Annotated in this window: 778 protein-coding genes, 2 tRNA genes, 1 pseudogene and 2 riboswitches (2 of these 783 running past the window's edge); of the genes and pseudogenes, 422 read left to right on the top strand and 359 right to left on the bottom strand. The window is 72.3% G+C overall.

The features are described from left to right. From ACQP00_RS40915 to ACQP00_RS40900, 4 genes are all read right to left on the bottom strand, one after another. Positions 1-301, bottom strand: partial view of an ABC transporter permease gene (locus tag ACQP00_RS40915; RefSeq protein ID WP_433207200.1) — the 5' portion only. Its footprint begins 476 nt before the window's first position; 301 of the gene's 777 nt are visible here — the first part of the coding sequence; its start codon is at positions 299-301; its stop codon lies off the left edge, out of view. Beyond that, positions 294-1,115: a class I SAM-dependent methyltransferase gene (locus ACQP00_RS40910; protein ID WP_433207197.1), complete on the bottom strand. Its 822-nt coding sequence runs from the start codon at positions 1,113-1,115 to the stop codon at positions 294-296. Before ACQP00_RS40910 ends, ACQP00_RS40915 begins: the two co-directional genes overlap by 8 nt. 2 nt (positions 1,116-1,117) lie before the next feature. Further along, positions 1,118-2,092, bottom strand: coding sequence for an ABC transporter substrate-binding protein (locus ACQP00_RS40905; RefSeq protein ID WP_433207194.1), 975 nt, complete (start codon positions 2,090-2,092; stop codon positions 1,118-1,120). Positions 2,093-2,171: 79 nt separating this feature from the next. Then, positions 2,172-3,299: an ABC transporter substrate-binding protein gene (locus ACQP00_RS40900; protein ID WP_433224156.1), complete on the bottom strand. Its 1,128-nt coding sequence runs from the start codon at positions 3,297-3,299 to the stop codon at positions 2,172-2,174. A 315-nt stretch (positions 3,300-3,614) separates the two neighbouring features. Between ACQP00_RS40900 and ACQP00_RS40895 the strand changes: the two genes are divergently transcribed. The 5 genes from ACQP00_RS40895 (at position 3,615) to ACQP00_RS40875 (ending at position 9,309) form a co-directional block, all read left to right on the top strand. Beyond that, the gene (locus ACQP00_RS40895; RefSeq protein ID WP_433207191.1) at positions 3,615-6,029 is read left to right on the top strand and encodes a sensor histidine kinase; all 2,415 of its coding nucleotides are present in this window, start codon (positions 3,615-3,617) and stop codon (positions 6,027-6,029) included. Then, the gene (locus ACQP00_RS40890) at positions 6,026-6,433 is read left to right on the top strand and encodes a roadblock/LC7 domain-containing protein (RefSeq protein ID WP_433207188.1); all 408 of its coding nucleotides are present in this window, start codon (positions 6,026-6,028) and stop codon (positions 6,431-6,433) included. The genes ACQP00_RS40895 and ACQP00_RS40890 overlap by 4 nt, the downstream gene beginning before the upstream one ends. Positions 6,434-6,457: 24 nt before the next feature. Next, positions 6,458-6,808 (top strand): DUF742 domain-containing protein, encoded by a 351-nt coding sequence (locus ACQP00_RS40885; protein ID WP_433207185.1) that lies wholly within the window; start codon positions 6,458-6,460, stop codon positions 6,806-6,808. Between the two features lie 240 nt (positions 6,809-7,048). After that, a complete protein-coding gene (locus ACQP00_RS40880) occupies positions 7,049-8,140 on the top strand; it encodes a HesA/MoeB/ThiF family protein (protein WP_433207182.1) in 1,092 nt (363 codons plus the stop codon). Continuing rightward, positions 8,137-9,309: a hypothetical protein gene (locus ACQP00_RS40875; protein WP_433207180.1), complete on the top strand. Its 1,173-nt coding sequence runs from the start codon at positions 8,137-8,139 to the stop codon at positions 9,307-9,309. The genes ACQP00_RS40880 and ACQP00_RS40875 overlap by 4 nt, the downstream gene beginning before the upstream one ends. Here the strand turns inward: ACQP00_RS40875 and ACQP00_RS40870 are convergent. Continuing rightward, positions 9,299-9,895 (bottom strand): RraA family protein, encoded by a 597-nt coding sequence (locus tag ACQP00_RS40870; RefSeq protein WP_433224154.1) that lies wholly within the window; start codon positions 9,893-9,895, stop codon positions 9,299-9,301. The two genes, ACQP00_RS40875 and ACQP00_RS40870, sit on opposite strands and share 11 nt — an antisense overlap. 111 nt (positions 9,896-10,006) lie before the next feature. Here ACQP00_RS40870 and mycP point away from each other — a divergent pair, with 111 nt between their 5' ends. From mycP to ACQP00_RS40815, 11 genes are all read left to right on the top strand, one after another. Continuing rightward, positions 10,007-11,245, top strand: coding sequence for a type VII secretion-associated serine protease mycosin (gene mycP, locus ACQP00_RS40865; protein WP_433207177.1), 1,239 nt, complete (start codon positions 10,007-10,009; stop codon positions 11,243-11,245). Positions 11,246-11,340: 95 nt separating this feature from the next. Continuing rightward, positions 11,341-11,805 carry a hypothetical protein gene (locus ACQP00_RS40860; protein WP_433207175.1) on the top strand — a complete coding sequence of 155 codons (465 nt, stop codon included), beginning with the start codon at positions 11,341-11,343 and terminating at the stop codon, positions 11,803-11,805. Continuing rightward, positions 11,805-13,010, top strand: coding sequence for a WXG100 family type VII secretion target (locus ACQP00_RS40855; RefSeq protein WP_433207172.1), 1,206 nt, complete (start codon positions 11,805-11,807; stop codon positions 13,008-13,010). Before ACQP00_RS40860 ends, ACQP00_RS40855 begins: the two co-directional genes overlap by 1 nt. A gap of 24 nt (positions 13,011-13,034) precedes the next feature. Next, positions 13,035-14,288, top strand: coding sequence for a S8 family serine peptidase (locus tag ACQP00_RS40850; protein WP_433207169.1), 1,254 nt, complete (start codon positions 13,035-13,037; stop codon positions 14,286-14,288). Continuing rightward, positions 14,285-15,490: a S8 family serine peptidase gene (locus ACQP00_RS40845; RefSeq protein WP_433207166.1), complete on the top strand. Its 1,206-nt coding sequence runs from the start codon at positions 14,285-14,287 to the stop codon at positions 15,488-15,490. Before ACQP00_RS40850 ends, ACQP00_RS40845 begins: the two co-directional genes overlap by 4 nt. Continuing rightward, a complete protein-coding gene (locus tag ACQP00_RS40840) occupies positions 15,480-15,911 on the top strand; it encodes a YbaB/EbfC family nucleoid-associated protein (RefSeq protein WP_433207163.1) in 432 nt (143 codons plus the stop codon). The genes ACQP00_RS40845 and ACQP00_RS40840 overlap by 11 nt, the downstream gene beginning before the upstream one ends. Positions 15,912-15,953: 42 nt before the next feature. Continuing rightward, complete coding sequence (locus ACQP00_RS40835; protein WP_433207160.1) at positions 15,954-16,259, top strand: hypothetical protein; 306 nt, start codon at positions 15,954-15,956, stop codon at positions 16,257-16,259. Further along, complete coding sequence (locus tag ACQP00_RS40830) at positions 16,256-16,939, top strand: hypothetical protein (RefSeq protein ID WP_433207157.1); 684 nt, start codon at positions 16,256-16,258, stop codon at positions 16,937-16,939. The genes ACQP00_RS40835 and ACQP00_RS40830 overlap by 4 nt, the downstream gene beginning before the upstream one ends. A gap of 37 nt (positions 16,940-16,976) precedes the next feature. Continuing rightward, positions 16,977-22,994 (top strand): hypothetical protein, encoded by a 6,018-nt coding sequence (locus ACQP00_RS40825; protein WP_433207154.1) that lies wholly within the window; start codon positions 16,977-16,979, stop codon positions 22,992-22,994. Further along, positions 22,981-23,682: a hypothetical protein gene (locus ACQP00_RS40820; RefSeq protein WP_433207151.1), complete on the top strand. Its 702-nt coding sequence runs from the start codon at positions 22,981-22,983 to the stop codon at positions 23,680-23,682. The genes ACQP00_RS40825 and ACQP00_RS40820 overlap by 14 nt, the downstream gene beginning before the upstream one ends. Beyond that, positions 23,679-24,662 (top strand): SMI1/KNR4 family protein, encoded by a 984-nt coding sequence (locus ACQP00_RS40815; RefSeq protein ID WP_433207148.1) that lies wholly within the window; start codon positions 23,679-23,681, stop codon positions 24,660-24,662. The genes ACQP00_RS40820 and ACQP00_RS40815 overlap by 4 nt, the downstream gene beginning before the upstream one ends. 61 nt (positions 24,663-24,723) lie before the next feature. On the opposite strand, the gene ACQP00_RS40810 is transcribed toward ACQP00_RS40815, so the two are convergent. The 3 genes from ACQP00_RS40810 to eccCa form a co-directional block, all read right to left on the bottom strand. After that, positions 24,724-25,017: a WXG100 family type VII secretion target gene (locus ACQP00_RS40810; RefSeq protein WP_433047839.1), complete on the bottom strand. Its 294-nt coding sequence runs from the start codon at positions 25,015-25,017 to the stop codon at positions 24,724-24,726. Positions 25,018-25,048: 31 nt separating this feature from the next. Next, positions 25,049-25,366 (bottom strand): WXG100 family type VII secretion target, encoded by a 318-nt coding sequence (locus ACQP00_RS40805; RefSeq protein ID WP_433047836.1) that lies wholly within the window; start codon positions 25,364-25,366, stop codon positions 25,049-25,051. 192 nt (positions 25,367-25,558) lie between these two features. Beyond that, positions 25,559-29,509, bottom strand: coding sequence for a type VII secretion protein EccCa (gene eccCa / locus ACQP00_RS40800; protein ID WP_433207145.1), 3,951 nt, complete (start codon positions 29,507-29,509; stop codon positions 25,559-25,561). 106 nt (positions 29,510-29,615) lie between these two features. Between eccCa and eccD the strand changes: the two genes are divergently transcribed. Continuing rightward, entirely contained in the window at positions 29,616-31,010 is a 1,395-nt protein-coding gene (gene eccD / locus ACQP00_RS40795) for a type VII secretion integral membrane protein EccD (protein WP_433207142.1), read from the top strand. 147 nt (positions 31,011-31,157) lie between these two features. Here eccD and ACQP00_RS40790 read toward each other — a convergent pair whose 3' ends face one another. Together ACQP00_RS40790 and ACQP00_RS40785 are read right to left on the bottom strand one after the other, a co-directional pair. Further along, entirely contained in the window at positions 31,158-31,817 is a 660-nt protein-coding gene (locus ACQP00_RS40790) for a hypothetical protein (RefSeq protein ID WP_433207139.1), read from the bottom strand. 14 nt (positions 31,818-31,831) lie between these two features. Continuing rightward, positions 31,832-33,001, bottom strand: coding sequence for a type VII secretion protein EccE (locus ACQP00_RS40785; protein ID WP_433207137.1), 1,170 nt, complete (start codon positions 32,999-33,001; stop codon positions 31,832-31,834). A gap of 169 nt (positions 33,002-33,170) precedes the next feature. Between ACQP00_RS40785 and eccB the strand changes: the two genes are divergently transcribed. The 4 genes from eccB (at position 33,171) to ACQP00_RS40765 (ending at position 37,075) form a co-directional block, all read left to right on the top strand. Beyond that, complete coding sequence (eccB, locus tag ACQP00_RS40780) at positions 33,171-34,652, top strand: type VII secretion protein EccB (RefSeq protein ID WP_433207134.1); 1,482 nt, start codon at positions 33,171-33,173, stop codon at positions 34,650-34,652. An 82-nt stretch (positions 34,653-34,734) separates the two neighbouring features. Further along, positions 34,735-35,112, top strand: a complete 378-nt coding sequence (locus ACQP00_RS40775) for a hypothetical protein (protein ID WP_433207131.1) — start codon at positions 34,735-34,737, stop codon at positions 35,110-35,112. After that, positions 35,109-36,281, top strand: a complete 1,173-nt coding sequence (locus ACQP00_RS40770) for a WXG100 family type VII secretion target (RefSeq protein ID WP_433207128.1) — start codon at positions 35,109-35,111, stop codon at positions 36,279-36,281. The genes ACQP00_RS40775 and ACQP00_RS40770 overlap by 4 nt, the downstream gene beginning before the upstream one ends. 23 nt (positions 36,282-36,304) lie before the next feature. Then, complete coding sequence (locus tag ACQP00_RS40765; protein ID WP_433207125.1) at positions 36,305-37,075, top strand: alpha/beta fold hydrolase; 771 nt, start codon at positions 36,305-36,307, stop codon at positions 37,073-37,075. Here ACQP00_RS40765 and ACQP00_RS40760 read toward each other — a convergent pair. Genes ACQP00_RS40760 through ACQP00_RS40740 form a run of 5 tightly spaced genes read right to left on the bottom strand, consistent with a single transcriptional unit; the run spans position 37,002 to position 42,429 of the window. Continuing rightward, the gene (locus ACQP00_RS40760; protein ID WP_433207122.1) at positions 37,002-39,068 is read right to left on the bottom strand and encodes an iron ABC transporter permease; all 2,067 of its coding nucleotides are present in this window, start codon (positions 39,066-39,068) and stop codon (positions 37,002-37,004) included. The two genes, ACQP00_RS40765 and ACQP00_RS40760, sit on opposite strands and share 74 nt — an antisense overlap. Then, positions 39,065-40,111 carry an iron-siderophore ABC transporter substrate-binding protein gene (locus ACQP00_RS40755; RefSeq protein WP_433207119.1) on the bottom strand — a complete coding sequence of 349 codons (1,047 nt, stop codon included), beginning with the start codon at positions 40,109-40,111 and terminating at the stop codon, positions 39,065-39,067. Before ACQP00_RS40755 ends, ACQP00_RS40760 begins: the two co-directional genes overlap by 4 nt. Further along, a complete protein-coding gene (locus tag ACQP00_RS40750; RefSeq protein WP_433207116.1) occupies positions 40,108-40,941 on the bottom strand; it encodes an ABC transporter ATP-binding protein in 834 nt (277 codons plus the stop codon). The genes ACQP00_RS40755 and ACQP00_RS40750 overlap by 4 nt, the downstream gene beginning before the upstream one ends. Positions 40,942-40,996: 55 nt before the next feature. Continuing rightward, complete coding sequence (locus ACQP00_RS40745; protein ID WP_433207113.1) at positions 40,997-41,854, bottom strand: helix-turn-helix domain-containing protein; 858 nt, start codon at positions 41,852-41,854, stop codon at positions 40,997-40,999. 23 nt (positions 41,855-41,877) lie between these two features. Next, positions 41,878-42,429 (bottom strand): hypothetical protein, encoded by a 552-nt coding sequence (locus tag ACQP00_RS40740; protein ID WP_433207110.1) that lies wholly within the window; start codon positions 42,427-42,429, stop codon positions 41,878-41,880. Between the two features lie 349 nt (positions 42,430-42,778). Here ACQP00_RS40740 and ACQP00_RS40735 point away from each other — a divergent pair, with 349 nt between their 5' ends. Beyond that, the gene (locus tag ACQP00_RS40735) at positions 42,779-43,690 is read left to right on the top strand and encodes a ParA family protein (RefSeq protein WP_433207108.1); all 912 of its coding nucleotides are present in this window, start codon (positions 42,779-42,781) and stop codon (positions 43,688-43,690) included. A 10-nt stretch (positions 43,691-43,700) separates the two neighbouring features. Continuing rightward, positions 43,701-44,108: a hypothetical protein gene (locus ACQP00_RS40730; protein WP_433207105.1), complete on the top strand. Its 408-nt coding sequence runs from the start codon at positions 43,701-43,703 to the stop codon at positions 44,106-44,108. A 4-nt stretch (positions 44,109-44,112) separates the two neighbouring features. On the opposite strand, the gene ACQP00_RS40725 is transcribed toward ACQP00_RS40730, so the two are convergent. The 3 genes from ACQP00_RS40725 to ACQP00_RS40715 form a co-directional block, all read right to left on the bottom strand. Continuing rightward, a complete protein-coding gene (locus ACQP00_RS40725) occupies positions 44,113-46,248 on the bottom strand; it encodes a HelD family protein (protein WP_433207102.1) in 2,136 nt (711 codons plus the stop codon). Between the two features lie 105 nt (positions 46,249-46,353). Then, positions 46,354-47,361, bottom strand: coding sequence for a hypothetical protein (locus ACQP00_RS40720; RefSeq protein WP_433207099.1), 1,008 nt, complete (start codon positions 47,359-47,361; stop codon positions 46,354-46,356). Beyond that, a complete protein-coding gene (locus ACQP00_RS40715) occupies positions 47,351-47,884 on the bottom strand; it encodes an RNA polymerase sigma factor (RefSeq protein WP_433207096.1) in 534 nt (177 codons plus the stop codon). The genes ACQP00_RS40720 and ACQP00_RS40715 overlap by 11 nt, the downstream gene beginning before the upstream one ends. A gap of 312 nt (positions 47,885-48,196) precedes the next feature. Between ACQP00_RS40715 and ACQP00_RS40710 the strand changes: the two genes are divergently transcribed. The 5 genes from ACQP00_RS40710 (at position 48,197) to ACQP00_RS40690 (ending at position 50,654) form a co-directional block, all read left to right on the top strand. Next, positions 48,197-48,718, top strand: a complete 522-nt coding sequence (locus ACQP00_RS40710; protein ID WP_433207093.1) for a hypothetical protein — start codon at positions 48,197-48,199, stop codon at positions 48,716-48,718. 124 nt (positions 48,719-48,842) lie between these two features. After that, positions 48,843-48,995 (top strand): hypothetical protein, encoded by a 153-nt coding sequence (locus tag ACQP00_RS40705; protein ID WP_433207090.1) that lies wholly within the window; start codon positions 48,843-48,845, stop codon positions 48,993-48,995. A 65-nt stretch (positions 48,996-49,060) separates the two neighbouring features. Then, a complete protein-coding gene (locus ACQP00_RS40700) occupies positions 49,061-49,501 on the top strand; it encodes a hypothetical protein (RefSeq protein WP_433207088.1) in 441 nt (146 codons plus the stop codon). 41 nt (positions 49,502-49,542) lie between these two features. Then, positions 49,543-49,911: a hypothetical protein gene (locus ACQP00_RS40695; RefSeq protein ID WP_433207085.1), complete on the top strand. Its 369-nt coding sequence runs from the start codon at positions 49,543-49,545 to the stop codon at positions 49,909-49,911. After that, a complete protein-coding gene (locus ACQP00_RS40690; RefSeq protein WP_433207082.1) occupies positions 49,908-50,654 on the top strand; it encodes a hypothetical protein in 747 nt (248 codons plus the stop codon). Before ACQP00_RS40695 ends, ACQP00_RS40690 begins: the two co-directional genes overlap by 4 nt. Here ACQP00_RS40690 and ACQP00_RS40685 read toward each other — a convergent pair. Next, complete coding sequence (locus ACQP00_RS40685) at positions 50,590-50,748, bottom strand: hypothetical protein (RefSeq protein ID WP_433224152.1); 159 nt, start codon at positions 50,746-50,748, stop codon at positions 50,590-50,592. The genes ACQP00_RS40690 and ACQP00_RS40685 overlap by 65 nt on opposite strands. On the opposite strand from ACQP00_RS40685, the gene ACQP00_RS40680 reads away from it, so the two are divergent. Both ACQP00_RS40680 and ACQP00_RS40675 read left to right on the top strand, forming a co-directional pair. Beyond that, a complete protein-coding gene (locus tag ACQP00_RS40680; protein ID WP_433224375.1) occupies positions 50,711-50,875 on the top strand; it encodes a hypothetical protein in 165 nt (54 codons plus the stop codon). The genes ACQP00_RS40685 and ACQP00_RS40680 overlap by 38 nt on opposite strands. Positions 50,876-51,151: 276 nt before the next feature. Further along, positions 51,152-53,947, top strand: a complete 2,796-nt coding sequence (locus tag ACQP00_RS40675) for a DUF4365 domain-containing protein (protein WP_433207079.1) — start codon at positions 51,152-51,154, stop codon at positions 53,945-53,947. A 309-nt stretch (positions 53,948-54,256) separates the two neighbouring features. Here the strand turns inward: ACQP00_RS40675 and ACQP00_RS40670 are convergent, their stop codons facing one another. Beyond that, on the bottom strand, positions 54,257-55,051 hold the full coding sequence (locus ACQP00_RS40670; RefSeq protein ID WP_433207076.1) for a TIGR02391 family protein: 795 nt from the start codon (positions 55,049-55,051) through the stop codon (positions 54,257-54,259). A 102-nt stretch (positions 55,052-55,153) separates the two neighbouring features. On the opposite strand from ACQP00_RS40670, the gene ACQP00_RS40665 reads away from it, so the two are divergent. Both ACQP00_RS40665 and ACQP00_RS40660 read left to right on the top strand, forming a co-directional pair. After that, positions 55,154-59,479 carry an AAA domain-containing protein gene (locus ACQP00_RS40665; protein ID WP_433207074.1) on the top strand — a complete coding sequence of 1,442 codons (4,326 nt, stop codon included), beginning with the start codon at positions 55,154-55,156 and terminating at the stop codon, positions 59,477-59,479. Positions 59,480-59,573: 94 nt separating this feature from the next. Next, positions 59,574-59,954 (top strand): hypothetical protein, encoded by a 381-nt coding sequence (locus tag ACQP00_RS40660; RefSeq protein ID WP_433207071.1) that lies wholly within the window; start codon positions 59,574-59,576, stop codon positions 59,952-59,954. Between the two features lie 276 nt (positions 59,955-60,230). Here ACQP00_RS40660 and ACQP00_RS40655 read toward each other — a convergent pair whose 3' ends face one another. Beyond that, complete coding sequence (locus tag ACQP00_RS40655) at positions 60,231-60,683, bottom strand: hypothetical protein (RefSeq protein WP_433207068.1); 453 nt, start codon at positions 60,681-60,683, stop codon at positions 60,231-60,233. A gap of 309 nt (positions 60,684-60,992) precedes the next feature. Between ACQP00_RS40655 and ACQP00_RS40650 the strand changes: the two genes are divergently transcribed. Both ACQP00_RS40650 and ACQP00_RS40645 read left to right on the top strand, forming a co-directional pair. Further along, a complete protein-coding gene (locus tag ACQP00_RS40650; RefSeq protein WP_433224150.1) occupies positions 60,993-61,160 on the top strand; it encodes a helix-turn-helix transcriptional regulator in 168 nt (55 codons plus the stop codon). Positions 61,161-61,373: 213 nt separating this feature from the next. Beyond that, a complete protein-coding gene (locus ACQP00_RS40645; protein WP_433207065.1) occupies positions 61,374-61,658 on the top strand; it encodes a tyrosine-type recombinase/integrase in 285 nt (94 codons plus the stop codon). On the opposite strand, the gene ACQP00_RS40640 is transcribed toward ACQP00_RS40645, so the two are convergent. Both ACQP00_RS40640 and ACQP00_RS40635 read right to left on the bottom strand, forming a co-directional pair. Next, complete coding sequence (locus ACQP00_RS40640; protein WP_433207062.1) at positions 61,629-62,651, bottom strand: restriction endonuclease; 1,023 nt, start codon at positions 62,649-62,651, stop codon at positions 61,629-61,631. The genes ACQP00_RS40645 and ACQP00_RS40640 overlap by 30 nt on opposite strands. 191 nt (positions 62,652-62,842) lie before the next feature. Beyond that, a tRNA-Pro gene (locus ACQP00_RS40635) sits at positions 62,843-62,916 on the bottom strand. Positions 62,917-63,010: 94 nt separating this feature from the next. Between ACQP00_RS40635 and ACQP00_RS40630 the strand changes: the two genes are divergently transcribed. From ACQP00_RS40630 to ACQP00_RS40615, 4 genes are all read left to right on the top strand, one after another. Then, positions 63,011-63,406: a VOC family protein gene (locus ACQP00_RS40630; protein WP_433207059.1), complete on the top strand. Its 396-nt coding sequence runs from the start codon at positions 63,011-63,013 to the stop codon at positions 63,404-63,406. 65 nt (positions 63,407-63,471) lie between these two features. Beyond that, positions 63,472-63,768, top strand: a complete 297-nt coding sequence (locus ACQP00_RS40625) for a hypothetical protein (protein ID WP_433207056.1) — start codon at positions 63,472-63,474, stop codon at positions 63,766-63,768. Continuing rightward, on the top strand, positions 63,765-64,559 hold the full coding sequence (locus ACQP00_RS40620) for a hypothetical protein (protein ID WP_433207053.1): 795 nt from the start codon (positions 63,765-63,767) through the stop codon (positions 64,557-64,559). Before ACQP00_RS40625 ends, ACQP00_RS40620 begins: the two co-directional genes overlap by 4 nt. Beyond that, a complete protein-coding gene (locus ACQP00_RS40615) occupies positions 64,553-64,963 on the top strand; it encodes a hypothetical protein (protein WP_433207050.1) in 411 nt (136 codons plus the stop codon). Before ACQP00_RS40620 ends, ACQP00_RS40615 begins: the two co-directional genes overlap by 7 nt. Here ACQP00_RS40615 and ACQP00_RS40610 read toward each other — a convergent pair. After that, positions 64,905-66,317: a diguanylate cyclase domain-containing protein gene (locus ACQP00_RS40610; protein ID WP_433207047.1), complete on the bottom strand. Its 1,413-nt coding sequence runs from the start codon at positions 66,315-66,317 to the stop codon at positions 64,905-64,907. The two genes, ACQP00_RS40615 and ACQP00_RS40610, sit on opposite strands and share 59 nt — an antisense overlap. Positions 66,318-66,519: 202 nt before the next feature. Between ACQP00_RS40610 and ACQP00_RS40605 the strand changes: the two genes are divergently transcribed. Both ACQP00_RS40605 and ACQP00_RS40600 read left to right on the top strand, forming a co-directional pair. Continuing rightward, the gene (locus ACQP00_RS40605; RefSeq protein ID WP_433207044.1) at positions 66,520-68,442 is read left to right on the top strand and encodes a diguanylate cyclase domain-containing protein; all 1,923 of its coding nucleotides are present in this window, start codon (positions 66,520-66,522) and stop codon (positions 68,440-68,442) included. Between the two features lie 217 nt (positions 68,443-68,659). Next, positions 68,660-71,314: a discoidin domain-containing protein gene (locus tag ACQP00_RS40600; RefSeq protein WP_433207041.1), complete on the top strand. Its 2,655-nt coding sequence runs from the start codon at positions 68,660-68,662 to the stop codon at positions 71,312-71,314. A gap of 44 nt (positions 71,315-71,358) precedes the next feature. On the opposite strand, the gene ACQP00_RS40595 is transcribed toward ACQP00_RS40600, so the two are convergent. Genes ACQP00_RS40595 through ACQP00_RS40585 form a run of 3 tightly spaced genes read right to left on the bottom strand, consistent with a single transcriptional unit; the run spans position 71,359 to position 72,993 of the window. Continuing rightward, complete coding sequence (locus ACQP00_RS40595) at positions 71,359-71,994, bottom strand: acVLRF1 family peptidyl-tRNA hydrolase (RefSeq protein ID WP_433207038.1); 636 nt, start codon at positions 71,992-71,994, stop codon at positions 71,359-71,361. Positions 71,995-72,045: 51 nt separating this feature from the next. After that, positions 72,046-72,513: a hypothetical protein gene (locus ACQP00_RS40590; RefSeq protein ID WP_433207035.1), complete on the bottom strand. Its 468-nt coding sequence runs from the start codon at positions 72,511-72,513 to the stop codon at positions 72,046-72,048. A gap of 33 nt (positions 72,514-72,546) precedes the next feature. Further along, positions 72,547-72,993, bottom strand: coding sequence for a hypothetical protein (locus ACQP00_RS40585; RefSeq protein ID WP_433207032.1), 447 nt, complete (start codon positions 72,991-72,993; stop codon positions 72,547-72,549). Between the two features lie 128 nt (positions 72,994-73,121). Here ACQP00_RS40585 and ACQP00_RS40580 point away from each other — a divergent pair, with 128 nt between their 5' ends. Beyond that, on the top strand, positions 73,122-75,404 hold the full coding sequence (locus ACQP00_RS40580) for a putative bifunctional diguanylate cyclase/phosphodiesterase (protein WP_433207029.1): 2,283 nt from the start codon (positions 73,122-73,124) through the stop codon (positions 75,402-75,404). Here ACQP00_RS40580 and ACQP00_RS40575 read toward each other — a convergent pair. The 4 genes from ACQP00_RS40575 to ACQP00_RS40560 form a co-directional block, all read right to left on the bottom strand. Continuing rightward, a complete protein-coding gene (locus ACQP00_RS40575) occupies positions 75,368-76,414 on the bottom strand; it encodes a hypothetical protein (RefSeq protein WP_433207026.1) in 1,047 nt (348 codons plus the stop codon). The two genes, ACQP00_RS40580 and ACQP00_RS40575, sit on opposite strands and share 37 nt — an antisense overlap. After that, positions 76,414-76,737 carry a PadR family transcriptional regulator gene (locus ACQP00_RS40570; RefSeq protein WP_433224148.1) on the bottom strand — a complete coding sequence of 108 codons (324 nt, stop codon included), beginning with the start codon at positions 76,735-76,737 and terminating at the stop codon, positions 76,414-76,416. Before ACQP00_RS40570 ends, ACQP00_RS40575 begins: the two co-directional genes overlap by 1 nt. Before the next feature lie 71 nt (positions 76,738-76,808). Continuing rightward, positions 76,809-77,264 (bottom strand): Rieske (2Fe-2S) protein, encoded by a 456-nt coding sequence (locus ACQP00_RS40565; protein ID WP_433207024.1) that lies wholly within the window; start codon positions 77,262-77,264, stop codon positions 76,809-76,811. Between the two features lie 111 nt (positions 77,265-77,375). Next, a complete protein-coding gene (locus ACQP00_RS40560) occupies positions 77,376-78,374 on the bottom strand; it encodes a LacI family DNA-binding transcriptional regulator (protein WP_433207021.1) in 999 nt (332 codons plus the stop codon). Positions 78,375-78,480: 106 nt separating this feature from the next. Here ACQP00_RS40560 and ACQP00_RS40555 point away from each other — a divergent pair, with 106 nt between their 5' ends. The 5 genes from ACQP00_RS40555 to ACQP00_RS40535 are packed head-to-tail and all read left to right on the top strand — an operon-like array spanning position 78,481 to position 85,829. Next, complete coding sequence (locus tag ACQP00_RS40555) at positions 78,481-79,833, top strand: extracellular solute-binding protein (RefSeq protein ID WP_433207018.1); 1,353 nt, start codon at positions 78,481-78,483, stop codon at positions 79,831-79,833. Next, entirely contained in the window at positions 79,830-80,675 is an 846-nt protein-coding gene (locus tag ACQP00_RS40550) for a carbohydrate ABC transporter permease (protein WP_433207015.1), read from the top strand. The genes ACQP00_RS40555 and ACQP00_RS40550 overlap by 4 nt, the downstream gene beginning before the upstream one ends. Further along, entirely contained in the window at positions 80,672-81,478 is an 807-nt protein-coding gene (locus ACQP00_RS40545) for a carbohydrate ABC transporter permease (protein ID WP_433207012.1), read from the top strand. Before ACQP00_RS40550 ends, ACQP00_RS40545 begins: the two co-directional genes overlap by 4 nt. Positions 81,479-81,486: 8 nt before the next feature. After that, positions 81,487-85,290, top strand: coding sequence for a glycoside hydrolase family 38 C-terminal domain-containing protein (locus ACQP00_RS40540; RefSeq protein WP_433207009.1), 3,804 nt, complete (start codon positions 81,487-81,489; stop codon positions 85,288-85,290). Then, complete coding sequence (locus tag ACQP00_RS40535; RefSeq protein ID WP_433207006.1) at positions 85,287-85,829, top strand: DUF7158 domain-containing protein; 543 nt, start codon at positions 85,287-85,289, stop codon at positions 85,827-85,829. The genes ACQP00_RS40540 and ACQP00_RS40535 overlap by 4 nt, the downstream gene beginning before the upstream one ends. 217 nt (positions 85,830-86,046) lie before the next feature. Here ACQP00_RS40535 and ACQP00_RS40530 read toward each other — a convergent pair whose 3' ends face one another. The 8 genes from ACQP00_RS40530 to mmsA form a co-directional block, all read right to left on the bottom strand. Next, a complete protein-coding gene (locus ACQP00_RS40530) occupies positions 86,047-87,051 on the bottom strand; it encodes a sensor histidine kinase (RefSeq protein ID WP_433207003.1) in 1,005 nt (334 codons plus the stop codon). Continuing rightward, a complete protein-coding gene (locus ACQP00_RS40525; RefSeq protein ID WP_433207000.1) occupies positions 87,048-87,671 on the bottom strand; it encodes a response regulator in 624 nt (207 codons plus the stop codon). Before ACQP00_RS40525 ends, ACQP00_RS40530 begins: the two co-directional genes overlap by 4 nt. Before the next feature lie 26 nt (positions 87,672-87,697). Continuing rightward, entirely contained in the window at positions 87,698-89,041 is a 1,344-nt protein-coding gene (locus ACQP00_RS40520; RefSeq protein ID WP_433206997.1) for a hypothetical protein, read from the bottom strand. Next, on the bottom strand, positions 89,038-89,520 hold the full coding sequence (locus ACQP00_RS40515; protein WP_433206994.1) for a SigE family RNA polymerase sigma factor: 483 nt from the start codon (positions 89,518-89,520) through the stop codon (positions 89,038-89,040). The genes ACQP00_RS40520 and ACQP00_RS40515 overlap by 4 nt, the downstream gene beginning before the upstream one ends. 447 nt (positions 89,521-89,967) lie before the next feature. Beyond that, positions 89,968-91,149 carry an ROK family protein gene (locus tag ACQP00_RS40510; protein WP_433206991.1) on the bottom strand — a complete coding sequence of 394 codons (1,182 nt, stop codon included), beginning with the start codon at positions 91,147-91,149 and terminating at the stop codon, positions 89,968-89,970. Between the two features lie 72 nt (positions 91,150-91,221). Next, on the bottom strand, positions 91,222-92,337 hold the full coding sequence (locus ACQP00_RS40505; RefSeq protein WP_433206988.1) for a substrate-binding domain-containing protein: 1,116 nt from the start codon (positions 92,335-92,337) through the stop codon (positions 91,222-91,224). A gap of 75 nt (positions 92,338-92,412) precedes the next feature. Beyond that, positions 92,413-93,711 (bottom strand): multiple monosaccharide ABC transporter permease, encoded by a 1,299-nt coding sequence (gene mmsB, locus ACQP00_RS40500; RefSeq protein WP_433206985.1) that lies wholly within the window; start codon positions 93,709-93,711, stop codon positions 92,413-92,415. Next, positions 93,708-95,255 (bottom strand): multiple monosaccharide ABC transporter ATP-binding protein, encoded by a 1,548-nt coding sequence (mmsA, locus tag ACQP00_RS40495; RefSeq protein WP_433206982.1) that lies wholly within the window; start codon positions 95,253-95,255, stop codon positions 93,708-93,710. Before mmsA ends, mmsB begins: the two co-directional genes overlap by 4 nt. Positions 95,256-95,574: 319 nt before the next feature. On the opposite strand from mmsA, the gene ACQP00_RS40490 reads away from it, so the two are divergent. Further along, positions 95,575-96,810, top strand: coding sequence for an ROK family transcriptional regulator (locus ACQP00_RS40490; RefSeq protein ID WP_433206979.1), 1,236 nt, complete (start codon positions 95,575-95,577; stop codon positions 96,808-96,810). An 8-nt stretch (positions 96,811-96,818) separates the two neighbouring features. Here ACQP00_RS40490 and ACQP00_RS40485 read toward each other — a convergent pair whose 3' ends face one another. Beyond that, complete coding sequence (locus ACQP00_RS40485) at positions 96,819-97,562, bottom strand: IclR family transcriptional regulator (protein ID WP_433206976.1); 744 nt, start codon at positions 97,560-97,562, stop codon at positions 96,819-96,821. A gap of 29 nt (positions 97,563-97,591) precedes the next feature. On the opposite strand from ACQP00_RS40485, the gene eda (ACQP00_RS40480) reads away from it, so the two are divergent. Together eda (ACQP00_RS40480) and ACQP00_RS40475 are read left to right on the top strand one after the other, a co-directional pair. Further along, entirely contained in the window at positions 97,592-98,236 is a 645-nt protein-coding gene (gene eda / locus ACQP00_RS40480) for a bifunctional 4-hydroxy-2-oxoglutarate aldolase/2-dehydro-3-deoxy-phosphogluconate aldolase (protein WP_433206973.1), read from the top strand. Continuing rightward, a complete protein-coding gene (locus tag ACQP00_RS40475; protein ID WP_433206970.1) occupies positions 98,233-99,327 on the top strand; it encodes a sugar kinase in 1,095 nt (364 codons plus the stop codon). Before eda (ACQP00_RS40480) ends, ACQP00_RS40475 begins: the two co-directional genes overlap by 4 nt. Here ACQP00_RS40475 and ACQP00_RS40470 read toward each other — a convergent pair. Together ACQP00_RS40470 and ACQP00_RS40465 are read right to left on the bottom strand one after the other, a co-directional pair. After that, positions 99,324-100,262 carry an LLM class flavin-dependent oxidoreductase gene (locus ACQP00_RS40470; protein WP_433206967.1) on the bottom strand — a complete coding sequence of 313 codons (939 nt, stop codon included), beginning with the start codon at positions 100,260-100,262 and terminating at the stop codon, positions 99,324-99,326. The two genes, ACQP00_RS40475 and ACQP00_RS40470, sit on opposite strands and share 4 nt — an antisense overlap. Further along, positions 100,262-101,086: an LLM class flavin-dependent oxidoreductase gene (locus ACQP00_RS40465; protein ID WP_433206965.1), complete on the bottom strand. Its 825-nt coding sequence runs from the start codon at positions 101,084-101,086 to the stop codon at positions 100,262-100,264. Before ACQP00_RS40465 ends, ACQP00_RS40470 begins: the two co-directional genes overlap by 1 nt. A gap of 169 nt (positions 101,087-101,255) precedes the next feature. Further along, positions 101,256-101,348: riboswitch (glycine riboswitch) on the top strand. Beyond that, a riboswitch (glycine riboswitch) is annotated at positions 101,349-101,447 on the top strand. It abuts the riboswitch before it with no gap. A gap of 28 nt (positions 101,448-101,475) precedes the next feature. Between ACQP00_RS40465 and ACQP00_RS40460 the strand changes: the two genes are divergently transcribed. Genes ACQP00_RS40460 through ACQP00_RS40450 form a run of 3 tightly spaced genes read left to right on the top strand, consistent with a single transcriptional unit; the run spans position 101,476 to position 106,286 of the window. Next, positions 101,476-102,816 (top strand): L-serine ammonia-lyase, encoded by a 1,341-nt coding sequence (locus tag ACQP00_RS40460; protein ID WP_433206962.1) that lies wholly within the window; start codon positions 101,476-101,478, stop codon positions 102,814-102,816. 16 nt (positions 102,817-102,832) lie between these two features. Then, positions 102,833-105,034, top strand: coding sequence for an MMPL family transporter (locus ACQP00_RS40455; protein WP_433206959.1), 2,202 nt, complete (start codon positions 102,833-102,835; stop codon positions 105,032-105,034). 10 nt (positions 105,035-105,044) lie between these two features. After that, positions 105,045-106,286 (top strand): low temperature requirement protein A, encoded by a 1,242-nt coding sequence (locus ACQP00_RS40450; RefSeq protein ID WP_433206956.1) that lies wholly within the window; start codon positions 105,045-105,047, stop codon positions 106,284-106,286. Here the strand turns inward: ACQP00_RS40450 and ACQP00_RS40445 are convergent. The 4 genes from ACQP00_RS40445 to ACQP00_RS40430 form a co-directional block, all read right to left on the bottom strand. Beyond that, positions 106,215-107,054 (bottom strand): zinc-binding dehydrogenase, encoded by an 840-nt coding sequence (locus ACQP00_RS40445; RefSeq protein WP_433206953.1) that lies wholly within the window; start codon positions 107,052-107,054, stop codon positions 106,215-106,217. The genes ACQP00_RS40450 and ACQP00_RS40445 overlap by 72 nt on opposite strands. Before the next feature lie 6 nt (positions 107,055-107,060). Continuing rightward, positions 107,061-107,930 (bottom strand): type 1 glutamine amidotransferase, encoded by an 870-nt coding sequence (locus ACQP00_RS40440; protein WP_433206950.1) that lies wholly within the window; start codon positions 107,928-107,930, stop codon positions 107,061-107,063. Between the two features lie 92 nt (positions 107,931-108,022). Continuing rightward, positions 108,023-108,433, bottom strand: a complete 411-nt coding sequence (locus ACQP00_RS40435) for an FMN-binding protein (RefSeq protein WP_433206947.1) — start codon at positions 108,431-108,433, stop codon at positions 108,023-108,025. Positions 108,434-108,449: 16 nt separating this feature from the next. Continuing rightward, complete coding sequence (locus ACQP00_RS40430; RefSeq protein ID WP_433206944.1) at positions 108,450-109,784, bottom strand: ferredoxin reductase family protein; 1,335 nt, start codon at positions 109,782-109,784, stop codon at positions 108,450-108,452. An 81-nt stretch (positions 109,785-109,865) separates the two neighbouring features. Between ACQP00_RS40430 and ACQP00_RS40425 the strand changes: the two genes are divergently transcribed. Beyond that, entirely contained in the window at positions 109,866-110,372 is a 507-nt protein-coding gene (locus ACQP00_RS40425; RefSeq protein WP_433206941.1) for a DinB family protein, read from the top strand. Here the strand turns inward: ACQP00_RS40425 and ACQP00_RS40420 are convergent. The 4 genes from ACQP00_RS40420 to ACQP00_RS40405 form a co-directional block, all read right to left on the bottom strand. Beyond that, positions 110,369-111,139 (bottom strand): SDR family NAD(P)-dependent oxidoreductase, encoded by a 771-nt coding sequence (locus ACQP00_RS40420; protein ID WP_433206938.1) that lies wholly within the window; start codon positions 111,137-111,139, stop codon positions 110,369-110,371. The genes ACQP00_RS40425 and ACQP00_RS40420 overlap by 4 nt on opposite strands. Positions 111,140-111,169: 30 nt before the next feature. Then, on the bottom strand, positions 111,170-112,513 hold the full coding sequence (locus ACQP00_RS40415; RefSeq protein WP_433206935.1) for a condensation domain-containing protein: 1,344 nt from the start codon (positions 112,511-112,513) through the stop codon (positions 111,170-111,172). A gap of 418 nt (positions 112,514-112,931) precedes the next feature. Then, positions 112,932-113,144, bottom strand: a complete 213-nt coding sequence (locus tag ACQP00_RS40410; protein WP_433047604.1) for a DUF397 domain-containing protein — start codon at positions 113,142-113,144, stop codon at positions 112,932-112,934. Between the two features lie 38 nt (positions 113,145-113,182). After that, positions 113,183-114,034 carry a helix-turn-helix domain-containing protein gene (locus ACQP00_RS40405; RefSeq protein ID WP_433206932.1) on the bottom strand — a complete coding sequence of 284 codons (852 nt, stop codon included), beginning with the start codon at positions 114,032-114,034 and terminating at the stop codon, positions 113,183-113,185. Positions 114,035-114,230: 196 nt separating this feature from the next. On the opposite strand from ACQP00_RS40405, the gene ACQP00_RS40400 reads away from it, so the two are divergent. The 3 genes from ACQP00_RS40400 to ACQP00_RS40390 all read left to right on the top strand — a co-directional run bounded on the left by ACQP00_RS40400 (position 114,231) and on the right by ACQP00_RS40390 (position 117,116). After that, positions 114,231-114,869, top strand: a complete 639-nt coding sequence (locus ACQP00_RS40400) for a GOLPH3/VPS74 family protein (protein ID WP_350624973.1) — start codon at positions 114,231-114,233, stop codon at positions 114,867-114,869. A gap of 39 nt (positions 114,870-114,908) precedes the next feature. Next, positions 114,909-116,435 (top strand): APC family permease, encoded by a 1,527-nt coding sequence (locus tag ACQP00_RS40395; RefSeq protein WP_433206929.1) that lies wholly within the window; start codon positions 114,909-114,911, stop codon positions 116,433-116,435. Between the two features lie 66 nt (positions 116,436-116,501). After that, positions 116,502-117,116: a GNAT family N-acetyltransferase gene (locus tag ACQP00_RS40390; protein ID WP_433206926.1), complete on the top strand. Its 615-nt coding sequence runs from the start codon at positions 116,502-116,504 to the stop codon at positions 117,114-117,116. A gap of 493 nt (positions 117,117-117,609) precedes the next feature. Here ACQP00_RS40390 and ACQP00_RS40385 read toward each other — a convergent pair whose 3' ends face one another. Next, on the bottom strand, positions 117,610-118,155 hold the full coding sequence (locus ACQP00_RS40385; protein WP_433206923.1) for a hypothetical protein: 546 nt from the start codon (positions 118,153-118,155) through the stop codon (positions 117,610-117,612). A 163-nt stretch (positions 118,156-118,318) separates the two neighbouring features. Here ACQP00_RS40385 and ACQP00_RS40380 point away from each other — a divergent pair, with 163 nt between their 5' ends. From ACQP00_RS40380 to ACQP00_RS40360, 5 genes are all read left to right on the top strand, one after another. Next, positions 118,319-119,458, top strand: coding sequence for a type III PLP-dependent enzyme (locus ACQP00_RS40380; protein ID WP_433206920.1), 1,140 nt, complete (start codon positions 118,319-118,321; stop codon positions 119,456-119,458). Between the two features lie 54 nt (positions 119,459-119,512). Beyond that, positions 119,513-121,924: a penicillin acylase family protein gene (locus ACQP00_RS40375; protein WP_433206917.1), complete on the top strand. Its 2,412-nt coding sequence runs from the start codon at positions 119,513-119,515 to the stop codon at positions 121,922-121,924. 568 nt (positions 121,925-122,492) lie between these two features. After that, a complete protein-coding gene (locus ACQP00_RS40370; protein WP_433206914.1) occupies positions 122,493-124,115 on the top strand; it encodes an EAL domain-containing protein in 1,623 nt (540 codons plus the stop codon). Between the two features lie 11 nt (positions 124,116-124,126). Then, entirely contained in the window at positions 124,127-124,942 is an 816-nt protein-coding gene (locus ACQP00_RS40365) for a hypothetical protein (RefSeq protein WP_433206911.1), read from the top strand. Further along, positions 124,939-125,889, top strand: a complete 951-nt coding sequence (locus tag ACQP00_RS40360) for an ARPP-1 family domain-containing protein (RefSeq protein ID WP_433206908.1) — start codon at positions 124,939-124,941, stop codon at positions 125,887-125,889. The genes ACQP00_RS40365 and ACQP00_RS40360 overlap by 4 nt, the downstream gene beginning before the upstream one ends. A gap of 159 nt (positions 125,890-126,048) precedes the next feature. Here ACQP00_RS40360 and otsB read toward each other — a convergent pair whose 3' ends face one another. Then, entirely contained in the window at positions 126,049-126,876 is an 828-nt protein-coding gene (gene otsB / locus ACQP00_RS40355) for a trehalose-phosphatase (protein WP_433206905.1), read from the bottom strand. 79 nt (positions 126,877-126,955) lie between these two features. Between otsB and ACQP00_RS40350 the strand changes: the two genes are divergently transcribed. After that, on the top strand, positions 126,956-127,558 hold the full coding sequence (locus ACQP00_RS40350) for an SAM-dependent methyltransferase (RefSeq protein ID WP_433206902.1): 603 nt from the start codon (positions 126,956-126,958) through the stop codon (positions 127,556-127,558). Here the strand turns inward: ACQP00_RS40350 and ACQP00_RS40345 are convergent. Continuing rightward, positions 127,545-128,423: a diacylglycerol/lipid kinase family protein gene (locus ACQP00_RS40345; protein WP_433206899.1), complete on the bottom strand. Its 879-nt coding sequence runs from the start codon at positions 128,421-128,423 to the stop codon at positions 127,545-127,547. The genes ACQP00_RS40350 and ACQP00_RS40345 overlap by 14 nt on opposite strands. A 75-nt stretch (positions 128,424-128,498) precedes the next feature. On the opposite strand from ACQP00_RS40345, the gene ACQP00_RS40340 reads away from it, so the two are divergent. The 5 genes from ACQP00_RS40340 (at position 128,499) to ACQP00_RS40320 (ending at position 135,193) form a co-directional block, all read left to right on the top strand. After that, positions 128,499-129,308: an SAM-dependent methyltransferase gene (locus ACQP00_RS40340; protein WP_433206896.1), complete on the top strand. Its 810-nt coding sequence runs from the start codon at positions 128,499-128,501 to the stop codon at positions 129,306-129,308. Between the two features lie 439 nt (positions 129,309-129,747). After that, positions 129,748-130,272, top strand: a complete 525-nt coding sequence (locus ACQP00_RS40335; RefSeq protein WP_433206893.1) for a PadR family transcriptional regulator — start codon at positions 129,748-129,750, stop codon at positions 130,270-130,272. Then, positions 130,269-130,955 carry an ABC transporter ATP-binding protein gene (locus ACQP00_RS40330; RefSeq protein ID WP_433206890.1) on the top strand — a complete coding sequence of 229 codons (687 nt, stop codon included), beginning with the start codon at positions 130,269-130,271 and terminating at the stop codon, positions 130,953-130,955. Before ACQP00_RS40335 ends, ACQP00_RS40330 begins: the two co-directional genes overlap by 4 nt. Further along, positions 130,952-133,105 (top strand): FtsX-like permease family protein, encoded by a 2,154-nt coding sequence (locus tag ACQP00_RS40325; protein WP_433206887.1) that lies wholly within the window; start codon positions 130,952-130,954, stop codon positions 133,103-133,105. The genes ACQP00_RS40330 and ACQP00_RS40325 overlap by 4 nt, the downstream gene beginning before the upstream one ends. Before the next feature lie 105 nt (positions 133,106-133,210). Beyond that, the gene (locus ACQP00_RS40320) at positions 133,211-135,193 is read left to right on the top strand and encodes a GmrSD restriction endonuclease domain-containing protein (RefSeq protein WP_433206884.1); all 1,983 of its coding nucleotides are present in this window, start codon (positions 133,211-133,213) and stop codon (positions 135,191-135,193) included. Here the strand turns inward: ACQP00_RS40320 and ACQP00_RS40315 are convergent. The 3 genes from ACQP00_RS40315 to ACQP00_RS40305 form a co-directional block, all read right to left on the bottom strand. Continuing rightward, positions 135,190-135,624: a hypothetical protein gene (locus ACQP00_RS40315; protein ID WP_433206882.1), complete on the bottom strand. Its 435-nt coding sequence runs from the start codon at positions 135,622-135,624 to the stop codon at positions 135,190-135,192. The two genes, ACQP00_RS40320 and ACQP00_RS40315, sit on opposite strands and share 4 nt — an antisense overlap. A 1-nt stretch (position 135,625) precedes the next feature. Continuing rightward, complete coding sequence (locus ACQP00_RS40310) at positions 135,626-136,540, bottom strand: ParA family protein (RefSeq protein ID WP_433206880.1); 915 nt, start codon at positions 136,538-136,540, stop codon at positions 135,626-135,628. Positions 136,541-136,674: 134 nt separating this feature from the next. Further along, positions 136,675-137,949: a hypothetical protein gene (locus ACQP00_RS40305; RefSeq protein WP_433206877.1), complete on the bottom strand. Its 1,275-nt coding sequence runs from the start codon at positions 137,947-137,949 to the stop codon at positions 136,675-136,677. A gap of 384 nt (positions 137,950-138,333) precedes the next feature. Between ACQP00_RS40305 and ACQP00_RS40300 the strand changes: the two genes are divergently transcribed. Together ACQP00_RS40300 and ACQP00_RS40295 are read left to right on the top strand one after the other, a co-directional pair. After that, the gene (locus ACQP00_RS40300) at positions 138,334-139,059 is read left to right on the top strand and encodes a DUF1707 domain-containing protein (protein WP_433206874.1); all 726 of its coding nucleotides are present in this window, start codon (positions 138,334-138,336) and stop codon (positions 139,057-139,059) included. Between the two features lie 256 nt (positions 139,060-139,315). Then, positions 139,316-139,960, top strand: coding sequence for an SIMPL domain-containing protein (locus tag ACQP00_RS40295; RefSeq protein WP_433206871.1), 645 nt, complete (start codon positions 139,316-139,318; stop codon positions 139,958-139,960). Between the two features lie 179 nt (positions 139,961-140,139). Here the strand turns inward: ACQP00_RS40295 and ACQP00_RS40290 are convergent, their stop codons facing one another. From ACQP00_RS40290 to ACQP00_RS40245, 10 genes are all read right to left on the bottom strand, one after another. Further along, positions 140,140-140,949 (bottom strand): siderophore-interacting protein, encoded by an 810-nt coding sequence (locus ACQP00_RS40290; protein ID WP_433224146.1) that lies wholly within the window; start codon positions 140,947-140,949, stop codon positions 140,140-140,142. Positions 140,950-141,318: 369 nt separating this feature from the next. After that, positions 141,319-141,636, bottom strand: coding sequence for a thioredoxin (gene trxA, locus ACQP00_RS40285; RefSeq protein ID WP_433206868.1), 318 nt, complete (start codon positions 141,634-141,636; stop codon positions 141,319-141,321). Further along, positions 141,633-141,998, bottom strand: coding sequence for a MerR family transcriptional regulator (locus tag ACQP00_RS40280; protein WP_433206865.1), 366 nt, complete (start codon positions 141,996-141,998; stop codon positions 141,633-141,635). Before ACQP00_RS40280 ends, trxA begins: the two co-directional genes overlap by 4 nt. A gap of 488 nt (positions 141,999-142,486) precedes the next feature. Beyond that, positions 142,487-142,900, bottom strand: a complete 414-nt coding sequence (locus ACQP00_RS40275) for an XRE family transcriptional regulator (RefSeq protein WP_433206862.1) — start codon at positions 142,898-142,900, stop codon at positions 142,487-142,489. A gap of 78 nt (positions 142,901-142,978) precedes the next feature. Continuing rightward, positions 142,979-144,052, bottom strand: coding sequence for an MAB_1171c family putative transporter (locus tag ACQP00_RS40270; RefSeq protein ID WP_433206859.1), 1,074 nt, complete (start codon positions 144,050-144,052; stop codon positions 142,979-142,981). Continuing rightward, the gene (locus ACQP00_RS40265) at positions 144,039-144,533 is read right to left on the bottom strand and encodes a hypothetical protein (RefSeq protein ID WP_433206857.1); all 495 of its coding nucleotides are present in this window, start codon (positions 144,531-144,533) and stop codon (positions 144,039-144,041) included. The genes ACQP00_RS40270 and ACQP00_RS40265 overlap by 14 nt, the downstream gene beginning before the upstream one ends. Before the next feature lie 34 nt (positions 144,534-144,567). Continuing rightward, on the bottom strand, positions 144,568-145,209 hold the full coding sequence (locus ACQP00_RS40260) for a hypothetical protein (RefSeq protein ID WP_433206854.1): 642 nt from the start codon (positions 145,207-145,209) through the stop codon (positions 144,568-144,570). 79 nt (positions 145,210-145,288) lie between these two features. After that, positions 145,289-146,818 carry an FAD-dependent monooxygenase gene (locus ACQP00_RS40255; protein ID WP_433206851.1) on the bottom strand — a complete coding sequence of 510 codons (1,530 nt, stop codon included), beginning with the start codon at positions 146,816-146,818 and terminating at the stop codon, positions 145,289-145,291. A gap of 87 nt (positions 146,819-146,905) precedes the next feature. Continuing rightward, positions 146,906-149,704 (bottom strand): helix-turn-helix transcriptional regulator, encoded by a 2,799-nt coding sequence (locus tag ACQP00_RS40250; RefSeq protein ID WP_433206848.1) that lies wholly within the window; start codon positions 149,702-149,704, stop codon positions 146,906-146,908. After that, on the bottom strand, positions 149,701-151,692 hold the full coding sequence (locus ACQP00_RS40245; protein ID WP_433206845.1) for an anthranilate synthase family protein: 1,992 nt from the start codon (positions 151,690-151,692) through the stop codon (positions 149,701-149,703). The genes ACQP00_RS40250 and ACQP00_RS40245 overlap by 4 nt, the downstream gene beginning before the upstream one ends. A gap of 89 nt (positions 151,693-151,781) precedes the next feature. On the opposite strand from ACQP00_RS40245, the gene ACQP00_RS40240 reads away from it, so the two are divergent. Genes ACQP00_RS40240 through ACQP00_RS40215 form a run of 6 tightly spaced genes read left to right on the top strand, consistent with a single transcriptional unit; the run spans position 151,782 to position 157,324 of the window. Then, a complete protein-coding gene (locus ACQP00_RS40240) occupies positions 151,782-152,573 on the top strand; it encodes a 2-amino-3,7-dideoxy-D-threo-hept-6-ulosonate synthase (protein WP_433206842.1) in 792 nt (263 codons plus the stop codon). A 16-nt stretch (positions 152,574-152,589) separates the two neighbouring features. Further along, entirely contained in the window at positions 152,590-153,690 is a 1,101-nt protein-coding gene (locus ACQP00_RS40235; protein WP_433206839.1) for a 3-dehydroquinate synthase II family protein, read from the top strand. A gap of 5 nt (positions 153,691-153,695) precedes the next feature. Continuing rightward, on the top strand, positions 153,696-154,436 hold the full coding sequence (locus tag ACQP00_RS40230; protein ID WP_433206836.1) for an amidohydrolase family protein: 741 nt from the start codon (positions 153,696-153,698) through the stop codon (positions 154,434-154,436). Further along, positions 154,433-155,686: a phenylacetate--CoA ligase family protein gene (locus ACQP00_RS40225; RefSeq protein ID WP_433206833.1), complete on the top strand. Its 1,254-nt coding sequence runs from the start codon at positions 154,433-154,435 to the stop codon at positions 155,684-155,686. Before ACQP00_RS40230 ends, ACQP00_RS40225 begins: the two co-directional genes overlap by 4 nt. Then, positions 155,667-156,659 carry an FAD-dependent oxidoreductase gene (locus ACQP00_RS40220; protein ID WP_433206830.1) on the top strand — a complete coding sequence of 331 codons (993 nt, stop codon included), beginning with the start codon at positions 155,667-155,669 and terminating at the stop codon, positions 156,657-156,659. Before ACQP00_RS40225 ends, ACQP00_RS40220 begins: the two co-directional genes overlap by 20 nt. After that, positions 156,656-157,324 carry an isochorismatase family protein gene (locus ACQP00_RS40215; protein WP_433206827.1) on the top strand — a complete coding sequence of 223 codons (669 nt, stop codon included), beginning with the start codon at positions 156,656-156,658 and terminating at the stop codon, positions 157,322-157,324. Before ACQP00_RS40220 ends, ACQP00_RS40215 begins: the two co-directional genes overlap by 4 nt. Here ACQP00_RS40215 and ACQP00_RS40210 read toward each other — a convergent pair. The 4 genes from ACQP00_RS40210 to ACQP00_RS40195 all read right to left on the bottom strand — a co-directional run bounded on the left by ACQP00_RS40210 (position 157,278) and on the right by ACQP00_RS40195 (position 159,824). Further along, on the bottom strand, positions 157,278-157,829 hold the full coding sequence (locus tag ACQP00_RS40210) for a helix-turn-helix transcriptional regulator (RefSeq protein WP_433206824.1): 552 nt from the start codon (positions 157,827-157,829) through the stop codon (positions 157,278-157,280). The two genes, ACQP00_RS40215 and ACQP00_RS40210, sit on opposite strands and share 47 nt — an antisense overlap. Positions 157,830-157,890: 61 nt before the next feature. Further along, a complete protein-coding gene (locus ACQP00_RS40205; RefSeq protein WP_433206821.1) occupies positions 157,891-158,577 on the bottom strand; it encodes a Crp/Fnr family transcriptional regulator in 687 nt (228 codons plus the stop codon). Between the two features lie 36 nt (positions 158,578-158,613). Next, complete coding sequence (locus tag ACQP00_RS40200) at positions 158,614-159,318, bottom strand: class F sortase (protein WP_433206818.1); 705 nt, start codon at positions 159,316-159,318, stop codon at positions 158,614-158,616. A 2-nt stretch (positions 159,319-159,320) separates the two neighbouring features. Continuing rightward, positions 159,321-159,824 carry a hypothetical protein gene (locus ACQP00_RS40195; protein ID WP_433206815.1) on the bottom strand — a complete coding sequence of 168 codons (504 nt, stop codon included), beginning with the start codon at positions 159,822-159,824 and terminating at the stop codon, positions 159,321-159,323. Between the two features lie 236 nt (positions 159,825-160,060). Between ACQP00_RS40195 and ACQP00_RS40190 the strand changes: the two genes are divergently transcribed. Both ACQP00_RS40190 and ACQP00_RS40185 read left to right on the top strand, forming a co-directional pair. After that, positions 160,061-163,714 carry a choice-of-anchor D domain-containing protein gene (locus ACQP00_RS40190; protein ID WP_433206812.1) on the top strand — a complete coding sequence of 1,218 codons (3,654 nt, stop codon included), beginning with the start codon at positions 160,061-160,063 and terminating at the stop codon, positions 163,712-163,714. A gap of 43 nt (positions 163,715-163,757) precedes the next feature. After that, on the top strand, positions 163,758-164,960 hold the full coding sequence (locus tag ACQP00_RS40185) for a PQQ-dependent sugar dehydrogenase (protein WP_433206810.1): 1,203 nt from the start codon (positions 163,758-163,760) through the stop codon (positions 164,958-164,960). A 2-nt stretch (positions 164,961-164,962) separates the two neighbouring features. Here the strand turns inward: ACQP00_RS40185 and ACQP00_RS40180 are convergent, their stop codons facing one another. Then, complete coding sequence (locus ACQP00_RS40180) at positions 164,963-165,391, bottom strand: hypothetical protein (protein WP_433206807.1); 429 nt, start codon at positions 165,389-165,391, stop codon at positions 164,963-164,965. Positions 165,392-165,422: 31 nt separating this feature from the next. On the opposite strand from ACQP00_RS40180, the gene ACQP00_RS40175 reads away from it, so the two are divergent. Continuing rightward, complete coding sequence (locus ACQP00_RS40175; RefSeq protein ID WP_433206804.1) at positions 165,423-165,848, top strand: DUF2716 domain-containing protein; 426 nt, start codon at positions 165,423-165,425, stop codon at positions 165,846-165,848. 23 nt (positions 165,849-165,871) lie between these two features. Here ACQP00_RS40175 and ACQP00_RS40170 read toward each other — a convergent pair whose 3' ends face one another. Further along, on the bottom strand, positions 165,872-166,177 hold the full coding sequence (locus ACQP00_RS40170) for an STAS domain-containing protein (RefSeq protein WP_433206801.1): 306 nt from the start codon (positions 166,175-166,177) through the stop codon (positions 165,872-165,874). A gap of 368 nt (positions 166,178-166,545) precedes the next feature. On the opposite strand from ACQP00_RS40170, the gene ACQP00_RS40165 reads away from it, so the two are divergent. Genes ACQP00_RS40165 through ACQP00_RS40155 form a run of 3 tightly spaced genes read left to right on the top strand, consistent with a single transcriptional unit; the run spans position 166,546 to position 169,711 of the window. Next, a complete protein-coding gene (locus tag ACQP00_RS40165; protein ID WP_433206798.1) occupies positions 166,546-167,793 on the top strand; it encodes an ABC transporter substrate-binding protein in 1,248 nt (415 codons plus the stop codon). Beyond that, entirely contained in the window at positions 167,790-168,761 is a 972-nt protein-coding gene (locus ACQP00_RS40160) for a carbohydrate ABC transporter permease (RefSeq protein WP_433206795.1), read from the top strand. The genes ACQP00_RS40165 and ACQP00_RS40160 overlap by 4 nt, the downstream gene beginning before the upstream one ends. A gap of 5 nt (positions 168,762-168,766) precedes the next feature. After that, positions 168,767-169,711, top strand: a complete 945-nt coding sequence (locus ACQP00_RS40155; RefSeq protein WP_433206792.1) for a carbohydrate ABC transporter permease — start codon at positions 168,767-168,769, stop codon at positions 169,709-169,711. Between the two features lie 167 nt (positions 169,712-169,878). Here ACQP00_RS40155 and ACQP00_RS40150 read toward each other — a convergent pair whose 3' ends face one another. Next, positions 169,879-171,054: a hypothetical protein gene (locus ACQP00_RS40150; RefSeq protein ID WP_433206789.1), complete on the bottom strand. Its 1,176-nt coding sequence runs from the start codon at positions 171,052-171,054 to the stop codon at positions 169,879-169,881. Between the two features lie 23 nt (positions 171,055-171,077). Next, positions 171,078-172,049, bottom strand: a complete 972-nt coding sequence (locus ACQP00_RS40145; protein ID WP_433206786.1) for a cation diffusion facilitator family transporter — start codon at positions 172,047-172,049, stop codon at positions 171,078-171,080. Positions 172,050-172,151: 102 nt separating this feature from the next. On the opposite strand from ACQP00_RS40145, the gene ACQP00_RS40140 reads away from it, so the two are divergent. The 4 genes from ACQP00_RS40140 to ACQP00_RS40125 all read left to right on the top strand — a co-directional run bounded on the left by ACQP00_RS40140 (position 172,152) and on the right by ACQP00_RS40125 (position 178,797). Next, positions 172,152-172,913 (top strand): SDR family NAD(P)-dependent oxidoreductase, encoded by a 762-nt coding sequence (locus tag ACQP00_RS40140; protein ID WP_433206783.1) that lies wholly within the window; start codon positions 172,152-172,154, stop codon positions 172,911-172,913. A 179-nt stretch (positions 172,914-173,092) separates the two neighbouring features. Continuing rightward, a complete protein-coding gene (locus ACQP00_RS40135; RefSeq protein WP_433206780.1) occupies positions 173,093-173,818 on the top strand; it encodes an ABC transporter ATP-binding protein in 726 nt (241 codons plus the stop codon). Positions 173,819-173,822: 4 nt separating this feature from the next. Beyond that, a complete protein-coding gene (locus tag ACQP00_RS40130; RefSeq protein ID WP_433206777.1) occupies positions 173,823-176,108 on the top strand; it encodes an FtsX-like permease family protein in 2,286 nt (761 codons plus the stop codon). 73 nt (positions 176,109-176,181) lie between these two features. Further along, positions 176,182-178,797 (top strand): putative bifunctional diguanylate cyclase/phosphodiesterase, encoded by a 2,616-nt coding sequence (locus tag ACQP00_RS40125; protein ID WP_433206774.1) that lies wholly within the window; start codon positions 176,182-176,184, stop codon positions 178,795-178,797. On the opposite strand, the gene ACQP00_RS40120 is transcribed toward ACQP00_RS40125, so the two are convergent. Beyond that, a complete protein-coding gene (locus tag ACQP00_RS40120; protein ID WP_433206771.1) occupies positions 178,794-179,861 on the bottom strand; it encodes a cellulose binding domain-containing protein in 1,068 nt (355 codons plus the stop codon). The genes ACQP00_RS40125 and ACQP00_RS40120 overlap by 4 nt on opposite strands. A gap of 168 nt (positions 179,862-180,029) precedes the next feature. Here ACQP00_RS40120 and ACQP00_RS40115 point away from each other — a divergent pair, with 168 nt between their 5' ends. Continuing rightward, a complete protein-coding gene (locus ACQP00_RS40115) occupies positions 180,030-180,830 on the top strand; it encodes a hypothetical protein (protein WP_433206768.1) in 801 nt (266 codons plus the stop codon). Positions 180,831-181,018: 188 nt separating this feature from the next. On the opposite strand, the gene ACQP00_RS40110 is transcribed toward ACQP00_RS40115, so the two are convergent. Next, entirely contained in the window at positions 181,019-181,693 is a 675-nt protein-coding gene (locus ACQP00_RS40110; RefSeq protein WP_433206765.1) for an alpha/beta fold hydrolase, read from the bottom strand. 57 nt (positions 181,694-181,750) lie between these two features. On the opposite strand from ACQP00_RS40110, the gene ACQP00_RS40105 reads away from it, so the two are divergent. Continuing rightward, entirely contained in the window at positions 181,751-182,704 is a 954-nt protein-coding gene (locus ACQP00_RS40105; protein ID WP_433206762.1) for a helix-turn-helix transcriptional regulator, read from the top strand. A gap of 101 nt (positions 182,705-182,805) precedes the next feature. On the opposite strand, the gene ACQP00_RS40100 is transcribed toward ACQP00_RS40105, so the two are convergent. After that, positions 182,806-183,558: an ROK family protein gene (locus tag ACQP00_RS40100; protein WP_433206759.1), complete on the bottom strand. Its 753-nt coding sequence runs from the start codon at positions 183,556-183,558 to the stop codon at positions 182,806-182,808. A gap of 253 nt (positions 183,559-183,811) precedes the next feature. On the opposite strand from ACQP00_RS40100, the gene ACQP00_RS40095 reads away from it, so the two are divergent. Further along, on the top strand, positions 183,812-184,912 hold the full coding sequence (locus tag ACQP00_RS40095; protein ID WP_433206756.1) for an RICIN domain-containing protein: 1,101 nt from the start codon (positions 183,812-183,814) through the stop codon (positions 184,910-184,912). Between the two features lie 108 nt (positions 184,913-185,020). Here ACQP00_RS40095 and ACQP00_RS40090 read toward each other — a convergent pair whose 3' ends face one another. Then, on the bottom strand, positions 185,021-185,680 hold the full coding sequence (locus ACQP00_RS40090; RefSeq protein ID WP_433206752.1) for a TetR/AcrR family transcriptional regulator: 660 nt from the start codon (positions 185,678-185,680) through the stop codon (positions 185,021-185,023). Positions 185,681-185,728: 48 nt separating this feature from the next. On the opposite strand from ACQP00_RS40090, the gene ACQP00_RS40085 reads away from it, so the two are divergent. After that, on the top strand, positions 185,729-186,496 hold the full coding sequence (locus tag ACQP00_RS40085) for an alpha/beta fold hydrolase (RefSeq protein ID WP_433206749.1): 768 nt from the start codon (positions 185,729-185,731) through the stop codon (positions 186,494-186,496). 3 nt (positions 186,497-186,499) lie between these two features. Here the strand turns inward: ACQP00_RS40085 and ACQP00_RS40080 are convergent, their stop codons facing one another. Next, entirely contained in the window at positions 186,500-188,854 is a 2,355-nt protein-coding gene (locus ACQP00_RS40080; protein ID WP_433206746.1) for a ricin-type beta-trefoil lectin domain protein, read from the bottom strand. A 74-nt stretch (positions 188,855-188,928) separates the two neighbouring features. Here ACQP00_RS40080 and ACQP00_RS40075 point away from each other — a divergent pair, with 74 nt between their 5' ends. Further along, positions 188,929-189,723 (top strand): ROK family protein, encoded by a 795-nt coding sequence (locus ACQP00_RS40075; RefSeq protein ID WP_433206743.1) that lies wholly within the window; start codon positions 188,929-188,931, stop codon positions 189,721-189,723. A gap of 2 nt (positions 189,724-189,725) precedes the next feature. On the opposite strand, the gene ACQP00_RS40070 is transcribed toward ACQP00_RS40075, so the two are convergent. Next, complete coding sequence (locus ACQP00_RS40070; RefSeq protein ID WP_433206740.1) at positions 189,726-190,058, bottom strand: VOC family protein; 333 nt, start codon at positions 190,056-190,058, stop codon at positions 189,726-189,728. Between the two features lie 88 nt (positions 190,059-190,146). Between ACQP00_RS40070 and ACQP00_RS40065 the strand changes: the two genes are divergently transcribed. From ACQP00_RS40065 to fxsT (ACQP00_RS40015), 11 genes are all read left to right on the top strand, one after another. After that, positions 190,147-192,180 carry an alpha/beta fold hydrolase gene (locus tag ACQP00_RS40065; RefSeq protein ID WP_433206736.1) on the top strand — a complete coding sequence of 678 codons (2,034 nt, stop codon included), beginning with the start codon at positions 190,147-190,149 and terminating at the stop codon, positions 192,178-192,180. Between the two features lies 1 nt (position 192,181). After that, complete coding sequence (locus ACQP00_RS40060; RefSeq protein ID WP_433206733.1) at positions 192,182-193,276, top strand: nucleotide disphospho-sugar-binding domain-containing protein; 1,095 nt, start codon at positions 192,182-192,184, stop codon at positions 193,274-193,276. Between the two features lie 159 nt (positions 193,277-193,435). Further along, positions 193,436-194,827 (top strand): IS1380 family transposase, encoded by a 1,392-nt coding sequence (locus tag ACQP00_RS40055; protein WP_433206730.1) that lies wholly within the window; start codon positions 193,436-193,438, stop codon positions 194,825-194,827. A 335-nt stretch (positions 194,828-195,162) separates the two neighbouring features. Beyond that, entirely contained in the window at positions 195,163-195,897 is a 735-nt protein-coding gene (locus tag ACQP00_RS40050; RefSeq protein WP_433206727.1) for an ABC transporter ATP-binding protein, read from the top strand. Between the two features lies 1 nt (position 195,898). Beyond that, complete coding sequence (locus ACQP00_RS40045; RefSeq protein WP_433206724.1) at positions 195,899-198,268, top strand: ABC transporter permease; 2,370 nt, start codon at positions 195,899-195,901, stop codon at positions 198,266-198,268. A gap of 10 nt (positions 198,269-198,278) precedes the next feature. Next, the gene (locus tag ACQP00_RS40040) at positions 198,279-199,367 is read left to right on the top strand and encodes a sensor histidine kinase (protein ID WP_433206721.1); all 1,089 of its coding nucleotides are present in this window, start codon (positions 198,279-198,281) and stop codon (positions 199,365-199,367) included. Between the two features lie 50 nt (positions 199,368-199,417). Then, a complete protein-coding gene (locus ACQP00_RS40035) occupies positions 199,418-200,023 on the top strand; it encodes a response regulator (protein WP_433224144.1) in 606 nt (201 codons plus the stop codon). Positions 200,024-200,255: 232 nt separating this feature from the next. Next, a complete protein-coding gene (locus ACQP00_RS40030; protein WP_433206718.1) occupies positions 200,256-203,804 on the top strand; it encodes a choice-of-anchor D domain-containing protein in 3,549 nt (1,182 codons plus the stop codon). A gap of 225 nt (positions 203,805-204,029) precedes the next feature. Beyond that, complete coding sequence (locus ACQP00_RS40025; protein ID WP_433206715.1) at positions 204,030-205,232, top strand: ROK family protein; 1,203 nt, start codon at positions 204,030-204,032, stop codon at positions 205,230-205,232. A gap of 136 nt (positions 205,233-205,368) precedes the next feature. Beyond that, entirely contained in the window at positions 205,369-206,541 is a 1,173-nt protein-coding gene (locus ACQP00_RS40020) for a TIR-like protein FxsC (RefSeq protein ID WP_433206712.1), read from the top strand. 8 nt (positions 206,542-206,549) lie between these two features. After that, positions 206,550-210,494, top strand: coding sequence for an FxSxx-COOH system tetratricopeptide repeat protein (gene fxsT / locus ACQP00_RS40015; protein WP_433206709.1), 3,945 nt, complete (start codon positions 206,550-206,552; stop codon positions 210,492-210,494). A gap of 94 nt (positions 210,495-210,588) precedes the next feature. Here fxsT (ACQP00_RS40015) and ACQP00_RS40010 read toward each other — a convergent pair whose 3' ends face one another. Next, complete coding sequence (locus tag ACQP00_RS40010; protein WP_433206706.1) at positions 210,589-210,765, bottom strand: hypothetical protein; 177 nt, start codon at positions 210,763-210,765, stop codon at positions 210,589-210,591. A gap of 244 nt (positions 210,766-211,009) precedes the next feature. After that, entirely contained in the window at positions 211,010-213,898 is a 2,889-nt protein-coding gene (locus ACQP00_RS40005) for an FxsB family cyclophane-forming radical SAM/SPASM peptide maturase (RefSeq protein ID WP_433206703.1), read from the bottom strand. A 199-nt stretch (positions 213,899-214,097) separates the two neighbouring features. On the opposite strand from ACQP00_RS40005, the gene ACQP00_RS40000 reads away from it, so the two are divergent. Then, entirely contained in the window at positions 214,098-214,997 is a 900-nt protein-coding gene (locus ACQP00_RS40000) for an alpha/beta fold hydrolase (RefSeq protein WP_433206700.1), read from the top strand. A gap of 11 nt (positions 214,998-215,008) precedes the next feature. On the opposite strand, the gene fxsT (ACQP00_RS39995) is transcribed toward ACQP00_RS40000, so the two are convergent. Then, complete coding sequence (gene fxsT / locus ACQP00_RS39995) at positions 215,009-218,509, bottom strand: FxSxx-COOH system tetratricopeptide repeat protein (protein WP_433206697.1); 3,501 nt, start codon at positions 218,507-218,509, stop codon at positions 215,009-215,011. A 172-nt stretch (positions 218,510-218,681) separates the two neighbouring features. On the opposite strand from fxsT (ACQP00_RS39995), the gene ACQP00_RS39990 reads away from it, so the two are divergent. The 8 genes from ACQP00_RS39990 to fxsT (ACQP00_RS39955) all read left to right on the top strand — a co-directional run bounded on the left by ACQP00_RS39990 (position 218,682) and on the right by fxsT (ACQP00_RS39955) (position 229,028). Next, entirely contained in the window at positions 218,682-220,367 is a 1,686-nt protein-coding gene (locus ACQP00_RS39990; protein WP_433206694.1) for a RyR domain-containing protein, read from the top strand. A 20-nt stretch (positions 220,368-220,387) separates the two neighbouring features. Continuing rightward, a complete protein-coding gene (locus tag ACQP00_RS39985) occupies positions 220,388-220,867 on the top strand; it encodes a hypothetical protein (RefSeq protein WP_433206691.1) in 480 nt (159 codons plus the stop codon). A 20-nt stretch (positions 220,868-220,887) separates the two neighbouring features. Then, positions 220,888-221,061, top strand: a complete 174-nt coding sequence (locus ACQP00_RS39980; RefSeq protein WP_433206688.1) for a hypothetical protein — start codon at positions 220,888-220,890, stop codon at positions 221,059-221,061. Then, a complete protein-coding gene (locus ACQP00_RS39975) occupies positions 221,018-222,490 on the top strand; it encodes an FxsB family cyclophane-forming radical SAM/SPASM peptide maturase (protein ID WP_433206685.1) in 1,473 nt (490 codons plus the stop codon). Before ACQP00_RS39980 ends, ACQP00_RS39975 begins: the two co-directional genes overlap by 44 nt. Further along, entirely contained in the window at positions 222,379-223,293 is a 915-nt protein-coding gene (locus ACQP00_RS39970) for an aKG-HExxH-type peptide beta-hydroxylase (protein WP_433206682.1), read from the top strand. The genes ACQP00_RS39975 and ACQP00_RS39970 overlap by 112 nt, the downstream gene beginning before the upstream one ends. A 94-nt stretch (positions 223,294-223,387) precedes the next feature. Then, positions 223,388-224,032, top strand: a complete 645-nt coding sequence (locus tag ACQP00_RS39965; protein ID WP_433206679.1) for a TIR-like protein FxsC — start codon at positions 223,388-223,390, stop codon at positions 224,030-224,032. Further along, positions 224,032-225,162, top strand: coding sequence for a TIR-like protein FxsC (locus ACQP00_RS39960; protein ID WP_433206676.1), 1,131 nt, complete (start codon positions 224,032-224,034; stop codon positions 225,160-225,162). Before ACQP00_RS39965 ends, ACQP00_RS39960 begins: the two co-directional genes overlap by 1 nt. Next, the gene (gene fxsT, locus ACQP00_RS39955) at positions 225,159-229,028 is read left to right on the top strand and encodes an FxSxx-COOH system tetratricopeptide repeat protein (RefSeq protein WP_433206673.1); all 3,870 of its coding nucleotides are present in this window, start codon (positions 225,159-225,161) and stop codon (positions 229,026-229,028) included. The genes ACQP00_RS39960 and fxsT (ACQP00_RS39955) overlap by 4 nt, the downstream gene beginning before the upstream one ends. Positions 229,029-229,040: 12 nt before the next feature. On the opposite strand, the gene ACQP00_RS39950 is transcribed toward fxsT (ACQP00_RS39955), so the two are convergent. The 6 genes from ACQP00_RS39950 to ACQP00_RS39925 all read right to left on the bottom strand — a co-directional run bounded on the left by ACQP00_RS39950 (position 229,041) and on the right by ACQP00_RS39925 (position 234,862). Continuing rightward, complete coding sequence (locus tag ACQP00_RS39950; RefSeq protein ID WP_433206670.1) at positions 229,041-229,961, bottom strand: alpha/beta fold hydrolase; 921 nt, start codon at positions 229,959-229,961, stop codon at positions 229,041-229,043. 141 nt (positions 229,962-230,102) lie between these two features. Beyond that, positions 230,103-230,690: a hypothetical protein gene (locus ACQP00_RS39945; RefSeq protein WP_433206667.1), complete on the bottom strand. Its 588-nt coding sequence runs from the start codon at positions 230,688-230,690 to the stop codon at positions 230,103-230,105. Between the two features lie 7 nt (positions 230,691-230,697). Then, positions 230,698-231,537, bottom strand: a complete 840-nt coding sequence (locus tag ACQP00_RS39940) for a carbohydrate ABC transporter permease (protein WP_433206664.1) — start codon at positions 231,535-231,537, stop codon at positions 230,698-230,700. Then, positions 231,534-232,505 carry a carbohydrate ABC transporter permease gene (locus ACQP00_RS39935; protein ID WP_433206661.1) on the bottom strand — a complete coding sequence of 324 codons (972 nt, stop codon included), beginning with the start codon at positions 232,503-232,505 and terminating at the stop codon, positions 231,534-231,536. The genes ACQP00_RS39940 and ACQP00_RS39935 overlap by 4 nt, the downstream gene beginning before the upstream one ends. Before the next feature lie 13 nt (positions 232,506-232,518). Beyond that, on the bottom strand, positions 232,519-233,814 hold the full coding sequence (locus ACQP00_RS39930) for an ABC transporter substrate-binding protein (protein WP_433206658.1): 1,296 nt from the start codon (positions 233,812-233,814) through the stop codon (positions 232,519-232,521). Positions 233,815-233,881: 67 nt separating this feature from the next. Continuing rightward, positions 233,882-234,862, bottom strand: coding sequence for a LacI family DNA-binding transcriptional regulator (locus tag ACQP00_RS39925; protein WP_433206655.1), 981 nt, complete (start codon positions 234,860-234,862; stop codon positions 233,882-233,884). Between the two features lie 226 nt (positions 234,863-235,088). On the opposite strand from ACQP00_RS39925, the gene ACQP00_RS39920 reads away from it, so the two are divergent. From ACQP00_RS39920 to ACQP00_RS39870, 11 genes are all read left to right on the top strand, one after another. After that, the gene (locus tag ACQP00_RS39920; RefSeq protein WP_433224142.1) at positions 235,089-236,288 is read left to right on the top strand and encodes a Gfo/Idh/MocA family protein; all 1,200 of its coding nucleotides are present in this window, start codon (positions 235,089-235,091) and stop codon (positions 236,286-236,288) included. Beyond that, on the top strand, positions 236,281-237,693 hold the full coding sequence (gene uxaC, locus ACQP00_RS39915; RefSeq protein ID WP_433206652.1) for a glucuronate isomerase: 1,413 nt from the start codon (positions 236,281-236,283) through the stop codon (positions 237,691-237,693). Before ACQP00_RS39920 ends, uxaC begins: the two co-directional genes overlap by 8 nt. Further along, positions 237,690-238,973, top strand: coding sequence for an enolase C-terminal domain-like protein (locus ACQP00_RS39910; RefSeq protein ID WP_433206649.1), 1,284 nt, complete (start codon positions 237,690-237,692; stop codon positions 238,971-238,973). The genes uxaC and ACQP00_RS39910 overlap by 4 nt, the downstream gene beginning before the upstream one ends. Continuing rightward, entirely contained in the window at positions 238,961-240,268 is a 1,308-nt protein-coding gene (locus tag ACQP00_RS39905) for a mannitol dehydrogenase family protein (protein WP_433206646.1), read from the top strand. Before ACQP00_RS39910 ends, ACQP00_RS39905 begins: the two co-directional genes overlap by 13 nt. Beyond that, a complete protein-coding gene (locus ACQP00_RS39900) occupies positions 240,265-241,266 on the top strand; it encodes a Gfo/Idh/MocA family protein (protein ID WP_433206643.1) in 1,002 nt (333 codons plus the stop codon). Before ACQP00_RS39905 ends, ACQP00_RS39900 begins: the two co-directional genes overlap by 4 nt. Then, positions 241,263-241,598 carry a cupin domain-containing protein gene (locus tag ACQP00_RS39895; RefSeq protein WP_433206640.1) on the top strand — a complete coding sequence of 112 codons (336 nt, stop codon included), beginning with the start codon at positions 241,263-241,265 and terminating at the stop codon, positions 241,596-241,598. The genes ACQP00_RS39900 and ACQP00_RS39895 overlap by 4 nt, the downstream gene beginning before the upstream one ends. A 54-nt stretch (positions 241,599-241,652) precedes the next feature. After that, a complete protein-coding gene (locus ACQP00_RS39890) occupies positions 241,653-241,826 on the top strand; it encodes a hypothetical protein (RefSeq protein ID WP_433206637.1) in 174 nt (57 codons plus the stop codon). A gap of 40 nt (positions 241,827-241,866) precedes the next feature. Beyond that, on the top strand, positions 241,867-244,329 hold the full coding sequence (locus ACQP00_RS39885; protein WP_433206634.1) for an RNA repair domain-containing protein: 2,463 nt from the start codon (positions 241,867-241,869) through the stop codon (positions 244,327-244,329). Positions 244,330-244,491: 162 nt separating this feature from the next. Continuing rightward, positions 244,492-245,061 (top strand): PadR family transcriptional regulator, encoded by a 570-nt coding sequence (locus ACQP00_RS39880; RefSeq protein ID WP_433206631.1) that lies wholly within the window; start codon positions 244,492-244,494, stop codon positions 245,059-245,061. Next, complete coding sequence (locus tag ACQP00_RS39875; RefSeq protein ID WP_433206628.1) at positions 245,048-245,767, top strand: ABC transporter ATP-binding protein; 720 nt, start codon at positions 245,048-245,050, stop codon at positions 245,765-245,767. Before ACQP00_RS39880 ends, ACQP00_RS39875 begins: the two co-directional genes overlap by 14 nt. Further along, positions 245,764-248,424, top strand: coding sequence for an ABC transporter permease (locus ACQP00_RS39870; protein WP_433206625.1), 2,661 nt, complete (start codon positions 245,764-245,766; stop codon positions 248,422-248,424). Before ACQP00_RS39875 ends, ACQP00_RS39870 begins: the two co-directional genes overlap by 4 nt. Here the strand turns inward: ACQP00_RS39870 and ACQP00_RS39865 are convergent. Beyond that, a complete protein-coding gene (locus ACQP00_RS39865) occupies positions 248,421-249,524 on the bottom strand; it encodes a cytochrome P450 (RefSeq protein WP_433206622.1) in 1,104 nt (367 codons plus the stop codon). The two genes, ACQP00_RS39870 and ACQP00_RS39865, sit on opposite strands and share 4 nt — an antisense overlap. Before the next feature lie 270 nt (positions 249,525-249,794). Between ACQP00_RS39865 and ACQP00_RS39860 the strand changes: the two genes are divergently transcribed. The 5 genes from ACQP00_RS39860 to ACQP00_RS39840 all read left to right on the top strand — a co-directional run bounded on the left by ACQP00_RS39860 (position 249,795) and on the right by ACQP00_RS39840 (position 255,271). Next, on the top strand, positions 249,795-251,786 hold the full coding sequence (locus ACQP00_RS39860; RefSeq protein WP_433206618.1) for a polysaccharide deacetylase family protein: 1,992 nt from the start codon (positions 249,795-249,797) through the stop codon (positions 251,784-251,786). A gap of 10 nt (positions 251,787-251,796) precedes the next feature. After that, positions 251,797-252,996 (top strand): sensor histidine kinase, encoded by a 1,200-nt coding sequence (locus tag ACQP00_RS39855; RefSeq protein WP_433206615.1) that lies wholly within the window; start codon positions 251,797-251,799, stop codon positions 252,994-252,996. Further along, a complete protein-coding gene (locus ACQP00_RS39850; RefSeq protein WP_433047308.1) occupies positions 252,993-253,658 on the top strand; it encodes a response regulator in 666 nt (221 codons plus the stop codon). The genes ACQP00_RS39855 and ACQP00_RS39850 overlap by 4 nt, the downstream gene beginning before the upstream one ends. Before the next feature lie 83 nt (positions 253,659-253,741). Continuing rightward, positions 253,742-254,449, top strand: a complete 708-nt coding sequence (locus tag ACQP00_RS39845) for a class I SAM-dependent methyltransferase (protein WP_433206612.1) — start codon at positions 253,742-253,744, stop codon at positions 254,447-254,449. Between the two features lie 36 nt (positions 254,450-254,485). Continuing rightward, the gene (locus ACQP00_RS39840) at positions 254,486-255,271 is read left to right on the top strand and encodes an alpha/beta hydrolase (protein ID WP_433206609.1); all 786 of its coding nucleotides are present in this window, start codon (positions 254,486-254,488) and stop codon (positions 255,269-255,271) included. On the opposite strand, the gene ACQP00_RS39835 is transcribed toward ACQP00_RS39840, so the two are convergent. Together ACQP00_RS39835 and ACQP00_RS39830 are read right to left on the bottom strand one after the other, a co-directional pair. Further along, a complete protein-coding gene (locus tag ACQP00_RS39835; protein WP_433206606.1) occupies positions 255,259-256,608 on the bottom strand; it encodes an ABC transporter substrate-binding protein in 1,350 nt (449 codons plus the stop codon). The two genes, ACQP00_RS39840 and ACQP00_RS39835, sit on opposite strands and share 13 nt — an antisense overlap. Before the next feature lie 160 nt (positions 256,609-256,768). Then, positions 256,769-258,733 (bottom strand): substrate-binding domain-containing protein, encoded by a 1,965-nt coding sequence (locus ACQP00_RS39830; protein WP_433206603.1) that lies wholly within the window; start codon positions 258,731-258,733, stop codon positions 256,769-256,771. A 49-nt stretch (positions 258,734-258,782) separates the two neighbouring features. On the opposite strand from ACQP00_RS39830, the gene ACQP00_RS39825 reads away from it, so the two are divergent. From ACQP00_RS39825 to ACQP00_RS39815, 3 genes are read left to right on the top strand one after another with little or no spacing between them, the layout of a single operon-like run. Next, entirely contained in the window at positions 258,783-259,706 is a 924-nt protein-coding gene (locus tag ACQP00_RS39825) for a carbohydrate kinase family protein (protein ID WP_433206600.1), read from the top strand. Positions 259,707-259,757: 51 nt separating this feature from the next. Continuing rightward, positions 259,758-260,423: a SanA/YdcF family protein gene (locus tag ACQP00_RS39820; RefSeq protein WP_433206597.1), complete on the top strand. Its 666-nt coding sequence runs from the start codon at positions 259,758-259,760 to the stop codon at positions 260,421-260,423. A gap of 7 nt (positions 260,424-260,430) precedes the next feature. Next, positions 260,431-261,795: a nitronate monooxygenase gene (locus ACQP00_RS39815; protein ID WP_433206594.1), complete on the top strand. Its 1,365-nt coding sequence runs from the start codon at positions 260,431-260,433 to the stop codon at positions 261,793-261,795. Between the two features lie 105 nt (positions 261,796-261,900). Here the strand turns inward: ACQP00_RS39815 and ACQP00_RS39810 are convergent, their stop codons facing one another. Genes ACQP00_RS39810 through ACQP00_RS39795 form a run of 4 tightly spaced genes read right to left on the bottom strand, consistent with a single transcriptional unit; the run spans position 261,901 to position 267,488 of the window. Beyond that, entirely contained in the window at positions 261,901-262,548 is a 648-nt protein-coding gene (locus ACQP00_RS39810) for a response regulator (protein ID WP_433206591.1), read from the bottom strand. Beyond that, positions 262,545-263,630: a sensor histidine kinase gene (locus tag ACQP00_RS39805; protein ID WP_433206588.1), complete on the bottom strand. Its 1,086-nt coding sequence runs from the start codon at positions 263,628-263,630 to the stop codon at positions 262,545-262,547. The genes ACQP00_RS39810 and ACQP00_RS39805 overlap by 4 nt, the downstream gene beginning before the upstream one ends. Positions 263,631-263,646: 16 nt before the next feature. Then, entirely contained in the window at positions 263,647-264,159 is a 513-nt protein-coding gene (locus ACQP00_RS39800; RefSeq protein WP_433206585.1) for a hypothetical protein, read from the bottom strand. A gap of 53 nt (positions 264,160-264,212) precedes the next feature. Next, positions 264,213-267,488 (bottom strand): BTAD domain-containing putative transcriptional regulator, encoded by a 3,276-nt coding sequence (locus tag ACQP00_RS39795; protein ID WP_433206582.1) that lies wholly within the window; start codon positions 267,486-267,488, stop codon positions 264,213-264,215. 25 nt (positions 267,489-267,513) lie between these two features. On the opposite strand from ACQP00_RS39795, the gene ACQP00_RS39790 reads away from it, so the two are divergent. Continuing rightward, the gene (locus ACQP00_RS39790; RefSeq protein WP_433206579.1) at positions 267,514-268,320 is read left to right on the top strand and encodes a haloalkane dehalogenase; all 807 of its coding nucleotides are present in this window, start codon (positions 267,514-267,516) and stop codon (positions 268,318-268,320) included. Next, positions 268,317-268,697 (top strand): PPOX class F420-dependent oxidoreductase, encoded by a 381-nt coding sequence (locus ACQP00_RS39785; RefSeq protein ID WP_433206576.1) that lies wholly within the window; start codon positions 268,317-268,319, stop codon positions 268,695-268,697. The genes ACQP00_RS39790 and ACQP00_RS39785 overlap by 4 nt, the downstream gene beginning before the upstream one ends. A 69-nt stretch (positions 268,698-268,766) precedes the next feature. Here ACQP00_RS39785 and ACQP00_RS39780 read toward each other — a convergent pair whose 3' ends face one another. Beyond that, complete coding sequence (locus ACQP00_RS39780; protein ID WP_433206573.1) at positions 268,767-270,827, bottom strand: M4 family metallopeptidase; 2,061 nt, start codon at positions 270,825-270,827, stop codon at positions 268,767-268,769. 328 nt (positions 270,828-271,155) lie between these two features. Between ACQP00_RS39780 and ACQP00_RS39775 the strand changes: the two genes are divergently transcribed. Both ACQP00_RS39775 and ACQP00_RS39770 read left to right on the top strand, forming a co-directional pair. Continuing rightward, positions 271,156-272,601: a bis-aminopropyl spermidine synthase family protein gene (locus ACQP00_RS39775; protein ID WP_433206570.1), complete on the top strand. Its 1,446-nt coding sequence runs from the start codon at positions 271,156-271,158 to the stop codon at positions 272,599-272,601. Next, positions 272,598-273,800 (top strand): MFS transporter, encoded by a 1,203-nt coding sequence (locus ACQP00_RS39770; RefSeq protein ID WP_433206567.1) that lies wholly within the window; start codon positions 272,598-272,600, stop codon positions 273,798-273,800. Before ACQP00_RS39775 ends, ACQP00_RS39770 begins: the two co-directional genes overlap by 4 nt. Here the strand turns inward: ACQP00_RS39770 and ACQP00_RS39765 are convergent. Then, positions 273,751-274,311, bottom strand: a complete 561-nt coding sequence (locus ACQP00_RS39765) for a TetR/AcrR family transcriptional regulator (protein WP_433206564.1) — start codon at positions 274,309-274,311, stop codon at positions 273,751-273,753. The two genes, ACQP00_RS39770 and ACQP00_RS39765, sit on opposite strands and share 50 nt — an antisense overlap. Positions 274,312-274,401: 90 nt before the next feature. Here ACQP00_RS39765 and ACQP00_RS39760 point away from each other — a divergent pair, with 90 nt between their 5' ends. Further along, positions 274,402-276,576 carry a glycoside hydrolase family 3 C-terminal domain-containing protein gene (locus tag ACQP00_RS39760; protein ID WP_433206561.1) on the top strand — a complete coding sequence of 725 codons (2,175 nt, stop codon included), beginning with the start codon at positions 274,402-274,404 and terminating at the stop codon, positions 276,574-276,576. Here the strand turns inward: ACQP00_RS39760 and ACQP00_RS39755 are convergent. Both ACQP00_RS39755 and ACQP00_RS39750 read right to left on the bottom strand, forming a co-directional pair. Further along, the gene (locus ACQP00_RS39755; RefSeq protein ID WP_433206558.1) at positions 276,560-276,958 is read right to left on the bottom strand and encodes a protein-tyrosine phosphatase family protein; all 399 of its coding nucleotides are present in this window, start codon (positions 276,956-276,958) and stop codon (positions 276,560-276,562) included. The two genes, ACQP00_RS39760 and ACQP00_RS39755, sit on opposite strands and share 17 nt — an antisense overlap. Continuing rightward, positions 276,955-279,054, bottom strand: coding sequence for a protein kinase domain-containing protein (locus ACQP00_RS39750; protein WP_433206555.1), 2,100 nt, complete (start codon positions 279,052-279,054; stop codon positions 276,955-276,957). Before ACQP00_RS39750 ends, ACQP00_RS39755 begins: the two co-directional genes overlap by 4 nt. Before the next feature lie 636 nt (positions 279,055-279,690). Here ACQP00_RS39750 and ACQP00_RS39745 point away from each other — a divergent pair. Next, positions 279,691-280,233: a hypothetical protein gene (locus tag ACQP00_RS39745; protein ID WP_433206553.1), complete on the top strand. Its 543-nt coding sequence runs from the start codon at positions 279,691-279,693 to the stop codon at positions 280,231-280,233. Between the two features lie 226 nt (positions 280,234-280,459). After that, complete coding sequence (locus ACQP00_RS39740) at positions 280,460-280,789, top strand: PadR family transcriptional regulator (RefSeq protein ID WP_433206550.1); 330 nt, start codon at positions 280,460-280,462, stop codon at positions 280,787-280,789. A 270-nt stretch (positions 280,790-281,059) separates the two neighbouring features. Here ACQP00_RS39740 and egtD read toward each other — a convergent pair whose 3' ends face one another. From egtD to ACQP00_RS39690, 10 genes are all read right to left on the bottom strand, one after another. Then, entirely contained in the window at positions 281,060-282,037 is a 978-nt protein-coding gene (gene egtD, locus ACQP00_RS39735; RefSeq protein WP_433206547.1) for an L-histidine N(alpha)-methyltransferase, read from the bottom strand. Continuing rightward, complete coding sequence (gene egtC / locus ACQP00_RS39730; RefSeq protein WP_433206544.1) at positions 282,034-282,786, bottom strand: ergothioneine biosynthesis protein EgtC; 753 nt, start codon at positions 282,784-282,786, stop codon at positions 282,034-282,036. Before egtC ends, egtD begins: the two co-directional genes overlap by 4 nt. Further along, on the bottom strand, positions 282,786-284,033 hold the full coding sequence (gene egtB / locus ACQP00_RS39725) for an ergothioneine biosynthesis protein EgtB (protein ID WP_433206541.1): 1,248 nt from the start codon (positions 284,031-284,033) through the stop codon (positions 282,786-282,788). The genes egtC and egtB overlap by 1 nt, the downstream gene beginning before the upstream one ends. After that, positions 284,026-285,228 (bottom strand): ergothioneine biosynthesis glutamate--cysteine ligase EgtA, encoded by a 1,203-nt coding sequence (gene egtA / locus ACQP00_RS39720; protein WP_433206538.1) that lies wholly within the window; start codon positions 285,226-285,228, stop codon positions 284,026-284,028. Before egtA ends, egtB begins: the two co-directional genes overlap by 8 nt. An 82-nt stretch (positions 285,229-285,310) precedes the next feature. Beyond that, positions 285,311-285,985, bottom strand: a complete 675-nt coding sequence (locus ACQP00_RS39715) for a TetR/AcrR family transcriptional regulator (protein WP_433206535.1) — start codon at positions 285,983-285,985, stop codon at positions 285,311-285,313. Beyond that, on the bottom strand, positions 285,963-286,346 hold the full coding sequence (locus ACQP00_RS39710) for a thiol-disulfide oxidoreductase DCC family protein (protein ID WP_433047227.1): 384 nt from the start codon (positions 286,344-286,346) through the stop codon (positions 285,963-285,965). Before ACQP00_RS39710 ends, ACQP00_RS39715 begins: the two co-directional genes overlap by 23 nt. After that, positions 286,343-286,840 (bottom strand): hypothetical protein, encoded by a 498-nt coding sequence (locus tag ACQP00_RS39705; protein WP_433206532.1) that lies wholly within the window; start codon positions 286,838-286,840, stop codon positions 286,343-286,345. Before ACQP00_RS39705 ends, ACQP00_RS39710 begins: the two co-directional genes overlap by 4 nt. 76 nt (positions 286,841-286,916) lie before the next feature. Further along, positions 286,917-287,939, bottom strand: coding sequence for a WD40/YVTN/BNR-like repeat-containing protein (locus ACQP00_RS39700; RefSeq protein ID WP_433206529.1), 1,023 nt, complete (start codon positions 287,937-287,939; stop codon positions 286,917-286,919). After that, the gene (locus tag ACQP00_RS39695; protein WP_433206526.1) at positions 287,932-288,420 is read right to left on the bottom strand and encodes an RNA polymerase sigma factor; all 489 of its coding nucleotides are present in this window, start codon (positions 288,418-288,420) and stop codon (positions 287,932-287,934) included. Before ACQP00_RS39695 ends, ACQP00_RS39700 begins: the two co-directional genes overlap by 8 nt. A gap of 37 nt (positions 288,421-288,457) precedes the next feature. After that, a complete protein-coding gene (locus ACQP00_RS39690; protein WP_433047215.1) occupies positions 288,458-288,895 on the bottom strand; it encodes a DUF3307 domain-containing protein in 438 nt (145 codons plus the stop codon). 151 nt (positions 288,896-289,046) lie between these two features. Between ACQP00_RS39690 and ACQP00_RS39685 the strand changes: the two genes are divergently transcribed. Together ACQP00_RS39685 and ACQP00_RS39680 are read left to right on the top strand one after the other, a co-directional pair. Further along, positions 289,047-289,997, top strand: a complete 951-nt coding sequence (locus ACQP00_RS39685) for a sulfotransferase (protein WP_433206523.1) — start codon at positions 289,047-289,049, stop codon at positions 289,995-289,997. A 31-nt stretch (positions 289,998-290,028) separates the two neighbouring features. Next, positions 290,029-291,147, top strand: a complete 1,119-nt coding sequence (locus tag ACQP00_RS39680; protein ID WP_433206519.1) for an LCP family protein — start codon at positions 290,029-290,031, stop codon at positions 291,145-291,147. On the opposite strand, the gene ACQP00_RS39675 is transcribed toward ACQP00_RS39680, so the two are convergent. Continuing rightward, positions 291,119-291,811, bottom strand: coding sequence for a GNAT family N-acetyltransferase (locus ACQP00_RS39675; protein WP_433206516.1), 693 nt, complete (start codon positions 291,809-291,811; stop codon positions 291,119-291,121). The two genes, ACQP00_RS39680 and ACQP00_RS39675, sit on opposite strands and share 29 nt — an antisense overlap. A gap of 59 nt (positions 291,812-291,870) precedes the next feature. Between ACQP00_RS39675 and ACQP00_RS39670 the strand changes: the two genes are divergently transcribed. The 3 genes from ACQP00_RS39670 (at position 291,871) to gndA (ending at position 294,252) form a co-directional block, all read left to right on the top strand. After that, on the top strand, positions 291,871-292,425 hold the full coding sequence (locus ACQP00_RS39670; protein WP_433206513.1) for a TetR/AcrR family transcriptional regulator: 555 nt from the start codon (positions 291,871-291,873) through the stop codon (positions 292,423-292,425). A 30-nt stretch (positions 292,426-292,455) separates the two neighbouring features. Beyond that, the gene (locus tag ACQP00_RS39665) at positions 292,456-292,710 is read left to right on the top strand and encodes a PRC-barrel domain-containing protein (RefSeq protein WP_433206510.1); all 255 of its coding nucleotides are present in this window, start codon (positions 292,456-292,458) and stop codon (positions 292,708-292,710) included. Positions 292,711-292,815: 105 nt separating this feature from the next. Beyond that, positions 292,816-294,252, top strand: coding sequence for an NADP-dependent phosphogluconate dehydrogenase (gene gndA, locus ACQP00_RS39660; RefSeq protein ID WP_433206507.1), 1,437 nt, complete (start codon positions 292,816-292,818; stop codon positions 294,250-294,252). An 856-nt stretch (positions 294,253-295,108) separates the two neighbouring features. Here gndA and ACQP00_RS39655 read toward each other — a convergent pair. After that, positions 295,109-296,401, bottom strand: a complete 1,293-nt coding sequence (locus ACQP00_RS39655) for an MFS transporter (protein WP_433206504.1) — start codon at positions 296,399-296,401, stop codon at positions 295,109-295,111. 30 nt (positions 296,402-296,431) lie between these two features. Here ACQP00_RS39655 and ACQP00_RS39650 point away from each other — a divergent pair, with 30 nt between their 5' ends. Continuing rightward, the gene (locus tag ACQP00_RS39650) at positions 296,432-297,346 is read left to right on the top strand and encodes a GNAT family N-acetyltransferase (protein ID WP_433206501.1); all 915 of its coding nucleotides are present in this window, start codon (positions 296,432-296,434) and stop codon (positions 297,344-297,346) included. A 146-nt stretch (positions 297,347-297,492) separates the two neighbouring features. Here ACQP00_RS39650 and ACQP00_RS39645 read toward each other — a convergent pair whose 3' ends face one another. Further along, positions 297,493-298,134 carry an FMN reductase gene (locus ACQP00_RS39645; protein ID WP_433206498.1) on the bottom strand — a complete coding sequence of 214 codons (642 nt, stop codon included), beginning with the start codon at positions 298,132-298,134 and terminating at the stop codon, positions 297,493-297,495. Positions 298,135-298,136: 2 nt separating this feature from the next. Further along, positions 298,137-299,222 (bottom strand): LLM class flavin-dependent oxidoreductase, encoded by a 1,086-nt coding sequence (locus ACQP00_RS39640; protein WP_433206495.1) that lies wholly within the window; start codon positions 299,220-299,222, stop codon positions 298,137-298,139. A gap of 201 nt (positions 299,223-299,423) precedes the next feature. Between ACQP00_RS39640 and ACQP00_RS39635 the strand changes: the two genes are divergently transcribed. Further along, entirely contained in the window at positions 299,424-299,765 is a 342-nt protein-coding gene (locus tag ACQP00_RS39635) for a hypothetical protein (protein WP_433206492.1), read from the top strand. Between the two features lie 7 nt (positions 299,766-299,772). Here the strand turns inward: ACQP00_RS39635 and ACQP00_RS39630 are convergent, their stop codons facing one another. From ACQP00_RS39630 to ACQP00_RS39610, 5 genes are all read right to left on the bottom strand, one after another. Continuing rightward, positions 299,773-299,919, bottom strand: coding sequence for a hypothetical protein (locus ACQP00_RS39630; RefSeq protein WP_433206489.1), 147 nt, complete (start codon positions 299,917-299,919; stop codon positions 299,773-299,775). A 3-nt stretch (positions 299,920-299,922) separates the two neighbouring features. Further along, positions 299,923-300,264 (bottom strand): hypothetical protein, encoded by a 342-nt coding sequence (locus ACQP00_RS39625; protein ID WP_433206486.1) that lies wholly within the window; start codon positions 300,262-300,264, stop codon positions 299,923-299,925. Positions 300,265-300,470: 206 nt separating this feature from the next. Beyond that, positions 300,471-301,256 carry an ABC transporter permease gene (locus ACQP00_RS39620; protein ID WP_433206483.1) on the bottom strand — a complete coding sequence of 262 codons (786 nt, stop codon included), beginning with the start codon at positions 301,254-301,256 and terminating at the stop codon, positions 300,471-300,473. Positions 301,257-301,258: 2 nt separating this feature from the next. Further along, positions 301,259-302,050 carry an ABC transporter permease gene (locus ACQP00_RS39615; RefSeq protein ID WP_433206480.1) on the bottom strand — a complete coding sequence of 264 codons (792 nt, stop codon included), beginning with the start codon at positions 302,048-302,050 and terminating at the stop codon, positions 301,259-301,261. Then, a complete protein-coding gene (locus ACQP00_RS39610; protein ID WP_433206477.1) occupies positions 302,047-303,054 on the bottom strand; it encodes an ABC transporter ATP-binding protein in 1,008 nt (335 codons plus the stop codon). Before ACQP00_RS39610 ends, ACQP00_RS39615 begins: the two co-directional genes overlap by 4 nt. Positions 303,055-303,176: 122 nt before the next feature. On the opposite strand from ACQP00_RS39610, the gene ACQP00_RS39605 reads away from it, so the two are divergent. The 3 genes from ACQP00_RS39605 to ACQP00_RS39595 all read left to right on the top strand — a co-directional run bounded on the left by ACQP00_RS39605 (position 303,177) and on the right by ACQP00_RS39595 (position 308,662). Continuing rightward, complete coding sequence (locus ACQP00_RS39605) at positions 303,177-305,171, top strand: substrate-binding domain-containing protein (protein ID WP_433206474.1); 1,995 nt, start codon at positions 303,177-303,179, stop codon at positions 305,169-305,171. A 176-nt stretch (positions 305,172-305,347) separates the two neighbouring features. Next, the gene (locus ACQP00_RS39600) at positions 305,348-307,537 is read left to right on the top strand and encodes a discoidin domain-containing protein (protein ID WP_433206471.1); all 2,190 of its coding nucleotides are present in this window, start codon (positions 305,348-305,350) and stop codon (positions 307,535-307,537) included. A gap of 87 nt (positions 307,538-307,624) precedes the next feature. Then, positions 307,625-308,662, top strand: coding sequence for a LacI family DNA-binding transcriptional regulator (locus ACQP00_RS39595; RefSeq protein WP_433206468.1), 1,038 nt, complete (start codon positions 307,625-307,627; stop codon positions 308,660-308,662). 261 nt (positions 308,663-308,923) lie between these two features. On the opposite strand, the gene ACQP00_RS39590 is transcribed toward ACQP00_RS39595, so the two are convergent. Then, the gene (locus tag ACQP00_RS39590; protein ID WP_433206465.1) at positions 308,924-310,945 is read right to left on the bottom strand and encodes a phosphocholine-specific phospholipase C; all 2,022 of its coding nucleotides are present in this window, start codon (positions 310,943-310,945) and stop codon (positions 308,924-308,926) included. A gap of 149 nt (positions 310,946-311,094) precedes the next feature. Here ACQP00_RS39590 and ACQP00_RS39585 point away from each other — a divergent pair, with 149 nt between their 5' ends. Further along, the gene (locus ACQP00_RS39585) at positions 311,095-312,561 is read left to right on the top strand and encodes a CehA/McbA family metallohydrolase (RefSeq protein ID WP_433206462.1); all 1,467 of its coding nucleotides are present in this window, start codon (positions 311,095-311,097) and stop codon (positions 312,559-312,561) included. A gap of 50 nt (positions 312,562-312,611) precedes the next feature. Here ACQP00_RS39585 and ACQP00_RS39580 read toward each other — a convergent pair whose 3' ends face one another. Beyond that, on the bottom strand, positions 312,612-313,247 hold the full coding sequence (locus ACQP00_RS39580; RefSeq protein ID WP_433206459.1) for a TetR/AcrR family transcriptional regulator C-terminal domain-containing protein: 636 nt from the start codon (positions 313,245-313,247) through the stop codon (positions 312,612-312,614). Positions 313,248-313,320: 73 nt separating this feature from the next. On the opposite strand from ACQP00_RS39580, the gene ACQP00_RS39575 reads away from it, so the two are divergent. Then, positions 313,321-314,271, top strand: a complete 951-nt coding sequence (locus ACQP00_RS39575; RefSeq protein WP_433206456.1) for a quinone oxidoreductase family protein — start codon at positions 313,321-313,323, stop codon at positions 314,269-314,271. Positions 314,272-314,326: 55 nt separating this feature from the next. Here the strand turns inward: ACQP00_RS39575 and ACQP00_RS39570 are convergent, their stop codons facing one another. The 3 genes from ACQP00_RS39570 to ACQP00_RS39560 all read right to left on the bottom strand — a co-directional run bounded on the left by ACQP00_RS39570 (position 314,327) and on the right by ACQP00_RS39560 (position 319,920). Then, a complete protein-coding gene (locus ACQP00_RS39570; RefSeq protein WP_433206453.1) occupies positions 314,327-316,516 on the bottom strand; it encodes a carbohydrate-binding protein in 2,190 nt (729 codons plus the stop codon). 26 nt (positions 316,517-316,542) lie between these two features. Continuing rightward, the gene (locus tag ACQP00_RS39565) at positions 316,543-318,711 is read right to left on the bottom strand and encodes a ricin-type beta-trefoil lectin domain protein (RefSeq protein ID WP_433206450.1); all 2,169 of its coding nucleotides are present in this window, start codon (positions 318,709-318,711) and stop codon (positions 316,543-316,545) included. Positions 318,712-318,867: 156 nt separating this feature from the next. After that, entirely contained in the window at positions 318,868-319,920 is a 1,053-nt protein-coding gene (locus ACQP00_RS39560) for a LacI family DNA-binding transcriptional regulator (protein WP_433206447.1), read from the bottom strand. Positions 319,921-319,978: 58 nt separating this feature from the next. On the opposite strand from ACQP00_RS39560, the gene ACQP00_RS39555 reads away from it, so the two are divergent. Further along, positions 319,979-320,839 (top strand): SAM-dependent methyltransferase, encoded by an 861-nt coding sequence (locus ACQP00_RS39555; RefSeq protein WP_433206444.1) that lies wholly within the window; start codon positions 319,979-319,981, stop codon positions 320,837-320,839. On the opposite strand, the gene ACQP00_RS39550 is transcribed toward ACQP00_RS39555, so the two are convergent. Both ACQP00_RS39550 and ACQP00_RS39545 read right to left on the bottom strand, forming a co-directional pair. After that, the gene (locus tag ACQP00_RS39550; RefSeq protein ID WP_433206442.1) at positions 320,823-321,704 is read right to left on the bottom strand and encodes a TIGR03560 family F420-dependent LLM class oxidoreductase; all 882 of its coding nucleotides are present in this window, start codon (positions 321,702-321,704) and stop codon (positions 320,823-320,825) included. The genes ACQP00_RS39555 and ACQP00_RS39550 overlap by 17 nt on opposite strands. Positions 321,705-321,749: 45 nt before the next feature. Continuing rightward, the gene (locus tag ACQP00_RS39545) at positions 321,750-322,238 is read right to left on the bottom strand and encodes a pyridoxamine 5'-phosphate oxidase family protein (protein WP_433206439.1); all 489 of its coding nucleotides are present in this window, start codon (positions 322,236-322,238) and stop codon (positions 321,750-321,752) included. Between the two features lie 39 nt (positions 322,239-322,277). Between ACQP00_RS39545 and ACQP00_RS39540 the strand changes: the two genes are divergently transcribed. Genes ACQP00_RS39540 through ACQP00_RS39530 form a run of 3 tightly spaced genes read left to right on the top strand, consistent with a single transcriptional unit; the run spans position 322,278 to position 327,647 of the window. Further along, positions 322,278-322,646, top strand: a complete 369-nt coding sequence (locus ACQP00_RS39540) for an Mth938-like domain-containing protein (RefSeq protein ID WP_433206436.1) — start codon at positions 322,278-322,280, stop codon at positions 322,644-322,646. A 37-nt stretch (positions 322,647-322,683) separates the two neighbouring features. Continuing rightward, a complete protein-coding gene (locus ACQP00_RS39535; protein WP_433206433.1) occupies positions 322,684-325,077 on the top strand; it encodes a hypothetical protein in 2,394 nt (797 codons plus the stop codon). After that, entirely contained in the window at positions 325,074-327,647 is a 2,574-nt protein-coding gene (locus ACQP00_RS39530) for a hypothetical protein (protein ID WP_433206430.1), read from the top strand. Before ACQP00_RS39535 ends, ACQP00_RS39530 begins: the two co-directional genes overlap by 4 nt. 330 nt (positions 327,648-327,977) lie before the next feature. Here ACQP00_RS39530 and ACQP00_RS39525 read toward each other — a convergent pair whose 3' ends face one another. Beyond that, positions 327,978-328,499 (bottom strand): PKD domain-containing protein, encoded by a 522-nt coding sequence (locus ACQP00_RS39525; protein ID WP_433224140.1) that lies wholly within the window; start codon positions 328,497-328,499, stop codon positions 327,978-327,980. Between the two features lie 112 nt (positions 328,500-328,611). On the opposite strand from ACQP00_RS39525, the gene ACQP00_RS39520 reads away from it, so the two are divergent. Further along, on the top strand, positions 328,612-329,346 hold the full coding sequence (locus ACQP00_RS39520) for a hypothetical protein (RefSeq protein WP_433206427.1): 735 nt from the start codon (positions 328,612-328,614) through the stop codon (positions 329,344-329,346). On the opposite strand, the gene ACQP00_RS39515 is transcribed toward ACQP00_RS39520, so the two are convergent. Genes ACQP00_RS39515 through ACQP00_RS39480 form a run of 8 tightly spaced genes read right to left on the bottom strand, consistent with a single transcriptional unit; the run spans position 329,336 to position 336,581 of the window. Beyond that, a complete protein-coding gene (locus ACQP00_RS39515; RefSeq protein ID WP_433206424.1) occupies positions 329,336-330,571 on the bottom strand; it encodes a glycosyltransferase in 1,236 nt (411 codons plus the stop codon). The genes ACQP00_RS39520 and ACQP00_RS39515 overlap by 11 nt on opposite strands. Before the next feature lie 7 nt (positions 330,572-330,578). Beyond that, positions 330,579-331,085: a flavin reductase family protein gene (locus ACQP00_RS39510; protein ID WP_433206421.1), complete on the bottom strand. Its 507-nt coding sequence runs from the start codon at positions 331,083-331,085 to the stop codon at positions 330,579-330,581. Positions 331,086-331,138: 53 nt separating this feature from the next. Next, complete coding sequence (locus tag ACQP00_RS39505; protein ID WP_433206418.1) at positions 331,139-331,528, bottom strand: hypothetical protein; 390 nt, start codon at positions 331,526-331,528, stop codon at positions 331,139-331,141. Between the two features lie 34 nt (positions 331,529-331,562). Continuing rightward, positions 331,563-332,522 (bottom strand): TY-Chap domain-containing protein, encoded by a 960-nt coding sequence (locus ACQP00_RS39500; RefSeq protein ID WP_433206415.1) that lies wholly within the window; start codon positions 332,520-332,522, stop codon positions 331,563-331,565. A gap of 8 nt (positions 332,523-332,530) precedes the next feature. Then, complete coding sequence (locus ACQP00_RS39495) at positions 332,531-333,535, bottom strand: hypothetical protein (protein ID WP_433206413.1); 1,005 nt, start codon at positions 333,533-333,535, stop codon at positions 332,531-332,533. Then, a complete protein-coding gene (locus ACQP00_RS39490) occupies positions 333,535-334,035 on the bottom strand; it encodes a SigE family RNA polymerase sigma factor (protein WP_433206410.1) in 501 nt (166 codons plus the stop codon). Before ACQP00_RS39490 ends, ACQP00_RS39495 begins: the two co-directional genes overlap by 1 nt. Before the next feature lie 42 nt (positions 334,036-334,077). Beyond that, positions 334,078-335,082 (bottom strand): cobalamin B12-binding domain-containing protein, encoded by a 1,005-nt coding sequence (locus tag ACQP00_RS39485; protein ID WP_433206408.1) that lies wholly within the window; start codon positions 335,080-335,082, stop codon positions 334,078-334,080. Further along, complete coding sequence (locus ACQP00_RS39480; protein ID WP_433206405.1) at positions 335,079-336,581, bottom strand: SpoIIE family protein phosphatase; 1,503 nt, start codon at positions 336,579-336,581, stop codon at positions 335,079-335,081. Before ACQP00_RS39480 ends, ACQP00_RS39485 begins: the two co-directional genes overlap by 4 nt. Positions 336,582-336,708: 127 nt before the next feature. Here ACQP00_RS39480 and ACQP00_RS39475 point away from each other — a divergent pair, with 127 nt between their 5' ends. The 5 genes from ACQP00_RS39475 to ACQP00_RS39455 all read left to right on the top strand — a co-directional run bounded on the left by ACQP00_RS39475 (position 336,709) and on the right by ACQP00_RS39455 (position 340,570). Continuing rightward, positions 336,709-337,065: an STAS domain-containing protein gene (locus ACQP00_RS39475; protein WP_433206402.1), complete on the top strand. Its 357-nt coding sequence runs from the start codon at positions 336,709-336,711 to the stop codon at positions 337,063-337,065. A 341-nt stretch (positions 337,066-337,406) separates the two neighbouring features. Continuing rightward, positions 337,407-338,126, top strand: coding sequence for a hypothetical protein (locus ACQP00_RS39470; RefSeq protein WP_433206399.1), 720 nt, complete (start codon positions 337,407-337,409; stop codon positions 338,124-338,126). A 49-nt stretch (positions 338,127-338,175) separates the two neighbouring features. Further along, positions 338,176-338,892 (top strand): DUF1775 domain-containing protein, encoded by a 717-nt coding sequence (locus tag ACQP00_RS39465; protein WP_433206396.1) that lies wholly within the window; start codon positions 338,176-338,178, stop codon positions 338,890-338,892. Positions 338,893-339,041: 149 nt separating this feature from the next. After that, positions 339,042-340,124, top strand: a complete 1,083-nt coding sequence (locus ACQP00_RS39460) for a Pecanex-like protein 1 (RefSeq protein WP_433206393.1) — start codon at positions 339,042-339,044, stop codon at positions 340,122-340,124. 92 nt (positions 340,125-340,216) lie between these two features. Continuing rightward, entirely contained in the window at positions 340,217-340,570 is a 354-nt protein-coding gene (locus tag ACQP00_RS39455) for a hypothetical protein (protein ID WP_433206390.1), read from the top strand. A 3-nt stretch (positions 340,571-340,573) separates the two neighbouring features. On the opposite strand, the gene ACQP00_RS39450 is transcribed toward ACQP00_RS39455, so the two are convergent. Then, positions 340,574-341,377: an SDR family oxidoreductase gene (locus ACQP00_RS39450; RefSeq protein WP_433206387.1), complete on the bottom strand. Its 804-nt coding sequence runs from the start codon at positions 341,375-341,377 to the stop codon at positions 340,574-340,576. Between the two features lie 45 nt (positions 341,378-341,422). Here ACQP00_RS39450 and ACQP00_RS39445 point away from each other — a divergent pair, with 45 nt between their 5' ends. The 3 genes from ACQP00_RS39445 (at position 341,423) to ACQP00_RS39435 (ending at position 343,514) form a co-directional block, all read left to right on the top strand. Beyond that, positions 341,423-342,478 carry a MerR family transcriptional regulator gene (locus ACQP00_RS39445; RefSeq protein ID WP_433206384.1) on the top strand — a complete coding sequence of 352 codons (1,056 nt, stop codon included), beginning with the start codon at positions 341,423-341,425 and terminating at the stop codon, positions 342,476-342,478. Further along, positions 342,475-342,900: a hypothetical protein gene (locus ACQP00_RS39440; protein ID WP_433206382.1), complete on the top strand. Its 426-nt coding sequence runs from the start codon at positions 342,475-342,477 to the stop codon at positions 342,898-342,900. The genes ACQP00_RS39445 and ACQP00_RS39440 overlap by 4 nt, the downstream gene beginning before the upstream one ends. Positions 342,901-343,100: 200 nt before the next feature. Continuing rightward, entirely contained in the window at positions 343,101-343,514 is a 414-nt protein-coding gene (locus ACQP00_RS39435) for a TrmH family RNA methyltransferase (RefSeq protein WP_433206379.1), read from the top strand. Positions 343,515-343,977: 463 nt separating this feature from the next. On the opposite strand, the gene ACQP00_RS39430 is transcribed toward ACQP00_RS39435, so the two are convergent. From ACQP00_RS39430 to ACQP00_RS39410, 5 genes are all read right to left on the bottom strand, one after another. Continuing rightward, positions 343,978-344,847 carry an alpha/beta fold hydrolase gene (locus ACQP00_RS39430; protein ID WP_433206376.1) on the bottom strand — a complete coding sequence of 290 codons (870 nt, stop codon included), beginning with the start codon at positions 344,845-344,847 and terminating at the stop codon, positions 343,978-343,980. 42 nt (positions 344,848-344,889) lie between these two features. After that, the gene (locus ACQP00_RS39425) at positions 344,890-345,906 is read right to left on the bottom strand and encodes a zinc-binding dehydrogenase (RefSeq protein ID WP_433206373.1); all 1,017 of its coding nucleotides are present in this window, start codon (positions 345,904-345,906) and stop codon (positions 344,890-344,892) included. A gap of 128 nt (positions 345,907-346,034) precedes the next feature. Next, positions 346,035-346,826, bottom strand: coding sequence for an ABC transporter ATP-binding protein (locus tag ACQP00_RS39420; RefSeq protein WP_433206370.1), 792 nt, complete (start codon positions 346,824-346,826; stop codon positions 346,035-346,037). Continuing rightward, complete coding sequence (locus ACQP00_RS39415; RefSeq protein ID WP_433206367.1) at positions 346,823-347,857, bottom strand: FecCD family ABC transporter permease; 1,035 nt, start codon at positions 347,855-347,857, stop codon at positions 346,823-346,825. The genes ACQP00_RS39420 and ACQP00_RS39415 overlap by 4 nt, the downstream gene beginning before the upstream one ends. Beyond that, positions 347,854-348,903, bottom strand: coding sequence for a FecCD family ABC transporter permease (locus tag ACQP00_RS39410; protein ID WP_433206364.1), 1,050 nt, complete (start codon positions 348,901-348,903; stop codon positions 347,854-347,856). Before ACQP00_RS39410 ends, ACQP00_RS39415 begins: the two co-directional genes overlap by 4 nt. A gap of 116 nt (positions 348,904-349,019) precedes the next feature. Between ACQP00_RS39410 and ACQP00_RS39405 the strand changes: the two genes are divergently transcribed. The 18 genes from ACQP00_RS39405 (at position 349,020) to ACQP00_RS39320 (ending at position 403,239) form a co-directional block, all read left to right on the top strand. Then, positions 349,020-350,045: an iron-siderophore ABC transporter substrate-binding protein gene (locus ACQP00_RS39405; RefSeq protein ID WP_433206361.1), complete on the top strand. Its 1,026-nt coding sequence runs from the start codon at positions 349,020-349,022 to the stop codon at positions 350,043-350,045. Positions 350,046-350,159: 114 nt separating this feature from the next. After that, positions 350,160-350,618, top strand: a complete 459-nt coding sequence (locus tag ACQP00_RS39400; protein ID WP_433206358.1) for a GNAT family N-acetyltransferase — start codon at positions 350,160-350,162, stop codon at positions 350,616-350,618. A 73-nt stretch (positions 350,619-350,691) separates the two neighbouring features. Continuing rightward, on the top strand, positions 350,692-350,922 hold the full coding sequence (locus ACQP00_RS39395) for a phosphopantetheine-binding protein (protein WP_433206355.1): 231 nt from the start codon (positions 350,692-350,694) through the stop codon (positions 350,920-350,922). Next, complete coding sequence (locus tag ACQP00_RS39390) at positions 350,919-352,409, top strand: tryptophan 7-halogenase (RefSeq protein WP_433206352.1); 1,491 nt, start codon at positions 350,919-350,921, stop codon at positions 352,407-352,409. Before ACQP00_RS39395 ends, ACQP00_RS39390 begins: the two co-directional genes overlap by 4 nt. Further along, on the top strand, positions 352,406-352,624 hold the full coding sequence (locus ACQP00_RS39385) for an MbtH family protein (RefSeq protein WP_433206349.1): 219 nt from the start codon (positions 352,406-352,408) through the stop codon (positions 352,622-352,624). Before ACQP00_RS39390 ends, ACQP00_RS39385 begins: the two co-directional genes overlap by 4 nt. Positions 352,625-352,713: 89 nt before the next feature. After that, on the top strand, positions 352,714-367,206 hold the full coding sequence (locus ACQP00_RS39380) for an amino acid adenylation domain-containing protein (RefSeq protein ID WP_433206346.1): 14,493 nt from the start codon (positions 352,714-352,716) through the stop codon (positions 367,204-367,206). Then, entirely contained in the window at positions 367,203-378,521 is an 11,319-nt protein-coding gene (locus ACQP00_RS39375; RefSeq protein WP_433206343.1) for an amino acid adenylation domain-containing protein, read from the top strand. The genes ACQP00_RS39380 and ACQP00_RS39375 overlap by 4 nt, the downstream gene beginning before the upstream one ends. After that, positions 378,518-380,176 (top strand): ABC transporter ATP-binding protein, encoded by a 1,659-nt coding sequence (locus tag ACQP00_RS39370; protein WP_433206340.1) that lies wholly within the window; start codon positions 378,518-378,520, stop codon positions 380,174-380,176. The genes ACQP00_RS39375 and ACQP00_RS39370 overlap by 4 nt, the downstream gene beginning before the upstream one ends. Further along, positions 380,169-381,926, top strand: a complete 1,758-nt coding sequence (locus tag ACQP00_RS39365) for an ABC transporter ATP-binding protein (RefSeq protein ID WP_433206337.1) — start codon at positions 380,169-380,171, stop codon at positions 381,924-381,926. The genes ACQP00_RS39370 and ACQP00_RS39365 overlap by 8 nt, the downstream gene beginning before the upstream one ends. Continuing rightward, a complete protein-coding gene (locus ACQP00_RS39360; RefSeq protein WP_433206334.1) occupies positions 381,917-382,720 on the top strand; it encodes an alpha/beta fold hydrolase in 804 nt (267 codons plus the stop codon). Before ACQP00_RS39365 ends, ACQP00_RS39360 begins: the two co-directional genes overlap by 10 nt. Next, the gene (locus tag ACQP00_RS39355) at positions 382,717-383,523 is read left to right on the top strand and encodes a siderophore-interacting protein (RefSeq protein ID WP_433206331.1); all 807 of its coding nucleotides are present in this window, start codon (positions 382,717-382,719) and stop codon (positions 383,521-383,523) included. Before ACQP00_RS39360 ends, ACQP00_RS39355 begins: the two co-directional genes overlap by 4 nt. Further along, entirely contained in the window at positions 383,516-384,853 is a 1,338-nt protein-coding gene (locus ACQP00_RS39350) for a cation:proton antiporter (RefSeq protein ID WP_433206328.1), read from the top strand. Before ACQP00_RS39355 ends, ACQP00_RS39350 begins: the two co-directional genes overlap by 8 nt. 30 nt (positions 384,854-384,883) lie before the next feature. After that, positions 384,884-385,654 carry a 2,3-dihydro-2,3-dihydroxybenzoate dehydrogenase gene (locus ACQP00_RS39345; RefSeq protein WP_433206325.1) on the top strand — a complete coding sequence of 257 codons (771 nt, stop codon included), beginning with the start codon at positions 384,884-384,886 and terminating at the stop codon, positions 385,652-385,654. A 45-nt stretch (positions 385,655-385,699) separates the two neighbouring features. Next, entirely contained in the window at positions 385,700-386,896 is a 1,197-nt protein-coding gene (locus tag ACQP00_RS39340) for an isochorismate synthase (RefSeq protein WP_433206322.1), read from the top strand. Further along, entirely contained in the window at positions 386,886-388,484 is a 1,599-nt protein-coding gene (locus ACQP00_RS39335; protein WP_433206319.1) for a (2,3-dihydroxybenzoyl)adenylate synthase, read from the top strand. The genes ACQP00_RS39340 and ACQP00_RS39335 overlap by 11 nt, the downstream gene beginning before the upstream one ends. A 3-nt stretch (positions 388,485-388,487) precedes the next feature. Next, complete coding sequence (locus ACQP00_RS39330) at positions 388,488-389,117, top strand: isochorismatase family protein (RefSeq protein ID WP_433206316.1); 630 nt, start codon at positions 388,488-388,490, stop codon at positions 389,115-389,117. A 20-nt stretch (positions 389,118-389,137) separates the two neighbouring features. After that, the gene (locus ACQP00_RS39325) at positions 389,138-390,460 is read left to right on the top strand and encodes a lysine N(6)-hydroxylase/L-ornithine N(5)-oxygenase family protein (RefSeq protein WP_433206313.1); all 1,323 of its coding nucleotides are present in this window, start codon (positions 389,138-389,140) and stop codon (positions 390,458-390,460) included. Between the two features lie 425 nt (positions 390,461-390,885). Continuing rightward, complete coding sequence (locus tag ACQP00_RS39320) at positions 390,886-403,239, top strand: fibronectin type III domain-containing protein (RefSeq protein WP_433206310.1); 12,354 nt, start codon at positions 390,886-390,888, stop codon at positions 403,237-403,239. Here the strand turns inward: ACQP00_RS39320 and ACQP00_RS39315 are convergent. Continuing rightward, on the bottom strand, positions 403,133-404,740 hold the full coding sequence (locus ACQP00_RS39315; RefSeq protein ID WP_433206307.1) for a diguanylate cyclase domain-containing protein: 1,608 nt from the start codon (positions 404,738-404,740) through the stop codon (positions 403,133-403,135). The genes ACQP00_RS39320 and ACQP00_RS39315 overlap by 107 nt on opposite strands. Before the next feature lie 188 nt (positions 404,741-404,928). On the opposite strand from ACQP00_RS39315, the gene ACQP00_RS39310 reads away from it, so the two are divergent. After that, on the top strand, positions 404,929-406,476 hold the full coding sequence (locus ACQP00_RS39310; protein ID WP_433206304.1) for a cation:proton antiporter: 1,548 nt from the start codon (positions 404,929-404,931) through the stop codon (positions 406,474-406,476). Here the strand turns inward: ACQP00_RS39310 and ACQP00_RS39305 are convergent. Next, a complete protein-coding gene (locus tag ACQP00_RS39305; protein ID WP_433206301.1) occupies positions 406,471-406,617 on the bottom strand; it encodes a hypothetical protein in 147 nt (48 codons plus the stop codon). The two genes, ACQP00_RS39310 and ACQP00_RS39305, sit on opposite strands and share 6 nt — an antisense overlap. Further along, positions 406,590-407,021: a hypothetical protein gene (locus tag ACQP00_RS39300; RefSeq protein WP_433206298.1), complete on the bottom strand. Its 432-nt coding sequence runs from the start codon at positions 407,019-407,021 to the stop codon at positions 406,590-406,592. The genes ACQP00_RS39305 and ACQP00_RS39300 overlap by 28 nt, the downstream gene beginning before the upstream one ends. Before the next feature lie 95 nt (positions 407,022-407,116). Here ACQP00_RS39300 and ACQP00_RS39295 point away from each other — a divergent pair, with 95 nt between their 5' ends. After that, positions 407,117-407,665: a dihydrofolate reductase family protein gene (locus tag ACQP00_RS39295; protein ID WP_433206295.1), complete on the top strand. Its 549-nt coding sequence runs from the start codon at positions 407,117-407,119 to the stop codon at positions 407,663-407,665. Here the strand turns inward: ACQP00_RS39295 and ACQP00_RS39290 are convergent. Further along, positions 407,576-410,623 (bottom strand): BTAD domain-containing putative transcriptional regulator, encoded by a 3,048-nt coding sequence (locus tag ACQP00_RS39290; RefSeq protein WP_433206292.1) that lies wholly within the window; start codon positions 410,621-410,623, stop codon positions 407,576-407,578. The genes ACQP00_RS39295 and ACQP00_RS39290 overlap by 90 nt on opposite strands. Positions 410,624-410,673: 50 nt before the next feature. Here ACQP00_RS39290 and ACQP00_RS39285 point away from each other — a divergent pair, with 50 nt between their 5' ends. After that, positions 410,674-411,441 carry an alpha/beta fold hydrolase gene (locus tag ACQP00_RS39285; protein WP_433206289.1) on the top strand — a complete coding sequence of 256 codons (768 nt, stop codon included), beginning with the start codon at positions 410,674-410,676 and terminating at the stop codon, positions 411,439-411,441. Positions 411,442-411,461: 20 nt separating this feature from the next. Continuing rightward, positions 411,462-412,043 carry a hypothetical protein gene (locus ACQP00_RS39280; RefSeq protein WP_433206286.1) on the top strand — a complete coding sequence of 194 codons (582 nt, stop codon included), beginning with the start codon at positions 411,462-411,464 and terminating at the stop codon, positions 412,041-412,043. Here the strand turns inward: ACQP00_RS39280 and ACQP00_RS39275 are convergent. Continuing rightward, positions 412,040-415,057: a putative Ig domain-containing protein gene (locus ACQP00_RS39275; protein WP_433206283.1), complete on the bottom strand. Its 3,018-nt coding sequence runs from the start codon at positions 415,055-415,057 to the stop codon at positions 412,040-412,042. The two genes, ACQP00_RS39280 and ACQP00_RS39275, sit on opposite strands and share 4 nt — an antisense overlap. An 86-nt stretch (positions 415,058-415,143) precedes the next feature. Between ACQP00_RS39275 and ACQP00_RS39270 the strand changes: the two genes are divergently transcribed. From ACQP00_RS39270 to ACQP00_RS39260, 3 genes are all read left to right on the top strand, one after another. Continuing rightward, a complete protein-coding gene (locus ACQP00_RS39270; protein WP_433206280.1) occupies positions 415,144-415,665 on the top strand; it encodes a SigE family RNA polymerase sigma factor in 522 nt (173 codons plus the stop codon). Position 415,666: 1 nt separating this feature from the next. Then, the gene (locus ACQP00_RS39265) at positions 415,667-416,947 is read left to right on the top strand and encodes a hypothetical protein (protein WP_433206277.1); all 1,281 of its coding nucleotides are present in this window, start codon (positions 415,667-415,669) and stop codon (positions 416,945-416,947) included. Positions 416,948-417,027: 80 nt separating this feature from the next. After that, positions 417,028-419,199, top strand: coding sequence for an ATP-binding protein (locus ACQP00_RS39260; RefSeq protein WP_433206274.1), 2,172 nt, complete (start codon positions 417,028-417,030; stop codon positions 419,197-419,199). Here the strand turns inward: ACQP00_RS39260 and ACQP00_RS39255 are convergent. Then, on the bottom strand, positions 419,176-419,589 hold the full coding sequence (locus tag ACQP00_RS39255) for a response regulator (RefSeq protein ID WP_433206271.1): 414 nt from the start codon (positions 419,587-419,589) through the stop codon (positions 419,176-419,178). The genes ACQP00_RS39260 and ACQP00_RS39255 overlap by 24 nt on opposite strands. After that, a complete protein-coding gene (locus ACQP00_RS39250) occupies positions 419,582-421,573 on the bottom strand; it encodes a PP2C family protein-serine/threonine phosphatase (RefSeq protein ID WP_433206268.1) in 1,992 nt (663 codons plus the stop codon). Before ACQP00_RS39250 ends, ACQP00_RS39255 begins: the two co-directional genes overlap by 8 nt. Positions 421,574-421,649: 76 nt before the next feature. On the opposite strand from ACQP00_RS39250, the gene ACQP00_RS39245 reads away from it, so the two are divergent. Together ACQP00_RS39245 and ACQP00_RS39240 are read left to right on the top strand one after the other, a co-directional pair. Then, positions 421,650-422,246 (top strand): class I SAM-dependent methyltransferase, encoded by a 597-nt coding sequence (locus ACQP00_RS39245; RefSeq protein WP_433206265.1) that lies wholly within the window; start codon positions 421,650-421,652, stop codon positions 422,244-422,246. Next, positions 422,243-423,304, top strand: a complete 1,062-nt coding sequence (locus tag ACQP00_RS39240) for a DUF6183 family protein (RefSeq protein WP_433206263.1) — start codon at positions 422,243-422,245, stop codon at positions 423,302-423,304. The genes ACQP00_RS39245 and ACQP00_RS39240 overlap by 4 nt, the downstream gene beginning before the upstream one ends. Here the strand turns inward: ACQP00_RS39240 and ACQP00_RS39235 are convergent. Beyond that, positions 423,301-424,176 carry an AraC family transcriptional regulator N-terminal domain-containing protein gene (locus ACQP00_RS39235; protein WP_433206261.1) on the bottom strand — a complete coding sequence of 292 codons (876 nt, stop codon included), beginning with the start codon at positions 424,174-424,176 and terminating at the stop codon, positions 423,301-423,303. The genes ACQP00_RS39240 and ACQP00_RS39235 overlap by 4 nt on opposite strands. Before the next feature lie 91 nt (positions 424,177-424,267). On the opposite strand from ACQP00_RS39235, the gene ACQP00_RS39230 reads away from it, so the two are divergent. Further along, positions 424,268-425,350 carry an aldo/keto reductase gene (locus ACQP00_RS39230; RefSeq protein WP_433206258.1) on the top strand — a complete coding sequence of 361 codons (1,083 nt, stop codon included), beginning with the start codon at positions 424,268-424,270 and terminating at the stop codon, positions 425,348-425,350. Here ACQP00_RS39230 and ACQP00_RS39225 read toward each other — a convergent pair. After that, positions 425,347-426,192, bottom strand: coding sequence for an SMP-30/gluconolactonase/LRE family protein (locus ACQP00_RS39225; RefSeq protein ID WP_433206255.1), 846 nt, complete (start codon positions 426,190-426,192; stop codon positions 425,347-425,349). The two genes, ACQP00_RS39230 and ACQP00_RS39225, sit on opposite strands and share 4 nt — an antisense overlap. Positions 426,193-426,278: 86 nt before the next feature. Here ACQP00_RS39225 and ACQP00_RS39220 point away from each other — a divergent pair, with 86 nt between their 5' ends. Further along, complete coding sequence (locus ACQP00_RS39220; protein WP_433206252.1) at positions 426,279-427,124, top strand: MBL fold metallo-hydrolase; 846 nt, start codon at positions 426,279-426,281, stop codon at positions 427,122-427,124. On the opposite strand, the gene ACQP00_RS39215 is transcribed toward ACQP00_RS39220, so the two are convergent. Beyond that, the gene (locus ACQP00_RS39215; RefSeq protein ID WP_433206249.1) at positions 427,108-427,710 is read right to left on the bottom strand and encodes a rhomboid family intramembrane serine protease; all 603 of its coding nucleotides are present in this window, start codon (positions 427,708-427,710) and stop codon (positions 427,108-427,110) included. The two genes, ACQP00_RS39220 and ACQP00_RS39215, sit on opposite strands and share 17 nt — an antisense overlap. Before the next feature lie 94 nt (positions 427,711-427,804). Here ACQP00_RS39215 and ACQP00_RS39210 point away from each other — a divergent pair, with 94 nt between their 5' ends. From ACQP00_RS39210 to ACQP00_RS39175, 8 genes are read left to right on the top strand one after another with little or no spacing between them, the layout of a single operon-like run. Then, positions 427,805-428,329, top strand: coding sequence for a chemotaxis protein CheW (locus ACQP00_RS39210; RefSeq protein ID WP_433206247.1), 525 nt, complete (start codon positions 427,805-427,807; stop codon positions 428,327-428,329). Further along, complete coding sequence (locus tag ACQP00_RS39205) at positions 428,326-429,159, top strand: CheR family methyltransferase (RefSeq protein WP_433206244.1); 834 nt, start codon at positions 428,326-428,328, stop codon at positions 429,157-429,159. Before ACQP00_RS39210 ends, ACQP00_RS39205 begins: the two co-directional genes overlap by 4 nt. Beyond that, entirely contained in the window at positions 429,152-429,598 is a 447-nt protein-coding gene (locus ACQP00_RS39200) for a chemotaxis protein CheD (RefSeq protein ID WP_433206241.1), read from the top strand. Before ACQP00_RS39205 ends, ACQP00_RS39200 begins: the two co-directional genes overlap by 8 nt. Further along, the gene (locus ACQP00_RS39195) at positions 429,595-430,620 is read left to right on the top strand and encodes a protein-glutamate methylesterase/protein-glutamine glutaminase (RefSeq protein WP_433206238.1); all 1,026 of its coding nucleotides are present in this window, start codon (positions 429,595-429,597) and stop codon (positions 430,618-430,620) included. Before ACQP00_RS39200 ends, ACQP00_RS39195 begins: the two co-directional genes overlap by 4 nt. After that, positions 430,613-431,644, top strand: coding sequence for a methyl-accepting chemotaxis protein (locus tag ACQP00_RS39190; RefSeq protein ID WP_433206235.1), 1,032 nt, complete (start codon positions 430,613-430,615; stop codon positions 431,642-431,644). Before ACQP00_RS39195 ends, ACQP00_RS39190 begins: the two co-directional genes overlap by 8 nt. A gap of 9 nt (positions 431,645-431,653) precedes the next feature. Then, positions 431,654-432,022 carry a response regulator gene (locus tag ACQP00_RS39185; RefSeq protein ID WP_433046890.1) on the top strand — a complete coding sequence of 123 codons (369 nt, stop codon included), beginning with the start codon at positions 431,654-431,656 and terminating at the stop codon, positions 432,020-432,022. After that, positions 432,019-432,297, top strand: a complete 279-nt coding sequence (locus ACQP00_RS39180; RefSeq protein ID WP_433206232.1) for an STAS domain-containing protein — start codon at positions 432,019-432,021, stop codon at positions 432,295-432,297. The genes ACQP00_RS39185 and ACQP00_RS39180 overlap by 4 nt, the downstream gene beginning before the upstream one ends. Then, on the top strand, positions 432,294-434,408 hold the full coding sequence (locus tag ACQP00_RS39175) for a chemotaxis protein CheW (RefSeq protein WP_433206229.1): 2,115 nt from the start codon (positions 432,294-432,296) through the stop codon (positions 434,406-434,408). Before ACQP00_RS39180 ends, ACQP00_RS39175 begins: the two co-directional genes overlap by 4 nt. Here the strand turns inward: ACQP00_RS39175 and ACQP00_RS39170 are convergent. The 5 genes from ACQP00_RS39170 to ACQP00_RS39150 form a co-directional block, all read right to left on the bottom strand. Beyond that, positions 434,321-436,015, bottom strand: a complete 1,695-nt coding sequence (locus ACQP00_RS39170) for a methyl-accepting chemotaxis protein (protein WP_433206226.1) — start codon at positions 436,013-436,015, stop codon at positions 434,321-434,323. The genes ACQP00_RS39175 and ACQP00_RS39170 overlap by 88 nt on opposite strands. Positions 436,016-436,090: 75 nt before the next feature. Continuing rightward, positions 436,091-436,240 carry a hypothetical protein gene (locus tag ACQP00_RS39165; protein ID WP_433206223.1) on the bottom strand — a complete coding sequence of 50 codons (150 nt, stop codon included), beginning with the start codon at positions 436,238-436,240 and terminating at the stop codon, positions 436,091-436,093. A gap of 106 nt (positions 436,241-436,346) precedes the next feature. Then, entirely contained in the window at positions 436,347-436,694 is a 348-nt protein-coding gene (locus ACQP00_RS39160; RefSeq protein ID WP_433046878.1) for an STAS domain-containing protein, read from the bottom strand. A 1-nt stretch (position 436,695) separates the two neighbouring features. Next, on the bottom strand, positions 436,696-439,143 hold the full coding sequence (locus ACQP00_RS39155) for a SpoIIE family protein phosphatase (protein WP_433206220.1): 2,448 nt from the start codon (positions 439,141-439,143) through the stop codon (positions 436,696-436,698). Positions 439,144-439,146: 3 nt separating this feature from the next. Further along, positions 439,147-439,947 carry an alpha/beta fold hydrolase gene (locus ACQP00_RS39150; protein ID WP_433206217.1) on the bottom strand — a complete coding sequence of 267 codons (801 nt, stop codon included), beginning with the start codon at positions 439,945-439,947 and terminating at the stop codon, positions 439,147-439,149. Positions 439,948-440,106: 159 nt separating this feature from the next. On the opposite strand from ACQP00_RS39150, the gene ACQP00_RS39145 reads away from it, so the two are divergent. From ACQP00_RS39145 to ACQP00_RS39130, 4 genes are all read left to right on the top strand, one after another. Next, positions 440,107-440,613 (top strand): DUF1269 domain-containing protein, encoded by a 507-nt coding sequence (locus tag ACQP00_RS39145; RefSeq protein WP_433206214.1) that lies wholly within the window; start codon positions 440,107-440,109, stop codon positions 440,611-440,613. Between the two features lie 160 nt (positions 440,614-440,773). Then, complete coding sequence (locus tag ACQP00_RS39140; RefSeq protein ID WP_433206211.1) at positions 440,774-441,247, top strand: hypothetical protein; 474 nt, start codon at positions 440,774-440,776, stop codon at positions 441,245-441,247. Then, positions 441,244-444,024: a hypothetical protein gene (locus ACQP00_RS39135; protein ID WP_433206208.1), complete on the top strand. Its 2,781-nt coding sequence runs from the start codon at positions 441,244-441,246 to the stop codon at positions 444,022-444,024. Before ACQP00_RS39140 ends, ACQP00_RS39135 begins: the two co-directional genes overlap by 4 nt. 14 nt (positions 444,025-444,038) lie before the next feature. After that, the gene (locus tag ACQP00_RS39130) at positions 444,039-444,905 is read left to right on the top strand and encodes a helix-turn-helix domain-containing protein (RefSeq protein ID WP_433206205.1); all 867 of its coding nucleotides are present in this window, start codon (positions 444,039-444,041) and stop codon (positions 444,903-444,905) included. Here ACQP00_RS39130 and ACQP00_RS39125 read toward each other — a convergent pair. Continuing rightward, positions 444,902-445,543, bottom strand: coding sequence for a class I SAM-dependent methyltransferase (locus ACQP00_RS39125; protein WP_433206202.1), 642 nt, complete (start codon positions 445,541-445,543; stop codon positions 444,902-444,904). The genes ACQP00_RS39130 and ACQP00_RS39125 overlap by 4 nt on opposite strands. A 179-nt stretch (positions 445,544-445,722) precedes the next feature. Beyond that, positions 445,723-446,457 carry an IclR family transcriptional regulator gene (locus ACQP00_RS39120; protein WP_433206199.1) on the bottom strand — a complete coding sequence of 245 codons (735 nt, stop codon included), beginning with the start codon at positions 446,455-446,457 and terminating at the stop codon, positions 445,723-445,725. Between the two features lie 54 nt (positions 446,458-446,511). Here ACQP00_RS39120 and ACQP00_RS39115 point away from each other — a divergent pair, with 54 nt between their 5' ends. Next, the gene (locus ACQP00_RS39115) at positions 446,512-447,261 is read left to right on the top strand and encodes an SDR family oxidoreductase (protein WP_433206196.1); all 750 of its coding nucleotides are present in this window, start codon (positions 446,512-446,514) and stop codon (positions 447,259-447,261) included. 3 nt (positions 447,262-447,264) lie between these two features. Here the strand turns inward: ACQP00_RS39115 and ACQP00_RS39110 are convergent, their stop codons facing one another. Next, positions 447,265-447,879, bottom strand: coding sequence for a pentapeptide repeat-containing protein (locus ACQP00_RS39110; RefSeq protein WP_433206193.1), 615 nt, complete (start codon positions 447,877-447,879; stop codon positions 447,265-447,267). 62 nt (positions 447,880-447,941) lie between these two features. On the opposite strand from ACQP00_RS39110, the gene ACQP00_RS39105 reads away from it, so the two are divergent. After that, a complete protein-coding gene (locus tag ACQP00_RS39105; RefSeq protein WP_433206190.1) occupies positions 447,942-448,814 on the top strand; it encodes a patatin-like phospholipase family protein in 873 nt (290 codons plus the stop codon). A 128-nt stretch (positions 448,815-448,942) separates the two neighbouring features. Beyond that, entirely contained in the window at positions 448,943-450,100 is a 1,158-nt protein-coding gene (locus ACQP00_RS39100; protein WP_433206187.1) for an RCC1 domain-containing protein, read from the top strand. Between the two features lie 3 nt (positions 450,101-450,103). Here ACQP00_RS39100 and ACQP00_RS39095 read toward each other — a convergent pair whose 3' ends face one another. The 12 genes from ACQP00_RS39095 to ACQP00_RS39040 form a co-directional block, all read right to left on the bottom strand. After that, positions 450,104-450,826: a hypothetical protein gene (locus ACQP00_RS39095; RefSeq protein WP_433206185.1), complete on the bottom strand. Its 723-nt coding sequence runs from the start codon at positions 450,824-450,826 to the stop codon at positions 450,104-450,106. A 56-nt stretch (positions 450,827-450,882) separates the two neighbouring features. Further along, entirely contained in the window at positions 450,883-452,523 is a 1,641-nt protein-coding gene (locus tag ACQP00_RS39090; protein WP_433206182.1) for a protein kinase domain-containing protein, read from the bottom strand. A 100-nt stretch (positions 452,524-452,623) separates the two neighbouring features. Beyond that, positions 452,624-452,929, bottom strand: coding sequence for a hypothetical protein (locus ACQP00_RS39085; RefSeq protein ID WP_433206179.1), 306 nt, complete (start codon positions 452,927-452,929; stop codon positions 452,624-452,626). Between the two features lie 18 nt (positions 452,930-452,947). Continuing rightward, on the bottom strand, positions 452,948-454,321 hold the full coding sequence (locus tag ACQP00_RS39080; RefSeq protein ID WP_433206176.1) for a glycoside hydrolase family 43 protein: 1,374 nt from the start codon (positions 454,319-454,321) through the stop codon (positions 452,948-452,950). A 70-nt stretch (positions 454,322-454,391) separates the two neighbouring features. After that, positions 454,392-455,009, bottom strand: coding sequence for a bifunctional 4-hydroxy-2-oxoglutarate aldolase/2-dehydro-3-deoxy-phosphogluconate aldolase (gene eda / locus ACQP00_RS39075; RefSeq protein WP_433206173.1), 618 nt, complete (start codon positions 455,007-455,009; stop codon positions 454,392-454,394). After that, positions 455,006-456,262 carry an FGGY family carbohydrate kinase gene (locus ACQP00_RS39070; protein WP_433206170.1) on the bottom strand — a complete coding sequence of 419 codons (1,257 nt, stop codon included), beginning with the start codon at positions 456,260-456,262 and terminating at the stop codon, positions 455,006-455,008. The genes eda (ACQP00_RS39075) and ACQP00_RS39070 overlap by 4 nt, the downstream gene beginning before the upstream one ends. After that, positions 456,259-457,215 (bottom strand): 1-phosphofructokinase family hexose kinase, encoded by a 957-nt coding sequence (locus ACQP00_RS39065; protein WP_433206167.1) that lies wholly within the window; start codon positions 457,213-457,215, stop codon positions 456,259-456,261. Before ACQP00_RS39065 ends, ACQP00_RS39070 begins: the two co-directional genes overlap by 4 nt. After that, positions 457,215-458,201 carry a sugar phosphate isomerase/epimerase family protein gene (locus ACQP00_RS39060; RefSeq protein ID WP_433206164.1) on the bottom strand — a complete coding sequence of 329 codons (987 nt, stop codon included), beginning with the start codon at positions 458,199-458,201 and terminating at the stop codon, positions 457,215-457,217. The genes ACQP00_RS39065 and ACQP00_RS39060 overlap by 1 nt, the downstream gene beginning before the upstream one ends. A 23-nt stretch (positions 458,202-458,224) precedes the next feature. Next, the gene (locus ACQP00_RS39055) at positions 458,225-459,271 is read right to left on the bottom strand and encodes an ABC transporter permease (protein WP_433206161.1); all 1,047 of its coding nucleotides are present in this window, start codon (positions 459,269-459,271) and stop codon (positions 458,225-458,227) included. Between the two features lie 2 nt (positions 459,272-459,273). Continuing rightward, positions 459,274-460,806, bottom strand: coding sequence for a sugar ABC transporter ATP-binding protein (locus tag ACQP00_RS39050; RefSeq protein ID WP_433206158.1), 1,533 nt, complete (start codon positions 460,804-460,806; stop codon positions 459,274-459,276). Positions 460,807-460,837: 31 nt separating this feature from the next. Next, complete coding sequence (locus ACQP00_RS39045) at positions 460,838-461,884, bottom strand: sugar ABC transporter substrate-binding protein (RefSeq protein WP_433206155.1); 1,047 nt, start codon at positions 461,882-461,884, stop codon at positions 460,838-460,840. Further along, positions 461,881-462,675, bottom strand: coding sequence for a DeoR/GlpR family DNA-binding transcription regulator (locus ACQP00_RS39040; protein ID WP_433206152.1), 795 nt, complete (start codon positions 462,673-462,675; stop codon positions 461,881-461,883). The genes ACQP00_RS39045 and ACQP00_RS39040 overlap by 4 nt, the downstream gene beginning before the upstream one ends. A gap of 294 nt (positions 462,676-462,969) precedes the next feature. Here ACQP00_RS39040 and ACQP00_RS39035 point away from each other — a divergent pair, with 294 nt between their 5' ends. From ACQP00_RS39035 to ACQP00_RS38995, 9 genes are read left to right on the top strand one after another with little or no spacing between them, the layout of a single operon-like run. Then, positions 462,970-463,557 (top strand): glucose-6-phosphate isomerase family protein, encoded by a 588-nt coding sequence (locus ACQP00_RS39035; RefSeq protein WP_433206149.1) that lies wholly within the window; start codon positions 462,970-462,972, stop codon positions 463,555-463,557. After that, positions 463,544-463,843, top strand: coding sequence for a hypothetical protein (locus ACQP00_RS39030; protein WP_433206146.1), 300 nt, complete (start codon positions 463,544-463,546; stop codon positions 463,841-463,843). Before ACQP00_RS39035 ends, ACQP00_RS39030 begins: the two co-directional genes overlap by 14 nt. After that, on the top strand, positions 463,831-464,229 hold the full coding sequence (locus ACQP00_RS39025) for a hypothetical protein (RefSeq protein ID WP_433206143.1): 399 nt from the start codon (positions 463,831-463,833) through the stop codon (positions 464,227-464,229). The genes ACQP00_RS39030 and ACQP00_RS39025 overlap by 13 nt, the downstream gene beginning before the upstream one ends. Further along, positions 464,229-465,179 (top strand): hypothetical protein, encoded by a 951-nt coding sequence (locus ACQP00_RS39020; protein ID WP_433206140.1) that lies wholly within the window; start codon positions 464,229-464,231, stop codon positions 465,177-465,179. The genes ACQP00_RS39025 and ACQP00_RS39020 overlap by 1 nt, the downstream gene beginning before the upstream one ends. Further along, the gene (locus tag ACQP00_RS39015; RefSeq protein WP_433206137.1) at positions 465,176-465,970 is read left to right on the top strand and encodes an MBL fold metallo-hydrolase; all 795 of its coding nucleotides are present in this window, start codon (positions 465,176-465,178) and stop codon (positions 465,968-465,970) included. The genes ACQP00_RS39020 and ACQP00_RS39015 overlap by 4 nt, the downstream gene beginning before the upstream one ends. Further along, positions 465,967-466,824 carry an SIS domain-containing protein gene (locus ACQP00_RS39010; protein WP_433206134.1) on the top strand — a complete coding sequence of 286 codons (858 nt, stop codon included), beginning with the start codon at positions 465,967-465,969 and terminating at the stop codon, positions 466,822-466,824. Before ACQP00_RS39015 ends, ACQP00_RS39010 begins: the two co-directional genes overlap by 4 nt. Next, on the top strand, positions 466,821-468,350 hold the full coding sequence (locus tag ACQP00_RS39005) for a xylulokinase (protein WP_433206131.1): 1,530 nt from the start codon (positions 466,821-466,823) through the stop codon (positions 468,348-468,350). Before ACQP00_RS39010 ends, ACQP00_RS39005 begins: the two co-directional genes overlap by 4 nt. A gap of 18 nt (positions 468,351-468,368) precedes the next feature. Next, a complete protein-coding gene (locus ACQP00_RS39000) occupies positions 468,369-469,211 on the top strand; it encodes a class II fructose-bisphosphate aldolase (protein WP_433206128.1) in 843 nt (280 codons plus the stop codon). A gap of 11 nt (positions 469,212-469,222) precedes the next feature. Then, positions 469,223-470,128: an NAD(P)-dependent oxidoreductase gene (locus ACQP00_RS38995; RefSeq protein ID WP_433206125.1), complete on the top strand. Its 906-nt coding sequence runs from the start codon at positions 469,223-469,225 to the stop codon at positions 470,126-470,128. A gap of 1 nt (position 470,129) precedes the next feature. Here the strand turns inward: ACQP00_RS38995 and ACQP00_RS38990 are convergent, their stop codons facing one another. Continuing rightward, positions 470,130-470,609: a hypothetical protein gene (locus ACQP00_RS38990; protein ID WP_433206122.1), complete on the bottom strand. Its 480-nt coding sequence runs from the start codon at positions 470,607-470,609 to the stop codon at positions 470,130-470,132. 77 nt (positions 470,610-470,686) lie between these two features. On the opposite strand from ACQP00_RS38990, the gene ACQP00_RS38985 reads away from it, so the two are divergent. Then, a complete protein-coding gene (locus tag ACQP00_RS38985) occupies positions 470,687-471,079 on the top strand; it encodes a nuclear transport factor 2 family protein (RefSeq protein WP_433206119.1) in 393 nt (130 codons plus the stop codon). Positions 471,080-471,240: 161 nt separating this feature from the next. Here the strand turns inward: ACQP00_RS38985 and ACQP00_RS38980 are convergent, their stop codons facing one another. Further along, the gene (locus tag ACQP00_RS38980) at positions 471,241-471,684 is read right to left on the bottom strand and encodes an SRPBCC family protein (RefSeq protein ID WP_433206116.1); all 444 of its coding nucleotides are present in this window, start codon (positions 471,682-471,684) and stop codon (positions 471,241-471,243) included. Positions 471,685-471,771: 87 nt separating this feature from the next. Between ACQP00_RS38980 and ACQP00_RS38975 the strand changes: the two genes are divergently transcribed. Both ACQP00_RS38975 and ACQP00_RS38970 read left to right on the top strand, forming a co-directional pair. After that, positions 471,772-472,374 carry a dihydrofolate reductase family protein gene (locus ACQP00_RS38975; protein WP_433206113.1) on the top strand — a complete coding sequence of 201 codons (603 nt, stop codon included), beginning with the start codon at positions 471,772-471,774 and terminating at the stop codon, positions 472,372-472,374. Positions 472,375-472,394: 20 nt separating this feature from the next. Continuing rightward, positions 472,395-475,283: a BTAD domain-containing putative transcriptional regulator gene (locus tag ACQP00_RS38970; RefSeq protein WP_433206111.1), complete on the top strand. Its 2,889-nt coding sequence runs from the start codon at positions 472,395-472,397 to the stop codon at positions 475,281-475,283. 108 nt (positions 475,284-475,391) lie between these two features. Here the strand turns inward: ACQP00_RS38970 and ACQP00_RS38965 are convergent, their stop codons facing one another. The 5 genes from ACQP00_RS38965 to ACQP00_RS38945 all read right to left on the bottom strand — a co-directional run bounded on the left by ACQP00_RS38965 (position 475,392) and on the right by ACQP00_RS38945 (position 479,154). After that, positions 475,392-475,988 (bottom strand): GTP cyclohydrolase II, encoded by a 597-nt coding sequence (locus ACQP00_RS38965; RefSeq protein WP_433206108.1) that lies wholly within the window; start codon positions 475,986-475,988, stop codon positions 475,392-475,394. A 66-nt stretch (positions 475,989-476,054) separates the two neighbouring features. Continuing rightward, positions 476,055-476,636 carry a TetR family transcriptional regulator gene (locus ACQP00_RS38960; RefSeq protein WP_433206105.1) on the bottom strand — a complete coding sequence of 194 codons (582 nt, stop codon included), beginning with the start codon at positions 476,634-476,636 and terminating at the stop codon, positions 476,055-476,057. Then, entirely contained in the window at positions 476,633-477,337 is a 705-nt protein-coding gene (locus tag ACQP00_RS38955; RefSeq protein WP_433206102.1) for a nucleotidyltransferase domain-containing protein, read from the bottom strand. Before ACQP00_RS38955 ends, ACQP00_RS38960 begins: the two co-directional genes overlap by 4 nt. A gap of 36 nt (positions 477,338-477,373) precedes the next feature. Then, positions 477,374-477,904, bottom strand: a complete 531-nt coding sequence (locus ACQP00_RS38950; RefSeq protein WP_433206099.1) for a TetR/AcrR family transcriptional regulator — start codon at positions 477,902-477,904, stop codon at positions 477,374-477,376. Between the two features lie 212 nt (positions 477,905-478,116). Next, positions 478,117-479,154, bottom strand: coding sequence for a LacI family DNA-binding transcriptional regulator (locus tag ACQP00_RS38945; protein WP_433206096.1), 1,038 nt, complete (start codon positions 479,152-479,154; stop codon positions 478,117-478,119). A 134-nt stretch (positions 479,155-479,288) separates the two neighbouring features. On the opposite strand from ACQP00_RS38945, the gene ACQP00_RS38940 reads away from it, so the two are divergent. Then, positions 479,289-479,864: a polysaccharide deacetylase family protein gene (locus ACQP00_RS38940; protein WP_433206093.1), complete on the top strand. Its 576-nt coding sequence runs from the start codon at positions 479,289-479,291 to the stop codon at positions 479,862-479,864. A gap of 37 nt (positions 479,865-479,901) precedes the next feature. On the opposite strand, the gene ACQP00_RS38935 is transcribed toward ACQP00_RS38940, so the two are convergent. Continuing rightward, positions 479,902-480,471: an RNA polymerase sigma factor gene (locus tag ACQP00_RS38935; RefSeq protein WP_433206090.1), complete on the bottom strand. Its 570-nt coding sequence runs from the start codon at positions 480,469-480,471 to the stop codon at positions 479,902-479,904. Between the two features lie 48 nt (positions 480,472-480,519). Here ACQP00_RS38935 and ACQP00_RS38930 point away from each other — a divergent pair, with 48 nt between their 5' ends. Beyond that, entirely contained in the window at positions 480,520-481,893 is a 1,374-nt protein-coding gene (locus ACQP00_RS38930; RefSeq protein WP_433206087.1) for a protein kinase domain-containing protein, read from the top strand. On the opposite strand, the gene ACQP00_RS38925 is transcribed toward ACQP00_RS38930, so the two are convergent. From ACQP00_RS38925 to ACQP00_RS38910, 4 genes are all read right to left on the bottom strand, one after another. Beyond that, positions 481,884-482,513, bottom strand: a complete 630-nt coding sequence (locus tag ACQP00_RS38925) for a hypothetical protein (protein ID WP_433206084.1) — start codon at positions 482,511-482,513, stop codon at positions 481,884-481,886. The two genes, ACQP00_RS38930 and ACQP00_RS38925, sit on opposite strands and share 10 nt — an antisense overlap. A 61-nt stretch (positions 482,514-482,574) precedes the next feature. After that, positions 482,575-483,687 (bottom strand): FAD-dependent oxidoreductase, encoded by a 1,113-nt coding sequence (locus ACQP00_RS38920; protein ID WP_433206082.1) that lies wholly within the window; start codon positions 483,685-483,687, stop codon positions 482,575-482,577. A gap of 87 nt (positions 483,688-483,774) precedes the next feature. Beyond that, on the bottom strand, positions 483,775-484,461 hold the full coding sequence (locus tag ACQP00_RS38915; RefSeq protein WP_433206079.1) for a TetR/AcrR family transcriptional regulator C-terminal domain-containing protein: 687 nt from the start codon (positions 484,459-484,461) through the stop codon (positions 483,775-483,777). Positions 484,462-484,505: 44 nt separating this feature from the next. Continuing rightward, positions 484,506-485,240, bottom strand: coding sequence for an IclR family transcriptional regulator (locus tag ACQP00_RS38910; RefSeq protein ID WP_433206076.1), 735 nt, complete (start codon positions 485,238-485,240; stop codon positions 484,506-484,508). A 109-nt stretch (positions 485,241-485,349) separates the two neighbouring features. Between ACQP00_RS38910 and ACQP00_RS38905 the strand changes: the two genes are divergently transcribed. Beyond that, positions 485,350-485,724 carry a hypothetical protein gene (locus tag ACQP00_RS38905; RefSeq protein WP_433206073.1) on the top strand — a complete coding sequence of 125 codons (375 nt, stop codon included), beginning with the start codon at positions 485,350-485,352 and terminating at the stop codon, positions 485,722-485,724. A gap of 4 nt (positions 485,725-485,728) precedes the next feature. Here the strand turns inward: ACQP00_RS38905 and ACQP00_RS38900 are convergent, their stop codons facing one another. Together ACQP00_RS38900 and ACQP00_RS38895 are read right to left on the bottom strand one after the other, a co-directional pair. Beyond that, entirely contained in the window at positions 485,729-487,336 is a 1,608-nt protein-coding gene (locus ACQP00_RS38900) for a restriction endonuclease (RefSeq protein ID WP_433206070.1), read from the bottom strand. 239 nt (positions 487,337-487,575) lie between these two features. Beyond that, entirely contained in the window at positions 487,576-487,920 is a 345-nt protein-coding gene (locus ACQP00_RS38895) for a DUF488 domain-containing protein (protein WP_433206067.1), read from the bottom strand. A 66-nt stretch (positions 487,921-487,986) separates the two neighbouring features. Here ACQP00_RS38895 and ACQP00_RS38890 point away from each other — a divergent pair, with 66 nt between their 5' ends. Together ACQP00_RS38890 and ACQP00_RS38885 are read left to right on the top strand one after the other, a co-directional pair. Then, the gene (locus tag ACQP00_RS38890; protein ID WP_433206064.1) at positions 487,987-488,580 is read left to right on the top strand and encodes a DUF4232 domain-containing protein; all 594 of its coding nucleotides are present in this window, start codon (positions 487,987-487,989) and stop codon (positions 488,578-488,580) included. 18 nt (positions 488,581-488,598) lie between these two features. Further along, entirely contained in the window at positions 488,599-489,795 is a 1,197-nt protein-coding gene (locus tag ACQP00_RS38885) for an MFS transporter (protein ID WP_433206061.1), read from the top strand. On the opposite strand, the gene ACQP00_RS38880 is transcribed toward ACQP00_RS38885, so the two are convergent. Continuing rightward, positions 489,779-491,041, bottom strand: coding sequence for an ammonium transporter (locus ACQP00_RS38880; protein WP_433206058.1), 1,263 nt, complete (start codon positions 491,039-491,041; stop codon positions 489,779-489,781). The genes ACQP00_RS38885 and ACQP00_RS38880 overlap by 17 nt on opposite strands. A gap of 134 nt (positions 491,042-491,175) precedes the next feature. On the opposite strand from ACQP00_RS38880, the gene asnB reads away from it, so the two are divergent. Continuing rightward, the gene (asnB, locus tag ACQP00_RS38875) at positions 491,176-493,044 is read left to right on the top strand and encodes an asparagine synthase (glutamine-hydrolyzing) (RefSeq protein WP_433206055.1); all 1,869 of its coding nucleotides are present in this window, start codon (positions 491,176-491,178) and stop codon (positions 493,042-493,044) included. A gap of 2 nt (positions 493,045-493,046) precedes the next feature. On the opposite strand, the gene def is transcribed toward asnB, so the two are convergent. After that, positions 493,047-493,598 (bottom strand): peptide deformylase, encoded by a 552-nt coding sequence (gene def, locus ACQP00_RS38870; RefSeq protein WP_433206052.1) that lies wholly within the window; start codon positions 493,596-493,598, stop codon positions 493,047-493,049. A 51-nt stretch (positions 493,599-493,649) separates the two neighbouring features. Here def and ACQP00_RS38865 point away from each other — a divergent pair, with 51 nt between their 5' ends. Beyond that, the gene (locus ACQP00_RS38865; RefSeq protein WP_433206049.1) at positions 493,650-494,102 is read left to right on the top strand and encodes a winged helix-turn-helix domain-containing protein; all 453 of its coding nucleotides are present in this window, start codon (positions 493,650-493,652) and stop codon (positions 494,100-494,102) included. Positions 494,103-494,246: 144 nt separating this feature from the next. Here ACQP00_RS38865 and ACQP00_RS38860 read toward each other — a convergent pair whose 3' ends face one another. Together ACQP00_RS38860 and ACQP00_RS38855 are read right to left on the bottom strand one after the other, a co-directional pair. After that, a complete protein-coding gene (locus ACQP00_RS38860; RefSeq protein WP_433206046.1) occupies positions 494,247-495,659 on the bottom strand; it encodes an RICIN domain-containing protein in 1,413 nt (470 codons plus the stop codon). Between the two features lie 27 nt (positions 495,660-495,686). Continuing rightward, on the bottom strand, positions 495,687-497,393 hold the full coding sequence (locus ACQP00_RS38855; protein WP_433206043.1) for a dihydroxy-acid dehydratase: 1,707 nt from the start codon (positions 497,391-497,393) through the stop codon (positions 495,687-495,689). Between the two features lie 26 nt (positions 497,394-497,419). Between ACQP00_RS38855 and ACQP00_RS38850 the strand changes: the two genes are divergently transcribed. Both ACQP00_RS38850 and ACQP00_RS38845 read left to right on the top strand, forming a co-directional pair. Beyond that, positions 497,420-498,301: an SMP-30/gluconolactonase/LRE family protein gene (locus tag ACQP00_RS38850; protein ID WP_433206040.1), complete on the top strand. Its 882-nt coding sequence runs from the start codon at positions 497,420-497,422 to the stop codon at positions 498,299-498,301. Further along, positions 498,289-499,284 carry a zinc-dependent alcohol dehydrogenase gene (locus ACQP00_RS38845; RefSeq protein ID WP_433206037.1) on the top strand — a complete coding sequence of 332 codons (996 nt, stop codon included), beginning with the start codon at positions 498,289-498,291 and terminating at the stop codon, positions 499,282-499,284. Before ACQP00_RS38850 ends, ACQP00_RS38845 begins: the two co-directional genes overlap by 13 nt. Before the next feature lie 433 nt (positions 499,285-499,717). On the opposite strand, the gene ACQP00_RS38840 is transcribed toward ACQP00_RS38845, so the two are convergent. Genes ACQP00_RS38840 through ACQP00_RS38830 form a run of 3 tightly spaced genes read right to left on the bottom strand, consistent with a single transcriptional unit; the run spans position 499,718 to position 502,961 of the window. Beyond that, on the bottom strand, positions 499,718-500,344 hold the full coding sequence (locus tag ACQP00_RS38840) for an SGNH/GDSL hydrolase family protein (protein ID WP_433206034.1): 627 nt from the start codon (positions 500,342-500,344) through the stop codon (positions 499,718-499,720). Then, positions 500,341-501,639, bottom strand: coding sequence for a histidinol dehydrogenase (hisD, locus tag ACQP00_RS38835; RefSeq protein ID WP_433206031.1), 1,299 nt, complete (start codon positions 501,637-501,639; stop codon positions 500,341-500,343). The genes ACQP00_RS38840 and hisD overlap by 4 nt, the downstream gene beginning before the upstream one ends. Continuing rightward, positions 501,639-502,961, bottom strand: coding sequence for an aspartate aminotransferase family protein (locus ACQP00_RS38830; RefSeq protein ID WP_433206028.1), 1,323 nt, complete (start codon positions 502,959-502,961; stop codon positions 501,639-501,641). The genes hisD and ACQP00_RS38830 overlap by 1 nt, the downstream gene beginning before the upstream one ends. A 129-nt stretch (positions 502,962-503,090) precedes the next feature. Here ACQP00_RS38830 and ACQP00_RS38825 point away from each other — a divergent pair, with 129 nt between their 5' ends. From ACQP00_RS38825 to ACQP00_RS38785, 9 genes are all read left to right on the top strand, one after another. After that, positions 503,091-504,086, top strand: a complete 996-nt coding sequence (locus ACQP00_RS38825) for a Gfo/Idh/MocA family protein (protein WP_433206025.1) — start codon at positions 503,091-503,093, stop codon at positions 504,084-504,086. After that, complete coding sequence (locus ACQP00_RS38820; RefSeq protein WP_433206022.1) at positions 504,083-504,967, top strand: Gfo/Idh/MocA family protein; 885 nt, start codon at positions 504,083-504,085, stop codon at positions 504,965-504,967. The genes ACQP00_RS38825 and ACQP00_RS38820 overlap by 4 nt, the downstream gene beginning before the upstream one ends. Further along, a complete protein-coding gene (locus ACQP00_RS38815) occupies positions 504,954-505,802 on the top strand; it encodes a fumarylacetoacetate hydrolase family protein (protein ID WP_433206019.1) in 849 nt (282 codons plus the stop codon). Before ACQP00_RS38820 ends, ACQP00_RS38815 begins: the two co-directional genes overlap by 14 nt. A gap of 52 nt (positions 505,803-505,854) precedes the next feature. Further along, positions 505,855-507,453: an ABC transporter substrate-binding protein gene (locus ACQP00_RS38810; protein ID WP_433206016.1), complete on the top strand. Its 1,599-nt coding sequence runs from the start codon at positions 505,855-505,857 to the stop codon at positions 507,451-507,453. A 64-nt stretch (positions 507,454-507,517) separates the two neighbouring features. Continuing rightward, positions 507,518-508,486 carry an ABC transporter permease gene (locus tag ACQP00_RS38805; protein WP_433206013.1) on the top strand — a complete coding sequence of 323 codons (969 nt, stop codon included), beginning with the start codon at positions 507,518-507,520 and terminating at the stop codon, positions 508,484-508,486. A gap of 64 nt (positions 508,487-508,550) precedes the next feature. After that, a complete protein-coding gene (locus ACQP00_RS38800) occupies positions 508,551-509,435 on the top strand; it encodes an ABC transporter permease (RefSeq protein ID WP_433206010.1) in 885 nt (294 codons plus the stop codon). Then, positions 509,432-510,424, top strand: a complete 993-nt coding sequence (locus ACQP00_RS38795; RefSeq protein WP_433206007.1) for an ABC transporter ATP-binding protein — start codon at positions 509,432-509,434, stop codon at positions 510,422-510,424. Before ACQP00_RS38800 ends, ACQP00_RS38795 begins: the two co-directional genes overlap by 4 nt. Further along, complete coding sequence (locus ACQP00_RS38790) at positions 510,421-511,419, top strand: ABC transporter ATP-binding protein (RefSeq protein WP_433206004.1); 999 nt, start codon at positions 510,421-510,423, stop codon at positions 511,417-511,419. The genes ACQP00_RS38795 and ACQP00_RS38790 overlap by 4 nt, the downstream gene beginning before the upstream one ends. Positions 511,420-511,443: 24 nt before the next feature. After that, complete coding sequence (locus ACQP00_RS38785; RefSeq protein WP_433206001.1) at positions 511,444-512,307, top strand: IclR family transcriptional regulator; 864 nt, start codon at positions 511,444-511,446, stop codon at positions 512,305-512,307. Here the strand turns inward: ACQP00_RS38785 and ACQP00_RS38780 are convergent. After that, on the bottom strand, positions 512,304-512,684 hold the full coding sequence (locus ACQP00_RS38780; protein WP_433205998.1) for a RidA family protein: 381 nt from the start codon (positions 512,682-512,684) through the stop codon (positions 512,304-512,306). The two genes, ACQP00_RS38785 and ACQP00_RS38780, sit on opposite strands and share 4 nt — an antisense overlap. Positions 512,685-512,690: 6 nt before the next feature. Between ACQP00_RS38780 and ACQP00_RS38775 the strand changes: the two genes are divergently transcribed. From ACQP00_RS38775 to ACQP00_RS38745, 7 genes are all read left to right on the top strand, one after another. After that, on the top strand, positions 512,691-514,262 hold the full coding sequence (locus tag ACQP00_RS38775; protein WP_433205995.1) for an N-acyl-D-amino-acid deacylase family protein: 1,572 nt from the start codon (positions 512,691-512,693) through the stop codon (positions 514,260-514,262). Next, on the top strand, positions 514,259-515,095 hold the full coding sequence (locus tag ACQP00_RS38770) for an amidohydrolase family protein (RefSeq protein ID WP_433205992.1): 837 nt from the start codon (positions 514,259-514,261) through the stop codon (positions 515,093-515,095). The genes ACQP00_RS38775 and ACQP00_RS38770 overlap by 4 nt, the downstream gene beginning before the upstream one ends. Next, entirely contained in the window at positions 515,092-516,168 is a 1,077-nt protein-coding gene (locus ACQP00_RS38765) for an alanine racemase (RefSeq protein WP_433205989.1), read from the top strand. The genes ACQP00_RS38770 and ACQP00_RS38765 overlap by 4 nt, the downstream gene beginning before the upstream one ends. Positions 516,169-516,209: 41 nt before the next feature. Beyond that, positions 516,210-517,055 carry a PIG-L deacetylase family protein gene (locus tag ACQP00_RS38760; protein WP_433205986.1) on the top strand — a complete coding sequence of 282 codons (846 nt, stop codon included), beginning with the start codon at positions 516,210-516,212 and terminating at the stop codon, positions 517,053-517,055. A 117-nt stretch (positions 517,056-517,172) separates the two neighbouring features. Next, positions 517,173-517,829, top strand: coding sequence for a hypothetical protein (locus ACQP00_RS38755; protein WP_433205983.1), 657 nt, complete (start codon positions 517,173-517,175; stop codon positions 517,827-517,829). Further along, entirely contained in the window at positions 517,826-522,730 is a 4,905-nt protein-coding gene (locus ACQP00_RS38750) for a carbohydrate-binding protein (RefSeq protein WP_433205980.1), read from the top strand. The genes ACQP00_RS38755 and ACQP00_RS38750 overlap by 4 nt, the downstream gene beginning before the upstream one ends. Positions 522,731-522,850: 120 nt before the next feature. Then, positions 522,851-524,581, top strand: coding sequence for an Hsp70 family protein (locus ACQP00_RS38745; protein ID WP_433205977.1), 1,731 nt, complete (start codon positions 522,851-522,853; stop codon positions 524,579-524,581). Positions 524,582-524,590: 9 nt separating this feature from the next. On the opposite strand, the gene ACQP00_RS38740 is transcribed toward ACQP00_RS38745, so the two are convergent. Beyond that, a complete protein-coding gene (locus tag ACQP00_RS38740; RefSeq protein WP_433205974.1) occupies positions 524,591-524,917 on the bottom strand; it encodes a putative quinol monooxygenase in 327 nt (108 codons plus the stop codon). Between the two features lie 176 nt (positions 524,918-525,093). On the opposite strand from ACQP00_RS38740, the gene ACQP00_RS38735 reads away from it, so the two are divergent. Next, positions 525,094-525,771, top strand: a complete 678-nt coding sequence (locus tag ACQP00_RS38735) for a Crp/Fnr family transcriptional regulator (protein ID WP_433224138.1) — start codon at positions 525,094-525,096, stop codon at positions 525,769-525,771. Positions 525,772-525,934: 163 nt separating this feature from the next. Here ACQP00_RS38735 and ACQP00_RS38730 read toward each other — a convergent pair whose 3' ends face one another. Then, the gene (locus ACQP00_RS38730) at positions 525,935-526,639 is read right to left on the bottom strand and encodes a Crp/Fnr family transcriptional regulator (protein WP_433205971.1); all 705 of its coding nucleotides are present in this window, start codon (positions 526,637-526,639) and stop codon (positions 525,935-525,937) included. A 99-nt stretch (positions 526,640-526,738) separates the two neighbouring features. Here ACQP00_RS38730 and ACQP00_RS38725 point away from each other — a divergent pair, with 99 nt between their 5' ends. The 3 genes from ACQP00_RS38725 to ACQP00_RS38715 are packed head-to-tail and all read left to right on the top strand — an operon-like array spanning position 526,739 to position 529,720. After that, positions 526,739-527,398 carry a TetR/AcrR family transcriptional regulator gene (locus tag ACQP00_RS38725; RefSeq protein WP_433205968.1) on the top strand — a complete coding sequence of 220 codons (660 nt, stop codon included), beginning with the start codon at positions 526,739-526,741 and terminating at the stop codon, positions 527,396-527,398. A 53-nt stretch (positions 527,399-527,451) separates the two neighbouring features. Continuing rightward, positions 527,452-528,945, top strand: coding sequence for an NCS1 family nucleobase:cation symporter-1 (locus tag ACQP00_RS38720; RefSeq protein ID WP_433205965.1), 1,494 nt, complete (start codon positions 527,452-527,454; stop codon positions 528,943-528,945). Between the two features lies 1 nt (position 528,946). Continuing rightward, complete coding sequence (locus tag ACQP00_RS38715; protein WP_433205962.1) at positions 528,947-529,720, top strand: aspartate/glutamate racemase family protein; 774 nt, start codon at positions 528,947-528,949, stop codon at positions 529,718-529,720. Here the strand turns inward: ACQP00_RS38715 and ACQP00_RS38710 are convergent. Then, positions 529,669-530,379 (bottom strand): GntR family transcriptional regulator, encoded by a 711-nt coding sequence (locus ACQP00_RS38710; RefSeq protein ID WP_433205959.1) that lies wholly within the window; start codon positions 530,377-530,379, stop codon positions 529,669-529,671. The two genes, ACQP00_RS38715 and ACQP00_RS38710, sit on opposite strands and share 52 nt — an antisense overlap. A gap of 142 nt (positions 530,380-530,521) precedes the next feature. Between ACQP00_RS38710 and ACQP00_RS38705 the strand changes: the two genes are divergently transcribed. Both ACQP00_RS38705 and ACQP00_RS38700 read left to right on the top strand, forming a co-directional pair. Next, entirely contained in the window at positions 530,522-530,713 is a 192-nt protein-coding gene (locus tag ACQP00_RS38705) for a hypothetical protein (protein ID WP_433046598.1), read from the top strand. A gap of 65 nt (positions 530,714-530,778) precedes the next feature. Beyond that, positions 530,779-531,297 (top strand): TlpA disulfide reductase family protein, encoded by a 519-nt coding sequence (locus tag ACQP00_RS38700; RefSeq protein ID WP_433205956.1) that lies wholly within the window; start codon positions 530,779-530,781, stop codon positions 531,295-531,297. Positions 531,298-531,367: 70 nt separating this feature from the next. Here ACQP00_RS38700 and ACQP00_RS38695 read toward each other — a convergent pair whose 3' ends face one another. Next, entirely contained in the window at positions 531,368-532,870 is a 1,503-nt protein-coding gene (locus tag ACQP00_RS38695; RefSeq protein ID WP_433205953.1) for a family 43 glycosylhydrolase, read from the bottom strand. A gap of 128 nt (positions 532,871-532,998) precedes the next feature. After that, the gene (locus ACQP00_RS38690) at positions 532,999-534,399 is read right to left on the bottom strand and encodes a cellulase family glycosylhydrolase (RefSeq protein ID WP_433205950.1); all 1,401 of its coding nucleotides are present in this window, start codon (positions 534,397-534,399) and stop codon (positions 532,999-533,001) included. A gap of 121 nt (positions 534,400-534,520) precedes the next feature. Between ACQP00_RS38690 and ACQP00_RS38685 the strand changes: the two genes are divergently transcribed. Next, positions 534,521-534,877 carry a hypothetical protein gene (locus ACQP00_RS38685; RefSeq protein WP_433205947.1) on the top strand — a complete coding sequence of 119 codons (357 nt, stop codon included), beginning with the start codon at positions 534,521-534,523 and terminating at the stop codon, positions 534,875-534,877. Here the strand turns inward: ACQP00_RS38685 and ACQP00_RS38680 are convergent. Beyond that, a complete protein-coding gene (locus ACQP00_RS38680; RefSeq protein ID WP_433205944.1) occupies positions 534,870-535,487 on the bottom strand; it encodes an AfsR/SARP family transcriptional regulator in 618 nt (205 codons plus the stop codon). The genes ACQP00_RS38685 and ACQP00_RS38680 overlap by 8 nt on opposite strands. A 191-nt stretch (positions 535,488-535,678) precedes the next feature. Here ACQP00_RS38680 and ACQP00_RS38675 point away from each other — a divergent pair, with 191 nt between their 5' ends. Both ACQP00_RS38675 and ACQP00_RS38670 read left to right on the top strand, forming a co-directional pair. Then, positions 535,679-535,840: a hypothetical protein gene (locus tag ACQP00_RS38675; protein ID WP_433205941.1), complete on the top strand. Its 162-nt coding sequence runs from the start codon at positions 535,679-535,681 to the stop codon at positions 535,838-535,840. A gap of 3 nt (positions 535,841-535,843) precedes the next feature. Further along, positions 535,844-538,633 (top strand): BTAD domain-containing putative transcriptional regulator, encoded by a 2,790-nt coding sequence (locus ACQP00_RS38670; RefSeq protein ID WP_433205938.1) that lies wholly within the window; start codon positions 535,844-535,846, stop codon positions 538,631-538,633. On the opposite strand, the gene ACQP00_RS38665 is transcribed toward ACQP00_RS38670, so the two are convergent. Next, entirely contained in the window at positions 538,611-540,731 is a 2,121-nt protein-coding gene (locus tag ACQP00_RS38665; protein WP_433205935.1) for a beta-glucosidase family protein, read from the bottom strand. The genes ACQP00_RS38670 and ACQP00_RS38665 overlap by 23 nt on opposite strands. 208 nt (positions 540,732-540,939) lie before the next feature. Here ACQP00_RS38665 and ACQP00_RS38660 point away from each other — a divergent pair, with 208 nt between their 5' ends. From ACQP00_RS38660 to ACQP00_RS38635, 6 genes are read left to right on the top strand one after another with little or no spacing between them, the layout of a single operon-like run. After that, positions 540,940-542,616, top strand: coding sequence for an extracellular solute-binding protein (locus ACQP00_RS38660; protein ID WP_433205933.1), 1,677 nt, complete (start codon positions 540,940-540,942; stop codon positions 542,614-542,616). 13 nt (positions 542,617-542,629) lie between these two features. Continuing rightward, entirely contained in the window at positions 542,630-543,616 is a 987-nt protein-coding gene (locus ACQP00_RS38655; protein ID WP_433205930.1) for an ABC transporter permease, read from the top strand. Between the two features lie 10 nt (positions 543,617-543,626). Beyond that, positions 543,627-544,556, top strand: a complete 930-nt coding sequence (locus tag ACQP00_RS38650) for a carbohydrate ABC transporter permease (RefSeq protein ID WP_433205927.1) — start codon at positions 543,627-543,629, stop codon at positions 544,554-544,556. Next, the gene (locus ACQP00_RS38645) at positions 544,553-546,385 is read left to right on the top strand and encodes a beta-galactosidase (RefSeq protein WP_433205924.1); all 1,833 of its coding nucleotides are present in this window, start codon (positions 544,553-544,555) and stop codon (positions 546,383-546,385) included. The genes ACQP00_RS38650 and ACQP00_RS38645 overlap by 4 nt, the downstream gene beginning before the upstream one ends. Continuing rightward, positions 546,382-548,718 carry a glycosyl hydrolase family 95 catalytic domain-containing protein gene (locus tag ACQP00_RS38640; protein ID WP_433205921.1) on the top strand — a complete coding sequence of 779 codons (2,337 nt, stop codon included), beginning with the start codon at positions 546,382-546,384 and terminating at the stop codon, positions 548,716-548,718. The genes ACQP00_RS38645 and ACQP00_RS38640 overlap by 4 nt, the downstream gene beginning before the upstream one ends. A 42-nt stretch (positions 548,719-548,760) precedes the next feature. Next, the gene (locus ACQP00_RS38635) at positions 548,761-550,242 is read left to right on the top strand and encodes a carboxylesterase/lipase family protein (protein ID WP_433205918.1); all 1,482 of its coding nucleotides are present in this window, start codon (positions 548,761-548,763) and stop codon (positions 550,240-550,242) included. Here the strand turns inward: ACQP00_RS38635 and ACQP00_RS38630 are convergent. The 4 genes from ACQP00_RS38630 to ACQP00_RS38615 all read right to left on the bottom strand — a co-directional run bounded on the left by ACQP00_RS38630 (position 550,124) and on the right by ACQP00_RS38615 (position 554,515). Next, a complete protein-coding gene (locus ACQP00_RS38630) occupies positions 550,124-550,645 on the bottom strand; it encodes a hypothetical protein (protein ID WP_433205915.1) in 522 nt (173 codons plus the stop codon). The two genes, ACQP00_RS38635 and ACQP00_RS38630, sit on opposite strands and share 119 nt — an antisense overlap. Positions 550,646-550,943: 298 nt before the next feature. After that, entirely contained in the window at positions 550,944-551,381 is a 438-nt protein-coding gene (locus ACQP00_RS38625) for a hypothetical protein (protein ID WP_433205912.1), read from the bottom strand. Between the two features lie 237 nt (positions 551,382-551,618). Next, on the bottom strand, positions 551,619-554,039 hold the full coding sequence (locus ACQP00_RS38620) for a tetratricopeptide repeat protein (protein ID WP_433205909.1): 2,421 nt from the start codon (positions 554,037-554,039) through the stop codon (positions 551,619-551,621). Between the two features lie 23 nt (positions 554,040-554,062). Continuing rightward, positions 554,063-554,515 carry a hypothetical protein gene (locus ACQP00_RS38615; protein ID WP_433205906.1) on the bottom strand — a complete coding sequence of 151 codons (453 nt, stop codon included), beginning with the start codon at positions 554,513-554,515 and terminating at the stop codon, positions 554,063-554,065. Between the two features lie 139 nt (positions 554,516-554,654). On the opposite strand from ACQP00_RS38615, the gene ACQP00_RS38610 reads away from it, so the two are divergent. Further along, positions 554,655-554,912, top strand: a complete 258-nt coding sequence (locus tag ACQP00_RS38610; protein WP_433205903.1) for an acyl-CoA-binding protein — start codon at positions 554,655-554,657, stop codon at positions 554,910-554,912. A gap of 105 nt (positions 554,913-555,017) precedes the next feature. On the opposite strand, the gene ACQP00_RS38605 is transcribed toward ACQP00_RS38610, so the two are convergent. Continuing rightward, complete coding sequence (locus ACQP00_RS38605) at positions 555,018-555,716, bottom strand: MerR family transcriptional regulator (protein WP_433205900.1); 699 nt, start codon at positions 555,714-555,716, stop codon at positions 555,018-555,020. Positions 555,717-555,777: 61 nt separating this feature from the next. Here ACQP00_RS38605 and ACQP00_RS38600 point away from each other — a divergent pair, with 61 nt between their 5' ends. The 6 genes from ACQP00_RS38600 (at position 555,778) to ACQP00_RS38575 (ending at position 565,670) form a co-directional block, all read left to right on the top strand. Then, the gene (locus ACQP00_RS38600) at positions 555,778-556,608 is read left to right on the top strand and encodes an alpha/beta fold hydrolase (RefSeq protein WP_433205897.1); all 831 of its coding nucleotides are present in this window, start codon (positions 555,778-555,780) and stop codon (positions 556,606-556,608) included. 9 nt (positions 556,609-556,617) lie between these two features. After that, positions 556,618-559,620, top strand: coding sequence for an FtsX-like permease family protein (locus tag ACQP00_RS38595; RefSeq protein ID WP_433205894.1), 3,003 nt, complete (start codon positions 556,618-556,620; stop codon positions 559,618-559,620). Next, positions 559,617-562,586 (top strand): hypothetical protein, encoded by a 2,970-nt coding sequence (locus ACQP00_RS38590; RefSeq protein ID WP_433205891.1) that lies wholly within the window; start codon positions 559,617-559,619, stop codon positions 562,584-562,586. The genes ACQP00_RS38595 and ACQP00_RS38590 overlap by 4 nt, the downstream gene beginning before the upstream one ends. A gap of 29 nt (positions 562,587-562,615) precedes the next feature. Next, positions 562,616-563,422 carry a S1 family peptidase gene (locus tag ACQP00_RS38585; protein ID WP_433205888.1) on the top strand — a complete coding sequence of 269 codons (807 nt, stop codon included), beginning with the start codon at positions 562,616-562,618 and terminating at the stop codon, positions 563,420-563,422. 46 nt (positions 563,423-563,468) lie between these two features. After that, positions 563,469-565,049 carry a mucoidy inhibitor MuiA family protein gene (locus ACQP00_RS38580; protein ID WP_433205885.1) on the top strand — a complete coding sequence of 527 codons (1,581 nt, stop codon included), beginning with the start codon at positions 563,469-563,471 and terminating at the stop codon, positions 565,047-565,049. 84 nt (positions 565,050-565,133) lie between these two features. Beyond that, positions 565,134-565,670: a snapalysin family zinc-dependent metalloprotease gene (locus ACQP00_RS38575; protein WP_433205882.1), complete on the top strand. Its 537-nt coding sequence runs from the start codon at positions 565,134-565,136 to the stop codon at positions 565,668-565,670. A 245-nt stretch (positions 565,671-565,915) separates the two neighbouring features. Here ACQP00_RS38575 and ACQP00_RS38570 read toward each other — a convergent pair whose 3' ends face one another. From ACQP00_RS38570 to ACQP00_RS38555, 4 genes are all read right to left on the bottom strand, one after another. Then, positions 565,916-566,749: an alpha/beta fold hydrolase gene (locus tag ACQP00_RS38570; protein WP_433205879.1), complete on the bottom strand. Its 834-nt coding sequence runs from the start codon at positions 566,747-566,749 to the stop codon at positions 565,916-565,918. Positions 566,750-566,805: 56 nt separating this feature from the next. After that, positions 566,806-567,651, bottom strand: a complete 846-nt coding sequence (locus ACQP00_RS38565; RefSeq protein WP_433205876.1) for an ABC transporter permease — start codon at positions 567,649-567,651, stop codon at positions 566,806-566,808. Further along, positions 567,648-568,613 (bottom strand): ATP-binding cassette domain-containing protein, encoded by a 966-nt coding sequence (locus tag ACQP00_RS38560; RefSeq protein ID WP_433205873.1) that lies wholly within the window; start codon positions 568,611-568,613, stop codon positions 567,648-567,650. The genes ACQP00_RS38565 and ACQP00_RS38560 overlap by 4 nt, the downstream gene beginning before the upstream one ends. A gap of 101 nt (positions 568,614-568,714) precedes the next feature. Next, a complete protein-coding gene (locus ACQP00_RS38555; protein ID WP_433205870.1) occupies positions 568,715-569,347 on the bottom strand; it encodes a PadR family transcriptional regulator in 633 nt (210 codons plus the stop codon). A 636-nt stretch (positions 569,348-569,983) separates the two neighbouring features. Here ACQP00_RS38555 and ACQP00_RS38550 point away from each other — a divergent pair. Beyond that, the gene (locus ACQP00_RS38550; RefSeq protein ID WP_433205867.1) at positions 569,984-570,460 is read left to right on the top strand and encodes a hypothetical protein; all 477 of its coding nucleotides are present in this window, start codon (positions 569,984-569,986) and stop codon (positions 570,458-570,460) included. Positions 570,461-570,763: 303 nt separating this feature from the next. Here the strand turns inward: ACQP00_RS38550 and ACQP00_RS38545 are convergent, their stop codons facing one another. From ACQP00_RS38545 to ACQP00_RS38535, 3 genes are all read right to left on the bottom strand, one after another. Beyond that, positions 570,764-571,174, bottom strand: a complete 411-nt coding sequence (locus ACQP00_RS38545) for a VOC family protein (RefSeq protein WP_433205864.1) — start codon at positions 571,172-571,174, stop codon at positions 570,764-570,766. Between the two features lie 79 nt (positions 571,175-571,253). Further along, on the bottom strand, positions 571,254-571,913 hold the full coding sequence (locus tag ACQP00_RS38540; protein ID WP_433205861.1) for a DUF4304 domain-containing protein: 660 nt from the start codon (positions 571,911-571,913) through the stop codon (positions 571,254-571,256). Further along, positions 571,891-572,310 carry a hypothetical protein gene (locus tag ACQP00_RS38535; RefSeq protein ID WP_433205858.1) on the bottom strand — a complete coding sequence of 140 codons (420 nt, stop codon included), beginning with the start codon at positions 572,308-572,310 and terminating at the stop codon, positions 571,891-571,893. The genes ACQP00_RS38540 and ACQP00_RS38535 overlap by 23 nt, the downstream gene beginning before the upstream one ends. A 160-nt stretch (positions 572,311-572,470) precedes the next feature. Here ACQP00_RS38535 and ACQP00_RS38530 point away from each other — a divergent pair, with 160 nt between their 5' ends. Further along, positions 572,471-573,034 carry a GtrA family protein gene (locus ACQP00_RS38530; RefSeq protein WP_433205855.1) on the top strand — a complete coding sequence of 188 codons (564 nt, stop codon included), beginning with the start codon at positions 572,471-572,473 and terminating at the stop codon, positions 573,032-573,034. On the opposite strand, the gene ACQP00_RS38525 is transcribed toward ACQP00_RS38530, so the two are convergent. From ACQP00_RS38525 to ACQP00_RS38495, 7 genes are all read right to left on the bottom strand, one after another. After that, positions 572,918-574,519: a thiamine pyrophosphate-binding protein gene (locus tag ACQP00_RS38525; protein ID WP_433205852.1), complete on the bottom strand. Its 1,602-nt coding sequence runs from the start codon at positions 574,517-574,519 to the stop codon at positions 572,918-572,920. The genes ACQP00_RS38530 and ACQP00_RS38525 overlap by 117 nt on opposite strands. Before the next feature lies 1 nt (position 574,520). Beyond that, positions 574,521-575,282, bottom strand: coding sequence for a cyclase family protein (locus ACQP00_RS38520; protein WP_433205849.1), 762 nt, complete (start codon positions 575,280-575,282; stop codon positions 574,521-574,523). A 38-nt stretch (positions 575,283-575,320) separates the two neighbouring features. Further along, positions 575,321-576,286, bottom strand: a complete 966-nt coding sequence (locus tag ACQP00_RS38515; protein WP_433205846.1) for an arabinan endo-1,5-alpha-L-arabinosidase — start codon at positions 576,284-576,286, stop codon at positions 575,321-575,323. Between the two features lie 75 nt (positions 576,287-576,361). Further along, positions 576,362-577,252, bottom strand: a complete 891-nt coding sequence (locus ACQP00_RS38510; protein ID WP_433205844.1) for an AIM24 family protein — start codon at positions 577,250-577,252, stop codon at positions 576,362-576,364. Positions 577,253-577,259: 7 nt separating this feature from the next. Beyond that, entirely contained in the window at positions 577,260-578,057 is a 798-nt protein-coding gene (locus tag ACQP00_RS38505) for an AIM24 family protein (protein WP_433205841.1), read from the bottom strand. Positions 578,058-578,095: 38 nt separating this feature from the next. Further along, positions 578,096-578,797 (bottom strand): hypothetical protein, encoded by a 702-nt coding sequence (locus ACQP00_RS38500; protein WP_433205838.1) that lies wholly within the window; start codon positions 578,795-578,797, stop codon positions 578,096-578,098. A gap of 79 nt (positions 578,798-578,876) precedes the next feature. Next, positions 578,877-579,548, bottom strand: a complete 672-nt coding sequence (locus ACQP00_RS38495; protein ID WP_433205835.1) for a M50 family metallopeptidase — start codon at positions 579,546-579,548, stop codon at positions 578,877-578,879. Positions 579,549-579,689: 141 nt separating this feature from the next. Here ACQP00_RS38495 and ACQP00_RS38490 point away from each other — a divergent pair, with 141 nt between their 5' ends. Beyond that, positions 579,690-580,991 carry a serine/threonine-protein kinase gene (locus ACQP00_RS38490; protein ID WP_433205832.1) on the top strand — a complete coding sequence of 434 codons (1,302 nt, stop codon included), beginning with the start codon at positions 579,690-579,692 and terminating at the stop codon, positions 580,989-580,991. Here ACQP00_RS38490 and ACQP00_RS38485 read toward each other — a convergent pair. The 6 genes from ACQP00_RS38485 to ACQP00_RS38460 all read right to left on the bottom strand — a co-directional run bounded on the left by ACQP00_RS38485 (position 580,988) and on the right by ACQP00_RS38460 (position 589,164). Beyond that, positions 580,988-581,878 (bottom strand): SRPBCC family protein, encoded by an 891-nt coding sequence (locus ACQP00_RS38485; protein WP_433205829.1) that lies wholly within the window; start codon positions 581,876-581,878, stop codon positions 580,988-580,990. The two genes, ACQP00_RS38490 and ACQP00_RS38485, sit on opposite strands and share 4 nt — an antisense overlap. After that, the gene (locus ACQP00_RS38480; RefSeq protein WP_433205826.1) at positions 581,865-582,428 is read right to left on the bottom strand and encodes a helix-turn-helix domain-containing protein; all 564 of its coding nucleotides are present in this window, start codon (positions 582,426-582,428) and stop codon (positions 581,865-581,867) included. Before ACQP00_RS38480 ends, ACQP00_RS38485 begins: the two co-directional genes overlap by 14 nt. 72 nt (positions 582,429-582,500) lie before the next feature. Further along, positions 582,501-584,531, bottom strand: a complete 2,031-nt coding sequence (locus ACQP00_RS38475; protein ID WP_433205823.1) for a DUF4129 domain-containing transglutaminase family protein — start codon at positions 584,529-584,531, stop codon at positions 582,501-582,503. Then, positions 584,528-585,598, bottom strand: coding sequence for a DUF58 domain-containing protein (locus tag ACQP00_RS38470; protein ID WP_433205820.1), 1,071 nt, complete (start codon positions 585,596-585,598; stop codon positions 584,528-584,530). The genes ACQP00_RS38475 and ACQP00_RS38470 overlap by 4 nt, the downstream gene beginning before the upstream one ends. Continuing rightward, positions 585,595-586,548, bottom strand: a complete 954-nt coding sequence (locus ACQP00_RS38465) for an AAA family ATPase (protein ID WP_433205817.1) — start codon at positions 586,546-586,548, stop codon at positions 585,595-585,597. The genes ACQP00_RS38470 and ACQP00_RS38465 overlap by 4 nt, the downstream gene beginning before the upstream one ends. Before the next feature lie 9 nt (positions 586,549-586,557). Next, a complete protein-coding gene (locus ACQP00_RS38460; protein WP_433205814.1) occupies positions 586,558-589,164 on the bottom strand; it encodes a fibronectin type III domain-containing protein in 2,607 nt (868 codons plus the stop codon). A 227-nt stretch (positions 589,165-589,391) separates the two neighbouring features. On the opposite strand from ACQP00_RS38460, the gene ACQP00_RS38455 reads away from it, so the two are divergent. Next, a complete protein-coding gene (locus ACQP00_RS38455) occupies positions 589,392-593,753 on the top strand; it encodes an FtsK/SpoIIIE domain-containing protein (protein WP_433205811.1) in 4,362 nt (1,453 codons plus the stop codon). Here ACQP00_RS38455 and ACQP00_RS38450 read toward each other — a convergent pair. The 6 genes from ACQP00_RS38450 to ACQP00_RS38425 form a co-directional block, all read right to left on the bottom strand. Next, positions 593,750-594,334, bottom strand: coding sequence for a hypothetical protein (locus ACQP00_RS38450; protein WP_433205808.1), 585 nt, complete (start codon positions 594,332-594,334; stop codon positions 593,750-593,752). The genes ACQP00_RS38455 and ACQP00_RS38450 overlap by 4 nt on opposite strands. Next, positions 594,331-595,608: a putative T7SS-secreted protein gene (locus tag ACQP00_RS38445; protein ID WP_433205805.1), complete on the bottom strand. Its 1,278-nt coding sequence runs from the start codon at positions 595,606-595,608 to the stop codon at positions 594,331-594,333. The genes ACQP00_RS38450 and ACQP00_RS38445 overlap by 4 nt, the downstream gene beginning before the upstream one ends. Continuing rightward, positions 595,605-595,886, bottom strand: coding sequence for a hypothetical protein (locus ACQP00_RS38440; RefSeq protein WP_433205802.1), 282 nt, complete (start codon positions 595,884-595,886; stop codon positions 595,605-595,607). The genes ACQP00_RS38445 and ACQP00_RS38440 overlap by 4 nt, the downstream gene beginning before the upstream one ends. Positions 595,887-595,897: 11 nt before the next feature. Continuing rightward, positions 595,898-596,188 (bottom strand): WXG100 family type VII secretion target, encoded by a 291-nt coding sequence (locus ACQP00_RS38435; protein WP_433046460.1) that lies wholly within the window; start codon positions 596,186-596,188, stop codon positions 595,898-595,900. A gap of 139 nt (positions 596,189-596,327) precedes the next feature. Beyond that, complete coding sequence (locus tag ACQP00_RS38430; RefSeq protein WP_433205799.1) at positions 596,328-597,686, bottom strand: class I adenylate-forming enzyme family protein; 1,359 nt, start codon at positions 597,684-597,686, stop codon at positions 596,328-596,330. After that, positions 597,676-599,205, bottom strand: coding sequence for an NAD(P)-binding domain-containing protein (locus ACQP00_RS38425; RefSeq protein ID WP_433205796.1), 1,530 nt, complete (start codon positions 599,203-599,205; stop codon positions 597,676-597,678). Before ACQP00_RS38425 ends, ACQP00_RS38430 begins: the two co-directional genes overlap by 11 nt. Positions 599,206-599,268: 63 nt before the next feature. Between ACQP00_RS38425 and ACQP00_RS38420 the strand changes: the two genes are divergently transcribed. The 8 genes from ACQP00_RS38420 to ACQP00_RS38385 all read left to right on the top strand — a co-directional run bounded on the left by ACQP00_RS38420 (position 599,269) and on the right by ACQP00_RS38385 (position 608,639). After that, the gene (locus ACQP00_RS38420; protein WP_433205793.1) at positions 599,269-600,741 is read left to right on the top strand and encodes an aromatic amino acid ammonia-lyase; all 1,473 of its coding nucleotides are present in this window, start codon (positions 599,269-599,271) and stop codon (positions 600,739-600,741) included. A 5-nt stretch (positions 600,742-600,746) separates the two neighbouring features. After that, positions 600,747-602,291, top strand: coding sequence for an NAD(P)-binding domain-containing protein (locus tag ACQP00_RS38415; RefSeq protein ID WP_433205790.1), 1,545 nt, complete (start codon positions 600,747-600,749; stop codon positions 602,289-602,291). Then, positions 602,281-603,306, top strand: a complete 1,026-nt coding sequence (locus tag ACQP00_RS38410) for an alpha-hydroxy acid oxidase (protein ID WP_433205787.1) — start codon at positions 602,281-602,283, stop codon at positions 603,304-603,306. The genes ACQP00_RS38415 and ACQP00_RS38410 overlap by 11 nt, the downstream gene beginning before the upstream one ends. Next, on the top strand, positions 603,303-604,622 hold the full coding sequence (locus tag ACQP00_RS38405; protein ID WP_433205784.1) for a cytochrome P450: 1,320 nt from the start codon (positions 603,303-603,305) through the stop codon (positions 604,620-604,622). Before ACQP00_RS38410 ends, ACQP00_RS38405 begins: the two co-directional genes overlap by 4 nt. Next, positions 604,619-605,899, top strand: a complete 1,281-nt coding sequence (locus ACQP00_RS38400; protein ID WP_433205781.1) for a cation:proton antiporter — start codon at positions 604,619-604,621, stop codon at positions 605,897-605,899. Before ACQP00_RS38405 ends, ACQP00_RS38400 begins: the two co-directional genes overlap by 4 nt. 27 nt (positions 605,900-605,926) lie before the next feature. Then, the gene (locus ACQP00_RS38395; RefSeq protein ID WP_433205778.1) at positions 605,927-606,589 is read left to right on the top strand and encodes a response regulator transcription factor; all 663 of its coding nucleotides are present in this window, start codon (positions 605,927-605,929) and stop codon (positions 606,587-606,589) included. Then, positions 606,586-607,866, top strand: coding sequence for a sensor histidine kinase (locus tag ACQP00_RS38390; RefSeq protein WP_433205775.1), 1,281 nt, complete (start codon positions 606,586-606,588; stop codon positions 607,864-607,866). Before ACQP00_RS38395 ends, ACQP00_RS38390 begins: the two co-directional genes overlap by 4 nt. A gap of 89 nt (positions 607,867-607,955) precedes the next feature. Further along, on the top strand, positions 607,956-608,639 hold the full coding sequence (locus ACQP00_RS38385) for a GOLPH3/VPS74 family protein (protein ID WP_433205772.1): 684 nt from the start codon (positions 607,956-607,958) through the stop codon (positions 608,637-608,639). Positions 608,640-608,666: 27 nt separating this feature from the next. Here ACQP00_RS38385 and ACQP00_RS38380 read toward each other — a convergent pair whose 3' ends face one another. From ACQP00_RS38380 to ACQP00_RS38360, 5 genes are read right to left on the bottom strand one after another with little or no spacing between them, the layout of a single operon-like run. Continuing rightward, complete coding sequence (locus ACQP00_RS38380; RefSeq protein WP_433205769.1) at positions 608,667-609,197, bottom strand: phage tail protein; 531 nt, start codon at positions 609,195-609,197, stop codon at positions 608,667-608,669. A gap of 10 nt (positions 609,198-609,207) precedes the next feature. Further along, positions 609,208-609,702 (bottom strand): phage tail protein, encoded by a 495-nt coding sequence (locus tag ACQP00_RS38375; RefSeq protein ID WP_433205766.1) that lies wholly within the window; start codon positions 609,700-609,702, stop codon positions 609,208-609,210. An 8-nt stretch (positions 609,703-609,710) separates the two neighbouring features. After that, complete coding sequence (locus ACQP00_RS38370; protein ID WP_433205763.1) at positions 609,711-610,229, bottom strand: phage tail protein; 519 nt, start codon at positions 610,227-610,229, stop codon at positions 609,711-609,713. Continuing rightward, positions 610,226-610,972 (bottom strand): N-acetyltransferase family protein, encoded by a 747-nt coding sequence (locus ACQP00_RS38365; RefSeq protein ID WP_433205760.1) that lies wholly within the window; start codon positions 610,970-610,972, stop codon positions 610,226-610,228. The genes ACQP00_RS38370 and ACQP00_RS38365 overlap by 4 nt, the downstream gene beginning before the upstream one ends. Further along, positions 610,969-611,319: a DUF6916 family protein gene (locus tag ACQP00_RS38360; protein ID WP_433205757.1), complete on the bottom strand. Its 351-nt coding sequence runs from the start codon at positions 611,317-611,319 to the stop codon at positions 610,969-610,971. Before ACQP00_RS38360 ends, ACQP00_RS38365 begins: the two co-directional genes overlap by 4 nt. Before the next feature lie 77 nt (positions 611,320-611,396). On the opposite strand from ACQP00_RS38360, the gene ACQP00_RS38355 reads away from it, so the two are divergent. Next, the gene (locus ACQP00_RS38355) at positions 611,397-615,482 is read left to right on the top strand and encodes a fibronectin type III domain-containing protein (protein WP_433205754.1); all 4,086 of its coding nucleotides are present in this window, start codon (positions 611,397-611,399) and stop codon (positions 615,480-615,482) included. Between the two features lie 279 nt (positions 615,483-615,761). Beyond that, the gene (locus ACQP00_RS38350) at positions 615,762-617,321 is read left to right on the top strand and encodes a pectate lyase family protein (RefSeq protein WP_433205751.1); all 1,560 of its coding nucleotides are present in this window, start codon (positions 615,762-615,764) and stop codon (positions 617,319-617,321) included. On the opposite strand, the gene ACQP00_RS38345 is transcribed toward ACQP00_RS38350, so the two are convergent. After that, positions 617,312-618,172, bottom strand: coding sequence for an ion transporter (locus ACQP00_RS38345; protein ID WP_433205748.1), 861 nt, complete (start codon positions 618,170-618,172; stop codon positions 617,312-617,314). The two genes, ACQP00_RS38350 and ACQP00_RS38345, sit on opposite strands and share 10 nt — an antisense overlap. A gap of 70 nt (positions 618,173-618,242) precedes the next feature. Then, positions 618,243-619,952: a S8 family serine peptidase gene (locus ACQP00_RS38340; protein WP_433205745.1), complete on the bottom strand. Its 1,710-nt coding sequence runs from the start codon at positions 619,950-619,952 to the stop codon at positions 618,243-618,245. 131 nt (positions 619,953-620,083) lie between these two features. Here ACQP00_RS38340 and ACQP00_RS38335 point away from each other — a divergent pair, with 131 nt between their 5' ends. Then, entirely contained in the window at positions 620,084-621,175 is a 1,092-nt protein-coding gene (locus tag ACQP00_RS38335) for a DUF3616 domain-containing protein (protein ID WP_433205742.1), read from the top strand. A gap of 18 nt (positions 621,176-621,193) precedes the next feature. Here the strand turns inward: ACQP00_RS38335 and ACQP00_RS38330 are convergent, their stop codons facing one another. Continuing rightward, complete coding sequence (locus ACQP00_RS38330; protein WP_433205739.1) at positions 621,194-621,820, bottom strand: hypothetical protein; 627 nt, start codon at positions 621,818-621,820, stop codon at positions 621,194-621,196. On the opposite strand from ACQP00_RS38330, the gene ACQP00_RS38325 reads away from it, so the two are divergent. Next, on the top strand, positions 621,761-622,105 hold the full coding sequence (locus ACQP00_RS38325; RefSeq protein ID WP_433205736.1) for a hypothetical protein: 345 nt from the start codon (positions 621,761-621,763) through the stop codon (positions 622,103-622,105). The two genes, ACQP00_RS38330 and ACQP00_RS38325, sit on opposite strands and share 60 nt — an antisense overlap. Before the next feature lie 2 nt (positions 622,106-622,107). Here ACQP00_RS38325 and ACQP00_RS38320 read toward each other — a convergent pair whose 3' ends face one another. Further along, the gene (locus ACQP00_RS38320) at positions 622,108-624,366 is read right to left on the bottom strand and encodes a transglycosylase domain-containing protein (protein ID WP_433205733.1); all 2,259 of its coding nucleotides are present in this window, start codon (positions 624,364-624,366) and stop codon (positions 622,108-622,110) included. A 634-nt stretch (positions 624,367-625,000) separates the two neighbouring features. Here ACQP00_RS38320 and ACQP00_RS38315 point away from each other — a divergent pair. After that, on the top strand, positions 625,001-626,092 hold the full coding sequence (locus ACQP00_RS38315; RefSeq protein ID WP_433205730.1) for a hypothetical protein: 1,092 nt from the start codon (positions 625,001-625,003) through the stop codon (positions 626,090-626,092). On the opposite strand, the gene ACQP00_RS38310 is transcribed toward ACQP00_RS38315, so the two are convergent. Beyond that, positions 626,083-626,439: a hypothetical protein gene (locus ACQP00_RS38310; protein ID WP_433205727.1), complete on the bottom strand. Its 357-nt coding sequence runs from the start codon at positions 626,437-626,439 to the stop codon at positions 626,083-626,085. The genes ACQP00_RS38315 and ACQP00_RS38310 overlap by 10 nt on opposite strands. A gap of 17 nt (positions 626,440-626,456) precedes the next feature. Here ACQP00_RS38310 and ACQP00_RS38305 point away from each other — a divergent pair, with 17 nt between their 5' ends. From ACQP00_RS38305 to ACQP00_RS38295, 3 genes are all read left to right on the top strand, one after another. Next, on the top strand, positions 626,457-626,951 hold the full coding sequence (locus ACQP00_RS38305; RefSeq protein WP_433205724.1) for a hypothetical protein: 495 nt from the start codon (positions 626,457-626,459) through the stop codon (positions 626,949-626,951). A 106-nt stretch (positions 626,952-627,057) separates the two neighbouring features. Next, entirely contained in the window at positions 627,058-628,623 is a 1,566-nt protein-coding gene (locus ACQP00_RS38300; RefSeq protein ID WP_433205721.1) for a discoidin domain-containing protein, read from the top strand. A 109-nt stretch (positions 628,624-628,732) separates the two neighbouring features. Next, the gene (locus tag ACQP00_RS38295) at positions 628,733-629,506 is read left to right on the top strand and encodes a hypothetical protein (RefSeq protein ID WP_433205718.1); all 774 of its coding nucleotides are present in this window, start codon (positions 628,733-628,735) and stop codon (positions 629,504-629,506) included. Here ACQP00_RS38295 and ACQP00_RS38290 read toward each other — a convergent pair. From ACQP00_RS38290 to ACQP00_RS38280, 3 genes are all read right to left on the bottom strand, one after another. Further along, positions 629,427-630,257, bottom strand: coding sequence for a helix-turn-helix domain-containing protein (locus ACQP00_RS38290; protein ID WP_433205715.1), 831 nt, complete (start codon positions 630,255-630,257; stop codon positions 629,427-629,429). The two genes, ACQP00_RS38295 and ACQP00_RS38290, sit on opposite strands and share 80 nt — an antisense overlap. Before the next feature lie 156 nt (positions 630,258-630,413). Beyond that, complete coding sequence (locus ACQP00_RS38285) at positions 630,414-631,514, bottom strand: hypothetical protein (RefSeq protein ID WP_433205712.1); 1,101 nt, start codon at positions 631,512-631,514, stop codon at positions 630,414-630,416. Positions 631,515-631,535: 21 nt separating this feature from the next. Then, on the bottom strand, positions 631,536-631,838 hold the full coding sequence (locus tag ACQP00_RS38280) for a hypothetical protein (RefSeq protein ID WP_433205709.1): 303 nt from the start codon (positions 631,836-631,838) through the stop codon (positions 631,536-631,538). A 200-nt stretch (positions 631,839-632,038) separates the two neighbouring features. Here ACQP00_RS38280 and ACQP00_RS38275 point away from each other — a divergent pair, with 200 nt between their 5' ends. Continuing rightward, positions 632,039-632,236: a hypothetical protein gene (locus ACQP00_RS38275; RefSeq protein ID WP_433205706.1), complete on the top strand. Its 198-nt coding sequence runs from the start codon at positions 632,039-632,041 to the stop codon at positions 632,234-632,236. 9 nt (positions 632,237-632,245) lie between these two features. On the opposite strand, the gene ACQP00_RS38270 is transcribed toward ACQP00_RS38275, so the two are convergent. From ACQP00_RS38270 to ACQP00_RS38175, 20 genes are all read right to left on the bottom strand, one after another. Further along, a complete protein-coding gene (locus ACQP00_RS38270) occupies positions 632,246-633,028 on the bottom strand; it encodes a FadR/GntR family transcriptional regulator (protein WP_433205703.1) in 783 nt (260 codons plus the stop codon). Positions 633,029-633,068: 40 nt separating this feature from the next. Beyond that, entirely contained in the window at positions 633,069-634,043 is a 975-nt protein-coding gene (locus tag ACQP00_RS38265) for a hypothetical protein (protein WP_433205700.1), read from the bottom strand. After that, a complete protein-coding gene (locus ACQP00_RS38260) occupies positions 634,040-635,149 on the bottom strand; it encodes an acyl-CoA dehydrogenase family protein (RefSeq protein ID WP_433205697.1) in 1,110 nt (369 codons plus the stop codon). The genes ACQP00_RS38265 and ACQP00_RS38260 overlap by 4 nt, the downstream gene beginning before the upstream one ends. Beyond that, on the bottom strand, positions 635,149-635,928 hold the full coding sequence (locus tag ACQP00_RS38255) for an FAS1-like dehydratase domain-containing protein (protein WP_433205694.1): 780 nt from the start codon (positions 635,926-635,928) through the stop codon (positions 635,149-635,151). The genes ACQP00_RS38260 and ACQP00_RS38255 overlap by 1 nt, the downstream gene beginning before the upstream one ends. Further along, complete coding sequence (locus ACQP00_RS38250; RefSeq protein ID WP_433205691.1) at positions 635,921-636,340, bottom strand: Zn-ribbon domain-containing OB-fold protein; 420 nt, start codon at positions 636,338-636,340, stop codon at positions 635,921-635,923. Before ACQP00_RS38250 ends, ACQP00_RS38255 begins: the two co-directional genes overlap by 8 nt. After that, complete coding sequence (locus ACQP00_RS38245) at positions 636,337-637,527, bottom strand: thiolase C-terminal domain-containing protein (RefSeq protein ID WP_433205688.1); 1,191 nt, start codon at positions 637,525-637,527, stop codon at positions 636,337-636,339. The genes ACQP00_RS38250 and ACQP00_RS38245 overlap by 4 nt, the downstream gene beginning before the upstream one ends. Continuing rightward, positions 637,527-638,423: an SDR family NAD(P)-dependent oxidoreductase gene (locus tag ACQP00_RS38240; protein WP_433205685.1), complete on the bottom strand. Its 897-nt coding sequence runs from the start codon at positions 638,421-638,423 to the stop codon at positions 637,527-637,529. Before ACQP00_RS38240 ends, ACQP00_RS38245 begins: the two co-directional genes overlap by 1 nt. Then, on the bottom strand, positions 638,420-639,604 hold the full coding sequence (locus ACQP00_RS38235) for an acetyl-CoA acetyltransferase (protein ID WP_433205682.1): 1,185 nt from the start codon (positions 639,602-639,604) through the stop codon (positions 638,420-638,422). The genes ACQP00_RS38240 and ACQP00_RS38235 overlap by 4 nt, the downstream gene beginning before the upstream one ends. Continuing rightward, on the bottom strand, positions 639,597-640,934 hold the full coding sequence (locus ACQP00_RS38230; RefSeq protein WP_433205679.1) for an OB-fold domain-containing protein: 1,338 nt from the start codon (positions 640,932-640,934) through the stop codon (positions 639,597-639,599). The genes ACQP00_RS38235 and ACQP00_RS38230 overlap by 8 nt, the downstream gene beginning before the upstream one ends. Beyond that, positions 640,931-642,100: a CaiB/BaiF CoA transferase family protein gene (locus ACQP00_RS38225; RefSeq protein ID WP_433205676.1), complete on the bottom strand. Its 1,170-nt coding sequence runs from the start codon at positions 642,098-642,100 to the stop codon at positions 640,931-640,933. Before ACQP00_RS38225 ends, ACQP00_RS38230 begins: the two co-directional genes overlap by 4 nt. Continuing rightward, the gene (locus tag ACQP00_RS38220; protein ID WP_433205673.1) at positions 642,097-642,891 is read right to left on the bottom strand and encodes an enoyl-CoA hydratase-related protein; all 795 of its coding nucleotides are present in this window, start codon (positions 642,889-642,891) and stop codon (positions 642,097-642,099) included. Before ACQP00_RS38220 ends, ACQP00_RS38225 begins: the two co-directional genes overlap by 4 nt. Next, on the bottom strand, positions 642,891-643,682 hold the full coding sequence (locus ACQP00_RS38215) for an enoyl-CoA hydratase/isomerase family protein (protein WP_433205670.1): 792 nt from the start codon (positions 643,680-643,682) through the stop codon (positions 642,891-642,893). The genes ACQP00_RS38220 and ACQP00_RS38215 overlap by 1 nt, the downstream gene beginning before the upstream one ends. Then, on the bottom strand, positions 643,679-644,545 hold the full coding sequence (locus tag ACQP00_RS38210) for a MaoC/PaaZ C-terminal domain-containing protein (protein WP_433205667.1): 867 nt from the start codon (positions 644,543-644,545) through the stop codon (positions 643,679-643,681). The genes ACQP00_RS38215 and ACQP00_RS38210 overlap by 4 nt, the downstream gene beginning before the upstream one ends. Before the next feature lie 10 nt (positions 644,546-644,555). Then, the gene (locus ACQP00_RS38205) at positions 644,556-645,458 is read right to left on the bottom strand and encodes an SDR family NAD(P)-dependent oxidoreductase (protein WP_433205664.1); all 903 of its coding nucleotides are present in this window, start codon (positions 645,456-645,458) and stop codon (positions 644,556-644,558) included. Then, a complete protein-coding gene (locus ACQP00_RS38200) occupies positions 645,455-646,630 on the bottom strand; it encodes an acyl-CoA dehydrogenase family protein (protein WP_433205661.1) in 1,176 nt (391 codons plus the stop codon). Before ACQP00_RS38200 ends, ACQP00_RS38205 begins: the two co-directional genes overlap by 4 nt. Positions 646,631-646,773: 143 nt before the next feature. Then, positions 646,774-647,868 carry an ABC transporter substrate-binding protein gene (locus ACQP00_RS38195; protein ID WP_433205658.1) on the bottom strand — a complete coding sequence of 365 codons (1,095 nt, stop codon included), beginning with the start codon at positions 647,866-647,868 and terminating at the stop codon, positions 646,774-646,776. A gap of 97 nt (positions 647,869-647,965) precedes the next feature. Continuing rightward, entirely contained in the window at positions 647,966-648,808 is an 843-nt protein-coding gene (locus ACQP00_RS38190; RefSeq protein ID WP_433205655.1) for an ABC transporter permease, read from the bottom strand. After that, complete coding sequence (locus tag ACQP00_RS38185) at positions 648,805-649,629, bottom strand: ABC transporter ATP-binding protein (RefSeq protein ID WP_433205652.1); 825 nt, start codon at positions 649,627-649,629, stop codon at positions 648,805-648,807. The genes ACQP00_RS38190 and ACQP00_RS38185 overlap by 4 nt, the downstream gene beginning before the upstream one ends. Before the next feature lie 23 nt (positions 649,630-649,652). Beyond that, complete coding sequence (locus ACQP00_RS38180) at positions 649,653-650,567, bottom strand: succinate--CoA ligase subunit alpha (protein WP_433205649.1); 915 nt, start codon at positions 650,565-650,567, stop codon at positions 649,653-649,655. Beyond that, the gene (locus tag ACQP00_RS38175; RefSeq protein WP_433205646.1) at positions 650,564-651,694 is read right to left on the bottom strand and encodes an ATP-grasp domain-containing protein; all 1,131 of its coding nucleotides are present in this window, start codon (positions 651,692-651,694) and stop codon (positions 650,564-650,566) included. Before ACQP00_RS38175 ends, ACQP00_RS38180 begins: the two co-directional genes overlap by 4 nt. 105 nt (positions 651,695-651,799) lie before the next feature. Here ACQP00_RS38175 and ACQP00_RS38170 point away from each other — a divergent pair, with 105 nt between their 5' ends. The 8 genes from ACQP00_RS38170 to ACQP00_RS38135 all read left to right on the top strand — a co-directional run bounded on the left by ACQP00_RS38170 (position 651,800) and on the right by ACQP00_RS38135 (position 658,524). Continuing rightward, a complete protein-coding gene (locus ACQP00_RS38170) occupies positions 651,800-652,282 on the top strand; it encodes an SDR family NAD(P)-dependent oxidoreductase (RefSeq protein WP_433205643.1) in 483 nt (160 codons plus the stop codon). A gap of 3 nt (positions 652,283-652,285) precedes the next feature. Further along, the gene (locus ACQP00_RS38165; protein WP_433205640.1) at positions 652,286-653,392 is read left to right on the top strand and encodes an acyl-CoA dehydrogenase family protein; all 1,107 of its coding nucleotides are present in this window, start codon (positions 652,286-652,288) and stop codon (positions 653,390-653,392) included. Positions 653,393-653,402: 10 nt separating this feature from the next. Next, positions 653,403-654,299 carry an acyl-CoA dehydrogenase family protein gene (locus ACQP00_RS38160; protein WP_433205637.1) on the top strand — a complete coding sequence of 299 codons (897 nt, stop codon included), beginning with the start codon at positions 653,403-653,405 and terminating at the stop codon, positions 654,297-654,299. Then, positions 654,296-655,075 carry an enoyl-CoA hydratase-related protein gene (locus ACQP00_RS38155; RefSeq protein WP_433205634.1) on the top strand — a complete coding sequence of 260 codons (780 nt, stop codon included), beginning with the start codon at positions 654,296-654,298 and terminating at the stop codon, positions 655,073-655,075. The genes ACQP00_RS38160 and ACQP00_RS38155 overlap by 4 nt, the downstream gene beginning before the upstream one ends. Before the next feature lie 115 nt (positions 655,076-655,190). After that, positions 655,191-655,955, top strand: a complete 765-nt coding sequence (locus tag ACQP00_RS38150; RefSeq protein ID WP_433205631.1) for a LuxR C-terminal-related transcriptional regulator — start codon at positions 655,191-655,193, stop codon at positions 655,953-655,955. Positions 655,956-656,078: 123 nt separating this feature from the next. Then, the gene (locus ACQP00_RS38145) at positions 656,079-656,798 is read left to right on the top strand and encodes a DapH/DapD/GlmU-related protein (protein WP_433205628.1); all 720 of its coding nucleotides are present in this window, start codon (positions 656,079-656,081) and stop codon (positions 656,796-656,798) included. Positions 656,799-656,803: 5 nt separating this feature from the next. After that, positions 656,804-657,748, top strand: coding sequence for an ATP-binding cassette domain-containing protein (locus ACQP00_RS38140; RefSeq protein ID WP_433205625.1), 945 nt, complete (start codon positions 656,804-656,806; stop codon positions 657,746-657,748). Next, entirely contained in the window at positions 657,745-658,524 is a 780-nt protein-coding gene (locus ACQP00_RS38135) for an ABC transporter permease (protein WP_433205622.1), read from the top strand. The genes ACQP00_RS38140 and ACQP00_RS38135 overlap by 4 nt, the downstream gene beginning before the upstream one ends. A 6-nt stretch (positions 658,525-658,530) precedes the next feature. On the opposite strand, the gene ACQP00_RS38130 is transcribed toward ACQP00_RS38135, so the two are convergent. Then, positions 658,531-659,547 carry a LacI family DNA-binding transcriptional regulator gene (locus ACQP00_RS38130; RefSeq protein ID WP_433205619.1) on the bottom strand — a complete coding sequence of 339 codons (1,017 nt, stop codon included), beginning with the start codon at positions 659,545-659,547 and terminating at the stop codon, positions 658,531-658,533. Between the two features lie 171 nt (positions 659,548-659,718). Between ACQP00_RS38130 and ACQP00_RS38125 the strand changes: the two genes are divergently transcribed. Genes ACQP00_RS38125 through ACQP00_RS38110 form a run of 4 tightly spaced genes read left to right on the top strand, consistent with a single transcriptional unit; the run spans position 659,719 to position 663,927 of the window. Further along, positions 659,719-661,077: an ABC transporter substrate-binding protein gene (locus tag ACQP00_RS38125; RefSeq protein ID WP_433205616.1), complete on the top strand. Its 1,359-nt coding sequence runs from the start codon at positions 659,719-659,721 to the stop codon at positions 661,075-661,077. A 10-nt stretch (positions 661,078-661,087) separates the two neighbouring features. Beyond that, positions 661,088-662,059 carry a carbohydrate ABC transporter permease gene (locus ACQP00_RS38120; RefSeq protein ID WP_433205613.1) on the top strand — a complete coding sequence of 324 codons (972 nt, stop codon included), beginning with the start codon at positions 661,088-661,090 and terminating at the stop codon, positions 662,057-662,059. 3 nt (positions 662,060-662,062) lie between these two features. After that, a complete protein-coding gene (locus tag ACQP00_RS38115; RefSeq protein ID WP_433205610.1) occupies positions 662,063-662,977 on the top strand; it encodes a carbohydrate ABC transporter permease in 915 nt (304 codons plus the stop codon). After that, positions 662,974-663,927: an acetylxylan esterase gene (locus ACQP00_RS38110; RefSeq protein WP_433205607.1), complete on the top strand. Its 954-nt coding sequence runs from the start codon at positions 662,974-662,976 to the stop codon at positions 663,925-663,927. The genes ACQP00_RS38115 and ACQP00_RS38110 overlap by 4 nt, the downstream gene beginning before the upstream one ends. Positions 663,928-664,048: 121 nt before the next feature. Here the strand turns inward: ACQP00_RS38110 and ACQP00_RS38105 are convergent, their stop codons facing one another. Continuing rightward, positions 664,049-664,459, bottom strand: coding sequence for a hypothetical protein (locus ACQP00_RS38105; RefSeq protein WP_433205604.1), 411 nt, complete (start codon positions 664,457-664,459; stop codon positions 664,049-664,051). Positions 664,460-664,554: 95 nt separating this feature from the next. Between ACQP00_RS38105 and ACQP00_RS38100 the strand changes: the two genes are divergently transcribed. After that, positions 664,555-665,223 (top strand): helix-turn-helix transcriptional regulator, encoded by a 669-nt coding sequence (locus ACQP00_RS38100; protein WP_433205601.1) that lies wholly within the window; start codon positions 664,555-664,557, stop codon positions 665,221-665,223. Between the two features lie 9 nt (positions 665,224-665,232). Then, positions 665,233-665,907: a pentapeptide repeat-containing protein gene (locus tag ACQP00_RS38095; protein WP_433205598.1), complete on the top strand. Its 675-nt coding sequence runs from the start codon at positions 665,233-665,235 to the stop codon at positions 665,905-665,907. 30 nt (positions 665,908-665,937) lie between these two features. On the opposite strand, the gene ACQP00_RS38090 is transcribed toward ACQP00_RS38095, so the two are convergent. Both ACQP00_RS38090 and ACQP00_RS38085 read right to left on the bottom strand, forming a co-directional pair. Beyond that, positions 665,938-667,050, bottom strand: coding sequence for a hypothetical protein (locus ACQP00_RS38090; protein WP_433205595.1), 1,113 nt, complete (start codon positions 667,048-667,050; stop codon positions 665,938-665,940). Further along, on the bottom strand, positions 667,047-667,550 hold the full coding sequence (locus tag ACQP00_RS38085) for a SigE family RNA polymerase sigma factor (protein ID WP_433205592.1): 504 nt from the start codon (positions 667,548-667,550) through the stop codon (positions 667,047-667,049). The genes ACQP00_RS38090 and ACQP00_RS38085 overlap by 4 nt, the downstream gene beginning before the upstream one ends. Before the next feature lie 232 nt (positions 667,551-667,782). Here ACQP00_RS38085 and ACQP00_RS38080 point away from each other — a divergent pair, with 232 nt between their 5' ends. The 14 genes from ACQP00_RS38080 to ACQP00_RS38015 are packed head-to-tail and all read left to right on the top strand — an operon-like array spanning position 667,783 to position 682,999. Continuing rightward, positions 667,783-668,868, top strand: a complete 1,086-nt coding sequence (locus ACQP00_RS38080; RefSeq protein ID WP_433205589.1) for a LacI family DNA-binding transcriptional regulator — start codon at positions 667,783-667,785, stop codon at positions 668,866-668,868. Then, on the top strand, positions 668,865-669,800 hold the full coding sequence (locus ACQP00_RS38075) for a ribokinase (protein ID WP_433205586.1): 936 nt from the start codon (positions 668,865-668,867) through the stop codon (positions 669,798-669,800). The genes ACQP00_RS38080 and ACQP00_RS38075 overlap by 4 nt, the downstream gene beginning before the upstream one ends. Further along, complete coding sequence (gene rbsD, locus ACQP00_RS38070; RefSeq protein ID WP_433205583.1) at positions 669,800-670,189, top strand: D-ribose pyranase; 390 nt, start codon at positions 669,800-669,802, stop codon at positions 670,187-670,189. The genes ACQP00_RS38075 and rbsD overlap by 1 nt, the downstream gene beginning before the upstream one ends. Then, on the top strand, positions 670,189-672,189 hold the full coding sequence (locus ACQP00_RS38065; RefSeq protein WP_433205580.1) for an ADP-ribosylglycohydrolase family protein: 2,001 nt from the start codon (positions 670,189-670,191) through the stop codon (positions 672,187-672,189). Before rbsD ends, ACQP00_RS38065 begins: the two co-directional genes overlap by 1 nt. Beyond that, complete coding sequence (locus ACQP00_RS38060; RefSeq protein WP_433205577.1) at positions 672,186-673,580, top strand: ABC transporter substrate-binding protein; 1,395 nt, start codon at positions 672,186-672,188, stop codon at positions 673,578-673,580. The genes ACQP00_RS38065 and ACQP00_RS38060 overlap by 4 nt, the downstream gene beginning before the upstream one ends. Next, positions 673,577-674,473, top strand: a complete 897-nt coding sequence (locus ACQP00_RS38055) for a carbohydrate ABC transporter permease (protein WP_433205574.1) — start codon at positions 673,577-673,579, stop codon at positions 674,471-674,473. Before ACQP00_RS38060 ends, ACQP00_RS38055 begins: the two co-directional genes overlap by 4 nt. Beyond that, a complete protein-coding gene (locus tag ACQP00_RS38050; RefSeq protein WP_433205571.1) occupies positions 674,470-675,357 on the top strand; it encodes a carbohydrate ABC transporter permease in 888 nt (295 codons plus the stop codon). The genes ACQP00_RS38055 and ACQP00_RS38050 overlap by 4 nt, the downstream gene beginning before the upstream one ends. After that, positions 675,354-676,748, top strand: coding sequence for a sulfatase family protein (locus ACQP00_RS38045; RefSeq protein WP_433205568.1), 1,395 nt, complete (start codon positions 675,354-675,356; stop codon positions 676,746-676,748). Before ACQP00_RS38050 ends, ACQP00_RS38045 begins: the two co-directional genes overlap by 4 nt. Further along, the gene (locus ACQP00_RS38040; RefSeq protein ID WP_433205565.1) at positions 676,748-678,361 is read left to right on the top strand and encodes a hypothetical protein; all 1,614 of its coding nucleotides are present in this window, start codon (positions 676,748-676,750) and stop codon (positions 678,359-678,361) included. The genes ACQP00_RS38045 and ACQP00_RS38040 overlap by 1 nt, the downstream gene beginning before the upstream one ends. Next, positions 678,358-679,830, top strand: a complete 1,473-nt coding sequence (locus ACQP00_RS38035) for a sulfatase family protein (RefSeq protein ID WP_433205562.1) — start codon at positions 678,358-678,360, stop codon at positions 679,828-679,830. The genes ACQP00_RS38040 and ACQP00_RS38035 overlap by 4 nt, the downstream gene beginning before the upstream one ends. Then, positions 679,827-680,780, top strand: a complete 954-nt coding sequence (locus tag ACQP00_RS38030) for a formylglycine-generating enzyme family protein (protein WP_433205559.1) — start codon at positions 679,827-679,829, stop codon at positions 680,778-680,780. Before ACQP00_RS38035 ends, ACQP00_RS38030 begins: the two co-directional genes overlap by 4 nt. Before the next feature lie 52 nt (positions 680,781-680,832). Then, entirely contained in the window at positions 680,833-681,681 is an 849-nt protein-coding gene (locus ACQP00_RS38025; RefSeq protein WP_433205556.1) for a carbohydrate binding domain-containing protein, read from the top strand. A gap of 31 nt (positions 681,682-681,712) precedes the next feature. Further along, positions 681,713-682,261 carry a signal peptidase I gene (locus tag ACQP00_RS38020; RefSeq protein ID WP_433205553.1) on the top strand — a complete coding sequence of 183 codons (549 nt, stop codon included), beginning with the start codon at positions 681,713-681,715 and terminating at the stop codon, positions 682,259-682,261. 15 nt (positions 682,262-682,276) lie between these two features. Beyond that, on the top strand, positions 682,277-682,999 hold the full coding sequence (locus tag ACQP00_RS38015) for a hypothetical protein (RefSeq protein ID WP_433205550.1): 723 nt from the start codon (positions 682,277-682,279) through the stop codon (positions 682,997-682,999). Between the two features lie 180 nt (positions 683,000-683,179). Here the strand turns inward: ACQP00_RS38015 and ACQP00_RS38010 are convergent, their stop codons facing one another. The 3 genes from ACQP00_RS38010 to ACQP00_RS38000 all read right to left on the bottom strand — a co-directional run bounded on the left by ACQP00_RS38010 (position 683,180) and on the right by ACQP00_RS38000 (position 686,645). Then, a complete protein-coding gene (locus ACQP00_RS38010) occupies positions 683,180-684,022 on the bottom strand; it encodes a hypothetical protein (protein WP_433205547.1) in 843 nt (280 codons plus the stop codon). Between the two features lie 180 nt (positions 684,023-684,202). After that, entirely contained in the window at positions 684,203-685,660 is a 1,458-nt protein-coding gene (locus ACQP00_RS38005; protein ID WP_433205544.1) for an LPXTG cell wall anchor domain-containing protein, read from the bottom strand. A 157-nt stretch (positions 685,661-685,817) separates the two neighbouring features. Beyond that, a complete protein-coding gene (locus tag ACQP00_RS38000; RefSeq protein ID WP_433205541.1) occupies positions 685,818-686,645 on the bottom strand; it encodes a chitosanase in 828 nt (275 codons plus the stop codon). A gap of 68 nt (positions 686,646-686,713) precedes the next feature. Here ACQP00_RS38000 and ACQP00_RS37995 point away from each other — a divergent pair, with 68 nt between their 5' ends. From ACQP00_RS37995 to ACQP00_RS37985, 3 genes are all read left to right on the top strand, one after another. Then, a complete protein-coding gene (locus tag ACQP00_RS37995; protein WP_433205538.1) occupies positions 686,714-687,037 on the top strand; it encodes a hypothetical protein in 324 nt (107 codons plus the stop codon). A 115-nt stretch (positions 687,038-687,152) separates the two neighbouring features. Then, on the top strand, positions 687,153-689,330 hold the full coding sequence (locus ACQP00_RS37990; protein WP_433205535.1) for a bifunctional polysaccharide deacetylase/glycosyltransferase family 2 protein: 2,178 nt from the start codon (positions 687,153-687,155) through the stop codon (positions 689,328-689,330). A 30-nt stretch (positions 689,331-689,360) separates the two neighbouring features. Continuing rightward, complete coding sequence (locus ACQP00_RS37985) at positions 689,361-690,710, top strand: serine/threonine-protein kinase (protein WP_433205532.1); 1,350 nt, start codon at positions 689,361-689,363, stop codon at positions 690,708-690,710. A 2-nt stretch (positions 690,711-690,712) separates the two neighbouring features. Here the strand turns inward: ACQP00_RS37985 and ACQP00_RS37980 are convergent, their stop codons facing one another. Continuing rightward, a complete protein-coding gene (locus tag ACQP00_RS37980) occupies positions 690,713-691,417 on the bottom strand; it encodes a hypothetical protein (protein ID WP_433205529.1) in 705 nt (234 codons plus the stop codon). Positions 691,418-691,585: 168 nt separating this feature from the next. Beyond that, positions 691,586-692,533 (bottom strand): hypothetical protein, encoded by a 948-nt coding sequence (locus ACQP00_RS37975; protein ID WP_433205526.1) that lies wholly within the window; start codon positions 692,531-692,533, stop codon positions 691,586-691,588. 165 nt (positions 692,534-692,698) lie between these two features. Between ACQP00_RS37975 and ACQP00_RS37970 the strand changes: the two genes are divergently transcribed. After that, positions 692,699-693,466: a restriction endonuclease gene (locus ACQP00_RS37970; RefSeq protein WP_433205523.1), complete on the top strand. Its 768-nt coding sequence runs from the start codon at positions 692,699-692,701 to the stop codon at positions 693,464-693,466. Between the two features lie 99 nt (positions 693,467-693,565). Here ACQP00_RS37970 and ACQP00_RS37965 read toward each other — a convergent pair whose 3' ends face one another. The 3 genes from ACQP00_RS37965 to ACQP00_RS37955 form a co-directional block, all read right to left on the bottom strand. Beyond that, a complete protein-coding gene (locus ACQP00_RS37965) occupies positions 693,566-694,507 on the bottom strand; it encodes an NmrA/HSCARG family protein (protein WP_433205520.1) in 942 nt (313 codons plus the stop codon). A gap of 8 nt (positions 694,508-694,515) precedes the next feature. Continuing rightward, positions 694,516-695,451, bottom strand: coding sequence for an NADP-dependent oxidoreductase (locus ACQP00_RS37960; RefSeq protein WP_433205518.1), 936 nt, complete (start codon positions 695,449-695,451; stop codon positions 694,516-694,518). A gap of 88 nt (positions 695,452-695,539) precedes the next feature. Beyond that, complete coding sequence (locus ACQP00_RS37955) at positions 695,540-696,040, bottom strand: MarR family winged helix-turn-helix transcriptional regulator (RefSeq protein WP_433205515.1); 501 nt, start codon at positions 696,038-696,040, stop codon at positions 695,540-695,542. A 67-nt stretch (positions 696,041-696,107) separates the two neighbouring features. On the opposite strand from ACQP00_RS37955, the gene ACQP00_RS37950 reads away from it, so the two are divergent. Next, a complete protein-coding gene (locus ACQP00_RS37950; protein ID WP_433205512.1) occupies positions 696,108-696,650 on the top strand; it encodes a carboxymuconolactone decarboxylase family protein in 543 nt (180 codons plus the stop codon). Beyond that, entirely contained in the window at positions 696,651-697,538 is an 888-nt protein-coding gene (locus ACQP00_RS37945) for a helix-turn-helix domain-containing protein (RefSeq protein WP_433205509.1), read from the top strand. It begins immediately after the preceding gene. Here the strand turns inward: ACQP00_RS37945 and ACQP00_RS37940 are convergent. The 5 genes from ACQP00_RS37940 to ACQP00_RS37920 form a co-directional block, all read right to left on the bottom strand. After that, complete coding sequence (locus tag ACQP00_RS37940; RefSeq protein WP_433205506.1) at positions 697,450-697,929, bottom strand: hypothetical protein; 480 nt, start codon at positions 697,927-697,929, stop codon at positions 697,450-697,452. The two genes, ACQP00_RS37945 and ACQP00_RS37940, sit on opposite strands and share 89 nt — an antisense overlap. Positions 697,930-698,166: 237 nt before the next feature. Further along, positions 698,167-699,627: a glutamate synthase subunit beta gene (locus ACQP00_RS37935; RefSeq protein ID WP_433205503.1), complete on the bottom strand. Its 1,461-nt coding sequence runs from the start codon at positions 699,625-699,627 to the stop codon at positions 698,167-698,169. A gap of 172 nt (positions 699,628-699,799) precedes the next feature. Beyond that, entirely contained in the window at positions 699,800-700,546 is a 747-nt protein-coding gene (locus ACQP00_RS37930; RefSeq protein WP_433205500.1) for a class I SAM-dependent DNA methyltransferase, read from the bottom strand. A gap of 20 nt (positions 700,547-700,566) precedes the next feature. Then, the gene (locus ACQP00_RS37925; protein WP_433205497.1) at positions 700,567-702,030 is read right to left on the bottom strand and encodes a glycosyltransferase family 39 protein; all 1,464 of its coding nucleotides are present in this window, start codon (positions 702,028-702,030) and stop codon (positions 700,567-700,569) included. 112 nt (positions 702,031-702,142) lie between these two features. Then, positions 702,143-702,763, bottom strand: coding sequence for a hypothetical protein (locus ACQP00_RS37920; RefSeq protein ID WP_433205494.1), 621 nt, complete (start codon positions 702,761-702,763; stop codon positions 702,143-702,145). Between the two features lie 488 nt (positions 702,764-703,251). On the opposite strand from ACQP00_RS37920, the gene ACQP00_RS37915 reads away from it, so the two are divergent. The 3 genes from ACQP00_RS37915 to ACQP00_RS37905 all read left to right on the top strand — a co-directional run bounded on the left by ACQP00_RS37915 (position 703,252) and on the right by ACQP00_RS37905 (position 709,009). Then, entirely contained in the window at positions 703,252-705,297 is a 2,046-nt protein-coding gene (locus ACQP00_RS37915) for a tetratricopeptide repeat protein (RefSeq protein ID WP_433205491.1), read from the top strand. Further along, positions 705,285-705,896: a hypothetical protein gene (locus ACQP00_RS37910; protein WP_433205488.1), complete on the top strand. Its 612-nt coding sequence runs from the start codon at positions 705,285-705,287 to the stop codon at positions 705,894-705,896. The genes ACQP00_RS37915 and ACQP00_RS37910 overlap by 13 nt, the downstream gene beginning before the upstream one ends. A 110-nt stretch (positions 705,897-706,006) precedes the next feature. Then, entirely contained in the window at positions 706,007-709,009 is a 3,003-nt protein-coding gene (locus tag ACQP00_RS37905) for an ATP-binding protein (RefSeq protein WP_433205485.1), read from the top strand. A gap of 49 nt (positions 709,010-709,058) precedes the next feature. On the opposite strand, the gene ACQP00_RS37900 is transcribed toward ACQP00_RS37905, so the two are convergent. After that, positions 709,059-714,584 (bottom strand): GH92 family glycosyl hydrolase, encoded by a 5,526-nt coding sequence (locus ACQP00_RS37900; protein WP_433205481.1) that lies wholly within the window; start codon positions 714,582-714,584, stop codon positions 709,059-709,061. A 191-nt stretch (positions 714,585-714,775) separates the two neighbouring features. Between ACQP00_RS37900 and ACQP00_RS37895 the strand changes: the two genes are divergently transcribed. From ACQP00_RS37895 to ACQP00_RS37875, 5 genes and pseudogenes are all read left to right on the top strand, one after another. Next, positions 714,776-715,750, top strand: a complete 975-nt coding sequence (locus ACQP00_RS37895; protein ID WP_433224136.1) for a LacI family DNA-binding transcriptional regulator — start codon at positions 714,776-714,778, stop codon at positions 715,748-715,750. Between the two features lie 9 nt (positions 715,751-715,759). After that, positions 715,760-716,341 carry a hypothetical protein gene (locus tag ACQP00_RS37890; protein ID WP_433205478.1) on the top strand — a complete coding sequence of 194 codons (582 nt, stop codon included), beginning with the start codon at positions 715,760-715,762 and terminating at the stop codon, positions 716,339-716,341. A 100-nt stretch (positions 716,342-716,441) separates the two neighbouring features. Next, positions 716,442-718,466, top strand: coding sequence for a TOPRIM nucleotidyl transferase/hydrolase domain-containing protein (locus tag ACQP00_RS37885; protein WP_433205475.1), 2,025 nt, complete (start codon positions 716,442-716,444; stop codon positions 718,464-718,466). A gap of 64 nt (positions 718,467-718,530) precedes the next feature. Further along, positions 718,531-718,657 (top strand): annotated as a pseudogene (locus ACQP00_RS37880) (transposase); the annotation flags it as partial. Beyond that, positions 718,641-718,772 carry a hypothetical protein gene (locus ACQP00_RS37875; protein ID WP_433224373.1) on the top strand — a complete coding sequence of 44 codons (132 nt, stop codon included), beginning with the start codon at positions 718,641-718,643 and terminating at the stop codon, positions 718,770-718,772. The pseudogene ACQP00_RS37880 and the gene ACQP00_RS37875, both read left to right, overlap by 17 nt. Here ACQP00_RS37875 and ACQP00_RS37870 read toward each other — a convergent pair. The 7 genes from ACQP00_RS37870 to ACQP00_RS37840 form a co-directional block, all read right to left on the bottom strand. Next, complete coding sequence (locus ACQP00_RS37870) at positions 718,756-718,950, bottom strand: hypothetical protein (protein WP_433224372.1); 195 nt, start codon at positions 718,948-718,950, stop codon at positions 718,756-718,758. The two genes, ACQP00_RS37875 and ACQP00_RS37870, sit on opposite strands and share 17 nt — an antisense overlap. Before the next feature lie 217 nt (positions 718,951-719,167). Then, positions 719,168-719,785 (bottom strand): hypothetical protein, encoded by a 618-nt coding sequence (locus tag ACQP00_RS37865; RefSeq protein WP_433205472.1) that lies wholly within the window; start codon positions 719,783-719,785, stop codon positions 719,168-719,170. Further along, entirely contained in the window at positions 719,782-720,522 is a 741-nt protein-coding gene (locus tag ACQP00_RS37860; RefSeq protein WP_433205469.1) for a hypothetical protein, read from the bottom strand. Before ACQP00_RS37860 ends, ACQP00_RS37865 begins: the two co-directional genes overlap by 4 nt. Continuing rightward, positions 720,519-721,358 (bottom strand): ABC transporter ATP-binding protein, encoded by an 840-nt coding sequence (locus ACQP00_RS37855; protein WP_433205466.1) that lies wholly within the window; start codon positions 721,356-721,358, stop codon positions 720,519-720,521. The genes ACQP00_RS37860 and ACQP00_RS37855 overlap by 4 nt, the downstream gene beginning before the upstream one ends. Continuing rightward, positions 721,355-722,149, bottom strand: coding sequence for a hypothetical protein (locus ACQP00_RS37850; RefSeq protein WP_433205463.1), 795 nt, complete (start codon positions 722,147-722,149; stop codon positions 721,355-721,357). The genes ACQP00_RS37855 and ACQP00_RS37850 overlap by 4 nt, the downstream gene beginning before the upstream one ends. A gap of 13 nt (positions 722,150-722,162) precedes the next feature. Then, a complete protein-coding gene (locus tag ACQP00_RS37845) occupies positions 722,163-722,690 on the bottom strand; it encodes an RNA polymerase sigma factor (RefSeq protein ID WP_433205460.1) in 528 nt (175 codons plus the stop codon). A gap of 72 nt (positions 722,691-722,762) precedes the next feature. After that, positions 722,763-724,610 (bottom strand): M14 family zinc carboxypeptidase, encoded by a 1,848-nt coding sequence (locus ACQP00_RS37840; protein ID WP_433205457.1) that lies wholly within the window; start codon positions 724,608-724,610, stop codon positions 722,763-722,765. A gap of 121 nt (positions 724,611-724,731) precedes the next feature. On the opposite strand from ACQP00_RS37840, the gene ACQP00_RS37835 reads away from it, so the two are divergent. From ACQP00_RS37835 to ACQP00_RS37820, 4 genes are all read left to right on the top strand, one after another. Next, complete coding sequence (locus ACQP00_RS37835) at positions 724,732-725,883, top strand: hypothetical protein (RefSeq protein WP_433205454.1); 1,152 nt, start codon at positions 724,732-724,734, stop codon at positions 725,881-725,883. Between the two features lie 232 nt (positions 725,884-726,115). Next, positions 726,116-731,731, top strand: coding sequence for a carboxypeptidase regulatory-like domain-containing protein (locus tag ACQP00_RS37830; protein ID WP_433205451.1), 5,616 nt, complete (start codon positions 726,116-726,118; stop codon positions 731,729-731,731). An 89-nt stretch (positions 731,732-731,820) separates the two neighbouring features. After that, on the top strand, positions 731,821-738,216 hold the full coding sequence (locus ACQP00_RS37825) for an RHS repeat-associated core domain-containing protein (RefSeq protein ID WP_433205448.1): 6,396 nt from the start codon (positions 731,821-731,823) through the stop codon (positions 738,214-738,216). Positions 738,217-738,280: 64 nt separating this feature from the next. Next, entirely contained in the window at positions 738,281-738,988 is a 708-nt protein-coding gene (locus ACQP00_RS37820) for a hypothetical protein (protein ID WP_433205445.1), read from the top strand. Here the strand turns inward: ACQP00_RS37820 and ACQP00_RS37815 are convergent. Next, positions 738,979-740,151 carry an NAD(P)/FAD-dependent oxidoreductase gene (locus ACQP00_RS37815; protein WP_433205442.1) on the bottom strand — a complete coding sequence of 391 codons (1,173 nt, stop codon included), beginning with the start codon at positions 740,149-740,151 and terminating at the stop codon, positions 738,979-738,981. The two genes, ACQP00_RS37820 and ACQP00_RS37815, sit on opposite strands and share 10 nt — an antisense overlap. Further along, positions 740,148-740,816, bottom strand: a complete 669-nt coding sequence (locus tag ACQP00_RS37810) for an HAD family hydrolase (RefSeq protein ID WP_433205439.1) — start codon at positions 740,814-740,816, stop codon at positions 740,148-740,150. The genes ACQP00_RS37815 and ACQP00_RS37810 overlap by 4 nt, the downstream gene beginning before the upstream one ends. A 56-nt stretch (positions 740,817-740,872) precedes the next feature. On the opposite strand from ACQP00_RS37810, the gene ACQP00_RS37805 reads away from it, so the two are divergent. From ACQP00_RS37805 to ACQP00_RS37795, 3 genes are read left to right on the top strand one after another with little or no spacing between them, the layout of a single operon-like run. Further along, a complete protein-coding gene (locus ACQP00_RS37805) occupies positions 740,873-741,619 on the top strand; it encodes a hypothetical protein (RefSeq protein ID WP_433205436.1) in 747 nt (248 codons plus the stop codon). Then, the gene (locus ACQP00_RS37800; RefSeq protein ID WP_433205433.1) at positions 741,601-742,041 is read left to right on the top strand and encodes a glycosyltransferase; all 441 of its coding nucleotides are present in this window, start codon (positions 741,601-741,603) and stop codon (positions 742,039-742,041) included. Before ACQP00_RS37805 ends, ACQP00_RS37800 begins: the two co-directional genes overlap by 19 nt. 25 nt (positions 742,042-742,066) lie before the next feature. Next, on the top strand, positions 742,067-743,065 hold the full coding sequence (locus ACQP00_RS37795; protein WP_433205430.1) for a hypothetical protein: 999 nt from the start codon (positions 742,067-742,069) through the stop codon (positions 743,063-743,065). Between the two features lie 47 nt (positions 743,066-743,112). Here ACQP00_RS37795 and ACQP00_RS37790 read toward each other — a convergent pair whose 3' ends face one another. The 9 genes from ACQP00_RS37790 to ACQP00_RS37750 form a co-directional block, all read right to left on the bottom strand. Further along, positions 743,113-744,108, bottom strand: coding sequence for a glycoside hydrolase family 11 protein (locus tag ACQP00_RS37790; RefSeq protein ID WP_433205427.1), 996 nt, complete (start codon positions 744,106-744,108; stop codon positions 743,113-743,115). A gap of 241 nt (positions 744,109-744,349) precedes the next feature. Continuing rightward, positions 744,350-745,276, bottom strand: coding sequence for a L,D-transpeptidase (locus tag ACQP00_RS37785; protein ID WP_433205424.1), 927 nt, complete (start codon positions 745,274-745,276; stop codon positions 744,350-744,352). Positions 745,277-745,414: 138 nt separating this feature from the next. After that, positions 745,415-746,278 (bottom strand): hypothetical protein, encoded by an 864-nt coding sequence (locus ACQP00_RS37780; RefSeq protein WP_433205421.1) that lies wholly within the window; start codon positions 746,276-746,278, stop codon positions 745,415-745,417. Positions 746,279-746,413: 135 nt separating this feature from the next. Continuing rightward, positions 746,414-747,247, bottom strand: coding sequence for a hypothetical protein (locus tag ACQP00_RS37775; RefSeq protein ID WP_433205418.1), 834 nt, complete (start codon positions 747,245-747,247; stop codon positions 746,414-746,416). Next, complete coding sequence (locus ACQP00_RS37770) at positions 747,235-747,570, bottom strand: PadR family transcriptional regulator (protein WP_433205415.1); 336 nt, start codon at positions 747,568-747,570, stop codon at positions 747,235-747,237. Before ACQP00_RS37770 ends, ACQP00_RS37775 begins: the two co-directional genes overlap by 13 nt. Positions 747,571-747,604: 34 nt before the next feature. Continuing rightward, entirely contained in the window at positions 747,605-748,498 is an 894-nt protein-coding gene (locus ACQP00_RS37765) for an ROK family protein (protein WP_433205412.1), read from the bottom strand. Beyond that, complete coding sequence (locus ACQP00_RS37760) at positions 748,495-749,634, bottom strand: sugar ABC transporter permease (RefSeq protein WP_433205409.1); 1,140 nt, start codon at positions 749,632-749,634, stop codon at positions 748,495-748,497. Before ACQP00_RS37760 ends, ACQP00_RS37765 begins: the two co-directional genes overlap by 4 nt. Continuing rightward, positions 749,631-750,350, bottom strand: a complete 720-nt coding sequence (locus ACQP00_RS37755; protein ID WP_433205406.1) for an ATP-binding cassette domain-containing protein — start codon at positions 750,348-750,350, stop codon at positions 749,631-749,633. The genes ACQP00_RS37760 and ACQP00_RS37755 overlap by 4 nt, the downstream gene beginning before the upstream one ends. Beyond that, entirely contained in the window at positions 750,350-751,426 is a 1,077-nt protein-coding gene (locus tag ACQP00_RS37750; RefSeq protein WP_433205403.1) for a sugar ABC transporter substrate-binding protein, read from the bottom strand. Before ACQP00_RS37750 ends, ACQP00_RS37755 begins: the two co-directional genes overlap by 1 nt. Positions 751,427-751,546: 120 nt before the next feature. On the opposite strand from ACQP00_RS37750, the gene ACQP00_RS37745 reads away from it, so the two are divergent. After that, a complete protein-coding gene (locus ACQP00_RS37745; RefSeq protein ID WP_433205400.1) occupies positions 751,547-752,746 on the top strand; it encodes an ROK family protein in 1,200 nt (399 codons plus the stop codon). 7 nt (positions 752,747-752,753) lie between these two features. Here the strand turns inward: ACQP00_RS37745 and ACQP00_RS37740 are convergent, their stop codons facing one another. Beyond that, entirely contained in the window at positions 752,754-753,317 is a 564-nt protein-coding gene (locus tag ACQP00_RS37740) for a TetR/AcrR family transcriptional regulator (protein WP_433205397.1), read from the bottom strand. 83 nt (positions 753,318-753,400) lie between these two features. Between ACQP00_RS37740 and ACQP00_RS37735 the strand changes: the two genes are divergently transcribed. After that, a complete protein-coding gene (locus tag ACQP00_RS37735; protein ID WP_433205394.1) occupies positions 753,401-754,288 on the top strand; it encodes an alpha/beta fold hydrolase in 888 nt (295 codons plus the stop codon). A gap of 9 nt (positions 754,289-754,297) precedes the next feature. Further along, positions 754,298-754,759, top strand: a complete 462-nt coding sequence (locus ACQP00_RS37730; protein ID WP_433205391.1) for a DUF421 domain-containing protein — start codon at positions 754,298-754,300, stop codon at positions 754,757-754,759. A gap of 79 nt (positions 754,760-754,838) precedes the next feature. Here ACQP00_RS37730 and ACQP00_RS37725 read toward each other — a convergent pair whose 3' ends face one another. After that, complete coding sequence (locus ACQP00_RS37725; protein ID WP_433205388.1) at positions 754,839-756,179, bottom strand: ricin-type beta-trefoil lectin domain protein; 1,341 nt, start codon at positions 756,177-756,179, stop codon at positions 754,839-754,841. Positions 756,180-756,643: 464 nt separating this feature from the next. Between ACQP00_RS37725 and ACQP00_RS37720 the strand changes: the two genes are divergently transcribed. The 3 genes from ACQP00_RS37720 (at position 756,644) to ACQP00_RS37710 (ending at position 761,089) form a co-directional block, all read left to right on the top strand. After that, entirely contained in the window at positions 756,644-757,213 is a 570-nt protein-coding gene (locus ACQP00_RS37720) for an ABC transporter ATP-binding protein (protein ID WP_433224134.1), read from the top strand. Between the two features lie 73 nt (positions 757,214-757,286). Further along, complete coding sequence (locus tag ACQP00_RS37715) at positions 757,287-760,055, top strand: FtsX-like permease family protein (protein ID WP_433205386.1); 2,769 nt, start codon at positions 757,287-757,289, stop codon at positions 760,053-760,055. Between the two features lie 245 nt (positions 760,056-760,300). Further along, complete coding sequence (locus ACQP00_RS37710; RefSeq protein WP_433205383.1) at positions 760,301-761,089, top strand: alpha/beta fold hydrolase; 789 nt, start codon at positions 760,301-760,303, stop codon at positions 761,087-761,089. Here the strand turns inward: ACQP00_RS37710 and ACQP00_RS37705 are convergent. After that, a complete protein-coding gene (locus ACQP00_RS37705; protein ID WP_433205380.1) occupies positions 761,058-762,200 on the bottom strand; it encodes a GDSL-type esterase/lipase family protein in 1,143 nt (380 codons plus the stop codon). The genes ACQP00_RS37710 and ACQP00_RS37705 overlap by 32 nt on opposite strands. Then, complete coding sequence (locus tag ACQP00_RS37700) at positions 762,200-762,778, bottom strand: TetR-like C-terminal domain-containing protein (RefSeq protein ID WP_433205377.1); 579 nt, start codon at positions 762,776-762,778, stop codon at positions 762,200-762,202. The genes ACQP00_RS37705 and ACQP00_RS37700 overlap by 1 nt, the downstream gene beginning before the upstream one ends. An 80-nt stretch (positions 762,779-762,858) precedes the next feature. On the opposite strand from ACQP00_RS37700, the gene ACQP00_RS37695 reads away from it, so the two are divergent. Then, entirely contained in the window at positions 762,859-763,710 is an 852-nt protein-coding gene (locus tag ACQP00_RS37695) for an alpha/beta fold hydrolase (RefSeq protein WP_433205374.1), read from the top strand. Positions 763,711-763,800: 90 nt separating this feature from the next. Here ACQP00_RS37695 and ACQP00_RS37690 read toward each other — a convergent pair whose 3' ends face one another. After that, positions 763,801-765,768: a DUF4153 domain-containing protein gene (locus ACQP00_RS37690; protein WP_433205371.1), complete on the bottom strand. Its 1,968-nt coding sequence runs from the start codon at positions 765,766-765,768 to the stop codon at positions 763,801-763,803. Positions 765,769-766,147: 379 nt separating this feature from the next. Continuing rightward, positions 766,148-767,974, bottom strand: a complete 1,827-nt coding sequence (locus tag ACQP00_RS37685; RefSeq protein ID WP_433205368.1) for a helix-turn-helix domain-containing protein — start codon at positions 767,972-767,974, stop codon at positions 766,148-766,150. 666 nt (positions 767,975-768,640) lie between these two features. Here ACQP00_RS37685 and ACQP00_RS37680 point away from each other — a divergent pair. After that, positions 768,641-769,135 carry a hypothetical protein gene (locus tag ACQP00_RS37680; protein ID WP_433205365.1) on the top strand — a complete coding sequence of 165 codons (495 nt, stop codon included), beginning with the start codon at positions 768,641-768,643 and terminating at the stop codon, positions 769,133-769,135. Positions 769,136-769,339: 204 nt separating this feature from the next. On the opposite strand, the gene ACQP00_RS37675 is transcribed toward ACQP00_RS37680, so the two are convergent. Continuing rightward, positions 769,340-769,816, bottom strand: a complete 477-nt coding sequence (locus ACQP00_RS37675; RefSeq protein WP_433205362.1) for a hypothetical protein — start codon at positions 769,814-769,816, stop codon at positions 769,340-769,342. A 472-nt stretch (positions 769,817-770,288) separates the two neighbouring features. Here ACQP00_RS37675 and ACQP00_RS37670 point away from each other — a divergent pair, with 472 nt between their 5' ends. Then, complete coding sequence (locus ACQP00_RS37670) at positions 770,289-770,846, top strand: Imm5 family immunity protein (protein WP_433205359.1); 558 nt, start codon at positions 770,289-770,291, stop codon at positions 770,844-770,846. Here ACQP00_RS37670 and ACQP00_RS37665 read toward each other — a convergent pair. Further along, positions 770,834-771,181 (bottom strand): hypothetical protein, encoded by a 348-nt coding sequence (locus ACQP00_RS37665; RefSeq protein WP_433205357.1) that lies wholly within the window; start codon positions 771,179-771,181, stop codon positions 770,834-770,836. The genes ACQP00_RS37670 and ACQP00_RS37665 overlap by 13 nt on opposite strands. After that, positions 771,178-771,645: a hypothetical protein gene (locus ACQP00_RS37660; RefSeq protein WP_433205354.1), complete on the bottom strand. Its 468-nt coding sequence runs from the start codon at positions 771,643-771,645 to the stop codon at positions 771,178-771,180. The genes ACQP00_RS37665 and ACQP00_RS37660 overlap by 4 nt, the downstream gene beginning before the upstream one ends. A 396-nt stretch (positions 771,646-772,041) precedes the next feature. Here ACQP00_RS37660 and ACQP00_RS37655 point away from each other — a divergent pair, with 396 nt between their 5' ends. The 6 genes from ACQP00_RS37655 to ACQP00_RS37630 all read left to right on the top strand — a co-directional run bounded on the left by ACQP00_RS37655 (position 772,042) and on the right by ACQP00_RS37630 (position 780,967). Further along, positions 772,042-772,242, top strand: a complete 201-nt coding sequence (locus ACQP00_RS37655; RefSeq protein WP_433205351.1) for a hypothetical protein — start codon at positions 772,042-772,044, stop codon at positions 772,240-772,242. After that, positions 772,243-772,956: a hypothetical protein gene (locus ACQP00_RS37650; RefSeq protein WP_433205348.1), complete on the top strand. Its 714-nt coding sequence runs from the start codon at positions 772,243-772,245 to the stop codon at positions 772,954-772,956. Positions 772,957-773,157: 201 nt separating this feature from the next. Next, positions 773,158-774,606 carry a hypothetical protein gene (locus ACQP00_RS37645; protein ID WP_433205345.1) on the top strand — a complete coding sequence of 483 codons (1,449 nt, stop codon included), beginning with the start codon at positions 773,158-773,160 and terminating at the stop codon, positions 774,604-774,606. A 5-nt stretch (positions 774,607-774,611) separates the two neighbouring features. After that, positions 774,612-775,397 carry a hypothetical protein gene (locus tag ACQP00_RS37640; protein WP_433205342.1) on the top strand — a complete coding sequence of 262 codons (786 nt, stop codon included), beginning with the start codon at positions 774,612-774,614 and terminating at the stop codon, positions 775,395-775,397. A gap of 12 nt (positions 775,398-775,409) precedes the next feature. Beyond that, positions 775,410-779,906: a hypothetical protein gene (locus ACQP00_RS37635; RefSeq protein WP_433205339.1), complete on the top strand. Its 4,497-nt coding sequence runs from the start codon at positions 775,410-775,412 to the stop codon at positions 779,904-779,906. Continuing rightward, positions 779,903-780,967, top strand: a complete 1,065-nt coding sequence (locus tag ACQP00_RS37630) for a Wadjet anti-phage system protein JetD domain-containing protein (protein ID WP_433205336.1) — start codon at positions 779,903-779,905, stop codon at positions 780,965-780,967. Before ACQP00_RS37635 ends, ACQP00_RS37630 begins: the two co-directional genes overlap by 4 nt. A gap of 220 nt (positions 780,968-781,187) precedes the next feature. On the opposite strand, the gene ACQP00_RS37625 is transcribed toward ACQP00_RS37630, so the two are convergent. From ACQP00_RS37625 to ACQP00_RS37615, 3 genes are read right to left on the bottom strand one after another with little or no spacing between them, the layout of a single operon-like run. Next, positions 781,188-781,799, bottom strand: coding sequence for a restriction endonuclease subunit S (locus ACQP00_RS37625; protein ID WP_433205333.1), 612 nt, complete (start codon positions 781,797-781,799; stop codon positions 781,188-781,190). Next, positions 781,796-783,193 carry an N-6 DNA methylase gene (locus ACQP00_RS37620; RefSeq protein ID WP_433205330.1) on the bottom strand — a complete coding sequence of 466 codons (1,398 nt, stop codon included), beginning with the start codon at positions 783,191-783,193 and terminating at the stop codon, positions 781,796-781,798. Before ACQP00_RS37620 ends, ACQP00_RS37625 begins: the two co-directional genes overlap by 4 nt. Then, positions 783,190-783,411, bottom strand: a complete 222-nt coding sequence (locus ACQP00_RS37615) for a hypothetical protein (RefSeq protein ID WP_433205327.1) — start codon at positions 783,409-783,411, stop codon at positions 783,190-783,192. The genes ACQP00_RS37620 and ACQP00_RS37615 overlap by 4 nt, the downstream gene beginning before the upstream one ends. Before the next feature lie 327 nt (positions 783,412-783,738). On the opposite strand from ACQP00_RS37615, the gene ACQP00_RS37610 reads away from it, so the two are divergent. The 8 genes from ACQP00_RS37610 to ACQP00_RS37575 all read left to right on the top strand — a co-directional run bounded on the left by ACQP00_RS37610 (position 783,739) and on the right by ACQP00_RS37575 (position 806,995). Further along, the gene (locus ACQP00_RS37610; protein WP_433205324.1) at positions 783,739-785,511 is read left to right on the top strand and encodes a S8 family serine peptidase; all 1,773 of its coding nucleotides are present in this window, start codon (positions 783,739-783,741) and stop codon (positions 785,509-785,511) included. A gap of 84 nt (positions 785,512-785,595) precedes the next feature. Beyond that, positions 785,596-786,609 carry a ComEC/Rec2 family competence protein gene (locus ACQP00_RS37605; protein ID WP_433205321.1) on the top strand — a complete coding sequence of 338 codons (1,014 nt, stop codon included), beginning with the start codon at positions 785,596-785,598 and terminating at the stop codon, positions 786,607-786,609. Positions 786,610-786,648: 39 nt separating this feature from the next. After that, positions 786,649-787,788, top strand: a complete 1,140-nt coding sequence (locus ACQP00_RS37600) for a serine/threonine-protein kinase (RefSeq protein ID WP_433205318.1) — start codon at positions 786,649-786,651, stop codon at positions 787,786-787,788. Between the two features lie 53 nt (positions 787,789-787,841). Next, on the top strand, positions 787,842-790,772 hold the full coding sequence (locus ACQP00_RS37595; protein WP_433205315.1) for an SNF2-related protein: 2,931 nt from the start codon (positions 787,842-787,844) through the stop codon (positions 790,770-790,772). Next, positions 790,769-796,189: a class I SAM-dependent DNA methyltransferase gene (locus ACQP00_RS37590; RefSeq protein ID WP_433205312.1), complete on the top strand. Its 5,421-nt coding sequence runs from the start codon at positions 790,769-790,771 to the stop codon at positions 796,187-796,189. The genes ACQP00_RS37595 and ACQP00_RS37590 overlap by 4 nt, the downstream gene beginning before the upstream one ends. After that, positions 796,186-802,866, top strand: coding sequence for a DEAD/DEAH box helicase (locus tag ACQP00_RS37585; protein ID WP_433205309.1), 6,681 nt, complete (start codon positions 796,186-796,188; stop codon positions 802,864-802,866). The genes ACQP00_RS37590 and ACQP00_RS37585 overlap by 4 nt, the downstream gene beginning before the upstream one ends. Beyond that, positions 802,866-805,157, top strand: coding sequence for a UvrD-helicase domain-containing protein (locus ACQP00_RS37580; protein ID WP_433205306.1), 2,292 nt, complete (start codon positions 802,866-802,868; stop codon positions 805,155-805,157). The genes ACQP00_RS37585 and ACQP00_RS37580 overlap by 1 nt, the downstream gene beginning before the upstream one ends. Positions 805,158-805,240: 83 nt before the next feature. Beyond that, positions 805,241-806,995: a DUF262 domain-containing protein gene (locus tag ACQP00_RS37575; RefSeq protein ID WP_433205303.1), complete on the top strand. Its 1,755-nt coding sequence runs from the start codon at positions 805,241-805,243 to the stop codon at positions 806,993-806,995. Between the two features lie 117 nt (positions 806,996-807,112). Here ACQP00_RS37575 and ACQP00_RS37570 read toward each other — a convergent pair whose 3' ends face one another. From ACQP00_RS37570 to ACQP00_RS37560, 3 genes are all read right to left on the bottom strand, one after another. Next, the gene (locus ACQP00_RS37570; RefSeq protein WP_433205301.1) at positions 807,113-807,997 is read right to left on the bottom strand and encodes a tyrosine-type recombinase/integrase; all 885 of its coding nucleotides are present in this window, start codon (positions 807,995-807,997) and stop codon (positions 807,113-807,115) included. A 463-nt stretch (positions 807,998-808,460) separates the two neighbouring features. Further along, positions 808,461-808,548: transfer RNA gene (locus tag ACQP00_RS37565), tRNA-Leu, on the bottom strand. 185 nt (positions 808,549-808,733) lie between these two features. After that, positions 808,734-809,306, bottom strand: a complete 573-nt coding sequence (locus tag ACQP00_RS37560; protein WP_433205298.1) for a hemerythrin domain-containing protein — start codon at positions 809,304-809,306, stop codon at positions 808,734-808,736. 93 nt (positions 809,307-809,399) lie between these two features. Between ACQP00_RS37560 and ACQP00_RS37555 the strand changes: the two genes are divergently transcribed. From ACQP00_RS37555 to ACQP00_RS37545, 3 genes are all read left to right on the top strand, one after another. Further along, positions 809,400-810,245, top strand: coding sequence for an SGNH/GDSL hydrolase family protein (locus ACQP00_RS37555; RefSeq protein WP_433205295.1), 846 nt, complete (start codon positions 809,400-809,402; stop codon positions 810,243-810,245). A gap of 85 nt (positions 810,246-810,330) precedes the next feature. Beyond that, complete coding sequence (locus tag ACQP00_RS37550) at positions 810,331-811,632, top strand: M20/M25/M40 family metallo-hydrolase (RefSeq protein ID WP_433205292.1); 1,302 nt, start codon at positions 810,331-810,333, stop codon at positions 811,630-811,632. A gap of 26 nt (positions 811,633-811,658) precedes the next feature. Further along, entirely contained in the window at positions 811,659-812,375 is a 717-nt protein-coding gene (locus tag ACQP00_RS37545) for a hypothetical protein (RefSeq protein ID WP_433205289.1), read from the top strand. A gap of 247 nt (positions 812,376-812,622) precedes the next feature. On the opposite strand, the gene ACQP00_RS37540 is transcribed toward ACQP00_RS37545, so the two are convergent. Further along, positions 812,623-813,642 (bottom strand): ADP-ribosylglycohydrolase family protein, encoded by a 1,020-nt coding sequence (locus ACQP00_RS37540; protein WP_433205286.1) that lies wholly within the window; start codon positions 813,640-813,642, stop codon positions 812,623-812,625. An 85-nt stretch (positions 813,643-813,727) separates the two neighbouring features. Here ACQP00_RS37540 and ACQP00_RS37535 point away from each other — a divergent pair, with 85 nt between their 5' ends. After that, complete coding sequence (locus tag ACQP00_RS37535; protein ID WP_433205283.1) at positions 813,728-815,047, top strand: FAD-binding oxidoreductase; 1,320 nt, start codon at positions 813,728-813,730, stop codon at positions 815,045-815,047. Here the strand turns inward: ACQP00_RS37535 and ACQP00_RS37530 are convergent. Genes ACQP00_RS37530 through ACQP00_RS37505 form a run of 6 tightly spaced genes read right to left on the bottom strand, consistent with a single transcriptional unit; the run spans position 815,022 to position 820,448 of the window. Then, complete coding sequence (locus ACQP00_RS37530; RefSeq protein WP_433205280.1) at positions 815,022-815,882, bottom strand: amidohydrolase family protein; 861 nt, start codon at positions 815,880-815,882, stop codon at positions 815,022-815,024. The genes ACQP00_RS37535 and ACQP00_RS37530 overlap by 26 nt on opposite strands. Then, positions 815,879-817,180 (bottom strand): phenylacetate--CoA ligase family protein, encoded by a 1,302-nt coding sequence (locus ACQP00_RS37525; protein WP_433205278.1) that lies wholly within the window; start codon positions 817,178-817,180, stop codon positions 815,879-815,881. The genes ACQP00_RS37530 and ACQP00_RS37525 overlap by 4 nt, the downstream gene beginning before the upstream one ends. Next, positions 817,167-817,949 carry an alpha/beta fold hydrolase gene (locus ACQP00_RS37520; protein WP_433205275.1) on the bottom strand — a complete coding sequence of 261 codons (783 nt, stop codon included), beginning with the start codon at positions 817,947-817,949 and terminating at the stop codon, positions 817,167-817,169. Before ACQP00_RS37520 ends, ACQP00_RS37525 begins: the two co-directional genes overlap by 14 nt. 23 nt (positions 817,950-817,972) lie before the next feature. After that, positions 817,973-818,761, bottom strand: coding sequence for an IclR family transcriptional regulator (locus tag ACQP00_RS37515; protein ID WP_433224132.1), 789 nt, complete (start codon positions 818,759-818,761; stop codon positions 817,973-817,975). Next, positions 818,761-819,618, bottom strand: coding sequence for an ABC transporter permease (locus tag ACQP00_RS37510; RefSeq protein WP_433205272.1), 858 nt, complete (start codon positions 819,616-819,618; stop codon positions 818,761-818,763). Before ACQP00_RS37510 ends, ACQP00_RS37515 begins: the two co-directional genes overlap by 1 nt. 11 nt (positions 819,619-819,629) lie before the next feature. Then, positions 819,630-820,448, bottom strand: coding sequence for an ABC transporter ATP-binding protein (locus ACQP00_RS37505; RefSeq protein ID WP_433205269.1), 819 nt, complete (start codon positions 820,446-820,448; stop codon positions 819,630-819,632). A 233-nt stretch (positions 820,449-820,681) separates the two neighbouring features. On the opposite strand from ACQP00_RS37505, the gene ACQP00_RS37500 reads away from it, so the two are divergent. Genes ACQP00_RS37500 through ACQP00_RS37450 form a run of 11 tightly spaced genes read left to right on the top strand, consistent with a single transcriptional unit; the run spans position 820,682 to position 832,701 of the window. After that, positions 820,682-821,491 carry an acetoacetate decarboxylase family protein gene (locus tag ACQP00_RS37500; protein WP_433205266.1) on the top strand — a complete coding sequence of 270 codons (810 nt, stop codon included), beginning with the start codon at positions 820,682-820,684 and terminating at the stop codon, positions 821,489-821,491. Next, complete coding sequence (locus tag ACQP00_RS37495) at positions 821,488-821,685, top strand: hypothetical protein (protein WP_433045778.1); 198 nt, start codon at positions 821,488-821,490, stop codon at positions 821,683-821,685. The genes ACQP00_RS37500 and ACQP00_RS37495 overlap by 4 nt, the downstream gene beginning before the upstream one ends. Further along, positions 821,682-822,824: a class I SAM-dependent methyltransferase gene (locus tag ACQP00_RS37490; RefSeq protein ID WP_433205263.1), complete on the top strand. Its 1,143-nt coding sequence runs from the start codon at positions 821,682-821,684 to the stop codon at positions 822,822-822,824. The genes ACQP00_RS37495 and ACQP00_RS37490 overlap by 4 nt, the downstream gene beginning before the upstream one ends. A gap of 25 nt (positions 822,825-822,849) precedes the next feature. Then, the gene (locus tag ACQP00_RS37485; protein WP_433205260.1) at positions 822,850-823,971 is read left to right on the top strand and encodes an ABC transporter substrate-binding protein; all 1,122 of its coding nucleotides are present in this window, start codon (positions 822,850-822,852) and stop codon (positions 823,969-823,971) included. 40 nt (positions 823,972-824,011) lie between these two features. Further along, entirely contained in the window at positions 824,012-825,436 is a 1,425-nt protein-coding gene (locus ACQP00_RS37480) for an FAD-dependent oxidoreductase (RefSeq protein WP_433205257.1), read from the top strand. Then, the gene (locus ACQP00_RS37475) at positions 825,433-826,647 is read left to right on the top strand and encodes a CaiB/BaiF CoA transferase family protein (protein WP_433205254.1); all 1,215 of its coding nucleotides are present in this window, start codon (positions 825,433-825,435) and stop codon (positions 826,645-826,647) included. The genes ACQP00_RS37480 and ACQP00_RS37475 overlap by 4 nt, the downstream gene beginning before the upstream one ends. A gap of 26 nt (positions 826,648-826,673) precedes the next feature. Next, the gene (locus tag ACQP00_RS37470; protein WP_433205251.1) at positions 826,674-827,522 is read left to right on the top strand and encodes a cyclase family protein; all 849 of its coding nucleotides are present in this window, start codon (positions 826,674-826,676) and stop codon (positions 827,520-827,522) included. After that, complete coding sequence (locus ACQP00_RS37465; protein ID WP_433205248.1) at positions 827,515-828,894, top strand: MmgE/PrpD family protein; 1,380 nt, start codon at positions 827,515-827,517, stop codon at positions 828,892-828,894. The genes ACQP00_RS37470 and ACQP00_RS37465 overlap by 8 nt, the downstream gene beginning before the upstream one ends. Positions 828,895-828,914: 20 nt before the next feature. Further along, a complete protein-coding gene (locus ACQP00_RS37460; RefSeq protein WP_433205245.1) occupies positions 828,915-830,381 on the top strand; it encodes a dihydroorotase in 1,467 nt (488 codons plus the stop codon). After that, positions 830,378-831,217 (top strand): HpcH/HpaI aldolase/citrate lyase family protein, encoded by an 840-nt coding sequence (locus tag ACQP00_RS37455; RefSeq protein ID WP_433205242.1) that lies wholly within the window; start codon positions 830,378-830,380, stop codon positions 831,215-831,217. Before ACQP00_RS37460 ends, ACQP00_RS37455 begins: the two co-directional genes overlap by 4 nt. Further along, positions 831,214-832,701 carry a CoA-acylating methylmalonate-semialdehyde dehydrogenase gene (locus ACQP00_RS37450; RefSeq protein WP_433205239.1) on the top strand — a complete coding sequence of 496 codons (1,488 nt, stop codon included), beginning with the start codon at positions 831,214-831,216 and terminating at the stop codon, positions 832,699-832,701. The genes ACQP00_RS37455 and ACQP00_RS37450 overlap by 4 nt, the downstream gene beginning before the upstream one ends. Positions 832,702-832,762: 61 nt before the next feature. On the opposite strand, the gene ACQP00_RS37445 is transcribed toward ACQP00_RS37450, so the two are convergent. Further along, positions 832,763-835,174: an ATP-binding protein gene (locus ACQP00_RS37445; protein ID WP_433205236.1), complete on the bottom strand. Its 2,412-nt coding sequence runs from the start codon at positions 835,172-835,174 to the stop codon at positions 832,763-832,765. Positions 835,175-835,661: 487 nt separating this feature from the next. Between ACQP00_RS37445 and ACQP00_RS37440 the strand changes: the two genes are divergently transcribed. Continuing rightward, entirely contained in the window at positions 835,662-836,093 is a 432-nt protein-coding gene (locus ACQP00_RS37440) for a hypothetical protein (protein ID WP_433205233.1), read from the top strand. An 83-nt stretch (positions 836,094-836,176) separates the two neighbouring features. Next, positions 836,177-836,581 carry a hypothetical protein gene (locus ACQP00_RS37435; RefSeq protein ID WP_433205230.1) on the top strand — a complete coding sequence of 135 codons (405 nt, stop codon included), beginning with the start codon at positions 836,177-836,179 and terminating at the stop codon, positions 836,579-836,581. A 61-nt stretch (positions 836,582-836,642) separates the two neighbouring features. Here the strand turns inward: ACQP00_RS37435 and ACQP00_RS37430 are convergent, their stop codons facing one another. Beyond that, positions 836,643-836,870, bottom strand: a complete 228-nt coding sequence (locus ACQP00_RS37430; RefSeq protein ID WP_433205227.1) for a DivIVA domain-containing protein — start codon at positions 836,868-836,870, stop codon at positions 836,643-836,645. Positions 836,871-836,966: 96 nt separating this feature from the next. Between ACQP00_RS37430 and ACQP00_RS37425 the strand changes: the two genes are divergently transcribed. Together ACQP00_RS37425 and ACQP00_RS37420 are read left to right on the top strand one after the other, a co-directional pair. Further along, positions 836,967-837,290 (top strand): DUF3140 domain-containing protein, encoded by a 324-nt coding sequence (locus ACQP00_RS37425; RefSeq protein ID WP_433205224.1) that lies wholly within the window; start codon positions 836,967-836,969, stop codon positions 837,288-837,290. 45 nt (positions 837,291-837,335) lie between these two features. Further along, positions 837,336-838,757, top strand: coding sequence for a PIN-like domain-containing protein (locus ACQP00_RS37420; RefSeq protein WP_433205221.1), 1,422 nt, complete (start codon positions 837,336-837,338; stop codon positions 838,755-838,757). Here ACQP00_RS37420 and ACQP00_RS37415 read toward each other — a convergent pair. From ACQP00_RS37415 to ACQP00_RS37400, 4 genes are all read right to left on the bottom strand, one after another. Further along, complete coding sequence (locus ACQP00_RS37415) at positions 838,754-841,261, bottom strand: EAL domain-containing protein (protein WP_433205218.1); 2,508 nt, start codon at positions 841,259-841,261, stop codon at positions 838,754-838,756. The two genes, ACQP00_RS37420 and ACQP00_RS37415, sit on opposite strands and share 4 nt — an antisense overlap. Positions 841,262-841,355: 94 nt before the next feature. Continuing rightward, positions 841,356-841,547 (bottom strand): DUF5703 family protein, encoded by a 192-nt coding sequence (locus tag ACQP00_RS37410; protein WP_433045732.1) that lies wholly within the window; start codon positions 841,545-841,547, stop codon positions 841,356-841,358. Between the two features lie 12 nt (positions 841,548-841,559). Beyond that, entirely contained in the window at positions 841,560-842,510 is a 951-nt protein-coding gene (locus tag ACQP00_RS37405; protein WP_433205215.1) for a hypothetical protein, read from the bottom strand. A gap of 12 nt (positions 842,511-842,522) precedes the next feature. Then, positions 842,523-843,494 (bottom strand): aldo/keto reductase, encoded by a 972-nt coding sequence (locus tag ACQP00_RS37400; RefSeq protein WP_433205212.1) that lies wholly within the window; start codon positions 843,492-843,494, stop codon positions 842,523-842,525. A gap of 115 nt (positions 843,495-843,609) precedes the next feature. Here ACQP00_RS37400 and ACQP00_RS37395 point away from each other — a divergent pair, with 115 nt between their 5' ends. The 4 genes from ACQP00_RS37395 to ACQP00_RS37380 all read left to right on the top strand — a co-directional run bounded on the left by ACQP00_RS37395 (position 843,610) and on the right by ACQP00_RS37380 (position 846,780). Continuing rightward, positions 843,610-844,656: an LLM class F420-dependent oxidoreductase gene (locus tag ACQP00_RS37395; RefSeq protein ID WP_433205209.1), complete on the top strand. Its 1,047-nt coding sequence runs from the start codon at positions 843,610-843,612 to the stop codon at positions 844,654-844,656. Continuing rightward, entirely contained in the window at positions 844,653-845,357 is a 705-nt protein-coding gene (locus tag ACQP00_RS37390; protein ID WP_433205206.1) for an MSMEG_4193 family putative phosphomutase, read from the top strand. The genes ACQP00_RS37395 and ACQP00_RS37390 overlap by 4 nt, the downstream gene beginning before the upstream one ends. 51 nt (positions 845,358-845,408) lie before the next feature. Beyond that, on the top strand, positions 845,409-845,972 hold the full coding sequence (locus ACQP00_RS37385) for a DUF3090 domain-containing protein (RefSeq protein WP_433205203.1): 564 nt from the start codon (positions 845,409-845,411) through the stop codon (positions 845,970-845,972). Between the two features lie 76 nt (positions 845,973-846,048). Next, positions 846,049-846,780 (top strand): SCO1664 family protein, encoded by a 732-nt coding sequence (locus tag ACQP00_RS37380; RefSeq protein WP_433224130.1) that lies wholly within the window; start codon positions 846,049-846,051, stop codon positions 846,778-846,780. 8 nt (positions 846,781-846,788) lie between these two features. Here the strand turns inward: ACQP00_RS37380 and ACQP00_RS37375 are convergent, their stop codons facing one another. Beyond that, positions 846,789-847,145, bottom strand: a complete 357-nt coding sequence (locus ACQP00_RS37375; RefSeq protein ID WP_433205200.1) for a VOC family protein — start codon at positions 847,143-847,145, stop codon at positions 846,789-846,791. Positions 847,146-847,162: 17 nt separating this feature from the next. Beyond that, positions 847,163-847,957 (bottom strand): MerR family transcriptional regulator, encoded by a 795-nt coding sequence (locus ACQP00_RS37370; protein WP_433205197.1) that lies wholly within the window; start codon positions 847,955-847,957, stop codon positions 847,163-847,165. 98 nt (positions 847,958-848,055) lie between these two features. Between ACQP00_RS37370 and mshC the strand changes: the two genes are divergently transcribed. After that, a complete protein-coding gene (gene mshC / locus ACQP00_RS37365; RefSeq protein ID WP_433205194.1) occupies positions 848,056-849,306 on the top strand; it encodes a cysteine--1-D-myo-inosityl 2-amino-2-deoxy-alpha-D-glucopyranoside ligase in 1,251 nt (416 codons plus the stop codon). Here the strand turns inward: mshC and ACQP00_RS37360 are convergent. From ACQP00_RS37360 to ACQP00_RS37350, 3 genes are all read right to left on the bottom strand, one after another. Next, positions 849,303-850,133 carry a DUF6999 family protein gene (locus tag ACQP00_RS37360; RefSeq protein WP_433205191.1) on the bottom strand — a complete coding sequence of 277 codons (831 nt, stop codon included), beginning with the start codon at positions 850,131-850,133 and terminating at the stop codon, positions 849,303-849,305. The two genes, mshC and ACQP00_RS37360, sit on opposite strands and share 4 nt — an antisense overlap. Continuing rightward, entirely contained in the window at positions 850,130-851,818 is a 1,689-nt protein-coding gene (locus tag ACQP00_RS37355) for a 3-oxoacyl-[acyl-carrier-protein] synthase III C-terminal domain-containing protein (RefSeq protein WP_433205188.1), read from the bottom strand. The genes ACQP00_RS37360 and ACQP00_RS37355 overlap by 4 nt, the downstream gene beginning before the upstream one ends. Before the next feature lie 151 nt (positions 851,819-851,969). Next, the gene (locus tag ACQP00_RS37350) at positions 851,970-852,830 is read right to left on the bottom strand and encodes a LysR family transcriptional regulator (protein WP_433205185.1); all 861 of its coding nucleotides are present in this window, start codon (positions 852,828-852,830) and stop codon (positions 851,970-851,972) included. Between the two features lie 74 nt (positions 852,831-852,904). Between ACQP00_RS37350 and ACQP00_RS37345 the strand changes: the two genes are divergently transcribed. From ACQP00_RS37345 to mctP, 3 genes are all read left to right on the top strand, one after another. Beyond that, positions 852,905-853,813, top strand: coding sequence for a threonine ammonia-lyase (locus ACQP00_RS37345; protein WP_433205182.1), 909 nt, complete (start codon positions 852,905-852,907; stop codon positions 853,811-853,813). 110 nt (positions 853,814-853,923) lie between these two features. Then, positions 853,924-854,142 carry a DUF3311 domain-containing protein gene (locus ACQP00_RS37340; RefSeq protein WP_433205179.1) on the top strand — a complete coding sequence of 73 codons (219 nt, stop codon included), beginning with the start codon at positions 853,924-853,926 and terminating at the stop codon, positions 854,140-854,142. Positions 854,143-854,148: 6 nt separating this feature from the next. Beyond that, positions 854,149-855,807: a monocarboxylate uptake permease MctP gene (gene mctP / locus ACQP00_RS37335; RefSeq protein ID WP_433205176.1), complete on the top strand. Its 1,659-nt coding sequence runs from the start codon at positions 854,149-854,151 to the stop codon at positions 855,805-855,807. Positions 855,808-855,812: 5 nt separating this feature from the next. On the opposite strand, the gene ACQP00_RS37330 is transcribed toward mctP, so the two are convergent. After that, a complete protein-coding gene (locus ACQP00_RS37330; RefSeq protein ID WP_433205173.1) occupies positions 855,813-856,607 on the bottom strand; it encodes a GntR family transcriptional regulator in 795 nt (264 codons plus the stop codon). A gap of 140 nt (positions 856,608-856,747) precedes the next feature. Between ACQP00_RS37330 and ACQP00_RS37325 the strand changes: the two genes are divergently transcribed. Further along, positions 856,748-858,196 carry a glycoside hydrolase family 76 protein gene (locus ACQP00_RS37325; protein ID WP_433205170.1) on the top strand — a complete coding sequence of 483 codons (1,449 nt, stop codon included), beginning with the start codon at positions 856,748-856,750 and terminating at the stop codon, positions 858,194-858,196. A 14-nt stretch (positions 858,197-858,210) separates the two neighbouring features. Here ACQP00_RS37325 and metH read toward each other — a convergent pair whose 3' ends face one another. Beyond that, positions 858,211-861,723, bottom strand: a complete 3,513-nt coding sequence (metH, locus tag ACQP00_RS37320) for a methionine synthase (protein ID WP_433205167.1) — start codon at positions 861,721-861,723, stop codon at positions 858,211-858,213. A 10-nt stretch (positions 861,724-861,733) separates the two neighbouring features. Beyond that, the gene (locus tag ACQP00_RS37315; protein WP_433205164.1) at positions 861,734-863,365 is read right to left on the bottom strand and encodes a hypothetical protein; all 1,632 of its coding nucleotides are present in this window, start codon (positions 863,363-863,365) and stop codon (positions 861,734-861,736) included. 147 nt (positions 863,366-863,512) lie between these two features. Here ACQP00_RS37315 and ACQP00_RS37310 point away from each other — a divergent pair, with 147 nt between their 5' ends. Then, positions 863,513-864,394 carry a PAC2 family protein gene (locus ACQP00_RS37310; protein ID WP_433205161.1) on the top strand — a complete coding sequence of 294 codons (882 nt, stop codon included), beginning with the start codon at positions 863,513-863,515 and terminating at the stop codon, positions 864,392-864,394. Between the two features lie 16 nt (positions 864,395-864,410). Here ACQP00_RS37310 and ACQP00_RS37305 read toward each other — a convergent pair whose 3' ends face one another. Next, a complete protein-coding gene (locus ACQP00_RS37305) occupies positions 864,411-865,625 on the bottom strand; it encodes a pyridoxal phosphate-dependent aminotransferase (protein WP_433205158.1) in 1,215 nt (404 codons plus the stop codon). Positions 865,626-865,751: 126 nt separating this feature from the next. Here ACQP00_RS37305 and ACQP00_RS37300 point away from each other — a divergent pair, with 126 nt between their 5' ends. Together ACQP00_RS37300 and ACQP00_RS37295 are read left to right on the top strand one after the other, a co-directional pair. Continuing rightward, complete coding sequence (locus tag ACQP00_RS37300; RefSeq protein ID WP_433205155.1) at positions 865,752-866,123, top strand: BlaI/MecI/CopY family transcriptional regulator; 372 nt, start codon at positions 865,752-865,754, stop codon at positions 866,121-866,123. Continuing rightward, positions 866,120-867,100, top strand: a complete 981-nt coding sequence (locus ACQP00_RS37295) for a M48 family metalloprotease (protein ID WP_433205152.1) — start codon at positions 866,120-866,122, stop codon at positions 867,098-867,100. Before ACQP00_RS37300 ends, ACQP00_RS37295 begins: the two co-directional genes overlap by 4 nt. On the opposite strand, the gene ACQP00_RS37290 is transcribed toward ACQP00_RS37295, so the two are convergent. Next, positions 867,097-867,486: a hypothetical protein gene (locus ACQP00_RS37290; RefSeq protein ID WP_433205149.1), complete on the bottom strand. Its 390-nt coding sequence runs from the start codon at positions 867,484-867,486 to the stop codon at positions 867,097-867,099. The two genes, ACQP00_RS37295 and ACQP00_RS37290, sit on opposite strands and share 4 nt — an antisense overlap. A 468-nt stretch (positions 867,487-867,954) precedes the next feature. Beyond that, the gene (locus ACQP00_RS37285; RefSeq protein ID WP_433205146.1) at positions 867,955-868,371 is read right to left on the bottom strand and encodes a hypothetical protein; all 417 of its coding nucleotides are present in this window, start codon (positions 868,369-868,371) and stop codon (positions 867,955-867,957) included. Here ACQP00_RS37285 and ACQP00_RS37280 point away from each other — a divergent pair. Both ACQP00_RS37280 and ACQP00_RS37275 read left to right on the top strand, forming a co-directional pair. Further along, positions 868,355-869,317, top strand: a complete 963-nt coding sequence (locus ACQP00_RS37280) for a ketopantoate reductase family protein (RefSeq protein WP_433205143.1) — start codon at positions 868,355-868,357, stop codon at positions 869,315-869,317. The genes ACQP00_RS37285 and ACQP00_RS37280 overlap by 17 nt on opposite strands. A 180-nt stretch (positions 869,318-869,497) precedes the next feature. Further along, positions 869,498-870,145, top strand: coding sequence for an HAD family hydrolase (locus ACQP00_RS37275; protein ID WP_433224128.1), 648 nt, complete (start codon positions 869,498-869,500; stop codon positions 870,143-870,145). A 54-nt stretch (positions 870,146-870,199) separates the two neighbouring features. Here ACQP00_RS37275 and ACQP00_RS37270 read toward each other — a convergent pair whose 3' ends face one another. The 7 genes from ACQP00_RS37270 to ACQP00_RS37240 form a co-directional block, all read right to left on the bottom strand. Beyond that, positions 870,200-872,752, bottom strand: a complete 2,553-nt coding sequence (locus ACQP00_RS37270; RefSeq protein ID WP_433205140.1) for an ABC transporter permease — start codon at positions 872,750-872,752, stop codon at positions 870,200-870,202. Between the two features lie 5 nt (positions 872,753-872,757). After that, a complete protein-coding gene (locus ACQP00_RS37265; RefSeq protein ID WP_433205137.1) occupies positions 872,758-873,513 on the bottom strand; it encodes an ABC transporter ATP-binding protein in 756 nt (251 codons plus the stop codon). Positions 873,514-873,736: 223 nt separating this feature from the next. After that, entirely contained in the window at positions 873,737-876,292 is a 2,556-nt protein-coding gene (locus tag ACQP00_RS37260; RefSeq protein WP_433205133.1) for an ABC transporter permease, read from the bottom strand. A 5-nt stretch (positions 876,293-876,297) separates the two neighbouring features. Then, on the bottom strand, positions 876,298-877,110 hold the full coding sequence (locus ACQP00_RS37255) for an ABC transporter ATP-binding protein (RefSeq protein ID WP_433205130.1): 813 nt from the start codon (positions 877,108-877,110) through the stop codon (positions 876,298-876,300). 90 nt (positions 877,111-877,200) lie between these two features. Further along, positions 877,201-877,806, bottom strand: coding sequence for a LuxR C-terminal-related transcriptional regulator (locus ACQP00_RS37250; protein WP_433224126.1), 606 nt, complete (start codon positions 877,804-877,806; stop codon positions 877,201-877,203). 65 nt (positions 877,807-877,871) lie between these two features. After that, positions 877,872-879,080 carry a sensor histidine kinase gene (locus ACQP00_RS37245; protein ID WP_433205127.1) on the bottom strand — a complete coding sequence of 403 codons (1,209 nt, stop codon included), beginning with the start codon at positions 879,078-879,080 and terminating at the stop codon, positions 877,872-877,874. Positions 879,081-879,232: 152 nt separating this feature from the next. Next, a complete protein-coding gene (locus ACQP00_RS37240; RefSeq protein WP_433205124.1) occupies positions 879,233-880,090 on the bottom strand; it encodes a RecB family exonuclease in 858 nt (285 codons plus the stop codon). 71 nt (positions 880,091-880,161) lie between these two features. Between ACQP00_RS37240 and ACQP00_RS37235 the strand changes: the two genes are divergently transcribed. Genes ACQP00_RS37235 through ACQP00_RS37225 form a run of 3 tightly spaced genes read left to right on the top strand, consistent with a single transcriptional unit; the run spans position 880,162 to position 882,876 of the window. Then, positions 880,162-881,376: a site-2 protease family protein gene (locus tag ACQP00_RS37235; protein WP_433205121.1), complete on the top strand. Its 1,215-nt coding sequence runs from the start codon at positions 880,162-880,164 to the stop codon at positions 881,374-881,376. Beyond that, positions 881,373-882,329, top strand: a complete 957-nt coding sequence (locus tag ACQP00_RS37230; RefSeq protein ID WP_433205118.1) for a tRNA (adenine-N1)-methyltransferase — start codon at positions 881,373-881,375, stop codon at positions 882,327-882,329. The genes ACQP00_RS37235 and ACQP00_RS37230 overlap by 4 nt, the downstream gene beginning before the upstream one ends. Next, on the top strand, positions 882,307-882,876 hold the full coding sequence (locus ACQP00_RS37225) for a hypothetical protein (protein ID WP_433045632.1): 570 nt from the start codon (positions 882,307-882,309) through the stop codon (positions 882,874-882,876). Before ACQP00_RS37230 ends, ACQP00_RS37225 begins: the two co-directional genes overlap by 23 nt. Positions 882,877-883,077: 201 nt before the next feature. On the opposite strand, the gene ACQP00_RS37220 is transcribed toward ACQP00_RS37225, so the two are convergent. Next, positions 883,078-883,380 (bottom strand): ferredoxin, encoded by a 303-nt coding sequence (locus ACQP00_RS37220; protein WP_433045629.1) that lies wholly within the window; start codon positions 883,378-883,380, stop codon positions 883,078-883,080. A gap of 197 nt (positions 883,381-883,577) precedes the next feature. Here ACQP00_RS37220 and arc point away from each other — a divergent pair, with 197 nt between their 5' ends. The 5 genes from arc (at position 883,578) to prcA (ending at position 889,133) form a co-directional block, all read left to right on the top strand. Further along, the gene (gene arc, locus ACQP00_RS37215; protein ID WP_433045626.1) at positions 883,578-885,344 is read left to right on the top strand and encodes a proteasome ATPase; all 1,767 of its coding nucleotides are present in this window, start codon (positions 883,578-883,580) and stop codon (positions 885,342-885,344) included. Positions 885,345-885,460: 116 nt separating this feature from the next. Beyond that, on the top strand, positions 885,461-886,978 hold the full coding sequence (gene dop / locus ACQP00_RS37210; protein WP_433205115.1) for a depupylase/deamidase Dop: 1,518 nt from the start codon (positions 885,461-885,463) through the stop codon (positions 886,976-886,978). Positions 886,979-887,026: 48 nt separating this feature from the next. Beyond that, the gene (locus ACQP00_RS37205) at positions 887,027-887,242 is read left to right on the top strand and encodes a ubiquitin-like protein Pup (RefSeq protein WP_033362892.1); all 216 of its coding nucleotides are present in this window, start codon (positions 887,027-887,029) and stop codon (positions 887,240-887,242) included. Positions 887,243-887,389: 147 nt separating this feature from the next. Further along, positions 887,390-888,229 carry a proteasome subunit beta gene (prcB, locus tag ACQP00_RS37200; RefSeq protein WP_433205112.1) on the top strand — a complete coding sequence of 280 codons (840 nt, stop codon included), beginning with the start codon at positions 887,390-887,392 and terminating at the stop codon, positions 888,227-888,229. A gap of 73 nt (positions 888,230-888,302) precedes the next feature. Continuing rightward, a complete protein-coding gene (prcA, locus tag ACQP00_RS37195; RefSeq protein WP_433205109.1) occupies positions 888,303-889,133 on the top strand; it encodes a proteasome subunit alpha in 831 nt (276 codons plus the stop codon). A gap of 173 nt (positions 889,134-889,306) precedes the next feature. Here the strand turns inward: prcA and ACQP00_RS37190 are convergent, their stop codons facing one another. Genes ACQP00_RS37190 through rfbB form a run of 4 tightly spaced genes read right to left on the bottom strand, consistent with a single transcriptional unit; the run spans position 889,307 to position 892,227 of the window. After that, entirely contained in the window at positions 889,307-890,008 is a 702-nt protein-coding gene (locus ACQP00_RS37190) for a glycosyltransferase family 2 protein (protein ID WP_433205106.1), read from the bottom strand. Next, complete coding sequence (locus ACQP00_RS37185) at positions 889,995-890,396, bottom strand: DUF2304 domain-containing protein (RefSeq protein ID WP_433205103.1); 402 nt, start codon at positions 890,394-890,396, stop codon at positions 889,995-889,997. The genes ACQP00_RS37190 and ACQP00_RS37185 overlap by 14 nt, the downstream gene beginning before the upstream one ends. After that, complete coding sequence (rfbD, locus tag ACQP00_RS37180) at positions 890,393-891,238, bottom strand: dTDP-4-dehydrorhamnose reductase (protein WP_433205100.1); 846 nt, start codon at positions 891,236-891,238, stop codon at positions 890,393-890,395. The genes ACQP00_RS37185 and rfbD overlap by 4 nt, the downstream gene beginning before the upstream one ends. Then, a complete protein-coding gene (rfbB, locus tag ACQP00_RS37175; RefSeq protein WP_433205097.1) occupies positions 891,235-892,227 on the bottom strand; it encodes a dTDP-glucose 4,6-dehydratase in 993 nt (330 codons plus the stop codon). Before rfbB ends, rfbD begins: the two co-directional genes overlap by 4 nt. 74 nt (positions 892,228-892,301) lie before the next feature. On the opposite strand from rfbB, the gene rfbA reads away from it, so the two are divergent. Genes rfbA through ACQP00_RS37150 form a run of 5 tightly spaced genes read left to right on the top strand, consistent with a single transcriptional unit; the run spans position 892,302 to position 896,065 of the window. Beyond that, positions 892,302-893,171: a glucose-1-phosphate thymidylyltransferase RfbA gene (gene rfbA / locus ACQP00_RS37170; RefSeq protein ID WP_433205094.1), complete on the top strand. Its 870-nt coding sequence runs from the start codon at positions 892,302-892,304 to the stop codon at positions 893,169-893,171. Positions 893,172-893,222: 51 nt separating this feature from the next. Next, positions 893,223-893,822, top strand: coding sequence for a dTDP-4-dehydrorhamnose 3,5-epimerase family protein (locus ACQP00_RS37165; RefSeq protein ID WP_433205091.1), 600 nt, complete (start codon positions 893,223-893,225; stop codon positions 893,820-893,822). Between the two features lie 35 nt (positions 893,823-893,857). Continuing rightward, positions 893,858-895,216: a Pup--protein ligase gene (pafA, locus tag ACQP00_RS37160; RefSeq protein WP_433205088.1), complete on the top strand. Its 1,359-nt coding sequence runs from the start codon at positions 893,858-893,860 to the stop codon at positions 895,214-895,216. A 37-nt stretch (positions 895,217-895,253) separates the two neighbouring features. Next, positions 895,254-895,475, top strand: coding sequence for a hypothetical protein (locus ACQP00_RS37155; protein WP_433205085.1), 222 nt, complete (start codon positions 895,254-895,256; stop codon positions 895,473-895,475). Next, positions 895,472-896,065 carry a hypothetical protein gene (locus ACQP00_RS37150; protein WP_433205082.1) on the top strand — a complete coding sequence of 198 codons (594 nt, stop codon included), beginning with the start codon at positions 895,472-895,474 and terminating at the stop codon, positions 896,063-896,065. The genes ACQP00_RS37155 and ACQP00_RS37150 overlap by 4 nt, the downstream gene beginning before the upstream one ends. Before the next feature lie 108 nt (positions 896,066-896,173). Here the strand turns inward: ACQP00_RS37150 and ACQP00_RS37145 are convergent, their stop codons facing one another. After that, entirely contained in the window at positions 896,174-897,256 is a 1,083-nt protein-coding gene (locus tag ACQP00_RS37145; protein ID WP_433205079.1) for a DUF3866 family protein, read from the bottom strand. A 106-nt stretch (positions 897,257-897,362) separates the two neighbouring features. On the opposite strand from ACQP00_RS37145, the gene ACQP00_RS37140 reads away from it, so the two are divergent. The 6 genes from ACQP00_RS37140 to ACQP00_RS37115 all read left to right on the top strand — a co-directional run bounded on the left by ACQP00_RS37140 (position 897,363) and on the right by ACQP00_RS37115 (position 902,339). Then, positions 897,363-898,361, top strand: coding sequence for a helix-turn-helix transcriptional regulator (locus ACQP00_RS37140; RefSeq protein ID WP_433205076.1), 999 nt, complete (start codon positions 897,363-897,365; stop codon positions 898,359-898,361). Between the two features lie 26 nt (positions 898,362-898,387). Further along, positions 898,388-899,305, top strand: a complete 918-nt coding sequence (locus ACQP00_RS37135) for a helix-turn-helix transcriptional regulator (protein ID WP_433224124.1) — start codon at positions 898,388-898,390, stop codon at positions 899,303-899,305. Positions 899,306-899,315: 10 nt separating this feature from the next. Beyond that, positions 899,316-899,567 carry a hypothetical protein gene (locus ACQP00_RS37130; protein ID WP_433205073.1) on the top strand — a complete coding sequence of 84 codons (252 nt, stop codon included), beginning with the start codon at positions 899,316-899,318 and terminating at the stop codon, positions 899,565-899,567. Positions 899,568-899,759: 192 nt separating this feature from the next. Continuing rightward, entirely contained in the window at positions 899,760-900,026 is a 267-nt protein-coding gene (gene tatA / locus ACQP00_RS37125) for a Sec-independent protein translocase subunit TatA (protein WP_433205071.1), read from the top strand. 80 nt (positions 900,027-900,106) lie between these two features. Further along, positions 900,107-901,045 carry a twin-arginine translocase subunit TatC gene (tatC, locus tag ACQP00_RS37120; RefSeq protein ID WP_433205068.1) on the top strand — a complete coding sequence of 313 codons (939 nt, stop codon included), beginning with the start codon at positions 900,107-900,109 and terminating at the stop codon, positions 901,043-901,045. Between the two features lie 418 nt (positions 901,046-901,463). Continuing rightward, positions 901,464-902,339: a diacylglycerol kinase gene (locus ACQP00_RS37115; RefSeq protein WP_433205065.1), complete on the top strand. Its 876-nt coding sequence runs from the start codon at positions 901,464-901,466 to the stop codon at positions 902,337-902,339. Positions 902,340-902,347: 8 nt separating this feature from the next. On the opposite strand, the gene ACQP00_RS37110 is transcribed toward ACQP00_RS37115, so the two are convergent. Both ACQP00_RS37110 and ACQP00_RS37105 read right to left on the bottom strand, forming a co-directional pair. Next, on the bottom strand, positions 902,348-902,722 hold the full coding sequence (locus ACQP00_RS37110) for an Hsp20 family protein (protein WP_433205062.1): 375 nt from the start codon (positions 902,720-902,722) through the stop codon (positions 902,348-902,350). A 124-nt stretch (positions 902,723-902,846) separates the two neighbouring features. After that, complete coding sequence (locus ACQP00_RS37105; protein WP_433205059.1) at positions 902,847-903,554, bottom strand: HAD family hydrolase; 708 nt, start codon at positions 903,552-903,554, stop codon at positions 902,847-902,849. A gap of 54 nt (positions 903,555-903,608) precedes the next feature. Between ACQP00_RS37105 and ACQP00_RS37100 the strand changes: the two genes are divergently transcribed. The 3 genes from ACQP00_RS37100 to ACQP00_RS37090 all read left to right on the top strand — a co-directional run bounded on the left by ACQP00_RS37100 (position 903,609) and on the right by ACQP00_RS37090 (position 910,048). Then, on the top strand, positions 903,609-906,377 hold the full coding sequence (locus ACQP00_RS37100) for a DEAD/DEAH box helicase (RefSeq protein WP_433205056.1): 2,769 nt from the start codon (positions 903,609-903,611) through the stop codon (positions 906,375-906,377). 122 nt (positions 906,378-906,499) lie between these two features. Further along, positions 906,500-907,414 carry an MHYT domain-containing protein gene (locus ACQP00_RS37095; protein ID WP_433205053.1) on the top strand — a complete coding sequence of 305 codons (915 nt, stop codon included), beginning with the start codon at positions 906,500-906,502 and terminating at the stop codon, positions 907,412-907,414. A 156-nt stretch (positions 907,415-907,570) separates the two neighbouring features. Further along, a complete protein-coding gene (locus tag ACQP00_RS37090) occupies positions 907,571-910,048 on the top strand; it encodes a glycogen/starch/alpha-glucan phosphorylase (RefSeq protein ID WP_433205050.1) in 2,478 nt (825 codons plus the stop codon). Here ACQP00_RS37090 and ACQP00_RS37085 read toward each other — a convergent pair. Both ACQP00_RS37085 and ACQP00_RS37080 read right to left on the bottom strand, forming a co-directional pair. After that, the gene (locus ACQP00_RS37085; protein WP_433205047.1) at positions 910,040-910,948 is read right to left on the bottom strand and encodes a 5'-3' exonuclease; all 909 of its coding nucleotides are present in this window, start codon (positions 910,946-910,948) and stop codon (positions 910,040-910,042) included. The genes ACQP00_RS37090 and ACQP00_RS37085 overlap by 9 nt on opposite strands. A gap of 9 nt (positions 910,949-910,957) precedes the next feature. After that, the gene (locus tag ACQP00_RS37080) at positions 910,958-911,905 is read right to left on the bottom strand and encodes an anti-sigma factor RsbA family regulatory protein (protein ID WP_433205044.1); all 948 of its coding nucleotides are present in this window, start codon (positions 911,903-911,905) and stop codon (positions 910,958-910,960) included. Between the two features lie 172 nt (positions 911,906-912,077). Here ACQP00_RS37080 and ACQP00_RS37075 point away from each other — a divergent pair, with 172 nt between their 5' ends. From ACQP00_RS37075 to ACQP00_RS37065, 3 genes are read left to right on the top strand one after another with little or no spacing between them, the layout of a single operon-like run. After that, entirely contained in the window at positions 912,078-913,181 is a 1,104-nt protein-coding gene (locus ACQP00_RS37075) for a M24 family metallopeptidase (protein ID WP_433205041.1), read from the top strand. Beyond that, the gene (locus tag ACQP00_RS37070) at positions 913,178-914,314 is read left to right on the top strand and encodes an acyl-CoA dehydrogenase family protein (protein WP_433205038.1); all 1,137 of its coding nucleotides are present in this window, start codon (positions 913,178-913,180) and stop codon (positions 914,312-914,314) included. The genes ACQP00_RS37075 and ACQP00_RS37070 overlap by 4 nt, the downstream gene beginning before the upstream one ends. Positions 914,315-914,343: 29 nt before the next feature. After that, positions 914,344-914,790 carry an Lrp/AsnC family transcriptional regulator gene (locus tag ACQP00_RS37065; RefSeq protein WP_433205034.1) on the top strand — a complete coding sequence of 149 codons (447 nt, stop codon included), beginning with the start codon at positions 914,344-914,346 and terminating at the stop codon, positions 914,788-914,790. On the opposite strand, the gene ACQP00_RS37060 is transcribed toward ACQP00_RS37065, so the two are convergent. Beyond that, positions 914,771-915,451: an HAD family hydrolase gene (locus ACQP00_RS37060; RefSeq protein WP_433205031.1), complete on the bottom strand. Its 681-nt coding sequence runs from the start codon at positions 915,449-915,451 to the stop codon at positions 914,771-914,773. The two genes, ACQP00_RS37065 and ACQP00_RS37060, sit on opposite strands and share 20 nt — an antisense overlap. Before the next feature lie 36 nt (positions 915,452-915,487). Between ACQP00_RS37060 and ACQP00_RS37055 the strand changes: the two genes are divergently transcribed. From ACQP00_RS37055 to ACQP00_RS37030, 6 genes are all read left to right on the top strand, one after another. Then, positions 915,488-916,060: a histidine phosphatase family protein gene (locus ACQP00_RS37055; RefSeq protein WP_433205028.1), complete on the top strand. Its 573-nt coding sequence runs from the start codon at positions 915,488-915,490 to the stop codon at positions 916,058-916,060. Positions 916,061-916,548: 488 nt separating this feature from the next. Further along, positions 916,549-916,683 (top strand): hypothetical protein, encoded by a 135-nt coding sequence (locus tag ACQP00_RS37050; RefSeq protein ID WP_433205025.1) that lies wholly within the window; start codon positions 916,549-916,551, stop codon positions 916,681-916,683. A gap of 56 nt (positions 916,684-916,739) precedes the next feature. Beyond that, on the top strand, positions 916,740-917,246 hold the full coding sequence (locus ACQP00_RS37045) for an SUMF1/EgtB/PvdO family nonheme iron enzyme (RefSeq protein WP_433205022.1): 507 nt from the start codon (positions 916,740-916,742) through the stop codon (positions 917,244-917,246). After that, positions 917,134-917,472 carry an SUMF1/EgtB/PvdO family nonheme iron enzyme gene (locus ACQP00_RS37040; RefSeq protein ID WP_433205019.1) on the top strand — a complete coding sequence of 113 codons (339 nt, stop codon included), beginning with the start codon at positions 917,134-917,136 and terminating at the stop codon, positions 917,470-917,472. The genes ACQP00_RS37045 and ACQP00_RS37040 overlap by 113 nt, the downstream gene beginning before the upstream one ends. A 2,151-nt stretch (positions 917,473-919,623) precedes the next feature. Continuing rightward, positions 919,624-920,574: a helix-turn-helix domain-containing protein gene (locus tag ACQP00_RS37035; RefSeq protein WP_433205016.1), complete on the top strand. Its 951-nt coding sequence runs from the start codon at positions 919,624-919,626 to the stop codon at positions 920,572-920,574. A gap of 17 nt (positions 920,575-920,591) precedes the next feature. Next, positions 920,592-921,053, top strand: coding sequence for a cupin domain-containing protein (locus tag ACQP00_RS37030; protein WP_433205013.1), 462 nt, complete (start codon positions 920,592-920,594; stop codon positions 921,051-921,053). Between the two features lie 89 nt (positions 921,054-921,142). Here ACQP00_RS37030 and ACQP00_RS37025 read toward each other — a convergent pair whose 3' ends face one another. Both ACQP00_RS37025 and ACQP00_RS37020 read right to left on the bottom strand, forming a co-directional pair. Next, complete coding sequence (locus ACQP00_RS37025) at positions 921,143-921,724, bottom strand: Uma2 family endonuclease (RefSeq protein WP_433205010.1); 582 nt, start codon at positions 921,722-921,724, stop codon at positions 921,143-921,145. Positions 921,725-921,835: 111 nt separating this feature from the next. Then, positions 921,836-922,384 carry a TetR/AcrR family transcriptional regulator gene (locus ACQP00_RS37020; protein ID WP_433205007.1) on the bottom strand — a complete coding sequence of 183 codons (549 nt, stop codon included), beginning with the start codon at positions 922,382-922,384 and terminating at the stop codon, positions 921,836-921,838. A 115-nt stretch (positions 922,385-922,499) separates the two neighbouring features. Between ACQP00_RS37020 and ACQP00_RS37015 the strand changes: the two genes are divergently transcribed. Next, positions 922,500-922,746 carry the 5' portion of an SDR family NAD(P)-dependent oxidoreductase gene (locus ACQP00_RS37015; protein WP_433205004.1) on the top strand. The gene runs 671 nt beyond the window's last position, so only the first 247 of its 918 coding nucleotides appear in the window; its start codon is at positions 922,500-922,502; its stop codon lies beyond the right edge, outside the window.

Here is a 922,746-nt window from a genome sequence, read left to right as displayed (position 1 = left end):
GCAGTGGCAGCGTGGCCCGCTCGACGGTGCTGGACATGGTCAGCAGCATCGCGATGAGCAGCCCGGCGGCCAGCGCGATCAGGAACCCCACCACCGTCTCCTGCAGCGTCGCCCAGGCCTCGGTGAGCAGGTACTCCGGCTGGGCCCGGAACGACGCCACCACGTCCGGGGGCGAGGGCAGGAAGAACGAGCGGATGCCGAACACCGCGGTCGCGCCCCACCACAGGCCGACCGCGACCGCTGCCCCGGCGAGGGGCAGGGCCGGGCCGGTCCACCGGGGCGCGGCGCGCTGTTCAGGCATGGCGGCCGATGGTGGAGTACATGAAGTGGCTGCGCACGACGAGGCGAGGGTCGCGCACAGCGGAGTACAACCGCTGGATCTTCTCCTCGGTGAACCCGGCCGCGATGAAGTCGTCGCGCAGCTGGGCCACGTTGACCGCGAGCAGGACGGCGCCGGGGCTGCCGCCGGGCCAGGAGGCGGCGTTGACCTCGGTTTCGACGTCGACCAGCCCGTGCGCCAGCATCGTCGCGTGCACCCGCGCGGCCCAGGTCGGGTCGTTGCCGCGGGCCGGCAGCACCCGGTCGACGAGGGTGTCGCGGTACTCCTCGATCAGCGCCGCCGTCGCCTCGTCCGGCGCGGCCAGGCACAGCCGGCCGAACTCGGTGGCCCAGTCCTCGATCACCAGCGCGCCGCCGGGGGCCAGCGCGGCCACCAGCCGGGCGACGATCTCCTCGCGCTGCGGGATGTGCAGCAGGACCAGCCGGGCGTGGATGACGTCCCACGGCCCGTCCGGCACCGGCTCCGTCACCAGGTCGTGGCGCAGCACCCGGAACCCGGCGTCGAGCGGCACGTGGCGCACGTTGAGGTCGGTGGCGAGCACGTCGCCGCCCGGCCCCGCGAGCTCGGCCAGTCGGCGGGCGACGCTGCCGCCGCCCGCACCCACCTCCAGGCAGCGCTTGCCGGTGAGGTCGCCGAGCGCGCCGAGCCGCGCGAACGTGAACGGGTCGAGGATGTCCGAGAGGTGGCTGTGCCGGCCGACGGACTCCGGGTCGTCGTTGTCGAAGGAGTACCGCGACGGCCCGGGTCCGGTGGGTGTGGTCGTCGATGTGGTCACGGTCAGGCCTTCGGGGTGAGCGAGAAGTCCACGACCGAGTCCGGGGTCAGCCCGGCCGGGATGAGCTCGGACGCCTGCAGCGTGGCGATGGCCCGGGCGACCCGCTCCTGCTCCATCACGCCCAGGCCGCTGCCGGAGGTGACGTACGGCTTCATCAGCGTGATCTCCCCGACGGCGGCGGTGACGTCGGCCGCCGGCTGGGCCTTCTTGAGGATCTGCGCGGCCTCGTCCGGGTGGTCGATCGTGTACTGCAGGCCCTTGAGCGCGGCGTCGCGGAACCGCTTGGCGAGCTCCGGGTTCTCCTTGGCGATCTTCGCGGTGGTGATGAGGCCGTTGCCGTACAGGTCGCCGAGGTACTTGCTGTAGGGCAGGACGACGGTCTTCTTGCCGCCGGCCGCCTTCTCGATGCCCTTGACGCCGATCAGGAACGTGCTCAGCGCCTGCACCTGCCCGCCGGCCAGCAGCGCCGGGAGCTGGGCGGGCTGCGCGTTGACCCACTGGATCTTGGTGGCGTCGATGCCGGCCAGCTTGGCGTAGCCCGGGAATAGCAGCTGGTTCACCGAGCCGGTGGCCGCGCCGAGCTTCTTGCCCTCCAGGTCCTTGGGCGCGCTGATGCCGGAGCCGTCCAGCGCGACGATCGACACGAGCGTCTGCTGGTGGATCGCGGCGATGGTGCGGAAGTCCTTGTACTCGCCCTTGCCCGCGAGAATCCACGCCCCGATGAGGTCGAGCTGGGCGAACTGGGCCTGCCCGGACGCGAGGCCCTTGAGGTTCTCGCCGGTGGCCGCGCCGAGCTGGATCGTGACGTCGATCCCGGCCTCCTTGAAGTACCCCTTCTCCTGGGCCACGAAGGCGAACGCGTCGCGGCCGACCGCGCCGAATGCCGTGAGATACGTGACCTTGTCCAGCGCCTTCTCGCCGCCGGCCGCCGCGGACTCCGGTTCGGAATCCGACGAGCACCCGGCCGCGCCGATCAAGAAAACGGTAAGTGCCGAAACGAGGAATGCGCGGTACCGTCGCACTGCCTGACCCCCAAATCAGTTGTTGAAAGCTGGTCTAGCCGAGCAGCCGCCACCGGCCGCCGCGCGCCTCGAGCATCGCCAGGGATTGCGGTGTGAGGCCGGAATGATTGTCGGGTGTAAATCGAATGGAGCCACTCAGGCCATCCACCTGTACGGTTTCCAGCCGGGCCCGCAGGGTCGCGCCGTCGATCGAGCCGGACTGGGCGACCGCATTCGCGATGAGCTGCAGGGCGTCCGCCGCGAACGAGGCGTGCCCGTGATAGGTGCCGTAGCGCGACGTGTAGTCCTGGAACCACTGCCGCCGCGCCGCCTTCGCGGGCGTCGTGGCGATCACGTCGTCGATGGCCAGCGTCGGGGTGAACACCAGCGCGGTGGCGTCGGCGCCGAACTGCTCGCCGAGGAAGAGCTCGCCCGCCGCGACCGCGTCGAGGTACACCTGGCCGTGGTAGCCGGCCGCCCGGACCGCCCCGACCGCGAGCGCCGCCTGGGCCGGGTACCCGTAGATCACCACCGCGTCCGGGCCGCCGGTCAGCGCCGCCCGGGCCGCCTTGCTCAGGTCGGCCTCGCCCGGCGCGTACTGCCCGCGGCCCACCACCTTCGCCCCGATCTTGCCGGCCTCGCGGGCCAGGGCGTCGGCGCCGTGTTTGCCGTACGCGTCGTCGGCCGCGAGCAGCCCGACCTTGCGCTGCCCGGCCCGGCCCAGCTCGCCGACCAGCACGGACGCGTCGTCGTCGGCGCCCGGGCCGAGCCGGAAGACGTAGCGGCGCTCGGCCGGCGGCGCGGTGACGTCGGCGACCGGCGTGAGCGCGATCGCCGGCACCTTCCGCTCGTCGATCACCTTGGCCGCCCCGCTCGCGCAGTCGGCACAGGTCCCGGTGATGATCGCGGTCACCGCCGGGTCCGCCGCGAAGGCGGTGATCTGGGTCAGCGCGGTCGCCGGGTCGCCCCGGTTGTCCTGCACCCGCACGCTGAGCTTCCGCCCGCCGAGCAGCCCGCTCGCGTTGATCTGCTCGGCGCGCAGTTCGAGGGCCCGTTGATAGGCGACACCGATGTCGGATGCCCCGCCGGAAAGTTCCAAACTGGCCGCCACGAGGATGTCCGGGCGGTCGTTGGCATTCGCTACCGTGCATGCACCCAGGGCCAATGCCGGCACCGCCGTCATCGCCGCGAGAAAGCGCCGGCGTCGCAAGTCGATTCCCCTCGATCGATTTGGCGGTGCATTCGGATGCACACCTTGCCAAGTCGTACGAGGGGGGTCAAGAGGGTCTTTAATACGCGCCGCGGTTGCGATTACCTACGCGCCGCGAATTGATCTACTCAGTGGCACCGAGAGGGTTCCATGGTGCTGCTTTTCGTGGTGAAATGCCGTGTCCTGCGCCTCGGATCCGCCGGGATCAACCTGCCCGACCGTCGCATCCGCCGGGACGTCCCAGGCGACGGTCATTGTCGACCCCAGAGCACGCGGAGGCATTTGCGCATGCCCGCATCGAAGAGGCCGGCCGGCGGCGGGTGGCGGTTTCGCGCGCCCCGGCTGGCCAATGCCCGCATCCGCGCCAAGCTCGGCCTGATCCTGCTCGTCCCGCTGCTGGCCATCGTCACGCTGGCCGCGCTGCGCCTGCACGACGCGAGCGCCCGGGCCGGCGACGCGGACGCGGTCGGCGCGCTGACCCGGCTCTCGGCCGACGTCTCCGCGCTCGCCCAGGAGGTGCACCTGGAGCGGATGGCCGCCGCCGCGCTGCTGGCCTCGCCCGACGCCAAGGCCGAGGCGTACAACCGGCAGATCGTGCGGACCGACGCCGCGGTCGTCGGCTACGTCAAGCGCCGCGACTCCCTCGGCGGCGTCCCGGCCGGGGTGCGGGACCGGTTGCACCGCATCGACGACCAGCTCGACGTGCTCGCGGCGATCCGCAAGGACGTCGGCGGCCGGCAGGGCGTCTCGGTGGCCGAGGTGCTGCTGCGCTACGGCGTCGTCGCCGACGACCTGGTCTCGTACCGCGAGGCCGTGGCCCAGGTCCGCACCGACCAGACGCTGGCCGACGAGCTGCGCGCGGCCGCGGCGTTCTCCAAGGCCAAGGCGCTCGTCTCGGAGCAGGAGGCGGTCAGCTTCGCCGCGCTGAAGACCGGCTCGCTCGACGCCCATCAGCTCGCCGCGCTGCTGGCCACGCTCACCGGCCAGCAGGAGGCGTTCGTCGCGTTCTCGCTGTCGGCCAGCGTGCCCCAGCGCCGCATCGTCGAGGCGGCCATCGCCGGCGACGCGACCCAGATGGCCGACGACCTGACCAGCACCCTGCAGCGCACGGTCGGCCAACCGGCCACTGTGGACGCCGAAGACGCCGTGGCCGTCTTCGGTGCCGTCAACGACCTGATGCGCTGGACCGAGGCCCGCCTCGACGAGCAGCTGGTCGGGGACGCGGCGGCGATCGGCAGCGGGGTGCGCCGGCAGGTCGTGGTGGAGTCCGTCGTGCTCTTCGCGGTGCTGGCCCTGGTGGCCGGCCTGGCCGTGGTCACCGCCCGCTCGATGGTCCGCTCGCTGCGCCGGCTGCGGCTGACCGCGCTCGGCGTGGCCGAGCACGACCTGCCCGAGCTGGTGCTGCGGCTGCGCGACGCCCGGACCATGGACGAGCGGTCCCCGCAGGAGATCGCCGACCAGGTCCGCGGCCCGGCCGGGTTCGACAGCCGCGACGAGATCGGCGAGGTGGTGCGCGCGTTCGACACCGTGCACCGCGAGGCGGTCCGGGTCGCGGCCGAGCAGGCGGTGCTGCGCAACAGCGTCTCGGCGATGTTCCTCAGCCTGGCCCGGCGCAGCCAGACCCTGGTCGACCGGATGATCGGCCAGCTCGACCGGATCGAGCGCGGCGAGGAGGACCCCAAGCGGCTGGCCCAGCTCTTCCAGCTCGACCACCTCGCCACCCGGATGCGCCGCAACGACGAGAACGTGCTGGTGCTGGCCGGGGCCGACACCGCGCCGCCGCGCCGGCAGGACGCCCCGCTGGTGGACGCGATCCGGGCGGCGCAGTCGGAGATCGAGCTGTACGAGCGGGTCGAGTTCGCCGAGGTCGACGGCGGGGTGTTCGTCGCGGCGCCGGCGGTCAACGACGTGGTGCGGCTGCTCGCCGAGCTGCTCGACAACGCGACGCGGTTCTCGCCGCCGCACGCGCCGGTCCTGGTGTCGGGGCTGCGGCTGGGCGACCGCACGATGGTGCGGATCGAGGACCGGGGGATCGGGATCGCGCCCGAGTCGCTGCCGGGGTTCAACCGGCGGCTGGCCGAGCCCGCACCGGTCGACGCGGGCGCGTTCCGGCTCATGGGCATCGCGGTGGTCGGCCGACTCGCGGCCCGCCACCAGATCGTCGTGCGGCTTTCGGAGAACCCCGGCGGCGGTACCGTCGCCGAGGTCATGCTCCCCGCCGGCGCGCTGGTCATGCGGCCCGAGGAGCGCCGGCCTGCCCTGCCGCAGCGGCCCCGGGCCGAGCCCCCGGCGCCGGCCCCGGCGGCGGACGACACCATGGAACTGCCGATCTTCCGGTCGGTCGAGGAGACCTGGTTCCACGAGCGCGGGCACAGCGTGCTGGCCGGGCCGGCGCCGGCACCCCGACCCGCGAACGGCAACCCCGGGATGTGGCGGACCAGGGCCGATGCCGGGTGGCGCGCCGCGGCGGCCGCGCAGGAGCCGCGCATCGAGGCGCGCACCGATTCCGGCCTGCCCGTCCGCTCGCCGCAGGCCCAGCTCGTGCCGGGCGGCGTGCCGGAGCGGCCGGCCAAGCTCAAGCGCCCGAGCGCGGAGGAGCTGCGGGGGCTTTTGTCGTCGTACCAACGGGGAGTCCAGCGCGGACGCCAGGCCGGCGGCGCCGTGCCCGGCCCCGCCCAGGCAACGGAGGAGAAGCGCGGATGACGGGTCCGGGGGCACTGGAGAGCCTGAGCTGGCTGCTGGACAGCTTCGCCCGGCCGCTGGAGGGGGTGGCGCACGTCATCGCCGTCTCGTCCGACGGGCTGCTGCTGGCGGCCACCGGGGACCTGCCGCCGGACCGGGCCGAGCAGCTCGCGTCGATCACGGCCGGGCTGGTCAGCCTCACCGACGGGGCCGCGCGGCACTTCGAGGGCGGGCGGGTGCAGCAGACGATCGTGCACATGGAGGCCGGGTACCTGATCCTCATGGCGATCAGCGACGGCTCCTCACTGGTGGTGCTGGCCGCGCGGGCGTGCGATGTGGGGCACGTCGGGTACGAGATGGCGTTGCTGGTCGAAAGGGTCGGCAAGTCGCTGGTCGCTCCGCCGCGCGAGAGCGTCGTCGGTTAGCGGGCGACGGCGGGGGAGGGCGGCATGGTGCACGGCGAGGAGGATCCGCGGGGGGCGCTCGTGCGTCCCTACGCGGTGACCCGCGGCCGGACGGAGCCCACGCACGAGATCGCGATCGAGGCCCTGATGCTGACCATGCGGATGGGGATCGAGGCGAGCCGGTACGCCGGGCGGGACCAGCTGCTCATCGCGAACCTCTGCACCGACCGCCCGCAGTCGCTGGCCGAGATCGCGGCGAGCCTGCGCGTGCCGCTCGGGGTGGCCCGGGTCCTCGTCGCCGACATGATCACCGCGGGCATCCTGACCCTGCACGAGCCGGTCGAGGCCGAGGACAGCCTCCTGGAGCGCGTGCTGATCGGCCTGCGCAACCTCTGAGCCGCTGAGCCTCTGACCAGGGCGCCTATCACCGCGCTACGGCCGTGGTAGGCCGATCGAAGCGTTTTCGCAGCGGCGCGGCCCACGATGGTGGTCGTCCGATCGGAGGAGGTGACGGGGATGAAGATCGAAATCCGCACGGTGGAGTCGGTGAAGTCGACCGGGAACTCGCACTGCTGATCTGACGGGAGCGGCCGTCCGGGGGCTTCCGGGCGGCCGTCCGCTTCGTGGGGGGACTTCATGCGGATCGGCCTCAAGCAGTGTGCGTGGGAACGGGCCGGCGACGGGCTGCTGCTGGTGTGCGACCCCAGCCGCGTGATCGAGCTCGGCGATCCCGAGGGGCAGGTGGAGCGCCTGCTGACCGTCCTGCGCGACCACCCCGGCACCGCCGCCGAGCTGCGCGCGACCCTGGCCGCCGGCGGCGACGAGGTCACCCTGGACGAGCTGGCGGACGCCCTGGAGGCCCTCGACGGCCTGCGGATCCTGTGCGACCCGGACCGCTCGGCCGATCGCGACCGCGCCGGGCGCGACTTCAGCAACCTCGCCTTCTTCGACCTGTTCGCGTCGCTTGAGCGCAGCGACGCCGACCTGCTGGCCCGCGTGCGGGGCGCCCACGTGCTGCAGCTCGGGGCCGGCGGCCTGGGCTCCAGCGTCCTGCAGAGCCTGGCCGGGCTCGGCGTCGGGCGGATCACCATCTTGGACGACGACGTGGTCGAGCCGCGGAACCTCGCCCGGCAGTTCCTGTACCGCGAGGCCGACCTCGGCACCCCGAAGGTCGACCGCGCCGCCGCGTGGGTCCGCGCCAACAACCCCGCCATCGACGTGCGCACCGTCCGCCGCTGGATCACCGGCCCGGCCGACCTCGCCGACCTCCTGCCCGGCGTCGACGTCGTCGTCGCCGGCATCGACCAGGGCGAGCACATCGACGCCTGGGTCAACGCGGCGTGCGTGGCCGCCGGCGTCCCGCACGTCCGCGGCGGCATGACCGGTTCCCAGCTCATCTACTACTCCGTCGACCCCGGCCGCAGCGCGTGCGTGGCGTGCCGCGTCCGCGCGTACGGCGACGGCCGCGAAGTCGCGGCGACGGCCCTGAATCCGGCGGCGGTGACGGCCCAGCGACTGAGCGCGGGCGTGCCGAGCCTCAACCGCGCCAACGGCCCGGCCGCGGCGCTGGTCGGCTCCCTGGTCGCCTTCGAGGCACTGCGGTACCTGACGGGCTACGAGCCCCCGTACGTCGCCGGCGCCGAGGTCCTGATCGACATCGCCGGCGGCTGCCAGCAGCGCCGCGAGGCGTGGCCGCGCGACCCCGGCTGCCCGGTGTGCGCGCCGTGACCGCCGTCCTGCGCCTGCGCCCGCTCTCGGTCGTCGAGGAGGGCGACGAGGTTCTGATCGGCGACCCGGAGCGCGGCACGTTCGTCGCCGTCCCGCCGGTCGGGGGCGTGGTGGTGCGCGCCCTGCTCGACGGCGCGACCCTGGACGAGGCGGCGGCCCGCGCGGCCGAGTTCGCCGGTGAGCCGGTCGACCTGGCCGACTTCGTGACCGCACTGACCGATCTGGGCTTCGTCGACACCGAACATGCCGCAGCTGTACTCCCCGCTACCGCCCCGGTCCAGCAACGCGGATGGACGGGCGGCCCGCCGCCGGCCCTCGTCCGCCCGCTGTTCTCGACCGCGGCGTGGTGCGGGTACGCCGCGGCCGCCGTCTTCGCCGTCGCCTGTTTCCTGCTCCGGCCCGACCTGTGGCCACGGCCCGGCGACGTGCTGTCGACCACCGGCGAGCTGGGCACCTCGCTGCTGATCCTGCTGCCGATCGGCTACGCCCTGGTCGCCCTGCACGAGGTGTGGCACTGGCTGGCCGCGCGCTCCCTCGGACTGCGCAGCCGCTTCGGCGTCGACCGGCGGCTGTTCTTCCTCGTCTTCGAGACCGACCTGTCGCAGCTGTGGAGCGTTCCCCGGCGGCAACGCTACGGCCCGCAGCTCGCCGGGCTGGCCGTGGACGGGGTGGTGCTGGCGATGCTGCTGGGCGTACAGCTGGCGGCGGGTCCGGTGATCCCGGTGCCGGCGATGGTGTACGCCGTGGTCGCCGGCATCCTGTGGCAGTGCATGGTGTTCCTGCGCACCGACCTGTACGGCGTGCTGGTCACCGCCACCGGCTGCCACGACCTGTGGCGGGTGTCGTCCCTGTTGCTGCGCCGCGCCGCCGGCCGCCTCGATGCCGCGCAACGGGCCGAACTGGCCGCGGCGGCCCCGCGCGACGTGCGGGTGGGATCGTGGTTCCGCTGGGTCCGCCTGGTGGGCTACCCGCTGGCCGGGGCGTACCTCGCGCTGTACTACGGGCCGCTGCTGGTGGACGTGGGCCGGTGGGCCTGGGCCGGCTTCGCAAGCGGGGCGGGCAGCTTAAGGTTCTGGTGGGGCTTGCTGGTCGCACTGCTGGCATACGCCCCGGTCGCGGCGGCGGCCTGGTTCGGCCTGTCCGCGCTGCGGCGACGGCCTACTGCTTGAGGCTGTCGGTCAGCGAGACGCCGTTGTCCAGCCGCTCGACGATCCTGGCCTCGAAGTCCATGACGGTCGCGGCGGCCTGGAGTTGCGCTTCGGCGGCGTCGGGGTCGAGCACCAGGATGCCGTCGTGGTCGGCCAGGACGAGGTCACCCGGGTCTACTTTGACGCCGCCGCAGGTGACGGGCTCGTTCACGGTGGCCGGGGTGCTTCTGGTGCCGGCCCTCGGGGTCACGTGGCGGCTGTACACGGGAAGGTCGCAGGTGCTGACGAACCGCATGTCCCGGTAGGCGGCGTCGACGATGATCCCGCCGAGCCGCTTGCCGAGGGCGGCGCGGGCGAACAGCTCACCGGCCAGGGCGATCCGCTCGCCACCACCGTCGACCACGACGACGTCACCGGGCCGCGCCTGGTCGATCGCCTGAATGACGCCGAGGAAGTCGCCCCGGCACCGGACCGTCACCGCGGGGCCGCAGATGACCGGGTTGGCGGAGCGGCAGCGCAGCTCGGGCGCCATGACCCGGACGTCGCGGTCGGCATCACAGACCGCGGTGGTGTCGACCGCGGCCGCGAGCCGCCGGATGGCTTCCATGTCCACGCCCCGCAGTCTCGCACGGGCGGGTCACGCATCGAGGGGCGTGCCGGTACGCTTTCGGGCGTGCGGCGCGCCTCTGTGTTGACGGCTGTCACTGCCATTGCCCTGGTGGTGGCCGGGACGGCGGCGCCCGCGTCCGCTCGGGTGCCGCTGTACGCGGCCAACAACTGCGGGCAGTCGCGCTCCGATCAGCTCACCGAGACGCCGTGGCCGTTGCTGCGGCTGCAGCCCGGGAACGCCTGGCAGCTCTCGCGCGGGGGCGGGGTCACCGTGGCGGTCATCGACTCCGGGGTGTCGGATCAGCATCCCAAGCTGGCCGGGAAGGTCCTCGCCGGCAAGGACTACACGCAGGGCGGGACCGATCCGACCTGCGACGCGGTCGGGCACGGGACCGTCGTGGCGGCGATCATCGCCGGGAAGGACTCGCCCGACGCGACCTTCTCCGGGATCGCGCCCGACGCGAAGATTCTGCCGTTGCGGGTGCTGGCCGGGAAGAACACCAACGATCCGCGGGAGCCGGCCATCGTGGCGCAGGCGATCCGGGACGCGATCGCGGCCAACGTGCAGGTGATCAACCTCTCGCTGCAGATTCGCAACCCCACGCAGGAGCTGGCCGACGCGGTGAAGTCGGCGATCGACCACAAGATCGTGGTGGTCGCGGCGGCCGGGAACGAGGGTGGCGGGGCGAACGACGGGCAGCCGATCTTTCCGGCCGCCTACCCGGGGGTCATCGCGGTCGCCGGGGTGGATCGGCAGGACCAGCGGGTGAGCACGTCCAGCACCGGGGAGTACGTCGACGTGGCGGCACCGGGGATGGAGATCATCGGGCCGGCGCCGCGCGGCGGGGGCTACGGGCTGCTGGAGGAGGGCGGGACGAGCTTCGCGGCCGCGTACGTTTCCGGGGTCGCGGCGCTGATCAGGGCGTACCAGCCGGATCTCAGTGCGACCGAGGTCTCCGACCGGATCCGCAGCACCGCCGACCACCCGCCGCAGGGGCACAACGAGCAGGTCGGGTACGGCGTGGTCAACCCCTACCAGGCCGTCGCCGCGGTGTTCCGCACCGTGCGCACCCCCGGGCCGGCGGCGACGGGGCAGCTGGCCGCGCCGGCGGATCGGGTCGACGCCGATGCCACGGTACGGCGCGTCGGCGGTGCCGTCGCCGCGGGCCTGCTGCTGGTCGCGGTGCTCATCCTGATCGCGGCGCCGGTGCTGCGCCGCGGGCGGGCCCGGCAGTGGCGGGCGGGGCGGTCCGCGCAGGACGCGGAGACGGCCGGGCCGGACGGCGGGTTCACCCCGGTCGTCGGCCGGACCGTGAGCATCACCAGCCGGTCGGCGCGGCCGCGATGATATTTTTCCCGGTCAATGCCAAGGGGTCGTCGATGGATGGCCCGGCTGCGTTAAGGTGCAGGGCAACCGGCTGACGGTCACGGGGGAGGGCTGCGATGAGCGGAAACGACGACGTCAAGAGGGTGCTGACCCCGATAACGCCCGATACCGGGGTGCCGACACAGGTCGACATCAAGTCGCTCGAGGGCGCCATTCCGTGGCTGGAGGGCCTGAAGCAGTACGTCCAGGATCACCTGATCATGCAGACCGGCGCGATGAGCCTCACGCAGAACCAGGGTGACCTGTACTTCGGCGGCGTCGACAGCTCGAAGCTCGTCTGGGGCAAGCACAACCGGTACGTGGACACGGTCATCGAGTCCTACCGGGACATCGCGCACGCCCTGGACGCCGCGGTCAAGGCCACCGAGTCGATCGTGAAGAACTACAAGGACGCCGAGCACAACAACACCCTCAACGTGCAGGCGGTCGAGAAGGCGTTCACCGAGGGCTCGCAGGGCAGCGGTAGCAGTGGCACCTCCACCACCGCCGTCACGAGCCCGTCGCAGGACGGGAGCTTCTGATGGCCGACTGGGAGGAAATGGTCACCAAGGTCTGCGTGGCCGGCCGGCCGGGCGCCATCGACGTGCTCGACGGGCAGTGGGGCGCGATCTACCGCAACGCCCAGACCCTGGCCGACAGCCTGCGCGACGGCATCCACGACCTCAAGCAGAGCTGGAAGGGCGAGGCGGCCGAGGACTACTTCTCCAAGCTGGAGAAGATCGCCAAGACCATCGAGGAGACCGCGTCCAAGAACAGCGGGGTCCGGCCGATGCTGCAGGCGGCCAAGGACAAGCTCCAGTGGGCGCAGGACAACATGCCGGTGCCGGAGTACATGCTGAACGAGGTCCAGGGGCGGGCCGCCGAGCTCGACGCGGCCAACGGCATCTTCGCCTACGGCGTGCTGACCGGCGGGGCCGTGTCCGGCCAGCCGTACATGAGCGTCGCCCTGCAGTCCGGCATGTTCCGCAACGGCTTCATGGACACCCTCGGCAACATCGCCCGGGAGACCCTCGGCCACGTCACCTCGCAGGTGGGGGACTGGATCTTCGGGTACACCAAGGAGGCCGAGGAGTACTACAACGGGGTCGACAACGCCTACAACCAGTCCTCGGTGACGACGGCCAACCCCGAGCCGGTGTCCACCGGTATCTCCACCGGGAAGACGGACTTCCCGGGCGGCACCAAGTTCCCGGGCGGGGGCGGCGGACCCGGCGTGTCCGGCCTCGGCAACGACCCGTTCGGCTCCAGCGCCTTCGACCCCAACGCGAACGCGGCCGACGTCGGGGCGTTCGACCCCACCGCCGGCACGGGCACCGGCTTCGACCCGGGCGGGGCCGGCGCGGGTGGCTTCGATCCGGACGCCGATCCGCTCAGCAGCCTGGCCGGCGCCGGTGGCGGCGGGCTCGGCGACCTGGGCACCGGTGGCGGAGGTCTGGGCGGGGTCGGCGGCGGCATGGGCGGCCTCGGGGCCGGAGCCGGCGCGGGGCTCGGCGGCACCACCGCGGGCCGGCCGGTCGCCGGGCCGTCGATGCCGATGGGCCTGGGCGGGATGCCCGGGGCGGCCGGGCGGGGCAACGCCGGCCGGGGCCGCGGCGGGATGATGCCCGGCGGGGCCGGCCACGGCGCGGGCGCGCACGCCCCCGAGGACGAGCGCGGCACCTGGCTGACCGAGGACGAGGACCCGTGGGGCGGCGACACCGATGCCGCGCCGACCGTGCTGGGCTGACGTGAGCGATTGCGAAGTGGACGGATGACGAGGCTGACCGTGCGCCGTGCGATCGCGGCGACCCTGGCCGTCCTGGCCGGAGTGGCCGGCACGGCGTTGGTGGCCGCACCGGCGCAGGCCGACCCGGTGCGCCAGTACCAGTGGTACCTCAACCCGCTGAAGATCGCGCAGGCCCAGCAGGTCACCAAGGGCGCCGGCGTGGTCGTGGCCGTGGTCGACTCGCCGATCTGGTCGGGCCAGCGCGACCTGGCCGGGCAGTTGCTGGAGGGCACCTCGACCAACGGCGGCCCGGCCAACGGCTGGGGCCCGGACAACGAGGACAGCGGGCACGGCACCGAGGTGGCGACCCTGATCGCCGGCAAGGGCGGCGGCGACGACCGCATGCTCGGCATCGCCCCGGCCGCGAAGATCCTGCCGGTCGCGGCGTCCACCGGCGTCACCGGCTCGCCGCGGACCATCTCCGCCGGCATCCGCTGGGCGGCCGACCACGGCGCCAAGGTCATCAACCTCTCGAACGGGCACAACGGCAAGGCCACGCCCGAGGAGCTCGAGGCGATCCGCTACGCCGTGTCCAAGGACATCGTGGTGGTGGCCGGCGTCGGCAACACCGACGAGGGCATGCGCGAGGTGATCGCCCCGGCGAACATCCCCGGCGTCATCGCGGTGTCGGGCGTCGACCAGAACGGCGACTTCTGGAACGGCTCGGCGTCCGGGCCGGAGACGGTCCTCGCCGCGCCCGGCTCGCAGATGTCGGTCGGGTCGGTGCACACGTCGTACAAGACTGGCTACGGCCTGGCCGCCGGCACCAGCCTCGCCACCGCGATCGTGTCCGGCGTGGTGGCGCTGGTCCGCTCGAAATACCCGCAGCTCGACGCGGCCAACGTGATCAACCGGCTGGTCAGGACGGCCAAGGACAACGGCGATCCGGGACGGGACAAATACTTCGGCTTCGGTACCGTACGACCGCTCGACGCCCTGACCGCCGATGTGCCCGCGGTGACCGAGAACCCGCTCGGCGCTGTGCCGGCTGCCGCGCCCGGGGCGAGCGCCGGGCCCACGCCCACCGAGGTGCCGAAGTCCAAGGCCGACATGGGCAAGGTGGCGTTGCTGGTCGCGATCCCGGTCGTCCTGCTGCTGGCGCTGGTGGTCACGCTGATCGTGATCGCCCGCTCGTCCGCGCGCCGGCGGCGGGCCGCGGCCCAGCCCTGGCCCGCACCGCCGCCGGGCTATCCACCGCCGCCACCGCCCGGAAACACCAACCAGTGGACGCGGCAGTGAGGCGCCGGCTCGTCGCCGTCGCCGCGCTGGCCGGGCTCCTGGCCGCCGCCGTCCCGCCCACGGCCGCGCACGCCGCACCGCGCAACGTGCGGGAGGCGCAGTGGTACCTCACGCCGTACAAAATCGCGCAGGTCCAACAGATCACCAAGGGTGCCGGCGTGACCGTCGCCGTGATCGACAGCCCGATCTATGCGACCCACGCCGACCTCACCGGGCAGGTCGAGCACGGCGGCACGACCGCGCCCGGCGGGCCCGAGGACGGGTGGGGGCCCGACGCCGCCGGTGTGGTCCACGGCACCGGTGTGGCCAGCATCATCGCGGCCAAGGGCGGCAGCAACGAGCACATGCTCGGCATCGCGCCGGCCGCGAGGATCCTGCCGGTGGCCAACCAGATCACCGGCGGCAAGTCCAACTCGGAGACCACCTCGCAGGCCATCCGGTGGGCGACCGACCACGGGGCCAAGGTCATCAACATCTCGCTCGGGCACACCGGCGAGAGTCACCAGTACGAGCAGGACGCGATCAAGTACGCGCTCGACCACGACGTCGTGGTGATCGCCGGCATCGGCAACACCAACCTGGGCATCACCGAGCCGCTCGTGCCGGCCGGCATTCCCGGCGTCGTCGCGGTCACCGGCGTCGGCAACGACGGCAAGGTCTGGTCGGGCTCGGTGCGCGGGGCGGCCGCGGTGATCGCCGCGCCGGCCACGCAGGTGCCGGTGGCCGTACCCCCGTCGCAGTCCTCCTCCACCTACGGCCTGGCCGACGGCACCAGCGTGTCGACCGCGTTCGTCTCCGGCGTGGCGGCGCTGATCCGGGCCAAGTACCCGCAGCTCAACGCGGCCAACGTGATCAACCGGCTGATCCGGACGGCGAAGGACGCCGGCAACCCGGGCCGCGACGCCGACTACGGCTTCGGCGTGGTCCAGCCGCTGGAGGCGCTCACCGCCGAGGTCCCCGAGGTGGCCGCCAACCCCCTCGGTGGCCCGGTGGCGGCGCCCTCGGCGAGCACGTCGGCGCAGCCCCTCGCCGCGCGGGCGCCCGCCGCGTCCAAGTCCGGCGTCCCGATGGTCGTCCTGGCCGGCGTCGCCGCCGCGGCCGGGCTGCTGCTGGTGCTGGTGCTGGTGGCCGTGATAGTGATCGTCCGCGCGCGCCGCCGGCCGGTGGCTCCCGCCTATGGAGGTTCCGACCGTGCGGGCTGAATATCAGGCACACATCGACGAGCTGATGCAGCAGTACCGGCAGGTGCGGGACAACCTCGGCCGGATGCAGCGGGAGATGGCCGAGCTGACCGCGACCGCCCAGTCCGAGGACGAGCTGGTCAAGGTGACCGTGGACCACCGGGGCGCGCTGACGGCGGTGGACATCAACCCGCGGGCGTTCCGGGCCCTGGACTCGGCGACCCTCGGCGAGACCATCGTGGCCACGGCCAAGGCCGCCACCGACGACCTGCGCCGGCGCGTGCAGGAGCTGGTCACCCCGAACATGCCCGACGTCGCCGGGCTGTCCCGGATGGGCGGCGACTTCGACTTCAGCAAGATGTTCCCGGAGGACCCCAAGGACATGCCGGGCCTGCGCGACCTGCGCCCCGGACCGGGTGCCCCGCCGCCGCGGACCGGCTGACGTGGGCCCCCTGGTAGTGACCGCTGTCGCTAGGCTGTCGGCATGAGCGGGTACTGGATCGACGGGCCGCAGGTGAAGACGGCCGCCAAGTCCTACACGGACCTGGGCAACCGCATGCAGGAGGTGCTGCAGGCGCTGGTCGACGGCATCGGCGCCGAGGGCCACTGCCAGGGCGGCGACCAGTACGGCGAGGCGTTCGACAAGAACTACTCCGACCCGAAGATCAACGCGCTCGAGTTCTTCCCGCAGATGCGCGACGGGCTCAAGGACATGGCGGCCGGCCTCGAGGAGATGGCCGACACCACCGCGCGCGGCGAGGACGCCAACGACAAGAAGTTCCAGCGGTGACCGACCCGGCCCCGCTGCGCATCGCGGCGGTCTTCGACGCGGTGGACGACGACGGCTCGCCGTACTTCTCGGCCGACCGGCGCCGGGTCGTGGACGCGGCCGAGCGGGAGTCGCTGATCCGCTACCTGGAGGCGGCCCCGATCGTGCTGCGCGCCTCCGGCTTCGAGGCCGACCCGCTCGATCCCGCTGCCGGCCGGGCGGTGCCGCTCAGTTACCGGACCGACGGGGTGTGGGTGTGGCAGGACGCGTCCGCCTACTACCTCCGCACGCGGGGTTGCGCCCCCGACGACGACCTCGTCGCGCACATCACGTCGCGACGGTTTCAGGCGCCTTCGACGGTACCGGATGAGCTTTCGGACGCCGCCGCCGAACTCGCGCTGTCGACGTCGCCCCCGCCACCGGCCACCGGACGGAAGGCCGCCACCTACTTCGCCAGCGTCAGCTATCCGAAGTACCCGGCGGAAGCGCCCAAGGGCCTGTGGCGGCAGTGGCGCAACGAGCAGGGCTGGCGCGTGGACGAGTCGCTGCCCCGGGACATGATCTGGTCGCGCACCTCGGCGTTCATCGACATCGAGCTCGGGGAGTCCGACAAGGAGTACGAGGAGATCCCGCCGCGGCTCGCGGCCCGGATCGCGGATCGCTGGTGGGCCGACTGGCGCACCGACCGACCCGGCTCCTGACCGGACCGGTTGCTGAAGGCGCGGGGGGAGGAACGCCATGGGCATGGAACTGCCGGGCGAGCTGCAGTGGCTGGAGTGGATCGTCGGCTCCGACTGGCCGGAGGGCGACGAGGACGCCCTGTGGCGGCTCAAGGACGTCTGGCTCGAGGCGGCCCAGGGTGTCCAGGGCGTGCTGGACGAGGGCAACGCGGCGTCGCTGCGCGTCCTCGGCGCGGTCGGCGGCGAGCTGGCCGACCACTTCACCCAGTACTGGGCGCGCTACAGCGAGGGCGAGGAAGCTTACCTGCCCAAGCTCATCGAGCTCTGTAGCTCCCTGGGCGAGCTGTGCGACCAGACCGCGCTGCAGATCGAGTTCGCGAAGTATCAGTTCATCATCGCGCTGATCATCCTGGCCATCCAGATCGCCTACTACCTGGCGATGGCGATCCCGTCGTTCGGCGCCTCGACCGCGGCCATCCCGGTGGCCGAGGTCGCCACCCAGTCCTTCATCCGCATCATCGCCACGAACGTCATCAAGACGATGATCTTCATGATCGTCCAGAACGTCCTCAGCGACGTCGTCATCCAGGCGATCCAGATCGGCGAGGGGCACCGTACCCACTTCGACACCTCCACCCTGGGCACCGACGTCATCAACGGCGCCATCGCGGGCGTCGCCTTCGGCGTGGCCGGCGGCGGCGTCCACATGGGCGCGTCGAAGTTCATGCCAAACTTCACCAAGAGCTTCCTGGGCCGCATGACCACCGGCGCGGCGGGGAACGCCTTCGGCGCCCTGGGCCTGGCCGCGGCGACCGGCGAGCCGCTCACCTTCGAATCGCTGGCCAAGCAGGCGACGGCGGGGGCCTTCATCGGCGGGGCCAACTTGGGCGGGCACGGCTTCGTACGGCAGGACGAGCACGGCCAGCCCCTGACGACCGGCGGCGAGCACTTCGAGACGAACTCGGAGCTCACCACGGGCCGCCCAGGGAGCGAGACTTCGACGGGCCACCCGGGCACGGAGTTCTCCTCCGGGCGTCCGAACACGGAGTTCTCCACGGGCCGCCCTGGCACGGAGTTTTCCTCGGGTCGTCCTGGCACGGAGACCGAGTTCACGGCGGGTCGTCCTGGCACGGAGACCACGAGCGGCGAGACGCATGTGGCTCAGCCGAGCCAGGACCACATTCTGAGCGTCCTCAACGGCGAAACCACGACGACTGGGCACACCTCGACCTCAACCACCACGGCCGGCCACACCTCGTCCTCGGCCCAGACCACGACGGTGGCCGCCCACCCGACGACGACCGAGCACGTCACCACGACGACCGCTGGACACCCGGCCACGACCGAGTACGTCTCGACCAGTGCCGGACATCCGGCGACGACGTCGGCGCACGTGGCGACCACCGAGGTCCCTGCTTCCACCGGCCACGCGGCCACGTCCACCGTCGCGACCGGACACGCGCCGACGACGGAACACGTCTCGACCACGTCCACCTCGACCACGTCCACCTCGACCGCGCATCCGACGACCACCGAGCACGCGGTGACGGTCGAACGCCCGGGCAGCGGCCAGGAGCCCGGCGTCACCCTGGCCGACGCGGGCACCACCTTCGCCGCGCCGGAGGGGTTCGTCACGTCGGGAGGCGCCCGCCCGGAGCCGGTACGCGCCGAGCCCGCCCGCACCGAAACCCCCGCCACCACAACGCCGTCCGTGGCCACTGGTCCCGCCGTCATGCACACCGGCTATGAGTCCGCCGCCGCCACCCGCCCCGGCGCCACCATCCCCACGCAACGCACCGGCGAGTCCGGCACCCACACCGCCCCACCGGCCGAACGCCTGGCAACCACCACCGACCGCGCGGCAACCACCACCGACCGCGCCGCAACCACCACCGACCGCGCGGCGACCACCACCGACCGCGCGGCAACCACAACTGGACGCCCGGCGACCACGACTGAACGAGCGGCGAAGACGACCGAGCGCGCTGCGACCACCACCGAGCGCCCGGGGCCCGGTCATCAGCGGCCGACGACTGAGGAGCACTCGACCCCGCCCGCGCGCCGTGAGGATGAGTTCGCCGACCGGGGCACGGAGCCGCGTGACGACACGCCGCCGCGCGACAACAACCCCCCGCGCGACGAGACCGAGACCCAGCCCCACGATGAGACTCAGCCCCACGATGAGACTCAGCCCCATGACGAGTCGCAGCCGCGCGATGAGTCGCAGCCCCATGATGAGTCGCAGCCGCACGATGAGGGGGTGGCTCGGCAGCCGGGGCTTACCGGTGATCAGGAAGTGGTGGCCGAGCGGGCGCTGGAGCATGCCAAGCAGGCCGAGAAGGTGCTCACGCCGGAGATGCACAGGCTGGCCGATGAGGTTGGCGGGCAGTTGAAGGGCGAGGACCACCGGCTCAAGGATGATGTGTCGTTCAAGCGGAAGCTCGCGGCGGACATCGCTGAGGATCCGGCTGCCTCGTTGGACGAGCATCTGGCGAACATGAAGGACACCGTCAGGTACACCGTCGGCTTCTCCGATGAGCATTACACCCAGGGCGCGCAGCGGACGCTCGACTACCTGACGAACGCGCTCGACAAGGACGGCAACCATCGGTTCGAGCCGGTGTCGTTCAAGAACTTCTGGCACCGTACCGAGGGCTACGTCGGGATCAACACTACCTGGCACGATCGGGTCACCGGGCACACGTTCGAGGTCCAGATTCACACCGAGGCCAGCTACACGGCCAAGACGGTCTCGCACGACGACTACAAGATCCTGCGGAGCACGCCGAAGGACTCGCCGGGCTACGACGAGGTCAAGGCGCGGCACGACGCGTACTACAGCGAGGCCCGGCCGCCCGAGGGTGCGCGGGGCATCAGGCTCACCGAAGAGGGTCAGCAGCGCCTGGCCGCCCAGGAGGCGTTCGAGAAGGGGCGGTTCTCGGACGGGGCAAAGGAGCGCCCCACCAGCGGCACACCCCCGCCCACCGGCGAACGCCCGCCCGCAACGACCCAGCACGAGCCGGCAACGACCCAGCACGAGCCGGGCACCACCCAGCACGAGCCCGCAACGACGCAGCACGAGCGGGCCACGACCCAGCACGAGCCCGCGACGACCCAGCACGAGCCGGCAACGACCCAGCACGAGCCCGCGACGACGCAGCACGAGCCGGGCACCACCCAGCACGAGCCCGCGACGACGCGGCACGAGCCGGGAACCACCGAGCACGAGCAGCGGGCCGGGGATCACGAGCAGGAGCCGGGCGGTGAGCACGACCAGCCCCTGGCGGAGTCCCGGTTCGTCAGCGACGAGACCGCGATGCAGCTCGTCCGCGATCACGTGCGGGAGACGCCCGGCGGGTACTCCTTCTACCCCGACGGCGACCGGATGCACCAGTTCGCCGAGGCGTACCGCGGGCGCCCCAACGAGGTCGTGCTCGACCTGCACGGCTCGCCCGAAGGGTTCAGGATCGGCGATCGGGTGCTCACCGGTGAGCAGTTCGCCCGGGCGTTCGAGCAGCTGCGCCAGGAAGGCCGCATCCGGGTCGGGGAGCACCAGCAGATCCGGCTCGCCTCCTGTGAGGTCGGGCGCGGTGAGCACTCGCCGGCCGCCGTGTTCGCCCGCGAGACCGGGTTGACCGTCGAGGCCCCGACCGAGCGGATGTGGACCAACCTGCGCGGCGAGGAGCGGGTCTCGTCCGGCGTCCTGGAGCACGGCCGCTGGCTCCCGGCCGACCCTCCCGACGGCCACTGGCGCACCTTCGGCCCCGACGGCATCGAACACGCCACAACCGAGCACGCCACACCCGAGCACTCGACAACTGAGCACCCGACGACTGAGCACACCAACGCCCAACACCATGAAGGGACCCGGTCCGAGTTCGCCGACCGAGGCGCGCACGATCCGCTCGCCGAGCCGGTGCAACGCGTCATGCGCCCGCCCGTGTTCCGGTTCCAGGACTTCTACGGTGACCCGCACTGGATCGAACGGGCCCACGCGTACGAGCGGGCCGTCGGCGCGCACCTCTACCGCCACCCCGACGTCATCGCCGCCTCGCGGCAGGCCGTCACCGATCTGCGCGCGGCCATGGTGCGGCTGGAGACGCTGCTCGACCCGACCGCGTCCGAGCGGGCCATCCAGCGCCGGGTCGACAGTACGTTCTTCCGCAGCGACAACCCCAGCAGCGCCGGCCAGGTCGGCTGGATGCTCGGCCGCGAGCCGATCCTCACCGGGCAGGAGCACGCCACCCCGCCGGCGAACGTGCGGGAGTTGATGACCGCGTACTACAACGCCGCGTTCGACAACCGGGGCAGCGGGCACACGCTCGTCGAGCTGGTCATCCGGGCGCGCGACGCCGGTGTGCTGGACCACGTGGCGGACATCGTCAACGTCGACCTGGTGCACCAGCTCGGGGCCGCGCGGCCGATGGTGCTCGAGGAGTCGCTGCCGCACCTCGTGCGGGAGTCGGACCGGGCCGCGCACAACCTCGAGGAGTTCAACGAGAGCCGCGACCGGTACTGGCGCACCCCGGCCGAGCAGCGCGCGCACGCCAGCACGCCCGCGGACTACGAGCGGCTGGGCGTGCCGCTGAGTGAGCGCGAGACGGCGTACCAGGAACGGTTCATCCGCCGCCCGATCGAGGACGACACCCGGCTGCGCATCCGCGAGGGCGGGGTCCTGCACGAGGTGCAGGGCCCGTGGGCCGTCCGGATGCGCGAGGCCGGCTTCCCGGTCGTCGACGGCGTCTCCGGCACCACCGCGCGGATGCTGATCGCCCACGAGCTGATGCGGCCCGCGTCGCACGTCACCTCGGGCGAGTTCATGGCCGGGCTGATGGGCTGGATGCTCCCGGGGCCCGACCACTCGATGCTGGAGGTCATGCGTGGCGCCGACGCGGCCGGCGTCGGGCGGATGGATCCGATCACGTCCGCGCACGACTTTTCGCCCATCGACTTGTACCGCTGGCTCCCCGTCGACGTGCACGAGTTGCGCACGTTCCTGCCGGACGGGCTGCTCCCGCACGAGTCGCTCTACCTCGAACGGGCCCGCGAGGGCGGCTTCAGCGAGGTCACGCCGGAGGTGCTGGAGCGCACGCTCGAGCGGTACCACGAGTTCCGCGGCCGGGAGGTCGAGCAGTGGCTCGAGGACAACGGCATCGACCCGCACAGCGAGGCGGCCCAGCACGCGGTGCGCGACGGGCTGACCGAGGCGCACGCGGTGGCCATGGCGGTGTACAGCCGCTACGGGTACTCCCTGCTGAACACGATGATCCGCGAGCAGCTCGACCCCGGTGCGACCGGCGGCCCGACCGAGTTCTCGAACAAGATCATGCGTACCACCTCGGACTACCTGGAGCGGATGGCGACCGGCCGGCCGATGCACGCGCCGGAGTTCGTGCGCAACCTGATGCACGAGGAGCCCGCCGACGGGGCGTCGCGGCAGTTCAACTCGCCGCCCAGCGCCCTGGCCCGGGACTGGCTCGACGCCAACCACCGGGTGAACGAGGCCACCACGGCCGGCGACGCCGCGGCGCTCGACCAGGCGATGCGCGACCGGGTGGCCGCCCGGGAGGCGATCGACGCCCAGGTGCGCGCCGGCATTCCGGACCTGCGCGCCGAGATGCGCTGGCACGCCGACATGATCCACGACGGGCTCATGCGGATGCCGGCCGTCGGCAGCCACGAGCCGGTCTACGCCTTCCGCGGCGACGGCATCAGCGAGCCGGCCAAGCGGGTGCTGTACGGCACCCCCACCGACCCGATCGGCCACACCACGCAGGTGGTGAGCCTGAGCCGGGACGTCGGCGAGGCGATGAAGTTCCTGCGCCGCGACCCCGACCCGAGCAAGGCGATGGTGGTCTACGTGCTGTCCGGCGAGTCGGCCCGCGACATCGCGCCGTTCTCCTGGTACCCGCGCCAGCAGGAGGCGGTCCTCCCGCCCGACGTGCAGACCCGCCGCGCCGACCCGGCCACGCTGCCGCCCGAGATGCTCGCGGACATCCGTGAGAGGCTACGGCGGGCGGGGCAGGACGACGCCGAGATCATCGTGATGACGGAGGTGCCGTATGGCGCCAGCTGAGGACCCGGACGTCGAGGTCCACCTGCAGTGGTGGCCCGCGGCGCGCGGCTTCGCGCCCGGCACCGGCGACGAGTACTTCGTGCAGCTGCACGAGTTGCTGCTCGCGCTGGCCGGCCGGCTCCCCGACGCCGACCTCGTGTCGCTGCGGCGCTCCGTCGTCACCGATCTGGCCGTGGTACCGGAAGCGACCGTCGTCTCCGCGCTCGACGCCGGCGTGGCCCTCACCCGGCCGGAGGTCAACGCCATCGTCGAGATCTCCCGCGCCTTCGGGGTGCCCGGCGGGGAGACGCCGAAGCTGGCCCGGCTCGCGCTCGTCGACGCCGTGCCGGACGACCCGGGCCGGTTCACCGCCCGGCCCGGCGTGGCGCAGGACTTCACCGACGTGTCCGCCGCCGCCTCGCTGAAGTACGAGCGCGGCCCGCTGCGGATCTGGCGGGCCTGGCGCGCCGACGGCGACGGGCCGCGGCGGGTCTACCTGGCCGAGGTGGCCCCGGCGACCGAGGCCTGGCTGCTGACCGACCGCTTTCAGCAGGACCTGGCCAAGGTGATCGCCGCGCGGCCCGCGGAGGCCGGCGACGTGGTGCCGACGGTCGAGATCTTCTGGGCGGGGTGGGAGCCCGGGCCGTACCATCGAAGCGCTCTGGAAACCGGCGAGCTGTTGTGGTCGCGCGACGGGGGAGCGGCGTGACGACCACCGATCCGGCCGCGCCGTCGCCGATGGAGCACGCGGGCCAGCTGCTGTTTCCCGGGCCGGATGTGCTGCGGGAGCGCTATCCGGACGGCGTGGAGATCATGCCGTACGGCGTCCCGGACTGGATCCCCTACGCCCGGCTGCTCGTCGAGGTCCCGCCGGCCCCGCGCGGCCTGGGCTGGGACGAGGCGCGGGTGCTGGGCGTGCGGACCGCCGACGAGCTCGGCCGGCGCAGCGGCGATCCACTGTGGACAACGGGCGAGGCGTTCACCCCGGCCGGGTGGACGTGGGCGTGGCTGCCGCTGAGCCGGCACCTGGGGCTCGTCCCGATCGAGTTGTACGGCTCGTTCCGCCACGTCGGCGGCGTCAGCACCAGCCGCAACGACCGCACCCGGCGGGGCCTGACCGGCACCGATGGACCCGCGCCCGGCTGCCGGGTGGAGGCGACGCTCGGCGAGGACACCCTGGCCGGGATCGAGCAGGCGCTCGGGCGGCCCCTGCCCGCCCCGTACCGGCACTACCTGGCCGCGAGCAACGGCGGCCGGCCCGAGTTTCCGGCAGTACACCCGGCGGGGGGTTTCGTGGTTGACCAGCCGCTCTTCGGCGCCGTGCCGGACGGCGGCGACGTGCTGGCCGACCTGGTGCAGCAGCACGCGGCCATGCGTGACCGGGTCGAGGAGGGGCTGCTGGCGGTCGGCTTCGTGCAGGGCGGCGCGCTCGTGCTGGACCTGGACCGCGGGCCGGTCTATCACCTGGACGACGACGACCCCCACGACCAGCAGGGTTATACGCCGGACGCGATCACCAGGAACCTGCTGCGGTACCTCGCGCCGGACTTCGAGACGTTCTGGATGAGCCTGCGCGCGGTGCCGCCGGCCCTGCGGGAGACGGCCGAGCGGCACGCCGTGGAGGGCTGGGCGCGCACCCTGACGCACCCCAGGCTGGGCCGGAGCCTGCCGGCGAGCATGAGGCCCTGAGAACGCCGATCGGGCCCGGTCGCGTCGTGCGCGGCCCGGGCCCGATGCGAACCAGCTGGGCTCAGCCTGCGTCCCACACGTGCGTGTTGTTGATCTCGTTCTGCTTGTAGTTGCCGTGCGCCGAGCCGACCAGCGCACCGGTCTTGGCCAGCACGGTGTTCAGGTCCGCGATCGCCTGGTCCCACTGGGCCTGGTAGCCCAGGTAGGCCTGCTGGTCGGAGCCTTCCCACGAGATCCGGGCGAGCCGGCTCTTGAGGTCGGCCAGCTTCTGCTCGATGCGCTGCGAGATCTGGATGATCTGCGCCTCGCCGTCCTGCAGGGCCGCGTAGTTGACGTAAACTTCGCCGTCGCTCATGTGCGTTCCTCAGCCTCTCTCGTCCGTCGGATCAGGACGGGTTGATGCCGGCGATGATGCTGTTGACGGCGGCCTGCTGGTCGGCGTCGGTCTGCTGGTGCATGCCCGCGGACTTCTCGAGCGCGTCCGCGATGCCCTCGAGGGCGAGCAGCACCCGGCCGACGTCCTGCTGCCACTGCCCGGCCAGGCCCTGGAACGCGGTGGCCGCGGAGCCGCGCCAGCCGCTGAGCATGTGGGCGACGGTTCCGTCGAAGCCGCGGACCTCGCCGTTGATCTCTTCCTTGACCGCCCTGACGTCCTTAGCAGCCTGATAGAGCGTGGTGAAATCCACGCTACTGGTACCGCTCATACCCGCGCCCTTCCTCTGCTGACTCACTTCATCGATGCGCCGGCCGGCTGACCGTCGCGGTCACCGCGGCCGTCGCCGTCCGTGAGTGGCGGTACGACCCCGTGCATCGTCTGCACAAAACGGTAGCTGATGGGGGCCGCTCCCCGCTGACCCCATTTACGGTGGTCTACCCGCGCAACCTACTGCGGACGGTCACAGCGGGTCCACCCAGGCCGTCTGGATCAGCTCCACGTTCTCGGCGTTGCGCACCAGGAACCCGCGGCCGGGCGGCTGCGGGCTCGGCTTGAGGGTGCCGAACAGCGCGCCCTCCTCGCGGTTGCCGGACATCTGCAGGCCGGGCGAGTTGATCTCGCGGAGCCGCTGGATGACCGGCTCGTACAGGGCCCGGGCGGCACCGCCGGTGCGCCGCGCGACGATCAGGTGCAGGCCCACGTCGCGGGCCTGCGGCAGCAGGTCGACCAGCGCCGAGACCGGGTTCCCGCCGACGCCCGCCACCCGGTCGTAGTCGTCGATCAGCACGAACACCTCCGGCCCCTTCCACCAGTTGCGCTTGCGCAGCTGGTCGGGGGTCACGTCGGGGCCGGGCAGCCGGTTGGTGATGGCCTGGCGGACCGAGTTGAGCGTGTCGGTGAGTGCCTGCCCCGAGGGCGCATAGGCCAGCTGGTACTCCGCCGAGAACGCGCCGAGCAGCCCCCGCCCGTAGTCGCCGACGACCAGTTTGGCCTGGTCGGGCGAGTACCGGTCCATGATCTGGCGGCCGATCAGCCGCAGCAGGTTGGTCCGGCCCGAACCCGAGTCGCCGAAGACGATCAGGTGCGGATCGACGTCGAAGTTGAGGTACACGGGAGCCAGGTGCGCCTCGTTGATCCCGATCGGGATGCCGGGCTGGGCGCGGTCCGTGACCCGGGCCAGATCCGCCGCGGGCAGCAGCCGCGGCAGCAGCCGCACCTTGGGCGAGGGCCGCCCGGTCCAGCTCTCCGCCACCCGCTTGACCAGGTCGGCCACCCCGTCGGAGACGTCGGCCGGGAGCTGGCTGCCGTCGATGCGCGGCAGGGCGGAGAGGAAGTGCCGCTTGTCGTGGGTCAGGCCGCGGCCCGGCACCCCGGCCGGCACGTTGGCCGCGGCCCGGCGGTCGATCTCCGACTCGTTGGGGTCGCCCAGGCGCAGCTCGATCCGGGTGCCGATGAGGTCGCGCAGGTTGCTGCGCACCTCGGCCCAGCGGGTGGCGCTGATCACGATGTGCACGCCGAAGCCCAGGCCGCGCGGGGCGATCTGGGTGGTGACGATCGAGACCAGCTCCTCGTACTCCTCGCGCAGCAGGCCCCAGCCGTCCACCACCAGGAACACGTCGCCGAACGGGTCCTCGGGGAAGTCGCCGGCCGCCCGCCGTGCCCGGTACGCCGCCATCGAGTCGATCGCGTTGGCGGTGAACCGCGCCTCCCGCTCGTCGAGCAGGGCGGCGACCTCGGCGACGGTACGGCGGACCGCCTCCGCGTCCCGGCGCCCGGCCACCCCGGCGGTGTGCGGCAGCCCGTCGAGCACCCGCAGCGTGCCACCGCCCAGGTCGATGCAGAAGAACTGGGCCTCGGCCGGGGTGTGGGTCAGCGCCAGGGAGCCGATCAGCGAGCGCAGCAGGGTGCTCTTGCCGGCCTGCGGGCCGCCGACCACGACCACGTGCCCGCCAGCGCCGTCGAGGCTGAGCCCCATCGGGTCACGGCGCTGCTCGAACGGCCGGTCCACGATGCCGACGGCGGCCATGAGCCGGCCGTTGCCGTTCCAGCCGACCGGGCTGAGCCCGCGCGCGGGGTCGACCGACAGGGCCGGCAGCAGCATGTCCAGCGTGGACGGTTCGGCCAGCGGCGGCAGCCAGACCTGGTGGGCCGCCGGTCCCTGGCCGCGCAGCTTGCCGATCATCACGTCGAGCATCGAGATCTGCTTGCCCTCGTGCTCCGGCTCCGGCTCGGGCGCCTTGGGCTGCTCGGGGATGGCCACCCGGTCGATGCCGTACGGCACCACCCGCTGCTGCACCCGCACCTGCGAGCCGGGCGTGGAGCTGATCTCGCGGTACGGCCCGGAGACGTACGCCGCCCGGAAGCGCAGCATCGTCGTGGTGTCGACCTTGAGATACCCGTGCCCGGGCGCGCCGGGCAGCTCGTAGGCGTCGGGCACGCCGAGCACGATGCGGCTCTCGATGGGCGAGAAGGTGCGCAGGCCGATCCGGTACGAGAGGTAGGTGTCCAGGCCCCGCAGCTTGCCCTCCTCGAGGCGCTGCGAGGCGAGCATGAGGTGCACGCCGACCGACCGGCCGATCCGCCCGATCTGGATGAACAGGTCGATGAAGTCCGACTTGTCCTGCAGCAGCTCGCTGAACTCGTCGCAGATCACCATGAGGCTCGGCAGCGGCTGCAGGGGTTCGCCCGCCCGGCGCGCCTTCTCGTACTCGTGCCGGTTCACGTAGTTGCCGGCCGAGCGCAGCAGCTCCTGGCGCCGGACCAGCTCGCCGCGGATGGCCTCCTGCATGCGGTCGACCCGGGGCAGGTCGTTCTTGAGGTTGGTGATGACGGCGCTGGTGTGCGGCAGCGCCTCCATCGAGGCGAAGGTCGCGCCGCCCTTGTAGTCGATGAGGACGAAGTTGAGGTCCTCGGAGGAGTGGTTGACGGCCAGCGCCGAGACGATGGTCCGCAGCAGCTCGCTCTTGCCGGCGCCGGTCGCGCCGACGACCAGGCCGTGCGGGCCCATGCCCTCCAGCGCCGACTCCTTGAGGTCCAGCTCGACCACCGAGCCGTCCGGGCCGGGGCCGAGCGGGATGCGCAGCTGCTCCCGCAGCGGCCGGGTGCGCCAGTTGACCCGGATGTCGATGTTCGCGGCGTCGCCGATGCCCAGCAGGTCGGGCAGGTCCATGGTCCGGGCCAGCGGCTCCTCGCCGCCGGCGTGCTGGGACAGGCGGAAGGGGGCGAGCTGGCGGGCCAGGCCCTCGGCCTGCTGGACGGTCATCGCGTCGGGCGCGCCCAGCGAGGTGGCCTTGTCGCCCTGGCTGACCTGGGCCGAGCCGGGCGCCACGGTGAGGTGCAGCAGCCACCGGCCGGCGTCGCGGGGCACCATCCCGGACAGGTCGAGCACGGTGGTGCCCTGCAGCCCGGGGCCGAGCAGCTGGCAGGTCGGGGCCACCTCGCCGCCGTCGAGGACGACCAGCACGTGCGCGGCGGTGGTCAGCGCCTTGTTCTCCGGGCGGTGCCGCTGCCGGCCGGCCAGCTCGTCGCCGAGCAGGTCCTCCATCTCGGTCAGGGTGGTGGTGACCAGCCGCACCGGCCCGGCCCCGTCGACCTGGCGCGGGCTCTGGGCGTGCGGCAGCCACTTGACCCACTCCCACTCGCGCTGCCGCTCGGGCGCGGCCACCACCGCGATGAGCAGGTCCTCGGGGGCCTGGAAGGTGGCCAACTGGCACAGCAGCGAGCGGGCCAGCGCGGTCGCGGTCGGCCGGTCGCCCTGCAGCACCACCCGCCCGAAGGCCCGCAGCGACACCGCGATCGGCAGGTTGGGCACGATGGAGTGGGCGCGCACGAAGCGGCGCAGCCCGATCGCGCTCATCGGCTCCAGGTCGGCCAGCGGCTTGGTCTCCGGGGTGACCAGCTTCACCGCGAGCTTCTGCGGGCCGACGGCCACCCGGACCTGGCCGAAGTCGTCGTCGGTGATCCGCCGCTCCCACATCCGCCGGGAGGCCGCGATCGACCACAGCGCGTCGGGCTGCGGGTACATCCAGGACAGCGCGGCCCGCTGCTGGGCCGCGGCGCGCCGGGCCTGCCGGCGGACCTGGGCCAGGTAGCGCATGTAGTCGCGGCGCTCGGCGTCGATCTCGGCCTTGCTGGTGCCGCCGCCCCCGTTGGCCATCGAGCCGACGCCCATGCCGAGCATCGAGACGGCGAAGATCGCACCCGTGACGTACGTCATCATCCCGCCGCCGCGGCCGGCGTACATGAACGCCATCGCGCCCGCGCCGGCCACCATCGGCAGCAGCATCAGCAGCCGCCCGGCGCCGCCCGGCAGGTTCTCGGGAAGCTCCGGCGGCGACTCCAGCAGCAGCTCGCCGCGGGGCAGCTGCGGACCGGACAGCCTGGCCGGCCGGCCGAAGATGACGGTACTCACGATTCCTCCCCTGGCACCCGCGGGCCCCGCCAAGGGGCTCGTTGTGGGTACGCTCTGCCCGACATCGAGAGAGCCTAATGGTCCTGACGCCGAAGGAGTGCCCCTCGTGCCGACCGTTGCCAGCGGCGGGCTCAGCAAGGTCACCATCGTGGCCCCGCAGAGCCGGGTGGACCTCGCCCTGCCGGCCGATGTTCCCATCGCCGACCTGCTGCCGACCCTGCTGCGCTACGCCCGGCCGGACCTGGCCGACGACGGCGTGAGCCACGGCGGCTGGGTGCTGTCCCGGCTGGGCGGGGTGCCGCTGGACTCCTCGCGGACCTCGGCCCAGCTGGACATCCGCGACGGCGAGATGCTCTTCTTCACCCCGCGCGCGCAGGCCGCGCCCGAGGTGGTCTTCGACGACGTGGTCGACGCGGTGGCCACCGGCACGCAGGAGCGCGGCGGACGCTGGCAGGCGGCCAACGCCCGCCGGTTCGCCCTCGGCCTCGGCGTGGCCGCGCTGCTCGCCGGGGCCCTGGTCGCGCTGGCCGCCGGGCCGCCGCAGCTGCCGGGCGCGCTGGTCGCGCTGGCCGTGGCGGTCGCGCTGGTGCTGACCGCGCTGATCGCCTCGCGGGCGTTGTCCGACAGCCGCTCCGGGGTCGCCTTCGGCCTGGTCGGCGTCGTGTACGGCGGCATCGGCGGCCTGCTCGTGCTGGCCGGCGGCCGCTCGCTGGGTGACCTCACCGCGGCCCACGTGCTGGTCGGCGGCGCGGCCGTGGCGGTGTTCGCCAGCCTGGCCGCCGTCGCGGTGGCCGACGCCACCCAGGTCTTCCTGGCCGCCGCCGCGGTCGGGGTGGCGATCTGCCTCGGTGCCGCGGTGGACCTCGTGTTCGGCGGCAGCCCCGCGGCCGGCGCCGCCGTCGTGTTCGCGCTGGCGTTCGCGCTGCTGCCGGCGACGCCGATGCTCGCGTACCGGATGGCGCGGCTGCCGATTCCGACGGTACCGAATGATCCCGAGGAACTGCGGGCCGATGCCACCACTGTGGACGGTCAGCGGGTGCTCGCCCAGAGCAAGCGGGCCGACGACTTCCTGACGGCCATGCTGGGGTGGGTGGCCGCGGTCGGGCTGGGCGCGGCGGTGATCCTCGCCATCGGGCACACCCTGGCCAGCCTGATCCTGTGCTCGGTGCTGGCGCTGCTGCTGCTGATCCGGGCCCGCTGGTTCCTCGGGCTGGGCCAGCGGCTGCCGCTGCTGATCGCCGGCTCGGCCGCGCTGGGTGCGGTCGCCCTCGCCGGGTTCCTCGAGACGTCCGCGATGCAGCGGCTCACGCTGGTGCTGGGCACCCTGATCGTGCTCGCCGTGATCAGCGTCGGCTACGGGCTGTCCGGGGCCGGGCGCCGGATCAGCCCGGTGTGGGCCCGCGTGCTGGACATCATCGAGACGGTGCTGATCGTCTCGGTGGTGCCGCTGGTGCTGTGGGTGTGCGACCTGTACGGCTGGATCCGGTCCATCGAGCCGTGACGCCGGCGGACGGTGTTCCTGGCGCTTTCGTCTACCGCTCGATGTCCTGAAGAGCGGTGGGGGAGCTTCGCTCCACCCACACCCCCTCAAAAGCAGACCGCAGCGGGGTCTACTGGCGGCAGCACGTCATGGTGCAATGCGGGCTAGTTAGCGGGATCGGTGCGGCGCGCCGAAGAAGTGCGTCTCGGCGGCGGTCGGGCTGACCCACACGTAGCGGTTGGCGCCGCCGCCGACCAGCGCGATCATGTCGTCGTGCATGGCCTGCACCAGACCCGCGGTGCGCCCGTCGAGGCGCAGCAGGGCCGCTTCCTCCGGGGCCAGGCGCTGGGCGATCAGCAGCGTCGCCGAGCCGGCCACCGCCGCGCCGGGCGGGGTCAGCCAGGGCAGCACGGTCAGCCGGGTCTGCCAGGGCGCGAGGTTGCCGCGGGCGGCCGGGGCGTACGGGCCGAAGTCGTCGATCAGCAGCACCGGGCTGGACCAGCTCGCGGTCGCCTTGATCGGCCGGTCACCGACGATGACGGCGAGCCGGTCGGTGCCGTGCGTGGCGCGGACCAGCGGCTGCCAGCGCTCGGGCGCCGTGGTGCTCACGGCCACCCACGCCCCCACCGCCAGCGCCCGGAACGCGACCAGGGACGCCAGCCACCAGCCGCCGATCAGCGCCACCCGCACCGGCTCCTCGCGGAACATCCGGACCGGCACCAGCGCCCGCTCGACGCTGCGGCCCAGGACCAGCCCGGCCGGATCGGCCCCGAACCGCAGCCAGGCCAGCTGATCGACCGCGCCGACGTGCGTACCAGTGCTGCTCATGCCTTCCCTCACGCTCATGCTCCGCCGCCCGTGGGGCAGGTGGCATACACGGCCGGGCCGTGCTCGTCGTCCAGCCGGCGCACCCGGCCCCCGCCCTGCCGGGCCAGGTCCTCCACCGCCTTGCCGGCCTGCGCGATCCCGGCCGCCGGCGCCCCGATCCGGATCAGCCCGCGCAGCCCGACCTCGCCGTCGGCCGGGCTCACCAGCACCGACACGCTCACGAGCAGGGCCGGCAGCCGGCTGAACCCGGCCAGGAAGTCCGTCGGGCGCCCGCTCGGCCACTCGGTGACCTCGTAGCAGACCTGGGCCAGACTGCTCGACTGCCAGAAACGCCCCTGTTCGGTACCGGGAGTAGCCGCGCCGCCGCTCGCCCCGCTGACGGCGTCGAGCAGTTCGAGCCCGTCCAGGATGCGATAGGGAACGTCCACCTCGGACAGTGCCTTGCCGACCCGGGCGATGCTCGTGGCCAGGGCCCGGTGCACGCCGTCCAGCCCGCCGCCCCGGCTCGCGGCGGCGTCGGCGGCATCGGCCGGGGCCAGCCGCAGGGCCACCCACAGCGCCTGGTCGGCCTGCACGGCGTCGGATCCGAGCAGTTCGCGGTACGACTGGACGAGCGGGGCGCCGGACCCGACGGCCTGGGTCGGCGCGGGCAGCACGCAGCTGACCACCTGCAGGCGGGAGACCGGGACCGAGGTCTCGGTGAACACCCGGGCCAGGCGGTCCAGCGTGAACGCGGCCCGGCGGGTGCCGTCCATGGACGAGAAGGGTGCCACGACGAGGGCGCAGTACCAGCCGTGCTCGTCCTGGCCGATGCCGATGTCACTGCCGCGGTCGTGGTGCTCGCGGATCGCCGCTCCGGGGGCCAGCGCGGCCAGCGCCACCAGCCGCGGGTCGCCGCTGCGGGTCGCGGTGGCCATCGCCCGGCGGGCGGCCAGCCGGCGCGAGCGCACCGCGGCGCGCCGGCGCAGCTGGGTCGGCCACCACCGGCCGCCGATCCGGATCGACACGACCAGCAGCAGGAGCACCGCGACCGCACCCGACACGACGCGCAGGAACGGGTCGGCGGACAGCGCGGCGACGACGATGGCGAGCAGCGCGACCTGGGCCGTCATCACCCGGCCGACCGGGAAGTCGCCCAGCGCACCGCGGCGCCGGCGGATCGCGAAGACCGCCTGTGCGCTCACCCGCTGTCGCGAAACTGTGGCCGTCGCCGCCATCCGCTGCCTCTCCCCGTCGACCACCCGGCTTCCGTGGCGATCCGGGTCCCCGCAGCCTATCGGTCGGCACCTATCCTAGGGGGGCCGCGCCGACCCCCGGTGCGAGCCGGTGGCGCCGAAATGAGGATGAATTGCCATGCGTACCCGCAGCGAGCAGGTACAGGCCCACCGATTCGTCACCCGGCGGATCGCGTCGGCCCTGCTCTCCGGGGAACCGGAGACGACCGACCTGCCGATGCGCCGGCTCGGTCTGGCCATCTTCGGCAGCGTCATGCTGGCCACCATCGTCTTCGCGGCGTTCGGCATCTACGGCCAGATCAGGCCCGGCGGCGGGACGCTCGAGGACAACTCCATCGTCATCGAGCAGGAGTCCGGCGCCCGCTTCGTCTACCTGCAGGGCCGCTTGTACCCCGTGCTGAACTACGCCTCCGCCCGGCTCATCATGGGCAGCCCGGCACCCAACGTGTCCACGGTGTCCAACCGCAAGCTGCGCGACGTCCCGCGCGGCGTGCCCGTCGGCATTCCCAACGCGCCCGACTCGCTGCCGGACCCCAACTCGCTGGTCGGCCTGCCGTGGCAGGTGTGCGAGGGGCCGCGCTCGACCTCCAGTGCGACGTTGACCACATCCCTGCTCATCGGGGCCGCGGTGCCGGACGGGACCGGCCTGGGCGACGAGGGCCTGCTGCTCACGCTGGGCGACGGCGGCACCGCCTACGTGCTGCTGCACGGCGTCCGGCTCAAGGTGGCCGGCGGCACGGCGGGCAATCCGGTCCGGGCCGCGCTCAACCTGTCCTCGGCGCGGCCGGTGGTGGTCGACGACGCGTTCCTCAACGCGCTGCCGGCCGGGCCCGACCTCGCGGTGCCGTCGATCCCCGGCAAGGGCGGCAACAGCCAGCGCAAGCTCAACGGGGCGAACGTGGCGATCGGGACGCTGTACCACACCAACGACACCTTCTACGTGATGCTCGCGCAGGGCCTGGCCACGATCGGCGAGGTGACGGCCAACCTGCTGGTGGCGGGCGGGGCCGCGCGCCCGGCCGAGCTGTCCCCGTCGGCCATCGGCACCGTGCCGATCACCGGCGACTTCGACCCGCCGGGGATGCCGCGCAACCTGTGGACCATGCACCAGGCGCCGAACGGGGCCACGGTCTGCGCCAAGTTCACCAGCCAGGCCGACCCGGCCACCCAGACCGTCGCGGTCGACCTGCACAACCAGATCCCGGGCACCCTCGCGCAGATCACCGCGGGCGACGTGAGCGCGCCGCGGGTCGGCGTCGACGGGGTGGTCAGCGCGGACCGGGTGGTCATCGCGGGCGGCCACGGCGCCCTGGTGCGGCTGCTGCCCGCGCCGGGTTCGTCGGCCGGCACCACGGTGTACCTGATCACGGACCAGGGCATCAAGTACCCGCTGGAGGCGACCCCGAGCGCCGGCGGGGCCAGTGCCGCGCCGGCCGGCCAAGGTGCGCAGAGCTCGCTGGGGTACGCGGACGTCAAGCCGGTGCCGATCGATCGGGATCTTCTGGCCCTCGTGCCCACCGGGCCCGTGCTCAGCCCCGCCGCGGCCCTGAACTTCGCGGCCGCCGCCGCGCCGACTCCGACGGTCCGCCCCTCGAGTTGAACGGGGCGGCGCGGATGGGCGTGTATCGATTACTGTAGGCAGTATTCCGTCGGGACCGATGGCTACGGGGGTGGGACTGGTCATGGCAGGCGAAAACTCCTCGATCAACATGATCTCGTTGGTCGAGTTCAACAATCGGCTCGCCGGGCGGCTCAGTGAGGCCGACTCGGTGCTCACCGCCCTGCGCCAGGACCCGGTGCTGACCGCGGGCGGCCTGGTGAAGGCGCCCAAGCTCGGCAACTTCACCGACGCGCTGGCGGCCGAGCAGGACTACACCACGCTGTACAACCAGTTCGTGGAGCGCCTGCAGCAGCTGCACAACGCGATCACGGCCGCGCAGAAGGCGACCACCACGATCGCCGCGAACTACCGCACCACCGAGTCGCTGAACACGGCCGGGGCCAAGGAGATCACCAACGCCCTCGCCGACGTGCCCACGGCCCTGGGGGAGCAGTCGTGACCGACGATTTCCACGCCAAGTACGCGGGCCTCGACCACGAGCGCCTCTACCAGCAGCTGATGGCCGGCGACCCGGACCAGATCGACGCGGTCGCCGCGAAGATCAGCTCGATGCGGGACACCCTCGGCACCCTGCGCGACACCCTGCACACCGACCTCGCCGGCCTGGCCAAGGGCTGGTCGAGCGACTCGGGCACGGAATACCAGCGCCGCCTGGGCCTGATCGGCTCCTTCTCCACCGCCCTGCACTCCGACCTGGACTCGGTGCACACCACCCTGACCAGCTGGTCGGGCCTGCTGCGGGAGGCCAAGAAGCGCGCCGAGTCGGAGGCCAACCCGGCCGACACCGACGACAACAACAGCACCGTCAAGGACGCCGCCATCGGCGCCGCGGCCGGCGCCCCGCTCGGCGTCCCCGGCATGCTGGCCGGCGGCCTGATCGGCGGCTGGATGGGCCACAACCAGGACGAGGAAGAGCGCCAGAAGGCCCACGACCGCATGATCACGCTGGTCGCCACCCTGGCCGCGAACTACACCACGAGCGACCGCATGCCGGAGACCGTGGCCATCGCCGACTCCGAGCTGCCCGTCGACTCGACGAACCCGCTGACCTTCGGCACCTCCACCGGCACGACGTCCTCCCCGCACAGCGTGCACGGCACCGGCGCCGCCGTGAACACGGCCGCCCCGGTCGTGGACGCCACCAAGACCGACGAGGTGGCAGCGCTCTCCGGCGCCGGCGACCAGGTCGGCCTGACCACCACCGGCGACTCCCTGGCCATCGGCGGCCTGCCCGGCTCGACCGGCAGCGGCTCCCTGCTGAGCAACGGCACCCTGGCCGCAACGGCCCTGGGCGCGACGGCGGCCGGGCTGGGCGTGCTGGGCGCGACGGGCAAGCTCCCGTTCGGTACGGGCGCCAACCTGGCCAACGCCGAAGCCACGGGCGGCAGCGGCGTGGGCCGCCCCGGCAACCTCTTCGCCGGCACCGGCGGCCGCGTGGCCGACGAGGGCGCGCTCGGCATCAACCGCGGCACGGGCGCGGCCGGCGCCCGCCGGGGCGCCGACGACGAGGACGAAGAGCACCGCACCTGGCTGACCGAGGACGAAATGGTGTGGGGCGACGACCAGTCCACCGCACCCCCGGTCGTCGGCGGCGACCAGGAGTCCTGATCACGGCCGGTACCATCGGACCGATGGCATACGTCCGGATCGGTGGCGTCGAGCTGTACTCCGTCGTCGCCGGTGAGGGCGAGCCCGTCCTGCTGCTGCACGGCGGGTGGTGTTCGCTCGAATACCTGCAGGCGCAGGCCGACGCGCTCGTGGCGGACTACCGGGTGTTCGCGTTCGAGCGGCCCGGGCATGGGCGGTCGGCCGACGTCGACGGTGAGTACAGCTACGCGCGCATGGTCGCCGACACGGTCGCGTATCTCGATGCCGTCGGGCTGCGGGACGTGCACGTGGTGGGGTTCAGTGACGGGGCGATCATCGGGCTGCTGCTCGCCATGGAGCATCCCGAGCGGGTGCGGTCGCTCGTCGCCATCAGTGCCAACCTCGACCCGGCCGCGTTCGATCTGTCCGATGTGGAGGCTGAGGAGAGCGGCGAGCCCGATGCCGAGCGGCTGGCCTATGAGCGGCTGTCGCCGGACGGGCCGGCGCACGCCGACGTGGTGCTCGAGAAGCTGTTCCGGCTGTGGACCGGCGAGCCGCACATCGAGCCGGATCAGCTGCGGCGGATCGCCGCGCCGGTGCTCATCATGGCGGGCGATCGGGACACGATCCGGGCCGAGCACACGCTGCTCATCGCCGCGTCCGTTCCCGGTGCGCAGCTGGCCATCGTGCCGGGCACCACGCACGGGCTGGTCAAGCAGCGGCCGGCGCTCGTCAATACGCTCATCCGCGAGTTCCTGGGGCCGATCGGCGCAGGAGCCACACGAAGTACGGGGCGCCGACCAGAGCCATCATGAGGCCGGCCGGGATCTGGGACGGGGCGATCAGCGTGCGGCCCAGGGTGTCCGCCACCGAGACGAGCAGGGCGCCCAGGACCATCGCCACCGGGACGATCCGGCCGTGCCTCGCGCCGACCAGGGCGCGGGCGATGTGCGGGGCGACCAGGCCGACGAAGCTCACCACGCCGATCGGGACGACGCTCACCGCGGCGGCGACCGCGGCGATGGTGAGCAGGATGAGGCGGGAACGTTCGCGGGGTACGCCGAAGATGCGCGGGGTGTCCTCGTCGATCGCCAGCAGGTCGAGGCGGCGGCGCATGGCCAGGACCGCGGGGGTGGCCACCAGCAGGACCACCGCGACCGGGATCACGTCGGCGGACGTGCGGCCGTAGGTGGTGCCCGAGAGCCAGGTCAGGATGCGCGGGGTGTCCCACGGGTCGGCGCGCAGGAGCAGGAACGTGCTGATGTCGCTCAGCGCGTACCCGCAGCCGATGCCGATGAGCAGGAAGCGGTCCGGGAGCAGGCCGCCGCGCCAGGCCAGCAGGGCGATCAGGGCGAAGGTGAGCAGGCCGGTGCCGACGGCGGCGATGACGAGCGCGGGGCGGCCGCCCAGGCCCGAGGTGACGATGATCACGGCGCCCAGGCCGGCGCCGGCGGTGATGCCGAGGATGCCGGGTTCGGCGAGCGGGTTGCGCACGGTGCCCTGGACGATGGTGCCGGCCAGCGCCAGGGCGGCGCCCGCGACGACGGCGGCCGCGACCCTTGGCGCCCGGTCGTCCACAGCGCGCGCGATCAGGTCCGGGGCCGTGCCCTGCAGCCACTGCGCGAGGTCGCCGGTGCGCAGCCACAGGCTGCCGGCGAGCAGGCCGGTGAGGATGGCTGCTGCCAGCAGTACCGTGGAAACCGAAACGACCGCCAGAAAACGTCCGCGCGACCGGACGGCCACGTGGGTCTGCGGTGCCTCACGGGCCGCTCCCGCGTCGCGCAGCCGGAGCGCGAGCACCACGATGACGACCGCGCCGAGCAACGACGTCGGGATGCCGGTCGGGATCGAGGCGGCGGCCTGCGCGCCCAGCACGGCCCGCAGCACCGCGTCGGCGAGCAGCACGAGCAGCGCACCGACCAGCCCGCAGGCGGGGATCAGGAACGCGTGCCGGCCGAGGACGCCGATGCGGCTCGCGGCGAGGCGCACGGCCACCGGGGCGGCGAGGCCGATGAACGCGATCGGGCCGGCGAGGGTAACCGAGATGCTCGTCAGGAGCACCGCGCCCAGCACGGCCAGGGCGCGCGTGGCGCGGATGGGCACCCCGAGCGAGGCGGCCGCGTCGTCGCCGAGGCCGAGCACGTCGAGCCGGCGGGCCAGCAGCAGCGCCGCGACCAGCACGACGATGATGACCGGGGCGGCGCGCTCGGCCGCGTCGAGGTTGAGCTGCGCGAGCGAACCGCTGCCCCACGCGAAGAGACCGGTGGTGCTCTCCTTGAACAGGATGAGCAGCAGCGCGGTGGCCGCGTCGAGCGCGAGCGCCACCGCCGAGCCGGCCAGGATCAGCCGGGTGGAGCCGATGCCCGCGGCGCTGCCGGCCAGGGCGAGCACGAGCCCGGCCGCGACCAGCCCGCCGCCGAAGGCGACCGCGCCCGAGGCCCACAGCGGCACCCCGACGCCGATCGCGGCGACCACGCACAGTGCGAAGTAGGCGCCCGCGGTCACCGCGAGCGTGTCGGGCGCGGCCAGGGCGTTGCGGGTGACCGACTGCAGCAGCGCGCCGGCCACGCCGAGGGCCACCCCGACCGCGATCCCGGCGAACATCCGCGGCAGGCGCGAACCGGTCACCAGATCCCCGATGGGGACGCCGCCGGCGGTTTCGTGGGCGCCGAAGGTGTACCGCAGCAGGCTCCAGAAACCGACGCCCGAAGTGCCCTGCGTGACGTGCCACAGCCCGGCGGACACGACCGCGGCGAGCAGGACGGCCAGGACGGCCGACCCGCTCGCGCGGCCCCGCGGTTGGCTCACGCCTTGGTGAGGATGGTGACGTACGCGTCGATCGCCTGCTCGTTGGAGAGCGGGCCGCCGGCGCCCCAGACGCCCGCCGGGAACGCGTACGCGCGGCCGTCCTTGACCGCCGGCAGCGCCGTCCAGATCGGGCTCTTCCGCAGCTCGGGCACGTAGCTCTCGGCCGTCTGGTCGTCGGAGTAGAACAGGGTCGCGCCGCCGACCGCGGTGAGGCCCTCGATGTCGGTCTGGGCGAGGCCGTAGGAGGGGTCGACGCCGCCGCTGCCGTATTTCTTGTCGATCTCGTCGGTCCACGCCGGCTTCAGGCCGAGCTGCTCGCCGAGCTCGGTGAAGAGGGCGCCCTTGCCGTACGGGCGGATGACGACGTTGCCGCCCTCGATCCAGCCGTCGAAGAACAGGAAGTCGGGGTTCTTCACCTGGGCCGCGGCGACCTTCCGCTTGGCCTCGGCCAGGTGCGCGTCGAACCGCTGGAGCACCTGGTCCGCGCGCTCGGTGCGCCCGACCGCCTGCGCGATCATCGAGAACACCTTCTTCATGTTGGCGATCTGCCCGGACGCGTCCGCGCCGAGCGTGGCGAGCACCGGGACACCGCGGGCGGCGATTTTCGTGAGCAGTTCGTCGTCCGGCTTGAACGCCTCGACGACGATCAGGTCCGGGTTCGTCGCGAACAGCGCGTCCAGGTCGGGCTCGCCGCGCTGGCCGACGTCCTTGACGCCGGCGGGGAGGGTCTCGGCCTTCACGTACGTGCCGTAGCCCGCCGGGTCGGCCGCCGCGACCGGGGTCACGCACAGCGTGAGCAGGTCCTCGGTCTGCTGCCACTCCAGCACGGCGACCCGCTGGGCCGGCTTGGCCAGCTCCACCTTGCGCCCGACGCCGTCGGTCAGCGACACGGGCGCGGTCGAGGTCTTCGTGGTGTCGTTCGCGCAGCTCGGCGAGCTCGGCGGGGCGGCGCTGGGGCCGGCCGTGTCCACGTTCGTGGTGCCGCAGGCGGTGACCGCCACGGCGACGGCGCCGAGGGCCGAGAGGCGGACTATCGACTTCATGCGGGGTTCTCTCCTGAGGGGATGCGAAGGCGAGCGGAATGCCGCCCGACGGGGTCGATGCGCAGCCGTCCGGTGCGCGCATCGACGCTCACCTCGACGCGGATGTCGTAGACCGCGCCGATGTGCTCGGCCGTGAGCACGTCGAGCGGGTCGCCGGAGGCGTGAATGTGCCCGGCGCGCAGCAACACGAGCGTGTCCGCGACGCGCGCCGCGTGATCGAGGTCGTGCAGCACGATGCCCACGGCCACGCCGTGCTCGACGGCGAGATCGCGGACAAGATCCAAGGTCTCGATCTGGTACCGCAGGTCAAGGTGGTTCGTCGGCTCGTCCAGCAGCACCACGCCGGTCTCCTGGGCCAGGCAGGCGCCGAGCCAGACGCGCTGCATCTCGCCGCCGGACAGCTCGCCGACCGCGCGCTCGCTCATGTCGCGCACGCCGGTGAGCGCCATCGCGCGATCGATCGCTTGACGGTCCATCGTGGACGGTCCGGTGAACGCCCGCCGGTGCGGATGGCGTCCGAAGGCCACGACGTCGCGGACCGTGAGCCCGTGCGGCGCCGGGCGGGACTGGGAGAACAGCGTCACCTCGCGCGCGAACCGGCGCGCGCTGAGCAGGGACACCGGTTCGTCGTTGAGCGTGACCTGGCCGCCGTCGACGCGGTGCAGCCGGGTGAGCGCGCGCAGGAGGGTCGACTTGCCGCTGCCGTTCGGCCCGACCAGCGCGGTGACGTGCCCCGGTCGCAACGTGATCGAGGCGCCGTGCACGACCGCGGTCCTGCCGTAACGCAGGACCACCTCGTCGCCACGCAGCGTGTTCGCGGGAGATGGCATGCCTGGGTGTTCCCGCCGTGGTCCGTTTAGTAAGGGTTGCCTTGCCTTACGAAGGCTAGGCGACGGACCCTCGTGTCGGCAATCCGGCATCCGGGACAGGCGATACGGGATTCCGGACATTACCCGGAGTCACCTGCATGACCCGCCGGAACGCCGCGATGAACGTGCTCGGCTGCGCGTATCCCAGCCACTCGGACACCCCGCGCACGTCCGCGCCTTCCGAGAGCAACACGAGCGCCTGGTGTACGCGCAGCGCCTGCCGCCACTGCGCGAACGACAGCCCCGTCGCACCCCGGAACGCGCGGGTGATGGTGCGATCGCTCACACCGAGCGCGGCCGCCCACTCCTGCAGCCCGCGATCGTCCGCCGGATTCGCGAGCAGCGCCTCGGCGATCGCGTCGATGCGGGGATCGCCGGGCAGCTCCAGCGCGTACTGCCGCTCGGCCGGCTCCAGCACGTCGAACACGACCGCCTCGGTCCGCGCCCGCGCGTCGTCCTCCAGGTCCTTGCGCGCGAGCCGCAGCAGCAACGACTCGAGCAGCGGCGTCATGGCCACCAGCGTCGGCCGGTCGAACGCCACGGGGCTCCGCTCGGGCGCCTTGCTGAAGAACGCGTCGAAGAAGTCCACCTTGGCCGTGAGCCGCCCGCCGTGCACCGTGCCGGCGGGCATCCACAGGCCGAACCCCGCCGGGACGGTGTAGATGCGGTTGCCGACGCGCGAGGTCAAGGTACCGCCGCGGACCCAGACCAGTTCATGCCGCGCATGCGAGTGCGGGGCCCACTCGGTCGGCACCCCGGTCGCTTCGGACTCGGCGACGATGACCGAGTCGGTGTGGACGTCCGCGGGCCCCGCAGCCGCCCGGCGCACCACGGTGCTGGGCTCGCGCCGCCAGGTGCCCAGGCCGATGTCCATGCGAGCGAGCGTACGCGCGCTGCTCAGTCCTGCCGTTCGCGCTTGTCCAGCAGTCCGCGGACCTCCCGGCCGAGGCCGAAGGAGGGGCCGCCGACGAGGTCCCACGCGCGGTACACCCCGATCAGGAAACAGGCCACGACCAGCACGGCGATGTTGCTGACGAGGTCCTCGTCCGCGGGCCGGCGACTCAGCCGCAGGCCGTCGGCCAGCTCGAACCCGAAGACCACGGCCAGCCCGACCAGAAAGACCGCCTCGTGGATGCGCCGCGACAGCAGCACCCGCAGCCTGGCCAGCGAGAGGAGCGTGGCCAGCACGAACAGCAGCCCGGCCACCGCGACCGCGACGGCCGCCCAGGGCAGCTTCTGGCCCGGGATGAGCGCGAACAGCGAGATGGTCAGGGCGTTGAGGAACGCGGTGAGCGCGGCGGCGGCGCGCACCCGATGGATCGGCGCGGCCTTCTCCTGCGCGGCGAACCGGGGCTCGGCCACGGTCAGGACCACGAACAGCAACCCGATCAGCGCCCCGGCCACCCCCGCGCTGGCCACGAAGAAATCGGTCAAACCCTCTGGCGTCATGCGAGCCCCTCGCCGGTTCTCAAGCCCATCACGTACTAGCGCTTTTCGCATGATCCCCCGGCCGGGAGCTTTTTGCATGGTCCCGAATCCGCCGGGCAGACGGTCGCCAGTGGTTGAGGCTTGCCGGGGTCTCGCGCACGGGGGGAGGTGACAGGCATGTTCGGATGGTGGGGCCCGTGGTCTTGGTTCGGCTGGGGCTACAACGGATACGACGACGGCTACTGCGATTGGTAGTCGCGGACAGATGCAGGCGTCGCGGGCAGTACGGCTGCCCGCGACGCGAGTCCGGAATGGCCTCGTGCCTTCGGGGGAGTTGAGCGCGCCCCGGATGTGGCAGGCTCCCGGCATTGTGAACGTCATTTCGGTGCTCAACTACAAGGGCGGCGTGGGCAAGACCACGGTCACGGCCAACCTGGGGGCCGACCTCGCCAACCGAGGGCGCCGGGTGCTGCTCATCGACCTCGACCCGCAGGCGAGCCTGACGTTCTCCTTCTACCCGGCCGACGAGTGGGACTCGCTGCTGCGCCCGGCCACGACGATCCTGCACTGGTACGACTCGTTCAACTGGTCGACCTCGCAGAAACCGCTGCGGGACATGGTGACCACGCCACCTCGGATCAACGCGAGGCTCGGCGGTCGCGGCGGGCGGCTCGACCTGATCGCGTCGGACCTCGGGCTGGTCGACGTCGAGCTCGATCTCGCGGCGGGGTTGGGCGGCTCGCGGTACCAGACGTGGAACCCCGGCTATCTCAAGGTGCACCGGCTGCTCGCCGACGCGCTCGCCGGTGACGACTTCGCCGAGTACGACGTGGTGCTCATCGACTGCCCGCCCAACTTCAACATGGTGACCCGGACCGCGGTCGTCGCCAGTGAGCACATCCTGGTGCCCGCGAAGGCCGACTATCTGTCGACGCTGGGGATCTCGTATCTGCGCAGCCGACTGACGGGTCTCGTCGAGCAGTACAACGGGGTGGCGGGGCCGGACCCGGCGACGAGCATCAATCCTGAAATCCTCGGCGTGGTGTTCACGATGGTGCAGTACGCCGGGCCGGGGCTGATGACGAAGCTGCGCACCTACATCGCGCGGACCGGCGAGACCGAGGTGCCGCTGTTCCAGCAGGCGGTGCGGGAAAGTAAGAATGTCTTCGCGGACACCGGCGAGCTGGGCATCCCGGCCGTGCTCGCGGCGCACACCACCGAGAACGTCCAGTACGACCTGACGCAGTTGACCAGCGAGTTCATCGCCAAGATCAGAATTTGAGGAGCGTCGGGTGACCGAGCCGGCCGATCGCACGTACGACATGTTGGTGCACATCGGGGAGTTCCTGAAGAAGCTGAAGCAGGAGGAGTACGACGCGCTCCTGGCCGGCGAGTCCCAGCTGAAGGTGGTGCCGAAGGGCGCCCGCATCAGCAGCGGTGCCGCGCGCAGCACGAAGCCGGCCGCACCGGCCGTGAATGCCGAGCAGGTTGACGCCGACCTTCGCAACATCGGCGACCGGCAGTCGGCGGTGCAGTACCTGGCCGACCTCACCTTGAAGAAGGCCGAGCTCGTGCGGCTGGCGAAGGAGCTCAACGTCCCGGTGCGGGCAAGCGGCACGGTCGCGCAGATCCGGGAGGTGATCGTCGAGCACAAGGTCGGCCACCGCCTCGCGCACGACGCGATCCTGCGGCGGCCGTAGGCGCTCAGTCGCGCAGCAGTCGTGCCGCCTCGGCCAGTACCTCGTCCCACTGTCCAGACGGGGTCTGGCGGCGGACGCGTTCGGCGATCTCGCCGGCCAGCCGGGCCACGGCCACCGGTTCCAGCGCGGGAATGGCCGGGGCCGGCGGCCGGAGGGCCGGCTCGGGTGCGACGAGGTGCATCGGCAGCGGCTCACCGACGCAGACCACGTCGAGGTGGCCGGTGGTCCGGGTGAAGGCCACGTAGAGCATCCGGTGGCCGTGCTCGTCGCCGGCCACGATGTCCGCCGGCTCGACGACCACGACGGCGTCGAACTTGAGGCCCTTCGACTCCTGCGGGCTGACCAGGTTGATCGCGTTGCCGAGCTCGCCGCGGTCGGCACTGCTCCAGGCGACGTCGTTGGCGGCCAGCGCGGCCTCGACGTCCGCGCGGCAGGTCGGCGGGCAGATGATGCCCACGAACCGCCGCTCGGCCGCGTGGGCCTGCGCGATGGCGACCGCGCGGCCGGCCCGGTCCGCCGCCTCGACCCGGTGGATGCCCGGCCGCGGCCCGTCGCGAACCACCTCGGTCGGCACGGACCGCGGCGCGGCGAGCGGCAGGAGCAGCGCGGCGAACTCGTACACCTGTCGCGGTACCCGATAGCCATAGCGCAGCTGGGTGACCGTGCGCGGGTGCGTGCCCGGCAGGTGCGCGGTCACGTCGTCCCAGCTGTCGCGGGCCCACGGACCCGTCGACTGGGCCAGGTCACCGAGCACGGTGAGAGAACCGGTGGCGCTGCGCCGCGCGATGGCGCGCAGCTGCATCGGCGACAGGTCCTGCGCCTCGTCGACGACGATGTGCCCGTACCGGTCGGCGGGCCTGCCGTTGATGAGGAAGTCGGCCTCGTCCAGCAGCGGCAGGTCGTCCCGGCTCCAGATCTGCTCCGACAGCCGGTCGGCGCTGCGACGGCGCAGCTGGGCCACCTCCGCGGCCGTGAACGCGTCGCCGGCCGCCGACCGCAGCCGGTCCAGGGAGCTGAACAGGTCGCGCACGAACGCCTGGGCGCTCAGTTGGGGCCAGAGCCGTTCGAGCAGGTTGTCGACGGACCGCTGCCGGGCCTGGGCGGCCGTGAAGCCGCGCCGCTCCAGCATCGCGGTGAGGACGTCACGCAGCTGGGCCCGGCGCTGCGCGTACGGACCCGAGCCGTCGTGCAGGTCGGCGACGGCCGCGCCGATCTCCGCGCCGGGCAGCGTGACGAACCGGCCGTCGAGCTGCAGCCGCTCCGCCGGCTCGGGCCGCCCGATGCGCTGCCGGATCGCGCGAGCGAGCAGACCGGCCATGCGCGCCTGGCCCTTGATCCGGCTGAGGGCAACGGGTTCGGGCCGGCCGCGCTTGACCGTCGGCCCGAGTTGCGTGATGTCCCGCTGCACCACGTCCTGCTCGCCGAGGTCGGGCAGGACGGTGCTGATGTACCGGGTGAACGTGGGATGCGGCCCGACGACCAGCACGCCCGCGGCACGCAACCGGTCCGCGTGGTTGACCAGCAGCCAGGAGACCCGATGCAGCGCCACCGCGGTCTTGCCGCTGCCCGGCCCGCCCTCGATGACCAGCACCGAGTCGAGCGAGGCCTGAATGACGTCGTACTGCGCGGCCTGGATGGTGGCGACGATGTCGCGCATGTTCCCGGTGCGACCCTCGGCGAGCGCGCGCAGCAGGGCGGCATCGGGCCCCGGCGGACCCTCCGGCACCGCCGCCGCGAACACGACGTCGGTGCAGTCGTCGATGGTGTTGCCCGTGCAGTGGAACGTCCGCCTGCGGGTCAGCCCGAGCGGGTCGGCGTGCGTCGCCTTGTAGTACGGCTGCGCGGCCGGGAGCGTCCAGGAGATGACCAGGACCCCGTGGTGCCCGCGGTCGCTGATCAGGTGCTTGCCGATGTAGAGCGGGTCCTCGCCGGGCAGGTCGATCCGGCCGTGTGCGACGGCGCTGCCCGTGGCGCCGAGCGCGTCCCGGTGCGCCTTCGCGTACTTGGCGAGCTGCGCGGCGGCCGAGGCGTGGGCGGCGGCGCCCGGGGCATTGCCGGCCGCGGCCTTGGCGCGCTCACGGGCCTCGGCGGCGCGGTCGAAGTACTGCTGCTCGCTCTGGATCTCCGCCGCTGAAGCCATGCCCGCCCTCGTGCCGATGACCGCCGGACCGTCCGCCCACCGTACTGATGCGGAAGCCGGTATCGGTGGGTCCAGCGGTCGGCAAAGACCGGCCGAACGGACGCTTCAGTCCAGGTGGTCGGTCCAGTCCTCGGCCAGATAGAGCACGTACGACAAAACGGTGGGGGAGCGGCGGCCGTCGGCGACCAGGGCGACGCGTTCGTAGCTCAGCAGGCGGCCGGTCTGCTCGTCGATGACGGCGATGTCGCGGACGGGGCCGTCGGTGTGGTTGGCGTCGGCGGTGTACGCGGCGCCGGTGCGGCCGTCGCGGTCGGTGACGGTGCCGCGGAAGCTGATGCCGGGGGAGTTGGCCAGGACGCTGAGGATCGCGGCGCGCTGGGCCGGATCGAGGATGTGGTATCGATGCATGTCGGCAACCGCCTGCAGTGGCGTGGAGGGCTGGTGGTCGGCGGGCTGGTAGCTGGACAGCTGCCCGGCGAGAATGGCGTCGTCGGTGACGGGTACGTCAGCGAGGTACAAAATCTGGCCTGAAATGAATCGCTCGATGGACGCGTCGGCGGGGTCCAGCGCGCCCGTCCCCACGGCCCGGAGTTGGCCGGGTGGCTGCGGTGGCAGGACGGTGATGCGCCGGCGGCCGTCGTGGTTCGGGGTCCAGCACAACTGGTCGTCCACGGCGACGACGCCGGGGCCGCGCGGGTGGTTCGGGGCCGGCCAGACCTGCGTGCGGATACAGGCGTTCGGCGCGGCCGGGGCCGGTTCGCGCAGGCCGGCGACGTGCCCGGCGAGCTGGCGCAGCTTCGGCCCGGCGGGCACCGCGGCCGCGTCGGTCAGCAGGCCGGGGAGCATGACCGGGGCCGCCGACGGTTCTTCGCGCGTCGTTTTTTGCGCCTGGTGTACGGCCAGCACGCCGAACCCGGCCGCGATGAGCGCACCGACCGCGACCGGGGTGAGCCAGCGGATCAGGGACCGCCGGTGGGAATGGGCGGGGGCGTCCACGCGGGCGCGCAGTTCGGCCGCGGTCATCCGGGGCGGCGGGATGGGCCGGCCGCGGGTGGGGTCGTTGCACTCGACGAGTTCCCGGATCGCCGGGTCAGCGGCGTCGTCAGCAGGCATTGGGGTCTCCAGTTCCAGTGGTCCGGGTCAGCAGTTCCCGCGCGCGCTTGGTGGCCCGGGACAGCCGCTGCCGGGCGGTCGTGGCCCGGACGCCGAGCGCCGCGCCGAGCTGCTCGCCGGTGAGGTCCTCGAGGTACGCGAGGGCGAGCACCTGCCGTTCGGGCGGGCGCAGCTGGCGCCAGACCCGCTGCAGCTCGTCCCGGCGGGAGGCGACGGCTTCGGTGCCGTTGGCCGGGATCGGCAGCTCGTCCATGGCGTCGGAGCCGAGGTCCTCGGGATGCCGGTGCCGCCAGCGCCGATGCTTCAGTGCGTCCTTCCGGGCCACGTTCAACAGCCACGTCTTGGGGTCGTCCGGCACGTGGTCACGCTTCTTCCAGGCGACCATGAACGTCTGCTGCGCGACGTCATGCGCATCAACGGGCCCGACCTCGCCGACCAGAAACCGGAGGACCGTTTCCCAGTACCGGTCGTGCAGCGCGTTGTGCCATTGCGCACCTCGACGTGCGTCGCTGTCCAACGTCACGGCTCCTCGACGGTTCGTTGCGATGTCGTGGATAAACTCCCGGCCGACCCGGTCGTGTGACCTTGCAGCCACAACATCACAAGATTGTGACCTGCGCCGATGTGGTCACCGTCGGTGACATCGCCGGATCGTTCGCAGCCAAACATGAGCGAACTTTGTGACATTCATTCACGGACGCCTTTGCGACATTGGCCGCCGCCAGCCGTTTCCGTTCGTACCGTGAATGCATCCAGTCCATCGCGTCCGACCGACCTCGGACCGCGAACAGCGGGGCTCGACCGCGCCCTGCTGCCCGCGTTCGGAGGCATGCACATGCTGCGCACAAGAGTCACCATCGTCCTGGCCGCCCTCGTCGCGCTCGTTTCGGCCCCCACCCCGGCATTCGCGGCCCCGAGCCCGTCCGCCGCTGCCGTCCAGTCGAAGGTCGACGCGGAACTGGCCGCGCACCCGGGCGGCAAGCAGACCGGGCCGAACCAGCTGACGTACCCCGGCGGATTGATCGTCACCGTCGTCGCGCCGACCCCCAACACCACCCAGCCCAAGCCGGACTGCCCGAGCGGATGGTTCTGCTTCTACGACTTCGTATCCTTCGGCTACCCGCGGGGCCAGCTCTCCTCCTGCGGCTGGCAGGACCTGGCCACCTGGAAATGGCAGGACCGCACCGAATCCGTGCACAACAACCTGCCGGGCGGATCGGTGGCCTACATCAACCACGCGGCGGGCACGAGCGCGCACGGCAGTGACGTACGCCTATTCGACGTGGGCGCCCGGCAATCGATCGCCGACCTGGGCGGGAACAAGAACATCGCCGATCACGTCTACCGGTACTGCTAGCCGGGTAGCTGTCCGTCGCGGCCGTCGTCCGCAGTGCGGCGGCCGCTCGGATTGCTTTTTGCCTCGTCCGTCGTGAGGGCCGCCACAGGTGGAGGGATCACCTGCGGGGTCCGCGAGGTGGAGGATGGCGGTCGTGGACCGTGAATGGTCGTCGGTTCGGAGAGTGGCGCTGGTCTCGGTGGTGGTCGCTCTGGTGGTCGCGTGCTGCCTCGGGGGCTGCGTGCTGCTTTTCATCGCGCCCGACCAGATGGCCGCGTTCAGTCCCGCGAACTGGTGACCCGCTTGCGCCGTGTGAGGTTTCAACTCGTGAATCCATCCAGCCTTGCCCGACGAAGGCTTGTCGTGGCGATCGGCATGCTGATCATTGGCGGCATCGGTTTCGCCGGCTCGGCCGTTCTCGCGGTGCCGGCCTGGCGGGCGGCGCACGGTGGCGGTCGCGCCGGTACCTTTACCTTGACCGAAGCCATGTCCTGCGACCGCAACCCGCCGCCCCGGCAACGGTGCGGATGGTTCGGTGACTTCACCGGCGACGACGGCACGGTGGTTCGCCGGCACTACGAGCTCGCCGAGGGCCTGCCGCCCGGCTCGAAGGTCGGAGACACCGTCGCGGCGCGCGACACCGGAAGCCTCACGCAGATCTACCGGGCGGGCGACACGCAGGCTTGGAAGGCGCCGGCCGGATCTCTCGCCGCGTTCGCGAGCGCGCTCGTCCTGGGGCTCCTCCTCCTGGCGCCGTGGTCCTGGCGGCTACGACGGCAGCCGCGGCAGGCCGATCGCGTTTGAGCAGAACCTTTGGTCCAGTGGCTGGGCCGCTGTGATCGGCCGTGCCTCATTCGCGTGGTCGTGGCGACGCGATCCGGCTGACCTTCGGCGAGCACGGCGCGATCGCGGGGCTCGCCCGGGAAATCAACTGGGCGGCGACGCCAACGTGTGGGAGCGCGGGGATGTGGCTAGCCTGCATGTTCACGACATCGAACGGGAGTGTTGCAGTGGCGCAGGGCGATTGGGTTCCCGACGAACTGGATCAGCGGTGGCTGCCCAACTTCGACGTGCGAACGATCGTACCGGGCCTACCACTAGGCTCGCTCGGCTCGGACGCGCCTGTCTGGAGCGTGCTGCAGGAAACGGGTTACTGCCGGCTGACGTTCGTGATGCCATTGAAGGGTTGCGTGCAAGCAGCGTTGATGGAGTGAGCGAGGCGCTCACCAGACTCCGGTGGCTGCTGTGCTTTGAAGGCAACACCAGCGCGTCGAGCGCCTTCGTCGTGCCGATGCTCGTTCGTATTGCGGCCGACACGAGGCAGCACTCGCGAGTCCAGGCGCTGCAACTCGTCGGCGACCTGGCGCGGGTCCACATCTTCCGCATGGAGACACGCGGATTAATGCTGCAGACGATGGGGTCGACTCCGGTCTACGACGCCAGCGGCTACACGGAGAACTGGGCAGTCGACGCCGTACGGATGATGGTCGGACGCGATGCCGGCCCGCTGATCGAGCTGCTGCACGACAACGATCCGCAGGTGCGCGGCCGTGCGATTTACGCATTGGTGACAGCGTTGCCGGTCGACTCGAATCTGCTGGAGCTCATGCGTCACCGGCTCACCGTCGAGGAAGACGCGGCGGTGAGACTGACGCTCGTGGTCGGCATCGCGCAGCACTTCTGGGAACTGGACCAGGTACCGGAGGCTCTCGACTGGTCTCGGGAGATCTGGTCGAATCCGGGATCGTCGGCGGGGCTTCGGCTGGGTGGTGCCATCGCCTGGCTGAACCTCACCGACCAGGAGGCGGCCCCGGAGTTGCGCAGGGTGCTGGACCAGCTGCCGCTGCCACTCGTACGCGAGCTGTCGCTGCAACTGCCCTGGATCTCGTGGCTCAGCTATCCGGCCGATGGGATCGATCTCTGGTGGCAGCAGTTGACCGACGTGGAGGGTCGCTGAGGCCGATCTCGTCCTCGTCGAGCAGCCACCGGAAGAACCGCTGCAGCCCCTTGTGCTTGTTCGACGCGGTCGAGGCGGAGCGGGTGTCGATCATCCAGGCCTGGAACGCCTCGACGGGCTTCTTAGTAACGACCGTCGGGTTTTTTGGCGGCGTCGTCAACCTGCCTGGTCAACGGGTCCAGCAGCGGCGTGCTGGACCTGGCAGTGATGCCGAGCAATGAAAACGGGGCTCCCGCAAGTCGCTGAACTGCGGAAACCCTAGCCGGTCGGGACAGTGGGATTCGAACCCACGACCCCTTGACCCCCAGTCGTCGGAGGCCCCAGCGACGTGCTCAGCAACGTTCTCCCAGGTCGCCTCCAGCATAAACCGGCCGAGTAAAGGGGTCCGCGTCGTGGCGCCTGAGTGAGCCTCCGAGCTGCACGGCAGGCCAACGAGTAGCGTCGCAGGAGTCGACCGTCTGGTTGGTCCCGTCCGGTCATTAGGAGGCACGAGTCAAATGCGGGGCGCGGTCGGGGACGAGACCGGGGAACAAGGCATCGATGCGGTCTCCCTGGACTTTCGGCGCATTCACTGGGCGCCGGTCGTGAACTCCCGTGGCGACCTTGGCACCGACTTGTTCGTGCAGGTGCGCGACGAACGTCGATTCAGCCTCGGCCTCGTGGTGGGCGTGCAGGTCAAGGCCGGTCCGTCGTGGTTCGACGATCCGGCGCTCGATGCCGGCGGTGCAGTAATCGGGTGGTGGTTCTACGAGCCGGACAAGCGGCATTTCGACGAGTGGGTCGAGCACGGGCTGCCACATTTGGTCGTTCTGCACGACCTGGACAAGCAGGTTTCGTACTGGAGCCACGTCACGGCTGCGGCCGTCCAATCGACCGGCAAGGGCAGCAAGATCCTGGTGCCGATCACGCAGACGATCGATGCTGAGCATGCGCATGCTCTGATCGAAGTTGCTGCAACGATGAGAGTCGGTGTTGCGCTCCAAGGCACCGCGTGGGCTGCCGACGGCGTGCCGATCGGTCCGGGCAGCTTGCTGCGGCACGCGATGATCGCGTCGCGACTGGTCGCGCCGCACCCGAACGCCACCGTGAAAGAGCTGACGCCGGAGCAGGCCCTCGCACTCATCGTCCAAGGCCGGCACTTCGACCTCAACCGGTACGTGAACTCCAAGGCTGCGCCGACGATGGAAGACGCCGCGAGGCCCAAGAGCGCGTGGCGATGGCGGCTCGTGGCCGCAATGTGGCAGTACACCACCACCGGCGACGACAGCGAGCTGACGCCCCTGACCAGCCTGGCGACTTCGGCGCCCGATCGAGCAGCGGGTGCCATCGTGGCGGCGTGCACCGCGATGGACGGCGAGCGGTTCGAGGACGCCATCCAGCTGCTGTCTGAAGTGGTGGAGGATGCGGAGCCAATAGATTGTGCCTGGCTGCTTGCCCAGCGGGCGCGGGTGCTTTCCGAACTCGGCCACATAGCTCAAGCCCGCCAAGATGCGGCTCGCGCCCAGCGCAGCGTCATGCACGCAAGCGAAGACCTGACCGCTGCTGCCATCGGTGCTGCCGCAGCTCAGCTACTTTTCCAGACGTCCGCATGGAGCGAGCGCACTGTCGGTTCTGTCATCGAGGCGAGTGACACCGCGGTCTCGTGGTGGCGGGGCCAGCAGATGGCCAACGGCCTCATGAAGGCGGCAGAGCGGCACTTCCGCCGATACGCCGATGATACTGCGGTCGTGATCGGCGGTACGGACGTCGCGCAGAACTCGCTGTTCGGTGTGCAGCTCGGCGCGCACCTGACCGGCGAGCACGGCACGTGGCGCAGCGCGGCAAGTTTGCTGGGCCAGCACGAGCTTATGGTTTGGCAGCCTGACCAGGGTTTTGAGCGGCACGCAGCTGCGTTGGACGACTTGCGCCGTGCTGGGGATCGCGATCAGCTCAAGCTTGCCGTGGTGAGGACGTGGCGCGTTGGCCCGGTAGCCGCGCTTGCTGATGCTGTGCGCCGGGTCCAGAACGCGCCGTGGACCCACACGACCACGGGCACGAATCTCGTGATGTGGCGCCACGGCGGCGATCTGTTGCCGCCCGCAATGGCGACGATTGCCGCAGACCGGTGTATCGAAGTTCTTGCTGATCCGGCGTCACCGGCGAGAATCGCAGCGCCGTTCCGAGTCGATGCCTACGTGCTGCAGGCGCTGGCCGGTGTTCTCCCCGCCGCTGACGACCGAGTACATCGTGAGGTAGCGGCCATGTTGGCGACTCAGCCGGCGGACGTCGGTCCGGGAGAGGTGCAGGATGAGATCGCCTGCCTCAAAGCGCTCCGGCATGAGGTGCTGACCGATGCTGATGTGGCTGGCCTTCGGGAGCGCTCAAGGAGGCTTCGAGAGTCGCATCTGTCGGCTGACTTCATCGGAGCGCTGGCAGTCTTTGACGAGGACTCACGACGAGTTCTTCTAGAACGAATCGCGGCAGGCGATCTCGGTGCGCTAGCCGCGCTTGAGGGCGACGATCTGCCGGTCGATGCGGCGGCTCAGGCGGTACGTCTTGCCGCCGAGCACACCGTAGGGATTGTGGAACAAGCAAGGCGACATGAGTACCGAGACCGTTCCTGGGATCCGGTAGCAGATTTGGCGCACTGGAACTGCCGTTTCCCCGAGATCGCGGACTGGGCGGCCTTGGTTTCAGTGCTCGCCGAGTCAGCTGTGCCAGGAGAGTACAAACGGTTCGCGTTCGTCAGGCTTGCAGCGGACATCGAGCGCGTTCCCGAGGACGTTCGGGCTGAGCTGCGATCGGTCGTGAGCAGTTTCGCCGAGCCACCGAACCCGTTCGGCATCACGCTCGGTCGGCCAGCCGGTGGCACCATCACCTACCTGGCGATGGCGCTCGGTACCCTGGACGTCAGTCAGTATGCCGAAGCGGCAAGTCGGCTGATGGCCGGTACCTCGCAGGATCGTCAGGACTTCATTCGTTTCGTTGCTGGCGGCGATCCGCTTCGATGGGCTCCGGCGTTGCTCGCATTGCTTGGCGATGGCGACGTACAGGTCCGCGCGGTGGCGGCGCATCGGGTGGCCATCGCGGCGCTCGACCACGATGACGAATTGCTTCGCGCCGCCGTGCTTCGCGCCGCCGCTGACCCCGGCGCGTTGGTGCCGATGGCCTCTGCTGCGGGATTGTGCCGCGGATCCGACCCCCATCCGGACCTCGTTGAGGCAATGCAGCGCTTTCTCAGTCACCCGTCATACAAGGTGCGGTCGGCGGCTTTAGCTGCTCTTGATGGTTGGGCTGAGACAGCAACGACCTGATCGGCGGACGTTGCCACCGGTCGACCTTGACGGTTTTGGAGAGGGTGGGTGCCCAGCGGTAGGACGGCGTTGTCGGTGTTCCCGGTAGTGCCGTCGACGCCGGCTCAGCCGCCGGTGCCGTCAGGTCAGCCTGTGCCGTGACGGATCCGATGCGCTGAGCCTCCGTCCGCCCCCAGGCACGGCCGCGGCCAGCCTCCAGCCGGAACCCGAAAAACCTGGTGATTGGCTTTCGTACGATCACCGCGACGTCGGTTGTGACGGGTACCGCCGGGCGGTCGTCCAGCGCGGTGAGCCGATCGGCCGCCCCGTTTACTCAGGCGGCAGGACGATGCGGGCGTTGTCCAGGCGTCGATGGATCAGGGCGAGCGTGGTGAACAGGTCCAGCGCGTCGTGCTCCGTCAGTGTCCAGGTGGTATGGATGCGGGTCGAGTGGGCGGGCGGATTGCGGAACATGCCGAAGATGCCGGTGAGCAGGTTCGCAAAGCCGCTCTGCTCGCTGGCGTCTGTTTCGCTGCGAAACGCGTTGATCCGCAGGAGAGGCGCGGTGCCGCAAAGCGCCTTCTCGACCACGGCTTTGCCGTCGAGCTGCAGGCCGGTCATCTCGCGGAGCCGGTCGCTGACGCCCTTGGTCGCCTCGAAGACCGCGTGGAACAGCGACTTGCGGACCAGTTCTTCGTCGCAGTAGTAGAGCGCCTTCGGGTGTACGCCCCGGCGGAGCAGTTCGATGCGTAGGTGATCGGTGATGCGGGCGACGTCTTCCAGAGTGGCGGCCACCGACTCGGCCGCGACAAGCCGGCCGCCCTCGTCCAGGTCGAGGCCGGCGACGGCCAGCGCCGGCCGCAGTTCGGCCCGTAGTGCCTCGAACCGGGCCTGCTCCCTGAGGTACCGGGCGATCGCCATGGCCTCGGCGAGGAACCGGGCGATCGGTGCCGCCGAGCCTTCCTGGTGCTGGGCCTGCTGGAGCGCGGCGGTGATCCGGTTGCGCTTGGACTTGCCTGCCGCGGGATCGGCCAGGCCGGCCTGCTCGAACAGCTCGTCGATCTCCGAGTGGCTGAGCCCGGGAGGATCGGGATTGCCCAACACCTCGGCGACGGCCTTGATCACGCTGCTCGGCCAGGCCGGCCAATCACTCATGGTGGTCACTATTGCGGATGGTAGTCGCAATACAGCATTCTGTTAAGCCGGGGCTGGTGTCGAGGGGGCGACGTGGCGGGACCGGTGAAGGGCGCAGGTCCGGAGATCCTCCGGCTCACCCGAGGGTTGGTGCGCCTGCTGCACGAACGAACCGACAAGGCTCGCCCCAAGCCGGATGAGGCCTCCGGCGACCTGCTGTGGCTCGCCGACGTCCGCGACCACCTGGCGGCCGCCGGGTCCGACGTCCTGCTAGACCTGGCGAGGCCCTCCTTCACGGCGGCGCCGCCGCTGCCGGAGATCCTGCAGGGCCGCCTGGACCCCGAGGTGGCCACTGACTCCCGCGTCGCTGCGCCGCGGCTCGCCCTGGGCGATCATCCACCGGCGGTGCGCTCGGCGTTCGACCGCTGGCTGCGCGAGCAGCGGGCCTGGGCGGCGGCCGACCGGACGGCGCAGCGGCTCCAGCCACTGTACGACCGGCTGGAGCAACTGCTTGCACAGACCAGCGGGCGGCGCGGCGGAGACACCCTGGTGCTCGGGCTGGGCCTGGTGACGGTCGTCCTGCGAGGCGCGGTCGTGCTGCACCGGCACCTGCTCAGCGTTCCGGTCGAGCTGCGCCGGGACGGTTCCGGCGCGCTGCGGCTCGTGCTCGCCGGGGACGCCCGCCTGCGGCTGGATGACCGGATGCTGCGTCAGCAGCCAGGCGGGGCGCTCGTCGGACGGTCCGACGACGAGGGTCTGGCCGGCCTGCACCCGTTCGCTGAGGCGGTCGGCGACTGGCTGACCGGGTATGTGCGAGACAGCTGGCGGGGACCCGTGCGGCTGCACCCGCAGCAATGGGAGGCTCCGCCGCCCTCGGTGCCGGATGTGCCGTCGCTCGCGCTCGCCCCCGCGCTCATCGTGCGCAGCTCGACCAGCGGGGACCAGGCCGGGTTCTACGAGCGGATGCTCGCGTCGCTGGAGGCGCCCGGCGCCACGGTGCCGCTGGGGCTGGCTCAGCTGGTGACCCCGATCGAGCCGGCTGACCGGCGGCGCTGGCTGGCGGCCGAGGGCGTGCCCCCGATCGGGCAGGAGCCGCTGTTCGCGCTGCGCACCAATCCGGAACAGCGGGCCGTGTTGTCCGCGCTGCGCGACGACAGTGTCGTGGTCGTACAGGGGCCTCCCGGCACCGGCAAAACGAACACCATTCTCAACGTGGTCACCGCCCTGCTGGCGGACGGCCAGCGGGTGCTCGTCACCAGCCTGCACGGCGCGGCCCTGAACGTCATCCGCGAGCAACTGCCGGCACCGGTGCGCCGTCTGTGCGTGGAGATGACAGAGAAGAGCACTGCGGAGAAGCAGCTCGAGCGCAGCATCAAGGCCCTCACCGACCTCGGCGCCGCCCGCTCACAGGAGTGGCTGGAGCAGCGGATCGACGAGTTGGGCCGCCACCGGGCGTTCCTGCTCGACGAGCGGGCCAGTGCGGTCACGTCGCTGCGGGAGGACCGTGAGCGCGAGCACCGCGAGGATCACACGCTTCCGGAGCCGTACCGCGGGCTGCTTCGGGATATTGCTGCTGCGGTCAGCGCCGGGCGCGAGCGGCACGGTTGGATCGGGGACCTCCCGGCTGGCGCCCCGGACGCGCCCCCACTGGCCGACACCGAGGCCACCGAGTTGCTGGAACTGCTCCGTGGTCGTACGGACGAGCGCGAGCGGCGTGGCCGGCAGCTGCTCCCGGCCGCCGGGCTGGTGCCTGCCGTGGAGTCCGTGGGCGAGGCGTTCGAGCGGCTCGCCGCGCACGAGGCGCTCGCCGGCGGCTCGCTCGACATGGCGACCATGGCCCGGTTCACCGAACTGACCGAGCCGGCCCTGGCAGAGCTGCGCGGCCGCCTAGACGCTGCGTTCGCCGCGCTGATCGAGTGCGGCCTCGGTGAGGTGGTGGCGGAGTGGCCGGCCGACGACTGGCGGCGTCCGGCGGCCGAGCAGCTGCTGGCGCACCGGGACGCGGGCTTCTGGAACGGCCTGTTCGACATCGTGGACGAAGCGGGGTTGCTCGCCGGGCAGTTGCCTGCAACCGGACGGGCCGTGTCGTTCGACCCGGCGCCGCTTGACGGCACGCTACCTGCTCTCCTCGCGCAGGCAGTGCGCCTGCGCGAGCATCTCGCCCGCGGGGGCCGAATCCGTCCCCGCTGGTGGGAGCGCCGCAGCAGGTTCGTCGCCGGTGAGCTGCTGGAGATCTGCACCATCGGTGGCGCGCCGCCCCGGACCGCTGGCGACCTGGCTGCGATCGTCGCGGTGCTGCGCTGCGAGATTGCGGTCGGCGCTGCGCTGGCCGCCTGGGCCGCGGTCGACGTTCGATCCGGCTCCGGACCGCTGGGGATGCGCTTGGCGCAGCTGCGCCACCTCGGCAAGAGTGTGCTCGGTATCCGGCGGCTGCTCTTTGCGCGCGATGCTGTCCAGCAGGTCATGATGCGCGACGGGCTGCGGTACGTGGTCAACTCCGCGGAACGCTGGGACGGCCTGGTGCGTATCGTGCGCAATGTCGAGGTGGTGCGTGCGGCGCAGCAGGCCCGTCAGATGCTCGACGCCGCCTGCGCCGGGCTGCGTCCGGCGGCGCTCGATCCCGCGGCCGCCCCCGAGACGGCGGCGCTGATCGAGGCGATCGCGTCCCGCGATCTGGCCCACTACCGGTCGGCCGCGGACGGGCTGCTGCTGGCGGCGGGACTCCAGGCCGAGCATCGCCGGGAGGCCGAGCTGCTCGATTGGCTGCGAGCGGCCCACCGGGACCTTGCCGAGCGTCTCGCGGTGGCTGCCGCCGACCCGGCCTGGGACCAGCGCCTAGCCACCTTCGATGAGACCTGGGCGTGGGGTCGTGGCCTGGGGCATTACCGCGGCCTGCGGTCGGACAGCACGCCGCACGACCAAGCCGAGCGCGTCGACGAGCTCGATGCGCAGTTGCGGGAGATCACTGCCGAGCTGGCCGGTGCCCGCGGGCTGCGGCACTACCTCCGGCGAACCAGCGAGGAGCAGCGGCAGGCCCTCCAGGACTACCGGATCGCCCGCGCCGCGCTCGGGCTCGGGTCCAGCACCCGGTACGGGCCCCGGCACGCCTCGGACGCGCGCGACGCAATGTACGCCGCCCGCGGGGCGGTGCCTGCCTGGGTGATGCCGCTCGACACGGTCGCCGAGCATGTGCAGGCCGAGCCGAACAGCTTCGACGTCATCGTCGTGGACGAAGCCAGCCAGGTCGGCGTCGACTGGCTGCTCCTGCTCTGGCTCGCGCCGCGGATCGTGATCGTCGGCGACGACCAGCAGTGCACGCCCTCCGACAGCGGCAAGTCGCAGGAGGATCTCGACGCCATCGACCACCACCTCCGTGAGATGCCGACCTTCAGAGGCGGGGCCTTGATCCCCGGGCGAAGTCTCTACGAGCTCATGTCCGCCCGAGTGCCGCAGGTCATCCGGCTCACCGAGCATTTCCGGTCCATGCCCGAGATCATCGGCTGGTCGCAGCGGTTCTACGACGGTGAGCTGATGCCGTTGCGGCAGTTCGGCGCCGACCGGCTGCCGCCGCTGGTCATGGTGCCCGTGCAGGGCGAGATGCAAGGACGGGCAGACGACGCGGTCAACCGGGCCGAGGTCGCCGCGATCGTCGAGCAGGTGGAGAAGATGGTCGCCGATCCCGCGTACCAGGATCGCACTATCGCGGTCATAGCCCTGCACAGCAAGGCTCAGGTTGCCGAGCTTGACCGCGAGTTGAAGCATCGCATCAAGCCCACCGACATCGAGCGGTTCAACATCCGGGTCGGACAGCCAGAGGCGTTCCAGGGCGATCAGCGCAGCGTGGTACTGCTCTCGATGGTGTATCACCACGTCAGGCCGGCGTTCGCGACCAGCCGGAAGTATCGGCAGCTGTACAACGTCGCCGTGAGCCGGGCGGAGGATCAGGTCTGGCTGTTCACTTCAGTGCCGCCGCTGGTCGCCGCAACGGACGTCAAGGACATGCGGGCGGCGCTGCTGGCGTACTTCCGGGACCCCCAGCCGGTATCCCGAGGCCGCCATCGTCTGCGGTTCCGGTCGCGGTTCCATCAGGACGTATGCGATACGTTGCGCCGGCGCGGCTATCGGGTCACACCGTTGTACCCGATTCGGGACGGCCACGTGGACCTACTGGTGATCGGCGAGCATGGCCAGTTGGCGGTCATCTGCGACGGGCCACGGGAGTTCACGTCGGCCGAGTCCCGGGCCGGCGACGTCGACCGCGAGCTGGAACTGCGGCGCTGCGGTTGGGCATTCGTGCGGATCCGTGAGAGCGACTACCGCTTCGACCCGCAAGCCGCGCTTGAGCCGCTGTGGCAGCGGCTGAAGGCCCGAGGTATCGAGCCGCACGACGACCCCCCGACGTCGCGGCGCGATGCGTGAACGCTCCCCGTCATCGGTGCAGATGGCCGGAGCCAGCTCAGGTACCGCACACGGACTGTCGAGATCCCGGGCAGATCGGACGATGCGCGGGCCCGTGCGCGTCTACACCGTGAACCCGAGCACGGGGGAGTCCGAATCTCCCGGTGCGGCGCTGGGATATGACCGCTCGAGCCGACCTGCCGCCATCCTGGGCGTACATGACCAGTCACCGGACTCTCGTCTGTGGCGGCGTCACGGTCCATTCGCCTGGGAAGGCATTGCGCAGGATCTGGCCGTCGGGCCGGTCGTCGATAACGCGTTCGATCGCTCGGCTACCGCTGGTGGGTGGGATGAGGACGACCTTGCCGCCTGTGCCCGTCGTTGCGCCAGCTTCGCCTTGCTCGTCGGTATGGTCGAGCGCGTGCATGCTGTTGCCGGCCTTTCGGGTCTGCCGGAGCTGACAGCGGTTCAGAACGTGTGGTTCAGCGACGCCTAGGCCTGCAGGCTGTTGACCGCGGCGACCACGACGCGCTCTCGCTTCTCGCCGGTCTGCAGAAGCAGACAGACGGTGCGGCAGAAGCTGATCGCCTGCATCAGTTCAGACTCCCCGGGTCTGGCGAGGCTGCTGCCGGGCTAGACTTCAGTCCGTAGATCGAGCGCTGAATTTGCGATGAATCTCAACGCCGCACTCGCTATGGTCGCCGCGCACGACTTCGACCCAGTCAACTGGGGTAAGCGTCCTAGCCAGGCGTACAAACACAACCGTCGATTGTCAGCTCGGGCCGAACCCGGCGATATTGCGACACCACGCCGCGATGCCGTCGGGCATCCGGTAGATCATCTCGTCGGACGAGCCTTGCCAGTTTTCGATCGGCCACCGCTTGGCGCCGAACAGTTCGCTGGCGATGCGGCTCATACGGGCATGCTCATTGCGCTGTTGCTGCTGGTCGAGCTGGGAGTGCGCAAGCAGTTCGCCAAACGTTACCTGCTCGCCTGGTCTGCTCGCGGTGATCTCGAAGAGCGCCTTGACGCCGGTAAGGTGCTTCACCCGCTCCCAGAGTGCCGCCACCTCGCCCTTTGTCCACCTCCCTTGACGTCCTAGATCGATCGTTGGCTCGCCGTCCATCGTCGCGAGAACTCCGCGCAGCCGGAGAACCAGTGCCTCCGCATCCGCGATAGCTTGCACAACTTCACTTCGCGCTGAATCCGTCATGAACATCTCCATGTGATGTCGTGTACGACTCCGCACAGTACAGAGTCGTACACGACTCCACAAGGCCTAAAGTCGAGGGCCGCCAGCCCGGTGCCGCACCATGCGGATTGACGCTATGGGAAGACATAGACATGCGTAAGATCTTGACACTACGGGCCGTACAGCGGCCCGCCAGAGCCTCTCAGCCCGAATCGGCCATGCGCCCTGCGGCCGACCGACCGATGCCCAACCGGCGCTCTCCGGCGCCCTGAAGCCGCACAACGCATCGAGCCACGAGGGGGCCACCGTGACCGCCGCCCGGCGACTGCTCAGCACTGAGACCTGGCCGAGCTGCTCGACGTCGACCCGTCAACGATCCGCCGGTGGCGCACCGCCCGCCCGGTGCAGGGACCCCCGTTCATCCAGATCTCCGAGCGGGTCACCAAGTACCGGCCCGAGGACGTCGAGCGCTGGCTCGACGGCCTGCGCGTCGTGCCCGAGGCGGCCTGATGGCCGCACCGCAGATGCCACCGATCGGCGTGGACCTGGCCGCCGACGTCGAGCACCGCCCCGACCGCGCGAAGCCTTACCGGGCAAGGGTTCGATGGGTCGACCCGCACACCGGCCAACGGCGCTCCAAGTCCGAGGCTCACGACGACACCGAGGCCGCGCAAAGCTGGATCGAGGCCATGCAACGCGCGGCGCGCGGCGGTGTCGACCCCAATGCCGCGACCATGCGCCTCGGCGGTACTGCGCGACGCCACGCACTGGGACGAGGTGGTGGAGACGCTCGGATTCGAGCACCTGCGCCGCCACGACCTACGGCACACCGGCCTAACATGGCTCGCCGACGCGGGGGTACCGGTCCACGTCCTGCGGAAGATTGCTGGGCATGGGTCGATCACTGCGACACAGTGCTACCTACACCCCGATCACCGTTCGATAGATGCTGCGGGAGAGGCATTGAGCGCGCATCTATCAGTGGGCAAACTCGCAGCATCGTCCTGAGTCGCCGGTTTGATGATCAGTCGCTCTCTGTGGAGGCGTCCGTCTCGGATGTACTTGTAGGGGCGACTGATCCGGTGCTGGGAAGCCGATAGCTAGAATTCGATCATCGTTGTTATCGGTGCGTCGGACTGTAACGTAAGCGCGCTGCCCGTCGCTCGGCGCATGTATCCCGTACTCAACCGGAATGCCACCATGGTTCGAAGTTGCTGTCGCGCTGTGGCTTAAGACGCCGTACTCGCCCGCGTACTCGTACGCCTTTTCGATTTCTATCGGAGACTGGCTCATTTTCAAAAATATGTCAGCTGAAACTCGGACTACCTCGCAAGCGCCGTGGGGCGTTTGCATGGTGTAAAAGACGGGGCCAGAAAAATCCCGAGCGGCAGAAGTCCGCCATTCGCTCTGACCTTTCGGAAAGGCCAGAGCAGCCTTGAACAGGATATCTTTGAAGAAGATGTCATTCAAGGTCCACTTTGATCCATCCGGTAGGGCAAACAGCGGAGCGTCTACTCTTTGCTCTACCTGCCATGATTCCGAGGGTATTTCAGGGGGCGCCGTCGTCGGCGCTTCGGGCGGCCTGCGCAACGCGACGTGTAGGTCCGTCCATTCGGCAGAGAAGTCGCGATTCTTGTTGAATAGAGGAAGAATCCAGCTCAGGAGGAATGAGGTTGTAACCTCTGAGAAGGTTCGAAGCTCGATGTTCTTGGCGGCTGCGAGGGACACGGCGCCGGAAGTGAAAGGCTTCGCGGACACCGCCACGACGCGGCTCGCTCCTACATCTTCCATCTTCGTGACCAGTTGCTCAATCCACCTGGAGTCCTGTCGGTCTTTCCGCTTGCGACACTCGATTATGCCGAGCATGGGGACGGTTCCGACCTTCGCGCGAACCGAAACGTCGATCTCGCGCCGCCGTCGAGTCAGTTTTCCGGTTATGTAATCCGGCGACTTGACCTCTACCGGCGCGCCGGCCAGAAGGCGCTCAAGATCGCGAACCATCTCCTCAAGGTCACGCCCGCTCCGTGGCATCCGTCCTCCAGCCCCGTCGCAACCAAGTTTGGAATGTTGAGTCTGGTCCCCAAGTGGTCCCCAGCGCTAAGCCGACGAGATCCACTGGTGGCATTTGACAAGCATCGCCAAAGGGCCGTTGACCTGGACTTTCGCCCAGCGTCAACGGCCCTTCTCGCGTGTCGGGACAGCGGGATTCGAACCCACGACCCCTTGACCCCCAGTCAAGTGCGCTACCAAGCTGCGCTATGTCCCGGTGCCACACCACTCGCGTGGGCAGCCGGTACAGCGTAGCGCATCCCCGCAGCCGCCGACCACGCAGTATCCCGCTCCCGGGTTACGCTGCGCGAATGCGGCTTGAGCTGGTCACCATCGTGGTGGACGCGTATGACCCGGCCATCGCGTTCTTCGTCGAAGTGCTCGGGTTCGAGCTGGTCGAGGACTCACCCTCGGTGACCAGTGTCGGCGCTAGGGCCAAGCGCTGGGTGGTCGTCCGGCCGCCCGGCGCGCAGACCGGCATTCTGCTCGCCCAAGCGGACGGGGAGCGCCAGCGGCAAGGGGTAGGGGAGCAGGCCGCCGGCCGGGTCGGGTTCTTCCTCCGCGTCGACGACTTCGACGCGGCCTTCGCAAAGCTGAAAGAACATCATGTGGTGATCGAAGGCTCACCCCGAGTAGAGGAGTACGGCCGAATCGTGGTGTTCCGCGACATCTCCGGAAACCGCTGGGACCTGCTCGGACCCAGATAGAAGCTGCACAAAAGGCGCGAATCGCCCGAGCGATCAAGGCTGCCGAGCGCCTAGCGTCCGCAGCCGTGTTGGGTGTGGAGTTGTTGGAATTGTGGCGGGCCGGCCGGGTGCAGCTGCCCGCGCTCGCCGGGATTTACGAGCGAGCGGCTGAGGAACTTTCGCTTGTACCGCATGACGAAGCCGAATGGACCTCGCTCCGCCGGCAACTGATCAGCGTTCTCGCCACTGCGGCCGCGCAGATAGCAGAAGCCGCCGACGGTGTGACGGCTGCCGTCGCGAGATACGAGCAGGCCGACGAAGCGGCGGCACAAGAGCTCCGGACGAGGCTGGTCAACGATCTCCCCAATGGGGCGCAGCGGTGACGTACGCGATGCTCATGCAGCACGCCGAAGACATGCGCGATCTGGCGGTCGGCGTGGCATCGGCCGGTGGGGCGGACGGCTACTACCGCATGCGCGCCATCGAGAAAGAGTTCGCCGACCTGCCCGAGGCGTTCCGTCCACTGACCGGATTCCCCGATCCGCGATCGTACGACGCCAAGTTGCATCACCTCGATTACGTCCTCAGTGGACTGTCCACTGGGGACGGCGACGCGCGAGCGAATGCCGAGCTGCGGAACCTCGGCGTGGCGCTGCGTAATTGGACCGGGGAGGCGGCCGATAAGTTCAAGCGCGGGTTCGTCGAGCCGTGGCCCGCGTTCATCAAGAATCAGTACACCGTGGGCGTGGTGCTGCGCTCCGCGCTCCAGGCTGAGCAGGAGATCTGGGCGCGGGCGCGGCAGGACGCCGATCAGATCGGCGAGCAGGGGCTGGCGGCCATGGCGGCGTGCGGTGACTGTACGCGCACCGAGTGGACGGTCACCTTCACCGTCGTCGCGGCGGTTGCCGCGGTCGCGGCGGTGCCCGTGACCGGGGGACTGTCCCTCGCGGCTGGAGGTGTCGCCGGACTCGCCCAAGTGGTGGCGGCTACCGGGCCGGCCGAGGCGCCGCAGACCACGTTCACCGCCGACGTACCGAGCGAGGTGGCTGACCGGGTACGCGAGGCGATCACCCAGCTGCGCGCACACATCCACGAGAAGCAGGACGCGGTAAGAAAAGCGCTTCGCGTGACGAACGCGGCCATGACAGACCGGCCGGAGCTGTTCGGATGGTGACCGTCCACCTGCGCGGGATGACCGCGACGCTCGATGGAATCACCATCACCATCGACGCCGCGAACCCGAACGCGCGAGACTTGGAAGCGCTCGCGCGCGCATTGTGGGCGGCGCGGACGCGCGAGACGTTGCGGCACGCTGGGCTGACCAGAGAGCCGAGGCCGATCGGATGGCGCGCCGAGGAGTACGTGCGGCGCCGCGCCGCAATCGTCGCATGTGGACAGTCCGGCACCGTCAAGATCCAAGTAACCGGCATGCGCCAGTGGCGCGTCGAGATCAACGGTGCCACCGGAAGCGATGTCGAACAGGCCGCGCGGCACCTGATACAGGACCAGGAACAACAGATCAGAGCGCTGAAACGGGAGCTATGGGGGCGGCCACGACCTTCGCCGTGCCGTCGGTGAAGACGCCCAGGCGGCCCGCACCGGCCTGCTTGGCCGCCTGCATGGCCGTGTCCGCGTCGTGCAGGAGCTGGTCGATCTCGGCGTGGTTGCGCCAGCACGCCACGCCGATGCCGGCGCTCGGGGTCAGGTCGACGCCGGCGACCTGGAGCGGGGCGCGGATCGCGGCGGAGAGGCGGGCGGCCACGTGGACCGCGTCCGCGGCCGTGCCCATGCCGTCCAGGATGACCGCGAACTCGTCGCCACCCAGGCGGGCGGCCACGTCGGCGCCGCGGATGGCCTCGCGGATGCGGTGGGCCACGGCGGCGAGGAGCTGGTCGCCGGTGGCGTGGCCGTACGTGTCGTTGACCTTGCGGAAGCCGTCCACGTCGATCAGCACGACCGCGACCGGGCTGCCGCGGCGGGCGCGGGCGATCGCGCGGGTCAGGTGTTCGCGCAGCAGCTGGCGGTTCGCGAGGCCGGTCAGGGCGTCGTGGAAGGACTGGTGGTGCAGGGCCGCCGCGCGTTCGGCGTTGGCCAGGCCCAGGGCGGACTGGGCGGCCAGCGACTCCAGGGCCGGGCGGGCCTCGGCCGGCAGGCCCCGGTCGGCGCCGGCCAGCAGGGTGCCGTACCGGACGTTCGCGACCCGCAGCGCGAAGCCCTCCGAGCGGGCACCCGGGGCGCCGGCGAAGAGGGTCGCGGGAGCCGGGCCGGCCACGGCGGTGATCTGCTCGGACGGGTCGACGGTGGCCGCCCACGCGCCCGGTGCGCCGGTCAGCAGCCCGACGGCCGCCTCGACGGTGTGCCGGCCCACGACCCGCGCGTCGGCGGTGGTGCCCAGCGACGCGCCGAGCCGGGCGAAGACCCGCTCCCGGGCGGCGGCGCGCTCCTGGCGCCGCGTGGTTTCGGCGATCACGGCGGTGAAAAGAGCCAGCGCCGGTACTCCCGGTGCCTGCATCAACATCGCCCCCACCTTGGCCGGTTCGGTCAGGGCGACCGTGCCCGTCACCGCCGCGAGGGTCGCCACGGTGTAGGCGAGGACGTGCCGCCAGGGGCCGTAGAGTCCGCGGTACGCGACGCAGACGCAGGCCAGGCCCAGGGTGCCGGTCCAGTCGTGCAGGCCGAGGCCGATGACGGCGAGGGCGGCCGCCTCCGGGAGGGCGGACCAGGCCGGAAAGCTCTCCCGCGGGTACCGGTGCAGCCACCATCCGCCGAGGGCCACCGCGGTCACGGCACTCGCGATGCGGGCGGGCAGGGCGGCGGTCTCGCCGGCGTAGGCCCGGGGCAGGACCAGAACCAGGCAGAAGACCCCGAACACGAAGAACAACCAGCGGATCCGCCCATCGAGCGCTCTCGGGGGCCCGAACACACCGGTCATGCCCGCGCTATCGGCCGTCCCGGCGGCAAACTGAGTAATGATCCACTTTTCCGGCATACTGGATCGCGTCGCGTACCGGGCGCTACCCTGTCCGCACCGCCCGCGATGGGGTGGGCGATACCGCTCATCTCGGCACTGGGTCGGCCGAAGGTATGGCGGCCGGAACTGCGCCGGCCGGGGGCGAAGGCGGTGATGACGGGCGGTGAAGACCAACCGGCTGCTCGCCGTGTACTCGCCCCTGTTCGCCGTCGCCGCCGGTTGGGCCCTCGTGCGGCTCGCCGGGTTCGACGCGCCCCTGTTCCTGGGCTGGCTGCCGGGCGCGATCGGGATCGCCATCGGCGGCGCGTACCTGCTGGCCGCGGCCGACACACCCGGGCTCGATCCGCGCGGGCGCCGGTTCTGGCGGCACCTCGCGATCGCCGCGCTGCTCATCGCGCCGTCGACCGGGCCGTTCACCGAGGCGAGCCTCGGCGGGCGAAGGTCCGGGCCGCTGCTCTACGCCGCCGTCGCCCTGCTCGCCGTGGCGCTGCTGCTGGTGCTCTGGGCCCTGCTCCGGCTGCCGACCCGGGTCCGCGGGCGCAGCCACTGGCTGCGGCTGGGACTCGACGCGTTCACGGTGCTGGTGTGCTCGGCGACGTTCCTGTGGCACTTCGTGTTGCGCCCGATCACCGACGAGCCGCTGCCGAAGGTGTTCGGGCTGCTGGTCCTGTGCGTGCTGTGCCTGCTCGCCGTGCTGGCGGTGGTGAAGCTGATCCTCGCCGGGACCGCCGCCGTCGACGGCGCCGCCCTGCGCGCGCTGGCCCTTGTGGTCCTGATCGGTTCCGTCGGTTCCGCGTTGGTACCGATCCTGCCCAATCCCCGTCTCGCCGGCCTGTCGGACCTCGTCACCATGTGCGAGGCGCTCATGGTCGCGGTAGCGGGCATCCTGCAGGCGCGGCGGGCCGGACGTGCGCAGGCGGTGACGGTCGACCGGCGGCGGCCGTACTCCGTGCTGCCCTACCTGGCCGTCGCCGCGGTCAACCTGCTGCTGGTGGCCGTGGCGGTCAACGACACCGGAAGCCTGCCGGTGCTCGTCGGGGCGGTGGTGGCCACCGGGGCCGTCGTCGCGCGCCAACTGCTCGCCTTCCGGGACAACGACGGGCTGGTGCGGTCGCTGCGCGAGCACCAGCGGCTCTTGCGCGAGCAGGCCACCCACGACGCGCTCACCGGGCTGCCGAACCGCGCGCTGTTCAACGAGTGCCTCGAGCACGCGACCGCGGCCATCCTGGTCGACCTGGACGACTTCAAGGCGGTCAACGACACCCTCGGCCACCCGGTCGGCGACGGGCTGCTGATCGAGGTCGGGCGCCGGCTGCGCGCCGCGGTCCGCCCGGCCGACCTGGTGGCCCGCCTGGGCGGCGACGAGTTCGCGGTCCTGGTGCTGAACGCCGACGATGCCCACGACCAGGACGGCCTCGACGCGATCGCGGAGCGGATTCTGGCCGAGCTCGCGCCGCCGGTGCACACCCACGGTCATGTGCTCACCGTGACGGCCAGTGTCGGGGTGGCGGCCCGCGACGGCGAGGACGGGGCTCAGGACCTGCTGCGCCACGCCGACATCGCGATGTACGCGGCGAAGCGGCGGGGGAAGGGCACGCACGCGCGGTACACGCCGGATTTGAGCGGTTTGCTCATGACGCCCCAGTCGCGTCTGGCCGATCTGCGGCGGGCGATCGCCGAGGCCCGGCCGCCGTTCACGCTGGAGGTGGGGCGGGCCGCGCTGGTGTCGCCCGGCTTCGCGGCCGAGCTGGGGGCGTTGCTCGCCGAGGCGGGGCTGGAGCCGGCGGGGCTGACGCTGGCGCTTCCGGCGGCTCAGCTGGCCGGCGACGGGGCGGTCGGGCGGGCCATGGGGGAGCTGCGGGCGGCCGGGTTCGGGCTGGCGCTGGATCAGACGGGCACCGGCACGGTACGGCTGGATCTGCTCTCGGCTCTTCCCTTCACGGCGTTGATCGTCGATCCGGTATTCGCCGGGATCGAGGGCACCCGATCGGTTGCGTTCGCCGAGGCCGTGGCCGCATTCGTGCGGGAGGCCGGGATCGACTACAGGGTTCGATCCGAGGGCTCACTGCTAGAGAGCGCTCTCTAGATTTTCAGTTCCGGAACCGTAGCCCTCTTGACACCGGGGCTGCTACGGATAACTCTCGTCCTTGGAGAGCGCTCTCCGAGCCCCACCCCGGTTCCCGGGCCGCCCGTTCCCGGTCTGGTGAGCCTGACACCCCGTCGGCCGGAACACAAGCGTCACGTCCACCGCACCCCCGCGGTGGGCCGTCCGGCTGCCGCCATGCCCTGACACAGGAGCAGTGATGCACACCGCCGCACCGCCAACGGCGAACCGCCGCCGCCGAAATCTGATCCTCGCCGCCGCCGCCACGCTCGTGGTGCTGGCGACGTACGCGATCACCACCACCCTGTCCGCCTCGGCCGCCGACACCCTCATCTCGCAGGGCAAGCCGGCCCTGTCGTCGTCCGACGAGAACGGCGGCACCCCCGCGTCCGCCGCGTTCGACGGCAACACCACCGCCACCCGCTGGGCCAGCGCGTTCTCCGACCCGCAGTGGATCCGGGTCGACCTGGGCCAGACCGCTTCGATCTCGCAGGTCAAGCTGTTCTGGGAGGCCGCCTACGGCAAGTCCTTCCAGATCCAGACCTCGGCCGACGGCAACACGTGGACGAGCGTCTACTCGACCACGACGGGCACCGGCGGCACGCAGACGCTGTCCGTGACCGGTAGCGGCCGCTACGTGCGGATGTACGGCACGACCCGCGCGACGGGCTACGGCTACTCGCTGTACGAGATGCAGGTCTTCGGCTCCTTCACCGGAACCAACCCGACCGGCGGCCCGTGCAACACGACCACCAACGCCGCCCTGGGCAAGACGGCCGACGCGTCGAGCACCGAGAACGCCGGCACCCCGGCCTCCTCGGCGGTCGACGGCAACGGCGGCACCCGCTGGTCGAGCGCCGCGAGCGACCCGCAGTGGCTGCGCGTGGACCTCGGCTCCGTGCAGTCGATCTGCCAGGTCACGATCAACTGGGAGGCCGCCTACGGCAAGGACTTCCAGATCCAGACCTCGACCGACAACGCCAACTGGACGACCATCAAGACGGTCACCGGGGGCACCGGCGGCAACCAGGTGCTCAGCGGGCTGAGCGGCTCCGGTCGCTGGGTTCGCCTGTACGGCACCGCCCGCGGCACCGGCTACGGCTACTCGGCCTGGGAGTTCATCGTGAACACCGGCGGCACGAGCCCGACCACCTCGTCGCCGACCCCGCCGACCAGCCCCACCCCGACCCCGACCGGCACCCTGCCGGGCGGCGGTGACCTGGGCTCGAACGTCATCGTGTTCGACCCGAGCCAGTCCTCCGCCACCATCCAGGCCAAGCTGGACCAGATCTTCACCCAGCAGGAGACCAACCAGTTCGGCACCCAGCGGTACCAGTTCCTGTTCAAGCCGGGCTCGTACAGCGGCCTGAACGCCCAGATCGGCTTCTACACCTCGATCAACGGCCTCGGCCAGAACCCGCAGGACGTGCAGATCCACGGCGACATCACGGTCGACGCGGGCTGGTTCCAGGGCAACGCGACCCAGAACTTCTGGCGCTCGGCCGAGAACCTGTCGGTCTACCCGGTCTCGGGCGTCGACCGCTGGGCCGTCGCGCAGGCCGCGCCGTTCCGCCGCATGGACATCCACGGCGGCATGACCCTCGCCAGCCCGAACTGTGGCTGGGCGTCCGGCGGCTACATCGCCGACTCGCGGGTCAGCGGCAACATCAACCCCTGCTCGCAGCAGCAGTGGTTCACCCGTGACTCCACCATCGGCAGCTGGAACGGCTCCGTGTGGAACATGGTGTTCTCCGGCGTGCAGGGCGCTCCGGCGAACAGCTTCCCGAACCCGCCGTACACCACGCTGGCCACCTCGCCGGTGACGCAGGAGAAGCCTTACCTGTACGCCGACTCCTCCGGCGCCTACCGCGTGTTCGTCCCGTCGCTGCGCACGAACTCGAGCGGCGCGACCTGGATCAACGGTCAGACCCCGGGCACGTCGCTGTCGATCAACCAGTTCTACGTGGCGAAGCCGGGCGTGAGCGCGGCGACGCTGAACCAGGCGGTCGCGCAGGGCCTGAACCTGCTGTTCACCCCGGGTGTGTACCACCTGAACTCCACGGTGAACATCAACCGGGCCAACACCGTGGTCCTCGGCCTCGGCTACGCCACGATCGTGGCCGACAACGGCGCGCTGCCGATGGCCGTCGGCGACGTCGACGGCGTGAAGATCGCGTCGCTGCTGTTCGACGCGGGCCCGACCAACTCCCCGGCCCTGCTGCAGGTCGGCCCGAACGGTGCCTCCGGCAACCACGCCGGTGCCCCGAACCTGATCTCCGACGTGTTCCTGCGCGTCGGCGGCGCGGGCGCGGCGAAGGTCACCAACGCCATGGTCGTCAACAACAACAACACCATCATCGACCACATCTGGTCGTGGCGGGCCGACCACGGTGACGGGGCCGGCTGGACGTCCAACCCCTCCGACACCGGTCTGATCGTCAACGGCCAGAACGTGACCGCGTACGGGTTGTTCGTCGAGCACTTCGAGAAGTACAACGTGATCTGGAACGGCAACGGCGGCAAGACCATCTTCTTCCAGAACGAGCTGCCGTACGACCCGCCGTCGGCCGCCGCCTGGTCCCACGACGGGATCACCGGCTACGCCGCCTACAAGGTCGCCAACAACGTCACCTCGCACGAGGCGTGGGGCATGGGCAGCTACTGCGTGTTCACGACGGACTCGTCCATCGCCGCGTACCACTCGTACGAGGCACCGGTGAACGCGAACGTCAAGTTCCACAACATCCTGACGGTGTCGCTGGGCAAGGGCTCCATCACCCACGTCATCAACGACACGGGGGCACCGGCGCAGGCGTCCAACGTCTCGCCGTCCAACGTGATCAACTACCCGTAACTCGCTTGCAGGAGCGGGCCGTCCTTCGGGGCGGCCCGCTTTTTTTATGGCACGAGGTGGATGCGCACCTTGCGCGCGGCGACCGCGGCCTCCTCCAGGACGGTCAGCCGCGGCTCGGCGACCTCGAGCAGGCGCGGGTGGCGCAGCGCGGCCAGGGCGGCGAGGCGCTTGTCGGCCAGGATGGCGTCGACGAGGCCGCGGTCGCCGCCGCAGACGAGGGCGTGCAGCGTCGCCACCTCGGGCAGCAGCACGCGCTCGGCGATGTCGGCGGACTTCTGGGCGACGGCGTCGGACTGGTTGTCCCGCCGCCGGGCATAGCGCTGCTGCGACCATCCGCCCGCCGCGGTGCGCCCGTGGACGTGGAAGCGCTCCACCTTCGATGCCGCGATTTCGGTACCGTCGGCGATGCCCACCGCCGTCGCGCCCTTGCGGGCCAGCAGCAGCCCGATGCGCGGCGGTTGCCGCAGGCCCGTCAGCAGGGCGTCGACGTCCGCGGCGGCGTCGAGGCCGGGCGGCGGGTGCAGGGTCGCCCGGTCGCCGTTGTTCGTGCCGGTCAGCACCAGGCCGGCCTCGTCGGCGCCCTGGTGGCGTCCGTAGAAGCCGTCGAGCCAGCCACGCAGGCGCTCGGGCGAGATCTCCACCCAGCGACCGCCGCCGGCGGCCGGTTTGGCCGTCACCATGGCTACAAACCTAGCGGCTGCCGATGAGGACGCGGAGTTCGAGTCCTTTCATCAGCCACGACGCGCCGAAGCCGAGGATGGCAGGGTTTCGCCGATGAGCGGGATCTCGCCCATCTTCTCCTGCAGCGGGGTGAGCGCGATCGTCGACCCCTCGGTCCGGTCGGTGCTGAACAGCGCCACCCCGAGCGCGGCGACCCCGGCGACGTGGCTGAGCAGGTTGTCGAGGTTGTGCTCGAACGCCTTGTACGTCAGCAGGAACAGGCCGGTCACGCACAGCGCGCCGACGAAGACGTCGCGCATGCCGGTGTAGAAGTACTCGCTGAGCGACCCTCGCGGCCTGCCACCCTCCAGCGCCAGGTCGCCGAGCACGAGCGCGAAGGGCAGCGCGAGGCCGATGAAGCCGATGACGGCGCGCATGAGCAGGTACGAGCGGAGGTACAGCACCCCGGCGTCGGGCTCGGCCAGGCGTTCCTCGCTCGGGCGCTGCGGGCCCTCGGTCTGCGGGTCCAGGTAGCCCAACGGATCCTCCCACCGGCGGTGTTTCCGCCATTTTCATCGAGGGGCGTCGCGGCCGCCATCGATCGCTCGGGCGTAGTACGTGACCCCGGCGACGTGCTCGACCACCTCGCGCAGCGACCAGGTCTCCTCGTTCGGCCTTGCGTCGAGTTGTTCCTGCTCGACGGCGGTGAGCCTTGCTCGGTAGGAGATGGCGAGCCTGGTGAGGCGGCTCCGGGCCTCGTCGAGGTCGGTCTCGGTGAAGGGGGCGAGGTCGGCGTGCGTGGTGACGGTGCGGCCGTGCCAGTGGTCGGGGAGGGTCTCGATGCCGGCGAGGCGGCACTCGATCTCGGCCAGGTGGTCGATGAGATGGTCGGTGACGCGGCGCATGGCCTTGTGCGGCGTCCAGGCATTGTTGTCGTACAGCGTGGGGGTGCCGTTCCAGGCGAGCCACCGCTGGGCGCGCTCGAGGACTTCGGCCACGGCCTCGTCGATCAGGTCCATGGGGGCGACCGTATTGGCGGGATCGTTCGGGCCCGGCCGAACGGTGCGCGTGGGGTCGGTGGGGGAGTACCTCGGGCGGGAATGTTCATGAACGGCGCGCGGATGCCGATCTCGGCGGCGTGGAGACGGTGGCGACCTGGCGTCCGACGCGGCTGCTCGTCGCGGCCGCGGGGCTTGCGCTGCTGGCCGAGGTCTGGTTCGGGGTCGGGCTGCTGCATCCGACGCCGGCTGTGGTCAGTTGGGTAGCTGTGCCGTTCGTGGTGGGGCTGGCGGTGGGGGCGTGTCTGCAGGCCGCCGGTGCCGGTGGGATGGCGGCCGGGGCGGCGCGGTTCTGGCGGCATGTCGCGCTCGGGATGGGGCTCATCGGGCTGGGGGCGGTCAGCAACGGGGTGGACATGTTCCGGGGGATCGCGCGGCCGGGGCATGTCGGGGCGCTCACCTCCGCCATCTACGTGGTGGGGCTCGCGGTGCTGCTGTGGGCGTTGTTGCGCATCCCGGGTGCCCGGCGCAGTCGCGGGGAGTGGCTGCGGTTCGGGCTGGACTCGGCCACCGTCCTCGTCACCGTGCTGACGTTCTGCTGGCATTTTCTGCTCAGCGACTGGCGTACCTGGTCGGGGGACAACGCGTCGGGGGCGCGGTCCATCCTGGCGTTGCTCGCCTGCGGGGCCGTGGTCGTGTTCGCGTTCGTGAAGATCGCGTTCACCGGGACCGGGCCGTTGGATCGGCGGGCGCTGTATCTGCTCGCCTCGGCCGGGGCCGTCGGGGCGCTCGGTGGGGCGTTGGCGCCGTTGCTCTCCTCGCGGCCCTATCTCAACGGTACGCCGACGATTCTGCCCGTCACCTGTCTCGTGCTCTGCGTTGCGGCCGATCGGCAGCGGCGGGCGGCCCGGGTGGCGCCGCTGGTTCCGGCGCGGCGGGAGCGGCCGGGGTTCGTGTCGTACGCGGCCGTGTTCGCGACCTGTGTGCTGCTGCTGGGCGACGCGGCCATGCGGGGGGCGGACATTCTCGGGGTTGCCGTCGGTACCGTCATCCTGGTCCTGCTCGTCGCCGCTCGTCAGGTGACCGCGCTGCGCGACAATGCGGGGCTGGTGCGGTCGCTGGCGTGGCAGGCCGGGCACGACTCACTCACCGATCTGGCCAACCGGCGGCTGCTCACTCAGCACATCGCCGGGGCGCTCGGGCGGGGGCACCGGGTCGCGGTCGCGCTGGTGGACATCGACGACTTCAAGGCCATCAACGACGACCTCGGGCACGCCACCGGGGATGCGCTGCTGCGTGCGGTCGCGGCGCGGCTGGAGGAGCTGATGGCCGATCAGCCGGGCGAGGTGCGGCTGGTGGCGCGGCTCGGCGGGGACGAGTACGCGCTGGTGTTCCCGGCCTTCGACGAGCCCTCGGCGCTGGTGTTCCTCGGCGCCGCCGCCGGTGAGCTGCGCCGGCCGCTCGATGCGGCGGGGCATGCGCTGGTCGTCGAGGCGAGCGTCGGCGTGGCGGTGGGTGACCAGGAGACCGGCGCCGAGGAGTTGATCCGGCGGGCCGACGTCGCCATGTACGCCGCCAAGGTGCAGGGCAAGGGCCGCCAGGTCGCGTACGACCAGGCGATGGACCAGCGTGGCGCCGAGCAGGCGCGGATCGCGGCCGAGCTGCGGGTCGCGCTCGACACCGGGCAGCTGCGCGTGTTCTACCAGCCGATCGTGCGGCTCGGCGACGGTACCCCCGTGGGCGTCGAGGCCCTCGTGCGCTGGCAGCACCCGGAGCGCGGGATGATCCGGCCCGACCTGTTCATCCCGGCGGCCGAGCGGACCGGGCTCATCGTGCCGGTCGGGCAGTGGGTGCTGGCCGAGGCGTGCCGGCAGGCGGCGAAGTGGCGGCGGGAGCTCGGGCCGGACGCGCTGCGGTACGTCTCCGTCAACGTATCCCCCCGCCAGCTGCGCGAGTCGGGGTTCGCCGGCCGGGTGCGCGACGAGCTGCGCGCGGCCGGGCTGCCGCCGGCGTGCCTGATGGTCGAGGTGACGGAGACGGCGGTCTTCGACGGCGGCTCCGCGCTCGACGAGCTGCACGAGGTGAAGCGGCTGGGAGTACAAGTGGCGTTGGATGACTTCGGCACCGGGCACTCGTCGCTCGGGCTGCTCCGCACGTGCCCGGTCGACGTGCTCAAAGTGGACAAGTCCTTTGTGGACAACGTGACCGAGGCCGGCGCCCGGTCGGTCATCGCCGAGGCGCTCATCGGCATCGCCGACGGGCTGCGGCTGCGCGCGGTCGCGGAGGGAGTCGAGACCGAGGAGCAGGCGGCCGCCCTGCGCGACCTCGGCTATCAGTTCGCGCAGGGGTACCTCTACGGCCGCCCCGCCCCGGCTGGTGACCTGACGACGCTGGGTCAGGCCTCCGTGGGACGGGTCGCGGCGCGGGGATAGCGGCGGGGCAGCGCGGCCAGCGCCAGCGCCAGCAGCCCGAGCCCGCCGCCGACCACGAAGAACAGGGAGAACGTCGGCTGGCCGAACCACTCCCACATCGGGTGCCACGACGGGTGCGGCATCTCCAGGTGGTGCTTGACCATGAGCGGGACAGCGAACAGCGTCGGCGCCCACCACAGCAACAGCGCCAGCCCGAAGCACGCCTTCACCGAGCCGCGCGCCGGGTGCTCGTCGGCGTCGGTGCGCCGGCTCGCCCAGCCGAACAGCAGGAACGCGGCCAGCCCGGCGAGCAGCCCGCCCGCGATGCCGCACGGCCAGACGGCGGCCGGGGTGGTGCGCTGGAACTCGGCGGACAGGAACGTGGTGTCCGCCGTGGAGTGACCGTACGCGTCCAGGTCGAGCACCAGGGTTCCGCGCCGGGCCACCAGCGTGAAGCCGCCGGCGCCGTCGTCGACCGCCGGGTACACCGTCCAGCCGGCGGCCTCCAGGTGGTCGCTCGCCGCGGCGATCGCGCCGGCCGGGTCGGCGCCGGGTCCGCCGGGAGCCCACGTGCCGGTGGTCGCCTGCGCGTATTCGCCGCCGTCGCCGAGCAGCAGGTCGCGCAGGGAGTGCACGCTCAGCGGCGAGCCGTAGATGAGGAAGGCGGCGGTGGGCGGCCGGCTCGCGTTGCCCCAGGGCGCGTCCGGCGCGGCCACGGCGGCCATCGCCCTGGTCTGCGCGGCGCCCGGCAGCGGCTGGACGGTCTCCCAGCCGGCCCGGGTGGCGAACGCGGCGCCGAACAACCCGCCGATCAGGGCCGTCGCGAGCGCCCAGAACACGACGGTCCGGCTGCCCGGGCGGCCGAGCCGGGCCCGCAGGCCGTGCCGGAGCAGGTTGGCGGCCTCCCGCGCGCTGGGGCCGGTGCGCCCGGGCGGTGCGGCGGCGAGGAGCGTGCCGAGCAGCTCGTCGCGCGGATAGTCGCGCGGATAGACGCGCAGGATTCGGGTGTACCCCCCGTGCCGCGACCCCATCACGCCGTCCTCGGCCCCTGCGCCAGCCGCAGCCGGTCCTCGGCCGCCGCGGTGAGCTCGCGCAGCCGGGCCGTCTCGGCGGTCAGGGCGGTCAGGCCCGCGCTCGTGAGGCGGTAGTAGCGGCGGGCCCGGCCGTCCACGATCTCCTCCCGGTCCTGCTCGACCAGCCCCTCGGCGGCGAGCCGGTCCAATGCGGTGTAGAGGGTCCCGGTGAGCAGGCTGACGCGCCCGCCGGACAGCGCCGACACCTCGTGGAGGATGCCGTAGCCGTGCCGGGGCGCGTCCGCGAGCGCGGTGAGGATGAGGAAGGTCGGCTCCCGCATCGCCTTGGCTTTCACGGCCGGAGCATAAGTAAATGATCAAGCCATCGTCAACGGGGAGCCGACCGGTTTACTCACTCGAGGCGGAGGATCTTGGTTCCATCCACTTTGGACTTGATCTCCTTCAGGCCGCTCGGCGTCGGCCCGGTGATCTTCGATCCGTCGGTGATGTTGAACTTCGACGCGTGCGCCGGGCAGACCGCCACGCCGTCCTGCGGGGGCTTCACCAGCACGCCCTTGTGCGGGCAGGCGGCGTCGAACACCTTGAAAGTTCCACTCGCCGGCTGCACGATCAGCACGCCGTTGGCGACGATCCCGCCGCCCACCGGAACCTCGGAGGTGTCGGCCACCGGCCCCGGCGCGGCGGACGAGGCCGCGGGCGGTGCGGCCGCGGGCGCCTCGGCGGCCGGCTGGCTCGTGGTGGCGTCCGCGTCGCCACAGGCGGCCAGCAGGGCGGCCGTGGAGAGCCCCCCGATCCCGGCCAGGACGGCCCTCCGGTGAGCACACGCTTGCACTCGGTCTTCGTTCATTGCCACGATGTCCCTTCGGTGTGCGGGCACGGCACAGCCCGCCACCGCTCTGTGGCGCGCTTTGATTGAGGGCTTGGCAATTCTACATAGACGTATGGAAGATTATCTACATCAGGCCGGGCCGCCGCGGGTCACGACGGTGGTCGGCAGGACCACCCGGCGCGGCGGGCCGGACTCGCCGCCGATCCGCGCGAACAGCAGCTCCGCCGCCTGGGCTCCGAGCGCCGCCGCGTCGTAGGTGACCAGCGTGACCGGGGCCGGCAGCAGGTCGGCCAGCTCCAGGTCGTCGAACGCGGCCACTCCGGCGCCGCCGCCGTGCGCGCGGACCGCGTGCAGGACGCCCACCGCCATCCGGTTGTTGTCGGCGAACACCGCGTCGGCCGCCGCCGGGCCGCGCAGCAGCTCCAGGGTCGTCGCGTGGGCCACCGCGACCGTGTGCACGCCGACGTGCACGAGGGCCGGGTCGCCCGGCACGCCCGCGGTCTTGAGCGCCTGGCGGTATCCGGCCAGCCGGCGCGCGCCCGTGCCGACCGAGGGGTCGCCGCCGATGTAGGCGATCCGGCGGTACCCGAGGCGGAGCAGTTGCGACACTGCCTCGCGGGCGCCGCCGTGGTTGTCCAGCACGACCGAGTCGGCCGCGACGCGTCCGGGCGTGCGGTCGATGAAGACCATCGGGGCCCAGCCCGCGAGCTCGGTGTGCAGAGAGCGCTGCGAGTGCGCGGTCGGCACCACGAGCAGCCCGTCGACCCGGCGCCGCAGGACCAGGTCGTGCAGCAGCTCCCGCTCCAGCTCGAAGCTCTGCCGGGTGCTGCCCACGACGAGCATGTGCCGGTGCCGCCGGGCCACGTCCTCGGCGCCGCGGGCGATGCCGGACCAGAACGGGTTGGCCACGTCCTCGATGACCAGCGCCACCGTGTGGGTGTTCTGCCCGGGGCGCAGGGTGCGGGCCGACTCGTTGCGCCGGAACCCGAGCGCGGCGATGGCCTCCTCGACGGCGGCCTTCGTCTCCGGCCGGATGTACCGCTCGTGGTTGACCACCCGCGAGACCGTCGCGACGCTCACGCCCGCCGCGCGCGCGACGTCGTGCATCGTGGGGCGGCGCAAGGACATCGAGGCTCCTCTCTTGACTTGCGTACGGTACCTGATTACGTTTTCTGAAAACGTTCACATAGACGTTGATCTTTCAAACCAGGCCCGCCACCTGGGGAGGTGCACCATGCGCAAAAACACTGCCGTTCTTGCCCTGGCCGCCCTGCTGCTCGGATCGACCGCCGCGTGCGGCAACGACAGCGGGGACGACGCGAAGACGATCACCGTCGCCTACCAGAAGTTCGGCGCCTTCATCCAGCTCGACGACCAGCTCAAGCGGGTCAAGGGCGAGTACGAGGCGGCCCACCCGGGCTACACCGTGAAGCTGCTGCCGATCGAGGCGTCCGAGAACGACTACTACACCAAGCTCTCGCTGATGAACCGCTCCCCGAAGACCGCGCCCGACGTGCTGTACGAGGACACATTCCTGGTCAACACCGACATCCAGGCCGGCTTCCTGGCCCCGCTGGACGAGTACCTGTCCGGCTGGTCCGACTGGAGCCAGTTCAGCGACGCCGCCAAGAGCGCGGCCAAGGCGCAGGACGGCAAGACCTACGGCGTGCCGATGGGCACCGACACCCGCGCCCTGTACTACAACAAGGACCTCTTCAAGCAGGCCGGACTGCCCGTACCGTGGCAGCCGAAGAGCTGGGACGACATCCTGGCCGCAGCCCGCACGCTCAAGCAGCAGCTGCCCGGCGTGACGCCGCTGAACGTCTACTCCGGCAAGGGCGCCGGCGAGGGCTCGACCATGCAGGGCTTCGAGATGCTGCTGTACGGCACGAAGGACACCCTCTACGACGCCGACGCCAAGAAGTGGATCGTCGGCAGCCCCGGCTTCAACGACTCGCTCGGCTTCATCAAGACGATCTTCGGCGAGAAGCTCGCCCCCGAGCCACAGGACGCGCTCGACCCGAACTGGGGCACCCGCGTCTCCACCGAGCTGCTGCCGACCGGCAAGCTCGCGATCGACCTCGACGGCTCGTGGCTGTCCAGCACCTGGCTCGACTCCGGCAGCAAGCCGTGGCCGCAGTGGAGCACGGTGCTCGGCGAGGCCGCGATGCCGACCCAGCACGGCGAGGCGCCCGGCACCACCAGCATGTCCGGCGGCTGGGTGCTCTCGGTCGGCGCGCACGCCAAGGACAAGAAGGCCTCGTTCGACTTCGTCACCACGATGCTGAACAAGGACAACACCCTCGCGTACGACATCGCCGCCGGGCAGATCGCCGAGCGGGCGGACGTGGCCGCCGACCCGAAGTACCTCCAGTCGAACCCGGCCCTGCAGTTCTTCACCGACCTGGTGAAGGTGACCCACTTCCGGCCCGCGTACCCGGACTACCCGCACGTGTCCGACGCGATCCAGGTCGCCATGGAGTCGGTGATGACCGGGCAGGCGGCACCCGACCAGGCCGCGAAGACCTTCGCCGACCAGGTGAGATCCGCGGTCGGCGGGGACGACAAGGTCACCACGAAGCCATGAGGGCGATGGCGGCGCGGGCGGTGGCCCTCGCGCCCGCGCTGCTGCTGCTCGGGGTGTTCTTCGCGGGGCCGCTGCTGTGGAGCGTGTACAGCGCCTTCACCAACCTGGCACTCACCGGTACCTCCGAGGTGCACTTCGTCGGCGCCGACAACTTCGTCACGATGTGGCACGACAAGCAGTTCTGGAACTCCCTGGAGCTGACCCTGATCTTCGTGGTCGGCTCGGCGGTCATCGGGCAGAACACTCTCGGGCTGCTCATCGCGCTGCTGCTCAAAAGCGCCGGGCGGGTCACCCGGGTGATCGTCACCGGCATCGTCGTGGCCGCGTGGACGGTGCCGGAGACGGTGGCCGGGTTCTGCTGGTACTCGTTCCTGCACCGCGAGGGCACGCTCAACGCCCTGGGCGCGGACCAGAACTGGCTCTACACCGCGCCGATGCTCGCGGTCATCCTGGCCAACGTGTGGCGCGGCACCGCCTTCTCGATGCTCGTGTACCAGGCGGCGCTCGACGACGTCCCGCCCGACCTGCACGAGGCCGCGTCGGTGGACGGGGCGTCGGTGTGGCAGCGGCTGCGGTACGTGACGATCCCGCTCATCCGCCGCTCGATTGTGAGCAACCTGATGCTCATCACCCTGCAGACCCTGGCGTCCTTCGGGCTCATCTACGTGATGACCAAGGGCGGGCCCGGCGACCGCAGCCAGACGACGCCGATCTACATGTACCAGGAGTCGTTCCAGTTCTACAAGCTCGGCTACGGCACCGCGATGGCGCTGGTCCTGCTGCTCATCGGGGCCATCTTCTCGCTGATCTACGTGCGGGTCATCCGGCTGGAGGAGGCGTGAAAGCGGCCGCGCGGGCCGTGCTCGCGCTCGTCGCCGTCCTGTTCCTGCTGCCGTTCGGGTGGCTGCTGATCGCCTCGATCCAGCCGGGCGCCGCGCTCTCGGCGCACATCGACTGGCACTTCACCACGCGCAACTTCGCCGATGTGCTCAATGCGGACACCGTGTTCATCCCGATGCTCAACTCGCTCATCATCTCCGGCGGCACGGCGCTGCTCACCGTGGTCGCGGCGGTGCTGGCGGCGTACCCGCTGTCCCGGCACCGCAGCCGCTCGGGCCGGGCGCTGCTGTACACCATCCTGTTCTCTACGTGCCTGCCGATCACCGCAGTGATGGTGCCGGTCTACACGCTGTACAGCCGCTTCGAGCTCACCGACTCGGTCCCGGCGCTGATCCTGTTCATGACCGCGTCGTCGCTGCCGTTCGGGATCTGGATGATGAAGAACTTCATGGACGGCGTCCCGGTCGAGCTGGAGGAAGCGGCGTGGACCGACGGGGCCGGTTGGGCGCAGTCGCTGTACCGCATCGTGCTCCCGCTCATGATCCCCGGCCTGACGGTCGTCTTCGTGTTCACGTTCGTCCTGCAGTGGGGCAACTTCTTCGTCCCGTTCATCCTGCTCCAGGCGCCGGAGAGCCAGCCGGCCTCGGTCACCATCTACACGTTCTTCTCCACCTACGGCCAGGTCGCCTACGGTCAGCTGGCGGCGTTCGCGATCCTCTACACGGCACCGGTCGTGCTGATGTACTCGGTGCTGTCGAGGGTGTTCGGCGGGGCGTTCAGCCTCACCGGTGCGGTGAAGGGGTAGGGCACAGCATGCGCATCGAGTCCACCGAGCTGTTCGTCGGCGACCGGCAGGTCGTCCGGGTGCTCGACGTCGACGGGCCGGCCACGGTCCGGGGCGACGGGGTGCGGGGTGAGGGCGTCGGCGAGGTGCCGGTCGACGTGGACGCTCCGCCCGGGACGGTCATTCCCATCACCGTCGAGGCCGGCGGGCAGATCGGGCACGGCGAGCTCGTCGTGGCCGAGCCCGGCTGGACGGTGTGGATGGTCTCGCACTTCCACTACGACCCGGTGTGGTGGACCACCCAGGCCGCGTACACCGCCACCTGGGGCGCGCCCGGCCAGACCGGCGGGGAGTTCCGCGGCGACTTTCAGCGCACCGGCTTCGAGCTGGTCCGGCTGCACCTGGAGACCGCGCGGCTGCACCCGGAGTACAAGTTCGTGCTGGCCGAGCTGGACTACCTCAAGCCCTACTGGGACGCCTGCCCGCAGGACCGCGCGTACATCCGGCGGCTGCTCGCCGAGGGCCGGCTGGAGCTCGTCGGCGGCACCTACAACGAGCCCAACACCAACCTGACGCTCGCCGAGACCACGATCCGCAACTTCCGCTACGGCATCGGCTTCCAGCGCGACATCGTCGGCGGCGACCCGCGCACCGCCTGGCAGCTCGACGCGTTCGGCCACGACCCGAACTTCCCCGGCCTGGCCGCCGCCGCGGGGCTGGACTCCTCGTCGTGGGCCCGCGGCCCGTTCCACCAGTGGGGCCCGATGCAGACCACCTACACGCCGGGCGAGCGCGGCTGGGGCGACCCGTCGACGATGCAGTTCGACGCCGAGTTCGAGTGGCTGTCCCCGAACGGGCTCGGCGTGCTCACCCACTACATGCCCGCGCACTACTCGGCGGGCTGGCACATCGACGCCCAGCCGACCCTCGAGGCCGCTTCGGACAGCATCTATCGCCTGTACCTGCTGTTGAAGAAGGTCGCCCGCACGCGCAACATCCTGCTGCCGGTCGGCACCGACTACAGCCCGCCGGCGAAGTGGGTCGTCGACATCTACCGCGACTGGAACGCCCGCTACACCTGGCCGCGCTTCGTGTGCGGGCTGCCGCGCGAGTTCTTCGCGGCGGTGCGCGCGGAGGCCGGGTCGTTCTCGCCGCAGACCCGGGACATGAACCCGATCTACACCGGCAAGGACGTCTCGTTCATCGACACCAAGCAGGCCCAGCGGCACACGGAGGCGCTGCTCACCGACGCCGAGATGTTCGCGACCCTGGCCGGGCTGCACGGCTCGCCGTTCCCGCACGAGCGGACCGACATGGCGTGGCGGCAGCTCGTCTTCGGCGCGCACCACGACGGCATCACCGGCTCCGAGTCCGACCAGGTGTACCTCGACCTGCTCACCGGCTGGCGGCAGGCGCACGATCTCGCGTCCTCCGTGCTCGATGGTGCGCTCTCCGCCTTGGTTGCCCGGCTGCCCGCGGGTGACGGGGCGCCGCGGGTGGCGGTGTTCAACCCCTCGTCGTGGGACCGCACCGACATCGTGCACTTCGGTGACGTCCCGTTTCTTGCTGCCGATGTGCCTGGCGTCGGCTACCGGACGTTTCCGCTTCCGGCGCCCGTGGTCTGGTCCACTGTGGACGGTCTGACCATTGCCAACGAGACGTTCAGTGTCACTGTCGACGCGGATCGTGGTGGTGCGGTTTCGTCCATTGTGGATCTGCGGAACGATCGCGAACTGCTCGCGGCCGGGCGGGTGGGGAACGAGCTGCTGGTCTACGAGGAGTACTCCGCGCACCCCGAGGTGCACGAGGGGCCGTGGCATCTGCTGCCGAAGGGTCCGGCGAAGCTGGGGTCCGCCCAGGCTCCGGCGCTGTCGGTGACCGTCGAGGCGAGCACCCTCGGCGAGCGGGTGACGGTGACGGGCGAGGTCGGCCCGGCGCGGTACACGCAGACCCTGACCCTGTGGCGCGGCGTGCCCCGCCTCGACGTGCAGACCCGCCTCGACGCCTTCGACGGCGCCGACCAGCTCGTCCGGGTGCGCTGGCCCGCGGCCGTCCCCGGCGCCCTGCCGGTCAGCGAGGTCGGCAACGCGGTGGTGGGCCGCGGCTTCGGGCTCATCGACGTGGACGCCGGACCGGCCCCGTGGACGCTGGACAACCCGGCCCAGCACTGGTTCGCGCTGTCCTCAACCGCCAAGGTCCGCATTGGTACCGCCTGCCGCGCCATCGGCGTCGCCGAGATCATCGGCGCCGGGCCCCTCGCGCGCGACCTGGCCCTGGCCCTGATCCGGCGCGGGGTCACGGCGACGTGCTCCACCGTGGACGGACCGCGCTACGGCAACCTCGCGGTCGACTCCAACCTGCCCGACGTTCGGATTCGGATCTCCTCCGCCGACGCGGGCCGCACCTGGATCCCGGCCGCGCGGCCGTTGACCGAGGTCTGGACGCCCAACGCGGACCTCACCGGGGCGCAGGACCTGCCGGTGCTGGTGCTCGCCCCGGGTGAGATTCCCGCGGTGTGTGCCGAGCTCGCCGCGACCGGGACCATCACGGTCGCGGGTGAGCTCGGGCCCGACCCGGCGCTGGACGACTACACGGTCGGGATCGTCAACCGGGGCATGCCCGGGTTCGCCGTCGACCCCGGCGGGGCGCTGCACCTGTCGCTGGTGCGGTCCTGCACCGGGTGGCCGTCCGGGGTGTGGATCGACCCGCCGCGGCGGACCGCGCCCGACGGCTCCAACTTCCAGCAGCAGCACTGGACGCACGTGTTCGACTACAGCATCGTGGCCGGGGCGGGGGACTGGCGGGCCGCCGGGCTGGTCGCGGCCGGCCACGCGGTGAACCACCCGCTGCACGCGCGCCTCGCACCGGCCGGGCCGCCGGTGTCCGCGCGGCTGGTCGCCGTGACACCGTCCACCGTGGTCCTGACCGCGCTGAAGCCGAGCGGCGATCCGCTCGCCTCCGGGGCGGTGCCGGGCGAGGTCTCGGCGGTGCTGGCGCGGTACTACGAGGCGACGGGTGCCCCGGTGCCGGACGTCCACATCGGACTCGACGTGCCGGTGCGCGGGCGGCGGGTCGTGGACCTGCTGGAGCGGCCGCTGCCGGACGACTTCGGCCTGGACGGTGCCGGGATCGGGCAGGTGCTGCTCGACGTGGACCGGCCGCTGCCGGCGGCCGAGCCGGTGCGGGGGCCGGCCTACGCGCGGTACTGGCTGCACAACACCGGCCCCGCGCCGATCGGCAACATGCCCCTGTCGGTGCACCTCGCGCCGGACGCGACCGTGGTGGCCGGCGAGGTGTCCGTCGACGTGACGATCTCCTCCGACCTGGTGGCCGCGGGCGCGACGGGCGAGGTCACGCTGGCCGCGTCCGCGGGGTGGACGGTGACGCCCGGGGCGCTGCCGTACGAGCTGCCGCCGGGCGGCCACGCGACCTTCACCGTCAAGGTGGCGCCGCCTCCGGGGGTGGCCGCGGGGGAGCACCGGCTGCGAGCGACCTTGCCGAACGGCGTGTACGACATCGCCCGGCTCCTCGTCGGGCCCGACGAGCCCGCGCCGGTCGCGGGGACGCTCGCGCCGGGCTCGCTGGAGCTGCGGCGGGGCGAGTCGGCGGTCGTGCGGGTGGCCGGGGCGCCCGACGACGCCGAGGTCCACCTGATCGGACCCTGGCCCACCTGGGAGCTCACCCCGGTGGCGTCCGTCCACGGTGGAGCCGCGGAATTCCCCGTGACGGTGCCGGAGGGCCATCCGCCGGGCACCTGGTGGCTGCTGGCCCGGATCGCGAGCGCCGGGCGGCTGCACTACACCGAGCCCATCACCGTGACGGTGCTGCCGTGATCGCCGCGTACGTCGGGGCCGAGCCGGTCACCGTGGCCGCGGTCGACGAGCTGGCGGCGGCGATGCGGGACGGGCCCTTCGCGGCGCGGCTGCCGCATCCGTCGTCGGCCGAGGGTCGCAACCTGCGGCGGTGGCTCGTGCAGGTGCTCACCGCGACCGCCGTCGCCGAGCAGGAGGCCCGGCGGCGCGGGCTGCCACCGGCCGGGACGGCCGCCCCGCCGACGCTCGGGCGCGCGCTCCGGCTCGGCGGGGTCGCGGCCGCCGTCGCCGCCGCCCGGCCCGACGTCTACGCGGCGGTCACCGAGGGCGTGACGGTGGGGGAGGACGCCATCCGCGACTACTGGGAGCGCAACCGCGACCGCCACCCCGAGCCGCTCGACCGGAGCCGGGCCGCCGTCGCCGCGGTGCTCGGGCAGGCGGCCCGGGACCGGCACTTCGGCCGCTGGCTCGACGAGCGGTGCGCGGCGCTGGTCCGGCTCATGCCCGGCTTCGAGCACCCCGGGGACCCGGCCCAGCCCGACTACGCCCACCACCACTGATTGCGGGAAACCCGCAATCGGCGTGCGGGACGGTACCGAGGACAGGCCCGACCCGCCCGCGCACACTGCAAATGCGGTCACGTCTCCTGGTGCACGTCGCGGCGTCGCCGGCGGCGGCCGGGTGTCCAGCCCATGGCGGCAAGGCCCGCCCAGGGGCGGCCCGGTGCTCCGGCCACGGCTTCGGCGCCGGGGGAAGGGGGGACCGGTGGACCCGGGCTCAGCGCGGCGCAGCTGGCCCGGGTCCCGCACCCCGCGGTTCCGGGTCCGGGCGCTGGTTGGGGAAGTCGAGGCGGACGACGGTGCCGCCGGATGCGCCCGCGCCCACGAACAGGTCCGCGCCGAGCAGGTCCGCGCGCTCGCGGATGCCGAGCAGCCCGTGGCCGGCCGTGAAGCCGCCCGGGGGCGGGCCGGGGCCGTCGTCGCGCACGAGCACCCGCAGGTCCGGGCCGTGCGGGCCGGCCTCGACCTGGATGTGCCGGGCGCCGGCGTGGCGGACCGCGTTGGTGAGAGCCTCCTGCACGATGCGGTACACCGCCGTCTCCGCCGGTGCCGGAAGCCGGGGGAGGCCGTGGGCGGACACCGTCACCTCGACGCCGTCGCGGTCCCGGGCGTGGCGGGCCAGGTCCTCCAGCGCCGCGGCCAGGCCCAGCGCGTCGAGGGCCAGGGGACGCATCTGGGCGATCAGCCTCCGGAGGGACTGGATCTGCCGGCCGACGATCTCGCGGGCATCGGCCAGTCCGGCGGGCGTGCCGGGTGCGAGCAGGACCTGTACCGCCGCAAGCTCTTGAAGGGTTTCGTCGTGCAGCTCGCGGGCCCAGCGGCGGCGCTCGGCCTCGGCCCCGTCGAGCCGCGAACCCGCCTCGCGCAACCGGGCCCGGCGCTGCTCGACGGCCGCCTCCCGCAGCGCCAGGCCGGCCGTCGCGAACAGCAGGGCGACCGGGATGAGCAGCAGGAGGACCTCCGGCGCCGGCTTGACCGTGCCCTGCCACAGGGCGGCGACGGCGATGAGCGCGGCGATGCCGGCCGCGGCCAGCAGGCGCGCGCGGACGGTGAAGCGGCGCGGCTCGGCGGCCGGCACCACGGCCAGGGCCAGCAGGAACACCACGCCCGCGCCGACGCCGAACCACAGCTCGGTCTGCGGGCCGAGGTTGCCCAGCTCCAGCACGATCGCGGTGCCGAGCAGCGCCACGCCGACGGTGGCGAGCGCGGCCACCTTGCTCATTGCAGCAGGCCGATGCGTTTGGCCGCCGCGACCAGCTCGGCCCGGCTCGTCGTGCCGAGGCGGGTGCGCAGGCCGGCCCGGTGCGACTCGACGGTGCGCAGGCTGAGCGACAGCCGCCGGGCGATCTCGGCGTTGGTGTGCCCGGCGGCCAGCAGGGCGAGCACCTCGCGCTCGCGCGGGCTGAGGTCGTCGGCCGGCGCCGGGCGGGTGCGGGCCATGCGGGCGCCGAGCTCGGTGTCGACGTACACGGAGCCGGCCATCACCGTCTCGACCGCCCGCAGCAGCTCGTCGGCGGCGGCCTCCTTCAGCACGTAGCCGTGCACGCCGCTCGCGAACGCCTCCCGCGCGAACGACACGTCGTCGTGCATGGTGAGCACCACGATCCGCGGCGCCGGTTCGTTGGCCAGCAGCTCGGGCAGCACGTCCAGGGCGCTGTCGGCGCCGAAGCTGAGGTCCAGCACGATCAGGTCGGGCCGCAGCCGGCGCGCGACGGTGCGCAGCTCGTCGAGGCCGGCCGCCTCGCCCTCGACCCGGCAGCGCGGATCGGCCGCGAGCAGTGCCCGCAGACCGGCCCGCACCACGAGATGGTCGTCGGCGAGCAGGATGCGCCAGGTGGTCACCCCTCGTTTCTACCTCGCCGGCCGGATCACTCCCAGTTGTGGATGATCGGTTCGCCGGCGATGACGAACTCGGCGCCGGACGGTTCGGCGACCCCGGCCGTCGCGAGCGTGGCCCCGGACGCGTCCAGCGCCTGGATGCCGAGCCTCGCGGGGAACGGGGCCTCGATCACCCCGACGCCGCCGTCGAGGGTGACCTGCTCGTCCCGCCCGCCGGTCACCCGCAGCACCGTGGCGGCGGGCGGGGCGATGACGAGGAGGCGGTTGGAGTACCCCTGCCGAACCTGATCCGGCAGGCGGACCGTCACCAGCGCGTCGGACGCGACGACGGCCGTGGTCAGCCGGCCGGTCGGGACGTCGGGCCCCCCGGCCGGCAGATCGTAGGGTGACGCATTGGCCGCCATCATCGGCCGCCCGGCCCCGGCGGCCGCGCACACCAGGGCCGCACCGCCGTCGAGCATCCCGAGCGTCACCACGACCGACCGGTTCTCGCCGGGTGGGGTGCCGCCCCACAGGACCCGCCGCTCGCGCACGTCCAGCGTCGGCACGACGGGGCACGAGTCGAACGCGCCCCCGGCGAGGGCGGCATCGGCGCTCCCGCGCTCGGCCGCCGGGATGACGTCGAGCCTTGCCCGGCTTAGGTTGCGGAAGCCGGTCTCGCGCACCACGCCGTCGCAGACCACCCGCCACAGGTGATCCGCCCGCGGCAGCACCGCGAAGTCGCCCTCGCCGACCCAGGAGTGTTCGACGGTACCGTCGGCACGCACCACACTCGCCGCCGCCACCTGCGCGTCGCACCCCGGCACCGTGAACGCGACCGTGGCGTCCTCGAGCGAGATCGCGTTGAACTCGGACAGGTCCCCGGTCTGCGTGTTGGTGTACCGGTCCGCGATGAGCTCCGCGGCGCTCTTGCCGGCGGCCCCGAACGCCCCGACGAACACCGCGGCGTCGCGGTCGTAGAACGCCGCCCCGAACCCCCACCGTTCCCCGGCCCGCGCCACGAACAGCACCTTGAGCCGATCGAACTCCGGCGCGATCCCCCACTTCGCGCGGTTGTCCCGCAATGCCTCCGCGACCACCCCCGCCTGATCCGCCCGATCCCCCCGCGTGGGCGCGTCGATGATCTGCCGCGTCCGCTCGTTGAGCACCAGCGTGGGCCGGAAGTCGTACATGGCGGTCGGCCCCGGCCCGCCGGCCGTGAGCGCCTGCCCCCCGACGAGCGCCGCGGCGACGACCGCGACCACCGCCGCGAGGCCGAACCGCCGCTTGTGGCGCTTGCGCCGCAGCAGCCGCCCGTACGGGTCGGGCGCCGGCCGCACCCCGGAAACCGCGCGGCCCATCTCCTCGCGCAGCCGCTCCTCGACCGTGCTCACCGCCCGCTCCTCTCGCCCGACTCCAGCAGCGCCCGCAGCCGCACCAGCCCCCGCGACGCCTGACTCTTCACCGACCCGACCGAACACCCGAGCACCGCCGCGGTCTCGGCCTCGCCGAGGTCCTCCCAGTACCGCAGCACGAGGACCGCCCGCATCCGCGCGGGAAGCTTCTTGAGCTCCGCGACGAGCGCCGACCGCTCCGTGAACGCCCCGGCCGGATCCCCCGCACCCAGCTCCGGCGGCGCCGAACTGAGCAACTCCCGCCGCACCGCCCGCCACCAGCTCGTCCGCTGATTGACCATGGCCCGCCGCAGATAGGGCATCGGCTCCGCCACCCGCTCGAACCGCGGCATGATCTTGAGCAGGCAGCTCTGCACAAGGTCCTCGGCCGCCGCCACCGACCCTGTGAGCAGGTACGCGGTGTGCAACAGCTCGGTGTACCGCAGCCGCACGAACTGCTCGAATCCCTCACCCGGCACGCTGAGCCGCCTCCTTGTCGGACGCCGTCACAGCATGCACGCCCCACCACCCCGAAAGGTTGAACGCCACTTTCGCGGCGGGCCGACGGAGCTGGAATCGCTCGGCGGAACGGCGAGCGCTGGACCCGTTGCCGCCGGATTCGCCGGCGCTGGTGGCCGGCCCTTCGGTTTCGGTCTCGCCCGCGGCGGCCTGTATCCGAGAGATCCTCGACGCGCTGGAACGGGCCGCCGTCGATTGGATCGCCGGCTTCCGCGTCGACGTGGGGACGCACGCGTCGACGCCGGCGCCGGTCGAGCCCGCGCGCCGGTGCCGCCGGAGGAGGTCGTGGAACGCGCCCGGCGGTCGGCGGCGCGGCTGTCGGAGGTGGCCGCCTAACCGGTCGCCGGGGCGCAGGCCGACCGGAGCGGATGCGGCTCCGAGTTCGCGCGCGTGCGTTCAGAAAGCGGTCAGGGCTTGGCGGCGTAGAGCGGGTCGGACAGCAGCGACTCGAACGCCAGCTCCGCCGCGCCGACCAAGGGGGCGTCGTCGCCCAGTTGCGGGGTGTGCAGGGCGACGTGTTCGCGGCAGGCGGGGAGGGCCATCGTGTACAGCCGATGCCGCACCTGGTCGGCGCCGGTCAGGAACAGTTCGCGCAGGGTGCCGCCGAAGACGACCACCGTCGGGTTGAAGATGTTGACCAGGTTGGCGACGCCGAAGCCGAGCCAGTCGGCGGCGTGCAGGACGGCGTCGCGGGCGAGTTCGTCGCCGTCCTGGGCGGCGTGCATCGCGGCCGTCATGGCGGCGCCCGGGGTGGCGATCGCGCGGCCGGCGAGGTGGAGCAGGGCTCGTTCGCCGATCTCGGTTTCCCAGCAGCCGCGGGAGCCGCAGCCGCACAGGCGGCCGCCGGGGTTGACGACCATGTGGCCGACCTCGCCGCCGTGGCCGCCGAAGCCGGTGATGCGGCGGCCGCCGGCGATGATGCCGGCGCTGATGCCGGCGTCGCCGTGCAGGTAGATGACGTTGTCGGCGCCCGTCGCGGCGCCGCGGGTGTGTTCGGCCAGGGCGGCCAGGTCCGCGATGCCGCCCAGGAACGGGCCCGCGGACTGGCCCAGGCGCGGCTGGAGGGCGCCGGCCAGCTCGGGTTCCAGGGTGTCGTCGGCCCAGCCGAGGTGGTGCCGGACGGAGCCGGAGACGGCCAGGCCGGAGCCGACGAGCACGGCGTCGGCGGGGGCGGTGCGCTGCATGTCGGCGACGAGCGCGGCCAGGGCGGCGATGGTGGGGGCCGGGTCGGGGCCGGGCGGGCGTTGCGCGGTGCGACCGTCCAGGACCTTGCCGCCGAGCCCGACGCGGGCGGCGCGCAGGCGGTCGAGCTCCAGGCTCAGCGCGTACCCGTACACGCGCGACGACCTGGGGCGCACCACGATGGACGGGCGGCCGGCGCGGCCGGTCTCGTGGGGGACGCCCTCGTCGACGAGGCCGGCGGTGGCGAGGTCGGCGGTGAGCGCGCCGATGGTGCTGCGGTTCAGGCCGAGCCGGCTGGTCAGCTCGGCACGCGAGGTGGCGCCGCGAACGTGGATGTAGCGGAGCAGGGCCCCGAGGTTCTGCCGGCGCACCGACTCCTGCGGGCTGCTACTGGTCGAGGAGGACACGCTGTACGCCTCCTGGAACGAGCGTGGGTCCCCGGAAAAGCGCTCCGGGGACCCACGACGCCGTTGCCGGTGTTACTTGGTGAGCGGGCTGAGCTTCGGGTCGTTCGCGTACGCCTCGGCCGCGTTCGCCTTGGTCACGATGACCGGCGGGAGGAGGTACGACGGGACGACCTTGGAGCCGTTGTTGTACGACTTGGTGTCGTTGACCTCGGGCTCGGAGCCGGCCTGCAGCTTCTTGACCATCTCGATCGTCTGGGCCACCAGCTTGCGGGTGTCCTTGTTGATCGTGGAGTACTGCTCGCCGGCCATGATGCTCTTGACCGACTCAACCTCGGAGTCCTGGCCGGTGACGACCGGGACCGGCTTGCCGGCGGCCTTCACCGAGGTGATGATCGCGCGGGCCAGGGTGTCGTTCGGGGACAGGACGCCGTCCAGCGTCTTGCCACCGGTGGCGTAGGTCGAGGTCATGATGGTGTCCATGCGGGCCTGCGCACCCTCGGCCTTCCAGCCCTGGATGGCGGTCTGCTTGACGTCGGTCTGGCCGGAGCCGACGATGACGTCACCCTTGTCGATGGCCGGCTTGAGCACGTCCATCGCGCCGTTGAAGAAGACACCGGCGTTGTTGTCGTCCGGCGAGCCGGAGAACAGCTCGATGGTCCACGGGCCGGTCGGCTTCTTGGCCTTCATGCCGTCCAGCAGGGCCTGGCCCTGGAGCTGGCCGACCTTGAAGTTGTCGAACGCGACGTAGTAGTCGAGGTCCGACGTGCCGGTGATGAGGCGGTCGTAGGCGATGACGACGGCGCCGGAGTCCTTGGCCTGCTTGACCTGGGTGCCCAGCTGCGCGGCGTCGGTGGCGCCGATGACGATGACCTTCGCGCCCTTGGTGACCATGGACGAGATCTGCGACTGCTGGTCGGCGACCGTGGTCGACGCACCGGCGTACTGCACGTCGGACTTGAAGCCCGCGTCCTTGAGGCCGTTGGTGAAGAGGTCGCCGGCGAGGACCCAGTTCTCCGAGGTCTTCGACGGCAGGGCGACGCCGATCAGCGCGTCCTTGGCGAAGCCCTTGGCGCCGCCGGACGAGCCGCTGGAGCTGTCGTCACGGTCGCTGCTGCCGCACGCGGCGGTGCTCAGCGCAACCAGCGCGACCGCGCTGACCGCGAGGCTCCTGGTGAGGAACTTGCGCATGGCTTTGAAAGCCCTTTCTTTCTGGATGTTACTGGGGATAGGGGCGTCGTGCCGCCAGGGTGCGCGGCGGGTGGGTCAGCCGCCGACCGGAGTCCTGATTGACTCCTGACCGGCTTGGTTCGGCGCAGCCGGATCGGTGTTCTCCTGCCGGCGGAAGGGACGCATGATCGATCCGATGATCGAGAAGCGGCCCTGGCTCTTGTTGTAGACGTCCAGCGCGACGGCGAGCAGCAGGAACAGGCCGCGGATGATCTGCTCGCGGTCGGTGCCGATGCCCAGCAGCTGCAGGCCGTTCTTCAGCACGGCCATGACCAGACCACCGACGATGGCGCCGGAGACGGTACCGATACCGCCGGCCACCGCCGCGCCACCGATGAAGACGGCGGCGATCGCGTCCAGCTCCCAGCTCAGACCGTCCTGCGGACCGGAGGCGCCGGAGCGGGCCACGAAGATCATGCCGGCCAGCGCGGCCAGGATCGACATGTTCATGATGACGAAGAAGTTGACCTGGCGCAGCTTGACGCCGGACAGCTCCGCGGCGCGGGCGTTGCCGCCGACGGCGTAGATGTGCCGGCCGCCCGGCGTGTTGCGGGTGTAGAACGAGTACGCGATGACCAGCGCGGCGAGGATGCAGCCCGAGATCGGGAAGCTGGTGCCGACGCGGCCGCCGGCGAAGCGCAGGGTCGCGAAGATGATCACCGCGAGCATGATGGCCATCCGCAGGACCGACACCCACATCGGGCTCTGCTCGGCGTCCATCGCGCGGCGGGTCTTGCGGGCCTGCAGCTCCCGCCACACCACGGCGAGACAGGCCACGAGCCCAAGAACCAGAGTGCTGTTGTTGTACCCCGTGTTGGGGCCCCACTCCGGCAGGTACCCGGCGCCGATCTGCGTGAAGGCCTTCGGCACCGCGATGGTCTCGGCGTTGCCGATGTATTGGTTGCCGCCTCGGAAGATCAGCATGCCGGCGAGGGTGACGATGAAGGCGGGCACGCCGATGTAGGCGACCCAGAAGCCTTGCCAGGCACCGATGACGGCACCGACCGCGAGGCCGATCAGGATGCCGACCCACCAGGGCACGCCGCCGTCGCGGATCGACTTGGCCACGATGATGCCGACGAACGCGGCCACCGAGCCGACCGAGAGGTCGATGTGGCCGGCCACGATCACCATCAGCATGCCGATGGACAGCACGGAGATGTACGCGTACTGCTGGGTCAGCGAGATCAGGTTGCCGGAGTTGAGGGTCAGCCCGTCCGTCCAGATCTGGAACAGGATGATGATCGCCACGAGCGTGAAGATCATCGTGAACTGGCGGGCGTTCGAGGTCGTGCCCCCGAACAGATTCTTCTGAAGGTCCTTGAGTCGGCTCATCGCGTCGGCATCTTCTTCGTAGAGGTCATCTGCTTCATGAGGAGTTCCGGGTTGGCCTCGGCCCGCGGGACCTCGCCGGTGATGGTGCCTTCGAACACCGTGTAGATGCGGTCACACAGGCCCAGCAGCTCGGGCAGCTCCGAGGAGATGACGATGACGCCCTTGCCCTGGTCGGCGAGCCGCTGGATGATCCCGTAGATCTCGTACTTCGCACCCACGTCGATGCCGCGGGTGGGCTCGTCGAGGATCAGCAGGTCGGGGTCGGTGAACATCCACTTCGCCAGGACGACCTTCTGCTGGTTGCCGCCGGAGAGCTTGTTGACGCCCTCGTCGACGGTAGGCGCCTTGACCCGCAGTGCCTTGCGGTACTCCTCGGCGACCTTGTGCTCCTCGACCTCGTCGATGACCCCGCGGTGCGTGATCTTCGACAGCTTGGCGGCGACCGTCGAGGTCTTGATGTCGTCGAGCAGGTTGAGCCCGATGGACTTGCGGTCCTCGCTCACGTACGCCAGGCCGTGCTGGATGGCCTCGGCGACCGAGCGGAGCTGGATCTCCTTGCCGTCCTTGAAGATCTGGCCCGACTGGTACACGCCGTAGGAGCGGCCGAACAGGCTCATCGCCAGCTCGGTGCGCCCGGCGCCCATCAGGCCGGCGAAGCCGACGATCTCGCCGCGGCGGACGTTGAAGTTGGAGTGCTTGCAGACCAGGCGGTCGGCCGAGATCGGGTGGCGGACCGTCCAGTCGCGCACCTCGAAGAACACCTCGCCGATCTTCGGCGTGTGGTCCGGGTAGCGGCTCTCCAGGTCGCGGCCGACCATGCCGCGCACGATCCGGTCCTCGTTGACACCCTCGGCGCCGACCTCGAGGGTCTCCACCGTCTTGCCGTCACGCAGGATGGTGATCGAGTCGGCGACGTCCTCGATCTCGTTGAGCTTGTGCGAGATCATGATCGAGGTGATGCCCTGCCGCTTGAACTCCCGCAGCAGATCGAGCAGGTGGGCCGAGTCGTTCTCGTTCAGCGCGGCGGTGGGCTCGTCCAGGATCAGCAGCTTGACGTCCTTGGCGAACGCCTTGGCGATCTCGACGAGCTGCTGCTTGCCGACGCCGATGTCCTTGATGAGCGTGTCCGGGTCGTCGCGCAGGCCGACCTGGGTCAGCAGCTCGTGCGCCTTGCGGTTGGCGCCGGTCCAGTCGTAGGCACCGTTCTTCCTGGGCTCGTTGCCCAGGAAGAGGTTCTCGGTGATCGACATGTGCGGCACCAGCGCGAGCTCCTGGTGGATGATCACGATGCCGGCCTTCTCGCTGGACCGGATGTCGCTGAAGCGCGTCTCCGAGCCCTGGTAGAAGATCTGGCCGTCGTACGAACCGTAGGGGTAGACGCCGCTGAGAACCTTCATCAGCGTCGACTTTCCGGCGCCGTTCTCGCCGCAGATCGCGTGGATCTCGCCCTCGCGGACCACCAGGTTGACGTCGCTGAGCGCCTTGACGCCCGGGAACTCCTTGGTGATCGACCGCATCTCGAGCAGGATCGGTGCGCTGCTCATGAGGCGAGCCGCCTTGTCACCGACATCATGTTGCCTCCGAAGGGCTTTCTGGGAACCGCTTCTCAGAACTACAGCCGCGAGCCAGGTTTGTTGTGACGACCAACTTATTCCAGTGTGGCGATCCTGCCCAGTCCCGCCGGTCGTTTCTTGGTAACAATCCGGCAATGATCTAGTGCTTGGGCGGTCATCGCAGCGGCCGGGGAAGCGCTCTCACGTGTCCAGGGCGTTAGCTGTGTGTGTCGGACTCTAAATCCAATTGCTTTACTAAGTCAACGGCGCAGGGCATCATGTAGGTAACGGTACGTAGGCAGGAGGCCGGGTGCGGCAAGTCGGGACAAATCTCCCAAAGGTCGGCCAGTACAACCGGGCGGTCGTGCTGGACCAGATCCAGCTGACCGACGGTACGAGCCGGGTGGAGATCGCGGAGCAAACCGGCCTGACGCCGCAGACGGTCTCCGGCATCGTGCGCCGGCTGATCGACGAGGGGATCGTGCGCGAGGACGGCGCGCGCTCCTCCAGCGGTGGCAAGCCGCGCACCGTGCTGCGCATCAACGCCGATGCCGGCCGCGCCGTCGGGCTGCACTTCGACCCGGTCGAGCTCGCCTGCGTGGTGGTCGACCTGCTGGGCCGGCCGCTGGTCACGGCCCGCCGCCCGACCCCGGCCGACATGGACCCGGCCAAGGTCACGGCGGCGATGGCCGGGCTCGTCGGCGAGGTGCTGGCCGAGGCGGGCGTCGAGCGGGAGCGCGTGCTGGGCGTCGGGCTGGCCGCACCCGGGCCGATCGACCAGTCGCTCGGTGAGGTCATCTCCCCGCCGCAGCTGTCGGACTGGACCCGGGTGCCGCTCAAGCAGATGGTCGCCGACGCCACCGGGCTTCCGGTGACCCTGGACAACGACGCCACGGCCGCGGCCATCGGGGAGCGGTGGGCGGGAGCCGGCCGCGGGGTGGCGAACTTCGCGTACTTCTTCCTCGGCACCGGTGTCGGCGGAGGGCTGGTGATCGGCCACCAGGTCCACCGGGGCGGCTCCATGAACGCCGCCGAGTTCGGGCACACCTCGGTTACGGAGAGTGGTCCCGACTGCTATTGCGGGAACCGAGGCTGCCTCGAAGCGCTCATCAACCCGGCGGCGCTCGTCGCGGACGCCCACCGACTTTTGGCCGCCAGCGGTGAGAGCGCTCTCACGAAGGCCTTCCGGCGGTCACCGTCCACTGTGGACCACGCGGCCCTGTGCCGGGCGGCCGCGGCGGGCGACGGGCTCGCCGCGGGAGTGATCGGGCGGGCCGCCGAACGCCTCGCCGCCGTCGCCGTCAATGTGGTCAACATCGTCGACGTCGAGCTGATCATTCTCGGCGGGCACGGCATCCGGCACGTTGAGGCCCAGTTCCGCAACGCGGTCGTGCGGGCGCTGGAGGAGCGGGCCATGGCGCGCCGCATCCGCCGGGTGAACGTGGCCCTGTCACCCCTGGGTGACGACGCCGCCGCGATCGGGGGAGCCGCCCTGGTGCTGCACTCCACGTTCTCGCCGCAGGTGTCCGCCCTGCTTGCCGGCTGACGAAGCGGTTACAGGAAGCGGCGTGCGCTCGCGGCCTTGTCCACCGCGTCGGCCAGGGCGGCCGCCACTTCGTCCACTGTGGACTCGGTGATCCGGGTGCGGGGGATCGACAGGCTGATCGCGTCGGTGGCCGGATCGCGCAGCGGTACGACCCGTGCGACGCACACGATGCCCTCGGTGTTCTCCTCGCGGTCCACGGCGTAGCCGCGGGCACGGATCGCGGCCAGTTCCGCGCGCAGGGCGCCACGGTCCGTGATCGTGTGCGGGGTCAGACCGGGGAGCGGGTCGGGCAGCAACGCGTCGAGCTCGTCCGCCGGCCGCGCCGCCAGCAGGGCCTTGCCCAGGGCCGTGGCGTGGGCGGGGAGGCGGCGGCCGATCGCGGAGTACAACCGCAACGGGTGCACCGATTCGCGCTTGGCGACGTAGGTGATGTCGGCGCCGTCCAGGCGGCCGAGGTGCGTGGTCTCGCCGAAGCGTGCGGAGAGGTCGTCCAGGATGCCGGCGAGCAGGCCGACCGAGTCGTCGGTGTCGAGGTAGGCCGCGCCGACCCGCAGCGCCTTCAGCCCGAGGCGGAACCGGGTCTCGGTCGCCTCGATCCAGCCGCGCGCGGCCATGGTGCGCAGGATGCCGTGCAGGCTGCTCTTCGGGATGTCCAGCGCGCGGGTCAGCTCCGACAGCGTCGAGGGCCCGGCCGTGGCCAGCGCTTCGAGGATGTCGAGGGTGCGGTCGGCCGACTTGACCGGAGTAGTCACCAAGCCTCCCGTGCACTATGGTCACGGATGTGACCGACGTTCAGCATACTGAACAACCCGCCGTTTCCGAAGTCATCGCGGCGAAGAAGATCGTGCCGGTCGTCGTGCTCGACGACGCCGGGGCCGCCGCCGACCTGGCCGACGCCCTGCTCGCCGGCGGGCTGGGGCTCGCCGAGGTGACGTTCCGGACCGCCGCCGCGGCCGACGCCATCACCGCCATGGCCACCCGCCCCGGCATGCTCGTCGGCGCGGGCACCGTGCTGACCGCGGCCCAGGTCGACCGGGCCGTGGACGCGGGCGCCCGGTTCGTCGTCAGCCCCGGCTTCAGCCCGGCCGTGGTGGCCCGCTGCCAGACCCGGGGCGTGCCGGTGTTCCCCGGCGTCGCCTCGCCGACCGAGATCATGCAGGCCCTCGACGCCGGCCTCGACACCGTGAAGTTCTTCCCGGCCGAGCAGCTCGGTGGGGTACCCATGGTCAAGGCCCTCGCCGCACCCTTCCGCTCGGTCAAGTTCGTGCCGACGGGCGGGGTGAACACCGGAAACCTCGCCGACTACCTGGCGATCCCGTCCGTCGTCGCGGTCGGTGGCACCTGGATGGTCGCCCCGGACCTGTTGGCCGCGCGGGACTGGGACGCCGTGACCGCCCGTACCAGAGCCGCCCTGGAGGTTTTGTGATCACGCTGCGCCCGGCCGCCGAGTGCCGGTATGACCTGGTGTCGCTGGGCGAGGTCATGCTCCGCCTCGACCCGGGCGAGGGCCGCATCCGCACCGCGCGGCAGTTCCGGGCGTGGGAGGGCGGCGGCGAATACAACGTGGCCCGCGGGCTGCGCCGCTGCTTCGGCCTGCGCACCGGCCTGGTCAGCGCGTTCGCCGACAACGAGGTGGGCCGGCTGCTGGAGGACCTGATCCTGCAGGGCGGGGTGGACACCACGTTCGTGCGCTGGGTGCCGTACGACGGGATCGGCCGCACCGTCCGCAACGGCCTCAACTTCACCGAGCGCGGCTTCGGCGTCCGCGGCGCCGTCGGCGTCTCCGACCGCGGCCACACCGCGGCCGGTCAGCTGCGCCCCGAGGACGTCGACTGGGAGCACCTCTTCGGCGAGCTCGGCGTGCGCTGGCTGCACACCGGCGGCATCTACGCGGCGCTGTCCGCGACCACCCCGGACACCATCGAGGCCTGCCTGACCGCCGCCCGCCGGCACGGCACCGTGATCTCCTACGACCTGAACTACCGCCCGAGCCTGTGGAAGGCGATCGGCGGCCAGGAGCGCGCCCGCGAGGTCAACCGCCGGCTGGCCGCCCTCGTCGACGTGATGATCGGCAACGAGGAGGACTTCACCGCCTGCCTCGGCCTGGAGGTCCCCGACACCGACATCCACACCGGCGCGCTCGACTCGGCCAACTTCCGCACGATGATCACCGCGGCGGTCAAGGCGTACCCGAACTTCCAGGTCGTCGCGACCACCCTGCGCGGCGTGCACACGGCCACGGTCAACGACTGGGGCGCGATCGCGTGGGCCGGCGGGGAGTTCGCCGAGGCCACCCACCGCCCGGCCCTGGAGATCCTGGACCGGGTCGGCGGCGGCGACAGCTTCGCCTCGGGGCTCATCTACGGGCTGATGACCTTCGGCGATGTAGCGACGGCGGTCGAGTACGGCGCCGCCCACGGCGCGCTTGCCATGACGACCCCTGGCGACACCTCGATGGCAAGCCTCAAGGAGGTAGAGGCCCTGGTCAAGGGCGCCGGCGCCCGCGTGCAGCGCTAACCCAGGACTTGCGCCAACCGGGGCAGCGCGGCGAGCGGGTCGGGCTCGGCCGGGACCATGACCACGCTCGTCGCGCCGGCGGCGTGGCGGGCGGCGATCTGGGCGCGGACCTCGTCGGGGGTGCCGGCCAGGGACAGCTCCCGCACCCAGGCGTCGGGCAGGGTGGCGGCGAACGCCTCCCGGCTCGGCGCCTCCCGGCGGTGCCGGGCCAGGTCGTCGGCGAAGGGCAGCGGGGCCAGGTGCGGGGCCCAGTCCGGCTCGCCGATCCAGACCAGCCCCGGCCGCACGAGGTCGCGCGCGGTTGCCCCGTCGTCGGCGACCACCGCGACGTCGTACGTGATGACCTGCGCCCCGGCGGTGAGGCGGGCGACGGCGCCGGCGATGTACGGGGGCGCCGCCGGTTCGGCCAGCAGCAGCCCGTCGGAGACCTCGCCCGCCACGGCGATGGACTTCGGGCCGCGGACGCCGAGGACCACAGGGGGTACCAGCGAAGGCTGTTCGATGGTGACGCCCTCGACCCGGACGTAGCGGCCGGCGGGCGGGCCCGGCTCGCCGCGCAGCAGGGTGCGCACGGCGACGGTGAACTCGCGCAGGAGGGTCAGCGGGCTTGCCGGGTGGGCGCCGACCGAGCGCATCCAGGCCGGCATGCCGTGGCCGATGCCGGCGATCAACCGGCCCGGGAACAGCTGCGCGAGGGTGGCCAGCTCCATCGCGGCGAAGGCGGCGTTGCGGGCGCCCGCGGGGAGGATGCCGATGCCGACCACGATCCTTTCGGTGGCCGCCAGCACCGCGCCGGCCTGCGCCACGCCGCCGCGGAAGCCGAGGTCCTCGACCACCCACAGCTCGTCGAAGCCGAGCTCCTCGGCCCGGCGGGCGTAGGCCAGCACCCGATCCGCGGGCAGGTCCCGCGGCAACATCACGCCGATACGCGCCATCACGACAGCTTCGCATGCCGGGCGAGGAGCTCGATCTGGCCGGGGTCGTCGCCCCAGCAGTACAGGATCAGCTCGTCGGCGCCGAACTCCCGGTAGGCGGCCACGGTCTCGGCCAGCTGCCCGGGGTCGCTGATCGGCTCGCCCCAGCCCTCGCGGCCGGTGAAGGCGTAGTACGCGGCGGCCGCCCCGCGGGCCCGATCGAGCGACGCCGGCGTGGCCGCGTTCACCTGGCAGACCAGCCGGGGCCGGCCCGCGCGACCGGCGGCCCGCCACTGCTCCTGGACCGTGTCGACCAGCTTTCCGGCCCACTGCAGCGGCGCCGCGCACAGGAAGCCGGCCTCGAAGCGGGCCACCCGGGCCAGGGCGGCCGGGGCGAAGCCGCCGATGAGCAGCGGCGGAGCGGCGGACGGGCCGATGGGCGTCGTCGGGTACGGCGCCCCGCCCCAGATCGCCCGCAGGTCGCCCAGCATCCGGTCCATCACCGCGCCGCGCTGGGAGAGTGGCACGCCCGCGGCCGCGTGGTCGTCCGCGCGCCCGCCGACGCCGACGCCGAGCCGGAACCGGCCGCCGGACATCAGCTGGAGGGTGGCCGCCTGCTTGGCCAGCAGGGCCGTGCCGCGCAGCGGGGCCAGCAGGACCTCGGTCTGCAGCCGGATGCGCGTGGTGGCCCCGGCCAGCAGGGCGAGCGCGACGAGCGGTTCGGGGTTGTCGTAGGCGAGCCGGTCCAGCAGCGCGACGCTCGCGAAACCGGCGGCTTCGGCGCGGCGGGCCCAGTCGAGCAGCCGCGGCGGGTCGCTGACGGGCAGGCCAAGACCAAGTTCCATGATTCGGTACTCCCTGAAGGTGGGCAGCAGGCATCCAGTGCTGTCGCCACCTCCTCCTCGCGACTTACGCGAGGTCCCGCCCCCATCTGCGACGTGTCTCCACGGGGGCGGAATCCGGAGTTCCGCGGATCAGTGTACCGTCGGCCTGACAACCGCATAGCACGCCGCATCACCTGCGACGGGAGAGTCCTCTGGCAACAGGGGCGCCGAAGGAGCAACTCCTCCCCGGGAATCTCTCAGGCCCACGTACCGCCGCGGGTAGGCGACTCTGAAAAGCCGGGACGCCGCGTCCCGCGCCCACGGTGCAAACCGCCCACCACGGCGGTGAAGCTCTCAGGCATTCGATGACAGAGCGGGGAGGCCCACCCTCGACACCAGGGGAGCCTTCCGTGACGCTCAGCGCCTTCGACCTGTACTCCATCGGCATCGGCCCGTCCAGCTCGCACACCGTCGGGCCGATGCGCGCCGGCCGCCGCTTCGCCGCCCGCCTGGCCGACGACGGGCTGCTGCCGCGGGTCGGGCGGGTCAAGGCCGAGCTGTTCGGGTCGCTCGGGGCGACCGGGCACGGGCACGGCTCGCCCAAGGCGGTCCTGCTCGGCCTGGAGGGCGCCGACCCGGCCACCGTGGACACCGAGGCCGAGGCGGGGCGCGACGGGCGGATCGCGCTCCTCGGCGAGCACGCCATCGCCTTCGATCCAGACGCCGATCTTGTACTGCACCGTCGCCGCAGCCTCCCCGAGCACCCCAACGGCATGCGGTTCACCGCGTGGGACGGTGCGGGGGAGGAGTTGCTGGCCCGCACGTACTTCTCGGTCGGCGGCGGTTTCGTGGTCGGACCGGACGGGGTGATCGCCGAGGCCGACGTGCCGCTGAAGTTCCCGTTCACGACCGGCGGCGAGCTGCTCGCCCACTGCGAGGGGCGCTCGATCTCGGACGTGATGCTGGCCAACGAGCTGTCCTGGCGCTCGGAGCCCGCGATCCGGGCCGAACTCCTGCACATCTGGTCGGTGATGCAGGAGTGCGTGCACAACGGCTGCACCCGCCCGGAGGGCGTCCTGCCCGGGGGTTTGCAAGTTCGCCGGCGGGCGCCTCGACTTCACGCCGACTTGTCGCACAAATCGGACATGTCCGACCCGCTGCACGTCATGGACTGGCTCAACCTGTACGCCCTGGCCGTCAACGAGGAGAACGCCTCCGGCGGCCGGGTCGTCACCGCGCCCACCAACGGCGCCGCCGGCATCATCCCGGCCGTCCTGCACTACTACACGCGGTTCGTGCCGGGCGCCGACGACGACGGCGTGGTCCGGTTCCTGCTCGCCGCCGCGGCCGTCGGGATCATCATCAAGGGCAATGCCTCGATCTCCGGCGCCGAGGTCGGCTGCCAGGGCGAGGTCGGCTCGGCCTGCGCCATGGCCGCGGCCGGGCTGTGCGAGGCCCTCGGCGGCAGCCCCGGCCAGGTCGAGAACGCGGCCGAGATCGGCCTCGAGCACAACCTCGGCCTGACCTGCGACCCGGTCGGCGGCCTGGTGCAGATCCCGTGCATCGAGCGCAACGCGATCGCCAGCGTCAAGGCGGTCAACGCGGCCCGGCTCGCCCTCAACGGCGACGGCGCCCACCACGTCACCCTCGACAAAGTGGTCAAGACCATGCGCGAGACCGGCCGCGACATGTCCGTGAAGTACAAGGAGACCGCCCGAGGAGGGCTGGCCGTCACCGTGATCGAGTGCTAGTGAGAAGCTTTCGGGCATGGCACTGGGCGTGGTGGCGCGCATCGGACGGTTCTGCTTCCGGCACCGCTGGTCGGTGATCGGCCTCTGGCTGGTCGTGGTCGTGCTCGGCGGGCTCAGCTTCGGGCCCGTGTTCTCGGCGATCGCGGACCCGAGCAACCCGAAGCACGTCGAGTCGATCGACGGCATGGATGCCATCGCCACCGGTAACGACTCCAGCGGCACGGTCATCGGGCTGCTCGACGACGTCGACCCGAAGGCGCCCGCGGTGAAGTCGGCCGTCGACGCCGCCGCGGCCGACCTGACCGGGGCGTCCGGCGTGACCTCGGTGGCCACCCCGTTCTCGGTTCCCGCGGCGCAGGCCCCGGCCTACCTGGCCACCGACGGCCACGGCCTGATCGTGGTCGTCACGCTGGACAAGCTCGAGAACAGCGAGCGCTCCGACGTCCTGGACACGCTGCGGAGCCGGCTGCACCGGATCGACGCCGATCTGGCCGCTTCCGGTGTACCGCAGGCCACCGTCGAGGTCGGCGGCAGCCCGATCCTCAACGCCGACGTGCGCGGCACGCTGCAGCAGGACATCGGCCGGGCCGAGCTGATCTCGCTGCCGCTCACCCTGGTCGTGCTCGTGTTCGTCTTCGGCGGCCTGGTCGCGGCCGGGCTGCCGGTGCTCGCCGCGGTCGTCTCGATCGCCGCTGCCATGCCGCTGCTGTGGCTGTTCAGCCGGGTCACCGACCTCGACCAGAACGTCGTCACCGTGTGTACTCTGCTCGGCCTCGGCCTGTCGATCGACTACGGCCTGCTGCTCGTGGCCCGGTACCGCGAGGAGGTCGCCGCCGGCTTCGAGCCCCCGGAGGCGATCGGGCGGGCCTGGGCGACGGCCGGGCGCACCATCTTCTTCAGCGCCCTGACCGTGGCCGCCGCCCTGACCGGCCTGATGATGTTCTCGGTCCACCAGCTCAGCGCGCTCGGCGCCGGCGGCGTGTCGATCGCCGTGGTGGCCATGCTGGCCGCGCTGACCTTCACCGCAGCCCTGATCGGCGTGCTGCACAAGCGCATCCGCCCGTCCAAGCGCGCGATCGCCCGGGCCCGGGACCGCGAGGACGCCGAGCGCGGCTTCTTCGCCGGGCTGTCGCGGATCGTGCAGCGCCGCCCGGTGCTCATCGCCCTGGGCACCACCCTGCTGCTGCTGGCGGCCGGCTCCCCGCTGCTCGGGGTCACGTTCAAGATGCCCCGCCTGGAGGGGGTGCCGCGCAGCATCGAGTCGGCCCGCGTCGCCGACGATCTCGCGGCCCGCTTCGGCCAGGGGTACAAGCCGACGGTCCGGGTGGTGGCCCGCACCGACGCCGCGTCGCTCGACGCGTACGCCGCCAGGTGGAAGTCCGACCCCGCGGTGGCCGGCGTGGCGCCCGCCAAGCCGGCCGGGACGGGCACGGCCACGGTCGACCTGATCCTGCGCGGCGGCGCCCAGGACGACGCGGCCCAGGGACTGGTGCACCGGCTGCGGGCCGACCGCCCGGCCGGCGTGCAGTCCTGGGTGGTGGGCGACGCCGCGCTGCTCATCGACCTGCTCGGGCTCATCGCCGGTGACCTGCCGGGGGCTGTGGCGGTGACGCTGGTCGCGATGATCATCCTGCTGTTCGCGATGACGGGCTCGCTGGTCGTACCGGTGAAGGCCGTTCTTGCCAACGTCGTCTCGCTCGGGGCCACGTTCGGCGTGATGGTGGCCGTGTTCGAGCACGGCTGGGGCTCGGGGGCGCTGCACACGCTTACGATCGGCGGGCTGGACCCGTTCGTCGTGGTGATCGTGTTCGCCTTCGCGTTCGGGCTGTCGATGGACTACGAGGTGTTCCTGCTCGGGCGGATCAAGGAGTACGTCGAGCGCGGCGATGACACTGACACCGCGGTACGCCACGGCCTGCAGCACACCGGCCGGATCATCACGTCGGCCGCGCTGCTCATGGTCGTGGTCTTCGCCTGCTTCGCCGCCGCCGACCTGGGCCAGATCGAGCAGGTCGGGCTCGGCCTGCTCACCGCGGTCGTGATCGACGCGACGGTGGTGCGCTGCCTGCTGGTACCGGCGACGATGACGCTGCTCGGGCGCTTCAACTGGTGGGCACCGGCCCCGCTGCGCCGGCTCCACGAGCGCATCGGCCTGCGCGAGCACGCCCTGCCGCCGCCGGCTCCCGCCGCCGACCCGGAACCGGTTTCCGTCGATTAAGGTGGCGATCATGGCCACCCCCGCATCCGCCGAGGAGCGCCACGCCACCTGGCTGGAGCTCTTCTTCGACCTCGTCATCGTCGCCGCCGTCGCGCAGCTGGCGCACCTGCTGCACGAGGACGTGACGTGGGAGAAAGTGCTCGTCTTCGGCGTCGCGTACTACGCGATGTGGAGCGTGTGGACCGCGTTCACCCTGTACGCGAACATCTCCGGCATCCGCACCCGCCAGCGCGCCATGCTCCTGGCGATGTTCGGCATCGCGCTCATGGCCGCGTCCGTGCCCCTGATGGACGAGGGCAACCCCCGGGCGTTCGTGATCGCGTACATCTGGTGCCGGTTCATGGGCATCAGCTCCTTCAAGCGCGAGAACCGCATCGTCACCGAGTGGCCCGGCGTCCAGCAGGCCGTCGGCCTGATCCCGTGGTTCGCCTCGCTGGGCAACTACGAGGACGAGCGCATCCGGTACGGCCTGTGGGTCATCGGCATCGCCGTGGACGTCTTCTTCTCGATCACCCGCTCCCGCGACCCCAAGGCCCTGCTGGAGGAGGAGCGGCGCGACCTGGAGCGCTCCCTGCGCCGGCACCACCGCGAGGCCCAGCTGGACCGGGTGGCCAAGCTCCAGGCGGCCAACCCCGACCGCCCGCACCTCGGCGAGCGCCTGGGCCTCTTCGTCATCATCGTCCTGGGCGAGGCGGTGGCCCAGCTCGTCAACGCCGCGGCGGAGAGCGGCCGCTGGCGGATGCCCCTGTTCATGGTGGTCGTCGTGGGCTTCGGCCTGCTGGTGTCCCTGTGGTGGCTGACCCTGCGCTACGGCCCGAGCTCCGCCCCCACGTACGGCGTACGCGTCTTCGCCCTCCGCCTCACCATGCCCTCGCACTACCTGACCACGGTGTCGATCGTCGTCATCGCCGCCGGGCTCGGCGCCCTGGCCGCCCACCCGGAGGGCCACGTCGAGCCGGCCACCCGCCTGGTCCTGTGCTCGGGCGCCGCCCTGTACTTCCTGACGGCGACCGTGATGGGCGCCCGGGGCGGCGCGAACTGGCGCTGGGTGCTGGGCTGGGGCGTACCGTCGGTCCTGGTCTGCGCCTTGCTGGGGGCGTTCGGCGGCCCGCTGACCGCCTGGGCCCTGCTGGCCGTGCTGCTGGCGGCGGCCTTGTGGCACATCGCGTACCGCCGCGTGTCAGGCACCGGTGCGGACGACGACCCGGCCGAGGTTGCCCCGACCGGCCACGAGCCCGAGGGCGCGGTCTAGCTCGGCCAGCGGAAACTCCGCGTACCGAGGGACGATCCGCCGCTCGGCCACCAGGTCCCACAGCTCCCGCCGCCACCCGTCGACAACGCCGGGCCGCCGCCGATGCCAGGTCCCGACCGCGAACCCGGTCACGCTCCGCCCGTCGCCGAGCAGCCTGGCGGTGTCCACCTCGCCGCCGCCGGCGCTGAACGCCACCAGCCGCCCGAACGGAGCGAGCGCGTCGACACCACGCTGGACGAGCTCCCCACCGACCCCGTCGAGCACGAGATCGACCTGTTCTCCCCAGCCGGCCTCGTCGTAGGTGACACATTCGTCCGCCCCGCACTCGCGCACGAAGCCCGCCTTGTCCCCGGACCCCACCGCGGCGACGATGCGTGCCGCGCCAAGAGCCCGCGCCAGTTGTACCGCCAGATGCCCGACCCCACTCGCCGCCGCCGTCACGAGCACCGACTGCCCGGCTCGGATCTCCCCGGCGCGAAGCGCTCCCAGGGCGACCAGCCCCCCGCGCACCACGGCGACGGCGGCGCCGGCCTCGATCCCCTCCGGGACGTGCTCGACGAGCCCGGGCATGCCGATCACGCGCTCGGCGTAGGCGCCCTTGAAGACGACGCCGCCGACGCGGTCGCCGGGCTTGAAGCCGGCGACGCCCTCGGCGACCTCCTCGACGCGGCCGACGATCTCCCCGCCGGCGTCCTCGAGGGGCGTGTCGCGCAGGGTGCGGACCAGCCCGACGCCGACGCCGACCGCCTCGGTGCGAATGACGAGCACGGCGGGTCAGGCGTGCAGGGCCGCGGCGGCCGGCGGGTTCATGGCCGGGGCCACGTAGTAGCGCAGCCAGTTGTCCAGCAGCGTCCGCATCCGGGCGCGGATGTCGAGGTCGGCCCAGTCGAGCGACTCGAGGAAGGCGGCGTAGTCGGCGTCGGAGGGCCCGAGCTGCCCCTCGGCGATGAGCTGCTTGCGCCGCGTCTGGGCCAGGGCCGCGGCGATGCCCGCGGTCATCTCCGGGTGCACCTGCAAGGTCCGGGCCGTCGTGCCGATGGCCAGGGACTCGTTGCGGTACTTGCCGAAAGCCAGCTCCGTCACCGCGCCGAACTCGGTCGTCGGGGGGACGTCGTAGACCGCGTCCACGTGGGAGGTGAAGACGTCGAAGGTGGCGGGCAGGCCGCGGAACAGCGGGTCATCGCGGCCCGCCGGGGTCAGGGTCAGCGTCTCGATGCCGAAGCGGCGGCCCAGGTGGCCGGTCTTCGACACGCCGCCGGCGACCTCGGACTTGGCCTGGTGGGAGAAGCAGATGTGCAGCTCCGGCACGCCGCGGCGCTGGGCGGTGGCCAGGAAGTCCTTGACCTGGCGGATCCACGGGAGCTCCTCGTAGGAGGAGTGCATGGAGCCGCCGCCGATGATGCCGCTGGCCTCGATGGTGTCCGGGAGCGGCTCGCCGTCGGCCACGTTGACCGTGTGGATCTGGTCGGGGGCGAGGCGGGTCACTTCGGCGATCCAGTCGCGGTACGGGGTCAGGCCCATCTCACGTACCGAAGCCTGCTCCTGCATGTTGAGGAACAGCAGGCGGCACCGCTGGCGGACGTGCAGCGGGCGGCGGGCCCCGTGCAGTCGCGCGGCTCGGTGGTCGATGGTGAAAGCCGTCATGGGCAGCTGGCGCTCCAAAGAGAGGGTCGGGGCCGATTGTGGAGCATAGCGCGACCGCCGCGCGTCGGTTCCCGCAAATATCCGTCAACCCGTCACCCGAGGTCGGCGGCGTCCAGGGCGGCCTGCAGGGACTCCTTGTAGCCCTCGCTGGTCACGGTGGCACCCGAGACCGAGTCGATGTCCGCGCTCTGGGCGGCCAGCGCCTCGGTGCGCAGCCGCGGCAGGGCGTAGGCGTTGATCTCCTGGTCGCGCCGGTTCCCCGCCGGGTACGTGAGCGCCGTGACGTCGGTGACCTTTCCACCGTCCACCGTGATGCGCACCTGCACATCACCCCAGCGGGTCGCGGCTACCGAACCGTCGAACGTCTTGCCGGTACCCGTGGCCGGCGCCACCGCCGCCGACTGCGGGGATGACGCCGCGGTGGGACCCGTCGACGTCCGGTAACTGAACAGCAGCACGAGGGCGGCGACGGTCGAGGCCAGCCAGAGGATGATTCGGCGCATCAGGTCGTCTCCCCGGTCACCAGGCGAAGCGTTCGGTGTGCAGGTGGGTGACGCCGGCGTCCCGGGCCGCGCGCACCGCGGACCCGGTCCAGTCGTCGGGGCCGCAGACGTACACGTGATGGCTGGAAACCCCCGGCACGAGCGCCGGCAGCGGGGTCCCGGCGTGCGCGCGCGGCAGCCACGAGCCCTCGGCGCGCGGACCCAGCAGGGCCACCAGCCGCACGCCCCGGTGCCGGGCCAGCCAGTCGAGCTCGTCGCGGAAGGCGAGGTCCGCCTCGGTGCGGGCGCGGTAGACGAGGGTCGCCTCGCCGTTCGCGAAGGGCAGGTCCCACAGCAGCGCGAGCAGCGGCGTGACGCCGATCCCGCAGGCGAGCATCGTGACCGGGCCGCCGCGGTACGACTCGCCGGTCAGCTTGCCGTAGGGGCCCTCGATCAGCACGCGGGTGCCGGGCCGCAGCCCCGCGACCCGGGCGCTGCCGTCGCCGAGGTTCTTCACGGTGATCCGCAGCAGCCCCGAGCGCGGCGGGCCGGAGAGGGAGTAGGGGTGGGCCCGCGACCATCCGGGTCCGTCGAGGAAGCGCCACAGGAAGAACTGCCCCGCTCGTACCGGCAGCCGGTCGAGGTTCTCGCCGCTGACGAACACGGAGATCAGCCCGGGTCCCTCGGTGCGCACCTCGGTGACCCGCAGGGCGTGCCGGCGGCTGCGCCACAGGGGGAGCGCGACACGGTAGGTCAGCACGGCGCCGGCGGCCACCGCGTACAGCGTCCACCAGTAGGCGCGCGCCGCCGCCGAGCCGATGAAGTCCGCGCCCGTCCACAGCTGGTGCGGCAGGGCCAGGCCCACGCCGAGGTAGGCGTAGAGGTGCAGGAGGTGCCAGGACTCGTACCGGAGCCGCCGCCGTGCCGCCTTGATCGACGTCACCGTCACCATGACCAGCGCCGCCGTGCCGGCCGCGGCCAGCAGCATGCCGGGGTAGTCGACGATCAGGCCCCACACCGACTCGTAGCCGATCATGATCAGGGCCACGTGCAGGACCATGAGGTTGAACGAGGTGAACCCGGTCCAGCGGTGCCAGCGGGCCAGGCGGTCCTGCCCGAACGCGCGCTCCACCGCAGGGATCCGGGCCAGCAGCAGCACCTGCAGCAGCATCAGGTCGGACGCCAGCAGCCCGAACAGGCGGCCTACGGCGGTGACCGCGGTCAGCCCGCCGGCGGCCAGGTCGCCCGCGCTGCCGCCGTTGACCCACAGGCCCACGACCACGATCAGGCTCACGCCCGCCGCGATCCCGCCGGCGTCGGCCCACCACCAGGGCGTCTCGGCGCGGCGCAACGGCACGGCGTCGGTAGTCATGCGCTCAACTCTTGGGGTGGTTGATGCCGGGCGGCTGTGCCGGGCCTGAAAGTTGGCTGTGAGCCGGGTACCGTCCTGCGCGTGGATCTCTGCGAGGAGTGCGGGTTCGGCTACGACGCCGTCGCGCCCCGTGACGTCCCCGGGCGGCTCGGCGAGTTCGCGGCCCGCTTCACCGAGGCGCTGGCCGCCGTCGTCGACATCCGCGCCCGGCCCGCGCCGGACGTGTGGTCGCCGCTGGAGTACACCTGCCACGTCCGCGACGTCCTGCGCGTCCAGGCGGAGCGGCTCGACCTCGCCCTGCACGCCGACGCGCCCGAGTTCGCGCCGATGGGGCGGGACGAGCTGGTCGTGACGGCCGCGTACAACCGGCAGGACCCCGAGGCCGTGCTCGCCGCCCTCGGGTCCGCCGCCGCCGTGCTCGGCACCGCCTTCGCCGCACTGCGCCCGGACCAGCTGGAGCGGATCGGCCTGTACCCGTGGCCGGAGCCCGTCCCGCGCACGCTGCTCTGGCTCGGCCGCCACACGGTCCACGAGGGCGAGCATCACCTCATGGACATCCGCCGTCAACTGGCCCAGGACAGGGCCTAGCTGGTGAACATGCCGGTCGCGTTGATCCAGGTGCCGGTCAGGCCGCGCGCCGCCGGCGAGGCCAGGAACACGATCGTCTCGGCGACGTCGGCCAGTCGGGGCGAACGGCCCAGCATCCTGGCCTGGTCGAGGCCGGCGTGGATGCCCGCCACCGCCTGCTCGTCGATCGCGGCGTTGACCGCCCGGAGCTTCTCGACGGTGAGCGTCTCCAGCAGGCCCGCCACCCAGATGCCCATCGCTCGTACCCCGTGCGCCCCCAACTCCAGCGCCAGGCTGCGCACGAACGTGTCGAGGGCGGCGTCGGCCGGGCACGTGCTGCCCATCATCGGGCTGGGGTGGGCCGAGCCGCTGTCCAGGGCCAGGATCAGCCCCTCGCCCTGGGCCACCATCCGGCGCGCGGCGGCGCGGGCGGTGATGTGGTTGGTGCGCAGGCCGTTGGTCACCGCCCGGGTCAGGTCCTCGGTGCTCATCTCGATCAGCGGGATGCCCTGCACATCGCCGCGCGGGACGAGGTTCAGGGAGACGTCGATCCGCCCGACGCCCGCCGCGTGCGCCTCGACCGCGGCCTCGTCGAAGGCGTCGACGACCGCCGTCTCCGCCTTGCCGCCCCGCTCCCGGAGGCGCGCGGCGAGCGCCTCGAGCGTCTCGGCCGTGCGGCCGCACAGGTGGACGGTGTCGCCCTGGGCCGCGAAGGCCTCCGCGACCGCGCTGCCGATGCCGCCGGCCGCGCCGTAGATGACCACGTTCTTCGCTGTTGTGTCGTTCATGGCCGGTCTAACGCCGGGCCGCGCCGGAACTCATCGGTGCCCGGCGGAAGTTTTTTCCAGCGCGAGCGCCTGGGTCACGACGAGGTCCTCGATGCCGTACAGCATCCGCTCCATGTCGGGGCGAGGTAGCACGGCGGCGTCGGCGGTCATGGCCAGCTCCAGGCTGCCGGGGGCGTCCTGGGCGTCGAGGGCGAACGTGGTGTTGCGCCGCGGGGCGTGCTCGACGGGCCAGCTCAGCGTGGTGCGCGCGAGGGCCTCGGTGAGCGGCCCGTCGGGCGCCTGGCCGTACCCCTCGATCGGGATGAGGCCGCGCGTGTCGTTGACGAAGCAGGAGTGGTCGGCGGGCGCGACGAGGCCGGCGAGGTCGCGGGTGAGGGCGAGCTTGTCGTAGTACGCGTGCCGCTGGGCCGACAGCGCGGCCCCGAACGTGCGCCGGACCAGACCGGGGAAGTCCTCGGCGGGATCCGGCAGGAGCAGCAGCCCCTCCTGGGCGATCGTGTTCACGGCGCCCGCCATGCCCGGCAGGAACCGGTTGTTCACCACGACCTGGAAGAGCGCCTCGGGGGCGGAGCCGAGCCGGGCCGCCGCGCCCGCCGCCGCGGCCAGCAGGACCGCGCCCTGGTTGACCTCCAGCCCGGCCGCGACCCGGGCCAGGGCCAGCGCGAGAGCGGGGGAGTTGAGCACGGCGTTGGGGAACGCCGCGGCCGGCGGGCGGCCGGCCCGGTCCGGGAACTGGCTCGCCGGGCCGCGGCCGAGCTTGTCCAGCCAGGCCCGGCGGGCGGCGGCGTCGCGCCGGCGGCCCTTGTCGGAGGCCTGGTACTCCGCCTCCTCCAGCGGCTGGGTCCGCTCGTCGGTGCTCAGCGGGCGCCCGGCGGCGAGCGCGGCGGCGTCGGCGAGGAGGTTGCGCAGGCCCCAGCCGTCGGAGGCGGTGTGGGAGAGGGACAGGATGAGGTACCCGGCGCGCCCGCCCGCCGTCACCACCCCGGCCCGCACCGGCAGCTCCCGCTCGGCGTCGAACGGGATCGCCTGCAGCTCGTGGTAGAAGGCGTACGCGGCCGCGGTGACGTCGTCCGCCGCGCGCACGTGCAGGTCGATCGCGCCGGCGGCGTGCACCACCTGGTCGAGGCGGTCGCCGTCCCAGCGCAGGGTCGTGCGCAGTGAATCGTGCCGCAGCAGCAGGGCGCGCACGAGCCCGGCGAGTTCGTCCAGGGGGAGCGGAGGGTCCAGCGGCAGCCCGCCGCTCACGTTGTACCGCGCGGCATCATCCCCGAGCCGGCGCACCACGTCCCAGATCGCGCTCTGCCCCCAGGTGGCCGGCCCCGCTGCGGAACGTCCCTCGGCGAACGCGATCTGCTCCACGCGGTGCAGTCTCACGGATCGATGTGACGGTTGTCGACGCCCGCCCCGTCGCCATATACCGTCCGTCGAGTCATCGGATCCGGTGACTCGTCGGTAGACGCGCGTGTATGTCCCGATTAGCGCAGGTCAACTGCGCTTTTCGGTGGATCGATCTGGATCGGTTGATCCGGCCCACTGTCGGCGGTTCTTACCCTGAGCGACCTGGGCGGCCCTGGTTGGGTAGAAATCGCAGATGCTGCGAAACGGCGTGGTTTGCAACCGCCAAGATAAGCAATAGCATCGAGAACGTCCGATTGCTGAGGACCGATGCTGGACGCATCGGCCCCCCGCAACGCGCCGTCAGGCGTTTCATCGGGTCGAACACGGCACGACGAAGTGCCTTTGCACAATTCAGCGACGGTGTCGGTAGCACTGGCGCTGATTTAGCACGTCGTTAGTGGGCGGAATCGAAGCGGCCTAGCTTCGTGCCGTCCACGAACGACGTCCAATCGCTGGCCGTAAATGTCAAAACGGGCCCGGCGGAATTCTTGCTGTCACGGACGCCAATACTTGTTCCGGCGACTGCGACTTCCACACAATTGGCGCCGCCATTGCCGTTGCTTCGGCTGCTTTTATGCCAGGCGGAGTGACGAAAATCATTAGCCATACATGGCACACCTCCTTTCCTCGAAGACTCCTCGGCCCTCAGAGGTCGTCGAGCAGGCTCTGGATCATGCCGGCCGACTCCTCCGGCGTGAGTGCTCTGGTGCTGAGGCGCTCGAATTCGACCCGGTAACGCTTGACCTCTGCAGGCTGCTCCTCGTAGTAGTCCCCGGCAAGTCCTTCGAGGTAAACGACGTCAAGATGGGCGACGTCTGGGAACTCCAGCAGTGCCACCGAACCGCCGAGGAACTTGTGTTCGCCCGCGGAGTACGGCAGCACCTGGAACGTCACGTTGCTACGACGGCCGGCCTCGATGAGTCGTTCCCATTGCCCGCGCATGACTTCCGGCCCGCCGATCATCCGGCGCACCACGGACTCGTCCACGATCGCCCACAGGGTCAGCGGCGAGGGCCCGGAAAGCCGCCGCTGCCTGGTGATACGCAGCTGGATGCGGCGCTCGTTGGCCGACTGCGGGTCTTGGCTGCGGCCGCTGCCGATGAGCGCGCGCATGTAGGGCTCGCTCTGCAGCAGCCCGGGCAGCACGATGGGCTCCCAGACCTTCGCCGAGGAGGCGTCGGCCTCCATCCCGACGAAGTTGCCGGGCCGCATGACGTCCTTGTAGTCGGTCCACCAGCCGCGCTGTCGGGCCAGCCGGGCCAGGGTCATGAGGGCGTCGCGGTACTCGCTGTCGGCCACGCCGTACAGCGTCAGCAGGTCGTTGACGTCCCGCGGGGTGACGGGAACCCGCGCGTTCTCGATGCGCGTGACCTTTGCACTGTGCCATTCGAACTGGCGCGAGACGGCTTCCTGGGTGAAGCCCGCCTCCTCCCGGCACTTCTTCAACTCGGCGGCGAGTCGACGACGGCGCAGCGTGGGCCCCTCGTCGACAGTCACCGAAACCTCCTCGGGCGTTCTCGCGGTGTCTGTCTCCACGGCTGTGATCCTATGCAATTTGGCGTTGACCGATACTAGGAGTCTAGTACTCGTTGCACTACGCGCAGTGCTTGGTACATGATGCTGGGGACGTCGAGGATGAACCTTTATTCATTCATGATCTCCTTTTGCCTAGTGCCGGGGAGCGTGATTCGCCGTGCTTGCCAACAGCTACTACCTCATTGCCCACGACGATCGGACCGGACGTTCCCGGCTGCACCCAAGGGCGACCGGCCTCGGGCTCGCGGCGGGGCTGCTCGGCGAGCTCATGCTCTTCGGACGCCTGCGCGCGATGACCGGGGACCTGTACGTCGTCAGCCACGAACCACCGGGTGACTCCCTCTCCCATACGCTGCTGGACCTCCTGGTGGCCCAGCCGCAGCACAAGGAGATCCGCACCTGGCTCGCCTACCTCTCCCAGGACGCCGCCGACCAGGTCGGTGAGCGGCTGCTGCGGGCCGGCGTGGTCGAGCCGGTCACCAAGCGGAAGCTGCTCAGCGCCCAGACCCTCTACATGCCCGTGAGCCCCGACCAGCGCAACGCGGCGGCGTGGGAGTCCATCCGCCTCGCCGAGGCGCTGGGCCGGCGCCGGTCGATGAACCTCTCCGACCGGGTGCTGGTCGCGCTGGTCGTGGCGACCGGGCTCACGCGGTACGTGTTCTTCAGCCCCCAGCAGCAGCGCGACTGCATGCAGGCGATGCCGGGGATCTTGAGCTCGCTCCCGGACGACCTCGTCCAGCTCGTGCAGTACACCGAGGCCGCGGTCGGCTCCGCGCTCGCCGCCGGTCGTCGCTGACCCCCCAGCGCACGTCCCGCTCAAGGAGAGACGAAGACTATGGCGCGTACCACCCTGACCGGGCCCGACATCGTCGCGCGCGGGCTGGCCAACAACCGGCTCGGCGTGCCGTCGGTGGTGTTCTTCGGCGTCGCGGGCGCCGCACCCCTGACGGTGATCCTGGGCTCGATCTCGACGATCTACGCCGTCGTCGGCAACACCGCCGTCCCCCTCGTGTACTTCGTGGCCGCCCTCATCCTGTCCCTGTTCACCGTCGGCTTCGTGGCCATGAGCCGGCACATCGTCAACTCCGGCGCCTTCTACAGCTACATCAGCCACGGCCTGGGCCGCATGATCGGGGTGGCCGCGGCGTTCATCGCGCTGCCCGCCTACGCCGCCATGCAGATCGGCCTGCTCGGCCTGTTCGGGGTGGTCGCCTCGGGCATCCTCGCGGCCAGCGGCATCCAGGCCAGCTGGTTCGTGTGCTCGCTGGTGGGCTGGTTCCTGGTGGCGATCCTCGGCGTGCTCTGGGTCGACCTCAGCGGCAAGGTCCTCGCCGTGCTGCTCACCGTCGAGATCGCGATCGTGCTGATCTACGACTTCGTGATGCTGGCCCACCCGCACGGCGGCAAGGTCGACTTCGGCCCGCTCAACCCCCAGCAGCTGGCCACCCCCGAGGTGGTCGCGATGCTGGTCCTCGCGATCGCCGGCTTCGTGGGCTTCGAGGCCACCGTCGTGCTCTCCGAGGAGGCCAAGGACCCGAAGAAGACCATCGGCCGGGCCACCCACTGGGCGGTCTTCCTGCCGGGCGTGCTCTGCGGCGTCTCGGCGTTCGCCATGTCCACCAACGCCGGCGACATCGTGGGCAAGGCCAACGAGGACACCACGAACCTGGTGTTCAACCTGGTCGCCCCCTACGTGCCCGAAGCGCTGGTCAACACCGGCTACATCCTGTTCCTCACCAGCGTGTTCGCCGCGATGCTGGCGTTCCACACGTCGGTCACCCGCTACCAGTTCGCCCTCGGCCGCGAGCGCGTCCTCCCGCGCATCTACGGCTCCGCGCACCCGCGCACCGGCGCCCCGATCGCGGGCTCGCTCACCCAGAGCACACTGGCGCTGGGCGTCCTCATCGTGTACTTCGTGACGCACACCGACCCGCTCGTCCACCTGTTCGCGTGGATGACCGTCGCGGGCGGCCTCGGCGTGCTGATCCTCATGTGGGCCACGTCGGCGGCGGTGGTCGGCTTCTTCCTGCGCGACCGGCGCCGGGAGAACGTCTGGCGGGCCCGCATCGCCCCGCTCCTCGCCTTCCTGCTGCTGAGCTTCGTGCTCCTGGCGACCGTCGTCGGCCTCGGCGACCTGCTGCAGGTGCCCGACGACTCGCCGTTCAACTGGCTCTTCTCCACCATCTACGCGCTCTGCGCCCTCTTCGGGATCGGCTGGGCCGCGATCATGCGCGGCTCCCGCCCGGACGCCTACGCCGGCATCGGCCGCGGCACCGAGGGCTTCGTGGCGGCGGAGAGCGTCTTCGGGCGGCCCACGAGGCCGCACCGGGTCACCGCCGACGTCGCACACCATGCGGCCTGAACCGGCTCCGTCCACCGGCCGTTTTCCTAGACAAGAGCCCCCGCGGCTCGTTCGGGAGAGGATCACATGACGCACGCCATTCAGGACGTTGTCCTCCGCGACATCGACCCGGTGACCCCCGAAGAGGTCACCGAGGTGCTCGTCGCCGCGATGGCCGACGGCGCGGTCGCGCGCTGGCTGATGCCCGAGGACCGGCTGCGGCGCGAGTCCAGCCCGGAGTACTTCGCCATCTTCGCCGAGCACGCCCTGCGCCACGGCGAGGTGTACGCCAGCGTCGACCCGATCGACGGCAAACTCTCCGGCGTCGCTCTATGGTTCCCACTGACCCGGGCGATCCCGGCCCCGGTGGACTACGACAGCCGGCTCAAGGACGTCACCGGCTCCGGGTTCGACCGCATCTGCGAACTCGACGCGGCCCTGGAGGCCGAGCACCCGCTCGGGCCGCACCACTACCTGGCCTTCATCGCGGTGCGGCCCGATCGGCAGAACCTCGGCATCGGCAGCTCACTGCTGGCCCGGCACCACGCCAGGCTGGACCGCGCCGGCCTCCCGGCCTACCTGGAGGCCAACGACCCGCGCAACCGCGAGCTGTACCTACGCCACGGCTACGAAAGCCGGCCCCCGGTCCTGCTGCCCGACGGCCCGCCAGTCTGGCCAATGTGGCGGGAACCCCTGCTATAGAAACCTTTGAGCGCACCAGACCACCCGGTGCCGAATAACTGCTGCACCGGTAGCCCCCGGTGCCAGGGCGCCCATACAGTGCGAAGACTTCCGGTGCATCCAAGCCACGGTGCGGTGTTGAGGGGGTGTGGGTGGAGCGAAGCTCCCCCACCGCTCTTCAGTACATCGAACGGTCAAACCCCACTGCCAAGGCGCCCATACAGTGCAAAGACTTTCCGGTGCCTGCAGACCCCGGTGCCGAGACCGTCCGGTGCATGCAAGCCCCGGTGCGGGACCGTCCGGTGCATGCAAGCCCCGGTGCTGAGACCGTCCGGTGCCTGCAAGCCACGGTGCGGTGTTGAGGGGGTGTGGGTGGAGCGAAGCTCCCCCACCGCTCTTCAGGACATCGAACGGTCAAACCCCGCCGCCAAGGCGCCCATACAGTGCTGAGACTTTCCGGTGCAAGCAAGCCCCGGTGCCAAGGCTTTCCGGTGCCTGCAGGGCACAGTGGCTCTCACACAGACGGGAACTCGTAAAGCCAATACTGCTGCTCGTCGATGCGCTGAGCTTTGACGTCACCCGAGAGGCGGTGCAGCATGAGGCGGACGACGCGGGCCATGTGCCGGACCTCGTCGGTGCGGTTGCAGAAGTCCAGGGCGATGAGGCCGTTCTGCGCCGATGCGGTCTGGTACATCGCGGTGACGAGCTCGCCGAACGCGGTGGCCGCCCGGGCGTCGGCCTGGGTGGCCACGAAGCCGCAGTACCAGATGCGCTTCTCGGCGAAGTGCACCGGCCAGCGGCGCTCGAAGTAGGGCGGCGAGATGAGCGGCACCGCCGTCAGGTCGTTGGTGTAGATCGATGCTCCGCGCACCGTGTCGTCATCGTCGAGACACAGATACTTGTGGACCCTGGGATCGTCCATCACGTCGTCGAACTCGTGCCGGTACATCAAGTGGCGCTGGACGGCCAGCGCGTTGAGCTCGGCGAAGGCCTCCGAGTAGAGTCTCCACGCCTCTTCTCGCAGCTGGCCCTGCACGAGATCGACAATCTTGACGTTCATGTCGAGCACTCCGATCGCCGTCGGCCGGGCACGTGGTTTGCCCCGTTCATCTGGTGTCGATCAACAATTTTCGATCGATGGTGCATTGAGAGTAGTCCAACTGTCACCGAGTGCAATATGGTGCTGCGTAGATACGACGCCATCTGCGATCTCGGGAGGGTCCATGGACCGCCTCGACGCCTTCCCGTCACCCCCTGAGCTGGTCATCGACCTGGATCGGGTGGCCGCCGCGTACCGTGAATTCATCTCCGCGTTGCCCGGCGTGGCCGTGCACTACGCGATGAAGTGCAACCCGCACCCGGAGATCCTCGGGCTGCTGCACGCCCTGGGTGGCCGGTTCGAGATCGCCTCCGCGACCGAGCTCGACGCGCTGGTCGCGATCGGCGCCGACCCGGGCCAGGTGCTGTCGAGCAACCCGGTCAAGCCGCTGCCGCACGTCGCCCGCCAGCACGCGGCCGGCGTGTGGCGCTTCGCCTTCGACTCCGAGGACGAGCTGGACAAGATCGCCGTCGCCGCGCCCGGTGCCGCCGTCGTGGTCCGCCTGGCCGCGCACCAGATCCGCAGCGGCGTGCCGAGCGAGGGCAAGTTCGGCGTCGACGCCGACCACGCCGTGACGCTCATGCTCGCCGCGCGCGAGCGGGGGCTGCGGCCCTTCGGCGCGGCCTTCCACGTCGGCTCCCAGATGCTGCTGCCGCACGCGTGGCGCGCGCCGCTGCGGGCCGTCGGGTACCTGATGTCCAAATTGGCGGCCGAAGATGTCTTCTTGCAAATGGTGAACCTCGGCGGCGGATTTCCCGCGCGGTACACCGGAAAAATCCCGCCGCTGGCGGACTATGGTGCGGTGATCGGCGCCGCATTGGCCGATCTTCCGTATCCCGTGGCGGCCGTCTGCGAGCCCGGGCGGGCCCTCGTGGCCGAGGCCGGAACGCTGCACACGACCGTGATCGGCACCGCCGTGCGGGGCGGCCGGCGCTGGGCGCACCTCGACGTGGGCGCCTTCAACGGCCTCATGGAGAGCCTGGAAACCGGCAATGAGCTGCGCTTTCCCGTCAGCGACAGCCGGGCCGGGGCGAGCCGCGACCGGTTCCACCTCACCGGGCCGACGTGCGACAGCCAGGACACGATCATGTTCGACGTCGAGCTCTCGGCGGACCTGCGGGCCGGCGACCGGGTGACCCTCGGCGGCACGGGAGCATATACCACAGTCTATGCATCAAGATTCAACGGCTTCGATGCGCCAATGATCCGTTGTGTGACTGGTGTGGCCATTGAAACCAGTGATGACGCTGCGTACTGTGGTTGACGCGCTCCGTTTCCATCCGTCCTGCGGTCTTTCCCCTGGTCCCACGGAGGAATAGTGTCCGGAATCCGCCGGGTCGCCACCGCGCTTGCCGCCGCGGCGCTCTTATCCACCACCGTCGTCGCCGCCACCGCCGGATCGGCCGCCGCGGCCGCCGATGCGGTCGCCGCCGGCGGATACGCCGCCGTCATCAAGCGCACCTCCTACGGGGTGCCCCACATCACCGCCTCGAACCTGGGCTCGGTCGCCTTCGGGCAGGCCTGGGCCTACGCCGAGGACCGCTTCTGCGACCTGGCCGACCAGGTCGTCAAGGTGCGCAGCGAGCGCTCCCGCTACTTCGGGCCGGGCCCGGACAACGCCAACCTCGCCACCGACTTCGCCTACGCCAACCTCGGCGTCATGGAGAAGGCCCAGGCGCAGGCGGCCACGATGACCGGCGACACCCGCGACATGGTCAACGGCTTCGTGCGCGGGTACAACGCCTTCCTGGCCACCAAGGGCGCGGCCCGCGTGCCGGGCTGGTGTGCCGGGCAGCCGTGGGTCAAGCCGATCACCGCGGTGGACCTGCTCGCGTACGACCGCGACATCGCCCTGCTGGCCAGCGGCGGCGCGCTGCTGGCCCCGATCGCGGCCGCGGCGCCCCCGTCGGCCGCCGCCCTCGCCGTGTCCAAGCAGCAGGTGAAGGACGACTTCGCCCAGCTGACCGAGCAGAGCCGGGCGGTGTCGAGCAACGGCTGGGCCCTCGGCGCCGACAAGTCGCAGACCGGCAAGGGCATGCTCATCGGCAACCCGCACTTCCCGTGGGAGGGCGAGCTGCGCTTCTGGGAGTCGCACCTGACGGTGGGCAGCAGCCTCAACGTCTACGGCGCGAGCCTCGGCGGCCTGCCCGGCGTGCAGATCGGCTTCACCGACAAGGTCGCGTGGACGCACACGGTCGCGGCCGGCGCCCGCTACACGTTCTACTCGGTGAACCTGGTGCCGGGGCAGCCCACGAAGTACACGGTGGACGGCACCCCGGAGGCGATGACCGGCAAGCCGGTGACGCTGAAGGTCAAGCAGCCCAACGGCTCGCTGGCCGACGTGACGCGCACCATGTACTCGACGCGGTACGGCCCGGTGCTCGACCTCTCGGCGATCGACCCCTCGCTGGGCTGGAACGAGTTCTCCGCGATCACCTACCGCGACGCGAACATCGACAACGACAAGCTCATCCCGACCTGGCTGGCCATGGCCCGCGCGAGCGACACCAACGGCCTGAAGAACGCCATCGCGGCCAACCAGGGCATCCCGTGGGTGAACACGATCGCCACCGACTCGGCCGGCAACGCGTTCTACACCGACTCCTCGCCGACGCCGAACCTCTCGCCGGCCTCGATCGCGGAGTGGGCGAGCAACCCGCTCGGCCTGCTCGACGGCAGCAACAGCGCCAACGCCTGGGTCGTCGCGCCCGGCGCCCGCTCGCCGGGGCTGGTGCCGTTCGCGCGGCAGCCGCAGCTGACCCGCCGCGACTACGTGTTCAACTCCAACGACAGCCACTGGGTGCCCAACGCCAACCAGTTCCTGACCGGCTTCACGCCGCTGCAGGGCCCGGAGGGCACGCCGCTGACGGTCCGCTCGCGGCAGAACGTCAAGCTCATCAACAGCCAGGCCAAGTTCGACCTGGCCGGGCTGGGCACGACGATCCTGTCCGGGGACACCTACACCGCCGCCCAGCTGGCCGCCTACACGGTCTCCTCCTGCCAGGCCCGCGGCCACACCCCGGTCGTCGTGGACGGCACCGCGGTCGACATCAGCGCCGGTTGTACGGTCCTAGCCTCCTGGGACAAGCAGTTCGAACTCGCCAGCCGGGGCGCGGTGCTCTGGCGGGAGACGGTCGGCGCCGTGGTCGCGGCCAACCCCGAGGCCGACCCGCTGAACCAGGCCGGCCCGCTGTTCGGGGTACCGTTCAACCCGGCCGACCCGACCCGCACCCCGCGCGGCGCCCCCGCCTCGCCCGACGCGCTGCTGCAGGGCCTGGCCCGGGGCATGCAGCGGATGCGGGCCGTGGGGCTGGCGCTGAACGTGCCGATGTCGCAGGTGCAGTACACCGTGAAGAACGGCCAGAAGATCCCGGTCCCCGGCTCCACGGAGAACATCGGCATCGCCAACATGGCGCAGTACCAGGCCATGCCGGGTTCCTCGCTCGAGCCCTTCATGGACCCGGGGACCTTCGTGCCGGGCAGCGACCTGACCGACAAGGGCTACGTCGTGAACTACGGGACGAGCTTCCTGCTCACGCTGGCCTACACCAGCAGTGGCCCGTCGGCCAAGTGCATCCTCACCTACTCGGAGTCCGGCGACCGCAACTCGCCGCAATACACGGACCAGACCCTGTTGTACTCCCAGAAGCGCCTCCGTGACTGCTCGTACTCGACCGCGGCCATCAACGCCGACACCAAGTCGGTCGAGGTGATCGCCGCGACCGCCTGATCCCCGCACCTCCGGCCGCGGCCCGGGCTTCGTCCCGTCGAGCCGCGGCCGGCTCGTGTGGTCGTGGCCGGCTCGTGTGGTTGCGGCCTTGGCTTCGTTTCGTCGGGTCGTGGCCGGCTTGTGTGGTCGCGGCCCGAGATTCGTCCCGTTGGGTCACGGCCGGCTTGTGTGGTCGCGGCCCGAGATTCGTCCCGTTGGGTCACGGCCGGCTTGTGCGGTCGCGGCTCGGGCTTCGTCCTGTCGGGCCGCGGTCGGCTTGTGTGGTCGCGGCCCGGGCGTCGTCTCGTCGGGTCGCGGTCGGGTCGCGGTCGGCTCGGGTGGTCGCGTGGTCGCGCTCTCTCGGGTTTTTTCGCGTTCCTTGCCGGGCGCGTGTTGCGCCGGCGCGACTTCGCTCGATGTACAAGGGTGACCCACGCCTGACCTGGGTGGCTGGTTCGGCACTGGATCAGGGACTAGGGTGTCGTGGGGAGCGGGGCACATGGCGGTGTCGAGCCGGGAGGTTGGCATGCAGGCCCAAGACCGGCCGAGCGTTCCTCCCGCGCCTACCGCCCCCTCACCCTCCGTGTCCATGCCGGCACCCACACCGCTGCGGCCGTCCTCGTTCCGCTCGCGGGTCAGCCGGTCCCTTGCCTCCCGCAACGTCCTGCGCGGCCGCGGCGCCCCAGCGCCGAGCGCCATCGGACCCGACGACGACACCGTCGAGGTCACGCCGCTGAGCCTGCTGGAGGACCAGACGGTCGCCATCGTGTCACGGGCGGCCGTCATGAAGCTCGCGGGCCTCGCGCCGGCATCGCCCCCCGACACCGACGCACCGCCCGGCGCGGATGTGCGGGCGGGTCGCGGGCTCGATGCCGGGGCCGGTGGCTGGACCATCGAGCGGGTGCTGGCCGAGCGGGCCGTCGAGCCGCTCTTCCAGCCGATCGTCGAGCTGAGCAGTCTGCGGCCGGTCGGGGTCGAGGCGCTTGCCCGTGGGCCGGTCGGGTCGGGGCTCTGGCGGGCGCGGGACCTCTTTGCCGCGGCCGTCGCTGCCGGGCGGCTGGCTGAGCTTGACACGCTGTGCGCCGAGCGGGCGCTGGAGCAGGCCCGCGCCGCTGGGTCGCCGCCGCCGCTCGTGTTTGTCAACGCTGAGCCGGCCGTGATTGACCAGCCGTTGTCGGCGCGGTTGCGGGAGCTGATGGCGGATTCGCCGTTCCGGATCGTGCTGGAGTACACCGAGCGCGCCCTGTCGGCCCATCCGGCGGGGTTGTTGCAGTTGGCGGCGGCGGTACAGGCGAAGGGGCACTGTCTTGCCCTTGACGACGTGGGCGCCGACCCGATGTCGCTGGCGTTCCTGCCGCTGCTGGAGCCGGAGGTCGTCAAGCTCGACCTGCAGCTGGTGCGCGCCCCGCACGCGCCGCGGACCGTGGAGGTGGTGGCCGCGGTGAACGCGGTGGCCGAGCGGACCGGGGCGCTGATCGTGGCCGAGGGCATCGAGACGCTGGAGGACCTCGCCAACGCGCGGGCGCTCGGGGCGCACTGGGGGCAGGGTCTGTACTTCGGAGGCCCCGGACCGCTCTCCGACGTGGCGCCGTTCGTCGCGGGGTCCGGGCGGTCGGCGCGGCCTGAGGGTGGCACCGGGTCGCTGCCCGAGGTGGCGCCGTTGGGCGCGGGGTCCGGGCGGTCGGCGTGGCCTGAGGGTGGTCCCGGGTCGCTGTCCGGCGGCGCGTCGTTCGGGGTCGTGGCTGGGCCGCATGCGCTGCGGGAGTCGCGGCCGGACGTGCATCTGCCGGTGGGGACGCCGTTCGCGGCGGCCGAGGCGCGTGGGAAGGTGCGGGCGGCGAACCCGGAGGCGTTCGCGGCGCATCTTGAGCATGTGGTGCGGCGGGCCGGGAGTGGGGCGGTGGTGCTCGCGTCCTGCACCGATGCCGTCACCGCGCGGTCGTGGCTGCCCTCGCTGACCGGGCTGGCCGATCGGGCCGCGTTCGTGGGGCTGGTGGCGCCGCTGCATCCGGCGGCGGTCGGGCCCGGGGTGCGGTTCGCGCAGGGGCCGGGGGCGGCGGTCGAGGAGTGCGCGTTCGTCGTCGTGGCGCCGCGGTACACGGCCGCTGTGTGCGGGCGCGGGTCGCACCGGGCGATGGAGTTCGCGCACACCGAGGACGGCGCACTGGTTGCCGCGATGGCCCGGATGATCCTGCAGCGCCTGCCGCGCTGAGGATCGCCGCCGTGGTCTGGAACGCCGCCGTGGTCTGGAACGCCGCCGTGGTCTGGAACGCCGCCGTGGTCTGGAACGCCGCCGTGGTCTGGAACGCCGCCGTGGTCTGGAACGCCGCCGTGGACGACTTCGAGTTGGCGGGGGAGCGGCCCGATACCGTGACCGCGACCAACCGGGGTGACCTCGCGGCCACGCTTGTGCACCTGTACCGGGGTGGGCCGGCCGCGGAGTTGCTCGCCGCCGCCGACGGGTATGCGCGGGCGATCGCTGACGGGATGCCGCGGTACGGCGGGCGGATCGCGCTCGTCATGGACCAGTCGGCGTCGATGCGGGGGTACGGCAACCGGGAGTGGGCCGTGCTCTCGCAGGTCGCGGCGCTGCGGATGGTGCTGGAGCGGGTCGCGCCCGGGCTCGTTGTCGTGGCCGCGGGTGGATCTCAGGGCCGGCCTGGTGGCGCTACCGACCTCGCTTCGGCGGTGCTCGATGCCGCCGAGACGCGGCCCGATGTCATCGCGGTGGCGTCCGACGGGTACGAGAACGTGTACCCGGGCGACCTCGCGCGTGTGGCCGCGGCGCTGCCGGGGGCCGGGATCGGTGCGCCGGTCGTGTTCTGCCAGGCCGTGTTCGGGCGGGCCGACGACCTCGCGCTGCGCCGGGCCGCCAGCGGGCTGCCGCTGCGCACGTTCTGGCACTCGGGCGACCTGGCCGGGCTGGTGCTCTGGATGCTGTCCCAGGTGGACGGTCCGGAGGCGGGCCGCTGGGTCGAGCTGGAGCTGCGGCGCCGGTTGGCCGCATTCGAAACGGCATTGGAAGGTGTACCGCGATGAGCCGGCTCGTCATGCTCCCGCGCGCGATCGACGTGGCGGGATACCGGCTGGGCACCCCGCAGAAGGCGGGCGCGCTCACCATGGTGCCCGTCTTCGGGCCCTCCTACCCGGGCATCGTGGCGCCCCGCCGCGGGTTGAAGCTCGGCCGGGTCGTCACGTACGGCCAGGTCGAGCTGGCCAACCCGGCGGCCTCGGGGGTCGCGATCGTGCCGCTGCACGTGGGCTACATCCAGGACGCGGCGCAGAACCACGCGCTGTGCCGGTCGGCGTTCATCGCGGCCGGGCAGACGCTGCGCTTCGACGACGCGTGCTGCGTGCAGGAGTCCCAGGGCGGGTACCTCGCCGGCCGCGACGACCAGTGGTTCTTCGTGCTGCCGGTGGAGCTGCGGGCGGCCGCGCTGCGGATGCGCGGCCAGAGCCGGTACAGCAAGCTCTGGAACGACATCGCCACGTTCAACCGCGGCCACGGATTGCCGGCGCGGGGCCACCTGGAGCAGGTGCTGACGCGGCAGCGGGCGGGGCTCACGCAGTACCGGAGCAGGCTTGAGCTTGTTGATGAGCAGCTCGGAGCGCTGTTCTTCGTCGGGGACCGGCTGGCCGGGGTGGAGATCGCGCCCGACCCGGAGTATTTCGAGGACGTGTGGGCCGCGCTGGTGTGCTTCGCCTATGGGCCGGCGGCGTGGTTCCGGACCGCCGCGGAGGACGACGGTGCGGCGTTGCGCGCGGACAGCGTCGCCGGGCTGCGGGCCGAGCTCGCGGCGCGGCGGGCGAGCGTGGCCGACGAGGTGAGCGCGTGGCTGGCGGCGGCGGACTGGCGGCCGGGGGAGCCGGTGGAGGAGGAGCGCTACCTCGACCTGCGGCTGTCCACCGTGGACAGTGGCGCGGTCGCGGGGCAGTTCGTCACCGACGGCTCGCGGCTGGTCTACGCCTCACTGTTCGCCGCGTAAATGCTTTGACCGCAACGGTTGCGGGGCGTTTACTGAAGACCTGCGGGACTGAGCCAGGCTCGGCGATAGCCCCTCCGATTCCACATCGGGGTACGACAGGTATCGCATATCAGCGGTTTGACTGCTTAATGTCGCCACGGCGCTGGCCGCCCACCCGCTTCATTTGAGGCGTTCGTTGAGCCCCTCGACGAACGCCAGCACGCCCGGCGGGCCGTCCACGATGAGGTCGGCCCGCTCGGCGAGGCGCGGGACCTCGTCGGAGCCGCTGCACACCTTGAGCCCGGCGACGCCCGTCTCCCGGAGCCGCTCGACCGCGTCGAAGGCGGCCAGGTCGCCGAGGTCGTCGCCGAAGTACGCCACCGCGTGCGCCCGGTGCCCGGCCACGATCGCCTCCAGCGCGTGACCCTTGTCGATGCCCGGCGGGCGCAGCTCCAGCACCATCCGGCCCGGCTCCACCGCCAGCCCGTGCCGCCCGGCCAGTTCGGCCAGGGGCTCGCCGAGGGCGGCGAACGCCTCCTGCGGCGCGTCGGCCCGGCGGGTGTGCACGGCCACCGACATCGCCTTGTCCTCGATGGACACCCCGGCGAACCCGGCCACCTCCAGCAGCGCCGGCAGCTCCGCGCGGGCCGCGGCCACGCCGGCCGGCACCGGCTCCGAGACGACCGCGCGGGTGGCCCAGTCCCAGCGCTGCATGCCGTACACGCCGAAAATCGAGAAGTGCTCGAGCGCGGCCAGATCGCCCAGGTCCCCGAGGCGCAGCACGTCGGCGACGGGCCGTCCGGTGATGATCGACACCGACCCCACCAGCTCGGCGAGGCGGCCCAGCGCGGCCACGACGCCCGGGTAGGGGCGCGACAGCCCGGGATCGGCCACGATCGGCGAGAGCACGCCGTCGAAGTCGAACGCGAGCGACGCCTCCTGCGGGCGGTCCAGGATCGCGGCGAGCCCGGCGGCGCCGGCCTCCGTTCCGGGGGTCCTCAGCACCATACTTTGCAGGCTACCGGACCACACCTGCTGGCAACCGGCCAGACGGCACACGTCACACATCACGTCGGAGGAGTTCGCGATGGGTTCAGCGGCGAGTCACTGGGTGCGCTGGCACGACGACTACGACCAGCCGGGCTCGTTCCTCGCCCAGCGGCTGCGGCTGGTGACCGGGCACGTGGCCGCCGCGATCGCCGCCCGGCCGGCCGGACCCGTCCGGCTCGTCAGCATGTGCGCTGGTCAGGGCCGGGATGTGGCCGGCGCGCTCGACGGGCATCCGCGGCGCGGGGACGTGGTCGGGCGGCTGGTCGAGCTCGATCCGGCCAACGTGGCCGACGCGCGGGAGCGGCTGGCCGGGAGCGGGCTCGAGGTCGTGGAGGGCGATGCCGGGACGGCCGCGGCGTACGCCGGGTTCCTGCCCGCCGACGTGCTGCTCGTCTGTGGCGTGTTCGGGAACGTGTCCGAGCGGGACATCCGCCGTACCGTGTCCGCGCTTCCGGGCATGTGCCTGCCCGGCGCGCGGGTCATCTGGACGCGGCACCGGCGCTCCGGCGACCTCACGCCGACGATTCGCGCCTGGTTCGCCGAGGCGGGCTTCCGGGAGGTGGCGTTCGACGCGCCCGAGCACATGGAGATCGGGGTCGGCGTGCACGAGCTGGCGGAGCCGCTGTTCACCTTTGTCTAGGCACTGCGATGGTCACCGCCTGGGGGACCGCCTCGGCCTCCAGGCGCTTGACCCGTTTGCGGGCGCCGCCGTCGAGTTCGAGCAGGACCGGTTCGGCGAACTCGGCGTACACCTTGCGGGCGTTTCCCATGCGCACGAACCGTGAGCGATCGGTGCGGCCGGTGGCCATGGTGCCGATCGTGCGCGCCCACTGCAGCGCGCCGCGGGCCGTGGTCACGCCGACCTCGAGCCGGCCGTCGAACGGGCTGGCGTCGTCGAAGGCCTTGATGCCGCCCGAGATCCGGCCGATGTTGCCCAGCAGCAGGCAGGTCGCCGGGCCCTCGAACCAGGGCTGGTCGTCCAGGTGCACGATGGTGTGCACCGGGGCGTCCCCGACGTGCCGCAGCGCGGTGCGCCAGTAGGCGAACCGCCCGGCCCGGCGCTTGAGGTGCTGGTCGGCGTCCTCGATCATCGCGGCGTCGAAGCCGGCCCCCGCCATCACGGCGAAGTGCTCGCCCTCGATCTTCCCGAGGTCGTACCGCCGGCGCTCGCCCCGCAGCCCCACGTCCACCGCCGCGCGGACGTCGCGGGGGATGCGCAGCGCGGTGGCGAACAGGTTCGCGGTGCCGGCCGGGATGATCGCGATCGTCACGCCGGTGCCCGCGACGGCGTCCACGCAGCGCTGGACCATCCCGTCGCCGCCCCACACGAACAGCAGGTCCGCGCCGGATTCGACCGCTTTGCGGGCCTTCTTGGGAGCTTTTTTGCTCTTGGGTACCTCATGCCAGCCGAACTCGCCGACGCCCGCCCGTTCCAGCTCGCGCCGCAACTGCTCCAGGCCGCCACCGAGCGTCTTCTTCCGGTGTGCCACCACCGCTACTTTCACGGCGCGAGCGTACGCGTTGCCCTGCCGATCGGCGCGTTGACGAATCTGTGGCGTCGGTGACTACGATGAGCCTTGATGGACACCACGGACGACGCCCGGACGCGCATCGACACCACGGTCGCGCATCCGGCCCGGCGGTACAACTACTGGCTGGGCGGCAAGGACCACTTCGCCGCCGACCGCGCGTCCGGCGACGCGATCGCGGCGGCCATGCCGGGCGTCAAACTCATGGCGGTGGAGAACCGCGCGTTCATGGGCCGGGCCGTGCGGTGGCTGGCCGACCAGGGCATCCGGCAATTCCTCGACATCGGCACGGGCATCCCGGCGCCGAACAACACGCACGAGATCGCGCAGGCGGTCGACCCGTCCAGCCGCGTCGTGTACGTCGACAACGACCCGATCGTCCTCACCCACGCGCGCGCGTTGCTGACCAGCGCGCCGGGCGGGCGCAACGCGTACATCGACGGGGATCTGCGCGATCCGGCCTCGATCCTGGGCAATGCCGAGCTCGCGGGGACGCTGGACCTGTCGCGGCCGGTGGCGTTGCTGCTGGTGGCGGTGCTGCACTTCATTCGCGAGGACGAGCACCCGCAGGAGATCATCGATCAGCTGACGTCGGCGTTGGCTCCTGGCAGCTTCCTGGTGGCGTCTCATGCGACCTGGGAATACCTGCCTGCTGAGGCTATTGCGGCGTTGACCGCGAACAATGCTGACGGGCGGTTTCAGGCTCGGACGGGGGCTCGGTTCGCGGAGCTGCTTGCCGGGTTTGAGCTGGTGCCGCCGGGGATTGCGTCGGTGGCGTACTGGCATGCGGAGGATGTGCCTGGGCCTCGGCCTTCGGCTGAAGAGGTTGCCTGCTTCGGGGCGGTTGCGCGCGTTCGGTAGTTCGCGGTTCGCCGTCGGCTTCTGATACGCCGGGACGCTGATTGCCGGTGCTGCTGACCCGGCGCGTGACCCGCCCGGCCGCGGGTTAGCGCGGGTTAGCGCCGCTCGTGTGACACGCCCAGCCGCCGGTTAGCGCCGCTCGGCTGGCACGCCCAGCCGCCGGTCAGCGGCGCTCCTGTGACACGCCGGGCCGCTGGTCGGCGCCGCTCGTGTGACTCGCCCAGCCGCCGGTGAGCGCCGCTCGGGTGACTACGCCCAGCCGCCGGTCAGCGCCGCTCCTGTGACACGCCCGGAAGCGGGTTAGCGGCCCTCCGGACATATCCGATTTATCGCTCGTCAGGCGAAAAATGCGATAAGTCGTGGCGCGGCAGCGCCCGACTTATCGACTATCACCCCGGGGTATATACCGGGTGTACATCCGCGGTGTATGGTCAGCGGCATGAGCGTTCCACTCACGCTGCTGGGCCTGCTCGAGCGCGAGCCCAGCCACGGCTACGACCTGAAACGCGACTACGACATGTTCTTCGGCCGCGGCCGCCCGCTGCCGTTCGGCCAGGTGTACTCGACGCTCGGCCGGCTCGCCCGCGACGGGAAGGTCGTGATCAGCGAGGTCGAGGCGGGCGAGGGGCCGGAGCGCAAGCGGTACGTGATCACCGAGCTCGGGGCGACCGAGGTCGACGCCTGGCTGGCCCAGCCCGTCGAGCCCGAGCCGCACCTGCAGACGGTGCTGTTCTCCAAGGTCATGCTGTCGCTGATGCTGGAGCGGCCGGCGGGGGAGTACCTCGACATGCAGCGCGCCGCCCACCTGGCCCGGATGCGCGAGCTGCACGAGATCAAGAAGGGCGACGACCTCATCGAGGCGATGCTGGCCGACCACGGGCTGTTCCACCTCGAGGCCGACCTGCGGTGGATCGAGCTCACCGTGGCCCGCCTCGACCACCTGGCCGGGCTGGTGCGCAGATGAGCACCCTGATCGAGGCCCGCGAGGTCGTTGTGTCCTTCGGCGAGACCCCGGCCCTGCGCGGCGCGACGTTCGAGGCGGAGCCGGGCGAGATTGTCGCCGTCATGGGGCCGTCGGGCTCGGGCAAGACGACCCTCCTGCACTGCCTGGCCGGGATTCTGGTCCCGGACGGCGGCGAGGTCCGCTTCGACGGGCAGCGCATCGATCGGCTCGGCGAGCACGAGCGCAGCACGCTGCGCCGGGAGCGCTTCGGGTTCGTGTTTCAGTTCGGTCAGCTGGTACCCGAACTCACCGTCGAGGAGAACGTCGCGCTGCCCCTGCTGCTCGGCGGCGCGCGGCGCGGCGAGGCCCTGCGCGCGGCGGGCGGCTGGCTGGAGCGGCTCGGGCTGGCCGGGATGGAGCGCCGCCGCTCGGGCGAGCTGTCCGGCGGGCAGGCCCAGCGGGTCGCGCTGGCGCGGGGCATGATCAACCGGCCCCGGGTGCTGTTCGCCGACGAGCCGACGGGAGCGTTGGACTCGCTCACCGGCGAGCAGGTCATGGACCTTCTGGTGGCGGCGGCGCGGGAGCACGGTACAACCGTCGTGCTCGTCACCCACGAGCCCCGGGTCGCCGTCTATGCCGACCGTGAGGTCATCGTCCGCGACGGGCGCGCGCACGCCCTGACCGCCGGGCGGGGGCGGTCGTGATCCGGCTCGGGCTGCGCCTCACGCTCGCCAACGGACGCGCGGCGCTGCTGCGGTTCGTGCTCATCGCGGTGGCCGTCGCGCTCGGCACCGCCCTGCTGCTGGCCACCGTGGCCGGCGTGCGGGCGGTCGACACCCAGCTCGGCCGGGGCGCCTGGATGCGCGGCCAGCAGGCGGCCGGGGTGGCCGCGGCCGACCCGGTCGTGTGGAGCAACCGCGAGGACTATTTCAACGGCGCCTCCATCTGGCGCATCGACATTGGATTCCAGGGCGACCACCCGCCCGCCGTGCCCGGCATGGCGCGGCTGCCCGGACCGGGCGAGTACTACGTCACCCAGGCGCTGCACGACCTCATCGCCGCGCACCCGGCCGACCAGCTCGGGGCGCGGTTCCCGGGGCGCGAGGCGGGGATTGTCGAGGATCGGGCGGTACCGTCGCCGGATTCTCTTGTGGCCGTCGTCGGCCGCACTCCCGCCGAGGTGCGCGCCATCCCCCGCGCGCACGAGGTCACCGCGATATCCAACGAGCCACTGCAATTGCCGGCCGCGGCGATGGATCTGGTGCTGTCCGTCATCGCCGGAGGGTTGCTCTTCCCACTGCTCGTCTTCATCGGTACCGCGACCCGCCTCGCCGCCACCCGCCGCGAACAACGATTCGCGGCGATGCGACTGGTCGGCGCCACGCCGAGGCAGGTGACCGCGCTCGCCGCCGTCGAGTCGGGCGTCGCCGCCGTGGTGGGCACCGTCGCCGGGTTCGCGCTGTTCCCGGCGCTGCGGGCGGGCCTGGCGGCGGTACCGCTGAGCACCGAACGGTTCTTCCCCGCCGACATCACGCCCGGCCCGGTCCTGGCGGTGCTCATCGCGCTCGGCGTCCCGCTCGGCGCGATCGCCGCCGCCGCGCTCGCCATGCGCCGCGTGCGCATCTCCCCGCTCGGCGTCGTCCGCCAGGTCACCCCGAAACCCCCGCGGGCGTGGCGATTGATTCCAATGGCCGTTGGATTACTCGAACTCGCGTACTTCATCGGCCGCCGCCCCGAGACCTCCAGCGGCCAGACGGCGGCGTTCCTGCCCGGCTTCCTGCTCGTCATGATCGGCCTGGTGATCGCCGGCCCGTGGCTGACCATGACCGCCGCCCGCCTGCTGGCCCGCCGCGCGCGCCGGCTGCCCACCCTGGTCGCCGCCCGCCGCCTGGCCGACAACCCGCAGGCCGCGTTCCGCGCCGTCAGCGGCGTCATGCTCGCCCTGTTCGTGGTGAGCGTCGCCACCGGCGTCATCGGCACGATGAATGACGAGCGCGGCGTGCACTACGGCCGGCTCGCCGCGGTGACCCTGGTCCAGTTCACCGGCCGCGAGGGCCTGCCCGCCGACCTGACCCTGCCGCCGGTGGAGGGCGTGACGTTCGCCGTCACTCTGCCCCGCAACCCGGACGACGGCCCGTCGAACCTCATCGCGTGCGCCGACCTGGCCCGCATCCCGCAGTACGGTGCTTGTCCGGCCGGCGCGCAGTACGCCCAGATCTGGGGCAACCTCGTCGGCTTCGACCAGGTCCGCACCGGCGTGGGCGCCGCCACCGTCTGGCCGGCGTCCCCGCTCACCGCCGCCCAGGTCGCCCAGCTGCCGCCCGACACGCTCGTCGTCGGCCTGGACGGCGACCCCGCGACGACGGAACGCGCCCGCACGGCCATGGTCCTGGCCTTCCCGGACTACGAGGTCCCCCCGATGACCGACGTCGAACGCGGCAGCAACGCCCGCACCCAGATGGCCCTGTTCCAACGCCTGGCCAACGTCATCATGCTGTTCAGCCTGCCGATCGCGGGCTGCAGCCTGGCCGTGAGCGTCGCCTCGGGCCTGGCCGACCGGCGCCGCCCGTTCAGTTTGCTGCGCCTGACCGGGGTACCGCTGCGCATGCTCCGCCGCGTGGTGGCCCTGGAGTCCGCGGTGCCCTTGCTGGCGGTGGCGGTCCTGGCCGGCGCCACGGGCTTCGGCGCGGCCCAGCTGTTCCTGCGCGCCCAGATGGGCTACACCCTGACCGCGCCGGGCTGGTCGTACTACGCGCTGACGGCCCTGGGCCTGGCGGTGTCCCTGGGCATCATCGCCTCGACCCTGCCGCTGCTGTCCCGCATGACGGGCCCGGAAACGGCCCGCAACGAGTGACGCAGAATGCAACGTCTTTCGGCCGGAAATCCCCGCCGAACCATCCCTCCCGGCCGGCGCGACCGGGCGCTACCGTGCCCGCCGCGCCCCGGCAAGGATCGTCTGATGCACATCGAGCGCTCCACGCTTCCGGTCAGCGAACTGATGGGCCAGATCACCCGGACCGAGATCCGGCTGCCGGAGCTGCAACGCAGTTACGTGTGGCGGCCGACGCAGGTCGCGAAGCTGATCGACTCCCTCTACCGAGGGTTCCCGTTCGGCTCGCTGCTGTTCTGGCAGTCCGACGAGGAGCCGGCGACCCGCGCGATGGCGGTGGAGGGTGCGACGGAGAAGCCGTTCAAGCCCCCGCTGTATCTGCTCGACGGCCAGCAGCGGCTGACCTCCCTGCACCGCGTATTCGACGACCACAAGGAGGCGCAGGTCGTCTTCCATGTGGAGAAGGAGCGTTTCCAGAACCAGAGCGCCGCCACGGCGACCGACGCGAACTGGATCAAGGTGCATTCCCTGCTGCGCGGCGGGAGTTCGCTGACGGCGATGACGCGCCGGTTGCGGGATGCGGGCTGCCAGCTCGACGAGTACGAGATCGAGCAGCGCCTGGGCCGGGTGCGCCTGCTGGGGGACCGGACCTTCCAGGTGGAGACCCTGCGCAACTGCACCTACGAGGAGGTCTCCGAGATTTTCGTGCGGGTCAACAGTGCCGGCCGCCACCTCAGCCGCGCGGACCTGGCCATGTCGACGCTCTCCGCACGGTGGAAGGGCGTGCTGGACAAGTTCGAGAAGGAGGAGGCCCACTGGCGCGCCGCCTCCTACGGCGACCTCGACGTCGACTTCCTCGTGCGGACGTTCGCGGCCGCGCTCTTCGGCGGCGGCATGTCGTCGTGGTCCGTCAACGATCTCAGCCGCGTCGGCGAGACCGACCTGGTGAAGGCCTGGGCGACCGTCCAACGTGGACTGCGTCACCTCGTTCCCCTGCTGAAGGGCAACCTCGGTGTCACCGACTCGAGCCCGCTGCCCTCGCTGACCCCGCTGATCCCCCTGGTGGTGTTCCTCGGCGAACGGCCCAAGGAGCCGCTCGCCGACCAGGCCGAGGACGCGATCATCTACTGGCTCCTCATCGCGATCATCCGGGCCCGCTACTCCACGGCGACCGACACCAACCTCGCGCGGGACGTCCAGGCCGTCCGCAAGCCCGAACCGGTCCGCGAGCTGCTGGCGAACCTCGGCGTCCTGCAGACCGTCCCGAGCATCACGGCCGACTCGCTGATGGGCCGGTCCAAGGAGAGCCCGTACTTCTTCCTGAGCCTGCTCGTGGCCCAGCGCAACGGTGCCCGCGACTGGTATCACGCGAACGGGATCATGCCGGGCGACACCGACGACCACCAGTTGCAGTTCCACCACGTGCACCCGGTGGCCACGCTCGGCGCGTACGACAAGGGCGACATCAACGACCTGTCCAACCTGGCCTTCATCTCCCGCAAGGCCAACCTGCTCATCAGCGACCGCTCACCGGCCGAGTACTTCCCGACCGTCGGCGACAAGCACCTGACCGCGCACTTCATCCCGCTCGACGAGGACCTGCGGGTCGCCGCGGCGTTCCCGAACTTCCTCAAGCGGCGCCGGGAGCTGCTGGCCAAGGCGATGACCGACCTGCTCGCCTCGTTCCGCCCGGCCTGGCTCGACCAGTTGCCGAGCGGGCCCGCGACGACCAGCGACGGGTACAAGCTCACGATGGTGTACTACGGCAGCGTCTGGAAGCCCGGCCCGCTGTTGTTCCGGGCCTCCGGGGCCGGGATCGCCTGGAGCGGCGCCACCGAGATGGAGGACTTCGAGGAGGCGATCGAGGCGGCCGCGAACTACGGCACCCCCGGCGACGTGACCATCAACGGCGAGTCCGTGCCGGTCCAGGTCGTCGAGGGCGCCATCGAGGTGCCGATCGGGCCGTTCCTGGTGTCCGGGACGGGGCCGGAGTGGCTCGACATCGTGGCGCGGGAGAAGGGTTCGATGCAGTCGCCGCTGCGGATGCCGGTGGTGGAGGAGAAGCCCTGGGCCGGCGAGCGGATTGCGCTGCCGGCCAGTAGTACCGACTAGCGGTCCCAGGCGCCCGAGAAGACGGAGGCGGGGCGGTTGAGGAGACCGGCCGTACCGGCGGCGATGTTTTTGCGCAGTTGGGCCTTTGACTTGGCGCCCTTGGACGTCACGGGTGGACCGATGCGATCGGCCAGTTCGCGCATCTGGGGCAGGGAGAGGTCCTTGTCGCGGGACTGGAGGTAGCGGTCAACTGCGTCCTCCTCGGTCAGGGCCTTGATCTCGGCGATGATCTCGTCCAGGTCGGCCTTGGGCGCCTTGGGAGTCTTGGCGCGGGCCGTCGCGGCCAGGGGGGTCGCGGTGCCGTCGGTGTCGCGGAACTCGACGTGGGCGCGGCCCTCGGCCAGGGCGGTCAGCTGGTCCTCGGTGAGGGTGCCGAGGAGCCGGCCGATCTCGTTGAGCGCGAGCGCGGCCAGCTTGGGGGATTGGGTCACGTCACAACCTCTCGAACATGGTGAGCAGCTCGTCGACGCAGTCGTTCAGGTTGGTGCGGATTTCGGGGGCGATGCCGTTGGCGAGCATGGTGGGTACGCCGAACCGGCCCGATGCCGCGTAAGCGCTGCTGCGATCCCGGAGCAGGGTGCCGAACACCGGCACGCCGAGGGCGGTCACCTCGTTGATGAACTGGGCCTGCACGTCGATCGGGCCGCCGTTGTGCCACTGCACCATGGTGAACAGCACGGCCACGCGGGGCATGCGCATCACGGGTACGCCGTCGGGGGCGGCCTCGCGGTGCTTGTTGAAGGCCCTGGTGAGCTCGAGCAGGCGCTGGCCCATGACCTGGATCGCCTCGGTGGACAGGAAGTCCGGCCGGGCCGGCATGAGGAGCATGTCGGCGGCGACGGTGGCCATCTTGGTGGTGAGCGAGAAGGCGGGCGCGCAGTCGATGAGGACCACGTCGTACTTCGAGAAGGCCGGATCAGCCAGATCCTCGGCCAGCCGGCGGTGCAGGTCCACGAACTTGGCCGCCCGGATGTTGCCGGTGTTGTCCACGGCGCCGGGGATGAGGCTCTCGGAGTTGATGATGAGCGGGTCGGACGGCACCAGCTCCAGCCAGCCGCCCTGCTTGCCGATCAGGGCGTTGCACCGCGGCGGGCTGAACACGAGGTCGGCCAGCACCTGCGCGCGGCCCCTGTCCGGGGCGCGGAACCAGGCGCCGATGGTCTGCAGCTTCGACAGGAACAGCTGCGACTCGTCGACCGTGAAGAACGACTTGGTGAGGCTCGCCTGCGGGTCGAGGTCGATCATCAGGACCTTCATGCCGCGCGCGGCCAGGCCGGCCCCGAGGTTCGCGGTGATGGTCGTCTTGCCGACGCCGCCCTTGTTGTTGACGACCGCCACGATCCTCACGCCCACCACCTCCGCGCGCTCGCACACCACGCTGGACGTTAGGGCAATCGGTACGCGTTCGGCATCGGCCCGGGGTCGGCGGGCGGCGAGCCGTGTAGGTGTTGCATTCCGGCTCGCCGCAACCTAAAGGACGATCAGGCCTGCTCGGGCGAGGGTGACTCCTCGCGGCGCGCGTCCGGGGCCGACTGGCTGTCGGGCTGAGTCGGCAGCTGCTCGGGGATCTGCCGGACCGGGGCGGGCACCTTCGGGTATTCGCCGGTGTCGCCGCCGCCCGCCGCCGCGGCCATGACCGCCGCCGCGGCCAGGTCGGCCACCCGCTTCGCCTCGCGCTGGACGCGGGCCCGGACCTCCTTGGCGTGCCGCTCGGCCGAGTCGGCGGCCTGGCGGGCGTGCTCGAGGCGGGTCAGCTCGCTGGTCAGGCTCTGCTTGGTCTCGCCCAGGCGCTGCTGCAGCTGGGTGACCTCGCGGCCGAGCGTCTGCGACTCGCTGCGCGACTCGGTCAGCTTGGTCTGGGTCGCCTCGAGCTCGGTCTGCAGCTGCGTGAGGGCCTTCTGGCGGGCCTGGATGTCCTGCTGTACGACCGTCAGCTGCTGCTGGTGCCGCGAGTTCTCCTCGTCGGCGCGCTTGCGCATGTCGGCCGCGTACTTCTGCGCGTCCGCGTGCAGCGCCGCGTTCTTCTGGTCCGCGGCCTGCTTCTGCTGGGTCAGATCGCGCTCGGTGTTCTGCCGCGCCTCGGTGAGCTCGCGCTCGGTGCCGGCCTTGAGCTCCTCGATCTCGCGCTGCGCGGTCGCCTTCCACTGGGCCAGCTCCTGCTGGGCCTGGGCGCGGCCGGCCTTGACCTCCTGCAGCACCTGCTGGCGGGCGGCCTCGGCGAGCGCGTCGGCCTCGGCCCGCGTCTTCTCCATGTGCTCGACGCTCTGCTCGTGGATCCGCTTCGCCTCGGCCTCGGACCGCTCGCGGGCGCCCTCGCCGTCGGCGATGAGCTTCTCGGCGCGCTCCTTGGCCTCGGCGAGCACCTTCTCGGCGTTGGCCTGGTGCTCGGCCGCCTTCTGCTCGGTGTTGTCGATGATCACACCGGCCTGCTTCTCGGCCAGCGCGAGGATCTGGTCGACCATCGGGCCGAGGTGGCGGAAGGAGGCGCGGTCGACCCGGGCGGGCCGCTGCCGCACCTCGTTGAGCTCCGCCTGCAGCTGCTTGAGCTGCGACGTGAGGTCCTGGATCTGGTTGGTCAGGTCCTGCGCCTGGCCCGCGGCGCGCTTGCGCTCGGCGGTGAGGCCGGAGATCTGCCGGTCGAGTTGGTTGAGGTACTGGTCGACCTGACGCTTGTCGTATCCCCTGACCTGCTGGGTGAAGTTGGGACGCGCGGAGGCGTCGTCACGCTGCGTCAACAGATCCCCGCCATGGGTCATGAATCGATCCTCCATACGATCGGGAAGCTTGTGACGCCGCCGCTCACGCACGGTGGCAAACGGTCCGCCAGCACATCCAAAACGCTACCGAGGCCCTTGCGCAAGTCTTCGGTTTGTTTCGGTCAGGATATGCGGCGAGACCGTTTTTTCCAGATTTATCAGTACGTGTCGCGACCACTGTGGACAATCGGTCACCCAAACGACACCGCGCGTCCGATCCGCTGCCCGCCCGGCCGACGGCGCCACGACCAGCGGGGCGGGACAGGTGTACCCGCCCGTCCGGGGCATTCGAGCCGGAAGATGCGCGGCGCCCGACCCCTGCCCGTCGCGCCGGATGTAACTGCCCGTCCGGGTATCGGGAACCGCCCGGTGCAAGATCTCCCGGTGGATCACGTGACGGCCGAGCGGCGGACCCGCGTGATGGCCGTCCCGCGCCCGGCTCTTGGTCGACCGGCTCCCACCGTGCTGTGCGTACGGCCTACGCTGTTCGCCATGGCCGACCTCCCCGAGCGCATGGACCCCCGCCAGATGCGCGCCTCGGACGCCGACCGCGAGCGCGTCGCCGAGGTCCTGCGCACCGCGGCCGCCGAGGGACGCCTCGACCTGGACGAGGTCGACGAGCGGTTGCACGCGGTGTACGCGGCCCGCACGTACGCCGACCTCGAACCCATCGTGCGCGACCTGCCCGCCGCGCAGTCGGCCCCGGTCCCGCTGCTGGACGGCGTGCCGCCCCGGCCGGGCGAGGCGCCCCAGACCGGCTCGGCGGTGGCGGTCATGAGCGGCTTCGTACGCCGCGGCCCGTGGATGGTGCCGAAGGTCTTCACGAGCTTCAGCTTCTGGGGCGGCGGCACCATCGACCTGCGCGAGGCCCGCATGCTCCACGGCGAGGTCACGATCCGCTGCTTCGCGCTCATGGGCGGCGTGAACGTCATCGTCCCGGAGGACGCCGAGGTCCACGTCACCGGCGTCGGCTTCATGGGCGGCTTCGCCCAGGACGCCTCCGGCCCCGGCCGCCACGGCGCCCCGCGCATCACGGTGACCGGCTTCGCCATGTGGGGCGGCGTGGGCGTCGAGCGCCGCCGCCGCAAGCAACACGAGTCCGGATCTTGAGCTCGGCGCCATGACGACGGTTGCGGTGCGCGGCGTGGGCGTCGAGTGCCGGCGTCGCAAGCAGCGCGAGTCCGGATCTTAAGGTTGGCGGCATGACGACGGTTGCGGTGCGCGGCGTGGGCGTCGAGTGCCGGCGTCGCAAGCAGCGCGAGTCCGGATCTTAAGGTTGGCGGCATGACGACGGTTGCGGTGCGCGGCGTGGGCGTCGAGTGCCGGCGTCGCAAGCAGCGCGAGTCCGGATCTTAAGGTTGGCGGCATGACGACGGTTGCGGTGCGCGGCGAGGCGGTGCGTGAGGTCGATCCGGAGCTGGCCGAGTTCACGGTGGTGGTGTCGGCCCGCGATCGCGATCGGGACGCGACCCTCGCACGCCTGCGGGAGCGGTCCGAGGCGTTCCGGCAGTTCCTGGAGCGCTTCGGCGAGGCCGTCGAAAAGCGAGAGACTTCAGGCCTTCACGTGTACCCCGAGAGCTCCGGCAAGCGCGGCGAGCGGATCACGGCGTACCACGGCAGCGTTTCGACGACGGTCACGGTGCGGGACTTCGCGGCGCTCGGGGAGCTGATGCTCGCGGTCGCGGGGCAGGAGCAGACCGAGGTGCGCGGCCCGTTCTGGTCGGTGCGCCCGGACAGCCCGGTGCACCGGGAGGCGCGGCGCGCGGCCGTGCGGGATGCGATCGCCCGGGCCCGGGAGTACGCCGAGGCGCTCGGCTCCGAACTCGTCGAACTCGTCGAACTGGCCGACCCGGGCCTGAGCCGCGCCGAAGGCATCCAGACCTTCGCGGGCGGCTACGGCGGCGGCATGATGAAGAGCCAGTCCACCCCCGAGCTCCAGCTCGACCCGCGGCGCCAGCGCATCTCGGCGGCGGTCGAGGCCCGTTTCACCATGACCGCGCCGGCGCTCTGACGGGCTGCGAGTAGGCCGGCTCCTGTTCGGCACGACCGCGCCGGCGCTCTGACGCGCTACGAGTTGGCCGGCTCCTGTTCGGCGTGACCGCGCCGGCCCTCTGACCAGCTACGAGTAGGCCGGCTCCTGTTCGGCGGTCGAGGCTTGTTTCACCATGACCGCGCCGGCCCTCTGACCGGCTACGAGAAGGCCGGCTCCTGTTCGGCCTCGATCTGGGCGTTCCAGTCGCGCTTCGACGCCTGCCAGCCGTCCTCGTCGTGGCCGAGGCGCCAGTAGCCCGACACCGACATGCGGGTGCGGGGGAGGTTGCGGTCGATCCGGAGGTACCGGCGAAGGTCTTTGACGAAACTCGCTTCTCCGTGGACGAAGGCGTGCACGGAATCCGGGTCGGCGTCGGCCGGGAACGGGTGGGACAGGACGGCGGGCACCAGCACCGAGCCGATCGGGCCGGTGCCGCGGTCCAGCCAGGTGATGCCCGGAATGTCCTGCCGGTCGGCCGGGTCGCCGATCTCGACGAAGGCCGCGAAGTCAGCGCCGGACGGGATGTGCGGCAGGGCGGCGGCGATGGCCGGCAGCGCGCTCTCGTCGCCGGCCAGCAGGTGCCACGCCGCCTTCGGGTCGGGTGCGTAGGCGCCGCCGGGCCCGCCGAACTGCAGCTCGTCGCCGGGGCGGGCGTGCACGGCCCACTGCGCGGCCAGGCCGGTGTCGCCGTGCAGGACGAAGTCCAGCGTGAGCTCGCGGGCCTGCGGGTCCCACTCGCGCACGGTGTACGTCCGGGTGACCGGCCACGCCTCGCGCGGCATGGTCGCCCGCACGTGGGCCAGGTCCAGCGGGCTCGGATAGTCGACCCCGGGGCGCGGGAACATCAGCTTGACGTAGTGGTCGGTGTACTCGCCCGCGGCGAACCGGGACAGGCCTTCACCGCCGAGCACGACGCGGTGCATGTTCGGGGTCAGGCGCTCGGCGCGCACGACCCGGCCGGTGTGCATGACGGGTGCGGGCCGCGGCCCGGGCGAAGAGACGGACACACTGGCCAGGGTAGTCTGCCCTAACCCGCAACCGCCCTCCTCCTCGAAGCTTGATCCCGCCGGCCCGACACCCCCGACCCCGGGATCGGACGGAGCGCGTCAATACCCTGTCGGGCGAAAAGTCCGATAAGTCGCGGCGCGGCAGCGCCCGACTTATCGTTCGCGGCGCAGCGCGGCAGCGCCCGACTTATCGTTCGCGGCGCAGCGCGGCAGCGCCCGACTTATCGTTCGCGGCGCAGCGCGGCAGCGCCCGACTTATCGTTCGCGGCGCAGCGCGGCAGCGCCCGACTTATCGTTCGCGGCGCAGCGCGGCAGCGCCCGACTTATCGCTCAAAGCGCAGCGTCCAGCTGCTCGCGCAGGCGGCTCTTCGGCCGTGCCCCCACCACCTGCGACACCACCGCGCCGCCGGAGAACACGGCCAGCGTCGGCATCGACATCACGCCGTAGGTGCGGGCCGTCACCGGGTTGTCGTCGGCGTTGAGCTTCACGATTCGGGCGCGGCCCGCGTACTCCGCCGCGAGTTCGTCCAGCAAGGGCGCCAGGCGGTGGCACGGCGGGCACCATTCGGCCCAGAAGTCGACGAGGACCGGCACGTCGCTGGCCAGGACCTCGGAAGCGAAAGTGGCGTCCGTCACCTCGGTTGTCATGCTTGCTCCTCCATCGCGGTGGCCTGTTCCAGTTCCTGCGAGACGACACTGCGGACCGCCAGCAGGCGCGCGATGCACCCGTCCAGGTCGGCGAGCTTGCGGCCCAGCACCTCGATCGAGCCGGGGCACTCGGCGCCGGTGGCGCGGCCCGAGCGGAGACACTCGACGAAGGGGCGGGTGTCCTCGAGGTTGAAGCCGATCTCCAGCAGCGACCGGATCTCGCGGACCAGGCGCAGGTCGGACTCGTCGTACTCGCGGTAGCCGTTGGTCGTGCGCCTCGCCGCCAACAGGCCGTGCTGCTCGTAGTAGCGCAGGGCGCGAGCGCTGGTGCCGGCCCGCTCCGCCAACTCGCCGATCCGCATACGAGCACGCTAAACCTTGACGCGGGCGTCAACGCCAGGGTCTGTGGCTGAACGCGCAGCGGAAGGTTGGCCGCTGTATGGGTGCCTTGGCGGCGGGGTTGGACCGGTCGGTGTCCTGAAAGGCGGGGTTGGACCGTTCGGTGTCCTGAAAGCGGAAGGTTGGCCGCTGTATGGGTGCCTTGGCGGCGGGGTTGGACCGTTCGGTGTCCTTGGGCAGCGTAGGTCTCTTCACTGTATGGGCGCCTTGGTGGCGGGGTTGGACCGGGCGGTGTCCTTGGGCAGCGAAGGTCTCTTCACTGTATGGGCGCCTTGGCGGCGGGGTTGGACCGTCGAATGTCCTGAAAAGCGGTGGGGGAGCTTCGCTCCACCCACACCCCCTCAAGACCGCACCGGGGTGGGAGGCGCTCGATGCGGTCGGGCGTGCTCGGTCTCAAGACCGCACCGGGGCGGGATTTGTGTCCTGGGGCCTGGGGCTTGGGTCCTGGGTCTTAGTCCGTTTCGGGGAGGCCCTCGATGCGGCGGGCGTGCTCGATCATGCCGTGGATGGCCTCCAGGCTCGGGGCGGACAAGCCGGCGGCGCGCAGGGCCACCGATCGCACGGCGCTGTCGCGGAGGGCGGCCAGCAGGTCCAGCTGTTCCTCGATGCGGCGCGAGGTGGCTGGGTCGTCGTCGAGGAAGTAGGCGGCGTTGACCCCGAAGAACTCGGCCAGGGCCTCGAGGTGGCGCTTGGTGGGGTTGTCGCGGGTGCCCTTGCGCAGCTGCCACACGTAGGTGTGCGAGATCATCACGCCGCGGTCGCGGATGGCGGCGGCGACCTCCTCGTAGGTGTACTCGCCGCGGCCGGCCGGGTGCACCGTGCGGAACAGGCGGTCCAGTTTGGCCGCGAGCGTCGGCTCAGTCATCGCATCAACCCTTGACAATCCCACCGGTCGGATGGAAATCTCCATCATAAGCTCAGATTTACGGGCACCGTGCGTCCATCAACTCACGTTTAGAGCGGGTGGCGCATCGGGCGGATCGTTGTGGCCGGGTCGCCGGGTCGGCGCCAATTCGGGGGTGGCCACAACGCTTCCAGCCCGCAGGAGGGCGCGCGCCTGCTCCGCCAGGCTCGTGTCGGCGTCCGCGGGTGCCTGCTGAGCTTGCCCCAGCTCCCACTGCGCGTCGCGGATCTCGATGATCCGGCGGTACAGCCGCAGGCCGACGCCCCGGATCGTCAGCCGGTCGGCTAGGCGGCTCGGGGGATCGCCCAGCACCACGTGCGGGACCGCCGCGACCGAGACCGCCCACAGCGGACGCAGCCGCTGCAGCGCCACATAGTGGGACAGCCAGCGCCGCACGCCGCCGATGGCCGGCAGGGCCGCGCCCGCGGCGAACAGCAGCAGCATCGTGGCCAGGATGACCCGCGACAGGCTCTCGGCGCCCGGGCCGTTCATGATGTCGCTGCCCAGCGCGTTGCTCACCTGGAACGCGACCCGGTTGGCGATGAACAGCAGGCCGACCAGTCCGGCCGCGGTCAGCAGCCGCAACCCGACCCGCAGCAGCCCGGGCTCGGCCCGCCCGGCCGCGGGGTGGAACAGCGCCAGGCAGCAGGCGAGGCCGACGAACAGGCCGAACTGGGTGAGCACGCCGTACGCGGTGACCAGGGGCGTCCCGGCGTGCTCGGCCACGAAGTCGCCGCGGGCGGGGCTGCGCGGCACCAGGAGGAACAGCACGATCATCGTCGCGCCGGCCAGCGCGAGCAGTATGTAGGCCCAGCGGCGCAGCCGGGGACGTTCGCCGACCGGGCCCGGCAGGATGCCGGCGAGGTGGATGATCGCCGCGGAGGCGGCCACGGTGGCGAGGTTCTTCAGCGGTACCGAAATGTCGGCCACGTGCAGCAGCCGGTCCGTCGCGAACGAGATCTCCCGCCGGTTGAACGTGAACGACAGCGCCGCGAGCAGGGCGACCAGCCGGATCGCCCGGCCCCGGGGCGGCTGCGGGGTCGCGAAGCGCCAGATCGTGAAGGCCCAGAACGAGCCGAGGACCAGGAACTCGAGGGTGTCAGCGAAGGCCATGCGCCGGTCCCGGGATGAACGCCTCGTGCAGGCCCTGCAGCAGCGGGTCGTCGCTGCGCGGCTCGGTGCCGCCGCGCAGGGCCCGGCCGCTGATCATCGTCGCGATCATCTCGGCCACCTGCTCCTGCGGGGCCGAGTACGTCGTGCGCATCAGCACCCGCGCCACGGTGGCCGGGTCGAGGTCGGGCAGCACCAGCCCCGGCGCCTTGTGGTCGCAGAGGATGTGGCCGATCTCGTGCAGGATGATGTGCCGGCGGTGCAGCGGGTCGGCGCCCGCCGCGTAGAAGATGTGGTCGGCCTGGTCCGTGGCGAGCCACAGCCCGCACGGCGCGCCGGCCGGTGCGGGCTGTGGATGCAGGTGCAGGTCGCGGCCGCGACGGGCGGCGATGTAGGACAGGAACACCGACAGGTCGAAGGGGTCCGGCACCTCGATGTCCGCGATCAGGCGCCGGCACTCCCGCTCAAGCCGCCGCAGTCGCACGCCGCCAGACTAGCGGCTGGAAGGCGAAATGCCTTCAGGCGGTACGCCGAAGATGATCACTGAGCAGCGTGGCCGCGCGCACCGCCGCCATCTGCCCGTCCCGGATGAGCATGAGGTCCTCGACGGCGCAGGCGGGCGGGGTGTGCCCGAGCGCGGCCGCCAGGTGCTGGTTGGCCCGCGACCACTTGGTCAGCGACGCGCACACCTCGGACTCCAGGGCGGTCGGCGACAGCGGGCCGGCCGCGTTGACCGCGTCGAGCATGCGCTCGCGGTGCTGCCAGTAGGACCAGACCTTGGCCTCGTCGATGAGCTGGGCCACGGCGTCGCTGCGGCGGTAGTACAGCGCCAGCTGGATGGAGTCCGTGCGCCCGTCGTGGATGAACGCCTCGATCAACGGGTGCCGGGCGTGCGCGCCGGCGACCTCGTAGAACGTGCTGCGGCTGCCGTTGGGTGCGGCCGCCTCGACGATGCTCTTCCAGGTCAGCGGGGCCCCGGGCGCCGCGGCGACGAGGCCCGCCACCGCGCGGAAGTAGACGGTCTTGGTGCGCCAGTGGCTGCGCTTGGCCGTCGGGTTCGCCGACAGGCGCTTGTGCCAGCGGCTCACGACGGTGTTGCCGAGTTCCCGGCCGAAGTCCGGGGAGGCCGTCAGATAAGGCGCCAGGGTCGTCATGCTCATCGGTCCTGTCCTGCCTGTCGGTGGTGGGCGGGGCGTCCTCCGAGCGTGGCCGCCGGGTTGCTCCGGGACCATCACGCGTTTACGTGGTCTTGCCGCTGACCAGGTCCAAGACCGCGTCCCAGTCGTTCGGGACCGTATCGGCACACCACGCCACATGGCGGTCGGGCCGGACCAGGGCCAGGGGGCGATCCCAGCGGGTGCGCACGCCCGCGTCGGCGACGGCCAGGTGGGTGACCGGGATGCCGCGCAGCGTGGCCGCGGCCACCAGGGGCCTCCCGTCCGCCGCCGCCGTGAGGTCGACCAGCGTGAGCTCCGGCCCGAACCGGTCGGCCAGGGTCTCGCCGCCGTCCAGGCGCAGGTCGGGGGCCCGCCCGCCGGGGCGCACGGTGCCGGCCGGGCCGCTGGGCCAGACCACGGACGACTTGGTGTGCCGGGCCGGCAGGGCGCGGGCGTCGGGCCGGTGCGCCTCCTGCCGCAACACCCCGGCCAGCAGCTCGGGCGCGGCCCCGGCGGCGCTGAGCCGGCCGAAGCGCCGGCGCGTCTCCAGGGCCCGGGCCAGCAGCTCCCGGTCGAGCAGGGCACTCGGCCGCCGCTCGGACTCGTAGCTGGCCAGCAGGGCCGGCCCGCCCCAGCCGTTGATCTCGGCGGCCAGCTTCCAGCCCAGGTCGACCGCGTCGGCCAGGCTCGTGTCGGCCAGCTCGCCGGCCGGGTGGAAGCGGTGCGCGGCCTCGCCGGCCAGGAAGACCGGGCCGCGCCGGTACGCCGAGGCCACGCCCAGCGCGTCGTCCCACTGGGCCACCCCGAGGATCTCCGGCGCCTCCAGCTCGCTGCCCAGCCGCGCGCGCAGCATCGCGACCGGGTCGGTGCTCACCGGCTCGTCGGCGCCGATCGGCAGGTGGGCCACCCAGGTGTCGCCCTCGCCGCGGGCCACGCTGGTCACCCCGCCGACGACCACGACGACCGGGGTGCCGTTCTTGGCCGGTAACCGGGGGTCGGTGCTGCGGAAGAAGACCGAGCAGTGCTGGGCCGGGCTGCCGAGGTTTTCCATCGGCACCTCCAGGCAGCGCCGGACGGTGCTCTGCGCGCCGTCGCAGCCGACCAGGTGCCGCGCCGCGACGGTGTGCCGCACGCCCGCGCGCACGTCGAGCACGGTGGCCACGGCGCCCTCGGCAGCGACCCGCAGGCCGGTGAACGTCCAGCCCTCGCGCAGGTCGACGAGCGGGTGCTCGCGCAGCTTGTCGCGCAGCCGCCGGGTCAGCTCGGCGGCCGGGATGCGGTGCTCGGGCCCGCCGTCCGGCAGCGCCTCGTCCAGCAGGAACGAGCCGGGCGCGACCAGGACGGGGTCGTCGTCCAGGCTGGTGCGCCACTCCACGTCCTCGGGGTCGGCCGGCCCGGAACCGTACCGGCGGACCAGCGCGGCCAGCCCGAGCCGGCGTAACAGCGCCATCGCGTGGCCGGTGAGCCGGTCGACGCCGGGGTGCCGGGGCGGGGCCACCGCCCGCTCCACGACCAGGCAGGGCACGTTGTGATGGGCGAGTTCCAGCGCGAGGACGGCGCCGGTCGGGCCCGCGCCGACCACCAGGACCTGCGTGCTCGTGGGCGTCGTCACCGGTGATCCCCCATCCCTCGACCTCGGCGACGCCTTCGTCGCCAATGGTCATGTTCGGGTCAGGGGGACCCCCCGCACATCACGCGTTCACGCGATATCTCCGGGATCCCGGTCCTGCGAGACGAGCGTGGCCAGCTCGACGCGGCCGCGCAGGTCCAGCTTGGTGAAGATCTTGCGTAGGTGACTGTCCACGGTGTGCCGGGACAGGTGCAGGGCGCTGGCCACCTGCCGGTTGGTCAGGCCGTCGGCGACCTGCAGGGCCACGTTCTGCTCGGCCGGGGTGAGCTGGCGCAGCGGCGAGCCGGGGCGGAAGACCGGCCGCTCGGTCGGCGCCTTGGGCCCGCCCAGGCTGAACTCCAGCCGCCGGCGGGCGCGCTCGGCCCGGCAGTCGGTGACGATCGCGATCGCCTCGGCGGCCCAGGCGCGGCCCTGCGACTCGTCGGCGCTGTTGAGCGCGGCGTCCTCGAGCGCTCCGGCCAGGGCAAGGCGTCTGGGTGTACGCCGAAAACGCTCGACCGCCCCCCGCAGCAGCCACGGGTCGCCGGTGAGGACCCCCTCGGCGTGATCGGCCGCCGCGGCGAGGGACAGGATCCCGGGGTTGCGGCCGGCCAGGGCGCGGGCGGCGGCGACCACGGTCCGGGCCCGGGGCAGGTCGCCGGCCCGCACCGCGATGTGCACGAGGGCCGGCGCGCTGGTCGGGTCCTGCGCGATCAGCACCGGCCGCTCGGGCAGCGCGTCGACCAGGCCGCAGAGCACGGTCAGGGCGGCCTCGGGACCGGCCACGGCCTCCTGCAGGACGCCCTCCGGCCAGTACATGTCCTCCGGCGCGCAGCTGATCCCGGCGGCCATCCGGCGGTGCATGTGCGCGAGGTGGGCCTGGGCCTGGGGCAGGTCGCCCTGCAGGACGGCGAGCCGGGTCAGCTGGCCCAGCAGCGGCACGGCGAGGGCGTACGCGGCCAGGTTGAGCGCGACCGCCACCCCGGCCTCGGCCTCGGCGGCGGCGTCGTCGAGCTTGCCGCGGGCGGTGAGCAGGGCGGCGTGGTAGTAGTGCCAGAGCGGGGTGGACCAGGCGGTGCCGAGCCGCTCGGACTCGCGGCGGCCGCGCGCGTAGGTCTCCTCGGCCTCGTCGAAGCGGTCGAGGGCGGCCTGCGCGTCGCCCAGCCAGATCCGCGGGTGGCGGTGGGCGGCGTCGCCCCGGACCTTGTCGGCGATGCCGGTGGCGTGCTCCGCGTGGCCGTAGGCGTCGTCGAGCCGGCCCTGGGCCTGGGCGACCAGGCTGCGCCCGGTGAGCCCGAAGACCGAGGCGGCGTACTCCCCGGTGGCCAGCCCGGCCGCCGTGGCCGCCTCGCCGTCGGCGTCGGCCCCGGGCAGGTCGCGGTGGTAGAAGCGGGCGTGGGCGCGGATCGCGTGCAGCTTGGCCCGCACCGACTCGGGCGCGCCGGCGACGGCCAGGCCCTGGTCGGCGTACTGCACCGCGGTCCCGTTGTGCCCCGCGTGCTTGAACGCCTCGGCCAGCCCGAGCTTGAGCATGGCCTCGGTGCGCGGGTCGAGCCCGGAGCGCAGCGCGGTCTCGCCGAGGTCCTGGGCCCGCTCGAGGCGGCCGGCCGAGGCGAGCAGCCCGACGGCGTCGGCGACCAGCGGCACCCGCTCCCGGTCGTGCTCGCCGATCATGCCCAGGGCCCGCTCGATCAGGTCGGCGGCGGTGCTCGGGGCGGCCGGCGCGACCTCCAGGGCGGCCTCGTGCAGGATCGTGACCGCCTCGCGCCGCCCGGACCGGCCGGTCTTGAGCAGGTGCTCGGCGACCTCGACGGGCGGGCGGCCCTCGGCCCGGGCGATCACCGCGGCCTGGCGGTGCATGAGGGTCGAGACGGCGCCGCTGAGGGTGCCGTAGACGGCCAGCCGGACCAGGTCGTGCACGAACTCCAGCTCGTCGCCGTTGTCGACCAGCACCCCGGCCGTCGTGGCCTCCTTGACCTGGGTCAGCAGCGTGGCCGGGCGCACGTCGAGCAGCTCCGCGACCGCCTCGATGCCGAACGGCCGGCCGAACACCGACGCCGCCTGCAGCAGCTCCTGGGTGTCGCCGGACAGCCCGTGCAGCATCTGGTCGACGATCGTGATGAAGCTCGACGGCAGCTCCCCGCCGACGACGGTGCCGATCCCGTCGGCGACCACCAGCTGCCCGGTCAGGTGCAGGGTCCGGACCAGCTGCTCGACCTGCAGCGGGTTGCCGTCGCAGCCGCCGGCCAGGGCGAGCACGGTGTTGTCGACGTCGGCCCCGACGACGTGCGCGCACAGCCGGCGCACCGCCTCGTCGTCGAGGGTGCCGAGGGTGATCTGCTCGTGCCCGTCGCGGATCAGCCGCTCGATGAGCTGCTGCCCGGGTGTGCCGCTGGGGGCCGGCCGGTGCGCGAAGAGCCAGCGCACGGGCGAGGAGGCCAGGGCCGGGACGAGCTCGGCGACGGCCAGCGCGGACAGCTCGTCCATCCACTGCGCGTCGTCGATGGCGATGACCAGGGGCCGCTGGGCCGCGTAGTCCTCCAGCGCGGCGCCGAGGCGCTCCAGCGTCCGGTACTGCGCGTCGTCGTCCTCCCGCAGCCAGCCGATCGCCGGCTCGGCCGGGCGCAGCTGCTGCAGCGCGGACGCCAGGGTGATCAGCGGCGCGGCCCGGTCCAGCTCGAACGCGGCGCGGGCGGCGACGGCGACCCCGCGGGCCTCCCCGCAGTGCGTCGCCGCGCGCATGAGGTGGGACTTGCCGATGCCGGCCGAGCCGGTGACGATCGTGCATCCGCCGAACCCGTCGGCGGCGCCGGACACCGCCTTCCGCAGGGCGGCGAGTTCGCGGTCGCGCCCGAATGTCCCAGCGGCCGTGCTCGTCAGCGAAATCACCCCTGATGGTCGGACGCGTTGTCGGACGTTTTACCCGAGTGCGGCTGGAAAACCGTATTCGGCTCGTGTTGATTCTCGCGTTCCGTGAAGATCCACTTGAACAGCCTTTCGGGGGAGCCGGACGAACCCGGACGGCATCCTCCGTCGGTCCGATATCGTCCTGCTCCCGGCCCGGCCGTCGGCGCGACCAGGATTTCGGCCAGCAGGCGGCGCAGAATCGCGGGGCCGTGCTCGGTCAGCACCGATTCGACGTGGAACTGTATTGACCGCGCTCTTCCGATACGCATTGCGTGCACGGCGCCGGTCGCTGCATCCCGCAATATACCGATCGGCTCGCGCACGCCGTCACGCACGGTTGTCACATGAATAGCATTCATTCGATGGTTCGGGACCCCTTCCGCGGGCCCGCAGACGGCGACGAAGGTGTTGTAGAAGCCGACCTGGCCGAATCCGGGGATCCGCCGCGGTTCGCCCTGGGCCGGGCGGGTCAGCCGGCGGATCGGCAGCCCGAGCTCGTCGGCCAGGACCTGGTGGCCGAGGCACACGGCGAGGGTCGGGGTCCGCTCCGCGAGCAGCCGCCGGGCGATCTCGTGCAGCCGGTCGATGCGCGGGTCGCTGCGGTCGCGGGGGTCGCCGGGGCCGGGGCCGAGCACGACGGCGTCGTACCCGTCGCGCAGCTTCGTGCCCAGGTCGACCCGCAGCCCGAGGACCTCGATCAGCCGGGCCAGCATGGCGGTGAAGTCGTCCTCGTTGTCGATGATCAGCACCCGCCCGGCCAGCGGCTTGAGCCGCACCGGGCGGCCGAGCCAGAACGGGGACAGGCCGGCGTTGCGGCGGCGGAGGGCTCGATCGACCCGGGGGAGCTTGGGCAGTACCGTGGCCGCGTTTTCGCCTTTGAAAGCCGCGACCAGGGCCGCCGCCTTGGCCCGGGTCTCCGCCGCCTCGGCCGCCGGGTCGCCGTGGCGCACCAGCGTCGCCCCGACCGCGATGGTCACCGCCCCGTCCGGCGCGATCTCGGCGGTGCGGATGGTCAGCGCCGAGTCCAGCGACCCGGGGGCGAGCAGGGCGACCGCCCCGCCGTAGTAGCCGCGCCCGGTCCCCTCGCGCTCGGCGATCACCCGGCACGCGGCCGCGAGCGGGCTGCCGGTCACCGTCGGCGCGGGCAGGGTCGCGCGCAGCACCGCGGCCGGTCCGAGCGCGGTCGGGCCGTCGATGATGTATTCGGTGTGCGCCAGCCGGGACATCGGCCGCAGCCAGGGCCCGCGCAGCCGGCCGCCGCCGTCGCAGATCCGGGCCATGGTCTTGAGCTCCTCGTCGGCGACCATGAACAGCTCCTCGGTCTCCTTGCGGTCGGCGAGGAAGGCGCGCAGGCCACGGGCGGTGGGGCCGCCGGGCGGGTAGCGGTAGGTGCCGCTGATCGGATTCATGGCCGCGATGCCGCTGTCCAGGCGGGCCTGCGACTCGGGGGTGGCGCCGAGCAGCGTCCGGCCCCGGCTGTGCAGCAGGAACGTCCAGTAGGCGCCGCGCTCGGCGCGCAGGAGGCCCCGGAACACCGCCGCCGCCCCCCATCGCGTGAAGTCCGCGATCCGGGCGCGCCAGGTGCGCCGGATAACGAAGTTCGAACCCGTGCCGCCGCCGATGTCCTCGGCGACGACCTGCCGGACGATCTTGGCATACTCGCCGTCGTCAAGATCGAACCCACCCTCGGTCAGGTCCGGCGCCGCGGCCGGCAGGAACGCCAGCGCCTCCTCGACCGGTAGCGAATCGACCCAGGTCACGGCGAAGGCCAGCAGCGGCGCGCCGTCGTCGACGCACGCGAGGCCGCGCTCGGCGATCGTGCGGTACGGCAGCGCGGCCATCACCTCCCCGGCCAGCGGCTCCGGGAGGGCGTCGAGCGGGGTGCCGACCCGCAGCTCGACCCGGTCGTCGCGGCACAACAGGGCGAAGGCCTCGGCATCGGCGATACGCTGCAACCACGGGTGCGTCATGCCCGCCACGGTGGCAGCGGCCCCGCGCAGGCGGCCACTACCCATTGAAGTAGTGGGAGCTGCACCGGCCGCCTTCTAGCGTTCCGGACGTGGCTCCCAACGACAGCTTCGCCCGCCGGGTCCGGCTGGACCGCCTGTACCGTAACGGATCCGGCGGCCTGCTCGTGGTGCCGCTCGATCACCCGATCAGCGGCGACCCCATCATCCACATTGGACAGAGTCTGGACCGGCTGGTCGGCGAGCTCGCCGCCGGCGGGGCCGACGCCGTGGTCCTGCACAAGGGTGCGCTGCGCCAGGTCGCGCCGCACCGCTTCCGCGACCTCGGCCTCATCGTCCACCTCTCGGCCGGCACCGGCCTGTCCGCCGACCCCGACGCCAAGGTGCTCGTCTGCTCGGTCGCCGAGGCGCTGCGGCTCGGCGCCGACGCGGTCAGCGTGCACGTCAACGCCGGCTCCCTGACCGAGCCCCGGCAACTGGCCGACCTGGCCGCGGTGGCCGGCGACTGCGCCCGCTGGGGCGTGCCGCTGCTGGCCATGGTCTACGCCCGCGGCCCGGCGATCGCCGACGGCCGCGCCCCGCACCTGGTCGCGCACGCCGCCGCGATCGCCGCCGAGCTCGGCGCCGACCTGGTCAAGACCGCGATGCCGCGGAGCCTGGCCGACCTGGCGAGCGTGGTCGGCGACTGCCCGATCCCGTTCCTGGCCGCCGGCGGCGACGCCCGGGACAGCGCCGCCGCCCTGGCCCACCTGGCCGACGCGATGCGGGCCGGGGCCGGCGGGATCGCCGCCGGCCGGCTCGTCTTCAACGCCCCCGAGCCGGCCGCGATGGTCCGCCGGCTCGCCGCCCTCGTCCACGACCGCGACCTGGCCCACAGCCGGTAGAAGGAGTACAGACCCCATGAAGCAGTGCTGGCTCGACATCCGCGCCGCCGACGAGCTCAAGTCCGCCCTGTGCCAGGAGGCGATCCACCGGGGCTTCGACGCCATCGTCGCCGACGACCCGGCCGACCTCGCCGGCCTCCCGCCCACCGTGTCCCGGGTCCTGCTGCCGGGCAAGGAGCTGCCGGACGCGTTCGGCGACGCCGACCTGGTGATCGTCGACCCGGCGATCCACGGCGAGCCGGGCCGGCTCGCCGCCAGGTACCCCGGCGTCCGCTTCGGCGGCTACGTCGACGTGACCGACGCCGACACCCTGGCCGCGGCCTGCGCGAGCGTGACCCGCGACCCGTGCACCGTGCTGCGCTTCGCCGACCCGACCAACATCCCGCTCGAGATCGTGCTGGCCGCTGCGGCCGACGCGCACGGGCTCATCATCACCACCGTCGAGCGGGCCGCCGACGCCCCGGTCTTCCTCGGCGTGCTCGAGCACGGCCCGGACGGGGTGATGCTGGCCCCGCAGGCGCCCGGCGAGGCGGGCAGGCTCAAGGACGCGGTCGAGCGCCGCTCGCCGGACCTCGAGCTCACCGAGCTGACCGTCACCGCGATCACGCACGCCGGGATGGGCGAGCGGGCCTGCGTGGACACCTGCACGTACCTGGCCCGGGACGAGGGCATCCTGGTCGGCTCGCGGGCCAAGGCGCTCGTGCTGTGCGTGAGCGAGACCCACCCGCTGCCCTACATGCCGACCCGGCCGTTCCGGGTCAACGCCGGCGCCATCATGTCCTACACGCTCGCCGACGCCGAGCACACCCGGTACCTCAGCGAGCTGCGCGCCGGCAGCACCGTCCTGGCCGTCGGGGTCGACGGGCGCACCCGCCCGGCGGTCGTCGGCCGGATCAAGATCGAGACCCGGCCGCTGCTGTCGATCGACGCCGTCGCCGACACCGGCGAGGAGGTCAACGTGATCGTCCAGGACGACTGGCACGTGCGCATCCTCGGCCCCGGCGGCGCGGTGCTGAACTCGACCGCGCTGCGGCCCGGCGACCGCATCCTCGGGTACCTCCCGCGGCGCGAGCGGCACGTCGGCTACCCCATCGACGAGCTGTGCTACGAGCAGTGATCGCGATGTTCGACTTTCACGCGCGGCTGACCCCCGGCCCCGGTGCCACCGAGGCCCTGCTCGGCGCGCTGGACGAGGCCGGGGTCGAGCGGGCCGCGGTCTGCGCCGGCGGGGTCGTCGGCCTGGACCGGCTCTCGGTGCAGATCGTCGACGGCGGGCGCAGCAAGGCCCTGGCCGACAACGCCGGGGTGCTGCGCGCCTGCCAGGCCTCCGGCGGGCGGCTGGTGCCGTTCTTCTTCGCCGACCCCTACCGCGACGCCGCCGGCTACGAGGAGGCCGCGCCGTGCTACCGGGGCCTGGAGATCTCCCCGGCCGTGCACGGCTTCCGGCTCGACGACCCGCGGGTCGACGTCCTCGTGCGCATCGCGGCCAGACACCGCCATCCCGTGTACGTCGTGTGCCTCGCCCGCCCCGGCACGCGCACCGAGGACCTGGTGGTGCTGGCCGGGCGCCACCCGGATGTCACCTTCGTCTCCGGCCACTGCGGGCACACCGGCCTCGACGCGGCCGGGCTGAACCTGGTGGCGCCGCACCCCAACATCGCCGTCGAGCTCTCCGGCTGCTTCACCGCCGTGGCCCGCCTCGCCGTGCGCCGGCTGGGCGCGCACCGGGTGCTGTTCGGCACCGAGCACCCCCTGCAGCACCCGAGCGTCGAGGTGGCCAAGCTGCGCGCGCTCGGCCTCGACCCCGACGAGCTCGCCCTGGTCTCGTCCGGCAACGCCGACCGTCTCCTGGAGTGCCGATGAAGCTGCCGCAGATCGGGGACTGGGACGGCTTCGCGGCCCTGGCCCGGTTCCAGCAGGAGCGGCTCCCCGCGGTGTACGCCGCGGCCGAGCGATCGCCGTTCTACCGCAAGAAGGGCATCGCCGCCCTGCCCGAGCAGCCGCTGACGACCAAGCAGGACCTGCGCGACGCGTACCCGTTCGGCCTGCTCGCCTGCGACCGTGCGGACCTCGCCACCTATCACGAGTCCAGCGGCAGCAGCGGCGAGCCGACGGCGTCGTACTACACCGAATCCGACTGGCTCGACCTCGCCGAACGCTTCGCCCGCAAGTGGACCGGCATCACGGCCGACGACACGCTGATGGTCCGCACCCCGTACGCGCTCATGATCACCGGGCACCTCGCCCACGCGGCCGCCCGGCTGCGCGGCGCCACCGTGGTGCCGGCCGACAACCGCTCCCTCGCGACGCCGTACTCCCGCGTGGTGCGCCTGCTGCACGACCTCGGCGTCACGATCACGTGGTCGCTGCCGACGGACACGCTGCTGTGGGCGGCGGCCGCGCGGGTCGGCGGCTACCGCGACTTCCCGCACCTGCGCGCCCTGTTCGTCGGCGGCGAGCCGGTCGGCCCGGCCCGCAAGGCCCGCATCGGGCGGGTGTGGGGCGCGCCAGTGGTGGAGGAGTACGGCGCGACCGAGACCGGCAGCCTGGCCGGCGAGTGCGAGCACGGCACCATGCACCTGTGGGCCGACCGGGCCGTGTTCGAGGTACAGGACCCGCAGACGGGGGAGCTGCGGCCCGACGGGCGCGGCCGGCTGGTCGTCACGCCGCTCTACCGCGACGCCATGCCCCTGCTGCGCTACGCCATCGAGGACGAGGTCGAGGTGTCGTACCGCGCCTGCCCCTGCGGCTGGCACCTGCCCGCCGTGCGCCTGCTGGGCCGGTTCGCCCGCGGCGGCCTGACCCAGCTGGGCCTGGAGGAGCTCGTCTTCGCCCTGCCCGACGACTTCGGCGTGTGGTTCTGGCGGGCCCGGGTCGACGGCGACCGGCTGCGCGTCGAGATCGAGGTGGCCGACCGGTGGCGGGCCGCCGCGACCGCGACCCTGGAGGGTGCCCTGCGCACCGCGTACCCGCACGTCGAGCCGCTCGTGGTGGCCGTGCCGCCGGGGGAGCTCGTGCCGCACCGGCTGCTCACCGCGACGGCCGAGGTGATGAAGCCGCGCGGCCTGTTCGGCCCGGGCGAGGACTGGGACCGTGCGCTGCGGTACTACTAGCCCGCTCATCGTCGGCGCGGGCGTCGGCGGCCTCACCGCGGCCGTCGCCCTCGCCGCGCACGGGCTCCCGTGCACCGTCGTCGAGCGCGCGCCGTCGCCGGCCGCGGAGGGCTACGGCATCCAGCTCCCGCCCAACGCCACCCGCGTCCTGCGCGAGCTCGGCGTGGACCTGGGGCCGGTGTCGCTGCGCCCGGCGGCGCGCGAAATCCGGCGCTGGTCGGACGGCGCGCTGCTGGGCCGGATTCCCTTGGGCGACGCGGTGGTTTCCCGGTATGGCGCACCCTATTTGACCCTGCGCCGGGCCGATCTTCTTCGGGCGCTCGCGGCGCGTGCCGGTGTGGTCCACTTTGGACACACGTTCGCCGCGAAAGCTGATGGGATGTTCGTGGTTGGCGCCGACGGCCTGCACTCCACGGTCCGCGGGATGCTGACGAACGACACGCCGGTCGACGTCGGCTACACCGCCTATCGCGCCGTGGTTCCGGTCGCCGCGCCCAACGTGGTGACGGTGTGGCTCGGACCGGGTGCGCACGCCGTCGCCTATCCGGTGCCCGGTGGCCTCAACCTGGTCGCCATTGCGGCTGGGGGCCTGGAAGCCTTCGACGGCTGGCACGCGCCCATCCGCGACCTGATCCAAGCGGCCAAGATGCGCGGGTTCCCGCTGCGCACCCGCCCACCGCTGCCGGCCTGGCACCGCGACGGCCTGGTCGTCATCGGCGACGCCGCCCACCCCATGCCGCCGTTCCTCGCCCAGGGCGCCGCCCAGGCCATCGAGGACGCCGCCGCCCTGCCCGAACACCTCGACGACCTCGCCGCCTTCGAGGCGCTGCGCCGGCCGCGGGCCGAGCGGGTGGCGGCGGCCAGCGCCGCCGGCGGCCACGATTACCACCTCCCGGACGGCCCCGAGCAACGACAACGAGACGAGCGCATCGCGGCCTCCGGGCTGCCCGACCAGGATTGGTTGTTCACATGAGCATCCCCGCCGTCGCCCCGTACCCGATGCCCGTGCCGTCCCGCGAGGGCCCCGCGCCCTGGAAGGCCGACCCGTCCCGCTGCGCGCTGCTGATCCACGACATGCAGCGGTACTTCGTCGACCGCTTCGACCCGCACGAGTCGCCCGGCCGCGAGCTGCGGTCCAATGTGGACAAGCTGCGGCAGGCGTGCACTGCGCTCGGGATTCCCGTCCGGTACACCGCGCAGCCCGGCCGGATGACCCGCGCCGACCGGGGCCTGCTGCACGACGTGTGGGGCGAGGGCATGACGGACGACGAGGCCAGCCGCGGTCTCGTCGTCGCGCCCGCCGACGAGGCCGAGGTCGTGACCAAGTGGCGGTACAGCGCCTTCCACCGAACCCCGCTGCTGGCCGACCTGCGCCGGCTCGGCCGCGACCAGCTCCTCGTGTGCGGGGTGTTCGCGCACCTGGGCTGCCTGCTGACCGCCTGCGACGCGTACGCGCTGGACATCGAGCCGTTCCTGGTCGCCGACGCGATGGCCGACTTCAGCGCGGCCGACCACGCGATGGCCCTGGACTACGCGGCGCGCAGCTGCGCCGCCACCCCGACGACCGCGCGGGTCCTGGAGTGGCTCGGCGTCAGCGGTGGGCCCGGGCCAGCGCGGCCAGCTCGACCCGCGAGCTGATCCCGAGCTTCCGGAACGTCCGGCGCAGGTGGTAGTTCACGGTGTGGCGGGTGCGGCCGATCCGGTGCGCGATCTGCTGGTTGGTCAGCGCCCGCCCGACCAGCTCGGCGATCCGCCGCTCCTGCTCGGTGAGCGACTCCCAGCCGGTCACCGGCGCGGGCCCGGCCCCAACCCCGGCCCCAACCCCAACCCCGGTCCCGGCCCCGGACCGCGGCAGCGCCGCCGCCTCGGCCCGCAGCGCCGCCGCGGCCGGCTTGCACAGCGTCTCCGCGACCGCCGCGTGGACGAGCTCGTCGGGGAACGTCGCCCGGTCCTCGACGTTCACGAGCAGGCCGGCGGCCAGGATCTCGTCGAGGTACGGCAGCAGCTGGGCGGTCGCGCACCGCATGAGGCGGGCCAGGTCCAGCACGCCGAAGCACGGCCCGAGCACCGAGGCCACCTGGAGGATGCGCCGGGCCGGGGCGGACAGCGCGGCCAGCCGCGCCGGAACCGAGAGCGGTTGCATGCCGATTATGGTGCGGCGACTTGTACCGCCAGATCGGCTACAAGTATGGGGTTGGCCGAAACTACGGCTCGAGTTCCGCCAGGGCCCGCAGGCCGGCCGGGTCGAGGATGGTCAGCCGGCGGTACCCGGTGCTGAGCAGGCCCCGGGAGCGCAGGTCGCGGATCGCGTTCTGGACCGTGGCCTGCGCGATCGCGATCATCGTGGCCAGCTCGGGCTGGCTGAGCGGCACCGCGATCTCGATCCCGCCGCCGGCGACCGGGCGCCCGCACAGCTCCGCGATCTCGACGAGCAGGCGGGCCAGGCGCACGTGTGCGGGGTACACCGCGAAATCCGTCCTTCGGCGGTTGGCCCAGGACAGCTGACCGGCCAGGGCGGCCGTCACGCGCGCGGCCGCGGCCGGGTGGCGGTGCAGGAAGTCCTCGAACGCGGCGCGGCTCAGCACGCCCGCCGTGACCCGCCCGCACGCCGTCACGGTCGCGTTGCGCGGCGCCCCGGTCAGCGCGCCGACCTCGCCGACGAGCTCGCCCGGGACCCGGATGCCCAGCAGCGTCTCGAACCCGTCGACCGACGTGGTCACCTTGACGAAGCCGGCGATCAGCAGCTCCACGTGGGTCTCGACGTCGCCCTCGCGCAGCACCACCCGGCCGGGCGCGAACTGCCGCACGGTGGCCCGGCCGACGAGCTCCTTCGCGGTCGCCTCGGGCAGGCTCCCGAGGAACGTGCTGGGGGACCAGTCCGGCGACGTCATGCGGCCAGTCTGAGCCCTCAACCGGAGCACTCCAAGTCAGCCGGAGCGCTCCAAGCGCGCGTACACGAGAATGTTGCCGCGGTACTCGTGCCGCAGGCGGTCGAACGTGCCCCCGCACGTGACGAGCCGCAGGGCCGGATAGCCGACCGGCCCGTAGACTTCGTCGGTGGGGAAGTCGTTCTTCGGCACCTCCACGACCCGCTCGACGACGAAGACGGCGACGCTGCCGTCCTCCCGGCGCACGCTCGCCGTGTCGCCCGGCCGCAGCTCACGCAGCCGGTAGAAGACGGCCGGCCCGTCGTGCGCGGTGTCCACGTGGCCGAGGATGACCGACGGGCCGACCTCGCCGGGGGTGCGCAGGTTGCGGTACCAGCCGGCCGGGGCGCCCTTCTTGAGCGGCGGCACCTGCACGGTGCCGTCGCCGTTGAGCCCGAGCGACATGAGCGAGGTGTCCACCCCGATCGCCGGGATCGTGAGCCGGACGGGTGCCGACGCACCCAGCCCGCGCGTCTCCACCTTCGGCGCGGGCGCGGCGGAGCTCGCGATCGGGATCGGGGACATCGACGCCGCCGGCACGCTCGCGACCGGCGCCGGTCCGCTCGCCGCCGGCGCCGGTGCGGCGGCGGCCGGGCGCTCCGGCGGCGGGGGAGCGGGCGACGCGCCGATCACGAGCAGCGTGAGCCCGCCGACGGCCAGCAGACCGGTCAGCCCGTCGATCGCGATCCGGCGGCGGGTGAGCATCGTCAGCGGCGCCCGATGGCGGGGCGCATCCGGAACACGATCAGCGCGGCCGCCACCAGCAGCAGGACGATGCCGCCGCCGGCCAGGACCGGATCGCGCATGCCGAGACCGTCGCCGCCACCGGTGTGCGGCGCGCCGCTCGGGGTCGGCCCGGCCCCGCCCACGCCGGCGTTGCCGTCGGCCGCGGCGGCAGCGGAGCGAGCCGCGGCCGCCGACCTGGACGCGGCGGCCGCGCGCTCGGCATCAGCGGCCGCGGCAGCGGAGCGAGCGGCCGCGGCGTCGGCCGACCGGCTGGCCGAGACGCTCGCCGACACCCGCGCGGACGCCGAGACGCTCGCCGAAACGCTCGCGGAGACCGCCGGATTGGCGTTGTCGTTGCCGTCATCCCCGGTGAACTGGCAGTACGCCAGCAGCGACAGCAGGATGACGATGAGCGCGGCCCCTCCGGCCGCGACGGCGGTGCGGTTGTCGCGCGGTACGGCGCGGCGGGTTCCCGTGTCGCTCATCGCTCTGTCCCCTTCCGGGAGAGACCGCGAAAGCCCTGGTCGGTTCGAGTCTTCTACCCAGGCGCCACAGCAACGTAACGATCTATGCCCCCATCGTGTGATCAGCGGCGTCGATCGGTTTTGCATCCGTGAGTGCAAGTATTTCCGGCTTTGATTGGCATCTTGCGCAGAGATGTCAGGCGGGTTACGTTGCACCTCCGATCGATGCCTCTCGACACCCCCACCCTGGAGCCGTCATGGCCGCACGCCGGCTGGTCGCTGCCCTCCTGCCACCCCTCCTCGCGCTCGGCGCCGCCACCGCCGTGCTCAGCACGCCCGCCGCCGCGGACGTCACCACCGCCTCCGTCGACACGCTGCGCACCGGCTGGGACCCCAACGAGCCCGCGCTCGGCCCGTCCGCCGTCTCCGCCGCCGACTTCGGGCAGCTCTTCGCCACCGACCTGAACGGGCAGATCTACGCCCAGCCGATCGTGGCCGGGGGCACCCTGATCGCGGCGACCGAGAACAACTGGATCTACGGGCTCAACCCGCAGACCGGCGCCATCGTCTGGTCGCGCAGCGTCGGGCCGGCCTGGCCCGCCTCGGCCATCGGCTGCGGCGACCTGGTCCCGAACATCGGCATCACCAGCACCCCGGTCTACGACCCGGCGACCGGCTCGGTCTTCTTCACCGCCAAGGTCAACGACGGGTCCGACGCCAACCACCCGCACTTCTACATGCACAAGATCGACCCGGCGACCGGCACCGAGCGGTCCGGCTGGCCGGTGACGATCCAGGGCTCGCCGAGCAACGACCCGTCCACCACGTTCAACGCCAAGACCGCGGCCCAGCGCCCCGGCCTGCTGCTGCTGGACGGCGTGGTCTACGCGGGCTTCGCCAGCCACTGCGACTACGGCCCGTACGTCGGCTACGTCGCCGGCGTCAAGACGGCCACGCCCGCCATGTCGACGCTGTGGTCCACCGAGGCCGGCCGCTCGACCGGCATGGGCGGCATCTGGCAGTCCGGCGGCGGCCTGGTCTCCGACGGGTCCGGCCGGATCATCGTGGCCACCGGCAACGGCGTCTCGCCCGCGCCCGGCCCCGGCACCAGCCCGCCCGGAACGCTCGCCGAGTCGGTGATCCGGCTGCAGGTCAACGGGGACGGCTCGCTGGCCGCCCGGGACTTCTTCAGCCCGGCCAACAACGGCAAGCTCGACCAGGACGACACCGACTTCGGCTCCGGCGGCCCGGTCGCCCTGCCGTCCTCCTTCGGCACCGCCGCCCACCCGCGCCTGCTGGTCCAGACCGGCAAGGACGGCCGGGTGTACCTGCTGGACCGGGACAACCTCGGCGGCATGGCCCAGGGCCCGGGCGGCACCGACGCCTCCCTCGTCCCGCCGGCCGGTCCGTACAACGGCGTCTGGGGCCACCCCGCGGTCTGGGGCGGCGACGGCGGCTACGTCTACCAGGTCGAGAACCAGGGCTTCCTGCGCGCGTTCAAGTACGGCGTGAACGGCAACGGCCTGCCCACGCTCACCTCGGCGGCGACCAGCCCGTCGACGTTCGGCTACACCTCCGGCTCGCCGATCGTCACCTCCAGCGGGACCACGTCCGGCTCGGCGATCGTCTGGGCCGTCTACAGCGACGGCTCGAACGGCGCCAACGGCCAGCTGCGGGCCTACGACGCCCTGCCCACCGGCGGCCAGCTGCACCTGCGCTATTCCGCCCCCATCGGTACGGCCACCAAGTTCGCGATCCCGGCCAGCGACAACGGCCGCGTGTACGTCGGCAACCGCGACGGGCGGATCTTCGGCTTCGGCCGCCCGACGACCGCCGCGCTGAGCGCCTCGCCGACCGACTTCGGCAACGTCGCCGTCGGCAGCACCGGCAACGCGACCGTCACGGTCACCGCCACCCGGGCCGTGCGGATCACCGCGATCACCGCCGCCGCGCCGTTCGGCGTCACCCCGCCGAGCCTGCCGGTCAGCCTCAACACCGGGCAGACCCTCGCGGTGCCGGTGCGCTTCACGCCGACCGCGGCCGGCGGCGCCACGGGCAGCCTCGCGTTCACCACCGACGCCGGTACGGTCGCCCTCGACCTGCACGGCACCGGCACCAAGGCGGGCCTCGGGGCCACCCCGGCGGCGCTGTCGTTCGGCACGGTGCCGACCGGCGCGGCCAAGACCCTCGGGGTCAGCATCACCAACACCGGCACGAGCGCGGTCACGGTGACCGGCTCGACCGCGCCGGCCGCCCCGTTCAGCGCGACCGGCTTCCCGGCCAACGGCACCACGATCGCGGCCGGCGCCTCGGTGTCGGTGGCGGTGAAGTACGCCCCGACGGCGGCCGGCAACCACACCGGCTCGCTGACCGTCACCAGCTCGGCCGGTCCGGTCACGGTCCCGCTCAGCGGCACGGCGGTCACGGGAGCGGCGCACCTCACCATCACCCCGAATCCGGTCGCGTTCGGTTCGGTGACGGTCGGTACCACCGCGACCCAGACCTTCGACATCGCCAACACGGGCAACATCACGCTGACCCTGACCAAGGCCGCCCCGCCCGTCGGCGCGTTCAACACCTCGACGCCGGTCTCCGAGGGCCAGCAGCTCTCGCCCGGTGACGTGATCCACCAGACGGTCACGTTCACGCCGACCGCCCAGGGCGCGCAGTCCGCGGTCTACTCCATCACCGGCGACGACGGCCAGGGCGCGGTCCTGGTCCAGCTCACCGGCACCGGTGTGGCCCCGTCGAGCACGACCAACCTGGCCGCCGGGCGCCCGGCCACCGCCCAGTCGAACCAGGGCGGCTACCCGGCGTCCAACGTCACCGACACCGACGCCAACTCCTACTGGGAGAGCGCGAACAACGCGTTCCCGCAGTGGATCCAGGTCGACCTGGGCGCGTCGGCGAGCGTGGGCAAGGTGACCCTGCGCCTGCCGCCGCAGACCGCCTGGCAGGCCCGCCGCCAGACGGCGACCGTGCTGTCCAGTGTGGACGGCTCGCAGTGGACGACCGCCGCGGCCGCCGCCGACTACCTGTACCTGTTCGACCCGGCCACCGGCAACACCGTGAGTGCCTCGTTCCCGGCGGTCACCGCCCGCTACGTCCGGCTGAGCATCTCCGCCAACACCGGATGGCCGGCCGGGCAGCTGTCCTCCTTCGAGGTGTACGGCACGAGCGCCGGCACGGCCACGCTGACGCTCAACCCGGCGTCGCTGTCGTTCGGCGACACGGACGTCAACGAGAACAGCGACTGGAAGACCGTGACGGTCACCAACACCGGCACCGCCCCGGCGACCGTCCAGTCCATCACGGCCTCCGGCGACTTCACGGTCACCACCACGTGCGGCACCGCGATCGCGCCGGGCGCCAACTGCACCGCCACGGTCACGTTCCACCCGAGCGCGGCCGGGAGCCGGACCGGGACGCTCACGGTGCGCAGTACCGCGTCCAACGGCACCGCCACCGTCGCGCTGAGCGGCACCGGGGTGGCCGCGACCGGCACCAACCTGGCCCTGCGCAAGACCGTCACCCAGTCCTCGTACACCCAGAACTACACGGGTGGCAACGCGGTCGACGGCAGCGCCGACACCTACTGGGAGAGCGCGAACAACGCCTTCCCGCAGTGGATCCAGGTCGACCTCGGCGCGACGACGTCGGTGGGCCGGGTCGTGCTGCGCCTGCCCCCGGCCACGGCGTGGGCGGCCCGCACGGAGACGGTGACGGTCACCGACTTCACCACCGGCGCCGTCCTCGTCTCGACCCGCGCCGTCGGGTTCGACCCGGCCACCGGCAACACGGCCACGCTGACCTTCCCGGCGGCGGGCGTGCGGTACCTGCGGATCACGGTCACCGGCAACACCGGCTGGCCGGCCGGGCAGCTGTCGGAGCTGGAGGTGTACGCCTCGTAGCGGGTGACGGTGCCTCACCCGGGTTCGGCGCACGGTTTGACCCGTGCGCCGAACCAGGACCGCGCTGCTGGCCGGAGTGTCCGTCTGCTTGCTGGCCGCGTGCTCGGCGGCCCCGGCCTCGGCCGAGGGCCGCCAGCTGCCCCACGTCGATCCCACGGACTTCCACCACGCCCCGGCCGACCCCTCCGCCGGCGCCGACGCCCTGGTCTCGATCACCACGATCGCCCGGCACCTGAACGTCCCGTGGGGGCTCGGTTTCCTGCCGGACGGCACCGCCCTGGTGACCGAGCGCGGCACGGGGCGCATTCTGCGGGTGACCGACAAGGGCCAGGTGACCCAGGTGGCCCACCTGAACGAGTCGACCTCCGACAACGAGGGCGGGCTGCTGGGGTTGGCGGTGTCCCCGTCGTACAAGACGGATAAAACGGTGTTCGTCTACTACACCACCAAGGACGACAACCGCATCGCCCGCCTGCACCTGGACGGCCGGTCCCGCCCCCGGCCGATCGTCACCGGCATTCCGAAGAGCGGCATCCACGACGGCGGCCGGCTCGCCTTCGGCCCGGACGGCTACCTCTACGCGACCACGGGCGAGGCCTCCCACACCGAGTCGGCCCAGAGCCTGAAGAACCTCGGCGGCAAGATCCTGCGCATGACCGTGGACGGCAAGCCGCCGAAGGGCAACCCGTTCCCGGGCTCGCTGATCTGGTCGTACGGCCACCGCAACCCCGAGGGCCTGGCCTGGGACGAGAACGGCACCATGTACTCCTCGGAGATCGGCGAGGCGGTCTGGGACGAGCTGAACATCATCCGCCCGGGCGGCAACTACGGCTGGCCGATGGTCGAGGGGATCGGCAACAAGCCGCAGTACATCGACCCGATCGTCGCCTGGCACCCGGAGGTCGGCGTCTCGGCGGGCGTGGCGATCCTGGGCACCACGGCCGTCGTGACGTGCCTGCGGGGGCAGCGGGTTTATCTGGTACCGCTGGGCAAGTCCCCGGCCCCCGCCGCCTCCGCGCCGTCGGAGCCCGCCACCCCGATGTCCGTACGCTGGCGCCCGGACGCCGGGGTGGCGGCCAAGCCGATGGAGGCGCTGACCGAGAAGTACGGCCGCCTGCGCACGGCGGTGACGGCCCCGGACGGCAGCGTCTGGATCACGACCTCGAACCGCGACGGCCGCAACCCGAACGGCCCCACCCTCGACGACGACCGCATCCTCCGCCTGACCATGCGCACCGAGCGCTGAGGTCAGGAGGCCGGATGCACCTTCCACGGGGTGGTCTTGAGGCCGCCCCGGGAGTCGATGCCGGTCTTCAGCCGCTCGCTCGTCTCGTGCGAGATGCCCGGCGACTCGTAGGTCGGCACCTCGACGGCGGTCGCGGTGAACTGGTCCTTGTCGGTGCCCGAGTAGTCGATGCGCACGACGGTGGGGCCCTGGACGGTCTCCAGCAGCAGGAACACGTGCCCCGGCCCGGAGATCGGCGGGGTCCGGCGGCCCAGGTCGATGCAGCTGCTCACCTCGCCGAACGGCGAGGTCTTGGCGAACAGCGAGCAGGCCTGCCGCTCCTGGTCGGCCAGGAACGAGGAGCGCTGGGGGAATCCCACGGCGAACGCACCGCCGCCACACACCAGCACCACCGCCGCCGCGGTCGTCACCGTCCACCCGAGTCGATTCATGCCGACATTGTTAGCAGATATCCTGCTGCCCGTGACGGCTTGGGAGGACCTCGGATTCGCGGCGTACGACGAACTGTGGGCGCGGGTGCCCGACGATCCGCGGCCGTCGGTCACGTTCGATCTGCGCGGGTTCTTCCGGAGCGACGTTCCGGCCGAGTTCACCGCGGCCGCGCGGGCGGTGGACGACCTGGTGCTGCTGGCGTTCGTCCGGGTGTTGCCGGCGGGTGCGGCGCTGCTGGTGCTGAACTGGGAGCACGCCTCGCACCGGCTGCGGCCGCACGAGCGGACCGAGCCGTTGCCGTGGTTCGCGGTGCCCAACGGCGACCACTACGTGGTGGGCACCGAGGACTTCGCGATGGGCACGCGGGGGCACCCGTGGGAGCAGACCCTGCGCGTCTGGGGCGAGCCGCTGCTGGAGACGCTGGTACCCATGCTCAACTGGCTTCCCCGCGTTTAGACCTTGTCCTAGTTTCGCGGGACTCAAGCCGCCTGTGCCAGTAGCCCGTCGGTCGGGTCGGCCGCGCCGAGCAGCACCTGCACGGGCACGTCCAGATCTTCGGCGGCCTCGATGGTGGCCAGGATGGCGCCGACCACGCGCGGGTCGAGGCGGGTCGCCCCGCGCAGGTCGATCACGATCGGGTCCGGCCGGTGGCGCAGGGCCTCGACCAGGCTGTGCTGTGCGTGGGCGGCCCAGGACGCGTCGATCTCACCCTCGAAGAGGATCGCGACGGCGGGGCTCGGGTCATGGCGGAGTGTGACGGCGACCGGTGAACTCTCGTGCGGCACGTGCTGCCTCCGAGGGCGTCGGTGAATTAGTTGCACCCGAAGCCACCGTAACGAAGTTTCCCCATCAAGGTAAACAGGTAACTTCGTACCCGTTATGGGATCGCTCCCACAGATGCCACCTGGCCAGCCGAAATCATCAGACAACACCACCAGCGACCGATACATTACACCGTGATGAAAGGTCCCCCGTTCGGCGTAAGTAAGTGACCGATCGACGCTGGGTAGCGCCCTAAGGTTCCATCGGCAACCTCTACGTACCAGCACTACCGTCCCTGGACGACATGCGTGCGCCGCCCCGCCGGATGGAGTCGCCGCGCCGCGCCCGTTCTTGGCACCGCTGGAGGGGTTTAGGCGTGTGGAAGGGCCGCTTGGCGATTCTGTCGATCGTGGTGGTCTCACTGATCTGTGGTCTGTCGATGTTCGCGGTGCGGGGCGCGAGCAACGACCAGCTCGAGGTGTACTCGTGGTGGACCGGGCCCGGTGAGGAGGAGGGGCTGGCCGCGATGGCCAAGTCCTTCGAGGGCACCAACCCCGGCGTGCGGTTCGTCAACGCCGCCGTCTCCGGAGGCGCCGGCTCCAACGCCAAGGCCATCCTGGCCAGCCGGCTGCTGGCCAACGACCCGCCGGACTCCTACCAGCGCCACGCCGGGCTCGAGCTGCTCGACGACGTGCGCTCGGGCAAGGTGCAGGACCTCACGGACCTGTACCGGCAGCAGGGCTGGGCCAAGGTCTTCCCCAAGGGCCTGATCGACAACCTGACCATCGACGACCGCATCTACGCGGTGCCGGTGAACATCCACCGGGCCAACCTCATGTGGTACCTGCCGAAGACCCTCCAGGACCTGGGCATCTCCGCCCCGCCGAAGACCTGGAAGGAGTTCCTGGCGCAGGCCGAGCAGATCAAGGCCAAGGGCAAGACCCCGCTGGCCGTCGGGCCGGAGTGGACCCAGAAGCACCTGCTGGAGACCGTGCTGCTCGGCGAGCTCGGGCCGGACAACTACGACAAGCTGTGGGCCGGTCAGCTCAGCTGGCTCTCGCCCGAGGTCAGCGGCGCCCTCGACACCTACGCCAAGGTGCTGGCGGTCTCCGACGTCAAGTCCGCCGCCGGCGACTGGCAGCCCCAGCTGGACAAGGTGGTTTCCGGTTCCGCCGTGTACGCCGTGATGGGCGACTGGTCCTCCTCGTACTTGGAGCAGACCAAGAACCTCGCGTGGCAGACCGGCTACAACGTGGTCGCCTCGCCGGGCAGCGACGGCGTCTACGACTTCCTGTCCGACTCATTCACGCTGCCGACCGGCGCCCGCCGGCCCGACCTGGCCCGCAAGTGGCTGATCGAGTGCGGCTCGACCGACGGGCAGAACCTGTTCAACCCGCTCAAGGGCTCGATCCCGGCGCGCACCGACGCCGACGCCGCCCTGTACAAGAACTACCTGAGCTGGGCGCTGCAGCAGTGGCGTGACCCCAAGACCCGCATCGTCGGGTCGCTCACCCACGGCGTGGTGGCCAACAACGCCTACAACGCGGAGATCGACTCGGCCCTGGGCCTGTTCGTCCAGGACGACGACCAGGGCAAGTTCGCGCGGACCGTCGAGCAGCAGTACCGGGAGACGCAGTGAACGCCCCAGTTGTCCATCGGGCCCGGCACTCCTCGGAGCCCGAACGCCCGGCCGTCGCGCCGAAACAGCGGCGGCCCCGCAAGCAGCGCGGGCCGCGGTGGCTGCCCGGGCTCGTGCTGGTGTCGCCGTCGCTGATCCTCATCGGCATCTTCGTCTACGGATTCCTCGGCTGGAACGTGCGCGTCTCCTTCACGAACTGGCGCGGACTCTCCCCGAACTACCACCTCGTCGGCTTCGACAACTACACCGCCCTGCTGCACGACGAGCGCTTCCGGGCCGACATGCGCAACCTGATCATCTTCACGGTGGTCTTCGTGGCCGGCGCCATGCTGCTCGGGTTCTTCATGGCGATGCTGCTGGACCGGGGCGTGCGCGGCGAGGGCTTCCTGCGCGGCGTGTTCCTGTTCCCGATGGCCATCTCGTTCATCGCCACCGCGATCGTGTGGCGCTGGCTGCTCGACAACGGCACGGGCGACGACACCGCCGGCCTCAACAAGCTCCTGGCCGACGTCGGCCTCGGGTTCCTGCGCAGCGACTGGCACAAGTCGGACTCGATCTGGGCCATCTCGGCCGTCGCGCTGCCGGCCGGGTGGGCGCTGTCGGGGTACGTGATGGCGCTCTTCCTGGCGGGTATGCGCGGCGTCAACGACACCCTGCGCGAGTCGGCCCGCATGGACGGGGCCAGCGAGACCCAGGTCTTCTGGCACGTGGTGCGGCCCGCGCTGCGCCCGGTGACGTTCAGCGCCCTGCTCATCATGATTCACATCTCGCTGAAGACGTTCGACCTGCTCTACGCGCTCGACCAGGGCAACCTGCGGATCGACACGCCGTCGCTGTACATGTGGTTCACCACGTTCGACGGCGGCTTCTACGACCGCGGCGCCACCATCGCCACGGTCCTGCTCCTCGGGGTGGCGCTGGTCGTCGGCCCCTACGTCTGGTACAGCCTGCGCACGGAACGGCGGTGACTTCGATGGTGCGTGCAACCGCCGTCGTTCCCCAGCAGACCCACCGGCCCACCCGGCTGCCCACGCCCGGTGAGACGCCGCCCGACCTGTCGACCGTCCCGCGCTGGCAGCGCCCAGGTCCGGTGCGCACGACGCTGCGGTACCTCGTGCTGTGGGCCCTGGCCGCGTTCTTCCTGATGCCGGTCTACGTGCTGATCGTGACCAGCTTCAAGAACCCGGCCGACGTGTCGGTGACCCGGATCTGGGAGCTGCCGACGAGCCTGTCGTTCGACAACTTCTCGGCCGTGCTGCCCAAGCTCTCCTCGGGCTTTCGCAACTCCCTCGCGCTGTCGATCCCGGCCAGCCTCATCTCGGCCCTGCTGGGCTGCGCGAACGGCTTCGTGCTGTCGAAGTTCCGCTTCCCGTTCTCCAACGTCGTGTTCCCGCTGATCCTGTTCGGCATCTTCGTGCCGTACCAGGCGGTCATCATCCCGGTCTCGCAGACCATGACGGCGGTCGGCCTGCGCGGCTCCGGCGACGCGACCGGCGGCCTGCTCGGCCTGATGGTCATCCACATCATCTACGGGCTGCCGATCACCACGCTGATCTTCCGCAACCACTTCGTGTCGATGCCCGACGCCCTGCTGGAGTCGGCCCGCCTGGACGGCGCCGGGGTGCTGCGGACCTGGGTGGACCTGGCGGTGCCGCTGGCCAAGCCGGCCTTCGCGGTCGCCATCATCTGGCAGTTCACCTCGTCCTGGAACGACTTCATGTTCGGCGCGATGATGACCAGCCGGGACTCGTGGCCGGTGACGATCGCGCTGAACAACGTGGCCGGCGGGCAGTCGGTGCCGTTCGGCCAGGCGATGGCCGGCGCCCTGCTGGTCAGCCTGCCGACCCTGGCCATCTACGTGCTGCTGGGCCGGTTCTTCATGCGCGGCCTGCTCGCCGGGACGTTGCAGGAGCGCTAGATCTAAGGCCTGTTTGGTAACTGGGGTAGGTGCTGCGGCGGAGTCCAGATTTCGTCTGCGTGCGCAGCGCGGAGGCCCGGCTACCGGTGTTGTAACCGGGCCTTCGCGATGTGTGCGCAGGCGGAATCTGGGCCCGCCGCAGTCCTGCCTCAGTTACCAAACAGGCCTTAGTACTCCACGTCCTCCGTCGCCTCGAACGGCCCGACCACGATCCCGCGCCGGAAGTGCCCGCCCTGGGCCGAGACGTCCAGGGAGAACTGCTGCAGCACCCGCAGCTTCCGGCCGGCGATCTGGAAGGGCCGGCGCACCTCGTACAGCGGCGCCCACGGGCACTCGAAGTAGCAACTGCTGCCGTCCCGGGTCTTGTACAGCACCACGTCGCCGTCCGCGATCGCCTCCTCGAGCTGCGTCTTGAGCGCGAGGGTGGCCGCCGGGTCCGGGTCGTTGCGCCACAGGTGGGCGATCGCCGTCTTGGCCCGCTGGTCGGTCTGCCAGCGGCGCAGCGTGACCCGGTCGGTCAGGCACCACGGGTCGAACCGGTGCCCGCCGGGCAGCGCGGCCACGTCCGGGCGGGCGGCCGGGCGCAGCGACTCGTACCGGCTCAGCAGGACGGGCATCGCCGCCAGCTGCCCGACGTGGAACCAGATCTCCAGCGCGTTCTTGAGGTTGTTCTCGATCAGCTCGTGCAGCCGCGCGTCGTGCCGGTCGGCGCGCAGCGCCTCGGCGTAGTCGGCGGCCGCGGTGGCCTCGGCGTTGAGCTGCTTGAGCCGGTTCACGGCGGTCCGCTGCTCCTCGGGCACGCCGGAGCGCTCCAGCCCGTAGACGGCCACGTCGATGTGCTGGCGCAGCGGCGGCACCGCGGCCAGCAGCGCGCTGAGGTGCTCGGGCGGGCAGGTGCGGTCCTCGGCCCACTCGGGCAGGCCGGCGGGCAGGGTCAGCTCCTGCGCGATGTCGTAGTCGGGGTTGACCCGGGCCTGCCGGGCCCGCGACACCCAGCCCTCGACCGCCGAGAGCCAGGCCGACACCTGGTCGAACGTCACCGCTGGCACGTACCCGACCGTGCGCGGGCCGGCCGCGTAGTCGGCGTCGAGGAAGCGCTCGCCGAGGGTCTGCAGGACGTACCCGTTCCAGGCCGCCACCAGCAGGCTGCCCGTCGCCCGCGGGGCGTCCCACACGCTGCGGCCGTCGGTGGCCAGCTGCTCGCGGGCCTGCTCGGCGTGCATCATCTCGTCGTAGGCGGCCTTCCCGGCGGACCGAAGGGCCTCCAGCACCATCGCGTCGCGCTCCTTGGCGAGGGAGGCGCGCATCTTCGTCATCAGCGAGGGGCGCAGCGGATCGGGCATGCGCTCACGGTAGCGATGGCCCGCTATGTCGAGCGATAGGCGACGCCGTGCGCGTCCTCGCAGTGCGCGTCCGGATCCTGTGGCCCGGCGCCCGCGTGGTCGACCTGCAGGGTGCTGTGCGTGAGCGCGTACTCCCGGCGCAGCAGCTCCTCGATCGCCGCCCGCACCGCGTGGCAGTCGCGGCCCGGGGCGACCAGCACGTGCGCCGACAGCGCCGGCTCGCCGGAGGTGATCTGCCAGACGTGCAGATCGTGTACCTCCACCACATGCGCCATCGCCGCCAGCCGCTCGCCCAGCGCCGGCGGGTCGATCCCGCTCGGGGCCGCCTCCAGGAAGATCCGCCCGGACGCCCGGACCAGCCCGAGCCCGGCGCGCACCATGAGCGCCACGACGATCAGCGTGGCGATCGGGTCGGCCCGGGTGAACCCGGTCGTGACCATGACCAGCCCGGCGATCGCCGTGGCGACGAACGCGAACAGGTCGTTGAGCACGTGCTGGAAGGCGCCCTCGACGTTCAGGCTGGTCCGGTTGGCCCGGCTCAGCGCCCAGCTGGCGAGCAGGTTGACCCCGATCCCGGCGACCGCGGTGACGAGCACCGGCAGCCCGACCACGTCCGGCGGGTGGAACAGCCGCCGCACCGCCTCGACCGCCAGCACCGCGGCGAGGATCAGCATGGTGAGCCCGTTCGCCTGGGCCGAGAGGATCTCCGCCCGTTTCAGCCCGAAGGTGTACCCCCCTTTCGGCGGCCGCGCCGCCAGCCGCATGGCCACCAGCGCGAGCACGATCGCCCCGGCGTCGGTGAGCATGTGCGCGGCGTCGGAGAGCAGGGCGAGCGACCGCACGAGCAGCCCGACGACGACCTCGCCGACCATGAACGCCCCGATCAGCGCCAGGGCGACGGCCAGCCACCGCCGGTCCGCGTCCTGGGCGACCCCATGGTCGTGCCCATGGTCGTGCGCATGGTCGTGCGCATGGTCGTGGTCGTGTCCGCTCACGGTTCCAGACTCTCCCACTCGCACAACCCTGTCGCGATGAGTTTGCGCACCCCGGCGGGTTGAGAAGAGGAATGGTCAGGTCGACGACACACGGGAGTACACATGTTGCTACAGGATCGGACGGCCGTCGTCTACGGCGGCGGCGGCAACGTCGGCGGGGCGATGGCCAGGGCGTTCGCCCGCCACGGGGCCACCGTGCACCTGGCCGGGCGGACCCGGGCCACCCTGCGGGCGGTGGCCGACGAGATCACCGAGGCCGGCGGGAAGGTCTACGCCGACGCCGTCGACGCCCTGGACGAGCGCGCCGTCGACGAGCACACGGCCCGCGTCCTGGAGCGCTCGGGCCGCCTGGACGTCTCGGTCAACGTCATCAGCGACCAGGACGTCCAGGGCACCCCGATGGCCGAGATGAGCCCCGACGACTACCTGCGCCCGATCATCACCTCGATCACCTCCAAGTTCCTGACCGCCCGCGCCGCCGCCCGGGTGATGGTGCCGCAGGGTTCGGGCCTCATCCTGTACTTCGGCGGCTCCTTCGACTGGCAGGCCGCCCGCCGCTTCAGCGTCGGCGGCATGGGCCTGACCTTCGACGCCGTCGAGTCGATGCGCAAACAGCTCGCGTGCGAACTCGGCCCGTCCGGCATCCGCGTGGTCACCCTGCGCACCAGCGGCCTGCCCGAGACGATCCCGCCGGACTTCGAGGGCCGGGACGAGCTCGTCTCCTACCTCACCGCCCAGACCCTGACCGGCCGCCTGGCCACCCTGCGCGAGGTCGGCGAGCTGGCCGCGTTCGTCGCCTCCGACAGCGCCGCCCTGCTGACCGGCGCCGAGTTCGACATGAGCGCCGGAACCTCCATCCGGTGACCACCGTGCAGTTCGCCCACCGCCGGTGGGGACACCGTCACGGCGGCCATCACGAAGGATGCGGCCGAGGACCGCGGGCTCAGACCGGTGCTCGGCGCGGTCGTGGTGGGGTAAGCCCCACCACGAGGACGCCAGCCGGCGGGCGTGAGACGGCCGGTGAATCCCGGTGAGATGGATGCATGACCGAAGACGTCGTGTCGCTCGTCGGGGTGCAGAAGCGGTTCGGCAGCGTCGTCGCGCTGGACGGCGTGACGCTGGGGTTCGCGCGCGGGACATTTACGGCGGTCATGGGGCCGTCCGGGTCGGGCAAGTCGACGCTCCTGCAGGCCGCGGCCGGGCTGGAGCGGCCCAGCGCCGGGACGGTACACGTGGCCGGGGTCGACCTCGGGTCGCTCAACGAGACCGGGCTGACGCTGCTGCGGCGGGAGCGGATCGGGTTCGTCTTCCAGGCGTTCAATCTGCTGTCGTCGCTCAGCGCCGAGCAGAACGTGGCGCTGCCGTTGCGGCTCGCCGGGAAGCGGCCGGCCAGGAAGGACGTGCGGGCCGTGCTCGGCGCCGTGGGGCTCGCCGATCGGGCGCGGCACCGGCCGGCCGAGCTGTCCGGCGGGCAGCAGCAGCGGGTCGCCATCGCGCGGGCCATCATCACGCGGCCCGACGTGCTCTTCGCCGACGAGCCGACCGGGGCGCTCGACTCGCGGACCGGCCGCGAGGTGCTCGGGCTGCTGCGGTCCATGGTGGACACCCAGGGGCAGACGGTGGTCATGGTGACCCACGACCCGTTCGCGGCCGCGCACGCCGACCGGGTGGTGTTCCTGGCCGACGGGCGGGTGGTGGCCGAGATGACCGGGCCGACGCCGCAGGCCGTGGCCGAGCGCATGACCGGCCTCGAGACGGCGGGGGTGTAGGGCCGTGCTCGGGATCTCGCTGCAGACCGTCCGGGCCCGCTGGGCCTCGTTCGCCGGCACCTTCATCGCGCTCGCGCTCGGGGTGGCGCTGCTGGCCACGACCGGGCTCACGCTCGCCTCCAGCGTCGGGGGCGGCCGCAAGCCGGTCTGGTACGACACCGCCGCCGTCGTCGTCGCCGGCCAGAACAGCATCGAGGTCGTCGTCGATCCCGGGACCGAGGACGAGTACACGGCCGGCACCTCCACCAACCGCTCCCGCCCGCTGCCCGCCGACCTCGCCCAGCGGCTGCCCGGCGCGATCGTCGACCGCTGGCTGCCCGGCAACGCCCACCCGTGGTCGGCCGCGGCCCTGCACGGGCTGCCCGCCGACGCCGGCCCGCAGCGCGACGACGAGGTGGTCGTGGCGGGGGCGCGGACGGGGGAGCTCACCATCCTCGGGCGGACCTTCCGGATCGCCGGCACCGTGCCGGGCCCGGAGGCGGTCTACCTCACCGATCGCGCGGCCGAGGAGCTCAGCGGCGGGCGCATCGACGCCATCGCCGTGCCCGGCATGAGCGCGGCCGACGTACGCAAGGCGGTCGGCGACGGCCCGCGGTTGCTCACCGGCGACGCCCGCGCCGAGGCCGAGCCGAATCCGGACGGCGACCTGCTCGCGGTGGCCGCCTCGCTCATGGGGACCACGGCCGGCGTGGCCGCGTTCGTCGCGGTGTTCGTGGTCGCCGGCACGTTCGCGTTCGCGGTGGCCCAGCGGCGGCGGGAGCTCGCGCTGCTGCGGGCGGCCGGGGCCACCCCGCGCCAGGTGCGCCGGCTCGTGCTCGGCGAGGCGATCGTGGTCGGCGTGGTGGCCGGGCTCGCCGGGTGCGCGGCCGGGCTGCTCGCCGCGCCGCCGTTCGCGCACTCCATGGCCCGCAACGGGTTCGCGCCGAGCGGGTTCACCGCCGGGTTCGTGTGGTGGCCGCTGCTGGCCGCGTTCGGGGCCGGGCTGCTCGTCGCGATCATCGGCGCGGCGGTCGCGGCGCGGCGGGCCGGGCGGGTCCGGCCGATCGAGGCGCTGCGCGAGGCCTCGGTCGAGAAGCGCGTGATGACCGCCGGGCGCTGGGTGTTCGGCCTGGCGTTCCTCGCTGGCACCGCGGCCATGCTCATCTGGGTCCCGGTCGAAGGGCCCGAAGCCATCGCTCTGGTACTGCTCGACGCCCAACTCGCCATCACCGGTATCGCCCTGTTCGCCCCGCTGCTGGCCCCCGGCGCCGCCTGGCTCACCGGCCGGCTGCTCCCCGGCGTGACGGCCGCCCTGGCCCGCGACGGCGCCCTGACCGCGGTGCGGCGCACGGCCTCGACGGTCGCCCCGATCCTGCTCACCGCCGGCATCGCGGCGAGCACCCTGGCCGCCACGGCCACCATCTGGCGGGCCGAGGCCGACGCGAGCGCCGCCCGCCTCACCGCGACCGGCGTGCTGATCGACCCGGTCACGACGCCGGCCGGTGGGGTGCCGGTCGCGCACGGCAGCGTGTACATCGACCAGGACGAGTACGCCGAGCCGTTCGACGCCCTCTTCGCCGGTCCCGGCCTCGGCCGCGTGATGCGGGTGAGCGTCGAGCCGGCCGAGGGGACCGTCGTCGTCGGGCACGCGCTCGCCGAGTCGATGCACTGGCGGGCGGGCGGCACCGCCGACTTCTGGCTCGACGACTCCACCCCGGTGCACCTGCGCGTGGCGGGCGTGCTGGAGCCGGCCTTCGACCTGGACGACTCGGTGCTGCTGCCGTGGTCGCTCGGCCCCGGCCACCCGGACGCCGTCTTCCTCACCGGCCCGGCCGCGGGGGTGGAGGGCACCGTGCTCACCGCGCCCGAGTACTTCGCCGCCCTGGAGGCCGACCAGCGCCGGATGAACGACCTGGCGCTGCTCACGGTGCTCGGGATGGCCCTGCTGTACACCACGATCGCCATCGCCAACACGCTCGTCATGGCCACCGCCGACCGGTCCCGCGACCTCGCCGTGCTGCGGCTGGCCGGCACCACGCCCCGGCAGGTCCTGGGCATGGTCGGGCTGGAGGCGCTGCTGGCCGCGGCGGCCGGGGTGCTCCTGGCCTGGCTCGTGGCCGGCGCGATGCTGCTGGCCATGGTCCCGCACCTGCACACCGCCGGCGGCGCGGATCCGGTCCTGGTCGTACCGTGGACGCCCGTGCTGACGGTGGCGGCCGTCTGCGCCGTCGTGGCCCTCGTCGCCGCGCTGATCCCGGCCGCGCTCGCCCTGCGCACCCCGGCCGCCCGGATGGCCGCCGTCCGCGAGTGACGCACCGGGCGAAACCGTAAAGCGGCGTACGAAGTGGCCGATTGGGCTCCCGGGTGACACCGGAGGGGGTCGAGTGCTGCTGCGCGCGTACGCCGCCGTCGGCGTGGTGCTGGGCGTCGTGTACTTCCTGACGCCCGACTCGCCGCTGCGCACCGTGATCTGGGTGGCCATCGCCCTGTCCTCGGCGGTGGCCATCGCGGTCGGGATCGCCGTGCACCGGCCGCCGCGGCCGCTGCCGTGGTGGCTGGCGGCGAGCGGGCTGGTGTCGTACTCGGTCGGCGAGGCGCTGTTCTACTGGCCCCAGCTCGTGCACGGCCGCGCCGCGCCCGGGCCGGGGCTGGCCGACGTGTTCTACTTCGTGCTGTACCCGTGCCTGGCCGTCGCCCTGGCCATCCTGGTGCGCCGGCAGAGCCCCGGCGGCGACCGCGCGGCGCTGATCGACGGCACCATCGTCACCGTCGGCGGGGCGCTGCTGACCTGGGTGTTCCTCATCGAGCCGTACCTGGCCAGCGCCACCAGCGGCACCGGCGAGCGGATCGTGGCGCTTTCGTACCCGTTCGGCGACGTCCTCGTCCTCGCGGTGATGGCGCGGCTGAGCGGCGGGCGCGGCACTGCTCGCGGTACACCCATGCGGCTCCTGTTTCTCGGACTGGCCTGCCTGCTCGCCGCGGATGCCGTCTTCACGTGGCAGTCGCTGCGCGGGAACTTTCACGCCGGCAGCTGGGTCGACGTGGTCTGGATCGCCTTCTACCTCAGCGCCGGGTGTTCGGCCCTGCACCCCGACATGCGCCGCGTCGACGAGCCGCTGCCGCCCGGCCCGCCCCGGCTGTCCAGCGGCCGGGTCGCGGTGCTGCTGGCGGTGGCCGCGCTGCTCATCCCGATCGTCATCACCGTCAAGTCCGCGGCCACGACCGAACTCGCCGTGTTCCTGACCGCCTCCTGCGCGCTGTTCGTGCTCGTCCTGGTGCGGCTGGCCGACGTGGTCAACGTGCTGCGGGAGGGGCAGCGCCAGCGCGCCGAGGGCCGCTTCCAGCGCCTCACCGAGCAGGTCACCGACCTGCTGTCGATCTGCCGGCCCGACGGGATCATCCAGTACGTCACGCCCTCCATCCGCTCCCTGCTCGGCGAGGAGCCGGCCGCGGTGCTCGGCCGCCCGCTCACCGACCTGGTGCACCCGGACGACCGCGACCGCGTGCGGCTCCTGCTGGCCACCCGGCAGGCGAACGGCCAGGTGGGCCCGGTCGAGTGCCGGCTGCGCCGCGCCGACGGCGGGTTCGTGCTCACCGAGACGAGCGGGCGGGCGGTCGACGACGGCGACGAGCGCGGGTACCTCTTCACCACCCGGGACATCACCGAGCGCAAGGCCCTCGAGGAGCAGCTCACGCACCAGGCGTTCCACGACGGGCTGACCGGGCTGGCGAACCGGGCCCTGCTCGCCGACCGTATCCATCACGCGCTGGAACGGCGCGGCACGCCGTACCGACACATCGCCCTTCTGATCGTCGACCTCGACGACTTCAAGACCGTCAACGACTCGCTCGGCCACGCCGCCGGCGACGCGCTGCTGCGCACCACGGCCGATCGGCTCCGCTCCTGCCTGCGCTCGGCCGACACCGCCGCGCGGCTCGGGGGCGACGAGTTCGCGATGCTGCTGGAGCACCTCGACGACGCCGCCGAGGCCGCGCGGGTGGCCGAGCGCGTGCTCACCACCATGCGCCGCCCGATCAGCGTGGGCGGCCGCGAGATCCAGCCGCAGGCCAGCGTCGGCATCGCGCTGCCCGACCCGGACCGCCCGCCGGACGCCGACGAGCTCCTGCGCAACGCCGACGTCGCGATGCACATGGCGAAGCGGCAGGGCCGCAACCGCTACGCCTACTTCGCCCCGAGCATGCAGGCCGGCCTCCTGGAGAAGCTGGACCTGGCCGAGGACCTGCGCGGCGCCATCGAGCGGCATGAGCTGCTCGTGTACTACCAGCCGTTCGTCGACCTCCGCGACGGTTCCATCACCGGGGCGGAGGCGCTGGTCCGCTGGCCGCACCCGCAGAAGGGCCTCATCCCGCCGGACCGGTTCATCCCGCTCGCCGAGGAGACCGGCCTCATCCTGCCGCTCGGCTACGAGGTGCTCGGTGCCGCCTGCCGCACCGCCGCCGGCTGGCCGGTCGACGGGGCCCGCCCGAAGATCAGCGTCAACCTGTCACCGCGGCAGGTGCAGGACCCGGCCGTCACGTTGTACGTCCAGCAGACCCTCCTGCACAGCGGCCTCGACCCGGAGCAGCTGACCCTGGAGATCACCGAGTCGCTGCTGAGCGAGGACGCCGAGGTGGCCGCGAGCCGCCTGGCCGAGCTGAAGTCCCTCGGCGTGCGGCTGGCCGTCGACGACTTCGGCACCGGGTACTCCTCGCTGTCCCGCCTGCACACCTTCCCGATCGACATCCTGAAGATCCCCAAGCCGTTCGTCGACGGCGTGGCGCGCGGGCCGGAGCACTCGGCCCTGGCCCGCGCGATCCTCGACCTGGCCCAGGCGCTCGACCTGCAGGTCGTCGCCGAGGGCATCGAGGACGCCGCCCAGGCCCGCGAGCTGGCGCGCCTGGGCTGCCCGATCGGCCAGGGCTTCCACTTCTCCCGCCCGGTGCCGGAGCGGGAATTCGCGGATCTCCTGGCCCGGGGTGGCTTCGCCCTGGTCTCCTAGCTCGCCGCGCAGGTCACCGCGGGCGTACCGCCGGTGCCGTTGCCGATGAGCCCGAACGTCGCCGAGGCGTTGGGGGCCAGGGCGCCGTTCCAGTTGACGTTGGTCGCGGTCACCGCGGCGCCGGACTGGGTCACCGTCGCGTTCCAGGCCTGGTTCACCGTCTCCCCGCCGGTGAAACTCCACCTCAGCGTCCAGCCCTTGATGGCCGCGGTGCCCGCGTTGCGCACCGTGACGTCGGCCTGGAAGCCGCCGGGCCACTGGTTCGTCACCTTGTACGTGGCGCTGCATCCACCGCTTCCGGATGACGAGCTTGATGACGAGCTTGATGACGGGCTTGCTGATGGGCTCGTGGGCGTCGTGTTGCCGAGGGCTTTGGCGAGTGCCGGATACCAGCGGGCGGCCATCTTCTGGTTGCCGGCGTCGTTGGGGTGCACGCCGTCGCCGGTGTCGGTCGCGGTGTTGAAGCCGGTCCACTGGTCCACCACGACGATCGGGGAGGCCGCCGTCGTCCGGGCGGCCGCCCAGCCCGGGATGGCCGCGTTCAGCGCCACCACCCGCTGCGCGCACTCCGGGCACGTCGACGGGTTCATCGGGATGATCTGGGCCACCAGGATGCGCATCGCGGGGTTGCTGGCGCGCATCTGGTCGACGAGCTTCGAGTACGCGGCGAGGATCGTGTCGGTGCTCCGGTTGCTCCACACGTCGTTGGTCCCGAAGTGCATGAGCACCACGTCCGGGTGGGTGGCGGCGAGCCAGCCGACGAGCTGGTTCTGGTCGGCCACCGCGGTCACCAGGGCGCCGCCGTGACCCTCGCCGTCCCCGTCGTACGGCACCGCGCAGCCCTGCGGCGCCTGCGTCCCGACGAAGTCGATGTTCGTGTACCCGCCGGCCTGCAGCTGCTGCCAGAGCAACGCCCGCCAGCAGCCGGGCGAGCCGGTGATCGAGTCGCCGAGGGGCATGATCCGCACCGGGGCCGCCGCCGCCCGGCTCGGCAGCGCGAGCGCGACCGAGGCGGCCAGCAAGGCCAGTACCGCCGATACCGTGGACATCAACCGCCACCGCATGATGCGCTCCCTCCGGCTCGTTCACCGTCGGGCGGATTGAAGCAAGCGCTTCGACACAGCTCAATGCGTCGGGCCCCGCCGGGGCGGGGACCTGCGGGCGGGCGGTGAAGCTTACATTCGCGGTTGTGACATCCTCGAACCCGGAAGAGTGACAACGGGGGAGGAATCGTGTCGCAACCGTACGAGCATTACGAGGTCTCGCCGGTCGGTGAGGAGTACACGGGGCAGTACCCGCCGCAGCAGCCGTACTCGGCCGTGCCCTACGCGCAGCCGTACTCGGCGCCGCCGCAGCAGCAGCCGTACCAGCAGCCTGCCTACCAGCCCGCGCCGTTTCAGCCGCCCCCGCCGCCCCGGCGGAGCAGCGGGCTGATCGCGCTCATCGCCAGCTTGGCCGTGCTCGCCGTGGTGGCGGTCGCCGTCGTCGTGGTGGTGGTGGTCCGCGGCAAGGGCGACGAGCCGCCGGTCGCCTCCGTCCCGGCGACCACCGCGGCGTCGCCCGCGGCCACGGCGAACGCGCAGGTCGGGCCGGTGGACTCGTGCCTGATCGGGAACTGGAAGCAGTCGCAGTACAGCGCGCTGTTCGACCTGAGTGACGTGACCATCGGCGGCAAGCCGCTGGGCCAGGTCAACCTCAGCGGCGGCGGCCGAACCTGGAAAATCACCGTGGACGGCAAGGGTGTCGAGGACTTCAGCCAGACGAAGTACTCGGGCCAGACCGCCGACGGGCACAAGGTCGACGCCACGTTCACCGGGGCCAACCAGTGGGAGCTCAAGACGGCCAACCACGAGATCCTGTTCACCTCGACCGGCAGCGACGTGCAGATGACGGTGGCCGTCGACGGGAAGGCGACGGCGCCGGAAAAGGTCGAGCCGCACAACAACCCGCAGCCGTACGAGTGCGGCTCGAACCAATGGACCGCGAAATCCCTCACGGACGCGAACGCGGGCACCGTCTACAAGCGCGTTTAGAGCGCCTTGGCGGCGGGGTTTTCACAACCCTCTGGGGCTGGACGGGCACTGGAAGGTCTCAGCACTGTATGGGCGCCTTGGCGGCGGGGTTTGACCGTCGAATGTCCTGAAAAGCGGTGGGGGAGCTTCGCTCCACCCACACCCCCTCAAAACCGCACCGGGTCCTACCAGCGGCGGCGCGGCGGGTTTTAGAGCGCGGCGAGCAGGGCGGCCAGGTCGGCTGGGCGGCTGAACATGGGCCAGTGGCCGGTCGGCAGCTCGTGGACGCGGTAGTCGCGGCGGTCGAGGCCGGCGAAGAACGGGTGGCCGGCGGCGATCATCTGCTCGGCGTCGGCCTTGGCGAAGGTGCTGACGATCAGGTCGGTCGGGGGCTGCTCGGGCTTGAGCAGGCGCAGTCGGCCGTTGACGCTGTCCTTCGGGTGGGGGGTGCTGCGGGCCCGCAGCTGCGCCACGTGCGCCTCCAGGCCGGCGAACTGGTGCGGGTCGTCGGCCGGGTCGTACGAGGGCGGCGGGACGTCCGACTCGGCCGGGCCGCTGAAGTCGGCCTGGGCGGTGCCGTCCGGGACCGGGCCGCTGTCGACGTAGACGACCCGGGTCACGCGGTCTCCGAGGCGGTCGGCGGCGCCGCGGACCGGGAGGCCGCCGTAGCTGTGGCCGACGAGTGTGAGCGCGCGCCGGTCGGCGGCCGCGGTCACGATGTCGTCGATGTGTGAGTCCAGGGTGGCCGGCTCGCCCGCCCGCTCGGCCAGGCCGCCCAGCGTCACCGCCGTCACGTCGTGGCCTGCCGCGCGCAAAGGCTCGGCCACCGCGTCCCACGCCCACGCGCCGAGCCACATGCCGGGGACCAGGATGAAGTTCGTCATGCGGGCAACGCTAGTGTTGAATCAGGGCACTTTCCGCCCTGATGAGGGTGGTGACCCGTGTCACAGTCCACCGGGCGGGTGCTCGCGCTGCTGGAAGTGCTGCAGGCGCAGCCGGGGCTCACCGGGCCGCAGCTGGCGGAGCGGCTCGGGATCGACGAGCGGACGGTGCGCCGTTATGCCGCCGCGCTGGCCGATCTGGGGTTGCCGGTGTCGGCGGAGCGCGGACGGTACGGCGGGTACCGGCTCGCGCCCGGTTTCCGCCTCCCGCCCCTGATGCTGGGCGACGACGAGGCCGTGGCCGTGGTCCTCGGGCTGGTCGCGGCCGAGCGGCTCGGGCTCGGCGTCGGCGCCTCCGCGCGGGCGTCCGCCCTGGCCAAGATCGAGCGGATGCTGCCGTCCGCCCTGCGCGACCGGGTCCAGGCGGTGCGGGCGACCCTCGGCTTCACCCAGCCCGCGAAGGCCGCGAGCCTGTTCGACGTGCGGCACCTGCTCGACGTCGGCGAAGCGGTCCGCGATCGCCGCCGCCTTTCCCTTGTGTACCGCTCGTGGCGCGGCGAGGAGACCCGGCGCGACTTCGACCCGTACGGTGTCGTCTTCCACGCCGGCCGCTGGTACGCGACGGGCCTCGACCACCGCAGCGGCGAACTGCGCACGCTGCGGCTGGACCGCATCGGGGCGGTCACGGTGGGGGAGGACCGCTTCGAGCCGCCCGAGTCGTTCGACGCCGCCGGGCACGTCGTCGGCGCCCTGGCCGCGGTGCCCTACCGGCACGAGGTCGAGGTGGTGCTGCACGCCCCGATCGAGGACGTGCGGCGGCGGGTGCCGGCCTCAGTCGGTACAACTGCGGCGGTTGAAAACGGGACCCGACTGCTGTGCCGGGCCGAGCACCTGGACGGCATGGCCCGGATGCTGGCCGGTCTGGGCTGGGATTTCACCATCGAGCACCCCGCCGAGCTGCGCACCGAGGTGACAAGGCTCGGCGAGCGCCTGCTGGACCTGAGCCGCAGCTAGGCCACGGTGCGGTTTTGAGGGGGTGTGGGTGGAGCGGAGCTCCCCCACTGCTTTTCAGGACATAACGGTGTATCCAACGGTGCCAGGGCGCCCATACAGTGCTAGGCGCCGATCAGTTTCCAGGCGCGCGCGCCGCCGGTGACGCCGGCGGTGTTGGGGACGATCGTCACGTCGTCGCCGAGGAGGGCCACCTGCTCGGCGTCGATGAGGGCCGCGTTGCCGCCGCCGATGTAGAGGCGGTCCCAGCGGAACACCGGGCGCAGCCCGTCGACGACCCGGCGGACCCGGCGCGACCAGCGTGCGTTGCCGATCTCGCGGCGCTGGAGTTCGCCGATGTACGTGTCGTAGGTCTTCTTGCGCCGGATCGGCCCGTGCGACAGCTCCAGGTGCGGGGCCAGCGCCCCGTCGTCGAAGAGCGCGTTGCCGAGCCCGGTCCCGAGCGTGATGACGAGCTCCAGGCCGGTGCCCACCACCAGGGCGGCCCCGTGCACCTCGGCGTCGTTGAGCACCAGCACCGGCTTGCCGAACGCCCGGTTCAGCGCCGCGCGGGCGTCGTAGCCGGTCCAGGCCGCGAACAGCTCGGGGTCGACCGGGGTGTGCGGGCCGGCCCGGTTCACGTAGTGCGGGGTCGCCACCACCCGGCCGTGGCGGATCATCCCGGGCAGGCCGACGGTCACCCGGTCGGCCGGCGGGAGCTGGGCCTCGATGTCGAGCATGGCGCGGATGAAGCGCTCGGGCGGGAACGGGTACGGCGTCGGCACCCGGATCGGGCCGCCGGCCAACGCGTCGGAGTCGTCGACCACGGCCGCCTTCAGGCCGCCGCCGCCACAGTCGATCGTCAGCGTGTTTCCCACCGGTGGATTGTGCGCCGAGCGGCCGCCGGCCGCCGCTTCGACGTCCAAATTGCAATGGTGATCACTGGTTTTCGAACATGGGTGACCGCTCGGCGCAGCGGCCGGGGCGCTCGTCGCGCCGTGGGTGTGCGCCGGGTCGACGAATCGTCTGACATCGCTGAGAATCAATGCGCCGAAGACCCCCTCCAGACCCCTGCACGCCGCCTCCGCCAGGGCGGCGTGCAGGCCATTCCTCCAGGGAGGACGGACAAGCATGCGACGCATTCTCACCACCATCGGGCTGGCCGCGGCGATGGTGGCCGCCGCGCTGGGCGCCGCCGCCGCGCCCGCGTACGCCGAGTCGAACGGCGGCGTGAAGATCATGCCGCTGGGTGACTCGATCACGGACGGGTACAACGTGCCCGGCGGCTATCGGATCAACCTCTGGCAGCGCCTCGCGGCCGGCGGCTTCACCACGGACTTCGTCGGCTCCGGCTTCAACGGGCCGGCGAACCTGGGCGACCACGACCACGAGGGCCACTCCGGCTGGCGGATCGACCAGCTCGACGCGAACATCGTCGGCTGGCTGCGCTCGTACGCGCCGCGCACGATCCTGCTGCACATCGGCACCAACGACATGAACCAGAACTACGACATCGCCAACGCGCCCGCGCGGCTGTCGGCGCTGATCGACAAGATCCGGGCCAACGACCCGAACGTCGAGCTGTTCGTCGCCCAGATCACCCCGGAGAGCGACGCCACGCTGGAGTCGCGGGTGCAGGCGTACAACGCGACGATCCCCGGCATCGTCGCGCAGAAGGGCGCGAAGACCCACCTGGTCGACATGCACTCGGCCATCACCACCGCCGACCTGGCCGACGGCGTGCACCCCAACGCCGGTGGCTACGACAAGATGGGCGCTCGCTGGTACTCCGCGCTGCAGGCCTTCCCGGCCAGTCTCCAGGGCGGCGGGGTGCCCCCGGTCGGCGCGGCGGGCGGCGTGACGAACCCGCAGTCCGGCCGCTGCCTCGACGCCTCCGGGGCCGGCACCGCCAACGGCACCCAGCTCATCCTCTGGGACTGCCACGGCGGCACCAACCAGTCGTGGACGCGCACGGCGGCGGGGGAGCTGCGGCTGTACGGCAACAAGTGCCTCGACATCAACGCCAACGGGACCGCCAACGGCACCAAGGTGCAGCTCTGGGACTGCAACGTCACCACCGCGCAGAAGTTCACGTTCAACACGGACGGCACGATCGTCGGCGCCGGCTCGGGCAAGTGCATCGACGTGAACGGCAGCGGCACCGCGAACGGCACCATCGTGCAGCTGTACGACTGCAACGGCACCGGCGCCCAGAAGTGGGCCCGGCGCTAACGCTCTCCACTGTATGGGCGCTTTGGCGCTATGTCATACACCGTTATGTCCGGAAAAGCGGTGGGGGAGCTTCGCTCCACCCACACCCCCTCAAAACCGCACTGGGGTCTACGTGTGGTGAAACAAGAGGCCGGTCAGCAACGAGCGCAGGGCGCGTTCGAAGAGGTCGGGTACGTCCTCCGGGGCCTTCAGGGCTCCGGAGGACGCCTCCTGGATGGCCGCGGCCAGGTTCTGGTACTTGGTGAAGTCGATCGCGGCGAAGCCGAGGCCCTCCGGCTGCGGCCGGGCGAACAGCACCACCACGCCGGTGATCATGGCGACCGCCTCGAACTTGGCCGTGACCGGGCAGCGGACCGGGGCCAGCACGCCGATGCAGTGGTCCAAGTACGCGAGGGCGTTGGGGCCGAAGCCCTTCGTCTGCTGGACCACCTCGGGCAGCCAGGCGTGTCGCTTGTAGACGGTCAGCTGCCGGCGGGCCAGGGCGACCAGCGCGTCGAGCGGCTCGTCCGCCTCCGGGTACGGCGCGATGTCGCCGATCACCGCGTCGGCCATGAGGTCGAGCAGGTCGTCGCGCGAGGAGAGGTACCGGTAGAGGGATCCGGCCCCGGTGCCCAGCTTCGCGGCGACCGCGCGCATCGACACCGCCCCGAGCCCGTCGGCGTCGGCCAGCCCGATCGCGACGGCCACGATCTCCTCGCGGCTGTGCGACGGCGTGGGCCCCCGGGTGCCCCGCGGCGGCCGCTGGAATATCGACTGGCTGTCCCCCACCTCACTACTGTAAACTGCAAACGTCGTTCGCAAATAAGAGGAGGTGGCATGGATCCGGTGGATCTGGTGGTCGTGCACGGCGGGGCGATCACCGCGAAGTACTACGAGCCGCTCGCCCGGCGCCTGGCCGGCCGGGTCACGGTGCACCTGTACAACCGGCGCGGGCGGGCGGACGCGGGGCCGCGGGCGCCGGGGTACACGGTCGACGACGAGATCGCCGACCTGGCCGCGGTGCTGGAGCGCACCGGCGCCCGCAACGTGCTCGGGCACAGCTACGGCGGCCTGGTCGTGCTGCGCGCCGCGCTGGAGCTGCCGCTGGACAACATCGTGCTGTACGACGGGGCGGTGAACGTCGACGGCACGTTCCCGACGGACTTCATCCCGCGGATGCGCGCCTACATCGACGCCGGCGACGTGCCGCGGGCGCTGGCCGTGATGAGCGGCGGCCTGAAGCTCAACGGTCTGTCGTTCGGCGTGCGGGTGGCGGTCACCAAGCTGTTCCTGAAGACGCCGGTCGGCCGGATGATGGGCGAGCTGCTGCCGGGGACGATGCTGGAGACCGAGGAGGTCGCGGCAACCGCCGGGCCCGCCACGGAGTACGCGGGGATCACGGCGCGGGCCCTGCTGGCCGCGGGCGGGCGCAGCGGGGCGTACTACCGCGAGATGAACGAGAAGCTGGCCGCGGCCATGCCGGACGCCCGCACGGCCGTCGTGCGCGGCGCCAGCCACAACGAGCCCTGCCTGGGCCGTCCGCGCTTCGCCGACCTGGTGGCCGACTTCCTGGCCCGGGCCCCCGAAGAGGCCCGGGCGCAGTAGCGGTTACCGTGACCAGCGCTGGTTGGCGCCGCCGTTGCAGGTCCAGAGCTCCACCAGCGTGCCGTTGGCGGTGTTCTGGCCGGTGACGTCCAGGCACAGGCCGGACTGGACGCCCTTGATGGTGCCGTCGGAGCCGACGGTCCACTGCTGGTTCGCCCCGCCGTTGCAGTCCCAGATGGCCACCGGCGAGCCGGGCGCCGTTGCGTTGTTCAGGACATCGAGGCACTTGTTGGAGTACACCCGAAGCGCCCCTGACACCTGGGTCCATTGCTGGTTGGCGCCACCGTTGCAGTCCCAGATCGCGACCTGGGTGCCGTTGGTCTGTGTCTGGCCGGGCACGTCGAGGCAGCGCCCGGACTGGGCGGAGACGAGCTGGCCGCTGACCGGCGGGGGCGGCCCGGACACGGCGGTGACCGACAGGTTGTCGAACTGGGCGGTCTCGCCCTGGCTGGTGCCGATGCCGACCTGGCCGGTGTACCACGACGCGTCGGTCAGCGTCGCCACCGTCGCGCCGTCGATCTGGGCGGTGAGCGTGGTGCCCGAGAAGGTCAGCGCGATGTTGTGCCAGGTGCCGGTGCCGGGCGCGGAGACGGTACCGGAGCGAAGGGTTGTCATGGCGTTGTTGACGTCGTTGCGCAGCACACTCCACGCGCCGGTGTTCGACATCCGCAGGTAGTAGGCGTTGAGCCCGGCCGGCCCGAACGCGTGCTGGGTGCCGGCCCGGCCGATGACCTCGACGTATCCGGCCTGCTCCAGCAGCACGTCGGTGGAGACCTTGTAGTTGCTCCAGCTCAGGTCGCCCAGCAGCGCGTAGGGGTCGCTGAGGTCGTCCCAGGTGATCGGGGCCCGCGGCGACATCTGCCGCACGCAGGTGGTCCCGCCGCACTGGGCGATCTCGAACGCGCCCTGCATGTCGGCCAGGTACTTGGCCTCGCGGCCGATCGCGTAGCCGTTGAAGTTGTCGGAGTACGGCAGCGCGAGGGTGCCGGCGGCCGGGGAGGTGGCGGTGCCCTTGCCCTGGCCGGTCGTGGTGCTCAGGGTGTACACCCGGCCGGGCTGGAGCGTCACCGTGTACGTCCCGCCGGACGGGGTCACGTCGCTGGTGTGCGCGAAGTAGTCGGCCTGGTTGGCGCTGGACAGCAGCGACGACCACACGTGCACCGACCCGGTGGACAGCCCGCCGGTGACGGTCGCGGTGAACGGCTGCGCGGCGGTGGCGTCCAGCGTCTCGATGACGACGCTGTAGTTGCCGCTGTTCGGGTCGCGCATGGTCACGTAGCTGCCGTTGGCGCGGTTGCCGCCCAGGTAGCCGGAGGCCGAGTCGAGGTAGCGCCAGCCCGGGGCGGTGAACTGCGTGGTGTGCGCCATCACCCAGGTGTTCTTGCCGATCGAGTAGTTGCCGGACCACGGCTGCGCGGCCAGCGCCACCCCCATCGTCGGGAACGGGATGTTCGGCGTGATCGCGGCGATCACCGGCCAGTTGAGGTAGGCGGTCATCTTCCCGTCGATGTAGCCGCGGTTGATGCCCCGCGCCAGCGCGACGGCGCCGAGGTTGTAGTCGTCGGAGCCGTTCTCGCTGGCCCAGACCTTCTTCCCGCTGTTGATCGCGTTGGTACTGCTCGGGCAGTTGGTCTGGGTGCCCCGGTACCCGCACACGTAGTGCGAGCCCAGCACGTCCACGGCGGCCGCGAAGGCGGGATCGCTGACGACGTCGTTGGCCGGGTCCCAGCTGGTGTCGTCGGCGACCACCTTGACGTTGGCGTACCCGCGGCTGTTGAGCGCGGACTTGAGCCGCTCGTACCAGCCCTTGTCGTACCCGCGCTCGTTCCAGCCCCCGATGTAGTCGAACGTCAGCCCGTGGCTGTTCTTCGCGCAGTCCAGGAAGCTGATGTAGTAATTGATCATGTCGTCGGACCAGAAGTTCCCGTTGCCGATCCAGCCCGGCGCGCCCCAGGCGAGCGCGTAGAGCTTGATCTGCGGATTGCGCGCCCGGGCCTGCTCGGCCATCCACCACTCGTAACCGCGGTTACAGTTGAGATCGCTCGCGGTGTGCTTGTGGCTGGGCTCGGCCCCGCTGGTCGAGTTGGTGTCGCCGCCGACCTCGACCTTCATCATCTGCATGGCGGCCCCGTAGCCGGGCTTGAACAGGTAGTCGAGAATCTGGCTGCGCTGGGGTTCCGGGTAGTCGAAGAGCAGCCGGCTGTTGCCGCCGCCCCCGGAGATGGCGCCGACACCGTCGAACGTCCGCCCGGCGGCGGACCCGTTGATCGTGACGGTGGTGGCAGCGGCGGCCCCGGTGCTGACGAGCTGGGCGGCCACGAGACAGGCGACGGCGAGCAGGGCAAGACGAGCCTTCATGTGCGGTCCTCCATGGCGGTGGGGTGAACCACGCCCAGATTCCCACAAATATCGACACACCTCTACAATGAATTGTGTCGATCTCCTTGGACATTGGCGGAACCTGGACCCGCGTCCTGCACGACGGCTTTGTCACCCGCTTCCCGACCGAGCCGTCCTACGACCGCGAGCTGGCCATGATCGCGGCGGCGGTGCCGCCGCTGGCGTCCCCGCTCGGCGTCTCCTTCTGCGGCCGCCTGACGCCGGACGGGGTGGTGCGGGTGGCGCTGAACCTGCGCGAGTACGAGGGCCGCCCGTTGGCGCTCGACCTCGCGACCTTGCTGGACACCCCGGTACGGGTTGCTCACGACGCCACGTGCGGCCTGCTGGGCGAGGCGCTGTCGGGCTCGCTGCAGGCGTTTTCGCGGTGCGGGTACCTGACCTTGTCCACCGGCGTGGGCGCGGCCCTGCGGCTGGGCGGCGTCTGGCTCACCACGGAGGCGGGCCACCAGCTGGTGCCGGGCAACGACGAGCCGTGCTCCTGCGGTCAGACGGGCTGCCTGCAGACCCTGACCGGCGGCGACGCCCTGGCCCGGCGCCTCGGCCGCCCGTTGGAGGAGATCGACGACACCGCGTTCTGGCGGCGCTATGCCGAGGATCTGGCCTTGGGCGTGGCCAACTTCGCGCTGAGCGCGGGGCTGGACGCGGTGGCCCTGGGCGGCGCCATAGCCCTGACCCGCCCCGCCCTCTGGCCACCGCTGCGCGCGGCCTTGCATCGGAGGCTGACGTACCAGCATGTGGAGGTGCTGCCGGCCGCCCTGGGGGAGACGGCACCCCTGACCGGCGCCGCCCTCCTGCCAACGCTGCCCGAGGACGCCGTCCTGCACTGAGGTCACTCGACGCAGAACTCGTTGCCCTCCGGGTCGGCCATCACCGTCAGGTCGTCGCCGCGTTGGAGGACACGGGCGCCGAGGGACTCCAGGCGGGCTACCTCGTCCGCCACGGGGCCGGGGGCGCGCAAGTCGAAGTGCTGGCGGTTCTTGGCCGCCTTGGGCTCCGGCACCCGCTGGAACCAGATGTTCGGGCCGCCCCAGCCGGCGGCCTCGACGAAGGCGCGGTCCGCGGTTGAGTCCTCGTCGACGTCGGAGCCCAGGGCCGCCGCCCAGAAGGTGGCCTGGGCCAGCGCGTCGGTGCAGTCGAAGGTGACGCTCTTGATGTAGGTCACCGGAGCACAGTATCGGGCGGGGTGACCTTTCGGGCGCAAGTATCGCGAGAGGCGTACAAAACGGACGATCAGGTCCTATCGTCGTATTGTGCTCACGCTCAGTGATCCCGAGATGGTGCTCGACACCGCCGTCGGGCCCGTTTCGGCGCTCGTGCGGCGGCCTGGCGGCGACCGCGAGCAGGAGGCGGCCGTGGTGCTGTGTGCGGGGGTGGTCGGGTCCAAGGAGGACTTCCTCCCCGTGCTGCCGGGCATTGCCGGCGCCGGGTACCACGCCTACGCCTACGACTACCGCGGGCACTACGCGGAGCTCGACGAGGAGTCGCCCGAGGGGCACACGATCGCCCGGCACGCGGCGGATCTCGTGGCCGTGCTCGAGAGCATCGGGCGCCCGGTGCACCTCGTCGGGCACTCGTACGGCGGGTTCGTCGCAAGGGCCGCCGCGCTGCTGAAGCCGGAGCTGCTGCGGTCCGTGGCGCTCATCGGGGCCGGGCCCGGGATGGACGGCGCCAAGCATCGCCGGCTGCTCGCCGGGTTCGACGCCACGCTCAAGCTGCAGGGCGCGGCCGTCATGTGGCCCGTCGTGCGGCGGCTGGTGCCCGAGCGGGACGTCGACCGGCGGGAGTTCTGGCGGCGGCGGCTCGACGGGATGCGGCTCGCGTTCCTGCACGGTGCGCTCCGCTCGCTCACCGCCGAGTCCGACCGGGGCGCCGACCTGCGGGCCACGCGGCTACCCGTGCTGCTCATGCACGGGCACCGCGACCAGCGGCTGTGGTCCGCGCGGGACTTCGCCGGGTACGCGGAGCGCGTCGGGGCCGCGCTCGAGATCATTCCCGACGCGTCGCACAGCCCGAACCTCGAACAGCCGGAACGCACCACCGAGGCGTTGACGCGGTTCTGGGACGAGGCGGAGCGGCGGCACGCCGAGCGGCTCTTCGTGGACCTGGTGCGGCCGCGGGCGCTCGCCGATCCGTACGCCCACTACCGCGCGCTGCGCGAGCGGACGCCCGTGCTGCGCGTGGATCTGCCCGGCAAGACGGCGGCCGTGGTGCTCAGCCGGCACGCCGACGTGTCGCGGCTGCTGCAGGACCCGATCTTCGCCAGCCCGGGGGAGGATCCCGCGCTGCTGACGCCGAACTGGCGGGACGTGCGGATCATTCGCTGCCTGTACCAGTCGTTCGGGTGGCGCGAGGGCACCGTCCACAGTGAACTGCGCGCCGCGCTCGCCCGGCGGCTCGTGCCGCGTCGGGCCGAGGAGTTGCGGGCGCACACCGTCGCCACGGCCGAATCGTGCCTGGACGCGCTGGCGGAGCGGCTGGCGGTACAGGAGACGGTGAATCTGGCCGAGGCGCTGGCGATCCCGTTCGCCTCGCTCGTCACCGGGCGGCTGCTCGACATTCCCGACGCCGAGGCGCTGCGGCTCGGGGAGGCCGCGCGGGCCGCGTCCGCGGCGTTCGAGCCGTTCATGACGCCGCGGCAGCGCAGCGAGATGGCGACCGCGGGGGACGAGATCATCGACGCGCTCGAGGTCTTCGCCGGGCAGGCGGAGACCGGGCTGCTGCCGATCGTGCGTGGGCTGCGGGCGGATCTGGGCGAACAGTACCTCGGCGATCTGGTGCTGCTGTTCGGGGCCGGCTACGACTCGCCCGCCAGCCTGGTGACCCTCGGGGCGCGGTTGCTGCTGTCGTACCCCGACGAGGCCGCCCTGGTGCGCGGGGGCGACGACGCCACGGCCGAGCGGGCCGTCGAGGAGATCCTGCGCTACGAGCCGCCGGTGCAGGTCGCGGTGCGCATCGCCACCGCGCCCGCGCGCTTCGGCGACGTCGAGGTGCGGCCGGGCATGGCCGTGCTCGGGCTGGTCGGGGCGGCCAACCGCGACCCGGCGTACGTGGAGAAGCCCGAGCGCTTCGACGTGCTGCGCCGGCCCGGGCGGGCGGCGCTGAGCTTCGGCGCCGGGCGGCACTTCTGCCCGGGTGCGGCGCTGGCCCGGCTGCACGCCCAGGTGCTCTTTCCCCGCCTGCTGCGCCGGTTCCCGGGGCTGCGCATCGCCGGGCCGGTGCGCTACCGCGCGCCCGGCACCATGCTGCGCGGCATCGAGGACCTGCCCGTGACCCTCGGAGCGTGACATGCGCGTCCTGTTCACCATGAATCCCGCCCCCGGGCACCTGTTCTCGATGGTGCCGCTGGCCTGGGCCCACCACCTGCGCGGGGATCAGGTGCTGGTGGCCGTACCGCAGCCACTGCACCAACAGGTCCGCCGGGCCGGGCTGACGGCGGCCGTGGTCGGCGGTGACGCCTCGTTCTTCGAGCTCTGGCCGGCCGGGCTCGACCTCGGCGGCAACGAGGAGCTCGACCTGGACGTGTTCGTCGCCCTCGCCGAGCGCACCCGCGACGACGTCGACGCGCTCGTGCGGGCGTGGCGGCCGGACGTGGTCGTCACCGAGCCCGTCGAATACTCCGGCCCACTCGCCGCCACCCGGGCCGGGATCCCGTGGGTGCTGCAGCACTGGGGGCTGCCGGTCCCGCCAGAGGTGCACCGGGCCGCGCTGGCCAAAGTCCACTCGCGACTGTCCATATTGTACGGCGGGATCACGGTCGATCCACCGGCGCTCACCATCGACACCTGCCCGCCGAGTCTCGGCTCCGTGCCGGGCGGGACGCCGATGCGGTACGTGCCGTACAACGCGGCCTGCACCATCCCGAATTGGCTGTTGGAGGCCCCGTCGCGCCCGCGCGTGTGCGTGTCGATGGGCACCGTGCCGATCCCGGAGGGGGTCGACGGCCTCACCGCCGCCGTGCACGGCCTGCACGGCCTCGACGTCGAGATCGTGGTGTCCGGCGCCGGCGTGCACAACCTGACCGGGCTGCCCGACGACGTGCGGCGGATCGGCTGGATCCCGCACAACCAGGTGCTGCCGGGCTGCGCGCTGTTCGTGCACCACGGCGGCTCGGGCAGCTCGATGGCGGCCCTGACCATCGGCCGGCCGCAGCTCCTGATGCCGCAGATGTGCGACCAGTTCGCCATCGCCGAACGGCTCACCGCGGCCGGCGCCGCCCGCAGCGTCCCGTTCCCGGAGCGCTGCGCGTCCGCCGTGCGCATCGAGGCGTCCAAGCTTCTCTCTGATGACGGCTACCACGTTCGCGCGGCCGAGCTGGCAGCCGAAATCGCCGCGATGCCGGCGCCGTCCACTGTGGCTGATCTGATCTCGCATACCGTGTGATGTCGTAACACCCACCGAGGCTGAGCTGATCGCGCTTAGCCTCGATCCACCGACCAACGGTCACGTTGTGAGGTGCGAGGGTATGGGAAATGCCCTCTGACCTGGAAGGATGGGAGTTCTCTACGCTTCCATCACCCTGGTCGAGAGGGCATCTCGTAGGTGCGATTGTTGCATGCTCGCCGCGCGGTCGATGCGGTGTTCGACGAGGCGAATCTGGTGTCGTGTGCCGGCCTGGTGCCGGTGATGGGTCTGGCCGAGCAGGTCGATCTGGCCGGGCTGGTCGCATCCCGGGTGCGGCCGGATCTGTCCACAGGGTCGAACGCGGGCGCCAAAGCCGCCGCGGTCGTGGCCGGGATGGCGGCTGGCGCGGACAGCATCGACGACCTGGACGTACTGCGGCACGGTGGGATGGCCATGCTGTTCGCCGGGGTGTACGCGCCCTCGACGCTGGGGTCGTTCCTGCGGTTCTTCACCTGGGGCCACGCCCTGCAGTTGGAGGCCGCTGCCCGGGACCTGCTGGCCGCCCTCGCCGCGGCGACACCGCTGCTGCCCGATGCGGGCAGGCAGACGTATGTCGACGTGGACTCGTTGCTGCGGCGGGTCTACGGTCACGCCAAGCAGGGCGCCGCGTTCGGCCACGCCAAGGTCGGTGGCTACCGCGTGCGCCTGCGCGGCCTGTCCCCGCTGGTGGCCACGATCAGCACCGCCACCGCGGCGCCGGTGATCGCGGCGACCCGGCTGCGGGGCGGCAACGCCGGCTCCGCCCGCGGCGCGGCGTCCCTCGTGCGTCAGGCGATCGCCACCGCGCGGTCGTGCGGCGCCACCGGCCGGATCCTGGTCCGGGCCGACTCGGCGTTCGGCTCCGGCCCCGTGGCCACCGCCTGCCGCAACGCCGGAGCGAACTTCTCCCTCACCCTGCAGTCCAACCCCAAACTCCGCGCCGCGATCACCGGGATCGACGAGCAGGCGTGGACGCCGGTGCGCTACCCCGGTGCCGTCTACGACGCCGACACCGGATGCTGGATCTCCGAGGCCGAGGTCGCCGAAACCGTCTACACCGCATTCGAGTCCACCCGCCACAAGATCACCGCCCGCCTCGTCGTGCGCCGGGTCAAGGAACGCAACCCCGCCCCCGAAGGCCAGGAGGCGTTGTTCCCGATGTGGCGGTATCACGCCTTCCTCACCGACACCACGGAATCCACCGTGGATGCTGATCTGACCCACCGCGGCCACGCCGTCGTCGAACAGGTCTTCGCCGACCTCATCGACGGGCCCCTCGCACATCTACCTTCGGGCCGGTTCGCCGCCAACGCCGCCTGGCTGAGCCTCGCCGCGATGACCCACAACCTGCTGCGCGCGGCCGGCTGCCTGACCAGCCCCCGCTACGCCACCGCCCGAGCCGCTACCATCCGCCGCCAGCTGATCACCGTCCCAGCCCGGCTGGCCCGCCGAGCCCGCCGCCTCATCCTGCACCTGCCCACCCACTGGCCCTGGCAGCACTCGTGGCAGACCCTCTTCGACCGAGTCCACGCACCACCCGTCCCGGCCTGACCCGGACCAACCGCCCACCCCGGGCCCACCCTCGCCACGGAGCACGCCGGCGCGCCGGCGTGTCCATCACGCCCACCGACCAACACAATCAGCACACATCGATGCAATGCTTCGCGACACGCGCACCTCAGGGCCCATCGGTGGATCCAGGCTTAGGTCTCGCGCTGTATGGGCGCCTTGGCAGCGGCGTCTACCGTTTGATGTCCTGAAAAACAGTGGGGGAGCTTCGCTCCACCCACACCCCCTCAAGACCGCACCGGGGTTGTACGTCGTGCTTAAGTAGTACGACCTTGCGTGGACGACGGCGGGCTTTGGCGTCAATAGCGTTACGGATCGTGACGAACTCTGGTGTGGCGGTGCGGGCCGCCGACGTGGTGAAGGTGTACGGGTCCGGCGACACCGCCGTGCGGGCCCTCGACGGGGTCGGGGTCGAGTTCGCGGCCGGGGAGTTCACCGCCGTGATGGGGCCGTCGGGCTCCGGCAAGTCGACGCTCATGCACTGCCTGGCCGGGCTGGACGCGGTCGACGGCGGGTCGGTGCGCATCGGCGGCACGGAGATCACCGGGCTGTCCGACCGGGCGCTGACCCGGCTGCGGCGGGAGCGGATCGGCTTCGTGTTCCAGTCGTTCAACCTGCTGCCGACGCTGACCGCCGAGCAGAACATCACGCTGCCGCTCGACCTGGCCGGGCGGAAGCCGGACCCGGTGCGGCTGCGCGAACTCGTCACCACGCTGGGGTTGGCCGACCGGCTGCGGCACCGGCCGTCCGAGCTGTCCGGCGGGCAGCAGCAGCGCGTCGCGTGCGCGCGGGCGCTGCTGAGCCGGCCCGACGTGATCTTCGCCGACGAGCCGACCGGCAACCTCGACTCGCGCTCCGGGGCCGACCTGCTGGACTTCCTGCGGCGCAGCGTGCGCGAGCTGGGCCAGACCGTCGTCATGGTGACCCACGACCCGGTCGCGGCCGGCTACGCGGACCGCGCGGTGCTGCTGGCCGACGGCCGGATCGTCGACGAGATCCAGCGCCCGGACGCTGACTCGGTGCTGGCCGGCCTGCGCAAGCTGGGCGGCTGACGTGCAGCGGCGTCTGATCCCGACCCTCATCGCCGTGGTACTGGCCGTCGCCTTCGTCGCCGGCACGCTCGTCTACCGGGACACGGCGCAGGCCGCGCTGTACGACGAGTACGCCCGCGCCGCCCGCAACGTCGGGGCCGCCCTCACCGCCCGCGGCGACGCCCGGCTCGCACCGTCCACCCTGGACACCGCCCGGGCCGACGCCGGGGTGGCCGCGGCCGACGGGCGGCGGGCCGAGCGGCTGCCGTTGCTGGACAAGCGGGGCCGGGTCGTGACCGACATCGGCGAGCCCGGCTACGGCATCAACGCCGGCACCGTCGCGCCGCTGCGCCCGTTCGACCTCCACGATGGACGGTTGCCGGCGGCGGGCGGGGAGGCGGCGCTCGACGCGCGTACCGCCGGGCGGATCGGCGTGGCCGTCGGCGACCAGCTCACCGTGGTCGACGCGGGGGAGCGGCGGCAGACCCTGCGGCTGGTCGGGATCGTCGACGTCACCGGCTTCCGCGGCGGGCGCAGCTCCACCGTGGTCGTCACCGACGCCGAGCTGACCCGGCTCACCGGCGCCGCCGGCTACCGCGAGGTCGTCGCCACCCTGAAGCCCGGCGCGTCCGCGGACGCCGTGCGGGACCGGATCGGGGCCGGTCTCGACGCGCGGGCGCGCACCGGCCGCCAGCTCCGCGACGACCTGGCCAAGGAGGCCTCCGGGCAACTCGGCGGGCTGCTCGTCGGGCTCGGCCTGTTCGCGCTGGTCGCGGTGCTCGTGGCCGGGTTCGTCATCGTGAACACGTTCACCATCCTGATGGCCCAGCGGCTGCGGGAGACGGCGCTGCTGCGCTGCGTCGGGGCGGGGCGCGGGCAGGTGTTCCGGCGGGTGCTCAGGGAGGCGGCGCTGGTCGGGCTGGTCGGCGCGGTCCTCGGCACCGGGCTCGGCGTGCTCGTCGCCTTCGGCCTGTCCCGCTTCTCGCCGCTGCTCGGGCTCCCGGCGGGTGGCGTGGTGCTCACCGTGCCGCCGCTGCTGGCCGGGCCGGCGCTCGGGCTGCTGGTCACCGTCGCAGCGGCGGTCGGACCGGCCCTGCGCGCGTCGCGGGTCCGGCCCATCGCCGCATTGCGGGCCGCCGTCGCCGAATCAGGAGCCTTCCGTCGTACCTCGCTGATCCTCGCCGTCCTCGCCGCGCTCGCGGGCACCGCGGTGACCGTGGCGGGCGTACGCGGTACCGGCGGCGCGCTCGGGGCGATGGTGCTGGTCATGCTCGGCGGGATCGGCAACTTCGCCGCCCTGCTGCTGCTCACGCCCCGGCTCGCCGGGCCGGTCGTGCGGGGCCTCGGCTGGCTGCCCGGGCGGCTGTTCGGGGTGCCGGCCCGGATGGCGACGGCGAACGCGGCGCGCAACCCGGGCCGGACCGCGGCCACCACGGCGACCCTGCTCATCGGGGTGGCCCTGATGACCGGCGGCGGGACCGTCGCCGCCACCGCCAACCGCACCGCCGACGCCCAGCTCAACCGGGCGTTCCCGGTGGACTACGTGCTCACCCCGGCGGTCCCGGGCAAGCTGCTGCCGGCCGCGGTCGCGGGCGAGGTGCGCGCCGCGGGCTTCCCGTCCGCCGAGCCGGTCCGCCTGGGCGAGGCCGGTGACGTGCTGGTCGGCACGCTCGACTCGGCCGGCGTCGCCCCCGGCACCGCGAACGTGGCCGCCGCCGGGAACGTGCACGCCGTGGTCGGGCAGCGGCTCGACCTCGTCGCCGGGGACCGCCGGCTCACGGTCACCGTGGCCGCCGTGCCGCAGAGCGCCAGCCTCGCCGGGGACGTCGTGCTCGCCGCGGCCGACTTCGCCGTGCTCTTCCCCGACGTCCACGACGACGCGCTGGTGCTGGTCAAGACGGCACCCGGGCAGCCCGCGGCGACCGCCCGGCAGCGGCTCGACGACGCCCTCGCGGCCCGCCCGCTCGTCCAGGTGGCCGACCTGCGGGAGGTGCGCGAGCAGCGCAATGCCGAGATCGACCAGATGATCGCGATCCTCGCCGCGCTGCTGGCGTTCGCCCTGGTCATCGCGGTCATCGGGATCGGCAACACGCTCGCGCTGTCGGTGCTGGAGCGGGCCCGGGAGTCGTGGCTGGTGCGGGCGCTCGGCCTGACCCGGGGCCAGCTGCGGGCCACGCTGCTGACCGAGGCGCTGCTCATGGCCCTGGCCGGGGCGCTGGGCGGGGTGGCGTTCGGCGTGCTGTACGGGTGGCTGACCACGAAGGCGGCCTTCGGTGCCATCCAGCCGCAGCTGGACGTGCCGCTCGGCCAGCTGGCCGGGTTCGTCGGCCTGGCCGCCCTGGCCGCGGTGCTGGCCGCCGTCCTTCCTGCCCGGCGGGCGGCCCGTGCCTAATCTGGAGGGCGTGCGGGCGAGGCTGTTCGATGCCGGGGTTACGGCGGGCGTGCTGGGGCTGCTGTACCTCGAGCGCGGTCTCGCCCGGCCGCCCGCGATCGCCGCCATCGGGATCGCGATGGCGCTCGCGCTGCTGTTCCGGCGGGCCTATCCGGTGCCGGTCGCGCTGGTCGTCTGCGCGCTCGGGGTCGCGCAGCTCGCGGTGCATCCGGCCGTGCGGATGTTCGACGTCGTAGCGGTGATCGCGATGTATTCCGTCGTGAAGTACCAGCAGAGGCTCTTCTGGGGTGTGCTCGCCGGTGCGGGCGCGGCGGTCGGCGTCGTGCTGGCCGCGTGGGCGGAGCAGCGCAACACGGGCAACTTCGGGATCGTGTTCACCGTCCTCGGCGCGATCACCGTGGCCGCGTGGGTGACCGCGTACTCGGTGCGCACCCGCCGCCTCTACGTCGAGACCCTGGAGGAGCGGGCCGCGACCCTGCAGCGGGAACGGGACCACCTCGCGCAGCTGACCGCGGCCGACGAGCGGGCGGTGATCGCGCGGGAGTTGCACGACGTCATCGCCCACAGCCTGTCGGTCATGATCGTCCAGGCCGACGGGGCCGCCTACACGCTGGACCCGTCGGCGGTGCAGGCCCGCCAGGCCCTGGACACCATCGCCGCGACCGGCCGGGACGCGTTGATCGACATGCGCCGGGTCCTGGCCGTGCTTCGTGGGCCGGGTGCTGAACGCCGCCGGGTTGGGATGTCTGATTTATCGGATCTCGCGGCGACTTCGGGCCTGCGGCTGCGGCTGGAAGGCGAGGCCGGGCCGTTGGGGGCGGCCGAGGAGCTGACCGCCTTCCGGATCGTGCAGGAGTCGATGACCAACACGCTGCGCCACGCCGGGCCCGGGGCCTCGCTGACCGTGCGGCTGGAGCGCTCCGGCGAGCTGCTGACCATCACGGCCACCGACGACGGCACCGGGGCCGGCGTCGTGTCCGAAGGTCACGGCCTCGTCGGCATGCGGGAGCGGGTGGCCATGCACGGGGGGAAGTTCGCCGCCGGGCCGGTCGACGGCGGCGGGTGGCGGGTGCGGGCCGAGATTCCGGTGGCCCAGTGATTCGCGTGTTCGTCGTCGACGATCAGGACCTGGTCCGGGCCGGGTTCCGGATGATCCTGTCCGCGCAGCCCGACATGACGGTGGTGGGGGAGGCCGGCGACGGGGCCCAGGCGCTCGGGCTGCTGCGCACCGTGGCCGCCGACGTGGTGGTGATGGACATCCGGATGCCGGTCATGGACGGGGTCGCCGCCACCGCCGAGCTCGCGCGCCGGCCGGACGGGCCCCGGGTGCTGGTGCTGACCACGTTCGACACCGACGAGGACGCGTTCGCCGCGCTGCAGGCCGGGGCGAGCGGGTTCCTGCTCAAGAACGCGCCGCCGGCCGACCTGCTGGCCGCGATCCGGGTGGTGGCGGCGGGGGACTCGGTGGTGGCGCCGCGGGTCACCCGGCGGCTGCTGGAGGAGTTCGTGGGGGCGGTACCGCGGCGGGCTCCGGTTTCGAACGTGCGGCTCGACGCGCTGACCGACCGGGAGCGGCAGGTGCTGCTGGTCGTGGCCGAGGGGCTGTCCAACGCGGAGATCGCGGAGCGGCTGCGGGTCGCCGAGACCACCGTGAAAACCCACGTCGGGCGGATTCTCACCAAACTCGGGCTGCGTGATCGCGTTCAGTTAGTGGTGCTCGCCTATGAAAGCGGGTTGGTGCGGCCCGGAGGATGACCGTCTTCCGTCATGGTCTTGCGAAGATGAGTCTGGATATTGCGCGGGCGTGTCGGTCGGGTTACGGTCCCTCTTGCACCGACCATCCGCCGACCGGTGTACCCCCGACCCGACCCCTCGCGCGCGCTCCCGACACCGCCAAGCCCGGCTCGATCCGCTACGCGCTGATCGACCCGGGCAAGGCGCCGCCAACGTCGGAGTCTCCGCCTGGGGCTCATCGAAAGTTGGCAATATGCGCATACTAAGAGCGCGGACCGCGGCTCTCGTCGCCGGCGCCACTCTGGCCGCCGCCGGCGTCGCCGTCTGGGTCGCGACCCCCGCCCTCGCGGCCGCGTCCGGCGGCGTCGGCGCGACCCTGCCCTACGTCGAGGTCCAGGCCGAGAACGCGGCCACCAACGGCTCCGTCATCGGGCCCAGCGCGACCTACAACACGCTGCCCGGCGAGGCCTCCTACCGCAAGGCCGTCACGCTGCAGGGCCAGGGCAAGTACGTCGAGTTCACCACGCCCGTGGCGACCAACTCGCTGGTGTTCCGCTACAGCATCCCGGACACCGGGAACGGCTCGGTCTACACGGCGCCGATCTCGCTGTACATCAACGGCACCCGCAGCACGAACTTCACCCTGACCAACGCGTACAGCTGGTACTACAGCAGCTACCCGTTCACCAACCAGCCGGGCGGCAACGCGCACCACTTCTACGACGAGGTCAACCGGCTCTTCCCGACCACCTACCCGGCCGGGACGAAGTTCAAGCTGCAGGTCGACTCCGACTCGACCGCGTCGTCGTACACGATCGACTTCGCCGACTTCGAGAACGTCGGCGCGGCGCTGTCCCAGCCGTCCGGCTCGGTCTCGATCACCAGCAAGGGTGCCGACCCGACCGGCGTGCAGGACTCCACCGCCGCCATGAACGCGGCGATCGCGCAGGCCGGCTCCGGCGGCACGGTGTGGATTCCCGAGGGCACCTTCAAGATCCTCGGCCACATCGCGGTCAACAACATCACCATCAAGGGCGCCGGCATGTGGCGCTCCCGCACCACCGGTGACCGCATCGGCTTCTACGGCAACTACGCGCCGACGCCGAGCACCAACGTGCACCTGTCGGACTTCGCGATCTTCGGCAACGTCCAGGAGCGCAACGACTCCGACCAGGTCAACGGCATCGGCGGCGCGCTGACGAACTCCACCGTGGACCGGGTGTGGATCGAGCACACCAAGGTCGGCGCCTGGATGGACGGGCCGTTCAACAACCTGGTGATGAGCGGGCTGCGGCTGCGCAACTTCACCGCGGACGGCGTGAACTTCCACAACGGCGTCACCAACTCGAAGGTCACCAACAGCGACGTGCGCAACGCCGGCGACGACGGCCTGGCCACCTGGGCCGAGCAGAACGCCGACGCGAACAACTCGTTCGACCACAACACGGTGCAGTACCCGATCCTGGCCAACGGCATCGCGATCTACGGCGGTCACGACAACTTCGTGACCGACAACCGGGTCATCGACGCCGGCCTCAGCCAGGGCGGCGGCATCCACGTGGCGCAGCGCTTCGCGTCCACCACGCTGGGCCGCACCGACGTGCTGCGCAACACCATCATCCGCTCCGGCAACCTCGACCCGAACTGGCAGTTCGGCGTGGGCGCCCTGTGGTTCGACGCCCGCGACGGCGTGATGAGCGGCCTGACCAACGTCGACAACATCCTCATCCAGCAGAGCCCGTACGAGGCCATCCAGTTCGTCTCCGGCTCGCAGATCTCCAACGTGAAGATCAACAACGCGACCATCCAGAACACCGGCACCTGGGCCATCCAGGAGCAGGTCGGCGGCGCGGCGACGATCAGCAACTCCTCCGCCACCGGCGTGCAGGCCCCGGCCGCGATCTACAACTGCGGCGTCGGCTTCACGCTCACCGACGGCGGCGGCAACAGCGGCCTGTCCACGACCGCGTGCTCGAACATCCAGAACCCGACCTTCCCGCCGTACCTGCCCGACAACGGCTCGAGCATCAACATCAGCCCGAGCGCGGTCGGCTTCGGCTCCGTCGTCACCGGTTCGACCAGCGCCGCCCAGTCGGTGACGGTCACCAACTCCGGCAGCGCCGCCGCCCCGGTCGGCACCATCTCGGTCAGCGGCGACTTCGCCCAGACCAACACCTGTGGCAGCAGCATCGCCGCGGGCGCGTCCTGCACCGTGAGCGTCACCTTCCGCCCGACGGCGGCGGGCTCGCGCACCGGCACCCTCACCGTCACCGCCTCGGGCATCACCAACACCGTGCCGCTGTCCGGCACCGGCGTCGCCCCCGGCCCGATCGTGAACGCCAACCCGGGCAGCCTGAGCTTCGGCGGTACCGTCGTCGGCTCCTCCTCGGTGGCCCAGACCGTCACACTCAACAACTCCGGCACCACCGCGGCGAGCGTCTCCGGCATCAGCACCTCCGGCGACTACAGCCAGACCAACACCTGCGGCAGCAGCATCGCCGTCGGCGCCTCCTGCACCGTGACCGTCACGTTCCGCCCGACCGCCTCCGGCTCCCGGACCGGCTCGCTGACCGTCACCAGCAGCGCCAACAACAGCCCGACCGTCGTGGGCCTGTCCGGCTCCGGCATCGGCACCGACACCAACATCGCGCTCAACAAGGCCGTCACCGCCAGCAGCTCGGTCAACGGCACGCAGGCGCCGGCCATGGCCACCGACGGCAACGCGGCGACCTACTGGGAGAGCGCCAACAACGCGTTCCCGCAGTGGATCCAGGTCGACCTGGGCGCGGCGACCAGCATCGGCAAGGTCACCCTGAAGCTGCCGCCGGACTCGGCGTGGGCCACCCGCACCGAGACGCTGTCGATCACCGGCAGCACCGACGGCACCAACTTCAGCACCCTGTCGGGCTCGGCCGGGCGCACCTTCAACCCGGCGTCGGGCAACACGGTCGCCGTCACGGTTCCGGCGACCAACGTCCGCTACGTGCGGGTCAACGTCACCGCGAACACCGGCTGGCCGGCGGCGCAGCTGTCGGAGCTGGAGGTGTACCCGAGCGGCGGCGGCACGCCCAACGCGCCCGTCCTGTCCGCCTCGCCCTCCTCGCTGACGTTCGCCTCGCAGGCCCTCAACACCACGAGTGCCTCGCAGGCGGTCACCGTCACCAACACCGGCACCGCGGCGGCCTCGGTCTCCGGCGTGACGGTCTCCGGTGACTACGCGCAGACGAACAACTGCGGCTCGATCGCGGTCGGCGGCTCGTGCGTGGTCAACGTGACCTTCCGCCCGACCGCCTCCGGCACGCGGACCGGCACGCTGACCCTGACCAGCAACGCCAACAACAGCCCGACCACGGTCGCGCTGAGCGGCACGGGCGCCGGCGGCACCTCGCCGACCAACGTGGCCGCGGGCAAGCCGACCGCGGAGTCGAGCCACAACGACGTGTACCCGTCGAGCAACGTGACCGACGCCAACCAGGCCACCTACTGGGAGAGCGCCAACAACGCCTTCCCGCAGTGGGTCCAGGTCGACCTCGGCTCGGCGCAGAGCGCGTCGCGGGTCGTGCTGCAGATCCCGGCCGGCTGGGGCGCGCGTACCGAGCGCATCCAGCTGCAGGGCAGCACGAACGGCTCGTCCTTCACCGAGCTCAAGGGGGCGACCGACTACACCTTCACGCCGGGCGCCAACAACACCGTGACGATCACCTTCACGGCGAGCACGCAGCGGTACTTCCGGCTGACCTTCACCTCGAACACGGGGTGGCCGGCCGGGCAGCTCTCCACCTTCCAGGTGTGGAACGTCTGAGAACCTTTCGCACCACCGGTGCCGCCGGGCCTTTCCTGGGCTCGGCGGCACCGCCGTGCGGGCTCGGCTTCCGGGCTCGGCGGCTTCGCCGTGTGGGCTCGGTTTCCGGGCTCGGCGGCACCGCCGTGCGGGCTCGGTTTCTGGGCTCGGCGGCCTTGCCGTGTGGGCGACCGGGTTCGGTAAGGCCTTGACATAACTATTGACGGCCATGAAGGATTACGCGCCGTGGCGGCGCAGCAGACGCATCCCCGCGACCTGTGGCGGCGCTTGAGCGGAACCGCCAGGCGGGTCGCCGAGACGCTGCGCCTGTACGGCCCCCGGACCCGTGCCGAACTCGTCACCCTCAGCGGCCTGTCCCGCCCCACCGTCTCGGCCGTCCTGACCGATCTGGGCGGCGCCGGGCTGGTGAGCGAGAAGGTCGGCGCCGCGGCCCGCCCCGTCGGCGGCCGCCCCGCCTCCGTGGTCCAGCTGACCCGCCGAGCCGGCATCGCGGTCGGCGCCGACATCGGCCGCCGGCACGTCCGCGTCGCCGTGGCCGACCTGGGGCACGCGGTGATCGCCGAGCGCGGCTCCCGCACCGACTTCGACATCGACGACCGCCCGGCCGACGCGCTGGAACTCGCGGTCAAGCTGGTCGACGCGGCCCTGGGCGACATCGGCGCCACCCGCGACGACGTGGTGGGCGTCGGCCTGGGCGTGCCGGCCCCGATCACCCGCGACTGGCGGATCGGCTCGCCGCCGATGCTGCCCGGCTGGGCCGACCTGCGCCCGGCCGACGAGCTCAACGAGCGCCTCGGCCTGCCGGTGCGGGTCGACAACGACGCCAACCTGGCCGCGCTGGGCGAGTACGTCTGGGGCGCCGGCCGGGGCTGCACCGACCTCGTCTACGTCAAGCTGGCCACCGGCATCGGGGCCGGCATCGTGCTGGACGGGCGGCTGTACCGCGGCGCGGCCGGCACCGCGGGCGAGCTCGGGCACGTCACGCTGGACGCGCGCGGGGCCGTGTGCCGGTGCGGCAACCGCGGCTGCGTGGAACTGGCCGTCGGCGGCCGCGCGCTGCTGGCCCACGCCCGGCAGAGCCACCCGGAGCTGCTCGACCTCGGGGGCCTGATCAAGTACGCCCACGCCGGCGACGCGGGCTGCCGCCGGCTGATCATCGACGCCGGGACCCAGCTCGGCTACGCCCTGGGCAACCTGGTGAACCTCATCAACCCGCAGCGGGTGCTGCTGGGCGACGAGCTGGGAGCGGCGACCGACCTGCTGCGCGAGCCGCTGCAGCGGGGACTGGCGGAGACGGCCCTCGCGGCCGCGGCCGAGGCGGTCGAGGTCGTGCAGAGCGCCCTGACCCCGCGGGCGGCGGCCCTGGGCGCGGTGGCGCTGGCGCTGGGGATCGACACGGTGCCGTTCGCCGCCGCCGACCAGGCCTGAACAGCCCGGAACGCCTCGCCGGTCAGGACGATTGTGCCCGCCCGCCCGGTGTATTGATCCGGCTGGGGCTGTTCGCACGCATATTGATCTATATACTGGTTGCTCTCGGGGGTCGGCTCGTCACCGCGGAGGGCGTGTGCTGTATTTCTTTCTCAGCTACGCGCGCGGTACGGATGACCTGTTCGTCAGGCGCTTCTACGACGATCTCTGCAACGAGGTCCGCGCGCACGCCGGAGCCCGCCAGAGCGAGGAGGTCGGCTTCTTCGACCTGCACAACATCGACCCGGGGCAGCACTGGCCGCAGGCCCTCATCGAGGCGATCGCCGAGTGCCGGTGCTTTCTGGCGCTGTATTCCCCGGCGTATTTCCTGAGCCGCCCCTGCGGCAAGGAATGGACGTTGTTCGGGCAGCGCTCGGCCGGCGAGGACAATCCGCGGGTGCAGGGGCTGGTCCCGATCGTCTGGCTCCCGCCGCGCGAACTGCCCGAGGTGGCGCGGTCCCTGCATTACGGCATCGACGTGCCGGAGGTCGAGTACCACCGGCACGGGCTGCGCCAGCTGCTGCGATTAGAGCGCCTGCACGACGCGTACAACGAGTTCCTGACCAACATCGCCGAGCACATCGTCGACATCGCGGACCGTGCGCCGCCGACGGGCCTGCTGGCGCAGAACTTCGAGCTGCTGGACAGCGCCTTCCACCAGCCGGGATCCGGCTCCGGGGCGACGCTGCACTTCGTCGTGGCCGCGCCGACCCGGCCCGAGGCCGAGGCCATCGAGCGCGACGGCGAGTGCTACGGCACCGACCCGCTGCACTGGTCGCCGTTCGGGCCCGGCCAGCCGCTGAAGGACCAGGCCCAGCGGATCGCCTCGGAGTTCGGCCTGGAGGCGTCGTTCTCCGGCCTGGACCAGCTCGCCGACCGGATCAAGGCGGCCCGGCAGCACAACCACATCGTGGTGCTGCTCGTCGACCCGTGGAGCTTCGACGTCGCCGCGCACCGGGACATGCTGCGGGAGTACGACCGCCACCGCGAGCACGTCTCCGCGGTGCTGGTCGTGATGAGCGAGACGGACGCGCAGACCCAGGCCCACGGTTCCCGCCTCGCGGACCTCATGCACGACGTGCTCACCAACAGCGAGCGCCGCCTCGGCGAGGTCATGTCCCGCCGCAGCGTCAACACCGGCCAGTCGTTCGAGGCCGATCTGACGGTCGTCCTGGCCGAGGCGCGCAACCGGCGCGTCGTCGACGGTCAGGTCTCCCGCCGCCGGCCTCCCGGCAAGTTCCCCCCGCGCCCGATGCTCGAAGGACCGTAGGAGGCACGATGACCGCGACAGAAGAGACGAAGGCGGCGTCCGGGCGGATCGTGACCTTCTATTCGTACAAGGGCGGCTCCGGCCGCACGATGACGCTGGCCAACGTGGCCTGGATCCTGGCCAGCAACGGCTACCGGGTGCTCGTCGTCGACTGGGACCTCGAGTCGCCCGGCCTGCACCGGTACTTCCACCCGTTCCTGCTCGACAAGGAGCTGCGCGACTCCACGGGCGTCATCGAGATGCTCACCGGGTTCGTCTCCGCCGCGCTGCAGCTCGAGCCCGACGACGAACTCGACTGGATCGACGCCCAGGCCCAGGTGCTCGACCACGCCGTCTCCCTGGAGTGGCACCTCTTCCCCGGCAAGGGCGGCGTCGATTTACTGCCCTCGGGCCGGCAGAACAGCGCCTATGCCGCGACGGTCGGCACGTTCGACTGGCCGCGGTTCTACGACCGGCTGCCCGGCGCGGCCTTCATCGACGCGATGGCCCGCAACATGCGCCAGCACTACGACTACATCCTCATCGACAGCCGGACCGGCCTGAGCGACGCGGCGGGCGTGTGCACCGTCCTGCTGCCCGACGTCGTGGTCAACTGCTTCACGCTGAGCATCCAGAGCGTCGACGGCGCGGTCGCGGTCAGCGAGTCGATCCGCAACCAGCGGGCCGGCCGGCCGCTGCGGTTCGTGCCGGCCCTGATGCGGGTCGAGGACGCCGAGCAGGAGAAGCTGGAGATCGGCCGCGATCACGCCCGGCGGCGGTTCCGGTCGTTCCTGGACCATCACAACCTGGACGAGGCCAACCGGTACTGGGGCGACGTCGAGGTGCCGTACAAGCCGTTCTTCGCCTATGAGGAGATCCTCGCCGCCTTCGCCGAGCGGCCCCGCCTGGAAACCTCGCTGCTGGCCGCGTTCGAGCGGCTGGTCGGCGTGCTGACCCACGGCTCGGTCCGGGAGATGCCGGCCATCGAGGAACCGGAGCGGCGGCACTGGCTGGCGAGGTTCGAACGGCCCCGCCCGAGCAGCACGTCCGACGTGCTCATCAGCTACGCCTCCGTGGACCGGATGTGGGCGGAGTGGATCCAGCAGCGGCTGCTCGACATCGACATGCAGGTGACGCTGCTGGACATCGACTCCGTCACCGGCCCGCACTTCGCGACCGAGGTGGAGCGGAGCCTGACCAAGGCCGGGCGCACGCTGGTGCTGCTCTCCAAGGACTACGTCACGTCGCCGCAGGCCGTACCGCTGTGGCAGCTGCTCGAGAGCCGCGCGGTGGGCGGGGCCGCCGCCCCGGCGGTGCCGATCCGGCTCGACGCCACCCGCATCGCGGCGCCGTTCACCGAGCGCCTGCCCGTCGACCTGGCCAACCTGCCGCGGGACCGCGCCCACGAGGCCGTGCTCAAGGCGGTCGGTTCGACCGCGGACTCCGCCGGGCGACCGGAGGCCGGCGCGGGCCCCCGCTTCCCGGGTTCGCTGCCGCCGATCTGGAACCTGCCGCAGCGCAACGCGGCCTTCACGGGCCGCCGCGACACGCTGGACCAGCTGCGGGACCGGTTGTCGGCCAACATCACCGTGGTGCTCCCGCAGGCCCTCTACGGCCTCGGCGGCGTGGGCAAGACCCAGGTCGCGATCGAGTACGCATACCGGTTCGCGGCCGACTACGACCTCGTCTGGTGGATCTCGGCCGAGCAGGTCTCGCAGGTCCGTTCGGCGCTGGGTGAGCTCGCCAAGAAGCTCTACCCGCAGGAGGCCGAGATCGGCGAGAGCGTGCGCATGGTCCGCGAGGCCCTGCGCCAGGGCAATCCCTCGCCGCGCTGGCTGCTGATCTTCGACAACGTCGGCGAGCCGGCGACCATCCGGGAGTTCCTCCCGCAGGGCTCCGGGCACGTCCTGCTCACGTCCCGCAACCAGGAATGGGCGCAGGACGCGGAGGTCGTGGAGATCGACACGTTCACCCGGGCCGAGAGCATCACGTTCCTCACCCGCCGGGTCTCCGGGCTGGCCGCCGACGAGGCCGAGGCCGTCGCCGGCCGCCTCGGCGACCTGCCGCTGGCGGTCGAGCAGGCCGCCGCCTGGCTGTCGGAGACGGGCATGCCGGTGGCGCGCTACCTCGAGCTGCTCGACACGCAACCGCTGCGCATCCTGGCCGAGAATCCGCCGGTCGGCTACGAGCGCACCACCACCGCCACCCTGCAGCTGTCCCTCGACCAGCTGCGCAAGCAGTCCCCGGCCGCGGCCAAGCTGCTGGAGATCTGCGCCTTCTTCGCGCCCGAGCCGATCCCGACGCGGCTGCTGTACGCCACCGGCTTCATCGAGCCGCTGCTCGAGTACGACCCGTCGCTGCACGACTCGATCCGGCAGGGCCAGCTGGTCCGGCGGATCGGCCGGTACGCCCTCGCGTCCGTCGACACCGGGCAGACGGTGATGCAGATCCACCGGCTCATGCAGGCCGTGATCCAGGGCAGCCTCACCGATCAGGAGCGGGAGGAGAACCGCCGGCACGTCCACCGGGTGCTGGCCACGGCCGAGCGGGCCGACCCCGACGAGGTGGCGAGCTGGCAGACGTACGCCCGGCTGCTGCCCCACGTCCGCGGCTCGGGGGCGCAGCACTCGGCCGACATGGCCGTCCGGCTGTTCGTGGCCGACGTGGTGCGGTACCTGTGGTTCCGGGGTGACTTCTCCAGCAGCCAGGAGCTGGCCGAGGAGACCGTCAGGATCTGGCGGAGCAACTCCGCGATCGGCGTGGACCCGGTCACCCTGCTGCTGGAGTTCCACCTGGGCAACGCGCTGCGCTCCCAGGCCGAGTACGACCAGGCGCTGGAGATCGACGTCCGCGCGCTGGCGCTGCTCAAGGAGCTGGTGGAGGACCAGGACGACCCGTACATCGTGATGACCGCGGGCGGGGTCGCGGCCGACCTGCGGGCCCTCGGCCGCTACGACGAGGCCTACGAGCTGGCCGAGGACACCTACGCCCGGGCCCGGCGCACCTTCGGCGACGAGCACGACAAGACGCTGCTGGCCGCCAACAACCTCGCCGTCTCGCTGCGGCTGGTCGGGGACTTCCGGGGTGCCGCCGCATACGACGAGGACACGCTCGACCGGCGCCGCCGCAACTTCGGCGAGCAGCATCCCCACACGCTGCTCGCGGCCAATAACTACGCGCACGACCTGCGGGCCCTCGGCCGCTTCCAGGAGTCCCGGCAGCTGCTGGACACCATCCTGCCGACCTACCGGACGCTGCTGGGCGAGTCCGCGGCCCCGACCCTGCGGGCGGCGAAGAACCTGGCCGTGACCCTGCGCAAGCTCGGCGACATCACCGCCGCCCAGCAGCTGACCGCCGACACCCTGCAGCGGTACCGCAACCTGCACGGCGAGGAGCACCCGGACACCTTGTCCTGCCTCATGAACGCCGCCTTCGAGGAGTCGGCCCAGCGCAACAACCGGGACGCCGAGCGCATCGCCCGGCGGGTGCTGGCCGGCTACGAGGGCAGCCTGCCGGACGAGCGGCACCCGTTCCGCTTGGCCGCGCTCAACAATCTGGCGATCTTCGTGCGGATCAACGGCCGCCTCGACGACGCCCGGCGCCTCTCCGAGCAGGCCTGCAACCTCTTCGAGCGGGCGCTGGGCGCCAACCACCCCTACACGCTGTCGAGCCGGATCAACCTCGCCAACGTCGTGTACGACGAGGGGGACCCGTACGCCGCCCGCGACATCGACGAGCACGTCTGGGCGTCGTTGGAGGCGGTGCTGGGCCCGGACAACCCGGACACCCTGGCGGCGGCGTGGAATCTGGTGATGACCCGGCGCGCGACGGGCGCCGAGGCGAGCGCCGGCGAGCTCTTCGCGATCACGCTCGCCCGCAGCGAGGGAACGCTGGGCAAGGACCATCCCAACACCGTGGCGCTCCAGGACGGGCAACGCCGGCTCAACTGCGACATCTCGCCGCCGCCGACGTAACCGCCGGGCGGCCGGCGCGGCCCGGAAACGACCGACGCCCGGCGGGGATCCGCGAAATTCGCGGTACCCGGCCGGGCGGCGAGGGTCGGAAGGGTCAGAGTGCTGAGCCGAAGGCCGAAATGGTGTGCTGCTCACGCTCGTTCGGATCGAACAAGCGTTTGACCACACGGTCCAACGTGGTCTGGGCCTCGCTGTCCGACTTGGACAGCAACGTCTTCAGCGGCACGTTCTCGAGATCCAGTAACGGTGACTGGATCGTGTCTGCCGGCATGCTTCACCTCAGGGAGAGTTGTTGACGAGTCGTGGTCTGTCGGAACCGTCGGCGTGGGCCAGGGTCGATGACGAGGTGTGAAGCCACCGTCAAGCCTGGTCGACGACCGTGCACGGCACGTCACCGTGCTGGGATGAAGGACCCCGGTTAAGGATGCTCCGGGTGTCGACATCGCCGGCTCTCCGCCAGGGCAAAATCCACGGCTGCAGTATGGCACAAGAGCGGGGTGGGTTTTGTCCCGGACTCATAACTTGTCGGCGAGTCGCACGATCTCTCGCGCCGCCCCGGCATTTCCGGCGCGTTGCCTGGTTAATACAACTTCGCGCAGCAGCTCGGGGCGAGTCTGGAGCAGGTGGATGGCCGGATCGATCGGACCCGAACGTTCTTGCCGCTCGGCCGCGAGGGCGCGGGCCACGGCGAGCCCGATCCAGGCGTCGTCGTCGGCGGCGTCCGCGTCGAGCCGGTCCAGGCAGGCCCGCTCGGCTCCGGCGGCATCGCCGTTGAGCAACATCATCCCTGCCGAGAGGGGATCAGGGCCAGACGGCCCCATCGGTTCGGTCCGGCCGTCAAGCCATCGATGCATCTCACCGAGGATGCCCGGGGCGTCGACCGGTCCGGAGCGCGATCCGGGCCGGATTTCGCCGCGCTCGGCGAACGGTCCGGGCCGGTCGCCGAAACCGGCGTACCTGAGGAATCGTTCAGTTTCTTCGGTGCTTGCATGCGCATTGATGAGCAGCCAGCGAACGTTCTGCGCGGCGACAAACAATCGCGTTCGCGATGCAATGTCGGGGACGATCTCCTCGGCTTCCCACCCGTCAAGGGTGGACCGCAGCGCTGCCACGAAACTTATACCCGATTTCGTCAGTTGACCACTATTCGCGAGGGACTCGACGGCGGTCTGGTTCATCGCCCCCCAGTAGGCGAACTGGGCGGCTGCCCGCCTTGTGTCCGCATCCCGACCGTGCCGTCGTTGCCGCCAGTAGTCGGTCACCCCGGCATGCGCGTAGATGCCCTGGAGCAGGGCGCCGGCCGGGCGGGGGTCGAGGCGCCACGGCGCGTGGAACCCGGCGCCGCCCGTGCGGTCGTACAGGTCGACCAGGTCGAGCAGGGCGCCGAGCTTGGCGTGCATGTGCTCATGGATCAGCAGCAGGGCCAGATCGGCCGCGGTGTCCGGGATCGACAGCCCGACCGAGCCGCACGCGTGGCGCGAGGCGGCGCTGATCATCGTCCCGCTGGGCGGGGTGGCCAGCGGCACGATCGAGCGAAGGCTGTGCCGGATGCCGACGGCGTGGGCGGGGTGCTCCTGCTCGATCAACTGCCAGGCCTCGGCGAGCAGCTTCTCGAGTTGCTGGGCCCGGGCCTCGCCCAGGTACGACAGCGGTGGCGAGCCGTAGCAGTGCCGGTAGGGGTCGAGATCCTCGATGGCGAGCCGCCATCCGCCGGCCAGCGAAATGGCGCGGCGCGGCTGCCAGCCCGGGCCGTCGCGCTCGACCACGGTGCCGTCCGCGCCGGTGCAGTGCAGGGCGGAGCCGGCGCCGGCGACCCGCGCCCAGCCCGGGCCGAGCCCGGTGGCGCTGCCCAGCCCCGGCAGGTTCGCCGTGCCGCGCAGCGTCGGCACCGCGATGTCGAAGGTCAGCCCGGCCGCGGTCGCCGCGGCGGCGGCGTAGGAGGCGAGGTGGCCCAGCAGGTCGGCGAGCTCGTCGGCGGTGCCGTCGGCGGCGCCGGCGAGCCGGTCCAGGCTCAGCGTGGCCCAGGCGTCGAGGTGCGGATGGGCGAGCACCCCGGCGACCGCCGCACCGGCCTGCTCCTCGGCCCGGGTGAGCAGGGCGACCGCGGTCCGCAGCGACGCCGCGTGCGCCGTGCCGGCCGCCGCCTCCAGGACCGTCGCGATCAGCGCCTTGCGCTTGGCCAGCTGGCCGGCGGCGAGCACCGCCATGGCCCCGGCGTCACCGTAGCCCGCCGCGATGCCGGCGAACTGCTCCTCGGTCAGCGTGGTCCGCGCGGGGCGCACCGGCCGGTCGGTCCGGGCCCGGTCGAGGTCGGCCCGCACCCGGCCGCCGATGTGGTTGATCAGCGTGAGCAGGTCGTCGCAGTACACCGAAGGGTTGTCGAAGCCGTTGTCGGCCGAGTAGCGGTGCGCGCGCAGCCCTCCGCCGCAGACCTTGACCACCGGGCAGGCCTGGCACTTGTCCGAGAGCCGGTAGGGCGCGGCGACGGCGAGGTGGTCCAGCACGTCGTCGAGGCTCTGGCCGCCGACCGCCAGCCCGGTCGCCGGGCCGCCCTCGGTGGTGGTCTTGAGCGCGTCGGACTGCTCGTAGGAGCCGTCGGTCTCGATGGTGACGATGCCCGGCTGCTCGCCGCCGATCGTCTCGGTGGCGCTGGGCCGGTCGAACAGCCGGGCGATGATCGACTCGAACAGCCGGATGCGGGTGTTCGTCTCGACCGGGCGGTGGTCGTACCACCGGTCGAACACCCGGATCAGCCAGTTCGCGTAGGCCAGGGGCCGGTCCCGCTTCGGCGGCGGCGTGGTCCAGTTGCCGTGCGGCAGCAGCAGGTCGATGCGCGGCGGCCGGAACGCGAGCAGCGACTCGAACACCTCGTCGGGGTCGTTGTCCACGTCGATCGTGCACAACAGGCCGCCGTAGATTGCGGCGTGCTCCGGTTCCATCAGCCGGGCGATGCCGGCCGAGATCCGATCGTACGAGCCGCGGCCGTTCGCATAGCGCCGGTGCAGGTCGGTCGCGGCCCGCCCGCCGTCCACGCTGACCCCGACCCGCACGCCGTATTCGTGGAACAGGGCCAGGAACCGGTCGTCGAGCAGGATGCCGTTGGTCTGGATCGCGAACCGGGTCGCCGGGAACGCCCCGCGCATCCTCTCCAGGGCCCCGGCCAGCACCGCGTGCCCGGCCATCAGCGGCTCGCCGCCGTGCAGGACCACCTCGAGCTCGCGAAGATCGTGCGACTTGGCATGCTCGTCAATGCGCTGGGCGACCTGGTCCAGGGTGGCGGCGGCCATGGTGTTCGGCTGCTCGCGCCAACTCTGATCAATGCTCTCGTATACGTAGCAGTAGTCGCAGCTGAGGTTGCAGCGACTGTGAATTTTCAAGATCAGTTGGCGCATCGGCGAGCCCACGGGGTGTCATCTTTCGCAGAGTTTGAAGTCTTGTCCAGGGATTGGCGAAACATCCCCCGCTGGATTGTGGTAGCCCCGGGCAAAGGGGCCCGGCCCGGGCTCCTCACCAATTCTAGTGAAGAGTCTTGGAACCCGGCCCGACGGCTTCTAACATTTATCGCCACGAACCAACTCGTCACTCGCGGGGGAGGCCGGGACGGTGCCAGAGTTCGTGACCCTGGACGGGCGGCGGCTGGAGTACGCGGTGTCGGGGCGGCCGGACGGACGCCCCGTCGTCCTGCATCACGGGATGCCCGGCAGCGCCAGTGGACCGAAGCCGCGCCCGGCCGTGCTCTACCGCGCCGGCATCCGGCTGATCTGTTATTCGCGGCCCGGCTACGGCGGTTCGACCCGCGACCCGGGCCGCAGCGTGGCCGACGCGGCCGAGGACGTCCGCGCGCTCGCCGACGAGCTCGGGCTGGACCGCTTCGCGGTGCTCGGGCGGTCCGGGGGCGGACCGCATGCCCTCGCCTGCGCGGCGCTGCTGCCCGACCGGGTGACCCGGGCGGCCGCCCTGGTGAGCTTCGCGCCGCAGGGGGCGATCGGGCTGGACTGGTACCGCGACATGGCCGCGTCCAACCAGCGCGCCTACGCCGAGGCCAGCGACCGGCGCGAGGGCGACCTGATCGAGGACCGGCTGCGGCACCGCACCGACCGGATGTACCACGACCCGGCGTTCCTGCTGGCGGAGCTGGAGCCGGACATGCCCGGCGCCGATCGGCGCGTGGTGGCCGACCCGGGCATCAAACGCCAGCTGCTCGAAACCTATGCCGACGCGGTCCGGGGCGGCGCCGACGGCTGGATCGACGACCTGACGGCGCTCAGCGGCGACTGGGGGTTCGCGTTCGGCGGCATCGAGGTGCCGGTCCGGCTCTGGCACGGCGCCGAGGACCGGTTCGCGCCGGCCAGCCACACGCGTTGGCTGGCCGAGCACATCAGCGACGCGACGGTCGAGATCGAACCGGGCCGGGCGCACTTCGACGCCCTGACGGTCATGCTCGACCTGATGTGGTGGGCCGTGGACGTGGAGGCCGACGCCCCCGAGCTCGACGCCGCCTGAAACCGGGGCCACTAGTACGGGTCGACGGTCGGTGGCCGGCCGCCCGGCAGGTCCCCGTGCAGCGCGGCCGCGTTGGCCACGGCCGCCCGGGCCAGCGGGTGGTCCGCCGGGACCGCGGCCGCCAGCGCCGCCGCCGCGGTGGTGGCGGCGCGCGCGGCGCTGCGCTCGCCGGTCGCCCACGCCGCCGCGGCCAGGTTCGCCGCGGCGATGAGGGCCAGCGGATGGTCCGGCCCGATGCCGCCGTGGTACAGCTCCACGACCTGCTGCAGCTCGGTCCGCGCGCGCCCGGGCCGGCCGGTCGCCAGCAGGCTCAGGCCCCAGCTGTGCCGGCACGCCAGCGCCTCGGGCGAGTCCTTGCCGGTCAGCTCGGCCATCCGCAGGGCGGCATCGCCCAGCAGCGGCACCGCCTCGTCCAGCCGCCCCGCCGCCCGCAGCGACACCGCGAGGTTCGCCCGGGCCGCCACGGTGGCCGGCGCGTTCGCGCCGATGATCTCCTGCGACGAGTCGGCGATCGCCCGGAGCAGGTCGACCGAGGCCTCGAACTCGCGGGCGTCGCGAAGGTCGCGTCCCAGCCCCGCGGCCGAGCGCAGCACCGCCGGGTGCGGGTTCGGGGCGGGGAAGGGCCGGTGGCGGGCCACCTGCTCGTCGCAGCGGCGGGCGTCCGGGTAGCGGCCGGCGGCCCGGTACGCCGTGGCCAGGTCGGTGAGCGCGTCGAGCGTCTGGGCGTGCTCCGCGCCGACCGTGCGGGACCAGGCGCCGTACGCCCACTGCGCGAGCGTCATCGCCTCCGCGTAGCGGCCGAGTCCGAGCAGGTCGGCCACGAGCCCGCTGCGGCTCATGAGCGTGTTGGGATGCTCCGCGCCCAGCAGGGCGGTCTGCGCCTCCGCGACCCGCTCGTCGATCTCCAGCGCGGCCGCGAAGTGTCCCTGCTCGCGCAGGACCCCGGCGTGCACGCCCCGCAGGTGCAGCAGCTGCCAGTCCGGCCCGCCGGGGTCCGCGGCCCAGGCGTTCTCGGTCCACGTGGCCAGCCGTTCGGCGCGGTCGAGCGCGCCGAGGTGCCGCAGCCGCCGGATCCGGTCGATGACGAGGGCCCGGACCGACTCGTCGCGGCAGGCCGCGGCCCGCGAGACCGGCAGGTGCGGCCAGATCAGGTCGAACTGCGGCCAGTCGCGGTGCTCGTCGATGTCGCGCCCCTTGGCCAGGCCGGCCAGGACCAGATGGGCCTGATGGCGTACCTCGGGCCGCTCGTGCTCCGGCGTCCGCTCGCGCACGAACCGCTGCAGCAACGGATGCATGTGGATGCGCTCGGCGCCGAGCTCGAGCAGGCCCAGCGAGCCGAGCCGGCGCACGACCGGGGCGAGCTCGGCCTCCAGGTCGGCCGGGGCCTTCACGTACGGCTTGAGGACCTCGGCCATCGCGGCGCTGTAGGCGGCGTGCGGCGCGGTGTCGCTGTGCAGGACCGAGAACAGCTGCAGGAGCCGGTAGTCGACCGGCGACTCCTGCTCCAGCCGCCGCAGCGGGGGCTCCCAGGCCGCGGCGACCTCCGGCATCCCGAGGTCGGCGCTCTCCAGGCGGCGCAGGTACTCCCCGGCCGGCTCGTCCGAGCCGCGCAGGTGACCCGCGGCGGCCGTCAGGGCCAGCGGCAGGTCGCCGAGCGCCCGGGCGATCCGCTCCGCGTCGGCGCCGCTCAGGCCGGGCACCTGCCGCCGCAGGAACAGCACGCTGTCCTTGGGGTTGAAGGAGTCCAGCCGCGTCCGGAAGGACACGCTGGACCAGGCGTGATTCCGCGAGGTGATCAGGATGTGCGCGCCCTGCTGGCCCAGGAACGCCTCGATCTGCGCCCGGCTGTCCGCGCCGTCGAGGACGATCAGCCGGCGGCGGAACTGCGCGCCGTCCACCGACAGCGCCGCGGCCAGCTCGCCGATGTCGTCCTCGGGCCGCTCGCAGTCGAGCCACCACACCAGGTCGTACGTGCCCCCGAAGCGCCGCACGTACTCGGCCGCGAGCGCCGTCTTGCCGACCCCGCCGATGCCGTGCACCACCACCGGCTCGACCTGGTGCCGTTCCGACTGCCCGGAGCGCAGCAACAACCGGCGCAGCTCCCGCAGCTCGGACTCGCGGCCCGCGAAGCCGGGGCGGTGCCGCGGCAGCCGGCTCATCGTGGGCGGCGTGCCGGGGTAGCGCAGGCCGATCGAGGGCCGGCTCCCGCCGGTGCCGGTCGCGAGGCGGACGAGCGCGTCGGCGGCGTCCGGTTCGGCCAGCCCGTGCAGCCGTACCGCGGGCGGCTCAGGGAAGGCCGCCAGGGCGGGGGTGGCGTCGACGTAGACGGCGAGCGGCGAGCGCACCGGCGCCGGATCGACCGGCTGGCGCGCCGCGTCCCGGGCCGCCCGCCCGGCCGAGATGATCCGCAGCTCGCGCCCGCCGTCCGGCGCGGACATGCGCTCGCCGGCGTCCTGCACCAGCAGCCCCGCCGAGGAGAGGGTGGCGATCACCCAGTCCGCCCAGGCCTGGTCGGCCGGCTCGTAGTGCACCACGATCCGCCCGTCGGGCCGGCTCGGCCGGCGCTCGAACCGGCCCGCCGCGCGCTCCCGCACGGCGTCGTCGACCGGTGGCAGGCTCCGCACGGCGCCGCTGCTCAGGTAGTAGGCGATCCGCTCGTAGGCGGCCAGCATCGAGCCGCGGCGCCCCGGCTGCTCGCTGAGCACCGCCAGCGTCTCCTCGTAGGCGTAGGCGTGGTGGTACGGCACCTCGACCGCGCCCCAGTAGGCGTTGCGTTCCCGCTCGTTCATCCCCGTCGGCAGGTCGGGCAGCTGGGCCCGGGCGGCGCGCAGCCCGGCCTCGGCCCGCTCCCGATCGGTGAGGTCGACCCGCATGGGCACCGGCAGGATGCGCTGGGGCCGCATCGTGCTGCGCATGCTCCGCCGGGCCCGGACCGCGCCCTCGATGCTCTTGCCGCCCAGCGTGAAGCAGTCCAGCACGACGTCGGGGAGGTGCGAGAGGCACACCTGCGCCATCTCGCCGAGCCCGGACGGGCTGTCGATGAGCGTGTAGTCGTAGTCGGCGGCCATGTCGTGGCGCAGCCGGTCGAAGAACGGCCCGCCGCCACCCCGATGGTAGAAGTCGTCCCAGTCCATCACCCCCAGCGACGAGGTGTAGGCCGGGTCGTGCCGCCCGGCGGGCAGGTAGTCGATCGCTCCGCCCGCCGCGAAGTGCCCCCAGGCCAGGCGGCGCGGGCGGAGCGCCTCGTGCCGGCCGCCCGCCTCGACGTGCCGGATCAGGTCGCTCACGCCGTGGCTCTCGTCGGCGCGGGCATGGTCGGGCTCGTCCGGAACCGGCAGGAAATGGTCGAAGTACCGGTGCAGGCCCGGCGACTCCAGGTCCCAGTCGACGACGAGCACGCGCCGGCCGTTCGCCGCGAGGATCCACGCGACGTTCGCCACCGCCATGGTGACGCCGACTCCGCCGGCAAACGAGTAGAACGTGACGATTCGGCCCCCGCGCGGCTGCGTCATCCATCGATCGTGCCCGAGGAATCACGCTCAGCCAACGCGGACGGGAGAGAAACATCGCAATTTATGTCTGTCAGTAACGCTGCGATTACCGCACACTGGAGATTCCATCGATGGACGGCGGTCGAGGGGGAGCGGCGTGGCGGTACCGGAGTGGGGTGGTTCGCGCGCCAGCATGACGATCATCCGAGGCGTCTTCCTGGTGATCGGGGCCGTGGCCTTCGTGCTCGGCTGGATCGGGATGTACGACCTCAAGCACGGCAGGCACCCGTCCGACGTGTTCTATTGGACGCTCCAGCTGTACGTCCTGGGCTCGGACCCGCTGCAGGAGGGCGGCCCGTACCCGTGGCCGCTCGAGGTCGCACGCATCCTCGCGCCCCTGTTCACCCTGGCGGCCGTGGTCGAGACCGGCCGGCTGCTGCTGGCCAACGAGGTGCGCCGGTTCCGCTCCCGGACCGCCCGCGGCCACGCCGTGGTCTGCGGCGACACGCCGTTCGCGCGGGCCCTCGCGCGCCAGCTGTTCAACAACGGCCAGCACGTGGTCCAGGTGCGGGCCACCCCGTTCGGCCCGCTCGAACTGCGGCACCGGCGCATGCTCGGTGTCTCCGGCGACGCCCGGTCGGCCAACGTGCTGCGGGCGGCGGGCCTGCGCCGGGCCAAGCACCTGTACGTCTGCGGCGACACCGACGAGCTCAATCACGCCATCGCGGTCGCGGCCGGCACGGAGCTGCAGATGCGCGACACGTCGCCGTGGATCTACGTACAGGTACACCGGCAGCAAACCTGTCAGCTGCTGCAGGCCCGGCGGCTGGGTGCGGCCGGCACGAACCGGTTCCGGCTGGACTATTTCCACGTCGACGACGTCGCCGCCCGCCGGCTCTACATCGACCATCCGCTGCGGCGCCCGCGCGACCGCCCGGTCCGCCTGCTGATCGCCGGCGACGGCTCGTTCCCGCGGGTCCTGCTCGCCGAGACGGCCCGGCACTGGCGCGCGATCGGCGGTGAGGCGGACGACCTGCAGATCGACATGGTCGCCTCCGACGCGCGGCAGATCGTGGCCGAGCTGGCCGCGCGCTTCCCGTTCCTGGAGCACGTGTGCCGGGTACACCCGCACAACGAGACCGTCGAGACCTGGATGCCGCGCGCGGTGCGCCCCGGCCGCTACGACCGCATCCACCTCTGCCACCACGACGAGCAGGCGATGCTGGAGCTGGCCCTGCAGAGCCCCGACCTGTGGCACGCCGTCACCGACGCCGTCTTCGTGGCCACCTACGAGAGCGCCGCCCTGGCCGACGCCTTTCACGGCGGCCAGCACAACGACCTGCTCGACGAGGTCGGCGGCCGCCTGCAGGTCTATCCCATCCTCACCCGCGCGTGCGACGCCCCGCTGATCACCGACGACCTGACCGAGCGGCTGGCGAAGGAGTTCCATCAGCGGTACCTCACCGCCAGCCACGGCCACGGCAGCAGCCCGGCCAGCGGCGTGGCCTGGGACGAGCTCTCCGAGTCGATGCGCAACGCCAACCGCGCCCAGGTGCAGGGCATCGCGGCCAAGATGCAGGTGCTGCGGTGCGTGATCGCGGTACGCAACGGCGAGGACGCGGTGATCACCGAGGACGAGGTCGAGCGCCTGGCCGAACTCGAACACGAGCGCTGGTGCGAGGAGCGCACCCGGCAGGGCTGGCGCCCCGGCGAGCGCGACGACCGCCGCAAACACCACCCCGACCTGATCCCGTGGGCCGAGTTGGGTGAGTCAAGCCGAGAAAAGGCACGCGACGCGGTGCGTTCAATGTCCGCCATGCTGGCCGACGAGGGCTTTACTATCGTGCGGCTCAACGAACCGGTGGGCGTAGCCGTATAGCGGCACGGGAGGGTGGACTCATGCGGATCGGGATCACCGGCCACACCAATCTCACCGACAGCGCTGCAGAGCTGATCTACACCGCCCTGCTGCACCACCTGCGCTCCTTCGCCGACCCCGAGATCATCGGCGTGACCTGCCTGGCCGACGGCGCCGATCAGCTCTTCGCCCGCGCCGTGACCGAGGTGGGCGGCAGCTATGAAGTCGTGCTCCCGGCTCCCGACTACCGGCGCGTGGCGGTGCCGCCGGGGCGCCGACGAGCCTTCGACTCCCTGCTGGCGGGGGCGCGGGCGGTGCTCTCGACCGGCGAGCCGCGCTCGGGCGTACGCGCGTACGTGGCGGCGAACCGGATCATGCTGGACCGCGTTGACCATTTGCTGGCGGTGTGGGACGGGCATGAGCGGGACGACCCGGGCGGCACCTCGGACGTGGTCACCCTGGCGCGGGACCGCGACCTGCCCATGACGGTGATCTGGCCGGCCGGCGCGGAACGCGCCTGACCGCCCATCCGGGGGACAGCATGGAGCATGACGAGCAACCTGACGAGCCGGTCGGCGATCCGGTCGAGGACCTGAGCCGGACGCCGCTCGGCGAGATGCCGATCGAGCTGGCCGACTACCTGGTGCGTTGGGTGGAGCGGAGGTCGGACGATGACACCGCCCTCCACATCGCCAGGTTCGGCTCGTCGATCTGAGCGCCCCGCGCTCGGCGGCGCGATCAGCCAGTACGTCCTGAAGGTCGCCGCCCGCTGCGACCTGGCGTGCGATCACTGCTACGTCTACGAGAGCGCCGACCAGACCTGGCGGGGCCGGCCGCACTGCATCGACGCGTCGACTGTGGACGCCGCCGCTCGCCGGATCTCCGAGCACGCGGACCGGCACGGCCTGGCGCGGGTGCGGGTCGTCCTGCACGGCGGGGAGCCGCTGCTGGCCGGCGCCGACCGGCTGCGGGACATCGTCGACCGGCTGCGCGGGGCGCTCGGCGACCGGCTCGAGCTCAGCCTGCAGACCAACGGGGTCCTGCTCGACGAGCGGCTGTGTGCGCTCTTCGTCGAGCAGGGCGTGCGGGTCGGAGTCTCGCTCGACGGCGACGCGACCGCCCATGACCGGCATCGGCGCCGGGCCGACGGGCGGGGGAGCCACGCCGAGGTCCGTCAAGCGCTCGCCCTGCTGCGGCGGCCCGGGTTTCGCGCCGCCTACGCCGGGCTGCTGTGCACGGTCGACCCGGCCAACGACCCCGTTGCCGTGTACGACGCGCTCGTGGCCGAGGAGCCGCCCGCCATCGACTTCCTGCTGCCGCACGCCAACTGGGAGCGCCCGCCCGTCCGCCCCGGTGGGGAGGGTGTGCCGTATGCGCGGTGGCTGCTGGCCGTACACCGGCGATGGGTCGAAACGGGAAGGCCCGTGCGCATCCGGCTGCTCGAATCGCTGCGCGCCACGATCGGCGGCGGGACGGGCGACACGGAGGCGGTCGGCCTGGGCCCGGCCGCGCTCGTCGTGATCGAGACCGACGGCGCCTTCGAGCAGGTCGACGCGCTCAAGACCGCCTTCGAGGGTGCGCCGGCGACCGGCCGGTCGGTCTTCACCGACACCGTCGACGACGTCGCGGCGCACCCGCAGATCGCGGTTCGCCAGATCGGGCTGGCCGGGCTGTGCGCGACCTGCCGCGCCTGCGCCGTCGTGCGGCACTGCGGCGGCGGGCACTTCGCGCACCGGTACCGCGACGGGCACTTCGACAACCCGTCGGTCTACTGCGCCGATCTCAAGGCCCTCATCGCCGGCCTGTTGCCCCGTCCGCCCCGCCCGCCCGGGCTGGACCAGGACTTGCTCGACGACCTCGGCACCGGCCACGGATCCTCCGCCACGCTGGCCCGGTTGACGGTTGTCCAGGACTCCATCGTCCGCGTGTACCTGGCCGTGCTCGGGCCGCGGGCCGACCGGGACCGCTCGCCGCGCCGGCCTGGACGTTGCTGCGCGAGCTCGACCGCACGCACCCGGCGGCGGTCCGGGCGGTGCTCGCCCACCCGTTCGTGCGGACCTGGGCCGCGGCCGCGAGTGGGTCCGGCCGGGATCTGGGCGGGTTCGCGGGTCTCGCCGCCGCGGCCGCGCTGCGGGCCGGCGTGACGGCCGAGCTGATGGTGCCGGTCCGGGACGGTGTGGTCGTGCTGCCATCGCTCGGGGCGATCGAGGCCGGGCCCGGCGTGCCGGCGGTGCGCCTGCGCATCGCGGACGGGACCGTGGCCGGCGATCCGGCCTGGCGGCGGGCGCGCGAGCTGGGGGCGCTGCGGCTGGACGACGTCGACCCGTACCGCGACTGCTTCACTCTGCCGGTCGCGCCGCGGCTGACGGGGGAGGAGGCCGAGGCCTGGACCGCACGTCTCGGCGCGGCGCTGCGGTGGATCACCGAGCGGGTCCCGCAGTATCGGCCGGGGCTGGAGACCGTGCTGCGGGTGGTCGTGCCGCTGCGACCCGGCCCGGGCTCCGGCCTGCGCAGTGCGGCCGCGCGCACCGCGTTCGGGGCGGTCGCGGTCGGCCTGGCGCCGGACGCGCCGAGCCTGGCGACGCTGCTCGTGCACGAGGTGCAGCACCTCAAGCTCGGCGCCGTCCTCGACGTCTGCCACCTGTTCGACCAGGCCGACCCGCGTCGGATCATGGTGCCCTGGCGGGACGATCCGCGGCCGGTCGAGGCGGCGCTGCACGGGTGTTACGCCTTCGCGGCGGTGGCCGAGGTGTGGCGGCACCAGCGCGAATCGGAGGCGGGGGAGCGGTCCGCGCGGTACCGGGGCTGGGTCGTCGCGGTCATCGGGCAGCTGCTGACCGGCGGTGGGCTCACGCCGGCCGGGTGCGGTTCGTCGAGCGCCTGCGGGGGACCCTGGACGGCTGGTGATCCAGTGACCGTTCGGCTCGGCCCGCGCTCGGTCGGATGACACAACCGTCGATCCGGTGTCGCGATGCCCGCGCACCGGCGGGGGCCGCTACGGTTGGGGTGGCAGCGATTCGTCATCGAGCCTGGAGCGGCGTGTGACGGACGAGCGACCCGAACCGGCGCCGGACGCTCCGGTGTTCTTTCTGAGCTATGCGCGGGCCGGTCACTCCCGGCCGGAGGTGGTGCAGGCGCTCCACTCCCGCCTGTCCGAGCACGTCGACGAGATGATGGCGCTGCCCGCGGGGCGCCGGCCCGGCTTCGTCGACCCGTCGCCCGCCGGTGGTCAGAAGTGGACCGAGGAGCTCGCCTTCGCCGTCGGGCACTGCCAGGTGTTCGTGCCGTTGCTGTCGGCGCGGTACTTCAGCAGCGAGTGGTGCGCCCGGGAGTGGGACGCCTTCGCTCGCCGGGACGTGAAGCCCCAGATCGCGGGGGCTGACCGGGGCACCTCGGTGATTCCCGTCGTGTGGAACGCCCTGCCGCCGGACGCGGGGCTGCCCGAAGCGGTCGCGCGGATCCAGCGGTTCACGCCGACCGGGCCGCCGCCCGATGTGGCGTCCGCGTACCGCGACGAGGGCATGTACGGGCTGTTCTGGATCGGCGACCCCGGCCGCGGCATGTTCGAGGCGGCGACCTGGCGGCTCGCCCAGCGGGTGGTCCGGGCCGTGTACGAGCGCTGGGTCGAGCCCCGGGTCACCACGGACATGGCGGCCCTGCGCGACGATTTCGGGGCGGTGGCGTGATGGGGCAGGCGGGTCGCGACACGTACTTCTTTCTCAGCTACGCCCGCCAGGCGCCGGTCGAGCCGGACACCTCCGGGATCACCGCGAACTTCTGGGAGCGCAAGTTCTTCGACGACCTCGGCACCGCGCTCGAGCGCCATCCGGGTCGCGACGGCGGGCTCGGCGCCGGCTTCTTCGACGGGCTGCTGCCGGCCGAGGTCGACGCCGGTCGCGCCGCGGCCGATGCGCTGGCCGCCGCGCAGGTGTTCGTCCCGCTGTACTCGCCGCGGTACTTCGACAACGCCTGGGCCCTGCGCGAACGGGAGTCGTTCGCGGCGCGGCTGCTTGCCGCCGGGCTCGACGCCGAGGTGGCGGCGCGGCACACCGTGCCGGTGCTGTGGACGCCGTTCCCGCCGTGGGCAACGCGGCCCGAGGCCGGCCAGGCCATCGAGGCCGTCGCCGACGCGCCGGAACTTCGGGGCCGCACGGCCGACTACGAGCAGAACGGCCTGCGGGTCATGAGCCGGCTCGACGCCTACGCCACCGTGTACGCCGACATCGTGACGGTCCTCGCCGCGCGGATCGTGTCCGCGGCCGGCACGGAGCCGCTGCCGCGCGCCGCCGGCCCGGTCGGCTCGCCCGCCCGCGGCGTGCGCTCCCGGCTGGTCATCAGTGTCCTGGCCCCGGACGCCGGGGTGGCCTGGCATCCCTACGCCGGGAGCGGGTACGTCCGGCCCGTCGCCGGATGGGTCGCCGAGACCGCCGAGCGGCTCGGCCTGCCGGCGCGGGTGGTCGAGCTCGCCGACATCGATCGGGACACCGCCGAGCCCGTCCTGGTGCTCGTCGACGGCACCGCCGACGCCACGACGGTGCGCATGCGGCTCGCGGGCCTGCCGCCCTGGGCCGTGCCGGTCGTGGTGCCCGGGGTCGACGGCGCCGCGCCGCGCCGCGACGCGATCGAGGCCGCGGCGTCCAGCCTGGCCCCGGTGTACCGCGTCGACCAGCTCGGGCGCGTCGTGCGGTTCGCCGTGTTCCAGGCCCGCAACCAGTACCTCAAGCGGCTCTCGCGCAGCTGGCCGTCCGCCGAGCGGCGGCTGAGCCTGCGCACCGATGTCGACGAACCGCGGCGGAGTACGGAAGAGGAACGATGACGCGGGACGAGGGCCAGGTCATCACGTTCTACTCGTACGCGGGCGGCACCGGCCGGACCATGGCGCTGGCGAACGTCGCGTGGATCCTGGCCGCCAACGGACACCGCGTGCTCGTCGCCGACTGGGACCTCGAGTCGCCCGGCCTGCACCGGTTCTTCACCCCGTTCCTCGACCCGATGCAGGTGGCGACCACCGGGGGCGTGGTGAACCTGCTCGGCGAATACTCGTGGGCGGTCGTGGAGGACTCGGTCGACCGGCCCGCCGGCTGGTATCGCGACTACGCCAGCGTCGCGCCGTACGCGTTCCCGTTGCACTGGGAGTTCCCCGAGGGCGGCAGCCTGGACGTCATGCTGGCCGGGCGGCACAACCTCGACTACGCCGCGCACGTCGCCGGCCTCGCCTGGGAGACGTTCTTCGACCTCGGCGGGGCGCAGTTCCTCGACGCGCTGCGCGAGGACATGAAGGCCCGCTACGACTACGTGCTGATCGACAGCCGCAACGGCCTGAGCGACGTGGCCGACATCTGCACCCTGCACCTGCCCGACGTGGTCGTCGACTGCTTCACGTCGAGCTACCAGGGCATCGACGGGGCCGCCGAGGTGGCGCGCCGCCTCAGCGAGTACGAGGGCCCGCACGTGCGGTCGCGGCGGATCCTGCCGGTGCACATGCGCGTCGACGACGGCGAGAAGGCGAAGGCGGACGCGGGCCGGTCGTACGCCCGGCGATGCTTCCCCGGGCTGCCCAAGGGGATGTCCGAGGAGGAGCGCCGCTTCTACTGGCTGACGGTCGAAGTGCCCTACCGCAAGTACTACGGCTACGAGGAGATCCTGGCGACCTTCGGCGACGAGCCGGGCTCGCGCAATACGCTGCTGTCCGCCTACGAGGCGCTCACCGGGTACATCACCGGCGGGCAAGTGACCGCCCTGCCGCCGGTGGCGGAGCCGCTGCGCGCCCAGACGCTGGCGAAGTTCAACCGCAAGCCGGCCGTGGCCGACGACGTGATCGTGCTGCAGTACGCCGCGGAGGATCAGGCCTGGGCCGAGTGGGTCGGCGGCGTGCTCGTCGCCACCGGCGTACGGGTCGCCGACCCGGCCGAGGTTCCCGAGCCGCACATCGCCTCGCGCCCCCTCGTGCTCGTCTCGCGGGCCAATCCCTGGCCGGAGCCCGACGGCACGGCCCTGGTCCTGTACCTCGACGACACGCCACGGCTGCCGGACGTCCTGTTCGAGAACTGGATGTCGATCGCCGACACCGGGCGCGCCGACGCCGCGGGGCGCCTGCTCCGGCTGATCGGGCTCGAGCCGGATGGCGCCGCCCCGAGCCCGGCCCAGTCCGTGCCGCGCTTTCCCGGTGAGGCCGCGCTGGCGTTCAACGCGCCGGGCCGCAACGTCCGGTTCACCGGCCGCGCCGAGGTGCTGCGGCGGTTGCGGGTACAGCTGCGCGACCTCGGCGGCCGCCGGGCGGTGGCGCTGCACGGCCGTGGCGGCGTCGGCAAGACCCAGCTCGCGACCGAGTACGCGCACCGGTTCCGGGGCACCTACGACGTGGTCTGGTGGGTGTCCGCGTATCCGGCCCAGTTCATCGACGTCGAGTTCAGCCGGCTCGACCAGGAGCTCGGCCTGCCCCACCAGCCGCATGTGCCCGACCGGGTCCGGGCGGTCCGGCAGTGGCTGCAGCGGGCCGAGCCGCGGCCGGACGGTGCGCCGCCGCGGTGGCTGCTGGTCTTCGACAACGTCGACGACTACCGCGACGTCGCGGACTACATCCCGGCCGGACACGGCGACGTGCTGATCACGACCCGCCGGTCCGCCCTCGACGACGCCGTCGTGCCGTTCGAGGTCGGTGCGTTCGAACCCGACGAGAGCGTCGAGCACCTGGTCGCCCGGGTCGGAGCCGACCGGATCTCGAGCGCCGAAGCCGTCCAGATCGGTGCCGCCGTCGAGCACCTGCCGATGTTCGTCGCGCTGGCCGGGGCGCTGCTCGCCGACACCGGCACGCCGGTGGCCGACTACCTCGCCGGCCTGGTCCCCAGCGATCCCGGCACGGGCCCGGCAACGGACGTCTGGGACCTGTCGCTGGACCGGTTGCGCGAGGAGTCGCCCGGCGCGTTCCGGCTGTTGCAGCTGGCGGCGGTGCTCGCCCCGGACATCTCGCTGGAGCTCGCGTACAGCGAACCGGTCGCGCGGATCGCCGCCCGGCACGACGAGCGGGTCCGGGCCCAGCTGGCCGTCCGCGGCAGCGAGCGCAGCGCCGTCATCGGTCTCGTGCAGAGGCTCAACCGCCTGGCCCTGGTGAAGCTCGATCAGGAGGGCCGGCAGCTGCAGGTGCACCAGTTGCTGCAGGCGGCGCTGCGGGCCCGGATGAGCGACGAGGAGCTGGCCGAGGTACGCGCCGAGGCGCAGCTGATCCTGGCCGGCGCGCGGCTGCCGGGCGAGGTCGACGACCCCGCTGTGCAGCAGCGGCTCCGCCTGGTGTGGCCGCACCTGGAGAACACCGATGCCATCGAGAGCGACAACCCGGACGTCCGGCAGCTGATCATCGATCATGTCCGCTACATGCTGCTCCTCGGCGGCTACCAACCGGGACTGGCGTACGCCCGGGAGGCCGACGCGGCCTGGATGGCCCAGCTCGACGCGCTGCCGGCGGACGACGCCCGGCGTGAAGAGCTCCTCGTGCAGCTGTTGCACCTGCGCTACCACCAGGCCAGCCTGCTGCGCGGCCTGGGCCGGTTCCAGGAGTCGCGCCGCCTCAGCGAGGAGACGCTGCGCGAGCAGGAGCGGCGCTTCGGCGCGCACCATCCGCAGACGCTGTGGACGGCCAACGGCTACTGCGGCGACCTGCGCGCGCTGGGCCTCTACCGGGAGGCCCTGGAGTGCGGGCTGCAGATCTACGAGGCCTCGGTCGCCGAGATCGGACCGGAGGAGTGGCAGTCGCTGGTCATCGCCGGCAACGTGGCCAAGTCGCACCGCCTCGTGGGCGACTACCGCCGCGCGCTCCAGCTCGACCGGGAGACGTACGCGACCTGGCAGCGCCGCTTCGGCCCCACCCACCCGCGCACGCTGCTCTCGGCCAACAACCTCGCCCGCGACCTGCGTGAGATGGGCGAGTACGGCGAGTCCGTGGCGATGCTGCGCACGGTGCTCGTCGGCTACTGGGAACTGCTCGGCAGCGAGTCCCGCGAGGCGCTGACCGCCCAGGTCAACCTGGCGGCGTCGCTGCGCGGTGCGGGCGAGCTGGCCGAGGCCGCGGAGCTGGTCGAGGAGGCCTGGACGCGGCTGCGGGAGCGGTTCGGCGCGGAGCATCCCGACACGGTCCTCGCCCGGCTGTCCCGGGTGGCCACGCTGCTGACCCGGCAGACCGGCCGGCGCGTGTCGGCCGAGCTGCTGGAGATCGAAGCCACGCTGATCCGCCTCTTCGGCCCGGTGCACCCGTACGTCCTGGTGGGGCGGGTCGACCTGGCGGTCGCGCGGTGGGACGAGGGCGAGCCGGTCGCGGGCCGCGCGCTGGCCGCCGAGTCCGCCGCCGCGCTGGAGGCGTCACTCGGCCCGGAGCATCCGTTCGTCCTGGCCGCGCTCAACAACGCGGCCGTCCAGGCGATCGGCGACGTCGCGACGGCCGCCGACGCGGACCGTCTGGACCGGGTGGTGCACCGGCTCGAGGCGGCGCTCGGCGCCGATCACCCCGACGCCTTGCGCAGCCGGGGCAACCTGGCGATCGCCCGGGAGGCCACCGCCCGCAGCGCCGGCCCGGAGCGCGACCGGGTGGCGGATCGGCTGGCCGACCGGGTCGGCCGGCAGCATCCCAGCGTGGTCGCCCTGCGCGCGGGACGGTACGTGCGGCTGATCCTCGATCCGCACGTCTACTGAGGCGCCCGGTGGTCAGCGCGGCGCGGTCGGCCGGCGCCCGCGGCTGAGCCGGCCGAGCATCTGCGGCAGGACCTCCATGGCGCCGAAGTGCCCGGCGTCGCGCTGCTCCTCGAACACGGCGCCCGGGATGGCGTCGGCCAGCCACCGGGCGTGGTCGACCGGGGCGAACGTGTCGTGCTTGCCGTGCCAGATCAGCACGTCGGTCCGGGCCGCGTCGACCGAGCCGAGCGGGAACTTCCAGCCGCGCCGGAGCGCGAGCACGTCGTCGATCCAGCCGTACGGGCCGTTGTCCAGGGCCTCGCGGTAGGAGTCGAGGATCTGGCGGCGCAGCCCGGACTGATTCACGACCTGCCGGTCCAGGGCGGTCATCTGCGGTTCGAGGTGGGCCATGAGCACCTGCGGGTCCCGCCGGGCGAGGGCGGCGCGGTGGCCGATCTCGGCCTCGACCGCGTCGACGTCCGGTGCCTCCCGGCCGAAGCCGCGCACGTTGTCGGCGTTCATGCCGGAGTACCAGTCGAGGTCGGGCTCGTCCGCCGGCGCGAAGCCGACCAGGACGGCCACGCTGGTGATCCGATCGCGCAGGTCCGGATCGGCGACGCAGGCCAGGGCGTGCGGTCCGCCGCCCGAGCGGCCGACCACGGCGAACCGTTCGAGGCCGAGCTGGTCGGCCACGGCCTCGACGTCGTGCGCGGCGTCGGCGACGTCGCGCCCCTCCCGCCGGTCGGACCGGCCGTAGCCGGGGCGGTCGTAACACACGAGCCGGATGCCGTGCCGGTAGAGCGAGATGCTGCGCGGGCGCGGACCGATGCGGCAGCCCGGCGTGCCGTGCATCAGGAACACCGGGAAGCCGTCCGGGGCGCCGGCGACCTGGTAGGCAACCTTCCGCCCGTCGTCGCGGAACGCGAAGAACGGAATATCGCCGTCGCCGGACATGAGGCCGCCTTCCCGGGCATCGCCCAGGGCCACGAGTGAGCGAAGCGCCCTGTCCCCGGACGGGCGCTTCTGTCACTGAGCCTAACGGCGGCGCCCGGCCGGACGCTACGCGAACCGACAAGACCCGGCGGCGATTGACGGCTACGCGATACCAGCCGACTTCACCAGGCGGGCCGTCACCGCATGCGCGGCGTACAACCCGTAGCCCACCAGCAGCGGTGCCGTCAAAGGAACCAGCAGAGCAAGCACGGCGGCGACGGCCGACACCCCGGCCACCGCCGCCGCCGTGCCCGGTTGCCGCCATGTCGTCGCCAAGGCCCACTGCACGGCGCTGCGCCAGCCTGAGGGGGTCGTGGACCTTCCCAGGTGGACGAGGGCCAGCATGGCGATTGCGAGCAGCACGGCGGCCGCGGCGCCGGTGCCGGCCAGCGCGGGTGACCCGCCCGGGACCCGGCCGGCGGCGACGGCGCCGACGTTGAAGACCAGCAGGAGGACCAGGGCCGCGGTCAGGAGGGACGCCAGGAGGCCGGGGAGCAGGGAGGCCCGGAAGAGGCGCCACATCGCGCGCGGGGAGACCTTCTCGCCGCGGGCGATCACGCAGATCGCGGCCGAACCGGTGCGCAGGGCGGCGCCGGCCGTCACCAGGGGGGCGGCGGCCACCGTCACCGCGATGCCCACCAAGGCTACGTCCGCGGCCAGGGTCACGGTCTCCTGCCAGTCGCGTTTCATTTGACGGTCAACCCTTCAGGCCCGAGGTGTTGATGCCCTCGACGAGCATGCGCTGGAAGGCCAGGAAGAACAGGAACACCGGTACGAGCGACAGGACCGACATCGCGAACATCGGGCCGACCGAGACCTGGCCCGAGGAGTCGATGAAGGACCGCAGCGCGACCGGGACCGTGTTCTTCGTGGTCTCCGAGACGTAGACCAGCTGGCGGAAGAAGTCGTTCCAGGTCCAGATGAACGAGAAGATCGCGGTGGTCACCAGGGCCGGTCTGGACAGCGGCAGGATGACGCTGCGGAAGACGCCGAACGGGGAGCAGCCGTCGATCTTCGCGGCCTCGTCCAGTTCGCGGGGGATGCCGCGCATGAACTGGACCATGAGGAAGACGAAGAACGCCTCGGTGGCCAGGAAGTGCGGCACCACCAGGGGCAGGTACGGGAACTCGCCGCCGACCAGGCCCAGCTGCTTGAACAGGATGAACTGGGGGACGATCAGGACGTGGCCGGGCAGCAGCAGGGTGCCGATCATGATGGCGAACCAGATGCGGCGGCCGCGGAAGCGCAGGCGGGCGAAGGCGTAGGCGGCCAGGAGGCAGGAGGCGGCGTTGCCGACCACGACCAGCAGGGCCACGAGCGCGCTGTTGGCGAAGAACCGGCCGAAGGCGACCGAGGCGCTCTTGAAGTGCGTCCAGCCGTCCGGGTAGTTGCCCGGGGTCCAGCTGTCCGGCCAGATGGAGACGTTGCTGAGCACCTCTTCCTGGCTCTTGAACGAGCTGCCCACCATCCACAGCAGCGGGTACAGGATGATCAGCAGGATGGCGAGGATCGCGAGGTACCGCGGAATGGCCTTCATCGCTCGTCCCCTCCGTCGGAGTAGTGCACCCAGAAGCGGCCGGTGCTGAACAGCACGACCGTCAGCAGGCCGATCGCGGCGAGGAAGACCCAGGCCAGTGCCGAGGCGTAGCCCATCTCGTAGTCGGTGAAGCCCTTGATGTACAGGTAGAGCGTGTACATCAGGGTGGAGTCGACCGGGCCGCCGGTGCCGCCGGAGATGACGAAGGCCGACGTGAAGCCCTGGAAGCCGTGGATGGTCTCCAGCACCAGGTTGAAGAAGATGACCGGCGACATCATGGGCATCGTGACCGAGCGGAATTTGCGCCAGGCCCCGGCGCCGTCGACCGCGGCCGCCTCGTAGAGCTCGACGGGCACCTGCTTGAGGCCGGCCAGGAAGATGACCATCGGCGCGCCGAACTGCCAGACGGCCAGCAGGATCAGCGTGCCGAGGGCCCAGTCGGGGTCGTTGACCCAGCCCTCGCCGTGCACGCCGAACAGGGCCAGCAGGCGGTTGAACGAGCCGTCGCGGTTGAACATCGAGTACCACACGAAGCCCAGCGCCACGCTGCCGCCGAGCAGCGACGGCAGGTAGAACAGGCCCCGGAAGAACCCGACGCCGCGCATCTCGCGGTTGAGCAGCAGGGCCACGCCGAACGCGGCCGCCAGCTTGAGCGGGACCGCGATGACGCCGAACAGCACCGTGACGGTGACCGCGTGCCAGAAGGCCGGGTCCTCGGTGAACATCCGCGTGTAGTTGTCGAAGCCGACGAAGTGCAGCTCCGACCAGTCCGACAGGATGTCGTAGTCGGTGAAGCTCAGCAGCAGCGAGCCCAGCATCGGCAGGAGCGTGAACGCCCCGAAGCCGAGCAGCCAGGGGGAGAGGAAGACGTAGCCGGCCCGGCCCTCGCGGCGGACCCCCCGCCCGGATCCCGATGGGACCCGGGCGGAGTGTCGCGGCGGTGTCCGTTCCGTGGTCGTGACAGCCACTGGAAGGGTTTCCCTACTTGGAGATGGCCGTCTTCACGGCGGCGACGAACGCGTCGGCGGCCTGCTGCGAGGACGCCTTGCCGGACTGCACCGACTCGGCGGCCTTGATCAGCTCCGAGCGCAGGGTGCTGTGGCCCTTCAGCGGGACCTGCGGCGAGGGGCCGAAGGTCTTGCCGAGCGTGTTCTCGACGTCGATCGAGGTCTTCATCGACTTGTCGGTCACGCTGCCCTCGACCGCGGTGCGCACGTCGAGGTTGGAGGGCAGGCCGCGGTCGGTGCCGAGGACCTTGCCGGCCTCGGGGTCGTTGGCCAGGAAGTTGATGACGTCGACGGCGACGTCCTTCTTGGAGCTGCCGCGGTACACCGAGAAGTACATCGACGCGCGCGCCCACTGCGCCTTCGGGTCGCCGGGGTAGGCGATCACGCCGAGCTCGTCCTTGGTGTTCTTCTGCAGCTCCGGCAGCTGGTTGACCCAGACCCAGGAGGTAAGGGCTTTCCCGGTGACCACGAGTTGCTTGGTGATGTCGGTGGCGTTGCCCTCGCGGATCACGTCCGCGGTCGGCGTCGCCTTGTTGTCGCGGGCGCCCTTCCACAGGTCGAACCAGGCGGTCACGTCCTGCGCGGTGAAGCCCAGTTCCTTGCCCTTGTACAGGTCCTTGCCCTGCTGGCGCAGCCAGACCCAGAAGGCCTTGTAGTCCGCGCTCGGGTCCTGCGTGCCGGCCGTCTTGGTGGCGGCGCCGGCGGCCTGCGCCCAGGAGATGAAGGACTCCCAGGACATCCCGGTCGTGGGAGGTTGCACGCCCGCGGCCTTGAGCCGGGTCTGGTTGTACACCAGGCCCTGCGTGTTCTCGCCGAACGCGACGCCCGCCAGCTTGCCGTCGACCTCGCCGTACTTCCACAGGCTCTCGGGGAACTTCGACGTGTCCAGCTTGCCGGACTTCTGGTACGTGCTCAGGTCCAGCGTGACGTTCCGCGACGCGTACTCGGTCAGGTAGTTGTCGTCGATCTGGAAGATGTCGGGCGCCGCGTTGCCGGCCGTGAGCGTGGCCAGCTTGTCGAAGTAGCCCTGGTTGGCCTGCCACGTCGTCTTGAACGTGACGTTGGGGTGTTTGGCCGTGTACAGCTTGAGCGCGTCCTCGGTGAGCTTGGCGCGGGCGTCGCCGCCCCACCAGAAGAAGCTCAGCTCGACCGGCTCGGTGGAGTCCGCCGAGGGGGATGACCCGGCGTCGTCACCGCAGGCGGCGAGGGGCACGAGCAGAACGGCCGCGGCGGCGATCGCGAGCAGCCGTCGGCGAGGGGTTCCGGACATGGAAGTTTCACTCCTAGGCATTGAGCGCCGTAGCGAACAACGGATTGGCCGAGCGCGCGAGTGGGGTTCAGACCGGAGCGGGGCCGGTCGAGTCGCGGACGACCAGTTGGGTCTGGAGCGTGACAAGTGCGGTGGAGCGATGGTCTTCGTCGTGGTGCAGCAACATGTCCACGGCCGCCCGGCCGGCGGCCGCGGTGGGGGTCGCCACGGTGGTGAGCTTCGGGCGCACGATGCGGCTGAGCATGATGTCATCGATGCCGATGACGCTGAGCTCCTCCGGCACGCGCACATTGCGGTCGTGCAGGGCCTCGAGCAGGCCGATCGCCATGAGGTCGTTGTAGGCCAGCACGGCGGTCGCCCCCGTTGCCAGCAGCGCCGCGCAGGCGGCGGAGCCGGCCGACTCCGTGGGCTGGAAGGGCCCCAGGACCGTGAGCGTGGCGCCCGCGACTCGCGCCGCGGCGGTGGCGGAGCGGCGGATCTCCCGGTTGGTCCACGAGCCGCGCGGCCCGCCCAGCAGGGCGATGTCGCGGTGCCCGAGGCCGACCAGGTGTTCGACCGCGGTCCGGGCGCCGCTGGCGACGTCCATCACGACCGCGGGAAGCCCCTCGACGGGCCGGTTGACCACGACCAGGGGCACCTCCTTGCGGAGCTTCTCGATCAGGTCGTTGCTCATGCGCGGGCTGCACAGCAGCACGCCGTCGACCTGCTTGGCGAGGGCCTGGACGAGTTGCTCCTCGACCACGGGATCCTCGTTGGTGTCGGCGACGAAGAGGTGGTAGTCGCGCTGGCGCGACTGCGCCTCGGCGGCCTTGATGAGCGGGGGGAAGAACGGGTTGGCGATGTCCGCGACGATCAGGCCGATGTTGTGCGTCCGGCCGGTGATCAGGGCCCGGGCGGCCCGGTTGGGCCGGTAGCCGAGGCTCTCCGCGGTTGACAGCACCCGGCTGCGCGTGTCGGGGTTGACCAGGTGGGGCGCCGAGAACGTGCGCGACACGGTGGAGACATGGACGCCGGAGGCGCGGGCGACATCTCGGATCGTGGCGGGCACGTGGGGTCCTCTCGGAGGAGCGTGACGGTGACCTGGGTCACCGCGGTGGTGCCAATTATGCAAACGTTTGCTCCCGTGTCAACGCCCCTCGATGCGATCTAGAGCGCGGTATTGACCGGAGCGAGCCGTCTTGCGCATAGTTTGCTGCAAACCTTTGCAGTCCTTCGCCGTTGGGGGTTCCTTGAAAACCCGCTATGCGATCGTCGGCACCGGGTCCCGCGCCGCCATGTTCGTCCGGGCGCTCACCGAGGAGCACCGCGACACCTGCGCGCTGGTCGCGCTGGCCGACCCGAACCCGGTCCGCATCGCCGTGCACAACGACCGGCTTCCCGCGCCGGTGCCCGCCTACCCCGCCACCGAGTTCGCCGAGATGCTGGCCCGCGAGCGGGTCGACGTGGTGATCGTGTGCACCGTGGACCGCTACCACGACGAGTACATCGTCGCCGCGCTCGAGGCCGGCTGCGACGTGCTCACCGAGAAGCCGATGACCATCGACGCGCAGCGCAGCGCGCGCATCCTCGACGCCGTGCGCCGCACCGGCCGCCGGGTCCGGGTGACCTTCAACTATCGCTACAACCCGCTGCACGAGGCGGTCAAGCGGGTCATCGCGGCCGGCGACATCGGTGCGGTCGGGTCGGTGCACTTCGAGTGGCTGCTCGACGTGCGCCACGGCGCCGACTACTTCCGCCGCTGGCACCGCGACAAGGCCGACTCCGGCGGGCTGCTCGTGCACAAGGCCGGGCACCACTTCGACCTGGTCAACTGGTGGCTGGACGACGATCCGGCATCCGTGTTCGCCGACGGCCGGCTGTTCTTCTACGGTACGGACGGTGCCGGTCACGGTGCCGGCAAGTTCGCCATCGACATGGCCGATCCCGAGCTCACCGCGCTCTACGGCGACGCCGCCGTGCGGGCCGACGGCTACCGGCGGGACCAGGACGTCTTCGCGCCCGGCGTGACCATCGAGGACGATCTCGCGGTGCTCGTGCGCTACGCTCGCGGTGCGACCCTGACGTATCACCTGACGGCCTACGCGCCCTGGGAGGGGTACCGCATCGCCTTCAACGGCAGCCGGGGACGGCTCGAACTCGACGTGACCGAGACCGACCACGTCTCGGTGGCGGCGGCCGACTCGCTCAAGGGGCACCGCGAGCCCGGCACCGCGAGCCTGCGCCTGCGCCCGTTCTTCGGACCCCCGGTGGAACTTCCCGTCGAGGGCTACCGCCGGGCGGGGCACGGCGGCGCCGACGTGCGGATGCTCGCCCAGCTGCTCGACCCGAACGCCCCCGCCGACCCCCTGGGCCGCGGCGCCGACGCCCTCGACGGGGCCCGCGCGCTGCTCATCGGGCTCGCCGCCAACGCGTCCATCGCCAGCGGTCGGCCCGTCCGCACCGCCGAACTCGAGGCTGGAATCACCCATGCATGACGACCAGTTGCTGCCGGCCGAGCCCGGGACCCGCGCCATCGCCCGCGAGCTCTACCGGCACGCCAAGGACCTGCCGCTGATCAGCCCGCACGGCCACGTCGACCCGGCCATCCTGGCCGACGACAAGCCGTTCCCGGACCCGGCCCGGCTCATCGTGGTGCCGGACCACTACGTCACGCGGATGCTGGCCAGCCAGGGCATTCCCCCCGCCTCCCTGGGCGTGCCGTCCTTGGACGGCACCGAGGTCGAGACCGACGGGCGCACGATCTGGCGGCGGCTGGCCGCGAACTGGCACCTGTTCCGCGGCACCCCGTCGCGGCTGTGGACCGAGGGCGTGCTGTCCTCGGTGTTCGGAGTCGACGGGCCGCTGAACGCCGGCACCGCCGACGACGTGTACGACGCGATCGCCGCCCGGTTGGCCGACCCCGAGTTCCGGCCCCGGGCGCTGTTCGAGCGGTTCAATCTCGAGTCGCTGGCCACCACCGAGTCGCCGCTGTCCGACCTGGGCGCGCACGCCAAGCTCGCGGCCGACGGCTGGGGCGGCCCGGGCGGGCGGGTCATCACCACGTTCCGCCCCGACGACCTGGTCGACCTGGACTGGCCCGGCTGGGGCGAGCGGGTCGCCCAGCTCGGCGCGGCCACCTACGCCGAGTTCCTCGACCGGCTGCGCGAGCGCCGGCAGGCGTTCATCGCGGCCGGCGCCACCTCCAGCGACCACGGCCACCCCAGCGCGGCCACCCTGGCGCTGTCCGCCGGGGAGGCCGCCGCCCTGTTCGACCGGGCGCTGCGCGGCCGGCCCGACGACGGCGACGCCGAGCGGTTCCGGGCCCACATGCTGGTCGAGTTCGCCCGCATGTCGGTCGAGGACGGCCTGGTGATGCAGCTGCACCCGGGCGCGGTCCGCAACCACAACGCGGCCCTGTTCGCCCGGCACGGCCGCGACGTCGGCGGCGACATCCCCGGCCCCACCGAATACGTGAACGCGCTGCGGCCCCTGCTCGACGCGTTCGGTACGGATCCCCGGTTCCGCATCGTGCTGTACACCCTGGACGAAACCGTCTTCACGCGGGAGCTGGCGCCGCTCGCGGGCGGATATCCCGCCGTGTTCCTCGGCGCGCCCTGGTGGTTCCTGGACAGCCCCGAGGGCCTGCGCCGGTTCCGGGAGGCCGTCACCGAGACCGCGGGCTTCTACAACACCTCCGGCTTCGTCGACGACACCCGCGCGTTCTGCTCGATCCCGGTCCGCCACGACGTGGCCCGCCGCATCGACGCGGGCTTCCTGGCCCGGCTCGTCGCCGAGCACCGCCTGCCGCTCGACGAGGCCGCCGAGACCATCGCCGACCTCGCCTATCACCTGCCGAAGCGCGTCTTCCAGCGCACCGTCCACACTGGAGAGTCCGCGTGACCGTCATCACCGGTCTGACCGTCCACGACGTGCGGTTCCCGACCGCCGCGGCCGGGGACGGCTCCGACGCCATCAACCGCGGCGACTACTCCGCCACCTACGTCGTGCTCGAAACGGGTGCCGCGCAGGGCTTCGGGCTCACCTTCACCAACGGGCGGGGCAACGAGATCACCTGCGCCGCCGTCGAGGCCCTCAAGCACCACGTGGTCGGGCACGAGGTCGAGGAGCTGTGCACCGCGGCCGGCGCCCGCACCCTCACCGCCGACGTGCAGGTGCGCTGGCTCGGCCCGGAGAAGGGCGTCGTGGCCATGGCCGCCGGGGCGATCCTCAACGCCGTGTGGGACCTGCGGGCGCGCCTCGCCGGCCAGCCGATGTGGCGCCTCCTGGCCGAGCTGCCCACCGCCGACCTCGTCGCCGCGGTCGACTTCAACCACATCACCGACGCCCTCACCCCGCACGAGGCTTCGGCGATCCTCGATCAGGGCCGGGAGGGCTACCGCGAGCGCCTCGAACAGGCCGAAGAGCTCGGATTCCCGTCGTACACCACGTCGGTGGGCTGGCTCGGCTACGACGACGAGAAGGTCCGCGCCCTCACCCGCCAGGCGGTCAAGGACGGCTGGACCGCGGTCAAGATGAAGGTCGGCGGCCCGATCGACGACGACGTGCGCCGGGCCGGCATCATCCGGTCCGAGCTCGGCCCCGGCGCGCTGCTCATGATGGACGCCAACCAGGTCTGGGACGTCGACGAGGCGATCGCCAACATGGAGCGGCTCGTCGCCTTCGACCCGTACTGGATCGAGGAACCCACCCACGCCGACGACGTCCTCGGCCACGCCGCCGTCCAGCGGGCCCTCGGCGAGCGGTGCAAGGTCGCCACCGGGGAGGTCGCGGCCAACCGGGTCATCTTCAAGCAGCTGCTGCAGGCCGGCGCGATCGGCATCATGCAGGTCGACGCGTGCCGGGTGGCCGGCGTCGGCGAGGTGCTGGCCGAGCTGCTGCTGGCGGCCAAGTTCGGGGTCACCGTGTGCCCGCACGCGGGCGGGGTCGGGCTGTGCGAGTACGTGCAGCACCTGTCCTTCTTCGACTACCTGCGGGTCGGGCGCTCGATGGAGGGGCGGATGGTGGAGTACGTGGACCACCTGCACGAGCACTTCACCGACCCGGTGCGCGTCGAGGGCGGCCGCTACCGGCTGCCCGACCGGCCCGGCTACAGCGTCGAGCTGCGGCCCGAGTCCGTCGCGCGGTTCAGCTTCCCGGGAGGTCCGGTATGGAGCGCCTGAGCCGGGCCACCGCCGGTGACGTGGCCAAGGCGCCGGGCACCGGGATCGTGCACCTCGGCCTCGGCGCGTTCCACCGGGCCCACCAGGCGGTGTTCACCGCGGACGCGATCGCCGCGGGCGGCGGGGACTGGGGCATCGCCGCGGTCGCGCCCCGCTCCCGGTCCGTCCTCGACCCGTTGCTGGAGCAGGACCTGCTGTACAGCGTGCTGACCCTCGACGGCGAGCGGGTCACGCCCCGGGTGCTCGGCGTGCACAGCCAGGCCCTGCACGCGGCGAGCGAGCCCGAGGCGGTCACCCGCCTGCTGGCCGATCCGGCCGTGCGGATCGTGACGCTGACCGTGACGGAGAAGGCGTACCGGCCCGACAGCGCGATCATGCGCCTGCTGCTCGACGGGCTGCGCGCGCGGGCCGCCACCCAGGCCCCGATCGCGCTGGTGAGCTGCGACAACCTGCCGTCCAACGGGCGCCGGCTGGGCGCGCTGATCCGGGCCGAGCTCGCGGACGCGGACTTCATCGGCTTCCCCAGCACGATGGTGGACCGCATCGTGCCGGCCAGCACCGAGGCCACCTACGCCACCGCGCGGGAGGTGCTCGGCCTGGACGACCGGGCCACCGTGGGCGCGGAGCCGTTCCACGCCTGGGTGCTCGAGGACGACTTCCCGGGCGGGCGGCCCGCGTGGGACCTGGCCGGCGCGGTCATCACCGACGACGTGGGCCCGTGGGAGGGGCTGAAGCTGCGGGTGGTCCTCGGGGTGCACTCGGCGCTGGCCTACCTCGGCGCGCTCGCGGGCGCGTCCACGGTCGACCGGGCCCTCGCCCTGCCGGGGATGCGCGAGGTCGTGGAGCGGTTCATCGCCACGGACATCGCGCCGACGCTGTCCCCGCCGGACGGCGTCACGGTCGAGGAGTTCGGCCGCGGCGCCCTCGCGCGCTTCGCCAACTCCGCCCTGCACCACCGCACGCTGCAGATCGCCATGGACGGCTCGCAGAAACTTCCACAGCGGCTGCTGGGCACCATCGCGGACCGGCGGGCGGCGGGGAGTGTCCCGCGGTACGCCACCCTCGTCCTCGCCGCCTGGATGCGCTTCGTGCGCGGCGTCGCCGACGACGGCACCCCGCTGCCGCTGGACGACCCGATGGCCGAGCGCCTGCGCGCGACCGGCGACCTGCTCTCGCTCGACGCGGTGTTCCCGCCCGGCTTCGCCGACGACGCCGAGCTGCGCGCGCAGCTCGACGCGTGGGGCCGCGACCTGGACCGGCACGGCGTCCTCGGCGTCCTGGAAGGACTGCGGTGACGACGACGGTCGCGCTGATCGGGGCGGCCGGGCACGGGGCGTGGCACCTGCGGGCCATCGACGCGCTCGGCGAACGGGTCCGGCTCGTCGCCACCTGCGACGTGCAGCCCGGCTACGACTACACCGACCACCGCCGGATGCTCGCCGAGCGCAAGCCCGAGGTCGTCGTGGTGTGCACCCCGCCGCACACCCACCTGCCGATCGCCCTCGACGCCCTCGATGCCGGGGCCGACCTGCTGCTGGAGAAGCCGCCGGTGCTGTCCCTGGCCGACCACCGCACGCTCGCGGAGGCGTCCCGCGGCCGGGCGGTGCAGGTCGGGTTCCAGGCCCTGGGCTCGCCGACGCTGCCGATGCTGCCCGACCGGGTCGGCGCGGTCACGTCGGCCGCGGTCGCCGGGGCGTGGTGGCGGCCCGACGCCTACTGGACCCGCTCGCCGTGGGCCGGGCGCCGCGGCCGCGACGGCGCGCTCGTCAACGCCTTCGCCCACGCCCTCATGCAGGCCCTCGCCATCACCGGCATCAGTCCACCGTGGACACTGAGCCTCGACCGGTACCGCACCCGCCCCGCCGTCGAGGTCGAGGACACGGCCACTGTGCGCCTGCGCGTCCCCGACGGCCGCGAACTGTTCGTCGCGGTCACCCTGTGCTCCGGCGAGTTCGTGCCCGGCGACATCACGGTGACCGGCACCGCGGGCACGGCCGAGGTCGGCTACACCGAGGACCGCCTCGACGGGGAGGTCCTGCCCGGCCGGATCGGGCTGCTGGAGAACCTGCTCGACCACCGCGAACACGACGCCCCGCTGCTCGTGCCGCTGGAGCGCACCGAGCCGTTCACGGTCCTGGCCGAGGCGATCCTGACCGCGGGGGAGCCGGCCCTGCTCGACCCCGCCCGCCTCAAGCCCCGCGAGGACGGCGCCGAGATCCCGGGCGCCGCCGCGCTCGTCCGCCGCGCCGCCGCCGAGCGCGCCCACTTCCGCGAGATCGGAGCCTTCCAATGAGGAAACTTTCGCTGGCCGACCTGCCCGACGGCGGCACCCCGGCCACCCTCGCCGCCCTCGGCGCGGGCTGGGGACCGGTGCAGCGCGGCGGGATCAGCCGCTACGACGCGCCCGGGCACCGGACCCACCCGGAGTCCGACGTGCACGTGCACGACGTACCCGAGATCTTCACCATCGTGCAGGGCGCCGGCGTGCTGGAGCTCAACGGCGCGGCCGACACCCGGTTCACCGCCGGCGACATCCTCATCATCGAACCCGGCGAGAACCACCACCTCGTCAGCGACGGCGCGGTGCCGCTCGTCTTCACCTGGATGCACCTCTCGCCGGCGTAACGATTGGTAACCGCGGCGTTCTCGACGAGGGCGCCGCGGCTACCATCGACCGCCATGGACCCGACCTCGACGCTCGACCCGGACGACCCCGCATACCGGGCGGGGGAGCTGCTGGGGCGCCTGGCGATCCCGTGCTGCTGCTTCATGGTCATCGTCGTGCTGGTCGCGATCTTGGTGGTGCTGTTGCGCCGCCGCAAGGACCGCAGGCAGCAGCAGTACTACCGTTAATCGATCGCGGGCCGCCCGCGCCGCGACCTACGCTCGGTGCATGAGGCCCGTGCAGGACGTCGTGTCCCGGATCCGGTACGACGCCTCGCTCGACGCCACCCGCTTCCGCGTCGGCTACGAGGACCGCGGCGCCGGCATCCGCGAGACGCCGCTGCTCGCCTTCGTCGGCGGGGGCGACGTGCCGTGGCATCGCGTACGGTACGTGAAGGCCGGCACCACCACTGTCTGGGACCGCACCGCGCGCGTGGACCTGGTCTTCGGCCCTGGCGCCGCCGATCTCGCCGCGCTGAGCGCCGCCCCGTCCGCCGCGCCCGCGAAGGCCCCGAAGCGCGCCGTCTCCGCGTTCGAAGCGGCCGGGTGCCTGCGCTTCGACGGCGGGTGGGTTCCGGCCGGCCCGGCGGCGCCGGTGCACGCCGACACGCTCCAGGTGGCCACGTTCAACGTGCTCTCCGACGCCTACGACCGCGAGCTGACCTACCCCGAACTGCGGGTGCCGGCCTGCGTCGAGCTCCTCGAAGGCCTCGGCGCCGACGTCGTCGCGCTGCACGAGGTCACCCACGAGCTGTGGGCGGCCCTGCTCGCGGCGCCGTGGGTGCGCGCCGGCTACTGCGTCTCGGCCGGCCCGGACGCCGCGATCGGGTACGGCACCACGCTGCTGTCCCGGTGGCCGCTGGCGCTGGAGGTGCAGCGGCTTTCGGCGTACAAACGGCTGGTTCTCGGCACTTTGGAACTCAACGGCCGCCGGACCGGCTTCGTCGCGGCCCATCTCACCAGCGACCACACCGAGGGCGCCGAGCAGCGCCGCGAGCACCAGCTGCGGGTCATCGCCGAACGCCTGGACCGCGGCGACCTCGAGGCCGCCGTCGTCCTCACCGACCTCAACGCCGGCGACGAGGCCGCCCCGGCGGTGCCCGGCTACGTCGACGCCTGGCGCGCCGTCCACCCGCACGACGCCGGCTTCACCTTCGACCCGGCCGTCAACCCGCTCGCCGCGATCGCCTCCCGCACCGGCCGCGCCGCCCGCCTCGACCGCATCCTCGTGCGCGGCTCCCTCACCCCCGTCGTCGCGGAACGCTTCGCCGACCGGCCCTTCGCCGACGGTTCGCGGTTCGTCTCCGACCACTTCGGCGTCACCGCGCTCCTGCAACCGGCCCAGCCCACCGTCACCGCGGCGGCGGTCCCGACATCGGCACTCGTCATCCGCCCGCCGGAGCACGTGTGGGGCCCGATCCAGGCGGTGCGGGCGGCGCACGATCCGGCGTACCGGCGCTGGATGCCGCACATCAACCTGCTCCACGGCTTCGTCCCGGAGGCCGACTTCACCGCCGCCGCCGAGGTGGTCGCGGCGGTCGTGGCCGGCACGGGCCCGATCCACATCCGCCTGGCCGAGGTGCGCCGGTTCGAGCACCGCAGTTCCACCACGGTGTGGCTGGAGCCGCAGACCTCGCCACCGGACGCACTTCGGGTGTTGCAGCGCGCCCTGGCCGCACGATTCCCCGGGTGTACCGCGGGTACGTACACACCACACCTGACGATCGCGAAGCTCACCGGCTCCGATGCGGTCCGATTCGACTGGACCCCGCTCTCGTTCACGGCGACCGCACTCGACCTCATCAGCCGCCGCGGCGACGAGCCGTTCGCGGTGCGCCGTTCGGTGCCGCTGGCGACGGGCCACGACATCGCCCGCCGCCTGGTCGACGAGGCGGGCGCGGCGGTCCGGCCCGGTTCACGGATGCACGTGGTCGGGTCGGTCCGCTTGGGCGTCGCCACCGCTTCGACGGACCTGGATCTGGTCTGGGCAACGCCGGCCCCGGACCCCGGTGACCCGCTGGCGGCGCTGGCCGAGGTCCTGCCGGGTGCCCGCCTGGCGGGCACCGTCGTACCGGTGCTGCGGGCCGTGGTCGCCGGCGTGCACGTCGACGTCCAGCACGTGACGACCGGCGACGTCGACCGCCTCACCCCGGTGTTCGACGAGGCCGGGCGGCGGGCCGCGCTGGCCGTCCACGACGCGGACGCCCTCCTGGAGGGCCTGGACCCGGCCGCGTTCCGCTCCCTGCTGACCCAGGTCCGCCGCTGGTCCCGCGAACACGAACTGGACGGCGCCGCCTGGGGCCTGGTGGGCGGCTTCACCTGGGCGGTTTTGGTCGCCGAGGCCATGCGCCACAACGTTTCGGACCTCGACGGGTTCCTGCACCACTGCGCTTCCCACCCGCGGCGGCCGCGCTCGGGCGACCGGCACGCCTACTGGCCGGTGTACTCCCCGAGCCCGCCGGGCGTGAACACCACCCGGACGATGACCCGTTCGACGGCCGACGTGGTGAGGGCCGCCTTGTCGGGGGCGCTGCCCGAACCGTGGAGCCACGACGAGCTGATCACCCTGCCGGACGACGAGGACCTCGACGGGCGCGTGCTGGGGATGATCCTGGCGCTGGAGGACGAGGGGAAGACGGTCCGCCCGTACCCCCGCCGCCGCCGGCTCGGCATCGATCTGCGTCCATGCTGAGCGGCAGGTCGAACCCTGGGGCGCCGCCGTCACCGCGCCCTGGAGGCTGAGGCCGGCGAGCGGCCCCGCGTCAGCTGGTCACGCTCACCGCGTTGCCGCCCGCGCCCGAGCGTGGAGGGTTTGGGTTGACCGATGCATACGCGGTATGCATACTCCGTATGTATGTCGATCAGGCACGGGTTGCTCGCGCTGTTGGAGCGGGGGGCCATGCATGGGTATCAGCTGCGCGGTGAGTTCGAGGAGTCGACGGGGGGGACCTGGCCGCTCAACATCGGGCAGGTCTACACGACCTTGGCGCGGCTGGAGCGGGATGGGCTCGTGCGGGCGCTGGAGGAGCACGAGGGCCAGCGGCCGTACGAGCTGACCGAGCGCGGGCGGGCCGAGCTCAAGGTCTGGTTCGCGACGCCCGTCGCCGGGAAGGATCGGCCGCGGGACGAGCTGGCGGTCAAGCTGGCGCTGGCGATCACCACGCCGGGAGTTGACGTGCCGGGCGTGGTGCAGGCGCAGCGGACGGCGACCATGCGGGCGATGCAGGAGTACACGCGGATGAAGCGCGGGGCCGAGCGGCCCGAGGATCTGCCCTGGCGGCTCGTGCTGGAGGCGCTCGTCTTCCAGGCCGAGGCCGAGCTGCGGTGGCTCGATCACTGCGAGTCGCGCCTCGTCGCGCGGGTGCCGAGGGCGATCGTCGAGGCACCGGCGGTACACCTGGAGGCGCTTGATGAGCGTGCTTGAGCTCTTCGACGTGTGCCGGACGCACGGACAGGGGGAGACGGCGGTCCATGCGCTGCGCGGGGTGTCCCTGGCTGTCGGCGCCGGTGAGCTGGTGGCCGTGATGGGGCCGTCGGGGTCGGGGAAGTCGACGCTGCTGAATCTCGCGGGCGGGCTCGACCGGCCGGACGCGGGTGGGGTGGCGGTCGAGGGGCGGCGGCTGGAGGGGATGCGGCGGCGGGAGTTGGCGGCGCTGCGGCGGCGGTCCATCGGGTACGTCTTCCAGGACCTCAACCTCCTGCCCGCCCTCACCGCGGCGGAGAACGTGGCCCTTCCGCTGGAGCTGGACGGGACCTCGCCGCGCCGGGCCCGGCGGACCGCCCTGGCCGCGCTGGCCGACGTCGAGCTGGCCGGATGTGCCGCGCGGTTCCCGGACGAGCTGTCCGGCGGGCAGCAGCAGCGGGTCGCGATCGCCCGGGCGCTCGTCGGGCAGCGGCGGCTCATCCTGGCCGACGAGCCGACCGGGGCCCTCGACTCGGTGACCGGCGAGGCGGTGCTGCGGCTCATGCGGTCCAAGGTGGACGGTGGCGCGGCCGGGGTGCTCGTCACCCACGAGTCCCGGCACGCCGCCTGGGCCGACCGGGTCGTGTTCCTGCGCGACGGGCGGATCGTCGACGCGTCCGGGCCGCTGGCCCAGCCCGAGGAGCCGCTGCCCGGGGTGGTGTCGTGATCGCGGTGCGGATCGCGCGGCGGGAGGCGGCGCGGGCCAAGGGGCGGGCCGCGCTCATCGTCGGGCTCATCATGCTGCCGGTCCTCGCGCTGTCGTTCGTCGCCGTGGTGCTGGACCAGTTCACGCTCACCCCGGCCGAGCAGGCCGACCGCGACCTCGGCCGGTTCGACGCGACCCTGCGCTGGGTCGTCGACGGGCCGGTGCGGCAGGACCGCTCCGGGGTGAGGTGGGAGCCGGTGCACGCCGACGCCCGGTTCCAGTTCGACGCGCCGGCCGCCGACGTCGAGCGGGCGCTGCTCGCGGCACTCCCGCCGGGCAGCACCCTGGTGCACACCGAGGAGGAGCGCGGGGTCGCGGTGAGCACGCCGGCCGGGCGCGGCGGCCTGCCCGCGTACCTGCTGGACCTGGCCGACCCGCGGTTCGCCGGGCACATCGACCTGGTGCGCGGCCGCGCGCCCGGCAAGGACTCCGAGGCCGCCCTGGACGCCGCGGCCATGCGCCGGCTCGGCACCGGGCTCGGCGGCACGTTCACCCTCCCCGACGACAAGCGCACGTTCACCGTCGTCGGGGAGTTCGAGCGGCCGGACAACCTGAGCGGGGCGATGGTGCTGCGCCCCGGCACCCTGCCGGCGTCCCCGGGCACCTGGTACGTCGACACCCCCGAACCACTCGGCTGGGACCAGGTCCGGCGGCTCAACGAGCGGGGCATCACCGCCGGGTCGCGGGCCGTGCTGCTCGGCGGCGACGGCAGCGGCGACGGCGAGGAGGGGATGCTCGCCCCCTTGCGGCCGGCCTCGACCCGGTTGAACCTCGCCGTGCTCGCCGTCGGGATGGCCGTCCTGGAAGTGGTACTCCTCGCCGGCCCCGCCTTCGCCGTCGGTGCCCGCCGCCGGCGCCGCGAGCTCGGCCTCGTCGCCGCGAGTGGCGGTACACCCGGGCACCTGCGCCGGATCGTGCTCGCCGACGGGCTCGTGCTCGGGCTGGCGGCCGCGGTCGCCGGGACGGTGCTCGGCATCGCCGCCGCCCTGGCCGCGCGGCCGCTGGTCGCCCAGTACGTGCTGCACGCCCGCCCCGGCGGCCTGCGCGTCCCGCCGGCCGAGCTGCTCGGGGTGGCGCTGCTGGCCGTGGTCACCGGGGTGTTCGCCGCGCTCGCCCCCGCCGTCACGGCCGGGCGGACCGACGTGCTCGCCGCGCTCACCGGCCGCCGCCCCCGGGCCCGCGCCGGCCGCCGGCTCGCCGCCGCCGGGCTGGCCGGCGTGGCGCTCGGGGCCGCGGTGGTCGCCTGGGGCATCACCGGCTCCGCCGCCACGACCGTGCTCGCCGGGCTGGTCGTGGCCGAGCTCGGGCTGGTGCTGTCCACGCCGGCGGTGCTCGGTGGCCTGGCCCGGCTCGGCGGCGGGCTGCCGCTCGCGGCCCGGATCGCGGTCCGCGACGCCGCGCGCAACCGGGCCGCCGCCTCGCCCGCCGTGTCCGCGGTGATGGCCGCCGTGATCGGCAGTACGGCCATCGCGACCTACCAGGCGAGCGTCGAGGCGCGGATGGACGCGATGTACGGCACGGCGCTGCCGATCGGGTACGCCACCGTCGTGCAGTCCCCGCCGGGCAAGGACGGCCGGCCGGAGCCGCTGCCGACCGACCGGCTGCGCGAGGCCCTCGCCCCGCTGCCGGTCGCCTCGGTGACCGAGGTGCGCGCGGTGACCTGCCTCGGGAAGGGCGCCTGCGACCTGCAGCCGGTGCGGCCGGAGGAGAACGGCTGCCCGTACCGGATGGGGGAGCTGACCCCGGCCCAGCAGCGCGCCGCCGCCGCCGACCAGCGCTGCGCCGACACCGCCTACGTCTTCGCCGGCACCACCGGCCCCGTGCACATCGTCGACGACGGCGCCGCCCTCGGCCCGATCGGCGGCCTCAGCGGCGCCGACCTGGAGCGGGCGCGGGCGGTCCTCGCGGCCGGCGGTGTCGTGGTCGGCGACCCGCTGAAGGTGTACCGCGGCCAGGCCACCCTCGTCACCCCGCAGTCGACCGGCGAGGTGCTGCGGGTCCCCGGCTACTACGCCCCGACCGCCTACTCGCGCGAGTTCTACGCCATCTCCCCGCAGGCGGTCGCGAAGGCCGGCCTCGGCAGCGGGGTCATCGGCGTCGTGGCCGCCACCACCCGCCGGCCGACGACCGCCGAGTCCGACGCGTTCGAGCAGCGCCTGGCCCAGCTCGGCCACGGCTACGGCGGCGAGATCGTCAAGCCCCGCACCCGCACCCCGGTCCTGGTGGTGCTGCTGTTCGCCCTGGCCGCGGCGGTGGTCGCCCTGGGCGCGGCCGGCATCGCGACCGGCCTGTCCGCCGTGGACAGCCGGGCCGACCACGCGACCCTGGGCGCGGTCGGCGCCTCGCCGGGGCTGCGCCGCCGCCTGGCCCTGGGCCGCGCCGGTCTGATCGCCGGCCTGGGCGCGGTCCTGGGCGTGGCGGGCGGCCTCGGCGCGGGCGCGGCGGTGCTGGCCGCGCTGAACCGCGCGAGCGTCACCACCTGGCCGTCCGAACCGGCGGCGCCGTTCACCCTGCCCTGGTCGAGCCTGGCCATCGTGCTCGTGGCGGTCCCCCTGACCGCGATGGCGGCCGGCTGGCTGCTGACCCGCTCCAGGCTGCCCGTGGAGCGCCGCCTCTAGGCGAGCTCGACCTCGAGGCCGCGCAGTTCGTAGGCGGCGATGTCCTCCTTGAAGGCGACCCGGGGCTCGGCGGCCATCCGCAGGCCGTCCAGGGCGAACAGCTTGTGCAGGAAGATGTCCGTCTCGCGCAGGGCGACGTGCTGGCCGGGGCAGCGGTGGGCGCCGTCGCCGAAGCTCAGGCCGGGACCGTCGGCCTCCGGGTCGAGGTTGGTGTTGGTGACGCTGACGTCGACCCGGGCGCCGGCCGGGATCGTCACCCCGGGCAGCGGGACGGGCGCGGTGGTGCGGCGCTTGATCAGGTACACGACGGGCTCCAGCCGCAGCAGCTCCTCCAGCAGGGCCACGCGGGCGGGCTCGTCGCCGGACGTGTAGCGCTTGCGCAGGTCGTCGTCGGTGAACAGGTGCCAGGCCACGACGTTGATGAACTCGCGGGTGGTGACCATGCCGGCCGGGGCGAAGACCAGGCACTCGCCCAGGATGTCGCCGTCGGTGCAGCCCTCGTCGATGAGGTGGGAGATGACGTCGTCGGCGCGGGTCCGGCGGCGGGCGCGGACCGCCGGGCGGACGTCGTGGAAGTAGAAGCTCAGGCTCCAGTAGTTGTTGCGCAGCAGCCAGTAGAACGCGCGCGGGCTGTGCAGGCCCGGCTCGCCGTAGTGCTCGGGAAAGAACCGCTCCAGGCGGCGCGCCAGGCCGGGGCCGCCGTCGAGGCCCATGACCGCGGCCGCCACGGCGACGGCGAGGCGGAAGCTCAGGTCGGACAGGTCGGCCCGGCCCGCGCGGCGCAGGCGGTCGAGCTGCTCGTCGGCGATGCGCTCCATCAGGTCGCGGTAGGCGGCATCGACGCGGCGGGGGGTGAAGTACCGCGCGGTCTGCCGGCGGTGCTCGCGGTGTTCCTCGCCGTCGCGGTACAGCACGGGGCGGCGGATCCGCTTGGGCATCTTCTCGACGCCCTCGATGTTCATGCCCGCCTGCACCGTGTCGGTGCTGCGCAACAACGCCCGGCCGGCGGCGTAGCCGTGCACCCGCCAGATGCCGTCGGCGTCGTGGGCGACCGGGCACCCGTCGACACGGTCATGGCGCTCGATCTTCCGGTCCGTCATGAGACGCCTCCCCGACACGCTACGGACCGGGCCTCATGAACGGCAGGGCTCTCACCACTATTGGGTGACTCGCAGTATCACCCCCGGCGCGGAGGAGTTAATCCGAACGTGCACGGTCGCCCGGGCTAATCTGCGAGTCGGCGCTGGTCAAGAGCGCGCTCTCCCGCAACTGTCGTGACCGCGTCGCCACTTTGCGTTGACGCGATATGGGGATGATTGGTCTGATACCCCGTCCGAAGTTGCTTTCTGTGACGAATGGGGTATCGACACGTGCGGCTGTACAGATTACTCATCGGCGCCGTCCTCGCGGCCGTCGTTTCGACGCTGCTGCCCGGCGTCACGGCCTACGCGGTCGGTGCGAACCTCATCGGCAATCCCTCGGCGGAGACCGCCGCCGGTTCGGGCCCGGCGAGCTGGACCTTCGACAAGTGGGGCACCAACCAGACCACGTCGAGCTGGCAGAGCGGCGGCAAGGACGGCCAGAAGAGCCTCGCCATCACGATGACGTCGCGCTCGTCCGGCGACGCCAAGTGGATGGCGGCGCCGGTGACGGTCAAGCCGGGCACGAAGTACGTCGTCTCCGACTGGTACATCGGCTCGGTCGCCACGTCGCTCGAGGTCGTCTACACCAACGCGGCCGGCAAGCAGACGTTCGTCTGGCTCGCCGACGCCCCCGTCGCCACGGCGTGGAAGCAGCTCTCGATCGAGTTCACCACGCCCGCCGACGCGGTCAAGGCCTCCGTGTACCACGTGCTGGCCAAGAAGGGCAGCCTGCAGACCGACCTGTACTTCATGGCGGAGTCCGGCGCGTCCGACCCGACCCCGACGCCGGCCTCGGTCAAGCTGACCGCCCCGGCCGAGGGCGCCACCGTCTCCGGCACCCAGCAGCTCACCGCCACCGCCAGCGCCGACGTCGTCGGGGTCAAGTTCGCGGTGGACGGCGTGGACGTGGGTGCCGAGGACACCGCGGCCCCGTTCGCGGCGAGCTGGGACACCAAGAAGGCGACGAAGGGCGTGCACACCGTCACCGCGACGGCCCGCACCGCGTCCAGCCCGACCGCGGCCACGTCCAAGGTGACCGTGACGGTCGACAACACCACGACCACGCCGCCGCCGCCGACGACCCCGGGCAACCTCATCGCCAACCCGTCGGTCGAGACCGCGAACGGCAGCGCGCCGTCGGGCTGGACGAGCTCGACGTGGGGCACGAACACCACGGCGTTCACGTACCTCAGCAGCGGCGCGCACACCGGCAGCCGGGCGGTGAAGACGCAGATCACGAAGTACACCAGCGGCGACTCGAAGTGGAGCCCGGCCGCGGTGAGCATCACGCCGGGCAAGACCTACCAGTACTCGAACTGGTACCAGTCCAACGTGGACAGTGAGCTTGACGTCGAGGTCACCATGGCCGACGGGTCGGAGCAGTACGCGTACCTCGCCACCGCCCCCGCCTCCTCGGCCTGGGCGAAGGTCAGCGGGCAGTACACCGTCCCGGTGGGCGCCACCAAGATCACCGTGTTCCAGGTGCTGGCCAAGGTCGGCTGGGTCACCGCCGACGACTTCAGCCTCGCCGAGTACACCCCGGCCCAGCTCGACCGGGCGCTGATCAGCCTCACGTTCGACGACGGCTGGAAGTCGCAGTACACCGCGGGCGTCCCGCTGCTGGACAAGTACCAGATGCCCTCGACGTTCTACCTGCTCACCGGCACGATCACGTACCCGGACTACATGACCCAGGCCGAGATGTGCCAGCTCAAGTCGCACCGGGTCGAGATCGCCTCGCACACCGTCACGCACCCGCACCTGCCGCAGCTCACCGCGGCGAAGATCGACACCGAGCTGAAGAACAGCCAGGCCGACCTCAAGAAGTGGTGCGGGTCGGACGTCGCCAAGAACTTCGCGACGCCCTACGGCGAGTACGACTCGAAGGTGCTGACCGCGACCAAGAAGTACTACCGCTCGCACCGCTCCACCGACGAGGGGTACAACACCAAGGACAGCACCGACGTGAACAACATCAAGGTGCAGAACATCCTCAACACCACCACGCCGGCCCAGGTCGGCCTGTGGATCGACCAGGCCATCCGGGACAAGTCGTGGCTGGTGCTGGTCTACCACGAGGTGGACGCCTCGGCCGAGGACCCGACCTACGCCGTCACGCCCGCCAACCTGGAGAAGGAACTGCAGCTGATCCAGAGCAAGGGCATCACGGCGCTCACCGTCGACAAGGCCCTCGACGAGGTGGTACCGCAGCTGGCATAGCATGACCGTCGTGGGGTGGATCGCGCGCGGCCTGTGGGGGCTCATCGCCGCCAGGGATCCCGCGGTCCACCCCAGGACGCGCCTCGGCCGCGCGCTGCCGCTCATCGGCGCGATCGCCGGCATGCTGGCCGGGCTGCTCGCCTTCGTCTACTACAAGGGCAACGTCTCCTCGCAGGACAACCGGCACTGGATGCAGATCATTTTCTGCTCGGTGCTCATCGGCGCCCCGATCTCGCTGGTCGCCACCCGCCCGCTGCTGGCCTGGCGCATCGCGTGGCTCGCCGCCATCTACACCAGCCTCTCGCTGCACCTCGACCAGGGCACGCCGTGGCCGTTCCAGCCGGTGCAGATCCTGAGCTTCCCGCTCGTCCTGGCCGTGGTCGCCATCCGGCACCGGCGCGCGATCCTGATCTGGGTCGGCATCAGCGCCGCCCTGCTCGTCTTCGGCTACGTCAACCCCGACAACGTCGCCCCGCTGCTGCTGCTCGTCCTGGCCATCCTGGTCATCGGCGACCAGATCCGCCGCCGCCGCGAGGTCCAGCACGAGCTCGCCGAGGAGGCCGAGCGCACCGAGCTGGCCCAGGCCCGCCGCGCGATCGCCGAGGAGCGCAACCGGATCGCCCGCGAGATGCACGACATCGTCGCCCACCACATGTCGCTCATCGCGGTGCGGGCCGAGACGGCGGTCTACCGCATCGAGGGCGTCCCGCCCGCGGTCGCCGAAGAGCTTCAGGCCATCGCCGGTACTTCACGTGAGGCCCTCACCGAGATGCGCCGCCTGCTCGGCGTGCTGCGCGACGACTCCGTGCCGCTGACCGAGCCCCAGCCCACCCTGGACGAGCTGGCCGGGCTGGTCGCCGAGGCGCGCGGGGCCGGGGTCCGGGTCGAGTACTCGCCCGCCGAGGGCATCGAGGTCCCGCCCGGCGTCGGGCTGGCCGCGTACCGCATTGTGCAGGAGGCCCTGTCCAACGCCCGCCGGCACGCGGCCGGCGCGCCGGTCGCCATCGTCATCTTCCGCGACCAGGCGGAGCTGCGGGTCTTCGTGCGCAACGAGCCGACGGGGGCCCCGCCGCCCGCCGACGGCAAGGGCGGCCACGGCCTGATGGGCATGCAGGAGCGCGCGGCCGCGATCGGCGGCACCCTGCGGGCCGGGCCCGCGGCCGACGGCGGCTACGAGGTCGTCGCGACACTGCCCCTGGGGGACGCATGATCAAGATCCTGATCGTCGACGACCAGGCGATGGTCCGCCAGGGCTTCGCCGCGCTGCTGGCCGCCCAGCCCGACTTCACCGTCGTCGGCGACGCCTCCGACGGCGAGCAGGGCGTGGCCCTGGCCCGCGAGCGCGCCCCCGACGTGGTCCTCATGGACATCCGCATGCCGGTCCTCGACGGGCTGCAGGCCACCCGGCGCCTGCTCGACGTCGGCCCCGGCCTGCACCGGCCCCGGGTCCTCATGCTCACCACGTTCGACCTCGACGACTACGTCTTCGAGGCGCTGCGCGCGGGCGCGTCCGGCTTCCTGCTCAAGGACGCCCCGGCGGCCGAGCTCGTCAACGCCGTGCGGGTGGTCGCGGCCGGCGACGGCCTGCTCGCCCCGTCGGTGACCCGCAAGCTCATCGAGGAGTTCGCCACCCGGCCCCGGGTCGCCAGCCGCCCGCCGGCCAAGCTGCGCGAGCTCACCCCGCGCGAGGTCGAGGTGCTGCGGCTGATCGCCCGCGGCCGGTCCAACGCCGAGATCGCCGAGACCCTCGTGGTGGCCGAGCAGACCGTCAAGACCCACGTGAGCCGGGTGCTGCAGAAGCTCGACCTGCGCGACCGGGCCCAGGCGGTCGTCTTCGCCTACGAGGCCGGCGTGGTCACCGCGGGGGAGTAGCACCGGGGTAGTACCGGGGTAGCACGGCCGGCTGGCTCCGCGGAGGGACGCCCGGCCCGCAGGCGCCGCCCTACCTTCGCGCCATGTACTCCGTGGACACGATCATCCAGTGGTACCGCGAGCACGCCGCCGACCTGCGCGCCGCCCGTGAGCAGCAGCGCGAACTGCTCGCCCAGCGGGACATGCACCCCAAGCTCGACGACATCGAGGCCGAGATCTCCTACCTCACCGTCCGGGCGCTGCGCCCGCACACGGTGATCGAGATCGGCTCGTACCACGGCTGGTCGACCTCGTGGCTGCTGCGGGCCCTGCGCGACAACGGCGACGGGGTGCTGCACACCTTCGACCGGGTCGACCACGCGCGGCGCACCCTGCCCGAGGAGCTGACCCGGACCCGCTGGCGCTTCGTGCGCGGCGACGTGCGCGCCGCCGAGCTGCCCGACGACCCCGGCTTCGTGCTCGTCGACGCCCGGCACACCGCCGGATTCGCCCGCTGGTACACCGCGTGCCTCCTCGACCGCCTCAAGCCCGGCGTCGCCGTGGCCGTGCACGACATCTACCACGGCCGCCGGCCCTGGCCCGGCAGCGAGGGTTCGGTGCTGCTGGACTGGCTGCGGGAGCGGCGGATCGCGCACCTGACCGCGTCCCGGCACGGCGACCCCGACCTGCACGACCATCTGGCCGGCGTGAAGCGGCGCCTGCACCTCTCGGCCCCGGTGCACAGCGGCCGGCACGATCCGATGGCGTTCTTCAGTACCGTGGAGGGATCGAAGAACGGCTCCCCGGTATGACGATCCGGGGCCGGTCGCGTTCATAGCTTGCCCGGCATGCGAACGCTGCTGATGCTTCCGATCGTCGCCGCCGCCCTCACCGTCTTCGGCCCCACCCGCACCCCGGCGGTCCCGGCCCCGCTGCCGATCCAGGACGTCCGCCTCGCCGACGGGCGGGCCCTGGAGATCGTGGGCGACCTGGGCACCGCCCGCACCGTCGTCGTCCTGGTGCCCGGCGTCGACACGACGGCGGCGAACTTCGACCGCGGCCTCGGCGGCGTGCAGCGGCGGGCCCCGGTGTGGCAGGCGCACCAGCTCGCGGACGCGGTCGCCGCGCGGGGCGGGACGGGCGTGGCGGTGGTGGCGTGGCTCGGGTACCACCCGCCGCACGGCGTGGGCCTCGACGCCGCCCGGGAGGACCTGGCCGCGGCCGGCGCGGCCGCGCTGCGCGAGTTCGTGGCCCGGCTGCCGGGGGAGCGGATCGTCGTCGTCGGGCACAGCTACGGCTCGACGGTGATGGGGCTGGCCGCGCACGGGCTCGACCCGCGGGTCACCGACCTCGTCGCGCTGGGCAGCCCCGGCCTGGGCGTCGCGCGGGCGGCGGACCTGCACACCGCCGCGCACGTGTGGGCCGGCACCGCCGCCAACGACTGGACCCGCCGCATCCCGGGCCTGCGGCTCGTGGGCGCGGGCCACGGGGCTCACCCTTACGACCCGGCGTTCGGGGCTTCTTCGGTACCGGTGGGCGGCGTCGACGGGCACGACGGGTACTTCGCGGCCGGTACCGCGAGCCTTGGCTTCCTGAGCGAGATCGTGCTCGGGGACACGGCTCAGCGCTTGTAGCCCTTCAATGCGGCTTCCAGCCGGGCCTTGGCGTCGGCCGGGAGCTGCCCGCCGTTCGCGAGGGCCTCGCGGACGACGGCCCGGAACGTCTCGGAGAACTGGGCGTAGTGCGGGGTGACCGGGCGGGTGCGGGCCGAGCGGATCGCCTCGAGCAGCGTCGGCGCGTACCGGTAGCGCTGGACGACCTCGGCGTCGCGGTACACGATCTCGCGGGTGGCGGCGAACCCGCCCCGCTCGAACAGGATCTGCTGGCTGCGCTCGCTGGTCAGGAACTCGATGAGCTGCCGGGCCGCATTCGGGTGGCGGCTGTGGGCGGAGACGGCGAGGTTCTGCCCGCCGAGCGCGCTCGGCCCGGGCAGCCGGGTCACCCCGAACCGCAGCGCGGGGCGGGTGTCGGGGCTCGCGACCGGTCCGGGGGTGGCGCCGGGCGCGGGTGCGAGGGCCGGCGGCGGGTCGAGGGTCCGGTGCGCGACCGGCCAGTTGCGCATGAACAGCACCTTGCCCTCGGCGAACGCCTGGGTCGCGGCCGCCTCGTCGAACGTCGCCGACGCGGGCAGGATCACCTGCGGGGTCGACTTCTGCAGGCCCGACGCGAGCCGGGTCAGCCCGTCCTGGGCGGCCGAGGAGTCGATGACGACGTTGCCGTCGCCGTCGACCACGTCACCGCCGGCGCCCCAGATCGCCTCCAGCGCGTTGACGGTGAGGCCCTCGTAGTCGGCGAGCTGCCCCGCGTACCCGGCGCCCGGGCGGTCGTTCTGGGGGATGGCGCCGAACCCGGTCAGCACCGACTGGGACGCCGCCACCAGCTGCGGCCAGCTCGTGGGGGCGGTGCCGACGTAGTCGTCGCGGTAGTACAGCATCCCGGCGTCGGTGTTGAACGGCAGCGCCCAGAGCTTCCCGTCGTAGCGGCACGTCCGCAACGGCGCCGGGAGGAAGCCCGCGGGGTCGCTGTCGTTCAGGGCGCGGATGTACCCCTGGGAGGCGAACTCCGCCGTCCAGGTCACGTCGAGGTTGTAGATGTCGGCGTCGCCCTTGCCGCCGCCCTGCGCCCTGGCGACCATCTCGCTGCGCTGGGCGTCCGCGACCGCCGCCAGTTCTTCGATGCGGGCCTGGTTGCGCGGGTGCAGGGCGTTCCACTGGTCGACGAGGGCCTGGCGCTGGTTGCCGTACCCGTCGTCGCGGCCGGAGAGGATGACGAGCTCGCCGTCCTCGGGGTCGTGGCTCGGCCGGAGCGCCGCGACGGCGAGGTTGACGAGGAGGGTGATCGCGACCCCGGCCGCGAACGCCAGCAGGATTTTGCCCGCCCGCTCCACTGTGGACCGCTCGTCCGCCTGCATGGCTTTTGTGGCGCTCGCTTTGTCGGCGCTCGCTTTGTCGGCGGCCGCTTTGTCGGCGGCCGCTTTGTCGGCGGCCGCTTTGTCGGCGGCCGCGTTTTTGGTGGGCGCGTTTGTGGTGGGCGTTTCGTTGGCGGGGGTTGCCGGTGGGCGCGTGGCTGGGTCATCCGTCATTCGTGGGCTCGCCTCCCCAGAGCAGGCCGAACAGGTCCGTGAGGATGTCGCCGATGTCGCCGGTGGCGGCGTCGTAGCAGGCGCCGCCGGTGTGCGCGGCGATGTCGCGCAGCGCGAACGCGCCGCAGCTGGCCTCGCCGATCGCGATGACGAAGACCCGGACGCCCTTGTCGCGGACCCGGGCGTCGACGCTCGCCGGGTCGAGGCCGCTGGTGTCGTTGCCGTCGGTCAGCACGACCAGGCCGGCGATCCGCTCGCCGAGGTCCCGGGCGGCGTCGGTCACGCCGTCGCCGACGGTCTGCAGCAGGGGCGTGTCGCCGCCCGGCTTGACCTGGGCGAGCGCGTCGGTGGCGGCCTTGGCGCGGGGTACACCGGAAATGGGCACGTCGGCTCTTCCGAGCGGCACGAGATCCCTGGCGTCCGGGCTCGCTCCGTTCGGGAAGATGCGCAGGCCGAACTCGTCGCGGCCGCTCATCAGGGCGAGGGCCTTGCCGACCCCGGCCGAGGCGACCTGGAACCGGGTCTGCCGGCCGTCGGCGAGGGTGGACATCGAGCCGGACACATCCAGGGCGAGGAGGATGCGGCCGGGGCGGCGGGCTTGGGAGTACCGCTGCAGCGTTGTCCTGATCGTCTCGGGGGACGGGGCGCGGCGCTCGAAGGCGATCCCGGCATGCGCGCCGAAGCGGTCGGACAGCGGGTCGGCCACGTCGAACAGGGGCGGCGGGCGCAGGGCCGTGCGGACCAGGGCGCGCTTGCCGTCGTCGCGGCCGAGCCAGCCCTCGAAGTCCTTCACGGCGGCGGTGGCCGCGGCCGCGGTCGTGTCCCAGCCGAGGCGCACGAGCGGGTGGTCGGCGCCGACGGTGTCGCGCGGGTAGAAGGCGACCAGGGCCTGCCCGGCGTCCGGCGGGCCGGTGCCGAGGTCGCAGCCGAGCCCCTGGTTGTACCGGACGAGGGCCTGCTCGGTGGTCAGGACCACGGCCCGGCGGGGGTCGCCGGCGCGCTTGCGGCACAACAGCTCGGTGCTGTCGCCGAGCGGGAACCCGCCGGCGTCCAGCGAGCGCTCGATGCGCTGCTCGATCGCGCGGGCGGCGGGGCCGTCGGCCTTCGTCCGGTCGTAGAGCACGGTCGTGGCCAGCGAGCCCGCCCCGGACACCGACGGGTCGGGGCGCACCACGTCCCAGCCGCGGCGGACCACCTCGTCCCACAGCTGCTTCCAGGTGAGCTCCTCGCGCCGCGCGCTGAGGTCGTCGGGCACCGCGGCGGCGGGCACCCCGAGCACCACCGGGGACGCGGCGATGACCCGCTGCCCGGCGATCGGCACCGGCACCGCGAACCGCGCGGCCGCGTCCCGCGCCGCGTCGACGTCGGCGGTCGAGTCGGGCAGCCACACGTCCGGCCGCGGCCCGATCTGGCGCAGCGCGTCGTTGGTCCAGCCGCTGCCGATCGCCTCGCGGGCGTCGTCTGGGCGGGCCGCGTACACGTACAACTCGGCGCCCGGACACCCGTGCTCGGCGGCGGCCGTGGCGGACTCGTAGGCGTCGGCGAGCTGCCGCACCGCGTCCAGCTGCTCCGGCGACGTGAGCACCCGCACCGCGGCCGGCCGGTCGCAGCCGCGCAGCCAGCGCCGGGTGAAGTCGATGGTGGGCGGCGCGAGGTACCCGATGGCCAGCCCGACCAGGCACAGCCCGCCGACGAAGCCGAGCACTTTGGGGGCGAAGAACGTGCGCAGCTTCTGCAGTACGTCGCCGGACCAGTGCAGGACCGACTCGAACAGCCCGGCCGCGAACAGCCCCCCGAGCCCGCCGATGATCGACCCGCCGATGAGCATGGCCCAGCGGGCGAACGACGCCGGTTGGCCGGTGGAGAGCTGCTGCAGGGCGATGCCGGCCCCGGTGAACAGGGCGACGAGGATGGAAACCAGCGGCCGTGCGGATTCCTTGTCCTTGTCGGCCATGGTCCTATCATGCCCCTCGATGTGCGCCCGCGCCGTCTATGCTCGCGCGATGGCGGACTTCGATGTGCTGGTGCTCGGCGGGGCCGGGGTGGACACGATCGTGCGCGTCCCGGAGCTGGCGCTGCCGGCGGGCGACTACCTGCCGGTGCCGCCGATCCGGGACTACGTCGCCCACTCGGGCAACGGCGTGGCGCTGGGCTTCCACGCGCTGGGCCTGCGCACCCGCTTCGCCGACCTGCTCGGCGACGACGCGTTCGGTGCGCTGATCCAGGCCCGGTACGCCGCGGTGGGCCTCGACCACGTCAGCATCCCGGCCCCGAACGGCACCCCGCGTAGCGTGAACCTGGTCGACGCGGCCGGTCGCCGGTTCTCCTTCTTCGACGGGCGCCACCCGGACGGGTACCGCTTCCCGGAGGACTTCTACCTCCCGCTCGTCGCCCGCGCCGCACACGTGCACGTGGCCACCGACCGCACCCCGGCCGTGTGGGCGGCGGCGCGGGAGCGGGGCATCACCACCTCGACGGACATCCACGCCTGGAACGGCGTGGACGAGTGGGCCTGGCCCATGGCGAGCGAGGCGGACATCGTGTTTCTGAGTTCCGCGTCGGCACCGTCCACGATCGACGACGTCATGCGCGCGATCGCGGGCAAGGGACGCGCGTCGGTGGTGGTGGCGACCGAGGGGGAGCGCGGCTGCCGGGTGCTGGCCGACTCGACGATCACGCGCTACCCGGTCGCCGTGCCGTCGCGTCCGGTGGTCGACTCGAACGGTGCCGGGGATGCGTTCAGTACCGCCTTCCTGAGCCGCTGGCTCGGTGGCCGCCCGTTGCCGGAGTGCGCCCTGGCGGGGGCCGTGTCGGGCGCGTTCGCGTGCGGCGCGCCGGGCACGCACGAGGAGCTGATCTCGTCCGGCGCGCTGGCCGCGGGCATGGCTGCGGCTTCGGGGACGTGGGGTCCGCGCGTGTCGGATTGACGGCGCAACGTTGTAAATTGGTGCGTGCGCGCGATCCTCGGGGGAATGCGAATGCGTGTCTGGCTCGTACGCCTGGTCCGGCTGGGCGTGGCCGCCGCGGTCGTGGGCGGCCTGCTCACGGCCGAGAGCAGCATGTGGCTTCGCACCGCCGCGAACGGTCACCTCTACACGGTCGCCACGGTCCCGGCCGCCCCGGTGGTGATGGTGCTCGGCGCGCAGGTCTACGACGACGGCACCCCGTCGCCGTTCCTGGAGGCGCGGCTGGAGTTGGCGCGGCAGCTGTTCGCGGCGGGCAAGGTCAAGGCCATCCTCGTCTCCGGCGACCACATGGACTGGGGCTACGACGAGCCGGGCAACATGTGGCTCTGGCTGAACTCCCACGGCGTGCCGGCCGGCCGCATCATCGAGGACCACGCCGGCTTCGACACCTACGACTCCTGCGCGCGGGCCAAACGCGTCTTCGGCGTGGACCGGATGATCATCGTCACCCAGGCCTTCCACCTGGAACGGGCCGTGGCCCTGTGCCGCCACCTGGGCGTGGATGCCACGGGCGTGGGCGACACGACGGTGGCCAAGTTCCGCGACCCGTGGCTGAAGGCGTCGTACCGCGAGTACGGCGCCGCGGACAAGGCCGCCTTCGATGTCCTGTCGGGCCGCGACCCGGTGTTTCTGGGCCAGCACGAGACCTCGGTACAGGACGCCCTGAACCAGGGATGATCGGTGCATGACACCGTTGCTGGGCACCGACCTTCCAGTCCTGGCCGCCCCGATGGCGGGCGGCCCGACGACGCCGGCCCTGATCCGCGCCGCTTCGGGCGTGGGCTCGATGGGCTTCCTGGCCGCGGGCTATCTGTCGGCGGCGGAGCTGGCTTCGCGGATCGCGGAGGTCGACGGCCTGTTCGGGGTGAACGTGTTCGCCCCGAACCCGGTGCCGGTGGATCCGGGCGAGTTCCGCTCCTACGCCTATCGCCTGCAGCCGGAGGCGGCGCGCTACGGCCTGGACCTGGCAAGCGCCAAGATCGTGGAGCACGACGACGACTGGTCCGCCAAGATCGACCTCTTGCTGGCCCGGCCGGTGCCGGTTGTGTCGTTCACGTTCGCTTTGCCGCCGGCCTCGGTTGTGGCCGCGCTGCGCCGGGCCGGGACCGTGGTCCTGCAGACGGTGACGTCCACTGTGGAGGCTCGCGCGGCGGCTGACCTGGGCGTCGACGGCTTGATCATCCAGTCCGCGGCCGCGGGCGCGCACTCGGGCACGTTCACACCAGGAAATATTCCGACAAATGATGATTTGCCCGATTTGGTACGTTCGATCTTGGCGGCGACGGCCCTCCCGGCGATCGCCGCAGGCGGGGTGGGCACCCCGGACGACGTGAGGGCCGCGCTGGCGGCTGGCGCGCAGGCCGTGATGGTGGGCACCGCGCTGCTGCGGACGGACGAGAGCGGCGCGTCGGCGGTGCACAAGGCGGCACTGGCGGAGGCCGCGAACTCAGCCGCGGCGCCAGCGGGCCCAGCAGCAGATTCGGGCGCGGCGCCGGCGGGCCCTGCGGCGGGTTCGGGCGCGGCGCCGGCGGGCCCTGCGGCGGGTTCGGGCGCGGCGCCGGCGGGATCGAGCGTGACGCCCGCGGGTCCCGCGGTGGGCTCGAGTGCGGCGCCGGCGGGTTCAAGCGTGACGCCCGCGGGTCCCGCGGTGGGTTCGAGTGCGGCGCCGGCCAGCCCCAGCCCTGCGGCGGGTTCAAGCGTGGCGCCCGCGAGTTCGGCTGCGGGTTCGGGCCATGCGGGTGATGCCGGGCGCGCAGAGGGCGCCACCCCTCAAGGTCAGCCGTCCACTGTAGACCGAAGCGCGACCCTCCTCACGCGAGCGTTCAGCGGCCGTCCAGCCCGGGCGTTGCGCAACGGGTTCACCGACCGGCATCACCTCGCGGCGCCATCCGGGTACCCCGCCGTGCACTATCTCACCTCGCCGCTTCGCAAAGCCGCCGCGCAAGCCGGGGACCGCGAGCGCGTGAACCTCTGGGCCGGCACCGGCTTCCGGCACGCCGCTGCCGGTCCGGCCGGGGCAGTTCTCGTTGCGCTGGCTTCGAAGGCATAGGTCCGGGCGGGGCGGCTCGTTCTATCCCTCAATCCTACCCAACCCGAAAAAGTTGGATCTCACCAGCATCACGCACAGCAAGAACCCGAAACGCGCAGTAGTCGATCACGACGTCAGCCCTCGCTCGTACGCATAGCGAACTGCCTGCGCACGGTCGCGTACGCCGATCTTTGCGAACAAGCGATTGATGTGTGACTTGACAGTGACCTCACTAACGTAAAGTCGTCCGGCTATTTCGCGGTTCGACAAGCCCGACGCGATCAAACGCAGGACCTCCGTCTCCCGGGCGGTCAAGCCGTCGACGGGAGCGGCAACAGCAGCAGTCCCGCCACCCTGCACCGCCGCGGCCAGCAAGCGTTGCTGCACCTGCGGGTCCAGCACCGACTGGCCCGCTGCCGCGGCTCGGACCGCCTGCGCGATCTGCACCCGGCCCGCGTCCTTCGTCAAATAGCCCAGCGCGCCCGCCTGCAGCGCGGACAGGATGTGGTCGTCGTCCGCGTACGTGGTCAGGACCACGACCCGCGTGTCCGGGTGTGACGCGCGGATCGCCCCCGTCGCCGACACCCCGTCGCGCCTGGGCATGCGCAGATCCATCAAAACCACATCAGGGTTGAGCTGCGCCACCAGCTCCAGGCACGCCTCGCCGTCCGCGGCCTCGCCCACCACTTCCACGTCGTCCAGCAGGCTCAGCATCAGCGCCAGGCCCTCGCGTACGGCGGTCTGGTCGTCGGCCACGACAACGCGGATCGTCACCCTGGCATCCTCACATCCACGAGCCAGCCGTCGTCCGTCGGCCCGGCGCTGAAGCTGCCGCCCGCCAGCTCGGCGCGTTCGCGTAGGCCGGTCAGGCCGTACCCGGACGACAGCCCTGTCGTCGGCGGACCCGCCGGGCCGTGGTTGCGCACCGTCAGGCGCACGTCCGCGGCGCCGTACTCCAACCGGACGGCAACAGCGCTCCCCGGAGCGTGTTTGCGCACATTGGTCAGCGCCTCCTGGGCCGTGCGGTACAGCGCCAACCCCGTCTCCGCGCTCAGCTCCCGCGCCGTCCCCACCAGCGCGAACTCGTGGTCCGCGGTGAGCTCGCGCAGGAGCTCCGGCAGCGGCACCGGGTCGCCGCGCAGGGCGCTCACCGCGCGTCTGGTCTCCGTCAGGCCGTCGCGGGCCAGGCGACCGGCGCGGTCGACGATCACCGCCGCGTCCGCCGCGCGGTCGCGTTCCAGCAGGGCGGCGGCCGTCTCCAGTTGCAGCGACAGGGCCGACAGCGAGTGGGCCAGCACGTCGTGGATCTCGCGCGCGAGGCGGGCCCGCTCGGCCAGTGCGGCCGCCTTGGCCTGCTCGTCAGCGAGGGCGGCCGCGCTGGCCGCGCGCTCGCGGCGGATCGTACCCAGCAGCAGGACCAGCAGCATCGCGCCGGCCCAGATGACGACGGTCTCCAGCGGGGCGCCGAGGATCGCGTGGGTGCCGGCCAGCAGGACGGCGCCGGTCCCGGTCATGATCGCGGCGGTGCGGAACGGCAGCGACGCCGTCGCGATCGTCACCGCGGCCAGGGCGTAGCAGCCGGCGATGCCCCCGTGCTGGGCGACGGTGAGGGCGATACCCACGACCATGCAGGCGCCCACGGTGTACGGCTGCCAGCGCGGCGCCCCCCACCGCAACGTCATCGCCACCCACGCGGCCGCGGCGAGCACGACCCCGCAGAGCAGGACGAGCCCCCGGCCGGACGGGCCGGGCCGGGGGTCGTCCTGGAACATCGCGACGGTCAGGATGACCAGGATCACCAGGCTGCGCAGCTGGCGGTACCGGAACATCCGCTGGGGCGTCACGAACTCGAACACCGCACCAGTGTCGGCGTCAGCCACGGCGGGCGGCACGGCGGGCACCCCGCGGGGCGAACGGCGCGCCGGTGGCGATCGCGCGCCGCCCGACGATCGCGGCCTCGCCGAGGAAGCTCAGCCCGAGGATCACCAGCAGGCCCGCGCTGAGCACCGCGGAGTCGGCGTCCAGGGCGCGGCCTGCGAACGTCTGGCCGACCCGCAGCACGATCAGGCCGATCCACACGGCGATGGTGACGAGCGTGTAGCGGTACCAGACATGGCCGTTCTGCACGAAGACCTTCACCGTGAGACCTCGCACGACGCCGCCCAGCACCGCGAGGACCGCGCCGGCGCCCAGCACGGCGCCGTCGACGACCGGGTGCTGGGCGGCGGTGGCGAAGTCGACCTGGGCGAGGGAGTAGCCGCCGATGAGCAGCAGCACGACCGGCACGACGATCAGGCGGCGGGCCTCGAGGGGCTCGCCCGCGAACCGGCGGATCATGACGAGGACGATGGCGGCGACGGCGATCAGCAGCGTGGTCGTGTTCATGTCCCTGAAGGTATTGATCGGCGGCCGTACGGGCCGCCACCCACGGGTGGAACTCAGGGTGGAGAAACGACTCCAACCGCCCGCGCGGTCGCCGGGACGTGGCTGAGCTCCTGGGCCCGGGCCAGGGCCGCGCAGGCCGAGTCGCGCGAGCCGGTCGCGAGCGCGTGGACGCGGCGCAGGTCGGGTTCGGCGAAGGCGCTCTGCCCGGGCAGCCCGGCCTCCAGCGCCGCCGCCGCGACCGCCGCCGCCTCCGCGCGCCGGTCGAGGGTCAGCAGCGCCTCGGCGTAGAGGGCCTCCAACCGCCCGAACCGTCGCATCGCCGCGCCCAGGTCCTCCCGCGCCGTGGCCATCCGGGCGAGCCCGGACGCATCCCCGGTGCGCACCTCCGCCCATCCAAGAACCAGCGAAGCCAGGCTCTGGTACTCCCGGTGCCCACCCCGCTCCGCCAGCGCGAGGGTCTCCCGCGACGCCGCCGCGGCCGCACCGGGATCGTCACGGTCGGCGGCCACGACGGCGGTGAAGTGCGCGACGTACATGTCCAGGAACAGCTCGCCGACCCGCCCCGCCCGGGCCCGCGCCGCCCGCAGGTGGGCCTGCGCCGAGGCGTCGTCGCCGAGCAGCCCGCACGCGATCGCGGCCGGGGCGAGGGCGCCGATCACCGGGTCCCAGTTGACGATCGGGAACACCGGAAGGTCCCCGCCGGGCAGCGCGGCGAGCGCGTTCTCGTAGTGCTTGTGGGCCCGCGGCAGGTCCGGCACCGCCAGCGCGGCGTGCCCCTCGTGCACCTCGGCGACGACCGCGGCCCACGGATCGCCGGGCCCGTGCGACGGGGCGCGGGCCACCGACACCGCGCGTTGCACGTCCCCGGCCGCGGTGTGGAACGACGCGTAGCCCCACAGCGCCGGCAGCACGTCCAGCACCGGCCGCCCGCGCAGCCGCAGCAGCAGCGGCTCCATCGCGGCGTACTGTTCCCGGGCCACCGGCGCCAGGTACCCCTCGCTCGCCTGCCGCATGTACGCCAGCCGGATCCGCAGGTCCAGCTCGGCCACGTCGCGCCGTTCGCCGGCCGGGACCCGGCCCAGCAGCTCCAGGCCCTCGTCGAGCAGCCCGGTCGCCTGTTCGTGGGCGGTCCGGTCGTACGCCTCGCGTGCCGCCTCGGCCAGGGCCGGCACCACGTCGTACGGCGACAGCACCGGCAGCGCCGCCCGCAGGTGCCCGGCCAGCTGGGCGGCGGTGCCGAGCCCGGTGTCGCGCAGCGCCTGGGCCGCGCGGGCGTGCAGCCGGGCCCGGCGCAGCGGCCCCTGGTCCTGGTACGCGGTCTGGCGCACCAGGTCGTGCGAGAACCGCAGCAGCCCCGGGTCGTCGGTGGCGGTCAGCAGCCCGGCGACGACGGCCGTGTCGAGCGTGTCGAACAGCGCCAGCTCGTCGATCTGCACCACGTCGCGCAGCACCGGCACCGCCACGTCCCGCCCGAGCACCGCGGCCACCGCCAGCACGGCGTTGACCTGCCCGGGGAGCTTCGCGAGCCGCCGCCGCACGACCTCCTGGACGCGCACGGGCACGTGCTCGGGCGACAGCGTGTGCTCGGCCACGAGGACCCGCAGCAGTTCAACCACGAAGAATGGATTGCCGCCGGTACGGTCGGCCAGCATCGCCACCGTCCCGCCCGGCACGTCCCCACCGGTGACGGACCGGGCGAGCGCCGCGATCCCGTCGGCCCCGAGCCCGTCGAGCGGCATCCGCACCGCGGCCGGATCGGCGACGAGCTCCGCGAGGACGCCGGCGAGCGGCGCCCCGGGTGCGAGCTCGGCCTCGCGGTACCCGACGGCCAGCAGCACCCGGCTCCCGCGCAACGTCTTGGCGAACATCGTCAGCAGCACGGTCGAGGGCGCGTCGAGCCAGTGCGCATCGTCGAGCACAACGACGAGCGGCGCCGTGCTCCCCAGCCGTCCCAGCCCGTCCACGATCCCGCGCAGCAGCCGCGACCGGGCCATCTCGGGGTCGGCGATCCGCTCGGCCGCGGGCAGCGCCAGCACGTCCCCGAGGGTCGGATCGAGCACGGCGGGCAGGTTCCCGTAGGGAGCGAACGCCTCGGCCAAGGCTGCGGCGCCGCCCCCGGCGAGATCTCGCAGAATCTGCGCCCAGGGCAGGAACACGGGCGGCGCCTCCCCGTCGACCCCGGCCCCGGTCCCGACCAGTCCGCCGGCCCGGGCACAGACCTCCCGCAGCAGCGCCGTCTTCCCGATCCCGGGGCTGCCGGAGACGAGCAGCATCCGCCCGTGCCCGGAAGCCGCCTCGCCGAGCAGCCGGTCGACGGTCCGCAGCTCCTCGTCCCGCCCGATGAGCGGCTCACGGTCCACCGAATCCGACACGCTGCGCGGGTCGGAAATTTCGCCCCCGGAACCAGAAACCGGAGAAATCGCAGAAATCGGAGCCGGCGGCGCTGAAGTCGGAGCGACCGAAGCCGGGCCGGACAAAGCAGGCGACTGCCGCAAAATGTCCTGCGCGAGCTGCTGCAACGCCGGCCCCGGCTCGATCCCGAGCTCCTCGGCCAGCCCCTGCCGCGCCCGCGAGAAGGCCGACAACGCGTCCGCCTGCCGCCCGCTGCGGTACAGCGCCAGCATCAACTGCCCCCACAGCCGCTCCCGGTACGGCGCCTCGGCGAGCGCGGACTCGGTCCGGTACACCACCTCGGAGGCCCGCCCCAGCGACAGCAACGCCTCGGAATGCCGCTCGATCCCGGTCAGCCGCAGCTCCACCAGCCGGCTCCGCTCGGCCCGCGCGAGCGGCGAGTCGCCGAGCTCGGGCAGCGGATCGCCCCGCCACAGTTCCAGGGCCGCGGTCAGCGACCGCAGCACGTCGGCCGGGGAGTCCAGCGGAAGCTCGACGGCGCCCGCGAACCGGACGGCGTCGACGGATTCGGGCGGCACCTGCAGCACGTACCCGGGGGAGCGGCTGACCAGCACCGCCGAGCGGTCCCGGGCCGTGCGGCCGGGCTCCAGCGCGCGGCGCAGGCGCGAGACGTAGGCCTGCAGCGACGCGATCGCCCGCTCCGGCGGCTCGTCGGCCCACAGCTCGTCGATGAGCCGCTGCACGGAGACGATCCGGCCGGGCTGGGTGGCGAGCATGGCCAGGACGGCCCGCTGCTTCGGCGTGCCGGTGTCGACCGGGCCGGCCTCGGCCGAGACCTCGAGCGGGCCCAGGATGCGGAACTGGAGGATGTCAACCCCCCGACCAGGACAGGGCCGGGAGGGCAGGCTCCACGGCGAACGTCCGCCGAGCGTACGGGCCGCGACGGTCCCGCCGGGAGCCCGCGGCGGGAAATCCAACCGAACGTCTTGCAGAATGCTAGCCGTGAAGGTGCTCGACACGACGATGCACTACCTCGACGGCGGCGGCGACGGCCCGCCGATCGTGTTCCTGCACGGCAACCCCACCTCGTCACGGCTGTGGGAGCCGGTCCTGCGCCACGCCGACCTGGGCGGGCGCCGGGCGATCGCGCCGGACCTGGTCGGCATGGGCCGCTCGGGCAAACCGGACCTGGAGTACCGGCTCGCCGATCACGTCGAGTACGTCGACGCGTTCCTCGACGCGCTCGGGATCGCCGACCCGGTGCTCGTCGCGCACGACTGGGGCGTGGCGATCGGCATGGAGCTGCTGCGCCGCCGGCCGCTGATACCCGCGTTCGCGTTCATGGAGGGCCACCTGCGCCCGCTGGCCGGCTGGGACGAGTTCGACGAGGGCGGCCGGGACGTCTTCCGCCGGCTGCGCACCCGCGGCGAGGGCGAGCGGATGGTGCTCGACGAGAACTTCCTCATCACCGAGGTCGCGCCGGGCTACGCCGAGCACTACCCGGACGCCCGCTCCCGCCGGCCGCTGCTGCAGTGGACCCGGGAGATCCCGATCGCGGGGGAGCCGGCCGACACCGCCGCGCTCATGGCGGCAGGATGGGCGCACCTGTGCAGGAGCGACACACCCAAGCTTCTCGTGTACGGCGAGCCGGGCGTGGTCGTCACCGCCGGGAAGGTCGCGCTGTGCCGGGCCGAGCTGCCGAACCTGACCGCGGTCGCGGTACCGGCGGCGGGGCACTTCCTGCCCGAGGAGGCGCCGCAGGAGGTGGCGCGGGCGTTGAGCGGGTGGCTCCGTACATTGAACGGATGAGCTCAGTCGAGGAGATCGAGCGGGCCGGCTACGTCAGCCTGACCACGTATCGCAAGGACGGCACGCCGGTCGCGACGCCGGTGTGGCACGCGGTGCACGGCGGTGAGGTGTTCATCATCTCCGTCGCCGACGCCTGGAAGGTCAAGCGCATCCGCAACAACGCACAGGTCGAGCTCACCCCGTGCAACGTGCGGGGCACGATCAAGCCGGGCGCGACGCCCGCGGCCGGCACCGCGCGGCTGCTCGACGCGGAGGGGACCGAACAGGCCCGGCGGTACATCGCCGGCAAGTACTTCCTGTCCCGGGCCGGCAACTTCTTCACCAAGGTCTTTCGGCTCAAGCGCCCGCCGGTGACGGGCATCGCCGTGACGCTGTAGCAAGGCCTGTGAACGACATGGAAAAGGCCCGGGCGACGCGCGGCCCGGGCCTTTCGCAAACCGTTGGAACTAGCCGAGCGTGACGCTCGCGTCGTCGATGACGAACGAGGTCTGCAGCGAGGAGTCCTCGGTGCCGCTGAACTTGATCGCGACCGCCGCGCCGGTACCGGTGAAGGTGTAGCTCTTCAGCTGGTACCCGGAGGCCTTGTTCAGGTTGGACAGCGTGCCCAGCGTGGTCGAGCCGGCCGTGATGGTCAGCTTGTCGTACTGGACCGACGTGGTCGTCTCGGCCGAATCGATGTGCACGTAGAACGACAGGGTCGCCCTACATCCGGACGGGACGGTCACCGACTGCTGGATCGCCTCGGTGTGGGTCGAGCCGTAGCCGTCCAGCCAGGAGCTGTACGAGCCGCCGTGCGCGGCCTGGCCCTGGCTGGCCCACTGGCCGATGGAGCCGGTGGTGCCGGTCCACGACGCCGCGCCGGACTCGAAGCCGCCGTTGGCGAGCTTCTGGCCGGAGCAGGTGCCGGTGGGCGGCGTGGTGGTCGGGCCACCGGTGGTGGGCGGCGGCGTGGTGCCGCCGGTGCAGGTCGGGTCGCCCGACTGGGCCGGCACCGACACCGCGTCCCACGCGGCCTTGACCGTGTTGAACTGGGTGCAGCTGCCCGGGAACAGGTTCTTGGCCGCGGTCAGCGTCCAGGTCCGGTACTTCAGGTACGACGACGACGAGGTCTTCATCAGCATCGCGTTGTACATGACCTTGATGGCGTTCTGGATGCCCAGCGGGTTGCTGACGGTCGAGCCGTTGCAGGTCGGGCTGGACGGCTGGCCGTTGCCGGACGAGCCCTGGGCCATCAGGTAGAACCAGTGGTTGCCGGGACCGGCGGCCGCGTGGACCTCCGAGCCGGGCGTGCTGCTGCTGTAGCAGTTCGAGTCACCCACGGCCGACGGGTTGTACATGTTGCGGATCGGGCCGCTGCCGACCAGGTTGACCTCCTCGCCGACCAGGTAGTCCGGCGGGTCGTTCGGGTTGTTCGCGAACCACTCGGTGGCCGCGCCGAACGTGTCCGCGACGAACTCCTGGGTGCCGCTCTTGGAGATGCCACCCGGCGTGGTGTCGTCGATGCCGTGACCGGCCTCGTGGCCCACGACGTCGGCGGAGGCGATCCACTGACCGGCGGTGTTCTTGCCGATCTGGATCTGGGTGCCGTCGTAGTAGGCGTTCTGGTCGTTCAGGCCGACGCGGATCGGCCAGCCGCCGCCCGAGCCGTTGAAGCCGTTGCGGCCCAGCCACGAGGACAGCATGCCGAGTTCCTTCTGCGCGACGTAGAGCGCGTCGACGCAGCCGGTCTCCCGGTTGGTGCCGGTCCCGTTGCCCCACACGTCGTCGCTGCCGGAGAACGTGGTGTTGTTCGCCGCGTCCTGGCAGGAGACGTTCGTGTAGTTCGGGTCCTTCATGCTGTACGTGCTGCCCGACTGGGTGGTGTTGATGGTCACCGAGCCGTTGATCCAGCCGGTGCCGGTGCCCGCCATGACGTGCTCGGTCTTGTCGAGCACGGCGCCGGTGGCCGCGTCGACATCGACGGTGAGGCGGCTGATGCCCTCGGCACCGATGCCGTTCACCGTGGTCTCGTACGCCAGCTTGGCCGAGCCGTCGAGCGTGTAGACGACCAGCGAGGTGCCCTCGACGTTGTTGACCGTCGTGAGCTGCTGCTTGGCAACGGACTCGGCGGCCGAGGCGGAGATGCTGGGGGTCGTCGAGATGTTGCCGATCGCCTTGGTCTGCGACACGGACGTGTACGTCGTCGCGCCCGACTTGTCTGTGGCGACGACGAAGTCACCGCCCTTGACGTGCAGGCCCTTGTAGGTGCGGTCGTACGACACGTACTTGGAGTTGCCGTACGCGGTGACCGACTTCTGCACGTACGCCTCGTCGGCGCTCGGCTGGATCACCGACGGCTTGCTCTTGACGAACGAGTCGACGGATTGGGCGGCGGCGGCATTGGAGACCTCGACGGCATCCGTGGACGCCGATGCAGTCGTGGCTTGCACGGCCGCGGCCGTGCCGGCTGTGACCAGCCCGACCGCGAACACTCCGGCCGCTGTAGCGAACCGTGGGGAGAGCTTCAAAGGGTGCCTTCTTTCAGCAACGACCCAACCTCACCGGGGAATTTGTGAGCGGGCGGGCCGGAACCAATGGAGGTCACGCGCTCGTCGAAGCGTCTGGAGGGCCTCTGTGCGCGCCGTACCCAGGCCCGGCGTCCGCATCGACTTGCAGCGATGCGAGGACGATCACACAGATGAGAAGAGTTGGACAAGGGTCGATGCCCTAGACGGACCCTCGCCCCCACCCTGTACTTCCGGCGTCGAAACATCCCAGAAATCTCGCGCTTTGTAGAGCTGGGAGCCCCTTTACCGCTACTGATCGTTAACTGTTAACAGATGGTACGGTTCTGCGGTGCAACCCGAGCCGGCCGGAGCGGTGGCCGCCCTCGTCTCGGAATCCGGGATCGCGGGCCGCCGAATCCGGGAGATGATCGCCGATCTGGCCGCCGGGCCGACGACCCTGGACGAGCTCGTCCGGGCCCACGCCGCCCCCCGCCGCACCGCCGAGGCGCTCCTGCGCGCGGCCGGTGCGGACCTGCGCACCGAGGGCGGCAAGGTCTTCCTCGACCCCGCGGTCGTCCCGGTGTACCGCGACCGCTTCGCCCTCGCCGCCCTGCCCGATGTGCCCGCGGTGCCGGGGATGGCGGCGCTGATCGCGAACGCGCCCAAGGCCGACCAGTCCCTCGACCACGTCTCCGCCACCGCCGAGACCGCCGAGCGGCGCGCGCAGTGGCTGGCCCGCACCTACGACCTGGCCGGCGCCCGGCTGGTGTGCATCGGCGACCACGACCTGACCTCGCTCGCCGTGGCCAAGGCCTGCCCGGACGCGCGGATCACCGTCGTCGACGTCGACGAGCGGCTGCTGGCCTACCTCGACGGCCGGCGCGCCGGCATCGCCTGCTACCACGCCGACCTGCGCTTCGGCCTGCCACCGGCGGTCGCGGGCAGCGCCGACGTGATCTTCACCGACCCGCCGTACACCCCGGAGGGCGTCCAGCTGTTCCTCGGCCGGGGCGCCCAGGCGCTCCGGGACCGAGCCAACGGGCGGCTCGTGATGGCCTACGGGTTCAGCCCGCTCACCCCCGCGCTCGGGCTGAAGGTGCAGCGGGCCGTGCTCGACCTGGACCTGGTGATCGAGGCGATGCTGCCGGCGTTCAACCGGTACCACGGCGCCCAGGCCGTCGGCAGCGCCAGCGATCTCTACGTGTGCCGCCCGACCGCCACCACGTGGCAGGTCCTCGACCGCCGCCTCAACGCCCTGGCCGGCTCGGCCAACATCTACACCCACGGCGAGCAGTCCCTGGAGGGCGCGGCCGCGAAGGGCCCCGCACGCATCCTCGGCGGCGGGCCGGTCAAGGCCGACGAGCTCACCGTGGACCTCACCGGCGATCCCGGCCCGTGGCTGGCCCGGGTGCTGCTCGCGCTCAACGTCGGCAAGGTCACGCTGCTGGTCCCCAACAACCACCCCGACCTGCGCGACGAGAAGGCCCAGACCGCACTCCGGGCCCTGGTGGGGGGCAAGTACGAGCTGCGCCTGCTGCGCAGTACACCCGGACCGAAACAGGCGACCGTGGAGGCGACGCTGCGCCCGGCCGGCGGCGTCGCGGGCTGGCTGCTCACGCACGTCCACGGCAAGATCGGCAATGTGCTGCGCGACGCGCTGATCCGCGCCGACCCCACGCTGAGCCGGTCCGAGGCCCAGGCGCGGGCCGCCGAGCGGATCGGCCGGGACGACCAGCTCGACGCGCGCCTGATCGACCTGCCGCGGCACACGATCCTGTCCCTGCTGCGGTCTTGACCGCGCTCTGGCGGGACCGGAACTTCGCGGTCTTCCTCGGCGTGCAGACGCTCTCCGCGTTCGGCGACGCCTGCACGTTCGCCGCCGTCCCGCTGCTCATGCGCACCGGCTCGGTCTCGATCACCGGCCTGGGTTGGATCCGCGCCCTGTCGGCGGTGGCCACGCTGGTCACCGGGGTTTTCGCCGGCGTCATCGCCGACCGGTTCGACCGCCGCCGCATCCTGCGCTGGTGCGACCTCGCCCGGTTCGCGCTGCTCGGCGTCATTCCCCTCGGCTGGCTCGCCGGTCCGCAGCCGTGGCTGCTGTACGTCGTGCTGCCGTCGGCCGCGGTGTTCTCGATGATCTTCCAGGTCACCTACGTGGCCGTGGTGCCCGCCCTCGTGCCGCCGGACCGGATCGCCGCGGCCAACGGGCTGCTGTACGGCGCGTACTCGGTCGCCTACCTGGCCGGCCCCGCGATCGCCGGCCTCGTCTCCCAGGGTGCCGGCCCGGTCTACGCCATCGGCCTCGACGCGATCTCCTTCGTGCTCTCCGCCGCCGGCATCGCGCTGGTGAAGCTGCGCGGCCCGGGCACCGCCGGCACCGAGCGCGGGCTCGGCGCCGGGGTCCGCTTCATCCGCCGGCACCCCGTCATGCTGCCCCTCACCGTCCTGCTCGCCGTGCTGATCTTCTTCACCTCGAGCCTCAACGACGTCATCGTGTACCACCTGATGGCCGGGCTCGGCCAGCCCGACGCGATCATCGGCCTGGTGCTGACGGCCGGGGTGCTCGGCAGCACGTTCGCCGCCGCCGCGGTCGCGCCGCTGCGCCGCCGGGCCGGGTTCGGGGCCACCTGGATCGGCGCGTTCTCCCTCGCCGGGCTGGTCGTGGCCGGGATCGGGCTGGCCGACAACGTCCCCCTGGTCGCCGTGCTCGCGGCCGCGGTGACGCTGTGCACCGGGATCGCCGGCATCTCCTCGGTGTCGCTGCGCCAGGAGGTGACGCCCGGCCACCTGCTGGGCCGGGTCACCGCGGCGTTCTGGACGCTGCAGCTCGTGCTCGCCCCGGCCGGCGACGCGGCGCTGACGTTCTCGGCGAAGCATTTCGGAGTACCGCTGACGCTGTCCATCGCCGGCGCCGCCGTCACGCTCACGGCGCTGGCCGCGCTGTTCACCCCGATCGCCCGGCGAACAGCAACCGCGCCGCCTCCTCCCACATAGCGACGAGATCGGTCCCGGCCGGGTCGCGCAGCCACTGCAGCTGCAGCCCGTCCATGGTGGCCATGATCTGCCGGGCCAGCGCCGGTTCGGGCGGCTCGGCCAGCTGCGCGAACGCGGCCAGGACCGTGCGCTGGCGGTCGGCGAAGTAGTCGTGCGCGGGATGCTCCGGGGCCAGGGACTCCGCGGCCAGCACCGCGAACAGCCGCACGATCTCCGGCTGGCCCGCGTTGCGGCGCACCAGGGCGGCGCACAGCTCCCGCAGGTCGCCCGGGACCGGCTCGCCCAGCGACCGGCGGTCCTCCTCGTCGCGGTGCTCCAGCACGGCGATGAGCAGGCCGTCCTTGGAGCCGACGTGGTGCAGCAGCCCCGGCACGGTCAGCCCGCACGCGTCGGCCACGTCCTGCATCGACAGGCCCCAGAAGCCGCGCTCGGCGACCAGCGCCGTCGCCGCCGCCAGGATCTGGCCGCGCCGCTGCTCGGCCGGCAACCGCGAGCGCTCGCGTCGTGCCATCCGCGTCACCACCCCCTTGTCGCGCCGTCGCCCCCGGAGCTATGTTACGCGTTAGTTACTACTTACTAGGTACTCAGTAAGGGGCCGGGCATGGAGATCGAGGAGCAGGCCGCGCTCACCAGCGGCGCGGACTTCTGGCACACCGAGGCCGTCGCGGACGTGCCCGCGATCATGGTCACCGACGGCCCGCACGGCGTGCGCAAGCAGCTCGAGGGCGAGGGGCACGGGCTGCTCGACAGCGAGCCGGCCACGTGTTTCCCGCCCGCCGTGGCGCTCGGCTCCACCTGGGACCCGCAACTCGCCAAGCGGGTCGGCGCCGCCCTGGCCGAGGAGTGCCTGGCGATGGACGTGGCCGTGCTGCTCGGCCCCGGCATCAACCTCAAGCGCACGCCGCTGGGCGGGCGCAACTTCGAGTACCTGTCCGAGGACCCGATCCTCAGCGGCGTCCTGGCCACCGAGTGGGTCGCCGGCCTGCAGGGCGGCGGCGTCGGCGCCTCGCTCAAGCACTTCGCGATCAACAGCCAGGAGACCGACCGCATGCGGGTCAGCGCCGACGTCGACGAGCGCACCCTGCGGGAGCTGTACCTGCGCGCGTTCCAGCGGGTCGTGCAGGTCGCGCGGCCGTGGACGGTGATGTGCTCGTACAACCGGATCAACGGCACCTACGCCAGCCAGCACCACTGGCTGCTGACCGAGGTGCTGCGCGACGAGTGGGGCTACGAGGGCCTGGTCGTCTCCGACTGGGGCGCGGTCGTGGATCGGGTCGAGGCGGTCCGCGCGGGGCTGGACCTGACCATGCCCGGTCCCGACGCGGCCGGCGACAAGGCCCTGGCCGCAGCGGTACGGGACGGTGCCCTGCCGGCCGCCGCGCTGTCCACGGCCGCGGGGCGGGTCGAGTCCCTGGTGCACAAGGCGCTCGACGCCGCGCGGCCCGGCGCCACGTACGACGCCGACGCCCACCACGCGCTCGCCCGCGAGGTCGCGAGCCGCGCCGTCGTGCTGCTGAAGAACGAGGGCGACCTGCTCCCGCTGGCGGCCGGCACCCCGTCGATCGCGGTGCTGGGGGAGCAGGCGCGCACACCGCGGTACCAGGGCGGCGGCTCTTCGCTCATCAACCCCACGCGGCTGGACAGCGCGCTGGACGCGATCACCGCCCTCGCCGGCGGACGGGTGGACTTCGCGCCCGGCTATGACGACGTCGAGGCGGCCGTGGCCCTGGCCCGCGCGGCGTCTGTGGCGATCGTGTTCGCCGGCTCCGAGGGCGAGACCGAGGGCTCCGACCGCACCAGCCTGGACCTGCCGGCCGCGCACCTGGCGCTGATCGAGCGGGTCGCGGCGGCCAACCCGCGCACCGTCGTCGTGCTGTCCAACGGCGCTGTGGTGCGCACCGCGCCGTGGGACGCGGCCGTGCCCGCGCTCGTCGAGGGCTGGCTGCTCGGCCAGGCCGGCGGCGCGGCCCTGGCCGACGTGCTGTTCGGCGTGGTCAACCCGTCCGGCCGGCTCGCCGAGACCATCCCGCTGCGCCTCGCCGACCACCCGTCGCACCTGGACTTCCCGGGTGAGCAGGGGCACGTGCGCTACGGCGAGGGCGTGCACGTCGGGTACCGCGGCTTCGACGCCCGCGAGCAGGACGTCGCCTACCCGTTCGGCTTCGGCCTGTCCTACACCACGTTCGCGTACTCCGGCCTCGCGGTGTCCACGTTGGACGGTGGCCTCGAGGTCCGCGTCACCGTGGCGAACACCGGCGCCCGCGACGGCCGCGAGGTCGTGCAGGTCTACACCTCGCTCGGCGCCTCCCGCGTGCGGCGCGCGCCCCGCGAGCTGAAGGCCTTCGCGTCGGTACCGCTCGCGGCCGGCGCGTCCACCGAGGTCGTGCTCCGCGTCGAGGCGGGCGACCTGGCCTACTGGGACGTCGAGCTCGGGCGGTGGGTCGTGGAGGCCGGGGAGTACACGGTGGCCGTCGGCTCCTCCTCCCGCGACCTGCGCGCGACCGCGACGGTCACGGTGGCCGGCGACGACGAGCGCCGCGAACTGACCGCGGAGTCGACGCTCGCCGAGTGGTTCGCCGACCCGCGCGGCGCCGCGGCCCTGACCGAGACGTTCGCGGCGGTGGCCGCGGCCGGCGGCGGGGCGATGGCGGCGAGCGCGGCCGACCCGGAGATGTTCGCGCTGATGGCCAACATGCCGCTGGACCGGATCGCCGCCTTCGCGGGCGACGCGTTCGGCCCGGAGGCCATGGCGGCGCTGCTCAAGGCCGCGAACTGAAGGTCCGCACGTAGCGCCGCTGCCACGGGGTCTCGACCGCGTGGGGGCTGTAGTGCCGGCGGACGTAGGCCACGGCCTCGTCCGCCGGGACGCCGTCGAGGACCGCGATGCAGGCCAGCGCGGTGCCGGTGCGCCCGCGCCCGCCGAGACACGCGACCTCGACCCGCTCGTGCTCCGCTCGGCGCAGTGCCTCCTGGAACGCTTGCCTGGCCTTGGTGCGGTCCGTCGGCAGCCAGAAGTCCGGCCAGCGCACCCAGATCGACGGCCACGCGATGGCGGGCTCCCGGCCGAGCAGATACAGGCCGAAGTCCGGCGGGTCGGCCGCTTCCTTGAGCGCCCGCCCCCGGATCTCGCGACCCGAGGGCAGGCGCAGCGTTGTCACGGCTTGGGCCGGAAACTCGCGAAGATGATGTCGAGGTCGCCGCGGGCGCTGTTCCAGTCGCTCTCGGACGTCGACCACCAGATCCCGTACGCCTGGTGGTCCGACGCCACGATGCCCCGGTTGTTCACGTGCTGGGGCCCGTTGCTGTAGGTGAACTCCCAGTCGGCGGCGGCCACGAAGTAGTTGTCGACCTTGCGGATGCCCAGCCCGGTGTAGTTCTTGTAGTACGTGCCGCCGCGGTCCTTCTCCTGGCTCTTCCAGTCGGCGACCGGGTCCGGCTTGGGGTCGTTGGTCTGGTCGATGCCGAGCGTGCGGCCGTTGCCCCGGAAGTAGATCCGCGGCCCGTCGAACGACTTCTTCCACCCCGCCGGCATGTACACCGAGAAGCCCGTCTCGTCGTGATAGTCGATCCACCCCGCGGGCAGCGGCGGCAACGAGCCCGAAGCGGTGTTGACCTTCTCCGCCGGGGCCGTGGTGGCGGGCGGGTTGCTGGGCGCGGCGCTCGTCGGGGCGGCGGCCCCTCCGGCCTGCGAGCTCACCGCGGCGCTGGGCGCGGGGGCGGCGCCGGCGGCGGTGGTCTGGGTGGTGCCGCCGGCCTTTTTGTCGCCGCCGCCGTCATCGTCGGTACTCACCGCGAACCACACCAGCAACGCCGCCACCACCACGGCGGCGGCACTGCCGATCAAAATCCCCCGCCGGCGCTTCTCGTCCCGCGTCCGTCCCGGCGGCACCACGACTGGCGCCGCCGATCCGGCCACGCGCGTCTGCGACTGCGGTTTGGGCCGCGGTTCGGTTTTCGGCTGCGGTTCGGTTTTGGGCCGCGGTTCGGTTTTGGGCTGTGGTGCTGCCTCGACCTTGCTCTCGGGCTCCTCCGCGGGTTCTTCCTCGGTGGCGGCCTCGGGTTCGGCGGCCGGCGTCTCGGTCTCGACCGCGGTCTCGACCGCGATCTCGGCCGGCGTCTCGACCGCGTCCTCGATTTCGACCGGGGTCTCGGCCTCGTCCTCGATCTCGTCCGCGGCTGCCGTGCCGAAGACCGGGCCCTCGATCACGCCCGACTTGGCCTGCGGTTGTTCCTCGGCGACCGACTTGGCGTGCGGTTGCTCCTCGGCGATCGGCGCGGCGGCGGGTGAAGGCACGACGGCCTTGCCCCGGACCGCGGACGCCCCGGAGTAGACGGCGCCCGCCGCGGCAGCGGCGGGCGGGGCGGTGACCGGTGGGACGACGGGAGCGGGGCGGGCCGGACGCTCGGAACGGGTCGGGGTGCGCTGCGCGGGCACGGCGGGCGCCGCCTGCTCGGTGCGGCCCCAGCCGCCGAGCCAGGAGCGCTTCTTCTTCGCCTGCTCGGGCCGCAGCAGCGCCCGCCGCAGCAGTTCGTCGGTCTGCGCGAAGTCCGCGCGGGCCTTGGGATCCTTGCGCAGCAGCGCCCGCAGCGCCGGGGTCAGCGCACCCGCGCGCTGCGGCGGGTCGGCCTCCTCGGACGCGAGCGCGGACAGCGTCTCCATCGCGGAGCCGCGCCCGAAGGGGGAGCGGCCCTCGACCGCCGCGTACAGGGTGGCGCCCAGCGACCACAGGTCACCGGCCGGCCCGGCAATGCCTTCGCGGGCCCGCTCGGGCGCGATGAACTCCGGCGAGCCGAGCACGAGCCCGGTCCGCGTGACGTGCCCCTCACCCTCGACCCGGGCGATGCCGAAGTCCGTGAGCACCACCCGCCCGTCCTCGGCGAGCAGCACGTTGCCAGGCTTGATGTCCCGGTGGTCGACCCCGGCCCGGTGCGCGGCCCGTAGCGCGTCGAGCACCGCCAGCCCGATCTCCGCCACCCGCCGCGGCGGCAGCGGCCCGTCCTCGCGGATGACCTGATCGAGCGACCGCGACCGCACGTACTCCATGACGAGCCACGGCTGCCCCTCCGCCGCCAGCACGTCGTAGACCCGCACCACATTGGGATGGCTCAGCCGCGCCGCCGCCCGCGCCTCGCGCAGCGTCCGCTCCATCGCCACGTCCCGGGCACTGTCCAACAGCTCCGGCGGCAGCACAATCTGCTTGACCGCAACGTCCCGATGCAACGTCTCGTCCCGGGCACGCCACACCCGCCCCATGCCCCCGACACCGAGCGGCTCAAGCAGACGATAACGATCGGCAACGACGGGGGGCGCGGCGGTCATGCAATATTGTGTACCCGAAGGATCTCGGCACCACGCACACCCCTCGCCCGTGTGTGTCGCCGGACAGATTTCCGACCCGAGGCAACCGCCCGCCCCGAGATCGGCGTCACCCCCGCCCTGCTCGGCACGGAGGGCTCCGTGTCCGCGAGGCCGTTGCGGAGGGCGCTGCCCCGGCCCCGCGCCCAGATCAAGCTCCTGGAAACCCGCCGCCCAAGCCCTGCCACGGCGGCCCGCACCTTCACTGCGCGCCCGCGCCCTGCCACGGCGACCCGCACCGCTTCCACGCACCCCGGGCCGCCTGCTCGCGCCTCCACCACGGCGCCCCGCGACCGCGAGCCGGACCTCAACCGTGCGCCCGCCGACCGATCCACCGGCGGCGGCGGCGCGAATCTCGTCCCGCCGGCGTTCCTCATGGCGTCTGGTGCCAAATTGCGTGCACCGCGTTCGCACCCGGTGGGTTCGGTGGCGTCCTCCAGTGGTGCGGGCGGTCCGTCCGATCTCATGACAGTGTGCGCATGATCGCTCGCCTACCGTGGTTGCAGGTCGGTTGCGCGCAAGGAGGAAGCACGGGTGGGCGAGGCGCTGTTCAGCATCGGTGGCATGCGCGGGGAGATGATGCTCCTGGCGTACCTCGTCGGCGGCCTCGCCGTCTTCGGGGCGGCCTTCCTGCCGGGGAACACCCCGCTCTACCGCGTGGTCTGCCTCCTGCTCGGCACCGCGATGGCGGCCTGGGCCGGCAAGGTGCTGCTGCTCGGCGGCTTCGTGTACGTCAACGCCCTCGTCCTGCTCGCCCCGCTCGTCCTGCTGCTCCGGGGCGGCCTCGGCACCGTCCGCAGCGTGCTGACCCGGTCGAAGCGCACCCCGTCCCGCCCGCACCCGGCGGCCGCGCGGCAGTTCGGCGGCGACGGCTCGTACCAGCCGCACCCGCCCATGGCGTACGCCACCCAGCCACCGGCGCCCACGGCGTATGCCTCCCACCAGCCGCCGACGACCGGTGCGAGCGTGTCTCAGGCGCCCATGGCGTACGCCACCGTGCACGCCGCCTACCCGGCCGGGCGTCGTGGCGCGGCTACGGGGCGGAGTCGGCCGAGATCACGAACGCGGCCGCGCTGACCACGGCGACCGGCCCGGTCGATGAGCAGTCACGCTTCGTGGCGGAGCGCGCGCGGCCGGCGTTCGCACCGCGAATGCCTGAGGGGCGAGCGAAGCACGCGGCGCAGCCGAGCGGTCACATTCCGCGCCAGACCCGCGGTCAAGGGCTCGATGTGATGAATCCGTCGGCCGGAAGTGCCCGGCACCGCGCACCCTGATCGGGGCAAAGCCACGTATAAAGAGCGGCATGACCCCGATGCGGGAGCCGACGTTCCTCATCCTGACCGCCCTCGCGGTGCGGCCGATGCATGGGTACGCCGTGATCCAGGAGGTCTCCGAACTCTCCGGCGGCCGCGTGGTCCTGCCGGCCGGAACGCTGTACGCCGCGCTGGACCGGCTCACCGCCGAGGGGCTCGTCGCGCCGGAGGGCTCCGAGGTGGTCGACGGGCGGCACCGCCGGTACTACCGGCTCACCGAGAACGGCGCCGCCGCCCTGGCCGCCGATGCGGAACGTCAGCGCCGCAACGCCGCCGCGGCCGCCAAGCGCCTCCGCCTCCGCGCAGCGGACGCCCGATAAAAGCGAGCCCCGCCACCGGAAGGGACGGCGGGGCGTTCCGGGTCAACGGGTCGGGCCGGCCCAGCGGCTGAGCATGTCGTTCCACCTCTCCGATCGCAGCAAATGCCGATCGATACCTTGACCCAACCCGCTGACGCGCCGCTGAAATGCGGCATCAGCACAGGCGCGCTTATACGAAATGTCGGATATGTCGGGCGCGCCAGCGCCCGACATATCCGGCCAAAACCACACACCGCGGCCAAACCAACGAACCCGGGGAGACAACGTCCGTCAGACAGCGGCGGCCAACGTCAGCGCGAACCGGTCCTCGCGATCCGTCCACCAGTCCCGCACCGCGAACCCGGCAGCGGCCAGCTCGGCGGTCAGGCCGTCGCGGCGGAACTTGGCCGAGACCTCGGTCCGCAGTTCCTCGCCGCGGCCGAAGGTGATGTCGAGGTCGAGGGCCTCCAGCCGTACCGTCTGCGGCACCGCCGAGCGCAGCCGCATCTCGATCCACTCGTTGGCCTCGTCCCACAGGGCGACGTGGGCGAACCGGGACGGGTCGAAGGTGGCGCCGAGTTCGCGGTTGAGCACGCGCAGGACGTTGCGGTTGAACTCGGCCGTGACCCCGGCGGCGTCCGCGTACGCGGGGATCAGGACCGCCGGGGACTTCACCAGGTCGGCGCCCAGCAGCAGGAACTCGCCGGGGGCCAGCCGGTCGCGCAGCGCCGACAGGAACGGGGCCCGCTCCGCCGGGGTGAAGTTGCCGATCGTGCCGCCCAGGAAGGCGACCAGGCGGGTGCCGGTCTCGGGCAGCACCTCCAGGTGGTTGACGAAGTCGGCGACGATCCCGTGCAGATGCAGGTCCGGGTAGTCCCGGTGCAGGTCGTCCAGCGCGTGGCGCAGCGCCGACTCGGAGACGTCCAGCGGGGTGAAGGAGCCCAGCGTGCCGTGTTCGCGCAGGGCGTCCAGCAGCAGGCGGGTCTTCTCCGACGAGCCCGAGCCGAGCTCGATCAGCGTCTTGGCCCCGGTGATCCGGGCGATCGCCGGCGCGCGTTCGGCGAGGATCGAGCGCTCGGCGCGGGTCGGGTAGTACTCGGGCAGCCGGGTGATCTCCTCGAACAGCTCGCTGCCGCGGGCGTCGTAGAAGTACTTCGGGGGCAGCCATTTCGGGCTCGCGCTCAGCCCGGTGCGGGCGTCGGTGCGCAGGCCGGCGGCCAGGTCCTCGGGCGTGAGGTACACGTCGAGGTCGAGATCCTGAAGAGTCACTGGAGAGCACCTTCCAACGCGGTGACGGTCACGGCGGTCGGGGTCGCGACGAGCAGTGAGTTGTCGGGGACGGGGATCCAGCCGGGATCGGCGTCGAGCGGCTCGGAGGCGACGAGCACGCCCGGCGGGGTGTGCCGGTAGGACAGTGAGTGGCCGGCCGTGGTGGCCGCGATCGTCTCGCCGTCGGTGAGCAGGAGGTTGAGCCGGGAGCCGGGGGCGGCCCGCGCGACGGCCGGCACGACCGCCGCGAGGGCACCGTCCACCGTGGACCCGGCGCGCAGCCTCGCCCGCACCAGCGCCCAGAGCAGGGCGCTGTCGGTCGGGGCGTCGAGGGTGAGCAGGTCGCGCACGGGCAGCGCGGCGGCGAGCTCGGCCACGCTGTCCGGCCAGCCGGTCACCTTGCCGTTGTGGCTGAACAGCCAGCGGTCCTCGGTGAAGGGCGCGGCCGCCGTCTCGGTGACCGGCATGCCGACCGTGGCCGAGCGGACCGCGGCCAGGACGGCGCCCGACCGCAGCGTGGCGGCGAGGGCCGGCAGCCCGGCGTCGGTCCACAGTGGAACGGCGCGGCGCACACGCAGTACCGAAGCGTCGTCCTGAAACCAGGCGATGCCGAAGCCGTCGGCGTTGATGGTGCCGCCGCCGCGCATGTCCCGGGGCGCCCAGGACTGGTGGGACAGCGAGTGCGGCGGCGTGAACAGCAGCTCGGCCAGGGCGATGGGCGGCCCCAGGTACGCCAGGTGTCGGCACACTAGGCGAGCTCCGCGGGGCTCAGCGAGCGCGCGGTCCGGAAGCCGCTGAAGATCTGCCGCCGGATCGGGTAGTCCCAGTTGCGGAACGTGCCCCGGCAGGCGGCGGCGTCGGTGCCGAACGAGCCGCCGCGCAGCACCTTGTAGTCCGGGCCGAAGAAGACCTCGGAATATTCACGGTACGGGAACGCGGTGAAGCCCGGGTAGGCGCTGAAGTCGCTGTCGACCCACTCCCACACGTCGCCGATGAGCTGGTGCACGCCGAGCGGCGAGGCGCCCGCCGGGTAGGCGCCCAGCGGGGCCGGGGCGAGGTGGCGCTGGCCCAGGTTGGCGTGCTGCGGGCCGGGGTCCTCGTCGCCCCACGGGTACCGCCGCGATCGTCCGCTGGCCGGGTCCCAGCGGGCCGCCTTCTCCCACTCGGCCTCGGTCGGCAGCCGCCGCCCGGCCCACGCCGCGTAGGCCTTGGCCTCGTGGAACGACACGTGCACGACCGGCGCGCCGGGCACGATCGGGGCGGTCCGGCCGAAGCCGGTGGCGAGCCATCCGCCCGGGTCGGCGCGCCAGTGCAGCGGGGGAGTGCCGCCGGTCTCGTCGAGGAACGCGGCGTACTGCCCGTTGGTGACCGGCCCCGCGTCGATCCAGAACGCCGGCACGTCGACGGTGTGCGCGGGCCGCTCGTTGTCCAGTGCCCACGCCTCGGTCGACGTGCCCATCGTGAACGGCCCGCCCGGCACCAGCACCTCGCCGCGCACCTCGACGACGGCGGGCGGGGGCGGCGGCGCGGAGAGCACGGGATCGCCGGTGCGCAGCTGGTGCGTGGCGAGCATCGTCTCGTCGTGCTGCTGCTCGTGCTGCACGATCATCCCGAAGGCGAAGCCGTCCTCGGTCAGCCGCCTTTCCTCCAGGTGTACCCGTTCCAGCACGTCGAGCGCCTTGTCGCGGACGGTCGCCACGTAGGCCCGCGCCTCCTTCGGGCCGAGCAGCGGCAGCGCCGGGCGGTCCTTGCGGGCGTGCTTGAAGGCGTCGTAGAGCTGGTCGATGTCGGCCCGCACCGGCTCGCGCCCGCCGACGTCGCGCACCAGCCACAGCTCCTCCTGGTTGCCGATGTGGGCGAGGTCCCACACCAGCGGCGACATGAGCGGCGAGTGCTGGCGGACCAGGTCGTCCTCGTCCACCGCCTCGGTCAGCCCGGTGGAGCGCTCCCGGCTGCGCTCGAGTTCCCGCGCGACACGATCCCGCAGGTCAGCCATTGCGTGTACTCCCTTCGACGACGTCCGCGGTCAGCTGCGGCGGCAGGTCCAGCCGCGCCAGGGCGAGCTCGCGCACGGCCCGGGCGGCCCGGGCGAGGACCGGATCTCCCATCCCGTCGCGGGCCGCCTCCACCCAGCGCCCGGCGGCCGGCTCGCACAGCTCGAGGACCCGCGACACGGTGTCGCGGTCGGCGAGCAGGGCGTGCAGCAGCGCCGCGGGTGCGAACCAGGCGCGCCCGGGCTGGGTGTCGAGGTAGCGGATCTCCAGGTACCCGCGCGGGCGGACCGGCGGGAAGAGGGTGCTGAGGTGGTAGTCGAGGTCGGCGTACGTCGGCCTCGTGTCCAGTGCGCCGCGGATCCAGTCCGCGAACGTCACCCCGGCCGGGGCGTTCCAGGACCCGTCGTCCCGCCGGACGCACAGCAGCTTGGCGTGCAGCGCGTAGCCGGCCCAGTCGGCCGCCGGCTCGCCGCCGGTGCCGACCGGCCGGGTCCGCGACGGGTCGATGCCCCGCCAGGCCCGCTGCCGGGCCGAGGCCCAGCCGGTGTCCACGCCGGCGAACCGCCCGGAGTTGGCGAACAGCGCCAGCAGCGGCGGCCCCAGCGCGTTGACCGCGGCCCAGCGCTCGGGTAGCTCGCCGGCCGGGCCGGGGTCGAGGCAGACCTGCAGGCCCGCCGTCGAGCACATCATGATTTTCCCGGCGACGCCGCGCCGCTCGAAGGCGGCCTCCATCGCGTCGTAGCGAGGGGTGGAGAGCAACCGCCGCGGGGGGCGGTGCGGGTCGGCGCCGGTGTCGCCCAGGACCAGGCCGGCGCCCGCCAGGAGGGCGGAGAGCTGCTCGATCTCGGCGCCGACGGCCGTGTGCAGCTCGGTGAGGGAGGCGAACGGGCGGCTGGAGATCTCCACCTGGCCGCCGGGTTCGAGGGTGACGGCGCCGCCGTGGCGCAGCGGGAGCGCCGGGGAGTCGCTGCGCAGGGTCGGCGGCGCGTGGTCGCCGAGGGCCTGGCAGAGCCGGGACGGTTCCAGCGGGGCCGCCGGATCGTCGCGCTGATGAACGGTGAACTCGAGTTCGACACCGACCGCCGCGGGGGGTCCGGTCTTGAAGCAGATCGATGCGATGTAGCCCTCGGCCTGCTCGATCTCGGCAATGACCGCGTCGTGGTCGGCGGCCGTGCGGGTGCCCTGCAAGGTCGCCATGGGAGCCGACGCTACCCCGGGATTCCGGGATCGGCGAACGCTGTCGTTGAACAAATGGTTACCGTACGACTACGGCGAGCCGTCAGCGCAGCAGGCGGTACAACTTCAGCGCCTCGCGGTTCAGCGACTTCAGGCCGGGCATGCGAGCCAGTGACACCAGCCGGTCGATCAAGGGAACCGCGCGGTCGATCAGCAGCCGGGTTTTCGCCTGATCGGGTGAGCTGTCGTGGACCCAGTAGAGGGTGATGCCCATCTGGGCCAGCCACAGCAGCTCCGGCAGGTCGGGCCGCAGCTCCGCCTCGATCTTGGTGGTCGAGCCCTCGACGACGTCGCGCAGGACCGTGATCGACCGCTCGCGGGCCGGGGCGGACTCGGCGCTGAACGGGCTCAGCGGCGACCCCGGCTCCACGGCGGTCTTGATGAACTTGCCGGCGAACGCGTGGTACGGCGTCATGACGTCGAGCATCCCGCTCAGCGCCACCCGCAGCCGCTCGTCGAACGGTCCCGGCTTGGCCAGCAGGGGTTCGACGGCGGCCGCGGTGTCCTCCTGGACCGTGGCGTAGAACTGCTGCACCAGGTGGTCCTTGGAGGGGAAGTAGTAGTAGGCGTTGCCGACCGAGATGCCGGCCTCCTGGGCGATGCCGCGCATGGTGGTCTTGTCGTACCCCTGGTCGCGGAACAGCCGCACCGCCGTGTCGACGATGAGCCGCTTGGTCGCTTCGCCCCGGCCGGACTCAGGTGCTGCAGGTTTCGCCACAGTCCTGACCATATCCAGCGTCGGTGGTGCGCAGCCGTCCGGCCGACTGGGCGACCCGCCGGGCGAGCGGGCGAAGGTGCGGTTGGGCGAGGCGCGCCGCCAGCCCCCGATAGCCGTCCAGCGCCCACAGGCAGACGAGCCAGGCGGCATCCCCGGTGTACACGCCGCCGTCGTCGGCGACCACGGTGATGTCGGCCAGGGTCTCGGCCGGGTCGAGCGCCGGATACCGGCGGCGCGCCTCGTCGGAGCCCGCCGCGACGAACTCCAGCGGGACGATCTGGGCCCTCCCGGCGAGCCAGGACCGTGCCGTGCGGCACAGCCCGCAGCCCGCGTCGTAGAGCACGGTGAGCCGGGTGATCATTGGGGTGGCGGCATTTCCCCGGGCGCGGGGCGCCGCGGCGGTGCGCTGGACCTCGGCGGCACCGGCGGCATCGGCGGCACGGGGATCGGCTGCATGAGCGGCGGCAGAGCGCGGGTCGGCTCGATCGGCGGCGCGGCCTGGTCGAGCAGCCGGCGGCGGCGGAAGCGGCTCAGGACGTACAGGTTGAAGAAGTGCACGCCGCCGAGGACCAGCAGCACCAGGCCCAGCTTCCAGGCGAGCGCCTCGATCGCCGCGCTGCCGGTGGCGATCGGCTCGCTGATCTTCAGCGCGATCGCGATGTACCCCAGGTTGAGCAGGTAGAAGCCGACGACCAGCAGGTGGTTGACCGACTCGGCCAGGCGCTCGTCGGCGAACGCGTCGTCGAGGAACACCTGGCCGTTCTTGAACAGCGTGCGGGCGACCCAGATGGTCAGCACCACGCTGACCGCCAGGTACACCAGGTACGTGACCGGTTTGAAGAGTTCCACGTCCATGCCCGGCCTCCCGTCGTTTGAACGTGTTCAACACGACGGTAGCGGGTTCCTTGAACGTGTTCAACTGTGCGCCCGGTCACGGCCGCACGTACCGCACCCACGTCTCGCGCCCGGAGCCGACGACGAGGCTGCCGTCGCCCGGCATCAGCACGACCGTCCCGTCGTCCAGTGGGGTCACCAGCATCGCGTCGGTCAGCGGTGCGGGCAGCGGGGTGAACGTCCCGGCCCGCAGGACGCCCACGCCCCGGCCCGGCACGAGGACGATCAGCCCGCCGTCGCCGATCGGGCTGATCGTGGCCGCGTCGACGGTGATCGGCAGGCTCTCCAGCGCGACCGGGCCGTCCGGGGTCAGCCGCCACACCCTGGACGGCTGCCCGGCGACCGCCCAGGCCTCGCCGCCCGGCCCGACCCGCAGCACGGCCCCCGGTCCGATCCGGGGTTGCAGGTCCCGCCAGGTCATCCCGCCGTCCGGGGAGTACGCCACGGTGGTGTCGAGGTTGCCCGGGGTCAGCCGCCACGGGGTCGGCGGTGGCCCGCCGCCGAGCCGCTCCACCACGATGTCGGGGACGCCGGCGATGGACTCGGGCGGCAGCTGCCGGTACGTGCGGCCGCCGTCCTCCGTCGACCACCAGGCGATGTAGGGGTTGCTGGTCCCGATGAGGAACGTGTTCTGGCCCTGCAGCAGCAGCTGGGCCGTGCCGAGGGCCGGCAGGTCGGCCGGCAGCGCGACCGGGGTCCAGGTCAGCCCGGCGTCGGCGGTGCGGCCCATCGTGCGCGCACAGCCGACGCCGGGGGTGCAGTCGGAGAACAGCACCCAGCCGTGGTCGCGATCCACGAACCGGACCGCCATCGTGCCCCGCGCGCCCTCCAGCCGGACCACCCGGTCGGCAACCAGCGGCCGCTCGGGCGCGGTGGCCGGCTGCAGCGCGTTGACCGTCAGCGCGGCCACGATCGCCGCGCCCAGCCCGCCCAGCCACAGCAGCCCCCGCCGCCGGGTCCGCCGCCAGGTGCGCATCGCCTCGACCGGCACCGGCCGGAACGTGCCCGCCCAGTCCTGCGCGAACCGCGCGAACTCGTCCTCCACCGTCTGGTCAGACATGCCGCACCTCCGCCGTGAGCTGGGATTTGACCTTGGCCCGGCCGCGGGTCAGCCAGGAGCGCACGGTGCCCTCGGCGACACCCTCCTGCTCGGCGATCTCGGCCACCCCGAGCCCCCCGAGGTGGTGCAGGACGAGCGCGCGGCGCTGGGTCGCGGGCAGCGTGCCGAGCGCCGCCACCAGCGCCACCCGGTCCGGCGTCGGGCCGTCGACGTGCTGCTCGCGCTGCCGGGCGAGGAAGCCCAGCGCGGTGCGCAGCCGCCGCAGCCGGCTGGTGGCGAGGTTCCACGCCACGCGGCGCACCCAGCCCGCCGGGTCGGCATAGCGGGAGATGCGCGGCCACTGCTCCAGGGCCCGGCAGAACGCCTCCTGGGCGAGGTCCTGGGCCTCGGCGTGGTCACCGAGATAGGCGTAGAGCTGCAGGGCGATCCGCTGGAAGTGGGCGCCGTAGAACTCGCTGAAGGGGGGTTCCGGCATGCTCATGTCACGCGCGAACGTACGGTACCGCTGCAGCCGTTTTCTATAAAGCCGCGATCATCAGCGCGGACACCAGCAGACAGAGATGGTGCAGGGACTGGTCGGCGACGTACATGCCGCACACCGGGCTCTGGGCCTCGGCGAACTGCGGCGAGCGGGTGGCCTTGAGCACCGCCCGCACCGGCCAGCGCCGGTCCAGCAGTCCGTGCGTCACCGCCGAGAACGCCAGACCCGCCACGACGCCCAGCGGGGACAGCGGCAGGCGCAGGGCCAGCGCCGTTCCGATCAAGATCACAGAGACCGTCACGTGGTACCCGACGAGGTGCCCCGCCATCGCCCGCCACGCGGTCGCCCCGCGTCCGGCCTTGAGCCCCGCCTGCCGGTCCGTCTGCGTCACGTGGTCGCCGAGGTTGTGCCCGACGAAGAGGGCCAGCAGGGCCACGGCGAACACCACGGAACGCGTCAGCGTGTCATCCGACATGAACCGGCTCCTCACATCGACGGGAGTTCCGATCATCCGCCCCGCGATGGTCGACATCTACGTCGAACGTGGCAGAACACATGTGTCCTCGGTCGCGTCACCCGTCCGTACCAGCGGAAATGCGTAACTAAGCGGACAAGTCGGCAGTTGGATGGAGGTGCGCAGCGACCCGACTCCGACGACCCGCGTGCTCTACCTGGCCGGGTGGGGGCGCAGCGGCAGCACGCTCGCGGAGAGCCTGCTCGACCAGGTGCCCGGCCTGGTCGGGGTGGGCGAGATCAAGTTCCTGTGGGAGCGCGGCCTGCTGCAGAACCGCCGCTGCAGCTGCGGCACCCCGCTGCGCTCCTGCCGGTTCTGGGTCGACGTGCTCGGCGAGGCGTTCGGCGGGATGCCCGACGACGCGACCGCGCGGGCCCTCGACGCCGCGTCCCGCCGCTTCCGCACCCGCCACCTGCCGGGGCTGCTGCTCAAGCCGACCAGCCCGCCGGACGCCGACCGCCTGCTGTGGTACTACGAGACCCTCGAACGCCTCTACCGCGCGGTCGCGACGGTCAGCGGCGCGCAGGTGATCGTCGACTCCTCCAAGTTTCCCTCGTACCTCACGGCGCTGCTCCAGTCGGCGACGCTCGACGTCCGGGTGGCCCACATCGTGCGGGACCCGCGCGCGGTCGCGTACTCCTGGCAGCGGCACCGCCACGACCCCGACGCCCCCGGCGACGCCGAGATGCCGCGCATGCACCCGGGCGCGACGGCGCTGTACTGGTCCGCCTGGAACCTCGCGACCGAGCGCATCGCGCGCCGCTCGGGCTCGCCGTACCTGCGGTTCCGCTACGAGGACCTGGTCCGCGAGCCCGCGGCCACGCTGCGCCGGATCACCGAGCTGAGCGGGGTGCCGGCCGCCACCGTGCCGGTCGGGGAGCGCGGCGAGGTCTTCGTGCCGCGCACCCACCAGGTCTCCGGCAACCCGATGCGCTTCCACTCGGGCCCGGTCGCGCTGCGCCTCGACGACGAGTGGACCACGGGCATGGCGACCCGGCACCGGTACCTCACGGGCGCGGTCACCGTTCCCCTGCGCCACCGGTACGGGTACAAGGACGGCTAAAGCTCTGCTCTGAACGGCCGATGGGACCGTGGTGAAGGCGTGGTTCGTCACGGCCGCCGTCGTGCTCTCGGTCGCGCTCGGCGCCATGCTGGTCTGGCAGCACGCGGTCGGCCGGATCGGCGAGGCCGACCTGCTCGGCGACACCGGCCGCGACCGCGCGGGGGAGCCCCGCCAGATCGACATCCGGTCCGCACCGCGCATGTGGGGCGGCCCCGGCATGCCCAGCGCCGACGTCGAGCGCCTCGACGCCGAGCCGGGCCGCAACATCCTGCTCGTCGGCCTCGACGCCCGCCCCGAGGAGGACCGCGCGGCCGCGCGCGCCGACACCGTGATCGTCGTGCACGTGACGGAGGCGGGCGACCGCGCCTACCTGATCTCGCTGCCCCGCGACACCCGGGTCGCCATCCCCGGCCACGGCACCGACAAGCTCAACGCCGCCTTCGCCCTCGGCGGCTTCGAGCTGCTGGCCCGGACCGTCCAGCAGATCACCGGGCTGGTCTTCGACGCCGGCGCCATCATCGACTTCGCCGGGCTGCGCAAGGTGGTCGACGCGGTCGGCGGGGTCGAGCTGTGCGTGGACGAGGAGACGACCTCCGTGCACGTCGGGTGGGATGCGAAGGGCAAGGAGACGCCGCCGTACCGCCTGATCCCGCCCACGTTCCGCCCGGAGAGGATCGCCGGCGTGCGGGCCCAGGTGTACCACGTGGGCTGCCGGCACTTCGCCGGCTGGGAGGCCCTCGACTACGTCCGCCAGCGCGAGCTGATCCCGGACGGCGACTACGGCCGCCAGCGCCACCAGCAGCAGCTCCTGCGCGCCCTGGCCGAGAAGATCACCTCGGCCGGCGTCCTGGCCAACCCGATCGCGCTGAACCGGGCGATCGGCGCCGTCGGCGACTCGCTGACCTTCGACGGCAACGGCGCGTCGCTCACCGACTGGATCGTCCGCCTCCGCGCGATCGGCCCGGCCGACCTGACGCTGCTGCGCACGAACGCCGGGCAGTTCAACACCGAGCAGCGCGACGGCCGCGACTACGAGAACCTCGACGAGCTGTCGGAGACCCTGTTCGCCGCGGCCCGGGACGACCGGGTGGGCGAGTTCGCGGCGGCCTACCCCGACTGGGTCATCGAGTCCACCAGGTCGCCTGGGTGATGTGTGCGAAGCCCAGCGACTCGTACAGCGGGCGGCCCAGCTTCGAGGCCGTCAGCGTCATGGGGCGATCGTCGAAGCGGCGCAGGAGGGCGTACATCAGCGACCGTCCCACGCCGCGCGAGCGGTGGGCGGTGCCGGTCGTCACCCAGTACACGCCGACGACGTGTTCCTCCGGTACTGCCACACAGGCGCCGACGGGTTCGCCGTCGATCTCCGCGAGGTAGAACTCCAGCGTGTCGAGGAGCGCCGCGGGGAAGACGACGCCGGGCTCGTAGGGCTGGAAGCGCTCCAGCGAGAAGTCCTCGACGACCAGGCGTTCGGCGGTGCCCAGGTCGCGCGCGTCCGTCACCCGGCGGACCGGGATGCGGGGCTCGGCGACGGGCTCGTCCGGGTACCGGATCATGATCGGAAGCTGGCGCATCGTGGCGCCCTCCGCGGTCAGGTCGACGGCGCCGAACGCGTCCTCGATGAGCTCCCCGGTTCGCGTTTTCCGGTCGGACAAGTCGGTTGCTCGCAGGGTCAGCACCCGGGTGCCGTACCGCTCGTCGCCCATGACGGCCAGCCAGCCGTCGGCGGCCTCGGTCTCGTAGCCGCGGGCCCGGGCCACCCGGGTCCAGAACTCGGCCGCGTTCCCGGCGGCCATGCTCAGCGCGTCCCCGTCCATTCGGGCAGCGTAGACGACGGTGTTAAAGTGGAGGCGTACCTCCGAAAAAGGGTGGATGCATGCAGACCCAGCCCGGTGTGCGCCGGCCGCAGCGGGCCGACGCGCGGCGCAACTTCGACGCGCTCATCGCCGCCGCCCGTGACGCGTTCGCCGAGCACGGCTCGACCGCGTCGCTGGAGGAGATCGCCCGGCGGGCCGGGGTCGGGATCGGCACGCTGTACCGCAACTTCCCCACCCGCCAGGACCTGTTCGACGCGGTGTACCTGGGCGAGATCGACGCCCTGTGCCGCGCGGCCGACGACGTCGCCGGGCTGGAGCCGTGGGAGGCGCTCGCCGCGTGGCTGCGCCGGTTCGTCGGCTACGTCGCCACCAAGCGGGCCATCTACGAGGAGATCAACCGCGACTCGGAGATGATGCGCGGCGCCCGCGAGGCGATGTACGCCGCGTTCGAGCCGCTCCTCGCCCGCGCCCAGAGCACCGGCGCGGCCCGGGCCGACGTGAGCGCCGACGACGTGCTGAGGCTGATCTCCGGGCTCACCGCGGGCGGGTACGTTGACGAGTCCCAGCGCGAGCGCGTGCTCACCGTCGCCCTGGACGGGGTGCGCGCCCGTTAGTTTTCCCGCGCGCCCGGGTATGTCGCACCCATGGAGATCGATCTGCTGCACAAGCCGGTCGTAGATCTGGCCGGCCGGCCCGTCGGAACCGTCGACGAAGTCGAGACCGTACTTCGGAGTGACGGCGAGGAGGAGATCGCCACGCTCGTGGTCGAGCCGCGCCGGCCCCGGTTCGGCCGTGCGGCCGCTCCGGGAGAGCGCATGCGCATCTCGTGGGACCTCGTCGCCTTCTGCGACCGCAGCATCACGCTCATGGTGCGCAGACACCTACTGCGGCCGTCCTGACCCCTGGTACGGGTAGCCTGATCCAACGCGCGCTTCGAACCGTGATCACGGGGTAGTGGTCGGCGGTCCGGGGCAGAGAGCTCGACTGGATGAGGTGCATCGCAGATGTCCGACCTGGCGCAGATCGGCGTGACCGGTCTCGCGGTGATGGGCCGCAACCTGGCCCGGAACCTGGCCCGCAACGGTTACACCGTCGCCGTGCACAACCGCTCGCACGAGCGGACCCGCCGCCTCGTGGACGAGTTCGGGCACGAGGGCACGTTCGTGCCGAGCGAATCCATGGCCGACTTCGTCGCTTCGCTGGCCCGCCCGCGGGCCGTCATCATCATGGTCAAGGCCGGCGGCCCCACCGACGCCGTCATCGACGAGCTCGTCCCCCTCATGGAGGAGGGCGACATCATCATCGACGCCGGCAACGCCCACTTCGCCGACACCCGCCGCCGCGAGCAGTCCCTGCGCGAGCACGGCCTGCACTTCGTCGGCACCGGCGTCTCCGGCGGCGAGGAGGGCGCCCTGCTCGGCCCCAGCATCATGCCGGGCGGCTCGCCGGAGTCGTACCAGAAGCTCGGCCCCATCTTCGAAAAAATTTCGGCCAAGGTGGACGGCACCCCGTGCTGCATCCACATCGGCCCGGACGGCGCCGGCCACTTCGTCAAAATGGTCCACAACGGCATCGAGTACGCCGACATGCAGCTCATCGCCGAGGCCTACGACCTGCTCCGGGCCGGCCTGGGCGCCACTCCCGCCGAGATCGCCGACATCTTCCGCACCTGGAACACGGGCGACCTCGAGTCCTTCCTGATCGAGATCACCGCCGACGTCCTGTCCCAGATCGACGGCGACACCGGCCAGGCCTTCGTCGACATCGTCCTGGACCAGGCCGAACAGAAGGGCACCGGCCGCTGGACGGTCCAGAGCGCCCTGGACCTGGGCGTCCCCATCACCGGCATCGCCGAGGCCACCTTCGCCCGCTCCCTCTCCGGCCACGCCGACCAGCGCTCCGCGGCGCGGGACGCCTTCGGCACCGACGTTTCGGCGCTGACGATCGCCGACCGCGACCAGTTCATCGAGGACGTCCGGGCGGCCCTGTACGCCTCGAAGATCGTCGCCTACGCCCAGGGCTTCGACCACATCCAGGCCGGCAGCGAAGAATTCGGCTGGAACATCGACCGCGGCGCGGTGTCGACGATCTGGCGCGGCGGCTGCATCATCCGCGCCCGCTTCCTCAACCGCATCCGCGAGGCCTACGACGAGAACCAGGACCTGAAGAGCCTCATGGTCGCCCCGTACTTCGCCGACGCCGTCAACGCGGGCGTCCCCGCCTGGCGCCGCGTGGTCGCAGCAGCCGCGGCGGCAGGCATCCCGACACCGGCGTTCTCGTCGTCGCTGTCGTACTTCGACGGGCTGCGCGCTTCCCGCCTGCCGGCTTCGCTGATTCAGGGGCTGCGGGACAACTTCGGGGCTCATACCTACAAGCGGACGGATCGCGAGGGTACGTTCCACGTGGAGTGGGCTGGGGACAAGAAGGAACACTCCGCTTAGCTGTTTTTCCTTGTGGTGGCCATCGGGTGGGTTTCCACCGGTCCGATGGTCACCACATTTGTACTGATTTATTTTATTCTTCCAAATTCTCTTCCTGGACCACCGAACGTCGACCACTGCGGACCCGGCTCCCGAATTCACGGCCTGGACCACCGAACGGTGACCAAAGTCGTCTCCGGGACCACGCTAATACATTCCGGTCGCGCCAGCGGCCGGGGACCATCGGCCGAGGGCACTTCGCGGTTGCCCATCGGTCCGGCGTGCGGTCTTTTCCACCGGCCCGATGGTCACCGCAAATGTGCCCTCGGCCGATGGTTCGGCCCGCCTGGCGGCGGCCCACAGGGTTAGCGTGGTCCCGGTCCGACTCTGGTCACCGTTGGTGGTCCAGACCGTAGGAGACTGCCGGGTCCGTCGTGGTCATCATTCGGTGGTACAACTCAGGAAATTGGTTTTTTAAGGATTTCTCTCCTGGACCACCGAACGTCGACCACGGCGGACCCGGCTCCCGAATCTACGGCCTGGACCACCGAACGGTGACCAAAGTCGTCACCGGGACCACGCTAATACATTCCGGTCGCGCCAGCGGCCGGGGACCATCGGCCGAGGGCACATAGCGGTGCCCATCGGTCTGGCCGTTGCTTTTAAAATTAGCCCGTGAGATAATAAAAACGTGCGTCAGATGTCATTGTTCGGCAGTGCCGAATTGACAGCAATGCGAGACACCACAAGACGAAGAAACTACTGCGCCAGCACCGAAGCGTTCCGCAAAGAACACAAAAGGCATCGCGACTGGGGACTGGCCCAAAGGCACGCCGAAAAGCTCCGCCAGCTCGACGAAATCAAGCGCCGCGACCTGCTAACCCGCCTGCAGCGATGCCTGGCCGCGCTGAGACGCCACCAAAGCCCCAGCGACCGCCGCACCAGCAGTGAGCCAGAACGCCGTCCCGTAAGCGCCCCCATGCAGCGGCAAGGTGAGCAGGGCGACCGAGACGGCGCCAGTCAGGTACTGCGCAGTGGTCATAGTCGCCCCGGCCGAGGACTGCCGCTCCGCAGGCACATCCCGAGCCCCCAGCACGAACATGGCCGTATAGATCACCCCGTGAGCGGCCCCGCTGACGAGCAACCCTGGCAGCACCCCGCTGAAATAGCCAGGCCCCGCGACGGCCAGCCAGCCGAGGCCCAGCGCGGCGAACAAGAACCCGCCCGCCAGCGTTCGCGCGGGGCCGAAGCGCCGGACCAGGCCCGAAGTGAGCGAGCTGCCCACCGTGACCAGCGCGGCAAGCGGCAGGAACGCGAGCCCGGCCTGCAGCGGCGCGTACCCGTCGCGGTTCTGCAGCATCAGCGTGACGACGTAGAACTCCGAGCCGACGCTCGCCATGTACAGCGCGGCCGCGAGCGTTCCCGTCCGCAGCGAAGCCGGCCGCAGACCCAGCGCCGGCCGGATCAGCAAGAGCCCCAGCAGCGCCGCCACCGTCAGCGGCGTGATCGTGGCCCAGTCCGACCACCCCCGCGCGCCCGCGAGTGTCAGGCCCAGCGCCGCCGTTACCGCTGCGAGCGTGGTCAGCAGGGTTCGGCCGAGCGGAGACGGGGGCGGGCGGAGGCGGGTCGTCGACAGCAGCCAGATCGCCGCGCCCGTCGCGCAGGCCAGGGTGATCGGGACGTTCACCAGGAAGGTCCAGCGCCAGCTGTAGCGCGTGAACAGACCGCCCAGGACCACGCCCGCGGCCAGGCCTGAGGCGCCGACCGCGCCCCAGACCGACAGGGCCCGGGTGCGCGCAGGGCCCTCGAAGCGGGCGCCGATCAGGCCCAGGATCGCCGGTTGGAGCAGGGCCGCGGCCAGGCCCTGGAGCGCTCGCGCGGCCAGCAGGAGCGTGCCGCTTCCGGCCAGGCCGCCGGCCAGGCTGGCCACGCCGAACAGGAGCGTGGCGGCCAGGAACAGGCGGCCGGCGCCCAGACGGTCGGACAGGCGGCCGCCCAGCAACAGCAGGCCCGCGAACGGTACCGCGTACGCGCTCACCACCCACTGCGCCGCCGGCAGGTCCAGGTGGAGGTCGCGGGCGATGACGGGCAGCGCGACGTACACGATGGAATAGTCGAGGGCCAGGAAGAACTGCGCGGCCGACAGCACGGCGAGGATCATGCTCGCCATCGTCCGACCTTCACATTAATGTGAGGGTCAATGCGCATCGGGGAGCTGGCCCAGCGCACCGGGACGCCCGCCCGGCTGCTGCGGTACTACGAGGAGCAGGGGCTGCTCGCGCCCGAGCGGCGGGCGAACGGGTACCGGGAGTACGGCGAGCATCTCGTCGACCGGGTGCAGCAGATCCGCGGGCTGCTCGACGCGGGGCTGCCGACGCGGTTGATCAAGAATGTGCTGCCGTGCCTGGACAACCCCTGTACGATCACGATCTCCGATGCCTTGCCCGAGGTCGTGGCGCTGCTGCGGCAGGAGCGGGATCGGATGGACGCCCGGATCGCATGTCTGAGCCGCAATCGTGACGCCATCGATGCGTACCTGTCGAAAGTGACCCGTCCCATGATCGAGCCCAGCGTGACCGTCGCCACCGCCGCCGATCGGGACGCGGTCGTCGGCACCTTCGTCGCCGCGTTCGCCGCGGACCCGGCTCTGCGCTGGTTCCTGCCCGACGACGGCACCTATCCCGCCGAGGCGGCCGCGATGGCCGGGTCGCTGTTCGATCTGCGGGTCGGGCACGGCACCGTGTGGGTCGCCGACGGCGGCGCGGCGGTCGCGATGTGGGACCCGCCCCGCTCACCCGGCGGAGACGGCGTCGAGCACGCGCCCCAGACCGGGCGCTTCGGACGCTATCAGTCCGTCGTGCACACGAAACTGCCCAAGACGCCGCATTGGTACCTCGGTGTGCTCGCGACCCACCCCGACCATTGGGGCCGTCGTCTCGGCCGGACCGTGATGGCCGCCGGTCTGCGCCGCGCGGAGCAGGACGGGGTGCCGGCCTACCTGGAGACCTCGAGCCCGAAGAACGTCGAGGTGTACCGGTCGGCCGGCTTCACCGTGGTCGAGGAGCTCATGGTCGACGAACTCCCCGTGTGGATCATGTCCAGGGCCTGTGGCTGAACACGCAGCGGAAGGTCTGCGCTGTAAGGGCGCCCTGGCAGCGGTACATACGGTAGCGATGTCCTGAAAAGCGGTGGGGGAGCTTCGCTCCACCCACACCCCCTCACGACCGCACCTGGGCCGACTGGTCGCCCCTTGAATCGCTTCTAAAGACGCAGGTCATTCGTGACCGTGCGGCCCCGACCGCCGAGCAGGTCGTCGAACGACGTGGTCAGCGCGAACGGGTCGGCCACGGTGACCGGCTCGCGGGCGGACACGAGCGCGACCAGTTCGGCCGCGGCCCGGCCGATCCGCGCGTGCAGGGTGTCCCGCCCGCCGGTCGCCCAGTCCTCCGTGGCCGCGAACACCGCGGTGGGTGCGACCACTGCATGAAGGTACGAAAACATGGGTCTGAGGGCATGTTCGAGGGCGAGCGAATGCCTTGCGGTGCCGCCGGTGGCCCCGAGCAGGACCGGCTTGTCGCCCAGCACGTCGTCGCCGAGGACGTCGAAGAACGACTTGAACAGGCCGCTGTAGGACGCGTTGAAGATCGGCGTCACCGCCACCAGGCCGTCGGACCCGGCGACCGCGTCGATGACCTCCTTCAGGGCCGGCGACGGAAAGCCGGTCAGCAGGTGGTCGGTGATGTCGTGGGCGACGTCGCGCAGCTCGAACGTGCGCACCTCGGCGTCGAGGTGCTGGGCGACGGCTTGCTGGGCGACCGCGTCCGTCAGCCGGTCGGCGAGCAGCCGCGACGACGACGGCTGGCTCAGTCCCGCGGTGATCGCGACGATCGAGCGCGTGTTCATGGCTAGGCGTCCACCTTCTGCGCGGCGGCCTTCAGGGACTCGTGGGTGGGTGCGTCCGGCACGTGCGCGGGCCGGCCGACCGCGAACTCCTTGCGCAGCACCGGCACGACCTCCTCGCCGAGGATGTCGAGCTGCTCCAGCACCGTCTTGAGCGGCAGCCCGGCGTGGTCGAGCAGGAACAGCTGGCGCTGGTAGTCCCCGACGTACTCCCGGAAGCCGAGGGTGCGGTCGATGACCTCCTGCGGGCTGCCCACCGTCAGCGGCGTCTGGCTGGTGAAGTCCTCCATCGACGGGCCGTGGCCGTAGACGGGCGCGTTGTCGAAGTACGGCCGGAACTCGTTCTTGGCGTCCTGCGAGTTCTTGCGCATGAACACCTGCCCGCCGAGCCCGACGATGGCCTGGTCGGCCGAGCCGTGCCCGTAGTGCTCGAAGCGCCGCCGGTACAGGTCGATCATGCGCTGGGTGTGCTCCTTGGGCCAGAAGATGTGGTTGGCGAAGAAGCCGTCGCCGTAGTACGCGGCCTGCTCGGCGATCTCCGGGCTGCGGATCGACCCGTGCCACACGAACGGCGGCACCCCGTCCAGCGGCCGCGGCGTGGCCGTGAACCCCTGCAGCGGCGTGCGGAAGTTCCCCTCCCAGTCCACGACGTCCTCGCGCCACAGCCGCCGCAGCAGCGCGTAGTTCTCGATGGCGAGCGCGATACCGTTGCGGATGTCCTGGCCGAACCACGGGTACACCGGCCCGGTGTTGCCGCGCCCCATCATGAGGTCCACCCGGCCGTCGGCCAGGTGCTGCAGCATCGCGTAGTCCTCGGCGATCTTCACCGGGTCGTTGGTGGTGATGAGCGTGGTCGCCGTGGAAAGCTGCAACCGCGACGTCTTGGCCGCGATCCAGCCGAGCATCGTGGTCGGCGACGACGGTACGAACGGCGGGTTGTGGTGCTCGCCCATGGCGAACACGTCCAGCCCGACCTCCTCGGCCTTGAGCGCGATCGTGGTCATGGCCTTGACCCGCTCGGCGTCGCTGGGCACCCGCCCGGTCGTGGGGTCCTGCGTAACGTCACCGACGGTGAACACACCGAACTGCATCTCGAACGCCACCTTCACTGCGGCCCGGGCGGCTCCCCGACCTCTGACCGCCTCAACATATCTGACGAGTCAAACATTCCGCCAGTGAACGATCAGCGTTCATGACTTTCTACTTGGGCGGCCCTATGGCCCCCTCTTGCCCGCGCCAGCCAGCACGCTCGTTCGCCTCAGATCGGGCCGCGACCGTCCGATGCCGCTCACATGATCGTCGCCCTGCTGCTCGGCGCCGCCGCGTTCGGTGGCCTGCACGCCGCCATCGCCGCGGGCAAGAACCGCGACCCGCCCGGCTGGTTCCTGCTCGGCGCGCTCTTCGGTGTCTTCTCGCTGATCGCGATCTGCGCCCTGCCCGCCCTGCCTCCCGGCCAGTCCCTCGCGGAGGCCCGCCGCGCGTTCGAGCGCCAGACCGAAGCCCGCGCCGCGACCGGCCGGGACGAGGGGGTCGCCGTGCTGTTCGCACCGTTCGCGGCCCCGACCGGCGTCGTCGTGGCGCCCGCCTCGAGCCCGGAGGCGCCGGCCTACACCGCCCGTCACGCCGCGGGTTGAGGTCGGGTCACGCCCCCGGTGCCCGATCGGGCGCCGCCCGGCCCGGGTCCGGCGCGCCCGCGGGAGCCGGTGCCGGCTGGCTCGGGATCTCCGGTGCGGCCGGCCGGGTCGGCGCGTACGCGGTCGTCACCAGCAACCCGATGGCCAGCAGCACCGCTCAGGTGATGACCAGGTACGCGTAGATCCAGCCCGGCGACAAGATGAAACCCGCCGAGCGCGTCGCGATGTCGCCGACCAGCAGGGCCGAGGTGACGCAGACGGCGAGCACGACGACCGGGGCCACGTCGCGCCCGCGCGCCGCCCAGGTGGGGAGTGTCCGCCGGCGGGTGCTCAGGATCAGGGCCGTGACGAGGCAGCAGAGCAGGAGCACCGTCAGGATCAGGCCGACGCGGTGCGGGCCCTCGTCGGCGCACCGCCTGCCCAGGGCCGCGGCGCGGGCGGACTCGGTGTCGGTTGTGGCGTTGACCAGGTAGAACATGGTCAGGATGGGGCCCAGCACCGTGGTGAAGCCGCGGGCCGTCCAGCGGGAGACCCGGCCAGGACCGAATAGGTCAGCGTGGCGACGATGAGCGCGACGAAGGCGGCCAGGAACGTGAGGAAGACGTCGCCGGTCGGGCCGACGGGGTGCGAGCGGCGCCGGATCACCCAGCGTCCGGACGCCGATCAGGCGACCCGGTCCGGCTCGGTGGGTGATCCGGCGGCGGTTCAGTTTCCGGCGCTCTCGTAGCGGCGCAGCCCCCGCGTGAAGATCCAGCCGGCGACCACCAGCGCGTAGACCGCGACCAGGGGTGTGAGCAGGCCCACCCAGGCCTGGCCGTGGCCCAGCAGGTAGGCGACCGGGAAGAAGCTGACGAACGCGAACGGCAGCGCGAAGCCGAGCGCGGCTTTGAGCGCCCACGGGTACACGCTCAGCGGGAACCGGGCCAGGTCGCCCGCCTGGTGGACGGCCATCGCGAACAAGGGGCTGGGGCTCTGCATCCAGAACGAGGCGGCGTTCGTGGCCAGGTTGATGGCGACCTTGATGGCGATCGCCGACAGCAGGACGACCACCGCCAGGGCGATGCGCCCCGCCGACCACGTCACGTCCACGTGGGAGACGGCGAAGCCGACCATCAGGCCGCCGGAGACGATGTTGGTCAGGCCGTGCGGGCCGATCTGGACGCTGCTGACCTGCAGTACCACCGGGTACGGGCGGACCAGCATGTAGTCGATGTCGGCCTGGTTGATCAGCCAGGCCATCGACCACATGCCCTCGAAGAACAGGGAGCCGACGCCCTCGGCCACGGCGACCATGCCGAACATGGCGACCACGGCCCAGAAGCTCCAGCCGTTGATCGCCGGGACCTTGGCGAAGATCGCCGTCAGGAAGACCACGTTGACGATCTGCATGACGGCGGTACCGGCCATCATGATCCAGAAGTCGCCCGTGTACTCCAGGATCGAGCGGACGTGCGCGCCCATCAGCCGCGCATAGAGTCGCACCACGCGCATCGTCATCCCCCGTGTACCGTCAGCTGGCGCAACGCGCGGCCGAAGAGGGCGCGCGAGGCGTACCAGAGCAGGAGCAGCCAGCCGAGTTGCACCGCGACCAGCAGCAGGGCATGCCGCCCCGACGCCTGCCCGACGAAGATCAGCGCGGGCGTGGACGTGAGGCCGGCGAAGGGCGACCACTCGGCGGCGGTGGCGAGCCAGCCCGGGAAGTACGCGAGCGGCACCAAGGCTCCTGAGAGCAGGCCGGTGATCGCCTGGCGGGCCCACAACACCCCGACGAAGTTCTGCGTCCAGAAACAGACGAGCGTCGAGAGGTACACGACGATGAACTTGAGGGGCACCAGCAGCACCATGCTCGCCGCGAACAGCGCCAGCTCGGGGCCCGGCGGCAGGTCGGGCGGGCCGCTGACCACAATGGACACGCCGGTCACCACGGCGATGACGGCGACCTCGATCCAGACCCCGCCGACCGCCTCCCACAGCCGGGCCCGCTGGTAGTCCACCGGCTTGACCAGGTCGAGCGCGACGAGGCCGGACTGGATGCGGTGCGACATGCGGAAGTCCACGAACGTGCCGACCAGCGCGCCGCTGGCGAAGGCGACGAGCAGGTAGCTGCGCATGTGCGGCCAGTCGTACCCGCCGACCTGCGCCGCGCCGTCGCCGAGCAGCACCTTCCACACCGCGAGCAGCGCGACGAGCTGGAAGGCGACGCCGCCGAGGGACATGAGGAAGTTGCCGCGGTACGCCAGCGCGCTGAGCGCCGCCGCCCGCGCGTGCGCCCGGTAGGCCCTCACGCGTGGTCCAGTTGCAGCTCGCCGGAGTACACCCGGCGGATGACGTCCTCAATGGACGGTTCGTCGACGTGGAAGTCGACGAGGTTGGTCAGCGGGGCGAGCGCCGTGACGGCCTGGCCCGCCGTCATCTTGAACCGGTCGAAGCGCACCGAGAACTGCACGGGGGTCTCGCCGGGCTCCACGGTGGCACCGGGCAGGGCGTTTCGAAGAGCATCCAATGGTACCGTCGAATCGGCCTCCACATTGAGGATCCGCTCGCGGGCGAAGGCGTCCTTCACGGCCTCGAGGTCGCCGTCGAAGATGATCCGGCCGGAGTCGATGATGATGAGCCGCCGGCAGAAGCCCTCGATGTCGCCGAGGTCGTGGCTGGTGAGCATCACCGTCGTGCCCTCGTCGCGCAGGGTGCGGAAGAACTCGCGCACCCGGTCCTTCACGGCCAGGTCGAGGCCGATGGTGGGCTCGTCGAGGTAGACCACCGGCGGCGCGTGCAGCAGCGCGGCGGCGAGGTCGGCGCGCATCCGCTGGCCGAGCGACAGCTTGCGGCCGAGCACCGGCAGCACCTCGCCCAGGTCGAGGACCTCGTCGAAGCGGGCCATGCGTTTGCGGAACGTGCCGTGGTCGACGCCGTAGATGTCGCGCAGCACCGCGAGGGACTCGGCGACCGGCAGGTCCCACCACAGCTGGGTACGCTGGCCGAACAGCACGCCGATGCGGTGCGAGACCGCGATCCGGTCCTTGCGCGGCGCCAGCCCGTCGATGCGCACGTCGCCGGAGGTCGGGACCAGGATGCCGCTGAGCAGCTTCACGGTCGTGGACTTGCCGGCGCCGTTGGGCCCGACGTAGGCCGCCGCCTCGCCGGCCTCGATGGACAGGTCGACGTGGTCGACCGCGATCTTGTCGGTGAACCTCCTGGTGAAGAGATGTTTGACGGCCCCCCGTAGGCCCGGATCCTTGTCCGGCCTCCGGAAGACCTTGGTCAGCTGACGTGCCTCCACGATTGCCATCGACGCGACTCTAAACGACCTTTTTTCGTACTTCGAATTAATATCGCTGTTCATCCGCTCGTCGTCCGGCGTCCGGCCGTGGCGGTCCGCGCGGCCATCCGCCGGGCCGACCCTCGGTCCCCATGCGCACTCGGGGGATCGTGTTGGTGCTCGCCCTGCTCGTCTCGGCGTTCGCGCTGGCGTCGCCGGCCGCGGCCGCCAACGTCTACGTGCCGGTCACCGGGGCGGGCTCGACGCTGGCGGGCGACGCGGTGCAGCTGACCAGCGTGAACCTCGCGCAGTACGGGCTGCGCGTCAACTACCAGCGCACCGGCTCGGGCAACGGGCGGCGGAGCTTCGCGGCGGGTGTGGTGGACTGGGCCGCTTCGGATGTCCCGTACGGCGTGGAGCCCGATCAGCTGCCCGCCCGCGGCTACACGTATGCGCCGCTCACCGGGGTCGGGACGACGCTGATGTACAACCTGACGGCCGGTGGGCGGCGGGTCACGAACCTGCGCCTGTCGGGGGACACCATCGCGCGGATCTTCACCGGCGTCGTGACGCACTGGGACGACCCGGCGATCGCCGCGGACAACCCCGGCCTGGTGCTGCCGGCCACCCCGATCGTGCCGGTCGTGCGGTCCGACGCCGCGGGCTCGACGTACAACTTCACGCGCTGGCTGCTCGCGCGGCACGGTGCGCTGTGGACGCAGTACTGCGGGTGCGACGGGCCGCGGGTCGCGTACCCGGTGCGCACGCCGTGGATGGTGGCGGTGCCGGGCGACACCGGCATCGGCGGCTACGTCAGCCAGGAGGGCGCGGACGGGACGATCGGGTACGTCGAGAACCCCAACGCCGCGCCGTACGGCTTCCCGGTGGCGAAGGTGCTCAACGCGGCCGGCTACTACACCGCGCCGACCGCCGGGCATGTCGGCATCGCGCTGCTGAAGGCCAAGGTCGGCGCGGACCAGATCGCGGACCTCTCCGACGTGTACACGAACCCGGACCCGCGTTCGTACGAGCTGTCCTGGTACACCTCCCTGATCCTGCCGACCGACACGACCGCCGGCATGACCGAGAACAAGGGCTACACGCTGGCGGACTTCGTGGGCTACCTGCTGTGCCGTGGTCAGGACCGCCTCGACGCGCTCGGCTACGCGCCGCTGCCGATGAACCTGGCCCAGGCCGGTTTCTCGCAGCTTTCCCGGATCCCCGGCTCACGGCAGCCGGGGGGCGCGTTCCCGCAGTCCTGCGCGGGCAATCCGACGTTCTCCTCCGACGGCACCGACCTCCTCTCCCAGAACGACCCGGCGCCGCCGGCCTGCGACCGGCAGGGCGCTTCGCCGTGCACCGTGCTGGCCACCACCACGACGGTGACCGGCCCGTCGCGGGCGGCGGCCAACCGCGGCGCCCTGCTGAGCGCCACGGTCACCCCGCCGGACGCGGCGGGCAGCATCCAGTTCCTCGCCGTCGGCCCTGGTGGTTCGCCGCTCGGTGAACCCGTTCCCGTGGTCGGCGGCGCGGCGCAGACCCGCGGCTACGTCGGTTTCGGACTGAACCTCGGCACGAACACGATCGTCGCCCGTTTCACCCCCTCGGACCAGGGTGCCTACACCCCGTCCACCTCGGACCCGATCACGGTCGTGGTCGACGGGTCGGAGGAGCAGCAGTACGCCGAGGTGGACGTGCCGCACGAGGAGGGCGTCCTGACCGTGACCGTGAGCAGCGACCCGGTCCGCCTGACCGACGCTGTGCTGCGCCCCGACCACACCTTCGAGGCCTCCGGCGCCCTGGGCGCGGTCACCATCGTCGACGAGCGCGACCAGACCTCGCCGGGCTGGACCGTCACCGGCCAGATCGGCGACTTCTCCGACGGCGCCCGCTCCTTCGGCGGCGCCCACCTGGGCTGGACCCCGAAGGTGCTGCTCAACAACCCGTCCGGGAGTGCGGTCGCGGGCTCGCCGGTGGCGCCGGGCACGCCGAGGCTGCCGAGCGGGGACGTGCTGGCGGTGGCGCCGGCGGCGGGCGGCCTGGGCCGGACGACGATCGGGGCCGACCTGTTCCTGAAGATCCCGTCCCGCACCCAGCCGGGCCTCTATGCCGCGACGCTCACCATCACCGTCCTGGCCACCGGCTGACGTTCGGGGCCGTGGCGCTGCTGCGGCACGAGTGGAAGGCCTAGCCAGAGAGCGCTCCCCGGGATCGGTCAAATTGTGCCCGGCCATTGACAGGGTTTGACCGAAGGGTCATTGTGGCTTTCTGAGAGAGCGCTCTCTCAACCCGCCGTGTTACACCCCGCCAGAAGGAGTCCCACATGGACTGGTCGGTCTCCGCCCCCGGCCATCGATCCGTCAGGTTCAGCCCGGGAACGTCCGGCCCGAGCCGGCGCACGCTGCGGTACGGCATCATCGCGATCGCGGTGGCCGCCATGCTGTGCGCGTACATCGTCGTGGTCGTCACCCGGGCCAACGCCGCCGAGACCCTGTTGTCGCAGGGCAAGCCCACGACCGCCTCCTCGTCCGAGAGCGCGGCCACGCCCGCCTCCAGCGCCACCGACGGCAACGCCGGCACCCGCTGGTCCAGCGCGTTCTCGGTGCCGCAGTGGATTCAGGTCGACCTCGGCTCCCAGCAGTCGATCAGCCGGGTCGCGCTGAACTGGGAGACGGCCTACGCGACCGCCTTCACCATCCAGACGTCCAACGACGCCAGCAACTGGACCCAGATCTACTCGACCACCTCGGGCGCCGGCGGTGCCAACGTCAGCCTGAGCGTGACGGGCAGCGGCCGGTACGTCCGGCTCAACGCGACCGCCAAGAACACCCAGTACGGCATCTCGCTGTGGGAGTTCCAGATCTTCGGCGGCTCGCCGAGCACGCCCGGCAGCTGCGGCTCCGCCAACGCCGCCCAGGGCAAGACGGCCACCGCGTCGTCGACCGAGAACGCCGGTACGCCGGCCTCGTCCGCCGTCGACGGCAACACCGGCACCCGCTGGTCCAGCGCCGCGAGCGACCCGCAGTGGCTGCGCGTCGACCTCGGCTCGGTCCAGTCGATCTGCGGCGTGACGCTGAACTGGGAGGCCGCCTACGCGACGGCGTACCAGATCCAGACCTCGACCGACGGCAACACGTGGACGACCATCTACACGACGACCACGAGCACCGGCGGCGTGCAGAACCTCAACGTCACCGGCAGCGGCCGCTACGTGCGGATGAACGGTACCGCCCGGGCCACGCAGTGGGGCTACTCGCTGTGGGAGTTCCAGGTCCGCGTCACCGGCGTGCCGTCGACCACCAACGACACCCCGAGCTCGCCGAGCCAGTCGCCCTCCAACCCGGGCAACTCGGTGCTGCTGTCGTACAAGAAGCCGGCCGTCGCGTCGACCTCGCAGAACGACTCGAACTGCAACCCGTGCACGCCCGACAAGGCGTTCGACAACGACCCGGCCTCGCGCTGGGCGACCAGCCCCGACAACGGCTGGGTCGACCCGGGCTGGATCTACGTCGACCTCGGCGCGCAGGCCCACATCACGCAGGTCGTCCTGCAGTGGGACCCGGCGTACGCGGTGGCGTACCAGATCCAGACCTCCAACGACGCCGCCAACTGGACCAACATCTACACCACCACGACGGGCAAGGGCTTCAAGGAGACCCTGACCGTCAACGGCAACGGCCGCTACGTGCGGATGTACGGCACCCAGCGCTCCAACGGCTACGGCTACTCGATCTGGGAGTTCAAGGTGTACGGCACCGGCGGCGCCCCGACCCAGCCGCCGGCCCCGCCCGCCGACCCGGTCTTCCCGGCCACCAACCTGGTCTGGAGCGACGAGTTCAACACGGGCACCAACGTCGACACGTCCAAGTGGCACGTCGACCCGGGCACCGGCCAGAACGGTGAGATCCAGTACTACTCGAACCTGGCCAACACCAGCATCCAGGGTGGCTCGCTCGTCATCGAGGCCCGCAAGGAGACCGCGGGCGGCCGGGACTACACCTCGGGCCGCATCAACACCAGCACGAGCTTCACCACGCAGTACGGCCGCGTCGAGGCCCGGATCAAGGTGCCGAAGGGCAACGGCCTGTGGCCCGCGTTCTGGATGATGGGCGCCGACTTCCTGCAGGGTCGCCCCTGGCCCTACAACGGCGAGATCGACATCATGGAGATCCTCGGCCGGAACACCAACGAGGTGTACTCCACGCTGCACGCTCCGGCGTACAACGGCGGGGGTGGCTACGGCCAGAAGCTCACCACCGTGGATCTTTCGGCCGACTACCACGTCTACTCGGTCGAGTGGGACAGCAAGCACATGACGTTCCGCGTCGACAACACCGTGATCCTGGTCGCCAACAAGGACACGGTCGAGACGACCCGGGGCCCGTGGGTCTACGACCACCAGTTCTACCTGATTCTCAACCTGGCCGTGGGCGGTGACTTCCCCGGCCCGATCGACGCCTCCACGCCGTTCCCGTCGCGGATGTACGTCGACTACGTTCGGGTCTACAAGTAACAGAATCTGGCCGCGGGTGGACGTGACATGCGTATCCGTCCACCCGCGGCTCCTCATCGCAACGGGGCACGATCTACCGTGACAACCATGACGGGCAGCGACTCGCGACCGCCCACCCTCGAGCAGGTCGCCAATTACGCCGGAGTGTCACGCGCCACGGTCTCCCGGGTCATCAACGGTGTGCAGACCGTCGATCCCGAGCTGCGCCGTACGGTCGAGCGGGCCATCGCCGCGACCGGGTACGTGCCGAACCTGGCCGCCCGCTCGCTGGTCACCCGCCGCACGGACTCGATCGCGCTGGTCGTGTCGGAGCCGGAGAACCGCGGCTACTCCACGCCGTTCCTGACCCGCATGTTCACCGACCCGTTCCTGGGCCGGGTGACCGCCGGCGCGCAGGAGGTGCTCCGGCCGCTGGGCATCCACCTGGTCATCTTCCTGGCCGACCCACCCGCGCGCCCCCATCTGCTCCGGTACCTCCGGCAGGGCCACGTCGACGGCGCCCTGCTGATCTCCAGCCACGTCGACGACCCGCTCCCCGCCCAGCTCGTCGAGCTGGGGATTCCGGTCGTGCTCTCCTGCCGCCCCGGCCACCCGGTCACCATCAGCTTCGTCGACGTGGACCAGCGCGCGGGCGTGCAGCTGGCCGTCGACCGCCTCGCCGGCCTGGGCCGCCGCTGCCTGGCCACGATCACCGGCCCACTCGACATGCCGGCCGCCCAGGACCGTCTCGCCGCGTTCGAGGAGGCGGTGCGGGCCCACGGTCTCACCCCGCGCCACATCGAGGGCGACTTCACCCGCTCCGGCGGCGAGCGGGCCGCGGCGCGCCTGCTGGCCGAGCATCCGGAGGTCGACGGCGTCTTCGTCGCCAATGACCTCATGGCCGACGGGATGCTTCGGGTGGTACAGGAAGCAGGCAGACGCGTCCCGGAGGACATTGCCGTCGTGGGGTTCGACGACTCGACCGCCGCGCTGGAATGCCATCCGCCGCTCACGACCGTCCGCCAGCCCGTCGAGGAGATGGCGGGGGAGATGGCGGCGCTGCTGATGACCCGGATCCGCGAGCCGCAGCGCACGCCACGTTCGGTGATCTTCAACCCGGAGCTGGTGGTTCGCGCGTCGGCTTGAGGCTTGGTTGAGATAAGTCGGGCGCCGGCGCACTGCGACTTGGTTGAGATAAGTCGGGCGCTGCCGCGCCGCGACTTATCCCATTTTTCGCCCGACAGGCGAAATTTCGGACATGTCGGTTTCGCTGGACCGTGAGCCACGAAACGGGCACATCCCCCGCCGGGGTATAAGTCCGAAAAGTCGCGGTGCGCCAGCGCCCGACTTTTCGTGATCAACACCCGCGGAGGCCGGCCCGCGGAGGCGGACCGGCCCAGCGTCAGATCAGACCAGCCCACCCATCGCCGGGTCGCTGATCGAGGCGTCACCGTCCTCGACGTGCCCCGCGTACTCCACGGCGAAGGCGGAGTCGCCGGGGATGGTGAGCGTCAGGCCGTACCAACCGTGGCTGCGGTCCAGCGAGAACTCCTCCGCGTGCGTCTCGCCCGCGCGCAGCGAGATGCGCGAGTGCCGGCCCGTGTAGCGGTCGGCCACGCTGACGTCGACGCGCTTGGAGCTCTTGTTCGCCAGCTCGAGGACGATGTCGTGGCGACCGTAGCGGGCGCGGACCGTCACGCCCGGCTGGCGGGTGCCGGCGGCGAAGCGGCGGAAGAAGCCGTTCGGGCCGTACACGCTGAGGTCGTAGCCCTTGTCAGCCGGCCACACGTCGGTCACCTGCTTGTTCGGCTCCACGGTGTAGGTCCGCGGGGCGAGCGCCGGGTCGGCCGAGCGGACCTGGTAGACGCCCGTGGCCGTGCCGCTGTTGCGGAAGTCGACCGCGAACGCGCCGGCCGAGGGGCGGCCGTCGGCGTGCAGGGCGTAGGGGAGTGCGCGGGCCGGGCGGACGCCGCGCTCCTGGGCCGGCAGCTTGCCGTCGGCCGGCGGGACCGGCACCTGGTCGGGCTGGCGGGTCAGGTCGGCCGGCTTCAGATCGGCCGTGCCGGGCAGGTCCACGCGGCGCGAGGCGTTCGGCGTCTTGAAGTCGAACGCCGAGGTCAGGTCGCCCACGACGGCCCGCCGCCACGGGGTGATGTTGGACTCGACCAGGTCCTTGCGGCCGCGCGCGAACCGGCGCTCCAGGAACTTGATCAGCGACGTGTGGTCGAACAGTTCCGAGTTCACGTAGCCGCCGCGGGTCCAGGGCGAAACGATGATCATCGGTACCCGCACGCCCAGCCCGTACGGCCCCGCCGGGTGGTCGGCCGAGCCGGGGTAGATCTCGTTCGTCACGGGGACGGTCGACAGGCCCTCGGCCCGGGTCGCGGGCGGGGTCGGCGGCACGAGGTGGTCGAAGAAGCCGCCCTCCTCGTCGTACGTGATGAACAGCGCCATCTTGCTCCACACCTCGGGGTGCTTGGCGAGGATGTCGATGACCTGCGAGACGTACCAGGTGCCGTAGTCCGGCTCCCAGTTCGGGTGCTCGGTGTAGGCCTCGGGCGCGACGATCCACGAGACGGCCGGCAGCCGGCCGTGCTCGACGTCGGCCTTGAAGTCGGCCAGCAGCGCGTCGGGGCTGCGGCCCTGCTTGTTGATCTCGGTACCCTGCTTCGCCTTGGCCAGCGGCGAGCCGGGGGCGGCGTTCTGGTACTGGTGGAAGTACAGCAGCGAATTGTCGCCGTAGTTGCCGATGAACGGGTCGCTCGTCCAGCCCCAGAAGCCCTCGGCGGTCAGCCCCAGGCCGACGTCCTGGTACACGTTCCAGGAGATGCCGGCCCGGTCCAGCCGCTCGGGGTAGGTCGACCAGTCGTACCCGGCCTCGGCGTTGGTGATGACCGGCCCGCCGCCCTTGCCGTCGTTGCCGACCCAGCCGCTCCACATGTGGTACCGGTTGGGGTCAGTCGGCCCGAGCAGCGAGCAGTGGTAGTTGTCGCAGATCGTGAACGCGTCGGCGAGGGCGTAGGACCAGTCGAGGTCCTTGCGCTGGTGGTACGTCATCGTGGTGACGCCCTTGTTCGGCACCCAGCCGTCGTAGCGGCCGTTGTTCCACGCGCCGTGCGTGTCGTTCCAGCCGTGCGGCGGGTCGGGCAGGAAGGTCTTGCCCATGTCCTTGACCTGCGGCCGGAACGGCAGCACCTCCCCGTCGCCGTCGGGCTGGTGGAACACGCTCTTGCCGTTGGCGAGCTTCGCCGGGTGCGGGTCGGCGTAGCCGCGCACGCCGCGCATGGTGCCGAAGTAGTGGTCGAACGAGCGGTTCTCCTGCATCAGGAAGATGACGTGCTCGACGTCCTCGATCGACCCGTGCTTGTCGTGCGCGGGGATCGACAGGGCCTGCTCGAACGGCAGCGGAACAGCGGCGGCCGCCGCCATCTGAAGAAATGTACGACGATCGACATTTGCCATGACCCCGGACGCTAGGGGCGGCACATGTACAGCGGGGGCGCCCTGGCTGTGCGATGCGCTAACACCCGTCATCTGCCCGTCGCTTCACATCCATCGATATGCGGCAGGCTGCCCATATGGATCGTCGTCAACTGCTTGCCAGTGGGGCCACCGGCCTGATCGCCATCCAGTTCGGCCCCGGGCCGCAGCCGCAGACCGGCACGATCAGCGGCCACATCGCTTATGGCGCCCCGGACTTCCTCTACGTGCCACTGGAGATCCCGGCCGGGGTCAACCGGCTCACCGTGGACTACACCTACGACCGCCCCGCCCTGCCGCCCGGCCAGAACGGCAACGCGCTCGACATCGGCCTGTTCGACGAGCACGGCTTCGAACTCGGCGACGAGAAGGGCTTCCGCGGCTGGTCCGGCGGCTTCCGCAGCAGCTTCACGGTGGCGGCGACGGACGCGACGCCCGGGTACCTTCCGGGCCCGATCCGCAAGGGCACCTGGCACATCGTGCTCGGGCCGTACACGGTGCATCCGCACGGCCTCAACTACACGATCAACGTCAACCTGGAGTTCGGCCCCGCGGGCCCCGCGTTCCGCCCGAACCCGGCCCCGCCGCGCGCGACCGGGCGGGGCACCGCGTGGTACCGCGGCGACATGCACCTGCACACCGTGCACTCGGACGGCCGGCGCACCCCGGCCGAGGTCGCGGCGGCCGCGCGCGCCGCCAAGCTGGACTTCATCGTGTCGACCGACCACAACACGTCGAGCGCCGCGGCCGTCTGGGGCGAGTTCGCCGGCCCCGACCTGCTCATCATCGACGGCGAGGAGATCACCACCCGCAACGGCCACTACACCGCGCTCGGCCTGCCGGCGGGGACGTGGATCGATTGGCGGTACCGCGCCGTCGACGGCGCCCTGGCCCGTTTCGTGCAGCAGATCCACCGCGCCGGCGGGCTCGCGGTCGCCGCCCACCCCTTGGCCACCTGCGTGGCGTGCGGCTGGAAGTTCGGCTACGCGGGCCTGGACGCCGTGGAGGTCTGGAACGGCCCGTGGACCCTCGACGACGAGGCCGTGCTGGCGGGCTGGGACAACCTGCTGGTCGCCGCCGCCCGCGAGGGCCGCGCCGACTGGATCCCGGCCGTGGGCGACAGCGACGCCCACAGCGAGCCGCAGGTGGTGGGCCTGCCGCACAACGTGGTGTTCGCGAAGGCGCTCGACCGCAGGTCCGTCCTCGACGGGGTCCGGGCCGGCCGCCTGTGGATCGCCGAGTCGGCCGCCGTCGACCTCGCGTTCACCGCGACGGCCCAGGGCCGCAGCGCCGGCATCGGCGAACGCCTCCGCGTGCCGGACGACACCCTGGTGACGGTGACGCTGCAGGTGAGCGGCGTCGCGGGCTGCGCGGTGCGGCTCATCACGGACCAAGGGCAGCGCTACGGTACCGTCCTGGGCCCCGACCCGGCCGCGACGGTCACCTGGGAGACGACCGCCCGCAACGCGCGCTACGTGCGGGCGGAGGTGCGCCGGCAGCAGCCGACCGCGACCACGGCGGACACAATGGTCGCCCTGACCAACCCCATCTTCCTGGGCGCCTGACGGGAATCTCGTCGCCGTGCGGCCCGCTCCGGGCCGCACGGAAGCCGTCGTCATGCCCGTGCGGGGTCTGCTTTGTGCGTGGCCCCCGCGATGACGACCTCGAGGCACTCCTGGAACAGGTCGTCCACGGTCACGCCCGGCGCGAAGTACTCCGTGATCGCCGCAATCACCGTCGGGTGCCGTTCCGAGAATGCCGCCATGTCGAAGTCCCGCACCGCCTCCGGGTCCGGGCGGGCGGACTGCTCCTCGAGCACGTGCCCCACCGTGAAGCGCTCCACGGTCAGCACGATCACCCGCGCCTGACGCAAGGGGACGCCGCGGGCCACCAGGGTGCTCATGCCCAGCTCCGAGATGGCCGCCATGGTGCGGGACAGCTGCGAGGCCGACACCACCCGCGCGCCGTCCGGATGGGCCAGCAGGGCCCGGCGCAAGCGGATGGCCAGGTCGGTCAGGAAGGCCGGCCAGGGCTGGTCCGGCGGGGGCGGTGACAGGGCGGCGAACTCCTGGTCCAGGATCGCGTCCGCGATCGCCGTGACCAGCGCCGCCTTGTTCGGCAGGTGCCAGTACAGCGTCGGCGACTGCACCCCCAGCCGCGCCGCGAGTTTGCGGGTCGTCACGCCGTCCAGGCCCTCGGCGTCCAGCAGGGCCACGGCCTCGGCGACGATCCGCTGTCGGTCCAGCGTCAAAATCGGTACCTCCCGCCGTCACTCTATCAGTGCTAGAGTCCCCCTATCACTGATAGATAGAGACGGGGACACGATGAAGGCGGCAGTCCTGCACGAGATCGGCGGCGTCCCGCGGTACGAGGACTTTCCGGACCCGGTGGCCGGCGAGGACGAGGTGGTGATCGAGGTCAAGGCGGTCGCGGTCGAGAACGTCGACAAGAGCATCGCGGCCGGCACGCACTATGCGAGCGGGCAGTATTTCGGCCGGCTGCCGGCGATTCCGGCGTTCGACGGGATCGGGGCGCTGCCGGACGGCACCCTCGTCGGCTTCGGCAATCCCCGCTCGCCCTACGGCGCGCTCGCCGAGAGGACGGTGGTGGCCAAGGGGTCCTACGCGCCGATCGTCGAAGGGATCGATCCGGTCATCGCCACGGTGCTCGCCACCGCGATCACCGCGATGTCGGCCCGGACCGCAGCCGGGCTCCAGGCCGGCGAGACGGTGCTCGTCCAAGGGGCCACCGGCGTCGCGGGGCGGCTCGCGGTCAAGGTGGCGCGGCTGCTCGGGGCCGGGCGGGTGGTGGCGACCGGGCGGGACGACGAGCAGCTGCGGGAAGTACGAGCGGATGCGGTCATCAACACCGCGGTGGACGACGACGCCCTCGCCGACGCGTTCCTGCGGGAGAAGGGCGACGGCTACGACGTCGTGCTCGACTTCCTGTGGGGGCGGCCGACCGAGGTGCTGCTGCGCGCGCTGGTGCCGAAGTCCTTCGCGTTCCCGAGGCCGACGCGGCTGGTGCAGATCGGCGAGTCGGCCGGCGCCGGGATCGCGCTCGCCGCCGAGAGCCTGCGCACCTCCGGCGTCGAGATCTGCGGGGCGGCCAAGGGCCTCAATGCACAAACCATGCAGCAGGTGTACGGCGAGATCGTGGCCTGGACGAAATCCGGCGAGCTGACCTTCGACGTGGTGACGGTGCCCCTGCGCGACATCGAGCACGCCTGGCAGCGGACCGATCTGCGGGGCCGGCGCCTCGTGGTGGTGCCATAGCAACAACTCGTGGTGGTCCCAGAGAAACAGGAATGGGACCACCACGAGGCAATCGTCAGGCGGTCAGCCGGAAGTAGTCCAGGTTGAAGCCGCCGGTCTCGCAGAAGACCGTCACCGGCTGGTCGCCCGCCGGCAGGGTCACCGTGGTGCTGACGGACTGGTAGCTGCCCCAGCCGCCGGTGTCCGGCACCGACACCGTGGCCAGCACCTGGTCGCCGGCGTCGCGGAACGTGATGGCGTTCGCCGCCACCGCGCCGCTGCCGTTCGCCACGCGCAGTTCCAGGTTGTACGGGCCGGCCGCGGCGACTTCCAGCCGGTACTGCAGCCAGTTGCCGGCCGACGTCCAGCCGACGTTCCGGCCGCCGCTCGCCGCCGGGTTGTTCTCGACGAAGTTGGCGCCGCCGTCGGTCCAGCCGTGCTCGGCCGTGTAGGCCTCCGCCTCGACCTTCTCGCCGATCGGGGCGCCGTGCGGGGCCACGGTCACGTGCACCGTGGCCGACGAGCTCGCCACGCCGTCGGTGACCCGGAACTTCAGGTCCAGCGGGCCCGCCGTCGTCGGGTGCAGCGACACCGTGCCGGTGGCGGCGTCCACGGTCACGCCGTCCGGCAGGTCGACCGCGTAGAACGCCAGGGCGTCCCGGTCGCGGTCTGTGGCCTTCAACCGGAAGGTCGTCGTCGTGTACTGGTCCGCGGTCACATCCGGCACGGAAGCCAGAACGGGGGCGTGGTTCCCGTGCGCCGACGGCAGCGACGCGTGCCAGCGGTAGGTGGCGTAGGCACCGGCCGGTACCGTGGCCACGAACTGCTTTCCGGCCAGCAGCACCCGGACCTTGCGCGGCGCGGTGTTCGCGTTGCCGAGCACCGCCACGAAGTCGTCGCCGTCGCGGTAGACCACGTTGCTCACACCGCTGGCGGCCGCGCTCGACTCGACGCGGGTGTGCCGCGGGGTCAGGTACTTCGCGAACTGCCCCATCCCGTAGAGCTCGTCCCGCACCGTGTACGTGCGCGCCGCGGTGTCGACCTTCACCAGGCGGTCCGGCCATTTCGTCGTCGCCGCGATCTGGTCCCAGTCCACGTTGTTGTCCCGCAGCGGCGTCCAGTGCAGCGTGCCGCCGTCCTGGTCGGTCGCCTGCGCCCACATCACGTAGGAGCTCGCGTCGAGCCGGAAATAGCTCAGGATCGTGGCCGGCGACAGGTCGCTGGTCTCGGTCATGTGCACCGGCTTGCCGGTCTGCTCATAGGCGTCGCGCATCACGGCCGGGTCGCCCCAGTACGGGTGGAAGGCGATCGCGTCCGCCGCCCGTTTCGCCGCCGGGTCGTTCAGCACGCGGTAGTAGTTCTTCGTCTCGGTGCTGTTCGGGTCCTTCCAGTCCCAGAAGTTGAAGTCGTGGATGTACACGTCGACGTCCCGCGGCAGGTATTTCCGCATGGCCACGGCGAGCTTCTGCTGCTGCTCGACGCTGATGTCCATGGCCGGGTAGACCACGTCCATGCCCGGCTCGTTCAGCAGCGTGAGCGCGTCGACCCGGATGCCCTTGCGCGCATAGGCCTCCACGTATTTCGCGTAGTACCGCGCGAACACGTCGATGCAGTCGTCGCGCAGCTTGCCGACCTGGTAGTAGTCGGTGGTGCTGCCCGGCTTCAGCGCGACCTCGCCGAGGAACTTGTTGTTCGTCTTCATCCACGCGGGCGCGCTCCAGGCCGACGCGAAGAACGAGGCCCGCGGGTTGTACTTCTGGATCAGCTTGATGGTGTCGACGATGTGCAGATCGATGTCGCGCTGGATCGAGAAGTACTTGAGCCCGAAGTCGTCGGTGACGCCGGCGGGCAGGTCGTCCTCGGACCAGAACGGCAGATGCTCGATGAGGTCGGGGCTGCCGATGGTGAGCCGGAAACGGTTCAGCCCGGCGCCGGTGCGCGGGTCGACGAGGAGCCGGATGGCGTCCTCCCGCTGCTGCGGGGTGAGCTTCCACAGATTCGACACGCTGGTCTCGTCCAGGGAGAAGCCGATCCCGCTGTACCGCTGCCGCATCTGGCTTGGATCGATGACGACCGTGGCGTCGACCGCCGCCGATCCGTTACTGCCGACGGAAATCGGCGGCAACGGTTTCCAGGCCTGGGCCGCTCCGGTCGAATAGGTGCCGGTGACGGTTTCCGCCCGATGCGCCGGGGCCGCGGTTGCGGGCGCGGCCCCGACGGTCAGGGCGAGCAACGCCGTCGAGGTGACGGTGATGATGCGTCGCACGATGTTCCTTCCTGCCGGACGGCGGACTACGGCCCGGAGACCAGGTACTCGACCTGGTGCCCGGAGTTCACCGCGGCGCCGGTGTTGTTGATGACGTGCGAGATGGTTCCGGTGCCGCCCAGCGAGACGGTGACCATGTCGTGGAACTTCACGCCCGACTTGACCGGCACCTCGAACGCGTGCGCGGCCACCACACCCGGGTTGACGTTGAAGTAGCAGTAGCTGCCCAGGCCCCACGCCTCGTGCGTGGTGACGCTGTCGGCCACCTTGTACGCGGCCCAGCCCTGGGTGGAGCCGTTCATGAAGGCGGCCTGGTTCGGCGGGTCGTACGGCATCTCGTTCTGATAGAAGTACGTGCGGCCGCCGTTGCCGTTCCAGATCGTCTGGTACTGCTGGTAGTGCTCGACGAACAGCCCGTAGAACGTCACGTTGTTGCCGTTGACGACCAGGCCGTTCTGGGCGGTGTTGGTGGTCCAGCCGACGCCGGAGCCGTGGTCGGCGCGCCAGATCCAGGCGTGGTCGCCGATCACGTCGTTGCTGTTGATCCGCAGGCTGACCGTGGCCTTGCCGACGCCGGCCCCGCCGATGCGGAAGATCACGTCCGACCGGCTGGTCGGGTTGGCGGCGTGGCTCGCGGTGGAGCCGGACGGGCCGATCTCGGCGAGCACGGGCGAGTTGGTGGTGCCCGCGTCGAAGAGCAGGCCGGCGAGCTTGATGCCGTCGACGTCCGCGGTCTTCAGCGCGGTGATCCCGCCGTCGGGCACCAGGGTGGCCAGGCCGAGACCGAGGATCACGGTGTCGGCGCGGGTCACGTTGAGCGTCTGGTTGAGGTGGTACACGCCCGGGGTGACCAGCAGGTTCTTGCCCGCGGCGAGCGCGTTGTTCATGGTCGCGGCGGTGTCGCCGGGCTTGATGACCTGGAACTGGCTGATCGGCAGGCTGGTGCCGGCCGGGTTGCCGTTCGCCCAGGTGGTGCCGCTGGAGTTGGTCCGCAGCGCCGGGACGAACACCTGGTAGGCGCCGGCCGAGTCGACGTACAGGAACGGCTTCTCGCGCACGACCGGGGCGGTGCCGACCGTGGTGTACGGCGGGTTCGGGAAGCTGTTGCCGGGCGCGCCCGTGGCCCCGACGAAGACCTGGTTCCAGTTGGAGCCGTTCCAGCTGCCCATCGACGAGTTGCGGGTGATCCACTGCTGCTGGGTGCCGGACTGGATCTGCCCGTCGATCTTCGAGTCGGCGATGAAGCCGCCGGAGGACCAGCCGCCGTCGGAGAGCGCGAGGTTGCCGCGGACGTGCATGCGGCGGTACGGCGCGGCCTGCGAGACCGCCCACCGGTCGAGCCCGCCGGTCGGGGTCACGGAGAGGTTCTCGGCCGAGCGCCAGAAGTTCTGGGTCGCGTTCTGGCTGCCGTCCGGCCACCAGTCGGCCTCGGCGTGCACCGCGCCGTTGATGACGACGGCGTCCGGGGTCAGCCCCAGCCCGGCGACCTGGGTGTAGAAGCCCACGTTCGCGTTGACGTTGTACGTCCCGGGCTTGAACAGCAGCGCATAGCGCTGGCTGCCGAACTGGTTGCTCACCTGGCCGTTGAACACCGAGTTGAGCTTGTTCTGGATGGTGGCCTGCGACATCGACGGGTCGAAGACGGTGACGTTCGGGCCGAGGTCGGGGTTGTTCGGGTTGTTCGGCACGCCGGTGGCGGTGGCGGTGGCGGTCGGCTGGCCCGTCCCTCCGGAGAAGTTCCACTTCTGGTTGGCGCCGCCGCCGCAGGTCCACAGCTGCAGCTTGGCCCCGTCGGCGAGGTTGTTGTCCTTGATGTCCAGGCACTTGCCGGACTTGGTGTTGATCAGGTCGTGGCTGGCGTTGAGCGACCACTTCTGGCTGGTCACCGAGTCGTAGCAGGTCCACAGGTGCACGACGGCGCCGTCGGTGGTGGCGCCGTTGACGACGTCGAGGCACTTGCCGAGGCCCTGCACGGAGCCGTTGTCGGCGAGGGTCCAGGTCTGGTTGGCGCTGCCGGCGTAGCAGGTCCACATCTGGGGCTGGTTGCCGTCGGCGGTGGAGCCGTCGGTGACGTCGAGGCACTTGCCGTTGGCCGAGCTGGTGATCTGTCCGGTGCTGGCGGCGGAGGCGGCGGTCATGGCGACGGCGCCCACGGTGGCCACGGTCGCGGCGGTGACCGCGATCGCGAGCAGCATGGAGCGCCGCACTCGTCTGGGTGCGTGCATCGGGTGTCCTGTTCCACTGGCGGGGTGGGTTGGGGGTACCGCCAGGAAACCGCCCCGAGCCGAGGCATGTCAATGAATCGCTGTAACTTTTTTCGACTCGTGGCGGAAGTGTTTATGAAACACGCGTCAACGCGGGGCCGGGAACGCCGGCCCGGTCGAGCCGCGCACGACCAGCTCGGTGGCCAGCTCCACGTGCAGCGCGTCCACGTCGCTCCCGGTGAGCATCCGGCTGAGCAGGCTGACCGCCATCCGGCCCATCTCGCCCAGTGGCTGGCGGACCGTGGTGAGCATCGGGTGGGTGGCCCGGCTGACGTCGATGTCGTCGAAGCCGGCGATCGAGAGCTCCTCCGGCACCCGCAGCCCCCGCTCGGCCGCGGCCTGCAGCGCGCCGACGGCCATCTTGTCGTTGAACGCCACCAGCGCGGTCGGCCGGTCGGGCCGGTCCAGCAGGCCGGCGGCGAGCGCCCGACCGGCCTCCACGGTCGGGTCGGTCGAGGTGCGCAGCAGGTCCCCGTCCGGGTACACCCCGACGGCCACCAGCGGCGCGTGGAACCCGGCCAGCCGGTCGCTCATGGCCAGCCAGCTCAGCGGCCCGCCGAGCACGCCGACCCGGCGGTGACCGAGTTCCACGAGGTGCGTCATGAGCCGCCGGGCCCCGGCGAAGTTGGCCGCCGACACGGCCGCGATGTTCGGCGGCGGGGCGGTGCGCGGGTCGACCACGACGAACGGGAAACCGCGGTCGCGCAGCCGCTCCAGGTCGTCCTCGGGCTCCGGCGGCAGGATCAGGATCGCGCCCGTGACCTGCGGCCAGCCGGTGAGCGTGGGCAGCACGTCGGTGCGCCGCCAGGCCGACTCCCCGGCGTCGACGACGGCGTGCATGCCGTGCGCGTCGAGGGCCTCGGTGATCGCCGAGACGATCAGCCCGAAGTAGTCGGTGAGCAGGTACGGGCAGCGCACGTACACCCCGTTGTCGGCCTTGGGCACGCCGGCGCCGCGGCGGCGGGGCGCCCGCTTGCCGAGCCCGCCCATCGCCTGCAGGACCTTCTCGCGGGTGTCCGGAGCGACGTTGGCGCGGCCGTTGAGGACCCGCGAGATCGTGGCGATCGAGAGCCCGGTCTGCGCGGCGACGTCCCGGATCGTGACGCGCGGCTCCTGCGTTGTTTCAGCGCTTTGTTTCATCGTCGATCAGGGTAACCCGGCGGGGCGATTGAACCGATCCGGCGTTCTGGCAGTACACATGGGTATGACCTCTGCGACCGCCGCGCACGCCGAGAACGTCCGGCGCTACTACGACCAGAACACGGCCGCGTTCGACCGGCTGGGCCAGGGCGGCGCCTCGATCCACCGCGCGGTGTGGGGCCCGGGCGTGACGACCCGGCCGGAGGCGTTCCACCACGTCGACGAGCTGATCCTGGCCGCGCTGCCCGAGGGTGTGGCGGAGCCGCGGGTCGTGGACCTGGGGTGCGGGCTCGGGGCGAGCCTGATGTACCTGGCCGGGCGGGCGCCGATCCGCGGCGAGGGACTCACGATCAGCCCGCGGCAGGCGGAAGGGGCGACGCGGCTGCTGGCCGGGGCCGGGCTCGGCGAGCGGGTGCGGTGCCGGGAGGGCAACTATCTGGACGTACCGCGGGAGCTGCACGGGACCGCGGACCTGGTGTTCTCCATCGAGGCGTTCCTGCACAGCCCGGACGCGGCCGGCTATTTCCGCGAGGCGGCACGGGTCCTGCGCCCCGGCGGCCGGCTGCTGGTGTGCGACGACTTCCTCACCGAGCGGGCCCCGTCCGCGCCGCCGCGGGAGGCCCGGCGGCTGGAGGCGTTCCGCGACGGCTGGCGGGTCGGCTCGCTGCTGACCGTCGAGCAGGTCCGCGAAGCCGCCGCCGGGCACGGCCTGGAGCTGACCGGCGACCTCGACCTGACCCCGCACCTCGAACTGCGCCGGCCGCGGGACCGGTTCATCGCCGCGCTCGTCGCCGCCGGCCGCCCCCTGCGCCTGCGGGGCGAATACTGGAAGATGCTGTCCGGCGGCGACGCGCTGCAGTGGTGCCTGCTCAACGGCCTGCTGAACTACCGCGTGCTCACCTTCACGCCGCGCGGGTGAGCGCGAGGATCGTGTCCATCGCCTTCAGGCGCTCCGCCCCGGTGCCGAGCAGCCCGTCCGGCACGATGAACTCGTCAAGACCCTGGCTCTTGTACTGACCGAGCACGTCCCCCAGCGCCGCCGGTGACCCGCCGATGACGGGCGCCGGCAGGTCGGGCAGCGGGCCGTCGACGACCACGAGCGCCTGGGCGGTGCGCTCGATCGCCTTCGGGTCGCGCTCCTGCCGCGCGCAGAAGCCGTCGAGCACGGCCGACTTGTGCGCGATGACGTCGGGCCTGCCCCAGGTGTTCCAGATGTCGGCGTACTTCGCGACGATCCCCAGCATCCGCTGCTCCCCGCCGCCCCCGATCAGGATCGGCAGCGGCCGCTGCACCGGCTTGGGCTCGCACACGGCGTCGGTGAGCCGGTAGTACTCGCCCGCGAACGTGGTGCGCTCGGTGCGCAGCAGCCCGTGCCAGATCTCGAGGGCCTCCACGAACCGGTCGAGGCGCTGCTTCACCGGCGGCAGCTCGATGCCGTACTGCTCGTGCTCGTTGACCTGCCAGCCCGCCCCGACGCCGAACACGAACCGGCCCCCGGTCACGTGGTCGGCGGTCGCGGCCATGTTGGCGAGCACGGCGGGGTGGCGGTAGGTGTTGCCGTACACCAGCGAGCCGAGGCGCACCCGCGGCACGGCCGCCCCGAGCGCGGCCACCACGGTCGCGCACTCCAGCATCGGGGCGAGCGGGTCGCGCCCGGGCCCGGCGTTGGCCATGAAGTGGTCGGCCACGTAGACGCCGTCCCACCCGGTCGCCTCGGCGTGGCGGGCCACCTCGAGGATGTCGTCGTACGGCTGTGAGGTGCCCGGCCAGATCGAAAGTCGCATGCCTCCTCTATACAACCAGCGCGGCGCCGGTGCCGGCGGGCCGAGTCAGAACGTGTAGCGGTTGTGCGAATACGGGTCCTTACCGAAGGCGAGAACGGCAAGCGGCGTCACCCGAAAGACGTCGGCCCGCTGCCCGCCCTCGACGTGGTGGAATCCGCCGTCGCGCGCCTCGAAGTGCCATTCCTCGCCGTACTTCGCGAGCCACGCCCCCGCCGCCCGTTCCAGCGCGCCGGGCTCCTCCACCTGGACCGCATCCCCGTGGACGACGACGTCGAGCCCCTCGTGCAGCGCGTCGGTGCCCGTGGTGACGGCGACGGCCGCGTTCCCGCGCAGGTTGCGGCGCTTCTGTTCGCCGGACCCGGTGGTGAACCAGAACGCCTCGTCGAGCCAGACCCCGATGAGCGGCGTGACGTGCGGCCGCCCCTCCTCGCGCACGGTGGTGAGCCAGTAGATCCCGGCGCCGGCGAACCGCTCGCGCACGGTCTCCCAGGGCACCTCGGTGGCGCCGGGTTCGCTGTACCTTGAGTCGAGCACGATCGCCCGCTCCTCTCCGCTGAGGCTGGTGTACGCCCGATGCTGCCACGTTCACCCCGAATCCTCTCGATATCGTGGGGCTCGATCACGGTCGAGGACCACGGCGCCTTCAAGGACGCCAAACTCTGGCCGGGCGGCGCGCGGGCCTGGGACTGGAACGAGACGGGCACCCGCCACTCGCCCGGCACCCAGCCCGCCGACGTGGCCGAGCTCCTCGACGCCGGCGCGACCGTCGTCGTGCTGTCGCTGGGCATGGAGGAGCGCCTCGGCGTGGCCGGCGAGACGCTGGCGCTGCTGGCGGAGCGGGGCGTCGCGGTACACACGGCGGAAACCTCGGAAGCGGTGGAGCTCTACAACTCCCTCGTCGACACCGCGGCGGTCGCCGGGCTCTTCCACTCGACCTGCTAGTCGGGTAGCGGTTCGCGCGGCATTGATAGGGTTGCGTGTGTCGATCCGCCTCCCGTCGCTGCCCGGCCGGTTCTGGGCGCTGCCGCTGCTGGTCGTGTTCGCCGCGCCGGTCTGGCTGTTCACGCCCTGGCGGGTCGCGCTGGTGGTCTCGCTCGTGGTGGCCGGCGGGGTGCTCGCCGGGCTGGTCGTGCGGGGGCTGGTCCAGCGGCGGTGGCGGCCGCGGATGCGCCGCCGGGCCTATCTCGTGCCGGCCGACCTGCCGCCGCCGCCCGAGCTGCTGATCGGCCGGGACGACGAGCTGGACCGGCTGACGCGGCTGCTGACCGCGGCGCATCGGGACCGCAGCGGGCCGGCCGTCGCGGTCGTCACCGGGCGCGAGGGCGTCGGCAAGACCGCCCTGGCCGTGACCGCCGGGCACCTGGTCGCGCCGCGGTACCGCGACGGGCAGATCCTTGTCCGCTTCGACACCCAGCGGCCGGACGGCGACGACCTGGCCCGGGAGTACCTCACCCGGGCGCTGCTCGGGCCGGGCGACGCCGATCCGGGGGCGGAGGGCTTCGACCGCTGGTACCGGCGGCGCACCCTGACCCGGCGGATCCTGGTGGTGCTGGACAACGTGCCGGCCGGGCTCGACCTCGCGCGGTTCACGCCGGCCGGGCGGCGGTGCGCGATCGTCGTCACGTCCCGGCGTACCGTCGAAGGCCTGGCTCCTGATCTTGTCGAGCACCTCGAGCCGCTGGACGGGACCGCCTCCCGCCGGCTGGTCGCCGCGCTGCTCGGGGCCGGCGCGGTCGTGCTCGACGAACGGCTGGACGAGCGGATCATGCGGGCCGCGCGCGGGTATCCGGCCGCGCTGCAGATGGCGGCCGCGGTCGCCCGGTCGCGGCGCAGCGAGGACCTCGACGTGCCGCCGCGGGCCGAACCGCCCGGCGAGGCCGGCGCGCTGCCGTTCGCCGAGGTGCTCGACCTGGCCTGCGCGCTGCTCACCGAGCAGGAGCGGCGCTGCCTGACGGTGCTGTCGCTCAGCGAGCACCGGCGGGTCGCGCCGTGGACCCTCGTGGCGCTGGCCCGGGGCGCGTTCCCGCACGACGCCACCTTCGCCGCCTTCGACGAGTTCCAGGCCGGGTGCGTGCTCGACCGGCTCGCCCGGGTGCGGTTCGTCGAGCTGCGGGCCGACGAGCGCTCCGGGGTGGCGGTGTTCCGGATCCCGTACTTCGTGCGGCAGTACGCCGCGATGCTCGCCGAGGCGGAACTGGGCGCCGACGGCATCGAGCGGGCCAGGGACGCCTACGTGGCGGCGGACCGCAGCCGGCTGGAGCGCCAGCCGGAGATGCGCCTGCGCCGCGACGTCTACCACCTGTTCGACGACGGGCGGCTCAGCGAGGCCCTCGGCAACGCCCGCGAGGTGGTGCACCTGGCCCAGGAGCGCAGCCAGGCGGTCAAGGACCGGCGCAGCGTGGAGGCCGACGCGGCCCGCCGGGACGAGGCACTGGCCGAGGTCGGCCTGGCCGAGGTGTTCGCCGAGCTCGGCTGGATCGACGACGCCCTGTCCGCGGCGACGTCGGCGGCGCGCAGCGTCGAGGCGGCCACGCGGTCGCGGGCGCTGCGGGTCCAGGGGCGGATCCGGTGGCGGCTGCGGCAGAGCGCGGCCGCCGTCGAGCGCCTGCGGCTGGCCCGGGAGCAGGCCGAGCGCAACGAGCGGGATCCGGCTGAGCTGATCCGCGTGCTGCGCGAGCTGACCGTGGCGAGCGCGCTGTCGGACCAGCCGGAAACCGCGCTGGAGTACGGCGAGCAGGCCCTGCGGCTGTGCGGGACGGCGCCGGACGAGCAGCCCCGCCGGCTGCCCGGCGTGCTGTGGGCCTACGGCCTGGCGCTGACCGCGAACCGCCGCCACGACCGGGCCGCCGAGGTGCTCAGCCGCGGCGACACCCTGAGCGGGCAGCCGGAGCTGGCCCAGGGGCTGTGGCGGCCGTGGATCCGCCACCAGCGGGCGTACCTGGCCCTGCAGAGCCGCGACTTCGAGGCCGCCCGCGGCTTCGCGGTGAGCGCGCTGAACGGCTTCACGACGCTCAAGCACCGCTACGGCAGCGGCCACAGCCGGCTGCTCATCGGCCGGGCCTATCTGCACGAGGAGCGGGACCTGGAGCGGGCGGTCTCGGCGCTGGAGGAGGCGCTGCAGACGTTCCAGCGCTGCGGCGACCGGTGGGCCGAGGCGGAGGCGTCGTACTGGCTCGGCGTGGCGTACAAGAACCGTGGCGACCTGCCGAAGGCCACGCTGCTGCTGCGCCTGGCGGTGGAGATGTTCGAGACGCTCAAGGACGGCGCCGGCGCGAAGGATGCGCGGGAGGCCCTCGACCGGGAGTGGTCGCTGTCGTCGCTGCTGGGCCGGCGCGGGACCCGCCACTCGGAACAGCCCAGGATCTCCTCGTGAGGCGGCGGCTGCGCGGGCTGCGCATCTACCTCGCCGTGATCGCGGGCGCGCTGACCACGGTGATCAGCACCGTCTACGAGAACGTGCCACCTTCGCTGCGGTACGGCTCCCTCATCGTCGTCGCGCTGCTCAGCGGCGTGGTGCTGCTGCTGACCGACACCGGCTCGGCGCGCAGCCCGGGCGGGCGCGACAGCAGCGGCGACTGGCCCACCACGGCGCGTTCGGGCGTCGAGGCCCGGCAGGCGCTGGCCGAGCCGATCGCGCAGACCGCGTTCGTCGGCCGCGAGTCCGAGCTGGACGAGCTGACCCGCTGGCACGACGAGCAGCGGGCCGAGCGCACGCCCGGCCGCTCCCGCCCGGCGGCCGGGCTGGGCTGCGTGCAGCTGTTCCTGCACGGCGGGCCGGGGGTCGGCAAGAGCGCCATCGCGCGCAAGCTGGCCGAGCGGCTCGCGCCGCGGTACCGCCACGGCGTCCACATCGTCGACCTCGGCACCGCCGGCGCCCCGCGGCCGCCCGGCGAGGTGCTCACGGAGCTGCTGCTCGCGCTCGGCTGGCCCGAGTCCGACGTGCCGGCCGACCCGCAGGGCCGGGCGATCGCCTTCCGCTCGCTGGCCGCCGGCAAGTCGCTGCTGTTCGTCTTCGACGCGGCCCGCACCGCCGACCAGGTCGAGCTGATCATGCCCACCCATCCCCAGAACGCCGTCATCGTCACCAGCCGCTTCGACCTGTCGCTGGTGCCGGACATGCAGGCGGCCCGCTCGTTCCTGGTCGACGTGCCCAGCGAGTCCGACGCCCTGCACATCTTCCGGGCGATGTCGCGCACCGAGGACCGCGACAGCCCGTACTGCGCGGCCGAGATCGTCGAGGGCTGCGGCCGGCTGCCGGTGGCGATCCGCTCGGCCGCCGAGCGCATCTCCGACGACGCCACCAACGTCTGCGCGGTCGCGTCCTACCTGCGCGAGCCGACCACGCGGCTGTCCCGGCTGGCCCAGCCCGGCCGGCAGGTCCAGGAGGTGCTGCAGTCGGAGTTCGACCGGCTCCTGCCGATGGAGCGCCAGGCGCTGACCTACCTGGCGTTCCTGCCGTCGCCGACGTTCGCGCCCTGGATCCTCATGCCGCTGCTCGACGTGAACCTGCGCGAGGCCGAGGCGCTGGCCGACCGGCTGCACGCGGCGCAGCTGGTGCGGGCGGTCGGGGCGGCCCGCCGTACCCACGTGGTGCGCTTCACCGTGCCCCCGCTCGTCGGGCTGTTCGCCTCGCAGGTCGCCGCCGACGTCCCGGCCGACCGGCGGCGGGCCGCGACGCGCCGGGCCGACCGCGCCTACCGGGCGCTGACCGCGCGCGTCCTCAACCGCATCACGCCCGGGGCGGGCCTCGCCGAGCCGGCCGATCCCTACGTCGACGGACTGCTGCTCGCCGACCGCATCGCGCGGGACGTGCCGGGGTGGATCGACGCGGAGTACCGCACGATCCTGCACCAGATCGGGGTCGCCGCCCGCGCCGGCGACGACGAGGCCTGCTGGCGGCTCGGCGCCCTGCTGGGCGGCGCGACCCCGGCCACCCTCGACTACGAGTCCACGGCCAACGCCTACCGCCTGGCCACCGCCGCGGCCGAGCGGATCGGCCCCGGCCCGCTGACCGCCACCCAGTTCGCCAAGGGCCGCTTCCTCGCCGCCGCCGGCCGCTACGGCGAGGCCGAGATCGCCTTCGACCTCGCGCTGGAGGCCGGCAAGCGGGCCGGCACCCCGCAGGAGCAGGCCGAGCACGCGATTGTCAAGCAGCTCCTGCTGGGCCAGGCCCTGGTCCGCATGGGCGCCCACGACCTGGCCGACGAGCGCCTCACCGACTGCCTGCGCCGCGCCACCGACGCCCGCGCGGCGACCCACGTCTACAACGCCGAGATCCTGGTCGCCATCAACAGCCACGTCGAATGCCCGTACTGGGTGCAGGACCGCCTCCAGGACGACACCCTCGACGACCTGGGCCGCTTCAGCGCGAGCATCGCCTACGCCGAGTCCGCCCTGCGCGGCCGCGAGTGGTCCACCGCCCTGCACCACCTGCGGGCCGCCCGCTCGTCCCACGACCTGTCCCGGGCCGCCTTCGTCGCCGTGCGGACGGCCGAGGTCCACCTGGAACACGCCCGGCACCTGGAGCGCACGGCCCGGCCCCAGGGCATCGCCGACGCGCTGGACCGCGCGATCGAGGCGGCCTGCGGGGCAATCTGGCGGTACCACCAACTGCGCGACAACGCCGGCGAGCACCGCGCGAAGTGGGTCCTGGCCCGCGCGTTCGGCGCCGCCGGCCAGCTGGGGATGGCCGAGCAGCTTGCCCAGGGCCTGAAGACCGAGGTCACCGACACCCACAAGGACCCGGACTCCCCTGGGCGCGCGATGGTCGCCCGGGTCCACCAGCTCAACGGCGAGCTGTTGTACCGCTTCGGCGACGCCCCGGCCGCCCGCGCCGTCCTGATCCAGGCGGCCACCCTGTTCCAGATCCTCGGCGACCCGATGTCGGAGGACGACGTCCGCGAGACCATCCAACGCCCGCCGAGCGCCGCCACCACGGCCTGACGACGTCCCGCCGCCGGCGCCGGTCGGCGCTCGTTCTCGTGAGCGTGCGTCTGGCGCCCTCGCCGGTCCGTCGGCGCCGTGGGGCCTTCGTCACCGGCCTCGACCCGCTGCGGGTGCGCTCCAAAGCCGGTCGCGGCAACGGCGGGCTCGGTGGAGGCGGTGGCCTACGTGACGTTGCCGCTTCGAGCTACCGTCAGCTGGCTATGGGCGTAGTCGCACAGCGGTGTCGCGTGGGAGCAGGAGGCCAAAACTGGCACGATCAGGAGCGGTGCACGCTCGCTGTACTAAGGACGAGATGCGCCGGCTCAGCGCCGCTTCCCGGGACAAGGGTCAGCGGATCGCGACACTCCTGGTCGTGGTTGTCGACACCTTCGCCAGGTTGTCGACCCGGACCGTGATCTTGTAGGTGCGCTTCGCCGAGTAGGTGTGGTCCACGGCAAGGCAGCCCGAGTAGGTGTCGCGCTGGTCGACCGGGCTGCCGTCACCGAAGTCGATGACGCACGTCATGCGCTTGGCGGTCGCCTCGTCGACCTGGACGTGCAGTTCGATCTGCGAACTGAGGCCGGGGACGGGGTACGAGACGGAGAGCGTCACGGCGGGGGGTGTCCTGGCCTCGGCGAGTGCCGACTGGCTGGCCGCGGCGGCGGCGTTCGCGCGCGCGGCGATCACGTCCGGGTCCTCCACCACCGTGCGGCCGTTGATGCTCAGATGCCGGAGCTTCGGCTGACCGTCAAGGGCAACCGTGCAGTCGAAAGGCGTCCGGATCAGGGCGCCGAAGGTGTTCTGCGCGTCCACGGCGCCCCCGACCTGGAACACCCGCGGACCGGCGGTGGTGACCGCGTGACGTAGCATCACCGGCGGCGCGGGGGGTCGCGCTTCGAAGGGACCATCGCGGATGGCCGCCGTGCTCCAAGCTGACCCCGTCACCGCCAATCGCCTCCGGCCCGTCCTGGCTGCCGTCGTCGTGGCACTTACGCTCGCCGCGCTCGGCGCCGGTTTCGGGGCCGTCCTCGGCTGGGTAGGCGCCCCCGATCTGCCCGATGACGAAGCGGCCGTGGCGATCGTCGGGCCCGCCATCCCCGTGAATGCCGACGGCACCGCGGCCGAGATCACCGTCGTCGGGCGGTTGCCGGACCTGTTCGGCTATGAGCATCCCGACGGGCCCTGGACCTGGCTGACCGGTGACAGCGACTACATCCCCGGCTCGGTCTGGCTCAGCACGCCCGGCGGGGACGACCCGGCCGCGACCGCCAGGACCATCGGCGATGCGCTCACCGCGTCCGGCTGGCAAGTCGCCGCCGCCGACGACGTGACCGCGAACAAAGGACAATGGAGCCTGGCCGTGTACCCGTGGTCCGACGGATCTGTCGTGCTCCAGCTCAGCCGGAGCAGGCCCGGCAAGGTGGTGCCGTTCGCCGTGATCGGCTACCTGGCGGGACTGGCGGCAGGGTGGCGGGGCGGGCGGCGGTTCGCCGGTGGGCCCACGCCCGCACGCGTTGCGGGCTGGGCCGGTGTCGTGCTCCTGCTGCCCGGCACCGTGCTCACCACCGTCGCGCTCGTGCCGCCGGAGCCCGACGCGATCTGGGCGCCGTACCTGCTCGCCGGGATCCGGCTGTTCTCCACCGCCGGCATCGCCCTCCTGGCGGGGGCCGTCGCGCTCGCCGCATCCACGAGAGTGCGGCGGCACATCAGGAAGTGAGGCGCTCCACCTCGCGCACGACCGCGCCGGGGCCGTCCTCCAGGGCCAGGCGTTCCGCCAGCGCCTCCGCCCGCGTTCGGTACACCGGGTCCGTCACCACCGTGGACAGGGCCTTGGCCAGGTTGTCGGCCGTCAGATGGCGCATCCTGATCGGGGCCGGCGCAACGCCCAGCTGCTGCAGGCGTTGCGCCCAGAACGGCTGGTCCACCATGACCGGCACCGGGACCGACGGCACGCCCGCGCGCAGGCCGGCCGCCGTGGTGCCCGCCCCGGCGTGATGGACCACCGCGGCCATCCTTGGGAAGAGCCAGGCATGTGGTACCTCATCCACAGCGAACACATCCCCGCCCGTAGCCGCCGTCAGCCCTGCCCAGCCCGAGCTGACCACAGCGCGCAGGCTCGCCTTCCGCACCGCCTTGGCCAGCAGGGCCGACAACGCCTCGTGGTCGCGGACCGGCATGCTGCCGAAGCCCAGGTACACCGGGGGAGGACCGGCATGCAGGAACGCCTCCAGCTCCGGCGACGGGGTGAAGTCCGGTTCCGCGGCCGGCCACCAGTAGCCCACCGGGCGGTACCACGACGGCCAGTCGGGCGGTGCGGGGACGACGAGGGGGCTGTAGCCGTACAAGATGGGCCAGTGCTTTTCCTCCTGGGACCGCAGCCACGCCGATGCGCTCACGTCCGGGAGGCCGAGCTCGTGCCGCAGCTCCGTCACCGCGGGGCGGAACGGGTGCTGGCCGGCCGTCAGCAGGAGCCTTGCGAGGCGGTAGTTCAGGGCGCCACCGTAGGACCTGGTGGTCAGGGCCGGGGGTGCGAACTCGCGGGTGGGGGTGAGCGGCTGGAGGTACACGCCGATGCTTGGAATTCCCAGGCCCTCGGCGATGACGACGCCGAACCAGCTCGTGGGGGTGACCAGCAGGATGTCGGCGTCGCGGGCGGCGGCCAGCATCGACTGGGCCAGGGGGTGGGCGTGCTCGGCGACCACCTTGTTCACGGCCAGGGTCATGCGGGTCAGGCCACGGTCGGCGAAACGGGTGCGCAGCTGCTCCTGGGCGTCCATCGGCAGCAGGTGGAAGCGCAGCCCGCAGCGTTCGATCAAAGACTGGAAGACGGCGTGGCTGGCGATGGTCACCGTGTGGCCGGCCTGCTGGAGCCGCACACCCAGGCCGGTGTAGGGCGCCACGTCGCCGCGGCTGCCGATGGCCATGATTGCTACGCGTGCCATGGGTCGATCATGGCAGGCGCGGCTGTGGGTCTCCTGAGGCGTGGAACGTGTGGAACCGGCGCTCGTGGTAGATCAGGCGGCCGTCCGGCGTGCCGGTGAGGACCGTGGTGACCTCGGCCACGACCACCGTGGAGGCGCCGACCGCGACGCGGTGCAGGGGGAGGCAGCGCATGACGGCCTGGGCGTCGCGCAGGGCCGGTTCGCCGGTGGGAAGGGTCAGCCAGTCCTGGTCGGGCGTGAACCTCGGGCCGCCGGGGCGGGCGAAGTCGTGGGCCAGGCCGGCGTGGGCGGCGCCGAGGAGGTTGACGACCAGGCTGGGGGCGGCGGTGATGAGCTTGGCCGAGGGGGAGTCCATGACCGAGAACGACAGCGCGGGCGGCGCCAGGGAGACCGAGGCCACACTGGAGGCGGTCAGGCCGGCCGGGCCGTCGGGGCCGGCGACGGAGATGATCGCCACCCCGGTGGGATAGCCGCGGAATGCGGCCTTGAAGCCGGACACCAACTCGTTGCTCACCGACTCCACGGTAAAACCTCAACCGGGGTTGAGGTCAAGGGTGGGCGGGCCGGTCAGTCGGGTGTGATGAGGCCGTCCAGGCCGACCAGGATCGCGATGACGCCGAAGATGGCGAGCATCAGCGCGACCCCCGTCGTGCCGTCGGCGTTCGGCTGCGGCACCGGCGACGGGCGGCCGGTGAGCCGGTCCCACAGCAGGGCCAGGCCGACGGCGATGCCGACCAGCTCGAAGATGTAGATGCCCGACCCGCGCAGGAGGTGGATGAGCACGAACATCACGCCGAGGGCGAGGGCGAAGATGCCGACGATCCAGCCGAACGGGCCCATCCGCTCGGCGAAGCGGCCCAGCCCCGGGCCGACCCGCGGCAGCCGCCGCAGCAGCGCGACGGCCAGCAGGAAGCCCCCGGCGATGTTGGCCAGGTCGAGCAGCAGCGCCAGGATCACGCACGGGATGCTAACGGGGTGTGCGGACGGCGCGCTATCCGGCTGAAACTTTCAGGGTCGGCACGTCCAGCTCGTCCTCCTGCATGCGCAGCCGGGTGGTGGTGATCTGGCCCTCGGCGTCGACGCGCACCTGCTCGGCGCGGACCGCGTCGGGGCGGCCGGTGGCGACCACGGCGTTCATTCGCGCGTGCAGCCCGGGGTCCTCGCGCAGCGCCTCGGCCAGGATCCGGTTGCGCCGCAACAGATCGCGCACGTACAGCGCGGCGCCCTGCTCGGCGCGCAGGAACGGGCCGTCGGCCGGGGGATGGGCGGGCACGTACCGGCTGCCGGTGAGCCCGTTCGGGCCGATGTGGTGCCAGACCAGGATGTGCGGGTCGTCGCCCTCGACGAGCACGACCCGGTCGACGAAGAAGTCGCCGTAGCCGTCCTCTGTGGACCGGCGGTCGGCCGCGGTGGCGATGACGGCGACGATCCGCGCGCCCGGCACCTTCGTGCGCACCAGCAGGTTGGCCGCGGCCTCGTGCAGGTGCAGGTCGGCCTGGCGCATCTCGCCGTTGAGCACGGCCCGCTCCCGCGCCAGGCCGGTGAACGGCAGCTCGAAGTCGCCCTGGCCGCGCACGTTGAACGACTCGACCGTCAGCTGGCCGGGGAAGCGCACCCCGTGCAGGTTGCGCAGCAGGCCCGCGACCAGGTGCGCGATCCGGTGGAACAGCTGCGGCTCCGGGAACCACGGGATGTCGCGCTTCCAGGTCCAGTCGTCGTCCGGCGGCTCGAAGCCCTCCCCGGCCAGGTACTCGTGCTCCTCGCCGGTCAGCGGGGCCGCGTCGAGATCGCTCACCTCGACCGTGATCGATTCGAAGTTCTGGATGTACTGCACGTACCGGTCCGCGCCGAACCGCAGGATCACCGCGTCGTCGAAGGCGCACTGCCCGAAGTCGAGCGCGAGCCCCCGGGCGAACGTGTCCCAGTCGATCGCGTCGTCCAAAGTCCCCATGGTGTCGATCATGTCAAATCAATCGCCGCCCCCGCGGTGGCGATTTCCCCAATGGCGACTGTCCCGTCGGCGAACGCGGCCATCCACGTCACCTTCGTGCGCCCACGGTCCACGGTGGACGGGATGTCGAGCCGCATCTCGTACTCCACGGTCGCATGCGGCGGGATCGAGCGCACGGCACAGTTGAGGCGGTAGGTCTTCGCCGTGCCGGCGATGCCCTGCCGGTAGGCCGGGCACGGCTCCAGCCGGAACGTGCGCGGGAAGGTGTTCGTGACCCGCACCCGGTACACCAGGGTCGTGCCGCGCCCGGCCTGCTGCGGCACGTCCATGGCGACGGTGAGCGGGGCGTTGAGCAGGGGCGCCTGGACGTACCACGGGCTGATCCGGTAGTCGCAGCCCAGGGTGGTGACGTTCGGGACCGCGAGGCCCCCGTCGAGGGTGAGCCGGTGGTGCGGCGAGGGCTGTCCGCCGGGGCACGGCGTGACCGCGATGTCGACGCGGATCGGCTCGCCGGGGTCGACCGTCGCCGGCGTCTGCGCGCCGTCGCCCGCGGGCGCCATCGGCTGCGCCTGGACGTCCACGCCGTCGGCCCGCAGCACCGGCGCGCCGGCCTGCGTGCAGCGGGTGGACCGGAAGCTGGGGACCACCATGGTGTACGTCACGGTGCCGTCCGCCGCGATCGACGTCCCGTCCAGCCAGGCACCCCGCTCCACATCCTCGGCGGCACAGGGGCTCGTGTCCGGGCGGGGGCTGCGGCGGGCCAGCGCCGGCAGGGCCGCTTCGGTCCGGTCCCACGCGACGACCCCCTGCGCCGCTTGCTCGTCCGGCACGGGCAGGGCGAGCACGCCCACGCCGGCGAGGACGGCACCGGCGACGATCGCGGCCATCGTCGTGTACCGTCGCCGCCTCCGCCGCCGGATGCCCGCCTGGACGCGCTCGACGGGCGTGGCCCACCCGGTCTGGTTGTGCCGCTCGTCGCCGAGTTCCCGGCGGATCAGCTGCTCGAGGTCCATCAGACGTCGCTCCCGTCGAGGTCGCGGGTGCCGAGTGCGGCCCGGAGCTTGGCCAGGGCGCGGGAGGCGTTGCTCTTCACGGTGCCGACCGAGCAGCCGAGCGCGGCCGCGACCTGCTGCTCGGAGAAGTCGTCGTAGTACCGCAGCACCAGGACCGCCCGCTGCTGCTTGGGCAGCGCCACGATCGCCTGCCACAGCTCGCCGTCCGGCGGCTCGGCGTCGACGTGGGCGACGTCCGGCGTGGCGTCGGTGAGCCGCTCCCGGCGCAGTGAGCGCACCCGGTTCAGGTAGCGGTTGACGATGACGCGCCGGACGTACCCGCCGGGGTCGTCGTGTTTCTGGATGCGGCGCCAGGCCATGCCGGTGCGCTCCAGCGCGTCCTGCACGAGATCGGCCGCGAGGTGCTGGTCGCCGCTGAGCAGATAGGCGAAACGCAGCAGCTCGCGATGTCGGTCCCGCACGTAGTCCTCGAACGAGGGCGGGGCGTCCCAGCTCGGCATGCACCAAGGACACCACCGGCGCGAAAAAGGTTGCACGCCGGTCTACGCGGTGAGCCGCTCCAGTCCCGCGGCCAGCGTGCGGCCGGTGCGGGGGAAGTCGTAGAGCATCGCGCGGTACCGCTCCAGCGGCACCACCAGGCTCGCCGCCGGCACCCCGCGGCTGCGCAGCACCTCGGCCGTCCACGTCAGGAACCCGGTGAACAGCTCGGGGTCGTCCACGAACACGGCGGCGGTGAGGAAGTCGACGATGTGGGACAGGTCGGCCATGGTCGCGTCCAGCTGGGCCGGCGAGTAGTCGCGCATCGGCGGGAAGACCCGGCGCAGCTCGGCCGCGGCCTCCTCGACCAGGTCACCGCGCCGCTTCACCAGGGCGGTGTGCTCATCGTCGGCGAGGTGGGCCAGGGTCTCCGGCGGGGGCGTGCGCAGCGCGTCGCGGTCGTCGAGCAGGTCGGCCGCCCCGGTCGCGTCGGGTGCCCAGCAGGCGCCGATGGTGCGGGCCCAGCGGCCGCCGGGGCCGAAGCCGCGGCCGCCGACGATGAGCGGCACCTCGGTCCGGTGGCAGGCCTGCACGGCGCGGTGGGCCATCGGCAGCCGGGTGGCCAGGGCGCAACTGATCGCGACCGCGTCGATGTCGTTGGCGTGCAGGTAGGAGACCAGGTGCGCGACCGGCACGCTGGCGCCGAGGAACGTGACCTGCCAGCCGCGCATCCGCAGCACCTCGGAGACGATCCGGGCCGGCAGCGCGTGCCACTCGCCGTCGAGGCAGGCGACCACGACCCGGCGCCGGGCGCCCGGGCGGCCGCGGGAGGCGAGGGTGCCCAGCGCGGCGACGACCCGCTCGCTGATGTGCGTGGCCGCGTGCTCCTGGGCGACGCTCCACTCGTTGCGCTGCCACCACTCGCCGACCTGGGCCTGCGCGGGCGCGACGACGTCGAGCAGCACGCGCTCGGCGCTCACGCCCGCGTCGAGCAGGGCGCACGCCACGTCGACGGCGCCCTCCTCGTCGGCGGCGCTCAGGCAGGCGACGTAGTCGTCGTACGCGGTCATGACACCGCGACCCCGCGCTGCACCGAGTGCAGGTGGCGCGGGCCGCCGGTGCGCACCGGGGCCGCCCGCACGGCCAGGACCGCGATGTCGTCGTGGTCGCGGCCGCCGAGCCAGTCGGTGGTGAGCTGCTCCACCCGCTCGGCGAGGGCCGGCGCGGGCATGGCGTGGCAGCCGGCGAGCGCGGTGGTGAGGCGGCGCAGGCCGTACATCTCGTCGCCGCGATGCCCGCCGCGCGCCTCGGTGACGCCGTCGGTGAACAGCAGGCAGCTCTCGCCCGGCTCCAGGCGCACGCTCTGCTGGCCGAAGGTCGGGGTGTCGGTGACGCCGACGAGCATGCCGCGCAGCGCGACCGTCTCCACGGTGCCGTCGGCCCGCAGCACGAGCGGGGGCAGGTGCCCGCCGCCGGCCAGGGTCAGCCGCAGCCCGCCGCCCGGGCGGGACTGGGCGGTGCCGAGCACCATGGTGGCGAACCGGCCCTCGGAGACGCCCTCGAGCAGCATGTCGTTGAGCACGTGCAGCAGCCGCTGCGGATCGTCCTCGACCCGGCGCAGCGCGCGCAGGCTGTGCCGGACCTGGCCGGTGAGCACGGCCGCGTCGACGCCCTTGCCGGACACGTCGCCGAGGAAGAACATGGCGCCGCCGCTGATCGGGTGGGCGCCGTAGAAGTCGCCGCCGATCTGCATCGTGGAGCGGGCCGGTCGGTACGCGGTGCCCCAGGCCAGCCCGGCGACCGGCGGCGGGGGCTCGGGCAGCAGGCTCTCCTGCAGCGTGGCGGCGACGCGGGACTGCGCGGCGTAGAGCTGGGCGGCCTCCAGCGCGGCACCCACCCGCGCGGCGAAGTCGTTGAGCGCGTCCAGGTGCGTCTCGGGGAGTTCGGCGACGACCAGCGCGGCGGCCGGTCCGCCCGCGGCCAGGATCGGCACGGCCCACGCGGCCGGGGTCGCGGAGCCGCCGAGGAACGGGGTGCCGCCCGGCCACAGGAATGGCTGGGCGACCGGGTTGCCGTCCAGGGTGTCGCGCACCGCGGCCGGCATCGCGGCGAGGGTGACCTGGTCCTGCCGCACGGGCGTGGCGCCGGCGGCGTGCCAGCAGCGGGCCCGGCCGCGGCGGGTGGGCACCACGAGCAGGGCCGCCTGCCCGAGGGACTGCACCGCCAGCTCGACGGTCGCCTTGCAGACCCGGTCGGCGTTGAGCATGCCGCCGAGGCGCCGCGCGGTGGCCGCGAGGAAGGCGGCGGTGTCATCGGCCCGATCGAGATACCACGCCACCTGCCCCGCCCCGAGGTCGACCCGGCGGCCCCGCAGGTTCACGGGCAAAGGCATTCCCGGGTGTACCGCGGGCAGCATCGCCGTCGCGGCCGGGTTGCGGTACCGGACGAAACCGGTGTCGTCGCAGAGCAGCACGCCCTCGTCGACGTGGTCGAGGAGTCGGACCAGGGCGGCGTCAGGAACCGTCCCGGAGAGCGCGGCCGTGTCGGGCGCACCCATCGGTGCGTTCATTGGTTGTCCAATCCGTGGCCGTTGCGTTCGGTCCGAGCCTACGCGCCCGTGATCCGTCATGCACTCTCGCGACCTTGGCCTTACGCTGTCGGGACGGGTCGATTCCCCAGATCGGAGAGCCCTCGCGATGACAGTCAGCGACGAGCGCGACTCGGCGATGCTGCAGGTCACCGTCGCCGCCGAGCCCGCCGGCGTCCAGGTGGTGCGCGTCGAAGGCGAGGTCGACTACGACACCGCCGGTGACCTGCGCGCCGCGCTGTTCGGCGCGATCGAGCGCAAGCCGGCCGGCGTCGTGCTCGACCTGTCGCGGCTGCGTTTCCTGGACAGCACCGGCCTCGGCGTCATCGTCAGCGGCTGGCAGCGGGCCCGCAAGTCGGGGATGCACTACGCGCTGCGGTGCGTACCCACCGTCATCGCCGAGCAGTTCGAGCTCACCGGGCTGACGAAGGTCCTCACGTTCGAGGAGGACACCAGCGCGGCCTAGGTGCGCTGTCACTCGTTCGGGGCCGATTGCCGGATCAGGTTGGCGGGAGCCCTCCCACGCGACGGCGACTGACGACCGTTCGGACGAGGTCTGGGAACGCTCACACCCGATAGGTATGAAGCCTGGGCCGGCGCGGCAGCAGGGTGGCTCCACCGGGGTCATCGCCCAACGCAGCACGGCAGCCGTCGCGCCGGCCAACGACGTTTTCGCGCGTCTCGGGTCTTCCTTAGGTCTTCCTTTGGCGACGCTGCGGGCCGGCGCGCGGCTGCCGGTCTTTTCGCGTGCCTTAGGTCTTCCTTTGGCGACGCTGCGGGCCGGCGTGCGGCTGCCAGGATGGCCGCGTGTCGATGGCGACGAACGTGATGCGGATGGTGACGGCCGGTTGTGCCGCGGTGACGCTGGCGGTGGGACTGGCGGGCTGCTCCGGCGATGACGGGGCCTCCGCCGACCGCGACGCCACCTACACCACGGCGACGCTCAAGGCGGGCGTGCTGGAGCCGGCGGACGTCGGTACCAGCTGGAAACGCCCCGAACAGCAGCCGCCCACGACGACGCTGACCCCGCTGTGCCCCGGCGTCCCGACCCGCCCGCCGATCCCCGGCACGCCCGGCGTCATCGCGGCGGCACTGGCCGACGAGGGCGACAAGGGTGCGCAGGCCTTCGACCAGATGGGCCTCGTGTACGCCGACGCGCCCGCGATGGAGGCCGCGTTCACCAAGCTGCAGGACGCGATGGAGGCCTGCCCGCCGACCGCCACCCGCAGCGCCGGCCCGCGCGAGGAGTCGTCCGAGGCCGGCTACACCGAGACGAGCACCATCGAGCCGCTCGAATCCGGCGGGTGGAAGGGCTTCGTGACGCTGCGGCACAAGGTGTACGAGCCGACGTACCCGGGATCCGCCGACATCGCGGTCGCCGTGGTGGGCCGGGGCAACGCCGTGGTCGTGGCCAGTTACGCGGTGTACTGGGTGGGGACGCACAGTACCGGCCCGGAGTTCGACACCGACTGGCGGCGGATGGTCGGGACCGTGCTCAGCCGAACCGACGCGAAACGCGCCAAATAATCTTGCGCGCGGCTTGAACCCTGCGGGCCGCCGGTACGAACAACCCGGTGTGAGGTACACCCAGGAGCAGTCTCAGCGGCGATCGCGGTGGACCCTCCGCGCCGCCCTCGCCGGTGCCGGGGTCGTGGCCCTGCTCGGGATCGCCGCGCCCGCGCGGGCCGACGTGGCGGTGACGCCGACCGAGGCCGTGCAGGGCGACGGGGCCGACCTGACCTTCCGGATCACCAACGACAGCCCGAGCGCCTCGATCACCGCGATCGACGTGCAGCTGCCGGCCGAGACTCCGATCGCCGAGGTGTACCCGCTGTCCGTCGACGACTGGGCCCCGTCGATGACTAACGTGAAGATCGACAAGCCGGTCGCGTCGCTGCACGGGTACCAGATCACCGAGGTCACGACCGGGGTCAAGTGGGTCGCGATGGAGGGTCGCGCGCTGCCGCCCGGCGGCAAGACGGAGTTGTACCTCTCGATCGGGCCGCTGCCCACGGCCGACAAGCTGGCGTTCGCGGTGACGGTGTCCAATTCGGACGGTACCCAGAAGCAGTGGACGCAGTCGCTGGCTCTGCAGGCCGGCGCCGGGCATTCCGAGCATGGCGCGGCTGCCCCCGTTGCGAATGACGCCGCTCCTCCGCCTGCGCCTTCTTCCGGCGGCACCAATTATCTGACGTGGAGTCTGGTCGCGCTGTTGTTCATTGCCGCGATCTGCATTGTCAGCGTGGTACTGCAGAATCGCCGTCCGGTCGTGCCGGAAAAGGCTTCTGTGTAGCTCCTGCCTGCCCAAATGCTGTTTTTCAACAGTGTTTTGCGTGCGCCTTTAATGTTTCTTAGATCGCGCTCACATGGTTGACGCCGGTCAATCAGCGATTCTAAGTTGACATTCGAAAAAGAGGTTTACCCCCAGAGAGGTTTTCCGCCATGCAGCGAAGGTCAGCACGGTGGCGCGGGTTCGAGGATGACGAGCCGGATCGCTCGCTCGAGGACCAGCCCCAGCCGCGCAGCAAGATCCGAGTGATCACCATCATCGCGGCGGTCGTCGCCTTCGGTGCGGGCCTCGCCACGACCCAGCTCGCCGACGCCGCCACCCGCAAGCGGGGTCCCGGCCAGGGCCAGGCGCCCGCGGCGTGCGCGACCACCCCCGGCAAGACGCCGGCCACCGGCGCCGGCCGCACGAACACCGCGAACCCCAACGCGAAGCCGTCCGCCGACACGCCGCCCGAGGAGGGCGCCGACCCGTCCGCCGGCGCCGTGCCGAAGCCGAACCAGACCGCCGGCGACGTCGACGGCGGCAACCAGAACGGCCACCGGGTGACCAACCACCTCGGCGACGGCCAGGTCAACGGCCGCCCGCAGTGGCGCCGGGTCAACCCGAACTGCCCGACCCCGGCCCCGACCAACACCGGGTCGACCGGCGCGACCGGCGTACCGTCGGCCGGCAGCAGCAACGGCACCACGCTCGAGACCCTCGGCAACGACTGCAGCCAGAGCCGCCTCGCCGCGCACACCGGCTTCCAGGACGCCCCGCGCTGCGTGAGCACCGCGTTCGGCGAGGTCAGCAGCCAGGACAAGAACCCCACGCTGCTCATCACCCGGGCGCCGCAGCGGGTCCGCGTCGGCCAGGCCTTCACGCTGCAGGTCAGCACCCGCAACCTGGTCCGCGACCGCTTCCTCGGCGCGGCGGCCGGCGGCTACTACCTCGAAAGCGCGTTCCTCACGCCGGACGGCCTGACCCGCGGCCACTTCCACACCGCGTGCCGGATGCTGGCCAGCACGCGCAGCGCGCCCGACCCGACGGTGGCCCCGGCGTTCTTCGTCGCCACCGAGGACAAGGCCGGCGGTTCGCAGCCGGACACCGTCACCATCAACGTGACGGGCATGCCGACCGCGGGCACCGCCCAGTGCGCCTCCTGGGCCGGCGACGGCTCGCACCGCATCCCGATGATGCAGAAGGCCAACGAGGTCCCGGCCTTCGACTCGGTCCGGATCACGGTCACCAACTAGGTTCTCGCTCAAGGCGGGGTGGGTCTGGGCCCACCCCGCCTTTGCGTGCAGCTGCATACCGGAGGCGCCCCGCGCTCCGTAGCGTTCCTGGCATGGAAACCACGATTGAGCAGTTGCGCATCGACCGCCGCTTCGGCAACGCCGTCCGGGAGGGGCGCTGGGTCGTGCCGGCCCGCATCGACGTCACCCTGGCCGCCGCCAACGCCCGCCTCGACTTCACCGAGGCGCAGGCCACCACCGGCCTCGTCGACATGACGGTCGACATCGGGATCGGCAGCACGCTGACCCTGATCGTCCCGCCCGGCGTGCGGGTGGTCGCGGAGGACCTGGTCACCCGGCTCGGCCACTACGACGTGCGGCGCCGCAGCGCCGGGGCCACGCCGGTCTCCCTGGTCATCCGCGTCTCGGGCCGCCTGCACGGCGGCGGCGACCTCGTCGTGCGATGACGCTCAGCGACGCAGGTCGTGCCGCCGGTGCGTCGCCTTCTCGACGAACGCGGTGGGCACCAGGCGCTTCAGCGGGAACACCAGCGAAGCGTTGCTGCCCACCGCGTACAACGCCTTCGGCCGCGCCGCCCCGATCGCCTTCACGATGGTGGCCGCGACCCGCTCGGCCGACGTCCCGGCACTCTCGTTGCGGTTCAGGGCGGCCAGCATCCGCTCGAAGTCTCCTCGATGCGGCGAGGTTTCGCTGTTGTACTGCGTGCGCCTCCCACTGATCCCGGTATTGATCGACCCCGGCTCGACGGTCGTGAACCACACGCCGAACGGCGAGTACTCGTGCCGCGCGCCGTCACTGAAGCCCTTGAGCGCCGCCTTGGTCGCCACGTAGGAGGAGCGGTACGACAGCGGGAACGAGGCGAGCATGGATCCGATCATCACGACCCGGCCGTACCGGCGCTCACGCATGCCCGGCACGAGCAACTGGGCGAGCCGCACGGGCCCGAGGACGTTGACCTGGAACACCCGCCGCAGCGCATCGCCGGGCAGCTCCTCGAACGGCCCCGACTGACTCTCCCCGGCGTTGTTGACCAGCACGTCGACCGGCCCCACGGAGCTGGCCAGTGCCTCGATGGAGGCGTCGTCGCCGAGGTCGAGCGGCAGGTACTCCACCCCGCCGGCCCGGTGCTCCGCGTCGAGCTCCGCGGGCCGCCGGCTGGTGCCGAGCACCCGGTAACCCCGCGCGACCAGCGCCGCGGCCGTCGCCTTCCCGATGCCGGACGAGGCCCCGGTCACCAAAGCGGTGCGCTCCATCGCTGCACCCTATCGCTTGACCTTCGGGTTGCTTGAACCTCCAGGATGGGTGGCGTGGGGGAACACATGAGCATCGGCGCCTTCGCGCGGGTCGCCGGCATCACACCGAGCGCGCTGCGGTTCTACGACGAGTGCGGCCTGGTCCGCCCGGCCGCCGTCGACCCCGCGACCGGCTACCGCTCCTACTCGACGGCCCAGCTCGACGAGGTCCTGCTGATCCGCCGGCTGCGCGAGGCCGGGCTGCCCCTGGTCGACGTACGCCGGGTCCTCGCCGGCCCACCCACGGACGCGTCGGCGCTGCTGACCCGCCACCTGGAGTCGATGGAACGCGCGGTGGCGGCCACCCGCGCGTTGCTGGACGGCTTCGCGACGCCGTCCGGTGTGGCCCTGCCGGGCCGCCTGCTGGCCGAGGCTGTCTCCCAGGTGGCTCCGGCCGCGGCGCGGGGCGGCGAGTTCCCGGTGCTGGGCGGGGTGCTGTTCGAGCTGGCCGAGGGGGAACTGCGGCTGGTGGCCACCGATCGGTACCGCCTGGCGATCCGCTCCCTCCCCATTTCCCAGCGCGTCTCGCCCGGCACGGCTGTCGTCTCGCCCGACGCGGCTGTCGTCTCGCCCGGCGCGGTCGGCACGGCTGTCGTCGACGTTGGTGCGTTGGAGGCGTTGTATTCCTGGCTGGCGGCTCAGGACACGGTGCGCCTGCTCGCCGCCGCCGACGAGCTGCGGATCGGCGATCGGAGCGTGGCCACGCTGCGGGATCCGTTTCCCGACTACCGGGTCATCCTCGACGGCCTGCCCGCCCCGATCGCCCAGGTGGTCGCCCCACGCGAGGCGTTCCTGGAGGCGCTGGGCACCGACCTCGACGCGCGGCTGGACCTGCTGCTCGACGGCAGCCTGCGGGTCGCGTCGACGGAGGTCCCGGCGGCCATCACGGGCGGTCCGGTGGCGATCAGCTTTCAGTGCTCCACGTTGTCCCCCGCGGTGGCCGCGGCGATCGGCCCCGACGTCCTGCTGCGGATCGCCGCCCCGGACCTCCCCGTCGTCGTGCACTCGGCCGACGACAGCGACTTCACGACCTTGATCATGCCCGTCAAAGGAGCCCGATGACCGACGACACCCTGACCCGCATCGGTACCGCCGTCGAGCGGGGACGTTCCGGCCACCGCGCAGAGGCGCGCGAGGCGCTGACGCTCATCTGGTCCACCCTGGCGGCCGACGACAACCTGCACCGGTGCGCGCTCGCGCACTACCTCGCCGACCTGCAGGACGACCCGGCCGCGGAGCTGGAGTGGGACGAGCGCGCGCTGGAAGCATCGACCGGCCTGCCCACGGCGCAGGCGGCGAGCTTCCTGCCGTCGCTGCACCTCAACCTCGCCGACGTCCACCGCCGCCTCGACCACCCTGCCCGCGCCCGCGAGCACCTGGCCCTGGCGCGGGCCCACGAGCAGCACCTGCCCGACGACGACTACGGGGCCATGATTCGGGGCGGAATTCGACACCTGGGTGACACCTTGGGGGAGGTATCGTGAGGGGGTTCTGAGTTCGAGGGTCGTCGAGTGGATCGTCGGCCAGGCCGTGTCGCCGTCGATGGCCTAGCGTGCGCCGAGAAGCACGCCCCTATGTGAGTACGACCGCCATCCGAGTGCGGACCCCGAAGGAAATCCGTTCCAACCGTCGCCCACGCCGGCACCGCTGCTGGGGCCACCTCCTCGCCGCGCCCCTGTGGCCCATGCACGGAGCCAACCTGGGCACCCTGTTGCGCACCTGCGACGCCGTGGGTGCGTGCCTGGTCGTCCCGCCTTGGCGCTGGGTCGACGAGGCCCTGGCAAGAGGCAACACCCTGCGCCACCCGACGTGCGTACACCGCGTCGCCAACCCCGTCCACTGGCTCACAACCGAACGCACAACCGGCAGCCGCATCCTCGGCGTCGAACTCGCCGACGAGGCCGTGCGCCTGGCCGACCTCCCACCCGCGCGCAACCGCACGGTGATGGTCCTGGGCCACGAGTCCACCGGCATCCCGCCGGAGGCCCTGGACCTGCTCGACGCCGCCGTGGAAATCCCCATGGTGGGCACGGGCCAGAGCTTGAACGTCGCCGTGGCCGGCTCGCTCGTCCTCTACAAACTGGCCGGCCTCCTCTAACCCAGCCACCCCACAACCAACCCCGACGCCGCCCGCCTGATCGCCGCAATCCAACGCCGCCGCTACCAAACCCACGCTGCCCGTCCGCCGTCGCAACCCGGCGCTGCCCGCCCGCCGTCGCAATTCCACGCCGCTCGCCCACCGTCGCAACCCCGCGCCGCCGTCATCAACCCCGCGCCGCCGTCACTGCCTCCGCGCCGCCGTCGCCACCCCCGCGCCGCCGTCATCTGCCATCGGGCGGCGTGATGCGGGCCGCCTTCGAGCCGCGTCGGGTGCGTTGCCGCGGTTCAGATTGGGCGGTCGTCGTCGCGCCGCGTCGGGTGCGTTGCTGCGGTTCGGGTCGGGTGGTCGTCGTCCCCCGCCGCGTCGGGTCGCAATTGTCGGCGTGCCGCGGCCCGGCGCGGCGCAAGCGGGTGGTGGGGGAACGGGTGGTGGGGAACGGTGGTGGGGAACGGGTGGTGGGTTAGGGGGTGGCCAGGACCTCGCGGAGTTTGGTGGCGAACTCTTCGGGCTTGCCGGCGTACCCGAACTCGCCGCCGATGAAGCCGCCGTGGTGGCTCGGGAACACCGTGGGCTGTTGATCCAGCAGGGCGGCCATGGCCTCCGCGGTGCGGGCCGTGTAGGTGCCGGCGGACTCCTCGCCCACCGCGATCACGATGCGGGTCGGGGCGGCCTTCAAGGCGGCCACGTCCGGGGTGTAGTCGCTGATGGGCCACGAGACCTTGGACAGCAGCGGGTCGTTGCGCGTGCCGTCGTCGTCGGAGGGCATGCCGAAGGCTGCGGGGTCGGGGGTGGGCTGGGCGAAGTACTCGTCGGTGAACTCGCCCTGCCACGATGTCATGACCAGGAAGGCGGCCATGCCGGCGCCCATCCCGCCGGACTCGTAGGCGTCGTTGAAGGCGGCCCGGGCCCGGTCCACCGCCTCGGCGTCCGGGAGGATGCGGTTCAGTGGGGGCTCGTGGGCGACCAGCGTGGCGATGTCGGCCGGGAACGCGCGGACCCATTCCAGGGCGGTCACCGCGCCGCCGCTGCTGGCGAAGACGTCGACCTGGCCGGTGGTCAAGGTCGTGACCAGGAGGTGCAGGTCCTGCGCCTGTTGCTCGGCGGTGTTGTCCGTCCGGCCGTCGGTGCGGGTGCTGCGGCCCAGGCCGCGTGGGTCATAAGTAATGACCGTGCGGTCCGGGAAGTTGGCGGCCAGGGACGTGAAGCCGTCGGCCGACATCGGCTGGCCGATCATGACCAGGGGGAGGCGGCCGTCGGCCGGGGGTAAGGGGCCGCGCACGTCGTAGGTGATGGTGGCGCCGGGTGCCTCTAGGGTGCGGGTCTCGGTCATGGCGCCCATCATGCCGTGACGGGAGCCTGCGCGCGGCCCTGATCAGGCGGAAGGCTCCACGATGACCTTCAGGCCGGCCCTCGCGTCGGCGGTGGCGAAGGCCTCGGCCACCTCGGTCAAGGGGTAGCGGTGGGTCACCAGCGACCGTACGTCCACGCGGCCGGCGTTCACCAGGGACATCGCCCGCGGGTAGACCTCCTTCATGCGGCGGACCATGGCGAACGTCAGGCCCTTGCGCCTGGCCGCGGCGGCCGGAAAGGAGGACCGGTCGGTGCTGGGGATGCCGCCGAGGACGACCCGGCCGCCCGGGCGTACCGATTCGATGGCGGACTCGATCGCGGCGTCGGTGCCGGCGATCTCGAAGGCCACGTCCACGCCCCGGCCCCTGGTGAACTCGGCCAGGCCCGGTGCGAAGTCGGGAGCCGTCGGGTCCAGGGCCTCGTCGGCTCCATGGTGGAGGGCGGCCGCGCGGCGGTGGGGCAGGGGGTCGGTGGCGAGGACCCGGGAGGCGCCCGCGGCTCGGGCGACCTGGATCAGCAGCAGGCCGATCGGGCCGGCGCCCAGGACCGCGACCTCGGCGCCCACGGCGAGGTGGCCCAGGTCGGCGGCGTGGATCGCGACACCCAGCGGTTCCAGCATGGCCCCGTCGGCGTCGGTGAGCGGGTCGGGGAGGGGGTGGAGGCGATCGGTCGGCCACGGGAGGTACCGCTGCAGCCCTCCGTCCTTGGAACCGTGGCCGGCGAAGACGATGTGGCGGCAGAGGTTGGGGTGGCCGAGCCCGCACAGGTCGCAGTGGTGGCACGGGACGGCCGGGTCGATGGCGACGCGGACCCCGTCCAGTTCGCCGCCGCGGACGATGCCGGCCATCTCGTGGCCGCCGACGATGGGGTGGGCGATTCGCGCGTCGCCGATGCCGCCCTCGGACCACCAGTGCAGGTCCGACCCGCACAGACCGACCGCCGTCACCTCCACGAGGCTCTCGCCGGGCCCGGGCTCGGGGGTGGGCTCTTCGGCCAGGCGGACGTCGCCGGCCGCGTGGAAGCGCGCGGTGAGGTTCACACCGCCACTTTAGGCAGCGGTACGACCAGTGGCGTACCCGTCGCCGGGTCGGGCACGACGAGTGCCTGCAGGCCGAAGACGGTCACGAGGAGCTCGGGGGTGAACCCCGTGGAAGCGCGCGGTGAGGTTCACACCGCCACTTTAGGCAGCGGTACGACCAGTGGCGTACCCGTCGCCGGGTCGGGCACGACGAGCGCCTGCAGGCCGAAGACGGTCGCGAGGAGCTCGGGGGTGAAGACGTCGGCGGGGCTGCCCTGGGCCACGATCCGGCCGTCGCGCATGGCGATCACGTGGTCGGCGTAGCGGGCGGCGAGGTTGAGGTCGTGCAGGACCATGACGATCGTGCGGCCGCGGTCGCGGTGCAGGCGGGCGACGAGGTCGAGGACGTCGATCTGGTGGGAGAGGTCGAGGTACGTCGTCGGCTCGTCCAGCAGCAGGATCTCGGTGCCCTGGGCGAGCGCCATGGACAGCCAGGCGCGCTGGCGCTGGCCGCCGGAGAGGGCGTCGACGGGGCGGTCGGCCAGGTCGCGCATGTCGGTCCACTCCAGGGCCTCGGTGACGATCGACTCGTCGCCGGCCGACCACTGGCGGAACCAGTTCTGGTGCGGGTGGCGGCCGCGCATGACGAGGTCGGCGACGGTCAGGCCGTCCGGGGCGACCGGGCTCTGCGGGAGCATGCCGATGATGCGGGCGACCTCGCGGGTAGGGATGCGCTCGATGCGCCGGCCGTCGAGGAGGACTTCGCCGGCCTGCGGGCGCAGGAGGCGGCCGAGCGCGCGCAGGAGGGTGGACTTGCCGCAGCCGTTGGGGCCGACGACCGCGGTGACGGCGCCGGTGGGCACGTCGAGGTCGAGGCCGTCGACGACGACGTGGTCGCCGTACGCGAGCCGCAGGCCGCGCGCCTGAAGCCTGGTGGTCATGCCGAGTTCCTCCGGTTCGTACGCACGAGCAGCCACAACAGGTACGGCGCGCCCACGATCGCGGTGACCAGGCCGACCGGCAGTTCGCGGCCGGGCAGCACGGTGCGGGCGACGAGATCGGCCCCGGCGACGAGCAGCGCGCCGAGGACGGCCGAGGTGAGCAGCGGGGGTCGCGAGCCGCGGCACAGGCGCAGCGCGACCTGGGGCACCACGAAGGCCACGAACTCGATCGGGCCGGCGGCGGACACAGCGGCCGCGGCCAGCGCGATCGCGGTGAGCACGACGGCGAGCCGGGCGAGCTGGAGCCGTACACCCAGGGAACGAGCGACGTCGTCGTCGAACTGGATCGCCCGCAGGGTGAAGCCGGTGGCGAGGGCGGCCGGCACGAGGAACGCGAGGGCGATCGCGAGCGGGCGGACCTGCTCCCACTCCACGCCCGCGACCGAGCCGTTGAGCCAGACGGTGGCCCGGTAGGCGTCGACGATCTCGGCCCGCACGAGGAACCACGACACGCCGCTCTGCACGATCTCGCCGACGCCGAGCCCGACCAGCACCAGGCGGTAGCCGTCGATGCCGCGGCGCCAGGCGAGCACGTAGACGAGGGCGGCCGCGAGGAGCCCGCCGGCCAGCGCGGCGAGGGGGACGCCGGCCACGCCGCCGCTGCCGCCGAGGACGATGAGCGCGACGGCGCCGAGGGAGGCGCCGCTGGTCACGCCGAGGACGTCCGGCGTGGCGAGGGGGTTGCGGGCGAAGGTCTGGGTCAGGGCACCGGACAGCCCGAGGGCGGCGCCGACGAGCAGGGCGCCGAGGATGCGCGGCAGGCGGAGGTCGAGGATGACCAACTGCTGTCCGGGTGTACCGCCGCCGAGCAGCACATCCACGACAGTCCCCGGTGGGATGGCGTAACTGCCCCGGCCGATCGCGAACACCGCGACGGTCAGGGCCGCGGCCAGGGCGACGAGCGCGACGGCGGCCGAGCGCAGGGGCAGCACCGCCGAGAAGAACCGGGTCCGCACGACGGTTCTGCTCACAGGCGCACGACTCCCTTGCGGCGGCGTACCAGGGCGATGAAGAAGGGCGCGCCCACGACGGCCAGCACGATGCCGGTCTGCAGCTCGCCGGGCGAGACGACCACGCGGCCGAGCACGTCGGCGACCAGCAGCAGCGCCGCGCCGGCGAGCGCGGAGCAGGGGACGAGCCAGCGGTGGTCGGGTCCGGTGAACGTGCGCGCGATGTGCGGGACGATGAGGCCCAGGAAGCCGATCGGGCCGCAGGCCGCCGTGGCCGCGCCGGCCAGCAGCACGATGGCCGCGACCCCGACCGCGCGGGCGGCGAGGACCCGCTGGCCGACCGCGCGGGCGACGTCCTCGCCGAGGCCGAGCACGTTCAGCGCGGGGGAGTTGACGACCGCGAGCAGCAGGCCGGCCGCGATGAACGGGGCGACCTGCGCGGCCACGTGGGCGTCGCGGCCGGACAGCGAGCCGACGACCCAGAACCGGAAGACGTTGAGGCTGGCGTTGTCGGCCAGCAGCATCGACTGCGTGCACGAGGCCAGCAGCGCGCTGATCGCCATGCCGGCCAGGGCCAGGGTGACCGGGGTCGGGCCGCCGCGCCGGCCGGCGGCGATCGCGAAGACCAGGACGCTGGCGAGCAGGGCGCCGGCGAAGGCGAACCAGATGTACCCGGCGAGGGTCAGCGCGCCGAGCTGGATGCCGATGACGACCGCGAACGAGGCGCCGGCCGAGATGCCGAGCAGGCCCGGATCGGCGAGCGGGTTGCGGGTGTGGCCCTGCATGAGCGCGCCGGCGGCACCCAGGGCGAGCCCGACGAGCACGCCGAGAATGGTGCGGGGCAGCCGCAGCTCGCGGATGATCGCCACCGCGTCGGGGGCCGCCGTCGCGGGGGAGACCAGGGCCCGCCACACTTCGACGGGGCTCAGCGTCTGGGCGCCGACGGCCAGGCTGAGCAGGACCGCGAGACCGGCCGCGCACGCCAGCACGAGCAGCGCCAGCGGACGGCTCGATCGGGTGGAGACGCGGTCGTTCACCTTCGGGACGACTACCGGCAAAATTGTCACCTCTATCGCTGAACCTCGAACGAAGGTTAGCCTTAACTCATATTGGGAGCTGTCTTGCCCTCGGCCGGATCGATCGCTTAGGTTAGCCTAACCTAACCCCGACTGTGAGGCCCGACATGACCTTTTCCCTGCGCCCCGCCCAGCGCTTCGCGGCGGCCGGCGTCGCTCTGATCGCCGGGCTCGCGCTGCTCAGCGCGTGCGGCGACGACTCCACGAGCGAGGGCGCTGCCCCGGCCGGTTCGGGCGCGCCCGCCGCCGCGAGCTACCCGGTGTCGCTGACCCACAAGCTGGGCACCGCCGAGGTCAAGGCGGAGCCGAAGCGGATCGTGGCCCTGTCCGACGCCGACCTGGACGCGCTGCTGGTGCTGGGCGTGCAGCCGGTCGGCATCGCCGAGTCCTCCGGCGAGGGTGGCGTCACGCCGTGGGCCAAGCCGAAGCTGAGCGGCGGCCCGACCGTGCTCACCGCGGGCGACACCGGCTTCGACATCGAGAAGATCGCGGCGCTCAACCCGGACCTGATCCTGGCCGGCGGCGACTACTACATCAAGGACGAGTACGACAAGCTCGCCAAGCTGGCGCCGACCACCGCGTTCGAGACCACGGGCCCGTTCGAGGACTCCTGGCAGACCACGCTGCGCCAGGTCGGCAAGGCGGTGGGCCGGTCGGCCGACGCCGAGAAGGTCATCACCGACGTCGAGGCCAAGGTCACCAAGGCCAAGTCGGACCACCCGGAGCTGGCCGGCAAGAAGTTCTCGCTGAGCCAGATGTGGGAGGCCGGCTCCATCGGCGTGCTGCGCTCCGACAAGGACGCCGGCGTGAAGATGCTCAACGACTTCGGCATGGTGCTGGCCCCGGGCGTCGCCGCCCTGCCGGGCGAGGACTTCGCGGTGCAGCTGAGCCTGGAGAAGACCCAGGTCCTGGACACCGACGTGGTGCTCGTCTACTACGCCGAGGACGGCCTCAAGCCCCAGCTCGAGGGCAACGCGCTGTTCACGGGGCTGACCGCGGTCAAGCGCGGGTCCTACGCGGCGCTGTCCGGCGCCCAGTTCTCCTCGCTGCGCACGCCGACGCCGCTGTCGGTGCAGTACATCATCGAGAACGTCCTGCCCACGATCTCGACCGCGGCCAAGGCGACCGGCTGAGTGTCGAGCCGAGAAGTGACGGCAGGCCTCGCCGCAGCGGTCGTTGCGGCGGGGCCTCCGCCCGCCCCGGTGCTCCGCGCGCCCTGGTCGTTGAGGCCCGCCGACGCCGGCCTCGTGAGCCGCTGGATGTGCGAGCCGCACGTCGAGGCCTTCTGGCACGCCGCCTGGCCGCCGTCGCGCTGGGCCGACGAGCTCGCCGGGCAGCTGGCGGGCGAGCACTCCCGGCCGTACGTCGTGGCGTACGAGGGCGAGCCACTGTCCTATCTGGAGGTCTACCGCACCCCGCGCGACGTGGTCGGCCGCCAGTACGACGCCGACCCCTACGACCTGGGCGTGCACCTCGCGATCGGGGACCTCGCGCAGACCGGGCGGGGGCTCGGCCGGGCCATGGTGCGCGCGGTCGCCGAGGGTCTGGCCATCGCCGACCCGCGCTGCCGGCGGGTGTTCGCCGACCCCGACGAGCGGCACGTGGTGGCCCGGCGGATGTTCGCGCGGGCCGGATTCCGCTCCATCGGAATCCATGACTTAGGCCACAAACGGGCTGAACTGCTCTTCCTTGATATATCCGCGTGAATGAACGCGAAGGCCGCTTTACTCACCCGAAACAATTAGGTTAGCCTTGCCTAACACGCTGGAAAGGCCACCCATGAACATCGAGCGGATGCGCACCGACGTCGCCGAGGCGCTCGCGGAAGTTGCCGACGAGCCCGCCGCGTTCGCCGACGACGACAACCTCATCGACCTCGGCCTCGACTCGATCCGGCTGATGAGCCTCGCGACCCGCTGGCGCGCCGCCGGCCTCGAGGCCGGATACCTGGACCTGGCGCTGGACCCGACGGTCGCCGCCTGGTCGAACCTGCTGGAGGAGAAGCGTTGAGCCCGATCATCGAGAACGCCGACGTCGTGGTCGTCGGCGGCGGACCCGGCGGATCGACCGCCGCCACGCTGCTCGCCAAGCGCGGCCACCGGGTGGTGCTGCTGGAGAAGGAGACCTTCCCGCGGTACCAGATCGGGGAATCCCTGCTCCCCTCGACCGTGCACGGCATCGGCCGGATGCTCGGCGTCACCGAGGAGCTCGAGCAGGCCGGCTTCACCGTCAAGCGCGGCGGCAGCTTCCGCTGGGGCACCAACCCGGTGCCGTGGAACTTCCTCTTCGCCGTGGCGCCCGAGCTGTCCGGCCCGACGTCGACCGCCTACCAGGTCGAGCGGATGAAGTTCGACGACATCCTGCTGCGCAACGCCCAGCGCAACGGCGTCGACGTGCGCGAGAACTGCCCCGTCACCGACGTCATGGCCGACGCGGAGCGGGTGCGCGGGGTGCGGTACACCGACGCCGAGGGCGCCGAGCACGAGATCCACGCGACGTTCGTGGTCGACGCCTCCGGCAACCGCAGCCGCGTCCACCAGCACGTCGGCGGCGAGCGGATCTACTCCGAGTTCTTCAAGAACATCGCGCTCTTCGGCTACTTCGAGGGCGGCAAGCGGCTGCCCGCGCCCGATTCCGGCAACATCCTGTGCGCCGCGTTCGACGAGGGCTGGATCTGGTACATCCCGCTGTCCGACACCCTCACCAGTGTCGGCGCCGTGATCTCCCGCGAGCACGCCAACCGCCTCCAGGGCGACCAGGAGCGGGCGCTGCGCGGGTTCATCGACCGCTGCGAGATCGTCAAGGACTTCCTGTCCGGCGCGACCCGGGTCACCGAGGGCGTCTACGGCGAGCTGCGCACGCGCAAGGACTACTCGTACACGAACAGCACCTTCCACCGCCCCGGCATGGTGCTGGTCGGCGACGCCGCGTGCTTCATCGACCCGGTGTTCTCCACCGGCGTGCACCTGGCCACCTACGCCGGCCTGCTCGCCGCCCGCTCGATCAACAGCGTGCTCGACGGCACCCTGCCCGAGGAGCGGGTGTTCGCCGAGTTCGAGGGGCGCTACCGCCGCGAGTACCGCGTCTTCTACGAGTTCCTCTCCGCGTTCTACGACATGCAGACCAACGAGGAGTCGTACTTCTGGAAGGCCCGCAAGGTCACCAACCTCGACGTCACCGACCTGGAGGCGTTCGTGACCCTGGTCGCCGGCGCGCACTCGGGGGAGCGGGCCCTGGTCAGCTCGTTCCAGTCGGCGTCCGACGATCTCGCGGGCGCGGTCGAGCGGACCGGCAGCATGCAGACCCCGTCCGGGGAGCGCATGCACCACCTCTTCGGCACCCCCGTGGTCCGCGAGGTGATGGCGGAGATGAACAACATCCAGGTCCGCGGCGTGCAGGGGGTGGCCGCGCACGAGCTGCCGCTGCTCGACGACGGCCTGGTCCCCTCGCCCGACGGCCTGTCCTGGGCGGCCGGCGTCAAGGAGGCAGCGCGATGACGAATCCCTTCGAGGACCCCGACGGCCGGTACTTCGTGCTGGTCAACGACGAACACCAGCACTCGCTCTGGCCGGTCTTCGCCGAGGTGCCGGCCGGCTGGCGAGTGGTCTTCGGCGAGGACGGGCGGGACGCCTGCCTGGACTTCGTCGAGCGGAACTGGACCGACATGCGCCCGGCCGGCCTCATCGCCGAGATGGCCGCGCGCGCCTCGTAACGCAATCCCGCCGCAACCCCGAAGGAACCACGCATCCCGCCGCATCGACCCGTGCGGTGGGCCCTGCGCTGCTCAAGGAGAGCCGCCACGTGATCGACCGTCTTGAACTCACCGGAGCACAGGCGGGCGTCTGGTACGCCCACCAGCTGGACCCCGGCCCCGCGTTCACGACGGCGGCCTGCGTGGACATCGCCGGCGACCTCGACCCGGTCGTCTTCGAGCGCGCGCTGCGGCTGGTCATCGGCGAGGCCGAGGCACTGCGGGTCCGGGTCGTCGACGGGCCGCGGCAGGAGATCGCCTCGCCCGAGTGGCGGCTCGAGGTCGTGGCGCCCGCCGACCCCGACGCGTTCATGCAGGCGGCGCTGGCCGAGCCGGTCGACCTGGAGCGCGGGCCGCTGTTCGCGCAGACGCTGATCCGGCGCGGGCCGGGGCAGTGGACGTGGTACCAGCGCTGCCACCACGTGGTGATGGACGCCTACACGTTCGCGCTCGTGGCCCAGCGGCTCGCCGCTGTCTACAGCGCCCTGGCCGCGGGCGAGGAGCCGGCGCCGTCGCCGTTCGGGCGGCTCGCCGACGTCGTGGCCGAGGACCTCGCCTATCGCGCGTCGGAGCGGTTCACCGCCGACCGCGCGTTCTGGCGCGAGCACCTGGCCGGCATCGAGGTGCCCGACCTCGCCGCGGGTTCCAGCCGTCCGAGCCCGACGTTCCTGCGCCACCGCGTCACCGTGGCGGCGGCGTCCGCGCGGGTCGAGGCGGTGCTGGCGGTGGTCGCCCTGTACGTCGCGCGGCTCACCGGCTCCGCCGAGGTGGTGCTGGGTCTGCCGATGATGGGGCGGCTCGGCTCGGTCGCGGCGAAGGTCCCCGTCAACGCGGTGAACGTGCTGCCGCTGCGGGTCGCCGTGTCCGCCGCCGACACCGTGTCCGGGCTGGTCAAGCGGGTGGCGGCGGAGATCCGGACGCTACGGCCCCATCAGCGGTACCGCGGCGAGGACATCCGGCGCGACCTGGGCCTCGTCGGCGGGGAACGGCGGCTGGTCGGGCCGTGGGTGAACATCAAGCCGTTCGGCGCGGTGCTGTCCTTCGCGGGCGCGCCGGGGACACCGCGCTACCTCTCCGCCGGGCCGGTCGACGACCTGTCGATCACCGTGGACGACCGGGGTGGCGACGTCATCGAGCTGGTCGTGGACGCGAATCCGGCGCGCTACACGGCGGCGCAGCTCGCCGCGCACACCGACCGGCTCGCCGCGCTGTTCACGGCGTTCGGGCAGGCCGCTCCCGACGTGTTCCTCGGCCGGCTGGGGCTGGCCGCGGCGCCGGCCGTCGACGACACCGGCCGTGAGCTGCCGCCGGCCGGCTTCGCTGCGCTCTGGCGCGGCGAGCCGGATGCGGTCGCGGTGATCGATCCGGCCGGAGCCGTTTCGTACGCCGACCTCACCGCCCGCGTGGAGCAGCTCGCGGCCGTGCTGCACGAGCGCGGTGGAACCAGCGGCCGCACCGTCGCCGTGTGCCTGCCGCGCACCGCCGACCTGCTGGTCACGCTGCTCGCGATCCAGCGCACCGGCGCCGCCTACCTGCCGCTCGACCCCGACTTCCCGGCCGACCGCCTGGCCTGGATGCTCGCGGACAGCGCCCCCGCCCTGCTCGTCACGTCCTCGGCCGTGCCCGCGCCGTCGACCACCGTCCCCGTGCTGAGCCTCGACGGCGGCATTCCGGCCGCGGCCGCGCCCTGCCCGCCGCTGGTGCACCGCGCGGACGACGCGGCGTACGTGCTCTACACGTCCGGCTCGACCGGGCGGCCCAAGGGTGTCGTGGTCACCCGCGAGAACCTGGTGAACTTCCTGCTCGCCATGCGCGAGGAGATCCCGCTCGCGGCGTCCGACCGGCTGGTCGCCGTGACCACGGTGAGCTTCGACATCAGCGGGCTGGAGCTGTTCCTGCCGCTGCTGTCCGGGGCGGCCGTCGTGCTCGCGGCCAAGGAGACCGTGCAGGACCCCGAGGCTCTGGCCGCGCTCGTGCGGCGGACCGGGGCGACCGTCGTGCAGGCCACCCCGACCCTGTGGCGGGCGCTGATCGAGGCCCCGGGCGGCGCCGCGGCCCTGTCCGGCCTGCGGGTCCTCGTCGGCGGCGAGGCGCTCCCGCCCGACCTGGCCGCCGCGCTGCGCAAGCACGCGGCCGAGGTGACCAACCTGTACGGCCCGACCGAGACCACGATCTGGTCGACCGCGTACCGGCTCACCGACGACACCGTGAGCGTCGGCCGGCCCATCTGGAACACCCGCGCCTACGTGCTCGACGCCGCCCTGCGCCCGGTGCCCGACGGATTCCCCGGCGAGCTGTACCTCGGCGGCGCCGGCGTGGCCCGCGGCTACCTGAACCGGCCGGGGCTGACCGCGGCCCGGTTCGTCGCCGACCCGTACGCGCCGGGCGAGCGCATGTACCGCACCGGCGACCTCGCCGTCCGCCGCCCCGACGGCACGTTCGACGTGCTCGGGCGGGTCGACCACCAGGTGAAGCTGCGCGGGTTCCGGATCGAACTGGGCGAGATCGAGGCCGTGCTGGCCGCCCAACCGGCCGTGCAGCGCGCGGTCGCCGTCATCCGCGAGGACCGGCCGGGCGACCGCCGCCTCGTCGCCTACGTCACGCCGTCCACAGTGGACCGCGCGGCCTTGCGCCGGACGGCCGCCGAGGCGCTGCCGGACTACATGGTGCCGTCGGCGGTCCTGGCCCTCGACACGCTGCCGACGACGCCCAACGGGAAACTCGACCGCAACGCCCTGCCGGCGCCGGAGTTGACGGCCGGAACCGTGGAAGCCGCCCGCACGCCGGAGGAGGAGCTGCTCGCCGGGATCTTCGCCGAGGTGCTCGGCGTCGAGGCGGTCGGGGTCCGGGACGACTTCTTCGCGCTCGGCGGGCATTCGCTGCTCGCCGCCCGGGTCGCCGCCCGCGTCCGCGCGGTGTTCGGGGTGGACCTCGCGCTGCGGGACGTGTTCGACGCGCCCACCGTGGCGGGGCTGGCCGCGCACCTCGCCGGGGCCGAGCGCCGGGTGGCGCGGCCGCCGATCCAGCCCGGTGTGGCCGTCGGGCAGGTGTTGTCGCCCGCGCAGCGGCGGCTCTGGTCGATCGAACGGGTCGACGGGCCCAGCGCCACCTACAACCTGCCCCTCGCGATCGACCTCGACGGGCCCCTCGACGTCGAGGCGCTCCGGGCCGCGTTGCGCGACCTCGTGGCCCGGCATGAGCCGCTGCGTACCGTGTTCCCCGAGCGCGACGGTGCGCCCGCACCCGAGCTGCGGGACGCGCCGGCCTTCACCGTCAGCTCCACAGTGGACATCGCGGCGGCGGTGCGGGTGCCGTTCGACATCACGCGGGAGACGCCGCTGCGGGCGACGCTGTTCACGGACGGGAGCGAGCGGCACACGCTGCTGCTCGTCGTGCACCACATCGCCGGGGACGAGTGGTCGCTCACGCCGATGCTCGACGACCTCGCCGTCGCGTATGCCGCCCGGAAGGACGGGCGGGCGCCGAGCTTCGTGCCGCTGCCCGTCCGGTACGCCGACTACGCCGTCTGGCAGGCCGCGCTGCCCGTCGAGGAGCATCTCACCTTCTGGCGCGAGGCCCTCGCGGGAGCGCCCGAGACGTTGCGGCTGCCCGCCGACCGGGCGCGGGCCGGGGAGATGTCGGTGGCCGGCGGCACCGTCGGGTTCGAGATTCCGGCCGGGCTGGAACAGCGGCTCCGCGCGCTGGCCCGGGCGCACGGGGTCACGCTGTTCATGACCGTCCAGGCCGCCGTCGCCGCGCTGCTGTCGCGGCTCGGAGCCGGGGACGACATTCCGCTCGGGACGCCCGTCGCCGGCCGGTCCGACGACGCGCTCGAGCGGCTCGCCGGGTTCTTCGTGAACACCGTCGTGCTGCGCACCGACGTGTCCGGCGACCCGAGCTTCGCCGAGCTGCTCGGCCGGGTCCGCGCCGCCGACCTGGCCGCGCTCGCGCATCAGGAGCTGCCCTTCGACCGGCTCGTCGAGGCGCTCAACCCGCACCGGTCGCTCGCGTACCATCCGCTGTTCTCGGTCATGGTGTCCTACCAGGCGCAACTGCCCGCCGTCGCCGGATTCCCCGGGCTGCGGGCCACGCCGCGGCTGGTGGACACCGGGACGGCCAAGTTCGACCTCACGTTCGACGTCGCCGAGCGCGAGGGGGGACTGGCGGGCAGCATCGAGTACCGGAGCGGGCTCTTCGACAAGGCGACCGTGGAAACCCTGGCGGCGCGGTTCGTGCGGCTGCTGGAGGCCGTCACGGCCGAGCCCGGGCGGGCCATCGGGGCGGTCGACCTGTTCGGGCCGGGCGAGCGGGCGACGCTCGAGGGAGAGCGGCGGGCCGTCGCGGCGCGGACGCTGCCCGAGCTGTTCGCCGCGCAGGTGGCCGCGCGTCCGGACGCGATCGCCGTGCAGGACGGGGCGGTCGCGCTGACCTATGCCGAGCTGGACGCGCGGTCGAACCGGCTCGCCCACGCGCTCGTCGCCGCCGGGGCCGCGCCCGAGCGGTTCGTCGGGGTGCGGCTGCCGCGCTCGGCCGACCTGATCGTGGCGCTGCTCGCGGTGGCCAAGTCCGGCGCCGGGTACCTGCCGCTCGACGTCAACCACCCCGCCGAGCGCATCGAGGCCCAGCTGCGCGACGCCGCGCCGGTCGCCGTCGTCACCGAGGTCCCCGCCGGCGGTGACCTAGCGGCGCCGGTGGTGGCGCTGCGGCCGGAGCACCCGGCGTACGTCATCTACACGTCCGGCTCGACCGGGCGGCCCAAGGGCGTCGTGGTCCCGCACGCCGGGCTCGCGGGCCTGGTCGAGAGCGTCCGCGCGGTCTTCGGGACCGGGCCGGGCACCCGCGCGGCGCAGTTCGTCGGGCCCGCCGTCGACGTGGCGTTCTCCGAGCTGGCGGCGTCGATCCTGGCCGGCGGCACGCTCGTCGTCGTGCCCGACGACGCGCGGCTCGGGCCGGCGCTCGGGGCCTTCGTGACCGCGCACCGGCTCACCCACGTCGACCTGCCGCCCGCGCTGCTCGCGACCCTGCCCGAGGACGCGCTGCCGGCCGGCGTCACGGTCACCATCGGCGGGGAGTCGACGCCGGCCGACGTGGTCGCGCGGTGGTCGCGCGGGCGCACCCTCATCAACGCGTACGGCCCGACGGAAACCACCGTCACCGCCACCACCTGGGTCGCCGAGGGCGGGCCAGTGCTGATCGGGCGGCCCGAGCTCAACCGCACCGCGTACGTGCTCGACGACCGGCTCCGCCCCGTCCCGCCCGGCGCCCCCGGCGAGCTGTACCTCGGCGGCGACGGGCTCGCCCGCGGCTACCTGGGCGCGCCCGGGCTGACCGCCGAGCGGTTCGTGGCCGACCCGTTCCGGCCCGGCGCCCGCATGTACCGCACCGGCGACCTCGTCCGCCGCACGCTCGACGACCGCCTGGAGTTCCTCGGCCGCACCGACGACCAGGTGCAGATCCGCGGCTTCCGGGTCGAGCCGGCCGAGATCGAGGCGGTGCTGACCGGCCATCCGCGGGTGTCCCAGGCCGTCGTGGTCCCGGTCGAGCGGCGCCTCGTCGCCTACGTGGTGGGCGAGGCCGACGGGCTGCGCGAGTGGGCGGCGGCGCGGTTGCCGGACCATCTGGTACCGGCGACGGTGGTTGCCCTTGCCGCGCTGCCCCTGAACGCGGCGGGCAAGGTCGACAAGCGCGCCCTGCCCGCGCCGGCCGAGGCGGGCCCGGCCGTCGAGCCCCGCACCCCTACCGAGGCCGTCCTGGCCGGGCTGTTCGCGGACCTGCTCGGCCGCCCGGTCGGGATCGACGACGGCTTCTTCGCCCTCGGCGGCGACAGCATCCTGTCCATCCAGCTCGTCTCCCGCGCCCGCGTGGCCGGCCTGCACATCGCGCCGCGCCAGGTGTTCGAGCACCAGAGCGTGGCCGCCCTCGCCCGCGTCGCCGCGCCGCTCACGTCGCGCGCCGCCGTCTCCGGGGCGGGCCCGGTGCCGGTGACCCCGATCATCGGCTGGCTGCGCGACCTCGGCGCCGACGTCGCGCGCTACTCGCAGGCGCTGCTGCTGCACACCCCGGCCGGCCTGACCCGCGATGACGTCGCGGGCGTCCTGCGCGCCGGGCTCGCCCCGCACGCGATCCTGGGCGCCCGCCTGGGGCCGGACTGGCGGCTGAGCGTGCCCGAGGCCCCGTTCGACCCGCCGCTGCGCGTGGCCCCCGGATCGCTGCTCGACGAACGCGAGGCCGCGGCGGACCGGCTCGACCCGGCCGGCGGCGTCATGGTCCAGGCCGTGTGGTTCGACCGCGGCGCCGAGTCCGGCCGTCTCCTGCTCGTCGCGCACCACCTCGTCGTCGACGGCGTCTCGTGGCGCATCATCGCGGAGGACCTCGCGGCGGCGGCCCGCGGCACGTCCCCCGCTCCCGAGGGCACCCCGTTCCGGGTCTGGGCAGAGCAACTGCTGCATCTTGTACCGTCCGTGCGCTGGCAGGACGCGCTCGCCGGACCCGCCGTCCGGCTGGGCGGCGAGCCCCTCGATCCCGCCCGCGACACGGCCGCGACGCTGCGGACCGTCACCGTCACCGTCGAGCCGTCCCTCGCCGGGCCGCTGCTGAGCTCGGTGCCCACGACGTTCCGGGCCGGCGTGCAGGACGTGCTGCTCGCCGGGCTCGTCCTCGCCCTGGCCCGCCGGCTCGGCTCGCAGGCGGAGCCGCTGGTGGCCCTCGAAGGCCACGGTCGCGAGGAGTCCCTGGTACCGGGGGCCGACCTGGTCCGCACCGTCGGCTGGTTCACCAGCGAGTACCCGGTCCGGCTCCCGGCCGCCGCCGGTGGCCCGGCCGCCGTGGTACGCGGCGTCAAGGAACGCCTCCGCGCGATCCCCGACGGCGGGGTGGGCTACGGGCTGCTCGACGCGGCCGGCCGCCCCGAGCCCGAGATCCTCTTCAACTACCTGGGCCGCTTCACCGCCGACCCGGTGGACACGGCCTGGGGGATCGCCGGTGAGCTGCCGGCCGCGCACACGGTCGCGGCGCCCGGCATGCCCGTCCGGCACCGGCTCGCGGTCAACGCGTCCACGATGGACACCGCGGCGGGGCCGGTGCTGCGGGCCGAGTTCTCCTACCCGGCCGCCGCGCTCGACGACGCCGACGCGCGGCGGATCGCCGACGACTGGTTCGCGGCGCTGGTCGCGATCGCGGCCGCCGTCCACGAGCCGGGCGCGGGTGCGCTGACGCCGTCCGACGTGCCCCTCGCCGGGCTCACCGCGGCCGAACTCGACGAGCTGAGCGCGGCCCGGCCCGATCTCGCCGACGTGCTGCCGCTCGCGCCGCTCCAGGAGGGCCTGTACTACCTCGCGGACGACGACCACGACGTGTACACGGTGCAGCAGGTGTACACGCTCACCGGGGACGTCGACGCCGGACGTCTGGAAGCCGCGGCCGCGGCGCTTCTCCAGCGCTACCCGAACCTGCGGGGTGGCTTCGCCCGCACCGCGTCCGGGCGGGCCGTGCAGGTCATCCCGGCCGACGTCACGGTGCCGTTCGTGACGCTCGACCTGACCGAGGCGGCCTTCGCCGAGCTGACCGCGTCCGAGCGGGACCGGCGGTTCGATCCGGCCCGGCCGCCGCTGGTGCGGTTCGTGCTCGCCCGTCTCGGTGACGGGGACTTCCGGCTGCTGCTCACCCAGCATCACCTGCTCATGGACGGCTGGTCCGGGCCGCTGGCCATGCGGGACCTCTTCGCCCTGTACGCGGGGGAGGCCGGGCCCGCTCCGCGCCCGTACAAGGAGTATCTGGCCTGGCTCGCCGCACAGGACCGTGCGGTCGCCGAGGACGCCTGGCGCGCGGCGCTGGCCGGGGTCGAGGAGCCGACGCTGGTCGCGCCCGGTGCCGCCGCCGCCTCGGTGCTGCCCGAGGTCGCCGAGCTGATCGTCGATCCGGAGCCGCTGGTCGCGATGGCCCGCGCGCACGGGCTCACGCTCAACACCCTCGTGCAGGGGGCCTGGGCGCTGGTGCTCGCCGAGCTGACCGGGCGTACCGACGTCGTGTTCGGCGCGACCGTGTCCGGGCGGCCGGCGGGGCTGCCCGGGGTCGAGGACATGGTCGGGCTGTTCATCAACACGGTGCCGGTGCGGGTGCGGGCGCTTCCGAGCGACACGTGGGCCGGGTTCCTCGCGCGGTTGCAGGGCGAGCAGGCGGCGTTGCTCGACCACCAGTACCTCGGGCTGGCCGACCTGCAGCGGCTCGCCGGGGTGGGCGAGCTGTTCGACACGCTGACGGTGTTCGAGAGCTACCCGACCGGCGGTGCGGCCGCGTCCGTGCCCGGGCTGGCGATCGGGGGCGGGATTCCGGTCGACGCCACCCACTATCCACTGAGCCTCGTCGTGGTTCCGGGCTCGCGGCTGCGGCTGCGGCTGGAGCACCGGCCGGACCTCTACACCCGGGCCGCGGCCGAGCGGATCCTGGCCCGCTTCGCCCTGCTGCTGCGGACACCGGCGGACGCTGTCCTGGCTTCGCTGTCCACTGTGGACAGTACGGTTCGTGGTACGGTGGTGGCGGTTCCTGAGGGGACGTTGCTCGACGAGTTCGCCGTTACTGTGGCTCGGATGCCGGACGCGGTCGCGGTGCGGTGTGGCTCGGTTTCGTTGACGTTTGCGGCGTTGGCGGAGCGGGTGGATCGGCTGGCCCGGGTGCTGGTTGCGCGAGGGGCTGGGCCGGAGCGGCCGGTGGCGGTGGTGTTGCCCCGCACGGTCGACGCGGTGGTGGCGTGGTTGGCCGCGTTGCGCTCCGGTGGCGTGTATCTGCCGATCGATGCCGGCTATCCGGCCGAGCGGATCGACTACCTGCTCGGGGACGCGCGCCCGGCGGTGGTGGTCACCCCCGACGTGCTGGGCGAGGACGCGGACGCCGAACTTCCGGCGATCGACCCGCGTAACGGTGCCTATCTCATCTACACGTCCGGTTCGACGGGCCGGCCGAAGGGGGTGGTGGTTGAGCACGCGAGTTTGATGAATCTGTTCCAGCATCACCGGGCCCACGTGATGCCCGGGCAGCGGGTCAAGGCCGCGTTGTCGGCGGCGACGGTGTTCGACACGTCGTGGGAAGGGTTGCTGTTCCTCGTTGCCGGGCATGAGCTGCACCTGCTCGACGACGAGACCCGCCGCGACCCCGACCTGTTCGTCGGCTACGTCCACCGGCACGGGATCGACTTCCTCGACGTCACGCCGTCGCTCGCCGGGCCGCTCATCGCCGCCGGGCTGCTGGACAAGCCGCCGGCGATGGTGGCGCTCGGTGGGGAGGCGGCCGACCCGAAGACGTGGACCGGGCTGCGCGAAGCGACCGACGCCATCAACTTGTACGGGCCGACCGAGTGCACCGTCGACACGCTCATGGCCCGGCTCGAGGACAGTGCGACGCCGTCGGTGGGGCGGCCGATCGGGAACACCCGCGCGTACATCCTCGACTCGTGGCTGCGGCCGGCCGTGCAGGGGGAGTTGTATCTGGCTGGGGCTCAGCTCGGGCGGGGGTATCTTGACCGGCCGGGGCTTACCGCTGCCCGGTTCGTGGCCGATCCGTTCGTGGCCGGGGAGCGGATGTATCGGACCGGGGACGTGGTTCGGCGCAATGCAAGCGGGACGCTCGACTTCATTGGCCGGGCCGACGATCAGGTGAAGATCCGGGGGTTCCGGATCGAACCCGGGGAAGTGGCCGCTGCGCTGCTTGAGCACCCCGATGTCGACCAGGTCGTTGTCGTGGCCGTCGACGGGCGGCTCGTCGCCTACGTCGTCGGGGACGTCGCCGGGCTGCGGGAGTGGGCTGCTGGGAAGCTGCCTGAGCACCTGCGGCCGGCCGCGTACGTCGCGCTGGAGTGCATTCCCGTGACCGTTGCCGGGAAGGTCGACAAGCGCGCGCTGCCCGCGCCTGACTTTGCCGGGATGAGCGGGGACAGCCTGCCCAGGACTCCCGCCGAGGAGATTCTCTGCGGGCTGTTCGCCGAGGTGCTCGGCCTGCCCGAGGTTGGGACCGGGGACGACTTCTTCGCGCTCGGGGGGCATTCGCTGACCGCGACCGCGCTGGCGGCGCGGGTGCGGGCGGTCTTCGGCACGGCGCTGCCGGTCCGGGCGGTGTTCGACTCGCCCACCGTCGCCGCCCTCGCCGCGCGGGACCTCGGATCGGGGAACTTCGCGGGGCAGGGGCCGGAGCTGCGCCGGTACGAGCGGCCCGAGCACCTGCCCGTCTCGCCCGCCCAGCATCGGCTCTGGCTGCATCACGAGCTGAACGGGCCCGGGCCGACGTACAACGTGGCGTTCGCGCTGCGGCTCAGCGGTGCCCTCGACGCCGACGCGCTGCGCCACGCGCTCGTGGACGTGCTCGATCGGCACGAGAGCCTGCGGACCGTCTTCCCCTGCGTTGACGGGCGGCCGGTGCAGCGGGTGCTGCCGGCGGTACAACCGGAATGGCGGACGGAGACGTGCACCGAGGGCGATCTGCCCGACCGGCTCGCCACCGCCGCCCGGCACGGCTTCGACCTCGCCGGTGAGCCGCTCATCCGGCCGCACCTCTTCGCGCTGGGCACGTCCGAGCACGTGCTCCTGCTGCTCCTGCACCACATCGTCACCGACGAGTGGTCGGAGGGGCGGCTCGTGGCCGACCTCGGCACCGCCTACGCGGCGCGGACCCGCGACCGGGCGCCGGACTGGGCGCCGCTGCCGGTGCAGTACGCCGACTACGCCCTCTGGCAGCGCGACCTCCTCGGGGAACCGGGCGATCCGGCCAGCTTGCAGGCGCGGCAGCTGGCGTTCTGGCGCGCGGCCCTCGCCGGCGCGCCGACCGAGCTGACGCTGCCCACCGACCGGCCCCGCCCCGCGCAGCCCTCGCACGCCGGCGGGATCGTCACGTTCGAGGTGCCCGCCGGCACCCACCGGCGGGTGCGGGAGCTGGCCCGGCGTACCGGCGCGACCGCGTTCATGGTGGTGCAGGCCGGCCTGGCCGCGCTGCTGCACCGCCTCGGCGCCGGCGACGACATCCCGCTCGGCAGCCCGGTCGCCGGCCGCGCCGACCAGCGCCTCGACGAGCTCGCCGGGTTCTTCGTCAACACCCTCGTGCTGCGGGCCGACCTGACCGGGGCGCCGACCTTCGCCGAGCTGGTGGCCCGCGTCCGGGCGGCCGACCTGGCCGCGTTCGGCCACGCCGACGTGCCGTTCGACCGGGTCGTGGAGGCGCTCAACCCGGAGCGCTCCCTGGCCCGCAACCCGCTGTTCCAGGTCATGGTCGCGTTCCAGCACGTGCCGGCCGCGCTGCCGGGCCTGCCGGGGCTGGTCACCACGCCGGTGCCGATCGACACCGGCGTCGCCCAGTTCGACCTCGGCGTCGTCGTGACCGAGCAGGACGGGCAGGACGGGCTGACGGGCGTCATCGAGTACAGCGCCGATCTCTTCGACCCCGCCACCGCGACCGCGCTCGCGGACCGGTTCGTGCGCCTGCTCGCCGCGGCCGTCACGGCCCCGCAGCGCCGCGTCGGCGACCTCGACGTGCTCAGCCCGGCCGAGCGGCGGGCCATCACGGGCGACTGGCAGGGCACCCGCGCGGACACGCCGCCGTCGACGCTGCCGGAGCTGTTCGCGGCCCAGGTCGCCCGGCGCCCGGGCGCTCCCGCGATCGAGGACGGGCCGCTCCGGCTGACCTACGCCGAGCTGGACGCGCGCACGGACCGGCTCGCGCGCCGGCTGCGGCGGTTGGGGGCGGGGCCGGAGCGGCTCGTGCTGGTGCTGCTGCCGCGCTCCTCGGACCTGTTCGTCGCCGAGCTGGCGATCGCCAAGGCGGGCGCGGCCTACCTGCCGGTCGATCCGTCCTACCCGGCCGAGCGGGTGGCCCTGCTGGTCGAGGACGCGCGGCCGGTGCTGGCGATCGCGGGCGAGGGCGCCGCGATCGCGGGGGTGCCGGTGGTGCGGCCCGACGAGGGCGACGAGGACGGTTCGCTGGGCGTGCCGCGGCCGGAGAACGCGGCGTACGTCATCTACACCTCCGGCTCGACCGGCCGGCCCAAGGGCGTGGTCGTCCCGCACGCCGGCCTCGCCGACCTCGCGGCCACCTTCGCCGAGCTGTGGAAGGCCGGCCCGGGCGCGCGCATCGCCCAGTTCGCCTCGCCCGCGTTCGACGTGACCGTGGCCGAGCTGGCGATCAGCCTGCTGCGCGGCGGCACGCTCGTCATCGTGCCCGAGGAGTCCCGCCTGGGCGCGCCGTTCGCCGAGTTCGTCCGCGACCACGGGATCACCCACTTCGCGCTGCCCCCGGCCGCCCTCGCCGCGCTGCCCGACGGCGTGCTGCCGCCCGGCGTCACCGTGGTCACCGGGGCCGACCGCTGCCCGCCCGACCTCGTGGCGCGGTGGACGGCCACGCACCGGATGCTCAATGCGTACGGGCCGACGGAGGCGACCGTCAACTCGACGTACTGGGTGTGCGAGCCCGGCGGCCCGGTCCTCATCGGCCGGCCCGACCGGAACAAGCGCGCCCACATCCTCGACGCGGCGCTGCGGCCCGTGCCGCCCGGCGTGCCCGGCGAGCTGTACCTCGCGGGCGCCGGCCTGGCCCGCAGCTACCTGCACCGGCCCGCCCTGACCGCCGAGCGGTTCGTGGCCGACCCGTACGGCCCGCCCGGCACCGTCATGTACCGCACCGGCGACCTGGCCCGCTGGACCCGCGACGGGCAGATCGAGTTCCTCGGCCGCACCGACGACCAGGTGAAGATCCGCGGCTTCCGGATCGAACCGGGCGAGGTCGCGGCGGTCCTCGCCGAGCACCCGGACGTCGCGCGGGCCGTGGTCGTCGCCCGCGACGGCCGCCTGATCGCCTACACCGTCGGCGCCGCCGCGGACCTGCGGGCGTGGGCCGCGGCCCGGCTCCCGGACCACCTCGTCCCGTCGGCGTTCGTGACGCTGGACCGCATTCCGGTCACCGTGGCCGGCAAGGTCGACCGCAACGCGCTGCCGGAGCCGGTCGTCGAGCGGGAGGCGGCCCGCCCGGCCACCGCCGGCCAGGAGCTGTTCGCGTCCTTCTTCGCCGAGCTGCTCGGGATCGACGACGTCGGCGCGGACGAGGGCTTCTTCGCGCTCGGCGGCGACAGCATCGTGGCGCTGCAGCTCGTCGCCCGCGCCCGCGCGGCCGGCCTGGAGCTGACCGCCCGGCAGGTGTTCGAGCACCAGACGGTCGCCGCGCTCGCCGCCGTGGCCGTGCCGACCGCACCGGCCGCGCGGGAGCCCGCCGACGCGGCGTACGGGGCCGTGCCGCTCACCCCGATCACCGCCTGGCTCCGCGACCTGGACGCGCCGATCGACACCTTCGCCCAGACGCTCGTCCTGCGCGTCCCCGCGGCGCTGACCCGCGACCGGCTCGCCGGCCTGCTGCGGGCCGTGCTGGACCGGCACGACGCGCTGCGGGCCCGCTGGACCGGCGACGGCCTCGTGATCCCGCCGCCCGGCGCGGCCCCCGAGCTCCGGCTCGCGGCCGGCTCCCTCGCGGAGGAGCACGCCGCGGCGATCGGGCGGCTCGACCCGCGGGCCGGGCGGATGCTGCAGGCGGTGTGGCACCCGTCCGCGCGCTGGCTGCTCCTCGTCGCCCACCACCTCGTCGTGGACGGCGTGTCGTGGCGGATCATCGCGGGCGACCTCGCCGAGGCCTGGGCCGGGCGGGAGCTCGCGCCGGTCGGCACGTCGCTGCGCTCCTGGGCCCGCGGCCTGCAACAGGTCGACCGCCGCGCCGAGCTGCCCCGGTGGATGTCCACCTTGGACGGCGATGGCCGACCCGGGGCCACGGTCGGCGACCAGCGGGAGCTGACCCTGCGCCTGCCCGCCGACGCGACCCGGCCGCTGCTCACCACCGTGCCCGACGCGTTCCACGCCGGCGTGCAGGACGTGCTGCTGGCCGGGCTCGCGCTCGCCGTACGGCAGTGGCGGCCCGCCGAGCCCGGGGTCCTGCTGCGCCTGGAGGGCCACGGCCGCGAGGAGCAGCTCGTGCCGGGCAGCGACCTGTCCCGCACCGTCGGCTGGTTCACCGTCGACTACCCGGTGCGCCTCGACCCCGGCGGCGACGATCCGGCCACCGCCCTCAAGCGGGTCAAGGAGCAGCTGCGGGCGATCCCGGACGGCGGCGCGGGGTACGGGCTGCTGCGGTACCGGGGCGAGCTGCCCGCCGCGGCCGAGCCCGCGATCCTGTTCAACTACCTCGGTCGCCTGGCCGCCGGGGACGACGCCGACTGGGTCGCCGCGCCCGAGGGGGACACCCTCGGCGACGGGCTCGACCCCGCGTTCCCGGCCGGGCACGCGCTGGAGATCAACGCGGGGACGCTCGACCTGCCGACCGGACCGGAGCTCGACGTGCGGCTCACGTACGTCGCGACGGTCCTCACCGAGCCCGACGTGGCCCGCCTCGGCGAGCTGTGGCTGGCCGCGCTGGACCGGCTGCGGGCCGCGTCCCCGGACGGCGGGTTCTCCCCGTCCGACCTGAGCCTGGTGACCCTGAGCCAGGACGAGATCGACGAGTTCGAAGACGAGTGGAGGCTCTTGTGACCAGCCCGGGCGGACTGCAGGACATCCTGCCGCTGTCGCCGCTGCAGGAGGGTCTGTACTTCCTCTCCTCGTACGCCGACGGCGACCCCGACGTCTACGTCGTCCAGCAGGTGCTCACCCTGGACGGTCCGCTGGACGCGGACCGGCTGCGGGCGGCGGCGCAGGCGGTGCAGGACCGGCACGCCAACCTGCGCGCCGCGTTCCGCCCCCGCAAGGCCGGCCAGCCCGTGCAGCTGATCCCGGCCGCGGTGCCGGTCGCGTGGTCCTTTGTGGACGGTCGTGATCCGGAGGCCGTGGCCGAGGCGGAGCGCCGCAAGCCGTTCGATCTGGCCAGGCCGCCGTTGCTGCGGTGGTGCCTGGTCCGCGAGGCGCCCGAGCGGCACCGGCTCGTGCTGACCGCGCACCACATCCTGCTCGACGGCTGGTCGGCGCCGCTGCTCATCAAGGACCTGCTCATCTTGTACTCCGGGCAGGAGCCCGCGCGGACCCGCCCGTACAAGGAGTACCTGGCGTGGGTGGCGCGCCAGGACCGCGACGCCGCCTCGGCCGCGTGGCGGGGTGCGCTCGACGGGCTGGAGGAGCCGACGCTGCTGCGTCCCGCGGCCGGTCCCGTGGCGGCCGAACCGGCGCTGCTGGAGCTGGTCGTCGACGGGGCCGACGTGATCGCGCGGGCGCGGGAGCTCGGGGTCACCGTGAACACGGTCGTGCAGGGGGCCTGGGCGCTGGTGCTGGCCGAGCTGACCGGGCGCACCGATGTCGTGTTCGGCACCACCGTGTCCGGCCGCCCGGCGGGCTTGCCCGGCGTCGAGGACATGATCGGGCTGTTCATCAACACCGTGCCCGTGCGGGTCCTGCCCCGGCCGGGCGACACGTGGGGGGAGTTCCTCGGGCGGCTGCAGGCGGAGCAGGCCGTGCTGCTCGACCACCAGCACCTGGGTCTCGCGGCGATCCAGCGGCAGGCGGGGCTGGGGCCGCTGTTCGACACGCTGCTGGTGTTCGAGAGCTATCCGCTGGACGAGGAAGGTGTACGAGGGCTGGAGCACGCGGCCGGGGTGCGGCTGGCGGCGGTGACAGGGCGGGACGCGACCCACTATCCGTTCACGGTGACCGTCGTTCCGGGTTCGCGGTTCGTGCTCGGGGCGGAGTTCCGGCCCGACCTCATCTCCCGCTCGGCCGCGACCCGGATGCTGGACCGGCTGGCCGCGCTGATGGGAACGCCGGCGGACGCGGTGCTGGCCTCGCTGTCCACTGTGGACGGCACGGTTCGTGGTACGGTGGTGGCGGTTCCTGAGGGGACGTTGCTCGACGAGTTCGCCGTTACTGTGGCTCGGATGCCGGACGCGGTCGCGGTGCGGTGTGGCTCGGTTTCGTTGACGTTTGCGGCGTTGGCGGAGCGGGTGGATCGGCTGGCCCGGGTGCTGGTTGCGCGAGGGGCTGGGCCGGAGCGGCCGGTGGCGGTGGTGTTGCCCCGCACGGTCGACGCGGTGGTGGCGTGGTTGGCCGCGTTGCGCTCCGGTGGCGTGTATCTGCCGATCGATGCCGGCTATCCGGCCGAGCGGATCGACTACCTGCTCGGGGACGCGCGCCCGGCGGTGGTGGTCACCCCCGACGTGCTGGGCGAGGACGCGGACGCCGAACTTCCGGCGATCGACCCGCGTAACGGTGCCTATCTCATCTACACGTCCGGTTCGACGGGCCGGCCGAAGGGGGTGGTGGTTGAGCACGCGAGTTTGATGAATCTGTTCCAGCATCACCGGGCCCACGTGATGCCCGGGCAGCGGGTCAAGGCCGCGTTGTCGGCGGCGACGGTGTTCGACACGTCGTGGGAAGGGTTGCTGTTCCTCGTTGCCGGGCATGAGCTGCACCTGCTCGACGACGAGACCCGCCGCGACCCCGACCTGTTCGTCGGCTACGTCCACCGGCACGGGATCGACTTCCTCGACGTCACGCCGTCGCTCGCCGGGCCGCTCATCGCCGCCGGGCTGCTGGACAAGCCGCCGGCGATGGTGGCGCTCGGTGGGGAGGCGGCCGACCCGAAGACGTGGACCGGGCTGCGCGAAGCGACCGACGCCATCAACTTGTACGGGCCGACCGAGTGCACCGTCGACACGCTCATGGCCCGGCTCGAGGACAGTGCGACGCCGTCGGTGGGGCGGCCGATCGGGAACACCCGCGCGTACATCCTCGACTCGTGGCTGCGGCCGGCCGTGCAGGGGGAGTTGTATCTGGCTGGGGCTCAGCTCGGGCGGGGGTATCTTGACCGGCCGGGGCTTACCGCTGCCCGGTTCGTGGCCGATCCGTTCGTGGCCGGGGAGCGGATGTATCGGACCGGGGACGTGGTTCGGCGCGATGCAAGCGGGACGCTCGACTTCATTGGTCGGGCCGACGATCAGGTGAAGATCCGCGGGTTCCGGATCGAACCCGGGGAAGTGGCCGCCGCGCTCCTCGAACACCCCGGCGTCGAGCAGGCCGTCGTCGTCGCCCGCGACGGGCGGCTCGTCGCCTACACCGTCGGGGACGCCACCGGCCTGCGCGAGTGGGCCGCCGAGCGGCTGCCCGAGCACCTGGTGCCGGCCGCGTACGTGGGGCTCGCACACATCCCGACCACCGTGGCCGGGAAAGTCGACAAGCGCGCCCTGCCCGCGCCCGACTTCGCCGGACTCAGCAGCGGCACCGCGCCGCGCACCGCGACCGAGGAGCTGCTCTGCGCCCTCGTCGCCGAGGTGCTCGGGCTGCCGGCCGTCGGGGTCGACGACGGGTTCTTCACCCTCGGCGGGGACAGCATCGTCAGCATCCAGCTCGTGGCCCGCGCCCGGGCGGCCGGGCTGCGGATCACGCCGCGGCAGGTGTTCGAGCTGCGGACCGTGGCCGCCATCGCCGCCGTCGCCGAGCCGCTCCAGCCGGTGCGGCGCCAGGTCGCGGCCGGCGGCGGGGTCGGGGACGTGCCGCTCACCCCCGCGCTGCGGTGGCTGCTCGGGGCCGGGCCGTCGCGGCGGTACAGCCAGTCGATGGTCCTGCGCCTGCCCGCCGGGCTCACCGACCCCCAGCTCGGGAACGTCATCCAAGGGCTGCTCGACCGGCACGACGTGCTGCGGGCCCGGCTCACCCCGGCCGGGCTGCACATCCCGGCCCCCGGCACGGTTCGCGCCACGGACCTCGTCCGGACCGGCCCGATCGACGCCGAGGCCGCCGCCGACCGGCTCGACCCGGCGGCCGGGATCATGCTGCAGGCCGTACGCGACGGGGATCGGCTCCTGCTCGTCATCCACCACAGCGTCGTCGACGGCGTCTCCTGGCGCATCCTGCTGGCCGACCTCGCCGACTCCGCCGACCCGGCCCAGCCTGACCCGCGGCCGGGAACCAGCTTCCGGGAGTGGGCCGCCGGACTGGCGAGCGCCGATGCCGCGGAGCAGCGCGAGTACTGGCAGAGCGTCGTCGGCGTCGAGGACGAGGCGCCGCTCGGGGACCGGGCCGTCGATCCCGGCCGGGACACCGTCGCGACCGCGCGCACCGTGACCGTGGACGCCGACGCCGGCCTGCTCAGCGGGGCGGGCCGGGCGACCGCGCAGGACCGGCTGCTCGCCGCGCTCGCGCTCGCCCTGACCCGGCGCGGCGGGCGGGACAGCGTGCTCGTCGAGCTCGAGGGGCACGGGCGGGAGGAGCAGCTCGTCCCGGGCAGCGACGTGTCCCGCACCGTCGGGTGGTTCACGACCGAGTACCCGGTGCGGCTCACGCCCGGGACCGGCGGCCCCGCGGCCGCGCTCAGGGCGGTGCGGGAACAGCTGCGCGCCGTGCCCGACAACGGGGCGCGGTTCGGGCTGCTGGACCTCGACGGGCCCCGGCCGCAGGTGACGTTCAACTATTTGGGGAGACTGGGCGGTACCGACGCGGAAAACCGCGACTGGGAACCCATCGGCGGCCTCGGTGGTGCGGCCGACCCGGCGATGCCGCTGGCCCGGACCCTCGACATCAACGCGTCCGTGGTCGGCGGCCGGCTCACCGCAACGCTCAGCTATCCCGCCGGGGTCATCGGCGAGGAGGCGGTGCGGGTCATCGCGGCCGACTGGTTCGCGGCGCTGGCCGAACTGTCCACCGTGGACGCCGGGCTCATCCCGTCCGACCTGCTGCAGCCGGGCCTGACCCAGGCCGAGGTCGAGGCGCTGGAGCGGCGGCCAGGCGGGCTGGCCGACGTGTGGCCGCCCACGCCGCTGCAGGAGGGGCTCGTCTTCCTGGCCGCGCTGGCCGGGGACGTCGACCCGTACGTGGTGCAGCAGGTCCTCGACCTCGAAGGGCCGCTCGACGCGCGGCGCCTGCGCGCGGCCGGGCAGGCGCTGCTCGACCGGCACGCCACCCTGCGCGTCGCGTTCCCGGCCGGGGCCGGCGGCGTGCTGCGGCAGGTCGTGGCCGCGCGGGCCGAGCTGCCGTGGTCCGAGGTGGACCTGTACGGCGAGGCCGACCCTGAAACGGCGTTCGAACGGCTCGCCGCGGCCGATCGGGGTCGGACCTTCGACCTGGCGCAGGCGCCGCTGCTGCGGCTCACCCTCGTGCGGCTGCCCGGCAGGCACCGGCTCGTGCTCACCAACCACCACGTGCTGCTCGACGGGTGGTCCACGCCGCTGGCCGTGCGGGACCTGTTCGACCTGTACGCCGGGCGGGAGCTGCCGCGTCCGCGCCCGTACGAGGAGTACCTGCGCTGGCTGCGGCGCACCGACCGGGCCGCCGCCGAGCAGGCGTGGGGCCGGGCGCTGGCCGGGATCGAGGAGCCGACGCTCGTCGCGCCCGCCGCCGGCCCCGCCGACGCCCGCCCGGGCCAGCTCGAACGGGAGCTGCCGGCCGAGGTGACCGCGCGGCTCACCACCCTCGCGCGGGAGCGGCAGGTCACCCTGAACACCGTCGTGCAGGCGGCCTGGGCGGTGCTGCTCGTCCAGCTCACCGGCCGCACCGACGTCGTCTTCGGCACCACCGTGTCCGGCCGCCCGGCCCAGGTGCCCGGCGTCGAGGACATGATCGGCTTCTTCATCAACACGCTGCCGGTCCGCGTGCCGCTCGACCCCGCCGAGTCCTGGACCGCGCTGCTCGACCGCGTCCAGGCCGGCCAGGCCGCGCTCCTGGAGCACCAGCACCTCCCGCTCGCCGACATCCAGCGGCTCGGCGGCGTCGGCGAGCTGTTCGACACGCTCACGATCTTCGAGAGCTACCCGCTCGACGGGGACGCGCTGCGGGCCGCGACCGGGGCCGGCGGGCTGCGGATGACCGGCGTGACCGGCGACGACGCCCCGCACTACCCGCTCACCCTCGCCGTCGCGCCCGGGGAGCGGCTCCGGCTCGGCCTTGCCTACCGCGGCGACCTGTTCTCCGAGCGGATCGCCGAGGACCTCATCGACCGGTACGGCACGATCCTCGCCACCCTCGCCGCCCGCCCCTCCGCCCCGGTCGGCCGCGCCCTCGCCGAGTTCGGCGAGCCGGGCCCGGCGGGGCTCCCGCGACCGGTCCCCGCCACGACGCTGCCCGACCTGTTCCGGGCCGCGGTCGCCGCGCACCCGGACGCGATCGCGCTGCGGTTCGAGGGCACGGAGCTGACGTACGCCGAGCTCGACGCGCGCGTGGACCGGCTCGCCGCCCGCCTGCACGAGCTGGGTGTGCGGCCGGAGAGCGTCGTGGCCGTCGCGCTGCCCCGGTCGGTGGAGCTCGTCGTCGCGCTGCATGCCGTGCAGCGCGCCGGCGCCGCGTACCTGCCGCTCGACCCCACCCACCCGCGCGAGCGCAACGCGATGCTGCTGGCGGATGCGGGGGCGGTGGCGGTACTGACGACGGAAACCGTGGCCGAGGACCCCTCGGGACCGTGGGAGGCGCCGCGGGTCCTGCCCGGCACGGCGGCCTACGTCATCTACACCTCCGGCTCGACCGGCCGCCCCAAGGGCGTGACCGTCACGCACCGCGCGATCGTCAACCGTCTCCTGTGGATGCAGGCGGAGTACCCGTTGACGCGGGGCGAGCGCGTCCTGCAGAAGACCCCGGCCGGCTTCGACGTGTCGGTGTGGGAGTTCTTCTGGCCGCTCGTCACCGGCGCGACCCTCGTCGTCGCGCGGCCCGACGGCCACCGCGACCCGGCCTATCTCGCCGGCCTGATCCGGCGCGAGGGCGTTTCGACCGTCCATTTCGTACCGTCCATGCTCCGGGCCTTCCTCGCCGAGCCCACCGCCGCCGGCGTGCCGCTGCGGCGGGTCATCGCCAGCGGCGAGGCCCTGCCGGCCGAGGTGGCGGCGCGGTTCGCCGAGGTGCTGCCGGGCGTCGAGCTGCACAACCTGTACGGCCCGACGGAGGCCGCGGTCGACGTCACGTCCCACGCGGTCGCGGATGCGGCGGCCCCGGTCCCGATCGGCCTTCCGGTCTGGAACACCCGCACGTACCTCCTCGACCCGTGGCTGCGCCCCGCGGCGCAGGGCGAGCTCTACCTCGCGGGCGTCCAGCTGGCCCGCGGCTACCTGGGCCGGGCCGGACTGACCGCGACCAGGTTCGTGGCCGACCCGTTCGTTCCGGGCGAGCGCATGTACCGCACCGGCGACCTGGCCCGCCTCGACCCCGACGGCCGGATCGTCTACCTCGGCCGCACCGACGACCAGGTGAAGATCCGCGGCCAGCGCGTCGAACCGGGCGAGATCGCCGCCGTGCTCGCGTCCCATCCGCAGGTCGCGGAGGCGGTCGTGGTGGCCCGCGAAGGCCGCCTGATCGCCTACGTGGTCGGCTCGGTGGACCGGTCCTGGGTGGCCGAGCGCCTGCCGGAGCACATGGTCCCGGCCGCGTTCGTCGCGCTGCCCGCGCTGCCGGTGACCGGCAACGGCAAACTGGACCGCAACGCGCTGCCCGCACCGGACTTCGCCGCCCGGGCCGGCGACGACGAGCCCCGCACGGAGACCGAGGCGGTGCTGGCCCGCCTGGTGGCCGAGGTCCTGGGCCTGCCGCGCGCCGGCGTCCGGGACGGGTTCTTCGCCCTGGGCGGCGACAGCATCCTGGCCCTGCAGCTGACCGCGCGGGCGCGGGAGGCGGGCTGGCGCATCACGGCCCGGGACGTCTTCGCCCGCCCGACGGTGGAGGGTCTGGCGGCGGTGGCGGTGCCGCTCGTGGCGGAGCAGCGCGACCGGTCGGCGGGCTGGGGCTTCGTCCCGGCCACCCCCATCATGCTGGCCCCGGGCGCGGACGACCCCCGCTTGTCCCAGTCGATGCGCTTGCGCGCCCCGGCCGGCCTGACCACGGCGGACCTGACCCGGCGCGTCCAGGTGCTGCTGGACCGCCACGACGTGCTGCGGGCGACCTGGACCGGCGCCGGCCTGGAGATCCCCCCACCCGGCGCGGTGGATGCCTCGGCACTGGTCGGCACGGCCGACCTCGACCCGGCGGCGGGAAGGATGCTGCGGGCGGTGCTTGCGGGTGACGAGGTCCTGCTGGAGATCCACCACCTCGCGGTCGACGCGGTCTCCTGGCCGATCCTCATAGCCGACCTGGCGGGCGAGTCCACTGTGGAGCCGGAGACGTCGTTCCGGGAGTGGGTGCTGGCGCTCGGGAAGCTCGACCGGGCGCGGGAACTGCCGTATTGGCGGTCCATTGTGGATGGTGCGGCGGAGGGCTTCGCGTTGGACGGGGGGCGGGACACACTGGGGACGCTCGACCAGGTGACGGCCCGCGTTCCCGTGGTGGCCCTGCCGCAGTACCGCGTGAACCAACAGGACGTGCTGCTGGCCGCCCTCGCCCTGGTGCGCCGCGACATCCTGGTCGAGCTGGAGGGCCACGGCCGCGAAGAGGCCCTCCTGCCCGGCGCCGACCTGTCGCGCACGGTGGGCTGGTTCACGACCACGCACCCTGTCCGCCTCACGACCAGCGGCGACGACCCCGAAACCGCCTTGAAGGCCGTCAAGGAACAGCTCCGCGCCGCACCCGACGGGGGCATCGGCTACGGCCTGCTGCGCGACCGGCTCCCGGACGTCACCGCGCCGATCCTGTTCAACTACCTCGGCCACCAGACCGGCGACGCGGAGAACCGGCCCGCCGACGTTCGGCCGTGGACGCCGATCGACGGGCTGCGCGGCGATGCCGGGGACCACCTGCCGGTCCGGCACGCCTACTCCGTCGAGGCGTCCATCGTGGACGGCGAACTCCGCCTGTCGATCGCCTACCCGCGCCACGCCGTTCGGGATGCCGGTGAACTCCTGACCGCGTGGACCGACGCCATCGACCTCATCGGGACGCTGGTCGACCACCAGGGTGCCCGCACCCCGTCCGACGTGCTCGCGGCCGTCGACCAGACCGAGCTCGACGAGCTGAGCGAGCGGTTCCCCGGCCTCGTCGACGTGCTGCCGCTGACGCCGTTGCAGGAAGGGCTGTTCTACCTGCATCAGCTCGACGACACCGGGTACGCGGTGCAGCAGAGTCTCGAACTCGAAGGGCCCCTCGACGCCGACCGGCTCCGGGCGGCTGCGGACACGTTGCTCGAGCGGCATCCCAACCTTCGGGCCGCGTTCACCACCACCGCCAACGGGCGTCCTGTTCAGGTGGTTCCCGCCAAGGTTGAGGTTCCGTGGCGGTACGACGACCAGGGCAGTGCCGACGACGAGCGGGCGCGGGCCTTTGACCTGGCCAGGGCGCCGCTGATGCGGATGCTGCTGCAGCGGCACGATGACGATCGGCACACGCTCGTGATCACCCAGCATCATCTGCTCGTCGACGGGTGGTCCGGGCCGCTGATCGCGCGGGAGCTGTTCGCCGCGTACGCGGGGGCCCTGCCGGCGCCTGCCCGGCCGTATCGGGATTTCCTCGCCTGGCTCGAAGCCGCCGACAACGAGGCCGCTGAGGAGGCCTGGCGGGCGGCTCTCGCCGGGGTGGGGGAGCCGACACTCGTCGCGCCGGGGGCTACCGGGCGGGCCGGGAGCCTGCCTGGGGAGATCAGTGCCGAGCTGCCCGCCGCCGCGGCCGCGTTCGCCAAGGCGAACGGGATCACGCTCAACACGCTCGTCCAGGGGCTGTGGGCGGTCGTGCTCGGGCGGCTCACCGGGCGGGACGACGTCGTCTTCGGGGCCACCGTCGCCGGGCGGCCGCCCGAGCTCGCCGGGTCGGCCGACATGATCGGGCTGTTCATCAACACGGTTCCGGTCCGGGCCGGCCTGCGGGCAAGCGAGAGCTGGGCGGAGTTCCTGCACCGGCTGCAGCGCGGCCAGGCCGAGCTGCTCGCCCACCAGCACCTCGGGCTCGCCGCCATCCAGCGCCTGGCCGGCGGCGGAGAGCTGTTCGACACCCTCGTGGTGTTCGAGAGCTACCCGGTCGACGCGGAACGGCTCGACGACAGCCAGCGCGCCGCGGGGCTCAAACTCGCCGACGTCACCGCGCGGGACGCCACCCACTATCCGCTGACGCTCGTCGCCGCCGACGATGACGGGTTGCACCTGACGCTGGAGTACCGGGCCGACGTGTTCGACGCGGCCACCGCGCGGCTGCTGCTCGATCGGCTCGTCGCGCTCGCCGGGGACCTGGCCGCCGATCCCGGGCGGGCCGTGGACCGGGCGGATGCGCTGACCGGAGCCGAGCGGCACCGGATCCTCGTGGACTGGAACGCCGGCGCGGTCGACGTCACACCGGCCACCCTGCCCGGGCTGGTCGCCGGGTGGGCCGCCCGGACGCCGGACAACACCGCGCTGGTGGTGGGGGAGCGGCGGTGGAGCTACGCGCGGCTGGCCGCCGAGGCCGACGCGCTCGCCGGGGTGCTCGCCGCGACCGGGGCCGGCCCCGGCCGGCTCGTCGCGCTCGTGCTGCCCCGCGGGGAACACATCGTGCCGGCGATCCTCGGGGCGATGGGCTCCGGCGCCGCCTACCTGCCGATCGACCCCGAATACCCGCCCGCCCGCATCGCCGCCATGCTCGACGACGCGAAACCGGTCGTCACGCTCGCCGTGCGGTCCACAGTGGACCTGCTGCCGCCCGGCACGGCAACGCTGGTGCTCGACGAACCCTGGCCCACCGCCACGGCGGCACCGGCAGCGATCACGCCCGATCACCCGGCCTACGTCATCTACACGTCCGGCTCGACCGGGCGACCCAAGGGCGTGCTCGTCCCGCACCGTACGGTCGTCAACCTGCACGCCAGCCACCGGCACCGCATCCTCGGGCCGGCCGCCGAACGCCTCGGACGCCCGCTGCGCGTCGCGCACAACTGGTCGTTCGCGTTCGACGCGTCGTGGCAGCCGCTGCTCGCCCTGCTCGGCGGGGACGAGCTGCACCTGGTCACCGACGAGCCCCGCCGCGACCCGCGGCTGCTCGCGGCGCTGCTGCGGGACAACGGCATCGACGTCATCGAGGTGGCCCCCTCGCACCTGGAGCAGCTGCTCGCGGCCGGGTTCGACGCGGCCGGGCTGGCGGTGCTCGGGGTCGGCGGGGAGGCGGTGCCCGACCCGCTGTGGGCGGCCATGGCCGCGCTGCCCGACACCGAGTCGTACAACTTCTACGGCCCCACCGAGTGCACCGTCGACGCGGTCGTGCAGCGGGTCAAGGAGGTGCCGCGGGCGCTCATCGGGCGGCCGGTCGCCAACCTGACGCTGTACGTGCTCGACCGGCGCCTGCGGCCCGTCCCGCCCGGGGTGGCCGGGGAGCTCTACATCGGCGGCGCGCAGCTGGCCCTGGGCTATCTGCGCCGGGCCGGACTCACCGCCGAGCGGTTCGTCGCCGATCCGTTCACGAACCGACCCGGAGCTCGCATGTACCGCACCGGCGACGTCGCCCGCTGGACCGCCGACGGCCGCATCGACTACCTGGGCCGGGCCGACGACCAGGTGAAGATCCGCGGGCACCGGGTCGAGCCCGGTGAGGTCGCGGTCGCGCTCGCCGAGCACCCGGACGTCGCCCAGTGCGTCGTCGTGGCCGCGGGCGGGCGCCTGATCGCGTACGTCGTCGCCGCGACCGCCGAACCGCGGGAGGTCAAGGCGTGGGCCGGGCAGCGGCTGCCGGCCTACCTGGTGCCGGCCGCGGTCGTGCGGGTCGACGCGATCCCGCTGACCGTGAACGGCAAGCTCGACCGGGCCGCGCTGCCCGAGCCGGAGCACACCGCCACCGGGCGGCCGCCGCACGGGGAGGCCGAGGAGCGGCTCGCGGCGCTGTTCGCCGCCGCGCTCGGCGTCGACGAGGTCGGGGCCGAGGAGAGCTTCTTCGACCTCGGCGGGGACAGCATCGCGGCGATGCGGCTCACCAGCGCGGCCCGCGCGGCCGGGGTCGAGCTGCGGCTGCGGGACCTGCTCGAGCTGCGTACCGTCGCCGCCCTGGCGGTGCGCGCATGAGCCCCACGGTGCTGTTGCGGTGGTGCCTGCGCCACGCGGGGCGGGGAGTCGGCGCGTCGTGGGTGGGCGGCCTCGCGTACCAGGGCGGCCTGATCCTGCTCCCGTGGTGCCTCGGCCGCGCGCTCGACGACGGCATCACCGCCGGCGACCGGCCCGCGCTGTTCTGGTGGGCGGCGGCGACCCTGGCCGTGTCCGTCGCGCTGACCGGGGCCGAGTTCGCGATGCGGTGGTGGGCGGCGCTGGCCGGGGTCCGGGCCGGCAACGCGCTGCTGCTGCGGCTGGCCGACCGCATCCTCGGCTGGGACACCGCGACCGCGGGCCGGTTCTCCACCGGCGATCTGGTCACCCGCGGCACCCGGGACGTCGAGACGCTCATCGTGTGGATCGCCACCGTGCCGTCGCTGGTGAGCGGGGTGCTCGGCTTCGTCGCCGTCATCGCGGTGGTCGCCACGCTCGGGCCGGCCCTCGCCGCCATCGGGCTGGCCACCGTCCCGCTGCTGATCATCGTCAATCTCTGGTACCCGCGGCGGTACGAGCGGGCCAACAGCGCCCTGTCCGCGGCCCACAGCGCCCGGGCCGACGCCGTCGAGGACCTGCTCTCGGCCAGCACGGCGGTCCGCGGGCTGGGCGGCGAGACCGAACTGGTCCGCCGGCACCGGGGCGCCAGCGACGACGTCCGCGAGCGCACCCTCGCGCTGGCCCGGGTCGCGGCCTCCTGGGCGGCGCACGCCCCGTTCGTGCCCTGGCTGGCCACCGCGGTCGGGGTCGGCGTCGGCGGCCTGCTCGTGCTCGACGGCGCGTTCACCGTCGGCGGGCTGGTCTCGTTCGCGAGCTGGATGACGCTGCTCGGCCGCCAGGTCATGATGCTGACGTTCCGGTTCAACCAGCTCGGCGACGCCTGGACGGCGGCCGGGCGGATCGGCGCCGTCCTCGACGCGGGACCGGCGCGACCGAAGGGCACCGCGGCCCCGCGGGACGGCGAGCTCAACGCCGAGAACCTCAGCGTCGAGCGGGCCGGCCGCGAACCGATCGAGCTGCCCGACCTGTCCGTGCCGGAGGCGGCCTTCGTGGCCGTGGTCGGCGGGGTCGGCACCGGCAAGACCACCCTCCTCCGCCTGCTCGCCGGCCTCGAGGAGCCCAGCGCCGGCAGGGTCACCTACGGCGGGACCGACCTGCGGGAGCTGGACCCCGACCGCCTGCGCGAGGCGGTCACCATCGTCGGCCAGCGCCCGCTGCTGCTGTCCGGCACGATCGCCGACAACCTGCGCCTCGGCCGCGCCGCGCTGAGCGACGACGACCTGCGAGCGGCGTGCCGTACCGCGGCGATCGACGGTTTTGTCGCCGACCTCCCCGACGGGCTGGCGACGGAGGTGGGGGAGCGCGGCAACACGGTCTCCGGCGGCCAGCTCCAGCGCCTCGCCCTCGCCCGCGGCCTGCTGCGCGGCGCGCGGGTGCTGCTGCTGGACGACGTCACCTCGGCCGTCGACGCCGCCACCGAACAGCGCATCCTGCGCGGCCTGCGGGAGCTCGGCGTCACGATCGTCTTCGCCACCTCCCGCCCCGCGGTCGCCGAGGCCGCCGACCGGGTAATCGACCTGGGCGAGGGCCTCAACACCGGGACCGGGCAGCGCGAGGAGCTGGTGGGCCGTGGCTGACGTACGCATGCTCGCCGAGGAGCCGGACCTGCGCCACGTCGTGCGCCGGGCCTGGCCGCACCTGCGCGCGCACCGCGGCGCGGTCGCGGCCGGGGTCGTGGTCAACCTGCTCTCCACGCTCGCCCTGACCCTGATCCCGGTGCTCATCGGCCGGGCCGTCGACCGGCTGCTCGACCACGACCGGCACGGGCTGCTCGTCACCGCCGGGACCGTGCTCGGCCTGGTCGTCGCCCGCACGATCCTGCTGCGCTGGTCCGAGGTGCTGCTGACCCGGGCCGGCGAGCGGGTCGTGCAGGGGCTGCGCGACCTGGTGGTGGCCCGGCTGGGCGAGACCCCGCTGCGGTTCCTGGAGGCGCACCGGGGCGGCGACCTGCTGCGCCGGGCCACGGTGGAGATCGCCGAGCTGGCCACGTTCGTGCGCAGCCAGCTGCCGGACCTGATCTCGCTCGGCGGGTACCTCGTGTTCACCGCGATCGTCCTGATCAGCTCGTCCTGGGAGCTGTCCGGGGTGCTGCTGCTCGTGTTCGGCCCGCCGATGTGGTGGATCACCCGCCGGTTCCGCCGGGCCGCCGAGGACGCCTACCCGGCCGAGGCCGCGGCCCAGGCCACCCTGTCGGCGACGTTCACCGAGAGCCTGCAGGCCCGCGAGCAGCTGCGGATCGATGGGGCCACCGGCACCTGGCTGGCCCGGATGCGCGCGGACGCCGGCGGGTACCTCAGCACCGCCCGCGCGGCCCAGCGCGCCGCGACCTGGATCGACGTCACCTGGGTGATCCAGGGCCTGACCAGCGCCGCCCTGCTCGTGGTGGGCGGGCTGCTGGCCGGCGCGGACGTGGTGACGGTCGGCGTGGTCGTCACGTTCGTGCTGGCCAGCCGCGACCTGTTCAGCTCCGTCGACGACTTCACGCTGGTCGCCGGGGAGATGCTGGAGTCCCGCGTCGGTCTGGCCCGCCTCCTCGACCTGCTGGACGCGGCCGAGCCGCCCGCGCGCACCGAAGCGCGCGACCGCACCGGGCCCGCGCCTCGAGAACAAGGACTGGTGGCGGAGGGGGTCTCGTACGCGTACCGCGACGGGGAACCGGTGCTGCACGACATCTCGGTGGCCTTCGCGCCCGGCGAACACGCGGGGCTCGTCGGCGAGACCGGCTCGGGGAAGACGACCCTCGCGAAGCTGCTGTGCGGGCTGTACCGGCCGGACGGCGGCAGCGTCCGCCACGACGGGGCCGACCTGGCCGCGCTCGACCCGGCCGAGCTGCGCCGCCGCCTGGTGCTCATCCCGCAGCAGGTGCACGTCATCTCGGGCACCCTGGCCGACAACCTGGCGCTCACCCCGGGACGGCCGGGCCGCGCCGAGTTCGCCGCGGCCGCCGACCGGCTCGGGCTGACCGGCTGGGTCGAGGGACTGCCGGGCGGCTTCGACGCCCCGCTGGGCCGGCGCGGCGAGCGGTTCTCGGCCGGTGAGCGGCAGCTGGTCGGCCTGGTCCGGGCCGCGATGATCGACCCCGACGTGCTCATCCTCGACGAGGCCACCGCCGACCTCGACCCGCGCACCGCCCACCGCATCGAGGCCGCCCTGGCCACGCTGCGCCGCGACCGCACGGTCCTCGTCATCGCCCACCGCACCAGCACCATCGAGCGCCTGCCCCGCATCGTCCGCCTCCACGCGGGCCGGGTCGCGGACCCGGCGCCGGCCGACCGCGTCTCCGCCGACGTGGCCTGTGTCGCCCGAGCGGAGGAACCATGCCCCTGATCGACGTCAATGGCACGCGGCTCAACGTGCAACAGACCGGAGCAGGTCCGCTGGTACTGATGCTGGCCGGAACCGGCGCGCGCGGCCGGACGTGGCACCTCTACCAGGTGCCGGCCCTCGTCGCCGCCGGCTACACGGTCGTCACCTTCGACGCCCGCGGCATCCCGCCGTCGGACACGCCTGACCTGGTCACCTTCGCCGACCTGGTGGCGGACACGATCGCCCTCATCGAGCACCTCGACGGGGGACCGGTCCGGCTGGTCGGATCGTCGATGGGCGCCCGGGTCGCCGCCGAGGTGTGCCTGCGCCGCCCGGACCTGGTCGACCGGGCCGTGCTCATGGCCACCTTCGGCCGCCAGGGCGCCTTCCTGGCCGCGATGAGCGAGGCCGAGCGCGCGGTCGCCGGCACGGATATTGCCCCGCTCTACCGGGCCGTGGTCCGCGCCGCCTTCAACCTCTCCCCGCGCACCCTCGCCGACGACCGCCTCGCCCAGGACTGGCTCGACGTCTTCGCCGCGCCCCTGGCCGGCAACGGCGAGGAGAGCCGGACCGAGCTGGGCGCCGAGGACGACCGGCTCGACGACTACGGCCGCATCCGCACGCCCTGCCTGGTCGTGGGGTTCGCCGACGACCTGGTCGCGCCCGCGCCGCTCGGCCGCGAGGTGGCCAAGGCCATCCCCGGCGCCCGGTACGCCGAGATCCCCGACGCCGGCCACTACGGATACCTCGAACAGCCCGAACGGCTCAACGCCGAGCTGCTGCAGTTCATCACCGCCAAGGAGACCAGCGCATGACCATCGCCCGCGACGTCGAGCTCGTCTGGCACGACCTCACCCCGAGACTCCTCGAGGTGCGGCGCGTGCACCGGCTCAGCCCCGGCATGGTCCGCGTGACCTTCGGCGGCGAGCAGCTCGACGGCTTCTGCTACGCCGCCCCCGACGACCACGTCAAGGTGTTCTTCCCCGAGCCCGGGGCCGAGCTGCCGGTGATGCCGACGCTGGGCGAGGACGGCCTGGAGCCGCCGCCGCCCGGGCAGCCGCTGCCGATCTTCCGCGACTACACCGTCCGGTTCCTGCGCCCCGAGCAGCGCGAGCTCGACATCGACTTCGCGCTGCACGGCCACGGGCCCGGCGGTTCGTGGGCGGCCCAGGCGGCACCGGGGCAGCGGCTGGGGATCCTCGGGCCGCGCGGGTCGAACCTCGTGCCCTTCACCTTCGACTGGTACCTGCTCGGGGCCGACGAGACCGCGCTGCCGGCCCTGGCCGCGTGGCTGGAGCGGCTCCCCGCGGGCGCGAAGGTGATCGCCCGGATCGAGGTGGCGAACGACGCCGAGGAGCAGCCGCTGCCCACCCGGGCCGACGCCGACGTGCGCTGGCTGCACCGGGAGCGCGGCGAGTCGCTGCGGGAGGAGCTGACCGCGCTCGCACTGCCGGCGGGCGACGGCTACGTCTGGGTGGCCGGCGAGGCGGGCGGCCTGAAGCCGATCCGCCGGCACATCCGGGCGACTGGGCTCAATAGAAAATGGACAGAAATCGATGGGTATTGGAAGCGTGGAGTGGTGAACCTCGATCACCACGAAGGGGAAGACGGTGACTAGTCCACTACCCAGCCTCGCTCCGCACGCCCTGCTGCTGTTCCTGCTGCAGGTCTCGGTCCTGCTGCTCGTCGCGCTCGCGCTGGGCCGGCTCGCGGTCCGGGTCAAGCTGCCCGCCCTCGTCGGCGAGCTGCTCACCGGCGTGATTCTCGGCCCCTCGCTGCTGGGCGCGTGGTCGCCCGGCTTCCTGCGCTGGCTGTTCCCGGCCGACGCCAACCAGCTGCACCTCGTCGACGCGGTCGGGCAGGTCGGCGTGCTGCTGCTCGTCGGCGTCACCGGCGCCCAGCTCGACGCCGGGATGATCCGCCGGCGCGGCCTGACCGGGCTGCGGGTGAGCCTCTCCGGGCTGCTGCTGCCGCTCGCCCTCGGCATCGCCGCCGGCTTCCTGGTGCCGGCGGCGCTGCTGACCGGCCGTACCGACAGATGGGTCTTCGCCCTGTTCCTCGGGGTGGCGATGTGTGTCACCGCGATCCCGGTGATCGCCAAGACGCTCGCCGACATGGGCCTGCTGCACCGCGACATCGGGCAGCTGACCCTGGCCGCCGGCTCGTTCGACGACGCGATCGGCTGGTTCCTGCTGTCGGTGGTCGCGGCCGCCGCCACCACCGGCGTGCACGCGGGCTCCGTCGTCCTGTCCATCGTGTACCTCCTGGGCTTCCTCGCCGCCGCCCTGCTCGTGGGCCGCCCGCTGGTCCGCTGGGTGATGCGGCTCGCCGCCCGCTCGGCCGAGGGCGGGGTGCGGGTCACCGTCGCGGTGATCCTGGTCCTGCTCGGCGCGGCCGCCACCCAGGCGATGGGCATGGAGGCGCTGTTCGGGGCGTTCGTGGCCGGCATCCTCATCGGCCGGACCCGCGAGCGGCCCGGGGAGCTCGACGCCCGGCCCGCCCGGCCGCTGTGGACCGACCTGGCGCCGCTGCGCACGGTGGTGCTGTCGGTGCTGGCCCCGATCTTCCTGGCCACCGCCGGGCTGCGGATGGACCTCACCGCGCTGGCCGACCCCAGGGTGCTGGTGGCCGGGGTGGCGCTGCTGCTGATCGCGATCGTCGGCAAGTTCGTCGGCGCCTACGTCGGCGCGCGGGCCAGCCGGCTGTCGCACTGGGAGGGCATCGCCCTCGGCGCCGGGATGAACTCGCGGGGCGTGGTCGAGGTCGTCGTGGCCACCACCGGCCTGCGGCTGGGGGTGCTGTCGACCGCGACCTACACCGTGGTCGTCCTCATCGCGGTCGTCACCTCGGTGATGGGCCCGCCGATCCTGCGCCGGGCGATGACCCGCGTGCAGCTGTCCGAGCAGGAACGCGACCGGGAGCAGGCCCTCTCGGGAGCTCCGGCTTAGCTTAGGCTAACCTTACATCGAAGGAGGATCATGGACGGGATCGCGCTGGTGACAGGCGCCGCTCAGGGCATCGGCCGCGCCGTCGCCGTGGCGTTCGCCGCCGGCGGCACCCGGGTCGCGGCGGTCGACCGCGACGCCGACGGCGTCGCCAAGCTCGCCGCCGAGTTCGACGGCATCGCCGCCCACCCCGCCGACGTCAGTTCGGCGGCACAGGTGGAGGACGTCGTCGCGGCCGTCGAGGCCGGGCTCGGCCCGATCACCGTCCTGGTCAACGTGGCCGGGATCCTGCGCACCGGCCCGGTGCTCGGCTGCTCCGACGCCGACTGGGCCGACACGTTCGCGGTCAACGCGACCGGGGTATTCCACGCCAGCCGTGCGGTGGCCCGGCGGATGCGGGTCCGCCGGGCCGGCGCCATCGTGACCGTCTCGTCCAACGCGGCCGGTGTGCCGCGGGCCGGGATGGCCGCGTACGCCGCGTCCAAGGCGGCCGCGACCCACTTCACCAAGAGCCTCGGGCTGGAGCTGGCGGAGTACGGCATCCGCTGCAACGTCGTCGCCCCCGGCTCGACCGACACCCCGATGCAGCGGGCCATGTGGGCCGGACACCCCGGCGGGCCCGCGGCCGGGGCGGCGGCGGTCGTCGCCGGCGACCCCGCGGCCTACCGGTCCGGCATTCCCCTCGGGCGCATCGCCGAGCCCGAGGACATCGCCGACGCCGTGCTCTTCCTCGCCTCGGAGCGCGCCCGGCACATCACCATGCACGACCTGTACGTCGACGGCGGCGCCACGCTGCGCGCCTGAGCGCCGATCCCGGCAACACCCTGCCGGCCGAAGGGAGCACCACCCGTGACCACCGTCTCCACCGAGCCCGCCGTCGGCTCCGCCGCCGAACTCGTCGCCGCGTACCGCCCCGGCACGTCCTCGCTCTTCGCCTCGCCGCGCGGCACGCTGCTGGCCGAGGGCACGTACTTCGCGGTCCCGCCCTCCGGCCGCCGCGACGCCCTGGCCGACCTCGACCGCCGGGTGCAGGCCGTGCTCGGCGTGGCCGAGGCGGCCGGGCACTCGGTGCGCACCGTGGTCGGCGCGGTGCCGTTCGCCCCGGACGCGCACGCCCATTTGGTCGTCCCCCTGCACCTGCGGCGCGGCCGCCCCATGGGCCCCGGCGAGCCCGCCGGCCCCGCGGCCGTGCAGGCCATCGACCGGCTGCGTCCGGTGCCCGCGCCCGACCGGTACGCGGCCGCCGTCGACCGGGCGGTGCGGGAGATCGGCGACGGGCAGTACACCAAGGTGGTGCTGGCCCGCTCGCTGCGGGCCGACGCGCCCGGCTTCGACCCGGCGCCGGTGGTGCGGGCGCTCGCGGCGCGGGAGCCCGGCGGGTACACCTTCGGCATCGATCTGGGCGGGGGGCGAACACTGCTCGGGGCCAGTCCCGAGTTGCTCGTCTCCCGGCACGGCCGGCAGGTCGCGGCCCACCCGCTCGCCGGCTCGGCCGCCCGCAGCGCCGACCCGGCCGAGGACGCCCGCCGCGCCGCCGCCCTGCTGCGCTCCGAGAAGGACCGGCACGAGCACGCGGTCGTGACCCGGGCCGTGGCCGACGCGCTGCGCCCGTTCTGCGCACAGCTCACGGTGCCCGCGGAGCCCACGCTGGTGCGCACCAACACCATGTGGCACCTGGGCACCCTGGTCACCGGCACCGTCGCCGACCCGGCCGTGAGCGCGCTGACCCTGGCCGCCGCGCTGCACCCGACGCCCGCGGTGTGCGGCACCCCGACCGTGGCCGCGCGGGCCGCGATCGGCGAGCTCGAACCGTTCGACCGCGGCTTCTACACCGGCATGGTCGGCTGGGTCGACGCGGCCGGGGACGGCGAGTGGGCGGTCACCATCCGCTGCGCGGTCGCCGACGCCGGTGGCCTCGACCTGTTCGCCGGGGCCGGGATCGTGGCCGGCTCCGATCCCGAGGCCGAGCTGGCCGAGACCTCCGCGAAGCTCGGCACCATGCTGGCCGCCCTCGGGCTGGCGACGGAGCAGGCCGATGTTTCCTGAGGAATTCGCCCGGGTGTACCGCGACCGCGGCTACTGGACCGGCCAGACCTTCGACGACCTGCTGCGCGAGCGGGCCGCAGCGCACGGCGACCGGATCGCGGTCGTGGACGGCGCCGACCGGGTCAGCTACGCGCAGCTGCGCGACCGGGCCCTGCGCCTGGCCGCCGGCCTGCACGGGATCGGGGTGCGCCGGGGCGACCGGGTGGTGGTGCAGCTGCCCAACACCGCCGCGTACTTCGACGTCGTCTTCGCGCTGTTCCGCCTCGGCGCGCTGCCGGTCTTCGCGCTGCCGGCGCACCGCTCGGCCGAGATCGGCTACTTCTGCGCCCACACCGAGGCGGTCGCGTTCGTCACCACCGACGTGCACGAGGGCTTCGACCACCGCACCCTCGCCACCGCGGCCGAGCCCGCCACCCTCATCGTGGCCGGCGACGCCGGTGGGCACGTGCGGCTCGACTCGCTCTACGCGGACCCGGCCGACGTGGCCCGGCTGCCCGCCGGCCCGGCGGCCGACGAGGTCGCGTTCCTGCAGCTGTCCGGCGGCAGCACCGGGCTGCCGAAGCTCATCCCGCGCACGCACGACGACTACCTGTACAGCGTCCGCGCCTCCGCCGAGATCTGCGCGCTCGGCCCGGACAGTATTTATCTGACGGCGCTGCCGGTGTCGCACAACTTCACCATGTCCTCACCGGGCGTGCTCGGCGTGCTGCACGCGGGCGGCCGGATCGTGCTCGCCCCGCGGCCCGACCCGGCGACCGTCCTGCCGCTGATCGCGGCCGAGCGGGTCACCATCACCGCCGTCGTACCGCCCCTGGCCCTGCTCTGGCTGGAGGCCGTCGAGGCCGCCGCGGACAGGCCGGACCTGTCCAGCCTGGCCGTGCTCCAGGTCGGCGGGGCCAAGCTCGTCGACACCGTCGCCGCGCGGATCGGCCCCGGCCTCGGCTGCCGCCTGCAACAGGTGTTCGGGATGGCCGAGGGGCTCGTGAACTACACCCGGCTCGACGACCCCGACGAGATCGTGCTGCACACCCAGGGCCGGCCGATCAGCCCCGACGACGAGCTGCGCATCGTGGACGAGCGCGACGAGCCGGTGCCGGTGGGGGAGGTGGGGCACCTGCTCACGCGCGGGCCGTACACCATCCGCGGGTACTGGCGGGCCGCCGAGCACAACCGCACCGCCTTCACCGCCGACGGCTTCTACCGCACCGGCGACCTGGTCCGGCTGCGCCCCGACGGCTACCTGGTGGTCGAGGGCCGGGCCAAGGACCAGATCAACCGGGGCGGCGAGAAGATCGCGGCCGAGGAGGTCGAGAACCACCTGCTGACCCATCCCGCGGTGCACGACGCCGCGGTCGTCGCGGTGCCCGACGCCTATCTCGGCGAGCGCAGCTGCGCGTTCGTGGTGCCCCGGCCCGGCGCCGCCCCGCTCACCCTGCCCGCCCTGCGCCGGCACATGCGCGAGCGCGGGCTCGCCGCCTACAAGATCCCGGACCGGCTGCAGATCCTCGCGGCGTTCCCCGTCACCGGCGTCGGCAAAGTCAGCCGCCGCGAGCTCCGCGCGGCCCTGGCCGCGACCCAGAAAGGCTGAGCCGTGCTGCCCCGAATCACCCCGTACCCGGTGCCGACCGACCTCGGTATCGCCCAGGCCCGCGTCGGCTGGCGCCCCGATCCGGCCCGCGCCGCGCTGCTCGTGCACGACATGCAGCACTACTTCCTGGCCCCGTTCGGCACCTCCGACCAGGCGCTGATCGGCCGGGTCGTGGACAACATCAACGGGCTGCGCAAGCACGCGGCCGAGCTCGGGATCCCGGTCGTGTTCTCGGCCCAGCCCGGCGGGCAGAGCCTGGCCGAGCGCGGGCTGCTGCAGGACTTCTGGGGCGACGGACCGCCGCCGGACGAGCGCGCGCTCGCGATCGCCGACGCGCTCACCCCGGCCGCCGGCGAGCACCGCGTGACCAAGCGCCGCTACAGCGCCTTCGTCGGCACCCCGCTCGCCGCGCTGCTGGGCGGGCGGGACCAGCTCATCATCACCGGCGTGTACGCCCACATCGGGGTGCTCGCCACCGCGCTGGACGCGTTCATGCGCGACATCCAGCCGTTCGTGGTCGCCGACGCCGTCGCCGACTTCAGCCCCGCCCACCACCGTGACGCGCTGCGGCACGTCCGGGACCGCTGTGGCGTCGTGGCCACGGCGGCCGAGATCACCGAGGGACTGCAGTGACCGACGTGAAAGGCGAACCCATGGACGCAGGCGTGTACGACGTCGTCGGCATCGGCTTCGGGCCGTCCAACCTCGCGCTGGCGATCGCGATCGAGGAGTACAACTCCTGCCGCCCGGCACCCGAGCAGATCCGCGCGGTGTTCGTGGAGCAGCAGGACACCTTCGGCTGGCACCGCGGGATGCTCTTCGAGGACGCCACCATGCAGGTGTCGTTCCTCAAGGACCTCGTGACGCTGCGCAATCCGGCCAGCGGCTACAGCTTCGTGTCCTACCTGCACGCCAAGGACCGGCTGGCCGACTTCATCAACTACAAGACGATGTACCCGCTGCGGGTCGAGTTCCACGACTACCTCGAATGGGCCGCGGACCGGGTGGGCGAGCCGGTGCTGTACGGCCACACGGTCACCGACGTCGTCCCGGCCGCCGGCGGCGCGCTGCTCGAGGTGGTCGCCGCGCACCGCGGGGGAGTGCTCCGGCTGAGCGCCCGCAACGTCGTCGTCGCCGTCGGCCTGGAGCCGAGCCTGCCGGCCGGGGTGGAGGCGGCCGAGCGGGTGTGGCACAACCTCGACATCCTGCACCGGGCCGAGCGCTTCGCGGTCGAGCGGCCCGAGCGGTTCATCGTGGTCGGGGCCGGGCAGAGCGCCGCCGAGTCGGTGGCGTTCCTGCACGAGCGCTACCCGTCGGCCGAGGTCTGCTCGGTGTTCTTCCGCTACGGCTACAGCCCGGCCGACGACAGCAACTTCGCCAACCGCATCTTCGACCCGGAGGCGGTCGACCTCTACTTCGACGCGCCCGCCGACGTGAAGCGGATGCTCTTCGACTACCACCGCAACACCAATTACTCCGTCGTCGACGGCGACCTCATCGAGGACCTCTACCGTCGCTCGTACCGCGAGCAGGTCCTCGGCCGCCGCCGGCTGCGCATGCTCAACGCCTCGCGGCTGGCGGAGCTGCGGGCCCGGGCGGACGGCGTGACGGCGGTCGTGGAGCACCTGCCCTCGGGGGAGCACCTGACCCTCGACGCCGACGCGATCGTCTACGCCACCGGCTACCGCCCGGTCGACGCGGCCCGCCTGCTCGGCGCGGCCGGGGCGCACTGCCTGCGCGACGAGGAGGGGCTGCTGCGGGTCGGCCGCGACTACCGCGTCCGCACCGGCGAGGCGCTGCGGGCCGGGGTCTACGTCCAGGGCGGCACCGAGCACGCGCACGGGATAACGTCGACGCTGCTGTCGGCGGTGGCGGTGCGTTCCGGCGAGATCGCGGCCTCGCTCGGGGCGGCGGTCGCGGACCGGGCCGGGCTCGCCGACGAGGCCGTCCGGCCGCTCGTGGGCACGGCGCCATAGCGGGCTCACGGGCGTCCCGGAACCGAACCTAGCAGCCACAATCCGACCTCGCCCGACATTTGCCCGGTTACAAGCGTCCGGCGCGCTTAAAAGTGAGTCCATTGTGGATTCGTCAGAGGAATAACGACATAAATATGCGCACCTAAACCATCCGAAATGGGTGATCCTCGGGATGAAAGCCGGAGGAGAGGTGTGCCGGAGTGGCTGCATGCGATCGGATCGCGATGCGACGGGCCGTCCTGTTGGGTCTGTTCATCGTTGCCGGAATCGGATTCGTCCTGCTGGCCCTTGCCCATCGTGCGGAAGCCAGTCCCACCGCCGATGCGAGCAAGGGCCCAGCGGTCGTGTCGACGAAGGCTCCGAAGGCGGTGAAACCCGCCGCGGTCAAGCCGACCGTATCGAAGCCAGCGCCTACGAAGGCCGCAGTGCCATCGAAGCCTGTCCCCACGAAGGCCGCGACGCCATCTACGCCGGCCGCTGCCAAGGCCGCCGCCGTATCGAAGCCGGTGCCGACCAAGGCGGTCGTGGCGACGCCCACGAAGTCCGTCAGGGCCAAGGCGCAGCCCAAGGCTCACATCGAAGCCGCGCCGAACCCGCCAACGGGAGCCGGCGCGTCCGGCGGCGTCAATTCGATCGCCGTCACCTGGCTCGGCTCGCCCGGCGGCGCCTCCGGCTACACCGCCACCGCGACCAAGGGATCGACCACCCTGCAGTGCACCGCGATCCTGCTCGCCTGCACCATCCCGAACGTCCCGGCCGGCTCGTGGGTCGTCACCATCACGGCCACCAGTCCCGGCGGCGTATCGACCCCGGCCGCGGCCGGCACGGTCACCGTCGTCGATCCGGCCAACCCGCCCGGCATGCCCACCGGCGTCTTCGCCACGTCGGGCAACACCCAGGCGACCGTCTCCTGGACCGCCCCGGCCAACGTCGGGGCGGGCATCGCCTACTACGTGGTGACCACCGTGCTGGGCAGCCAGACCTGCACCACGTCCAGCACCTCGTGCACCGTCGGCGGCCTGACCCCCGGCGGCTCGTACTCGTTCCAGGTCACCGCGGTCGCGATCAACGGCGCCGGCAGCTCGATCGCGAGCCTCGCCTCGCCGCTGGTCAACATCGGGCCGCCGAGCCCGCCGCTCTCCGTCGGGGCCGTGGCCCTGGCCAACTCGGCCGTCGTGTCCTGGCTCGGCCCGCTCAACGGCGGCGCCGGGGTCGACCACTTCACGGTGACCGCGAGCCCGGGCGGGCAGACCTGCACCTCGCTGCTGCTCGGCTGCACCGTCACCGGTTTGACGAGCGGCAACACGTACACCTTCTCGGTCGTGGCCAACGGTGTGGCCGGCACCGGCAACTCGACCCCGGCCGTGACGAACGCGGTGACCCCCGGCCCGCCCGGCGCACCGACGAACGTCACCGTCACCCCCGGCTTCCTGACGGCGACCATCACTTGGACGCCCCCGGCCTTCGTCGGCGCGGGCATCGACCACTACGTCGCCTACGCCTCCCCGGGCCTGCTGCCCTGCGGCACCCTCACCGCCACCGACACCAGCTGCACGATGCTGAGCCTGCTGCCGGCCACCAGCTACACGGTGACGGTCGTCGCGGTCGGCGTCGGGCTGACCGGCATCTCGGCGCCCAGCCAGCCGTCGGCCGCGTTCACCGCCGGCCCGCCCGGCGCGCCGACCGCCGTCACCGCGACGCCGGGCAGCAACGCGGCGACGGTGTCGTGGACCGCGCCGGCCAGCCCGGGCGTCGGCGTCACCGGCTACACGGTGACCGCCTCCCCGGGCGGGGCCACCTGCACGGCCCTCACCGGCACCTCGTGCACGGTGCCGCTGCTGACCGCGGGCCAGGCGTACACCTTCACGGTCGTCGCCAACAGCACCGCCGGGCCATCGGCGGTCAGCGATCCGTCCAACAGCGTCCGCCCCGGCCCGCCCGGCCTGCCGACGGCCGTGACCGCGGTCGCCGGCGACGGCTCGGCGACCGTGTCGTGGACCGCCCCGGCCTCGACCGGCGCCGGCATCGACCGCTACACGGTGACCGCGGTGCCCGGCGGCGCGAGCTGCACCGGCACCGGCACCGGCTGCGTGGTGAGCGGGCTGACCAACGGCGTCGGCTACGCCTTCACCGTGGTGGCCAACGGCGCCGCCGGCACCGGCAACTCGCTGCCCAGCCTCGCCTCGAGCATCGTGGTGCCCGGCCCGCCGGACGCGCCCTCGCTCGTCACGGCCACGCCCGGCATCGGCGCGGCGACCGTGTCCTGGCTGGCGCCGCTGGTGCAGCGGGCCGGCGTCACGGGCTACCGGGTGACCGCCTCCCCGGGCGGGGCCACGTGCACCAGCAGCGGCACCACGTGCACCGTCACCGGGCTGGGTACGGGCATCCCGTACACCTTCTCGGTCGTCGCCATCGGCCCCGGCGGCACCTCGTCCGCGGCCGCGACCGGCGCCACCACGAGCGTCGGCCCGCCCGGCGCGCCCCGCCAGGTGCAGGCCACCGCGCTCAACGGCGCCCTCAACGTGTCCTGGAACGCGCCGCTGCTGTCGCCGAACCTGATCTCGGCCTACATCGCCACGGCCACGCCCGGCCTGCACGTGTGCATCACGGTCAACGCCGCCCAGCAGACGTGCACCATCAGCGGCCTCGACGACGGCCAGCAGTACACCGTCTCGGTCGTCGCCCTCGGCCTCGGCGGGACCGGCTCGTCGCCGGCCAGCGACCCCAGCCCCCCGGTGGTGCCCGGCGCCCCCGACGCGCCGACCGCGGTGACCGCCACCGCCGGGGCCCGCAGCGCCGTGGTGTCCTGGACCGCCCCGGCCGTCACCCGCGCCGGCGTGGACACCTACACGGTGACCGCCAGCCCGGGCGGCGCGACCTGCACCACCGTCACCACCACGTGCACCGTGACCGGGCTGGTCCCCGGCACCGCCTACACCTTCGGCGTCGTGGCCACCGGCCCCGGCGGCGCCTCCGACCCGGCGAGCAGCACGACGCCGGTCAAGCCCGGCCCGCCCGGCGTGCCGACCGGCGCCTCCGCGGCGACCGGCCAGGGCACCGTGACGGTGTCGTGGACGGCCCCGGCCAACCCGGGCGGCGGCATCCTGCGCTACACCGTGACCGCCTTGCCCGGCGGGGCCACGTGCACGAGCACGACCACCACGTGCACCTTCACCGGCCTGGTGGACGGCATCGGCTATACGTTCACCGTCGTGGCCAACGGCGTGGCCGGCACCGGCGACTCCGCCGCGAGCACGCCGACGTCGCTCGTCGCCCCGGGCGCGCCCGACCCGCCGACGCTGGTCGTCGCCGTGGCCGGCAACGCCTCGGCGAACGTCTCCTGGGTCGCGCCGCTCACCACCCGCGGCGGGCTGACCGGCTACACGGTGACCGCGTCGCCGGGCGGGGCCACCTGCAGCACCAGCACCCTGTCCTGCACCGTCACCGGCCTGACCGGCGGCACCGCGTACACGTTCACCGTCACGGCCAACGGCCCCGGTGGGACGTCGACCGGGACCACCACGTCCGCGATCACCCCCGGCCCGCCCGGGGCGCCGACCGCCGTCACGGCCACCGCCGCCGGCACCGCCGCCACCGTGTCGTGGACCGCGCCGGTCAACCGGGGCGCGGGCATCGCCACCTACACGGCGACCGCCAGCCCCGGCGGCGCCACCTGCACCACGGCGACCACCTCCTGCACGGTCAGCGGCCTGAGCTCCGGGCAGGGGTACACCTTCACCGTCGTGGCCAACGGCATCGCGAGCACCGGCTCGTCGCCGGCCAGCACGCCGTCGGGCGCGGCCACGCCGGGCGCCCCCGACGCCCCGACCGGCGTCACCGCGACCCCGGGCGCCGGCATCGCCGCCGTGTCCTGGACCGCGCCCGCCGTCACCCGGGCCGGCCTCACCAACTACACGGTGACCGCGTCGCCGGGCGGGGCCACCTGCACCACGGCCACCACCGGCTGCACGGTCGCGGGCCTCGGCAGCGGCATCGCCTACACGTTCTCCGTCGTCGCCAACGGCCCCGGCGGCTCGTCCACCGGCACCGCCTCGGCCGCCGTGACGCCCGGCCCGCCCGGCGCCCCGACGGGCGTCACGGCCACCGGCGGCAACGGCACCCTGGCCGTGGCCTGGACCGCGCCGACCAACGACGGGGCCGGCATCGACCACTACGTCGCCACCGCGTCGCCGGGCGGGGCCACCTGCACCAGCAGCGGCACCGCGTGCACCATCACCGGGCTGACCGGCGGCGTGACCTACACCGTGGGCGTCGTCGCGGTCGGCACCGGCAACACCGGCGCGTCGAGCGCGGGGTACGCCGGACCGTCCACGCCGGGCGCGCCCGACGCGCCGACCCTCGTGGTCGCCGTGGCCGGCAACGCGGGCGTCGGCGTCTCCTGGATCGCCCCGCTCATCACCCGGGCCGGCGTCACCGACTACACGGTGACCGCCTCGCCGGGCGGGGCCACCTGCACCACCAGCGGCCTGTCCTGCACCGTGCCCGGCCTGGCCGGCGGCACCGCGTACACGTTCACCGTCACGGCCAACGGCCCCGGCGGCACCTCGCCCGGCACCACCACGACCCCGGTCACGCCCGGCCCGCCCGCGCCGCCGACCGGTGTCACGGTGACCGGCGGCAACACCACCGCGCTCGTGTCCTGGACGGCGCCGGCGAACACCGGCGCCGGGCTGGCCGGCTACACGGTGACCGCCTCGCCGGGCGGGGCCACCTGCGTCGCCACCACCATCCTGCGCACCTGCCTGCTCACCGGCCTCACCAACGGCACCGCCTACCAGGTGAGCGTGGTGGCCAACGGCGTCGGCCTGACCGGCGACTCGATCGCCAGCGTCGCGGCGAGCGTCCAGCCCGGGCCGCCGGACGCCCCGACCGCGGTCACCGCGGCCGCGGGCAGCGGCGCCGCCACCGTCTCCTGGACCGCACCGGCGACCGCGCGGGCCGGCGTGAGCAGCTACACGGTGACCGCCTCCCCGGGCGGGGCCTCCTGCACCACGGCCACGACCTCGTGCTCGGTTCCCGGGCTCGTCAGCGGTACCGCCTACACGTTCACGGTCGTCGCCACCGGCCCCGGCGGCACCTCGCCGGCCAGCGCGCCGTCGCCGTCGATGGTCCCCGGCCCGCCGGCCGCCCCGACCGGCGTCACGGTGACGAGCGGCAACGGCACCGCCACGGTGTCGTGGACCGCCCCGACCAACGCGGGCGCGGGCATCGCCGGCTACACGGTGACCGCCTCGCCCGGCGGCGCCACCTGCAGCACCACCGGTCTGTCCTGCACCGTGAGCGGGCTGGGCAACGGCATCGCGTACACCTTCGCGGTGGTGGCCAACGGCACCGGCGCGTCCGGCACCTCGGCCGCGGGCACCAGCGGCGCCGCCGTGAGCGGCCCGCCGGACGCCCCGACGCTCGTCGTGGCCACGCCCGGCAACGGCGCCGCCACCGTCTCCTGGGTCGGCCCGCTCATCACCCGGGCCGGCGTCACGGGCTACACGGTGACCGCCTCGCCCGGCGGCGCGACCTGCACCACGAGCACCAGCAGCTGCACCGTGACCGGCCTGACGCCGGGCACCGCCTACACGTTCGGCGTCGTCGCGAACGGCCCCGGCGGCTCCTCGCCGGCCGGCGGCCCGTCGAACCAGGTGCGCACCGGCCCGCCCGGCGCGCCGACCGCGGTCACCGCGACGGCCGGCAGCGGCAGCGCCGTGGTCACCTGGACCGCTCCGGCGAGCACCGGCGCGGGCATCGCGGGCTACACCGTGACCGCCTCGCCCGGCGGCGCCTCCTGCTCCACCCTGCTGCTGCTCACCTGCACGGTGACCGGGCTGACCGACGGTACGGCGTACACGTTCACCGTCATCGCCGACGGCGTCGACGTCACCGGCACGTCCCCGGCGAGCGACCCGTCCCCGGCCGTCACCCCGGGCGCACCCGGCGCGGCCGGCACCGTGACCGCGGTGGGCGGGTCCCGCTCGGCCGTCGTGTCGTGGACCGCGCCCACCGACGCGCGGGCCGGCGTCACCGGCTACCTCGTCACCGCCAGCCCCGGCGGGGCCACGTGCGCCACCACCGGTCTGTCCTGCACCGTGAGCGGCCTGCTCGGCGGCACCGCCTACACGTTCACCGTCACGGCCACCGGCCCCGGCGGCAGCGGCACCGCGAGCGCGCCGAGCAACCAGGTCACCGTCGGGCCGCCCGGCGCGCCGACCGGCGTCTCGGTCACGCCCTCGGGCGGTACCGACGCGATCATCGCCTGGACCGCGCCCACGAACACCGGGGCCGGCATCGACCACTACGCGGTGACCGCGCTGCCCGGCGGTGCCACCTGCGCCACGGTCGACGCGACCACCACGACCTGCACCGTCACCGGCCTGACGGCGACCGTCGGCTACCTGTTCACGGTCGTCGCGGTCGGGTCCGGCGGCACCGGCGACTCGCTGCCGAGCGTGGCCGGCGCCCTGGCGCCCGCGGGCGCGCCCGACCCGCCGTCGGCCGTGAACGCGGTGGCCGGCGACCACACCGCCACCGTGTCGTGGACCGCCCCGGCGGTCGTGCGGGGCGGCGTGACCGGCTACACCGTGACCGCCGACCCGGGCGGGGCCGGCTGCGTCACGCTGTCGCCGTCGGACACGTCCTGCACCGTGCTCGGGCTCACCCCCGGCACCGACTACACGTTCACCGTCGTGGCCAACGGCTTCGTCGCCGACTCGCCGGCGAGCGACGCCTCCGCCGCGGTCGCGCCCGGCCCGCCGAGCCGTCCCGGCGGCGTCACCGTCGCGGCCGGCAGCGGCCAGGCCGCCGTGTCGTGGGACGTCCCCGGCAACCTCGGGGCGGGCATCGACCACTACACGGCGACGGCGTACCCGGGCGGCGCGTCCTGCAGCGTCAGCAACGCGACCGTGTGCACCATCACCGGGCTGACGGACGGGGTGCCGTACACCTTCTCGGTCGTCGCCCACGGCGTCACCGGCACCGGCTCCTCCATCGCGAGCACCCCGGTCGCCGGGGTCACCGGCGCCCCGGCCGCACCGACCGCGGTGACGGCCACGGCCGGCGACCGCTCGGCCGCCGTGTCCTGGACCGCGCCGAGCGACACCGGCGCCGGGATCACCGGCTACACGGTGACCGCCGCGCCGGGCGGGGCGTTCTGCGTCACGCTGAGCGCGGCCGGCACCTCCTGCACCGTGCTCGGGCTCACCCCCGGCACCGCCTACACCTTCACGGTCGTGGCCGACGGTCCCGGTGGAGCGTCGCCGGTCAGCGCCGCCTCCGATCCGGTGACCGCGGGCCCGCCGTCGGCGCCGAGCGCCGTCACGGCGACCGGCGGCGACGGCACGGCCACGGTCTCGTGGACCGCGTCGGCGAGCGCCGGCGGGGTGGTGGACCACTACGTGGTGACCGCGCTGCCGGGCGGGGAGACCTGCTCGACCAGCGCCACCACGTGCGTCGTGCACAACCTGACCAACGGGGTGCCGTACACCTTCGTGGTCGCCGCCGCCGGCCCGTCCGGCACCGGCTCGTCGCTGCCGACCCTGCCCAGCCCGGTCGTCGTGCCGGGCGCGCCGGACGCGGTCACCGGCGTCACCGTGACCGCGGGCAGCGGCGGCGTCACGGTCTCCTGGCAGCCGCCGGGCATCCTGCGCGCCGGCGTCACCGGCTACGTCGTGCTGGCCTCGCCGGGCGGCGGGACCTGCACCACCACCGGCACCTCGTGCGTCATCACCGGGCTGAGCTCCGGGCAGGGGTACACGTTCACCGTCCGGGCCACCGGCCCCGGCGGCGACGCCCCGGTCAGCGCGCCGACCACCAGCGTGCGGGTCGGGCCCCCGAACGCGCCGACCTCGGTCACGGCCACGGCCGGCCCCGGCACCGCCACGGTGACCTGGACCGCCCCGGTCAACGACGGCGCGGGCATCGACCACTACCTGGTCACCGCCGCACCCGGCGGCGCGGTCTGCATCGCGCTGGACGCGACCGGCTGCACCATCAGCGGCCTCAACGGCGCCACCGGCTACACGTTCACCGTGGTCGCGGTCGGCGTGGGCAGCACCGGCATCTCGGCCGTGGCCGGGACCGGCGGGGCGATCAACCCCGGCCCGCCCGCCGCGCCCGGCACCGCGACCGCCGTGGCCGGCAACACCAGCGCCACGGTCACCTGGACCGCGCCCACCGGCGGCGCCCCGGTCGACCACTACGTCGTCGCGGCCACGCCCGGCCCCGCCACCTGCACCGTCACCGCGCTCACCTGCACCGTCACCGGGCTCACGCCCGGCACCTCCTACACGTTCACCGTCACCGCGGTGGGGGCCGGCGCGGTCGGCTCCTCGGCGCCCTCGGCGGTGTCCAACGCGGTCCTGCCCGGGCCGCCGCCCCCGCCGACCGCCGTCCTGGCGACCGCCGGCGGCAGCTCGGCCGTGGTGTCCTGGACGCCGCCGGCGGGCGGAGCGACCGTCGACCACTACGTCGTGACGGCCGCGCCCGGCGGGGCGAGCTGCACCACCGGCGTCACCCAGTGCACGATCACCGGGCTGACCAACGGCACCGCGTACACGTTCAGCGTGGTCGCGGTGGGCGCGGGCAACACCGGCACCTCGGACCCGGCGACCACGTCCGGCTCCTCGGTGCCCGGCCCGCCCGGCCCGCCGACCGCGGTCGTGGCCACGCCCGGCAGCGGTACCGCCAACGTCACCTGGGTCGCCCCGGCACAGACCGGCGCGGGCGTGAACCACTACACGGTCACCGCCGCGCCCGGCGGGGCCACGTGCACCGCGACGACCGGCACCAGCTGCACGGTGACCGGCCTGACCGGCGGCACCAGCTACACGTTCACCGTCGTGGCCAACGGGCTCAGCGGCGACTCGGCCGCGAGCACGCCGTCGGTCGCCGTGATCGCCGGCCCGCCCGGCGCGCCCACCGCCGTCACCGCGGTCGTCGGCGACGGCACGGCCGACGTCTCCTGGACCGCGCCGGCGAACCAGGGTGCGGGGATCGCGCAGTACGTGGCGACCGCCTCGCCCGGCGGGCAGACCTGCACCAGCGTCGACTCCAGCTGCACCATCACCGGCCTGAGCAACGGCACGGCGTACACCTTCTCGGTGGTCGCCAGCGGCGTGCCCGGCACCGGCGACTCGGCCGCGGGCACGCTCGGCACCGCGCTCGTGGCCGGCCCGCCCGGCGCCCCGACCGACGCGACCGCGCTGCCCAACCAGAACGACGCCGCGGTCAGCTGGACCGCGCCGACCGGCGGGGGCACCGTCACCGGCTACACCGTCACCGCGTCGCCGGGCGGGGCCACCTGCACCACCACGGCGACCACGTGCACGGTGGGCGGGCTGACCCCGGGCACCTCGTATACGTTCACGGTCGTGGCCAACGGCGGCGGCGGCGACTCGGCCGGCGCGGTCACCGAACCGGTCACGCCCGGGCCGCCGGCCGCCCCGGTGAACGTGACGGCCGTCGTCGGCAACGGCGAGGCCAACGTCTCCTGGACCCCGCCGTCGACCTTCCGGGCCGGGGTGGCGCGCTACCGCGCGGTCGCCTTCCCGGGCGGCTCGGCCTGCGAGACCACCGCCACCAGCTGCGTGGTCGACGGCCTGGACAACGGCGTGGACTACAACTTCGCGGTCTGGGCGATCGGCCCGGGCGGCGCCTCCGACGCGAGCGTGCCGTCGACGACCGTGACGCCGAGCGCCGGCCTGCCCGGCGCGCCCTCGGACGTGACCGCCGCACCGGCCGCCACCTCCGGCACCGCGGTCGTGAGCTGGACCGAGCCGCACGTCACCGGCGACGGCATCGACGGCTACACGGTCACCGCCAGCCCGGGCGGGGCGACCTGCACCGCCACCGGCGCCGCCACCACCTCGTGCACCGTCCACGGGCTCAGCGACGGTACGGCGTACACCTTCGTCGCCGTCGCCACCGGCCCCGGCGGGCAGTCCGTGGCGAGCACCCCGTCCCCGCAGGTCATCACCGGACCGCCGGCGGCCCCGGCCGCGGCGACCGCGACCCCGGGCGACGGCCTGATCGCGGTCAGCTGGACCCCGGGCACCACGCCGATCGGCGGCGCGGCGACCACCGGCTACACCGCCACGGCGCTGCCGGGCCTGGCCACCTGCACCACGACCGGCGCCACGCACTGCACGATCACCGGGCTGACCAACGGCACGCCGTACACCGTGACGGTCGTCGCCACCGGCCCGTCCGGCCGCTCGGCCCCGGCCACGGCGCCCTCGACGGTCCCCGGCGCGCCCCGCACCCCGAGCGGGGCCACCGCGGTCGCGTCCGCGTTCGGCGCCACCGTGTCGTGGGAGGCGGCGGCCGGCGCGAGCGCGGTCACCCACTACACGGTGACCGCGGTGCCGGGCGGGCAGACCTGCACGAGCACCGGTACCAGCTGCACGATCACCGGCCTCAACCCGGGCGATCCGGTCACGTTCAGCGTGGTGGCCAACGGCCCGGGCGGGTCCTCGGCCGCGGCGAGCACCGGGCCGGTCGTGCCCGGGCCGCCGACCACGCCGGTCAACGTGACCGCCTCGCCGGGCAACGGCGCGGCCGCGGTCACCTGGGACATGCCCACGAGCACCGGCGGCGGGCTGGACGTCTTCACCGTCACCGCCGCGCCGGGCGGCGCGGTGTGCACCACCACCGGGCTCAGCTGCACCGTCTCGGGCCTGACCAACGGCCAGGCGTACACGTTCACGGTCGTCGCCCACGGCGCCGGCGCCACCGGCTCGTCGCCGTCCAGCGACCCGTCCGGCGCGGTCACCCCGCGGGCCGACCTGCCCGGCCCGCCCGGCGCGGTCACCGTGGTCGCGGGCAACGGCTCGGTCACGGTCAGCTGGACGCCGCCGACCGTGACCGGCGGGGGAGTCGACCACTACGAGGTGGTCTCCGACGACGGGCAGACCTGTTCCACCACCGGCACCTCGTGCACGGTGACGGGGCTGACCAACGGCCGCCGGTACCACTTCGTCGTCCGCGCGATCAGCTCGGTCAACCCGGGCGTGCCCGGCGCCGGACAGATCAGCCCGGCCGTCGTGCCGCTCGCGACCGCGCCGGGCGTGCCGACCGCGGTCACGGCCGACGCCGGCACCGGCTCGGCGCGGGTCACCTGGACCGCGCCCACGAGCGGGCCCGCGGTGACCGGCTACACGGTCACGGCCGCGCCCGGCGGGCTCACCTGCACCGCCGCCGGCACCACCACGTGCGTGGTGACCGGGCTGACCAACGGGGTGGCGTACACGTTCACCGTGGTCGCCCACTCGGCCGGCGGCGACTCCGCGTCGAGCACCGCGTCCAACACGGTGATCCCGGCGCCGCCCTTCGACCCGAGCGGCATCGTCCCGGCCAGCCCGGTGGGCGTGACCGCGGTGCCGGGGGCCGGCCAGGCGACCGTGAGCTGGACGGCGGGCACCGGCGGGCCGGGCGTCACCGGCTACCGGGTGACCGCGGTGCCGGGCGGGCAGACCTGCACCACGACGGGCGCCACCACGTGCACCGTCACCGGGCTGACCGACGGGCTCGCGTACACGTTCACCGTCGTCGCGCAGGGCACCCAGGCCGACTCGGTGCCGAGCGCGCCGAGCACGGCGGTGTACCCGAGCACGCCGCCCGGCACGCCGATGAGCGTGACCGTGCACCCGCGCTATAGCGGGCTGATCGTGCGCTGGACGCTGCCCGCCAGCGCGGGCACCGGCATCAGCCACTTCACCGCCTGGTCGCACACCGGCAACGGCCGCTGCGTGACGACCTCGCCGACGGCGACCCAGTGCACGATGTTCCTGCCGATCGGCAGCGACTACAACGTCGACGTGGTCGCCAACGGCCTGCACGGCCGCGACTCCGACTCGGTGCCGGCCACCGTGCGCGGCCGGCCCACGTTCCCGCCGATGCCGAGCTGGCCGCCCGACCTCAACCAGGCCGACCAGCTGGTCAGCAACCTGGGCGTCAGCAACGTCACGATGCGCCCGGGGGAGCCGATCACGCTCACGGCGTCGGGCTTCGCGCCGAACTCGTCGGTCCGCTTCGGGGCGTACCTGACGACGGGCTCGGCCGACCAGCACCCGATCGACACGGCCGACGTGCACAAGCGCGCCAGCACCGGCACCGGCACCGCCCCGACCGTCCAGGTGGTCGTGCTGGACACGCTGACGGTGGACAACGACGGCTCGGTCGACCTGCCGACCACGGCCCCGTCCGGGCTCGGCGCCGACGACCTCGACTTCGTCGCGCAGGGCGTGGCCCCGGACGGCTCGATCCGCACCCTGGTGCTCGACGTCAACCCGCTCGCGGGGACCACGCCGACCACCCCCACCACACCGACCACACCGGCGAACCCGGTCACGACGCCGGTGACGACCCCGGTCAAGACGCCGGTCAAGGCCCCGGTCCGGCACGGCACCGGCAGCACGTCGTCCGGCACGCTGGCCACCACCGGCGACCCGGTCGAGTCGATGGCCCTGGGCGGCGTCCTGCTCCTGCTGCTCGGCGGGCTGGCCTGCCTGGCCGGCCGGCGGCGGCCGCGGCGCGGCGGCGAGCCGGAGACGGCCGCGGTCGTCCCGGCCCCGCGGAGCACGGCCCCGATCCGGCCGGTCGCGGCCGTGTTCGCCGGGCCGGGCATCGCGCCGGAACGGGTGGGCGTCGCGGTGCTGGTGCGGGTCAGGTCCCGTCGATCACGAACCGGCCCTTGCCGCCCGACTTCGCCGCGTACATCGCGGTGTCGGCCCGGCGCAGGATGTCGTCCACGCCGGCCGCGGCACCGCTGAGCGCCACCCCGACACTGGCCGAGACCGGCAGGGTGGCCGCGTCGGCGGGGACCCCGTCGACCGGCTCCAGCGGCCGCTCCACGGCGGCGATGATCCGCCGGGCGGCCACGGCCACGTCGGCCGGGGCGGCCAGCAGCTCGACCAGCACGGCGAACTCGTCGCCGCCGAGGCGGGCCACGGTGTCGGCGGAGCGGGTGGCGCGGCGCAGGCGCTCGGCGATCTGGCGCAGCACGGCGTCGCCGGCGTTGTGCCCGAGCCGGTCGTTGACCGGCTTGAAGCCGTCGAGGTCGACGAAGAGCACGGCGAACGTCTGCCCGGCCCGCTGGTGGGTGTCGAAGGCGTGCTCGACCCGTTCGCAGAACAGCGTCCGGTTGGCCAGCCCGGTGAGCGGGTCGTGCAGGGCGAGGTGGCGCAGCTCGGCCTCGCGGGCGCGCAGGGCGCTCTCGGTCTCCTCGCGGCGGGCGATGTCCGCGCGCAGGGCCAGGGTCGCCGCCGCCACCTGGCTCACCGCGCGGTCCCGGGCCCCGACCAGGGTGCCGACCAGGACGGCCAGCAGCGCGGTGACGACCAGCCCGCCGGTCAGCGTGAGCGCGGTCATCCGCCGGTCGGTGGCCGGCAGCAGCCGGTCAGTCGGGGTGAGCGAGAGCCGCCAGGTGCGCTGCCCGATCTCGAGCACCCGGTCGCGGTCGAGCTCGCGGCCGCCGGCGCGGGGCGTGCCGGAGGGCGCGGTGGCGATCACGCGGCGGGCGTTGCCGTCGTGCTCGGTGAGGGTGAGCTGGACCGCGCCCCGGGCCTCGGCGCGCAGGGTGTCGGTCATGAAGTCGGTACCGCGCATCGCCAGCACCACCCACCCGCGGAACGCCCGGGGGTCCCAGCCGCCGTCCCGGAAGCCGAAGACCGGCTGGGCGAGCATCACCGAGCGCTGCTGGTCGGCCGCCGCCAGCTTGCGGTCGCGCAGCAGCACGTAGCTGCGCGAGATGGTGAAGGCGGCCGAGTCGCGGGCGATGCGCAGCGCCTCGGCCGGCTCGGCTGCCTGGTTGACGTCCACCCCGAGCACGCCGCTCTGCCCGTCGAAGGTCCGGTCGAGCACGGCGAACGCGTGTTCGGTGCCGCTCGCCGGGGTCATCGGCACGAGGGTCAGCCCGCTCACCCCGCGCCCGCGCCACTCGTCCTGCAGCGCGCCGATGCCGTCGCCGGTGGCCGGGGCGACGAACGCGACCCCGGCCGCGGCCGGCAGCCGCTGGCGGTTCAGCCCGGAGGTGAGCGCGGCGAAGTCACCCGCGGTCAGGTCGGCCTGCGCGCCGAGGGCGGTGGCCAGGTCGGCCAGGGCGTTCTCGTACGCCCCGACCTCGTCCACGACCGCGCCGGTGGCGTCGTCGGTGTAGCGGTCCATCATCTGCCCGGCGTAGCGGCTCTCGCCCTGCCGCACGAGCACCGCCGCCACCACCGACAACCCGCCCCCGATGGCCAGCACCAGCGCCACGACGACCGTGTTGAGCATCCGACGCCGCTCGTCGGGCGCCGCTCCCGTCGAACCCCGCATACCTCTCGCATCGGCGCGCGGCGCCCCCGGTTGCAAGGTTGCGCTCCGCCGCGTGCGCGGCCCGGCACCCGCCCGGTCGCCGGCACCGCGCCCGCCGCCGGTCCCGGCCGGCGTGATTCGGGCCCGGTCAGGGGTAGCCCAGGCCGGTGAACGGCGTCGGGTTCCTGGCGATCGTCATCGGCTCGGTCGCCGTCTCCGCCGCGGCGAACCGGCGCGGGTGGCCCGGTCCGCTGGTGGTCGTGGTCGTCGCCTCGGCGGTGTCGCTGCTGCCCGGACTGCCGCGGATGGAGCTGCCGCCGGAGCTCATTCTGGCGTTCGTCCTGCCGCCGCTGCTGTACTCCGCGGCGCTCGAACTGTCCTTCGTCAGTTTCCGCCGCGACCTGTTACCCATCGCCGCCCTCGGGGTCGGGCTGGTGGTCTTCTCGGCGACGGCGGTGGGGCTGGTCGCCTGGTGGCTGTTCCCGGCCCTGACCGTGGGCGGCGCGTTCGTGCTCGGCGCGGTGCTGGCCCCGTCGGACGCGGTCGCCGCGGTGGCGCTGGGCCGCCGGCTGGGGATGCCGAACCGGGTGATGACCATCCTGACCGGGGAGAGCCTGGTCAACGACGCCGTGGCCCTGGTCGCCTTCGAGCTCGCCGTTGCCGCGTACACCGGCTACCGGCCCTTCATCGATCGCCCCGTCCCGCTGGCCCTCTACAGCGTCCTGGTCGGCGTCGGGGTCGGGTTGATCACCGCGATGGTGGTGCACCAGATCCGGCCCCGGCTGCACGACCCGGCCCTGGAGACCGTCTTCGGCGCGGTGGTGCCGTTCGTGGCGTACCTGGCCGCCAGCGAGCTGCACGCGTCCGGCGTCCTGGCCGTCGTCGCGGCCGGGTTCTGGATCGGCCACCACAGCGCCGACGCCGCCTTCGCCACGCGGCTGCAGAGCCGGCAGGTCTGGCACACCGTGGACCTCGTCCTGGAGGCGTTCGTCTTCGCCTACATGGGCCTGCAGGTGAGCGTCATCCTGATGGACGCGACCCTGGAGGGCACCGGCCCGCTCCAGCTGCTGCTCGGTGTTTCCGTGGTACTCCTCGTGGTCCTCCTGGCCCGCCCGCTCTGGATCTTCGCCCTGCTGTCCCTCAACCCCAGCCGCCTGCCGAGGCGCTACGGCGTGGTGCTGTCGTGGGCCGGCATGCGCGGCGTGGTGACCCTGGCCGCGGCGGCCGCGATCCCGGCCACGACGATCGCCGGTGTCCCGGCCCCGGACCGCAACATGATCCAGGCGATCGCGCTGTCGGTGGCCGTGCTGACCATCCTCGTGCAGGGCTCCACCTTGCAGCCGCTGATCCGCTTCCTGCACATCTCCGACACCGCCGACCGCCGCCGCGCCGAGGCCGACCTGGCCCGCGCCCTGCGGGTGGCCCGCCGCGCCGCCCACGACTACACCTCCCGCGCCACCACCAACGGCGAGGAGGCGGTCACCATGGCCCTGATCGAGCACCGCATCGCCCACGTCCTGAACGCGTCCTCGCACGCCCAGGAGCCGGAGCAGCACGACCACGAACTGGTCCAGGCGATCCTGGCCCACCAGCGCCGGGCCCTGATCCGCGAGCGCGACGCCGGCCGCCTGGACGACGAGGTCCTCCGCGCCGTCCTGCAACAACTCGACTACGAGGAGGCGGCCGCGTCGACCGACCTGCGCACCCGCCTATAACTCCGGGAAGAGCGACGGCTGCGCCTCCTCGTCCACGAGCGTGTGGACGTCCGCGGCGGTCAGGAGGCGTAGGAACGCGTCGAGGGTCCGGGCGCCGTGCCCGGCGGTGCGGATCAGGGGGTCTTGACGTGGTCGCGCCACAGTCGCTCCAGGTCCGCGGCGGCGGGCGGCCGGACGGCGACCCCCGAGCCCTGCAGATGGTCCCACGGGACGCCGGGCACCACGGCCCGCAGCACCTCGACCGGGATCCGGTCGCCCACCGGCAGCAGCGTGTCGAACGCGACCTCGGCGAACGTCGTGGTCCGCCCCGAGCCGTCCCAGTGCGCGTTCTCGTAGATCTCGCTGGTGAACGTGGCGCGGGCGACGACGCCGCGCTCGTGGCGCTGGCGGAACAGGAACGCCCGGTCGCCGACCGAAATGCCCGACCTGCGAATGCCGACACCCCACCGGCCGAGGACGGCCCGGCCGGCGTGCACGGCGCCGGCGTGGGCGGCGTCGTCCCAGCCGGCGACGTCGGGATTCCAGGTCAGCAGGAACGTGGCCACCCCTGCATCCTGCCTGAAGGGCGACCTGAAGCGGATCGTAAGGGCGGTGCGGCAGAGTGATCTCTGTCAGCACGGCACACCTCAAGGAGAACCCGATGCGCAAGCTGGTCAACTCGACGTACATCACCCTCGACGGCGTGATCGAGAACCCGAGCTGGACGATGCCCTACTTCGACGCCGAGGCGCAGGAGTTCGCCGGGGCGCTGACCGAGGCGGCCGACGCGATGCTCATGGGCCGGGTCACCTACGACGGGATGTCCGCCGCCTGGCCGACGCGGGACGAGAGCGACCCCAGCACCGGCGCCGCCTACTTCAACGGCGTGAAGAAGTACGTGGCCTCCACCACGCTCACCGATCCCGCCTGGAACAACAGCGAGGTGATCCAGGGCGACCTGGTCGAGGCGGTCCGGGCGCTCAAGGACACCGAGGGGAAGAACATCATCCAGTACGGCTACGGCTCCGTCACCGCCCAGCTCGTCCAGGCCGGCCTGGTCGACGAGGTGCACTTCTGGATCTGCCCGGTGCTCGTCGGCGGCCCCAGCCTGACCACGCCGCTAGGCGAGATCGCGTCCTCGTTCGCCCTCACCGGGACCCGGGTGCACAAGAGCGGGATGATCATCGCCAGCTACGCCCCCGTGCAGTGAGGCGAAGCGCTCCGCGCCGAGTGCGGCGACCAGCCGGGCGGTGACCCGGTCGATCTCGTCGCGCTCGGCCGGGGCGGCCGGCGCCTCGAACCGCACCCGCCGGGCGGCCGCGTCGCCGAGCACCCGCGCGGCCTCCACCGGGTCCGGGATCACCGCGGCCAGGCCCTCCAGGGCCGCGATCCCGTCGCGCGGCGAGCCCATCGCCTCGGCCGCGGCCAGGGCCTCGCGGTGCAGTGCGGCCGCACCCGCCGGGTCGCCCCGGGTCTCGGCCGCGTAGCCCAGTTCCACCAGGACCATCGGCAGGTACAGCGCCGGCTGCGCCTCGGCCCGCCCCTGCTCGGCCAGCCGGCCCAGGTGCTCGCCGGCCACGTCCAGCCGGCCCTCGCGGCGGGCGCCGATGCCCAGGCCGAGCTCGGCGAAGACGATCGCGCTCGGGTTGCCCTGGGCGGTGGCCAGCGCGAAGGCCCGCTCGCCGAGCTCCCGCGCGGCCGCGTACTCCCGGGTCTGCACGGCCAGCCAGGACAGCCACGACAGCTTGCTGGCCACCTCCGGCCACAGCGCCAGCTCCTCGGCCCAGCGCAGGCCCTCGCGGTGCAGGGCGGCCGCCCGCGCGTGGTCGCCGCGCATCTCGGCCAGCCCGCCGACCCAGTCGGTGGCCTGCAGCCGGCCCCAGCGGTCGCCGAGCTCGGCGAACATCGCGGCGCAGCGGGTGCCGTGCCGCTCCAGCGCGTCGAGGTCGCCGGTGGCGTGGGCGAGCATGGCCCGGGTGATCAGCGTCGCCGCCGCCACCCAGCGGTCCGCCGGCCCGTCCGGCAGCAGGTCGGCGGCGAGGGCCAGGTCGTTCCGCCCGAACACGGCGTTGGCGACGAACCAGCGGGCCAGCTCGGAGGCTCCGTCCAGCGCGGACCGCACCTCGTCCGGCACGGCCGGCGCCCCGAGCAACAGCGCGAAACCGAGACCGAAGGCCCCCGGCGCCGCGACGGCCCGGAAGGCCCGATGGGCCTCGGTGAGCCGGCCGCGCAGGAACCAGTACCAGCTCAGCGCGACCGGCAGGCGGGGGTCGCGGCCGTGGCCGAGGGCGGCGGCGAGGTTCGCGGACTCGGCGTCGAGCACGGCCAGCCAGTGCGGCTGCTCCGGCCCGCGCAGGAGCGGGTCGGCCCGCTCGGCGAGCGCCGTGTAGTAGGCGGCGTGCCGGTCCCTGACCTTGTCCGCGTCGGGCAGCCGGCCGGCGGCGAACGCGGCGACCGACTCCAGCAGGCGGTACCGTGGCGAGATCCCGGTCTCGTCGAGGACCACGAGCGACCGGTCGACCAGCCGGGCGAGCAGGTCCAGGTCGGCCTCCCCGACCTCCTCGGCGGCCTCGGGGGTGCAGCCGCCGGCGAAGACCGACAGCCGGGCGAGCACCGCCCGCTCCTGCTCGTCGAGCAGGTCCCAGCTCCAGGTGATGACCGCGGTCAGGGTCCGCTGCCGCGCGGGCACGTCCCGCTGCTGGGTCGCGAGCAGGGCGAACCGGTCGTCGAGGCGCTCCACGACGCCGCGCAGGCCCAGTGCCCGGACCCGGGTCGCGGCCAGCTCGAGCGCGAGGGGCAGCCCGTCGAGGCGCCGGCACAGCTGGGCGACGGCGGGCGCGGTCCGCTCGTCGAGGCGGAACGTGCGCTGCTGGGCGGCGGCCCGGGCGGCGAAGAGGCGGGCCGCGGCCGAGCGCCGTACCGCGTCGACGTCCCCCTCGTCCGCCGCCAGGCTCAGCGGCGGCACGTCCCAGACCAGCTCGCCCGCGATGCTCAACGGCTCCCGGCTGGTGGCGAGCACCCGCACGCCGGGCGCGTCCCGCAGGAGCCTTCCGGCGAGCGTGGCGGCCGCGGCGACGACGTGCTCGCAGTTGTCGAGCACGAGGGTGAGAGCTCTGGACCGTACCGACGCGAAAAGACGATCCTCGGCGGTCAGGTCGGTGCCGGCCGACTCGCGGACCCCGAGCGCGGCGAGCACCCGCTCGGCGATGTCCTGCCCGGCCGGGACCGGCGCCAGCTCGACGAACACGACCTCGTCCCGCCCGAGCGCGCGGACCGCCTCGGTGGCCAGCCGGGTCTTGCCCACCCCGCCCGGACCGACCAGCGTGACCAGGCGCTGCCGGGGGAGCAGGGCCCGCAGCTCGGTCAGCGCCTCGGCCCGCCCGACGAGCTCGTCGAGCCGGGCCGGGAGGGCGTTGCGGACGAGCGCCGCCGCCGGTCGGGGCGCCGGGGCGAGGGCGGCGTCGTGGCCGAGGATGCGCCGGTGCAGGGCGACCAGCTCGGGGCCGGGATCGAGGCCCAGCTCGTCGGCGAGCCGGTCGCGCAGCTCCGCGTACGAGTCGAGCGCCTCGGCCTGCCGCCCGGCCGCGTACAGGGCCCGCAGGTGCAGCGCCCGCAGCCCCTCGCGCAGCGGGTGGCGGGCCACCAGCCCGGCCAGGTCGGCGGCGACGAGGTCGTGCTCCCCGCGGGCGAGCCGGGCCTCGGCCAGCCGCTCGTGGACGGCCAGGCGCTGCTCGGCCAGGCGGGTCGCCGCCGCGCGGACGAACTCCTCGTCGGCCATGTCGGCGTAGGGCTCGCCCCGCCACAGCCCGAGCGCCTCGGTGAGCGCCGCGAGCTCGCCGGACGCCGCCAGCCGGTCGAACCGGTCGGCGTCGACGGCGCCGGTGCGCAGGAGATAGCCCGGCGCGCGGGACTCGATCAGGTCCCGGGCCCCGGGCTCGGCGTCGTTGAGCGCCTTGCGCAGCTGGGAGACGCGCACCTGCAGCGCCCCGGCGGGGTTGGCGGGCGGCTCGTCGCCCCACAGGTCGTCGATGAGCCGGTCGGCCGAGACGACGTGGTTGCGGTGCACGAGCAGGTCGGCCAGCAGCACCCGGACCTTGGTGCCCGGCACGACGACGGGCTCGCCGGCGTCGGTGGTCACGGCGAGCGGCCCGAGCACCCCGAACTGCATCGCAAGCCAGCCTAAAGCAGACCGTAAGCGCAGCTCGCGATGGTGGCCGCATGGAAATCTACTGCGAGGAGCACGGCACCCTCGGCACCCGCCCGCTCGTCCTGATCCACGGCGCCCTGTCCGGCATCGGCACCTCGTTCGGCACCCTGCTGCCGCTGCTGGCCAAGACCCGCCGGGTGATCGCGGTCGAGCTGCAGGGCCACGGCCGCACGCCGGACATCGACCGGCCGTTCACCGTCGAGCACTTCGCGGCCGACGTCGTCGAGCTGCTCGACCGGCTCGGGATCGAACGGGCCGACGTGCTGGGCTGGAGCATGGGCGCCGCCGTCGCGCTGCGGCTCGGCACCGACCACCCGGACCGCGTCGGGCGGCTGGTGCTCGCGTCGGTGAGCTTCCACAACGGCGGGATGCACCCGGGGCTGCTCGACGGCATCGCGGACCTGCAGCCGGAGCACCTGCACGGGTCGGAGTTCCACGAGGAGTACGTGCGCACCGCCCCCGACCCGGCCGGCTGGGCGAACCTGGTGACCAAGATGAAGGCCCTCGACGCCGACCTGCCACAGTGGACGGCCGAGCGGATCCGGGTTCTGGCCGCGCCGGTCATGCTGATCCTGGCCGACTCCGACATCATCCAGCCCGAGCACGCGGTCGAGATGTTCCGGCTGCTCGGCGGGGGAGTGCCGGGCGACCTGACCGGCCTGCCGGCATGCCGGCTGGCGATCCTGCCCGGCACCACCCACACCACGGTCCCGCAGCGCGCGGACTGGGTCGCCCCCATGGTGGAGGAATTTCTCGCTATCCTCGACGATCGTCCATGAATCGTCGGGGGGGAGCAGTCATGGAGTGGAACGCGGCATGCCGGCGGGTGATCGCCTTCACGGTGGCCTACGCGGTCCTGATCGCGCTGGTGACGGTGCTGGTGCTCGCCTACGGTGACCTCCCGCGCGAGCTGCAGGCCAAGGCGGTCTGGCTCTTCATGCTGATCCTCGGCTACGTCGCGCTCGGCATCTCCGTCGGCCTGCTGATCTCGCTGGCGTTCTACATCTACGCCGCCGTCCGGCAGACCCGGGAGCACGGCGCACCCGCCTACGGCCACCTCGGCTTCTGGGGCGCCGGCGCGTTCGTCGCGCTCTGGGTGGCCGGGCTGGTCATCCCGTCCCTCCTCGCGGTGAGCGTCCTGCGGCTGGTCGGCTGCGCGCTGCTCATCGCGGGCGTCGTGCACACCCGCGCCTGGATCCGCGCGAAGGTCGCCCCCGGCCGCCCGTACGCCGCCGACCGCTACGACCTGGTCACCGGCGGCGAGACGTCCTCGCCGATCGCGGCCCAGCCCACCGCGGACGACTGGAACGCCTCGCAGTGGGACCCGGACGTGTTGAAGGACATCGAGCGCCGCCGGTACCGCCAGCACCCCGACCGCTAGGCCCGGCGCGCCCGGCGGCCGCCGAGGAACAACCCGAGCCCGACCGCGAGCAGCAGCAGCCCGAGCGTCAGCGGCCCGCTCAGATCCGTGCCGGTCACCGCGAGCGCGGGGCTGCTCGCCGGGGCGTCGGCGGCCGCGGCGACCGTGACGGCGAGGGCCATCGTGCGGACCGTGCCGTCGGGCGCCGCGCCCTGGGCCGACACCGTGTGGGCGCCGGTCGCGAGGTCGGCCGGCACCGTGATCGGGGCCGAGAAGGCGCCGTTGCCGTCGGTGGTCACGGTGCCCAGGGTCTGCGGCGTGGAGTACAACGTGATGACGACCGTCGAGTGCGGCGCGAACCCGCTGCCGATGAACGTGATCTGCTCGCCCGCCGCCAGCTGCTCGATGTTCCCGCGGTCGGTGGTCAGCGTGGTCGTCGTGGTGGGCGCCGGCGGCGTGGCCGGGGCGACCGGCGCGGTGGCGGTCACCGCGGCCGAGGCCGTGCTGGCGGCCGAGTCCCCGGTCGGGGCGTTGGCCACGACGGTCACCGTGGTCGGCGTGCCGGCCACCGCCCCGAGCACGCAGCCGGTCGCCTGGGCGCCGGTCGCGGTGCAGGTGGCCCCGCCCGGGCTGGCGGTCGCGGTGTACCCGGTCACGCCCGCGGCGCTCGACGGCGTCCAGCCGACCTGGATCGAGGAGACCTGCGCGGTGGCCGTGACCCCGCTCGGCGCGTCCACGCCGACGTGCACGGTGATCGTCTGGTTGACCGACCCGTTCACCGTCACGGTCGCCGTGTAGTCGCCCGCCGGGCCGGTCGGGGTGCCGGTGATCGCGCCGCTCGCCGGGTTCAGCGCGAGGCCGGGCGGCAGGAGGCCCGAGGTGACGCTGTACGAGTACGGCGGCAGGCCACCGGTCGCCGTCACGCTCGCCGTGTAGGGCGCGCCGACCGTGGCCGCCGGAAGGACCGGCGCCGGCAGGGCGAGGGCGGCGTGGACGACGATGGTGAGCGCCTTGTCCACGGTCGCGGCGCCGGCGTCGGTCGCCCGGACCGTGAAGTTCGCCGTCCCGGCCGTGGTCGGGGTGCCGGTCAGGGCGCCGGTCGACGGGTCGAGCGACAGCCCGGCCGGGAGGGCGCCCGCGACGATGCTCCAGGTGAACGGGGCGGTGCCGCCACCGGCCGCGAGGGTGCCGGTGAACGCGGTGCCGGCCACGGCGTCCGGGAGCGTGTTGGTGTTCACCGTCGGCGCCGCGGTCAGGGTGAGGGCGAAGGCCTGGGCGGCGGTGCCCCCGCCGCCGTCGGTGACCGTGACGGTGAAGTTGTACGTGCCGGCGGAGGCGCTCGGGGTGCCACTCAGCTCGCCGGTGGCCGGGTCCAGGCTGAGCCCGGCCGGCAGGGCGCCCGCGGTGACCGCGTAGCCGTACGGCGTGAGGCCGCCCGCGACGCCGATGGTCGCCGTGTACGCCGCGCCGGTCCCGGCCGCGGGCACGGTGGTGCCGGTGATCGCGATCTCCGGGACGACGGTCAGGGTGTACGTCTGCTCGTCCGTGGCGCCGTCGGTGTCGGTGACCGTCACCGCGAACTGGGTGGCGCCCGCCGGGCCCGTCGGGGTGCCGGTGACGGCGCCGGTGCTCTGGTCCAGGCTCAGGCCGGTCGGCAGGGCGCCGGTCGTCAGCGCGTACGTGTACGGGGCGGTGCCGCCGGTGGCCGTCAGCGAGGCGGTGTAGGCGCGCCCGACGACGCCGGGCGGCACGGGTGCCGTCGAGCCGGACAGGGCGGCCTGGACGGTGAGGTCGAGCGCCTTGGTGGCGGTGTCGGTCCCGTTGGTGACGGCGAAGGTGACCGTGGCGGTGCCGGCCGGGCCGGTGGGGGTACCGGTGATGGCGCCCGTCGCGGCGTCGAGCGTCAGTCCGGCGGGCAGGGTGCCGCTCTGCACCGACCACGCCGGCGTCCCGGCCAGGTTGGCCGCCTGGAGCGAGGCGTTGTAGGCGGTTCCGGTCAGGGCGCCGGGCAGCGTGGCCGTCGAGACCACCGGGTGCACGTCGACCAGGCCGACCACGACGTCCTGCAGGCCGCCGCCCACGTTCGGGACCGTGCTGGTGACCGTCTTCGTGCCGGTGTTGATGATGCTGACCGAGCCGGCGTTGATGTTGGACACGTAGGCCTTCGTGCCGTCGGGGGTGAACCCGACGCCGTAGGGGCCGGTGCTGGAGCCGAGCGGGATCACCCCGGTCCGGGTCTTCGAGTCGAGGTCGACCACGGCGACGTCGTTGCCGTTCTCGTCGGCGACCCAGACTGCGGTGCCGTCCGGGGTGAACGCGAGCCCGTTCGGGCGGGCCCCGGTGATGACGCTGCCGGTCTTGGTGTTGGTGGCCGTGTCGATGAGGCTGACGTTGTTGTCCTGGTGATCGGTGACGGCCACGGTGCCGCCGTCCGGCGACACCGCCACCCGGTACGGGAAGGAGCCGGTGGGGACCCTCGTGATCAGCGAGCCGTCGGACAGCTTGACCACCGCCAGGCCGGAGCCGTCGGCCGCGTAGAGCCGGGTCCCGTCCTTGCTGAGCGCGACGTCCATCGGGTAGCTGAGCCCGGTGATCGTGTCGACCTTGGTCATCGTGGCCGTGCTGACGACGTAGACCTTGCCGCCGCTGGGATTCGCCGTGTACAGCCGCGATCCGTCCGGCGACAGCGCCAGCCCGTACAGCGAGTCGCCCAGGTTGACGTCGCTGGTGATCGTCATCGTGGACGGGTCGATGGTCACGACGTTGCCGGCCAGTCCGGACGCGTAGATCTTCGAGCCGTCCGGCGCGATCACGAGGTCGTTCGGGCCCCAGTTGCCCGTCCGGCCGTTGCCGAGCTTGGTGTCGGAGGCCACGTCGAAGTACGAGATCCAGGAGAACCAGTTGCTGGCCACGAACGCCCGCAGGGTCAGCGACTCCGGATGATGAGCCGGTGCCGCCGCCGCGGCGACCGGACGGCCGGCTACCGCCAGCATGATGAGACAGACACCGAACGCACCGGTCAACCGTTTCTGCACGCGACACAGAGTAGTGGATCGATTACGGAAGGGTGGGCCCCCTCCAAAATCGGGCGTGCGAGCGTGTATGCCATCGGGAGGTGCCGGTGCAGAAGGCAGAGGAGTCGTTCCGCCGCTACGTGGGGGACCGGCTGGTGGGGTTGACCCGGGTGGCGTACCTGCTGACCGGCGACGTCCACCAGGCCGACGACCTCGTGCAGGCCACGCTCGAGCGGGTCGCGTCGCGGTGGGAGCGCATCGAGCGGCACGGCGACCCGGACCCGTACGTGCGCCGCGTGCTCTACTCGCAGCACGTCTCGGCCTGGCGGCGGCACCGCGGGCGGGACGTGCCGGTCGCCGAGCCGCCGGAGCCGCCCGGGTCCCGATCCGGGTCCGACGACCACAGTGGACGGGTCGTGCTGTCGGTCGCGGTCGCCCAGGCGCTGTCCCGGCTGAGCCGGCGGCAGCGGGCGGTGCTGGTGCTGCGGTACTTCGAGGACCAGACCGAGGCCCGCACCGCCGAGATCCTGGGCCTGTCGGTCGGCACGGTGAAGAGCTACGCCCGCGCGGCCCTGGCCCGGCTGCGCGAGGTCGCGCCGGAGCTGGCCACCGCCGGAGAGGGGAGCTGAGGTGCAGGAGCCGAACACCGATGCCGTCCGGGCCGCGCTGACCGCGGTCGCCGACCGGATGCCGCCGCCGCGCTTTCCCGAGCGCGCGTGGCGGCGGGGCCGGCGCCGCCGCCTGGCCCGCGCCGCCGGAACCACCCTCGCCGTGGTCGTGGTGCTGCTGCTGGCGATCCCGGTCTGGTGGTCCACCGGCCCGCACGGCGCCGAGCCCGCCACGCCGAAGCCGGACCACTCGGCGGGGGTGGTGCCCTCCAAGGTGTACCTCCCGTGGCTGTGGCAGGCCACCATCGCCGACTCGCCGCCCGGTCGGGCCGCCGTGGTCTTCGACACCGTGGAGGGCCGCTACCACGACGGCTCGACGGTCGTGATCGGGGCCGACGGCGCGTACCGCATCCGGAAGCTGCCGCAGGGCCCGATCCGCCGGGACGTGTCGCCCGACGGCCGGCGGCTGATCGTGGGCGCCGACCGCATCCTCGACCTCACCACCGGCGGGACGAGCGCCGTGCCCGGCGGCGAGCCGCTGGCCTGGTCCCGGGACAGCCGGACGGTCGCCTCCTGGGACGCCGACAGCCGCGGCGACCGGGTCAACCTCGTCGGCGTCGACACGGGCCTGGTCACCACGGTCTACACCGCCGGCTCAGTCGCCCCGGCCTACACGGTCGAGCAGGCCAAGGCCCCGGTCGAGAGCATCTCGCCGGCGGGCCTCGCCATCGCGCCCGACGGGTCGGCCGTGGTGATCCCCGTGGTCCGCGACGGCCAGAGCCGGCTGCTGGCGGTCGACCTGTCCGGCAAGGTGCGCTGGGACGTGCCCACCTCGCGGCTCGGCCTGGACGAGCCGATCCACTACAGCGCCGACGGCCGGTACGTGGCCACGACCGCCTACCAATGCCCGGACGCCACCCCCACCTGCACGGTCGAGAAGGTGCGGACGGTCGTGGTCCTCGACGCGACCACCGGCGCCGAGGTGCGCCGCCCGGGCCGCGCCGAGCGGGTGCTGGGCTTCCGCGGCGACGACGTGGTGGCGGTCCGCGCCGACCCGGGCCGCAACACCGTGATCGTCCAGCTCGGCGTCGGCGGCGAGCGGACCCTGGTGACGCTGGACCGCGACGTGAGCGCCGTGACCATGCCGCTCGACCTGGTGGAGCGGGGCAGCTTCGGCGGCCCCGAGGTGCGCCCGAACCCGTTCGCCGCCCCGCTCTGGGTCTACGCCCTGATCGCCGGCTTCGTCCTGCTGTTCGTCGCCGTCCGCAAGGGCGTCGGCTGGCTCATCGAACGGCGGCGGTAGGGGCCCTGAGCTTGTGCACCACGAACCCGACGAGCACCAGGGCCCGCTGCGGGAAGGCCTAGGGTGTCAGCATGGCGCCAATGACCCCAGATGTTCCCCAGGTGACCGGGCATCAGCCGCGGGCGTTGTCGGCGCGGGAGATCGCCGCCGAGTACGAGACCGGGACGCCGTTCGACCTCAGTGCGTGTGTCAGCGAGCAGATCCACCTGCTCGGGCGGGTGCAGTCGCACGGGGCACTCGTCGCCGTCGACGAGGAGACGCTGCAGGCGGTCGTCGTCAGCGACAACGCCGCCGCGGTGCTCGGCGGCGACCCCAGCCGGCTGGCGGAGCTGCTGGGTGCGGAGCAGGCCGAGCTGGTCCGCCGCAGCGCCGCCCCGGTCAGCGCGTTTCTCGAGGTCGAGGTGGGTGAGCGGGCGTTCGATCTCAGCCTGCACCGGGGTGACGGGCTGCTGATCTGCGAGTTCGAACCGGCGGGCCGGAAAAAAGCGCAGTTCACCCGGTTGTACAGCCTGTTCCGCTCGGCCACGCAGGATCTCGGCGACAAGGCGACGGTCGAGGAGCTCTGCCAGGCGGCGGTGCGCGAGATCCGGCGGCTCACCGGCTACGCGCGGGTCGTGGCCTACCGGTTCGACGGGGACGGGCCGGGGCAGGTGATCGCCGAGGAGGCCGACGCCGACCGGGAACCGTGGCTGGGGCTGTGGTTCCCGGCGACCGACGTCCCGCCGCAGGCCCGCCGGCTGTACACGCGGAACTGGATCCGGGTGATCGCGGACGTCGACGATCCCGGTGCGGGCCTGGTGCCGCCGCTGCGGCCGGGGACCGATCGGCCGCTGGACCTGTCCGGGGCGGCGCTGCGGACCGTGTCGCCGTTCCACATCGAGTACCTGCGCAACATCGGCGTCGCCGCGTCGATGTCCGTGTCGCTCATCCACGAGGGGCGGCTGTGGGGGCTCATCGCGTGTCACGGCAGGCAGCCGACGGTGCTCGGACCGGAGCAGCGGGCCGCCTGCGAGATGTTCGGCATCGCGCTGTCGCTGCAGCTGGCCGCGCTGGAGCGGCAGCAGCTGGCCAGCGCCGAGGCCAGGGCGCGCCGGGCGATGGTCGCGCTGCTGGTCGACGCGGCCGACACGCTGCCCGGCGGGCTGGTGCACGGGGAGCCGAGCCTGCTCGACCTGATCCCGGCCGACGGGGTGCTCGTGCGGGCCGGCGGCGAGACGGTCACGGCCGGGCGGGTGCCCGACGCCGCGGCCCTGCTGGAGGTCGTGGCCGGGCGGGGCGAGGTCGGGCGGGCCTGGAGCACCGACCGGCTCGGCGAGGTCGACCCGCGCGCGGCCGCGCTCGCCGGGACCGCCAGCGGCATCCTGGTGCTGCGGCTGTCCAGCACCGACGTCGTGGTCTGGTGCCGGGGCGAGGCGTCGCGGGACGTGCGCTGGGCCACCGACCCGGGGCGGCCGGTCGTCTCCAGCCGGTACGGCCACCGCCTCACCCCCCGCGGCTCCTCGGCCGTGTGGCGGGAGACGGTGCGCGGCCGCTCGACCCGCTGGAGCCGCGTCGAGCAGACCATCGCGGCCGACCTGTGGCACGCGATCGCCGGAGTGGTGCTGCGCCGGGCCGAGGAGCTGGAGTCCTTCGCGCACGTGGTGTCGCACGACCTCAAGGAGCCGCTGCGGGGCATCGCGCACGCGGCCGCGTTCATCACCGAGGACGCCGAGGACCTCGATCCGACCACCGTGGCCCGGCTGGACACCATCGGGCGGCTCGCGGTGCGGATGGACGATCTGCTCAATGCCGTCATGCGGTACGCCATGCTGGGCCGCGGCGAGACGCCCGCCGCCGAGGTCGAGCTGGACACGGTGCTGGACGAGGCGCTGGAGTCCCTGGCGCCGGCCATCGCCGAGCGGGGCGCCACCATCCACCGGGACACCCCGCTGCCGGTCGTGCGCGGCGACCGGATCCGGCTCTACGAGGTGCTGCAGAACCTGGTGTCCAACGCGGTGAAGTACGCCGCCGCCGAGCGCGCCCCGGCCGTCCACATCGGAGCGGCGGGGGACGCCGTGTACGTGCGCGACAACGGCGTCGGCATCGCCCCCGACCGGCACGAGGAGGTGTTCCGCATCTTCCGCCGGCTCAGCGGCGGCGAGGGCGCCGGCGTCGGGCTCACCATCGCCCGCCGGATCGTCGAGCGCCACGGCGGCCGCATGTGGCTCGAGTCGACGCCCGGCGAGGGCTCAACCTTCTGGTTCTCCGTGTGAGCCGATCCAGTAGTCGACCGCGTTGGCGATCGCGCCGCGCATGAGGGTGAAGTTCACCGACTTCACCAGGTAGCTGCTCGCCCCGGCGGCGTAGCAGGCGTCGACGTCGCGCGGGTTGGTCGAGCTGGTCAGCACCACCACCGGCAGGTCGTCCAGCGACGACTCGGCCCGCACCGCCCGCAGCACGTCGATCCCGGACAGCCCGGCCAGGTTCAGATCGAGCAGCAGCAGCCGGGGCCGGGTCAGGCCACCGGCGGTGAGCCGCGCGACGACGCCCTCGCCCGACGGCAGATGCTCCAGGTGTACGGCCGGGTGCGTGCGCCGCAGCGCCCGCCGGACCGCCTCCACGTCCTGCACGGAGTCCTCGACGAACAACACGAGGTCACTCATCGGACACGTCGACCTCCGCCCATGCGAACACCACACCGTCGCGACCGCTCTGGCTGACGCTGTACCGCTGCGCGACCTTCGCCACCAGCCAGGCCGGGTCGTCCGGGCCGGCGACCGCCGCGACCGCCCCGGCATCGGGCCCGGCGCCGCGCAGCTCGGCCCGCACCGTCCGCCCGGCCCGGGTCAGCACCAGCTCCATCGCCGGCTGCCCGGCCAGCACCGCGGCCGCCACGAGCTCGCTGACCGCGAGCGTCACGTCGTCGGCGGCCCGCTCCGGCACGCGGGTCGCTTCGAGCGCGGACCGTACCGCGCGCCGGGCCTCCGCCGCCGCCTCCTTCGCGCCCGGCAGCGCGACCCGGCACAGCTCCCCGCCGCGCAGCCGCAGCGCGAGCAGGGCCAGGTCGTCGTCGCTGCCGCCGGAGCGGAAGGCGTCCACGGCCGCGTGCACCCGCGCGACGAGCTCGGCCGCGTCCGCCGTGCCCGCCCCGGCCAGCGCCGCGCGGACCCGTTCGGCCCCGAACAGCTCACCGTCCCGGCGGGCCTCGACGAGCCCGTCGGTGTACAGCAGCACCGCGTCGCCGCCGCCCGCCTCCACCAGCACCGGCTCCAGTTCGGCGTCGGGGATGACGCCGAGGAGGGGGCCGTAGACGCCGAGCTCCTCGACCTCGCCGCTGGCCCGTACCAGCACGGGAGGCGGATGGCCGGCGTTGACGATCCGCAGCTCGGCCCGGCCGTCGCCGAGGCGCGCCTCGACCACCAGCGCGGTGCAGAACGCGCCGTCCTCGTCCTCGTCCAGCAGGGCCCGGTTGAGCCGCTGCAGCGCGCGCGGGGCGCCGGCGCCGGACTCCAGCAGCGCCCGCAGCGTGTGCCGGGCGAGGGCGGTGCGCCCGGCCGCGTCGGCCCCGCGGCCGCACACGTCGCCGATGACGAGCGCGACGGCGCCGCCGGGCAGCGGTACCGCGTCGTAGAAGTCGCCCCCGACGTCCAGCGACGGATCGCCGGCCTCGTAGCGGGCGGCCAGGTCCATCCGCGGCAGCACGGGCAGCGAGGGCGGCAGGAGCCGGCGCTGGAGGGCGAGCACGGCCGCGTCCCGCCGCTCGTACAGCAGCGCGTTGTCGATCGCGATGGCCGCCCGCCGGGCCAGGTCGCTCAGGAACTGCGGCCCCGGCAGGCGGGACGGCCGCCCGGACGCGCGCTCGGTGAGCACCATGGTGCCGACGTGGCGCTCCCGGGCCAGCAGCGGCACGAGGCGCACCGAGTCGGGTCGCAGCCAGCCGGGCAGGGCGGGGCGGACGTCCTCGGCGTCGCGGGCGGACCGTACCGCGTCCCGCAGCGCCACGTCGCCCGGCAGCTCGGCCCGCATCCGCCGGTCGACCCGCGCGTCGACGTGTGCGGAGGCGACGAGATCGGCGCCGTCCAGGTAGATCAGGCAGCCGTCGGCGAGCGTCGGGGCGGTCAGCCGGGCCACCCGCTGCAACGTGTCGGGCAGGTCGAGGGACTGCTCCATGACCACCGACGCCTCGGCCAGGAACGCGATGTTGGCCTGCTCGGCCCGGTGCAGCTCGGCCACCGCGAGCCGCTGCAGCACGGGCGCCGCCGCGGCCGCCGCGAGCTCGACCGCCGCCACCGCCGCGCCGGCATCGGCGCCGTCCTTGAGCAGGCCGACCAGCGTGGCCGACCCGTGCGGCCCGGTCGCCACGGTCAGGTGCACGGCCGCGGCCAGCCCGGCCTCGCGCAGCGGCGCCGCGTCCGCGGGCGTGAGCACCCGGACGGTCCCCGGCGCGGGCCCGGCGGCCACCAGGCAGGTGAGCGGCCCGTCACCCACGGTTGCCAGCTCGGGCTCGTCGGTGTGCCAGGCGAGCGCGGCCCCGACGGTCCCGGCGGGCTCCTGCACGACGGCGAGCGCCTCGGCCGCGACGGCGGTGAAGTCGGTCGCCTCGGCCAGGCGCAGCGCCAGCTCCAGCACCCGCGCCTCCCCGCTCACCTGAGGAAACATACCCCGTTTGCCGTTCCGGCAAAGAACTTGGCGGTACGGGCAACCACGGCCCATCGTGGTCGCCATGACCGAACAGGAGTGGGAGGACCGGTACCGCGCGCAGGACCGGCTCTTCAGCGGCAACCCCAACGGCGTGCTGGTGACCGAGGTCACCGCCCTGGAGCCGGGCCGCGCCCTGGACGTGGGCTGCGGCGAGGGCGGCGACGCGCGGTGGCTGGCCGCCCGCGGCTGGCGGGTGACCGCGACGGACATCGCCCCGACCGCCCTGGCCCGCGCCGCGGCCGCCGACCCGTCCGGCACGGTCACCTGGACCCACGCCGACCTGAGCACCACCCCACCTCCGGCCGCCGCGTTCGACCTGGTCTCGGTGCAGTACTTCCCGCTGGAGCGCGCGGCGGGCGACGCGGCGCTGCGCGGGCTGCTCGCCGCGGTGGCGCCGGGCGGGCTGCTGCTGTACGTCGGGCACGACACGGCGGACGTGCCCGATTCCGCGCCGTTCCGTCCCGAGGACTACTACCACCCGGCCGACGTGGCCAAGCTGCTCGGCGAGGACTGGACGGTGCTGGCCGACGAGACCCGCCCGCGCACCGCCCCGGCCCCGCCCGGCACCCACCACCGCAGCGACACGGTGCTTCTCGCCCGCCGCCGGCCCGCCCGGTGACGGCTCCCGATCCGGTCGCCATCGCGGCCGGCATCGCCGAGCGGGAGCACGTGCAGGACGTCCTGAAGCTCGCCCAGCGACGCATCGCGACCGGGCGCCCCGCGTTCGCGGCCGACCTCGGGATCGCGCTGTGGCGGCGGCACGGGCACGACGAACGGCCGCCGTGGCAGTACCGCAGCGCCCTCGACCGGATCGTGCGGCTGCTGTGCCTCTCGCCCGGCACCGTGCCCGACGCGGTGCGGCTGATGGCGGTCGTCGGGGCGGGCCGGCCGGTGCGGCTCGCGGCGGCGCTGCTCGCGGGCGGGCACGGACCGGAGGAGCTCGGGCCCGCACTGGGCGGGGACGCGCCGGGCGAGCTGCTGGCCTGCCTGGTGCACGAGCTCGCGCTGCGCGGCCGGTCGGTGCGGGCGCGGCCGCCCGCCGGCCATCCGCTGGCCTGGCTGCCGGGGCCGCTCACGGCGATGGAGGGGCGGCCGGCGATGCCGCGCTACAGCCTCGACGGGACCGGCGGGGTCCTGCCTTCCGAATCGTCGACGTTCCTCGCTGAGGCCGGCCCGGTACCGCCGCTGCGGGAAACCACCACCGAGGAGGTCTCCGGGGCGATCGAGGCGGCCGTGCGCAACTGGGCGCGGGAGTCCAACGGCCGGGTGGAGTCGCGCACGTACGAGCTCGGCGCCGAACTGGTCCCGGGTGCCGTCGCGGCCACCCTGCGCGGGCTCGGGCTGGAGTGCTGCGAGGGGCTCACCACCGTCGGCACCGGCTTCGCCGGGAACGCCTGGCGGCAGCTGTTCACGGCCGCGTCGGGCGGCGGGGCCTACAGCGCCGGCGAGTACGGCGCCTACGGCCGGCTCGCCGCCTGGCGCTCGATCGGCGCGCTGGCCGGCGCCCCGCCGGGCGCGACGGCGGGCGGGACCGAGGCGGCGGCGCTCGCGGCGAGCTGGTACGCCTTCGCCGGCGCGAGCCCGTGGTTCGCCGGCGTGGCCTGGGACATCGGGCTGGCCTGCGTCTCCGCCGACGGGCGCCGGCTCGCGCTGCTGGCCGCCACCGACACCGACTAGGGAAGCGACGGGGCGGTGGCGCGGAGGCGTTCGGCGTCCTGGCCGGGCGGGGCGCCGAAGAGGCGGCGGTACTCGCGGTTGAACTGCGAGGGGCTGTCGTACCCGACGAGGTGGCCCACCCCCGCCACGTCGCCGGCCCGGGAGGTGAGCAGCGAGCGCGCCTCCTGCAGCCGGATGCGCTTCTGGAACTGCAGCGGGCTCATCGCGGTGATGGCGCGGAACTGGCGGTGGAAGGCCGAGACGCTCAGGCCGGCCAGCCGGGCCAGGTCGGCCACGCGCATCGGCTCGGCGTAGTTCGCGTGCAGCCAGCGGATCGCCCGGTCGACGTGGGTGAGGCCGCTACCGGCCTGCCCGATCGCGCGCACCACGGCCGCGTGCGGGCCGGTCAGCAGGCGCCACAGGATCTCCTGCTCGACGAGCGGGGCGAGCACCGGGATGTCGGACGGGCGGTTCAGCAGACGCAGCAGCCGTACCGCGGCATCGAGCAGTTCCGGCTCCGCCGGTCCGGTGGCCATCGCCATCGGCAGCACGCGCTCCGGCGGCGGCAGGCGCAGCAGCAGCGGCGCGATCGCCTCCGGGCGCAGCGCGAGCCCCATCCCGAGCGCGGGGCGAGTGGGAGTGGCCCGCAGGAAGTGGCCGCTGACCGGGAGCGTGGTGGTGACGATGAGCACGTCCCCGGCCCGGTACTCGAAGACCTGCTCGCCGAGCAGCAGCCGCTTGCCGCCCTGCGCCATGACCACCAGCAGCGGCTCGGTCAGCGAGTGCTCGGGCGGCGAGGAGTCCACTTTGGACAGTACTAGCCCGTCGATCGCGGTCCGCAGATCGGGCCGCGCGTGGGCGGCGATGAGCCGGCGCAGTTCGTCGAGCAGCACGTTGCCCACTCTTGCCCAGCCGAGCAGGATCGTGCAAGAGGTCGCGCGGATCGGTCTACCGGCCGCGGCCCCGGTGGCGTTGGCTGGAGTCATGCCACTCGACCACTACCTGACCCTCGGCCGCTCCGGCCTCCGCGTGAGCCCCCTGGCCCTCGGCGCCATGACGTTCGGCGAGGATCCCGGCGCCGCCGGCTGCAGCGTCGAGGAGTCGGAGAAGATCCTCGCCGCGTACCTCGAGCAGGGCGGCAACTTCGTCGACACCGCGAACTTCTACACCAACGGCCACTCCGAGCGCATCCTCGGCGACTATTTCGCGGCCCGGCCGGGCGAGCGCGACCGCGTGGTACTGGCGTCGAAGTTCTTCACGAACATGCACCCCGGCAACCCGAACGCGGGCGGCGCCGGGCGCTCCGCGATCCGCTTCCAGCTCCACGAGACCCTGCGCCGGCTGCGAACGGACCACCTGGACCTGTACTGGCTGCACAACTGGGACCGCAACACCCCGATCGAGGAGACCATGCGCGCCCTGGACGACCTGGTGCGGGAGGGCGCCGTCCGGTACATCGGCTTCTCCAACACCCCCGCCTGGCTGACCGCGCAGGCGCACACCCTGGCCCTCCTGCGCGGCTGGACCCCCCTCGTCGCGCTGCAGGTGGAGTACTCCCTCCTGGCCCGAACGGTCGAGGGCGAGCTCGCGGCGTTCGCCCGGGACCAGGGCCTCGCGCTGGTGCCGTGGAGTCCGCTGAAGAACGGCTTCCTGTCCGGCAAGTACCGCCGCGACGCCGAGACCCCCGACTCGGCCCGCAGCGCCTTCGTCGGCCGGCCGACCGACGCCGACCACCTGGTGATCGACGCCGTCAACGCGATCGCCGACGACCTGGGCACCACGGCGGCGGCGGTCTCCCTGGCCTGGCTGCGCGCCCGTCCGGGCACCGTCATCCCGATCGTCGGCGCCCGCCGCCTGGAACACCTCCGGGGCAACCTGGCCGCCCTGGACGTGACGCTGACCCCGGAGCAGATGGCCACCCTGGACGCGGTCTCGGCCCCGGACCTGAACTACCCCGCCCCGCTGCACGGCCCCTTGCGCGCGATGCTGCAGTTCGCCGGCTCCACCGTGGACGGCGAGGCGTCCCAGGTGTACCCGCCGTTGCTGCAGAGCTCAATCCGGTACTAGCCGCGCGGTTGGGGTCCCGGGACGTCGACGTCGATGGCGAGGACGCGGCCGGAGCCGGGGGTGACCATCTCCGCCTCCGTCATGCCCTGCCAGGTGGCGGCGGTGATGTAGAGGGTGGAGCCGCCCAGGGCGCACGCGAAGCCGCCGCGGTCCAAGGGGACGGTCTGCAGCACCTCGCCCCCCTCGGTGACGCGGGTGCAGTGGCGGTTGGGGACGTCGGCGTACCAGACGGCGCCCTCGGCGTCCACGCAGATGCCGTCCGGGACGTCGGTGCCGAGGTCGGCCCAGACGCGGCGGTTGGTGAGGGAGCCGTCGGCGGTGATGTCGAAGGCCAGGAGGTGGTGGCGGTAGGAGTCGGCGACGAGCAGGGTGGTGTCGTCGGGGGTGACCGCCATGCCGTTGGGGAAGGCGATGTCGTCGGCCGCCGGGCGTACCGAACCGTCCGGGGCGACCAGGGTGACCTGGCCCGGGGCGAAGTCGGCGCCGCTCATCGGGTCGAAGCCGGCGCCGTTGACGTAGAGGTGGCCGCGGGTGTCGGCGGCGATGTCGTTCCAGCCGGGGCGGCCGAGGTCGGCATGGGTGGACAGGGTGCCGTCCGGCGCCACGCGCAGCAGGCGGCCGGTGGGGGAGTCGACCGCGATGAGCGTGCCGTCGGGCAGGAAGGCGATGCACAGCGGCAGCGAGGCGACCCGGGCGATCACCTCGTTCGGGGCGTCCGGGGCGTCCGGGGCGGTGGTCAGGATCTCGCCGGCGGACCAGTCGCAGTAGTACAGCCGGCCGTCGTGCCAGCGTGGGGACTCGACCAGCCCGCGGCCGTCCACCAGTGTGCGCAGTTCGCTCATCGCGTCTCCCAAGTCCGGTCGTCGTGGCCATCCTCCTGTATACGAACGGCGACCTCGCCCGATCGACAGCGCCGTACCGTCGAATGATGCAACTCGGTGACGTCGAGGTGACGCAGGTGCCCGAGTGGGAGGGCGACCTGGCGCCCGTGCGGGTCTTCCTGCCGGACTGCCCGCCGGAATTGTGGCGGGACAACGCGGACTGGCTCGTCCCGGACTTCTGGACGCCGGCGACGGACGGGTTCCACGCGGTGCTGCGCACCTGGGTCCTGCGCAGCGCGGGCCGGGTGGTCCTGGTCGACACCGGCGTCGGCGACGACCGGGACCGGCCGCAGTTCCCGCTGTTCTCCGGGCTGCGGACCGGGTTCCTGGAGCGGCTCGCGGCCGCGGGGGTGGCGCCCGAGGACGTTGACGTCGTGGTGAACACGCACATCCACATCGACCACGTCGGCTGGAACACGCACCGGGCCGGCGGCGCGTGGGTGCCCACCTTCCCGAACGCGACCTACCTCATTCCCAGGATCGATCAGGTGTACTTCCAGCACCGCGACAGCAGCGCCAACATCTACGCCGACAGCATCGCCCCGGTGCTGGGACAGGCGGTGCTGTGGGAGGACGGCCACCGCATCGACGAGAACCTGGCCCTGGAGCCGGCGCCCGGCCACACGCCCGGGGCGTCGCTGGTGCGGCTCGCGTCCGGCGCGGACCGCGCGGTCTTCGTCGGCGACCTGCTGCACAGTCCGGTGCAAATAATGCGGCCGCGGTACAGCAGCTGCTTCGACGAAAACCCCCAGCAGGCCGCCGCCACCCGGCGCCGGGTGCTGGAGCGGGCGGCCGACGAGCGCGAGCTGGTGGTGCCGGCGCACTTCGCGGGCGCCGGCGCGGCCGAGGTCAGCCGGGCGGGGAGCGACTTCGCGATCACGCGCTGGGCCTGAGCCGCCGGGTGAGCAGCACCCCGGCGGCCGCGCCGACCAGCGCCGGGCCGCCGTGGACGTCGCTCAGGAGCAGCAGCGCGAGGCCGGCGAGCAGGCTGACCGCGGCGACGGCCCGCCGCCATGCCGGCCCGAGCAGCAGGCCGGCCGCGGCCAGGGAGGCGCCGAGGCCGAAGTCGATGAGCGAGGTGCCGGCGCCGACCGGCTGCGCGTAGAGCGCCCACAGCCCGCCGAGCACCTGGACGGTGACCACCAGGGCGATCCAGCGGGTGGTGCCCCAGAGCCGCTCGGCGAACGTGCCGAGCACGGCCAGGGCGACGAGGTTGAAGACGGCGCCGGACCAGCCGCTGTCCTGCACGAGCGCCGAGGACACCAGCCGCCACACCTGCCCGTCGCCGATCGCCGCGCGGTCGCGGCGCAGCGCCTCGAACAGCCCCGGCGCGACGGTGAGCTGCAGCAGCGTGACCACCGCGATCACGGCGAACAGCGCGGCGGTGGCGACCGGCACCCGCCGCGCGGGCGGCGTCCGCGGCGCGGCCACGCCGGCGGTCACCAGCAGCACCAGGTACAGCACGATGACCATGACCATGCCGACCATCGTGCCGACGAAACGCTACAGACCGGGGCCGCCGCGCCGATCAGCCCAAGGTACGAGGGGGTCGTCGCACAGAACGGGCAGACCGGTGAGCATCACCCAGCGTGCCGCAGCGGACGCACAGCACCCCGGCGGGCTCGAGGCCGGGCGGTACCTCACGTTCACGCTGCACGGCGAGGCGTACGCGCTCGACATCTTCCACGTCATCGAGATCATCGAGTATCGGGCGCTCACCGCCGTGCCGATGGCGCCCGGGTTCGTGCGCGGGGTCATCAACCTGCGCGGGCGGGCGGTGCCCGTGGTCGACCTCGGGATCCGGTTCGGGGCGGGTGCCACGCCGGTCGGGCGGCGCACCAGCATCATCATCGTGCACAGCGGTGCCGCCGAGGACGGCCAGCACGTCGGGATCCTCGTCGACATGGTGAACAAGGTGGTGAGCTTCGGGCCGGGCGACGTCGAGCCGCCGCCGACGTTCGGGACCGGGATCCAGCCCGAGTACATCAGCGGCATGGCCCGGCGCGAGGCCGACTTCATCATCGTGCTCGACCTGGAGCGGATCGTGTCGCCGGCCGATGTGGTGGCGCTGCAGGACCCGGGGGCCGAGGCGACGTGACCGGCTCGCTCGAGGCGCCGCCGGAGATCACCGGCGCGGACTTCGCGGCGATCAGTGCGCTGCTGCATCAGCGTACCGGCATCCGGCTCCAGCCCGGCAAGGAGACGCTCGTCATGGGGCGGCTCAGCAAACGGCTGCGCCAGCTGGGAATCCGCGGGTACGCCGACTACGTCCGCCTCCTGCGCGAGCCCGACGGCCGCGAGCTCAAGCACGCCATCGACCTGCTCACCACCAACGAGACGTCGTTCTTCCGGGAGCCGCAGCACTTCGACTACCTGCGCGAGGTGATCGTCCCCGCGCACCGGCCCGGGCGGATGTTCCGGCTGTGGAGCGCGGCAAGCTCCAGCGGCGAGGAGGCCTACACCGCGGCGATGGTGCTGCTGGAGAAGTCCCCGGCCACGGCCTGGGAGATCCTCGGCACCGACGTGTCGACCCGGATCGTGCAGGGGGCGCGGCGGGGCCTCTACCCGCTCGAGTCCGCCGCCCGCATTCCCCGGGAACTGCTGCGGAAGTACTGGCTGAAGGGCCGCGACGAGTACGCCGGGCTGATGGCGGCCGGCTCCACCCTGCGCGAACGGGTCGCGTTCCACCACGCCAACCTGCTCGACGACCTGCGCGACCTGGGCCTGTTCGACGTGATCCTGCTGCGCAACGTGATGATCTACTTCGACCCGCCGACCAAGGCGGCGCTCGTGCAGCGGCTGCAGCACATGTTGTACCCCGAGGGCCACCTCATCATCAGCCTGTCCGAGACGCTCAACGGCATCCCGTCGCGGCTGCGCATGGTCCGCCCGTCGATCTACCGGCTCCCGGCGGGCAGCCGTGACTGACGACGTCTTCCTCCAGCCGGGCGGGTTCCACTTCGGCGTGGCCGGCACCCGGATCTCGACGCTGCTCGGCTCCTGCGTCGCGGTCTGCCTGTGGCACCCGGCCCGGCACATCGGCGGCATGTGCCACTTCATGCTCCCCGGCCGCGGCAACGGCGACGGCCGGTTCGCGGAAGGCGCCTTCGAGCTGTTCCGGGCCGAGCTGGCCCGGACCGGGACGGAGCCGGCGCAGTACCAGGCGAAGGTCTTCGGCGGCGCGGCGCAGCTGTCCGGCGGGCGGCTGGCGGCGGCCAACGTCGCGGCGGCGCTCACCCTGCTCGACCGGGACGGCTTCGCGGTGCTGACGCGCGACACCGGCGGTACCGGAGCCCGCATGTTGCACTTCGAACTGGACACCGGTGACGTCTGGCTGCGGCGCAACGCCTCGCGGGTGGCCGCATGAGCATCCGGACGCTCATCGTGGACGACTCGGCGGTCGTGCGGCAGGTGCTGTCGGCGGTGCTCGGCGCCGCGCCCGGCATCGAGGTGATCGGCACCGCGGCCGACCCGGTGCTCGCCATGGGGCAGATGCGGCGCGCGTGGCCCGACGTCATCGTGGTCGACATCGAGATGCCGAAGATGGACGGGCTCACGTTCGTCAAACAGGTGATGGCGACCCGGCCCACGCCGATCGTGGTGTGCTCGTCGCTGGTCGGCGCGGGCGCGCGGGCGGGCCTCGACGCGCTCGCCGCGGGTGCGGTGGCGGCGGTCGCCAAGCCGACGAGCGGGCTGAAACGGTACCTCGAGGACGACACCGCCCAGCTCGTGCCGGCCGTGCGCGCGGCCGCCGCGGGCCGGGTCCGGCGCATCGAGCGGCCCACCGCGCGGCTGCCCGAGCCGGCCCGCACCACCCGCCCGCAGGAGCGCCGGGTGGTCGCGATCGGCACCTCCACCGGCGGCACGCAGGCCCTGGAGCGCGTGCTCACCGTGCTGCCGGCCCGCTCGCCGGCGGTGGTCGTGGTGCAGCACATGCCGGAGAAGTTCACCGCCGCGTTCGCCGAGCGGATGAACCGGCTGTGCGCGGTCGAGGTGCGCGAGGCGGTCGACGGCGACCGGGTCCGCGACGGGCTCGTGCTGGTCGCGCCGGGCGGCAGACACCTCGAGCTGGTGTCCGATCCTTCCGGGTACCGCGTCCGCGTCTTCGACGGCCCGCCCGTCAACCGGCACCGCCCGTCGGTCGACGTGCTCTTCCGCTCGGTGGCCAAGGCAGCCGGCGGGCACGCGCTCGGCGTCATCATGACCGGCATGGGCGACGACGGCGCCCGCGGGCTGCTGGAGATGCGCCGGGCCGGGGCCGCCACCGTCGCCCAGGACGAGGCGACGTGCGTCGTGCACGGCATGCCCAAGGAGGCGGTGGCGCTCGGGGCGGTCGAGCGCGAGGTGCCCCTCCCCGCGATAGCAGAGGTGATCCGCAACCATGGCTGAGGTCCTGTACGCAATCGTGGCCCTGCTGATCGGGCTGGCGCTCGGCTTCGCCGCGGGCCGCCGCCGCGCGGTCGCGCCGGAGCCCCAGGTCGAACGGCCGGACGCGTTCCGCCGCGGCGTGGGCGCGTTCGCCGACGAGGTGGCGCCCGTGTGGTCGGCCCAGATCGAGTCCTCCCGGGCCCAGATGGAGTCCGGGATCAGCGCGGTCACCCAGCAGTTCAGCCAGATCGTCGACAACGTGGACGCGGTGCTGGCGTCCTCGGCCGACGCGCTGGGCCCGCAGGCCGGCGGCGCGGGCACGTTCGACCGCGGCCGCGAGCGCCTCGGCGGCGTGGTGCACACCCTCGACAGCGCGATGCGGGCCAAGCGCCAGGCCGTGCACGACCTGGCCGGGCTGGCCGGGTTCAACGACGAGCTCAAGCAGATGACGGCCGACGTCGCGCAGATCGCCGCGCAGACGAACCTGCTCGCCCTCAACGCCTCGATCGAGGCGGCCCGGGTCGGCGCGGCGGGTGCGGGCTTCGGGGTGGTGGCGATGGAGGTACGGCGGCTGGCCGACCGCTCCCTGCAGACCAGCGAGCAGATGGCGCAGAAGGTGGCCGGGATCGGCGCGGCGATCGAGTCGGTGCTGGCCGGGGCCGAGGGCGACGCCGAGCGGGAGAGCGTCGCGGTGGCCCGGGCCAACGACGACGTCCAGGAGGTCATCGACGACCTGCAGGACGTGGTGAACCGCTCCCGGGAGTCGTCGCAGCGGCTGGAGCGGGCGGCCGTGGAGATCCGCGGCACCATCTCCGACGCGCTGGTCAACCTGCAGTTCCAGGACCGGGTCGGCCAGGTCCTGCAACACCTGGAGGACAACATCAAGCTCCTGCCGCGGCACGTCGCCGACGCCCCCGACACCGGGCCGCAGGCGCGCCGGCTGCTGGAGGAGCTTGAGCGCACGTACACCATGCAGGGCGAGCTGCAGGCCCACCGCTTGGGCGCGGTGACCGAGGCTCCCACGTCGGAGATCACGTTCTTCTAGGAGGCGGCAATGTCCAAGACCGTGCTGATCGTCGACGACTCGGCCTCGGTGCGCCAGGTCGTGGCGATCGCGCTCAAGGGCGCCGGGTACGAGGTCATCGACGCCGTCGACGGCCAGGACGCGCTGCGCAAGCTCGGCGGCAAGCGGGTACACCTGGTGATCTCCGACGTGAACATGCCGAACATGGACGGCATCACGCTGGTCGGCGAGATCCGCAAGCAGCCGGAGCACCGGTTCACGCCGATCATCATGCTGACCACCGAGTCGCAGGAGGAGAAGAAGCGGCAGGCCCAGGCGGCCGGGGCCAAGGCCTGGGTGACCAAGCCGTTCCAGCCCGCCCAGATGCTGGCCGCCGTGTCGAAGCTGATCGCGCCGTGACCGCGGCCCGGTTGGAGCTCGACGGGGAGCTCACCATTCCCTGGGCGGCCGAGCAGCACGAGCGGGTGCTGCGGTTCCTGGGGGAGGGCCCGGATCTGGAGCTGTCGCTGGCCGGGGTGACCGACATGGACACCACCGGGCTGCAGCTGCTGCTGCTCGCGCGGCAGGAGGCGCGGCGGCGGGACGTGCGGCTGCGGCTGACCGACCACAGCCCGGCCGTGCGGGACGTGCTCGCCGTGGCCTGGCTCGACGAGGACCTGGAGGCGGTCTCGTGAACGACTTCCGGGACGCGCTCGACACGTTCATCACCGAGGCGCGGGAGCTCGTGCAGGACTTCGAGGAGGGGCTGCTCGAGCTGGAGTCCACGCCCGACGCGCCCGAGGCGGTCAACGCGCTGTTCCGCGCGATGCACACGATGAAGGGCTCCTCCGGGCTGTTCGGGCTGCGCCACCTGGTGTCGTTCACGCACGTGCTGGAGTCGGTGCTCGACGACCTGCGGGCGGGGCGGCTGCAGGTCAGCGCCGGGCTGATCAGCGCGCTGCTGCCGTGCACGGACCACATCTCGGTGCTCGTCGACGCGGTGGCCGCCGGCCGCGACGAGCCGACGGCGGCCGAGCAGGAGGTCAGCGCGCGGCTGCTGGCGGCGCTGGCCCCGTTCTCCGGCTCGTCGTCGCCGGAGCCGCCCGCCGCGCGGATCTGGCTGCTGAGCATCTGGTTCGGGCCCGAGTGCCTGCGCAACGGGATGGATCCGTTGTCGTTTCTGCGGTACCTCGCGACGATGGGCACGGTCCAGCGCCTGGTCACCCGCACCGACGCGCTACCGCGGGCCGACGAGGCCGATCCGGAGGTCTGCTACCTCGGCTTCGACCTGGAGTTCGCGAGCGAGGCCGGCAAGGCCGACATCGAGAGCGTCTTCGAGTTCGTGCGCGACGACAGCACCATCCGCATCATGCCCTCGGACGAGGCGGCGGAGCTCATCGACGCGCTGCCGGAGTCCGACCGGCTCGGCGACCTGCTGCGCCAGGGCGGTGTCGTCACCGACCGCGAGCTGGAATCGGCGCTGGCCAAGCAGCACGCCGGGGAGTCGGCCGGCCGGCCGCTCGGCGAGATCCTGGTCGAGGAGCAAATCGTCCAGAAGCCGGTGGTCGAGGCGGCGCTCAACAAGCAGCGCAAGACGGCCGAGAACCGCCAGCAGGACAACCAGACGATCCGGGTCTTCGCCTCCCGCCTCGACAAGCTCATCGACCTCGTCGGCGAGCTGGTCATCGCCCAGTCCGGGGTGGCCTTCTCCGACGAGCAGTCGCAGGTGCTGCGGCTGGTCGAGGAGGTCCGGCACACGGCTCTCTCGCTGCGCATGGTCCCGATCGGCACCACGCTGCGCCGCTTCGAGCGGGTCGTCCGCGACGTGTGCGTCGAGCTCGGCAAGGAGGTCGACCTCGTCATCACCGGCGGCGACGCGGAGATGGACAAGGCCCTCGTGGAGCGGATCGGCGACCCGCTGCTGCACCTGGTGCGCAACGCCCTCGACCACGGCATCGAGCCGCCGGCGGAGCGCGAGCGGTCCGGCAAGCCGCCGCGGGGCCGCCTCGCGCTCAACGCCTTCCACGACGCGGGCAGCATCGTCATCGAGATCTCCGACGACGGCCGCGGGCTCAACCGGGACCGGATCCTGGCCAAGGCGATCGAGCGCGGCCTGGTGGCCCGCGGCGACAGTCTCAGTGACCCCGAGGTGTACTCCCTGATCTTCGAACCCGGCTTCTCGACCGCCGACACCGTCTCCAACCTGTCCGGCCGCGGCGTCGGCATGGACGTCGTGCGCGGGGCGGTGACGGACCTGCGCGGCAGCATCGACGTGCAGACCACGCCGGGCGCGGGCACCCTCATGCAGATCCGGCTGCCGCTGACCCTGGCCATCATCGACGGCTTCCTGGTCAGCGCCGGTGACACCCACTTCATCGTGCCGCTGGACCGGGTCATCGAGTGCGTGGAGCTGCCCCTGGAAGCCGGCGGCCGCTCGTTCATGCACCTGCGCGGGCAGGCGCTGCCCTTCGTCCGGCTCCGCGACGTGTTCGCGCTCGCCGGGCGGGCCCCGCGCCGGCAGAGCGTGGTCGTGGTCGAGCACGCCGGGCAGCGCGCCGGGGTCGTGGTCGACCAGCTGCTCGGTCAGTCGCAGACGGTCATCAAGCCGCTGGGCAAGCTGTTCCAGGACGTGCGCTGCATCGGCGGCTCGACGATCCTGGGCAACGGCGACATCGCGCTGATCCTCGACGTCGACTCGCTCGTCGCCCAGCACATCGCTCAGAACCGGTCGAACTTGCTCTCGTCGATCTCCTCCGAGCGGCCCGCACCCGCGCTCGCCGAGACCAGCGCCGGCGCGGGGCGCTGAGCCCGCCCGCCGCCGCCGTTGTGGCGGTGGGCGCCCCGGTCGTAGCCGGCCGGCAGCGCCGCCGCCGCGGTCCGCGTCGAACCGCCGCCGGCGTCGGTGACGAAGAACGTCATCATGTCCTGCAGCTGGTGCGTCTGCGCGGCCATCTCCTCGGCCGTGGCGGCCAGCTCCTCGCTGGAGGACGCGGTCTGCTCGGTGACCTTCCCGATCTGGGTCATCGCGATGTTGATCTGCCGCACCCCGGTCGCCTGCTCGCTGCTGGCCGCCGCGATCTCCTGCACCAGGTCGGACGTGCGGGTGATGCTCGGGATGATCTCGCCCAGCAGGCTCCCGGCCCGCTCGGCCGTCTGCACGCTGCCCGCCGCCAGCTCGCTGATCTCCTGGGCCGCGACCTGGCTGCGCTCGGCGAGCTTGCCCACCTCGGACGCGACGACCGCGAACCCCTTGCCGTGCTCGCCCGCCCGGGCCGCCTCGATCGTCGCGTTGAGCGCCAGCATGTTCGTCTGGAACGCGATGTCGTCGATGATGCTGATCTTGCTGGTGATCTGCTTCATCGCGTCGACCGTCCGCTGCACCGCGTCGCCGCCCTGATCGGCCTCGCCCGCCGTCTGCGACGCGATCCGCTCGGTGGTGGTCGCGTTCTCGCTGTTCTGGCTGATGCTGGCGGTCATCTGCTCCATGCTCGCGGTGGTCTCCTCCACGCTCGCCGCCTGCTCGGTCGCGGCCTGCGAGAGGCTCTGCGAGGCCCCGCTGATCTGGTTCGAGGCGTTGGCGAGCTGGTGGGTGGACTCGACGACGGTACGCACGGTGTCAGACAACCGGTCCAGCGCACTGTTGAGCGCCGTGCCCATCCGGCCCACCTCGTCGGTGCTGTTGACCGGCAGCCGCTGGTCGAGCCGCCCCTGCGCGAGCCCGGTGAGCACCGTGACGGTGTTGCGCAGCGGCTTCGAGATCGCCCGCACGACGAGCGTCACCATGCCGAACGTGACCACGATGGCGACGAGCGTGAGGATGAGCAGCAGGAGCCTGGCCGTACCGTAATCGTCGGTGGAATCCTGCAGTGCCTGCCTGGCCGCCGCGTTCTGCCGGTCCACGAGGCTGTCGATCGCCCCACCCAGCCGCTGCGCGATCGGCTCGACCTCTTCCCGGCTGATCCGGTTGTACTCCGTATAGTTCTTCGCCCGCGCCGCCGGCACCGACTTGTCGTTGAGCACCTTCTGGTAGTCCGTCCACGCCGCATCGAACGTGGCCCGGTCCGCCCGGTTGGCCGCGTCGGTGTTCTTCGCCGCGAACGACTGCCAGCTCGCGGTGAGCCCGCGCACGGCCTCGCCGACCTTCCCCTCGGCCGCGGCGGCGTCCTCATCGCTCTGCGCCAGCGCCAGCCCCCGCACCTGGAACCGGACATTGAGATAGTCGGACGACACCCCGTCGAGCATGTGCACCGACTGCAGATTCCGGTTGTACAACGAGTCCAGCCGATCCTGACTGCTGCTCAGATACAGCAACCCGATCAGCCCGACCGCGGCCAGCAACGCACACACCACCACAGCGACGATGCGCAGCTTCCACGCGACCGACACATTCCGAAACGCGGACCCGACACTCACGGCTGCTGCTCCCCCCGAACGGCGGACTACATCAGCCCCAATCGGATGACAGCGGGCCCACCTGAGCCTTGTGCCTCAGAAGCCGATCGTCACGTTGTACAGCGCGTACCAGGCGGCCGCGCTCAAGGCGGCCGCGGCGACGAACGCGGCGAGCATCGTGGACCAGGACCGCCACAGGCCGTGCCGCGCCGGGGTGCGGCGGTCAGGAACGCGGCCAGGCCCCACGCGAAGCCGCTGCTCGTCAGGGCGACCAGGATCGGGCGGGCCGGGTCGCCGGCGTAGTCCGCCGCGAAGGCCAGCAGGGCGAGGCCGGCCGCGACGAGGGTGACGGTTACTTGGTCATGGCGGCGACCGCGGAGTCCACGTCCTCCGACATCAGGTCCGGCAGGAAGCCGATCAGGTCCAGGGTGAAGCGGACCATCCCGTCGGCCGGGGCCGCCACCCGGACCGGGGCGCCGCGGTCGCTGAAGGCCGTCACCACGCGGTCCAGGCACAACAACCCCGCACTGTCGAGGAACGTGGTCTCGGTCAGGTCGACGACGACGCCGGTCGCGGCGCGGACGCTCACGAGGACGTCGCGCTCGACGAGGGGGGCGGTGGCGTGGTCGATCTCGCCGATGAGCTGGACGACCTCGCAGCCGCCGGTGGAGTACACCTTGACCTGACGCTCGCCGTCCATCTCAACGCCTCCCGGCACCGGTGCGGCGGCGCATCAGGACCGTGGTGCCGCCCGTCCCGCGGTCGATCACGAGCTCGTCCATGAGGCGCCCGATCAGGGCGAGGCCGCGGCCGCGGTGCAGGGCGGTGCGCGGCGGGCGCCACTGGCCGGTGTCGCTCACGCGCACCGCGACCGTGTCGCCGTCGACCTGGGCCAGGACGCCGACGGTGCGGGCGTCGTCGAGAGCGTACCCGTGCTCGATCGCGTTCGCCACGGCCTCCGCGGTCGCCAGGACCACCCCGAAGCGGTCGTAGTCGTCCACGCCCTGCCCGCCGAGCCAGTAGTCGAGCGCGGCCCGGAATCCCGCGAGGGCCTGCATCCGCGCGGGGACCTCGGAGCGGAACGGGGGCGCGTCGGCGAAGTCCAGCGCGAGCAGGCACATGTCGTCGTGCCCGCCGCCGCCCGGCAGCATCGCGTCGCTCAGCTCACCCGCGAGCGACCCGAGCGGCGTCTGCCAATGCTCGGCGGCGGCCGCGGCGAGCCGATCCAGCCCGTGATGAAAACGTTCGCCTCTTCGTTCAACCAACCCGTCGGTGTACAGCATGAGCCTCGACCCCCGCGGCACGACCAACCGCGCCTCGCTGCGCACGCGGCCGGCCGCGGTCGCGCCGAGCGGGCCGGAGCGGGCGTCCCACAGGAAGCTCGGCACCCCGCCCGGCTGGACGAGCAGCGGCGGCGGGTGGCCGGCGCACGCATAGCGCAGCTCGCCCGAGTCGAGGGCGAGCTCGGCGTACGCGAGGGTGGTCATCTGCCCGGCCGCGAAGTGCGAGACGAAGTCATCCATGTGCCGCAGCACCTCGGCCGGCCCGTCGTGGGCCGTGGCGAGCGCGCGCACGGCACTGCGCAGCTGTCCCATGGCACTGGCCGCGCGCAGGCCCCGGCCGACCACGTCGCCGACGACGATACCGACGCTCTCGGCGGACGTGGCGAACACGTCGTACCAGTCGCCGCCGACCTCCAGCGAGTGCACCGCGGGACGGTAGGCGGTGACCACGTGGTACCGCGGATCCGCCGGCCAGTCCCCGCTGAGCATGGCGCGCTGCAGGGTGTGCGCCACCTCCCGGTCCCGCTCGGCCAGGCGCGCGTTGTCCAGCGACAGCCCGGCCCGGTCGGCGAGGTCGGCCAGGAAGTCCGGCCCGACGTCGCCGGCCCCGGCCACGTGCCGCCCGGCCAGCAGCAGCGTGCCGAGCACGGCGTTGCGGGCCCGCAGCGGCAGCACCATCGCGCGCTCGCCGTCGGCCGTGATCAGCGGTACCGCCGCCAGCGCCCCCGCCCGCCCGGCCGCGTGCACCGAGGCGAGCACGTCGTTCGGGATGGTCCAGCCGCACGCGCGGCTCGGCGCCGAGGCCTGCCAGCCGGGCGCGCCCGCGGGGTCGCCGGCCGCGTCGAGGTCGATCTGGGCGTAGCCGGCGACGTCGGGCACGAGCAGCTCGACGAGGCGCCGGGCCCGGCTGGTGAAGCCGACGGTCTCGTCGAGGTCGCGGCTGAGCCGGGCCAGGAAGCCCGACTGCCACGCCCGCCGGTTCGTCTCCTCCAGCAGCCGGATGCGATCGAGCGCCTGGCCGGCCTGCCGCCCGACGGTACGCATCAGCTCGACCTCGTCCTCGCCGAACGCGCGCGGCCGGCCCAGCTCCAGATCCACCCCGGCCGGGCGGTCCGGGGAGAACACGAACGACACCACCCCCAGCACCCGCTGGTCGGCCAGCAGCGGCGTGACGAGCCGCAGCCCGCCGTCGTTCTCGGCGTGCCGCACGACGTCGATCAGAGCCGCCGCCCGGGCCTCCGGCGCCGGGTCGTCCAGCGAGATCAGCTCGTCGGCGAGGTCGAGCGGGCGCAGCGCCGCCTCGGCCGGCTCCAGCAGCCACACCCGCGTGCCGGACGCGCCGAACGCCTCCGTGCCGACCCGCACGATCGGCGCCACGATCTCCTCGGCCCGCTCGATCGCCGCGCAGCGCACCACCATCTCCTGCAGCAGCCGGATGCGGGTCGCGTTGCGTTCGGCGCTGCGGCGCTCGGCGAGCAGTTGCCGCTCGTACGTCCGCCGCTCCTTGGCGTCGAAGATCGTCATGCGCACCATGGCCTGGCTGCCGGCCGGACCGGCGCGCAGCACCGCGTTGACGAACGCGTCGAGGCGGGTGCCGTCGGCGTTGCGGAACTCGGCCGCCGCCTCCCGCACCTCGCCCTGCATGTGCAGCAGCGGGGCGAGGTGCGTCTCGTGCCAGATCCGGCTGCCGGTCGCGTAGATCTCGTGCACCCGCCGGCCGGTCAGCTCGTCGCGGCGGTACCCGGTCCACTGCAGGAACGTCCGGTTCGCGCGCACGATCGTGCCGTCCGGCAGCAGCGTGAGGTAACCGCACGGGGCGCTGTCGTAGAGATCCTCGGCGTTCTCCTCGGGCAGCGGCTCCGGCACGCCTCAGCCCGTCCGCAGGAAGGCGCTGATGGCTTCGTAGGTCTCGTCGGGTGCGCTGAGGTTCGGGCAGTGGCCGGTCGCGTCGAGCACGAGCAGCCGGCTGCCGGGGATGTTCGCGTTGGTGTACGCGCCCACCTCCCGCGGCGCGATGACGTCCTCGGAACACTGCAGGATCAGCGTCGGTACGGTCACCTTGCCCAGATCCGCGCGGTTGTCCGAGCGGAACGTGACCTCGGCGAACTGCCGCGCGATGGCCGGATCGGTGCGGCAGAAGCTGTTGGTCAGCTCCTCGCCGAGCTCGGGGCGCTCGGCGTTGCCCATGATGACCGGGGCCATCGCGGCCGACCAGCCCAGGTAGTTGCTGTCGAGGCTGTCCAGCAGCTCGTCGATCTCGCCGGCGCTGAACCCGCCGTAGTAGCCCTCGTCGTCGACGTACCGCGGGGACGGCCCCACGAGCACGAGCTTCGAGAACCGGTCCGGCTCGGCGATCGAGGCCAGCAGGCCGATCATCGAACTGACCGAGTGCCCGACGAAGACCACGCCGCGCAGGTCGAGCGCGCGGAGGATCTCCAGCAGGTCTTCGGCGTAGCCGGACAGCGTGGAGTACCGCTGCGGGTTGTAGGCGGCAAGATCGGAGTTGCCTGCCCCGACGTGGTCGAAGAGGACCACGCGATGATCGTCGGCGAAGCGCGGCGCGACGAACCGCCACATGTTCTGGTCGCAGCCGAAGCCGTGTGAGAAGACCAAGGCTGGGGCGGTCTCGGGTCCGAGCAGCCTGACGTTGTTTCGTTCGACAACGCTCACGGCCAGTGACGTTACTAGCGCCCCTCGTGCGCGAACAAGAGGGCAGGTGGCTACAGGTTTTCGGACGGGCCTCATTCGCGCCGGGCGAGGCGGTCCATGGCCTCGTCGCCGACGGTTGCAGGGCAACGCACACGAGCGACGAGCAGGAGGAAGACACCCATGAGCGATCTCGTGGCGATCGGCTACCGCGACGTGGCCACCGCGAACATGGCCCGTGACAAGCTCATCGAGCTGCAGCGCCAGGGGATCATCACCCTGCGCGACGCGGCCGTGGTCGAGGCCGGCCCCGACGGCAAGGTACGGCTCCACCAGGCCTCGGGCAACGCCGGCGCCGGTGCGGCCGGCGGCGCCCTCTGGGGTGGCCTGATCGGCCTGCTGTTCCTGGCCCCGTTCCTGGGCATGGCGGTCGGCGCGGCCACGGGCGCGGTGGCCGGCAAGTTCACCGACACCGGCGTGGACGACAAGTTCATGAAGGACGTCGGCAAGACCCTCGAACCCGGCTCGGCCGCCCTGTTCCTGCTGGTCGACCAGGTCACCGTGGACAAGGTCGTGGCCGAGATGGCGCCGTTCGACCTGGGCGGCCGGCTGCTGCACAGCTCGCTCAACATGGAGGCCGAGCAGCGCCTCCGCGAGGCGATGTCGGCGGCGAACCTGGCCCGCGTCTGAGCCTTTTGGGCCCCGCTCGTTCGGGTTCGCCCGATCGGGCGGCGCCTCTCTCGTCTGAGTCTGCTCGGGCCCCGCTCGTTCGGGGTCGCCCGATCGGGCAGTGATCGACGGTAGGCGAACCGATACTGCCAGTGGCGCCGCTCTCGTACGATCGGCGACGATGTCGGCGATGGAGAGCGGCCCCGCGCCGCAGACGGTCGGTGCCCTCGCGCGAGCCGTGCTGGCGGCCGTCGAACCGCGGCAGCTCGAGGCCTACGACGAGGTGGCGGCCGCCTGGTGGTCCGGCGAGCTGCGCGGCGACGGCTCCGGCGACCGCCCGGCCGGCACCCGCCCGTCGGGCCTGACCGCGGGCGCCCTCGTGTACCTCATCCTGCCCATCGTCTCCGGCGCGCTGGCCCAGGTGCTGGGCGCCCCGGCCGACCGGGCCCTGCGCCGCTGGCGGTTGCGCCGCCGCCGCCGCACCGACCTGGCCCTGACCGCGGCGCTGCTGCACCAGGCGCCCGCGGTACGCCAGGCGATCTACGACGCGGCGGTGCGGGCGCGGGTGGCCCCGGCGAAGGCCGAGCTGATCGCCGACGCCGGCGAGGCCGCACTGGCGCGGGCCGCGGCCGCCCACCTCGCACCGCGCGATTGACCACCCTGGACACGGCCGCCCACCTCGCCCCGCGATTGACCACCCTGGACACGGCCGCCGTCGAGCGGCTCGTCCGTCCGGGCCTGCGCTGGCTCTACGCCCTCGTACTGCTGGACCTCGCGGGCGCCGGCGCGGGCGCGGGGCAGGCGCTGTACACCGCGTACGACCTCGGCCACTACGCCGACGCCGCGAACTGCCTGCGCTCCGCCGGCCTGGCCCTCGCCGACCCGGCCCGGCGGGTGGGCGAGTTCGCCGCATGCACCGGGGCGTACAACCGCGGCCAGGGCCTCGCCATGCTCACCGGCGCCGTGGCGATGCCGCTGCTGGCCGGCCTGCTCATGGTGCTCGGCGCGCTGGTCGCGGCCCGGCGCGCCCGCCCGACGACGGTCACCGGCCCCGCGGTCGCGGCGGTGGCCACCCGGTTCGCGTCCTGGTGCCGGGTCATGGGCCTGGACGGACCGCGCGGCCCGCTGCTCGTCGTGGCCCGCCCCGGCCGGCACGCCCAGGGGGCCTACACGACCGCACTGCCGTGGGGCCGCCCGCGGGTCGTCGTTCCGCTCGGGTACTCCTACGTGCGCCAGGACGAGCTCGACCTCATCCTGCTGCACGAGCTGGCCCACGTGCGCATGCGCGACATCACCTGGGCCGCCGCCACCTGGTGGACGGGCTGGCTGAGCGTGCCGGTCCTGCTGGCCGCGTTCGGTCCGCTCGTGCTGCGGCCGTCGCTGTGGGGCCCGCGCGTCGTGACGGCCGTGCTCCTGGCCGCCCTGCTGTCGGCGATCACGCTGCTGCTGCGCGCCGCGGTGCTGCGCCGCCGCGAGTGCCTGGCCGACCGGTACGCCGTCATCCGCGGCGACTGCCTCGCCGCCCTCCGAACCGCCGCCGGCCCCGCGCGCGGCCGCACCTCGTGGTTCGCCGGCCACCTCCAGGGCCCTGCCCGCGTCGCGGCGGCCGCGCCGGCGGATATGCGGACTTCGAGCGGCGGGGCCGTCGCGGCCGGCTCTGGCGTCTCGTGGTTCGCCGGCGGTCTCCGCGGGCGTGCGCGGGTCGTGGCGGCTGCATCGGTGGACGCGCGGGCGCTGAGCGGCGGGCGGGTCGTGGCGGCCCCGGTCGCCGATGCGCGGTGGGAGGGCGGCTGGATCGTGGCCGTGGCCGGCGGGCTGTGGTGGATGTTCGCGTTGCAGGCCGCCCAGACGGTGCTCACCGATCTGGTGGGCTTCGGCGACGTTGACGCCCGGCTGGTTCCCTCGCTGGCCCTCGCGGGTGCGGCGCTCGGGTGGGCGGCCACGATGGTGCCGCTGTGGTCGCGGACGCCCGGGTCGGCGTGGGCGCGGGCCGCCGGGGCCACGGCCGGGCTGGTCGCCGGGTTCTTCCTCCAGCCGCCCGGCACGCTCGTACCCATCGGCGCCACGCTCGCCGGGGGCCACCTGCTCACTGCGGTCCCGTTGACGGCCGCCGCCCTGGCCGGGGCCACGCTGCTGACCGCACTCCTCGCCCGGGCGGCGGTCGTGGGTGGTGTCGTGTCGGCGGCGCGGGGCCGGGTTGCTACCGGTGCGGCGATCGTCGGGGCGGGGGCGGCGTTGTTCACGGCCACCGACACGGTGTGGACGGTGTTGCGGGAGCATTGGCAGTTCGACAGCGGGGCCGTGGATCGGCACATGTTCATCGGGTATGGCGGCTACTGGTTCGCCGCGTGGACGCCTGGCCTGATCGTCGTTGCCTGCCTCGTGGTCGCCCTCGCCGCGCGGGTGCCGTTGCGGCGGGAGATCCCGGTCGTGCTGGCCGGGGCCGTCGGCGGGGGCGCGGTCGGGGTCGTGGTGGCGCAGCTGCGCATCGGGCAGGCTGACGCGGACGGGGCGGTCCTGCACCTGTTGTACGACCGGTGGTGGATCTGCGCCCTCGCCGGCTGGGGCGTCACGCTCGTCGGGCTGGCGCGGCACCGGTTCCTGCCCGCCGCGCTCGTGGCCGGGGTGGTGGCGGCGGGGTTGGCGGGGCTCGTGCAGTACGGCCGCGATGTCTTGACCGGACCGACCGGGCACGGCGCGCACAACCTCGCCGGGTTCGTGCGGGGGCCGGTCTGGCTGCTGTGCTGTGCGGTGCTGCTGACCCTGCCGCTCGCCGCGATTCCCGTGCTCCCGCGCGTGCGGTGGGCGATCGCGCCCGTCGCCGTGCTCGCGGTCGCCCTCGGCTGGCTCGCGCCGGTCACCGGGCGCGAGGATGATCTGGGCGCGTTCCTTGCCACGAAAGGGCTGCCCGCCGGGTGGACGCGGGTGCCCGACAGCGACAGCGGGCCCGACACCGGCGTGCAGCCCGAGGTCTGCGCGCGGCGGTGGGCCGACGACCGGGCCGCCGAGGACGCCCGCGCCGCTGTCGCCGAGGAGACCGCGACCGCCGAGGAGCCGATCGCGCGACTGCGGCTGGCGTTGACGTTACGATCGTACCGCGACCCCGCCGCCCCGCAGGCCGTGCTCGACGAGACGGCCGAGGACCTGCTCGTCTGTCCGAAGTGGATGGCCGACTACCCGGCCGCCGACGACGGGCGCATCGCCGTGGAAGCGGTCCGGGGGAGCGAGCTGCCCGGGGGCTATCTGGTGCGGGTCGCGCTGACATTCCGGTACCGTGGACAGACCCTGCGCGCGTCGATGGTCCTCGCGGGGCTCGTGGCCGGCGGCGACGTCGTCACCGCCAGTCTCGCCGTGCCGCTGCCGCCCGACACGGTGCAGTGGCGCGACGCGGAAACCATTGCCACCGCGGCGATCCGGCGCGTGCTGCCCTGAGCGATAGTTGGGCCATGCGCTTCTTCGTCGGCGACGGGTTCGCGGCCTATCGTGGGCCGGTGGGCGACAGTACCGTCCACCGTCACGCCGCCTTCCAGATCGCCATCGCCATCGCCCAGCCTAGCGAGGCCGCGGTGGCCGCCGCTGGAACCGCTTGGGTCGACGCTGCCGGGGCCGCTGGAGCCGCCGGAGCCGCTTGGGCCGATGCCGCCGGAGCCGCTGGAGGCGCTTGGGCCGACGACGCCGGAGCCGCTGGATTCGCTGGAGCCGCTGGATTCGCCGGAGCCGACGACGCTGGAGCCGACGCTGCCGGGGCCGAAGCCAGTGGGGCTGACGACGGCGGCACGGTCGCGGTGGTCGACGCCGCCGGGACGGTCGTGCGGGCGCCGGCGGTGGTCGTCCCGCCGATGGTCCGCCACCGCCTGCTCGCCGCGCCGGACCTGCGCACGTACTTCATCGACCCGCACTGCGTCTTCGCCGATTCCCTGCGGCAGCGCTATGGTTCGATCGCCGCCTTCGAGCCGCGGGCGCTGCGGGCGGAAGACATCGCCGTGCAACCGTCGGGCGAACTCGATCCCCGCCTGGTCGCCGCGATGAACCTCCTGCGCGACGCCGCCGTACCGATGCCCGACCTCGCCGCGGCGGTCGGCCTGTCGCCGCAACGCCTGCGCGCCCTCGCCCTGCGGCAGCTCGGCCTCCCGCTGGCCCGCTGGCGCGTCTGGTCCCGCCTGCGCCGCGCCGCCGAGGCCCTGCGCGCGGGCCGGACCCCGGCGGAGGCGGCCCTGGACGCCGGGTTCGCAGACCAGGCCCACCTGACCCGCCAGATGCGCGAGATGATGGGTCTGACCCCCGCGGCCGTACTCCCCGTGCTCCGCACCTAACCCCAGTTCGCCGTGTAGACGGAAATCGATCCGGTGACCGTCGGCACGACAGCGGCCTCGGCCACGTCGCGGAACCCGGCCTCCGCGATGAGCCCCGGCAGCACCCCGTCGGCGTTCGGCTGCGTGTCGGCCCGGCCGTCGGCGAACTGCACCGTCCGGAACGCGAGCCGCATGACGCGGGTACGTTGGAGCCCGTAGTCGGCGATCACCAGCCGCCCCCCGGGCCGCAGCACCTCGCCCATGGCGCGCAGGATGCTTCGCTTCACCGCCATCGGACACTGGTGCAACACCAGGCTGGACACCACGACGTCGGCCATGTCCGGCCCGAGCATGCCGGCGAGCGCGTCACCTCGGCCGACCCGCCACTCGACCGCCTCGGTCTTCCTACGCGCGATGGCAAGCACCTCAGGATCGGGGTCCACGCCGACGATGCGCGCACCGGGTTCCACTGTGGACAACAAGCGACCCAGCGATCCGGTACCGCACCCGACGTCCACAACCACCTCGCCCGCCCTCGGCGCGGCGAACCGGACGACGAGTCCCCGCCACCGCCGCTCCCGCGTGAGCGCCACGACACCGTCGTAGAAGAACGTAGGAGCAAGCCGCCCGAGCGCGGGCGTGAAGGCCTCATCGGTCATACCCGCACTCTCCGCCGCTGCACCCCCGTGCGTCTTGAACCGAACGCTCGTCACTGCCGTGCCGCTGCCGTTCCGGGCTGCGTCGTGCCGTGCCGCGTTGTGCCGTGCCGTGCCGCGCTAAGCCGTGCCGCGCCGGGCCGCGCCGGGCCGCGCCGGGCCGGGCCGGGCCAAGGGCCCGGTCAGGCCGGTCCGCAGCGGGCCTCGAGCATGTTCGCGACGAGCCGCAGGGCGTGGGCCGCGCGGTGCACGTCGACAGTGTCCGCCGGGCCGACCAGGGTCACCGCCGCGAGCGGCCGGCCGCTCGTGCGGACAGGCGCGGCGACGCCGACCATGCCGGTCTGGAACTCCTCCCGGTCGACGGAGTACCCCCGCCGCCGGGTCGCCCGCAGGTCCGCCGCGAGCCCCGCCCGGGAGGTCAGCGTCGCCGGTGTGCGGGCGGTCAGCGGCGACCGGTCCAGGATCTCCTCGGTCAGTTCGGGCGGCGAGAACGCCAGCAGCGCCTTCCCCGCCCCGGTGCAGTGCGGCGGGAAGCGCCCCGCGACCCGGGTGTCGATCCGCGGCCGCCGGGCCGAGCCGACCTTGAGCAGGTAGGTGACCGCGTCCCCGTCCAGCACCGCGAGCTGCGCCGTCCAGCCGAACGCCCGGTGCAGGTCGACGAGGTACGGGCCGGCCGCGTCCAGCAGCCCCACGCCCGCCTGACCCGCGAGGGTGCCGAGCTCGAACAGCCGCAGCCCGAGGCGCAGCCGCCCGGCCTCCTCGGCGAGCAGCCGTTCGGTCACGAGCGTGGCCACGATCCGGTTCACGGTCGGCTGGGGGAGCCGGGTGGCGCCGGCGAGGGCGCGCCGGTCGATGACCCCGGCGGCGGCGACGGCGTCGAGCAGCGCGAGGACCCGGCCGACCATGGTGCGACTCACGCAGTGATTCTGCCTCTCGCCGCCGGCCCGCCGAAGCCGTACGGTTCCCGTCCCATGCAGACATCAGCCGTGTACGTCATCACCGGAGGCACCCGCGGCATCGGTGCCGCCGTCGCCCGTCGGCTGGCGGGGGTGGCCGGGCGGGGGCTCGTGCTCGGGTACCGGGGCAATCACGAGCGGGCCGCCGAGCTCGTGGCGGAACTGGACAGCGCGGCCGGCCCGGTGCGCGCGGTCCCGTGCGACGTCGCCGACCAGGCCCAGGTTTCCGCGCTGTTCAAGGCGGCCGACGAGCTGGGGCCGCTGGCGGGTCTGGTGAACAACGCGGGCGTACTGGAGCAGCAGTGTGCCTTCACCGAGATCACCGCGGACCGGTGGAGCCGGGTGCTGGCGGTCAACGTGATCGGCCTGGCCATGTGCTGCCGCGAGGCGGTCACCCGGATGCGCGGCAGCGACCGGCCGGACCGCGCGATCGTCAACCTCTCGTCGAAGGCGGCGGTGCTGGGCGCGCCGGGTGAGTACGTCGACTACGCCGCGAGCAAGGCCGCGGTGGACACGTTGACCCGCGGTCTGGCTCTGGAGGTGGCCCCGTACGGCATCCGCGTGACGAGCGTCCGCCCCGGCATCATCGACACGGAGATCCACGCGACCGGCGGCGACCCGGGCCGCGCCGCTCGCCTCGGCCCCGCCCAGCCGCTCGGTCGCGCGGGCACTGCGGACGAGGTGGCCGCGGCCGTGGCGTGGCTGCTGTCGCCGGACGCCCGCTTCGTCACCGGAACGACCCTCGACGTCACCGGCGGCCGCTGAGCGTCAGGTGGGGGGCTTGGGCTTCATGTGGCCGTCGCAGGTGGCGTCCGTGGACTTGGTGCCGTCGGGGCAGACCGAGTTGACCCAGGAGACGCCGGCCAGTTTGGCGCCGGTCAGGTCGGCGCCGCGCAGGTTCGAGGAGTCGAACGTCGAACCGGTCAGGTCCGCGCCGGTCAGGTCGGCCGAGTTCAGGTCGGTGCGCAGGAAGGTCACCGCCCGCAGGTCGGCGCCGTGCAGGGTGGCGTGCTCCAGGCCCACGTCCGTCAGGCTGCTGTCGCGCAGGATCACGCCGCCCAGGTCGGCCTTGGTCAGTTTGACCTGGCTCAAGTCGGCCGCCTTGACCACCGCGCCGCTGAGATCCGCGCCGTACATGTCGGTGCTCATGATGGCCGCGTCCTGCAGGGTGGCGCCGTGCAGGTTGGCGCAGCGCAGCTTCCGGCCGTCGAGGTCGAACGCGGTGACCGTGCGGCCGCTGAGATCCGCTGCGCTCGGGGCCGTACAACGGGGGCCGTGCTTCGCGTCCGCGCCGTCGCCGCCGCCCTTGCACATGGTCACCGTGGCTGCCACCAGGGCCAGGCCGATGAGGGAGAGACCGCCTACGGTCCGCCGCTTCGGCATGGCACCAATCGTCCGGGCGGGCAGGGCTCCCACCGGGTGAGCACATGGGTTACTTTTCGGTAATGACGAACCCGAGAACGACCGAAGCGGCGACGACCGAAGCGGCGACGACCAAAGCGCTCGTGCTCGGCGGCGGTGGCATGACGGGCATCGCGTGGGAGTTCGGGATTCTCGCCGGCCTCGCGCGGGCCGGGGTGACGGTCGGTGACGCGGACGTCATCGTCGGTACGTCCGCCGGTTCGGTGGTCGGGACCGTCCTCGCCGCCGGGATCCCGCTCGAGGACGCCGTCGCCGCGCAGGCCGTCGTGAGCCCGGGTGGACCCGCCCCGGCCGTCGACATCACGCCCGCCCTGGCCGCGTTCGCCATGCTCACCGACCGGTCGCGGCCGCGGGAGGAGGTCATGGCCGAGATCGGGGAGCTGGCCCTGACCACGCCGACCGGGGACGAGCAGGCGCACATCGCCCGGCTCACCGCGCAGCTTCCGGTGACCGACTGGCCCGCGCCCGACCTGCGCATCACCGCGGTGGACACCGACGGCGGGAAGCCGGCCGTGTTCGACCGGGCCTCCGGTGTACCCCTCCCGCTCGCCGTCGCCGCCAGCTGCGCGGTGCCGTGCGTGTTCACGCCGATCACCATCGACGGGAAGCGGTACATGGACGGCGGGGTCCGCTCCGGCACCAACGCCGACGTGGCCGAGGAGGCGGGGGCGCTGCTCGTCATCGCGCCCATGGGAGGACTGGGCCGCCCGCTCATCGACCGTGAGATCGCCAAGGTCGGACCGGAGCGCCACCTGGTCATCGAGCCCGACGAGGCGGCCCTCGAGGCGATCGGGCCCAACGTCCTCGACCCGTCCCGCCGCGCCGTCGCCGTCGAGGCCGGGCTCCGCCAGGGCGAGGCGCTGGCCGAAGCCGTCCGAGCCGTATGGAGCGCCTGACCGAGGCGCGACCGAAGCGGCCCCAAACCGCCTGAACACTGTAAGTTTCCCGGTCAGGGCCAGGGTGGAGCCCGTTTGGTGAGCGGTGCGTTGCCCTGCGTGGCGCCGCGATCCTAGCGTCGCAGCGCATGAGCGACTTGAGGAAGGTCTTCACCGCGGTGGCGACGGCCATCGCGGGCACGGTCATCGCCATCGCCACCACGGCCGGCCCGGCCAACGCCCTGGCCGCCGCCGGGGTCGCCAGCGTCGGGGCCGGGTACTCCCAGACCTGCGCGATCCGCACCGACGCGACGCTGTGGTGCTGGGGCGGCAACTACAGCGGCGAGCTCGGCGACGGCACCACGACGAGCCGGACCACGCCCGTCCGCATCGGCACCGCGGCCGACTGGGCGGGCATCGAGGCCGGCACCAGCCACACGTGTGCCGTGAAGACCGGCGGGACGCTGTGGTGCTGGGGGTACAACTTCCGGGGTCAGCTGGGCGACGGCACGACCCTCGGCAAGACCGTCCCCACCCAGGTCGGGACCGCGACCAACTGGGCCAAGGTGAGCGCGGGCGACAGCCACACCTGTGCCGTGAAGACCGACGGCACGCTGTGGTGCTGGGGCTTCAACCGGCTGGGCCAGGTCGGCACCGGCTCGGGGGCCTGGACGATCACCACGCCGTCGCAGGTCGGCACCGCGACCAGCTGGGCCGGCGTCTCGGCCGGCTTCGGGCACACCTGCGCCACGCGCACCGACGGCACGCTGTGGTGCTGGGGTGACAGTTCGGCCGGGCAGCTCGGGCTCGGCTCCACCGGCTACTCCACGACGCCGGCCCAGGTCGGCACGGCCACCACCTGGTCCGCGGTCACCGCCGGCTACGCGCACACCTGTGCCGTCCGCGCCGACAAGACCCTGTGGTGCTTCGGCGACAACGGCTACGGCCAGCTCGGCCTGGGCAGCACCGCGCTGCAGAACACCCCGGCCCAGGTCGGCACCGTGAACACCTGGACCGGAGTGAACGCCGGCTTCTACTCGACCTGCGCGTCGCGGACCGACGGCAGCCTGTGGTGCTTCGGCAACAACATGACCGGCCAGCTGGGCGACGGCACCACGACCACCCGCACCACGCCGACCCACGTCGGCACCGCCACCACCTGGACGGCCGGCGTGGTCACCGGGTACCACACCTGCGGCGTGCGCTCCGACGCCAGCCTGTGGTGCTGGGGCAACAACGGCAACTCGCAACTGGGCGACGGCACCACCACCCAGCGCAATACGCCGGGCGCGGTCACCCTGCCGTAGGACCTACCACCAGTGGTCCGTGCTCGCGCTGCCGAACCCGGGCGCCGTGACGGTCAGCCGGTACGCGTTGGAGGGCTTCACCTTCAAGGCGGCCAGCTCGGCCGGCCCGGTGCCCGGGTGGGCCGGCACGTCGAACGAGATGCTCTGCGGCCACCCCACCTGCTGGCTGGTGCCCGGGATGTTCTGCAGGACGTAGTAGTCCCACCGCACCGTGAACCCCGTCTCGCCGAGGACGTTGTCGTTGAACGCGATGATCTGCCGGCCCGACGAGTACACCAGTTGTATGCCCGACACCACCGGCACGTCGTAGGTCCGGCAGCCGAGCTGCCGGTTGGGCGCGAGGTCGGCCCCGGCCCGGGGCACGTTCAGCGCCCACACGCACACGCTGTGCGCCCCGTGCCGTGCGGGGGCGAATCCGTCGAAGCGCTGGGCGGTACCGGTGGAAAGGCTCGAAACGAACGCGCCGTCGACGTAGACGTGCACGAGGACCGGCCCCGTGGTGTCGCCGTCGGCCGCCCAGCCGGTGACGCGCACCCCGTTGCCCACGAAGGTGAGGGTGTCGAACGCTCCGCGCGGCGGGGCGTCGACGGGCCCGGGGTCGGGATCGTCGGGGGAGCAGATCGGCGGGGGCACGGGCTGGTCACACGCCGGGGCCGCGTGGCCCGGCGAAGCGGGGATCGTGACGGCGGCCGCGAGGGCCAGCAGCACGACGAGGGTTCGTCTCATGGCCCGAGTACAGCGAGCAGCCGTCCCGGGCCGCCAGGGACAACGATCCCGAGGGGTCAGGCGGCCGGCGTCGTCACGCAGGCCCAGCTGTCCTGCGCGGCCGGGCTGTAGGCGGAGACGCCCGCCGCGTTGAACGCGCGCACCTTGAAGCACATGTACGTGCCCGGGGCCAGCCCGTCCCACACCAGCGAGGTGGCGCCGGCCGCGGCGTTGCGCGACGCGCTGCCGTTGATGACCGTGAAGCCCGTCTCGTCGGCGGAGCCGTCGGTCCACTGCAGCCGGATCGCGGTCGGGCCGGTCGCCGTGGCGGTCAGCCCGGACGGTGCCGCCGGGCCGGTGCCGGCCAGGCTGTTGGTGCACACCCAGTCGGCCTGCGCTGCCGGGAAGTACGCCGACGGGCCCGCCGCGTTGAACGCGCGCACCTTGAAGCACATGTACGTGTCCGGGGCCAGGCCGTCCCACACCAGCGAGGTCGCCCCGGCGGCGGCGTTGCGCGACGTCGCCCCGTTGATGACGGTGAAGCCGGTCTCGTTGGCCGAGGTGTCCTTCCAGTTCAGCCGGATCGCGGAGGCGCTCACCGGGGTCGCGGTCAGCCCGGCCGGCACCGCCGGCGCGCCCGCGGGCGCCTTGGTCGAGGGCGGCGCGGCCAGGCTGGGCGGGCGGGACGGGGACAGCGACGGCACCGAGGCGCTCGACGACGGCGGGATTACGCCGCCGAGACCGGCGTCGTTGGTGGCGTCGGCCCGGGTCACGGCGCCGGAGACGGGCGGGCCGGGGTCGTCGTCGTCGCCGAGCAGCAGCGCCGAGGCGACGATGCCGACGATGGCCAGCACGGCGGCCGCGCCGATCAGCAGCCCGCGGCCGCGCGCCGGGCGCGGGGGAACGGCCGCCTGGGCCTCCCGCGCCGCCGCGGCCATCGCCGCCCCCGACGGCCACCGCTCGGCCGGGTCCTTGGCGAGGGAGCGGGCCACGAACGCGCGGACCGCGGGCGGCACGTCGTCCGGCAGCGGGTCGGGCTCGTCGTTGGCGTGCCGCAGCGCGATCTGCAGCAGGCTCTCGCCCTCGAACGGCAGCCGCCCGGCCAGGACGCGGTAGGCGACGACGCCCAGCGAGTACAGGTCGGACCGGGCGGTCGCGGGCTCGCCGCCGGCCCGCTCGGGCGCGATGTAGGAGGCGGTGCCGAGCAGCAGCTCGGGCGAGGTGCGATGGGTCGCGGCGGCCGAGCGGGCGATGCCGAAGTCGGTGAGCACCGTGCTGCCGTCCGGGCGCAGCAGGAGGTTGCCGGGCTTGACGTCCCGGTGCATGACGCCCTTCTCGTGGGCGGCGTGCAGGGCCTCGGCCGCCTCGGCGATCAGGCGCAGCGCGGCGTCCGGGGCCAGGCGCTCCTCGCGGTCCAGGGCCGCGGCCAGCGACTCGCCGTCGATGTACTGCATGACGAGGTACACTCCCGCCGCCGGATCGTCGCCGAAGTCGTAGACGTCGACCACCCCGGGGTGGCTGATGGTCGCCATGGTGCGGGCCTCGGCCCGGAACCGCTCGACGAACTCGGGCTCGCCGCTCGGCGCGCGCAGCAGCTTGACCGCGACCGTGCGCCCCAGCACGCGGTCGTGGCCCCGCCAGACGTCGCCCATGCCGCCGCTGGCGATGTGCCGCTCGAGCTCGTACCGCCCGGCCAGCACCGTTCCCGCGCCGATCAACCGCGCCCCCTCAGCCGGTCGGCCCCTCAGCCGGTCGGATCCGAACGACTGTTCCTAACCTGCCAGGGGGCGATCCGCAAGCGCTACCAGCGAGTACGCATCAGCTGAGTCGTAGCGCCCGCACGATGGTGACGACGCCGAACACGGTGAAGACGGTCAGGAGCGGCAGCAGGATGACGACGCCGACCAGCATCGCGCGGCCGCCGGCGCCCCCGACGACCGCTGCGAGCATGACCAGCACCGCGGCGATCGCGTACAGGATCCGCCCGCCGTCCCGGGCCAGCCGCACGAGGCGCGGCCGGCCCAGGTTCGGCGCGGTCACCGAGACGCCCCACCCGACGACGGCGGTCGCGACGGCGAGCAGCAGCAGGCTGAAGCCCAGCGCGACGTGGACGTGAATCGGCACGCCCGCATTGTGCGGCCCTCAGGCGCCGATGCGGAAGGTGGCGTCCTGTTTGTCCGTTGTGGACGACCCACTCGTGATCGGGTCGATGCGCAGGACGTAGTTGCTGTGGCGCAGGTAGCGGTCCGGGAAGTTGTACGAGCGGAACGACGTCCACGACGCGTCGGCGAACCCGGCGACCTTGGAGAAGGTGGCGTCGGCCTTGAACGTGGTGGTCCCGTCGTTGACCGCGAGCTGCAGCGCGTAGTTCCAGTGCCGCAGGTACCGGTCGGGGTAGTTCACCGAGCGGAACGAGACGCCGGAGGAGTCGGCCAGGCCCGGCACCAGGGTCCAGAGCTGGTCCTGGTACGGGTCGAACGGGTACGCGTCGATCCGCCCGACGCCGTTGGCGTGGCGCACGTAGCGGTCCGGGAAGTTGTAGGACTTGACGCGGTTCCAGGCCGGCGCGCCCCACTTGGCGGTGAGGTTGGCCAGTTCGGTCGCCGTGATCGGGGTGATGCCGGGGTGCTTGGAGTTCAGCGGCTGGGTGTACGCGCGGTCGTTGAGCAGGCTCCACGCCCCGCCGGCCACGTTGCTCGTCTGCCAGCAGAAGAACCGGCCGTTCGGGCTCCACGTGTCGCCCCACATGAACCAGGTGTCGGCGGTGTTGGACTTGACGATCTGCGGGGCCTCGACGCCTCTTCCAGGACCGATGCCGCTCGTGTACTGGCTGAAGCTGCCCGGGTTCAGGCTCGTCGAGCGGGTGCCGAGCAGCGTGCTGTTCGTGTTGTTCTTGAAGTACATGTAGTTGACCCCGCCGACGCTCACGAAGTCGCCGTCGATGGCGTCGTAGCCGGGGTCGAAGAACGTCTGCGGGGCCGAAGCGGTCACGAAGTCGCTGGTGTAGTTCACCATCAGCACGTTGTGCCCGCCGGTGACCGCCGAGTAGACGACGGCGTACTGCCCGCGGCCGGGATCCCAGTAGGCCTCCGGGGCCCAGGCGTGCGTGGCCAGGGAGTGCACCTTGAGCAGCCGGTACCCGGTGAAGGTGCGCAGGTCGGTGGAGTCCCAGACGTGGATGTACTGGCTCTGGTAGTTCCAGTCGGTGCCATTGAGGTCGGTGGCCAGCACGACGAACCCGCCGCTCTGCTTGCGCAGGATGAACGGGTCGCGCAGGCCCCGGCTGCCCAGGGTGGGCGTGGCGACCGGGTTGTTCTGGTTGAGCGGGGTCCAGTTCAGCCCGTCGGCGCTGACGGCGAGGTGGAGGCCGTAGTTGGCGGCGGCCATGGTCGGGGACTCGGTGAAGTACGCCATGGCGTACCCGCCGTAGGTGGCGGCCATGGAGGTCCCGGGACGCGCGAGGGCGCCGCCGACGACGGCGGCGCCCGCGGCGGACAGCAGGGTGCGACGCTTCAAGAGGTCACCTCAAGTCGCTGTGATCGCTAACAAATGGCGGCATGTCAGCGGAGTACAGCGATGTTATCGCTCACATAGATGAAGTCAAGCGCACGGCTTCCGCGGCCAGGACGGTGATCGCCGCGAAGTCGCCGGCGGCGATCGCCTTGCGCGGCACCATCCAGCTGCCGCCGACCGCGAGCACCGAGGGCAGATCCAGGTACTCCCGCACGTTGGACGTGTCGATGCCGCCGGTCGGGACGAAGCGGACCTGCGGGAACGGCGCCGTGAGGGCGGCCACCGCGCGGGCCCCGCCGGAGGTGCCGGCCGGGAAGAACTTCAGCACGTCCACGCCGAGCTCCAGCGCCGCCATGATCTCGGTCGCCGTGGTGGCGCCGGGCAGCGCGGGCACCCCGTGGAAACGACACCGCTGCACGACCGCCGCGCTCAGCCCGGGGGAGACCACGAACGTCGCGCCCGCGGCCACGGCCTGGTCGACCTGGTCGGGGGTGGTGACCGTGCCGGCGCCGACCACGACCCCGCCGTGCCGGCTCATCCGCGCGATCGCCCCGGCCGCCGCCGCGGTGCGGAAGGTGACCTCGGCGATCGGCAGGCCGCCGGCGACCAGGGCGTCGGCGAGGGGCTCGGCGGAGGCGGCGTCGTCGAGGACGACCACGGGAACGATGCGGTTGGCACCCAGGAAACTCATGACGATCCTTTCCGGGCCAGGGCGGCCACGCCGAGGACGGTGGCCTCGGGTTCGGTGACGAAATGCAGGTGGCGGGCGGTGGCTTCCTGCCGCAGCCGGCGCCACGGGGCCCAGCCGGCGGCCACGCCGGCGACGGTGACGTCGGCGATGCGCGTGCCGGCCGCGGCGCCGAGCCGGGTGGTGACCGCGTCGGCCTCGGCCGCCAGCCCCTTGAGCAGGCCGGCCATCGCCTGGGCGCGGGTGACGTCCATCGGGAGGCTGACCTCCCGGGCGTCCGCGTCGATGCGGGCCGGGGCGACGGTGTCCAGGGCCGCCTCGACCTCGGACCAGAGCAGGTCGTCGGGCATTTCGGGGTACAGCATCCGCCGCCACGACTGGTAGAACCGCCCGGCCGGCGTGGCCCGGTGCACGTAGCGCAGGCCGCCCGCCACGAAGACGCCGACGTCGAGGCCGGGCTCGACCACGTCGGGGAGGGCGTCCACGAGCACCAGCTGGGCCTCGGAGGTGCCCGCCGAGACGTAGACGTCGCCGGGCTTGCGCACGCCGGAGCCGTACGCGCCGCACATGTGGTCGTGGCCGCCGGTGACGACCGCGATGCCGGCGGGCAGTACACCCGCGCCGCTGGTAAAACCGACGACCGTGGCGCTGCCGACGAGCTCCGGCAGGCGCAGGGCGCCGAGGCCGAGGGACGGCAGCGCGTCCTCGTCGAGGGTGCCGGCCCGCACGTCGAGCAGGCCGGTGCGCGAGGCGTGCGAGACGTTGAGGAACACCGGCGCGGACGGGTCGGCCAGCAGGTCGCGGGCCACGAAGTCGGCCAGGCCGGTGAACGTGCGGGCGCCGCCGAGCAGCCCGGCGCGGCGCAGCCAGAGCAGCTTGAACACCGAGAACGTGTCGTCCACGCCGGCCCACGCCTCGCCCGCGAGCGGCTTGGCCTCGCGGCCGTGCCCGGCGAACCAGGCCGGCACCGGGGCGGTGACCTCGCCGCCGGCGCCGAGCATGACGACCTCCTCGCCGACCGAGCCGACGCCGACGGCGACCACCGCGCCGGGGCGCACCGCCGGGTCGGCGAGCAGCTCCGTGAGCAGCCCGGCGACCGCGGCGGTGAGCCGGGACGCGTCGCGCCGCCCGCCCCACGGGTCCTCGCGCACCTCGGTCGGCGCCGAGACCAGGGCGATCAGCCGGCCCTCGGCGGCGTCGTAGCAGCCGACCTTGGTGCGGGTGGTGCCGATGTCGACACCCAGGTAGAGGCTCACAGCGCGGTCACCGTCACCCGCTCGCGCAGCTTGCCGACCAGCTCCGGGTCGACGTCCGGGGCGAGCGAGGCGGCGTTGGCCGCGCCCATCGCCGCGGCCAGGGTCAGCGCCCGCGCCGGGTCCTCGCCGCGGCCGAGCGCCACCGCGAGGCCGGCCAGGAACGCGTCGCCGGAGCCGGTGGCGTTGACCGTGTTCACCACCGGGCTGTCGGCGGTGAGCTGCGCGCCGGGGCCGACCCAGACCGCGCCGTGCGCGCCGCTGGTGACGACGAAGGTGGCGCCGGTCCGGGCGTGCAGCTCGCGCACCGCGGCGAGCAGGTCGGCCGGGTCGGACAGGTCCCGGCCCAGGATGCCGCCGAGCTCCAGCGCGTTGGGCTTGACCACGAGCGTGCCGCCGCCCGTGCCGCCGGCCCGCACGTCGTCGATGACCCGGGCGAGCGCGTCACCGTGGGCGTCGACGAGCGCGGTCGCGCCGTGCCGGAGAGCCTGGCGGGCCACCGTGGCGTGCAGGTCGGGCGCGGACCCGGGCGGCAGGCTGCCGGTCGAGACCACCACGTCGCCGAGCCGGATCGCGGCGGCCAGGCCGGCCGCGAGCTGCTCTTGCTCGTCGGCGGTGACCACCGGGCCGCGCTCGTTGAGCACGGTCGACCGCCCGGTCTCCCGCTCGATGACGACCGGCGTCACCCGGGTCTCGCCGCGGATCTGCACGTGCCGGTCGGCGACGCCCAGGTCCGCGCAGCCGCGGCGGATGACGTCGCCGACGAACCCGCCGACGAAGCCGTGCGCGGTGACCGTGGCGCCGAGGCGGCGGGCGCCCCGGCACACGATCATCCCCTTGCCGCCCGGCAGGCTCTGCACGTCGACCACCCGGTTGACCTCGAAGGGCACGAAGTGCTCGACGACCTGCAGCCGGTCCAGCGCCGGGTTGGGGCACACCACATGCAGGGTGAACACTAGTCGCCGTCGATCTGGTACAGCGCGAACAGCTCCTCGTCGGTGGCCCCCAGGACCTCCTCCTCGCGCGACCGGAACGTCTCGGCCGTCACGCGCACGAGCTCGTCGAGCTTCTCGGTCTGCGGCGGCAGGTTCATCGCCGCGTACGGGTTGCCGCCGGCGCCCAGCGGCTCGGCCGAGCAGTAGTTGTCGCCGCGCTGGTAGCCGATCGCGTAGAGGGCCATGATGACCACGTCGAGGTCGAGCAGGCCGTGGCCCAGCGCGCGCCGGTTGGTGTCGGCCAGGTGCAGGTTGAGCATGCGGTGGCCGTGGTCCAGCAGCGTGGCGCCGATGTGCAGCTCGCCGCTGAGCATGTGGTAGGTGTCGCCGTTGACGTGCGCGATCGACGGGTGGCCGACCAGGTCGAGCAGGCGCAGGACCTGCTCGAAGGTGTGCGCGACGCTGGTCTCCTCGGGCCGGATCGGCTCCACGGCGCCGCGGATGCCGGCCCTGGCGAAGTCGTCGGCGACGTAGCGCATCGTGCTCGCCGAGCGCTCCAGCTCGTAGGAGTCGAACGCGACCGGGCGGCCCACCGAGCCCGCCCCGAAGAGCAGGTAGGTGCCCCCGACGGCCTGGGTGAACTGGGCCTGGCGGCGGAAGTACTCCACGGCGCGGGCCCGCACGTGCGGCAGGTTGTGCGCGAACTCCTGGTCCGGCGTCACCATGCCGCAGACGCCGGAGACGGTGATGCCGTGCTCGCCCAGGGTCTTGAGGGTCGCGTCGGGCTGGTAGCCGAAGTCGTCGGAGTACAGGTTGCCGTGCAGCTCGATGTACTGCACGCCGTTCTTGGCCAGCCGCTCGGCCGACACGCCGAGCTCCTCGGTGCCGAAGCCCCAGTTGCTCCAGCCGAACTTGAGCCGGGGCTCCTCGGCGGTGTGCGAGCGGCGCGCCTCGACGAACGCCTTGACGACGCGCTGGTCATGAACACGGAACGGTTGCGGCTTCATGTGGAACGACCTTTCTTCGGAACTCAGCGACCGGCGAAGAACCGGGAACGCAGCGCGGCGGGGCTCAAGTGGCGCAGGTTGCCCTGCCGGCCCTGGTCGAACAGGGCGGCCAGCACGATGACCAGGCCGATGCTGAGCTGCTGCAGGAACGGGGAGAGGGCGAGCAGGATGAACGCGTTGCGCAGCACGCCGAGCAGGCAGGCGCCGAGGAACGCGCCGATGATGGAGCCGCGGCCGCCGGAGAGGCTGGCCCCGCCGATCACGGCGGCGGCGATGACGTCGAGCTCGTAGCCGGTGCCGGCCTGCGCCTCGGCCACCCCGACCTGGGTCGAGAAGATGATCCCGGCCAGGCCCGCGAGCAGGCCGATGAGCACGAACGTGAGGATGCGGGTGCGGGCGACCGGGATGCCGCCGGTGCGGGCGGCGGCGTCGTTGTCGCCGATCGCGGTGACCCGCAGGCCGAACACGGTCCGGGTCAGCAGCAGCTGGCCGAGGATGACCAGCACGACGAAGATCAGCACGCTGACCGGGATGCCGCCGAGGATGCGGCCCTGGCCGATGAAGGACAGCTCGTCGGGCATGCTCTGCGGCAGGCCGCCGGTGACGAGCTGGGTCAGGCCGCGGGCGATGGACAGCATGCCCAGGGTCACGATGAACGAGCTGACCCGGCCCAGCACGACGACGGTGCCGACGGCGAGCCCGCACACCCCGCCCACCGCGATCCCGGCCAGCATGGCGATCCACGGGTTGGCGCCGCTGCCGTAGACCGAGCCGGCGGTGACCGCGGACAGCGCCAGCACCGAGCCGACCGACAGGTCGATCTCCTTGGCGATGAGGATGAACGTCTGCCCGACGGCGATCACGCCGACCACGACGACGGTCTGCAGCACGTTGTACAGGTTGTCGGCGCGCAGGAAGTTGCTGTTGACGATGCTGACGACGGCGCCCAGCAGGATGATCACGCCGAGCAGGCCGGTCTCCTGGCGCTTGAAGACCGAGCGGACGACGTCCTTCGCGGAGCGGGTGCGCTCCGGGCCCGGGGCCGGGGCGGTGACGGTGGGGGCAGACATGCTCATCCTTCGGTCGATCCCATGGCGGCGGCCACGATGGGCTGCGGTCCTGCGGTGTTGGGGGCGTCGAGGGTCAGCCGGCCCTGGCGGACCACGACGACGCGGTCGGCGAGCTCGACGACCTCCTCGAGCTCGGAGGAGATGAACCAGACGGCGAGGCCCTCGGTGTGGGCGAGCTCGCGCAGGGTCGCGTAGATCTCGGCCTTGGTGCCGACGTCCACGCCCCGGGTCGGTTCGTCGAGGATCAGCACCCGCGGCTTGGCCGCGAGCGCGCGGGCCAGCAGCACCTTCTGCTGGTTGCCGCCGGACAGCGAGGTGATCGGCGCCTCGGTCGAGGCCGTCTTGACCCCGAAGCGGCGGGTCAGGTCGCGCGCGGCGGCGTTGGTACGCCCGGCCGAGACCCAGCCCAGCGGCCCGAGCGTGGACAGGATGCGGACGGTCAGGTTGTAGCCGACCGTCTGGGCGTGGAAGACCTCGGTGCGCCGCTCCTCGGCGACGTACGCGATGCCGAGCCGCTGCGCCCGCCCGGGACCGGGGATGCGGGCCGGCCGCCCGCCGACGAGCACCTGGCCGCCGGTGATCCGCCGGGCCCCGATCACCGCCTCGGCGATCTCGGTGCGCCCGGCCCCGACCAGCCCGGACATGCCGAGGATCTCGCCCCGGCGCAGCGCGAAGCTCACGTCGGTGAAGCCCTCGCCGGACAGGCCGCGCAGCTCCAGCGCGACCTCGGCCGAGTCGCTCAGGGTGCGCCGCTCGGCGACGGTCTGGGCGACCACGGCCCGCTTGCGCTCGCCCGCCATCAGCTCGACGGCGCGCTGCTCGTGCAGCTCCCGCGGGTCGCCCGCGGCCACGAAGGTGCCGTCGCGCAGGACGATGACGTGGTCGACGATGGAGTACACCTCGGCCAGGCGGTGGCTCACGAGCACCACCGCGACGCCGTCGGAGCGCAGCCGGCGCACGACGCTGAACAGCCGCTCCGACTCCTCGTGGGTGAGGCTGGAGTTGGGCTCGTCCAGGAACAGCACCTTGGGCCGGCGGGACAGCGCCCGCACGATGTCGACCATCTGCCGGGAGGCGGCGGACAGGTCGCGGCACAGGGTGGCCGGGTCGGGCAGGTAGTCGGTCATGTCCAGGCGCCGCAGCAGGTCGCGGGCCCGGGTGACGTTCTCGCCCCGGCGGGCGGCCGCGTAGGCGGGCCGCTCGCCGAGGTCGTAGAGGAACAGGTTGTCGGCGATGGTGAGCTCGCTGATGAGCAGCGGCTCCTGGTGCACGACGACCACGCCGGCGGCGATCGCCTCGAGCGGCGAGCCGAAGCTCACCTCCTGCCCGGCGAGGGTCAGCTCCCCGCGGTCGGGTCGCATCTCGCCGGAGCAGAGCCGGATCAGGGTGGACTTGCCGGCGCCGTTCTCCCCGAGCAGCCCGGTGACCTGCCCGGCCGGGAAGGCCAGGGACACGTCGCGCAGGGCCCGTACGGGACCGAACGACTTCGCCAGGCCGGCGACCGCGAGGGCCGCCGGCTTCAGAGTGCTCGTCATGCTCGCCACAACTTCCTGCGGAACCGGTCGATCAGGAGGAGCCCGGGGTGCCCAGCGGCACGGCGGACGGGTCGTGCTGGGCCAGGTTGTCCTTGGTCACGAACGGGGCCTCGGCCTCCTGGGTGACCTGGTCCGGGTTCTTGCCGGTGACGGCCGCGTTGAACAGCTGGATGGCCACGTTGTAGCCCTGGCCGAACGCGTCCTGACCGATCACGCCGTACATCGAGCCGTTCTTGATGGCGTCGATGTTCTCCGTGGTGATGTCGAAGCCGATGACCTTGATGGTGTCCTGCTTGCCGGCCGCGGCGACGGCCTGCGCGGCGCCGAACGGGCCGCCGGCGGTGGCGTAGAGGCCGACCAGGTCGGTGTTCGACTGGATGTAGTTCTGCGCGGCCGAGAAGGTGTTCGAGGCCGAGTCCTTGGCCTCGACGCCCTGGCCGACCGGGGTCAGGCTGGAGCCCTGCAGGCCGTCGACGAAGCCCTTGCGGCGCTGCTCGGAGCCGGGCGCGGTGAACTGGCTGACGATGATGCCGACCTTGCCCGCCTTGCCGCCGGTGGCCTTGATCATCTCCTGGGCCGCGGTCTGGCCGGCCTTGTACTGCTCCTGCGCGTAGTTCACCGTGCCGCCGGACGAGCCGACGCAGTCGAACAGCGTGTTGTACGCGCCGAGCTTGTCGCCCTTGGCCGAGAGGGTCTTGATGTCGGCGCAGTTGCCCTCGCCGGCGATGAAGAAGCCGATGCCCTTGTACCCCTGGGCGTCCGCGCCCTTGATCGCGCTGGACACCGTCTGCACGTCGATGTTGTCGCCGGCGACGATCCAGTCGACCTTGCCGTTGCGGGAGGAGAGCACCCGGTTGGCGTAGTCCGCGCCCGCCTTCACCGACACCCAGTAGGGGTTGTTGGCGAAGCCGATCATCGCGACCTTGACCTGGCTGTCGGGCTTCTGGTCGGTCGGGGTGGGCCGGCCGGAGATGAGGTCCGACGGGCCGGACGCGGCCTCGTCGTCCCCGCCACCGCAGGCGGCGGCGAGCATCGCGACGGCCACCAGTACGGCGAGGCCGCGGGTGTGTAGTTTCATGTGTCCTCCAACTGGGGGTGTGGGCCGGCGAGGCGGACCGTGGGGCCGAGGGCCCGGATCTCCTCGGCGGTGGCGGGATCGATTCCGGCGTCGGTCACGACGACGTCGATGTCCTCGATCGAGCCGTAGCGGCAGGCGGCCTGGAGGCCGAACTTGCTGGCGTCGGTCAGCAGGACCGACTTCTGCGCGGAGGCGAGGATGGCCGTCTTGACCGCCGCCTCCGCCGGGTCGGGCGTGGAGAGCCCCCACGCGAGGTCGACGGCGTTGGCGCCGACGAACGCGACGTCGAAGCGCAGCGCCGCCAGCCGCTCCAGGGCCCAGGTGTCGACCTCGGCGTAGCTGGCCGGGCGCACCCGGCCGCCGATCGTCATCACCGTGGAGTGGCCCAGGTCGGTCAGGGCGAGCGCGATCTGCAGGGCGTTGGTGACGATGAGCAGGTCACCGCGGTCCGGCAGCAGCTGGGCGAGGTGCCCGGTGGTGGAGCCGGCCTCGATGAAGATGGCGCCGAAGGGCGGGATCTCGGCCGCCGCCGCGCGGGCGATGGCGAGCTTCTCCTCGCGCCGCTCGCCGATCCGGTCGGAGACGCGCCCCTCGTCGGCGAGCGTCGCGCGGGCCACGGCGCCGCCGTGCACCCGCCGCAGGTCGCCCGCGGCCTCGAGGGTCGACAGGTCGCGGCGGATGGTCTCGGCGTTGACCGAGAACCGGGTGGACAGCTCCGCCGCCTGGACCCGGCCGCTGCTGCGCACCAGCGCCGCGATCTCGCGCCGGCGCTCCAACGGGGAAGCCTGCACCGCCAACCACCCCCTTCCGCCTGATGTGGATTTCGGTGTGGGTCTTGTGGGGGAACCCACGCGACTTGTGGAGTCACACTACATCCGCACCGAAAGTTGTCAACGCAAGATTTTCTGATTGTTACGAACGGAGGCCCGTTTTCTAGTAAAGGGTGTCCGATTCACGCGCTAAATGCCGGCCTAACCGGTTTCATTTCTGGAACTTCGCTACAAACTGCGGCTGAGGGTGGTGTTGGGTTTGTAAGTTTGCTACAAACTGGAGCCAACGAGCACCACGCACCACGGAGGAACACGGTGAACGAAGCGCTGCGCGGCCCCGAGCTGGTCGTCACCCCACAGGGGCTGACGAACCGCACGGGCCGGTACGAGAAGAGGCTGGCCGACCTCGACGGCCTCTTCGCCGACAGCGGGGCGTTCGCCGCGCGCCTGGCCCACGAGGCCGACCGGGTCATCTACCACGTCGACGAGTTCCGCCCGTCGGACGCGGCCGGCGACCTCATCACCGGCATCTCCACGCTCTCGCCCGGCAAGGTCGGCGAGGAGTTCCACATGACCCGCGGGCACATCCACGCCCAGCACGACCGGGCCGAGATCTACCACTGCCTGAGCGGGCACGGGCTCATGCTGATGGAGACGCTCGACGGGCAGACCGTCGTCACCGAGCTGCGCCCGGGCGTCATCGCCTACGTGCCGCCGGTGCACATCCACCGCAGTGTGAACGTCGGCGACACCGACCTGGTGACCGTCTTCTGCTACCCGGCCGACGCCGGGCAGGACTACGGCATCATCGCCCGCGCCGGCGGCATGCGGCACCGCGCCGTCGAGGCGGCCGGGGCCGAGCTCTGGCGCCTGAAGGAGAACCCGAACTATGTCGCCCGCTGAACCGCTCACCGGCCGCGCCCTGGCCCGCATGGTCGACATCAGCGCCGTGCAGGCCCAGCACGGCCGCGCCGACGTCGAAACCCTGGCCCGCCTCGCCCTGGAGGGCGACTTCGTGGCCGCCCACGTGCTGCCCTCGTGGCTGCCCGTCCTGCGCGACCTCGTCGCGGGTTCGGCCACCAACGCGGGCTCCCCGGTCGGGTTCCCGTCCGGCGGCTCGGCCACCCCGGTCAAGGTCGCCGAGGCCGAGTGGCTGCTGGCCAACGGGTGCAGGAGATGGACGTCGTGATGAACATCGGGCTGGTCCGCTCGGGCGAGCTCGCGGCCGCGTCGCGGGACGTCGGGGCGGTGCTGGCGGCGGTCGGCGGTGCGGTACCGGTGAAGGTGATTCTGGAAGTCGGCCTGCTCGACGAGGACCAGCTCCGCAGCGCGGCCCAGGCGGCGATCGACGCCGGCGCCACCTCGCTCAAGACCGGCACCGGCTGGCAGGGCGTGCCCACCACCCCGCGCCACGTCGAGCTCATCCGCGCCGTCGCCGGACCCGGCCCGGAGATCAAAGCCTCGGGCGGGGTCCGCTCGCTGGAGCAGATCCGCGCGCTGCTCGCGGCCGGCGCCACCCGATTCGGCATCAACACCGCCGTCGCCGTCCGGCTCGTCGCCGAGGCCGGTGCCTGATGCCCGCCGTGCTCACCCCCGCCACGCTCGTCCCGGCGGCCGCGCCGACCATGTACTTCGTCGGCGTCACCACCGGCTCCTCCGCCATCCACCGGGTCTTCGCCGCCTGGCGCCCGCTGCTCGGCCTCACCGGCGTCGAGCTGACCGGCATCGACATCCCCGTCGGCGCGCCGGCCGCCGACTACCGCGCGGTCGTGGCCCACCTGCGCGACGACCCGCTCTCCCGCGGCGCCCTGGTCACCACCCACAAGCTCGACCTGTTCGCCGCCACCCAGGACCAGCTGCGCGACGTCAACGGCGACGCCGCGCGGCTGCACGAGGTCAGCGCCCTCGTCGCCGGAGACGGCGTCATCGACGGGCTGGCGCTGGACACCATCACCAGCGAGCTGTCGCTGCACGCGATCGTCCCCGTGCTCACGGGCCGCGACGTGCTGGTGATGGGCGCGGGCGGGGCCGCCCTCGCGTTGTGCGACTACTTCGCGCACCGCGCGGGCGGCAACGCTCCCGCCCGGGTCGTCGTCACCGACATCGCCGAGGAGCGGCTGGCCGCCATCACCAAGGCGACCGCGGCCGGCGCACCCGGCACCGAGTGGCAGACCCGGCTGCTCCGCCGCGGCGACACCCACGACGCGCTGCTGGCCGGGCTGGCCCCGGGCGCGCTCGTGGTCAACGCGACCGGCATGGGCAAGGACCGGCCCGGCTCGCCGCTGACCGACGCCGCCGCCTTCCCGCACGGCGGGGCGGTGTGGGAGTTCAACTACCGGGGTGAGCTGGACTTCCTGCGCCAGGCCCGGGCCCGCGCGGCCGCCGACGAGCTCGTCGTCGAGGACGGCTGGCGGTACTTCGTGCACGGCTGGACCCGCGCCATCGACGCCGTGTTCAGTCTGGGGCTGCCCACCGCCGGCCCCGGCTTCGACCGGCTCTACGACGCGGCGCAGGCCGTCCGATGACGCTGCTGGCGCGCTGGCTCGGCCAGGCGGGGTTCCTGTTCACGGCCGGGAAGGCGCACCTGGCGGTCGACCCGTACCTGTCGGACTCCCTGGCCGAGAAGTACGCCGGCCGGCTCTTCCCGCACACCCGGATGCGCCCCGCCCCGCTCGGCCCGCTCGACCTGCCGCCGCTCGTGGCCGTCCTGTGCACGCACGCCCACACCGACCACATGGACCCGGGCACCCTCACCCCGCTGATGGCCGCGCAGCCCATGGCCCGGCTGGTCTGCCCGCGCCCGGCCGCCGGCGAGGCCCTGCGCCGCAGCGGCGCCGCCGAGTCCCGGCTCGACCCGCTGCGGGCCGGTGAGCGCACCGGATACGGCCCGTTCATGGTCACCGCGGTGCCCTCCGCGCACGAGGAGCGCACCGTCGACGAGCACGGCGACGACCGCTTCCTCGGCTACGTGATCGACGCCGGCGGCACCCGCGTCTACCACTCGGGTGACTGCGCGCCCTGGGACGGGCTGGCCGCCTGGCTGTCCCGGATGGCGATCGACGTGGCGCTGCTGCCGGTGAACGGGCGCGACGCGTACCGGCGGGACAACGGGGTACCCGGCAACTTCACCTTCGACGAGGCGGTGCGACTGTGCGCCGCCGCCGGGATCGGCACCCTCGTCCCACATCATTGGGGCATGTTCGCCTTCAACACCGCCGATCCGGCGGATTTCGACCTCGGCCTGGCCGGGGCCCTCGGCGTCACGGTCACGGTGCCCCAGCACGGCGCCACGGCGGTCCTGCGGGGCCGGCGATGAACGGACCCGTGCTGGAACGCATCAACCAGCACCTCGAGCAGCTGCGCCGCTCCGAGCGCAAGGTGGCCGAGGCGGTCCTGGCCAACCCGCGCGGGGTGGTCCAGATGACCCTCGCCGAGCTGGCCGAGGCGGCCGACGTCAGCCAGCCCACCATCGTGCGCTTCGCCAACGCGATCGGCTGCGACGGCTTCCACGACTTCCGCATCCAGCTCGCGCAGAGCGTGGCGCTCGGGGTGCCGGCGACCCAGTCGGTCATCGAGGCCCAGGACGACACCGCGACGACGGTCGGGAAGATCTTCGACTTCTCCATCACGTCCCTCGACCACGTGCGCCGCCACCTCGACCTGGAGGCGCTCGGCCGGGCCGTGGACACCCTCGCCGCCTGCTCGCACATCGTGTTCATCGGACTCGGCGCGTCCGGCATCGTGGCCATGGACGCCGAGCAGAAGTTCCCGCTCTTCGGCGTCCCGTGCTCCGCCCCGATCGACACCCACCAGCAGTTCCTGGCCGCCTCCACCAGCCGGCCCGGCACCGCGTTCGTGGCCATCTCCAACACCGGCCGCACCGTGTCCATCCTGGACACCGTGCGCGTCGCCCGGGAGCGCGGGGCCACCGTCATCGGCATCACCGGCGGCCCGTCGCCGCTGGCCGAGCTGTCGCACATCGCCCTGGTCGTCGAGTCGCTGGACAACACCGACGTCTACACGCCGACGATCTCCCGGCTGGCCCAGCTCGTCGTGGTCGACACCCTCGCCACCATGGTGCTGCTGCGCCGCGAGGACTCCGCCCTGGAGGACATCCGCACCATGAAGACGCGGCTGTCCCGGATGCGATCGGGGATGCCGCGCTCATGACCGACGCCGTCCTCGCCTTCGACCTCGGCACCGGCGGCTGCAAGGCCGCCCTCGTCGACGCGTCCGCGCGGGTGCTCGCCACCGCGTTCGTGGCCTACCCGACCACCTACCCGGCGCCCGGCCGGCACGAGCAGCGCCCGGCGGACTGGTGGGCCGCGCTCGCCGCCGCCACCCGCGCGCTGCCGCTGTCCGGGCACGCCGTCCGCGCCGTCTCCCTGTCCGGGCACAGCCTGGCCATGGTCCCGGTCGACGCCGGCGGGGCCCTGCTGCTCGACGCCGTCCCGATCTGGTCCGACGTGCGCGGGAGCGCCGCCGCCCAGGCGTACTTCGCGGATCTCCCGGAGGACGACTGGTATTCCAGCACCGGCAACGGCTTCCCGGCCGGCATGTACACCGTGTTCAAAGCGGCCTGGCTGCGCACCGGAACGCCGCTCGGCGGCCGCGTCGCGCACATCCTCGGCAGCAAGGACTGGATCAACTACCGGCTCACCGGCGTGCGGGCCACCGACCCCAGCTACGCCAGCGGCTCCGGCGCCTACGACCTGCGCACCCGCACCCTGCGCCCCGACGTGTTCGCGGCGCTGGGCGTGCCGGCCGGATGGTGGCCCGAGGTCGTCGCGTCGAGCGCGGTCATCGGATCCGTCAGCGCCGAAGCCTCGCTCGCGACCGGGATCCCTTCCGGTGTACCCGTAGTGGCCGGCGGCGTCGACAACTCGTGCATGGCCCTGGGGGCCGGACTGGATCGCCCCGGCGCCGCGTACCTGTCGCTCGGCTCGTCCAACTGGGTCACCGTCGCCGGGACCGAACCCGTCCTCGACGCCGTCGACCGGCCCTTCGTCTTCGACCACGTGCTGCCCGGCCTCTACGTCTCCGCGCTGTCGACGTTCGGCGGCGGCAGCAGCCTCACCTGGCTGGCCGGCCTGCTCGGGCGGGACGGCGACCTGGGCGCGCTGCTGGCCGAGGCGGCCGCGGTCGCGCCGGGCGCCGACGGGCTGACGTGCGTGCCGACCCTGGCCGGCGGCACCGTCGCCGAGGGCGGCCCCGCCGTGCGCGGCGCGTTCCTCGGGCTCGGCCTCGCCCACACGCCCGGCCACCTCGCCCGCGCCGTGGTGGAGGGGATCGGCTTCAGCCTCGCCGGCGCCGCCGCGGTCATGCTGGCCGGCGCCCCGCCCGGCACCCCGATCACCGCCGTCGGCGGCGGGGCCCGCGGCGACCTCATGCTCCAGGTCCTCGCCGACCTGCTCGCCCGGCCCGTCACCCGCCCCGCCGCCGCCCAGCACTGCGCGGCCCTCGGCGCGGCCGCCCTGGGCTGGCTCGGCATCGGCACCTGGAAGTCCACCGAGCCCCTGCACACCGCCGGCGCCGGGCCCCAGCCCTCGCACACCGGCGGCGCCGGGTCCGAGCCTCCGCACACCGGCGGCGCCGGGTCCGAGCTGGTCGTGCCCGGCTCCGCCGACTACGCCCTGCCCCTGGCCCGCTTCCGTGCCGCGCGAGCGGCCGTGCGGGCGCAATCCGAAGTCACATAACGCACCTGGAGTTCCACCGTGCCCCTCGCCGATCCACGCCCCATCCTCGCCGCCGCCCGCACCCGCGGGTCCGGCGTCGGCGCCTTCAACACCACCCTGCTCGAGCACGCCGAGGCGCTCGTGGCCGGAGCCGAGGCGGCCGGCGCGCCGCTCATCATGCAGATCAGCGAGAACGCGGTCCGCTACCACGGCTCCCTGCGCCCCCTCGCCGCCGCCGCCCGCGCCCTCGCCGAGGCGGCCACCGTCCCGGTCGTGCTGCACCTGGACCACGCCGAGGACGTCGAGCTGGTGCGCGAGGCGGTCGGCCTCGGGTTCACCTCCGTCATGTACGACGGGTCCACACTGGACGATCAGCGCAACCGCGCCGTCACCCGCGAGGTGGTCGCGTTCTGCCACGCCGCCGGGGTCGCGGTCGAGGCCGAGCTGGGCGAGGTCGGCGGCAAGGACGGCGTGCACGCCCCCGGCGCCCGCACCGACCCGGCCGACGCCGCGCGGTTCGTGGCCGACACCGGCGTGGACTCGCTGGCCGTCGCCGTCGGCACCTCGCACGCCATGGCCACCCGCGACGCCGTCGTCGACCTGGACCTCATCGCCGCGCTCGCCGCCGCGGTGCCGGTACCGCTGGTCCTGCACGGCTCCTCCGGCGTCGACGACGACACCCTGGCCCGCGCGGTGACCGCCGGCATGACCAAGGTCAACATCGCCACCCACCTGAACCGGTGCTTCACCGACGTCGTGCGCGCCCGCCTCGAGTCCGACCCGAAGGTGATGGACGCCCGCAAATACGTGGCACCCGCCCGCGACGCCATGGCCGCCGAGGTCACCCGCCTCATCCACGTCCTCTCCGGGGCGTTGGTGTGAGGAGTATCGGTATGAGGATTCTGGTCACTCCGCGCAGCATGTCCGCGGCCGGCTCGCCCGCGCTGGACCGGCTGAGCGCCGCCGGCTACGAGATCGTCACCCCGGCCCCGGGCCGCCAGCCCACCACGGACGAGCTGCTGGCCGCGGTGCCCGGCGTGGTCGGCTGGGTGGCCGGCGTCGAGCCGATCGGCGCCGACGTCCTGGCCCGCGCCGACGCCCTGCGCGTGATCAGCCGCAACGGCGCCGGCAGCGACGCCATCGACGCCCGCGCCGCGGCCGCGCAGGGCATCCGGGTCATCACCGCCCGCGGCGCCAACGCCCAGGGCGTGGCTGAGCTGGCCCTGGCCCTGACCCTGATGGGCCTGCGCGGCCTACCGGCGGCCTCCGACGCGCTGCGCTCGGGCACCTGGCAGCGCAACACGGGCCGCGAGGCCGCGGGCCGCTCGCTCGGCATCGTCGGCTACGGCGCGATCGGCCGGCGCCTGGCCGGGCTGGCCCGCGGGCTGGGCATGACGGTGACCGCGCACGACCCGTTCGTCGACGTGGCCGACGTACCGCTGCTGCCGCTGGACGAGCTGCTCAGTACCAGCGAAGTCGTTTCTCTGCACGTGCCCCCGTCCCCGGACGGCCCGTTGCTGGGCGCGGCCGAGCTGGCCCGGCTCCGCGACGACGTGGTGCTGCTGAACACGGCCCGCTCGACCCTGGTCGACGAGACCGCGCTGCTGGCCGAACTGCGGGCCGGGCGGATCGCCTTCTACTCGGTGGACGCCTTCGACCGCGAGCCGCCGGAGCCCTCCGAGCTGCTGCGCGAGCCCCGCGTGCTGCCGACCCCGCACCTGGGCGCGGCGACGGCCGAGAGCTCGCGGCGGGCCGCGGACGCCGCCGTGGACAACCTCCTGGCGGCGCTGGCCGCCTGAGTCAGCCGGCCGCGACCCAGTGCACCTCGCGCAGCGGCGCCAGGTGCTTGCGGTAGTAGGCGAGTCCGAAGTAGGCGGCCGAGCACGTCGCGGCCGGCCACAGCACGAGCATCGCGAGGGACCAGCCGAGGCCGACGTCGTCGGCGCGCCACAGCACCGCGATCACCGGCGCGACGACGGCGATCGTGGTGAGCCAGGAGAACGCCAGGGTGCGCCCCACCTCGGACAGCCGCAGCCGGCCCCGACCGGCCACGCTGTACTGGGTCGAGGCGCGCCCGGGGACGTTGGTCGTGGCGCCCTCGCGGACGTAGTACCGGCCCAGTGGGATGACCGGCAGATTGCACAGCATGAACCAACGGGTCGCGAAGCAGTAGCCATCGGCATCGGTGCGGGTGAAGCCCTTCAGCCCGAACCCGATGCCGTTGACGCTGCGCAGGCTGCCCGTTCCCTTGGGGGAGATCGGCCGCACGTCGTCGGGCATGCCGCGAAGCGTAGCGATGCCCGGCGATGCGGGCGCCGATCTGCCCGGTACCGGACAGGCGGCGCTATGCTCGGCGCGTGATCAGCTTCCGCAGCGCGGTCGAGGCGCGCGACGCCGAGGCGATGGCCGCGTGCCTGGCCGACGACGTGGTGTTCCGCAGCCCCGTGGCGTTCCGGCCGTACGAGGGCCGGGCCATGGTCGCCGCCATCCTGCGCGGCGTGCTGCGGGTGTTCGAGGACTTCCGCTACGTCCGCGAGCTCAGCGGCGACGGCGGCCGCGACCACGCGCTCGTCTTCGCCACCCGGATCGGCGACGTGGCCGTCGAGGGCTGCGACTTCCTGCACCTGGACGAGCACGGCCGGATCGACGAGCTGACCGTCATGGTCCGCCCGTCGTCGGCCGTGCAGGCCCTGGGCGAGGCGATGGCGGCCCAGTTCGACCGGATCAAACTCGAGGCCGCGCAGGGCTAAGGCCTGTTTGGTAACTGAGGCAGGACTGCGGCGGGCCCAGATTCCGCCTGCGCACACATCGCGAAGGCCCGGTTACAACACCGGTAGCCTGGCCTCCGCGCTGCGCACGCAGACGAAATCTGGACTCCGCCGCAGCACCTACCCCAGTTACCAAACAGGCCTTAGGCGGTCTCCTCCGCGAGCGTGGCGAGCCGGTCGAGGGAGGCCCGCAGCTTGTCGGCCGTGGTCTCCTGGGCCTTGGGGATGCGCCGCTCGTCGGTGAGCTGCGTCCAGTCGTACGTGTGCGTGGCGCGGGTCCGGCCGTCGTCGAGGGGTTCGAGCTCCCACCGCCACAGGTGCCCCGGCTGCGGCTGCCCCGGCTCGCTGGGCCGCCACGCGATGCGGCGCCCCTCGGTGAACTCGACGACATGGTTCTCGCGGACGGCCCCGCTGGTGATCGACATGCGGAAGACGTCGCCCACGGCGCGCACGCGCTGCCCGGCCGCGGCCTCCCGCAGGTTGGCGTTGCCGTCCCAGCGGGGCTGCTGGGCGGGGTCGGCGATGAGCTCGAACAGCACGGCGGCCGGCGCGGCGATGTCACGGGTGGCGGTGACGACTCGGGTCATCCGCCCATCTAACCCTGCGGCGGATGTCGAGGACGGGCGGGCGGCTCCGACCGTTGGGCAAGGAGAGAGACGGAGAGGGTGATCGGGATGGGCAACGTCGTCGTGGACATGGCCGCGTCGCTGGACGGCTACGTGACCGGGCTCAACCAGCGGCTCGAGGCGCCGTTCGGGGACGGGGCGGTGGAGAAGGACCTGCACAGCTGGATGTTCGACACCGCTGAGGAGAACACCGCCGAGCTGGCGGCGATCACCGACGCCGGGGCGTTCGTCATGGGGCGCAACATGTTCAGCCCCGGGCGGGGCGCGTGGGACCTGGACTGGCGGGGGTGGTGGGGGCCGAATCCGCCGTACCACGGCCCGGTTTTCGTGCTGACCCACCACGAGCGCGCGGCGCTGGAGATGGAGGGCGGCACCACGTTCCACTTCGTCACCGCGGGGTTGGCGGAGGCGATGCGGCTGGCCCGGGCGGCGGCCGGCGAGCGGAACATCAGCGTGTGCGGGGGAGCCCAGACCGTGAACCAGTGCCTGGCCGCCGGGTACATCGACGAGCTGCGGCTGCACGTCGCGCCGGTGCTGCTCGGGCGGGGCGGGCGGCTGTTCGAGGGGATCGGGCGGATCGGGCTCGTGCAGGCGGGGGTACGGCAGGCGACGCGGGTCACGCACCTGCGGTATCTCATGCAGCGCGACTGACCCGCTACGCTCTGGGACCGATGGAGTTCAGCATCCTCGGCCCGGTCGCCGTGACCGCGAACGGCGCGCAGCTGCCGATCGGCGGCCTGCGCGACCGGCTCGTGCTGGCCGGGCTGCTGATGCGGGCCGGGCGGCCGGTCGGGGCCGACGAGCTCATCGACCTCGTGTGGGACGACCCGCCCGGCACGGCGCGGCAGCAGCTTCGCACGGTCGTGCACCGATTACGAACCGTCATCAACGGGGTGGACGGCCCGGCGGCGTTGCGCACCGTGCCGGCCGGGTACCAGCTGGACGTACCGGCGGAAAGCCTCGACGCCGTGCGCTTCACGGCCAAGGTGGGCGACGCGCGGCGGCTGGTGGCCGACGGGGCGCTGGCGGAGGCGGTCGAGGCGTTCCAGCAGGCCCTCGGTCTGTGGCGCGGTCCCGCCTTCGCCGGGCTGCCCGGCACCGTGATCGCCGGGCACGCGGCCGGACTGGAGGAGCAGCGGCTCGCCGCCGTCGAGGAGTGCGCCGACGCCGAGCTGCGGCTGGGCGAGCACCGGCCGCTCATCCCGCGGCTGCAGCAGCTCACCGCCGAGCACCCGGTCCGCGAGCGGCTGGCGGCGCTGCTCATGACCGCCCTGGTGCGGGACGGGCGGCGGTCCGAGGCGGTCGACGTGTACCAGGCGCTGGCCCGCCGGCTCCGCGAGGACCTCGGCATCGATCCGGGGGAGCAGGTCCGGGCCGCCTACCTGACCGCCATCGCCGAGCCGGTCGCGGCCGCCGACACGCCGCGCTTCCTGCCGCGGGCGCCGCAGCGGCTGGTCGGGCGGGCCGGCGAGCTGGAGCGGCTGCTGGCCCTCGACGCGCCGGTCGTCGCGGTCATCGACGGGATGGCCGGGGTGGGCAAGTCGGCCCTCGCGCTGACCGCGGCCCACGCGGCGGGGGAGCGGTTCCCGGACGCCCGGCTCTTCATCAACCTGCGCGGGCACAGCGAGCAGCCGCCGCTCACCGCCCACGAGGCGCTCGGCACGCTGCTGCGCCAGCTGGATCCCGATCCGCGCGGAGTGCCCGATCAGCAGGCCGACCGGGTCGCCCAGTGGCGGGCCCGGCTGCGCGACCGGCGTGCCGTCGTGGTGCTGGACAACGCCGCCGACAGCGCGCAGATCGAGCCGCTGCTGCCGGCCGGCGGTGAGGTGCTGGTGCTGGTCACCAGCCGGGCCCGGCTCAGCCCGGAGGGCGGGGCGGTCTCCGTGTCGCTGGAGCCGCTCGCCCCGGACGCCGCCGTCGAGCTGCTGCGCCAGGCCGCCGACGACCGGGTCACCGCCGACCCGCGGGCCGCGGCGGGAATCGTCGCGCTGTGCGGGCGGCTGCCGCTGGCGATCCATCTTGTCGGGCACCGGTTGCGGCACCGGCCACAGTGGACGCCCGGCATGATGCAGGCCCAACTGGCCGCGGCCGCCCCGGCGCCGATCACGGTCAGCGTGGAGGGACGCACCACGGCGGCCGCGTTCGCGCTGTCCTACCGGCACCTGTCCGAGCCCCGGCAGCGGCTCTTCCGCCGCCTGGGCCTGCACCCGGCCGGGGCGTTCGCCGTGTGGGCCGCCGCCGCCCTGGCCGAGCTGCCCGCCGACGAGACCGAGGACCTGCTCGACGACCTCGTCGAGGCGAACCTGGTGCAGGCCGATCTTCCCGGGCAGTACCGGCTGCACGATCTGCTGCGGGTCTTCGCGGCGAGTTTGGTGACCGACGAGGAGCGCGAGCCCGCCACCGTGCGGATGCTCAACGCCTACCTCTCGGTGCTGACCGCCGCCGGCCGCCACCGCTACGTCCGCAAGTGGCAGCCGGGCGGGCCGGGCACCCCCGAGCCGGTCCAGCAGTTCGGCTCGGCGGCCGAGGCGGCGGCCTGGACCAACGCCAACTGGTCCACCATCACGGCGCTGGTCGCGGTGGCCGAGGCGGTCGGCGCCCACCGGCACACGGCCCTGATGGTGCGGATGGCGATCCGCCCGGCCAGCGTCGCCGGCCGCAACACCGAGGCGCTGCCCCTGGTCAGCCATGCCCTGGCGGCGGCCGACGCGCTCGGCGACGACGAGCTGGCGGCCGACACCCACAAGATGGCCGGCTCGCTGTTCCTCGCGGCCGGCCAGCCCGCCGACTGCCGGGCCAGCGTGGAGCGGGCCTTCGAGCTGTACACCCGGATCGGCGACGAACCGATGGCCGACAGCATGCGCGCCCACATGATCACGGTGCTGCGGCACGAGGGTCGGCTCCTGGAGGCGGTCCAGGTCACCGAGGAGGCGCTCGCGCGGGCCCAGGCGAGCGGCGACCGGCTCGCCGAGTCCGTGGCCCTGGTCGAGGGCGCGAACGTCTTCCACCAGCTGGGCCGGCACGCCGAGGCGAAGGCCATGCTCCTGGAGGCGGTGCGCGACCTGCGCAACCGCAACGGCGAGACGATGAGCATCGCGCTGGGCACCCTGGGCAGCGTGCTCGTCGCCCTGGGCGAGACGGCCGCGGCGGCCGGGTGCCTGCTCTGGTCGATCCGGCTCAAGCGGCAGTTCAACAACTTCGGCGGCGCGGCCGAGGCGCTCAGCGACTACGGCCGCATGCTCGCCGCCCACGGCGACCCGGCCGAGGCGCTGCGGGTCCAGCGGATCGCGTACCAGCAGGTCGCCGCCCTGGACTACGACTACTTCGAGCCGATCATCGACAACCATCTCGGCGCGACCCTCAGTCTCCTCGGCCGGTGTCCGGAGGCGGCCGAGCACCACCGTAAGGCGCTGCGGCAGGCCCGGGCCCGGCAGTGGCCCTTCGAGCAGGCCCGCGCCCTCGCCGGCCTGGCCGTCGCGCTGCGCGAGTCCGATCCCGCCGCCGCGGACCAGGCCCGCGCCGAGGCGACGGCCGCCTTCCGCGCGATCGGTGTGCAGTGATCCCGGGCCGGACCGGCCACCCCCGTTCGTGGCCGGTCTGACCTGCGGATCACATCAACCTCGTCCAGTCTCGCGGTCCCGCATATCGCCGCCGTACCACGGCGATACTCAGGCCGGTGCCGCCACGTCGAGCCGGTGGCCGAGCCGGTCCCGCTTGGTCTGCAGGTACCGGCTGTTCTCCGGCCGGTCGAACGTCGGCAGCAGCACCTCGCGCGCCACGGCGATGTCCCCGGCCCGCAGCTCGGCCGACTTGCGGGGGTTGTTGCTCAGCAGCGCGATGCTCGCCACGCCGAGGTCCCGCAGCACGTGCACCGCCTCCTCGTAGGAGCGGTCGTCGATGCCGTGGCCGAGGCGCAGGTTGGCGTCCACGGTGTCGGCGCCCTCGGCCTGCTGCAGGATGTAGGCCCGCACCTTCGACATGAGCCCGATGCCCCGGCCCTCCTGGCGCAGGTACACGATCACGCCCCGGCCGGCCGCCGAGATCTGCTCGAGCGCGTGGTGCAGCTGCTCGTAGCAGTCGCACGACAGCGAGCCGAAGATGTGTCCCGTCAGGCACTCGGACTGCACGCGCACGACGACATCGTCGGCGCCGACCACCTCGCCCATGACCAGAGCCATCGTCGGGGTCTCGGGGTGATCGAAGGGGTAGCAGCTGAACTGCCACTGCCCTTCGCGCGTGCGCAGACGGGCGGTCACCTTTTCCATGTCGACTCCCTTCCTGGTTGGCAGACGTGGTGCTCACGCCACCATAGGACCGCAGGGAGGCGGCTGTCAGCGGCCGGGCAGCAGGGCGGCGACCAGGTCGCGCAGCGGGGCGGCCAGGGCGTCGCGGTCGGCCGACTGCAGCGGCTCCATCGCGCCGACCGAGCGCAGCAGCACGATGCCGAGGGAGGCGGCGAGCACCATCTGCGCGCGCAGCAGGGTGCCGGGGTCGGCGGGGGAGTTGCCGGTGGCGGCGGCGAGGCGCTCGGCCGAGGTCCGCAGCACGCCCCGGCGGATCTCGTCGGCCCGTTCGTCGCCGGAGGAGCGCAGCAGGAGCAGGAGCTGGCTCGGCGGGCCCTCGGGACCGATCCGCGCGGCCTGGTCGGCGATCACCAGGTGCACCTCGGCCAGCGGGACCTCGCCCGTCTCGCGCCGCAGCTCGTCGACGGCCGCGGTGAGGCAGGCCTCGAACAGGCCCTCCTTGGACTCGAAGTACCGCCCGATCAGCGCCACGTTCACACCCGCCTCGTCGGCGATGTCCCGCAGCGTTGTGGCGCTGTAGCCGTCCCGCGCGAACCGCCGCCGCGCGGTCTGCAGCAGCAGCGCCCGCGTCTTGGCGCTGTCGCGGCGGCGGCCCGGCGGAGCGGTCATCCGATTACGGTACCCGCCGGTTCGTAGTTGGCCCGGCGTACCCGCAGCAGCCAGTCCTCGACCGCGCGCTCGTCGGGCCGGTCCGGCAGCGGCGATCGAAGGTCCGCGAAGTCGGCCTCGTAGCGGGCGAGGGTCCGCCGGGCGAGCTCGATGTCGCCGCCCGCCACGCTGTCGCCGAACGCCCGGAACGCGGCCGGGTCGTCCAGGCGGATCAGCAGCTCGCCGGTGCGGTACAGATGCAGCCCCTGCCAGCACAGCCGCAGCAGATGGCGGGCGTGCTTGGCCGTGCGGCGCGCGGTCTCGGAGGAGAACGTGCCGTCGCCGCGGCTCTCGAGCTTGCGGAACTGCTGGGTCGCGTAGCCGAGGTACGAGTCGCGGATCCGCTTGGCCGACAGGAAGGAGCCGCGGATGCCGATCAGCTCGTCGCCGAACGCGGTGCGCACCTCGTACAGCTCGGCGGGCAGCCACATCAGCTCCGACACCGTCGGGTTGCCGCCCAGCGCGAGCCGGCAGTACTTGCCGGCCTCGTGCCGGGTCACGTCCGGCGCGTAGCTGACCTGCGACTCGGCCGGCGTGTGCAGCCCGAGCAGCGCGACCGTCGGCGCGGCGAACAGGCCGAGCCGGTCGACGTCGGAGTCCGGGCCGGCCAGGCCGTAAGCGGTCGAGCCGACGATGCCCTGCAGCATGATGGTGTACTCCACGCTGCGATGGTGCCGTCCCCGCGCACCGCTGTCGCGTCAATTCCCGGAACGCAGCAGGGCCACGCACAGGCCCGTCAGGTGCTCGACCAGCGGTTCGGCCGGGTCCGTCATGTCGTGCCAGACCCAGTCGATGAGGACCTCGGAGACGCCGGCGATAAGGGCCAGGACCGTTCGCTGGTACCGCACGTGCTCCTCCCGCAGCCGCGGCGCCAACGGGGCCAGCAGTCGCCCGAACAGCTCCGCCTCCTCGCGCAGGACTCCCCGCCGCCGCAGCTCCATCCGCGGCGCGTTGATGTAGACGACCCGGGCCCGCTCGGGGTTGTCGGCGAGCAGGCGCACGAGCGCCGCGATCATCGGCCGGAGCGCCTCCTCGACGCCGGCCGGGTCGCGGGGCGCGGCCGCGGCGATCCCGTCGAGCAGCCACCCGTTGACCTCGCGGTGGATGGCGAGCGCGAGCGCCTCGCGGTCGGCGAAGTGGTCGTAGAAGTACCGTTTCGACACCCGGGCCAGGGCGCACACGTCCGCGACCGTCACGTCGTCGTAGTCCTTGGCCGCGAACAGCTGCACCGCCGCTCCGACCAGCCGTTCACGCCGGTCCGCGGCACGTTCCGCACGGGTCTGCCCCCCGTAGGTCTCGCCGCGCCCGGTCGGCCGCTCGGCCAACCGCCACCTCCCCGGTTCTCCCGCCGCCCTCGGAAATGTGGACACGGTACCCGAAGATCGCAGCCGGCAATCACCCGGACTTTCCGGAAGATAGCGGCAACGTTTCCATGGATCTTTCACAGTGGGCCGGTGCTCTCCCGGATCACCAGGGAGGTGGCCAGCTCGACCCGGGACGGCTCCACCGGCTGGCCCGCGGCGAGCTGCAGGACCATCTCGGCGGCGGCCCGGCCCATGCCCGCGAACGGCTGCCGGACGGTGGTCAGCGGCGGCCCGCACCAGCGCGCCACCTCGACGTCGTCGAACCCGACCACGCTCAGGTCGGCGGGCACCCGCAGGCCGGCCCGGCGCGCCGCCTCGTACACCCCGATGGCCTGCAGGTCGTTGCCGCAGAGGATCGCCGTCGGCCGGTCGGGCAGCGCGAGGAGCTGGGCCCCGAGCGACTCCCCGTCCTCGAACGCGAACGGCCCGCTGCGCACCAGGGCCGGGTCCAGCCCGACCCCGGCCGTCTCCAGCGCGGCCCGGGCCGCCTCCAGCCGGGCCCGCGAGCACATGAACTGCGGCGGCCCGGTGATCACCCCGATCCGCCGGTGGCCCAGGTCGAGCAGGTGCCGGGCCGCGGCGATCCCGCCCGACCAGTTCGTGGTGCCGACCGACGGGTTGTCGTGCACCGGCTCGCCCGTCGGGTCGACCACCACGAGCGGCACCCCGCTGGCCGTGAGCTGCTGGTAGTACTGCCCGCGGTACGCCGAGTGCACCGCGATCACCCCGGTCGGGCGGCGCGAGAGCAGCAGGTCGGCGGTCCGCCGCCCGGCCCGCGGCGCGCGCCCCTGCAGGTCGGTGAAGCCCACCGTCAGCCCGCGGTCGCGCACCACCTCCTCGACCCCGCGCAGGATCTCGACCGCGAGGTGGCTCTCCAGCCCCGAGAACGCGACCTCGACGATCGGCAGCGCGCTGGTCGCGTCGGTGCGCCGGTACCCGTGCTCGCGCAGCAGCGCCTCGACCCGCTCCCGGGTGTCGACCGCGATCCCGGACCGACCGTTCAGAACTTTCGAAACGGTCGGCGGCGACACCCCGGCCAGCCGCGCGATGGCCGCCACGGTCACCGCCCCGCGGGCCCGCCGCCCGCCCCTGCCCTGGGAGTTCGCCTCGGTCACGCCCGCATCATAGGCCGCCGATGTCTGCCCCAAGGGCCGGTCGAGGCACCCATTGACGAACGTCGGTGCCGATCGTACCGTGAGGCAACATTTCCGGTAACGCCCCCGATCGTTTCGAAACACCGGAGGCCCGCATGCCCGGCCACGTCGCCCTGACCTTCGACGACGGCCCCGACCCGGCCTCCACCGCGGCCCTCCTGGCCGCCCTGCACCGCGGCGGCGCACGGGCGACACTGTTCGCGATCGGCCGCAACGCGCGCACCTACCCGCGGCTGCTGCGCCAGGCCCGCAACGCCGGCATGTGGATCGGCAACCACAGCTGGTCCCACCCCGACCTGACCCGCCTGACCCCGGCCCGCACCCGCGCCGAGCTGCGCCGCACCCAGGCCGCCCTGCGCCGGGCGGGTGGCGCGCTGCCCCGGCTGTTCCGCCCGCCCTACGGCGCCACGGGCGCGACCGTGCGGGCCGCCGCCGCCCGGCTGGGCCTGACCGAGGTGCTGTGGGACGTCGACTCGCGCGACTGGGCCGGCGCGAGCACGGACGACATCGTGGCGGCCGCGTCCGGCCTGACCGACGGCCAGGTCATCCTGCTGCACGAGCGCTGCCCGGCCACCCTCGCGGCGGTCCCGCGCATCCTGGCCGACCTGCGCGCGCGGGACCTGCGACCGGGCCGGATCGATCCGGCGACGGGCCGCGCGACCGGCTGCTAGCCGGCCCTCAAGAACGCGGCGGGTGTGGTGCTGGGGCTCACCACACCCGCCGTCCCGTGCCGGGCCCACCCTCCAGCGACGCGCGGACGTGTTTGCGGGCGTCGTGGATGCGTGACTTGAGGGTGCCGGACGGGATGGCGAGGTGGACGGCGATCTCCTGGTACGACAGCTCGCACAGATCCCGCAGCACCAGCGGCGCCACCAGCTCCGGCCGGTGGCCCTCCAGCTGCTCCAGCGCGTCGAGCAGGTCGAGCCGCGAGCCCGCGATGACGCTGGTGGTGCGCGGGTCGGGCACGTCGAGCGGGAGGTGCGGCACCGCCTGCTCGCTCGCGCGGCGCTTCAGGGTGCGGTACGTCTGGCGGGCGCAATTCGCGGCCACGACGTACAACCACGTGGAGAACCGCGAGCGCCCGTCGAACGACGAGATCTTCAGCGCCACCTGGAGCAGCGCGTCCTGACAGGCCTCCTCGGCGTCCTGCGGGCAGGGCAGGATCCGCCGGCACTGGCGCATCACCTGTGGCTCGATCCGGGCCAGCAGCGCGTCGCGGGCGCCGCCGTCGCCGCCGGCCGCGCGCCGGGCGAGTTCCTCGACGTCAAGATCGTCCATGATCCCTGTGCCCCCGTCCCCGGCTCCGTGCCGGACGATAATACGAGCGTGCCAGTGCCTGACAAGATCGGTCGGTACCGCGTGCTGCGGCGCATCGGTTCGGGCGCCTTCGCCACGGTGTGGCTGGGAGCCGACGACGACCTCGACGCGTCCGTCGCCATCAAGGTGCTGGCGGACAACTGGACGTACCATGGCGATCTTCGTCAGCGCTTCGAGGAGGAGGCGCGGATCATGCGGCGGGTCGACTCGCCGCTGCTGGTCCGGGTCCTCGATGTGGGGGAGCTGCCGGACGGCCGCCCCTATCTCGTGATGCCGTTCATGACCGGCGGCACGCTCGCCGACCGCCTCGTGACCGGGCCGCTGCCGCTGCGCGAGGCGCTGCTGGTCGCGGCCGAGATCGCCGACGGCGTGGCCGAGCTGCACGCGGCCGGGGTCCTGCACCGCGACGTCAAACCGTCCAACGTGCTGTTCCAGCCGGCGCCCGGCCGCGACCGGGTGCTCGTGACCGACCTGGGCCTGGCCAAGGCGCTCGCCAACGCGTCCGGGTTCACGGTCGCGGCCGGCACGCCGGGCTATGCGGCCCCCGAGCAGCGCCGGCCCGGCGCCGGTCTCGACGTGCGATCCGATGTGTACGGCATCGGCGCAACCCTGCACCACATGCTCCTCGGCCGCCCGCCGGGGACCGGCGCCGGCCCCCGTTCGCGCCTCGCACTCCCGCCCGTGGTGGACGAGATCGTGCGGCGCGCGCTGCACCCCGACCCGCGGCGGCGCTGGCCGTCGGCGTCCGCGCTGTCCGGAGCCCTGCGGACGGCCGAGGCGGCGCTGAGCCACCGGCGGGGCGGTGTCCTTCGAAAGGTCCTTCGCAACGTCGTCCGGGTCGCCGCCGGCGTCGTCGCGCTCGCCGGGGCCCTCGCCCTGTCCGGCTCCGCGGTCGCCCTCCCGCCCCGGTCCGGCTGGGTGCGGGTGGGGGATGCGAACCGGGTGGTGTCGATCGCGGTACCGGCGGCCTGGGCTCTTCAGCTCCGCGACGCCGGCTGGAACCCGGCCGTGCTGCGACTCCCGGCCGGGCACGCGCCGGGACTGGTGGTCGCGCCCGACGTGCGGACCTGGTCCGAACCGGCGTCCCGGCTGCCCGGCGTGTTCGTCGGCGCCAGCGACGCCCTCGTCGCCGGCGGCCCGGCTCCCGCGCTGCCCGAGCACCCGGCGCCCTGCGTCCGCGAGCCCGACCGCACCGCGCGGGCCGCCGGGCTTCCGGCCGAGGTCCGGCGCTGGACCGCATGCCCGGGACCCGTCTCGTACAGCGAGGTGCTCGTCCCCGTCCCGCAGCGCGGCTACGGCGTGTACGTGCAGATCCGCCAGGTCGACGGCGCCGACCGGACCGACGACATCCTGGCCGGACTGCGGCTGGCGGCCTACTCGTAGCAGCCCTGATCGGTGCGTTGCAGGGTCACCCCGCTCACCTGGCCGCTCGTCGTCCAGATCCGGTACACGGCCGCGGGATTGCCGCGCGCCTTCCCGTAGCCGCGGCCGTCCCGGTCGTCCCCGTTGCCGTCGACGGGGTGCCATTCGGGATAGATCTTGAGCATGTCGTCGCGGGACATGCCGATGTGGACGCCCTCCGGGGTGTGCATGGTGGTGCCGTACGCATCGATGGCGACCACCCCGCGGTCGGACCGCCAGGTGACCGTCCCGGCATCGGTCGGGGCGCCCTTGAGATGCGTGGTCGTGCAGTCGCCGGCGTCCGGGGCGATGTCGGGTTTCAGCATGCCCGTGGCGTTCGCCTGGGTCCTGGTCATCCCGAGTCTGAGCGAGCCCAGGCCGGTCGGGCCGAGGGTGAGGGCCGTGGTCCCGCCGCTGGGGCTGCCGGGTGCCTTCGTGGACGCCGGCGCGCTCGGGCTGCCCGCCGCGCCGGCCGCCGGGCTGGCCGCGGCGCTGGTCGGTGCGGCGGCGGAGCCGGCGGGCGCGGCGTCCCCGGTCTGGTGCGCGGGCGAGGCGCAGGCGGCAAGCAGCAGTACGGATGCGATGACGGGCGTGGCGCGCATGGTCGACTCCCTCGTATTTGGTGGGTTCGCATGGTTCGATGCGCGCCGGACGGGTTTTGTTCTACTCGTACGCGGCGAACTGATCCAGCAGGCTCCGCGGTGCGTCGTCGCTGAAGCAGATCTCCAGATTGCGCAGGGCCTCGCCGGCCGCCTCGGCCCCGCGCGGGAAGAGCTCCGCCTCGTACGCGGTGACCGCCGCCGCCAGGTCCCCGGGGTCCGCCACGATTGCCCGGGCCAGCTCGGCCCCGTCGAACATCGCCAGGTTGGCCCCCTCCCCGGCGAACGGCGACATGAGGTGGGCCGCATCCCCGAGCAGCGTCACGCCCGGCACCCGCTCCCACCGCAGCCCGATCGGCAACACGTTGATCGTCCGCGGCACCAGCGGCGCCGCCCCGTCGGTGATGAACGCCCGCAGCCGCGGCGACCAGCCCGCGAACCGCTCCAGCAGCGCCGCCCGCACGTCCCCGGCCCGCGCCGCCCAGTCCTCGGCGGCCTTGATCGCGATGTAGATGTGCAGGCTGCCGTCCGTCTCGCGGTGGGCCAGGAACCCCTGGCCGGCGCCGAGCGCGAACAGCATGCCGGCCCCCACCACCGCGGCCGCGTCCGGATACCGCTCGTCGGCGTCGGGCAGGTCGACGTCGAAGAACGTCACGCCCGCGTACGCCGGTCGCGCCCCGGTGAGCAGCGGCCGGACCCGCGACCAGGCCCCGTCGGCCCCGACGAGCAGGTCGGTGATCTCGGTCGTGCCGTCGGCGAACGCCAGCTCGTGCCGTCCGTCGCCCAGCGGCGTCGCCTTCGTGAGCTTGCTGCCCCACCGGATCGTGCCGTCGGGCAGCGAGTCGATGAGCATCTGGCGCAGGTGGCCGCGGTCGACCTCGGGCCGGCCGCCGTCGCGGGTGTCGGGTTCCTCCAGGTGTACCGTCGCGTGCCGGTCGAGCACCCGCATGGCCTCACCGCCGGGGTGCACGATCGCGCGGAACTCGTCGTAGAGCCCGGCCGCACGGATCGCGACCTGCCCGTTGTAGTCGTGGATGTCGAGCATGCCGCCCTGGGTGCGGGCGCCGGCGGAGGCGTCGAGCTCGTACACGGTGGCTGGGATGCCGTTGACGTGCAGCACCCGGGCGAGCGTGAGCCCGCCGAGCCCGCCGCCGACGATGCCGATGCGCTGGTTCATGGTGTGTCGCCTTTCCGATGATGGTACGAACATGTTCGTGACGAATGCGTTCTTCGCGGGCAGCCCTGCAGGGCGCGGCCGGCGGCTTCAGTGCGCCGGGACGCTCGCGATGCCGTCCAGCAGTGCGGCGAAGGCCCACCGCCCGCGCTGCTCCCCGTCGCCGGAGAACAGCTCGTCGCGGGCCCGGACGATCTCCGGGTACTCCTCCGCGGACGCCTCCCGCACGGCCATGGCCTGCAGGTTCACCTCGCGATCGGCCTTGTCGGCCTCGCCGGCCTGGTCCCGGGTGCCCTGCTCGGCGGCGGTGGCCGTGGCGAGCTGCAGCAGCAGGTCGACCCCCCACGCGGCCTGGCGCAGCGGCACCCCGCCCTCCCGCAGCAGCCCGAGCAGCGTGTCGATCAGCCGGACGTAGTTCGGCCCGGACGGGCGCAGCGTCAGCACGGATCGCGCCAGGCTCGGCTGCCCGATCAGGATCCGCGTGTACTGCGTCAGCTGGCCGACCACCCCCGCCCGCCACTCGGTCCCCGGCTCGGGCGGGACGACGTCGCTCAACAGCTCGTCGAGCAGCGCCCCGTGCAGCTCGGCGGTGTTGTGCACGTACACGTACAGCGAGGCGGGCCCCGTGTCGAGCTCGTTGGCCAGCCGCCGCATGGTCACCTTCTCGAGCCCCTCGGCGCGCATGATGCCGAGCGCCGCCTGCACTACGCCCTCGCGGCTGAGGGCGGGCTTGGCCGGCCGCTCACGCCGGCTGACCGGAACTCGTCGCGGACTCATGAACACGATCGTAACGAACGCGTTCGTCAGCGTCCACCCTCGGCTTACGCGGCGGCGGCCCGCAGGATGGTGCGGGAGATCCCGCAGGCGGCGGCGACCACGGCCGGTACCAACGCGGAAGGCTGCAGCCCGTCGAACGGCACGATGACCGACAGCGCCGCCACCACCCGCCCCTCGACGTCCCGGACCGGCGCCGCAACCGAGACCGCATCCATCTGCACCTGCCGGTCGCTCACCGCATGCCCCGCCCGCCGCACCTTGGCGAGCGTCGTGCGCAACCGCTCGGGATCGGAGATCGTCAGCGGCGTGAACGCGACCAGCGGATGCGTCAGGTACTCCTCGACGAACGCCCGCGGCGCGTGTGCCAGCAGCACCAGCCCCACCCCGGTCGTGTGCGCCGGCAGCCGCCCACCCACGCGGCTGCGCACCCCGAGCGCGGCCCGCCCGGAGAGCCGCTCGACGTAGACGACGTCGGACCCTTCGAGCACGGCCAGCTGCACGTGCTGGTGGGTCGCCTCGTAGAGATCCTCGAGATACGGCATGGCCGCCTCGCGCAGCCCGAGACTGCGCGGCGCCAGCGCGGCAACCTCCCAGAGCCGAAGCCCGATCTGGTACCGCCCGTCGGCGTCCCGCTCCAACGCCCCCCACGCGGCGAGCTCGCCGACGAGCCGATGCGTGGTCGCGAGCGGCATGCCCGCCCGCCGCGAGATCTGCGACAGGCTCAGCCGCCGGTGCTCCCCGTTGAACGCGCCGAGCAGGCTCAGCACGCGGCTGGTCACGGTTCGTCCCGAGACGGGTCCGGTGGTCATTTGGCGGCGTCCTCCGGGGGTGCTCTCCCGAAAGCTTGGCGCCCCCACGCGGGTGCGTCAAGGATCTACCCTGGGCCGCATGCCGCCGAGCCTGGACTGCGTCCGCTCCCTAGCCGCCCTGCAGCAGGCCGACCTGCGCGACCTGGCCGCGGCCGTCCTCTGGCTCGGCTTCGCCCACCGCCTGGACCGCCCCGGCCGCCCGACCATGAACCTCGTCGAGCTGCAGACGACGATCGCCCGCCAGGTCCCGGAGCTGCGCATCCGCCTGCTGCGCAACCCACCGGCGGCGGCCGAGGCCCGCGAGATCCTGTACGAGGCCGTCCAGGTCCTGGAACACAACCGCCTGATCCTGTGGCGCTGGGCCGGCGAGGACCTGACCAGCGAGCTGATCACCCTGACCCGCCGCGGCCGGGCCGCCCTGGAGAGCGAAAGCCCCGACGACTACATCCGCTAGCGCCTCAGTCGAGGTCGTTCGGGTCGATGCGGGCCTTGATCCCGGCGTGCTCGGCGAGCAGGTGCAGCAGATTGGACCCGTCGAGCAGCTCCAATGGCTTGCCGGACGCGAACTCGTAGGACGCCGGCCCGTACCCGCTCGTCGTGACGAGGATTCCCTTGGACGCGCCCTCGTTCTGGACGGTGCCGAATAGATCGCGGACCGCGGACACGTCGACGGTGTTGCGGTATCGCTTCGCCTGGATGACCACCTTGCCGCCGAAGATGGGCCGCTGATCGAACGCGACGCAGTCGACACCACCGTCCCGCGACGGCCGGGTCTGCTTCGTGTCCAGCCCCATCTTCGTGAAGAGGTTCTGGATCAGGCTCTCGAACTCGGTCGGAGTGAGCCGAAGCAGGTTCGGCCGCTCGTCGAGATCGGCGAGGACGTCGACCTCGTCGACGAATCGCTTGTCCACCATGTCGAATTCGAGGACCGGCCGCACCGGCGCGAGCTCCTCCGGCCGCTTCGACACCGTCGCGCTGAGGTACTGCAAGCACGCGGCCGGGTCCACCTTGTCGAGGTTCAGCGCCTCGAACTGCTCGCGCGTGGCCCGCACGGTGACCAGACAGGGCCGGATGCTCTGCCCGGTGCGGGGATCGGTGGTGTCGACGACCCCGTTGTAGGCGACCGTCTCGACCAGCCCGGCGCGATCGGACTCGAACAGCTCGTGCAGCGTCCGCAGCGTCACCTGCGTCACGACGGAGGTGTACCGCTCCTTGATCTCCTTGGCCGTCCGCGCTTTGGACGTCACCTCGTCCCGCGTCTTCACGTACCGGTGGTCCAGCACGGCCGGCACCACGCCGAGCGCCGGCAGCTCGTACTCGACGACGATTTGGCGGGACTCCGGAACGTAGGCGATCCGGAAGTTCTGTGGAAAGTCGTCCGGGTACACGGAGTTGGAGAGGACGAGACCGAAGTACTCGACGACGTCCTCGGGATTGCCGGCGCGCAACCCGGCGGCCCACCGGTCGATCTCCGCGTGCTGGGCCGCGAGTTCAGCCTGCTTGGCCTGGCGGGCCTGTTCGTACTGGGCGTACATGCCCGCGACCCGGCGCTGTCGATCCGCCTCCCGCGCGGCGTGCTGGCTCTGTGCGAGCTGGAACTGCGACTGCGCGGTGGCCAGCTGCTGCTGGTACTTCGACTGCCCGAACATCTTGCCGAGCCCGGTCGGCGCCGCGGGCTCGAACCGCCGCCAGTCAACCGGCGGCTCCGCCACGCCGTGCGGTCCGGGCTCGAACGGCGGGAAGCGGAACGGTTCCTTCAGCCGCTCGAGGTCGATGTGGTCGTCGATGGCGAGCGTCGCGGACAGCAGGCCGTCCAGTTCCTCCAGACGCGCCTGCAGATCGGCGTTGTCGGCGGCGACTTCGGCCGCGCGGGCCTCGAGGTAGAGCCGCTTCCGCTCGCGCTCGTCGTAGGCGGAAGCGCGTTGTGCGGCCTTTGCCGCCTGCTCGGCCGCCCGCCGCATCGCTTGCTGTCGGCGGTAGTACGCGCGCTCGGCCTGCTCGGCGGCGCGTACCTGCTGTGCGTGGGCCCGCTGAATCTGGGCAATGAAGCCGCGCCGCCGTGCCATCGACCACTCCGATCTGTGACTCCTGGAAGCGGAGCGGTCCGAAGAGTAATGAACCGGCCCGTTTCCGTCACCGCCCGGTCAGGTCGCGTTGGGCGACGTTGTGGTGAGCCATTCCGGGATGCCCCGCGAGGCTCCATTGAGGACAATCAGGGAACTGTGCCGACATGCATTGGCGTGTGCCAGGGCTGCCCCCCACGGCGGTGGCCATGTGTCGGGTCAGCCGGCGATGACCCTGACTTCTACGGAACGAGCTTGGTCAGGACCGCGGTGTGGGCGTGCGGGAGGTCGCGGGTCGCGGTGAGCAGGGTGAGGGGCCCGTCGTGGGCGAGCTCGCGCAGGTGCCCCAGCGCGTCCGCCGCCTCGCCGGTGCCGAGTTCCGCCCGGTAGCGCTCGGCGAACTCCGCGAAGCGGGCGGGGTCGTGGCCGTACCACTTGCGCAGTTCCTGTGACGGCGCCACCGTCTTCAGCCACTCGTCGACGTCGGCTCTGTCCTTGGCCAGGCCGCGCGGCCACAGCCGGTCGACGAGCACGCGCCGCCCGTCGGCCGGGGCCGGCTCCTCGTAGGCCCGCTTCACCAGCACCATCCCTCAACTGTGCCTGATTGATTGCGATTTGGGCGCCTGGGTAACCGGGTGAGGGAGGAGCACACCATGAACCGAAGCAAGGCCCTGCTGGCGGTCGCGTTACTGGCGACAGCCGCCGGCTGCGGTGGCACCGTAAATGGCACCGCAAATGGCACCACCAGCGGCACCACGGCCGCCCCATCGCCGTCGGAGACCGCGGCAATGCCGTCCGAGGCCCCGAAGGCGGACACGCGCTGTCACCACGGCGACGTCAAGCTGGCCGTGCAGGGCGCGCCCGGCGGCGGCGCGGCCGGCAGCCAGTACCTCTGGCTGGTCTTCACCAACGCCACGTCGAAGACCTGCACCCTGGAGGGCTACCCCGGCGTCTCCTGGGTGACCGGCGACAACGGGCAGCAGGTCAACCAGCCGGCCGAGCGCGACACCAGCATCGCGCCCAAGCAGTTCGCGCTGCAACCCGCGCAGGCCGCCCACGCCCAGATCCGCAGCCCACAGCCCGGCAACTTCGGTGACTCATGTCAGCCGGTCGAGATCCGGGGCTACCGCGTGTATCTGCCCGACGAGACGGCCGCCGACTTCGTGCCCTTCCAGCAGCAGGTGTGCTCGGCCCAGGGCGTGGGTCGCGCCCAGGTCGGTCCGGTGGAGGCTGGCGCGAGCGAGTAGAACCCGTACCATGCGGCGGTGAATCTCGTGCGCCGCCCGGGCTGGGCGCCGGTTGTGCTGTCCTACGCCACGTTCGTGCTCGTCGGCCTCAGCGCCGGGGTCGCCGGCGTGCTCATCCCGGCGCAGATCGCGGACTACCGCATCGACGAGGCCACGATCGGGATCACCTTCTTCACCACCTCGGCCGGGTACCTCGCGGCCGGGGCGACCGCCGGGGCGCTGCTGCACCGCGTGCACGTGCGCATGGCGCTGGTCGTCGGGGCCGCGTTCTACGCCGCCGGCGCGTTCGCCATGGCGGTGCGGCCGTCGTTCGCGATCCTGGTCGCGGTGCAGCTGCTCGTCGGCTACGGCACCGGTGTCCTGGAGTCGATCCTCAACGTCTTCCTGGCCGAGCTGCCGGACTCCACCACGCTGCTGAACCGGCTGCACGCGTTCTTCGGCGTCGGCGCGCTGCTCGGGCCGCTGCTCGCGGCGTGGATGTTGCAGTACACGAGCTGGACCGCGGTCTGGCTCGTCCTCGGCGTGCTGTGCCTGCCGCTGGCCGCCGGGTTCCTGCTGGCCTATCCGCGCCGCGCCCCGGCGGCCGAGCACGCCGACGCCGAGCGCCCGCGCGGCGTGTTCCTGGAGGCGGTGCGCACCCGCGCGGTGGTCCTCGGCTCGCTGTTTCTCATCGTGTACGTCGGGCTGGAGATCGGCGTCGGCACGTGGGCCTTCACCTATCTCGTCAAAGAGCACGGCGAGCCCGACGTCGTCGCCGGGTACACGGTCAGCGGCTACTGGCTCGGCCTCACCCTGGGCCGCTTCCTCATCAGCCCGCTCGCGACCCGGGCCGGGATGTCGGCGGCCGGCATGGCGACCTCCTGTCTGCTCGGCGTGACGGCGGCGTCGGCACTGCTGTGGGCGGTACCGACGGCATCCCTGGCGACCGCGGGCTTCGTGCTGCTCGGGTTCTTCCTCGGGCCGCTGTTCCCGACCGCGATGGCGGTCACCCCGCAGCTGGTGCCGCAGCGGCTGATGGCCACCGCGATCGGCGTCATGAACGGCCTGTCCCTGCTCGGCGGGTCGTTCCTGCCGTGGCTGGCGGGCTGGCTGGCCCAGCACGTCGGGATCTGGACGCTGCTGCCGTTCGCGCTGACGCTGTCCGTCGTGCAGCTGGCCGTGTGGCGCCTGCTGGTCCGGCGGTCGCCGGCCCCGGCGCTCACGCCAGGTGGCTGACCCGCGCTCCGGTGCCGGTGGGGTGCAGCTCGTACGCGCTCTCGGCGTGCACGGCCAGGTCCAGCCCGCCCCGCTCGTGCTCCGGCGGCACCCGGAAGCCGACCAGGCGGTCGATGCCCTTGGCCACCAGCCACGTCACCCCGAACGCGTAGACGGCCACGACCAGCACCGCGAGCGCCTGCCGGCCCAGCAGCCCGACCCCGCCGCCGTAGAACAGCCCGCTGTCGCCGCCGGTCACCGCCGAGGTCGCGAACAGCCCGATGAGCAGCGTGCCGAGGAGCCCGCCGACGCCGTGCACGCCGGCCACGTCGAGCGAGTCGTCATAGCCCAGCCGGTACTTCAACCCGACCGCGAACGCGCACGCCACCCCGGCGACGGCGCCGATGGCGAGCGCCCCGAACGGGTTGACCGACCCACATGACGGGGTGATCGCGACCAGCCCGGCCACCGCGCCCGAGGCCGCCCCGAGGGTGGTCGGGTGCCCGTCGCGCAGCCGCTCGACGATCAGCCAGCCGCAGACCGCGGCCGCCCCGGCGACCTGGGTGTTGAGGAACGCCATGGCGGCCGCCCCGCCCGCGGTCAGCGCCGAGCCCGCGTTGAAGCCGAACCAGCCGAACCACAGCAGACCCGCGCCGAGCACGACCAGGGGCAGGCTGTGCGGGCGCATCGGGTCGGCCCGGAACCCCAGCCGCGGCCCGAGCACCAGCGCGAGGGCGAGCCCGGAGGCGCCCGAGTTCACCTCGACCACCGTGCCGCCGGCCAGGTCCAGGATGTGCAGGTGGGTGGCGATCCAGCCGCCGCCGAAGACCCAGTGGGCGATCGGCACGTAGACCACGAGCACCCACACGGCGACGAACCCGATCCACGCCCCGAACTTGGCCCGGTCGGCGATCGCGCCGGACAACAGGGCCGCGGTGATGATCGCGAACATGAGCTGGAAGGACGCGAAGGCCGCCGTCGGTACCGTGCCGGTGAGATCGTGCATCCCGACGCCCGCCATCCCGGCGTGGCGCAGCGAGCCGATCAGCCCGCCGACGTCCGGCCCGAACGCGAGCGAGTAGCCGGCCAGCACCCACACCACGGTGACCACGGCCAGGCAGGCGAACGACATCATGAGCATGTTGAGGGCGCTCTTCATCCGCACCATCCCGCCGTAGAACAGCGCCAGGCCGGGCACCATCAGCAGGACGAGTGCGGCGCTCACGAGCAGCCAGGCGGTGTCCCCGGCGCTGAACCCTTCGGGCATGCGTCCCCCTCGATCGACTTGCGGGCCGCGTCAGCGTGCCGGGCCGCCGTTTCGCGCCGGGTTCGGACGAGTTTCCCCGGTGTTACGCGGGACGCAGGTTGGTTACAGGCCCGTAACCGGGGAAGGGCGCCACCATGTGTGGAATCGTCGGTTGGGTTGATTTCGGTCGTGACCTTCGCCGCGAGCGGGCGGCGTTGCGGGCCATGACCGGCCGGATGGTGCAGCGCGGGCCCGACGCGGAGGGCGTGTGGGTCCGCGAGCACGTCGCCTTCGGCCACCGCCGCCTCGCCGTCATCGACCTGCTCACCGGCGACCAGCCGATGACGGTCGAACACGACGGGCGGGAGGTCGCCACCATCACGTACAGCGGGGAGCTGTACAACTACCTCGAGCTGCGCAAGGAGCTGCGCGGCCGGGGCCACGTGTTCCGGACGGACAGCGACACCGAGGTGATGCTGCACGCCTACCTCGAGTGGGGCGAGGACTTCGTCGACCGGCTCAACGGCATGTACGCGTTCGGCGTCTGGGACGTCCGCCGCGAGCAGCTCGTGCTGGTCCGCGACCGGATGGGGGTCAAGCCGCTCTTCTACTACACCGGCGTCCCCGGCACGGTCCTGTTCGCCTCCGAGCCCAAGGGCGTGTTCGCGCACCCGCTCGCCGAGGCGGTCGTGGACGCGGGCGGCCTGCGCGAGCTGCTCGCCTTCGTCAAGACGCCCGGCCACGGGATCTACCGCGACCTGCACGAGGTGGTGCCCGGATCCCTCGTGCGGGTCGACGCGGAGGGGTTGCACCACCGGCAGTACTGGCGGCCCTCCTACGAGGAGCACCGCGACGACCTGGACACCACCATCAGCACCGTGCGCGAGCTGCTGGACGACATCGTGGCCCGGCAGACGATCGCCGACGTGCCGCTGTGCGCCCTGCTCTCCGGCGGCCTGGACTCCTCGGCCATCACCGCGCTGTCCCAGGCCGCCCTGAGCGGGCGCGGCGAGGGCCCGCTGCGCTCGTTCGCGGTCGACTTCGTGGGCCAGACCGAGCACTTCCGGCCCGACCCGATGCGGTCCACCCCGGACACGCCGTTCGTCCACGACGTGGTCAAGCACCTGTCGGTCGACCACGAGGACATCGTGCTGGACGCGGCGACCCTCATGGACCCGCTCAGCCGCTCGGCCGTGGTGACCGCGATGGACCAGCCGACCTTCGGCGGCGACCTGTACACGTCGCTGTACCTGCTGTTCCGCTCGGTCCGCGAGCACTCGACGGTGGCCCTGTCCGGCGAGGCGGCCGACGAGGTGTTCGGCGGCTACGCGTGGTTCCACCAGCCCGCCGTGATCGAGCGGGCGAACTTCCCGTGGCTGGCGGTGTTCGCCCCGGAGGACCTCCCCGGCAACGACCTGGCGGGCGACCTGAGCGGCGGGGCCCTGGACCGGGACGTGCTGGACTCGCTGCGGATGGCGGAGTACCGCGACGCCGCCTACCGCACCGCGATCGCCGAGGTCGACCACGGCGATGACCCGGACCCGCGCAACCGTCGCATGCGCGAGATCTCCTACCTGCACCTGACCCGCTTCGTGCAGATCCTGCTGGACCGCAAGGACCGCATGAGCATGGCCCACGGCCTGGAGGTGCGGGTGCCGTTCTGCGATCACCGGCTCGTGCAGTACGTCTACAACACCCCCTGGTCGATGAAGACCTTCGACGGCCGCGAGAAGAGCCTCCTGCGCGCCGCGGCCGCCGACGCGCTGCCGGCCTCGGTGGTGTCCCGGGTGAAGAGCCCGTACCCGTCGACCCAGGACGAGAACTACGAACGGGCCCTGCGCGAGGCCCTGCTGTCGGTGACCATCGACTCCCCGGCCGCCGACCTGCTCGACCCGGCGAAGGTCGCGGCGCTGGCCTCGGCCCCGTACGAGCACGACGGCTTCGCCCCGGTCCGCCGCCAGATCGAGCAGTGCCTGGCCCTCGACCTCTGGCTCCGGCACAACTCGGTGCGCCTGGAGCTGTAGCTTCAGCGGATCCGTCCGAAGATGGGGTGCGGGCTGACCTGCACCCGCGGGGCGGCCGGGCCGCCGAACCAGGGCGCCGAGCGGATCGCGCGCATCGCGGCGCGGCGGCGGGGCGTGTCCATGCGATCGATGAACAGGACGCCGTCGAGGTGGTCGGTCTCGTGCTGCAGGCAGCGGGCCAGCTCCCCGGTGCCGACCACCTGGAGCGGGTCGCCGCGGTCGGAGTAGCCCTTGGCCACCACGTGCTGGCGGCGGACGGTGTCGAAGTACAGGCCCGGGATGGAGAGGCAGCCCTCGGGGCCGTCCTGCTCCTCGGCGTCGGGGAAGTCCAGGACCGGATTGACGAGATGGCCGTGCACGCCGTCGACGTGGAAGACGAAGGCCCGCACGGGCACGCCGATCTGGTTGGCGGCCAGGCCCGAGCCGCGCTCCGACTCGAGGGTGTCGAACAGGTCGCGTACGAGGCGGCGCAGTTCGGCGTCGAACGTGACGACCTCGTCGGTCGCCGTGGTCAGTACCGGGTCGCCGAACATCCTGACCGGAACCACGCTCATCGCCGGAACGCCCCTTTGCATCGTCCTTTGCAAAGCAGCATACTCAACGGCATGGTGGACGAACACCCCGTGCGCACCGCGCTCGTCGAACTGCTCAAGCAGCGCGGCACCGTCACCTCCACGGAGGCAGCCCGCGAGCTGGGCGGCAGCTCCGGCCTCTACTCGTTCCACCTCCGCCAGCTGGCCCGGGCCGGCACGGTCGAGGAGGTCCCGGCCGAGGGGCGGGCGAAGCCGTGGCGGCTACGCCAAGAAGAGACTTTGCAAAGCGAGCTCAACCGCGGCCTGGAGGACGAGAGCTACCAGCACTGGCTCGCCGTGCGCGAAAGGGCGCCCCGGCGCTGGCGGCGAGACCAGGCCTTCAGTGAGGTCGTCTACCTCACCCCGCAGGAGATGGCCGAGCTCGGCAACGCCGTCCGCGCCCTCATCGCCGGCTACGCCGGCCGCCCCGGACCCGATCGCGGCCCGGTGGCGGCCGTCGCACGTTTCTTCCCTCTCGTCGACTGAAGCACCGGAAAGTCGAAGCGCTGTATGGGCGCCCTAGCACCGTTGGCTACAGCGTGATGTCCTGAAAAGCGGTGGGGGAGCAAGCTCCACCCACACCCCCTCAAAACCGCACCGGCTCCTCCGGGCGGCAGCACGTCATGCAGGCTAGGCGACCTCGCGGCGGGTCCACTGCTGGTTGGTGCCGCCGTTGCAGGCCCACTGCAGTCCGCCCGCGCCGTCGGCGGTCGAGGCGTCGGCCACGTCCAGGCACTTGCCGCTGTGCCGGGCCACGAACCGGACGTAGCCCGAGCCCGCGCTCTGCACCTGCCACTGCTGGTTCGCACCGCCGCCGCACGTCCACTGGATCACGGTCGCGCCGTCCGCGGTCGAGCCGCCGTTGACGTCCAGGCACTTGCCGCTGTGCCGGGCGACCAGCCGCACGTAGCCGGTGCCCAGATCCTGCACCGTGAAGCGCTGATTCAGGCCGCTGCCGCAGGTGTACTGCAACGACCGAGCCCCGTCCGCCGCCGACCCCGAGCTCACGTCGAGGCACTTGCCGCTGTGCCGGGCAACGAGCTGCTCGGCCGGGCCCGCTGTGGCCGCAACGGTTCCGGCGGCGGCGTCGATGCTCAGCTGCGGCGCCCAGCTCAGCCCCATGGTGGTGTTGCTCGGGAACGACAGCGCCAGCCACACGTACTGCGAGTCGTTGACCGGCCCGCCCCACGCCCCGGCCCAGCGGTCGCCCAGGTAGAGGTACGACCCGCCGACCGGCAGCACGGAGGCGGTCTGCGAGCCGAAGGCCGTGTTGTCCCCGACGTTGGTAAGGCCGCTCCAGGTTCCGGTCACGCTGGTCGCGGTCCCGTACTTCTGCTGGTTCGGCCCCCAGCCGGTGGCGGCCGAGGTCAGCAGGAAGTACACCCCGTTGCGCTTGAACATCGCCGGCGCCTCCCGCGACGAGCCCGGCCACAGCCGCTGCACCCGGGCGCTCACCGTCAGGTAGTCGCTCGTGAGCCGGTACACGTGCAGGTCCGCGTTCTCGTTGGCGGCCGAGATCATGTACGCGGTGCCGTCGTCGTCCTGGAACAGCGTGATGTCGCGGGACATGTAGCTCAGCGGCCGGAAACTGCCGCGATACGTGTAACTTCCATCAACCGTGGACGACGTGGCCACCGCCGCCCGCGCCTCGCCGTAATCGCTGCCGTTCTCCTTGTGCATCCACATGACGAACTGGCCCGTCGAACTGTTGTAGATCACCTTGGGCCGCTCGATCTTCGCCGAGCCCAGTTCGGCCGCCGACGACTGGGTCAGCGCGTGGTTGCGGAACTCCCAGGTGCGCAGGTCGGTGGAGCGGTAGACGTCGACGTACCGGAAGGTGTCGTTGGCGTTGCGGTTCTCGCCGAACCAGTACCAGTAGCTCCCGACCTTGATCACCCCGCCGCCGTGCGCGTGCAGCAGGTTGCCGGCGGTGTCCCGCAGCTGCACTCCACTTTGGACGGTGACCGCCGCCGCGTGGGCCGGCGCCGCCCAGAAGAACGTGCCGAGGACGGCCAAGACCATGATGTACTTCGATGCCTTCATGCTCACATGGGAGCACACCGGAGCGCCTCAGTGGGACTCGCGCGGCACCTGATCACCGCTGGCGCCGAGCAGGAAGTCGAGGTCGGCCCCGGTGTCGGCCTGGCGGACGGTGTCGACGTACAGGCGTGCCCAGCCCCGCGCCGGCCGGGCCAGCGCGGCCAGGAACTCCGGCGACGGCTCCCGGGCGTCCAGGTCGGCCTCGGCGTGCAGGGTGCGGGCGGCCACGTCGAGCTCGATCATGTCGCCGGTGCGCACCCGGGCCAGCGGACCGCCGGCGGCCGCCTCGGGGGCGGCGTGCAGCACGACGGTGCCGTACGCGGTGCCGCTCATCCGCCCGTCGCAGATGCGCACCATGTCGCGGACGCCCTGGCTCAGCAGCTTGGCCGGGATGGGCGTGTTGGCGACCTCGGGCATCCCGGGGTACCCCTTCGGCCCGCAGCCCCGCAGCACGAGCACCGAGTCGGCGGTGACGTCCAGCGCCGGATCGTCGAGCCGGGCCCGCAGGTCCTCGACCGAGTCGAAGACGACCGCCGGGCCCCGGTGCCGCAGCAGGTGCGGGGAGGCCGCGGCCGGCTTGATGACCGCACCGTCGGGGGCCAGGTTGCCGCGCAGCACGGCGATCCCGGCGTGCGGCTGCAGCGGCTCGGCCCGCGGGCGGATCACCTGCGGGTCCCAGATCTGCGCGTCGGCCAGGTGCTCGACCAGCGGCCGGCCGGTCACGGTGGACGCGTCATGATCCAGAAGATCCAGAACCTCCGCCAGTACCGCGTGCAGCCCGCCCGCCCGGTGGAAGTCCTCCATCAGGAAGCGGCCGGCCGGTTGCAGGTCGACCAGCAGCGGCACCCCGGCCCCGGCGCGGTCGAAGTCGTCGAGGGTCAGCTCGATCCCGGCCCGCCCGGCGATGGCGAGCAGGTGCACGACGGCGTTGGTCGATCCGCCGAGGGCGGCCAGGGCCACGATCGCGTTCAGGAACGAGCCGCGCGTCAGGACCGCACTGGGCCGCCGCTCCCGGTGCACGAGGTCCACGGCCAGCATCCCGGTGGCGTGCGAGGCGGCCAGCAGGCGGCTGTCCGCGGCCGGGGTGCCGGCGATGCCCGGCAGCGTCATCCCGAGGACCTCGGCGAGCAGGCCCATCGTGGAGGCGGTACCCATCGTGTTGCAGTGGCCCCGGCTGCGGATCATCGACGACTCGGAGTCCAGGAACGCGCGCTCGGACAGCGTCCCCGCGCGCACCTCCTCCGACAGCTTCCACACGTCGGTGCCGCAGCCCAGCGGGACGCCGCGGAACGTGCCGGTGAGCATCGGCCCGCCCGGCACCACCACGGCCGGCAGGTCGACCGAGCACGCGGCCATGAGCAGCGCCGGGATGGTCTTGTCGCAGCCGCCGAGCAGCACCACCCCGTCGATCGGGTTGGCCCGCAGCATCTCCTCGGTGGACATCGCGGCCATGTTGCGCCAGAGCATCGCGGTCGGGCGCACCTGCGTCTCGCCCAGCGACACCACGGGCAGGTCGAGCGGGATGCCGCCGGCCTCGTACACCCCGTTGGCCACGCTGCGCGCCACCTCGTCCAGGTGCGCGTTGCAGGGGGTCAGGTCGCTGGCGGTGTTGGCGATCGCGATGTGCGGCCGCCCGTCGAACGCGTCCGCGGGCAGCCCGCGGCGCATCCAGGCGCGGTGGATGTACGCGTTGCGGTCGTCCCCGCCGTACCACTGCGCGCTGCGTCGCCCGGGCATGCATCGAGGGTAGTACTGTCCCGGGTATGCGGTACACCGCGCGTCCCGCCACCGACGCCGCCTACGCGCTGGGCGAGGGCCCGGTGTGGGACGAGGCGCGGTCCCGGCTGCTCTGGGTGGACATCCTCGCCAACACGGTCCACGAGGGATTTCTCGGCGTCGACGGTACGGTCGAGGCCCGCCGTTCCTGGACCTTCGCCGACACCGTCGGGGCGGTCGCCTTCGCCGACGACGGGTCGCTGCTGGTCGCCGAGCGGCACACGCTGACCCGGCTCGGGCCCGACGACACCAGGACCCACGTGGCCCGGGTCCTGCCCGAGGACCGCGCGAGCCGCCTGAACGACGGCGCCGTGGACCCCGCCGGCCGGTTCCTGGTCGGCAGCCTGGCCCAGGACGACCGGCGCGGCGAGGAGGTGCTGGTCCGCCTGGAGGACGACGGCGTCACCGTCCTCGACGCCGACCTGGACCTGTCCAACGGTCTGGCCTGGAGCCCGTCCGGCGACCGCTTCTACAGCGTCGACACCCTGCCCGGCCTGGTCCATGTCCGCGACTACGACCCGGCGACGGGCGCCGTGGGCGAGCGCCGCGACCTGCTCACCATCACCGACGGCCACCCCGACGGCATGTGCGCCGACGCCGAGGGCAACCTGTGGATCGCCGTCTGGGGCGGCGCCCGGGTCGAGTGCCGCTCCCCGGAGGGCGCCCTGCTCGCCACCGTCGACGTCCCCGCCCTGAACACGTCGAGCTGCACCTTCGCCGGCGACCTCCTCGTGATCACCACCGCCGCCCGGGGCATGCCCCGCGAGCGGCGCGCCGAATTCCCGGACGCCGGCCGCCTGTTCACCGTGCGCGTGGACGCGCACGGCCCGACCGCCCCGGCCTGGGTCCCACCGGCGTGCGCGCCCTAGTCCTGGCGGGCCCGCACCGGGCCGAGGTCCAGGAGGTGCCCGACCCGGTCCCGGGCCCCGGCGAGGTGCTGATCGGCGTGGAACGGGCGGGCATCTGCGGTACCGACGTGGAGCTCTTCACCGGCGGCCTCAGCTATCTGCAGACGGGCATCACCAGCTACCCGGTCCGCCCCGGCCACGAATGGTGCGGCGTCGTGACGGCGGTAGGCCCGGACACCGCCCCCGCCTGGCTCGGCCGCCGCGTCACCGGCGACACGATGATCGGCTGCGGCGCCTGCCCCCGCTGCCGCACCGGCCGCCACCACGTCTGCGCCGACCGCAACGAGGTCGGCATCCGCGGCGCGATCCCCGGCGCCCTGGCCGAGCGCCTGACCGTCCCCGCCCACACCCTGCACCAGCTCCCCGCGTCCCTGGACCCGGTGGCGGGCGCCCTGGTCGAGCCGGGCGGCAACGCCCTGCGCAGCGTCCGCGCCACGGCCCTGACCGCGGGCGAGCGCCTGCTGATCCTGGGCACCGGCACGATCGGCCTGCTGTGCGCCCTGTTCGCGAGGGCCCAGGGCCTCGAGGTCCACCTGCGCGGCCGCGACCCGGCCCAGCTGGCCCTGGCCCGCGACCTGGGCTTCACCGAGGCGACCGAGGGCCCGTGGGACGCCGTCATCGACGCCACGAACGACCCGACGTCCCCGTCGCTCGCCCTGGACCTGGTCGAGCCCGGCCGCCGGATCGTCTACATCGGACTGTCCGACGTCCCGAGCCCCGTCGACACCCGCGAGCTGGTGCTCAAGGACGTCACGGCGGTCGGCATCCTGGGCGCCTCGGCCGGCCTGCCGGGCGCCATCGCCGCCTACGCCGACGGCTCGGTCGACCCCCGCCCGCTGGTCGGGGCCACCATTGCTCTTGATGAGGTCGCCGCCGCCTTGGCCGGCAACCGTCCCGCGACGGCCGGCCCGGGCCCGAAGCTCCTGGTCGACCCGGCGCGCTAGACGGAACGGCATCGACAACCACGGCGGCCCCGCGTACGACGAGAGGCTGGCCCTGCGCTTTTCCACCGGACCGATGGGCACCGCCATGTGCCCTCGGCCGATGGTCCCCGGCCGCTGGCGCGACCGGAATGTATTAGCGTGGTCCCGGAGACGACTTTGGTCACCGTTCGGTGGTCCAGACCGTACATTCAGGATCCGGGTCCGCGGTGGTCGACGTTCGGTGGTCCCGGAGAAGACTTTGGAAAGAAAGAAAAGTTCCGAGTTGTACCACCGATCGTCGACCACGACGAACCCGCCGGTCCCTTACGGTCTGGACCACCTTCCCGTAACCAGCGTCGAACCGGGCCCACTTAACCCGGTGGGCCGCCGATAGGTGGCCCGAACCATCGGCCGAGTGCACTGCTGCGGTGCCCATCGGGCCGGTGGAAAAGCGTCAGGCCCCCGAGATCACGTCCAGAAACGCGAGCGCGAGGGCCATGTGCCCCTCCAGGCCGGGGTGGACCCGGTCCGGCGCCCACTCCGGGGACGGCCGCGACAGCAGCAGCCGGTCGAACACCGCCTGCGTGTCGACCAGCAGCGCCCCGTGGTCCGAGGCCACCTTGCGAACCACGCCCGCGTACTGGTCGCTCATCGCGCGCTGCGGGTCGGTCGACGAAGGCTCGATGAAGTACGGCGTGGCCAGGATCAGGTGGCAGCCCGTCGTCTCCACCGCCTCGGTGAGCAGCGAGCGCAGGGTCGACTCGTACTCCGGAAGCGGCACGTGCTCATGGGCGCGCTCGCCGAAGTGCCGCCACACGTCGTTGATGCCGATGAACACGGCCAGCCAGTCCGGCCGTTCCGCCAGTGCGTCGCGTTCCCAGCGTTCGAGCAGGTGGCGGACCGTGTTGCCGGAGACGCCGCGGTTCAGCCAGGTCAGGGCGACTTCGGGGTGACGGGCCGTGACCAGGGCGCGCAGCAGGTTGCAGTAGCCGTCGCCGTACGGGGCGGCCGGGCCCTGGCGACCGCAGTCGGTGATGCTGTCGCCGATGAACAGGACCCGGTCGCCGTTGTCGAAGATCATCCGGTCGGGGCCCAGGGCAGGGGGTCGCCCGCGTACTTCGCGGCACGGACGTCGCCCGAGCGGGCGTGGCCCTCGAACAGCTCCACCCGCGCGGCGCGGCCGCACAGGCGGCCCAGTTCCACGCTGGACTCCTGGGACGTGACCTCCTGGTACGTGACGGTCTTGAGGTACTTGCCGACCCACAGGCCGCCGGTGTACCGCGCCGCGCCGCGCGTCGGGAGGGTGTGGTTGGTGCCGATGACCTTGTCGCCGTACGAGACGCAGGTGCCCTCGCCCAGGAACAGGGCGCCGTAGTTCTGCATCAGGTCCAGCGCCCGGCGGGGTTCGGCCGTCAGGACCTGGACGTGTTCCGAGGCGAAGCCGTCGGCGACCGCGAAGGCCTCCCCCGTCGTCCCGGTCACGATGATCTGGCCGTGGTCGCGCCAGGCCGGGCCGGCGTAGTCGTTCGTCGGCATGCCGGGCAGCAGGGCCTCGACGTGGGCCAGGGCCTCGCGGGCGACCCGCTCGGAGGAGCAGACCAGGATCGCGGGGGAGTCCGGGCCGTGCTCGGCCTGGCTGAGCAGGTCGACGGCGACGATGAACGGGTCCGCGGTGTCGTCGGCGACGATGAGGATCTCGGTCGGGCCGGCGAACAGGTCGATGCCGACGCGGCCGAAGAGCTGGCGCTTGGCCTCGGCCACGTACGCGTTGCCCGGGCCGGCCAGCAGGTCCACCTTGGCGATCGTCTGCGTGCCGATCGACAGGGCGGCCACCGCCTGGACGCCGCCCAGCAGATAGATCTCATCGGCGCCGGCCAGGTGCATGGCGGCGACCGTGGCGGCCGGGATCTCGCCGCGGATCGGCGGGGTGCAGGCGGCGACGCGCCGGACCCCCGCCACCTTGGCCGTCACGACCGTCATGTGCGCCGAGGCGACCAGGGGGTAGCGGCCGCCGGGGACGTAGGCGCCGGCGGCGGACACCGGGATCGACTTCTGCCCGAGGTACACCCCGGGCAGTGTTTCGACCTCGAAGTCCTGCAACGACTCCAGCTGCCGCTTGGCGAAGTCGCCGACGTTGCGCTGGACGGTCCGGATGTCGTCGATGACCTGGCGGTCGACGCCGGCGACGATGCGCTCGATGTCCTCGGGGGAGAGGCGGAAGCTCGGCGGCGACCAGTGGTCGAACTTCTCCGAGTAGTCGCGCACGGCGTCGTCGCCGCGGGCCTCGATGTCGGCGATGACCGAGGCGACCGTGTCGGCGACGCCGGCGACGGACGAGCCGGCAACCGAACCGGCGGCCTTCAACGAGAACGACATCATCCCTCCAGCAGGGGGCGCAGCGAGATCAGGACCTCGCGGGCGGCCTCCAGGGTCAGGTCGATCTCCGCGGCGGTGTGCGAGCCGCTGACGTGGTTGCGCTTGAGCGCCATCGGCAGCATGAGGAAGCCGCGCTCGGTCATGCCGCGGTGGAACGCCACGTACGCCTTGTCGTTGTTGCGCATGAGGTCGCGGTAGCCCAGGACGGGGGCCTTGGCGAAGTACACCGCGAAGACCCCGCCGAAGCCGGCCACGGTGGCCTCGATGCCGAGCTCGGCGGTGAGGGCGGCGAGGCCCTCGCGCATGCGGGCGCCGAACGCGTGGGTGCGGGTGTAGAAGTCCGGGTTGGCCTGCAGGTAGTCGATGGTGGCCAGGGCGGCCGCGCAGGCGAGCGGGTTGCCGTTGAAGGTGCCGGCCATGAGCACGTCGCCGGTCCGGCCGTTGAAGCGCTCCATGAGGTCCCGCCGCCCGGCCACGCCGCCGATCGGGAAGCCGTTGGCCATGCCCTTGCCGAACGTGGTGAGGTCCGGCGTGACCCCGACGACCTGCTGGTAGCCGCCCAGGGCGTGCCGGAAGCCGGTGATGACCTCGTCGAAGATCAGCAGGGCGCCCCGGTCGCGGGTGAGCGTGCGCAGGCCCTCGACGAACTCCTGGGTGGGCAGGAGCGCGCCGACGTTGTGCGGGATCGGCTCGAGGATGACCGCGGCGACCCGCTCCGGGTGCTCGTCGAAGAGGGCGGCGACGGATTCGAGGTCGTTGAACTCGGCGATGAGGGTCGCGTCGATCGCCTGGGCCAGGATGCCCCGGGAGAGCGGGTCGCGGCCGTAGGCCTTGTCCGGCGCCGAGATGACGTTGCGGGCGACGGCGTCGTGCCAGCCGTGGAAACCGCCCTGGAACTTGATGATGAGGTCGCGCTCGGTGACCGCCCGGGCCAGGCGGATCGCCTGCGCGGTGGCCTCCGAGCCGCTCATGGTGGCGATCATCGACTCGGCGGACGGGATGATGTCGGCGATCCGCTCCGCGAGCGCCACCTCACCCTCGGTCACGCCGAGGCCGACGAGGTCGACACCGCCGAGGGCGTTCCGGACGGCGTCGTTGACGACCGGGTGGTTGTGGCCGAGGAGGATCGCGCCGAAGGCGGCGTGGTAGTCGAGGTACCGCCGGCCGTCGGCGTCGGTCACGTAGGCGCCGTCGGCCGCGGCGAAGGCGTAGGGCTCGCCGATGTAGCGGGTCGAGGAGTTGACGCCGCCGGGGATGACTCGGGCGGCCCGCTCCGCGATCGCCTGCCCGCGCGGGGCCTCCCGATGATGTGCAGAGGGCATGTCCGGGACGCTAGAACACCGCGCATCAACATGGCAAGACGTTCCATGTTCCGAAAGTGGACCTTGACAGTCCTTCTGTACGACATGAAACTACGTTCCAAACGACTCCAGGAAAATGAAGGGGGCCAGGTGGACGAGATCGGCATCCTGCTGGTCGGCGCCGGGTTCATCGCCGACGCGCACAGTGCCGCCGTGGCCGTCACACCCGGAGCGCGCATCGCCGGGATCGTCGACGTCGACCCCGGCCGCGCCGCCGCGTTCGCGCGGTCGCAGGGTGGCATACCGTACGCCACAGACCTCGAAACCGCACTCGCCTGGCCGGACGTCGACGCCGCCATCGTGTGCACGCCGAACTTCACGCACGCCGGCATCGGCGCCGCGGTCGCCGGGGCCGGCAAGCACCTGCTGATCGAGAAGCCGCTGACCACCACGGTAGCCGACGCCCGGGCGCTGCAGTCCACGTTCGCCGGCCAGGGCCTGATCCTGGCGGCCGCGCACACCCACCGCGCCTACGACTACGGCCGCGCGGTCAAGGAGGCGGTGGCCGGCATCGGCGAGCCGTTCCTGGTCCGCCTGGCCATCCTCGGCGGCTGGATCTGGCCCGACTGGAGCGCCTGGGTCGCCGACCCGGCCAAGTCCGGCGGGCACGCCCTGCACAACGGCGTCCACCTGCTCGACCTGGCCACCTGGTGGCTGGGCGCCCGGCCGATCGCCGTGAGCGCCCGCGGGCACAAGCAGACCGCCGCCGAGCTGGGCATCTACGACTACCTGGAGATGGTGGTGGACTACGCGAACGGGGCCACCGCGGTGTGCGAGATGAGCCGGGCCCACCGGCCGGGCTCGTTCAACCAGCGCGAGCTGTTCGTGGCCGGCACCGGCGGCTCGATCCGCCAGGACTGGGAGGGCGAGGCCGCGGTGCTCTACGCCGAGACCGGCCCCGCGCTGATCCCGGCGGCCGGCGGCAACGGCTTCGCCCGGCAGCTGCGGGCCTGGCTGGACAGCATCGGCGGCGCGGAGCCGCTGATGCCCGTCGAGGACGCGGTGCTCGCGGTCGCCATGGGCGTGGCCGCGGAGCGCTCGATCGAGACCGGCGAGCGCGTGACCCTGGACGAGGTGCTCGGATGATCCGCGTCAGGCTGCTCGGCGAGGCCGGGATCGGAACCCAGAACCACCAGCGCGACATGTACCGCCCAGCCTTCGACCGCCACCCCGCGTTCACGGTCGTCGAGGACGAGGACGCCGAGGTCGTCTCGGTCGCCCTGCCCCTCGCGGAGCGGGCCGGCGCCATCGAGCGCGAGATCCGGGCCGGCCGCCACGTCCTGGCCGACAAGCCCCTGGCCGCCACCGCCGACGAGTGCGAGCGCCTCGCCGGGCTGGCCGAGGAGCACGGGGTGCTCGTCGTCCCGGCCCACCACCAGCGCCTCGGCGGCGCCGTGCGCTCGGCCCGGGCCGCGGTCCGGGCCGGCCGGGTCGGGCTGCCGTGGAACGTGCAGTGCGACTTCATCGTGGCCGGCGGCGACTCCGTCGCTGACATCGGGCCGGGCGGGGAACTGCTCAACCTCGGGCTGTACCCGATCGACATCGTCTGCGACCTGCTCGGCCTCGCGGTGACCAAGGTCCGCGCGACCGCCGGGCCGCTCGACACCCTGCAGCTCGACCACGAGCGCGGGGTCACCAGCACCATCGTGGTGGGCCGCGTGCCGCAGGAGCACGGCATCGCCCCCGGGGGCCTGCTGCTGCACCGGTACCGCATCAGCGGTTCGCACGGCGTGCTCGTCGTCGACGCCACGCGGCCGGCCCTGCAGGTGCGCACCACGACGGAAGCCAGGAACGCGTGGACCGGCCCGGGCACGGTCGACTCGCTGCTCGACGTGCTCGCCGCCGGCGTGCGCACGGGCCGCGCCGAGCTCGGCCCGCGCGATGCCGTCCGCGCGCAGCGGGTCGTCGAGGCGGCCCTTCAGTCCATCAAGGAGAGCCGGGGAGTGCAGCTCGATGCGGTTCGTTAGCTACCTGCGCGACGGAGCGGTCCGCCACGGCAGGATCGAAGGCGATCTCATCGCCGAACTGGGCGACGGAGATCTCCAGAAGCTTGTCGAAAGCGGACTATCCACAAAGGACGTCGCTCGGAGCCACCACAAACCGGAAGCAGTAGCACTCCTGGCTCCGCTGCAGCGGCCCGGCAAGCTGCTCGCGGCCGCGGCCAACTACCAGGACCACGTGACCGAGACCGGCGGCGAACCGCTGGACAAGTCCCGGCTGTCGCCCCGGCTGTTCCTCAAGCCGCCCACGTCCATCGTCGGCCCCGGCGCGACGATCCCGCTGCCCGGCGTGAGCCACGAGGTCGACTGGGAGGCCGAGCTCGCGGTCGTCATCGGCCGCACGGCCCGCAACGTCGGCGAGGCCGAGGCCCTCGACTACGTGGCCGGCTACATGGCCTCCAACGACGTGTCGGCCCGGAGCATGGACTACGGCTTCGAGCGCGACACCGACGACAAGGCCGTCTGGTTCTTCGACTGGCTGGCCGGCAAGTGGTGCGACGGCTTCGCCCCGCTCGGCCCCTGGCTGCTCAGCGCCGACGAGGCCGGCGACCCCCAGGCGATCCCGGTCCGTCTCGACGTCAACGGCGTCACCAAGCAGCACGGCTCGACCAAGGACATGATCTTTTCGGTCGCCGAGCTGATCGCCCATGCCTCGCGGCTCATGACCCTGGAACCCGGTGACGTCATCCTCACCGGCACCCCCTCCGGCGTCGGAGCCGCGACCGGTGAATACCTCAAGGCCGGCGACGAGATGACCGTCGACCTCGGCCCGCTGGGAACCCTCCGCAACACGGTGGCCTGAAGGCCGCGCCCAACACCTCCGATATGCCAACCCCCGATACCAAGAGGTGCCCATGAAACGGGTGTTCCTTGCCGGTGCGGCCGCGATGGCGTTGCTCGCCATGGCCGCCTGCACCGGCCCGAAGTCGGACACGACGTCCTCCGCGCCGGGCAAGTCGTCGCTCAACGTGTACCTGTACCAGGAGCCCGCCGGCGTGTTCAGCCCGCTGGCCCCGCTCAACGGCGCCGACTCGCAGGTGATGTCCTTCGTCTACGAGGGCCTGCTCGCCGTCGACCCCGACTACAAGCTGCAGCCGCGGCTGGCCGAGAGCTACGACGTCTCGCCGGACGCCACGACGTTCACGTTCCATCTGCGCAAGGGCCTCAAGTGGAGCGACGGGCAGCCGTTCACCTCCAAGGACGTGCTGTTCACGTACAACCTGCTGGCCAACCCGAAGACGACCAGCGCCACCGCCGGCAGCTACGCCGGGGTCGCGGGCGTCGCCGACTTCACCTCCGGCAAGTCGCAGACCATCGCCGGCTTCTCGGCCCCGGATGACGACACGTTCGTCATCAAGGCCGCCGCGCCGAACTTCGGCCTGCTCGCGGTCATCGGCTACCCGTGGATCCTGCCCGAGCACGTGCTGGGCAAGGACGCCCCGGACGCCGTGGCCAAGGACGAGTTCTTCCGCAAGCCGACGGTCGGGATGGGCCCGTACACGTTCGTGGAGTACAAGACCAACCAGTACGTCCACGTCACCGCGAACCCGAACTACCGCAACCCGGCGAAGATCAAGGACGTCTACCTCAAGCCGATGACGTCCGACGTCGCCACCGCGCAGCTGGGCAACGGCGGCATCGACATCGCCTCCTACTCGCCGACCGACGCGGCCACCGTGGCCGGCTTCAGCAACGTCGGCACGCAGGAGAAGCCCGGCGCCGGGTTCGTGCGCATCGCGCTGAACCAGTCCAAGGACTACTTCAAGGACGCCCGGGTCCGCCAGGCGTTCCTCTACGCGGTGGACCGCCAGCAGATCGTCAAGACGGTGCTCATGGGCAAGGCCGAGGTGCGCCTCTCCGACTTCGCCAAGGCCAACGAGCCGTCCGGGCTCAACGACTACGCCAAGAACGTCGAGAAGGCCAAGCAGCTGCTGGCCGACGCCGGGTGGGACCCCAACCGGACCGTCAACCTGCAGTGGGTGCACGGCCAGCGCGACCGGGACGCCACGGCGACCATCGTGCAGAGCGAGCTCGCGGCGGTCGGCGTGAAGGTGAACCTGGTCAACATCCAGGCCGCCCAGATCGCCGGCACCTACAAGGACAAGTCGTACGACATGGTCCTCTACGGCGGCGGCAACTACGCCGTGGACTCCTCGGCGATCAACGTCATCACCGCGTGCGCCCAGCAGTACCCGGCCGGTGGCAACATCAACTTCTTCTGCGACCAGAAGCTCGACGGGCTGATGACGCAGGCGAACCAGACGGTGGACCAGGCCCAGCGCAAGAGCCTCTACGACCAGGCGGCCGTCGAGTCCAACGCGCAGGCCGACCTCATGTGGCTGTACAACCCGTACGGTCTGTGGGGCGTGAGCAAGAAGGTCCAGGGCTTCCGGGCCCCCGGCTCCCAGGACGCGAACTTCTGGGACCCGGCGAGCTGGAGCATCACCGCCTGATCGCATCGTCGATGGACGGCCGGGCGGGTCCAGCACCCGCCCGGCCTCTACCCCATGAAGGAGGGTGAGCGATTTGGGGGCGTATCTCATCCGCCGCCTGCTGGTGAACGTGCTGGTCTTCTTCCTGATCACCGTCGCGATCTTCGGCCTGGTGCACAAGACGCCCGGCGACCCGATCGCGATGCAGGTCCCCGCCGACCAGCTCAACGCCGGCAGCGCCGAGTTCATCGCGCAGAAGCGCCACGAGCTCGGGCTGGACCAGTCGGTGTTCGTGCAGTACTGGCACTGGCTCGGCAACGCCCTGCACGGCGACCTCGGCTACTCGCTGCTCAACGGGCGCGCGGTCACCGAGGTGCTCGGCGAGCGCATCGGCCCGACCATCGAGCTGATGGGCGTCGCGCTGCTCATCTCGCTGCTGGTGGCCATCCCGCTCGGCATCGCGGCCGCCCGCCGGCGCAACTCGCTCGTCGACTACTCCGCGACCGTGGTGAGCCTCGGGTCGGTGTCGATCCCGGTCTTCTTCGTGGCGCTGATCGCGATCTACCTCTTCACGCTCAAGCTGCAGTGGTTGCCGTCGTCGGGCATCTCCGACCCGACCGCGCCGAGCCTGCTCGACACGATCCGCCATCTCGTCCTGCCGGCGCTCATTCTGGGCTTCGGCAACTCGGGGCCCTTCATGCGGTACGTCCGCAGCTCCATGATCACCGAGTTGCAGGCCGACTACGTGCGCACCGCCGAGGCCAAGGGCGCGCCCCCGCGCCGGGTCGTCCTGCGCCACGCGTTCCGCAACTCGCTCATCCCGCTGCTGACCGTGGTGGCCTCCAACGTGCCCCAGCTGCTGGCCGGCGCGGTCGTCATCGAGCAGGTCTTCGCCTGGCCCGGCATGGGCCAGCTCGCGGTCAGCTCGGTCAACCAGCACGACTACTCGGTCATCATCGGCTTCGCGCTGCTCATCGCCATCCTGGTGCTGCTGTCCAACCTGCTGGCCGATGTCCTGTACACACTCGTCGACCCGAGGGTGAGGCTGCGATGACGATCCCGATGGCCGACTCGGCCACCTCCGAGATCCGCGAAGCGAAGCCGAGGGTGAGGCTGCGATGACGATCCAGACGTCCGCCGAGGCCGCCGAGGTCGGCGAGGCGATCCCGCGGCGCGGTGCGTTCCGGCGCTTCCGCCGGCACCCGGTCGCCCTGGGCAGCCTGGTGTTCCTGTTCCTCGTCGTGCTGGCCGCCCTGTTCGCGCGGCCGCTGTCCGGGCACGACCCGAACCAGATCGACCTGCTGGCCGCGCGGGCCGCGCCCGGCGGCCACCACTGGCTCGGCACCGACTCCACCGGCCGCGACGTGTTCAGCCGGCTGCTGTTCGCCGGGCGGGTCTCGCTCGGTGTCGGCATCGCCTCGGCCGCCCTCGCGGTCGTCGTCGGCACCGTCCTCGGCGGCATCGCGGGGCTGCTCGGCGGCTGGGTCGACGGGCTCATCATGCGCATCGCCGACGTGTTCATGTCGTTCCCGTCGCTGGTGGTCATCGTGGTCATCGCCGGCATCCTCGGCCCCAGCGTGCTCACGATGATCATCGCGATCGGGCTGTTCCAGTGGCCGGTCTGCGGCCGGATCGTGCGCGGCGTGACGCTGTCGCTGCGCGAGCAGGAGTTCGTGCTGGCCTCCCGGGCCACCGGGGCCGGGCCGATCTGGCTGCTGCGCCGGCACATCATCCCGGCCGCGCTGCCCCCGGTCAGCGTGGCCGCCACCCTGGCCGTGGCCCAGGCGATCATGCTGGAGGCGACCCTGTCGTTCCTCGGCCTGGGCGTGCAGCCGCCGGCGGCCAGCTGGGGCAACATGCTCACCGACGCGCAGAGCCTCACGGTCATCCGCTCCGAGCCGTGGCTGTGGCTCTCCCCGGGCGTCGCGGTCGCGCTGACCGTGCTCGCCGTCAACTTCATCGGCGACGGCCTGCGCGACGCCGTGGATCCGAGGCAGTCATGACCGACCGGCCGAACGAGCAGCTTCTCAAGATCGAGGACCTGACGGTCGAGTTCCACATGGACGACCTCGTCGTGCACGCCGTCGACGGGGTGGACCTGGAGATCAACGAGGGCGAGATCGTGGCCGTGGTCGGCGAGTCCGGCTCCGGCAAGACCGTCACCGCGATGTCGATCCTGCGCCTGCTGCGCGAGCCGCCGGCCCGGGTCAAGGCGGCCACGCTCGCCTTCCGCGGCCAGGATCTGCAGGCGCTCTCGGCGCGGCAGCTGCGGGCGATCCGCGGCGGCCCGGTCGGCATGATCTTCCAGGACCCGATGACCGCGCTGAACCCGGTGCTGAGCATCGGCGACCAGATCGCCGAGACGGTCCTGCTGCACCAGGCCAGGCGGGACAAGAAGGCGGCCCGGGCCCGGGCGGTCGAGCTGCTGCAGCTCGTCGGCGTGCCGGACGCGGCGCACCGGGCCAAGCAGTACCCCCACGAGTTCTCCGGCGGCATGCGCCAGCGCGCGATGATCGCGATGGCCATCGCCAACGACCCGGACCTGATCATCGCCGACGAGCCGACCACCGCGCTCGACGTCACCATCCAGGCCCAGGTGCTGCAGCTGCTGCAGAAGGCGCAGCGGGAGACCGGGGCGGCGACCATCCTCATCACCCACGATCTCGGCATCGTGGCCGAGATGGCGGACCGGGTGGTCGTCATGTACGCCGGCCGGGTCGTCGAGACCGCGACGGTCCTGGAGCTGTTCGAGCGGCCCCGCCACCCGTACACCCTGGGCCTGCTGGCGAGCCTCCCGCGGATGGACACCGAGACCGACCGGCTCGACCCCATCCCGGGCAACCCGCCGAACATGGCCGCGCCCCCGGCCGGCTGCCCCTTCCATCCGCGCTGCGCCCTGGCGCGGGACGTGTGCAAGACGGACCGTCCCCCGCTGTTCGAGATCGGAGCGGGCCGCCGCAGCGCCTGCCACTTCCACGAGGAGCTCGCATGACTGAGCCACTGCTCAAAGTGGAGGGACTGAGCAAGCACTTCCCGATCCGCAAGGGCGTGCTGCGCCGCCAGGTCGGGGCCGTGCGGGCCGTCGACGGCGTCGACCTGGAGCTGGCCGCGGGGGAGACGCTGTCGCTGGTCGGCGAGTCCGGCTGCGGCAAGTCGACCACCGGCCGCCTGCTGGTCCGGCTGCTCGAGCCGACCGCCGGCCGGATCCTGTTCGAGGGCGCCGACCTGGCCCGGCTGCCGCAGTCGCAGATGCGCACCAGGCGGCGGGACATCCAGATCATGTTCCAGGACCCGTACGCCTCGCTGTCCCCGCGGATGACCGTGCACGAGATCGTGGCCGAGCCGCTGCGGGTGCAGGGCCGCTACGGCGACGGCGGCGCGGACCGGGTCGCCGAGCTGCTCCGGCTGGTCGGCCTGCGCCCCGAGCACGCCCGCCGCTTCGCCCACGAGTTCTCCGGCGGCCAGCGCCAGCGGGTCGGGCTGGCCCGGGCGCTCGCGCTCAACCCGAAGCTGCTGGTGCTCGACGAGCCGGTGAGTGCCCTGGATGTCTCGGTCCAGGCGCAGGTCATCAACCAGCTGCGCGACCTGCAGGACCGGCTGGGACTGGCGTATCTGTTCATCTCCCACAACCTGTCCGTGGTCAAGCACATCTCCCATCGGGTCGCCGTGATGTACCTCGGCGGGATCGTGGAGACGGGCACCCGGGAGGACATCTTTGCGCGCCCGACCCACCCCTACACGCAGGCGCTGCTGTCGGCCATTCCGGTGCCCACCCCGGTCGGCCGCGACCAGCGCGAACGCATCACGCTCACCGGGGACGTGCCGAGCCCGGCCGACCCGCCGTCGGGTTGCCGATTTCGCACGCGATGCTGGAAGGCCCAGGATGTCTGTGCGCAGGAGGCACCGGCCCTGATCGATCGGATCGGGGCGGGCCATCCCAGCGCCTGCCACTTCCCCGAGCTACCCGCCGCCCTGTCCACGCCGTAAAGCACGCCCCGCGAGGAGGCCGCCATGGCCCGCACCACCCGCACCGCCCGCCCGGTGCCCGTCGACGACACCAGGCCCGCGTCGGCGAACTACCACGCCAACGCCCTCGCGCGGGGCCTCGCGCTGCTGGAGATGCTCGCCGCCGAGCAGGAGCCGCTGACCGTCAACGACCTCAGCGAGAGCACCGCCCTGCCCAAGAGCACCCTGGTGCGGCTGCTGGCGGTGCTGGCGGAGATGGAGTACGTGGTCCGGGTCGACGAGCGCCCCTCGTACCGCCTGGGCCACAAGGTCCAGCGCCTGGCCAGCGCCTACATCTCCTCGCTGGACCTGACCGTGGTCGCCGAGGCCTACCTGCGCCCGGTGGCGCTGAGCACCGGGCAGACCGCGAACCTGGGCGTGCTCGACGGCGACCAGGTGCTGCACATCTGCGTCGCCGAGCCGGACCGGCCGCTGCGCTTCACCACCGCGATCGGGGCGCGCGACCACACGTACTGCACCGGCCTGGGCAAGATGCTGCTTTCCGAACTGCCCGACGACGACCTCGCCGCGCTGCTGCCGGCCGAGCCGTTCCCGTCCTTCGCCGAGAACACCGTGACCACGGTCGCGGACCTGCGCAGGGACCTCAAGCGCACGGCCAAGCGCGGCTACGCCCTGGACGACCACGAGCGCAGCGCCGGGCTGCGCTGCGTGGCGGTCGGCGTGCGCATCGGCGGCGAACTGCTCGCCGCGGTCAGCGTGTCGGGCCCGGCGGGGGAGTTCACGGCCCAGAAGCAGCAGGAGTACGTCGCCGCGCTGGACGAGGTCGCCAAAGCCATGTCCGACGACCCCGACTTCACCGCGGCGCTGCGGATCGTGCACCGATCCCTGCGCCCCGCCGGAAAACACTAGTGTCCGACGTACGCGATCGCCTCGACCTCCACGCGCACGTCGCCGCGGCCGAACGCCACGACGACCGTGGTGCGGGCGGGCGGCGCAGCCCCGAAGCGGCGGGCGTAGATCTCGTTGAACGGCGCGAAGAGCGTCCCGTTCGACAGGAACGCGTTGATCTTCACGATCTGGTCGGGCCGGGCCCCGGCCGCGGCGAGCACCGCCTCGACGTTGTCCAGGGTCTGGTTCACCTCGGTCTCGAAGTCGCCGAGGTAGATGGAGCCGTCGGCGGTCGTGGCGACCTGCCCGGACACGAAGACGAAGTCGCCGGCCTTCGTGCCGTGTGACAGCGGAACGGTGACGGGGGCGAAGGAGTCAGGGTGGAAACGTTCGATCATGCCGACATGGAATCACATTCCACGTTGCTGCTCCAGGGCGGCACGGTCCTCGACGGCACCGGCGCGCCCGGGTTCGCCGCCGACGTCCTGATTCGCGACGGCGCGGTCCTGGCGATCGGCACCGGGCTCACCGGCGACGTCGTCGTCCAAGCCGAAAGCCGGGTGGTCTGCCCGGGATTCGTGGACCTGCACACCCACTCCGACCTCACCCTGCTGTCCGCGCCCGAGGCGCGCAGCAAGGTGCACCAGGGCGTCACCACCGAGGTCGTCGGCAACTGCGGCCTCGGCGTCGCCCCGCTGCCGCCCGGCGCCGACGTCGAGGCGATCCGGCAGGCCGTGAGCTACCTGGACCTCGACCCGGCGATCGCCTTCGCGTGGCGGGACCTGCCCGGGTACCTCGCCGCCGTCGAACGCGCCCGCCCGTCCGTCAACGTCGCCGCCCTCGTCGGCCACGTCCCGCTGCGCGCGGCGGTCTGCGGCTTCGGCGACCACCCGGCCGGCCCGGACGAGCTCGACCGGATGTGCGGACTGCTCGCCGACGCCCTCGACGCGGGCGCGCTGGGGCTGTCGACCGGCCTGGTGTACCCCCCGCTGACCTACGCCCGCGAGGACGAGCTCGTCGCCCTGGCAAGGGTGGTCGCTGCCGCCGGTGCGGTGTTCACCTGGCACGTGCGCAGCTACGACGACGGGCTGCTCGACTCCGTCGCCCAGGCGGTCCGGGTGGCCCGCGCGACCGGCGCCCGCACGCAGATCTCGCACCTGGCCGCGGTCGGCCGGCGCAACTGGGGCGCGGTCCGCGGCGCGCTGGACCTCGTCGACGCGGCCAACGCGGACGGCTGCGCGATCGGCGTGGACATCTATCCGTACGTCCACGGCAACGCGCCCCTCTCCCAGCTGCTGCCGGCCTGGGCCCTGGAGGGCGGGGCCGACGTGTGGGCGCCCAAGCTGTGGGAGCCGGACGTCCGCGCCCGGGTCAGGGACGCCTGGGTCGACCGGCCCACCGGCTGGGACGAGCTCACCGTCAGCTGGACCAGCCGGGGCGACGCCGACCCGGTCGTCGGCCGGACCCTGGCCGACCTCGGCGGGGCCGACGCCGCCCTCGACCTGCTCGCCGAGCTCGGCCAGGGCGCGATGATGACCGCCGGCGGGCGCAGCGAGGACGACCTGCGCACGGTGCTGTCCCACCCGGCGGCCGTGGTCGCCTCGGACGGGCTGGCCCTGGACCCGGGCGGCATCACCGGTGCCGGGGTCCCGCACCCGCGCAGCTACGGGTGTTTTCCGCGGTACCTCGACCGCTACGCCCACGACCTGCCCGACGCGATCCGCCGCTGCACCTCGGAGCCGGCCCGCCGCATCGGCCTGCCCCAGCTCGGCGTGCTGCGCCCCGGCGCCCCGGCCGACATCGTCGTCTTCGACCCCGACACCATCGCCGACACCGCCACCTTCACCGCACCGCACCAGCTCGCCACCGGCATCGACCTGGTGCTGGTGGGCGGCGTGCCGACCGTCGTGGGCGGCACGCACACGGGAAGGCGGGCGGGGCGGGTCCTGCACCGCACGAGAGGAACCACCGGATGATCGACGTCCACACCCACTGCCACCTGTCCGAGCACTGGGGCTGCGAGTGGCACCGCAACTGGCAGCCCGTGTACGGCCACGAGTACGCCGACCGCACGCCCGAGCAGTACGACGAGGCGATGGCCGCGGCCGGCGTCGACCTCGCGTTCGTCTTCGGCATGCGGGCCACCCGGGCCGGCGTGCTCACCCCGAACGAGTTCGTCCAGGACTTCGTGGCGAGGACCAGCACGAACACCGTCGGCTTCATGGCCCTCGACCTCGCCGACGCCGACGTCATGGAGCAGCTCGCCGACGGCATCGCGCGCGGGCTCAAGGGCATCAAGTTGTACCCCGTGCTGGCCCACTTCGACCCGCGCGAGGAGCGCCACGACGCGTTCTTCCGCGCCGCCACCGAGGCCGGGCTCATCGTGCTCTGGCACATGGGCACCACGCCGAGTCCCGAGGGGCGCCTGGAGCTGTCCAACCCGCTGCTCGTCGACGACGTGGCCCGCCGGCACCCCGATCTCAAGCAGATCATCGCCCACCTCGGGCACCCGTGGCAGCGCGAGACCATCGTCGTGCTGCGCAAGAACCGCAACGTGTTCGGCGACGTCTCGGCCTCCTGGGCCCGGCCCCTCGACGGCTTCATGGCGCTGGTCCGCGCGCAGGAGTGGGGCGTGGTACCGAAGCTGCTGTTCGGCTCGGACTATCCGATGTGGACACCGGCGGAGGCCAAGGACGGGCTGCACCAGCTGGCCGGCATGCGCCCGGGCGGCTTGCCCGCGATCGCGCCGGAGACGATCGAGTGGCTCATCGACGGCGACCCGCGCGCGGCGCTGGGGCTGGCCCGATGACCGCGATCAGCGCGTTACCGACCCCGTCGCTGCTGGTCGACCTCGACAAGCTGGAGCGCAACATCGCGCGGATGGCGGACGCGTTCGCCGGGGCCGGAGTGGGTCTGCGCCCGCACACCAAAACCTCCAAATGCCTCGAAGTGGTACGGCGTCAGCTCGCCGCCGGCGCGCTCGGCATGACCTGCTCGACCCCGGCCGAGGTGGCCTGGCTGCAGGCGGCCGGCGTCACGGACCTGTTGTGGGCGCACGCGCCCGTCGGCCCGCCCAAGGTCGAATTCGTCGTCGACTCGGTCCGCCGGGGCGGCCTCACCGTCGCGCTGGACTCGCTGGAGGCGGCCGCGCCCCTGTCGGCCGCCGCGGCGGCGGCGGGTGTCGAGGTGCCGTTCGTGCTGGAGGTCAACACCGGCCACGCCCGGCTCGGCGTCGACCCCGAGCGGGTGCCGGAGGTCGCCGCCACCCTGGCCGCCCTGCCCGGCCTGCGGCTGCGCGGCCTGCTCACCCACGAGGGGCACCTGGCCGCCCAGCCCGACCGCCCGACCCTGGAGGCGGCCGGACGCACGGCGGGCGCCCTGATGGCCTCGCTCGCCGACGGGCTGCGCGCGGACGGGCACCCGATGGAGGTCGTCTCGGTCGGCTCCACCCCGGGCGCCACCTCGGCCCCGTTCGCGCCCGGCGTCACCGAGGGCCGCCCCGGCACCTACGTCTACTACGACGCCAACCAGATCCGCCTCGGCTCCTGCACCATCGACGACTGCGCGCTCACCGTCCTCGCCCGGGTGGTCTCGGTCCAGCGGCCCGGGCGCCCGATCATCGACGCCGGCATCAAGGCGATGAGCTCCGACACGATCGCCGCGGCGGGCTCGGTCGGCCTGGTCCTGGATTCGGACGCCCGCTTCGTCGACGCCAACGAGGAGCACGGCTTCCTGGCCGACCCCGACGGCCACCTGTCCGTCGGCGACATCGTGCGGATCGTGCCGAACCACGCCTGCGGCACCACCAACATGTGGAGCCACTTGTACGCCGTACGCGGCGACCAGGTCGTCGACCGCTGGGAGATTTCCGCCCGCTATTAGAAACCGTTGACATGGAACGGTGTTTCACGTGAAGTTGCGCCATGAAGGTCATGACCATCTACGCGCATCCCGCGGACACCATCACCAACTGTGGCGGGACGCTGGCCCGCCACGCCGACGCCGGCGATGAGATCGTCGCGCTGATCCTGACCCACGGCGGCCGCATCCACGCCAACCGGTACGCCGAGGAGTGGCGCAAGGACCGGCCCGACGACGCCATCGCCGGGGCCGGCCTCGACGAGATCATCGCGTTCAAGAAGGGCGAGCTGGAGCGGGCGGCCGAGATCGTCGGCATCTCCCGGCTCATCACCCTCGACCGCGACGACCGCGAGGCCGGCCTGCACGAGGGCCTCGTCGAGACGGTCGCCGAGCAGATCGCGGCCGAGCGGCCGGACGTCATCATCTGCGACTACCCGCAGAACCCGGTGATGGCCGCCAACACGCACACCGTGGCGACGACGACGGTCCTGGCCGCCCTGGGCCGCGCGGGTGCGTACCTGCGCAACCTGGACGGGCAGGCGGAGTACCACGTGAAGCAGGTGTTCCTGACCTCGCTGCCGGTGTTCCCGATCGACGGGCTGAGCCTGTTCGGGGTCCGCAACGACGTGTTCGTGGACATCACGCCGGTCGTCGGGCGCAAGGTGGCGGCCATGGACTGCTTCGACAGCCAGGGTTACGCGGGCCTGTTCGCCCGCAAGCTCATCGAGTCGGCCAACGGCGAGGCCGGGCGGGCCGCCGGGGTCAACTTCGCCGAGGGCTTCTACCGGCTCTACAACGAGACCCACGACACGCTGCCGCTCACCGCCGCCGCGCAACGGGCGGACCCGCTGGTGCGGCACGTGGAGTACAGCCGGATCAACCTCCGCGAGGAGTACCCGCTGCCGTAAGCATTCTTGATCATCGCTGTTCAACTCGCCGTCGCCTGATGCTTCCGCGGGACCGACAGACTCTGCGCAGCCTGCTCCCAGCACGCCTCGCGCCCAGCACCGTCGGAGTCGTACCCGTTGAAGCGCCTCGTCGCGGCCGTCACCGCGGGCCTCGCCGCCCTGGTCATCTCCCCAGGGCCGGCGTCCGCGCACCCGTTCGGCGACCCGCAGACGGTCACCATCGCCGCCGACGGCGCCCGGCCCGAGGTCGTCCACGTGCGCTGGAAGGCCGGCGGCCTGGACGACCTGGTGCTGCTCGGGGTGTCGCTCGGGCTGCTGCCCAAGGACCGGGTCATGCTCGACGGCGCCGTCTTCTACCGCGACGCCGACGCCGCCGCGATCGGCCCGTCGCCGCGCTTCGCCGCCTACCTGCTGCGGCAGATCACCGTCTCCGGCGCCGGAGAGTCGTGTACCGGCGCCGTCGAGGCCCCCGCCGACCTCGCCAAGAGCGGCGTGACGATCGACTACACCTGCCCCGCCCCGGTCGGCACCGCGACCGTCGGCGTGCGCACCTTGACCGACCTGAACCCGGCGTACCAGACGATGGCCACGGGTCCGGCCGGCGAGCGCACCGTCTACCGCCAGGGCGCGGACACCCACGACTGGGCCCTCGGGCCGTCCTCGAGCGCCGGGCAGCACCTGGGCCTGAGCGCTTTTTGGCAGATCGGGGCCGTGCTGCTGCTGGCCGGCGTCGTCGTGTTGGTCATCCGGAGAATCCGTGGAGGAGCATCATGAGGCACCACTTGCGGCGGCTGCTGGCCGTCGCGCTGGTCGGCGGGGCCGTCGTGGCGATCGGGCCGGCCGGCGCGCAGGCCGCTGACGCGCCGCCGACGACCGGGGCGCCGGTGCTCAACCTGCGGGACGGGCAGACCCTCGAGGGCACGGTCAGGGTCGACGCCGAGCCGGCCATCGAGAACGACTCGGTCGTGGCGCTGAGCGTCGACGGGACGCCGGTGGCCGCCCAGCCGACGGCGGGCACCGCGCACTTCGCGTTCGACATGGGCGGCAACGGTACCGAGGCCCGGTACCACAACTACATCACCGTCAACGGGCACACCGCGGACAGCGAGCGGGTGTGGTTCCCGGACATCCCCGGCGGCCGCGCCGGCGTCCTCGACTTCCCCGGCGACTGGCTGCACCCGGGCGTCAACACCATCACGGTGCACGCGGGCGCGAACTGGGTCGACACCACCAACACGGCCGCCGCCGGGGTGGAGACGCTGCCCAACGGCGAGGGCCTGCGCTGCCCCAACTACGACGACTTCCCGCTGAGCAGCCTGAGCCTCAGCCTGATCGGGGTCGTCGCCGACGGCGAGCAGAACTCCTTCAGCTACAGCTTCGGCGACGGTACCTGCGGCAGCTCGCCCCACCTGCTCGTCCAGGACCTCACCTTCGTCGTCTCCGGCACGCCGGGCGGCACGGCCGGGCTCGGCGCCGACCTCGACACCCGCACCCTGGCCAACGGCGCGCACACGGTCACGGCCACCACGAGGTCCGGCGCCACCGCCAAGGCCGCGGTCGCCGTGAACAACGCCCCGGCCGGCGCCCCGTCGCTCACCCCGGCCGACGGCGCCCTGGTGAAGGGGGCCAGGCCGGTCATCGCGGCGCTCACCGGCGGTACCGGAGAGGTGGCATCCCTGGCGGTGGACGGGCAGCCGGCCGAGAACGCCGAGACCCTCGCGGCCGGCACCGCCACCCTCGGGCTGACCGTCGAGGCCGGCAACTCGGCCGAGGCCAAGTACCACAACTACATACTCGTGAACGGCAACCGGGTCGACCTCGGCGGCGACTACGGCGTCGCCGGGCAGGAGACGGTCGCCCTCAAGTTCCCGAACCGCTTCCTGCACAACGGCGACAACGTCATCCGGGTCAGGACCGGCGACTACAACGGGACCGCGGCCGGGGCCACCTGCGCCAACCACGACGACTTCCGGGTCACCGCGACGCCGATCCTGGCGCCGGGCACCGCGGGCACCGTCACCCGCGGCACCACGTACCTGTGGACCGGCGAGACCCGCGCGGCCACGGCCGACGCCTCGCTCGCCCTCGGCGACGGCACCTGCGGGGCCAACAAGGAGGCCGAGTTCCACTTCGACATCGCCGGCGCGCCCACCACGCGCACGGTCGACACCCTGGCCGCGGCCGGCGACGCGCACCTCAAGGTGTTCGTCGGGGGCAACGGCGCCGACAGCGGCTTCGACAACAAGGTGCTCATCAACGGCATCCCGCTCGACCTCGGCATCTGGGAGAAGGAGGTCGCCGACCTCGCCTTCCCCAACGAGTGGCTCGTCCCCGGCGTCAACGTCCTCGAGTTCGTGGCCGGCAGCGACCACGGCAGCGCCAACCCCGGCGGCTGCGACAACTACGACGACTTCACGCTGCGCGACTTCCAGCTCGCCCCGGTGGCCGGCACCGCCACCCAGGTGACCCGGATGACGGCGCAGAACACGGTCACCATCGGCTCGGCCAGCTATCCGGCCGGTTCGCCGGTCACGGTGTACGTCGGCGACGGCACCTGCGGCAGCTCGTTCAACGCCACGCTGGACAAGACGGTCCTGTTCGACATCGCCGGTGCCGGCGCTGCCGGTCGCCGCGCCGACCTCGACACCGCGAAGCTGGCCGACGGCCGGCACACCATCACCGCCGTCGTCGGGGACAAGACCTCGACCCGCACGTTCACCGTCGACAACACCGCCCCGCAGGTCGCCCGGAGCGTGCCGGCCGAGGGCCAGCGGCTCACCTCGACGGTCGCGCTCGTCGTGAACGTCACCGACGCCACCGGGGTGGCCGGCACGCCGGTCATCACGCTCGACGGCAAGGCGGTCAAGCAGGGCGACCAGATCGGCCGCGGGCTGCCCGCCGGGGCGCACACCATCGCGGTCACCGCGGCCGACACGCTCGGCAACGCGGCCACCCGCGAGATCCACTTCACCAGCGCCGACATCCCCGACGTGCCGGCCGAGCTGACCGCGAGCGTCACCGGCACCGCGAACCGCCCGACGGCGAACCTGTCGGCCAGGGTGCCGGGCGCGGCCGGCGTGCCCTTGACGGCCACCTTCACCAAGGCCGACATGGTACTGCCGAGCGGCGGCTACCAGGGCACCGCGAGCTCGGTGCCGGCGGCGCTCGACGTCGCCCACGACACCACCGTCGACGTCGGCTCGCTGCAGCCGCTCGACGGGCGCACGCTCGCCACCCCGTCCAGCCGGGACGTGGTCTTCCAGCGGTACGACCTCGCGGTGGGCGCCGCCGCCGACCCGACCCTGCGCTGGGAGGGCACCATCGACCCCGAGCGGGTCGTGGCGCTGCGGGTGTGGGACCCGGCCGCCGGGAAGTGGGTCGTGCTGACCAGCTCCCGCGGCCAGACCGAGCGGGCGACCGTCCTGGCCGCCCAGCTCGGCGCCGGCTACCGCGACGGCGGCACCGTCCACGTTCTCGTCACCGGCGAGGACCCGTTCGCCGACGACCTCTCGCCCCGCGACGCGACCGCCCAGCAGGACAAGGACCACTTCGAGGACCCGGGCAGCTACGACTTCGCGCTCGCCCACTTCACGGACACGCAGTACCTGACCGAGGGCGCCGCCGGCGGCACCTACGACGACTGGGACGGCAAGGCCGAGGCCACCGACGTCGAGACGGCGGAGGAGCAGGCGATCTGGGCCGCGGCCTATCGCGACACCACCCAGTGGATCGCCGACAACCAGGCCGGGCGGAAGATCGCCTACACCGCGCACACCGGCGACGTCATCGAGAACGACTACTACGACCCGCTCGCGAGGAACGCGGACGGCTCGCTGCAACGGCCCGGCCTGAACGAGCAGGTCGACAAGGAACTGGCCGCCGCCTCGGGGTACCAGAAGATCCTCGACGACCACGGCGTGGTCAACCAGGTCATCGCCGGCAACCACGACGACCAGCTCGGCGCCGAGACCGGCCCCGACTCCCGCTTCTCGAAGACGTTCAGCGCGGACCGCTACTACGGCGTGGCGAAGTCCTGGCCGGCCGGCACCGAGTACCACGCCTGGGACGAGCAGAACGGCGCCCCCGGTCGGGACAACCAGAACAACTACGTGCTGTTCTCGGCCGGCGGGCTGGACTTCGTCGCGGTCGGGCTCTCCTACGGGGTGACCCCGCAGGAGGCGAAGTGGGCCGACTCGATCTTCAAGAAGTACAAGGACCGCAACGGCATCCTGCTCTCCCACGACTACCTGAAGCCGTCGACCAACCCCGACGGGCGCGGCGCGGACTTCTCGGCGCCGGACGGCTCCCCGCTGTACAAGCAGGTCGTCGAGGCCAACCCGAACGTGTTCCTGGTCCTCGCCGGCCACGAGCACGGCGTCGGCACCAACCTCAAGACCGGCGTCGGCGTCACCGTCGCCCACGACGTCGTCGAGCTGCTCGCGGACTACCAGTTCTACACGGTCCCGGCCGGGGAGCTGTGGCCCACGCTGGTCGACGCGGCGGGCAACATCGACGTCAACGGCGACGGCCGGCCCGACCACAAGGCGGCCGACCGGCTCCAGTTCGGCGCGAGCTTCCTGCGCCTGCTGCAGTTCGACGTCGACCGGGCCGTGATGCACATCGACACGTACTCGCCGTTCCTGCACAACTACGGCGCGACCGAGTACGACATCCGCCAGGACGGCAGCCAGACCAAGCCGCGCTACAACGGCGCCGAGGACAACCTGACCCTCCCGGTCGACCTCACCAGCCGCAAGACGTCGTTCGCGACCGACTCCCTGGCCGCGTACGTCCCGGCCGGCACGATCGGCACCGACCGGGTGACCGCGGGCGGCACGGCCACGGTGAGCTGGACCGGCCTGGCCCCGGCCACCTCGTACGCCTGGCTCGTCACCGCGGCCGGCGCGGACGGCGGCGTCGCGGTCGCCCAGCCCGCGGTGTTCCGCACCGGCAAGGGCACCCCGGTCCTGGCGGCCACCACGGCCCCGGTGAACTGGGGCACGGCGGCGACCGTCACGGTCAAGGCCGACGCCGAGGGCCTGCCGGTGGCCGGCCCGGTCGAGCTGCGCGAGGGCGACAAGGTCCGCGGCAGCGTGCCGCTGGAGAACAACCAGGCGGTCTTCAAGCTGCCGCCCGGCCTGGCCCCCGGCACCCACACGCTCCTCGCGACGTACGCGGCCACCGACACCTTCGCGGCCGCCCAGGCGACCGTGAGCGTGGTCGTGAACGCCCCGGCGGCCTGGAGCGCGAGCAGGGCGTACCAGGGCGACGAGCGGGTCACGTACGACGGGAAGGTGTACCAGGCCTCCTGGTGGACCCAGAACCAGAAGCCCGGCGACCCGAACGGCCCGTGGCAGGAGCTGGCCCTCGCCGAGGACGGCACCGCCCTCTGGACCGCGTCGCGGATCTTCAACACCGGCGACGTGGTGACGTACCAGGACAAGCAGTTCCGTGCCCGCTGGTGGACCCGCAACCAGGCCCCCGGCGACCCCAACGGCCCGTGGGAGGAGATCGCCCCACCGGCGCCGGGCGGCGGCCCGGCGGCCTGGACCCCGACGACGGTGTACAACGCCGGCGCTCGGGTCTCGTACGCGAACCACACGTACGAGGCCAGGTGGTACAGCCGCAACCAGACCCCGGGTGACCCCAACGGTCCCTGGAAGCTGATCGGCTAGCACCTCGCAAGAGGGGGAACCGGCCGGGCGCCTGCGGGCCCCGGCCGGTTTTCGCTGTTACTTGACAGTGGAAACGACGATGGCTTCGATGATCGGCACGGTCGCAGCGAGGGGGACGCCGTGGAGCTCGGGGTCGATTTGGGGACGTCCAGCACGGTCGCGTTCCTGCGCCGGGACGACGGGAGCACCGAGCCGGTGCTGTTCGACGGGGCGTCATTGCTGCCCTCCGCGGTGTACCTCGACGACGCCGGGCAGCTGCTCGTCGGCCGGGACGCGCTGCACTCCTCGCGGGCGCACCCCGAGCGCTTCGAGGGCAACCCGAAGCGGCGCATCGACGACGGGACCGTGTTCCTGGGCGCCGCGGTGCCGGTCGAGGCCCTGCTCGGGGCGCTGCTGCAGCGGACCGCGGCCGAGGCCCGGCGCATCGCCGCCGGGCCGATCGCGGGGCTGAGCGTGTGCCATCCGGCCTCCTGGGGGCCGAGCCGGCGAGCGGTGCTCGAGCGGGCGGCGGCCACGACCGGGCTGCACCGGGTGCGGCTCATTCCCGAGCCGGTCGCCGCGGCCGCCTTCCACCTGCGCCGGCACGCGTCCGGGCCGGTCGACCTGCTGGTCTACGACCTTGGTGCGGGCACGTTCGATGCGGCCGTCGTGCGGTACACGCCGGGGCAGGCTCTTGAAGTGCTGGCCAGTGGTGGGCTGGACGACACCGGTGGGCAGGACGTGGACGCGGCGATCGTCGGGCTGCTGCGCGGGCGGTGCGGGACGGCGGAGCAGTGGGCGCGGCTGGACAATCCGGGCACGGTGGCCGACCGGGCCGCGCGGCGGCAGCTCTGGGACGACGTGCGCACGGCCAAGGAGATGCTGTCGCGGTCGGCCACGACGACGCTGTACCTGCCGCTGCTGGAGACCGACCAGATCCTCACCCGGGCCGAGGTGGAGGGGCTGGCCGCGCCGATCGTGCAGCGGACCCTCGACGCGATCACGGCGACGGTGTCGGGGTGCACGGTGCAGCTGCGGCCGCTGGGCGGGGTGGTGCTGGTCGGCGGGGCGAGCCGGATGCCGCTGGTGGCGACCATGCTGCACCGGGCGCTGAACTTCCCGCCGACGATCATCGACCAGCCGGAGCTCGTGGTGGCGGCGGGGAGCATCGACCCGCTGCTGATCGGCTCGCCCGTTCCCGCGCAGGTTCCGCTGCCGCCCGCGGCGTGGCAGCCGGTCATGGCGGTTGCAGCGCCTCCTCCGCCGGTTCTTCAGCCCGCTCAGCCGGTTTTTCCGCCGGTCGCGCCGCCTGCCCCAGTCGTGATCACGATCGTGGAGCTCGTCTCGGTCAGCCTGCCGTCGGCCTCCGGGGTGACGCTGCGGGGGCAGCTGCACGCCGGCTACGGGGTGATGGAGCACGTCTTCCCGGCCGACGCCGACGGCAACCTGCTGCTGTTCGCCGACCCGGACGCCCTGTGCAAGTACGCGGCCGCGCACGCCGCGACCGACCCGCTGCTGGCCACGCCCGGGTTCCGGGTGCGCAACGACGGGGCCGACGAGCTGCGGTTCGACCTCGATCTGCTGGTCGAGCACCTGAGCGGGCCGCCGGAGGGGTGGCTGCCCGCGTACGTGTGCCGGTGCCGGGACCTGTGCGCCCAGCTGGCCATCTTCCTGGAGCTCGACGGGATCGACGACCTGATCGGCGAGCACACCGCGATCGACCGGGCCGACGACATCCTGCGCCGGCACCGCCTCGATCCGACGGCGAAGGCGGCGCGGCGCAAGCTGGCCCGGCTCGACCTGGAGCTGCTGCGGGAGGACTGGGCCGACCTGATCGCCCTGATCGACCAGTCCACCGTGCCAGTTGACTGAACGAAGTGCCTAACGGTTGACGGCCAGTTCGCCGAGCTCCGACCAGTCGTCCTGGTCGACCGTCTGGCTCACGATCTTCGGGGTCTCCTGGAGGTACTGCGGCAGCGTTCGCTGCGCCTCCTTGAAGTGCTCGGAATTCACGTGGGCGCCGCCCGCCTCGCCGTCGCGGAAGGCCTCTACCAGCACATACTCGTTCGGGTCGTCAACGCTGCGGGACCAGTCGAACCACAGGCAGCCGGGCTCCGCGCGGGTCGCGCTCGTGAACGCCCCGGCGATGGCCGGCCAGTTCTCGGCGTGCTCGGGCAGGACGCGGAACTTGGCGGTAATGAAGATCATCTGCTACTCCTTTGTCCGAGATCCATCATCTCGTGTGGGGGCGCGCGGTGGCGGGGTCCCGATCCGATTCGGCACAGCGAAGCGATCCCGAATCGGATTGGGGTGCCTGTAGGTTCGACTGTGGCATGGGGGAACGTGCCAGAATGACCAGCACTGCCGGTGGAAGAGGACGGTCGATGGACGAGGCGCTCGCGCGCAGCGGGATCATGCAGGGTATCGACGCCGAGGCGGCGGAGGAGCTCTCGCGCGGCCTCGACAACATCGACGTGCGCCGCGGCGACGTCCTGTTCAACGAGGGCGAACCCGGCGACAGCCTCTACATCGTGCTGACCGGCAAAATCAAGCTCGGCCGGCGCGCCCACGACGGCCGGCAGAACCTGCTGGCCATCATGGGCCCCGGCGACATGGTGGGCGAGCTGGCCCTGTTCGACCCGGGCCCGCGCACCGCGACCGCCACGGCCGTCGTCGACTCCCGGGCCGCCCGGCTGACCAAGACCTCACTGCGCACGTGGCTGGTCCGCCGCCCGGAGATCGCCGAACAGCTCCTGCGCGTGCTGGCCCGCCGCCTGCGCCGGACCAACGACGCCCTGGCCGACCTCATCTTCACCGACGTCCCCGGCCGCGTGGCCAAGAAGCTCCTGCAGCTCGCCGGGCCGTTCGGGGTCCGTGACGGCGGGGTCCTGCGGGTCACCCACGACCTCACCCAGGAGGAGCTGGCCCAACTGGTCGGCGCCTCCCGCGAGACGGTCAACAAGGCCCTGGCCGACTTCAGCTCCCGCGGCTGGATCCGCCTGGAGGGCAAAAGCGTCGTCATCGCCGACCCGGAGCGCCTGGCCCGCCGCGCCCGGGTCTGAGAAGCAAGACTTTCCGCTGCCCGTCAGACCAGGTGCGGTTTTGAGGGGGTGTGGGTGGAGCGGAGCTCCCCCACCGCTTTTCAGGACATAACGGTGTATCACAAAGTGCCCAGGCGCCCATACAGCGAAAACCTTCCGCTGCCCCTGGGACAAAGGCCAGCACCTACCGCCGACGTTTGTGCTGCGCCCGCCGAGCCAGGGGAGCGCCGTCGAGGATGACGATGCATTTGTTCTCGAGGCGCACCCAGCCGCGCGACGCGTAGTTGGCGAGCACCTTGTTCACCGACTCGCGTGAGGCGCCGACGAACTGGGCCAGTTCGGTCTGGGTGAGGTCGTGCACGACCCGGGTCGCGCCGTCCTCGGCCACGCCGAACTGGTTGGCGAGCTGGATGAGCTGACCGGCGACCCGCCCGGGGACGTCGCTGAAGAGCCGGTCGTGGACGGTCGCGCGGTTGCCGCGGATGCGCCGGGCCACGATGCGCAGCAGCTGCTCGGCCACGCCGGGGTGGCGGGCCATCCACCGGTACAGCGCCGTCTTCGACAATCGTGCCAGCCGCGCGTCCGCCACGACCGTCGCCGTCGTGGTGCGTGGGCCGCCGTCCAGCAGTTCGACCTCGCCGAACGGCTCGCCCGGCCCGACCAGGGCGAGCAGCCCCTCGCGGCCGTCGGAGGAGCGGCGGGACAGCTTGACCTTGCCCGAGAGCAGCACGTACAGGCTGTCGCCGGCCTCGGCCTCGCGAAACAGCACGGTGCGGCGGGCCGCGTCGACCGTTTCGAACTCGGCCGCGAGGTCGTCGGCCGCGTCCGGGTCGAGGGTGCTGAACAGTGTGGAGTCGAGCGGCCGGCGTTCCAGCAGCGTCAGGCTCATGGTCCCTCCCCGGGTGGCGGTACCGAGTACCATTCCGACGGTACTAGATCCCACTTGGCCGAGGCAACAGCCGGTTTCGAGGTAGGCGAGGATGGCACGGTGACCGGAACCCCCGCGAAGCGGCGACTCGTGGACGCCGCCCTCGACCTGTTCGACGAGCGCGGCTACGAGCAGACCACCGCCGACGACATCGCCGACCGGGCCGGCGTCGGGCGCACGACGCTCTTCCGGCACTACCGGTCCAAGGAGGACGTGATCTTCCCGGACCACGACCGGCTGATCGCCGCGGTCCGGGAGCGGCTGGCCACCTCGACCGCCGACACCGCCATCGTCGCGGTGACCGAGGCGGTGCGGCTGGTCCTGCTCAGCTACGTCGAGGAGGGCGACCGCGCGCGCCGGCGGTACTCCATCACCAGCAAGGTGGCCGCCCTGCGGGACCGGGAGATCGCGAGCGTGGCGCGTTACCAGCGGCTGTTCCGCGAGTTCATCGCCGGCTGGATGGGCCCGGCCCCGGCCGACGCGCTGCGCGCCGAGCTGATGGCGGCCGCCGTCGTCTCGGCCCACAACCACGTCCTGCGCCGCTGGCTGCGCCGGGAGGCGGCCGACCCGGCGGCCGAGCTGGACGCCGCGATGGCCCGGGTGGTCCAGCTCTTCGCGGCCGACCCGCAGCCCGCCGCCGGCTCGATGGTCATCGTCCTGCGCGACGGCCGCGACCCGGAGCAGGTCGTGACGGCCGTGCGCGAGGCCCTCAAGCGGTAAAGATATATATCTGCGAACACGTCGCGGAAACGAGCCGTTCCTAGCGTGATGCCATGGCCGACACGCTGGAAACTCCGCAGCATCAGGATCTCGTCGAGGCCGCCGGCATGCCCGTCGGCAGCGGGGAGGTCAGGCCCGGGTACGACCCGCGGCTCACCAACGAGGACCTGGCCCCGCTGCGCAAGCAGACGTGGGGCGCGTACAACATCTTCGCGTTCTGGATGTCCGACGTGCACAGCGTCGGCGGCTACGTGACCGCCGGCAGCCTCTTCGCGCTGGGCCTGTCCAGCTGGCAGGTGCTGGTCGCGCTCGTGGTCGGCATCTCCATCGTGTACTTCTTCTGCAACCTCGTGGCCAAGCCGAGCCAGGCCACCGGGGTGCCGTATCCGGTCATCAACCGCGTGGCGTTCGGCGTGCTCGGGGCGAACGTGCCGGCCATCATCCGCGGCTCGATCGCCGTGGCGTGGTACGGCATCCAGACCTACCTCGCCTCGGCCGCCCTCGACGTGGTGGTGCTGAAGCTGTGGCCGGGCCTGGCGCCGTACGCCGACGTCGACAAGTGGGGCTTCGCCGGGCTGCCGCTGCTGGGCTGGTGCTCGTACGCGCTGCTGTGGGTGCTGCAGGCCGCGGTGTTCTGGACCGGCATGGAGACGATTCGCCGGTTCATCGACTTCTGCGGCCCGGCCGTCTACGTGGTCATGGCGGTGCTCGCCGGCTATCTCATCTACAAGGCCGGCTGGGGCGGCATCGACCTGAGCCTGGGCGAGGTGCGGTACCACGGCTTCGACGCCGTGCCCGTGATGCTCGGCGCGATCGCGCTCGTGGTGTCGTACTTCTCCGGCCCGATGCTCAACTTCGGCGACTTCTCCCGCTACGGCAAGTCGTTCCGGTCGGTGCGCACCGGCAACCTGCTCGGCCTGCCGGTCAACTTCCTGGCCTTCTCCATCCTCGTCGTCGTCACCTCGTCGCTGACCATCCCGATCTTCGGCGAGCTCATCACCGACCCGGTGCAGACGGTCGCCCGGATCGACTCGACGTTCGCGATCGTGCTCGGCGCGCTGACGTTCACGATCGCCACCATCGGCATCAACATCGTCGCGAACTTCATCTCGCCGGCGTTCGACTTCTCCAACGTCAGCCCGCAGCGCATCAGCTGGCGCGCCGGCGGCATGATCGCCGCGGTCGGCTCGGTGCTCATCACCCCGTGGAACCTCTACAACAACCCCGACGTCATCCACTACACGCTGGAGATCCTCGGCGCCGCGATCGGGCCGCTGTTCGGGGTGCTCATCGCCGACTACTACCTGGTGCGCAAGCAGCAGGTCGACGTCGACGCGATGTTCACCATGAGCCCCGACGGCCGGTACTGGTACCGCAAGGGCTACAACCCGCCCGCGCTCGTCGCCACGGCCGTCGGCGCGATCGTCGCGGTCGTGCCGGTGCTGTGGAGCGGCGGGCCGGGGATGCACACGACGGCGCAGTACAGCTGGTTCATCGGGATGGGCCTGGGCCTGGTCACCTACCTGGCCCTCGCCCGGAAGAAGTGACATGCGCATCCGCGTCGTCAACCCGAACACCACCGCGGCGATGACCGCGCTGATCGGGGCGAGCGCCCGGGCCGTGGCCGGTCCGGGCGTGCTCGTCGAGGCGGTCACCTCGGCGATGGGCCCGGCCTCGATCGAGAGCCACTACGACGAGGCGCTGAGCGTGCCCGGGCTGCTCGCGGCGGTGGCCGCGGGCGAGGCGGACGGCGTCGACGGCTTCGTGATCGCCTGCTTCGGCGACCCCGGCCTCGACGCCGCCCGGGAGCTCGCCCGCGGCCCGGTGGTCGGGATCGCGGAGGCCGCCATGCACGCCGCGACGCTGCTCGGCCGGGGCTTCAGCGTCGTCACCACCCTGGACCGGACCCGGGGCCGGGCCTGGGACCTCGCCGCGCGCTACGTCGCCGCGGGCGCCTGCCGCGGCGTGCACGCGTGCGCGATCCCGGTGCTCGCCCTGGACGCCGACCCGCACCTGGCCGACCGGGTCACGGCGGTGGCCCGGCTCGCCCTGGACCAGGACGGCTCCGACGTGATCGTGCTGGGCTGCGCGGGCATGGCGGGCCTGTGCGACACCGTCTCGTCGCGCCTGGGTGTTCCGGTCATCGATGGAGTTGCCGCGGGTGTACTCCTCGTGCGTTCGCTGATCACGCTGCGCCTGTCGACGTCGGTGCACGGCGAGTACGCCCGGCCGCCCGTGAAGGAGTACGCGGGCGCGCTGTCCGGGTTCGCTCAGGGCGACTCGGCGAACAGCCCGGTGTCGCGGGGGAGCCGGGCGATGTAGGACTGCAACCGTCCATGGTGGACGGCGCAGGCGGCGATGAGCGATTCCGGGTCGCGGGCGGTGAACGCGGCCAGCATCGCCGCGTGGTCGTGGTGCAGCAGCTCGCGGTCGGCCGGGCCCAGGTGGGTCATCGGCTGCAGCGGCTCGGTCATGTTCCAGGCGGTCCCGAGCATGTGCAGCAGCCGGCGCATCCGGCACGGGCGGATCAGCGCGAGGTGGAAGCCGCGGCTCTCCCGGTGGTACGCCCGTCCGTCGCCGGCCCGCACCGCCGCCTCCAGCGCCGCGTGGGCCGCCAGCGCGCGCTCGTCGTCCTCGCGGCGGGCCTGCGCGACCGCGACCCGGAGCGCGGCCGTCTCCAGCGCCTCCCGTACCAGATAGATCTCCGCGAATTCCTCCAAGGTAAGTTTCGCGACCCGGTAACCCAGGTTGGGGCGGTGGTCGACCAGGCCCTCGCCGATGAGCGTCATCAGGGCCTCGCGCACCGGGATGCGGGACACGCCGAAGGCCGCCGCGACCCCGTCGACCGGGATCGCCGAGCCCGGCGGGACCTCCCCGTCGAGGATGCAGGCGCGCAGGTCATCCACGATGGCGCCGGGGGAGCGGCCGGCCCGCCCGGCGAGCCGCGCGACCAGCACCGAGCGCCGCCGGGGACCGGGCATCGCACACCTCCCGCGCCCGAGCGTAGGTGCCCCCTGTTATCGGCGTATTTCCGGGAACGGTCCGGGAGCGCTTCCATTGACATGCTCGCATGTGTCGATCACGCTGGCGGCTCCGCAACTCCCGCTACGAGAGGATGCAGCGATGGCGAAAACCCTCGGCCGTATCGCCGACCGGGTCCTGGGGCGGCTCGCCCCCTCGGCCGACGCCGGATGTGCCTACGAGTGGGTCACCTGTCAGTGCAAGGGTGGCCTGCGGTACCAGAAGCGGTGCATGTACGGCTGCTCGGGCGTGCCCAACCACTGCTACTCCTGCACGGTCACCGGCACCTGCTGACACCCCACCCGGCGGCGCCCGTGCGGGAGCGCGGGCGCCGTCCCCGGTCTTTCTGGAGGACTGCCATGACCACCGCGCTGCTCGTCGCGGTCGTGCTGCTCGCCGCGCTCACCGTGTTCAACCTGATCGTCGTGCTCGGGGTCGTCCGCCGGCTGCGCTCGTACGAGGAGCGCCTCGGCGGCCTGGCCGAGCCCGCGCCGGTGCTGAGCACCCACCTGGGCGCGCGGGTGGCCGACTTCACCGCGTCCACAGTGGACGACCGGCCGGTGTCGCGGGCCGCACTGAGCGGCACGACGCTGTTCGGTTTCTTCTCGCCCGACTGCCCGGCCTGCCACGAGCGGCTGGGCGACTTCCGGGCCACCGCCGCCCGCCACCCCGGCGACGCCTACGCGGTCGTGGTCCGCGACGGCGGCGACCTCCCGACGGTCCTGACCGCCCTGGCCGGCACCCCGGTGATCCTGGAGGACCCCGAGGGCCCGGTGGCGACCGCGTTCGGCGTGCGCGGCTTCCCCGCGTTCGTGCTCGTCGACGACGAGGGCCTCGTCGAGTCGTCCGGCTACCAGGTCCCGGTGCTGGTGCCGTAGACCCGCCCGGTCCCGGCGCCACAGGGAAGGTCGGGCGCCGGGACCGGATTTCTGGGGGTGCGGGATCAGGTCAGGCGGGCTCGCCCGACGGGACGGCCAGGGCGGTGCCGAGCGCGGCCGGCACACCCAGGTTCGGGGTGCCGTCGGCGTTCCAGGTGATCTTCTGGGCGCGGGTGCTGCGGTTCAGGTCGCAGTTGCCGGACGAGGACGTCGTCGCGTGGTACACGATCCAGTCCTCGGTCCCGTCCGGTGACTTGAAGAAGCCGTTGTGGCCCGGGCCGTACACCCCGTTGGCGTTGGAGCGCTGGAAGATCGGGGTCGAGGTCTTCACCCACGACGAGGAGCTCAGCGGGTCGCCGCCGTTGTACGTCAGGATGCCGAGCTTGTAGTCGGGCGTGGAGCAGTGGCTCGCGGAGAAGACGATGAAGGTCTTCCCGCCGTGCTGGATGACCTCCGGCGCCTCGTTGACCGCGCCGCCGACCGTCTCCCAGCTGTACGTCGGCGTGGACAGCAGCCGGCGCGTGCCGCTCGCGGTCCACGGGTTGGACAGCGGGCGGATGAACATCGGCTGCGAGCCGTTGTAGTAGGTGCCGAGCAGGTACAGCTGGCCGTTGAGCTGCAGGATGGTCGGGTCCAGCTCCCACGTGTTGTTCTGGGTCGGGTCGAGCAGGTCGGCCTTGAACGTGTACGGCCCCATCGGGTCCAGCCCCGCGCTCTCGAGCACGTGGATGCGTTGCGTGCCGAGGTTGTACGGTTCGGCGCCGGCGACGTAGTAGAGGTACCAACGCTGCCCGTTGGGTCCGTCGAGCAGGTGGAACTCCGGCGCCCACATCGTGCCCGCCCCGTTGGACCGCGTCAGGTTGAAGATGACGGTCTCCGGGGCGCTCGCGAGGCCGCCGAGGGTCGCCGACCTGCGCATGGTGATGGTGCGGTTCCAGGTCGTCGCGGCGAGGTAGTAGTAGCCGTTGTAGTACTGCAGCCACGGGTCCGGGCCCTGCGGGTCGAGCGGGTTGGTGAACGTGCGGCCGCCGGTGCCGGTGCCGGGGTTGTAGCCGGCCAGCCGCCAGACCCGCGTCGTCGCCGTCGTGCACGGCAGCTGCACCAGCTTGGCGTTGACCGCGGTGCTGTCCCCGGCCGGCGTCACGCACTTGCCCGACTGCGCGCCGACGAGGTTGAAGGTGTTGGTGGCGCCGGAGACGGTGACCGCCTGGAGCCGGAAGCGCTGGTTGTTCTGGTTGTTGCAGGGGTACTGGATGACGAGCCCGTTGTCCGCAGTGGACTGTCCGGAGATGTCGAGGCACGACCCGGCGGTCAGGGTGCCGACGGTGTAGGTGTTCGCGACGCCGGAGACGGGCGTGAACGTGAAGTTCTGGCGCGTCGTACCGTTGCAGGCCGCGTTCTGCAGCTGCAGCGCGGCGGTCGACGCGCCGCCGGGCACCTCGGCGCAGTTGCCGCCCGCCTGCAGGACGACGGTGCTGGTGAACGTCACCGGCGCGGCGGCCGCCGGCGACGCCTCGAGGGCCACGAGCGGCAGCAGTACGGCCGCAAGGAACGCGGCGGCGGTTCTTCTCATCTCTCACGTCCTCGGGATCGGATCCGAAAACCCTTTCGAGGATGGTGGCCCGCCCAACTCACGCAGGTCAATGTTGTGACAAATTGTTATGGGGGCCGAAATGTTTTCGACCCCCATGGCCGTGCGTGTTATACCGCCGTGCAGGTGAGCGTGGGCACCGAGTTGGTGCTGCCGTACGAGCCGAGGAATCCGAACGAGGCGCTCTGCCCGGCGCCGACGGTGCCGTTGTAGGCCACGTTGGTCGCGGTCACGTTCGCGCCGCTGCTGGTGATGCCGGCGCTCCAGAACGAGCTGACCGTCTGGCCGTTGGCGTAGGTCCACCGCACGGTCCAGCCGGAGATGGCCTGGCTTCCCGCGGTGACGGTGACCTGGCCCTGGAAGCCGCCCGGCCACTTGCCGACGATGCTGTACGCCGCGCTGCAGGACTTCGCGCCGGTGCTCTGGGACGGACTGCGGCTGGGCGACGCGGAGCTGCGCGACGGCGATGGGCTCGACGACGCGCTGCGCGAGGGCGACGGGCTCAGGGACGAGCGCGACGGGGACGGGCTGGAGGTTCCGCCGTACACACTGGCCTGTTTGGCGGTGGCCTTGATGCCGTGCGCGCCGTTGAAGATGCGCTGGCCCCAGGTGGTGAGCTGGCTGGGGTTGAAGTTGGTGGCCATGTCGAGGACCGGGTCGGTGTTGCCGCTCCACGACCAGCCGATGTAGCCGAGGCCGCGGGCGTCCGCCTGGGCCAGCAGCGTCTCGTGGTCGACCTCGCCCGACTGGAACTGCCAGCCGAACTCGCCGATGACCAGCGGCCAGTTGTTGTTCTGGAACCGGTCGAGGTAGTCGATGATGGTCTGCGCGCTGGCGTAGACGGCGTACATGTGGATCGACAGCACGGTGTTCTTGAGCGTGTCCGCGTCGTACACCGTCTGCGCGTTGTCCCGCATGACGTTCTGCCAGTCCTGGCCCCAGTTCGGCGCGTCGACCATGAGCAGGTGCTGGAAGCCGTTGCTGCGCATCTTCTGGATCGCCGCGACGGTGGCGGCCGTCCACTGCGCCGGGTTGTTGTTGCCGATCGGCTCGTTGCCGATGTTGATGGAGATGTAGCTCTCCTGGCCGACGAGGTTGGCCTTCTGGCTGATCCAGTAGTTCACGGCCTCGTCGAGCGTGGCGGCCGCGCCGTCCTCGCCGTAGCCGGTGGTGTCGTGCACCTCCAGCACGCAGATGAGCTTGTTCGCCTTGCACAGCGCGATGACGTTGGCGACGTCGTTGGACGGCCCCCAGCGCTTGCCGGAGCCGAGCACCACCCGCACCGTGTTGGCGCCCAGGGCCTTCACGTCGGCGAAGGCCTGCGTGTTCCCGGTGTACCAGACGTGCGGGTGGTTGACCCCGCGCATGATGAACTGCTGGCCGTTCGCCTCCACGATGTTGCGCCCGCTCACGTGGAGACCGACGGCGGCGGACGCCTCCTGGGCGTACACCACGAACGACGCGGCCACCGCGACCAGCGCGGCGGCGAAGATCGTGAGTCGTCTCTTCATGGGGTACTTCAGTACGCCCCGAAGTTTCGAAAAATCAATCGAAGCGCTTCGAGGTGTGGCCGGACCAGCGGCGGGCCCGGCGGCGGGGGTGAAAGATACAGCCGCTGGGTATGCGCACGTCATGGCCTCATACACGGTGAACCCCGCGGCGGTCGAGCGGGCCCGCGCGCTGATCGACGCCCGGCAGTACGTGCTGGACAGCGACTGGGGCGCCGTCCAGCCGCACGCCGACGCGGGCAACACGTTCCTGAAGCGGCACTCGTGGGCCGACTACGGCGCGTGGCACCTGGGGCTCACCGAGGGCGCGTCCGAGGAGACCAAGGCCCGGTACGCCTTCGTCTACGGCGACTTCCGCCGGGTCCACCGCACCGGGCTGATCGCCTGCGTCTACCGCGCCTCGGAGTGGCGGCACAAGGACGTCGAGCTGGCCGCGCACGACCTGCTGCAGCGCCTGGACGCGCAGGCCGGGATCAGCTGACCCGCAGGACGTGGCGCAGCAGCGCCCGGGTCCCGTCGCGGCGCGGATGCTCGGCGACGAAGGCCGTGAGCTCCGGCACCATCCAGGCCGGGTGGCCGAGGTGGCAGGCCGACGCGAAGCGCAGTTCGACCGCCCGCAGCCGCAGCTCCTCCAGCCGGGCCGCGGCCGCGCGCAGCGGCGGCGAGTCCAGCCCGGCCAGCGCCGGCCCCCGCCACTGGGCCAGCGCGTCGCCCAGCAGCCGGGTCGCGCGCTCGTGGTCGCCGCCGGCCGCGGCCCGCTCGGCCGCTGCCGTCAGCCGCTCGAACTCGTGGAGATCCAGCGCACCCCGCTCGACCCGGACCAGGTAGCCGTGCGGCCCGGCCACGAGGCACCCGGCCGCCCCGGGCCCGAGCGCCCGGCGGAGCGCCGCCACCTGCGTCCGGACCAGGTCGGCGGGGCTGCCCGGCGGCCGGCGGCCCCAGATCGCCGCGGCCAGCCGCGCGCTGGTCACCTCGGCGTTGGCCTGCAGCAACGCCGCCCCGAGCAGCGCCTGCTGGCGGGCCGAGGTGACGGCCACCCGCCCGTCGGCCGCCCGCACCTGGACCGGGCCCAGTACGCCGAACGTCAACACCGGCCCACCTCCGTCGCGGGCCGTTCCCCCTGACGGCCGCACCCGCAGCGTGGCGGACGGGCGTTGGAAATCCGTTAATGCGGCGTTGGTAGCTCTCGATGCGTCAATCCCGCCCTTACCCAAACGGTCGTTCCGGGTCGTATGATCCGACAGGCCGGACCCATGAAGGCCGCGACTGTTGGGGGGACTAGATGCGAAAGTTGGCGCTGGCGTTATTGGCGTCCGGGGCGATTGTGTTCGGCGTGGCCACCGCGGCACACGCCTATGTGAAGCCGGAGAAGTGCTACACGAACGCCGGCGAGATCCTCTGCCTGACCCCGGCACCCCAGCCCACGCCGACCCCGACGCCCTGACCGGTGCGGATCGGCCTGCTCGGGCCGCTGGAGGTCATCGACGACGACGGCGTGCCCGTCGAACTGCCCGGCGGCAAGCCCCGGACCCTGCTGGCCGTGCTCGCGTCCCACGCGGGCCGGCCGGTCTCGGCCGAGGTTCTCATCGAGTCGCTCTGGGGGGCGGCGCCGCCCGCGCGGGCGGATGCCAACGTCCGGGTGTACGTGCACCATCTGCGCAAGGCCCTCGGCGGTGACCGGATCGGCCGCCGCCCCGAGGGGTACGTGCTGTGGCTGGAGCCGGGCGAGCTCGACGCCGCCCGGTTCCGCTCGCTGCTCGCCACCGCCCGTGGGGCCGAGCCCGCGCAGGCGCTGGAGGCGCTCGAGGCCGCCCTGGCCCTGTGGCGCGGCCCGGCGCTGGCCGGGCTGGAGTCGGTCCCGGCCCTCGCGGCCGACGCCACCGGCCTGGAGGAGCTCCGCCTGCAGGCCCTCGAGCAGCGCTTCGAGCTCGAACTGGGCCGGGGCCGGCACGAGGAGATCATCGCCGAGCTGCGGGCGCTGACCGGGCAGTACCCGCTGCGCGAGACGTTCCGCGGCCAGCTCATGCGCGCCCTGGTCGGGGTCGGCCGGGGCGCCGAGGCGGCCGCGGTCTACGAGTCCGTGCGCCAGGTCCTCGCCGACGAGCTCGGCCTGGACCCCGGACCCCAGCTGCGCGACCTGCACCTCGCCGTGCTGCGCAACGAGCAGCCGGCCGCCGTCACCACCGACCCGCCGCGCTTCGTCGAGGTCGTCCCGCGCCAGCTCCCGGCCCGCGTCGCCGGCTTCGCGGGCCGCGCCGAGTGGCTGGCCCGCCTCGACGAGCTGCTGCCCACCGGCGACCCGGACCGCGACGTGCCCGTCGTCACCATCAGCGGCCCCGGCGGCATCGGCAAGACCACTCTCGCCGTGCACTGGGCGCACGCGGTCGCCGAGCGTTTCCAGGACGGCCAGTTGTACGTCAACCTGCACGGCTTCGACCCCGTGCGGGCGCCCCTGGAACCCGCCGCGGCGCTGAACCTGCTGCTCACCGCGCTCGGCGTGCGGCCCCGGGACATCCCCTCCGACCCGGCCGAGCGGGAGACCCTCTACCGCAGCGTGGTCGCCGCCCGCCGGGTCCTCGTCGTGCTGGACAACGCCTGCGACGCCGCCCAGGTCCGCCCCCTGCTCCCCGGCGGCCCCGGCTGCCTGGCCGTCGTCACGAGCCGCGACCCGCTGGCCGGCCTGGCCGCCGCCGGCGCCCGCCCGCTGCTCCTCGACCTGTTCGACACCATCGAGGCGGCCGACCTGCTGGAGCGCCGCCTGGGCCGCTGGCGGGTGGCGGCCGACCCGGCGGCCGTCGCCGACGTCATCGCCCGCTGCGGCGGCCTGCCCCTCGCCCTGAGCGTGGTCGCCGCCCGCGCCGCCGTGACCACCACCCCGTCCCTGGCCGCGGTCGCCGGTGAGCTCGGCCGGGCCCGCCGCACCCTGGACGGCTTCGCGGGCGTCGACGCGGCCACCGACCCGCGGGCCGTCTTCTCCTGGTCGTACCGCGTCCTCGACGACCCCGCCGCCCGCCTCTTCCGCCTCCTGTCGGTCCACCCCGGCCCCGAGGTGACGGTGCACGCCGCCGCCAGCCTGGCCGCCGTCCCGCCCGACGAGGCCGGCGCGGCCCTGCGCCGGCTGTGCGCCGCGTCCCTGCTCACCGAGGCCGGCCCGGGCCGCTACGGGGCCCACGACCTGATCCGCGCGTACGCCGTCGAACTGGCCGAGACGACCGACCCGCCCGCCGACCGCCACGCCGCCCTGTCCCGGCTGCTGGACCACCTGGTGCACACCGCGTACCCCGCCACCCTGCTGGTCGACGCGAACCAGACCCCGACCCCGATCGACCCACCGGCCCCGGCCGTGACCCCGGACCCGATCGAGGACCGCCAGCAGGCCCTGGCCTGGTTCGACGCCGAGCGCCCGGTCCTGCTGGCCGCCGTCGAGCGCGCCGCGGCCGCCCACCCGTCGCACGCCTGGCAGCTCGCCTGCAGTTGCGTGGTGTACCTGGAGCGCACCGGCCGCTGGCAGGACAAGCTGGCGGTGCTGGGCATCGCCCTGGAGGCGGTACGCCGCACCGGCGACCGCTCGGTGGAGGCCCGCATCCTGCGCAGCCAGGGCCGCACGCTGGGCCGCCTGCACCAGCACGACGAGGCCACCGCCCACCTGCGCGCGGCGGTCGCCCTCTACCAGGCCCTGGGCGACGGCAACGGGCTGGCCCACGCGACCGGGACGCTCGGCGAGCTACTGGAGGGCGCGGGCCGCTACGAGGAGGCGATGACCTACTCCCAGCGGGCGTGCGAGCTGTACCGCCGCAACGGCAACACCCTGGGCGAGGCCCGCTCCTTCGGCGGCGTGGCGTCGCTGCAGACGATGATCGGCCACTACGCCGAGGCGATCGCCACGTGCCGGCGCGCCCTGGAGCTGTTCACGGCGGCGGGCGAACCGGCCGAGCTGGCCGGCGTCTACGACACCCTGGGCGTGGCCCACCACCACCTGGGCGCGCACGCGAAGGCGATCGAGTGCTTCGGCCACGCCCTGGACCGCCTGGCCGACTCGGGGGAGCGCTTCTACCTGGGCCTGGTGCTGACCCACCTGGCCGACGCGCGGCGGGCGGCCGGGGACCGGGACGGGGCGCGGAAGGACTACCGGCAGGCGCTGAGCATCTTCACGGTGCTGGGCGCCCGCGAGGCGGAGACGGTCCGCAACCAGCTCGCGATGCTGTCGGCCGAGGTCAGTCCGCGCCGTTCGTCGTGAAGGTGCAGCGGCCCGCGGGGGCGACGAAGGCGCCGTCGTGCCAGTACGAGAGGACCCACGAGGGGATCGTCAGGGTCACGGTGCGCGTCTCGCCCGGGGCCAGGGTGATGCGGTCGAACGCCACCAGCCGGCGGATCGGAGCAGCGACCGGCCAGTCGTGGGGGGTGCAGTACACCTGGACCACCTCGTCGCCCGGGACCTCGCCGGTGTTGGTGACCTCGACCGTCGCCGTGGCGCCGTCGACGGTCAGCGGGCCGTGCGCGAACGTGGTGTACGACAGGCCGTGGCCGAAGGGGAACAGCACCGGGCCGCGGTGGTACTGGTACGTCCAGCCCGCGCCGATCACGTCGTAGTCCAGTGGGGCGGGGAGGTCGGTGTCGCCGCGGTACCAGGTCTGCGGCAGGCGGCCGCCGGGATTGTTGAGGCCCAGCAGGGTGTCGGCGATCGCGGTGCCCTGTTCCTGGCCGCCGTGCGCCGTCCACACGATCGCGGGCACGTGCTCGGCGGCCCAGTCGATGGCGTACGGGTACGACGACACGAGCACCAGGACCGTGTTCGGGTTCGCGGCCACCACGGCGCGCAGCAGGCGGTCCTGCTCCGGCGGCAGGGCCAGGTCCGCGCGGTCGATCGTCTCCCGGCCGTTGATGTGCGGGTCGTTGCCGAGCACCACGACGGCCCGCTCGGCCGCGCGGGCCGCCGTCACCGCCTCGGCAACGCCGTCCGTCACCCGTTCCAGCCGGAACTCCAGGCCGGGCCGGTCGCCCCGCACGACGCCGCCGTCCAGCCGCCACTGCTCGCGCACGACCCAGCCGTCCGGGGCCGGGGCCGCCGTCGACACGCTGCCGTCCTCCTCCACCGTCAGGTAGCCGCCGTCGTCCACCGACCGGAAGGTGTGCGCGCCCGATCCCCAGTCCTGGTGGGCGAACAGGCCGTCCAGTCCGGACAGACGCACCAGGTCCAGGCCCGGGGTGTACGTGACCTCGTCGAGGCGGCCGCGCAACGCGGCCTCGATCGTGATCGCGTACGGGAAGTCGCCGCTGTACCAGTCGCGCAGGACCTGCCCGCCCAGGGCGCCGATCACGGCCACGCTCCCCGCCAGCGGCAGCGCCCCGGAATCGTTGCGCAGCAGCACGATCGACTCCCGGGCCGCCCGGAGCGCGAGCCGGTTGTGGGCGTCGCAGGCGATCACCTCGCGGCCGATCGACGCATAGGGATCGTTCGACGGGTCGAACTCGCCCGTCAGCGCGCGCAGGGCCAGCAGCCGCGATACCGCCGCGTTCACGTCCGCCTCGGTGATCAGGCCGCGGTCCAGGGCCTCGGTGAACCGCGAGATGGTCGGGGCGGAGTCGGTGCCGTTGTCGGTGTAGCTGTCCACCCCGGCCAGGAGGGCGGCGGCGTGGGACTCGGCGTGGGTGGGGAACTGGGCGATCAGGTTCGACGGGGCCTGCGCGTCCGAGCAGATCACCACGTCGGGTTTGGCCGCGCGCAACGCCGAGCGCAGCAGCGGGTGGACGTGGTTGGGGATGCCGTTGACGAGGTTGTAGCCGGGCATCACGCCCGCCACGACACCGGCTCGCAAGGGCTCCAAAAAGACCGGCAGCTCGTACTCGTGCAGCACGCGCTCCGGCACCCGCATGTCGATCCGGTCGCGGTCGGTCTCGACGTTGTACGCCAGGAAGTGCTTCAGCACCGGAGCCGTCCGCCACACCACCGGGTGGTCGCCGCGCAGCCCGGTGCAGAAGGCGATGGCCAGCTCGGCGACCATGAGTGGGTCCTCGCTGTAGCCCTCCTCGTTGCGGCCCCAGCGCGGGTCGCGCAGCGGGTTCACCACCGGCGACCAGACGTTGAGCGAGGCGCCTCCGTCGCGGTAGGCGCGGACCTCCGTGGCCGCCGCCGCGCCGACCGCCCGCAGCAGCTCGCGGTCCCAGGTCGCGCCGAGGCCGACGGCCTGGGGGAAGACCGTGGCGCGGCCCAGCCAGGCGGCGCCGTGCAGGGCCTCGCAGCCGGTGTGGAAGGCGGCCAGCCCCAGCCTCGGGACGGCCGGCTGGTGCTGGTGCAGCAGGGCGATTTTCTCGGCGATGGTCAGTCCGTCGAGCACGCGGCACTCCTCACGTCGAAGCGTTTCGATGATGGTCAAGCGCCCGGCACGTGTCAACCGCGAGCGGAAGTTTCACGGGCGCGGCCCGGCGAAAGCGCGATCAGTCTCGATGTCCTTGTCGGCTCTTCGTCGATGTCCTAGGGTCTGTGCCTCGAAGCGCTTCGACAACCCTTTCGAAACCCCATCCCCCCGAAGGGTGGTCCAACCCATGGCAAGCCTGAGCCGGCGCGGTCTGCTGGCCTCCGTCGCCGTCATCGCCGCCGCCCCCCTGCTGGACGCCTGCGGCAGCCCCAAGGAGAAGAAAGAGGGCACCACCAGCCAGGACGAGCTGAGCAAGGCGCTGCCGAACCACGTCGCCAACAACGCGGTGAACCCCGACATCCCGATCGTCGGCGGGGCCAACGGGGCCACCACCGACCCGGCCTTCCTGAGCTACCCCGCGAACCCGCCGAAGTCGGTGACCGGCGCGGTCGGCTCCGGCGGCTCGTACACGACGATGACCCCGCTGTGGGGCGCCATCCCGCCCACCAGCGGCAACACGTACTACGACACCGTCAACAAGGCCATCGGCGCGACCCTGAAGCTGCAGCCGGCCGACGGCAACACCTACGGCGACCTGCTGCCCCCGCTGTTCGCCTCGGACAAGCTGCCCGACTGGATCAACCTGCCGGTCTGGAACATCACCAACCTGAGCTTCGGCAACGCGGTCGCGACCAAGTTCGCCGACCTGACCCCCTACCTGGCCGGGGACAAGATCAAGCAGTACCCGAACCTGGCCGCCCTGTCGCCCAACGCCTGGATCTCCGGGGTGTGGAACGGCAAGCTCTACGGGCTGCCGATCTACTCCTCCAACGCGGTCGTCGCGGGCATGTACTACTACCGCAAGGACCTCTTCGACAAGGCCGGCGCCTCGCCCGAGGTGAAGAGCGTGGCCGACCTGGAAGCGCTCGGCAAGCAGCTGACCAGCGCCACGGCCGGCGTGTGGGCGTTCGACGACCTGTTCGGCAACGACGGCGCGTACATCAACCAGCTCTTCGAGTTCCCCAGCGGCAGCTACCCGTGGACCGCCGACTCTTCCGGCAAGCTGGTGCACCGCTACGAGACGCCGAACATCGCCGACGCGCTGAACTGGCACGCCAAGATGGTGAAGGCCGGGTACATGCACCCGGACGCCGTCGCCAACAACAGCGAGAACGCCAAGCAGCGCTTCTGGTCGGGCAAGGTGCTCATCTGCGCGGACGGCACCGGCGCCTGGAACGGCGACGACAACAAGTCCGGCTCCGCGGCCAACCCGAGCTACAACCGCCAGGCCTTCAAGCTGTTCAGCGCCAACGGCGGCGAGCCGAAGATCGAGCTGGGCAACGGCGCGTCGATGTTCAGCTACCTCAACAAGAAGCTGTCCGACGCCCAGATCAAGGAGCTGCTGAACATCGCCAACTACCTGGCCGCGCCGTACGGCTCGGCCGAGTGGCTGACGGTGAACTTCGGCGCGCCCGGCACCGACTACACCATGAAGGACGGCAACCCGCTGCTGACCGAGCAGGGCAGCAAGGAGATCGCCACCACGTTCCAGTTCCTGTCCTGCCCGGCCACCGCGATCGTGGTGCAGTCCGGCGCCACCCAGGTCGTCAAGGACTACACGGCGTGGCAGGCCGACGCGGTCAAGCACGTGGTGAAGCCGTTGTTCTACGGCATGAACGTCAGCGAGCCGTCGCGCTTCTCGTCGCTCGTCAAGCCGATGCAGGACACGATCACCGACGTCAAGCTCGGCCGCAAGCCGATCTCGGCGTGGACCGAGGCGGTCGACAACTGGCGCCGGCAGGGCGGCGACGAGCTGCGCAAGTTCTACGAGGACATCCGCTCGAAGTACGGCACCGGCAAGTGAGCACGGGCCCACGGTGACCACGACCAGTCCCGCGACAACGGCGCCGCCGGCCGAGCAGGCCGGCGGCGCCGCCGCGCCCCGCAGGCGGAACTGGCGCCTGCGCCTGCGCCGCGACCGTTCGCTGCTCGTCATGACGCTGCCGGCGGTCGCCCTGCTCGCCGTCTTCGCCTACGCCCCGATGTTCGGGCTGATCACCGCGTTCCAGGACTACGACATCTACAACGGTTTCTGGTACAGCCCGTACACCGGCACGGACACCTTCGAGCGCCTGTTCACCGACACCATCTTCTGGCACGCCCTCGAGAACACGCTGGTCATCAGCGCCGTGCAGCTGGTGTTGTACTTCCCGGTGCCGATCGCCCTCGCCCTGCTGTTCAACGAGATCGCCAACGCGCGGGTCCGCTCGTTCATGCAGTCGGTCGTCTACCTGCCGCACTTCTTCTCCTGGGTGCTGGTCGTCACCGTGTTCCAGGAGATGCTGGGCGGGGCCGGCGCGCTGAACACGCTCCTGCGCCGGCACGGGTACGCGACGTGGGACATCATGACCAACGCCGACGCCTTCAAGTACCTGGTCACCGCGCAGGCGGTGTGGAAGGAGGCCGGCTGGGGGATCATCGTGTTCCTGGCCGCGCTGGCCGCCATCGACCAGTCGCTCTACGAGGCGGCGGCGGCCGACGGGGCCGGCAAGTGGCGGCGGATGTGGCACATCACGGTGCCCGGCATGCGCGGCGTCATCGTGCTCATGCTCGTGCTGCGGCTGGGCAACGCGCTGACCGTGGGCTTCGAGCAGATGCTCATCCAGCGCCAGGCCGTCGGCCGGGACGCCTCCGAGGTGCTCGACACGTTCGCGTACTACTACGGCGTCGTCAACAACAACTTCAGCTACGGCGCGGCCGCCGGCCTGTTCAAGGGCATCCTGTCCCTGCTGCTGGTGCTGGCCGCGAACAAACTTGCGCACGCCTTCGGCGAGGACGGGTTGTACAGACGAGATGACCGCTGAATTCGTACCTGTGATCGCACCGGACCGCCCGCGCCGCAAGCACTCCGGCCCGGCCTGGGAGGAGCGCACCGGCCCGGTCGGGCAGGGCCTGAAGGGCATCACGCTCGTCGTCGTGGTCCTCCTCGTGCTGTTCCCGCTGTGGTCGATCGTGCTCACCAGCTTCTCCACCCAAGGCGCGATCAACGAGGCCGGCGGGCTGGTGACCGTGCCGGGGGAGCTGACCATCGAGGCGTACCGGCAGATCTTCACCAACCAGCTCGTCACCCACTCGCTGCTGGTGAGCCTGGCCATCACCGTCGCCGGCACGTTCATCTCGATGGTGGTGACCGTGCTGTGCGCCTACGGGCTGTCCCGGCACGGCACCTTCGGGCACCGGTTCATCCTGCTGTTCCTGGTCGTCACCATGTTCTTCAGCGGCGGCCTGATCCCGTCGTTCCTGGTGGTCACCGCGCTGGGCGGCTACGGGCAGTACTGGACGATGATCCTGCCGGCCGCCGTGTCGGTGTTCAACATCCTCGTGATGCGGGGCTTCTTCAGCAGTACCGCTCCCGAGCTGCTCGACGCCGCCCGCGTCGACGGCGCCGGGGAGTGGCGGATCCTCTGGTCGGTCGTCCTGCCGACCTCGCGCGCCGTGCTGGCCGTCATCACCCTCTTCTACGCCGTCGGCTACTGGAACTCGTTCTTCAACGCGCTGCTGTACCTGCCCGACAACGGCAAGTGGCCGCTGCAGATGGTCATGTACCTGTACACCCTGCAGGGCGCCAGCATGCCGGGCACGGGCCTGACCAACACCGGGCAGTACGCCGGCCATCAGCAGATCGCGACCCTCTCGCTGCAGATGGCCGTGGTCACGCTGACGCTCATCCCGATCCTCGTCGTCTATCCGTTCGTCCAGCGCCACTTCACCAAGGGCATGCTGGTCGGCGCGATCAAGGGATGATCGGGCCGAGGCTGCTGTTCGGCGGCGACTGGAACCCCGAGCAGTGGCCGCCGCAAGTGTGGGCCGAGGACGTGCGGCTGATGCGGGCGGCGGGCGTGAACGCCGCGACCGTCGGGGTGTTCGCGTGGGCGGCGCTGGAGCCGGAGCCGGGGCAGTACACCTTCGGCTGGCTCGACACCGTGCTCGGGCTGCTGCACGACGGCGGGATCGGGGTGGTGCTGGCGACCCCGACCGCCTCGCCGCCGCCCTGGCTCGGCCACCGCCACCCGGACACCCTGCCGCAGGGCCCCGACGGCGTGCGCCGCCACTACGGCTCCCGCAACCACTACTGCCCCAGCGCGCCCGAATACCGCCGGGCCGCGCTCGCCGTCACCGAGGCCCTCGCGGCCCGTTACGCCCACCACCCGGCGCTGCGGCTGTGGCACATCGGCAACGAGTTCGGCACCACCTGCCACTGTGGACACTGCGCGGCCCGGTTCCGGGACTGGCTGCGGGCCCGATACGGCGACCTCGACGCGCTCAACGAGGCCTGGGGAACAAGCGTCTGGGCGCAACGGTACTCCCAGTGGTCCGAGATCCTCCCGCCCGGCACCGTGCAGTACGTCGGCAATCCCGCGCAGGACCTGGACTATCAGCGCTTCGGATCCGACCTCCTCCTGGAGTGCTTCGTCGCCGAGCGCGACGCGGTGCGGGCGCACAACCCGGCGGTCCCGGTCACCACGAACTTCATGGACTTCTACCGCCCGGTCGACGGCTGGCGCTGGGCCGCCGAGGAGGACGTCGTCTCGCTCGACACCTATCCGGACCCGAACGACCCGGGGGCCGCCATGCGCGGCGCGATGTCCAAGGACCTGATGCGCTCGCTGGCCGGGGGGCCGTGGCTGCTCATGGAGCAGTCCCCGGGCGCGGCCAGCTGGCGGCCGGTGTCCACGCCGAAGCGGCCCGGCCTCAACCGGCTCTGGTCGCTGCAGGCGGTCGCCCGCGGCGCCGACGGCGTGCTGCACTTCCAGTGGCGGGCGTCCCGGCAGGGCCTGGAGCGCGCGCACGGGGCGCTGCTGCCGCACGCGGGGGAGGACTCCCGGGTGTTCCGCGAGGCGTGCGCGCTCGGCGCCGAGCTCGCCGAGCTGTCCGCGGTGGACGGTCTCATCGGGACGGACGTCCCGGCCGACGTGGCCATCCTGCTCGACTGGGAGTCCTGGCGGGCCGCCGAGCTGCCGCACCAGCCGGACGCCGGGTTCCGGTACGTGGACCGGCTCACCGAGTGGTACGAGCCACTGTGGACGGCCAACGTGACGTGCGACTTCGCCCACCCGGCGGCCGACCTGTCCCGCTACAAACTGGTGCTGGCGCCGAACCTCTACCAGGTGACGCCGGCGGTGGCCGCGAACCTCACCGCGTACGTCGAAGGCGGCGGGACCTTCGTGCTCGGCCCGTTCAGCGGCGTCGCCGACGGAGACGAGCGGGTCCACATCGGAGGGTGGCCGGGGCTGCTCATGGACCTCGTCGGGGTCCGGGTCGAGGAGCACTGGCCGCTGCCGTCGGGCTGGGTCGAGTGGGCCGAGCCGCGCGGCGCCGAGGTGGTCGAGCACGTGCGCGGCGGGCCCCTCGACGGGCGGCCGGTGGTGTTCCGGCACGGGCGTGCCTGGTACGTCGGGCACACCCCGCCGCCCGCGGACCTGGCCCGGCTGCTCGCCCGGGTCTGCGCCGAGGCCGGGGCGCGGCCGGTGCTGGCGGACCTGCCGCCCGGCGTCGAGGCGGTGCGCCGCGGGCGGGTCGTGTTCCTGCTGCACCACGACGACTGCCGGGCCGAGATCCGGGTCGATCCATGAGCCGCCGGTACCGCATCGAGGCCCCCGACCCCGCCGCGACGTTCGAGGACGGCTTCCCGATCGGCAACGGCAGCCTCGGCGCGATGCTGCACGGCCGGCCAGGCGTGGAGACCCTCGACCTGAACGCCGACACGCTCTGGTCCGGCGGGCCGCTCGCGCCCGCCGCCGGTCCCGGGCCGGCCGGGCTGCTGCCGGAGCTGCGCCGGGCCGTGGCCGCCGGCGAGCACGCGCGGGCCGAGGACCTGGCCCGCCGGTTGCAGGGGGACGCCTGGACGGAGTCGTACCAGCCGCTGGGCCGCCTGGAGTGGCGCTACGGGGATCAGCGAGGGATCGGGGAGTACCGGCGATGGCTCGATCTGCAGGAGGCGGAGGCGGGCACCGAATATGCGGGCGGGTCCGGCCCGGTGCGGCTGACCGCGCTCGCCTCGCACCCCGACGGCGTGCTCGTGCTGACCGCCACGGGCCCGGGCGCGGTGCCGCGGCCGATCGTCCCGCGCCTGCACGGCCCGCACCCCGGCGTGCTCGCCCGCCGGGTCGCCGACCCCGACTGTCTGGTGTGGACCGGGCGCGCCCCCGCGCACGTGGTGCCGAACTATGTGCCCGACCGCCGTCCGTCCATCGTGTACGGCGACGACCGCCCGGACGCCGACGGTACCGTGGCCGCCGGGATGGGCTTCGCGATCGCCGCCGCCGCCCGCCGCACCGCCGACGGGACCCGGCTGCTGGTGGCCGCGGCGACCGGCTTCCGCGGCCCGGACCGCCGCCCGTCCGCCGACCTCGACGCGCTCGCCGCCGCGGCCGTGACCCGGCTGGGGCGGGCCCTCGCGGTGCGGCCGGACGAGCTGCGGGCCCGGCACCGCGCCGACCACCGCCGCCTGTTCGACCGGGCCGACCTCGACCTGTCCGCCTCGCACGGCACGGCCCGGGCCGAGCTGCTGTTCCACTATGGACGGTACCTGCTGATCGCCTGCTCCCGCCCCGGCACCCAGCCCGCGAACCTGCAGGGCATCTGGAACGCCGACGTGCGGCCCGGCTGGTCGTGCAACTGGACCACGAACATCAACGCCGAGATGCACTACTGGGCGGCGGAGAGCACCGGCCTGCCCGAGCTGCACGAGCCGCTGCTGGAGCTGACCCGGGACCTGGCCGTGCACGGCGAGCGGACCGCCGCCCGGCACTACGGCGCCCGCGGCGCGGCCGCGCACCACAACACCGACCTGTGGCGGTTCACCGCGCCGGTGCCCGGGGAGCCCCAGTGGGCGAACTGGCCGTCGGCGCTGTCCTGGCTCGCCGCGCACGCCTGGGACCACCTCGACCACGGCGCCGGCCGCGACTTCGGCCGCGCGGTCGCCATGCCGGTCCTGCGCGCCGCCGCCCGGTTCACGCTCGACATGCTCGTCGACGACGGGTGCGGCGCGCTGGTCGTCTCGCCGTCGACCTCGCCGGAACACCGATTCGCGTACGGTACCGACGGATCCGCCGCCACCTCGTGGGGCTGCGCGCTGGACCAGGAACTCGCCCGGGAGGTGCTGTCCCGGTTCACGGCGCTGTCGGCGCGCTGGCCCGCCCCCGCCGACGCCGCCCTGGCCCGCGAGGCGTCCACGGCCCTGCGCGCGCTGCGGCCGGTCCCGACGGGCGCGGACGGTGCCCTGCTGGAGTGGTACGACGAGCGCCCGCCCGGCGAGCCCGGCCACCGGCACCTGTCCCACCTGTACGGCCTCTTCCCGGGCACCCGCATCACCGAGGCCGGCACCCCGGCGGACTTCGCGGCCGCGCGCAAGGCCCTCACGATCCGGCTCGACCACGGCTCCGGCCACACCGGCTGGAGCCGCGCCTGGATCCTCGGCCTGGCCGCCCGCCTGCGCGACCCGGACCTCGCCGAGTCCACGATCGCCGCATTGCTCGACGAGCTCTGCTCCCGCTCGCTGCTGACCCTGCACCCGGACGCGGGCCGGCCCAGCGGCCGGATCTTCCAGATCGACGGGAACCTGGGCGTGGTGGCGGGCCTGACCGAACTGCTGGTGCAGAGCCACGACGGCGCCATCGCCCTGCTGCGCGCCCTGCCGCGCGGGTGGCCGACCGGCGCGGTGCGGGGCATCCGCTGCCGCGGCGGGCACACGGTCGCGCTGCGCTGGTCCGGCTCGCGACTGACGGAGGCCGCGATCACGGCCGGCGCGAATGGGCCGCTGACCGTGGAGCTGGCCGGCCGCCCCGACGTGTCCGACGCGCCCCCGGGTGCCGTCGAGGTGCCGGGCGCACCGGCCGGGCGGGTCCGGCTGTGCTGGCCCGCCCGCGCCGGGGTCACCTACCGGGTCTGCGGTTCCTGGCGTTGAAATTGGCTGGCGCGGCTGGGGACACGGGGGCAGACTCCGGGCATGCCTGAGGTCCGCACGACGGCCGGCGTTGTCCGCGGCCGCGACGAGCACGTCTTTCTCGGCATCCCCTTCGCCGCGCCGCCCGTTGGCCCGCTCCGCTTCGCCGCCCCCGCGCCGGTCCGGCCCTGGGACGGCGTGCGGCCGGCGCTCGAGTACGGCCCGCCACCGCCGCAGCCGGGCCGCAACGCCATCGGCGACGACTGGCTCACCGTGAACGTCTGGACCCCGGATCCTGGCGCGGGTGCCGGCCTGCCGGTCATGGTGTGGATCCACGGCGGCGCGTACACGATCGGCGCGTCCGGCAGCCCCGAGTACGACGGCGCCCGGCTGGCCCACGAGGGCGGCGTGGTCGTCGTGACGTTCAACTACCGCCTGGGCGTCGAGGGCTTCGCGCAGCTCGCGGGCGCTCCCGCCAACCGCGGCCTGCTCGACCAGGTCGCCGCCCTGGAGTGGGTCCGGGACAACATCGCGTCCTTCGGCGGCGACCCGTCCCGCGTCACCGTCTTCGGCGAGTCGGCGGGCGGCGGCTCGGTCGCTTCGCTGCTGGCCATGCCGCGCGCCGCTGGGCTGTTCCACCGGGCGATCGCGCAGAGCGTCCCCGGGCCGTTCTTCTCGCCCGCGCTGGCCGCCGACGTCGCTGCCGACATCGCGGCCGAGCTGGGCGCTTCGGCGACCGTCGCCGAGCTGTCCGCGTTCGAGCCGGACCTGCTGGTCGAGGCGGCCAACGAGGTGCAGGACGGCCTGGCTTCGCGGGCCGGCCGCTGGGGCCCGGTCGCCCTCCGGGGCGTGCTGTTCGCCCCGGTCGTCGACGGCGACGTGCTGCCCGCCACGCCGTGGCAGGCCCTCGCCGCCGGTGCCGCCCGCGACCTGGACCTGATGGTCGGCCACACGCGCGACGAGCAGCGCCTGTTCTCCGCCCTCACCGGCGTCCTGGGCCAGGTCACGCCGGGCCAGGCGGCCGAGGCCCTGCGGCTGTTCGCGCCCGGCCCGGACGGCGAGCACCGCTACCGCGCGGCCTATCCGTCGGCGGGGGCGGAGGAGCTGTTCGAGGTGGTCCTGTCGGACTGGCTGTTCCGCATGCCTTCCCTGCACCTGGCCTCGGCCCAGACGGCGGCGGGTGGTCGCGCGCACGTGTACGAGCTGACCTGGCCCGCGCCCGGCATCGGCGGCGGGTTCGGCGCCTGCCACGGCCTCGACGTGCCGCTGGTGCTGGGCAACCTGAACGGCGGCCTGCCGGGGATGCTGATCGGGGCGCCGCCGCCGCCCGCCGCGGAGGTCCTGTCGGCGGAGATGCGGGCCGCGTGGACGTCGTTCGCCGCGCACGGGGATCCGGGGTGGCCGGCGTACGACGGGGAGAAGCGCCTCACGCAGGTATTCGACGCACGATCGGACGTCGCGCCGTACCCGGAGGAGGCGTCTCGGCAGATCTGGCAGGAGTACGCCTTCCCGGTGTTGTCGTTGCCACCCGCCGAAGCACCATGACCGCATTGCCGATGGAAATGACGTACCAGGTGAGCGGTACGGCGAGCAGGTGCCAATCGGGCAGTTGGATGACGCAGGCGGCGGCCACCACGTTGGTGGCGATGTAGCACCAGGCCAGTCCTTGTGCCGACCGGATCGCCCAGGGACGGTAGTCGCGCAGCCCTCGCCAGACGACGCAGGTCACGATCGCGAGCACGGGCGACGCGATGAGGTCCCCGGCCCAGAGCACTCCGCCGGTGGTGCGGCCGGTCAGGAGCACGACCGGGCCGAGCAGCGGCGTCAGGATCAGCACCGAAGTCAGCGCCAGGAAGCCGCGGACCAGGACCGACCCGACCAGCCCGATCACCAGCCAGGTAGCGGCCGACCTGTAGTTGAACATGTTCAAATCATGCGCCACCGTCATCCCGGGCGCAAGTCCCCGCACCGCACGCGGGCCTCCGCTGAGGTCGGGCGTGGCCGCCGACGGCCCGACGCGGCGCGAGCCCGAAGGGTCAAAAGCGAAGAGCGACAAGCTTTTATCTCCAAGGGGAGGAAAAGCAATGATTTGATCCTGGCTGCACACGGTGCCTTGGCCACGACTCGTGGCCGGTGAGATCGCCGCCGGGGTTTCCTGCCCGGACTGGCGGCACTGGCAGCGTGCCTCGCACGATGCACGGCAGGAACGCGGCCGCTAGGTCGCGGCCGCGCTCCTTGGTTGCGGCTCAGCAGATCGGCAGCCCGGGGACGGGTTGGTAGTTGCCGCCGCCGGAGATCATCGTGGCCGGGAACCAGCCCCAGCCGCCGTAGTTGTAGGCGGTGTCGCCCTGCGTGTAGAGCCACCAGTTGTTGTGCGCGCTGCCGACGGCCGGGTTCTCGCCGCCGGTGAGCTGGCAGACGAACCAGCTGGTGCCGGCGTACAGGTACCCGGACAGCTCGCCCTGCGAGGCGACCGCGTAGACGTAGCCGGAGCGGTAGGCGTTGCAGTACTTCGTCGCCCGCGGCGGGTTCCACCAGTCCTGCACGACCGGCCCGGTCCCGGAACAGCCGGACGCCGCGGCCGCCGGCGACGCCGTCAGCGCCACCCCGCCACCGGTCAGCGCGAGCGCCGTGGCGGCCAGCACGACGAGTCGCCGCACCCGCCCGGCGACAGTTCGTTGCACGTTCATGGGATACCCCGTTTCCCCATCGACGGCGTCCGCAAGGCCGCCCGACGGTCGTCGAAAGCCATTGCGCAGAATCTATTTGTGGGCACCGAAGTGGCGGCTAAGCCGCGACCACGCGCGGAATCCCCTGGCCATGTACCGGTTGCGGCAGAAATTCGGCAGCTTCCGCCGGATCCGCTCCCCTGCTCGCGTGCTGCACGTGGGGCACGGGTGTGAACAAGCGGCCGGCGCCGGTCAGTTGGGCCGCAGCCGCCGGGCGGCGTCGAGGTCATGCTCGGTTGCCTTGGTGAGCCGGTGATCGTCGCCGAGCGCCCGCCGAATGTCGGGGAGCAGCTCCCTGTACGCGGCGATCGCGGCGTCCAGCCGGTTCGCGCGAAGGTACGCGGAAGCCAGGTTGAAGCGGGTGGTCAGGGTGTCAGCGTGGTGGTCACTGCCGAACATCCGCCGGCGATCGTCCAGCACCCCTCGTAACAGCGCGATCGCCACGTCTTCCCGACCCGCATCCAGGTACGCGCAGGCCAGGTTGTTGCGGGTGGTCAGGGTGCTGACATGGTCGTCGCCCAGCACCCGTCGGCGATCGGCGAGCTCCTGCGCATACGCGACGATCGCCTCATCCACACGGCCCGCGTCGCGGTAGGCGTCGGCCAGGCTTGTGCGGTTGCTCAGCGTCTCGGGGTGATCGTCGCCCAGCACTCGCCGGCGATCAGCCAGGACGGCCTCGAGATCGGGGATCGCCGCTTCCACCCGCCCCGCCGTCAGGTAAGACAAGGCGAGGCTGCTCCGGGCGCTCAGGGTGTACGGGTGATCGTTGCCCAGGATCCGCTGACAATCGTCGAGCATTCCCTGAAAGGCCGCGATCGCCGCATCCACCCGGTCGGCTCTGCGGTACGCGTGCGCCAGGTTGTTGCGGGTGGTCAGCGTGCTGATGTGGTCCTCGCCCAGCACCCGTCGGCGATCGGCCAGCACCTGCTCGAAAACCGAGATCGCCGTATCCACCCGGCCCGCGTCCCGGTATGCGCCGGCCAGGGTGTTACGAGTGGTCAGCGTGCTCGGGTCGTCGTTGCCCAGCACCCGCCGGCTATCAGCGAGCACACTCTCGAAGCCGGCAATCGCCACTTCCACCCGGCCTGCTCTCCAGTGGGCAACGGCCAGGTTGCTGCGGATGGTCAGCGTGCTGATGTGGTCCTCGCCCAGCGCTCGCCGGTGTTTGGCAAGTACCGCCTCGTACGCGGCGATCGCTTCGTCATACCGGCGCGCCTCCAGGTATGAGCCGGCAAGGTTGCTGTGGGTGCCCACGGTGTTGGGATGGTCGTCGCCCAGGACGCGCCGCGAGTTCGCGAACACCGCCTCCAATCCCGCGGTGGCCGCCGTGGTCTGTCCCTGGGATTGGCGGTAGACGGCAGCGCGGTCGCCGATGTGCAGCGCGTGGGCGTTGTCGTGGGTGGCCGGCAGATGGGCGAGCGCGGTGTCGATGTGTGGCAGGAGCGCATGCCAGCGGGGCCAGCCGGTCACACCATGTTCAGGATCGGCGGGGAGTGCCTTCGTGAGGAGCCGGAGTGCCTCGGCGAGGTCGTCCGGCTGGGCCGTGGCGCGGGTCGCGGCCTGCACCAGGCGGTGGACGCTCACGGTACGGGCGGTGCGGTTGATCATGCTGTAGGAGGCCAGGAGCGCCAGGGCCTCGCCGGTGTCGGCCGGGGTGGTGGCCAGCAGGGTCAGGACGTCGTCGGGCAGGTTGTCCGGGCCGAGCCAGGCCAGGACCCGGATGACCCGTTCGGCCAGGGGCGATCGGTGGCGGATGGTGGCCATGGTGACCCGCCAGACCGAGGCGACCGTGCGGTCCGCGCTGGTGGCCGGACCGCCGTCGCCCACCACGCGGGCGAACTGGTCGGCGAGCAGGTGCCGGTAGCCGGCGAAGTCGAGCCCGTGGTGCTGGCTGATGTAGGCGGCGGCCTGCTCCAGCGCGAGCGGAAGGTCACCGAGGTCGGCGGCCAGCAGCCCGGCGGACGCGGTGTCGGTCAGGCCGGTGAGGTCGGTCAGCAGGCTGACGCTCGCGCTCCGCTCGAGGACGCCGAGCGGCAACGGGGCCAGCCGAAGGCGCTTCCATTGGGCCCGTCCGAGGTCGCGGCGGGTGGTCACCACGACGTGGCCGCGGCCGGTGACGTGACCCAGGAGCTCGGTGATGTCCTCGACGTCCTCAACGTTGTCCAGGACGAGCAGCCAGTTGCGGTTGTGCTGCAGCCAGCCGACCGCCCACGCCTGCGCGTCGGCCAGGGTGGCCACCGGGTGCAGGCGCCGGGTCAGCGCGGCCAGGCCGAGGCCGATGTTGTCGGGCGTGTCGGCGGTGATCCACCAGACCAGCCGGTACCGGCCGGCGGCGGCGTGGGCGTAGTGCAGGACCAACTCCGTCTTGCCGATGCCACCCAGACCGAAGACCGCGGCCTGCCCGACCACCACGCCACCCGGGCCCTCGGGCAGCAGCCCGCCCAGGTGCGCGAGGTCCCGGCCGACGAAGACCCCGGACGCGGGCGGCAGGTTGTGCACCGGCGCCCCGCCGTGGTCGGGAATCCGTTGCGCCGGCGGCACCACGCTCGCGTCCAGCCCGAGGTTGAGCTGGGTGTTGTGGTCGCCGATCTGCACGCCCTGGCTGCCCGACACCCATACGCCGTCAGCTGCGGGGCTCATCGTGGCGGCGCGCCGAACGTGTTGTGCTGGACGTTGCCGTCGCCGATCTGCACGCCCTGCGACCCGGTCACCGTGACATTCGGGGCGGGTCTGGCGACCAGCCGCGCCACCTCGGCCAGCAGCTTCGGGTCCGTCGTGAGGGCGGCCCGCACCTGCGCCCGCATCACGTCGGCCAGGCCCTCGTCGGCCGGGTTCGTGGCGAGGTCGACGACGGCGGCGCGGACCTGCTCACCCCGCGACGAGCCGAACAGCCGCCGAAGCAACCGGCGCCCCAGGCCCACCGCCGCATCCGCGGTGGCATCGGCCGTCTCGTCGCTGACCCGTTGCACCACGGCCGCACCGTAGGCGCCGGCGGCCGCGGACAGATATGGCACGACCTGCGAGGCGATCAGCCCGGCATCCACCACGAACGGCCTCCAGATCCTGACGAGCTGCAGTGCCTTCCTCACACCCTGTCTACCATGAGCGTGCCAATCCCGATCTGGACTCCATCAGCCGAACAGCTCGACCTGCCACCACCGCGCGGCCGGATCGCGCGCCCCGTGCGGCAGAGCGCAATGCGGGCACGGAAGGGATAGGGTCGCGTGCATGTCGGTGAGCGAGGAGTTCGCGCAGGCGCAGGTCGACGTGAAGAAGCTTGGGGCCCGGCCCGGCAACGATGTGTTGCTGAAGCTCTACGCGCTGTACAAGCAAGGGACCCAGGGCGACGCCACCGGCAGCCGGCCCGGGATGTTCGATCTCACCGGGCGGGCCAAGTTCGACGCCTGGAAGAACGTGGCCGGGACCGGGCAGGAAGAGGCGCAGCGGGAGTACGTCGAGCTCGTCCGCCGGCTGCAGGGGTACTGAACATGACACTTGTGTGACCGTCCGGCGGAACGCTGGCGCGGGCGGCGGAGTGCAGCTATCATGATCTATGAGTCCGGCATCTTCCCCCGTGGATGCCGGACTCCTTTATGTCCGGGCCAGGACGAGCAGGTACTCGTCCAGCCTGGCCGCGCCGGTCAGCATCGATCGGGCTCGCGAAGCCTGCCTCGACTGCCACGTCTGCAGGGTGTCGGCGAGGGCCGCGGGGCCGCCGGCCGCGCGGACCTGCGACACCACCGTGGCGATGTGGGCCAGCAGGTAGCCGCCGCGGCGGAGCAGGTGGGCCAGTTCGGCGTCGCGGACGTCCGAGGGGCCGTAGACGCGCTGGCCGGTCACGCGGGCCGGGGTCAGAATGCCCGCCCGTTCCCATTTGCGCAGCGTGGCCGGCTTGACACCCAAGTGGTGGGCCAGCGCGCCGATCGGCAAGGGCCTTGCCGTCGGGGTGGGCAGGGGGCCGGCCAGGATCGAGGCGGCCGACGCCACGCCGTCCAGGGTCTCGCGGTCCCGCAGCAGCTGGGCGTGGCTCGCGTCCAGGACGCGCAGGGCGGCGTCGGTCTCGCCCGCGGCCACCAGGCGCAGCACGTCGCCCGCCACCGCGTGGCCGTGGCCGGGGACCAGGGCCAGGAAGGCGCGCAGGGCGGCGGCGTGCACCTCCGTGTACCGCCGATACCCCGACTCGCTGCGCACCGCCGGCGGGAGGATGCCGTCGGCCTCGTAGTTGCGCACCGACTGCGGCGAGATGCCGTGCTCCCGGGCCAGGTCGACCGGCCTTTGAGACTTCGGCACCGTCAGAACCTCCTTCGGAAGCGAAACCTTCACAGGGCGGCTCGACGATACGGTTGAAGTCATGCTAGTCCGACTGCACGACGGAAACACCATCGAGGCCACGGTCGAGGGCGACGGGCCGACCGTGCTGCTGCCGGTCAACCCGGTGCCGGTCGAGGGGGCGCAAGCCGGCGAGCTGCGGCGGTGGGGGGCCGACCCGGCGCTCGGGCGCCATCTCATCGACGGGCTCAAGGGCGCGTTCCGGGTGGTGGCGTTCGACTACGAGGGGCACGTGCTCGCCGTACCGAAGCCGGACACCCTCACCGCCGCGAACGTCGCCGGCGACGTGCTCGCCGTGGCCGATGCGACGCGATCCGAGCGGTTCGCGTTCTACGGGTACAGCTGGACGGCCCCCAGCGGGTTGCAGCTCGCGGCGCGCACGGACCGGGTCACGGCCCTGGCGATGGGGGGCTGGCCGCCGCTCGGGGCGCCCTATGCCGGGATGCTGAAGATCACGACGGCGGCCCATGCGATGGCGGTCGATCCGCCGGCGGAGCCCCAACAGACCGGGGACGCCTGGGCCGATGCCGAGTTCACGCTCTCCGAGGCGTCCACGCGGCAGTTCGTGACGCTGTACGAGGGGCTGCAGGACTTCGACGAGCGGGTCCGGATCACGTGCCCGCGGCTGTGCATCATGGGCGGCGCGGACTCGATCACCTACGACGAGCGGTGGGGCGGCACGACCATCGACCTGGCCGGGCCGGTCCGGGAGCACCGGGAGGAGCTCGAGGCCGCGGGCTGGGAGGTGCACCTCCTCGAAGGCCTCGATCACATGGGCGCGATGCAGGCGGCACAGGTCGTACCACTGCTGAAACCGTTCTTGGGGAGAGCGCTCTCTGGCGAAAACGGATAGCATCGCGCGATGCTGCGACTGGTGATCGGCGCCCTCCGCCGCCGGGGGGCGCAGAGCCTCGCCGTGTTCGCGCTCGCCGCGCTGTTCGTGGCCGTCGCCGCCGCCGGGCCGCTGTTCGACGCGGCGGCGGCCGAGCGGACCAGCGCGGCCGACCTGGCCCGGACCACGCCCGTCGATCGATTGTTGTCGGTGCGGCGGCCCGTGTCGACCGGGTCCGATCCGGCGGGTGCGCTCGGCGGGTTCCGGGCGGCGGCGCGGGACGTGCTGCCGCCGCCGGAGGGGCCGGTCACGCTCGGGCTGACGCAGACGCTGGTCGCGCCGGTCGGCGGGATCGGGAAGCTGGTGCCGATCGCGTACCGCGACCAGGCCTGCGACCACCTGCGCATCGACGGCGCCTGCCCGGCCGCGCCCGGCGAGGCGGTCGTCAGCCGGGCCGCCGCGAAGGTCCTCGAAGTGCGGGCCGGCGACTCCCTCGAACTGCGCGCGCAACAGGCCGGGACCGCACCGCCGCTGACGATCAAGATCACCGGTTTGTACGAGCGGAGCGAACCCGGCAGCGCCTGGTGGGCCGACCCCGCGTTCCCGCCCGGCCGGATCGCGGCCGGCGAGGAGACGACCGACCCGGTGTTCGTGCCGATCGGCTCGTTCACCGGACTGCTCGCCGCGCCGACCGCCGTCTACACCACCCAGGCGCCGCGGACGCTGCTGGAGGACGGCGTCGACGACATCGCGTACGCGCTGCGAACGGCCGGGTTCGCCTACGACGGGCCGCCGGACGAACTCCTCGCGCAGGTGGCCGGGGACCGGGCGGCGACCCGGCGCGGGGTCCTCGCCGGCTGGGTCCAGGCGCTCGTGCTGTGCGCGCTCGCCCTGGGCATCGTCGGCCGGTACACCGCCCAGGACCGCCGCCCCGACTACGCCCTGCTGAAGCTGCGCGGCGCCACCCGCTCGCGCACCGCCCGGCTCACCGTCTGGCAGCAGCTCCTGCCGATGCTCGCCGCCGTGCCGTTCGGGCTGGCGCTGGGCTGGGCGGCGGCCCGGGCCGCGGCCGGTGGGCCCGCACCCGCGGCGGCGCTGGCCCCGGCCGGGATCGCCGCCGCCGTCGCGCTCGCCGCCGGACTGCTCCTGCTGGTGCTGGCCGACCTGCCGCTGCTGCGCACCCCGGTCGCCGAGCTGCTGCGCCGGGCCCCCTCCACCGGGCGGCGCGGTGCGGCCCTGTTCGATCTCCTGCTCGTGGCCGGCGCCGCCGCGGCCCTCATCCAGGTGCGGTCCCAGGAGCCCGCGGGTGTACCGTCCGGCCTCGCCATCGTCGCGCCCGTCCTGCTGGCCCTGGCCGCCGCCGCCCTCCTCGCCCGGGCGGTGACGGCGCTCGCCGGGCGGGCCGGCCGCGGGGCGCTGCGGGCCGGGCGGGTGCCGTGGGCGCTCGCCGCGCTGCAGTACCACCGCCGCCCCGGCATCCACCGCATCTTCGCCCTCGTCGCCGTGGCGGTGGCGCTGCTCGGACTGGCCGGCGGGGACCTGCTCGCGGGGCGCGACGCGCGGGCCGATCGCACCGCCGTGGAGCTGGGCGCCGCGCGCGTCCTCACGGTGCGGGCGGACACCCAGACGGCACTGCTGCATGCGGTACACGAGGCGGATCCCGGCGGGAAGGAAGCCATGGCGGTGGCGTTGGACGACACCACCTCCCCGCCGGTCCTCGCGGTCGACGCGGCCCGGCTCGCGGCCGTCACCGCCGGAGCCGCAGCGCTGCCGCCCGACGTGGCCGCCGCCCTGGCCGCCGCCCGGCCCGCGAACCCGTCCACAGTGGACGGCACCGGGCTGACCCTGGCCGCGCGCAACGACTCGCCCGGGCCGCTGCGCCTGATCGTGCAGCTGGCCAACGCGAGCACCGGCGCGGCCGTCGCGGTGACCCTCGGCCCGTTCGCGCCCGGCGACCACGAGGCGAGCGCGCCGCTGGCCGGCTGCGGGGCGCCCGGCTGCCGGATCGTCGGGCTGGCGCTGATCGGCCCCGGCGACGAGGACGGCAAGCCGATGGCACCCGCGGCCTCCTCCAGTCTGACGGTACGGTCGCTGCGCCAGGACGGCCCCGCCGCGCTCGTGCTCGACGCCGGCCACCTCGGCGACCCGGCCCGCTGGCGCGCGGTGCTCACCGGCCCCGGACTCGTCGTCGCCGCGGACAAGGGCGCGCTGACGCTGCGCGTGCCGGCGCCCCTCCCGGACGGCAACGCGCAGGTGCGGCCGGACAACCACGCGTACCTCGTCGACGGCGCGCTGCCGATCCCGGCCGTGCTCGCCGGGGACCCGCCGCGGGACTGGGGCTCGGCCGAGCCGACCGCGACCCCGTTCGGCTCGCCCGCGCAGCCGGTGCGGATCGTGGCCCGGCGCGCCGTCGTGCCCGTGCTCGGCCGCGCCGGGCTGGTCGTCGACCTCGACGCGGTCGCCCGCGCGCTGCCCGCCCCCGGCACCCCCGGCACCCTGCAGGTGTGGCTCGGCCCGTCCGTCGGCGACGCGCGGGCGGCGGCCATCGCCGACCGGCTCGCCGCGGCCGGGGTCGAGGTCCTCGGCACCGAGACCGCCGCCGAGCACGCCGCCCGCCTGGCCGAGCAGGGCACCGCGTTCGCCGCCCGGTTCCGGCTGCTGTCCGCGGTCGCCGGGCTGCTGCTGGCCGCCGTCGCCGCCGCGGCCGCGGTGTCGGTCGAGCGGCGGGTGCGCGCGGCCGAGGTACGGGCCATGCGCGTGCAGGGCGTGCCGGCCCGCGCCACCCGGACCGCCGCCGCCGGCGGGCAGGCCGCGCTGCTCGTGCTCGGCACGCTCGGCGGGGTGCTCGCGGCCGCGTTCGCCGGCTGGCTGATCGACGCCCCGGTGGCCGCGTTCGTCGACGACTGGCGGCTGACCGCGCCGCCGCCCGCCCTGCGGCCCGGCGCGCTGGCCGCGGCCGGGCTCGCCGCGCTGCTCCTGCTGGCCGCCGTGTCCGGGCCGGCCGCGCTCACCGCACGGGGTACCGACGCATGATCTCTCTGGTTCTGGCCATGCTGCGCACCCGCCGCGGCCAGGCGATCACCCTGGTGCTGCTCGCGATGCTGGCGGTCGGCGCGACCGTGGCCGTGCCCGCCTACCTGGCCGCCGTCGACCTGGCCGTGGCCCGGGGCGAGGTCGCCGCGGCCGGACCCGACGAGCGGGCGATCACCGTGACCTCCGAGGCCGACGTGCGCGGCACCGCGTACAGCATCGACTTCGACAGCGTCGCCGGCGCCCTGCTCGACCAGCCCGGTTTCGCCCACGTCTACGGCGTGCAGTTCCCGGTCGTCGGCCTGGAGCCCGGCGGCGACGGCGGCTCGCACGTGGTGTTCCGCCAGGACGCCTGCGCGCACCTGGAGATGGTGACCGGCCGCTGCCTGCTCGGCGCGGGCGAGATCCTGCTCGGCGAGCAGACCGCCGAGCGGCTGCGGCTGGCGGCGGGCGCGCGGGTCGTCGTCGCGTACGCCCGGATCGAGTCCTCCCTCAGCGGCATGGCCAAGTTCGTGGCCGCCGGCCCGCCGAACGAGGTCGTGGTGGCCGGCGTGTACCGGCCGGTGGCCCCGCAGGAGCAGTACTGGGGCGGCCACGGGTACTTCGCCGCCGACGCCCTCGGCCGCCGCGCCGAGCCGGTCTTCACCAACGCGGCCACCATCGAGCGCCTCCAGCCCGACCACGCGACCGTCTCGCTCGACGCGACCGCCGACCCGGCCGTGTTCGACGCGATCGGCCCGCTGCGCGACCGGCTGACCCAGCTCCAGCAGCGGGCCAAGTCGGTCGGCGGCGACTACCAGGTCAGCACCCAGATGCCAGGCCTGATCGACCGCGTCGAGCAGAGCCGCGACCTGGCCCGCCGCAGCGTACCCGCGGGCGCCGTCCCGCTGCTGCTGCTCGCCTACCTGGCCGTGTACCTCGCCGTCGACTACGGCGCCGAGGGCCGCCGCCCGGAGCTGGCCGTGGTCGCGCTGCGCGGCACCCGCTGGTGGCTGCGGCTGCTGCTGGCGATCGGCGAGTCCGTCGCCGCGATCCTGGCCGGGGCGGTCGCGGGCCTGATCGCCGGCCGCCTCGCCGTGGCCGCGCTGATCGGCTGGCGGATGCCCGGCGTCGCCTTCGCCGCGTTCGACGTCCTCGACGGCCTGGGCCTGGCCGCGCTCACCGCCCTGGGCGCGATCGCCGTCGCCGTGACCGCCCAGCGCCGCCACCTCGCCGGCCCGGTCGTCGACCTGCTGCGCCGCGTGCGGATCCGGACCCGGCTGGGCTGGCGCTCGGCGGTCGTGGTGGCGGTACTCGCCGCCGGCGCGCTCGTCCAGCTGTTCACCAGCCACGGCCGCCTCGAAGGGGTCGGCCTGCTCGCCCCGGCGCTGTGCATCGCCGCCCTCGCCGTGGCCTGCGCCCGCCTGCTCGCCCCGGCCGCCCGCGCGCTGGGCCGGTGGGCGCTGCGCCGCGGCCGCCTCGGCCTCGCGCTCGCCGCGCTGCAGGCCGGTCGCCGCCCGGCCGCCCAGCGGATGCTGCTGCTGCTCATCACCGCGACGGCCGTCCTCGGCTACGCCGTGAGCGCCACGGATGTCGCCGCCCAGGACCGCGACCTGGCCGCCCGGATCGGCACGGGCGCCCCGCGGGTCCTCGCCGTCGGCCCGGTGACGCGGCAGCAGTTATTGCATGCGGTACGCCAGGCGGACCCGTCCGGCCGCTGGGCCATGGCCGCCGCCCGCCTGCCCGCCGGCGCTCCCGGCGAACCGGCCAAGCTCGCCGTGGACACCGCCCGGCTGCCGGCGGTGGTGCCGTGGCTGCCGCAGTACGGCGCGGTCGACCCGGCCCGCCTGCCCGCCCTGCTCCATCCGCCGGCCCGCGACCCGGTCGTCATGGACGGCCGCATGGTCCGCTTCGACGTCGACGTGACCAGCACCGGCAAGGAGCCCGTCCGCGTGAAGGCGGTCCTGGTGTCGACCACCGGCCGCGGCTCCGCCGTGTCGGATCTGGGCACCGTGAACGACGGCCCGTACACCTTGGAACACACCGACGACGTCTGCACCGACGGCTGCCGCCTGGCCGCCCTTCGGCTGAGCTCCGACCGCATCGGCGGCGCCGCGATCGACGCCACCATCACCCTGCGCGGCCTGTCCGCGCCGTCCGCCGACCTGACCGACGCCGACCACTGGCGGGCCACCGGCGGCACCCTGACCGCGACCGGCGCGGGCCTGCGCTTCGCCGTCCGCGGCGTCCTGACCGACGGCGCCTGGTTCCAGCCGGCGGACGCCCCGTACCCGCTCCCGGCCGTGTCCACGGTCCCGCTCCCGGCGCAGGTGGCCGGCGTCGACGGCCGCCCGACGGACGTCCGCCCGGCGGGCCGGGCGGTTGCGCTCCCGCGCGTGGGCTCGTTCGGCGCGCTGGTCGACCTCGAGTACGCGGACCGCGTCTCCGCCGACGGCGGCGCGGCCACCTCGCCGGAGGTCTGGCTCAACACCGCGGCCCCGCCGGACGCCCTGGCCCGCCTGGCCAAGCAGGGCCTGATCGTGACCGGGGACCGCGACATCGCCTCGGTCCGCACCCGCCTGGACGGCGAAGGCCCGGCTCTGGCCCTGTGGTTCCACCTGCTGACCGGCGCGCTGGCCGTCCTCCTGGCCGCGGGCGGGATCACGATGATCGCCGCCGTGGACCGCGCTTCCCGCGCCGCCGATGCCTCGGTCCTGCGCGCGCAGGGCCTGACCCGCGCCTCCCTGCGCCGGGCCGCGCTGTGGACGTACCCGGCCCTCGTCCTGGCGTCGGGCGTGCTGGGGCTGCTCGCCGCCCTGGCCGTGTGGCGCCTCACCGGATGGTCGCTGCCGATCTTCGGCGCGGCGACGAACCTGCCCGCGCTGCCCCTGCCGAACTGGCCGGTGACCCTGGCGCTGCCGCTGACCTGGCTGGCCTCGATGCTCCTGCTGACGTTCGTAGCGGCCCGCAGCACCGAGAGGGTATCCTGAGCCATCGACGTCCATCGTTGGAGGTCTTGATGCGTGCTCTGGTGCTGCTGATCGTGCTCGCGTTCGGATCCGCCGCCGCCGATGCCTCGCCGGGCGTGACGGCGTTCGAGCACGCCGCGGGGACCGCGTGGTGGCATGATCCCGCGAGCGGGCGGCTCGCGGTGAGTGTCGACGACACCGTACGGTCGGCCGATGCGCTGACCCGTGCCGTGCAGCGGTCCGGGGGCACGGTGGTGCGCGAGCCGGGGACGTTGCGCAAGCACATCGCCGGGGCCGATCCGTTCTTCGGCGCGGCCGGTGGGCGGTGCCTCATCGGGTTCAACGCGCGGTCGCTGCCCGACTACTACTTCCTGACCTCGGCGCATTGTGTCGGGGCGGTCGGGTCCACCGTGTACTCCGACGCGGCCCACACCGTGGTGCTCGGCACGGTGGCCACGAAGAACGTGTCCTACGACTACGCGCTCGTGCACTATACGAACACCACGATCGCCAAGCCCAGCGCCGTGAACCTGCACACCGGGACGCTCGCGCCGATCAAGAGCTTCGGGACGCCGGTCGTGGGGCAGACCGTCACCCGGGTCGGCGGGACCGCCGGGGTGCACACGGGACGCGTGGCCGCGCTCAACGCGACCGTCAACTACGCGGACGGCACGGTGTACGGCCTGATCCGCACCACCGTCTGCAGCGAGCCCGGCGACAGCGGCGGGCCCCTGTTCGCCGGGACGGTCGGCTACGGCATGACGTCCGGGGGGAGCGGCAACTGCACGAGCGGCGGCGTCACGTACTTCGCCTCCGCGGTGCGGGCGGCCTCAGGCTACGGGGTCGGGCCGTACTGAGCGAGGAGCCGCCCGGGCGTTGATGACATGCGTTACCGTGCGCTGCGTGCAGAACTCGATCGACGCCGCCATCGTCGCGGTGACCGTGTACCCCACGCAGGCCCGGGTCACCCGCCGCGGGCGCACCAGCCTCGAGGCGGGTGAGCAGGCCGTCGAGGTCGGGCCGCTGCCGATGGGGCTCGACGGCGACTCGATCCGGGTCAGCGGGCGGGGACCCGCGACCGTGCTCGGCGTCGACCTCGTCCTGCGCCGGCGCGACAAGCCGTCCGACGCGACCGTCGCCGGGGTGACCGGGGAGCGCCGCCGGCTCAGCGCGGAAAGTGACGGGATCGAGGACGCGGAGACGGTCCTGCGTCAGCGCCAGGCCTTCCTCGTCGCGCTCGGCGAACGCGCGACCGGCGCCTACGCTCGCGCCCTGGCCGGCGGCGACGCGCAGGCCGAGTCGGTCACGGCGTTCTCGGCCACGATGGGTGACGAGCTCGCGACGGTACTGTCCGGGCTGCGGGACCTGCAACGCCGCCGCACCGAGGTGACGGACCGCATCGCGGCGCTGGACCGCCAGCTGCGCGACCTGTCCGGCAAGCGCGAACCGGACGCGCGCTACGCCGTGATCACCCTCGCCGTCGCCGCGCCGGGCACCGTCGAGCTGGACGTGTCGTACCAGGTCCCCGAGGCGGGCTGGCGCTCGACGTACGACGTGCGGCTGACCGGCGACACGCTGCAGCTGAGCTGGTTCGGGCTGGTCGAGCAGCGCACCGGCGAGGACTGGCCGGAGTGCGAGCTGGCGCTGTCCACCGCCCGCACCACCGGCAGCGCGTCGGTTCCAGAACTTTCGCCGTGGTACCTCGACCCGCTCCTTCCCCCGCCGCCGCCCGTCTACGCCTCGCGCTCGTTCGGCGGCGCACCTCCGCCACCCGGCGCGGCCCCGGCCCCGGCCTCGATGATGGCCGAAGTCGCCTTCGACCTCGCCGCGCCGATGCAACAGAGCCAGGCCCGGGTGGAGGAGGGCACGACGGCGGCCACCTACCGCCCCGCCCGCGCCGTGGCCGTCCCCGCCGACGGCACCACCGCCCGCGCCACGATCGCCGTGCTGGACCTCGCCGCCCACCTCGACTACGTGACGGCGCCGGCGGGCAGCAGCGACGTACACCTGCGGGCTCTCACGACGAACTCGTCCGCGCACACCTTCCCGCCCGGCCCGGCCGCGGTCTTCCACGAGGCCGACTTCGTGAGCCGGACCGCCCTGGCCACCTGGGCCCCGGGCGAGGAGCTCGAACTGGCGCTGGGCCTGGACGACCGCGTCCGGGTGGAACGCGAACTGACCAAGCGCACGGCCACGAAGGCCACCCTGGGCTCGACCCGCCGCCGCGAGGTGGAGTACCGCACCACGATCGCCAACTACACCGGCCGCGAGATCCGCCTGACCGTCCTCGACCAGCTCCCGGTGAGCCGCCACGACGGCATCACGGTCCGCGAAACGGCGATCGACCCGCCCCCCGCGGAGCGCACCGAGCTGGGCGTCCTGACCTGGCGGGTGGCCCTCCCGGAGGGCCAGTCGTACGTCGTCCGCCTGGGCTACCGCGTCGAAACCGCAAAGGGCCTGGAACTCTCCGGCTGGCGCGAGTGATGATATGAGGCCCTTGCGATGTATCTAGATATGTCGATGTCAGAATAGTGTTTGGCGGGTTCCCCTTGACTGAGGAGGTACCCGATGCTCCGACGCAGGCTGGCCGCCGCGCTACTGACCGTGCTCGCCCTGCTGGGCGTCCAGTTGGTGGCCGGCGGGCAGGCGTACGCCGCGACCCGCACCCTGTACTACGATTCGAGCACGGCCCAGGAGTTCGTGTCGGTCGTCGACCAGGCCGCGACCCTGTGGAACACCAAGGTGACCAACGTCCGCCTGGTGAAAGCCCCGGCCGGCCGCACCCCGAACATCCGCGTGTACGCCGACAACGGCTGGCCCCGCACCTACACCACCTCCCTGGGCAACGGCCGCTGGTACATGGGCCGCGAGGCGGTCAACGACGGCTACTACCGCCTCCGCATCGCCACCCACGAATTCGGCCACATCCTGGGCCTGCCCGACAACCGCACCGGCCTGTGCAGCGACCTGATGTCCGGCTCGAGCGCACCGGTCTCCTGCACCAACGCCAACCCGAGCACGGCTGAGGCCGCGCAGGTACAGCGAAACTTCGCCTCCGGCCTTGTCCCGTCAACGAACGGCGCCGAGGTGGTCTACATCGGCTGACGCTCCAGGCCCCCGGGCTCAGGCTCGGGGGCCCCGGCAGCTCCCTGATGCGTGTCGAAGAACTGTTCCGCTCCCGCCGCTGAGCCGCTGCCGTGTGAGGCCCGCTGCCAGTGCCGCCGGTCCGATCCGTTCAACCCAGACGGTGATCTCCCCGGCCACGAGTCGTGACCAAGGCACCTTGTGCGGCGACGAAGATCTGCTTGCGCGGTGCCTCATCGGTCTTCCCGCAGCACCTCGCGGGCCCCTCAGCGTTCGCTGCTGAAGAACCGTAGCAACAGCGGGCCGACGGTCTGTGGGTCGACGACGTGATCCGGCCCCTCGAGGGTCTCCCGTTGAGCGTGGGGTAGTAGGTCTGCGAGCTCGTCGGCCGCGCGGTCGAAGAAGTCCGAGGGCAGGCCTGCCATGTAGGGGACCGTGATCGGTCCTCCGGTGGTGACCAGAACTGGTTGGGTGACCGTTGCCAGTCGATCGGCCGGCAATTGGTAGCGGTTGAGGAAGACGCTGTCGTGGACCAGCGTGGGCGCGAGGGCGACCGAATCCGCCCAATGCGCCGTCTGCTTGCCTGCCGCTTTCCTGGCCGCGATGTTGTCGTCGGAGGCGCCGGTCACGCGCATGAACAGTTCGAGAACCTCCTCGTCCCGCCCGGCGTCGAAGGCGCGTCGGGTGTTCGCGATGTACTCCTCGAATCGCGGGCGTATGTCGTCCCCGACCACGTAGGGCACCTCCCACACGGCGATCGTGTCGATGGCTGACCCGGCCGCGGCGGCTTCCAGCGCCAGCGCTCCACCAGAGGACGCCCCGAACAGGTGTGCCGAGCCGCCCGCCTCCGCGATCAACGCATCCAGGTCCTCGATCTCCCTTTCCACGGCGTAGGGCTCGGTGAAGCCGCTCGCGCCGCGTCCCCGACGGGCATAGTTGTAAACCGTGAAGTGCCCGGCGAGAGCAGGTACCAAGGGAGCGTTCTCGGCTCCGTCGTCCAGTCCGCCGCCTACCAGGACGACAGCCGGGCCGCTTCCCTTCCGGTCGTAGGCGATGGCGGTGCCATCGTTTGACGTCACGCGAAAGGCCATCTCGTGCATCTCACATCTCCGTTCGGGAGGTTCGTCTCAGCGCCTGAGCAGCGTGGTAGCGGCATCTATGTCTTGTTGCGGTAGAGGACCATGGTGATGGGACCGAAGACCGCGACGAGAAGTACGGACGAGACGAGCACCCAGCCGATTTCCCCGGCGGGTACCGAGCCGTCCATCAGGCCGCGTACCACGGTCGCCAGGTGGGTGATCGGGTTGACGTCGACGACCGCCTGCATCCATCCGGGCATCGTCTTCGGGTCCACGAAGATGTTGCTCACGAACGTCAGTGGGAACATCACCATCATGCTGACCCCCGCGACCGAGTTCGGCGTGCGCAGGATCAGGCTGAGCATCGTCCACAGCCACGACAGGCAGAACGAGAACACCAGCAGCAGCGCGACCGAGAGCACCACGCCGGCGGCGCCGCCCTCCGGCCGGAACCCCAGGACCAGTCCGAGCGTGATGACGATCGCCGACCCGATCGAGTAGCGCACCAGATCGCCGAGCAGGGCGCCGACAAGCGGGGACGGTCGCCACACCGGAAGTGACCTGAACCTGTCGAACACCCCCTTCTGGATGTCGGTGTTCAGCGTTATGCCGGTGTTCATGGTGATCATGACGTTCGCCTGCACCAGGATGCCGGGCAGCAGGAACTGCAGGTACGCCTGTGTCGAACCGGCGAGCGCGCCGCCGAACAGGTAGGTGAACATCAGCGTGAACATGATCGGGAACATGGTCACGTCGACGAGCTGCTCGGGCACGTGTTTGATCTTCAGCAAAGCGCGCCAGCCGAATGTCAACGAGGTGCGCACCGGGCCGGGGCGAGACGGCCGCTCACCTGCCAACAGCACACTGCGCAGCGCGCCCTCGGTGACCGGCGCCGACGCCTGCTCCGCGGTCGTGGCATTCATGCGTCATCCTCCTTGGGTGTCTCCTCGGACGGGTGTCCGGTCAGGGTGAGGAACACCTCGTCCAGGCTCGGCTGACCGAGCGCGAACTCGGTGACGTCGATGCCGATGCGGGACAGCTCGGCCAGGGCGCGGGCGACCCGCTCGGGGTCGGAGATGCGCGCGGACAGCGCGGCCGGGTCGGCGGACGGCTCGGCCGGCACCTCGAGGACGCCGGCGAGGACCCGTTCAGCCTCGGCCCGCTGCCCGGGCGCACGTAGCCGTACGTGCAGAGAGCCGGCGCCGACCGATGCCTTGAGCTGGCCGCTGGAGCCCTCGGCGATGACCTTCCCGTGGTCGATCACCGCGATGCGGTCGGCCAGCTGGTCGGCCTCGTCGAGGTACTGCGTGGTCAGCAACACGGTGGCGCCCTCGGCGACCATGCCCCTGACGATCTCCCAGACCTGGTTCCTGCTGCGCGGGTCGAGCCCGGTGGTCGGCTCGTCGAGGAAGATCAGTTCGGGAGTGACGACCAGGCTCGCTGCGATGTCGATGCGCCGGCGCATCCCGCCGGAGTACTTCTTCACCTGCCGGTCGGCGGCATCGGCGAGGCCGAACGCGTCGAGCAGGTCGGTCGCCCGCTCCTTGCCTCGGCGGCGTGAGTAGCCGAGCAGTCTGGCGAGCAGCAACAGGTTCTCCACCCCGGTGAGGTCCTCGTCGACCGACGCGAACTGCCCGGTGAGGCTCACCCGGGTCCGTACCGAACGCGCATCACGCACGACGTCGTAGCCGAGCACTTGCGCCTCTCCGGCGTCGGGGCGCAGGAGCGTGGCGAGCATGCGGATCGTGGTGGTCTTGCCCGCCCCGTTCGGGCCGAGCACGCCGTACACGCCCCCGGCGCTCACGGCCAGGTCCACACCGGCGACCGCGTGGGTCTTGCCGAAGCTCTTCTTCAACCCTCTCGCCTCGATCGCGAGCTTTCCCATGGGTTCGAGTCCTTCTGTCGGTGGTGCGAACGGATTGGTTGAACTAGTCAAGTTTGACTACTTGGCCAGAGTGCACGGAGGGAACGTCTAGTCAAGGTTGATTAGGCGCGCATCTTGAGGTGACCGGCGACCGTTCGCCACGAACCCGGATCATCGGCCATGGTGTAGGCGCCCTCAGACAGTCGTTTGCTCAGGCTCTTCGCCCACTCCAGTTCGGTGCGTGCGTGTCCCGCCCACAGTTCGGCCTGATCGCGGACGTGTTCGGGAATGTCGGGGTTCGGGTTCTCCCACCCCTTGGCCTGCCCTGCGAGCTCCGCTTCCAGGCGCGCGACCCGCTCGTTCACGTGCGCGATGGCATCTGCCCTGGTCAGCATGGGCAACATGGCGATGGCCGCGTCGCGCATGGTGGGGGCATGCGTGCGCCGCAGACCGTCGCGGACCAGTTCGACCATCTCGTCACGTCCCCGAGCTGTCGCGCGGTACAAAACGCGCTCCGGCCCGGAGTCGCCCGGCTCGGCGTGTTCGGTGAGGAGACCATCAGCCGCCGCCTTCTTCAGTGCGTGATAAATCGAGCCGGGCTTGATCTTGGCCCAGATCTCCGCACCCCAGCTCTGCAGTTCGGACCGCACCTGGTAGCCATGCGCGCCGCCGGAGAGGTGCACGACACCGAGTACCAGGAGCTTTGTTGCCGACACGCGCCCACCTCCGCTTGTCTCGATCGCGACCTTTCCCATGGGTTCGATTCCTTCTCTCGGTGTCGCGAACGGATGGGTAGAGACTAGTCCAGTTTGACTACTTGGCCAGTAGTACACGAGGAGGGAACGTCTAGTCAAGTTTGATTAGGCGCGGATCTTGAGGTGACCGGGGACCGTTCGCCACGAACCCGGATCACCGGCCATGGTGTAGGCGCCCTCAGACAGTCGTTTGCTCACGCCTATTCCATTCGACGGGCTCGCTGCTCGCCTGCGCCGCGTGTGAGGCACGCCGCCGATGTGACCGCTCGGGTCAGTTCAACCCAGACGGTGATCTCACCGGCCACGAGTCGTGGCCAAGGCACCGCTTGCGGCCAGGCTCAAATCATTGCTCTTCCTCCCTTAGAGATAAAGGCTTGTCGCTTTTCGCCTTTGACTCTTCGGGCTGGCGCTGCGTCGGAGCGTCGGTTGCCGGGCCCGGCCTCAGCGGGGGCCACGGATCCGCCCGTAACGGTTCCGGAGCTTGCCGTCCAAGCGGGCCACGGCACCGACAGGTACGAACGTTGCAGCTGCGCTGACTGATCCGGCCATTGATTCCGTGACCAGCTTCCGCCGAGACTGGCACTCCGGCCGGCGCTCGCGCCCGACCCCTTCATCGGATATGCCTCGAGGAGCAGGGTGGCATTCTTCCGCAAGACAGAGCCGAAAGATGAACTCGCTGAACTCCGGCTTTCCGTGCAGCAACGTGGTCAAGCCAAGATTCCAGAGGCAGCAGCGTACGTGGACCAGTACCTGCAGGGGATTGCGGCAGACGCCGGAGTTGATGCCGACGATGCCGGGCGGGCCTGGCTGCGCGACCGCCTCCGCATGTTCATGGTCGTCGGATGGGCGTCCTGGTTCCAGGTCCTCGACCGCATTCCCGAAGGCCAGCAGCTGCGGGGCGAGTGGGTGCAGCTGACGCTCGACGCGACACGATTCGGCCCCGAACATCTGGTCGCATGGTGGTGGCTCGTCAGCGAACCGCTGTTCCGGCCCTCGGTCGCCAACCAATTGACCGAGATGCGCGGTGCCCTGACCGACAGCGCTTTGGCTCTGCGCCGGCAGGGCAACCGCTTCGAGGACGAGATGGTCGACTGGAAGAACTTCTTCAACTGACGACTCGTTGCGCTGGGGATCGGACGGGAATTTCGATGTATACCGGCGACAAGGACCAGGAGTGCCGGAACAGGAAGTGCGGCAAGAAGACGAAGTGGGTCCGCTGCCCGAGTTGCAACGGTCGTGGCCCGACATACACGACAACGTGCGGCAACAACTGCTCGGCCGGGTACAAGTGCGAGCAAGGTGTCAGGGACAGCTTTCACTGAGCCATTTCCAAGTCGACCTAGTAGGTCGGGGCAGGTGCAGCGGGCCCGGGCATCGATGAGGGCGAGGCTGCGACCGCCTGGCTGTCCACCGTGATCAGGCGCAGAACTCGTTGCCCTCCGGATCGGCGAGCGTGGTCCAGCGGTGCGGGCCCTGGCTCGCCTCGTGCAGGACGGTCGCGCCGCGTGCCACGAGCTTGTCGACCAGCGCCGCGGGGTCATCGCCGACGCCCCGCAGATCGAGATGCATGCGGTTCTTGGTCGTCTTCGCCTCCGGTACGAGTTGGAACAGCACCCGCGGGGCACGCGTCAGGCCGTCGGGATGGCGGATCGCGGCGCCTTCCTTCCACACCAGCGATCCATTGTGGAGCTTCGTATCGTCGTCGGTTGCGTAGCCCTCGCTGATCATGCGCCGGATGAACGCCTCGTCGGTGGGTTCCACTTCCCAGCCGAGTGTCTCGGCCCACCAGTCGGCGAGCGCGTGCGGGTCGGAACTGTCCTGGGTCACCTGAAAGTCGAATGCCACGAGCAGGACGCTACCGGCAATTGCGGACAGTCTCAGCCCTCGACGTCCGGCGCTGGCGAGGTCAGAAAAGGGGCACCTGGGCGCGGATCAGCAGGTCCAGGAGTGCATCCCGGTCCTCGATCCGGCCGGCGGGCAGGCTTCGAAGGATGTTGATCGCCTCGGCGAGGTCCGGGCTCGGGCCCTCGTCGAGCAGCAGCAGCGCAATGGCGACTTTGCGCGGCAGGCGGTGCCACACGGCGACGCCCCAGTCGTCCGCCTCGGCGCGGATCGTGGCGATGAGGGTCGAGCGGTCCTGCAGGGCGAGCAGCTCCGGGATCACGACCGCGGTCAGCTCGTCGCACAGCACCTCCGCGCACACCTCGGCCGAGGCCGCGTCCCGCACCACCCAGCCGTCGCGCCCCAGGACCGGGTGCCGCCGGCCCGGGTACCGGCGCTCCGGATGGCACCGCTTGTCGAACAGCCCGTCGTGCGGACCAGGAGCACGGTCCGGTGAGAACCGGGTGCTGAGGGCCCACCACGCCTGCGGTACCAAAGCCAGGTTCACGTCGAAGCGCACCTCGTCCGCCGTGTTCCAGCGGGAGCGGGCGAGGTTCAGCACCGCGTAGTCGCCCAAGGCCGAGCGCAAGCGCCAGGTCGGGGCCGTGCCCGTGAAGCCGGCGGTGCGCAGGACCGGGGTGATCCGGGCGCGCAGCAGTCGCTCAGCCGTTGTAGTGGGCGCCATTCGTGTAGTGGTCCGTGTAGTGGGTCATCTTCGGGTCCTGGGCGTGGATGGCGTCGACCCGGTCGTACTGGCCGTCGTGGTTGTTGTCGGTGTACAGGCGGTCCAGGTAGCCGTCGCCGTCGCTGTCCACCTGCAGCAGGTCGGCCTTGCCGTCCTTGTCGGTGTCGTACTTGACCTGTTCCATGACCCCGTCGTGGTCGTGGTCGTAGCCGCGGGCGTCGATGTAGCCGTCGTGGTTGCTGTCCCAGGCCTGGTTGTCGAGGTTGCCGTCGCCGTCGAGGTCGTACTGGTAGACGTCGTCGCGGCCGTCGGCGTTGGAGTCGACGCTGAGCCACTCGTCGTGGCCGTCGTAGTTGGTGTCGTGTTCGACGACGTAGGGAATGTCGGCGTCGGTCATCGTGGGCCCCCTCGGTTGGTGTGTCTCAGCTCACGGTAGACCGGGGCCGGGCCGGGCAACTCCCGAATCCGTGCCGCCTGAGCTGGCCGTTCGGCGCGGGAGGGGGAGTGTTCGCGGGGTCTCCGCCGGGGCTTCACGCGGGTAGGGCAGGATGGCGACCATGACCGCAGCGGAGCGCGCCGGCCAGTTCCTGACCGGGTGGGTTGATCGCCTGCCGCCGCGGCTCCGGCGGATTCTCCCGCGCGAGCTGGCGGGATTCGCCATTCTCGGGGGGTTCACCTTCTCGGTGGATCTGGGGCTGCTCGTGCTGTTGCGGCACACCACGCATCTGCCGATTCCGGTGGCGGTGTCGATCGCGTACCTCACCGCGTTCGCGCTCAACTTCGTGCTCAACCGGACGGTGAACTTCCGGTCGCACGCGCCCGTCGGCAAGCAGGTGCTGCGGTACGCGGCCGTGGCCGTCGGTGACTATCTGATCACCGTCGGGGTCTCCTCGGGACTGTACGAGCTCGGGATGGACGTGCGGATCTCGCGGCTCATCGCGGCCGGGCTGGTGGCGGTGTTCACCTACAGCCTCTCCCGCTGGTGGGTGTTCCGGGACCGGCCGTCAGTGACCCCGGAAGGCCTCCTCGAGCCACCAGGAGCCGCGGGCGGCGGCAACCTTGGCGTCGATGAGCAGGGGACGATCGCGGGGGCCGTCGAGCCAGTCGCGGACCGCGGCTAGATCCGCGGGGGTGCGGACCACGACGCCGGCGCAGCCGTAGCCGCGGGCGATCGCGGCCAGGTCCGTGTCCGGGAATGTCACCGTGGACAGGTCCTGGCCGGCGAAGTGGTGGACCTCGGCACCGTACGCGGCGTCGTCGTACACCACGATCACCATCGGCAGCCCCAGGCGCACCACCGTCTCCAGTTCCGCGATGCCCATCAGGAAGCCGCCGTCGCCGAGCGCGGCCACCGGAAGGCGGTCGGGGCGGGCCACGGCGGCGCCGATCGCGGTCGCGAGGCCGAGGCCGATCGACTGGAACGCCTGGGTGAAGCAGAAGCCGGTCTCGTCGGGCACCGCGAGGTACATCGACGGATAGCCCATGAAGTTGCCGGAGTCGACGCTGACCGTGCGCTCCGTGGGGAGCAGGTCGTCGAGCGCGATGGACAGCGTGCGCGGGTCGATGCGGCCGTCGCCGGTGAGGTCCTCGAACGGCACGTCCCGCCAGCGCACGCTCGGCAGCGGCGCGGTCCGGTAGCCCGGGGAGGGCGGCACCAGATCCAGGACCGCCGACGCCGTCGCGGCCGCGTCGCCCAGGACGCCGAGGCCGGTGTGCAGGGCGTCCGGGTCGACGTCGACCTGCGCGACCGCCGCGTCCGGGCCGAGCAGCGCGCCGTGCCGGGTGGTCCACATGTTCAGCGAGCAGCCCCACGCCACGACCGCGTCGGCGTCCGCGATGCGCGAAGCGGCAGCGGGGGAGGCGAATCCGCCGGCCACGTCGAGGTACCACGGCGAGCCGTTGAACAGCCCCCGGGCCACCGCCGACGTGGCGAGCAGCGCCCCGCACCGGTCGGCCAGCGCCGAGATCGCCGCCGCGGCCCCGGGTCCACGCGCACCGCGGCCGGCGATGAAGACCGGGCGGCGCGCGTTCGCCAGCAGTGCGGCAAGGGCCGCCAAAGAACCAGAATGCGGCATTTGTACGGCCGCCGGCGAAGAAGCCACCGCAAGATCGCCGTCGACAACACCGGATTGCACGTCCAGCGGCAGGCTGACGAGCACGGTCCGCCGCTCGGTGCGGGCCCGGCGCACGGCCCGCAGCACGTCCGAGACGGCCGACGCCGGGGTGGCGGCGCGCTCGTGGACCGCGCCGATCCCCGCCGCGAGCGCGGCCTGGTCGAGGCGGAAGTTCGAGCGTGCCCCGGCCGCACCGGTGTCGGCCGCGAGCACCACCATCGGCGTGCGGCTCTTGGCCGCCTCGGCGATGCCGGTCAGCGCGTTGGTCACGCCCGGGCCCTGGTGCAGGGTGAGCACGCCGAGCTTGCCGGAGGTGCGGGCGTACGCGTCGGCCATGACCGCCGCGCCGCCCTCGTGCCGGGCCGCGACGAACCGGGCGCCCGCCGCGACCAGGGCGTTGGTCAGGTGGAAGTTGCCGGAGCCGACCACCCCGAAGACGTGGTCGACCCCGCTCGCGGCCAGGGCCCGGCCGACCGCCTCGGCGACCAGCACCTCAGCGCTCGACCAGGGCGAGCACGCGGGCCGGGCTGCCGGAGCCGCGCACGATCGGCAGCGGGCCGGCCACCACGACCGCGCCCCGGGCCGGGAGCCGGTCGAGGTTGCGCAGCTGGGTCAGGCCGTACTTGCCGGCGCCGAGCAGGAACGAGTGGCACGGGAACGGCGGGTCGAAGGAGTGCGCGGCGCCCGCGTCGGTGCCGACGGTCTCCACGCCGAGGCCGAGGATCGGGGTCTCGGTCGCCAGCCACTTCGCGCATTCGGGGGAGATGCCGGGGGTGTTGCCGGCGTTGAGGTACGCGGCGTCGTCGTCGCCGCGGGCGTCCCAGCCGGTGCGGAAGAGCAGCCAGCCCCCGTCCGGCAGCGCCCCGTGCTCGGCCTCCCAGGCCCGCACGTCGTCGATCTCGAGGAGGTAGCCGGGGTCGGCGGCGGCCCGGTCGGCCTTGTCGATCACGACGGCCTCGGCGAACAGCTTCCGGGCGGGCACCTGGGCCACGTCCTCGCCGTCGCGCCCGGTCACCCAGTGGATCGGCGCGTCGAAGTGGGTGCCGGTGTGCTCGCCGGAGCGGAAGTTGTTCCAGTACCAGGCCGGGCCGCGGTCGTCGTACCGGCTGATCTCCTCGAACTCGAAGCGCCAGGTGTTGCCGAACGGCTCGGGCAGTTGCAGGATCGGCGTGTCCCCGCTGAGCGGTGCGGTGAGGTCGACGACCTCGATCGAGCCGTCCGAGACGGCCGCCACCAGATCGGTCAAGAGCGACATGCCGCGACCGTAGAACCGGCCCGAGCCGGGCGCAAGGGTCAGAACACGTAGGGCCAGCCGGCGCCGTCGTACCCGATGCGGTTGATGCCCAGGTAGGACGCGCCGCTGTTGGCGTAGTAGTGGTAGAACAGCACGTCGCCGTCGTTGTCGGCGAGCACCGCCTGGTGGCCGGGGCCGTGGATGCCGCCGTGGGTCGCGAGCATCTCCGTCCCGCCGCCGGAGGTCATCGCCGTGCCGTTTCTGTCGGTGTACGGCCCGTTGATGCTCGCGGCCCGCCCGACCATGATCCGGTACGTGCTCGACGCGCCCCGGCAGCACAGGTCGAACGAGACCCACAGGTAGTACCAGGAGCCGTGCCGGACGATGTACGGCGCCTCGATGGCCGTGGACGAGCCGGTGCGCTGGGCGATGGACCGTACCGTCGAATCGGCTCTGAGACCGGTGGACGGGTTGAGCTTGACGAGCTTGATCCCGGTCCAGAAGGAGCCGAACGACAGCCACCAGCCGCCGGACGCGTCGAGCGTGAGGTTCGGGTCGATCGCGTTGTAGTTGCTCGATGCCGTGGTCTCGATGACCAGGCCCCGGTGCGTCCACGAGCCCGACGCGCCGGTGCTGCTGGTGGCCAGGAAGATCGCCGATCGGCTGGAGCCGAAGGTGGAGGCGGCGTAGTACATCCAGTAGAGCCCGTTGTGATACGAGATGTCCGGTGCCCACAGCTGGTTGCTGCCGCCGGTGTACGGCAGGGTCCACGACGCGCCGCCCGGGAACGCGGCGCCGGCGTTGCGCCAGGCGGTGCGGTCGGACGAGGTCTTCAGCTGAATGTTGCTGCCGGTGTACGCCACGATGTACCCGCCCGCGGGAGTCTTCACGGCGGAGGGGTCGTGGGCGCCGGTGTTGCCGGTGACGACGCCGGGATTCGGATAGGTGGCGGCATTCGCGGTGGGGACGACGGCGACGAAGGCGGCCGCGGCGACGGCCGCGGCAAGCCACAAGCGCAGGGACATGGCGGTATCTCCTCGAATGTGAGCGCTCACACATTCGAGCCGTACATATAGATGGTTGTCAAGTTCCTCTGAAACTTACCAGCGCTGCACGGTGGCCGCCGAATTGCGCGTGATGGCCTCCGCGCTGGTGTGGTGGAAGACCGAGGACACCGCGACCCGGCCGGGGCCGATCAGCCGCAGCCACACGTTGCGCTGGCTGAACGAGGAGCGCCAGGAGATGCGCTGGGTGCCGCGCGGATACTCCAGATGCAGGTGGGCCTGGACCGAGACGTCGCGGTACAGCAGCGCCCCCGGCTGCACCAGAATCGTCTCGCCCGGGGCCAGGTCGCGCAGGAACGTGTTGCCCGGCGAGTGCAGCAGCAACAGCCCGGGCCCCTGCTGGGCGGTGAACAGGTCGCCGAACTGCCCCAGCGGGTAGTGGGTCTCGCGGTCGTCGCCGGTGCCGGTGTCGTACCAGACGCCGGTCGCCTGCCAGGTGTAGGTGATGTTCCCGGTCGCGGTCAGGAACCGGTGCTCGCGGGTCCACACGTGCCGGCCCGGCGCGAGCGGCAGCGCGATGAGCTCGCCGGGCCGGTCGCCGGAGAGCGCCACCCGGCCCGGGCCGCGCGCCTCCACCATGATCAGCGGCAGCCCGGCCAGCATCCGGTTCCAGCCGCCGGCGAGGGACGTGTTGCCCAGCTGCACGCCCGGCTCGGTCCACAGCAGCGCGTGGTGCGCGAAGTAGATCCACTCCTGGCCCGACAGCGTGAAGTCGGCGACCGGGACGTACTTGCCCTCGATCTGCACCCGCGACTGGCCGAACTGGATGCGCGCCAGGTCCTTGATCGGCGGCTGCTCGATCCAGCCGGACCGGGTCACCACCTGCCGCACGTCGAGCGCGGCGCCGCAGCTCGGGCAGGACGGGCCGGCGGGCGGGTGGGGCATGCGGCAGTACCGGCAGACGGTCCAGCCCTCGGGAGTCGTCATCGTGCCCTCACTCCGCGTGGTGGTGCACGTACATGGACTGGATGCCGACACGGCCGGGGCCGGTCATCTCCGCGAGGTACATGCCGCGGCGCATCAGCCCGGTCTTCACCGGCATCTGGACCGCCTGCATGCCGACGGAGGCGTCCTTGTACAGGAACCCGCCCGGCTCGACCAGGATCTTCTCGCCGGGGCGCAGGTAGCGCTCGAAGACGTTGCCGTAGCCGTGCAGGACCAGCAGCCCGGGCGCGGCCTGGGTCACGAACCGGTCCAGGTACATCCCGTTGCCGCCGTGCAGCACGTTGGCCAGGCCCTGGATGCGGATGAAGTCGTAGCCGACGGTGTGCGTGGCGAGCAGGAACGCGTGGCCCCGCACGTCCAGTTCCATGCCGGGGTGCAGCGGGAGGACGACGAGTTCGCCGGGGGAGTCGCGGGAGAACGCGACCCGGCCGGGCCCGTGCGCGAGGGTCAGCACGAACGGCATGCCGCCGAACACGCGCCGCATGCCGCCGCCGGTGGGCATCGCCGTCACCGGCGTCTGCTCGTCCTTCCAGAGCAGGACGTGATGCTCGAAGTACACGGCGTCACCGGGTGCGAGCGCCATGTCGATGACGGGGACGAGTTCGCCCTCGACCTGGGCGACCGAGTTGGAGAACCGGAACTCGGTCATGTCGCGCAGCCGCGGCGCCTCGCGCCAGCCCGAGTCGCTCACCAGGTTCGCGACGTCGAGCGGCGCGCCGCACGTCAGGCAGGAGGTGGCGCCGGGCGCATTCTGCAGCCGGCACCACTGGCATTCGATCCGCTCCACATCGGCGGACGCTAGCCGGTCGATCCTGAGAAAACGCCTTACTCGGCGGGTTGCGGGTCGCGCTCGTCCTCGTGCGCGGTGCGCTGGGCCGGGAGCAGCTCGCCGGCCACGGCGTTGCCCTCCTGGAACTCCTGCGGCCCGTTCACCTGCGGCTGGCCGACCCAGAGGGCGCGCATCTGCTGCTGCATGAACGAGGTCAGCCGGCTGCGGTACTCCTGGTCGAAGCGCTCGAGCGCCTCGATCTGGCCCTGCAGCGCCTGCCGCTTCGAGGTGAGGCCGCCCACGACGTCCTCGTAGATCTGCTCGGCCCGCTGCTTGATGTCGTACGCGCTCTCCTGCGACTCGCGCACGATGTCCTCGGCCCGCGCCTGGGCGTCGGCGAGCACCTCGCCCGCGTTGCGCTCGGTGTCGGCCGCGTAGGCCTCGGCCTCCCGCGCAATCTTCTCGGCGGCGGTCCGCGCCCGGCTGAGGATCTTCTCCGCCTCGTCGCGCAGCGCGCCCGCCTGGGCCTGCGCGTCGGAGATGATCTGGCCGGCGCTGGCGTGCGCCTGGGCCTGGATCTGGTCGGCCTCGGCGATCGCCGTGTTGATGTGCTCCTCGGCCGTGCGCTGCGCCATGGTGAGCACCGCGAGCGCCTTGGCCTGGTCGCCGGCCATGCCCGAGGGCATCTCACCAGGCTGCTGGAGGACGCCGGGGCCACCCATACGGTCGTCGTACTGTCGCATCCCGTTCTGCGTCATGGTCCCTCGTCCTCTCGCCGAATGCCCCGCGCACACTACCCGAGATCGGCAACCCGGCGGTACCGCCGATTGTCCGAGGTCACGCGAGGTGCGGGTGATACAGGTGCAGCATCACCACCGCCCCGAACACCAGGGCGGCCGCGCTGAACAACCAGAAGACGCCCGAGAACACCGAGGCGGGCAGGAACGTCATCTTGCGCAGCTGGTAGGCGTCGGTAACGGTGTCGCCGCCCCCGCTGCGGACCTGCTGGAGCACCAGCACGTGGCCGAAACCGCCGAAGAGCAGGAACCAGATCCACGTGTACGCGAAGAAGACCTCCTGCCCGTCGCTCGCCTTGCGGATCACCAGCACGATCAGCGCCCCGACGAGGACGATGGCGACCCGGGCGACGTAGTTGCCGGCGGTCAACAGGGCCAGCAACAGCAGGAAGACGCTCAGCCACAGCACCATGCGCACGTGGTCGCGGGCCAGCAGCATCGCCCCGGCCACCCCGAACAGCGACGGGCCGACGTACCCACCGAACAGGAACACGAACGCGCCGAACGGCCCGAGACCCTTGGCCAGGGTCAGGCCGTTGTGCCCGGGGCCCATGGTCAGCGACGTCACCGAGCCACCCATCATGGACGCGGCCAGCGCGTGCCCGCCCTCGTGCACGACCGTGATGGCGTAGCCCACGACCGGCCAGAGGATCACGGAGATCACGAGCGCGAGGAGCCCGGACCCCACCACGACGAACTGCGAGGCGTGCACGGTCCGGACGCTAATGCGCGGGCAGCCGGAATCGGGTCCGCTGATTCGACAGACTTCTATGGAACGCATCCACCGAAAAGCTGAGGAATTTGCCCCCAAGCAATGAAGATGCCCGGGCGGGGCCGCCACTAGGGTGGCGGGGTGGATCTCGGTACGCCCGCCATTCCCGGCCTCGAACACCTCGAACCGATCGGCCAGGGCGGCACGGCCACCGTCTACCGGGCCTACCAGCGCAGCGGCGAGCGGCACGTGGCCGTGAAGGTGCTCGCCCGGCCGGTCACCGACGCGGTGGCGCACGCCGCGTTCCTGGCCGAGCGGGAGACCCTGGGCCGGCTGCGGGGCGGGCCGGGCGTGCTGTGGACCGATCCGGCGTCCGGGGTGCTGCCCGACGGGCGGCCGTACCTGGTCATGGAGCTCTGCGAGTCGACCCTCCAGCAGGAGGTCGACCGGCGCGGGAGGCTCGAGCCGGCGGCCGCGGCGGCGTTCGGGTACCAGATCGCGCAGGGCCTGCACCATGCGCACTCCAACGGGGCGTACCACCGCGACGTGAAGCCGGCCAACGTGCTCATCACGAAGAAACGCCAGGCGGTCCTGGCCGACTTCGGCGCGGCCGACACCGCCGGCCTGGTCGCCGTCTCGCCGGGCTTCTCCGCACCTGAGCGCCTGGCCGGCCGGGCGGGCGACCCGGTGGCGGCCGACCTCTACGGCCTGGGCGCCACGCTCCACTACGCGCTCACCGGCACGCCGCCGCAGCCGGGCGCGGCCCTGCCCGCCGACGTCCCGCCGGCCCTGGCCGATGCGGTCCGCCGGCTCCTCGACCCCGACCCGTCCCGCCGCGGCGCCAACGCCGGCGAGGCGCTGCTGGCCCTGTCCCCGGCGGCCTGGGAGAAGAACGAAGGTCCGGCCCCGGCTCCGGTGCCGGCCGCCCCCGTGGCGCCGGTCAGGCCGCCGGCGGGCAGCACCGAGTACCGCCCGCTGACCGCCCCCGAACCCGAGCCGGTCGCCACCGGGGAGCGCCGCCGCCCGCGCTGGCTGCTCGCGGTGGCGATCGCCGTCCCCGTCGCGCTGCTGCTCACCGCCGGCATCTACCTGCTGGGCAACCGCGGCGGCGACCCGCAGGCGCCCCCGTCGGCCCAGGCGGCCCGCAGCACGGCGCCGACCGGTCCGGCGACCGCGGCCGGCGTCATCGAACTGGCCGAGCCGGTCGACAACGGCGAGACCGTCACGCTGACCTGGACCGGCCCGGCCAACCTGACCTACGCGGTGGCCGTGGCCGAGGCCGGCGCCGCGTCCCCGCAGCGCAAGCTCGTCGGCCAGGCCACCACATACCAGGCCCCGGTGAAGGCCGGCGTCCAGTACTGCTTCCAGATCCTCGGCACCGGCGGCCGCACCGCCAGCACCAGCGCCGTGAAAGGCATCCGCGGCGCCGTCTGCAAGTTCTAGCCCTCGTAGTCCGGTTCGAAACCCGCCGGGACGCCGGCGATCTCCATCTTGCGCCAGCCCGGACGCCAGCCCGGCAGCTCGTGGAAGCCGCGCAGGTCGGCCACGCCGCTCAGCCAGCCCGCCCAGCCCGGGTACGGCGGGTTCGTCGCGTCGAAGCCGCTCTGCACGAACGTGATCCGGGTGCCGCCGGCCGAGCCCTCGAGCTCCCAGCTGCTCAGCAGCCCGTCGGCGAAGCGGAGGGTGGCCTTGCGGCCCGGCTCGAACTCGGCGAACGTGATGCCGCCCGGGTCGAGGTCGAAGCCGCCCATTGCGTACCGGCCGCCCTGCCACGGCTCGATGTCGACCTTCGCACCCATCCAGCGGCCGACCGTGTCCGGGTTGACCAGCGAGTCGAAGACGGCCTCCGGCGAGGCGTCGATGACCACCTCGGCGCGCAGCTCGGGGGAGGTGAAGTCGACCATCGGGGTGAGCGGGCGGCCGGCCAGGTAGTCGGCCAGGTTGGCCACGGCCAGGGACCAGAACGTCGAGGTGGCCCCGAACGCCCCGGCCCGGTCGGCCAGCACGTCCTCGAAGCTCGGCAGGTCGGCCTGGCTCAGCGTGAGCACGGTGCCGTCGCCGTCCTCGTCGAGCTGGAACTCGACGGTGGTCTCGTGGCCCTCGACGGTCCAGGCGAAGCGGATGGTGCGCTCGTCGGCGTGCAGCAGGCGCTGGTGCGGCTCGGCGCCGTCCGGGGTGAAGCGGCCCCAGAACTCGTAGCGGCCGGGCAGCTCCACCTCGGCGTGCTCGGCCAGCCAGACCCGCAGCGCCGCCGGGTCGGTCAGCGCCTCATAGACCGCCTTGGCCGGGGCCGCGATCGTGGCGCGCAGCAGGAAGTCAGGCTCGTGCATCGGAATCTCCCTTGGGGTAACAGGCGACGGCCAGTCGGAACGCGTCGCCCTCGGCCCCGCCGTAGCGGGTGAACAGGTCCTGCAGGGTGTGCTGCAACTCGTCGAGGAAGTCCTTGCGCTGCTCGGGGCGGACCCGGATCTCCCCGGACACCCCGATCGAGGGCAGGTCGGGCCGGGCGAGGTCGAGCGCGGCGATGTCCGCCTGCACGTCCTCCATCAGGTCGACCAGGTAGCCGAGGCTGAGCTGGTCGCGGCTCTGGCGCAGGCCGATCCGCCCGACCAGGCGCGGCGAGAGCCAGTAGGCCCGCCCGGTCGCCTGGTAGATGCCCTCGTGGATGCCGCGCACCCGCCGCTCGGCGACCTGGCCGACGAGGCCGGCCTCGAGCAGCCGTTTGACGTGGTAGTAGACCCGCTGCGGGGTCTGGTCGAGCTCGGCCGCCACCTCGGTGCACGACCGGGGCTCGGCGAGCTGCCGCAGCACGTCGATGCGCTGCGGCTTGAGCAGGGCCTCGGCCTGCTCGATCCGATCGAGGTAGACGATGTCTCTCATGGCAAAAGCGAGTCTTTACGTAAAAAACTATTTTGTCAATCGCCCGCGCGAGATTTCCCCATCGCGAGGGGCTCAGCGGCGGCGCAGGGTCCTGGGTGACAGGGCGGCGCGCAGGCGCGAGCGCAGCCCGCGGCCGCGCAGGGCCCGGGACACGGTGCCGGTCTCGCTCCACGCGGAGTCCGCGTCGGCCGGGGTCACCGCGGCGCCGGACCAGCGGGCGCGGTCGACGTGCTCGGCCAGCCGGAGCAGCGAAGGCGCCACGTCGTCGCCGGCTCGCCCGGCCAGGTCGCGGATCGTCATCGCCGCGCCCGGCCGCACCCCGTGGTCGTCGAGCCGGTCGCGGGCCTCGTGCCAGGCCCCGACCACCGCGCGCGCCGGCGGGCCCGAGCGCCGGCGGCGGGAGCGGACCAGTTTCGCCCCGGGCACGCCGGCCAGCCACAGCACCGCGAGCCCGGCCACCCCGCCCCCGGCGACGAGCGCGAGCGGGGGCGTGGAGGCGGACACCGGCGGTACACCCGGAGCAGAGGGCGCGGGCGTGGACGGCGGGGCGACGGAAAGGGTCGGCTCGGCCGAGACGCTCGGCGGTTTGCTGCCGCCGTCCGCGAGCGGTCCTGGGCTGGCGTTGGCGCCGGTCACGCCGGTCGGGTCGAGCGGGACCCAGCCGTAGCCGGCCACCGCGACCTCGGGCCAGGCCAGCGCGTCGGCGCCGCGGACCGCGGTCATCCCCCCCGCCGGCGTCGGCTGGCGGAAGCCGACGGCGAGCCGCGCCGGGATGCCCAGCAGCCGCGCGAGGACCACGTAGGAGGCCGCGAACTGCTCGCTGGTGCCGCGTTTGGTGACGAAGAGGAAGTGCTGCAGCTGGCCGTACCCGTGCCCGGTCGGCATCCCCGCGCCCGCCGCGACCTTGTAGTTGGTGCGCAGGTAGTTCTCCAGCTTCAGCGCCGCGCGGAAGGACGGGGGATCGCCGTCGACCGCGGTCCGCGCGAAGTCCGTCATGGCCGTCGGCGGATTGGTCAGGGCCAGGGCGGTGCCGGAGCCGTCGAGCGGGGCGTCCTCGTCGCCGCGCAGGTCGGGCGCGGACCAGGTCAGGTCGTAGCCGGCCACCGGCGCGCCGCTGACGAGCGTGCCGGAGCGCGGGTCGACCAGCACCTCGGCGCCGGCCACGGTCACCGGGCGGGCCCGGCTGGGCAGCCACGGGCCGGCGATCGACACCGGCTCGACGCGGGCCGAGCCCAGGCGCAGCGGGCGGGTGACGGCCGGGTCGGCGGCGAGCGGCCCGCCGAGCGGCTGGTACAGCGCCGAGCTGCTCCAGGTGTCGCCGTCGAAGCCGTCGTAGACGGCCAGGGTCCAGCGGCCGCCGGTCTCCTCGGTGCGGACCCGGAACGCCACCTGCTCCGGGTGGGCGAGCAGGCCGGGCAGCTCGTCGAGGGGGCTCGCGGCCCGCGCGGGGGCGGCCGCCGGCTCGGCGCGCACCACGTCGGGGGCCCGGTGCAGGGCGCTCCACGCGGTCACACCGAGGCCCAGCGGCACCGCCGCCACGACCACGACCGCCGCCGTCAGCGCGACCCGCGCGGGCGCGACGCGCGCCCCGCTGTGCAGGGCCACGGTCAGGGCGGCGAAGGCGGCGAACCCGAGGGCGGCGCCGAGCGCGGCCGCGCCCGAGGCGGGGGAGTAGAGCTGGGCCACGGCGAGCGGGACGAGCGCCGGGATCAGGGCGGGCAGCGGCGAGCGGGACCGGCGTAGCAGCTCGACGGCGAGGGCGGCGGCGAGCAGCGCCAGCAGCGGCACGAACAGCATGAGGTCGGGGCGGTCGCGCACCGGCCAGGTCGCCTCGGCCGTGCGCACCCAGCCGTCCCGCGCGGCCGCGAGGGGGTGCTCGACGCCGGTGACCGCGACGATCGCGACCGCGCCGAGGGCCACGATGAGCAGCGGGCGGACCGGGGCGAGGCGCGGCACGGCGTCGCCCAGCGCGGCGGCCACCACGACGGCGGCGAGCGCGGGCAGCAGCGCCCGGGTGCCGAAGACAGGAGCGAACCACAAGGCCCCGGCACTGGTACCGCACGCGACCGCGACCCCGCCGAGCCAGGCCCGCACCCCGCTCATCGGGCCGCCGCGTTCCACCGCGCGGTCAGCGCCGCGGCATCGGCTCCCGACAGGGCGACGACGTTCGGCAGCACGCTCGCGAACAGGCCGGGGGTGACGGCGGCGACCACGCCGCGGCCGGAGGCGCCCAGCCAGCCCAGGTCGGCACCGGCCGGACCGGTGACGAAGACGACCGTGCCCGGATACGGCTGGTGCGCGAGCGCGGCCGGCCGCTGCTCGACCGCGCACAGCGCCTCGAGGAAGGCGCCGCGGGCGTCGAGGCCGTCGGTGGTGCGCAGCCGGGCCCGGTGCCCGGCGTCGGTGGCGGCGTGCAGGATCGACGCGGCGAAGTCGACCGCCTCCTCGAACGCGTCCGCGGACAGCGCCTCCGGCCGGGTGTCGAGCACGACCAGCAGGTCGGACGCGGGCGGGTCGAACAGGTCGCGGACCATCAGCCCGCCGGTGGCCGCGGTCGCCTTCCAGTGCACGTGGCGCAGCTCGTCGCCGGGCACGTATTCGCGCAGGGCGCGCAGCTCCTGGGCCCCGCGCAGCGAGCCGCCGCCGGCGCCGCCGGGCAGCACGCCGCGCCGGTGGCCGGCGCCGAGCGGGGCGGCCTGGTGCACCCGCGGGTACACCCACAGGCTCGTCACCCCGCCGGTGTCCCGCTGCCGGTCGGTCAGCCCGAGCGGGTCGCGCTGGGCCACCCGCAGCGGCCCGAGACGCAGTTCGCCGCGGCGCTGCGGGGTGACGGTGTACGCCACGGTGGCCGACCGGCGGGGCCGCAGCGCGGGCACGGTGACCGGGCCGCCGTCGACGCCGTCGAAGCGCGGCGTCCACCAGCGGCCGGAGTTGGTGACGGTGAGCCGCACCGGCACCGGCTGGCCGCGCATGACCCGGCCGCGCTCCAGGCTCCGCTCGACCCGCAGCGGGAGCCGGCGCGCGCCGAGGACCGCGCTGACCAGCACGACGGCGACGGCGACGGCGGCCAGGGCGCGCAGCACGGGGTGGCCGAGCAGTTCGCCGAGCCCGTACAGCACGATCCCGGCCGCGAGCACCGTCCAGCCCCGCCGGGTCAGCGCCTTCCTCACGCGCGGACCACCGGCACGCCGACGGTCTGCAGCGCCTCCCGGACCACGCCCGCCGAGGTCTGCCCGGCCAGCTCGGCCTGCGGCGTGAGCACGACCCGGTGGGCGAGCACCGGCACCGCGAGCTCCTTGAGGTCGTCGACGTTGACGAAGTCCCGCCCGGCCGTCGCCGCCCACGCCCGCGCCGCCCGCACCAGCGCGATGCTGCCCCGCGGGCTGGCACCGTAGCGCACGTCGCGGTGGGTGCGGGTGGCCGCGGCGAGGCGGACGGCGTATGAGCAGATCTCCGGGTCGGCGTGCAGCGCGCTCACCGACTGGATGATCTGGCGCAGCTCCTGCGGCTCGACCACGGCCGGCAGCTCGTCCGGGCTGACCCCGCGGGCGTCGCCCTGGATCGCGCGGACCTCGGCGTCGTGGTCCGGGTAGCCGATCTCGATGCGCATCATGAACCGGTCCAGCTGCGCCTCCGGCAGCCGGTACGTCCCGTCGAGCTCCATCGGGTTCTGCGTGGCGACCACCATGAACGGCCGGGGCAGCAGATGGGTCTGCTTGTCCACCGTCACGCTGCGCTCGGACATCGCCTCCAGCAGCGCCGACTGCACCTTCGGCGTGCCCCGGTTGACCTCGTCGGCGAGCAGCACGTTGGCGAAGACCGGCCCGTGGTGGAACTCGAACGTCCCCGACTGCTGGTTGAACACCATCACGCCGGTGATGTCGCTGGGCAGCACGTCCGGCGTGAACTGCACCCGCTGGGCCAGCCCGCCGACGCAGCGCGCCAGGGAGCGGGCGATGCTCGTCTTGCCCAGCCCCGGCAGGTCCTCGATGAGCAGGTGCCCCTCGGCGAACAGGGACGTGACGACCAGCCGGAGCACGCCCGGCTTGCCGTGCACGACGTACTCGATGTTCGAGGCGATGCGCCGGTAGAGCTCGGCGATGTGCTGCGCGGGGATCATGTCGCTGCCTTACCAGGTCAGGGTGTTGGACGTGGGGCCGCTCACCACGTGCGCCCAGACCTGCTGGCCCGGGTACCCGTAGAAGCAGGTGCTGGAGGTGCTCGCCCCCGAGCCGTTCGTGGTGACGTCGTACTGGTAGTAGTCGCCGGAGCCGCCCGCCGGGCCGCCGGAGGTGCAGATGATGCTGTACTTCGTGTTCGCCGCGAAGTTCGCCAGCGTCACGGTCAGGTAGGCGCACGACGAGCTGGTGCAGGCCGCGCCGCTGTACCGGCCGCCCTTGGACACCGAGATCGTGGCCGGCGGCGGCGCGTCGTTGCTCCGGACGCTGCCGTGCGCGCCGGCCGGTCCGGTGCCGTAGGCGTTGACGACCTGCGCGTACACGTCGTAGCTGGTGCTGTAGGACAGCCCGCCGACCACGACCGAGCCCGCGCACCCGCCCGACCAGCGCAGCGCCCCGTTGAAGACGAGCTGGCAGGTGCCGGCGCCGGAGTTGTACAGGTTCACGTTGAGGTTGACGGTGGCCTGCCGGTCGCCGGAGAGGCTGACGCCGGTCACGTCGGCGGTCCCGGTCCGGCCCGGCGTGCCGCTGGCGGTGCCGGTGGCGCCGTCGCGGGTACCGCCGCCCTCTTTGCCCTTGGTGACCGCCTTGACGGTGAACGTGTAGGCGGTGCCGTTGCTCAGGCCGTCGAACGAGACCGGCCCGGCGGTGACCTCGCGGTCGGGCTGGCCGGTCGCGGTGACGACGTAGTGCTCCAGGGTGCCGCCGTTGAGGTTCGGCGCGTTCCAGCTCAGCGTGGCCCCGCCGTCGCGGACCGCGGCCTTGACCCCGCCGGGCGCGGCCGCCGCCTTGAACGGGGTCGCGCCGCCGCTGGCCGCCGAGGCCGGGCCGGTGGTGCCGAGGTCGTTGGTGGCGGTGACGGTGAACTGGTACGTGACGCCGAGGGTCAGCCCGGTCACCGTGGTCGTGGTGCCGGTGGCCGTGCCGGCCGGGGCGGTGCTGCCGTCGCTGCCGGTCGCGGTGACGTCGTAGCGGGTGATGGTGTGGCCCTGGCCGTTGGCGGCGTCCCAGCTGACCGCGACCGAACCGTCGGCGGCGGCCGCGCTGGCCTTCACCCCGCCCGGCGCGCCCGGCACCTCCGAACTCGGCTTGAACGGGGCCGAGGTGGCCGCCGGGCCGGTGCCGACGCCGTTGCGGGCGGTGACCGTGACCGTGTAGGAGACGCCGTTGCGCAGGCCGGTCAGGTCGGTGGTGAGCCGGTTGCCGGGCACGTCGAGGGTGCCGGTGCTGCCGTCGTCGCCGCGCCAGGCCACCGTGTACGCCTGGACCGCGTCCCCGTTGGCCGCGGCCGCGCCCCAGCTGAGCTGGGCCTGGCCGTTGCCGGGGCGCGCGTTCACGGCACCGGGGGCGCCCGGCGCGGCCTTCTTGGTGGTGGTCGGCGGCGGCGCGGTCTTGGTGGTCGCCGGCTGGGTGGCGGGCGGCGCGGCGGGCGTCGACGGGGTCGGGTTGGCCTGCGGCAGCTGGGAGCCGCCGATCGGGACCGCGGTCACCGACCCGTCGTGGTCGACGACGAGCGTGTGCGTGCCGTTGGCGGTGTCGACGTACAGCCGCTGGTCCTGGCCCTTGGTGATCTGCACGCCCTTGGCCCCGCCGGGGACCGGGAGCTTCGCCTTCGGGTTGCCCTTGGCGTCGAACGTGAGCACCTCGCCGGTGGTGGCGTTGACCACGGCGACCGTGCCCTCGCCGACCGCGACCTGGCCGTAGTCGCCGGCGGCCAGGGGTACCGTCACCGGCGCCCCACCGCTCTTGACGTCCGCGAGCAGCAGCTGGGGCCGCCCCTTGTCCACGATGGGCAGCCGGCCGTCGACGTCGGCGTTGCCGAGCGTGGCGCCCGCGGGGACCGCCGTGCCGAGGGCCTTGGCCGCGCCGAGCCCGTCCGGGCCGACCGGGCGCACGGTGGCGTCGGTGGCGTCGACGAACGAGGCGTGCCCGGAGATGACCGCGAGCACGCCGGTGTGGCCGTCCGGGACGGTGCCGGCGCAGGCGATGCCGGACGCGCCCGGGGCGATGTGGCACAGCGCGCCGGAGTCGGTGCGGCGCAGCCAGACGGTGCCGTCCTCGGTCGCCACCGGGTCGGCGACCGGGCCGCCGAGCTGGATGACCAGCGGCGGCACGTCGAGCCGGACGGCGGTGCCGGTGGCCCGGTACACCAGGTAGGGGCCGCCGTTGACCTCCAGGCCGACGGGCTGCTCGTCGACGGTCATCGGGATCGAGGTGTTCACGCTGAGCGTCGGCGTGTCGAACACGTCGATCGTCCGGCCGTGCACGACGTACCCCTTGGAGGAGCCCTGGATCGTGAACCCCGGCAGGTGGTTCGCACCCGGGAAGCCGCCGATCTTCGCGTCCAGGTTCTTCGTCGGCCCGTCGATGTGGAACGCGGCCCCGGCCGCCGTGTCGAACACCCAGTGCCCGGCCTTGCGCAGCCCGGACAGGGGCGCCCGGTAGCCGGTTCCGGCCGCGACGACGAAGCCCGCCGCGGCGAGCCCGAGCACGCACCACGCGGCGACGACGACCCGTCCGCGTCCCCAAGACCTGACGGCCCGCCACACGCGCAGCACCCGCGAAACCCCCTCCGGCAACGATCGCCGGGCGAACGTATCCGCAGTACAGGGCGGAACGTCATGGTCCGTTCGGACTTCGCGGGGCCAGGTCCGGCCGTCAGGACAGTCGATGTGCGGCAGCCGAACGGCTCGTTTGCGCCCGAACCGGTTGTGCCGGGGGCCGCTTTGCGATTATTGCTGTACGGCAAACGCGCGCGCGAGCCGTCAGGAGTTGACCGACCATCATGTGGCTGCCGATCACCGTCTCGATCGCCGGCCGGGAGGCCGACCTGCACGTCGAGGCGCGGGAGGGCGCCACCGTCGACCAGCTCGCGGCCGCGCTCGGGGCGTTCCTGGGCGCCGACGGCCGGGCGGTGCTGCACAGCCAGGCCGGCCCCTGCCCGCCGCAGGCCACCCTGGCCGAGGCCGGGCTGCGCGCGGGCGCGGTCGTCTCGTTCGGGCCTTTTTTTGAAAAACGCGACGCGGTGTACCCAGGGCGCAGCGTCCGCGTGGTGAGCGGGCCGGACGCCGGGTCGAGCGCCCCGTTGCCGCCCGGCGCGGTGCTCACCGTGGGCCGGGGCGCGGACCGGGGCCTGCGGCTGTCCACCGTGGCGGCGAGCGAGCGGCATGCGGTGTTCGCCGGTACCGTCGACGGCGCCCACGTCACCGACGAGCACTCCAGCAACCACACCCTGGTCGGCGACGCCCTCCTGCGCGGCGGCGACACCCGCACGGCCCCGCCCGGCACCCTCGTGCGGATCGGGGACGACCTGCTCACCGTGCACGACCCGGGCCCGCCCCGGCCGCCCGCGGTGCTCATCCCGATGCCGGACGGCACCCTGCGCCTGGACCGCCAGCAGCGCTACGACCAGCCCGCCGACCCCGGCGCGGTCACCCTGCCGGAGCCGCCCCCGGAGCCGTCGAAGGCCGCCACCGGGCTCGGCTGGACCGCCGCCTCCGGCCTCGTGCTGGGCGCGGTCGCCTACCTCGTCTGGCACAACGTCAGCTTCCTGATCCTCTCCGGGGCCAGCACCGTCACGCTGCTCGCCTCGACCCTGGCCGGCGCGTTCGGGGGCCGCCGCAAGCAGCGCAGGGCGGCCCGCGAGTACGCCGCCGCCCGGGCCGCCGGCCTGACCCGCCTCGGCGAACTCGCCGCGGCCGAACGCCGGGTCCGCCTCGAGCAGGCCCCGGACCTCGCCGAGGTGCTCGCCGTCGCCCAGCGCTTCGACGGCCGGCTCTGGCAGCGCCGCCCCGGCCACGACGACTTCCTGCGGCTGCGCCTCGGCGTCGCCGACCTGCCCAGCGGGGTCGCCCTCACCGACCCGGCCCCGGAGCCGGACCGGGCCGTCCCGCCGACGCTGCGCGGGGTGCCGGTCACCGCCTCGCTCGGCACCGCCGGGACCGTCGGCGTGGCCGGGCCGCCCGCCGCCGCCCGCGCCCTGGCCCGGTCCCTCGTCGTCCAGGCGGCCGTGCAGAGCGGCCCGGCCGACCTGCGCATCGCGCTGCTGGCCCGGCGGCTGCCGGACGACGCCGCGGCCGGGTGGGACTTCCTGCGGTGGCTGCCGCACACGCGGGGTACCGCCGCCCTGGCCACCGTCGCCGCCGGCGAGGAGACCCTGGCCGCCCTGGTGGACACCGTCCGCGCCGCCCTGGCCGCCGGCGGGCCGCGCTGGCTGCTCGTGGTCGACGGCGTCGCCGAGCACGACGTGGCCGGCCTGGCCGACCTGCTGCGGGCCGGCCCCGAGCGCGGCGTGCACGTCATCGCCGTCGGCGCCCTGCCGTCGCGCTGCCCGATCACCGTCGAGCTCGACCAGCGCGAGCCCCGCCTCACCGTGCGCCGCCCGGGCGAGCCGGACGTGCGCGGCGTCCTGGCCGACCTGGCGTCCCCGGCGATCGCGACCGCCGCCGCCCGCGCCCTCGCCCCGCTGGCCGACCCCGACGCCCGGGCCGGCGCGGCCGGGCTGCCCGACTCGGTCGCCCTGCTCGACCTGCCCGGCATGTCGGCCGACCCGGCGGCGATCGTGCAGCGCTGGCGGGCGGAGCCGCGGCGCACCGTCGTCCCGCTCGGCGCCACCGGCGAAGGCCCGCTCCTCGTCGACCTCGTCGGCAGCGGCCCGCACGCGCTGGTGGCCGGCTCCACCGGCTACGGCAAGTCCGCCCTGCTGCAGACCCTCGTCGCCGCGCTCGCCCTGGCCAACCGCCCCGACGAGCTCGGCTTCATCCTGGTCGACTTCAAGGGCGGCGCCGCGTTCCAGCCGTTCGAGGGCCTCCCGCACGTGCTCGACATGATCACCAACCTGGACGGCCCGAAGGTCATGCGGGCCATCGACTCCCTGGCCGGCGAGATCCGGCGGCGCCAGCGGCTGCTGAGCGAGCTGCGGATCGAGGGGCTCGGGGAGTACCAGCGAAAATCCGACGACGGCACCCTGCCCTCCGGCGCCCCGAAGTCCCTGCCGCGCATGTTCGTCGTGATCGACGAGTTCTCGATCCTGCGGGACGACCTCCCCGAGGACATCCTCAAGCGGCTCACGACCGTCGCCACCCAGGGCCGCTCGCTCGGGCTGCACCTCGTGATCGGCACCCAGACCCCGCGCGGGATCGTCCCCACCGAGATCCGCCCCAACGTCAACATCCGGGTCGCCCTGCACCTGGACGCCGAGCACTCGACGGACGTCGTCGGCTCCCCGGACGCGGCCGCGATCGCCGTGCCGGGCCGGGCCCTGCTCCAGCGCGGCGACACCGCCGGGCTGACCACGCTGCAGACCGCGTTCGTGGGCGGCAGCACGAGACGCGCCGCGGCCGACGTGCGCATCGTGCGGGCCGCCCTGACCGACCTGGGCCGGGCCCCGGACCTGGCCGCCGCCTCGGCCGCCAAGGACGTCAACGTGCTGGCCGCCGCGATCCGCGACGCCGCCGAGCTGGAGGGGCTCACCCGCACCCAGGCACCCTGGCTCCCACCGCTGCCGGACGAGCTGGACCTGCCGCCTTCCGCCGCGGGTGTACTGTCCTATGCCCGCGAGGACTGGGTCGCCGAACGCGAGCAGCCGGTGGCCGCGTGGCACCTCGAATCGGGACACCTCCTGGCCGCCGGCCGCCCCCGCTCCGGCCGCACCACGCTCCTGCGCGCCCTGGCCGCGTCGGTGGCCGCGAGCCGCCCCGACGAGCTGCACCTGTACGTCATCGACTGCGGCGGCCGCCTCGCCGACCTGCGCGATCTGCCGCACTGCGGGGCGTACGTCACCCGCGACGAACTCGACCGCGGCGCCAGGCTCCTGGACCGCCTGGAGCGCCTGGTCGACGAGCCGCCCCGCCAGGCCCGCACGGTGCTCCTGATCGACGACTTCGACACCTGGGAACGCGTCTTCGGCGAGCTGAACAACCGCGCCCCGCTCGACCAGCTCACCCACGTCTTCCAGAAGGGCGCCGCGGCGGGCGTCCATGTCGCGATGACCGGCACCGCGCGCATGCTGACCCGCCACCCGATGCTCAACAGCGCCGCCACGGACCGCCTCGCGCTCTCCTTCGACCAGGACGACTACAACGCGGTCGGCGTCCCGGCCGCCCTGCGCCCCACGGAACCCCGCCCGGGCCAGGCGACCCGCCTGACCGCGCCGTACCGCACGATGCAGATCGCGTACCGCCTGCCGTCCCGGCCCTCCCATCCGACCGTCCAAGGTGGACCGTGGCGCATCGACCCGCTGCCCTCCCGCCTTCCGTGGCCCGTCTCGCGCGGCCTGGGACGGGACCGCAGCGACGTGTTCCTCGGCGCCGGCGGCGACGAGCTGACCCTCCTCGGCGCCCGCCTCGCCGACGGCCCGGGCGTCTTCGTGGCCGGCGAACCGGGCAGCGGCAAGTCCACCGCGCTGCTGGCCGCGGGCCTGGACCTGATCGCCCGGGGCGTGCCGGTCATCGTCATCGCCCCGAACCGCACCTCACCCCTGCGCCTGCTCGCCGACAACGTGGAAGGGGTCGCGGTGGCCCTGCTGGCCCCGACCCCGACCGAGCGCCACGTCCAGCTGGCCCTGGCCACGGTCCCGAGCGGCCCGTACGTGGTGCTGATCGACGACGCCGACCGCCTCCAGGGCCCCGACGTGGCTCGCGTCCTGCGCGAACAGGTCTTCGAGTCGGGTGAGCCCGGCGTCGGCGCACTGGTCGCCGCCGACCTGGACGCGTTCGGCGGCCCCCCGCACGGCTCGATCCTGGCCGAGTCGGGCCGCGCTGGTGTGGGCCTGCTGACGGGCCCGCGCCAGCCGCGGGCGTTCCTCTTCGGCGCGGTACGCCACCTGCCCGAGGCCTACGTCGGCCGCGACATCGCCGGCCGCGGCATCCTGCTGCGCCGCCGCGAGCCGGTTCCGGTCCAGGTCCCGCTGGTGACCGCCGCGGACGTGGACGCCCTGCCGCGCCGCGAGGGCCGCATGAACGAACTGCTGGGCGTGGTGGACCGGCTGGCCGGCCCGCTGCCGGTGGGGGTGGACCGCCTGCGTGCCCTGGTGGCGGAGCTGGCGCCGTTCAACACCATGCCGCAGCCGAACGCCGACCGCTTGCTGGCGCTGGCCCCGGCGTGGACCGGCACCGCGACCGCCCTGATCGCCGCCGCGTCGTCCTAACCGAAGACGGGCGCGGGCTCCGACGTACGCTCGGGGCGCATGGTGGCGGCGATCGCGTCAAAGGCGGCCAGCAGCATCACGACATGCCGCAGCGCGGGCGTGCGGAACGCGAGGATCCACGACGGCGGATCGGGCGGCGCGACGACGTACTCCACGTCGAGCTGCCGCACCGGCCCCAGCGGACTGGCCCCGGTGCCGAGCCAGGTGTGCCGGACCGCCGTCCCGCCCGGCAGCGGGACGCGTGCCGATGGCCCCTCAGACCACCCGGGACGGTCGGCGCCGCGGTAGGCCTCGTACGGTGCGACCAGCAGTGAGGCCACCACGATCCGGCCGTCGTCGTTCGCGGCCGCGGCGCCCCCGGCGAGCAGGACAGCGCCGGCGGTGCGGGCCGTGGACGTCATGCGGTCGTACTCGGCGGTCAGCTCCTCCCCGGCCGCGTCGGGCAGGGCCGCCGTCTGCCCGGCCACCAGCGCCTCGACTCGCGCGGGGAGGTCCGTCGCGGTCAGGGGGAGGGCCCACCAGCCCGGCGGCAGTTCGAGCGAGACCCCGGCCCCGTCGGCGCCCGCGGCGGAGATCCTCATTCGCCCGTCTGACCCTTGATCCACTTGTCGACCTTCTTGTAGTCCTGGTAGACCTCGTAGCCCTTGTCCGCGCCCTCGGCGAGCATGCCGCCGATCGCGGGGGCGCGGTGGCCCGCGGGCACCCACTGCTCCAGCTTCGGCAGGCGGCCGTAGCCGGATGATTCCTTGATGAGGTCCTGAACCGCCTTGGCCTCGCGGCCCGCCTGGATCGGGTGCAGGGTCTCACGCACGGCGCCGGCGACCACACCGGTGCGGGTCGTGTCCCCGGCTACGTGGATCGCCGTCGTGGCGTAGTCGGCCGAGCGCTCGGCGGCCAGACCGGCCTTGGCGGCGGTCACTGCGGCCTTGTCGGTCATGCCCAGGGCCAGCAGGATCGGGGCGGCCTTCTCGCCGAAGCGCGCCGAGTTCTTGGCGGCGTCGGCGGCGAACTCCAGCTTGCCCGCGTTCTGGGCGCCCGTCCGCGCCACGGTGCCGAGCTTGCCGACGCCGCCCAGCACCACGCTGAGCGCCGACTCGCCGACAGTGCCCCAGTCGCCGTCGCCGGTCGCCACGAGGGTCAGGTCGACCACCAGCGAGATGGCGGCGACGGCCAGGTAGAGGGTGTCCACGAACGGGGCGATGACCGGGAAGAACGTCGCGATCAGGGCCACGACGCCGAGGACCTCGCGGATGGTGTGCAGGATCTCCGCGCCCTCGACCAGCGCGCCCTTGAGCATCTCGAAGAAGCCGCGACCGCCGCTGCCGCCGAGTTCGGCCGCGGCGGCGTCGATCTCGGCCTCGCAGGCCTTGCGGTCGCGGGCGGCGTCGGCGGCGATCGCGTCGTGCCGGCGTTGCAGGGCGACCACGGCCGGCGGCGGCCCCGGCGGGACGACCGGCGGGGGGCCGGGGGAGCAGGCGGCCAGCCGGGCCTGTTCGGCCTGGTGCTCGTCGTGCGCGCGGCGGGCCAGGGCGGCCACCTCGGCCGCCTCGGTCTGCAGGTCGGACAGGCGGCGCCACCAGTGGTCGAGGGCGTCGGCGGCGCGGCCGTACGCGCGGCCGGCGGTGGCCAGGCGGCGGGACAGGTCCTCCTTGCGCGGCGCGAACGCCTCGGCGGCCGGGCCGGTCCACACGTCGCGGTCGGTGCCGATGCCGGTCAGCACGGCCGAGGCCGACTGGACCGCGGTGACGGTGTCGCGCAGCTGGCGGATGACCTCCTGGACGGCCCAGCCGTCGCCGGGCGCGGGGTCGCCGCCGCGCAGGACGGTCGTGGTGCGCAGCGCGGCGGTGGTGGTCATGGGGTGCCGCCGAACCGTGCGGCGAGGGACCCCTCCAGCGCCTCGTAGCACTCCGCCGTCTGTTCGAGCTGTTTGCGCAGGTCAGCAGCGTCGTCGGCGATGGCCGAGATGAGGTTGCCGCCGCGCTTGCCGAGGTTGTGCACCGCGCCGTAGACGGGGTCGGGGAAGCCGTCCGGGCGCAGGTCGGCGCGCAGGCGGCGGAGCAGGTCGGCCGCGGTGGCCAGCCGGCTCGCGCCGTCGCGCAGGGCGCCCGTGTCGAAACTGCCGCTGACTGCCATGCGGTGCGGGGTTACTTGCCGAACGCGCGGCTGATGGTGTTCTCGTTGCTCTCGTAGCTCTGGCTGGCCTGGTTCAGCGCCTGGCCCATGCTGGCGAGGCTCTCCTGCAGCGGCACGACCGCCCGCTCCCACTGCTCGCGCGTGCCCTGGAAGGACTGCGCGCCGGGGCCGGTCCACACCGCCTGGAGCTGCTGGGCCGCGCTGCGCAGGTTGGCCACCGCCTGCTGCAGTTCCTCGGCCCGCTGGCGGGTGAGGCTCGCGTGCGCGCTGATCTCGCCGGTGTTGAACGTACCCTGAGTCATGGTGCCGCCTCTCGCAGTCGTCCCAAGTGCACGGATGCGGCGATCACGCTAGCCAAGCAGAACGCTGCGTGGCATGGTCGGCACGGCCGGTTCTGTGGTCCGACCGGCCGAATCCTTCCGGGTAACACGGACGATTGCGCTACAGCAAATTCTTGTCGGGTTTCCCGCTGGGCGCGAGCGGCGCGGCGGCGATGACCGCGATCGTCCGGGGCACGGCGGCCTCGCCGAGCACAGACCCGACCAAACTTCGCAAGTGCGAAAGATCAGGATCCAGACCCGTCGCCGGTACCACGAACGCGTGCACCGCCTCGCCCGTGTCGAGGGACGGCCGCGCCACCACGTAGGCCTCGGCCACCGCCGGATCCGACCCGAGCACCCGCTCGACCGCCCCCGCGTAGACCAGCTCGGCGTTGACGATGACGACGTCCCGCACGCGCCCCATGAGCCGCAGGTACCCGCGACTGTCCACAGTGGCCAGGTCCCGGGTCCGCACCCAGCCGTCCTGGAACACGTCGGCGGTCTCGGCCGGGTCGTCCCAGTAGAAGGAGGCCTGCGCGGCCGTGCGCACGAACAGCTCACCGTCGCGAATGGACAGTTCGTGCCCGGCCGGCGGCCGCCCGACCGAGGCGAGGACGCGCGGGTCGCCGAGCATCTCGCCCGGGGTGGCCATCGCGATCATGCCGGTCTCGGTCTGCCCGTACCCGTGGAACACGATCGGCCCCAGCACGTCGAGGGCCTCGGCGAGCCGGGCCGGTTCGAGCGGCGACCCGGACACCATGAGCGCCCGCAGCGACGACAGGTCGGCCGGCGCCGCCCGCTGCGCGCGTACGAGGTGGTGCAGCTTGCCGACGGTGATGACGCTGCCGGTGGCCCGGTGCCGCGGCATCATGTCCGGGAACCCGGGCGGGCGCGCGGCGACGAGGGTGCCGCCGGCGGCGAGGGCCAGCACGCCGTACTCCAGCATGACCTGACTCGACAGCGACCCGAACACGAGGTATCGGCGCAGGCGGGGCGCCAGCTCGGCGATCGCCGGCGGCCACCGGTCCGGGTACGGCGCCCACGCCGCACTCATCGCCGCGTACGTCTGCGCGCACCCCTTGGGCCGCCCGGTGCTGCCGCTCGTCCAGATCAGCCGGGCCACGTCGGCGGGCCGTCCGGCGGCCACCAGGGGCGCGCCGTCGTCGGGGGAGGCGAGCAGTGCGGCCAGCCGGTCCTCGTCGACCACGACCGCCCCGGGCACGGGCCGCCCCGACACCATCGCCCCGACCGCGAACGCGGCCAGGTTGGCGGCGAACGCCTCCGCCGTCACCCCGAGCGTCAGTGCCACCGCGGTGCCCGGCCCGGCCCCCGCCACCCGCAGCCCGGCGACGATCCGCCGCACCAGCGCCGCCATCCCGGCCGCCGTCGTCACCCGGTCGCCGTCCTCGAACACGGGCCGGTCGTCGCCGGTCGCCAGCAGGTCGAGCACCGGCTGCGGCCAGGTGTCCTCAGCCGGCATCGGCGAGGATTCCCTTGACGAAGAGCGACAACGGCTCCTGGTGTACCGCGGGCAGGTCCCAGTGGTTCTCCAGGTTCTCGGCCAGATGGTGCTCCGCCACCACGTCTGCCCCGCGATGGACGCGCACCACGGGATGCAGGTAGCTGGCGTCGTGCGCGGCCGCCGCGTCGTTCTCCGCGATGCGGGGGATCGTGATGTCGAACGGGTCGACCGTGTCGTGGTCCGGCCCGTACTCCAGCGTGGTCACGAACGCCAGCGGCACCTCCCCGAGCCCGCCGTCGCGCAGGAACGCGACCGGCACCTCCTCGTAGTACGTGCCGTCGGGCAGCACCACGTCGGCGAGGACCGCGAACTGCTGCCACAGCGCCGAGGTGCGGTTGATGCGCGCGATGATGGCGTCGGCGATCCCGTCCGGCGAGGGCTCGACCGCGACCGACGGCCACGGCGCGCCGTGATGCCGGACGCCGAGGATGCGGTGCAGGGCGCGCACGCCGTACCGGAAACCGTGGATGAAGCCGTTCGTGGACTTCTTGAAGTCGCGTTGCTGGGTCAGGGTCCCGGCGAAGTAGAGTCCGGGCACGTTCACCGACTCGAACGCCGGCGTCTGCTCCGGGAACCGGTCGTCGATGACCAGCCGCGGCCGGGCCGACCCGTCGAAGATGGACGCGTCGAAGCGGAAGCCGGTGGCGAGGATGATCCGGTCGTACTCCAGCCGGCGCAGCCGCTCCACCGTGCGCGCGTAGCGGAAGTCGATCCGGAACCCGCCCTCCGCGCGGCGCTCGATGCGCTCGACCGTGCCGTCCAGCACCGCGTTCTGGCTCTTGAGCTGGTACGTGTCCAGGAAGTTGTTGTTCACCGCCCGCAGATGCCCGACGTAGTGGGTCTGCCAGGCCAGCCGGATCGCGTGCGGCCCGGCGACGTGGATGACCGCGGCCGTCTCCACGAGCGCGTCGGCGGTCTCGAAGGCCGAGTTGCCCTTGCCGATGACGAGCACCCGCTGATTGGTGAAGTCCTCGGGGTCGACGCTGACGGTGTCGTACCGCTCGGCGAGCTCCGCGCCCGGGATCGGCGGGACGTGCAGCTGGGAGACGCCGGTGGCCACCACCACCCGCCGGGCCGCGAGTCCGTCCACATCGAACAGTCCGTCGGCGAACGCGATCCTCGAGACCCTGGTGTCGTACCGGATGCGCAGCGCCAGCCGCGCCGCGAAGTCGCCGAGGTAGCGCACGAGGTCGTCGGCGTGCGGGAAGTACCGGCGGCTGTAGTGCTTGAACAGCAGGGACTCGTCGTCGCTCAGCAGCGAGTTCCAGTCGGCGCGCAGGTTGAACTCCGGGTCCTCGGAGCCGGTCCAGACCTTGTTGATCGAGATCAGCGTGCGGTGCCGCGGGTAGGTGCGGAAGAACGTCCCCGGCGCCGGACCGGCCTCGAGCACCAGGTAGTCGCGGCCGTCGCGCTCCAGCAGGGCGGCCAGCTGCAGCCCGGCCGGGCCGGCGCCGATGATGAGGTAGTCCAGCGTCATGCGGCGCACCGTAACGAGCCGATTTCAGAACGTTCTGAGAATCGGGCTCTAGCGTCGCCTCCCATGACGCCAGCAGTTGACCTCGCGGCGCCGCTGCGGATCGCGGACCTGATCGCCGCCCGCGACCCGATCCGGGTCACGGCCGGGGCGGCGGTGCGGGACCGGGTCGGGGCGGCGCGCAGCTTCCTGTCCAAGGTGCTCGGCGACGACCGCGCGGTGTACGGCAGCACCACCGGCTTCGGCGCGCTCGTAGGCTACGCGGGCCGCGCCGACCTGCGCGACCAGGCCGACAACACGCTCGCCCACCTCGGCGCCGGGCACGGCCCCGACATCGACCCGCACGTCGCCCGGGCCACCATGCTCGTGCGGGTCTGGTCCCTGGCCCGCGGCGCGTCCGGGGTCTCGCCGCACGTCATCGACGCCCTCACCGCCATGCTCGGCACCACGTTCACGCCGGTGATGCCCCGCTACGGCTCGGTCGGGGCCAGCGGCGACCTGATCCCGCTGGGCGCCGCCGCCCAGGCCCTGCGCGGCCGCGGCACCGCGTGCTTCGACGGCACCAGGATGCCCGCCGCCGAGGCGCTGCGGGCGGCCGGGCTGGAGCCGCTGCCGCTCGACGGCCGCGACGCCCTCGCGCTCGTCAACGGCACCTCGCTCACCACCGCCGCCTCCGCCCTCGCCCTCGCCGCGGCCCGCGCCGCCCACCGGGCCGTGCAGCGGCTCACCTGCCTGCTCGCCGACCTGCTCGGCAGCGACCCGCAGTTCCTCGATCCGCGCCTGCTGCGGTTGTACGGCCACCCGGGCGCCATCGCCGTCGGCGCGACCATGCGCGGGTTCGCCGCCGGCCTGACCCCGTCCGGACAGCGCCCGCTGCAGGAGCCGTACAGCATCCGCTGCGCCCCGCAGCTGCTGGGCGCGGCCGAGGACGCGCTGCGCTACGCCGACGGTGTCGTCGCGGCCGACCTCGGCGGGGTCAGCGACAACCCGCTGTTCTTCCCGGACGACGACGCGGTCGTGCACGGCGGCAACTTCTTCGGCCAGCCCGCCGCGTTCGCCGCCGACGTGCTGTCGATGGTCGTCGCCCAGGTCGGCAACCTCGCCGAGCGCCAGCTCGACCTGCTCGTCGACCCGGCCCGCAATACCGGCCTGCCGCCGATGCTGGCCGCCGGGCCCGGGCAGCAGCACGGTCTGCAGGGTGTGCAGCTCGCCTCGACCGCGCTCATCGCCGAGATCCGCCGCGACGCGCTGCCGGCCAGCATGCAGAGCCTGCCGACGAACCTGCACAACCAGGACGTCATCCCGCTGGGCAACCAGGCCGCGCTGCGGGCCCTGGACCAGGCGCGGCTGCTGCGCGTCATCGTCGGCTCGCTCGCGCTGGGGCTGCGGCAGGCGGCGCACGTCGGCGCCCGCGCCCCGACCGCCCCGGCCAACGCGGAGCTGCTCGCGGCGCTCGTGGCCGCGATACCCCCGATCGACCCGGACCGGCCGTTGGAGGACGACGTGCGGCGCGCCGCGGACGTCGTCGAGGAAGGGTGACCGCTGTGCTCGACTACCTGATCATCGGGGCCGGACCGGCCGGGCTGCAGCTCGCCGCGCTGCTGCAGGCCGAGGGCCGCCGCGACTACCTGGTGCTGGAGGGCACCGACCGGCCGGGCGCGTTCTTCGCCCGCTTCCCCCGGCACCGGCAGCTGATCTCCATCAACAAGCCGCACACCGGCACCGACGACCCCGAGCTGAACCTGCGGGTGGACTGGAACTCGCTGCTGAGCGACGACCCGTCCCTGCTGTTCACCCGCTACACCGAGCGGTACTTCCCGCCGGCCGACGTGATGCTGGAGTACTTGGCGGACGTCGTCACGCAATTGCGGCTGAACGTCACCTATGACGCGCGCGTCACGCGGGTCGCCCGGGACGGCGACGGGTTCACAGTGGACAGTTCGGCGGGGCGCTTCGCCGCCCGCCACCTCATCGTCGCGACGGGGGTCTCGAAGCCGTACGAGCCGGACATCGAGGGGTACGAGCTCGCCGAGCACTACGTCGACATGTCCGTGGAGCCGCGGGACTTCCTCGACCAACGGGTGCTCATCATCGGCAAGGGCAACTCCGCGTTCGAGACGGCCGACGCGCTCATGGAGACCACGGCGGTCATCCACGTCGCCGGGCCCAGTTCGGTGCACATGGCCTGGCGGACCCACTACGTCGGGCATCTGCGGGCGGTGAACAACAACTTCCTGGACACGTACCAGCTGAAGTCCTCCAACGCCATCCTCGACGGGCACGTGCGCCGCATCGAGCGCGACGGCACTGGATTCCGGGTCGCGTTCGCCTTCTCCCGCGCCGACGAGGTGGTGAAGGAGCTGTATTACGACCGCGTGCTGGCCTGCACCGGCTTCCGGTTCGACGCGTCCATCTTCGACGCTTCGGCCCGGCCGGACCTCGTCATCAAGGACCGGTTCCCGGCGCAGACGTCGGCGTTCGAGTCGGCGAACGTGCCCGGGCTCTACTTCGCCGGCACCATCACGCAGCCGCGCGACTTCAAGAAGTCCACCAACGGCTTCATCCACGGTTTCCGGTACGGCGTGCGCGCCCTGCACCGCATCCTGGAGTCCCGCCACCACGAGACACCGTGGCCGGCCGTGACGCTGAAGGCGACCCCGGAGGCGATCGCCGACGCCATCGTCGCCCGCGTCAACCGCAGTTCGGCGCTGTGGCAGCAGTTCGGCTTCCTCGGCGACGTCGTCATCGTCGACGGCGAGCAGGTGTCCTATGTGGAGGAGGTGCCCGTCGACTACCTGCGCGACGGCGGGCTGGGGGAGCTGCCGCTGGCGTTCGTGACCACGCTGGAGTACGGGCCGGACCACGACAAGGTGGACCCGTTCGACATCAGCGTCAGCCGGATCGCGCAGGACACCGTCGGGCAGGCGCACGACGCCGCCTACCTGCACCCCGTCGTCCGGGTGCACCGCGGCGGGGCGGTGGCGGCCGTGCACCACCTGGCCGAGAACCTGGAGAACCGGTGGGACCGGCCCGACGTCCACGTGCGGCCCCTGGCGGAGTTCGTCGGCCGGCAGCTCGATGTTCGCTGAGCTGCGCGCCCGGGCCCGGGCCGGGCTCGAACCCGCACACTGGGACTTCTACGCGGGCGGGGCCGGCGCCGAGCGGACCGTGCACGGCAACGAGGAGGCGTTCGAGCGCATCCGGCTCGTCCCGCGGGTGCTGCGCGCGACCGGCCCCCGCGACCTGCGCACCACGCTGCTCGGCACCGACCTGGCCGCGCCGATCCTCGTCGCCCCGACCGCGTTCCACCGCCTCGCCCACCCCGACGGCGAGCTGGCGACCGCCCGGGGCGCCGCGGCGGCCGGGAGCGTCCTCGTCGTCAGCATGGCGGCCACGACGCCGGTCGAGGCGATCGCGGCCGAGGCGGGGCCGTGGTGGTTTCAGCTGTACGTGCAACCCGATCGCGCATTCACCACCGCCCTCGTGCGCCGGGTCGAGGCGGCGGGGTGCCGGGCGCTCGTGGTGAGCGCCGACTCGCCGGTGTTCGGCCGGCGCGAGCGCGACCACCGGCACGGGTTCCACGACCTGCCGGCCGGCCTCGTGTGCGAGAACATGCGCGACGCGACCGGGGCGGTGCGGGCCATCGCGATGGACGACGGCCTCGGCTGGGACGGCATCGACTGGCTGCGCGGGATCACCACGCTGCCGATCGTGCTCAAGGGCGTCCTGCACCCGGCCGACGCCGAGCTGGCCGTCGAGCACGGCGTCGCCGGGGTGCTGGTCTCCAACCACGGCGGCCGCCAGCTCGACGGGGCGATCGCGAGCATCGACGCGCTGCCGGCGGTCGCGAAGGCCGTCGGCGGGCGGCTGCCGATCCTCGTCGACGGCGGGGTCCGGTGCGGCGCCGACATCGTGGCCGCGCTCGCACTCGGGGCCGACGCCGTGCTCGTCGGGCGGCCGGTGCTGTGGGGGCTCGCGGTCGACGGGGCGCGTGGAGTACAAGATGCGCTCTCGCTTCTGCGGGAGGATCTCGATCGGGCCCTCGCGCTCGTCGGTGCCCGCCGCCCGGCCGACGTCACGCCCGACCTGGTGGCGCCGCGATGACGTGGGTCCTCCTCGCGGCCGTGTTCTGTCTGGTGTGGACGGTGCCGCGGTGGCTGCCGGCGGTGGTCGTGCGGCTGCGCGAGTGGATCTTCCGATGGGTCAACGGCGAGGAGGGCATCGCGGTGCCCGGGCCGCTGGTCGGGGCCGAGCACTTCGAGCGCGTCTACGCCGATCCGGCGGCGGACGGGCGCAGCCGCGGGGCCGGGCTCTCCGACCTGTTCTGGTACTGGCTCGCACCCGGGCCGCAGATGCACCAGGAGCATCTGGAGCCGGGGGAGCGGTACCGCCAGGTCGCCCGCACCACCCGCCAGGTCCTCGCCGTGCCGCACGGGCGCTCCGACGAGCTGGCGACCGCGGCCACCCGGCGCCGGCTCGACGCGCTGCCGGCCGGCCGCACCGTCCACGTTCGACTCCGCGACCTCATGATGCCGATCTGGGCCGAGGTGTACTACGAGCTCGTGTTCGCCGAGCCGTGCCCGCCCGACGCGCGCGACCTCATCGTGGCCAACGCCGACGACGTCGTGACGGCCCTCAAGGGCACCTCCCTGCGCCACATGTCCCGCCGCGACCGTCTCACCCGGTATCTGCTCGGCCGCATCTCGTCGTCCTCCTGTCCCGTGCTGCTGCCCGGCTTCTCGTCGTTGGAGACGGCGTGGTACCTGCAGGGCGCGTTCTTCAACACCGCCGTCGTGCAGATGTCCGAGGCGATGGCGCACGTGTTGCTGAGCGTCGCGTCCTGGCCGGTGCCGCCGGGCGACGATGCCGCCCTGGACCGGGCCATCGACGAGACGCTGCGCGTGCATCCGCTGTTCGGCATCGCGCACCGGATCACCTCGGCCCCGATCGTCGTCGACGAGCGGGTCACCCTGCCGGCCGGCTCCGTGCTGCTGTTCAACTACCTCGCCTACCAGCGCACCGGCCCGGCCGCCGACGACGCGTTCGACCCCGACCGCTGGCTCACCCTGGCGCGGCGCGACGCCCACTTCATCCCCTACGGCGTGGTCGCCAACCGCGCCTGCCCGGCCCGCGGCGCCGCCCCCGTGATGCTGCGGGCCTGCACCCGTGAGGTCCTGCGCCGGTACGGGATCGCCTCCGCCGCCGCCCACACCCGCTCGCTGCCCAGCCGCGGCCCCGCCTATCTCACCCCGCTCGGCGCGCCCGCCCCGAGCCGGCTCCGGCTGGCCGGGCAGGCGTTCCGGGACCGCTGGGCCGGGGCCGGGCGGGCGCTGACCCAGCTCGTCTGCGGCACGTACATGGTCATCGACGCCCGGCGGCAGCGGCTGTGCGCCGGCTACTTCGAGGAGGTCAACCGGTGAAGCCGACCGAGCTCGCGCCCGCCTTCTTCATCGCCGTCGGGGTCATCCTGATCTTCTGCAAGGGGGTGTCCTGGCTGCTCGGCAAGGCCGGCCAGCCCGCTGTGGTCAGCGAGATGCTGGCCGGCGTGCTGCTCGGCCCGTCGCTGCTGGGCCTGCTGCTGCCCGGCGTCGAGCGCTGGCTGTTCCCGGCCCCGCTGCTGCCGGTGCTCTACGTCGTCGGGCAGATCGGGCTGGTGCTGTTCATGTTCCAGGCCGGGTACGCCTTCGCCGGGCACCGCACCACCAAGCTCGCCGGCACGGCCGGGGCCGTCTCCGTCGCCGGGGTGACCGCGCCGCTCGCGCTGGGGGTGCTGCTGGTGTACCTCACCGACGGCCTCGCCCCGGTGCGCAAGGACGGCACGCCGCTCGCCGTCACGGCCGCGTTCGTCGGCGTGGCCCTGGCCATCACCGCGTTCCCGATGCTGGCCCGGATCATCACCGAGCGGGGCATCGAGGGCACCCGGCACGGCTCGCTCTCGCTGGCCAGCGGCGCCCTCGACGACCTGGCCGCCTGGATCATGCTCGCCGTCGTGCTGGCGTTCGCCTCCGGCAAGCCCGGCCCGGCCATCGTCACCGCCGGCGGCGCGGTCGTCTTCGCCGTGGTGCTGTGGTTCGGCGGGCGCCCGGCCGCGAACCTGCTGCTGTCCAGCGAGCGCGTCGGCGACCGGGGCCGGCTGCTGGGGACGGTCGCGCTGCTGTTCCTGGTCGCGTGGTACACCGACAAGATCGGGCTGTACGCGGTCTTCGGCGCGTTCGCGGCCGGCGTGATCATGCCGCGCAGCGAGCGTACCGACAGGGTCGTCGACACCCTCACCCCGGTCGCCGCCATCGTGTTCCTGCCGCTGTTCTTCACCTTCTCCGGCCTGCGCACCGAGTTCGGGCTGCTGAGCGACCCGGCCGTGCTGCTGTTCGCGATCGCCTGCGTGGTCCTGGCCATCGCCGGGAAGTTCGGCGCCTGCTGGGCCGCGGCCCGGCTGCGCGGCGAGTCCAACGGGGTGGCGCTGCGGGTCGGTGCGCTCATGAACGCCCGCGGCCTCATGCAGCTCATCGCGCTCAACGTCGGCCTGGAGGCCGGGATCGTCGGCCCTGCACTTTTCACGGTGCTCGTGCTCGTCGCGCTCGTCACCACGATCATGACGACACCCGTGCTGAGCTGGCTCGACCGCCGGGCACCGCTTTCCGCAAGCCTTCCGGAAGTTTCAGATAGAGACATCCATCACTCTCCTGCGGTGCCCTAGCGGTGCCATTGTCATGGAGTGCGTGCCGTGGAAGCCCCGCGGCTCCTGGTCGTCGAGGACGACCAGGAGCTCAGTGCGATGGTGACCGAGACGCTGGTCGACGAGGGCTACGTCGTCGACCGGGCGCACGACGGCCAGCGGGGGCTGCACTTAGGGCTGACGCGGCGGTACGACGTGATGGTCATCGACCGCCTCCTGCCCGCCCTCGACGGCCTCGACCTGGTGGCCCGGCTGCGCTCGCGGTCGATCCCGGCCCGCGCCCTCATGCTCACCGCCCTGGGCACCGTCGGCGACCGCATCGCCGGCCTCGACGCCGGGGCCGACGACTACCTCGTCAAGCCGTTCGACCTCGACGAGCTCACCGCCCGCATTCGCGCCCTCGTCAGGCGGGTGCCCGCCCGGTCGGAGTCGCTGCGCCTGGGCGGCGGCCGACTCGACCTGGTCGCCCGCGACGCCGTGCTGCCCGACGGCACCCGGGTCGCCCTGTCGGCGCGCGAGTTCGAGCTGCTGCGGGTCCTCGCGGGCCGCCCGAGCACCGTGCACTCCCGCGCCGAGCTGCGCCGGCGGGTCTTCGACGAGGCGGCGGCGGCGTCGATCGTGGACACCTACGTGTACTACCTGCGCCGCAAGCTCGGCCGCCCGGTCGTGCGGACCGTGCACGGGCTCGGGTACCGGCTGGGCGGGCTGTGAACGTCTCGGAGGCGGACCTCGTCCGGCGGGCCCGGCTGCGGCTCGGCCTCGGCGTCGGGCTGGCCATCACGGCGCTGCTGGCCCTGGCCGGCGGCATCTCGTACGCGGTGCTGGTCCGCGGCCAGGAGGCGACCATCCAGCGCGAGCTGGCCTGGGGCGCGGCCAACGGCACGGTGCCCGGCCCGCCGGCGTGCAGCTGGGTCTTCTGGTACGAGCGCGGCGCCTTCCTCGGCGCCAACACCCCACCCCCGCCGGGCCTGCCGGTGCGCGCGGACGCGGAACTGGTCGCCGCCACCGGCCGCCCGCACGACTCCCGCCTGACCCGCGACGGCACCAGGTACTACGTGCACACCGAGCGCCAGGGCGACCGCGTCGTGCAGGTCGTCTTCGACGCCCGCTTCCAGCTCGCCGACCGCCGGCACCTGCTGTTCGCCTTCACCCTGGCCGCGCTGGTCGGCCTGCTCGCCGCCGTGGTGACCGGCGTGCTGGTCGGCCGGCACGCGGTCGCCCCGCTGGTCGAGGCCCTGGCCCGGCAGCGCCGCTTCGTCGCCGACGCCAGCCACGAGCTGCGCACCCCGATCGCCCAGGTGCACACCCGGGCCCAGCTGCTCGCCCGCCGGGTGGCCGCCCGCCCGCCGGACACCCGCGACCTGGTCCGGCTGGTCGCCTCGACCCGCCGCCTCGGCGAGATCGTGGACGAGCTCCTGCTGTCGGCCCGCCTGTCCGCCGCCCCCGACGGCCTGCCCGCCGTCGGCCCGGTGGACCTCACCGCCCTGGCCACCGACGCCGTGGCCGCCGAGTCCGACCTGGCCGCCGAACAGGGCCAGACCATCACCCTGGCGACGCCGGGCGGCCCGCTGCTCGTCGCCGGCATCGAGTCGGCCCTGCGGCGGGTCTTCAGCGAGCTGCTGGCCAACGCGCTGGCCCACCTGCCGGCGGGCGGGCGGATCGCGGTGACGGTGCGGCGTACGGACGCGGCAGAGGTCGTCGTCCAGGACACCGGCGCGGGCTTCGACCAGGCCGACGCCGAGCGCATCTTCGACCGCTTCCACCGCGGCGCCGACGCGGGGGAGCGCCGCCACGGCCTGGGCCTGGCCCTGATCCGCGAGGTCGTCACCAGCCACGGCGGCTCGATCACGGCTTCGGGCGCGCCCGGCCACGGCGCCACGTTCACCGTCCGCCTGCCGGCCCTGGGCGTGGCCCCGCGCCACCCCTGGCGCCGCCACCCCTGGCGCCGACACCACCGGACTGAGACGCCGGTCCTCTGGCGGGCTTAGCGCGATTTATCCGATTTATCGGACATCGTGCGTGTGGATGGCCGGTTCGGGGGACTTGACCCCTGGCGAGCAGGCGCTACCGTCCGGTCATGGGTTCAGTTGCGTTGGCCGAGGAATTACTCCTGCTCGCCTACGATAACGAGTCAGGTCGCGCGACCGGCTCGACGATCGGCCTAGACCTGGGCATGGCCGCCGCCGTGCTGGTCGACCTGGCACTGGCGGGCCGCATCGCCTACGTCGGCGGCACCCTGGCGGCCACCAACTCCACCCCGACCGGCGAACCGATCGCCGACGCCGTGCTGGCCCGCCTGGCCGCCGACTCCCCGCACACCCCGGCCTCCTGGCTCCAACGCCTCCGCCACGGCCTGCGCGACCGGGTCCTGTCCGACCTGTGCGCCCGCAACATCATCTGCGACGTCGACGAAACGATGGCCGACGGCTTCAACCACCTCCACCGCTACCCCACCATCGACCCTTCCGTCGAGGCCGACGTCCGCGAGCGGCTGAGCCGCGCGCTGATCGGCGACGACCAGCCCGACGAACGCACAGCCGCCCTGGCCACGCTGATCGGCGCGGTGCGGATGGAGCCGACCCTGGGCCTCTCGGGCCCGGACGCGGCGGCGGCGCATGCCCAGCTGGAGAAGATCTCCGACCACGCCGGCTTCACGGGGACGGTGAGCATGGAGGAGTCCTCGATCCGGCCTTCGGTCGCGCTGGTCGTGGCCGTGCTGGTCAAGGCGATCCAGACCGCTCTGGGCACCGCCCGCGCCTGACCGGCTCGCGGCAACGCCGCGGGTGACTCAGGGGCGCGGCGGGAAGGTGCCGGTGATGGCGATGATGAACGTCAGCGTCAGGTACGGCGGCCAGTTGTCGTGCCCCTGCCCGCTCCCCGCGGTCGTGATGGCCCCCGCCGCCATCGCCGTGCCGTCCGGGGCCGTGGCGTAGTTGCGGTCCACCACCCGGCCGAGGCCGCTCTCGGCCCAGGTCGCGCCGGCCGGGCTGTTGTGGTCGCCGAGCACCTCCGCGCCGTAGGCGGTGTGCGTGTGGGCCGGCATCTCGGCGACCGTGAGGGCGACCGTCGCCTCGCCGCCGGTCTGGCCGATCTCGAAGTCGCTCAGGCCCGGGCCCTGCCCGATGCAGACGGGGGTCGCGCCGCGCAGGTCCGGCAGGCCGAACGTGCTCACCCCGTTGCCGCCGTACAGCGTGCCCAGGATCGAGAACAGCATGGTGTTCTGGGCGATCGGCAGGAGCTGGCCGTTGCACAGTGCCCAGCCGGCCGGGGCGAAGTTGCCCGCGAACATGCGGATCTCGCCGACAAAGGCAGTGGTCATCGGGGCAACCTCACGCGGGGGAAGGGAACAGGCCGGTCAGCGCGATCCCGAACGTCACGACGACGTACGGCGCCACGTTGTCGTGCGGCTGGCCGCCGCCGGTGACGACGGAGACGCACGCGGCGGCCATGGTGGTGTCGGCGGCCGGGGCGTAGGCGCCGGCCAGCGAGGCCCACACGTTGCCGGTGGGGGCGTGCGCGTCGCCCGTGGCGGCGGCCCGCGGGACGTGCGTGTGCACCGGCAGGTGGGCCAGGGTCAGCGAGGCCGTCACGGCGCCGCCCTTCTGGCCGAGCACATTGGACGGTCCGGTGTGGACCGGGTGGCGACCGCGCAGGTCCGGCAGGGCGAACGTGGTGATGCCGTCGCCGCCGTAGTAGGTGCCGAGAATCGAGAACAGCGCCTGGTTCTGGTTGATCGGCAGGAGCTGGCCGTTGCACATCGCCCAGCCCTTCGGCACGTAGTTCGTGGCGAACATGCGGATCTCGCCCATGAACGGTTGCGTCATGCGCGCTCCTAGTCGGGGAGGGGGAACTGGCCGAAGAGCGCGATGATGAACCGCAGGGCCACGTACGGCGGGCGGTTCTCGTGCGGCTGCCCGCCCCCGGTCGCCGGCAGCGCCGCCGCGTGCATCGGCACCCGGGTCGCCGGGGCCGACGCGTAGGGCGTGTCCGGCACCGTGGCCCACACGGCCCCGGCCGGGCTGCCCGCGCTGCCCGCGACGATCGACGCGGCCGGCTGGTGGCCGTGCGTGGGCAGGTTCGCGAGGGTCAGCGACACCGTCTCCACGCCGCCGCTCTCGATGGAGTTGTGGTAGCCCAGCCCGGGGCCGGTGCCCCAGTGCATCGGCGCCCGCCCGCGGAAGTCCGGCAGTGCGAACGTGCTCTCCCCGTCGCCGCCGTACGTGGTACCGATGAGGTTGAACAGCACTTCGTTCTCGTCGATCGGCAGGATCGCGCCGTCGCAGTCGGCCCAGCCGGTGGGCGTGTAGGTGCCGGTGAACAGCCGGATCTCGCCGACGTAGTTGTCGCTCACGGCGCCACCGCGCGGGCGAAGGTGGCGGTCAGCGTGACATCGTCGCCGGTGCGCGCGGACGGCACCACGAACAGGTCCAGCGCGCCGAGGGCCGGGTGCTCGAAGCGGTGCGTGCCCTGGGCGAAGGCCGCGTCGGCCGGCACCCGCAGCGCCACGCTGAACTGCTCGAACGGTCCGAGCCGCAGCGCCGGGGAGCACTCGGCGGGCAGGGCCGGCACGCCCGCGAGCACGCCGGGGACCCCGACGGCCGCGGCCCACTCGGCGTGCCCGGGCGGCCGCCAGCGCATGGCGATGCGTTCTTCAGAAGCCCCGGATGTGGTACTGCGAAAGCCCAGTCGATCGTAGAGGCGCACGGCGCGATGGCCCGGCCGCACCTGCAACGCGACCGGCACGTCCAGCGCGGCCGCCTCCGCCTGCAGCCCCCGCAGCAGCGCCGTGCCGATCCCGGTGCCGCGGGCGGTCGGCAGCAGCGCGATGTCCAGCACGGTGACGGCGGCGGCGCCGCGGTCGACGTACAGCCGGCCGACCGGTTCGCCGGCCGCGGCCACGATCCCGTCCACGGCCCGGGGCCAGGCCGAGCGGAAGTGCCGGCGCTGGGCCTCGTACTGCATCGCCAGGAACGCCCGCGCCTGCTCGTCCGGCCAGCCGAAGCCGGCGACCTCCTCGGCGCGGCTCGAGGCGTACACGGCCCGCAGGAAGGCGTCGTCGCCCGCCACGGCGGGACGCACGGTCAGCGCGCTCATGCCGCGCCCCGGTTCACGACGGCCTCCAGGCGCCCGGCCGTCGCGCCGATCGGGGCGACGAACAGGTCCACCGGCGCGAGGTCGCGGTGGCGCACCCGGTAGGTGCCCTCCGGCACGGCCGCGCCCGTGGTGAAGCGCAGCGCGAACGAGCGCTCGCTGCCCGGCACGTCCTCGAGCGTCACCGCGTGCCGCGTGCCGGAGCCGTCGAGCGCCTCCAGCTCCAGCGGCTGCCCGGCCAGCGGCACGAACCTGGCCCGGCTCAGCGGCGGCAGGCTGGCCCGGGCCACGAGCGCGATCCCGGCGACGGCACCCACCCCGGCCACGAGCGTCTCTCGGCGCGACACCATCGGCGCTCCCTCAGTTTCGGTTACCCAGCGTGCGCAGATTAGCACTCAAAGTGCGCGAATCGGCTAGATTCGGGACCATGAGGACCAGGGTGGAGCGGCTCGGCCGCGCGTCGGTGGCCGTCGTACTCGCCGCCGTGGCCGGGCTCGCCTTCGCCCGCCCGGCGTACGCCGACACGCACGCGGTGACCACCACGCTCGACGGCGACGACCTCGGCGCCTGCGCGAGCGCGGCCGTCACGACCGGCGCCGGCCCCGACGGGCAACTGTCGCTGCGCGAGGCGCTGTGCCGGGCCCGCAACGCCGGGACGGGCACGGTCACGGTGCCGGCCGGGACGTACACGCTGAGCCTCGGTGCCCTCATCGTCGACGGCGGCGCCGGTGCGGTGAGCCTGACCGTCACCGGGGACGGTGCCGGATCGACCATTGTGGACGGCGGCGGGACCGACCGGGTCTTCAGCCTCGACCCGAGCGAGGCGGGCGACGTCCACGTGACGATGTCCGGGCTGACCGTGCGCAACGGCCGCCCCTCCGACGGCAAGGGCGGCGGCGGCATCCTCGCCGGGGCGCCCCGGGCGGCCACCCCGGACTCGCTGAGCCTGTCGGACTGCCGGGTCAGCGGCAACACCAACGACGCCTCGGCGAGCCGCACGAATGCGCCCGGCGGCGGGGTGGCGATGGCCGGCGGCAGCCTTTCGGTGCAGGACTGCACGTTCACCGGCAACGCGGCCGGCAGCAGCGCGGGCGGCGGCGTGTACTTCTCCGCCCAGCACGCCACCGAGAACCTCACCATCGCCCGCAGCGTGTTCCGGGCCAACACGATGACGAACGTCAGCCCGACCGGGCCGGGGGCCGCCCCCAACGGCGGGGCCGCGCTCGCCCTGCGCGCCGACGTCGCCGGCGGCTCGATGGACGTCGTCGACACCACGTTCGACGCGAACACCGCGACCGGCTCCGGCACCGGCGCCGACGCCCGCGGCGGGGCGGTCTATCTCCAGTCCGGCGCCCCACAGTTCAGCCGCGACACGTTCACGGGCAACACCGCATCCGGTACCGGCGGTGCGCTGGGCCTCGGCGGCGCGCTCTACACGGCGGTGAGTGCGAGCCTGACGTACAGCCGGATCGTGGGAAACTCGCCCGGCATCCACCTCGCCGGGGGCACGCTCGCCGCCACCCGCGACTGGTGGGGCTGCAACGCCGGCCCGGGTGGCGGCGCGGGCTGCGACGCGGCGGTCGGCGCGGGCGGCACCCTGAACGCCACGCCCCGGCTGCAGCTCGGCGTCGCGCTGGTCCCGGCGGCGATCCTCGGCGGCGAGACGTCGACGGCCACGGCGAGCTTCCGCACCGACTCGGCCGGGGCGAGCGTCTCGCCCGGCCAGCTCGGCGCGCTCGTCGGGCGCCCGGTGACCTGGTCGGCGACCGGCGGCACGCTGTCGAACCAGCAGACGAGCATCCAGCCGGTCGCGACCGCCACGGCCACGTTCACCGGCACCACGGCCGGGGCGGGCTCGGTCCAGGCCACCGTGGACGGTCAGGCGCAGTCCGGCGCGGTCACGGTCAGCATGCCGCCGGCCGCGCCCACGATCGGCACGGCCACGGTCAACGGGCCGAACTCGGTCGCGGTGACGTGGACCGCCCCGCCCGGCACGATCGATTCCTATCGGGTGTACGGCACGGGCTCGCCCGTCACCTGCCCGTCCTCGCCGTGCACGGTGAGCGGCCTGACGCCGGGCCAGTCGTACACGTTCACGGTCACCGCGGTCGCCGGCGGGCTGGAGGGCGCGCCGTCCAGCGCCGCGGCCCCGGTCACCGCCGTCGACGTGCCGGCCGCCCCGGGCACCCCGGCGGCGACGGTGGCGGGCGACCGCGCGCTGCAGCTGACCTGGACGGCACCGGCCCCGCCGGTCACCGGGTACCAGGTCGAGTCCTCGGTGGACGGTGATACGTGGACGGTCGTGTCCACCGGGCCGTGCGCCGCGCCGACCGGCCTGTCGTGCACGGTGGGCGGGCTGACCGGGGGCGGCTCGTACCGGTTCCGGGTCACCGCCCGCAACGGCGCCGGGCCCGGGACGGCCTCGGGTCCGTCGACGGCGGTGGTGGCCCTGGCCGCGCCGGACGCGCCGACCGGCGCCGCGGCCACGGTGAACGGGCCGGGATCCGTCGCGGTGACGTGGACCGCCCCGCCCGGCAGTGTCGACTCCTATCGCGTCCACGTCGCCGGCGGGTCCACCGTGGACTGTCCCGCCGCGCCGTGCACGGTCACCGGCCTGACCCCCGGCACCGGCTACACCTTCACGGTCTCGGCCCTGCGCGGCGGCCTGGAGGGCGCCCAGTCGACGGCGTCGGCCGCGGTGACCGCACTCGACCCGCCGGCCGCCCCGGCCCAGCCGGGCGCGGTGGTGGGCGGCGACCGGGCGCTCAACCTGTCGTGGGCGGCGTCGGCGGGCGCGACGGGCTACCGGGTCGAGCTCGCGGCCGGCGACGGCGGCTTCGCCGCGGTGTCCACCGGGGACTGTACGGCGCCGTCGGGCCTGTCGTGCACGCTGAGCGGGCTGACCGCCGGCGTCGCCTACCGCTTCCGGGTCACGGCGCGCAACCAGGCGGGTGACGGGGTCGCGTCCGCGCCCTCGCCGGTGGTGGTCGCGGTCGCCAGCCCGGGCGCGCCCGGCACGCCGGTCGCGACGGTCGACGGCGACCGGGCGCTGCACGTGACGTGGACCGCGCCGAGCGGACCGGTCACCGGCTACCGCGTCGAGTCCTCGGTGGACAGTGGACCGTGGACGGTGGTGCCCAGCGGGGACTGCGCGGGTCTGGCGTGCACGGTGAGCGGGCTGACCGCGGGCGGCTCGTACCGGTTCCGGGTCACGGCGCTCAACCCGGCCGGCGACGGTACCGCCTCCGCGCCCTCGGTCGCGGTGGTCGCCGTGGCCGCGCCCGCCGCGCCGGTCGTCGGGGCGGTCGCCGTCACCGGGCCGGGGACCGTGTCGGTCGCCTGGACCGCCCCGCCGGGCACCGTCGACTCGTACCGCGTGTACGTCTCCGGTGGCTCCACGGTGGACTGTGCCGCCTCGCCGTGCACGGTTGCCGGGCTGACCGCCGGCATGCAGTACACCTTCAGGGTCTCGGCCCTTCGCAACGGCGTCGAGGGGACGCAATCCGGGGCGTCGGAGCCGGTGCTCGCGCTGGCGGCGGCGGACCCGCCGGCGAGCCCGGTCGTGACGGCGGCCGACCGGAGCGCGGTGGTGACGTGGGCGGCGCCGGCGTCGGCCGCGGGGATCACCGGCTACACGGCGACGCTGCAGCCGGGCGGGGCGACCTGCTCGTCGTCCGGCACCACGTGCACGATCGCGGGCCTGACCAACGGCACCGCCTACACGGTGACCGTCGTCGCGCACTCGCCGGCCGGCGACTCAGCGGCGAGCGCCTCGGCGACGGTGACGCCGGGCGTGGCCCCGGGCGCCCCCGCGAGCGTGACCGCGGTGGCGGGCGTCGCGTCGATCACCGTGTCGTGGACGGCGGGCGCGCCGGGGTCGGGCATCGCCGGGTACGTGGCGACCGCCTCGCCCGGTCCGGCCACGTGCGAGACGTCCAGCGCCGCGGACACGGGTTGCGTGCTGGGGGCGGAGGGCGGCAAGGAGTACACCGTCACCGTCGTCGCGAAGGGCGTGCACGGCGGCGACTCCCCGGCGAGCACCCCCTCGACGAGTGTGGCGCCGACGACACCGGCCCCGCCCGCGACCGTGCCGGACACCAACCTGAGCCTCGTCACCGACCAGGGCCCGATCAGCACCATCGAGGTCGGCAAGCGGATCGTGATCACCGGCACCGGGTTCGCGCCGTACTCCACGGTCACCGTCACGATCTACTCCGCCCCGACGGTCCTGGCCACGGTCACCGCGGACGCGAGCGGCTCCTTCTCGGTCCCGGTGACGGTACCGACGGAACTGCCGGCCGGGTCGCACTCGTTCGTGGCCCTGGGCACCGACCCGAACGGCGCGCAGCATGCGCTGAAGCTCGCCCTGACCGTGGCCCCAGCTGCCGCCGTGACCAGCCCGTCCGCGCCTCCGGGCACCCTACCGGTCACCGGGCTGGCGTTGCTGCACCTGCTGCTGACCGGCCTCGCGCTGCTGCTGGTCGGCGCAGCGATCCGCGTCTATTCCAGCTAGGACCCGGTGCGGTTTTGAGGGGGTGTGGGTGGAGCGGAGCTCCCCCACTGCTTTTCAGGACATCGAGTGGTATTCAACAGCGCCAGTCAGACCATCCGCGCAACCTTTGCAACTAGTTGCATGAAAATTTCAGGCGGGAAATGCCCGCAAAACCGGACACTGCTTGCCCGCCTATAGACACCGTCCTATGCTCCGGCGCTAGGAAAGCGCTTTCCTAGCGTACCGCCGCCAACGGCTCGCTGGGCACCCCACGGCGCTGCAGACGAAGGTGAGGCGAGGATGAGGCGAGCAGTCGCATGGCGACTCCTGCCGGTGCTGTCCGCGATGGCGGTCGGCGTCGGGGTCGTCGTGGTGCAGGCGATGCCCGAGGCGTCGGCCGCGACCGGCGGCGTGACCGGCTACGCCACGCAGAACGGCGGCACCACGGGCGGCGCGGGCGGGCAGGTCGTGAAGGCCACCACCGGTACCGCCATCCATCAGGCCCTGTGCGGCCGGGCCAGCAACAGCACCCCGATCGTCATCCAGGTCGAGGGCACCATCAACCACGGCAACACCAGCAAGGTCTCCGGCAGCTGCAACACCGCCGCGGACGTGATCGAGCTCAAGGACATCAGCAACGTCACGATCATCGGTGTCGGCGGCGGCGCGATCTTCGACCAGCTGGGCATCCACATCCGCAACTCGCGGAACATCATCATCCAGAACGTCACCGTGCGGAACGTGAAGAAGTCCGGCTCGCCCACCTCCAACGGCGGCGACGCGATCGGCATGGAGAGCTCGGTCAGCAACGTCTGGATCGACCACAACACGCTGTACGCGTCGGGCGGCGAGGACCAGGGCTACGACTCGCTCGTCGACATGAAGGCCGGCACGAACTACGTGACCGTCTCGTACAACACGCTGCGCAACTCCGGCCGCGGCGGGCTGATCGGCTCCAGCGACAGTGACACGGGCAACGGGCCGGTGACATTCCACCACAACCTGTACCAGAACATCGACTCCCGCACGCCGCTGCTGCGCGCCGCCACCGCGCACATCTACAACAACTACTACCTGGGCCTGACCAAGTCGGGCATCAACCCGCGCGACGGCGGCAAGGCCAAGGTCGACAACAACTACTTCAAGAACTCCGCCGACGTGCTCGGCACGTTCTACACCGACCTGATGGGCTCCTGGCAGGTCAGCGGCAACATCTTCGACAACGTCACCTGGAGCTCGCCCGGCACCGAGAACCACCCGGCCGGCCCCAACCCGACGTCGAACACGAGCATCAGCATCCCGTACTCCTACGCCCTCGACCCCGCGTCCTGCGTCCCCGACGTGGTGTCCCGCACGGCCGGCGCGGGCACGGGCCTGCAGGTCTCCAACGGCAGCTGCACCCCGACCAGCCCGACCGGCGGCACCACGGCCACCCCGACGGCCACCCCGACGTCGCCCCGCCCCACCACGCCCCAGCCCACCACCCCGTCCCCGACGAGTGGCGGCACCAACCTGAGCATCGGTGCCGGCGCGGACGGCTCCAGCAAGGCCAGCGGCACCAGCTACGGCAACGTCGTCGATGGCAACACCGGCACGTACTGGTCCCCCAGCGGCACCACCGGCCAGATCTCGGTCAAGTGGAGCTCGGCCACGTCGATCTCCCGCGTCACGATCCGCGAGACGTCGGCCGGCACCATCCGCAACTGGAGGCTGCTGAACGCCGACACCGGAGCCGTCCTGGCCTCCGGCACCGGCATCGGCACCGTCACGTTCACGCGGACCTCCCTCAAGAAGGTCACGCTCGACATCACCAGCGCCACGGCCACCCCGCGGGTCGCCGAGTTCGAGACCTACGCCTGACCGACCCGGGCCGGCCGGGGTCCCGGGACCTCGGCCGGTTCGGCGCGGCGGGCGTCGGCGTACTCCCGCTCCAGATCCTCCAGCGCCGCCCGCAACACCGCGAGCCGCTGCTCCATCCCGTCGCGGACCGGCTGCTTCTCCGCCTGGTGCGCCTCCTGCAGCGCGTTGAGCACGACGCCGACGAGCAGGTTGGTGAGCAGGTACGAGGCGGCGATCATGTACGACAGGTAGTACAGGACGCCCCACTCGGTGACCTCCCGCCCGGCCCGCAGCGTGTCGGTGATCCCGTCGAGGGACAGCAGCAGGAACAGGCTCAGCATGGCCTGCCCGACGGTCCCGTACTGCTCCGGATAGGCGTCCCCGAACAGCATCCAGCCGACCATCGCGTACCCGTAGAGCACGAGCAGCGTGATGAGCAGGAAGCTGCCGAGCCCCGGCAGGCTCCGCTTGATCCCGATCAGAATGATCCGCAGACTCGGGAACAGCCGGAACGCCCGCACGATCCGAGCCAGCCGCAGCAGCCGCAGCAGCGTCACGTTCTCCCGCACCCCCGGCACCAGCGGCGCGAGAATGATCGCGAGATCGAACAGGTTCCACCGGTCGCGGGTGAAGCCCTTGACGTTCGCCCCGAAGCGGATCAGCAGTTCGAGCGAGAAACAGGCCAGGAAGCCGTACTCCACGACATGGAACACGCTCCCGGCCCGGTCGACGACCCCGTGGTACGTCTCCAGCCCCAGCGTGGCCGCATTGAGCACAATGACGGCGAACGAGGCGGCGTTGAACCACGGTGCGGCCACGAGCGCCCGGCACACGGCCGCCACCCGCGCACCCGAACTCGGCGTGCTCTCCACGGGGCGCGAGCCTACACAAGGCGAAGCCGGGACCACCCCGAAGGGCGGCCCCGGCTCCAGAAGGTCGTGCTTAGTGGTGCTCCCACCACGTGTGCGCGGTCACCGCGGCGTAAGCATCGACGATGCCGTGGCCGTAGAAGCCGTTGAACTGCCGGTTGCCCTCGCAGTACGCGTCGAACTCGGGGTCGCGCCCCACGTCGACGTACGAGACCAGCCGCGGCGTCGGGCACGCGTGCTCCGCCGCCGTGGTCGTCAGGATGTACTCGACCTTCCAGGGCTCCAGGCCGAAGCCGTTGCGCCCTTCACGCTGGCCGTGCGCGCTCACGATCAGCGCGGCCACGCCCGAGGCGTGCGGGGAGGCCATCGAGGTGCCCTGCAGGTAGGTGTAGTACCCGCACTGGCCGACCGCGTTGCACTGCTTGAAGACCGAGTCGGCGAACTCCGGCAGGACGTTGCCCGCCTCGTCGACCGAGCCCTCTTCCTGGAGCACCTTCTTCGGGTACGTGGACAGGATCTCGTTGCCCACGGTCCGATAGGTGTCGGTGCCCAGGCCGTCCCGGAAGTAGCCGCCGGGGGCCGAGACGGTCGCCCGCTCCACCCCGTAGTCGGAGTAGTCGGACTTGTTCAGCGACGGGCCGAGCGCGGTCACGCTGATGACGAAGGGGCCCTCCGTCGGCAGGTCCCAGCACGTGCTGTTGTCGACCGGCCGCTCGTAGGCGACGTCGGCCGGGTAGTCCGGGCTGGAGATGTCCGGGCGCGGCTTGCCCTTGTCATCGTGGTTGTTGCCCAGCGCGCTGACGAGCGTCACGCCCTTGTTGTGGGCGTAGGTCAGGGCGCGGAACATCGCCTTGATGGTGGTGCGCTGCTCCGCCTGCGCGGCCGGGGAGTCGGCCGGGTTGGCGACGCAGTTGAACAGCCACGGGTCGACGTAGAACGACATGTTGACCACGTCGATGCCGTTGTTGGCCGCGTGGACGAGCGCGTTGACGGTGGGCTCCAGGAAGAAGTACCCGGAGTCCTGGCCGCCCTTGAGCTCGACCAGCGACACGTTCGGAGCGACGCCGGAGACGCCCAGGCCGTTGGCCGCCGCGCCGATCGTGCCGGCGACGTGCGTGCCGTGGCCGCCGTCGTCGGTGCCGACCGGGTCGAGGCAGCTCGCGACCTCGCACGGGCCGTCGATGTCCGGCATGTCCTTGGCGAAGTTCTTCGACAGCGCCCAGTTGAAGTTCGGGGCGATGTCGGGGTTCGACGCGTCCACGCCGGTGTCGAGAATGCCGACGGTCACGCGCTTGTCGCCGGCGTTGACCTTCCGGGCCTTGTCGGACCGGACGGTCTGCAGGCCCCACAGCTTGTCGTCCAGCGGGTCCATGCCGGCCGTGGCCGGCTTGCCCCCGCCGCCGTGCTTGCGGGCCTCCTTGGCGGCCTGCTGGGCCTCCCGCTCGACGTCGCCGGCCTGCTCCTTCTTCGGAGCCTTGCCGATCGCCGTCTTGTGCGTCGCCCCGACGAGACCGCTCTGCGCCGAGGCCTTCTCGACGAAGCCGGCCTGCGGCGCGACGACCGTGTACATGCCCACGGCCTCGTTGCTGCCGGTCACCTTGCCGCCGGCCCGGGAAATGGCGGCGGCGGCGTCGGCGGCCGAGACGTTGTCGTTGGCGACGACCGTGTACTCGGTCGTCGCCGTGCTCTCGGCGTTCGCCGGTGTGCCCACCAGGCTCGCCGCCGTCAACGTCAGCGTCGCGGTCAGCACCGCGGCGCGGGTGATGCTACTCGTGCGTCCCACGTAACCTCCCTGGTCGGGGAATGTGGATATGCGACCAGAGGCGTCACCCGACGCGAAACCCTTTCCGGCCGGGAACCGAAAGGCGAGGGTGTTCCCGTACGTGATCATCCCTATGTCGCCGGGCTGTCACGATGAGTGGCGTGACCGTTGAACGAACCGTGCGGCTGTACCTCGGCGAGCACTCCCGCGCCGCCACCACCCACACCAATCTCTCGGCCGTGCGCGCCGACGGGCCGGTGCTGTGGGTGGCCGGCGACGAGACCGCGACGATCGAGCGGCTCGTGGCCGACGACCGGGACCCCACCACGGCCGAGCCGCGGGAGTACACCGAGGAGACGAGCTTCCGGCTGGCCGACCTCGTGCCGCTGCCCGGCGCCGACGCCGACGAGGAGGCGGACATCGAGGGGCTGGCCCGCTCCGGCCCGTTCCTGTGGGCGATCGGCTCGCACAGCCTGCGCCGCAAGCAGATCAAAGCCCACCACACCGGCCCGAAACCGCTCAAACGGCTCGCCCGGGTCGAGGGCCAGGACAACCGGCAGGTGCTGATCCGGCTGCCGATCGCCGACATCGACGGCATTCCTTCGCCGGTACCGTCCATGCTCACCGAAACCGGCCCGCACCACGCGGCGATCCTCAGCGGCCCCGACAACCTGCGCGCCGAACTGGCCGACGACCCGCATCTCGCCCCGTTCCTGGCCATCCCCGGCAAGGACAACGGCCTGGACATCGAGGGCATCGCGGTACACGGCGAGCGGGTCTACCTCGGCCTGCGGGGCCCGGTGCTGCGCGGCTGGGCGATCGTGCTGGAGCTGCGGCCCTACACGAACCCGGACGAGCCGCAGCGCCTGCGCCTGCGCCCGTTCGAGGACGGCCGCCGGTACCGCAAACACGTCCTCGCCCTCGGCGGCCTCGGCATCCGCGACATGTGCCCCGACGGCGACGACCTGCTGCTGCTCGCCGGCCCGTCGATGGACCTGGACGGCCCGGTGCGCGTGTACCGCTGGCACCACGCCGCCCGCGCCGCCGCCCCGCAGGTGGTGCGGGGCGACCAGCTGCACCGCGAGCTCGACCTGCCCTACGGCGAGGGCGACGACCACGCCGAGGGCATCGCCCTGGTCGGCCCGCCCGAGCACCGCCGGCTCCTGGTGGTCTACGACAGCCCCGCCCCGCCCCGCCTCCCGGACGACGGCGCCGTCCTGGCCGACCTGGTCAAGCTGCCCTGACCCGGTCGCCCCCACCGATCAGGTGCGGGACGCACGAGTCGAGGGCGTCGAGGGCTTGCCGTCCTGGCGACCTGGTCGAGCTGCCCTGAGCCGGTCGGCCTCGTCGATCAGGTGCGGGATGGTCGCGGCGAGGGCGTCGGCCTCGGCCCGCCGGGCGAGGGCGTCGAGGGCGTGCACCTGCGTTTCGCGGTCGTCGGTGGCCCGGGCCTCGGCCAGCACGGCCTCGAGTTCGGGCACCGAGTCGGCGAGCAGGCAGCGGGTCAGCAGGGCCCCGTCGCCGCCGCCGGCGGTGCGGTACCACGCCGCGTTGTGACGCAGCAGGTCCCGCGCGTCGGCGACGAGGCCGGACGTGCGCAGGATGCGGGCCAGGTGCAGCCGGGCGGTGGCCGTGATGCGCAGGTCGCCGCTGGTGTTGGCGGCCGCGATGGCCCGGTGCAGCAGCCGGCCGTCATGGGCTGGTTCCTCGTCCTGGTGGTCGGTGCGGTCCTGCTCGCCCCGATCGGCGTCGTGCTCGGGCGGCGGGCCGGCGGCCGGCTCGGGGCGTGGATCGCGGGCCTCGGCATCGCGGCCGCGGCGGTGCAGGCCGTGGGCCTGTCCCGCTGGGTCCTGTTCGTACCGTCGATCAGCGCCGCCAACGACACGCACCGCTTCGAGCAGCTGCACTTCTGGCTGGGCGAGGTGCTGGGGGAGACCGTCGGCTACGCGCTGACCGCCGCGTTCACCGTGCTCGTGGTGCGGGCGGTGGCGTCGTGGCGGTGGCTCGCGTACGTCGGCTACGCGGCCGCCGCCCTGATCGCCACCGGCGTGCTCATCCCGCTCGGCCTGGCCTTCGCCAGCCTGACCAACTTCGCCGGGTACGTCCTGTGGCGCGTCTGGCTGATCGCCCTGGCCGCGGCGCTGTGGCGGGTGCCGCGGCCAGTGCGGGCGTGACGTCAGCGGCGCCGGGTCGGGACCGTGGTGACGTTCCCGGGTCCGGGGCCGCCGCCCGGGCCCTGACCCGGCCCGGGCGGGAACCCGGGCTCCTGGCTCGGCTGCGGCGAGACGCCGGTGCCGACGTCCTTGTTCCCGGCCAGCGGCGCCTTCGGGAACTTGGCCTTCGGCATGTTCACCTTGGCCAGGGCGTCGTTGAGGAAGTCCCGCCAGATCGGGCCGGGCAGCTTGCCGCCGATGATGTTGGCGCCGTTCTTGTCCTTGATCGGCTGTTCCTTGTCCTTGTTGCCGACCCAGACCGCGGCGGCCAGGCCGGGCGCCTTCTTGCCCGGGTCGTAGGGCACGTACCCGCCCATCCAGGCGTGCGCGTTGGACGTGGTGTTGCCCAGCTGCCAGGTGCCGGTCTTGCCGGCGAGCTGGTAGCCCTTGGACGACTTGAGCCCGTAGTGCTCGGGCACGCCCTGCAGCACCTTGGCCATGTCGTCGGCCATCTGCTCGGTGAAGCCCGGGATCCGCTGCGGCTTGATGACCTCGCCGTAGGTCTTCTTCCCGCCCTGCCAGATCTCCTTGAGGAAGTGTGTCTTGACCGAGGTGCCGCGGGCGGCGAAGGTGGCCAGGCCGCCGGCGTGGTCGAGGACCGTGATCGGGTACTGGCCGAAGCCGACCTCCTCCTGGAAGAACTTGGGCGCCACGTCCTCGCCCTTGAGCTTCGTGAGATCCTTGCGCTGCGGCCCGTCCTTGCCCTGCTCGGTCGCCCACATGTCCCGGATGCCGGCCGCGCGCGCCGTGTTGATCACCTTGGCCGGCCCGAGCTGCAGCGCGATCGCGTAGAACGGCACGTTGAGCGACTGGACGGTGATCTCCTCCAGCGTGCACCACTTGCCCGAGCCGGACTTGCACTGCGGCTCGACGCCCTCCGTCGCGTTCTTGACCTGGTTCTTCTTGGCAGCGGTACGGCCGGGGAAGTCCTGCGGCACACCGTTCCACATCGAGTCGATGGAGTAGCCGGCCATGAGCGCGGTCGCGAGGGTGTACACCTTGAACGTGGAGCCCGGTGGGTGCCCGCCGCCGCAGCTCTCGCCACCCTTGCCGAGCACCGGGTCGATGTAGTAGCTCGCGTAGTCGCAGCCGTTGCCGGAGTCGCCGCCGTAGTACGCCTTGACCCCGCCGTTGCCCGGCTCCACGGCCACCAGCGCGGCCTGCAGGTTGCCCGGCTGGTTGTTCATGTTCGAGTCCTTGTTGCGGCTGGCCTCGCGCACCGCGATCGGCTGCATGTCCTTGTCGATCGTGGAGACGATCTTCAGCCCGCCGTTGGTGACCTTGGAGAAGTTCTTCTTGCCGTCGTTGTCGACGTCCTCGTAGATCAGCCGGCCGGTGCCCGGGTCGGTGAGCGTCGCGACCTCGCCGAGCACGTGGTGCACGATCAGGCCCTCGGGCTTGCCGAGGTCCTGCGCGGCGGCGGCGTTCTCCCGCGCCTTGGCCGGGGTGATGACGTTGTCCGGGAACTTCATCCGCTCGGCCGCCTCGGCCTCCGGCACGAACTTCAGGCTGATCATCTGGTCGCGCACGTAGTTGAACCGCTTCTCCGCCGACACCTTGTCGATGTTGGGGTCGTACGGGCTGCCCTTCCCGCCGCCCTCGGGGTCCTTGACCAGGCAGGCCAGCAGCATCGCCTCGTTGGTCTTGAGATCCTTGGCGGGCTTGGCGAAGTACGCCTGCGACGCCGCCTCGATGCCGTAGGCGCCGCGGCCGAAGTAGACGACGTTGAGGTACATCGCCATGATCTCGTCCTTGGAGTACTGCTGGTTGAGCTTGAGCGCGATGACCGCCTCGCGCACCTTGCGCGCGTAGGTCACGCCCTCCAGGTCGGCCCAGCGCCGCGCGTACTGCTGGCTGATCGTGGACGCGCCCTGCCGGTCACCGCCGCTGACGTTGTTCCACGCGGCCCGCACGACGCCCTTGTAGTCCACGCCGTCGTTCGTGTAGAAGCTGTTGTCCTCGGCCGCGACGACCGCGTGCTGCATGTCCTTGGGGATCTGGTCGAACGGCAGCACCGTACGGTTCTCACCGATGCGGGCCATCGGGGTCACGCCGTCGCTGTAGTAGATCGTGGTCGACTGGTCGAGCGTGATGTCGTCCGGCAGCGCGACCTGGTCGAAGTAGTACGTGCCGGCCACCATGCCGATCCCGGCGATCATGATGAACGCCGCGATCGAGGCGATGATGACGTTTCTTCGCCGCTTCCGCTTGGCTCTTGCCACCGGATGCCGACCACCGCCGGCCGGGCCCGTGACCGGCGCGCCACCGCCCGGCACCGACGCACTACCGTGCGGCACCGACGCGCTGCCGACCGGCACCGACGCGCTACCGACGGCCACGGACGCACTACCGACCGCCCGTGCGCTGGGAACCTGCGCTCTTCCGGAGATGCCCACGCGGCCGAGGCTACGGGTTCATCCGTTTCGATGCGACCCCTTCGCCCGGATCGGCGCCTACCTACAACACCCTGAGCAGCACCGACGGCGCGAAGAGTCGCTCCGGCGGGGCGGTCAGGTTGACGACGCGGTGAACCGCGAGGGCGCCGCCGACCGCCATCTCCCACGGCGTGTCGATCAAGGTGGCCGCCGCGGCCGCGCAGGGTCACAATTCAGGTCATCACGGCCGCGCGGCGACCTGTACGTACCGATACGCGCCCCCCCACGGACGCCAATCCGACCTGAAGGCCCTGTCCTGTTGGTCATGCCGGCCTGCGACGGGCCCAGATTCCGCCTGCGCACCCCCCGCGAAGGCCGGGTTACAACCCCGGTAACCAGGCCTCCACGGGGCGCACGCAGACGAAATCTGGACTCCGTCTCGGCTCGACATGACCAACAGGACAGGGCCTAGGCTGGCGCGATGGCCGGCACCGAGGATCAGCTGTTCGACGACGACTACTGGGCGACCCGCGAAGCCGGGGGCGTCCGCGCCTGGCTGAACGAGGTGACCGCGCTGCCCTGGGCGGAGCCGTTCACCCTGGCCGAGGCGGCCGAGCGGTGCGGCTGGCGGCGGCCCAGCGGCAAGTACGCCGAGCGGTCCCCGCGCAGCTGGTGGCCGAACGTCCAGGCCGACGACCCGGCCCAGGTCACGCGGCTCGAGATCGACCTGTACTTCTGGTACCCCGCCGACCACCGCGAGGACGCCCCGCCGATGTGGCTGCGCCAGGACGTCTACCGCCGGATCCGGGACGCGGTCGCGGCGCATCTCGGCGGGCCGCCCGACACCGAGCTGGTCGCCCTGCCCAGCTGGGAGGGCAGCTACTGGCACCGCGAGGGGCACCTGATCAGCGTCACGTGGGACCGCAACGGCGCCTCGCTGGGCTGCTGGCGCCGCGGCCCGGGCAAGCGGATGCGGCCGAACACGCCCACGCCGCCGCCGGCCGGCTGGGACGAGCTCGCCGACCGGCTCGTCGCGTGGCTGCCGGAGCTGCTGCGGCGGGTTCCGTTCAACCTGACCGACGGCGAGCGCGGCGCGTACTTCCAGCACTGGAACGAGCGCGAGCAGCTCAGTGAGGCCTGGGGCGACGGCCGCATCCTGGCCCGCGAGACGTACGCGAAGGACAGCGAGCCGGCCCGCCGCGCCGCCGTGACCGCGATCCTCGGCGCGCTGGAGGCGGCGGGCGTCGAGCTGGAGCGGCTGCGGTACCGCTACGTGGTCCCCGACACGCCCGCCCTGGCGATCGGCGTCCCCGCCCTCGGCCTGCAGTGGGAGCCGGCGCCGGAGTCGCTGTGGCTGACCCGCGGGACGGGGGAGCCGCTGCCCTACGAGCTCGCGGCGCCCGGCGCGTCGACCTCGTACGTGCTGTTCTCGGCCGAGCGCGGCTACAGCGAACCGACGGCCGTCGGCGGCTGGCGCGAGCTGCGGATCACCGGCCCCGGGCAGGAGCTCGTCGAGGTGGACGAGCTCACCGCCCGCCGGGTCGCGCTCGTGCTCGGCGTGGCTCAGTTGTAGAAGGCGGTGCAGCCGTAGTGGAGGGCCTCGCCGTCGACGATGACCGGGTGGCCCGGCGGCAGCGGCGGGCCGGTCAGCGCCGGGAGGTCGATCGCGTCGAGGTCCAGGGTCCGGTAGTCCGGGTCGTCCGCGGCGATCTCCTCGTCGGGCAGCGTGGCCAGCAGGTCGATGGTCCGCCGGTCCGGGTCGTGCACCTCCAGGGTGCAGGCCACGGTCCAGCGCGGGTCGACGTCCAGGCCGGTCAGGACCCGGATCAGGGCGTCGCGGTCGGCCAGCACGTAGCAGTCGGTGAGGGCGTCCGAGTTGTTGGCCATCGCCGTGTGCCGCAGCAGGTAGAAGCTGTGCATGCCGGTACCGTAGCCCGGTGAGCCACCCCCTGAGCGTCCTGCGCGCGGCGGTCCACCTGGAGACGCCGGACGACGTGCCGGAGGCCGAGCGGCAGTTGCGCGCCGCGTTGCCGGACCCGGACAGCGCGGTGCTCCTGGCCGGCCTGCTCCTGCGCCAGCACCGCACCACCCTCGAGCTGTCGCCGCTCTACGACGGCCTGGGTGCGCCGGGGACGGGGCGGGAGGCGTGGCTGCGGTCGCTGTGGGCGCGCCGCGCCGAGGCCTTGCGCTTGTACCGCCAGGTGCTCGCGGCCGACCCGACGCACCCGGCCGCGGCGACGGGACTGGCGCTCGCGCTGCTGGACCCGCCCTCGACCGTCGACTTCGTGTACTACCCGGACGGCGATCTTCAGGAAGACGACTTCGACGAGGAGCCGGCGCCCGACGAGGCGGCGGCGCACCTGCGGCGTGTCCTGGCCGCCGACCCCGGCAACACGGTGGCGGCCGCCCTGCTGGAGCGCTGCGCCGGCTGACTTTTGTTCATTGTGGAGAGCGCTCTCCCCCTTGACGCGCTTTCGTGCGGATCGTGAGACTCGGCGGCGGAGAGAGCGCTCTCCGAATCCCTTCCGAGGAGATGTCATGACACTGTCCGCCAGCCGTGTCGCGACCGCCGCCGGGCTGCTCGTCGTGCTCGCGACCTGGGTCGCGGTCGCCGTGCCGAGCGCCGGCGCGGCCACCGACACCGTGCTGTCCCTGAACAAACCGGCCACCGCGTCGTCGAACGAGAGCGCCGGCCTGCCGCCCGGCAACGCCGTGGACGGCAACACCGGCACCCGCTGGGCCAGCGCGTTCGGCGCCACCGCCTGGTTCCAGGTCGATCTCGGCTCGGACCGGACCGTGAACCGCGTCGCCATCACCTGGGAGAACGCCTACGCCAAGGCCTTCACCGTCTCGCTGTCGACCAACGGCACCACGTGGACCACCGCGTACCAGACGACCACCGGCACCGGCGGCCAGCAGAGCCTCGCCGTCGCCGGCACCGCCCGGTACGTGAAGCTCGACCTGACCACCCGCGCCCTGCCCGCGTACGGCTACTCGATGTGGGAGTTCCAGGTCTACGGCCCGGCCGCCCCGAGCACGGCCACGGCGGTCAACAACGTCGCGGTGGTGAACGACGCGACCCACAGGCCGATCCTGGGCCTCAGCCCGCTCGTCGAGGGCGACGTCATCGACCTGACCAGGCTGGCCAACCGCAACCTGAGCCTGCAGGCCACCCTCGCCGCCGGCACGTCGGCGGGCAGCGTGGCGTTCACCCTGACCGGCGCCAAGGGCACGTCGTACGCGCGCACCGAGAACACCGCGCCGTACTTCCTGTGCAACGACTACGTCGACTGCCCGCTGCTCGCCGCCGCCGACACCTACACCCTGACCGTCCAGCCGTACGCGGCGGCGAACGCTGCCGGCAGTACCATCGGCGCGCCTTTGACCTTGCATTTCACCGTCTCGGCGACGGCCGTGACGCAGCCCGCGCTGAGCGTCCTGTTCGTGGGCAACAGCCTCATCGGCACCCCGACCACCGCCACGGGCGAGGACACCCCAGCCGTGGTGCGGCACCTGGCCACGTCGGCCGGCCGCGCGCTGACCGTCACCGAGGTCATCCACTTCGGCAACACCCTGCAGCAGACCTGGAACGGCGGCGAGGTCGCGACGGCGCTGAGCGGCACGACCAAGTACGACTACATCGTGCTGCAGGAGTACAGCACCCTGGTCGCGACCAGTCCCTCCGCGGCCAGGTCGGCCCTCCTCGACACGTACGCGCCGGCCCTGAACCGCTCCCTGAAGCCGAGCGGCAAGGTGGTGCTGTTCAAGAACTGGGCCCTGGTCGACCCGTCCCCCTTCCCGTCCCGCGCCGCGAACGTCACGGCGATCGACACCAACTACGCGGCCCTGTCGACGAGCTTCGCGACCCCGAACCTCCTCGCCCCGATCAGCGAGACGTTCGAGACGGAGATCGCCGCCCACGGCACGTCGTACCTGATCGTCGCCGACGGCAAGCACCCGAACGACGCCGCGATCTACATGGACGCGGTCACGCTGTACGGCATCCTGTTCCGCTCCACGCCCCGCGCCGCCGCCAACCTCTTCGCCGCCGCCACCACGGCCACCGAACTCAAGAACACCGCCGCCGCCGCGATCGGCTACTGACCGCCGCGGGCCGCGAAGCTTGCCGGTCCGTGCACGCCCCTGCTCCCGGCGTGCACGGACCGGTTCGCGCGGGCCGCCGAAGCCGGGCGCCGGGGCGAGCATCAAGAGCATGAAGCAGCAGCGGTACGTCGTGCCGGCCAGTCCCGCACGCCGCTGGCGGGCGCTGGGGCGGCGGCTCACGCCGGTGCTGCTGGTCGCGGCGGCGGTGCTCAGCTTCGCGGCGAGCGACGGAGGCAGTCCGGCGCTCGTCGGCGCGGTGGTGGTGCTGTTCGGCGGCGCCGCGGTGTACGTCGGGCGCCGCGGCCGCCCGCTGCCCGAGCTCGTGATCGAGACGGCCGGCGTGCGGATCGGGCGGGCCGCGGTGCCGTGGGGGTCGATCCGGCGGCTGGTGCTCGGCGGGGGTACCGACATCGGGCTCTGCCTGCGCGACGGCGTGCCCCTGCCGCGGGGCGTCGCCGGTGTCGTCTACGACCGCGCGCGGCCCGGCGATCCGCACGTCGTCGGGCACTTCGACCCCGGCCGGATCGCGGGGCCGCGGCTGCTGGAGGCGCTGAGCACGTTCGCCCCGGTCGCCGTCGACGTGGTGAGCGAGTCGGTGGTGCGGGCGCCCGCGCCCCCGATGGGTGCGGCGGGCGAGGCGGAGGCCACGGCGCTGGTGACGGCGGTGCGGATGCGCGGGCCGGCCCGCCTTCGCCGCCGGTACCGTCCGTTCCCCGTCGTCTGCTTCGACGTCCCCGGCGACCGGCGGGTGCTCACCGAGACCTCGGCGCCGGGCGAGGGCGTTCCCGGCGAGCTGGTGACCGTCAGCTACGACCCGGCGAACCCCCTTCGGGCCCGGGTGCACGGCCCGGTTCCGCAGGCGCGGCGGCTCTGGGCTCGCTGAGGACGATCTCCCGGTACTGCGCCGGCGTCACCCCGAACGCGGCCTTGAACGCGCGGCTGAAGTGCGCCGCGTTCGGCAGCCCCCAGCGCGCGGCGATCGCCCCGACCGTCAGCCCCCGCAGGCCCGGGTCGAGCAGGTCGGACCGGCAGCGCTCCAGGCGGCGCCGGCGCACCCACCCGGCGACCGTGGCACCCTGGGACTGGAAGAGCTTGTGGAGGTACCGCAGCGAAACATGATGCGCGGCCGCGATCGCCGGCGGGTCGAGGTCGCGCTCGCCGAGATGGGTGTCGACGAACGCGTAGACGTCGGCGAGCAACGCCCCCGCGGCGCCGCCGACCACGCTCGCGTCGCCGCCGGTAAGCTCGGCCCGCAGCGTCATCGCCACCAGATCGACCAGCGCCGCCCCGAGCCGAGCACCGTCGCCGTGCAGATCGTCGAGGTGCCGCGGCAACTGGCGGGCCATCGTCGACAGCAGCGCACCGACCCCGTGATCGCCCGCCAGCCGCGTCCCGAGCAACGCGGCCGCGGTGCCCGCCCCGAGCGGCAGCATCCGCCGCGGAAACAGCACGGTGATGTGCCGGGATCCGTCGTGCCGGTAGCACGCGGGGAGGGCCGGGTCGACGAACCCGATGTCGCCGGGCCCCAGCAGCGCCCGCCGCCCCAGCTGTTCCAGGATGACGTGACCGTCGACGAGCACGTCGATCTCGTACAGCTCACGGTCGTCGGGCCGCATCAGCCGCACCAGGCGCATCGGCCGATAACAGACCCCCGCCGGGCACCGGACCTCGGCAACCACCACGGCCCCGGCGCGCCCCGCGCCCACAAGCTCCCAAACGCTGCGGCGATCCACGGTGCAGTCCACCCCCGACGGCGGCTCCACCTCATCCTACGCCCGCCCTGGAAGCGTTCAGCCCGCGGCGGCCCGGGGTGGGTCGTCCGGTGCGGGGCGCTCGAGGGTCAGCGCCAACTGCCGGTACGTGCGCCGGGTGCGCTTGACCGCGGTCAGCAGCCCGCGCCGCTCCACGTCGGCCGCCGCGGTCTCGCCGTGCTGCTCCAGCTCGCGGATGAGGTCCTGCCAGACGGCGTGGCAGGCCTCGAGCCGCCCGTGGCCGTCCAGGTGATCGCGCAGGGCGCGCAGCTCCTTCACCCGGGTCGCCGGCGTCAGGCCGACATGCGACAGCGCACAGCGCCAGACCTCACAGACCGCCTGCCGTCCGTCGGCGGCGTCATGCACCGCACGCAGCAGCGCCCGGCGCCCGTCCTCGAACCAATCCTTCCAGTGGGGAACCAGCCGCTGCGCGAAGCTCAGGTTGAGCAGGGCGACCAGGGCGAGGTCCGAACCCATCCCGCTCCGGCGCCGATGCGCATCGACGCCGAGCACCGAACCGGCCACGAATGCGGCGAAGTCGCTGGCGCTGTCGATCGCGACCCGTTCGATCGGGTCGGTCGCCGTGAACGTCGCCGGCACCCGCTGCACACGAACCCCGCCCGGGGTGGCTGTCCGGTCCGCGAGCGCGACCAGGCGGTCGAGGACGCCGGCCTTGTCCCACCGATGCTCGGGCAGGTCGAGCGCGCGGATCTCCTCGGCCAGTTTCCGGGCCTCGTCGTGCTGCCGCGCGGCCACCGAGATCAGCGCCTGCTGGATGTGGACCCCGCAGTGGTCGGTCCCGATCGTCGCGAGCACGGCTTCCGGCAGTCGCCCCAGCGCGGCGAGGCTCCCGCGCGCGCCCGGCCAGTCTCCGGAGAGCACCTGGAGGTCGGCCCGGGCGCTCAGCAGCAGCGCGGCGAGCGCCGGCTCGGCCGCCAGGTCGTCACCGAGGTCCCGCTCCAGTTCGCCGAGCCGATGCACGCCGTGCTCCCAGCCGCCGGCGCCGCAGGTGCGGGCCACCTCGACGGCCTCCCGGCGCAGCCCCTGCAGGGCGACGGCCCGCGAGACCGCCGCGCCGAGGTCGGCCGTGACCTCGGCGCCCGCGGCATCGGCGCGTGGCCGCCGGCCCTCCAGCCACAATCGCCAGAGCCGGCCCAGGTCCTATTCGATCGCCGGATCGTCATAGCCGAGGGCGTAGATGAGGCACTGAACCTTCTCCCAGGTCGTGGGAATCGTGCCGCCGTTGAGGAGCGCATGGATCGAGGACTTGCCCATCGCGATCGGCCCGCCGCTGTGCGACGGACGAGCATGCCGGCCGCGGGGGGATCTGCAGTCCCGCTGGATCTGGTCCATGCGCTTTTCCAGCACCCGCGTGGACGGGCTGTTCGCGTCGAGGTAGAGCCGCTTGATCTTCCCCACGAGCTCCACGCCGGGCGGTTGTTCGCCGGCATGCTTCGATGCCACCCGCCCCCTCCTCCGGTCCGATGCGCGAGTGTTCGACGAACTGACTCAACGAGGCGGACCGGCTCCCCGGCGACAAATGTCGTGTCCAAAACTGTCCCGTTTTTCAGCGCTGTCCGCATTTGTCCGGCGGGGTGTTTTCTCGCCGGCCGGCTCGTTGACGCTGGCGACGTTATCCAGGCAAACGACGAAGGGCGGCCGAAGTGGCAGACCGGCGGCGTAAGAAATCAGACCGGCGCGACGGGACGGGAAATGCGCGCGGCCTCGATCTGCACATCAATGCGTGGACCGCCGCGGTGCTGATCGTCGCCTTGGTGCTGGTGGCGGCGGTGATCCTGGTGCCCTCGCCGGAGCCGCTCGCGCGGCTGCTCCGGCTGTTCGAGGGTCTTCGATCGTGGTGATGCCCCGGGTCAGTCGTCGCCGTAGTCGCCGAAGGTTCCGTCGAAGGCGGCCTGCAGGGTGCCCGGGTCGCGCAGCCAGCGTTCGCGCGGGACGATCGGCTGGTCGAGGCGGTTGTGCCGCTGCATCATGTCCTCGAAGCTCTCCAGGTGTTTGAGCATCGCCCGGCCCGCGCGGGGTTCGTCGCCGGCGGCGATGAACTTGGCGATCGCCGCGTGTGCGCCGTTGGCCTCCGAGACGTCGTCCGAGGAGATGTCCTCGACGTCCAGGTGCAGGCGCAGCAGGTCGTACGGGACGACCAGCAGGACGCGCATCAGCTCGTTGCCCGCGCACTCGGCGACCAGCTGGTGGAAGGCGATCTCGTTCGCGTAGCCGGCGTGGGGGTCGTGGCCGGCCAGTTGGAGCAGCCGCTCGCGCTGGGCGTCCGAGGCGTTCGCGGCGGCCAGGGAGGCGGCCTGGGGCTCGACCGCCTTGCGGAAGACGAACAGGTCGCGCAAGGGGGCCTCGGATAGGGTGAGGAACGGGGCCAGGGAGCGGCTGAGGCCGGACAGGTCGGGTCGGCGTACCGTCACGCCGCCCTGGGGGCCGCGCTTGATGGCGATCAGGCCCTCGGCCTCCAGCAGGCGCAGGGCCTCGCGGATGGTGGCGCGGCCGAGGCCGGTGTCGTTGATCAGCTGGGCCTCGGAGGGCAGGGGGCTGCCGGGGGTGAGGCCGTGGCCGAGGATCTGGGCCCGGAGCTGGGCGGCGACCATCACCGACGCCTTCGGGGGGCGGCGGTCCCGGTCGAGCCGCACCGCGGGGTCCGGCCCCGTGCGCGGGGCCGGACGGCGGGGCTCAGCGGGAGCGGCGGCTGAAGAAAAGGGCACTTCCGAAGCTCCGGCTCTGGACAACGTGAGTCTCTCCCCGATACGTGATGGTGCCGGTCGTCTGCCCCGGTCCGTAGAAGCCTGCGAACGCCGCATCCGGATCCGGGTCGATGAAGTAGTTCCGCATCATAAGTCGGTGCGGTGATCTGACGACTTCCAGCTCTGCCTGGCCACCGTCGCCCTCGGCCCGAAGGCGGAACCGCATCGGGTGATCGATGTCCTCGAACCCGGGCAGCTTCGCCGTCTCCAGGATATCGACCTCGACGTCGCCGAAGTCGACCAGTTCCTTGCCGTCGACGGTGAAGGTGAGGGTCTGCAGCTGGATCGAGCCGTCGTCGCGCCACACCTTGTAGAACAGCGGCACGCTCAGGCCGCCGGCGGACGCGGCCGGGATGCTCTCCCAGAGGCCGCGGGCGATGCCGGGGACCCAGAAGCGGCCGCGGCGGCGCTCGAGGTACCCGCGGCCGGTGACGTCCTTGGTCGCGCCGGCCCGGCTGACCGCGCCGATGACCTCGAACTGGGGCACGTAGTGCCAGGTGATGCCGCGCAGGTGGGGGATGGCGGTGAAGGCCGGCATGTTCGCCGTCATCGACAGCGTCAGCGACACGGGTTCGCCGTTGTGCTCGCCCTCGACGTGGATCTCATAGTTGGGATAGGTGCCGCGGATGTACTGCGAGCCGAACGTCACGTCCACCCCCTCGCGGGCCGCCTTCAGCGTGCCGAGGGGCAGGTGGATGTCGGTGAGGTCGACGACCTCGTCGCCGGTGTACAGGGTGGCGATCCAGGCCTCGTCCAGCGAGCCGAGCGCCGGCCAGAAGTAGAACGACCAGTCGGTGCCGTCGCTGTCGACCAGGTCGGCGTGGGCGCACCACCACTGCATCTTGGGGCTGAAGTACTGGCCCTCGATGGCCGGGGTGAGCTCGGCGGGCGTGAGTGTGGTCACGGGGTTCCTTTCGAGATGAGGGGTTCCGGAGTGCGCAGGGGTGAGCCGAAGCCGGCCAGCCGCAGGAACTGCTCGCGGTGGTGCCGCGCGTCGCCGAACAGCAGGCTCGACGAGCGGGCCCGGCGCAGGTGCAGGTGGGCCTCGTGCTCCCAGGTGAAGCCCATGCCGCCGTGCACGTGCAGCGCGGCGTCGGCGATGAACAGGTACGCCTCGCCGGCCAGGGCCTTGGCCGCGCTGACCGCCATCGCCGCGCGCGGGTCGCCGGCCTGCACCGCCCAGACCGCGAACAGCGTGGCCGAGCGGGCCAGTTCCAGTTCGGCGAGCATGTCGGCGCACAGGTGCTTGATCGCCTGGAACGAGCCGATCGGCTTGCCGAACTGGTGGCGCTGTTTCGCGTACGCCACGGCCGCGCTCAGGCACGCCCGCGCCCCGCCGATCATCTCGGCCGCGAGCAGCGTGCGCATGACCGCGGTGGCGCGATCGAGGGCCTCCCGCGCGGCCGTACCGGTGGCGAGGACCGTGGCCGGGGCGTCGCGCAGTTCCAGGGTCGCGTACCGCGCGGTCAGGTCGAGGCTCGTCACGGGCGACCAGGTCACGTCGGCGGCGTCGACCGCGGCCAGCGCGAGCTCCCCGTCCAGGCGGCAACTGACCACCACCACGTCGGCCGACGGCCCGAACGGCACGAGCACCTTGGTCCCGTTGAGCGGCTGGCCCGTCACCCCGCCGGCGTCGTCGGCCCAGCCGTGCCCCGCCTCCCACAGCGCCGTCGTGGCGACCCGCTCGCCGCTCGCGACCCATGGGAGCAGGTCCGACGAGAGACAGCTCAGCAGCGTGCCGGTCAGCCCGGTCGAGGCGAGATAGGGCGAGCCGAGCACCCGCGCGCCCATCTCCTCGGCCACGATGGCCAGCTCCTCGAGGCCGAAGCCCTGGCCGCCGTACTGCTCTGAGATGTGCAGCCCGTGCAGGCCCAACGAGCCCATCCGCCGCCACAGCTCGCCGGCGTCGAAGCCGTCCTCCCGGGTCGCGGCGAGCGCGGCGTGCTTGTCCAGGAATGCGGCGACCGTCTCCCGCCAGGCCTCCTGGTCCTCGGAGTACGCGAAGTCCATCAGGAACCCTCCGATCCACGGGGAACCGCCTGCACCCGCACCACCTGCGAGCCGTCGGGCGCGAGCAGCGAAAGCTCGACACCGCCATCCGCAAGATCCAAAACCCTTCGCCGGTACGGCACGTCAGGCCACGTGATCCCGCCGAACCGGATCGAAACGCGGCCGGCGGCGACCGGACCGAGAAGCGCGACGGCCTCGGCGGCCAGGATCCCGCCGGGCAGCAGCCCCATCGCGAACACGCTCGGATATCCGAGTCCCGCCGCATAGGGCTCGTCGTGATGGACGGGATTGAAGTCCCCGGCGGCCCCCGCATAGCGAACGATGTCGGTCCGGGAGAGCCGCAGCCCATCCGAGTTGTCCGAAATGTCCGCGCGCACCGAAGCGCCGGCCGACGCCGCAGGCTCGATCAGCGTCGCCTCGCAGCGCTGCACCACAGAGCCAGAAGCGTCCCGCCAGGTGGTGACACCGCGAGCGAGGACCATGGTGCCGCCCCGCCGCCCGGTCCGCGAGGTGCGCGAGAGCAGCTCGACGGTCCCCTGCAACACCTGGCCGAGGCGCACGTCAGCCAGGAACGTCCAGGCCATCTCGCCCAGCAACACCCGCCGCTGATCGAGCCCGGCGGCCGCGATGATGTACTCGTTCGGCGACCGCCCCGAGAACGCGGCGACGACGGAGTACGTCGGCGGCACCACGGCGGGGTCGGCCCGCAGCGCGTGCGCCAGCTCCCGCACCTTCACGCCGTCGACGACCAGCTCCAGCACGGCCAGGGCCTCACCCATCGCCGCCCCCGACCGGAGCGAAGACCGGCAGCAGCCACGAACCGGACCGCCGCCACGCCACCTCGACCGCCATCCCGACCCGGACGTCCACGGTGTCCACGACGTTGGACATCATCCGGAACCCCTCGGCCAGGTCGATCCAGGCCACGCAGTACGGCACCCGATCCACGAACCGCGGATCCCGGCTGGCCCGCACGATGGAGTACGTGTACACCGTCCCCCGCCCGGCCGAGTCGTGCCACGTCAGCGCGGCGGACAGGCAGGACGGGCAGTGCCGGCGCGGGAAGAAGACCACGTGCCCGCAGTCGTCGCAGGTCTGGTACGTCAGCCGCCGCTCAAGAGCCGCCAGCCAGAACGGCTCGGTGTCCCGGTCGATCGGCGCGGGCACCAGCCCGTCGGCGAAGTCGCTCATCCCCGCTCCTTCCCGAGCACCACGGTGCCGCCCGCGTGCCGGCTGGCGAGCATCCCGCCGTTGCCGTGCGCGACGGCCAGCGAGGCGCCGGGGACCTGGGCGGTGGACTCGCCGCGCAGCTGCCGTACGGCCTCGATGAGCAGGAAGATCCCGCGCATGCCGGGATGGTTGGAGAACAGCCCGCCGCCGTCGGTGTTGAGCGCGGGCCCGCCCGGCCGGTCGAAGCGCAGCCGCCCGCCCTCGACGTAGGCACCGCCCTCGCCCTTGGCGCAGAACCCGAGGTCCTCCAGGACGGTCAGCACCGTGACGGTGAACGAGTCGTAGATCATCGCGATGTCCACATCGGACGGTGTGACCCCGGCCTCGGCGAAGGCGGCCGGGCCGGACTGGGCGGCCGCGGTCCGCGTCAGGTCGCCGTCATTCGTCGTGTACCGCACTGCCTCACCCGTCCCGAGCACCCACACGGGCGGCCTGCGGGTGCCGGCCGCCACGTGGTCGGCGGCCAGCACGATCGCGCCGGCCCCGTCGGAGACCATGCAGCACTCGAACTTGTGCAGCGGGTCGGCCACGACGGGGGAGGCGAGCACGTCGGCCACGGTGAGCTCGCCGGTGCCGGCGAACTTGAGCGCCTTCATGGCGGCCACCGCGTCCGGGTTGCGCACGGCGTGGGCCCGGGTGGCGACCGCGATCTCGGCGAGTTGCGCCTCGGTGGTGCCGTACTGGTGCATGTGCCGCATGGCGACCATCGCGTAGTTGGCGATGAGGGTGGTGCCCCACGGCGCCTCCATGTTCTCGGCCGCGTTCTCGCCGCCGTACGAGGGCGGGGCCCCGGTGCCGATCCGCTTGGCCGCGCTGCGGTTGACCGCGCCGTAGGTCAGCAGGGCCACGTCGCACTTGCCGGCCAGGATCGCGTTGCGGGCGTGGGCGACGTGGAACTCGAACGACGCCCCGCCGACCATGGTGGTGTCGATCACGTACGGCCGCAGCCCGAGGTACTCCGCCATCGCCAGCCGGCTGGACAGCCCGCCGTCGAGCGCGTCGAACAGCGCGTCCACATCGGACGGTCCGAGCCCGGCGTCGCGCAGTGCCCCGCGGGCGGCGATCGCCTGCAGCTGCATCGCGCTGTGGTTCGGGCAGAGCCGCTCGGGATGCTCGTAGATGCCGACAATGGCGGCGGCGCGGGCCATCAGCTCGCCTGCGCGTCGAAGAGGCCGCGGCGCTCGATCGCCGGGCGGAAGGTCTGCTCGATGACCGTGGCGGCACTGTCGGCCGTCCAGGGCGCGGTCCCGACGATCTCCCGGCTGACCTCGAAGCCGGAGTAGAGCACCAGGCGGTACCCGCGGAACCCGACGGTCTGCCCGTTGAGCCAGGCGCGGTCCGGCCGGGCCAGATACACCAGTCCCGGTGCCACGTTCGCCGGGTCCATCTCGTCGTCGACGCGCAGGCCGAGCTGGCCCGCGCGATCGGCCGGTACCGTCGACGTCATCCGCGTCGTGGCGCTGGGCCAGACCGCGACCGAGGTCACCCCGTAGCGCTTCAGGGCGTTGGCGCAGGACAGCGTCAGGCCGAGGACGCCCATCTTGGCCGCCGCGTAGTTCGGCTGGCCGGGCGCGCCGAACATGCCCGCCCCGGAGACGATGTTGATGAGCCGGTAGTCGCCGCCCCGGTTGGCCCGCCACCAGCGGGAGGCGTGGTGGGCGGTGTTGTAGGCGCCCTTGAGGTGGACCCGGATGACCGCGTCCCACTCGTCCTCGCCCAGGTTGAAGATCATCTTGTCGCGGACGATGCCGGCCGCGTTGATGAGCACGTCGAGCCGGCCGAACGCGCCGACGGCGGTGTCGATGATGCCCTTGGCCTGCTCGAAGTCGCCGACGTCGGCGAACGCGGCGGTGGCCGTGCCGCCGGCCGCGCGGATGCGCTCGACGGTGCGGGTGGCGGCGGCCTCGTCGCGGGTGGTGCCGGCCAGGTCGGCCCCGAGGTCGGCCACCACGACGGCGAACCCGTCCGCGGCCAGGGCGGTCGCCACCTCGGCCCCGATCCCGTTGCCGGCGCCGGTGACGACCGCGACACGTTGTGCACTCACGAGAGTTCGCTCCCCACGATGCCGATGAACGAGACGCACTTGCCCGGCCGCCCGCCCAGGTTGTGGGTCAACCCGAGCCTGGGTTTGGCCAGTTGCCGCGGCCCGGCCTCGCCGCGCAGCTGCAGCCAGCACTCGAAGAGCATCCGCAGCCCGCTCGCGCCGACCGGGTGCCCGAACGCCTTGAGCCCGCCGTCGACGTTGACCGGCAGCCGGCCGTCGCGGTCGAAGGCCCCGTCGAGCACGTCCCGCCAGCCCTCGCCGCGGGCCGAGAAGCCGAGGTCCTCCATGAGCACCAGCTCGGTCGGGGTGAAGCAGTCGTGCACCTCGGCCAGCGAGATCTGGGCCCGCGGGTCGGTGACGCCGGCCTGCCGGTAGGCGTCCTCGGCGCAGCGCACCACCTCCGGGAACGAGGTGAACGAGACCTGGTCGTCCAGGGCGGCGTCGCCCCGGCCGCTGGCCACCGCGAGGGCCTTCACGTAGAGCGGGTCCGCGGTGTACCTGTGCGCGTCCTCGGCCCGCACGATGAGCGCGGCCGCGGCGCCGTCGGCCACGCCGGAGCAGTCGAACACCCCGAGGCTCCCGGCCACCAGCGGCGCCCGGTCCACCGTCTCGGCGGTGACCGGGGTGCGGAACTGGGCCCGCGGGTTGAGCGCCCCGTTGGCGTGGTTCTTCACCGCGATGTGGGTGAGCACCTTGCGCATGGTGGCGTCGTCGAGCCCGTACGCGGCGGCGTAGGCCGGGGCCAGGTAGGAGAACGCGGCCGGGGCGCTGGTCTCCACGGCCGAGCCGTCGTCGGGCGGGTCGCGGCGGACCAGCCCGGAGTAGCCGGAGTCCTTGAGCTTCTCCACGCCGATCGCCATCACGGTGTCGTAGGCGCCGGAGGCCACCGCGTAGCAGGCGTTGCGCAGCGCCTCCGAGCCGGTCGCGCACAGGTTCTCGACCCGGGTCACCGGCCGGTAGTCGGTCTTGAGCGCGGTGGACAGGGTGAGCCCGGCGTAGCCGGAGTCCATCGTGCCGAGCCAGTACGCGTCCACATCGGACGGTTGCACCCCGGCGCTGTCGAGACAGCCGGTGGCCGCCTCGACGAGCAGGTCGCCGGTGGAACGGTCCCACAGCTCGCCGAAGCGGGTGCAGCCCATCCCGACGATCGCGACCTTGTCCCGGATCCCGCGGCTAGTCATCCTGTGTGGCCTTCCAGGCGTAGTTGTGGACCCCGCCGCTGGAGTGCCGGCGGCGGAAGACCATCCGGACCCGGCCGCCGACCCGCAGCCGTTCGACGTCGGCGTCGGCGAGCTCCATCTCCAGGCGCCCGCCGCCGTCGAAGTCGACGACCGCGGCGACCACGGGCGGGTTGAGGCTGAACGCGAGCCGGTCGACGCTGAACGTGGTGATCGTTCCGCCGGCGTCGGCGAGCGGCTCCGGCTTGCCCCGGTCGACGGCCGCGCACCGCACGCAGACCCGCTGGGGCGGGGCCTGCACGGCGCCGCACGCGCCGCACCGGGACGCCTGCAGGGCGAACTTCCAGCCGCGGTTGCGGGCGCTGGCCGGGGCGCTGGCGACGGCCGGGTCGGGGCGGCGGGGGCCGGCCCGGTCGAGCAGGCCGCGCCAGCGCAGGTAGTCGAGGTACCGCACCGGGCGGGCGGCCGCGAGCTGCTCGGCCACGGCCGGCGCGGCCCGCCCGGCGTCGAGCCGGTCGGTGCCGCGCAGGACCACGGCGTCGCACCCGTCGGCCAGGCTGACCAGCAGGATCGTCTCGCCCGGCCGGGCCCTGTCCAGGACCGCGGCGAGGCGCAGCAGCGGGTCGGCGGCGCCCGCGTGCCCGACGCCGGGCAGCTCGGCGACCGCCCCGAACTTCGCGAGGCGTTTCGCCGCGGCCTTGGCGGTGCGGGCGCCGGGGGAGGAGACGACGACGTGGTCGGCGGCGGTGGTGCGCAGCCGGGCCAGGGTGCGCTCCAGCAGCGGCAGGTAGGCGTCGGCCGCGAACCGCTCCTCCCACTGCGCGGCCGCGACGGCCTCGGGGGCCCGCCAGTGGTCCATCAGCTCCTCGGTCGCCCCGGCGTGCTCCTCGATCGTGGCGGCCGCGGCGTCGTCCGGGCCGAGCAGGAACGCGGCGGCGGCGTCGCCCCGCTCGAACTCGTCGGCCCCGCCCGGCCTGCCGAGCGTGACGTCAGAAGCCAGAATCAGGGCGCCGTCGGTACTGCCGGTGAGCAGCCCCAGCGCCGAGCGGTACGACCCGCCGAGGTCGTAGGCGGCGGTGTGCTCCGGCAGCCCCAGCGCGGCGTGCGCGGCGCTGGCGTTGTTCTTGCCCAGATACGGCGGGGCGGTGCTGGCGAAGGCGAGGCTCGCCGGCTGGAACCCGAGCCGCCGCACGGCCCGGGCCGCCTCGACCGCCATGGTGAGCGGGTCCTCGTCGAACGCGGCCACCCGGCGCGCCCCGCGGCCGGAGCCGGCGTCGGCGGCGTCGAGCCGGTGCCGGGGGAGGTACGCGCCGTACGCGACGATGCCCGTCATGCCACGCCCCAGTCCCGCAGCACCTCGTCGGTGTCCTCGCCCGGCTTCTCGGCCGGCAGCCGGTCGGCGGCGGGCGGGGTCGGGTCCGGCGACGCGGTGGCCCGCCAGGGTGCGCCGGGGGCGGCCATCCGGTGCCCGGCCAGCTCCCAGTCGGCGAAGAAGCCGCGGTGGGCCAGTTGCGGGTGCCCGACGATGGCCGGCACGTCGTTCACGTGGGCGCAGGCGAGGCCGTGCCGGGCCAGCGTGTCGATCAGCTCGGTCTGGTCCCAGCCGTCGAGCACCGGCCGCAGCTCGGCGTTGAGCCGCTCGCGGTGCTCCACCCGCATCGGCGCGGTCCCGAAGTCGGGCCGGGTCTGCAGGTCGGGCCGCTCGATGACGCCGCAGAAGGTGGCCCAGTGCGCCTCGGTGAGGATGGCGATGGCGACCGGGCCGGTGCGGGTCGCGTAGATCTCGTACGGGGCCAGCAGCGGATGCGCGGTGCCCAGCGGCCGCGGCACCTCGCCGGAGATGGCGTGGCTGAACACGTTGAAGGCCATCACGGAGGCGGCCACGTCGAGCATGGCCACGTCGATGTGCCGGCCCCTTCCGTGCTGCTCGCGCTCGCGGACCGCGCAGACGACGGCGAACGCGGCGACCATCGCGGCCATGATGTCGACCACCGGCACGCCGACCTTGGCCAGCCGCTGCGGGCTCTCCCCGGTCACCGACATCAGCCCGCCCTCGGCCTGCACGAGCAGGTCGTAGGCGCGCCGGTCGCGGTACGGGCCGGAGGTGCCGAAGCCGCTGACCGAGCAGTACACGACGGCGGGGTTGTCCTTGCTGACCGCGTCGTAACCCAGGCCGAGGCGGGCGAGCGTGCCGGGGGAGAAGTTCTCCACCACCACGTCGGCCCGTTGCGCGAGGGCGCGGGCCCGGGCCAGGCCGTCCGCGGACTTGAGGTCGATGACGATGGAGCGCTTGTTGCGGTTCACCGACAGGAAGTGCGGGCTGAGCCCCTGCAGGTCGTTGCGGGTCCAGGCGCGCACGTGGTCGCCGAGCCCGGGCTGCTCGACTTTGGCCACGTCGGCGCCCATGTCGGCGAGCATCATCGTGCCGTAGGGGGCGGCCCAGGCGTGCTCGAAGGCGAGCACCTTGAGGCCGGCCAGGGGTCCGGTCGGGGATGTCATGACGGTGACCTCCGGAAGGGCGAGAAGTCGGGTGCGCGTTTCGCGGCGTAGGCGCCGGTGGCCTCGCGCTGCTCGGCCGAGCCGAAGAAGTCGGCGAGGGACTCGACGAGCAGCGGCAGGAAGGCGTCGGAGAGCACGTCGTCGACGTTGACCCCGAGCTTCAGGGCGCGCAGCACGCTCGGGCTCTTCGCGAGGAGGTCGGCGCACATCCGCGCGACCGCCGCGTCCAGCTCGCCGTCCGGCACGACCCGGTTGACCAGCCCGAACTGCAGGGCCTCGGCCGCGGTGTACTGCTCGCACAGGAACAGCACCTCCCGGGCCCGCTTCTCGCCGATGAGGCGGGGCAGCAGCCGGGTGGCGAAGACGGGCGCGCCGCCGACCCGGGCGCCGACCTGGCCGAAGCGGGACGACTCGGTGGCGATCGTCAGGTCGCAGAAGCAGTGCAGCTCGTGCCCGCCGCCGATGCACCAGCCCTCGACGGCGGCGATGACCGGCTTGCCGCACCGGCGCACGGCGGCGAACAGGTCGCGCAGCTTGCCGGCGAGCACGTACCAGCCGGCCCGGTTGAGCGTGGAGACCATGACCTTCTGGTCGCCGCCGACGCAGAACGCCCGCCCGCCCGCGCCGCGCAGCACGACGACACCGATCTCCGGGTCGGCGCCGGCGGCCAGCACCGCGCTCGTGAGCTCGTCGATGGTCTCCAGCCGCAGCGCGTTGAGCGCCTCGGGCCGGTTGATGGTGATGGTGGCGACCCCGCCGGCCGTACCGAAGAGGATGTCGGTGTAGCTCATCAGCGCCCCTCGAACTGTGGTGCCCGGTGCTCGGCGAACGCGGCCCGGCCCTCGGCGAAGTCGCGGGTGCCGAGGCAGACCCGCTGGCCCCAGCTCTCGAACTCGAGCTGCTGGGTGAGGCTGCTCGCGGCGGCCCGCTGCACGGCCCGCTTGGTGAACGACAGCGCGACGGCCGGACCGGCGGCGAGCTGCGCGGCAAACTCGGCGACCGCCTTGTCCAGCTCCGCGTCCGGGGCGACCTCGTCGGCGAGGCCCAGCCGCAGCGCGGTGGCCGGGTCGACGGGGGTGCCGAGCATGAGGATGCGCGCGGCGGCCGGGCGGCCGACGAGCAGCGGCAGGGTGAAGGTCAGCCCGCCGTCGGGCATGAGCCCCCGCCGGACGAACGCCGGCACGAACCGCGCCGACTCGGCCACGACGCGGAAGTCGGCCACGGCGGCCAGGGACATCCCGCCGCCGGCCGCGACCCCGTTGACGGCGGCGATGACCGGCTTGGGCAGCTCCCACACGGCCCGCACGAAGTTGGCGAGGGGCTGCTCGAGGCGGGTGGCGTCGGCCCCGGTGGTCACCTCGTCGATCCGCTGGACCAGGTCGGCCCCGGAGCAGAAGGCGCGGCCGGTGCCGGTCAGGACGACCACCCGTACCGCGGGATCGGCGGTTGCCCTTCGGCACAGCTCGGGCAGCTGCTCGTCGGCCATGGCGGAGGTGAGCGCGTTGAGCTTTTCCGGCCGGTCCAGCCGGATGGTGGCCACGCCGTCGGCGACCGCGTAGTGCAGGTGCTCGTAGCCACTCATGCCGGCACCTTCCCCAGCTCGGCCCGGCCGCCGTCGATGACGACCACGCCGCGCTCCAGGCTGGTGCAGCGGAACGCGACCCCGTCCTCGAGCGGCCACAGTTCGGTGCGGACCGTCTCGCCGGGGAACATCGGGGCGGAGAAGCGCGCCGACAGCCCGCGCAACTCCGGCTCGTAGTCCAGGCAGGCCCGCAGGATCGCGTGCGCGGCGACGCCGAGGGTGCCCAGCCCGTGCAGGATCGGCCGGTCGAAGCCGGCCGCGCGGGCCACCGCCGGGTCGACGTGCAGCGGGTTCAGGTCGCCGCTGAGCCGGTAGATGAGCCCGGCCCGGGGCGAGGTGGCCAGGTCGCAAATCTGCGCCGCCGGCCCGTCGGGCACCCTGGGGCGGGCCTTCACCGGGCCGGCCGGGCCGCCGAAGCCGCCGTCGGCCCGGCAGACCAGGGTGGAGGCGAGGGTGCACAGCGGCTCGCCGGTCCCGGCCCGGGACACCTCGCGCTGCCAGAAGACCAGGGCGCCGCGGTCCGGGCCCTTGTCGACCACGCCGGTGACCCGGGTGTGGCACCGGATCCGGTCGCGGGGCAGCAGCGGCGCGTGCACGGTCAGCTCCTGCTCGCCGTGCACGACGCGGACCCAGTCCACGCCGGTGCGCGGGTCGCGGTACCAGGGACCGGGATGGCCCAGGACGAGCCCCATGGTCGGGAAGACCCGCAGGCCGTCCTCGTAGAGGTAGCGCAGCTGGCGCTCGTCGGCCGGGTCGGTGCCGAGCCCGACGCCGAGGGCGTAGAGGATCGCGTCGCGCTCGTCGTAGGCCTGTTCCAGGACCGGGAAGTCCCAGCCGAGCAGGGTGTCGGGGTCGATGGTCATGCCGGCCGCCTCAGATCGGGTCCCACGAGAACACGTCGCCGGAGCGCTCCAGCGGCGCGAAGCTGGTCCGGAACGACGGCACCAGGTGCTGGCGGAGCCGCTCCTGGTCCCAGCCCTCGCTGTGGTGGATGGAGCGGATCGGGCGCGGCTGGCTCATCAGGAAGATCTCGTTGCGCCGGACCACGAAGATCTGCCCGGTCACCTCGGCCGCGTCCGGGCCGAGCAGGAACCGCACCAGCGGCGCAACGAGCTCGGCCCGCATCTCGCGGAACTTGGCCACCCGGGCCTGCTCCGCCGGCGTCTCCTCGGGGAGGGTACCGATGAGCCGGCTCCAGGCGAACGGGGCGATGGCGTTGGAGCGGACGCCGTAGCGGGCCATGTCCAGCGCGATGGAGCGCGACAGCCCGACGATCCCCAGCTTGGCCGCCGAGTAGTTGGCCTGGCCGAAGTTGCCGATCAGCCCGGCCGTGGACGTCATGTGCACGAACACGCCGCTGCCCTGGGCCCGGAAGTGCTCGGCGGCGGCCCGGCTGACGTTGAACGAGCCCTTGAGGTGGACCCGGATCACGCTGTCCCAGTCGGCCTCGCTCATCCGGTGGAAGATCCGGTCGCGCAGGATGCCGGCGCTGTTCACCACCGCGTCGAGCCGCCCGTAGGTGGCCACGGCCAGCTCGACGAGGTCGCGGGCGGCGCCGTGGTCGCCGATGTCGCCGCCGTTGGCCACCGCCGTGCCGCCGCCGGCCACGATCTCGTCCACGGTGGACTGGGCCGGTCCGGCGTCGGCGCCCCCGCCGCCCGGGTCGCCGCCGAGGTCGTTGACCACGACCCGGGCCCCGGCCGCGGCCAGTTCGAGGGCGATGCCGCGGCCGATGCCGCGCCCCGCGCCCGTGACGAGTACCACCTGATCCTTCACTGCGACCTCCGTGGCAGACCGAGCACCCGCTCGCTGATGATGTCCCGCTGGATTTCGTCGCTGCCGCCGGCGATCCGGCGGGCGACCGCGTCCAGGAACGCGTACTGCGAGCGGCCGCCGTCGTGGGCGTCGGCCCCGTCGAGCAGCCCCTCGGGTCCCTGCAGGGCCACCGAGAGCCGGCCCACCCGGTTGATCAGGGCCGCGCCGAGCAGCTTGCCGACCGAGCCCGCCGCCCCCGGCGACGTCCCGCGGGCGATGGAGGTGAGCACCCGGTAATTGAGCAGCTGCAGCGCCTGGGCCCGCAGCCAGATCTCGGCGACCTCCTGGCGGACGTCGGCCCGGCCGGCGGCCGGCGCACCGTCCACTGTGGCCGCCCGGGCCAGCTCCAGGAACGCGGCCAGGTCGACCCGGCGCCGCACGGCGAGGCCCTCCCGCTCGTGGGCCAGGGTGATCCGGGCGATCCGCCAGCCGTCGCCGGGCGCCCCGACGAGCTCCTCGTCGGGGACGAACACGTCGTCGAGGAACACCTCGTTGAAGTGCCGGGCCCCGGTGATCTGGCGGATCGGCCGGGTGGTGACGCCGGGCGCGCGCATGTCGAGCAGGAAGTAGCTCAGGCCCGCGTGCTTGGCCGCGGCCGGGTCGGTGCGGGCCAGCAGCAGGCCCCAGTCGGCGTAGTGGGCGCCGGAGTTCCACACCTTCTGCCCGCTGACCCGCCAGCCGCCGCCGACCTTGACCGCCCGGGTGCTGACCCCGGCCAGGTCGGAGCCGGCCGACGGCTCGCTGAACAGCTGGCACCACACCGCCCGGCCGTCGAGCATCGGCGGCAGGTGCCGGGCCTGCTGACCCTCGTCGCCGGCGTCGACGAGGGTCGGCCCGGCCAGCATCGTGGAGACGATGAAGGTCTCCTCGGGCACGTCGAACTCGGCCGCCTCCTGATCCCAGACGATCTGGTCGATGAGCGGCCGGCCGGCCCCGCCGAAGCGCTCCGGCCAGGTCAGGCCCGCCCAGCCGGCCTCGTACTTCGTGCGCTGCCAGTCCCGGCCCCGCACGATGTCCGCCGGGGACTCGGCCCGGTCCAGGCTGGTGCGGACGCGAGGTTCCGCGTTCGCCGCCAGCCAGGCCCGGACCTCCGCGCGCAGCGCCGCTTGTTCGGGTGCGTCGTCGAGGTTCACGGCGTGATCACCTTTGGTTCTCTCGTGGCGGAAGGTCTTGCGCTGTATGGGCGCCTTGGCAGCGGGGTCTACCGCTCGATGTCCTGAAGAGCGGTGGGGGAGCAAGCTCCACCCACACCCCCTCAAAAGAGCGGCGGCTCCTGTCAGTGGCCGATGCGTTGGGCGAGCGCTTTGGCGTCGGTCACGACGTCGGGCGGGGCGATCTGGGCGGCCGGGTCCAAGCTCTGGGCGGCGGCGGTGTCGGCCGCGTCGTGCTTGATCATGAAGGTGATGTCGTCGGCCGAGATCGGGTGCTGCAGGGGCCCGATGATGCAGGTGTAGGCGGCCGGCCACATGACGTCGAAGATGGCCGGGTCGGTGGTCTTGAGCCGCTCCTGGGCGATCTTCTTGGCCTTGTCCGGGTCGGCCTTCATGCCCTCGGCGGTCGCCTGCAGCGCGGCGATCACGCGCACGACGTTGGCCCGGTTGGACTTGAGGTAGTCCTCGCTGACCGCGGTCGCGCCCTGCACGATGCTCTCGCCGCCGGAGTCCGGCAGGTCGGTGCCCTTGATCCAGGTGACGCCCTGCTTGGCCTGGACCGAGGTCTCCTGGAACGGCGACGGGGCCATGTAGCCGTCGACCGAGCCGCGGGCCAGGGCCGTGGTCATCGTGTTGGTGGCGATGTAGGTGTTCTTGGTGGCCGCGCCGACGCCCTTCATGGCCGAGTCGAGGACCCGGGTGAGCACGCCGTTGGCCGAGGCCTGGGCGATCGTCGCGCCGTTGAGCGCCTTGAGCCGGTCGTCGAGGGACATCGACTCGTAGCCGGGGTGCTTGTCGGCGAACGCCTTCGACACGGTGACGTTGGTCAGGAAGCCGGTCGAGTGCTTGTAGATGTACACCATCTTCTTGCCCTGGGCGGTGGTGAGCAGCGGGTCGACCCGCCCGACGAACGCGACCTGGGCCGAGCCCGAGGCGAGCGCCGCCATCGCCACCGACGAGGAGTCCGCGGTCACGAACTTGGCGTTGATGTTGTACTTCTCGAGGTACCCGCCGTCGCGGGCGGCGTAGATGAGCTGGTGGGCGAGGCTGGTCGAGGAGACGGTGAAGGTCAGGTCGAGCTTGCTCAGGGCGTCGCCCGACCCGGCCGCGGCCGGCTGGTCGTCGGTGCCGCCGCAGGCGGTGAGCACCAGGGCCAGGGCGGCGGCCGCGGTGCTGGTGAGGATCCGGGCTAATGTGCGCTGTCCAGGGGTGTGCGACATCACGAACCTCCCGGGCGGCCCCTTGGCCGTCCAGCGAATGACGAGCGATTGGTGTTTGGCCCCCGTGCCGCGGCCGATCCGGCCGGCGGCGGAAATGTCAGCTCCCGTCGTTCCAGTGCAGGAGCTTGTGTTCGACCAGGCGCAGGGCCTGGGTCAGGACGATCGCGACGATCATGAGCACCACCAGGCCGGCGAAGACCCCGGCCGTGTTGAACTCGTTGGTCGCATTCTTGATCATGAAGCCGATGCCCTCCGTGGCCGCCATGAACTCGCCGACGACGGCGCCGATCAGCGCGTACGGCAGCGAGATCTTGAACCCGGAGAAGACCCAGACCCACGAGGTCGGCACGACGATCTTGCGGAAGACGGCGAGCTTGCCGCCGCCCATCAGGTAGCCCATCTCGAGCATCGAGCGGTCGACCGTCTTGGCGCCCTGGAAGGTGGTGAAGAAGACCAGGAAGAACACCAGCACCGCGGCGAGGACCACCTTGGGCAGCACGTCGATGCCGAACCACAGGATGAACAGCGGGGCCAGGGCGATCTTGGGCAGGGTGTAGAAGGCCAGCACGAACGGCTCGAAGATCCGCCCGAGGGTGCGGAACCAGCCGAACAGGAAGCCGATCAGCGCGCCGGCCAGGGCGCCGGGCACGAAGCCGAGGATGGTCACGGTCAGGGTGGCCCGCAGCCCGGTCCACAGCTCCTCGGTCTGCGCCCACGCGACGAGCTGCTCCCAGACCCCGGACGGGCTGGAGACCCAGAAGTCCCAGCCGAACGTCCTGGACAGCATCTCCCACAGTGCCAGCCCGACCACCACGATCGCGAGCTGGGTCAGCCAGATCAGCCGGTTGGTCCGCCGGTTGCGCTGTCTGACCCGCCGCTCGACCTCGGCGATCTCGGCGTCGAGCTGCGCCGCTGGGTCGGAAACGGTGGCCACGCTCATGACGTCACCTCGTCGGCCGGGTGATCGAGGGCCTGCCACAGCCGGGAGAGCAGGCCGGAGAACTCCGGCGACTCGTGCGCCGTGATCGCGCTGCGGGGCCGGCCGAGGTGGACGTCGGTGACCATCTTGACCACGCCCGGCCGGGAGGTGATGACCACGATCCGGTCGGCCAGGGTGATCGCCTCGGCCAGGTCGTGGGTGACGAAGACGAACGTGCTGCCGGTCTCGCGCCAGATGCGCAGGATCTCGTCCTGCATCACCATCCGCAGCTGCGCGTCGAGGCTCGCGAAGGGCTCGTCCATGAGGTACGTCTGCGGGGAGTAGGCCATCGTCCGGGCCAGCGACGCCCGCTTGAGCATGCCGCCGGAGAGCTGGCCGGGGTAGGACTTCTCGAAGCCCTGCAGGCCGACCTGCTCGATGACGGCGGCCGCGCGCTGCTTCGCCTCGGACCGGGCCATCCCGCGGAACTCCAGCGGCAGCATCACGTTCTTCTCGACCGTGCGCCAGGGCAGCAGCTGGTCCTTCTGCGTGACGTACCCGACCCGGCGGTTCGGCCCGCGCACCGGTGCGCCGAGGTACTCCACCTGCCCCACCGTCGGCGCCATGAGCCCGGCGGCCAGGTTCAGCAGCGTGGACTTCCCGCACCCGCTGGGTCCCACGACGGCCAGGAACTCGCCCTCGTAGACGTCCAGCGTCACCCCGCCCAGCGCGCGGGTCCCGGTGGGGAAGACGATGCCGACGTCCCGGAACGAGATGTGGACCGGGCGGCCGTCCGGGCCCGCCGGGGCCTTGCTGTTCTGCGACACGGTCGTGGTGCTCATCGGCGTTGCGTCACCTCCAGTCGTCATTGCCTGCTCCCGGCGGCCGTGGGGGCCACACCCGCCGCGGCGAGCAGCTTCGGAATGTCGTCGATGGCCGTGGCCACGTGCACGCCGGCGCCGCGCAGCGCCGCGCGCTTGGCCGTGGCCGTGGTCTCGGGACCCGCCAGGAACGCGCCCGCGTGGCCGAACACCGCGCCGTGCGCGTGGTCCTCGAGGAAGTCCCCGGCCACGAGCGCGACCACCGGCTTGCCGAACCGTCCACTGCGGACACCGTCGGCGACCTCGCGCTCGATGGCCGGTCCGGCCTCGCCGTAGAGCACCACGGCGTCGGTCTCCGGGTCGTCCTCGGCGAGGGCGACGAGGTCGGCGAACGAGGATCCGGCAACGGCGTCGCCGCCGATGCCGACCGCGGTGCTGATCCCGAACCCGGACCGGCTCAGCAGGTACGCGAGGTCGTGGGTGAAGCCGCCCGAGCGGGACAGCACCACCAGCCGCCCGGGGCTCATCAGCCAGCTGGCGTGGGCCATGAAGCCGACCTTGGCCCGCCCCGGGCTGATGATGCCGCTGGTGTTCGGCCCGATCAGCCGGACGCCGGCCCGCCGGGCCGCGGTGAGCACGGCGACGTTGTCGTGCAGCGGGATGCCCTCGGTGACCACGTGCACCCACGCCGGCCGTACCGCCAGCACGTCCGCCATCGCCGCCCGGTACGCCCGCGGCGGCAGGTAGGCGATGACCGCGTCGATCGCGTGCTCGGCGGCGGCCGCGGCGCAGGTGTCGTAGACGGGCACGCCGGCGATGGTCTGCCCGCCACGGCCCGGCGCGACCCCGCACACGATCGTGGTGCCGTAGGCCAGGTTCAGCTCGGTGTCGGCCCGCGCCCGCCCGCCGGTGACGCCGACGACGCAGACCCGGGTGCCGCGGTCCAGCAGGATCGTCATGCCGCCCGCCTCGCCCTCGTCCGCGCGGCCAGGACGGCCACCGCCTCGTCGACGGCGGTGTCGCGGCCGACGCTGGTGCAGTACGGCAGCGCCGCCATGGTCCGCGCCGCGAGCTCCTCGTCCGGCCCGGCCATCCGCGCCACGATCGTCGGCTGCTGCGCGTCGGGCAGGTCCACGACGGGTTTCAGGGCCTCGACCATGGCGTCGGCGAACCGGGTCACCGAGATGCTCGACGTGATGCCGGTGACGATGAGGATCGCCTCCGGCCGCAGCGCGAGCACCTCGCGGGCCACGGCGGCGAGCAGCTCGGTGGTGCTGCTGCCGCCCGAGACGTCGGAGAAGTTGGCCGGGCGCAACCCTTCGCGGCGCAGCGCGTCGTGCACGATGGCGAGCACCCCGCCGCCCGCGCTGATCAGCCCGACCGTGCCGTCGAGCCGGCCGAAGCGCACCTCGGTGCCGCCGGGCAGGGACCGCGCGAGCTCCTGCAGGCGCTCGTCGTGCGGGTCCGCGGTGCCGGCGGCGATGGCGTCGTCCGGCGGCGGCACCGACGGGTCCAGCGCGGCCTTGGCGTCCAGCACGGTGGCGGTACCGTCGACGCCCACGCGAACCGGATTGAGCTCGACGAGCTTGGCCCGCACCGCGCGGAACTCGTCGGCCAGCGCGATCGCGACCGGTCGCAGCGGCTCCGGCAACTCGGCGAAGCCGGGCTGCCCGTCGATCGCGAACGGGATGCGCCGCGGCCGTTCCGCCCGGCCCTCGATGCCCGAGCCGCCCGCGCCGAAGAGCAGCACCGGCTCGCCCCGCTCGTAGTCGAAGCCGGCCGCCAGGTAGTGCTCGCTGCCCTCGGCCGCCGCCTGCTCGACCAGCACCCGCTCGACCCGATGCCCGTCCACTATGGAGCCGAGCAGCCGCGCCGCGGCGGCGCGGGCGGCGGGCTCGTCGGCGGCCCGCACGACCAGGCCGCGACGGGCGCGGTCGGTCAGCGGGACCAGGGCCTTGACCATCGTCGGGCGCTGGGCGAACTCGGGGAGTGCGGCATCGGCGGCGGTCAGCACCGCGAACCGCGGCACCCGTACCCCGCGCGCCGCGAGCCGGCGTTTGAGGGCCTCTTCGGTCAGAGCGTGCACCGTCACCTCCGGGTGAAGGTCCAGGGCTAGCCAAGTGGGCTAATCATGCGACTAATATGCCTGAGTAGCAAGAGTCATTTGATGACGATGTAAAGGACGGGACACGTGGACGTAACACAGGCCCGGGTGGTCGTCACGGGTGGCGCCTCCGGCATCGGCAACGCCGTGGCCCGCCGGCTCCTCGCCGAGGGGGCCCGCGTCGCCGCGCTCGACCTGCCCGCCGCGGCCGCCGCCGGCTCACTGCCGGAGGGCGGCACGCTGATCGGCTGCGACGTCACCGACGAGCCCTCGGTCGCCGCCGCCGTGGCCGCGGCCCGCCGCGCCCTCGGCGGGCTCGACGCGCTCGTCAGCTGCGCGGGCGTGGCCACCCCGACCCCGGTGCTCGACCGGGCCGGCGAGCCGCGTGCGCTGGACGCCTTCCGGTCGGTGGTCGCGGTCAACCTGGTCGGCCTCTACGACGTGCTGCGCCACTGCGTCGCCGCGATGGCCGGCAACCCGCCCGGCCCGGACGGCGAGCGTTGGGTGGTCGTCAACCTCAACGGCGAGGTCGTCCGCCTCGACGGCGCGACCCGGCTGCCGGCGCGGTAGGCGATGGACGACGAGCGGATGCGGGTCCGCGCGTTCCTGGCCGAGGCGCGGGCCGCCGGACGGTTCGAGCCGCACGGCGACAGCTGGCTGAGCGGCTTCGACCCGGCGATGTCCCGCGAGCTCGGCGCCCGCGGCTGGATCGGCATGACGTGGCCCCGGGAGTACGGCGGCCGGGAGGCGTCCAACCTCGACCGGCAGGCGGTCGTCGAGGAGCTCCTCGCCGCCGGCGCCCCGGTCGCCGCGCACTGGTTCGCCGATCGGCAGGTCGGCCCGTCGCTGCTGCGGCACGGCTCGCCGGAACAGCGCGCCCGGCTGCTGCCGCCGATGGCCCGCGGCGAGCTGTACTTCGCGATCGGCATGAGCGAGCCCGACACCGGCTCCGACCTCGCCTCGGTGCGCACCCGGGCGGTCCCGGCCGGCGGCGGCTGGCGGGTCAGCGGCACCAAGGTGTGGACCAGCAACGCCCACGGCGCCGACCTGCTGCTCGCGCTGGTGCGCACGGCCGACCGCGACCCCGGGCACCGCCACGCGGGCCTGAGCCAGCTGATCGTCGACCTGCGCGCCCCCGGCGTCACCGTCCACCCGATCCTGTCCCTGGACGGCGGGCACCACTTCAACGAGGTTGTGCTCGAGGACGTCTTCGTGCCGGAGACGAGCGTCGTCGGTACCCCCGGCGAAGGCTGGCAGCAGGTGATGGCCGAACTGGCGTATGAGCGCAGCGGCCCCGAGCGGTACCTGTCGGTCTTCGGGCTGCTGGCCGCGATGGCCCGGCACGCCGCCGACCGGCCCGACCTGCGGGCGCCGCTGGGCCGGCTGTACTCCCGGCTGCTGGTCCTGCGGCAGCTCTCGACCGGCGTGGCCCGGTCCGTCGACGCCGGCGCGACCCCGTCCCCGGTCACCACCGCCCTCGTCAAGGACATGGGCACCCGCCTGGAGCAGGACGTCGTCGACGAGGCCCGGCGGTGGCGGCCCGGCCGGCCCGGCCCGGACGCGGCGGCGGAGTACGACCGGCTGCTGGCCGAGGCCCAGCTGCACGCGCCCGGCTTCACGCTGCGCGGCGGCACCAGCGAGGTACTGCGCGGGCTGGTCGCCCGCGCCCTGGGCATGTGAGGAGCACCCGGTGACCGACGACCTGGCCGACCTCGTGCGGCGCATCTGCACCGACCACGAGCACGACCCCGACCGCGTCCTGGCCGCGCTGACGAGCGCCGGGCTGACCCACGTCGGCTTCGCCGGGGAGGGCGACCTGCGCGACGCCCTGACGATCGCCGCCGTCCTGGCCGCGCACGCGGTCCCGACCCACGTCCCCGAACAGGCGGTGCTGGCCGGCCGGCTCGCCGAGCGCGCCGGCGTGCGCCTGCCCGACGGCCCGGTCGCCGCCGTCCTCGACCCGGCCGCCGTCCCGTGGGCCCGCGCCGCCACCCACCTGATCCTGGCCGACGGCACGCTGCTCCCCGCCGGCGCCTACCGGGTGACACCCCGCACCAACCTCGCCGGCGAGCCCCGCGACGAGGTGGATGTCGCCGCCGCCCCGGTGCCGGACGAGCTGGAACTGCGGGGGGCGCTCCTGCGCAGCGTGCAGATCGCCGCCGCGCTGCGCACCGTGCTCGACCTGACCCTGCGCTACGCCCGGGAAAGGGTCCAGTTCGGCCGCCCGATCGGCAAGCTGGACGCCGTGCGCCAGCAGGTCGCGCTGCTCGCCGGGGAGGTCGAGGCCACCGCCGCCGGGGTCGAGGCGGCGACGGCCGCGCTGGCCGGGTCCGGCGACGCCCTGATCCCGGTCGCCGCGGCCAAGGTCCAGGCCGGGATCGCGGCCACCGCCGGCGCGCGGATCGCCCACCAGGTCCACGGGGCCATCGGGGTGACCCGGGAGCATCCGCTGCACCGGTACACCACCCGGCTGTGGTCCTGGCGCGACGAGTTCGGCGGGGAGGAGTACTGGGCCGCCCGTCTCGCCGCGGCGGTCGGCCCGGATCCGTGGCCCGTGCTGGCCGCGCAGGAGAGGATGGGGTCATGACGAGTGTGCGGCTGGAGCCCGGCCCGGGTGGCCCGGCCGGCGGGGTGCGGGTGCTGACCCTCGACGAGCCCGGCAAGCGCAACGCCCTCAGCCCCGGCGTGGTCGCCGGCCTCACCGACGCGGTGCGCGCCGTCGCCGAGGATGCCGACGCCCGGGTGCTCGTGGTGACCGGCAGCGGACCCGCCTTCTGCGCCGGGGCCGACCTGCCGGCCACCTTCGGCCAGGTCGACCGGCCCGTGACCGAGGTGCGGGACCGGCTCCTCGAGGTCTACGAGAGCTTCCTGCGCATCGGGCGGCTGCCGATCCTCACCATCGCCGCCGTCAACGGGCCGGCCATCGGGGCCGGGCTGAACCTGGCCTTCTGCTGCGACCTGCGCCTCGCCGCGCCCGCCGCCACGTTCGGGGTCACGTTCACGAGGCTCGGCCTGCACCCCGGCGGCGGGTGCACGTCGTTCCTGGTCCGCGCCCTCGGCCGGCAGCGGGCGCTCGCGCTGATCCTCGACGGCGGCACGCTCACCGCGGACGAGGCCCTGGAACTCGGCATCGTCCTGCGCATCGAGACCGACCCGCTGGCCGCCGCCATGGAACTCGCGGAGCGTCACGCGCACCTGCCGCGCGCGCTGCTGGGTGCCATCAAGCGGACGGTCGGGCTCGCGACCGAGGCGGACCTCGGCACCGTGGTCGAGGCCGAGTCGTGGGCCCAGGCCGCGTCGGTGGTCACGTCGCCTGAGCTGCGCGCGGCCGTCGCGCGGCACCGGGACCGAAACCCGGGCTGACGGCGTGCCAACCTGACCTGCAAATTGCATCTCGGTTGTGCATAATTCGCAAAAGCCGTGCTCAGACCGCCTGCCCCGACTTGACGACTCACCGTGACGGACGAGACTGCTGTGGGTGAATCGCAGTGAAACCATCGACGCGCACGACTGGAGGTGGGTCGACGGCGACGACGGCGACGGCGAGGGCTTCGACGGGTTCGAGGGCGAGCGCGCAGCGCCGCCGCTGATACGAATCCTGCTGCTGTCCGCCTCGTCGCTGTTCGGCGACGGCCTGCGGGCAGTGATCCGGGCCGAGCCGGACATCGAGCTGGTCGACGTCGTCGGCACCCGCCGCGCGGCCGCCGCGATCCTGCGCCGCGAGCCCGTCGACGTGCTGCTGGTCGACGTCTGGCCCGGGGCGCTCGACGGGTCGGTGATGCACCGCGAGGTCCTGCGGCGCAACGCCCGCGGCCGCGCGCCCGGCGTGATCGTGCTCGCCGACGCCGTCGACCCCGACGAGCTCGACCAGTCGATCCGGGCCGGCGTCTCCGGGTACCTGCTCAAGGACGAGCACTCCTCCAGCCTGCTCGCCGCCGTGCGCGCGGTCGCCGCCGGCCAGGCGTGGCTGTCCCCGGCGGTCGCCCGCCGGCTGCTGGACAGCTACCGCGAGGTGCGGGCGGCCCCGCGCCGCCGGGCCGGGCCCGACGCCAAGCTGCTCAGCGAGCGCGAGGTGGGCGTGCTGCGGCTGGTCGCCGACGGGCGCTCCAACGCCGAGATCGCCGGCGAGCTCGTGCTCGCCGAGTCGACCGTCAAGACCCACGTCTCGCGCATCCTGGCCAAGCTGGAGCTGCGTGACCGGGTGCAGCTGACGGCGTTCGCCTATCAGAACGACATCGTCTGAGCCGTTCCGTCGCGCGGGGGAACGGCGATTCGATCGCTTGCACGATGACAACAGATCCGGCCGAGCCTACGTTCGACCCTTGTCGATGCGCGTCCCGCCGTCGACGACCAGGGAAGGACTTCGATGTTCGTCACGCCAGCCATGCCCAGGACGGTCAACGCCTGGCCGCGCGCCTACTCGCCGGAGAACGTGCTCGCGATCCTGCGGGCCCGGCGCCGCGGTGCGACCGTCAGCCTCAACCACCTCAAGCTCAAGGACTCCTCGGTCGAGCACCACGCGCTCGTCATGGAGTACGGGCTCGTCTGGTGCAGCACCATCGGGCCGTACTCGATCGTCGGCCGCTTCGCCTCGCTGTTCAACACCGACGTCGGGCCGTTCTGCGGCATCGCCGAGAAGGTGACCATCGGCGCCAGCCCGCACTGGCCGCAGCTGCCGACCAGCCACGTGTTCCCGGTCAACCACGAGTTCGGCTTCTGCGACGGCGCGTGGCCGCGGGTCGGGCGGACCGCGGTCGGCGCCGACGCCTGGATCGGCGCCTCCGCGACCGTCCGGGCCGGGGTGACGATCGGCCCCGGTGCGGTGGTCGGCGCGGGCGCGGTGGTGACCCACGACGTCGCGCCCTACGAGGTGGTCGTCGGCGTCCCCGCCCGCCGGGTGCGCTTCCGGTTCCCCGAGCCGATGGTCGAGCAGCTGCTGGAGCTGCGCTGGTGGGACTGGCCGCCGCTGGTCATCAAGCACAACCTGGCGCTGTTCCGCCGGCCGCTCACCCAGGCCGTCCTCGACCAGATGCAGGCGGTCGCGGCGGGCATCAGCGCGGCCGGCGTGCCGGTCGCGGCCCGGTGAGCGCGATGACCGCCGCGATCCGGGCCGAGGGCCTGCGCAAGGCGTACGCCGGCAAGGCCGCCCTGGACGGGCTGGAGCTGCGGGTGGACGCGGGGACCGTGCTCGCCCTGCTCGGCCCGAACGGCGCCGGGAAGACGACCACCGTGCGCATCCTCACGACGCTGAGCCGCCCGGACGCCGGGCGGGCCGAGGTCGGCGGCTTCGACGTGGCCCGGCAGCCGCGCCGGGTCCGCCCGATCATCGGCGTGACCGGCCAGCACTCCGCGGTCGACGGGCGGCTGACCGGCCGGGAGAACCTGGTGCTCATCGGCCGGCTGCACCGCCTGCCGCGGGCCGAGGCGGCCGCGCGCGCCGACGAGCTGCTGCACCGGCTCGGGCTCGCCGGCGTGGCCGACCGGCTGGCCCACACGTACTCGGGCGGCACCTGCCGGCGGATCGACCTCGCCGCCGGGCTGATCAACCGGGCCCCGGTGCTGTTCCTGGACGAGCCCACCACCGGGCTCGACCCGCGCAGCCGGGCCGAGCTCTGGGCGCTGGTCGAGGAGCTGGTCCGGGACGGCACGACGGTGCTGCTGACCACGCAGTACCTCGACGAGGCCGACCGGCTGGCCGATCGCGTCGCGGTCGTCGACCACGGCCGGATCGTGGCCGAGGGCGCCGCCGCCGACCTCAAGCGCCGGGCCGGGGCCGACCTGCTGTCGGTGCACGTGGAGTGCGGCGCCGACGTGCCGGTCGCGGCGGCCGCGCTGGAGCGGATGGCGTTCGCGATCACCTCGGCCGACGTGGCCGCCCGGGAGGTCTGCGTGGCCGCGCGGGACGGGGCGCGGACCCTGACCGAGGTGGTCCGCCGCCTCGACGACGCGGACGTGACCGTGGTCGGCGTCGAGGTGCACCGCCCGTCCCTGGACGACGTGTTCCTGTCCCTGACCGGGTCGGGGGCGGGCCGATGAGCGCGCTCGCGCCGCCGCTGCCGGGCGCCGTCTCCGACACCCTGGTGCTGACCGGGCGCAGCCTGCGGCACTGGATCCGCCAGCCGCAGCTGATGCTGCTGTCGACCGTACAACCGGTGATGTTGGTCCTGCTCTTCACGCAGGTCTTCGGGGGAGCGGTCGACACGCCCGGCATCCGGTACGTCGACTATCTCCTGCCCGGCGTGCTGGTGCAGACCGTGGCCTGGGACAGCACCCAGACCGCGGTCGGCATCGCGGCGGACCTCGGCACCCGGACGGTGGAGCGGTTCCGCTCGCTGCCGATGTCGCCGGTCGCGGCGCTGGCCGGGCGGACCCTGGCCGACCTGTGCCGCACGGTGTTCGTGTGCGCGCTGATGACCGGCACCGCCGCGCTGATCGGCTTCCGGGTGCACGGCGGCGCCCCGGCCGCGCTCGCCGCCTTCGCGCTGGTGTGTGCGTTCGGGTACGCCATGAGCTGGCTCTTCGCCCTGATCGGGCTGATGGTCCGCGGGGCCGAGGCGGCCCTGGCGGCGAGCTTCGTGTGGGTCTTCCCGCTGATGTTCGCGTCCAACGCCCTGGTGCCGACCGGCTCGATGCCGGGCTGGCTGCGCGGGTTCGCCGAGCACCAGCCGATCTCCCAGGTGGTCGGCGCGGCCCGGGCCCTGCTGCTGGGCGAGCCCGCCGGGCGCTGGCTGCTGCCCGCCCTGGCCTGGACCGCGGGCGCCCTGCTGCTGGCGGTGCCGCTCGCCGTGCGCCGCTATTACCGGGCCACCTGATCTCCGCTACGCGGAGCTGCGCTCGGTGATCGACAGGCGCAGCAGCACCTGGCGCACGCTGCGGCCGGGGTCCTGCCGGCGCTCGGCGAGGATCTCGGCCGCGACCCGTCCCGACTCCTCGAACGGCAGCCGTACCGTCGTCAGCCCCAGCTGCTCCGCCAGTTCGAGATCGTCGAAGCCGACCACCGCGACCTCCTCCGGCACCGCCCGCCCGGAGCGCTGGGCGGCGCTGAGCACCCCGCCCGCGAGCACGTCGTCGTGGGCGAAGAACGCGGTCGGCGGGGCGGGGGAGTCCAGCAGGTCGAGCGCGGCGGCCCCGGCCCGGCCCATCCGGTGCGGCACGACCCGCTTCACCACGTCGGCCGCGGGAATCCCGGCCCGGCGCAGCGCGTCGGCGAAGCCCTCGTAGCGCTGCTCGGAGGGTGAGCGGTACTGCTGCGACGCCTGCTCCTCGCCGATGAACGCGAAGCGCCGGTGGCCCCGCTCGAGCAGGAACCGCGCGGCCATCGCGCCGCCGCCGGCCTCGTCGATGCGCACGCTGGAGAACTCCTCGGCGGCCTCGTCGGCGACGTCGATGAGCACCACGTTGAACCGCTGCCGGCGCAGCCGCTGGGCGATCTCGGCGGTGAGCGGCACCCCCATGATGATCAGCCCGTCCAGCCGCTCGCTCAGCGGCAGGCTGGCCAGCAGCGGCGACGCGCTGGAGGCGACCGAGTCGTGGTCGTGCACGACGATCTCGGTGCCGAGCTTCGCGTAGGCGCGCAGGACCCCGTTGAGGCGGCGCGCGAACGACGGATAGGACGTGAAGGGCGCCAGCACGCCGACCCGGTCGTGGGCCCGCCGCGCCCGGCTCACCGCCTCGGCGCGGGGCTGGAACCCGAGCCGCTCGGCCGCGTCCAGCACCTGCTTCAGCGTCTCCGGGCGGACCCGGGCCGGGTTGTTCATGCAGAGCGAGACGGTGGAGATGCTCACCCCGACGGCGGCGGCGACGTCGTAGATCGTCGCGCGGCCGGGTGCGGGCATGTCCATCCTCCACGGAATCGAAGTTCTATCGTAGCGGTTCGGCATCGGAGTCGATCACTCGATGGAGTGATCCTCAGTGAATGAACCCGGATGAGTGCTTGTTCATCCCTGCGGCCGAAGCCACTATCGAAGTACTTCGACAATAGCTCTTCGAAGGACTCAGGAGGTGTCATGCGACGCCTGATGTGCGCGGCCGGCCTCACCGCCGCGCTCGCCCTCGCCGCCTGTACCAGCAAGGCCCCCAGCACCGAAGCCCCCGCCTCCGCCGCCCCCGCGGCCGTGCAGGCCGCCCGCGACGCCGCCGCCGCGGCCGCCGAGGGCAAGCAGCTCGGCGGCACCCTCAACCTGCTCGGCCTGCTCAGCGGCGAGCAGCTCAACCAGTACATGTCGACGCTCAAGCCGTTCCAGGACGCCACCGGCACGCAGGTCAAGTACGAGACGACGGCCGACCTGCCCGCCGTGCTGCAGACCCGCATCGCCGCCGGCCGCGCGCCCGACCTCGTCTCCGACCCCAGCGCCGGCCAGCTGCGCCAGCTCGCCGAGCAGGGCAAGCTGGTGCCGATCGGGGACTGGCTCGACCAGGCCGCCCTCCGCAAGGACTTCCCGGCCGGCCTGCTCGACCTGGCCAGCACCGGCGGCAAGCTCTACGGGCTCTTCTACAACGCCTCCGTGCAGAACCTGATCTGGTACGACCCGAAGTCCTACGACGGCCCCAAGCCGCCCGCCGACTGGGCCGACCTGCAGCGCTGGACGGCGAGCCAGGCGGCCGCGGGCAGCACGCCGTGGTGCCTCGGCGTCGAGTCCGGCGCGGCCAGCGGATGGCTCGGCGCCGCCCTGATCGAGCAGTTCATGCTGCGGCAGGCGGGCACCGGGCCGTACGACGACTGGTGGCAGGGCAAGCTCAGCTGGACCAGCCCCCAGGTCAGGGCCGCGTTCGACGCGTTCGGCAAGCTCGCCGCCGACCCGAAGATGGTCGCGGGCGGCCCGACGGCCGTGCTGACCACCAGCTTCAGCACCGCCCCGCAGGGCCTCTACGCGAAGCCGCCGCGGTGCAAGCTCACGCCCCAGGCCGAGTGGCTCGGCAACACCCTGGCCCAGAGCGTGCCGGACGTGAAGCCGGTGGACAACGTCGACTTCTTCACCTTCCCGGCCCTCGACCAGGCCAACGGCGGGCTGCTGGAGACCTCCGGCGAGATGCTCGGGGCGTTCCGGGACTCGCCGCAGACGCGGGCGTTCATGCGGTACCTCGCCACGCCCCAGTTCGCCGCGCTCGTCGGCGCGACCGGCCAGTGGCTGCCGGCCAACCGCGGCGTGAGCGTCGAGCAGATCCCGTCGGCGCTGTCGAAGAAGGCGGCCCAGGCCTACGCCAAGGCGAGCGACGTGCGGTACGCCGCCCAGTCGGCCATGCCGCCCGCCATGCAGTCCGCGTTCTTCAAGGCCGTCCTCGACTACGTCAAGACGCCCGCGTCCCTCGACGCCATCCTCGCCGGGCTGGACAAGACCCGGCAGACCGCCTACCAGCCGAGCTGAGGCGGGTCCCGTGTCCACCACCACGCTCGTCCTCGCAGTGGCCGTCACGGCGGGCGCCCCGCTCGTCGTGCTCGGCTACCTCGCCGGGGTGGAACGCCTGCTCGCCCTGCTGCCGGTCACGGCCGGCGGCAGGGCCCGCCCCTGGGCCTGGCTGCTGCCGCCGCTGGCGCTCGTGGCGATCTTCCTCGTGTACCCGATGCTCAACACGATCGTGCTGAGCCTGCGCGACGCCGCCTCCGAGCGCTGGGTCGGGCTGGCCAACTACCGCGCGACGCTCGGCAGCGACGAACTGCTCGACGCCCTGCGCAACAACGCGCTCTGGCTGGTGCTGCTCACCTGCGGCTGCCTGCTCGCCGGGCTGGTCATCGCGGTGCTGGCCGACCGGGTGCGCTACGAGGTGGCGGCCAAGTCGGTGGTGGTGCTGCCGACCGCGGTGTCGTTCGTGGCCGGCGCCGTCATCTGGAAGTTCATGTACGACTACCAGGCCCCCGGCTTCCCGCAGACCGGCACCCTCAACGCCCTGCTGACCGGCCTGACCGGCGCCGACCCGGTGCCCTGGCTGGTCGACACGCACACCAACAACGCCGCCCTGATCGCGGTCGGCGTGTGGATGACCACCGGATTCGCCACGGTCGTCATCTCCGCCGCGCTCAAGGAGGTCCCGGCCGACCAGATCGAGGCCGCCCGGCTGGACGGGGCGGGTTCCTTCCAGGTCTTCCGGTACGTCGTGCTGCCCCACCTGCGCCCCACGCTCGTGGTCGTGGCGACCCTGCTGGCCATCGGCGCGCTGAAGGCCTTCGACGCCGTCTACGTCATGACGAACGGCAACTACCACACCGACGTCATCGCCAACGTGCTGTACCGGCAGCTGTTCGTCAACGCCGACTACGGCCGGGCCAGCGCGGTCGCGGTGCTGCTGGCGGTGCTGGTGCTGCCGGTCCTGGTGCTCAACATCCGCGCCCTGCGCCGAGAGGAGGGGTGAGCCGTGGACGTCCTCGTCAAACCGGGCCGGGACCTCGCCGCCCGGCCCCGCACCGAGGTCACCCGGCGGGCCGCCCGCCCGCGCCGGTGGCCCGCCCGCGTGCCGCTGCACCTGACCCTCGCCCTGATCTGCGCGATCTGGCTGGTGCCGCTGGCCGGGCTGCTGGTGAGCTCGTTCCGGCCGCCGTACGCGATCTCGACCACCGGCTGGTGGGCCGCGTTCGCCACGCCGGGCGACTTCAACCTCGACAACTACGTCACCGTGCTCACCCAGAACCACCTGGCCCAGGCGTTCGGCAACAGCCTGCTCATCACGCTGCCGGCGGTGTCGCTGATGACCACGTTCGGCTCGGTGGCCGCGTTCGTCTTCGCCCGGATGCGCTTCGCCGGCCGCCGTCTCGCCTTCACCTTGGTACTGGCCCTGCTCGTCGTCCCGATGCAGCTCGCCCTGGCCCCGGTGCTGCGCCTGTACAACGTCACGCACCTGGCCGGGACGTTCACCGGCGTCTGGCTGGTCCACTGTGGATTCGCGCTGCCCTTCGCCATCTACCTCCTGCGCGGGTTCTTGGCGAGCCTGCCCGGCGAGCTGTTCGAGGCGGCCGAGATGGACGGCGCCTCCCCGGTGCAGCTGTTCGTGCGCATCGCCCTGCCGCTGAGCCGGCCCGCGCTGGCCTCGTTCGCCATCTTCCAGTTCCTGTGGGTCTGGAACGACCTGCTCGTCGCGCTCATCTTCCTGGGCGGCAACCCGGAGGTCGCCCCGCTCACGGTCGCGGTGAGCAACCTCGTCAACGCCAACACCGGGCAGGGCTGGCAGCTGCTGACCGCAGCCGCCTTCGTGTCGATGGTCTGCCCGCTGCTGATCTTCCTGACCCTGCAACGGTACTTCGTGCGGGGCCTGCTGGCCGGGGCCGTCAAATGAGCGCTTTCGACCTGCCGATCGAGCAGCTGTGGACGTACCGCCCGCCCCGCGACGAGCCCGCCGACTTCGACCTGTTCTGGAAGCAGACCCTGGCCGACGCCCGCCGGCCCGACCTCGCGGTCGCCTGTGACCCGGTCGACGCCGGACTGTCCACGGTGGACACCTTCGACCTGACCTTCGCGGGGTACGGCGGCCAGCGGGTGCACGCCTGGCTCGTCCGCCCGCACGGTGCGGCCGAGCGGCTGCCGTGCTTCGTGCAGTACGTCGGCTACGGCGGCGGCCGCGGCTGCGTCACCGAGCACCTGCTGTGGGCCAGCGCGGGGTACGCCCACATCGTGATGGACGCCCGCGGCCAGGGCAACGACACCCCCGACCTCGTGGTCCCGGCCGACGGCGGCGAGTCCGGCCACGTGACCCGCGGCAGCCGCGACCCGGCGACCTACTACTACCGCCGCCTGTTCACCGACGCCGTCCGCTGCGTCGAGGCGGCCCGCGCCCTGCCGTGGGTCGATCCCGCCCGCATCGTCGTCGGCGGCGTGAGCCAGGGCGGCGGCATCGGCCTCGCGGTGGCCGCCCTGGACCCGGCCGTGGCGGCGCTGCTGTGCGACGTGCCGTTCCTGTGCCACTGGCCGCGGGCGGTGCGGATGGCGCTGCGGCCGCCGTACGCCGACGTGGCCGAGCTGTGCGCCCGCCTGCGCCACCGCGCCGACGGAGTCCTGGCCACCCTGCGCTACTTCGACGGCCTGCACTTCGCCGCCCGGGCCACGGCGCCCGCCGTGTTCTCGGCCGCCCTGCTGGACCAGACCTGCCCGCCCTCGACGGTCTTCGCCGCGTACAACCACTACGCCGGCCCGAAGGAGATGGTCGTCTTCCCCTTCAACGACCACGAGGGCGGGGGCGCGCCCCACGCCCAGTGGCAGTTGGGGCGGACGCGCGAGCTGCTGGCTTGACGACCGGCTCAGAAGTGGTACGGCGAGCAGCCCGGCGTGAAGTAGCCCGTCACCACGTCGGCGTTGCTCATCGCCGAGCGGTTCCCGGCCGCGTCGACGGCGGCGGCCAGGGTGCGGCGGATCATTGGAGCCTTCCTCTCCACTGGGCCAGGCGGGCCAGCGCCAGCGCGGCCAGCAGCAGGCCGAAGTCGCGCAGGGCCACGTCGTAGAAGCCGGGGATGAGCAGCAGGTTGACGATGATGCCGCCCAGCCAGGCGGCGACCAGGTAGCCGCCGAAGCGCGGGGCCAGGGCCACCACGAGGCCGGCCACCACCTCGACGAGGCCGACCGCGTACATCGCCTGCTGGGCCGTGCCCGGCACGAGCCGGTCGATCGCCGGGGCCAGGTAGCCGGGCCAGTCGGTCAGGACGTTGGCGAACTTGTCCAGCCCGAACAGGACCGGCGCGGCCGTGAAGCCGAGGCGCAGCAGCCAGAAGGCCTGGTACGCCGGGTCGGTGCGGAGCCTTTCGCGGGCGGGTGCGACGACATCCATGAGCTCATCTCCTTCTAACGGACATCGATGTGTACGTTAGAAGCATCGACCTGTTTCGTCAACTATCGTGTCCGTTAGAACAGGGGGAGGGCGCGATGGACGACTTCGACGGGATCGCCGCACTGGCCGAGCCGGTGCGGCGGGCGCTGTTCCGGTTCGTGGCGGCCCAGCCCGAGCCGGTCGGCCGCGAACAGGTCGCGGCCGCGGTCGGCGTGCCGCACCACGTGGCCAAGTTCCACCTCGACAAGCTGGAGGCCGAGGGGCTGCTCGAGGTCGAGTACCGCCGCCCGCCCGGCCGGGGCGGTCCCGGCGCCGGCCGCCCGGCCAAGCTGTACCGCCGCGCCGCCCGCGAGATCGCGCTGAGCGTGCCCCCGCGCCGCTACGACCTCGTCGGCCGGGTCATGGCCGCCGCGATCGCCGCCGCCGAGCGCACGGCGACCCCGGTGACCGAAACCCTGCCGGCCGCCGCGCGGGACGCCGGCCGGGCCCTGGGGGAGCAGGCCCGCCGCCCGGCCCCGGCCGCCGACCTCGTGCGCGACGTGCTGGCCGGCAACGGGTACGAGCCGCTGCCGACCACCACGGGGATCGCGCTGGCCAACTGCCCGTTCCGCGCGCTCGCGGTCGACTGGACGGACGTGGTCTGCGCGATCAACGTCGACCTCGTCGGCGGCCTGCTCACCGCCCTGGGCGCGGACGGCGAGCTGGAGGCGCGGCTGGCCCCCGACCCCGGCCGGTGCTGCGTCGTGGTGGAGCCGCGACCGTAGGCTGGCCCGATGCAGAGGGTCACCGGCGGCGACTTCAGCGGGCGGCGCTTCGACGACACGGCGGCGTTCGCCGACACCCGCTTCGAGGGCGAAACCCGCTTCGACGGGGCCGTGTTCGCCGGGCCGGCCTGGTTCTACAACGCGCGCTTCGCCGCCGGCGTCGACTTCGCGGCGGCCCGGTTCGGCGGGCGGGTCCGGCTCGACCACCCGGCCGCCGACCTGTCCGGCGCGCACTGGACCGGCAACACGGCCGACGGCCCCTCCGGCTGGCCGCTGGGCTGGGCGCCGCCGGAACGGGGTGGACCCCTCGGCAAAACCGACCGGCCCGAGGAGCGCCAGGCGGTCGTCACCGCCCTGTGCGCGCTGCTGCGGGCGCCCGCCCTCGGCGACCTGCGCACCGACAAGCCCCGCCGGGAGACGCAGCGGCGGCTGGTCGAGCGGCTGCGGGAGTGGCCCGGCCTGCACGTGAACCTGTGCGCGGCCGTCCTGATCGACCTCGACCTCGCCGGGTGCGCGGCGGCGTACGCGGACTTCTGCGGTGCCCAGTTCCACGGCACCACCCGCTTCGCCGGGAGCGCGATCGAGCGCGCCGTCTTCTCCCTCGACGGGCCGTACGGGCACGCGACCTTCCACGGCGACGCGGTCTTCGACGGGCCGGCGCCGGAGCACGCGGCCTTCGTCTGAACAGCCGAGCGCGCCCCACGGCCGGCTGGCTCAGCAGTGCCAGATCGCCGGCGTCCTCCCCCCGTAGCCGACGATCGTGCGGCCGTCGGCGCTGATGTCGACGAGGGCGCCACCGGTGCCGCCGTCCGGTGCGGTCAGGACGGCGAGCCCGCCGTCCCGCCACAGGGCCGGGCCGGGCGTAGGGCCGTAGGAGGAGCCGACGACGGTGCCGGTGGCGCTGACGGCCCGGGCCGCCAGGCCGGGCAGCGCCTCGACCGCGCCGGTGCGGCGGTTCCAGCGGACGGCCTGCTTGCGCGGTCCGGTGTGGCCGGCCCAGCCGGCGATCCAGTCGCCGGCGACGTCCACCGCCGCGCCGCCCTCGCCCGGGCCGGCGGGCGCCGGGAGGAGTGCGGCGCGGGCGGGGGGCAGCCAGGTGGCGGCCCGGCCGCCGTTGTCGACGGTGCCGACGATCAGGCCGTCGTCCGCGATCCGGCCGGCCGAACGCGAGAGGGTGTCGCCGTTCAGGCCGAGCGGGTTCGGCGCGTCGATCATCCACAGGACGGCCAGGCGGCGGCCGTTGCGGTCGGCCGCACCCACGAGGTCGCCGCGGCTGTTGATGCCGAGCGCGTCGGCGGCGGTGGTGCCCTCGTACACCGGCAGCCGCACCGCCTCGCCGCCCCGGAACACGGCGGCCTGGTGGTCGAGGGTTCCGGCGATCACGCCGGCCGCGTTGACGTCGTGGGGTTCGAAGCCGCGCCCGCCGGCCGGGACGGTGGGGGCGCCGTCGGTCCAGACGACCAGCCAGGGCCCGCCGGCGGCGTCCAGCCGGCCGACCACGAAGCGGCCCGACGGGTCGATCGCCGCGACGGACACCCGGCCGTCCCGCCCGGGCCGGGCCAGCGGCGCGACCGTGCAGGCCGGCGGGGGCACGGTCGGCACCGCGGCGATGGCCGGCCCGGCCACCATCGGCGGGCGGGCCTCCGCACGGACCACGGCCACCGCCGTCCCGGTCAGGGCGACCGCGCCGGCCAGCCCGGCCGCGGCCAGGGCCCCGATCCGCCGCCGGCGCGCGCTCGCCCGCGCCGCGGCCAGCACCGACTCGGCCCGCAGCCCCGAGTCCGGGACCGCCAGGGCGGTGAGGACCCGCATCGGATCGTCGCTCATGGGAGGCTCCTCTCGGGGTGGGCGATGACCCGCCGCAGGGTCTGCAGCGCGGTCGCGGTGCGGCTCTTGACCGTGCCCTCGGCCAGGCCGAGAATTCGCGCGACCTCGGCCACCGGCAGGTCGCACAGGTAGCGCAGGGTGACGACCATCCGCTGCCCCTCGGGCAGCCGGTGCAGGGCCTGGCGGACCAGCAGGGCGTCGTCGACCCGCCCCTCGCCGCTGGCCGCGGCGACGTCCGGCGGCGGGTCCACCAGGGCGACCCGCGCCCACGGCCGCCGCCGGTCGGCCAGGCAGGCCCGCACCACCATGGTGTGCACGTAGGCGTCGAGGTGCTCGACCTCGGCGATGCGCCGCCACCGCCGGTACAGCACGGTCAGCGCGTTCTGCACCGCGTCGTCGGCCCGGTCGCCGTCCCCGAGCACCAGGAAGGCGACCCGGTGCAGCCGCGGGATGCGGGACCGCACGTACTCCACGTAGTCGTGCTCGAGGTCGGGCCGCACCGGGTCTCCCTCCCGTCGGTGTCGTATGAGGGATGCACGGCGCCGGCCGCCGGGTTCGAAATTTGTCACACCGGAATGTGTCCGCCGTCACGTCGTGCGACCGGCGCGGCGCCGAGCGTTGCCGTGGATCACGATCAGGTAACGGCCAATCAACACGTGTTGCTGAAGTAAATGTGCTCGTCACATGCTCGCAATCACATCGATTGCAACACGGGTTGCTGCTGGAGGATGCGTGGTCACGCGTCGTGCTGATGTCGCCAAACTCGCCGGTACCTCGCCGGCCGTCGTGAGCTACGTGCTCAACGGCGGGCCGCGGGGCGTCTCGCCCGAGACGCGGGCGCGGGTGCTCGCCGCCATCGAGCAGCTCAACTACCGGCCCAACGGGATCGCCCGCTCACTGCGCACGAACCGGACCATGACGCTGGGGCTCGTCGTGCCCGACACGTCCAACCCGTTCTTCGCCCAGCTGGCGCACGCGATCGAGGAGGCCGCGTTCCGCGAGCAGTACACGCTGCTGCTGGGCAACGCGGCCGAGGACGACGAGCGGCAGACCACGTACGTGCGCACCTTCCTGGCCCGCCAGGTCGACGGGCTGTTCCTGGTCCCGGCGCACGGCCCGGCCGGGTGCCTGCCCGAGCTGCTGCGGTCCGGGGTGCCGTTCGTGACGCTGGACCGCCGCCTCCCGGGTGCCGCCGCGCCGGCCGTGCTGGCCGACAACCGGGCCGGGGCGCGCGCCGCCGTCGAGCACCTGCTGCGGCACGGGCGCCGCGCGATCGCCTGCATCTCCGGGCCGCAGGACGTGGTGCCGGCCAACGAGCGGGTCAACGGCTGGCGCGACGCGCTCGCCGAGGCGGGCGTGCGGCCCAGTGAGATGTCGGTCTGGCACGGCGCGTTCGGGCGCCGGGCCGGCTACCTCGGCGCCCGCGAGCTGCTGGCCGGGCGGGACTTCGACGCCGTGTTCGTGGCCAGCGACGAGCAGGCCATCGGGGTCCTGCGGGCGCTGCAGGAGCTGGGCATCCGCTGCCCCGAGGACGTGGCCGTGGCCTCCTTCGACGGCATCGCCGCGGCCGCCTACACGACCCCGGCGCTCACCACCATGGCCCAGCCGTTCGCCGAGATGGGCCGGGTCGTGCTCGACCGGCTCCTCGACGCGATGGACACCGAGCGGGACCCGGACGCCGCGGCGCTGACCGTGCTCCCGGTGACGCTGCTGGCCCGCGGCTCCTGCGGATGCCCCGACCCGCCGGGCGGCGAAGTCACCGAGGAAGCCGCCGAGGAGCACGACGAAACACCGGAACAACAGGGAGAACGGGCGTGAACAAGGTCATCGTCGTCGGCAGCGCGAATGTCGACGTCATCTCCCGGGTGGGGCGGCTGCCCCGGCCCGGCGAGACGATATTGGGCCGGGACAGCGAGTCCGCGCTCCTGCCCGGCGGCAAGGGCGCCAACCAGGCGGTCGCCGCGGCCCGGCTCGGCGTGCTGACGCTGCTGTTCGGCGCGGTCGGCGCGGACGCGTTCGGGGCCCAGCTGCGCGACACCCTGAGCGCGGAGGGCGTCGGGCTCGCGCATCTGTCCACCGTGGACGGCGCCACCACCGGCGTCGCGCAGATCGTGGTGGCCGCCGACGGGGAGAACACCATCGTCGTCTCCTCCGGCGCCAACTTCCGCTTCGCCCCGGCCGCCCTCGCCGACCTGCCGGCCGTGGTGGAGCCCGGCGACGTGGTGCTGCTGCAGCTGGAGATCCCGGTCGCCACCTGCCTCGCCGCGGCCGGGATCGCCCGGGCCGCCGGGGCGCGGGTCGTGCTCAACGCGGCCCCGTCGCCCGAGGGTGCCGATCCGGACCTGGCCGACCTGCTCGACCGCGTCGACGTGCTCGTGGTCAACGAGACCGAGGCCCTGGCCATGGCGACCGAGGCCGGTGCGGAAGGGAACTGGTTCGCGGTCGCCGCCGCGCTGCGCAAGCAGGGCCCCGACGCCTGCGTCATCACGCTCGGCGCGGACGGCGCGGTCGCCTCCGACGACGCCGGCGACTGGCACCAGCCCGCGTTCCCGGTCGACGTCGTCGACACCACCGGGGCCGGCGACGCGTTCTGCGGCGGGCTCGCGGCCCGGCTCGCGGCCGGCGGCGGCCTGAACGACGCGGTGTGCACCGGCGCGGCCGCCGGCGCCCTGGCCACCGGGCGCCTCGGGGCCCAGGCCGCGCTGCCGGACCGGGCCGCCGTCGAGGCGCTCGCCGGGGGGTGGTCCTGATGCGCGGTACCGGCCTCTGGCACCCCAGACTGCTCGCCGTGGTAGCCGCGATGGGCCACGGTGACCTGCTCGTCGTGGCCGACCCCGGGCTCCCGGTGCCGGCCGGCGTCGAGGTCATCGACCTGGTCGTCAGCCGCGGCGAGCCCGGCTTCCTCACCGTGCTGCGCCCCGTCCTCGGCGAGCTGGTGGTCGAGGCGGCCACCATGGCCGAGGAGCTCACCGACGACAAGCTCGCCGCCGCCGTGCGCGACAGCCTCGGCGCCGTGCCGCTGGACCTGGTGCCGCACGAGGAGCTCAAGGCCCGCACCGGCCGGGCCCGCGCCGTGGTGCGCACCGGTGCGGACACGCCGTACGCCAACATCGTCCTGCGCGCGGGAGTGCCGTTCTGATGACTAAGCTGCCCAACGACCACGCCGAACGGGTCTACGCCGGCGTCCTCGGCAAGATCATCGCCGTCTACCTCGGCCGCCCGTACGAGGGCTGGACGTACGAGAAGATCCAGGCCGAGCTCGGCGACATCACGTACTACGTCAACGACCGCGCCGACGTGGCCCTCAAGCACCACCTGTTCCTGGTCACCGACGACGACATCAGCGGCACGTTCGTCTTCCCGCGGGCCCTGCGCGCGGTGGGGCCGGACCCGAGCAGCGCCGACGTCGGCGACACCTGGCTCGACCAGATCGTGCCCGACACCTCGGTGCTGTGGTGGGGCGGCCTCGGCAACTCCACCGAGCACACCGCGTACCTGCGCATGCGGGCCGGCATCAAACCGCCGGAGAGCGGCTCGATCGCCCGCAACGGGCAGGTCGTGGCCGAGCAGGTCGGCGCCCAGATCTTCGTCGAGGGCTTCGCGATGACCTGCCCGGGCGACCCGGCCGGGGCGGCCGACCTGGCCGAGCGGGCGGCCCGGGTCAGCCACGACGGCGAGGCGATCCACGCGGCCCGGGTGGTCGCCGCGCTCGTCGCCGGGGCGTTCACCGAGACCGGCATGGACGCGTTGCTGGACACCGCGATCGCGCTGGTGCCCGCGGACTCGCTCATCGCCCGCATCCACCGCGACGTGCGGGCCTGGGCCGGCGAGGGCGACTGGAAGGCGACCCGCAAGCGGATCGACGAGGAGTACGGCTACCACCGCTACGGCGGCAACTGCCACGTCGTGCCCAACCACGCGATCGTGGTGGCCGCCCTCGCGCACAGCGGCGGCGACTTCGACGCGGCGATGACCGTGGTCTGCACCTCCGGCTGGGACACCGACTCCAACGCCGGCAACGTCGGCGCGATCTGCGGGGTGTTCGGCGGGCTCGCCGGACTGTCCAACCACGACTGGCGCGGGCCCGTCGCGGACCGGATGTACCTCCCGGCGGCCGACGGCGGCGGCTGCGTCACCGACGCCGCCCGCGAGGCCCTCGCCCTCGTCGACGTGGGGCGGGTCCGCAACGGGGAGGCGCCGCTGCCCGCCGGGCCGCGGTTCGGCTTCGCGCTGCCGGGCTCCGTGCACGGCTTCCGGGCCGAGGACGGCACGACGGCGGTGTCCAACGTGGACGGCGCGCTCGCGATCGGCGGGGCGGCGACCGTGCTCACCCCGACGTTCATCCCGCCCGACGCGCGCGACATGCCGATCTACGCGCTCGTCGCCAGCCCGTCGCTCTACAGCGGACAGACGATCGTCGCGCACGCCGACGGCCCGGCCCGGCTGGCGCTGCGGTACTACGACGGCGACGACACCGTACAAACGCTGCATGGTCCTTCGTTTGTGGACGGTCGGGCCGAGTGGACGGTGCCGGACCTCGGCGGCCGCCCGGTCGTGGCGGTCGGACTGCGCACCGACGGCCCGGCCACGCTGCGCGACCTGGACTGGACGGGCGCGCCGAGCGTCACGCTGACCCGGCCCGAGGACGGCGGCACGATGTGGCGGCGCGCCTGGGTGCCGGCCCTGGACCGCTACGACGCCCGCTGGCCCGAGCCGTTCCGGATCGTCCAGAACACCGGCACCGGCCTGCTCGTCACCGGCGCGCAGGAGTGGCGGGACTACACGGTCACCGCCGACGTCACCCCGCACCTGGCCGCCGCGGCCGGGCTCGCCGCCCGGGTCCAGGGCCTGCTGCGGTACTACGCCCTCGAACTGGCCGGCCTGGACACCGCCCGGCTGGTGCGCGGCGGCACCGTGCTCGCCGAGACGCCCTTCCCCTGGTCCTACGGCACCACCTACCAGCTCACGCTCACCGTCGCCGGCGACCGCATCCGCGCCGGCGTCGACGGCACCACCCTGTTCGACCTGACGGACGGCTCGCTCCCCGCCGGAGGGGTGGCCCTGCTGGTCATCGAGGGCCGCACCGCCACCCAGAAGGTCGAGATCGCCCCTACACCCCCGAATGAGGTTTCGTCATGACTGCTTTGAGCCGCCGCCGCTTCCTGTCCGCCGCCGGCCTCGCCGGTGCCGGGATCGCCGCCCCCAGCCTGCTCGCCGCGTGCGGGGACGACACCGACGCCGGCAAGGGCAGCGGCAAGGGCGAGATCAGCCTGTGGATCGACATCACCGGCGACGCCAACCAGAAGTACTTCGACGAGAAGGTGATCGGCGCCTTCCACGCCGCCAACCCCGACATCACCGTCAAGACGACCTACTACAAGGGCCAGGACCTCCGCCAGCAGGTGCAGACCGCGCTGCAGGCCCGCTCCGGCCCGGACATCGTGCGCGGCCCGAGCGCCACCCAGACGATCGCCTGGAGCAAGGCGCGGCTGCTGGCCGACCTCACGCCGTACGCCAAGCAGTGGGGCTGGAACGACAAGCTCACCGACTGGGCGGTCAAGGCATTCACCACCGACGGCAAGCTCTACGCGCTGCCGATGCGGGTCGACACCATGCTGCTGTACTTCAACAAGACCCTCTTCACCCAGAAGGGCTGGACCCAGCCGAAGAACCGCAGCGACCTCGAGGCGTTCGCGGCCGACGCGATGGGCCAGGGCATCATCCCGTTCGGCTCGTCGAACACCGACTGGACCGCGGCCGGCGAGTGGCTGATGACCCTGTTCTGGAACAACTTCGCCGGCGGCGACGCGGTCTACCAGGCGCTCACCGGCAAGACCCAGTTCACCGACCCGGTCTTCGTGGACACCGTCAGCCTGCTCAAGTCGTACTTCGACAAGGGCTGGATCGGCGGCGGGGCCGACAAGTACTTCTCGGTGCCGGCCGCCGAGGTGGGCGCCGGGCTCGGCAAGGGCACGGTGGCCACCATCCCGCAGGGCGAGTGGTACATGAGCAACATCGGCGCGTTCTTCGGCAAGGCCGGCAACAACACCAACGACTGGGACTGGATGGCCATGCCGCCGCTGTCCTCGACCGCGAAGGCCGACAGCTACGCGATCGGCATCGGCGGCTCGTTCGCCATCAACCAGGCCAGCAAGAACCAGGACGCCGCGGCCGCCTTCCTCAACTGGTACTACGGCGACCGCACGGCCGCCCTGCAGCGGATGGCCGACGTGCCGGCCACGTACAACATCCCGATCACGTTCAAGGCCGACGAGATCCCGCAGAAGACCGACCCGCGCGCGGCCCGCGTGCTGACCGAGGTCGACAAGGCGGTCAGCAGCGGCAACTACGGGTACGTCACCTGGACCTGGTGGCCGCCGAAGTCCGACGTCTACGTCTACGAGGGCCTGGAGCAGGTGCTCACCGGCAAGATCACCGCGGCCGAGTACTGCAAGCAGCTCGCCACCACGTTCACCGCGGAGCAGCAGCAGGGCAACCTGCCGCAGCTGATGCCGCGGACGTCGCAGTGACCACGCTGACCGCGCCGGCGCCGGGCCCGTCCCGGCGCCGGGCGGTGTGGCGGCGGGCGCTGGTCGGCTGGGCGTTCCTGGCCCCGCTGCTGGCGCTGAACATCCTGGTCGTGCTCGGCCCGTCGATCGCCACGGTGTACTACTCGTTCACCGACTGGACCGGCATCGGCCCGGCCAACCTGATCGGGTTCGACAACTACACCCGCGCGTTCACCGACCCGGCCGTGCACGAGGCGCTGCTGCACAACGCGATCTGGTTCGTGCTGTTCCTGACCGTGCCGATGGCCCTGGGCATGCTCGGCGCGCACCTGATCAACCAGGTGCGCCGGTTCCGGATGGTATACCGCACCCTGTTCTTCATCCCGTACGTCACCGCGTCGGTCGTCAACGCGGCGATCTGGAAGATGCTGCTGTCGCCCAACAGCGGGATCGCCGCCCAGCTCGGCTTCGACCAGGCCTGGCTCGGCGACCCGGCCACCTCCCTGTACGCGGTCAACTTCGTCGTCGACTGGCACTGGTGGGGCTTCCTCGCGGTCATCTTCTTCGCCGCCATGCAGAACGTCGACGTGCAGCTGTACGAGGCCGCGAAGCTCGACGGGGCCGGCCGCTGGCAGCAGTTCAAGTCGGTGACCCTGCCCGGCATCCGCCCGACGCTCGTGTTCATCGTGCTGATGACCGTCATCTGGTCGCTCAAGGCGTTCGACTACATCTTCATCATGACCCACGGCGGACCGGCCAACTCCTCCGACGTGGTCTCCACGCTCATGTACGACCAGGCGTTCAACCAGTACTCGGCCGGGTACGCCGCCGCGCTCGGGCTGTCGATGACCGCGGTCACCGGCCTCGTCCTGGCCGCCTACGCCTGGCTGCGCCGAAAGGGGTGGGAGGAGTGACGGCCACCGTCGCACCACCGCAGCAGCTGTCCACGCCGATCGCCGAACGGGCGCCGAAGAAGCGCCCGGCCGGCGGCCGCCACCCGGTGGCCTACACCGTGCTCACCGTGCTGGCGCTGTTCGCCGTCGGCCCCTTCGTGATCATGCTGTTCAACGCGTTCAAGAACAACGCCGAGATCGGCTCCAGCCCGCTGGCCCCGCCGACCTCGATCACCTTCGACAACTTCAGCACCGCCTGGTCGCAGGGCGATTTCAGCACCACGATGCGCAACAGCGTGATCCTGGTGGCGGGGGCCGTCATCGGTACGTGCGTCATCGCCGGACTGGGCGCCTACGCGCTGAGCCACCTGGAGGTGCCCGGCGGCGGGGGCGTGCTGGCCTACCTGTTCCTCGGCAGCACCATGCCGGTGCAGCTGTTCGTCGTCCCGCTGTTCTCGCTCTGGGCCGACCTGCACCTCACCGACAGCCTGTTCGGCCTGATGGTCATCTACTGGGCGACCGACGCGCCGTTCGCGACGCTGATGCTGCGCTCGTTCCTCATCAAGGTGCCCAAGGAGTTCGTCGAGGCGGCCCGGCTCGACGGCGCGTCCGAGGTGCAGATCGCCCGCAAGGTGATGCTGCCGCTGGCCTGGCCCGGCTTCATGACCGTGGCGCTCGTCGTCGGGCTGTGGGCCTGGAACGAGTTCTTCTGGGCCATCACGTTCGTGCACGACCCCGGCAAGCGGCCGATCTCCACCAGCTTCCTGTCCTTCCAGGACCAGAACTCCACCGACTGGGGCCTCACCAGCGCGGCCGCGCTGTTCATGCTCGTCCCGGTGCTCCTGCTGTTCATCACGCTCCAGCGCCGTTTCGTCGCTGGCCTCACCTCCGGCGGCCTCAAATGACCAACGTCATCCTCGTCATCGCCGACCAGCTGCGCCGCCAGGCGCTCGGCTGCTACGGCGACCCGAACGTCTCCACGCCCAACATCGACGCCCTCGCCGCGTCCGGGGCCCGCTTCGACCAGGCCTCCTCGACCTACCCGGTGTGCGTGCCGTTTAGGTTCACGCTCATGACGGGGGAGTACGCGCACACCCGCTTCATCCCGTCGATCGAGTGGCGGATGTCGCCGGCCGAGCGCACCCTCGCCGACGAGTTCAACGACCACGGCTTCGACACGGCGATGTTCGGCAAGTGGCACCTGTACGGCAACTTCGGGCACTACCCCGGCCACACCGTCGTCAAGGCGTCCCGGACCCCGGTCCCGCGCCCGTTCCAGGGCCGCTTCGGACACTTCGCCGGCTTCGACATCGCCAACGACCCCTACGACACCTGGTACTCCACCCACGACGACCCGACCATGCGCAAGCTGCCCGGCTACCAGACCGACGACCTGTTCGCGATGGCCGCCGAGTATGCCACGGCGGAGCGGGACAAGCCCTTCGCCGCGGTGCTGTCCGTCGAGCCGCCGCACCCGCTGTTCACCGCGCCGCCGGAGTACCTGGAGCGCTGGCGCGACCGGGACATCGTGCTGCGCGACAACGTGGAGGCGGACAAGCAGTACAAGAAGCGCGGGCCGCACGGCGAGGGCCTGCTGGCCGACCTGCGGGTCTACTACGCGATGATCGAGAACCTGGACGACAACATCGGCCGGCTCGTGGCGGCGCTGCGGGAGGCCGGCAAGCTCGACGACACGATCATCGCGCTCACCGCCGACCACGGCGAGCTGCTCGGCTGCCACGGGGAGCTGGCCAAACAGCGGCCCTGGGAGGAGTCGATCGGCACCCCGCTCATCATCGGCAACGTCGGCGGCGGGGGCCGGGTGCTCGACGAGCCGACCTGCACCGAGGACCTGTTCCCGACCCTGCTGGGGCTGGCCGGCATCACCCCGCGGGACCCCAAGCCCGGCCGGGACCTCGCGCCGCTGGCCCGCGGGGAGGCCGACGCGCTCGACCGCGACGGCGTGCTGCTGGAGTTCGTCGCCGAGATGCGTCCGAACATCCCGTTCCACGCCGAGACCTGGCGCGGGATTCGGACCCGCCGGTACAAGTACACCGTCCTCGGCGACGCCCACGGCGGCACGCCTTGGCAATTCTTCGACCTCGAGGCCGACCCCTTCGAGCTCAAGAACCTCGTCGACGACCCGACCGCGGCCGACGAGGTGGCCCGCCACCACGCCCGGCTGCGCGAGCTCCTCGCCGAGACCTACGACCACTACGTGCTGGCGCCCGCGTTCGGGCAGCCGGGACTCAACACCTGGGACCCCACCGCCGAGCACCAGTTGCGATTCGGGTGATGCAGATGCGCAAGATTCTCGTCGCGGGCCTCGCGATCGTCCTCCTGGCCGTCGCCGCCTCGCCCGCCGCCGCCAACGGCGCGCCCTACACCGGCAAGCAATACGACTTCGGTGGCACCGTCACGAACATCAACGGATCCATCGGTACCGTCGACACGATCGCCAACAGCATCGCCAGTTCGACCGCGGCGACCCTGAACGACGTGGCCGCGCACCGGGCGACCCTGCCGTACGGCGACATCACCCCCGGGGCCGGACCGGCGCTGAGCCTCTACCCGGGACCGGCCGGCGTCCCCGCCTCCAACTGGTACACGGCCACCGTCGACAACCAGTCCTCGTTCGTGTACAAGGCGACGGCCGCGAAGACCGACACCAACCGCGAGGCCGACACCTCCTGGACGAGCTTCTCGTTCGCGGGCTCGGTCACGGTGAAGGTGACGGCGGTCGGGCAGAGCGGGCTGACCGGCTGCCAGGTGCGGCCCCAGTCGGCCGCGATCGCCACCTCGTTCGCCGCCAACACGTGCACGTTCACGATGTCGAATCCGAAGAACGTCTCGGTGGAGTTCGCGCCGAACATCCACAACCCGATCGCGCACCCGATGCTGGTCTTCGCCAACCCGCCGGAGAACGACGTGCCCCCGGCCACCGGCGACCCGAACGTGCTCTACTTCGGCCCCGGCGTGCACGACATCGGCGCCGGCAACGCGATCACGTCCGGCAAGACGATCTACCTCGCCGGCGGCGCCTGGGTGAAGGGCGCGTTCATCGCCAACGGGCCGGTCAGCAACGTGACCATCAAGGGCCGCGGGGTGTTCGACGGCAAGTTCATGGACCTGGGCGACCAGGAGCTGAACAAGGACCAGCCGGGCATGATCGACATTGCCGACCAGGCGTCGCAGAACCTGCTCGTCGAGGGCGTCACGTTCGTCAACGCGCCGCGGTTCAACGTCCGGGCCCTCGCGCAGTACACGACGATCGAGAACGTCAAGACGATGTCCTGGTGGTACAGCACCGACGGCATGGTCGCCGGCAACAAGTCGCTCGTGGAGAACAACTTCGTCAAGTCCAACGACGACTCGATCAAGCTCTTCTGGGGCGACCAGGTGACCCGGAAGAACACCGTCTGGCAGCTGGAGAACGGCGCCCCGTTCATGATCAGCTGGAACCTGGCGAACAGCCCCACCAACTTCCACGTCTACGACAACGACGTCATCCACGCCGAGCACTACCAGATCCAGAAGTCCGGCATCTTCCGCGCCCTGCACGCCGGGCCGGGCACGCCGAGCCGCTACCTGTTCGAGAACATCCGGGTCGAGAACGCCAACTGGCGGCTGTTCTACCTCGCCGTCGACAACAACAAGTGGTACGACCCGGCGCTCGGCTACGGCGAGCTCGACCAGCTCATCTTCCGCAACATCCGGGCGCAGACGAACTTCCAGTACCCGAGCATCGTGCAGGGCATCGACAGCACCCACAAGGCGCGCAACATCAACTTCGTCAACGTGTACACGGACGGCGCCTGCCAGGCCGACGCGAGCCGGTTCAGCATCGCTCCCGGCAGTACCAACGCGGTCCGGATCGTGAAGAGCACCGACGGGAGCTGCTGGACGTGACGAACATCGTGATCGTCCTCGCCGACGACCTGGGCTGGGGCGACCTGGGCTGCTACGGCTCGGCGATCCCCACCCCGAACGTGGACCGGCTCGCCGCCGAGGGGGTGCGCGCCACGGACTGCCACTCCGCCTCGGCGGTCTGCACCCCCAGCCGGTACGCGCTCATGACCGGCCGGTACGCCTGGCGCGGCCCGCTGAAGAACTTCGTGCTGATGGGGCACGGGCCGGCGATCATCGAGCCGGACCGGCCGACGCTGGCGAGCATCCTGCGCGACGGCGGGTACACCTGCGGCGCCTTCGGAAAATGGCATCTGGGCCTGGGCTGGCGGCATGAGGACGGGTCGGTGCGCTCCGCGTTCACGCCCGGCGCGCGCCTGCACGACGACGTCGAGACCGACTTCGGCCGGGACATCGACTACACCGCCCCGGTCACCGGCGGCCCGACGGAGCTGGGCTTCGACCGCTTCTTCGGCATCGCCGGCTCGCTCGACATGCCGCCCTACGCCTTCATCGACCAGGACCGCACGGTCGGCGTGCCGGTCAAGGAGAAGGAGGTGTACCTCACCGAGCAGCGCCCCGGCCTGCAGGCCGACGGCTTCCGCGAGCAGGACGCCGACGTGGCCTTCACCCGCGCGGCGGTCGCCTTCATCGAGGAGCAGACCGGCCCGTTCCTGTGCTACCTCGCGCCCAGTGCCCCGCACCGGCCCAACGTCCCGCCCGGCTTCATCCGCGGCCGCTCCGGCCTCGGCGACCGGGCCGACGGCGTCTGCCTGGTCGACTGGGCGGTGGGCGAGCTGCGGGCGGCCCTGGAGCGCACCGGAGCGCTGGACGACACGCTGTTCATCGTCACCAGCGACAACGGCGCCGTCACGTACTTCACCGACGACGGCGACCCGTCGCGCCACTCGCCCAACGGCGACTGGCGCGGGCAGAAGGGCGACCTGTGGGACGGCGGGCACCGGGAGCCGCTCATCGCCCGCTGGCCGGGGCACATCGCCCCCGGCGGCGTGCTGGACGCCCCGATCTGCCTGACCGACGTCCTGCCGACCGCCGCCGCGGCCGCCGGGTCCTCGTTCGCGGCCGAGGACGGCCGGGACATCCTGCCCCTGCTCACCGGCGCGGAGCCGGGCGACCTGGACCGCCCGATCGTGCACCACAGCCTCGGCGGCCGGTTCGCGCTGCGCTCCGGCCGCTGGAAGGCGATCTTCTCGGCCGGCTCCGGCGGCGGCTTCTCCGAGCCGTCGATCAGCGACCTGTTCGCGACCGGCACCGGCAAGGCCCACGCGGCCCCGCCATGGGACGCCGAGCACCCGCAGGGCCAGCTCTACGACGTCTCGGCCGACCCGCGCGAGACGACCAACCTGTGGGACGCCCGTCCGGAGGTCGTGGCCGCGCTCTACGACCGGCTGCGTGAGATCTGCCGCGACCCGGCCAACGGGCTGCCGTTCGACGTAGGTTTGTCGGCGTGAGCTGCTGCAACCCACCCTCCTCCGGGCACGGTTCCGCCCTGGTGGAGCTCCCCTTCACCGTGCCCGCGCGGACCCGCGCCGAGATCCTCAAGGGCATGGTGGCGATCCCGGCGGGCCCGTTCCTCATGGGCGGCGACGACCCGGACGCCTTCCCCGACGACGGGGAGGGCCCGGTCCGCGAGGTCCACGTGTCGGCGTTCCACATCGACCCGCACGCGGTCACCAACGCGCAGTTCGCGAGGTTCGTCAAGGAGACCGGCTACGTCACCGAGGCCGAGCGCTTCGGCTGGAGCTTCGTCTTCCACCTCCTGGTCCGTGGCGAGGCGGCCCGGCGCGTGCTGGCCGGGAGCCCGGGCCAGGTCCCACCGTGGTGGCTGCCGGTCGAGGGCGCCGACTGGCGTCACCCGGCCGGCCCGGGCACCGGCATCGGCGACCGCCGCAACCACCCGGTGGTGCACGTCTCGTGGACGGACGCCGCCTGCTACGCGGCCTGGGCCGGCAAGCGCCTGCCGACCGAGGCGGAGTGGGAGAAGGCGGCGCGCGGCGGCCTGGAGCAGGCCCGCTTCCCGTGGGGCGACGAGTTCACCCCGCGCGGCGTGCACCGGTGCAACACCTGGCAGGGCGAATTCCCGCGCCGCAACACGGCCGCGGACGGCTACCTGGACACGGCACCGGTGGACGCGTACCGGCCCAACGGTTTCGGCCTGTTCAACACCTCGGGCAACGTGTGGGAGTGGTGCGCCGACTGGTTCAGCCCGTCCTGGCACGCCGAGCCGTCGGAGGAGACCCGGCAGGACCCGGCCGGCCCGGCGGAGGGCACGGCGCGGGTGATGCGGGGCGGGTCGTATCTGTGCCACGAGTCGTACTGCAACCGCTACCGGGTCGCCGCCCGCACCTCGTCCACCCCGGACAGCGCCACGGGCCACGCGGGCTTCCGCTGCGTCGCCTGAGGTTTCGCCCGCCCGCGCCTCAGACCCGAGCCCCGGCTGCCGAATTGGGGGCATGGTCGCTGCCCGGCATCTGCGCACGGTGGCCGGCGTGGTCGCCGTGCTGCTCGTCGCGCTGCTGCGGCCGTGGGGCACGGCGAACGCGGCCTTCACCGGCGGCAGCGCCAACCCCGGCAACCGGCTGGCCGCCGGGTCGCTCGCGGCCCCGACCGGGCTGACCCTCACGCCCGCGTGCGCGAGCGGGGTGCCGAGCGTCGGCGCGAGCTGGACGGCCGGCACCGGAGGGTCCGCCCCCACCGGGTACAAGCTGCAGCGCCAGCTCTCCGGCACGACGCAGAACACCGTGCAGACCGCGGCCACCAGCGGCACCGACACCGGCATGGCGAACGGGCAGACGTACACGTACAAGGTCTTCTCGTACCTGTCCGGCTGGACGTCGGCCGCGGCGAGCGACACGGTCGCGGTGAACTGCGCCACGAACCTGCTCGCCAACCCCGGATTCGAGAGCGGCGGCACCTCCGCGCCGTGGCTCATCGACACCACCGGGTCCGCCGTCGCGACCGTGTCCGCGCCGGTCCACGCGGGCGGGGGAGCGGTTCGGGTGCCGATCAGTTCGCAGTTGTACACCACGGTCTCCGTCGCCGCCGGCACGTCCTACACGTTCTCGGCGTGGGCGTACACGGCGCCCGGCACCGGATCGGTGAGCGCGCTGCTGCGGGTGATCAGCGGTTCCAGCCTGTACGGCTCGACGGTGCTCGGCAGCGTGCAGGGCAGCGGTACCGCCGGCAGCTGGAGCCAGTACACGGTGACGTTCAACTCGGGGGCGGCGACGAGCGTGACACTGTCCATCGGCACCGGCACCGCGACCTACGACGTGTACACGGACGACGTCAGCCTCGCTTAAGTCGGCGCCCGGCATGCCGACGTTGGTGAGCATGACCGCTCTGCATGCCCGCCCGGCCCGGGTGCCGTGGCTGCTCCGGCCGGTCGCCGTGGGTGTGCTGAGCTTCGTGTTGTGCCTGTTCGCCATGACGCTGGTGCCGCTGGCGTTCGGCTGGTCCCCCTCCGTCGTGCTCAGCGGCTCGATGCAGCCGTCGATCACGCCCGGCGACGTGGTGATCAGCGCGCCGCTGGAGACGGGCGACCTCGTGCCCGGCCGGGTGATCCGCTTCCGGGATCCGGCGCGGCCCGGGCGGTACCTCGTGCACCGCATCGTCGCCGTCCAGCCCGACCACACGCTGGTGACCCAGGGCGACGCCAACGCGGCGGCCGACAGCACCCCCGTCCCGGCCGGCGACGTGACCGGCGTGGCGCGGCTGCGCGTCCCCTGGATCGGCCTTCCCGCGCTCTGGTGGCGTGACGGTCATCATGTCCGGGTCGTGCTCCTGGCCGGCATGCTCGCGCTGCTGTGGTGCGCGCGACACGACGGACCCGTGACGCGGCCTCAGCTCCGCCGGACTTCGGCCGATCCGAATCGGTTGTAGCCGAAGGAGGCATCCGTGGAGGAGCAGTCGAACCCGCAACGCGGCGGGGCGCGGGTCATCACGTCCCACCGCGCGTCCCGACGCCGGCGCCGGACCCGCCTGGCCGGGGCGCTGGCCGTCGCCGCCGCCATCAGCGCGTCCAGCATCACGGTCTACCAGGCCTCGTCGGCCGCGTTCAGCACCGCGACGGTCAACCCGGGCAACGCGTTCACCACCGGCGCGCTGGCCCTGACCGACAACGACAGCAACACCGCGATGTTCAACGTCTCGGGCCTCGTCCCCGGCAACTCGGGATCGTCGTGCATCACCGTGTCATGGGCCGGCACCGTGACCCCGTCGGCGCCGGTCCAGCTCTACGTGGCCCCCGGCGACGCCACCGACACCCCCGGCACCGGCGGCGGCGGCACCACGCCCTACCTCAACTGGAGCGTCGAGAAGGCGTCCGGCTCAGGCATCTTCGGCAGCGGCGCGTCCTGCACGGGCCTGAGCGGCACCACCACGATCTTCGGCAACACGGCCGACACGACGATCACCGCCGGCCGGATGCTCGCCGACTTCACCGCCAAAAACACTTACAGCGCCTCTGGTACCACCAGTGTCTCCTCCGCCTGGACGCCCGTCGCGAACGTCGGCAGCACCATGGTCTTCCGGTTCAACTACCGGATGGCCACCGACACCCCCAATTCGGCGATGGGCGCCACCGCGGTCGTGAAGATCACGTGGGAGGCGCGGAGCTGACCGCGCGCCGCCCCGACCTCGGCAATGGGCGCGACGGTGGTCGTGATGATCACGTGTGGGGCGCGGAGCTGACCGCACACCAGCCGGCAAGCCCCTCCGGCCGCGCCGCGTGCCGCCCGGCACCCCGACCTCGGCGATGGGCGCCACCGCGGTCGTGAAGATTCCCGTGTGGGCGCGGAGCTAACCGCGCACCAGCCGGCAGGCGGCGAGCGACTCGGCGAGCCCGTCCGGCCGCGCCGCGTGCCGGCCGATGGCAGTGGCGATCCGGTTGATGGTGGCGGTCCGCTTGTCCCGCAGCGGTCCGAGGATCGCGTTGTCGACGAAGTTCGGGCCGCCCTGACCCTGGCTGGTGGCGAGGCGCTGCTCGGCCTCGGCGAGCTGGGTGTCGAGCAACGCGAGGTTGCGGTCGACCTCGGCCCGCGCCTCCGCCGGGACCGCGGGAAGTTTGTCCGCGACCGACGGGCACGCGATGGCCCCGCTGCTGCTGTTCGGCGGGTTGGTCTTCGGCGGGGCGGTCGTTGTCTGGGTTGTCGTTGTCTCGGTTGTCTGTGTCTGCGCCCGTGTCTGGGCCGGGACTGCGGCGGTGGCGGGCGCTTGCCCTTGCACCAGGCGGCAGGGCGCGAGCGACTCGAGCCCCGCCGGCCGGGCCGCGTGCCGGCCGATGGCGATGGCGATACGGTCGAGGGTGGCGGCCCGCTTGTCCTGCAGCGGTCCGAGGATCGCGTTGCGGGCAAAGTTCGGACCGCCCTGGCCCTGGCTGGTGGCGAGGCGCTGATTGGCCTCGGCGATCTGCGTGTCGAGCAGCGCCAGGTTGCGGTCGACCTCGGCCCGCGCCTCCGCCGGTACCGCCGGGAGCTTGTCCCCGACCGACGGGCACGCGACCCTGCCGGGCCCGGCACCGGCGTTGCCGCCCGTCTGCGCCGCCGCGACCCCGAGCCCGAGCCCGACCGTGAGCAGTGCCACCAGCCCGCCGAGCAACAACCAGCGCCGCCCTCTACCGGGTTGACTGTCGAGTGTGGACATACGACCGCTCCTTCTCGCTCCGTGGCTCCCGTTCCGCCGCCTGGTACGGGACCTTCGTCACGAGGGTTCAAGCGGTCCTGGCCGCCCCGGGTCCGAGCCCGGGACGGCCTGAAAATTTCAGTACCCTGGGGTGCGACGCGCACCATGGCAGTGCACGCGTCGCACCCGTACCCATGCCGCTCAGAACTGCCGGCGGCGGCGGAAGAGCAGCAGCCCCAGGCCGATCATGAGCAGCCCGGCGAAGGCGAGCGTCGACACGCCGGGGCCGGTGACGGGGAGCGATCCGTCCAGGCTCTCGGTGGCGGCGGCCGCAGCGCCGGCGGTCGTGGTGGTCAGGCCGACCGTGCTGATCACGCCCGCGCCGGTGCCCACGCCCGCGCCGGTGCCCACGCCCGCGCCGGTGCCCACGCCCGCGCCGGTGCCCACGCCCGCGCCGGTCCCAGTGCCAGCGCCAGCGCCTGTGCCAGCGCCGGTCCCGGTTCCGTCGCCGGTGCCTGCGCCAGTGCCGTCGCCACTACCCGCGCCCGTGCCGGTTCCGCCACCAGTGCCCGTTCCAGTTCCCGTTCCCGTGCCACTGCCCGTTCCCGTTCCCGTGCCGTTCCCGGTGCCGGTGCCAGTTCCGGTGCCCGTGCCGGTGTCCTCTTGGGTCACGGTGGGGAGGAGGACGACGTCGAGGGAGAGCGTCGGGTCGGTGTCGAGGTCGGCGTCCACGTCGACGGAGGCGATGCCGCCCACCTCCAGGGTCGCGTCGGCATCGATGCCGTCGGAGAGGTCGAGGGTGGCGTCGGCCTGGACGGCGTCGCCGAGGTTGATGGTGAGATCGAGGGACGGGTCGGTCAGGTCGGCGTTCAGATCCACGTCGGCGATGGTGCCGACCTCCAGGGTGGCGTCGGCGTTGATGCCGTCGGAGAGGTCGAGGGTGGCGTCGGCCTGGATGGCGTCGCCGAGGTTGATGGTGAGGTCGAGGGATGGGTCGGTCAGGTCGGCGTTCAGGTCCACGTCGGCGATGGTGCCGACCTCGATGGTCGCCTGCGCCCCTGAGTTGTCCACGCCCGCGTCGATGTTCGCGATGTCGCCGACGGTGACGCTGGTCTGCAGGCCACCCTGACCATCGGACGCCGGCGTACCGCCGAGCCCGAGATCCAGGTTGACCTGGACACCATTGCCACCGCCGCCGCCACCGCTGCCACCGCCGCCCGTCGTCGAGCCGCCGCCCGTAGTCCCGCCGAGGCCGAGGTCCACGTTGACCTGGACACCGCCGCCCCCGCCACTGCCCGTCGTCGAGCCGCCGCCCGTAGTCCCGCCGGTGGTCCCGCCGGTTGTCGAGCCGCCGCCCGTTGTGGTCGAGCCGCCGCCTGCCGTTGAGCTACCGCCTGTGGTGGGGCTGCCGCTGGGCGAGGTTGGCGTGCCGCTCAGGGAGACGTCGAGTTGGATGCCGTTGGTGGTGCCTAGGTTGACGTTGGCCACGCCGGGCACCGTGATCGCGGCGCCCGTGTTGCCGAGGTTGATCGAGGCCAGGCCCGGGAGGTTGATTCCCAGGCCGGGCGTGTCCGAGGCCTGTGCGGCGCTCGCACTCAGGAGCCAGATTCCGCCCGCGAATCCGGCGGTTACGAGGCCCCGCAACACCCACTTGCGCATGACGTACCTCCAAGCAACGAGCTGTGAGTCACCGAACAACTCCGCAGAGTCATGTCGGTGAAGTCACTGTGGGGGAGCCAAACGGTTGCTCGCAAGGTCGGCGTCGGTTGCAGTACGGCAAGGACGGCAGTTCTGACCGATCACCCGACAGCGGGTATCAACGCAGCTCGTGCTCGTCGCCGTCGAGGGTGACCGTCAGCGGCGCCGCCAGCCCGTAGTCGGCGCGGTTCACCAGGTCGCGCAGGGCGGCGACCCGGTCCACCGATTCGGACCAGGCGTCCCGGGTGTCCCGATCGTGCGGGTTGCGCAGCGTGTCGGCCCGCACGTCCAGGAACGCCACGAGCCACGCCGGTTCGGCCACCCCGCCGGCGGGCGTGCCGCCGGCGCGCTGCGTCGCCCGGTCGATCAGGGCAGGCAGCCCGTCGGGGTCGTCGCCCGTGCCGTGCTGGACGGCGCTGTCGAACAGCACGGCCACCCCGAGCGGCGTGCGCAGGCCGAGGCGGTGCGCGTCCTGCAGCGCCGGACCGTACGCGAGCTGGTCGGTCAGCCGGTCCTGCTCGGCCCGGAACGCGGGGTCGCCGGCCGCGGCCGCCCAGTCCTCGGCGAACCCGGGCAGGCCGCCGGTGTCGTCGCTGCCCGCGTCGGCCAGCTCGCGCAGCCGGGGCAGGTGCCGGGCGAGGCGGCTGCCGGGGACCGCGGCGTCGTACGACTCGACGATCTCGCGTACTTCGTCGCTGCTCGTCGTGAAGCCGATCGTGCCGCAGGTCAGGCCGCGGCCGTCGCCGAGGGACTCGACGGCGCCGTAGCGGGGCTCGGGCTCGCCGTGCTCGAAGAGGCTCACCAGCTCGTCGGCGAGGTGGCGCTGGGTCGCGGTCAGCTCGATCGCCGACGGTCCGTGACCGGGCTCCGGCCACGCGCTGCCACCGCAGGAACCCGTCAGGACCGCCAGCAGAATTGCTGCAAACCGGATTCGCGCAGCTCGCATCGACGATCAGGCTACCCGGGGCGGCCACGGATCATGCGGACCCACGCGGGCACTCCTATGTTCGAACGGTGACCGAGCAGCCGGACCAGCCCGTGCAGCCGGAGCCGACCCGCAAGATCGGGCGCGCCCGGCTCGGCCGGGCCGTCGGCAAGGCGCCCCTGCCCGAGCGGGCCCCGACCACCGTCATGCGCGACGCGGCCCAGCCCCCGCCACCGGTGTTCGTCGATCCCAGCGGAGCCCGCCGCAAACGTCTGCGCCGCATCGTGTACCTCCTCGGCCTCCTGCTGCTGGCCGCGCTCCTCGCCCTGTGGCTGAGCCAGTTCCTCGGCTCCACCCGCCCACCGGCCGAACGCTGCCCAGCCGCCACCGCAACCCCGGCGGCCTGCCGATGACCACCTACCGCGCCACACAACCGGCCCCGGACGCGCCGACCCGGTGCGGCGTGCCGATAACCGCTGACCGCGCGATGCAACCGGCTCCCGGCGCACTGAACCCGGTGGTGCGCCGATGACCGTGTACCGTGCCGCGCAGCCGGCGCCCGACCCGCTCACCACGAGCTCGCTGCCCGCGGTGCGCCGCCGGCGCACGGCGTTGCGGGTGCTGCTGGCCGTGCTCGTCCTGGCGCTGGTCGCCACGTTGTTGTTCATCGAGGCGTACACGAACAGCGGGTTCGCGCCGGACCACGAGCAACCCGGGGCCAGGGCCGTGGGCAAGGTGCCGGCCGGGATCCGCGACGGCGGCCCGATCCTCGACGCGACCGGGGGACAGGCGCGGTCGGTGCGGCTGCCGGAGCGTACCGTCGCGCTGACCTTCGACGACGGCCCCGACCCGACCTGGACGCCGAAGATCCTCGACGTGCTGGGCCGGCACGACGTGCACGCGACGTTCTTCGAGATCGGCGCCGAGGTGGCCCGCCACCCGGAGCTCTCCCGGCGCGTGCTGGCCGAGGGCCACCAGATCGGCGCGCACACGTTCAGCCATCCGCAGCTGGCCGACCTGCCCGGCTGGCGGCAGCGCCTGGAACATTCGCAGACCCAGATGCTCATCTCGTACGCCACCGGGCGCTCGACCTCGCTGCTGCGCCCACCCTACTCGTCGGTGCCGGACGCGATCGACGACCGCGACTGGGGCACGATCGCGGCGGCGGGCGGCCAGGGCTACACCACGGTGCTCAACGACCTCGACAGCCGCGACTGGGCCCGCCCCGGCGTCGACGCGATCGTGAAGGCGGCGACCCCGGAGGGCCAGGCCGGCGCGGTCGTGCTCTTCCACGACGCGGGCGGCGACCGCGCGCAGACCGTCGCGGCGCTCGATCGGCTGATTCCGCAACTGCAGCAGCGGGGGTACCGCTTCACGACCATCGCCGAGGCCACCGGAGCGGGCGCCGGGGCGGCCAACCCGCCCGCGAGCGCCGCCGCGGTGTGGCGCGGGCGGGGCCTGGCCTGGTCGATCCGGCTGGCCGACGCGAGCTGGTGGGTGCTGTGGGGCCTGCTGATCCTGGTCGGCGCGCTGACCCTGGCCCGGGCGCTGCTGCTGTTGCTCTTCGCCGTGCGCCACTCCCGCCGCCGGCGGTCGGTGACGTGGTCCTGGGGGCCGCCGGTCACCGAACCGGTGACGATCGTGGTGCCGGCCTACAACGAGCGCACGACCATCGAGCCGGCGGTGCGCTCGCTCGCCCTGTCGGCCCACCCCGGGGTCGAGGTCATCGTGGTGGATGATGCGAGCACGGACGGTACAAGCGAGGCGGTTGAAGCTCTTGGCCTGGGCAACGTGCGCGTCGTGCGGGTCCCGCCGGGTGGCAAGGCGACGGCGCTGAACACCGGCGTGGCGTTGTCGCGCAACGGTTTGATCGTGATGGTGGACGCGGACACGGTCGTCGAGCCGGATTCGGTGCACCGCCTGGTCCAGCCGTTCGGCGACGGGACGGTCGGCGCGGTCGCCGGCAACGTGAAGGTCGGCAACCGCCGGGGACTGCTCGGCAAGTGGCAGCACATCGAGTACGTGATGGGTTTCAATCTCGACCGGCGGCTGTACGACACGTTCGGGTGTATCCCGACCATCCCCGGCGCCCTGGGCGCGTTCCGGCGGCAGGCCCTCACCGACGCCGGCGGCCTGACCACCGACACGATCGCCGAGGACACCGACCTCACCATGGCCGTGCACCGGGCCGGCTGGCGGGTCGTCTACCAGGAGACCGCTCGAGCGCACACCGAGGCGCCGGCCACGCTGGGACAGCTGTGGAAGCAACGGTACCGCTGGAGCTACGGCACCATGCAGGCGATCTGGAAGCACCGCGGCGCGGTCCGCGACTCCGGCCCGTCCGGCCGCTTCGGCCGCCGCGCGCTGCCGTTCATCACCCTGTTCAGCGTACTGCTGCCGCTGCTCGCCCCGCTGCTGGACATCCTCGCCGTGTACGGCACGTTCTTCCTCAACCGCACCGAGACCGCCATCGGCTGGCTCGCGATGCTGGTCGTGCACGCCGTGACCGCGATCCTCGCCTTCCGCCTCGACCGCGAACCGCTCCGTCCACTGTGGACTTTGCCGCTGCAGCAGCTGGTGTACCGTCAGGTGATGTACCTGGTGCTGCTGCACTCGGCGATCACGGCGGTCACCGGCCGGCGTTTGCGCTGGCAGAAGCTGCGCCGAACGGGGGAGGTGGACGCCGTACCCGCCGGCGGTGCATAGCGACCGGCCTGTATGGGTATCCGACCGTACGTGGCCAGCCAAGGAGACCTCCTCAACGACCGGTACCGGCTCGACGACCGCATCGCCGCCGGCGGCATGGGCGAGGTCTGGCGCGCGGACGACACCCTGCTGGGCCGCCGCGTCGCGGTGAAGCTGCTGCACGACGGCCGGGCCGGCGACCGCGAGTTCCAGACCCGCTTCCACCACGAGGCGCGCGCCATGGCCGCCCTGCGCCACCCCGGCATCGCCGCCGTGTACGACTACGGCGAGACGGGCGACGGCTCGGCGTACATCGTCATGGCCTTCATCGACGGCGAGCCCCTGGACCGCCGCATCGCCGCGTCGGGCCGCCTGGACCCCGCCACCACGATGTCGATCGTCGCCCAGGCCGCACACGCCCTGGAGGCCGCGCACGAGGCGGACATCGTGCACCGCGACGTGAAGCCGGGCAACCTCATCGTCCAGCCGGACGGCACCGTGGTGCTCGTCGACTTCGGCGTGGCCCGCTCGGCCGCCCTCGCCGGTGTGACGGCCACCAACGACGTGGTGGGGACGGCCCTCTACATCACTCCCGAGCAGGTCTCCAAGCAGGGAATCGGCCCGGCCACGGATCTCTACGCGCTCGGAGCCGTCGCGTACCACTGCGTGGCCGGGCATCCGCCGTTCATGGGCGACAACGCGGTGGCGATCGCGGTGCGCCACCTGCAGGACACCCCGCCGCCACTACCGCCCGACGTGCCCTCGCCGGTCGCCCAGCTGATCACGACGGCAATGCAGAAGGACCCTTCGCTCCGGTACCCGTCGGCAGCCGCGATGGCCACCGCCGCCGAGTCGGCGGCCACGGGTTCGCCGACTCCGGGCGTCGGGACGGACACGGCGGTGATGGCTGCTCCGGCCGTAGGCGCGGCCGCGGTGCCGGTCGCCCCCGTGGCCGGCCCGTTGACGGAGGAGCTGGGGCCGCTGCCGGCGCGTCGGCGATCGCTGATGCCGTGGCTGCTGGCGTTGGCGGGACTGGTCGTGATCGGCCTGGTCGTGTGGCTGGGTACCTCGGATTCGCTGTTCAACGGGCCTGGCCACTCGCCGTCGCCCACCGGCACCGCCCCGGTCCAGTCGGGGGTGGGCACGGCGCCGACCGGCGGCGGCGGTGGTGGCAACGGGACGAAGCCCACCGGCGGGACCGAGCGGACCGGCGGGGCGACCGCCACCCAGAATCCCGGCGCGCCGCAGACGACGGGCGGTGGGGGAGGGGCCACGCCGGCCCCGACGCCGACCGGCGATGGTGGCGGCGACGACGACGAGACGACCGAGCCGGAACCGGGGCCGACCCCGACCCAGGCCGCCGAGGCGACCGGCCGGCCCGTGGTCACCACCAGCGGCTGACCCTACGGGCAGGTCGGTGGCACGACCTGACTGAGCAGCCGCACGTACATGCTGGGCACCCAGACCGGACCGGGGGCGCTGAGGCGGTACCACAGCCGGGTCGACTCCGGCCGGTCGCTCCACTTCGCGTCCCTGACCTCGCGCCCCGCCGGGTTCTGGCACAGCACGTAGATCGTGTCGCCCTGCGCGTACGACCCGACCTGCGCGCCGCGGCCCGCCTCGGTGGGATCGGCGTACGAGCGGACCCCGACGTATTTGTTGGTCTCGACGTCCCAGGTCTTGTCGATCCGGGCCTCGATCTCCGCCACGGACCCGGAGCTGGGCTCGGGCTTTGCCTTGTCCTTGGGCTGGTTCCACGGCCGGGTGAGGACGAGCACCAGCCCGCCGGCCACGACGAGCGCGGCCCCGGCGGCGATCACGGGCCACAGCCGACGCCGCCGCCGGGCGCGTGGGGCCGGCGCCGTGACCGGGGCGGAGGCGCGCAGCAGGTCGGCCAGGTCGGTGCGGCCGATCGCGACCAGCGCGTCCGGCAGCTCGCCGAGCCGGTTCTGGCTGTCCAGCCACATCCAGATCTCGCGGGGCTCCTCGCCCCGGGGGAACCGGCGCCGCTGGTGGCCGGGGATCTCCAGGACGTCGGCGAGGCCCTGCCAATCGTCGAGGCGCTTGTTGAACTCGTTCCGCGCCTGCTGCTGCGGGGTGAGGGTCATCGCGGCTCCAGTGGCGTCGCGTCCGTCAGCATCCGGGTAGCCCGAGCCCACCGCGGTCGGCCGGGCGAAGGTACACCTCGGAGATCCAGCCGGTCCGGGATGCGCCGTCGTGCGCGCGGTACCACAGGTCGGAGACGGCGAGCCGGGGTTGTGATCGTCGCGCGGTGTTCATGTCGGTGCCCGGGACGGCGCACCGTCCCGCTTGCAGTATGGCGCGGTCCGCGTGGACAGGTACGCCGGGGTGTCCTCCCGCATGGCGCTCCCGCCGTTGGTCACCTGGTTCTGCACCACGATCGCGCGGTCCGCAGGCGCGGCGGTCGTCGGCGGCGGCGGTGTGGTCTTCCCCGGCGGTGTCGTCGTTCTCGAAGGTTCGGGCGGTCGCGTCGTGGCCGGCGGCGTCGTCCAGGCGACCCGCTCGGACGAGTACGGCCCGATCTCCGCCCAGTGGTGCGTGCCCTGCCCCCTGAAGCAGTCGTGCTCGCCGCTCCAGGCCCCATTGCCGTCGGTGCGGATGCTGAACGTCCGGAACGGGTCGACGAACCGCTCGTCCATCGCCTCGAAGTCGTCGACGCAGCCGACGGTGTACTGGTAGCGGGGGTGGAAACCGGAGACCTCGATGCGGTACCAGTACCCGCCGCCCTCGGCCGCCGGCCCCTGCCGCACGATGAGCCGCCCGGGCCGGAACGGGTGCGCCGCGAGCACGCCGGCGTCGCACGCGGGCACCTGGCCCGGTTCGTGCACGAGCAGCCCCCAGACGTAGCCGGACGTGCCGGGCCACGGTCCGTCGAGCGCGGTCACGTAGTACCAGTTCCCGCGCTGCCCGACCGGCAAATCGACATCGTCGTCCGGCGCGATGCAGCGGACCGTCACGTGAATCGGCCCGTCCAGTGAGAACATCAGGTTGTCGTTCTGCGCCTCGCGCCAGGGCCCCTCGGTCGGCGTGCTCCTGAAGTTGACCTTCGGATCCCCGTTGTCCGACTGCAGGAGGCTGACCGGCTCCATCGACGGCGCCGCCCCGCCCTCGCCGCCGGGCGCGCCGGGCCGGTGCACGATCAGGAAGACGACGGCGGCGAGCAGCACGACTGCCATCGCCACGTACAGGAATCGGCCGCGCACGATCCCCACCGTACGGCCGCCGAGCCCAGGCAACATCCACCATAGGACCGACCACATTCCGGCCCGCGACTGCCAGGTGTCTCGGCGGGGTTTCTTCGGTGCGGGTCGGCTGAGCAGCGTTGACACACGTCCGGGGACATCAAGCTGCTGCCCGAGCATCCAGCGGTGCCCTCGCTGCCGGATCTGGACGCCGCCGCAGCGACGGCGCCGGCTGTCGTAGGACAGCGCTTCGTGCCGGCGGACTGGCGCACCAGCGAGGAGATCGCCGCCGCGCACATGCGGGCGCTCGGGTTCGCCGACGCTGAGTTGACCGGCGGCGGCCGCGACCGTGGGCTCGACGTCGTCGCCGGCTCCGGGGTGGCCCAGGTGAAGATGCAGGCTCAACCGGTAGGTGCCCCGGCCGTGCAGCAGCTGCGCGGCACCCGGCCGCAGGCGGCGCATCACCTGTTCTACTCGACGTCCGGGTACACGCCCGCCGCGCTCGAGGCGGCCGCGCAGATCGGGGTGAGCCTTTGCACCATCGGCCGGGACGGCACGACCGCGCCGGTCGGCGACGCGGCCGAGCAGCTCGCCGATTCCGGCGTGGACGACCCGGCGGCGGTCCGCTCGGTCACCGTGCGACGCCTGCTGACCGACTACAGCCAGGGTGTCGCCGACCGGGTGATGGCCGCCGTCCAAGCCAGCGACATCACCGCGCCGGACCGCGAAGGCCGGTACGCCGGGCATCACGAGCGGGCGTTGCGCTACCTGCGCGAGGCGCTGAACAACCTGGCCAACCGGCCGGCCGAGTTCGACTCGCCACGGTCCGGGGCGGTGTACTTCCACCACACCGAACTGCTGGCCCACGTCTGGTTCCGCGAGCTGGGCCTGCCCTACCCGGACGGCGAGCGCCGGCACCGTGAGTCCGACTCCCTGGACGCGAATTACACGTGAGCGCCACCGTGGGACCGGGGGCCGGCCCGCAGCGCCGTGTGTTCGTCGCCGGTCAGTTCGACAAGCACTTCCCAATGCTGGGGAGGCTCGCCGTCACCGCTAGCTGTTGGCGGTGATGGCGATGCGGTGCGCGGCCAGGAAGTCGGGGAGGGTGAGCCAGTGCGGGTTGAAGGCGTGCGCCGCCTCCAAGCTGCGCCGGCCCAGGTACGACTCCGGGAACTCGGCGTAGTACTGGAACATGTTGCCCAGTTCCTCCGCGCCCGGGAAGGCCAGGTTGCGGTACTGGTCGGCGGTCGGCGGCCGGTACGCCACCCGCTCGCCCAGGGCCACGCTCAGCGCCGCGGCCATCTCGGCGCCGGTCCGGTACTCGCCGACCACCGGTACCGTGGCGCCGATGGTCGATGACGGGTCCTGCAGCACGCGGCGGGCCACGCGGCCGATGTCCTCCGAGGCGACGCCCGCGATCGGGGTGTCCTCCAAGGGCAGGTGCAGGGCCAGCGTGCCGTCGGGGTCGCGCTGGGGTTGGGTGAGCAGGTTGTCCCAGTAGAAGGACATCAGCAGATAAGTGACGGGCAGGCCGGAGCCGGCGAACAGCGCGTCCGCCCGGCCGCCCTTCACGTCGAAGTGGGGCACCCGGTAGCCGTCCTCCAGGAACGGCATGCGGGGGTCCTCGGGCTGGATCGCCTCGCGGGTGTCCTCCAGGGTTGACCACAGGACGTGGTGCAGGTCCGCGGACTGGGCGGCGCCGATGAACGTCTCCACCTCGGTGAGTTCGCGGGCGGGTGAGCGGTGCTCCCAGTACGGGGTGACCAGGAACGCGCCGTAGGCCCCGTCCAGCGCGCGGCGGAGGCTGGCGCCGTCGGTGAGGGAGGCCTCGACCAGCTTGGCGCCGCGGTCGGCCAGGGCCTGCGCCTTGGCCGACCGGGCGTTGCGGGTCACGGCGCGCACGCCGAACTCGCCGCTGGAGAGCAGTTCGCGGGCGACCGCGCCGCCCTGCGTGCCGGTGGCGCCGAAAACGGTGATCACCTTGTCGTTCGACATGAGGACTCCTAAGCGGCGAGGATGACGGTCTTGCCGGGCAGGGTGCCGGCGGCGGCCTGGGCGTGGACCGCCGGCAGCTCCGGCAGCGCCACCCGCTGGGCGATCTCGACGTGCAGGTGGCCGGCGTCGACCAGGGCGGTCAGGCGGGCCAGCTGGTCGGCGTCGCTGCGGACGAACAGGTCGATCCCGCGTACGCCCCGCGCCTCGTCGCTCGGTGCCGGCATCCACACCGTGGTGTTGACCAGCACGCCGCCGGGGCGGATGAGGTCGAGCAGGCCGGCCAGCTCGGCCGGGTCGATCGGGGCCAGGTTCAGCACCACGTCGACGGCGGGAGAAGCGGCCGGTGCGACGCTCGTCCCGGACTCGATGACCTCGTCGGCGCCGGCCGCCTTCGCGCGCTCCGCGCTTCGCGGGCCGGACGTGGCGATGACGTACGCGCCGGCCCGCTTGGCCAGCTGGACCGCGTAGCCGCCGACCGCCCCGCCCGCGCCGTTGATGAGCACGCGCTGGCCCGCGGTCAGCTCGGCGTGCTCGAACAGGGCCTGGAACGCGGTCAGGCCCACGGTGGGCAGGGCCGCGGCGTCGGCCAGCGGGATGCTCGTGGGGGCCGGGGCCAGGATCCCGGCCGGGGCCACCACGTACTCCGCGGACGCGCCGTCGTCCGTCATCGGCAGGAACCCGACGACCCGGTCGCCGACCGCGACGGAGGTGACGCCCTCGCCCAGTTCGGCGACCGTGCCGGCGACGTCGACGCCGGGCGTGTGCGGCAGCGCCACCGGGATCGGGCCCTGCATGAAGCCGCCGCGGATGTTGCCGTCGACCCCGTTGAACGACGTCGCGGCGACCTGGATCAGCACCTGTCCGGCGGCGGGCACGGGACGCTCGGCATCCTCGTACCGTAGGACGCCCGGCTCGCCGAACTCGTGGAAACGCACTGCCTTCATCTCGGGACCTCGCCTCTTCGTACCCCTTGTGCTCCGAATTTGAAGCACTTCTTGACCATAGCACGCTACGAATTCGAAACAAATACCGTCAGGGGGTCCGGTTGCGCCGGGGCTTGGCGGAGCGCGGCGGCGTGGCGCGCATGTGGTCGCGGACCCGGCCGAGCACGGCCCCCAGCGCGGCCAGGTCGGCGCCGGACATCGACGCGAACAGCAGCTGGTGGACCCGCTCGACGTGGCCCGGCAGCACCCGCGCCACGAGGTTCCGGCCGGCGTCGGTGACGGTCACGATCACGCTGCGCTCGTCGTCGGGCGACGGGGCCCGGGTGATCAGGCCGCGCTTGTCGAGCAGCCCGGCCTGGTAGGTGAGGCCGCTGCGGCTGTACACGACGCCGTCGGCGAGGTCGGTCATCCGCAGCCGCCCGCCGGGCGTGTCGGTCAGGCGGGCCAGGATCTGGAACTGCACCCAGCTCAGATCGCCGTCGGCGCGCAGGTGCTCCTCGACGGCGTACTGCAGGAGGCTGCTCACCTCCATCAGCGCGAAGTACGCGCCGAGCTGCTCGGAGTTCAGTGCGGGTGCCGGGTCGTCCACTCCTCGACCGTACGGTATTACCTCGCAGGGAATTGTTCGGCGCCCGTCGGAGGAGCAGCGTCGAGGCATGACGACGTACCCGATCCACACGATCGACACCGCGCCCGGCTGGGCCCGCGAGCCGCTGGCCCGGCTGCGGGAGGCGTTCGGGTTCGTGCCGAACGCGGCCGCCGCGATGGCCGGCTCCCCCGCGCTGCTGCCCGCGTTCATCGCCGCGTTCGGGCGGTTCCGGGCCGAGGGCTCGTTCACGCCGGCCGAACGGCAGGTGCTGCTGCTGACCAACGCGGTCACCAACTCCTGCGCGTGGGCGGTGGCGTTCCACACCGGCGAGGCGCTGCACGACGGCGTGCCGGCGGAGGCCGTCGACGCGATCCGGGCCGGGCGGTCGCCGGCCGACCCGCGCCTGGCCGCACTGTCCGGCCTGGCCCGGGCGATGATCACCAGGCGCGGGCACCTCGAGTCCGGGGACACCGCCGGCCTGGACGGCCGCGAGGTCCTCGACGCCGTCGTGGCCGTGGCGATCTCGACGATGGCCAACTACACCGCGTCCATCGCCGGCACGCCGGTCCAGGAGCAGTTCGGCGCGCACGCCTGGCACCCGGAGGGCTGAGTGTCCCAGGTCGGGGTCCTGATCCGGCGGTGGCGGACCGCGCGCGGGCTGAGCCAGCTCGGGCTGTCGGCGGCGGCCACGGTCTCGCTGCGGCACCTGTCGTTCATCGAGACCGGCCGCGCCGGCCCGTCCCGCGCGATGGTGCTGAAACTCGCCGAGGTCCTCGACGTGCCGCTGCGGGAGCGCAACGAGCTCCTGCTGGCCGCCGGTTTCGCTCCGGTGTACCGCGAGACGCCCCTCGACGGCCCCGAGCTGGACGAGGTCCGGGCCGCGCTGGAGGCGATCCTGGCCCAGCAGGAGCCGTACCCGGCGCTGGTGATGGACCGCGACTGGAACATCCGGCACAGCAACGCGGCGGCGGCGCGGTTCTTCGCGTTCCTGCGGGCCGGGCACCCCGAACCGGTGCCCGGCCCGCCCAACGTGCTGCGCCGCCTGTTCCACCCCGACGGCGTGCGGCGCTACGTGACGAACTGGCCCCTGGTCGGCGAGGCCCTCGTGCGCCGGGTCCGCCGCGAGGCGATCGGCGGCAGCACGGACGAACGGGCCGGCGCGATACTGCGGGAGATTCTCTCGTACCCCGGTGTGCCCGCATCCCTGCGCACGCTCGACGTCACCGTGCCGACGCTGCCGGTCGTGCCGATCCGCTACGCCCGCGACGGCCGGCGCTTCCACTACTTCTCGACGGTGACGACGCTCGGCACGGCGCAGGACATCACCCTGCAGGAGCTGCGCATCGAGTGCTTCTTCCCGGCCGACGACGAGACCCGGGCCAACGCGCGCGCCCTTCGCGACGCGGCGGTCAGTGCTCCGCCCGGAACCACCCCGGCGTCCACAGGCCCAGCGGCCGGTCGATCCGGACCTGCGGCGCCGCCCGGCGCAGACCGTTGAGGAACGGCCAGACGTCGTGGACGCCGGCGACGTGCACACGCCGGCCGTCGGCGAGCTCGACGGTGGTGTAGTTCCTCGGATGCGGTACCACCCGGGCCACCTCGCTCAGCGCCGCGCTGCCGCCGCGCAGGACGGCCCGCCAGTGCAGCCGGCCGTCGGCGAGGCGCAGGCGGTAGGCGATCCGGAACAGCGCCAGGTAGCCGTAGACGGCCCCGATGACGACGCCCAGCGGCACGAACGCGACCCGTTGCCACAGGCTGCCGGTGCCGAACAGGCCCGCCGCCCCGGCGACGCCGAAGGCCACCGGCGCGACGAACGCGGCCAGGACCGCGGCCGCGCGGACGAGCGGGCTGCCGAACGTGTACTCCGTCGCGGTGCGGTCGTCATCCATGACGGCTGATTTCCCGCACCGGCGCCGAACTATGCACGCCTACGCCGGGCCACTTGTCCGGCCGCAGCCCGGTGATGTCGACTGCAGCGGCATCGCGACCGTCGTGACCGGGGCGGGCAGCCGGCCGCCGGCTACCTCAGCGGCATCGAGACCGTGGCGACCGGCGCGGGCAGCCGGCCGCCGGCCACTTCAGCGGCATCGAGACCGTGGCGACCGGCGCGGGCAGCCGGCCGCCGGCTACTTCAGTGGCATCGAGAGCGTGGTGACCGGGGCGGGGAGCCGGCCGCCGTCGCCGAGGTAGCGGTTGACCGCGGCGGCGGCCGAGCGGCCCTCGGCGATCGCCCAGACGATCAGCGACGGGCCGCGGCGGGCGTCGCCGGCCACGAAGACGCCCGGGGTCGCGGTCTGCCAGTCGTTGTCGGCGTCGAGCGTGCCGCGGGCGTTGCGGGTCAGCCCGGCCTGGGCCAGGTGCTCGCCGGGCTGGGTGCCGGCGAAGCCGATCGCGAGCAGGGCCAGGTCGGCCGGCACCTCGCGGATCGTGCCCTCGACCTCGGTCAGCGTGAAGCCGGGCCCGACCAGCACGTCGACCAGCTCGACGGCGCGCAGGCGGCCCTCGTCGTCGCCGATGAAGCGGCGGACGGCGCAGCTGAAGTGCCGCTCGCCGCCCTCCTCGTGGGCCGAGGCGATGCGCAGCGTGGTGGGCCAGGTCGGCCACGGGTCGCGGGTGCCGTCGCGCTTCGGCGGGGGCAGCGGGGCCACCTCGACCAAGCGCACGCTCGCCGCGCCCTGGCGGTGGGCGGTGCCGAGGCAGTCCGCGGCCGTGTCGCCGCCGCCGACCACGATCACGTGCAGGCCGGCCGCGTCGATGGGCGGGGCGTCGAGCGACCCGGCGACGACCCGGTTGCTGCCCTCCAGGTACACCATCGCCTGGTGGATCCCGGTGAGGTCGCGGCCCGGCGTGGTGGGGACGTCGCGGGGGTCGAGGGCACCACAGGCCAGTACAACCGCGTCGTATTGCTCTTGCAGTTCCGCCAGCGACACGTCGACGCCAACCGCACAGCCGGTGATGAACTGCACACCCTCGGCGACCATCTGGGCGACGCGGCGGTCGATGTGCGTCTTTTCAAGCTTGAAGTCCGGGATCCCGTACCGCAGGAGGCCGCCAATGGCGTCGCTGCGCTCGTAGACCGTGGTCGCGTGGCCGGCCCGGGCGAGCTGCTGGGCGGCGGCCAGTCCGGCCGGCCCGGAGCCGACGACGGCCACGCTGCGGCCTGAGCGCGCGACGATCGGGAACGGCTCGAGCGGCCCGCGATCGGCCAGCCGGCTGATGATCTCGACCTCGACCTGCTTGATCGTGACCGGGTCGTCGCCGATGCCGAGCACGCAGGCGGCCTCGCACGGCGCCGGGCACAGCCGCCCGGTGAACTCGGGGAAGTTGTTGGTGGCGTGCAGCGCGTCCGCGGCCCGTTCCCAGTCGCCGACCCGGACGAAGTCGTTCCAGTCCGGGATGAGGTTCCCGAGCGGGCAGCCGTTGTGGCAGTACGGCACGCCGCAGTTCATGCACCGGCTGGACTGCTCGTGGATCAGCTGCTCGTCGGCCCGCTGGTAGACATCGCGCCAGTCGGCGACGCGTTCGGCGATGGGGCGCAGCAGCGGCAGCTGCCGGCGGTACTTCATGAATCCCATCGGATCGGGCATGACTGGCCTCCGTGGCGGTCGGTGCAACCAGATCGCGACGGGACAACGCTGGCCCGAAATGTGAGACGGCCGTCCCACGGCCGTGCATGGCACCGTAGCGGAACAGCCCCGGGGCAGCGCAAGGCCCCGGGACAGCCAAATGCACCACACCTGCCCGGCCGGGGCGCACCCGTCAGTCGGGCAGCACCGGCCGCTCCCAGACGGACACGTGCTGGGTGCTCTCGCTCGTGAACGGTTCACGCTGCCAGTTGGCCCACCGGTCGCGCAGCCGCAGCCCGGCGATCCGCGCCATCAGGTCCAGCTCGGCCGGCCACACGTAGCGGAACGGGATCGACCGGAACCCGCCGCGCCCGTTGACCACCTCGACGTAGTTCGAGCTCATCGCCTGGGTCGCCACGTCGTACAGGTCGTAGGCCCAGCGCGTCTCGCTCACGTGGAACGGCACCGCGTCCTGCCCGGGCGGGAGCCGCCGCAGGTCGGGCAGCATGACCTCGATCACGAACCGCCCGCCGGGCTGCAGGTGCGCCGCCACGTTGCGAAAGCAGTCCACCTGCGCGTCCTGCGTGGTCAGGTTCATGATCGTGTTGAACACCAGGTAGGCGAGCGAGAACGCCCCGTCGACCTTCGTGGTGGCGAAGTCCCCGATCGTCACCCCGATCGCGTCCCCGCCGGGCTTCTCCCGCATCCGGGCGACCATGGCCCGGGACAGGTCGATCCCGTGCACCGGGACGCCGCGCGCGGCGAGCGGCAGCGCGATCCGCCCGGTGCCGATGCCGAGCTCCAGGGCCCGCCCGCCGTCGGCGAGCTCGACGAGCGTGTCGAGCACCGGTTCGAGCACCGCGGGCTCCGCCATGTCCGCCGACGACTCGTCGTACTGCGCCGCGATCCGTTCCCCGAAGTACCCGTCCGCATCGATCACCGCAAGAATCTACCTGGCCCTCAGTCGTAGTGCCGCAGGCGGGGCCACAGCTGCGGCCACGGCTCGCGCGGCCCGGTGCACACCCAGACGTGCCCGCCGGACTCGATGTTCCGCACGCCGTACGGATTGGTGATGGTGGCCGCCTCGCGCACGTCGGTGAAGTACCGCCCGAGATAGTCCGCGTACCGCGGGTCGCTCCCCGGCCCCACGGCGACGACGGTCGTGGCCGCCGGGTTGCCCGGCCCCCACCACCACTGGCTGTTGTGCCCGCTGACCGCGGTGGGCAGCCCCCGCCCGAGCTCGTTGACCGCGGCCGCCTCGGCGTAGTTCTCGGTGAGGATCACCCCCGCGGCCCGCTGCTCCGGCGGCAGCGCGTTCCAGACCGTCCCGACGGTGGCCACGAGCTGCGGCCAGCCGATGGTGTCGGCGAGCGTGTCGTCCATCGCGTGGTCCCGGCCGATCCCGGTGGGCGGCAGCACCGGCAGCAGCAGCACGGCGAAGACGGCGGTGACGACCGCGGTCGCGGCCGTGACGATCCGCAGGCGGCGCACCCGCGCGTGCAGCCAGCCGTCGACCGCCACGGCACCGGCCGCGAGCAGGTACACGTACGCGCCCATCAGGTAGTACACCTTCACGCCCGTGGTGGCGGCGTAGAGCACGAACAGCAGCGCGTAGGCCCAGGCCAGGGCCCTCCACAGTGGACGCCCGCTGCGCCACAGGTGCCACAGGCCGGCGGCCCACACCCAGACCAGCGCGAGGCTCGCCATGAGCAGCTGCCCGACGACCCAGACCGGCGCGTTGCCCAGGCCGCCGTTCTCGCGGTTCAGCTGCCGGGTCATCGCGACCGTCGCCCAGTCGTGCTGCGCCTGCCACCACAGCTCCGGCAGCACGACGGCGGCCGCGATCGCCACCCCGCCGGCGAACCACCGGTTGAGCAGCGCCCGCCGCCCACCGGTCAGCACCACGGCGAGGGCGAAGAACCCCGCCTGGTGGTTGTTCATCAGCCCCAGCCCGGTGACGAGCCCGCCGAGCAGCCACCAGCGCACGTCACCGGTCCGCCCGATCCGCGCCACCACGAACGCGAGCGCGGCGATCGCGAGCACGGCGTACGGCGTCGTGTTCGCCACGTGCGCGGCGGCCCACAGCGCCGGCATCGTGGCCACCGCGACCGCCGCGAACAGCTGCGCCCGGCGCGCCCCGCCGAACTCCCGCGCGGTCAGTCCCCCGAGCACGACGGTCGCCCCGGCCGCGAGCGCCGGCCACAGCCGCAGCCCCGGCAGCCACGTCCCGAACAGCTCCAGCGACACCCGCGCCAGCAGCGGGGCGAGCATCGGCTGGTCGACGTAGCCGGGCTGCAGATGCCGCGCACAGTCGAGGAAGTAGAGCTCGTCGCGCTGGTAGCCGTACCGTGTCGACAGCGCCATCAGCACCGCGAACACGACGCCCCCGACCACGACCACCCGCCGGTCGAACCGCTCGTCCACGGCTTCCAGGCTGTCAGCGCTCCCGGCCCCGCACATCGTCCGCACGCACGATCGGTTTGCGATACCGGTAGTACTCCCGGACGACCCGAACCCGAGCCGGAACGGACGCGGCTCAGGCGGTGACCATGCATGGCACCCACAGCCAGGCGTCGGCCGCGTACTCCTTCTCGGCGATCGCGACCCGCCGGCACCACCCGGGCCGGACCGCCGATCGGCCGCTGCGGACCCAGTCGCGGTGCACGCCCTCCGAGAGGATGACCGCGAGATCGGCCGGGCCGGCCGGCTCGAGCGCCCGCCGCAGCGGTGCCGCGTCGACCAGCCGGCTGACGCCCACCACCGCCTGCCCGGCGAAGCCGTTGCGGGCCACCTCGGCCGGGCCGTCATCCAGCGCCAGGCGCAGCCGCATCCGGGCCATCGGGTCGCCCACCCGGTTGTACCGCCACAGCGCGGCCGCGAGCTCCAGGCAGAAGTCGCCGACCACCCGCGACGGCGCCTCCGAGCGCGGGATCAGCGCCAGTTCCGCGTCGCCGGCCGGCTGGCGGAGCCAGCGCCGCCGGTCCAGGCCGGCGCGGCTCCCGGCCAGGTCCAGCAGGTCGAGGAGATCGCGCTGGATCTGCGCCTGGCCGAGGTCGTCATGACCGGCGTAGCCCTGGACGTCGACCGACAGGCAGAGAAAGCGCTCCGGCGCGCCGCTGGTGCGGCGCCGCCACGAGAGGGACGGATGAAGCTGCATCGGAACTCCTTGAGGCGATGGGGCTGATGGAGACGAGTGCAGCAACCGGCGGGACCCTCCGGCCACAGAACCGGACGATCCGGTGGCGTCCGGCCGGTCGTCATGGCGCTGAGCTGAGCCTTCGTCAAGTCGTCCGGTGCCGCACCGGACGACCGCCGGACGAACCGGAGACCGGGCCGACATGATCGATTGATCTGCATTCGACGATGTCCGGAATGCGTGGCCCGAACGGCGAACCGGGCGGCGGAAGCACCGATGGCATTCCGGAATGGCCGTCGATAGCCTGACCGCAGATCCGCCGGCGCACACCGCGAGGCCCGGCGGGTTGGGGGGTGAGCACGCTGACGCCCGGAACCGCCGCCGATCTTTCCCGACTTCGCACCCGAGGCGAATTCGGCGCGGCCCTCAGAGCTCTCAGCCAGGACAAGAGGATGTCGCTGGCCGAAATCGAAAAACGAACGCGAACCTGGACCGGTTCTCGGCCGGCGTTGAAACGAGCCACGCTGAGCGACGCGTTCAACGGCCGGACCCTGCTCGGCGAGCAGGCCCTCATGAGCCTGCTGACCCTCTACGAGGAGCCGGAGAGCCGGCGGCAGCTGTGGCTGGCCGCGCACCAGCGGATCAAGGCCCGGGAACGCGGTGCCGCTCAGCGTGCGGCCGGCACCGATCGCTTCGACACTGTCTCCCCGCGCGATCTCGGCATCCACAGCGCGGTCCTCACGCCCGACGCGCTGGATGAGCTGCCGGCGTACGTCGAGCGCGATTTCGACTTCCGTCTCCGGGCTGCGCTGACCAGCGTGGTCGAGCGCGGAAGCTTCGTGGTCCTGGTCGGCGGCTCATCCACCGGCAAGACCCGCTCGCTGTACGAGGCGATCCACGACGTGGCCCCGAACTGGTTCCTGGTCCAGCCGGAGCAGACCGAGGAGCTGCTGGAGCTCAGGCACGATCCGCCGTTGCGGACCATCTTCTGGCTCGACGAGCTCCAGCGCTACCTCGGCGGCCATCCACCGTTGTCGGCGGACTGCGTCCGTGCCTTGACGCGCAAGCCGAACATCGTCGTCGGCACGCTGTGGCCCGATCACTACGACGCACGGCTGATGGGCGGGCAGTCCGACCCGGCCGACGACGTCCGGCGCCTGCTGCGCAGCGCGCTCGTGATCAGCGTCGCCGACGACTTCACCACTGCGGAGCGCGAGCGGGCCCACGAGAAGGCCGAGGAGGACCCCCGACTGCGGATCGCACTGGACACGCGCGACGCGGGCGTGACACAGGTCCTGGCCGGCGGACCCGCCCTGGTGCTGCACTGGGAACAGGCGCGGCCCTACGCCAAGGCGATGATCAACGCCGTGGCTGACGCGCATCGCCTCGGCGTCCAGTCCCCGTTGCGTGAAGATCTGCTGGTCGAGGCCATGGCCGGGTACCTCAGCGGAAATCGGCGCGTGCAGCCTCCGGAGCAATGGCTGGCCGAGGCGGTCCCCTACGTGACGCAGAAACTGCATGGCGAGGTGTCGGCACTGGACGTGTCCGACGGCGGCAAGCCCCATACTTTCGCCGGATACACCATCGCCGACTACCTGGCCCAGCACCTTCGGCGGCAGCGCCGGGCCGAGCCCATCCCGGACGAGGCCTGGCGAGCGCTGGTGACCCGGACCGGCCACCAGGCCGACCTCAGGCGAATCGCCGACAGCGCCACCGCCCGGATGCGATACGTGTACGCCGAGCAGGCCCTGGTGCGCCTCGCCACCGAATTGGGCGACGGCGCTGCCGCATTGGAGCTCGCCCGGCTGCTGGTCCGCCAGGATCGGTTCGACCGGGCGATCGAGGTGTTGCATCGCCGGCTTGCCACCGATCCGCGGGACGGTGCCGCCGCCGAATGTCTTGCGGGCATCGAGGCGCTGCGACGGCGGGTCGACGAGTTGCGTCCCGCCGCGACCGGTGATCCCGCGGCACGCCGGCGACTCGCCGAGATCCTCGACGACGGTGGCCGCCGCGACGCGCTGCGGATCCGGGCGGATGCCGGCGAGGCCGTCGCCGCTGAGGAACTGGTCGAGGAACTCGCCAGCCACGGTTGCCTGCGTGAGTTGCGGGAGCGGGCCGACGCCGGGCACGCGTACGCCGCGGAGGCGCTCGCCGACCTGCACGTCGCCTGGGGCGACGAGGAGGAGTTGCGGGCCCGCGCGGAGTTGGGCGACGAGGCCGCCGAGCGGCGTCTGCCGAAGGTCCACGAGGCAGTGTCGCGGTCCGGCGGTGCGGCGTCGGAACTCGCCACCCTGCGCGCCACCGCCGGCGCCGATCCCGAGGCGGCCTGGCAGCTGTGCGGCCTGCTCTTCGAACTGCGCGACCTGGAAGGACTGCACAACGAGCTGGACGCGGGCACCTACGGCGCCGCCGACCGGCTCATGGCCCTGCACACCGCCGGCGAGACCATGCCGATCGAGCAGCTGATGCGGCTGCGGGCATTCGGTTTGACCGCCGACGGCGCCCCGATCGACCCGCCCGCCGACTTCCGGAAGGACCCCCGATGGCCGAGCTGACCCCCACGGACTACGCGTTCCTCTTCCTGCTCAAGATCGAGAATCGGGAGATCTCCAACACCGAGCTCGACAAGGCCTACGGTGTCCGGATCGTCGGTGACAACTACGCCCGGCTCAACGGATCGGGCTACGTGGAGACGAAGAAAATCGGCAGCGTGTACTTCCACACCCTGTTGCCGAGCGGGAAGAAGCTCTTGAGCGGCCCGGTCGAGGTCACCAGGGACGCCGCGGGCACGAAGAAGAGCACCGGCCGGGAGCAGCAGCTCTGGGCCGCGCTGTCAGCCCTGCACAACAGTCAGCACGGCCGCCCGCGCGTGACGCCGCCCAACGGACATCGCGGTCTGGAAGAACGCATCCGAGCGGTCTACGCCGAACTGGCCACCGAGCCCGGCGCATTTGTCAGCCTGAGCCGGTTGCGCCCGAAGCTCGCCGACGTCACGAAGCCTGAACTCGACCGGGCCCTCGAAGCACTGCTCGACGCCTCAGACGTCGAACTGGAACCCGAGGACAACCAGAAGACCCTGAAGGACGCGGAGAAGCGGGCGGCCGTGCGGATCGGTGGCGAGGATCGGCATCTGCTGGCGATCGGCATGCGATGAGCAAACGCGAACTCGAAGCACTCGCCGCACTCCGGCTCACCTGGGCCCCGGTGCCCGACGACGTCTGGCGTCGGTCCCCATTCCACGTGAGCGGTTTGCACACCGAAGTCGTGCGAGAACTCCAGGGCGGGATCGCCGACGCGGCGGCCAGCACCGACGCCAGCCCGATCGGCCTGGCGCTGCTGGGCCGGCGGGGCTCCGGCAAGACCCACCTCCTTGGCGGGGTCCGACAACGCGTGCAGGAACAGGGCGGATACTTCTTCCTCGTCAGCCTTCTGGACGAACAGGCCTTCTGGCCCAGCGTCCTGGCCCACATGCTGGAGAGCCTGGCCCGGCCGGTGGCCGACGGCGGCACCCAGCTGCGGCTGTTGCTGCGCCGGCTGTGCTCGCGTGTCGGAGCCCCCCGCGCGGCACGCCGGGCCGTCATGGGCGAGATCGACCTCACCCCGCGGGCGCTCAACGCCTTCATCGACGGACTGACGGAGTACGACCAGTTCGTCGGCGACCGAAGCGAAGACACCGCGCGGGCGCTGGCCCTGCGCGCCTCCCGCCGATCCGAACACCGGGACGTGGCCGAGAGCTATTTCATCTCCGACGACGAGACGGTTGCCGGTGAACGCCGGGAATGGGGAATCCGGCGCAAGCCGCACACCGCCGAGGACCTCGTCCGCGAGCTTTCCCTGCTGCTGGCGCTGACCGGCCCGTCGGTGATCGCGGTGGACCAGATCGACACGCTCGTGGCCCAGGCCACGCTCAGCACCGACCTGGCGCTCAACACGGACGAGGAGGCCGGCCACCGGCAGGCGGTGGCCCTGGAGCAGGTGGCCGGCGGGCTGCTGGGGCTGCGGGAACGCACGCGCCGCACCCTGATCGTGGTCGCCTGTCTGCCGGCCACCTGGACACTCCTCAAGACCCGGGCGATCGCCACCGCCGCCGACCGCTTCCGCCTGTGCTCGTCGCTGAAGGGCATCCTGGACGCCCGCATCGCCCAGGAGATCGTCGCGAGCCGTTTCGCGGCCCGGTACCGCGACATCGGTTTCACGCCGAAGTATCCGACGTGGCCGGTGCGCGAATCGGCGTTCGCGGAGGTCGGCCAGTACACGCCGCGTCAGCTGCTCAAGGAGATCGACCGGCATGTCCGGGACTGCCTGCGGACCGGTATGGTCCGCGAGCTGACGCGACTGTCCGAAACGCCGGAGGAGGACGAGGAGCCGGGCCTGCCCGTCCCGGATGTGCCGGAAATCGCCGACGAGGTGATCACCCGGATCGACGCCCGGTTCGAGGCGCTCAAACGCGATGCCGACATCGCTTCCCCGTTTGAGCCCGAGGCCGAGGACACGGTCTTTCCGGCGTTGCTCGGCGCCGGTCTGACCGCGTGGATCCTGCAGCACGGGGTGGACCGCGAGGTGTTCACACTGGACCCGCCGCCCAGCGAGAAGCCAGACCTGCACGCCCGGCTGCACCGGACCCTGGACGAGACGACCGAAGACCAGGTGCACTGGTGCTTCCGGGCGGTCAGCGACGCCCACCACGCGGTCGCCGCCCTGAACCGGGTCCGCCGGGCCCAGGTCGCCGCCGGGCTGACTTCTGCGGCCGCGAAACGCAGGCTGATCCTGATCCGCAACGGCCCCTGGTCCGCCGGGGCCAAGACGCGGCAGACGATCGAGGAGTTCCACCGCGACGGTGGCCTGACCCTGAGCGTCGACGACGCCGACCTGCGGGTGCTCAGCGCTCTGCACGGCCTGCGCGACGAGAACCCGGTGGAGCTGCAGGCGTGGCTGGTCAAACAACGACCGGCGGCGCAGATCACGCTGTTCAAGGAGGCGTTGGCCGACGCCGACGACTGGGCGGCATCGTTCGCGTCGGGGCCCCGCGCCGAGGGCGTCACCCACGAACTGGTCCTCGGCCGCGAGGGCCGGGACGGCACACCCGTGCGTGTGCCGCTGGAGGCGCTGCGCAAGCATGTGGCGATCTTCGCCGGCTCCGGCTCGGGCAAGACGGTGCTCATCCGCCGGCTCATCGAGGAATGCGCGCTGCACGGCGTGTCCGCGATCGTGCTGGACCCGAACAACGACCTCGCCCGGCTCGGGGAGGAGTGGCCGGAGCCGCCGGAGTCGTGGTGGTCCGGCGATCGGGAACGCGCCGCGGAGTACTTCGCCGGCACCGAGGTCGTGGTCTGGACCCCGCGCCGCGAGTCGGGCCGGCCACTGAGCTTCCAGCCGCTCCCGGACTTCACTCAGGTGCGGGACGACCCTGACGAGTTGGCCGAGGCGGTCGAGGCCGCGGTGGCCGCCCTCGCCCCCCGCGCCCAGCTCGGCGGCCGGGCCGCGAAGGCCCACCTGGGCATGGCGGTCCTGCGCCGCGCGGTCGAGCACTACGCCCGCCAGGGCGGCCGGGACGTCCCCGGCCTCATCCAGCTCCTGGCCGAGCTGCCGGCCGGGGTCAGTACCCTCGACGGGGCCGAGCGGATCGCCGCCGGCCTGGCCCAGACGCTCACCGCCTCGATGGACAACGACCCGCTCTTCGCCGGCAGCGGAGCCCCGGCCGATCCCGGTGTGTTGCTCACGCCCACGCCCGGCAGGCGGGCCCGGATCTCGGTGATCAGCCTGATCGGGCTGCCGGCCGAGGAGACCCGTCAGGGCTTCGTCAACCAGCTGCAGATGGCCCTGTTCGCCTGGATCAAGAAGCATCCCGCGGCCAATCGGCCGTTGCTCGGCCTGTTCGTGATGGACGAGGCGCAGACGCTGGCCCCGTCGGGTGCGATGACGGCCTGCACGCAGAGCACGCTGGCGCTCGCCGCACAGGCGCGCAAGTACGGCCTGGGCCTGATCTTCGCGACCCAGGCCCCGAAGGGCTTGCACAACCGGATCGCGGGCAACGCCACGACCCAGTTCTTCGGCCTGCTCAATTCGCCGGTGCAGATCGAGGCGGCCCGCGAGATGGCTCGGATGAAGGGCGGCGACATCCCCGATCTCGGTCGGCTCACGGCGGGCGAGTTCTACGTCACGGTGGAGGGTGAACCACCGCAGCTGGTGCGGACACCGCTCTGCCTGAGCCATCATCCGCGGGCGCCCCTCACCGACGACCAGGTGCTGGAGCGGGCCCGGACGTGAAAAGCCGCCGGTGGGACGGGCCCACCGGCGGCTTCGCACTACTCGCGGGTCAGTAGGTGACCGTGAAGGGCACCTCGACCCGGATCTTCGAGTCGGCGCCGGCCAGCTGGATGCTGGTGGCGCTGCCGGCCACGGCGTTGCCCGGGACGCTGAAGGAAGCGGCCGGGACGATGCCGTCGGCGTTGGCGTGGACGGTCAGCGCGGCGAGGCCGTCGCCGAAGGTGATCGTGACCGTTTCGTTCCGCGCGAAGCCGGAGGCGTCGAGGGTCAGCGCCGTGCCGCGCGGGCCCTCGGTGGCCGACAGGGTGATCTGCGGCTGCGGGCCCATCGCCACGGGTGGGGCGCTGAGCTCGATGGTGGCCGTCGCCGGGGCCTGGGACGTGGCGCCCTCGGCGGTCACCGCGTACAGGCCGGGCGGTGCGGGCGCGGCCAGGGACGTGTGCACGGCGCCGGCCGCGGTGGCCTTGACCGTGGCGTCGCTGCCGGCCAGCTGGACGCGCACCTGCTCGCCGGCGTTGAAGCCGGTGCCGTCCACGGCGATCGTGGAACCGGTGCGCGTCGCCGAGATCGTGGGCTGCTTGCCGCCGCCCCCGACCGTGACGGTGAAGGTCGATGTGATGCTGGACCGCGTGTCCCACGCCGTCACGTGAACAACGAACGAGCCCTTCACCGTGTACGTGTGCTGGGCGCTGATCGCACCGCCGGCGCCAACCGAAGCGTCCTGAGGAGCCGACCCGTCACCCCACTGGACGCGGGCGTGGTAGCCGCCGACGCCGCCGGTGACGGTGCCGAGCGCGGCCGTGAACGACGCGCCGGTGGTGGCCGTCTGGTTGGCGGGGGCCGTGGTCGCCAGCGCCGGCGGCGGGGTGCCGTCGTCGGCGATGGCGAACACGTGGATCCGGCCCGCGGAGCCGGGGTCGCCGGACTGCGTGGGCAGGGTCACCGAGACGAGCGTCTTGCCCGCCGGGATCTGGTACGGCGCCGTGGCGAACAGGAACGGCTGCGCCCCGTCGCGGGCGGTGCCGAGCAGGCGGTACGCGTTCTTCGCGACCACGATGTTGCCGTAGGACGGCGTGCCGTTGGGGTTGCCGCCCAGGGTCCAGTCGCTGAACTGGATCGGGAGGCTCGCCGTGCTGCCGTCGCTGAACGTCGCCGTGCCGGTCGTGTTCTGGTTGCCCTGGGTGCCGGCGCCGATGAAGGAGATGCTGGTGGCGTCGGCGGGCAGGTCGAGCGCGATCGTCCTGCCGTTGCCGGTGGCGTTGTCCGGCTGTCCCGCGGGCGTGGCCGGGAACGCGAAGTGCAGCGCCGTGCCGGGCACCGCCCCCAGCGAGCCGGGGTTGAGCGCGGCCCGGGAGTACGCCCAGTTCTTCGCGTCGCAGTTGGCCGCGAGCACGCCCTCGTCGCCGATGCAGACGGAGTCGAAGGCGGCCGTGAGCCCGTTCGGCGGCGCGAAGCCGACGTCGACGCCGACCGTCGCCGAGTCCTGGCTGCTGCCGTCGGTCACGGTGACCGACGCCTGGTGGTAGCCGGGCTGGGCGTAGGTGTGCGAGCCGGAGACGCTGTACACGGCCCGCGAGCTCAGCGCGACGGTGCCGGTGGTCGCCGGGGTGCCGTCACCCCAGTCCACGGTCGCCTGGTACGCGGTCGCGGTGCCACCGGTGACCGTGGCCAGGGGTACCGAAACCGCCACCCCGTTCGTCGCGGGCACCGCGGCCGCCGGGGTCACCGTGACGTCGCCGCCGCCGAGTGCGACGTCGCCGCCGCGCAGCAGTTCGATCTCGGCCAGGTTGGTCTGCGCCGCGCCGACGGTCCTGGTGACGACCAGCCGGAACTGCGTGTACTTCCCCGGATTCCTGATCTGGAACGGCCGGGTCTGGTTGCGCCAGGTGAACGTCTCGTCCTTGCGGGAGTCGACGGTGCTCCAGCTGACCCCGTCCCGGGAGCCCTGCAGCTTCCAGTCGGACGGGTCGCCGGCGTTCGCGCCCGAGGTGATCGTGTACCACGTCGGCTTCTGCTTGCCGCCCCGGAACGCCCAGCTGATCTGCGGCGTCCCGGTCGCGAACGTCATCTGCGTGGCGGACGTGTCGTCGAACAGCTTCGCCGCGTCCTGGCCGCCGGTCGCGGTCGCGGTGCCGAGGCCCGGGCCGGTGGTGTCCTGCAGCGGCTGCGGCGCGTCGTCGCCCTTGGTCAGCGACGGCGGGGCGTCGTTCTTGCCCGTACCCCAGGAGGAAGGCTTGTTGCCCATGTCGAAGTCGATCGTCCCGCCCCGCGCGAGGACGGACGAGTCGATCGAGACGTCCTTGAGCTTCTTGCCGTTGACCTTGACGCCCTGGACGTAGACGTTCCTCGTGCTGTTGTTCGGGGCGTTGACCACGATGTCGCCGCTCTTGCGGTGCACCGTCATCTTCGTGAACTGCGGCGAGCCGATGGCCCAGTTGGGCGAGCCGGCCTGCAGCGGGTAGAGGCCGAGCGAGCTGAGCACGTACCACGACGAGAGCTCGCCGTTGTCCTCGTCGCCCAGGTAGCCCTGGCCGATCTCGCTGCCGACGTAGAGCCGCTGCAGGATCTCCCGCACGATCGCCTGCGTCTTCGCGGGAGCGCCGGCGTAGTCGTACATGTAGGGGATGTGGTGCGAGGGCTGGTTGCTCATCCCGAGCTGGCCCAGGCGCACGGCCCGCGCCTCCAGCATCTCGTGGATGGTGCCGCCGTAGCCACCGGGGTGGTCGGCCTTCTCGGGGGTGGCGAAGAACTCGTCGAGCTTGCGGAGCAGGCCGTCCTGCCCGCCGTACAAGTTGGCCAGTCCTTGCCCGTCCTGTTGCGCCGTGAAGGCGAAGTTCCAGCCGTCGGTCTCGGTGTAGACGCCGCCCCAGTCCAGCGGGTTGCCGTTGAGGAAGTTGCCGGCGGCGTCGCGCCCCTGGAAGAACTTGCTGCTGGGGTCGAACAGGTTGACGTAGTTGCGGGCGCGCTGGAGGAAGTACTCGGACTCCTCCTTGAGCCGGTCCCGGTCGGCCTTGGGCGTGGCCGGGTCCTTGGCCAGGGCGGCGGCCATGTTGCCGATGCCGTAGTCGTTGATGTACCCCTCGAGCGCCCACGACACCGACTCGCCGGTCGACGTCGGCGTGTAGCCGAGGAACTGCGAGGTCTGGATGCCCTTGCGACCCACGCCGCTCTGGCCGGACACGACCGTCGCGTCGCGGACCGCCGCGTTGTACGCGCTCATCGGGTCGGGCAGCTTGACCCCGTTGAGGTACGCCTCGGCGAGGGCCACGTCGGCGCTGGTGCCGGTCATCAGGTCGGCGTAGCCGGGCGAGGACCAGCGGGCGATCCAGCCGCCGTCGCGGTACTGCTGCACGAACCCGTCGGCGATGCGCGCCGCGACGTCCGGGTACAGCAGCGTGTAGGCGGGCCACACGGTGCGGTACGTGTCCCAGAAGCCGTTGTTGACGTAGATGAGCCCGTCGACGAGCTTCGCGCCGGTGTTGGTCGCGGTCGACGTGCCGGTCGGCGCCGAGACCGGGCTGGCGTACTGCCAGTGCGGCGCGGCGGCGGTGCCGGTGTTCTCCGACTGCGAGTTCGGGTAGAGGTTGAGGCGGTACAGGTTGGAGTACAGCGTCACCAGCTGCGTCTCGCTCGCGCCCTTGACCTCGACCCGGCCGAGCCGGTCCTGCCACGCCGCGGTCGCCGCCGCGTGGATCTGCTCGAAGCTGCGGCCGGTCACCTCGAGGTCGAGGTTCTTGCGGGCCTGGTCGAGCGAGATGAACGAGGTCGCGATCTGCAGCGTCACCGTGGACCCGGCCGAGGTGTCGAACGTCGCCGACGAGGCCGCGGTGGCCGACGGGGCGCGGTCGAAGGTGCCGGCCACGAACATCCGGCTGCGCCCGACCGACAGGCCGCTGCCGTTGTCGACCCAGCCGGTGTACGTCCCGTCCGTGCCGATGGTGAACGTGCCGTTGTAGAACACCAGGCTGCCGGTGGCCTGCCCGGCCGGGAAGGTGAACCGCATGGCGCCGCCGTGGTCGGTCGGCGAGAGCTGTGCGGTGATCCCGTTGCCGGTCTTCACCTGGTAGAAGTCCGGGTGCGCGATCTCGTCGGCGTGGCTGAACGACAGGGCCCGGCTGCTCGGCGCGCCGGTGAGGGTGCCGCCGGCCGCGACCGGCATGACCGACATCTGGTTGCGGTCACCCATCCACGGGCTCGGCTCGTGCGAGATCGCGAGGCCCTGCAGCGTCGGCAGGTTCGCGCCGTTGTTGGCCCGCTGGTACTCGTACTCCCACGAGTCCGACGTCGCGTTCGTGACGGGCGTGAAGAAGTTGAAGCCGTTCGGTACCGCGGAAATCGGCAGGTTGTTGCCGCGCGAGAACGACCCGGAGGCGTTGGTGCCGCGCCGCGTGTCGACGAAGTTGGTGAGGCTGGCACCGTCGATCGCGGCGGGCGTGCCGGTCACCGTGACGTCGTCGATCCAGCCCTGGAACCGGGTCGCGGCGCTCGCCTGCGGGTCGTCGTACGCGAGCAGGATCCGGTCGATCGTCTTACCGTTCGCGACCGCGCCGACCTCGGACTGCACCGCGTTCCACTGGTCGGCGTAGAGCACCTTGGAGGCACCCTGGCCGGCCGCGGTCAGCGCGTAGCCGTGCTGGTCCAGCGGCGAGCGCGCGCTCAGGTACGAGCCGTCGGTGAAGTGCAGGTCGATCGCGGCGTACGTGGACGGGTACTGCGCGTCCTGCCCGGTGTACTCCGGGAAGATCCTGTAGGACAGCCGCGTCTTCGGCCCGACCGGGATGTTCACGTCGAACAGCTTGTTCGTCGCGAACGAGCGCCCGTCGGCCTCGGCCCCGCCCGAATACCGCAGCGACGCCAGGCCCGTGAAGCCGGCGTTCGGTTTCATGTTGTACCCGCTGACGGGCCCCGCCCCGGCCACGCTGACCATCGGCGTGGCGGGCGGCCGGGTGTCCGTGCCGTCGCTGATGTCCCAGTCGGCCAGCTGGATCAGCGAGTCACCGGAGTTCGCGGTGACGTCGAGCCGGTACCAGCTGTACGCGGTGGTGTTCGTGAAGCTGTAGGTGTTGGTCGCGAACCGGCCGCTGAACGTCTGGCCGGTGCGCCGGTCCAGGTCGGTCCACTGGCTGCCGTCGTTGGACCCCTGCAGCGTGAAATCCTTGGGGTCGCGGCCGGGCGCGTCGCCGCCGGAGGTCAGCGCGTACTTGACCACGGCCGCCGGCGCCTTGAGCTGGTAGGCGGCCCAGCCGGTGGGGTTGAAGGCGAGCCACTTGGTGGACGGGTTGCCGTCGGCCAGGCGGGCCGCGACCTCGTTGGGCGGGTTCTCGGCGCTGGCCGTGATCGCGGCGACCTGGGCGAGCAGGCTGCCGGGCAGGCCGTTCGGGCTCGACCCGGACAGGTTGCCCTGGATCGGCCGGCCGTTCCGGTCGACCTCGACGGTGGTCGCGGCCGGCTGGGGGTCGGTGGACTCGAAGGAGGAGACGAAGTCGCCGGGCGGTGCGGCGGCGCTCGCCGGTGCGGCGGCGACGAGCAGGCCGATGGGCAGCAGCAGCGCGACTGCCCCGGCTAGCTTTCTCATGGTGTTCACTCCACGGGTGATCACGGGCGCAGGGGACGCCCGGTGGCGAGCGTCAGCCTGTCCCGACCTGACAACGTTGTCAAGATCCATGGGTTTGATCAGCGATTTCTGTCAACGTTGTCAAAGCTCACCGCCGTACCGCTATCGTCTGTCGCGTGACAAGCGAGTCGGGCCGCACCCGGCGTCCCACCATGGCGGACGTGGCCGCGAGGGCCGGCGTGAGCCTGAAGACCGTGTCGCGAGTCGTGAACGACGCCCCGTACGTGCAGCCCGAACTCGCCGAACGGGTCCTCGCCGCCGTCGCCGAGCTGGGCTTCCGCCGCAACCACCTGGCCAGCTCCCTGCGCTCCGGCCAGGCCACGGCCACCATCGGCCTGCTGATCGAGGAGATCGCCAACCCGTTCTACGCCACCATCGCCGGCACCGCCGCCGAAATCGCGAGGCAGCGCGACACGATGCTGATCATCGCCAGCTCGGAGGAGGACCCGGCCCGCGAGCAGCAGCTCCTGCGCGACCTGTGCGCCCGGCGGGTCGACGGCCTGCTGGTCGTCCCGGCCGGCCACGACCACTCGTTCCTGCGCGCCGAGGTCGAGCTGGGCACCCCGGTGGTCTTCCTGGACCGCCCGCCCGGCAACCTGCGCGCCGACACCGTCCTGCTGGACAACCGCGGCGGCGCCCGCGACGGCGTCCGCCGCCTCGTCGCCGCCGGCCACCGCCGCATCGCCGTCCTGCTCGACTCCATCGGCGTCTACACCATGCGCGAACGCCTCGACGGCGCGCAGGATGCCCTGGTCGAGGCGGGCGCCCCGTACGACGAGACCCTGGTCCGCGACGGCGTCCGCGACCCGGCCGAGGCCGGCCGGGTGGTCGCGGCCCTGCTGGACCAGCCGGACCCGCCGACGGCGTTCTTCAGCCTCAACAACCGCATCACCCTGGGCGTCATCGAAGAACTCCACCACCGCGACAGCGACGCGGCCCTGCTGGCCTTCGACGATTTCGAACTGGCCCGCCTGGTGCCGTACCCGCTGACGGTAATCGCCTACGACAGCCGGGCCCTGGCCCGCACCGCGACCGAACTGCTGTTCCGCCGCATCGACGGGGACCGCTCCTGGCCGCACACCGTGGTCCTGCCCACCGAATTGGTCTCGCGAGGCCTGCGCAGGTAGCTTCTCCCCGTGTTGGTCAAGCCCCGCCGTCTGTGGATCGTTCTTGCCGCATGCTCGGCCGTCGCCGCCTGCTCCAGTCCCCACCAGGAAGAGCCGGTGCCCACGGCGAAGCCCTCGTCGACGCTGGTGACGGTGGCGCCGAGCGACGGCTTCTTCCTGCCGGGCGGCGGCGGGGACGGGCTGCCGGTGACGCTTGACGAGTGGGTCACGCGGCTTCCGCAGCCTGTCACGCTGTCGCCCACCGGGCATGGCGAGGTCCGGCTCGGGACGGTCCTGGCGGTGGTGGACGCCCAGCAGAACTTTTCGATCGAGTGCCAGCTGCGGGGCGACAACGGGGGTGCGCTTTCGCAGGGTTCGCTGGACTTTCTGAAGGGCTGCGTGACGGCCGCGATCCCGGCTGGGGACGCCGCTGCCGCACCGACCGCCGCGTGGTTGCGTGGGTATCTGGTGCCGGTGGCCGAGCGCAGGCCTACGGTGGCTTGGGAGTGTCCGAAGATGCAGGTCCGCGTGATTCTGGACCACAGTACGGCCGACGTCGAGATCAAGCCGGGCGCGCTGAAGCCGGGGGCCTGCCAGCAGATCGACCAGTGACCGCGCCAGGCGTCCTTTCATATACTCGCCTCGGACTCACGTCCTGTCGATCGCGGTGTGGCAATCCGACCCACGCTACGACGGCTGGTTTGCTGAGCCCATGCGCATCTCCTCGATCGGCGCGGTCGAACTGCTGTCGTTCTCCGAGCTTGACCTTGATGTTCCGGAAACCTTGTCAGTCATCGTCGGCCCCAACGGCAGCGGAAAGACGAATCTCGGGCGCGTCGCACGGCTGGCTGTGGCGGCGGTGGGTGCGGTGGCCTTCCAAGACTCCCTGGACCTCAACGAGGAGTGGTCCCTGGCAGGTCGATTCGGCAGCACAAGGTTCGAGGCGCGACTGGGACTGATCTTCGACCGGCGCGAGGAACTCGACGTTCTCGAGGACTGGGCACGTGCCGCCTACCTTTCAACGTTCCAGCTTCAGACCACGAAGATGCTGGCCGAACTCGACGATCTATTGCCGGACAACCTGCGGGCGCGCGACATCCTGGCGCGCGGGCAATTGGTCGTCCGGCACGACGAACGGCGTAGCGATCCGTGGCTGGTGTACTGGGAGACCAGCGAGCCGGCCGCCCATCTCGGCTTACGCCTGGGCAACACGCTCGCGCCGGGCCCGATCCCCGAATCCCCGGGCTGGGCATCATCGCGGTCGAGGCCGCAGGAGATCCTGCGGGACGCCGACGGCAAGCCCGTCCCTGACCTCGCTGCCCCAACCTTCCAATCCGGCTGGCAGAAGGCGTACAGCCAGGCATTCTCGTCGTTCGTGTTCGCAGATCTGCTCAAGACCGAATCCCCGGTGGAGGTGGTGGCGCGCCGGACCAACAACGAGCCCGAGTTGCCAGCATTGCGCCGGTTGATGGACCGGTTTCCCACTCTCGGTACGGCAACCGGCTCACATCTCACCTTCGCCCAGGTCCTCGACCGCCTGCTATCGGAGGCTCTGCTTGTCACGGACAACCGGAGGATGCCGGTCAGAGAATTCGTCGACCCCGCGGAGATCAACGCTCGGCCGCGAATGGACGACGGGAGCGGTCTAGCCGTCGAGTTGCTGCGTCTCAAGATGGGCGACGCTGCCGACCGGGATCGTTTTCGCGCCGCGCAGGAGGTGTTCGGGGAGGTCACTGGCCGGCGGCTCGAGGTGCGACAGGAAGGCGTCGGGACAGACCGACAGCAGCTGCGCGTCACACCTGTTGTCGTCGAGACCGACGTCGCAACGGGCCGAAAGGCGGACCTTCCGCTGCGCCTGGCCGGTGCGGGTGTAGAGGAGAGCGCGTGGTTGTCGATACTTTTGACCGGCGACTACGACACGGTCATCCTCGATGAGCCAGCAACCAACGTCAGCGCCATCGCTCAGCGACGCTTGCTGCGGGCTCTACAGGCCCACCGCCGGAACCGGCAGACAGTCATGATCACCCACAGCGCGGATCTTGTTCCGGTTCACGACGTCACCGATCTCGCCGTCGTCACCCGCCTGGTCCGTCGGGGAGGCACGACGAAGATCCACCGGCCACAGTTCGCGCAACGCGAGTTCGAGGACATGAAGGAGCTGCTGCGGCAGTCACACCTGCGGATGCTCCTGTTCGCTGCCGGCGTCGTCCTCGTGGAGGGACCGACCGAGGTCGACGCCTTGGAGACCTGGCTGGCCGGCACCGACAGCCCGGAACTGCCCTCACCCGAGTCGTCCTATGTGGCCTTCGTCAGCGTGGGCGGAGACGAGCGATTCCCCAAATACGCGAAGCTGATGGAGGCCCTGGACATCCCTTACGCGATTGTCGCCGACGGTCCTGCATTCGCGCCGGGCCGAGCCCTCTCCAAACTGCCACGGCCGGCGGTCGGCGCCGGCGATCCGGACAGCGAGACCTTCGACCAGGCCGTGGCAAGGTGGCAAGTACACCGGGTTCGCACGCTCGCGACCGAGTTCGGCGTCGATGATCGCAAGGGTCGTGGCGAGATCGAGGCGTTTTTCGAGACCGTCGACTCGGCCGTCTGGTCGTCGTTGCATCAGGAACCATCGCGGAAGGACAAGGCACTGCTCGGCTATCGGTTCGCCAGCCGCACACCCACCCCGCCAGAGGTTCGTGAACTGTGGCGGTTGCTTCGAGACGACCTCGGCCTCACCGACTAGAGCGTGTCCTGCCGATCATGTAGGTGGTGATCGGTGACGATGTGTTGGCGGTCGTCGTGACGGGTTGACGGATGTGTCGTGGGGCGGTGATCGCACCGTTGGTACCGGAGGCTGGAGAGCGTTCGGGGAGGTGGCGGGATCACCGTCAGGTGATCGATGGGACGTTGTGGAAGGATGGCGTTGCGTCGCCGCGGTATCCGCCACACCATCCCGGAGAGCACCAACCAGGTCGCCCGCTACGCGCAGCGGGCCAGCCTCCACCGCGCCACCCTGGTTCTCATCGCCGCCGTCATGCGGCTTCCATGATTGGCGGACACGCCCCAGGCGCCACGCTGGCCGCGCCCTCCTGGATGAGCTTCTTCAGCTTGCCGCCATCGCCGTCGTGCGCGAACACCTTGAGCGTGACCTCGCGGCCGTCGTCGGCGGCCATGTTCATCGTCCAGCCGATGTCCGACCACTTCGCATCCTGTTTGGTGCCCTGCATGATGCCGGGCCAGGGCCGTCCGGTATGCCCACGCCGCCCGCGCATCCCGCACAAGCGGGTCGGGCCCGTCGCCGTTCAGCGGCAGTGGTGGGCGGCTTCGCCTTGTCAATGCCTGCACCCGGACAAGGTGTTACATTCGCCAACGTGCACAGCCGGGCGCGACGTACATCCAACGCCTTGAAGCTGACGCCGAGCTCAGAGCCAACGACGCGACCACCTACACCCGAGCGGTCAGCCGCCGGCGGGCGGCCGGGTCGCGCAGGCCGGCCACCAGCACGCACGCGGCGCCGGCCAGCAGGCAGGACCACCGCAGGTGTGCGTCGGTCCACTGTGGACCCGGCCCTACCAGCATCGGCGCCTTCGCCGACAGTGAGGCCGCCAGCAGCAGTGCCGCCAGCAAGGCCGGCGAGGTGGCGAGCCCCGGCTGGTCGACGCCGAACCGCCGCCCCCACACCGCGACCGCCCACCCCAGCACCAGCCCGGCCCCGAGCTCCACGCTGACCCCGAAGCCGACCGAGGACGGCCCGAGGTACACGAGCATCAGACTCCACAGTGGAGCGACGACGGCCACGGCGAGGGCGACGCGGAGCAGGAGCCGGCGGGCCAGGCCGTACGGGCTCGCCTGCAACGTCACCGCCGCGCCGTCGTCGAGGACGTAGCCGCTGCCCAGGGCCAGCAGCAGCCCCAGAAGCCGCAGGTCGCCCAGCGGGTCCGGCGTACCGTCGCGGCGCACCACCAGCAGGATCAGCACCGTCACCACCGCCGGCACGAACGGGGCCAGCCGCGCGCCGCGCACCAGATGGCCGCGGCGCGCCAGCTCCCACGCCACCCTCATAGCAGCTGCAGCCAGCCGACGACGAGCGTCACCACGAGCACCGGGCCGCCGACGCGGACGAGCTGGGTCCGCCGGTGCCGGTACGCGGCCGCCACGCAGGCGCAGGTGCACAGGCCGAGCAGGTACACCGCGTGCAGCCACGGTGTGCCCGGGGACGGGTGGCTGCCCTCCGGCGGCTCGGCCGTCGTCCACCACATCCACCACAGGCCGGCGTCGAAGCGGCCGAACACCACCAGCGCGCCGATCGTCGCGGCGACGAAGACGATCAGGACGCCGCCGGTGAACGGGAGCCAGCGGGCGCCGAGGACGCCCAGCAGGCCCGCGCCGGTCAGGACGAGCGGGAACTGGGCCAGCTCGCCCAGGCCGTACAAGTGAAGGTTGTAAATGGCGTCGACGATGCCCATGGCGGCGGTCACGAGGATGCCGGCCGCCAGCAGGGGCAGGGCGACGCCCAGCGCCATCGCCCACGTGCGGGCCGGGTCGGGGGTCGGGGTGGCCTCCAGGGTCGCTTCGGCGTGGCCGCGGCGGGCGCCGCCGGCGACGAGGTTGGCGGCGAAGAGGACGAAGATGGGGCCGAAGAAGGCGATCGCGGTGAACAGTGTGCCGACCCAGTAGGCGGCGTTGCGGCCGGCGGTGGCGCTGTCCAGGGCCGAGGTGACGGCCACGACGACGGGGATCGGCCACAGGGCGGGGTGGCGGGCGAAGCGGCGGGCCTCGGCGAGGATGAGGGTTCTCATGACTGGGCCATCAGCAGGAGGTAGGCGTCCTCGAGGGTCGGCGGGACGAGGTCCGCGTCCGGTGGGGGGTCGCCGATGTTGCGGTACGCGCCCTCGCCGGTGCGCCAGGCGGCCAGCGCGGCGGGGGAGCGGGCCGGGTCCGTCCACACGCGACCGGCGGCCTGGGCGGTGAGCTCGGCGGGGGTACCGGTGAATCTCGCGCGGCCCTGGTGGATCACGGCGATCCGGGTGCACAGGGCGGCGACGTCCTCGGTCTGGTGGGTGGACAGCACGACGGTGCGGCCCTCGCCGGCCTGCGAGATCATCTCGCGGAAGCGGAGGCGCTGCTCGGGGTCGAGGCCGACCGTCGGCTCGTCGAGGACCAGCAGTTCCGGGTCGCCGAGCAGGGCCTGGGCCAGGCCGACGCGCCGGCGCATGCCGCCGGAGAGGGCGCGGATGCGTTTGCCGCTCACGGCGGTGAGGCCGGTCAGGTCGATGACCCGGCGGACCTCGTCGTGCCGCGGGCGGCGGTCGGTCATCTCCTTGAGGATCGCCACGTAGTCGATGAACTCGAAGACCGTGAAGCCGCGGTGGAAGCCGGCGTCCTGCGGGAGGTAGCCGAGGCGGCGGCGGATGCGGGTACGGTCGTCGGGCCTGGCCGGGTCGCGGTCGAGCAGCGTCACCGTGCCCCGGTCCGGCGCGAGGACGGTCGCGATGATGCGCAGCAGCGTCGTCTTGCCCGCCCCGTTCGGCCCCAGCAGCCCGGTCACACCCGGGCCGGCCTCGAGGTCCACCCCGTCCAGCGCCGTGGTGCGCCCGAAGGACCTGGTGGCACCGTGCACCCTGACGGCGATCATGCGTTGCTCTCCATTCGTCCAGTGCTCAGCCAGATCCCGCCCGCCACCGCCAGCGCGAGCCAGCCGGCCTGGGCGGGGACGCCGAAGGCCAGCTCGATGCGGCCGGCGACGGTGATCGGGGCGGTCAGCAGGCCCCAGCCCGCGGCCACGACGGCGACCGCGGTGACCGGCGCCAGGTGCCGGGTCAGCGCCAGCGCGGCGCCGACCAGCCCGGCGGTCGGCAGCAGCCACGCGACGGCGGCCCAGGTGGTGCCCGGCAGCGCGAGCCCGGCGGCGGCCACGATCGGCACCGTGACCGCGAGGACCGCGGCGGTGCGGATCAGCAGGAGCCGCAGCCCCGAGTACGGTGCGGCCAGGCCGATCTCGCGGGTCGGGTCGAGGCCGCCGGCGAACGCGAAGCCGACCCCGGCGAGCGGCCCGAGCGGCGCCGCCACCAGGAACATCGCCAGGAGCCGGGGGTCGGCCTGGGCCGCCCACGCCGACAGCGCGAGCACCCCGGCCACCGCCAGCAGCCACGGCCCGCGCAGCGTCGGGGTCGCGGCCACCAGGCGCGCGGTGGCCTCCCCGACGCCGAGCCGGACCAGCAGCCGCTCGACCCAGCCCCGCCTCGGCGCGTCGACCCGATCGGCCACCTCGGCCCAGATCGCCTCCGCCCGCCGTGGGTCGACGTGCGCCGCGAGGGCGGTCCGGCACCCGGCGCAGCGCATCAGGTGCGCCTCGGCGGACGCGGCCGGCCCGGCTCCCTGCGCGTACCGGCGGATCTCCTGCGGGTCCAGGTGCCACTCGCTCATCGCGGCCTCCCCGTCATGTCAGCCGCTCCCGCAACTGGGCGCGGGCGCGCATCATCCGTGTCTTGACCGTGCCGGGCGGGATGCCCAGCAGCCGGGCCGCCTCCCGGGTGGTGAGGCCGTCCAGGACGGTCGCCTGGACCACGGCCCGCAGCTCGGGGGAGAGGCCGGCCAGGGCCGCGCCGAGGTCGCCGTACTGCACGCCGAGCAGCACGTGCTCCTCGGCCGACGTCTCCACGCCGGGGAACTCGATGAGCGCATCGGCGGGTGGCCGGCCGCGCCGCAGCGCGTCGACGAGTCGCCGGATGCCGATGCCCCAGATCCACGCGGCCGGCTCGCCGCGGCGGTCCCACCGCCCGGCCGAGCGCCACACGGCCACGAACGTGTCCTGGGCGACCTCGTCGACGAGCTCGGGCGACGAGCACCGCCGCCCGAGGCGCAGCAGCAGCCAGGGCAGGTGCCGCCGGTACAGCTCGGCGAACGCCTCCCGGTCGCCGCCCGCGATCGCGGCGAGCAGCTCGGGGTCGGTTCGCGCGTCTTCCACACCCTGATAGTCGTACCGAGGGGCCGGAACGGTTCACGGAGGGCCCTCGCGACGAGGGCCCTCCGCTTCCGTTCAGCTCTGCCGGATGGTGACGTTGTCGACGCCGGCCTCGACGAGACTGGCGGTCGAGGCGTCCGCGGCCTCGATGAGGATCTGGACGGTCTGCCCCGCGTACGCGGTCAGGTTGACGCTGCCGGTGGACCAGGCCGCGTCGCGGTCGGTGGCGGCGCCGGCCGCGGTGAACAGCACGGTGGTACCGCTGCCGGTCACCACGCTGACCCGGAAGAAGTCGGCCGACGTGGCGTTGTTGCCGTGCCCGAGATACCAGGAGTACCCGAGGGTCAGCGTCCCGCTCGCCGGCAGCGCGATGCTCGGCGAGCGGATGCTCGTCGTGCCGCCGTCGATGTCGTTGGCGCCGGCGCTGGAACCGGCCAGGCGGGCCGTCACCAGGTCGTTGGAGCCGCTGACGGTGGTGCCGAGCTGCTTCGGGCCGCTCGAGTCGGTCGCCTCGGGATCGCCGCGCTCCCAGGCGCCGCTGGTGGCGGTGTCCGTACCGCTGGGATTGGTGACCCAGCCGCGGCTGGTCTCGAAGTCGTCGGACCAGACGACGGTGCCGGAGCTCGTGCCGCAGTACTGGGCGTCCTTGCCGATGACGCGGAACGGGCAGTCGGCGTACTCGGCGATCTGCAGGCTCGCCTCGCGGTTGAGGGAGGTCTGCGCGGCGATCACCTCGTCCGGCGGGTAGAAGCCGCCGCCGCTGCTGCCGGACGGGTACATCTCGAACGTGTAGGACCACACGCCCTGGTTCGCCCACAGCCAGTCGTCGATCGAACCGTCGGTGATGTACAGGTCGCTGGCCTGCTCGGGCGTGTAGCCGTTGGTGCCCGCCATCTGCACGCCGAGGGTGCGGAAGGTGGCCTCCTGGTCGGCGTCCAGGCCGGGCGCGGTGTTGGCGGTGGTGTACCCGAACGGCCAGAGCACGAGCTTGCCGTACGTGTGGAAGTCGATGTGCGTCTTGATCTGCTGCACGCCGCCGACCCGCCGGCCCAGCACGAAGTCGCGCACCCGCTGGGTCTCCGGCGCCGAGAACGCCGACGGCCCGCGATAGGTCTCCGAGCTGGTGGTGCCGGAAGAGCCACCGCAACAGCCCCAGTTGTACCCCCAGTTCCGATTGAGGTCGGTGCCGATGTTGCTGCTGCCGGCGTTCGGCTGGCGGTTCTTGCGCCAGGAGCGGTACGCCCCGGTGGCGATGTCGTACTCCCCGCCGTCCGGGTTCATGTCCGGCACGATCCAGAGCTCGCGCGAGTTGACCACGTCGGTGATCCGCGCGTCTGTGCCGTAGTTGTCGGTGAGCTGCTTGATCAGGTACAGCGCCATCTCGACGGTCAGGTGCTCGCGGGCGTGCTGGTGGGCCGTGTACAGGACCTCGGGCTCGTTCTCGTCGGTCGCCACGTTGTCCGAGATCTTGATCACCGGGATGTCCCGGCCCTCGTACGAGGTGCCCAGGCTGGACTTGCGCAGGATCGCCGGGTGGTCGGTCACGGCCTGGTTGAGCTCGGCGGTCATCTCCGCGTAGTTGTGGTACGCCGAGTCGGCCGACGGGAAGTCCTGGACGGTGGCGGGCCCGCCGGGAGTGGCGGGCCGCAGGGCCTTGGTGACGGTGAAGCCCTGCCGGCGCAGCTGGGCGACCTCGGACGGGGTCGCGCTGATGTCGGCGACGCCGTGTTCGATGCCGTCGATCGCCGCTCCGCTGGCGGCGATCCGGTTGCGCTGCTCGAGGGTGGTGACCGCGTCGACCAGGTACGGCGAGGCGGTCTCGGCGGTGTCGGCGGCCGCGGGGCCGGCCGCGGCGACGTTCAGGGCGCCGCCCACCAGGACGAGGGACAGCAGAGCGCAGAGCCTCCGGGTTCGGCTCATCAAGCCTCCTTGGGTGTGGAGGTGCACGAGCATCCAGAGGACCATCGAGTCCTGCGTCACGGCAACGGTCGAATCAACATATGTCTTTTTGCATCAATGCACAGAGATGCTAGGTTTCGCGACCATGCGCCCTCGTCGCCCGCTCACCACCGTCATCGGCGGCCTGCTGCTCGTCCTCTCGCTGCTCGTCTGCGGCGTCGGCGGCGGCGTGCTGCTCGGCCCGGTCTCGCGCACGGGCCAGGACATCGACCTCGCCTCCGAGATCGGCGACAAGGGCTACTCGATCATCGACATGAGCGAGGGCGACGACTACTGGATCTACCAGCCGGTCGAGGAGACCTGGGCCGACTCCATCGACTGCGACAACGCCGACGACGAGGACATGACCTGGAAGGTCCGCCGCGCCGCCCGCCCGGCGACCGCCCCGGAGAAGATCACCCACTTCGACGCCCGCGGCGGCGGCGTCTCCGGCGACTTCGACTTCACCTACTACGGCACCCTGCACGGCGACCGCACCGAGGCCTTCCTGTCGATCGAGTGCACCCCCACCTCGTTCCTGGTCGTCCCGAGCCGCGCGCCGCTGTACTACCTGGGCGCCGTGGCCGCCACCGGCATCACGATCGCGCTGGCCGGCCTCGTCGTCCTGGTGGTCGGCCTGATCCGCCGCCGCCGCGCCCCGTCGCCCGTCGCCGTCGCGCCAACGCCCTTTCCGGTACCCCCGGCGCCGGTGCCGGTGCCGGCCGGCGGCCCGTCCCGCCGGCTGTACTGGTTCGTGCTCCCGCCGGTCGTCGTGGCCGTGCTGATCTGCTGCGTCGGCGCCATCGCGGGCGGCGCGCTGGGCTTCTACAGCACCTTCGACCCGCCCGACATCGGCACCCGGAACAAGGGCCTGGTCAGCCGGGTCATGAACACCAGCACCGAGTACGCCCTGTACGCCGACGAGACGGGCCACATCCCCGCCCGCGGCAACTGTGCGATCCGCGAGCAGGAGTCGCCCAAACTCGCCTACTGGCGCACCAGCCGCCCGTTCGGCGACGCGGAAACGGTGACGTACAACGGCATCACGTACCGCTACGTCGGCACCGTCCGCGTCGACGACATCTTCATCGCCATCGTCGACTGCGACGACGACTCGTCCCTGCTGCTGCGCCCGAGCCGCCGCTCCTGGCCGCTGGTGTGGGGCGCCGTCGGCGTGGCCACCCTGGTCCTGACCGCCGGCGCGGTGACGGGCCTGACCGTCGCCATCCGCCGCCGGGCCGCCGCGCCCACCCCCTGAGCCGCGGCCGCGCCCGCCCGGGGCCGGCCGGACCCCGCTCATCGGAGGTCCGGCCTGCTCGCCGGCGGTTGCGGGTGCTCGCATCGCCGGGCGGCGATCGGCCTGGAAGCCGAAAAAGATCGTGAGATGTGAATATTTGCAGGCCACGATATAGATCTTGACGGCGTGCCATCGATCCATCGATACTTCGGCGCATCGCCGCTATGGCGAGCGTCCAATTACGGGGGTCGCGATGCTGCGCGTCAGCCTGCCCAAAAACTTCTCACGGCGGCCGCGTCCCGCGCCCCGCCTGGCCTTGTCCGCGGTCGCCGTGCTGCTCGCCACCGGGCTCGCCCCGGCCGGCCCGGCGGACGCGGCGCCGGCGCCGGTGACGGCGGCGGAGACCTACACCGCGGCCTCGGCCGCCGCGGCTCGCAGCGGCAAGCCGGTCGAGGTGCTCGCCGAGCGGACCGAGATCTCCGAGGTGTACGCGGTGCCGAACGGCACGTTCCAGTACACCGGCCACAGCACCCCACAGCGTGTGCACCGGGCGGACGGCGGCTGGACGGCGCTCGACACGACCCTGCGGGTCAACGCCGACGGCACGGTATCGCCGGGCGCGACGATGAACGGGCTGCGCTTCTCCGGCGGTGGCACCGGCCCCCTGGCGACGATGACCGTCGACGGCCGCGCGATGACCCTGACGTGGCCGCAACCGCTCCCGGCGCCGACCCTGTCCGGCAACATCGCCACGTACGCGGAGCTGCTGCCCGGCGTGGACCTGCAACTGGTTGCCGAGGCGGACCGGTTCACCCACGTCTTCGTGATCAAGAACGCCACGGCGGCGAAGAACCCGGCACTCAAGCGGCTGAAGCTGCGGACGTCGTTCGGTGGACTGAAGGTCGCCCGGGACTCCGGTGGCGCGCTCGCCGCACGGGACGACGCCGGGCATACCGTCTTCGCCGGCGCCGCGCCGACGATGTGGGACTCGCGCGGGCACCGCAACCCCGGCATCGACGCCCGGGAGGCCCAGGTCGGCACCGAGCTCACCGGCGCCGACCTCACCCTGGTACCCGACCAGGCCATGCTGGGCGACTCCGGCACCACCTACCCGGTCTTCGTCGATCCACAGTGGACGGGGTACAGCTCGAAGAACTCGACCGGCTGGCCACACTGGACCGTCCTGCGCAAGTCCTTCGGCGACCAGCACAACTACGACAAGACCTCGGGCCTGGGCACGAACGATGCGACCTCCGGCGTGATCCGCTCCGGCTACAGCAGCTCCAGCGGAACCGTGTACACCGATCGCTCGTTGTTCCAGCTCAACATCTACTCCGTGCTGTACACCCACATCAACACTGCCACCTTCCGGATCAACCACGCGTGGTCCGGTGCGGGCTGCACCGGCGGCGCGGGGTACTTCACCGACCTCTACGCGGTCGCGCCGTTCAACGCGAACACGTCGTGGAACAACTACAACCCCAACGGCAGCATGACCAACTGGCACCGCTGGCTGGACCACAACGACTCGGTGCACCGCTACGGCGACAGCTGCGGCCCGGCGAACGTCGATTTCAACGTCACCGCGCAGGTCGTCGACAGCGCCGCGGTCGGCGACGCGTACCTCTGGCTCGGCCTCAAGGGCGCCGGCGAGAACAACGAGAAGTACTGGCGCCGCTACCAGCCCGACGCCGACGTCATCGTCAACTTCAACCGGGCGCCCAACCGACCCGCCGACGGGCTGTCGGACGCCAAGCCGTGCGTGACCGGGTCCGGTGCGCCCTGGGTGACGACGACCAGCCCGTTCCTCACCGCCGTGCAGTCCGACACGGACACCGGCCAGCCCCTGACCACGACGTTCTACATCCGCCAGCAGGGACAGGGACGCATCGACGACGCCGCGCACCGGGTGGCCGCCACCTCGACCTCCAACGGCGTGCGCGTGTCGGCCGTGCCACCGACCGGCCTGCTGCAGGACGGCGGCGCGTACACCTGGGACGCGACCACCAACGATCAGATCGACAACGGCCAGACGTCGGCCTCCTGTGACTTCTTCGTCGACGCTTCGCCGCCCAACAACCCCACGGCGACCACCGCGGCGACGTACAACAACACCACGCCGACCGGCGGACCCGGCATCCCCGACACGTTCACCTTCCATCCACCGGGCACCAAGGCGACTGAGGTCGTCGGGTACGCCTACTCGCTCGACGGCGGCACCATTCCCGCCTCGGGCGTCCAGGTCGACGGGGTCAACGCCGATACCACGGCCACCGTGTCGATCGCGCCGACGCACGACGGCGCGACGACACTGCGGGTCTGGACCAAGGACCGCGCCGGGCGGTACTCGGCGCAGTCCGCCGACTACCCGTTCTTGGTCAAACCCGGCGGCATCGCCGCTGGTTACACCTTCGAGGGCGCCGCGCCGGGCACCGACACCACGGGCCACGCCAACGCCCTGACCCTGTCCGGCGGCACCGGCGCGATCGCCGCCGGGCGCTCGGATTCCACCGCCCCCGGCGGCAACAAGGCGCTGACGCTGTCCGGCAGCACCTACGCCGAGACCGCCGGCACCGTGACGACCAGCGCCAACGGCGCCACCGTCGCGGTGCGGACCGACGGCAACCTCACAATCTCGGCCTGGGTCCGCGTCACTGCGGCCGGGACCGCCGATCAGACCGTGGTCGCGCTCAACGGCACGAACACGGCGTCGGTCCTCATCGGCTACAAGGGCGCCGCCACGCCCGCGGCCGGACGCTGGATGTTCCAGATGGCCGAGACGGACGTTGCGAGCCCGGCGCTGGTCACCGCGGTCTCCGACGCCGCGCCGGTGGCCGGCCAGTGGACGCACCTGACGGGCACGTACACGGTCACGGGCAAACAGCTCAAGTTGTACGTCAACGGCGTGGCCCAGGCGACGACCGCGACGTTGACCACGGGCTTCAACGCGGCCGGCCGGCTCAGCGTCGGCGCTCAGCAGTGGAACGGCGCGGCCCACGGCCGGGCGTTCACCGGCGCGGTCGACGACGTCCGGGTCGACAACACCGTCGTCGACGCCACCACCATCATGAGTCTGGCCCGGCCTCTCCCGGCCAAGGCGACGCTGCTCACGGCCACGCCGATCGCGGCCGGCACCGGTGTCCAGGTCCGCTTCGACGGTGGCGATGCCAACGTGGGCAGCTTCCGGTACAGCCTCGACAGCCTCCTGATCAGCCAGACCGGGGCGGCGTCCGGCGGGCAGTTCACGGCCACCTTCGCGAACGCGGCGGCCGGAACGCACACCGTGCGGGTCAAGGCGGTCGCCGCGGCCGGCTCCTATCCGACCAACGCGAGCGACACCGTGACCCTCACGTTCACCGTCATCGCCGGGGCCCGCGTCACCGGCGTCGTGCGGGGCGTGGACGGCAACCCGGTCTCCGGGGCGACCGTCAGCCTGCAGCCCGGCGGCCAATCGGCCACCACGGCAGCGGACGGCAGCTACACACTCACTCCGTCGGCGGCCGGCCACTACACGCTCGCGGCGGTCTCGGGCAGCCATTGCGGTGCGAGTGCGAGCACCGATCTCGACATCGCCGGTGCGGTGACGGCGAACCTGGCGCTGCGCCTCAACGTCATCGACGCGTACGGGTACAGCTGCAACGGCCGCGGGTCCGGCGCCTACGCACCGGCCTCGACGCTGCTCGGGCTCTCCGGCGACAACGCCGTCATCCCGGTCGCGCTGCCGTTCGCTCTGCCCTACTACGGCAAGAGCATCACCTCGCTGTGGGTCGACACCAACGGCGTGGCCTTCACCGAGAATCCGGGCGGCTCGCGGCCGGAGAACGCGGCCCTGCCCAGTCGCTCCGGCGGCAGCGGCGCGATCGCGCCGTTCTGGGCCGACCTGCAGGTCGACGCCGCGGCCGGGGTGTACACCGTGACCGCCGGCAGCGCGCCCAACCGCACCTTCACCGTTGAGTGGCGCAATGTGGCCCTCGCCGCGGACAGCGGGCAACGACTGTCCGCTGAAGCGATCCTGTCCGAGAACGGGGACATCGCGTTCCGCTACGCCGACCTCGACAGCCCGGCCGAGTCCGGCGGTGTCGCCGTCGTCGGCATCGCCGCGGCCCACGGGCAGGCGGGCATCGGCTACTCGGCCGACGAGGCGGCCCTCGCCTCGGGCCAGTCGATCGCCTTCGGCTACCCGGCCGTCGCGGCGCCGCTGCCCGGCGTGAGCGTTTCCGGCACGGTAACCGTCGCCGGGAACCCGGTCGGGCGCACCACCGTGCAGCTCGACCCGCTGGGCCTGACGACGACGACCGACGCCGCCGGGCACTACCGGTTCGACGCCCTGCCGGTCGGCAGCTACCACCTGACGGCGCAGCTGTGCCTGTCGGCCGCCTCGGCGGACGTCGCGGTCAGCGGCGACACGACGCAGGACTTCGTGTTGAGCTCGGGGGTCGACAGCTTCGGGTACACGTGCACGGTGCAGTCGGCACCCTTCGTGCCCGCCGACGACACGGTGCTCGCGCTCACCGGCGACGACGCCGCCCAGCCGGTGGACCTGCCCTTCGCGATGCCCTTCTACGGCCAGGCGCCGACGTCGCTGTGGGTCTCCACCAACGGTCTCATCACCCTGGACAACCCGAACCTGGTCCAGGAATACCCGGTGAACGAGTCGTACCCGATCCCGTCGCCGAACGGCCCGAGCGGTGTCATCGCACCGTTCTGGGACGACCTCGAGATCGACGCATCGTCGAGCGTCCGGACGGCGACGGTCGGCACGGCGCCGAATCGGCGGTTCGTCGTCGAGTGGCGGAACGCCACGATGTGGTCGGACCATTCGGCCCGGCTGACCGCCGAGGCGATTCTCGGCGAGGACGGCTCGATCTCCTTCGGCTACCAGGGCCTGGACACCGCGCTCGAGCGGGGTGCGGAGGCGACGGTCGGGATCGCGGACGCGACCGGCAGCACCGGCAGCGTCGTGTCGTTCCTGCAGGCCGGCCTGGCTGAGGGCGAGTCGCCGTCGTTCACCTATCCGCGGGATGTTCCGCTGCCGACCGGCACGATCTCGGGCTCGGTCACGGTGGCCGGCTCCGCACCGGCCGGCGGCGTGGTGGTGCTGCTCGACGGGCCCAACCTCGGTGACGGGATCTCCACCGTCACCGACGGGCTCGGGCGGTACCACTTCGACAACCTCTTCCCGGGCAGTTACACCGCACTGGCCCGCTACTGCGGGCAGTCCGGCACGGCCTCGCCGGTGCTGGCGAACGGGGAGACCGCGACCGTGCCCCTCGCCCTCTCGGCCGCGCCCGCTGCATCCGGAAGCTACACATGCACGGAGGCACCGGCCGCCTTCGTGCCCGGTGACACCGACACCGGCATTACCGGCGATGACGTCTTCGGCCGGATCAGCACGCCGTTCCCGATCACCCTGTACGGGCAGAGCAGCAGTGCCATATCGGTCGACACCGACGGCGCGATCTTCCTGGCGGACATCTCCGGCTACCACTCCGGCTACGGCGTGCGGATGCCCGACGTCGCCGCCCCGAACGGCGGCATCATCGCGCCGTTCTGGGACGACCTGATCGTCGACGAGCAGTCGAGCGTGCTGACCAGGACGATCGGGGCAGCACCGAGCCGCCGGTTCGTCGTGGAGTGGCACAACGTGATCTTCTGGGAGAACCGCACCGCACGGGTCAGCATCGAGGTCGTCTTCGACGAGTCCGGGGCGATCACGTTCAATTACGCCGGCCTGGAGGGGATCCGCGAGAGCGGCTCCATGGCCGACGTCGGCCTGGAGAGCGTCGCCGCCGACCAGGGGTTCGACTTCGCCTGGCATGTCCCGGTGCTGCGCAGCGGCCGGGCCGTCACCTTCACACCGGTGCCCTGACGCATCCGACCCGACGTCTGCCCATCCCCTTCACTCCGGGACGGAGATCCCCCATGCGCGTGTGGTCCCGCGTTGCCAGCCTCTTGCTCGTGCCGATCCTCGTGGCCTCGGGGGTGTCGCCCGCGGCCAACGCGGCCCCGCCGAAGCGGTACAACCCGCCGAAGCCGCAGTCGGTGCCGTCCGTGGCGACCAAGGACGTGCCGCCGCTCGGCACGACCGGTGTCGCCCGGACACTGACCCGGTCGGCCCCGGTGACCTGGCCGGCCGCCGGGTCGGCCACCGTGTCGCTGCCCCAGGTCCGCTCGGCCGACCGCGGCGCCGCGCCGGCCGCGGTGGCCGTGCCGGGTCAGCCGCTGTCCATCGAGAGCCGGCCGGGCGCCCCGGCGTCGGTCAAAGTCACGGTGCTCGACCACGACCGCACTCGCGCGGCGGGCGTCACCGGACTGCTGGCTCGCGTCGAGGCGCCCGCCGGGGGGACTTCCGCGACCGTCGGGCTGAAGGTGCAATACGGCGGATTCGCGTCGGCCTACGGCGGCGACTGGGCGAGCCGGGTACGTCTCGCGGCGCTGCCGGAGTGCGCCCTGAGTACCCCGCAGGTCGCGACCTGCGCGCCGCAGCCGCTCGCCACGACCAACGACATCGAGGCGCGCACCCTGTCGGCGACGGTGCCGCTCGGCACGCTGGTGGCCACGGCCGCGGCGCCGTCCGGCGGCTCGGGTGACTTCTCCGCCACGAAACTGGCGTCGTCGGCGAGCTGGACCTCCGGGACCAACACCGGTGATTTCACCTGGGCGTACGGCATGGGAGCGCCGCCGGCCGCAGGCGGACCGGAACCCACGCTGAGCCTGAGCTACTCGTCCCAGGCGGTCGACGGCATGATGGCGGCGAACAACAACCAGCCCGGCTGGGTCGGGGCCGGTTTCGACTTTTCGCCGGGCGGCTTCATCGAGCGCCGGTACAAGCCGTGCGCCGACGACATGACCGGCGGCAACAACACCGTCAAGACCGGCGACCTGTGCTGGGCGACCGACAACGCCGTGCTCGGGTTGGCCGGCCACTCCGGTGAACTGCTCTACAACGCCGCCGAGGGCCGGTGGCACCTGCGCAAGGACGACGGCACCCGGATCGAGCGGCGCACCGGCGCGCCGAACGGCGACGACGACGGCGAGTGGTGGGTCGTCACGACCTCCGACGGCCGGCAGTTCTGGTTCGGGCGCAACCGGCTGCCCGGGTGGTCGTCGGGCAAGCCGGAGACGCAGTCCACCTGGACCGTGCCGGTGTACGGCAACCAGTCCGGGGAGCCGTGCCACCAGTCCACCTTCGCGGCGTCGAGCTGCGCCCAGGCCTGGCGGTGGAACCTCGACTACGTCATCGACCCGCACGGCAACTCGATGTCGATGTGGTACGCCACCGACGGGAGCCGCTACGCGGGGAACAACAACACCACGTCGCTGGCCTCGTACACCCGCGACGGCTGGCTGACGAAGATCGACTACGGCACCCGCTCGAACAAGGATCTCGTGCAGGACCAGGGGCAGACCACGTCATCCGACTCGGTGTTCACCGCCACGGCGCCGATGGAGGTGGCGTTCACCGTCGACGACCGATGCGTGGCAAGCTGCGGCACGCACGATGCTGCGCACTGGCCCGACACCCCGTGGGACCAGGAGTGCCCGGCCACGCCGTGTTACAACGCCACGCCGACCTTCTGGTCGACGAAGCGGCTCAAGCAGATCGACACCAAGGTCGTGGACGGCGGCTCGTACCGCACGGTGCGGACCTGGAGCCTCACGCAGAGCTTCCCCGATCCCGGTGACGGGACCAGTCCGCCGCTGCGGCTCGACGCGCTGTCGCAGGCCGGCGGCCCGACCACCGTCCCGGACGTCACGTTCGACTACGTGCAGAAGAACAACCGGGTCGACCCGTCGGCGCCGGACGGCCTGCCGCGCATGAACTGGTTCCGGATCAGCAAGGTCACGACGGAGACCGGCGGCACGGTGTCCGTGACGTACAGCGCGCCGGACTGCGTGGCCGGGTCGAAGATGCCGGACCCGAACGCCCTGCAGAACAACACCTACCGCTGCTACCCGGTGCGCTGGACGCCGCCCGGTGCGAGCTCGGCGAAGCTGGAGTTCTTCCACAAGTACGTCGTCACCGCGGTCGCCGAGGCCGACAACACCGGCGGTCCGCTGCCGTTCGGCAGTCCCGAACTCGTCAAGGCCTACACCTACCCCACCGACGCCGCGGCATGGCACTACACCGACGACGACGGGATCATCAAGGACGAGAACAAGACCTGGTCGGTGTGGCGCGGCTACGCCACGGTGGGCGTCACCAGCGGCGCGAGCAATGACGTCCAGACGTACTCGCTGAGCACCTTCTATCGCGGCATGCACGGCGACCACCTGCCATCCGGCACCCGCTCGGTCCAGTTGCCGGCCGTCGACATGAACGGCGACGGCGACACCACCGACGCCGGCATCGACGCCCCGGCCGTCAACGACGACGACGCGCTGAGCGGGCAGGTCCGCAGCAAGGTCGCGTACAACGGGCCGACCGGCGCCGTGGTCACCCGCGACGTCGGCGACTTCTGGCAGTCCGCCGCGACCGCCACCCGCACCATCAACGGCACCACCGTCACCGCGACGCACGTCGGGCCCGCCGCGACCCACTCGGCGGTTGCCTTGGACCATGCGCCGTGGTGGCGCACCACCGCCAAGACGACCCAGTACGACGCCGACGGCCGGTTGGCGAAGATCGACGACGCCGGCGACAACGCGCTCGCCGGCGACGAGCAGTGCAGCACCACCAGCTACCTGCAGAACACCACGACCTGGGTGACGGTCGTCAAGGAGACCCTCTCCTTCGCGCTGACCTGCGCGGCGGCGGCCAACCCGGCGTCGCTCACCGAGGCCGACCTGATCGCCAACACCCGCAACTCGTACGACGGGCTGGCCTACGGCGCCACGCCGACCAAGGGCATGCGCACCAAGGTCGCGAACGCGACGGCATGGAACGCCGGCAGTCCCACCGCCCAGGCGGTCCAGACCACGGTCTACGACCCGCAGGGGCGCGCGATCGAGAACTACGATGCGCTCAACCGGAAGACCACGACGGCCTACACGCCGGCGGCCGGCGGCCCGCTGACCAGGACCGTGACCACGTCGCCGACGCCGTTGCTCTACACCACGACGGTCGACTTCGACCCGGGTATGGGCCTGCCGCTCACCACCACGGACATGAACGGCATCCGGACCGACCGCCAGTACGACGGGCTGGGCCGGCTCACCGCCGTCTGGAAGCCGGGCCGTGACAAGGCGACCCAGACCGCGAGCATCACCTACGGCTACCAGGTGAACAAGACGGCGCCGTCGGTCGTCACCACCAACACGCTCGGTCCGAACGGAACCTACGTACCGTCCTGGACGCTGCTGGACGGCCTGCTGCGGCAGCGGCAGACGCAGACCCCGTCGCCGTCGGGCGGCCGCATCCTGACCGACGTCTTCTACGACTCCGCCGGCCGGGGGTTGCGCACCTACGGCGCCTATTACGACAACCGCGGCGCCGCGGGGCCCCAACTGGTGATCCCGCTGGACCGGCACTCGGTGGCCGACCAGACCTACAACGTGTACGACGGGGCGGGGCGCGTCACCGACGTCGTCTTCGACCCGTACAACAACGGCGAACGCTGGCGCACGCACACCGCCTACGGCGGCGACCACGCGGACGTCACCCCGCCGGCCGGCGGTACCAAGACTTCGACCTGGGTCAACGCGCAGGGCGAGACGACGCAGCTGTGGCAGTACGGCTACCCGACCGCCGCCGACCACGTCACGTCGACCTACACCTACAACCGCCGGGGCCAGCCCGACCGGGTCACCGACGCGGCCGGCAACTACTGGGAGTACCGCTACAACCTGCAGGGCCACAAGGTCAGCACCCGCGATCCGGACGTCGGTACGACCTATACCAGCTACGACACCGTCGGCCGGCTGACCTCGACCACCGACTCCCGCAACGTGACCCTGGTCTACGACTACGACAGCCAGGACCGCAAGGTCGGCCTGTACGCGGGCAGCGTCGCCACGGCCAACAAGCTGGCCACCTGGACCTATGACGCCGCGTACTTCGACGGGACGGCCACGGTCGTCAAGGGGCAGTTGGCCTCCTCCACCCGCTGGACGCAGAACGGCACCGTCCCATACACGAACACGGTCACCGGGTACACAGCGGCGTACCAGCCGACCGGTACGACGTACTCCATTCCGCCCAGCGAGACCGGGCTGGCCGGGGAGTACACCTTCCGCAGCACCTATCGCGAGAACGGCAGCCTCGAGAGCATGCAGTACCCGGGCGCCGGCGACCTCGGCGACGAGGCGGTCACCACCGTCTACGAACCGACGCTGGGCCTGCCGAATCAGCTGCTCGGCTTGGACGAGAACGCCGAGTACAGCTACGTGTCGGCGACCGCGTACGACGAACTGGCCCGGATCAGCCAGTACACCTACTACACCGGCCTGTATTCCGGCACCGGCGTCAAGGCCTGGCTGTCCTACCAGCGCGACCTGACCACCGGCCGGCTCTCCAGCATGCAGACCAGCCGGGAGGCGGTCAGCCCGAACGTCGTGTCGAATCTGCAGTTCAGCTACGACAACGCCGGTGGCGTCACGATGCTGTCGGACACCGCCGCCGGCGACAATCAGTGCTTCACCCACGACGGGCTGGGACGCCTCGTCGAGGCCTGGACGCCCGCGACGGCGACCTGCACCACGCCGAGCACGGCCGGGCTGGGTGGCCCGGCGCCGTACTGGCTCACCTGGACCGTCGACGCGCTCGGCGACCGCACCAGGACGGTGCAGCACCCCACGGTGGCCGGCGGTGCGACGCTGACGACCGACTTCGGCTACCCGGCGGCCGGCGCGGCGCACCCGCATGCCGTGCAGACGGCCAGCGGGGCCAGCGCGGGCACCTACAAGTACGACGCCATGGGCAACACGACGTGCCGGCGGTACACCAACGCCAACACGTGCCCGGCGACCCCCGGTACCGCGGATCAGACCCTTACCTGGGACGCCGAGGGACACCTGTCGAGCTCGAAGGACGGCGGCGGACAGACGCGATACGTCTACGACGCCGACGGTTCGCGCCTCATCCGGGCCGATCCGGCCGGCAAGACGCTCTACCTGCCGGGCCAGGACGTCCGGTACACGACGGCAAGCGGCCTGGTGACCTGCACCCGCTTCTACTCCTTCACCAACGTCGCGGTCGCCTCCCGCTCGGCCGCCGGGCTCGTCTGGCTCTCCGGCGACCACCAGGGAACCGGGCTGACCGCGGTCAACGCGGCGACCCAGGCCCTCACCTCCCGGCGCCAGGTGCCGTTCGGTGGCCCCCGTGGCGCGTCGGTCAGCTGGCCGAACACCCGCGGCTTCGTCAACGGCGTCAACGACAACAGCGGCCTGACCCACCTCGGCGCGCGCGAGTACGACCCGCTGCTCGGCGACTTCGTCAGCGTCGACCCGCACTTCACGTCGGACGACCCGCAGAGCTGGACCGGCTACGGCTACGGCGACCACGATCCGATCACGAAGTCGGATCCCAGCGGCCTGATGCTTCCCGGCGGCGACGGCAAGGCCGTGACGCCCACGACCCCGCTCGTACCGCTGACGATCACCGGGGAGAACAGCGAGGTCGTCGTCGACCAGAACGGCATTCCACACGTCACAGGGAATCCGCAGGCCAAGCCCTACGAGCTCGAGACGCTGAAGTTCATGAACGACAAGCTGGTCGCGAACGGGGAGTTCTTCGATCCGCAGACCGGCACCGGATCGGTGTACCTGTTGCAGAACGACGACGCCACCATGAAGCTGGCCGGCCGGGGCTGGGTGCAGACACCCGAGGGTGGGGAACCCATGGGCACCACCGCCGACTTCATCAAGGTCACCTTCATCAACGGCAAGCCGGTCAGCGCGGACACCTTCGAGGCGACCGAGTCCAACGCCAAGCAGCTCGACTTCGACCAGATCTCGAAGACCATCGAGAACAAGATGAAGCCGGAGAACCTCGGCGGCAAGTCGCAGACGAAGTACGTCGTCTACTACGCAAAGTCCGACGCCGAGGCGCAGGAGATCGCGAATCGTTTCCGGGGCGACGATCGGGTTCGGGTGATCAACACGCAGACCGGGTTCGACACCGGCGAGATCCGCAGTCCTACGCAGATGAAGGCCGAGGCGGCCTACCGGGCGAGCGGCGGTGGCGCGGAGAAGCCGCCGGCCCGCCCGGGCGGCGGCGGCGAGGTGGAGGGCGGCGGCAGTGGCCGGCTCGCCGGCGGGCTCGGCGCGCTGAGCGTCGTGGGCGACATCTACCTGGCCTACAAGTTCGGGCAGGCGTTCGCTTCCGACGATCCGAACCGGTTCCACAACTTCAACTGCGAGGTCATCGGCTGGGACGTCGTGCCGTGCAACATCGACCTGCACCCGCAGGCATAGTCTGTGCGGTCTGGGGCGCCGTCCGCGGCGCCCCGGACCCGCGGCCGACGCAAGGAGAGTCTCCATGGCGGGAACGAGCGTGACGGTGTGCGTCCGGGTGGCCGACGGGCAGCCGGTGGCCGACGCCGTCGCCGCGGCCCTGGTTCCGTTCGACATGGCGGACGACCCGGAGGGCCGCTGGGAAAGCTGGCGGATCGGCACGACCGGCTTCTTCGGGCCGCTGCCCGTGCGCACGGGCAGCGAGCACGATCCGCGGCTCCTGCGCGTGTCGCAGCCCCCGGAGTCCTGGTCATCCGGCCGCTGCGACGGTGCGCCACGTGGCCTGCTCGACTTCACCCGCGACCGGGCCGCGGCGCGGTACTGGGCCGAGGCCGAGTGGGACGAATGGTACGAGGTCGCGCGCCACCACCCGATCGGACGGCCGGTGGGCGAGTTCGAGTTCGCGGAGCGGGCGACGTTCGCCGCCCAGCCGGTGATGCAGGCCTACATGCAGCGGCACGGCCTGGACCCGCAGCGGATGGTCTGGCAGCACCTCAGCGACCCGATCACCAGGTACGGCTACGACCGCGACGACTACGTGCGCCGGCAGGTCGCGCGGGCGGCGCCGCTGTTCGATCTGCTGCGGCTCGACGGGGTCTGGCTCGACTACGCCGACTTCAGCACCGGCACGTTCGACGCGGCGGCCCAGGACCGGTACTACCTCGCCGCCGACGCCTACCTCGACGAGCTGCCCGCCGACGTGTACCTCGTCGGCGTTCGCATTCACAGCTGAAGCCCGCCGGCGGTCGCGGCGGCTCGGCAGCGGTCGCAGTCCGGGGCGTCCTCGCCCGCCTCGACCCAGCGTTCGCCGGCCTTCGGCCACGACTCGACGTCGCGGAACGTGAGGCGGTCGGCGAGCCAGCGCAGCGCGGCGCCCGGGCGGCCGCTGATGGTCAGGCGGCCCCACTGCACCGCGACCCAGCCCGGCCCGATCGGGATCAGCGTGGTGGGCAGGCGGGGGCGCAGCGGGCGGTACGGCACGCGCGCCCGGCCCGCCGCCCGCCGGCGCAGGTCGGCCGCGACGTAGGCGCCGTGGTGCAGGGCGGTCTGGGCCAGGCCGGACAGGTGCGTGTCGGCGTTGTCGCCGATGACGTACACGCCCGGCTCCGCCTCCAGGTGCTCGTCGACGGCGGTCTTGCCGCGGGCGGTCAGCGCGAAGCCGTTGTCCGCGAAGAACGGCGGGTTGACCACGGCCGCCGCCCACACCACGGTGGGCCCGTCGACGCGCTCGAGCGGCTCGCCCACGCGCAGGGTGACGCCCAGGGCGCGCAGCCGGCGGGTGACCGCGCGGGACAGGCCGGGCGGGCGCGAGCGCATCAGGCGCGGGCCCGGCTCCACGATGGTGATGGGCGCGGCCGGCGCGGCCAGGCCGTGGTTGGCGGCGATGCGGCGCAGGTACGCGGGCAGCGCGCCGGCCATCTCGACGCCGATCGAGCCGCCGCCGACGATGGTGATGCGCAGCCGGGCCGGGTCGGTGACGATGTGGTCGTGCAGGTGGCGCTTGAAGTCGGCGATCTCGTCGTTCGTCTTCACAGGAAAGCTCCGGTCGCGCCAGTGCGGGGCCGCCGCGTAGTCGAGCACCGAGCCCAGCGCCAGGACCAGGTGGTCGTAGCCGAGGCGGTGGCCGGTGGACGTCTCCAGGAACCGTCCGGCGCGGTCGAGGCCGGTCGCCGTCGCCTGCACCAGGTGCACGCCGGTGCCGGCGAAGATGTCCGTCAGGCGCAGGCTCGCACCGGTGCGCCGGCCGCCCTTGGCCGTCTTGTACAGCGCCGGGAGGTACCGGAAATGGCTGTGCCGCGAGACGAGCGTGACCGCGAACCGGTCGTCGGCGGCGAGGTCCACGGCCGCCCGGACGCCGGCGAAACCGCCACCGGCGATGACGACCCGGCGCCTCACCGGGGCCGCTCGCCCGGCAGGACGGCCCGCAGCGCGGCGGTCAGATCGGGCACGCAGCGGTCCGCGCCCGCGTTTCGAAAGGCGACGGCATCGACGGTACCGGATGTGACGCCGAGAAAGTCGATGCCTGCCCCGCGGGCGGCGCGCAGGTCCACCAGCGCGTCGCCGACGTAGACGATCGTGGGCTCGCGGGGCGCGTGCCGGGCCCGCAGCGTCGCGCACGCCTCGGCGAACACGGCCGGGTCGGGCTTGCGCAGGTGGGCGGAGTTGTAGCAGTACACGCCGAGCATGCGCGCGACGGGAAAGCCGAGCGCGGCCAGCACGGGCCGCGCGACCGACTCGGGGCTGCCGGTGACGACGCCGACGTCCAGCCCGGCCGCGAGCAGCGCGCCGACGACGGTGAGCGCGTCCGGCTGGGCGCGGTGCGGGAAGCGCGGCTGGTACCGGTCGAGCAGGGCGAACAGGTCGGCGGCCGGCGTTTCCGGGGTGCCGTGCAGGGCGCGCAGGGACTGCTCGAGCGGAAGGTCGTAGTGCGCGGCGATGTCGGCGTCGGTCAATGTGCGGCCGTGCCGCTCGCGTGCGATCGCCTTGTGCATCGCGAACTTCACGACACGCGTCACGGTGAGCGTGTCGTCGAGGTCGAACAGCACCGCGTCGTAGCGCATGGTCGCTAGTATGACGTGAACTTCGTCGATGCCAAGCGGGCGACCGGGGGAGCTGCATGGGCGAGTACGACGTGGCCATTCTGTGCGCCGAGCACTTTCAGGTCGGGTTGTTCCAGAACGGCGCCGGATATCGGTACCTCGAACTGGCGCTGACATTGCGCGAGTTCGGCGTACGAGCGGCGGTGGTGTGTCCCGGCCCGACCGACTTCACCGACTGCCCGGTGCCGGTGCTCGACCAGAGCACCATGTCGCCCGAGGACATCGAGCAGTGCGCGAACGTGTTCGTGTTCTGCCTGCTCGAGGACGAGAAGCTGGTGACCCGGCTCAAGATGGGCGGCAAGGCGCTCATCTACGACTCGTTCCTCACCCCGGTCGAGCAACTGACGTTCCCGCGGGTGCAGGCCATGGGCGACCGGTCGCGCATCGACGCGCATTTCCACGACGTCGTCGGCAAACACAACCGGTTCAACGCGCTCGCCGACGACTTCATCATCGGCGAACCGGAGGAGGCGCTGCTCAAACTGGGCGAGCTGATCAGCACGTTCCAGGTGGGCTGGGCCGACTACGGCACGTTGTCCGGGCGCCTTTTTCCACTCCCGGTCATCTCGTACAGCATGCGGCACCGGCCATCCACCGAAGCGCCACCGGCCACGGGCGCGACATTTCTGTGGAACGGCGGGCTGTGGAACCACTACGGCGGCGTGGACCTGATTCTCGACGCCGTCGCCGACATGCGCACCGACGGCCGGGACGTCGAATGTCATTTCTGTATCCAGACGAGCGAATGGCCGCGCACCGGCTGATCGCCGAGCGGATCGCGCAGGGCAACGCGCACGGGGTGCGGCTCGGCGTGGCCGGCGCCGCCCCCGACTTCTACGCCAAACAGCCGATCCTCGCCGCCTGCCGCGCGCTCATCCTGCTGTTCGAACCGGTCCTGCAGCTGAACCTCTTCATGAGCATGCGGCTGCGCGAGGCGCTGCTGTTCGGCAAGCCGCTGATCGTCTCCGACTTCGGGGTGGTGGCGGCGTTCGTGCGGCGGCACGGCATCGGCCTGGCGGTGCCGAACACGGTCGACGGCGTCCGCGCGGCGATGCACCGGCTGAGCACCGACGACGACCTGTACGCGACGCTCGTCGCGAACATCCGCGCCATGCGCGACCGGTACGACATGGCCGCGTTCGTACCGGCGATCGCGGCGCGGATCAGACGGTACAACGGCGAATGAACGCACACACGGGTGAGGATGCGGGATGGATGGCTGGGTCGTGCACATGGAGGTCCACGATCGGCGCGGCCTGCGCGGCGCGCTGCGGGCCCGGGCCGGCGAACTGGCGCAGCGGCTGCACTTCCGGGTGACCGACGAGCCGCCCGCTCCGGACGGCGGGACGGACCGGCGGCTGCTGTTCGTGGTCTGGGACGACGTGCTCGACCCGGCCGTGCTGCGCCGCGTGGCCGACGGGATCGGCGTCGCCTACGACCGCGCGACCATCGCCTTCGCGTACCCCACCCCGGAGGCCTCGGCCGCCGCCGTCCCGCACATCGACGAGGCCAAGACGGCCACCCGCGACCGGCTCAACATCATCCGCCCTGACCGCGACACCGCCGGCGCCACCCACGTGTCCGACTTCAAGCTGCTGGAGACGATGGTCGCCGACTCGGTGCGGGTGAAGTACCGGCCGCACCGTGTCGAGTCCCGGGTCCCCGACGCCGTGCGCCGCGACGTGCTGCCGTTCTTCAAGGCGGCCGCGGCCCGCTTCACGAAGAACCGCATGTGGCACCGCGGCCCGTACGACGGCTGCCTGGCCCTGCGCCACGCCGACGGCATCGTGGTGACCGCGACCCGCACCCGCAAGGCCCCGCTGGAGGACGAGCGGATCCTGCTCGTGCACTCGTACGACGAGGCGACCAACACGCTGCGCTTCAGCGGCCCGGCCCTGCCCTCGGCCGACTCGGTCGAGCTGATGGTGCTCCGGCAACACCTGCCGGACATGCGCGCGTTCATGCACACCCACGCCCGCGAACTGATCACCGACAACCCGCGGCTGCCGACGGGCGTGCGGTTGAGCGCCCGCCCGTACGGCGAACCCTCGGTCGGCCACGAGTTCGCGGACCTGATGCGCGACCGCGACCACCAGCTCGTGGTCATCGAGGGCCACGGCGAGTTCTTCGCGGCCAGCTTCGACGGCGAACGGTACTTCCACTGGATCGACGACGTCGTGGACCGGGCCCGCCGCTCGCTGGTGGCCTGACGACACGAGGGTGCGGCGGCCGTCGACGGCCGCCGCACCACTCGTTTCTAGCTGGTACTGCAGGAGACGGATGGCCAGTTCCAGTTGCCGTTGGCCATGATGGTGACGCCGAAGGTGTTGCCGCTGCCGTTGGGTTTGCCGACCATGACGTACTGGCTCGGCCAGGTCGCGTTGACGTTCCAGGTGGAGCTGACCGTCGACGGGGACGCCATGTTCAGGGTGACGGTCCAGTTGGAGGAGCCGGAGACCGCGACGTTGAGGTTGTAGCGGTCGCCCCACTTCTGGCCCGCGGACAGCGTGGCCGTGCAACCGCCACCGCCACCGCCACCGCCGCCACCGCCGCCACCGCCGCCGCCACCGCCGGAGCCTTCGCTGACGGTGATGTTGGAGCTGACGTTGCTCTGGTAGCCCTCGGTGGCCAGGATCTGGTAGTCGTGCGAGCCGAGGTTGAGGCCGAGGTTGCGCCAGGCGTTGAAGTGGTTGGCGGTGGTGATGGTGCCGCCGACGCGCTTGTTCTGCCGGACGCTCCAGTACTGGTAGAACGTCGCCGTGCCGATGATGGACGGCTGGTTGACCCGCTGGGTGCGGTAGATGTCGTAGGTGGAGCCGTCGGTGGTGACCGAGCCGAGGCGCTGGGTGCCGTTGCTCGGGTTGTAGTTGCCGTACGTCTCGACGATGTAGTACTCGACGAGCGGGTTGGTGGTCCAGCCGTACAGCGCGAGGTAGCAGTTGCCACCGCAGTTGAACGAGCCGGAGTAGTTCACCGTGTGGCTCGAGCCCGGCTTCCAGCCCTTGCCGACGACGGAGTTGTTGATGCCGTTCATGGAGACGCTGTAGCTGCCACCGGAACCGAGGTTCATGGTGACGTTGCCGCTGTCCTTCCAGTACGAGAAGAAGTAGCCGTTGTGGGTGCCGGTCGTGTTTCCGGTGACGGTCCGGTCGGCCTCGGCATGGGCGGTGCCGGCCACGACCACCGAGGCGGTCACCAGTGCGGCGGCACTGGCCAGGCTGACGAGCAGCCGTAGAGCGGTTGTTCTGCGCACGCATTCCTCCTCGAGCGGGGGGCGAGGGTCGGTCGCTCGACGGATCGACACAGGTCAACGCCGAGTGAGCGAATTATGCGCACGCCGCGGCTCGCCTGACAAGAATTTCCGGAAAACTTCCGGATGGTACCGGCGGCGTTGAAGCACTTCGAGGCGAGGAAAGTCCAGCTCAACAGCGAACGACGCCGCGAAGCATCCGGTGGCTTCGCGGCGTCGAGCGGTGGAATTATCGAAAGTTTCGTCAGTTCGCGGAGACCGCGCCGCCGCCCTGCCAGGTGGTCCAGGCCACGTTCCAGTCGCCGTAGCCGTCCCAGGTCGGCATCGTCGGGCCGCCGGTGTCCGTGTACGTGATCGGGTCGCCGACCTGCGCGAAGTCGAAGTACGACTTGGCGTTGGCCTCGGTCAGGTTGGTGCAGCCGTGCGAGGTGCTGCGCTGCCCGATGTTGCCGCCGTTCCAGCTGGCCGAGTGCACGTACTCGCCGGAGTTGGTGACCCGCACCGACCACGGCACCTGCTCGTCGTAGCCGTCGCCGACCATGTGCTCGACGGCCTTCTTCTCCATGACGACCTTGGTCCCGTTGAACGTCGGGGTGCTCGCCTTGCCCAGCGACACCGGGAAGTCGAAGACCTGCTTGCCGTCGGAGGTCACGACCATGTGCAGCGACTTGCCGTCGACCTTGCCGATGTTCGCGGCCCCGGTCTTCATGTCGAGGGTCAGGCTGTTGTCGTACACCAGCCCGGTGCCGCCCGACCTGCCCTTGGTGTCGAGGTTCATCGCGATCGAGGCGTGCGCCGGCCAGAACTCGCTGGGGCGGTAGTGCGCCTCGATCGGGTAGCCGGCGTAGATCGTGGATTTCTGGAAGTACCAGGCCCCGTCGACCGGCTCGCCGTTGACGGTGACCTGCGTCGCCGCGTTGAAGTCCTTGGCGCTGGTGATGGAGGCTGACAGGTACGCGATGATCGGCATGCCGACGCCGTACGTCGCGCCGTCCTTCTCGTACAACCGGACGTGCACCGGCTTCCCGGTGGGCGCCGGCGACACGGACGGCGACGCGCCCGCACCTCCCGGCTGCGCCGACGCGGGCGCCCCGGACCAGGAGGCCTCCGGCTTGGAGTTGCCGCCACAGGCCGCCAGCCCGACACCGAGCGTGACCAGCAGTGCCGCCACCCGCCAACGGTGAGAAGATCTCATAGCCACGACGATGCCCCCTCCGCCCGCCGACCGCCACCTCTGCCGGCCTCGTCCACATCACATTCGGCCGGCCGGGACGTCCGATTCGTTCCTACCAGCCCCGGCGGCGCCCGGCTATTCGACCTTGCGGCCGAGCGGGACCAGCAGCCGGCCCAGGACGAGCCCGGCCACCATGGCCGGCATCGTGAGGCTGTAGTCGTCGAACGCGTCGGGCCTCGTCGTCCGGCCGGCCAGCGCGGTGAACACCGGGCCGATCTCGAGGAACCTGACGGCGATCATGGCGGGCAGCCCGGCCAGCGGCAGCACCAGCAGGGCGGCGGCGGCCGCGGCCGGGTACCGCAGCCAGTGCCGCAGCCGCCGCGGGCGCGGGCCGGCCAGGATCATGGCGCAGACCGTCAGCAGCGCGGTGAGGCCCAGCACGTGCGGCAGGTGCCCCTCGCGCAGCAGCCAGGGTGTCATGACGGCCGCCACACTGCTCACGCCCCAGGCCGCGAACCGGAACCGGGAGACCCGGGACACGGCGCCGACCGCCGCCCCGGCCGCGACGAGCCCGAGCGCGCCGCTGACCACCGCGCTGCCCACCTGGAACGTGGCCTCCGACGACGGCTCGGCCAGCAGGTTCACGCCGGCCAGCACGGCGGCGACGCCGGCCGCGACGAGGAGCGTGGCGCGGTGCGGCGCGCCCCGGCGGGCGATGCCGCGGTAGCAGCCGAGCACGGCCACGGACGCCGCCACGACCGCGAGCGGGGCGCTGGCGTGCGACAGCTCGGCCCGGTCGAGGGCGATGTCGGCGGCCAGCCAGGCCAGCCCGCCGAGGAGCGCCTCCGCCGTGACCCGCCGCTGGCCGCGGGCGCAGGCGACCACCGCGAGCACCAGCGCGACGATCGCGTCCCAGCGCAGGTCCCGCGCCCAGTTGGCATTGCTGCTGCCCGTCCACAGGTTGGTCGCCCAGAGCCCGGCGACGCTCGCGGCCGCCACGGCCAGGACCACCTGCGCGGCGGCCGGCCGCCGGTGCCGGAGCGCGCCGACCGGCTCCGGCGGCGCGGCGATGGCGGTGGCGGTCGCGAGAGCGTCGTCCGGGACGGGTCCGGCCGGTCGCAGCCGGGCCGCGCCTTATCCGAACGCCACCGCGCACACGGCCGACGGCAGCAACTGGCAGGCCAGCACCGCCAGCTCCCAGCGGGCCGCGGCGCTGCCGCCGAGGGTCGTGCGCGGCATCGCGGCCGCCACCGGCAGGACGGCCGCGAGCAGTACCCCGGCCACGCCCGCGGCCCAGCCGAGGCCGACCTGCCCGGCGGCGACGCGGCCGGGCGCGACGACGGCCGCCGCGAAGGTGACCAGCACCCAGACGGCGACCATGGTCGGGACGTGCCGCGTGCCGTTGCCGGTGAACCCGCCCGCCAGGCCGGGTGTCCAGGCGAGGAAGACCGCGCCGAGCGCGACGGATGCGAGACCGGCCCGCGCCCACCGGCCCGCGTCCCGGCCGCCGGTGGCGCCGCCGCCGAGCCACCGGCCGATCGCCGCGGCGTAGGCCGACGTGAGCGCGGCGGCCAGGGCGGCGACGACGAAGCCGCGCCGCACGAACCAGGCGTCGTCGTGGCCGGCCGCGGAATCCATCAGCACGAAGCCCAGCAGCATGTTCAGCGCGGCCCAGAGCCCGAGGCCGAACCCGCCCGCGAGCAGCAACCAGGCCGACGCGCGCAGGAGCCGGCCGGGGACCCGGCGGCCTTCCCGGCGGCTGCTCGGCAGGCCGTGCTCGTCGTACGAGACCGGGTTGGTGGCCAGGCTCACCGCGAACCGCAACCGCTGCCAGCCGCTGTGCGGCTCCGCTTCGAGGGCCGCGAGCTCGGCGCGCCACTCCTGGGTCAGCTGGTCGCGCAGCTCGGCCGGCCAGCGCCGGCCGCCCGCCCGCAGGCAGGCGTGAATGATGCGGCTCAGGAGTCCCATGTCAGCCCCGGCCGCACCGTGCCGCGCCGCGGGGCGTGCCGCTGCCGGTACGCGGCGAGCTCCGCGCGGGCGCCCTGGACGCCGTCCGGGGTGAGCCGGTACCAGCGCCGGGCCGGCCGCCCCGCCCGCACCGGGTCGATGTCCTCCCAGCGCGCCTCCAGCCAGCCGAGGCCCTGCAGGCGGACGAGGATGGGGTACATCGTGCCGCTCGGCAGGCCGGTGACGCGCATGACGTCCAGCCCGTAGCGCTCGGCGGCGGGGTCCTCCAGGAACACCTCGAGCACCTGCACGAGGGTGGTCGTGATCCGCAACGGCGGGCTCATGGCGGCTTATCCTACATAGGTCGGCGGCCTTGTGCTACATAGGGTCGGTGGCGAGCGCCAGCGCCATCGCGAGGGCGCCCACCAGCGGCGCGTCGTCGGCGAAGGCGGCGACCCGCAGGTCCGGCGGGAACGGGACCGAGCGGGCGAGGGCGGTCGCGACCGGCGGGAGGATGTGCCCGGCCGCGCCCATCAGACCGCCGCCGATGACGACCCGTTGCGGGTCGAAGACGACACAGAGATTCGCGATGGTACGGGCCAGCGTGTCCACCGCCCCGTCGAGCAGCGCGGCGACCGGGGGGACGTGGCGCTGGGTGAACAGTTCGGCGGCGGTCACCGGCCGGCCCAGCAGCGCCGAGCCGTGGCGGGCCAGGGCGCTGCCGGAGACCGACTCCTCCAGCGGGGCGTGGCCGTCGGCGAACGCGGGGGCGTCGGCGCGGTCGCGCAGGTAGGCGATCTCGCCCGCCGCGCCGTGGGCGCCGGGCAGCACCCGGCCGCCGGCCACCAGCGCGGCGGCCAGGCCGGTGCCCAGGTTGACGTACAGGCCGACGTCGACGCCGCGCAGGGCGCCCCAGCGCAGTTCGGCGGCGGCACCGGCGTTGACGTCGTTGTCGATCGCGACCGGGGTGGCGCCGAACTCGGTGCGCAGCAGTTCGGGCAGTGGCAGGCCGTCCCAGCCGGGGACGTTCGGGGCCAGCCGGATCACGTCGTCGCGGAGCACGCCGAAGGTCGAGACGCCCACCGCCGCCGGGGTGCCGATGAGTTCCCGGGCGGCGGTGAGGGTGCGTTCGACGACCTTCAGGGCGCCCTGGGTACCCCGCGTCGGCAGCCGGGTCGCGCGGAGCGGGCGGGCGTCGAGGGCGTCGGCGGCCGCCGTACCGAGGGCGATCTTCGTGCCGCCGAAGTCGATGGCCAGGACCTCGGGCCTCACCGGGGCCGGCCGCGGCGGGCGAGCGAGTCGATCGCCACGGCGATGGCCAGCACCACGGCGGTGACCATGTAGCGCACCGAGGAGTCGACGTTGAGCAGCAGCATGCCGTTGGTGATCGACTGGATCACGAGGATGCCCAGCAGGGCGGCGAAGGCGCGGCCGCGGCCGCCGAACAGCGACGTGCCGCCGATGACCGCCGCGGCGATCGCCATGAGCAGGGTGTCGCTGCCGCCGGAGCTCTGGTTGACGGCGGCGAGGCGGCTGGCGGCGAGGATCCCGCCGAACGCGGCCAGGGTGGACGCGGCCATGAACGCCAGCAGGCGGATCCGGGTGATGTTGATGCCGGCCCGGCGTGCGGCCTCGGCGTTGCCGCCGACCGCGTACATGTGGCGGCCGAAGACGGTGTGCCGCAGGACCAGATCCAGGCCCACGACGAGCGTGCCGAAGAGCACCAGCAGCAGTGGTACGCCCCGATCGGCCGACAGCACCAGCACCGCTCCCGCGAGGACGGCGGCGAGCGCGGTCAGCCGCACCGCGAGCCACGGGCCGGACGTGACCGGCAGGTCGGCGGCGCGGCGCAGCCTCCGGTTGACCACCGAGCCGGCGGTCCAGCCCGCGACGACGAGGGCGGCCAGCAGCCAGCCGGCCCACGGCGGCAGCCAGGTGTCGCTGAGCCCGGCGAGCAGGCCCTCGAACGGCAGGTTGATGGTGCCGCCGCGGCCCAGCAGGAACAGCATCAGCCCCTGCCAGCCGATCAGGCCGGCGAGGGTGACGACGAAGGAGGGCATGCCCAGCTTGGTGAACATCCAGCCGTGCAGCAGGCCGATCAGCGCGGCGCCGGCGAGGGCGGCGGCGACCGCGAGCAGTGGGGGCCAGCCGTGGTGCACGTACAGGATGGTCATGGCCACGGCGCTGAGGCCGCTGACCGAGCCGGCCGACAGGTCGATCTCGCCGAGCAGGATCACCATGATGACCCCGAGCGAGATGGTGCCGGTGGCCGCCATCTGCAGGGCCAGGTTGGTGAGGTTCTCCGCGGACAGGAAGCGCCCGTTGAGCGAGCCGAACACGGCGGCGATGACGATCAGGCCGCCGACGACCGGCCAGGCCCCGAGGTCGGTGCGCAGCAGCGCCTTCACGCGGCACCGCCGGTGATCGCGGCGACGACGGTCTCGGTGGTCACGTCCGCGGTGCGGAACTCGCCGGCGTTGCGGCCCAGCCGCAGCACCACGATCCGGTCGCTGACCGCCCGCACGTCGGCCAGGTTGTGGGAGATGACCAGCACCGCCAGGCCCCGGTCGCGCAGCCGCCGGATCAGGTCGAGCACCTGGGCTGTCTGTTCGACACCGAGGGCGGCGGTCGGCTCGTCGAGGATGACGACGCGCGGTTCGCCGACGAGTGCGCGGGCGATGGCGACGGACTGGCGCTGGCCGCCGGAGAGCGCGGCGACGGGCACCCGGATGTCCCGGATGCGAACGTCCAATGAGGACAGCAGGTCGCGGGCCGCGCGCTCCATCCGGATGTGGCTGAGCACCGTCCAGCGGCGCCGTTCCGCGCCGAGGAACAGGTTGCCGACGACGTCGAGGTTCTCGCAGAGGGCGAGGTCCTGGTGGACGGTCGACACGCCGAGCCGCTGCGCGTCGTGCGGGCCGGCGATGCGGACCGGGTGGCCGTCCTGCTCGATCACGCCGTCGTCCGCGGTGACGACGCCGGAGAGCACCTTGACGAGGCTCGACTTGCCGGCGCCGTTGTCGCCGACCAGGGCCACCACCTCGCCGGGCGGCAGGTCCAGGCGCACCCCGTCCAGAGCCTGGACCGCACCGTACCGCTTGCTGATCCTCGAAGCGGTCAGCACTACTGGATCCCCGCCTTGGCGCACGCTGCGGCGACCGGGCCGGTGCAGATCTCCGCCGCCTTGTAGAACCCGTCCTTGACGATCGTGTCCTTGATCCGGTCCGCGGTGACCGCGATCGGGTCGAGCAGGAACGCCGGGATGTCGGCCGTGCCGTTGGCCACCTTCGTGGGTGCCGCCGGCTTCTCGCCCTTGGCCAGGGCGACCGCCAGCTCGGCGGACTTCTCGGCCTCCTGGCGGATGTCGAGATAGATGGTCATGTACTGCTCGCCGGTCAGGATCCGCTGCACCGCCGCGAGTTCCGCGTCCTGGCCGGTGATCGGGGGCAGCGCCGGGTAGCCGGCCCGCTTCATCGCCGCGATCGCGCCGCCGGCCATGCCGTCGTTGGCCGACAGCACCCCGACGACGGTGTCCCGGCCGAGCGCGGTGATCGCCTGCTCCATCTCCTGCTGAGCCTTGTCGGGGCTCCAGTCCGGGGTGTCGAACTCCCGGCCGATCTGCACCTTGCCGTCCAGGACCTTGTGCGCGCCGGTCTTGTAATCCGCCGAGCTGGGGTCGGTCGGCGCACCGTTGATCATGACGATCTTGCCCTTGTCCGTCGTACCGGCCTTGGTGAGCGCGTCCAGCAGGGCCTGGCCCTGCATCTCGCCGACCCGCACGTTGTTGAAGGAGACGTAGTACTCGTAGCTGATCTCGGAGATCAGCCGGTCGTAGGCGATGACCGGGACCTTCTTCTGCTTGGCCTGGTTGACCAGCGACGCCACCGCGCTGGCGTCCACGGCGTCGAGCACCAGCACGTCGGCGCCCTGGGCCAGCGCCGCCTCGACCTGCTGCTGTTGCTTCGCGGCGTCCTGGTCGGCGTTGGCGTAGAGCAGCTTGCAGTCCGCGCACAGGGCCTTCACCTTGGCCTCGAACAGCGGCCGGTCGAACGCCTCGTAGCGGGTCGTCTTGGACTCCGGCAGGAACAACGCGATCGTCGGCGCGTCCCCGCCGCCGGACTTGCCGCCGGTGCTGCCGCCGCACCCGCTGACGACGGTGGCCGCGACGGCCACGACTGCGACGAACCATCTTGCGTTCACGGAGGGCACCTTTCCTCGGAGGTACTGCGTGCATGTTCGACCACCCGCCCGCCGTTTGGCAATGTCCTTTACGAAATTGATGAAGGACCCTTCCTAAGTTGATATGGCAGGCTGGTGCGTGTGCAGATCACGAACACCGCCAGCACGACCAGCGTGTTACGGGTGATGAACGAGCGCGCCGTCTTCGCCGAGACCTTCCGGCTGGGCACCGTGTCGCGCCCGGAGCTCGCCCAGCACACCGGCCTGTCCAAGCCGACCGTGGCCGTGGCGCTCACCAACCTCGAGCGCGCCGGGCTGCTGCGCCAGGTCGGCACCCGCGCCGGCGCCGCCGGTCGCTCGGCGCTGCTGTACGAGGTGCGTCCCGAGGCGGGCTGGGTCCTCGCCGTCGACGTCGGCCGCTCCTACGTCCGCGTCGGCCTGGCCGACCTGGTCGGCACGATCGTGGCCCGCAAGGACGAGCCGTCCCGCGGCACCCGCGCCCGTGATCTCGTCGTCCAGCTCACCCGCCTCGCCGAGGAGCTCGCCGGCCAGGCCGGCATCACCCGCGACGACATCACGCTCGCCGTGTTCGGCACCCCCGGCATCCACGACAAGGCCACCGGCGCCCTGCACCTCGCGCCCAACCTCCCCGGCTGGGACCGCCGCGGCAGCGTCAAACGCCTCGCCGGCATCGGCGGCGAGACCTTCGTGGTGGAGAACGACGTCGACCTGGCCGCGGTGGGGGAGGCGACCTACGGCCTCGGCCGGGGCGTGCGGCACTTCGTCTACGTCTCCATCGGCACCGGCACCGGCATGGGCATCATCATCGACGGCCGCCTGTACCGCGGCTTCCGCGGCGCCGCCGGTGAGATCGGCTACCTGCCGATCGGCGAGGGCGACCCGCTGCTGGAGAAGCCCGCCGCCCGCCCGCGCGGCATGTTCGAGTCGGTGGCCTCGGCCGACGGCATCGTCGGCCTGGCCAAGCGCCTGGGCCTGCCCGACGCGGTCACCGCCAAGGACGTCTTCGACGCCGCCCGCGCCGGCGACGAGACCGCCCGCCTGGCCGTGTCCCGCGAGGTCGACCACGTCAGCCACGCCCTCGTCGGCATCACCGCCGTGCTCGACCCGGAGCTGGTGGTCCTCGGCGGCGGCGTCGGCAGCCAGCTCGGCGACGTGTTCACCGGCCCGCTCACGGAACGGCTGCGCACGCTCGTCGCGCTGCGGCCGCCGCGCATCGAGGTCTCCACCCTCGGCGCCGACGCTGTGCTGCTGGGCGCGCTCGCCATCGGCCTCGCCGAGGCCCGCTCCCTGGTCCTGGACCGCACCGCACCGGCCCGCTGAGCCCGCGTCAGGTCGTTTCCGGGACGCGGGCGACGGTGGCGAGGTCCTCCGGCGAGAACCCGGCCCGGCTCAGGACCGCCAGCGACTTGTTCGTCGCCAGCGTGCGCAGCGCCAGCTCGGCCGCCCCGGGCTCGCCGGCCCCGGCCGCCAGCAGCGCCTGTTCCAGCATCGTCCGCAGCCGGACGACCGTGGCGCGAACCATTGCCTGGCTCTCCGCATCGAGGGCCGGCAGCTGCGCGACCGACATGGTCAGCAGGCAGCCGTCCGGGACCGCCGGGTCGGCGATCCGGTCGAGGGTGACCCGCAGGAAGGCGGCGACGGCGGCGCCCGGACCCGGGTGGGAGCCGGCCAGGGCCCGCTCGTACAGCGGGTGGTAGGTCTCCGCGTACCGCGCGAGGCTCCGGCGGAACAGCGCACCCTTGTCGCCGAAGGTGGCGTAGAGCGATCCGCGGCCCAGGCCCGTGCCCTCGCTCAGGCGCTCGATCGAGGCCTCGGAATAGCCCCACTGCCAGAAGACGAGCATCGCCCGCCGGAGCGCCTCGTCCACGTCGAACTGCTTGCGACCCGCCATGGGTCGTCAGTCTACCCGTCTTGTACCGATCGTTCAAAGATGTGTATGGTGCCGGTATGACAAGTTGTACCGATCGTTCCAGGATGTGGCTGCCGGACGGGTTCACCAGCCGGCTCGTGGACGTCGACGGGCTGCGCCTGCACGCCGTCACCGGCGGTGAGGGCCCGCCGCTGCTGCTGGTCAACGGCTGGCCGCAGACCTGGTACGCGTGGCGCGAGGTGATGCCCACGCTGGGTCGCGAGCACACCGTCGTCGCCGTCGACTCGCGCGGGTCCGGGCTCTCCGACAAGCCCGACGACGGGTACGACGCCGGCACCCTCGCCGCCGACCTCGCCGCGCTGATGACCGCGCTGGGCCACGACCGGTTCGACGTGGCCGGCCACGACATCGGCACCTGGATTTCGTACGCGCTGGCCGCCGATCACCGCGACCGGGTGGGCCGGCTCGCCATCGTCGAGGCGCTGATCCCCGGCCTCACCCCGTCCCCACCGGCCTTCAGCCCGGCCGCGGTCAACCAGAAGCTCTGGCAGTTCGGCTTCAACCGGCTCACCGACCTCAACGAGGAACTCGTCCGCGGCCGGGAGCGGCTCTTCTTCGGCTGGCAGTTCGCCACCAAGGCCGCCACGCCGACCTCGATCCCGGCCGGCGCGGTGGACGTCTACGTCGACGCGATCGCCGGGGACCCGCGCGCACTGCGCGCCAGCTTCGAGTACTACCGCGCGCTGGACCGGACGATCGCGCAGAACGAGCAGCGCAGCCGGACCCGCCTGACCCTGCCCGTGCTCGCCGTCGGCGGTGCGCTGTGGAGCGCCGCCGGTGCCGCCCAGACCATGCGGCTCGCGGCCGACGACGTCACCGAGGTGGTCCTCGACGGCTGCGGGCACTACCCGGCGGAGGAGCAGCCCGAACGGTTCGCCGCGATCCTGCTGAACTTCCTGCGCGGGGCGGTTCACCTCCCGGTTGAGGGGTAGCGCCGCCGGGTGGGTCTCGGGTCGCTCGACGCCGCCGCCGTGGCGGCCGGCAAGGCGCTGGCGCTGTTCGTCGTCGCCGCGGTCGCGTTGCGGCTCTCGCAGCGGCGGACCCTGGCCGGCCTGGCCCCGTTCGACTGGGTGGTGGCGGCCGCGGTCGGCGCGATCATCGGCCGTACTGCGACCGCCCGCGACACCGCCTGGACGACCGGGGCCGCGGCCCTGCTGGCGCTGCTCGCCGCGCACGGCATCGTCGCGCGGCTGCGGTTCGCCGGGCCGCTGCGCCGGCTGATCGATCCGCCGTTGCGGGTCCTGGTCCGGGACGGCCACATCGACCACCGGGCGCTGCGCCGCTGCGGTCTCACCGTCGAGGACCTCGAGGCCGCCCTGCGCTGTCACGGTCACGCCGACGTCCGCACGGTACGGCTGGCCATCTTCGAGACCCCGGGCGGGATCTCGGTGCTGTCCGGGTAGCACGACGGCCGGCGCGGGCAGGGCGCGGGAGCCGGTCCGCTCCCGCGCCCTGACCGTCAGCGGGCCCTTCGGCCGGCCGTCACGCGGCCTTCACGAAGTACTGTGCGGCAGTGCCGTTGCAGTCCCAGATCTGCAGCCGTGCGCCGTCCGCCGTCGAGCCGCTCGGGGAGTCCAGGCACCGGTTGGAGTTCGGGTTGCGCAACCGGTTGCCTTCCTGGACCCAGGTCTGGGCGCCGCTGCCGTTGCAGTCCCAGAGCTGCACCTTCGTGCCGTTGGCCGTACCCGCACCGGTGACGTCGAGGCACCGGCCCAGCGTCCGCAGGGTCTGGCCGTCCCAGCTCCACTGCTGGTCCTTCGAAACAGCGGACCCCTGGCACGTCCACAGCTGCACGGCCGCGCCGTTGCCGCCCGTGTCGTTGCCGGCCACGTCCACGCACTTGCCGCCCGGCCCGTTGATCTGCGTCGCCGGTCCGCCCGTCGAACCGCCGCCGTCCTGGTAGTAGCGCACGTAGTCGATCGATGCGGTGAGCGGGAACTGGCTCTGCACGGGATTCTGCCCGGGGTACGTGCCGCCCAGCGCCAGGTTGAAGATGACGTGGAACGGCTTGCGGAACTCCTCCAGCGTCGCCGGCGTCGTGTCGATCACGTGCGTCTGCACATTGTCGACGTACCAGCGGATCTGCGCGGCCGTCCACTCGATCGCATAGACGTGGAAGGCGGCGGCGTTGTTGACGGCGGGGTTCGCGACGTAGTTGGCGTTCTGACCCGCGGTCCACGGGAACACGCCGGTCCGCAGATCCCAGAAGATGTTGTTCGTGACGGTCGCGTTCGCGTTCGCGTGTTCCATGATGTCGACCTCGCCGCAACTGGCCCAGTTGGTGGGCAGGCGGTCGTAGTAGGTCTGCGCCGGGTTGTAGGCGCTCGTGGACGTCTCGTCGCACGAGTCGCCGAGCATCCAGAACGCCGGCCACGAGCCGGTGGCGGTCGGGAGCGCCATGCGCGCCTCGATCCGGCCGTACTGGAAGGATCGCTTCGTGTCCGTCGTCATGCGGCACGACGTCTGGTAGAAGTTCCGGCCGTTGACCGTGAGCGGCGTCGTGTTCCAGTTGGCGCGCATCACGAGGTTGCCGCCGGACTGCGTGCAGTTCTCGGGGCGGTACCACTCCCACTCGCCGTTGCCCCAGCCGTCGAATGCGTTGAGGCCGGGGTTGAGGCCGTTGCCGACGTTGTAGTTCCAGTTGGCGCTGCTGGGCGCGCCGGACCCGTTGAATTCGTCGGCCCACACGAGGTTCCACGCGGCGTGCGCGGGCTGCTGCTGGATGACCGCGCTGCCGGCGAGTGCGGTGACGAGCGCGGTGAGCAGGACCATGAGGCGGCGGACGCGGGGCGGGCGGGGTGTGCGGTCTTGTCGAATCTCCACGGTGAATGTGCCCTTCTCGAGAGTAGGGGCAGAGGTGGTGCGATTGGCGGATCGCCTGATCGAGCCCTCACGTTGGCGGCCGTGAGAGCGCTCTCAGCATGGTGCTGGAATGGAAACCTCGTTGTCAACGACCCGTCATGCCAAAGCAGCGAATTCTCGCAATAGGCGACGAAAACGCCGGGGCGACACTTATTTTGCGTCTTGACATTAGATGGAAATCAATGGAAGGGTCGAAGGGCGGAGCGGGGGCCCGGTTGATCGTGGTGGCCTGCGCACGGCGCGGGACGGAGATGACCGGTGGGTTATGTGACGCTCTGCTTGCACCTGTTCGGCTACCCGTCGTGACCGCGGCGACGGACGGGGCGGGTGTCGTCCTGCGCGAGGTGGTGAAGACGTTCCTGCTCGGCAACGGGGAGCGTCTCGCCGCGGTCGACGGAGTGAGCCTCACCTTGGAGCCGGGTGGTCTGACGGCGCTCACCGGGCCGTCCGGCTCCGGCAAGTCGACGCTGCTGCACCTGATCGGCGCGATCGAACGGGCCGATTCGGGCTCGATCGCGGTCGACGGTCAGGAGCTGACCGCGGCGAGCCGGAGCCGGCTGGCCGTCTACCGGCGCGGGGTCGGCTTCGTCTTCCAGCGCTTCCATCTGCTGCCGGCGCTGACCGCCCTCGACAACGTGCTCGTGCCGGTGCTGCCTTACCGCAACCTGGGCTTCGACCGGGCCGAGCGGGCCCGTGAGCTGCTCGACGCGGTCGGCCTGGCCGGCCGGGAGAGCGCCCTGCCGTCGCGGCTGTCGGGCGGGCAGCAGCAGCGGGTGGCGATCGCCCGTGCGCTCATCACGCGCCCGCGCCTGCTGCTGGCCGACGAGCCGACCGGGAACCTCGACTCGCACACCGGCCGCGCGATCCTCGAGCTGCTGCTCGGGCTGCGCGAGCGGCACCACATCACGATCGTGCTCAGCACGCACGACGCCGCCATCGCCGCCCAGTGCGAACGGGTGGTCGAGATGCTCGACGGCCGGCTGGTGGCCCGGTGACGGCCCCGGCGTGGTCTGCCGCGGCGGCGGTGGTCGTGTTCCGCGCCCTGGTGGCGGCTTTCTGGAGGGTCCGTTGATCTCGCTCATCCGCGCGCAGCTGCGTTTCCGTCGCGGCCGGCTGGTCGCCACCATCGCGGCCGTCGCCGTCGCCGTGGCGAGCTTCGCCCTGCTGGCGTCGGCCTCGCGCGGCTCGCAGGTGCGCGTCACCGGCACCGTCCGGGACAACTTCCGGCCGATGTACGACATCCTGGTCCGGCCGCCCGCCGCCGGCGACGACGACGGGCTGATCGACACGGACCGGGTCAGCTCGACGTACGGCGGGATCAGCGCGGCCCAGTGGCGGCGCATCCTCGACATCCAGGGCGTGTCGGTGGCGGCACCGGTCGCGATGGTCGGGTACGTGATGCAGACGGCGCAGATCACCGTCGACCTCACCGAGTACGCCGGTGGCGCCGCGGACGGCCGCCAGGTGCTGCGGCTGCGTCCGACCGCCGTCGGCGACAGCGGGCTGAGCAGCATCCCCGACGGTTCGCAGTACCTCTACGTCACGCCGAACAACCTGGAGTACATCCCCGGCGATCCGGTGGTCATCGGCAAGATGTACACGGACGGCGACTTCCCGAAGATGCCGGAGATCCACGAACACGGCCCGGGCGGCGTGACCACCGTGTGCGAGCACCAGACCGGCTACTTCGAGAACGTCAAACCGCTCGCACCGCAGGACCGCACGCAGGCCCGCTGCTGGTCGCGCGACCCGGCGTCGAGCGCCAACACGGTCGGGCGGGCGCAGGTCCAGCTGCTGTTCCCGGTGCCGCTGCTGCTGGCCGCGGTCGACCCCGCGCAGGAGGCGAAGCTCGACGGGCTCGACGGTGCGGTGACCTCCGGGGCGTACCTGCCGGAGTCCGACCAGTCCGCCGGCATCCCGGTCCTCGCCTCCGGCCGCCTCGACCTCGATCAGCAGCTGCACGTCGAGATCGCGCGGCTCGGCGGTGACGCGGCCGACAAGACCGGCGCCGGGATGCGGCTCGACAATGCCGTGCCCTACTACGAGACCATGCCCGCCACCGCGCTGAGCTCGCGCACCTACACGGCGCAGGAGGTGTACCCGACGCTGCTCGACGCGATCGCGCACCCGGCCGCCGCGCACAGCCTCGAGACGCCGCGGCTCGGCACGTCCGACATCGGCGACTGGTGGACGACCAGCGCCATGACGCTGACGGGCCCCGGCCGCACCGCCGCTGTGGTGCCGTACAACGGCAGCGAATGGGGCAAGGTTCCGCACGCCTACCCGCAGGGCCGGCCCCTGCCGGTGGGGCTCGCCGACGACCCGGTCCGCAGCCTTGTCCGGCACGGCGTCGACGATTCGGACAAGGACCGGACCTTCCTGCGGGGCGTCGGCGTCTACGACCCCGCCAAGGTGCGGCTCGGCCCGCAACTCTCCCGGTCGCCCTTCGACCTGTACGCGGGGGCCGAGGCGACCGCGGCCGACCCGGCGGCGCAGCAGGCCCTCGGCGACCGGATCCTGCAGCCGACGACCGGCTTCGCCGGGCCGCTCGGGCAGCGCCCGCACCTGCTCACCACGCTGTCGGCGCTGCCCAGGCTGCAGCGCGACCCCTACACCGACGTGGACGCCGCGCACGGGGTGAACAGCGCCGCGCCGATCTCGATGGTGCGCGTCCGGGTCGCCGGCGACGTCGGCATCGACGCGTACTCCCAGGAGCGGGTGCGAGCCGTCGCCGACCAGATCCATCTGAGCACCGGCCTGCGGGTCGACGTCGTCGGCGGGTCGTCGGCGGCCGGCGTCGCGGTGCAGCTGCCGCCCGGGAAGTACGGCCGGCCCGCGATGGCGGTCCGCGAGAACTGGCTGCGGCTGGGGGTCGCGACGACGATCGTGGCCGCCGTGGACCGCAAGTCGCTGGTCCTGGCGATCCTGGTGCTGATCGCGTGCGCGCTCGCGGTCGGCAACGCGGCGAGCGCGGCGGTACGGACCCGGGCCACGGAACTCGGCGTGCTGGCCTGCCTGGGCTGGGCCCGCTGGCGGCTGTTCGCCCTCGTCATCGGCGAATCGGTGACCGTCGGCGCGGTCGCCGGCCTGCTCGGCACCATCCTGGCGCTGACGTTGTCCCGCGTGCTCGGCGTACCCCTCGGCGCCGACTACGCCCTGCTCTCGGTCCCGGCCGCGCTGCTGCTGAGCGGCCTGGCGGCGCTGCCACCGGCCTGGCGGGCGACCCGGGCCGACCCGGGGGCAGCGGTCCGCCCCGCGGTCGCCCTGGTCCGCCACGCCCGGGTGCCCCGCCGCGTCTCAGGCCTGGCCCTGGGCAACGTCCTGCGCGCCCCCGGCCGGACCGTCCTCGGCGCGGTGAGCCTCGCCCTCGGCACCGCCTCGCTGACCCTCCTGCTGATCATCAACCTGACGTTCCGGGGCACCGTCTCCGGCACCGTCCTGGGCGACGCGATCACCGTGCAGGTCCAGAGCACCGACTACATCGCGGCGGCCCTCACCACGCTGCTGGGCGCGGCCACGGTGGCCGACGTGCTGTACGTCAACATCCGCGAACGGTCGGCCGAGTTCGCGCTGCTCGGCGCGGTCGGCTGGGCGGACGCCCCGCTGGCCCGGCTGGCCGCGTACGAGGCGCTCGCGATCGGCATCCTCGGCGCGACGACCGGGTCTGGCCTCGCCCTGGGCACGGCCGCGCTGCTGAGCTCCGAGTTGAGCCCGGTCTCGTACACGACCGCCGCGATCGCCGCGCTCGCCGGCACGGTGCTGGCGGTGGCGGCGGCGATCCTGCCGGTACGGTCACTCCGCCGGCTGCCGACCGCACGCCTGCTGGCCGAGGAGTGACGGCTCCCCTCGAAGCGGCCGTCGTACCGGCGTTTCGGTTGTCTCCGTCCGGGCGATGCCTTTTCCGGAAGGAGCATCCATGACCGTCAGCGATCAGGAAATCATCAGCCGCTTCCCGTTCGGGTACTACGAGCTGCACCCGAACGTGTCCTTGAAGTTCCAGATGAACCGAGTTTCAGGTCCCGTTCGAGAAGACACAGCTGCCGGTCTACCGGTTCACCCCGGCCCAGCCGCGTGGCACCATCGTGATCTTCGGTGGTTATGACAGCTACATCGCCGAGTGGATGCCGGCGGCGATCGCCCTGCGCGACGCCGGCCTGGACACGGTGATCTTCGACGGGCCGGGCCAGGGCATGGTGCTGGACGACGGTGTGCCGATGACCCCGGACTGGCATCTGCCGGTCGGGGCCGTGCTGGACCACTTCGAACTCGACGGGGTCACCCTCATGGGGTTCTCACTCGGGGGATGCCTGGTCGTGCGGACGGCGGCCCGCGAGCCCCGGGTCAGTCGCGTCATCGCCTGGGACGTGTTCACCGACCTGCACGAGAACGCCTCGCGGGCGTTGGACGCGGCCGGCCTGGAGGCGGTCGAGCAGCACGCTGAGCAGATCCCGGCGACGGCCCTCGACGCGGCCATCGACGCGGTGAGCAAGTCCGACCTGTTCGTCGAGTGGACGCTCAACCAGAGCAGGCGAGTGATGGGTGCGGATACCCCGGCGGACGTTCTCAAGGCCTGGGCCCACTACCGCACCGACGACGTCTCCCCGCTGGTGCAGCAGGACATCCTGCTGATGGCCGGGACCAAGGATCACTATGTGCCCCTGCACCAGCTCGGCGATCAGGTGCTGACCCTGACCGCGGCGCCGTCGGTCACCTGCCGGGTCTTCACCGAGCAGGAGCAGGCGCAGAACCACTGCCAGGTCGGCAACACGGGCCTGGCGCTCGGCGTGATCCTGAACTGGCTCGACCAGGTCGGCGGCCGGAAAGCCTCCGGTTCCGCGTTCACCTCGCGGCGAACGGGCCCTTCCCGGTGAAGGCGTACTCGGCGAACCGGTTCCCGATCAACCGATGAGCCTCGGCGCTCGGGTGCAGGCCGTCGCGCAACGGCAGCTCGAGGGCGTCGGCCGGGCCGTACAGTGCGGTGCCGTCAAGGTAGTGCAGATTTCCGTCGGCTGCACGGCGGTCGGCGAGGGAGCGCAGCTCGCGCCGGATCACCTGCAGCGTGAGGCGTCCCAGCGCGACGTCGCCGATGGCCCCGGTGGTGACGAACCGCACCTGGCCGGTACCGATGGAGCCAGGATCGATGGCGCCCGGCCCTGGCGTGTCCTCGTGGATGCCGCAGAACAGCGGCGAGATCAGCACCAGCGGCGTCTCCGGGTGCCCGTCGCGGATGGTGTCGAGGAAGCCGTGCACGGCCGGGACGAATGCGCGCAGCCGCATCGCGTCGAGGTTCACGACGTTGATGCCGAGCTTGACACTGATGTAATCGGCCGGTGCATCGCGCATCACCCGGGCCAGGAACGGATCGACCAGCGCGCTGCCGCCGAGGCCGAGGTTGCGCAGGTCGACGCCGGCGCGCCGGGCCGCGACGGCCACCCATGTCTCGGACGGTGCCAGCGCGTTCGAGCCCTGGCTGATCGAGCTGCCGTGATGGACCCACAGCGCCCGGCCGGTGTCGTCCGGCTCGATCGGGGCGTCCGCCCGCAGCTCGATCAGCTCAACAGCCTCGTTGTGCGGTAGCCAGATCTCGATCCGATGCGGGCACGAGGGCAGCCCGGCCACCGTGGTGGTGTGCGGTTCCCCCGGGTGGAACGTGGTCTGGCCGGTGGTGAGGTCGACCTCGATCCGGTCCCCGCCGTCGAGCACGTCACGGACGGCGAGCTCGCCGCCGGCGTAGACGTCGATGCGTCCCCGCGGCCGTTCGGCCCCCGGGTAGGCGATCCACGTCGGATGGGTCACCAGGTCGAAGGAGGTCGCAGCGGTACGGAAGGCGACGCGGACCCCGGAGGGCTGGCTCTCCATGGCGAGCAGCTGACCGTCCGGAAACTGTTCCCGCACCCAGGCGGGCAGCCGGTGCGGCCGAAGGCCGCGCGCCGTGACCTCGACCTCGGCGGCACCGCGCAGAAACTCGGGTGTGAGCTGCATCAGGAGGTCCTTTCGATCGGCCAGGAGCGGAAGGCGATGTCGAGGGCGTCCAGCACCCGCTGCCACGAGACATCGGCCGGGGGCTCGCGGTGGCCGAAGCTGCCGGCCGCGGCCAGGGCCAGAAAGCCGTTGATGGTCGAGCCGAGCAGCCGCACGGCGTGGACCAGCTCGTCCTCGGGCAGCTGGTACCCCCGGAGCATCGCCAGGGTGAGCGCGACCAGACGGCCGGCCGCCGCCGACTCGGCGGTGGAGGCCGCGGCGGGGCGCTGCAGGGCGGCCCAGCGGCCGGGGGACTGCCGGGCGTAGTCGCGGTGGGCGTCGGCCAGGGCAACCAGCGCCGCCCGCCCCGACCGCCCGGCGACGGCGACGGCGATCCGGTCGGCGAGGTCGCCGAGGGCCAGCTCATGCACCCCGTCGAGCAATGCGGCACGGTGGCGGACGTGCGAATAGAGGCTGGCCGTCTGTACCCCGAACTGGCGCGCCAGCGCCGCCAGGCTCACGGCGTCCAGGCCGTCCCGGTCCGCCAGGTCCGCCGCCGCGGCGATCACGGCGGCGGAGCTCAGGTTTGCTCGTCCCACACCGGCCAGCCTATACCTCGTAGGGAAAAACCTAAAGCCTGTAGGTTCGAACGCCGCTACCAGGGGCAGAGGAAGCGATCATGAACGCGACTTTGCCGGGGTTCACCCAGCAACCGGTACCGGCGAACGGCATCAAAATCAACACCGTGACGGGAGGCTCAGGTCCTCCCGTCCTCCTGCTTCACGGCTGGCCCGAAACGTGGTGGGAATGGCACAGCGTGATGCCACTGCTGGCCGAGCATTGCAGCGTGGTAGCCATCGATCTGCGCGGCGCGGGCTATTCCGACTGCCCGCTCGACGGCTACGACAAGGCGACGATGGCACGCGACGCGCACGAAGTCATGGTCGCGCTCGGCCACGACCGCTACGCCGTGTGCGGACACGACATCGGCGGCATGGTCGCCGTACCGCAGGCCGTCAGCTATCGGGGGGCTGTCACCCACTTGGCCGTCCTGGACGTTCCGCTCCCCGGCTGGACCGGATGGGAGGCGACGATCGCGGGGCTGTGGCACTTCGGCTTCCACATGAACCGCGATCTACCCGAGCGCCTGATCCATGGCCGTGAGTATGACTACATTTCGACCTTCATGGCCGAGCGTTTCTACGACCACAGCACCTTCGACCCGGCGAACATCGAGATCTACGCCAAAGCGGCGGCGCTTCCCGGCCGCACCCGCGGCGGCATGGAATGGTATCGGGCCTTGGCCGCCGACCATGCGGCCGCACTCGAGTTCAAGCGGCAACCGCTCGAGATACCGGTGCTGGGTCTGGGCGGGGACCAGCGCTTCGGTGCGCAGATGGTGCCAATGCTCAAAGAGTTCGCCAGCAACGTGACGGGCGGCTCAATCGCGCGGTGCAGCCACTATGTCGCGGACGAACGGCCGGACGAAGTCGCGGCAGCTCTGATCCATTTCCTCAAGGTCGGACAATAGTCGCTCCGTACCCTGACGACATCGACGCATCGATGGGCGGACGGGCCGAAGCCGGGCCGCCGCCGTGTTGGGGCGGCCCGGGTTGGTGCGTCAGCGTGTCTTCGGCAGGTCGAACTGGTCGGCCCGTTGGCAGTCGCTCGAGCCGCCGATGGCGGACGAGCCCACGCGCTTCAGGGCGGCGCGGGCGTTTTCACGGCCGAGGTTCCAGCCGTACCACGGATCCGGCTCGTCCAGGTCGTCGACGATCCAGCTCAGCGTGCAGCGGCGGACCGAGTCCGGGAGGGTCGACAGGGCCGGGGTGGCGTCGGAGGACAGGGCGCGCAGGTACCAGGCGTCGATCTTGCCGGTCTCCTGGTAGCGCGCGATGTTGCGGCGGGCCGCGTAGTCCTCCGGGTTGAGCACCGCGAGGGTGAGCAGCATGACGACCGCCAGACCGACGGTCGTCGACGGGATCCAGGCGCCGCGCCACCGTATGCCGGCCACCATGATCATGATGAAGACGGTGCCGAGGAGCAGTTCGAACGCCATCACGAAGATGCGCTCGCCGGTGAAGCTGTAGACCTTCTGGTACGTGTACATGCGGGACAGGGCCGACACCACGATCACGATGCTCAGGGACGAGAGCAGGCCGAGCATCGTGCGCAGCAGGATGCGGTCGACCCGGTCCTCGCGGCCGGCCCAGCGGGTCACGCCGCCCAGCACGGCGATCGTCAGGACGGTGACGGTCGCCAGCTGCCAGAAACCGCTGCGGGCGTATTCGGCGTAGCTGAGGCCGGCGGTCTGCAGCACGTGGTGCTGGCCGCCGAACAAGACGGTGGCCTGCACGACCACGAATCCGCTGTACAGCAGGACCAGTGCCCCGATCGGCAGCCCCCACTCCAGGCGGCGCAGGCGGGCGGTGCCCGGCTTGTCGACGGTGGACAGGTCCGGCGGCGCGGCGACGGTGTAGACGGCCGCGACGGCGATCAGCGCGCACAGGATGAACAGGAACACCCGGCCGGCGCTGACCGTCGGCATGACGTCGGAGAGTACCTGCGAGAACGCGGCGTCGGCGGAGGCGAGCAGCGCGCCGAAGACCAGCGTGAACAGTACCGTGATGATGACCGACCAGACGACGCGCTGGGCGTGGCGGGGTTTGCCGTTCCGTCCGCTGGCGCTGAGGTGCTTGGCCACCCACGGGATGCCGCGCAACGCCGCGAACGGCGCCGCCACGAGGCTGAACAGTATGGAGCGGACGCGTCGGCCGCCGACGATGGCAAGGGCGGCGCAGCCGAACGCGCCCAGCACGCAGAACGTGACGAGCCACCAGGCGTTGCGGAACGCCAGCACGGACAGCAGGACGACGGCGGCGCCGGCCCAGACGGCCCGCATCGCACGGTCGCCCTTCGCCAGCGCTGCGGCGGCCGGCCAGATCCCGGCGATGACGGCGGCGACGAGCGCGAACCCGCCGAGGAACCAGCCGATGCCGACCCGCATGCCGGGCAGGACGATCGCGGCGACGAGCCCGCCGGCGAGCACGGCGACCGGTACGCGCCAGCCGCTCGCGGACTCCGGCCCGGGCCAACGTGTTTGCAGGAACCCGGGCGGCAGCGGTCGCGGTGGTCCCATGACCCGCGGATAGGTCGGAAAGGGCGGGAACGGGGGCGCCGTAGGGTGCGGCGGGAACGGGGGCGCCGCAGGGTGCGGCGGGAAGGGCGCGACGGACGGCGGTACGAAAGCCTCCTCGTCGTGTTCCTCGTCCTCTTCGGGCTCGTCCTCTTCGAGTTTGTCCTGTTCGGGCTCGTCTTCGGGCAGTTCCTCGACAGGCGCGGCGGCTGTGGCCGCCACGCTCGGGACAGGCGTGGCCGCCGCGCTCGGGACCAACGGTACGAACACGGCGAATCCCGGGGTTCCCGAGGGAATCGTCACCGGAATCGCCCACGTCGTCTGCCCCTCGGCGGTCCCGGGCCAGGCGACCGGCTGCGGCTCTCCGTCGCCGCCGGGCATGACCAGCAGATACGGTACGGCCACGGGCGGTTTGACGGTTGGATCGACTTCGTCGGGTACGGCGTCGGTCATTGGGTAGCTCCACGTGTCGGTGGACAGTTGCCGGACCACACCCGTGCTCACCGTCCATCGCTGTCCTGCCGATCAATCCAGATCGGCGGGGTTGTCACGACGTGACGGTGCGCAACACGGCAGTGTGGAGATGATGGGGCGTGGCGCCAACTGGCGCTTTGGTCCGGGCCGGTTGCTCCCTGCATGGCCCGGCGGCAGGGAGCATGGCACGGCGGCCCGGCCGCGGGCCAGCCCGTGGCGCACACCTGGGACGGTGGGACGTTGCACCACCGTCCGCCTGCGAAGACGTGGCTTCCTGGGACGAGGCGCCCGGGTGGTGGTGCCGTGCCGCCCCGGTGTGGCCGCCGAGGCGCAGAGTGCCGGAGATCCGGCAGGAACGTCACAGGTCGCTGTAGCGGATCATGACGGGGGTTTCGGTCAGGGTGAGCTCGGCGCCGCCGGCCAGGGGCTCGGTCGTGCCGTCGAGCCGGAGCAGCGCCTCCGCCGTGGCCTCGACGTGCACGCGTGCCGAGCCGGTGTGGGTCCAGCGGATGACGGCGCGCCGGTTGCCGGCCGGAGTCGGCACGACGAACTCGCACTGCCACGCGTGCTCGGGCAGGCCGGCGGGCTGGCCGTGGCCGCAGGAGCGGATCTGCGCGCCGGCGAGCCAGCGCTGCAGCTGCTGCACGGCGAGGGCGGCCTCGGTCGGCTCGCCCTCGTCGGCCTGCAGCACGATGGGGAGCTTCGTGCCGCCCCAGCTGTAGAAGTACATGCGGTCCAGGTTCGTCAAGCGGGCAAGCAGCCCGACAAGGTAGAAGCGGACGGCGTAGTCGCGGGCGCGGGCCCGGTCGAGCTGGCCCTCCAGCGGGATTTCGTAGGTCGTGCCCGTGTTCCACAGCGGCGGGTGCAGGCCGGCCTCGTGGAAGAGCCGGTCGATCTGCGCGGTCAGCTCCAGCATCGTCTCCGGCGGGTCCTCCGGCGCGCGCTGGTACAGCTTGATGGCGGCGGCGTCGCAGTACTCGTAGCCGCCGAGCCGGGCGAACTCCCGCAGCACCTGCTGACCCTCGGCGCTCCACAGGTTGCCCATGCCCGGGCAGACCACGGTGGCGGCGGGATCGCTGGCGCGGATGATCGCGCTGGCCCGGCGGGTCATCTCGACCAGAGTTTCGACGCTGCCGGTGTACATCCGAGCGTCGTTGGCGAGCACCCACAGCTCGTAGGCGGCGATGCGGCCCTTGTACCGCCCGACCAGCGCGCTGACGTACGCGTCCCACACCGCCAGATCGTCCGGCGGCGAAGACTTCGCGTTGTCCGGATACACCGACCGCTTGCCGTTGGGCGCCGCCCAGGCCGGCGTGCCGCCCATGGTGTAGAGCACCGGCAGCCTGGCGGCGGCGGCCGCGTCGACGAGCCGGTCCAGGATCGTCCAGTCGAACCGGTCCCGCGCCAGGTGCACCCGCGACCAGCGCGTCTCGCTGTCCCACAGACGCACCGCGCCGGTGGTGAACCCCGGCATGTGCCCGGTCGCGCTGTTGATCGTCACCCCGAAGTACTCCGGCGGGACCGGCCGCGCGGGCAGCGTCCAGCTCGGGCCGCTGATCCACTGCGGGGTCGCGCTCGGCGCCGCGGCCTGCGGCCGGTCGTCCCCGCCCCGCCACCACACCGGCGCGACCGCACCCGCCAGCACCAGCAGCGCCACGGCCAGCCCGGCGTACAGCGCGAGACGCCGCGGCACCGCCGCAACGGCGCCCTTCGACGAGGCGGCCGGTTCTATGGTGGCGGCGGGTTCTGAGTCGGCGGCCGGGCTTGTGGTGGCGGCCGGGTCTGTGGTGGCGGCGGGTTCTGAGTCGGCGGCCGGGTCTGTGGTGGCGGCGGGTTCTGAGTCGGCGGCCGGGTCTGTGGTGGCGGCGGGTTCTGAGTCGGCGGCCGGGTCTGTGGTGGCGGCGGGTTCTGAGCCGGCGGCCGGGTCTGTGGTGGCGACCGGATCTTGTCGCGGGCTCGCTGCCCACAGCGGATAGAGCCGGTCGAGCTCGCCACGGTCCGCCCCGCACGCCGTGGCGATCCGCTCCACCGTGCCGAAGTCCTGCGGCACCGCCGCCCCGGCGACGAACCGGTGCACCGCCGACTTGCTCAGGTTGGTCTTCTGCCCGATGCGGGCATAGCTGAGCCCGCTGCGGTCCTTCAACGCGGTCAGCAGCGCGGCAAGCTCGCCGGTACGGTGCGGCATCGCCGTCATCTCTCCAGGTGTCGGGACGGCTGCATCCTATCGACCGTCCCAAGACCGCAACATCCCCGCAGGCCGGCCCGTCTCCGCTGTCCCGCCGTCCCAGATCGATCCCGGCATCTGGCGCCCGTACCACGGCGTTGACAGACTGCCAGCGCGGTGGCCCGGACCGCCGGGGAGTGGCGGTCCGGACCACCGGCGACGGTGACCGGATGCGAAACGGGGGCATCCAGTCACCGTCCGTCTCGAACCCGATGCACGCGAAGTGGGGTCGGCGGTTGCAGCGGTACGACGTCGACCCGGCGAACGCGCCGACGGTGCGGCGGACCTTTGCGGAGCGGTTGCACCGCCTGATGGACGGGAACGAAATCGAAGCCAACCACCGGGCTGGACTGCGACGAATACCCGTTCAAGTCCACGGAGCGGGGCTCGGCGTACTCCACCGCCGGCAGGCCCCGCGGCGCGCAGGAGTGCCACGGGGTCGGCCCGCCCGATCAACGCCCAGCGGAACCAGCTCGCCGGGTCCAGGCTGAACGTCTTCTACGGCGCCAACCGGCTCCTCGACGGCGACGGGTTCACCGTCACGACGGCGCCCCGACCGCACGACGTGGCGCCCCGGTTCGTCTGTGGCGCCACGTCGCAAGTGACTGAAGGGCGGTACGGCGGACGATGGACCTGCGGCTGACCCCGGACTACCGGTTGCTCACCCTGCGCGACGTCGAGGCGGACGCCGCCGAGGCGATGGACGCGGCCGTCGTCGCCGCGTCGGGCGGCGTCACCGGCTCGACCGGGTACGTCCTCGTCATCAGCGTCGCCCAGGACCTCATCCCGGTGGACGTCCGCCTCCGCGTGCTCGGCACCGCAGCACCGCCGGCCGCCTCGCGGCACGAACACGAGATCGACTTCCCCTCCGGGCGCGTCCGGCTCGGCGACACGGGCGTCAGCGGGATCACCGGCGATCTGGCCGCGGGTCCGGGGGTGTACCGCATCCACGTCACCGCCACCGGACGCGCCGAGGCTGCCGACGCCGCACACCGGTTCCTGCGCGACCATCCAGACCTGCCCACTGCCCAGTGGGGCGACGCGCTGGCCGCATACGCGGGGCTCGAGCACTACCTGCTCGAGCTATGGCGCCTCGGGGACTCGCCGGAGGACGACGGATAGCAGCCCGACCGCCGCCGCGGCGAGCAGCACGACGCCGAGCGCGTCGACCGGGACGGGGATCATCGCCCACAGCTCGCCGAGCACCCACCGGCGCAGTCCGACCGGCGGGGGCTGCGAGTCGTACCAGAGGGCCTGGCGCCCACGTGTCCACGCCTTGTGGGCGCCGGAGTGTTTCGCTGTACGACGCCGACGTGGTTCCGCTGCTCAGACGGATGAATCGAGGTGCCAGGTGCCGTCGACTCGTCGATAGAAGTCGCGGGTGAGCCGATGGTCGCCAGTTGGCCAGACACGGTCGATCAGTTGGCCGAGCTGCGCACGCCCAGCCGGACTGCTCGCCGGGCAACAGGCGAGGATATCTCTGGTAGGCGCGACGGCCAGAATGGAGCGCTCGCCGAACTGCGACTCGAAGGAATCCCACGGCTCCTGCAGGAACATAACGCTGACCTCGAAGTTACCGTCGAGCAGTACCGGCCTGATGCCGTGGTATTCGGGCGTGCGAAGCTGGCGCTGGCCGACATGCGCGGCGAGATTCCGGACGGCCTGCTCATGCAGTTCGTCCACAGTAAGCGCCACGCCGTCCAGCTCGCCTTCAGACACGAAACGCAGCCCTGTGCTGAATTCGACCACATACGTGGTAACCAGCGAGCCGACGAAGGGGCGGCTGACCAGCGCGAGACCCAACTCCGATCCCAGCTCGGAGCCGCCCGGCGGCCCCACGGCCTTGGCATACGGCGGGGGAGTTGAAGCCAACAGGTGGACCGCTGTCAGGCGCCAATCGGCGATGGCGTAGTTCTGGCAGGCGCGCGGGCCGGCGCAACCTACACTTCGCCGGGGTAGCGGCCGTGGCTGCTGTTGCGGCGCAGCGGGCGCCCGCGATGACGGTCAGGCGCATGACCTCGAGCTCGCTGGCGGCGATCTCATCCAGCGGTCGACCGGCTCGCACGCTCGCAATGCGCTTCCGGTGCGTGCCTCGTAGGCCTGCCGGGCGCCGGATCCTGCAGCGGCGACTATCGAGCCACTTCAGCGGGCGGTACAACAAAGGGTAGGGGGCTTGAATTGATGAAAACCGATCATTCAGAGGTGGATGTGTTCCACCCTGATGGCAGATGGACGCAGGAGTAGTCAGACAGTGACTGACGGAAGTATTGCTCGATTGACCGCTGACTACATCGAGCGGATCTCCCCCGACGGCGAGCTCAAGTGGTCGACCCGAATGCAGTTGCACGAGGCGCTCAGAGTGCTGAAGGGCACCGACGGCTTGCGCTCATACCTGCGGCTCTCGGCGGCGTGTGCCGTTCGAGCGTGGCCGGTCTGGCTGGAACGCTTCGACGACGATTTGCCGTACGCGTCGCCTGTCCAGGGCGCCACGCCGGAACAGCCCGAACTCGCATTGACGTCTGACCCGATCGAGCTCGGCCGTCTTGCGACGTTCCTCGACAATCGGATGCGGCTAGGGTCCGACACGTTTCCTGCGGTGGCCGCTGGTTTGTCGTGCTGGGCAGTCGATCGCGATTCGTTTCGAGGCGCGCCGGTGGAACCTAGTGGTGATGATGAGCTGGACGTCGACTCGGAGGATTGGGAGGCCTCGTACTTCGCCTCGATCGCAGTCGCCGGAGGAGCGATCTGGGAGGCTGGCGCCGACTCGGCGCGGCGGCGTGCGTTCTGGGTTTGGTATTTGCAGGAGGCGGTTCCTGCCAGCTACGACGCATAGGTCAGGTGTGAACCTGTCGCACCACGCTCATCCGCGTGGTGGAGCAGATGGCGCATCAGCGTGGGGGAAACGGGCTGCCGCCGCATCGTCTCGCCCTTCTCCTTGAGGCAGACCAAACTCTGGTCCTCGCCGAGATCGTCGACGGTCAGGGCGAGCGCGCCGCCGCGTCGGCAGGCCGTTTCGGTGTGCAGGCGCAGCAGCAGCGTGTCGAGCTCGGGATCGTCTCCGGTTGTGCCCCGCAATCGCGTTGATCTCGGCCAGCCGTGCGTCGACGATGCCCCGGCGCAAGCTCTGCTGCCGGCCTCCACCTCGGCCGAGCCGGCCGGGGCGTTCATCGTGCTTCCCTTCCGAGCCAGCCGTGATGCAGGTGCTCGAGCATTGTCTGGATGACGCCTGGGGTATGTACCGCGAGGGTGGCCGCGGCCAGATCGGCCACCAGGAGGACCCGATCGTGGATCTGAAGTCGGCAGGTGTGCCGCACCGCGGCCGGCAACACCACATGCCCCTGGCTGCTGATGGTGAAGACGCCTTGGCTGTGTGGCACGACGAGCAAGGAACCGGAGCGCTCGCTCATGTGCAGCCTTGTGCCCGGCACCCAACCGAGCCGCTGCACCAGAGCGCGGTCGCTGAGCCGCCCATTGTTGTCGATCACCGCGAACCCGAAACCACAGAGCTCCGGCCCGGCCCGTCCCAGCTCCGCCAGCGGGGGAGGAGGGTGGCGAAGACTGGCTGTACTTCCGGCCGGCCGGCCGACGCCGCCTAGGGCGATCGATGGAACGACCGCTGGAATGGTCGTCACCGCGACCACCCTGCACACCAAACAAAAATCCCGTGCTCAAGCGCACTTGAACACGGGACACCTGAAGTGCGCACGCACCCCACAAATTTGTGTCGAAGGGGGGACCCCGACCCAGAAACAGAGCACACACGCCGAGAACGTGTGCACATACCGATAGCGTAGTGGTGAAGCCCGGCGATCCAAAGAGCGTGACGGCGAACGATTACTGCCCGAGGCGGCTTGCCTTGAAACTTCTACAATGTTGCGGGCGCGTTGTGAGCGGCTCACCCCGGATTGTTCAATGTAGAGCGGATGCTCGTTGGCGGCTGTGGTGAAGGCTTCACGTCGAGTGGTGGTTGCTGGCTTGCGACGCTTATCCTCGGAGCGGTTTGACCTCGAGGCCGAACGATGCAGTGGGTGGAGCGTGTGAACGATCCCGATTCGAACCATATGATCAAGTACTGCCGTGATGTGCTTCCGGGCCAGCTGACCAAGGTGTGCGGCGTGGACGCGGACCTTGCCGGCCGGATCGGCGAGGACGTCATCCAGCGGGCCGAGGCGTTCGCCGCACTCTCCTCGCGAGAGCGGGATGGGCTCATAGCACCGTTCGTCGAGTAGGTGTTCGACCATAAGCCACTCGACGCGTCGCTGGAGATCAAAGCGAAGGTCACCATCGTCGTCCGCAACAGCCTCCTGGAACAGTCGCACCATGACGGCCCTTTGGCCTCAGGGATCATCGCCGTTACTGAGCAGGTCGCTGGCCCGCTATCGCATTTTCTCGCTGCACGACGGCGTGAACCCGTCGACTATCGCGGTCCGAACCCGTTCGCCGGGTTGTCTACCCGTTACCCACACGCGTGGGCATGTCTGGGTGCGTTGACAGAGTTCAGCGACGGCGGGCGGCACCCACTGCGGCTTCCCGCAGCGTCAATCCCCGAACTTCCGACCGATGCCGAACTGTTTATCACATCGCCGAGCGAAGACGGCAGTACCGTGGTGTTCAGCGCGATCGACCCGGGGTTCGATGAACATCTTCTCGATCTACTCCGTCAGGCAGCTGACGGAGACTTGGTCCTATGTACCTCGGCGCTGAGCCGGTACTCACGCAACAGCGAGAAGCTGCACCGTGTTCTGGAGTATCTGCTCGTCCGCGATGCCACGATCCTGACCACCAACCACATGATCAGACCCGCAGACGTCTGGGTGCGCCGAGGCGACCTGGTCAAGCCCAACAGCAGCGACCCGTTCACTAGGATCGGCCAGACCCGAGGCCTCGTCGGCGCACACCGCAGGACCGCCGAAACCATCTCCGCGCAACATAGTGGCTCGTGACCTTCGCGTAGTGCTGGGCATCATCGCGACGGTGCGCCAGGGATGAGCCAAGGCTGGTAAATCTGACGCGTGCTCTGGTCGGTACGGGATGATCTGTAGTGTTTGGGGGATATTTCGGCGCTAATCATCGCCTATGTGAATGGTGTAGCAAGAGCTGGAACGGGCCCGTTTCTGTCGTACCCGCACGTTAAAGTCGTCTACATGGTTCAGCCAGCCGGCGATATCGGGTTCGCTCAGCGAGTGAAGGCGCTGGCTTGCACCGCGCCGTTGCACGACCTCGACAATCGCAAGGGGCAGGTGCAGTCAGCCGATTTCAGCGTGTATCAGATGAGTGAGCTGGCACTCAACGCCATCGACCTGGTCACCCTGGCGATGGACTTCGACGCGGGGGCAGCGCCGGAGCAGATCGTGGTCGGCTTGACCACCTTTGTGGCTCGGCAGGCGCCCGACCGCGACGCCGCTGAGCATGCGCGGGTCGCCCGCTGGATCCTGGAGAACCTGCTCAATGTCGGATCGACCGACCGGGGCTTCCGCGCGGTGTACGGCATGACCGCAGGCGACGGCACCTACAGCCGATTTGCGTTCGACTTCAAACTGCTCGAAGAGGTTGTCGGGGCCGACGGCGAGATCTTTCTACGCGCCACGAACGAGGCGGTCAACGTGCTCGTCGGCGCGCTGGAGATCGACATCGAGTCCGCACAGATCGCTGCGGATCTGCGCCTCGACACGCTCATCCGGCGCGGCCGGCTGTCGGACGCCCAGGCCGCCGCGCAGGCCGCCCGCTACCGCACGATCCAGTACGGCGAGAAGCTCCGCCAGCACCTGGAGGCGACCGAGCGTGACGTGCGCACCGTTGACTGGCTGAACGAAATGCCACAGTTCATTGCCGAGGCGATCGAACACATCGAGGCCCGATACAAGGCAGAGAACGCCATCCTGGTCAACATCACCGAGGTACGGGACACCGCGGACACCGAGGTTCGCAAGTCCCAGGCAGCCCGACTCGTCTTCGTGGTGCGTGACTGCCTGCGCAGGCACGAGCAGTTGCAGGCAGCGTTGCAGGGTGCGGGACGGCGTTTCCGTGCCCAGCAGGACCGGCAGACGTTCGTTCCGGGCAGCACCAACGCGTCGTTGGACCTGCACGCCCAACTGCTCGTCCCGGCGCTCACGCTGCCGATCGAGCCGGCCGACCGGGTGCTCGCCGCGTTCTTTGCCCGCAGCACCGGCCCATTCGTGCCGCGAGCGTTGCGTCTGATCGATCTGTTCACCGCGCTGGTGACCCCGCCGGCCGAGCGAGAGACCCTCGGCGGCGAGATCGAGGAGCCCGAACTCGACGACATCATCGAGGAGCCGGCCTTCCCCGTGGAGTGCTACGAGTTGCTTGAGGAGTTGCTCGACCTGGACGTCGAGGCACCCCGGCGGCTGTCGGGGCTGCTGCAGGAGGCCCGCACGTTGCATCCGCAGCTCGCTGGGCTCGTAATCGTGCGCGTCGTCGCGCTCGTTGCCCAGGAGATCAATTCCGCGGTTCGTCATGGCCTGCCGTCGGTGTTCATCGCCGTCGACGACGGCACGCCGCTGGACGATCCGGAATACGGCGGGGCTGACCTCATCGTCGCGTGCGCCGCGATTGAGCCCGTGGCTGTCGCATGAGCGCTATGCAGCTCACTGCGGATGCCGCGCGACTTGTCGGCTACGGACTGCGTCCCCGGCTCGTGCCGGCGCGCGACGACACTTACCGCGGGCTCGTGCTCCGCGCTCGGAGCGACGACGAGTTCGCCGCTGCGGTGCACGCCGTTGCCACTGGTCTCGATCTCGTGGTGCTCGAGATCAGCGAGCGTACCGGCATTGTCGTCGGCTCCACAGAGGACAGCGTCTTCGCGATCAAGATGACCGACTACGCCCGCCGGACCGGCGGCGAAGGCAAAGCGTCCGAGCGCGTCCTACACGCCCTGGCACACCTCGGCGCCGCAACGCTGGCGTTCCCACGGCCGGCGGACTTGGCCAATGAGACATACCTGGGCCGTATCACCGCGGATGGTGTCGAGGCGTTCGTGCGTGAGGCCGCCGGCCGGCTGGCCGAAGGGGCAGCTGCCACGGACGCCGCCGACGTCGCTGTGGACCAACCGGCGTTGGAGGCGGCATGGCGCGTCTACACCCGCCGGGCGCAGACTGGCAGCACCGGCGACGGGCGCAAACTCGCCGGCAGCACGCTGGGCATCGTGGGCAAAGCGTTGACCTTCCTGGCCGACCAGGGACTGCTCATGCGGACCGGTGACGAGCGCGGCGGCACATTCCGCACCACCCCGCGGTATCGCACCCATGTCCGTGAGGCCGGTGTGGTGATGTTCGAAGAGCTGCTCGGTCTCGGCATCACCGAGCTCAGCGACGGCAGCGGCACCATCACCATCGGCTGGACCTCTGAGTCGCTGGCTGAGCTGTAGGGGGAGGGCGCGATGTACGAGCTCAACCGCATCCGGCTGTTCGGCGTCGGTCCGCGCGGCGCCCGGTACACCGACGTGACGCTCGACCTGTCCGGCGTTGGCAGGATCGTCCCGGGCACAGGCGATCTGTTCACTGAGCCGACCCGTCGGCCGAGCCCGTACAGCCTGCTGCTGCTGGAGAACGGCGGCGGCAAGAGCGTCCTGCTCAAACTGCTGTTCTCGGTCGTGCTGCCGGGCAGGCGCAACGCCGTCGGTGGTTCAGCGGCTGTGATGGAAAAGTTCGTCATCGGCGATGACGCCGCACACGTCGTCCTGGAATGGATGCACGTGCGGACCGGCGAGCAGGTCATCACCGGAAAGACGCTGCAGCGGCGTCCGAAGCACACCACCGGCGGTCGGCTCGCCGAACATTGGTGGTCGTTGCGACCGAACCGCGACGTCACGATCGACAGCCTTCCGTTCACCGCCAGCGGGCGGCGGCTGCGCCTGGACGGGTTCCGGGAGGCGCTGCAGGAGATCGACCGCGCGGCGCCGGTCACCCAGCTCACCTGGGTAGGGTCCGAGATGGGCGCGTGGGTCGAGCACCTGCGGGCCACCGGGATTGAGCCCGACCTGTTCAGCATCCAGCGGCGGATGAACGCCGACGAAGGTGACGCGGCGAACGCGTTCAAGTTCAATTCGAGCAAGGACTTCGTCGAGTGGCTGCTGAAGGTCGTTCTCGACGCTGAGGACGCGGTCAGCGTCGCCGAGAATTTTCACGTGTACGCGAGCACGGTCGGAGATCGTCAGGCGATGCTGCTGGAGCGCGAATTCGCCGCCGAGGCGGTCGCGGCGCTGCAGCCGCTCGCCGCTGCAGCTCTGCGGCACGGTGCCGCCCGCACCGCACAGCGAACCGCCGAATCCGACGCCCTGATGTTGCTACTTCGCGTTCAGGCCAGAGAGGCCGCCGAGGCCGGTAACAGCGAGCGGCTGCAGGCGCTGGCGGTGCAGGCCACGGAGGCCGCCAGCATGCGGGAGAGCGAACGGGACCGCGCTCGTGACGTCGTCAATGAGATCCGCCGGCGCACCGTCGCACTGGAGCACGCCGCCGCCGAAGAGGAACAGCGTGAGGCCACCGAGGCGCGTCGGGTCGCCGAAGCCGACCTGCGAGGGTGGGCGCTGGCCGGGAAACTCGACCTGAAGGCCGTTGCCGAGCAGAAGGCCAGAGCCCTCGCGCAGCAGATCATGGACGCGGAGCTCACCGCCCGGCCGGCCCTGCATGCACGGGACGAGGCCGCCGGTGACCTGCTGAGCAAGCTGCACGCCGAGGCTGAAGCTGCGCGTCGGGAACGCGACCGGCAAAACCGCGACGCGGGTGGCCGTCGTCGCCGCGCCGGGGAGCTCGACGAGGAACGGACTGAGGCGCTGAACGAGGGCGCGCTGCGACGTGCTGAGCGCGCAGCGGTCAGGGAACAGGCCGCCAAGACACGCGTGCAGGTCGACCTAGCGATCGCGAACGGACTGCTCGCTGCTGGTGATGACGTGGCGGAGACGGCCGCGGCTGCCCAGAGCCAGGCCGATGCCGCCGAGCGACAGGTGAAAGCTGGAGAGCAGGCCGTCGAGCAGGCGGACAGGGAGGTCCGCGCCACGGCACAGACCGCCCGTGATGCACATGATGCCCTGGGCAGAGCTCGTCGCTTGCGTGAGGACGCCGATCGAGCGTTGCAGGCAGTCGTGGAGCGGGCGGCGCCGCTGACCGCCGACGAGATCGTCCGGGCGGCGCTGACCGCCGATGTCGTCGATGTGAACGTGCTCGACCTCGTCGCGGACAATCTCGCCGAACAGCTGTCCCGCGACGAAATGATTGTCGAGCAACATCTGGGCGGGCTGCGTGATGCGCAACGAGCCGATCAGCGCCTGCTCGACGCCCTCGGCGACGGCGGCTTGTTACCACCCCGAGCCGAGGTCGAGGCCGGTCTGGACGTGTTGCACGCCGCCGGCGTCGGCGCGCACGCGGGTTGGCGCTACCTGGCCGAGAACGTCCCCGCCGCCGAGCGAGGCCGGATCATCGCCGCTCATCCGCAGCTGGCCGACGGCGTCGTCATCGTGGAGCAAGCCGCGCTGAGCGACGCACGTGACGCGCTGACCGCGGCGCGACTGCTGCCGGCGGCGGCGATCGCCGTCGGTACGGGCGCACGGATGCTCAATATCGGCGACCGCTCCGACGACGACACGGAATCGGCCGGCAACGGGCAACAGTTCGTCGTCGAACCGAATCCGGCGTTGTTCGACACCGAGGCAGCCGAACGGCGACGGGAGCAGCTTCGCGAGACGATGCAGTCGCGAGGCGTCGACATCCACCAGGAATCCACGATCGTGGAGCACTTCCGGCGGGTTCGTGCCGAGCTGGCCGGGTGGCGTCGGGAATGCCCTGCCGGGCGTCTGGCCGACCTGCGCGCGGACCTGCAGGGGCGCGACGAAGCACTGGCAGCCGCTGCCGACGAGGACGAAGCGGCACGCCTCGCCGCAGGGGCGGCCGAAACACTGCGTGGTCAGCGCAACACCGAACTCGCAGATCTGCGTAAGGCCGAACGCGCCGCCTCCGAACGGGCCGGAGCGTTGCAGCGGCTTGCCGTGATCGTGATGGAGACAATCGAAGAGGAGCGGCGGCTCCCCGAACTTGACGAGGCGATCAGGACCGATGAACGCACCGTTCGTGAACTGACGGACCGACGCGACTACGAGTCTGAACAGGCTACCGAAGCGGCTCGTGCTGCGGAGAATGCCGCCGATCGCGCCGAACGTCACCAGGCGGAGATGGCCGGCGTCGTCACCTCCACCGGAGAACGATCAGTGACCGTCCCGGCCGGGACCGTCAGCGATCTGCGCGCCGTGTACCAGGCAGCGGCCGCTGCGCTCGCCGCCGTCGAGGTCGGCCAAGACCTCCGGCTCACAGCGGACGCCGCTGAGGCCGACGCCGCTCGCCTGCGCACGGACGTCGACAGCCAGGACCCAGCGGACGTCGAACGCGGCAGGCAGTTGCTGGCCAGCCCCGACGGTGCTGACGCCGCCGGGCGGCAGGCGGCAACCGCCCGAGCCGATCGCGAACGCGTCCGCCACGACCTGGCTATCGCCGCGGCGACCAGAAAGGCCGGCGAGCTCAGCAGTGAACTGGCCAAGGCGTCACCGTCGGACCACCGCAACGTGTGGATCCAGCTGCCTGACGACCGACGTCCAACGTCGGTCGCGCACGGACGCGAGCTGCTGACCGCCGCCGCTGCCGAACACCGTGCCGCGCAACAACGGCACGAGGACGCGATCGCACGGCAGGGCGAACTCGCCCGCAAGGTGCAGGCATCGGATGAGGCCACCCAGGCGTTCCGTGCGGTTGCCGCACCGCTGGCGGCGGTTCTCAACCGGCCCGACGCTACCGATACCGTCGACGCGCCGGTCGCGTACGAGGGCACGGCGGAGCAGGCTCAAGGTTTGACCGAGCGGATGCGCGCTTCGCTTCGCAATACCATGGCGGAGGAGCGTGACAGTCACGGCGAGGTGACCAGGCTTGTCGATGCGACGGTGCGTTTCGCGAACGACCAGAAGTACGAGGCGATGACCAATCTCGCGCGGCGTGCACTCGTCAACCTGGAACGGGAGCAGCTGGCCGCCCGAGCCGGTGAGTTCGCCACACAGCTCGAACAGCGGCTGGCTACGCTCACCACGGACCTCGACTCCGCCGGCAGGCACCGCAAGATGATCGTCGACCGGCTTGCCGCGCTGGTTGATGGAGCGCTGAAGACCCTGCGTACAGCATCACGGCTATCCGGACTGCCTGCCGGGCTCGGCGACTGGGAGGGCAAGGAATTCCTGCGTATCAGGTTCAAAGAGCCGGATCCGAGCCTGCTTGCCGCGCATGTCGGTGAGGTCGTCGACGAGATGGCTGCGGCCAGCAGCGCTCGTGCCCCTGCTGCGCGAGGCACCGCTCCGAAGAGGGACGGCCTCGCGCTGCTGCTGCGCTGCATCGAGACGGCGGTGCCCAAGGGCTTCGCCGTCGACCTGCTCAAACCCGACTCGGTGCTGCGCGACGAACGAGTGCCGGTCGAGGCCATGAACGAGGTGTTCTCCGGCGGTCAGGAACTCACCGCCGCGATCGTGCTCTACTGCACGATGGCCGCGCTGCGCGCCAACGAACGCGGTCAGCTGCGTTCCCGGCACTCCGGGGTGCTCTTCCTGGACAATCCGATCGGCAAGGCCAACGCGGAGTATCTGCTAGAGCTGCAGCAAGGGGTGGCGGCGACGCTCGGCGTGCAGCTGGTGTATACGACCGGGCTGTCCGACGACCGGGCGCTGGCCGCGTTCCCGCTGTGGGTGCGGATGCGCAACGACGCCGACCTGCGCGCTGGCCTGAAGCACATCCGCGTCGCGGAAGTCGTCCGGCGGCAGCTGCCCGAGCAGTTCACCGACGAGGAAACGGCCGCTGGCACCGCACCGGGCAATGTCACCGCCACGCGTCTCTTCCGCCGACCGTCATGAGCGATCCGATGACGCACCACACGCTCGGTGGTCCGCTCACGCCGCGCGCGGCCCGGCTCGCAGCCGAACTTGAGGCGTGGGACCGGCGCACGATCACGTTGATGGAGTTGTGGCCGCTCTTCGCGCGTGCCGATCCGGCGTCCGCGACACGTTCGACCCGCCGGGCCGACCTCGCCGCGACGATAGCCGCACTCGCCGACGCGGGGATGGTCGTAGTGTCGAAGCAGTTCGACCGCACCGCTGTGCCGCCGTTGCCGGCGAAGTTGACGTTGCCCGCCGTTGCCATCACCGTGACTGCGGCGGCATTGGCGAAGGCTGTGCCGTGGCGGCCGGAGCTGGCGTGGGCCGCCTCTGCCCGGCTGACCGTCGGTCAGGTCGGCGTGCTGCAAACGGTGAACGGATGGCTGCGTGACCGCGGCCGGGACACCGACGTGCTGCCCCTGCGCGAACGGTCGTTGGAGCTGTTCGGGTACGAGAAACGCCTCGATGCACTGATCTGTACGTCATTGTTCGGGCCGGATCGGCTCACACTACGGATGTTGCGGACGTTCCGTGCGCGCCCGCCGCTGCCAGTTCGCCGCGTCGGTGATGGTCCGATCCTGCTGGTGGTCGAGAACGCCGACACGTTCGACTCCCTACGGCAGGGGCTGACCGCCACCTCGACCGCCGTCGGCCACATCGCCTGGGGAGCCGGTGCCGCGTTCGAGGCATCGGTGCTCGGAATTGGCGAACTCGACGGTGTGCACGACGTCGCGTACTTCGGCGATTTCGACGCTGACGGGCTGCGGATTCCTGCATCGGCGGCCGCAACTGCCGCCATTGAGGGGTTGCCGGCGATACGTCCGGCTCGAGGCTTGTATCGTCTACTGTTCGAACGCGGCATCACGCAACCAGGACAGGCACCGTTGTCCGAGCCGCGTGCCGCTGAGCTCGCCGCCTGGCTGGGCGAGCACGCAGCAGTGGCCCGCCGGCTGCTTGCATCGGCGGTGCGCATCCCGCAAGAGAGTGTGAACGCGGCGATGCTCGTCGATACCGCGGAGATCTGGTCGGCCGACCTGTAATAGGTCACTGCATTGCAGCTGCAGTGCCAGTCGTCTACCGGCTGATCCGCGACCTGGAGTACTCCTGGAGCAACCCTGCACCGTTGCGAGGAGCATCTTGGCCCCGGCCACGCGGCGACGACACATGCGGGACCTTCAGCATGGCTTGGCGCGCCGACGAGACTGCCGTCCCTGTAGGTACAGGCTCCGCTGCCCAACGGCATCGTTGCCGCAGCCCCACTCACTGATTTCTCAGCAGCAGGGGCAGCAGCGTGTGGCGTAGCTGCTCGGTGCACTGGACGATCTCCCGGTGCAGCGCGATCTTGTGGTCCAGTGCGCCCATGATGTTGCCAATCTTCGCCTGCGTCGCCGACGGCGGGACCAGCACCGGCAAGGTACGCAGGGTGCCGAGGGTGAGCGTCGGTACGGTCGCGGTGGAGGCATGCCGAGCGATCCAGTCGCGTACCGCCGGGTGCCCCAGATAGTGCAGGAGGTACAGCGAGTCGACCGACGGTGCCGGTCGTAGCCGGAAGCATGCGGTGCCTGCCACCCAACCGTCGTGTTCGCGACCCGCGAGGGCGTACTTGTCGAGATCTCCTGTACGAACGCAGATCAGGTCGCCGGGGGCGAGCCGGTACCGTTCCAGCCGCATCGATGCATCGCGCGTCACCAAGACCGTGCTGCGATCCACGATGCGTCCATGCAGCAGGTGCTTCGGTGCAACGACTTCGATCGGCACACCTTCCTCGACGGGACGGATCATGCCGCCGGATGGGCCGGCCACGATCTCGCACACGTCCGCCAGCGTCGTCTCCTGCCAGCCACTAGGTATCGGGCCGGTCAACCCGTTCACAGCGAAAGCTCCTTCAGATACTCCTGAATTACCTGGTCGGCGAGGTCGGCCTGCTCGGCGAGCTGGTCCAACCGCTGCGTCAGTTCGGCCACCTGTCCCGCTCGCGTATGCGGATCCGAGTGTGGGTCGACCGGTCTGACGTACTCCCGGGGATTCAGCCGATACCCGCCCGCGCGAATCTCGCTGACGGGCACCGTGACCGCGAATCCGTCGACCGACTGTGGCCGGCCTTCGCGCCACAGACGACAGACATCGACGATGGCGTTGATGTCCGGGCGGTCGAGGGTACGGCGACCACGGTGCCGCACGGTCCCACGTCCGGTTGCATCCACGAACAGCACGTCACCTGGCCGATCGCCGCCCGAGGGCCGGAGGAGCCAGAGCGTGACCGGGATGTCAGTGGTAGCGAACATCTGACCCGGCAACGCGATCACGGTCGAGACCACGCCGTCGTCGAGCATGGCGGCCCTGATGCTCTGCTCCTGGGGGTTCGCGGAGAGGCCGGCGCCGTGCGGCATGACCACCACCGCACGACCACCGCGGTCGAGTGAGGCCACAACGTACTGCAGCCAGGCGAAGTTGGCATTGTGCGCCGGAGGGGCGCCGTACCGCCAGCGTCCTCCCGATCGGCCTTCGAAGTCCCAGCCCGAATAATTGAACGGCGGGTTCGTCGCCACCACGTCATACAGGCGACCGGGTATGCCGGTCGGCAGGGTCTCGGCAGAGCTGGGCAACACCCGAGGTTCGATCTTCCTCAACCGCAGGCCCAGGAACGCCAGCGCGGAGGATCGCATCGAGTAGTCGGCGAGATCGACGCTCAGCCCGTCGACAGCCAGCCCTTGAACTGCCAGCCTGTCCGCGATCGCGGCCGGGAACTCGCCCGCCCTGCAGAACGGGTCGAGGATTCGATCATTCGGTGTCGGGTCAACCAACGCAGCGACCAGCTCGGTGATGGCTCCGGGCGTGTGGAACTCCCCACTCCGACGGCCGGCGGCCGACCTGACCACGTCGATGAACGCGTTGAAGACGTACGACATCGGGACGCCGCCGTCTGGGTGCCACGAAGAGACGAGGTCGATGAGCGACGTCAACTGGTCGCCCCGATCAATCTTGCGTAGTGGGTCCAGCAGGGGACGCATGAGCGTGCTGCCGTCGAGATCCGCCGACACGTCCTCGATCAGCGCCCATTCGAGGTCCCTGCCGTCTTCGACCACGGCCCTCCACACCGGGCGGTCACGCAGGTACAGCAGCGTCAGCACGACATCGCCGAACTCTGCGATGTCGAGTACTCCGCGGTACCGATCGTAGGCACGCCACAATGCGTCAACGAAGGGCCGACCAGCCGCGACGTCCGTTCCGATTAAGGCCGCACGTCCAACCGGCGCATCGGTCATGTCTCGTCTCCATCCTTCCCCAGCGTGCCGCCCTCAGGGTCTCGACGCGGGAGAACCTGCAGCCAGAGCAGCAACAGGTGCAGCGACTCGCGCGGCAAGGTCCGGTGCAACACCAGCAGCACGAACGCGCCAAACGTTACCCACCACGGTGCGCCGGCCAACGCAGTACCCGCCGGTGCGACGAACGCTGTAAGCGTCCCCCATTGCACTTTCGTCACAGGCAACCCACCGTTCTGAATCGCCGAGTCGGCTCCGTGCCGCGAGCGCACGGCATGGTCGACAACTCCGGTCCGACCGCCACGTTCCCATCCGCCATCACTCCGCGAGCATAGCGCGTATGGGCCTGCGCGCCAACCGCGCAGACCTATGCGCGCTCGCGCCTTGCGCGCTTGCTGGCGACCCTGTGACGCGTGACCTGCATAGGTGAGGTTTACCCCGCGACGACCGGCCTGGCACGCTGCCCTACCGCTACCGTGATTCGACCGCGATAGATGAGCGTCGGGGTCGTCCCGCCGGGTCGAATCCGGATGATGAACGGAGGTTCAGTGGATCGCAAGCGGCTGACGCGGCTGTTCTACGGTGCCGGACAGGTGGCGTACCCGTGGGCGACGGAGTGCCCGGTCAAGTTCGACGTGTGGTTCGAACTCGCCCGGCGCGAGCGCGGAGGCGCGGAGAAGCGCGCTGACCTCATTCTCTCCGTTCATGAGGACCATGGGGTACGGCGAGTGCTGGATGTCCTCCGCGAGAACGGTCTGTTCGCGACGGCGCAGCCGATCGCGGCGGGTAGCTTCGTCGCCGCGCGGCTGACGTTGGCCGAGCTCGTCCGGGTCATCCTGCCGATGACGAGCATGGCGGGCCTGATCAGCAACAGCCAGCGACATCGTGAGCGTCTGCCAGATCTTGTCGGGGCGTTGGCCGACGAGAGTGGCGCCGAGATGGAATTCCGGGATGAGGAACGACCGGCCCGCAGCGCGGAGACCAGCGAGCAGCTGCGGTGGTTTCTCAGACTGCTCCGTGCGGTGGTCCAAGCCGCGCGGTCTACCACGACCGCGGACTCGTTCCCGCCTGACCTTGTGCCAGTGCCGTACGCGGTGGCCAGGCTGCTGCATCAGGCTGTCGTACCGCCCGACCGCCGGCGGCTTAAGGAGAACGACGCCACGCTTGACCGACGCCGTGAGTATCCGATCACCGCCGTGACGATGAACCGGCAGGCGGCCGCCGCGGTCAGCCGGTCCCGAGCCACGGTGAAGGCGGATGCGGCAGAGCAGCTGTTCGCCGTCGACTGCAGCTCGATCGGCTGGGCGGTCGTCGACAGCGGAGTCGATGTGAACCATCCAGCGTTCACCAACTGGGCCGAGGACGAAGGCGCCTGGTACGGGGATGCGTCCAGGGTCGTTCGAACGTTTGACCTGGTAGACGCGCGCAAGGCGTTGGCGGACAACGCCGGCACTGGGGTGATCGACTGGACGCGGGCGTTGCCCGACGTGGAGATGCTCCTGCGAGATGACGGTGAACGCGCCACGAGTCAGGAGCCGAGGCGAGCCTACAAGGAACCTGCCGATCGTCACGGCACGCACGTCGCCGGCGTGCTTGGCGGATTCTGGCCCGAGCACGGGCTCAGGGGCATCTGCCCGAACATCCGGCTGTACGACTTCCGCGTGCTCAACCACCGCGGGATCGGGAACGAGTTCGCTGTCATTGCGGCGTTGCAGGCAATCCGGCACATCAACGAAGAGGCCGGAAAGCTCGTCATCGCCGGCGCCAACCTGAGTCTGGCCGTCCCGCACGATGTCACCGCCGACGCGTGCGGCTGGACGCCGGTGTGCATCGAGGTCGAGCGGCTCGTCCGCTCCGGTGTGGTGGTTGTCGCAGCTGCCGGAAACTCCGGGTTTGTTGGCGCTACCCAGACACTCGGAGCCGACTATCGGGGCATCAGCATCTCGGACCCAGGCAACGCCGACTCGGTCATCACCGTCGGCTCGACGCATCGCAGCAACCCGCATCGTCACGGCGTGAGCTACTTCTCCGGCCGTGGACCGACGGCCGACGGTCGACCGAAACCTGACCTGCTCGCTCCCGGTGAAGACATCGACGGCCCTGTGCCGGACCGCGGTATCGCGGCGATGCACGGCACCAGCCAGGCGGCAGCGCACGTCAGCGGGGCGGCGGCGATGTTGATCGCCCGGCACCGCGAGCTGCTGGGCCGTCCCGAGCGGGTGAAACAGGTGCTGTGCGCGACCGCGACCGACCTGGGCAGGGAACGCGCATTCCAGGGGCACGGGTTGGTGGACGTCCTACGCGCGATGCAGTCGATCTGAGGCGCGGCGATGTTGGCGCTGGAGTTCCTTGACGCGAGGCATGGGGACTGTTGCCTGGTCCACTGGCAGTCGGGCCGCCGTGCCATGCTCATCGACGGCGGGCCCGCCGGCACCTGGGAGCGGGTGCTCAGACCGCGTTTGAACGCGCTGGGCCGGCCGCTGGAGGCGGTGTGCGTCACTCATCTCGACGCCGACCACATCGCAGGGGTGCTCGGTCTATTGGCGACGAACGTCCGTGCCGTCAAGGACGATGGCCTGGCGCCCCCGTTCGAAGTGCGACGCCTCTGGTTCAACGGCCTTGACCTGCTGCGCGCCCCGCTGCTCTCCACCGCCGATGCGGTCGCTGCGGCAAGCTACGCTCAGGGCCGGGACCTCATGACCCACGCACGGCAACTCCGCCTGGAGGGCAATGCGCCGTTCGGCGGTCCGCTGACGGCAGGCAAGCAGGCCGAGCTGGACGGTCTGACGGTCACGGTCGTTACGCCGCACGAGAAGGCCCTGCACCGGCTGGCCGGCGCCTGGCGGGCCAAACTGCCAGAGGATCCCGCTGTAACGGGTGCCGGGTTCACCGATCAGAGCATCCCGAACCTGTCGAGCATCACCCTCTATCTCGCCGGGCACGGACGGACGGTCCTGCTGACCGGTGACGCCCGCGGCGACGACATCCTGGAAGGGCTGAGCATTGCGGGTCTCAGCGCGAGCGGCAAGACGCACGTCGACGTGCTCAAGCTGCCGCACCACGGCAGCGCCAACAACGTCGCGGAGGAGTTCTTCGCCGCCGTGCAGGCTGACCATTACGTCATCTCCGCGGACGGTACACACGGCCATCCAAGTCGAGACACGCTGCGGTGGCTCGTCGAGTCCCGTCCCTCCGACGCCGGGTTCACGGTGCACGTGACCAACCCGATCTCGCACGTCCACGACACGCTCGCCGACCTCCAGCGTGGTCGCCGGTTAGAAGTCTCGATCGGTCGGGGTGCCGTCATCGAACTGGCCACCAGGCCTGGGCCTGACCGGCTACCGGACCGGACAGCGGATCACGCACCGTATGGGGGGTCGTACGGACGGGTGGACATCGGGCAGACTGGCGCGGAGTGAATCAAGGAGTGACCGAGCGGAAAGGCACGGTAACCGCGCGTGGGAGACATCCCGGCCCAAATTGGCCGCTACACGGTGGCCCAGAAGCTCGGTGCCGGCGGGATGGGGGAGGTCTTTCTGGCGTACTCACCGGCTGGCTCACCGGTCGCGGTCAAGGTCATCCGAAGTGACCGGCTGGACGCGAGTACTCGAGCTCGCTTCGAGCGGGAGGCGCTGATTGCCCGCACGGTGATCGGCACCAACCGGGTCGCCCGCTTCCTGGACGCCGATCCATACGCCGACCGGCCATGGCTGGCTATGGAGTACGTTCCGGGCCGCACTCTGCTGAAGCACGTCGACGAGTGCGGCGCACTGCCGCTGTCGCTGGTGGCGAGCCTCGGCGCGCTGCTGTGCGAAGGCATGGAGGCCGTCCACGCGGTCGGGCTGCTGCACCGGGACCTGAAGCCACAGAACATCATCCTCGGCACCGACGGCCCGATGATCATCGACTTCGGGCTGGCGGCGCTCGTCGATGCGCCCCACGACTCGCTGTCGCACAGCGGAATGATCATCGGCACGGTCCGGTGCATGCCGCCCGAGCAGGCCGGCGGCCATCCCCACGTAACGCCCGCCGCAGACGTGTACGCGCTGGGCACGGTCCTGCTCTATGCGGCGGCCGGCCACTACCCATATGACGGCGTGCGGTGGGAGGCCATCGTCGCGAACGTCGTCAATCCGCAGACCGGCCCCGACCTCAGCGGCGTGTCGAGCGGCCTGAAGCCCTTGCTGACCGCGATGCTCGCGCATGAACCGCAGGCGAGGCCGACCGTGGCGGATGTGGCGGCCGCCTGCGCCGCGCTGCTGGCCGGGATGGGAGTCACGCCTGCCGACGCCAGGCTCGCATTGATCGCCCGGTCTGCGGGGGCTACCGCCGACAAGGCGGGTCCGTCACTTTCGCCGTCGGTTGAAGCACGACTCGAGGCGTTGAATCTCCTGAACGACGCGACAGCGTTGGAGAGCCCGCTGGACGTCCCGCCCGGCCTCGGAGATGAGGCCGCGGAGCCCGACAGCCCGCCGAAAGCCGACGAGGAGCCGACGAAGGACACGGTCAGGGCAAAGCAGCGTCCGGTACGCCTCGCGGCATCCCGACGGGTGGCCGACGAGCTACGGACCGCCTACGCGGCGCGATCAGCCCTGTAAGTAGGGTCACCCAGGGGCACAACCGTCCGCAACAGCGAACGAACGGAGCAGCAGTGAGCGTCGAGGCCGCGACCGCGGGGACGAGCGGCCGGGCGGAGCCCGGGATTCCACCCGGCGCCCAGGTCCTGGTCCGGGACGAGCAGTGGCTGGTCCGCAAGACCACGCTGACCCGACACGACGGGTGGATGGTCGAGGTCACCGGCGTGTCGCCGTTCGTCCGCGGCACCGACGCCGTGTTCTACCAACGCCTCGACGACATCCGCGTGCTGGACCCGCGGCAGACGGTCCTCGTCGGTGACGACTCCCCGAACCACCGGCGAGCACGGCTGTTCCTCGAAGCGGTAGTGCGCAAGACCGCACTCCCGCAGACCGAGCACGGACTCGCCTTGGCCGACAACTTCCTGATGGATCAGCAGCCGCACCAGCTGCGCCCAGCCGAGCTGGCACTGTCAATGCGCAACCTGCAGCCGCGGATCCTGATCGCGGACGTCGTCGGGCTCGGCAAGACTCTTGAGATTGGCGTCCTGCTCGCCGAGCTGATCCGGCGCGGGCGCGGTGAACGGATCCTTGTCGTCACGCCGCAACACGTGCTGGAGCAGTTCCAGCGTGAGCTGTGGACCAGGTTCGCGATTCCGCTGGTGCGGCTCGACTCGTCCGGTATCCAGCGGGTGCAGCGGGAGATCCCGGCCGGCCGGAACCCGTTCGCGTACTTCAAACGCGTGATCATCTCGGTCGACACGCTCAAGAGCGACCTGTACGCGCATCACCTGGATCGCACCGACTGGGACGCGGTCGTCATCGACGAGTCGCACAACCTGCTCAACCGCGGCACCCGGAACAACGATCTGGCGAACCTGCTGGCCCGCCGTACAGACGCGTTGGTGCTCGCGTCGGCGACCCCGCACAACGGCAAGGCGGTGTCGTTCGCCGAGCTGATCGGGCTGCTGGATGAGGCCGCGATCGCGGATCCGGAGCAGTACGACGCCGGGAAGCTCGGCCACCTGTACATCCGGCGGACGAAAACCTCCGCCGAGGTGCGCGACGGTCTCAAGGGCGCCTGGGCCGACCGGGGACCTTCCCAGCCGATTCATGTGCCTGCCACGGACGCCGAAGAGGCGGTCTTCGCCGAACTGATCGAGCGGTGGATACCCGGCGACGATGACGGCCCGTCCGTGAGCACGTCCCAGCTGGTGTCGTACCAACTGCTGAAGTCATTCCTGTCCTCGCACCGGGCGCTGCTGGCCACGATCGCGACGAGGCTGCGGACGCTCGCCGGCGGAGCGGCGCGGGACGCCGAGCGGGCGGCGTTGCACACACTGCGGACCCTCGCGGAGCGGATCGAGGACGACCAGGCCGCGAAGTTCCGTGCCCTGATCGACCAGCTCCGGGAACTCGGTGTGGGACCCGGGTCTGACACGCGGGTCGTCGTGTTCTCCGAACGGATCCCGACCCTGACCTGGCTGGCCACACAGGTGCCCGCAGCGCTCGGGTTCCGCAGCGACGCCGATACGGACGAGCGGCGGCCCTGGCTGGCGTACGCGGGCGCCGCCCAGGTCATGCACGGCGACTCCACGACCGACGACGAGCAGCGCCGCATCATCGAACAGTTCGGGTTGCGCGACGACCCGGTGCGGCTGCTGTTCACCGGCGACGTCGCCTCCGAAGGCGTCAACCTGCACCAGCAGTGCCACCTGCTGATCCACTACGACCTGCCGTGGTCATTGATCCGCATCGAGCAACGCAACGGCCGCATCGACCGCTACGGCCAGGTACACCCGCCACAGTTCCGGGCCCTCATCCTCACCTGCGACCTGCCGTGGCGCACCGACCCAGCAACCGGCCGGCCGCGCACCCTCGACGACCGGCTCGTCGGCGAGAAACTCCTCACCCGCGAGGCGGAAGCCCACAAGATCGAGGGCACCGCAGAGGCGGTCACCGGGCTGTACGGCGCCAAGAAAGAGGAGGACCGGCTCGTCCAGGACCTCATCGCCGGCCGGACCGTCGAGGACTCGATCACCACATCGCAGCCGAGCGGCGGGTTCCTCGCCGGATTGCTCGGCCAGGTCGGCGCGGTCCCGGCGCACGCCGACGTCGAGCGGGCGGAGGTGTTGACCCTGTTCGACTCGACCGAGGACTACTTCGACGAGGCGCTGCGGCAGGTGTGCAAGCCCAACCCGGAGGACCAGCTGTCGCTGCGCCGCGACGACGACGGCACCATCGCGTTCGAGCCGCCGCCCGACCTGCTCTACCGGCTGCGGTCACTGCCGCGCTCGTACCTGGACGAGCAGCGCATCCTGCCGACGAACGCCGAGCCGGGCCGGATGCGGGTCACCTTCTCCAAGCAGCTCGCCGGCACCCGCCTGCAGGCGGCCCGGGAGAACTCCAAGACGCAGTGGCCGAACGTCTCGTACGTCACCGACGTGCATCCGGTGTTGGAATGGCTGACCGACAAGGTCCTTGTCGAGATCGGCCGGCATCAGGCGCCGGTGCTCGCCGCGACTGTGGACCAGCCGGTATTCCTGCTGCAGGGCATCTACTCCAACGCGCTCGGCCGGCCCACGATCGTGGAGTGGATGGCCGTCACCGGCCTGCCCGCCGACCCGGACACGCTGTCGCTCACCCCGCAGCTGCTGGCCCGTTACGGCCTGGGTCCCCGGATGCCGGGCCGGGCCCTCCCGTACGACCTGCCGGAGCTCACGAAACTGGTGCCCACCGCTGTCGATGAGGCGCGGCGGTATCTCGGCACCCGCGAGCACCTGTACAGGCAGCGGGTGGAGGCCAAGCTCGCCCCGTACCGCGACCGCGTGCAGCAATGGCAGCAGCAAGCACTGATCGCTGGCCCACGCCCCGACCGGCGCGGCATCGACAGCACCGCCGACCGGCTGCTGAAGCTCGTCGCGTCCCTGGAGACCGCCGGCGAACCCATGCTGCGGGTGCTCGCCGTCCTGCAACCGCACATCGACACCACGGAGCCCGCCGGATGAGCGCCTACTTCGACTCGATCAGCAACCGCGGCGAGTACCTGTCGGCGCACTACTTCGCCGAACAACTCAGCGGTGACCTGAAGAAGGGCATCTTCGCCACCTGGGCGGGACGCGAAACCGACGAGCACGACCCGCGCAAGACCCCACGCGAGTCGATCCGTTCCCTGCGTGGCACCTACCTGCACGAGGACGTCCGCGGGTACCTCGCCGCCGCGGCACAGACCGACGCCGACGACGCGACGCTGCGGATGTCCGCCTACGACGATCCGCAGTGGTGCAAGCGGCTCACCGGCTGGCATCAGGACGTCCTGCGCGCGCTCGGCTTCGACCCTGCACCGGCCGAACTGGTCGTCCACCGCGCCGGCCGCGACCAGACCGTCACCGTTGCGTTTCACGGCCACGACATCGTCGCGGTGGACTGCGGCTGGGTCGCCGACATGGACGCCGCCCTCGACCCCACCGGCGCAGACCGGCTGCTGGCGCCGTTGCGGGTCAGCGGCTCCGAACAGTACGACACCGGCGCCGCACTGGCGTCCTGGCTGTTCCAGAGTGAACTCGGCGGCGCTGGCGGACCCAAACCGCGGTTCGTGCTGCTGCTGCACGGCGGCGTGCTCATCCTCGCCGACCGCTACGTCTGGGCCGAGGGACGGTACCTGGCCGCGAACTTCGACACCGCCCTGGAACGCAACGACCGCGCCCAGTACGGCGAACTGTCCACCATCGCCGCCCTGTTCAGCCTCGACCTGCTGCGCCCCGGCGACAACGACCGGGCACCGGCGATCGACGCGCTGCTCAAGGCATCCACCTCGAACGCCGTCGGCGTCGACAAGGACCTGCGGCACGGACTGCAGCGCTCGGTGGAGATCATCGCCAACGAGGTCCTGCACCGCATGGCCGACCCGGCCAACGACATCACCCCGGCGCAGATCCCCAGCCCCCGCATGCCGTTCGCGCGGCGGCTGACCCGCGAGTCGCTGCGGTACCTGTACCGCATCCTCTTCCTGCTCTACGCCGAGGCCCGCCCCGAACTGGGCATCCTGCCCGCCGACGACGGCAGCTACGAAGCCGGCTACTCCATGGCCCGGCTCCGCGAACTGGTCGCCCGCGACGAGGATCTCATCGAGGAAGAGGCGAAGAACGGCTTCCACCTGTTCTCGTCACTCGACGTGCTGTTCAACAAGGTGAACTTCGGTCACCGCGCCTACGGCACCGAACCCGGCGACGACCAGCCCGGCGACGACGAGCAGACCCGCGCGGAGAAGGCGGCCCGGCGCAGCGAGGACCTCGGCCTGCGCTTCGAACCGCTGCGCAGCGAACTGTTCGAACCGACCGCCATCCAGCTCATCGGCACCGGAACCGTCGACCCGCGCAGCGACGAGGAGGACTGGCCGTGCTGGCTCGACCTGCGGCTACGCAACGAAGCGCTGCACGCCGTGCTGCGGCTGCTCACCATGAAGAAGGGCGCCGGCCGCGGCGAACGCGGCGGGTTCATCTCCTACCGCAACCTCGGCATCAACCAACTGGGCGCCGTCTACGAGGGCCTGATGTCCTATACCGGCATCATCGCCGACGAGGAGTACTGCGAGGTCGCCAGGGGTGGCGACTCCGAGCAGGGCTCCTGGCTCATTCCGGCCCGGCGGCAGGATCAGTACCCCGATGGTGTGCTCGTCCACTACGACGAGCACGACGCCCGCCGAGGGCTCCGCGGCGTCAAGAAGTACCCGAAGGGTTCCTTCGTCTACCGCCTCGCTGGACGCGATCGGGAAATCTCCGCGTCGTACTACACGCCGGAGTCCCTCACCAAGGTGACCGTCGAACTAGCCCTCAAGGAACGCCTCGACCAGGACCGCGACGCCGACGGCAACGTCATCAAGACCCGCGCCGCCGAACTGCTGTCCTACAAGATCTGCGAACCTGCGCTCGGCTCGGGAGCCTTCCTCAATGAGGCGATCAACCAGGTCGCCGAGGAGTATCTGCGCCGCCGTCAGGACGAGCTCGGCCGGTCCATCCCGACCGCGGACCTGCTGACCGAGAAGCAGCGGGCCAAGGCGTACATCGCGCTGCACAACGCCTACGGCGTCGATCTCAACTCCACCGGCGTCGAACTCGCCGAGGTCTCGCTGTGGCTCAACACCATGCACCCCGGCATGCGGGCGCCGTGGTTCGGGCTCCACCTGCGCCGTGGCAACTCCCTCATTGGCGCGCGCCGCGCCGTGTATGCCGGCGACGACGTCTCCGCAACGGCGAAGGAATGGCTCAAGGCGCGAGGCGGACTGGCGCCCACCCCGCTGCCGTTCCACCACGATGGCGAGCAGCAGCCGCTGCCGGACGACGCCGTCCACCAGTTCCTGCTGCCGAGCCCGGGCTGGGCCGCGGTGACCGGCAACACCGATGCGAAGAAGCTCGCGCCGGCCGAGGTACAAAACCTCACCGCGTGGCGCCGGGGTATCCTGCAGCGCCCCGCACGAAGCACTGCCCACCTCAACAAGGACGGCAGCCGGAAGCTTCTGTCAAACCGGCAGCCGAAGCCGGAACCGGCATCGCAGTTCACCCGTCTTCGCGACGCCGCCCGGCGGGTCGAGTACCTCTGGTCACTGGTCATCAAGCGCATCGAGATATCCGAACGGGAGATCGCCCGGAGCATCAACGTCTGGGGCACCGATGACGAATCCGAGTACGCCTTCCTGCAGCGGCCGAAACAGGCGGTGCCCAAGGAACAGGTGCTCCGAGACCTGTTCGACGCCGCCGACACCCCGTACTGGCGACTGAAGAAGATCATGGACGCCTGGTGTGCGCTGTGGTTCTGGCCAGTCGACCAGGCAGACCTGCTGGACGGCACTGCCGCGGACTACATCACACCGGCGCGGACAGTCGAGACGGAAAGCCTGGCGCAGCTCCTCGGCGGCGTTCCGGCCACCGAAAGCGCACCGGAGCCACCACTGGTCACGGAACGGGAGCCGCCGGCAGCCGACGCGCTAGCGCCTGTGTACTACCGTCCGGTAGCCCTGTTCCCCGTCGACGGCGAACAGGGCTCGTTCGACGACCTAGAATGGGGAGCCTCCAAGGCCATCGCGTCGACGAAGAAGAAAGCTTCTCCGCCGGTGCCGAAACGACCGGAGCTCCGACCAGCCATCCCGCTCAAGGACCTCGACGACTGGCTCGACTTCCTCGAGGCGATGGTGGGCACGACCGACGCCGCGGGGACCCTAGTCGAGGGCTACGACACCTTGGACGAACTGAAGAAGCTAGAGCTCGGCCTGCCGGAGTTCATGGGCATGGACATCGAGGATCCAGAGAAACGCTTCCCGTGGCTCCGCGTCGTCCGCGACATCGCCGACCGGCACGGGTTCCTGCACTGGGAGTTGGAGTTCGCGTACACCTTCGCGGAGCGCGGCGGTTTCGACCTCCAGGTGGGCAACCCGCCTTGGGTCCGGCTCAATTGGGAAGACGACGCAGTATTTGCCGAGTATGAGCCATGGTTTGAGCTGGAGGATAAGCCCGTCCAAGAGGAGAAGGAGCGGCGCCGTCAAGTGCTGCTCAAGGACCCGAACGTCAGGAATTACGTCCTCGATGAGTTGGCTGGCACTAGCGGCCAAGTAGCGTTTATCGGCTCGCCGCATATGTACCCGCTCCTAGCTGGCACGAGACCAGATTTGTATCGGGCCTTCATGTGCCAGGTTTGGGCTCATACGGGTACAGCAGGCACAGCAGGCATGCTGCACCCCGACACGCATTTCACCGGCGAGAACGAAGGTGCCCTCCGCGAAGCTGCATACAGGCGGCTGCGCACTCACGGTGACTTCGTCAACTCCGGTCAGCGGTTTTTTCCGCGGCCAGTCGGTGATACCGCGCACTTTGGCGTGCACATCTACGGCCCGCCGAAAGAGATTGGCTTCGACCACCTCTCGTGGTTGGTGTCCGTAGACGCGTTGCGGCTTTCCCGTACTCACGACGGAGCCGGTGAGATTCCGGGGATCCGGTACCGGAACAAGGAGTTCGACGAGCGCCCGCACCAGTCCCGGGTCATCACCGTGAACGAAGAGGTCCTCGCCGTGTGGCGGCGGCTGTTGGACGAGGAAGACCAGCCGATCAGCCGGGCCCGGCTACTCTTCCCGGTCAGCACCGGTGAGGCGGCTGCAATTGAGGTTCTTGCTGCGTTTCCGCAGCGACTGTCGGCGCTGCTGCCGCAGTTGTCCGCCGGCTACAACGAGACGACGGCAAAAATATCCAATTTGATCGAGTACAACCGGATCGACGTCGTCACCGGTCGGTTGTACCAGCCGAAGGCTTGGAGGGAAGTGATCTTGAAAGGGGTCCAACTGAGTACCGCCACACCGGTGTTTAAACGGCACGACGCGAACAGCAACGACCCCTACGGCTACGACCTCGTCAGCCTCGACCCAAACTTCGTCCCCGACACGGAATACGTCCAGGCCGCCGGCCGTGAACAGGAGGCCCGCTCGGCCCAGGATCGCTGGATCGACCACGTCGAGCTTGCGCGCCTCCGATCCGAGTCAGCGGCCGACGACGCGAGCCTTGCCGAGGCAGCCCGCCGCCCGTATGTCGACTTTTACCGCCTCGCGTGGCGCCGCCAGATCGCACCGAACACCGAGCGATCCTTGTACGCCGCCGTCATCCCACCCGGTCCAGCGCACGTCCATGCCATGCAGAGCCTCGCGATGCCGGACAAACGCCTGACTGTGCTGACGGCCGGTTTCTGGGCTTCGCTTCCTGTCGACTATTTCCTTCGTGCTACGGGTCGCTCTGATCTCCTTGGCAGGAGCGCCAAGGTGATGCCGGTTGCAGATGCACACCATCCGCTGGAATCCGCATTACTGCTGCGAACGCTCCGGTTGAACTGCCTAACTATGGCGTACGCCGAGTTGTGGAGCGAGCTGCACGAGCCGTCTTGGGTGACGGAAGAGCCATGGGCCTGCGATTGGCCCGGCCTGCAGCCGCTCCACGCGGTCGGCCGGACCTGGGATCGTGATACGCCGTTGCGGACCGAGCGGGCCCGCCGTTCCGCGCTGGTCGAGATCGACGCGCTCGTCGCGGTCTGGCTCGTTATGAGTGCCGACACGCTCGTCGCTGCTTATCGGGGCAGGTTCCCGGTGTTGCAGAAGTATGAGGCGGTGACCTGGTTCGACGCCGACGGTTGGAAGCTGGCCGGGAACGCCCGGACGTTCGGGCAGCGGCAGACCAAGGCGACGTGGGCACAGTTCGAGGCGTACCAGGAGGATCAGCGACGCCAGACCCCGGAAGGCATCGCGCCGCCCGAGGGGTACACGCCCCCGTTCTACAAGGCGGACCGTGAGCAGGAGATGCGGGCGGCGCACGCGGTGTTTCAGGCTCGCCTCGACGCCGCCGTCGCCCGTGGGGAGTGGGATCCGGTGACCCGGCGGATGGTGGGGTCATGAGGCCGACGCTGCAGGCGCGGGCGCTGAAGGAGAGCCTGCTGCAGTATCTGTCCACGACGTACGCCCTGGCCGATGAGGGTGCCCGTGAGGCGTTGCACCGCTTCCTGGGTGACGAGACGCAGGGCATGTTTCGTGGCCCGTTCCTGCGGATCCGGACTCCGTTCACGCTCGCCGGCCCGGAATGGCAGCAGCATCTGGAGTGGCGCCGGGACGGCTGGACGCCGTACGCGCATCAGGCTGCCGCGTTCGCCCGGCTCACCTCGGCGAACGGTCACGTACCGGAGCCGACGCTGGTGACGACGGGGACCGGTTCGGGCAAGACGGAGTCGTTCCTGTACCCGGTGCTCGACCACTGCCGCCGTGAACGCCTCGCTGGGAAGACCGGCGTCAAGGCGCTGTTCCTGTACCCGATGAACGCTCTGGCCACCGATCAGGCGGAGCGGATCAACAAGCTGCTGCTCGGCAGCGATGCGGACCTGGGCAGGGTGACGGGCGGGCTGTACATCGGTGACAAGGCGGCGTTCCCGTTCGAGCGGGTCCGCACCCGCCGCTCCGACATGCAACTCTCCCCGCCCGACATCCTGATCACGAACTACAAGATGCTCGACCTGCTGCTGCAGCGGACCGAGGACGCGCCGCTGTGGGAGGACGCGGACATCCGGTACGTCGTCGTCGACGAGTTCCACACGTACGACGGCGCACAGGGCACGGACGTGGCAATGCTGCTGCGCCGGCTCGCGGCGGCGGTCGGCGCGAGCGAGCAGGAAAAGCCGCTAGGCCGGATGTGCCCGGTCGCCACGTCGGCGACCCTCGCCTCCGCCTCCGACGAGTCCGGGATCGCGGCACTGCTACAGGTGGCGACGGAGGTCTTCGGTACCGAGTTCACCGCCGACGCGATCGTGGGGGAGGACCGCCTGGTGGTCGACGATTTCATCCCGATGGCATCAGTCGAGCCGATGCCGCAGCCGTCGCCGGACGAGATCCTCGCCCTGCCGGACCCGGGCTCCGGAGACGAGGCCCTGCTGGACCTCATCGAGGCCGTGACCGAAGTGCGGGACCTCGACCCGTACCTGCTGGGCGCGAACCTCAGGCGGCACCTGTTCACCAGGGCGGTGATGATCGCGCTCGGCGGGGAGGTGAAGACCGCCGCCGAGGTGCTCGACATCATGTGGCGGGCCGGCGCCGCCAACTGGTCGTCAGCGATCACCCGGCAGCCGGAGAAGGCAGCCGAAGCCCTGGCACGGTTCCTGGCGCTGCTGTCGCACGCCCGGGACCCGGACTCGCGGCCCGGGGAGCCGCGCCCGTTCGTGCACCTCGAGGTGCATCAGTGGGCGCGAGCGGTGACCCGGCTGCTGCGTGGTGTTCTACCCTGGCCGAAAGCGGCGTTCCGGTGGGACGTCCCGGGCACGACCGACCCGGGTGACGGTGATCATCTCGTGCCGGCGACCACGGCCACGGCAGGGCAGGCGGCGAACCTGTTCCTGCCGGCGGTCTACTGCCGAGATTGCGGCCGGTCCGGCTGGGCGGTGTTCTCCCCGGAGAGCGACGACCAGGACGTGCAGTTCGACAGCCACAAGATCCGGAGGGCGTCGACGGGCCAGGACAAGGCGCGGGTCCGGTACCTGGTCGCTGCGACCGACCGTGAGGCCAAGGAAGGCTCGGGCGCCGGCCTGATGACGGCGAGCGCCCGGCCGAAGAGTGGCTCGACGGCTGCGCAGGGCCTCGGCGGGACGCTGATGGTGCTGGACGCGGTCCATCAGCGGCTGCGGTTGCCGGACCCCGTCGGCGACTACGACCGCGAGAGCAAGGAGCCGCTGCTGACCGCTCGCGACTCGGCGTTCGTCCTGGTCAACACCGGCCCTACCGGGAACACGGCGGCGAAGGAGGACTGGTGCCCCGCCTGCGGGGAACGCAACGCGATCCGGTTCCTCGGCACCGGCGCGGCGGCGATGGCGTCGGCGGCGATCACCCAGCTGTTCACCGGCGGTGAACTCGACCAGACGCTGCACGAGAACAAGACGTTGATGTTCAACGACTCGGTGCAGGACGCTGCGCACCGGGCCGGGTTCGTCGCCAACCGGTCGTACACGTTCTCACTGCGGGCGCTGCTGGCGACCCGCCTGCGGCAGGACGGCGCTACTGCCCTCAACGACCTGATCGCCGACGTGATCGACGCTACCGCCGACGGGCAGACCCTCGCCGCCGTGGTGCCGCCGGACCTGCACAGCTTCAAGGGGGTCGACCGGCTGCTGTCCGGCCGTAGCCGCGGCGGGGACCGGGCGACGTGGACGCTGATCGGTCAGCGGCTGGCGTTCGAGACACTGATGGAGTTCGGGTTCCGGTCCCGCAACGGCCGCACTCTGGAGCTGACCCGGACGGCCGCGGCGCACGTGCGGATCGCCGACCCGGACGGCGTCGCGGCGCTCGTCCGGAACCTGCACGTCGACCTCGAACGACCCGACCTTGGGATCGTGGCGCAGGACGACGCCCGCTATCTCGCGTTCCTGCGGATCTTCCTGGAGCGGCTGCGGAGCCGGGGCGCGGTCGCGCACGACTGGCTGCGTAAGTACATCGACGAGGCCGGCACCAGCCGGTACTTCATCTGGGGGCAGCGCGAACCAGGCATGCGCGCATTCCCGACCCGCGTGGCCGCACCGGTGTTCCTGCTCGCCCAGCCGAAGGCGAACAGCGACTTCGACGTCGCTGGTGGGCGGCTTTCCTGGTACGAACGGTGGCTGGGCCGGTGCCTTGGCTTGCCGCGTGAGGTCGCCCCCGAGTTCTGGGGCCGGCTCCTGCCCGAGCTGACGTCGGCCGGGCTGTTGGCAGTGCGGACACCCAACGACTCCTCGGCCCGCGTGTACGGGCTGCGTCCCGGCAACGTCGAGGCGCTGCTGCTGGACGACACCGAGGTCCGGTCGGCGTTCGTGCGCTGCCCTGTGTGTTTCTGGGAGCAGACCGTGCACCCGTCGTTGCTGGATCAGTGGCGGGATCAGCCCTGCCCGGCGTATCGGTGCCGGACCGGCCGCCTCGTCGCCGGCGATCAGCCGGAAGGGCTCGGACGGCACCAGCGGGACCGTGACTACACGCGCGACTACTACCGGCGGCTGTACCGGGAGGCGGGCACCTACCAGGTGATCACCGCCGAGCACACCGGGATGCTCACCCGCCCGCAGCGCGAACGGGTCGAACGCGCCTTCAAACTCGGCGAGGGGTTCAAGGCGCCGAACGTGCTGTCGTGCACACCTACGCTGGAGATGGGCATCGACATCGGCGACCTGTCGGCGGTCGTTCTTGCGGCGCTGCCGCGGCGACCGGCCAACTACGCGCAGCAGACCGGCCGGGCCGGTCGGCGCACCGGTAATGCGTTCCTGCTCACGATCCCGGACCGGCGCCGCCGCGACCTCTACTTCCTGGACCGGCCAAGGGACCTCATCGCCGGCACGATCGTGCCGCCCGGCTGCTACCTGTCGGCGGTGGAGATCCTGCGCCGGCAGTACCTCGCCCACCTGTTGGATCTGGCCGCGGCCGGCCGTCTCATCCGGGCCGACGGCGCGCCGTTGCGTCCGTTGCCGCACCGCGCGCCGGCACTGTTCGGCCCGTCCGGCTACCTCACCGACCTTGTGCAACTGGCGACCTTGCAGGGTGAGTCGCTCGCCGACGCCTTCCTCGCGCTGTTCCCGGCCGGCGTGACCGACGACGCGAAAGCGGACCTAAAGACGTACGCGACACGCGGGTTGCGGTCCGCCGTCGAGGGGGCCGAGGCCGAGTGGCGCCGATCCGAGCAGGCGCTCCGGGCCCGGCTCAAGATGATCGACGAGGCACACGGCGAACTGCACGACACCGACCCCGAGCAGCTACGGCAGAAAGGTGAACTGGACGCTGAACGGCGTAACGTCGGCAAGCGGCTGCTCCACCTCGGTGACACCCCGGCGCAGAACGCGTTGTGCGACCTGGGGCTGCTGCCGAACTACGCCCTGATAGGTGTGGCGACGACCCTGGCCGCCACGGTGTACGGCGAGGAGGGCGCCGACCCGAAGACCGGCCGGATGGTGTTCAGTTCCACGACCGTCGGCTACCAGCGACCGCGCCGGTACGCACTCGAGGAGCTCGCGCCCGGAAACACCTTCTACGTCAACGGGTACCGGCACGAGATCACCGGCCTGGAGGTCGCTACCGACGGCCGCAAGGACTGGTACGACTGGCGGATCTGCCCAGGATGCGGATACGTGCGGACCGAGGACGCGGTCAGTGACCGGTCGGCGTGCCCACGCTGCCGCAGCCTGCTCATCGCCGACGACGGCTCCTGCCTGTTCCAGGTGGTGGAGCCGGTCACGGTGACCTCCCGCGACAAGCGCGAGGACGCCCGCATCCGCGACGACAAGGACGAACGCGACCGGCGCTTTTACACGGTCATCGACGCGGTCGACTTCCCGCAGGACGCCATCGCCCCCGGCTCCTGGCGGCACGCCCATCAGACCCTCGGCGTCGACTACTGCCGCCGGGCCATGATCCGCCGCATCAACGTCGGACCAGCCCGGTTCGACGCACAGGCTCGGGACGAGTTCGCCGGACACACGGTGCGGCTCAACCCGTTCCACGTCTGCACCGGCTGCGGCGCCGCTACCGCCGATGGCAAGCCTGTCTTCGACCACGACACCGACGCGCTGAACTCGTCCGAAGCCCGCAACCCGGCGTTGAAGCACCACCGGCCGTGGTGCCCGCTGCGCCGCGGTAAACGAGACGGCGTCACCCAGGAACCGGTGTTGCTGGCCCACCAGTTGCAGACCGAGGCGCTGCGCATCCTGCTGCCGGCGGCGAGCGCCGACGTCGACGCGCGGGTCCACTCATTCCGGGCCGCGCTGCGGATGGGTGTGGATCTGCACTTCGGCGGCGACCCCCAACATCTGGACACCACCGTCGCGTCGATGCCGGACCAGGACAGCGGGGAACGCCGCTGGTTCCTCGTGCTGTTCGACGAACTGCCCGGCGGCACCGGCTACCTCGACCGGCTCACCAAACCCGACGCGTTCCGCGACACACTGCTCGCGGCATACGAGGCGCTGCGGACCTGCCCGTGCGCCGAGGAGCAGCGCCGCGCCTGCCATCGATGCCTGCACCGGTACACCCCGGAACTGCAGCAGGACGTGGTCTCCCGCCGGGCCGCGATCGACATGCTCGAGTCGCTGCTGTTCACCAAGGACGGCACCGACGGCTGGGACACCACCGAAATCGCGCACACTGGCCTGGTCGGCCTGGACCGTCAGGTCGAATCCGACCTCGAGGCACGGTTCCTGACGGCGCTTCGGGAATGGGCGGGCGTCACCGAGGACGCGGTCCTGGACGAGGACCGAAACGCCAGCGGCCACCTCCGCTTCACCGGCGGCACTGACGTCGTCCATTGGCGGCTCACCGCGCAGCAGCAGCTGGAACGCACACGGACCGACTTCACCTTCACCCGCGTCGACGGGCCCCCGCACAGCGTGAAGGTGTACCTGGAGGGTTTCCGCTTCCACGCCAGCCGCGACCACAACAGGATCGCCGCCGATGCCACCCGGCGCACCATGTTGCGGGCCGACGGCCACACCGTCTTCCAGATCAACTGGCACGACATCGATCTGTTCGAACAGCGGCGCACCGAGGCGCGACCGGTCTGGGCGCCCTATGCCGGCGCGGCCCAGGAGAGCGCGAAGCGTGCATATGAGCAGTACGGTGGTCAGCGCGGCCAACTCGCCGGTGCCGTCTTCACCAACCCGATCGCCACGTTGATCGCCTACCTGCGTGATCCGGACGCAGTCGCGTGGGCACGCCGCGCACAGGCACTCGTCACCGGCCTGCTCGCCAGCCCGGGCACGGCACCGGTCGTGTCCACGGACCGGCGGGGCGAGCTGATCGACGCGCTCCGACGCGAGCTGGGCCGTTTCACCCCCGGCGGCCGATCCGACGCCGTCGACCCGCCAGCCGCCGCCCAAGGCGGGCAGGTGCATGTCTTCAGGGCGAAGGACGCCGCCGGGCTGCCTCTCGTCGTCGCGCTCGACGCCACCAACCTCGAACAGCCGCGATGGAGCGCTTTGGCCGTCCTCGACGACGGCGACGCCGCCCTGCGCCAGGACGAGCACCGCGACCGCTGGCGGGCCTGGCTGTACTGGACCAACCTCACCCAGTTCCTCTCCCTCGCCGGTGGCGACGGTGTGCAACTGGCGGCCAGCCACGCGGCTGCCTTCGACATTGAGGTACTTGCAGTCTGCGGCGGAGCCGGCCAGCTGGACTCACTCAGCGGTGGGTCGGCAACCGCCCCTGCCGTCGATGCGACTCTCCCGGCGCCGAGGACGTCACGACGAGACGTCGTGTGGGACAACGACATTCTTGCCATTCTGCGAGAGGAGCAGGACAGCCCTGCGCTGCTGCACCTAGCCGAATTCCTCGCCGATCACGGCAAACAAGCGCCGGTGTTCGGCTATGAGCTCGGCCCCAGCCGCTGGCTCGTGGACCTCGGCTGGCACGACGGCGAGATAAAGATTGCGGTTGTCGGCGGGCAGCATGCAGCCCAAGCCGACGAGGAACGACGCCGCGACGAGGCGTATACCGCCGCCGGATGGACGATCAGGACCGCCGCGGACTGGCTGGACCATCTCGACGACCTCATCGCGCGACTCCCCGACCTGGAAGGCAGCTCCTGATGACCGCTCGGCTCAGCCTGTACCGCAAAGCCGAACAAGAGCTGTACAAGCTCGACCGCGCGGTGAAGGCACAGTTCTACGACTTCAGCCACATGTTCCGCGCGAACCCGGACCAGCCCGGCCTGGATCTGAAGAAGCTCAAGGGCGACTCCCGTATCTACCGGGCGAAGATCAACCAGTCGTACCGCGCGCTGCTCACACCAGTCGGCGTCGACCCGGACGGCACCCAACACTGGCTCGTTATCGCGGTCCGGCACCGCAAGGATGTCTACGACGAGCTCCAGGTCGCCGTCAACCGGGTCACCGGCGAGATCGAGTTCGTCGACCTCGCCGTCGTCGGCAGCAGCGCACTTCGCCGCGCCGGCATCACCCTCACCCCGGCGGAGCCCGAAGCCGTCACTCCGCCAACGGTTGAGCCGATCGAGCCCGTGCCCGCTGCCGAACCGCCGCTCCTTGCCGCGTACGACGCCGACCAGTTGCGCGACCTCGGCGTTGCCGAACAGCTCATCGAGCTGGTCCTCGCAGTCACCAGCGACAGCGAACTCGACCAGGTCCTCGACGGTGCGCCGATGCTGTCCAAGGACGTCATCTACGGCCTCGCGTCGGGCATGGGCATCGATGAGGTTCGTCAAGCGGTCACGGCACCGGTCCAGCTCGACGAGGATCTGGACCTGACGGACTTCGCCACCGCGGTGACCCGTACCAAGGTCACCACCGTCGACAAGAACGTGCAGGCCAAGATTGACGAAGGTGACTTCCGGGCCTGGAAGGTCTACCTCCACCCGACACAGGAGCGCCTCGCCACGCACCGCAACAAAGGCCCGGTGCGCATCTCCGGCGGACCGGGCACCGGCAAGACCATCGTCGCGCTGCACCGCGTCAACCACCTGGCCCGGCAGCTGCCGCTCGGCACCGACAAGTCCATCCTGCTCACCACGTTCACCATGAACCTGGCCGCCGATCTGCGGCTGCGGCTCGCCTCCCTCATCGATCCCGAGCTGATGGCCCGCGTCGACGTCACCCACATCGATCAGCTGGCCGCGAGGGTCGTCGGCGAGAACACCGCGCAGCGAAACCGTAAGCAGCGCGTCACCGACCAGGTCGCCCTTACCGAACTCCGGCAACTGCTGGCCGAGCTCGACGAGCAACGCTGGGACGCTGAGTTCCTGCTGGACGAGTGGGAACAGGTGATCCTCGGTCAGTCCGTCCCGAGCCGCTCCGACTACTTCCAGGTCCGGCGCGCAGGCCGCGGACGCTCGCTCACCCGACCCGAACGCAGCCAGGTGTGGAAGCTCATCGAGCAGTTCACCGCCCGACTCGACAAGCTCGGCGTCGAGACCTGGGGCCAGGCCGCCGAACGCGCCGCCCGCTACGAGATGGACCGCGCCGCAGCCGCCGAGGCCCGCCGTACAGCCGGAACATCCGACGGCGAAAGTTCCGGATCACGGCACCTGGGCTACCGGTATCAGCATGTGGTCGTGGACGAGGCCCAAGACCTCCGCGCTGCGCACTGGAAGATGCTGAGGGCGATGGTCGACCCGGACCAGCCCAACGACATGTTCATCGCCGGCGACACTCATCAACGCATTTACGATCACCAGGTTTCCCTCGGTGCCCTCGGGATCAACATCCGCGGCCGACGTTCGACGCGCCTCACCCTGAGCTACCGCACGACCCGCGAGATCCTCGCGCGGGCGCTACTCGTGGCCGACGACAAGGACGTCACCTACGATGACCTCAACGATGGCACCGACGACCTTGCCGGTTACCGGTCGATCTTGCACGGCCCGACCCCAACGTTCACCGGTTACGTTGGCTGGGACGACGAACTCACCGCTCTGGCCTCGACACTGAGCGCCTGGCGGGAGGAGATCGCCGGCGACGGCGCTGGTATGCGACGCGACCCCACCGGTCATATCGCGGTCTGCGTCACGGATCGCGAGCGCGTGGGCCAGGTGATGGCGTTCCTGACGAGTACCGGCGTTACGTGCGCCGAACTCGCTAAGGACGGTCCAAGCGGTGACGGCGAGGTCCACGTGGGCACGATGCATCGCTTCAAGGGACTCGAGTATCAGAAGCTCGCCATCGTTGGTGTGAGTCAGGGTGTCATCCCGCGGACGGGAATCGATCGGTATCGTCACGATGACCCGGCTCGCTATGAGCGCGAAGTGCGCAAGGCCCGATCGCTGCTCTTCGTTGCGGTGACCCGCGCCCGGGATGGCCTTGCCGTCAGCTGGCACGGCAGTCCGAGCCAGATCATCGCGGGCATCGCGGAATCATCGGGGGAGTGACGCCCCGATTCTTCCGACGGCGAAGGCAGGCAGGGCTTCCGAGATCCACTTCTGCGCATCGTTAGGGACAGGGAGAACAGCCAGTGGCCTTCCAGACGCCGGTGACGGCGGAAGAGATCCTCGGCGCCATCCATCAAAAGCAGTACCTTCTGCCCGCGATTCAACGCGAGTTCGTCTGGAACCCTGACCAGATCCGCCGCTTGTTCGACAGCCTGATGCGCGGCTATCCAATGGGTTCGTTCCTGCTGTGGAAGGTTGATCCTGAAACGGCAAAGACATATACGTTCTACAACTTCCTCACCCACTATCACGAGCGGGACGATCCATACGCCAACAAGGCGACCGTGCCGGCGGGCAGCGGCATCACCGCCGTTCTGGACGGCCAGCAGCGTCTGACCGCGCTGAACATTGCTATCTACGGCAGTCACGCGGAGAAGAAGAAGTACGCCTGGTGGACCAGTCCGGACGCCTTCCCGAAGAAACGTCTCTACATCAACCTGGAGGCCGACGCTGAGGAAAACGACCTCGGACTGCGATACGACCTGAGGTTCCTCACCGACGCCGACGCCAAGCCGCAGGACGGTCAACCCGATCGCTGGTATCGAGTCGGAGCCGTCCTCGACCTCGACAACGCCGGTCCGGCGCTGTACGGCGAGCTGACCAAGCGCAGCCTCGACTTGAGCACCCCGGCGTGCTTCCAGCGGCTTTATGACCTGTACAAAGCAGTCCGTGAGCAGAAACCAATCAACTACTACTTGGAGCAGACCCAGGATCCCAACAAGGTCCTCGACATCTTCGTACGGGTCAACAGCGGCGGCACCACGTTGTCCTATTCCGACCTGCTGTTGTCGATGGCGACGAACCAGTGGCGGCACCTCGACGCCAGAGAGGAGGTTCGCAAGCTGGTTCAAGAACTCAACACCAGCGGCTCCAGCAGCTTCTCCTTCTCCAAGGACGTCGTACTCAAGACAGCTCTCATGGTTGCGGGCGTCGACCTGCGATTCCAGGTCTCGAACTTCACTGAGAGCAACATGCACAAGGTGGAAGCCTCTTGGGGGACGACGCGTGCAGCGTTGATCCGCGCGGTTGCGCTAATCGGTACCTTCGGCTTCAGCGAACGAACCCTGACGGCGGCGAGCGTGGTGGTGCCGCTGGCTTACTACCTTGCCAAACACGAGGTATCCGACAGCTATGTCACCTCAGGAGCGGATGCGAAAGATCGCATGACCGTCCGGCAGTGGATCACCCGTTCGCTTGTCAAGCGCGGCATCTGGGGGTCGGGCCTCGACAGTCTTCTCGGCCGTATCCGGCAGGCGATCGACCAGCAGCCCGGCTACGGGTTCCCTGTCGCGGAGATCGAGAAGGAGATGACAGCCCTTGGGAAGTCATTGTCGTTCGAGCCGGCGGAGATCGACGAACTGCTGGAGCTCAAGTACGGTGGTCAGCGGACCTTTCCGGTCCTCGCGCTGCTTTACCCCGGACTCGATCTGGCCAAGCAATTCCACGAGGATCACATCTTTCCGCGCTCCCGGTTCACGCGAACGAAATTGCGCATCGCGGGAATCGCAGAGGACGCCATCGACGACTATCTGAGCCGCTTCGATCTGCTTCCCAACCTCCAGTTGCTCGGCGGCGTGCCGAACGTCGAGAAGCAGGCGAAATTGCCAGCTGACTGGCTCGAACGGGCTTTCGCCGTACAGGCGGAGCAGGCCACATACGTGCAAGCCAACGACCTCCACGATCTGCCGTCGGACATGTCGGGATTCGTCGAGTTCTACGAAAGGCGCAAGGCCCGCATGCGCGACAGGCTCACCACCGCCCTCGGCGTCACGCCGTGATTGAGGTCCCTTTGCAGAGTCGGTCCTCCCGACATGGAAGTCTTGTGAACTGGCGGATGGACTGAATGGTGTAGTTGGTGTCCCGCCGGTAGTTTGTTCCTACCGGCGGGCTTGCGGCTATCGCTGCCGGCGGGATTGTCGAGCAAGTGGATGGTCGCCGTAGCCAGCTTGTTCGAAGGCCCAGCAGACGTCGGCGACGGTGATGTTGATGTAGGTGCCAGTGCTACCCGGGAGGTGGTGGCCGGCGAACGCGGCGGCGAGAGTGTAGCTGCCGGTGCGGTGTTCGACGCGGGTGATGGTGGTGTGCCGGAACCAATGTGTTGTGACGCCGAGCGTGGCGAACCAGTCGAGTTCGCGTCCGAGGCGGACCCAGAGTGCATCGAGGCGACGGCGGGTCCAGGTGTATAGCGGGCAGCTGGAGTCGGCGAGGGCGTCAATTATGGCGGCGGAGACCGGCTGTTCGCGGTGCTGGGTGTGCTTCTCGTCGAGGATGACGGTCTGGCGGGTTGGGTGGACCGATTTCGGGGTGAGGTTGAGCAGGCCTTCGCGGCGGCATGCGGTTTCGAGCAGGAAGCGCAGCAGGACAGTCTCGTGGTCGGCGGCGGCGTCGAAGACGTCGTTGAGTTGTTCGCTGGTCAGCGGTACACGTCGGGTGGGGTGGCGGCGGGGTTTGGTGATGACAGCGGCGGGGTTGCCGATGATGATGTCGTTCTGCATGGCGACGGTGAAGAGTTTGCGGACGGCGGCGATGGCGTGTTCTTTGGCGCTGCGTCCGTCGATGGACGACCGTCGGCGTTGCGCGATGGTTTGGGTCCAGGTGGCGAAGTCGCTGATGTGGGTGGCGCGGATGCTGGCGAGGTCGTCATCGCCGTGGCGTTGGGCGAACAGTTCGAGGTAGTGGCGGTACAGGGTCGCGGTGCTGGGCGTGCAGGTGTTCAGAGTCAGCGGGATCCATCCGGCGACGGTGATCGGCAGCGGCTGTGCCGGGGTAGCCCTATCCATGGTCGGCGATTGAGGCGCGGTCGACGGACGGGGTCATGGTCACGACAATGGTGATGTCGTCGATCGGCAGGTCGAACCGTACGTTGAGTGTGATCTGGCCTGCGCGACGTGCGGTGTCATCGGGGGTTGCGGGAACTGCCGGGCAGGGGTGCAGGGCGCCTGGAGGACGAAAGCGGGTCATGGCGACCATCGCATGCGGTCATCAAGATGCATGCTCGCTGTTTGCGTGCGACGTCACTCAGTCGAGGACTGATCGGGCGTGCCTGCCGGGTGCCGCGTCGTAGGAGCGACTGTTCGACGACATTGGTGAGCATCTCGGCACCGGTCATCTCAAAATCGACCAGGTTGGGTGCGAGCGACGGTGTCAAAGTCTTGCTTAAACACCATTAGTCGTCAGCGGTGCCGTAGCTGGGTGTTCAAGCGATAGCTTGAACCCTTCAGAACCGGACATTTTATATCAAACTGGTGTCGAAGGGGGGACTTGAACCCCCACGCCCGATAAAGGGCACTAGCACCTCAAGCTAGCGCGTCTGCCATTCCGCCACTTCGACCGGCTGAACCATTGTACTCGGTGTCCGAAGACCCCGTGCCCAACGGCCACGCGATACGTTACACGGTCTCAGCCGATCTTGAGAAATCGGGGGGTCGACGCGCCGCAGCGGCCGGAGGGGGGAGCCGGCCGCTGCGCGTCTGGGGTGGGGTTACCCAGGGTTGAGTGATCGATAAACGTCGAGTTTTATAGATCTTCTTCCCAGGTGGTGCGGCGGGTCAGGGCGTCCATGACCTTGTCGACGACGCCCAGGGCCGGGTCCACGAGCTTGTTCAGCGGTGGGGTGGACGGGGTGCCGGGGTGGGGGCGGGTCGGCGCGGCGGAACGGGCGATTTCGACGCGGTTGCCCAGGCGTACGAGCTGCTCCTCGGTGCATCGCGAACGTAGGGCCGGGAACAGCTCCCCAGCGGTGCGGTGGGTGTGCTCGCGTACGTGCTCGGTGACCGTCCGCAATGAAGAACGATCAGCGTTGGTGTGCAGGCGGCGCAGGGCCACGAGCAACTCTGCGTCGGCGGCCAGTTCGCGGGAGGCGATGGTGGGGCCTGCCGGGAGTACCGACGAAACAGCTGGATAGAGGTATTGCTCCTCGGCCGACAGGTGGCGCGCGAGGGTTGCCACGAGGACGTCGGACGCTGCGGGTTCGGTCTCGGCGCGGGCGCACAGGCGGTCGAGCTGCTCGTGTTCCTCGTCGAGCAGGTCGATCATGCTGCGGCCGGTTGCGTCGCCGTCGATGGGTGGCAAGGGTGGCAGTCCGCTCACGGGCAGGCGGTTACCCGGGGGCTGAAGTCTTGAAACTGCTGGTTACCCGTCAGTACTATCGCATGCACATCCTTCAATATGCAGGGAGCCGCCATGGCACTGTCCTGGCGAGGGGCCGCCAACCTCGCCGCTCTCACCGCCGCCGTTCTGTTTGCCGCGCAGCTGGGGACCGCCGCCCCGGCCGCCGCGGCTCCGGGCCCGCCGCCCGGCTCCATCGCCTCGATGGGCGACTCGATCTCCCGCGGATTCAACGCCTGCGGCTGGTACGTCGACTGCCCGAGCCGATCGTTCAGTACCGGTTCCGACCCCGCCGTGAACAGCCACTACCTGCGTATCCGGGCCGTCAATCCGGCGATCAACGGCAAGAACTACAACGACGCCAGGTCCGGGGCCAAGGTCGCCGACATGCCCGGGCAAGCCGGCACCGTCGTGAGCCAGGGCGCGGCCTACGTCACGATCCTGATCGGGGCCAACGACGCCTGCACCAGCTCGGAGGCGTCGATGACCAGTGTCGCCGCGTTCCGGGCTTCGCTCGACTCGGCGCTGGGCACGCTCAAGGCCGGGCTGCCGAACGCGAAGATCCTGCTCGTGAGCATTCCCGACCTGAAGCGGCTCTGGCAGGTGGGAAGTGCGAACGGATCCGCTCGTACTGTCTGGTCGCTCTTCGGTGTCTGTCAGTCCATGCTCGCCAACCCCTCGTCGACGTCGTCCGCCGACACCGCCCGGCGGGACCGGGTGCGGCAGCGGGTCGTCGACTTCAACGCTCAGCTCGCCTCAGCCTGCACCGCCTACGGGGCGAACTGCAAGTACGACGGCGGCGCGGTCTTCGGCTACCAGTTCGCCCTGTCACAGGTCTCCACCTGGGACTACTTCCACCCGAACGCGGCCGGGCAGACAGTTCTGGCTTCATTGACCTATGCGGCCGGCTTCGGCTGGTGATTCGCAGGGTGATCCGGCGGCGACACTCGGTAGTCGTCGCCGGACCACCGAAAAAAATGTCAGTGGGGCCTGATATGACTTCCTCATGGACGCCACCGACGAGGTCATCGAAATCTGCCGAGACCTGATCCGCATCGACACCACCAACACCGGTGACCTCGACACGAGCGCCGGGGAACGGGTCGCCGCGGAGTATGTGGCCGAGAAGCTCGCCGAGGTCGGGTTCCAACCGGAGATCTACGAGAGCGAGCCGGGCCGGGCCAGCGTCGTGGCCAGGTTCGAGGGCGAGGACCCGGGCCGGGAAGCGCTGCTGATCCACGGTCATTTGGATGTGGTACCGGCTGATGCGTCGGAATGGTCGGTCGACCCCTTCGGCGGCGAGGTCAAGGACGGCTACCTCTGGGGCCGGGGCGCCGTCGACATGAAGGACTTCGACGCGATGGTCCTGGCTCTCGTACGGCAGATGAAGCGCGAGGGCCGCAAGCCTCCCCGCGACGTGGTGCTGGCGTTCGTGGCCGACGAGGAGGCCGGGAGCACGTACGGCGCGCAGTACCTGGTCGAGCGGCACCCGGAGCACTTCGAGGGCGTCACCGAGGCGATCGGCGAGGTCGGCGGGTTCTCCGTGAGCGTGGGTGGTGACCAGCGGCTGTACCTCATCGAGACCGCGCAGAAGGGCATCGACTGGCTGCGCCTGCACGCCAAGGGCCGGCCCGGCCACGGCTCGATGATCAACGACGACAACGCGGTGACGGCGCTGGCCGAGGCGGTCGCGCGGGTCGGCACGCACCGCTTCCCGGTCGTGCTCACGCCGACCGTGCGCGCATTCCTGGAGCAGGTCTCGCAGATCCTCGGCATCGAGCTCGACCTCGACGACCCCGAGCAGGCCGTGGGCAAGATCGGCCCGATCGCGATGATCATCGGTGCGACGCTGCGGAACACGGCGAACCCGACCCGGCTCGCCGCGGGGTACAAGGACAACGTGATCCCCGGGCGCGCCTCCGCCACGATCGACTGCCGGACGCTGCCCGGGCAGTCCGAGCTGTTCGAGGAGGAGCTGCGCCGGATCGTCGGCCCGGACATCGAGCTGGAGTACATCCACCGCCAGCCCGCGCTGGAGACCACGTTCGACGGAGCGCTGGTCGCGGCCATGTCCTCGGCGCTGCGGGCGGAGGACCCGGGTGCGATCGCGGTGCCGTACATGCTCAGTGGGGGTACCGATGCCAAGCAGTTCGCCAAGCTGGGCATTCGCTGCTTCGGCTTCTCCCCGGTGCGCCTGCCGGCCGACCTGAACTTCGGCGCGTTGTTCCACGGCATTGACGAGCGCGTACCCGTGGAGGGACTACAGTTCGGCGTGCGAGTGCTCGACCGGTTCCTGCAGCAGTCCTAATTCATCTTCATCAGGGGGATCCCATCATGACCGACCGGCACGCGGAGCTTGACGCCGCGCTCGAGCGAGTGATCGCGGCGGCCCGCGAGCACCTTGCCGCGGTCAAGGCCGCCAACGGGCGGGCCGACGACGACGAGGTGTGGCGCGCCTACGTGGAGCTCAACAACGCCTCCAACAGCTACGACGAGCTGCTGCTCGACGAGTTCGGCGAGGTCACCCCGTGGGACGTCGAGGCGATCGACCCCGAGGAGGCCGACCGCCAGTTCGGCGTCGGCATCGTGGACGGCGCCGACGCTGAGGACCCGCACCCGCGGGTGATCTCGGTCCGCCAGCGCCGCGACTACCGCATCCCGAGCGTCGGCGCCCTGCTCGCCGTGGCCGAGGCCGCCCGCCGCGCCAACCCCGGCGACGGCGACAGCGCCGCGGTCGAGACCGTCGGCGAGGCCGTCCTGGAGCTCATGCAGGCGGGCGACGGCTCGCTGGGCGCCCTGGACATCCCGGAGCTCGAGTCCCTCGACGGCGTGGTCATCGTGGCCGAGGTCGAGACCCCGCTCGACCCGGAGACCTACGAGGACAACGACGGCGCCGGGCCCTTCGCCCTCGCCGCCGCCGACCGCGTGGTGGACCGCCTCGACGAGCACGCCTTCGCCGACCTGGACGACGACCTCGCCGAGGACGACGAGGAAGACGACGAGGAGGCCGCTCCGGTCACCGCCGCCGACGAGGCGGCCGACCGGCGCTGACGCCCGCACTCGCCTGACGGCCCCGGCCGCGGCGCCGCCCTCCTCCGGGGGCGACCGCCGCGCACCGGGGCCGCCTGTGTTCGCCGCGGCCGAGCACCTTGGGCCACCTGCGCCGCCCACGGCCGATGATCGCGCGGAACCGCGGTGGCCCAGACCGAGACGCCGACCCTCTACGAGGAACAGCCGCGGCAGTGACCCGAGGCCGGGAAACAGGGACGTCCGGGCCAGGCGGTGCGGTTCGCGGGTGTCAGAAGCCGGGGTAGCGGTCCCACCAGGTCGCGTCCGGAGCCGGCGCGTACTCGTTGCCGGACGGGCTCTCCTCGACCTGCTGCACCAGATCGCGGGCCAAGGTGTCGCCGACCCAGACCAGCTCCAGCCGAGCCACGAGGTCGACCGGCAGCCCGCCGGGCCCGAAGCGGGCGCCCAGCAACGCACCCGCCACCGTCGCCGCGTGGCCGCCGTCGCCCGCCGAAGCCGCGAAGGTCAGCGCCTCGGCGATCTGGGCGGGGGCGTCGACAGTGGCCGCGGCGTACAGGCCGCCGGCGAGGGCCGAGGTCGCCGCGCCGTTCGGGGCCAGGCGGCGCAGGACCGACGGATCGCGCGGCGTGGATCGGGCCAGGTTCAGCACCGAGGCCGGCACCAGTGGCATCGGCGGCAGCTCCCGCGCGGGCAGTCCCGCCACCGCCTCGGTCAGGTCGGTGCCCTGGGCGACGGCCGCCACGAGGTCGGCGGCGCGGGCCGCGGCGGTGATCGCCTCGCCGGTGTGGGTCAGGGCGGCGATCTGCGCGGCGGGGCCCGCATCGCTGGTCCACCAGGAGCACAGGGCCGCAGGCAGCGTACGGGTCACCGCGTGGGCGCCGACGCTCGTGCCGGTCGGCTCGGCCACCGTGCCCTGCCGTCCGGAGCCGAGGGCGGCGACCGTGGCGGGAGCGGTGCCCCGGCGTTCGGCCAGGACAGGCACGTGCATGAGCCAGCCGCTGTCGCGCCACCACGCGTCGTCGCGACCGGCGGCGGGCACGTCGCCCCGGACGGCGGCCCAGCGGCGATAGGCGTACCAGACGACACCCGGAACGGTGGTGATGCCCTTGTGCATGCCACGCACATGCGCCCGGATCATCCCCTCCACCGTCCAGCAGGCCAGCTGGCCGCCGGTGCCCGCCCGCAGTGGGCCGGCCGCAGGCGGTTTGCCCCGTGCGGCCCCCAGCGCGTCGCCGAGCAGCAGGCCGAGCATCACACCGCGCGCGGCGGCAATCCCGGGAAACCTCACGCCTGCACCATAGAGCCGCAGTTCAATCGTCACGGGTCGTGTTTGTGACGGCGCTCACCGTCAGCGGGACGGTAGGGTCGGCGCCATGTCAGCCATTGAAGGCGCTCTCCGCCCGCGGCTGGGGGAGCGGCTGCTCGTACCGGGCGACGACGAGTACAAGATCGGCAGTCGGGTCTGGAATGCGGCCGTCGACAAGCGGCCCGCCGCCATAGCGCGCTGCCGGGACGCCGCGGAAGTGGCCGGCGTTGTGCGGGCGGCGCGCGAGGCCGGGCTGCCGATCTCGGTGCGAGCAGGCGGCCACGACTGGGCCGGCCGGGCCCTGTGCGACGGTGGCGTCGTCGTCGACCTCACCGGCATGCGCGCAGTCGAGATCGAGGGCGACGCGGCAACCGTGCAAGGCGGAGCGACCGCCCGCGACGTCCTCCAGGTCGCGGCATCGCAAGGACTGGCCGCCGTGACCGGTGTGGAGCGCGGCGTCGGCATGGTCGGCTTCACCACCGGCGGCGGGTACGGTCCGCTCGTCGGGCGCTGCGGTCTCGGCGCCGACAACCTCCTCAGCGCCGAAGTGGTCCTCGCCGACGGCACCATCGTCCAGGCCGACGAGGACCTGCTCTGGGCCCTGCGCGGCGGCGGCGGCAACTTCGGCGTCGTCACCTCGATGCGGCTGCGCCTGCACCCGATTCCCATGGTGCTGGCCGGCATGCTGGTGTTCCCGATCCACGAGGCCGCCGACGTGCTCAAGGGCTACGCCGAGCTCGTCGCCGCGGCCCCCGACGAGCTCACCGTGATGACCGGGTTCGCGCAGCAGTCGGTCTTCCTGTGCCCCGTCTGGTGCGGTGACGACCTCGCGGCCGGCGAACCGTACGTCGCGCGGCTGCGATCCCTCGGCCACCCGTTCGTCGACCAGGTCGGACCCGTGCCGTACGAGGTCGCGGCGGGGATGTTCGAGGCCAACGCCGTCCCGGGGAACCACTATCTGCTGCGCAGCGCCTGGACCCGCGAGCTGACCGGTGGCACGGCGCGGGCGCTCACCGCCGGGGCCGTCGCCGCCTCGTCGCCGTTCGACGTCCTGTTCGTGAACCGGTTCCACGGGGCGGCGGCGCGCGTCGATCCGGCCGCGACCGCGTTCGCGCACCGGGCGCCGCACCAGGTGATCGAGGTGATCGCCGTGTGGCAACCGGACCAGCCGGAGGACGAGCACCGGGCGTGGGCCGACGGCGTGGTAGGTGCGGTGGAAGCGCTGCCGGGGGCGTACCCGAACCAGTTGGGGCCCGAAGAGGACGAGCGGGCCCGCGACTCGTTCGGGGACAACCTCGACCGGCTGCTGCGCGTCAAGCGCCGCTACGACCCCGGCAACGTGTTCACGGCGATCCCAAGCCTCACAACGAAAGCCCGTACACCTTAAGAGCGTTCTCCCGCATCAGCTTCGCCTCGGATGAAGGGCGCAGGTTCCACTCGGCGATCTCCGCCCGGGCGCGGCCGTGCGGGATCACCGGGAAGTCGGTGCCGAACATGACCTTGTCGGCGCCCCAGCCGTTGAGGTAGCTGACCAGCTTCGGGTCAAGGTACTTCGGGGCGTACGCGTCGATGCCGATGTACACGTTCGGGTGCTTGTAGGAGACCGCGATCATCTCCTCCGTCCACGGCCAGCCGACGTGGATGCCGATGATCTTCAGTTCGGGGAAGTGGCAGGCCAGGGTGTCCAGGAGGATGGGCCGGCCGACCGACGGGAGCGGGTGGTCGTGGCTGTACCGCAGGCAGTGCCCCACCTGCATCTGCACCGGTACGCCCAGCTCGGCGCACTTGGCGTAGAACGGGTAGTAGCGCGCGTGGTCGGGGGCGAGCTCGAACCAGTGCGGGTAGATGTGGGCGCCGACCATCCCGTAGTCACGGACCATGCGCTCCAGTTCGCGCACGCCCTTCATGCCCTCGTACGGGTCGATGCCGACCAGGCCGCTGAAGCGGTCGGGATGGGCCTGCACCACGTCGACGACCCGCATCGGGTCCAGCCGCCACGACTCGGACAGGCCCTCGCGGCCCATCTTGGGCGCGATCAGCAGGGCGTGCTCGACGTTCGCGGCGTCCAGCGCGTCGAGGTGCTGCTCCACGGTCAGACCGGCGAGGGTGGACTCGGAGGCGTTGACCTTGCCGCCCAGGAACTGCTTGTTCCAGGCGGGCCGGGAGGCGACGACCTCGGGCGTGAACAGGTTACAGACGATGTCGATCGCGGGCGTACTCATCGGGACTCCGAGCGCTCGTCGACGAACCGGCGCGGCTTCATCCGCTCGTCGGGTGGAAAGAGGGAATCGGCCGTGGTGACCTCGACGGCGGGCGTGACGCGAGTGGCGAGTTTGACCGCCTCGACCACGCGATCGGCGGAGAACGACGGCAAGGGCGCGACCTGCACGACGAGCTCGTCGCCGGAGAGTGGATCATGCAAATCCCGGAGCCGCACCACACTGCGGTGGTCGGCCACACCGGGAACCGCGGCGACCGTGGACTCCAGCACCGTGGTGTCGACCAGCTGGCCCTTGATCTTGAGTGAGCGGCTCGAGCGCCCGTGGTGCGCGACCACCCGCCCGCCGAGCCGGCCGCAGTGCGGGCACGGGCCGTGGTCCACCTCGACGCGGTCGCCGAGCAGATACCGGACCAGCACCGTCCCCTGCCGCCCGAGGTGGGTCATCACGAACGCGCCCGGCGAGCCCGGCGGCACCGGCAGGCCGTCCTCGTCCACCGCGTCGAGGTGCAGCAGCTCCGGTACCGGATTGTGGAACCCCGCCCCCGCCACGCACTCGACGAGCCCGTACTGCAGCTCCGACGCGCCGAGACTGTTGGAGATCACGACCTGCGGGGCGCCGGCCGCGGCGAGGAGCTCGGCGAGCTGGGCCGCCATCGCCGGGGTGACGGCCTCCCCGCTGATCGCGAGCATCCGCACGTCGGGCAGCGTGCCGCCGCGCCGGATGACCTCGTCGACGACCCGGCGCACGTAGCTCGGCACGCCCCACAGCACCGTCGGCCGCGTCGCCACGAGCAGGTCGGCGACCTCGGGCAGCCGCCGGGTCACGTCGAACCAGGGGCTCGCCCCGCTCATCCCGCACACCACGGTCGCCCCGAGGACGGCCGCCGCGTGGTTGGCCCGGGTCCAGGCGCCGTGCGGCTGCGGCGTGAGCGGGTACAGGTTGGCGATCCGGTCGTCGCCGCGCATCCCGCGGATCTCGGCCATGCGCACCTGCGCGAACAGGATCGCGTGGAAGTCGTACGCCGACTGGTAGATCGGCGCCGGCGCGGACGTCGACCCGGAGGTGTAGGCCACGTCCCACAGCTGCCGCTCGGGTGACCCGTCCGGCTCCAGCCGGAACGCCTCCGGGTCGGCCGTGAACATCGCCTTGGTGGTCAGCGGCAGCAACGGAAGATCGTCGATGCCCCGGACGCGCGAGAGGTCGACCTGTGACCAAAAATCACGATAAAACGGGTGGCTGGCCGCGAGCCGGGCGACGGTCGCCCGCAGCGCGGCGTCCCGGGTCTCACGCAACGGCACTGGACACGAACCGTTCGATCAGGTCGGCGCAGACCTTGGGCTGCCGGACCGGGATCTGCCCGATGCAGTCGGGCACCACCTCGTAGGGCAGGCCCAGATCCGCGGCCGCCCGGCGGGTGCCTTCCTCCAGGAACTCCCCGTCGGCGGCGACGCACAGCACCGGGCACGAGAGCTGCGCGAGCGGCGTGAGCGGGTCGTATTCGAAGGCCGAGTTGTACGCCCAGTGGTAGCGCGACAGCGAGCCGAGCATCGTCCACACCGCCCGCTGCCGGGTCTCGAGATCACAACCGCGCCAGAGTCCCTGGTACCGCTGCCACGCCGACAGCAGGTGCGTGGCCTCCTCGGTCACCGGCTCGTCCGGCGCCCAGTTGTCCCGCCGGTCCCGCTGCTGCTGCGGCGTGTACGTCGCGATCCCCAGCAGCACCAGCCCGGACACCAGCTCCGGGGCCCGGTGCGCGGCCGCGATGGCGATGCTGGCGCCGGTGTGCGAGCCGACCACGACCGCCGGCCCGTCGAGCGAGCGGAGCAGTTCGACGACCGGCTCGGCGTACCCGGGAATGTCGAGGCGCTGCGGCGGGGCGTCGGACATGCCGTAGCCGAGCGTGTCCGGGGCCAGCACGCGGTAGCGCGATTCGAGCAGCGGGATCACGTCGTCGTAGACGAACGAGGAGAGCGGGCTCTCGTGCAGCAGCACGACGTTGGGGCCGGAATCGCCGCCGACGCGGGCGTGGATCTGGCCGTATGAGGTCTGAAAATAGGCACGGTGCATCGCAAAAGGCCTTTCACACAAAGTCAGGCGACGTGGCCGACGGCGCGCGACACTTCCTGCGCGCCCGCCCGGACCAGACCGCCGAGGCGCTGGATGTCGGTGGCCTCGAAGCGGCCGACCGGCCCGCAGACCGAGATCGAGCCGAGCACCCCGCCGGCCATGCCGAGCACGGCGGCGGCGACGCTGGCCGCGCCCGCGTCGCGCTCACCGGCGCTGATCGCGTAGCCCCGCTCGCGGATCTGCACGATCTCCTGCAGCAGCTCGTGCCGGCCGGCGATGGTGGCCGAGGTCAGCAGGTTGAGGGAGTGCGAGGCGAGGTAGCCGTCGATCTCGCCGTCGGGCATGGCCGCGAGGATCGCCTTGGACGACGCCCCGGCGTGCAGCGGGTAGGCGACGCCCATGGTCACCGACATCCGGATCTCCTGCGGCGAGAGCGCCTGGTCGACGTAGATGCGGCTGTCGCCCTGCTTGAGCGAGAGCGTCGCGGTCTCCTGGGTCTCGCGGACCAGGCGCTCGAGGATCGGCCGGGCGGTCTGCTGCACGTTGGTCTGCCGCAGGGCCGCCATGCCGATGGCGAGCGCCCCGGTCCCGAGCCGGTAGCACTTGGTGGCGTCGTCGAACGCGAGGAAGCCGTCGGCCGCCAGGCCCTTGAGCAGCCGGTGCGCGACCGCCTTGGGCTGGTCGATCTCCCGGGCCAGGGCCGAGACCCCGATGCCCATGGAGCCGGCCGCCGACACGGCGTAGATCACCTTGAGCACCCGCTCGAGCCCCGAGGTCGGTTCCCGCGTCGACTGGACCTCCGCTAGCGACATCACGTCCCCCGCTTGCTCTCATCGCCGGACCAGAACACGAATTTACGCTGGCACAGCTTCACGACGCCATGGGCGATCATGCCCATGATGGAGAGCACGATGAGCACCGCGAACATCGCCGGGATGTCGAAACGGTAGTTGGCCTGCATCAATTGGTAGCCGAGGCCCTCCTGGGCGCCGATGTACTCACCGACGATGGCCCCCAGGATCGCGAACACCACGCCGCTCTGCAGGCCGGCGAAGATGTACGGCAGGGCGCTGGGGAACCTGGCCATCCGGAACACCTGGAACCGCGAGGCGCCGAACGAGGTCAGCATCTCGATCTTGTCGTTGTCGGCGGACTTGAGCCCGGCGATCACGTTGATGAGGATCGGGAAGAACGCGATGATCGTCGCCATCACGATCTTCGAGGCCAGCCCGAAGCCGAACCAGACGACGAACATCGGGGCCAGGGCGACCTTCGGCACCGACTGGAACGCCACGATGTACGGCAGCACGGTGCGCTCGAGCAGCGTGATCTGGGCGACCGCGGTGCCGATCAGGACCGCCACCACCACCGCGATCACGAAGCCGAGGCCGGCCTCCTGCACGGTGACCCAGAAGTTGTGCCAGAACGCGGCCTGGCCGAGCTGCTCGAAGAAGATCTCGACGATCTGGCTCGGGCGGGGCAGCACGAACTCGTCGACGCCGAGCCAGCCGGGCACGAACTCCCAGGCGGCCACCACGACCACGAACACGAGCGGGACGAGGGCGAACTCGGGGCGCTCCTGCAGGTCCGGGATCAGGCTGCGGCGCTTGGGCGGGGTGGGGGACTGGCGCTGCTCCGCTGTGGGCGGGACGACGGTCTGCGTGGTCATGATTTCCGTCCTCAGTCGATGACGCCGGCACTGTTGAAATACGCGCGGATCCGCTCGACGTAGACCCCGGCATCGTCGGAGGCCATCATCCGCAGCTCGCGCGGGCGGGGCAGGTCGATGTCGATGATCTCGGCGATCCGGCCGGGGCGCGGCGTCATCACGATGACCCGGTCCGAGAGGAACACCGCCTCGGGGATCGAGTGCGTGACGAGGATGGCCGTCTTGCGGCTCTCCTGCCAGATGCGCAGCAGTTCGAGGTTCATGTACTCGCGGGTCATCGCGTCGAGCGCGCCGAAGGGCTCGTCGAGCAGCAGCACCGCCGGGTCGTGCACGAGCGCGCGGCAGATGCCGGCCCGCTGCTGCATGCCGCCGGAGAGCTCGCCCGGGTACTTGTTCTCGAAGCCCTGCAGCCCGACCAGCTCGAGCAGCTCGCGGGCGCGGGCCTCGTGCCTCTTGCGGTCCAGCTTCTGGATCTCGACCGGCACCATGACGTTCTCGAGGATCGTGCGCCAGGGCAGCAGGGTCGCCGCCTGGAACACCATGCCGACGCCCTTGTCGGGGCCGCTGACGCGGTGCCCGGCGATGCGGGTGTCGCCCTCGGTGTAGGGGATCAGGCCCGCGAGGATCTTCAGCAGGGTCGTCTTGCCGCAGCCCGAGGGGCCGACGATCGAGACGAACTCGCCGCGCTTGGCGGCGAAGGAGATGTCCGAGAGGGCGTGGGTGGGCGCGGACTTGCGCGGTCGGTAGACCTTGTCGAGGCCCACGGCCTCGATCCAGCGCGAGTCGAGATCGCCGTCGGTCGCGGGGACCACCTTGGCTGCTGACGTCACCGGCTGTCCTTCGTTCGGGGGGATCGTTCATCTCAGCGGTACGACTTCCCGCTTTGCGAAACGCTAGGCACCGCGCTCGCCGCGCGTCAAGAGTCCGGCCGGGTCATTCTTCGATCTCTGTTTCAGCTGAGTAAACCGGTTCGACACCCCTTGACGGGGCGGATGCGGCGTGTCTAGCGTCTGGCCTCACAGGAGAAACAGCGTTTCTTTCAGCGGAACGAAGTGGAGCCCCAATGCAATTGCGTGGGTTCACCAACCCGCTCTCGCCCACGGGAGCCGCCAGCCTCGTCGAACCACCGCCGCACCACATCGGCTCGGACGCCATCCGCGTGCTGTTCCGCGCCGGCGCCGACCTCGCCCGCCGGTACCTCCCCGACGGGCTCGAGCCGGTCGAGGACGGCATCGGGTTCGCGTTCGTGGCCGACATGGTCAAGGTCAGCGCCGAGGAGCCCGATCAGGCGTTCACCGCGCCGCGCCGCACGCAGTACGGCGAGGGGATCGTCGGTTTCTACGCCACCCACCGCGGCGAGCCCGGCCGGTTCAGCAGCTTCATCTGGGTGACCGAGGACTGGTCGATGGGCTTCGGCACCGTCATGGGCTGGGGCAAGAAGATCGGCGAAGTCCGGCGTACCCACATCAACCCGTACAACCCGGCCATGCGCCCCATCGGCCCCGGCACCAAGCTCTCCGGCTCGGTCAGCCGGCTCGGCGCGCCGGTGCTCGACGTCGGCATCGAGATCACCGAGGCGATCGAGGCGTCGGAGATGCCGGCGTACGGCAACCGGGGTTTCCTGCTCGCGCACCAGCCCTCGTCGTCGCCGGCCATCCCGACCCGCACCGCCCTGCTCGGGCTGCGGCTGTCGGACGTGCGCACCGGCGAGGTCTTCCGGGGCACCCCGCACCTCACGATCCACGACGCGGTCAACGAGGAGCTCGGGCCGCTCAAGGACGTCGAGCCGTTCGCGGCGTACGCGTTCAAGCAGGGCTGGACCACCGACACGAACGCCGAGCTCCTGCACGACTACACCGCGGACCGGGCGTGAAGACCGTCCGCGGCAAGCGGCCCGTGTACCTCGGCGACGCCCACACCGACCGCCTGCTCGCCGCGCTCGTCGTGCTCGGCCAGGAGGTCGGCGCGCTGCAGCGCCGGGTCGCCGAGCTGGAGGGCCGCGACCCGGACACCGCCTCGACCGCCGTCAGCCGCCTCGTCGACGAACTCACCAAGGAGATCCGATGAACAGGCTCGCCGACGGACAGCTGGTGCACGACGTGCTCGCCGTGCCGGACGTGACCGAGGCGTACCGGCAGCAGGAGATCTGGGACCTCAAGAGCCGCCTCGCCTACGACGTGGCGGGTCGTATCCGTCAGCGGTACGAGACCGAGATCGCCCCCGCCTACGCCCGGGAGCACGGCGCCGCGCCGACCAGCCGGCACGTGATCGGCGAGCTGATGGCCGAGGACCCGGCCACGCAGATGTGGAGCGCCCTGCGCCGCTCCGGCCAGGAGCAGATGTGGGGCCTGGTCGCGGAGAGCACCGCGCGCCAGTTCACCCGGCTGACCGGCGTGGCCGGCTCGCTGCTCGGCAGCTCCGGGTCGCTCACCCTCGACGCTTCCGTGACGATTCCGGCCTACCTGCAGACGGTCGACATCCACTGCATGCCCACCGGCTACTACCGGGAGCACGGGCCGGACGACCTGACCGCCGGCGCGCTGTACGACCGCGGCGTCTACATCTACGCGGCCGGACAGCTCGGCGCGGCCAACGACGACAAGGGCCGGTCGGTGATCGAGCACTGGCTGGACGTACACCATCCGGAACTGCACCCGGAAGCCATCCTCGACATGGGCTGCTCGGTCGGGCACAGCACGCTGCCCTATGCCGAGCGCTATCCGGCAGCCGAGGTGCACGCGATCGACGTCGCCGCGCCCATGCTGCGCTACGCCCACGCCCGGGCCGCCTCGTTCGGGCTGCCGGTGCACTTCTCCCAGCGCGACGCGGAGGCGACCGGCTTCCCGGCCGGCAGCTTCGACCTCGTCGTGTCGCACATCCTGCTGCACGAGACCAGCACCAAGGCCGTGCAGAACATCCTCACCGAGAGCTTCCGGCTGCTCAAGCCGGGCGGTCTGATGATCCACGCGGAGTACCCGCCGTTCACGACGATGGACCCCTTCGCCCAATTCCTCGTCGAGTGGGACACCACGAACAACAACGAGCCGTTCTGGAGCACCGTCCGGACGCTCGACCTCGAGGCCATGGCGGTCCGCGCCGGCTTCGAGCCCGACCAGGTCACCCGCGAACTCATCCCCACCGGTCGCCGCCTGGTGACCGGCCAGTCCTCCGCGGGCCGGATCGGCCTGATCGTCGCGCGTCGCTAACCCAACCGCCCATCAAGGGAGACCCATGTTCCGTCGTCCTCTCGCGCTGACCGCCACGCTGGCGGCCTTAGCGCTCGCCGCCTCGGCCTGCGGCGGCTCCTCCGACACCGGCAGCACCAACGCCCAGGGCCTGACCTCGGTCAACTACGTCACCACGGCCACCGTGCCGGGCTCGACGCAGATCGCGCTGTACGCGGTGCCCAAGCAGATGGGCTACTTCAAGGAGGAGGGCCTCGAGGCCAACCTCAAGACGGCCAACGGTTCCTCGGCCGCCCTGCAGGTGATCGCCTCCGGCGACGCGCTGGCCACCAACGCCGAGGTCGCCTCGACCATGGCCGCGGTCGAGCAGGGCGTCCCGGTCCGCACCGTCGGCTCGATCAACACCTCGTTCCCGTGGAAGATCGGCGTCCCGGACGGCAAGGGCATCAGCTCGCCGGCCGACCTCAAGGGCAAGAAGATCGGCGTCATCTCCCTCGCGTCGGGCTCGAACCTGTTCACCCGCTCGTTCCTGCACGAGAACGGCATCGACCCGGACAAGGACGTCAAGATCCTGCCGGTCGGCCAGGGCACCCAGGCCAAGGCGGCGCTGGACAGCGGCCAGGTCGACGCGATCGCGCTCTACGCCGAGCTGTTCTCGCAGCTGGAGCAGATCGGCATGAAGTTCAGCTACCTCACCAACCCGGCCCTGTTCGACGGCATGCCGAGCATCTCGTTCACCGTCAGCGCCAAGACCCTGCAGGGCAAGGACAAGGACCTCGCGGTGAAGTACACCCGGGCGGCGTACAAGGGCCTGATGTTCGCGCGGCTCAACCCCGAGGCCGCGGTCGACATGGGCCTCAAGACCTTCCCCGAGCTGGCCGGCTCCGGCGGTGACACGGCCAAGCGCCGCGCCGAGCTGGTGACCCTGCTCAAGGCGTGGATGACCACCTCGACCCCGCAGACCGACGACCCGGCGGCGTGGCCGCAGTGGGGCGAGCTCAGCGACGCCCAGCTGAAGAAGGCGGCCACCTGGGCCCTCTCGACCGGCCAGGTGAAGAAGGAGCCGAACGTCGCCGACGTCTTCGACGGGTCGCTGATCAAGGACATCAACGCCTTCGACCGCGACGCCGTGATCAAGGACGCCAAGGACTACAAGATCGCCGGCTGACCGGTCGCTCGACTGTCGCTCGAAATCAAGGGAGTCCCCGATGCACACCAGCCCAGACGCACGCTGGGACGTCATCGTCGTCGGTGCCGGAGCCGGCGGCATGTCCACCGCGATCTTCGCCGCCCGCAGCGGCGCCCGCGTGCTGGTCATCGACGCCGCGCCCGAGGAGGGCGGGGCCCTGCACCTGGCCACCGGCCAGCTCAGCGCGGCCGGCACCCGGCTGCAGCGGGCCAAGGGCATCGGGGACACCCCCGAGGAGCACCTCGCCGACATCGTCCGGATCAGCAAGGACACCGCCGACCGGGAACTGGTCTGGCTGGCGGTGTCCAACGCGGCCACGACGATCGACTGGCTGCTCGACGACCTCGGCATGCCGGTGCTGCCCGAGCACCCGGTCCGCGGCCAGAACCACGAGCACTACAGCCAGGACCGGTACTACTGGGGCCCCGACCTCGGCCGCTCGATTCTCGCGGCGGTCCGCAGGCCGTTCCGGGAGCTGATCGACAACGGCGTCATCAGCGCCCGGTTCGGCACCGAGGTCGTCCGGCTCGTCCAGGACCCCGCGGCCGGGGGCGGCCGGGTCACCGGCGTCGCCACCGCGGCCGGCGAGGAGTTCCTCGGGACCAACGTCGTGCTCGCCACCGGCGGCTACAACGCCGATCCCGCGCTGTTCCAGGAGTTCAACGGCGTCCCCGCGTACGCCGACGCCTCCTACCGCTTCGCGAAGGGCGCCGGGCACAAGCTCGGCGTCGCGGCGGGCGGGTACACGCGCAACCACGACAAGTACCTGTGCTCGTTCGGCTCGGTCCTGGACTCACAGCAGATCCCGGCGCCGGTGCTGTGCCGGCCCGTGCACTGGCCCGAGATGCGCATGCCGTGGGAGCTGTACGTCAACGTCGAAGGCCGGCGGTTCGTGGCCGAGGACGAGCCCAGCGTCGACGTGCGCGAACACGCGCTGCTCGCCCAGACCGACCTGCGCCGGTACATCGTGTTCGACGAGCGCATCCTGCGCGAGGCGCCGCCGATGATCCCCGGCTGGAGCGCCGGCGACATCCGCTCCCGGGCCGGCGACCACCCGATGTTCCACGTCGCCGACGACCTGGCGACCCTGGCCAAGGCGGCCGGCATCGACGCGGGCAACCTCGTCGCCACCGTCGAGGAGTACAACGCGAACCTCGACGGCGACGACCCGCTCGGGCGTGTCTTCCGGCCGCTGCCGGTGGCCGAGGGGCCGTTCTACGCGATCCGCGTGCAGGGCATGTCGATCACCTCCACGGCCGGCCTGGCCGTCGACGGCGACCTGCGCGTGATCCGCCCCGACGGCACCGCCGTGCCCGGCCTCTACGCCCTCGGCGAGCTGCTCGGCTCGGCCGCGTTCATGGGCAACGCGTTCTGCGGCGGCATGCTCGCCACCCCGGCCATGACCTTCGGGCGGCTGCTCGGCACCGGGATCCTCACGTGGTGAGCGCGGCCGGCACCGGCCCGCTCGCCGGCCCGCTCGCCGGCATCCGGGTGATCGACCTGTCCACCATCCTGGCCGGCCCGCTCGCCTGCCAGATCCTCGGCGACTACGGCGCCGACGTCGTCAAGATCGAGCACCCGCTCAAGGGCGACGGCATGCGCGGCCACGGCCCGAGCAAGGACGGCGTCGCCCTGTGGTGGAAGGAGATCTCGCGCAACAAACGCGCGGTCGCGCTCAACATCAAAGAACCGGAGGGCGCGGTTGTACTGCTCGAGCTCATCGAGACCGCGGACGTCCTCGTGGAGAACTTCCGCCCCGGCACGCTGGAGAAGTGGGGCCTTGGGCCCGACGTGCTGCTGGCCCGCAACCCGCGCCTCGTCATCGCCCGGATCTCCGGCTTCGGCCAGACCGGCCCGTACGCCCAGCGCGCCGGCTTCGGCACGCTCGTCGAGGCGATGAGCGGCTTCGCGCACCTCACCGGCCCGGCCGACGGCCCGCCCACGCTGCCCGCGTTCGGCCTGGCCGACAGCATCTGCGGGGTCGCCGCCTCCTCGGCGATCGCGATGGCGCTGCTGCACCGCGAGCGCACCGGCGCGGGCCAGGTGATCGACCTGGACCTGCTCAGCCCGCTGACCACCGCCGTCGGCCCCGGCCCCACCGCCTACCAGCAGCTCGGCACCGTCGAGACCCGGCACGGCAACCGCTCGACCAACAACGCGCCCCGCAACACGTACGAGACCCGCGACGGGCACTGGGTCGCCGTCTCCTCCAGCGCCCAGTCGATCGCCGAGCGGGTCATGCACCTCGTCGGGCATCCCGAGGTCATCGCCGAGCCGTGGTTCGCCTCGGGGCGCGGCCGGGCCGGGCACGCCGACGAGATCGACGAGTACGTCGGCGGCTGGGTCCGCGACCGCGACCGCGCCGAGGTCGTCAAGGCCTTCACCGAGGCCGGCGCGGCCGTCGCACCCATCTACTCCGCGCGCGACCTCGTCGAGGACGAGCACGTCCGGGCCACCGGGATGCTCACCGAGGTCGACGACGCCGAGCTCGGCCCGGTGCTGATGCACAACGTGATGTGGCGGATGTCGGCCTCGCCGGGCGCGATCCGCTTCACCGGGCGCGCGCTCGGCGCCGACACCGAGGCCGTCCTGGCCGAAATCGGCTACGACGCCGACCGGATCGCGACGCTGCGGGACCGGCAGGTCGTCGCATGACCATTCTTGAACAGCGAGGAGTACCCGTGACCGTCGACCCGCTGATCGCCGCGGTCAGTGCCGGCGTCGAGATCCACGACCTCGGCCGCACGCTGCGCATCGGCATGCCGCAGTCGCCGAACCATCCGCCGTACTGGCACGCCCTGCCCCGCCGGCACGGCGACATGGTCCGCGACGACGGCGGCTCGGCCGCCAACGACATGATCTCGATGGGCACGCACGTCGGCACCCACGTCGACGCGCTGGCCCACGTCAGCCAGGACAACCGGCTGGCCGACGGCTCCGACGCGCGGGAGGCCTCGCTCGGCGGGCGCTTCGACGCGCTCGGCGCGCACACCATCGCCCCGATCGTGCGCCCCGGCGTGCTGCTCGACGTCCCGACCGCGCTCGGCTCCCCGGAGGGCCTCGACGGCGGCTACGAGATCACCCCGGCCAACCTGGAGCTGACCGCCAAGGTCCAGGGCGTCACCGTCGACGAGGGCGACGTCGTGCTGGTCCGCAGCGGCTGGGGCCGGCACTTCGAGGACTACGCGACCTTCGTCGGCAAGACCACGGGCGTACCCGGGGTCAGCGAGGACGGCGCGATCTGGCTCGCCGACCACCGCCCGCACGCCGTCGGCGCGGACACGATCGCGTTCGAGTGCCTCAAGCCCGGCGCCGGCCACGGCCTGCTTCCCGCGCACCGCGTCCTGCTCGTCGAACGCGGCATCTACATCATCGAGACGATGGTCCTCGACGACCTCGCCGCCGCCGGCGTGCACCGCTTCACGTTCGTGCTCTCCCCGCTGAAGCTCTACGGAGCCACCGGTTCCCCGGTCCGTCCCCTGGCGGTGGTCTCCCGGACTTCCCTTTTGGGGGAGGCCTCCCGTGGCTGAGCCGACGCTGTCCCGCCTGATCGCCGAACTCGCCGCGGACACGGACCTCGCGCGGCTGCCCGCCGACGTGGTGGCCAGCACCCGGATGCGGGTCCTCGACACCCTCGGCCTCGCACTGCGCGCCCGGGACCTCGAATCGAGCCAGGCCGTCATCGGCTACGTCGCCGACCAGGGCGGCCGCCCCGAGGCCACCGCGATCGGGGTCGCCGACAAGGTGCCCGCGGCCCTGGCGGCCCTCGTCAACGGCACGCTCGCGCACTCCCTCGACTACGACGACACCCACCTGCCGTCGGTACTGCACCCGAGCGCCGGCGTCGTCCCCGCCGCCCTGGCCGCGGCCGAGGCCGTCGGCGCCTCCGGGGCCGACCTGGTCGCCGCCGTCGCGGTCGGCCTGGAGACCTGCGTGCGCATCGGCATGGCGGGCTACGACCAGGAGGCCGGCAACTCGACGTTCTTCGAGCACGGCCAGCACGCCACCTCGATCTGCGGCGCCCTCGGCGGCGCGGTCGCGGCGGCCATGCTGCACGGCCTGGACGCCGACGGCATCCAGTCCTCGCTCGGCGTGGCCGCGTCCATGGCCTCCGGCATCATCGAGGCGAACCGCACCGGCGGCACCGTGAAGCGGATGCACTGCGGCTGGGCCGCGCACAGCGCCGTCACCGCCGCCGACCTGACCCGCCGCGGGCTCACCGGCCCGCCGACCGCGCTCGAGGGCCGGTTCGGCTTCTTCCAGGCGTTCCTGCACGGCCGGTTCGACGCCACCCAGATCACCGACGGGCTGGGGGAGCGGTGGTCGGTCCCCGGCATCTTCTTCAAGCCGTACCCGGCCAACCACTTCACCCACACGACCGTGGACGCGGCGGCGGAGTTGCGCCGGCGTGGCGTACACCCGGGGGACGTCGAGTCGATCCAGGTCGGCGTGCCCGGTCCGGTGATCCGCACGATCGGGGAGCCGATCGAGGTCAAGCGGGCTCCGGTGACCGGGTACCAGGCCCAGTTCTCCGCCCCCTACGCGGTCACCGTCGGCCTGCTCGGCGGCGGCGGCCTCGGCGCGGCCCTGGAGGACTACACCGACGAGCTCGCGACCGACCCGGCCCGCCGGGAGTTGATGGCGAAGGTGAGCGTCGTGGCCGACCCGCGCTGCGACGCGATCTTCCCGCACCAGTTCCCGGCCGTGCTGACCGCGCGGCTGCGCGACGGCCGCACGGAGACCGTCGAGGTCCTCGCCAACCGGGGCGGGGACGCGTGGCGGCTGACCGACGACGAGATCGGCCGCAAGTTCGCCGGCAACGCCCCCGGGCACGAGCGGCTGCGGGCCGCCGTCCTCGCTCTCGACACGCACCCCGACGTGCGGACCCTGCTGCACCAGTGACCCCTGGAAGGAACGAACGCATGGCTCACTACGACCTGATCGTCAAGAACGTCCGGGTGGTCACCCACGACAGTCCCGACCCGGTCCCGGCCGACATCGGCATCGCCGGCGGCCGGATCGTCGCGGTCGCCGCCGGTCTCGACACCGCCGGCGCCGGCGAGGTGGTCGACGGCGGCGGCAAGCTCGCCTTCCCCGGCGTCGTCGACGCCCACCAGCACTGGGGCATCTACAACCCGCTCGACGTCGACACCGACGTGGAGAGCCGGGCGGCGGCCCAGGGCGGCGTCACCACCGGCCTGAACTACATGCGCACCGGCCAGTACTACATGAACAAGGGCGGCTCCTACGCCGAGCTCTTCCCCGAGGTGCTCGACAAGTCGGCGGGCAACGCGTTCATCGACTACGCGTTCCACCTCGCGCCGATCACCAAGGAGCACATCGACGAGATCCCGATGCTCGTCGAGCGGCACGGCGTCACCTCGTTCAAGATCTTCATGTTCTACGGCAGCCACGGCCTGCACGGCCGCTCGTCGGACCAGTCGAAGTTCCTGATGACCCCCGAGGGCGAGCGCTACGACATCGCGCACTTCGAGTTCGTGATGCGCGGCATCCAGCAGGCCCGCGAGCAGTTCCCGGACAAGGCCGAGGCGATCTCGCTCAGCCTGCACTGCGAGACCGCCGAGATCATGGCCGCCTACACCAAGCTGGTGGAGGAGGACGGCACGCTGACCGGCCTGGAGGCGTACTCCGCGTCGCGGCCCCCGCACTCCGAGGGCCTGGCCATCTCGATCGCCGCGTACCTCGCCCACGAGACCGGCCTGCCGAAGATCAACCTGCTGCACCTGAGCTCGGCCAAGGCCGTCGAGGCCGCGCTGCTCATGGCCAAGACGTTCCCGCACATCGACTTCCGCCGCGAGGTCACCATCGGGCACCTGGTCGCCGACATCCACACCGCGTCCGGCATCGGCGGCAAGGTCAACCCGCCGCTGCGCCCGCGCGAGGACGTCGAGGCGCTGTGGGAGCACCTCCTGGCCGGCGAGCTCGACTGGGTCGTCTCCGACCACGCCTGCTGCCGCGACGAGCAGAAGTTCGGCGCCGACCGCGACGACGTGTTCCTGGCCAAGTCCGGGTTCGGCGGGGCGGAGTACCTGCTGCCGGCGCTCGTCACCGAGGGCCGCAAGCGCGGCCTGGGCTGGGACCGGATCGCCGCCCTCACCGCGTGGACCCCGGCCCAGCGCTTCGGCCTGCCGACCAAGGGCGCCATCCGGGAGGGCTTCGACGCCGACCTGTGCCTGGTCGACGACGACCGCCCGTGGACCATCCGGGCCGCCGACTCGCTCTCCGCCCAGGAGTACACCCCGTTCGAGGGCTTCGAGCTCACCGCGGCCGTCACCGACACGTTCGTGCGCGGCATGCGGGTCCTCACCGACGGCGTCGTGACCGGCTCGCCGCGGGGTCAGTATCTCCACCGGCCCACCGGCTCATGACCGCTCCCGACCTGGTCGCCCTCTACGTCCCCGGCGATCGGCCGGCGCTGTTCGACAAGGCGCTGGCCAGCCCGGCCGACGTGGTGATCCTCGACCTGGAGGACGCGGTCCCGGCCTCCGGCAAGGACACCGCCCGCGCGGCGGTGGCGTCCTGGCTCGCGTCGCTTTCGGACCGGGCCCGGATCTCGGTGCGGGTCAACGGCGGCTCGTCGGCGGACCTCGCCGTGCTGGCCGGCCTTCCCGGCCTGCACTCGGTCCGCGTCCCCAAGACCGAGTCGGCCGCCGACGTCGAGCGGGTCGTCGCCGTGCTCGGCCCCGTCCCGGTGCACGCCCTGCTGGAGTCGGCCGCCGGGATCGAGGCCGCTGCTGCCATCGCCCGCGCCCCGCAGGTCGCCGCGCTCGCGCTGGGCGAGGCCGACCTGCGCAGCGACCTCGGCGTCACGTCCGACGACGGGCTCGTGTGGGCCCGCTCCCGGGTGGTCGTCGCGGCCCGGGCGGCCGGACTGCCCGCGCCGATGATGTCGGCCTGGACGGACCTCGCGGACGCCGAGGGGCTCGTCGCCTCCTGCCGGGCCGGGCGGGCGATGGGATTTCTCGGGCGCACGGCCGTACACCCGAAGCAAATCGCATCCATCCTCACCGGCTTCACGCCCGCACCCGAGGAGGTCGCGGCCGCCCAGGCGCTGCTGGACAGCCTCGCCGCCGCCGAGGCCGGCGGCCGCGCCGTCGCCGTCACCGCCTCCGGCCGCATGGTCGACCCCGCGATGATCCGGGGCGCCGAACGCGTCCTCGCCGTCCACGCCCACGTCCGTCGCAGCCCGGGAGCCGCCGCATGACCACCGTCCCGCACTGGATCGCCGGCGCCGAGGTGGCGCCGGCCGGGCCCACCGGCCCCGTCACCGACCCGGCCACCGGCGCCGAGACCGCCCGCGTGGGCCTCGCCGACGCCGCGCTGGTCGACACCGCCGTGAAGGCCGCGACCGCCGCCTACGCCGAGTGGAGCGAGACCTCCCTGGCCCGCCGCACCACGGTGCTGTTCCGCTTCCGCGAGCTGCTCAACGAGCGCGGCGACGACCTGGCCGCCATCATCACCGCCGAGCACGGCAAGGTCCTCGACGACGCCCGCGGCGAGGTCGCCCGCGGCCGCGAGGTCGTCGAGTTCGCCTGCGGCATGCCCCACCTGCTCAAGGGCGGCTTCACCGAGAACGCCTCGACCAACGTCGACGTGCACTCGCTGCGCCAGCCGCTCGGCCCGGTCGCCATCATCAGCCCGTTCAACTTCCCGGCGATGGTGCCCATGTGGTTCTTCCCGATCGCCATCGCGGCCGGCAACACCGTCGTGCTCAAGCCCAGCGAGAAGGTCCCGTCGGCCGCCCTGTGGCTGGCCCGCCTCTGGCGCGAGGCCGGCCTGCCCGACGGCGTCTTCAACGTCGTCAACGGGGCCAAGGAGGCCGTCGACGCCCTCCTCGAACACCCCGACATCGCCGCCGTCTCGTTCGTCGGATCGACTCCGATCGCCGCGTACGTCCACGAGACCGCAAGCCGCCACGGCAAGCGCGTCCAGGCCCTCGGCGGCGCCAAGAACCACATGCTGGTCCTGCCCGACGCCGACCTGGACCTCGCCGCGGACCAGGCCGTCAACGCCGGCTTCGGCTCGGCGGGCCAGCGCTGCATGGCCATCTCGGTGGTGGTCGCGGTCGGCGACGTCGCCGACCCCCTGGTCGAGCGCATCGCGTCCCGGGCCCTCACCCTGCGCACCGGCGACGGCCGCCGCGGCTGCGACATGGGCCCCCTGGTGTCGGCCGCCGCCCAGTCCCGCGTGACGGCGGCGATCGCGGCCGGCGCCTCGGCGGGGGCCCGCGTGGTCGTGGACGGCCGCGAGTCCGCGTACGACGCCGACGGCGCGGGCTTCTTCGTCGGCCCGACCCTGCTCGACGACGTCGAGCCCGGCATGGCCGTCTACACCGAGGAGATCTTCGGCCCGGTCCTCTCCGTCGTCCGCGTCGCCACCTACGAGGAGGGCGTCGCACTGATCAACGCCAACCCGTACGGCAACGGCACCGCCATCTTCACCGCCGACGGCGGCGCGGCGCGGCGCTTCTGCCGCGAGATCCAGGTCGGCATGATCGGCGTGAACGTCCCCGTCCCGGTCCCGATGGCCTACTACTCCTTCGGCGGCTGGAAGTCCTCCCTGTTCGGCGACGTCCACGCCCACGGCACCGAGGGCGTGCACTTCTTCACCCGCGCCAAGGTCGTCACGACGCGCTGGAGCGACCCCGAACACCGCGGCCTGGCCCTGGGCTTCCCCGTCAACACCTGAGGTCCGTCGAGGGGCCCGGTGGTGTCGACCCGCATCTCTGTATGGTTCGGCAGTACGAGGCTCACCCGGCCAACCGTTCGGCGATCTCGGCTCGCAGTGCCGCGGCTCGCGGATCGTCGAACTCGACCACCAGGTCGGCGGCGTCGCTCCACTGCTGCCTGGCTGCCACCCGATCGCCGAGCGCCGCCGTGGTGATCGCCATGTTGTTGACCGCCGCGGCCAGCCGCCACACGTCATCGAGCTCGCGATGCGCTGCGACGGCGAGACGATGGAAGTGCACAGCCTCCTCGAGCCGCCCGAGTTCCCGGTACACCCGACCGGTATCGTCCAGGGCACACGCCTCCACGCTGCCGTCACCGAGGCGCCGGCCGACCGCCGCGGCGTGCTGCAGCGACTCCAGGGAGTCCTCCAGCCGCCCGGAGTCGATCAGCAGTCGTCCCATCTCGAGCTCGCAGCGGCCCTGGTACATCGTGTTCTTGGTCTCGTAGGCGACGCTGAGCGCCTCCTGGATGTGCGTGCGGGCGTCGGCCAGTGCGCCGAGCTCCCGTTCCACCCCGGCCAGCACCCACAGTCCCTCGGTGCGTACACCCGGACTCTCCGGCGGAATGCGACCGAGCAGCCCCGTGATCTCCGCGTACGCCTCGTCGAGCCGGCCGGCGTCCAGCAGCGCCTCGGCAAGTCCGATGGCGGGCCACACGGTCCACAGCGGCAGGTCATTGGCGTTCGCCAGGGCGAGCGCCCGATGATAGGACTCGATCGCCTCGTCGAGACGCCGTCCCCGGCGCTGGGCGTGCCCCAGCATGGTCAGCGAGGCGGCCTCCTGGCGCGGGTCACCGACGTCCTCGGCGGCAACCAGTGCGGCTTGGCTGTACTCCACCGCCTCCGGCACGCGGTGAAGGTCGCGATATGCGATTGAGAAGCCCATGAGGGTGATCGACTCGCCGCGGCGATCTCCGGAACGCCGCGTGGCCCGAAGGGCGGACTCCGCCAGCGGTAGCCAGCCACGGATGGACTGACGATCCATGTACGGGGTGCGGATCAGGGCGGGAAGGACCCACGCCACGTCGTCGAGGCCCGCTTCTGCGGCCAGCGTGCTCACCGCCACCAAGTTGTCGGTTTCCGCGATGAACCAGATCATTGCCTGATCGAAGTTCGCGAAGGTCGGCAGGCCGGTCGTGTCCGTCGGCGGCGGGATGACCGCCCAGTCGTCGGCATAGAACGTGTCGTGCGGCAGCGCCGCGGCGGCCATGGCCTTGACGTACCAGCGGCACAGCCGAGCCGTCGCCGCGTGGAGCTCCTCCGGTGTCTCGGTCTGTCGGGCCTGTTCGCCGGCGTAGGCGCGCAGCAGATCATGGAACTGATAGCGGTCGTAGGACGTCTCGCTGAGCAAGTGTGCTCCGATCAGCGATTCGACGAGCTGCCGCGCCTTCTCGACCGGGACGTCCGCGAGGGCCGCAGCAGCCAGCAATGAGATCTCCTGCCCCGGATGAAGGCCCAGCAACCGGAAGAGGCGCGCGGTGTCCTCAGGCAGCGCACGGTACGACCAGGAAAAGACGGTGTGCACGGCGTCGACCCCATCCTCGTCGGCGGACAGAGCGCGCCAGACGCGCGATTCGTCCTTCAGATCCTGGATCAGCGCATCCAGGGGCATGCGCGGGCGCGCGGCCGCCCGCTCGGCGGCGATACGCAGGGCGAGCGGCAGATATGCACACAGGTGTGCCAGCTCCGCGAGCGCCTCGTCGGAGTCGGGCCCGCGATGCGGCACCATCGCCCTGCGCAGGAGGCCGACAGCGTCGTCCGTACTCAGAACATCGAGGTTGATACGGCGAGCGCCGTCGCGGACCACGAGCCCTGGCAGATCGATGCGACTCGTGACGACGACCATGCAGCTGGCCGTGCCCGGCAGGAGCGGCCGAACCTGTCCCACCTTGGAGGCGTTGTCGAGCAGGACGAGGACTCTTCGATTCGACAGGATCGAACGGTACAGCGCCGCCTTGTCCTCGGTGTCGTCCGGGATCGCCCCCGGATCCACGTCGAGAATGCGCAGGAACCGTTGCAGTGCCTGGTCGGCCGTGACGGGCGAACCGGCGTCGTACCCGCGAAGGTTGACGTACAGCTGGCCATCCGGGAACTGGTCTTTCACCCGATGGGCCCAGTGCACTGCCAGCGAGGTCTTCCCCACTCCGGCGGTGCCGACGATGCTCGCGATGAGCACCGTCTCCGTCGACTCGCCGCTGCGCTCGAGGACGGAATCCATGAGGTCGAGGTCAGCCGTGCGGCCGACGAATCCGCGCACATTTCCGGGCAACTCGCGCGGAACGATGGCAGGCGCCGCAGTGGCAGTGTGGAAATGGATGCCACCCATCACATCGCGCGCCTGCACGACATCACGGGCGTGTCCGGAGAGCTCCGACCAGGTGCCTCCGGTTCGATGCGGCTCGTGCGGCGAAGGGGATGCCACCGAGTTGCCCACGCCACCTCCAAGGCCGGTCGCCGTAGTGTATCGATACCGGTGCCGGGCGGCCACCACCCCCTCAATGGATGATCACAAGAATCTTCACGTCGGGACCGACGGCGTGTTACCACATAAGCGCACGCTGCTCGCCTCGCCAATTCGGACGATGCCGCCCAGGATTGGCCGACCTAGACTCGGCCCATGTCGATGCGCTCTGGGGTCGATCGCTGGAGCGCCCTGGGGACCACATGCGATTAACAATCGTCAATTGTCGATTTCCCGCCACATGGAACCGCCGATTGTGCGATGCGGTCGGCGGGTGGGTGCATCCCCGTCCTCTTGGATTGCGTCCGAGACCTGGTAAGGGGGCGCGGCAGGCATGGACTCACAGCGCCCGGCCGGTCCGGTCATCGATCTCGCCGACGGGCACGCTCGGCAGACGCCGCAACCACGAGCGCGGCGGCGCTGCAGCTCGCTCGGCACGCGTTCATTCGCGGGGTGCGAGTTGACCACGTTCTTCACCGAGTCGATGTCGCTGCACAGCGGGCAGTCGTATCCGCCGGATGCCGCCGAGGTGGTCTACTCGGCGTCGGCCGCGGTCAACTGCGCGGCGCTCGTCGCGTACCGCTTCGGTCGTCGGACGGTCGGGGTCATCACGCCAACTCTGCTCATCATCGACCTCTCGGTCCGCATGCTCGATCCCGACGGCCAGTGGGATGTAGCGCGGGTAGCGGCCGACTGCGGGGCGGACGTGATCGTTGTCGACGACCGGCAAAACGCTCTTGCTGGACGGTCTCAAATCGTCGGTCATCACGTCCGGCGGATCGGTCCGGGCGGCGCTCGCCCGCATCTGCCACGAGATCCGCGAATCCGTCCCCAAGCTCGACCTGCTGTTGCTCGGCACGCTGCTCGCGATGCGGTCGGAGGCCGGCGGTGACGCGGCGGTCGACCGCACCCTGGTCCGGATTTGTACTGGTCGCCGAGGCGGCCCAGCGAGCCCATGCTCAATTGGAGATGACAATGGATCAGGTGCTGACCGAACTGCTCGCCTCCCTCGCCGGCGGCGCCGGCGGAAAGCTCGGCGAGCTTGCCTGGAGCTCACTGTCCGAACTGGTACGCAGGTTCCGTCATGCGGACTCCGACAACCTGGATGCCAAGCGGCGCCAGGCAGTGGAGCGGGCTGAAGAGCAGATCACCGCGCTGGAGCGCGCACCGGGGGACGGCAGTGCGGCGGTGGATCTGGGCACCACGCTCGCGCAGTGGAGCACGGTCGACGACGACTTCCGTATCGAGTTCGAGGCCTGGGTGCGCCACGCGCAGACCGTGATCGTCAACGACGACTCGGTGCACAATGCCGTCAGCGGTGGGACGCAGCACAACGTGGTGCAGGCCCGCGACATCGGCAACATCTCGTTCGGCTCCTGACGGAGCTGTGGCGCCATGGCCGGGCCGAACCACCGGCCCGGCCATGCACCCGTGGCACGGGTCACGGGCGGTCGTCCGGGCGGCCTTTCGCGATGCGGCGCAGGTAGTGGTCGACCTCCTGCTGGTTGTAGCCGCGCAGCACCACGCGGAAGCTGACCGCCTGGGCGTCGGCCTTCGCGCGGGACACTCGGTCGGGGTCGGCGGAGGCGATGTCGTCATTGGCCCGCTGGACGAACTCGTCGACCGCCACCCGGTCGTAGCCGCGGAACCCGGTCGTGAACTGCGTCATACCTGGAAGTGTGCTCCTCCCCGGCGCCGGTGCACACTCATGCGCCTCGATCAGATTTGCACCTTTACCGGCTCGCGGCGCGGGTACTGGGGCGGCATGACGACGGACACGTACGCCGAGTTCAAGGACGCGGTGAACATGACGGCATCCGAGCTCGACAAGTGGCTGCGCACCGACGAGTCGAAGGCCGTGGGCCAGAAGGACGGCGGCGGCGAGTCGGTGGGGCACGACAGCGGCCGGAAGATCGTGCACATCCTGCACGCCAAGAAGGCCGACCTCACCGACGCGGACGAGGCGCACATGCGCAAGGTCGTCGGGTACGTGCACCGCCACCTCGCGCAGCGCCCGTCCGGCGACGTGCGCGAGACCAAGTGGCGGTACTCGTTGATGAACTGGGGCCACGATCCGCTGAAGGAATAGCCGGACGACGTTTGATCCGCCGGCGCTGCAGTATGGTGGCCGCCGATGACCGGACTCTTCGACGGCTTCGAGGGCTACCGCATCGTCGGCGACGACGACAAGAACGAGGCGCTCAAGTCCGCCCTTGTCGCGATCGACGCCAATGTGCTGCTGAGCCTGTACCGCTACAACCGGCGGACGACCGACGATCTGCTCGCGATCTTCGAGCGCCTCGGTGACCGCCTTGTCGTGCCCCACCAAGCCCTCCGCGAATTCCACCGCAACCGGATCACCGCCATCGGCAACCCGGGCGGCGCCGCGAAGGATGCCCGGGACGCGTTCGCGAAGAACCGGCGCTCGACCAACGAGGCGATGGAGTCGTGGGCGCGCAGCGTCGCGCTGGACGACGACGACCTGCAGCGGCACCAGAGGACGATCACGGAGCTGTTCGACCGGCTCGTCGCCGTGGTCGACGAGACGGAGACCGGCCGCGTGCACCCCGGCACCCCGGCCGAGCGGGATCCGGTGATGAGCCGCCTCGTCACACTCCTGGACGGCAAGGTCCTGCCACGGCCGGACGAGCCGCGCTGGGCCGAGCTCGTCGCCGAGGGCAAGCGCCGCGTCGTCGAGCAGCGGCCGCCGGGCTACCTGGACGCGGACAAGGACACCCACCCCGAGGGCGGTGCCGGGGACTTCCTCGTCTACTGGCAGGCCTGCGAGACGGCCAAGGAACGCGGCCTCGACCTCGTGATCGTCACCAACGACGAGAAGGAGGACTGGTGGTGGCGCCACCGGTCCGAGTTCATCGGCCCGCGGCACGAAATGACCGAGGAGTTCTTCGACCTGACCGGCCGCCGCCTGCACCTGCTGCGCGTGCGCGACCTGCTGGCGCGCTCCGCCGCCCTCGACGTCGAGGTCAGCCCCGCCTCGGTCGAGGACGCCGAACGGGACGGCCGTGGCTTCGACGCCGCGTCGTCGGCGGCGGAGATTGTGCGTGCCATGTCGCTGCGGGATCCGGAAGTCGTCGCGATCATCCGTGCGGCGATTGCCGCTGGCGGCGGTATCACAGCTGACGAGGCGGCGGCCATCCTTGACATCGACCCAGCGGACTTCGAACGGCACCTTGCCCGGGCCCAGTCAACGTATGGAGTGCGACCTCTCGAACCAGTCGAGTCCGCCGACGGGAGTGTGATGGGCTACCTCGTGCCAACGGAGTTCTTCGTCGCCCTGGGTGGCGTCGTCCAAGGCAAATACGCGCCGCTCACGACATGGCTCCTCGCGCAGACCGGCGATGCCCTGCCGATGACGTTCGCCGGCATCGAGCAGATCATCGGGTCGCCGCTGGCGCCGTCCGCTCGGAAGCACACGCCGTACTGGTATTCGAGCGTCAACTCGCTCGGGAAGGCGGTCGCCGATGCCGGGTTCAAGGCGTCGCTGGTGGACTTCGAGACCGAGACGGTGACGTTCGTGCGCAGGCCGGTGGACTAGCGGGTGGTGCGCTGGGCGTCGAGGTACGCCTCCAGGCGCTCCGGCACCGAGGTCGCGCAGAACAGCGATCCCTGCGCCAGCCGGCAGCCCGCGGCCGTGATGGTGGTCAGTTCCTGATCGTCGCGGACGTCGTTGACCGCGACCTCCACCCCCAGCTGCCGCGCCAAGTTCACCACCGCCGCCACGACCGGTGTTTCCGCTCCCGCGAAGGTGCGCCGGTCCACGCGTACGAGATCCAGGGGAAGCCGCCGCAGCAGGCTCAGCGACGTTGCCTGCACGCCGAAGCCGTCGAGGGAGACCCGGGCGCCTAGGGTGCGCACGGCGGTGAGGCGGTCCACGAGGTCGGGCAGTGCGGGCTCCGGGACGGTGAACTGCACGACCAGCCGCGACGGGGGGAAGCCTGTTGCGGCTAGGAGATCCACGAAGCCGTCCGCTGCCAGCAGGGCCGGGGACACAGTCAGGGCGAGCCACAGCGGCGGGCCCTGGACGGCGGCGAAGTTCGAGAGCTGGCGGCCGGCCGCGGCCAGGAGCCAGGTGCCCAGGTCGTGGTGCAGGCCCAGCTGGTCGGCGACCGGCAGGAACTCGGTGTCCGGGACGGGGCCCAGGCCGGCGCGGCGCCAGCGGGGGGTGGCCTCGAGGCCGACGACGCGGCCCGAGGGGAGTTCCACCACCGGCTGGAAGAGCAGGTCCAGTTCGCCGCGGGTCAGGGCGCCCGGGAGGTCCTGTTCGATGGTCAGGCGGCGGCGCAGCAGGGTGGCGGTGGCCTCGTCGTACCACTGCGGGGGTTGCGCCGGGCCCAGCTGGCGGGAGCGTTGCAGGGCCAGCTCCGCCCGGCTCAGGGCGTCGGTGTCGCCGGGGGCGTGCTCGGCCAGGCCCGCCGAGGCGGACAGGTGCGACGAGACGCCCAGCACCGGGTACGGGTCCGACAACAGCGTCAGCAAGCGGCTCGCGGTCATCTGGGCGTGCACGGCGCCGCCTGCCGTGAGGACCGCGAACTGGTCGCTGGTCAGTCGCGCGGCCTGCTCGCCGGGGGACAGGGCGGCGCGCAGGCGGCGGGCGGCCTCCACGAGGACCGCGTCGCCGACCTCGTGGCCGCGGAGCTGGTTGACGCTGGTGAGGCCGTCCAGGCCCAGGACGACCAGGACGCACGGGGCGGTGCGGTCGGCGAGCAGGCGGCGCAGTTCGGTGCGGTTCGCGAGGCCGGTGAGGTGGTCGCTGCGGGCGGCCTGGGCGAGGGCGTGTTCGAGCTGGCGGCGCTGGCTGATGTCGCGGACGTGCACGACGACGGCGCGTACGGACGGGTCGGCGCGCTGGTCGCTCACGCTCCACTCGGTTTCGCGCCACACGCCGAAGCCGTCGCCGAAGCGGGCCTCGATCAGGGTGTCGCCGGAGGTCAGGGCGGTCTCGACGGCGTCGGTCTCGTCGGGGTGGACGCGGTCGAGCAGGGGGTGGCCGAGCACGTCGGCGTCGGCCAGGCCGAGGCGGCGGGCGGCGGCCGGGGACTGCCAGCGGACCACCAGGGTGTCGTCGAGCATCATGGTCACGTCCGCCGATCCGGCGACCAGGGCGCGGAAGCGGGCCTCGCGCTCGGCCAGCCACCGCGCGTACTGGCGGACGTCGGCGACGGCCAGGGCCTCGCGCACGGCGATGATGACGACGCCGACGATCGCCAGGACGGCCGAGACGGGATCGAAGTGGCCGGCCACGACCAGGTGGTAGGCGGCCGCCACCAGGGCGCCGGCGAGGGGGAGGGCCAGCAGCGGGTACCGGGCGAAGCTGCCGTCGGTGGTCGTGGCGGCGGGCGGCTCCGGCTGGCCCGGCGGCAGTTCCCGGCCGGCCAGCAGCGGGCCGGCGACGAGGGGGACGCCGGCGACCAGCAGCCAGGCCTGGTCCAGGTGGTAGTCGAGGATCAGGACCAGCGCGGTCTGCGCGATGATCATGACGAGGATGCCGGCGCCGCGCAGGACGGCGCCGGGCTGGATCGGGGCGGCGCGCATGGTGCCGACCACGGCCGAGCCGACGGCGACGCTCGCGACGAGGACCGCCGTGAGGGCGGCGCCCTTGAGGCCGGCCGCCTCGAAGACCACCAGCCAGGCGATGAAGAACAGGATGACGCCGATGCCGGCGCCGTCGAGGAGGCGGCGGATCCGCCCGACGTACGTCGCGGCCTGGCCGGGCAGGTGGAACAGGCCGATGAGCAGGGTGCCGGCCACGAAGAACAGGCCGATCAGCGGCAGTTCGGCGGGCAGCGGCACGTCGGTGAGCATGGCGTGCGGGGCGAGCCAGGCGGCGAGGCCGGCGGCGGCGGTCGACACGCCGCAGAAGCCGAGGCCGGCGCTGACCGGGCGGTGCCAACAGGCGGCGCCGTCGCGGCGCAGCAGGAGGGTCGCGGCGCGGGCGGCGGCGACGAGCCCCGCGACGGCGAGCGCGAGCCCCGCGGGGATGATCCCGGCGAGGGCCGCGGCCAGCGCGGCAGCACTGAGCGTGACCGAGACCAGCAGCACGAGGCTGAGTCTGGCGCACCTTGCACAATGCAGCAAGCATCGACGACGTTACGTTGCGTCGAGCCGATCTGGAACGCCGAAGTTCAATATAGGGCTACGTGCTGAGCCCGGGAAGGGTCTCGTTGGTCACCCGGCGGCGGAGCATCACCTGGCGCGTGCCGTCGGCGTAGAGCCGGACCCGCGCGAGCTCCCAGCCGCCGTACTCGGCCTGGATCGTCAGCTGTGCGTTAGCGGTCATCCGGTCGACATTCGACGGTAACCGCAGCGGCACGTACTCGTAGTCCATGTCCCGATACTGCTACGCCGGGATGCGCTGCACCAGCCCTTCCGCCCCGGTGTGGTCCGTCCCGGCGACGGCCAGCGCTCCGGTCGCGGGATCAACCGCGAGGGCGAGCGGCAGCCGTACCGTCCCGTGCCGCCCCACCTCCCGCGGCGTCCCCCCGCCGAGGTGGTAGCCGGCCACCTCGTTGCGCTGGGTGAGGGTGACCCACAGCACGCCCCGGTTCGGGTCGTACGCGGCGGCCCACGCCCCGCCCGGCACCGGGTAGCGCTGGCGCAGGATCAGCGGGCCCGCGTCGAACACCAGCAGCTCCCCGTCGCGGGCGTCGATCACCGCGAACCGTCCGCCGCCGGCCGCGGCGACCGTGACCGCCCCGTCGCCGGCCCGCAGTGCCTCCTGGCGGGCGCCGGTGGCGGCGTCGAACGTGGTGATGGAGGACTGGCCGGCGTCGAGCACCGCGATCCGCTTCGCGTCGGCGGCGAGCGCGCTCGGGCGGCCGCCGGTGTGGATCGTGCGCAGCGGTTCACCGGTCGGGGAGAGGATGATCACATCGCCGCGGGCGGGCAGGGCCACGGCGGTCCAGTCGGCGTTCTCCGGTACCGCGATCGCCCCGCCCTCGGCCGGCAGGCTCCAGGTCGGGCCGCCCGGCAGGGTGTGCACGGACGACCCGGCGACCACGCGGAACGTGTCGCCCACCGCCACCACGCTGCTCGGCGTGCCGGCGACGGGGGATGGGGTGGCCTCAGGCAGTACAAACGCGGCGGTTTCGGAAATCGCCAGCAAGGAACGGCCGATGGCGACCCCGATGGGGCGCGACGGGACCGGGGTCGTGGTGCCGGCGGGTGCCGTGGACGGGGCCGGCGCCCAGGTCGGGGTGGGCACGGTGGCGTCTGGGTGGCTGACGGGCGGGCCGGCGTCACACGCGGTGAGCAGCAGCACGCCGGCCAGCGGAAGCAGTCGGCGCAGCATGGTGGCCCAAGATTACGTTTGCCGCTCCGGATAGCCCGAGGTGGGCGCCGACACGTCGTCCAGGGCCATGCGGATCTCCCGCGGCAGCACGATCTCCTCGGTCTGCAACGCTCCGAGCAGCTGCCCGACGGTGCGGGCGCCGAGCACCGGCGCGACCACGCCCGGCCGGTCGCGGACCCAGGCCAGGGCCACCTCGAGCGGCGACACGCCGAGCCCGCCGGCCGCGGTCGCGACCGCCTCCACGATCCCGGCGCAGCGGTCGTCGAGGTACGGCGCCACGAACCGCTCGAAATGCGGCGACGCGGCCCGGGAGTCGGCCGGCACGCCGGTGCGGTACTTGCCGGTCAGCACCCCGCGGCCCAGCGGCGACCAGGGCAGGATGCCGATCCCGAGCGCCTGGCAGGCCGGCACGACCTCGCGTTCGATGCCCCGTTCCAGCAGGGAGTACTCGACCTGGGTGGACACCAGCGGGGCCCGCCCGGGCCAGGCCGCCTGCCAGGTCGCGGCGCGGGCGCTCTGCCAGCCGGAGTAGTTCGACACCCCGGCGTAGCGGGCCCGGCCGGTGCTCACCGCGGTGTCGATCGCCGAGAGCGTCTCCTCCAAGGGCGTGTCCGGGTCGTACCCGTGCACCTGCCACAGGTCCACGTGGTCGGTCCCGAGCCGCTGCAGGGACGTGTCCAAGGCGGACAGGAGGTGCCCGCGGGAGCCGTCGCGGCGGCGGGTCATGCCCGGGCGCAGGCCCGCCTTGGTGGCGATGACCAGCTCCTCGCGCGGCACCAGGCGGCCGACCAGGGCCCCGATGACGGACTCGGCCTCGCCGTCGGCGTAGACGTCCGCGGTGTCCAGCAGCGTCCCGCCGGCGTCGCGGAACGTCTTGAGCTGGGCCGCGGCGTCGTCGGCGTCGGTGTCCCGGCCCCACGTCATGGTGCCGAGGGCCAGCCGGGATACCGCCAGCCCGCTACGGCCGAGCGGTCGCTGCTGCATGCATGGAACGATACGGCCGGATGGCGGCATCGTTGCGTAGGCGGGCCCGTCAGCGGCACAGGCTACCCTGGGTCCGCCCGTGCAGGGTCGCGCGGGAAACCCCTGGGAGGCAGTTGTGCGGCTTGCGTTGAACCTCGGCTACCTGTCGTCGTGGAATGATCCGGCCGGGCACCTGGCCGTCGCCCAGGAGGCGGACCGGCTGGGTTTCTCCTGCGTATGGGTGGCGGAGGCGTACGGCAGCGACGCGCCGAGCATGCTCGCCTGGATCGCCGGGCAGACCGAGCGGATCGAGCTGGGCTCCGCGGTCTTCCAGATCCCGGCCCGCACCCCGGCCATGACCGCCATGACCGCCGCCACGATCGACAAGCTGTCCGGCGGCCGGTTCCGCCTCGGCCTCGGCGTGTCGGGCCCGCAGGTCTCCGAGGGCTGGCACGGCGTGCGCTTCGCCAAGCCGCTCAAGCGCACCCGCGAGTACATCGACATCGTGAACCTGGCGCTGACCCGCAAGGTCGTGGAGTACGACGGCGAGTTCTACACCCTGCCCCTGCCCGACGGCCCCGGCAAGGCGCTCAAGCTCATCCTGCACCCCGTGCGCGACCACGTGCCGGTCTACCTCGCCGCGGTCGGCCCCAAGAACCTCGAGCTGGCCGGCGAGGTGGCCGACGGCTGGCTGGCCATCTTCTTCTCCCCGGAGTTCGCGAGCGAGTCGCTCGGGTCGATCGCCGCGGGCCGGGCCAAGGCCGGCAAGTCCCTCGACGGTTTCGAAGTGGCGGCATCGGTACCGGTGGTGTTCGGCGACGACGTCGCGATGTGCGCGGAACTGGTGCGGACCTACGCGGCGCTCTACGTCGGCGGCATGGGCTCACGGGAGCATAACTTCTACAACGCCCTCGCCACCCGGATGGGCTACGGGGACGCGGCCAAGGAAGTCCAGGACCTGTACCTCGCCAAGCGGCACCGGGACGCCGCGGCCGCCGTACCGTTGGAGTTCATCGACCGGACCTCGCTGCTCGGCCCGGTCGAGCGCGTGGCGGAGCGGCTGCAGGCATATAAGGAGGCCGGGGTGACGGAGATCTCCACGATCGTGTTCGGCGACGCCGACTACTCGATCGGCGTGATCCGCCAGCTCGCCACCGCGTGGGAGAAGGCCGGCCTCTCGTGACCACTGTCTTGTTGCTGCGGCACGGGCGCACCACCACCAACGCGACCGGGGTCCTCGCCGGCCACCAGCCGGTCGCCCTCGACGAGGTCGGCCGCGGGCAGGCGGTGGCGGTCGGCGAGCGGCTCGCCGCGGCCAAGCTGCCGCTGGCCGCCGTGGTCAGCAGCCCGCTGCCGCGCTGCCGGGAGACCCTGGCCCTGGCCCTGCCCGACGTGACCGACGTCGTCGAGGACGAGGGCATCGTCGAGTGCCGCTACGGCGACTGGACCGGGCGGCCGCTGAAGGAGCTGGCCAAGGAGCCGCTCTGGTCGACCGTCCAGGCCCACCCGTCGGCGGCGGTCTTCCCGGGCGAGGACGGCGAGTCGATGGCGGCCATGTCGGCCCGCTCGATCGCCGCGATCCGGTCCTGGGACGCCCGCATCGCCGCCGCCCACGGCCCGGAGGCGGTCTGGCTGGCGTGCAGCCACGGCGACATCATCAAGGCGATCGTGGCCGATGCGCTCGGCATGCACCTCGACCTGTTCCAGCGGATCGCGGTCGAGCCGGCTTCGGTGACCGTCATCCGGTACACGCCGCTGCGATCTTTCGTCCTTCGCCTCAACGACACCGGCGGCGATCTGTCCGGGTTCCAGCCGCCCGAGAAGACCGAGGGCGAACCGTCCTCCGATGCCGCCGTCGGGGGCGGTTCGGGCGGTTCGGTGTGATCTTGTGCCCGCCTGCGGCGTAGAGCGCCCTGACTGGATAGAGTTTGGAGCATGAGCCACCACGTGTATGCATTCGAGCCGCCGGAGCGGTTCGTTGCCGGCACCGTAGGTGCGCCGGGGGAGCGGACCTTCTTCTTGCAGGCGCGCGGCGGCGGCCGGCTGATCAGCGTCGCCCTGGAAAAGGTGCAGGTCACCCTGCTGGCCGAGAAGCTCGAGGAGCTGCTGCAGGAGGCGCACCGCCGCTTCGGCGTGGACCTCACCGCGGAGACCGTCGTCGAGACGGCCGACAACGAGCCCCTCGACACGCCGCTCGACGAGGAGTTCCGGGTCGGCACCCTGGGCCTGCAGTTCGACGTCGACACCGCCACGGTGATCATCGAGGCGATCGCGGTCGGCGACGAGGAGACCGAGGAACCCGACGACGACGAGGACGACGAGCTGGCCACCGCCGACCGGGACCGCCTGCGGGTCCGGCTCACCCCGGCGGCCACCAAGGCGTTCATCGAGCGGGCCAAGCGGGTCGTCGCCTCGGGCCGCCCGCCGTGCCCGCTGTGCGGCCAGCCCCTCGACGCGCGCGGGCACCTGTGCCCCCGCCACAACGGCTACCGACGGTAGACCGGTGCCGGCCCTGCCCGAGGACGAGGCGCTGGAACTGCTGCGCCACGGCGAGCTGGAGCTCGAGGGCCGGCTCATGGACGCCTCCAACGCCACCCTCCGCTGCGTCATCACCCTCGGCGACACGGTGGCCCGCTGCGTCTACAAGCCGGTCAGCGGTGAGCGCCCGCTCTGGGACTTCCCGGACGGCACCCTCGCCGGCCGCGAGTACGCGGCGTGGATCCTCTCCGAGGCCACCGGCTGGGGCATCGTCCCGCCGACCCTGCTGCGCGACGGCCCGCTCGGCCCCGGCATGTGCCAGCTCTGGATCGACGACGAGCTGCAGAGTGACGACCTGCTGCTCGGCTTCGTCCCGGCCAACAAGGTCCCCCGCGACTGGCGGCGCATCATGCAGGCCCGCGACGAGCGCGGCCGCCCCTACGTGCTGGCCCACGCCGACGACCCGCGGCTGGCCCGCATCGCCATCTTCGACGCCGTCGCGAACAACGCCGACCGCAAGGGCGGCCACGTGATCGACACCGTGGACGGCGCGGTCCACGGCGTCGACCACGGCATCTGCTTCCACACCGAGGACAAACTCCGCACCATCATCTGGGGCTGGGCCGGCGAACCCATCCCGGACGAGGGCATCGAGGTGCTGGAAAAACTGCGCGCGCAGTACTCCGCGGGCCTCGCCGAGGTCTTCTCCGAGCACCTGACCCCGGCCGAGGTCGCGATGATCTGGGTCCGCATCGACGCCCTGCTGCAGACCCGCAGGTTCCCCGCGCCCGACGAGGACCGCCACGCCATTCCGTGGCCCCCGATCTAGCGCTTCCCTCAGCTCTTCCCGATGTCGAACAGGTTCCCCTCGGGGTCCTGCATCGTCGTCCAGGTCGCCCCGTACTCGTCGAAATCCCCGACGTGCTTCGCACCCAGGCCGGTCGCCTTCTCCACGGCGGCCGGAAGGTCCTCGGTGTGCAGGTCGAGATGGACGCTGTTCTTCCCGGGCGTGCGGTCGGGCACCTGGATGAACATGAGCACCGGCCGCAGCCCGGCCGTGCGTCCCGCGGTGGCGAAGTAGGGCGACGCGCCGGGGTCCACCTCCCGGCCCAGCAGTTGCGCGTAGAACCCGGCGAGCTCGGCGGCATTCCCGCTGCAGTCGACGGTGACGTGGGCGAGCTTGATTTCCGACATTCGGTACATTCCTCTCGTTAGCTGACTGGCCAGCACACTTCGGTTCGGTAGCGTTCGGGGTCGTCGGTGTGTTGCGGGCCCACCAGGTACTGCTCGACGATCGGCTCCGGGAGGGCCTTGTCGTGCTCGGCGACGTGGGCACCCAGGGCGCCGTACGTCAGGTCGCAGTCGCTGAACGGGCCCGCGTGGACGGCGACGGCGTAGCGGCGGGCCGGGAGGGTCAGGGCCCGCGGGTCGCCGCCGAGCACACCCGGCAGGACCGGCACGAACGCCACCACGTCGCCCTCGTCCTGTTCGAAGAACTCCGTCGAGTACGTGCAGCCCGCCGGCCCCGCCGGATCGGCGCCCAGCGCGGCCAGAGTGCCGAACAGCGCGCCGAAGCTCGCGCCGCACCAGGCGGCCACGTCCGAGCGGGTCACCCGGGCGGCGATGTGCAGGACAGGGACCGGGGCGTGGCTGCGGTACAACACGGTGATCGGCGGGGACGCGTCCAGCAGGCGGCGCAGCGAGGCGACCACGTCCCGGGTCCGGGCCAGCTCCGCCTCCATCCGGTCCAGGTGCCTGGTCAGGGCCTCGGCGCGGGAGCCCGGTGTGGCCAGCACCGTGCGGATCTCGGCCAGAGGCATGTCGAGGCCCCGCAGCCGGCGGATCAGGTGGGCGTCGGCGACCTGGGCCGGCTCGTAGCGCCGGTGGCCGGTGTCCGGGTCCACGACGGCCGGCACGAGCAGGCCGATGTTGTGGTAGTACCGGAGGGTCTTGGCGGACAGGTGGCACAGCCGGGAGAACTCGCCGATCTGGACGGCCGTCGTCATGGGGTCAGTCAAACCCTTCCAGCTAGGGGAAGTGCAAGCGCACAAGGCAACGATCGTCACACCGCACGACCCGGCCGCGCGCGGATACCCTGTTGGTCATGGACTCCTGGACCGCTCCGGCGCTGCCGACGCTGCCCCGACCCGCCGCCGGCGTCGCGCCGCTCGCCCTGTTCGACTCGGCGCGCCGGGAGATCGCACCCGTGGAGGTCGAGGGGCGGCCGGCGACCATGTACGTCTGCGGGATCACGCCGTACGACGCCACGCACCTCGGGCACGCGGCCACGATGATCGCGTTCGACCTGGCCAACCGGGTGTGGCGGGACGGCGGGCACGACGTGGACTACGTCCAGAACGTGACCGACATCGACGATCCGCTGCTGGAGCGGGCGACCCGGGACGGCGAGGACTGGGTGGTGCTCGCGATGCGGGAGACGGCGCTGTTCCGCGAGGACATGGAGGCGCTGCGGATCATCCCGCCGAAGCGGTACGTCGGCGCGGTCGAGTCCATCCCGCAGATCGCCCGGAAGGTGGCCGCGCTCATCGCCTCGGGCCATGCGTACACGCTCGAGGACGGCACCGGCGACGTGTACTTCTCGGTGGCGACGGCGCCGGCGTTCGGTACCGAATCCAATCTTTCCAGGACCGAAATGCTCCGGCTCGCCGCCGAGCGCGGGGGCGACCCGCAGCGGCCCGGCAAGCGTGACCCGCTCGACCCGCTGCTCTGGCGCGGGGCCCGCGACGGCGAGCCGGCCTGGAACGGCGGCGAGCTCGGTCCCGGCCGGCCCGGGTGGCACATCGAGTGCACGGTGATCGCGCAGAGCCTGCTCGGCGACACCATCGACGTCCAGGGCGGCGGCAACGACCTGCTCTTCCCGCACCACGAGTGTTCCGCCGCGCACGCCGAGGCGCTGTCGGGCAAGGCGCCGTTCGCGACCCACTACGTGCACGCCGGCATGATCGGCCTCGACGGCGACAAGATGTCCAAGAGCAAGGGCAACCTGGTCTTCGTGTCGCGCCTGCGCGGCGACGGGATCGACCCGATGGCGGTACGCCTCGCCCTCCTCGCCGACCACTACCGCAACGACCGGATGTGGACCGACGACGTGCTCAAGGCGGGCCAGCAGCGCCTGTCGCGGTGGCGGGAGGCGGCCCGGGCGGGCATCGGCCCGTCGGGCGCGGAGCTCGTCGCGCAGCTGCGCGAACGGCTCGCCGACGACCTCGACGCGCCGGGCGCCCTGGCCGCCGTCGACGCCTGGGTGGACGCCTCCCTCGCCGACGCCGGCGACGACCGCGAGGCCCCGGCCATCATGGCCACCGCGGTCGACGCGCTGCTCGGCATCAAGCTCTAAACAGCGACGGGCTCTTCGAGTCCGGCCACCCGTCGGACGGTGGCCGGCCTCGAAGCGTTCCGCAGCAGCCGCTCGTGGGCGTACTCGCAGATGACCGCGTGCTCGTAGACGGCCCGCGGTACCTCCAGGCGGCTGTCGACCCGCAGCGCCACCCCGGCCGGTGCCCAGGTCCGGAACACCGGGTCGCCGGTCAGGTCGGCGATGACGGCCAGCAGGTGCGTGTCGAGGCGCAGCGACTGTACGGCCCGCCGGTACTCCGCCGCGTTCAGGCACAACGCGAACGGGATGTTCATCAGGCACAGCGCCGACTGGATGTCGAGCCTGGCGATGCGCCGGGTCCCCGGTTCGGCGTCGATGGGGCCGACGGTGAGCATCGAGGTGTCTCGCTCTTCCGCCGGAACGCCGGCGCGCCGCAGGATGTTGAAGACGTTCAGATCGTGTTCGATGACCGCGCGGTTGCCGAGCTCGCGAAGCGCGGCCGGCCGCAGGGTGGGTTCGGAAAGTCCCGTGTTGCGGGCGATGAACGCCAGCAGGTTGGTCTCGACGATGAAGTGCCGGATCAGCAGCTCACCCGCGGCCGGGCTGACGAACCGGCGCAGGAACCACACGCACAGCGCGTCCATCAGCCCGTGCGCGGTGAGCCGCATCGGCACGAACCGCCGGACGACCCGGATGATCGCGACGAGCAAGTTGCTGATCGGGCGCGCCACCGGGTACACCCACTGCCGCGACCACGACCGCTGGTCTTTGAGCACGAGCCGCAGCGTGGCCGGGTCGATCGGCTCGCGGGCGGCGAGCTCGTCCCAGATGCCGTCGTCGTCGCTCATCCGATCTCCTCGAGTTGCAGCGCGTACAGCCGGGCGGTGATCCGGGCCGTCCGCACGATCCCGTCGACGTCGCCGGGCCGGGTGACCGCGAGGAGTTTGTGCAGCTCGCCGACGTGTTCGGCGTCGTGCTCCCCGTGGTACCGCAGGAACGACACCTGCCCGTCGCCCAGCCCCAGCCGGTCCTGCAGCATGCGGGCCCAGCCGAGCGCCTTGGCGGTGCCGAGCCCCTCGATCACGAACATCGCCCCGAGCAGGTCGACCGGATCGGGCTGCGAGGCCTGCTGCAGGATGAACGCGGACAGCGCCTCCGAGCCGGCGTTCTTGCGGGCGTCGCGGATGCCGGTCCCGCCGGTCGCCGCGTGGTCGCGTTCGAGGAGCAGGAAGTCCCGGTGCTCCTCGGCGGCGTGCAGGATCGCGGCGCTGCGCAGCTCGAAGCGCTCGGCCGAGAAGTTGGAGGCGGCCCGGGAGATCCAGCGGCCGCCCTCGACGACCTGCTGGCGCAGGTGCAGCAGCAGCGCCCGGTAGTCCTGGACGGTGGCGGTGCCGTCCTCGATCCGCCGCACGATGGGCACCTGGGCCAGTCTGGCCTCGAACTCGCTCCAGACGGTGGCCAGCTCGCTGAGCAGCTGGTTCGGCGCGACGCAGGTGAGCAGCGCGAACGCCATGGTGAACCGCCCGGACTCGGGTACCGCGAGCAGGATCCGCTCGCCGGGCTGGAACCGCTGCGTGCGCCACGCCTCCTCGAGCATCACGAAGATGCTGGCGGCGCCGGTGTTGCCGCAGGTGGCGAGGTTGCTGAAGGAGATTTCCGACAAATCCGGAATTTCGGCAAATATCCGGTTTCGGAAGGTCTCCGCGGACCAGTGGATCAACGCGTGATCGATCGTGGCGAGGTCGACGAGCTCCCGCGCCTGCGCGACGCCGAGGCGCACGAGCGCGGGCAGCGCCGCGACGTCCTGGCGCAGCCGCAGCAGCCCCGCGGCCTCGGCGGCGGCCGCGGACGGCGCGTCGAGCCAGCCCTCGCCGGCCCGCATGCAGGCGGGTCGTTCGTGCGCGTACGACACGCTGCGCACCCACTCGACCCGCAGGCTGGGCCGGTCCGCCCGCGGCGCGGCGGACAGGACCACCGCGCCCGCGCCGTCCGAGAGCGTCCAGCGCAGGAACTCCGCGTCCGCGGTCGGGCGCCCGCCGGCGGCGAAGCGCGGCTCGGCCAGGACCCGGCTGACCAGCTCCGAGCCGACCACCGCGGCCCGCGCGTGCTCGCCGAGGGCGACGGCGGCCGCGGCGGACTTCAGCGCGGCCAGGCCGGACGCGCACACCCCGCCGGCGCTGAGCAGCTCCATCGGGCCGCCGCCGACGCGGCCGTGGACCATGGCGGCGAAGCCGGGCACGAGCTGGTCGCCCATCGTGGTGCCGGTGGCCAGCATGCCGATCTCGTCCATCGCGAGGCCGGCGTCCTTCACCGCCCGGCCGACCGCCTCGGCGGCCAGTTCCTCGTTGCTCGCGCCCGTCCCGGTCGCGTAGTGGCGCTGCCGGATGCCGTTCGCCGCGAGCACCCGCGCGCGGCGGCGGGTGGTGGCCGGGTCGGTCCCGCCCAGGTGCGCCGCGATCTCGTCGTTGCCGACCGGCGCGCCCGGCAGGTAGGCGCCGCACCCCGTGATGTACACCGCTGACGTCTGTCCCATGCCGACCATTCAGCCCGGCCGAGGGCCTCGGCGGATCCGCTGGGCGACTCAGGAGGGGTGAGTCGGGGTACCTACCTCGTGCGTGTGTGTTCCGGTTTTGACACTACACCTATGAGATAAATTCACGTTTTCTCGGCCACGCTGCGAATTTTCACGTCACGGTGCGTAGGAACTCCAGCAGGCGCGCGGTGGCCGGCGGGTCCGGGGGTGTACCGTACGCCGCCGCGCTCACCCGCCGCCCGCCACCCTCCAGCGGCACGGTCGCCACCGCCGGTGAGCGGTGCGCCCGCAGCGCCAGGTCCGGCAGGATCGTCACCCCCAGCCCGGCCGCGACCAGCGCCTGCACGGCCACGTAGTCGTCGGTGGTGAACGCGATGTCCGGCGTGAACCCGGCCGCCGCGCACCGCCGGACCAGGCTCTCCCGGCACCGCTCGCACCCGGCGATCCAGCGCGCCTTCGCGAAGTCGGCCAGCTGCCCCTCCCGGCCCGGCTGGGTGACCAGGTGCAGGCCCTCGGTGAACAGGGGTGTCAGCCGTACCGCATCCGGCTCCGCAACCGTCCCGTAGTCGAACACCACGGCCAGGTCCGCGTCGCCGGAGCGCAGCAGCTGCAGCGCCGAAGGCGGCTCGGCCTCCACGAACTGCAGCTCCACGTCCGGATGGTCCTGCGTGAACCGGGCGGCGGCGAGCGGCACGAACGAGCCCAGCGCCGACGGGAAGGCGGCCAGCCGCACCCGCCCGGCCCGCAGCCCGCTGTGCTCGGCCAGCTCCTCCTCGGCGGCGGCGAGCCGGCCCAGGATCTCCTCGCCCCGCTCGGCCAGCAGCATCCCGGCCGGCGTGAGCCGCACCCCGCGGCCGACCCGCTGCGTGAGCTGCGCGCCGGTCTCCACCTCCAGCCGCGCCAGGTGGTGGCTGACCGACGGCTGCGCATAGTGCAGCGCCTCGGCCGCCGCCGTCACCGTTCCGTGCCGCGCCACCGCCACGAGCACCCGCAACCGCGTCACATCCAGCATGCATCAATGGTGTCTATAGGTTTCATGATTTACAAGCATTAGACTTATCGTTGGTACCGCGAAATGCTCCGTCCATGCTCACCATGCGCGACGTGCTCCTGGCCCGCCGGGTCCTCGCCGGCCACCTGCCGCCCACCCCGTCCTGGTCCTACCCCCTGCTCGATGCCGCCGCCGGTCGCCGGGTCGTGGTCAAGCACGAGAACGCCCAGCCCACCGGCGCGTTCAAGGTCCGCGGCGCGCTGAACCTCCTGGCTGATCTCGACGAGGACGTCGTCACCTACTCCACCGGCAACCACGCGCGCGCCATCGCGTACGCGGCCCGCGAGTACGGGCGCAAGGCCACCATCGTCATGCCCGAGCACGCCGCCGAGCTCAAGGTCAGCGCGGTCGAGGCGCTCGGCGCGACGGTGATCCGGCATGGGACGAACATGGGCGACGCCGAGGAGTTCGCCCGCACCCTGCCCGGCCGGCTGGTCAGCCCCGGCGACGAGCCCGCCCTGATCGCCGGCGTCGCCACGGTGTACGCCGAGCTGCTCGAACGCCACCCCGAGCTGGACACCGTCGTGGTCCCGGTCGGCTCGGGCACGGGCGCGGCGGCGGCCGGCCTCGTCGCCGCCGCGCTGGCGCCCGGCTGCCGCGTGATCGGGGTCCAGTCGCAGGCCGCGCCGGCCGCGCACGACTCGTGGCGATCCGGCGGGTGCGTGCGGCGCGACAACACCACCCGCGTCGACGGGCTCGCCACCGGCCGGGGCTTCGCCGCCCCGCAGGAGCTGATGCGCGCCCACCTGGCCGACTTCGTGCTGGTCGGCGACGAGGCGATCGACGAGGCCCGCCGCCTGCTGGCCCGGCTGGCGTGCACCCAGGCCGAGGGCGCGGGGGCGGCGGCCCTGGCGGCGGTGCTGGCCCGCCCGGACCTCATGGGCGCATCGGTGGCGGTCGTGGTGACGGGGGCCAACGCCACCGAATTGGAGCTTGCCCGTTAGGCGCATCGTTCGTACCGTTCGCCGATTTCCGGCCGGACGGGACCCGGCGCGCGACGGGGATCAGGTTACGTCGATCACTACGACACCCCCGGTTCGAAGGAGAGGTCGCCATGACCGGTCCTGAAGAGCGCAGCGCGCCGGCGACTGACCGCAGCCCGTGGAACTGGCTGCTGCTCATCCCCATCGTGCTGCCGCTGCTGACATTTCTGTTCAACGCCGACGGACCCCGCCTCCTCGGCTTCCCCCGGTTCTACTGGCTGCAGCTGGCCTTCATCATCGTCGGCGTCAGCGTCACCACGCTCGTCTACCAGATGACGAAGAGGAGGTGACCGGCCATGTGGCGTGATCATGTGACCGAGATCGTCGTCTTCGTCATCCTGTTCCTGGCGGTCAGCGCGATGGGCTTCGTCGCGGCCCGCTGGCGCCGCCCCGACAACCTGGCCCACCTCGACGAGTGGGGCCTGGGCGGGCGCAACTTCGGCGGCTGGATCACCTGGTTCCTGGTCGGCGGCGACCTGTACACCGCGTACACCTTCGTCGCCGTGCCCGCCCTGCTGTTCGCCTCGGGCGCGGCCGGCTTCTTCGCCGTGCCGTACACGATCATCATCTATCCGCTGGTGTTCCTGGCCCTGACCCGGCTCTGGTCGGTGTCGCACCGGCACGGCTTCGTCACCCCGGCCGACTTCGTCCGGGCCCGGTTCCAGTCGCCGACCCTGGCCCTGGTCATCGCCATCACCGGGATCGTGGCGACGATGCCGTACATCGCGCTGCAGCTCGTCGGCATCGAGTCGGTGCTCAAGACGATGGGCGTCACCGGTTCGGGCACGCTCGCCCGGCACCTGCCGATCATCATCGCCTTCGCGATCCTGGCCGCCTACACGTACTCCAGCGGCCTGCGCGCCCCGGCGCTCATCGCGTTCGTCAAGGACATCCTGATCTACATCGTCATCCTGGTCGCGGTCTTCTACCTGCCGTCCAAGCTCGGCGGCTGGGGCTCGATCTTCGACGCGGCCGACGCCAAGTTCGACAAGACACCGGCGGCCACCGACGGGATACTGCTCAACGCCGACAACCAGGTCCAGTACTTCACGCTGGCCCTCGGCTCGGCGCTCGCCCTGTTCCTGTACCCGCACAGCATCACCGGCGTGCTCGCCAGCCGGAACCGGGACGTGATCAAGCGGAACATGTCGGCGCTGCCGGCGTACAGCTTCCTGCTCGGTCTCATCGCGCTGCTCGGCTTCGCCGCGATCGCCGCGGGCGTGGTGCCGCTGAAGAACCCCAACGGCACCAACGACAACAACACCGTGGTGCCGCTGCTGTTCGACAAGATCTTCCCGGACTGGTTCGCGGGCGTCGCCTACGCCGCGGTCGGCATCGGCGCGCTGGTCCCGGCGGCCATCATGTCCATCGCGGCGGCGAACCTGTTCACCCGCAACATCTACCGCGAGTACTTCAAGCGCGACGCCACCCCGGCCCAGGAGGCCAAGGCGTCGAAGGTGATGAGCCTGCTGGTCAAGTTCGGCGCGCTGCTGTTCGTGGTCTTCATCGACCCGCAGTTCTCCATCGACCTGCAGCTCATCGGCGGCGTGATCATCCTGCAGACGCTGCCGGCCGTGGCCCTGGGCCTGTTCACCCGCTGGTTCCACCGCGGCGCCCTGGTCGCGGGCTGGGCCGCCGGCATGGGCCTGGGCCTGTGGATGCTGTACCAGGTGGTCAACCCGACCACGAAGCGGCACTTCGCCGGCTCGGCGTTCCCGCTCAGCGAGTGGGGCTTCGACACCAAGAAGACCATCTACGTCGGCTTCGTCGCCGTCGTGGTCAACCTGCTGGTCGCGGTCATCGTGACGCTGATCCTGCGGGCCGCTTCCACCCCGGACGGCGGCGACGACACGACCCGCGACGACTACTTCGCCGACGAGGGCGACCCGCGCATCTCCGACACCCCGACGTCCCCGGCCCCGGCGACCACCGCGGCCCCGGACCCGATCACCTGAGGTTTTTAACCCAGCGCCAGCCCGGGCTCGTCGTCAGGCAGCCCGGGCCTCGGCGCCGGAATGCGGTACTCCTCCGTCAGCTGCGTCATCGGCCCGGGCCACGCCGCCTGCGCGACCTCGATGACCTTGTGGTCCTCGTCGTAGGCCACGTGCAGCATGACCAGCACCGGCGTGTCCGGCCGGATCTGCAGCAGCTCGGCCTCCTCACGCGAGGGCAGCCGGGCGCTGACCTGGTCCCGCGCGGCGGCGTAGCGGCGGCCCAGCTCCTCCTCGACCTCCTGGTACAGCGGCCGGTCGAACACGTCCGGCCGCTCGATCGACGTCCCGCGCACGTCGTTGGGCTGGAACCACGAGGCGCCGACCTCGACCGGCGAGTCGCCGGTGCGCACCAGATGCCGGCGCACGAGCAGCGGGGCACCCGGGTCGAGCCCGAACGCCTCGGCCACCTCGGCCGGCGCGGGCAGCTGCGCGACGATCATGAGATGCTGCCGGTACCGGGCCGCGAGCTCGGCGTGGTAGCCGCGCTGGCTGCCGTACCGGCCGCGGGACAGCCGGTTCATCCGCCGCTTGGTGCCGCGCACGAACGTCCCCGAGCCGGGCCGGGTGATCAGCAGCCCCTCGATGCGCAGCTGGTCGATGGTGCGCTGGACGGTCTGCTTGGCCACCCCGTACTGCGCCGCGAGGGCCGGGATCGACGGCAGCCGCTCGCCCGGCGCCCAGTCGCCGCGCTGGATCTGCGCGCGGATCTGCGCCCCGATCTGCCGATGCGGAAACTCCGCCGCCCCCGGATTGATCGTCATGCTCAAAACCTAGCCTCCTAGGACGATCAACGCAACGTACATCGACAAACGTCAACCCTTGACAGAACCATCGACGGAGGCGGATTGTCGCTGGCAAGACCGGATGGCGGTCCGGGCCACGTGCTCCCCGGGAGGGAACTGTGTCCCTGCGCCTGTTGGTCGTTGCTGTGCTCATCCTGGCCGGCGTGCTCGCCGCCCCGGCGAAACAAGCAAACGCGGACACCGCCGCATTGGCGGCCGCCAACGTCTGCAACAAGTACTGCGACGGCCGGGACGCCGCGCTCGCGCCCACGGACCGGGCGTCGGTCAGCGCCACGCTGTACGGGCGGCGGTTCACGATCCACGTCAACGACACCGACGCGATGATCTGGGGCGTCCTCGACGGCGGGCAGGCGGGCGACGAGATCTGGCTGGACCGCTCCTTCGACGGGGGCCGGACCTGGGTCGACAGCCGCATCGGGGACAGCGTCGTGGCGGCCGGCGCGACGGGCGTGCGGAGCCGGCAGTACAACGTCGACAACTGGGCCACGAACGGCGTCGGGGCGCTGCGCGCGTGCGGCAAGGCGGGGGACCGGCCGGAGCTCGTCTGCTCGGCGTGGGCGCGCAGCACCTGGAACGCCTGGGACCGGCGCACGGCGGCGGCGACGGCGCTGATGATGCAGTACAACATGGGCACCGGGCTCTTCGGCAACGAGGCCTGGTGGACCAGCGCGAACGCGCTCACCGCGATCATCGACAACGCCCGCCGGTCGGGGATGGGCAGCTACCGGTACGCGATCGCGACCACCTACGACAAGCAGCTCAACGCGCGGCTGGGGCAGTTCCGCAACGAGTACCTCGACGACACCGGCTGGTGGGCCCTCGCGTGGGTGGACGCCTACGACCTGACCGGGGACAGCCGCTACCTCACCACCGCCCGCGCCGGCGCCGACCACATGTTCGCCTACTGGGACACCCGCTGCGGCGGCGGCGTGTGGTGGAAGACCGACCGGACCGTCAAGAACGCCATCGAGAACAGCCTGTACATCCAGCTGAACGCGGCCCTGTCCAAGCGGATCGCGGGCGACACCGTGTACCGGGCGCGGGCCCAGGCCGGCTGGGCCTGGTTCCAGACGACCGGCATGCTCAACGGCCAGAACCTCGTCAACGACGGGATCAACCTGAGTACGTGCCGCAACAACGGCAACGTCACCTGGACGTACAACCAGGGCGTCCTGATCAACGCGCTCGTCCAGCTCAACCGCCTCACCGGCGATGCGGCCGCCCTGGCCACCGCGAGGCGCATCGGCGACGCCCTGACCACCAGCACCTACCTGTCCCCGGGCGGCATCCTGCGCGAGCCGAACGAGAGCAGCACCTGCTCCGACGACGGCTCGTCCTTCAAGGGCGCCGCGGTGCGCGGCCTGGGCGCCCTGAACACGGTCGCGGGCGGCGTCTACAACACCTACCTGAAGCGCAACGCCGACAGCGCCTACGCCAACGACCGCGACACCATCGACGCGTACGGCAGCCACTGGGCCGGCCCCCGCACCGCGACCAGCCACAGCTGCCAGCACAGCGCCCTGGACCTGCTCAACGCGGCGCCCTAGAGCCGGCCGCAGCGTTACTTGGCGTTGAAGTACGACGCGTCCGGGTGGTGCACGATGATCGCGTCGGTGGCCTGCTCCGGGACGAGCTGGAACTCCTCGGACAGGGAGACGCCGATGCGGTCGGGGCGCAGCAGGGCCACGGTCTTGGCGCGGTCCTCCAGGTCGGGGCAGGCCGGGTAGCCGAAGCTGTACCGGCAGCCGCGGAAGTCGGTGCGCAGCAGGCCGTCGAGGTCCTTGGGGTCCTCGTCGACCATCGGCCGGCCGTCGGGCAGGACGAGCTCCTCGCGGACGCGGCGGTGCCAGTACTCCGCGAGGGCCTCGGTCAGCTGTACGGACAGGCCGTGCACCTCGAGGTAGTCGCGGTAGGCGTTCTCGGCGAACAGCTTCGCGGTGTAGTCCGAGACCGGCTGGCCAACGGTGACCAGCTGCATGCCGATGACGTCGAGCTGGCCCGAGTCGCGCGGCTTGAAGAAGTCGGCGATGCACAGGCGGCGGTCGCGGCGCTGGCGCGGGAAGGAGAAGCGGGCCTGCTCGGCGTGGCCGTTCTCGTCGAGCACGACCAGGTCGTTGCCCTCGGAGTAGCAGGGGAAGTACCCGTAGACGACCGCCGCCTCGAGGACCCGGTCGGAGGCGAGGCGGTCCATCCAGTACCGCAGCCGGGGCCGGCCCTCGGTCTCCACCAGCTCCTCGTAGGAGGGGCCGGTCCCGCCGCGGGCGCCGCGCAGGCCCCACTGGCCGAGGAAGGTGGCGCGCTCGTCGAGCAGGGCGGCGTAGTCGGCGAGGGGGATGCCCTTGACGACCCGGGTGCCGAAGAACGGCGCGGTGGGCACCGGGACGTCGTAGGCGATGTCGGACTTCACCGAGGTGTCGTCCAGGGCCGGCAGGTCCTCGCGGACCTCGACGGTGCGGGCGCGGCGCTCGCGGCGGGCGGCCAGGGCGGCCTCCCGCTCGGGGTCGATGGCCGGGGCGCCGCCGCGCTTGGCGGTCATCACGCGGTCCATGAGGGAGAGGCCCTCGAAGGCGTCGCGGGCGTAGTGCACGTCGCCGTGGTACAGCGAGCGCAGGTCGTCCTCGACGTAGGCGCGGGTGAGGGCGGCCCCGCCGAGCAGGACCGGCCAGCGTTCGGCGACCCCGCGGGCGTTCATCTCCTCCAGGTTCTCCTTCATGATCACCGTGGACTTGACGAGGAGGCCGGACATGCCGATCGCGTCGGCCTGCTTCTCCTCGGCGGCCTCGATGATCGCGGAGATCGGCTGCTTGATGCCGATGTTGACGACCTCGTAGCCGTTGTTGGACAGGATGATGTCGACGAGGTTCTTGCCGATGTCGTGCACGTCGCCCTTGACGGTGGCCAGCACGATGCGGCCCTTGCCGGCGTCGTCCTCGGACTTCTCCATGTGCGGTTCGAGGTAGGCCACGGCGGTCTTCATGACCTCGGCGGACTGCAGCACGAACGGCAGCTGCATCTGGCCGGAGCCGAACAGCTCGCCGACGGTCTTCATGCCGTCCAGCAGCGTGTCGTTGATGATCGACAGCGCGGACTGCGTGGTCAGCGCCTCGTCCAGGTCGGCCTCGAGGCCGTTGCGCTCGCCGTCGATGATCCGGCGCTTGAGCCGCTCGTCGAGGGGCAGCGCGGCGAGCTCCTCGGCGCGGGAGGCGCGGGCGGAGGCGACGTCGACGCCCTCGAAGAGCTCGATGAACTTCTGCAGCGGGTCGTAGCCCTCGCGGCGGCGGTCGTACACGAGGTCGAGCGCGACCTGGCGCTGCTCGTCAGGGATGCGGCTCATCGGCAGGATCTTCGAGGCGTGCACGATCGCGCTGGTCAGCCCGGCCTCCTGGCACTCGTGCAGGAAGACCGAGTTGAGCACCTGGCGGGCGGCGGGGTTGATGCCGAACGACACGTTGGAGATGCCCAGCGTGAAGTTGATCCCCGGGTACAGCCGGGTGATCTCCCGGATCGCCTCGATCGTCTCGATGCCGTCCCGGCGGACCTCCTCCTGGCCGGTGGTGATCGGGAAGGTCAGGCAGTCCACGAGGATGTCGGAGACGTGCATGCCCCACGTGCCGGTGAGGTCGTCGATGAGCCGGGACGCGACCCGGACCTTCCACTCGGCGGTGCGGGCCTGGCCCTCCTCGTCGATGGTCAGCGCCACGACGGCCGCGCCGTGCTCCTTGACCAGCGGCATCATCCGGGCGAAGCGGGAGCCGGGGCCGTCGCCGTCCTCGTAGTTGACCGAGTTGACGATGCAGCGCCCGCCGAGCATCTCCAGGCCGGCCGCGATGACCTCGGGCTCGGTCGAGTCGAGCATGATCGGCAGGGTGGAGGCGGTGGCGAACCGGCCGGCCAGCTCGCGCATGTCCTGGGCGCCGTCGCGGCCGACGTAGTCGACGTTGAGGTCGAGCATGTGGGAGCCGTCGCGGGCCTGCTGGCGGGCGATCTCCAGGCAGGTCTGGTAGTCCGCGGCGAGCATCGCCTCGCGGAACGCCTTGGAGCCGTTGGCGTTGGTCCGCTCGCCGACCATGAGCACGCTGGCGTCCTGGTGGAACGGCACGTGGTGGTAGATGCTGGCGATGCCCGGCTCGACCTGCGGGGTGCGGGTGACGGGGTGCTGCGCGCCGAGGCGCTGGGCGACCGCGCTGATGTGGGCGGGCGTCGTACCGCAGCAGCCCCCGACGAGGCCCGCACCGTACTCGAGCACGAAGCGCTGCAGCGCCTCGGCGAGCTCGTCCGGGGTCAGCGGGTAGTAGGCGCCGTTCGCGGTCAGCTGGGGCAGGCCCGCGTTCGGCATGACGGACACGGGGATCCGGGCGTGCTGGGCGAGGTACCGCAGATGCTCGCTCATCTCGGCGGGCCCGGTCGCGCAGTTGAGTCCGATGAGGTCGATGCCGAGGGGCTCCAGGGCGGTGAGCGCGGCGCCGATCTCGGAGCCGAGCAGCATGGTGCCGGTCGTCTCGACGGTGACGTGGCAGATGATCGGCACCGTGATGCCGGTGGCGGCGAACGCGCGCTGGGCGCCGATGATCGCCGACTTGGTCTGCAGCAGGTCCTGGCAGGTCTCGATGATCAGCGCGTCGGCGCCGCCCTCGATGAGCCCGGCGGCGTTGTCGAAGTACGCGTCGCGCAGCGCGTCGAACGGCGCGTGCCCGAGGGTCGGCAGCTTGGTGCCGGGGCCGATCGAGCCGAGCACGAAGCGGGGCCGGTCCGGGGTGCTGTGCGCGTCGGCCGCCTCGCGGGCCAGCCGGGCGCCGGCCTGGGACAGCTCGCGGATGCGCGACTCGATGCCGTACTCGCCGAGGTTGGCGAGGTTGGCCCCGAACGTGTTGGTCTCGACCGCGTCGGATCCGGCCGCGAAGTACTCCTCGTGGACCCCCCGCACGACGTCGGGGCGGGTGACGTTGAGCACCTCGTTGCAGCCCTCGTGGCCCTCGAAGTCGTCGAGGGTCAGTTCGGCCGCCTGCAGCATGGTGCCCATCGCGCCGTCGGCGAGGAGCACCCGCTCAGCGAGCGTCTTGAGGAGATCCGGCATACCCCAAAGGCTATCGGGCGCCGGGCGCCGAATCTGCCTCGGGCTTGCGCGATTCCCGCCACGTATCGGAACGCAGCTCCCGCTGGCTGGGAACCTCCGAGCTCAGACCGTCACCGCCGGCCTCACTTTTGGCTGCCGGCTCGACTGCCGGCGCCTCCTCGTGCGGTACCCGCCAGAAGACGGCGGCGACGAACACGAGACCGATCACCATGATCAGCAACGGGGTGACCGAGCCGGTCGGCGGGTGCCACTCGCCGACCAGGGGGTTGAACCAGCCGACCCCGGCGTTGTTGGGCAGGCCGCGCTGCCAGCGCACCATCGCCCAGACGAGCAGCACCAGGTGGATCGGCAGCAGGAAGACGATCATCGTGCGGGTCAGCGACCGCACGTGCGCCGCGGTGAACAGCCGGCGCTCCAGCGTCCACGCGGCCAGCAGCGGCAGCCCGGCCAGCAGCGGCAGCATGTACCGCCCGTTGATGATGAAACCGGTCATGTTGGCCTGGCTCACCTGCAGCATGCCGGGCAGCGCCACGCCGCCGAGCAGGATGACCAGGTAGCGCCAGCGGGTGGTCCAGTCGCCGAAGATCCCGCCCAGGAAGACCAGGCCGCCGACCAGCAGCGCCCAGACGACGTAGAACGGGGCCCACATGAGCACGTCGAACCAGCCGGCCACACCGATCATGCCCTCGATGTACACCCACCAGCTGTTCACGTAGATCGCGATGGCCTCGCCGGTCTTGTACGAGTACAGGCCGGGCGGGGGCGGCACCAGCTCGCCGGTCTTCATCCCGACGATCCAGGCGGCCGAGAGCGCCGCGGCCAGCACGACGCCGGCGGTCCAGAGCTTGACGCGCAGCAGCCGCCAGTACTCCCGCAGCCACTTCCACCGCACCGGCACCGCGAGCGCGAAGAAGGCGAACGCGAACCAGGCCGGTCCGGCCGAGCGCAGGGTCAGCAGCAGCACGGCGCTGATCCCCAGCAGCGTGACCAGCGGTTTCTTGCGGGCCAGGTCGGGCGGTTCGAGCAGTAACGGGATGCCGGCGGCGAAGAACGCGATCCCGGCCGCGATCTCCACCGAGTTGGGGTTCACGCCGCCGGCCAGGTGGGCGAGCATCGGGGTGGCCACCCCGAGCAGGGCGGCGGCGGCGAGCCCGAAGCGGCTCCAGCGCAGCAGCGACACGAACGCGGAGGCCAGCAGCGCGGCGCAGATCGCGGAGCTGATCAGCCGGGCCACGACGAGCCCGCCCCAGTTGGGCCAGAGCCGCAGCGGTACCCCCACCGCGAGGTAGTACAGCGGGTTGTACCGCCCGGCGCTGGTGCTGACCTCGCCGATCGGCCCGCCGTGCAGCCCCGCCGCGCAGGCCGCGGACACGTTGGGCTTGAAGCCGAAGCAGACCGCGTGGGCGTCCATACCGACGGGAACCCGCTGGTAGGCGCCCATGCCGTCCTTCTCGAACGCGTCCGGGACGGTCTGCGGCCGGGCGAAGATCTGCCCCGGGTCGAAGGAGGCGACCCCGGCGGCCCGGATGGTGTGCTGGACCTCGTCGGCCGGGCCGTCGAAGGGTGCGGCGAAGCACCAGGCCCCGAAGACGACGAAGAACGCCGTGAAGGCGAGCAGCCAGGACCTGCGTCCGTTTCGCATTCCCGGATGCTATCGGGAGATCTTGAGTCGCCTGTCACTGGGCGTGACATCTCACCCCGGCCTCGTCGCTTTGGGTATCCATTCTCATCTGGGTCCCTCCGCGCGGCCCGCAAGCCAATCCGCGAGCGTCCACGTAGTCTGGGACGCGTGACCGAGTTCGACGGCCTGCCCGTGTTGCGCTCCCCTGTCGCGATTGCCGCGTTCGAAGGGTGGAACGACGCTGCCGACGCGTCGACCGCCGTCGTCGAGCATCTCGAGCAGGAGTGGGGCGCGGAGACCATCGCCTCGCTGGACCCCGAGGACTTCTACGACTTCCAGGTCAACCGGCCGACGGTGGTCATGTCCGAGGGCGAGACCAGGCGCATCGAGTGGCCGACGACCCGCTTCTCGGTGGCCAGCCCGCCCGACGCCGAGCGCGACATCGTGCTCATCCGCGGCATCGAGCCCAGCATGCGCTGGCGGACCTTCTGCGAGCAGGTCCTGGAGGTCTGCCACTCCCTGGAGGTCAGCCGGGTGGTGCTGCTGGGTGCCCTGCTCGCCGACGTGCCGTACACGCGGCCCCTGCCGGTGAGCGGCTCGGCCCCGTCCGGCGCCTCGGCGGAGACGATCGAGCGGCTGGGCCTGATCCCGACCCGCTACGAGGGCCCCACCGGCATCGTGGGCATCCTGCACGACGCCTGCGTGCGCGCCGACCTGGAGGCGGTGTCGTTCTGGGTGCACGTGCCGCACTACGCGAACAACCCGCCCTGCCCGAAGGCGACCCTGGCCCTGCTGCACCGCCTCGAGGAGATCCTGGACCTGCCGGTGCCGACCGGCGACCTGGCCAAGGAGTCCGCGGAGTGGGAGGAGCGGCTCAAGCAGGCCGCCGAGCAGGACCCGGAGCTGGCCGAGTACGTGCGGGAGCTGGAGGACCGCTCCGGCGACGCGGGGCTGCAGCCGCTGTCCGGCGACGAGATCGCGCAGGAGTTCGAGAAGTACCTGCGCCGCCGCGGAGGCCAGGCCGGGCCTTCCGCGACGGGCGCCTGGTAGGGGCTGGCCCCGGGGTCTAATCCTGGACGTACGTGCTCAGGAAGCGGCCCAGGCGGGTCACCGCGTCCTCCAGGTCCGCCACGCGCGGCAGCGTGACGATGCGGAAGTGGTCCGGGTGGTGCCAGTTGAACCCGGTGCCCTGCACCACCAGGACCTTCTCCGCCTTGAGGAAGTCCAGGGCGAAGCGCAGGTCGTCCTTGATCGGGTGCACCTCGGGGTCCAGCCGCGGGAACATGTAGAGGGCGCCCTGCGGCTTCACGCACGACACGCCGGGGATCTCGTTGAGCATCTTCCAGGCCACGTCGCGCTGTTCGAGCAGGCGCCCGCCCGGCAGGATCAGATCGTTGATCGACTGGTACCCGCCGAGCGCCGTCTGCACCGCGTGCTGCGTCGGCACGTTCGGGCACAGCCGCATGTTCGCCAGGATGTCCAGGCCCTCGATGTAGCTGATGGCGTGCGCCTTGGGCCCCGCGAGGACCATCCAGCCGGTGCGGAAGCCCGCCACCCGGTACGCCTTGGACAGCCCGTTGAACGTGATCGTGAACAGGTCGGGCGCGACGGCCGCGGTCGAGATGTGCTCGGCGCCGTCGAAGAGGATCTTGTCGTAGATCTCGTCGGAGAAGACGATGAGGTTGTGCCGGCGGGCCACCTCGGCGATCCGCTCCAGCATCTGCCGGTTGTACACCGCGCCGGTCGGATTGTTCGGGTTGATGACCACGATCGCCTTGGTGCGCGCGGTCACCTTCGCCGCGAGGTCCTCGACGTCGGGCATCCACTCGTTGGACTCGTCGCACACGTAGTGCACCGGCTTGCCGCCGCACAGCGACACCGACGCCGTCCACAGCGGGTAGTCGGGGGAGGGGATGAGCACCTCGTCGCCGTTGTCCAGCAGCGCCTGCAGGGCCATGACGATGAGCTCGGAGACGCCGTTGCCGAGGTACACGTCCTCGATGTCGACGCCGGTCACGTCCTTCTGCTGGTAGTACTGCACAACCGCCCGGCGGGCCGACAGCAGGCCCTTGGAGTCGCCGTAGCCGTGCGCGGCCGGCAGGTTCAGGATCACGTCCTGCAGGATCTCCGCCGGCGCCTCGAACCCGAACGGCGCCGGGTTGCCGATGTTGAGCTTCAGGATGTGGTGGCCGTCGGCCTCCATGCGTTTGGCCGCGGCCATGACCGGTCCGCGGATGTCGTAACAGACGTTGGCCAGCTTCGCGGACTGAGTCACCTGCATGCAGGCACCCTACGACCTGTTCCCGAACCGGCCGGTAGCCAGTTCCCAGGATGTGGCCCCGCTTTCGGGGGTGGCCTCACTCTGTACGATTCGCGATAGTTGGACGCGGGCCGGGGGAGGGCACGGGTGCAGGGGTTCGGGGATCTGGAAGCCGCGCTGATGGAGCTGCTGTGGCGCCGCGAGCGCCCGACCACCGTCCGGGAGGCGCTGACCGAGCTGACCTGGCACCGCGAGCTCGCGTACACCACGGTCATGACCGTCCTGGACACCCTGTACCGCAAGGGCTGGCTGACCCGCGAGCCGGCCGGGCGCGCCTACCGCTACAGCCCGGCGCTGACCCGCGACCAGTACGTGGCCCAGACCATGCACGAGGTCCTCGTCGACAGCGGCGACCGCGTCGAGGCCCTGACCCACTTCGTCGGCCGCATGACCCTCGACGAGGCCGCGGCGCTGCGGGCGGCGCTGAGCACCTACGAGCGCCGGATCGCCGGCCGGTGAGCCCCCTGTTGCTGGCCGGGTTCGCGGCCGTCCTGGCCCTGGTCGCCGCCCCACGGCTGGCGGCGGCGGGCTGGGTGGCCCGCGCACCCCGCCTCGGCGTCGCGGCGTGGCTGGCCCTGACCGCGGCCGTGCTGTCCTCGGCGCTGCTGGCCGGGATGAGCCTGCTCTTGTACTGGCAGTGCGCCCACGACCTCGCCAGCGACGCCTGGCACCTGTGCCTCGCCGCGCTCGCCGGCCACCACGACGACCACGGCACGCGGGCCCTGGCCCTGACCGGCCTGGCCGCCCTGCTGCTGCTCGGCGCGCGGCTGGCACTGGGGGCGGGTCGGCTGTACACGAGCGACCGCACCCTGCGAAGCCGGCTCAGGCTCCTCGTCCGAACCGCGCCGCCGGTGCAACCTGTCCCCGGCGCGACCGTGATCCCCCATCCGGAGCCGGCGGCGTACCTGGTCCCCGGCCCCCGCCTGCCCGGCCGCGCCGCCGACATCGTGATCACCTCGGCGGCCGTGGACCGCCTCGCCGCCACCGAACTGTCAGCGGTCCTGGCCCACGAACGCGGCCACCACGAGGGCCGCCACTTCGAGGCCACCCGCTGGATGCGGATGCTGGCCCAGGCGTTTCCGTGGGCGCGCTGCTTTCGCCTCGGCGCCCGGCAGGTCGACCGCCTGGTGGAGCTGTGCGCGGACGACACGGCCGCCCGGACCGCGCCCCGCCTGGACCTGGCCCGAGCGCTGGCCGCCCTGGCTGTGCCGGCTGGTTCTGGGCCGGCTGGTTCTGGGCCGGCTGGTTCTGGGCCGGCTGGTTCTGTCGGGGATCTGGCCCTGCATGGCGGCGATGCGCTGGAACGCATGCACCGCCTGCTGGACCCGCCCCGCCCGCTGCCCCGCCTGTACCGCGCCGCGATCGCCTCCCTGTGCGGCGCGTCGACGACCATGCCCCCGTTCCTGGCCGTCCTGGAGCGGCTGGTCGTCGCCTAGTTACCCGCGATCGAGAAGCCGGGCTCGCCGCCGGTGCTGATCTGCGTACCCTGCGCGAAATTCGACTCGAACTGCGCCCGCAGCGCGTCGAGCTCGGAGAACTCGGCACTGTGCACCGACTCACTCCCTTGCGCCGCGAACGTGTGATCGGACTCCTCACTGTCGTGCGAGTAGTTCGTGAAGTCGGTCGACTCGAACCGCGACCCGTCGGCCCCGGTCATCTCCACATGCCGCCCGGTCTCAAAGTCGGTCGACTCCGCCGCGTTGTGATCGGCCTCGTACACCCCGAACTGCGACTGGAAGTCCTGCTCGCTGCCGGACGCCTGGTGCAACTGCTCCAGCTCGCCGGACTCGTGCCCCATCTCGAACTCGCCGTATTCACTCATGCCCGGCACACTACTAACCCGCCTCGTAGATCTGATTCCCCCGTTCGTGCCAGACGCGGTCGGTTGTACGAGTCTCGCTAGTACGTGATCTCGAAAAGTCGGGCGCTGGCGCGCCGCGACTTTTCGGACTTATACCCCGACGGGGGATCTGCCCGTTTCGGAGTCCACTTCGGACCGATGGTCACCACATTTGTGCTCTCGGCCGATCATTCGGTGGTACGACTCAGGAAATTGTTTTAATGGTTCTCTCACCTGGACCACCGAACGTCGACCACGGCGGACCCGGCTCCTGAATTTACGGTCTGGACCACCGAACGGTGACCAAAGTCGTCTGCGGGACCACGCTAATACATTCCGGTCGCCGCAGGCGGCCGGGGACCATCGGACGAGGGCACATAGCGGTTGCCCATCGGTCCGGCCGTTGCTTTTGAAATGAGCCAGTGGGATAATTATGGCGTGCGGCAGATGTCATTGTTCGGCCGAGCCGAATTGACAGCAATGCGAGACACCACAAGACGAAGAAACTACTGCGCCAGCACGGAGAAATTCCGGCAGGAACATAAAAGGCACCGCGATTGGGGACTGACCTAACGCCACGCGGAAAAGCTGCGCAGTCTGCACGACGCGGAGGTCGCGGAGGTCGCGGAGGTCGCGGAGGTCGCGGAGGTCGCGGAGGTCGCGGAGGTCGCGGAGGTCGCGGAGGTCGCGGAGGTCGCGGAGGTCGCGGAGGTCGCGGAGGTCGCGGAGGTCGCGGAGGTCGCGGAGGTCGCGGAGGTCGCGGAGGTCGCGGAGGTCGCGGAGGTCGCGGAGGTCGCGGTCGGTGAGTCGACCGGCGAGGGGCGCGGCGGCGAGCGGTACCGTCGACAGCGTGCGATTCGTGATCATTGGAGCGGGTGCCGTCGGCGGGGTCGTCGCGGGCCGGCTGGCCGGTTCCGGGGCGGACGTGGCGCTCGTAGCCCGCGGTGCGCATCTCGAGGCCATCCGCCGCGACGGGCTCCTGCTGCGCCAGGCGAGCGGCGACACGGTGCACCGGCTGCCCGCGTACGCGACGCCGGCGGAGGTCGACTGGCGCCCCGGTGACGTCGCCGTGCTGGCCGTGAAGAGCAACGACACCCAGGGTGTACTGGAACAACTCCCGCGCGACGTGCCGGTCGTGTGCCTGCAGAACGGGGTCGCGAACGAGCGGGCGGCCCTGCGGCTCTTCCCCGACGTGTACGGCATCTGCGTCATGCTCCCCTCCGCCCACCTCGAGCCCGGCGTGGTCGTCGCCCAGTGCGCGCCGGTGCCCGGGATCCTCGACATCGGGCGGATTCCGGGCGGGACCGACGACACCGCCCGGGAGGTCGCCGCGCAGCTGACGAAGGCCGGGTTCGTGTCCGAGGCGCGCGACGACATCATGCGCAGCAAGTACGCGAAGCTGCTCAAGAACCTCGGCAACGCCGTCGAGGCGCTGTGCGGCAAGGCCGACGGGGCCGACGAGGTCGCGGCCGTCATCGGGGCCGAGGGGCGGGCGGTGCTGGACGCGGCCGGCATCGGGTACGCCAGCGACGCCGAGGACAAGGAGCGCCGCGGCGACATCCTGCAGCTCGTGCCGGTGGCGGGGGAGATGCGCGGCGGCGGGTCGACGTGGCAGAGCCTGGCCCGCGGTACCGGCGCGGTCGAGGCCGACTACCTCAACGGCGAGATCGTGCTGCTGGCCCGGCTGCACGGCGTCCCGGCGCCGGCCAACGAGACGGCCCGCCGGCTGGTCGTGCAGGCCGCACACCGCGGTGCAGCACCCGGCAGCCTGACCCCGGCCGAGCTCCAGGCCGCAATCCAAGCGACGCGCTAGACCGCGGGATCCCGCAGAAGACGACAAAAGCCGCGTATCCCCCGTCGGGGTATAAGTCCGAAAAGTCGCGGCGCGCCAGCGCCCGACTTTTCGTGACCCCAATCGCCGTGAGTTTGCGCACGTGCAAGCCGCCAGACCCGGGAAAAGCACCCAACCCTTGGCAGGGTCCACAGCGTGGTGATGCAGGCGGTCCTCTTCGACATGGACGGAACCCTCGTGGACAGCGAGAAGGTCTGGGAGGTCGGCCTCACCGAGCTCGCCGCCCACCACGGCCGCCCGCTCTCCGCGCAGGCCCGGCGGGACATGGTCGGCACCAACATGGCCGAGTCGATGCGCATCCTGCACGAGGACCTCGGGCTGCCGCTGACCAAGGAGGCCACCGACGCCAGCGTGGTGTGGCTCGAGGAGCGGGTCAAGGAGCTGCTGCACGGCGGTGTGCCGTGGCGGCCGGGAGCGAAGGAGCTGCTCGGGGCGCTCAAGGCTGCCGGTGTACCGCTCGCGCTCGTCACGGCCACGCATCGGCACCTCGTCGACGTGGCGCTGCTGACCATCGGGGCCGAGCACTTCGACGCCGTCGTGGCGGGGGACGAGGTCGATCAGACCAAGCCGCACCCGATGCCCTACCTGACCGCCGCCGCCATGGTCGGGGCCGAGGCGCACAACTGCGTCGCGGTCGAGGACTCGCCGAACGGGATCAAGAGTGCGCGGGCGGCGGGGTGCGCGGTGCTGGCCGTGCCGTGCGAGGTGGAACTCGACCCGGAGGGCGTCACGCTCGTCGGCTCGCTGCTCGACGTCGACGTGGACTATCTGCGGAAACTGACGTCGTGAACAAGACGTCCGCGGCGCCGGAGCGCCGCGGACGTCCACCCCCGATAAGAACCGTCAGTCGTGCGCGATGGCCTGCAGGACGTTGACGCGGGCGGCGCGGATCGACGGGAGCACCGCGGCGACCACGCCGACCAGGGCGGCCAGCACGAGGTACGTCGCCATCTGGGTCCACGGGAACGCCATCTGGGTGAAGCCCTCGTCCTTGAGCGCCCGGACCACCGCCGAGCCGAGGCCGACGCCGACGGCCAGGCCGAGCAGGGCGCCGAAGACCGAGATGACGACCGCCTCGACGGTGACCATCCGCATCGTCTGGGCCCGGCGCATGCCGATCGCGCGCAGCAGGCCCAGTTCGCGGGTCCGCTCCAGCACCGACAGGGCCAGGGTGTTGACGATGCCGAGGACCGCGATGAGGATCGCGAGCGCCAGCAGGATCTGGATCATCGTGAGCAGCTGGTCGAACTGGGCCGACTGGGCCGCCACGTACTCGGCGCGGTTGGCCACCGAGACCTCCGGGTTGTCCTTGAGCAGGGTGTCGACCTGCTGCTGGACGCCGGCGACCGGCGTGCCGGGGGCGACCTTGAGGTACCCCCACGCCGGCTGCTGGATGCGGAAGTCCGGGATCACGTTGTCCGACACGACGAAGCCGTTGGCCACGTTGCTCTTGGCGTAGATGCCGACGATCGTCACGTGGTGGACCTCGCCGCGGGTGAAGCGCATGTCGACGCTCTGCCCGACGGCCAGGCCGCGGTCCTTGGCCGTGTCCGGGTCGACGATGGCCTGGTCCTTGCCGGTGAACCGCAGCTCGCCGGCCTGCGGCGTGAGCTTGAACATCGAGGCCCAGGCGGCCGCGTCGGGCACCGCGGAGACCGAGCGGCGGTCGTTGCCGATCTGGCCGTACTCCCAGTACTCCGGCGAGGCCGCGGTGACGCCCGGAATCTTCGCCGCCGCGGTCATCACGGCCGGGTCGAAGGTCGCCGGGCCGTTCTGGTCGCCGTCCCCGGAGATGATCAGATCGACCGTCACGTCCTTCGCGGCCTGCTCGTTCAGGCTCGACTTGGCCGAGGCGAGGATGACGTTGACCCCGGTGATGAGGGCCAGCCCGACCATCAGCGCGGCCGCGGTGATCGCCGTGCGGCGCGGGTTGCGGCCCGAGTTCAGCCGGCCCAGCTTGCCCGGGACCGACCAGGAGAACAGCCGGCCGAGCAGCCCGACGACCGGCCGGGCCAGCAGCGGGGTGAGCAGCGCGACGCCGATGAACGTGATCAGGACGCCGCCGAGGATCAGCCACAGCGTCGTGTTGCCGCTGCCCTTGCCGGCCAGGCCGAGGCCCAGCAGCGTGCCGCCGACCGCGCCGACGAGCGCCCCGCTGACCGTGAGCTTGGTCAGCGGCCGGTCGGGCGTGGCCACCTCCTGCAGCGCGGCGATGGGCGGGATGCGGCTGGCTCGCAGCGCCGGCAGTACCGCCGCGACCACCGTCACGACCAGACCCACCACGAACGAGCTGATGACGGCCGTCGCCGGCACGCCGACCGAGGCCAGGGCGACGCCGGTGAGGTTGCCGAAGAGCCAGGCCAGCAGCACCCCGACGCCGACGCCGGCGGCCAGGCCCAGCACGGAGGCCAGCAGGCCGATCGCGACCGCCTCGATGAGCACCGAGCCGAGCGTCTGGCCGCGGCTGCCGCCGAGGGCCCGCATGAGGGCCAGCTCCCGGGTGCGCTGCGCGACGATGATCGAGAACGTGTTGAGGATCAGGAAGGTGCCGACGAACAGCGCCACCCCGGCGAACCCGATCAGGATGTTGTTGAAGAAGCCGAGCCCCTCCTTGAAGGACTTGCTGGTGGCCGCCTGCAGCTGCGCGTTGGTCTGCACCTTGTAGCCTTCGCCGACCGCGGCCGCGATCCGGTCCCGCAGCTGCTCGTCGGTGACCCCGCCGGCGGCCTTGACGTCGACGCTGCTGAAGACGCCCTTCTGGCCCAGCATCAGCTCCTGCGCGACCGGGGTGGTGAACATGACCTCCTGGGCCCCGCCCAGAGAATCCCGATCGCCGGTGTACCCGAAGATGCCCACGAGCTTGAACGTCTTCTTCGGCTGCAGGGTGAGGACCCCGACGTCGTCGCCGACCTTGATCCCGGCCGACGTGGCGAGGCCGGCGTTGACCACGATCTCGTTGTCGGCGCTCGGGGCCCGGCCCTCGCGCAGCTTGAGCATGTCGTTCTCGCCGACCCAGTTCTCGCCCATGCGGGGCGGGCCGAAGCTGGTGACGACCTTGCCGTTCTTGCCGACCACGCGCGCCCCGTCGGCGGAGGCCTGGGCGGTCACCTCGGCGACACCCGGCACCGACTTGATCTTGTCGACCTCGGCCGCCGCGATCGTCGGGGGTGCGCCCTCGGGCCCGTCGAAGTCGGCCGTGGCCAGCTCCGACTTCTTGGTGACCTGCACGTCGATCCCGGAGTACACCGAGGAGAAGAGGCTGTCGAACGAGCGGCCGAGGGTGTCGGTGAGCACGAACGCGCCCGACACGAACATGACCCCGAGCACGACCGCGAGCCCGGAGAGCACCAGCCGCAGCTTGCGCGACAGCAGGCTCTTGAGGGTGGCCTTCAGCATGGCGGTCAGACCACCTTGTCGAGGCGCTTGAGCCGGTCCAGGACGGCGTCGGCGGTCGGCGCGTAGAGCTCGTCGACGATGTGGCCGTCGGCGAGGAACACCACGCGGTCGGCGTAGGAGGCCGCGTTCGGGTCGTGGGTGACCATGACGATCGTCTGGCCGAAGTCGCGGACCGAGTTGCGCAGGAACGACAGGACCTCGGCGCCGGAGCGGGAGTCGAGGTTGCCGGTGGGCTCGTCGGCGAAGATGACCTCGGGCCGCGACACGAGGGCGCGGGCGCAGGCGACGCGCTGCTGCTGGCCGCCGGAGAGCTGGCTCGGGCGGTGCGCGAGCCGGTCGCGCAGGCCGACCGTGTCGATGACGGTGTCGTACCAGGCCGGGTCGGCCTTGCGCCCGCCGATCGACAGCGGCAGCAGGATGTTCTCCTCGGCGGTCAGCGTCGGCAGCAGGTTGAACTGCTGGAAGATGAAGCCGACCTTGTTGCGGCGCAGGTTGGTCAGGCCGCGGTCCGACATGTCGGTGATCTTCGTGTCGCCGACGTAGACCTGCCCGCGGGTGACCGCGTCGAGGCCGGCGAGGCAGTGCATGAGCGTGGACTTGCCCGAGCCCGACGGGCCCATGATCGCGGTGAAGCGGCCCTTCTCCAGCTCCACCGAGACCCCGGCGAGCGCGTTGACCTGCGCCTCCCCGGAGCCGTAGACCTTCCACACGTCGACCGCCCGCGCGGCCACCTCGGTGCGCGTCGCAACCGATGCAGTCATGATTCCCCCTGGTGAATGGTGTGCCCATATCGTCTCGGCGCGCCGGCGGGGAATCGTCCGCCTGCAGGTAGAGCCGGCCACGGATATTGGCGTGGGGGAGGGTCCCTTAGCCCGCGTCAGGGTCAACCCCGACGGCCTGGGCTCAGCTTTCTCAGAAGCGCAGAACGCGAGGGCCGCGGCCACCCCTGAGGGGGACCGCGGCCCGTGGTGCGGAAGGGACCCGCTACTCGTACGCGATGGCGCCCAGGATGTTGAGGCGCACGGCACGCACCGACGGGATGAGGCCAGCGATCCCGCCGACGATGATCGAGGCGATGAAGTACACCACCATGAGCACCCACGGCAGGGTGACCGCCCCGAACCCGAGGACGTCCTTGAGCGCCGTGACGATCGCCGCACCCAGGCCGGCGCCGACGACCAGGCCGAGCAGCGTGCCGAAGACCGTGATGACGATCGACTCCGTCGTCACCATCCGCCAGGTCTGCCCGCGGCGCAGCCCGACCGCCCGCAGCATGCCCAGTTCCCGGGTCCGTTCGATCACCGACAGCAGCAGCGTGTTGATGACGCCCAGGACCGAGATGAACAGCGCGATCAGCAGCAGGATCTGCACGATCACCAGGATCGAATCCAGGCCCTGCTGATTGGTACTGATGTATTCGTCCTTGGTGTACGCCTGGACCCGCGGGTTGTCCTTGAGCACCTCGTTGACCTGGTCCTTGACCGCGGCCACGGACGCGCCGTCCTTGACCGCGATGAACGCCTGCCAGGGCTGCGGGAACGTGAAGCCCGCCTGCGCGTCGGCGTAGTCCACCACGATGCCGCCGGCGACGTTCGTCGGGTCGGTGATGCCGACCAGCGTCAGCGTCTTCTGCTGGCCCTTGGGGAACGTGACCGCGATCGTGTCGCCCAGCTTGAACTTGCGGTCGTCGGCGGTCTTGCGGTCCACCATGAACTCGCCCGCGGCGAGCCGGTCGATGCGCCCCTCGTTGGCCTTGAGCTTGAGCACGGTGACGGCCGCGGCCGGGTCGAGGTACGACGCGACGAACGTCTGCTCGCCGTTGACGATCACCGCGTCGGCGGTGAACGCGGCGGTCGTGCGCACGTCGGACAGGTCCTCGATCTGCTGCAGCTGCTCGGGGGTGATGACCGGCGGGATCTCGCTGGTCTGCTGGCCGAGCACGACGACGTCGGCCGCGAGGTCCCGGTCGAGCGTGTCGCCCAGCGCCGTGGACAGCGAGGTGAAGATGGTGCTGATCGCCGTCACGATCGCGATGCCGACCATGACCGCGCCGGCCGTGATCGCGGTGCGCCGCGGGTTGCGCGAGGAGTTGCGCCGGCCCAGCTTGCCCGGGATCGACCAGGACAGCGCCGAGCCGATCGCGGCCACCACCGGCCGGGAGATGATCGGGGTCAGCAGCGCCACGCCGACGAGCACGCCGAGCACGCCCAGGAAGACCAGCGCCAGGGTGGCGCCGCCGGCCCCGGCCAGGCCCCAGATCAGCGCGCCGGCGCCGAGCGCGGTGAGGATCGCGCCGGAGACGGTGAGCCGGGTCAGCGGCCGGTCGGGGGTGGCCGACTCGCGCATCGCGGCGATCGGGGCGACCCGCGAGGCCTTCACGGCCGGCATCAGGGCGGCCACGATGGTCACGCCGATGCCGATCACGAACGACGCCACGACCGCCGAGATCGGGAAGCCCAGGCTCGCGACCTCCGCGCCGTCGGCGAGGCTGACGAACGCCCGGGCCCCGAGCGCGCCGAGCCCGAGGCCGACGAGGAACCCGAAGGCCGAGCCGACGATGCCGATGAGCAGGGCTTCGAGCAGTACCGAGCGAAGGACCTGCCCCCGCGCGGCCCCCATGGCCCGCAGCAGGGCCAGCTCCTGCGTGCGCTGGGCCACGATGATCGAGAACGTGTTCAGGATCAGGAACACGCCCACCAGCAGTGCGACCGCGCCGAAGCCCAGCAGCACGTAGTTGACGTACTTCAGGATGTCCTTGATCCCCTGACTGGACTCCTTGGACAGCTCCGCGCCGGTCTGCACGAGGAACTGGTCGCCGAGCCCGGCCTTGACGGTGTCGCGCAGCTGGTCGTCGCTGACCCCGGACGCGGCCCGCACGTCGATGACGTTGAACTGCCCGGTCTTGCCGAGCATCGACTCCTGGGCCTTCTCGGTGGTGAAGAAGATGGCGCTCTCGCCGGCCATGGAGTCCCGCCCGCCGGCGTACTGCAGCAGGCCCACGATGGTGTAGGAGCCCCGCTGCTGGTCGCGGGTGATCACGTCGATCTTCTCGCCGAGCTTGAGGTTCGCGGTCTTGGCCAGGCCGTTGTTGATGACCACCTCGTCGTCGGCCTGCGGGCCGCGCCCGGACAGCAGGTGCACGAGGTCGTCCTCGCCGGTCCAGTTGGCGCCGTACTGCTGGCCGGTCTGGTTGACCACGATCTTGCCGTTCTTGCCCAGCGGCTGGGCCCCGTTGAGGAACACCTGGCCGGTGGCCTTGGCCACGCCGCTCATCCCCGCGACCTTGTCGACCGTCGCGGCCGGGAACGGGGTGTTGGTGTCCTGGCCGCCGCCCTGCGCGGTGTCGACCGCGGGCTTGGCCGAGACCTGCACGTCGGTGTACGTGTAGATGTTGGCGAACAGGTTGTCGAAGGTGCGGCCGAGGGTGTCGGTGAGCACGAGCGATCCGGACACGAACATGACCGACAGCACGACCGCGAGGGTCGACAGCGTCAGCCGCAGCTTGCGCGCCAGCAGGCTCTTCAGCGTCGCCTTGAGCATGGCGGTCAGACCACCTCGCCGGCTTCTTCGGCGGCCGCCATGCCTGCGGCGGAGCCGCTGAAAGCAGACTCCGTGTCCAGGCCCTTGAGCTTGTCCAGGACGGCCTCGGCGGTGGGGTCGCGCAGCTCGTCCACGATCTTGCCGTCGGCGAGGAAGATGACCCGGTCGGCGTACGAGGCGGCGTTCGGGTCGTGGGTGACCATGACGATCGTCTGCCCGAACTCGCGCACGGAGTTGCGCAAGAAAGACAGGACCTCGGCGCCGGAGCGGGAGTCGAGGTTGCCGGTGGGCTCGTCGGCGAAGATCACCTCGGGCCGGGAGACGAGCGCGCGGGCGCAGGCGACGCGCTGCTGCTGGCCGCCGGAGAGCTGGCTGGGCCGGTGCCCGAGCCGGTCGCCGAGCCCGACCGTCTTGATCACGGTGTCGTACCACGCGGAGTCCGGCTTGCGGCCCGCGATCGACAGCGGCAGCAGGATGTTCTCCTCCGCCGTCAGCGTGGGCAGCAGGTTGAACTGCTGGAAGATGAAGCCGACCTTGGTGCGGCGCAGGTTGGTCAGATCCTTGTCGGACATGCCGGTCAGCCGGGTGTCACCGATGAAGATGTCCCCGCGGTTGACGGTGTCCAGGCCCGCGAGCGTGTGCATCAGCGTCGACTTGCCCGACCCCGACGGGCCCATGATCGCGGTGAAGTGCCCGCGCTCGAGTTCGACGCTCACCCCGTGCAGCGCGATGACCTGTGCCTCGCCGCTGCCGTAGACCTTCCAGACGTCGGCCGCGCGAGCGGCGATGCCGCCCTGGGTCGTGACGTTCGTGGTCACGCTCAGTCCCCCTCGTGAAGTGGTGCCAGTGGCTTGTCCACTTCACGCTAAGACCGCCGCCGATGCGTTCCCTCGTCCCCGAGGACGACCTCAGGACCCGGGCCGGACCAGTCCCGTCTCGTACGCGAGGACGACGGCCTGCACCCGGTCGCGGAGGCCGAGCTTCGTGAGCACGTGCCCGACATGCGTCTTGACGGTCGTCTCGCTCACGGAGAGTGCCCGCGCGATCTCGGCGTTGGACAGCCCCTTGGCGAGCTGTACGAGCACCTCACGTTCCCGATCGGTCAGCACCCGCAGGTCTTGAGGGGCTTCCGCGGCCGGATCGGGCAGCGTGTCGGCGAACTTGTCCAGCAGCCGCTTGAGGATCCGCGGTGCGACCACGGCCTCCCCGGCGGCCACCGTGCGGATCGCGATGACCAGGTCGTCGGCCGGCACGTCCTTGGCCAGGAACCCGCTGGCCCCGGCCCGCAGCGCCCCGACGACGTACTCGTCCAGGTCGAACGTGGTCAGGATGAGCACCCGGACCGGCAGCTTCGCGTCGACGATCGTGCGCGTCGCCGCGACCCCGTCCATCCGGGGCATCCGGATGTCCATGAGCACCACGTCGGGCAGCAGCCGGCGGGCCAGCTCGACGGCCTCGACCCCGTCGCCGGCCTCGGCCACGATGTCCAGGTCGGGCTCGCCCCCGAGCACCATCCGGAACCCGGTGCGCAACAGCGGCTGGTCGTCGGCGAGCAACAGCCGGATCGGTCGTGCTGACGTCAACTCGCCAACTGCCTTTCTGCCGGTACCTCGATCGGAATTCGAGCATGCACACGATATCCGCCCCCGGCGCGCGGACCGGTGCGCAGGGTTCCGCCGTAGAGCATCACGCGTTCCCGCATCCCGAGCAATCCGTGCCCGACCGCCGCCGTGCCGATCTGCGGCCCGCGCCCGGTATCGCAGATCTCCACGGTCACATCAGTGGGCGTAAAGGTGAGCCGCACTTCGACGGTCGCCGCCCCCGCGTGCTTGAGCGCATTGGTGAGCGCTTCCTGCACAATGCGGTACAGCGTGAGCGAAACACCGGGATCGAGCATCCCGGGCTCCCCGTCGACGCGCAGTTTCGCCGGCAGCCCCGCCTCGCGGATCTGCTCGACAAGCCCCTCGATGCCCGCCAGCCCCGGCTGCGGCGCGAGCTCCCCGGCCGGCTCGGTCTCGGTCCGCAGCACGCTGAGCAGGCGCCGCATCTCCCGCAGCGCCGTACGCCCGGTCTCCTCGATCGTGGCCAGCGCCTCGTCGATGGCGCCCGGATCCCGCGACAACATCCGCCGCGACCCGGTGGCCAGCACCCCCATGACACTCACATGGTGCGCGACGACGTCGTGCAGTTCCCGCGCGATCCGCCGCCGCTCCTCGGCCACCGCTTTCTCGGTGAGCGCCCGCTGCGTATTCTCGGCCGTCCGCGCCCGATCCTCCAACGCCGCGATATAGGCCCGCCGGGTGGCGACCGTCCGCCCGATGGTGAAACACACCAATGCACTCATCGCATTGAAGGCGAAGAAGATTTTGGCGTCCGGATAGAACGCACTGGCCCCGGTCCGCCCGACCAGCAACGCCATAGTCATCCCGGGCACCCACATGACAATGGCGGCGACGGTGGCGATCCGAACCGGCAGATAAGCAGCCGCCGTGTAGGTGACGACAATGATCCCGAGCCCGCCGTCGACGAGCTCCCACCGCCCCGCGAACGGCACCAGAATGTGCAATGCGGTCCAGCCGACGGCAACCCAGAGCCACCGCCGCCGCAAGGCGACGGCCACCATCCCGACCCCGTCGTACACCAGCTGCGCCGGCAGATCAGCCACCCCGAACGCCCGCTGCGCGAGCGACTCGAGCGCCGTACTGATCCCCAGCAACACAACGGCCAGCGCGACGTCCTGGGCGAGCGGGTCCCCCCGCCGCCCCAGCAACTCCCGCACCCGGCCCATGCCTCGACGGTATCGGCTTGGAGGCGATCGGCGTTCATCGCCGCGTGCTACTCGCCCTCCTCCCCAGGGAGGAGGGCGCTACCGTCGAGGATGACCCCGGCACCCCGCCCCGGACGACGTCCGGCGACGACCCGGCCTGAGACGGGCATCACTCAGTCGCGCTCGACGACGACCTCTTCCGTGCCGGGAGTGCGCGCCGACTCCGGCGACGGGAACTCCGGGGGAGTGCCGCCGTAGGCCGGGCAGAGGGACTGGTGCGCGCACCAGGCGCACAACCGCGACGGCTTGGGCCGGAAGTCCTTCGCCTCGGTCGCCGCCGCGATCGCCTGCCACAGGGCGAGCAGCGTCCGCTCGAACCGCTCCAGGTCGTCGGCGTCCGGGGCGAAGTCGCACACCTCGCGGTCGCGCAGATACATCAGCCGCAGCACCCGCGGCACCACCCCCCGCGTCTTCCACAGCACGAGGGCATAGAACTTGAGCTGGAACATCGCCCGCGCCTCGAAGGCCTCCCGCGGCGCGCCGCCGGTCTTGTAGTCGACGACCCGGATGTCGCCGGCGGGGGAGACGTCCAGGCGGTCGATGATGCCGCGGATCGTCAGTCGCCCGTCGACCTGCGCCTCCACGTAGGCCTCGCGGTCGGCGGGCTCCAGCCGGTTGGGGTCCTCGAGGGAGAAGTAGCCCCCGAGGAGTTCGCGCGCCTCGTGCAGGAACTCGTCCAGGGTGAGCGGCGAGCCGGTGAAGATCGCGGCGAGCTCCGGCTCCTCCTCGACCAGCCGGGCCCACTGCGGCGCGGCCAGCTCGGCGGCGCGTTGCGGGGTGCGCTCACCGGCCGGGGCGTCGAAGAGCACCTCGAGCACGGCGTGGACCAGGGTCCCGCGGGCCTGGTCCGGGGTCGGCCGCTCGGGCAGGCGGTCGATGCTGCGGAAGCGGTACAGCAGGGGACACGTCTTGAAGTCCGCTGCGCGCGACGGCGACAGGGTCGGCAGGGCGGAGGTAACGGGCACCGTCATGCCCAAGAGGTTAAACGGGGGGTACGACAGAAAACTCGCCACGAACCGCCGAACCCGTAGCATCGGGGGCAATGGACGAACACCGCACGGCATCCGCGCCGGCGTCGCCGGCTGCCCGCCAGCAGCCCCGCGAGCGGGGCTCGGGCATCCCGCTGGGCCGGATCGCCGGCGTACCGATCTCCCTGGCCCCCTCCTGGCTGCTGCTCGCCGCCCTGATCACGATCACGTATGGCCAGTACCTGTCGAGCCGGTCGGAGCAGCTGACCCTGACCACCGGGCTGGCCGTCGGCTTCGGGTTCGTGGTCTGCCTGCTGGTCTCGGTGCTGCTGCACGAGCTCGGGCACGCGGTCACCAGCCGGCACAGCGGCATCGGTGTGCGCGGCATCACGCTGGAGATGCTCGGCGGCTACACCGAGATGGAGCGGGAGGCGCCGCGGCCGGGCATCGAGCTGTACGTCTCGCTGGCCGGACCCGTCGTCTCGCTCGTGCTCGGCCTGCTCGCCGCGGGTGCCGCCGCGATCCTGCCGCCGGGTGGCATCGCCGAGACGTTCGCGTTCCAGCTGGCCCTGTCCAACATCGTCGTGGCGGTGTTCAACGCGCTGCCGGGGCTGCCGCTGGACGGTGGCCGGGCCCTGCAGGCGCTGGTCTGGAAGCTGACCGGCGACCCCAACACCGGGCGGATCGTGGCCGGGTGGGTCGGCCGGCTGCTGGCCCTCGCGACCGCCGCCGTGGCCGTCCTGCTGCTCTTCTCGCCCCTGGTCAAGGGGTACTTCGGGGTGTTGTTCACGCTGCTGGTGGCGCTGACCATGTGGGTCGGGGCGGGTCAGGCGATCCGGCACGCGAAGGTGGTCGGCAACCTGCCGCCGTTCAGCGCCCGCGAGCTCGCCCACCCGGTGGTGGCCCTCACCGCGAGCACCCCGCTGTCGGAGGCCGACCGGATCGCGGCCCTCGGCGAGGGGGAGCGCCGGCCAGTGGTCGCGGTCGTCGACTCGGCCGGCAGCCTGCAGGGCTTCGTGCACGGGGCGTCGGCCCGGGCGGTACCGGCGGAACGAAGGCCCTGGGTGCCGCTCGGCGACGTCACCCGGCGCATCGACCCCGAGCACGTGCTCCCGGGCGATCTGCGCGGGGCCGACCTGCTCGCGGCGATCAGGGACGACCCGGGCGGCGACTACCTGGTGGTCACAGGCGAGGATGTGCACGGCGTCCTGCGCGGCGCCGAGCTCGTCTCCCTGGTGGCCCCGAACCGGCGGCCGCGCAGGCCGACCGTCCGGAGGAACAGCACGTGACCGTGGAAAGCCCCGTCCAGACCCCGACCGCCGTCCGGAGGGGACCCTTCGTCCCCGGCGACCGGGTCCAGCTCACCGACCCCAAGGGCCGGATGCACACCATCGTGCTGGAGCCGGGCAAGGAGTTCCACACCCACCGCGGGCGACTCGCCCACGACGAGCTCATCGGCGCGCCCGACGGCAGCGTGGTGAGCATCGGCGGCACCGGCTACCTGGCGTTGCGTCCGCTGCTGAGCGATTACGTGCTGTCCATGCCGCGCGGCGCGCAGGTGATCTACCCCAAGGACGCGGCCCAGATCGTGGCCATGGGCGACATCTTCCCGGGCGCCCGGGTGCTCGAGGCGGGGGCCGGTTCCGGCGCGCTGACCTGCTCACTCCTGCGGGCGGTGGGTCCCGGGGGCAGCGTGACGTCCTACGAGATGCGCGAGGACTTCGCGGCGATCGCCCGGCGCAACGTCGAGGCCTTCCTCGGACCGCAGCCCGGGTGGACCTTGCGCGTCGGTGACGTGGCCGGCTGCGAAGACGCCGGGTTTGATCGGATAATCCTAGACATGCTCACCCCGTGGGAGATCCTTCCGCTCGTGTCGCGGGCGCTGATCCCCGGCGGGGTGTTCATCGGCTATGTGGCGACAACGCCCCAATTGTCGGAATTGGTGGAGGCCTTGCGCGAGGATGGTGGCTACACCGAACCTCGTGCGTGGGAGAGCCTGGTGCGTGACTGGCACGCGGAGGGTCTGGCCGTCCGGCCCGACCACCGCATGATCGCGCACACGGCGTTCCTGGTCAGCGCCCGGAAGCTCGCTCCGGGCGTCACCGCGCCGCCGCGCCGGCGCAAACCGAGCAAGGGGGCCGAGGCGTACGCGGCACGGCGGTTGGCGGCCGCCGCGGCCGCACGGGCAGACGGAGCTGACCAGGAGGAGGCCGAAGGGCATGAGCCGACCGAGCTTCAGTGACCTACCCGCGGTCTTTCCCGACTGGTCACCGTACCCGGACCTGGAGTCGGCGGCCCGGGCATACCTGCGCGATCCGGACATCGCGCTCGATGCCATGGCCGGGGTCCTGCGCGGGCAGAGCGTGCTGGGCTTCACCCTGGAGCGGTTCGTCAACGACGTGAACGGGGTCTGGCAGGAGGTCGTCGTCTGCGACGGCAACCGCCTGATCCTGTGGCACGGCGAGGACATCCCGCCGGAGGAGGCCCCGCCCGGCTCGATGACGTCCTCGCTGCGGGTGGTGGCCCTGTCGGCGGTGACCGAGGTCGGGTGCCGGCGGCGGATCAGCCGCAACCCTAACGGCAGCCACCGGGTCGACAGCGTGGACGTGTATCTGCTGCTCACGTCCCTGGACGAGGCCAACGTGGCGGCCGAGGAGGCGGGCTCGGTGATCCGCCACGACGCGCTGCGCTTCGGCAAGACCCTCGACGACGGCGGGGCGGGTCAGATCGCCCGGCTGGAGGAGTTCGCCCGGCTGGTGAGCTCGCTGGTCGGCAAGCCGATGCTCTGAGGCCGGTCAACCGATGCTCTGAGACCGGTCATCCGATGCGCCCGGCGCCATCGGCCGGCCGGTCCGACCCCGAACGGGCGACCGGGTGAATCCCCGCGATACGAAATTCACGCGGGGATTCATTCACGGGCGAAACGGACACGGAACGGGCGCGAAACCGGGCGCTGAACGGGTGCGGAGCGGGTGCGAAGCAGGTGGGGCTCAGTCCTCGGCGTCGGGGCCCGCGACCGGCGCGTCGTCGGACTCGCGGCGCACGTGGATGCAGTCGCCGGGGCACTCCTTGGCCGCGTCGATGACCTCGAGCCGCAGGTGGGAGGGCACGCCGACCCGGCTGCCGGGTGCCAGCTGCAGCTCCCCGTCGGGCCCCTTCACGTAGGCCAGCCCGTCCACGTCGAACTCGAAGACCTCGGGGGCGTACTGCACGCAGAGCCCGTCGCCGGTGCACAGGTCCTGGTCGACCCACACCTGCAGATTGTCCTGGGTAGTCTCCACGCTCACCACCATGACGCTACCCGACGGGGCCGAACCCGTGCAGGGGGCCGTGACACACGCCGCAGTGGGCCGGAAAGGGTACTGGATAGGGCCCTTCGAGCATCCCGGATTTGTAAACACCCTGTGGCGCACGTGTTCGAGGGGGCCTGAACCGCCGATCAGCAGTTAGTGTTAGAGCACAACGTTCAAAGCCCCCGGGGAGGTGGGACGTGGCACGCAGCGACGACGCGGAGACGCGCGCCGCACGATGGGAGAAGGACGCCCACGATCTCTCCACGCAGGTCGCGTTTCTTCAGGAGGAACTCGCCCTGGTGCGGCGCAAGCTGACGGAGACTCCGCGACACGTGCGACAGCTCGAGGAGCGGCTCGCCGCAGCGCAGGCGCAGATTGCCCGGCTGACCGAAAACAACGAGCGGCTCGTGGCCACCCTCAAGGAGGCCCGCGCCCAGATCGTGACGCTGAAGGAGGAGGTCGACCGCCTGGCCCAACCGCCGAGCGGCTACGGCGTCTTCCTCGCCCGCCATGACGACGGCACTGTCGACGTCTTCACCGGCGGGCGCAAGCTGCGCGTGGCAGTATCCCCGGCGATCGAGACCGAGGAACTGCGCCGAGGCCAGGAGGTCCTGCTCAACGACGCCCTGAACATCGTCGACGCGCTCGGCTACGAGCGGGTCGGTGAGGTCGTCATGTTGAAGGAGGTCCTCGAGGGTGGTGACCGGGCCCTCGTCGTCTCGCACGCCGACGAGGAACGGATCGTCCACCTGGCGCACACCATCGCCGACGCGCCGCTGCGCGCCGGTGACTCGCTCATGATCGAGCCGCGCTCGGCGTACGCGTACGAGCGCATCCCGAAGAGCGAGGTCGAGGAGCTGGTCCTGGAGGAGGTGCCCGACGTCGACTACGAGGACATCGGTGGACTTTCTCCGCAGATCGAGCAGATCCGCGACGCGGTGGAGCTGCCCTTCCTGCACGCCGAGCTGTTCCGGGAGCACAAGCTGCGCCCGCCGAAGGGCGTGCTGCTCTACGGCCCGCCCGGCTGCGGCAAGACCCTCATCGCCAAGGCGGTGGCCAACTCGCTGGCGAAGAAGATCGCCGAGCGGCGCGGCGAGGAGCGGCAGACCAGCTACTTCCTCAACATCAAGGGTCCCGAGCTGCTCAACAAGTACGTCGGCGAGACCGAGCGGCACATCCGGCTGATCTTCCAGCGGGCCCGCGAGAAAGCCGGCGAAGGCACGCCCGTCATCGTGTTCTTCGACGAGATGGACTCCGTGTTCCGCACCCGCGGCTCCGGCGTCTCCTCCGACGTGGAGAACACGATCGTCCCCCAGCTGCTGTCGGAGATCGACGGCGTGGAGGGCCTGGAGAACGTCATCGTCATCGGCGCATCGAACCGGGAAGACATGATCGACCCGGCCATCCTGCGCCCCGGCCGGCTCGACGTGAAGATCAAGATCGAGCGGCCGGACGCCGAGGCGGCCAAGGACATCTTCTCGAAGTACATCCTGACCGACGTGCCGCTGCACAAGGACGACGTCACCGAGCACGGTGACTCGAAGGACGCAACGGTCGCGGCCATGATCGACGCGGTTGTGCTGCGGATGTACTCCGAGACCGAGGAGAACCGCTTCCTCGAGGTGACCTACGCCAACGGCGACAAGGAGGTCCTGTACTTCAAGGACTTCAACTCGGGCGCGATGATCCAGAACATCGTCGACCGGGCCAAGAAGATGGCGATCAAGGACTTCCTGTCCAACGGCCAGAAGGGCGTCCGCCTGCAGCACCTGCTGGACTCGTGCGTCGACGAGTTCCGCGAGAACGAGGACCTGCCCAACACCACCAACCCCGACGACTGGGCCCGGATCTCCGGCAAGAAGGGCGAGCGGATCGTGTACATCCGCACGCTCGTCTCCGGCGGCAAGGGCGCCGAGGCCGGCCGCTCCATCGAGACGGCGACCAACACCGGCCAATACCTGTAAATGTTGATCGAGCGACGAGCGGGCGGTGACCAATCGGTCACCGCCCGCTTAAGCTTGCAGGCAAACTGGCCCGTCCGAGTGGGCCGGGTGGCCGACGATACGACTAGGGTTGTCTCATGAGTGTGCGGCGCGTGATGGGCACCGAGGTCGAGTACGGCGTGTCCGTGCCCGGCCAGCCGGGTGCGAACCCGATGGTCACGTCCTCCCAGGTGGTCAACGCCTACGGGGCGCGGCCCGAGCTCTCCAAGAACGGCCGGGCCCGGTGGGACTACGAGGAGGAGTCGCCGCTGCGCGACGCCCGCGGGTTCACCTATTCGGGTGCCCTCTACGACCCCGCCGAGGCGCTGGCCGACGAGGACCTCGGCCTCGCCAACGTGATACTGACCAATGGCGCGCGGCTCTACGTCGACCACGCCCATCCCGAGTACTCCACCCCCGAGGTGACCAACCCGCGGGACATCGTGCTGTGGGACAAGGCCGGCGAGCGGGTGATGGCCGAGGCCTCCCGCCGCGCCGCGAGCATTCCGGGCACGCTGCCGATCCACCTGTACAAGAACAACACCGACAACAAGGGCGCGAGCTACGGCGCGCACGAGAACTATCTGATGCGCCGCCAGACGCCCTTCGCCGACATCGTCATGCATCTGACCCCGTTCTTCGTGACGCGGCAGATCGTCTGCGGTGCCGGGCGGGTCGGCATCGGCCAGGACGGCTCCGGCCCGGGCTTCCAGATCTCCCAGCGCGCCGACTTCTTCGAGGTCGAGGTCGGGCTGGAGACGACGCTCAAGCGGCCGATCATCAACACCCGCGACGAGCCGCACGCCGACGCCGACAAGTACCGCCGCCTGCACGTCATCATCGGCGACGCGAACCTGTCGGAGATCTCGACGTACCTCAAGGTCGGCACGACGTCGCTGATCCTCGCCATGATCGAGGACAAGTCGCTCGCCGGCGACCTGGGCATCGCCGACCCGGTCACCGAGCTCAAGAACGTCAGCCACGACCCGTCGCTCAAGCACCTCATCCGCATGCGCGACGGGCGGCGGCTGACCGCGCTGGACATCCAGTGGGCGTTCTACGAGCGGGCCCGGGCCTTCGTCGAGGGCCGCGAGGGCGACGACGCCGACGAGATCACCCTCGACGTGCTCGACCGCTGGGAGGACGCGCTGGACAAGCTCGGGCGCGACCCGATGCTGTGCGCGGGCGAGCTGGACTGGGTGGCCAAGCTGCGGCTGCTGGAGGGCTACCGGGAGCGCGAGTCGCTCGGCTGGTCCTCGCACAAGCTGCAGCTGGTCGATCTGCAGTACTCCGACGTGCGCCCCGAGAAGGGCCTGTACCAGCGGCTCGTCGCCCGCGGGTCGATGGCCACGCTGTTCACCGAGGAGGAGGTGCAGCGGGCGATCGTCGAGCCGCCGGACGACACCCGCGCCTACTTCCGCGGCCGCTGCCTGGCCAAGTACCCCGCCGAGGTGGTGGCGGCCAGCTGGGACTCCGTCATCTTCGATGTGGGCCGGGAGTCCCTGGTGCGGGTGCCGATGATGGAGCCCGAGCGGGGGACGAAGAAACACGTCGGCGCGCTGTTCGACAAGTGCCCGAGCGCGAAGGATCTGCTGGAAGCGATCACTTCCGGGTAAGTTCGGGTTCAGCGGTTGGTTTGGTGGTCCCCCCGAGGAGGATGAGGCATGGCTACGAGGGATACGGGCGGGCAGTCCCAGTCCGGAAAGTCCCGGCGCGACGAAGAGGAAGACGTCGCCGCGCCCGAGGTCAACCCGGAGACAGCCGAGCGGGTCGAGCAGCTGGGCGAGGACGTCGACGACCTCCTCGACGAGATCGACTCGGTGCTCGAGGAGAACGCCGAAGAATTCGTCCGCGGATACGTGCAGAAGGGCGGCCAGTAGCCGCACCTGCCGCCGCCCGTCCGGGTCACTCCGGGCGGGCGGTGCGTGTTCGCCCACAGCGTTGTGGCGTGGCGCTTCCAGGCCTCCCCGCGGCGTATTGTTGGGCACTACAGTCGATCACCACACTGCTACCAAGGAGGGGCTCCGTTGCCGTCGGGTCTTGACCACTCAGGGCGCACGCCCGCCGCGTTCCACGCCGCGGGGACCTCGTCCTTCACTGAGTTCCTGTCGAGCGTGGCGCCGGAGATGCTCCCGGGCCGGCGGCCGCTCCCGCCGGGGATGGCGGCCGACGTGAGCGCCCACGCCACCACGATCGTCGCGATCACCTGCGCCGACGGCGTCCTCATGGGCGGCGACCGGCGGGCCACGATGGGCAACCTCATCGCCCAGCGCGACATCGAGAAGGTCTTCGCCGCCGACGCGTACTCGCTGGTCGGCATGGCCGGCACCGCAGGCTTCGGCCTCGAGATGATCCGGCTGTTCCAGGTCGAGCTGGAGCACTACGAGAAGATCGAGAGCAGCATGCTCTCCCTGGAGGGCAAGGCCAACCGGCTGGCCAGCATGGTGCGCAACAACCTCGGCGCCGCCATGCAGGGCCTGGCCGTGGTGCCGCTCTTCGCCGGCTTCGACGTGGACGCCAAGAGCGTCGACCGGGCCGGGCGCATCTTCAGCTTCGACGTCGCCGGCGGCGTGTACGAGGAGCGCGGCTACGACTCGATCGGCTCCGGCTCGCTGTTCGCCAAGTCCTCGCTCAAGAAGCGCTACCGGCCCGGGGTGACCACCGAGCAGGCCGCGAAGCTCGCGATCGAGGCGCTCTACGACGCCGCCGACGACGACACCGCGACCGGCGGCCCGGACCTGCTGCGCAACATCTTCCCGGTGATCATGACCGCCACGGTCGAGGGCACCCGGCGCCTCAGCGACGACGAGACCAGGGCCGTCGCCGAGGAGATCATCGCCGAGCGCCGCGACAACCCCGGCATCTGACCCTTACCACCGACCCTTTCCCACTGACCTTTTCCCCGCTGCCTGCACCGAAGCCGAAGGAGAACCCGCCACCGTGGCCATGCAGTTCTACGCCTCGCCCGAGCAGATCATGCGGGACCGCTCGGAGTACGCGCGCAAGGGCATCGCGCGTGGTCGCAGCGTCATGGTGCTCAGCTACGAGGGCGGCGTGCTGTTCGTGGCCGAGAACCTCTCGACGGCGCTGCACAAGGTCAGCGAGATCTACGACCGGATCGGGTTCGCCGCCGTCGGCCGCTACCCCGAGTTCGAGGCGCTGCGCTCGGCCGGGGTCCGCCTGGCCGACCTGCACGGCTACTCCTACGCCCGGGGCGACGTGACCGGCCGGCAGATCGCCAACTTCTACGCCCGCAACCTCGGCGCGATCTTCACCCAGGAGCAGAAGCCCTACGAGGTCGAGATCTGCGTCGCCGAGGCGGGCGGGACGGCCGAGGATGACGAGCTGTACCGGATCACCTATGACGGCTCCGTCCAGGACGAGCAGGGCATGGTGACCATGGGCGGGCAGTCCGACGCCATCGCCACCGCCGTGAAAAGCCGCCTGCGGCCCGACCAGACGCTCGCTGAGGCCCTGAAGCTGGCCGTCGAGGGTCTGGGCAGCGTCGGCGGCGAAAACGGCCAGCCGCGCCAGCTGGCGGCCCACCAGCTGGAGGTCGCGGTCCTGGACCGCAACCGGCCCGGGCGCACCTTCCGCCGGCTCACCGGCCTCGCGCTGACCGCGATCCTCGAGGACGCGGCGGCCGCCGGCGACGTCGAGGACGGCCTGGAGGACAAGCCGCAGCCGCCGGCCTCGCCGAGCACCCCGGCCGACAACGCCTCCGGCGGCACCGAGCCCCCGGCCGACGAGCCGAAGTCCGGGGACGAATAGGGCGCTGTGGCTAATGGGCGCTGGAAGGTCCTAGCGACGGAAGGGCGCCCTGGCAGCGGGGTTTACCGTTCGATGTCCTGAAGAACAGTGGGGGAGCAAGCTCCACCCACACCCCCTCAAAAGACTGCACCGGGGCGGGGTCGGCATCGACCCCGCCCTTTGTCACTCCCGGGTCAGGCGCGGATCATGGCGAGCAGCAGGACGACGAAGGCGCGGCCGAGGTAGATCGTCGCCTTGACCGGCGAGTTGCTGGGGGTGCCCGCCATCCGGGGGCGCATCGCCACCGGGATCTGGGTGATCTTGTACCCGTTGCGGGCCAGCCGGACCAGCACCTCGATCGTGTCGCCGAGGTACTCCGCGGGGTACCAGTGCGCGAAGAACTCGATCGTGCGCCGGTTGCAGGCGCGGTGCCCCGAGGTCGTGTCGGTGAGCTTGGTGCGGGAGAGCTTCGACAGTACCGACGACAGCATTTTCATCGCCCACTTGCGCGGGCCCTTGACGCTGTATCCGCCCTCGCCCGCGAACCGCGCCCCGATCACCAGATCGTGCTCGTCCAGCGCGTCGACGAGTTTCGGGATGTAGCGCGGGTCGTGCTGGCCGTCCGCGTCGACCTGGATCGCCACGTCGTAGCCGTGGTCACGGGCGTAGCGGTACCCGGTGCGCATGGCCCCGCCGACGCCCAGGTTGAACGGCAGCTTGGCGACGATCGCGCCCGCCTCGGCCGCCCTGATCGCGGTGTCGTCGCCGGAGCCGTCGTCGACCACGATGATGTCGACCGTCGGCAGCTCGCCGCGCACCTCCCGGACGACCTCGGCGATCGAGCCCGACTCGTTCCACGCCGGGATGATGATCAGGACCTTCTTACCGTTGATCATCGAGAGCCGTTTCCTGAGCAATGATCGTCTCGTGGGGGATTTCGTCCTGCGGGCGCGGGCGCCCCAGCTCGCTGCGCAACAGGGCCAGGTCCTCCGCGAGGGTCCGGGTCTCCTCCTCGAGCCGGCTGACCTCCCAGCTCAGGTGCACGGTGACCAGCAGCAGGAAGACGATGCCGAGGAACAGCACCAGGCTCACGCCGGACGCGATGCCCAGCAGCTTGGCCGTCTTGTCGGTGATGAACGGGAAGAAGGCCAGCGGCAGCATGACGATGCTGACGACCAGCCACAGGATCGCGTACTTCTCCTGCAGCTGCCGCCGCCGCAGCAGCTCGACCATGAAGGCCAGCACCGCGAGGGCGGTCAGGCCGGTGACGATCGTGAGCTTCACCGGGCATCTCCGGACAACATGTCATGCAGCATGGCACGCCAGTCCCGCATCGGTGACATCCCGGCGGCCGCCCAGCGCTCGTGCCCGAGGACGCTGAACGCGGGCCGCCGGGCCGGGCGCACGTACGCGTCGCTCGTGGTCCGGCGCACCCGGGCCGGATCGTGCCCGGCCTCGGCGAACACCGCCTGCGCGAGGCCGTGCCAGGTGGTGCGGCCGCTCGCGGTGCCGTGGTAGATCCCGGCGGGTGCGCCCGACTCGGCCAGGGCCACCAGGCGCTCGGCCAGGTCGCGCGACCACGTCGGCTGCCCGGCCTGGTCGTCGACGACCTCGACGAAGTCCCGCTCGCCGGCCAGGCGCAGCATGGTGCGCACGAAGTTCTTGCCGGTGGCCCCGTACAGCCAGGCGGTGCGCACCACGTACCCGGTCGCGGGCAGCGTGCCGAGCACCGCCCGCTCGCCGGCCAGCTTGCCGCGGCCGTAGGCGTTGATCGGGTTCGTCGGGGCGTCCTCGGCGTAGGGCTCGGTGGCGTCGCCGTGGAAGACGTAGTCGGTGGAGACGTGCACCAGCCGCGCGCCGGCGGCGGCGCACCCGGCGGCCAGGGCGGCCACCCCGGCCCCGTTGACCGCGGTCGCGGCGGCCTCGTCGGCCTCCGCGGCGTCGACGTCGGTCCAGGCGGCGGCGTTGAGCACCACGTCGTGCCCCTCGACCAGCGAGCGGACCTTGGCGGCGTCGGTGATGTCCAGCTCGGCCCGGCTCGCCGCGGTCACGTCCCAGCCGTCGAGCACGGCCAGCAGGTCCCGGCCGAGCATCCCGCCGGCGCCGGTGACGAGGAACCGGGTCATGAGCCCAGCGCCGCGCGCGCCTTGAGCGGCTCCCACCAGGCGCGGTTGCCCTGGTACCAGGCGACCGTCTCGGCGATGCCCTGCTCGAACGTGACCTGCGGCGCGTACCCGAGTTCGTTCGCGATCTTGTCGTGCGACAGGGAGTACCGGCGATCGTGGCCCTTGCGGTCCTCGACGTAGCGGACCGCGGAGTCCCAGTCCCGCCCGGTCGCGGCGAGCAGCACCTCGGTCAGCTCCCGGTTGGTGAGCTCGCGGCCCCCGCCGATGTTGTAGACCTCGCCGGGCCGGCCCTTCTCCAGGGCGAGCTGGATGCCGTGGCAGTGGTCCGACACGTGCAGCCAGTCGCGGATGTTGCCGCCGTCGCCGTACAGCGGGACCGTGCCGCCGTCGATCAGATTGGTGACGAAGAGCGGAATCACCTTTTCGGGGAACTGGTAGTGGCCGTAGTTGTTCGAGCAGCGGGTGACCACCACCTCCATCCCGTGCGTGCGGTGGTAGGCCAGCGCCAGCAGGTCCGAGCCGGCCTTCGAGGCCGAGTACGGCGAGTTCGGCGAAAGGGGCCACTCCTCGGTCCAGGAGCCCTCCTGGATCGAGCCGTACACCTCGTCGGTGGACACGTGCAGGAACCGCCCGACCCCGGCCGCCCGGGCCGCGTCGAGCAGCACCTGGGTGCCCAGCACGTTGGTGGTCACGAACGGGCCCGCGCCGAGGATGGAGCGGTCCACGTGGCTCTCGGCGGCGAAGTGCACCACCGCGTCGTGGCCCGGCATCAGCTCCGCCACGAGTCCGCTGTCGCAGATGTCGCCCTCCACGAACGTGAGGGCGGAATCGTGTTCGACCGGGCCGAGATTCGCCCGGTTACCCGAATAGGTGAGCTTGTCCAGAACGGTCACGTCCGCCCCGGCGAATGCGGGATACCCGCCGGTCAGCAGGGTGCGCACGTAATGCGAGCCGATGAAACCGGCACCGCCGGTGACGAGGATTCTCACGGGATCGTGAGTCTAGTCCAACGCCGATTTCGGCCGGGTCGACCCCGGTGGGGAGCGTCCCGTACGGTGGCCGGGTGCGCGGCATCATCCTCGCCGGTGGGACCGGCTCACGTCTGTGGCCCCTGACCAAGGCCGTGTCGAAGCAGCTGATGCCCGTCTTCGACAAGCCGATGATCTACTACCCGCTCACCACCCTGGTGATGGCGGGCATCCACGAGATCCTGGTGATCACCACGCCGGAGGACCAGGACCAGTTCGTCCGGCTGCTCGGTGACGGCTCCCAGTGGGGGCTGCGGATCGAGTACGCCGCGCAGCCCCGCCCCGAGGGCCTGGCCCAGGCGTTCATCATCGGCGCCGACTTCATCGGCGACGACACCGTGGCGCTGGTCCTGGGTGACAACATCTTCCACGGCGGCGCGCTGGGCGCCCGGCTGTCGGACAACACCGGCGTCAAGGGCGGCCGCGTGTTCGCCTACCCGGTCTCCAACCCGCAGGACTACGGCGTCGTCGAGTTCGCCTCCGACGGCCGGGTGCTGTCGATCGAGGAGAAGCCGCTGCGGCCGAAGTCGCGCTATGCGGTTCCCGGCCTGTACTTCTACGACAACCGCGTGGTGCAGATCGCCCGCGACCTCAAGCCCAGCGACCGGGGCGAGCTGGAGATCACGGCGGTGAACGCGGCCTACCTCGAACGGGGTGAACTGCACGTCGCCGTCCTCGACCGCGGTACGGCCTGGCTGGACACGGGCACGTTCAACACGATGGTGCAGGCGGCCGAGTTCGTGCGCGTCATCGAGGAGCGGCAGGGCCTCAAGATCGGCTGTGTCGAGGAGGTCTGCTGGCGGGCGGGCCTGATCGACGACGACCGGCTGCGGGAGCTGGCCGAGCCGCTGCGCAAGAGCGGGTACGGGGAGTACCTGCTGAACCTGCTCGACTGGCAGCACTGAGTCCGATCTAGGACTTCCGCCACCACGACCGACACGCTACGGAGCGATCACGTGAAGATCCGACAGCTCTCGATCGGCGGCGCCTGGGAGATCACCCCCGTCCAGCACGGGGACCCCCGGGGCCTGTTCACCGAGGTATTCCGCGTCGACCACCTGGCCGCGGAGATCGGGCACCCGTTGCAGGTGCGCCAGACCAACCTCTCGGTCTCGGCCCGCGGGGTGGTGCGCGGCGTGCACTTCGCGGACGTGCCGCCGGGGCAGGCGAAGTACATCACCTGCGTGCGCGGCGCCGTGCTCGACGTGGTGGTGGACCTGCGGGTCGGATCCCCGACATTCGGCCGCTGGGAGGGCGTGCAGCTCGACGACGTCGACCGGCGCGCGGTGTACCTCTCCGAGGGGCTCGGCCACGGCTTCTGCTCGCTGACCGACGACGCGACGCTCACCTACATGGTCTCGGAGACGTACAACCCGACGGGCGAGCACGCGGTGCACCCCCTGGACCCCGAACTGGCCATCGCGTGGCCGGCCGGCGAGCCGGTGCTCTCGGCCCGGGACGCGGCCGCGCCGTCGCTCGCGCAGCAGCGCGAAGCCGGGGCGCTGCCGGACTACGCCACCTGTCAGAGGTATACCGAAAGTCTCCGCTCCCAATAGGTTCGAATCGGCGTTCAGGCGGCTAATGTCTGTACATGGACCGGCGAATTTTCGGCCTTGAGACCGAATACGGGGTCACGTGTACCTACCGGGGGCAGCGCCGCCTGTCGCCGGACGAGGTCGCCCGCTACCTGTTCCGGCGCGTCGTGTCGTGGGGCCGTTCCAGCAACGTCTTCCTGCGCAACGGCGCGCGCCTCTACCTGGATGTCGGTTCCCACCCCGAATACGCCACCCCCGAGTGCGACTCGGTGCCCGACCTCGTGGTCCACGACCGCGCCGGTGAGCGCATCCTCGAGGGCCTGCTGGTCGACGCCGAGCGCCGCCTGCACGACGAGGGCATCGCCGGCGAGATCTACCTGTTCAAGAACAACACGGACTCCGCCGGCAACTCCTACGGCTGCCACGAGAACTACCTCGTCAGCCGGCACGGCGAGTTCGGCCGGCTCGCCGACATCCTGATCCCGTTCCTGGTCACCCGGCAGCTCATCTGCGGGGCCGGCAAGGTGCTGCAGACCCCGCGCGGCGCCGTGTACTGCCTGTCCCAGCGGGCCGAGCACATCTGGGAGGGCGTGTCGTCCGCGACCACCCGGTCCCGCCCGATCATCAACACCCGCGACGAGCCGCACGCCGACGCCGAGCGCTACCGCCGCCTGCACGTCATCGTCGGCGACTCGAACATGAACGAGGTCACCACGCTGCTCAAGGTCGGCACGGCCGACATCGTGCTGCGGATGATCGAGGCCGGCGTCGCGATGCGCGACCTGTCGCTGGAGAACCCGATCCGGGCCATCCGCGAGGTGTCGCACGACATCACCGGCCGCCGCAAGGTGCGCCTGGCCAGCGGCAAGGAGATCTCGGCGCTGGAGATCCAGCAGGAGTACTACGACAAGGCCACCGAGTTCCTCGACCGCCGCGGCGCCGACGCGGCCACCAAGCGGGTCATGGACCTGTGGGGCCGGGTGCTCGGCGCGGTCGAGACCGGCAACCACAAGGAGGTCGAGCGCGAGGTCGACTGGGTGACCAAGCTCGGGCTGATCGAGCGGTACCAGGCCAAGCACGACCTGCCGCTGTCGCACCCCCGGGTGGCGCAGATGGACCTGGCCTACCACGACCTGCGCCGCGGCCGGGGCCTCTACGGGCTGCTGGAGAAGCGCGGCTCGGTCGACCGGGTCGCCACCGACCTCGACATCTTCGAGGCCAAGGAGACCCCGCCGCAGACCACCCGGGCCCGCCTGCGCGGCGAGTTCATCCGCCACGCGCAGGAGCGCCGCCGCGACTTCACCGTCGACTGGGTGCACCTCAAGCTGAACGACCAGGCCCAGCGCACGGTGCTGTGCAAGGACCCGTTCCGGGCGTACGACGAGCGCGTCGACCGCCTCATCGCCAGCATGTGACGTTTTCTCGACCTTCGGGGGCTAGGCTGGCCGGGCTATGGACCAGTTGCCCGATCAGCCGCCCCCCAGGCCGAAGAAGCTGCAGGCCGACTTCAACCCGGACCGCCCGGCCACGAACCGGTTCGGCCGGCGCCTCCAGCGCATCCGCGACGAGGTCGAGCGCAACCGGACGGTCGGGCCGAAGTACCCGACCTGGCTGCTCGCCCTGGTGCTCATCGCGGTCATCGCGTTCTTCACGCTGATCGTGATCTACGCATGATCGCTCGCCTGGCCCGGGTCGCGATCCCGGCCGCCTGCCTCGCGCTGTCCCTCGCCGCCTGCACCGACGACGGCCCGAAGCGCAGCCCGCTCCCGGCCGGCCCGACCGGCGCCGCCGAGGCCTCCCGCCAGCCCCTGGCGTCCCCGAGCCTGCCGCCGGTGGTCAACTCCGACGGCTGCCAGGGCCTCATCGCCGCGAACCAGGTCCAGCAGTCCACCGGCCTCGCCGTGCAGCCGAGCCAGGGCGACGGGGCGGCCGCGGTCGCGCAGTACGGCCAGGCGGTCCAGACCCTCGGCCTCAACGCCCGCGCCCGGATGTGCCCGTTCGGCAGCCCGGCCGGCGACCAGGTCACGGTCGTCGCGCTGACCTTCGGCGACGCCGCCCAGGCGCAGAAGCTCTGGACGACGATCGCCTCCCTCGAAGCGGTCGGCGGGGTGGGTGAGGCGGCGCTGAGCGACAAGTCCAAGACGATGCTGTCCCGGCGCGGGAAGGCGATCGTGGCCGTCTACCTGGTGGTGGCGGCCGCTCCGGACGCGGACCACCTGTCGCAACTCCGTTCCCTCGCCAACACGGCACTGTCCAAGGCGTGATCTTGCGAGATATGTCGGGCGCTGGCGCGCCACGACATATCTGACTTATCGCCTGACGGGGTATAAGTCCGAAATGTCGGGCTGAGGGACGATGCCCGACATTTCGTTTTAAGCAGTGAGAGAAGCCGCGTAACGTCCAGCCGCGGCTGCCGACAGGAAGTACGCGGTGTCTTCGGCGAGCCCCCGGCCCATGGTCGACAGCCGCACCGGCAACTCGTCCAGGGGGCCGGCGAGATCCAGCGACGGGACCTCCACCAGCGTGTGCGGGGGACACAGGGCAGAGAGAGCCGCCCTTACCTCGTCGGACAGCGGCGCGGTGAGGTCGGACGGCATCACCAGTGCAGCCGGCGCCAGCGCGACCCGGCCGAACGCGGTCAGGCTGTGGTGGGACACGCCGCGGTGGCGGGGCCGCGGGTCGGCGTCGGAGATGCGGGGTGCGGCCACCGCGCGGCCGCCCAGGGCGTGCACCGCGTTGACCGCCTCGCCCGCCGCGACGCCGGAGAAGCCCCAGCTGGTACCCGTACCGAGGTTGCCGGGCCCCTGGGTGACGATCGCCAGGTCGGCCCGCAGGCCGTGCCGGGCCGCCAGCAGGCCGCTGTGCACGTTGGTGGACTCCAGGTCGCCGCCGAAGGACTGGCCCGTCGTCACCGTGCCGGCCAGCAGCGGGGCGAGGCCATCCAGGGTGCGGGAGAACCAGGCGGGCAGGGCGCCGCCGTCGGTCATGACGTACGCGATGCGCGCGTCCGGACGCTGCGCCAGGGCGCCCGCCACGACCGCGGGCAGCGCCGAGTGCAGGTCGGCCACGACCACCGGCATGCCGCCCAGGTCGGCCGCGTCGATCAGGGCGGGGCGCAGGGGAGAGGCCTCCTCGTCGGCGGCCAGCACGATCGCCTGCAACGGGGTGTACCGCGCCTTGACCACATGGCCCGGCATGTCCGTGTCGTCGGGGAGCCGGTCCGGCAGCGCCACCACGAGCGCGTAGCCGCCGGTGCCGAGGCCCAGGGCGAGCGCGTTGAGGTTCAGCAGCACCCGGTCACCCGCCCGGGGGACACCGACGAGCGCGGGGTAGGCCAGTGCGCGTACCGAAGCGGGATCTTCGGCTCTTCGCTTGTCGACGGTGACGTCGAGCTCCAGGCTTCCGCGCCACTCGCGGCGGGCCTCGATGACGGTTCCCCAGCGCCAGCGGATCACGGCGCACACAGTAACGCAGCGACACAGCGCGCTGTCGTGGTGACGGTCTGAACGCTCACCGCGTGGATGGCGCAGAACAGGCGTTCGGGCTGGTAGGTTCGCTTCCGTGTCGCGGACTCGAACCGAGCGCCTGGTGAATCTGGTGATCTGCCTGCTCGCTACGCGCCGTTTCCTGACCGCCGAGCAGATCGCCGCGATCGTCCCCGGCTACGAGCACGATCCCAACGACGAGCGCGACCACGAGGCGTTCCAGCGCAAGTTCGAGCGGGACAAGTCGGAGCTGCGCGAGCTCGGCGTGCCGCTGGAGATGGGCACCGCGAGCATCTTCGACAACGAGCAGGGCTACCGGATCGCCCGCCGCGAGTACGCGCTGCCCGACATCCCGCTCGCCCCGGACGAGGCGGCCGCCGTCGGCATCGCCGCGCGGCTGTGGCAGCAGACCGGGCTGGCCGCCGCCGCGTCGTCGGGCCTGGCCAAGCTGCGGGCCGGCGGCATCGACGTCGACCCGCACGCCACCCTCGGCGTCGAGGCGGTGGTCACCGTCGACCCGGCGTTCGAGCCGCTCACCGCGGCCGTGCGGGACCGGCAGGGGGTCAGCTTCTCCTACGAGGTGCCCGAGCGCGACGGCGCCGGGGTCCGCCGCCTGCAGCCGTGGGGCGTGGTGTGCTGGCGGGGCCGCTGGTACGTCGTCGGCCACGACCTCGACCGCGACGCCGAGCGCTGCTTCCGGCTGTCCCGGATCGTCAGCGGCGTGCGGCGGATCGGCCGGCGGGGCGCCTACGAGCCCCCGAAGACCGACCTGATCGCCAAGGTGGCGGGGTTCAGCGGGCCCGTCGAGCGCCTCGGCCGGGCCACGGTGCTCGCCAAACCCGGAAAGGCCGCGGGTGTACGCCGCTGGGCCGAGCAGTGCGTGCCCTCGCCCGAGGGCGACCGGCTGACGCTGAGCTACTCCGACCACGAACTGTTCGCGGGCTGGCTGGTGGGGTACGGCGCGGACCTGGTCATCCTGGACCCGCCCGAGGTGCGCGACGAGGTGGTGCGCCGGCTGCGGGCCATCGCCGCCGCCTACGAGCCGGCCGGGTCGCAGCTCGGGGTGCCGGCGTGACGACCTCCGCGGACCGCCTCGGGCGGATGCTCAACCTGGTGCCGTATCTGCAGGCCCGGCCCGGCGTCACGCTCGCCGAGGCGGCCGCCGCGCACGGCATCACCGAGCGGCAGCTGCGCGAGGACCTCGAGCTGCTGTGGATGTGCGGGCTGCCGGGGTACGGGCCGGGCGACCTCATCGACATGGCGTTCGCGGCCGACACGGTGACGCTGACGTACGACGCCGGGATCGGCCGCCCGCTGCGCCTCACGCCCGACGAGGCGCTCGCGCTCATCGTGGCCCTGCGCATGCTCGCCGAGACGCCGGGGGTGACCGCCGGCGACGGTGTGCACCGCGCCCTGGCGAAGATCGAACACGCAGCCGGGGATCTCGCCGACGCACCTGTGGCGGTACGCCAGCCCGGCGCCTCCGACCGCCTGGAGGAACTGCGCGGCGCGGTGGACCGGCGGCGGGCACTGCGGATCACGTACTACACGGCGACCCGGGACGAGACGACCGAGCGCGTCGTCGATCCGATGCGGATGCTCGTGGTGGGCCGGTGGGCCTACCTGGAGGCGTGGTGCCGCCGGGCCGAGGCGGTGCGCCTGTTCCGGGTCGACCGGATCGACGCCTCCACCGAGCTCGACGAGCCCGCGCAGGTGCCGCACCAGGCCCGGCCGACCGACACGCGCACCGGCACGCTGTTCACCCCGACCCCCGACCTGCCGCTGGTGACGCTGCGCGTCGGGCGCGGGGCGCGGTGGATCACCGAGCAGTACCCGTGCGAGACCGTCGAACGCGGCCCAGGCGAGCACTGGACCGTGTCGCTGCGCGCCTCCGACCTCGACTGGGCCCGCCGGCTCGTGCTGCGGCTGGGCGCCGAGGTCACCGTGGTGGCCCCCGAAGCGCTGGCGTCCGCCGTGGCCGGCGAGGCTCACGCGGCGCTGGCCGCGTATGTGCATTAAGGTCGATCACGTGCTGTGGTGGATCTCGGGTGCTCTCGTCCTGGTCGCGCTGGTCATCCTGGTGGTGGTCGCGCTGAGCGTGATGAGCCGGCTGCGCGCGTTCGACCACGCGGCCCGGGCCGTGCAGGCCCGCCTCGTCGACGGCCAGCAGCGGGTCGAGCCCCGGCTCGCGGCGCTGCAGCAGAACGTCGAGCAGATGCTCCCGCAGCTGGAGGCCATGGCCGCGCAGCAGGCCGCTCAGCGCGCGGTTGAGAACAGTTAACAATCCTGTCGGATATAACCGGGCAAAGTGCACCTTTGTCCGGTCGGATGGTTGACGATCGGGCTGAGCACCGTCAACACTCGTCAGGACTTCAACGGCCGGACCACTCCCAGCTAACCCCCGGCCCCTGCCCTCACCCGTCCGTGGTCAGTAGGATGGTGAGGCAGCTCGAATACAGTGAGGTGGCTTCACATGGGTGCAGTTAGGCCGTGGCACATCATCGTCCTGGTGGTCGTGCTGATCCTGCTGTTCGGCGCGAAGCGCCTGCCTGACGCGGCGCGTTCGCTCGGCCGCTCGATGCGGATCATCAAGGCCGAGACCAAGGGCCTCGCGGACGACGACGTCGACGCCAAGGCCGAGGCGCAGAACGGCCGGGAGCCGCTGCGGGGGGAGATCGCCGACAACCAGGCGTCGCCGAAGCCCCGCGTCGACCCGGTTGACCACGCACGCGAGCGCTGAGGCGCGCTCCGGTCGTGAGTCTTCTCGCACGGCGGCGTGAGAAGGCGCCGTCGAACTTCGAGCGTGCCGCAGATGGCTCCATGACCCTCTTGGAGCATCTGCGGGAGCTCCGGACCAGGCTGTTCCGTGCCTCGATCGCGATCGTGATCGGCATGATCATCGGTTACCTGCTGTCGAAGCACGTCCTGCAGATCCTGCAGGAGCCGTACTGCGACCTGTCCAAGGCGACCGCGCTCAAGGAGAACAACGGCGTCCTTCCGCCCGGCTACAAGTGCTCGTTCGTCGCCCTCAAGGTGACCGACCCACTGCTGCTGACGCTGAAGGTCTCGCTGTACACGGGCCTGATCGTCTCGTCGCCGTTCTGGATGTACCAGCTGTGGGCGTTCGTCGCCCCCGGCATGCACCGCAACGAGCGCAAGTGGGCCTACGTGTTCGCCGGCCTGGCCGCCCCGCTCTTCGCGGCCGGCGCGGTGCTCGCGTTCATCGTGGTCTCGAAGGGCCTCGAGTTCCTGATCAACTTCATGCCACCGTCGACCGACATCATGCTCGAGGCGATGTCGTACGTCGACTTCGTCACCGGCATGATGCTCGTCTTCGGCGTCGCGTTCGAGTTCCCGCTCGGCATCATGCTGGCCAACATCGCCGGCATCGCCACGGGCAAGCGGCTGCTGGGCTGGTGGCGGATCGCGGTCTTCGTCTTCTTCGTCTTCGCCGCCGTGGCCACGCCGACGGCCGACCCGTTCGGCATGACGTTCCTGGCGCTGTGCATGTCCGTCCTGTACTTCGGGGCGGTCATCTTCGCGCTGGTCAACGACAAGCGGCGCAACCGCAGCCAGCCCTCGTTCGCCGGCATCGGCGACGACGAGGCGTCCTCGCTGGACGACTATGAGGTCGAGCCGGTCGAGGCGGCCAGCCCGATCGACGGGTACGACCCGATCGACGCTCCTACGCCGGTGGCGGCGCCGAGTTCGGTGGACCGGCCGCAGCCGCTGGACCGCCGCTTCGACGACATCACGTAAACCGCCCGCCTGCGCACGTCACGGCGCCTCTCGCACACGCGGGGGGCGCCGTTGTCGTTTCGCGGTCCGCGCCGTTGTCGTTCAGGTCCGGAAAGTCGAACGCTGGCCGCGCGATGACTCGTTTGGTTCCGGAAAGTCGAACGCTGGCCGCACGATGACTTGTTCGGGTCCGGAAAGCCGGGCGCTGGCGAGCAACGACTCGTTCGGGTCCGGAAAGCCGGCCCGGGCGCTGGCCCGCGTGGCGACTCGTTCGGGTCCGAAAAGTCGGGCGCTGGCGCGCCGCGACTTTTCGGATTCATACCCCGTCGCTCGCCGTCGGGGTATAAATCGGATATGTCCGATCACGAAGTGTCGGACATATCTGCGCAAAACCGGCGGCCATAGAACGCGGAGCCGCTGAACGTTTACAGTCTCGGCCGTGAACATCGCGTTGCTCGCCAACCCCACCGCCGGCAAGGGCAGGCGGGCCGCGCTCCTCCCCGCGGTCGTCGAGCGCCTCGCCGAAGGGGGAGCGGCCGTCGAGCTGCTCGAAGCCGGCACCCAGGAAGAGGCCCGCGAGCAGGCCCGCGAAGCCGTGCGGCGGTGTGACGCGCTCGTGGCCATGGGCGGGGACGGGACCGTGCACCTCGGGCTGCAGGCCGTCGCCGGGACCGGAGTGCCGTTCGGGATCGTGCCGGGCGGGACCGGGAACGACTTCGCGGTACGGCTGGGACTGCCCACCGACCCGCTGGAGGCCGCCGCCGCGATCCGGCAGGGCCGGACCCGCCAGATCGACCTGGCGCGGCTGGAGGGCGGGGACGGGACCACGGCCTGGTTCGGCGCGGTGCTCGCGGCCGGGTTCGACGCGTTCGTCAACGAGCGGGCCAACCGGATGCGCTGGCCGAAAGGGCCGCAGCGGTACAACCGGGCGATCGTGGAGGAGCTGCTGGCGTTGCGGCCCAGGCGGTACACGATGAGCCTGGACGGCACCGAAACGACCTTCGACTCCGTGCTGGTCGCGGTGGGCAACACCGAGAGTTATGGCGGCGGGTTCCGGATCGTGCCCGGGGCCGACCCGACCGACGGGCTGCTCGACGTCGTCGTGGCCGAGCCGCTGAGCCGGCTCACGCTCATGCGGCTGCGGCCCAAGGTGCTCAAGGGCACCCACGTGCACGACCGGCGGGTCAGCACGCACCGGGTGCGCACCGTCGCGCTCGCCGCCGAGGGGGTCACCGCATACGCCGACGGGGAGCGGATCTGTCCACTCCCCGTGACCATCACGTGTGTACCGGGAGCACTCACGCTCCTCGGCTAGCGCACCGATCAGGCGGCGTTGCGGATGCGCACCTTCACGCCGTTGCCCGCGGGCTCGGTCGACACGTCGGACTGCTCCACGCCGTCCGGGATCGAGAAGCTGCGGCTGAACGAGGACGAACTGGACGAGCTGGAGGAGAAGTGCGCGCCGCCGGCGTCGTGGCTCTCCGAGGTGCTGCCGCCGCTGGCGCCCTTGATCGTCAGGCGGCCGCCGCCGACCTGGACGTCGACGTCCGAGGGGTCGATGCCGTCGACCGTGATGACGAGGTCGTCGCCCTCGGTGGCGGTGCTCACCGAGGCGTGGTGCGCGTGCTGAGCGGCGTTGCCCATGTCCTGCTCGAGGCGGGCGAGGGCGTTGGTGGGGTCGAAGCGGTTCAAGGGCATGAGTACCTCCGCAGCAAGAATTCGTGTCGTTGCCTGCACTCTCGCCGCGAGCGCACGGCGCGACAAGCGCAGAGCCGATGTTGCGACACTGTTTTCCCTGCGGAACGCGAATCCAACCGCCGCCTCACACGAGCCGGAGGATTCCTCCCAGTCCGTGCACCTTGCCCGGTTCACTCTCCGGGAGGACGAGCACCGAGCAGCCGGCCGCGGCGGCCCCCGCGTCCGCCGGGGTGTCGCCGACCATCAGCGTCCGCTCCGGGTCGACCCGCAGGGCCGCGCACGCCTTCCAGAAGATCGCCGGGTCCGGCTTGATCCGGCCCACCTCGTACGACAGCACGAACTCGTCCACGAGGTCGGCGAAGCCCAGGTCGGCGGCGAGGACCCGCAGGTCGAAGCCGATGTTGCTGACCACCGCCACCGGCACCCCGGCCGCGCGCAGGGCCTGCAGCGTGGGCACCGTGTCGGCGTACAGCTGCCAGCCGTCGGCGAGCAGCAGCCGGTCGTACAGCGCCGTGGCGAGGTTCTCGTCGACGGTCGCGGCGAGGCCGGTGAAGGTGGCCCGGTGCGCGTCCGCCGACAGGTCGCGGTCGGCCCAGACCTCGGCCAGATGGGCCGGCACCCGGTGCGGCTTCGGACCGCCGGCCCGCCCGGCCGTGGTGAGCCGGTCGGCGAGCACCGTCGCCTTGCCGCGTTCGAGGCTGATCCCGACGCTCCCGGCGGCGAGCGTCACCCACCGGACCGCGTCCTCGACCTGCGCAAGCGTCCCGTGGAAGTCCAGCAGCACCGCCTCGATCGGCCGTCGGGACGGGTGTGACTCATCGCTTTGCGGCACGCCAGCACGATACCTAGGAGCGGATCCTGGGCTTCGTCGCCTAGCCTTGGGAACGTGAGCGGTACCGAGGAGTTCGAAGCCAGCCCCGCAGACCGCTACGAGGCCGCCCGGCAGCGGGCCGAGAGGCCGGCGCTCACGGAGTTCGCCGACGAGCTGGATTTCGCCCTCGACCCGTTCCAGGCCGAGGCCTGCGCGGCCCTGGAGCGCGGCACGGGCGTGCTCGTGTGCGCCCCGACCGGCGCCGGCAAGACGGTCGTCGGCGAGTTCGCGGTCCACCTGGCCCTGCGGCAGGGGCGCAAGTGCTTCTACACGACGCCGATCAAGGCGCTGTCCAACCAGAAGTACAACGACCTGGTCGGACGGTACGGCGCCGAGCGGGTCGGGCTGCTCACCGGCGACAACGCGATCAACGGCGACGCGCCCGTGGTGGTGATGACCACCGAGGTGCTGCGCAACATGCTGTACGCCGGCTCGGCCACCCTGCAGGGGCTGTCCTACGTGGTCATGGACGAGGTGCACTACCTCGCCGACCGGTTCCGCGGCGCCGTGTGGGAAGAGGTGATCATCCACCTGCCCGAGTCGGTGACCCTGGTCTCGCTGTCGGCGACGGTGTCCAACGCCGAGGAGTTCGCCGACTGGCTGGTGACCGTGCGCGGCGAGACCAGCGTGGTGGTCAGCGAGCACCGGCCGGTCCCGCTGTGGCAGCACATGCTCGTCGGCAAGCGGATGTTCGACCTGTTCCACGACGCCGAGGCGGCCCAGAAGCACGACGTGCACCCCGAGCTGCTGCGCTACCACCGGGAGATGCTGCGCCGGGTGGAGCTCGCCGGCGGGGACCTGCGCCGGGGCAAGCGCGGCCGCTGGACCGGCCCCTACCGCCAGGAGATCGTCGAGCGGCTCGACCGCGAGGGGTTGCTGCCGGCCATCCTGTTCATCTTCTCCCGGGCCGGCTGCGACGCCGCCGTGCAGCAGTGCCTGGCCGCCGGGCTGCGGCTGACCGGCCCCGACGAGCGCGCCGAGATCCGCACCATCGTCGAGGAGCGCACCAAGCACATCCCGAGCGAGGATCTGCAGGTCCTCGGGTACTGGGAGTGGCTCGACGGCCTCGAGCGGGGCCTCGCCGCGCACCACGCCGGAATGCTGCCCGCGTTCAAGGAGGTCGTCGAGGAGCTGTTCGGGCGCGGGCTGGTCAAGGCCGTGTTCGCCACCGAGACCCTGGCCCTGGGCATCAACATGCCGGCCCGCTGCGTGGTGCTGGAGCGGCTGGTCAAGTTCAACGGCGAGGCGCACGTCGACCTGACGCCGGGGGAGTACACCCAGCTGACCGGCCGGGCCGGGCGCCGCGGGATCGACGTGGAGGGCCACGCCGTCGTGGTGTGGGCCCCGGAGATCGACCCCCGCCACGTCGCCGGGCTCGCCTCCACCCGCACCTACCCGCTGAAGTCCAGCTTCCGCCCTTCGTACAACATGGCGGTCAATCTCGTCGGCAGCGTCGGCTTCGCGGCCGCCCGCGAGCTGCTGGAGAGCTCGTTCGCGCAGTTCCAGGCAGACCGCTCGGTCGTCGGCCTGGCCCGGCAGGTGCAGCGCAACACCGAGACGATGGCCACCTACGGCGGCGAGATGACCTGCCACCTCGGGGACTTCGAGCAGTACTTCTCGATCCGGGTCGCGATCGCCGACCGGGAGAAGGCCATCGCCCGGCAGGGCGTGCAGCAGCGCCGCGCGGCCGCCCTGGAGTCCCTGGAGCGGCTGCGCTCCGGCGACGTGATCCGGGTGCCCGCCGGGCGCCGCTCCGGCCTCGCAATCGTCATCGACCCCGGCACCGGCGGCTTCGGCGAGCCCCGCCCGCTGGTGCTCACCGAGGACCGCTGGGCCGGGCGGATCTCCGGCGCCGACTTCACCACGCCCGTCGAGCCGATCGGCCGGGTCCGGGTGCCGCGGCAGTTCAACTACCGCTCGGCCCAGGACCGCCGCGACCTCGCCGCGCAGCTGCGCCGGGTCGACTTCGCCCCGGAGGAGCGCGAGCGGGGCCGCCCCGGCCGCCCGGGCCGCTCCCGCAACAGCGCCGCCACCGACGACCACGAGCTGGAGGCGCTGCGCGCGTCGCTGCGCCGGCACCCCTGCCACCGCTGCCCGGACCGCGAGGAGCACGCCCGCTGGGCCGAGCGCCGGCACCGCCTGGAGCGCGACACCGAGGCCCTGCGGGGCAAGGTGGCCAGCCGCACCGGCTCCCTGGCGCGCACCTTCGACCGGGTCTGCGGGCTGCTCACCGACCGCGGCTACCTGACCGAGACCAGCGAGGTCACCGACGCCGGCCGGATGCTGGCCCGGATCTGGTCCGAGACCGACCTGCTCATCGCCGAGTGCCTGCGCCGCGGCGTGTGGGACAAGCTCGGCCCGGCCGAGCTGGCCGCGGCGGCCAGCGTCCTGGTCTACGAGGCGCGGCGCGAGTCGGAGGACCGGGCCTCGGTCCCGCGCGGCGAGGTCACCGACGCCATCGACACCACCCTGAAGCTGTGGGCGGACCTGCGCGACGACGAGGACTCGCGGGGCCTGCAGCTGACCCGCGAGCTCGACCTCGGCTTCGTGTGGCCGATGTACCGCTGGGCCCGCGGCGAGTCGCTCACCAAGGTGCTCGGCAGCGTGCACGGCCTGGAGGGCGACATGCCCGCCGGTGACTTCGTGCGCTGGTCACGGCAGGTGCTCGACCTGCTCGGGCAGCTCGCCGAGGCGACCGGGGCGCCGGACGGCGTGCGCCGGACCGCGCGCCAGGCGATGACCGCGGTGACCCGGGGCGTGCTCGCCTACTCCGTCATGGGATGAACTTCTGGAATTGCACATGACGGGGATTCGCAAAAAACGTTCGGATCCGTAATGATGCTCTGGCCGGTCCGCCGTGCAGCCCGCGCGCGCGTGCCCTGGACGGAGGACATCCCGTGGGTCAATTGCACCATTTCACATACGGCGCCATCACGCCGATCTTCGCCTTCGCCATGTCATTCCTGGGCTCCCTGCTCGGTCTGGTGAGCACGGCGCGGGCCCGGATCGCGACCGACAAGCGCCGCCGCGCCTGGCTGCTGGTGCTGGCCGCGTGGTCGATCGGCGGGACCGGGATCTGGGTCATGCACTTCATGGCCATGGTCGGCTTCAGCGTGACGGACAGCCCGCTGCGCTTCGACGTGCCGATCACGGTCGCGAGCTTCTTCATCGCGGTGATCACGGTCGGCGTCGGCCTGTTCATCGTGGGCCTGGGCGATCGCAAGCTGTGGAAGGTGCTCGTCGGCGGCCCGATCACCGGCGTGTCGGTCGCGTTCATGCACTACACGGGCATGAAGGCGATGAACATCAACGGCAGCTTCGACTACAAGACGAGCTACGTGGTGGCCTCCTACGCGATCGCCATCGTGGCCGCCACCGTGGCCCTGTGGTTCACCGTCGTCGTGCGCGGGATGCTCGCCACGGGCGCGGCGGCCGTGGTGATGGGCGTGGCCGTCTGCTCCATGCACTACACCGGCATGTACGGCATGCAGGTCCACCTGGCCCACAGCACCGACAACGTGCCGGGCGTGGACGTCAACTGGTTCCTGGCCCCGATCGTGCTGTTCGTGCTGGTCGTGGTCATCGCCCTGGCCAGCGCGGTGATGGCCGTGCCGTCCGAGCGGGAGCAGGCCGAGGCCGAGGCGGTCCGGCAGAAGATCGCCGAGGGCCAGGCCCTGCGCGCCGACGCCGGCCCGATCTTCGGCGGCGGTCCGGTGCCCGGCGCGGCGACCTCCGGCGGCGGCGACACGCCCCCCGGCCGCGCATTCGCGGCGCGGGCCGCGAATGGTATCGCCGACGCTCGCCGGCAACGCGGACGCTGACGCAGCAATACCAATGCCGTCGCTTTCCGTACAACTTCGGAATGCATTTCCGATGGTGTCGGATGAATGCCGGATGAATCGGACACGGGGGCCCGCCCGTCATGAAAGGTGGGTGAACTCCGGCGGGCCGGGCGGCCCGGAGCGGATACTGTTCCGGTGACCGATGCCCGGCCCCGCCCCAGCATGCGTACCGTCGGCAACACGCTCGAGGACTTCGAGCGGGACCTGCTGAGCAACCTGTACTTCCAGCGCGGCACCACCCTGGAGTCGGCCAGCGGCTCCGACGGCTACCACACCCTCGCGCTGACCGTCCGGGACCGGCTGGTCGAGCGCTACGCCCGCACCGCCGCCGCCCACTACGCGGCCAACCCGCGGTTCGTGTACTACCTGTCGGCCGAGTACCTGCTCGGCCGGCAGCTGCGGCAGAACCTGCTTTACACCGACACCGAGCGCTTCGTGCGCCCGATCGCGGCCGAGCTCGGCACCAGCCTCGAGGACCTGGAGCGCTACGACGTCGAGCCGGGCCTGGGCAACGGCGGGCTGGGCCGGCTGGCCGCGTGCCTGCTCGACTCCATGGCAACGCTGGACATCCCGGCGGTCGGCTACGGCATCCGGTACGAGTTCGGCATCTTCAAGCAGGGCTTCCGCGACGGCGCCCAGGTCGAGCGCCCGGACGACTGGACGTTCTACGGCAACCCCTGGGAGTTCGCGGCCCCGGACGACCGCCAGCGGGTCGGCTTCTACGGCAGCACCGTGCCGGCCCCCGACGACCCGAGCGGGCTGCGCCGGCAGTGGACGCCGGGGGAGACCGTGCGCGGCGAGCCCAGCCACATGCTCGTGCCCGGCTTCGGCACCCAGACCGTGAACATCATCCGGCTCTGGCAGGCCCGGGCCAGCCGCGAGTCCTTCGACCTGTCCCGCTTCGGCGCCGGGCAGTACAAGGAGGCGGTCGAGGACATCGTGCGGGCGGAGAACATCTCCAAGGTCCTCTACCCCGACGACAGCACCGAGCAGGGCCGGGAGCTGCGCCTGAAGCAGCAGTACTTCCTCGTGGCGTGCTCGCTGCGCGACATCATCCGCCGCTACCGGCTGCGCAACGAGGGCTGGGAGTCCTTCCCGGCCAAGGTCGTGATCCAGCTCAACGACACCCACCCGGTCATGGCCGTCACCGAGCTCATGCGCCTGCTCGTCGACGAGTACAAGCTGGACTGGGACCTGGCCTGGTCGATCACCCGCCGCACGTTCAACTACACGTGCCACACGCTGCTGCCCGAGGCCCTGGAGACCTGGCCGGTGGCGCTGCTGGAGCGGCTCCTACCCCGGCACATGGAGATCATCTACGCGATCAACTACTTCTTCCTGCAGGAGGTCGAGGCGACGTACCCGGGCGAGGGCGACCGCGCCCGCCGGCTCTCGATCATCCAGGAGGACCCGGAGCGGCGGGTGCGGATGGCGCACCTGGCCGTCGTCGCCTCCAGCGCCGTCAACGGCGTCGCCGAGCTGCACACGAAGCTGCTGGCCGAGACGACCCTGCGCGACTTCGCCGAGCTGTGGCCGCAGAAGTTCCACAACGTCACCAACGGCGTCACCCCGCGCCGGTTCGTGCGGATGGCCAACCCGCGGCTGTCGGACCTGATCACCGAGCGGCTCGGGGACGAGGGCTGGATCACCGACCTGGACCGGCTGGAGGCCCTCGTGCCGGCCGCCGACGACCCGGCGTTCCTGGAGCGCTGGCGGGTGGTGAAACGGGCCAACAAGGCCGATCTCGCGGCACTGGTGGAGAAGTCGACGGGCGTGGTGCTCGACCCGGGCGCGCTGTGCGATGTGATGATCAAGCGCTTCCACGAGTACAAGAGGCAGCACCTGAAGCTTTTGCACGTCATCACGCTCTTCAACCGCCTGCGCGACGACCCCGACCTCGACGTCGTGCCGCGCACCGTGCTCTTCGGCGGCAAGGCGGCCCCCGGCTACCACTCCATGAAGCTGCTGATCCGGCTGGTCAACGCGGTCGCCGACGCGGTCAACACCGACCCGGTGGTCTCGCGCAAGCTCAAGGTCGTGCTGCAGCCCGACTACAACGTCAGCCGGGCCCAGGTCATCATCCCGGCGGCCGACCTGTCCGAGCAGATCTCCCTGGCCGGCAAGGAGGCGTCGGGCACGGGCAACATGAAGCTCGCCCTCAACGGCGCGGTCACGGTCGGCACCCTCGACGGGGCCAACATCGAGATCCGCGACCGGGTCGGTGCGGAGAACTTCTTCCTGTTCGGACTGGACGCCGGCGAGGCCGCAGCAGCACGAAGAACCTACAACCCTCGCTCGTACTACGAGAGCGACCCGGAGCTGCGCGCGGCCATCGACGCCATCGCGGGCGGCGTGTTCGCCAAGGGCGACCGGTCGCTGTTCGCGCCGGCCGTGGACATGATCCTGGGCCACGACGAGTACCTGGCGCTGGCCGACTACCGCCCGTACCTCGAGGCCCAGGAGCGGGTCGAGCAGGCGTGGCGGGACCAGGACGGGTGGGCGCGCATGTCGGTGCTCAACGCGGCCCGGTGCGGGTTCTTCTCCTCCGACCGGACCGTGCGGGACTACTGCGACCGCATCTGGCGGGTGGAACCGGTGCGCGTCTCAGGCTGAGATCGCGTCGACGATCCGCTTCGCCGCACCTTCGAGGCCCCATTTCCCGGCCAGTTCGAGCAGCTGGTCGGGGTCGGCGGGCGACTTCGGCAGCTTGGTGCCGAGCTCCGGCAGCGGCACCGCGCGGGAGACCGCCACGACCTCGCGCGACTTGGCCAGGTATTCGCGGCCGGCCTCCAGCTTGGCCCGCAGCCCCGGCGCGAAGCCCGACTTCGGGTCGTCGAGGGCGGCCAGGATGCCGTCGAGGTCGCCGTAGCGGTCCACGAGCCGGGCCGCGGTCTTCTCGCCGACGCCGGCGACCCCGGGCAGGCCGTCGCTGGGGTCGCCGCGCAGGGCCGCGAGGTCCGCGTACCCGGCCGCCGGCACGCCGTACTTCGCGTGCAGCGCCGCGTTGTCGAGGACCTCGAGCTTGGCGACGCCGCGGCCGCAGTACAGCACCCGCACCGGCTTGTCGTCGTCGATGACCTGGAACAGGTCGCGGTCGCCGGTGGCCACCTCGACCGGCCCGGGCTCGCGGAACGCGAGGGTGCCGATCACGTCGTCGGCCTCGAAGTCGGCCGCGCCGACCGCGGTGATGCCGAGCGCGGTCAGGAACTCCAAAATGATCGGCACCTGCGTGGACAGCGCGTCGGGCACCTCCTCGCCGCCGGCCGGGGTGAGCCGGTGCGCCTTGTACGACGGCAGCAGCGCGACCCGCCACGCCGGTCGCCAGCTCTCGTCCAGGCAGCAGACCATCCGGTCCGGCCTGCGGCCCTTGATGAGCGTGGAGAGCATGTCGAGGAAGCCGCGCACGGCGTTGACCGGGGTGCCGTCGGGCGCCTTCGCGGCCGCCTCGGGCACGCCGAAGAACGCGCGGAAGTACAGGCTGGCCGAGTCGATCAGCAGCAGGGGGCGGTCCATCGGTGCAGGTTAGCGCAGCACGTGGATGCGGGTCGCGGTTCCCGTCGTGCTGGTGTGTCGCTGCACCAGGTCGGCCAAGAAGTGCACCATCACCAGGCCGCGGCCCCGGCCGTGCGGCGGGCGCAGCCGGCCGATCATCGGGTTGGTGGCGTGGCCGAAGTCGCGCACCTCGCAGACCACCCGCTGCTCGTCGTACCAGGTGCGCAGCGTCCCGGAGCCGCCGCCGTGCTGGATGCTGTTGGTGGCCAGCTCGTTGACGGCGCTCTGCAGGTCCACGATCCGGTCCGGCACCAGGTCGGCGTCCAGGCCCACCTCGGCCACCCGGCGGCGGACCTCGACCAGGCTCTCCAGCTCGAAGCGCAGCGTGGTCGCGCCGGCCGGCGGCTCGGACAGCGGCACGTTCCAGGTCTCGGCGGCGCCGTGCGGGTCGTAGCTGCCCGACGGGTAGCGGCCGTTGTCGTCGACCATGACCGGATGGGTGCGCTGGGCGTCGTCGATGCGCTTCTGGTCGAGCCGGGCCAGGTCGTACGGGCACAGCAGGGTCGCCTCGCGCCCGGCCAGGGCCACGTTGACCATCGCCTCGTGCTGGACGCAGCCGGGGTACTCCTCGGCGGTGCGCTCGGGCCAGACCGACTGCCCGACGATGCGGACCCGGCGGCCGGGGTGCTCGTCCATGAACCGGCACAGCACCCAGGGGATGATCCGGCCCGGGTTGCGCCCGGCCTCGGCCATGTCCAGGAACTCCACGCCCTCGGCGAACGCCCCGAGCCGCTCGCGCAGCAGGTTGATGTTGGTCAGCGGGGCCGCGACGATCGTCGGCTCGTCGAGGGAGAACCCCTCGTAGATGAACTTCATGGTGCCGTCGAGAAATCCGACCACGCCCTCGTACAGCAGCGCCTCGTGCACGAACGGGTCGGCAACCCGGTCGCTGGGCGTCGGCACCATGGGGCGGCTCATGGAGTGCGAGGCTCGTCTCGGTTCGGCAGCAGCGGAGTTCTGGCCTTATTACTCAAGCTTCGTGCACAGACTACGCTACGAACCGAGATCAATCACCTATCCGTTGGTATCGCAGGGGGCTCAGCAACCTCGCGGGTCCCACGGAAAACCAAACGAACGTTAAGCTGTCGGGGTGGAGCTGTATTCCCCCGACCGGCTGGCCGCCGCCCGGCGCGCCGCGGCCGAGGCCGGGCTCGACGCCCTGCTCATCGGCCCGAGCGCCGACCTGCGCTACCTGACCGGATACGACGCGCACGCCCTCGAGCGGCTCACCCTGCTCGTCCTGCCCGCCGACGGCGACGCGGTCCTCATCGTCCCGCGCCTCGAGCGCCCCGCCGCCGAGGCCTCACCCGCCGAGTCGGTCGGCGTCCGGCTCGTCGACCACGCGGACGGCACCGACCCGTACGGCATCGTCCAGGAAATCCTGGCCGGCCAGGCCAAGACCGTCGGGCTCGGTGACCGCATGTGGGCCGAGCAGGTCCTGGCCCTGCGCGACGCGCTGCCGGACACCACCCAGGCCCTGGCCGGCGCCGTGCTGCGCGGCCTGCGCCTGCGCAAGAGCCCGGCCGAGGTCGACGCGCTGCGCCGGGCCGGGCAGGCCATCGACGCGGTCCACGGCCGGATGGCGGAGTGGCTGCGGCCCGGGCGCACCGAGGCCGAGGTGGCCGGGGACATCGCGGCCGGCATCCGCGCGGCCGGGCACGCCACCGTCGAGTTCACCATCGTCGCCGCCGGGCCCAACGGGGCCAGCCCGCACCACGGCGTCTCCGACCGGGTGATCCGGGCCGGCGAGCCGGTGGTCGTCGACATCGGCGGGGCGATGCCCGACGGGTACTGCTCCGACTCCACCCGCACGTACTGCATCGGCGAACCGCCCGCCGAGTTCGCCGCCTACTTCGCGGTGCTGCACGAGGCCCAGCGGGCGGCGGTCGCGGCCGTGCGCCCCGGGGTCACCGCCGAGTCCGTCGACGCGGCCGCGCGGGACCTGATCGCCGCCGCGGGGTACGGCGCGGCCTTCCTGCACCGCACCGGGCACGGGATCGGCCTGGACGGGCACGAGGACCCGTACATCGTGGCGGGCAACGCGACACCGCTCGAGCCCGGCATGGCGTTCTCGATCGAGCCCGGCATCTACCTGGCCGGGCGGCACGGGGCGCGGATCGAGGACATCGTCGTGTGCACCGACGGCGGCGTGGAACGGCTCAACACCATCGACACGGAGCTGGTGATCCTGTGACCGTCGACCGGCCGTTTCTCACCGAAGAGGGCGACGCGCTGATCGGTCTCGTCCGCGAGATCGCCGACGGCGAGCTGGCCCCGCGCGTCGACGAGTACGAGGACGGGCGCCGCTTCCCCCGCGAGCTGTTCAAGCTCCTGGGCCGGGCCGGGCTGCTCGGCCTGCCCTACCCGGAGGAGCACGGCGGGGGCGGGGTGCCGTACGAGCTGTACCTGCAGGTCCTCGAGGAGCTCGCGGCCCGCTGGCTCGCCGTGGCCGAGGGCGTCTCCGTGCACAGCCTGGCCTGCTACCCCCTGGCCACGTTCGGCACCGACACCCAGCGCAAGCAGCTGCTGCCCGACATGCTGGGCGGCGAGCTGCTCGGCGCCTACTGCCTCTCCGAGCCACACAGCGGCTCCGACGCGGCAGCGTTGAGTACCCGCGCGATGCTTTCGGAGAACGGGTACACGGTCAGCGGCACCAAGGCCTGGATCACCCACGCCGGCCAGGTCGACTTCTACAACGTCTTCGTCCGCACCGGCGGCCCCGGCCCGGCCGGCATCTCCTGCCTGCTGGCCGACGCCGCCACCCCCGGCATCGCGGCCCAGGCCCCGGAGAAGACCATGGGCCTGCGCTCCTCGACCGTCGCCCAGGTCGTCTTCGACGGCGCCGTCGTCCCGGCCGACCGCCTCATCGGCGAGGACGGCCGCGGCTTCAAGATCGCCCTCAGCGCGCTGGACGGCGGCCGGCTCGGCATCGCCGCCTGCGCCGTCGGCCTGGCCCAGGCCGCCCTGGACTACGCCGCCGGGTACGCCCGCGAGCGCGAACAGTTCGGCAAGCCCATCGCCGAGTTCCAGGGCGTCGGGTTCATGCTCGCCGACATGGCCACCCAGATCGCGGCGGCGCGGGCGCTGTACCTGTCCGCCGCGAGGCTGCGCGACGCCGGCCGCCCGCACACCGCCGAGGCGGCCAAGGCCAAGCTGTTCTGCACCGACACCGCCATGCGCGTCACCACCGACGCCGTCCAGGTCCTCGGCGGCGCCGGCTACGTCTCCGACCACCCCGTCGAGCGGTACATGCGCGAGGCCAAGGTCCTGCAGATCTTCGAGGGCACCAACCAGATCCAGCGCCTGGTGATCTCCCGATCCCTGTAATGGTTTGCCCGGCACGTTAGGGTGCGTGCGTGGAAGAGACCGATCGCGCGATCGTCGCGGCCCTGGCCGCCGACGGCCGCCTGTCCTACACCGACCTGGCCGAGCGGGTCGGCCTGTCGGTGTCGGCCGTGCACCAGCGGGTGCGCCGCCTGGAGCAGCGCGGCGTCATCAAGGGCTACACCGCGACGGTCGACCACGACGCGCTCGGCCTGTCCCTGACCGCCTTCGTCGCGATCCGCCCGCTGGACCCGTCCCAGCCCGACGACGCCCCCGACCGGCTGGCCAAGCTCCCGCAGATCGAAAGCTGCTACTCGGTGGCCGGCGAGGACTTCTACATGCTCCTCGTACGCGTCGAGAACCCCCTGGCCCTGGAGCGGCTGCTGCAGGAGATCCGCCAGGCCGCGAACGTCACCACCCGCACCACGGTCGTGCTGTCCACGCCCTACGAGCACCGCCCTAACGCGCGGCCGCTCTGATCGCCTCGGTCACCCGGTCGGTGTCGGTCAGGTCGTCCAGGGCCACATGAGCCCCTGCGGTTTCGAGTTCCGTCCTCGTGTACCGCCCGGTCGCCACCCCCACCACGCCAACCCCACTGGCCAGCGCCGCTCCAACGTCCTCGGGCGTGTCACCGACGAGCACAACCCGTTCAAGGTGCCGCCCGTGCACGTTGTCCCGGGCGATCTTCACCAGCTCCGCGCGCACCTCGTGGCTCCACCCGTACGCACCTACATCGAGGTCCAGGTACTCGGCGAGCCCGAACGGCCCCACCTTCACCTCGGCGATGTGCCGGACGTTGCCCGTCAGGAGCGACTGCACCGTACGCCCGTGGATCGCGGTGAGCGCCGCTATTGCTCCCGGCAGCGCCCGCCCCCGCGTGGGGAGCAGATGGGCGAGCTCGTCCATGGCCGCCTCGGCGCCGCTCTTGAGGTCTTCCAGGTTGGCCTCGGTCACGGGCACCTGGTTGAGCCGCAGCATGTCGATCGCGATGGCCCGGTCGGTCCGCCCCGCCATCGGCGGCTGATACGCCGGCGCCACCCCGAACCGCCGCGTGAAGGCCAGGTCGTACGCCTCCCGCCCCAGCCCGTCCACGTCGACCAGCGTGTGGTCCACATCCCAGAGCACCAGAACCCCGTCCACGCGGTGCAGCGTAGCCGGAACCGGCACAATGTGAAGATGGGCGAGATCGTGGTCATACGGCACGGACAGACCGAGTGGAGCGCCAACGGCCGGCACACCTCCACGACCGACCTCGAACTGACCTCCGCGGGCGAGGAGGGCGCCAAGTCCCTGGCCCGCGCTTTGGCGAACCGGGCTTTTGTGGCGGTGATCAGCAGCCCACGTCAACGCGCCCGCCGTACTGCTGAGCTCGCGGGGCTTGTCGTTACGGAGCTTGATAATGACATCGCGGAGTGGGACTACGGGACGTATGAGGGGCTGACCTCTGCCCAGATCAAGGTCGACGCGCCCGACTGGGATCTGTGGGCTGACGGCTGTCCTTCCGGGGAGTCGCCTTCGCAGGTGACTGATCGGCTGGATCGGTTCATTACGAAGCTGCGGCCGATGCTGGCGTTGGGGGATGTGGCTGTGGTGAGTCATGGGCATGCTTCGCGGGCTTTGGCCGCTCGGTGGCTCGACCAGCCGGTTGCCTTTGGGGCGCATCTGACGCTGGGCACCGCAACCGTCTCGGTGCTGGGCCACGAGCATGACGCTCCGGCGTTGCGTCTGTGGAACGCTCCGCCGATCTAGCTGGTGTCGAGCGTCTGGTGACGGCGGGCAGTTCTGCTAGGACGCGGTCTGAAGGGCAAAAAGCCTCAAGATTTATCTCTCAAAGGGGAAAGCAATGATTTGGGCGATTCGCGGAGACTCTTAGGGCCACTACCTAGTCGCTTCGCTCAAGCAGACGCCGATCCCGGCTCTGAAACCGCCTCGAGTCAACGCGTCGCGCCGGCCGTCTGTCTCGCCGCCGAGGATCGTCCGCGCGGCGTCCTCATCGTCGCCGGACAGGACATCGAACCCGACCTCACTCAACTGATCAGGCACTCAGCACCTCGACAGCGGTGTTGACGAGGCCGTAGATACCACGAACCTCTTACCGACGAGATTGCCGACGGCGCACCCACCCCACAACACGGAAGCGGGCTGCGGACAAGCGAAGGTCAGGCGCTGGGGCGGAAAGCGTTCGGCAGTCGCCAGGATGTCCACCACCACGAAGTCAGCCCAGCATGAGGCCCACGATGCCTAGGTCGATCGGCGTACCGTTCAAGGACGACGAGGCATCCGACGAGTCGGTGGCAACAGTCGGGTTCGCCGAGGTGGTGGTCGAGGCGGCCGCGGTGTCTGGCTTCCTCAAGAGTCTCAGCAGCCTTTAGTTCATAGGTTGCTGGCTGCCGTGCTGTCCCGCTCGGCGTCGAGATGGTGTTGCCGAATGGCCACGGCGCAGATCGGCGGAAGCGGGAGACCGGCGTCGGACGTGACGGTCTTCGTCGACGCAGGCGTGTACTTCGCCCGCCTCGACAACGAGCCCGTCTACCTCTCCGCCTTCTACATCGACGTCTACCCCACCACGCCGACTACGCCCGCTACATCACCGCCCCCGACGCCACATCACCCAACGCTGGGAGGACGGCAAACCACCAGCGGACAAGCTCGACACTCGGGGGTCTTCGTGACTTGGCACGACGCCACGGCCTACGCCATTTGGGCGGGAAAGCGACTGCCGACCGCACAGCAGTGGGAGAAAGCTGCTCGTTGCACCGTGGCGACATCGGCCCGTGGGGTCGCCAGGGAGCCCTCGCTAAGTGCAACTGCCGCGAAAACAGGTGGGCAGCACCACACCGGTCGACCGCTACTGCAGCGGAGTCAGCCCGTTTGGCGTGTACGACATGTGCGGCAACACCTGGGAATGGTGCTTAGCTGCGACAGGCCCAGGTAGAAATGAGCTGAAGGGTAGCGCATTCACGAGCCCGTTCCTTCGCTGCGCGCCTTCATCGTTCAACGATGCTTCGGACGGCATGCTTGATGACGACATCGAACTTCGTAGAGCTGCCCCCAGCGGGCGCGATGTAGCCAGTGGTCTCACAGGCTGTACTCGCCGAAACGGTCATTACTCGGCTGGTGGGAGCGATTCGGAGCTACCGTCGATGTACTCGAAGAGGTAATCTCGCGGCAAGTTGCGCAATGTGGGCCGTCGCCAAGCCACTTTGATCAGAGTCGCATTCCATCCGATCCAGCGCCGAACGCGGACACGAATTGGACTCTTGGGTAGTTCATCGGGAACGAGACTTCCCATCGTTTCAAGCCCGCGAGATTCAAGGAGGCTTGCACGCACAACTTCCCGGCTCGCCCTTAATGCCGCACTAAGGCTTGTGGTGCGACCGGTTGCCCAAACCGTAAGCAGTTTCCGTACGTGCTTATTCGAGAGTTCTCCGGCAACACCGTGGATGCTGCCCGAGTCTCCACTGAATATTGCCCGGGCGGTCATGAGGTCAAGCAGCAGCATCGTGCGGCATCTGGTGCCTACTGCGGTTACCAGGTTGTCATCCCAGCCTATCTCTGCCGCTACTGCATCGAGATTCATGCTTTGCCACCTTTGTGTGCGGCCCCACACGCTACCCGGGCATCCGCTTACCTCAGGGCTAATCTCCAAGAGTCGCCGAACAGCGTTCTGATGCTCGACCACTTCGACGCCGAGGATTGAGTAAGCGTCACTCGCTCGGATAGTATTTTCGAGCACCAGGGAGCAAAGCCCAGATAGATACTGAACCACCTCTTCAATTGCCCGCTCATACGGGATTAGTGCCGCGTAAGAATTGTTAACGATGTCAAATGACTCCTGAATTTCTTCGGAGTCATTGGAGCTTGCGAGCTTAAGCGCACGGCCTGCCTCATCTACTATGTGCTGGAGGCTCGTACGGAAGCTCTCCGCAGCCTCGGCTGTAACGCCCGCCTGCCTACGTCCGCCTGGACCATAGGCAGCAAGTAGTGCAAAGTGCCAACTTTCACGCAAATTCGCCCAGCGAGCGCTTTCGACTCGAAGCGTCTGGAGGCGTGACAGCCTATTCTGCTGGCGCGCCACCAAAATCTGTCCAACCACGCCCAGAACACCCAGGGCTGTCAAGACTGGGGCGAGCCATTGCCAGTTATTCACCATTCACCAATTACCCAGGGCTCGATGTGGACGTGCCGTCAACATGTTACTGCTGGCCGTCAAGGCCGGATGGTGGCAGCGAGCCGTCATGTCCGTTGGTGGAGCGGCGGCTACGAGAGCTCGGATTCAGCGTCGAATCTTCGGCATCCGCCTGAAGTGGCGCGTACGCACATTTGAGCCTGCCTGGGCCGGCGCCACGTGGACTCGGCGCTGCAACGCCTTAGCCACGCTCAGACTCGGAAGGCATTCTATTTGCCTGCGACGCAAGAGGGACTTGGCACTGTTGCACCGGAGTGGCGCGATTGCCGCTCGCCGGTGCCGTGATTTGAGTGCGGCAAATCGTTTGAGGCCTGCGGAACAGGGCCCTCATCTGTTCCGCTCATGCGACTCCTCTCGTTCGGATTCAGGGTGCGCTGCGGCCAGCCTGGGCCCACTCGTTTGATAAAGATGCGGCTTTTCGGACCAAGAAAGTCGTAAGTAGCGAGAGTTCGGCAGCTGAATCCCAATAGCTAAGGGCGATCGTTGCCGAGTTGGTCTGTACTGAATTAAGCGCCTCCGGCGCGGCTGGCGCGCGGTCGGCCAGCGCGGCGGGCAAGCGGCGCCGGCGCTTCGGGCCAGCGCTGAAAGCCCGCCGGCTGGAAGCCGACGCATTGGCCGCGCGATGTGCTCTTGGACACGCCAACAGGTCGGCGGCGGGGGCTGCCAAGCATGATCGGAACCGTCGCGGTCCGTTACTCACGAGGCAGCCCCGCCGCCGACCTGTTCCCCGGAGGGCGGACGACGGGGGAATGCGGAGGGGCTGGTGGGAGCCGTTCAGGGTCGGCAGAAGTACAGCAGCAAGGTACATAACCGACCGCACCTAGCCGGACCGAGCGAAAGCCGGAGCCGTTATGCGGCAATGTTTCCAGCTTCATGGGACCCTGCTGCCGCGATTCCGTAGGTTCACGGTACGAGTCCCTGGCAGCCCATCATCAGACTGGCCCTGCATCCTCATGCAAGCATCTGATGCAGTCTGCGAGCCGGCAGCCGTCCGGCCGGGTCTCCGACGTGCGCCGTGTCTGCTTGGCGGTGCGCCGCGCTATTCGGGTGGCGGGTCTGTGCCGATCCTCGGCTTCGTTTCGTGAGTGTGTTGACGCTGAGGTGTCGCCGTTATCGTTGAGCGGTGATCGGGAACCTTGAAGCGTTCCAGGACGAGTTGGCCGCCAGCGGGTTTCCGCCACTGGTCAACAAGCGGGCGGGGGCCGGTTTCCGAGGGCGGTTCGCCGCTCGCGATCTCGGGCCGCTGCGGCTGTTCTCGCTCGACACCCCCGAGAGTGCCTGTGTCGGGCGGGAGCGCGCCGCCACCGACGGGGAGCATCTGGCGGTCAAGGTGATGGTCCGGGGCCGGACGCGGATCGAACAGGGGCGCGGCGACGCCGACCTCGGGCCGGCCGACCTGGTGCTGCTGGATCCGACACGGACGGTCCGGTTCGAGAGCACCGCCGCGGCGCATGTCACCGTCATGGTCCCGCGCCGGGAGCTTCGGATCCGGCCCGCTCAGGCTGACCGGCTCATCGGCGTACGCATCGACGGCACGCACGGTCCAGGCGCCCTCGTCTCCGTGCTGGTCCGGGAGTCGGCGCGGTTGGCGGCCGGGTTCCGCGAGGCTGACGCGGTGCGGTCGGCGGCGGCGATCACTGAGCTGATCGGGGTTGCGCTGGAGGCTCGGCTGGGTGACGTACAGCCGGCTTCGGACGAGGGGTTGCGTGACCGGATCGCCGGGTACATCGAGGCCCGGCTGGCCGATCCGGACCTCTCGCCGCGCAGTATCGCTGCCGTCCACCACATCTCGGTGCGGCGGCTGCACAAGCTGTTCGAGGACCAGCCGCTCACCGTCGCGGCCCTGATCCGGTGTCGGCGCCTGGAGCGTTGCCGGGCTGAGCTGGCGGGCGGCGGGCGTACGGTGACCGCCGTGGCCGCGCGGTGGGGTTTCGCCGATTCCACCCACTTCAGCAAGCTTTTCAAGGCGACGTACGGGTACAACGCCCGTGCACTGGTTGCCAGCAACCGTGCGCAGACGACCAGGACGCGTGCGGCCGGCCGGGAACAGGATGGTGGTGACCAGGGCCGGTAACAGCAGTGGGAGTCGTCATGGCGAAGGTGAACATCGTCCGTCCCGGCGAGGGAGAGATCCTCGGCAGCGGGGCGCAGCAGATCCGGATCCTGGAGAACGGCGAGCACACCGGCCATCGGCTGGGGTTCGCCGAGGTCACCATCCCGCCGGGCACACCGAGCCCGTTGCAGCACCGCCACGCCCAGCACGACGAGGGCTTCTACGTGCTGGCGGGGACCTTCCGGTTCACCGTGGGCGAGGACCAGTACGACGCCGGGCCGGGGACCTGGGTCATCGTGCCGACCGGCGCGCCGCATACGTTCGCCAACGTCGGCGACGGCAACGCGGTCATGCTGAACACCTTCACGCCGGACCTGTACGTGCAGTATTTCCGCGACTTCAAGGCCATGATCGACTCCGGGCGGCCGGTGAACGCCGAGACGATGGGACCGCTGTGGAAGCGGTACGCCACCGAGATCTCCGACGAGTACGCCTCGTGAGACGCCTGCCGCGCGAGAGTTCGCGGCCGTGCCCGGGAGCTACGGCTGGGTGCGGTCTTGCCTGCCGTCGTGCTGGCCGGCTGGTGCGATCACAGGTGTCGAATCTCGGTCAGATCGAGGTCGATGTCGAAGGGAACGTTGACCTTGACCCGATCGTGGAATATGCCGGTCAGCGCGTAGGCGTTGCTCGCTGGGTCGAGTTCGTAGATGTAGACGATGGCGTTGCCTGAGCCATCGTCCTCGACGCGCCAGAAGTGACCGATGCCGGCACGGGCGTACAGCTGCGGCTTGCGTTCGCGGTCACGGATCTCGGAGTCGAGTGAGACAACCTCGATCGCGAGCACGACAGCGTCGGCAGGGTAGGCCGTCTGGTCCCCTCCGGTGACCGCGTCGGCCCGCACGACCATCACGTCCGGCTCAGGTCGTTGCCGGCGGTCGAGGACGACGGACATCTCCCGCCGCACCCGCAGATGTTTGGGAACGCTGACCCGCAGTGCCGTGACCAGCAGGTCGAGGGCGAGGGTGTGGAACGCCTTCTGCGGGCTCGCGAACACCAGGCTTCCGTCGATGAGCTCGATGTGCGGCGGGAGATCGGGAAGACGATCGAGATCCTCCGCGGTGAATCCGTCCGGAGGCGGCACCGGCCATCGCATTGAAGCTGGCGCGTTCATCGACCCACCCTCCGCTGACCTGGTGCCGCCAGCCTATCGACGTCCCGGTCCTCAACCTGTGTGACGGGTGTGCCGTAGCTGTGGCAAATGGTGCTGGCGACGATGCGGCGGTCAGCGGGTGAAGCGGAGGCCGTCCATCAGCAGGTCCAGCACGCGGCCGGCCTGTTCGCGGCGGTCCGGTTCCGAGACCCACAACGAGATGGCGCTCATCGCGACCAGCACGTCGTACGGCTCCACATCCTGCCGGATGCCCACCGACTCCGCCGCCCGCAGCAGTTCGCCCAAGGCGGCCTCCATCATCGTCCGGCTCTGCGCGAAGGGCTGACCGCCCGCGGCGATCACGGTGCGCAGGGCCTCCGCCAGGCCGCGTTTCGTCGCCGAGTAGTCGATGAAGCCGTCCATCCACGTGCGCAGGGCGGCGTCCGGGGACAGTGAGGCAAGCAGGCGCGGCGCGGATTCGCACAGGCGGGTGAGTTCCGCGCGGTACACCTCTTCAATGAGGGCCTCGCGCGTCGGGAAGTGGCGGTACAGCGTGCCGATCCCAACCCCGGCGTCGCGGGCCACTCGTTCCAGGGTGACCTCGTCCGTTGGGTCTTTCGAGAAGGCGACCAGCGCGGCCTCCAGCAGCCGTTCGCGGTTGCGGCGGGCGTCGGCGCGCAAAGGGCGGGCTGCGTGGGTCACGTCACACTCCAAAGGCGAGGCAATCGGAGGCGCCTCCGGTTAGCGTGGGGAACATCTGGAGGCTCCTCCGCTTCAGATGGTACCGCCGAAGGAGATGGACATGGTGATCAGGACTCCGTTCGACAAGACGTCGACCGCTCGTGAGGTTCTTGCCGGGGTTGACCTAAGCGGCAAGCGCGCCGTTGTCACCGGTGGGGCTTCCGGGATCGGGGTTGAGACGGCCCGCGCCCTGGCTGAGGCCGGGGCCGAGGTGACCCTCGCTGTGCGCGACACCGGAGCGGCCGCGACGTTTGCCGGGGAGATCAGAGCGTTGACGATGCCGCTGGACCTCGCCGATCAGG

The sequence above is a fragment of the Dactylosporangium sp. CS-047395 genome (genome assembly GCF_050942185.1).
In the GTDB taxonomy this organism is placed as follows: Bacteria; Actinomycetota; Actinomycetes; order Mycobacteriales; family Micromonosporaceae; genus Dactylosporangium.
This window is presented reverse-complemented; position numbering and strand designations above follow the sequence as displayed.

Excerpts from the sequence above, each read along its gene's own strand:
- ACQP00_RS40805 (WP_433047836.1), bottom strand. The coding sequence starts at position 25,366 with ATGAGCGGTACCAGTAGCGTGGATTTCACCACGCTCTATCAGGCTGCT.
- ACQP00_RS38880 (WP_433206058.1), bottom strand. The coding sequence starts at position 491,041 with ATGCCCGAAGGGTTCAGCGCCGGGGACACCGCCTGGCTGCTCGTGAGC.
- ACQP00_RS39290 (WP_433206292.1), bottom strand. The coding sequence starts at position 410,623 with ATGCAGTTCGGGGTGCTCGGGCCGCTCGCCGTGACCACCGACGCCGGC.
- ACQP00_RS38790 (WP_433206004.1), top strand. The coding sequence starts at position 510,421 with ATGACTGAGCCACTGCTCAAAGTGGAGGGACTGAGCAAGCACTTCCCG.
- ACQP00_RS39345 (WP_433206325.1), top strand. The coding sequence starts at position 384,884 with ATGGACGGGATCGCGCTGGTGACAGGCGCCGCTCAGGGCATCGGCCGC.
- ACQP00_RS40035 (WP_433224144.1), top strand. The coding sequence starts at position 199,418 with ATGATCCTGTCCGCGCAGCCCGACATGACGGTGGTGGGGGAGGCCGGC.
- fxsT (WP_433206697.1), bottom strand. The coding sequence starts at position 218,509 with ATGACGCAGCCGCGCGGGGGCCGAATCGTCACGTTCTACTCGTTTGCC.
- ACQP00_RS37555 (WP_433205295.1), top strand. The coding sequence starts at position 809,400 with ATGGCACTGTCCTGGCGAGGGGCCGCCAACCTCGCCGCTCTCACCGCC.
- ACQP00_RS39140 (WP_433206211.1), top strand. The coding sequence starts at position 440,774 with ATGTCGGCGATGGAGAGCGGCCCCGCGCCGCAGACGGTCGGTGCCCTC.
- ACQP00_RS38630 (WP_433205915.1), bottom strand. The coding sequence starts at position 550,645 with ATGACGGTGGCGCATGATTTGAACATGTTCAACTACAGGTCGGCCGCT.
- ACQP00_RS38430 (WP_433205799.1), bottom strand. The coding sequence starts at position 597,686 with ATGCCGGCTGAGGACACCTGGCCGCAGCCGGTGCTCGACCTGCTGGCG.
- ACQP00_RS37635 (WP_433205339.1), top strand. The coding sequence starts at position 775,410 with ATGTACGAGCTCAACCGCATCCGGCTGTTCGGCGTCGGTCCGCGCGGC.
- ACQP00_RS40180 (WP_433206807.1), bottom strand. The coding sequence starts at position 165,391 with ATGAATCGACTCGGGTGGACGGTGACGACCGCGGCGGCGGTGGTGCTG.
- ACQP00_RS39610 (WP_433206477.1), bottom strand. The coding sequence starts at position 303,054 with ATGGCAATCGTGGAGGCACGTCAGCTGACCAAGGTCTTCCGGAGGCCG.
- ACQP00_RS39020 (WP_433206140.1), top strand. The coding sequence starts at position 464,229 with ATGCCCGCCGTGCTCACCCCCGCCACGCTCGTCCCGGCGGCCGCGCCG.
- ACQP00_RS38195 (WP_433205658.1), bottom strand. The coding sequence starts at position 647,868 with ATGTCGCACACCCCTGGACAGCGCACATTAGCCCGGATCCTCACCAGC.
- ACQP00_RS39990 (WP_433206694.1), top strand. The coding sequence starts at position 218,682 with ATGACGATCATCCGAGGCGTCTTCCTGGTGATCGGGGCCGTGGCCTTC.
- ACQP00_RS40820 (WP_433207151.1), top strand. The coding sequence starts at position 22,981 with ATGGCGCCAGCTGAGGACCCGGACGTCGAGGTCCACCTGCAGTGGTGG.
- ACQP00_RS39385 (WP_433206349.1), top strand. The coding sequence starts at position 352,406 with ATGACGAATCCCTTCGAGGACCCCGACGGCCGGTACTTCGTGCTGGTC.
- ACQP00_RS38485 (WP_433205829.1), bottom strand. The coding sequence starts at position 581,878 with ATGCACGAGCCTGACTTCCTGCTGCGCGCCACGATCGCGGCCCCGGCC.
- ACQP00_RS40370 (WP_433206914.1), top strand. The coding sequence starts at position 122,493 with ATGCCGGCACCCACACCGCTGCGGCCGTCCTCGTTCCGCTCGCGGGTC.
- ACQP00_RS38385 (WP_433205772.1), top strand. The coding sequence starts at position 607,956 with ATGGGTTCAGTTGCGTTGGCCGAGGAATTACTCCTGCTCGCCTACGAT.
- ACQP00_RS40465 (WP_433206965.1), bottom strand. The coding sequence starts at position 101,086 with ATGGAACTTGGTCTTGGCCTGCCCGTCAGCGACCCGCCGCGGCTGCTC.
- ACQP00_RS37850 (WP_433205463.1), bottom strand. The coding sequence starts at position 722,149 with ATGAGCGAGTGGCACCTGGACCCGCAGGAGATCCGCCGGTACGCGCAG.
- ACQP00_RS39215 (WP_433206249.1), bottom strand. The coding sequence starts at position 427,710 with ATGGTCATGGTCATCGTGCTGTACCTGGTGCTGCTGGTGACCGCCGGC.
- ACQP00_RS39960 (WP_433206676.1), top strand. The coding sequence starts at position 224,032 with ATGGGGCAGGCGGGTCGCGACACGTACTTCTTTCTCAGCTACGCCCGC.
- ACQP00_RS39125 (WP_433206202.1), bottom strand. The coding sequence starts at position 445,543 with ATGACCGATGAGGCCTTCACGCCCGCGCTCGGGCGGCTTGCTCCTACG.
- ACQP00_RS37025 (WP_433205010.1), bottom strand. The coding sequence starts at position 921,724 with ATGAACGCGCCAGCTTCAATGCGATGGCCGGTGCCGCCTCCGGACGGA.
- ACQP00_RS40360 (WP_433206908.1), top strand. The coding sequence starts at position 124,939 with ATGAGCCGGCTCGTCATGCTCCCGCGCGCGATCGACGTGGCGGGATAC.
- ACQP00_RS40900 (WP_433224156.1), bottom strand. The coding sequence starts at position 3,299 with ATGACGGCGGTGCCGGCATTGGCCCTGGGTGCATGCACGGTAGCGAAT.
- ACQP00_RS40280 (WP_433206865.1), bottom strand. The coding sequence starts at position 141,998 with ATGCGGATCGGCGAGTTGGCGGAGCGGGCCGGCACCAGCGCTCGCGCC.
- ACQP00_RS38660 (WP_433205933.1), top strand. The coding sequence starts at position 540,940 with ATGGCAAGCCTGAGCCGGCGCGGTCTGCTGGCCTCCGTCGCCGTCATC.
- ACQP00_RS39950 (WP_433206670.1), bottom strand. The coding sequence starts at position 229,961 with ATGTCCGGCGACGGCGATATTCCGTTCTTCGCGTTCCGCGACGACGGG.
- ACQP00_RS39095 (WP_433206185.1), bottom strand. The coding sequence starts at position 450,826 with ATGAGACGAACCCTCGTCGTGCTGCTGGCCCTCGCGGCCGCCGTCACG.
- ACQP00_RS38815 (WP_433206019.1), top strand. The coding sequence starts at position 504,954 with ATGCGGTTCGTTAGCTACCTGCGCGACGGAGCGGTCCGCCACGGCAGG.
- ACQP00_RS37050 (WP_433205025.1), top strand. The coding sequence starts at position 916,549 with ATGCCTAGGTCGATCGGCGTACCGTTCAAGGACGACGAGGCATCCGAC.
- ACQP00_RS40565 (WP_433207024.1), bottom strand. The coding sequence starts at position 77,264 with ATGAACGAAGACCGAGTGCAAGCGTGTGCTCACCGGAGGGCCGTCCTG.
- ACQP00_RS40335 (WP_433206893.1), top strand. The coding sequence starts at position 129,748 with ATGAGCGTTCCACTCACGCTGCTGGGCCTGCTCGAGCGCGAGCCCAGC.
- ACQP00_RS38260 (WP_433205697.1), bottom strand. The coding sequence starts at position 635,149 with ATGGACTTCGCGTACTCCGAGGACCAGGAGGCCTGGCGGGAGACGGTC.
- ACQP00_RS40835 (WP_433207160.1), top strand. The coding sequence starts at position 15,954 with ATGAGCGGGTACTGGATCGACGGGCCGCAGGTGAAGACGGCCGCCAAG.
- ACQP00_RS40505 (WP_433206988.1), bottom strand. The coding sequence starts at position 92,337 with ATGCGCAAGTTCCTCACCAGGAGCCTCGCGGTCAGCGCGGTCGCGCTG.
- ACQP00_RS39930 (WP_433206658.1), bottom strand. The coding sequence starts at position 233,814 with ATGTCCGGAACCCCTCGCCGACGGCTGCTCGCGATCGCCGCCGCGGCC.
- ACQP00_RS37405 (WP_433205215.1), bottom strand. The coding sequence starts at position 842,510 with ATGCTGCGCCGACTGCTTCCGCTGGCCGGCGTGCTGCTGCTCACCGCG.
- ACQP00_RS37590 (WP_433205312.1), top strand. The coding sequence starts at position 790,769 with ATGAGCGCCTACTTCGACTCGATCAGCAACCGCGGCGAGTACCTGTCG.
- ACQP00_RS38360 (WP_433205757.1), bottom strand. The coding sequence starts at position 611,319 with ATGGTGTCGCGCCGAGAGACGCTCGTGGCCGGGGTGGGTGCCGTCGCC.
- ACQP00_RS38765 (WP_433205989.1), top strand. The coding sequence starts at position 515,092 with ATGACCGCGATCAGCGCGTTACCGACCCCGTCGCTGCTGGTCGACCTC.
- ACQP00_RS38005 (WP_433205544.1), bottom strand. The coding sequence starts at position 685,660 with ATGCGCAAGTGGGTGTTGCGGGGCCTCGTAACCGCCGGATTCGCGGGC.
- mctP (WP_433205176.1), top strand. The coding sequence starts at position 854,149 with ATGTGGCGTGATCATGTGACCGAGATCGTCGTCTTCGTCATCCTGTTC.
- ACQP00_RS37370 (WP_433205197.1), bottom strand. The coding sequence starts at position 847,957 with ATGACGACGGCCGTCCAGATCGGCGAGTTCTCCCGGCTGTGCCACCTG.
- ACQP00_RS39060 (WP_433206164.1), bottom strand. The coding sequence starts at position 458,201 with ATGAAGCCGCAACCGTTCCGTGTTCATGACCAGCGCGTCGTCAAGGCG.
- ACQP00_RS40570 (WP_433224148.1), bottom strand. The coding sequence starts at position 76,737 with ATGCGGGAGCCGACCTTCCTCATCCTCACCGCGCTCGCGGACGCGCCC.
- ACQP00_RS37345 (WP_433205182.1), top strand. The coding sequence starts at position 852,905 with ATGCTCACCATGCGCGACGTGCTCCTGGCCCGCCGGGTCCTCGCCGGC.
- ACQP00_RS40530 (WP_433207003.1), bottom strand. The coding sequence starts at position 87,051 with ATGAGCAAGGTGGCCGCGCTCGCCACCGTCGGCGTGGCGCTGCTCGGC.
- ACQP00_RS38750 (WP_433205980.1), top strand. The coding sequence starts at position 517,826 with ATGAGGCACCACTTGCGGCGGCTGCTGGCCGTCGCGCTGGTCGGCGGG.
- ACQP00_RS38185 (WP_433205652.1), bottom strand. The coding sequence starts at position 649,629 with ATGAGCACCACGACCGTGTCGCAGAACAGCAAGGCCCCGGCGGGCCCG.
- ACQP00_RS37690 (WP_433205371.1), bottom strand. The coding sequence starts at position 765,768 with ATGACCGACGCCGTACCCGACGAAGTCGATCCAACCGTCAAACCGCCC.
- ACQP00_RS40260 (WP_433206854.1), bottom strand. The coding sequence starts at position 145,209 with ATGAGCATGACGACCCTGGCGCCTTATCTGACGGCCTCCCCGGACTTC.
- mmsA (WP_433206982.1), bottom strand. The coding sequence starts at position 95,255 with ATGAGCAGCGCACCGATCCTGCTCGAGATGCGGTCGATCACCAAGGAG.
- ACQP00_RS39760 (WP_433206561.1), top strand. The coding sequence starts at position 274,402 with ATGGAGATCGAGGAGCAGGCCGCGCTCACCAGCGGCGCGGACTTCTGG.
- ACQP00_RS39595 (WP_433206468.1), top strand. The coding sequence starts at position 307,625 with ATGACGGGCAGCGACTCGCGACCGCCCACCCTCGAGCAGGTCGCCAAT.
- ACQP00_RS39460 (WP_433206393.1), top strand. The coding sequence starts at position 339,042 with ATGCAGCGAAGGTCAGCACGGTGGCGCGGGTTCGAGGATGACGAGCCG.
- ACQP00_RS39865 (WP_433206622.1), bottom strand. The coding sequence starts at position 249,524 with ATGACGGACCGGAAGATCGAGCGCCATGACCGTGTCGACGGGTGCCCG.
- ACQP00_RS39555 (WP_433206444.1), top strand. The coding sequence starts at position 319,979 with ATGGGTATGACCTCTGCGACCGCCGCGCACGCCGAGAACGTCCGGCGC.
- ACQP00_RS37285 (WP_433205146.1), bottom strand. The coding sequence starts at position 868,371 with ATGATCACGAATCGCACGCTGTCGACGGTACCGCTCGCCGCCGCGCCC.
- ACQP00_RS39550 (WP_433206442.1), bottom strand. The coding sequence starts at position 321,704 with ATGCGACTTTCGATCTGGCCGGGCACCTCACAGCCGTACGACGACATC.
- ACQP00_RS40290 (WP_433224146.1), bottom strand. The coding sequence starts at position 140,949 with ATGCACACCGGCCGGGTCGTGCGCGCCGAGCGCCTGACCCCGAACATG.
- ACQP00_RS40140 (WP_433206783.1), top strand. The coding sequence starts at position 172,152 with ATGTTGCTACAGGATCGGACGGCCGTCGTCTACGGCGGCGGCGGCAAC.
- ACQP00_RS39685 (WP_433206523.1), top strand. The coding sequence starts at position 289,047 with ATGGAGGTGCGCAGCGACCCGACTCCGACGACCCGCGTGCTCTACCTG.
- ACQP00_RS38935 (WP_433206090.1), bottom strand. The coding sequence starts at position 480,471 with ATGGACGATCTTGACGTCGAGGAACTCGCCCGGCGCGCGGCCGGCGGC.
- ACQP00_RS37430 (WP_433205227.1), bottom strand. The coding sequence starts at position 836,870 with ATGACGCAGTTCACGACCGGGTTCCGCGGCTACGACCGGGTGGCGGTC.
- ACQP00_RS39600 (WP_433206471.1), top strand. The coding sequence starts at position 305,348 with ATGGACTGGTCGGTCTCCGCCCCCGGCCATCGATCCGTCAGGTTCAGC.
- ACQP00_RS39360 (WP_433206334.1), top strand. The coding sequence starts at position 381,917 with ATGCCCCTGATCGACGTCAATGGCACGCGGCTCAACGTGCAACAGACC.
- ACQP00_RS40745 (WP_433207113.1), bottom strand. The coding sequence starts at position 41,854 with ATGGACATCGGCCTGGGCACCTGGCGGCGCGAGCCCAGCACCGTGGTG.
- ACQP00_RS38710 (WP_433205959.1), bottom strand. The coding sequence starts at position 530,379 with ATGCCCGGTCCCCGGCGGCGCTCGGTGCTGGTCGCGCGGCTCGCCGGG.
- ACQP00_RS38915 (WP_433206079.1), bottom strand. The coding sequence starts at position 484,461 with ATGAGTCCGCGACGAGTTCCGGTCAGCCGGCGTGAGCGGCCGGCCAAG.
- ACQP00_RS37205 (WP_033362892.1), top strand. The coding sequence starts at position 887,027 with ATGGCTACGAGGGATACGGGCGGGCAGTCCCAGTCCGGAAAGTCCCGG.
- ACQP00_RS39230 (WP_433206258.1), top strand. The coding sequence starts at position 424,268 with ATGCCACTCGACCACTACCTGACCCTCGGCCGCTCCGGCCTCCGCGTG.
- ACQP00_RS38480 (WP_433205826.1), bottom strand. The coding sequence starts at position 582,428 with ATGAGAGACATCGTCTACCTCGATCGGATCGAGCAGGCCGAGGCCCTG.
- ACQP00_RS39395 (WP_433206355.1), top strand. The coding sequence starts at position 350,692 with ATGAACATCGAGCGGATGCGCACCGACGTCGCCGAGGCGCTCGCGGAA.
- ACQP00_RS39670 (WP_433206513.1), top strand. The coding sequence starts at position 291,871 with ATGCAGACCCAGCCCGGTGTGCGCCGGCCGCAGCGGGCCGACGCGCGG.
- ACQP00_RS37775 (WP_433205418.1), bottom strand. The coding sequence starts at position 747,247 with ATGGGACTCCTGAGCCGCATCATTCACGCCTGCCTGCGGGCGGGCGGC.
- ACQP00_RS38575 (WP_433205882.1), top strand. The coding sequence starts at position 565,134 with ATGCTCCGACGCAGGCTGGCCGCCGCGCTACTGACCGTGCTCGCCCTG.
- ACQP00_RS37135 (WP_433224124.1), top strand. The coding sequence starts at position 898,388 with ATGCTCAACCTGGTGCCGTATCTGCAGGCCCGGCCCGGCGTCACGCTC.
- ACQP00_RS39030 (WP_433206146.1), top strand. The coding sequence starts at position 463,544 with ATGTCGCCCGCTGAACCGCTCACCGGCCGCGCCCTGGCCCGCATGGTC.
- ACQP00_RS38920 (WP_433206082.1), bottom strand. The coding sequence starts at position 483,687 with ATGAACCAGCGCATCGGCATCGTCGGCGGCGGGCTCGGCGGGCTCACG.
- ACQP00_RS39045 (WP_433206155.1), bottom strand. The coding sequence starts at position 461,884 with ATGAAACTACACACCCGCGGCCTCGCCGTACTGGTGGCCGTCGCGATG.
- ACQP00_RS37895 (WP_433224136.1), top strand. The coding sequence starts at position 714,776 with ATGGCGGACGTGGCCGCGAGGGCCGGCGTGAGCCTGAAGACCGTGTCG.
- ACQP00_RS37350 (WP_433205185.1), bottom strand. The coding sequence starts at position 852,830 with ATGCTGGATGTGACGCGGTTGCGGGTGCTCGTGGCGGTGGCGCGGCAC.
- ACQP00_RS38295 (WP_433205718.1), top strand. The coding sequence starts at position 628,733 with ATGAAGCAGCAGCGGTACGTCGTGCCGGCCAGTCCCGCACGCCGCTGG.
- ACQP00_RS40555 (WP_433207018.1), top strand. The coding sequence starts at position 78,481 with ATGCGCAAAAACACTGCCGTTCTTGCCCTGGCCGCCCTGCTGCTCGGA.
- ACQP00_RS38695 (WP_433205953.1), bottom strand. The coding sequence starts at position 532,870 with ATGAGAAGAACCGCCGCCGCGTTCCTTGCGGCCGTACTGCTGCCGCTC.
- ACQP00_RS37515 (WP_433224132.1), bottom strand. The coding sequence starts at position 818,761 with ATGTCGCTAGCGGAGGTCCAGTCGACGCGGGAACCGACCTCGGGGCTC.
- ACQP00_RS39820 (WP_433206597.1), top strand. The coding sequence starts at position 259,758 with ATGCGTGTCTGGCTCGTACGCCTGGTCCGGCTGGGCGTGGCCGCCGCG.
- ACQP00_RS40135 (WP_433206780.1), top strand. The coding sequence starts at position 173,093 with ATGACCGAAGACGTCGTGTCGCTCGTCGGGGTGCAGAAGCGGTTCGGC.
- ACQP00_RS38445 (WP_433205805.1), bottom strand. The coding sequence starts at position 595,608 with ATGACCACCACCGCCGCGCTGCGCACCACGACCGTCCTGCGCGGCGGC.
- ACQP00_RS39585 (WP_433206462.1), top strand. The coding sequence starts at position 311,095 with ATGGATCGTCGTCAACTGCTTGCCAGTGGGGCCACCGGCCTGATCGCC.
- ACQP00_RS38210 (WP_433205667.1), bottom strand. The coding sequence starts at position 644,545 with ATGACCATCGACCCCGACACCCTGCTCGGCTGGGACTTCCCGGTCCTG.
- ACQP00_RS39050 (WP_433206158.1), bottom strand. The coding sequence starts at position 460,806 with ATGACGAGCACTCTGAAGCCGGCGGCCCTCGCGGTCGCCGGCCTGGCG.
- ACQP00_RS39815 (WP_433206594.1), top strand. The coding sequence starts at position 260,431 with ATGACACCGTTGCTGGGCACCGACCTTCCAGTCCTGGCCGCCCCGATG.
- ACQP00_RS37885 (WP_433205475.1), top strand. The coding sequence starts at position 716,442 with ATGCGCATCTCCTCGATCGGCGCGGTCGAACTGCTGTCGTTCTCCGAG.
- ACQP00_RS39845 (WP_433206612.1), top strand. The coding sequence starts at position 253,742 with ATGTACTCCGTGGACACGATCATCCAGTGGTACCGCGAGCACGCCGCC.
- ACQP00_RS37240 (WP_433205124.1), bottom strand. The coding sequence starts at position 880,090 with ATGACGGTGCCCGTTACCTCCGCCCTGCCGACCCTGTCGCCGTCGCGC.
- ACQP00_RS38850 (WP_433206040.1), top strand. The coding sequence starts at position 497,420 with ATGCGGTACACCGCGCGTCCCGCCACCGACGCCGCCTACGCGCTGGGC.
- ACQP00_RS40860 (WP_433207175.1), top strand. The coding sequence starts at position 11,341 with ATGAGCGGAAACGACGACGTCAAGAGGGTGCTGACCCCGATAACGCCC.
- ACQP00_RS38000 (WP_433205541.1), bottom strand. The coding sequence starts at position 686,645 with ATGCGAGCTGCGCGAATCCGGTTTGCAGCAATTCTGCTGGCGGTCCTG.
- ACQP00_RS37225 (WP_433045632.1), top strand. The coding sequence starts at position 882,307 with ATGAGCCGACCGAGCTTCAGTGACCTACCCGCGGTCTTTCCCGACTGG.
- ACQP00_RS37380 (WP_433224130.1), top strand. The coding sequence starts at position 846,049 with ATGGACGCCTCCAACGCCACCCTCCGCTGCGTCATCACCCTCGGCGAC.
- ACQP00_RS40320 (WP_433206884.1), top strand. The coding sequence starts at position 133,211 with ATGCACATCGAGCGCTCCACGCTTCCGGTCAGCGAACTGATGGGCCAG.
- ACQP00_RS40825 (WP_433207154.1), top strand. The coding sequence starts at position 16,977 with ATGGGCATGGAACTGCCGGGCGAGCTGCAGTGGCTGGAGTGGATCGTC.
- ACQP00_RS38475 (WP_433205823.1), bottom strand. The coding sequence starts at position 584,531 with ATGAGCGGGGTGCGGGCCTGGCTCGGCGGGGTCGCGGTCGCGTGCGGT.
- ACQP00_RS40340 (WP_433206896.1), top strand. The coding sequence starts at position 128,499 with ATGGACACCACGGACGACGCCCGGACGCGCATCGACACCACGGTCGCG.
- ACQP00_RS37450 (WP_433205239.1), top strand. The coding sequence starts at position 831,214 with ATGACCACCGTCCCGCACTGGATCGCCGGCGCCGAGGTGGCGCCGGCC.
- ACQP00_RS40575 (WP_433207026.1), bottom strand. The coding sequence starts at position 76,414 with ATGGGGTCGCGGCACGGGGGGTACACCCGAATCCTGCGCGTCTATCCG.
- tatC (WP_433205068.1), top strand. The coding sequence starts at position 900,107 with ATGACCCTCTTGGAGCATCTGCGGGAGCTCCGGACCAGGCTGTTCCGT.
- ACQP00_RS40540 (WP_433207009.1), top strand. The coding sequence starts at position 81,487 with ATGCGCATCGAGTCCACCGAGCTGTTCGTCGGCGACCGGCAGGTCGTC.
- ACQP00_RS38595 (WP_433205894.1), top strand. The coding sequence starts at position 556,618 with ATGCTGCGACTGGTGATCGGCGCCCTCCGCCGCCGGGGGGCGCAGAGC.
- ACQP00_RS37830 (WP_433205451.1), top strand. The coding sequence starts at position 726,116 with ATGCTGCGCGTCAGCCTGCCCAAAAACTTCTCACGGCGGCCGCGTCCC.
- ACQP00_RS40395 (WP_433206929.1), top strand. The coding sequence starts at position 114,909 with ATGGCGCGTACCACCCTGACCGGGCCCGACATCGTCGCGCGCGGGCTG.
- ACQP00_RS40600 (WP_433207041.1), top strand. The coding sequence starts at position 68,660 with ATGCACACCGCCGCACCGCCAACGGCGAACCGCCGCCGCCGAAATCTG.
- ACQP00_RS39895 (WP_433206640.1), top strand. The coding sequence starts at position 241,263 with ATGAGGAAACTTTCGCTGGCCGACCTGCCCGACGGCGGCACCCCGGCC.
- ACQP00_RS40720 (WP_433207099.1), bottom strand. The coding sequence starts at position 47,361 with ATGCCTGCTGACGACGCCGCTGACCCGGCGATCCGGGAACTCGTCGAG.
- ACQP00_RS39750 (WP_433206555.1), bottom strand. The coding sequence starts at position 279,054 with ATGGGGCGGGTGTGGCGTGCCCGGGACGAGACGTTGCATCGGGACGTT.
- ACQP00_RS38865 (WP_433206049.1), top strand. The coding sequence starts at position 493,650 with ATGGTGGACGAACACCCCGTGCGCACCGCGCTCGTCGAACTGCTCAAG.
- ACQP00_RS38675 (WP_433205941.1), top strand. The coding sequence starts at position 535,679 with ATGCGAAAGTTGGCGCTGGCGTTATTGGCGTCCGGGGCGATTGTGTTC.
- ACQP00_RS37045 (WP_433205022.1), top strand. The coding sequence starts at position 916,740 with ATGGCCACGGCGCAGATCGGCGGAAGCGGGAGACCGGCGTCGGACGTG.
- ACQP00_RS40190 (WP_433206812.1), top strand. The coding sequence starts at position 160,061 with ATGGCCGCACGCCGGCTGGTCGCTGCCCTCCTGCCACCCCTCCTCGCG.
- ACQP00_RS37645 (WP_433205345.1), top strand. The coding sequence starts at position 773,158 with ATGGTTCAGCCAGCCGGCGATATCGGGTTCGCTCAGCGAGTGAAGGCG.
- ACQP00_RS38585 (WP_433205888.1), top strand. The coding sequence starts at position 562,616 with ATGCGTGCTCTGGTGCTGCTGATCGTGCTCGCGTTCGGATCCGCCGCC.
- ACQP00_RS39440 (WP_433206382.1), top strand. The coding sequence starts at position 342,475 with ATGACCGACGACACCCTGACCCGCATCGGTACCGCCGTCGAGCGGGGA.
- ACQP00_RS38440 (WP_433205802.1), bottom strand. The coding sequence starts at position 595,886 with ATGGCAGTCAGCGGCAGTTTCGACACGGGCGCCCTGCGCGACGGCGCG.
- ACQP00_RS40095 (WP_433206756.1), top strand. The coding sequence starts at position 183,812 with ATGCGACGCATTCTCACCACCATCGGGCTGGCCGCGGCGATGGTGGCC.
- ACQP00_RS38645 (WP_433205924.1), top strand. The coding sequence starts at position 544,553 with ATGATCGGGCCGAGGCTGCTGTTCGGCGGCGACTGGAACCCCGAGCAG.
- ACQP00_RS37235 (WP_433205121.1), top strand. The coding sequence starts at position 880,162 with ATGGACGAACACCGCACGGCATCCGCGCCGGCGTCGCCGGCTGCCCGC.
- ACQP00_RS39565 (WP_433206450.1), bottom strand. The coding sequence starts at position 318,711 with ATGCTGCTCGCGATCGCGGTCACCGCCGCGACCGTGGCCACCGTGGGC.
- ACQP00_RS39325 (WP_433206313.1), top strand. The coding sequence starts at position 389,138 with ATGGACGCAGGCGTGTACGACGTCGTCGGCATCGGCTTCGGGCCGTCC.
- ACQP00_RS39975 (WP_433206685.1), top strand. The coding sequence starts at position 221,018 with ATGACACCGCCCTCCACATCGCCAGGTTCGGCTCGTCGATCTGAGCGC.
- ACQP00_RS38245 (WP_433205688.1), bottom strand. The coding sequence starts at position 637,527 with ATGGCCCGCGCCGCCGCCATTGTCGGCATCTACGAGCATCCCGAGCGG.
- ACQP00_RS38455 (WP_433205811.1), top strand. The coding sequence starts at position 589,392 with ATGTGGCTGCCGATCACCGTCTCGATCGCCGGCCGGGAGGCCGACCTG.
- ACQP00_RS37770 (WP_433205415.1), bottom strand. The coding sequence starts at position 747,570 with ATGAGCCCGCCGTTGCGGATCACGACCACCCTCGTGCAGGTGCTCGAG.
- ACQP00_RS39420 (WP_433206370.1), bottom strand. The coding sequence starts at position 346,826 with ATGACCACCAGGCTTCAGGCGCGCGGCCTGCGGCTCGCGTACGGCGAC.
- ACQP00_RS39285 (WP_433206289.1), top strand. The coding sequence starts at position 410,674 with ATGGAAATCTACTGCGAGGAGCACGGCACCCTCGGCACCCGCCCGCTC.
- egtB (WP_433206541.1), bottom strand. The coding sequence starts at position 284,033 with ATGGCTGACCTGCGGGATCGTGTCGCGCGGGAACTCGAGCGCAGCCGG.
- ACQP00_RS38165 (WP_433205640.1), top strand. The coding sequence starts at position 652,286 with ATGGACGACGAGCGGATGCGGGTCCGCGCGTTCCTGGCCGAGGCGCGG.
- ACQP00_RS39635 (WP_433206492.1), top strand. The coding sequence starts at position 299,424 with ATGATCGTCGCCCTGCTGCTCGGCGCCGCCGCGTTCGGTGGCCTGCAC.
- ACQP00_RS38590 (WP_433205891.1), top strand. The coding sequence starts at position 559,617 with ATGATCTCTCTGGTTCTGGCCATGCTGCGCACCCGCCGCGGCCAGGCG.
- ACQP00_RS37375 (WP_433205200.1), bottom strand. The coding sequence starts at position 847,145 with ATGTCGGAAATCAAGCTCGCCCACGTCACCGTCGACTGCAGCGGGAAT.
- ACQP00_RS38350 (WP_433205751.1), top strand. The coding sequence starts at position 615,762 with ATGAGGCGAGCAGTCGCATGGCGACTCCTGCCGGTGCTGTCCGCGATG.
- ACQP00_RS38780 (WP_433205998.1), bottom strand. The coding sequence starts at position 512,684 with ATGATCGAACGTTTCCACCCTGACTCCTTCGCCCCCGTCACCGTTCCG.
- ACQP00_RS37685 (WP_433205368.1), bottom strand. The coding sequence starts at position 767,974 with ATGCCGCACCGTACCGGCGAGCTTGCCGCGCTGCTGACCGCGTTGAAG.
- ACQP00_RS40435 (WP_433206947.1), bottom strand. The coding sequence starts at position 108,433 with ATGCGCCGAATCATCCTCTGGCTGGCCTCGACCGTCGCCGCCCTCGTG.
- ACQP00_RS40350 (WP_433206902.1), top strand. The coding sequence starts at position 126,956 with ATGGGTTCAGCGGCGAGTCACTGGGTGCGCTGGCACGACGACTACGAC.
- ACQP00_RS37805 (WP_433205436.1), top strand. The coding sequence starts at position 740,873 with ATGGGCGAGTACGACGTGGCCATTCTGTGCGCCGAGCACTTTCAGGTC.
- ACQP00_RS40305 (WP_433206877.1), bottom strand. The coding sequence starts at position 137,949 with ATGACCCATGGCGGGGATCTGTTGACGCAGCGTGACGACGCCTCCGCG.
- ACQP00_RS40200 (WP_433206818.1), bottom strand. The coding sequence starts at position 159,318 with ATGCTCACCCGCCGCCGGATCGCGATCGACGGGCTGACCGGTCTGCTG.
- ACQP00_RS40850 (WP_433207169.1), top strand. The coding sequence starts at position 13,035 with ATGACGAGGCTGACCGTGCGCCGTGCGATCGCGGCGACCCTGGCCGTC.
- ACQP00_RS37680 (WP_433205365.1), top strand. The coding sequence starts at position 768,641 with ATGGACCTGCGGCTGACCCCGGACTACCGGTTGCTCACCCTGCGCGAC.
- ACQP00_RS39605 (WP_433206474.1), top strand. The coding sequence starts at position 303,177 with ATGCGCACTCGGGGGATCGTGTTGGTGCTCGCCCTGCTCGTCTCGGCG.
- ACQP00_RS38250 (WP_433205691.1), bottom strand. The coding sequence starts at position 636,340 with ATGAGCGACTTCGCCGACGGGCTGGTGCCCGCGCCGATCGACCGGGAC.
- ACQP00_RS40615 (WP_433207050.1), top strand. The coding sequence starts at position 64,553 with ATGGTGACCGTCCACCTGCGCGGGATGACCGCGACGCTCGATGGAATC.
- ACQP00_RS39260 (WP_433206274.1), top strand. The coding sequence starts at position 417,028 with ATGACCCCAGATGTTCCCCAGGTGACCGGGCATCAGCCGCGGGCGTTG.
- ACQP00_RS40890 (WP_433207188.1), top strand. The coding sequence starts at position 6,026 with ATGACGGGTCCGGGGGCACTGGAGAGCCTGAGCTGGCTGCTGGACAGC.
- ACQP00_RS37705 (WP_433205380.1), bottom strand. The coding sequence starts at position 762,200 with ATGCAGCTCACACCCGAGTTTCTGCGCGGTGCCGCCGAGGTCGAGGTC.
- ACQP00_RS37425 (WP_433205224.1), top strand. The coding sequence starts at position 836,967 with ATGACGACGGACACGTACGCCGAGTTCAAGGACGCGGTGAACATGACG.
- ACQP00_RS40010 (WP_433206706.1), bottom strand. The coding sequence starts at position 210,765 with ATGCCGGCAGACACGATCCAGTCACCGTTACTGGATCTCGAGAACGTG.
- ACQP00_RS37385 (WP_433205203.1), top strand. The coding sequence starts at position 845,409 with ATGAGCCACCACGTGTATGCATTCGAGCCGCCGGAGCGGTTCGTTGCC.
- ACQP00_RS37900 (WP_433205481.1), bottom strand. The coding sequence starts at position 714,584 with ATGAGAAAGCTAGCCGGGGCAGTCGCGCTGCTGCTGCCCATCGGCCTG.
- metH (WP_433205167.1), bottom strand. The coding sequence starts at position 861,723 with ATGCCGGATCTCCTCAAGACGCTCGCTGAGCGGGTGCTCCTCGCCGAC.
- ACQP00_RS40710 (WP_433207093.1), top strand. The coding sequence starts at position 48,197 with ATGCTGCGCACAAGAGTCACCATCGTCCTGGCCGCCCTCGTCGCGCTC.
- ACQP00_RS40585 (WP_433207032.1), bottom strand. The coding sequence starts at position 72,993 with ATGGACCTGATCGACGAGGCCGTGGCCGAAGTCCTCGAGCGCGCCCAG.
- ACQP00_RS39255 (WP_433206271.1), bottom strand. The coding sequence starts at position 419,589 with ATGAGTGACCTCGTGTTGTTCGTCGAGGACTCCGTGCAGGACGTGGAG.
- ACQP00_RS40060 (WP_433206733.1), top strand. The coding sequence starts at position 192,182 with ATGCGCGTCCTGTTCACCATGAATCCCGCCCCCGGGCACCTGTTCTCG.
- ACQP00_RS39335 (WP_433206319.1), top strand. The coding sequence starts at position 386,886 with ATGTTTCCTGAGGAATTCGCCCGGGTGTACCGCGACCGCGGCTACTGG.
- ACQP00_RS37795 (WP_433205430.1), top strand. The coding sequence starts at position 742,067 with ATGGATGGCTGGGTCGTGCACATGGAGGTCCACGATCGGCGCGGCCTG.
- ACQP00_RS37460 (WP_433205245.1), top strand. The coding sequence starts at position 828,915 with ATGGCTCACTACGACCTGATCGTCAAGAACGTCCGGGTGGTCACCCAC.
- ACQP00_RS38905 (WP_433206073.1), top strand. The coding sequence starts at position 485,350 with ATGCCGCCGAGCCTGGACTGCGTCCGCTCCCTAGCCGCCCTGCAGCAG.
- ACQP00_RS39640 (WP_433206495.1), bottom strand. The coding sequence starts at position 299,222 with ATGCAGTTCGGTGTGTTCACCGTCGGTGACGTTACGCAGGACCCCACG.
- ACQP00_RS40765 (WP_433207125.1), top strand. The coding sequence starts at position 36,305 with ATGGCATACGTCCGGATCGGTGGCGTCGAGCTGTACTCCGTCGTCGCC.
- ACQP00_RS37150 (WP_433205082.1), top strand. The coding sequence starts at position 895,472 with ATGATCGCTCGCCTGGCCCGGGTCGCGATCCCGGCCGCCTGCCTCGCG.
- ACQP00_RS39435 (WP_433206379.1), top strand. The coding sequence starts at position 343,101 with ATGCACGGAGCCAACCTGGGCACCCTGTTGCGCACCTGCGACGCCGTG.
- ACQP00_RS38215 (WP_433205670.1), bottom strand. The coding sequence starts at position 643,682 with ATGAGTGGCTACGAGCACCTGCACTACGCGGTCGCCGACGGCGTGGCC.
- ACQP00_RS37055 (WP_433205028.1), top strand. The coding sequence starts at position 915,488 with ATGGGCGAGATCGTGGTCATACGGCACGGACAGACCGAGTGGAGCGCC.
- ACQP00_RS39825 (WP_433206600.1), top strand. The coding sequence starts at position 258,783 with ATGGCGGACTTCGATGTGCTGGTGCTCGGCGGGGCCGGGGTGGACACG.
- ACQP00_RS38535 (WP_433205858.1), bottom strand. The coding sequence starts at position 572,310 with ATGACCGACGCCGACATTCCCTACGTCGTCGAACACGACACCAACTAC.
- ACQP00_RS37530 (WP_433205280.1), bottom strand. The coding sequence starts at position 815,882 with ATGAGTACGCCCGCGATCGACATCGTCTGTAACCTGTTCACGCCCGAG.
- ACQP00_RS38995 (WP_433206125.1), top strand. The coding sequence starts at position 469,223 with ATGAGGATTCTGGTCACTCCGCGCAGCATGTCCGCGGCCGGCTCGCCC.
- fxsT (WP_433206709.1), top strand. The coding sequence starts at position 206,550 with ATGACCGCGACAGAAGAGACGAAGGCGGCGTCCGGGCGGATCGTGACC.
- ACQP00_RS37935 (WP_433205503.1), bottom strand. The coding sequence starts at position 699,627 with ATGCCCGATCCGATGGGATTCATGAAGTACCGCCGGCAGCTGCCGCTG.
- ACQP00_RS40870 (WP_433224154.1), bottom strand. The coding sequence starts at position 9,895 with ATGGAAGCCATCCGGCGGCTCGCGGCCGCGGTCGACACCACCGCGGTC.
- ACQP00_RS37665 (WP_433205357.1), bottom strand. The coding sequence starts at position 771,181 with ATGAACGCCCCGGCCGGCTCGGCCGAGGTGGAGGCCGGCAGCAGAGCT.
- ACQP00_RS37820 (WP_433205445.1), top strand. The coding sequence starts at position 738,281 with ATGGCGGGAACGAGCGTGACGGTGTGCGTCCGGGTGGCCGACGGGCAG.
- ACQP00_RS40880 (WP_433207182.1), top strand. The coding sequence starts at position 7,049 with ATGCGGATCGGCCTCAAGCAGTGTGCGTGGGAACGGGCCGGCGACGGG.
- ACQP00_RS40155 (WP_433206792.1), top strand. The coding sequence starts at position 168,767 with ATGGTGCGTGCAACCGCCGTCGTTCCCCAGCAGACCCACCGGCCCACC.
- ACQP00_RS37290 (WP_433205149.1), bottom strand. The coding sequence starts at position 867,486 with ATGAGTGAATACGGCGAGTTCGAGATGGGGCACGAGTCCGGCGAGCTG.
- ACQP00_RS37490 (WP_433205263.1), top strand. The coding sequence starts at position 821,682 with ATGAACAGGCTCGCCGACGGACAGCTGGTGCACGACGTGCTCGCCGTG.
- ACQP00_RS38925 (WP_433206084.1), bottom strand. The coding sequence starts at position 482,513 with ATGCGCGCCACGCCCGTCATCGCATCCGTACTGCTGCTTGCCGCCTGC.
- ACQP00_RS40420 (WP_433206938.1), bottom strand. The coding sequence starts at position 111,139 with ATGAACGACACAACAGCGAAGAACGTGGTCATCTACGGCGCGGCCGGC.
- ACQP00_RS39450 (WP_433206387.1), bottom strand. The coding sequence starts at position 341,377 with ATGGAGCGCACCGCTTTGGTGACCGGGGCCTCGTCCGGCATCGGGAAG.
- ACQP00_RS39560 (WP_433206447.1), bottom strand. The coding sequence starts at position 319,920 with ATGAAACAAAGCGCTGAAACAACGCAGGAGCCGCGCGTCACGATCCGG.
- ACQP00_RS39575 (WP_433206456.1), top strand. The coding sequence starts at position 313,321 with ATGAAGGCGGCAGTCCTGCACGAGATCGGCGGCGTCCCGCGGTACGAG.
- ACQP00_RS40120 (WP_433206771.1), bottom strand. The coding sequence starts at position 179,861 with ATGCGGTGGCGGTTGATGTCCACGGTATCGGCGGTACTGGCCTTGCTG.
- ACQP00_RS38840 (WP_433206034.1), bottom strand. The coding sequence starts at position 500,344 with ATGATCTTCGACAACGGCGACCGGGTCCTGTTCATCGGCGACAGCATC.
- ACQP00_RS37275 (WP_433224128.1), top strand. The coding sequence starts at position 869,498 with ATGCAGGCGGTCCTCTTCGACATGGACGGAACCCTCGTGGACAGCGAG.
- ACQP00_RS38300 (WP_433205721.1), top strand. The coding sequence starts at position 627,058 with ATGACACTGTCCGCCAGCCGTGTCGCGACCGCCGCCGGGCTGCTCGTC.
- uxaC (WP_433206652.1), top strand. The coding sequence starts at position 236,281 with ATGCATGACGACCAGTTGCTGCCGGCCGAGCCCGGGACCCGCGCCATC.
- ACQP00_RS38100 (WP_433205601.1), top strand. The coding sequence starts at position 664,555 with ATGGACGACTTCGACGGGATCGCCGCACTGGCCGAGCCGGTGCGGCGG.
- ACQP00_RS37265 (WP_433205137.1), bottom strand. The coding sequence starts at position 873,513 with ATGACTGCATCGGTTGCGACGCGCACCGAGGTGGCCGCGCGGGCGGTC.
- ACQP00_RS39280 (WP_433206286.1), top strand. The coding sequence starts at position 411,462 with ATGGAGTGGAACGCGGCATGCCGGCGGGTGATCGCCTTCACGGTGGCC.
- ACQP00_RS39800 (WP_433206585.1), bottom strand. The coding sequence starts at position 264,159 with ATGAACACGACCACGCTGCTGATCGCCGTCGCCGCCATCGTCCTCGTC.
- ACQP00_RS40210 (WP_433206824.1), bottom strand. The coding sequence starts at position 157,829 with ATGCAACCGCTCTCGGTTCCGGCGCGGCTGGCCGCGCTGTCCGCCCCG.
- ACQP00_RS38820 (WP_433206022.1), top strand. The coding sequence starts at position 504,083 with ATGATCCGCGTCAGGCTGCTCGGCGAGGCCGGGATCGGAACCCAGAAC.
- ACQP00_RS38375 (WP_433205766.1), bottom strand. The coding sequence starts at position 609,702 with ATGACGCAACCGTTCATGGGCGAGATCCGCATGTTCGCCACGAACTAC.
- ACQP00_RS39695 (WP_433206526.1), bottom strand. The coding sequence starts at position 288,420 with ATGAGCATGCCGGAACCCCCCTTCAGCGAGTTCTACGGCGCCCACTTC.
- ACQP00_RS39850 (WP_433047308.1), top strand. The coding sequence starts at position 252,993 with ATGATCAAGATCCTGATCGTCGACGACCAGGCGATGGTCCGCCAGGGC.
- ACQP00_RS37810 (WP_433205439.1), bottom strand. The coding sequence starts at position 740,816 with ATGCGCTACGACGCGGTGCTGTTCGACCTCGACGACACGCTCACCGTG.
- ACQP00_RS38355 (WP_433205754.1), top strand. The coding sequence starts at position 611,397 with ATGAGGACCAGGGTGGAGCGGCTCGGCCGCGCGTCGGTGGCCGTCGTA.
- ACQP00_RS37870 (WP_433224372.1), bottom strand. The coding sequence starts at position 718,950 with ATGCAGGGCACCAAACAGGATGCGAAGTGGTCGGACATCGGCTGGACG.
- ACQP00_RS38740 (WP_433205974.1), bottom strand. The coding sequence starts at position 524,917 with ATGATCTTCATTACCGCCAAGTTCCGCGTCCTGCCCGAGCACGCCGAG.
- ACQP00_RS37620 (WP_433205330.1), bottom strand. The coding sequence starts at position 783,193 with ATGACCGATGCGCCGGTTGGACGTGCGGCCTTAATCGGAACGGACGTC.
- ACQP00_RS39840 (WP_433206609.1), top strand. The coding sequence starts at position 254,486 with ATGCGAACGCTGCTGATGCTTCCGATCGTCGCCGCCGCCCTCACCGTC.
- trxA (WP_433206868.1), bottom strand. The coding sequence starts at position 141,636 with ATGACAACCGAGGTGACGGACGCCACTTTCGCTTCCGAGGTCCTGGCC.
- ACQP00_RS38785 (WP_433206001.1), top strand. The coding sequence starts at position 511,444 with ATGGCCCGCACCACCCGCACCGCCCGCCCGGTGCCCGTCGACGACACC.
- ACQP00_RS39405 (WP_433206361.1), top strand. The coding sequence starts at position 349,020 with ATGACCTTTTCCCTGCGCCCCGCCCAGCGCTTCGCGGCGGCCGGCGTC.
- ACQP00_RS39785 (WP_433206576.1), top strand. The coding sequence starts at position 268,317 with ATGAGCTCAGTCGAGGAGATCGAGCGGGCCGGCTACGTCAGCCTGACC.
- ACQP00_RS40440 (WP_433206950.1), bottom strand. The coding sequence starts at position 107,930 with ATGACGGCTTTCACCATCGACCACCGAGCCGCGCGACTGCACGGGGCC.
- ACQP00_RS38830 (WP_433206028.1), bottom strand. The coding sequence starts at position 502,961 with ATGCCCTCTGCACATCATCGGGAGGCCCCGCGCGGGCAGGCGATCGCG.
- ACQP00_RS38125 (WP_433205616.1), top strand. The coding sequence starts at position 659,719 with ATGCGACGCCTGATGTGCGCGGCCGGCCTCACCGCCGCGCTCGCCCTC.
- ACQP00_RS38190 (WP_433205655.1), bottom strand. The coding sequence starts at position 648,808 with ATGAGCGTGGCCACCGTTTCCGACCCAGCGGCGCAGCTCGACGCCGAG.
- ACQP00_RS39185 (WP_433046890.1), top strand. The coding sequence starts at position 431,654 with ATGTCCAAGACCGTGCTGATCGTCGACGACTCGGCCTCGGTGCGCCAG.
- ACQP00_RS37355 (WP_433205188.1), bottom strand. The coding sequence starts at position 851,818 with ATGGGACAGACGTCAGCGGTGTACATCACGGGGTGCGGCGCCTACCTG.
- ACQP00_RS38500 (WP_433205838.1), bottom strand. The coding sequence starts at position 578,797 with ATGACGCAGAACGGGATGCGACAGTACGACGACCGTATGGGTGGCCCC.
- ACQP00_RS40410 (WP_433047604.1), bottom strand. The coding sequence starts at position 113,144 with ATGGCTAATGATTTTCGTCACTCCGCCTGGCATAAAAGCAGCCGAAGC.
- ACQP00_RS40655 (WP_433207068.1), bottom strand. The coding sequence starts at position 60,683 with ATGGAGATGTTCATGACGGATTCAGCGCGAAGTGAAGTTGTGCAAGCT.
- ACQP00_RS40595 (WP_433207038.1), bottom strand. The coding sequence starts at position 71,994 with ATGGTGACGGCCAAACCGGCCGCCGGCGGCGGTCGCTGGGTGGAGATC.
- ACQP00_RS40895 (WP_433207191.1), top strand. The coding sequence starts at position 3,615 with ATGCCCGCATCGAAGAGGCCGGCCGGCGGCGGGTGGCGGTTTCGCGCG.
- ACQP00_RS37695 (WP_433205374.1), top strand. The coding sequence starts at position 762,859 with ATGAACGCGACTTTGCCGGGGTTCACCCAGCAACCGGTACCGGCGAAC.
- ACQP00_RS38135 (WP_433205622.1), top strand. The coding sequence starts at position 657,745 with ATGAGCGCGCTCGCGCCGCCGCTGCCGGGCGCCGTCTCCGACACCCTG.
- ACQP00_RS39880 (WP_433206631.1), top strand. The coding sequence starts at position 244,492 with ATGTCGATCAGGCACGGGTTGCTCGCGCTGTTGGAGCGGGGGGCCATG.
- ACQP00_RS39190 (WP_433206235.1), top strand. The coding sequence starts at position 430,613 with ATGGCTGAGGTCCTGTACGCAATCGTGGCCCTGCTGATCGGGCTGGCG.
- ACQP00_RS39940 (WP_433206664.1), bottom strand. The coding sequence starts at position 231,537 with ATGAAGGCCATTCCGCGGTACCTCGCGATCCTCGCCATCCTGCTGATC.
- ACQP00_RS39430 (WP_433206376.1), bottom strand. The coding sequence starts at position 344,847 with ATGACCGAGACCCGCACCCTAGAGGCACCCGGCGCCACCATCACCTAC.
- ACQP00_RS38090 (WP_433205595.1), bottom strand. The coding sequence starts at position 667,050 with ATGAGCGACGATCCGATGCGGGTCCTCACCGCCCTGGCGGTCCCGGAC.
- ACQP00_RS37510 (WP_433205272.1), bottom strand. The coding sequence starts at position 819,618 with ATGACCACGCAGACCGTCGTCCCGCCCACAGCGGAGCAGCGCCAGTCC.
- ACQP00_RS40725 (WP_433207102.1), bottom strand. The coding sequence starts at position 46,248 with ATGGCTTCAGCGGCGGAGATCCAGAGCGAGCAGCAGTACTTCGACCGC.
- ACQP00_RS37800 (WP_433205433.1), top strand. The coding sequence starts at position 741,601 with ATGGCCGCGCACCGGCTGATCGCCGAGCGGATCGCGCAGGGCAACGCG.
- ACQP00_RS40640 (WP_433207062.1), bottom strand. The coding sequence starts at position 62,651 with ATGGTTCGCGATCTTGAGCGCCTTCTGGCCGGCGCGCCGGTAGAGGTC.
- ACQP00_RS39455 (WP_433206390.1), top strand. The coding sequence starts at position 340,217 with ATGGAAACCACGATTGAGCAGTTGCGCATCGACCGCCGCTTCGGCAAC.
- ACQP00_RS39295 (WP_433206295.1), top strand. The coding sequence starts at position 407,117 with ATGCGCAAGCTGGTCAACTCGACGTACATCACCCTCGACGGCGTGATC.
- ACQP00_RS37545 (WP_433205289.1), top strand. The coding sequence starts at position 811,659 with ATGACCGACCGGCACGCGGAGCTTGACGCCGCGCTCGAGCGAGTGATC.
- ACQP00_RS37585 (WP_433205309.1), top strand. The coding sequence starts at position 796,186 with ATGAGGCCGACGCTGCAGGCGCGGGCGCTGAAGGAGAGCCTGCTGCAG.
- ACQP00_RS38895 (WP_433206067.1), bottom strand. The coding sequence starts at position 487,920 with ATGGTGCTGGTGAAGCGGGCCTACGAGGAGCCGGCCCCGGCCGACGGG.
- ACQP00_RS39370 (WP_433206340.1), top strand. The coding sequence starts at position 378,518 with ATGAGCCCCACGGTGCTGTTGCGGTGGTGCCTGCGCCACGCGGGGCGG.
- ACQP00_RS38800 (WP_433206010.1), top strand. The coding sequence starts at position 508,551 with ATGACGATCCAGACGTCCGCCGAGGCCGCCGAGGTCGGCGAGGCGATC.
- ACQP00_RS38310 (WP_433205727.1), bottom strand. The coding sequence starts at position 626,439 with ATGCACAGCTTCTACCTGCTGCGGCACACGGCGATGGCCAACAACTCG.
- ACQP00_RS39765 (WP_433206564.1), bottom strand. The coding sequence starts at position 274,311 with ATGGCACGACGCGAGCGCTCGCGGTTGCCGGCCGAGCAGCGGCGCGGC.
- ACQP00_RS37155 (WP_433205085.1), top strand. The coding sequence starts at position 895,254 with ATGGACCAGTTGCCCGATCAGCCGCCCCCCAGGCCGAAGAAGCTGCAG.
- ACQP00_RS38720 (WP_433205965.1), top strand. The coding sequence starts at position 527,452 with ATGGCCGACACGCTGGAAACTCCGCAGCATCAGGATCTCGTCGAGGCC.
- ACQP00_RS39985 (WP_433206691.1), top strand. The coding sequence starts at position 220,388 with ATGCGGATCGGGATCACCGGCCACACCAATCTCACCGACAGCGCTGCA.
- otsB (WP_433206905.1), bottom strand. The coding sequence starts at position 126,876 with ATGGTGCTGAGGACCCCCGGAACGGAGGCCGGCGCCGCCGGGCTCGCC.
- ACQP00_RS39245 (WP_433206265.1), top strand. The coding sequence starts at position 421,650 with ATGACCGAACAGGAGTGGGAGGACCGGTACCGCGCGCAGGACCGGCTC.
- ACQP00_RS38770 (WP_433205992.1), top strand. The coding sequence starts at position 514,259 with ATGATCGACGTCCACACCCACTGCCACCTGTCCGAGCACTGGGGCTGC.
- ACQP00_RS37860 (WP_433205469.1), bottom strand. The coding sequence starts at position 720,522 with ATGAGAACCCTCATCCTCGCCGAGGCCCGCCGCTTCGCCCGCCACCCC.
- ACQP00_RS37630 (WP_433205336.1), top strand. The coding sequence starts at position 779,903 with ATGAGCGATCCGATGACGCACCACACGCTCGGTGGTCCGCTCACGCCG.
- ACQP00_RS38960 (WP_433206105.1), bottom strand. The coding sequence starts at position 476,636 with ATGACCGCTCCGCCGGGCCGCCGCCGCGACAGCGCCAAGACGCGGGCG.
- ACQP00_RS38810 (WP_433206016.1), top strand. The coding sequence starts at position 505,855 with ATGAAACGGGTGTTCCTTGCCGGTGCGGCCGCGATGGCGTTGCTCGCC.
- ACQP00_RS37875 (WP_433224373.1), top strand. The coding sequence starts at position 718,641 with ATGGCGTTGCGTCGCCGCGGTATCCGCCACACCATCCCGGAGAGCACC.
- ACQP00_RS39905 (WP_433206646.1), top strand. The coding sequence starts at position 238,961 with ATGGAGCGCCTGAGCCGGGCCACCGCCGGTGACGTGGCCAAGGCGCCG.
- ACQP00_RS37535 (WP_433205283.1), top strand. The coding sequence starts at position 813,728 with ATGTCAGCCATTGAAGGCGCTCTCCGCCCGCGGCTGGGGGAGCGGCTG.
- egtA (WP_433206538.1), bottom strand. The coding sequence starts at position 285,228 with ATGGCGACCTTGCAGGGCACCCGCACGGCCGCCGACCACGACGCGGTC.
- hisD (WP_433206031.1), bottom strand. The coding sequence starts at position 501,639 with ATGTCGTTCTCGTTGAAGGCCGCCGGTTCGGTTGCCGGCTCGTCCGTC.
- ACQP00_RS37305 (WP_433205158.1), bottom strand. The coding sequence starts at position 865,625 with ATGCAGGTGACTCAGTCCGCGAAGCTGGCCAACGTCTGTTACGACATC.
- ACQP00_RS39650 (WP_433206501.1), top strand. The coding sequence starts at position 296,432 with ATGCGCATCGGGGAGCTGGCCCAGCGCACCGGGACGCCCGCCCGGCTG.
- ACQP00_RS37520 (WP_433205275.1), bottom strand. The coding sequence starts at position 817,949 with ATGCACCGTGCCTATTTTCAGACCTCATACGGCCAGATCCACGCCCGC.
- ACQP00_RS37260 (WP_433205133.1), bottom strand. The coding sequence starts at position 876,292 with ATGCTCAAGGCGACGCTGAAGAGCCTGCTGGCGCGCAAGCTGCGGCTG.
- ACQP00_RS38975 (WP_433206113.1), top strand. The coding sequence starts at position 471,772 with ATGGGCAACGTCGTCGTGGACATGGCCGCGTCGCTGGACGGCTACGTG.
- ACQP00_RS40195 (WP_433206815.1), bottom strand. The coding sequence starts at position 159,824 with ATGAGCGACACGGGAACCCGCCGCGCCGTACCGCGCGACAACCGCACC.
- ACQP00_RS40775 (WP_433207131.1), top strand. The coding sequence starts at position 34,735 with ATGGCAGGCGAAAACTCCTCGATCAACATGATCTCGTTGGTCGAGTTC.
- ACQP00_RS39830 (WP_433206603.1), bottom strand. The coding sequence starts at position 258,733 with ATGGCCGACAAGGACAAGGAATCCGCACGGCCGCTGGTTTCCATCCTC.
- ACQP00_RS40080 (WP_433206746.1), bottom strand. The coding sequence starts at position 188,854 with ATGAAGGCTCGTCTTGCCCTGCTCGCCGTCGCCTGTCTCGTGGCCGCC.
- ACQP00_RS38700 (WP_433205956.1), top strand. The coding sequence starts at position 530,779 with ATGACCACCGCGCTGCTCGTCGCGGTCGTGCTGCTCGCCGCGCTCACC.
- ACQP00_RS37340 (WP_433205179.1), top strand. The coding sequence starts at position 853,924 with ATGACCGGTCCTGAAGAGCGCAGCGCGCCGGCGACTGACCGCAGCCCG.
- ACQP00_RS37080 (WP_433205044.1), bottom strand. The coding sequence starts at position 911,905 with ATGAGCCGCCCCATGGTGCCGACGCCCAGCGACCGGGTTGCCGACCCG.
- ACQP00_RS38095 (WP_433205598.1), top strand. The coding sequence starts at position 665,233 with ATGCAGAGGGTCACCGGCGGCGACTTCAGCGGGCGGCGCTTCGACGAC.
- ACQP00_RS39705 (WP_433206532.1), bottom strand. The coding sequence starts at position 286,840 with ATGGACGTGGAACTCTTCAAACCGGTCACGTACCTGGTGTACCTGGCG.
- ACQP00_RS39700 (WP_433206529.1), bottom strand. The coding sequence starts at position 287,939 with ATGTCTGACCAGACGGTGGAGGACGAGTTCGCGCGGTTCGCGCAGGAC.
- ACQP00_RS40630 (WP_433207059.1), top strand. The coding sequence starts at position 63,011 with ATGCGGCTTGAGCTGGTCACCATCGTGGTGGACGCGTATGACCCGGCC.
- ACQP00_RS37940 (WP_433205506.1), bottom strand. The coding sequence starts at position 697,929 with ATGGATGACGACCGCACCGCGACGGAGTACACGTTCGGCAGCCCGCTC.
- ACQP00_RS38010 (WP_433205547.1), bottom strand. The coding sequence starts at position 684,022 with ATGTCCACACTCGACAGTCAACCCGGTAGAGGGCGGCGCTGGTTGTTG.
- ACQP00_RS37605 (WP_433205321.1), top strand. The coding sequence starts at position 785,596 with ATGCTCATCGACGGCGGGCCCGCCGGCACCTGGGAGCGGGTGCTCAGA.
- ACQP00_RS38735 (WP_433224138.1), top strand. The coding sequence starts at position 525,094 with ATGGACGAGGCGCTCGCGCGCAGCGGGATCATGCAGGGTATCGACGCC.
- ACQP00_RS38530 (WP_433205855.1), top strand. The coding sequence starts at position 572,471 with ATGACCGCAGCGGAGCGCGCCGGCCAGTTCCTGACCGGGTGGGTTGAT.
- ACQP00_RS38775 (WP_433205995.1), top strand. The coding sequence starts at position 512,691 with ATGGAATCACATTCCACGTTGCTGCTCCAGGGCGGCACGGTCCTCGAC.
- ACQP00_RS38290 (WP_433205715.1), bottom strand. The coding sequence starts at position 630,257 with ATGCGCCTGGTGCGGCTGATGCGGCCCGACGACCGTGAGCTGTACGAG.
- ACQP00_RS38560 (WP_433205873.1), bottom strand. The coding sequence starts at position 568,613 with ATGGGAAAGCTCGCGATCGAGGCGAGAGGGTTGAAGAAGAGCTTCGGC.
- ACQP00_RS40755 (WP_433207119.1), bottom strand. The coding sequence starts at position 40,111 with ATGAAGTCGATAGTCCGCCTCTCGGCCCTCGGCGCCGTCGCCGTGGCG.
- ACQP00_RS38110 (WP_433205607.1), top strand. The coding sequence starts at position 662,974 with ATGAGCGCTTTCGACCTGCCGATCGAGCAGCTGTGGACGTACCGCCCG.
- def (WP_433206052.1), bottom strand. The coding sequence starts at position 493,598 with ATGAGCGTGGTTCCGGTCAGGATGTTCGGCGACCCGGTACTGACCACG.
- dop (WP_433205115.1), top strand. The coding sequence starts at position 885,461 with ATGAGTGTGCGGCGCGTGATGGGCACCGAGGTCGAGTACGGCGTGTCC.
- ACQP00_RS39675 (WP_433206516.1), bottom strand. The coding sequence starts at position 291,811 with ATGGACGGGGACGCGCTGAGCATGGCCGCCGGGAACGCGGCCGAGTTC.
- ACQP00_RS40885 (WP_433207185.1), top strand. The coding sequence starts at position 6,458 with ATGGTGCACGGCGAGGAGGATCCGCGGGGGGCGCTCGTGCGTCCCTAC.
- ACQP00_RS39835 (WP_433206606.1), bottom strand. The coding sequence starts at position 256,608 with ATGCAGGCGGACGAGCGGTCCACAGTGGAGCGGGCGGGCAAAATCCTG.
- ACQP00_RS37960 (WP_433205518.1), bottom strand. The coding sequence starts at position 695,451 with ATGAAGGCAGTGCGTTTCCACGAGTTCGGCGAGCCGGGCGTCCTACGG.
- ACQP00_RS38640 (WP_433205921.1), top strand. The coding sequence starts at position 546,382 with ATGAGCCGCCGGTACCGCATCGAGGCCCCCGACCCCGCCGCGACGTTC.
- ACQP00_RS38570 (WP_433205879.1), bottom strand. The coding sequence starts at position 566,749 with ATGCACGAGATGGCCTTTCGCGTGACGTCAAACGATGGCACCGCCATC.
- ACQP00_RS37420 (WP_433205221.1), top strand. The coding sequence starts at position 837,336 with ATGACCGGACTCTTCGACGGCTTCGAGGGCTACCGCATCGTCGGCGAC.
- ACQP00_RS37865 (WP_433205472.1), bottom strand. The coding sequence starts at position 719,785 with ATGAGGGTGGCGTGGGAGCTGGCGCGCCGCGGCCATCTGGTGCGCGGC.
- ACQP00_RS40380 (WP_433206920.1), top strand. The coding sequence starts at position 118,319 with ATGGACCGCCTCGACGCCTTCCCGTCACCCCCTGAGCTGGTCATCGAC.
- ACQP00_RS37740 (WP_433205397.1), bottom strand. The coding sequence starts at position 753,317 with ATGGCGGGTCGCAAGCAGTTCGACGTGGACGAGGCGCTCCGGCGGGCG.
- ACQP00_RS40110 (WP_433206765.1), bottom strand. The coding sequence starts at position 181,693 with ATGACGAACTTCATCCTGGTCCCCGGCATGTGGCTCGGCGCGTGGGCG.
- ACQP00_RS38980 (WP_433206116.1), bottom strand. The coding sequence starts at position 471,684 with ATGACCCGAGTCGTCACCGCCACCCGTGACATCGCCGCGCCGGCCGCC.
- ACQP00_RS39875 (WP_433206628.1), top strand. The coding sequence starts at position 245,048 with ATGAGCGTGCTTGAGCTCTTCGACGTGTGCCGGACGCACGGACAGGGG.
- ACQP00_RS37435 (WP_433205230.1), top strand. The coding sequence starts at position 836,177 with ATGGATCAGGTGCTGACCGAACTGCTCGCCTCCCTCGCCGGCGGCGCC.
- ACQP00_RS38760 (WP_433205986.1), top strand. The coding sequence starts at position 516,210 with ATGAAGGTCATGACCATCTACGCGCATCCCGCGGACACCATCACCAAC.
- ACQP00_RS38970 (WP_433206111.1), top strand. The coding sequence starts at position 472,395 with ATGGAGTTCAGCATCCTCGGCCCGGTCGCCGTGACCGCGAACGGCGCG.
- ACQP00_RS39195 (WP_433206238.1), top strand. The coding sequence starts at position 429,595 with ATGAGCATCCGGACGCTCATCGTGGACGACTCGGCGGTCGTGCGGCAG.
- mshC (WP_433205194.1), top strand. The coding sequence starts at position 848,056 with ATGGACTCCTGGACCGCTCCGGCGCTGCCGACGCTGCCCCGACCCGCC.
- ACQP00_RS40855 (WP_433207172.1), top strand. The coding sequence starts at position 11,805 with ATGGCCGACTGGGAGGAAATGGTCACCAAGGTCTGCGTGGCCGGCCGG.
- ACQP00_RS38105 (WP_433205604.1), bottom strand. The coding sequence starts at position 664,459 with ATGGATGTCGTCGCACCCGCCCGCGAAAGGCTCCGCACCGACCCGGCG.
- pafA (WP_433205088.1), top strand. The coding sequence starts at position 893,858 with ATGGACCGGCGAATTTTCGGCCTTGAGACCGAATACGGGGTCACGTGT.
- ACQP00_RS38600 (WP_433205897.1), top strand. The coding sequence starts at position 555,778 with ATGCTAGTCCGACTGCACGACGGAAACACCATCGAGGCCACGGTCGAG.
- ACQP00_RS38940 (WP_433206093.1), top strand. The coding sequence starts at position 479,289 with ATGCCCGGCCACGTCGCCCTGACCTTCGACGACGGCCCCGACCCGGCC.
- ACQP00_RS38225 (WP_433205676.1), bottom strand. The coding sequence starts at position 642,100 with ATGACATCCCCGACCGGACCCCTGGCCGGCCTCAAGGTGCTCGCCTTC.
- ACQP00_RS38180 (WP_433205649.1), bottom strand. The coding sequence starts at position 650,567 with ATGACGATCCTGCTGGACCGCGGCACCCGGGTCTGCGTCGTCGGCGTC.
- ACQP00_RS39665 (WP_433206510.1), top strand. The coding sequence starts at position 292,456 with ATGGAGATCGATCTGCTGCACAAGCCGGTCGTAGATCTGGCCGGCCGG.
- ACQP00_RS40685 (WP_433224152.1), bottom strand. The coding sequence starts at position 50,748 with ATGATCGACACCCGCTCCGCCTCGACCGCGTCGAACAAGCACAAGGGG.
- ACQP00_RS38610 (WP_433205903.1), top strand. The coding sequence starts at position 554,655 with ATGTCGGTGAGCGAGGAGTTCGCGCAGGCGCAGGTCGACGTGAAGAAG.
- ACQP00_RS38890 (WP_433206064.1), top strand. The coding sequence starts at position 487,987 with ATGAACCGAAGCAAGGCCCTGCTGGCGGTCGCGTTACTGGCGACAGCC.
- ACQP00_RS40230 (WP_433206836.1), top strand. The coding sequence starts at position 153,696 with ATGTTCGACTTTCACGCGCGGCTGACCCCCGGCCCCGGTGCCACCGAG.
- ACQP00_RS40750 (WP_433207116.1), bottom strand. The coding sequence starts at position 40,941 with ATGCCATCTCCCGCGAACACGCTGCGTGGCGACGAGGTGGTCCTGCGT.
- ACQP00_RS40150 (WP_433206789.1), bottom strand. The coding sequence starts at position 171,054 with ATGCCCGATCCGCTGCGCCCCTCGCTGATGACGAAGATGCGCGCCTCC.
- ACQP00_RS38315 (WP_433205730.1), top strand. The coding sequence starts at position 625,001 with ATGGCCGGCACCGAGGATCAGCTGTTCGACGACGACTACTGGGCGACC.
- ACQP00_RS38255 (WP_433205694.1), bottom strand. The coding sequence starts at position 635,928 with ATGGGTGAGGCCCTGGCCGTGCTGGAGCTGGTCGTCGACGGCGTGAAG.
- ACQP00_RS38565 (WP_433205876.1), bottom strand. The coding sequence starts at position 567,651 with ATGAATGCCACGACCGCGGAGCAGGCGTCGGCGCCGGTCACCGAGGGC.
- ACQP00_RS40295 (WP_433206871.1), top strand. The coding sequence starts at position 139,316 with ATGACGACGGTTGCGGTGCGCGGCGAGGCGGTGCGTGAGGTCGATCCG.
- ACQP00_RS37570 (WP_433205301.1), bottom strand. The coding sequence starts at position 807,997 with ATGGATAGGGCTACCCCGGCACAGCCGCTGCCGATCACCGTCGCCGGA.
- ACQP00_RS37640 (WP_433205342.1), top strand. The coding sequence starts at position 774,612 with ATGCAGCTCACTGCGGATGCCGCGCGACTTGTCGGCTACGGACTGCGT.
- ACQP00_RS39890 (WP_433206637.1), top strand. The coding sequence starts at position 241,653 with ATGGACCCGACCTCGACGCTCGACCCGGACGACCCCGCATACCGGGCG.
- ACQP00_RS38380 (WP_433205769.1), bottom strand. The coding sequence starts at position 609,197 with ATGACCACTGCCTTTGTCGGCGAGATCCGCATGTTCGCGGGCAACTTC.
- rfbD (WP_433205100.1), bottom strand. The coding sequence starts at position 891,238 with ATGACCCGGTTCCTCGTCACCGGCGCCGGCGGGATGCTCGGCCGGGAC.
- ACQP00_RS39540 (WP_433206436.1), top strand. The coding sequence starts at position 322,278 with ATGCTGCCACGTTCACCCCGAATCCTCTCGATATCGTGGGGCTCGATC.
- ACQP00_RS37950 (WP_433205512.1), top strand. The coding sequence starts at position 696,108 with ATGACGACGTACCCGATCCACACGATCGACACCGCGCCCGGCTGGGCC.
- ACQP00_RS40225 (WP_433206833.1), top strand. The coding sequence starts at position 154,433 with ATGAAGCTGCCGCAGATCGGGGACTGGGACGGCTTCGCGGCCCTGGCC.
- ACQP00_RS37030 (WP_433205013.1), top strand. The coding sequence starts at position 920,592 with ATGGCGAAGGTGAACATCGTCCGTCCCGGCGAGGGAGAGATCCTCGGC.
- ACQP00_RS38450 (WP_433205808.1), bottom strand. The coding sequence starts at position 594,334 with ATGAGGATCTCCGCCGCGGGCGCCGACGGGGCCGGGGTCTCGCTCGAA.
- ACQP00_RS39005 (WP_433206131.1), top strand. The coding sequence starts at position 466,821 with ATGACCGACGCCGTCCTCGCCTTCGACCTCGGCACCGGCGGCTGCAAG.
- ACQP00_RS39480 (WP_433206405.1), bottom strand. The coding sequence starts at position 336,581 with ATGAACGCACCGATGGGTGCGCCCGACACGGCCGCGCTCTCCGGGACG.
- ACQP00_RS37735 (WP_433205394.1), top strand. The coding sequence starts at position 753,401 with ATGTGGCTGCCGGACGGGTTCACCAGCCGGCTCGTGGACGTCGACGGG.
- ACQP00_RS39620 (WP_433206483.1), bottom strand. The coding sequence starts at position 301,256 with ATGCGCGTGGTGCGACTCTATGCGCGGCTGATGGGCGCGCACGTCCGC.
- ACQP00_RS39100 (WP_433206187.1), top strand. The coding sequence starts at position 448,943 with ATGAGCGACTTGAGGAAGGTCTTCACCGCGGTGGCGACGGCCATCGCG.
- ACQP00_RS37910 (WP_433205488.1), top strand. The coding sequence starts at position 705,285 with ATGGCCGAGCTGACCCCCACGGACTACGCGTTCCTCTTCCTGCTCAAG.
- ACQP00_RS38155 (WP_433205634.1), top strand. The coding sequence starts at position 654,296 with ATGACGAGTGTGCGGCTGGAGCCCGGCCCGGGTGGCCCGGCCGGCGGG.
- ACQP00_RS39500 (WP_433206415.1), bottom strand. The coding sequence starts at position 332,522 with ATGGGGACTTTGGACGACGCGATCGACTGGGACACGTTCGCCCGGGGG.
- ACQP00_RS38335 (WP_433205742.1), top strand. The coding sequence starts at position 620,084 with ATGAGTGGCGTGACCGTTGAACGAACCGTGCGGCTGTACCTCGGCGAG.
- ACQP00_RS38020 (WP_433205553.1), top strand. The coding sequence starts at position 681,713 with ATGACCGCTCTGCATGCCCGCCCGGCCCGGGTGCCGTGGCTGCTCCGG.
- rbsD (WP_433205583.1), top strand. The coding sequence starts at position 669,800 with ATGCGCGGTACCGGCCTCTGGCACCCCAGACTGCTCGCCGTGGTAGCC.
- ACQP00_RS37920 (WP_433205494.1), bottom strand. The coding sequence starts at position 702,763 with ATGCAGCTTCATCCGTCCCTCTCGTGGCGGCGCCGCACCAGCGGCGCG.
- ACQP00_RS39980 (WP_433206688.1), top strand. The coding sequence starts at position 220,888 with ATGGAGCATGACGAGCAACCTGACGAGCCGGTCGGCGATCCGGTCGAG.
- ACQP00_RS40385 (WP_433206923.1), bottom strand. The coding sequence starts at position 118,155 with ATGAACGTCAAGATTGTCGATCTCGTGCAGGGCCAGCTGCGAGAAGAG.
- ACQP00_RS39220 (WP_433206252.1), top strand. The coding sequence starts at position 426,279 with ATGCAACTCGGTGACGTCGAGGTGACGCAGGTGCCCGAGTGGGAGGGC.
- ACQP00_RS39645 (WP_433206498.1), bottom strand. The coding sequence starts at position 298,134 with ATGAACACGCGCTCGATCGTCGCGATCACCGCGGGACTGAGCCAGCCG.
- ACQP00_RS40610 (WP_433207047.1), bottom strand. The coding sequence starts at position 66,317 with ATGACCGGTGTGTTCGGGCCCCCGAGAGCGCTCGATGGGCGGATCCGC.
- ACQP00_RS38410 (WP_433205787.1), top strand. The coding sequence starts at position 602,281 with ATGTTCGCTGAGCTGCGCGCCCGGGCCCGGGCCGGGCTCGAACCCGCA.
- ACQP00_RS38040 (WP_433205565.1), top strand. The coding sequence starts at position 676,748 with ATGCAGATGCGCAAGATTCTCGTCGCGGGCCTCGCGATCGTCCTCCTG.
- ACQP00_RS38900 (WP_433206070.1), bottom strand. The coding sequence starts at position 487,336 with ATGGCACGGCGGCGCGGCTTCATTGCCCAGATTCAGCGGGCCCACGCA.
- ACQP00_RS38690 (WP_433205950.1), bottom strand. The coding sequence starts at position 534,399 with ATGAAGAGACGACTCACGATCTTCGCCGCCGCGCTGGTCGCGGTGGCC.
- ACQP00_RS40215 (WP_433206827.1), top strand. The coding sequence starts at position 156,656 with ATGAGCATCCCCGCCGTCGCCCCGTACCCGATGCCCGTGCCGTCCCGC.
- ACQP00_RS39445 (WP_433206384.1), top strand. The coding sequence starts at position 341,423 with ATGGGTGGCGTGGGGGAACACATGAGCATCGGCGCCTTCGCGCGGGTC.
- ACQP00_RS38065 (WP_433205580.1), top strand. The coding sequence starts at position 670,189 with ATGACTAAGCTGCCCAACGACCACGCCGAACGGGTCTACGCCGGCGTC.
- ACQP00_RS37085 (WP_433205047.1), bottom strand. The coding sequence starts at position 910,948 with ATGGACCGCCCCCTGCTGCTGATCGACTCGGCCAGCCTGTACTTCCGC.
- ACQP00_RS37270 (WP_433205140.1), bottom strand. The coding sequence starts at position 872,752 with ATGCTGAAGGCCACCCTCAAGAGCCTGCTGTCGCGCAAGCTGCGGCTG.
- ACQP00_RS37315 (WP_433205164.1), bottom strand. The coding sequence starts at position 863,365 with ATGCGAAACGGACGCAGGTCCTGGCTGCTCGCCTTCACGGCGTTCTTC.
- ACQP00_RS38130 (WP_433205619.1), bottom strand. The coding sequence starts at position 659,547 with ATGCCCGCACCCGGCCGCGCGACGATCTACGACGTCGCCGCCGCCGTC.
- ACQP00_RS40675 (WP_433207079.1), top strand. The coding sequence starts at position 51,152 with ATGCGGGGCGCGGTCGGGGACGAGACCGGGGAACAAGGCATCGATGCG.
- ACQP00_RS37485 (WP_433205260.1), top strand. The coding sequence starts at position 822,850 with ATGTTCCGTCGTCCTCTCGCGCTGACCGCCACGCTGGCGGCCTTAGCG.
- ACQP00_RS40550 (WP_433207015.1), top strand. The coding sequence starts at position 79,830 with ATGAGGGCGATGGCGGCGCGGGCGGTGGCCCTCGCGCCCGCGCTGCTG.
- ACQP00_RS39710 (WP_433047227.1), bottom strand. The coding sequence starts at position 286,346 with ATGATCACCCGGCTCACCGTGCTCTACGACGCGGGCTGCGGGCTGTGC.
- ACQP00_RS38425 (WP_433205796.1), bottom strand. The coding sequence starts at position 599,205 with ATGACGCTGGACTACCTCATCATCGGCGCCGGCCCGGCCGGGCTGCAG.
- ACQP00_RS38365 (WP_433205760.1), bottom strand. The coding sequence starts at position 610,972 with ATGAGCGCGCTGACCGTGCGTCCCGCCGTGGCGGGCGACGACGCCTTC.
- ACQP00_RS40270 (WP_433206859.1), bottom strand. The coding sequence starts at position 144,052 with ATGGCCTTCGCTGACACCCTCGAGTTCCTGGTCCTCGGCTCGTTCTGG.
- ACQP00_RS39015 (WP_433206137.1), top strand. The coding sequence starts at position 465,176 with ATGACGCTGCTGGCGCGCTGGCTCGGCCAGGCGGGGTTCCTGTTCACG.
- ACQP00_RS39740 (WP_433206550.1), top strand. The coding sequence starts at position 280,460 with ATGACCCCGATGCGGGAGCCGACGTTCCTCATCCTGACCGCCCTCGCG.
- ACQP00_RS38220 (WP_433205673.1), bottom strand. The coding sequence starts at position 642,891 with ATGAGCTACACCGACATCCTCTTCGGTACGGCCGGCGGGGTCGCCACC.
- ACQP00_RS39590 (WP_433206465.1), bottom strand. The coding sequence starts at position 310,945 with ATGGCGGCGGCCGCCGCTGTTCCGCTGCCGTTCGAGCAGGCCCTGTCG.
- ACQP00_RS40245 (WP_433206845.1), bottom strand. The coding sequence starts at position 151,692 with ATGACGCACCCGTGGTTGCAGCGTATCGCCGATGCCGAGGCCTTCGCC.
- ACQP00_RS38795 (WP_433206007.1), top strand. The coding sequence starts at position 509,432 with ATGACCGACCGGCCGAACGAGCAGCTTCTCAAGATCGAGGACCTGACG.
- ACQP00_RS40705 (WP_433207090.1), top strand. The coding sequence starts at position 48,843 with ATGGCGGTCGTGGACCGTGAATGGTCGTCGGTTCGGAGAGTGGCGCTG.
- ACQP00_RS38230 (WP_433205679.1), bottom strand. The coding sequence starts at position 640,934 with ATGACGGGCATCGTCGCGTACGGCGCGTACCTCCCCCGGCACCGGCTC.
- ACQP00_RS40085 (WP_433206749.1), top strand. The coding sequence starts at position 185,729 with ATGGATCCGGTGGATCTGGTGGTCGTGCACGGCGGGGCGATCACCGCG.
- ACQP00_RS38635 (WP_433205918.1), top strand. The coding sequence starts at position 548,761 with ATGCCTGAGGTCCGCACGACGGCCGGCGTTGTCCGCGGCCGCGACGAG.
- ACQP00_RS39055 (WP_433206161.1), bottom strand. The coding sequence starts at position 459,271 with ATGTCTGCCCCCACCGTCACCGCCCCGGCCCCGGGCCCGGAGCGCACC.
- eccB (WP_433207134.1), top strand. The coding sequence starts at position 33,171 with ATGCGTACCCGCAGCGAGCAGGTACAGGCCCACCGATTCGTCACCCGG.
- ACQP00_RS37835 (WP_433205454.1), top strand. The coding sequence starts at position 724,732 with ATGCGCCCTCGTCGCCCGCTCACCACCGTCATCGGCGGCCTGCTGCTC.
- ACQP00_RS38510 (WP_433205844.1), bottom strand. The coding sequence starts at position 577,252 with ATGACGACTCCCGAGGGCTGGACCGTCTGCCGGTACTGCCGCATGCCC.
- ACQP00_RS37455 (WP_433205242.1), top strand. The coding sequence starts at position 830,378 with ATGACCGCTCCCGACCTGGTCGCCCTCTACGTCCCCGGCGATCGGCCG.
- ACQP00_RS39655 (WP_433206504.1), bottom strand. The coding sequence starts at position 296,401 with ATGGCGAGCATGATCCTCGCCGTGCTGTCGGCCGCGCAGTTCTTCCTG.
- ACQP00_RS38685 (WP_433205947.1), top strand. The coding sequence starts at position 534,521 with ATGGCCTCATACACGGTGAACCCCGCGGCGGTCGAGCGGGCCCGCGCG.
- tatA (WP_433205071.1), top strand. The coding sequence starts at position 899,760 with ATGGGTGCAGTTAGGCCGTGGCACATCATCGTCCTGGTGGTCGTGCTG.
- ACQP00_RS38555 (WP_433205870.1), bottom strand. The coding sequence starts at position 569,347 with ATGGGAAAGGTCGCGATCGAGACAAGCGGAGGTGGGCGCGTGTCGGCA.
- ACQP00_RS39495 (WP_433206413.1), bottom strand. The coding sequence starts at position 333,535 with ATGGACCTCGAGCAGCTGATCCGCCGGGAACTCGGCGACGAGCGGCAC.
- ACQP00_RS39110 (WP_433206193.1), bottom strand. The coding sequence starts at position 447,879 with ATGCCGAAGCGGCGGACCGTAGGCGGTCTCTCCCTCATCGGCCTGGCC.
- ACQP00_RS39010 (WP_433206134.1), top strand. The coding sequence starts at position 465,967 with ATGAACGGACCCGTGCTGGAACGCATCAACCAGCACCTCGAGCAGCTG.
- ACQP00_RS38235 (WP_433205682.1), bottom strand. The coding sequence starts at position 639,604 with ATGACTAGCCGCGGGATCCGGGACAAGGTCGCGATCGTCGGGATGGGC.
- ACQP00_RS38730 (WP_433205971.1), bottom strand. The coding sequence starts at position 526,639 with ATGAGCCTGACGCTGCTGGAACGCCGGCCGCTCGACTCCACACTGTTC.
- ACQP00_RS40560 (WP_433207021.1), bottom strand. The coding sequence starts at position 78,374 with ATGTCCTTGCGCCGCCCCACGATGCACGACGTCGCGCGCGCGGCGGGC.
- ACQP00_RS38990 (WP_433206122.1), bottom strand. The coding sequence starts at position 470,609 with ATGCCCGACGACGTGCGGCCGATCTCCCCCAAGGGAACGGGCAGCCTG.
- ACQP00_RS38060 (WP_433205577.1), top strand. The coding sequence starts at position 672,186 with ATGACTGCTTTGAGCCGCCGCCGCTTCCTGTCCGCCGCCGGCCTCGCC.
- ACQP00_RS37245 (WP_433205127.1), bottom strand. The coding sequence starts at position 879,080 with ATGGGCCGGGTGCGGGAGTTGCTGGGGCGGCGGGGGGACCCGCTCGCC.
- ACQP00_RS40235 (WP_433206839.1), top strand. The coding sequence starts at position 152,590 with ATGAAGCAGTGCTGGCTCGACATCCGCGCCGCCGACGAGCTCAAGTCC.
- mmsB (WP_433206985.1), bottom strand. The coding sequence starts at position 93,711 with ATGAGCCGACTCAAGGACCTTCAGAAGAATCTGTTCGGGGGCACGACC.
- ACQP00_RS39355 (WP_433206331.1), top strand. The coding sequence starts at position 382,717 with ATGACCATCGCCCGCGACGTCGAGCTCGTCTGGCACGACCTCACCCCG.
- ACQP00_RS40790 (WP_433207139.1), bottom strand. The coding sequence starts at position 31,817 with ATGAGCAGCACTGGTACGCACGTCGGCGCGGTCGATCAGCTGGCCTGG.
- ACQP00_RS37400 (WP_433205212.1), bottom strand. The coding sequence starts at position 843,494 with ATGCAGCAGCGACCGCTCGGCCGTAGCGGGCTGGCGGTATCCCGGCTG.
- ACQP00_RS39025 (WP_433206143.1), top strand. The coding sequence starts at position 463,831 with ATGGACGTCGTGATGAACATCGGGCTGGTCCGCTCGGGCGAGCTCGCG.
- ACQP00_RS40030 (WP_433206718.1), top strand. The coding sequence starts at position 200,256 with ATGCGCATACTAAGAGCGCGGACCGCGGCTCTCGTCGCCGGCGCCACT.
- ACQP00_RS38965 (WP_433206108.1), bottom strand. The coding sequence starts at position 475,988 with ATGGAAAAGGTGACCGCCCGTCTGCGCACGCGCGAAGGGCAGTGGCAG.
- ACQP00_RS37220 (WP_433045629.1), bottom strand. The coding sequence starts at position 883,380 with ATGGTGGTGAGCGTGGAGACTACCCAGGACAATCTGCAGGTGTGGGTC.
- ACQP00_RS37980 (WP_433205529.1), bottom strand. The coding sequence starts at position 691,417 with ATGACCCTCACCCCGCAGCAGCAGGCGCGGAACGAGTTCAACAAGCGC.
- ACQP00_RS39105 (WP_433206190.1), top strand. The coding sequence starts at position 447,942 with ATGACGAACCCGAGAACGACCGAAGCGGCGACGACCGAAGCGGCGACG.
- asnB (WP_433206055.1), top strand. The coding sequence starts at position 491,176 with ATGTGTGGAATCGTCGGTTGGGTTGATTTCGGTCGTGACCTTCGCCGC.
- ACQP00_RS38045 (WP_433205568.1), top strand. The coding sequence starts at position 675,354 with ATGACCAACGTCATCCTCGTCATCGCCGACCAGCTGCGCCGCCAGGCG.
- ACQP00_RS37330 (WP_433205173.1), bottom strand. The coding sequence starts at position 856,607 with ATGACGATCAATCCGGGGGCGGCGGAGTTTCCGCATCGGCAGATCGGG.
- ACQP00_RS37580 (WP_433205306.1), top strand. The coding sequence starts at position 802,866 with ATGACCGCTCGGCTCAGCCTGTACCGCAAAGCCGAACAAGAGCTGTAC.
- ACQP00_RS40330 (WP_433206890.1), top strand. The coding sequence starts at position 130,269 with ATGAGCACCCTGATCGAGGCCCGCGAGGTCGTTGTGTCCTTCGGCGAG.
- ACQP00_RS37410 (WP_433045732.1), bottom strand. The coding sequence starts at position 841,547 with ATGGACTACGAGTACGTGCCGCTGCGGTTACCGTCGAATGTCGACCGG.
- ACQP00_RS38520 (WP_433205849.1), bottom strand. The coding sequence starts at position 575,282 with ATGTCGCTCTTGACCGATCTGGTGGCGGCCGTCTCGGACGGCTCGATC.
- ACQP00_RS39490 (WP_433206410.1), bottom strand. The coding sequence starts at position 334,035 with ATGCCGAGCTGGGACGCCCCGCCCTCGTTCGAGGACTACGTGCGGGAC.
- ACQP00_RS38715 (WP_433205962.1), top strand. The coding sequence starts at position 528,947 with ATGCGCATCCGCGTCGTCAACCCGAACACCACCGCGGCGATGACCGCG.
- ACQP00_RS38705 (WP_433046598.1), top strand. The coding sequence starts at position 530,522 with ATGGCGAAAACCCTCGGCCGTATCGCCGACCGGGTCCTGGGGCGGCTC.
- ACQP00_RS39525 (WP_433224140.1), bottom strand. The coding sequence starts at position 328,499 with ATGCTACGTCACGCGGTCACCACCGCCGGTCCGCGGGTGTTCCAGGTC.
- ACQP00_RS39885 (WP_433206634.1), top strand. The coding sequence starts at position 241,867 with ATGAGGCCCGTGCAGGACGTCGTGTCCCGGATCCGGTACGACGCCTCG.
- ACQP00_RS39485 (WP_433206408.1), bottom strand. The coding sequence starts at position 335,082 with ATGACCGCGTACGACGACTACGTCGCCTGCCTGAGCGCCGCCGACGAG.
- ACQP00_RS39160 (WP_433046878.1), bottom strand. The coding sequence starts at position 436,694 with ATGGACGGCGAGCGTCAGGTCAAGGTGTACTCCACCGGCGGCTGCGAG.
- ACQP00_RS38025 (WP_433205556.1), top strand. The coding sequence starts at position 680,833 with ATGGTCGCTGCCCGGCATCTGCGCACGGTGGCCGGCGTGGTCGCCGTG.
- ACQP00_RS39690 (WP_433047215.1), bottom strand. The coding sequence starts at position 288,895 with ATGTCGGATGACACGCTGACGCGTTCCGTGGTGTTCGCCGTGGCCCTG.
- ACQP00_RS38465 (WP_433205817.1), bottom strand. The coding sequence starts at position 586,548 with ATGATCCCCGCGCAGCACATCGCCGAGCTCTACCGGCGCATCGCCTCG.
- ACQP00_RS39475 (WP_433206402.1), top strand. The coding sequence starts at position 336,709 with ATGACAGTCAGCGACGAGCGCGACTCGGCGATGCTGCAGGTCACCGTC.
- ACQP00_RS40275 (WP_433206862.1), bottom strand. The coding sequence starts at position 142,900 with ATGACTGAGCCGACGCTCGCGGCCAAACTGGACCGCCTGTTCCGCACG.
- ACQP00_RS38855 (WP_433206043.1), bottom strand. The coding sequence starts at position 497,393 with ATGCCCGGGCGACGCAGCGCGCAGTGGTACGGCGGGGACGACCGCAAC.
- ACQP00_RS38515 (WP_433205846.1), bottom strand. The coding sequence starts at position 576,286 with ATGTCCCTGCGCTTGTGGCTTGCCGCGGCCGTCGCCGCGGCCGCCTTC.
- ACQP00_RS38405 (WP_433205784.1), top strand. The coding sequence starts at position 603,303 with ATGACGTGGGTCCTCCTCGCGGCCGTGTTCTGTCTGGTGTGGACGGTG.
- gndA (WP_433206507.1), top strand. The coding sequence starts at position 292,816 with ATGTCCGACCTGGCGCAGATCGGCGTGACCGGTCTCGCGGTGATGGGC.
- ACQP00_RS37190 (WP_433205106.1), bottom strand. The coding sequence starts at position 890,008 with ATGATCAACGGTAAGAAGGTCCTGATCATCATCCCGGCGTGGAACGAG.
- ACQP00_RS40810 (WP_433047839.1), bottom strand. The coding sequence starts at position 25,017 with ATGAGCGACGGCGAAGTTTACGTCAACTACGCGGCCCTGCAGGACGGC.
- ACQP00_RS37110 (WP_433205062.1), bottom strand. The coding sequence starts at position 902,722 with ATGCCCTTGAACCGCTTCGACCCCACCAACGCCCTCGCCCGCCTCGAG.
- ACQP00_RS39225 (WP_433206255.1), bottom strand. The coding sequence starts at position 426,192 with ATGAGCGAACTGCGCACACTGGTGGACGGCCGCGGGCTGGTCGAGTCC.
- ACQP00_RS40470 (WP_433206967.1), bottom strand. The coding sequence starts at position 100,262 with ATGGCGCGTATCGGCGTGATGTTGCCGCGGGACCTGCCCGCGGATCGG.
- ACQP00_RS39920 (WP_433224142.1), top strand. The coding sequence starts at position 235,089 with ATGTTCGTCCGGGCGCTCACCGAGGAGCACCGCGACACCTGCGCGCTG.
- ACQP00_RS37500 (WP_433205266.1), top strand. The coding sequence starts at position 820,682 with ATGCAATTGCGTGGGTTCACCAACCCGCTCTCGCCCACGGGAGCCGCC.
- ACQP00_RS40450 (WP_433206956.1), top strand. The coding sequence starts at position 105,045 with ATGGCCACCCCCGCATCCGCCGAGGAGCGCCACGCCACCTGGCTGGAG.
- ACQP00_RS40740 (WP_433207110.1), bottom strand. The coding sequence starts at position 42,429 with ATGACGCCAGAGGGTTTGACCGATTTCTTCGTGGCCAGCGCGGGGGTG.
- ACQP00_RS37965 (WP_433205520.1), bottom strand. The coding sequence starts at position 694,507 with ATGTCGAACGACAAGGTGATCACCGTTTTCGGCGCCACCGGCACGCAG.
- ACQP00_RS37480 (WP_433205257.1), top strand. The coding sequence starts at position 824,012 with ATGCACACCAGCCCAGACGCACGCTGGGACGTCATCGTCGTCGGTGCC.
- fxsT (WP_433206673.1), top strand. The coding sequence starts at position 225,159 with ATGACGCGGGACGAGGGCCAGGTCATCACGTTCTACTCGTACGCGGGC.
- ACQP00_RS40205 (WP_433206821.1), bottom strand. The coding sequence starts at position 158,577 with ATGACGTCGCCGGACTGGTCCCCCAGCACGTTCCTCGGGAGCCTGCCC.
- ACQP00_RS38540 (WP_433205861.1), bottom strand. The coding sequence starts at position 571,913 with ATGGCGCCCACTACAACGGCTGAGCGACTGCTGCGCGCCCGGATCACC.
- ACQP00_RS37360 (WP_433205191.1), bottom strand. The coding sequence starts at position 850,133 with ATGAGCGACGACGACGGCATCTGGGACGAGCTCGCCGCCCGCGAGCCG.
- ACQP00_RS39515 (WP_433206424.1), bottom strand. The coding sequence starts at position 330,571 with ATGGCACGCGTAGCAATCATGGCCATCGGCAGCCGCGGCGACGTGGCG.
- ACQP00_RS39145 (WP_433206214.1), top strand. The coding sequence starts at position 440,107 with ATGAGCGATCTCGTGGCGATCGGCTACCGCGACGTGGCCACCGCGAAC.
- eda (WP_433206173.1), bottom strand. The coding sequence starts at position 455,009 with ATGAGTTTCCTGGGTGCCAACCGCATCGTTCCCGTGGTCGTCCTCGAC.
- ACQP00_RS38435 (WP_433046460.1), bottom strand. The coding sequence starts at position 596,188 with ATGACTCAGGGTACGTTCAACACCGGCGAGATCAGCGCGCACGCGAGC.
- ACQP00_RS38860 (WP_433206046.1), bottom strand. The coding sequence starts at position 495,659 with ATGAAGGCATCGAAGTACATCATGGTCTTGGCCGTCCTCGGCACGTTC.
- ACQP00_RS40430 (WP_433206944.1), bottom strand. The coding sequence starts at position 109,784 with ATGACTACCGACGCCGTGCCGTTGCGCCGCGCCGAGACGCCCTGGTGG.
- ACQP00_RS40645 (WP_433207065.1), top strand. The coding sequence starts at position 61,374 with ATGCCGCGACCATGCGCCTCGGCGGTACTGCGCGACGCCACGCACTGG.
- ACQP00_RS39315 (WP_433206307.1), bottom strand. The coding sequence starts at position 404,740 with ATGCTCAACACGGTCGTCGTGGCGCTGGTGCTGGCCATCGGGGGCGGG.
- ACQP00_RS37250 (WP_433224126.1), bottom strand. The coding sequence starts at position 877,806 with ATGGTGCTCGGGGGCGAGCCCGACCTGGACATCGTGGCCGAGGCCGGC.
- ACQP00_RS38420 (WP_433205793.1), top strand. The coding sequence starts at position 599,269 with ATGACGCCAGCAGTTGACCTCGCGGCGCCGCTGCGGATCGCGGACCTG.
- ACQP00_RS38145 (WP_433205628.1), top strand. The coding sequence starts at position 656,079 with ATGTTCGTCACGCCAGCCATGCCCAGGACGGTCAACGCCTGGCCGCGC.
- ACQP00_RS37990 (WP_433205535.1), top strand. The coding sequence starts at position 687,153 with ATGACCGTGTACCGTGCCGCGCAGCCGGCGCCCGACCCGCTCACCACG.
- ACQP00_RS40390 (WP_433206926.1), top strand. The coding sequence starts at position 116,502 with ATGACGCACGCCATTCAGGACGTTGTCCTCCGCGACATCGACCCGGTG.
- ACQP00_RS39945 (WP_433206667.1), bottom strand. The coding sequence starts at position 230,690 with ATGAAACGCGACTGGCAGGAGACCGTGACCCTGGCCGCGGACGTAGCC.
- ACQP00_RS40455 (WP_433206959.1), top strand. The coding sequence starts at position 102,833 with ATGGCACTGGGCGTGGTGGCGCGCATCGGACGGTTCTGCTTCCGGCAC.
- ACQP00_RS37855 (WP_433205466.1), bottom strand. The coding sequence starts at position 721,358 with ATGATCGCCGTCAGGGTGCACGGTGCCACCAGGTCCTTCGGGCGCACC.
- ACQP00_RS39115 (WP_433206196.1), top strand. The coding sequence starts at position 446,512 with ATGCAGACATCAGCCGTGTACGTCATCACCGGAGGCACCCGCGGCATC.
- ACQP00_RS38140 (WP_433205625.1), top strand. The coding sequence starts at position 656,804 with ATGACCGCCGCGATCCGGGCCGAGGGCCTGCGCAAGGCGTACGCCGGC.
- ACQP00_RS37550 (WP_433205292.1), top strand. The coding sequence starts at position 810,331 with ATGGACGCCACCGACGAGGTCATCGAAATCTGCCGAGACCTGATCCGC.
- ACQP00_RS39130 (WP_433206205.1), top strand. The coding sequence starts at position 444,039 with ATGCGCTTCTTCGTCGGCGACGGGTTCGCGGCCTATCGTGGGCCGGTG.